877 protein-coding genes, 24 tRNA genes, 3 rRNA genes, 2 other RNA genes, 7 pseudogenes and 1 riboswitch (1 of these 914 cut by a window edge) are annotated in these 903,196 nt (G+C 51.2%); of the genes and pseudogenes, 442 read left to right on the top strand and 471 right to left on the bottom strand.

Translation table 11 applies throughout. From position 1 onward, the window contains the following. Positions 1 to 520: 520 nt before the first annotated feature. Positions 521 to 868: a hypothetical protein gene (locus tag SIB79_RS10820; protein ID WP_236072702.1), complete on the bottom strand. Its 348-nt coding sequence runs from the start codon at positions 866 to 868 to the stop codon at positions 521 to 523. A gap of 2,061 nt (positions 869 to 2,929) precedes the next feature. On the opposite strand from SIB79_RS10820, the gene SIB79_RS10815 reads away from it, so the two are divergent. Then, positions 2,930 to 3,091, top strand: coding sequence for a rubredoxin (locus SIB79_RS10815; protein WP_074161356.1), 162 nt, complete (start codon positions 2,930 to 2,932; stop codon positions 3,089 to 3,091). A gap of 1,264 nt (positions 3,092 to 4,355) precedes the next feature. Here the strand turns inward: SIB79_RS10815 and SIB79_RS10810 are convergent. From SIB79_RS10810 to SIB79_RS10800, 3 genes are all read right to left on the bottom strand, one after another. Next, a complete protein-coding gene (locus SIB79_RS10810; RefSeq protein WP_063405366.1) occupies positions 4,356 to 5,465 on the bottom strand; it encodes a mechanosensitive ion channel family protein in 1,110 nt (369 codons plus the stop codon). A 1,287-nt stretch (positions 5,466 to 6,752) separates the two neighbouring features. Then, the gene (locus tag SIB79_RS10805; RefSeq protein WP_155724697.1) at positions 6,753 to 6,896 is read right to left on the bottom strand and encodes a hypothetical protein; all 144 of its coding nucleotides are present in this window, start codon (positions 6,894 to 6,896) and stop codon (positions 6,753 to 6,755) included. Between the two features lie 144 nt (positions 6,897 to 7,040). Further along, positions 7,041 to 7,184, bottom strand: coding sequence for a hypothetical protein (locus SIB79_RS10800; RefSeq protein ID WP_155724698.1), 144 nt, complete (start codon positions 7,182 to 7,184; stop codon positions 7,041 to 7,043). A 926-nt stretch (positions 7,185 to 8,110) separates the two neighbouring features. On the opposite strand from SIB79_RS10800, the gene SIB79_RS10795 reads away from it, so the two are divergent. Further along, entirely contained in the window at positions 8,111 to 8,515 is a 405-nt protein-coding gene (locus tag SIB79_RS10795; RefSeq protein ID WP_236072703.1) for a Paralytic/GBP/PSP peptide, read from the top strand. Positions 8,516 to 8,918: 403 nt separating this feature from the next. Here the strand turns inward: SIB79_RS10795 and SIB79_RS10790 are convergent, their stop codons facing one another. Both SIB79_RS10790 and SIB79_RS10785 read right to left on the bottom strand, forming a co-directional pair. Then, positions 8,919 to 9,119, bottom strand: coding sequence for a hypothetical protein (locus tag SIB79_RS10790; protein WP_063404657.1), 201 nt, complete (start codon positions 9,117 to 9,119; stop codon positions 8,919 to 8,921). 357 nt (positions 9,120 to 9,476) lie between these two features. Then, the gene (locus tag SIB79_RS10785) at positions 9,477 to 9,980 is read right to left on the bottom strand and encodes a DUF2062 domain-containing protein (RefSeq protein ID WP_063404659.1); all 504 of its coding nucleotides are present in this window, start codon (positions 9,978 to 9,980) and stop codon (positions 9,477 to 9,479) included. Between the two features lie 65 nt (positions 9,981 to 10,045). On the opposite strand from SIB79_RS10785, the gene mnmE reads away from it, so the two are divergent. From mnmE to SIB79_RS10760, 5 genes are all read left to right on the top strand, one after another. After that, the gene (gene mnmE, locus SIB79_RS10780; protein ID WP_155724699.1) at positions 10,046 to 11,458 is read left to right on the top strand and encodes a tRNA uridine-5-carboxymethylaminomethyl(34) synthesis GTPase MnmE; all 1,413 of its coding nucleotides are present in this window, start codon (positions 10,046 to 10,048) and stop codon (positions 11,456 to 11,458) included. A gap of 123 nt (positions 11,459 to 11,581) precedes the next feature. Next, on the top strand, positions 11,582 to 13,306 hold the full coding sequence (locus SIB79_RS10775) for a TRIC cation channel family protein (protein ID WP_063404662.1): 1,725 nt from the start codon (positions 11,582 to 11,584) through the stop codon (positions 13,304 to 13,306). A 440-nt stretch (positions 13,307 to 13,746) separates the two neighbouring features. Then, positions 13,747 to 14,631: a carboxylating nicotinate-nucleotide diphosphorylase gene (gene nadC, locus SIB79_RS10770; RefSeq protein WP_063404666.1), complete on the top strand. Its 885-nt coding sequence runs from the start codon at positions 13,747 to 13,749 to the stop codon at positions 14,629 to 14,631. Positions 14,632 to 15,085: 454 nt separating this feature from the next. Beyond that, positions 15,086 to 16,897 carry an arginine--tRNA ligase gene (argS, locus tag SIB79_RS10765; RefSeq protein ID WP_063405368.1) on the top strand — a complete coding sequence of 604 codons (1,812 nt, stop codon included), beginning with the start codon at positions 15,086 to 15,088 and terminating at the stop codon, positions 16,895 to 16,897. Continuing rightward, a complete protein-coding gene (locus SIB79_RS10760) occupies positions 16,897 to 18,030 on the top strand; it encodes a pyridoxal phosphate-dependent aminotransferase (protein ID WP_063404668.1) in 1,134 nt (377 codons plus the stop codon). The genes argS and SIB79_RS10760 overlap by 1 nt, the downstream gene beginning before the upstream one ends. Before the next feature lie 140 nt (positions 18,031 to 18,170). On the opposite strand, the gene SIB79_RS10755 is transcribed toward SIB79_RS10760, so the two are convergent. The 6 genes from SIB79_RS10755 to prfB all read right to left on the bottom strand — a co-directional run bounded on the left by SIB79_RS10755 (position 18,171) and on the right by prfB (position 21,938). Then, positions 18,171 to 18,908 (bottom strand): MBL fold metallo-hydrolase, encoded by a 738-nt coding sequence (locus tag SIB79_RS10755; protein ID WP_063404670.1) that lies wholly within the window; start codon positions 18,906 to 18,908, stop codon positions 18,171 to 18,173. Between the two features lie 26 nt (positions 18,909 to 18,934). Next, entirely contained in the window at positions 18,935 to 19,543 is a 609-nt protein-coding gene (locus tag SIB79_RS10750; RefSeq protein ID WP_063404672.1) for an anthranilate synthase component II, read from the bottom strand. Between the two features lie 14 nt (positions 19,544 to 19,557). Further along, a complete protein-coding gene (locus tag SIB79_RS10745; protein ID WP_011131431.1) occupies positions 19,558 to 20,016 on the bottom strand; it encodes a diacylglycerol kinase family protein in 459 nt (152 codons plus the stop codon). 24 nt (positions 20,017 to 20,040) lie between these two features. Further along, complete coding sequence (gene ybeY, locus SIB79_RS10740; RefSeq protein ID WP_063404673.1) at positions 20,041 to 20,598, bottom strand: rRNA maturation RNase YbeY; 558 nt, start codon at positions 20,596 to 20,598, stop codon at positions 20,041 to 20,043. Positions 20,599 to 20,605: 7 nt separating this feature from the next. Further along, complete coding sequence (locus tag SIB79_RS10735; protein ID WP_011131429.1) at positions 20,606 to 20,797, bottom strand: DUF3285 domain-containing protein; 192 nt, start codon at positions 20,795 to 20,797, stop codon at positions 20,606 to 20,608. Between the two features lie 12 nt (positions 20,798 to 20,809). Beyond that, positions 20,810 to 21,938, bottom strand: a protein-coding gene (prfB, locus tag SIB79_RS10730) for a peptide chain release factor 2 (protein ID WP_155724700.1) whose coding sequence is annotated in 2 segments (ribosomal slippage) — positions 20,810 to 21,862 and positions 21,864 to 21,938 — 1,128 coding nt in all. Because the reading frame shifts where the segments join, the coding sequence is not laid out codon by codon here. Positions 21,939 to 22,018: 80 nt separating this feature from the next. Between prfB and grxC the strand changes: the two genes are divergently transcribed. Then, on the top strand, positions 22,019 to 22,282 hold the full coding sequence (gene grxC, locus SIB79_RS10725) for a glutaredoxin 3 (protein WP_074161357.1): 264 nt from the start codon (positions 22,019 to 22,021) through the stop codon (positions 22,280 to 22,282). Between the two features lie 4 nt (positions 22,283 to 22,286). Beyond that, a complete protein-coding gene (gshB, locus tag SIB79_RS10720; protein WP_063404680.1) occupies positions 22,287 to 23,213 on the top strand; it encodes a glutathione synthase in 927 nt (308 codons plus the stop codon). Here the strand turns inward: gshB and SIB79_RS10715 are convergent. Then, positions 23,177 to 24,598, bottom strand: a complete 1,422-nt coding sequence (locus tag SIB79_RS10715) for an isochorismate synthase MenF (RefSeq protein ID WP_063404682.1) — start codon at positions 24,596 to 24,598, stop codon at positions 23,177 to 23,179. The genes gshB and SIB79_RS10715 overlap by 37 nt on opposite strands. Before the next feature lie 71 nt (positions 24,599 to 24,669). On the opposite strand from SIB79_RS10715, the gene menA reads away from it, so the two are divergent. From menA to SIB79_RS10695, 4 genes are read left to right on the top strand one after another with little or no spacing between them, the layout of a single operon-like run. Then, complete coding sequence (menA, locus tag SIB79_RS10710; RefSeq protein WP_063404684.1) at positions 24,670 to 25,644, top strand: 2-carboxy-1,4-naphthoquinone phytyltransferase; 975 nt, start codon at positions 24,670 to 24,672, stop codon at positions 25,642 to 25,644. Positions 25,645 to 25,648: 4 nt separating this feature from the next. After that, positions 25,649 to 26,617, top strand: coding sequence for an o-succinylbenzoate synthase (locus tag SIB79_RS10705; protein WP_063404686.1), 969 nt, complete (start codon positions 25,649 to 25,651; stop codon positions 26,615 to 26,617). Beyond that, positions 26,614 to 27,849 (top strand): AMP-binding protein, encoded by a 1,236-nt coding sequence (locus SIB79_RS10700; protein ID WP_063404688.1) that lies wholly within the window; start codon positions 26,614 to 26,616, stop codon positions 27,847 to 27,849. Before SIB79_RS10705 ends, SIB79_RS10700 begins: the two co-directional genes overlap by 4 nt. 2 nt (positions 27,850 to 27,851) lie before the next feature. Then, the gene (locus SIB79_RS10695; RefSeq protein ID WP_063404689.1) at positions 27,852 to 28,130 is read left to right on the top strand and encodes a TM2 domain-containing protein; all 279 of its coding nucleotides are present in this window, start codon (positions 27,852 to 27,854) and stop codon (positions 28,128 to 28,130) included. A gap of 156 nt (positions 28,131 to 28,286) precedes the next feature. Here the strand turns inward: SIB79_RS10695 and SIB79_RS10690 are convergent, their stop codons facing one another. Further along, positions 28,287 to 28,742, bottom strand: a complete 456-nt coding sequence (locus SIB79_RS10690) for an acyl-CoA thioesterase (protein ID WP_063404691.1) — start codon at positions 28,740 to 28,742, stop codon at positions 28,287 to 28,289. Between the two features lie 248 nt (positions 28,743 to 28,990). Here SIB79_RS10690 and SIB79_RS10685 point away from each other — a divergent pair, with 248 nt between their 5' ends. The 3 genes from SIB79_RS10685 (at position 28,991) to SIB79_RS10675 (ending at position 32,027) form a co-directional block, all read left to right on the top strand. After that, positions 28,991 to 30,385, top strand: coding sequence for a hypothetical protein (locus SIB79_RS10685; RefSeq protein ID WP_155724701.1), 1,395 nt, complete (start codon positions 28,991 to 28,993; stop codon positions 30,383 to 30,385). Further along, positions 30,382 to 31,056, top strand: coding sequence for a M10 family metallopeptidase C-terminal domain-containing protein (locus SIB79_RS10680; RefSeq protein ID WP_063404696.1), 675 nt, complete (start codon positions 30,382 to 30,384; stop codon positions 31,054 to 31,056). The genes SIB79_RS10685 and SIB79_RS10680 overlap by 4 nt, the downstream gene beginning before the upstream one ends. A 716-nt stretch (positions 31,057 to 31,772) precedes the next feature. Next, positions 31,773 to 32,027 carry a hypothetical protein gene (locus SIB79_RS10675; RefSeq protein WP_063404698.1) on the top strand — a complete coding sequence of 85 codons (255 nt, stop codon included), beginning with the start codon at positions 31,773 to 31,775 and terminating at the stop codon, positions 32,025 to 32,027. Between the two features lie 305 nt (positions 32,028 to 32,332). On the opposite strand, the gene SIB79_RS10670 is transcribed toward SIB79_RS10675, so the two are convergent. Beyond that, a complete protein-coding gene (locus SIB79_RS10670; RefSeq protein WP_236072732.1) occupies positions 32,333 to 32,602 on the bottom strand; it encodes a DUF2752 domain-containing protein in 270 nt (89 codons plus the stop codon). Between the two features lie 143 nt (positions 32,603 to 32,745). Continuing rightward, entirely contained in the window at positions 32,746 to 33,930 is a 1,185-nt protein-coding gene (locus tag SIB79_RS10665; protein WP_063404702.1) for an NAD(P)H-quinone oxidoreductase subunit H, read from the bottom strand. A gap of 46 nt (positions 33,931 to 33,976) precedes the next feature. Between SIB79_RS10665 and rsmH the strand changes: the two genes are divergently transcribed. Both rsmH and SIB79_RS10655 read left to right on the top strand, forming a co-directional pair. After that, on the top strand, positions 33,977 to 34,909 hold the full coding sequence (rsmH, locus tag SIB79_RS10660) for a 16S rRNA (cytosine(1402)-N(4))-methyltransferase RsmH (protein WP_063404704.1): 933 nt from the start codon (positions 33,977 to 33,979) through the stop codon (positions 34,907 to 34,909). After that, positions 34,899 to 35,435 carry a DUF456 domain-containing protein gene (locus SIB79_RS10655; protein WP_063404706.1) on the top strand — a complete coding sequence of 179 codons (537 nt, stop codon included), beginning with the start codon at positions 34,899 to 34,901 and terminating at the stop codon, positions 35,433 to 35,435. Before rsmH ends, SIB79_RS10655 begins: the two co-directional genes overlap by 11 nt. On the opposite strand, the gene SIB79_RS10650 is transcribed toward SIB79_RS10655, so the two are convergent. Then, positions 35,422 to 36,192: a hypothetical protein gene (locus tag SIB79_RS10650; RefSeq protein WP_063404708.1), complete on the bottom strand. Its 771-nt coding sequence runs from the start codon at positions 36,190 to 36,192 to the stop codon at positions 35,422 to 35,424. The genes SIB79_RS10655 and SIB79_RS10650 overlap by 14 nt on opposite strands. Before the next feature lie 94 nt (positions 36,193 to 36,286). Next, the gene (locus SIB79_RS10645) at positions 36,287 to 37,495 is read right to left on the bottom strand and encodes a cysteine desulfurase family protein (RefSeq protein WP_236072704.1); all 1,209 of its coding nucleotides are present in this window, start codon (positions 37,493 to 37,495) and stop codon (positions 36,287 to 36,289) included. Here SIB79_RS10645 and SIB79_RS10640 point away from each other — a divergent pair. From SIB79_RS10640 to SIB79_RS10625, 4 genes are all read left to right on the top strand, one after another. Beyond that, a complete protein-coding gene (locus tag SIB79_RS10640) occupies positions 37,494 to 38,012 on the top strand; it encodes a hypothetical protein (protein WP_236072705.1) in 519 nt (172 codons plus the stop codon). The two genes, SIB79_RS10645 and SIB79_RS10640, sit on opposite strands and share 2 nt — an antisense overlap. A 70-nt stretch (positions 38,013 to 38,082) precedes the next feature. Continuing rightward, complete coding sequence (locus SIB79_RS10635; protein ID WP_011131408.1) at positions 38,083 to 38,808, top strand: response regulator transcription factor; 726 nt, start codon at positions 38,083 to 38,085, stop codon at positions 38,806 to 38,808. Between the two features lie 21 nt (positions 38,809 to 38,829). Then, complete coding sequence (locus SIB79_RS10630; protein ID WP_236072706.1) at positions 38,830 to 39,828, top strand: pseudouridine synthase; 999 nt, start codon at positions 38,830 to 38,832, stop codon at positions 39,826 to 39,828. Between the two features lie 245 nt (positions 39,829 to 40,073). After that, positions 40,074 to 40,466: a hypothetical protein gene (locus SIB79_RS10625; protein ID WP_236072707.1), complete on the top strand. Its 393-nt coding sequence runs from the start codon at positions 40,074 to 40,076 to the stop codon at positions 40,464 to 40,466. A gap of 55 nt (positions 40,467 to 40,521) precedes the next feature. Here the strand turns inward: SIB79_RS10625 and bchM are convergent, their stop codons facing one another. Then, positions 40,522 to 41,235, bottom strand: a complete 714-nt coding sequence (gene bchM, locus SIB79_RS10620) for a magnesium protoporphyrin IX methyltransferase (protein WP_063404716.1) — start codon at positions 41,233 to 41,235, stop codon at positions 40,522 to 40,524. A 26-nt stretch (positions 41,236 to 41,261) separates the two neighbouring features. Continuing rightward, positions 41,262 to 42,419: an N-acetylglucosamine-6-phosphate deacetylase gene (locus SIB79_RS10615; protein WP_063405370.1), complete on the bottom strand. Its 1,158-nt coding sequence runs from the start codon at positions 42,417 to 42,419 to the stop codon at positions 41,262 to 41,264. 32 nt (positions 42,420 to 42,451) lie between these two features. Here SIB79_RS10615 and purE point away from each other — a divergent pair, with 32 nt between their 5' ends. The 3 genes from purE (at position 42,452) to SIB79_RS10600 (ending at position 44,828) form a co-directional block, all read left to right on the top strand. Beyond that, positions 42,452 to 43,033: a 5-(carboxyamino)imidazole ribonucleotide mutase gene (gene purE / locus SIB79_RS10610; RefSeq protein WP_080502871.1), complete on the top strand. Its 582-nt coding sequence runs from the start codon at positions 42,452 to 42,454 to the stop codon at positions 43,031 to 43,033. A 76-nt stretch (positions 43,034 to 43,109) separates the two neighbouring features. Continuing rightward, on the top strand, positions 43,110 to 43,727 hold the full coding sequence (locus SIB79_RS10605) for a hypothetical protein (protein WP_063404717.1): 618 nt from the start codon (positions 43,110 to 43,112) through the stop codon (positions 43,725 to 43,727). A gap of 30 nt (positions 43,728 to 43,757) precedes the next feature. Next, a complete protein-coding gene (locus tag SIB79_RS10600) occupies positions 43,758 to 44,828 on the top strand; it encodes an AI-2E family transporter (RefSeq protein ID WP_063404719.1) in 1,071 nt (356 codons plus the stop codon). Here the strand turns inward: SIB79_RS10600 and cysC are convergent. Beyond that, the gene (gene cysC, locus SIB79_RS10595; protein ID WP_196757648.1) at positions 44,773 to 45,423 is read right to left on the bottom strand and encodes an adenylyl-sulfate kinase; all 651 of its coding nucleotides are present in this window, start codon (positions 45,421 to 45,423) and stop codon (positions 44,773 to 44,775) included. The two genes, SIB79_RS10600 and cysC, sit on opposite strands and share 56 nt — an antisense overlap. Positions 45,424 to 45,483: 60 nt before the next feature. Then, complete coding sequence (locus SIB79_RS10590; protein WP_063405372.1) at positions 45,484 to 45,825, bottom strand: translation initiation factor; 342 nt, start codon at positions 45,823 to 45,825, stop codon at positions 45,484 to 45,486. A 228-nt stretch (positions 45,826 to 46,053) separates the two neighbouring features. On the opposite strand from SIB79_RS10590, the pseudogene SIB79_RS10585 reads away from it, so the two are divergent. Together SIB79_RS10585 and trpB are read left to right on the top strand one after the other, a co-directional pair. Continuing rightward, positions 46,054 to 46,395: pseudogene (locus SIB79_RS10585) on the top strand (HAD hydrolase family protein); the annotation flags it as partial. Between the two features lie 103 nt (positions 46,396 to 46,498). After that, positions 46,499 to 47,749 (top strand): tryptophan synthase subunit beta, encoded by a 1,251-nt coding sequence (trpB, locus tag SIB79_RS10580; RefSeq protein WP_063405374.1) that lies wholly within the window; start codon positions 46,499 to 46,501, stop codon positions 47,747 to 47,749. A 319-nt stretch (positions 47,750 to 48,068) separates the two neighbouring features. Here the strand turns inward: trpB and SIB79_RS10575 are convergent, their stop codons facing one another. Further along, entirely contained in the window at positions 48,069 to 49,127 is a 1,059-nt protein-coding gene (locus tag SIB79_RS10575) for an HrcA family transcriptional regulator (protein ID WP_063404725.1), read from the bottom strand. A 281-nt stretch (positions 49,128 to 49,408) separates the two neighbouring features. Here SIB79_RS10575 and SIB79_RS10570 point away from each other — a divergent pair, with 281 nt between their 5' ends. From SIB79_RS10570 to SIB79_RS10530, 9 genes are all read left to right on the top strand, one after another. Beyond that, on the top strand, positions 49,409 to 51,022 hold the full coding sequence (locus SIB79_RS10570; protein WP_063404729.1) for a DUF3352 domain-containing protein: 1,614 nt from the start codon (positions 49,409 to 49,411) through the stop codon (positions 51,020 to 51,022). Next, on the top strand, positions 51,000 to 51,500 hold the full coding sequence (sixA, locus tag SIB79_RS10565) for a phosphohistidine phosphatase SixA (protein ID WP_328585528.1): 501 nt from the start codon (positions 51,000 to 51,002) through the stop codon (positions 51,498 to 51,500). The genes SIB79_RS10570 and sixA overlap by 23 nt, the downstream gene beginning before the upstream one ends. A gap of 25 nt (positions 51,501 to 51,525) precedes the next feature. Then, complete coding sequence (locus tag SIB79_RS10560) at positions 51,526 to 52,716, top strand: citrate synthase (protein ID WP_063404733.1); 1,191 nt, start codon at positions 51,526 to 51,528, stop codon at positions 52,714 to 52,716. Positions 52,717 to 52,776: 60 nt separating this feature from the next. Next, the gene (gene nuoH, locus SIB79_RS10555; RefSeq protein WP_196757156.1) at positions 52,777 to 53,895 is read left to right on the top strand and encodes an NADH-quinone oxidoreductase subunit NuoH; all 1,119 of its coding nucleotides are present in this window, start codon (positions 52,777 to 52,779) and stop codon (positions 53,893 to 53,895) included. Positions 53,896 to 54,022: 127 nt separating this feature from the next. Then, positions 54,023 to 54,679, top strand: coding sequence for an NAD(P)H-quinone oxidoreductase subunit I (gene ndhI / locus SIB79_RS10550; protein WP_063404735.1), 657 nt, complete (start codon positions 54,023 to 54,025; stop codon positions 54,677 to 54,679). After that, positions 54,676 to 55,278, top strand: coding sequence for an NADH-quinone oxidoreductase subunit J (locus tag SIB79_RS10545; protein ID WP_063404737.1), 603 nt, complete (start codon positions 54,676 to 54,678; stop codon positions 55,276 to 55,278). The genes ndhI and SIB79_RS10545 overlap by 4 nt, the downstream gene beginning before the upstream one ends. A gap of 39 nt (positions 55,279 to 55,317) precedes the next feature. Then, a complete protein-coding gene (gene nuoK / locus SIB79_RS10540) occupies positions 55,318 to 55,647 on the top strand; it encodes an NADH-quinone oxidoreductase subunit NuoK (protein WP_063405376.1) in 330 nt (109 codons plus the stop codon). A gap of 12 nt (positions 55,648 to 55,659) precedes the next feature. Next, a complete protein-coding gene (locus tag SIB79_RS10535; RefSeq protein ID WP_063404739.1) occupies positions 55,660 to 56,607 on the top strand; it encodes an NAD(+) kinase in 948 nt (315 codons plus the stop codon). Between the two features lie 5 nt (positions 56,608 to 56,612). After that, complete coding sequence (locus SIB79_RS10530) at positions 56,613 to 57,113, top strand: CYTH domain-containing protein (protein WP_063404741.1); 501 nt, start codon at positions 56,613 to 56,615, stop codon at positions 57,111 to 57,113. A gap of 233 nt (positions 57,114 to 57,346) precedes the next feature. Here the strand turns inward: SIB79_RS10530 and SIB79_RS10525 are convergent, their stop codons facing one another. Next, complete coding sequence (locus SIB79_RS10525; RefSeq protein ID WP_011827256.1) at positions 57,347 to 57,625, bottom strand: helix-turn-helix domain-containing protein; 279 nt, start codon at positions 57,623 to 57,625, stop codon at positions 57,347 to 57,349. A 90-nt stretch (positions 57,626 to 57,715) separates the two neighbouring features. Here SIB79_RS10525 and SIB79_RS10520 point away from each other — a divergent pair, with 90 nt between their 5' ends. The 5 genes from SIB79_RS10520 (at position 57,716) to SIB79_RS10500 (ending at position 62,104) form a co-directional block, all read left to right on the top strand. Continuing rightward, the gene (locus tag SIB79_RS10520; RefSeq protein WP_063404743.1) at positions 57,716 to 58,612 is read left to right on the top strand and encodes a methylenetetrahydrofolate reductase; all 897 of its coding nucleotides are present in this window, start codon (positions 57,716 to 57,718) and stop codon (positions 58,610 to 58,612) included. A 73-nt stretch (positions 58,613 to 58,685) separates the two neighbouring features. Further along, positions 58,686 to 60,260, top strand: coding sequence for a tyrosine-type recombinase/integrase (locus SIB79_RS10515; RefSeq protein WP_063404745.1), 1,575 nt, complete (start codon positions 58,686 to 58,688; stop codon positions 60,258 to 60,260). A gap of 241 nt (positions 60,261 to 60,501) precedes the next feature. Beyond that, complete coding sequence (locus tag SIB79_RS10510; RefSeq protein WP_063404747.1) at positions 60,502 to 60,972, top strand: DUF2628 domain-containing protein; 471 nt, start codon at positions 60,502 to 60,504, stop codon at positions 60,970 to 60,972. A 91-nt stretch (positions 60,973 to 61,063) separates the two neighbouring features. Further along, positions 61,064 to 61,447, top strand: a complete 384-nt coding sequence (locus tag SIB79_RS10505) for a DUF4189 domain-containing protein (protein WP_063404749.1) — start codon at positions 61,064 to 61,066, stop codon at positions 61,445 to 61,447. A gap of 450 nt (positions 61,448 to 61,897) precedes the next feature. Beyond that, positions 61,898 to 62,104, top strand: coding sequence for a hypothetical protein (locus SIB79_RS10500; RefSeq protein ID WP_063404750.1), 207 nt, complete (start codon positions 61,898 to 61,900; stop codon positions 62,102 to 62,104). Positions 62,105 to 62,106: 2 nt separating this feature from the next. Here the strand turns inward: SIB79_RS10500 and SIB79_RS10495 are convergent, their stop codons facing one another. After that, positions 62,107 to 62,469: a hypothetical protein gene (locus SIB79_RS10495; protein ID WP_063404752.1), complete on the bottom strand. Its 363-nt coding sequence runs from the start codon at positions 62,467 to 62,469 to the stop codon at positions 62,107 to 62,109. A 529-nt stretch (positions 62,470 to 62,998) separates the two neighbouring features. On the opposite strand from SIB79_RS10495, the gene SIB79_RS10490 reads away from it, so the two are divergent. Together SIB79_RS10490 and SIB79_RS10485 are read left to right on the top strand one after the other, a co-directional pair. After that, on the top strand, positions 62,999 to 63,703 hold the full coding sequence (locus tag SIB79_RS10490) for a calcium-binding protein (protein WP_063404754.1): 705 nt from the start codon (positions 62,999 to 63,001) through the stop codon (positions 63,701 to 63,703). A 1,294-nt stretch (positions 63,704 to 64,997) separates the two neighbouring features. Next, complete coding sequence (locus SIB79_RS10485; RefSeq protein ID WP_063404756.1) at positions 64,998 to 65,450, top strand: hypothetical protein; 453 nt, start codon at positions 64,998 to 65,000, stop codon at positions 65,448 to 65,450. 190 nt (positions 65,451 to 65,640) lie between these two features. Here the strand turns inward: SIB79_RS10485 and SIB79_RS10480 are convergent, their stop codons facing one another. From SIB79_RS10480 to SIB79_RS10440, 9 genes are all read right to left on the bottom strand, one after another. After that, positions 65,641 to 66,780 carry a tetratricopeptide repeat protein gene (locus tag SIB79_RS10480; protein ID WP_196757650.1) on the bottom strand — a complete coding sequence of 380 codons (1,140 nt, stop codon included), beginning with the start codon at positions 66,778 to 66,780 and terminating at the stop codon, positions 65,641 to 65,643. Positions 66,781 to 67,026: 246 nt separating this feature from the next. Continuing rightward, positions 67,027 to 67,335: a hypothetical protein gene (locus tag SIB79_RS10475; RefSeq protein WP_063404759.1), complete on the bottom strand. Its 309-nt coding sequence runs from the start codon at positions 67,333 to 67,335 to the stop codon at positions 67,027 to 67,029. Positions 67,336 to 67,450: 115 nt separating this feature from the next. Beyond that, on the bottom strand, positions 67,451 to 67,702 hold the full coding sequence (locus SIB79_RS10470) for a hypothetical protein (RefSeq protein WP_063404761.1): 252 nt from the start codon (positions 67,700 to 67,702) through the stop codon (positions 67,451 to 67,453). 777 nt (positions 67,703 to 68,479) lie between these two features. Next, complete coding sequence (locus tag SIB79_RS10465) at positions 68,480 to 69,202, bottom strand: hypothetical protein (protein ID WP_236072711.1); 723 nt, start codon at positions 69,200 to 69,202, stop codon at positions 68,480 to 68,482. A 352-nt stretch (positions 69,203 to 69,554) separates the two neighbouring features. Further along, positions 69,555 to 70,733, bottom strand: a complete 1,179-nt coding sequence (locus SIB79_RS10460) for a nucleotidyltransferase family protein (protein ID WP_011131377.1) — start codon at positions 70,731 to 70,733, stop codon at positions 69,555 to 69,557. A gap of 45 nt (positions 70,734 to 70,778) precedes the next feature. Then, positions 70,779 to 71,681, bottom strand: coding sequence for a segregation/condensation protein A (locus SIB79_RS10455; protein WP_063405378.1), 903 nt, complete (start codon positions 71,679 to 71,681; stop codon positions 70,779 to 70,781). Between the two features lie 462 nt (positions 71,682 to 72,143). Continuing rightward, positions 72,144 to 73,814, bottom strand: a complete 1,671-nt coding sequence (locus SIB79_RS10450) for an NAD(P)H-quinone oxidoreductase subunit 4 (RefSeq protein WP_063404765.1) — start codon at positions 73,812 to 73,814, stop codon at positions 72,144 to 72,146. A gap of 88 nt (positions 73,815 to 73,902) precedes the next feature. Further along, positions 73,903 to 75,915 carry an NAD(P)H-quinone oxidoreductase subunit 5 gene (locus SIB79_RS10445; RefSeq protein WP_063404767.1) on the bottom strand — a complete coding sequence of 671 codons (2,013 nt, stop codon included), beginning with the start codon at positions 75,913 to 75,915 and terminating at the stop codon, positions 73,903 to 73,905. 34 nt (positions 75,916 to 75,949) lie between these two features. After that, the gene (locus SIB79_RS10440) at positions 75,950 to 76,651 is read right to left on the bottom strand and encodes an NnrU family protein (RefSeq protein WP_196757155.1); all 702 of its coding nucleotides are present in this window, start codon (positions 76,649 to 76,651) and stop codon (positions 75,950 to 75,952) included. 133 nt (positions 76,652 to 76,784) lie between these two features. Here SIB79_RS10440 and SIB79_RS10435 point away from each other — a divergent pair, with 133 nt between their 5' ends. Continuing rightward, positions 76,785 to 77,756 carry a LysR family transcriptional regulator gene (locus SIB79_RS10435; RefSeq protein WP_011827241.1) on the top strand — a complete coding sequence of 324 codons (972 nt, stop codon included), beginning with the start codon at positions 76,785 to 76,787 and terminating at the stop codon, positions 77,754 to 77,756. 8 nt (positions 77,757 to 77,764) lie between these two features. On the opposite strand, the gene SIB79_RS10430 is transcribed toward SIB79_RS10435, so the two are convergent. Both SIB79_RS10430 and SIB79_RS10425 read right to left on the bottom strand, forming a co-directional pair. Beyond that, the gene (locus tag SIB79_RS10430; protein ID WP_063404769.1) at positions 77,765 to 78,418 is read right to left on the bottom strand and encodes a DUF3172 domain-containing protein; all 654 of its coding nucleotides are present in this window, start codon (positions 78,416 to 78,418) and stop codon (positions 77,765 to 77,767) included. Beyond that, complete coding sequence (locus tag SIB79_RS10425) at positions 78,415 to 78,762, bottom strand: NAD(P)H-quinone oxidoreductase subunit M (RefSeq protein WP_011131370.1); 348 nt, start codon at positions 78,760 to 78,762, stop codon at positions 78,415 to 78,417. The genes SIB79_RS10430 and SIB79_RS10425 overlap by 4 nt, the downstream gene beginning before the upstream one ends. 108 nt (positions 78,763 to 78,870) lie before the next feature. Here SIB79_RS10425 and pds point away from each other — a divergent pair, with 108 nt between their 5' ends. After that, positions 78,871 to 80,289: a 15-cis-phytoene desaturase gene (gene pds / locus SIB79_RS10420; RefSeq protein WP_063404771.1), complete on the top strand. Its 1,419-nt coding sequence runs from the start codon at positions 78,871 to 78,873 to the stop codon at positions 80,287 to 80,289. A gap of 3 nt (positions 80,290 to 80,292) precedes the next feature. After that, positions 80,293 to 81,234: a phytoene synthase gene (locus tag SIB79_RS10415; protein WP_063401020.1), complete on the top strand. Its 942-nt coding sequence runs from the start codon at positions 80,293 to 80,295 to the stop codon at positions 81,232 to 81,234. A gap of 41 nt (positions 81,235 to 81,275) precedes the next feature. Here the strand turns inward: SIB79_RS10415 and SIB79_RS10410 are convergent, their stop codons facing one another. Both SIB79_RS10410 and SIB79_RS10405 read right to left on the bottom strand, forming a co-directional pair. Further along, positions 81,276 to 81,719: an RNA recognition motif domain-containing protein gene (locus tag SIB79_RS10410; protein ID WP_011131367.1), complete on the bottom strand. Its 444-nt coding sequence runs from the start codon at positions 81,717 to 81,719 to the stop codon at positions 81,276 to 81,278. A 70-nt stretch (positions 81,720 to 81,789) separates the two neighbouring features. After that, the gene (locus SIB79_RS10405; protein WP_063404773.1) at positions 81,790 to 83,028 is read right to left on the bottom strand and encodes a tRNA nucleotidyltransferase; all 1,239 of its coding nucleotides are present in this window, start codon (positions 83,026 to 83,028) and stop codon (positions 81,790 to 81,792) included. Between SIB79_RS10405 and SIB79_RS10400 the strand changes: the two genes are divergently transcribed. The 3 genes from SIB79_RS10400 to SIB79_RS10390 are packed head-to-tail and all read left to right on the top strand — an operon-like array spanning position 83,027 to position 84,590. Continuing rightward, positions 83,027 to 83,278, top strand: a complete 252-nt coding sequence (locus tag SIB79_RS10400; RefSeq protein WP_041384710.1) for a Ycf34 family protein — start codon at positions 83,027 to 83,029, stop codon at positions 83,276 to 83,278. The two genes, SIB79_RS10405 and SIB79_RS10400, sit on opposite strands and share 2 nt — an antisense overlap. Then, positions 83,275 to 83,952: a tRNA (adenosine(37)-N6)-threonylcarbamoyltransferase complex dimerization subunit type 1 TsaB gene (gene tsaB, locus SIB79_RS10395; RefSeq protein ID WP_063404775.1), complete on the top strand. Its 678-nt coding sequence runs from the start codon at positions 83,275 to 83,277 to the stop codon at positions 83,950 to 83,952. Before SIB79_RS10400 ends, tsaB begins: the two co-directional genes overlap by 4 nt. After that, positions 83,949 to 84,590, top strand: a complete 642-nt coding sequence (locus SIB79_RS10390; RefSeq protein WP_063404777.1) for a YdcF family protein — start codon at positions 83,949 to 83,951, stop codon at positions 84,588 to 84,590. The genes tsaB and SIB79_RS10390 overlap by 4 nt, the downstream gene beginning before the upstream one ends. On the opposite strand, the gene SIB79_RS10385 is transcribed toward SIB79_RS10390, so the two are convergent. The 5 genes from SIB79_RS10385 to rpaB are packed head-to-tail and all read right to left on the bottom strand — an operon-like array spanning position 84,526 to position 89,307. Next, positions 84,526 to 85,197, bottom strand: a complete 672-nt coding sequence (locus tag SIB79_RS10385) for a lysophospholipid acyltransferase family protein (protein ID WP_196757651.1) — start codon at positions 85,195 to 85,197, stop codon at positions 84,526 to 84,528. The genes SIB79_RS10390 and SIB79_RS10385 overlap by 65 nt on opposite strands. A gap of 36 nt (positions 85,198 to 85,233) precedes the next feature. Beyond that, complete coding sequence (fabD, locus tag SIB79_RS10380) at positions 85,234 to 86,130, bottom strand: ACP S-malonyltransferase (RefSeq protein ID WP_063404781.1); 897 nt, start codon at positions 86,128 to 86,130, stop codon at positions 85,234 to 85,236. Between the two features lie 28 nt (positions 86,131 to 86,158). Continuing rightward, complete coding sequence (locus SIB79_RS10375; protein ID WP_063404783.1) at positions 86,159 to 87,178, bottom strand: beta-ketoacyl-ACP synthase III; 1,020 nt, start codon at positions 87,176 to 87,178, stop codon at positions 86,159 to 86,161. A gap of 55 nt (positions 87,179 to 87,233) precedes the next feature. Then, a complete protein-coding gene (gene plsX, locus SIB79_RS10370) occupies positions 87,234 to 88,580 on the bottom strand; it encodes a phosphate acyltransferase PlsX (protein WP_011131360.1) in 1,347 nt (448 codons plus the stop codon). Next, positions 88,561 to 89,307 carry a response regulator transcription factor RpaB gene (rpaB, locus tag SIB79_RS10365; RefSeq protein WP_063404785.1) on the bottom strand — a complete coding sequence of 249 codons (747 nt, stop codon included), beginning with the start codon at positions 89,305 to 89,307 and terminating at the stop codon, positions 88,561 to 88,563. Before rpaB ends, plsX begins: the two co-directional genes overlap by 20 nt. Before the next feature lie 104 nt (positions 89,308 to 89,411). On the opposite strand from rpaB, the gene radA reads away from it, so the two are divergent. Beyond that, a complete protein-coding gene (gene radA, locus SIB79_RS10360) occupies positions 89,412 to 90,806 on the top strand; it encodes a DNA repair protein RadA (RefSeq protein WP_063404787.1) in 1,395 nt (464 codons plus the stop codon). Between the two features lie 14 nt (positions 90,807 to 90,820). On the opposite strand, the gene SIB79_RS10355 is transcribed toward radA, so the two are convergent. Next, on the bottom strand, positions 90,821 to 91,342 hold the full coding sequence (locus tag SIB79_RS10355; protein ID WP_011131357.1) for a photosystem I assembly protein Ycf3: 522 nt from the start codon (positions 91,340 to 91,342) through the stop codon (positions 90,821 to 90,823). Between the two features lie 144 nt (positions 91,343 to 91,486). On the opposite strand from SIB79_RS10355, the gene SIB79_RS10350 reads away from it, so the two are divergent. The 3 genes from SIB79_RS10350 to SIB79_RS10340 are packed head-to-tail and all read left to right on the top strand — an operon-like array spanning position 91,487 to position 95,435. After that, positions 91,487 to 93,811 carry a heavy metal translocating P-type ATPase gene (locus SIB79_RS10350; RefSeq protein ID WP_063404789.1) on the top strand — a complete coding sequence of 775 codons (2,325 nt, stop codon included), beginning with the start codon at positions 91,487 to 91,489 and terminating at the stop codon, positions 93,809 to 93,811. Next, positions 93,808 to 94,458, top strand: a complete 651-nt coding sequence (gene tmk, locus SIB79_RS10345; protein ID WP_063404791.1) for a dTMP kinase — start codon at positions 93,808 to 93,810, stop codon at positions 94,456 to 94,458. The genes SIB79_RS10350 and tmk overlap by 4 nt, the downstream gene beginning before the upstream one ends. Then, complete coding sequence (locus SIB79_RS10340) at positions 94,455 to 95,435, top strand: DNA polymerase III subunit delta' (protein WP_063404793.1); 981 nt, start codon at positions 94,455 to 94,457, stop codon at positions 95,433 to 95,435. The genes tmk and SIB79_RS10340 overlap by 4 nt, the downstream gene beginning before the upstream one ends. Here the strand turns inward: SIB79_RS10340 and SIB79_RS10335 are convergent. The 4 genes from SIB79_RS10335 to SIB79_RS10320 form a co-directional block, all read right to left on the bottom strand. After that, the gene (locus SIB79_RS10335; RefSeq protein WP_063396743.1) at positions 95,432 to 96,238 is read right to left on the bottom strand and encodes a response regulator transcription factor; all 807 of its coding nucleotides are present in this window, start codon (positions 96,236 to 96,238) and stop codon (positions 95,432 to 95,434) included. The genes SIB79_RS10340 and SIB79_RS10335 overlap by 4 nt on opposite strands. Positions 96,239 to 96,518: 280 nt before the next feature. Beyond that, positions 96,519 to 96,590, bottom strand: a tRNA-Asn gene (locus SIB79_RS10330). 23 nt (positions 96,591 to 96,613) lie between these two features. After that, positions 96,614 to 97,291, bottom strand: a complete 678-nt coding sequence (locus SIB79_RS10325; RefSeq protein ID WP_063404795.1) for an ABC transporter ATP-binding protein — start codon at positions 97,289 to 97,291, stop codon at positions 96,614 to 96,616. A gap of 41 nt (positions 97,292 to 97,332) precedes the next feature. Continuing rightward, positions 97,333 to 97,596, bottom strand: coding sequence for a hypothetical protein (locus SIB79_RS10320; protein WP_041384706.1), 264 nt, complete (start codon positions 97,594 to 97,596; stop codon positions 97,333 to 97,335). Between the two features lie 628 nt (positions 97,597 to 98,224). On the opposite strand from SIB79_RS10320, the gene SIB79_RS10315 reads away from it, so the two are divergent. The 3 genes from SIB79_RS10315 to SIB79_RS10305 all read left to right on the top strand — a co-directional run bounded on the left by SIB79_RS10315 (position 98,225) and on the right by SIB79_RS10305 (position 101,276). Next, a complete protein-coding gene (locus tag SIB79_RS10315; protein WP_063404796.1) occupies positions 98,225 to 99,211 on the top strand; it encodes a hypothetical protein in 987 nt (328 codons plus the stop codon). 241 nt (positions 99,212 to 99,452) lie between these two features. After that, positions 99,453 to 101,081, top strand: coding sequence for a DUF2079 domain-containing protein (locus tag SIB79_RS10310; protein ID WP_236072712.1), 1,629 nt, complete (start codon positions 99,453 to 99,455; stop codon positions 101,079 to 101,081). An 18-nt stretch (positions 101,082 to 101,099) separates the two neighbouring features. Then, a complete protein-coding gene (locus SIB79_RS10305) occupies positions 101,100 to 101,276 on the top strand; it encodes a hypothetical protein (RefSeq protein WP_155724705.1) in 177 nt (58 codons plus the stop codon). 118 nt (positions 101,277 to 101,394) lie between these two features. Here the strand turns inward: SIB79_RS10305 and SIB79_RS10300 are convergent, their stop codons facing one another. From SIB79_RS10300 to SIB79_RS10285, 4 genes are all read right to left on the bottom strand, one after another. Continuing rightward, positions 101,395 to 102,807: a DUF2079 domain-containing protein gene (locus SIB79_RS10300; protein ID WP_063404798.1), complete on the bottom strand. Its 1,413-nt coding sequence runs from the start codon at positions 102,805 to 102,807 to the stop codon at positions 101,395 to 101,397. Positions 102,808 to 102,884: 77 nt separating this feature from the next. Continuing rightward, positions 102,885 to 104,432: an ArnT family glycosyltransferase gene (locus tag SIB79_RS10295; protein ID WP_063404800.1), complete on the bottom strand. Its 1,548-nt coding sequence runs from the start codon at positions 104,430 to 104,432 to the stop codon at positions 102,885 to 102,887. Between the two features lie 397 nt (positions 104,433 to 104,829). Continuing rightward, a complete protein-coding gene (locus SIB79_RS10290) occupies positions 104,830 to 105,195 on the bottom strand; it encodes a hypothetical protein (protein WP_155724706.1) in 366 nt (121 codons plus the stop codon). 169 nt (positions 105,196 to 105,364) lie between these two features. Next, positions 105,365 to 106,954 carry an ArnT family glycosyltransferase gene (locus SIB79_RS10285; RefSeq protein ID WP_063404803.1) on the bottom strand — a complete coding sequence of 530 codons (1,590 nt, stop codon included), beginning with the start codon at positions 106,952 to 106,954 and terminating at the stop codon, positions 105,365 to 105,367. A gap of 350 nt (positions 106,955 to 107,304) precedes the next feature. Here SIB79_RS10285 and SIB79_RS10280 point away from each other — a divergent pair, with 350 nt between their 5' ends. The 4 genes from SIB79_RS10280 (at position 107,305) to SIB79_RS10265 (ending at position 112,887) form a co-directional block, all read left to right on the top strand. Then, entirely contained in the window at positions 107,305 to 108,957 is a 1,653-nt protein-coding gene (locus tag SIB79_RS10280) for an iron uptake porin (RefSeq protein WP_063404805.1), read from the top strand. 149 nt (positions 108,958 to 109,106) lie between these two features. Further along, on the top strand, positions 109,107 to 110,075 hold the full coding sequence (cysK, locus tag SIB79_RS10275; RefSeq protein WP_063404807.1) for a cysteine synthase A: 969 nt from the start codon (positions 109,107 to 109,109) through the stop codon (positions 110,073 to 110,075). A 23-nt stretch (positions 110,076 to 110,098) separates the two neighbouring features. Then, positions 110,099 to 110,797: a J domain-containing protein gene (locus SIB79_RS10270; protein ID WP_063404809.1), complete on the top strand. Its 699-nt coding sequence runs from the start codon at positions 110,099 to 110,101 to the stop codon at positions 110,795 to 110,797. Further along, a complete protein-coding gene (locus tag SIB79_RS10265) occupies positions 110,794 to 112,887 on the top strand; it encodes a phospholipid carrier-dependent glycosyltransferase (protein WP_063404811.1) in 2,094 nt (697 codons plus the stop codon). Before SIB79_RS10270 ends, SIB79_RS10265 begins: the two co-directional genes overlap by 4 nt. Here SIB79_RS10265 and SIB79_RS10260 read toward each other — a convergent pair. Next, positions 112,866 to 113,111, bottom strand: coding sequence for an NAD(P)H-quinone oxidoreductase subunit O (locus tag SIB79_RS10260; RefSeq protein WP_063404813.1), 246 nt, complete (start codon positions 113,109 to 113,111; stop codon positions 112,866 to 112,868). The two genes, SIB79_RS10265 and SIB79_RS10260, sit on opposite strands and share 22 nt — an antisense overlap. Between SIB79_RS10260 and SIB79_RS10255 the strand changes: the two genes are divergently transcribed. Next, positions 113,110 to 114,429, top strand: coding sequence for a cation:proton antiporter (locus tag SIB79_RS10255; protein WP_081215703.1), 1,320 nt, complete (start codon positions 113,110 to 113,112; stop codon positions 114,427 to 114,429). The genes SIB79_RS10260 and SIB79_RS10255 overlap by 2 nt on opposite strands. A 28-nt stretch (positions 114,430 to 114,457) precedes the next feature. Then, positions 114,458 to 115,399, top strand: a complete 942-nt coding sequence (locus tag SIB79_RS10250; protein ID WP_063404815.1) for a TIGR01777 family oxidoreductase — start codon at positions 114,458 to 114,460, stop codon at positions 115,397 to 115,399. On the opposite strand, the gene SIB79_RS10245 is transcribed toward SIB79_RS10250, so the two are convergent. Genes SIB79_RS10245 through SIB79_RS10230 form a run of 4 tightly spaced genes read right to left on the bottom strand, consistent with a single transcriptional unit; the run spans position 115,341 to position 117,691 of the window. Beyond that, the gene (locus SIB79_RS10245; RefSeq protein WP_011131337.1) at positions 115,341 to 115,610 is read right to left on the bottom strand and encodes a hypothetical protein; all 270 of its coding nucleotides are present in this window, start codon (positions 115,608 to 115,610) and stop codon (positions 115,341 to 115,343) included. The genes SIB79_RS10250 and SIB79_RS10245 overlap by 59 nt on opposite strands. After that, positions 115,607 to 116,818, bottom strand: coding sequence for a lipid-A-disaccharide synthase-related protein (locus SIB79_RS10240; protein WP_063404817.1), 1,212 nt, complete (start codon positions 116,816 to 116,818; stop codon positions 115,607 to 115,609). The genes SIB79_RS10245 and SIB79_RS10240 overlap by 4 nt, the downstream gene beginning before the upstream one ends. A 1-nt stretch (position 116,819) precedes the next feature. Further along, a complete protein-coding gene (locus SIB79_RS10235; protein ID WP_063404819.1) occupies positions 116,820 to 117,239 on the bottom strand; it encodes a tetratricopeptide repeat protein in 420 nt (139 codons plus the stop codon). Between the two features lie 59 nt (positions 117,240 to 117,298). Next, positions 117,299 to 117,691 (bottom strand): HesB/IscA family protein, encoded by a 393-nt coding sequence (locus SIB79_RS10230; protein WP_063404821.1) that lies wholly within the window; start codon positions 117,689 to 117,691, stop codon positions 117,299 to 117,301. Positions 117,692 to 117,808: 117 nt separating this feature from the next. Here SIB79_RS10230 and zds point away from each other — a divergent pair, with 117 nt between their 5' ends. Genes zds through SIB79_RS10215 form a run of 3 tightly spaced genes read left to right on the top strand, consistent with a single transcriptional unit; the run spans position 117,809 to position 120,229 of the window. Next, on the top strand, positions 117,809 to 119,281 hold the full coding sequence (gene zds, locus SIB79_RS10225) for a 9,9'-di-cis-zeta-carotene desaturase (RefSeq protein ID WP_063404823.1): 1,473 nt from the start codon (positions 117,809 to 117,811) through the stop codon (positions 119,279 to 119,281). A gap of 2 nt (positions 119,282 to 119,283) precedes the next feature. Then, on the top strand, positions 119,284 to 119,733 hold the full coding sequence (locus tag SIB79_RS10220; RefSeq protein WP_063404825.1) for an SRPBCC family protein: 450 nt from the start codon (positions 119,284 to 119,286) through the stop codon (positions 119,731 to 119,733). Beyond that, on the top strand, positions 119,702 to 120,229 hold the full coding sequence (locus tag SIB79_RS10215; protein ID WP_155724707.1) for a hypothetical protein: 528 nt from the start codon (positions 119,702 to 119,704) through the stop codon (positions 120,227 to 120,229). Before SIB79_RS10220 ends, SIB79_RS10215 begins: the two co-directional genes overlap by 32 nt. Here SIB79_RS10215 and SIB79_RS10210 read toward each other — a convergent pair. Genes SIB79_RS10210 through SIB79_RS10190 form a run of 5 tightly spaced genes read right to left on the bottom strand, consistent with a single transcriptional unit; the run spans position 120,180 to position 124,539 of the window. Then, the gene (locus SIB79_RS10210; protein WP_063404829.1) at positions 120,180 to 121,013 is read right to left on the bottom strand and encodes a uroporphyrinogen-III synthase; all 834 of its coding nucleotides are present in this window, start codon (positions 121,011 to 121,013) and stop codon (positions 120,180 to 120,182) included. The genes SIB79_RS10215 and SIB79_RS10210 overlap by 50 nt on opposite strands. After that, positions 121,010 to 122,293 carry a glycosyltransferase gene (locus SIB79_RS10205; protein WP_063404831.1) on the bottom strand — a complete coding sequence of 428 codons (1,284 nt, stop codon included), beginning with the start codon at positions 122,291 to 122,293 and terminating at the stop codon, positions 121,010 to 121,012. Before SIB79_RS10205 ends, SIB79_RS10210 begins: the two co-directional genes overlap by 4 nt. Further along, positions 122,256 to 123,905: a glycoside hydrolase family 3 N-terminal domain-containing protein gene (locus SIB79_RS10200; RefSeq protein WP_063404833.1), complete on the bottom strand. Its 1,650-nt coding sequence runs from the start codon at positions 123,903 to 123,905 to the stop codon at positions 122,256 to 122,258. The genes SIB79_RS10205 and SIB79_RS10200 overlap by 38 nt, the downstream gene beginning before the upstream one ends. Then, positions 123,902 to 124,330, bottom strand: a complete 429-nt coding sequence (gene rbfA, locus SIB79_RS10195; protein WP_063404835.1) for a 30S ribosome-binding factor RbfA — start codon at positions 124,328 to 124,330, stop codon at positions 123,902 to 123,904. Before rbfA ends, SIB79_RS10200 begins: the two co-directional genes overlap by 4 nt. 2 nt (positions 124,331 to 124,332) lie before the next feature. Beyond that, complete coding sequence (locus SIB79_RS10190; RefSeq protein ID WP_011131327.1) at positions 124,333 to 124,539, bottom strand: DUF751 family protein; 207 nt, start codon at positions 124,537 to 124,539, stop codon at positions 124,333 to 124,335. 640 nt (positions 124,540 to 125,179) lie between these two features. On the opposite strand from SIB79_RS10190, the gene SIB79_RS10185 reads away from it, so the two are divergent. Beyond that, positions 125,180 to 125,905, top strand: coding sequence for a glutathione S-transferase family protein (locus tag SIB79_RS10185; RefSeq protein WP_063405384.1), 726 nt, complete (start codon positions 125,180 to 125,182; stop codon positions 125,903 to 125,905). 36 nt (positions 125,906 to 125,941) lie between these two features. Continuing rightward, the gene (locus tag SIB79_RS10180) at positions 125,942 to 126,214 is read left to right on the top strand and encodes a chlororespiratory reduction protein 7 (protein ID WP_011131325.1); all 273 of its coding nucleotides are present in this window, start codon (positions 125,942 to 125,944) and stop codon (positions 126,212 to 126,214) included. A gap of 395 nt (positions 126,215 to 126,609) precedes the next feature. Here SIB79_RS10180 and SIB79_RS10175 read toward each other — a convergent pair whose 3' ends face one another. The 5 genes from SIB79_RS10175 to acpP form a co-directional block, all read right to left on the bottom strand. Further along, entirely contained in the window at positions 126,610 to 127,713 is a 1,104-nt protein-coding gene (locus SIB79_RS10175; protein WP_063404837.1) for a glycosyltransferase family 2 protein, read from the bottom strand. Positions 127,714 to 127,926: 213 nt separating this feature from the next. Beyond that, positions 127,927 to 128,859, bottom strand: a complete 933-nt coding sequence (locus SIB79_RS10170; protein WP_063404839.1) for a UDP-glucuronic acid decarboxylase family protein — start codon at positions 128,857 to 128,859, stop codon at positions 127,927 to 127,929. A 133-nt stretch (positions 128,860 to 128,992) separates the two neighbouring features. Next, positions 128,993 to 131,002, bottom strand: coding sequence for a transketolase (gene tkt, locus SIB79_RS10165; RefSeq protein ID WP_063404841.1), 2,010 nt, complete (start codon positions 131,000 to 131,002; stop codon positions 128,993 to 128,995). Positions 131,003 to 131,054: 52 nt separating this feature from the next. Continuing rightward, entirely contained in the window at positions 131,055 to 132,302 is a 1,248-nt protein-coding gene (gene fabF, locus SIB79_RS10160) for a beta-ketoacyl-ACP synthase II (RefSeq protein ID WP_063404843.1), read from the bottom strand. Between the two features lie 8 nt (positions 132,303 to 132,310). After that, positions 132,311 to 132,553: an acyl carrier protein gene (acpP, locus tag SIB79_RS10155; protein ID WP_011131320.1), complete on the bottom strand. Its 243-nt coding sequence runs from the start codon at positions 132,551 to 132,553 to the stop codon at positions 132,311 to 132,313. 138 nt (positions 132,554 to 132,691) lie between these two features. Between acpP and psaC the strand changes: the two genes are divergently transcribed. Then, a complete protein-coding gene (gene psaC, locus SIB79_RS10150; RefSeq protein ID WP_011827179.1) occupies positions 132,692 to 132,937 on the top strand; it encodes a photosystem I iron-sulfur center protein PsaC in 246 nt (81 codons plus the stop codon). Positions 132,938 to 133,023: 86 nt separating this feature from the next. Next, the gene (gene glmS, locus SIB79_RS10145; RefSeq protein ID WP_063404845.1) at positions 133,024 to 134,928 is read left to right on the top strand and encodes a glutamine--fructose-6-phosphate transaminase (isomerizing); all 1,905 of its coding nucleotides are present in this window, start codon (positions 133,024 to 133,026) and stop codon (positions 134,926 to 134,928) included. Positions 134,929 to 134,935: 7 nt separating this feature from the next. Here the strand turns inward: glmS and SIB79_RS10140 are convergent, their stop codons facing one another. Next, positions 134,936 to 136,390 (bottom strand): mannose-1-phosphate guanylyltransferase/mannose-6-phosphate isomerase, encoded by a 1,455-nt coding sequence (locus SIB79_RS10140; RefSeq protein WP_063404847.1) that lies wholly within the window; start codon positions 136,388 to 136,390, stop codon positions 134,936 to 134,938. A gap of 56 nt (positions 136,391 to 136,446) precedes the next feature. Beyond that, complete coding sequence (gene rimM, locus SIB79_RS10135; protein ID WP_063404850.1) at positions 136,447 to 136,992, bottom strand: ribosome maturation factor RimM; 546 nt, start codon at positions 136,990 to 136,992, stop codon at positions 136,447 to 136,449. A 41-nt stretch (positions 136,993 to 137,033) separates the two neighbouring features. Here rimM and SIB79_RS10130 point away from each other — a divergent pair, with 41 nt between their 5' ends. Beyond that, complete coding sequence (locus tag SIB79_RS10130) at positions 137,034 to 137,219, top strand: NAD(P)H dehydrogenase subunit NdhS (protein ID WP_063405386.1); 186 nt, start codon at positions 137,034 to 137,036, stop codon at positions 137,217 to 137,219. A gap of 94 nt (positions 137,220 to 137,313) precedes the next feature. On the opposite strand, the gene rnc is transcribed toward SIB79_RS10130, so the two are convergent. Next, entirely contained in the window at positions 137,314 to 138,054 is a 741-nt protein-coding gene (gene rnc / locus SIB79_RS10125; RefSeq protein WP_236072713.1) for a ribonuclease III, read from the bottom strand. 617 nt (positions 138,055 to 138,671) lie between these two features. On the opposite strand from rnc, the gene SIB79_RS10120 reads away from it, so the two are divergent. Continuing rightward, a complete protein-coding gene (locus tag SIB79_RS10120) occupies positions 138,672 to 139,496 on the top strand; it encodes a sulfotransferase domain-containing protein (protein WP_081215704.1) in 825 nt (274 codons plus the stop codon). Positions 139,497 to 139,519: 23 nt separating this feature from the next. Here SIB79_RS10120 and rnpB read toward each other — a convergent pair. After that, positions 139,520 to 139,921, bottom strand: an RNA gene (gene rnpB / locus SIB79_RS10115) — RNase P RNA component class A. A 38-nt stretch (positions 139,922 to 139,959) separates the two neighbouring features. Between rnpB and SIB79_RS10110 the strand changes: the two genes are divergently transcribed. The 3 genes from SIB79_RS10110 (at position 139,960) to SIB79_RS10100 (ending at position 140,953) form a co-directional block, all read left to right on the top strand. After that, positions 139,960 to 140,033, top strand: a tRNA-Arg gene (locus tag SIB79_RS10110). Positions 140,034 to 140,127: 94 nt separating this feature from the next. After that, positions 140,128 to 140,457 (top strand): hypothetical protein, encoded by a 330-nt coding sequence (locus SIB79_RS10105; protein WP_011827172.1) that lies wholly within the window; start codon positions 140,128 to 140,130, stop codon positions 140,455 to 140,457. 37 nt (positions 140,458 to 140,494) lie between these two features. Then, positions 140,495 to 140,953, top strand: coding sequence for a hypothetical protein (locus SIB79_RS10100; protein ID WP_011131312.1), 459 nt, complete (start codon positions 140,495 to 140,497; stop codon positions 140,951 to 140,953). Between the two features lie 28 nt (positions 140,954 to 140,981). On the opposite strand, the gene SIB79_RS10095 is transcribed toward SIB79_RS10100, so the two are convergent. Beyond that, positions 140,982 to 143,507: a glycogen/starch/alpha-glucan phosphorylase gene (locus SIB79_RS10095; protein WP_063404856.1), complete on the bottom strand. Its 2,526-nt coding sequence runs from the start codon at positions 143,505 to 143,507 to the stop codon at positions 140,982 to 140,984. Positions 143,508 to 143,627: 120 nt separating this feature from the next. On the opposite strand from SIB79_RS10095, the gene SIB79_RS10090 reads away from it, so the two are divergent. From SIB79_RS10090 to SIB79_RS10075, 4 genes are all read left to right on the top strand, one after another. Beyond that, the gene (locus SIB79_RS10090; RefSeq protein WP_063404859.1) at positions 143,628 to 143,921 is read left to right on the top strand and encodes a hypothetical protein; all 294 of its coding nucleotides are present in this window, start codon (positions 143,628 to 143,630) and stop codon (positions 143,919 to 143,921) included. Further along, complete coding sequence (locus tag SIB79_RS10085; RefSeq protein WP_011131309.1) at positions 143,866 to 145,239, top strand: cation:proton antiporter; 1,374 nt, start codon at positions 143,866 to 143,868, stop codon at positions 145,237 to 145,239. Before SIB79_RS10090 ends, SIB79_RS10085 begins: the two co-directional genes overlap by 56 nt. A 74-nt stretch (positions 145,240 to 145,313) precedes the next feature. Continuing rightward, positions 145,314 to 146,273 carry an alpha/beta fold hydrolase gene (locus SIB79_RS10080; RefSeq protein WP_063396773.1) on the top strand — a complete coding sequence of 320 codons (960 nt, stop codon included), beginning with the start codon at positions 145,314 to 145,316 and terminating at the stop codon, positions 146,271 to 146,273. A 7-nt stretch (positions 146,274 to 146,280) separates the two neighbouring features. Next, complete coding sequence (locus tag SIB79_RS10075; protein WP_063405388.1) at positions 146,281 to 147,147, top strand: galactose mutarotase; 867 nt, start codon at positions 146,281 to 146,283, stop codon at positions 147,145 to 147,147. A 456-nt stretch (positions 147,148 to 147,603) separates the two neighbouring features. On the opposite strand, the gene SIB79_RS10070 is transcribed toward SIB79_RS10075, so the two are convergent. After that, positions 147,604 to 148,845: an FAD-binding oxidoreductase gene (locus SIB79_RS10070; protein WP_081215705.1), complete on the bottom strand. Its 1,242-nt coding sequence runs from the start codon at positions 148,843 to 148,845 to the stop codon at positions 147,604 to 147,606. A gap of 14 nt (positions 148,846 to 148,859) precedes the next feature. Here SIB79_RS10070 and SIB79_RS10065 point away from each other — a divergent pair, with 14 nt between their 5' ends. Continuing rightward, positions 148,860 to 150,248, top strand: a complete 1,389-nt coding sequence (locus tag SIB79_RS10065; protein ID WP_063404861.1) for a four-carbon acid sugar kinase family protein — start codon at positions 148,860 to 148,862, stop codon at positions 150,246 to 150,248. Here SIB79_RS10065 and SIB79_RS10060 read toward each other — a convergent pair. The 3 genes from SIB79_RS10060 to SIB79_RS10050 all read right to left on the bottom strand — a co-directional run bounded on the left by SIB79_RS10060 (position 150,132) and on the right by SIB79_RS10050 (position 153,984). Further along, positions 150,132 to 151,577, bottom strand: a complete 1,446-nt coding sequence (locus tag SIB79_RS10060; protein WP_074161359.1) for a (Fe-S)-binding protein — start codon at positions 151,575 to 151,577, stop codon at positions 150,132 to 150,134. The two genes, SIB79_RS10065 and SIB79_RS10060, sit on opposite strands and share 117 nt — an antisense overlap. A gap of 235 nt (positions 151,578 to 151,812) precedes the next feature. Continuing rightward, positions 151,813 to 152,526 carry a sulfotransferase family 2 domain-containing protein gene (locus tag SIB79_RS10055; protein ID WP_063404868.1) on the bottom strand — a complete coding sequence of 238 codons (714 nt, stop codon included), beginning with the start codon at positions 152,524 to 152,526 and terminating at the stop codon, positions 151,813 to 151,815. A gap of 33 nt (positions 152,527 to 152,559) precedes the next feature. After that, positions 152,560 to 153,984 carry an NADP-dependent isocitrate dehydrogenase gene (locus SIB79_RS10050; RefSeq protein WP_063404870.1) on the bottom strand — a complete coding sequence of 475 codons (1,425 nt, stop codon included), beginning with the start codon at positions 153,982 to 153,984 and terminating at the stop codon, positions 152,560 to 152,562. Between the two features lie 142 nt (positions 153,985 to 154,126). Here SIB79_RS10050 and SIB79_RS10045 point away from each other — a divergent pair, with 142 nt between their 5' ends. After that, on the top strand, positions 154,127 to 155,101 hold the full coding sequence (locus SIB79_RS10045; RefSeq protein ID WP_063405392.1) for a glycosyltransferase family 2 protein: 975 nt from the start codon (positions 154,127 to 154,129) through the stop codon (positions 155,099 to 155,101). On the opposite strand, the gene SIB79_RS10040 is transcribed toward SIB79_RS10045, so the two are convergent. Together SIB79_RS10040 and SIB79_RS10035 are read right to left on the bottom strand one after the other, a co-directional pair. Then, positions 155,086 to 156,393 carry a ChbG/HpnK family deacetylase gene (locus tag SIB79_RS10040; protein WP_063404872.1) on the bottom strand — a complete coding sequence of 436 codons (1,308 nt, stop codon included), beginning with the start codon at positions 156,391 to 156,393 and terminating at the stop codon, positions 155,086 to 155,088. The two genes, SIB79_RS10045 and SIB79_RS10040, sit on opposite strands and share 16 nt — an antisense overlap. 12 nt (positions 156,394 to 156,405) lie before the next feature. Beyond that, on the bottom strand, positions 156,406 to 156,609 hold the full coding sequence (locus tag SIB79_RS10035) for a hypothetical protein (protein ID WP_063404874.1): 204 nt from the start codon (positions 156,607 to 156,609) through the stop codon (positions 156,406 to 156,408). Positions 156,610 to 156,878: 269 nt separating this feature from the next. Here SIB79_RS10035 and SIB79_RS10030 point away from each other — a divergent pair. The 7 genes and pseudogenes from SIB79_RS10030 to SIB79_RS10000 all read left to right on the top strand — a co-directional run. Next, a pseudogene (locus SIB79_RS10030) lies at positions 156,879 to 157,010 on the top strand (biliverdin-producing heme oxygenase); the annotation flags it as partial. A gap of 146 nt (positions 157,011 to 157,156) precedes the next feature. Further along, positions 157,157 to 158,194 carry a glycosyltransferase gene (locus tag SIB79_RS10025; protein WP_063405394.1) on the top strand — a complete coding sequence of 346 codons (1,038 nt, stop codon included), beginning with the start codon at positions 157,157 to 157,159 and terminating at the stop codon, positions 158,192 to 158,194. Between the two features lie 174 nt (positions 158,195 to 158,368). Next, entirely contained in the window at positions 158,369 to 160,186 is a 1,818-nt protein-coding gene (locus tag SIB79_RS10020; protein ID WP_063404879.1) for an ABC transporter ATP-binding protein, read from the top strand. Positions 160,187 to 160,193: 7 nt separating this feature from the next. Further along, entirely contained in the window at positions 160,194 to 162,419 is a 2,226-nt protein-coding gene (locus SIB79_RS10015) for a glycosyltransferase (RefSeq protein ID WP_063404881.1), read from the top strand. Next, entirely contained in the window at positions 162,416 to 163,630 is a 1,215-nt protein-coding gene (locus SIB79_RS10010) for a glycosyltransferase (protein WP_063404883.1), read from the top strand. The genes SIB79_RS10015 and SIB79_RS10010 overlap by 4 nt, the downstream gene beginning before the upstream one ends. Then, positions 163,614 to 164,891 carry a glycosyltransferase gene (locus SIB79_RS10005; protein WP_081215706.1) on the top strand — a complete coding sequence of 426 codons (1,278 nt, stop codon included), beginning with the start codon at positions 163,614 to 163,616 and terminating at the stop codon, positions 164,889 to 164,891. The genes SIB79_RS10010 and SIB79_RS10005 overlap by 17 nt, the downstream gene beginning before the upstream one ends. Further along, positions 164,888 to 166,021, top strand: coding sequence for a glycosyltransferase (locus tag SIB79_RS10000; protein WP_063404886.1), 1,134 nt, complete (start codon positions 164,888 to 164,890; stop codon positions 166,019 to 166,021). The genes SIB79_RS10005 and SIB79_RS10000 overlap by 4 nt, the downstream gene beginning before the upstream one ends. On the opposite strand, the gene SIB79_RS09995 is transcribed toward SIB79_RS10000, so the two are convergent. After that, a complete protein-coding gene (locus SIB79_RS09995) occupies positions 166,006 to 167,235 on the bottom strand; it encodes an O-antigen ligase family protein (protein ID WP_155724709.1) in 1,230 nt (409 codons plus the stop codon). The genes SIB79_RS10000 and SIB79_RS09995 overlap by 16 nt on opposite strands. Before the next feature lie 503 nt (positions 167,236 to 167,738). On the opposite strand from SIB79_RS09995, the gene SIB79_RS09990 reads away from it, so the two are divergent. The 3 genes from SIB79_RS09990 to SIB79_RS09980 all read left to right on the top strand — a co-directional run bounded on the left by SIB79_RS09990 (position 167,739) and on the right by SIB79_RS09980 (position 172,389). Then, positions 167,739 to 169,007, top strand: a complete 1,269-nt coding sequence (locus SIB79_RS09990; RefSeq protein WP_081215707.1) for an O-antigen ligase family protein — start codon at positions 167,739 to 167,741, stop codon at positions 169,005 to 169,007. 93 nt (positions 169,008 to 169,100) lie between these two features. After that, positions 169,101 to 171,509: a UvrD-helicase domain-containing protein gene (locus SIB79_RS09985; protein WP_063404890.1), complete on the top strand. Its 2,409-nt coding sequence runs from the start codon at positions 169,101 to 169,103 to the stop codon at positions 171,507 to 171,509. A 10-nt stretch (positions 171,510 to 171,519) separates the two neighbouring features. After that, positions 171,520 to 172,389, top strand: coding sequence for a sulfotransferase family protein (locus tag SIB79_RS09980; RefSeq protein ID WP_063405400.1), 870 nt, complete (start codon positions 171,520 to 171,522; stop codon positions 172,387 to 172,389). A 52-nt stretch (positions 172,390 to 172,441) separates the two neighbouring features. Here SIB79_RS09980 and kdsA read toward each other — a convergent pair whose 3' ends face one another. Continuing rightward, the gene (gene kdsA, locus SIB79_RS09975) at positions 172,442 to 173,293 is read right to left on the bottom strand and encodes a 3-deoxy-8-phosphooctulonate synthase (protein ID WP_063404892.1); all 852 of its coding nucleotides are present in this window, start codon (positions 173,291 to 173,293) and stop codon (positions 172,442 to 172,444) included. A gap of 279 nt (positions 173,294 to 173,572) precedes the next feature. Then, on the bottom strand, positions 173,573 to 173,890 hold the full coding sequence (locus SIB79_RS09970) for a hypothetical protein (protein ID WP_063404894.1): 318 nt from the start codon (positions 173,888 to 173,890) through the stop codon (positions 173,573 to 173,575). Positions 173,891 to 174,251: 361 nt separating this feature from the next. Here SIB79_RS09970 and SIB79_RS09965 point away from each other — a divergent pair, with 361 nt between their 5' ends. Further along, entirely contained in the window at positions 174,252 to 174,965 is a 714-nt protein-coding gene (locus SIB79_RS09965) for a glycosyltransferase (RefSeq protein WP_063404896.1), read from the top strand. A 5-nt stretch (positions 174,966 to 174,970) separates the two neighbouring features. After that, entirely contained in the window at positions 174,971 to 175,786 is an 816-nt protein-coding gene (locus tag SIB79_RS09960; protein ID WP_063405402.1) for a 3-deoxy-manno-octulosonate cytidylyltransferase family protein, read from the top strand. A gap of 24 nt (positions 175,787 to 175,810) precedes the next feature. Here SIB79_RS09960 and SIB79_RS09955 read toward each other — a convergent pair whose 3' ends face one another. The 3 genes from SIB79_RS09955 to SIB79_RS09945 are packed head-to-tail and all read right to left on the bottom strand — an operon-like array spanning position 175,811 to position 178,291. Beyond that, the gene (locus SIB79_RS09955; protein ID WP_063404898.1) at positions 175,811 to 176,662 is read right to left on the bottom strand and encodes a hypothetical protein; all 852 of its coding nucleotides are present in this window, start codon (positions 176,660 to 176,662) and stop codon (positions 175,811 to 175,813) included. Next, the gene (locus SIB79_RS09950) at positions 176,655 to 177,251 is read right to left on the bottom strand and encodes a KdsC family phosphatase (protein ID WP_063404900.1); all 597 of its coding nucleotides are present in this window, start codon (positions 177,249 to 177,251) and stop codon (positions 176,655 to 176,657) included. The genes SIB79_RS09955 and SIB79_RS09950 overlap by 8 nt, the downstream gene beginning before the upstream one ends. After that, positions 177,248 to 178,291: a KpsF/GutQ family sugar-phosphate isomerase gene (locus SIB79_RS09945; protein ID WP_063404902.1), complete on the bottom strand. Its 1,044-nt coding sequence runs from the start codon at positions 178,289 to 178,291 to the stop codon at positions 177,248 to 177,250. The genes SIB79_RS09950 and SIB79_RS09945 overlap by 4 nt, the downstream gene beginning before the upstream one ends. Here SIB79_RS09945 and SIB79_RS09940 point away from each other — a divergent pair. Next, positions 178,290 to 179,549 carry a CCA tRNA nucleotidyltransferase gene (locus SIB79_RS09940; protein ID WP_063404904.1) on the top strand — a complete coding sequence of 420 codons (1,260 nt, stop codon included), beginning with the start codon at positions 178,290 to 178,292 and terminating at the stop codon, positions 179,547 to 179,549. The two genes, SIB79_RS09945 and SIB79_RS09940, sit on opposite strands and share 2 nt — an antisense overlap. Further along, a complete protein-coding gene (locus tag SIB79_RS09935) occupies positions 179,549 to 181,078 on the top strand; it encodes a hypothetical protein (protein WP_063404906.1) in 1,530 nt (509 codons plus the stop codon). Before SIB79_RS09940 ends, SIB79_RS09935 begins: the two co-directional genes overlap by 1 nt. Positions 181,079 to 181,106: 28 nt before the next feature. Here the strand turns inward: SIB79_RS09935 and selD are convergent, their stop codons facing one another. From selD to galE, 3 genes are all read right to left on the bottom strand, one after another. Further along, complete coding sequence (gene selD / locus SIB79_RS09930) at positions 181,107 to 183,299, bottom strand: selenide, water dikinase SelD (protein WP_063404908.1); 2,193 nt, start codon at positions 183,297 to 183,299, stop codon at positions 181,107 to 181,109. Between the two features lie 74 nt (positions 183,300 to 183,373). Further along, positions 183,374 to 184,705, bottom strand: a complete 1,332-nt coding sequence (locus SIB79_RS09925; protein ID WP_063404910.1) for a sugar transferase — start codon at positions 184,703 to 184,705, stop codon at positions 183,374 to 183,376. A 71-nt stretch (positions 184,706 to 184,776) separates the two neighbouring features. Further along, positions 184,777 to 185,817, bottom strand: coding sequence for a UDP-glucose 4-epimerase GalE (gene galE, locus SIB79_RS09920; RefSeq protein ID WP_063404912.1), 1,041 nt, complete (start codon positions 185,815 to 185,817; stop codon positions 184,777 to 184,779). Between the two features lie 393 nt (positions 185,818 to 186,210). Here galE and SIB79_RS09915 point away from each other — a divergent pair, with 393 nt between their 5' ends. Further along, positions 186,211 to 186,390: a hypothetical protein gene (locus SIB79_RS09915; RefSeq protein WP_063404914.1), complete on the top strand. Its 180-nt coding sequence runs from the start codon at positions 186,211 to 186,213 to the stop codon at positions 186,388 to 186,390. Positions 186,391 to 186,453: 63 nt separating this feature from the next. Here SIB79_RS09915 and SIB79_RS09910 read toward each other — a convergent pair whose 3' ends face one another. Next, a complete protein-coding gene (locus SIB79_RS09910) occupies positions 186,454 to 186,648 on the bottom strand; it encodes a hypothetical protein (protein WP_155724710.1) in 195 nt (64 codons plus the stop codon). A gap of 74 nt (positions 186,649 to 186,722) precedes the next feature. Here SIB79_RS09910 and hisS point away from each other — a divergent pair, with 74 nt between their 5' ends. The 3 genes from hisS (at position 186,723) to SIB79_RS09895 (ending at position 190,603) form a co-directional block, all read left to right on the top strand. Further along, entirely contained in the window at positions 186,723 to 188,033 is a 1,311-nt protein-coding gene (gene hisS / locus SIB79_RS09905) for a histidine--tRNA ligase (RefSeq protein WP_063404916.1), read from the top strand. Positions 188,034 to 188,135: 102 nt separating this feature from the next. Further along, positions 188,136 to 189,584, top strand: a complete 1,449-nt coding sequence (locus SIB79_RS09900) for a nucleotide sugar dehydrogenase (RefSeq protein WP_063404918.1) — start codon at positions 188,136 to 188,138, stop codon at positions 189,582 to 189,584. Then, positions 189,581 to 190,603, top strand: a complete 1,023-nt coding sequence (locus tag SIB79_RS09895) for an NAD-dependent epimerase (RefSeq protein ID WP_063404920.1) — start codon at positions 189,581 to 189,583, stop codon at positions 190,601 to 190,603. Before SIB79_RS09900 ends, SIB79_RS09895 begins: the two co-directional genes overlap by 4 nt. A 32-nt stretch (positions 190,604 to 190,635) precedes the next feature. Here SIB79_RS09895 and SIB79_RS09890 read toward each other — a convergent pair whose 3' ends face one another. Beyond that, positions 190,636 to 192,783 carry a bifunctional aldolase/short-chain dehydrogenase gene (locus tag SIB79_RS09890; protein WP_063404922.1) on the bottom strand — a complete coding sequence of 716 codons (2,148 nt, stop codon included), beginning with the start codon at positions 192,781 to 192,783 and terminating at the stop codon, positions 190,636 to 190,638. A 729-nt stretch (positions 192,784 to 193,512) separates the two neighbouring features. Next, the gene (gene mtnA, locus SIB79_RS09885) at positions 193,513 to 194,625 is read right to left on the bottom strand and encodes an S-methyl-5-thioribose-1-phosphate isomerase (RefSeq protein WP_063404924.1); all 1,113 of its coding nucleotides are present in this window, start codon (positions 194,623 to 194,625) and stop codon (positions 193,513 to 193,515) included. A gap of 705 nt (positions 194,626 to 195,330) precedes the next feature. On the opposite strand from mtnA, the gene mtnP reads away from it, so the two are divergent. Beyond that, entirely contained in the window at positions 195,331 to 196,245 is a 915-nt protein-coding gene (gene mtnP / locus SIB79_RS09880; protein WP_063404926.1) for an S-methyl-5'-thioadenosine phosphorylase, read from the top strand. A 90-nt stretch (positions 196,246 to 196,335) separates the two neighbouring features. Here mtnP and SIB79_RS09875 read toward each other — a convergent pair whose 3' ends face one another. From SIB79_RS09875 to SIB79_RS09850, 6 genes are all read right to left on the bottom strand, one after another. Next, positions 196,336 to 196,533, bottom strand: coding sequence for a photosystem II reaction center protein J (locus SIB79_RS09875; RefSeq protein ID WP_011827107.1), 198 nt, complete (start codon positions 196,531 to 196,533; stop codon positions 196,336 to 196,338). Positions 196,534 to 196,545: 12 nt separating this feature from the next. Beyond that, a complete protein-coding gene (locus SIB79_RS09870; RefSeq protein WP_011131264.1) occupies positions 196,546 to 196,665 on the bottom strand; it encodes a photosystem II reaction center protein L in 120 nt (39 codons plus the stop codon). Between the two features lie 15 nt (positions 196,666 to 196,680). After that, positions 196,681 to 196,830: a cytochrome b559 subunit beta gene (gene psbF, locus SIB79_RS09865; RefSeq protein ID WP_011131263.1), complete on the bottom strand. Its 150-nt coding sequence runs from the start codon at positions 196,828 to 196,830 to the stop codon at positions 196,681 to 196,683. A 3-nt stretch (positions 196,831 to 196,833) separates the two neighbouring features. After that, complete coding sequence (gene psbE / locus SIB79_RS09860; RefSeq protein WP_011131262.1) at positions 196,834 to 197,082, bottom strand: cytochrome b559 subunit alpha; 249 nt, start codon at positions 197,080 to 197,082, stop codon at positions 196,834 to 196,836. Between the two features lie 106 nt (positions 197,083 to 197,188). Further along, positions 197,189 to 198,196 carry a photosynthesis system II assembly factor Ycf48 gene (locus SIB79_RS09855; RefSeq protein ID WP_063404928.1) on the bottom strand — a complete coding sequence of 336 codons (1,008 nt, stop codon included), beginning with the start codon at positions 198,194 to 198,196 and terminating at the stop codon, positions 197,189 to 197,191. Between the two features lie 12 nt (positions 198,197 to 198,208). After that, positions 198,209 to 198,637 carry a rubredoxin gene (locus tag SIB79_RS09850; RefSeq protein ID WP_063404930.1) on the bottom strand — a complete coding sequence of 143 codons (429 nt, stop codon included), beginning with the start codon at positions 198,635 to 198,637 and terminating at the stop codon, positions 198,209 to 198,211. An 83-nt stretch (positions 198,638 to 198,720) separates the two neighbouring features. Between SIB79_RS09850 and SIB79_RS09845 the strand changes: the two genes are divergently transcribed. Genes SIB79_RS09845 through SIB79_RS09835 form a run of 3 tightly spaced genes read left to right on the top strand, consistent with a single transcriptional unit; the run spans position 198,721 to position 200,394 of the window. Beyond that, on the top strand, positions 198,721 to 199,083 hold the full coding sequence (locus SIB79_RS09845; protein WP_011131259.1) for an NAD(P)H-quinone oxidoreductase subunit 3: 363 nt from the start codon (positions 198,721 to 198,723) through the stop codon (positions 199,081 to 199,083). A gap of 4 nt (positions 199,084 to 199,087) precedes the next feature. Continuing rightward, on the top strand, positions 199,088 to 199,840 hold the full coding sequence (locus SIB79_RS09840) for an NADH dehydrogenase subunit K (RefSeq protein WP_063404932.1): 753 nt from the start codon (positions 199,088 to 199,090) through the stop codon (positions 199,838 to 199,840). Beyond that, a complete protein-coding gene (locus SIB79_RS09835) occupies positions 199,837 to 200,394 on the top strand; it encodes an NAD(P)H-quinone oxidoreductase subunit J (RefSeq protein WP_063404934.1) in 558 nt (185 codons plus the stop codon). Before SIB79_RS09840 ends, SIB79_RS09835 begins: the two co-directional genes overlap by 4 nt. Here the strand turns inward: SIB79_RS09835 and SIB79_RS09830 are convergent. Beyond that, entirely contained in the window at positions 200,388 to 201,710 is a 1,323-nt protein-coding gene (locus SIB79_RS09830; protein ID WP_063405405.1) for a gluconeogenesis factor YvcK family protein, read from the bottom strand. The genes SIB79_RS09835 and SIB79_RS09830 overlap by 7 nt on opposite strands. 239 nt (positions 201,711 to 201,949) lie before the next feature. On the opposite strand from SIB79_RS09830, the gene SIB79_RS09825 reads away from it, so the two are divergent. Together SIB79_RS09825 and SIB79_RS09820 are read left to right on the top strand one after the other, a co-directional pair. After that, a complete protein-coding gene (locus SIB79_RS09825) occupies positions 201,950 to 202,693 on the top strand; it encodes an ABC transporter ATP-binding protein (RefSeq protein ID WP_063405403.1) in 744 nt (247 codons plus the stop codon). Then, positions 202,693 to 203,568 (top strand): MlaD family protein, encoded by an 876-nt coding sequence (locus SIB79_RS09820; RefSeq protein WP_063404936.1) that lies wholly within the window; start codon positions 202,693 to 202,695, stop codon positions 203,566 to 203,568. Before SIB79_RS09825 ends, SIB79_RS09820 begins: the two co-directional genes overlap by 1 nt. A gap of 52 nt (positions 203,569 to 203,620) precedes the next feature. Here the strand turns inward: SIB79_RS09820 and SIB79_RS09815 are convergent, their stop codons facing one another. Further along, positions 203,621 to 205,759, bottom strand: a complete 2,139-nt coding sequence (locus tag SIB79_RS09815; RefSeq protein ID WP_063404938.1) for a putative cobaltochelatase — start codon at positions 205,757 to 205,759, stop codon at positions 203,621 to 203,623. Between SIB79_RS09815 and folK the strand changes: the two genes are divergently transcribed. Continuing rightward, on the top strand, positions 205,695 to 206,390 hold the full coding sequence (gene folK / locus SIB79_RS09810) for a 2-amino-4-hydroxy-6-hydroxymethyldihydropteridine diphosphokinase (protein WP_328585530.1): 696 nt from the start codon (positions 205,695 to 205,697) through the stop codon (positions 206,388 to 206,390). The two genes, SIB79_RS09815 and folK, sit on opposite strands and share 65 nt — an antisense overlap. A gap of 69 nt (positions 206,391 to 206,459) precedes the next feature. Beyond that, a complete protein-coding gene (locus SIB79_RS09805; protein WP_063404940.1) occupies positions 206,460 to 207,020 on the top strand; it encodes an NUDIX hydrolase in 561 nt (186 codons plus the stop codon). Between the two features lie 1,104 nt (positions 207,021 to 208,124). Here the strand turns inward: SIB79_RS09805 and SIB79_RS09800 are convergent. From SIB79_RS09800 to SIB79_RS09790, 3 genes are all read right to left on the bottom strand, one after another. Further along, positions 208,125 to 208,832 carry a glycosyltransferase family 39 protein gene (locus tag SIB79_RS09800; protein WP_074161360.1) on the bottom strand — a complete coding sequence of 236 codons (708 nt, stop codon included), beginning with the start codon at positions 208,830 to 208,832 and terminating at the stop codon, positions 208,125 to 208,127. A 274-nt stretch (positions 208,833 to 209,106) separates the two neighbouring features. After that, on the bottom strand, positions 209,107 to 210,333 hold the full coding sequence (locus SIB79_RS09795) for a DegT/DnrJ/EryC1/StrS family aminotransferase (protein WP_063404946.1): 1,227 nt from the start codon (positions 210,331 to 210,333) through the stop codon (positions 209,107 to 209,109). Between the two features lie 54 nt (positions 210,334 to 210,387). Further along, the gene (locus tag SIB79_RS09790) at positions 210,388 to 211,008 is read right to left on the bottom strand and encodes a thioredoxin family protein (protein WP_236072715.1); all 621 of its coding nucleotides are present in this window, start codon (positions 211,006 to 211,008) and stop codon (positions 210,388 to 210,390) included. 33 nt (positions 211,009 to 211,041) lie between these two features. Here SIB79_RS09790 and SIB79_RS09785 point away from each other — a divergent pair, with 33 nt between their 5' ends. The 6 genes from SIB79_RS09785 to SIB79_RS09760 all read left to right on the top strand — a co-directional run bounded on the left by SIB79_RS09785 (position 211,042) and on the right by SIB79_RS09760 (position 217,040). Then, positions 211,042 to 211,599: a hypothetical protein gene (locus SIB79_RS09785; protein WP_063404950.1), complete on the top strand. Its 558-nt coding sequence runs from the start codon at positions 211,042 to 211,044 to the stop codon at positions 211,597 to 211,599. A 105-nt stretch (positions 211,600 to 211,704) separates the two neighbouring features. Then, positions 211,705 to 212,487, top strand: coding sequence for an enoyl-ACP reductase FabI (fabI, locus tag SIB79_RS09780; RefSeq protein ID WP_063404952.1), 783 nt, complete (start codon positions 211,705 to 211,707; stop codon positions 212,485 to 212,487). A 27-nt stretch (positions 212,488 to 212,514) separates the two neighbouring features. After that, positions 212,515 to 213,135, top strand: a complete 621-nt coding sequence (gene hisB, locus SIB79_RS09775) for an imidazoleglycerol-phosphate dehydratase HisB (RefSeq protein WP_063404953.1) — start codon at positions 212,515 to 212,517, stop codon at positions 213,133 to 213,135. Between the two features lie 75 nt (positions 213,136 to 213,210). Next, the gene (locus SIB79_RS09770) at positions 213,211 to 214,734 is read left to right on the top strand and encodes a carotenoid oxygenase family protein (RefSeq protein ID WP_063400925.1); all 1,524 of its coding nucleotides are present in this window, start codon (positions 213,211 to 213,213) and stop codon (positions 214,732 to 214,734) included. Positions 214,735 to 215,056: 322 nt separating this feature from the next. Beyond that, on the top strand, positions 215,057 to 215,773 hold the full coding sequence (locus tag SIB79_RS09765) for an SIMPL domain-containing protein (RefSeq protein ID WP_063404955.1): 717 nt from the start codon (positions 215,057 to 215,059) through the stop codon (positions 215,771 to 215,773). A 52-nt stretch (positions 215,774 to 215,825) separates the two neighbouring features. Next, the gene (locus SIB79_RS09760; protein ID WP_063404957.1) at positions 215,826 to 217,040 is read left to right on the top strand and encodes an MFS transporter; all 1,215 of its coding nucleotides are present in this window, start codon (positions 215,826 to 215,828) and stop codon (positions 217,038 to 217,040) included. A gap of 38 nt (positions 217,041 to 217,078) precedes the next feature. Here the strand turns inward: SIB79_RS09760 and rdgB are convergent, their stop codons facing one another. Both rdgB and SIB79_RS09750 read right to left on the bottom strand, forming a co-directional pair. Beyond that, positions 217,079 to 217,690, bottom strand: coding sequence for an RdgB/HAM1 family non-canonical purine NTP pyrophosphatase (gene rdgB / locus SIB79_RS09755; RefSeq protein WP_063404959.1), 612 nt, complete (start codon positions 217,688 to 217,690; stop codon positions 217,079 to 217,081). After that, positions 217,687 to 219,150: a phosphoglucomutase/phosphomannomutase family protein gene (locus SIB79_RS09750; RefSeq protein WP_063404961.1), complete on the bottom strand. Its 1,464-nt coding sequence runs from the start codon at positions 219,148 to 219,150 to the stop codon at positions 217,687 to 217,689. Before SIB79_RS09750 ends, rdgB begins: the two co-directional genes overlap by 4 nt. 53 nt (positions 219,151 to 219,203) lie before the next feature. Here SIB79_RS09750 and SIB79_RS09745 point away from each other — a divergent pair, with 53 nt between their 5' ends. Next, positions 219,204 to 220,685, top strand: a complete 1,482-nt coding sequence (locus tag SIB79_RS09745) for a TM0106 family RecB-like putative nuclease (protein WP_063404963.1) — start codon at positions 219,204 to 219,206, stop codon at positions 220,683 to 220,685. A 21-nt stretch (positions 220,686 to 220,706) separates the two neighbouring features. On the opposite strand, the gene SIB79_RS09740 is transcribed toward SIB79_RS09745, so the two are convergent. Both SIB79_RS09740 and pyrE read right to left on the bottom strand, forming a co-directional pair. Beyond that, entirely contained in the window at positions 220,707 to 221,558 is an 852-nt protein-coding gene (locus tag SIB79_RS09740) for a YgfZ/GcvT domain-containing protein (protein ID WP_063404965.1), read from the bottom strand. Beyond that, positions 221,555 to 222,145, bottom strand: a complete 591-nt coding sequence (gene pyrE / locus SIB79_RS09735) for an orotate phosphoribosyltransferase (protein WP_063396826.1) — start codon at positions 222,143 to 222,145, stop codon at positions 221,555 to 221,557. The genes SIB79_RS09740 and pyrE overlap by 4 nt, the downstream gene beginning before the upstream one ends. Between pyrE and SIB79_RS09730 the strand changes: the two genes are divergently transcribed. The 5 genes from SIB79_RS09730 (at position 222,145) to SIB79_RS09710 (ending at position 226,103) form a co-directional block, all read left to right on the top strand. Beyond that, a complete protein-coding gene (locus tag SIB79_RS09730) occupies positions 222,145 to 222,759 on the top strand; it encodes a hypothetical protein (RefSeq protein ID WP_063405409.1) in 615 nt (204 codons plus the stop codon). The two genes, pyrE and SIB79_RS09730, sit on opposite strands and share 1 nt — an antisense overlap. A 12-nt stretch (positions 222,760 to 222,771) precedes the next feature. After that, positions 222,772 to 222,844: transfer RNA gene (locus SIB79_RS09725), tRNA-Ile, on the top strand. A gap of 15 nt (positions 222,845 to 222,859) precedes the next feature. Beyond that, on the top strand, positions 222,860 to 224,143 hold the full coding sequence (locus SIB79_RS09720; RefSeq protein ID WP_063404967.1) for a hemolysin family protein: 1,284 nt from the start codon (positions 222,860 to 222,862) through the stop codon (positions 224,141 to 224,143). Positions 224,144 to 224,179: 36 nt separating this feature from the next. Continuing rightward, the gene (locus tag SIB79_RS09715; protein ID WP_041375225.1) at positions 224,180 to 225,184 is read left to right on the top strand and encodes a Gfo/Idh/MocA family protein; all 1,005 of its coding nucleotides are present in this window, start codon (positions 224,180 to 224,182) and stop codon (positions 225,182 to 225,184) included. A gap of 175 nt (positions 225,185 to 225,359) precedes the next feature. Beyond that, a complete protein-coding gene (locus SIB79_RS09710) occupies positions 225,360 to 226,103 on the top strand; it encodes a WecB/TagA/CpsF family glycosyltransferase (RefSeq protein WP_063404969.1) in 744 nt (247 codons plus the stop codon). A 14-nt stretch (positions 226,104 to 226,117) separates the two neighbouring features. Here the strand turns inward: SIB79_RS09710 and SIB79_RS09705 are convergent, their stop codons facing one another. Together SIB79_RS09705 and tgt are read right to left on the bottom strand one after the other, a co-directional pair. Continuing rightward, a complete protein-coding gene (locus tag SIB79_RS09705; RefSeq protein ID WP_011131230.1) occupies positions 226,118 to 226,261 on the bottom strand; it encodes a photosystem II reaction center protein K in 144 nt (47 codons plus the stop codon). Positions 226,262 to 226,291: 30 nt separating this feature from the next. Then, positions 226,292 to 227,410: a tRNA guanosine(34) transglycosylase Tgt gene (gene tgt / locus SIB79_RS09700; RefSeq protein ID WP_063404971.1), complete on the bottom strand. Its 1,119-nt coding sequence runs from the start codon at positions 227,408 to 227,410 to the stop codon at positions 226,292 to 226,294. Positions 227,411 to 227,502: 92 nt separating this feature from the next. Here tgt and cobS point away from each other — a divergent pair, with 92 nt between their 5' ends. Beyond that, on the top strand, positions 227,503 to 228,285 hold the full coding sequence (cobS, locus tag SIB79_RS09695) for an adenosylcobinamide-GDP ribazoletransferase (RefSeq protein WP_081215721.1): 783 nt from the start codon (positions 227,503 to 227,505) through the stop codon (positions 228,283 to 228,285). On the opposite strand, the gene SIB79_RS09690 is transcribed toward cobS, so the two are convergent. Then, entirely contained in the window at positions 228,245 to 229,384 is a 1,140-nt protein-coding gene (locus tag SIB79_RS09690; protein ID WP_063404973.1) for a sensor histidine kinase, read from the bottom strand. The two genes, cobS and SIB79_RS09690, sit on opposite strands and share 41 nt — an antisense overlap. Before the next feature lie 430 nt (positions 229,385 to 229,814). Between SIB79_RS09690 and SIB79_RS09685 the strand changes: the two genes are divergently transcribed. Further along, positions 229,815 to 230,183 (top strand): DUF3155 domain-containing protein, encoded by a 369-nt coding sequence (locus SIB79_RS09685; protein WP_011131226.1) that lies wholly within the window; start codon positions 229,815 to 229,817, stop codon positions 230,181 to 230,183. Between the two features lie 15 nt (positions 230,184 to 230,198). On the opposite strand, the gene SIB79_RS09680 is transcribed toward SIB79_RS09685, so the two are convergent. Continuing rightward, positions 230,199 to 230,804 carry an alpha/beta hydrolase gene (locus tag SIB79_RS09680; protein WP_063404977.1) on the bottom strand — a complete coding sequence of 202 codons (606 nt, stop codon included), beginning with the start codon at positions 230,802 to 230,804 and terminating at the stop codon, positions 230,199 to 230,201. Between the two features lie 60 nt (positions 230,805 to 230,864). Here SIB79_RS09680 and purH point away from each other — a divergent pair, with 60 nt between their 5' ends. Continuing rightward, positions 230,865 to 232,418: a bifunctional phosphoribosylaminoimidazolecarboxamide formyltransferase/IMP cyclohydrolase gene (purH, locus tag SIB79_RS09675; protein WP_063404979.1), complete on the top strand. Its 1,554-nt coding sequence runs from the start codon at positions 230,865 to 230,867 to the stop codon at positions 232,416 to 232,418. Between the two features lie 41 nt (positions 232,419 to 232,459). On the opposite strand, the gene SIB79_RS09670 is transcribed toward purH, so the two are convergent. The 5 genes from SIB79_RS09670 to sfsA all read right to left on the bottom strand — a co-directional run bounded on the left by SIB79_RS09670 (position 232,460) and on the right by sfsA (position 237,536). Then, positions 232,460 to 233,020 carry a DoxX family protein gene (locus SIB79_RS09670; RefSeq protein WP_236072716.1) on the bottom strand — a complete coding sequence of 187 codons (561 nt, stop codon included), beginning with the start codon at positions 233,018 to 233,020 and terminating at the stop codon, positions 232,460 to 232,462. Between the two features lie 73 nt (positions 233,021 to 233,093). Further along, positions 233,094 to 233,726 carry a DUF1997 domain-containing protein gene (locus tag SIB79_RS09665; RefSeq protein WP_063404983.1) on the bottom strand — a complete coding sequence of 211 codons (633 nt, stop codon included), beginning with the start codon at positions 233,724 to 233,726 and terminating at the stop codon, positions 233,094 to 233,096. Positions 233,727 to 233,787: 61 nt separating this feature from the next. Continuing rightward, positions 233,788 to 234,984 carry a 4-hydroxy-3-methylbut-2-enyl diphosphate reductase gene (locus tag SIB79_RS09660; RefSeq protein WP_063404985.1) on the bottom strand — a complete coding sequence of 399 codons (1,197 nt, stop codon included), beginning with the start codon at positions 234,982 to 234,984 and terminating at the stop codon, positions 233,788 to 233,790. 106 nt (positions 234,985 to 235,090) lie between these two features. After that, positions 235,091 to 236,575 carry an ammonium transporter gene (locus SIB79_RS09655; RefSeq protein WP_063404987.1) on the bottom strand — a complete coding sequence of 495 codons (1,485 nt, stop codon included), beginning with the start codon at positions 236,573 to 236,575 and terminating at the stop codon, positions 235,091 to 235,093. Positions 236,576 to 236,756: 181 nt separating this feature from the next. After that, entirely contained in the window at positions 236,757 to 237,536 is a 780-nt protein-coding gene (gene sfsA, locus SIB79_RS09650) for a DNA/RNA nuclease SfsA (RefSeq protein ID WP_081215722.1), read from the bottom strand. Between the two features lie 59 nt (positions 237,537 to 237,595). Between sfsA and murJ the strand changes: the two genes are divergently transcribed. Beyond that, positions 237,596 to 239,203, top strand: coding sequence for a murein biosynthesis integral membrane protein MurJ (gene murJ / locus SIB79_RS09645; protein ID WP_011131218.1), 1,608 nt, complete (start codon positions 237,596 to 237,598; stop codon positions 239,201 to 239,203). Here the strand turns inward: murJ and SIB79_RS09640 are convergent. From SIB79_RS09640 to SIB79_RS09630, 3 genes are read right to left on the bottom strand one after another with little or no spacing between them, the layout of a single operon-like run. Beyond that, entirely contained in the window at positions 239,190 to 239,453 is a 264-nt protein-coding gene (locus tag SIB79_RS09640; protein ID WP_011131217.1) for a hypothetical protein, read from the bottom strand. The genes murJ and SIB79_RS09640 overlap by 14 nt on opposite strands. 25 nt (positions 239,454 to 239,478) lie before the next feature. After that, a complete protein-coding gene (locus SIB79_RS09635) occupies positions 239,479 to 239,769 on the bottom strand; it encodes a DUF3181 family protein (RefSeq protein WP_011131216.1) in 291 nt (96 codons plus the stop codon). A 42-nt stretch (positions 239,770 to 239,811) separates the two neighbouring features. Further along, positions 239,812 to 240,066, bottom strand: a complete 255-nt coding sequence (locus SIB79_RS09630) for a 2TM domain-containing protein (RefSeq protein ID WP_011131215.1) — start codon at positions 240,064 to 240,066, stop codon at positions 239,812 to 239,814. 92 nt (positions 240,067 to 240,158) lie between these two features. On the opposite strand from SIB79_RS09630, the gene SIB79_RS09625 reads away from it, so the two are divergent. The 7 genes from SIB79_RS09625 to SIB79_RS09595 all read left to right on the top strand — a co-directional run bounded on the left by SIB79_RS09625 (position 240,159) and on the right by SIB79_RS09595 (position 246,791). Beyond that, positions 240,159 to 240,232, top strand: a tRNA-Arg gene (locus SIB79_RS09625). A gap of 125 nt (positions 240,233 to 240,357) precedes the next feature. Continuing rightward, positions 240,358 to 241,647 carry a serine hydroxymethyltransferase gene (glyA, locus tag SIB79_RS09620; RefSeq protein WP_063404989.1) on the top strand — a complete coding sequence of 430 codons (1,290 nt, stop codon included), beginning with the start codon at positions 240,358 to 240,360 and terminating at the stop codon, positions 241,645 to 241,647. An 88-nt stretch (positions 241,648 to 241,735) separates the two neighbouring features. Further along, positions 241,736 to 242,884 carry an MraY family glycosyltransferase gene (locus SIB79_RS09615; RefSeq protein WP_063396839.1) on the top strand — a complete coding sequence of 383 codons (1,149 nt, stop codon included), beginning with the start codon at positions 241,736 to 241,738 and terminating at the stop codon, positions 242,882 to 242,884. After that, complete coding sequence (locus SIB79_RS09610) at positions 242,877 to 244,148, top strand: competence/damage-inducible protein A (RefSeq protein ID WP_196757652.1); 1,272 nt, start codon at positions 242,877 to 242,879, stop codon at positions 244,146 to 244,148. Before SIB79_RS09615 ends, SIB79_RS09610 begins: the two co-directional genes overlap by 8 nt. A gap of 25 nt (positions 244,149 to 244,173) precedes the next feature. Then, complete coding sequence (gene leuC, locus SIB79_RS09605) at positions 244,174 to 245,610, top strand: 3-isopropylmalate dehydratase large subunit (RefSeq protein WP_063404993.1); 1,437 nt, start codon at positions 244,174 to 244,176, stop codon at positions 245,608 to 245,610. Further along, positions 245,607 to 246,239, top strand: coding sequence for a 3-isopropylmalate dehydratase small subunit (locus SIB79_RS09600; RefSeq protein ID WP_063404995.1), 633 nt, complete (start codon positions 245,607 to 245,609; stop codon positions 246,237 to 246,239). Before leuC ends, SIB79_RS09600 begins: the two co-directional genes overlap by 4 nt. 96 nt (positions 246,240 to 246,335) lie before the next feature. After that, the gene (locus SIB79_RS09595) at positions 246,336 to 246,791 is read left to right on the top strand and encodes a pentapeptide repeat-containing protein (protein WP_063405415.1); all 456 of its coding nucleotides are present in this window, start codon (positions 246,336 to 246,338) and stop codon (positions 246,789 to 246,791) included. A gap of 9 nt (positions 246,792 to 246,800) precedes the next feature. On the opposite strand, the gene SIB79_RS09590 is transcribed toward SIB79_RS09595, so the two are convergent. Together SIB79_RS09590 and SIB79_RS09585 are read right to left on the bottom strand one after the other, a co-directional pair. Further along, positions 246,801 to 250,028: a DUF3769 domain-containing protein gene (locus SIB79_RS09590; protein ID WP_063404997.1), complete on the bottom strand. Its 3,228-nt coding sequence runs from the start codon at positions 250,026 to 250,028 to the stop codon at positions 246,801 to 246,803. A gap of 105 nt (positions 250,029 to 250,133) precedes the next feature. Then, complete coding sequence (locus SIB79_RS09585; protein WP_011827047.1) at positions 250,134 to 250,253, bottom strand: photosystem II reaction center protein I; 120 nt, start codon at positions 250,251 to 250,253, stop codon at positions 250,134 to 250,136. Between the two features lie 63 nt (positions 250,254 to 250,316). On the opposite strand from SIB79_RS09585, the gene SIB79_RS09580 reads away from it, so the two are divergent. After that, a complete protein-coding gene (locus SIB79_RS09580) occupies positions 250,317 to 253,340 on the top strand; it encodes an alpha-mannosidase (protein WP_063404999.1) in 3,024 nt (1,007 codons plus the stop codon). Between the two features lie 8 nt (positions 253,341 to 253,348). On the opposite strand, the gene psbN is transcribed toward SIB79_RS09580, so the two are convergent. Next, positions 253,349 to 253,492 (bottom strand): photosystem II reaction center protein PsbN, encoded by a 144-nt coding sequence (gene psbN, locus SIB79_RS09575; protein WP_011827045.1) that lies wholly within the window; start codon positions 253,490 to 253,492, stop codon positions 253,349 to 253,351. Positions 253,493 to 253,579: 87 nt separating this feature from the next. Between psbN and psbH the strand changes: the two genes are divergently transcribed. Genes psbH through SIB79_RS09555 form a run of 4 tightly spaced genes read left to right on the top strand, consistent with a single transcriptional unit; the run spans position 253,580 to position 254,963 of the window. Next, the gene (gene psbH, locus SIB79_RS09570) at positions 253,580 to 253,768 is read left to right on the top strand and encodes a photosystem II reaction center phosphoprotein PsbH (protein WP_011131204.1); all 189 of its coding nucleotides are present in this window, start codon (positions 253,580 to 253,582) and stop codon (positions 253,766 to 253,768) included. Between the two features lie 34 nt (positions 253,769 to 253,802). After that, the gene (locus tag SIB79_RS09565; protein ID WP_063405001.1) at positions 253,803 to 254,078 is read left to right on the top strand and encodes a TatA/E family twin arginine-targeting protein translocase; all 276 of its coding nucleotides are present in this window, start codon (positions 253,803 to 253,805) and stop codon (positions 254,076 to 254,078) included. Between the two features lie 7 nt (positions 254,079 to 254,085). Beyond that, positions 254,086 to 254,706 (top strand): aminoacyl-tRNA hydrolase, encoded by a 621-nt coding sequence (pth, locus tag SIB79_RS09560; RefSeq protein ID WP_063405003.1) that lies wholly within the window; start codon positions 254,086 to 254,088, stop codon positions 254,704 to 254,706. Further along, positions 254,706 to 254,963: a DUF3146 family protein gene (locus SIB79_RS09555; RefSeq protein WP_011131201.1), complete on the top strand. Its 258-nt coding sequence runs from the start codon at positions 254,706 to 254,708 to the stop codon at positions 254,961 to 254,963. Before pth ends, SIB79_RS09555 begins: the two co-directional genes overlap by 1 nt. Here SIB79_RS09555 and SIB79_RS09550 read toward each other — a convergent pair. From SIB79_RS09550 to rph, 4 genes are all read right to left on the bottom strand, one after another. Further along, a complete protein-coding gene (locus SIB79_RS09550; RefSeq protein ID WP_236072717.1) occupies positions 254,947 to 255,378 on the bottom strand; it encodes a resolvase in 432 nt (143 codons plus the stop codon). The two genes, SIB79_RS09555 and SIB79_RS09550, sit on opposite strands and share 17 nt — an antisense overlap. Continuing rightward, the gene (locus SIB79_RS09545; protein WP_063405006.1) at positions 255,375 to 256,580 is read right to left on the bottom strand and encodes a DUF3084 domain-containing protein; all 1,206 of its coding nucleotides are present in this window, start codon (positions 256,578 to 256,580) and stop codon (positions 255,375 to 255,377) included. Before SIB79_RS09545 ends, SIB79_RS09550 begins: the two co-directional genes overlap by 4 nt. Positions 256,581 to 256,645: 65 nt before the next feature. Next, the gene (gene ntcA, locus SIB79_RS09540; RefSeq protein ID WP_041384680.1) at positions 256,646 to 257,380 is read right to left on the bottom strand and encodes a global nitrogen regulator NtcA; all 735 of its coding nucleotides are present in this window, start codon (positions 257,378 to 257,380) and stop codon (positions 256,646 to 256,648) included. A 74-nt stretch (positions 257,381 to 257,454) separates the two neighbouring features. Next, the gene (rph, locus tag SIB79_RS09535; protein ID WP_063405008.1) at positions 257,455 to 258,189 is read right to left on the bottom strand and encodes a ribonuclease PH; all 735 of its coding nucleotides are present in this window, start codon (positions 258,187 to 258,189) and stop codon (positions 257,455 to 257,457) included. Between the two features lie 141 nt (positions 258,190 to 258,330). Between rph and SIB79_RS09530 the strand changes: the two genes are divergently transcribed. The 4 genes from SIB79_RS09530 to SIB79_RS09515 all read left to right on the top strand — a co-directional run bounded on the left by SIB79_RS09530 (position 258,331) and on the right by SIB79_RS09515 (position 260,201). Continuing rightward, positions 258,331 to 258,945 carry a cob(I)yrinic acid a,c-diamide adenosyltransferase gene (locus tag SIB79_RS09530; RefSeq protein WP_063405010.1) on the top strand — a complete coding sequence of 205 codons (615 nt, stop codon included), beginning with the start codon at positions 258,331 to 258,333 and terminating at the stop codon, positions 258,943 to 258,945. Further along, the gene (gene dcd, locus SIB79_RS09525) at positions 258,945 to 259,538 is read left to right on the top strand and encodes a dCTP deaminase (RefSeq protein WP_011131195.1); all 594 of its coding nucleotides are present in this window, start codon (positions 258,945 to 258,947) and stop codon (positions 259,536 to 259,538) included. The genes SIB79_RS09530 and dcd overlap by 1 nt, the downstream gene beginning before the upstream one ends. Positions 259,539 to 259,634: 96 nt before the next feature. Next, positions 259,635 to 259,808, top strand: coding sequence for a hypothetical protein (locus tag SIB79_RS09520; protein ID WP_155724711.1), 174 nt, complete (start codon positions 259,635 to 259,637; stop codon positions 259,806 to 259,808). A 27-nt stretch (positions 259,809 to 259,835) separates the two neighbouring features. Further along, positions 259,836 to 260,201 (top strand): hypothetical protein, encoded by a 366-nt coding sequence (locus SIB79_RS09515; RefSeq protein ID WP_236072718.1) that lies wholly within the window; start codon positions 259,836 to 259,838, stop codon positions 260,199 to 260,201. 269 nt (positions 260,202 to 260,470) lie between these two features. Here SIB79_RS09515 and SIB79_RS09510 read toward each other — a convergent pair whose 3' ends face one another. Further along, positions 260,471 to 261,037 (bottom strand): thioredoxin family protein, encoded by a 567-nt coding sequence (locus tag SIB79_RS09510; protein WP_063405015.1) that lies wholly within the window; start codon positions 261,035 to 261,037, stop codon positions 260,471 to 260,473. Positions 261,038 to 261,148: 111 nt separating this feature from the next. Here SIB79_RS09510 and SIB79_RS09505 point away from each other — a divergent pair, with 111 nt between their 5' ends. After that, entirely contained in the window at positions 261,149 to 261,640 is a 492-nt protein-coding gene (locus SIB79_RS09505) for a hypothetical protein (RefSeq protein WP_063405017.1), read from the top strand. On the opposite strand, the gene SIB79_RS09500 is transcribed toward SIB79_RS09505, so the two are convergent. Together SIB79_RS09500 and SIB79_RS09495 are read right to left on the bottom strand one after the other, a co-directional pair. Next, a complete protein-coding gene (locus SIB79_RS09500) occupies positions 261,608 to 263,641 on the bottom strand; it encodes a transglycosylase SLT domain-containing protein (protein WP_063405019.1) in 2,034 nt (677 codons plus the stop codon). The genes SIB79_RS09505 and SIB79_RS09500 overlap by 33 nt on opposite strands. An 88-nt stretch (positions 263,642 to 263,729) precedes the next feature. After that, on the bottom strand, positions 263,730 to 263,912 hold the full coding sequence (locus tag SIB79_RS09495; RefSeq protein ID WP_063405021.1) for a hypothetical protein: 183 nt from the start codon (positions 263,910 to 263,912) through the stop codon (positions 263,730 to 263,732). 62 nt (positions 263,913 to 263,974) lie between these two features. Between SIB79_RS09495 and glmM the strand changes: the two genes are divergently transcribed. Next, positions 263,975 to 265,381, top strand: coding sequence for a phosphoglucosamine mutase (gene glmM, locus SIB79_RS09490; protein ID WP_063405023.1), 1,407 nt, complete (start codon positions 263,975 to 263,977; stop codon positions 265,379 to 265,381). On the opposite strand, the gene SIB79_RS09485 is transcribed toward glmM, so the two are convergent. From SIB79_RS09485 to SIB79_RS09470, 4 genes are read right to left on the bottom strand one after another with little or no spacing between them, the layout of a single operon-like run. Further along, a complete protein-coding gene (locus SIB79_RS09485; RefSeq protein WP_063405025.1) occupies positions 265,362 to 266,324 on the bottom strand; it encodes an N-acetylglucosamine kinase in 963 nt (320 codons plus the stop codon). The two genes, glmM and SIB79_RS09485, sit on opposite strands and share 20 nt — an antisense overlap. After that, complete coding sequence (locus SIB79_RS09480; protein WP_063405026.1) at positions 266,321 to 267,640, bottom strand: IctB family putative bicarbonate transporter; 1,320 nt, start codon at positions 267,638 to 267,640, stop codon at positions 266,321 to 266,323. The genes SIB79_RS09485 and SIB79_RS09480 overlap by 4 nt, the downstream gene beginning before the upstream one ends. Then, positions 267,640 to 268,350: a tRNA (guanosine(46)-N7)-methyltransferase TrmB gene (gene trmB / locus SIB79_RS09475; protein ID WP_063405028.1), complete on the bottom strand. Its 711-nt coding sequence runs from the start codon at positions 268,348 to 268,350 to the stop codon at positions 267,640 to 267,642. Before trmB ends, SIB79_RS09480 begins: the two co-directional genes overlap by 1 nt. Before the next feature lie 2 nt (positions 268,351 to 268,352). After that, entirely contained in the window at positions 268,353 to 269,642 is a 1,290-nt protein-coding gene (locus tag SIB79_RS09470) for an FIST N-terminal domain-containing protein (RefSeq protein WP_063405030.1), read from the bottom strand. Between the two features lie 70 nt (positions 269,643 to 269,712). Here SIB79_RS09470 and SIB79_RS09465 point away from each other — a divergent pair, with 70 nt between their 5' ends. After that, positions 269,713 to 270,324, top strand: a complete 612-nt coding sequence (locus SIB79_RS09465) for a DUF3177 family protein (protein WP_063405032.1) — start codon at positions 269,713 to 269,715, stop codon at positions 270,322 to 270,324. Between the two features lie 137 nt (positions 270,325 to 270,461). After that, positions 270,462 to 270,683 carry a hypothetical protein gene (locus tag SIB79_RS09460; RefSeq protein ID WP_063405033.1) on the top strand — a complete coding sequence of 74 codons (222 nt, stop codon included), beginning with the start codon at positions 270,462 to 270,464 and terminating at the stop codon, positions 270,681 to 270,683. A gap of 259 nt (positions 270,684 to 270,942) precedes the next feature. Here the strand turns inward: SIB79_RS09460 and ileS are convergent, their stop codons facing one another. Beyond that, positions 270,943 to 273,849 (bottom strand): isoleucine--tRNA ligase, encoded by a 2,907-nt coding sequence (gene ileS / locus SIB79_RS09455; RefSeq protein ID WP_063405417.1) that lies wholly within the window; start codon positions 273,847 to 273,849, stop codon positions 270,943 to 270,945. 1,224 nt (positions 273,850 to 275,073) lie between these two features. Between ileS and SIB79_RS09450 the strand changes: the two genes are divergently transcribed. Continuing rightward, a tRNA-Leu gene (locus SIB79_RS09450) sits at positions 275,074 to 275,155 on the top strand. Positions 275,156 to 275,201: 46 nt separating this feature from the next. Continuing rightward, positions 275,202 to 276,239 carry a beta-carotene hydroxylase gene (crtR, locus tag SIB79_RS09445; RefSeq protein ID WP_063398908.1) on the top strand — a complete coding sequence of 346 codons (1,038 nt, stop codon included), beginning with the start codon at positions 275,202 to 275,204 and terminating at the stop codon, positions 276,237 to 276,239. Here the strand turns inward: crtR and gatC are convergent, their stop codons facing one another. The 3 genes from gatC to SIB79_RS09430 are packed head-to-tail and all read right to left on the bottom strand — an operon-like array spanning position 276,240 to position 277,493. Then, on the bottom strand, positions 276,240 to 276,533 hold the full coding sequence (gatC, locus tag SIB79_RS09440; protein ID WP_011827016.1) for an Asp-tRNA(Asn)/Glu-tRNA(Gln) amidotransferase subunit GatC: 294 nt from the start codon (positions 276,531 to 276,533) through the stop codon (positions 276,240 to 276,242). It abuts the gene before it with no gap. Beyond that, a complete protein-coding gene (locus SIB79_RS09435) occupies positions 276,530 to 277,318 on the bottom strand; it encodes a creatininase family protein (RefSeq protein WP_063405035.1) in 789 nt (262 codons plus the stop codon). The genes gatC and SIB79_RS09435 overlap by 4 nt, the downstream gene beginning before the upstream one ends. Next, positions 277,257 to 277,493, bottom strand: coding sequence for a hypothetical protein (locus SIB79_RS09430; RefSeq protein ID WP_413681077.1), 237 nt, complete (start codon positions 277,491 to 277,493; stop codon positions 277,257 to 277,259). Before SIB79_RS09430 ends, SIB79_RS09435 begins: the two co-directional genes overlap by 62 nt. A 458-nt stretch (positions 277,494 to 277,951) precedes the next feature. Between SIB79_RS09430 and SIB79_RS09425 the strand changes: the two genes are divergently transcribed. Then, entirely contained in the window at positions 277,952 to 278,905 is a 954-nt protein-coding gene (locus SIB79_RS09425) for a DUF481 domain-containing protein (RefSeq protein WP_413681076.1), read from the top strand. 443 nt (positions 278,906 to 279,348) lie between these two features. On the opposite strand, the pseudogene SIB79_RS09420 reads toward SIB79_RS09425, so the two are convergent. After that, positions 279,349 to 279,624 (bottom strand): annotated as a pseudogene (locus SIB79_RS09420) (Nif11-like leader peptide family natural product precursor). A 49-nt stretch (positions 279,625 to 279,673) separates the two neighbouring features. On the opposite strand from SIB79_RS09420, the pseudogene SIB79_RS09415 reads away from it, so the two are divergent. The 3 genes and pseudogenes from SIB79_RS09415 to SIB79_RS09405 all read left to right on the top strand — a co-directional run. Continuing rightward, positions 279,674 to 279,989, top strand: a pseudogene (locus SIB79_RS09415) (DNA-3-methyladenine glycosylase); the annotation flags it as partial. A gap of 260 nt (positions 279,990 to 280,249) precedes the next feature. Beyond that, positions 280,250 to 281,071 carry a hypothetical protein gene (locus tag SIB79_RS09410; RefSeq protein WP_063405043.1) on the top strand — a complete coding sequence of 274 codons (822 nt, stop codon included), beginning with the start codon at positions 280,250 to 280,252 and terminating at the stop codon, positions 281,069 to 281,071. A 62-nt stretch (positions 281,072 to 281,133) separates the two neighbouring features. Beyond that, a complete protein-coding gene (locus tag SIB79_RS09405) occupies positions 281,134 to 281,904 on the top strand; it encodes a hypothetical protein (protein ID WP_155724712.1) in 771 nt (256 codons plus the stop codon). A 278-nt stretch (positions 281,905 to 282,182) separates the two neighbouring features. Here SIB79_RS09405 and SIB79_RS09400 read toward each other — a convergent pair whose 3' ends face one another. Beyond that, positions 282,183 to 282,413: a Nif11-like leader peptide family natural product precursor gene (locus tag SIB79_RS09400; protein WP_063405419.1), complete on the bottom strand. Its 231-nt coding sequence runs from the start codon at positions 282,411 to 282,413 to the stop codon at positions 282,183 to 282,185. 49 nt (positions 282,414 to 282,462) lie between these two features. Between SIB79_RS09400 and SIB79_RS09395 the strand changes: the two genes are divergently transcribed. Next, positions 282,463 to 283,101 carry a DNA-3-methyladenine glycosylase gene (locus SIB79_RS09395; protein WP_063405047.1) on the top strand — a complete coding sequence of 213 codons (639 nt, stop codon included), beginning with the start codon at positions 282,463 to 282,465 and terminating at the stop codon, positions 283,099 to 283,101. After that, positions 283,098 to 284,144, top strand: coding sequence for an aspartate carbamoyltransferase catalytic subunit (locus SIB79_RS09390; RefSeq protein WP_063405049.1), 1,047 nt, complete (start codon positions 283,098 to 283,100; stop codon positions 284,142 to 284,144). Before SIB79_RS09395 ends, SIB79_RS09390 begins: the two co-directional genes overlap by 4 nt. Here the strand turns inward: SIB79_RS09390 and SIB79_RS09385 are convergent. The 4 genes and pseudogenes from SIB79_RS09385 to SIB79_RS09370 form a co-directional block, all read right to left on the bottom strand. Further along, positions 284,087 to 285,597 (bottom strand): annotated as a pseudogene (locus SIB79_RS09385) (NAD(P)/FAD-dependent oxidoreductase). The gene SIB79_RS09390 and the pseudogene SIB79_RS09385 overlap by 58 nt on opposite strands. Before the next feature lie 79 nt (positions 285,598 to 285,676). Next, positions 285,677 to 286,018 carry a DUF565 domain-containing protein gene (locus SIB79_RS09380; RefSeq protein WP_063405051.1) on the bottom strand — a complete coding sequence of 114 codons (342 nt, stop codon included), beginning with the start codon at positions 286,016 to 286,018 and terminating at the stop codon, positions 285,677 to 285,679. A gap of 167 nt (positions 286,019 to 286,185) precedes the next feature. Continuing rightward, positions 286,186 to 286,386 carry a hypothetical protein gene (locus SIB79_RS09375; RefSeq protein WP_011131171.1) on the bottom strand — a complete coding sequence of 67 codons (201 nt, stop codon included), beginning with the start codon at positions 286,384 to 286,386 and terminating at the stop codon, positions 286,186 to 286,188. A 280-nt stretch (positions 286,387 to 286,666) separates the two neighbouring features. Further along, positions 286,667 to 286,739, bottom strand: a tRNA-Ala gene (locus SIB79_RS09370). 58 nt (positions 286,740 to 286,797) lie between these two features. Here SIB79_RS09370 and SIB79_RS09365 point away from each other — a divergent pair. Next, positions 286,798 to 287,037: a DUF2555 domain-containing protein gene (locus tag SIB79_RS09365; RefSeq protein WP_063405053.1), complete on the top strand. Its 240-nt coding sequence runs from the start codon at positions 286,798 to 286,800 to the stop codon at positions 287,035 to 287,037. Then, positions 287,027 to 288,313: a bifunctional phosphopantothenoylcysteine decarboxylase/phosphopantothenate--cysteine ligase CoaBC gene (coaBC, locus tag SIB79_RS09360; RefSeq protein WP_063405057.1), complete on the top strand. Its 1,287-nt coding sequence runs from the start codon at positions 287,027 to 287,029 to the stop codon at positions 288,311 to 288,313. The genes SIB79_RS09365 and coaBC overlap by 11 nt, the downstream gene beginning before the upstream one ends. Here the strand turns inward: coaBC and SIB79_RS09355 are convergent. Continuing rightward, a complete protein-coding gene (locus SIB79_RS09355) occupies positions 288,286 to 288,423 on the bottom strand; it encodes a hypothetical protein (RefSeq protein ID WP_328585531.1) in 138 nt (45 codons plus the stop codon). The two genes, coaBC and SIB79_RS09355, sit on opposite strands and share 28 nt — an antisense overlap. Before the next feature lie 295 nt (positions 288,424 to 288,718). Here SIB79_RS09355 and SIB79_RS09350 point away from each other — a divergent pair, with 295 nt between their 5' ends. From SIB79_RS09350 to SIB79_RS09335, 4 genes are all read left to right on the top strand, one after another. Next, positions 288,719 to 289,558, top strand: coding sequence for a photosystem II manganese-stabilizing polypeptide (locus SIB79_RS09350; RefSeq protein WP_063405421.1), 840 nt, complete (start codon positions 288,719 to 288,721; stop codon positions 289,556 to 289,558). Positions 289,559 to 289,712: 154 nt separating this feature from the next. Then, complete coding sequence (gene sat, locus SIB79_RS09345; protein ID WP_063405060.1) at positions 289,713 to 290,885, top strand: sulfate adenylyltransferase; 1,173 nt, start codon at positions 289,713 to 289,715, stop codon at positions 290,883 to 290,885. Positions 290,886 to 290,930: 45 nt separating this feature from the next. Beyond that, positions 290,931 to 292,778, top strand: coding sequence for an ATP-dependent zinc metalloprotease FtsH3 (gene ftsH3, locus SIB79_RS09340; protein ID WP_063405062.1), 1,848 nt, complete (start codon positions 290,931 to 290,933; stop codon positions 292,776 to 292,778). Beyond that, positions 292,753 to 293,448 carry a bifunctional 4-hydroxy-2-oxoglutarate aldolase/2-dehydro-3-deoxy-phosphogluconate aldolase gene (locus SIB79_RS09335; protein ID WP_081215710.1) on the top strand — a complete coding sequence of 232 codons (696 nt, stop codon included), beginning with the start codon at positions 292,753 to 292,755 and terminating at the stop codon, positions 293,446 to 293,448. Before ftsH3 ends, SIB79_RS09335 begins: the two co-directional genes overlap by 26 nt. Positions 293,449 to 293,518: 70 nt before the next feature. Here the strand turns inward: SIB79_RS09335 and SIB79_RS09330 are convergent, their stop codons facing one another. The 4 genes from SIB79_RS09330 to aroC all read right to left on the bottom strand — a co-directional run bounded on the left by SIB79_RS09330 (position 293,519) and on the right by aroC (position 295,748). Next, positions 293,519 to 293,731 carry a hypothetical protein gene (locus tag SIB79_RS09330; protein ID WP_063405064.1) on the bottom strand — a complete coding sequence of 71 codons (213 nt, stop codon included), beginning with the start codon at positions 293,729 to 293,731 and terminating at the stop codon, positions 293,519 to 293,521. Positions 293,732 to 293,781: 50 nt separating this feature from the next. Beyond that, positions 293,782 to 294,303 carry a hypothetical protein gene (locus SIB79_RS09325; protein ID WP_063405066.1) on the bottom strand — a complete coding sequence of 174 codons (522 nt, stop codon included), beginning with the start codon at positions 294,301 to 294,303 and terminating at the stop codon, positions 293,782 to 293,784. 141 nt (positions 294,304 to 294,444) lie between these two features. Further along, on the bottom strand, positions 294,445 to 294,573 hold the full coding sequence (locus SIB79_RS09320) for a hypothetical protein (RefSeq protein ID WP_268873548.1): 129 nt from the start codon (positions 294,571 to 294,573) through the stop codon (positions 294,445 to 294,447). A gap of 86 nt (positions 294,574 to 294,659) precedes the next feature. Then, positions 294,660 to 295,748 (bottom strand): chorismate synthase, encoded by a 1,089-nt coding sequence (gene aroC / locus SIB79_RS09315; RefSeq protein WP_011131162.1) that lies wholly within the window; start codon positions 295,746 to 295,748, stop codon positions 294,660 to 294,662. Between the two features lie 185 nt (positions 295,749 to 295,933). Between aroC and SIB79_RS09310 the strand changes: the two genes are divergently transcribed. After that, positions 295,934 to 297,550, top strand: coding sequence for a photosystem II high light acclimation radical SAM protein (locus SIB79_RS09310; RefSeq protein ID WP_063405068.1), 1,617 nt, complete (start codon positions 295,934 to 295,936; stop codon positions 297,548 to 297,550). On the opposite strand, the gene SIB79_RS09305 is transcribed toward SIB79_RS09310, so the two are convergent. The 3 genes from SIB79_RS09305 to SIB79_RS09295 form a co-directional block, all read right to left on the bottom strand. Then, positions 297,472 to 298,257 carry a type II CAAX prenyl endopeptidase Rce1 family protein gene (locus SIB79_RS09305; protein WP_063405425.1) on the bottom strand — a complete coding sequence of 262 codons (786 nt, stop codon included), beginning with the start codon at positions 298,255 to 298,257 and terminating at the stop codon, positions 297,472 to 297,474. The two genes, SIB79_RS09310 and SIB79_RS09305, sit on opposite strands and share 79 nt — an antisense overlap. A gap of 107 nt (positions 298,258 to 298,364) precedes the next feature. Next, positions 298,365 to 298,679 (bottom strand): ATP-dependent Clp protease adapter ClpS, encoded by a 315-nt coding sequence (gene clpS, locus SIB79_RS09300; protein WP_041385209.1) that lies wholly within the window; start codon positions 298,677 to 298,679, stop codon positions 298,365 to 298,367. 102 nt (positions 298,680 to 298,781) lie between these two features. Continuing rightward, complete coding sequence (locus SIB79_RS09295) at positions 298,782 to 300,008, bottom strand: LL-diaminopimelate aminotransferase (protein WP_196757658.1); 1,227 nt, start codon at positions 300,006 to 300,008, stop codon at positions 298,782 to 298,784. A 108-nt stretch (positions 300,009 to 300,116) separates the two neighbouring features. On the opposite strand from SIB79_RS09295, the gene SIB79_RS09290 reads away from it, so the two are divergent. The 3 genes from SIB79_RS09290 to SIB79_RS09280 all read left to right on the top strand — a co-directional run bounded on the left by SIB79_RS09290 (position 300,117) and on the right by SIB79_RS09280 (position 305,595). Beyond that, positions 300,117 to 302,777: a TIGR03960 family B12-binding radical SAM protein gene (locus tag SIB79_RS09290; RefSeq protein ID WP_063405072.1), complete on the top strand. Its 2,661-nt coding sequence runs from the start codon at positions 300,117 to 300,119 to the stop codon at positions 302,775 to 302,777. A 270-nt stretch (positions 302,778 to 303,047) separates the two neighbouring features. Next, positions 303,048 to 304,991 carry an Rne/Rng family ribonuclease gene (locus SIB79_RS09285; protein ID WP_063405074.1) on the top strand — a complete coding sequence of 648 codons (1,944 nt, stop codon included), beginning with the start codon at positions 303,048 to 303,050 and terminating at the stop codon, positions 304,989 to 304,991. 1 nt (position 304,992) lies between these two features. Next, positions 304,993 to 305,595, top strand: a complete 603-nt coding sequence (locus tag SIB79_RS09280; protein ID WP_063405076.1) for a ribonuclease HII — start codon at positions 304,993 to 304,995, stop codon at positions 305,593 to 305,595. On the opposite strand, the gene SIB79_RS09275 is transcribed toward SIB79_RS09280, so the two are convergent. Then, positions 305,551 to 306,135, bottom strand: coding sequence for a DUF1997 domain-containing protein (locus tag SIB79_RS09275; RefSeq protein WP_011131154.1), 585 nt, complete (start codon positions 306,133 to 306,135; stop codon positions 305,551 to 305,553). The two genes, SIB79_RS09280 and SIB79_RS09275, sit on opposite strands and share 45 nt — an antisense overlap. Before the next feature lie 33 nt (positions 306,136 to 306,168). Here SIB79_RS09275 and pheA point away from each other — a divergent pair, with 33 nt between their 5' ends. Beyond that, entirely contained in the window at positions 306,169 to 307,011 is an 843-nt protein-coding gene (gene pheA, locus SIB79_RS09270; protein ID WP_063405427.1) for a prephenate dehydratase, read from the top strand. A 2-nt stretch (positions 307,012 to 307,013) separates the two neighbouring features. On the opposite strand, the gene SIB79_RS09265 is transcribed toward pheA, so the two are convergent. The 8 genes from SIB79_RS09265 to SIB79_RS09230 form a co-directional block, all read right to left on the bottom strand. Beyond that, positions 307,014 to 307,949, bottom strand: coding sequence for a methyltransferase domain-containing protein (locus SIB79_RS09265; RefSeq protein WP_063405078.1), 936 nt, complete (start codon positions 307,947 to 307,949; stop codon positions 307,014 to 307,016). Continuing rightward, entirely contained in the window at positions 307,949 to 308,611 is a 663-nt protein-coding gene (locus SIB79_RS09260) for an LON peptidase substrate-binding domain-containing protein (protein ID WP_011131151.1), read from the bottom strand. The genes SIB79_RS09265 and SIB79_RS09260 overlap by 1 nt, the downstream gene beginning before the upstream one ends. A gap of 58 nt (positions 308,612 to 308,669) precedes the next feature. Then, positions 308,670 to 308,990: a 30S ribosomal protein S10 gene (gene rpsJ, locus SIB79_RS09255; RefSeq protein ID WP_011131150.1), complete on the bottom strand. Its 321-nt coding sequence runs from the start codon at positions 308,988 to 308,990 to the stop codon at positions 308,670 to 308,672. Positions 308,991 to 309,136: 146 nt separating this feature from the next. After that, entirely contained in the window at positions 309,137 to 310,336 is a 1,200-nt protein-coding gene (tuf, locus tag SIB79_RS09250) for an elongation factor Tu (protein WP_011131149.1), read from the bottom strand. Between the two features lie 42 nt (positions 310,337 to 310,378). Continuing rightward, positions 310,379 to 312,454, bottom strand: a complete 2,076-nt coding sequence (gene fusA, locus SIB79_RS09245; RefSeq protein WP_063405080.1) for an elongation factor G — start codon at positions 312,452 to 312,454, stop codon at positions 310,379 to 310,381. A 92-nt stretch (positions 312,455 to 312,546) separates the two neighbouring features. Then, positions 312,547 to 313,017, bottom strand: a complete 471-nt coding sequence (gene rpsG, locus SIB79_RS09240; RefSeq protein ID WP_011131147.1) for a 30S ribosomal protein S7 — start codon at positions 313,015 to 313,017, stop codon at positions 312,547 to 312,549. A 65-nt stretch (positions 313,018 to 313,082) separates the two neighbouring features. After that, positions 313,083 to 313,460 carry a 30S ribosomal protein S12 gene (rpsL, locus tag SIB79_RS09235; RefSeq protein WP_011131146.1) on the bottom strand — a complete coding sequence of 126 codons (378 nt, stop codon included), beginning with the start codon at positions 313,458 to 313,460 and terminating at the stop codon, positions 313,083 to 313,085. 234 nt (positions 313,461 to 313,694) lie between these two features. Beyond that, the gene (locus SIB79_RS09230) at positions 313,695 to 315,446 is read right to left on the bottom strand and encodes a phosphodiester glycosidase family protein (RefSeq protein WP_063405082.1); all 1,752 of its coding nucleotides are present in this window, start codon (positions 315,444 to 315,446) and stop codon (positions 313,695 to 313,697) included. A 126-nt stretch (positions 315,447 to 315,572) separates the two neighbouring features. Here SIB79_RS09230 and gltB point away from each other — a divergent pair, with 126 nt between their 5' ends. Together gltB and SIB79_RS09220 are read left to right on the top strand one after the other, a co-directional pair. Continuing rightward, the gene (gene gltB, locus SIB79_RS09225; RefSeq protein WP_063405084.1) at positions 315,573 to 320,156 is read left to right on the top strand and encodes a glutamate synthase large subunit; all 4,584 of its coding nucleotides are present in this window, start codon (positions 315,573 to 315,575) and stop codon (positions 320,154 to 320,156) included. A gap of 3 nt (positions 320,157 to 320,159) precedes the next feature. Further along, on the top strand, positions 320,160 to 320,468 hold the full coding sequence (locus tag SIB79_RS09220; protein ID WP_063400835.1) for a YciI family protein: 309 nt from the start codon (positions 320,160 to 320,162) through the stop codon (positions 320,466 to 320,468). 2 nt (positions 320,469 to 320,470) lie between these two features. Here SIB79_RS09220 and lipA read toward each other — a convergent pair whose 3' ends face one another. Beyond that, positions 320,471 to 321,355: a lipoyl synthase gene (lipA, locus tag SIB79_RS09215; protein WP_063405085.1), complete on the bottom strand. Its 885-nt coding sequence runs from the start codon at positions 321,353 to 321,355 to the stop codon at positions 320,471 to 320,473. Positions 321,356 to 321,422: 67 nt separating this feature from the next. On the opposite strand from lipA, the gene SIB79_RS09210 reads away from it, so the two are divergent. The 3 genes from SIB79_RS09210 to crtL all read left to right on the top strand — a co-directional run bounded on the left by SIB79_RS09210 (position 321,423) and on the right by crtL (position 323,472). After that, a tRNA-Pro gene (locus SIB79_RS09210) sits at positions 321,423 to 321,496 on the top strand. A gap of 204 nt (positions 321,497 to 321,700) precedes the next feature. Further along, complete coding sequence (locus SIB79_RS09205; protein ID WP_041384664.1) at positions 321,701 to 321,982, top strand: hypothetical protein; 282 nt, start codon at positions 321,701 to 321,703, stop codon at positions 321,980 to 321,982. A 209-nt stretch (positions 321,983 to 322,191) separates the two neighbouring features. Beyond that, positions 322,192 to 323,472 carry a lycopene beta cyclase gene (gene crtL, locus SIB79_RS09200; protein WP_063405087.1) on the top strand — a complete coding sequence of 427 codons (1,281 nt, stop codon included), beginning with the start codon at positions 322,192 to 322,194 and terminating at the stop codon, positions 323,470 to 323,472. An 81-nt stretch (positions 323,473 to 323,553) separates the two neighbouring features. On the opposite strand, the gene cobJ is transcribed toward crtL, so the two are convergent. Then, the gene (cobJ, locus tag SIB79_RS09195) at positions 323,554 to 325,332 is read right to left on the bottom strand and encodes a precorrin-3B C(17)-methyltransferase (protein WP_063405089.1); all 1,779 of its coding nucleotides are present in this window, start codon (positions 325,330 to 325,332) and stop codon (positions 323,554 to 323,556) included. Between the two features lie 151 nt (positions 325,333 to 325,483). Continuing rightward, a complete protein-coding gene (locus SIB79_RS09190; protein WP_063405090.1) occupies positions 325,484 to 327,058 on the bottom strand; it encodes a hypothetical protein in 1,575 nt (524 codons plus the stop codon). A gap of 430 nt (positions 327,059 to 327,488) precedes the next feature. Between SIB79_RS09190 and psaA the strand changes: the two genes are divergently transcribed. After that, positions 327,489 to 329,819: a photosystem I core protein PsaA gene (gene psaA, locus SIB79_RS09185; protein WP_063405092.1), complete on the top strand. Its 2,331-nt coding sequence runs from the start codon at positions 327,489 to 327,491 to the stop codon at positions 329,817 to 329,819. Between the two features lie 21 nt (positions 329,820 to 329,840). Then, a complete protein-coding gene (psaB, locus tag SIB79_RS09180) occupies positions 329,841 to 332,090 on the top strand; it encodes a photosystem I core protein PsaB (protein ID WP_063405093.1) in 2,250 nt (749 codons plus the stop codon). A 789-nt stretch (positions 332,091 to 332,879) separates the two neighbouring features. Here psaB and SIB79_RS09175 read toward each other — a convergent pair. After that, complete coding sequence (locus SIB79_RS09175) at positions 332,880 to 333,443, bottom strand: photosystem I reaction center protein subunit XI (protein ID WP_011131135.1); 564 nt, start codon at positions 333,441 to 333,443, stop codon at positions 332,880 to 332,882. Between the two features lie 44 nt (positions 333,444 to 333,487). Then, entirely contained in the window at positions 333,488 to 333,604 is a 117-nt protein-coding gene (locus tag SIB79_RS09170; protein ID WP_011131134.1) for a photosystem I reaction center subunit VIII, read from the bottom strand. Between the two features lie 141 nt (positions 333,605 to 333,745). Between SIB79_RS09170 and SIB79_RS09165 the strand changes: the two genes are divergently transcribed. Beyond that, positions 333,746 to 334,225, top strand: coding sequence for a hypothetical protein (locus SIB79_RS09165; RefSeq protein WP_063405095.1), 480 nt, complete (start codon positions 333,746 to 333,748; stop codon positions 334,223 to 334,225). On the opposite strand, the gene SIB79_RS09160 is transcribed toward SIB79_RS09165, so the two are convergent. Both SIB79_RS09160 and SIB79_RS09155 read right to left on the bottom strand, forming a co-directional pair. Further along, on the bottom strand, positions 334,183 to 335,145 hold the full coding sequence (locus tag SIB79_RS09160) for a glycosyltransferase family 2 protein (RefSeq protein ID WP_063405429.1): 963 nt from the start codon (positions 335,143 to 335,145) through the stop codon (positions 334,183 to 334,185). The genes SIB79_RS09165 and SIB79_RS09160 overlap by 43 nt on opposite strands. A 43-nt stretch (positions 335,146 to 335,188) precedes the next feature. Then, positions 335,189 to 335,941: a C40 family peptidase gene (locus tag SIB79_RS09155; RefSeq protein ID WP_063405097.1), complete on the bottom strand. Its 753-nt coding sequence runs from the start codon at positions 335,939 to 335,941 to the stop codon at positions 335,189 to 335,191. An 18-nt stretch (positions 335,942 to 335,959) separates the two neighbouring features. Between SIB79_RS09155 and SIB79_RS09150 the strand changes: the two genes are divergently transcribed. Next, positions 335,960 to 336,847: a serine hydrolase gene (locus SIB79_RS09150; protein WP_011131131.1), complete on the top strand. Its 888-nt coding sequence runs from the start codon at positions 335,960 to 335,962 to the stop codon at positions 336,845 to 336,847. A gap of 718 nt (positions 336,848 to 337,565) precedes the next feature. Here SIB79_RS09150 and SIB79_RS09145 read toward each other — a convergent pair. Together SIB79_RS09145 and alr are read right to left on the bottom strand one after the other, a co-directional pair. Next, a tRNA-Ser gene (locus SIB79_RS09145) sits at positions 337,566 to 337,654 on the bottom strand. A gap of 64 nt (positions 337,655 to 337,718) precedes the next feature. After that, the gene (gene alr / locus SIB79_RS09140; RefSeq protein WP_063405099.1) at positions 337,719 to 338,915 is read right to left on the bottom strand and encodes an alanine racemase; all 1,197 of its coding nucleotides are present in this window, start codon (positions 338,913 to 338,915) and stop codon (positions 337,719 to 337,721) included. A gap of 73 nt (positions 338,916 to 338,988) precedes the next feature. On the opposite strand from alr, the gene SIB79_RS09135 reads away from it, so the two are divergent. Next, a complete protein-coding gene (locus tag SIB79_RS09135; protein ID WP_063405431.1) occupies positions 338,989 to 339,534 on the top strand; it encodes an HNH endonuclease in 546 nt (181 codons plus the stop codon). On the opposite strand, the gene prfA is transcribed toward SIB79_RS09135, so the two are convergent. The 30 genes from prfA to rplC all read right to left on the bottom strand — a co-directional run bounded on the left by prfA (position 339,512) and on the right by rplC (position 356,227). After that, the gene (gene prfA / locus SIB79_RS09130; protein ID WP_063405102.1) at positions 339,512 to 340,609 is read right to left on the bottom strand and encodes a peptide chain release factor 1; all 1,098 of its coding nucleotides are present in this window, start codon (positions 340,607 to 340,609) and stop codon (positions 339,512 to 339,514) included. The genes SIB79_RS09135 and prfA overlap by 23 nt on opposite strands. 54 nt (positions 340,610 to 340,663) lie before the next feature. Continuing rightward, positions 340,664 to 340,945 (bottom strand): 50S ribosomal protein L31, encoded by a 282-nt coding sequence (gene rpmE / locus SIB79_RS09125; protein WP_063405103.1) that lies wholly within the window; start codon positions 340,943 to 340,945, stop codon positions 340,664 to 340,666. 48 nt (positions 340,946 to 340,993) lie between these two features. Next, positions 340,994 to 341,401, bottom strand: a complete 408-nt coding sequence (gene rpsI / locus SIB79_RS09120) for a 30S ribosomal protein S9 (RefSeq protein WP_011826929.1) — start codon at positions 341,399 to 341,401, stop codon at positions 340,994 to 340,996. Beyond that, positions 341,398 to 341,850 carry a 50S ribosomal protein L13 gene (rplM, locus tag SIB79_RS09115; RefSeq protein WP_011131125.1) on the bottom strand — a complete coding sequence of 151 codons (453 nt, stop codon included), beginning with the start codon at positions 341,848 to 341,850 and terminating at the stop codon, positions 341,398 to 341,400. The genes rpsI and rplM overlap by 4 nt, the downstream gene beginning before the upstream one ends. Positions 341,851 to 342,052: 202 nt before the next feature. Next, positions 342,053 to 342,940, bottom strand: a complete 888-nt coding sequence (gene truA, locus SIB79_RS09110) for a tRNA pseudouridine(38-40) synthase TruA (RefSeq protein WP_063405107.1) — start codon at positions 342,938 to 342,940, stop codon at positions 342,053 to 342,055. A gap of 38 nt (positions 342,941 to 342,978) precedes the next feature. Next, positions 342,979 to 343,329, bottom strand: a complete 351-nt coding sequence (gene rplQ / locus SIB79_RS09105) for a 50S ribosomal protein L17 (RefSeq protein ID WP_011131123.1) — start codon at positions 343,327 to 343,329, stop codon at positions 342,979 to 342,981. A gap of 39 nt (positions 343,330 to 343,368) precedes the next feature. Then, positions 343,369 to 344,307 carry a DNA-directed RNA polymerase subunit alpha gene (locus SIB79_RS09100; protein WP_063396903.1) on the bottom strand — a complete coding sequence of 313 codons (939 nt, stop codon included), beginning with the start codon at positions 344,305 to 344,307 and terminating at the stop codon, positions 343,369 to 343,371. 47 nt (positions 344,308 to 344,354) lie between these two features. After that, a complete protein-coding gene (gene rpsK, locus SIB79_RS09095; protein WP_011131121.1) occupies positions 344,355 to 344,747 on the bottom strand; it encodes a 30S ribosomal protein S11 in 393 nt (130 codons plus the stop codon). Between the two features lie 63 nt (positions 344,748 to 344,810). Then, entirely contained in the window at positions 344,811 to 345,176 is a 366-nt protein-coding gene (rpsM, locus tag SIB79_RS09090) for a 30S ribosomal protein S13 (RefSeq protein WP_011131120.1), read from the bottom strand. Between the two features lie 108 nt (positions 345,177 to 345,284). Beyond that, positions 345,285 to 345,398 carry a 50S ribosomal protein L36 gene (rpmJ, locus tag SIB79_RS09085; protein ID WP_011131119.1) on the bottom strand — a complete coding sequence of 38 codons (114 nt, stop codon included), beginning with the start codon at positions 345,396 to 345,398 and terminating at the stop codon, positions 345,285 to 345,287. Positions 345,399 to 345,444: 46 nt separating this feature from the next. Then, entirely contained in the window at positions 345,445 to 345,993 is a 549-nt protein-coding gene (locus SIB79_RS09080) for an adenylate kinase (protein ID WP_063405111.1), read from the bottom strand. A 40-nt stretch (positions 345,994 to 346,033) separates the two neighbouring features. Further along, positions 346,034 to 347,353 carry a preprotein translocase subunit SecY gene (secY, locus tag SIB79_RS09075; protein ID WP_011131117.1) on the bottom strand — a complete coding sequence of 440 codons (1,320 nt, stop codon included), beginning with the start codon at positions 347,351 to 347,353 and terminating at the stop codon, positions 346,034 to 346,036. A 107-nt stretch (positions 347,354 to 347,460) separates the two neighbouring features. Beyond that, positions 347,461 to 347,916, bottom strand: a complete 456-nt coding sequence (gene rplO / locus SIB79_RS09070) for a 50S ribosomal protein L15 (protein ID WP_011131116.1) — start codon at positions 347,914 to 347,916, stop codon at positions 347,461 to 347,463. Between the two features lie 13 nt (positions 347,917 to 347,929). Next, entirely contained in the window at positions 347,930 to 348,559 is a 630-nt protein-coding gene (gene rpsE / locus SIB79_RS09065; protein WP_011131115.1) for a 30S ribosomal protein S5, read from the bottom strand. A gap of 14 nt (positions 348,560 to 348,573) precedes the next feature. Further along, complete coding sequence (gene rplR, locus SIB79_RS09060) at positions 348,574 to 348,942, bottom strand: 50S ribosomal protein L18 (RefSeq protein WP_063405113.1); 369 nt, start codon at positions 348,940 to 348,942, stop codon at positions 348,574 to 348,576. Between the two features lie 33 nt (positions 348,943 to 348,975). Then, positions 348,976 to 349,515, bottom strand: a complete 540-nt coding sequence (gene rplF, locus SIB79_RS09055) for a 50S ribosomal protein L6 (protein ID WP_011131113.1) — start codon at positions 349,513 to 349,515, stop codon at positions 348,976 to 348,978. A gap of 15 nt (positions 349,516 to 349,530) precedes the next feature. Further along, positions 349,531 to 349,932, bottom strand: a complete 402-nt coding sequence (rpsH, locus tag SIB79_RS09050) for a 30S ribosomal protein S8 (RefSeq protein WP_011131112.1) — start codon at positions 349,930 to 349,932, stop codon at positions 349,531 to 349,533. A gap of 24 nt (positions 349,933 to 349,956) precedes the next feature. Beyond that, positions 349,957 to 350,496 carry a 50S ribosomal protein L5 gene (rplE, locus tag SIB79_RS09045; RefSeq protein WP_011131111.1) on the bottom strand — a complete coding sequence of 180 codons (540 nt, stop codon included), beginning with the start codon at positions 350,494 to 350,496 and terminating at the stop codon, positions 349,957 to 349,959. Positions 350,497 to 350,615: 119 nt separating this feature from the next. Beyond that, complete coding sequence (gene rplX / locus SIB79_RS09040; protein WP_063405117.1) at positions 350,616 to 350,972, bottom strand: 50S ribosomal protein L24; 357 nt, start codon at positions 350,970 to 350,972, stop codon at positions 350,616 to 350,618. A 1-nt stretch (position 350,973) separates the two neighbouring features. Beyond that, a complete protein-coding gene (rplN, locus tag SIB79_RS09035) occupies positions 350,974 to 351,339 on the bottom strand; it encodes a 50S ribosomal protein L14 (protein WP_011131109.1) in 366 nt (121 codons plus the stop codon). Further along, the gene (gene rpsQ / locus SIB79_RS09030) at positions 351,336 to 351,602 is read right to left on the bottom strand and encodes a 30S ribosomal protein S17 (RefSeq protein WP_011131108.1); all 267 of its coding nucleotides are present in this window, start codon (positions 351,600 to 351,602) and stop codon (positions 351,336 to 351,338) included. The genes rplN and rpsQ overlap by 4 nt, the downstream gene beginning before the upstream one ends. A 17-nt stretch (positions 351,603 to 351,619) precedes the next feature. Beyond that, positions 351,620 to 351,832, bottom strand: a complete 213-nt coding sequence (rpmC, locus tag SIB79_RS09025) for a 50S ribosomal protein L29 (RefSeq protein ID WP_011131107.1) — start codon at positions 351,830 to 351,832, stop codon at positions 351,620 to 351,622. Positions 351,833 to 351,835: 3 nt separating this feature from the next. Continuing rightward, entirely contained in the window at positions 351,836 to 352,312 is a 477-nt protein-coding gene (gene rplP / locus SIB79_RS09020; RefSeq protein ID WP_063405118.1) for a 50S ribosomal protein L16, read from the bottom strand. A gap of 16 nt (positions 352,313 to 352,328) precedes the next feature. Beyond that, positions 352,329 to 353,057: a 30S ribosomal protein S3 gene (rpsC, locus tag SIB79_RS09015; RefSeq protein WP_011131105.1), complete on the bottom strand. Its 729-nt coding sequence runs from the start codon at positions 353,055 to 353,057 to the stop codon at positions 352,329 to 352,331. Between the two features lie 19 nt (positions 353,058 to 353,076). After that, entirely contained in the window at positions 353,077 to 353,445 is a 369-nt protein-coding gene (gene rplV / locus SIB79_RS09010) for a 50S ribosomal protein L22 (RefSeq protein ID WP_011131104.1), read from the bottom strand. Positions 353,446 to 353,449: 4 nt separating this feature from the next. Next, positions 353,450 to 353,725 (bottom strand): 30S ribosomal protein S19, encoded by a 276-nt coding sequence (rpsS, locus tag SIB79_RS09005; protein WP_011131103.1) that lies wholly within the window; start codon positions 353,723 to 353,725, stop codon positions 353,450 to 353,452. Between the two features lie 35 nt (positions 353,726 to 353,760). Further along, positions 353,761 to 354,624: a 50S ribosomal protein L2 gene (gene rplB / locus SIB79_RS09000; RefSeq protein WP_063405120.1), complete on the bottom strand. Its 864-nt coding sequence runs from the start codon at positions 354,622 to 354,624 to the stop codon at positions 353,761 to 353,763. 16 nt (positions 354,625 to 354,640) lie between these two features. Continuing rightward, positions 354,641 to 354,943: a 50S ribosomal protein L23 gene (locus SIB79_RS08995; RefSeq protein WP_011131101.1), complete on the bottom strand. Its 303-nt coding sequence runs from the start codon at positions 354,941 to 354,943 to the stop codon at positions 354,641 to 354,643. After that, positions 354,936 to 355,571 (bottom strand): 50S ribosomal protein L4, encoded by a 636-nt coding sequence (gene rplD / locus SIB79_RS08990; RefSeq protein ID WP_063405121.1) that lies wholly within the window; start codon positions 355,569 to 355,571, stop codon positions 354,936 to 354,938. Before rplD ends, SIB79_RS08995 begins: the two co-directional genes overlap by 8 nt. Then, the gene (rplC, locus tag SIB79_RS08985; protein ID WP_063405122.1) at positions 355,571 to 356,227 is read right to left on the bottom strand and encodes a 50S ribosomal protein L3; all 657 of its coding nucleotides are present in this window, start codon (positions 356,225 to 356,227) and stop codon (positions 355,571 to 355,573) included. The genes rplD and rplC overlap by 1 nt, the downstream gene beginning before the upstream one ends. A 400-nt stretch (positions 356,228 to 356,627) precedes the next feature. Between rplC and SIB79_RS08980 the strand changes: the two genes are divergently transcribed. The 6 genes from SIB79_RS08980 (at position 356,628) to recA (ending at position 362,085) form a co-directional block, all read left to right on the top strand. After that, positions 356,628 to 357,089, top strand: coding sequence for an NAD(P)H-quinone oxidoreductase subunit N (locus SIB79_RS08980; protein ID WP_011131098.1), 462 nt, complete (start codon positions 356,628 to 356,630; stop codon positions 357,087 to 357,089). 71 nt (positions 357,090 to 357,160) lie between these two features. Then, entirely contained in the window at positions 357,161 to 358,132 is a 972-nt protein-coding gene (locus tag SIB79_RS08975) for an LdpA C-terminal domain-containing domain (protein ID WP_063405433.1), read from the top strand. Between the two features lie 54 nt (positions 358,133 to 358,186). Next, positions 358,187 to 359,824, top strand: coding sequence for an AAA family ATPase (locus SIB79_RS08970; protein WP_063405124.1), 1,638 nt, complete (start codon positions 358,187 to 358,189; stop codon positions 359,822 to 359,824). 104 nt (positions 359,825 to 359,928) lie between these two features. Continuing rightward, positions 359,929 to 360,000 (top strand) — tRNA-Gln (locus SIB79_RS08965). Between the two features lie 15 nt (positions 360,001 to 360,015). After that, entirely contained in the window at positions 360,016 to 360,792 is a 777-nt protein-coding gene (locus tag SIB79_RS08960; RefSeq protein WP_063405126.1) for an HAD family hydrolase, read from the top strand. Positions 360,793 to 360,945: 153 nt separating this feature from the next. Beyond that, complete coding sequence (gene recA / locus SIB79_RS08955; protein WP_063405128.1) at positions 360,946 to 362,085, top strand: recombinase RecA; 1,140 nt, start codon at positions 360,946 to 360,948, stop codon at positions 362,083 to 362,085. Positions 362,086 to 362,193: 108 nt separating this feature from the next. Here the strand turns inward: recA and SIB79_RS08950 are convergent, their stop codons facing one another. Both SIB79_RS08950 and SIB79_RS08945 read right to left on the bottom strand, forming a co-directional pair. Beyond that, positions 362,194 to 362,433, bottom strand: a complete 240-nt coding sequence (locus SIB79_RS08950; protein ID WP_011826899.1) for a DUF2839 domain-containing protein — start codon at positions 362,431 to 362,433, stop codon at positions 362,194 to 362,196. Positions 362,434 to 362,474: 41 nt separating this feature from the next. Then, complete coding sequence (locus tag SIB79_RS08945; protein WP_063405131.1) at positions 362,475 to 363,920, bottom strand: hypothetical protein; 1,446 nt, start codon at positions 363,918 to 363,920, stop codon at positions 362,475 to 362,477. A 58-nt stretch (positions 363,921 to 363,978) separates the two neighbouring features. On the opposite strand from SIB79_RS08945, the gene SIB79_RS08940 reads away from it, so the two are divergent. Then, the gene (locus SIB79_RS08940) at positions 363,979 to 364,923 is read left to right on the top strand and encodes a prephenate/arogenate dehydrogenase (RefSeq protein ID WP_063405132.1); all 945 of its coding nucleotides are present in this window, start codon (positions 363,979 to 363,981) and stop codon (positions 364,921 to 364,923) included. On the opposite strand, the gene crtD is transcribed toward SIB79_RS08940, so the two are convergent. After that, entirely contained in the window at positions 364,883 to 366,394 is a 1,512-nt protein-coding gene (gene crtD / locus SIB79_RS08935; RefSeq protein WP_063405133.1) for a C-3',4' desaturase CrtD, read from the bottom strand. The two genes, SIB79_RS08940 and crtD, sit on opposite strands and share 41 nt — an antisense overlap. 35 nt (positions 366,395 to 366,429) lie before the next feature. On the opposite strand from crtD, the gene SIB79_RS08930 reads away from it, so the two are divergent. After that, complete coding sequence (locus SIB79_RS08930; RefSeq protein WP_063405139.1) at positions 366,430 to 367,323, top strand: fructosamine kinase family protein; 894 nt, start codon at positions 366,430 to 366,432, stop codon at positions 367,321 to 367,323. Between the two features lie 22 nt (positions 367,324 to 367,345). Here the strand turns inward: SIB79_RS08930 and SIB79_RS08925 are convergent, their stop codons facing one another. Continuing rightward, entirely contained in the window at positions 367,346 to 367,735 is a 390-nt protein-coding gene (locus SIB79_RS08925) for a CAAD domain-containing protein (protein WP_063405141.1), read from the bottom strand. An 89-nt stretch (positions 367,736 to 367,824) separates the two neighbouring features. Between SIB79_RS08925 and SIB79_RS08920 the strand changes: the two genes are divergently transcribed. Together SIB79_RS08920 and moeB are read left to right on the top strand one after the other, a co-directional pair. After that, positions 367,825 to 368,292: a M67 family metallopeptidase gene (locus SIB79_RS08920; RefSeq protein WP_236072722.1), complete on the top strand. Its 468-nt coding sequence runs from the start codon at positions 367,825 to 367,827 to the stop codon at positions 368,290 to 368,292. 28 nt (positions 368,293 to 368,320) lie between these two features. After that, positions 368,321 to 369,493, top strand: a complete 1,173-nt coding sequence (gene moeB / locus SIB79_RS08915) for a molybdopterin-synthase adenylyltransferase MoeB (RefSeq protein ID WP_063405145.1) — start codon at positions 368,321 to 368,323, stop codon at positions 369,491 to 369,493. A gap of 124 nt (positions 369,494 to 369,617) precedes the next feature. Here moeB and SIB79_RS08910 read toward each other — a convergent pair whose 3' ends face one another. Continuing rightward, positions 369,618 to 370,826: a cob(I)yrinic acid a,c-diamide adenosyltransferase gene (locus tag SIB79_RS08910; RefSeq protein WP_063405150.1), complete on the bottom strand. Its 1,209-nt coding sequence runs from the start codon at positions 370,824 to 370,826 to the stop codon at positions 369,618 to 369,620. A 76-nt stretch (positions 370,827 to 370,902) separates the two neighbouring features. Between SIB79_RS08910 and larE the strand changes: the two genes are divergently transcribed. After that, positions 370,903 to 371,742, top strand: coding sequence for an ATP-dependent sacrificial sulfur transferase LarE (gene larE, locus SIB79_RS08905; RefSeq protein WP_063405435.1), 840 nt, complete (start codon positions 370,903 to 370,905; stop codon positions 371,740 to 371,742). A 306-nt stretch (positions 371,743 to 372,048) separates the two neighbouring features. Here larE and SIB79_RS08900 read toward each other — a convergent pair whose 3' ends face one another. Further along, positions 372,049 to 372,270 (bottom strand): hypothetical protein, encoded by a 222-nt coding sequence (locus SIB79_RS08900; RefSeq protein ID WP_063405152.1) that lies wholly within the window; start codon positions 372,268 to 372,270, stop codon positions 372,049 to 372,051. 452 nt (positions 372,271 to 372,722) lie between these two features. Here SIB79_RS08900 and SIB79_RS08895 point away from each other — a divergent pair, with 452 nt between their 5' ends. Beyond that, positions 372,723 to 372,917, top strand: coding sequence for a hypothetical protein (locus SIB79_RS08895; protein WP_063405154.1), 195 nt, complete (start codon positions 372,723 to 372,725; stop codon positions 372,915 to 372,917). 218 nt (positions 372,918 to 373,135) lie between these two features. On the opposite strand, the gene speD is transcribed toward SIB79_RS08895, so the two are convergent. Continuing rightward, a complete protein-coding gene (gene speD / locus SIB79_RS08890; RefSeq protein ID WP_063405156.1) occupies positions 373,136 to 373,609 on the bottom strand; it encodes an adenosylmethionine decarboxylase in 474 nt (157 codons plus the stop codon). Positions 373,610 to 373,636: 27 nt separating this feature from the next. Continuing rightward, the gene (gene recF, locus SIB79_RS08885) at positions 373,637 to 374,734 is read right to left on the bottom strand and encodes a DNA replication/repair protein RecF (protein WP_236072733.1); all 1,098 of its coding nucleotides are present in this window, start codon (positions 374,732 to 374,734) and stop codon (positions 373,637 to 373,639) included. A gap of 108 nt (positions 374,735 to 374,842) precedes the next feature. On the opposite strand from recF, the gene SIB79_RS08880 reads away from it, so the two are divergent. Next, positions 374,843 to 374,916: transfer RNA gene (locus SIB79_RS08880), tRNA-Arg, on the top strand. Between the two features lie 191 nt (positions 374,917 to 375,107). On the opposite strand, the gene SIB79_RS08875 is transcribed toward SIB79_RS08880, so the two are convergent. From SIB79_RS08875 to SIB79_RS08840, 8 genes are all read right to left on the bottom strand, one after another. After that, on the bottom strand, positions 375,108 to 375,590 hold the full coding sequence (locus SIB79_RS08875) for a hypothetical protein (RefSeq protein ID WP_063405159.1): 483 nt from the start codon (positions 375,588 to 375,590) through the stop codon (positions 375,108 to 375,110). Next, entirely contained in the window at positions 375,562 to 378,576 is a 3,015-nt protein-coding gene (ppc, locus tag SIB79_RS08870; RefSeq protein ID WP_196757653.1) for a phosphoenolpyruvate carboxylase, read from the bottom strand. The genes SIB79_RS08875 and ppc overlap by 29 nt, the downstream gene beginning before the upstream one ends. Continuing rightward, positions 378,573 to 379,715 (bottom strand): glutamate--cysteine ligase, encoded by a 1,143-nt coding sequence (gene gshA / locus SIB79_RS08865; protein ID WP_063405161.1) that lies wholly within the window; start codon positions 379,713 to 379,715, stop codon positions 378,573 to 378,575. The genes ppc and gshA overlap by 4 nt, the downstream gene beginning before the upstream one ends. Beyond that, positions 379,712 to 381,232, bottom strand: a complete 1,521-nt coding sequence (locus tag SIB79_RS08860; protein ID WP_063405163.1) for an anthranilate synthase component I family protein — start codon at positions 381,230 to 381,232, stop codon at positions 379,712 to 379,714. The genes gshA and SIB79_RS08860 overlap by 4 nt, the downstream gene beginning before the upstream one ends. 64 nt (positions 381,233 to 381,296) lie before the next feature. Beyond that, complete coding sequence (locus tag SIB79_RS08855; protein ID WP_063405166.1) at positions 381,297 to 381,725, bottom strand: photosystem I reaction center subunit II PsaD; 429 nt, start codon at positions 381,723 to 381,725, stop codon at positions 381,297 to 381,299. Between the two features lie 118 nt (positions 381,726 to 381,843). Continuing rightward, complete coding sequence (locus SIB79_RS08850; RefSeq protein ID WP_155724716.1) at positions 381,844 to 383,238, bottom strand: HAMP domain-containing histidine kinase; 1,395 nt, start codon at positions 383,236 to 383,238, stop codon at positions 381,844 to 381,846. Continuing rightward, positions 383,235 to 384,518: a rod shape-determining protein RodA gene (gene rodA / locus SIB79_RS08845; protein WP_063405439.1), complete on the bottom strand. Its 1,284-nt coding sequence runs from the start codon at positions 384,516 to 384,518 to the stop codon at positions 383,235 to 383,237. The genes SIB79_RS08850 and rodA overlap by 4 nt, the downstream gene beginning before the upstream one ends. A gap of 2 nt (positions 384,519 to 384,520) precedes the next feature. Continuing rightward, positions 384,521 to 385,597 (bottom strand): Mrp/NBP35 family ATP-binding protein, encoded by a 1,077-nt coding sequence (locus tag SIB79_RS08840; RefSeq protein WP_063405170.1) that lies wholly within the window; start codon positions 385,595 to 385,597, stop codon positions 384,521 to 384,523. 130 nt (positions 385,598 to 385,727) lie between these two features. On the opposite strand from SIB79_RS08840, the gene hemF reads away from it, so the two are divergent. Next, positions 385,728 to 386,804 (top strand): oxygen-dependent coproporphyrinogen oxidase, encoded by a 1,077-nt coding sequence (gene hemF / locus SIB79_RS08835; protein WP_063405172.1) that lies wholly within the window; start codon positions 385,728 to 385,730, stop codon positions 386,802 to 386,804. Here the strand turns inward: hemF and SIB79_RS08830 are convergent. After that, positions 386,731 to 387,561, bottom strand: coding sequence for an N-acetylmuramoyl-L-alanine amidase (locus SIB79_RS08830; RefSeq protein ID WP_236072724.1), 831 nt, complete (start codon positions 387,559 to 387,561; stop codon positions 386,731 to 386,733). The genes hemF and SIB79_RS08830 overlap by 74 nt on opposite strands. Positions 387,562 to 387,621: 60 nt before the next feature. Further along, the gene (locus SIB79_RS08825; RefSeq protein ID WP_063405174.1) at positions 387,622 to 388,176 is read right to left on the bottom strand and encodes a cofactor assembly of complex C subunit B; all 555 of its coding nucleotides are present in this window, start codon (positions 388,174 to 388,176) and stop codon (positions 387,622 to 387,624) included. A 534-nt stretch (positions 388,177 to 388,710) separates the two neighbouring features. Between SIB79_RS08825 and SIB79_RS08820 the strand changes: the two genes are divergently transcribed. Beyond that, a complete protein-coding gene (locus tag SIB79_RS08820; protein ID WP_063401120.1) occupies positions 388,711 to 389,355 on the top strand; it encodes a ribonuclease D in 645 nt (214 codons plus the stop codon). Positions 389,356 to 389,370: 15 nt separating this feature from the next. On the opposite strand, the gene SIB79_RS08815 is transcribed toward SIB79_RS08820, so the two are convergent. Both SIB79_RS08815 and SIB79_RS08810 read right to left on the bottom strand, forming a co-directional pair. After that, entirely contained in the window at positions 389,371 to 389,640 is a 270-nt protein-coding gene (locus SIB79_RS08815; RefSeq protein ID WP_011131069.1) for a hypothetical protein, read from the bottom strand. 40 nt (positions 389,641 to 389,680) lie between these two features. Continuing rightward, entirely contained in the window at positions 389,681 to 390,928 is a 1,248-nt protein-coding gene (locus SIB79_RS08810) for a lipid-A-disaccharide synthase-related protein (protein WP_063405176.1), read from the bottom strand. Positions 390,929 to 390,982: 54 nt separating this feature from the next. Between SIB79_RS08810 and SIB79_RS08805 the strand changes: the two genes are divergently transcribed. Then, a tRNA-Cys gene (locus tag SIB79_RS08805) sits at positions 390,983 to 391,053 on the top strand. Positions 391,054 to 391,180: 127 nt separating this feature from the next. Here SIB79_RS08805 and SIB79_RS08800 read toward each other — a convergent pair. Together SIB79_RS08800 and SIB79_RS08795 are read right to left on the bottom strand one after the other, a co-directional pair. After that, positions 391,181 to 391,447 carry a hypothetical protein gene (locus SIB79_RS08800; protein ID WP_063405178.1) on the bottom strand — a complete coding sequence of 89 codons (267 nt, stop codon included), beginning with the start codon at positions 391,445 to 391,447 and terminating at the stop codon, positions 391,181 to 391,183. A 768-nt stretch (positions 391,448 to 392,215) separates the two neighbouring features. Then, the gene (locus SIB79_RS08795) at positions 392,216 to 392,383 is read right to left on the bottom strand and encodes a hypothetical protein (protein WP_236072734.1); all 168 of its coding nucleotides are present in this window, start codon (positions 392,381 to 392,383) and stop codon (positions 392,216 to 392,218) included. A 700-nt stretch (positions 392,384 to 393,083) separates the two neighbouring features. On the opposite strand from SIB79_RS08795, the gene SIB79_RS08790 reads away from it, so the two are divergent. The 4 genes from SIB79_RS08790 to SIB79_RS08775 all read left to right on the top strand — a co-directional run bounded on the left by SIB79_RS08790 (position 393,084) and on the right by SIB79_RS08775 (position 394,879). Further along, positions 393,084 to 393,245 carry a hypothetical protein gene (locus SIB79_RS08790; RefSeq protein ID WP_155724717.1) on the top strand — a complete coding sequence of 54 codons (162 nt, stop codon included), beginning with the start codon at positions 393,084 to 393,086 and terminating at the stop codon, positions 393,243 to 393,245. Between the two features lie 48 nt (positions 393,246 to 393,293). After that, on the top strand, positions 393,294 to 393,512 hold the full coding sequence (locus SIB79_RS08785; protein WP_155724718.1) for a hypothetical protein: 219 nt from the start codon (positions 393,294 to 393,296) through the stop codon (positions 393,510 to 393,512). Positions 393,513 to 393,796: 284 nt separating this feature from the next. Next, positions 393,797 to 394,063: a hypothetical protein gene (locus tag SIB79_RS08780; RefSeq protein WP_063405185.1), complete on the top strand. Its 267-nt coding sequence runs from the start codon at positions 393,797 to 393,799 to the stop codon at positions 394,061 to 394,063. A 207-nt stretch (positions 394,064 to 394,270) separates the two neighbouring features. After that, complete coding sequence (locus tag SIB79_RS08775) at positions 394,271 to 394,879, top strand: tetratricopeptide repeat protein (protein WP_413681068.1); 609 nt, start codon at positions 394,271 to 394,273, stop codon at positions 394,877 to 394,879. A gap of 431 nt (positions 394,880 to 395,310) precedes the next feature. On the opposite strand, the gene SIB79_RS08770 is transcribed toward SIB79_RS08775, so the two are convergent. The 3 genes from SIB79_RS08770 to purM form a co-directional block, all read right to left on the bottom strand. Continuing rightward, on the bottom strand, positions 395,311 to 395,805 hold the full coding sequence (locus SIB79_RS08770) for a hypothetical protein (RefSeq protein ID WP_063405189.1): 495 nt from the start codon (positions 395,803 to 395,805) through the stop codon (positions 395,311 to 395,313). A gap of 363 nt (positions 395,806 to 396,168) precedes the next feature. Then, positions 396,169 to 396,807 (bottom strand): hypothetical protein, encoded by a 639-nt coding sequence (locus SIB79_RS08765; protein WP_063405191.1) that lies wholly within the window; start codon positions 396,805 to 396,807, stop codon positions 396,169 to 396,171. A gap of 170 nt (positions 396,808 to 396,977) precedes the next feature. Further along, the gene (gene purM, locus SIB79_RS08760) at positions 396,978 to 398,015 is read right to left on the bottom strand and encodes a phosphoribosylformylglycinamidine cyclo-ligase (protein WP_063405193.1); all 1,038 of its coding nucleotides are present in this window, start codon (positions 398,013 to 398,015) and stop codon (positions 396,978 to 396,980) included. Between the two features lie 318 nt (positions 398,016 to 398,333). Between purM and SIB79_RS08755 the strand changes: the two genes are divergently transcribed. Continuing rightward, positions 398,334 to 398,933 (top strand): septal ring lytic transglycosylase RlpA family protein, encoded by a 600-nt coding sequence (locus SIB79_RS08755; protein WP_063405195.1) that lies wholly within the window; start codon positions 398,334 to 398,336, stop codon positions 398,931 to 398,933. Next, a complete protein-coding gene (locus SIB79_RS08750) occupies positions 398,930 to 400,480 on the top strand; it encodes a bifunctional pantoate--beta-alanine ligase/(d)CMP kinase (protein WP_074161365.1) in 1,551 nt (516 codons plus the stop codon). The genes SIB79_RS08755 and SIB79_RS08750 overlap by 4 nt, the downstream gene beginning before the upstream one ends. On the opposite strand, the gene SIB79_RS08745 is transcribed toward SIB79_RS08750, so the two are convergent. The 3 genes from SIB79_RS08745 to SIB79_RS08735 form a co-directional block, all read right to left on the bottom strand. Further along, positions 400,464 to 400,943, bottom strand: a complete 480-nt coding sequence (locus SIB79_RS08745; RefSeq protein WP_063405199.1) for a low molecular weight protein-tyrosine-phosphatase — start codon at positions 400,941 to 400,943, stop codon at positions 400,464 to 400,466. The two genes, SIB79_RS08750 and SIB79_RS08745, sit on opposite strands and share 17 nt — an antisense overlap. 201 nt (positions 400,944 to 401,144) lie before the next feature. Next, entirely contained in the window at positions 401,145 to 401,918 is a 774-nt protein-coding gene (locus SIB79_RS08740) for a phycoerythrobilin:ferredoxin oxidoreductase (protein ID WP_063405201.1), read from the bottom strand. After that, on the bottom strand, positions 401,915 to 402,664 hold the full coding sequence (locus SIB79_RS08735; protein ID WP_063405203.1) for a 15,16-dihydrobiliverdin:ferredoxin oxidoreductase: 750 nt from the start codon (positions 402,662 to 402,664) through the stop codon (positions 401,915 to 401,917). Before SIB79_RS08735 ends, SIB79_RS08740 begins: the two co-directional genes overlap by 4 nt. 97 nt (positions 402,665 to 402,761) lie before the next feature. On the opposite strand from SIB79_RS08735, the gene SIB79_RS08730 reads away from it, so the two are divergent. Continuing rightward, positions 402,762 to 402,896 carry a hypothetical protein gene (locus SIB79_RS08730; protein WP_268873549.1) on the top strand — a complete coding sequence of 45 codons (135 nt, stop codon included), beginning with the start codon at positions 402,762 to 402,764 and terminating at the stop codon, positions 402,894 to 402,896. Here the strand turns inward: SIB79_RS08730 and SIB79_RS08725 are convergent. Then, entirely contained in the window at positions 402,893 to 403,612 is a 720-nt protein-coding gene (locus tag SIB79_RS08725; protein ID WP_063405205.1) for a heme oxygenase (biliverdin-producing), read from the bottom strand. The genes SIB79_RS08730 and SIB79_RS08725 overlap by 4 nt on opposite strands. Positions 403,613 to 403,724: 112 nt before the next feature. After that, a complete protein-coding gene (locus tag SIB79_RS08720; protein WP_041384640.1) occupies positions 403,725 to 403,931 on the bottom strand; it encodes a hypothetical protein in 207 nt (68 codons plus the stop codon). Between the two features lie 479 nt (positions 403,932 to 404,410). Here SIB79_RS08720 and SIB79_RS08715 point away from each other — a divergent pair, with 479 nt between their 5' ends. The 3 genes from SIB79_RS08715 to SIB79_RS08705 all read left to right on the top strand — a co-directional run bounded on the left by SIB79_RS08715 (position 404,411) and on the right by SIB79_RS08705 (position 406,285). Beyond that, a complete protein-coding gene (locus SIB79_RS08715; RefSeq protein ID WP_063405209.1) occupies positions 404,411 to 404,956 on the top strand; it encodes a bleomycin hydrolase in 546 nt (181 codons plus the stop codon). A 56-nt stretch (positions 404,957 to 405,012) separates the two neighbouring features. Then, entirely contained in the window at positions 405,013 to 405,480 is a 468-nt protein-coding gene (locus SIB79_RS08710; protein ID WP_011826840.1) for a bleomycin hydrolase, read from the top strand. A gap of 292 nt (positions 405,481 to 405,772) precedes the next feature. Further along, positions 405,773 to 406,285: a HEAT repeat domain-containing protein gene (locus tag SIB79_RS08705; RefSeq protein ID WP_413681064.1), complete on the top strand. Its 513-nt coding sequence runs from the start codon at positions 405,773 to 405,775 to the stop codon at positions 406,283 to 406,285. A gap of 3 nt (positions 406,286 to 406,288) precedes the next feature. On the opposite strand, the gene SIB79_RS08700 is transcribed toward SIB79_RS08705, so the two are convergent. Further along, positions 406,289 to 407,209 carry a HEAT repeat domain-containing protein gene (locus SIB79_RS08700; protein WP_063405213.1) on the bottom strand — a complete coding sequence of 307 codons (921 nt, stop codon included), beginning with the start codon at positions 407,207 to 407,209 and terminating at the stop codon, positions 406,289 to 406,291. A 1,166-nt stretch (positions 407,210 to 408,375) separates the two neighbouring features. Here SIB79_RS08700 and SIB79_RS08695 point away from each other — a divergent pair. Further along, the gene (locus tag SIB79_RS08695) at positions 408,376 to 408,591 is read left to right on the top strand and encodes a hypothetical protein (protein ID WP_063405215.1); all 216 of its coding nucleotides are present in this window, start codon (positions 408,376 to 408,378) and stop codon (positions 408,589 to 408,591) included. Positions 408,592 to 408,990: 399 nt separating this feature from the next. After that, complete coding sequence (locus SIB79_RS08690) at positions 408,991 to 410,340, top strand: HEAT repeat domain-containing protein (RefSeq protein ID WP_063405217.1); 1,350 nt, start codon at positions 408,991 to 408,993, stop codon at positions 410,338 to 410,340. Between the two features lie 323 nt (positions 410,341 to 410,663). Here SIB79_RS08690 and SIB79_RS08685 read toward each other — a convergent pair whose 3' ends face one another. The 3 genes from SIB79_RS08685 to SIB79_RS08675 are packed head-to-tail and all read right to left on the bottom strand — an operon-like array spanning position 410,664 to position 412,008. Then, complete coding sequence (locus tag SIB79_RS08685) at positions 410,664 to 411,278, bottom strand: chromophore lyase CpcT/CpeT (protein ID WP_063405219.1); 615 nt, start codon at positions 411,276 to 411,278, stop codon at positions 410,664 to 410,666. A gap of 18 nt (positions 411,279 to 411,296) precedes the next feature. Beyond that, positions 411,297 to 411,830, bottom strand: a complete 534-nt coding sequence (locus tag SIB79_RS08680; RefSeq protein WP_063405221.1) for a phycobiliprotein lyase — start codon at positions 411,828 to 411,830, stop codon at positions 411,297 to 411,299. Beyond that, positions 411,820 to 412,008, bottom strand: coding sequence for a hypothetical protein (locus SIB79_RS08675; RefSeq protein WP_041384636.1), 189 nt, complete (start codon positions 412,006 to 412,008; stop codon positions 411,820 to 411,822). The genes SIB79_RS08680 and SIB79_RS08675 overlap by 11 nt, the downstream gene beginning before the upstream one ends. A gap of 526 nt (positions 412,009 to 412,534) precedes the next feature. Between SIB79_RS08675 and SIB79_RS08670 the strand changes: the two genes are divergently transcribed. After that, on the top strand, positions 412,535 to 413,005 hold the full coding sequence (locus tag SIB79_RS08670) for a hypothetical protein (protein ID WP_063405223.1): 471 nt from the start codon (positions 412,535 to 412,537) through the stop codon (positions 413,003 to 413,005). 8 nt (positions 413,006 to 413,013) lie between these two features. On the opposite strand, the gene SIB79_RS08665 is transcribed toward SIB79_RS08670, so the two are convergent. Then, a complete protein-coding gene (locus SIB79_RS08665; RefSeq protein ID WP_063405225.1) occupies positions 413,014 to 413,268 on the bottom strand; it encodes a hypothetical protein in 255 nt (84 codons plus the stop codon). Positions 413,269 to 413,278: 10 nt separating this feature from the next. Then, positions 413,279 to 413,351 (bottom strand) — tRNA-Phe (locus SIB79_RS08660). Between the two features lie 368 nt (positions 413,352 to 413,719). Here SIB79_RS08660 and SIB79_RS08655 point away from each other — a divergent pair. Then, complete coding sequence (locus SIB79_RS08655) at positions 413,720 to 413,914, top strand: hypothetical protein (RefSeq protein ID WP_063405227.1); 195 nt, start codon at positions 413,720 to 413,722, stop codon at positions 413,912 to 413,914. 134 nt (positions 413,915 to 414,048) lie between these two features. On the opposite strand, the gene SIB79_RS08650 is transcribed toward SIB79_RS08655, so the two are convergent. From SIB79_RS08650 to psbB, 9 genes are all read right to left on the bottom strand, one after another. After that, complete coding sequence (locus tag SIB79_RS08650) at positions 414,049 to 414,711, bottom strand: ComF family protein (RefSeq protein WP_063405229.1); 663 nt, start codon at positions 414,709 to 414,711, stop codon at positions 414,049 to 414,051. Positions 414,712 to 414,792: 81 nt separating this feature from the next. Next, the gene (locus tag SIB79_RS08645) at positions 414,793 to 415,068 is read right to left on the bottom strand and encodes a DUF2470 domain-containing protein (protein ID WP_063405231.1); all 276 of its coding nucleotides are present in this window, start codon (positions 415,066 to 415,068) and stop codon (positions 414,793 to 414,795) included. 188 nt (positions 415,069 to 415,256) lie between these two features. Next, entirely contained in the window at positions 415,257 to 416,540 is a 1,284-nt protein-coding gene (locus SIB79_RS08640) for an FGGY-family carbohydrate kinase (protein ID WP_063405233.1), read from the bottom strand. Positions 416,541 to 416,547: 7 nt separating this feature from the next. Further along, positions 416,548 to 417,807, bottom strand: a complete 1,260-nt coding sequence (gene metK / locus SIB79_RS08635; protein ID WP_063405235.1) for a methionine adenosyltransferase — start codon at positions 417,805 to 417,807, stop codon at positions 416,548 to 416,550. Positions 417,808 to 417,850: 43 nt separating this feature from the next. Continuing rightward, entirely contained in the window at positions 417,851 to 418,627 is a 777-nt protein-coding gene (locus SIB79_RS08630) for an HAD family hydrolase (protein WP_063405237.1), read from the bottom strand. 16 nt (positions 418,628 to 418,643) lie between these two features. Beyond that, positions 418,644 to 419,747, bottom strand: coding sequence for a 30S ribosomal protein S1 (locus SIB79_RS08625; RefSeq protein ID WP_063405239.1), 1,104 nt, complete (start codon positions 419,745 to 419,747; stop codon positions 418,644 to 418,646). 101 nt (positions 419,748 to 419,848) lie between these two features. Beyond that, positions 419,849 to 420,325 carry a transcriptional regulator NrdR gene (gene nrdR / locus SIB79_RS08620; protein ID WP_063405240.1) on the bottom strand — a complete coding sequence of 159 codons (477 nt, stop codon included), beginning with the start codon at positions 420,323 to 420,325 and terminating at the stop codon, positions 419,849 to 419,851. A 211-nt stretch (positions 420,326 to 420,536) separates the two neighbouring features. Next, positions 420,537 to 420,644, bottom strand: coding sequence for a photosystem II reaction center protein T (locus SIB79_RS08615; protein ID WP_011131033.1), 108 nt, complete (start codon positions 420,642 to 420,644; stop codon positions 420,537 to 420,539). Positions 420,645 to 420,695: 51 nt separating this feature from the next. Beyond that, the gene (gene psbB, locus SIB79_RS08610; RefSeq protein WP_063400749.1) at positions 420,696 to 422,228 is read right to left on the bottom strand and encodes a photosystem II chlorophyll-binding protein CP47; all 1,533 of its coding nucleotides are present in this window, start codon (positions 422,226 to 422,228) and stop codon (positions 420,696 to 420,698) included. Positions 422,229 to 422,479: 251 nt separating this feature from the next. On the opposite strand from psbB, the gene SIB79_RS08605 reads away from it, so the two are divergent. From SIB79_RS08605 to SIB79_RS08580, 6 genes are all read left to right on the top strand, one after another. Beyond that, positions 422,480 to 422,842 carry a 2Fe-2S iron-sulfur cluster-binding protein gene (locus SIB79_RS08605; RefSeq protein ID WP_041384630.1) on the top strand — a complete coding sequence of 121 codons (363 nt, stop codon included), beginning with the start codon at positions 422,480 to 422,482 and terminating at the stop codon, positions 422,840 to 422,842. 155 nt (positions 422,843 to 422,997) lie between these two features. Further along, positions 422,998 to 423,102, top strand: a complete 105-nt coding sequence (psbM, locus tag SIB79_RS08600; protein WP_011131030.1) for a photosystem II reaction center protein PsbM — start codon at positions 422,998 to 423,000, stop codon at positions 423,100 to 423,102. A gap of 528 nt (positions 423,103 to 423,630) precedes the next feature. Continuing rightward, positions 423,631 to 424,086, top strand: coding sequence for an acyl-CoA thioesterase (locus SIB79_RS08595; RefSeq protein WP_011131029.1), 456 nt, complete (start codon positions 423,631 to 423,633; stop codon positions 424,084 to 424,086). Positions 424,087 to 424,176: 90 nt separating this feature from the next. Then, positions 424,177 to 425,235, top strand: a complete 1,059-nt coding sequence (locus SIB79_RS08590; protein WP_063405244.1) for a DNA-processing protein DprA — start codon at positions 424,177 to 424,179, stop codon at positions 425,233 to 425,235. 9 nt (positions 425,236 to 425,244) lie between these two features. Beyond that, entirely contained in the window at positions 425,245 to 426,165 is a 921-nt protein-coding gene (prmC, locus tag SIB79_RS08585; RefSeq protein ID WP_063405246.1) for a peptide chain release factor N(5)-glutamine methyltransferase, read from the top strand. Beyond that, a complete protein-coding gene (locus SIB79_RS08580; RefSeq protein ID WP_063405248.1) occupies positions 426,137 to 426,727 on the top strand; it encodes an L-threonylcarbamoyladenylate synthase in 591 nt (196 codons plus the stop codon). Before prmC ends, SIB79_RS08580 begins: the two co-directional genes overlap by 29 nt. A gap of 2,046 nt (positions 426,728 to 428,773) precedes the next feature. On the opposite strand, the gene SIB79_RS08575 is transcribed toward SIB79_RS08580, so the two are convergent. Continuing rightward, a complete protein-coding gene (locus SIB79_RS08575; protein WP_063405254.1) occupies positions 428,774 to 429,070 on the bottom strand; it encodes a hypothetical protein in 297 nt (98 codons plus the stop codon). A 482-nt stretch (positions 429,071 to 429,552) separates the two neighbouring features. Here SIB79_RS08575 and SIB79_RS08570 point away from each other — a divergent pair, with 482 nt between their 5' ends. Continuing rightward, entirely contained in the window at positions 429,553 to 429,726 is a 174-nt protein-coding gene (locus SIB79_RS08570) for a hypothetical protein (RefSeq protein WP_011131023.1), read from the top strand. Between the two features lie 123 nt (positions 429,727 to 429,849). On the opposite strand, the gene SIB79_RS08565 is transcribed toward SIB79_RS08570, so the two are convergent. Together SIB79_RS08565 and SIB79_RS08560 are read right to left on the bottom strand one after the other, a co-directional pair. Beyond that, a tRNA-Thr gene (locus SIB79_RS08565) sits at positions 429,850 to 429,921 on the bottom strand. After that, positions 429,912 to 430,061 carry a hypothetical protein gene (locus SIB79_RS08560; protein ID WP_155724720.1) on the bottom strand — a complete coding sequence of 50 codons (150 nt, stop codon included), beginning with the start codon at positions 430,059 to 430,061 and terminating at the stop codon, positions 429,912 to 429,914. Before SIB79_RS08560 ends, SIB79_RS08565 begins: the two co-directional genes overlap by 10 nt. A 116-nt stretch (positions 430,062 to 430,177) precedes the next feature. Between SIB79_RS08560 and SIB79_RS08555 the strand changes: the two genes are divergently transcribed. The 5 genes from SIB79_RS08555 to SIB79_RS08535 all read left to right on the top strand — a co-directional run bounded on the left by SIB79_RS08555 (position 430,178) and on the right by SIB79_RS08535 (position 436,346). Beyond that, the gene (locus SIB79_RS08555) at positions 430,178 to 431,734 is read left to right on the top strand and encodes a hypothetical protein (protein WP_196757654.1); all 1,557 of its coding nucleotides are present in this window, start codon (positions 430,178 to 430,180) and stop codon (positions 431,732 to 431,734) included. Positions 431,735 to 431,953: 219 nt separating this feature from the next. After that, positions 431,954 to 432,568 carry a hypothetical protein gene (locus SIB79_RS08550; RefSeq protein ID WP_063405257.1) on the top strand — a complete coding sequence of 205 codons (615 nt, stop codon included), beginning with the start codon at positions 431,954 to 431,956 and terminating at the stop codon, positions 432,566 to 432,568. 512 nt (positions 432,569 to 433,080) lie between these two features. Beyond that, the gene (locus SIB79_RS08545; protein WP_081215712.1) at positions 433,081 to 434,037 is read left to right on the top strand and encodes a calcium-binding protein; all 957 of its coding nucleotides are present in this window, start codon (positions 433,081 to 433,083) and stop codon (positions 434,035 to 434,037) included. Between the two features lie 112 nt (positions 434,038 to 434,149). Further along, positions 434,150 to 434,575 (top strand): hypothetical protein, encoded by a 426-nt coding sequence (locus tag SIB79_RS08540; RefSeq protein ID WP_155724721.1) that lies wholly within the window; start codon positions 434,150 to 434,152, stop codon positions 434,573 to 434,575. 1,423 nt (positions 434,576 to 435,998) lie between these two features. Further along, positions 435,999 to 436,346: a hypothetical protein gene (locus SIB79_RS08535; protein WP_063405265.1), complete on the top strand. Its 348-nt coding sequence runs from the start codon at positions 435,999 to 436,001 to the stop codon at positions 436,344 to 436,346. A gap of 1,152 nt (positions 436,347 to 437,498) precedes the next feature. Here SIB79_RS08535 and SIB79_RS08530 read toward each other — a convergent pair. From SIB79_RS08530 to ctpZ, 6 genes are all read right to left on the bottom strand, one after another. Further along, the gene (locus SIB79_RS08530) at positions 437,499 to 437,648 is read right to left on the bottom strand and encodes a LuxR C-terminal-related transcriptional regulator (RefSeq protein ID WP_413681059.1); all 150 of its coding nucleotides are present in this window, start codon (positions 437,646 to 437,648) and stop codon (positions 437,499 to 437,501) included. 76 nt (positions 437,649 to 437,724) lie between these two features. Next, positions 437,725 to 438,102: a cell division topological specificity factor MinE gene (gene minE / locus SIB79_RS08525; RefSeq protein WP_063405267.1), complete on the bottom strand. Its 378-nt coding sequence runs from the start codon at positions 438,100 to 438,102 to the stop codon at positions 437,725 to 437,727. Between the two features lie 4 nt (positions 438,103 to 438,106). Continuing rightward, on the bottom strand, positions 438,107 to 438,922 hold the full coding sequence (gene minD / locus SIB79_RS08520) for a septum site-determining protein MinD (RefSeq protein WP_063405269.1): 816 nt from the start codon (positions 438,920 to 438,922) through the stop codon (positions 438,107 to 438,109). Between the two features lie 153 nt (positions 438,923 to 439,075). Continuing rightward, complete coding sequence (minC, locus tag SIB79_RS08515; RefSeq protein ID WP_063405271.1) at positions 439,076 to 439,753, bottom strand: septum site-determining protein MinC; 678 nt, start codon at positions 439,751 to 439,753, stop codon at positions 439,076 to 439,078. A gap of 35 nt (positions 439,754 to 439,788) precedes the next feature. Next, entirely contained in the window at positions 439,789 to 441,030 is a 1,242-nt protein-coding gene (locus SIB79_RS08510; RefSeq protein ID WP_063405273.1) for an HD domain-containing protein, read from the bottom strand. Next, positions 441,027 to 442,367, bottom strand: a complete 1,341-nt coding sequence (gene ctpZ / locus SIB79_RS08505) for a carboxyl-terminal processing protease CtpZ (protein WP_063405276.1) — start codon at positions 442,365 to 442,367, stop codon at positions 441,027 to 441,029. Before ctpZ ends, SIB79_RS08510 begins: the two co-directional genes overlap by 4 nt. Positions 442,368 to 442,426: 59 nt before the next feature. Here ctpZ and petB point away from each other — a divergent pair, with 59 nt between their 5' ends. Beyond that, positions 442,427 to 443,083: a cytochrome b6 gene (gene petB, locus SIB79_RS08500; RefSeq protein WP_011131016.1), complete on the top strand. Its 657-nt coding sequence runs from the start codon at positions 442,427 to 442,429 to the stop codon at positions 443,081 to 443,083. A gap of 90 nt (positions 443,084 to 443,173) precedes the next feature. Beyond that, positions 443,174 to 443,656, top strand: coding sequence for a cytochrome b6-f complex subunit IV (gene petD, locus SIB79_RS08495; protein WP_063405278.1), 483 nt, complete (start codon positions 443,174 to 443,176; stop codon positions 443,654 to 443,656). Between the two features lie 40 nt (positions 443,657 to 443,696). On the opposite strand, the gene SIB79_RS08490 is transcribed toward petD, so the two are convergent. Next, positions 443,697 to 445,184 (bottom strand): glycoside hydrolase 100 family protein, encoded by a 1,488-nt coding sequence (locus SIB79_RS08490; RefSeq protein WP_063405280.1) that lies wholly within the window; start codon positions 445,182 to 445,184, stop codon positions 443,697 to 443,699. Between the two features lie 693 nt (positions 445,185 to 445,877). Here SIB79_RS08490 and SIB79_RS08485 point away from each other — a divergent pair. From SIB79_RS08485 to rrf, 5 genes are all read left to right on the top strand, one after another. Beyond that, positions 445,878 to 447,362 (top strand): 16S ribosomal RNA (locus SIB79_RS08485). A 182-nt stretch (positions 447,363 to 447,544) separates the two neighbouring features. Further along, positions 447,545 to 447,618 (top strand) — tRNA-Ile (locus tag SIB79_RS08480). 9 nt (positions 447,619 to 447,627) lie between these two features. Continuing rightward, positions 447,628 to 447,700: transfer RNA gene (locus tag SIB79_RS08475), tRNA-Ala, on the top strand. 491 nt (positions 447,701 to 448,191) lie between these two features. After that, a 23S ribosomal RNA gene (locus SIB79_RS08470) occupies positions 448,192 to 451,068 on the top strand. Between the two features lie 107 nt (positions 451,069 to 451,175). Further along, positions 451,176 to 451,292, top strand: a 5S ribosomal RNA gene (rrf, locus tag SIB79_RS08465). Together the 16S, 23S and 5S rRNA genes with 2 tRNA genes alongside form the textbook arrangement of a ribosomal RNA operon. A 108-nt stretch (positions 451,293 to 451,400) precedes the next feature. Here the strand turns inward: rrf and mtnC are convergent. Genes mtnC through SIB79_RS08445 form a run of 4 tightly spaced genes read right to left on the bottom strand, consistent with a single transcriptional unit; the run spans position 451,401 to position 453,858 of the window. After that, positions 451,401 to 452,138: an acireductone synthase gene (gene mtnC, locus SIB79_RS08460; protein WP_063403493.1), complete on the bottom strand. Its 738-nt coding sequence runs from the start codon at positions 452,136 to 452,138 to the stop codon at positions 451,401 to 451,403. Continuing rightward, positions 452,135 to 452,758: a methylthioribulose 1-phosphate dehydratase gene (gene mtnB / locus SIB79_RS08455; RefSeq protein WP_063403492.1), complete on the bottom strand. Its 624-nt coding sequence runs from the start codon at positions 452,756 to 452,758 to the stop codon at positions 452,135 to 452,137. The genes mtnC and mtnB overlap by 4 nt, the downstream gene beginning before the upstream one ends. Positions 452,759 to 452,770: 12 nt before the next feature. Continuing rightward, positions 452,771 to 453,646, bottom strand: coding sequence for a DNA-formamidopyrimidine glycosylase (locus tag SIB79_RS08450; protein ID WP_063403491.1), 876 nt, complete (start codon positions 453,644 to 453,646; stop codon positions 452,771 to 452,773). Positions 453,647 to 453,651: 5 nt separating this feature from the next. Then, complete coding sequence (locus SIB79_RS08445; RefSeq protein WP_063399026.1) at positions 453,652 to 453,858, bottom strand: photosystem I reaction center subunit IV; 207 nt, start codon at positions 453,856 to 453,858, stop codon at positions 453,652 to 453,654. Between the two features lie 130 nt (positions 453,859 to 453,988). Between SIB79_RS08445 and SIB79_RS08440 the strand changes: the two genes are divergently transcribed. Then, the gene (locus SIB79_RS08440) at positions 453,989 to 455,029 is read left to right on the top strand and encodes a hypothetical protein (RefSeq protein ID WP_063403532.1); all 1,041 of its coding nucleotides are present in this window, start codon (positions 453,989 to 453,991) and stop codon (positions 455,027 to 455,029) included. 62 nt (positions 455,030 to 455,091) lie between these two features. Further along, the gene (locus SIB79_RS08435; protein WP_063403490.1) at positions 455,092 to 456,585 is read left to right on the top strand and encodes a RecQ family ATP-dependent DNA helicase; all 1,494 of its coding nucleotides are present in this window, start codon (positions 455,092 to 455,094) and stop codon (positions 456,583 to 456,585) included. Positions 456,586 to 456,603: 18 nt separating this feature from the next. Here the strand turns inward: SIB79_RS08435 and SIB79_RS08430 are convergent, their stop codons facing one another. The 3 genes from SIB79_RS08430 to SIB79_RS08420 all read right to left on the bottom strand — a co-directional run bounded on the left by SIB79_RS08430 (position 456,604) and on the right by SIB79_RS08420 (position 459,723). Next, positions 456,604 to 458,061, bottom strand: coding sequence for a LysM peptidoglycan-binding domain-containing protein (locus tag SIB79_RS08430; protein WP_074161323.1), 1,458 nt, complete (start codon positions 458,059 to 458,061; stop codon positions 456,604 to 456,606). A gap of 98 nt (positions 458,062 to 458,159) precedes the next feature. Then, positions 458,160 to 459,539, bottom strand: coding sequence for an aldehyde dehydrogenase family protein (locus SIB79_RS08425; RefSeq protein WP_063403489.1), 1,380 nt, complete (start codon positions 459,537 to 459,539; stop codon positions 458,160 to 458,162). 25 nt (positions 459,540 to 459,564) lie between these two features. Continuing rightward, on the bottom strand, positions 459,565 to 459,723 hold the full coding sequence (locus SIB79_RS08420; RefSeq protein WP_155724627.1) for a hypothetical protein: 159 nt from the start codon (positions 459,721 to 459,723) through the stop codon (positions 459,565 to 459,567). Between the two features lie 22 nt (positions 459,724 to 459,745). Here SIB79_RS08420 and SIB79_RS08415 point away from each other — a divergent pair, with 22 nt between their 5' ends. The 5 genes from SIB79_RS08415 to SIB79_RS08395 all read left to right on the top strand — a co-directional run bounded on the left by SIB79_RS08415 (position 459,746) and on the right by SIB79_RS08395 (position 466,901). Further along, a complete protein-coding gene (locus SIB79_RS08415) occupies positions 459,746 to 461,197 on the top strand; it encodes a glycoside hydrolase family 13 protein (protein WP_074161322.1) in 1,452 nt (483 codons plus the stop codon). Between the two features lie 335 nt (positions 461,198 to 461,532). Further along, complete coding sequence (locus SIB79_RS08410) at positions 461,533 to 462,297, top strand: peptidylprolyl isomerase (protein WP_063403529.1); 765 nt, start codon at positions 461,533 to 461,535, stop codon at positions 462,295 to 462,297. After that, on the top strand, positions 462,294 to 465,281 hold the full coding sequence (locus tag SIB79_RS08405; protein WP_063403488.1) for an ABC transporter transmembrane domain-containing protein: 2,988 nt from the start codon (positions 462,294 to 462,296) through the stop codon (positions 465,279 to 465,281). The genes SIB79_RS08410 and SIB79_RS08405 overlap by 4 nt, the downstream gene beginning before the upstream one ends. Continuing rightward, a complete protein-coding gene (locus SIB79_RS08400; protein ID WP_081215645.1) occupies positions 465,281 to 466,504 on the top strand; it encodes an HlyD family secretion protein in 1,224 nt (407 codons plus the stop codon). Before SIB79_RS08405 ends, SIB79_RS08400 begins: the two co-directional genes overlap by 1 nt. Before the next feature lie 160 nt (positions 466,505 to 466,664). Further along, the gene (locus SIB79_RS08395; protein ID WP_063403487.1) at positions 466,665 to 466,901 is read left to right on the top strand and encodes a DUF6447 family protein; all 237 of its coding nucleotides are present in this window, start codon (positions 466,665 to 466,667) and stop codon (positions 466,899 to 466,901) included. A 45-nt stretch (positions 466,902 to 466,946) separates the two neighbouring features. On the opposite strand, the gene SIB79_RS08390 is transcribed toward SIB79_RS08395, so the two are convergent. Next, on the bottom strand, positions 466,947 to 468,341 hold the full coding sequence (locus SIB79_RS08390; protein ID WP_081215644.1) for an alanine/glycine:cation symporter family protein: 1,395 nt from the start codon (positions 468,339 to 468,341) through the stop codon (positions 466,947 to 466,949). A 344-nt stretch (positions 468,342 to 468,685) separates the two neighbouring features. Between SIB79_RS08390 and SIB79_RS08385 the strand changes: the two genes are divergently transcribed. Beyond that, positions 468,686 to 470,116, top strand: coding sequence for a sensor histidine kinase (locus SIB79_RS08385; protein ID WP_063403526.1), 1,431 nt, complete (start codon positions 468,686 to 468,688; stop codon positions 470,114 to 470,116). An 83-nt stretch (positions 470,117 to 470,199) separates the two neighbouring features. On the opposite strand, the gene SIB79_RS08380 is transcribed toward SIB79_RS08385, so the two are convergent. Beyond that, positions 470,200 to 476,451, bottom strand: a complete 6,252-nt coding sequence (locus SIB79_RS08380; protein ID WP_063403486.1) for a beta strand repeat-containing protein — start codon at positions 476,449 to 476,451, stop codon at positions 470,200 to 470,202. Between the two features lie 169 nt (positions 476,452 to 476,620). Here SIB79_RS08380 and SIB79_RS08375 point away from each other — a divergent pair, with 169 nt between their 5' ends. Further along, positions 476,621 to 476,824 carry a hypothetical protein gene (locus SIB79_RS08375; RefSeq protein ID WP_155724626.1) on the top strand — a complete coding sequence of 68 codons (204 nt, stop codon included), beginning with the start codon at positions 476,621 to 476,623 and terminating at the stop codon, positions 476,822 to 476,824. Here SIB79_RS08375 and SIB79_RS08370 read toward each other — a convergent pair whose 3' ends face one another. Next, positions 476,825 to 477,082, bottom strand: a complete 258-nt coding sequence (locus SIB79_RS08370) for a hypothetical protein (protein WP_063403484.1) — start codon at positions 477,080 to 477,082, stop codon at positions 476,825 to 476,827. Between the two features lie 233 nt (positions 477,083 to 477,315). Here SIB79_RS08370 and SIB79_RS08365 point away from each other — a divergent pair, with 233 nt between their 5' ends. The 4 genes from SIB79_RS08365 to SIB79_RS08350 all read left to right on the top strand — a co-directional run bounded on the left by SIB79_RS08365 (position 477,316) and on the right by SIB79_RS08350 (position 478,878). After that, positions 477,316 to 477,582: a hypothetical protein gene (locus SIB79_RS08365; protein ID WP_155724625.1), complete on the top strand. Its 267-nt coding sequence runs from the start codon at positions 477,316 to 477,318 to the stop codon at positions 477,580 to 477,582. 287 nt (positions 477,583 to 477,869) lie between these two features. Beyond that, positions 477,870 to 478,097: a hypothetical protein gene (locus SIB79_RS08360; protein ID WP_011826774.1), complete on the top strand. Its 228-nt coding sequence runs from the start codon at positions 477,870 to 477,872 to the stop codon at positions 478,095 to 478,097. A 283-nt stretch (positions 478,098 to 478,380) separates the two neighbouring features. Next, on the top strand, positions 478,381 to 478,560 hold the full coding sequence (locus SIB79_RS08355; RefSeq protein ID WP_041374894.1) for a hypothetical protein: 180 nt from the start codon (positions 478,381 to 478,383) through the stop codon (positions 478,558 to 478,560). Between the two features lie 48 nt (positions 478,561 to 478,608). Further along, entirely contained in the window at positions 478,609 to 478,878 is a 270-nt protein-coding gene (locus SIB79_RS08350) for a DUF1651 domain-containing protein (RefSeq protein WP_011129573.1), read from the top strand. 168 nt (positions 478,879 to 479,046) lie between these two features. On the opposite strand, the gene SIB79_RS08345 is transcribed toward SIB79_RS08350, so the two are convergent. The 3 genes from SIB79_RS08345 to SIB79_RS08335 all read right to left on the bottom strand — a co-directional run bounded on the left by SIB79_RS08345 (position 479,047) and on the right by SIB79_RS08335 (position 479,295). Further along, a tRNA-Thr gene (locus SIB79_RS08345) sits at positions 479,047 to 479,118 on the bottom strand. Positions 479,119 to 479,128: 10 nt separating this feature from the next. Further along, positions 479,129 to 479,210 (bottom strand) — tRNA-Tyr (locus SIB79_RS08340). Beyond that, positions 479,173 to 479,295, bottom strand: a complete 123-nt coding sequence (locus tag SIB79_RS08335) for a hypothetical protein (RefSeq protein WP_255327626.1) — start codon at positions 479,293 to 479,295, stop codon at positions 479,173 to 479,175. The genes SIB79_RS08340 and SIB79_RS08335 overlap by 38 nt, the downstream gene beginning before the upstream one ends. Positions 479,296 to 479,319: 24 nt before the next feature. Between SIB79_RS08335 and aroQ the strand changes: the two genes are divergently transcribed. Together aroQ and SIB79_RS08325 are read left to right on the top strand one after the other, a co-directional pair. Next, entirely contained in the window at positions 479,320 to 479,769 is a 450-nt protein-coding gene (aroQ, locus tag SIB79_RS08330; protein ID WP_041375201.1) for a type II 3-dehydroquinate dehydratase, read from the top strand. After that, positions 479,766 to 480,380 carry a tRNA-(ms[2]io[6]A)-hydroxylase gene (locus SIB79_RS08325; protein ID WP_063403482.1) on the top strand — a complete coding sequence of 205 codons (615 nt, stop codon included), beginning with the start codon at positions 479,766 to 479,768 and terminating at the stop codon, positions 480,378 to 480,380. Before aroQ ends, SIB79_RS08325 begins: the two co-directional genes overlap by 4 nt. A gap of 14 nt (positions 480,381 to 480,394) precedes the next feature. Here SIB79_RS08325 and SIB79_RS08320 read toward each other — a convergent pair whose 3' ends face one another. Beyond that, positions 480,395 to 480,952: a 1,2-dihydroxy-3-keto-5-methylthiopentene dioxygenase gene (locus SIB79_RS08320; RefSeq protein WP_063403481.1), complete on the bottom strand. Its 558-nt coding sequence runs from the start codon at positions 480,950 to 480,952 to the stop codon at positions 480,395 to 480,397. 62 nt (positions 480,953 to 481,014) lie between these two features. Here SIB79_RS08320 and cobI point away from each other — a divergent pair, with 62 nt between their 5' ends. Both cobI and SIB79_RS08310 read left to right on the top strand, forming a co-directional pair. Further along, positions 481,015 to 481,779 carry a precorrin-2 C(20)-methyltransferase gene (gene cobI, locus SIB79_RS08315; RefSeq protein WP_063403480.1) on the top strand — a complete coding sequence of 255 codons (765 nt, stop codon included), beginning with the start codon at positions 481,015 to 481,017 and terminating at the stop codon, positions 481,777 to 481,779. Further along, a complete protein-coding gene (locus SIB79_RS08310; RefSeq protein ID WP_063403479.1) occupies positions 481,779 to 482,429 on the top strand; it encodes a DUF4079 domain-containing protein in 651 nt (216 codons plus the stop codon). Before cobI ends, SIB79_RS08310 begins: the two co-directional genes overlap by 1 nt. Before the next feature lie 120 nt (positions 482,430 to 482,549). Here the strand turns inward: SIB79_RS08310 and dusB are convergent, their stop codons facing one another. Further along, positions 482,550 to 483,560: a tRNA dihydrouridine synthase DusB gene (dusB, locus tag SIB79_RS08305; protein ID WP_063403478.1), complete on the bottom strand. Its 1,011-nt coding sequence runs from the start codon at positions 483,558 to 483,560 to the stop codon at positions 482,550 to 482,552. Between the two features lie 302 nt (positions 483,561 to 483,862). Between dusB and SIB79_RS08300 the strand changes: the two genes are divergently transcribed. Further along, complete coding sequence (locus tag SIB79_RS08300) at positions 483,863 to 484,267, top strand: DUF1824 family protein (protein ID WP_063397833.1); 405 nt, start codon at positions 483,863 to 483,865, stop codon at positions 484,265 to 484,267. A gap of 296 nt (positions 484,268 to 484,563) precedes the next feature. Here SIB79_RS08300 and SIB79_RS08295 read toward each other — a convergent pair whose 3' ends face one another. Further along, positions 484,564 to 484,794, bottom strand: a complete 231-nt coding sequence (locus SIB79_RS08295) for a Nif11-like leader peptide family natural product precursor (RefSeq protein WP_063397834.1) — start codon at positions 484,792 to 484,794, stop codon at positions 484,564 to 484,566. A gap of 589 nt (positions 484,795 to 485,383) precedes the next feature. Between SIB79_RS08295 and SIB79_RS08290 the strand changes: the two genes are divergently transcribed. The 9 genes from SIB79_RS08290 to proC all read left to right on the top strand — a co-directional run bounded on the left by SIB79_RS08290 (position 485,384) and on the right by proC (position 492,759). Continuing rightward, positions 485,384 to 485,557 (top strand): hypothetical protein, encoded by a 174-nt coding sequence (locus SIB79_RS08290; protein WP_196757603.1) that lies wholly within the window; start codon positions 485,384 to 485,386, stop codon positions 485,555 to 485,557. Positions 485,558 to 485,746: 189 nt separating this feature from the next. Then, positions 485,747 to 487,141, top strand: coding sequence for a hypothetical protein (locus tag SIB79_RS08285; protein ID WP_155724624.1), 1,395 nt, complete (start codon positions 485,747 to 485,749; stop codon positions 487,139 to 487,141). Positions 487,142 to 487,388: 247 nt separating this feature from the next. After that, a complete protein-coding gene (locus SIB79_RS08280) occupies positions 487,389 to 487,880 on the top strand; it encodes a DUF1823 family protein (RefSeq protein ID WP_063403476.1) in 492 nt (163 codons plus the stop codon). An 80-nt stretch (positions 487,881 to 487,960) separates the two neighbouring features. Further along, entirely contained in the window at positions 487,961 to 489,328 is a 1,368-nt protein-coding gene (der, locus tag SIB79_RS08275) for a ribosome biogenesis GTPase Der (RefSeq protein WP_063403525.1), read from the top strand. Between the two features lie 3 nt (positions 489,329 to 489,331). Beyond that, positions 489,332 to 490,246, top strand: coding sequence for an energy-coupling factor transporter transmembrane component T family protein (locus tag SIB79_RS08270; protein WP_063403475.1), 915 nt, complete (start codon positions 489,332 to 489,334; stop codon positions 490,244 to 490,246). A 17-nt stretch (positions 490,247 to 490,263) separates the two neighbouring features. Continuing rightward, a complete protein-coding gene (locus tag SIB79_RS08265; RefSeq protein WP_011129584.1) occupies positions 490,264 to 490,530 on the top strand; it encodes a PipX family protein in 267 nt (88 codons plus the stop codon). A 7-nt stretch (positions 490,531 to 490,537) separates the two neighbouring features. Then, complete coding sequence (locus SIB79_RS08260; protein ID WP_063403524.1) at positions 490,538 to 491,215, top strand: YggS family pyridoxal phosphate-dependent enzyme; 678 nt, start codon at positions 490,538 to 490,540, stop codon at positions 491,213 to 491,215. 127 nt (positions 491,216 to 491,342) lie between these two features. After that, entirely contained in the window at positions 491,343 to 491,927 is a 585-nt protein-coding gene (locus SIB79_RS08255) for a cell division protein SepF (RefSeq protein ID WP_063403474.1), read from the top strand. 7 nt (positions 491,928 to 491,934) lie between these two features. Beyond that, entirely contained in the window at positions 491,935 to 492,759 is an 825-nt protein-coding gene (gene proC, locus SIB79_RS08250) for a pyrroline-5-carboxylate reductase (RefSeq protein WP_196757602.1), read from the top strand. Position 492,760: 1 nt separating this feature from the next. Here the strand turns inward: proC and SIB79_RS08245 are convergent, their stop codons facing one another. Genes SIB79_RS08245 through hpf form a run of 5 tightly spaced genes read right to left on the bottom strand, consistent with a single transcriptional unit; the run spans position 492,761 to position 497,458 of the window. Beyond that, complete coding sequence (locus SIB79_RS08245) at positions 492,761 to 493,939, bottom strand: glycosyltransferase family 4 protein (protein ID WP_063403523.1); 1,179 nt, start codon at positions 493,937 to 493,939, stop codon at positions 492,761 to 492,763. 30 nt (positions 493,940 to 493,969) lie between these two features. Beyond that, entirely contained in the window at positions 493,970 to 495,385 is a 1,416-nt protein-coding gene (locus SIB79_RS08240; RefSeq protein WP_063403472.1) for an MFS transporter, read from the bottom strand. Beyond that, complete coding sequence (recO, locus tag SIB79_RS08235) at positions 495,372 to 496,175, bottom strand: DNA repair protein RecO (RefSeq protein WP_063403471.1); 804 nt, start codon at positions 496,173 to 496,175, stop codon at positions 495,372 to 495,374. Before recO ends, SIB79_RS08240 begins: the two co-directional genes overlap by 14 nt. Continuing rightward, positions 496,172 to 496,855 carry a deoxyribose-phosphate aldolase gene (gene deoC / locus SIB79_RS08230; RefSeq protein ID WP_063403470.1) on the bottom strand — a complete coding sequence of 228 codons (684 nt, stop codon included), beginning with the start codon at positions 496,853 to 496,855 and terminating at the stop codon, positions 496,172 to 496,174. The genes recO and deoC overlap by 4 nt, the downstream gene beginning before the upstream one ends. 15 nt (positions 496,856 to 496,870) lie before the next feature. Continuing rightward, complete coding sequence (gene hpf / locus SIB79_RS08225; protein ID WP_011826750.1) at positions 496,871 to 497,458, bottom strand: ribosome hibernation-promoting factor, HPF/YfiA family; 588 nt, start codon at positions 497,456 to 497,458, stop codon at positions 496,871 to 496,873. Between the two features lie 12 nt (positions 497,459 to 497,470). On the opposite strand from hpf, the gene lipB reads away from it, so the two are divergent. After that, positions 497,471 to 498,172 carry a lipoyl(octanoyl) transferase LipB gene (gene lipB / locus SIB79_RS08220; protein ID WP_063403522.1) on the top strand — a complete coding sequence of 234 codons (702 nt, stop codon included), beginning with the start codon at positions 497,471 to 497,473 and terminating at the stop codon, positions 498,170 to 498,172. 366 nt (positions 498,173 to 498,538) lie between these two features. Here lipB and SIB79_RS08215 read toward each other — a convergent pair whose 3' ends face one another. Next, positions 498,539 to 499,795, bottom strand: a complete 1,257-nt coding sequence (locus tag SIB79_RS08215; RefSeq protein ID WP_196757601.1) for a hypothetical protein — start codon at positions 499,793 to 499,795, stop codon at positions 498,539 to 498,541. A 415-nt stretch (positions 499,796 to 500,210) separates the two neighbouring features. Between SIB79_RS08215 and SIB79_RS08210 the strand changes: the two genes are divergently transcribed. The 3 genes from SIB79_RS08210 (at position 500,211) to SIB79_RS08200 (ending at position 503,925) form a co-directional block, all read left to right on the top strand. Then, positions 500,211 to 502,076 carry an AMP-binding protein gene (locus SIB79_RS08210; RefSeq protein ID WP_236072606.1) on the top strand — a complete coding sequence of 622 codons (1,866 nt, stop codon included), beginning with the start codon at positions 500,211 to 500,213 and terminating at the stop codon, positions 502,074 to 502,076. A gap of 69 nt (positions 502,077 to 502,145) precedes the next feature. After that, positions 502,146 to 502,589 (top strand): YlqD family protein, encoded by a 444-nt coding sequence (locus SIB79_RS08205; protein ID WP_063403467.1) that lies wholly within the window; start codon positions 502,146 to 502,148, stop codon positions 502,587 to 502,589. Positions 502,590 to 503,106: 517 nt separating this feature from the next. Continuing rightward, positions 503,107 to 503,925: an ion transporter gene (locus tag SIB79_RS08200; protein WP_081215643.1), complete on the top strand. Its 819-nt coding sequence runs from the start codon at positions 503,107 to 503,109 to the stop codon at positions 503,923 to 503,925. Between the two features lie 34 nt (positions 503,926 to 503,959). On the opposite strand, the gene SIB79_RS08195 is transcribed toward SIB79_RS08200, so the two are convergent. Continuing rightward, complete coding sequence (locus tag SIB79_RS08195) at positions 503,960 to 504,259, bottom strand: hypothetical protein (RefSeq protein WP_063403465.1); 300 nt, start codon at positions 504,257 to 504,259, stop codon at positions 503,960 to 503,962. A gap of 225 nt (positions 504,260 to 504,484) precedes the next feature. Between SIB79_RS08195 and SIB79_RS08190 the strand changes: the two genes are divergently transcribed. Further along, the gene (locus SIB79_RS08190; protein WP_413681051.1) at positions 504,485 to 505,732 is read left to right on the top strand and encodes an ABC transporter substrate-binding protein; all 1,248 of its coding nucleotides are present in this window, start codon (positions 504,485 to 504,487) and stop codon (positions 505,730 to 505,732) included. A 13-nt stretch (positions 505,733 to 505,745) separates the two neighbouring features. On the opposite strand, the gene SIB79_RS08185 is transcribed toward SIB79_RS08190, so the two are convergent. Beyond that, on the bottom strand, positions 505,746 to 506,768 hold the full coding sequence (locus tag SIB79_RS08185) for a hypothetical protein (protein WP_413681050.1): 1,023 nt from the start codon (positions 506,766 to 506,768) through the stop codon (positions 505,746 to 505,748). 454 nt (positions 506,769 to 507,222) lie between these two features. On the opposite strand from SIB79_RS08185, the gene SIB79_RS08180 reads away from it, so the two are divergent. Then, positions 507,223 to 507,420, top strand: a complete 198-nt coding sequence (locus SIB79_RS08180) for a hypothetical protein (RefSeq protein WP_155724622.1) — start codon at positions 507,223 to 507,225, stop codon at positions 507,418 to 507,420. 76 nt (positions 507,421 to 507,496) lie between these two features. Here the strand turns inward: SIB79_RS08180 and SIB79_RS08175 are convergent, their stop codons facing one another. Further along, positions 507,497 to 507,880, bottom strand: a complete 384-nt coding sequence (locus SIB79_RS08175; protein ID WP_236072598.1) for a hypothetical protein — start codon at positions 507,878 to 507,880, stop codon at positions 507,497 to 507,499. 217 nt (positions 507,881 to 508,097) lie between these two features. On the opposite strand from SIB79_RS08175, the gene SIB79_RS08170 reads away from it, so the two are divergent. Beyond that, entirely contained in the window at positions 508,098 to 509,417 is a 1,320-nt protein-coding gene (locus tag SIB79_RS08170) for a dihydrolipoamide acetyltransferase family protein (RefSeq protein ID WP_063403461.1), read from the top strand. Between the two features lie 167 nt (positions 509,418 to 509,584). Here the strand turns inward: SIB79_RS08170 and SIB79_RS08165 are convergent, their stop codons facing one another. The 3 genes from SIB79_RS08165 to SIB79_RS08155 all read right to left on the bottom strand — a co-directional run bounded on the left by SIB79_RS08165 (position 509,585) and on the right by SIB79_RS08155 (position 515,384). Continuing rightward, positions 509,585 to 511,870, bottom strand: a complete 2,286-nt coding sequence (locus tag SIB79_RS08165) for a type I secretion C-terminal target domain-containing protein (RefSeq protein ID WP_155724621.1) — start codon at positions 511,868 to 511,870, stop codon at positions 509,585 to 509,587. Positions 511,871 to 511,988: 118 nt separating this feature from the next. Next, positions 511,989 to 513,512, bottom strand: a complete 1,524-nt coding sequence (locus tag SIB79_RS08160; protein ID WP_063403459.1) for a type I secretion C-terminal target domain-containing protein — start codon at positions 513,510 to 513,512, stop codon at positions 511,989 to 511,991. 192 nt (positions 513,513 to 513,704) lie between these two features. Next, positions 513,705 to 515,384, bottom strand: coding sequence for a hypothetical protein (locus SIB79_RS08155; protein ID WP_413681049.1), 1,680 nt, complete (start codon positions 515,382 to 515,384; stop codon positions 513,705 to 513,707). Between the two features lie 79 nt (positions 515,385 to 515,463). Here SIB79_RS08155 and SIB79_RS08150 point away from each other — a divergent pair, with 79 nt between their 5' ends. Continuing rightward, positions 515,464 to 515,748 (top strand): hypothetical protein, encoded by a 285-nt coding sequence (locus tag SIB79_RS08150; protein WP_413681048.1) that lies wholly within the window; start codon positions 515,464 to 515,466, stop codon positions 515,746 to 515,748. 99 nt (positions 515,749 to 515,847) lie between these two features. Further along, complete coding sequence (locus tag SIB79_RS08145) at positions 515,848 to 517,695, top strand: APC family permease (protein ID WP_063403457.1); 1,848 nt, start codon at positions 515,848 to 515,850, stop codon at positions 517,693 to 517,695. A gap of 273 nt (positions 517,696 to 517,968) precedes the next feature. Here the strand turns inward: SIB79_RS08145 and SIB79_RS08140 are convergent, their stop codons facing one another. Continuing rightward, a complete protein-coding gene (locus tag SIB79_RS08140; protein ID WP_155724620.1) occupies positions 517,969 to 518,325 on the bottom strand; it encodes a hypothetical protein in 357 nt (118 codons plus the stop codon). A gap of 777 nt (positions 518,326 to 519,102) precedes the next feature. Between SIB79_RS08140 and queA the strand changes: the two genes are divergently transcribed. Continuing rightward, positions 519,103 to 520,218: a tRNA preQ1(34) S-adenosylmethionine ribosyltransferase-isomerase QueA gene (queA, locus tag SIB79_RS08135; RefSeq protein WP_063403454.1), complete on the top strand. Its 1,116-nt coding sequence runs from the start codon at positions 519,103 to 519,105 to the stop codon at positions 520,216 to 520,218. 22 nt (positions 520,219 to 520,240) lie between these two features. Here queA and cysK (SIB79_RS08130) read toward each other — a convergent pair whose 3' ends face one another. The 4 genes from cysK (SIB79_RS08130) to rpsD all read right to left on the bottom strand — a co-directional run bounded on the left by cysK (SIB79_RS08130) (position 520,241) and on the right by rpsD (position 524,666). Continuing rightward, entirely contained in the window at positions 520,241 to 521,227 is a 987-nt protein-coding gene (gene cysK, locus SIB79_RS08130; protein ID WP_011129603.1) for a cysteine synthase A, read from the bottom strand. 96 nt (positions 521,228 to 521,323) lie between these two features. Next, positions 521,324 to 522,796 (bottom strand): PLP-dependent transferase, encoded by a 1,473-nt coding sequence (locus SIB79_RS08125; protein ID WP_063403453.1) that lies wholly within the window; start codon positions 522,794 to 522,796, stop codon positions 521,324 to 521,326. After that, positions 522,796 to 523,965 carry a trans-sulfuration enzyme family protein gene (locus SIB79_RS08120; protein ID WP_063403452.1) on the bottom strand — a complete coding sequence of 390 codons (1,170 nt, stop codon included), beginning with the start codon at positions 523,963 to 523,965 and terminating at the stop codon, positions 522,796 to 522,798. Before SIB79_RS08120 ends, SIB79_RS08125 begins: the two co-directional genes overlap by 1 nt. A 92-nt stretch (positions 523,966 to 524,057) precedes the next feature. After that, complete coding sequence (gene rpsD / locus SIB79_RS08115; RefSeq protein WP_011129606.1) at positions 524,058 to 524,666, bottom strand: 30S ribosomal protein S4; 609 nt, start codon at positions 524,664 to 524,666, stop codon at positions 524,058 to 524,060. A gap of 79 nt (positions 524,667 to 524,745) precedes the next feature. On the opposite strand from rpsD, the gene yidD reads away from it, so the two are divergent. Genes yidD through SIB79_RS08100 form a run of 3 tightly spaced genes read left to right on the top strand, consistent with a single transcriptional unit; the run spans position 524,746 to position 526,875 of the window. Next, positions 524,746 to 525,012, top strand: a complete 267-nt coding sequence (gene yidD / locus SIB79_RS08110; RefSeq protein WP_063403451.1) for a membrane protein insertion efficiency factor YidD — start codon at positions 524,746 to 524,748, stop codon at positions 525,010 to 525,012. Further along, on the top strand, positions 525,012 to 525,323 hold the full coding sequence (locus SIB79_RS08105) for a glutaredoxin family protein (protein WP_063399675.1): 312 nt from the start codon (positions 525,012 to 525,014) through the stop codon (positions 525,321 to 525,323). The genes yidD and SIB79_RS08105 overlap by 1 nt, the downstream gene beginning before the upstream one ends. Before the next feature lie 28 nt (positions 525,324 to 525,351). Next, positions 525,352 to 526,875 carry a UDP-N-acetylmuramoyl-L-alanyl-D-glutamate--2,6-diaminopimelate ligase gene (locus tag SIB79_RS08100; RefSeq protein WP_063403519.1) on the top strand — a complete coding sequence of 508 codons (1,524 nt, stop codon included), beginning with the start codon at positions 525,352 to 525,354 and terminating at the stop codon, positions 526,873 to 526,875. 217 nt (positions 526,876 to 527,092) lie between these two features. Here SIB79_RS08100 and SIB79_RS08095 read toward each other — a convergent pair whose 3' ends face one another. Next, on the bottom strand, positions 527,093 to 527,656 hold the full coding sequence (locus SIB79_RS08095; protein WP_063403518.1) for a HupE/UreJ family protein: 564 nt from the start codon (positions 527,654 to 527,656) through the stop codon (positions 527,093 to 527,095). A 104-nt stretch (positions 527,657 to 527,760) separates the two neighbouring features. Continuing rightward, positions 527,761 to 527,919: riboswitch (cobalamin riboswitch) on the bottom strand. 293 nt (positions 527,920 to 528,212) lie between these two features. Continuing rightward, positions 528,213 to 529,415: an aminotransferase class V-fold PLP-dependent enzyme gene (locus SIB79_RS08090; RefSeq protein ID WP_063403450.1), complete on the bottom strand. Its 1,203-nt coding sequence runs from the start codon at positions 529,413 to 529,415 to the stop codon at positions 528,213 to 528,215. A gap of 34 nt (positions 529,416 to 529,449) precedes the next feature. On the opposite strand from SIB79_RS08090, the gene SIB79_RS08085 reads away from it, so the two are divergent. The 5 genes from SIB79_RS08085 (at position 529,450) to SIB79_RS08065 (ending at position 535,027) form a co-directional block, all read left to right on the top strand. After that, positions 529,450 to 530,673, top strand: coding sequence for a site-specific integrase (locus SIB79_RS08085; protein ID WP_155724619.1), 1,224 nt, complete (start codon positions 529,450 to 529,452; stop codon positions 530,671 to 530,673). A 170-nt stretch (positions 530,674 to 530,843) separates the two neighbouring features. Beyond that, complete coding sequence (locus SIB79_RS08080) at positions 530,844 to 531,758, top strand: hypothetical protein (RefSeq protein WP_155724618.1); 915 nt, start codon at positions 530,844 to 530,846, stop codon at positions 531,756 to 531,758. A gap of 76 nt (positions 531,759 to 531,834) precedes the next feature. Then, entirely contained in the window at positions 531,835 to 532,011 is a 177-nt protein-coding gene (locus SIB79_RS08075) for a hypothetical protein (RefSeq protein ID WP_413681046.1), read from the top strand. A 138-nt stretch (positions 532,012 to 532,149) separates the two neighbouring features. Further along, positions 532,150 to 532,524, top strand: coding sequence for a hypothetical protein (locus SIB79_RS08070; protein WP_074161321.1), 375 nt, complete (start codon positions 532,150 to 532,152; stop codon positions 532,522 to 532,524). Between the two features lie 1,048 nt (positions 532,525 to 533,572). Beyond that, positions 533,573 to 535,027 (top strand): hypothetical protein, encoded by a 1,455-nt coding sequence (locus SIB79_RS08065; protein ID WP_063403447.1) that lies wholly within the window; start codon positions 533,573 to 533,575, stop codon positions 535,025 to 535,027. A gap of 169 nt (positions 535,028 to 535,196) precedes the next feature. Here the strand turns inward: SIB79_RS08065 and SIB79_RS08060 are convergent, their stop codons facing one another. The 3 genes from SIB79_RS08060 to SIB79_RS08050 all read right to left on the bottom strand — a co-directional run bounded on the left by SIB79_RS08060 (position 535,197) and on the right by SIB79_RS08050 (position 536,604). Further along, positions 535,197 to 535,448: a hypothetical protein gene (locus SIB79_RS08060; RefSeq protein ID WP_063403446.1), complete on the bottom strand. Its 252-nt coding sequence runs from the start codon at positions 535,446 to 535,448 to the stop codon at positions 535,197 to 535,199. A 311-nt stretch (positions 535,449 to 535,759) separates the two neighbouring features. Continuing rightward, complete coding sequence (locus SIB79_RS08055; RefSeq protein WP_063403445.1) at positions 535,760 to 536,047, bottom strand: Nif11-like leader peptide family RiPP precursor; 288 nt, start codon at positions 536,045 to 536,047, stop codon at positions 535,760 to 535,762. 299 nt (positions 536,048 to 536,346) lie between these two features. Next, positions 536,347 to 536,604, bottom strand: coding sequence for a Nif11-like leader peptide family natural product precursor (locus SIB79_RS08050; RefSeq protein ID WP_063403444.1), 258 nt, complete (start codon positions 536,602 to 536,604; stop codon positions 536,347 to 536,349). A 936-nt stretch (positions 536,605 to 537,540) separates the two neighbouring features. Here SIB79_RS08050 and SIB79_RS08045 point away from each other — a divergent pair. Beyond that, positions 537,541 to 538,683, top strand: coding sequence for a fatty acid desaturase (locus SIB79_RS08045; protein WP_063403443.1), 1,143 nt, complete (start codon positions 537,541 to 537,543; stop codon positions 538,681 to 538,683). A gap of 388 nt (positions 538,684 to 539,071) precedes the next feature. Here SIB79_RS08045 and SIB79_RS08040 read toward each other — a convergent pair whose 3' ends face one another. Both SIB79_RS08040 and SIB79_RS08035 read right to left on the bottom strand, forming a co-directional pair. Continuing rightward, positions 539,072 to 539,476 carry a hypothetical protein gene (locus tag SIB79_RS08040; protein ID WP_063403442.1) on the bottom strand — a complete coding sequence of 135 codons (405 nt, stop codon included), beginning with the start codon at positions 539,474 to 539,476 and terminating at the stop codon, positions 539,072 to 539,074. Between the two features lie 293 nt (positions 539,477 to 539,769). Continuing rightward, a complete protein-coding gene (locus SIB79_RS08035; RefSeq protein WP_196757599.1) occupies positions 539,770 to 540,003 on the bottom strand; it encodes a hypothetical protein in 234 nt (77 codons plus the stop codon). A 575-nt stretch (positions 540,004 to 540,578) separates the two neighbouring features. On the opposite strand from SIB79_RS08035, the gene SIB79_RS08030 reads away from it, so the two are divergent. After that, complete coding sequence (locus SIB79_RS08030; protein WP_063403441.1) at positions 540,579 to 541,085, top strand: LemA family protein; 507 nt, start codon at positions 540,579 to 540,581, stop codon at positions 541,083 to 541,085. Next, entirely contained in the window at positions 541,085 to 542,074 is a 990-nt protein-coding gene (locus tag SIB79_RS08025) for a DUF3137 domain-containing protein (protein WP_063403440.1), read from the top strand. Before SIB79_RS08030 ends, SIB79_RS08025 begins: the two co-directional genes overlap by 1 nt. Before the next feature lie 52 nt (positions 542,075 to 542,126). Here SIB79_RS08025 and SIB79_RS08020 read toward each other — a convergent pair whose 3' ends face one another. Continuing rightward, positions 542,127 to 542,372 (bottom strand): NifU family protein, encoded by a 246-nt coding sequence (locus tag SIB79_RS08020; protein ID WP_011129633.1) that lies wholly within the window; start codon positions 542,370 to 542,372, stop codon positions 542,127 to 542,129. A 76-nt stretch (positions 542,373 to 542,448) separates the two neighbouring features. Here SIB79_RS08020 and SIB79_RS08015 point away from each other — a divergent pair, with 76 nt between their 5' ends. After that, complete coding sequence (locus tag SIB79_RS08015; protein WP_063403439.1) at positions 542,449 to 543,939, top strand: malate:quinone oxidoreductase; 1,491 nt, start codon at positions 542,449 to 542,451, stop codon at positions 543,937 to 543,939. Positions 543,940 to 544,020: 81 nt separating this feature from the next. Here the strand turns inward: SIB79_RS08015 and SIB79_RS08010 are convergent, their stop codons facing one another. Continuing rightward, a complete protein-coding gene (locus SIB79_RS08010) occupies positions 544,021 to 544,521 on the bottom strand; it encodes a hypothetical protein (RefSeq protein WP_063403438.1) in 501 nt (166 codons plus the stop codon). Between the two features lie 611 nt (positions 544,522 to 545,132). Between SIB79_RS08010 and lepA the strand changes: the two genes are divergently transcribed. Continuing rightward, positions 545,133 to 546,947, top strand: a complete 1,815-nt coding sequence (lepA, locus tag SIB79_RS08005; protein ID WP_063403437.1) for a translation elongation factor 4 — start codon at positions 545,133 to 545,135, stop codon at positions 546,945 to 546,947. Positions 546,948 to 546,958: 11 nt separating this feature from the next. Here lepA and SIB79_RS08000 read toward each other — a convergent pair whose 3' ends face one another. After that, on the bottom strand, positions 546,959 to 548,257 hold the full coding sequence (locus tag SIB79_RS08000) for a hypothetical protein (RefSeq protein WP_413681042.1): 1,299 nt from the start codon (positions 548,255 to 548,257) through the stop codon (positions 546,959 to 546,961). A 34-nt stretch (positions 548,258 to 548,291) separates the two neighbouring features. On the opposite strand from SIB79_RS08000, the gene SIB79_RS07995 reads away from it, so the two are divergent. Beyond that, the gene (locus tag SIB79_RS07995) at positions 548,292 to 548,507 is read left to right on the top strand and encodes a hypothetical protein (RefSeq protein WP_236072594.1); all 216 of its coding nucleotides are present in this window, start codon (positions 548,292 to 548,294) and stop codon (positions 548,505 to 548,507) included. A gap of 137 nt (positions 548,508 to 548,644) precedes the next feature. Here SIB79_RS07995 and SIB79_RS07990 read toward each other — a convergent pair whose 3' ends face one another. The 5 genes from SIB79_RS07990 to SIB79_RS07970 form a co-directional block, all read right to left on the bottom strand. Beyond that, positions 548,645 to 549,277: a Tfp pilus assembly protein FimT/FimU gene (locus SIB79_RS07990; protein WP_063403435.1), complete on the bottom strand. Its 633-nt coding sequence runs from the start codon at positions 549,275 to 549,277 to the stop codon at positions 548,645 to 548,647. After that, the gene (locus SIB79_RS07985; protein WP_268873543.1) at positions 549,274 to 549,969 is read right to left on the bottom strand and encodes a prepilin-type N-terminal cleavage/methylation domain-containing protein; all 696 of its coding nucleotides are present in this window, start codon (positions 549,967 to 549,969) and stop codon (positions 549,274 to 549,276) included. The genes SIB79_RS07990 and SIB79_RS07985 overlap by 4 nt, the downstream gene beginning before the upstream one ends. A 56-nt stretch (positions 549,970 to 550,025) precedes the next feature. Next, on the bottom strand, positions 550,026 to 551,777 hold the full coding sequence (locus tag SIB79_RS07980; RefSeq protein WP_236072592.1) for a hypothetical protein: 1,752 nt from the start codon (positions 551,775 to 551,777) through the stop codon (positions 550,026 to 550,028). Positions 551,778 to 551,932: 155 nt separating this feature from the next. Continuing rightward, positions 551,933 to 552,643 (bottom strand): pilin, encoded by a 711-nt coding sequence (locus SIB79_RS07975; RefSeq protein WP_155724615.1) that lies wholly within the window; start codon positions 552,641 to 552,643, stop codon positions 551,933 to 551,935. Positions 552,644 to 552,731: 88 nt separating this feature from the next. Next, positions 552,732 to 553,196: a pilin gene (locus SIB79_RS07970; protein WP_063403432.1), complete on the bottom strand. Its 465-nt coding sequence runs from the start codon at positions 553,194 to 553,196 to the stop codon at positions 552,732 to 552,734. A gap of 370 nt (positions 553,197 to 553,566) precedes the next feature. Here SIB79_RS07970 and SIB79_RS07965 point away from each other — a divergent pair, with 370 nt between their 5' ends. From SIB79_RS07965 to SIB79_RS07935, 7 genes are all read left to right on the top strand, one after another. Then, complete coding sequence (locus tag SIB79_RS07965; RefSeq protein ID WP_081215642.1) at positions 553,567 to 554,064, top strand: hypothetical protein; 498 nt, start codon at positions 553,567 to 553,569, stop codon at positions 554,062 to 554,064. Beyond that, positions 554,061 to 554,495: a hypothetical protein gene (locus SIB79_RS07960; protein ID WP_063403431.1), complete on the top strand. Its 435-nt coding sequence runs from the start codon at positions 554,061 to 554,063 to the stop codon at positions 554,493 to 554,495. The genes SIB79_RS07965 and SIB79_RS07960 overlap by 4 nt, the downstream gene beginning before the upstream one ends. Continuing rightward, positions 554,492 to 555,034, top strand: a complete 543-nt coding sequence (locus SIB79_RS07955) for a GspH/FimT family protein (RefSeq protein WP_063403430.1) — start codon at positions 554,492 to 554,494, stop codon at positions 555,032 to 555,034. The genes SIB79_RS07960 and SIB79_RS07955 overlap by 4 nt, the downstream gene beginning before the upstream one ends. A gap of 39 nt (positions 555,035 to 555,073) precedes the next feature. After that, positions 555,074 to 555,625 (top strand): hypothetical protein, encoded by a 552-nt coding sequence (locus tag SIB79_RS07950; RefSeq protein ID WP_063403515.1) that lies wholly within the window; start codon positions 555,074 to 555,076, stop codon positions 555,623 to 555,625. A gap of 495 nt (positions 555,626 to 556,120) precedes the next feature. Further along, entirely contained in the window at positions 556,121 to 557,593 is a 1,473-nt protein-coding gene (locus SIB79_RS07945) for a sensor histidine kinase (protein ID WP_063403514.1), read from the top strand. A 91-nt stretch (positions 557,594 to 557,684) separates the two neighbouring features. Continuing rightward, entirely contained in the window at positions 557,685 to 558,500 is an 816-nt protein-coding gene (locus tag SIB79_RS07940) for an ABC transporter permease (RefSeq protein WP_063403429.1), read from the top strand. A gap of 63 nt (positions 558,501 to 558,563) precedes the next feature. Further along, positions 558,564 to 558,788: a hypothetical protein gene (locus SIB79_RS07935; protein ID WP_063403428.1), complete on the top strand. Its 225-nt coding sequence runs from the start codon at positions 558,564 to 558,566 to the stop codon at positions 558,786 to 558,788. A gap of 51 nt (positions 558,789 to 558,839) precedes the next feature. Here the strand turns inward: SIB79_RS07935 and trmH are convergent, their stop codons facing one another. Then, positions 558,840 to 559,529 (bottom strand): tRNA (guanosine(18)-2'-O)-methyltransferase TrmH, encoded by a 690-nt coding sequence (gene trmH, locus SIB79_RS07930; protein ID WP_063403427.1) that lies wholly within the window; start codon positions 559,527 to 559,529, stop codon positions 558,840 to 558,842. Here trmH and SIB79_RS07925 point away from each other — a divergent pair. Both SIB79_RS07925 and SIB79_RS07920 read left to right on the top strand, forming a co-directional pair. Then, positions 559,528 to 559,929 carry an MGMT family protein gene (locus tag SIB79_RS07925; protein WP_063403426.1) on the top strand — a complete coding sequence of 134 codons (402 nt, stop codon included), beginning with the start codon at positions 559,528 to 559,530 and terminating at the stop codon, positions 559,927 to 559,929. The genes trmH and SIB79_RS07925 overlap by 2 nt on opposite strands. Continuing rightward, on the top strand, positions 559,929 to 561,284 hold the full coding sequence (locus SIB79_RS07920) for a 16S rRNA (cytosine(967)-C(5))-methyltransferase (protein WP_063403425.1): 1,356 nt from the start codon (positions 559,929 to 559,931) through the stop codon (positions 561,282 to 561,284). Before SIB79_RS07925 ends, SIB79_RS07920 begins: the two co-directional genes overlap by 1 nt. Positions 561,285 to 561,290: 6 nt before the next feature. Here the strand turns inward: SIB79_RS07920 and SIB79_RS07915 are convergent, their stop codons facing one another. From SIB79_RS07915 to SIB79_RS07905, 3 genes are read right to left on the bottom strand one after another with little or no spacing between them, the layout of a single operon-like run. Continuing rightward, a complete protein-coding gene (locus SIB79_RS07915) occupies positions 561,291 to 563,267 on the bottom strand; it encodes a transglycosylase domain-containing protein (protein ID WP_063403424.1) in 1,977 nt (658 codons plus the stop codon). Then, on the bottom strand, positions 563,264 to 564,217 hold the full coding sequence (gene chlG / locus SIB79_RS07910; protein WP_063403423.1) for a chlorophyll synthase ChlG: 954 nt from the start codon (positions 564,215 to 564,217) through the stop codon (positions 563,264 to 563,266). The genes SIB79_RS07915 and chlG overlap by 4 nt, the downstream gene beginning before the upstream one ends. Positions 564,218 to 564,227: 10 nt before the next feature. Further along, positions 564,228 to 564,446 (bottom strand): DUF2862 domain-containing protein, encoded by a 219-nt coding sequence (locus SIB79_RS07905; RefSeq protein ID WP_041374878.1) that lies wholly within the window; start codon positions 564,444 to 564,446, stop codon positions 564,228 to 564,230. Between the two features lie 56 nt (positions 564,447 to 564,502). Between SIB79_RS07905 and hisF the strand changes: the two genes are divergently transcribed. From hisF to SIB79_RS07890, 3 genes are all read left to right on the top strand, one after another. Beyond that, positions 564,503 to 565,273, top strand: coding sequence for an imidazole glycerol phosphate synthase subunit HisF (hisF, locus tag SIB79_RS07900; RefSeq protein ID WP_063403422.1), 771 nt, complete (start codon positions 564,503 to 564,505; stop codon positions 565,271 to 565,273). 146 nt (positions 565,274 to 565,419) lie between these two features. Continuing rightward, positions 565,420 to 566,121, top strand: coding sequence for a bifunctional demethylmenaquinone methyltransferase/2-methoxy-6-polyprenyl-1,4-benzoquinol methylase UbiE (ubiE, locus tag SIB79_RS07895; protein ID WP_063403421.1), 702 nt, complete (start codon positions 565,420 to 565,422; stop codon positions 566,119 to 566,121). Positions 566,122 to 566,199: 78 nt separating this feature from the next. Beyond that, entirely contained in the window at positions 566,200 to 566,550 is a 351-nt protein-coding gene (locus SIB79_RS07890) for a hypothetical protein (RefSeq protein ID WP_063403513.1), read from the top strand. A gap of 969 nt (positions 566,551 to 567,519) precedes the next feature. Here the strand turns inward: SIB79_RS07890 and SIB79_RS07885 are convergent. Continuing rightward, positions 567,520 to 567,951 (bottom strand): hypothetical protein, encoded by a 432-nt coding sequence (locus SIB79_RS07885; protein WP_413681037.1) that lies wholly within the window; start codon positions 567,949 to 567,951, stop codon positions 567,520 to 567,522. 863 nt (positions 567,952 to 568,814) lie between these two features. Here SIB79_RS07885 and SIB79_RS07880 point away from each other — a divergent pair. Both SIB79_RS07880 and SIB79_RS07875 read left to right on the top strand, forming a co-directional pair. Then, complete coding sequence (locus tag SIB79_RS07880; RefSeq protein WP_063403418.1) at positions 568,815 to 571,139, top strand: class I SAM-dependent methyltransferase; 2,325 nt, start codon at positions 568,815 to 568,817, stop codon at positions 571,137 to 571,139. Positions 571,140 to 571,265: 126 nt separating this feature from the next. Continuing rightward, a complete protein-coding gene (locus tag SIB79_RS07875; protein WP_155724614.1) occupies positions 571,266 to 571,526 on the top strand; it encodes a hypothetical protein in 261 nt (86 codons plus the stop codon). A gap of 381 nt (positions 571,527 to 571,907) precedes the next feature. On the opposite strand, the gene SIB79_RS07870 is transcribed toward SIB79_RS07875, so the two are convergent. Then, positions 571,908 to 572,585: a TVP38/TMEM64 family protein gene (locus SIB79_RS07870; RefSeq protein ID WP_063403512.1), complete on the bottom strand. Its 678-nt coding sequence runs from the start codon at positions 572,583 to 572,585 to the stop codon at positions 571,908 to 571,910. 205 nt (positions 572,586 to 572,790) lie between these two features. Here SIB79_RS07870 and glyQ point away from each other — a divergent pair, with 205 nt between their 5' ends. Both glyQ and SIB79_RS07860 read left to right on the top strand, forming a co-directional pair. Further along, on the top strand, positions 572,791 to 573,693 hold the full coding sequence (gene glyQ / locus SIB79_RS07865) for a glycine--tRNA ligase subunit alpha (protein ID WP_063403416.1): 903 nt from the start codon (positions 572,791 to 572,793) through the stop codon (positions 573,691 to 573,693). 167 nt (positions 573,694 to 573,860) lie between these two features. Beyond that, positions 573,861 to 575,471, top strand: coding sequence for an iron uptake porin (locus SIB79_RS07860; RefSeq protein ID WP_063403511.1), 1,611 nt, complete (start codon positions 573,861 to 573,863; stop codon positions 575,469 to 575,471). 351 nt (positions 575,472 to 575,822) lie between these two features. Here SIB79_RS07860 and SIB79_RS07855 read toward each other — a convergent pair whose 3' ends face one another. Further along, the gene (locus SIB79_RS07855; RefSeq protein WP_063403510.1) at positions 575,823 to 576,071 is read right to left on the bottom strand and encodes a hypothetical protein; all 249 of its coding nucleotides are present in this window, start codon (positions 576,069 to 576,071) and stop codon (positions 575,823 to 575,825) included. 93 nt (positions 576,072 to 576,164) lie between these two features. Continuing rightward, positions 576,165 to 576,830 carry a Fe2+-dependent dioxygenase gene (locus SIB79_RS07850; RefSeq protein ID WP_063403415.1) on the bottom strand — a complete coding sequence of 222 codons (666 nt, stop codon included), beginning with the start codon at positions 576,828 to 576,830 and terminating at the stop codon, positions 576,165 to 576,167. 149 nt (positions 576,831 to 576,979) lie between these two features. Between SIB79_RS07850 and SIB79_RS07845 the strand changes: the two genes are divergently transcribed. The 5 genes from SIB79_RS07845 to SIB79_RS07825 all read left to right on the top strand — a co-directional run bounded on the left by SIB79_RS07845 (position 576,980) and on the right by SIB79_RS07825 (position 581,846). Beyond that, positions 576,980 to 578,008: a Fe(3+) ABC transporter substrate-binding protein gene (locus SIB79_RS07845; RefSeq protein ID WP_063403414.1), complete on the top strand. Its 1,029-nt coding sequence runs from the start codon at positions 576,980 to 576,982 to the stop codon at positions 578,006 to 578,008. A gap of 147 nt (positions 578,009 to 578,155) precedes the next feature. Next, positions 578,156 to 579,547: a ComEC/Rec2 family competence protein gene (locus SIB79_RS07840; RefSeq protein ID WP_413681034.1), complete on the top strand. Its 1,392-nt coding sequence runs from the start codon at positions 578,156 to 578,158 to the stop codon at positions 579,545 to 579,547. Positions 579,548 to 579,562: 15 nt separating this feature from the next. Next, the gene (locus SIB79_RS07835) at positions 579,563 to 580,291 is read left to right on the top strand and encodes a hypothetical protein (protein WP_236072589.1); all 729 of its coding nucleotides are present in this window, start codon (positions 579,563 to 579,565) and stop codon (positions 580,289 to 580,291) included. A gap of 27 nt (positions 580,292 to 580,318) precedes the next feature. Further along, positions 580,319 to 580,403: transfer RNA gene (locus SIB79_RS07830), tRNA-Ser, on the top strand. 174 nt (positions 580,404 to 580,577) lie between these two features. After that, complete coding sequence (locus SIB79_RS07825; protein ID WP_063403509.1) at positions 580,578 to 581,846, top strand: tyrosine-type recombinase/integrase; 1,269 nt, start codon at positions 580,578 to 580,580, stop codon at positions 581,844 to 581,846. A gap of 8 nt (positions 581,847 to 581,854) precedes the next feature. Here the strand turns inward: SIB79_RS07825 and SIB79_RS07820 are convergent, their stop codons facing one another. From SIB79_RS07820 to SIB79_RS07770, 11 genes are all read right to left on the bottom strand, one after another. Beyond that, entirely contained in the window at positions 581,855 to 582,172 is a 318-nt protein-coding gene (locus tag SIB79_RS07820; protein WP_236072585.1) for a hypothetical protein, read from the bottom strand. Positions 582,173 to 582,870: 698 nt separating this feature from the next. Then, the gene (locus SIB79_RS07815; protein ID WP_063403412.1) at positions 582,871 to 583,077 is read right to left on the bottom strand and encodes a hypothetical protein; all 207 of its coding nucleotides are present in this window, start codon (positions 583,075 to 583,077) and stop codon (positions 582,871 to 582,873) included. Positions 583,078 to 583,354: 277 nt separating this feature from the next. Next, positions 583,355 to 583,504 carry a hypothetical protein gene (locus SIB79_RS07810; protein WP_155724613.1) on the bottom strand — a complete coding sequence of 50 codons (150 nt, stop codon included), beginning with the start codon at positions 583,502 to 583,504 and terminating at the stop codon, positions 583,355 to 583,357. Continuing rightward, positions 583,505 to 583,837 (bottom strand): hypothetical protein, encoded by a 333-nt coding sequence (locus SIB79_RS07805; protein WP_063403411.1) that lies wholly within the window; start codon positions 583,835 to 583,837, stop codon positions 583,505 to 583,507. It abuts the gene before it with no gap. A 365-nt stretch (positions 583,838 to 584,202) separates the two neighbouring features. Beyond that, positions 584,203 to 584,838, bottom strand: coding sequence for a recombinase family protein (locus tag SIB79_RS07800; protein WP_081215640.1), 636 nt, complete (start codon positions 584,836 to 584,838; stop codon positions 584,203 to 584,205). A 527-nt stretch (positions 584,839 to 585,365) separates the two neighbouring features. Beyond that, positions 585,366 to 586,577: a hypothetical protein gene (locus tag SIB79_RS07795; RefSeq protein WP_155724612.1), complete on the bottom strand. Its 1,212-nt coding sequence runs from the start codon at positions 586,575 to 586,577 to the stop codon at positions 585,366 to 585,368. 966 nt (positions 586,578 to 587,543) lie between these two features. Next, on the bottom strand, positions 587,544 to 588,377 hold the full coding sequence (locus SIB79_RS07790; protein ID WP_063403406.1) for a hypothetical protein: 834 nt from the start codon (positions 588,375 to 588,377) through the stop codon (positions 587,544 to 587,546). Between the two features lie 12 nt (positions 588,378 to 588,389). Then, the gene (locus SIB79_RS07785) at positions 588,390 to 588,734 is read right to left on the bottom strand and encodes a hypothetical protein (RefSeq protein WP_081215639.1); all 345 of its coding nucleotides are present in this window, start codon (positions 588,732 to 588,734) and stop codon (positions 588,390 to 588,392) included. 17 nt (positions 588,735 to 588,751) lie between these two features. After that, positions 588,752 to 589,201, bottom strand: a complete 450-nt coding sequence (locus SIB79_RS07780; RefSeq protein ID WP_081215638.1) for a hypothetical protein — start codon at positions 589,199 to 589,201, stop codon at positions 588,752 to 588,754. A 291-nt stretch (positions 589,202 to 589,492) separates the two neighbouring features. Next, entirely contained in the window at positions 589,493 to 590,107 is a 615-nt protein-coding gene (locus tag SIB79_RS07775) for a thermonuclease family protein (RefSeq protein WP_081215637.1), read from the bottom strand. A 136-nt stretch (positions 590,108 to 590,243) separates the two neighbouring features. Next, positions 590,244 to 590,567 carry a hypothetical protein gene (locus tag SIB79_RS07770; RefSeq protein WP_063403404.1) on the bottom strand — a complete coding sequence of 108 codons (324 nt, stop codon included), beginning with the start codon at positions 590,565 to 590,567 and terminating at the stop codon, positions 590,244 to 590,246. Positions 590,568 to 590,823: 256 nt separating this feature from the next. Here SIB79_RS07770 and SIB79_RS07765 point away from each other — a divergent pair, with 256 nt between their 5' ends. Continuing rightward, positions 590,824 to 591,102, top strand: coding sequence for a hypothetical protein (locus tag SIB79_RS07765; protein ID WP_063403403.1), 279 nt, complete (start codon positions 590,824 to 590,826; stop codon positions 591,100 to 591,102). Positions 591,103 to 591,107: 5 nt separating this feature from the next. Here the strand turns inward: SIB79_RS07765 and SIB79_RS07760 are convergent, their stop codons facing one another. Further along, complete coding sequence (locus tag SIB79_RS07760; RefSeq protein WP_236072604.1) at positions 591,108 to 591,296, bottom strand: helix-turn-helix transcriptional regulator; 189 nt, start codon at positions 591,294 to 591,296, stop codon at positions 591,108 to 591,110. 279 nt (positions 591,297 to 591,575) lie between these two features. Here SIB79_RS07760 and SIB79_RS07755 point away from each other — a divergent pair, with 279 nt between their 5' ends. Next, positions 591,576 to 592,220 (top strand): TVP38/TMEM64 family protein, encoded by a 645-nt coding sequence (locus SIB79_RS07755; RefSeq protein ID WP_063403401.1) that lies wholly within the window; start codon positions 591,576 to 591,578, stop codon positions 592,218 to 592,220. A 331-nt stretch (positions 592,221 to 592,551) separates the two neighbouring features. Beyond that, on the top strand, positions 592,552 to 593,400 hold the full coding sequence (locus tag SIB79_RS07750; RefSeq protein WP_196757596.1) for a DUF4912 domain-containing protein: 849 nt from the start codon (positions 592,552 to 592,554) through the stop codon (positions 593,398 to 593,400). A gap of 109 nt (positions 593,401 to 593,509) precedes the next feature. On the opposite strand, the gene SIB79_RS07745 is transcribed toward SIB79_RS07750, so the two are convergent. Beyond that, on the bottom strand, positions 593,510 to 597,184 hold the full coding sequence (locus tag SIB79_RS07745; RefSeq protein ID WP_063403399.1) for a hydantoinase B/oxoprolinase family protein: 3,675 nt from the start codon (positions 597,182 to 597,184) through the stop codon (positions 593,510 to 593,512). A 78-nt stretch (positions 597,185 to 597,262) separates the two neighbouring features. Continuing rightward, a complete protein-coding gene (locus SIB79_RS07740) occupies positions 597,263 to 597,505 on the bottom strand; it encodes a hypothetical protein (protein ID WP_011129688.1) in 243 nt (80 codons plus the stop codon). Positions 597,506 to 597,595: 90 nt separating this feature from the next. Between SIB79_RS07740 and SIB79_RS07735 the strand changes: the two genes are divergently transcribed. Both SIB79_RS07735 and SIB79_RS07730 read left to right on the top strand, forming a co-directional pair. Then, on the top strand, positions 597,596 to 598,828 hold the full coding sequence (locus SIB79_RS07735; protein WP_063403398.1) for a glycosyltransferase: 1,233 nt from the start codon (positions 597,596 to 597,598) through the stop codon (positions 598,826 to 598,828). 30 nt (positions 598,829 to 598,858) lie between these two features. Further along, complete coding sequence (locus tag SIB79_RS07730; protein ID WP_063403397.1) at positions 598,859 to 599,617, top strand: sugar transferase; 759 nt, start codon at positions 598,859 to 598,861, stop codon at positions 599,615 to 599,617. 10 nt (positions 599,618 to 599,627) lie between these two features. Here the strand turns inward: SIB79_RS07730 and SIB79_RS07725 are convergent, their stop codons facing one another. The 6 genes from SIB79_RS07725 to SIB79_RS07700 all read right to left on the bottom strand — a co-directional run bounded on the left by SIB79_RS07725 (position 599,628) and on the right by SIB79_RS07700 (position 604,494). Beyond that, the gene (locus SIB79_RS07725; RefSeq protein WP_155724611.1) at positions 599,628 to 599,819 is read right to left on the bottom strand and encodes a hypothetical protein; all 192 of its coding nucleotides are present in this window, start codon (positions 599,817 to 599,819) and stop codon (positions 599,628 to 599,630) included. Positions 599,820 to 599,833: 14 nt separating this feature from the next. Next, a complete protein-coding gene (cbiB, locus tag SIB79_RS07720) occupies positions 599,834 to 600,826 on the bottom strand; it encodes an adenosylcobinamide-phosphate synthase CbiB (RefSeq protein ID WP_155724610.1) in 993 nt (330 codons plus the stop codon). A 2-nt stretch (positions 600,827 to 600,828) separates the two neighbouring features. Further along, positions 600,829 to 601,824 (bottom strand): ketol-acid reductoisomerase, encoded by a 996-nt coding sequence (gene ilvC / locus SIB79_RS07715; protein WP_063403394.1) that lies wholly within the window; start codon positions 601,822 to 601,824, stop codon positions 600,829 to 600,831. A gap of 104 nt (positions 601,825 to 601,928) precedes the next feature. After that, positions 601,929 to 602,531 carry an ATP-dependent Clp protease proteolytic subunit gene (locus tag SIB79_RS07710; protein WP_011826624.1) on the bottom strand — a complete coding sequence of 201 codons (603 nt, stop codon included), beginning with the start codon at positions 602,529 to 602,531 and terminating at the stop codon, positions 601,929 to 601,931. A gap of 91 nt (positions 602,532 to 602,622) precedes the next feature. Further along, positions 602,623 to 603,294, bottom strand: coding sequence for an ATP-dependent Clp protease proteolytic subunit (locus SIB79_RS07705; RefSeq protein WP_063403393.1), 672 nt, complete (start codon positions 603,292 to 603,294; stop codon positions 602,623 to 602,625). A gap of 30 nt (positions 603,295 to 603,324) precedes the next feature. Next, positions 603,325 to 604,494, bottom strand: a complete 1,170-nt coding sequence (locus tag SIB79_RS07700; RefSeq protein ID WP_063403392.1) for a PIN/TRAM domain-containing protein — start codon at positions 604,492 to 604,494, stop codon at positions 603,325 to 603,327. Positions 604,495 to 604,543: 49 nt separating this feature from the next. Between SIB79_RS07700 and hemW the strand changes: the two are divergent. Beyond that, a pseudogene (gene hemW, locus SIB79_RS07695) lies at positions 604,544 to 605,656 on the top strand (radical SAM family heme chaperone HemW); the annotation flags it as partial. 73 nt (positions 605,657 to 605,729) lie between these two features. Here the strand turns inward: hemW and panB are convergent. Then, positions 605,730 to 606,548, bottom strand: a complete 819-nt coding sequence (gene panB, locus SIB79_RS07690; protein WP_074161318.1) for a 3-methyl-2-oxobutanoate hydroxymethyltransferase — start codon at positions 606,546 to 606,548, stop codon at positions 605,730 to 605,732. A gap of 43 nt (positions 606,549 to 606,591) precedes the next feature. Between panB and ffs the strand changes: the two genes are divergently transcribed. Beyond that, positions 606,592 to 606,688: signal recognition particle sRNA small type (gene ffs, locus SIB79_RS07685), an RNA gene on the top strand. Positions 606,689 to 606,702: 14 nt separating this feature from the next. On the opposite strand, the gene ftsZ is transcribed toward ffs, so the two are convergent. The 6 genes from ftsZ to SIB79_RS07655 form a co-directional block, all read right to left on the bottom strand. Next, positions 606,703 to 607,866 (bottom strand): cell division protein FtsZ, encoded by a 1,164-nt coding sequence (gene ftsZ / locus SIB79_RS07680; RefSeq protein ID WP_063403390.1) that lies wholly within the window; start codon positions 607,864 to 607,866, stop codon positions 606,703 to 606,705. 134 nt (positions 607,867 to 608,000) lie between these two features. Continuing rightward, positions 608,001 to 608,810 carry a cell division protein FtsQ/DivIB gene (locus SIB79_RS07675; RefSeq protein WP_063403389.1) on the bottom strand — a complete coding sequence of 270 codons (810 nt, stop codon included), beginning with the start codon at positions 608,808 to 608,810 and terminating at the stop codon, positions 608,001 to 608,003. Continuing rightward, entirely contained in the window at positions 608,807 to 609,217 is a 411-nt protein-coding gene (locus tag SIB79_RS07670) for a hypothetical protein (protein WP_036911846.1), read from the bottom strand. The genes SIB79_RS07675 and SIB79_RS07670 overlap by 4 nt, the downstream gene beginning before the upstream one ends. Before the next feature lie 48 nt (positions 609,218 to 609,265). After that, positions 609,266 to 610,327 (bottom strand): D-alanine--D-alanine ligase family protein, encoded by a 1,062-nt coding sequence (locus tag SIB79_RS07665; RefSeq protein WP_063403388.1) that lies wholly within the window; start codon positions 610,325 to 610,327, stop codon positions 609,266 to 609,268. Positions 610,328 to 610,367: 40 nt separating this feature from the next. Next, on the bottom strand, positions 610,368 to 611,810 hold the full coding sequence (gene miaB / locus SIB79_RS07660; RefSeq protein WP_063403387.1) for a tRNA (N6-isopentenyl adenosine(37)-C2)-methylthiotransferase MiaB: 1,443 nt from the start codon (positions 611,808 to 611,810) through the stop codon (positions 610,368 to 610,370). A 304-nt stretch (positions 611,811 to 612,114) separates the two neighbouring features. After that, positions 612,115 to 612,187, bottom strand: a tRNA-His gene (locus SIB79_RS07655). A 39-nt stretch (positions 612,188 to 612,226) separates the two neighbouring features. Here SIB79_RS07655 and SIB79_RS07650 point away from each other — a divergent pair. The 4 genes from SIB79_RS07650 to SIB79_RS07635 all read left to right on the top strand — a co-directional run bounded on the left by SIB79_RS07650 (position 612,227) and on the right by SIB79_RS07635 (position 615,748). Beyond that, complete coding sequence (locus tag SIB79_RS07650) at positions 612,227 to 612,661, top strand: DUF4359 domain-containing protein (RefSeq protein ID WP_063403386.1); 435 nt, start codon at positions 612,227 to 612,229, stop codon at positions 612,659 to 612,661. Beyond that, positions 612,658 to 613,908: an amidohydrolase family protein gene (locus tag SIB79_RS07645; protein WP_063403385.1), complete on the top strand. Its 1,251-nt coding sequence runs from the start codon at positions 612,658 to 612,660 to the stop codon at positions 613,906 to 613,908. The genes SIB79_RS07650 and SIB79_RS07645 overlap by 4 nt, the downstream gene beginning before the upstream one ends. A 96-nt stretch (positions 613,909 to 614,004) precedes the next feature. Beyond that, a complete protein-coding gene (locus tag SIB79_RS07640) occupies positions 614,005 to 614,232 on the top strand; it encodes a hypothetical protein (protein WP_155724609.1) in 228 nt (75 codons plus the stop codon). A gap of 175 nt (positions 614,233 to 614,407) precedes the next feature. Then, positions 614,408 to 615,748 (top strand): FAD-binding oxidoreductase, encoded by a 1,341-nt coding sequence (locus SIB79_RS07635; protein ID WP_063403508.1) that lies wholly within the window; start codon positions 614,408 to 614,410, stop codon positions 615,746 to 615,748. Between the two features lie 11 nt (positions 615,749 to 615,759). Here SIB79_RS07635 and SIB79_RS07630 read toward each other — a convergent pair whose 3' ends face one another. The 5 genes from SIB79_RS07630 to murA all read right to left on the bottom strand — a co-directional run bounded on the left by SIB79_RS07630 (position 615,760) and on the right by murA (position 620,162). Beyond that, entirely contained in the window at positions 615,760 to 616,299 is a 540-nt protein-coding gene (locus SIB79_RS07630; protein ID WP_063403384.1) for a pentapeptide repeat-containing protein, read from the bottom strand. A gap of 21 nt (positions 616,300 to 616,320) precedes the next feature. Then, on the bottom strand, positions 616,321 to 617,562 hold the full coding sequence (locus tag SIB79_RS07625) for a bifunctional folylpolyglutamate synthase/dihydrofolate synthase (protein WP_063403383.1): 1,242 nt from the start codon (positions 617,560 to 617,562) through the stop codon (positions 616,321 to 616,323). After that, on the bottom strand, positions 617,563 to 618,744 hold the full coding sequence (locus tag SIB79_RS07620) for an aspartate aminotransferase family protein (RefSeq protein ID WP_063403507.1): 1,182 nt from the start codon (positions 618,742 to 618,744) through the stop codon (positions 617,563 to 617,565). 8 nt (positions 618,745 to 618,752) lie between these two features. Continuing rightward, positions 618,753 to 618,834 (bottom strand) — tRNA-Leu (locus tag SIB79_RS07615). 23 nt (positions 618,835 to 618,857) lie between these two features. After that, on the bottom strand, positions 618,858 to 620,162 hold the full coding sequence (murA, locus tag SIB79_RS07610; RefSeq protein ID WP_063403382.1) for a UDP-N-acetylglucosamine 1-carboxyvinyltransferase: 1,305 nt from the start codon (positions 620,160 to 620,162) through the stop codon (positions 618,858 to 618,860). A gap of 158 nt (positions 620,163 to 620,320) precedes the next feature. On the opposite strand from murA, the gene SIB79_RS07605 reads away from it, so the two are divergent. The 5 genes from SIB79_RS07605 (at position 620,321) to trpC (ending at position 623,971) form a co-directional block, all read left to right on the top strand. Further along, positions 620,321 to 620,404, top strand: a tRNA-Leu gene (locus tag SIB79_RS07605). A 36-nt stretch (positions 620,405 to 620,440) separates the two neighbouring features. Next, positions 620,441 to 620,689, top strand: coding sequence for a hypothetical protein (locus tag SIB79_RS07600; RefSeq protein WP_063403381.1), 249 nt, complete (start codon positions 620,441 to 620,443; stop codon positions 620,687 to 620,689). Between the two features lie 31 nt (positions 620,690 to 620,720). After that, positions 620,721 to 621,548 carry a TrmH family RNA methyltransferase gene (locus SIB79_RS07595; RefSeq protein WP_063403380.1) on the top strand — a complete coding sequence of 276 codons (828 nt, stop codon included), beginning with the start codon at positions 620,721 to 620,723 and terminating at the stop codon, positions 621,546 to 621,548. 5 nt (positions 621,549 to 621,553) lie between these two features. Beyond that, positions 621,554 to 623,023, top strand: a complete 1,470-nt coding sequence (lpdA, locus tag SIB79_RS07590) for a dihydrolipoyl dehydrogenase (protein ID WP_063403379.1) — start codon at positions 621,554 to 621,556, stop codon at positions 623,021 to 623,023. Between the two features lie 63 nt (positions 623,024 to 623,086). Further along, a complete protein-coding gene (gene trpC / locus SIB79_RS07585) occupies positions 623,087 to 623,971 on the top strand; it encodes an indole-3-glycerol phosphate synthase TrpC (RefSeq protein WP_063403378.1) in 885 nt (294 codons plus the stop codon). Here the strand turns inward: trpC and SIB79_RS07580 are convergent. Both SIB79_RS07580 and SIB79_RS07575 read right to left on the bottom strand, forming a co-directional pair. Beyond that, positions 623,948 to 631,657, bottom strand: a complete 7,710-nt coding sequence (locus SIB79_RS07580) for a YadA-like family protein (protein ID WP_063403377.1) — start codon at positions 631,655 to 631,657, stop codon at positions 623,948 to 623,950. The two genes, trpC and SIB79_RS07580, sit on opposite strands and share 24 nt — an antisense overlap. 709 nt (positions 631,658 to 632,366) lie before the next feature. After that, the gene (locus tag SIB79_RS07575) at positions 632,367 to 632,813 is read right to left on the bottom strand and encodes a hypothetical protein (protein ID WP_063403376.1); all 447 of its coding nucleotides are present in this window, start codon (positions 632,811 to 632,813) and stop codon (positions 632,367 to 632,369) included. Between the two features lie 219 nt (positions 632,814 to 633,032). Here SIB79_RS07575 and SIB79_RS07570 point away from each other — a divergent pair, with 219 nt between their 5' ends. Together SIB79_RS07570 and SIB79_RS07565 are read left to right on the top strand one after the other, a co-directional pair. Then, a complete protein-coding gene (locus SIB79_RS07570; protein ID WP_063403375.1) occupies positions 633,033 to 635,318 on the top strand; it encodes a tetratricopeptide repeat protein in 2,286 nt (761 codons plus the stop codon). Between the two features lie 104 nt (positions 635,319 to 635,422). After that, a complete protein-coding gene (locus SIB79_RS07565) occupies positions 635,423 to 636,103 on the top strand; it encodes a hypothetical protein (RefSeq protein ID WP_063403374.1) in 681 nt (226 codons plus the stop codon). 20 nt (positions 636,104 to 636,123) lie between these two features. Here the strand turns inward: SIB79_RS07565 and sodX are convergent, their stop codons facing one another. The 6 genes from sodX to SIB79_RS07535 form a co-directional block, all read right to left on the bottom strand. Then, a complete protein-coding gene (sodX, locus tag SIB79_RS07560; protein ID WP_063403373.1) occupies positions 636,124 to 636,480 on the bottom strand; it encodes a nickel-type superoxide dismutase maturation protease in 357 nt (118 codons plus the stop codon). Positions 636,481 to 636,490: 10 nt separating this feature from the next. Next, a complete protein-coding gene (gene sodN, locus SIB79_RS07555) occupies positions 636,491 to 636,964 on the bottom strand; it encodes a superoxide dismutase, Ni (RefSeq protein WP_063397293.1) in 474 nt (157 codons plus the stop codon). Positions 636,965 to 637,053: 89 nt separating this feature from the next. Further along, positions 637,054 to 637,686 carry an FKBP-type peptidyl-prolyl cis-trans isomerase gene (locus SIB79_RS07550; RefSeq protein WP_063403372.1) on the bottom strand — a complete coding sequence of 211 codons (633 nt, stop codon included), beginning with the start codon at positions 637,684 to 637,686 and terminating at the stop codon, positions 637,054 to 637,056. Between the two features lie 101 nt (positions 637,687 to 637,787). Beyond that, positions 637,788 to 637,988 (bottom strand): hypothetical protein, encoded by a 201-nt coding sequence (locus tag SIB79_RS07545; protein WP_063403371.1) that lies wholly within the window; start codon positions 637,986 to 637,988, stop codon positions 637,788 to 637,790. Positions 637,989 to 638,018: 30 nt separating this feature from the next. Then, a complete protein-coding gene (locus tag SIB79_RS07540; protein ID WP_063403370.1) occupies positions 638,019 to 638,285 on the bottom strand; it encodes a hypothetical protein in 267 nt (88 codons plus the stop codon). After that, the gene (locus SIB79_RS07535) at positions 638,276 to 638,743 is read right to left on the bottom strand and encodes a class I SAM-dependent methyltransferase (protein WP_063403369.1); all 468 of its coding nucleotides are present in this window, start codon (positions 638,741 to 638,743) and stop codon (positions 638,276 to 638,278) included. Before SIB79_RS07535 ends, SIB79_RS07540 begins: the two co-directional genes overlap by 10 nt. 483 nt (positions 638,744 to 639,226) lie before the next feature. Here SIB79_RS07535 and SIB79_RS07530 point away from each other — a divergent pair, with 483 nt between their 5' ends. Beyond that, complete coding sequence (locus SIB79_RS07530) at positions 639,227 to 640,702, top strand: apolipoprotein N-acyltransferase (protein WP_063403506.1); 1,476 nt, start codon at positions 639,227 to 639,229, stop codon at positions 640,700 to 640,702. A 4-nt stretch (positions 640,703 to 640,706) separates the two neighbouring features. Here SIB79_RS07530 and mnmA read toward each other — a convergent pair whose 3' ends face one another. After that, positions 640,707 to 641,936: a tRNA 2-thiouridine(34) synthase MnmA gene (gene mnmA / locus SIB79_RS07525; RefSeq protein WP_236072601.1), complete on the bottom strand. Its 1,230-nt coding sequence runs from the start codon at positions 641,934 to 641,936 to the stop codon at positions 640,707 to 640,709. Positions 641,937 to 641,986: 50 nt separating this feature from the next. Here mnmA and SIB79_RS07520 point away from each other — a divergent pair, with 50 nt between their 5' ends. Both SIB79_RS07520 and SIB79_RS07515 read left to right on the top strand, forming a co-directional pair. Then, entirely contained in the window at positions 641,987 to 643,588 is a 1,602-nt protein-coding gene (locus tag SIB79_RS07520; protein ID WP_063403368.1) for a bifunctional ADP-dependent NAD(P)H-hydrate dehydratase/NAD(P)H-hydrate epimerase, read from the top strand. Positions 643,589 to 643,700: 112 nt separating this feature from the next. Further along, positions 643,701 to 644,642 carry an RpoD/SigA family RNA polymerase sigma factor gene (locus SIB79_RS07515; protein WP_063403367.1) on the top strand — a complete coding sequence of 314 codons (942 nt, stop codon included), beginning with the start codon at positions 643,701 to 643,703 and terminating at the stop codon, positions 644,640 to 644,642. A gap of 61 nt (positions 644,643 to 644,703) precedes the next feature. On the opposite strand, the gene pdhA is transcribed toward SIB79_RS07515, so the two are convergent. Further along, positions 644,704 to 645,795 (bottom strand): pyruvate dehydrogenase (acetyl-transferring) E1 component subunit alpha, encoded by a 1,092-nt coding sequence (pdhA, locus tag SIB79_RS07510; RefSeq protein ID WP_063403366.1) that lies wholly within the window; start codon positions 645,793 to 645,795, stop codon positions 644,704 to 644,706. A gap of 104 nt (positions 645,796 to 645,899) precedes the next feature. On the opposite strand from pdhA, the gene SIB79_RS07505 reads away from it, so the two are divergent. The 5 genes from SIB79_RS07505 to SIB79_RS07485 all read left to right on the top strand — a co-directional run bounded on the left by SIB79_RS07505 (position 645,900) and on the right by SIB79_RS07485 (position 651,667). After that, on the top strand, positions 645,900 to 647,885 hold the full coding sequence (locus SIB79_RS07505; RefSeq protein ID WP_063403365.1) for an ARC6/PARC6 family protein: 1,986 nt from the start codon (positions 645,900 to 645,902) through the stop codon (positions 647,883 to 647,885). Positions 647,886 to 647,954: 69 nt separating this feature from the next. Beyond that, on the top strand, positions 647,955 to 649,421 hold the full coding sequence (gene ffh, locus SIB79_RS07500; protein ID WP_063403364.1) for a signal recognition particle protein: 1,467 nt from the start codon (positions 647,955 to 647,957) through the stop codon (positions 649,419 to 649,421). Positions 649,422 to 649,501: 80 nt separating this feature from the next. Continuing rightward, on the top strand, positions 649,502 to 649,870 hold the full coding sequence (rpsP, locus tag SIB79_RS07495) for a 30S ribosomal protein S16 (RefSeq protein ID WP_063403363.1): 369 nt from the start codon (positions 649,502 to 649,504) through the stop codon (positions 649,868 to 649,870). A gap of 8 nt (positions 649,871 to 649,878) precedes the next feature. Beyond that, entirely contained in the window at positions 649,879 to 650,850 is a 972-nt protein-coding gene (locus SIB79_RS07490; protein WP_063403362.1) for a PhoH family protein, read from the top strand. 76 nt (positions 650,851 to 650,926) lie between these two features. After that, the gene (locus SIB79_RS07485) at positions 650,927 to 651,667 is read left to right on the top strand and encodes a Bax inhibitor-1 family protein (RefSeq protein WP_063403361.1); all 741 of its coding nucleotides are present in this window, start codon (positions 650,927 to 650,929) and stop codon (positions 651,665 to 651,667) included. Positions 651,668 to 652,121: 454 nt separating this feature from the next. Here SIB79_RS07485 and SIB79_RS07480 read toward each other — a convergent pair whose 3' ends face one another. After that, positions 652,122 to 652,643 (bottom strand): hypothetical protein, encoded by a 522-nt coding sequence (locus SIB79_RS07480; protein ID WP_063403360.1) that lies wholly within the window; start codon positions 652,641 to 652,643, stop codon positions 652,122 to 652,124. Here SIB79_RS07480 and era point away from each other — a divergent pair. The 4 genes from era (at position 652,614) to larB (ending at position 656,166) form a co-directional block, all read left to right on the top strand. Then, positions 652,614 to 653,645, top strand: coding sequence for a GTPase Era (gene era / locus SIB79_RS07475; protein ID WP_074161317.1), 1,032 nt, complete (start codon positions 652,614 to 652,616; stop codon positions 653,643 to 653,645). The genes SIB79_RS07480 and era overlap by 30 nt on opposite strands. 177 nt (positions 653,646 to 653,822) lie before the next feature. Then, a complete protein-coding gene (trmD, locus tag SIB79_RS07470; protein WP_074161316.1) occupies positions 653,823 to 655,055 on the top strand; it encodes a tRNA (guanosine(37)-N1)-methyltransferase TrmD in 1,233 nt (410 codons plus the stop codon). Further along, entirely contained in the window at positions 655,052 to 655,486 is a 435-nt protein-coding gene (locus SIB79_RS07465) for a TIGR03792 family protein (protein ID WP_011129736.1), read from the top strand. Before trmD ends, SIB79_RS07465 begins: the two co-directional genes overlap by 4 nt. Continuing rightward, positions 655,483 to 656,166, top strand: a complete 684-nt coding sequence (gene larB, locus SIB79_RS07460) for a nickel pincer cofactor biosynthesis protein LarB (protein WP_063403358.1) — start codon at positions 655,483 to 655,485, stop codon at positions 656,164 to 656,166. The genes SIB79_RS07465 and larB overlap by 4 nt, the downstream gene beginning before the upstream one ends. Here the strand turns inward: larB and SIB79_RS07455 are convergent. The 6 genes from SIB79_RS07455 to SIB79_RS07430 all read right to left on the bottom strand — a co-directional run bounded on the left by SIB79_RS07455 (position 656,160) and on the right by SIB79_RS07430 (position 660,070). Next, positions 656,160 to 656,327, bottom strand: a complete 168-nt coding sequence (locus SIB79_RS07455) for a hypothetical protein (protein WP_011826567.1) — start codon at positions 656,325 to 656,327, stop codon at positions 656,160 to 656,162. The genes larB and SIB79_RS07455 overlap by 7 nt on opposite strands. Positions 656,328 to 656,392: 65 nt before the next feature. After that, entirely contained in the window at positions 656,393 to 656,560 is a 168-nt protein-coding gene (locus tag SIB79_RS07450) for a hypothetical protein (protein ID WP_155724608.1), read from the bottom strand. A gap of 128 nt (positions 656,561 to 656,688) precedes the next feature. Beyond that, complete coding sequence (locus SIB79_RS07445; RefSeq protein WP_063403357.1) at positions 656,689 to 657,666, bottom strand: DUF1517 domain-containing protein; 978 nt, start codon at positions 657,664 to 657,666, stop codon at positions 656,689 to 656,691. Between the two features lie 25 nt (positions 657,667 to 657,691). Next, entirely contained in the window at positions 657,692 to 657,904 is a 213-nt protein-coding gene (gene thiS, locus SIB79_RS07440; RefSeq protein WP_011129741.1) for a sulfur carrier protein ThiS, read from the bottom strand. After that, positions 657,901 to 658,962 (bottom strand): thiamine phosphate synthase, encoded by a 1,062-nt coding sequence (locus SIB79_RS07435; protein WP_063403356.1) that lies wholly within the window; start codon positions 658,960 to 658,962, stop codon positions 657,901 to 657,903. The genes thiS and SIB79_RS07435 overlap by 4 nt, the downstream gene beginning before the upstream one ends. 175 nt (positions 658,963 to 659,137) lie before the next feature. Further along, positions 659,138 to 660,070 (bottom strand): bifunctional riboflavin kinase/FAD synthetase, encoded by a 933-nt coding sequence (locus SIB79_RS07430; protein ID WP_074161315.1) that lies wholly within the window; start codon positions 660,068 to 660,070, stop codon positions 659,138 to 659,140. Positions 660,071 to 660,115: 45 nt separating this feature from the next. On the opposite strand from SIB79_RS07430, the gene SIB79_RS07425 reads away from it, so the two are divergent. After that, positions 660,116 to 660,679 (top strand): DUF3611 family protein, encoded by a 564-nt coding sequence (locus SIB79_RS07425; protein ID WP_063399584.1) that lies wholly within the window; start codon positions 660,116 to 660,118, stop codon positions 660,677 to 660,679. Here SIB79_RS07425 and surE read toward each other — a convergent pair. Next, on the bottom strand, positions 660,664 to 661,473 hold the full coding sequence (surE, locus tag SIB79_RS07420; RefSeq protein ID WP_063403355.1) for a 5'/3'-nucleotidase SurE: 810 nt from the start codon (positions 661,471 to 661,473) through the stop codon (positions 660,664 to 660,666). The two genes, SIB79_RS07425 and surE, sit on opposite strands and share 16 nt — an antisense overlap. 70 nt (positions 661,474 to 661,543) lie before the next feature. Here surE and pheS point away from each other — a divergent pair, with 70 nt between their 5' ends. The 3 genes from pheS (at position 661,544) to SIB79_RS07405 (ending at position 664,089) form a co-directional block, all read left to right on the top strand. Then, on the top strand, positions 661,544 to 662,551 hold the full coding sequence (gene pheS / locus SIB79_RS07415; RefSeq protein ID WP_063403354.1) for a phenylalanine--tRNA ligase subunit alpha: 1,008 nt from the start codon (positions 661,544 to 661,546) through the stop codon (positions 662,549 to 662,551). A 102-nt stretch (positions 662,552 to 662,653) separates the two neighbouring features. Beyond that, a complete protein-coding gene (locus tag SIB79_RS07410) occupies positions 662,654 to 663,562 on the top strand; it encodes an NAD(+) kinase (protein ID WP_063403353.1) in 909 nt (302 codons plus the stop codon). After that, positions 663,559 to 664,089 (top strand): DUF192 domain-containing protein, encoded by a 531-nt coding sequence (locus SIB79_RS07405; protein WP_236072579.1) that lies wholly within the window; start codon positions 663,559 to 663,561, stop codon positions 664,087 to 664,089. The genes SIB79_RS07410 and SIB79_RS07405 overlap by 4 nt, the downstream gene beginning before the upstream one ends. On the opposite strand, the gene SIB79_RS07400 is transcribed toward SIB79_RS07405, so the two are convergent. Continuing rightward, on the bottom strand, positions 664,086 to 665,381 hold the full coding sequence (locus SIB79_RS07400) for a bifunctional cobalt-precorrin-7 (C(5))-methyltransferase/cobalt-precorrin-6B (C(15))-methyltransferase (RefSeq protein WP_063403352.1): 1,296 nt from the start codon (positions 665,379 to 665,381) through the stop codon (positions 664,086 to 664,088). The two genes, SIB79_RS07405 and SIB79_RS07400, sit on opposite strands and share 4 nt — an antisense overlap. Positions 665,382 to 665,470: 89 nt before the next feature. On the opposite strand from SIB79_RS07400, the gene SIB79_RS07395 reads away from it, so the two are divergent. The 6 genes from SIB79_RS07395 to ribD all read left to right on the top strand — a co-directional run bounded on the left by SIB79_RS07395 (position 665,471) and on the right by ribD (position 671,841). Beyond that, complete coding sequence (locus tag SIB79_RS07395; protein WP_063403502.1) at positions 665,471 to 665,743, top strand: hypothetical protein; 273 nt, start codon at positions 665,471 to 665,473, stop codon at positions 665,741 to 665,743. Between the two features lie 367 nt (positions 665,744 to 666,110). Beyond that, positions 666,111 to 667,031, top strand: coding sequence for a hypothetical protein (locus SIB79_RS07390; RefSeq protein ID WP_236072577.1), 921 nt, complete (start codon positions 666,111 to 666,113; stop codon positions 667,029 to 667,031). Positions 667,032 to 667,095: 64 nt separating this feature from the next. Beyond that, positions 667,096 to 667,497 carry a calcium-binding protein gene (locus tag SIB79_RS07385; protein WP_063403350.1) on the top strand — a complete coding sequence of 134 codons (402 nt, stop codon included), beginning with the start codon at positions 667,096 to 667,098 and terminating at the stop codon, positions 667,495 to 667,497. Between the two features lie 102 nt (positions 667,498 to 667,599). Beyond that, entirely contained in the window at positions 667,600 to 670,113 is a 2,514-nt protein-coding gene (locus tag SIB79_RS07380) for a GH116 family glycosyl hydrolase (protein WP_063403349.1), read from the top strand. Further along, positions 670,114 to 670,731 carry a DUF3122 domain-containing protein gene (locus tag SIB79_RS07375; RefSeq protein ID WP_196757594.1) on the top strand — a complete coding sequence of 206 codons (618 nt, stop codon included), beginning with the start codon at positions 670,114 to 670,116 and terminating at the stop codon, positions 670,729 to 670,731. 3 nt (positions 670,732 to 670,734) lie between these two features. Further along, the gene (gene ribD / locus SIB79_RS07370) at positions 670,735 to 671,841 is read left to right on the top strand and encodes a bifunctional diaminohydroxyphosphoribosylaminopyrimidine deaminase/5-amino-6-(5-phosphoribosylamino)uracil reductase RibD (RefSeq protein ID WP_063403348.1); all 1,107 of its coding nucleotides are present in this window, start codon (positions 670,735 to 670,737) and stop codon (positions 671,839 to 671,841) included. 902 nt (positions 671,842 to 672,743) lie between these two features. Here ribD and SIB79_RS07365 read toward each other — a convergent pair. The 3 genes from SIB79_RS07365 to SIB79_RS07355 form a co-directional block, all read right to left on the bottom strand. Further along, entirely contained in the window at positions 672,744 to 673,379 is a 636-nt protein-coding gene (locus tag SIB79_RS07365; RefSeq protein ID WP_413681027.1) for a potassium channel family protein, read from the bottom strand. A 560-nt stretch (positions 673,380 to 673,939) separates the two neighbouring features. Further along, positions 673,940 to 674,596 (bottom strand): SOS response-associated peptidase, encoded by a 657-nt coding sequence (locus SIB79_RS07360; RefSeq protein WP_063403346.1) that lies wholly within the window; start codon positions 674,594 to 674,596, stop codon positions 673,940 to 673,942. A 102-nt stretch (positions 674,597 to 674,698) separates the two neighbouring features. Next, positions 674,699 to 674,911 carry a hypothetical protein gene (locus SIB79_RS07355; RefSeq protein ID WP_413681026.1) on the bottom strand — a complete coding sequence of 71 codons (213 nt, stop codon included), beginning with the start codon at positions 674,909 to 674,911 and terminating at the stop codon, positions 674,699 to 674,701. 1,097 nt (positions 674,912 to 676,008) lie between these two features. Between SIB79_RS07355 and ftsH the strand changes: the two genes are divergently transcribed. The 4 genes from ftsH to SIB79_RS07335 all read left to right on the top strand — a co-directional run bounded on the left by ftsH (position 676,009) and on the right by SIB79_RS07335 (position 679,790). After that, on the top strand, positions 676,009 to 677,886 hold the full coding sequence (gene ftsH / locus SIB79_RS07350; RefSeq protein ID WP_063403345.1) for an ATP-dependent zinc metalloprotease FtsH: 1,878 nt from the start codon (positions 676,009 to 676,011) through the stop codon (positions 677,884 to 677,886). A gap of 54 nt (positions 677,887 to 677,940) precedes the next feature. Further along, positions 677,941 to 678,897: an ornithine carbamoyltransferase gene (gene argF, locus SIB79_RS07345; protein ID WP_063403344.1), complete on the top strand. Its 957-nt coding sequence runs from the start codon at positions 677,941 to 677,943 to the stop codon at positions 678,895 to 678,897. Positions 678,898 to 679,032: 135 nt separating this feature from the next. Further along, a complete protein-coding gene (lexA, locus tag SIB79_RS07340) occupies positions 679,033 to 679,656 on the top strand; it encodes a transcriptional repressor LexA (protein ID WP_063395477.1) in 624 nt (207 codons plus the stop codon). 61 nt (positions 679,657 to 679,717) lie between these two features. Next, positions 679,718 to 679,790 (top strand) — tRNA-Ala (locus tag SIB79_RS07335). A 356-nt stretch (positions 679,791 to 680,146) separates the two neighbouring features. Here SIB79_RS07335 and SIB79_RS07330 read toward each other — a convergent pair. Both SIB79_RS07330 and SIB79_RS07325 read right to left on the bottom strand, forming a co-directional pair. Further along, a complete protein-coding gene (locus SIB79_RS07330) occupies positions 680,147 to 680,380 on the bottom strand; it encodes a hypothetical protein (protein WP_063403342.1) in 234 nt (77 codons plus the stop codon). Continuing rightward, the gene (locus tag SIB79_RS07325; RefSeq protein WP_413681024.1) at positions 680,377 to 680,559 is read right to left on the bottom strand and encodes a hypothetical protein; all 183 of its coding nucleotides are present in this window, start codon (positions 680,557 to 680,559) and stop codon (positions 680,377 to 680,379) included. Before SIB79_RS07325 ends, SIB79_RS07330 begins: the two co-directional genes overlap by 4 nt. Positions 680,560 to 680,793: 234 nt before the next feature. On the opposite strand from SIB79_RS07325, the gene SIB79_RS07320 reads away from it, so the two are divergent. The 3 genes from SIB79_RS07320 (at position 680,794) to SIB79_RS07310 (ending at position 682,166) form a co-directional block, all read left to right on the top strand. Beyond that, complete coding sequence (locus SIB79_RS07320) at positions 680,794 to 681,117, top strand: lactate dehydrogenase (RefSeq protein ID WP_328585520.1); 324 nt, start codon at positions 680,794 to 680,796, stop codon at positions 681,115 to 681,117. A gap of 76 nt (positions 681,118 to 681,193) precedes the next feature. Next, the gene (locus SIB79_RS07315) at positions 681,194 to 681,418 is read left to right on the top strand and encodes a hypothetical protein (protein ID WP_063403340.1); all 225 of its coding nucleotides are present in this window, start codon (positions 681,194 to 681,196) and stop codon (positions 681,416 to 681,418) included. Between the two features lie 460 nt (positions 681,419 to 681,878). Further along, positions 681,879 to 682,166 carry a hypothetical protein gene (locus SIB79_RS07310; protein WP_063403339.1) on the top strand — a complete coding sequence of 96 codons (288 nt, stop codon included), beginning with the start codon at positions 681,879 to 681,881 and terminating at the stop codon, positions 682,164 to 682,166. A gap of 742 nt (positions 682,167 to 682,908) precedes the next feature. On the opposite strand, the gene SIB79_RS07305 is transcribed toward SIB79_RS07310, so the two are convergent. From SIB79_RS07305 to SIB79_RS07290, 4 genes are all read right to left on the bottom strand, one after another. Next, positions 682,909 to 683,154 (bottom strand): hypothetical protein, encoded by a 246-nt coding sequence (locus tag SIB79_RS07305; RefSeq protein WP_063403338.1) that lies wholly within the window; start codon positions 683,152 to 683,154, stop codon positions 682,909 to 682,911. 252 nt (positions 683,155 to 683,406) lie between these two features. Beyond that, positions 683,407 to 683,985: a peptide deformylase gene (def, locus tag SIB79_RS07300; protein ID WP_063403498.1), complete on the bottom strand. Its 579-nt coding sequence runs from the start codon at positions 683,983 to 683,985 to the stop codon at positions 683,407 to 683,409. 128 nt (positions 683,986 to 684,113) lie between these two features. Further along, positions 684,114 to 684,773: an alpha/beta family hydrolase gene (locus tag SIB79_RS07295; protein WP_063403337.1), complete on the bottom strand. Its 660-nt coding sequence runs from the start codon at positions 684,771 to 684,773 to the stop codon at positions 684,114 to 684,116. Between the two features lie 361 nt (positions 684,774 to 685,134). Further along, entirely contained in the window at positions 685,135 to 686,118 is a 984-nt protein-coding gene (locus SIB79_RS07290) for a 3'-5' exonuclease (RefSeq protein ID WP_063403336.1), read from the bottom strand. 41 nt (positions 686,119 to 686,159) lie between these two features. On the opposite strand from SIB79_RS07290, the gene SIB79_RS07285 reads away from it, so the two are divergent. Further along, positions 686,160 to 686,621, top strand: coding sequence for a peroxiredoxin (locus tag SIB79_RS07285; RefSeq protein ID WP_063399568.1), 462 nt, complete (start codon positions 686,160 to 686,162; stop codon positions 686,619 to 686,621). Next, positions 686,618 to 687,346, top strand: a complete 729-nt coding sequence (locus SIB79_RS07280) for a DUF1350 family protein (protein WP_063403335.1) — start codon at positions 686,618 to 686,620, stop codon at positions 687,344 to 687,346. Before SIB79_RS07285 ends, SIB79_RS07280 begins: the two co-directional genes overlap by 4 nt. A 12-nt stretch (positions 687,347 to 687,358) precedes the next feature. Here the strand turns inward: SIB79_RS07280 and acs are convergent, their stop codons facing one another. After that, entirely contained in the window at positions 687,359 to 689,335 is a 1,977-nt protein-coding gene (gene acs / locus SIB79_RS07275; protein WP_063403334.1) for an acetate--CoA ligase, read from the bottom strand. A 968-nt stretch (positions 689,336 to 690,303) separates the two neighbouring features. Here acs and SIB79_RS07270 point away from each other — a divergent pair. Next, positions 690,304 to 690,981 (top strand): HAD family hydrolase, encoded by a 678-nt coding sequence (locus tag SIB79_RS07270; RefSeq protein WP_063403497.1) that lies wholly within the window; start codon positions 690,304 to 690,306, stop codon positions 690,979 to 690,981. A gap of 5 nt (positions 690,982 to 690,986) precedes the next feature. Here the strand turns inward: SIB79_RS07270 and sds are convergent, their stop codons facing one another. The 5 genes from sds to SIB79_RS07245 are packed head-to-tail and all read right to left on the bottom strand — an operon-like array spanning position 690,987 to position 695,478. Beyond that, positions 690,987 to 691,958, bottom strand: coding sequence for a solanesyl diphosphate synthase (sds, locus tag SIB79_RS07265; RefSeq protein ID WP_063403332.1), 972 nt, complete (start codon positions 691,956 to 691,958; stop codon positions 690,987 to 690,989). 22 nt (positions 691,959 to 691,980) lie between these two features. Continuing rightward, positions 691,981 to 692,787, bottom strand: coding sequence for a glutamate racemase (gene murI / locus SIB79_RS07260; RefSeq protein WP_063403331.1), 807 nt, complete (start codon positions 692,785 to 692,787; stop codon positions 691,981 to 691,983). Further along, positions 692,784 to 693,878, bottom strand: a complete 1,095-nt coding sequence (locus SIB79_RS07255) for an N-acetylmuramoyl-L-alanine amidase (protein ID WP_063403330.1) — start codon at positions 693,876 to 693,878, stop codon at positions 692,784 to 692,786. The genes murI and SIB79_RS07255 overlap by 4 nt, the downstream gene beginning before the upstream one ends. A gap of 4 nt (positions 693,879 to 693,882) precedes the next feature. After that, complete coding sequence (locus tag SIB79_RS07250) at positions 693,883 to 694,704, bottom strand: carbon-nitrogen hydrolase family protein (RefSeq protein ID WP_011129774.1); 822 nt, start codon at positions 694,702 to 694,704, stop codon at positions 693,883 to 693,885. Positions 694,705 to 694,746: 42 nt separating this feature from the next. Beyond that, entirely contained in the window at positions 694,747 to 695,478 is a 732-nt protein-coding gene (locus SIB79_RS07245) for a 2-phosphosulfolactate phosphatase family protein (protein ID WP_063395464.1), read from the bottom strand. Between the two features lie 64 nt (positions 695,479 to 695,542). On the opposite strand from SIB79_RS07245, the gene SIB79_RS07240 reads away from it, so the two are divergent. The 4 genes from SIB79_RS07240 (at position 695,543) to glmU (ending at position 701,310) form a co-directional block, all read left to right on the top strand. Next, positions 695,543 to 697,108, top strand: coding sequence for a UbiD family decarboxylase (locus tag SIB79_RS07240; protein WP_063403329.1), 1,566 nt, complete (start codon positions 695,543 to 695,545; stop codon positions 697,106 to 697,108). A gap of 147 nt (positions 697,109 to 697,255) precedes the next feature. Next, complete coding sequence (gene aroA / locus SIB79_RS07235; RefSeq protein WP_063403328.1) at positions 697,256 to 698,581, top strand: 3-phosphoshikimate 1-carboxyvinyltransferase; 1,326 nt, start codon at positions 697,256 to 697,258, stop codon at positions 698,579 to 698,581. Continuing rightward, positions 698,556 to 699,503 (top strand): tRNA (5-methylaminomethyl-2-thiouridine)(34)-methyltransferase MnmD, encoded by a 948-nt coding sequence (locus SIB79_RS07230; protein ID WP_063403327.1) that lies wholly within the window; start codon positions 698,556 to 698,558, stop codon positions 699,501 to 699,503. The genes aroA and SIB79_RS07230 overlap by 26 nt, the downstream gene beginning before the upstream one ends. A 466-nt stretch (positions 699,504 to 699,969) precedes the next feature. Continuing rightward, positions 699,970 to 701,310: a bifunctional UDP-N-acetylglucosamine diphosphorylase/glucosamine-1-phosphate N-acetyltransferase GlmU gene (gene glmU, locus SIB79_RS07225; protein WP_063403326.1), complete on the top strand. Its 1,341-nt coding sequence runs from the start codon at positions 699,970 to 699,972 to the stop codon at positions 701,308 to 701,310. Positions 701,311 to 701,336: 26 nt separating this feature from the next. Here glmU and SIB79_RS07220 read toward each other — a convergent pair whose 3' ends face one another. From SIB79_RS07220 to menD, 7 genes are read right to left on the bottom strand one after another with little or no spacing between them, the layout of a single operon-like run. Further along, on the bottom strand, positions 701,337 to 702,734 hold the full coding sequence (locus tag SIB79_RS07220) for a UDP-N-acetylmuramoyl-tripeptide--D-alanyl-D-alanine ligase (RefSeq protein WP_063403325.1): 1,398 nt from the start codon (positions 702,732 to 702,734) through the stop codon (positions 701,337 to 701,339). Further along, complete coding sequence (locus SIB79_RS07215; protein WP_063403324.1) at positions 702,734 to 703,450, bottom strand: hypothetical protein; 717 nt, start codon at positions 703,448 to 703,450, stop codon at positions 702,734 to 702,736. Before SIB79_RS07215 ends, SIB79_RS07220 begins: the two co-directional genes overlap by 1 nt. Before the next feature lie 5 nt (positions 703,451 to 703,455). Further along, complete coding sequence (locus SIB79_RS07210; RefSeq protein WP_413681022.1) at positions 703,456 to 703,578, bottom strand: hypothetical protein; 123 nt, start codon at positions 703,576 to 703,578, stop codon at positions 703,456 to 703,458. Then, a complete protein-coding gene (gene glgA / locus SIB79_RS07205; protein ID WP_063403323.1) occupies positions 703,571 to 705,070 on the bottom strand; it encodes a glycogen synthase GlgA in 1,500 nt (499 codons plus the stop codon). The genes SIB79_RS07210 and glgA overlap by 8 nt, the downstream gene beginning before the upstream one ends. A gap of 59 nt (positions 705,071 to 705,129) precedes the next feature. Next, positions 705,130 to 705,708 (bottom strand): L,D-transpeptidase, encoded by a 579-nt coding sequence (locus tag SIB79_RS07200; protein ID WP_081215635.1) that lies wholly within the window; start codon positions 705,706 to 705,708, stop codon positions 705,130 to 705,132. Positions 705,709 to 705,729: 21 nt separating this feature from the next. After that, complete coding sequence (gene menB, locus SIB79_RS07195; RefSeq protein ID WP_063403322.1) at positions 705,730 to 706,623, bottom strand: 1,4-dihydroxy-2-naphthoyl-CoA synthase; 894 nt, start codon at positions 706,621 to 706,623, stop codon at positions 705,730 to 705,732. A gap of 5 nt (positions 706,624 to 706,628) precedes the next feature. Beyond that, positions 706,629 to 708,455 (bottom strand): 2-succinyl-5-enolpyruvyl-6-hydroxy-3-cyclohexene-1-carboxylic-acid synthase, encoded by a 1,827-nt coding sequence (gene menD / locus SIB79_RS07190; protein ID WP_413681020.1) that lies wholly within the window; start codon positions 708,453 to 708,455, stop codon positions 706,629 to 706,631. Between the two features lie 50 nt (positions 708,456 to 708,505). Here menD and lepB point away from each other — a divergent pair, with 50 nt between their 5' ends. Then, positions 708,506 to 709,126 carry a signal peptidase I gene (gene lepB, locus SIB79_RS07185; protein ID WP_011129786.1) on the top strand — a complete coding sequence of 207 codons (621 nt, stop codon included), beginning with the start codon at positions 708,506 to 708,508 and terminating at the stop codon, positions 709,124 to 709,126. A gap of 15 nt (positions 709,127 to 709,141) precedes the next feature. Then, positions 709,142 to 709,492 carry a DUF760 domain-containing protein gene (locus tag SIB79_RS07180; RefSeq protein ID WP_011826503.1) on the top strand — a complete coding sequence of 117 codons (351 nt, stop codon included), beginning with the start codon at positions 709,142 to 709,144 and terminating at the stop codon, positions 709,490 to 709,492. On the opposite strand, the gene SIB79_RS07175 is transcribed toward SIB79_RS07180, so the two are convergent. The 3 genes from SIB79_RS07175 to SIB79_RS07165 form a co-directional block, all read right to left on the bottom strand. Next, positions 709,482 to 710,705, bottom strand: a complete 1,224-nt coding sequence (locus SIB79_RS07175) for a DUF4336 domain-containing protein (protein WP_063403321.1) — start codon at positions 710,703 to 710,705, stop codon at positions 709,482 to 709,484. The genes SIB79_RS07180 and SIB79_RS07175 overlap by 11 nt on opposite strands. A 54-nt stretch (positions 710,706 to 710,759) precedes the next feature. Beyond that, a complete protein-coding gene (locus SIB79_RS07170) occupies positions 710,760 to 711,017 on the bottom strand; it encodes a hypothetical protein (RefSeq protein ID WP_063403320.1) in 258 nt (85 codons plus the stop codon). A gap of 573 nt (positions 711,018 to 711,590) precedes the next feature. Further along, positions 711,591 to 711,893: a hypothetical protein gene (locus SIB79_RS07165; RefSeq protein ID WP_063403495.1), complete on the bottom strand. Its 303-nt coding sequence runs from the start codon at positions 711,891 to 711,893 to the stop codon at positions 711,591 to 711,593. 329 nt (positions 711,894 to 712,222) lie between these two features. Between SIB79_RS07165 and SIB79_RS07160 the strand changes: the two genes are divergently transcribed. Next, entirely contained in the window at positions 712,223 to 712,954 is a 732-nt protein-coding gene (locus SIB79_RS07160) for a prohibitin family protein (protein WP_236070210.1), read from the top strand. 578 nt (positions 712,955 to 713,532) lie between these two features. Here the strand turns inward: SIB79_RS07160 and SIB79_RS07155 are convergent. The 9 genes from SIB79_RS07155 to SIB79_RS07115 all read right to left on the bottom strand — a co-directional run bounded on the left by SIB79_RS07155 (position 713,533) and on the right by SIB79_RS07115 (position 722,452). Continuing rightward, on the bottom strand, positions 713,533 to 714,627 hold the full coding sequence (locus tag SIB79_RS07155; RefSeq protein ID WP_063403318.1) for a type III polyketide synthase: 1,095 nt from the start codon (positions 714,625 to 714,627) through the stop codon (positions 713,533 to 713,535). Continuing rightward, complete coding sequence (locus SIB79_RS07150) at positions 714,618 to 715,775, bottom strand: NAD(P)/FAD-dependent oxidoreductase (protein WP_063403317.1); 1,158 nt, start codon at positions 715,773 to 715,775, stop codon at positions 714,618 to 714,620. The genes SIB79_RS07155 and SIB79_RS07150 overlap by 10 nt, the downstream gene beginning before the upstream one ends. Position 715,776: 1 nt before the next feature. Continuing rightward, the gene (locus tag SIB79_RS07145) at positions 715,777 to 716,496 is read right to left on the bottom strand and encodes a class I SAM-dependent methyltransferase (RefSeq protein ID WP_063403316.1); all 720 of its coding nucleotides are present in this window, start codon (positions 716,494 to 716,496) and stop codon (positions 715,777 to 715,779) included. 22 nt (positions 716,497 to 716,518) lie between these two features. Beyond that, on the bottom strand, positions 716,519 to 716,815 hold the full coding sequence (locus tag SIB79_RS07140; protein ID WP_063403315.1) for a hypothetical protein: 297 nt from the start codon (positions 716,813 to 716,815) through the stop codon (positions 716,519 to 716,521). Positions 716,816 to 717,040: 225 nt separating this feature from the next. Continuing rightward, positions 717,041 to 717,910, bottom strand: coding sequence for a metal ABC transporter permease (locus SIB79_RS07135; protein ID WP_063403314.1), 870 nt, complete (start codon positions 717,908 to 717,910; stop codon positions 717,041 to 717,043). After that, complete coding sequence (locus tag SIB79_RS07130; RefSeq protein WP_011129796.1) at positions 717,907 to 718,704, bottom strand: metal ABC transporter ATP-binding protein; 798 nt, start codon at positions 718,702 to 718,704, stop codon at positions 717,907 to 717,909. The genes SIB79_RS07135 and SIB79_RS07130 overlap by 4 nt, the downstream gene beginning before the upstream one ends. Then, positions 718,704 to 719,567, bottom strand: a complete 864-nt coding sequence (locus tag SIB79_RS07125) for a metal ABC transporter substrate-binding protein (RefSeq protein ID WP_081215647.1) — start codon at positions 719,565 to 719,567, stop codon at positions 718,704 to 718,706. The genes SIB79_RS07130 and SIB79_RS07125 overlap by 1 nt, the downstream gene beginning before the upstream one ends. A gap of 283 nt (positions 719,568 to 719,850) precedes the next feature. Next, positions 719,851 to 720,927: a photosystem II q(b) protein gene (gene psbA / locus SIB79_RS07120; protein ID WP_011129798.1), complete on the bottom strand. Its 1,077-nt coding sequence runs from the start codon at positions 720,925 to 720,927 to the stop codon at positions 719,851 to 719,853. A gap of 157 nt (positions 720,928 to 721,084) precedes the next feature. Continuing rightward, positions 721,085 to 722,452, bottom strand: a complete 1,368-nt coding sequence (locus tag SIB79_RS07115) for a YcjF family protein (RefSeq protein WP_063403231.1) — start codon at positions 722,450 to 722,452, stop codon at positions 721,085 to 721,087. 220 nt (positions 722,453 to 722,672) lie between these two features. Here SIB79_RS07115 and SIB79_RS07110 point away from each other — a divergent pair, with 220 nt between their 5' ends. From SIB79_RS07110 to SIB79_RS07065, 10 genes are all read left to right on the top strand, one after another. Continuing rightward, on the top strand, positions 722,673 to 723,275 hold the full coding sequence (locus SIB79_RS07110; protein ID WP_063403232.1) for a hypothetical protein: 603 nt from the start codon (positions 722,673 to 722,675) through the stop codon (positions 723,273 to 723,275). A 3-nt stretch (positions 723,276 to 723,278) separates the two neighbouring features. Further along, positions 723,279 to 724,292, top strand: a complete 1,014-nt coding sequence (trpS, locus tag SIB79_RS07105) for a tryptophan--tRNA ligase (RefSeq protein ID WP_063403233.1) — start codon at positions 723,279 to 723,281, stop codon at positions 724,290 to 724,292. Between the two features lie 320 nt (positions 724,293 to 724,612). Beyond that, positions 724,613 to 725,218: a glycoside hydrolase family 104 protein gene (locus tag SIB79_RS07100; RefSeq protein ID WP_063403302.1), complete on the top strand. Its 606-nt coding sequence runs from the start codon at positions 724,613 to 724,615 to the stop codon at positions 725,216 to 725,218. 699 nt (positions 725,219 to 725,917) lie between these two features. Next, positions 725,918 to 727,840 carry a threonine--tRNA ligase gene (gene thrS, locus SIB79_RS07095; protein ID WP_063403234.1) on the top strand — a complete coding sequence of 641 codons (1,923 nt, stop codon included), beginning with the start codon at positions 725,918 to 725,920 and terminating at the stop codon, positions 727,838 to 727,840. Positions 727,841 to 728,312: 472 nt separating this feature from the next. Continuing rightward, positions 728,313 to 729,374 (top strand): glucokinase, encoded by a 1,062-nt coding sequence (glk, locus tag SIB79_RS07090; protein WP_063403236.1) that lies wholly within the window; start codon positions 728,313 to 728,315, stop codon positions 729,372 to 729,374. A gap of 14 nt (positions 729,375 to 729,388) precedes the next feature. Beyond that, the gene (gene thrB / locus SIB79_RS07085; protein WP_063403237.1) at positions 729,389 to 730,339 is read left to right on the top strand and encodes a homoserine kinase; all 951 of its coding nucleotides are present in this window, start codon (positions 729,389 to 729,391) and stop codon (positions 730,337 to 730,339) included. A 56-nt stretch (positions 730,340 to 730,395) separates the two neighbouring features. Beyond that, positions 730,396 to 731,967, top strand: coding sequence for an NAD(P)H-quinone oxidoreductase subunit 4 (locus SIB79_RS07080; protein WP_063399344.1), 1,572 nt, complete (start codon positions 730,396 to 730,398; stop codon positions 731,965 to 731,967). A 3-nt stretch (positions 731,968 to 731,970) separates the two neighbouring features. Then, positions 731,971 to 734,118 (top strand): M3 family metallopeptidase, encoded by a 2,148-nt coding sequence (locus SIB79_RS07075; RefSeq protein WP_063403238.1) that lies wholly within the window; start codon positions 731,971 to 731,973, stop codon positions 734,116 to 734,118. Positions 734,119 to 734,122: 4 nt separating this feature from the next. Then, positions 734,123 to 735,613 carry a hypothetical protein gene (locus tag SIB79_RS07070; protein WP_063403239.1) on the top strand — a complete coding sequence of 497 codons (1,491 nt, stop codon included), beginning with the start codon at positions 734,123 to 734,125 and terminating at the stop codon, positions 735,611 to 735,613. Positions 735,614 to 736,050: 437 nt separating this feature from the next. Then, the gene (locus SIB79_RS07065) at positions 736,051 to 737,652 is read left to right on the top strand and encodes a hypothetical protein (RefSeq protein ID WP_063403240.1); all 1,602 of its coding nucleotides are present in this window, start codon (positions 736,051 to 736,053) and stop codon (positions 737,650 to 737,652) included. A gap of 843 nt (positions 737,653 to 738,495) precedes the next feature. On the opposite strand, the gene SIB79_RS07060 is transcribed toward SIB79_RS07065, so the two are convergent. The 8 genes from SIB79_RS07060 to SIB79_RS07025 are packed head-to-tail and all read right to left on the bottom strand — an operon-like array spanning position 738,496 to position 748,649. Further along, on the bottom strand, positions 738,496 to 739,581 hold the full coding sequence (locus tag SIB79_RS07060; protein WP_063403241.1) for a hypothetical protein: 1,086 nt from the start codon (positions 739,579 to 739,581) through the stop codon (positions 738,496 to 738,498). A 20-nt stretch (positions 739,582 to 739,601) separates the two neighbouring features. Further along, positions 739,602 to 740,114 (bottom strand): hypothetical protein, encoded by a 513-nt coding sequence (locus SIB79_RS07055; protein ID WP_063403303.1) that lies wholly within the window; start codon positions 740,112 to 740,114, stop codon positions 739,602 to 739,604. 46 nt (positions 740,115 to 740,160) lie between these two features. After that, complete coding sequence (locus SIB79_RS07050) at positions 740,161 to 740,862, bottom strand: hypothetical protein (protein WP_063403242.1); 702 nt, start codon at positions 740,860 to 740,862, stop codon at positions 740,161 to 740,163. Positions 740,863 to 740,920: 58 nt separating this feature from the next. Next, positions 740,921 to 741,541 carry an esterase/lipase family protein gene (locus tag SIB79_RS07045; protein ID WP_063403243.1) on the bottom strand — a complete coding sequence of 207 codons (621 nt, stop codon included), beginning with the start codon at positions 741,539 to 741,541 and terminating at the stop codon, positions 740,921 to 740,923. A 21-nt stretch (positions 741,542 to 741,562) separates the two neighbouring features. Continuing rightward, a complete protein-coding gene (locus tag SIB79_RS07040; RefSeq protein ID WP_063403244.1) occupies positions 741,563 to 741,976 on the bottom strand; it encodes a dihydroneopterin aldolase in 414 nt (137 codons plus the stop codon). Next, positions 741,943 to 743,259 (bottom strand): glutamate-5-semialdehyde dehydrogenase, encoded by a 1,317-nt coding sequence (locus tag SIB79_RS07035; protein ID WP_063403245.1) that lies wholly within the window; start codon positions 743,257 to 743,259, stop codon positions 741,943 to 741,945. Before SIB79_RS07035 ends, SIB79_RS07040 begins: the two co-directional genes overlap by 34 nt. A gap of 34 nt (positions 743,260 to 743,293) precedes the next feature. Continuing rightward, positions 743,294 to 744,208 carry an ROK family protein gene (locus SIB79_RS07030; protein ID WP_063403246.1) on the bottom strand — a complete coding sequence of 305 codons (915 nt, stop codon included), beginning with the start codon at positions 744,206 to 744,208 and terminating at the stop codon, positions 743,294 to 743,296. A gap of 4 nt (positions 744,209 to 744,212) precedes the next feature. Then, positions 744,213 to 748,649, bottom strand: a complete 4,437-nt coding sequence (locus SIB79_RS07025) for a translocation/assembly module TamB (RefSeq protein ID WP_063403247.1) — start codon at positions 748,647 to 748,649, stop codon at positions 744,213 to 744,215. Between the two features lie 65 nt (positions 748,650 to 748,714). On the opposite strand from SIB79_RS07025, the gene SIB79_RS07020 reads away from it, so the two are divergent. From SIB79_RS07020 to clpB, 11 genes are all read left to right on the top strand, one after another. Beyond that, a complete protein-coding gene (locus SIB79_RS07020; RefSeq protein WP_011129818.1) occupies positions 748,715 to 749,194 on the top strand; it encodes a Ycf51 family protein in 480 nt (159 codons plus the stop codon). Continuing rightward, positions 749,184 to 749,588 (top strand): DUF4332 domain-containing protein, encoded by a 405-nt coding sequence (locus SIB79_RS07015; protein WP_063403248.1) that lies wholly within the window; start codon positions 749,184 to 749,186, stop codon positions 749,586 to 749,588. The genes SIB79_RS07020 and SIB79_RS07015 overlap by 11 nt, the downstream gene beginning before the upstream one ends. A gap of 66 nt (positions 749,589 to 749,654) precedes the next feature. Beyond that, a complete protein-coding gene (locus tag SIB79_RS07010; RefSeq protein WP_063403249.1) occupies positions 749,655 to 749,933 on the top strand; it encodes a hypothetical protein in 279 nt (92 codons plus the stop codon). Continuing rightward, positions 749,923 to 751,566, top strand: a complete 1,644-nt coding sequence (locus SIB79_RS07005; RefSeq protein WP_063403250.1) for a CocE/NonD family hydrolase — start codon at positions 749,923 to 749,925, stop codon at positions 751,564 to 751,566. The genes SIB79_RS07010 and SIB79_RS07005 overlap by 11 nt, the downstream gene beginning before the upstream one ends. Then, complete coding sequence (locus tag SIB79_RS07000; protein ID WP_063403251.1) at positions 751,521 to 752,288, top strand: DUF3887 domain-containing protein; 768 nt, start codon at positions 751,521 to 751,523, stop codon at positions 752,286 to 752,288. The genes SIB79_RS07005 and SIB79_RS07000 overlap by 46 nt, the downstream gene beginning before the upstream one ends. A 100-nt stretch (positions 752,289 to 752,388) precedes the next feature. Continuing rightward, complete coding sequence (glgB, locus tag SIB79_RS06995; protein WP_063403252.1) at positions 752,389 to 754,659, top strand: 1,4-alpha-glucan branching protein GlgB; 2,271 nt, start codon at positions 752,389 to 752,391, stop codon at positions 754,657 to 754,659. Positions 754,660 to 754,768: 109 nt separating this feature from the next. Then, on the top strand, positions 754,769 to 755,827 hold the full coding sequence (gene hemE, locus SIB79_RS06990; RefSeq protein ID WP_063403253.1) for a uroporphyrinogen decarboxylase: 1,059 nt from the start codon (positions 754,769 to 754,771) through the stop codon (positions 755,825 to 755,827). Then, positions 755,824 to 756,831, top strand: coding sequence for an NAD-dependent epimerase/dehydratase family protein (locus SIB79_RS06985; protein WP_063403254.1), 1,008 nt, complete (start codon positions 755,824 to 755,826; stop codon positions 756,829 to 756,831). Before hemE ends, SIB79_RS06985 begins: the two co-directional genes overlap by 4 nt. A 28-nt stretch (positions 756,832 to 756,859) precedes the next feature. Then, positions 756,860 to 757,219 carry a plastocyanin gene (petE, locus tag SIB79_RS06980; protein ID WP_063403304.1) on the top strand — a complete coding sequence of 120 codons (360 nt, stop codon included), beginning with the start codon at positions 756,860 to 756,862 and terminating at the stop codon, positions 757,217 to 757,219. A 200-nt stretch (positions 757,220 to 757,419) separates the two neighbouring features. Further along, on the top strand, positions 757,420 to 757,635 hold the full coding sequence (locus tag SIB79_RS06975) for a Nif11-like leader peptide family natural product precursor (RefSeq protein ID WP_011129827.1): 216 nt from the start codon (positions 757,420 to 757,422) through the stop codon (positions 757,633 to 757,635). A 435-nt stretch (positions 757,636 to 758,070) separates the two neighbouring features. Then, positions 758,071 to 760,662, top strand: a complete 2,592-nt coding sequence (gene clpB / locus SIB79_RS06970) for an ATP-dependent chaperone ClpB (protein ID WP_063403255.1) — start codon at positions 758,071 to 758,073, stop codon at positions 760,660 to 760,662. A 49-nt stretch (positions 760,663 to 760,711) separates the two neighbouring features. Here the strand turns inward: clpB and SIB79_RS06965 are convergent, their stop codons facing one another. Further along, positions 760,712 to 761,197: a 6-carboxytetrahydropterin synthase gene (locus tag SIB79_RS06965; protein WP_074161312.1), complete on the bottom strand. Its 486-nt coding sequence runs from the start codon at positions 761,195 to 761,197 to the stop codon at positions 760,712 to 760,714. 1,064 nt (positions 761,198 to 762,261) lie between these two features. Here SIB79_RS06965 and hisIE point away from each other — a divergent pair. Continuing rightward, positions 762,262 to 762,930, top strand: a complete 669-nt coding sequence (gene hisIE / locus SIB79_RS06960) for a bifunctional phosphoribosyl-AMP cyclohydrolase/phosphoribosyl-ATP diphosphatase HisIE (protein WP_063403257.1) — start codon at positions 762,262 to 762,264, stop codon at positions 762,928 to 762,930. Between the two features lie 47 nt (positions 762,931 to 762,977). On the opposite strand, the gene SIB79_RS06955 is transcribed toward hisIE, so the two are convergent. Together SIB79_RS06955 and SIB79_RS06950 are read right to left on the bottom strand one after the other, a co-directional pair. After that, positions 762,978 to 763,610 (bottom strand): peptidase, encoded by a 633-nt coding sequence (locus SIB79_RS06955; protein ID WP_011129833.1) that lies wholly within the window; start codon positions 763,608 to 763,610, stop codon positions 762,978 to 762,980. A 5-nt stretch (positions 763,611 to 763,615) separates the two neighbouring features. After that, positions 763,616 to 764,086, bottom strand: coding sequence for a DUF2214 family protein (locus SIB79_RS06950; protein WP_063403258.1), 471 nt, complete (start codon positions 764,084 to 764,086; stop codon positions 763,616 to 763,618). A gap of 238 nt (positions 764,087 to 764,324) precedes the next feature. On the opposite strand from SIB79_RS06950, the gene SIB79_RS06945 reads away from it, so the two are divergent. The 5 genes from SIB79_RS06945 (at position 764,325) to SIB79_RS06925 (ending at position 766,900) form a co-directional block, all read left to right on the top strand. Beyond that, positions 764,325 to 765,251, top strand: a complete 927-nt coding sequence (locus tag SIB79_RS06945) for an RNA polymerase sigma factor RpoD/SigA (protein ID WP_063403259.1) — start codon at positions 764,325 to 764,327, stop codon at positions 765,249 to 765,251. Positions 765,252 to 765,361: 110 nt separating this feature from the next. After that, entirely contained in the window at positions 765,362 to 765,733 is a 372-nt protein-coding gene (locus tag SIB79_RS06940; protein ID WP_063403260.1) for a YkvA family protein, read from the top strand. Continuing rightward, entirely contained in the window at positions 765,733 to 766,050 is a 318-nt protein-coding gene (locus SIB79_RS06935) for a hypothetical protein (RefSeq protein ID WP_063403261.1), read from the top strand. Before SIB79_RS06940 ends, SIB79_RS06935 begins: the two co-directional genes overlap by 1 nt. Before the next feature lie 5 nt (positions 766,051 to 766,055). After that, positions 766,056 to 766,340 carry a hypothetical protein gene (locus SIB79_RS06930; RefSeq protein WP_063403262.1) on the top strand — a complete coding sequence of 95 codons (285 nt, stop codon included), beginning with the start codon at positions 766,056 to 766,058 and terminating at the stop codon, positions 766,338 to 766,340. A 29-nt stretch (positions 766,341 to 766,369) separates the two neighbouring features. Continuing rightward, the gene (locus SIB79_RS06925; protein WP_063403306.1) at positions 766,370 to 766,900 is read left to right on the top strand and encodes a phosphate-starvation-inducible PsiE family protein; all 531 of its coding nucleotides are present in this window, start codon (positions 766,370 to 766,372) and stop codon (positions 766,898 to 766,900) included. On the opposite strand, the pseudogene SIB79_RS06920 reads toward SIB79_RS06925, so the two are convergent. Next, a pseudogene (locus SIB79_RS06920) lies at positions 766,863 to 767,264 on the bottom strand (Nif11 domain/cupin domain-containing protein); the annotation flags it as partial. The gene SIB79_RS06925 and the pseudogene SIB79_RS06920 overlap by 38 nt on opposite strands. 404 nt (positions 767,265 to 767,668) lie before the next feature. On the opposite strand from SIB79_RS06920, the gene SIB79_RS06915 reads away from it, so the two are divergent. Then, entirely contained in the window at positions 767,669 to 768,046 is a 378-nt protein-coding gene (locus tag SIB79_RS06915) for a c-type cytochrome (protein ID WP_063403264.1), read from the top strand. On the opposite strand, the gene SIB79_RS06910 is transcribed toward SIB79_RS06915, so the two are convergent. Continuing rightward, on the bottom strand, positions 768,022 to 768,291 hold the full coding sequence (locus tag SIB79_RS06910; RefSeq protein WP_063403265.1) for a YciI family protein: 270 nt from the start codon (positions 768,289 to 768,291) through the stop codon (positions 768,022 to 768,024). The two genes, SIB79_RS06915 and SIB79_RS06910, sit on opposite strands and share 25 nt — an antisense overlap. Positions 768,292 to 768,393: 102 nt before the next feature. Between SIB79_RS06910 and SIB79_RS06905 the strand changes: the two genes are divergently transcribed. Further along, a complete protein-coding gene (locus SIB79_RS06905) occupies positions 768,394 to 768,765 on the top strand; it encodes an AbrB family transcriptional regulator (protein WP_063403266.1) in 372 nt (123 codons plus the stop codon). A gap of 133 nt (positions 768,766 to 768,898) precedes the next feature. Here SIB79_RS06905 and trpA read toward each other — a convergent pair whose 3' ends face one another. The 3 genes from trpA to SIB79_RS06890 are packed head-to-tail and all read right to left on the bottom strand — an operon-like array spanning position 768,899 to position 770,331. Continuing rightward, entirely contained in the window at positions 768,899 to 769,726 is an 828-nt protein-coding gene (gene trpA, locus SIB79_RS06900) for a tryptophan synthase subunit alpha (RefSeq protein ID WP_063403267.1), read from the bottom strand. A 46-nt stretch (positions 769,727 to 769,772) separates the two neighbouring features. Then, positions 769,773 to 770,144 carry a DUF3007 family protein gene (locus SIB79_RS06895; protein WP_413681018.1) on the bottom strand — a complete coding sequence of 124 codons (372 nt, stop codon included), beginning with the start codon at positions 770,142 to 770,144 and terminating at the stop codon, positions 769,773 to 769,775. Then, on the bottom strand, positions 770,125 to 770,331 hold the full coding sequence (locus tag SIB79_RS06890) for an NAD(P)H-quinone oxidoreductase subunit L (RefSeq protein ID WP_240951590.1): 207 nt from the start codon (positions 770,329 to 770,331) through the stop codon (positions 770,125 to 770,127). Before SIB79_RS06890 ends, SIB79_RS06895 begins: the two co-directional genes overlap by 20 nt. Positions 770,332 to 770,438: 107 nt before the next feature. Between SIB79_RS06890 and SIB79_RS06885 the strand changes: the two genes are divergently transcribed. Next, positions 770,439 to 770,524 (top strand) — tRNA-Leu (locus tag SIB79_RS06885). 132 nt (positions 770,525 to 770,656) lie between these two features. Here SIB79_RS06885 and pyrC read toward each other — a convergent pair. Then, positions 770,657 to 771,721, bottom strand: coding sequence for a dihydroorotase (pyrC, locus tag SIB79_RS06880; RefSeq protein WP_063403308.1), 1,065 nt, complete (start codon positions 771,719 to 771,721; stop codon positions 770,657 to 770,659). A gap of 171 nt (positions 771,722 to 771,892) precedes the next feature. Between pyrC and SIB79_RS06875 the strand changes: the two genes are divergently transcribed. The 4 genes from SIB79_RS06875 to SIB79_RS06860 all read left to right on the top strand — a co-directional run bounded on the left by SIB79_RS06875 (position 771,893) and on the right by SIB79_RS06860 (position 776,336). Next, on the top strand, positions 771,893 to 772,069 hold the full coding sequence (locus SIB79_RS06875; protein WP_155724605.1) for a hypothetical protein: 177 nt from the start codon (positions 771,893 to 771,895) through the stop codon (positions 772,067 to 772,069). A gap of 64 nt (positions 772,070 to 772,133) precedes the next feature. Beyond that, entirely contained in the window at positions 772,134 to 773,243 is a 1,110-nt protein-coding gene (locus tag SIB79_RS06870) for a calcium/sodium antiporter (protein WP_063403270.1), read from the top strand. Positions 773,244 to 773,757: 514 nt separating this feature from the next. Next, on the top strand, positions 773,758 to 775,551 hold the full coding sequence (locus SIB79_RS06865) for a tetratricopeptide repeat protein (protein WP_063403271.1): 1,794 nt from the start codon (positions 773,758 to 773,760) through the stop codon (positions 775,549 to 775,551). 104 nt (positions 775,552 to 775,655) lie between these two features. Then, positions 775,656 to 776,336: a putative 2OG-Fe(II) oxygenase gene (locus tag SIB79_RS06860; protein WP_074161313.1), complete on the top strand. Its 681-nt coding sequence runs from the start codon at positions 775,656 to 775,658 to the stop codon at positions 776,334 to 776,336. Here the strand turns inward: SIB79_RS06860 and SIB79_RS06855 are convergent. After that, complete coding sequence (locus SIB79_RS06855) at positions 776,279 to 778,024, bottom strand: tetratricopeptide repeat protein (protein ID WP_063403272.1); 1,746 nt, start codon at positions 778,022 to 778,024, stop codon at positions 776,279 to 776,281. The genes SIB79_RS06860 and SIB79_RS06855 overlap by 58 nt on opposite strands. 291 nt (positions 778,025 to 778,315) lie before the next feature. Between SIB79_RS06855 and SIB79_RS06850 the strand changes: the two genes are divergently transcribed. Both SIB79_RS06850 and SIB79_RS06845 read left to right on the top strand, forming a co-directional pair. Then, positions 778,316 to 780,628: a pentapeptide repeat-containing protein gene (locus tag SIB79_RS06850; protein ID WP_413681017.1), complete on the top strand. Its 2,313-nt coding sequence runs from the start codon at positions 778,316 to 778,318 to the stop codon at positions 780,626 to 780,628. A 325-nt stretch (positions 780,629 to 780,953) separates the two neighbouring features. Then, on the top strand, positions 780,954 to 783,161 hold the full coding sequence (locus tag SIB79_RS06845) for a pentapeptide repeat-containing protein (protein WP_196757589.1): 2,208 nt from the start codon (positions 780,954 to 780,956) through the stop codon (positions 783,159 to 783,161). A 127-nt stretch (positions 783,162 to 783,288) separates the two neighbouring features. Here SIB79_RS06845 and gorA read toward each other — a convergent pair whose 3' ends face one another. After that, positions 783,289 to 784,650, bottom strand: a complete 1,362-nt coding sequence (gene gorA, locus SIB79_RS06840; RefSeq protein ID WP_063403275.1) for a glutathione-disulfide reductase — start codon at positions 784,648 to 784,650, stop codon at positions 783,289 to 783,291. A gap of 265 nt (positions 784,651 to 784,915) precedes the next feature. Here gorA and SIB79_RS06835 point away from each other — a divergent pair, with 265 nt between their 5' ends. Together SIB79_RS06835 and SIB79_RS06830 are read left to right on the top strand one after the other, a co-directional pair. Next, the gene (locus SIB79_RS06835; RefSeq protein WP_063403276.1) at positions 784,916 to 786,169 is read left to right on the top strand and encodes a glutathione S-transferase family protein; all 1,254 of its coding nucleotides are present in this window, start codon (positions 784,916 to 784,918) and stop codon (positions 786,167 to 786,169) included. After that, a complete protein-coding gene (locus SIB79_RS06830) occupies positions 786,169 to 786,699 on the top strand; it encodes a DUF2808 domain-containing protein (RefSeq protein ID WP_063403277.1) in 531 nt (176 codons plus the stop codon). Before SIB79_RS06835 ends, SIB79_RS06830 begins: the two co-directional genes overlap by 1 nt. Positions 786,700 to 786,879: 180 nt before the next feature. Here the strand turns inward: SIB79_RS06830 and SIB79_RS06825 are convergent, their stop codons facing one another. Further along, positions 786,880 to 787,782 carry a hypothetical protein gene (locus SIB79_RS06825; RefSeq protein WP_236072554.1) on the bottom strand — a complete coding sequence of 301 codons (903 nt, stop codon included), beginning with the start codon at positions 787,780 to 787,782 and terminating at the stop codon, positions 786,880 to 786,882. Continuing rightward, entirely contained in the window at positions 787,775 to 789,214 is a 1,440-nt protein-coding gene (locus tag SIB79_RS06820) for a glutamate decarboxylase (protein ID WP_063403279.1), read from the bottom strand. The genes SIB79_RS06825 and SIB79_RS06820 overlap by 8 nt, the downstream gene beginning before the upstream one ends. Positions 789,215 to 789,311: 97 nt before the next feature. Here SIB79_RS06820 and SIB79_RS06815 point away from each other — a divergent pair, with 97 nt between their 5' ends. The 4 genes from SIB79_RS06815 to SIB79_RS06800 all read left to right on the top strand — a co-directional run bounded on the left by SIB79_RS06815 (position 789,312) and on the right by SIB79_RS06800 (position 791,589). Beyond that, positions 789,312 to 789,761 carry a GNAT family N-acetyltransferase gene (locus tag SIB79_RS06815; protein WP_413681015.1) on the top strand — a complete coding sequence of 150 codons (450 nt, stop codon included), beginning with the start codon at positions 789,312 to 789,314 and terminating at the stop codon, positions 789,759 to 789,761. Positions 789,762 to 789,977: 216 nt separating this feature from the next. Beyond that, positions 789,978 to 790,472: a DUF6790 family protein gene (locus SIB79_RS06810; RefSeq protein WP_236072556.1), complete on the top strand. Its 495-nt coding sequence runs from the start codon at positions 789,978 to 789,980 to the stop codon at positions 790,470 to 790,472. Positions 790,473 to 790,688: 216 nt separating this feature from the next. Then, positions 790,689 to 791,108 (top strand): DUF3119 family protein, encoded by a 420-nt coding sequence (locus SIB79_RS06805; RefSeq protein ID WP_063403280.1) that lies wholly within the window; start codon positions 790,689 to 790,691, stop codon positions 791,106 to 791,108. Positions 791,109 to 791,181: 73 nt separating this feature from the next. After that, positions 791,182 to 791,589, top strand: coding sequence for a DCC1-like thiol-disulfide oxidoreductase family protein (locus SIB79_RS06800; RefSeq protein ID WP_074161314.1), 408 nt, complete (start codon positions 791,182 to 791,184; stop codon positions 791,587 to 791,589). Between the two features lie 242 nt (positions 791,590 to 791,831). On the opposite strand, the gene SIB79_RS06795 is transcribed toward SIB79_RS06800, so the two are convergent. From SIB79_RS06795 to SIB79_RS06770, 6 genes are all read right to left on the bottom strand, one after another. Then, the gene (locus SIB79_RS06795) at positions 791,832 to 792,026 is read right to left on the bottom strand and encodes a hypothetical protein (RefSeq protein ID WP_063403281.1); all 195 of its coding nucleotides are present in this window, start codon (positions 792,024 to 792,026) and stop codon (positions 791,832 to 791,834) included. A gap of 93 nt (positions 792,027 to 792,119) precedes the next feature. Then, the gene (locus tag SIB79_RS06790) at positions 792,120 to 793,022 is read right to left on the bottom strand and encodes an oxidoreductase (RefSeq protein ID WP_063403282.1); all 903 of its coding nucleotides are present in this window, start codon (positions 793,020 to 793,022) and stop codon (positions 792,120 to 792,122) included. A gap of 886 nt (positions 793,023 to 793,908) precedes the next feature. Then, positions 793,909 to 794,553: a hypothetical protein gene (locus tag SIB79_RS06785; RefSeq protein ID WP_063403283.1), complete on the bottom strand. Its 645-nt coding sequence runs from the start codon at positions 794,551 to 794,553 to the stop codon at positions 793,909 to 793,911. A 384-nt stretch (positions 794,554 to 794,937) separates the two neighbouring features. Beyond that, complete coding sequence (locus SIB79_RS06780) at positions 794,938 to 796,128, bottom strand: tetratricopeptide repeat protein (protein WP_236072558.1); 1,191 nt, start codon at positions 796,126 to 796,128, stop codon at positions 794,938 to 794,940. 406 nt (positions 796,129 to 796,534) lie between these two features. Further along, a complete protein-coding gene (locus SIB79_RS06775) occupies positions 796,535 to 796,930 on the bottom strand; it encodes an EMI domain-containing protein (RefSeq protein WP_063403285.1) in 396 nt (131 codons plus the stop codon). 1,108 nt (positions 796,931 to 798,038) lie between these two features. After that, entirely contained in the window at positions 798,039 to 798,374 is a 336-nt protein-coding gene (locus SIB79_RS06770) for a hypothetical protein (protein WP_236072561.1), read from the bottom strand. A 660-nt stretch (positions 798,375 to 799,034) separates the two neighbouring features. On the opposite strand from SIB79_RS06770, the gene SIB79_RS06765 reads away from it, so the two are divergent. From SIB79_RS06765 to SIB79_RS06755, 3 genes are all read left to right on the top strand, one after another. Next, positions 799,035 to 799,541: a hypothetical protein gene (locus SIB79_RS06765; RefSeq protein WP_236072563.1), complete on the top strand. Its 507-nt coding sequence runs from the start codon at positions 799,035 to 799,037 to the stop codon at positions 799,539 to 799,541. Positions 799,542 to 799,879: 338 nt separating this feature from the next. Continuing rightward, entirely contained in the window at positions 799,880 to 800,218 is a 339-nt protein-coding gene (locus tag SIB79_RS06760; protein ID WP_063403287.1) for a hypothetical protein, read from the top strand. An 864-nt stretch (positions 800,219 to 801,082) separates the two neighbouring features. Next, a complete protein-coding gene (locus SIB79_RS06755; protein WP_063403288.1) occupies positions 801,083 to 801,400 on the top strand; it encodes a hypothetical protein in 318 nt (105 codons plus the stop codon). 568 nt (positions 801,401 to 801,968) lie between these two features. Here SIB79_RS06755 and SIB79_RS06750 read toward each other — a convergent pair. The 3 genes from SIB79_RS06750 to SIB79_RS06740 all read right to left on the bottom strand — a co-directional run bounded on the left by SIB79_RS06750 (position 801,969) and on the right by SIB79_RS06740 (position 802,668). Continuing rightward, positions 801,969 to 802,042, bottom strand: a tRNA-Pro gene (locus SIB79_RS06750). A gap of 14 nt (positions 802,043 to 802,056) precedes the next feature. Beyond that, positions 802,057 to 802,431, bottom strand: a complete 375-nt coding sequence (locus SIB79_RS06745; protein ID WP_413681013.1) for a hypothetical protein — start codon at positions 802,429 to 802,431, stop codon at positions 802,057 to 802,059. Positions 802,432 to 802,500: 69 nt separating this feature from the next. Beyond that, positions 802,501 to 802,668: a hypothetical protein gene (locus SIB79_RS06740; RefSeq protein WP_196757591.1), complete on the bottom strand. Its 168-nt coding sequence runs from the start codon at positions 802,666 to 802,668 to the stop codon at positions 802,501 to 802,503. A gap of 507 nt (positions 802,669 to 803,175) precedes the next feature. On the opposite strand from SIB79_RS06740, the gene SIB79_RS06735 reads away from it, so the two are divergent. Next, positions 803,176 to 804,846 carry an alpha/beta hydrolase family protein gene (locus tag SIB79_RS06735; RefSeq protein WP_236072566.1) on the top strand — a complete coding sequence of 557 codons (1,671 nt, stop codon included), beginning with the start codon at positions 803,176 to 803,178 and terminating at the stop codon, positions 804,844 to 804,846. Between the two features lie 323 nt (positions 804,847 to 805,169). On the opposite strand, the gene msrA is transcribed toward SIB79_RS06735, so the two are convergent. Continuing rightward, on the bottom strand, positions 805,170 to 805,889 hold the full coding sequence (gene msrA / locus SIB79_RS06730; RefSeq protein ID WP_063403290.1) for a peptide-methionine (S)-S-oxide reductase MsrA: 720 nt from the start codon (positions 805,887 to 805,889) through the stop codon (positions 805,170 to 805,172). A 1,064-nt stretch (positions 805,890 to 806,953) separates the two neighbouring features. Then, the gene (locus tag SIB79_RS06725; RefSeq protein WP_063403291.1) at positions 806,954 to 807,211 is read right to left on the bottom strand and encodes a hypothetical protein; all 258 of its coding nucleotides are present in this window, start codon (positions 807,209 to 807,211) and stop codon (positions 806,954 to 806,956) included. A 469-nt stretch (positions 807,212 to 807,680) separates the two neighbouring features. Here SIB79_RS06725 and SIB79_RS06720 point away from each other — a divergent pair, with 469 nt between their 5' ends. The 3 genes from SIB79_RS06720 (at position 807,681) to SIB79_RS06710 (ending at position 811,547) form a co-directional block, all read left to right on the top strand. Then, positions 807,681 to 808,364 carry a peroxiredoxin-like family protein gene (locus tag SIB79_RS06720; protein WP_063403313.1) on the top strand — a complete coding sequence of 228 codons (684 nt, stop codon included), beginning with the start codon at positions 807,681 to 807,683 and terminating at the stop codon, positions 808,362 to 808,364. Between the two features lie 529 nt (positions 808,365 to 808,893). Continuing rightward, positions 808,894 to 809,427 carry a ferritin gene (locus tag SIB79_RS06715; RefSeq protein ID WP_063403292.1) on the top strand — a complete coding sequence of 178 codons (534 nt, stop codon included), beginning with the start codon at positions 808,894 to 808,896 and terminating at the stop codon, positions 809,425 to 809,427. A gap of 1,013 nt (positions 809,428 to 810,440) precedes the next feature. Then, positions 810,441 to 811,547, top strand: coding sequence for a chlorophyll a/b binding light-harvesting protein (locus SIB79_RS06710; protein WP_063403293.1), 1,107 nt, complete (start codon positions 810,441 to 810,443; stop codon positions 811,545 to 811,547). Between the two features lie 457 nt (positions 811,548 to 812,004). On the opposite strand, the gene SIB79_RS06705 is transcribed toward SIB79_RS06710, so the two are convergent. After that, positions 812,005 to 812,175 (bottom strand): hypothetical protein, encoded by a 171-nt coding sequence (locus SIB79_RS06705; protein WP_155724607.1) that lies wholly within the window; start codon positions 812,173 to 812,175, stop codon positions 812,005 to 812,007. 762 nt (positions 812,176 to 812,937) lie between these two features. Between SIB79_RS06705 and SIB79_RS06700 the strand changes: the two genes are divergently transcribed. After that, positions 812,938 to 813,534: a helix-turn-helix domain-containing protein gene (locus tag SIB79_RS06700; protein ID WP_063397747.1), complete on the top strand. Its 597-nt coding sequence runs from the start codon at positions 812,938 to 812,940 to the stop codon at positions 813,532 to 813,534. Positions 813,535 to 813,931: 397 nt separating this feature from the next. On the opposite strand, the gene SIB79_RS06695 is transcribed toward SIB79_RS06700, so the two are convergent. The 3 genes from SIB79_RS06695 to SIB79_RS06685 form a co-directional block, all read right to left on the bottom strand. Further along, the gene (locus tag SIB79_RS06695) at positions 813,932 to 814,510 is read right to left on the bottom strand and encodes a ferritin (RefSeq protein ID WP_063399401.1); all 579 of its coding nucleotides are present in this window, start codon (positions 814,508 to 814,510) and stop codon (positions 813,932 to 813,934) included. A gap of 451 nt (positions 814,511 to 814,961) precedes the next feature. Then, a complete protein-coding gene (locus tag SIB79_RS06690) occupies positions 814,962 to 816,020 on the bottom strand; it encodes an ABC transporter ATP-binding protein (RefSeq protein ID WP_063403295.1) in 1,059 nt (352 codons plus the stop codon). Beyond that, positions 816,020 to 816,781: a helix-turn-helix domain-containing protein gene (locus SIB79_RS06685; protein ID WP_236072568.1), complete on the bottom strand. Its 762-nt coding sequence runs from the start codon at positions 816,779 to 816,781 to the stop codon at positions 816,020 to 816,022. Before SIB79_RS06685 ends, SIB79_RS06690 begins: the two co-directional genes overlap by 1 nt. 111 nt (positions 816,782 to 816,892) lie before the next feature. Here SIB79_RS06685 and SIB79_RS06680 point away from each other — a divergent pair, with 111 nt between their 5' ends. The 3 genes from SIB79_RS06680 to nth all read left to right on the top strand — a co-directional run bounded on the left by SIB79_RS06680 (position 816,893) and on the right by nth (position 818,988). Further along, a complete protein-coding gene (locus tag SIB79_RS06680) occupies positions 816,893 to 817,189 on the top strand; it encodes a hypothetical protein (protein ID WP_063403296.1) in 297 nt (98 codons plus the stop codon). Positions 817,190 to 817,781: 592 nt separating this feature from the next. Next, positions 817,782 to 818,129, top strand: coding sequence for a phenylpyruvate tautomerase MIF-related protein (locus tag SIB79_RS06675; RefSeq protein ID WP_063397751.1), 348 nt, complete (start codon positions 817,782 to 817,784; stop codon positions 818,127 to 818,129). Positions 818,130 to 818,334: 205 nt separating this feature from the next. Then, the gene (nth, locus tag SIB79_RS06670; RefSeq protein WP_063403297.1) at positions 818,335 to 818,988 is read left to right on the top strand and encodes an endonuclease III; all 654 of its coding nucleotides are present in this window, start codon (positions 818,335 to 818,337) and stop codon (positions 818,986 to 818,988) included. Between the two features lie 96 nt (positions 818,989 to 819,084). Here nth and SIB79_RS06665 read toward each other — a convergent pair whose 3' ends face one another. Continuing rightward, the gene (locus SIB79_RS06665) at positions 819,085 to 819,642 is read right to left on the bottom strand and encodes a rhomboid family intramembrane serine protease (protein WP_063403298.1); all 558 of its coding nucleotides are present in this window, start codon (positions 819,640 to 819,642) and stop codon (positions 819,085 to 819,087) included. A 330-nt stretch (positions 819,643 to 819,972) separates the two neighbouring features. Here SIB79_RS06665 and SIB79_RS06660 point away from each other — a divergent pair, with 330 nt between their 5' ends. Both SIB79_RS06660 and SIB79_RS06655 read left to right on the top strand, forming a co-directional pair. Beyond that, on the top strand, positions 819,973 to 820,656 hold the full coding sequence (locus tag SIB79_RS06660) for an SDR family oxidoreductase (RefSeq protein WP_063403300.1): 684 nt from the start codon (positions 819,973 to 819,975) through the stop codon (positions 820,654 to 820,656). A gap of 26 nt (positions 820,657 to 820,682) precedes the next feature. After that, positions 820,683 to 820,892 (top strand): hypothetical protein, encoded by a 210-nt coding sequence (locus tag SIB79_RS06655; RefSeq protein ID WP_063403301.1) that lies wholly within the window; start codon positions 820,683 to 820,685, stop codon positions 820,890 to 820,892. A gap of 163 nt (positions 820,893 to 821,055) precedes the next feature. Here the strand turns inward: SIB79_RS06655 and pstS are convergent, their stop codons facing one another. Continuing rightward, the gene (gene pstS, locus SIB79_RS06650; RefSeq protein WP_413681165.1) at positions 821,056 to 822,048 is read right to left on the bottom strand and encodes a phosphate ABC transporter substrate-binding protein PstS; all 993 of its coding nucleotides are present in this window, start codon (positions 822,046 to 822,048) and stop codon (positions 821,056 to 821,058) included. Positions 822,049 to 822,398: 350 nt separating this feature from the next. Between pstS and SIB79_RS06645 the strand changes: the two genes are divergently transcribed. Next, the gene (locus SIB79_RS06645) at positions 822,399 to 822,737 is read left to right on the top strand and encodes a c-type cytochrome (protein ID WP_011129888.1); all 339 of its coding nucleotides are present in this window, start codon (positions 822,399 to 822,401) and stop codon (positions 822,735 to 822,737) included. Positions 822,738 to 822,810: 73 nt separating this feature from the next. On the opposite strand, the gene SIB79_RS06640 is transcribed toward SIB79_RS06645, so the two are convergent. From SIB79_RS06640 to SIB79_RS06630, 3 genes are all read right to left on the bottom strand, one after another. Beyond that, on the bottom strand, positions 822,811 to 823,695 hold the full coding sequence (locus SIB79_RS06640; RefSeq protein ID WP_063404102.1) for a GNAT family N-acetyltransferase: 885 nt from the start codon (positions 823,693 to 823,695) through the stop codon (positions 822,811 to 822,813). A gap of 102 nt (positions 823,696 to 823,797) precedes the next feature. Next, positions 823,798 to 824,043, bottom strand: a complete 246-nt coding sequence (locus SIB79_RS06635) for a DUF6737 family protein (RefSeq protein WP_063403835.1) — start codon at positions 824,041 to 824,043, stop codon at positions 823,798 to 823,800. Further along, positions 824,040 to 824,645: a PCC domain-containing protein gene (locus tag SIB79_RS06630; RefSeq protein WP_063403836.1), complete on the bottom strand. Its 606-nt coding sequence runs from the start codon at positions 824,643 to 824,645 to the stop codon at positions 824,040 to 824,042. The genes SIB79_RS06635 and SIB79_RS06630 overlap by 4 nt, the downstream gene beginning before the upstream one ends. Positions 824,646 to 824,821: 176 nt before the next feature. Here SIB79_RS06630 and SIB79_RS06625 point away from each other — a divergent pair, with 176 nt between their 5' ends. Both SIB79_RS06625 and SIB79_RS06620 read left to right on the top strand, forming a co-directional pair. Continuing rightward, positions 824,822 to 825,040: a ribbon-helix-helix domain-containing protein gene (locus SIB79_RS06625; protein WP_011129892.1), complete on the top strand. Its 219-nt coding sequence runs from the start codon at positions 824,822 to 824,824 to the stop codon at positions 825,038 to 825,040. A gap of 394 nt (positions 825,041 to 825,434) precedes the next feature. After that, the gene (locus tag SIB79_RS06620) at positions 825,435 to 825,968 is read left to right on the top strand and encodes a hypothetical protein (protein ID WP_063403837.1); all 534 of its coding nucleotides are present in this window, start codon (positions 825,435 to 825,437) and stop codon (positions 825,966 to 825,968) included. 27 nt (positions 825,969 to 825,995) lie between these two features. Here the strand turns inward: SIB79_RS06620 and SIB79_RS06615 are convergent, their stop codons facing one another. Next, positions 825,996 to 827,024, bottom strand: coding sequence for a transporter substrate-binding domain-containing protein (locus SIB79_RS06615; RefSeq protein ID WP_236072650.1), 1,029 nt, complete (start codon positions 827,022 to 827,024; stop codon positions 825,996 to 825,998). Positions 827,025 to 827,819: 795 nt separating this feature from the next. Here SIB79_RS06615 and SIB79_RS06610 point away from each other — a divergent pair. Next, positions 827,820 to 829,349, top strand: coding sequence for a hypothetical protein (locus SIB79_RS06610; protein ID WP_063403839.1), 1,530 nt, complete (start codon positions 827,820 to 827,822; stop codon positions 829,347 to 829,349). Between the two features lie 122 nt (positions 829,350 to 829,471). Here the strand turns inward: SIB79_RS06610 and SIB79_RS06605 are convergent, their stop codons facing one another. Continuing rightward, a complete protein-coding gene (locus SIB79_RS06605; RefSeq protein WP_063403840.1) occupies positions 829,472 to 829,942 on the bottom strand; it encodes a CBS domain-containing protein in 471 nt (156 codons plus the stop codon). A 32-nt stretch (positions 829,943 to 829,974) separates the two neighbouring features. Between SIB79_RS06605 and SIB79_RS06600 the strand changes: the two genes are divergently transcribed. Further along, a complete protein-coding gene (locus SIB79_RS06600) occupies positions 829,975 to 830,544 on the top strand; it encodes a CDP-alcohol phosphatidyltransferase family protein (RefSeq protein ID WP_011129897.1) in 570 nt (189 codons plus the stop codon). On the opposite strand, the gene SIB79_RS06595 is transcribed toward SIB79_RS06600, so the two are convergent. Beyond that, on the bottom strand, positions 830,513 to 831,418 hold the full coding sequence (locus SIB79_RS06595; RefSeq protein ID WP_196757625.1) for an NAD-dependent epimerase/dehydratase family protein: 906 nt from the start codon (positions 831,416 to 831,418) through the stop codon (positions 830,513 to 830,515). The genes SIB79_RS06600 and SIB79_RS06595 overlap by 32 nt on opposite strands. Positions 831,419 to 831,536: 118 nt before the next feature. Between SIB79_RS06595 and hisA the strand changes: the two genes are divergently transcribed. The 18 genes from hisA (at position 831,537) to fba (ending at position 848,368) form a co-directional block, all read left to right on the top strand. Next, positions 831,537 to 832,304 (top strand): 1-(5-phosphoribosyl)-5-[(5-phosphoribosylamino)methylideneamino]imidazole-4-carboxamide isomerase, encoded by a 768-nt coding sequence (gene hisA / locus SIB79_RS06590; protein ID WP_063403842.1) that lies wholly within the window; start codon positions 831,537 to 831,539, stop codon positions 832,302 to 832,304. 65 nt (positions 832,305 to 832,369) lie between these two features. After that, a complete protein-coding gene (locus SIB79_RS06585; RefSeq protein ID WP_063403843.1) occupies positions 832,370 to 832,834 on the top strand; it encodes a Fur family transcriptional regulator in 465 nt (154 codons plus the stop codon). A 71-nt stretch (positions 832,835 to 832,905) separates the two neighbouring features. Next, positions 832,906 to 834,582 (top strand): DUF3685 domain-containing protein, encoded by a 1,677-nt coding sequence (locus SIB79_RS06580; RefSeq protein WP_063403844.1) that lies wholly within the window; start codon positions 832,906 to 832,908, stop codon positions 834,580 to 834,582. 32 nt (positions 834,583 to 834,614) lie between these two features. Then, on the top strand, positions 834,615 to 835,184 hold the full coding sequence (locus SIB79_RS06575; protein WP_063403845.1) for a thylakoid membrane photosystem I accumulation factor: 570 nt from the start codon (positions 834,615 to 834,617) through the stop codon (positions 835,182 to 835,184). Positions 835,185 to 835,265: 81 nt separating this feature from the next. Continuing rightward, positions 835,266 to 836,432 (top strand): hypothetical protein, encoded by a 1,167-nt coding sequence (locus SIB79_RS06570; protein ID WP_063403846.1) that lies wholly within the window; start codon positions 835,266 to 835,268, stop codon positions 836,430 to 836,432. Between the two features lie 91 nt (positions 836,433 to 836,523). Further along, positions 836,524 to 837,525, top strand: a complete 1,002-nt coding sequence (locus SIB79_RS06565) for a hypothetical protein (protein WP_063404103.1) — start codon at positions 836,524 to 836,526, stop codon at positions 837,523 to 837,525. A gap of 29 nt (positions 837,526 to 837,554) precedes the next feature. After that, the gene (ruvX, locus tag SIB79_RS06560) at positions 837,555 to 838,010 is read left to right on the top strand and encodes a Holliday junction resolvase RuvX (protein WP_236066075.1); all 456 of its coding nucleotides are present in this window, start codon (positions 837,555 to 837,557) and stop codon (positions 838,008 to 838,010) included. Between the two features lie 20 nt (positions 838,011 to 838,030). Further along, complete coding sequence (locus tag SIB79_RS06555; protein ID WP_011129906.1) at positions 838,031 to 838,567, top strand: DUF3727 domain-containing protein; 537 nt, start codon at positions 838,031 to 838,033, stop codon at positions 838,565 to 838,567. Between the two features lie 5 nt (positions 838,568 to 838,572). Beyond that, positions 838,573 to 839,082, top strand: coding sequence for a YqeG family HAD IIIA-type phosphatase (locus SIB79_RS06550; protein WP_011129907.1), 510 nt, complete (start codon positions 838,573 to 838,575; stop codon positions 839,080 to 839,082). Then, positions 839,079 to 840,164 (top strand): glutamate 5-kinase, encoded by a 1,086-nt coding sequence (gene proB, locus SIB79_RS06545; protein WP_063403847.1) that lies wholly within the window; start codon positions 839,079 to 839,081, stop codon positions 840,162 to 840,164. Before SIB79_RS06550 ends, proB begins: the two co-directional genes overlap by 4 nt. Positions 840,165 to 840,220: 56 nt before the next feature. Then, positions 840,221 to 841,264, top strand: a complete 1,044-nt coding sequence (lpxD, locus tag SIB79_RS06540; protein ID WP_011129909.1) for a UDP-3-O-(3-hydroxymyristoyl)glucosamine N-acyltransferase — start codon at positions 840,221 to 840,223, stop codon at positions 841,262 to 841,264. A gap of 37 nt (positions 841,265 to 841,301) precedes the next feature. Beyond that, positions 841,302 to 842,375: a 3-isopropylmalate dehydrogenase gene (gene leuB / locus SIB79_RS06535; RefSeq protein ID WP_063403848.1), complete on the top strand. Its 1,074-nt coding sequence runs from the start codon at positions 841,302 to 841,304 to the stop codon at positions 842,373 to 842,375. Positions 842,376 to 842,472: 97 nt separating this feature from the next. Beyond that, on the top strand, positions 842,473 to 843,375 hold the full coding sequence (locus tag SIB79_RS06530; RefSeq protein WP_011129911.1) for a phosphoribulokinase: 903 nt from the start codon (positions 842,473 to 842,475) through the stop codon (positions 843,373 to 843,375). A gap of 385 nt (positions 843,376 to 843,760) precedes the next feature. Then, on the top strand, positions 843,761 to 844,573 hold the full coding sequence (locus SIB79_RS06525) for a prepilin peptidase (RefSeq protein WP_063403849.1): 813 nt from the start codon (positions 843,761 to 843,763) through the stop codon (positions 844,571 to 844,573). A 187-nt stretch (positions 844,574 to 844,760) separates the two neighbouring features. Continuing rightward, a complete protein-coding gene (accD, locus tag SIB79_RS06520; protein ID WP_011129913.1) occupies positions 844,761 to 845,642 on the top strand; it encodes an acetyl-CoA carboxylase, carboxyltransferase subunit beta in 882 nt (293 codons plus the stop codon). Between the two features lie 44 nt (positions 845,643 to 845,686). Beyond that, positions 845,687 to 846,055, top strand: a complete 369-nt coding sequence (locus tag SIB79_RS06515) for a hypothetical protein (RefSeq protein ID WP_063404104.1) — start codon at positions 845,687 to 845,689, stop codon at positions 846,053 to 846,055. A gap of 9 nt (positions 846,056 to 846,064) precedes the next feature. Beyond that, positions 846,065 to 847,174 carry a Gfo/Idh/MocA family protein gene (locus tag SIB79_RS06510; RefSeq protein ID WP_063403850.1) on the top strand — a complete coding sequence of 370 codons (1,110 nt, stop codon included), beginning with the start codon at positions 846,065 to 846,067 and terminating at the stop codon, positions 847,172 to 847,174. A 120-nt stretch (positions 847,175 to 847,294) separates the two neighbouring features. Beyond that, a complete protein-coding gene (gene fba, locus SIB79_RS06505) occupies positions 847,295 to 848,368 on the top strand; it encodes a class II fructose-bisphosphate aldolase (protein WP_063403851.1) in 1,074 nt (357 codons plus the stop codon). 59 nt (positions 848,369 to 848,427) lie between these two features. Here the strand turns inward: fba and SIB79_RS06500 are convergent, their stop codons facing one another. The 4 genes from SIB79_RS06500 to SIB79_RS06485 all read right to left on the bottom strand — a co-directional run bounded on the left by SIB79_RS06500 (position 848,428) and on the right by SIB79_RS06485 (position 855,494). After that, positions 848,428 to 849,405: a S66 peptidase family protein gene (locus tag SIB79_RS06500; protein WP_063403852.1), complete on the bottom strand. Its 978-nt coding sequence runs from the start codon at positions 849,403 to 849,405 to the stop codon at positions 848,428 to 848,430. A gap of 6 nt (positions 849,406 to 849,411) precedes the next feature. Next, the gene (gene purQ / locus SIB79_RS06495) at positions 849,412 to 850,065 is read right to left on the bottom strand and encodes a phosphoribosylformylglycinamidine synthase subunit PurQ (protein ID WP_063403853.1); all 654 of its coding nucleotides are present in this window, start codon (positions 850,063 to 850,065) and stop codon (positions 849,412 to 849,414) included. Positions 850,066 to 850,072: 7 nt separating this feature from the next. Next, positions 850,073 to 850,381 carry a phosphoribosylformylglycinamidine synthase subunit PurS gene (gene purS / locus SIB79_RS06490; protein ID WP_063403854.1) on the bottom strand — a complete coding sequence of 103 codons (309 nt, stop codon included), beginning with the start codon at positions 850,379 to 850,381 and terminating at the stop codon, positions 850,073 to 850,075. Between the two features lie 376 nt (positions 850,382 to 850,757). After that, complete coding sequence (locus SIB79_RS06485) at positions 850,758 to 855,494, bottom strand: 2-oxoacid:acceptor oxidoreductase family protein (protein ID WP_063403855.1); 4,737 nt, start codon at positions 855,492 to 855,494, stop codon at positions 850,758 to 850,760. A gap of 488 nt (positions 855,495 to 855,982) precedes the next feature. Here SIB79_RS06485 and SIB79_RS06480 point away from each other — a divergent pair, with 488 nt between their 5' ends. Beyond that, positions 855,983 to 857,392 carry a cation:proton antiporter gene (locus SIB79_RS06480; RefSeq protein ID WP_236072652.1) on the top strand — a complete coding sequence of 470 codons (1,410 nt, stop codon included), beginning with the start codon at positions 855,983 to 855,985 and terminating at the stop codon, positions 857,390 to 857,392. A gap of 297 nt (positions 857,393 to 857,689) precedes the next feature. On the opposite strand, the gene SIB79_RS06475 is transcribed toward SIB79_RS06480, so the two are convergent. Continuing rightward, positions 857,690 to 858,913 carry a glycosyltransferase gene (locus tag SIB79_RS06475; protein ID WP_063403856.1) on the bottom strand — a complete coding sequence of 408 codons (1,224 nt, stop codon included), beginning with the start codon at positions 858,911 to 858,913 and terminating at the stop codon, positions 857,690 to 857,692. Between the two features lie 210 nt (positions 858,914 to 859,123). On the opposite strand from SIB79_RS06475, the gene SIB79_RS06470 reads away from it, so the two are divergent. Then, positions 859,124 to 859,306, top strand: coding sequence for a hypothetical protein (locus SIB79_RS06470; protein ID WP_063403857.1), 183 nt, complete (start codon positions 859,124 to 859,126; stop codon positions 859,304 to 859,306). Positions 859,307 to 859,638: 332 nt separating this feature from the next. Further along, entirely contained in the window at positions 859,639 to 859,926 is a 288-nt protein-coding gene (locus SIB79_RS06465) for a hypothetical protein (RefSeq protein WP_236072653.1), read from the top strand. A gap of 769 nt (positions 859,927 to 860,695) precedes the next feature. On the opposite strand, the gene SIB79_RS06460 is transcribed toward SIB79_RS06465, so the two are convergent. Together SIB79_RS06460 and SIB79_RS06455 are read right to left on the bottom strand one after the other, a co-directional pair. After that, a complete protein-coding gene (locus SIB79_RS06460; protein WP_231901338.1) occupies positions 860,696 to 861,106 on the bottom strand; it encodes a hypothetical protein in 411 nt (136 codons plus the stop codon). 256 nt (positions 861,107 to 861,362) lie between these two features. Beyond that, complete coding sequence (locus SIB79_RS06455) at positions 861,363 to 861,530, bottom strand: DUF4278 domain-containing protein (RefSeq protein ID WP_071818067.1); 168 nt, start codon at positions 861,528 to 861,530, stop codon at positions 861,363 to 861,365. A gap of 15 nt (positions 861,531 to 861,545) precedes the next feature. Between SIB79_RS06455 and SIB79_RS06450 the strand changes: the two genes are divergently transcribed. From SIB79_RS06450 to SIB79_RS06440, 3 genes are all read left to right on the top strand, one after another. Beyond that, on the top strand, positions 861,546 to 861,725 hold the full coding sequence (locus SIB79_RS06450) for a hypothetical protein (protein WP_155724657.1): 180 nt from the start codon (positions 861,546 to 861,548) through the stop codon (positions 861,723 to 861,725). 884 nt (positions 861,726 to 862,609) lie between these two features. After that, the gene (locus SIB79_RS06445) at positions 862,610 to 863,389 is read left to right on the top strand and encodes an SIMPL domain-containing protein (RefSeq protein ID WP_063403858.1); all 780 of its coding nucleotides are present in this window, start codon (positions 862,610 to 862,612) and stop codon (positions 863,387 to 863,389) included. 541 nt (positions 863,390 to 863,930) lie between these two features. Further along, positions 863,931 to 864,443, top strand: a complete 513-nt coding sequence (locus SIB79_RS06440) for a hypothetical protein (protein ID WP_011129926.1) — start codon at positions 863,931 to 863,933, stop codon at positions 864,441 to 864,443. 409 nt (positions 864,444 to 864,852) lie between these two features. Here the strand turns inward: SIB79_RS06440 and SIB79_RS06435 are convergent, their stop codons facing one another. The 6 genes from SIB79_RS06435 to SIB79_RS06410 form a co-directional block, all read right to left on the bottom strand. Next, positions 864,853 to 865,563, bottom strand: coding sequence for an SDR family NAD(P)-dependent oxidoreductase (locus SIB79_RS06435; RefSeq protein WP_063403859.1), 711 nt, complete (start codon positions 865,561 to 865,563; stop codon positions 864,853 to 864,855). A 52-nt stretch (positions 865,564 to 865,615) separates the two neighbouring features. Next, positions 865,616 to 865,807 carry a hypothetical protein gene (locus SIB79_RS06430; protein ID WP_063403860.1) on the bottom strand — a complete coding sequence of 64 codons (192 nt, stop codon included), beginning with the start codon at positions 865,805 to 865,807 and terminating at the stop codon, positions 865,616 to 865,618. A gap of 355 nt (positions 865,808 to 866,162) precedes the next feature. After that, a complete protein-coding gene (locus tag SIB79_RS06425; RefSeq protein ID WP_063403861.1) occupies positions 866,163 to 866,711 on the bottom strand; it encodes an MAPEG family protein in 549 nt (182 codons plus the stop codon). A 476-nt stretch (positions 866,712 to 867,187) separates the two neighbouring features. Next, the gene (locus SIB79_RS06420) at positions 867,188 to 867,622 is read right to left on the bottom strand and encodes a hypothetical protein (RefSeq protein WP_236072683.1); all 435 of its coding nucleotides are present in this window, start codon (positions 867,620 to 867,622) and stop codon (positions 867,188 to 867,190) included. Between the two features lie 422 nt (positions 867,623 to 868,044). Next, positions 868,045 to 868,872: a methyltransferase domain-containing protein gene (locus SIB79_RS06415; RefSeq protein ID WP_063403863.1), complete on the bottom strand. Its 828-nt coding sequence runs from the start codon at positions 868,870 to 868,872 to the stop codon at positions 868,045 to 868,047. A gap of 44 nt (positions 868,873 to 868,916) precedes the next feature. Beyond that, on the bottom strand, positions 868,917 to 869,759 hold the full coding sequence (locus SIB79_RS06410; RefSeq protein WP_063397790.1) for a class I SAM-dependent methyltransferase: 843 nt from the start codon (positions 869,757 to 869,759) through the stop codon (positions 868,917 to 868,919). Positions 869,760 to 870,083: 324 nt separating this feature from the next. Between SIB79_RS06410 and SIB79_RS06405 the strand changes: the two genes are divergently transcribed. From SIB79_RS06405 to SIB79_RS06395, 3 genes are read left to right on the top strand one after another with little or no spacing between them, the layout of a single operon-like run. Further along, the gene (locus SIB79_RS06405; protein ID WP_081215670.1) at positions 870,084 to 871,235 is read left to right on the top strand and encodes a quaternary amine ABC transporter ATP-binding protein; all 1,152 of its coding nucleotides are present in this window, start codon (positions 870,084 to 870,086) and stop codon (positions 871,233 to 871,235) included. Further along, positions 871,232 to 872,146, top strand: a complete 915-nt coding sequence (locus SIB79_RS06400; protein ID WP_011129933.1) for an ABC transporter permease — start codon at positions 871,232 to 871,234, stop codon at positions 872,144 to 872,146. Before SIB79_RS06405 ends, SIB79_RS06400 begins: the two co-directional genes overlap by 4 nt. Before the next feature lie 50 nt (positions 872,147 to 872,196). After that, on the top strand, positions 872,197 to 873,051 hold the full coding sequence (locus SIB79_RS06395; RefSeq protein ID WP_236072654.1) for a glycine betaine ABC transporter substrate-binding protein: 855 nt from the start codon (positions 872,197 to 872,199) through the stop codon (positions 873,049 to 873,051). 42 nt (positions 873,052 to 873,093) lie between these two features. On the opposite strand, the gene SIB79_RS06390 is transcribed toward SIB79_RS06395, so the two are convergent. Both SIB79_RS06390 and SIB79_RS06385 read right to left on the bottom strand, forming a co-directional pair. Further along, positions 873,094 to 874,209: a GTP-binding protein gene (locus SIB79_RS06390; RefSeq protein ID WP_063404107.1), complete on the bottom strand. Its 1,116-nt coding sequence runs from the start codon at positions 874,207 to 874,209 to the stop codon at positions 873,094 to 873,096. Positions 874,210 to 874,235: 26 nt separating this feature from the next. Next, positions 874,236 to 874,832 carry a pentapeptide repeat-containing protein gene (locus SIB79_RS06385; protein ID WP_063403865.1) on the bottom strand — a complete coding sequence of 199 codons (597 nt, stop codon included), beginning with the start codon at positions 874,830 to 874,832 and terminating at the stop codon, positions 874,236 to 874,238. Here SIB79_RS06385 and SIB79_RS06380 point away from each other — a divergent pair. From SIB79_RS06380 to ilvD, 3 genes are read left to right on the top strand one after another with little or no spacing between them, the layout of a single operon-like run. After that, a complete protein-coding gene (locus tag SIB79_RS06380) occupies positions 874,831 to 875,448 on the top strand; it encodes a uracil phosphoribosyltransferase (protein WP_063403866.1) in 618 nt (205 codons plus the stop codon). The two genes, SIB79_RS06385 and SIB79_RS06380, sit on opposite strands and share 2 nt — an antisense overlap. A 24-nt stretch (positions 875,449 to 875,472) precedes the next feature. After that, entirely contained in the window at positions 875,473 to 875,766 is a 294-nt protein-coding gene (locus SIB79_RS06375) for a hypothetical protein (protein WP_011129938.1), read from the top strand. 40 nt (positions 875,767 to 875,806) lie between these two features. Then, a complete protein-coding gene (gene ilvD / locus SIB79_RS06370) occupies positions 875,807 to 877,477 on the top strand; it encodes a dihydroxy-acid dehydratase (RefSeq protein ID WP_063403867.1) in 1,671 nt (556 codons plus the stop codon). Between the two features lie 11 nt (positions 877,478 to 877,488). Here ilvD and SIB79_RS06365 read toward each other — a convergent pair whose 3' ends face one another. From SIB79_RS06365 to glpX, 8 genes are all read right to left on the bottom strand, one after another. After that, the gene (locus tag SIB79_RS06365) at positions 877,489 to 877,884 is read right to left on the bottom strand and encodes a hypothetical protein (protein ID WP_413681164.1); all 396 of its coding nucleotides are present in this window, start codon (positions 877,882 to 877,884) and stop codon (positions 877,489 to 877,491) included. Positions 877,885 to 878,147: 263 nt separating this feature from the next. Continuing rightward, positions 878,148 to 878,717, bottom strand: a complete 570-nt coding sequence (locus SIB79_RS06360; RefSeq protein ID WP_063403868.1) for a CIA30 family protein — start codon at positions 878,715 to 878,717, stop codon at positions 878,148 to 878,150. Positions 878,718 to 878,920: 203 nt separating this feature from the next. Further along, positions 878,921 to 879,151, bottom strand: coding sequence for a hypothetical protein (locus SIB79_RS06355; RefSeq protein ID WP_063403869.1), 231 nt, complete (start codon positions 879,149 to 879,151; stop codon positions 878,921 to 878,923). Positions 879,152 to 879,605: 454 nt separating this feature from the next. After that, entirely contained in the window at positions 879,606 to 880,316 is a 711-nt protein-coding gene (gene pgl / locus SIB79_RS06350; RefSeq protein WP_063403870.1) for a 6-phosphogluconolactonase, read from the bottom strand. 10 nt (positions 880,317 to 880,326) lie between these two features. Continuing rightward, entirely contained in the window at positions 880,327 to 881,745 is a 1,419-nt protein-coding gene (gene gndA, locus SIB79_RS06345; protein WP_063403871.1) for an NADP-dependent phosphogluconate dehydrogenase, read from the bottom strand. A 176-nt stretch (positions 881,746 to 881,921) separates the two neighbouring features. Then, on the bottom strand, positions 881,922 to 883,217 hold the full coding sequence (locus tag SIB79_RS06340) for a glucose-1-phosphate adenylyltransferase (protein WP_063403872.1): 1,296 nt from the start codon (positions 883,215 to 883,217) through the stop codon (positions 881,922 to 881,924). A 123-nt stretch (positions 883,218 to 883,340) separates the two neighbouring features. Then, positions 883,341 to 884,651 (bottom strand): glutamyl-tRNA reductase, encoded by a 1,311-nt coding sequence (locus tag SIB79_RS06335; RefSeq protein ID WP_063397801.1) that lies wholly within the window; start codon positions 884,649 to 884,651, stop codon positions 883,341 to 883,343. 31 nt (positions 884,652 to 884,682) lie between these two features. Further along, positions 884,683 to 885,687 carry a class II fructose-bisphosphatase gene (gene glpX / locus SIB79_RS06330; protein WP_011129947.1) on the bottom strand — a complete coding sequence of 335 codons (1,005 nt, stop codon included), beginning with the start codon at positions 885,685 to 885,687 and terminating at the stop codon, positions 884,683 to 884,685. Between the two features lie 212 nt (positions 885,688 to 885,899). Here glpX and rpe point away from each other — a divergent pair, with 212 nt between their 5' ends. Beyond that, positions 885,900 to 886,583 (top strand): ribulose-phosphate 3-epimerase, encoded by a 684-nt coding sequence (rpe, locus tag SIB79_RS06325; RefSeq protein ID WP_011129948.1) that lies wholly within the window; start codon positions 885,900 to 885,902, stop codon positions 886,581 to 886,583. Between the two features lie 85 nt (positions 886,584 to 886,668). Here rpe and ccsB read toward each other — a convergent pair whose 3' ends face one another. From ccsB to SIB79_RS06290, 7 genes are all read right to left on the bottom strand, one after another. After that, the gene (gene ccsB / locus SIB79_RS06320) at positions 886,669 to 887,625 is read right to left on the bottom strand and encodes a c-type cytochrome biogenesis protein CcsB (RefSeq protein WP_063403873.1); all 957 of its coding nucleotides are present in this window, start codon (positions 887,623 to 887,625) and stop codon (positions 886,669 to 886,671) included. A 39-nt stretch (positions 887,626 to 887,664) separates the two neighbouring features. Further along, the gene (locus tag SIB79_RS06315) at positions 887,665 to 888,876 is read right to left on the bottom strand and encodes an LptF/LptG family permease (protein ID WP_063403874.1); all 1,212 of its coding nucleotides are present in this window, start codon (positions 888,874 to 888,876) and stop codon (positions 887,665 to 887,667) included. Further along, positions 888,873 to 889,601: an LPS export ABC transporter ATP-binding protein gene (lptB, locus tag SIB79_RS06310; RefSeq protein ID WP_063403875.1), complete on the bottom strand. Its 729-nt coding sequence runs from the start codon at positions 889,599 to 889,601 to the stop codon at positions 888,873 to 888,875. Before lptB ends, SIB79_RS06315 begins: the two co-directional genes overlap by 4 nt. Then, positions 889,598 to 890,035 carry an LptA/OstA family protein gene (locus SIB79_RS06305; RefSeq protein WP_063404109.1) on the bottom strand — a complete coding sequence of 146 codons (438 nt, stop codon included), beginning with the start codon at positions 890,033 to 890,035 and terminating at the stop codon, positions 889,598 to 889,600. Before SIB79_RS06305 ends, lptB begins: the two co-directional genes overlap by 4 nt. 51 nt (positions 890,036 to 890,086) lie before the next feature. Then, a complete protein-coding gene (locus SIB79_RS06300) occupies positions 890,087 to 890,476 on the bottom strand; it encodes a DUF309 domain-containing protein (protein WP_041384310.1) in 390 nt (129 codons plus the stop codon). Positions 890,477 to 890,484: 8 nt separating this feature from the next. Next, entirely contained in the window at positions 890,485 to 892,287 is a 1,803-nt protein-coding gene (gene typA, locus SIB79_RS06295) for a translational GTPase TypA (RefSeq protein ID WP_063403876.1), read from the bottom strand. A gap of 145 nt (positions 892,288 to 892,432) precedes the next feature. Further along, a complete protein-coding gene (locus SIB79_RS06290) occupies positions 892,433 to 893,164 on the bottom strand; it encodes a M15 family metallopeptidase (RefSeq protein ID WP_063403877.1) in 732 nt (243 codons plus the stop codon). Between the two features lie 109 nt (positions 893,165 to 893,273). Here SIB79_RS06290 and chlP point away from each other — a divergent pair, with 109 nt between their 5' ends. Beyond that, positions 893,274 to 894,680 (top strand): geranylgeranyl reductase, encoded by a 1,407-nt coding sequence (gene chlP, locus SIB79_RS06285; RefSeq protein WP_063400393.1) that lies wholly within the window; start codon positions 893,274 to 893,276, stop codon positions 894,678 to 894,680. Positions 894,681 to 894,697: 17 nt separating this feature from the next. Here the strand turns inward: chlP and glyS are convergent, their stop codons facing one another. Next, entirely contained in the window at positions 894,698 to 896,863 is a 2,166-nt protein-coding gene (gene glyS, locus SIB79_RS06280) for a glycine--tRNA ligase subunit beta (protein ID WP_063403878.1), read from the bottom strand. A 96-nt stretch (positions 896,864 to 896,959) separates the two neighbouring features. Here glyS and SIB79_RS06275 point away from each other — a divergent pair, with 96 nt between their 5' ends. Further along, positions 896,960 to 898,756 carry an NADPH-dependent assimilatory sulfite reductase hemoprotein subunit gene (locus tag SIB79_RS06275; RefSeq protein WP_063403879.1) on the top strand — a complete coding sequence of 599 codons (1,797 nt, stop codon included), beginning with the start codon at positions 896,960 to 896,962 and terminating at the stop codon, positions 898,754 to 898,756. On the opposite strand, the gene SIB79_RS06270 is transcribed toward SIB79_RS06275, so the two are convergent. The 3 genes from SIB79_RS06270 to SIB79_RS06260 form a co-directional block, all read right to left on the bottom strand. Beyond that, positions 898,711 to 899,469 carry a M15 family metallopeptidase gene (locus SIB79_RS06270; RefSeq protein ID WP_196757626.1) on the bottom strand — a complete coding sequence of 253 codons (759 nt, stop codon included), beginning with the start codon at positions 899,467 to 899,469 and terminating at the stop codon, positions 898,711 to 898,713. The two genes, SIB79_RS06275 and SIB79_RS06270, sit on opposite strands and share 46 nt — an antisense overlap. Before the next feature lie 322 nt (positions 899,470 to 899,791). Next, complete coding sequence (recG, locus tag SIB79_RS06265; protein WP_063403880.1) at positions 899,792 to 902,332, bottom strand: ATP-dependent DNA helicase RecG; 2,541 nt, start codon at positions 902,330 to 902,332, stop codon at positions 899,792 to 899,794. Further along, positions 902,281 to 903,196: the 3' portion of a hypothetical protein gene (locus SIB79_RS06260; RefSeq protein ID WP_063403881.1), read on the bottom strand. It continues 296 nt past the right edge of the window; only the last 916 of its 1,212 coding nucleotides appear in the window; the start codon falls outside the window, past its right edge; the stop codon is at positions 902,281 to 902,283. Before SIB79_RS06260 ends, recG begins: the two co-directional genes overlap by 52 nt.

Below are 903,196 nucleotides of genomic sequence, written 5' to 3'. Positions count from 1 at the left end.
AGACATTTCCCTTGAAATGTAGATCAATGTCCATTAGTCGTACAAACACTGTTGACAATATGGCCAATCCAGGCGCATTGACGAATGGATAAGTAAATGAACTCGTGATGATCATGGATGCTCCTCTCAATCACTCTGAAAACATTGCGCCCGCTGGTATTGACGAAAGCAGCATTCAAGAGAGATTTAAGTTGGCTTTATTAACATATAATTTCCACTTTATAGGATTACCTTTGCGTTGATGCATGCACTTATACAATAAGAATATTGCGAAACGAATTGCTTTCATCTGCTTCGCGGCATAATAGAAAAACTGAAAGCAAGGAACGGGCATCTAGCCATAGTTGTCAATCATGATTGGCGTTATCGCTTTTGCAAGGGTTCATAAAGGAAAAACTTTTGATGATAGAAAAGCTTCTAACAATTCAATCCTAAGCAAAAAGTTGATAGCCAAAAGAAGAAGTTGGAAACATGAAGCCTGGTGGCTTCTTAGATAAGCAGAAAACAAACAACTGCAACACTACTCAATCAGCTCAGGAAGTTTTCCGGCCTTGCGCGCAGCTGTACAGGTCACTGAATTGATATTAGTATATTCTGGGGGGGCAAGATATCGAGATGTAATGGCACAAAGTTTCCAACCAGTGTAAGGTTTTCGTTCCCCCGTAAGGTCTTCTGAAAAACCATTCGCTTGACACCAAGTTGATGTAGGGAATTGATAAGCACCAACTTTATCTTCACACGCAACATTAGCTTGACGGAAAAAATAAGTATTTCCATTGTCACTATTGATTTTGATGCCGAAGTCTTGTTGTGATTGAGCCTGAGCACTAGTTGGACCAGAGAATAGAAATGAAAGCAGTGTTGTCATTAAAATCGGGAGCCTTGATAATGTTCTCAACTGTCTAGCACTTGATTGATTGTATAATAACAGTCTCTAACGCGAAAAGGTAAGCTTTTAATTTAATTGGCTCTATTCTTAAATATCATTCTGGTGATGATCAATTGAATCATCATCTATGGGCTAGCTTGAAAAATAAGTCGATAGACTTTGCGATTATTTATATGTGATATTTGAAAGTTGTCAGTCGAGCCAATGCGTCTTTTATAGATGAGCTGGCTTCTCCCCTCAAGCAAGAAAGATTAGAGACAGTTTTCTTGATAGAAGATAATTTGCGAACTTACGATCTTTTCTATAAAGAAATAGGTCGTTGTGAATTCAATCAATATGTTGCCAATAGCAGCATACTTTGAATCCGAGGCTATAGGAATAATGCCCAACACTTCTTATAGAAATATAAGCAGTAGTGTGCTTTTAATCATCTAAAAAAGGCAAAAAGCTTCACTTGCAAAAAAAGGGAAGGCATTTCCCTGGAGCGTAAGGTCACTTATGACACACTTTGAGGCAGTGGGATAAGTGATCCGCTGAAATGACCTTTGCAGTAAAAGCTAGGTAAGGGAGCTCTATCTTTAATGCCCAATCAATTATGCGGACCAGTAGGCGCTTTAACAGCTAGAGATTGGAAAGGACAAAGTCTTGAAATTTATCTCTCAATGAATCAAACTCTTTGCGAGTTTGATCATTGATTAGGCCCACATGCCCATTTTCTATGGCAGTGTGGGTTTCATTCAATGCTTTTAGCATGTAATAAATTTCTGATTGGGATTCAAAAGTAAATTTCATGGTAAAAGATATTAATATTATTAAAGTATCGCCGAGAAGTGGGACGGGGCAATCTGTATAAACACTCATAAATTTAAATAGTGCACATGTCTATAGAGGGAATTGGCAGGTTGTAAATGTAAATGTAAAGGGAAAATGAAAATGGTTAGGGAGGTAAAGGGAAGGATCAAGAAACTGTCTCGCGCAAAAGATTACAGGCTAAGCTTTACTGGGCAAGCCGAATGAGTATTAACCTTATTCAAGGTGGCTTTACCTAAAAGGTAATATGATTACCAGTTTAAAATTGAAATGATCGAAAACAAGCCTCTACCATACTGTTGAGAATCAAGATATAGACTCAGGCCTTGACTTAGTTCTATAATAGTGATTATATGCTGCTAAGCCTATATGGGCCATCCTATCGCGTTGATCATTGCCATTGCCCTGTTGTGCACTCTTTGGCGACTGTTATATTTCTCAGATGTTGCCAGAAACTAGAGCTAAGAAAAAGAGATCTAGGCATCATAAAGTCAACCCAAAAAATAGTTGTTATTTCTAATACTTAGCAGACCGGCATGGTTTTCATTCATTAAAAGAGATTAATATTTTACGGCCACACAGTAGACATCTTGTGCCGGTTCAATCGAGTTTCAAATCGTCTTAAAGATACGGTTTATTCTCCTGATGAAGTTCTCTGACTATGAAGAAGCACTTTTTATGATTTGCAGGAGAGTATTAATCTTGCTGGGTCCCTTTGCTCACTTAAATCAACAAAGGGATCATTAGCCAAAGAATATCTTAGCGTTGATACTCGCAGTAAATTTTGTTGTCCATTGGGGAAACGCTCTGTATGAGACCTTCTAGAGTGATGAATTCTGCAAAGAATAAGCTCTGCAAAATTATGCTGTATCAGATTAAGCAGCCAAGAGCAAATCACCCTTAAAGGATATACAAAGACTATCGTTGCAATACCTAGAACAAGATGCCGATGAAATAACATGTGGGCATGATATCTTGATGGTAGTGGATTTGCACTATCTATCTATACGCATCCGCAAATGCTTTAAGAGTGCAATAGGTTGAGAAGAAGGAATTACTCTTGATTATCCATCGTGAAGATGTAGTACAAAAACCATCCTACACCAACTAGCAATAGAATGATTGCGCCAATTATGTCCCAAGGAATGGAATCCATAATCTACTTTTCAATCCTCACAGTAATAGCTTAATAGCATCTATAGTAGCTTAAGCACAAGCTCAAATCGAACAATGAAAAGGTACGCCTGCAAGGTTTGCACCTATGTCTATGACCCAAGGGTTGGTGACCCGAAAAATGGGATCCCACCTGGCACGAGTTTTGCTGATTTGCCCAGAGATTGGAAATGTCCACAATGTAAAGTAGGAAAAGGAAAATTCAAAGCATGTAATTGATTCTGCGATCTCAAATTAACCATGCTTTGACTTCAAAAGTAGATGCTGGGATGAAACCACCAAAGCCTTGAATCTGCTAACAAGACTCAAATAGATCTTAAACTAAGAAACCTGGCAATTCTCAATAGCCAAGAGGCCTATCAATATAGATGATGATTATTAGGATTTATTGGCTTGTCGGCATCAACTCTTAGAAGATGTGACTTAGGGCTGAGTTCTCTGCCAGTGCTTGGAAGCAGATCAAAAAAACGGAATTAATTTTGCCCGCAAGCCTTAAGAGCAGCTTGCCAGCCTACATAATTGAATATGAAACATCCAAGACTTGTTGATGAGAGATGTGTTGCAGAAAACCTTCATTTGCTTGCAGGCCTATCTTCTTGTAATTCATTGCTATCCTTGTGCTTGCTGTATTTAATAAAATCATTGCCTTAGAATTTATCAGGCTAAGTATTGCTTGAGGCATTTAGAATGTATTTTGCTCAGGATCTATTATGTGCGCCACTGTCTCATTCGGCTAGGCAGCTTTAGACATAAGGATATTAAACTATGAAGCAATTGAGGTGATTGCTCGATCGAGTCTATGGATGAGTACCTTTAGGTGATAGCCACACGCTGAGATTAAATCTTGCATAGCATCTTCTTAATGGGCATGTAGAAATATGAGGAAGAAAAAGAATGCGGTAAGTTTTCTTATTCGTATTCTCACCGCTTTTTAAACACTGATTTTGAATCTCTAATTAGGGCACTATCTATCACATGGCTTGATCAAGCCAATAAGTCGATAAAGCAAAAACTTGATTGATTTTTATCTCCTCTTGACTAGCCAATATAATGGTATTGATGGTCAATGAAGCCCGATGCTTAATCTGTTCAGTGATTCTCCACTTTTAGCCTCTTGTCAGGCGTCATTGGTGCTCATTTTTGGAGTTATTATGCTACTTAATGCACGTCGCAGCCGTCCTAACCTTAAATGGCATCCAGAATATCGTCAGTTATTAACCAAAGCATATGACAACTCACCCTATGCAAAAGAAAATAAACTATAAAACTCAAACTTAGCCTACGTCATTGATAGATGTGGATCATGTCATGTTTATTCGACTTCTGCATGCCTTGTAGGCAACATAGAAAATTTAGATGAAAAAATATTCTTCTAAATGAAATAGAATTGCAGACTCTTTTTCAGGCGCACATCAATTGCTAAGACCCGTTAGGTTTATCTCTACAAATTCATTATACATTCGAGCCTTTTTTACTGCAGCGATCAGTTCGATTTCAGATCGTCACCCAAGCGACTAATTGGATTGTCATCGTTCAGGTTTGGCGCTGGATAGAGGGTGGTGCAATTGAACGCAAAATCACCACCAGCTTTCTGAACAATGTCTGCAATCTGGAGGAAGATCTCCTGTTGAATATCTAGCCAGTCTTTCCAAACAGTTGTTTTAGTAAAGCAATACACCATCATGTTGATCGAGGAGCTATCCCATTCGTTGAAATTCACTAAGATGCTCTGTTTTTGATCTATCTCTGGATGGTTTACTAGCAGACTTCTAACACGATTGGTAATTGTCTCGATACGGGGCAGATCTTCGTAGCGAAGACTAATGCTGGCCTTGATTCTTCTGTTATACATTCGTCCAGGATTCTCGATCGGAGTAGTCGCAAAGATCGAATTTGGGATATAGAGTGGTCGACGATCAAAGGTGCGAATGCGGGTGTGATACCAGCCAATTTTCTCAACTGTTCCATCATCAAAGCTTGAGACGCTAATCCAGTCACCTTCTGAGAATGGACGAGTGAAAAAGAGCATGAACCCTGAAAGGAAATTCTGAGAAATCTGCTGTGTCCCAAAGCCGAGGCCAATGCCTGCTCCACCAAGCAAAGCGCCTACTGCTGCGGTAGACACTCCAAAAGTCACCATCAGGGCCGCGATAGTTAAAACAATGACTCCAATGGTGAAAACTCGATCCAATAAGGCGGTCAACATCGCCTCATCTCTGGGATCTTCTACCTTCAGCCAGCGTTGAATTCGATTCGATTGCAGGAGCAGTGCCCGGCCGAGATTGATCGTGGCCCAGCCGAGAGCGATCACCACCAGAGCAGTTGAGACTGCTGAACTTTTAATAGGCAACAAGGCCTTAGCTTGCAGTTCCAAGAGGTGTAAAAGCCAACCCAAGTAAAGAGCTGAACTAAATCCAAGCAATAAGGGCCTTCGGATGGATCTCGCTACCAGAGGGCCAATTCGCCTTCCGTACTTATCCAGAAGAACGAGTATCAACCAAAGAACAGCTAAGAAGACAGTCCCGACCAGGATCCCTTCTTGACTCTGAAAAAAATCGATCTTGTTGAGCAGCTCTTGTTGCGTATCGGGCATGCGGCTTGATCTGGTTTGAGCAAATCTTACTGAGGAAAGTTGAATCAGGGTAGAGATAAAACTGCCTTTATCAAAGCAGACACAATTAATCAAGAGCAAAATTAGCCTCTCTCAAGAAAGTGGTCTGATTCAGAAGTGGTCTGATCAAGAAGTGGTGTGTCTACCAGTTGATTTACAAGAAATAGATGCACTGTCTCTCAGTGAATCAGACGATGCCATCTTCCAGACCATTGCAAACATCTAGAGCCAGACAAGCTAGATCAATGAGAGCAAGCAGGCTAAAAATCACTGGTGGCAATGCTGGTTCCAGTCTGAAGTTGACCGTGTCGCTGATGCCGATCTCTTTAGTTGTGCCAAAAAATTTATTGATTCTTGCTCATCTGCTGAAGATGATCAGATTGCTTTTGGTTATGGAGTCAGCATTTCTTTCAGCAAGTTTACGATGCTCTTTTGATTAGAGCTGATCGCTTTCCCCAAAAATGACTTGATTTAGAGAAGGATCAGTTTCTTGTCTGAGATGACTGAGTGCACCCTTAATCAATCCAAAAAAATCTCATTGGCACCCAGACGATCACCTGTTGATGCAAATGGCTCAATCCTAGTTGGATCACTAGTAACCAAGAATGAGCCAGTCAGGTTAAGTCTGAGATTAGGTCCCATCATCGTAAGCCTGCTTAATTTAAGTCAAAGAAGCCTTGTCGGTACAAGCAAGACAAGCAAATCTACTCATGAAGGTCTAAGCTATGGATTCGCTAATGCGAAGTCAGCAAACTTCTTGCGTAATGTCTGAAAACCTTTGAGCGACTTCCTGTCCATTTCAAGCAATCCATTCTCAACACACCATTGAGTCTGGTTTAAGGCCTTCAACATGTAATAAATCTCCGTCTGAGATTCAAAGGTGAACTTGACGGCCATAGGAGATTGCTCTTTTGTGGTATCTAGCTTAATAGGAATAAAAGCAAAACGAGCGCGTCAAGGATTTTCACCCGATCCCAAGTAGTGGTGAAGGTGCGATTTGGTTGCTACTTTTAATGAAAGCAATCTGATTTTAGTCAGCGTTATTTGAGGCCTACCCTTGAAAGCAGGTTGATGTAGATCTGTGAAATAATGTTGTAGCTATCCAGCCTTTCCTAATTGCTTGTTGCCTAGATTAATATTTGCCTATTTCACTGCTTAAGCTTTAAGTAGCCCAAATGAATCTCCTCTTCAGTTTACATGTAAATGAGAGTTAGCTTCTATGGGGGAAATATAAATAATTCCCTATGCGATTTGGCTTTAATCCTGCCTCTAGGGATTCTCTTTAAGGAGTTTCATGAGAATCTTTTGCTGCATCTTGTCCGCACGTAGAATATCTCTTTCTTGCTCTGCTAATGCTAATTCTTTCTGAAGATGATCAATGCGCAGATCAAGCTCTTTCTCACTGCTACTCATGTTGGCTTCCGATCCATTAGGGGCAGACTTAAGGCCTTCGCAGCTTAAATTCTATCCCTTCTTTAGGGCTTCCCATCAGAAATATTATAAATATCTAAATTGAAGCAGGCCTCTTGGATAGAATCGAAAGAATCAAAGCTTGAATCACAGTTGACTGATATTTGTCTTGAATTTGTTGATGACCTTAGGATCAACACGCCACTCCGGAGAGAGTCCGTTGAGCTCGTAGATTTCGCCAGTGCTTGCGTTGCCCACAAAAATGGTGTTGCCAGTGTCAGCGTCTGACATCCACCGGCAAAGCATAGGAATCGTTGGTTAACCGCCAACAATCATTGAGCAAGCCTGCCGAAAGCAGGAGGATCTGGATTGAGCCTCTGCAGATATGGTTAATACAATGACAGAGCATAGGGCTGTGAGTATTTGTTTCACTTGACCATAGAATGATTTATAATAATATATACATTCACGCAATGTCGACAAGGAAGAATGGATTTTGTTGATGCAACATGACGCAGATTCTCCTGTTTTGACCTTGACATTCGATTAAAATAGTTCTGTCATTTGTACTAAGACGATCCCAGACCTTTCACTTCCTACTATCCTGGCAATTGCAGCACTGGTAGCTCTTATCCCTATTGCATTTGGTGGCTTTCTTGCGGTCAAGCGTCGCACAATCACGAGTTAAATCATTTGCTTTACCTTGTAGGTGTCGTTTTAATACCAACCTCCAAAAAGCTCTGGGATTATTACGACACTTGCTACTTTTATTCAATCAATTCGATCCTTGATGACCTCCTAAGTAACCTGAGTGAAGCGAGAGTCCTCAGCTGTGATCTTGATGACTGATCACTGCTGAGGCACTAAAGTGATCAAATCACCTGTATACAGTCAAAATGATTTGATTACTTTCAAAACGATAATTCTTAAACCAATTTCTTCCGTCATGCGCGATCAGCAGTCAATAGAACTGTGTTATCTGCTAATAAAGAGGTGATTAGCCCGGTTAAAGGTTTTGAACGATTGATCGCAGGGTATGGTATGCCTGCCATATTTCTTGATTTGGGTAACGGTAACCTTCGTCCACAGGTTTGGCTTATCTTGGTTATCGGAGCCTCTATAGGTAGCCAATACTGCTCTTGCCCCTACATCTGAACACATTTCAACTCTTACCCCGGGCTATGTTCGGAGCAGTGGTGTCGCTCTGCTGTGCCGGCTTGACGCTTCCCGTAAGGGCTGAAACTGGTTGTGCAGCCTTTGAGGCTATTGGATGGAATGAAAATTTAGCCTCTGGTGCAAAGTCAGGTTTGATCACGGGTGGCAGTTGGAGATGTTCAAATACTTATGCTGCTGGGGCTGGCTTTGTATCTGATGAGTATGCAGTTACTGTACATACTTGTTTTGATGAAATATTTTGCAGTGATAGAGGCTTTGAAGTAGGAGCAATATATGTTCAGGTCAATAAGGATGGAATGAAAGGAAATTTCAGGGCTAGGGGACAGGTGCTCAAGACAGATCGTAAGAGCATGAAGGTGAAGCAGGTGGATTCGGATGTCGCATACAGCTGGACTGATGGTGAATACAATGAATTCAATACTGCATCACTGTTGATAGATCGCTAGCATTAGAGAAGTTTGTCTTTGCTAGGATGAAAATCAAGCAACGACTACAAAGAAAATACCTACACCTAATCGATGGCCTAAGGTCTTTGGCCAAATTTATCTATGCCCGACTAATGCAAGTATTGAAGGGATTGACTCTTTCGCCTTCCAGGCCTATCTCCTGGGGGTTGATTTTTTTAGTGTCTATATCGTTGTAAGTTGTATTGCCATAATTGCGTTAATGCTCGAATTAGCATCAATTCTGTTGCCTTTTACTGGTCCAGGAGTTGAGGTTATCATCGAACTGATTTTTTGCACACTTGTGACTTTTCTATTAAAGTCCAGATTTTATAAAAAATAAGCTTGTCTCGATAGAGATATTATAAAGGAAGAGCTTAAATGCAGAAAATTGTAGTTATTTTCCTCAGTCCAGGTCTTCTTCATCAAGGAATCGATTGGCCACAAGGGCGTCGACTACTGCGAGCAAGGCGCCGCAACCCCAGATCAAACGCCAGACCTGTTCTTCGGCAAATAAAGAGAGGCTGAGGAAGACCAACGCCAGCACCACATCGAGAAGAAGTGCACGGCGTATCAGTCTCGGGGGTAGTGAAGGCTTTCGTTTCAATGAAGTGATTAGCAAGACGATAAGCTAGCCCTAGAACGCTGCAGACCATTGACAAAATTCATAAAGAAAAAGAATTTTGAGTTATTTAAAGTTTGGCTATGAGTAACACTAAAGACTTTTTGCTGCCCGCGATTTGGCAGTCAGGGGTATATACCTTAGGCTTGTAAGGGTTGATATTCATGGACTATACTTTCATGGCTATGAGAATAACTCCTATGGCGTCAATATTTTCTCCATTCCCTGCAAGTGATGCAATTAATAACACCAAAGAGCAACGAAGAATGGGCATGCTGCCAAGATTTTGCGGCGATGGATGTATGGTTAAGCAGTCTTTAATTTCAGTAGGCTAATTTCTATTTAGTCATGTTTACTTTGGTTTCGCCTGCGATAAAACCGCTGTCGCGATTTTGCTTTTGCTGGCCCTTTGACCAATCCATAGACAACAAAGCTTGTTAATAGAGCTGCGAGTGCTCCTACCAAGCTTGATCCCAGTAAAAGGCGAGTGCTGAAGGCCCAGCCTTGGGCCCACATGTCTTGGCCATTGAGTTGAGTGAGGTCAAAGGCATTTTGCCCTTGGCCAAGTAGGGAACAGCCAACTTGATAGTTGAACCAATAGAGCGGCAAATAGGTGATCGGGTTACTGATCCAGGTGCCTATGGCAGCAAGTACATGGTTGCCGCGCACCACACTGGCCAAGGCGATGCCGAGCAGTGTCTGTAAACCGAAGAAAGGGAAGCAGCCACTGAACACTCCTGCTGCGATCCCTCGCGCCCGTTGCCCTGGCGTTCCTTCTTGCTGCCAGAGCCAAACAAGCCAGCGGCGCAGTCGCCTGCTGATGCCCTGGAGGGTTTGCTGGATCATGGCCAGACCGAAGCAATGGTGCTGCAGGGTGGCTTTGATCGTAGGAAGGGCTGAAGGTGCCAGTGATGATGTCTTCTCCTATCCCCCATCAACAAACGATTGCCGCAGTGGCAACGGCGGTCGCACCAGGGCAAGGGGGTATTGCTGTGGTGCGGCTTTCTGGGCCAGCGGCTGAGGTTGTTGGGCGATCTGTGGTGTCGATCCCGGGGCAACAACTTTGGGTTAGTCATCGTGTGTTGTATGGCCATGTGATGGATGAGAGCGGCAAGGAACGGATCGATGAAGTTCTTGTGTTGCTGATGAAGGGGCCACGCAGTTTCACTGGCGAGGATGTTGTGGAGATCCACTGTCATGGTGGATTGATGGCTGTTCAGCGGGTGCTTGAGCGTGTGTTGGCTCAGCCGCATGTGAGCCGGGCATTGCCTGGAGAGTTCAGCCAGCGGGCGGTGCTCAACGGCCGGCTTGACCTCACCCAGGCTGAGGCGATCAGTGAACTTGTGGCGGCGCGTAGTCGTCGAGCAGCCCAGTTGGCGATGACGGGAGTCGATGGAGGCATTCAGCGCCGCATCACCTCCCTGCGGGAAAGGTTGTTGGATCAGCTCAGTGAGCTGGAGGCCAGGGTTGATTTTGAGGAGGATCTTCCCCCGCTCGATGGTGCTGAGCTGTTGATTGAGTTGCAGTGCGTGCGGCGAGAGCTCGAACAGCTTGTTGAAGATGCCAAGCGTGGTGATGTGCTGCGCCAGGGGCTACAGGTGGCTCTGGTTGGCCGCCCCAATGTTGGTAAGAGCTCCCTGTTGAATCGCCTCAGCCGCCGGGAACGGGCGATCGTGACAGATCTTCCTGGTACGACCAGGGATGTCTTGGAGAGCGAGATTGTGCTGGAGGGTGTGCCGATCACCTTGGTTGACACCGCAGGCATTCGCGCCACCAAAGATGCGCTGGAGCAACTTGGGATAGATCGTAGTCATCAGGCTCTCGCTGCAGCTGATGTGGCGGTGTTGGTGTTTGATCTCAGCCTGGGATGGACACACGATGATGCGGCGTTGCTCGCTCAGATCCCAGATGATCTGCCAACGCTTCTTGTGGGTAATAAAGCTGATCTTCAGCCTGCCTCGATGGCTGCTTCGCTGATGGTTGATTCGCTGAGCAATGAGGTTGATGCCAAGACCCCGGATGTGATGTTGAGCGCACTCACTGGGCAAGGAGAAGAGGCCTTGATTGAGGCTGTTTTGAAGACTTGTGGGGCCAGCGAAGCGCAAGGGTTGGTGGTTGCTCTCAATCAACGTCAGCGTGACTTAGCCCTCGCCGCGGCTATGGCCTTGGACCGTAGTCAGGAAGCTGCAGAGCACAAGTTGCCCTGGGATTTCTGGACCATTGATCTGCGGCAAGCGATCAGCAGTTTGGGGGAAATTACTGGCGAGGAGATCACAGAAGCTGTGCTTGATCGAATCTTTTCGCGTTTTTGTATTGGCAAGTAGGGCAGTCATGCGGATGAAATGTGAGGCGATATTTTATTGTTTATTCTGCGGAGGTGATTATGTTTGTACTTAGGCAAGTTGAAAATTTTAACTTCAACACGTTTTAAGCGAAGTGCAGTACTTTTGCTGGCTGCTTTTGCCTGCGCTTTATTGGCCATATTGCCTTTCTCAAGGCATGGCCTAATTGTAAGGGATCATAACATAGATGATGATCCAATTCGTCTTCAGTTGGAGTGGTCTCACCAGGCGCAATTTGCTGGAATATATGTAGCAGAAGAATTAGGATTCTTCAAAGACAATGATATCAATGTGACAATCAAGCCTGGCGGCCCAGGTATAAATCCCCTTTCTAGCTTATTGGATAAACAAAGTGATGTTGCCTATGGATGGCTATCGCATGCATTGGAAATGAGGAGAAATGGTGCTGAGATTGTGAATATTGCTCAGATATTAAAAAAGCCAGGCACAATGTTGGTTTGTCGTGAGGATTCTGGAGTTGGAAGCGTCAGTGATATTGCTGGAAAAAAAATTGGAACATGGTTTCTAGGAGATCAATTTGATGTGGGCTACTGGCTCAGTAGTAATGGTTTAGACCTTTCTGATATTCAATTAGTTGATCAACGACCAAATGCAGAGGATTTGCTGGCTGGAAACGTCGATTGCGCTACAGCTATGACATATAACGAGTTTTTGACCATCTTAAGATCAAAACATGGCCAGAAGGATTTCTTTGCTCTTCGCTTTGGGAGCAGTCGTGCAGATGGTTTTTTGGAGGATGGATTGTATGTACGTGCGAATGACCTGAAGGATCCCGTGAAGTGTAAGAAATTTGCATTGCTCCTTGCCTCAATGCAGAAAGGTTGGTCTTATGCAGAGCATTTCCCAAATGAGGCAGTCGCAATAACAAGACGATATATGGGTTCAAGTGATACTATTCATCAAAGGCAGATGTTGACAGAGGTACTTAAGCTAATTGAGACAGACCATAGTTTTGGCATGTTAAGCCTTAGTGAGTTCGATAAAAGTATTCATATTGTTGGTAATGGTATTGGAGACATTAATGGTATTACAAATTCAGGCAAAGGAGCTTGGACCTTTAAGGTATGGCTTAATTCACGGATATCTCAAGGGAAATTCGGACCGCTAGGTCCTGCTAGTAGACATCGTTTTAATGAAATCGTTAAATCACGTGCATTTGTCTGTCTTGATTTTATCGGAACAGCATCATTTGCTCTCTCTGGCTTATTACAAGCATTTAAACGTCGTTATGACATATGGGGTTGTTTCATTCTTTGCTTTCTTCCTGCTGTTGGCGGGGGGACATTACGAGATTTGTTGATTGGTGGAATGCGATCACCTCCGTTCATCTTTAAAGATGGTTCTTACATACTAATAGTATTTTTTGTTATGCTGATTGGGGTTTTGTGCTTTTCTCTTGCTGGAAACAAGCTTGCAACGCAATCACCATTATTTAGAAATATCCTGAATGTATTTGACTCGATAGGCTTGGCAACCTTTACTATTATTGGATGCGGTGTCGCTATTCAGGCAGGCTTGGAGTGGTGGTGGATGGCAATTTGTGCTGCCTTGACATGTGCAGGAGGTGGCACTCTTCTTGATATTGTCACAGGCAAAGAGCCGCGAACATTTAAAGGTGAAGTTTATGAGGAAATAGCAGTAGTTGGAGCAATTGTAATGTTCATGGGATTGCGATTATCTGACTTACATGAAACCAGTTATTTAATGGTTCCATCCACACTTGTGATGACATGGTTATTCGTTTTTATTGGCAGGCTACTCTTGATTAGATTTAAGGTTAACTCTATACAGCCAAGGATCTTTATTTAAAGCTAAGTCTTTTTAATCAATTATCAGTTGTGGTGGACCTGGTCGCTCCTTCTCTTAATCGCCTATTTGATGCTTTGCTGGATGAGGGTTTGTGGCGGAGTGACTTCACAGTTGTTGCCTTGCAGGGCAGTTGTGCCTAGGCCCATTGGCTTGCCAAGCGGAGAGCCTTGTCGACCATTGGTGGAGGGGCTGTAGATTCCGATTCTAATTGATGCTTCCTTCCTCTCCCTATACGTTGATTGGTTTGGTAGAGATTTATGTGGTAACGATATTGTCAAGTAGGCGTTTTGGTTGTCGATTTCTTGAATGATGTCAGGGAATCTTTTGACTAGCCTTTTCTTTGCATCAAGGTTTTGTTTGCTGGCTGTCAATCTCAATGGTCAGACGCGATCATGGATTAATTCCATTCTGTTGGCCGCTCTTGGCTATTTGTATTGCCCATGGCATCGCCGGCACCTTCGCTGACCTTGACTCCAGAACTGCGCAGCAGGCTTGAGAGCTGGTTGTCAGAAGATCTTGGTCGTGGTGATCTCACCGCTCCTGCTTTGCGTGGTTGTCATGGTCGTGCGTGTTGGCGAGCGAAAGCCGATGGTCTGTTTTGTGGTGGAGTGTTCGTTGAGCCATTCCTGCATGCGCTTGATCCAAAGGCCAGGGTGCAGCTTCTCGTCAGTGAAGGGGCTTCAGTTTCAGTTGGCCAAGACTTACTGCGGCTTGTGGGGCAGGCCTCAGCGTTGGCGGCTGTTGAGCGCACAGCACTGAATTTGGCGATGCGATTGTCTGGCGTGGCAACCGCAACTGCCGCGCTCGTGGATCAGTTGCGTGGGTCGTCTGTGCGCTTGGCTGACACCCGTAAGACCACTCCTGGGCTACGCGTGTTGGAGAAGTATGCCGTTCGCTGTGGCGGGGGAGTCAATCACCGTTGTGGTTTGGATGATGCCGCCATGCTCAAGGAGAACCATTTGGCTTGGGCTGGCGGCATGGCTGCAGCTGTCGCCGCTGTTCGTACAAACGCACCATGGCCAGCTCAAGTGATCGTTGAAGCTGAAACTGCCGAACAGGCTGATGAGGCGATTCGGGCTGGAGCCAATGGTGTGCTGTTGGATGAATTTTCCCCTGCTCAGTTGCAAGACTTGGTGCCTCGTTTGCGTTTATTGGCAGAGCAGAGAGCCGAAGGGGCTGTGGTTTTGGAGGCGTCTGGTGTGGACCCTGGCCAGTTGCATGCCTACGCGGCAACGGGGATTGATTTGATCTCGACGAGTTCTCCGGTGACACGCAGTTCCTGGCTTGATATCAGCATGCGGTTTGAACCAACGAAGCCTGCTTAATTGTTATTGAGGTTGTTCGGCTTTAAGCCAACCTTCATGCCAATCAAACGACTGCTTCAAGTGCAGCGCAGCGTGATATGAAAACTGCAGCCAGATGGTAGTAAGCGTTTTGCTCGAGCCATGAGCTGATGGCATCAGTACACAATCATCAGCAAGGGAAAACAAGTGAATAAACGAGAATCTGAGAGCGGATCAGGAGAACGAAATGATCAGTGCACTGCATCTAGCTATCCAGCTTTTATTGAGCCGCCTATTTAGTCGAGAACCTAGACGGAGAAGAATGCTCTCCGGAATAGCTATACAAGCTATTCCTGCTGCCCTTTCACCGTTAAAAGATCAGCCCCCATTGTTAATGGTGGTCGCTTGAGAACAGTGCTGAAGCAGGCTTGCTGGTTCCCGGCATCGTGGTCAGTGATGATCAGGGTGATTGCAGGCCCATTTCGCCTCGGAGTTCATGCTCAGCCTTGCCCACGCTCTGGAGAGTCAACTGCGTGCGGCGATCGACCGTGCCTTCCCTGAAGCCGCAGCCTCAGCACGTGTGAGTGGCACTGGCTTGGATCCACAATTGGCCCCAGCCAGCAAGCCTGAATTTGGTGATTTTCAGGCCAATGCTGCATTGCCCCTCGCTAAGCCGCTCAAGCAGCCTCCGCGTCAAATTGCTGCAGCGATTGTCGACCAGCTGATGGTTGATACGGCATTCAATGCCATTTGCTTGGCACCAGAAATTGCTGGGCCAGGTTTCATTAATCTCACCGTCCGGCCCGAATGCCTGGCTGCTGAAGTGCAGGCAAGGCTGGCTGATGCTCGTCTGGGCGTGCCGCTGGTGGAGGCCGATAACGATGGGCAACAGCCCACTCCAGTGGTGGTGGATTTCTCCAGCCCCAACATCGCCAAGGAGATGCATGTGGGTCACTTGCGTTCCACGATCATTGGCGATTCCCTTGCTCGGGTGTTGGAGTTTCGTGGACACCCCGTGCTGCGTCTTAACCATGTAGGCGATTGGGGTACGCAGTTTGGGATGTTGATTACCCACTTGAAGCAAGTGGCACCAGAGGCTCTTGACACAGCTGATGCTGTTGATCTTGGCGATCTTGTGGTGTTTTATCGCCAGGCGAAGCAACGCTTTGATGACGACGAGGCTTTTCAGACCACCTCCCGTGAGGAGGTGGTGAAATTGCAAGGGGGTGATCCTCTTGCCTTGAAGGCTTGGAGTTTGCTATGTGATCAGTCGCGCCGTGAATTTCAAAAGATCTACGATCGGCTTGATGTTCGTCTCAACGAGCGCGGTGAATCGTTTTATAACCCCTATCTCGAGAGCGTCGTTGAGGATCTAAATGTCTCCAGTTTGCTCGTTAGCGATGACGGCGCTCAGTGTGTCTTCCTTGAGGGTGTTACGGGTAAGGACGGCAAACCTCTGCCTGTGATTGTTCAGAAGAGTGATGGTGGCTTCAATTACGCCACCACCGATCTGGCAGCCATGCGCTATCGCTTTGCGGCTCCTCCCCAAGGTGATGGCGCTCGGCGTGTGATTTACGTGACCGATGCTGGCCAGGCCAATCATTTCGCTGGCGTGTTCCAGGTGGCGAATCGCGCAGGTTGGATCCCTGATGCTGGTCGTCTACAGCACGTGCCTTTTGGGTTGGTTCAGGGGGAAGATGGCAAGAAGCTCAAAACGCGTGCTGGAGACACTGTTCGTCTGCGCGAGTTACTCGATGAGGCTGTCGAGCGCGCTGAGTCTGATCTGCGCCGCCGGCTGCAGGAGGAGGGTCGGGATGAAGATGAATCTTTTATTGAGCAGGTGGCCATCACGGTGGGGCTGGCAGCAGTGAAGTATGCCGATCTCAGCCAGAACCGAATCACCAACTACCAGTTCAGTTTTGATCGCATGCTTGCTCTGCAGGGCAATACAGCTCCCTATCTGCTTTATGCCGTTGTTCGTATCGCCGGTATTGCGCGCAAGGGGGGCGATCTTGATGTCACTACGGCTGAGCTTCAGTTCAGTGAAACTCAGGAATGGGCTTTAGTGCGGGAGTTACTCAAGTTTGATGCAGTGATCGCCGAAGTTGAGGAGGAGTTGTTACCCAATCGTCTCTGCACCTATCTGTTTGAGCTTAGCCAGGTGTTTAATCGCTTTTACGATCAGGTGCCGGTGTTGAAAGCTGAGCAACCATCTCGTAGCTGTCGCCTAGCGCTCTGCCGGCTCACGGCAGATACCCTAAAACTAGGGCTGTCGTTGTTGGGTATTCCCACGCTGGAGCGGATGTGATGGGGTCTTCACCTGCACGAATGAGTTCTGGTGCCCCCGCTCCTCGGTTGGAAGTGGAGTGTCTGAAGGCCTATAGCGCTCCGCTTGAGGGTCGGCGTGGATTGCTGCGCCTTGATTTCAATGAAAATACGATCGGCCCTAGCCCTCGTGTACTTGAGGCGTTGCGAGCGATTCCTGCTGATCAGATCGCCGTTTATCCGGAGTACGACGGGTTGCGAGAAGCGGTGGCGGCCAATTTGAGCAATCGTGATCGGGGCCGACCAGGGCTGACCCAGCCACTTAGTCCTAGCCAGATTGGCTTATTTAACGGCGTTGATGCAGCGATTCACGCCATCTTTCATGCCTATGGCGATCGTGGTGATCGCTTACTGACAACGAGCCCTACCTTTGGCTACTACACGCCCTGCGCCCAGATGCAGGGGATGGAGATTCTGGCTATTCCCTATGAAGGCAGCGATTTTCGCTTCCCTCTGCAGGTGATCGGCACGCTTTTGCAAGAGAAGCGGCCGAGATTGCTGTTGCTTTGCAATCCCAACAACCCCACTGGTACTCGCCTGGCGCCTGAGCAGATCCTGGAGCTGGCTGTTGCAGCGCCTGAAAGTTTGGTGGTTGTTGATGAGCTTTATGAGGCGTTCACGGGTGATAGCGTTTTGCCGCAAGCAGATTTCAGTGTTACCCCGAATCTGTTGGTGTTGCGTTCGCTGGCCAAAACCGCAGGTTTGGCTGGTCTTCGTATGGGGTTTGCGATCGGCTCTGCTGATGTGATCGATCGCGTCAGTCGTGTGACTGGGCCTTATGACATCAATAGCTTTGCGGTAACAGCAGCTTTCGCGGCTCTTGATGATCAGGCTTACGTGGATGCCTACGTGGCTGATGTGTTGAAGGCGCGTGATTGGATTAGCGCTCGTCTTGAAGCCTCTGGTTTGACTTACCACCTCGATGGAGGGAATTACCTGTTGATCTGGCCGCAGCAGCAACCAGCAGAGGTGGAAGCAGCTTTACGCAAGCGGGGCATCTTGGTTCGGCTGATGACTGGCAAACCGCTGATTGATGGATCCTTGCGGGTCAGCATCGGCTCGATTGAGCAAATGCAGCAATTCTGGGAGAACTTTGCGGTGATCGAGTCTGTTTAGTCCCGCCCATGATCAGCAGCAGCAAATGCCTGATGCAGCATTTGAATTGCTTTTGGAGTCATAATTACGGGCTTCAATGCATGCCTAGCCCAAAGGATCTTTTAGCTCCAAGATGATTGAGCTGGTTTTTTGCTGATCTCTCAGCGCATCACCTCAATGACGGGGCCATCACCCAGATCGCTCGGCAGGCTGATGGTCGTTCCTGTCTGCCTGACCGGTGTACCTGCCATCGCATCAAGGAATGGTTGCACCCCTGTTTGATCACAGTTGCTTGGCGCTGCACCACTCACGTATTGCACTGGGATGACTCGGCGTGGATTGAGTGCATTGACGACTTGTGCTGCTTCAGCGCCGTCATAGACCTTGGCGCCACCCCCTACGCCGATGATCAAGACGTCGGGACGTCCAAGCAGAACTTTGTCTTCTCCCGATAACGAGGCAGCGCTGCCGCCAAGGTGAGCAAATTGCAGGCCGCCTTGTTGCCAGCGCCAGAGGGTGGCTTGGCCGAAACGGCGACCGCCCAGGCGGTCATGGGGAGCCGCAAATCCCTCTAGGTTTAAGCCGCCAATGCGGTATGAACCTGGTTGCACGAGAAAGCGACCACTAGCGACTTGAGCTCCTTCATCAGCGAGCTCAGAGCTGGCAAGGATCACAGTGGCATTCACCCGGGGCTCGCGCAGGCCTGCAGCGCAGCCCACGGCCTTGAATGGGTTGAGCAACACCGATTGCCCGCCGCCTTGGATCAGTAGAGCACTGTGGCCGTAACTCGTAATTGTGACTCCGCCGGCAATGGCCGAGGAGGCTGAGGACAGGACTAAACCCACAGCTGAAGCTGCAGAAAGGCTACGGGTGCTCAGAACCTTTAGGAGGGAAGGCATGAGTGGAAGCGGGAGTGTTTTGGAAGTTAGCAGTGCTTTTCGCTGGCTTCAGTCAGACGCAAAAAGTTGGTAAGCAGTTGATGGCCTGCCTCCGTGAGCACACTTTCGGGATGGAACTGCACTCCTTGTAGATGGGGGTGTGTTCGATGACGTAGGCCCATGATTGTGCCGTCCTCTAGCCATGCTGTGACTTCTAGGCAGTCCGGCAGGCTCTCTCGCTCTGCAATCAGGCTGTGATATCTGGTGGCAGTGAGTGGTAGGGGTAAGCCTTTAAACAGCCCTTCGCCGTTGTGCAGCACAGGCGAGGTTTTGCCATGCATTAGTTCATCAGCTTGCACCACCTTCCCTCCGTAGGCTTGAGCTAGGGCTTGATGCCCCAAGCACACCCCGAGGGTGGGGATTGTGGGAGCCAGCTCGGTCAGCACCTTCAGGCAAACTCCGGATTGATCAGGATTGCCCGGACCAGGTGAGAGCAGGATGGCGGCGGGGCGTAGCTCCCTGATTTGGCTGAGGCAGAGAGCATCGTTGCGCTCAACCCGTAGATCAGCAGCGACAGGATGCTTTGCGGCCAGTTCCCCTAAATACTGCACCAGATTGAAGGTGAAGCTGTCGTAGTTGTCGATAATCAGGAGCATGGGGCTGCAGGGCGTCAGAGCCCAAGGCGGATCAGTAGAGGAGGGAGCAGCAGCAGCAGGGCAATCAGTAGAGAGCTAATGGCGGCAACCATCACAGCAGCAGCAGCAGTGTCTTTGGCGATGCGGGCAAGGGGGTGAAAGCGGCGACCGATTGCTAGGTCCACCACAGCTTCGATGGATGTATTGAGCAACTCCAAGACAAGCACTGCCGCCACAGTGAGAACCAAGACGGCTAGATCGTTGAGATTCAGTTGCAGCCAGAGCCCCAGACCGAAAACGACGGCGCCGATCACGACATGGATGCGGAAGTTGCGCTGACTGACGATGCCATAGGCCAGACCTTGGGCTGCGTAGCGAAAACTGCTTGGTAGGTCTGCGGCAATTCGCCAGGCGCCCCGCCGGGCAGCTTGATGCCCTTGGCTGGATAGTGGTGTGATCTCTTCGGACAACAAATTGTTGGTCTGAGGGAGCATGTAGTGATCTCTTGGTTTGCATCACTAGTGGTGATGAACCTTACCGTTGATGCTGAGAAGTTGCTCCTGGTAGTTCAGCATCGTTTTCAGGCTCTGATCTGTTGGGTGGTCCCAGCCCAGTAGATGCAGGAGGCCATGGCTTACCAGCCAGCGGAGTTCTAGGCCAAGTTCATGGCTGTGTTGTTTGGCTTGGCGTTGTGCTGTTTGCACTGAGACGACAATGTCGCCCAGTTCGACGCAAGTGTCTGTTGGTAGGACGAGGTTGTTATCCAGTGCTGGGAAGGAGAGGACGTCAGTCGTTTCAGATCGTTGACGCCAAGCGTGATTCAGTTCAGTGATGGTGGCGTCATCCGTGAGTTGAAGGCCCAGGCTGAGCATCGGGCTGAGGCGCACAATCTCAGGACAGGTCAGGCTTGGGTCACGACGGACGCTTTCAATCCAGGCCGTGAGGTCTTGCTGCCAGGGACTTGCGTTAGTGAGGCGGCGCTTTGTGTCTGCATCAACCAAGCTCGTCAAAGCATCATCGTTGGCGGGATGAAAGGCCAGATCGAGATCGATCGGAGAGGTTTGCAGTGCGCTCATGCGCGCATCAATGGGGAAGTGTGGGCCTGCCGAGCCAGGCGATCATCAGGATGAACCCCACAACGCCAAAGGCGGTGAGGCCGAAGTGCCACAGGCTCTGTCCACCTTTGCGCACCATGTTGCGCATCGCCAGTTTCACGAAGCTTGGCGGTGGTGTTGCTTGTGATGGAGGCTCCTTGGAGCTTGGATCTGTCGTCATTGCATGTCTGATTTAGTGATCCATATCACTGCCTGGACGATCGACACCCTGACGCAGCAGGGTCTGAATGAATCGGTCTAAATCACCATTCATCACCGCTTGCACGTCTGTGGTTTCTTCTGCTGTGCGCAGGTCTTTCACCATTTGGTAGGGATGGAAGACATAGTTGCGGATCTGATTGCCCCAGGCAGCTTCAACGATATCGCCGCGGATGTCAGCGATCTCGGCAGCACGCTGCTCCTGTGCGATCACCATCAGCTTGGCTTTCAGTAGAGCCAATGCCTTTTCTTTGTTTTGTAGTTGTGAGCGCTCTTGCGTACAGCGCACCGCTAAGCCTGTTGGGATATGCAGAATGCGTACGGCTGTCTCCACCTTGTTGACGTTTTGGCCCCCGGCGCCACCGGAGCGGCTGGTGGTGACTTCTAGATCTTTCTCGGGGATATCGAGCTCTACTTCCTGATCGATTTTTGGCATGATCTCCACGCCTGCAAAGCTTGTTTGGCGCTTGCCATTGGCGTTGAAAGGAGAGATTCTCACCAAGCGGTGGGTGCCCTTTTCATTACGCAGGTAGCCGTAGGCATAGCGGCCTTCAATCTCTACCGTGGCGCTTTTAATTCCTGCCTCTTCCCCTTCGGAAAGCTCGTCTACGGTCACGCTCATGTCGTGATCCTCTGCCCAGCGGGTGTACATCCTGAGCAGCATCTGAGCCCAGTCTTGAGCATCTGTGCCACCAGCTCCAGCGTTAATTGAGAGCACGGCGCCTTCCTTGTCGTACTCGCCGCTAAGTAGTCGTTCGAGCTCCCAGCGATCAAGCCCTTGGCGCAGCTGTTTCAGCCCCGATTGGGCTTCGCTGAGCATCTCGTCGTCGGGCTCGAGGTCGTAGAGCTCTAAGGTTGCCTGGGCATCATTGACGGCACTACGCCAGAGCGTGATTTGCGTCAGCTGGGCTTTAACTTCGTCCAGCTGACGCATCTGCTTCTGGGCGTTTTGCTGGTCGTTCCAGAAATCTGGTTGAGCAGCGAGTTGCTCGAGATCTTGTTGGCGAGCGTTTAGAGCAGGAACGTCAAAGACAGTCCTGGGCTTGGCCCAGGCGGTCGGTGAGCTCAGAAAGATCGCGTTTGAAGTCGGTGAGGTCCAGCAACGTTGGTGCTTGAGTCCAGAGATCTGACGCTATCAGCGGGGCCAGCTTGCATAGGATCTCAGTGACGTCATCACAGTGCCATGGCCAAGGTTGAGATCTATACCTGGCAGTCATGCCCATTCTGCCTGCGTGCCAAGGCTCTCTTGGATCGCAAAGGGGTGAGTTACCAGGAGCACGCCATCGATGGCGACCAGCAAGCCCGCGCAGCGATGGCGAGCCGGGCTGGGGGGAAAAACACGTTGCCCCAGATCTTTATCGATGATCTGAGCATTGGTGGCTGCGATGAGTTGCATGCCCTTGAGGGGGCTCAAAAACTTGATGGTTTGCTCCAAGGCAAGGTCTGACGCCATGCGACAGCTGTTCGTCTTGGATCCCCTGCAGTGCATTCAACCTGCCAAGGATTCCTCAGCTGCGTTGATGCAGGCGGCCCAACGGGCATCAATTGAGGTTTGGGCTTGTACACCCGCTGATCTTCAGGCTCGTGGAGATCAGCTCTCTGCGATTGCCATCCCTGTGGTGGCTGAGCCTTGGATTAGCACCGGTGAGCCCCGCAGCCTTCCTCTAACGGACTTCGCCTGCATCTGGATGCGTAAGGATCCCCCGGTCGATGAGGGCTATCTCTATGCCACCCATTTGCTCGAGCTGGCAGAGCGGGCTGGTGTGTGCGTGCTCAATAGGCCAGCGGCGCTGCGGGCTTGGAATGAAAAGATCGGTGCGCTGCGCTTCAACAACCTGATGGCTCCCACGCTTGTGGCCAGTCGGGTCAGTGAGCTTGCTGCCTTTGCCCGTGAGCAAGAAGAGGTGGTGCTCAAACCTTTAGGGGGTCGAGCTGGTCAGGGGCTGGTGCGAGTCGCTGGGGCCGCTCCCGGACTTGAGGCCTTGCTGGAGTTGGTCACGGATCAGGAGCAGCTACCGGTGATGGTTCAGCGGTTTTTGCCGGCTGTCATTGAAGGAGACAAGCGCATCCTGTTGGTGGATGGAGAGCCTCTTGGTGCAGTGAACCGTCGTCCTAAGGCTGGAGATTTTCGTAGCAACCTTGCCATGGGTGGTCGCCCTGAACCCACAGAGCTAGACAGTCGTGAATTGCAGATCTGTGCAGAATTGGCACCCGTTTTGAGAGAGCAGGGTTTGTTTTTTGTGGGAATTGATGTGATTGATGGCCTGCTGAGTGAGATCAATGTCACCAGTCCTACTGGCATTAGAGAGGTTGAGCGCCTCAAGGGGGTTCCCCTGGCTGATCAAGTGATTGCGCGTTTGCTGGTCAGTCTTGGTTGATCCTTGGCATTCAGATCGAGTTGGTCGGCCAGTACAGACAGCTTCATGCCAACTTCTTGTAATTCGCGTTCGACCACAGACCCTCGGACCAAACCAGCTCCAGCAGTGAGATCAAGCACTGAACCTCTGGCGTGGCCACAACGGATGGCCACGCGCAGTTCCGTGTCGCCTTGGCTGTCGATCCAGCCAATCGGCGCCGCATAGCTGCCACGTTCAAAAGGTTCCAATGTGCGCAGCCAGGCCATCGCCTCTCGGCAAGGCAGACCCGCGACCGCCGGTGTTGGATGGAGAATTTTGGCGAGATTGAGGGATGTATGACCCATGGCATTGGCTGTGATCGGTGTATGCAGATGCACCAGTTGGCCATGACGAGCGAGCTGGGGGTTCCGTGGTCGCCTTGGTGTCAGTCCTTGATTGCACAGCTGACTGGTAATTGAGGCAACGACAAGTTCATGCTCGCGACGGTCCTTTTCCGAGCGGAGTAGGCCCTGTCCATTGTCATTGCGATCAGCAGTGCCGGCCAGAGCGTCGGTGCGTAGCTGATTCCCTTGCAGGCTGAGTAGCCGTTCAGGCGAAGCTCCAAAGAAGGCATCCTCGTGAGTTCTTCGCCATAAGAAGCGGCAGCTACCTGATTGTTGTTGACGTAGCTTGGCCAGTACTGGCAGTGGGTTTAAGGGTGCTTGGAGCTGAATGGATTGGCGCACAGCCAGCACCAATTTGTTGAGCTCACCGCTGCTCACTAAATCGAGTCCGCGTTTGAGAGCTGGTCTGTAACACTCCTGCCAGGGCTGGAGTTCCGTGGTGCCGCGGACGCTGCTGGGCCAGAAATCTTTTGAATTGTGATTGGGGTCGAGCAGGTTTTCCGCCATCAGCCAAAGCTGTTCTGCTAGATCCCGCGCTTCTGCTTGCTGGGTGATTACGCCATTGAGACGCAGCCAACCGTGTCGACCCTGACGGCTGAGTTGCCAGCGCGGCAGCACTGCTTGAACAGCACTGTTGTGGATCTGGCTGCGTTGTCGTTCTGCGGGATGGTCGAAAAAGGAAAAGGCCAGCAGGATTTTGGCTCGAGCCTGGGCAGGGGCGTTGGGCGTCGCGTCTGTGAGGCGTGCCAGGGTTGTATCGCTGAATCGTTGGGCTAGCTCAAAGCGTCTGGGGCCTGCAAGATCAAGGCTTTGGCACTGACCAGCTGCTGCAAAGCAAAGGCCTGGTGCACTATCCCAGAGAAACTGGAAGGGATGCTCATCGGCTAGTAAGGGCAGGTGGTACAGGGGATCCACCTCGTCGAGAGGCAGGGCCAGGCTGAGGACACCTTCATCGCCCTTGCGCTCGCACCAGCCCCGGGATGCGGCAGTTAAAAGGTTGCTGAAACTACGGTCAGCTTTCATCCGGGATCGGAGTTGAGCGCGGGTGCTGCTCAAATGTATGGGCCTTTCCCTGGTTTCCAGGCTTCTTTCCCATGCCAGACCAGCAGGATGTTGCATCCCTTTACGCCAAGGCCTCCACAAGGCGAGCTCTTTGGAAAGCCGCGATCAAGTGGCCGATGTACTCCGTGGCAGTGATGCCGGCGTTGCTGGCGGCTGGTTGGCGGGTGGGGGCCGGCGAAGCAGTGCGTCTTGATCAACTGCTTGGCTTTTTGGTTGCGGCTGTGCTGCTTTTGCTTTGGGAAAACCTCAGCAACGACCTCTTTGATGCAGATACCGGCGTGGACAGCTTCACCAAGTTGCATTCGGTGGTTGCGCTGCTGGGTCAGCGGAGACCTGTGCGCCGCTTTGCTCACTTAGCGCTCGTGCTGGGTTTGTTGTTGATGTTGCTGTTGGCTTTGCGCAGTAGTGCTGCTGTGCTCTTTTTGGTGCTGGTGAGTTGTGGTTTGGGATACCTCTACCAGGGGCCGCCCTTTCGCTGGGGCTACATAGGCCTCGGTGAGCCGCTGTGTTGGTTGGCTTTTGGCCCTTTCGCTACTGCCGCTGCCTTGTTGGCGTTAGCACCGCTCAACGGTGATGGATCAGTTATTCCATGGGCAACGGCGTTCACCCTGGGGAGTGGTCCGGCCTTGGCGACAACCTTGGTGCTCTTTTGCTCTCATTTTCATCAAGTCGCTGAGGATGCGGCTTTTGGCAAACGATCGCCTGTGGTGCGCTTGGGCACAGCTCGTGCGGCGGCTTTGGTGCCCTGGATTCTTTCGCTTGTGTTTGCTCTGGAGTGGATCCCTGTGCTGCAGGGAGATTGGCCGCTGACAGCTCTGCTTGGTGGTTTGGGATTGCCTGCAGGAGCAGCGCTGGTCCGTTTGCTTCGCCATCACCATGGTCAGCCAGAGAAGATTCGTGGCAGCAAGTTTTTGGCATTGCGCTTTCAGGCGCTCAATGGCTTGGGGTTGAGCTTGGGCCTAGCGCTAGCGCCTTGCTTGGGCTTTGCGCTATCTAGCGCAGGTTGAGTTGATGGCTCTCAAGTTTCAGTGCAAACCGTTTTCATTTCGTTTGAGTCGGGTGTTGCAGACGGCTCAGGGGGTTGTTGAAGAACGTCAGGGTTGGTTGCTGAGATTGGAGGATTGCGCGGGTCGTTGTGGTTGGGGGGAGGTGGCTCCGATGGATGTGGCTGGTTTAAAGGCCTGCGGAGATTTTTTGGTCAAGCTGCGCTTGGCCCCAACGCGTTTGGAGTTGGAGGATGGAATTGCGTTTTGGCCTGCGCCTTTGGCTTTTGGTGTGGGTGCAGCTTTGGCGGAATTGGATGGCCTCGTGGGGTCTGTGGCAACAGGCGGTTGGCTTGCGGCGCCTGCCTCGGCTGTGTTGTTGCCGGCGGGGCAGCCACTTTTGAAGGCTTTGGATTCCATGCTTGAGAGGGTTCCCTCAGCAGCTGATCCCTTCACTGTGAAGTGGAAGGTGGCGGTCGCTCCAGATGCACTGGAGCGGCGCCTCTTGTTGCAATTGTTGGAGCGGCTGCCAGAGCATGCGCGCTTCAGGCTTGATGGCAATGGCGGTTGGGATCGCAGTGTGGTCAGCTGGTGGGTGGAGCGATGTCTGCAGGATCCGAGGCTGGAATGGTTGGAACAACCTTTGCCTGCCAGTGATCTTGAGGGGTTAAGAGCTTTGGCTCAACAGGTTCCCGTGGCTCTTGATGAGTCGCTTGTGCTTGAGCCATCACTGCGAGAGTCATGGTCTGGCTGGCAGGTGCGGCGTCCGCTTTTAGACGGTGATCCCAGACCTCTGCTGAGGGGGCTGCAGGAGGGTGTGGGCTACAGGATGTTGAGCACGGCCTTTGAAACCGGCATTGGTCGGCGTTGGCTGCACCATCTCGCTGCTTTGCAGCATCAGGGCCCTACACCAGTGGCTCCTGGCCTGGCTCCGGGTTGGTGCCCTGAGGGGGCTTTATTTAGCGCTGATCCCGAAGTGGTCTGGGCGGCGGCATGAGGGAGTTGGTTGCCCTGCGTTGCAATCCCGCTCAGGTTGAGCAAAGGGCCTTGCAGCTCGCTCAGGCCTTGGAGCAAGGCGATTGGGTGCAACTGCTGCCGCCTGTGGGTACGAGTGGTTTGATCCCTAGGGCTCTTTTGCCTGATGGTCCTGGTGTGGTGGTCGCAAGTGGAGGCACCTCCGGCGGACAGCAGCACTGTTTGCAGCCTTGTAGCCATCTCGACTTATCAGCTTCGGCTACAGGTCAATGGCTTCAGCAGCAGGGTTACGACCTGCAGCAATGCATGGTGCTTAATCCTTTGCCGTTGCATCACGTTAGTGGCTTGATGCCTTGGTGGCGTAGTCGTTGTTGGCGTATTGGGCATGCATGGCTACAGCCTGGCTTGATGAGGGATCCAGACGCTTTAGAGCAGTTGTGTGGCTCGTTGCCGGGATGGGGAGAGCAACCGGTCTTGATGTCTTTGGTGCCAACACAACTGCAGCGGTTGTTGACGCATAACGCTGGTGTGCGTGTGTTGAAGGCTTGTGCTGTGATTTGGGTTGGTGGAGCAGTGCTTTCGCCAGGGTTGATGAAAGCGGCACGTGCCGAAGGCTTGCGCTTGGCACCCTGCTATGGAGCAACTGAGACAGCGGCGATGGTGACAGCGCTTGCTCCTGAGGATTTCCTGGCGGGTGCGACGGGCTGTGGATCACCGCTTGAAGATGTGGAGCTGCAGTTGACGCAAGCAGGCGCGTTGCAAGTTCGAACAGCGCGGTTGGCGTTGGCGCGCTGGTTGGGTGAGGGCTTGGAGGATGTTCGCGATCAGCAAGGCTGGTGGACCTCTGGAGATGCTGGTTGCTTGATCACTGAGAGCAACCGGGTTTGTCTCAGCATTGCTGGCCGCTTGGATGGAGCGATTCACTCTGGTGGTGAAACGGTGTTCCCTGAACAGTTGGAGGCCCGTTTACAAGTGGCGGCGTTTGGTTTGCCTGTTGAGGCTGTGTTGCTGCTTGCTGTTGAAGACAGGGAATGGGGGCAACGCTTGGTGGCGCTTGTGCGTCCTGCTGCTGGGGCGAATGGAGAGGATTTGATCAAGCAACTACGCCATCTCTGTGCCGATTGGCCGCCTGCCGATCGGCCGATGCATTGGCGGCTTTGTCCAATGCTTGCTCCGATGGCCAATGGAAAATGGCAACGGGGCTATTGGCAGCAATGGTTGCGGTTGCTAGAAGCGGAAAGTACAGAGTTTTGACTATGGCCAGTCTTTCTGATGCTGAGCTTAGTAATAAGAAATTAGCCGCGGGTTTGCTAGGGATCTTTCTTGGCGCTTTAGGGATTCATAAATTTGTCTTAGGCAAGAATAATCCGGCGATGATTATGTTGGTGGTTTCGCTTGCGGGAGGCTCTATTACTTGTGGGATTGCATATGCAGTCATGCAAGTTATAGGTTTAATTGAGGGCATTATTTATTTAACACAAACACCGCAAGAATTTAAAGATATTTATCTTGATGGTGACAAGGAGTGGTTCTGATGAGTATTAGTTCAATGCGCATATTGCAACGGCTGATGCTTGCAGGGTCCGCTCTGATGAGTTGTAGTATCTTCGCGTCTATGCCACAGGATGCCTTTCATCCTTTTGCATTGATGGCAAGTTTTTTACCGCTGCAGTTGGGGGCGTTGGCGTGGGTCAGATTGAGCCAATCTTCCCCACACCGGAAGCCTCCAGCCAGCGATCAATGCCTTCTGGTAGTGCACAGCGATGACGTGTCTGGGCGTTGATCGCTAGATGGCGGATGAGAGCGTGGGCAGCGATTTGCTCTTCGCAGCGGAATTCGAAGTGAACTTGGAAGCTGTTTGGATTGAGTCTCTCTGGGCGTAGCTCCATAGCCAATGCGTCTCCGGTGTGGATCGGCCTGCGGAAATCTGCTTGACAATGGATGATCGGCAAGGCCACTTCCGGTGTGACTTCAGACTTGCGGCTGCCAGGAAAGATCTCTGCGGGATTTAGTCCGTAGCTTTCAAGGCTTTCTTCCCATGACTCATGACACCAGCGGAATAGCTGATGGAAATGCATCACGCCGGCGGCATCAGTATCGCCAAAGCGCACCACGCGGCGCATCAACAACCAGTTTTCTGGATTCATGACTGTGATTGTGGTTGCTAGGCAAGACCACCACAATGATTTTGATTTGGATTGTGATGGGTTGATGGCGAAAGATTGTATTGGTAGCGGATGCAACAGTTTGAGTGTTGTTGGTTCCTTCGCGAAGGGAAGCCTCTTTGGTAATGAATTGGTCTTGAATCTGCTAATAAGAACTCGTGCGAATTTAGGTCTTACTTAAGCATTCCAAAACTTTTAACCATAGAGGTAGTCCTGAAGAGTATTAATGAATGAGACGTAACAAATACTGCAAAGAAAGGCTCATAAGGCTAAAACCTGCAAAGAACACAATTCTGCAAATGTCGACCTCGACTGATACCACTCAAGCAACAGTAATTTTACCGAAGCTTTCACTGACTAATTTTGGCTTCCCTTGGTATAATGTTGACGAGAAGACCTTTGAAGACTATTGCAATAACCTGCTCAATTTCGTGAACAATAGTAAGATCAAGACCTCGTATTTTCATATCAACGATTATACGGATGACGCAGCTGGTAATGGAACGTATAACTATTTAAACCCAAATCCGCCTTCGGGCATGAGAAAAGATAAAGGGACAGGTGAGATCACTCCTTGGATTGTTACTTATTGGTTGGATAAGCTGCCTAGTGAGGGTGAAGCTGGTGTTGTAACCACTGTGAATCCTACGGATCCCTGGAAAAGCGATCCAAGCAATACAACTGGTAATGTAAGTATTGGCGATGGAACAGCTGGTCATCCTAAGGATAATATGCGCCAAAGTTTTGAACTCATCCAAGCAATCAACAATGCTGCCGGTGCAAATAAGATTACTCATATGGAATTTGATCATGAGGGTGGTGGTGCCTATCAAGATGACACGCCATATGGGGGAGTGAATGGCCAGCCAGTTGGAATTGGCTACACGAAGTGGCTATGGAATCGATATATGCCAGAAAGTGTAAGATTCACTGATCAAGACGCAAGTCAACAAGGGTTTGCAGGCCATTATAGCTATGGCTTTGTTAATTATCGAACCGAAGCTTGGGCTGAGTCAAGCGGTGGGTCTATGGAAGCCTTTGCAGAAAATTACTGGTTTGGTGAGTTGGAATATGAGCCAAATGAGTTTGACTTTGCGATGGATTCTAGCGTCGATAGAGATACTCGCTTGCATCAATTCTTATCTACAGACACTATGACTGAAGCTCTCGGTGACAACCCCGGGAAGATCATTAAAGGGAATATTGATAATGATTATCCGAATGGCCTAATCAAGGGTGGAGGAACAAGCTTGAATTGGTTTGCAATTCCTGATCTTGATAATAAGTCAGTACATGTTTTAGCATCTCATAATGTTGATACGCCGTATCGTTATTTTCGCGACTTCCCAGAGCTGCTCGCTGGGATGTTCTCTGACCACGATTACCCCTCTGGGGGGGCACCTTCAAAACTCCATCCAGATACGAAGGGTTGGGGCCCTCCACATTTAGACGAGATTTATTATCAACCTTTAGATTTAACACAAAGAAATGGTGATCCTGATACGCCTCAAGGTGGTGTTCCGTTATTCTCTATCGAGAACCTTTCAAGTACCAATCAAGCCAGGGTTGGTACGACTAATCGCCTCCAAGATATCCAAGGTGTCCCTGCTGACAGTTTAGTTTGATCGCGAAGGCGATTAAAGAGCTTGATCAAAATATTAGTAAGCCGGGTACAACAGTCGATTCGATGAAAGACCTGAATAGTTTTGGTGGAACTTTTGATGGCTTGAGTGCTCTGGACTACCACAAGTTTATTGACTTCCTTAATGCGGCAGCCAAGGAGATTAATCCTTTTGATCCTGAATCTGTCACCCTTTCAATCTATGAAGCACCCTTTTTGCCGATGTCATGGATAGATCAGAAAGTACCCAATAGTTGGGACGCAGAAGTTATTGAAGGATCTAATGATGTGGAAGATACTTTAAATGCAGGGAATGGTAGCCAAACTCTAATGGGCCTCATGCTTGACGATATATTGATTGGCGGTTCGGGAAGTGATTTTTTGGTTGGTGGTGAGGGTGCGGACACCTTTCAGTTTAATACCAAGGGTGAATCTCAAACAGACCATAGACGTGATGTGATTACAGATTTCAATGGTGAGGAAGGGGATGTTGTTCACCTCTCAAATATTGAGGAGAATCTTGTTTATATAGGTTCAGACACTTTCAGTGTTTCTCAAGATGAAGTGCGGTTTGAGGATGGTCTCTTGCAATTGAATCTTAATCAAGGCCTTGATCCTGATATGGTTATTGAGCTTTCAGGTGTAACATCATTTTCTTCTGATTTCTTGGTTTAGATTCTGCCTTGCCTTAATTGTAAGGTTGGTATTGAGAACGTATTTTTCAGTTAAATTATATTGATATGCTAGTTGACTGGAGCCAAAAATCGCCTCCAGTCCTTGCCCGTATTTGCTTTTTGGTAGTTAGTGTTGAGCGGCTGTTTATGATTGTTTGATTCATTTAGCTTCTGGGAAAAGTGGGGCGACCTGCTATGCCCAACACAAAGCTGAGCGCGATTCTTGGAACCCATTAACTAAGAAATGCCCATGCTGTTTATGAAATGACCCAGTTACGCAAGCGAGGGGATATTGAGCGACTTTGCCGAATGGTAGTGACTGACCACCACAGCAGCACTAAAGAAATAGAATGAAGTGGTACATGTCACGGCGATGGCAATCGAGAAGAAGTAGAGCGCGATTAGATGGCAAATACAGGTGACTGAGAGCTAGACGGATAATTTGATGTCCCCCTAATCGATGGTTTCAAGCTGTCTTTTGGGGCTTCCTTTGTGATCAAGAAAGTGGATGCTGATCTGCCTTGTGAATATGATTCTGTAGCCCGTTTCAAAAGTGAGATTGGCGGAAGCTTGATCTTTGTGTGACTTCTCAAGGCGGCGATGGGAATGATGTCGAGCTCTATACGAAATTATCCTTTGGGTTCTTTCTAATCACCTAAGTGATCCACGGATGCCGGTTCTGATGATGATTTATTTGTTAGAACTTCTGCAGATGAAGTGATTTTTGATGGCAATGGTGATGATGTTCTTCTTGGTGGCATTGGAGATGATCAGGTCAATGGAGCTAGCGTTGTCGATACGCTAGATGGTGACTTGGGAAATGACACCCTTCAATCTTATCGAGGAGCTGATGATTGCATTCTGTGTAAAGGTAATGATGCCATGAGCCCTTCTCAATCGATGAGAATGATCAGCTTGTGGTTGGAGAACATGTTGACCTGTCGTTTAAGCAAGTTGGCGATACTCGATTGATGAAGGAGTTGGCATTCGCGCCACATTGCTTGATGTTGAGCAGGATAAGTCCCTGGCGGCTGATGTGATTGACTACATGTGAGCCCACATATCTGATCATGAGAGTCAATCTAAATGGGGAGAAAAATGCAGCAGGTAATGTCTTCTCGTATATCACAATTGGCCTGGCATTAGGGCTTAATGGATTGGTGATAGTCGCTTGGCTAATTTGGACAAGAGTGAGCTAGTTAGTATCTATTTTGACCTAAGTAAAAGGCTTCGCATTAGCGCTAAACTGTTCTTGTCCCTTAATCTGATTGGCTTGTTCAGTGCAATGGGAATGCTTGCATTCCTAGGCCAAAGTTTATGCCAAGTCTCACGAGCCAGTAGCTGATCAACGCAACGGCTCCCACGATCAAATGCCAAGCGTGGATGGCAAAGGGCCTCAATCGGCGCTGCTGGATGGCCAGCACCGACCAGATGATCAACATTGCTGCCACCACTGGCCCAAAAGCATGCCATTGCATTGAGCTGCTGAGATTGCCCTGCAGTGCTTCAGTCGTGGCCCTAGTAAGGAAGCAGGTTGGGCAGGGAATGCCGGTGAGAGCTCTGAGTGGGCAGGGCCAGCCTGGCAGCGATGGATGCAGACCCTTGATCCACAGGGAGCCAGTGAGTGTTGCCGGCAGTAGATAACCAGCCCGTTGGATCCGTCGCAGAAAACGGTTCAGTGCCTTGTGCCTTAGCGATCCACAGAACCCATGATCACGTCGATGGAGCCAAGGATCGCCATGATGTCTGCGACTTTTGCTCCCTTGAGGATATGGGGAAGGATTTGCAGGTTATTGAGGTCAGCAGCGCGGATTTTGAAACGCCATGGTGTGACGTCATTGTTGCCCTGTAGGAAAACGCCTATTTCTCCCTTGCCTGACTCAAGCCTGGTGTAAAGCTCACCATTAGGGATCTTGAAGGTGGGTGCAACTTTCTTGGCGACGTATTGATAGTCAAATCCCATAAAGGTGCTTGTCTTACCCTCCGCCATCCGCTGAGCTTCGAGGTTTTCTGTTGGTCCGCCTGGGATCATCTCGCAGGCCTGGCGCAGGATCTTCAGCGATTGGCGCATTTCTTCGATCCGAACGCGATAGCGCGCATAGCAATCGCCTTCTTTTTCCCAGGCGACATCCCAATCGAAGTCGTCATAGCACTCGTAGTGATCCACTTTGCGTAGATCCCATGGCACTCCTGATGCCCGCAGCATTGGCCCTGAAAGGCTCCAGTTGATCGCCTCATCTCGCCCAATGGCGCCCAAACCTTCGATGCGGCGACGGAAGATTGGGTTGTTGGTAATGAGTTTTTCGTACTCATCGATCTTGGGACCAAACCAGTCGCAGAAGTCTTGGCATTTCTCCAGCCAACCCCAGGGCAAATCACAGGCGACGCCACCGATGCGGAAATAGTTGTTGTTGATCAAACGTTGCCCTGTGGCTGCTTCCCACAGGTCGTAGATCATTTCTCTTTCTCGGAAGATATAGAAAAAGGGTGTTTGGGCACCCACATCAGCGAGGAAGGGGCCCAGCCAGAGCAGGTGGTTGGCAATGCGATTGAGCTCGAGCATCAATACGCGGATGTAGCTGGCCCGCTTCGGCACAGAGATGTTGGCCAAGCGCTCCGGAGCGTTCACGACGATTGCCTCGTAGAACATTCCGGCTGCATAGTCCATGCGGCTCACGTAGGGCACGAACATCACACTCGTGCGGTTTTCGGCAATTTTTTCCATGCCCCGATGGAGATAACCGATCACCGGTTCGCAGTCCACCACGTCTTCACCGTCGAGGGTGACCACCAGCCTCAGCACTCCATGCATCGAGGGATGATGGGGGCCGAAGTTGACGACCATTGGCTCCGTACGCGTTTCCAGCTGCGACATGGGGCCTTGAGTTGCAGAGCGTTAGCGGGATCTTAGGAAGGAACCCATGCCCGATTCGTCCATTAACTCGGATTCAGGTTTCAAGCATCTGTCCGTAATGGAAGATGCCGTGTCGCAGCCTGTCGCTGCTTTGCCTGCAGAGCTGCTCGATGGCGGGTTGATCATTGATGCCACCCTGGGCGGCGGCGGCCATAGTGCTCTGTTGCTGGAACGTCATCCAGATCTCCGCCTGATCGGTTTGGACCAAGACCCCACGGCTCGTGCGGCGGCGGCTGAGCGACTGGCGCTATTTGGAGATCGCGTCACGATCGTGGCGACTAATTTTGTCGATTTCAGCCCTGCCGAGCCGGCAGTGGTGGTGATGGCTGACTTGGGAGTGAGCAGTCCCCAACTGGATGTGGCGCAAAGAGGTTTTAGCTTTCGCCTCGATGGTCCGCTCGACATGCGCATGAACCCCCAGGTGGGCGAAACGGCGGCTGAGCTGATTGGGCGTCTCGAAGAAACAGAGCTGGCAGATCTCATCTATGCCTATGGCGAGGAGCGCTTGTCCCGTCGCATCGCCCGGCGCATTAAGCACGATCTGGCAGAGCAAGGACCCTATGCCGGCACCGCCGCTTTGGCTTATGCGGTGGCTGGTTGCTATCCGCCGAAGGCCCGTCATGGTCGTATCCATCCAGCCACTCGCACTTTTCAGGCCCTGCGCATTGCTGTGAATAATGAATTGGATGCCTTAGATCGCTTCTTGCAAAAGGCCCCTGACTGGTTAGTCCCAGGTGGTTTGCTCGCAGTGATCAGCTTTCATTCTCTTGAAGACCGTCGCGTCAAGACTGCTTTCTTGCGTGATCAGCGCCTGGAGCGGCTAACCCGTAAGCCTTTGGTGGCCAGCGAGATGGAGATCGCTGCCAATCCACGCAGCCGTAGTGCAAAGTGTCGATTCGCTCGCCGCTTGCCTCAAGCGACCACTGCCGATGCCCTCTGATCCAATCTGGTGGTGGGCTTTTGGAGTGCAACTGCTAGCTCTCCCTGGAGCATTTTTGCCGGTGTTACCGAGTTTGTTGTGGTTGCCACTCGGTGCTGGTTTATGGGTTTGGCATGTGGGCTGGAGTGCAGGTTGGCTCAGCCTTGGTTTGGCCTGCATGGTTTTTTTACTTGGCCTTATTGCTGATCTGTTAGCGGTAGCTCTTGCTTCTGCTCGTTTACGAGCAAGCCGCTGGGCAGTTTTGGGTGCTGGATTGGGGCTGCTGCTTGGCTTGGTGGGTCTATTGCCGGCTTTGCCTTTTGGAGGCCCATTGCTAGGGGCTCTCTTTGGACCTTGGCTGGGTGCTGCTTTGGTGGAAACGTTGACGGCTAGTCAACCTCCTTTAGCACTTGGATGGTTGTTTGCTGCTCGTCGTGGTGCGCTGGTCGGGCTTGCAGTGGTTGCTGGCTTATTGGTGAGCCGAGTAGCCCAATTCGTTTTGGCGCTACTCGGCATCGCTGGTTTTTTGCTGCTCAGTTGGGCTTAAGCAGGCCAGTGTTGTCTGTGCTGCCGAACAACTGACGGTAGGCCGCAGTTGAGATGCAAACCATGGCAGGAACCATCACGAACAGACCTCCATAGTGGAAGGTGGCGGCGATGGCATGGATCACAGCCTCCACAATCAGCAGCCAGAGCACGATCCACCAGGAAGGGTTGATCACATCGATACCAGAACTCAATGCATTGGCTGAGTTCTTGCTGCCAAGCAGGCTGTTTTGAACGAGGAACTGTTGGGTGACCAGGAACCAGATTGCAAAGATTGCTAGGGCAATGCTTGGAATCACGATTAGGGCTTGATTGATCTGGCCTAGCCCCAGGCCTATCAGGTAGGCAATCACCGAGGCAACAGCGATCACGACGATATAAAGAATCAATGAGCCCAGTAGCCGCCAGCTGGAGCTTTGATCCCAACGTGTAAAGACGGCGAAGTCAGGCTTTTGACCATCGAGTGCTGTCCAAGCGCCTCGGATTAGTCCCACAATTCCCCATAGCACCACGATGATGTAACCGAGCAGGCCAACGACCAGCAGTAGATAACCCAGGACTGGATGTAACCATGCAACTTCTTTGACAGCGGCGATGCGAGTACCGCCAAGAGCAGCAATGCCGATGAAGGGGAGCGTGACCACCCCCACCAGGATTTGGAAAAGCAAAAAACTCCAGGGAGCTTTACAGAAGGCGTTCCAGCCGTCCTCGACGGCTTTGAGCACCTGAAGGTTGGAGCCGGTTGGAGTAGTTGCCACCGTCTAATACACAGATGTTGTTGAAAACTAGCCGCAGTAACAGTTTTGCTCAGGATTTTTTGAAACTGCGACATCGATTGTGAGGCATTTGTTGCTATCTAGCTTTCAGGTCGGTCACGACATTGCTAATCGACTCCACGGCCTGGGTGATCTCTTCGCTTGAGGTGTTGCGACCCAAGCTCAGTCGAAGCGAGGCTTCCGCCTCAGCTGATGTGCGTCCTAAGGCCATCAGCACATGGGATGGGGCTCCTTGGCTGCAGGCAGAGCCGCTGCTGCAAGCAATGAGCGGTCGCAATTGTTGATGCAGGCTGCTGCCACGCACTCCTGGAATTGTGATGTTGAGATTGTGAGGCAGCCTGTGCTCTAGAGATCCATTGAGGATGAGATCGGGGAGGCGTTCTCGTAAACCATCCCAGAGTTGATTACGCAGTGTGCAGAGCTTGTCTTGGCGGCTCGTGATGTCCTCCATGGCGAGTTCTACGGCTTTAGCGAGGCCCACAATTAATGGCACGGGTAGTGTCCCAGGCCTTAGGCCCTGCTCTTGGCCCCCACCCCACTGCAAGGGTTTGATTGGCACTTCAGGACGTACGACGAGTGCGCCGATCCCTTTAGGGCCGTAAAGCTTGTGGCCGCTGATGCTGACCAGATCGAGCCCGAGAGCATCTGCATCGAGATGGACGTGACCCAAGGCTTGTGCGGCATCGCTATGCAGAACCACATCACGCTTACGGCAAAGCTCTGACAGCTCTGCTAGGGGTTGGATGACACCCGTTTCATTGTTGGCGACCATCACGCTCACGAGCAGCGTGTCGTTTTCAAATGCCTCAGCCAGTTGCTCCGGTCGCAGTAGACCATCAGCCCGTGGTTGTAGTTCGGTTAGTCGGAAGCCTTCCTTTTGCAGTTGGCGCAGCGGATCGAGTACGGCATGGTGTTCAGTAACCAGCGTGATCAGGTGGCCTGGTGCTCCGCGTTGTTCTGCTCTTGCCCTGGCATGGCCCACTAGCGCCAGGTTATTAGCTTCTGTGGCACCGCTCGTAAAGATCACTCGTTGAGGTGTGACGCGCAGATGGCAGGCCAGTTGCTCTCGAGCGAGGCTCACTGCGGCTGCGACCTTCAATCCAGAGCGATGTTGGCGGCTTGAGGCATTTCCCCAGTCCTCGCTCCAGTAGGCGGCCATGGCCTTGACAACCTCGGCAGCACAGGGTGTGGTTGCCTGATAATCCAAGCAAAGGGGGGATTGTTTTAGGGATCCACTGGAAAGGCTTGGCAGCATGGTGGAAAGTTCCGTTGCTCTGTCGCGCATGCGTCGTTCTTTCAGGATCGTTGGTCTGAGCCTCACGGCCTTGTTTTTGTTATGCCTGCGCCCTTCACAGGCTATTGAGCCTCAGGAGGTTATTGAGCAGATGAAGAAGAGTAGGCCTGCCAATTTGGTGGTGTTAATTAAGCGCCCTGATGTTGGTGGCGACTATCTCTTGGGGATGTATGCGCTCAAGACGGACAAGTTTGATCAGGATCTGCGCCGCTTCAAACTTTGGCAGGAGTGGTCATATGACCTCAACGTTTACACGGAGTCAGTGAGCTGCAGCACCGAAGAACCTCTCCGGATCACCCGAGATAGCAGAGCGGTGTATGTGCGTCGTCTTAATCCAGGGGGGATTGTGAACCCAGCGAATCGGGAGGACCATCTTGTGTGGTGGGCGGCTTGTGTCCCAGAGCTGGGCGGCACAGATCCAACCAATCTGAAAGATAAGGCTCTATCACTCGGTTATTCAACCGTGTTAGTTGAATCCCAAGAAGTCTTGGTCGGACCAGTCCGTTGAGGTCCCTATCGCTTCAGGACTGTTGGCGCTATCGCTTCTAGATTTTTGCAGCTTGCAATCCTGTTGGCCCATGAGTGAGACCCTTCCCCAGAATGTGGAGGCTGCCCCGTCTCCGCGGTTACTACTGGTTGATGATGAACCCGGACTGCGCACTGCGGTGCAGGCTTATCTGGAGGATGAAGGATTTGAGGTCACCACTGCTGTCGATGGAGACGATGGCTGGCAGAAGGCTCAAGAGATGCTGCCTGATTTGGTCATCAGCGATGTGATGATGCCGCGTTGTGATGGCTATGGACTGCTTAAGCGGATGCGGGAGGACGAGCGCTTGGGTGGCACTCCTGTGATTTTTCTCACTGCTAAGGGGATGACGGCCGATCGCACCGAGGGTTATCTGGCTGGGGTGGATGACTACATCCCTAAACCCTTTGACCCTGAGGAGTTGGTGGCTCGTGTCCGCAACGTGGTTCGTCGGCAAGATCGCCTTCTTCGGGAAGCAGCTCGTTTCGCGGATACTGATGTGGGTCAGATGGCCCGGCAGATCACAGAGATTCGCACCATGCTTGCCCATGGTGATGGCAGTTCATCCAAGGATGTAGCGCTTCACAATTTCACGCCGCGGGAGGCGAGTGTTCTGCAATTGGTGGCTGAGGGGTTGATGAATAAGGAGATCGCTCGGAAGTTGGAGACATCAATTCGCAATGTTGAGAAGTACGTGAGTCGTCTGTTCATCAAAACGGGCACGTCAAGTCGCACTGAGTTGGTTCGTTATGCCTTGGAAAACCAGTTGGTGACATGACCATTGGCAGGCTGCAATGGCGTGTCTGATGCGGATTGGCTCTCAGCCAGCTTCAACCATGGCTGGACCTACAGCCAACGCATTGCTGCTGTGGATGCTGGTCGAGGGTTGGTGGAGTTGCTTGCGGTGCATTACACCCACTCGAGTCGCGATGTATGGCAACAGCGTTTGCAGGCGGGGCAGATTCGGCTGAATGGCAAGCTGGTGGTATTGGATCAGCTGCTCGCCTCAGGTGATCAGGTGTGTTGGCAGCGGCCTCCATGGCTGGAAGCTGCGGTTCCGGCGAGCTGGGAGGTGATTTTTGATGATGGCGATCTGCTGGTCGTCAATAAGCCTTCAGGGTTGCCGGTGATCCCAGGTGGGGGGTTCCTTGATCACACGCTGACGGGGCTGCTGCAACGTCGTTGTCAGCTGGATGGGGAGTCTCGGCTGCCAAGGCCGGTGCATCGCCTGGGACGGTTTACATCGGGACTGTTGATCTGCGCTAGGCAAAGGGAGACTCGAGCGAAACTCTCAGCGATGTTTCGTCGTGCCACTGCCGGTGATCAAGGCTGCAAGAAGATTTATCGCGCTTTGGCGCACCGCAATCTGAATGTCCATTGCGATGAGGTTGCCACGATCAGGGTCCCGATTGTGCAGACGGCTCACCCCATGGTGGGCAAGGTTTGGGTTGCTGCTGATTCATCTCGGCAACATGATTCAAAGCAGTCTGAATCTCGTGTTCTTACAGCCTTGTCAACTGTGCGATTGCTGGAGCGACGTCAGGATGCAGATTTGCTGGAGGTCGTAATTCAAACTGGGCGTCCGCATCAAATCCGAATCCATCTGGCAGCGATTGGTTCGCCTTTGATTGGCGACCCTCTCTACGGTTTTGATGGGCAGATTTCATCAGCAGCAACACCAGGTGATGGTGGTTATTGTCTTCATGCTCACAGGCTTCTGGATGTGCCTTACCGCAACCGTCTGCATGGCTTCACAGCCTGCTCGCCGCGGCGCCTCCAGATGAAGACGGAAAGATGAGCGGCGCCTATTTCACCAGTTAGGGTGCTCGTTGAATCCCCAAGAGCTCGTGACTTTTTGATGTTGAAGCGTGGGTTGCTGATTGCATGCTCTTTGATGGGAATTGCCGGTTGCTCTTTTAATTCTGTGCGTCAGCATGAAGTGTTGCAGCCTGAAAGATTGGACCTGCAATTATTAGTCTGCAAAATAAAATCCACGTTTTTCTCTGATGCAAACCAGGACGGACAAATTTCAGTGGAGATCATATGACCTATGTTTTTAATGTTTCTGAGGATGCTGCTTGTGCTCAGTCGCAATCAACCTTTTATGGCGTTGAGCAGATTGTGATGAGGCAGGCTTTGGGGCATGATCGGCAGCAGGCTTTTGTGACCCATTTTCAGGGAACTTTTAGGTTGAAGAAAGGCAATCTTCAGTTGCGAGGCCTGGGTTCTCTTGGTTTAAGCGCTAGCAAGTGGAAAGCTATTAATCAACCCGGTTCTATTGATCTTGTTCTTGCCAACATCTTTCCTGAGAGCCATAGGCTTTCAGTTATTGGCGAGGGTGACTCTTATGCTGGGCTGGTGGGCACTGCATTTTTTAAGCCTGGAGATGTAGTGGCAGTTGATATTAACTTGTTTAGCCAATTCAAGCTTGATTGAGTTTGATGGATATGGTCTTCCCCTATTGTTTTTGCAAGAAGATTTGGCTGTGATTTTAAATTTTCTTGAACTCAATTAGTCGTGAAAAGTAGAATGGAGCCTGATTGAGTTTGCTGCGGATGGGTTCGAATCCGCAGCCCATTGCGGCTTTGATGATGCCGTCTTCGCGAAGGGTATACGCGCGAGTTGTTTTACTAGGCCCTGGGAACAGCTGGCCAATGCGTTTGAGTAGCGCTAGTAGAGGGGTGTAAGGGGCAAAGCTCACTACCAAACTTTCTTGTGTGAGTCCGCATAGGTGACGGACCATCTCTTCAGCTGCTTGTTGGGGGTAGTGGATGAAGACATCCAGGCAAATCACGGTGTGAAAGCAACCCTGCAGGCTTTCGAGGTCGGAGGTCGTGAAAGTTAGTCGGCTTAGATCCAGCTCTGCATCTGCAGCGCGTCGTTTGGTTTCGGCCACCATGGCGGCGGAAATGTCACTTGCGGCAATCGATCCAGCCCCCATTGCGGCCAGAGGAAGGCTGAGGCTTCCTACCCCGCAGCCGGCGTCGCAGAAACTCATGCCACTCAGATCACCGCGTTCCTGAAGCCAGGCGAGCACATCATCCACCGTTTTTTGATGGCCGATGCGGATGTTGCGCTGCACTTTATTGACGTCATCACTTTCGCTGTAGATGCGATTCCAGCGATCAAACCCTGTTCCGTTGAAGTAGTTGGCTACTTCAGTTTTTTCGGCCTGTTTGAGCTCTTGGCGCTGTTCCATGGCCATTGAGTTGGGTTCAGACGATCGGGATCTTAAGCAGCATGCTTCCAGATCAGCTCTTCAGTATCCGGTTTCCACTGCCAGCGCAGTAAGTCTGTTAAGGGCTGATTCACAAGTAGCTCATCCAGTGTGCGGCCATTGCCCATTACCTGACGAGGGGCCATGGTGGCAGCCCAGATGGCCGCGGCAGGTTCACCACTCCAAGTGGCTAAACGTCGACTCCCTTCCAGGAGGGGCAGTGTGACTCCTGCCAAAGTGCCATCTTCCAAACGACAGGTTCCTTTTTCGACCAGCAGAACTCTTTCATCCCAGCGATATTTGCCATCTTTGAGGCCGTAGGGAGCGAGACTATCGCTCACAAGTACCAGCTGTTGTGGTGCCAGTCTTTGCAATAGCACCGCCATGGTGGGTTCAACATGAACTCCATCGGCGATTAGTCCCATAGCGATCTCTCCATGCATGCAGGCTTCCCCCACCGGGCCAGCTGCACGATGGTGAAGACCGGGCATAGCATTGAAGGAGTGGGTCAGCATTCCCACTCCCTGGGAGAAGGCATCGGCAGATGCTTCCCCATCTGCGTTCGAGTGCCCTAGGCATATCACGATGTCTAGGGTCCTGAGTCGTTCAATCACTTCAGATGATCCGGGCAGTTCTGGAGCCAGGGTCATCAAAGTGATGTCTTGCTCAAAGCCGCGAATGCGTTCATCCAGTGCGCTTAGGCTCGGAGCACAGAGATGCTCCAGGGGATGGGCGCCGTGGCGTGCTGTTGCCAGAAAAGGGCCTTCAAGGTGGGCACCCAGTAGTTCACAGCGTTGCGGGCAGTGTTGTGCTCGGGCTGCATGCAGCACCGTTAAAGATTGACGCAGGGCTGCTACCCCGCAGCTCACAAGCGTGGGGCAGATTGCCTGTACACCGTCTTGCCAGAGTCTGTCGAGCAGCTTCAGGAGCTGGGGAATGTCTTTGGCGGTGAGCTCGGGGAAGGCCAATCCAAGCCCTCCATTGATTTGTAGATCGATGCCCATGGGGCTGAGCCAGTCGCCCTGCCAGCTCTCCCCGTCCATGGCAGAGCCATCTGCCATGGGTTGAACACTGAGCACCCGCTCGTGTTCATCTACGGCCATCCACCACAGCTTGGTGTCCACGGCTTTGTTGAGAGGTTCGGGCAGGCGGATGTGGGTGATCCGATGCATGGGAGGTGGCCAGGCGGTGCTAGTGCGGGACCATGGCATTGTCGTCATTATTCATCGTGACCTCTGCTTCTCTGCCTGTGCCTTTGGCAGCTGCTGAATCGCCGCCGCAGGTGGCTGTGGTGATGGGTAGTGATTCTGATTTGCCAACCCTGCAACCGGCCGTCACCGTCTTAGAGGAGTTCGGTGTGAAGGTGGAGGTGCGTGTGCTTTCCGCGCACCGTACGCCCCTTGAGATGGTGGCCTTTGCAAAGGAGGCCCATCAGAGAGGTTTGAAGGTGATCGTGGCAGGTGCCGGCGGTGCTGCTCATTTGCCGGGCATGGTGGCGTCACTCACCACGCTGCCAGTGATTGGAGTACCTGTGCAGAGTAGAGCTCTTTCCGGGGTGGATTCCCTGCATTCGATTGTGCAGATGCCTGGGGGAATCCCTGTGGCAACAGTGGCGATTGGTGGAGGGCTTAATGCTGGCTTGCTGGCGGCTCAGATCCTGGCGATCTGTGATCCACAGCTTGCAGAGCGGTTGAGGGCCTACCGCCAGGATCTTCACGATGCTGTGGTAGCCAAGGATGCTCGCTTGTTGGAGCTTGGCAGTGAGGCTTATTTGGGGCAGATGTGACGGTCCTGTTGGAACTGATCAACTCTGATGAAGCCATGGGTATGGTCCCGGCTTGATCATTGCGTATTGAGGTTTGATGCTCAGTCATCCAGTGGCCCGTCTTCTGGCTTTTGCCGTTGTTCCGGCTCTAATCGTTTATGTCGTTGTTCTCGCCCTTGCGGTTGCCGCTGGCATTGAGCCAGGCTTGGTTGTGCGTGACCTGATGCAGACCTGCAAGTACCCAATTGGCGTGGGAATGCTTTCCAATTTGGGCATTCTGCTTTGGGCTGCGGCTGCGGCGATTAGTTTTTTTGCTTGTTTTTCGGGGTTGGTTGTTCAGCGTGGTTGGTGTCAGCTGCTGCTCGTAGGAGGAATCTTCTCCACCACGCTTTGCCTCGACGATCTCTTCTTGCTGCATGATCGCCACGTGTTAGGGCACGAGGGCTCTTACTACATCCTCTATGCCGTTCTTGCCGTGATCATTTTGTTGCGCTTTCGTCAGCTTGTGCTCCAGGCTGATGGTGTGGCTTTCCTGGCGGCGGCCTTGCTGTTGGGCCTCTCGGTGTTGAGTGATCGCTTCCAGGAGTCTTTACCCATTGGCTACGCCACAGTGCAGTTGTTTGAAGAGGGCTTTAAGTTTGTTGGGATTGCCTGCTGGCTTGCCTTTTGGTGGCAGGCTTCTTGGCGAGGAGCCAAGCTTCAGGCTAGCGACTGATCTGCTGAGGATCTCAATGAGAGTTCTCTGATGCTTGGGCCATTGGTATTCCCGATCTGGTTGCGGCTCAGTCTGGTTTTGCCTCTGTTTGCCCTCAATCTTTGGGTGCTGCGTCAGTTACTAGTGCCTTTGGCTCCTTTCCCTGGGCTGTTTGTCACTGCAGCGCTCATTGCATTTTTGCTAGATATTCCGAGTCGCTGGATTAATCAGCGTCTGGGGTTGCCCCGTTGGCTGGCCATCGGTGTGGTGGCAGTTTTGGCGGTTGGCTTGTTGGTGTTGGCGGGCGTTGCTTTGGTGCCTCGTCTGATTGATCAGCTTGGCCAGCTGATCAATGAATTACCCGGTTGGCTTGTGGCTGCAGAAGGTTGGGTGAGTCGGCTGCAGGAATGGGCTTCGGGGCGGGGATTGCCAAGTGAATTCGGAGACTTCAGCAGTGATCTACTGACACGACTGAGCGGCGTGGCGACTCAGTTGAGTCAGCAATTACTCGGCATTCTTGGAGCCACTCTTGGCATCACCATCAACACGTTGTTGGTGCTTGTCTTGGCAGTGTTTCTTTTGCTGGGGGGCGATCCAATTACTGCTGGGCTGGCTCGTTGGCTGCCAGATCAATGGAGGGAGCTTGTGGTCGATACGATCACGGGCACATTCCGTGGTTATTTTGCCGGGCAGGTCTTGCTTGCACTGATTCTCAGCGGCGGCCAAATTGCTGTTTTTACGCTGCTAGATATTCCCTTTGGAGTGTTATTTGCGGTCTTAATTGGTTTTACGACGTTGATTCCTTACGCCAGTGCGCTCACGATTGTTGGTGTTAGTGCACTGCTCGCATTACAGGACCCTCGCATGGGTCTAGAGATTCTTGCCGCTGCGATCGCTGTTGGTCAGATTGTGGATCAAGTGATCCAACCGCGCCTGATGGGAAGTATCGTTGGCTTGCAGCCTGCTTGGTTGCTGATTGCCTTGCCGATTGGTGCCAGAACAGGAGCATTATTTGGTTTTGGGCAGCTCTTGGGGTTATTGCTGGCTGTACCTGTGGCGAGTTGTATTAAGACACTGGTTGATGCTTGGCGGGAATCACCTTTCGATCCAGCAGAGTCTTGAGCACGATCTCAACGCAACTGTCCAGACTTTGCTCACCGGTATTGATCTTTAGTTCGGGTGACGCAGGGTCTTCATAGGGGCTGGAAATACCGGTGAAATCTTTGATTTCGCCTGCCCTGGCTTTGGCATAAAGCCCTTTGGTGTCGCGCTCTTCGCAAATGCTTAGGTCCGCTGCACAGTGGATTTCGATGAAATCATCAACATCTACAAGCTTGCGGGCTTTGTCACGGTCGGCTCGAAAGGGGGAGACGAAAGCGGTGAGCACGATGACACCGGCATCGAGGAAGAGCTTGGCGACCTCGCCGATGCGGCGAATGTTCTCCTCTCGATCTGAGTCGGAGAAGCCGAGGTCTTTGCAAAGGCTATGGCGAATGTTGTCGCCATCTAAGACATAGGTGGCAAGACCTTGCTCAAAAAGTGCCGCATTCACTGCATTGGCAAGGGTGCTCTTGCCAGAACCGGATAGGCCAGTGAACCAGAGGATTGCACTGCGGTGGCCGCGTTGTTGTGCTCGCGATTGACGGTCTACGGAGGCTTCATGCCAGACAATGTTCGTGCCCTTGGGGTTTGTGTCTCCTTGCGGGGCAGAGCTCATGGTCTTGATGTTGATTGGGCTGCCATTCTCCATTCCGCCTAGCTGATCTGTCAGCTCCTTTCAGCCACCAGCTTGTTTGGGACGGAAGCCCTCGCTTTGCAGGAAGTCCATCACCAGGGTCACCTGGTCGCCCTGTAGCTCGAGTAGATCGTCTTTGACTGTTCCGCCGGTGCCAGCGCGGGCCTTAAGGCGCTTGAGCAAAGCCTTGGCTTCTGTCGCGGTGAGTGCCAGCCCAGTGATCTGGGTCACTGTTTTGCCACGCTTGCCTCCGCGTGTGCGTTGCACCCGCACAGCTTGCTGCTCCTTGGGATTGGCTTGGCTGATATCGGGGCGTTCCAGCGCGCTGGATTGCCCTGAAAAACCACCTGGGCCTGTGAATTCCTGCCAGCCACCTCGGGGCATTGTCTGATCGCCAATGTTGTGAATGTACGGGGGTTGGTGTTTTTTCATGCCATCTTCGAGGTGATCAGATGCAACTCCGCAATCCGATGGCTGCTGGTGATGCTCTGCTGGATGGTTGCTGCAACAACGATTGCAGCGCGAACGCGAATGAATTGAGCTTGAGTAGAGAGCTGATTCCCATTTCAGCGGCCGCATCCTGATTGCAGATGCCATCAAGCTGGGGGCACCGTGGCGTCTGTGGGCGATGGCATGAACGATGCACCGCTGATTGCTCGCGCTGATGTAGGCATGGCGATGGGAGCACTCGGCTCTGATGCCGCTATTGAAACCATTGATGTGGTGATCAAGACCGATGACCCGTCTCAGGTCGCCAAGGCGATTGATATCGGCAAGCGCACCAGGCGGATTGTTTGGCAAAACATCGCTATGGCGCTGAGCGTGAAGCGTCTGTTCATCGCCTTGGCTGCCTTTGGTGCGGCGACTCTTTGGTCGGCTGTCTTTGCTGATGTAGGCGTTGTCTTGATGGCAATTCTCAATGCCTCGTGCGTTTGGCGCCGTTCATTTGGCTAGTAAAAACTCCCTCTAACTTTGCGGCTTCAAACGAAAGCAATCTTTGCTGCTTGGGGTGATTCTTTCGATTCCTAGGCTGGGGTTGTTCTTGCCTGGCGTACCGGTGACCAGCACTCTGCCCTCTCAGCCCAAAGATGCGGACCTCGCTGTGAGTGCGCGACCTTCTGCCCAGGGGCGTTTCGGCAGATATGGGGGCCAGTACGTGCCCGAAACCTTGATGCCTGCCTTGGCTGAACTGGAGCAAGCAGCTGCGCTGGCATGGAAAGATCCTGCCTTCACTGCTGAGTTGGATCGGTTGCTGCGTAGCTATGTGGGTCGGGCGACGCCGCTTTATGAGGCTGAGCGACTCACAGCGCATTACCGCCGTGCAGACGGAGGCCCCAGGATCTGGCTCAAGCGTGAGGATCTCAATCACACAGGCGCCCACAAAATCAATAACGCTTTGGGTCAGGCTCTGTTGGCCTTACGCATGGGTAAAAAGCGGATCATTGCCGAAACAGGTGCGGGTCAACACGGTGTGGCCACGGCCACGGTGTGTGCCCGCTTTGGTCTTGAGTGTGTCGTCTACATGGGCGCTGAGGACATGCGCCGTCAGGCGTTGAATGTGTTCCGCATGCGTCTGCTGGGAGCCACAGTGCAGCCTGTCACTGCGGGCACGGCCACGCTGAAGGACGCGACGAGTGAGGCGATTCGTGATTGGGTCACCAATGTGGAAACCACCCATTACATCCTTGGTTCGGTGGCTGGTCCCCATCCCTATCCGATGCTTGTTCGCGACTTTCATGCCGTGATCGGTCAGGAGGCCAGGCAGCAGTGTGCTGAGGCTTTCGGTCGCTTGCCTGATGTTCTTTTGGCGTGCGTTGGCGGAGGGTCCAATGCCATGGGTTTGTTTCATCCCTTCGTGCAGGACCGCTCTGTGCGCATGATTGGAGTTGAAGCTGCTGGTGATGGTGTTGAAACTGGTCGTCATGCAGCAACAATCACCGAGGGTCGAGTAGGCGTCTTGCATGGAGCGATGAGTTTGTTGCTTCAGGATGATGAAGGTCAGGTGCAAGAAGCCCATTCGATTAGTGCCGGCCTCGACTACCCCGGCGTTGGACCAGAGCACAGCTACTTGTGTGAGATTGGTCGGGCGGAGTATGCCGCGGTTAGCGATCAGCAGGCTTTGGATGCCTTGCGCTTGGTGAGTGAACTAGAGGGAATTATTCCTGCCTTAGAGACGGCCCATGCCTTTGCTTGGTTAGAGACGCTTTGCCCCACTCTCGCCGCTGGAACAGAAGTGGTGATCAATTGCTCTGGCCGTGGCGATAAAGATGTCAACACCGTGGCAGAGAAACTTGGTCATCAGCTTTGAATGATGGCCGTTGGCAGTCTTAAGGCACTCGCTGCTGCATGGTGATGAGCTGCTGCAGATGTTTCGCTGCCAACCAAACCACTGCCTTAAGTCCAGCTCTGCAACTTCAAAAAAATATGATGAGCTGATGGCATCAGCTCTAAATCATCAACAAGGGGTTGCCGAGTAACTGATCACGAGAACGAATAACGCAAGGATCAATCAGTGCATGGGCTCCATTGTTCAGCTTTTGTTGAATCGTTTACTCCGCCGACAACCAAGTCGCCGAACATCGGTAGTCGTAGCAAAAAAGTTTGCAACTCATCGCTAGCTGCCTCGCTTAGCAGAGCAGCCTTTCAAGGTGATTCGCCACGCTGCTCACGGCTGCCTTGGCTGTGGCATAAGCCATGCGCATCGGGCCAACGAGAGCAACCTGTCCGATGCCTTCCCCGGAGCTGTGATAGGTCGCTTGCACCACGGAACAGGCTTCTAGGGCGCTCTTGGGGTGTTCAGCTCCGATCCACACGCCTCCAAGTTGCTCACTGCCAACTGGCACCACTGCAGCTGGCTGCGTATCCATCAGTTCCAGTAAAGGTTGGAGGCTGGCGCTACTGCTGAATTCTGGCTGCGCAAGCAGCCTTGACATCCCATGGAACACTGCATCTGATTCAGCCGGTGTTTGAGCTTGGCTGTGGCTGTGAATCGCCTCTCGCAGTAAAGATCCGCTCAGATTGAGCTGCGGTGGCAGGCTCGACCAGTCGAGGCTGCCGTTGCCCGTTGTGGCCAGTTGATCGCGGGTCCACTCCTCGATGGCTTCGAGTTCGTTGCTGGCTTCATGGGGCAGCCGCAGATTGAGATGACTGGCTTGGTTGGAGCTTTCAACCAGCATCACCAGCAGCCGGTCGCCACTGCGCACCAGGCGTACGGCTTGAAGCGTTGGCTTTGGCCGTGCGGGCCTTGTGATCAAGCTCATCAGGCCAGTGAAATCGGTGAGGCGACGGGCCAATTGCCACATCAAGTCATCGAGAGCTGCCCAGCGCAGACTGAGGTTTGTCAGTTCCCGTTCCAGGTGTTGCGCCGCCGATCCTGGAGGCGGCAGCAAGCAGTCCACATAGTGGCGATAGCCCTGCGGGCTCGGCACTCTTCCCGCCGAGGTGTGAGGTTGGGTGAGCAGGCCACGCTGTTCAAGGGCCCCCATTGCCGAACGAACCGTTGCGGCGCTGGCTTTGAGGCCAAAGCGTTGCACCAGGGTTTTGCTGCCGACGGGCTCAATCGTGTCCACGTAGTGGTGCACCGTTGCTTGAAGCACCTGCTCTTGTCGTGCCGGTAGCGACTCCAAAGCGGTGACGTCGGGATCTTGATGGTACGGGGGGGTCGCCCTGCTTTTGTGCTCTGTCACGAACTCACTAAGCGGGCCTCAGTGTTGGCGCAGTTTGCTTGCAACCCAGCATCACCAAGTCTCGATGCTTCTTCCCAGATTGCAGCTGTTGTGTTTCTCGTCGTGTAGCTCGACAAGATTTTGTGGCGGAAATTGTGTGGCTGTTCGCGATTCAGTTGGCTTGCACAAAGAGACCTGTCAATCGACTCATTGATGTTGCCTTTGTGAGCGCTTCATACTGGGCGCAAGACGATCAGATTATTAATGGATAAAGATGATCTAAAGAGTCCCATTGCCGGCCCATGAAGGCCCGCCCGTTTTTGATTGCCGTGCTAGCCACGGTGTTTGTCCTGTTCTCATTGGTGGCGGGGCTTGGATGGGCTATGGCCCGCCAAAACCCTCTTCGTTTGGTTGATCAGCCACTGGAGTTGCCACGTGCTGCAAGGTTTGTGCCTCGAGATGCTGCTCTTGCCGTTCATTGGTTGATGGATCCAGTGCGTGTGCCGGCCTATGCCCAGGCTGTAGCGCCGGCACGCAACCGTCGCAAGGCTCGCGATGGTGCTCAGCAGATTCGTGATGGTGCCTTCGCACTCGCTGGTTTGGATTTTGAGTCGGAGTTGGTCGACTGGCTTGGTCCGCAAGTGAGTATGGCTCTGTTGGAACCCAATGGGTCAGAAGGATCCATGGGTTGGCTTTTGGTTCTAGAGAGTCGAGATCAGGATGGTGCGAGGCGGTTTTTGCAGCGCTTTTGGCAAGCCCGCAGCTTGGCTGGCACAGATCTGCAGATCAGCCGCTATCGGGGGATGGGAGTGATTAGTGGCAAAGGGGCTTTGAGCGGACGCAATCCACAGCCTTTGGCAACAGCATTGATCGACGATGACCTGTTGTTGCTTGCCTCCGGCCGGGGGGTATTGGAACAGGCTCTTGATGTTTCCCAGTTGTCTGATCAGCATCAACTTGGCGATCAGGAGCTTGTCGAGATCGTGCGCCAGCTTGGTGATGGTGTGGCGCTGATGGTTGCCTCGCCGTCCGCTCTTCACTCTTGGTTAGGGCTGCCTAAGCCGCTCAGCCAGCGTGAGGATCTGTTGGGTTTGGTGGCTGCCTTGAAGCCTGAAGGGTCCGATTTGGCGATGGAAGGGCTGTTGCGTTTCCATCAACCCCTGGAAGCTGTTGCAAGTGAGGCTGGAGCAGCTGATGGACTTGCTCAACTCACTGCCTCAGCTGGTGGTCAGGCGGAGGCACTCGCTTTGCTGAGTTCACCTTCTCGATTACTGGATCTCTCAGATCAAGATCCTCTGGTGCAGTGGTTAGGTCCCTTAATGCGTCAGCAGTTGAAGGCAAATGAACTGTCTTCGGCTGCCACTATTGCTGGTTTGGACGATGGACCGTTGTTATGGCTTCAGCAGCCCGAAGGCTGGCTGGTTGCCACCAAGCAGGACCATCCAGCTGTCTCGGTAGTGGATGATGCGCTGACTGAGCAGGGTTTTATTCGTTCGGATTTGCCGTCTGATGACGAATCTCTGCAGGTGTGGACGCGCTTGGCACGTCAACAAAGCTCCACTAAGAACTTGCTTGAGGCTCAGTTGGGCGTTGCTTTGGCCGAAGAGCCAGACCAGGCCTGGTGGGGGCAGACCCTTGCGGCTCTACAGCAGCGCAAGCAGGGCAAGGCGTTGCAGCCTCGTCTTCGTCAGCTGAACAATCTCAATCGAGATGATCGTCCGCTTACTCAACAGCTGGTTCTTGGTGCAAGTCCTGGTCGCGTGCAGCTTCAGCATTGGCGTCCCTGGACGTTGATGCAAACGCTTGCTGATGGTTCATTGCAGCCCAGTGTGCAGGGGTTGGCCATGGCTGTGGGGCCTGATCAAGATGAGCAAAGCTCTTCTCTTCGCATGCGTGCCCGCCTCAACCTCGGTTGATCTTTTCTTATTGCGCCATGGCATCGCTGAGCAGCGTTGCTATGGCGTTGATGATTCGCGACGCCCACTTACAGAGCAAGGAATTCTGCGCACGATGGAGGTCGCTCGTCGCTTGCAAAGCCTTGGCTTTGCTGCTGACCGTCTGCTGAGTAGTCCTTATCTGCGTGCGGCTCAGACGGCCGAACTTGCGCAGCAGGCAGGTCTGGCGGGGCGGGTGGAATTCGAGAGTGGTTTGCTGCCTGGCAGGGATCCTTGGCCTTTGCTTGAAGGATTGGTTGGGCGCTGTCTTTTGGTGGGTCATGAACCTGATTTGACCCACCTAGCAGCAAGGTTGCTTGGCATGCCTATGGGCTGCCTGGTGTTGAAGAAGGCTGGTTTTGCACATCTCAGATGGCCGCAGCAAAAACGAAGCCCTGCTGGCAGGGCAACGCTGCAGGTGTTGTTGAGGCCGTCGGTGTTGTTGCCCTGTTCCGCTTAGGTTGCCAAGCAGTTGTTGAGATGCGGTGGGGCAGGAGCAGGTTGGGGAGATTCGCCACGATCGCAGTGGCATCAGCTTTCGTCCGGGGCTGGAGGGAGTGCCAGTAACCCAATCCGCCATCTGTGATATCGATGGACTGCAGGGGCGGCTTGCTTATCGGGGTTATCCAATTGCGGAGCTCTCAGCGCATAGCAGCTTTTTGGAAACCACCTATCTGTTGATCTGGGGCGATCTGCCCAGCCCACAGCAACTTCGTGATTTTGAAGCTGAGGTGCAGATGCACCGTCGCGTGAGTTTCCGGGTACGCGACATGATGAAGTGCTTCCCAGCTTCGGGGCATCCGATGGATGCACTTCAGTCGAGTGCGGCATCCCTGGGGCTGTTCTATTCCCGTCGAGCCATCGATGACCCGAAGTACGTCTATAACGCCGTGGTGAGGCTGATCGCCAAGATTCCCACGATGGTGGCGGCCTTCAAGTTGATTCGCAAAGGGCAAGATCCCATTCAGCCTCGTGACAACCTGGCCTACTCAGCCAATTTCCTCTACATGCTCACCGAGCGTGAACCGGACCCTTTGGCGGCCAGGGTTCTTGATCGCTGCTTGATCCTGCATGCGGAACATAGTCTGAATGCCAGTACTTTTAGTGCTCGCGTGACCGCCAGTACGCTCACAGATCCTTATGCAGTGGTGGCCTCCGCAGTGGGCACCCTTGCAGGACCTCTACATGGTGGTGCCAATGAGGATGTTTTGGCAATGCTCGAAGAGATCGGCAGCCCAGAGCATGCTGGTGATTACTTGGATGAAGCGATTGCTTCTAAGCGCAAGGTGATGGGCTTTGGTCATCGGGAATATCGGGTCAAGGATCCTCGCGCTGTGATCCTTCAGGGTCTTGCAGAGGAGTTGTTTGCCCGATTCGGTACCGATGAGATGTACGACGTGGCCAAGGCGTTGGAGCAGGCGGCTGCAACCCGTTTAGGGCCTAAAGGGATCTATCCGAATGTGGACTTCTATTCCGGTCTTGTGTATCGCAAGCTTGGAATTCCACGTGATCTTTTTACTCCTGTGTTTGCTATCTCAAGGGTGGCTGGTTGGCTAGCTCATTGGCGAGAGCAACTTGGCGCGAATCGGATTTTCAGGCCTTCGCAGATTTACACCGGTGCCCAGAACAGAACTTGGATCCCTAGTGATGAGCGTGTCTCTTCTACGGGCGCCTAAGTTGCAGCCAGCTCAGCCATCACCATGGTGACCACCTTTGCCACTGCAACCTCAGGCTTGGTGAGTTCTGGCCTTGATCTGGAGTTGAGCTTTAGTCAGTCATTACAAGGGCTGGGGCTTTCCCCTCAGATGGCCCATCTCATTTGGCTGCCGCTGCCGATGCTGTTGGTGTTGACCGCGGCGATGGTGGGCGTTTTGGTCACCGTGTGGCTGGAGCGGAAGATTTCGGCGGCTGTTCAGCAGCGGATCGGACCGGAATACGCAGGAGCTCTCGGCGTGTTGCAGCCGATGGCCGATGGCTTGAAGTTGCTGGTGAAGGAAGACGTGATCCCTGTCAGGGCGGATGGCCTGCTGTTCACTCTTGGTCCGGTCCTGGTGCTTGTGCCTGTGATCCTCTCCTGGTTGATCGTGCCCTTTGGTCAAAATCTGCTGATCAGCAATGTGGGGATAGGGATTTTCCTCTGGATCTCTCTCAGCAGCATTCAGCCCATTGGCCTATTGATGAGTGGCTATGCCTCCAATAACAAGTACTCACTCTTGGGTGGGCTGAGGGCTGCAGCTCAATCGATCAGTTACGAAATCCCTCTTGCCTTGGCTGTTCTGGCAGTGGTGATGATGAGCAATTCGCTCAGCACGGTCGACATTGTTGCCCAACAAAATGGTGCTGGCTTGCTGAGCTGGAATGTGTGGCGGCAGCCTGTGGGCTTTTTGATCTTTTGGATCTGTGCGCTGGCCGAGTGCGAACGACTTCCTTTCGATCTCCCTGAAGCGGAGGAAGAGCTGGTGGCGGGTTATCAGACCGAGTACGCAGGGATGAAGTTTGCCCTGTTTTATCTCGGTAGTTACATCAACCTTGTGCTTTCGTCCTTGTTGGTCGCAGTGCTCTACCTAGGCGGATGGGGCTTCCCCATCCCGGTGGAATGGCTCGCTGGTTGGCTTGGTCAGTCGGTTGATGCTCCCTTGGTGCAGGTGATCACTGGCTCCGTTGGCATTGTGATGACAGTGCTGAAGGCTTATCTACTGGTGTTCTTAGCCATCTTGTTGCGCTGGACTACTCCACGAGTACGTATTGATCAATTGCTTGATTTGGGCTGGAAGTTTCTTTTGCCGATCGCGCTTGGAAATCTGCTGATTACCGCTGCTCTTAAGTTGGCTTTTCCTGTTGCCTTTGGTGGTTGATGCAGCCAAAGCGCTTGAAGGCGCTGGATCTCGTTCCGGGAGGACTAAGCACTTTTACTTATCCTGGTTAAAAAGCTTGTAGGATTTCTGGAATGCTCCTAGTGGGCCTCTTAGAGGTTCCTTTCGCATGTTCGGGTTCCTCAAAAAAGTTGCTGACTACACCCGCGACGCTGCGGATGCAGCGAACTATCTGATCCAGGGCCTTGCGGTCACATTCGATCACCTGCGCCGGCGTCCGATCACGGTGCAGTATCCATACGAGAAGCTCATCCCCTCAGAGCGTTATCGCGGTCGTATCCACTACGAGTTTGATAAATGCATTGCTTGTGAGGTTTGCGTCAGGGTTTGTCCCATCAACCTGCCTGTTGTGGACTGGGTGATGAATAAGGAGACGAAGAAAAAGGAGCTGCGCAATTATTCTATTGATTTCGGTGTCTGTATCTTTTGTGGCAACTGTGTGGAGTACTGCCCTACCAATTGCTTATCGATGACAGAGGAATATGAGCTGGCTGCGTACGATCGACATAGCCTCAACTACGACAATGTTGCATTGGGTCGTTTGCCAACCAGTGTGACGACAGACCCATCTGTGCAGCCTTTACGAGAGCTGGCCTATCTGCCTAAAGGGGTGATGGATCCCCATGATGTCCCTGCCAATCAACCTCGAGCCGGACAGCTCCCGGCAGAGGCGCTCAAGAGTCTGAGCTTGCAACAAGAGTCTGTTCAAGGGGATGAGGGAGAATCGTTGCAGGATGCTTCTGATCAAGAACAGCCCAGCGGATGACGATTGCTACTTCCACAGAATTAATCTGTTTCCTGGTTCTAGGCGCCGTGGTGGTTCTCGGCAGTCTTGGTGTCGTCTTGCTGGGCAATATCGTCTACTCCGCCTTTTTGCTTGGTGGCGTATTTATGGCTGTGGCTGGTCTCTATCTGCTCCTCAATGCCAGTTTTGTTGCAGCAGCACAGGTGCTGGTTTATGTGGGTGCAGTCAACGTGCTGATTCTCTTCGCGATCATGCTGGTCAACAAGCGAGAAGATTTGAAGCCGATCGAGGGATTGCCTATTCGAAGGCTGCTCTCTGGTGGAGTTTCTGCAGGGTTGTTTGTTCTTTTCTTTCGTGTGGTGATCACCACCCCTTGGGCAGTGCCAGGCCCCGCAGCGATTGGAGTAGGGGCTACTGAGCGAATTGGTGAACACCTATTTACTGACTACCTTTTGCCTTTTGAGCTGGCGTCTGTGCTTCTACTGATGGCCATGATCGGTGCAATTGTGTTGGCCCGCAGAGATGTGCTGGAGACTGATGTTGGTACAGGTGATGCTGTCAATCAGGGTCTGATCGAGAAGGCTCAAACCCCGTTGCTTGTAGATAAGTCCACGCCCTGATCAGTTCAGGACACTTTGTTTTTTCCCCTGATTGAACCCATGCTCGAGTCCTCGTCCGGTCTTGTTCCTCTTCAGGCCTATCTCTTGCTTGCAGCGATGCTTTTCTGTATCGGCGTGTGGGGGCTGATCAATAGCCGCAATGCTGTTCGGGTTTTGATGAGCATTGAGCTGATGCTCAATGCGGTGAATATCAATCTGATGGCATTCTCTTCATATATTGATGGTGATCTGATCCGCGGTCAGGTCTTTGCGGTGTTTGTGATTACTGTTGCTGCTGCAGAGGCAGCTGTGGGTCTTGCGATCCTCCTTTCCTTGTATCGCAATCGCGCCACTGTGGATATGGAGCGCTTCAATCTGCTGCGCTGGTAAGGAGACCCAGGCATGCGTCTCGATTTGGTCTGGGTGATCTATCGGGCGGGAAGTCATTCTGCGCATCGTGAAGCCTGTTGTTGTGTTGACGAGCTCCAAGCGCTTGGAGTGAAAGTGGTGATGGCCAAGAGTGGAGTGACGGCCAACCCTTTCCCCGATTTATTGGCCTCAGAAGCCGGCCTGCCTGATTTGGCTGTTGTGCTTGGGGGCGATGGCACGGTGCTCGGTGCGGCTCGTCATCTTGCCGTTCATGATGTACCAATCCTTAGTTTCAACGTCGGCGGGCATCTAGGTTTTCTGACGCATGAACGCTGTTTACTTGATGGCGGTCAGCTATGGCAGCGATTGTTGCAGGACAACTTTGCTTTGGAGCGCAGGATGATGTTGCAGGCTGCAGTGGACAGCCGCTCCCCTGCTGAACGAACTGCTCGACCTACTGCTTCGCTCCAGGATTTGAATGGGACTAAGGCACCGCACTGGGCCCTGAATGATTTTTATATGCGTCCTTATCGCGATGATGTGTCGCCTACCTGCACCCTTGAACTAGAGATCGATGGTGAGGTGGTGGATCATTACCGTGGCGATGGTTTGATCTTGGCGACACCCACAGGGTCTACCGGCTACTCGATGGCGTCTGGAGGGCCGATTCTTCACCCTGGCATTGATGCCATCATCGTGAGTCCAATTTGTCCGATGAGTCTCTCTAGTCGTCCTGTCATCGTGCCTCCAGCTTCACGGCTCGTGATTGGGCTTCTGGGAGAAAACACTCGCCGGGTGAAGCTCTGGAAAGATGGGGCGAGTGGTGCCCTGCTTGAACCAGGCGAGTGTTGTGTTGTTCAGAGGGCTCGGCACCATGCATTGATGGTGGTTCTTGAACAGAGCCCCTCTTATTACAGAACTCTCACGCACAAGCTGCATTGGGCGGGAAGTCTGCTCAACAATCAACCATCTCCCAGCTGAAGCTCATGGGCCTCGAGATCGAACGGAGGTTTTTGGTTGTGGGAGAAGAGTGGCGAGCTTTCGCAGGACCGGCCTTGCCTTTGCGTCAGGGTTACCTGGCCGGGTCTTCTCAAGGGTTCACTGTCAGGATGAGAATCATGGCGATGGAGCAGGCTTGGCTCACCCTCAAGGCTCCTGCTGAGGGTATTGCTCGCCATGAGTTCGAATACCGGATCCCTCTAGTTGATGCAGAGGCTCTCTGGGGTTTGGCGCCTGATCGTCTGATCAAGACACGTTATGAACTAAGCCTTAAAGGTGGTGATTGGGTGGTCGATTGCTTTGAAGGAGCGAATGCTCCTCTTGTGCTAGCGGAGGTGGAGCTTGTCTCTGCGGAGGATCGGCTAGAGATTCCCGCGTGGTGTTGGCAGGAGGTGACTGGTGAATCTGAGTGGAACAATGCCGCTTTGGCCCGCACTCCTATTCAGCAATGGTCCGATCAGAGGCGCCGAGATTACGGCCTGGCTTGACCAAAGCGCCCCAAGGGCCTTTATAATCTCTTAACAGTTCCGGTCGAGGGAGCTGGTTGTTCGGGCAGCAGAGGCTGCGGGAAGGCAACTTGTGTTTGGTTTGTACGATACCGATGGCATCCTCCGCTTTACATGCCGGGATCGTGAGGCTTGTATGGCCTATGTTGAGTTGTTTGATCTCGAGTCCGAAGGATGTTCTTTGATGCCCATCCCAGAGCCCGCTGTGCTTGGGTTTAGGAGTCAGAGTCGGAGTCGTCTGGCAAGGAGCAACAATTGAAACCATCGCGGCAGATCTTGCCGTGATCCATGGCCCAGTTCAGAAGGGCTACACGATTTTTTGAGCCTGTTTTGGTGAACATGTTGCTGACATGATTGTCGACAGTTCGCTTGCTGATGGTTAGCTTTTCAGCGATTTCTTGGTTGGTTAGCCCGTCGGCGACAAGGTCAATGATTTCCATTTCCCTTGAAGAGAGTGAGATATGAACGGAACTGGGGATTTTGCCTGTGGCCATTTCCTCCCCATTGATTATCTCCGTTCATCTTACGCAGACTTTGGGCAAGCGATCCCTCATAGTTGGTGAGTAAGTGAAGGACATCGTGATTTGAGTTCAGCCTTGCAGCGCTCCATCGAGGCCGGAGCGGTGACGATCACTGCTGAGGTCATGCCTCCTCGTGGTGCAGATCCTGTTCATTCCTTGATGATGGCTCAAGGTTTGAAAGGTTTTGTTCATGCCATCAATGTGACTGATGGCAGCCGAGCAGTGATGCGGATGAGCAGCCTTGCTCTCTGCCGGTTGCTGTTAGATGAGGGGCTTGAACCGATTTTGCAGCTCGCTTGCCGTGATCGCAATCGGATCGCCCTTCAATCAGATTTACTTGGAGCTCATGCTCTGGGTATTCGCAACGTGCTCTGCCTTACAGGTGATCCGGTTCGGGTTGGTGATCAACCTGAGGCGAGACCTGTTCATGACTACGAGTCGGTGAAATTGCTGCATCAGGTCGCTGCCTTCAACCGTGCTGATGACCCTGTTTCGGGATTACTCCCTGATGGAGCGACTGCTTTGTTTGCTGGGGCCGCTGCCGATCCCAATTGCCAGAGCTTGAGTGGTCTGCGGCGTCGCCTCGAACGAAAGAAGGAGGCCGGCGCTCGCTTTCTTCAGACTCAGATGGTGATGAAACCCGCTGTGCTTGAACACTTTTGCAATGAGGTGGCCAATCCCCTTGGGTTGCCTGTGCTTGCTGGGGTGTTTTTGCTGAAATCAGCTCGTAATGCAAGCTTCATTAATAGGGTTGTGCCTGGAGCATGCATTCCTGAATCACTTGTGGCTCGGCTGGAGCAAGCATCTGATCCAATGGCTGAGGGGATCGCTATTGCTGCTGAGCAGGTCAGGAGTTACTTGTCTCTTGCCCAGGGCGTCCATCTGATGGCCGTGAAAGCAGAAGAGTGCATCCCCGAGATTCTGGATCAGGCTGGGATAAAGAAATTGATGGATCCGTAGTATTAAATTCAGTCATACCAACTAATCTTGAGAACTGCGCTAAGATTTGGGGACGTCCCTGATTCATCCCCGAATGAGTCCTGACCAAGTAATTCATGGATCAAAATCCCTAGAGCTTCCCCGAAAAGAGGATGCACTCCACTTGCTGGAGGCCGTTCTACAAAACGCTGGATATGACGCTGGTGACCTGCAAATTGCATTAGAAGCAATTGATCATGCCAAAAAAATTAGGAGTAATAAGAAAAAAGAGACGATATCGGACTCTTATTATATTGATAAAACTTTGATCTACGAAGATCATGAGGCTTTCATCTATACACGAGCAGATCACGTACGAAAGAATTGGTATTTCAGTCTCTGGGACAGTAAGTCACATAAACCTGTCCGAAGAGCTTTAAAAACTACTGATAAGACCCAAGCCATCACAAGAGCCAGACTGCTCTATGTTGAGATTAAAGGTAAGATTGATAGAGGAGAAAGGCTAAAATCAATTAATACTATTGAGCTTATTCAGCTGTGGGATGAGAAAGTCAAAGCACAAATTACTAATATCCCGCATGAAGGCATTACGGAGGGTAGATACAAGGTAATCTTCCAGCATGTAAGGCATTGGAAAGAGTATATTGATTCTCTTGGCCTGTTAAATACAGCTATTGACAGGATAGAACCGCATAGAACAAGAGATTTTGGAACTTATCTAAAGAACAAACCCAAGCGTGCATACAAGAATAAACCAAGGAACCTTCAGCTAATTAATAGCAATATCAGTGAAATTAAGCGAATGTATAAAGAATTAGCTGTAAGAGATAAATATATCAGTGCATCTCAGGTGCCAGAAATAGATTTTATAAAAACACAGAAGGAGGAGGGCTATAAACGTGATATCTTCACAGAAGAACAGTACGAAAGGCTATGGAGATATATACAATTTACATATGTCACTAAGAAGCACAATCCTGAGCGTACAGCAGAACAACTTGAGATAAGAAAGATTTGGAAGGAGTTCATATTTATTTTGTCCAATGTTGGATTTCGGCCAAAGGAACTTCTCGGAATCAGGATGCATGAGATAACTGATAATCCAAATTGGGATACAAAGAGAAGAGAAACAGACTTGCTGATGAAGGTATGTAAGGAGAATTCAAAGACAGGTAGAGCAAGAGTTTGCGTAGCGCCAGTGAAGAAAAGAATTGAAAGAGTACTTGATTCATATAGAAAGTTGGGAATTACTCATGAACCAACTGATGTTCTTTTCATTAGCTATCAAAGGATTAGAGGTGAAGTAGAAGAACGCAAACCTTATTCAAGAGAGGTATTTGCTTGCAGACTGAATGAAGTACTCAAGGCTAGTGGTCTACAGGAGGAGTTAGATCGAGAAGGTAAATCAATAACTTTATATAGCTTTCGCCATCAGTACGCTTGTTGGCGGTTGAGATACGGAGATGTACCAATACACTTATTGGCCAAACAAATGGGCACATCAATTCAGAAGATTGAACAAACCTATGGACATATCGAGGTTGAGCAACAAGCAGATTTGATCACCAAAGCGCAAGACCATATCAAGAAAGCTGGATTTATCCTAAATAAGCCTGAGGTTATAGAGGAAGAGGATATTAATTACATGGCAGGAAAAGTATTAAGATAGAATCTCAATGGACAAAACAACAAAATAGAATCAGGACTCATTCCAACTCTTGGCTATTAAGCACATCTTGAGCTCTACAGATATCCTCAATATTTATAATATTGGCTCTCTTGAGATTTACGGGCAAATATTAAAGCGAAAGATTGATTATTTTCTATCCGGCGGAATAATATATATTAAGTAAGAATGTAATATGCGTTTGAGAATGTGAAAATTAGGAAGATGTTTAATAATTCAATTCATGTCAACTAGCCTGCAGATGCAGAAGCGTTTAGACAAAATTCAAGGGCTGATAGATGAAGGCTATACTCTTGAGAAAAAATTTGGCTTTCCTCTTTTAAAAACATCAGAAGGCAAGTCCAAACCTGTAGGTGGATTTAATTCTCCTACAGGATTTTCATGGATAGGATTCTTCTTTCCATTCGCTGTTTGCACTCAAATACGGGAATGGAGTTATTTCTACATTAATGGTATTCTCCTTACCGCAATTTCTCTTGTTTCATTAAAACTTAATCTTTCGTCAGATGTTTATACAGGATCACAAGTTGGGATTGGAGTAATGTACGGCTTTTATTATCCTTATCTTCGTTATCTTGCGAACAAAAAAGATATTAAAGAGATTCCAATCTTAATATCAATTTTTCTTGGAATAATTTTAACCTTTTTGTGTGGGTTGCCTTCGGCGATAATCGATTCAATTGCCGAATTATAGCTTGCTAGATCTTCCCAGCCAACACGCTCTAGGTATCGATGTTGCATGAATTTGATAATTCAATTAAAATAGATATAATATATTTTTGATAATGAAAGCTCTGCTATTGTTAGTTATCCTTGCATCGAGTCACGGCTCTGCACTTGCTGGTTACAATGCAATCTACTTTGCACCCAAGAACAATGTAGTAGGTGCATCATATGGACAAGAGACAAAGGAAGAGGCGTTAAAAAAAGCTCGGAAACAATGTAGGTCGAGATGGGGAATAGGATGTAAATACGCTATTTGGTCAACTCGCTGTAGCTCACTGTATGTCTCACCTAGAAGTGGTAAATATGGATGGGGAGCAAGCTGGGGCAACAGCCGGGCAGAAGCCAACAAGAAGGCTTACAAAGCATGTAAAAAAAAGAATATAGCTTGTGTAAGGAGAATTGCTGCCTGCGAGGATGCTTATGAAGACCCTGAGCTCAAGTAGGTAATTTGTCTTTAATTTAGCAGCAGGCAATTATAGATGGAGTTTTGTGGCCATGATGCCAATGTTTTACTTAAATATTATGAAATGCTGGACGTCAGGGAAAGAGCAGAAGAACTGACGGCTCTACCATTTGGTAAAACTAAGAAACAAGATATAAAGGTTGAACTGTTTAGCAATTAAATCACACTCACAACTGCAACTCCCAGCTAATACACCTAATGGCACGCAGAAATGCAGGTTTTCTGGTGTTTACCATGAAGATTTGCATCATTATAGGCGCCCCGAGCGTTCTCTTGTGCTATTATGTGCGTGGTCAGGCTATCGAGACCCTCTAGCCTTCACTAAAGCATTTCAAATTAATCAATAACTGCCATTAGGAGTCAGCTCGTCTATTGGTTCACCACCAACTAATGGCGTTGGCTTCTACTGAGGAAGCCGTTTAAACACAACATGTCATCAACACAGACCGATTCACCTAAGCAAGTAATTAACGAAGCATCTACTAAAGCAGCCATTATCGAAGCAGCTAAAGAATTTATCTCGCTGCAAGATGATCAGCTCTCTAGTAAAGCTAAGTTGATTCAAGCTCTACAGGAGGAGAAAAAGGCATTGACATACGTCTTGATTGCTACTTCTTCATTCGGATTCCTATTCTGATATTACTTACCATTCGTAAGGCTGGTATTTTTTTGTGGAAGTTGATAAACAACAAAAGGTAACTGGAAATGATAGCTCTCATTCTTACGTATGTTTATCCAAAAGACTCCAATGAGTTGGTCATTCATAAATAGTTCATCATTATCTGGATAAATGTCGTTGACAACCTCATTCTCTCGTTCAGCCCAAGACATCTCTCGAAGGAAACCTGGTTTATCATCATAATTATCAACACGATAATCCATATGGTTATCTTTATTTATTCCTAACGTTGATAGCTTTTCAATTACCCAATCGTCCATATATTTAAACTGGTACGAATAATCACTGTATCGTCGAAAACCTGGTTTCTTGTCCTCTGTCATTTGTCATTAATGAATGATGACAACTATAACTGTTCATGTCGCGATAAGCTATATGTTATGTTCACCACAGATCTCTAGAGGCGTCTAGAATCACTCCTAAATCACTTCAGGGTACAAAGTGTCAAGACAAGCTCAAGGACGTGGTTAGAGGGCCTTCGAGAAGGGTGCCAGCAGTGAATACATTACTATTCCAAGAGCCATAGCTGACTATGGGCCCTGTTCAGATGATCTACATGCTCACGATAGACATCCAGAAGCTCCTGTGGCGGTTCTAAAGATAATCCAGGTGGGATTCATCGCAAGGGTGTGCTTTCGCAGCTCTCAGGGCCTCTTAGGGCAGAGTTGACATGACTTACGTATACAGGCATAAGCTCAAGAATCACCATATACATCGAGAAATAAATATTAATTACTCATAAAGGACAATAAGCGATAACATTTTGCAAGAGAGGATCGAAGGTTAATTAAAGTCAAAAAACCCAATTAATCAGTTGTATTATTTACCATGTGATTTTGCTATAAGTTATTTGTGGCTTATTCAAAGGAATCTGAGTTTTCCATCCAAAAACTTGTAGATATCAATGGTGAAGACTCAATGATGTCGAGAAGGATAGAAACATACTATGGTACATATGGAGAAGATCATTATACTGGTGGGAATGGAAAAGATATTTATTATGGTCTATCGGGGAATGATGTAATTACTGGTTTGGGAGGAGATGACCAATTATATGGAAATCAGGGTAATGACACTATCTACGGTAACAGCGGCAATGACACCCTCTACGGAGGAAAAGATTATGATGTCATATATGGTGGCAAGGGTAATGATAAGATCTATGGTAATATGGCTAGAGATAAACTATATGGCAATATAGGTGATGACTGGCTTCATGGAGGTTCGGGTGATGATTTTCTTTATGGCGGTGCAGGTGCTGATTGCTTTGTTTATTCCAAAGGGATGGACTATATATATGATTTCCGTGAGAGCGAAGGTGATTATATTTCTATACCAACCGACCGTTTGTATCGGTATCAGCTAATTAGATCTGGAAACAATCTTCAGGTAGGTGGTTGGTATTCTGGCAGTTATTCAAGGGATCTTATAATAGTTGACTATTACAAATTGAATTACAGCGGCACTGGTGATACTATACCAATTACTGGCGGTAAATTGTACAGCTATAATGCACCTGAGACTACACCAGTTGACATTTTTGATATTTTTGCTTAATGCATAGATGTCATAAATTATTAGCAATTATAATTGTCTATCTCTAATAACTAATAACTTACTGGAAAGATGGATTACTTATTTATCTAATATTATAAACTGATTCGTTGCCCAGCAGAGCCTGTGCAGCTTTAAAGACTTCTTTGCTTAGGATTCAACCTAGGCGAATTTTTGATGCCTCACAGCGCCTTAGAGCTATGAGTTCTTGAATAACAACTAATACACAGGATGTACTGGTAACCTAGCTATAAAGGAAAAGATTTAGCACCACCCTATACAGTCATGAATAGCGCTAACGGACGTATATAGGGAGAAGCCACATCAGTTACGTATACAGGGAGAACTAATGACAAACGTATACAGGGAAAACCAATGACTGATGTATAGAGGGAGATTTAGATGACACATGTATAGAGGGGGATACACATGACTGACCTATACAGGGTTATGTGGCGGTAACGCACCTATACAGGTATAAGCTCGACCACCACCGTATAGAGGGAGAACCAATGACACACCTATACAGGGGAAACTCACATCACTTACGTATACAGGGATAAAGACACATCACCCCCGTATAGAGGAGAAAGACACATCACTTCCCTATACAGGAGAAAGACAGATCACTGATGTATAGACGGGAAAGGTTAATGAGTGACATATACACGGGAAAAGACAGATCACTTCCCTATACAGGGGAAAGGCCGATCAGTCATGTATAGAGGGATAAAGAGCGATCACTGATGTATACAGGGAGAAACGTTAACCACCCCCGTATATAGGAATAAACAAAGTCAAGTTGGACTTTAAACGAAATGACATAGCTAATGAAGAACCATTAGTGAGTAAGTTTAGTTATCTTCTATAAAATAACTGTGCTGACAGTCATGCTACTGTTGAATATAAAGTTAAGTCTTAGATCTAAAGTTTCTAACTCTGCTTTCTTTCCAGGTTTGGGGTCCTGATTTCTTTGCTGTATGCCTTGGTGACGTCTTTATTCAAGACTTAACAATGGGGGGTAGGGGGGTTTTTTTCCTTTCTTTCACTTGCCTTACCTGGTGACATCTAACTAGAGCATAACTAAGATAATAACGACACAAACCTAGTAGTAGTAGTAAGGCGAGCATTTGCGTGAGCAAATGGGAGTCTTCCCTATCTAATAAATCAGATGCAAAGGAAGTGTAAGCAGATTATCCAGATGGTACTGGTTACGAAGTAACAATTACCATAATGATAATACTATTACTACTGCTCTGCATCTGAATAAATAAACAACTAACTACCACCTAACCAAATGAAGTATTCAAATGAGTTTATAAAGGAAGATACACTTCTGACTCCAACTTCTACACAGATAGGAATTGAAGGATGGCTAACTGATGAACAACATCTTTACCAGCCTAATAGATTCGGAGAGTACATAGTTAAGTTTCAACCATATACACCTTGGGATGCTCAGATATTTAATGAGATGGGAGAGGAATGTCAGAGACAAGTAGACATGATGAAGTCTCCTTATTCAAGTAAGGTTGCATCTAACAGTTATATAGATAGCCAAGGTGTAGCTTATGCTTCACAACTGTTTAGTCCACATCTAGAGATATCAGAAGAGGAGTATATCCATAAATATAAAGGAAGATTATCTGATGACGTCTTCGAGATTAAAGGCTTCTTCAAGGATGGACCTGATGGACAGGTCTTCTTTCAGATTGCTTACCTTGATCTAATGCCAAGTAGCTATCCATAAGTTAACGACCAATGGTATGAATGTCGCTAAAAGCTTTACCTAATAGTTCCATTTTTGTAGCTATTCAGTCGGTAGATCTGGTTAGGGTGGAGCTGGATCTACCACTTATCAAAATACTAGTAGGAACGGAATCCACAACTAGTAGATGGTAAGAAGAACGTTGATAGTTGGAGGTGGTTAGTAGTTTTAGTTACTTGCAATTCTTTTTGAAAACTTTTAAAAATTTAGAATCTTTCGCTCCTAACTCAATCGCCTTACTTCTATCTCTACATGAATTCCTCTTGTCTCCTTTGGCCCAATAACTACTACCTCTATTCTTCCAATAAATACGATAATCCGGATTAAGACTAATAGCCTTACTATGACCAGCTATTGCTTTATCGAATAAACCCAAGGCTGCATATGAGCTAGCACGATTATCATAAGCTGCTTCATAAAGCGGATTGACATATATGGCTTTACTATAGTTTTCTATTGCAGCTGAATAATTCCTTAGCATTTTATATGCGAGCCCACGGACATTCCATGAGCGGGGATCATCAGGAAAATCAATAACCAATTGATTGGATAATTTCAAAACCTTATTATATTGTTGCTGCTTGAAATAGTTTTTAACTAAAGCATATCGCTGCTCACTAATAGATTCTTTGGGTTCTTCTCCCCAACGTCTTTTCCATATTGAATGCCCTGCATCTTTAGGATCAAGTGCATTGTATTGATCAACCGCCAACGTATCAATAACAGGACAATACTTTCTAGCTACAGCACTAGCCACAGGATCATTACTTACATGCATCCAACCCTTCTTAAACCCTCCTGCTGTACTTAAGTCACCTTTAATATTATATGTTTGGTCCTGGCAATCAAGTTCATACCTGAACCTTTGATGTTGTGTACCACCTGGTCTACCTGGTGTATAAGAAGGTGCCACATAGCCAGTGCGATAGCAATTAGTTGTAGTTGAAGTGGATGAACCGTAAGTAGAACAATTTAAAGTTCCACCACTACCTGGACTATATGAACCACTAGTCCCGCTATAGGTGTTTGCTGTTCGACCTATAAAAGTTAAGTATCGTCCATACTTCCCTCTAATCTTTAGTTGTCTTACTGAATCCTTTTCATAGTTGTAGGTAGAAGGTGTCGATACTTCTACTTCATTTTCATTCGACTCAACCTCAGACGATGGTTCAGTTCTTGCCTCGATACATCCTTTGTAATCTTTGGCATCTATACACAGCTTATGAAGTTCAGCATCAATCTCAGCTACAGCAGAAAATGGACTAATAACAACAGCAGACGCTGTAATTATTAGACTAAGTGGTTTAATCATCGTTTTCCGGATCTTCAGTTGGCTTTGCTTTATGTTGTGGTAACTTGAAATTAGCATTAATTCCATCCAAGTTAATATCGTTTAATGGTTGCTTTGATTTGTCCCAACATTCGGATAAGTTGATATCTTTGTTTGTGTCTTCTGGGTTATTCATAGTGTCTATCCTCTCGTATTAGTATAGCCAACCTCTTGGAAATTACCAGGACTGGAATATTAGAGGAATCTAGCGGAGATTACGTAATTAGATCACCTTGGCTTATCTACATTTCTTCTCCGGTATTTATAGCATTTTTTATTGAGCATCTTTTCATAATCTTTTGGGTCTGCGAACCCTCTCCCATAAGCACCTTTGTTAACGACAAAGCCTTGTGGTATGGCGTAGTAGGCAAACTCCGATGTCATTTCTCCTTTCCTCCATTGTTCACAATAATAGCGAGTTATCTCTTCTTCTGACATTTGATTTCCACAGCCAGTCATATTGATAGCAAATGCCATAAGCGGAAGCATTACCTTTTTTACTCTGCTCTCCAGTTGCAAAACATCTCCTTTATGCAATGCTTTAATTTTATCAATAGTAGCGCTTCTTGACGGAATTACCAGAACTAAAATATTAAAGGAATCTACCGGATCCTATTTAGTCTTTCTCATCCTTCCTCTTTAGACTAAATAATTATCTAGGGGCTGAATATTCCTTTTCTTCAATGGACTGCATGTTAAATAAGTCCCATGCACTCATCACAATTCCACCTATCAATACTGTAAATATCATTAGCAGACTTACCCTGGCAAACCACTTCCTGGTTTTGCTTGGAGAAGTAGATAAGGAGGCTAAGCCAAGATATTTTATATAGCCAAGATTAGGATTATACCTTGGCATGTTCTTTTGCTGCTCATAGAAATCTCTTTCTTGTTGTTCATCCATAGTTTATATTTAACTTGCTTAGGTATAGCAAGACTCTGAAGGAATTACAAGAAAAAATAATTCTCAGATCGGACTAAGCTTTTATGACACAAATGTCCGAAGGCTTATCTTAATAAGCCAAGGACCGAATAACCCCCATACCCCATCTCTAAAACAATACAATGAATAAAACTAACTCACTATCTAAAACAAACAAGAAGGACGTAGCTCCAAAGGAAAAGTAGGTTCAACTAAGGATCAAGGAGCTTGATAAGTGGCTAAAGAAAACAGAGATGTAAAGCTCAACTCACGGCGATAGTCTTTATCGTCGCGGCCATTGACACACTCCCTCGCTGTGGCCGCTCGGTCGTTTATCTGCTTCGTTTAATGCGTCATAGAACGCACCAGCCTGTGGCCGGCTGGCGCTTATCTGCTCCGCTTAGGGGTTAAGTAGGAACGCTCCCTCGCTGTGGCCGCTTCGGTCGCTTACATGCTTCGATTAGAGGTCACCTACTGAATCGCTCGCAGTGGCCGCTCGCTTCCTACTTCGCTTCAATCTTCTGCATTTAGGTTTTCGCCCTATTGCATGGAGCCATACACGCCATTCTAAGACCTCTCTACGAACCTCAAGCGAACAACGACCACGCAACTAACGTGGTCTTATCTTCATAAGCAAAGGCGGCTCAGAAGGCCATGCAGGGCTGCCTGAAGGAATGCCTTATTTATACACACTACTCACACTCACTTAAGCTGCATTGGATAACAATGCAGTTGTAGATTGACTCGCTGGGAGATTATCTAGAAGGTTGCGGCCGCTTCAGTAGGTGAACTTGCTAGCAGCTTCCTTAGATCTTTATTCTCTTCCGTGAGCTTCTTGATTTGATTATGCAATTCAACATTCAGAGCTTTCTGCTTCTCTAGCTTTGCTTCTAGGTTGACACTCTCCATCTTCAGCTTTTCAAACTGATTGATTTTTTCCTCATTAGTAGCTGATTTGATTTGTTTCTCTGCTTGTGCGACAAGGTCATCGATTTGACGACGCACTTGGGACTTGGTATTGCCGATGATCTTCGTCAGGTCCTGTTCCGTGTAGCCTTCGCCCCTTTTTATTTTATTGATTGCATGAGTCCTCTTGCCTGCATCTACTGAGCCTATTCTCGCCAGAACTCTTGCTGAGACTCTCGCTAAGGCTTCGTCGGGCACGTCACTATCTCTTATCCAACTCTCATAAGCTTTAACTAGATCACGAGCCATCCGGCCGGACATTTGCAATGCTCCGCTCTCGGTCAATGCTGTCCAGTTTTTGTTTTTAACATCTTTCTTGATTTCATATAGAGCGCTTGCGCTCGCCCTTACGGCATTGCCAGCAGTCGCTATTGCTTCGTTGGCAAGTACAACGTTCGTCTTCATGTTCTCTACCTGGCTAGGCGAGAGCTTGTTGATGCACGCCCTTGAGAGCTGCAGGCTGTCGATAGCGCTATCAAGGTTCTGGTCGTATTCCGCTATGCCAGATGAGGTCACGGGGTCTCGGCGATGAATGGGCTGAATATAGTTGCTGTGGACGAGATGTCCAAAGGGATACGAGCGTACTATTGGCGCAAGCGCATTTCTCTCGTCTGGCATGCTATAGGTATTTATACTTACTCACACTCATCTGCTTATCTGTTCGCTGGCTTGCTAGGTGTAAATACTTATATATAATTCTTCTCATTCTTCGCTGCGATTTTGCTGCACTTATTGCGATGGAGTTTCTGCTTAATTTTGTTGCAAACAGTTCACGTCATGTCATCCCTGATTCGTCCCTGGCAACCTTAGGCCCTTCTAATCCCTTGCTATCACAGCTTGTTTGTATGGTTCATTGATCAGGCTGGAATCAGCTGGGTGCCGGTGTGAGGTCTGTGCCAAGGAGTTCGGCCATGGCCTTCTGCTGAGGAGATGGTTCCACCAGGTCTTGGCGCCTTGCATCGGTGATCAGCCAATCAAGGGCTGCTTCTTGAAGGTCAAAGTGATCGCCGTTTTTGCCAACGCAGTAACGGCCAAACACCAGCTTTTCCACCAGCTGCACACCAGCTCCAATACGGGAATAGTCAAAGATGATCGAGTTGTCCACGGTTGCCCCTTCGCAGATGCAACAGCTAGGGCCGATCATTGATGGCCCAATAATTGTTGCACCATCTTCAATGCGGGTCATGCCACCCACATAAATTGGCCCTTGCACATTGATCTTGTCCCAGTTCGCGGCAACGTTCAAGCCTGTGTAGATCCCAGGACGGACTTCCTTGCCAGGGATGCCTACTTGGCGAACCTCTCCTTGCAGCACGCTGCGAATGGCCCTCCAATAATCCGGAACCTTGCCAATGTCCACCCATTCGAAATCCATGGGTAGGGCGAAGAATGGTAAGCCCATCTCCACCAGCTTGGGGAATAGGTCAGAGCCGATATCGAAGGGTTGGTCGGAAGGAATGTGCTCGAAAATCTCTGGTTCAAAGAGATAGATGCCTGTGTTGATTGTGTCGCTCAGCGCTGCATCAGTGGAGGGTTTTTCTTGGAATGCCTGAACACAATCATTCTCGTCTGTGACCACCACGCCATAGCTGCTGACTTGATCTTTGGGGACTCGTTTGGTCACCAAGCTCGCCAGAGCGCCTTTGGCTCGATGGCGTTTTACGGCTTCTGAGAGGTCGAGATCAATTAGGGCGTCGCCACAGAGCACCACAAAGGTGTCATCAAAGAATTGTTGAAAATCCTGGATTTTTTTGAGGCCGCCAGCGGAACCAAGGGCATCACCAATCAGTTCTCCCTCTTCGATGCGTCCCTCGAAGCTGTAGGCGATTTCTACGCCAAAGCGCTGGCCATCGCGGAAGTAGTTTTCAATTTCCTCAGCTAGGTGAGACACATTCACCATTACTTCTTTGAATCCGTGCTCCTTCAGCAGTTCGAGCAGAAACTCCATCACGGGTTTCTGAAGGATGGGAATCATCGGCTTGGGGATCACGTGGGTGATCGGCTGGACGCGCGTCCCTTTGCCGGCCGCCAAAATCATCGCCTTCATTGGCGTTGTTAGGCCTCAGCTCGTTTAAACAACATAGACCTCCATTCAAGCGGCATTCACGACTTCGGCCGGAGTGGCAGCTGGCACGTTAAGGCTGGTAAGTGGGAGCTGAGCAATGGTTCCTGGGGCCAGCAGTCGCTTCAGTCGTAGGGGGGCATAGAGGGATCCTTCCTGTGCCAGCTCCACTTTTCCCTGTGAGCATAGAAATAACAGAGCCCAGAACACGCCCACCCGATCCGTGTCCAGGTCTGCTGTTGAGACCTGTTCCCACTGACCAACCAACTGCTCGAAATCAACCCAGTGTAGGGCCTGCTCCCAATCGTTGAGGAAAACTCCTAAGGCTGCAGTCGTTTCAGGAAGTTTTTCCCGGTGCGCTAGAGCTGTGACTTGGGCAATGGCCTCACGCTCGCTCAAACGTTTATTGCGTTTGCGGCGTCGCTGTTGCAGTTCGTCGGATTCGAGTTGTTCGGCGATGGATTCCAGTTGTTCGATGAGCTCGCCAAGAGTCACTGGCCTGCGAAGGGGTGGTGGTGCTGCCGGACGACGTAAGAGGTGGCGCTCTGGGCGCCTGGGAAGCGCAAAACTTGGATCTAGCCAGCCTTGCTCTCCCAGCTCTGCTTCGAAGCCTTCTTCAAACAGAGGTTCCGGCGGAAAGGTTTGGGCTTCGAGAACCTCTGCTTTGAGACCAACCAGGACTGATGCGGCCAAAAAGGCTTCGCTGCTGTCTGCTAAATCCTGTTCATAACTGCCGCCTTGCCGTTGAACTTGTGCGGCCACTTGCCGGGGCACCTCAATCCGCTGGCGTAGTTGATCGAGGAAACCATCAACCACAGCGATCACATCGACATCCCAGGGATCTAATTCACCTCGCTCTGCGGCATCTTGCAGCAGGCGGATTGCAAGGCGTGCGCCTGAATCAGCCCCCCTGTTCAGTCCCTCATCCTGCAAGGTAAAGATCACGCTTGAAATAAGTTATCGATCTTGTTAGGCGCGCGCTAGGGGGACCCTATAGACCATCATGCTTTTAAAGAGTTATATGAATTGTGTTAACAGGAAGCTGATGAGGTGGTTTCTAGTCAGCTTTCGTCTCAAAGTTTGATCATTTTGCTTGGTCTTGGTCGGTTGAGTTGGTGGCTTAGAGGCTGAGGTAGGGATTGCTTGGCATGGTTCTACATCAGGCACTCCCGGCAGTGAATAAGCATCTATTGCTAGCCCTTAGACTTGCAATAACATCCAAAAGGGCTCGAGAGAATTCTGAATCGCTTTGTTGAGGTCGAGGCACAAGATCAAGATGAAACTGATCTGGCAAATTCCTTAAAACAGCAACTAGCTCATCATTACTGCTGCAGACTTCAGGGTGTGTCGCTGTGCAAAGAAAGGCTGAAGCTCTTATTTCCTAGTGAGCTGCTCCTATCGCGTTTGAGTGATCGGCAGCCTTGGGGATGAGACCAAAGCAGGCGTCATGGTGGTGTTTCGAATCATCAATGCTGAGGGTTTTTTGATGCTTTGCAGGGCTAATTCATCTCGCTTTACTAATTCTTGGATGGATGCGGTATAGCTATCGGTCATGAGTCGGGGGTAGAGGCCAATGCCGATGATCGGCACGAGTAAGCAGCTAATGATGTAGACCTCTCTTGGTTCGGCATCAACCAGGTTGGTATGGGAGACCAGTTGGGCATTCTCTTTGCCGAAGAAGATTTCTCTCAGCATTGAGAGTAGATAGATTGGGGTAAGGATAACGCCGATTGCCGCAAGCCCTGCAATCACAATCCGGAAAGTCAGCGTGTAGGCCTCATCGGTAGCAAAGCCCACGAACACCATTAATTCAGAAACAAAACCACTCATGCCAGGCAGAGCGAGGGAGGCGAGTGCACAGACAGTCCATAGGGCGAACATGATTCGCATCTTTTGACCCACTCCTCCCATCTCATCAAGTTGCAAGGTGTGGGTGCGGTCGTAGGTGGCTCCTACAAGGAAGAACAGACTGGCGCCGATTAGACCATGACTGATCATCTGCAGCATGGCGCCACTCGTTCCTAGGGCACTGAAGCTGCCAATCCCGATCAGTACAAAGCCCATGTGGCTAATTGAGCTATAGGCGATCTTGCGTTTGAGGTTGCGCTGGGCGAAGGAGGTGAGAGCGGCATAGATGATGTTGACCACCCCAAGCACGATGAGAAGTGGGGCGAACTGGGCATGGGCTTCAGGTAGCAGTTGAGCGTTAAAGCGCATCAAGGCATAGCCGCCCATCTTCAGCAGGATGCCTGCAAGCAGCATGTGAACTGGCGCCGTTGCTTCTCCATGGGCGTCTGGTAGCCAGGTGTGTAGAGGCACAATTGGCAGCTTGACGCCGAAGGCAATGAGCAGTCCGGCGTAACAGAGCAACTGGAAACCTGTCCCAAAGCTTTGTTGGGCGAGGTTGGTGTATTCGAAGTTGGGTGTGCCTCCGCCAAAGAACCCCATGGCTAGGGCCACCAGCAGGATGAACAGCGAACTGCCAGCGGTATAAATGATGAATTTTGTGGCTGCATATTGCCTTTTTTTGCCACCCCAGATCGCTAGCAGCAGGTAGACCGGCAACAATTCCAGTTCCCAGGCCAGGAAGAACAGCAGCATGTCTTGAACGGCAAAAACTGCGATCTGGCCGCCATCCATTGCCAGTATCAGGAAAAAGAACAGCTTGGGTTTGAACGTCACTGGCCAGGCTGCCAGGACTGCCAGTGCTGTGATGAAACTGGTGAGCAGAATGAGTGGCATCGAGATGCCATCTGCTCCGACGGCCCAGGTGAGGCCCAGATCAGGTAGCCAGCTCACCCGTTCGGATAGTTGTAAGCCGCTCAGGCTGGGGTCATAGCCGTATAGGTAGGCAGCCACGGTGATCAGAAAGGTCACCAGGGCGATGCCGAGTGCAAACCAACGAACCTGCTTACCCTCCCCTTCATCAGGGATGAACGGCACCAGAAAGGCCCCCACAATCGGGAACAGAATTGAGAGGCTCAGCCATGGGAAGTTAGCGCTCACTTGATCACTCAGCAGCTCGGCACCTGTGTCCAAGGGTGCGCTTATGGCAAACTCCAGCACGGACAGGCCTTTTCAGCACTGGTCGGAGTGTAGAAATGCTTGGCGTTCTGACACTGCATCGATAGGCGATAACACACAATTTGGTTTATCAGCTCACAGGATTGCCTAGGACGCCGAAAAGCACGACTAAGGCGATGACACCACCGAAAACGATGAGGGCGTAAAACTGAGCGCGGCCTGTTTCAAAGTACTTAAGACCTTCGCCACTTCCAAGCGTGAGTAGGCCGGTGAGATTCACCACGCCGTCAACCACCTTGGCATCCACTTCAAGCACTTCACGAGCCAGTTTGCGGCTGCCGCGTACGAAGATCTTTTCATTGATGTCATCCAAATACCACTTGTTGGCCAGGAAGGTATTGATGACAGGGAAACGATTGGCAAATAGTTCTTCGAGATCGAGGCGGTGCAATGCATAAGTCAAGACAGCCAAGCTGATGCCTGCTGTTGAGATCGCCACTGAAGCACCTGCGAGTGGCAGGAATTCACTCCAGTTGAATGTTGTGGCCATTTCAAGGGCCTCCTCTGGGTTGAGCAGGCCTGCAAAGCGGCTGTTCCAGGGGGTGCCGAGTAGACCAATCAGCATCGAGGGCACTGCCAAGACTGCTAATGGCAGAGTCATGGACCAGGGCGACTCATGCAGGACCCCACCATGATGAGGATGCTCGTCTTCACTGCCTTTGCCCGCAGCAGCAAGCAGGTTTGCCTGAAGGGTTTTGTCGTCTCCGCGGAATGGCCCTTCAAATGTGAGGAAGTAGAGGCGGAACATGTAGAAGGCCGTCATCCCTGCTGTCAGAAAGCCCACAACCCAGAGCAATGGGAAGGTTGTGAATGCTTGTCCAAGAATTTCGTCCTTGCTCCAGAAGCCTGCTAAAGGGGGAATGCCGCTGATGGCAATGCAGCCGATCAGGAAGGTGATGGCTGTGATCGGCATTTTTTGGCGCAGGCCGCCCATCAGCCTCATGTCTTGGGCCAGGATGGGCTCGTGACCAACAACGTCTTCCATGGCGTGGATCACTGAACCTGAGCCAAGGAAAAGCATGGCCTTGAAAAAGGCATGGGTCACCAGGTGGAACATTCCTGCTACGGGAGCGCCGCAGCCCATCGCCAGCATCATGTAGCCAAGTTGAGACACCGTGCTGTAAGCCAGTCCCTTCTTGAGGTCCATCTGGGTGAGCGCGATCGACGCTCCCAGAAAACAGGTGATTGTGCCGATCACGGCGATCACCAAACCCACCATGGGGAACTGGCTGTAGAGAGGTTCGAGCCTGGCAACGAGGAAGACACCGGCTGCCACCATGGTTGCCGCATGGATGAGAGCTGAAATTGGTGTGGGCCCTTCCATGGCATCGGGAAGCCAAACATGAAGGGGGAATTGAGCTGACTTGGCCATCGGCCCCATGAAGACCAATAGGCATAAGGTCAAGGCCGCCCAGCCTGGAACGGTGCCGTTCGCGATGGCATCTGACAAGCCATTCGCAATGCCATGGAAATCAAAACTGCCCGTTGCCCAGAAGAGTCCGAGAATGCCAAGGAGCAAGCCAAAATCACCCACACGGTTGACGACAAAAGCCTTTTGAGCTGCATGGGCGGCACCATCTCGGTCGTACCAGAAGCCCACCAGGAGATAGGAGCACATCCCTACAAGCTCCCAAAACACGTAGATTTCGAGAAGGTTGGGGCTGATAATCAAGCCCAGCATCGAGCTGCTGAATAGGGCTAGATAGGTAAAGAAACGCACGTAGCCCTTGTCGTGGGCCATGTAGCCGTGGGAGTAGACCATCACCAGCAGAGCGATGGTGGTGACCAGGGCAAGCATCACGGCCCCAAGGGGATCAATCACATAACCCATTGGCAGAATGAAACTGCCGGCGCTGGCCCAGACGAAGAGATGTTCGACAGGTGCAGCACCGCTCAGCTGCTCGGCGAGGACTGCATAGCTCAAGACGGCGGCAGCACCTAGAGAGGTGAGCAGCAGCACAGCTACCGGCTTACGCAGGCGGTTAATGGTGCGGTTGAAACTGATTAGTCCCAGGCCTGTGGCGATCGCTCCTAGTAGGGGGAACACCGGGATTAACCAGGCGAGGTCGGCGGCCGAGGTCATCCGGTCCAGGCAGGATCATGGGAGTGTAGGCAATTCAGCTCAGCAGGCCTTCCAGCTTGGAGGAGAGGAAGGCCGCGCTGCCGATGGGGATGAAGCGATGGGCATACCAGAACACTCCCACAGCGATAGCGATGCCGAGCTGGGAAGGCTTCAAAGCTTCTTGCCATAGCAATTGTTGTCGTCCATCGATCACCGCCCTGAAGGGGATTACGGAGGTGTTTTGACGCAGTTCCTCAAAAGCATCGCCGAAGCGGGCTCGCAATCTGCGGTCGCCATGCCAAACAGCAAATAAGTGATGGCCGATCAGGCCTAAACAAGTCACCAGCATGAAGCTGCTGCCAATCCAGAGCGCATGGGAGAAACACCAGAGGATTTGGCCAATGGCTTGGGGATGTCTACTGATGCGGATGATCCCCGTGGCATAAAGCCGTACTTTCGGCTTGAGCAAGGCTGGGATTTCCAGCAGGTTGTAGGTGGCGGGATAGAGGAAGAGGAAACTGATGGCCGTGAGGGCCCAGATCATTGGCACCATGCCTGGCACCCCTTGCAGATTCCAGAGCCGCACCCCGTCATAGCGATGTGCGAGGAAGTAACCGATCACCACCACAGCGGAGGGAATGCTTGTTGCGGCAAAAATCAATCGCCATGCCCTAGCCCCGATTTTGGTTTCGGCATGGCTACGTAGGGCTGCTCCGCCGCTGTGGATTACAGCGAAGAGAAACAACAGAACAAGCATCACAAGGGTGCTGTGATGGAGCCCAGTGGATGACAATTGTGCCAAGCGGCAGTGGCAATGATTATCGATTCTGGCGTCCAGGCTTTTCCGCTTACAGTTTTTCTGTTGTTACTGCCGGGTTGGCAGGTCCTCCATGGCCGATCTGCCGTTCACACTCGATCAGTTGCGCATCCTCCACGCCATCGTGAGTGAGGGCAGCTTTAAGAAAGCAGCCGATAGCCTTTATGTCACTCAGCCGGCGGTGAGCCTGCAGATTCAGAACCTGGAGAAGCAGTTAGAGGTCTCCTTGTTTGATCGTGGGGGCCGCAAGGCTCAGCTAACCGAAGCGGGCCGACTTCTGTTGAGCTATTGCGAGCGGATTCTTAGTCAGTGTCAGGAAGCCTGCCGAGCCCTTGATGATCTGCATGACCTCAAAGGTGGATCGTTAGTGATTGGGGCTAGCCAGACGACTGGCACCTATTTGATGCCGCGCATGATTGGCTTATTTCGCCAAAAGTACCCGGACGTGGCTGTGCAATTGCAAGTGCACAGCACCCGACGCACCGGTTGGAGCATTGCCAATGGTCAAATTGATCTAGCGATCATTGGAGGCGAGCTGCCATCGGAGCTCAACGAACTTCTTCAGGTTGTGCCTTACGCCAGCGATGAACTTGCCCTGGTTCTTCCGGTGAAACATCCTTTGTCGAGGCTTGTTGAACTCACCAAGGAAGATCTCTATCGCTTGGGTTTTATCAGTCTTGATTCCCAGTCCACCACTCGCAAGATGCTGGACCAGCTGCTGGCTCGATCTGGCTTGGATGTGCAGCGTTTGCGCATAGAGATGGAGCTCAATTCTCTTGAGGCGATCAAGAATGCAGTTCAATCTGGTCTTGGGGCAGCTTTTTTGCCTGTGGTATCGATTGAACGTGAACTCACCGCCGGCACAGTGCACAAACCGTTGGTGGTTGATCTGCAGGTGCGTCGTCAGCTGAAGTTGATCAGCCATCCTGCGCGTTACTGTTCACGCGCAGCAGAAGCCTTTAGGCGTGATGTGCTGCCAGTCTTTGCTAGTGCCGATAGCCCCATTCGTCAGAACAGGGCCGTTCTTGCAGATGGCAATGGTTAAGAGTCGACTCAGAATTGATCCGCTTCCGGTGTTACGCCCACGGAATCGTCAGCAACTCCTTTAGTAATAAATTTATTCTCTCTAATATCGGTTTGGTAGACGCAGCGGACGATGGGTTTATCGCGGATTGAACCGATATAAGCGAAGGTGTTCATGCGTTGCTTGCACTCTCTCACCTGGCTATTGGTGACTGCACCTTGTTTTTCCAGCACCGTCCAGTTTTCCCTACGAATGACACAGCCAGGTTGCAGACTTGGCTGTGTGACAAAACTGCTTGAAGGGTTAAGCGTGGTGTACATCTCAACGTCGATGACGAAGGCGCTGGCCCCCCACTGTCGACAGAATTCAGGATCAGGCACAGCCATGTCCAGCTGCTGACTGCTGGCAATGTTGCCTTGGTCGCCTTGGGTGGTGCTAGTGACAGCACTTCCGATCCCGATTCCAACGATCAGAACTCCTGCGAGTACAGCCAGGCTGGCTGTACTCAAGCGGATGCCATTGCCTCCTGGTGGGGTGGGAGGGCCAGAACGACTTGAAGGGGAACGGTCATAGCTGTAGTCCTCGCTTTCATAGCGGTTGCGGCGCGAGTAGCGGTCCCCGCGGCCTCCCTCTTGGCCATAGCTCTCAGGAGGCGATTGGCGGTTGTAACGGGAGCGATTCACAACAGCTCAGGGGTACGCGGGAGCCCCATGGAGTAATTCAGCACGCGGCACTCTGGGTTGTAGCTTAATTTTCCAGCCTGAAGCAGCTTTCGGATTGTTCCTTCGAGTTCTGAGCCAATTCTGCGCAGGTTGTAGTCGCTAAGTTCGCCTCCGGCATGCGAGGCCACCAACTCTGCGAAGCGTTGCTGGATCTCTTTTGTGACGGATTCTGTCCAAAGAAACTCGTTGTCAGGATCGAGATCAAGCGTGAGCTGGTTGGGGTCTGGAACGAGATCATTGTTTTCAACCCTGGCCGTGAAGATCCTGACGTGACGGGTCGTGCACTTCAATAGGGTCTCGTTCATGGCATGGACCGGTCCCGCAATGGGGCCCGCTAGAGCAAGTGAAGGGACTCTAGGAAGAGAATGGGGGAGGGCTCCTTTTAGGGTTGATGTTTACTTGTCGTGAGAAGCATGCGCGTTGCCATCGCAGGAGCAGGTCTGGCTGGACTCTCATGTGCCAAATATCTAGTTGATGCTGGACACATTCCAGTTGTTTATGAGTCCCGCGATGTGCTTGGCGGCAAAGTTGCGGCTTGGAAGGATGAGGATGGTGACTGGTATGAGACTGGTTTACATATCTTTTTTGGGGCTTATCCAAATATGCTCCAGTTGTTCAAAGAATTGGGCATCGAGGAGCGTTTGCAGTGGAAAAGTCACTCGATGATCTTCAACCAGCTTGAGGAGCCTGGAACCTACAGCCGCTTTGACTTTCCTGATCTTCCAGCTCCATTCAATGGAGTTGCTGCAATTTTAGGGAATAACGATTTGCTCAGCTGGCCAGAGAAGGTTGCCTTCGGCTTGGGTCTCGTACCGGCAATGTTGCGAGGCCAGGATTACGTGGAGGAGTGTGATCAATATTCTTGGACTGAATGGCTGAGGCTCCACAACATCCCTGAGCGGGTGAATGAGGAGGTTTTCATCGCCATGAGTAAGGCATTGAACTTTATTGACCCTGATGAGATTTCAGCCACTGTCATCCTCACGGCGCTCAATCGATTTCTTCAGGAAAAGAATGGTTCCAAGATGGCCTTCCTTGATGGGGCCCCTCCTGAGCGGCTTTGTCAACCGATGGTGGAGCATATTCAGTCTCATGGTGGCGAGGTTTATCTCAACAGCCCCTTGCGGGAGATCAAGCTCAGTGAAGACAGCAGTGTGGAGAGCTTTCTGATTGGAGGTGAGCCGGGCAGTGAACCTAGGAATGTTCAAGCCGATGCTTATGTCAGTGCTCTTCCTGTGGATCCGCTCAAATTGCTTTTGCCGGCCCCTTGGAAGCAGATGGAGGTGTTTCGCAAACTCGATGGACTGCGCGGTGTTCCAGTGATCAACATTCATCTCTGGTTCGACCGCAAGCTCACGGATATCGATCACCTGCTCTTCAGTCGTTCCCCTCTTTTGAGTGTCTACGCCGATATGAGCATTACCTGCAAGGAGTACGAAGATCCAGATCGCTCTATGTTGGAACTGGTCTTTGCTCCAGCCAAAGATTGGATCGGCCGTAGCGATGAGGACATCATCGAAGCCACATTGGCTGAGCTCAAGAAGCTTTTCCCGATGCACTTCACAGGCGAAAAACAGGCCAAACTGCGCAAGTACAAGGTCATTAAGACACCACTGTCGGTTTATAAGACCACCCCTGGGTGTCAGAAGCTTCGCCCGAGCCAGGAGACTCCGATTGCCAACTTTTTTCTCGCTGGTGACTTCACAATGCAGCGATACCTTGCGTCGATGGAGGGTGCGGTGCTCAGCGGCAAGTTGTGTGCAAATGCCGTGGATAGCTGTGGGGAGAAGTTATCCACGGCCCAGTCTGTTAGCAAGCCTCTCCAGGCCTGAAGAATGACTCAGCTAGCGCCGGATTCGTCGATTATCAATGCTCAGGCTTGCTTGAGTCTTGATGAGGCTTATGAGGCTTGTCGGAAGGAAACAGCTCAGTGGGCGAAAACCTTCTATCTCGGCACCATGTTGCTTCCTTCGATCAAACGCAGAGCGATTTGGGCCATCTATGTGTGGTGTCGGCGAACTGATGAGCTGATGGATAGCGCAGAGGCTCAGACGCGTCCTGTTTCAGAATTAGCGAAGCGGCTTGATCAATGGGAAGAACGCACTCGAGCCATGTTCGCTGGCCAGGTGCTGGATGGCCTCGATGCGGTCATGGCAGACACTCTTGAACGTTTCCCTCAGTCCATACAGCCTTATCTGGACATGATTGAGGGGCAGCGCATGGATCTGAATCAGCATCGATACGCCACCTTTCAGCAGCTAGAGCTCTATTGCTATCGAGTGGCAGGCACTGTGGGTTTGATGACCCAGCACGTCATGGGTCTTGACCCTGCATACACAACAGCCCCTTGGAGTTCTTCTCCAGAGACATCAGATGCTGCTATCGCTCTGGGAATTGCCAATCAACTGACCAACATTCTTCGTGATGTCGGAGAGGACCGTGGTCGTGGCCGTATTTACATTCCCCAGGAAGATCTCGACCGATTTGGTTATTCAGAAGCTGATTTGATGGCTGGACGTTTGAATAGTGCTTGGAAGGATTTGATGGCTTTCCAATTGGAGCGTGCTCGCGAGTGGTTTGCCCGGTCGGAAGCTGGAGTGCGCTGGCTATCTCAAGATGCCCGTTGGCCAGTATGGGCTTCCTTGCGGCTTTATAGAGGGATCCTCGATTCCATCGAACGCTTGGACTATGACGTTTTTAATAATCGGGCTTATGTGAGTCGCTGGATGAAGTTGGTTGATCTTCCTCTGTCATATCTGATGGCCCAAGCACGCTGAGGCTAGACAAACAGATTTTGAAAGAGCAGTACCGGTTCAGTTCAAACAGTTGTCTTTTGATTGGCGAGGAGATCCTTCAGTTTGGAAAGTTCTCCAGCCCAGCGTGGGTCGGGTGCTTCTTCAGCAGGCGCATCACTGTGTACAACTTTGTTGGCCGATTTTCTGGCTGATCCTGGGGCATTGCCGCTTGAATTTGTACCGTTGCGGCGTGAACCACCACCGGATCCTTCGTTTGTATTGCGGCGTTCAGAACGCTCAACCCGCAAGTTGTTTCCGTTGAATTCTCGGCCGTTGAACTGTTCAATTACCGCATTGGCAATTTTCTCATCATTGACATTGGCGAAGCCGAATCCACGACAACCTCCAGTTTCTCGGTCGAGAACTGCCTTGAAGCGAATCCCATCTCCAACGCTGGCCAGCTGCGTTTCCAGCTCTTTGCTTTCAAAAGTTTGCGGCAGGTTGCCGATGTAAAGGCGAACGCTCATGAAAAAGAGAGGGGAATGAGAAAAGGATGTGGATCAGGCCGATCGATGTCCTTATTGCCAGTGCAGTTAATCACAGCAAGGTTTGTTTTTGTTCCCACCAGTAAGTTGCCGCCTTAAAAGCTTGCTTTCGATTCTGTACCCGACCAAAGGCTTTTTCTTGGCAGAGATGGCGAAGCAGCTCACCTAGAGCTTGACCTTTGGGGAGTTTGAGGGTCTTTTGCAGTGCATAGCCGTCCACAGGAGGTGAGGGGTGGAACAGAGGATCATCCGCGTTCCGCCAACGCTCTAGCCACTGCACCTGGCTGATGTGCGGGAGCTGCAGGATGAGGGCTGGAAGGTCTGTTTCTAGATCGAGGTGCAATTGCAGCCGATCCAATTCGCTGAGGCTTGCAAACGCCATACCGTCGTTGCGTTCTTCCCAGTAACGAAGGAGTTGGCAGCGTTGACATTGCCGTCGGCTGAAGCGCAATGCGCTCAGCCCCTCATTGCTGAGCAGATGAGTGAGGCGAGCCAAGGGAAGGGCAACGGCTTGCTCTTCAGGTTTGAGGGATTTGGCAACCTTTAAACATGGTGCTGGTCGGCTGATTCTTTCAATGGTGTTTTGCCAACAATCCAGTAGGCCAGTGCGCAGCAGTAGCGGCAGCACGTCATCGGCCCAAGGCGCAGCCACGATCCGTTGTAGTTCTGCCTGAATTCGTTCAGGAGCTGCTTGGGGCAGAAGTCTGTGGTGGCAATTGATCCACGCCAAGGTTTGCTTTCCCAGGCTGAGCTGCAGTTCGGCTATCAGTCGCAGACCGCGCAGCAACCTCAGGGGATCGTCGAGCAGGTTTTGCTCACGTACCGCAACAAGTTTTTTTTGCTCCAGATCACTTAGCCCTCCCGTTGGGTCCACGAGCTGAGGGGTGGCCTCGAGGGTGAGGGCAATGGCGTTGAGACGGAAGTCCCGCCGCCAAAGGTCCTCGTCAAGGTTGGATCCCTCTTGTGCGGCGATGTCGATGGTCCAGCCTTTGATGACCAATCGCGCCATGTCCCTTTCGGCGTCCAGCACCACACATGTGCCTCCCAGTGTCTTGGCCAGACTGCGGGTGATCTCTAGCGCCTTGCTTGGCACAATGAAGTCGAGATCTGGTAGCTGCTGAAGTCGGCCAAGGAGGCCATCACGAACGGCTCCTCCTACTAAGACCGTTCCAGCAGGAAGGTCTTGAATCGATAGTGGCCAGTGATCAGGATGTAATTGTTCCCAAAGGGCCTGGACCCGGATGGTGGGATCACCCTCCAGAATGGGTGCAGCCGAGCGAAGGGAGGGCATGTGTATTTGTGTCGACTGCCGCTGGGTTGATCGTTGCCAGGCCTATCACGCGGTGGAGCGGCAGCACGGGGTTGCCCATCTCAATGCGGCACCGGATCTGGAGCCTCAGAACCCACGCATCCATATCAGTGTGATTGATTTGCCTGAAGGAGTGACAGGCGTGGAATGGGATGTACGGAACTGCGGTAGTTTTCTTTTAGATCATGGGCGCTGGAAGCGATTGTGCCCTGGCCAGGAGCTGCCTCGATGAGCTGTCAGCCCGGTTCATCCTTGGAAGAAGATAAGGCTTTTTTGCTTTTGGCACTCCACAGTTCTTCAGAAACGCTTGGTGTCGCTGTTCAAGATTGCCGCGATCCCAAGACCAGTCGGCGAACTGCAACTTTCCCACTGGGCCGCGGGCTCTCAAATAGTTTGCTCAATTGTGTAGAGGAGCTTTTGCCAGCAGCCTCTTGGCCTCAGTTGGCTCGCTTGGCCGTGGCCATTGGTCCTGGCGGATTTACCGGGACTCGTTTAACCGTCGTGATGGCAAGAACTCTGGCCCAGCAGCTTGGTTGTTCCCTCGATGGGGTGAGCAGTTTTGCTTTGATGGCTCCTCGCTTGGCGGTTGCGTTAAGCCATGAGCAAATGGAGCAGCCATTTTGGATCGTGAAACCCCTGCCGCGGCGAGGAACTGTGGCCGGTCGTTATCAGTTGCAAATGGCTGCAGACGTTGGCGCTGCAAAGGCTGTTGTGGAGTTGGAATCGCCCCATTTGTTAGCAGAGGATTTCAAGGCCTTCCCTGCCCTTGATGCCCAAGATGATGTGGCTAAGGATGTGGAGCATTTGCTTGAGCTGTGCGCCACGGCGCACAGTTTGGGCGAGGAGGTCGCCTGGACTGATGTGCTGCCTGTTTATCCCACATCCCCGGTGGTGGTCTCGTCTTGAGGAGTTGGTGTCGTCCTGGGCCGATTGTTGTAGGAGGCCTCTTGTTCTGGCTGATTGCTGCCGGACCTTTGCGTCCTTATCGGCAAGCGCTAACGAATGGGAAGCCTCCTCAGTTGATCTTGGTACTAGGAGGTGATGTTGATCGTGAGCATCTTGGTATCCGATTAGCGAGGGATTTGAATTTGCCTCTGGTGATTAGCGGTGGTAGCAACCTGGAATATGCCCAATGGTTGGTTCGTGAGGTGGGGATTCCTCTGAGTCAGGTTCAGCTCGACTACCGCGCTAAGGACACCCTGGGTAACTTCACGTCTCTTGTGGATGAACTGCGGTTAAAGGGCATCCAACATGTCTTATTGGTGACTAGTGAGGATCATTTGCCCCGTTCCATGGCCGTCGGTCATGTTGTGGCTGGTAGCAGAGGGATCCGCCTGACAGGCATCTCTGTCTCTTGCGCTAATCAATGTCGGGAGGAGGGGTTGCGCAAGCGGATCAGCGATTGGTTAAGGGCTTGGGCTTGGGTGGCTACAGGCCGAGACCTTAAGGAGTGGGCGCAGCGGCGCTGGCCAGAGGCCCTCAGCGCTGGCGGCGGAGACGCTCTTCTGCCGAACTCAAAAGTCCTTGATCCAGCAGCGCATTGATTCTTTTTTGGAGTTCTGCGCTGGTGGCTTCCAAGTCGTGTTTACGACGGCTGGAAGGTGGAGGGATCGGTTTGCCGATTCGAAGTTGTATTGGTATGAGTCGGGGTAATTGTCCACGTTTACCAAGGGCACGGTGGCTATTGATGATTGCTACTGGAAGTAGGGGCGCATCGCTGCGAGCCGCTAGCAGTGCGGCCCCAGGCATGGGGGCATTGACGCGGCCGTTGGCTTGGCGAGTGCCATCAAGGAAGACCCCTATGGCCCAGCCTGCGTCCAGGCGGGCAGTGGCCATGCGAATGGCTTCCCTGTCACTGGCGCCGCGTTTCACCGGGTAAGCACCACAGGCACGGATGATTGCTCCTAAGAAGGGGATCCGAAACAGTTCTGCTTTGGCCATGAAGGCCACAGGCCGCCCAAGAGCATGGCCAAGGAGGGGCGGGTCAAGGTGAGAGCCGTGGTTGGCGACGACCACAACAGCACCTTGACGCGGAACATTGTCGTTGCCAAAGGTGCATCCCCTAAAGAGAACCCGGAAGATGGGAAACACCAGTAGATAGCTCACGAGTCGATAGGTGAGACTTGGCTGCGGTGTCATTAGCACCGGCATGCTTGAGCTCAGGCGGGGTTTGGTTTGGGTCAAAGTTCAATTCCCCAGGTCTGCAGCACAGCTCAGCTGGATGGTCGCAACTCCTGGAAGAGATCGCTTGACTAGACCACTCAGCACATTGCCAGGGCCGATTTCGACCACTGTGTTGACCCCTTGGCTGGCCATGGTATCCATCGTTTCGCGCCAACGGACGCCTGTTGTCATTTGATCTTTTAGCCGTTGCTTCAGCAAGTTGGCATCGCAGGTTGGGATTGGATCGGCATTGCAGAGAACGGGGACACGGGCGTCTTTGAAAGTCACTTGATCCAGTTCAGCTGCAAATTCTGTGGCCGCTGTGGCCATGAAAGGCGAATGGAAGGCTCCCGAGACTGGCAACGGAATCGCTCGCTTGCATGTCAGCTGGCTGCTGACCTTGCTAACAGCCTCTGGGGTGCCGGATAAAACCACCTGGGAAGCACTGTTGTCATTGGCGATCACGACTCCTTCTGTGTCTGCTACCAGAGCTTTTAGCTGTGTGCGGTCAAAGCCCAAGATGGCTGTCATGGCCCCACCACCGGTTGAGGCCATCAGTTCTGAGCGGCGTCGCAGAAGCAGCAGGGCGGTGTTTACGTCAAAAACCTCAGCCGCATAGAGGGCTACAAGTTCACCCAGGCTGTGCCCTGCGATGAGAGATGCCTCACGACCCTGCCTGCGCAGTTCATCCACCAGTAATGATTCAACGACAAAAAGTGCGGGTTGGGTATTGCGGGTGTCATTAAGGTCGGCCGGGTCATGATTGCTTTGGTCGCTACCACGGCAAATCGCAAGGAGATCACGTCCCAGTAGTCGAGAGGCGAGGGCAAAGCGCTCTTCGGCATCGGGCAAGCTGATGATCGGGTCAGCCATGCCCAGCTTTTGTGAGCCCTGACCAGGGAACACCCAAGCGATCGACATCAGAATGGTCTAGCGATTTAGCGCGAGCCTAGATGGGCCCATGCCAGCGGATTAACGCTGCACCCCAACTGAGACCAGCTCCAAAACCGCTGGTTGCGATCAGTTGACCAGGCTTAATTCTCCCGTCTTGTACGGCTTCATCAAGCATGAGTGGGATGGTTGCTGCCGATGTGTTGCCGTATTCAGCCAGGTTGCTGAGCACCTTGGCCTGCGGAATGGCGAAGCGATTTGCTACTGCATCGAGGATGCGTTGATTGGCTTGATGAAGCAGGAGCCAGTCCAGTGACTCCGGGGCTGTGTTGGTGGCTTTGAGAAGGGTTTGGAGGATGGCAGGTACCTCTCGGACAGCGAATTTGTAGACCTCCTGTCCGTTCATCTGAATTGGCTTAAAACCGCCTTGCTGATGGCTATTACCCGCTACCAGGGATAGATGGTTTTGAACTTGCGGCAGGTTGAGGCAGTCGCCGCGGCTGCCGTCAGATTTCAGCTGAAAGCCCAGCAGCCCGTTCTGAGCAGCACTCGTTGCTTCCAGAGCAACAGCTCCGGCTCCATCGCCAAACAGCACACAACTGCGACGATCGTCCCAGTCGACCCAGCGGCTTAGTTGGTCCGCACCGATCACGAGTGCTCGCCGCATTGCACCAGTGCGAAGGAACTGGGCGGCAGTGATCAGGGCGAATAGAAAACCACTACAAGCGGCTGTGAGATCAAAAGCCACTGCTTGGCGAGCTCCCAAAATGGCTTGCAGTTGCGGGGCTGAACCAAAGAGATCATCAGGGGTTGATGTGGCCAGGATGATCAGATCAACACTTTCGGGTTCCCAGCCAGCCATTGTTAGGGCGTTGGCTGCAGCTTGATGGCTTAGGCCTGTCAGCGTTTCATCCGGTCCGATAACACGTCGGGCACTGATTCCAGTGCGGCTACGGATCCATGCATCGCTGGTGTCAACCCTTTGGCCGAGTTGGTCGTTGCTAATCCGTTGGGATGGTGTGGCACTGCCGCAGCCCACCAGAGCTACTCCACTACCGATTGTGGACGTTTCAGCCAAGGGGCAAGTGGTCCAAGGTGGCGTCAGTCAATCACAGCGTTTCGGCAGAGCGCCTTTAGGCGCTTTCAACAGGTGCCTTTTGCAGTTCGGCTAAATCGTCCATGACACCATGGCTCGCTGCGGAGTGGGCTAGTCGTAGTGCACTGACCACCGATAGCGCCTTGCTGCTGCCATGGCCGATCACACAGATGCCATTCACACCTAGCAATAGTGCCCCACCATGTTCTGCATGGTCGAGGCGTTTCTTAATTCGTTTGAGGTTGCTGCGTAGGAACGCAGAACCCACCTTGCCGCGTCTGCCTCGTGGCAGTTCGGCTCGTAATACATCAAGCAGCACGCTGCCGACAGACTCCAGGAATTTGAGGAGCACATTGCCGGTGAAGCCATCGCATACCACCACGTCGAAAGCCCCTGAAAGAACATCACGACCTTCGCAGTTGCCCGCGAATTGAAGCCGATGCTCTTCGCTGAGTAGCTCATGAGTGCGAATGGCTAGATCGTTGCCCTTGCACTCCTCTTCGCCAATATTCAGAAGCCCGATGCGTGGGCGAGCCACCTGGAGAACGTCGCGGGAATAGATATTGCCAAGTAGGGCAAATTGGTGGAGGTAGATGGGCTTGCAATCCATGTTGGCGCCCACATCCAGCACTAGCACTGGTTGTGTTGGATCTTTTGTTGGGAATAGAGCACCGATGGCGGGACGGTCTATCCCTGCTAGACGCCCCAGTCGGAAGATGGCTGAGGCCATCATGGCTCCGGAATTTCCAGCTGAATACATTGCTAGAGCTTCGCCCTTTTTGACCAGGTCCATGGTCAGGTTGATGCTGGCGTCGCGTTTGCGGCGCACCACAGTGGCCTCTTCATCCATGCCCACAGAGGGACCGCTTGCGACAAGCTCCAGATGACCAGCGGCTGTGGCTTGGTTGAAGAGTTCGGTGAGACCCATGGCTTGGACAGCGCCTAACACTTTTTCGGTCTCTCCGACGAACTTGATGCGGAGGGGAAGTCTTTGAATCGCTTTTAGACAGCCATCAAGAATGGGGCCAGGAGCCTCGTCTCCACCCATGCCATCGACGGCAACCCAGAGCCGATCGCTATTTTTGATGTCCTCTGCTTCTGGGTTGTTTTCGCTGCTTTGTAGTCGCCGCAGGGGATCAAAAACGAGTGGCTGAAGCATGCTTCCTGCCATTGATCCAGCATTCGACACGACGGATCCAGCACTGGAAACAACTGTTCCGGCTACGTTTCCAGCGGCGGAAGCTGAGTTTGTGGCACTTCCTACCAGGCTGGTAACGGCAGCATTGCGGCGATACCAGATCACCAGACGCCTAATGGCTCTGGGGCGGGTGGTCTTGCTCCGGGGCCCGGAGGCCGTGGAGGAATCAGAGTCCTTCGGGGGCAAGGGAGTCGATGATGCGCTGGAACAGGTAGCCGGTACCTCGAGCGGTGAGGATCAGCTCGGGATTGGCGGGATCGTCTTCGAGTTTGGAGCGAAGACGTGAAATATGAACATCCACGACTCTGGTGTCTACATGTCGTTCAGGTGTATAACCCCATACCTCCTTGAGGATTTCGCCGCGACTGAAAGGTTCCCCTGAGCGGCTGACCAGTAGCTCAAGCAGGCTGAATTCCATACCGGTAAGGCGAATCCGCTCATCTCCTCGGAAAACCTGTCGCTTGTTGGTGTCGACTCTTAGTTCAGCCACTTGAATCACCCCTGAGTTAGGGATGCCGGCAACGTGCTCTTTCTCAACTCTTCGAAGCACGCAGCGTATGCGCGCTTCAAGTTCCTTAGGGCTGAAGGGTTTGACGACGTAGTCGTCTGCACCCAGCTCAAGCCCCGTGATTCTGTCAGCGACATCTCCAAGGGCCGTGAGCATCACGATCGGGACATCCGATTCTTTGCGAAGCTCTTGACAAACGCCATAGCCATCAAGCTTTGGCATCATCACGTCGAGCACAACAAGATCAGGATCACAGTTGTGGAAGATATCGAGAGCTTCGTTGCCGTCACATGCCGTGACCACTTGATAGCCGATCATCGAGAGACGGGTTTCGAGGATCCGACGAATGCTGGCCTCATCGTCGACCACGAGGATCGTCTCTTTAGATGGGCTGGTGGCCGTCATTTTTTTCTTTGGCGGCTGCAATCAATGAATCTTAGATAAGAGCTGTTAAGGCTTACCGGCCTTTTGGTTCATTTAAAGCCAACTTTCTTTACCTATCTTAGTAAGTGCGCACTGCTTCCGTCTACGTCTGTCAGAGCTGTGGCGCTAAGACCAGCCAGTTTTTTGGTCGCTGCGCCAGTTGCGGCACTTGGAATTCTTTGGTCGAACAGGTCGCTCATTCAACTGATGGTCGCCGCCGCAGTAACAGTTTTGATCCGGCCGTGGAACCAGCGGCGCGGCGCTCGATGGCGATGGCTTCTCTCGGGGATCAACCCGTTCGCCGTCTTGCCAGTGGCTACGACGAATTGGATCGAGTCCTGGGCGGCGGGCTGGTGCCTGGATCAATGGTGTTAGTTGGAGGTGATCCTGGGATTGGCAAGAGCACGTTGCTGTTGCAGAGCGCCACGGCTATGGCACTGCAACACTCTGTGCTTTACGTGAGTGCTGAGGAGTCTGCCCAGCAGGTGAAGTTGCGTTGGCTGCGCCTTGAGGGGGTTACGGCGGACCTGCAGCTTTTGGCGGAAACGGACTTGGAATTGGTGCTTGAGGAATTGGAAGCACTGCGGCCTGCGGTGGCAATTATCGACAGCATTCAGGCTTTGCATGATGGGTCGCTTTCCAGTGCGCCTGGCTCTGTCGCTCAGGTGCGCGAGTGTGCAGCAGCTTTACAGCGTTTGGCTAAGCGTCAGGACACAGCCTTGGTTTTGGTGGGCCATGTCACCAAGGAGGGGATGCTGGCGGGCCCCAAGGTGCTTGAGCATTTGGTCGATGCAGTACTCACTTTTGAGGGCGATCGGTTTGCCAGTCATCGCCTTCTGAGGGCTGTAAAAAATCGCTTTGGAGCCACCCATGAGCTTGGGGTGTTCGAGATGCAGGGGAAGGGCTTAGCTGAAGTCGGGAATCCCAGCGAGCTCTTTCTCAAGGGTGAGTCTGCTTCTGGGGTGGCCACCATCGTGGCCTTTGAAGGCACCCGTTCATTGGTTGTGGATCTGCAGGCTTTGGTGGGTGTAACCAGCTATGCCAGTCCACGCCGTACCGCTACAGGATTAGGCACCAACCGCTTGCACCAAATTCTGGCCGTATTGGAGAAGCACATGGGCTTGCCATTGTCACGCTATGACTGTTATCTGGCTGTTGCTGGCGGATTAGAAGTCGAAGAGCCTGCTGCTGATTTGGGTGTCGCCGCTGCCGTTGTTTCCAGTTATCGAGATCTCATGCTGCCAAAAGGCACAGTTTTGCTTGGGGAGTTGGGCTTAGGGGGGCAATTGAGGCCAGTGGGGCAGCTTGGGCAGCGTCTTAAGGAAGCAGTTCGCTTAGGTTTTCATCGTGCAGTAGTGCCGCAGGGCAGTGGCCTAGGACCCATCGGCAAGGAGCTGGAGTTGGAACTACTTGAGGCTGCGAGTGTGACTGAGGCTTTGGTCATGGCCCTAGGTGTGAATCCAGCTGATGATGGCTGCTGAAGGATGTTTTCGCTTTAGAAATAGACGTCTATGTTGCTTCGGCCTGTTGTCTTCAGCCAGTTCTCAATATCTAGGTAGCCGCCGGGATAGAGCCTTACCGCTTGGGTCCACACGTCTGCAGCTCTGTCGAACAATCGATCAGCTTCGTCTTGCAGACCAGCTTCTTGTGCTGTGCGGCCGCGTTTTTCGTAAATCAAGCCCATGTTCTTTAGGCAGGAGGGCTGATTTGAGTTTTGGTCAAGGGCCCTCTGATAGGTATCAAGAGCGAGGTCCTCGTCCCCGTTGCTCATATAGATGATCGCCATGTTCTTGAGGGTTTCACTGCGGTCGAAGGGGCTTTCCTCAAGCTTGAGACTCTCTTCATAGTTTTCCAGTGCCTCTGCATAGTCGCCTGCGTTCTGGGCTGATAGGCCATCGCGGTAATACACATAGGCTCTTTTCGCCTTATCGTTGATTGGCATCATCTTCACGATTAGATCGGCCATCACCGTGAAGGTCTTGTCAATGAAGTTGTCTTTGTTTTGGGTGCGTGGCACGGCGTGAATAAAGGAATCACACCATTATCCTCGCCTTATTCTGAAAAGACTGTTTTGAGTCTCTGGTGAGATCTTTGGGCTGCTGTTATGGGATGGGCTATGCGTAACGATTGTCATTAGCGTGCGGGAACATTTCACCGATCCGTGAGCCGCAACGACCGTCCATTGGCTCATCCATCCGTCGCACTCGATATCGAGGGGATGAAATGCGGCGGCTGCGTTCAATCGGTAGAGCGTATTTTGCTTGAGCAGCCCAGTGTTGCTCGTGCCAGTGTCAACTTGGTAGCCCGCACTGCGTGGCTGGATCTCAACGATCCAGGCCAGTCTCTTGAGCCGATCCTTGCTGCTCTGGCAGCCCGGGGTTTCTCTGCTCAGCCAAGAAATACGGGCTCATTAGAACAGCTAACGCCTTCAACGCGTGATTCCCTCGGGGCTTGGTGGAGTCAGTGGCGTCAGTTAATGGTGGCCTTGGTGTTGCTGTTGCTGTCTGTTCTTGGCCACCTTGCTGCCGGTGGACATCTTGAGCTGTTGATTGTAGGGGCCTTGCCCTTCCATGCCGGATTGGCCACGGTGGCTTTGTTGGGCCCTGGTCGGCCGATTCTTGTTGGCGGAGCGCGGGCGGCTCTTGCCTTAACCCCCACGATGGACACCTTGGTGGGATTGGGCGTTAGCAGTGCCTATCTGGCGAGCCTGGTTGCTCTGCTTTGGCCTCAGGTGGGTTGGCCTTGCTTCTTCAATGAACCCGTGATGTTGCTCGGCTTTGTCTTGTTGGGAAGGTTCCTTGAGGAGCGTGCTCGTTTCCGCACTGGGCGGGCCCTCCAACAGCTGGCTCAATTGCAACCAGATACTGCCAGGTTGCTGGCAAGTGATGGGACTATCCGTGAGGTAAGAGTCGGTGCTCTCAGACCTGGGGAGAGGGTTCAGTTGTTAGCAGGGGATCGCATTCCTGTTGATGGCATGGTGCTGGAGGGACATTCCGCTGTCGACGTGTCCAGCATTACTGGTGAGCCATTGCCGTTGGAGGCAGCTCCAGGAATCGAGCTGACTTCAGGCAGCCTCAATCTTGAAGCCACCTTGTTGCTAGAAGTACGACATGTGGGAGCTGAGACAGCTCTGGCAAGAATCATTAGTTTGGTGGAACAGGCCCAGGCGCGTAAGGCTCCTATTCAAGGCCTGGCTGATCGGGTTGCAGGTCGCTTTTGCTATGGCGTTGTCAGCCTGGCACTGCTGACTTTTCTGTTTTGGTGGCAACTGGGTGCACGTCTTTGGCCAGAGGTGTTGCACGCTTCGGGTCAGGGGTTGGTGCATGGATATGGTCATCATGTCCCGCTTGGAGGCGTCGCTGAAACCTCCTTAGGATTGGCTTTACAGCTCGCCATCGCTGTTCTAGTCGTGGCCTGTCCCTGTGCATTGGGATTGGCAACGCCCACAGTGATCACAGTGGCCTCTGGTCAGGCGGCCCGCCGGGGGTGGTTATTTCGCGGTGGGGATGTGATTGAAATGGCAGCCTCGCTGAGGCAAGTTGTTTTCGACAAAACTGGCACTCTTACCCTTGGCCGCCCTTTGGTGGCAGGGGTTGTTGGCACAAAAAAACCTGATCAATTGTTGCAGCTAGCTGCAAGTCTTGAGCAAAACAGTCGCCATCCTTTGGCCCATGCTGTTTTGCAAGAGGCTCAACGGCATCGGCTTTCGCTACTGTCCACTTTGGCAACCCGTACCTATCCAGGCTCCGGCCTGGCCGGTGAGCTTGAAGGTGTAGAAGGAACGGTTCGAGTAGGTACACCTGAATGGCTTCAGGCTGAAGGGGTTCATTGGACAGCTGAACTTCAGGCTGATGTTGAGCTGTCGTCTCTTCAGGGGCAATCGGTGGTAGCCGTGGCTCTGGGGGAAGAGCCTTTGGGCCTTGTGGCCATTGATGATCGGCTTCGACCTGATGTGTCTGTTGCTTTGGATCGATTACGAGAGCAGGGGATGACTCTGGCCATGCTTAGTGGAGATAGACGTCAGGCGGTGGAACGCCTGGGGCAGCAGTTGGGTTTTCAACCCCATCAACTGGGCTGGCAGTTGTTGCCTGATCAGAAGCTGGAGCGCTTGCAACGTCTTCGCAAGGCTGGACTGTTGGCAATGGTTGGCGATGGCATTAATGATGCCCCAGCTCTGGCGGCAGCAGATCTTGGTATCGCTGTGGGTACCGGCACGCAGATAGCCCAGGATTCTGCTGATCTGGTGTTGCTTGGGGATCGCCTGGAGGGTTTGCCGGAAGCCCTGTTTTTGGCTCGCCGCACCATGGCAAAAGTGCGTCAAAACCTGACTTGGGCCTTTGGCTACAACCTCATTGCTTTGCCAATTGCTGCAGGATTGTTGTTGCCGGGCTTTGGCTTATTGCTCTCCCCACCCATCGCAGCTCTATTGATGGCCCTTAGTTCAATCACGGTGGTCGTGAACGCTTTGGCACTGCGTACTACATGAGTGGTCGCTTTCTTGTTCTGGAGGGTATTGACGGCTGTGGCAAGACCACTCAGCTTCGTCACCTTGCCAACTGGCTGCCACGCAGCGGTTTGATGCCTGAGGGTGCAAGGTTGCATCTCACCCGTGAGCCCGGTGGTACGGCTTTGGGTATTGCCTTGCGCAAGTTGGTTCTTCACCCGCCTGGGGATGCTTCCCCAGAACCCCTTGCGGAACTGTTGTTGTATGCGGCTGATCGAGCCCAGCACGTGGCTCAGTTGATCCGACCGGCGCTTGAGCAGGGGCACTGGGTTCTCAGTGATCGTTTTAGTGGCTCTACCCTTGCTTATCAGGGTTATGGAAGAGAGTTGGATCTGGATTTGATTCAGCAACTCGAGCAGATCGCCACGGCTGGACTTGTCCCGGACCTAACTTTTTGGTTGGAGTTGCCTGTAGAAGAAAGTCTGCTTCGGCGTGATGCAAGATCTAACGATCGAATCGAAGCGGAAGGAGTTGATTTTTTAACCAGGGTGGCAACTGGATTTGCTTTTTTGGCTAGGGAACGATCTTGGGTGCCGTTGCAGGCGGATCAACAAGTTGAGTCAGTTAGTTCTGCTTTGGAGAGCCAGCTGAAGCACCATTTTGGGCCTTTGCAAGAGAGCATGCGATGAGCCTTGAGATTGAGTCGCGTGGGCTGTTTGAAGATTTGATCGCTCAGCCGTTGGCAGTTGCATTGCTGGAGGCAGCGTTGAGTCAGGGTCGACTGGCTCCCGCATATCTCTTTTCTGGTCCAGATGGAGTGGGTCGCAGTTTGGCGGCTTTGCGTTTTCTCGAGGGCGTCATCAGCAGTGGTAAGCCGGCCCTGCGTGAACGCCGTCGTCTAGAGGCGTTCAACCATCCTGATCTGCTTTGGGTCGAACCGACTTATCAGCATCAAGGCCGCTTGGTCCCTAAGTCCCAGGCAGAGGAAGAAGGTGTCAATCGCCGTTCCCCCCCACAGGTGCGCCTCGAACAGATTCGCGGGGTGACAAGATTCCTAGGACGACGACCTGTTGAGGCCCCAAGGGGCATGGTGGTGATTGAAGCGGCAGAGTCTATGCCCGAAGCTGCTGCCAATGCTTTGCTTAAAACGCTGGAAGAACCAGGTCATGGCTTGTTGATTCTGCTTTCGACCGCTTCTGAGCGCTTGCTCAAGACAATTCGTTCTCGATGCCAACAGATTCTTTTTGCTCGTCTTGAAGCAGCTGACATGCAGGCTGCTTTGGCCAGAACGAGCACAACTGAGATGGGGTCGTCCTTGTTGGCATTGGATCAGCCGGAACTGTTTGCGATGGCCGCTGGTTCTCCTGGGGCGCTGTTGCAGAATTTTGGGCTCTGGCAGGCAGTCCCAGAGGAGTTTTGGCTACGGCTTGAAGAGCGTCCCCAAAAGCCAATGGAAGCCTTAGCTCTGGCGAGGGACCTTACGGAGGCTCTTAATGGGGAGCAGCAGCTTTGGCTGATTGATTGGTGGCAACAACATTTTTGGATCCAACGGCCTGATCCAACACCACTGAAACGTTTGGAAAGGCTGCGTTCACACTTGCTGGGGTTTGTGCAACCCAGGCTGGCGTGGGAAGTGGCTTTGCTGGAACTGATTCCTGGCGCTTAAGCGCTGGCGCGCTCTCCTTGCTTGTTTTGTGCTTCTCTGGCTTCCCTCTCTTGGCGTGCCTGGATTAGTAGGTCTTGGAACCCTTCGAGTTGTCCTCCTGTAGGCAATTCAAGGCAGTAACCAGCCCCGTAAACGGTTTTAATGAAGCGGGGTTTACGTGGATCGGGTTCCAGTTTGGTGCGCAGGTGGCGAACGTGTACTCGGATGGTTTCGATGTCATCATCAGGTTCATAGCCCCACACCTCCTTAAGGATTAGAGAAGGTGCCACGGTCTGTCCATGGCGCTGAAGTAGGCAGTGGAGCAGCTCAAATTCCAGGTGCGTGAGCCGTACGGGACGCTCAAACCAAATCGCTTCAAATCGTTCAGGCACGAGTGTGAGAGGGCCGTAGCTGAGGATCTCGTGATGAGCGTTGGTGCCCACCGGCGCTCGATCGGTGCGACGTAGTAGGGCTTTCACCCTCACTTGCAATTCTTCAAGATCAAAAGGCTTTGTTAGGTAATCATCCGCGCCTGAATTGAAGCCGGTGACCTTATCTTTTGTGCCTCCCAAGGCGGTGATCATCAAGATCGGAATCCCCGCGGTGCGCTCGTCTCGACGCAACCTCTGGCAGAGAGTTAGCCCATCTACGTTAGGAAGCATCAAGTCGAGCAAAATCAGGTCTGGGGTGTACTGAAGGGCAAGAGCCTGACCTTTGATGCCGTCTTCAGCCTTCTGTACGTCAAAACCATTGTGCTCTAAATGGCTGCTTACCAGTTCACGCATGTCCTGGTCGTCTTCGATCAGCAGGATGCAAGGCTTCATTTAGATCGGAGTCCAGGAGGAATTTGAAATCATCGGGGTGCTGTGAAGTCAGCGCTTGTCAGATTCTCTCAAGATTTGCTTTGAGGTGCATCATTGGCATCTCTGTGGGGGCATAGAGCCCAATCACTGAAACTCCCATGCAGACTGAACTTTTGACTGGCTGACGAATTCCTTAAAGGCGTCCTCTTTTTAGGAAGTCTTCCGAATCTGTCCATGCACTGTTGTGGATGCCCTCTAACAGGCAATCAAAAACCACAGCCACCGGCTGTGGATCTGAAAACTCCCCGGGCGGGATTCGAACCTGCGACCAATCGATTAACAGTCGACCGCTCTACCGCTGAGCTACCGAGGATTGCAACCCGAAGAACCTACCCTTCATCCCCGCCGACCTGCAAGGGGTTGGAGGTTTTGTCTTAGCTGATGGCCAGATTGCCAGGCTCCTACTCGGCCGTGTTCCATCCTGGCAGCCCCATCAGCATGGTCGAGCTCTTCGAGGCGATGGGTGACCCAAAGGGCCGTTAGGGGTGCGTGGGAGCGATGGCAAAGCTGTTGAACTGTTGCCAAAATTCTTTGTTGGCTTGCTGGGTCTAGGAGTGCTGTTGGTTCATCCAGCAGCAGCAGTGTGGCTTCACTGGCCAGGGCGCCGGCAATTGCTAGGCGTTGTTTTTGGCCTCCGCTAAGGGTATGAATCGGGCGCGATTCCATGGCGGCCAAACCAACCTGCTCTAGGGAATCGCCAATGCGCTGTTGGCGTTGTTTGATTGGGATGTCGCTAGGTAAATTCAGCAGCAAGTCGCTGCCGCAACTTGGCAACAGCAGTTGATGGTCAGGGTTTTGAAACACCAGAGCAGGTTTGAGCATGCAAGTCACCTGACCATGCTGTGGCTGTAATAAACCGCTGATTAGCTTGGCAAGGGTGCTTTTGCCGCTGCCATTGCTGCCTACGAGCATCCAAAGGCCTGGTTCTGGAATTGCAAAACTGCATTGGTCCAAGGCTTTTGTGCCGGAGGGCCAAATGAAGCTCACCTGCTCAAAACTTAGGAGGGGGGCCATCTCTCAAGATGCTTTGATCAGCGTTCTCGTCCACCATGGCCTCAGGTTTCAAAGGAAAAGCCAGGCCGCTTACTGCCTCCAGTTGCTGCTGTTTTCTCATAAAGCTGAACAGCAACTATTTCACTGACCAAAACAGTGACTTTCTTGTCTTCGACTTTTTCGCAACTGAGCTCCAGAAGGTGAGGCTGACCCCTCTCCAGGCATTTGCGCACTTGCTGGTAAACGGCTTCCGCATCTGTCAATGCTTTGCGCTGCACAGATACCGGCAAGGGGCTCAATTTGAGGGCCAGCTCAATGACGTACACGGACAACGTTGACAGGATTGCATCATTCTTGCGAATCAAGCTCCAGCATTTGCCATGCAGGCCAAAGTGGATAAGTATTTACACTTAGCAATCAATCGTTTGCTCGAGCGGCCTTCATGCCCCCTTTTTATGGGGTCAGTGTCCAGTTGGAGTGATGTGGACAGTCAAGGATCTTTTGCTCGGATGGGTGATGTGTGCCCCTTTAGGCTTTGATCTTGTCGTGTCGGCATTGTTTGTTTGGGTGCCGATCTGCAGCTCACCGATTTCGTCTCACAGGAAATCTGCGCCCCCTGAGGAGTTAGAGCTCGACAGCTTCTCGCTTGAGTATTGATTTTTGATTGCAGTAATTAGAGCCTGGAAGCCCTTTGTGGGCAAGTATTTTTAAAATTGTCTTCCCCATTATGATCTGCTTGCTGCAGGCAATGCTGTGCGATTTATGGCATCAAGGGCTGGATTTTAATTTTAAATCAATCCCTAGTGAGCAGTGAATTTATTGATTGAAGTCCTTTGCTATGAGTCTTTTGGCGAGGCCAATGGCCTAGGTGGCTGTGATGGGCTTCTTCTCTTGACTATCACGCGGCCAATTAAGATTGTATTAATCTTCCCTTAAGACACAGAGCAGTGCCTAATGAGTACTCCCCTTCCGTCGAATTCCCAGGTTCAGCGAGATGCTGGTGATTCTCTTCGCGAGAGCGTGGTTAGACAAAAGCTTGTGCAACGTATTTGCGGCCAGGCTGTTATCTATTTTGGGGCATTTATTGTTGCAGTTTCGCTGTATAAATTTGTCAGGGCTTTCTCGTTAGATGTCTCTCCTTGGCCTGAGCTGCAGCTTGGAGTCGCTGGTCTGTTGTTAGTTTTTTTAGGTAATTTTCTGCGACGCTCAACCTTCTTAAAGTCTTTGCTTTCGGAGTTTAGTCCTTCGGCTAGAGCAAGTCGCTCTCTATTGATGTTGATCCTTGCATTATTTATTATGGGATCTGTAGCTCTATTCAAGCTGTCCGTTCAGGATGTTTTGCGTTACAAACGGCTGCTTGGAGAAGGAGGAATTCTTGAGTACTTGCAGGCTCTAATTCTGTTCACTTCTGCTTGGGTCTCTTGGCTGATTTCTAGGGACTTATGGAGGCGTCTGTTTATGCGCTTGCATGGAGCCATTTATGGGATGATTGCTTTGGGAATGCTTTTTGTTGGCTTAGAGGAGCTTGCTTGGGGTCAGGTTTTGTTCGGCTGGAGAACACCTGATAACATAGCTGCTCTTAATGCTCAAAATCAGACAACAATTCATAACCTCGAGTTTTTTCAAGATTATCTAGATATTAATCTTTTTCTGGTGTCAGTATTGATTCTGGTTTTGGTGTTTTGGCGGCCATCTTTTGGATTGTTTAAAGCAAGATCATCTCGAGAGGGTGTAATTCCTGCCGGAACATTTTTTCTGCCCAGGTATTTTTGGCCTCTATTCTTTTGTGCTGCGTTTTTGTCTTATTTTGTTGCTACCAGGTCAGCGACAGCTTTGGTTCTGAATATTGATCAGGAGTGGGCAGAGTTGATGCTTTATCTCTCCTTCGGCCTAGGGTTGCTGCGAACCTATGTCTTGCTAGCAAATCCGTCAGGGCGCTAAAATGGTTGATAGATATCTGCCGGTATTGAGCAAGTTACCGCCTGAGTCAGTGATGTTATGAGTGAAGGTTGTCTTTTGGTATTAAGTACAATTTTTTTTCGCCTATTATTCCATTGATGACTGGATTTGGGAAAGTCTCTAACCAGACTGTCTCTGCCCTTTTCTCCTGGTCTTTATCCTTCCTTAGGATGGTATTTGGCGGCTCTCTAGTATTCATTTCGGCAGCTGAGGAATGATGCGAATGTCATCTCTTGTCAGTGGGTTGAGGTCTTATCGCAGAGACAACTTCCCTTGGGTGGTTCTTGGGATGGCTGGCGGCTTTTGGCTGGTCGGACTGCTGCTTCAGTTTTGGCGTCTTGAAAGCCTGACTGCTACTTACGACCAAGCTCTTTTTTTGCAGGAGCTTTGGTCTACTGCTAGGGGTCATTTTTTTGAAAGCAGCCTTTCGTCGGAGTTGTCGGCAGCTGTTGCCAATCAAGATGCTTTGCCAAGCATCGACTATCTCCATCTTGGCCAGCACGCCAATGTGCTGACTGTGTTGGCCGCGCCCTTAGTAGCACTCTTTGGTCGCTGGGCCTTGCCGTTGATTCAAGTGGGCCTGTTGGCTCTAGCAGGTTTGCTGTTGTGGCGGATGGCGTCGGCCCGATTGTCGCGACCCTTGGCGATTCGCTTGACCGCGTCCTACTACCTCAGTGGAACCGTGATTGGCCCACTTGTTGAAAACTTTCACGACCTTTGTTGGTTGCCATTACTGGGCTTTTTGGTTGTTGATGGTCTCCTCAAGCAGGGGTGGCGCCAGGTTATGGCTTGCAGTTTCCTGATGCTGTTGGTGCGTGAAGATGCGGGTCTCACCCTGTTTTCACTTGGATTGTGGGCATCGCTTCGTCGACCTGGTGCACGCGCTATCGGCCTCATGGTCATGGCGATGTCGTTGGTTTATGTGGCAGTGATGACTGGCTGGATTCAGCCCCAGTTTGATTCCTCCCTGTCTGATCGCTTCCTGCAGGAAAAGTTTGGGCATCTTTTGCAAGGCCGCACTGGTGGGACCTTCACCGTTCTATGGACGATGGTGACCCATCCGCTTCGTTTGCTGGCGGCCTTGGTGTCTCCCCCTGGAACCACCTTGGCTTTTCTGCTGGCGCCAGCGTTGCCTTTGGCCTTTATCCCCTTTGTCTCGCTGGATGTGGCCCTGATGGTGGCTGTGCCTTTATTCATCGCCTTGGTGTCCCAGGGCATGAGTGCGTTGTCGGTAACGCTCAGGTATGTGCTTGCTTTGGTCCCAGGATTATTTATGGGCGCAATGCTTTGGTGGCAGGCCCATCCAGGTTTCTGGTCTCATCTTTGGTTCCGGCATTTCTGGACAGGATGTCTTGCCCTAGGGCTTGTTTTGACTTTGGCAAGCAATCCCCATCGCACGTTCTCCGCTCTGGTACCGGATAGCTTTAGTCCATTCGTTCATGTCTCGCCGGTCGCCATGCTGCAGCGAGCTGCAACGGCCCGTCATGCCGTTGGGCTTGTGCCAGATAACGCCTCGGTCGCTGCTGATACTCCTTTGTTGCCGCTGCTGGCGGAACGGGAAGTTGCCTTGCGCTTCCCGAAACATATCGAGTACTACAACCGTCAGGATCAAATTGAATCGGTTCAATGGGTCTTGGCTTTCCCTGGCTATTACCGTTCGTTGATGCCACTGTTTCGCCAGGAAACGTCTCGTTGGCGATCTATCAATAAGGCCTTGCAGGAACTCATGGAAGAGGGGCGTTACGGGGTGGTGAGCTGCGCGGATGGGTTGGTGGTTTTGCGCAATAGCGTTGATTCCTCTCCTGATGCAAGACGTTGCCTTGATGCATTGCTAGCACTTGAGCCTGGATGAAATAGAAGGGTTAAGAACGTGCCTTCTGCTCGATTCCGGTTACTGTTGATTTGCTTTGGCAATAGCGAAGTGACTTTGCCTGAAATAGGCATTCGTCGCATGCTTCGTGAATTGTCGTTATCCCCAAAGGAGGAGGTGCTCATGAGTTCCAGTTGTTCGATGCAGGGTCTGCTGATCGCGGAGAACGCCGGCTGATTTTTACACCTGTTCCCTGATCAAATGGTTCCGCGCCAGAGTGGACCCGACGAGAGCCCCCTCCATGTATTCATGGAGGGGGCATCGTTTTGCAGGCTTTTAATCGAGTAAGGCGGTCTTAAGGTTGTTTGATCGATTTGTGCTCGGACCGCTGACAAAGTTCCAAGCCGTTGTCCCAGCTTTCGCACCACCAGCCAGCTTGTTTGGCTTTGCTCAACAGCTTCTGTTGATGTTTTCGGCTGGATCCCCAACCTGGATCTTTTGGGTTGAGAAGCAGTACATCAAAGCTTTCTAGATCTAAAGACTTTCCTTTGCGGCGGGGGAAGTCAATTGCAATGCGTTGGCTGAGATGGGGGGCGAGATAGCTGGTAGTGGCAAGGCGGCTACTGCTAGGAATGTTTGCGATGGCTTCATGGGATGGGGTCAATGCATTGAGTCTTTCCAGATAAGGCCCACTAAAAAACCAGGGCTTAGCAAGGGCTACCCAGCAGATGGTGCTCCAGGTCAGTAGCCGCCAAGGAACAGCTTGTTTTGGGCGTACAGCCAGTCCATCGATGGCAGCTACAACAGCTATGACCGCAATTGGCAGGCTGTAGTGATGGATCAGTGTTCGTTGCGGTGACTCTTCCGATAGCAGATTCACCAGAATTAGGGGTAAACCTCCCATCAGAACGGGTAGGGAGTTTCGGCGCCAGAATGGAGCGACGGCAATACTGATTAACAGCAGATAGATCAGTCCGCCGATCCAATCCACATGCTCGATTAACAACTGAGGCTTTGTGATCAGATTGAAGAGAACCTCATCGAAACTGTCGCCTAGATAAGAGAAAAGGGCTCCGGCTGCCTTAGGGCCTCCAGTACTGCCTTTCAGCCAGGGGTAAAGCCAGTGATTGAGCATGGCCAACCAGCCCAAGGCCAATCCAATGGCTGCAAAGGCCCAGATCCATCGCTTACGCAAAGCCTGCTCTAACCCCAGGCCTACCACTACAAGCACAAGTCCATCACGGCAGCCAAGCAATAAGAGCAGTAAGCCAAACCAGAGCCAGGCTTTTTTGGCTCGACTGGCCCAGTAACAAGCTGCCAGGGCCGGCATCACCCATACCTCTGGGTGGAAGTCGAACAGATTGGCGTTGAACACCACTGGCTGCAGCCACCAAAGTGTGCAGATCAGCCAGCACAGTTTTGGAGTAAGGCCTGCTTGGCGGCCCACCCACCAAAGGGGTAGTGCTGTCAGGCTTAGTCCAGCCGCCTGGCTGGCGAGTAGCCATTGAACGCTGGCATGGAAGTGATATGGAATGGCTGCCAGATAGAGAGCCCAGGCGCCGTGATCAGCTAGCAGATGCACCCCTTCCATCGATGAATAGGGTGGCAATCCTTGACTGGCCAACCAGATCCACTGGTCGAACAGGCCAAGATCGTAAGCATTGCTCTGCAGCAGAGCATGACGTGTTGCGGCGGCGGCCCAAAGCAGCAGGAAGATTGCCAGGCAGGTGAGGCTCAGGCGGCGGGGTGGGCAGGCCTTGGTGTTCAAGCGGCAATGCTCGAGTTTGTTGAGCTTCCCATAAGCTTTCGACTCTGGTCAGACAGCATGTTGGCGGTGTAGATGAGCTATCGGATCAGTTCTTTGATTGGTACTAGATAGGTTTGATGCGGTATCTGTGGGCAGTAAGTGGAGTTTGGCTGCTCACACAAAAGAACCTGCAGGTTCTTTCTTGCATGTCCTTGAGTGAGAGGTTTAAAGCTTTCTTCCCAGTTAAGGCTGCCAACGAGATGGGTGGCACCTTGTGCAGACCAGGCTTGTAGCTGTTTCTGATTAATACTTTTGGCAGTGGTTAGCCAGCCTTGACGCCGTGCAAGGTTCAACAAGCTGGGATCATTGCCAGTCACGCTTACGATCCGGGCCTTGCTTGGTATCTCTTCTCGGATGCTTTGGGCTAATGGCATCCAGATTTCTATTTGTTGGCGCTCGAGAGCCCAATAATCAAAATTGAGTACAGCGAGGCTGATGGCAACAATCAGTGCAAGGTTGATGTTGATCAACCATTGGTGATGTAGCCCTTTGGATACGATTAACTTCGTTAAAGATTGCCAGCCCCGCCCCATTAATGGGCAGAGAAAAATCAATAGGGGTAGTTGATAGTACTCATGAATGGAGCTTGCTCGTAAGAAGACTGCTGTGCAGGCTCCCATGCTGAGTAGGCCTGCTGCCAGAATTTGACCACCTGCATTTCGGCGGCATTCCCACAGGCCAAAGATCACGATCGGTACACCCAGCACAGCTAGGTTGCGTACGCTGATTCTCAACAATAGGTTTAGCCAGAGATCGATATCCAGCAGCATGCTCAGGCTGCTGCGATCAGAGTTGTTGCCCCAGAATCCGAAGCTCAAGTCACTGGTTTGGCCAAGTTGATAAGCATGGCCATACCAAAGGGCTCCAATCAGTATTGAGCTACCCGCATACAGCCAAGCACCAGGCGAACGTGCAAGTTTTTTTAAGTTTCGAATGAACGTTGCAAGGGGTAGTGCTGGTCCAAGTGGCTGAGGTTGCATTTGCACCACCAAAAGGGGTATGCCGAGCCAGATCAAGGGCAGCACTTTGATCAAGCAGGCAAGGCAAAATGCCAGCCAGCTGGTGAGTAGAGCCCAGCGAGAGCGCCGCTGTTTCCAGACAAGCAGACGCTCGATACTCAGTGCGGCCAGTAGCAGTAGAAGCGCTTCTGCCTGCAAAGTGCGGCCGTAGTAAACCCCTAGTGGCAGTACAGCGAAGAAGACCCCGCCCCACCAAGCGCTAATCGGATCAAGCAGGCGACGCCCGATGCGGATGATGAGCACGATGGTTAGTGCGCTAAATAAAACCGAAAGGCCACGCCCCAACCATTCGTGTAGGCCCGCAAGCTTGTAAAGCTGGCCAAGTAGATAGGGATATAAAGGGAACTCGCATTCCACATATCCTGGGCTGGCTCCACTCCAATCAATTTGCGGCAACCAGATCGGTGTGCCTTGCAGGGCAAAATGCCTTGCCATGGCTGCTGTATCCGCCTGGCGCCAGCTATGGATGCCGAGGATGGGAGCCTGTAGTTGGATCAGTCGCAGGATTACCCCTAAGCCCAAGGGAAACCAGATTTGTTGAGCCCAGCGGGCAACAGACTTCGCCATCAGCAACTGTTTTCAATCAAGGGGGATTCCAGATGCAACTGGATTAGGTGACATCGTTCCAGATAAACATCATCAGGAGCACTGCTATTTGAGCTCAAAAGGTATTTGCTACAACAGTTTTGTAGTCGCAGGTTGCTACTGCGATGTTGGTGATTATTCCAAGAGAGGTGTCTAGGCAGAGTTTGAGGCGATGATTGACCAGATCATTTGAAGTCACTGCAGTTGCTATCGAGCTTTGAACTGCCCTTTGTCTGTGGCTGGAATTTGATTGGCAAGTCTCTTTCTCCAAGCTGAACAGGAGTGAACGCCAGCAGGTCATAGAGGAATGTGAAGCCGTTGAGATCCAACTTGCTGATGACCTAAACACAGGTTTTTAGATCGATGACCAAACAGTTGTTCATTGCATCGGTGAGGTTCTTATTAGAGACGCGGCAAGCTGCAACTCGCGAGGCAATTTGCCAAAGATGAGCTGCATTTTTGAGTTTGGCTTCGTCAACGGATCTTGCTTGGCTATGCCTAGGTAGTGGCTTCTGGCAAGCAAATTCCGCTTGTTTTTTCTGAGTCGCTGCACTTCACTGAAGAATGGCAGCTTGGTCATGTTGGCGATGATGGCTACCAGGCCAACTGTGGCATCGAGCAGTCTTTCTTTCTTTGTCTTCGTTAAGCCTGCGCTGCTGAAACGATGAATGAGTTGGATGCGGTGATCTTGGTGGGTCAGCGCCATGAAGAGTGCTTCGATGCCGTGGTTTGAAGCGTCAGCCACCAAGGGTCGTTTGAGCTGATAGGGCTTCGCCAGAGCAAGCAGTTCCTTGAGCTGAGTAGCAAAGCTGTTGTCGCGTTCTTTGTGGTTTTGCCGAATCGCCTATAGGCGTTCTGTTTGGTGTATTCGGCAGAATGCGTGACAGGCTTCGGCTGCCCTAGATCGAGGCAAGTTATTGGGTTTGCGGGTCACAAAAAAGTAGGGCCCAGTCTTGCTTGTTTTGCGCAACCTTGCACTGCCGCTCCTGAGCCATGTTGCTGATTCGCTGGGGATTGCGCGTCAAGATCCATTGAGCGTCTGGAACAGCATCTAAGGAGCTGATGCGCTGGCCTGCATACCAGTTGAGGCTGGGCCTTTCATCATTCCCCTCGAGCACCACCTTCGCTCCCTTTGCTTGTGCGGCGAGCTGGGCGACAGGTTCAACGGGCCAGTTCTCATTGAGTTCCCAGAGCCAGAGTGAGGAGCTCATTAATAGGTATAGAGCTGCGACGCTTCCAGCCACCATGCTGATTGCGCCCAATTTGCGTTTGGCATGGGTTGGGCGCAGCATCAGCCAGCTGCCGATACTCCAGCCAACCCCAGCAGCGAGTGCAATACCGCTATAGGGATAAAACGTGAGAACTCGCCCTGATGCGCCGATTAGCCCGAATAGAACAAGGGTGACTCCTAGGGCCAGCCAGAGGAACGGAACATGTTTTAAAACTGCTGCACCAGGAGGATTTGTTAGACCCTTCCTGTGAATCAGCCAGGCCAGTGGTGCGCCACAGAGCAGTGCAAATGGAAGCCAGAGGGGGTGGCTGTACCAGGGGAGTTGGGTCTTCAGTGGCAGGATTGCAAGGGCCAAAATGACCTGCGTGCCCAGTGCCCATTTGCCCCAACGGCTGTGTCGTTGACTCCAGGCCCAGGCCATTGCGAAGGGCCATAGCAACAGCCAGGGCCAACCACCCTCCAGCATCTCAATGGCCGGGACTCTCCAGCCGAGGTCACTGCCTTCTCCAGCATCAAATAGAACGCGGCCTGCACCATCGCCTCCCCAGAGCCACAGCGCTCCAGTGCCTCGATGTAAGCCATGCCAGAGGTGCCAGGCGAGGCCAGGGATCAGCCCCACTCCAAACCAGCCTGCCAGTGGCCATCGCCACCATCGCCTGAATTCGCCACCCAAGAGCATAGGAATCAATGCTGCTGCTGCTGCTGGAAGCAGCAGAGGGGCTTTGAGCAAAAGCATGCCACTGCTGATGAGTCCTGCCCCCAGCGCTCTCCAGTGGTCCATTGGGCTGCGGTCGAGGCTTAAAACGAGTACCCACAACAAGGCCATGGCACTGAGTTGTGGACCATCGAGCATGGCTAGCCGACCATGTCGTAACACTGGCATCAGCGTTAGCAAAATTGCAGCTGTAGCAAGGCAGCTCGTTCGATCATTTGGTCTTAGATGCCATTGCACGAGCCCCCCTAGCGGAACAATCAGCGTCGATAGCACTGCAGGAGCCAGTCTCACCAGAGTGTTTGAGGGGAGCCGAGTTAAAGAGGCTTCGCCGTTGTTGTTGAGTTGGATGGCGGTAGCAATCAGCCAATGCAAACCTGGTGGTTTGTTGAGGTAGGGCGAATCCCACAGGGTGGGCAGTAGAGCTTCTGGGCCCTGCTTTTGGCTTAACTCAAAGGCCACTCTGGCAACGATGCCTTCATCAAAATCACGCAGGGGTAGATCTCCTAGCCCCACGAGTGCAAGCAGGCATGCCACGAACCACAGCAGTAGCAACCCCATAAGAGGAGCTCTACGAAGGGATGGCCTGTGATCAGCTGATATCAAGGGCAATGGTTAGCGCTGTTAGGCGAACATGGAATGGGGATAGGTGATGAGCGCTATCGATCAAATGTTCCTATTGGTTGGTTATTTACATCTTTTTTCCTTCTTCAGCTCGCCAGCGCTGACTTCAGCAGTCAAGTCAGCGCTTAATAAGCCGAGATGGGATGTTTACCGGCATAGTTTGACTTGGTGTTTCCGATACCGGCCATTGCAACCATTGATACATCTGTCACACCATGAGGTGTTTAAACAGAAGTTAATGACCAACATTGAATCGGCGCATTGCGCCTATCTGTGTGAGGAACCAAATGAAACTCTTCCAGCAATTGCTGGTGGCACCTGCTGCCTTGGGCCTGATGGCCCCTATGGCTGCTAATGCCGCAGACCTAGATATCAAAGGTGTGTCCGATTATTCGGCCTCCAGCGAGCAGGTCACCAGCATCTCCCAATTCCAAGATGTTTACCCAACCGACTGGGCTTATCAGGCTCTGAGCAACCTGATTGAGCGTTACGGCTGTGTAGCTGGCTATCCAAGTGGTAGCTACCTGGGCAACAGAGCAATGACCCGCTTTGAAGCGGCTGCTCTATTGAATGCCTGCCTCGATCGCATTACTGAAGTCACCGACGAACTGCGTCGTCTTCTCAACGAATTCGAGCAGGAGCTCGCCATCCTCAAGGGCCGTGTTGATGGCCTAGAAGCCCGCGTTGGTGAACTCGAAGCCACTCAGTTCTCCACCACCACCAAGCTTGTTGGTCAGACATCCTTCGTGATTGGCGCCAACAGCTACGGCGGTGATGCCGAAGATGCTTTTGGCAATGATCGTGATGACGAAGCTGCCAATGCAAGTGGTGCGACTGTCTTCAACTACGACATGCGCCTTGAGCTCAATACCAGCTTCACGGGTAAGGATCTGTTGAAGACTCGCCTGCGCGCTGGCAACTTTGCCGAATCCCCCTTCGGCGGCAATGGTTATGTTGGCCTCTCAGCCATGGAAGTGGCTTTTGGAGAATCTAATAAAGAGAATCAAGTCACCGTTGATCGCCTCTGGTATCAGTTCCCACTCGGCGAAGAGTTCACTGCGACCATTGGTGGCATGGTTCGCCAGGACAACATGCTTGCCGTATGGCCTAGCAACTATCCTGCTGAAACCATCATTGATTTCTTCACCTACGCCGGTGCTCCTGGCGCCTACAGCCTCACCAAAGGTGGTGGTGGTGGCATCTGGTGGGATGACAGTGACAGCGGCTGGAGCATTAGTGCTAGCTATGTCTCCGCTAACGCTGATAACGGCAACCCCAACCGCCGCGATGTTGACGCTCGTGTAAGAGGTGGTATCGGCACTGATGCTGCTGCTTCGAACGGCACTGCTCAAATCGCATATGCCGCTGAGCGCTGGGGTGTTGCAGCTGCTTACTCCTACACCTCTGGAGACAATGGCGCTGGCCTTTACGCGGGTAATGGCACACCTTTGGCGGTTTCATTGGCCGGAACAGGTACGACCAATTCCTATGGCTTGAGTGCCTGGTGGGCTCCAGAAGAGACTGGTTGGTTCCCAAGCATCAGCGCTGGCTGGGGTTACAACGACGTCAGCGACAACGATGACTCCGGTCTGATTGACAATGCGACATCCCAGTCCTGGTATGTCGGTCTTCAGTGGCAAGATGCATTTATCGAGGGCAATGTCCTTGGCGTTGCTGGGGGTCAGCCCACCTTCGTCACTGACGTCGACTATGACGACGATGTCGATGCCTCCGATTTCGTTGCTGATGGCAACTACGCCTTTGAACTCTGGTACAAGTTCCAGGTCACCGATAACATTTCTGTGACTCCTGCGGTCTTCTACCTCAGTCGTCCTTTGGGTGATCTCACCGATGGTGGTGGCCCTGTGTTCGGTGGCGGTCGTGATGACGACACCTTCAACAACTTTGGTGGTCTCGTCAGAACCACATTTAAGTTCTGATCGAAATGGCCCAACATCTTGTTGGGCCCCAGAACCTACTCCTCACAATCTCGATCAACTACCGCCCTCCGGAAACGGGGGGCTTTTTCATGCTCTGATCTTCATCGCTTTGTTTGGATGGGTCAGTGGCTCTCCCTTCACTATCATTTATGCCCATTGCTGCGGACATCACGGCCCTGGTTGGCCGAACCCCAATAGTGCGGCTGAATCGCTTGCCACAGGTCAGTGGTTGCCATGCGGAGGTGCTGGCCAAGTTGGAAAGCTTCAACCCCACTGCCTCGGTTAAAGACCGCATCGCGGGGGCAATGATTCAAGCAGCGGAGGAAGCTGGAACTATTGCTCCGGGGCGCACTGTGCTGGTGGAACCCACCAGTGGCAACACTGGGATCGCCTTGGCCATGGTTGCTGCCGCCCGAGGCTATCGCCTCATTCTCACCATGCCGGACACGATGAGTACAGAGCGTCGCGCCATGCTTAGGGCCTATGGCGCTGAACTGCAACTCACCCCAGGCAGCGATGGAATGACTGGTTCCATTGAGTTGGCAAAGGAGTTGGTGGCAACCATCCCTGAGGCTTATCTGCTGCAGCAGTTTGATAATCCTGCGAATCCGCAGGTGCATGAGCGTACAACCGCAGAGGAGATCTGGAATGATTGCGAGGGGCGGTTGGATGGTCTGATTACTGGAGTAGGAACGGGGGGCACACTCACAGGTTGTGCGCGTTTGCTCAAGCATCGCAATCCAAGCCTGCAAGTGTTTGCGGTAGAGCCAGCGTTAAGCCCTGTTTTGGCAGGCGGGAGCCCTGCTCCCCATCGCATTCAGGGGATTGGTGCTGGCTTCATCCCTAGCGTTCTTGATCTCTCTTTGATCGATGAGATCCTGCCGGTCTCTGATGACGACGCGATGGAGATGGGTCGGCGCTTGGCGAGGGAGGAGGGCTTGCTCAGTGGGGTAAGCAGTGGCGCTGCTGTTGCGGCTGCACTGCAAGTGGGTAGTAGGGCTGAGATGGTGGGCAAGCGTCTTGTTGTTGTCTTGGCAAGTTTTGGTGAGCGTTATCTATCAACGCCGATGTTTAGCGCTGCTTCGGCGGTGCCGGCGCAGCGTGATGGATACCTTTGATGTCTTCCTAATGACTGGTTTCTATGGCTGCAGATCCTTACCAGGTGTTGGGAGTAACCTCCACCGCTAGCTCGGCTGAGATCAAGGCTGCCTATCGCCAGTTGGTGAAAAGGCATCACCCTGACGCTGGTGGGGATGAGCAGAGGATCCTTGCGCTTAATGCAGCTTGGGAGGTTTTGGGGGATTCAGAGCATCGACGCGCCTATGACCGCACAAGAAAACATGGCGTTTCAGTTGCTGACGAAGCGCATCAGCGAGGGGCTCGCAATGCTCGTGCTAGTGCTGCTGCTCGAGCGACCAAAGGCCAGGCAGCAGCAGCAGATGAGGCTCTGGAGTGTTGGATTAAGCAGGTTTATGTCCCGATCGATCGATTGCTGGGGCAAGTGATCAATCCTTTTCCTGCTCAGTTTCGTTCTCTTTCGGCTGACCCTTACGACGATTCGTTGATGGAAGTCTTTTGCACTTACCTGAAAGACAGTTGCAATCGGATTGAAAAGGTGAATAGCCTTTATCGTGCTTTGCCGATACCGGCTTTAGCCCAAGGTTTTGGGTTGAGTTTGTATCACTGCCTCTCGCAGGTGGAAGACGCTTTGGCTGAGTTGGAGCGCTACACGATGGGCTATGTCGATAGTTACCTCCACGATGGTCGAGAGATGTTGCGGGAAGCCAAAAAGCGGCGTTTACGCTTAAAGGAGGAACGCCGTCGGCTGGAGATTTCGTGAAAGCTGCCTGGCGCTTTTGGTCGTTTATTGCTCTGATCTGGTTGCTGTCTACGGGCATCGATCGGATCTGGTGGCATCACTACGGCGGTATCCCCTCTTGGGATCAGGCCGATTACCTCAATAGCGCTCTTGATCATGGACGCGCATTAGGCCTGTTACCAGGAGGCCAATGGCAAGGTTGGAACGCGTTGCTGGATCTCTCCCCAAAGATTCCGCCCTTGGCTTCGCTAGTGAATGGCACTGTGATGGCAGTGGCTGGTGATGCTCCGGAGCAGGCAGCTTGGAGCCTTAGCTTTTGGCATGGGCTGCTCCTTGTTGCTGTTGCGGCATGGGGGTTGCGTTTGCGTGGGCAGGGGATGGCATTGCTTGCCGTTGTCTTTGTTGCCATGGCCCCAGCCTTGTTGGAGTTGCGCGCGGATTATGTGTTGGAGATGCCGCTCACTGCTGCAGTCACCTTGGCGTTATGGCGGCTGGGGTGTTGGTGGGATCCACAGCGAGGTGGACGTTGGGTACAGGCCCTGTTTGCTGCGGCTGCTTGTACGGCGGCACTTCTGGTAAAGCAAAGCGCGTTGTTGGTTTTGCTTCCGGCGCTGTTATGGACCAGTTGGTGTGCCTTATGTCGTACCAATCGCACCCGATTTCAGCTGCTGGCAGGTGTGGGTGTGTTTTTGTTCGGCCTGGGTCCTTGGTTACGTCACAACTGGATCACAACGCTTGGAGGAACGAATAGGGCCGTGATCGAATCGGCGGCTAGGGAAGGGGACCCTTCTCTATGGACCCTTGAAAACTGGCTTTGGTATCCACGTTTGTTGCCGGCGCAGTTAGGCCCTGTTCTGCTCATCGTTGGCCTCAGTGGTTGTGTGCTCTGGTTGGTCATTCACTGCCGCAGCCTTGGATCTTCAACACAGACAGCAGTGTCTTCTGATGAGCCATTGGCTTGGCGTTGGCTGATCGTGACTCTGCTGGCTGGTTGGTTGTTCACCAGCCTCAGTCCGAATAAGGGTGATCGATATATCACTCCACTGCTCCCACCATTGCTTTTGTTGCTTGCTAGGGGTTGGTGGCAATGGGGGCTGTGGGCGAACCGCCGCTGGCTGAAGGGCTCCTGGTTGATTTTGCCTACGACCCTCTTGGCGGGGTTGTTGGCCATCCTTCCTTCAGCTTTGTCGGCTCAGATCACTCGTTTGTCAGAGCGCCACAAGGGGCCTGTGGAGGCCATTGTTCGGGCGGCTGGAGGCGCTGATCCCAATGGCTTGCCCACCACAATCATCGTGGTGCCCAGTACTCCGGATCTCAATCAGCACAATGTCAGTTATTTCGGGCGCAGACGGGGTGGTCGATTGGTAGGTCGCCAGCTTGGTAGTAGTGCAGGTGATGTGGAGCCGGTGCTGCAGCAGGCTGAGTGGGTTGTGCTTGCAGAGGGAGATCAGGGCTCAGTTCGAGACACTGCGGCACGCCTTGATCAGGCTGTTCGCAGCAGTGGTGTATTTGTTGAGCTGCGCCGTTTTTCACGGCAATCTGGCGGCAGCTATTCCCTTTGGGCACGCAGTTCTGGGGTTCCTAGGGCAGCAAGCTTTGCTGAGCGTTTTCCCTCTCTGGCCCAGGGGTTGGCGAAGGGACCTCAAGGGCTTGAGCCAGTCTTTGATGCGGTCTCTGTCGAACATATGTTGGATGGTCATTTCAGTTATCGAACTGAAGTGCGAGAAGCCGCAATGCGGCGTTTGCTTGATAATCCTGTTGATAGCGATGCCCGCTGGACATTGGCGCTTTTGGCAGTGTTGGCGAATCGCCCTGTTGAGGCAGCGACTCAATTCGCCGTCTTGGAGAAACGACTACCAGAGAGTCCTTGGCCAAGTGTTTATCGCAGTGTGGTGATCCTGGCGGGCTTGAATCCCTGGCAGGCATCAGCTGTGGCTGATCGGGCCCAGCGCAAGCATCCCAATGATCTATTGGCCGGTCTTGGTGATCTCAGTGGGGTTTTGGCAGGAGCTTTGTGGCGTTTGCCTGCGGCCTCAGGCTCGATCCCTAAGGCTGTGCAACAGGTTGAGGAAGCGCTAAAGCCCTCTTCTCATGAGAAGGGTTCCAGCTGATCGATCCGTAGCCACACGTCCGGAACAGGCATGCGCCAGCGCACTTGCCCATAGCCCTCTTTGACGGCCAGCAGTTCACCTGGACCTTCGAAAATGTAGTCGGGGGGAGAAGGGTCACTGGCCGCTGCTTCAGTGCTGCTGCTAAAGGCGTGCCTATTGACCCGAACAAGGGATCCTTTCTTGAGGGCTGCCGTGGCCTTTGCTGGTGCAGATGTTTCGGCCATGACGTTGTTTTCTCTAAGACTCAGGCTAGAACCTCCTCAGGAACACCAACATTCTGATTTGGGTCATTCACTCGCCCTCTATTTTTTGGCCTTCGGAGCTCTGTTGCTTGTAGCCGTGCTTCTCGATGACCTGGCGGCTCGCGTGAGGGTTCCGGGGATCCTGATGGTGCTGATTCTTGGTTTGTTGGTTGATAACCATTTGACTGTGGCTTCGGATGCGGCTGATGCGCTCCCTCCCTTGCTTTCCTTGGTCCACGCAGATCAAATCACGCAGGCAGCACTTGTTTTAGTGCTTTTCTTCGGGGGGCTCACGACGAATTGGGCAGAGATGCGCTCTGTGATCCCATCGGCCCTAAGGCTGGCAACTTTTGGTGCTTTATTCACAGCCCTTCTGATCACCTTGGCGATGCTTGGATTTGGCTTGGCCGAAGGGAGTGCTGGTTGGGTGGTGTTGTTCCCGCAGGCTTTGTTCGTGGGCGCGATGTTGTCCAGTACGGATGCATCTGCGACCTTTGCTCTCTTGCGGCCTCTCGCTGGACGCCTACCTAAGCCTGTTTTGGACCTGATTGAGACGGAGTCGGGCTTCAACGACCCTGTCGCTGTGGTTTTGGCAGGGGTGGCAATGGCTTTAGCAGGCGGGGAGGGTGTTGCTCCGGCAGCTTTGGTGACTGTGGTGTTACGTCAGTTTCTGTTGGGCATCTTGCTTGGCTTTCTCGGGGGGAGTCTCACCACTCAGGTGCTCGGTAGTCGTAGGTCTCTGAATACCAATTCCATGTTGCCAGTTGTGAGTCTTGCTTTGTTGATGGTGCTTGCAGGTGGAACCACCTTGATGGGTGGCAGTGCCTTGTTGGCTGCTTATGTGGCGGGGCTTGTGCTCGGCAATGGTTCAAGCACCGATCAGTTGGTGCTTGCGGAGGCCCATTCCAGTTTTGCAAAAATGGCTGAACTGCTTTTGTTTCTTTGTATGGGGCTGGTGGTTTCCCCTGAGGACGTTGTTCGAGCAGCTGGCGGAGCATTCCTACTGTTTGTCTTGATGCAGGTGGTGCGTTGGTTGATTGTTCACTTTCTGCTCTTACGCAGCTCATTTTCGTTAGGGCAGCGGACGTTTGTGTGCTGCGCTGGCCTGCGTGGTGCGGTGCCTATTGCTTTAGCGATTCAGGTCTGGGCTTCGTCGTCGGTGAGTTGGGGAAAAATCATGCCTCCCCTAGCCCTGGCGGTGGTTTTGTTCGGATTGTTGTTCCAGGGGTTTGCTTTAGTGCCTATTGCAAATCGCCTTGGGCTAGCTAGTCCACTCGAGGCTCCGCTCTCAGCCCCTTAGTCTCGCGGCCAATGCCGTCAGTTCTTTTATGCGCCTTCTACTTGTTGGTTGCACAGGTTTTGTCGGCCGTGAGCTGGTCCCCCAGTTGTTGGCAGCCAAGCATCAGTTGATCTTGGTCAGTCGCAAGGCTGCCTCTGGGTTCGATCAAGAGCGCCAGGCAGGGCAGTTGGAGTGGCTGCAGATCAATCCGGCGGATCCAAACAGTTGGCTCGATGGCCCACTACTGACTGCCTTGGCCCAAGTAGAAGGAGTGGTGAACCTGGCCGGAGAACCGATCGCTGAGCAGCGCTGGACAGCTGCTCATTGTCAGAAGCTGGAGTCGAGTCGTTTGGACACAACCAGGGCATTGGTGAAAGCCATGAGTCAACTCAAGACACCACCAAGAGTGCTCTTGAATGCCTCTGCGGTGGGCTATTACGGCACCAGTCCAGATGGCTACTTCACGGAAAAGAGTCCTTGTGGACAAGATTTCCTCGCTCACCTTTGTGAGCGGTGGGAGGCTGCAGCTGCTGCTAAACCGTCTGCTACCAGATTGGTAGTAGTGCGTATCGGCATCGTTCTAGGGCCCGACGGAGGGGCTCTAGGCAAGATGCTGCCAGTGTTCAGGCTTGGCATTGGTGGTCCGGTGGGCAGTGGCCTTCAGTGGATGAGTTGGATTCATCGCACTGATCTGTGTCAGTTGATTGAAAAGGCTCTTAAGGACCGGGCTTGGTCCGGTGTGGTGAATGGGGTTGCTCCTGAGCCTGTCCCTATGGCTTCGTTCGCGGAGGTTCTCGGCAAGACTCTTGGTCGTCCAAGCCTCTTGCCGGTTCCAGGTCCGCTCCTCAAGATCTTGCTTGGGGATGGCGCTCGTGTCGTCCTTGAGGGTCAACAGGTGGTCTCAGAACGACTTGCAGGGTTGGGTTTCAGGTTTAAGTATCCCGATCTATGCCAGGCCTTATCCGCAGCCACCATGCCCACACCCCATTGATGAGGGCAGCGGTCATTAACAGGCTGATGGCGGGCAAAAATAGGGGCATCCAGAGTTGCTGAAACAGTCCTATTGGTTTCTCCACTCCCTGGCTTGCGGCCAGGATCGCTGTGACAAACCAGAGTGCTCCGGCAATCACTAGGAACACATCGATGATCAGCAGTCGGTCCAACCACTGTTTCCATTGGGGATCGGCAGAAGGAGTTGTCATTGATGTCTTTCAGTGAGCATGTTTGTAATGGCTTGGGCTAATCGTTGCCCGCCACCTGCCACCCCGAGTCTTTGCAAGGCCTGCTTCTGGCATTGTTGTTGCAGGTCAGGGTCCGCTTGGCTGCGTTTCAATAGCTCCAGAGTCAGTTTGGCAGTGTTCTGCAGGTTGAGCGCTTCGCCAGGCTTCCCACCAGCACAAAACACAGTGGGCCCGAGTAGTCGGCGCTGAGCTTCTGCGAATGCGGCGGTGAACTGGGGCCCCATTCCTGGAAGTTGTAGCACTGGCTTAGCGAGTCCTACCGCTTGTTCAGTCGCCGTGCCCGCCATGCTGATCAGGAGGTCGCTGCTCTGAAGGACCGCAATGAAACAGTTGCGTTGCAAGGTGATGTGTCGTTGACCGAGCACAAGCTTGGTGCGTGTTGCGTTGCCAAAACCAGGTTGCATTTGCCAGCCTTTTTGAGCGACTAATTGAGCCAGGCTGCTGTCGTCTAGAGCTGGGACCAGTGCAAGATCTAGGCTTATTTCATCGCGGGCTAGTAGTTGTTCTGGAAGATATTCCACCATCGCCAACAGCAACAGCAGGTTGTGTTCTAGTTCTGGGAGGCGGCTGCCAGGCAGAAGTCCTAGGCGATAACGGCAGCTTGGTAAGCGTGGTTGAGGTGTGAGGACTGGATCCATAAAGGGATTGCCCAGAAAGCTCACTGGGCGTTGAAGTTGAGCCGTGAGGTCTGTTGCGGTGAGCTCGTCGCGGCTGTAAACACCCAAAAACCGCTTACTTTTCAGACAGCTGCCACAAGGCCAAGGCAATCGCAGTCGACCTTCATAGTGACTGGAATAAGCCACTAGGTAGATCGCGACGGGACGGCAGCTAAGCCAAGCTGCCATCACAGGGATCACATCGCCAATCACCACCAGCAGGTCGTAGTGGTCTGCCACCTGCAACAAACGTCCCAGGCGCCTTAGGAGATAGAACACTTGGCCTTGTAGCAGTTCAGTCAGCCTGCCTCGAAGACTGGTGTATCCAAGCCCGCCTGTGCTGAATGCTTTGGCCTGTCCAAGGATTTTGATTCCTGCCTCGGTATAGGCATGACCATGACCGACCAAAGGCAGGGCCTCTAGTTGATGGCCGAGGTTGAGCAGGGTTTTGCCTAGTAGGGCACCTGAAAGGTCTTCCCCGTGTCCATTACTCAATAGCAGCAGCTTCGCCAAATCAGAGCTCCAGCCAAGTCTTTACTTTCTTCAAAGCATGCCAATTTGGTCTGCGAAGTAACCCATCGGCGATTGAGTCCTTGAGGCCTTTTGCAAACTCCGGTGCAACAGCAAGAATTTTTTGCACCATGTCGATTTGATCTCTTACACCCTTGGAGTTGGTTTCCAGCAGGGCCAGGCTGAGGTTGATACGAGCTTGGGGATCCTGGGCGTTGAGCTTTACCGCAGTGCGCGCGCTGCGCAGGGCCTCATCGGGTTGAGCATTGAGAAGCTGTAGCCAGGCGAGGCATGTCCAGCCAGCCGCTTGATTGGGCGTCGTTGCTGTGATGGCTTTGAAGTCTTCGATCAGCTCACTGGCTTCAGCTCCGGACTGATACCGGGCCATGGCTGTTTCGAAGAGGTTCTCGTTGGTGGACGCCATCGGATGCAGCAGAACTGCTTAGGTCTCTTCAGATTCCCACGGAGCGGTGGCTATTGACTTCAGACAGCGAATGAGCTGCCGCAACCGCAGGTTTGGCTGGCGTTGGGATTGGTGAAATTGAAGCCGCCGCCAATCATTTCAGTGCTGAAATCCAATTGCATCCCATAGATGTATAGCAGGCTCTTGGGATCACAGATCACACGGAAACTTGCGCCATCGGTTGCGGTGTACTCATAGATCTCATCACCCTCTTGGATATCGGCTGAGGGTACAAAATCCATGGTGTAGCTCATGCCGCTGCAGCCGCCCGAGCGCACGCCTACTCGCAGCACCTGATCATTCCCCTTCTCAAGGCAGAGCCTGGCCAACTGCTGCATAGCTGTGTTGGTGATTTGGATGCCTTTGCCGTCAGTAGCGGTGTGGTGGGTTGCAGGATTAGTGGTGCTGGTCATTCAGTGCTGGCACAGACCTCAATTCATTTTATGGAGGGATGTCTCTCGTTGCACTATCCAATGCAGTCAACCTATCCGCCATATTTATAGAGTCAGAAGGATTTTTGTAGGAAGCGCGTGCGGGTCGCCATTGTGGGCGCTGGGCTTGCCGGACTGGCTGCAGCTGTTGATCTCGTTGATGCCGGTCATACCGTGGATCTCTACGAAGCTCGGCCGTTCATTGGTGGCAAGGTTGGTAGTTGGGAAGATCCAGATGGCAACCATGTCGAAATGGGGTTGCATGTTTTCTTTTTCAATTACGCCAATCTTTTTGCGCTGATGCGCAAGGTGGGTGCCATTGACAATCTGCTGCCAAAGGACCACACCCATTTGTTCGTCAATCGTGGTGGTGATCTTCGATCTCTTGATTTTCGTTTTGCGCTAGGGGCTCCTTTTAACGGTCTCAAGGCTTTTTTTACGACTCCTCAGCTGAACTGGATCGATAAATTGCGCAATGCCCTTGCTCTGGGAACGAGTCCCATTGTTAGGGGCCTGGTGGATTACGAGGGGGCCATGAGCACAATCCGTGCTCTCGATGCAGTGAGTTTTCAACAGTGGTTTCTCAGTCATGGCGGCAGCCTGCAGAGCATTCAGCGCATGTGGAACCCGGTTGCCTATGCCCTTGGCTTTATTGACTGTGAGGCGATCTCTGCCCGTTGCATGCTCACCATTTTCATGATGTTTGCAGCTCGTACGGAAGCATCCAAGCTGAATTTGCTTAAAGGTTCCCCTCATCGTTGGCTTACCGCGCCGATTCTTGATTACATCCAGGCAAGGAGTGGTCGTCTTCATCTCCGCCATCGTGTTCGTGAGGTGCACTTTCGCGATGACGACGCTCCCGTTGTTACCGGGCTCAGCCTTGGCACACCAGAAGGGGATGTCATGGTTGAAGCTGATTGCTATTTGGCCGCTTGCGATGTGCCAGGCATTCAGCGCTTGCTTCCTGAAGCATGGCGTAAGTTCCCCCAATTTGATGACATCTACAAGCTCCAAGCCGTGCCAGTCGCCACCGTGCAGCTGCGTTACGACGGCTGGGTGACTGAGTTGGGTAATGACCCCATTCACGAGGCTGCACGCAGGGATCTCCGGAGTCCTGTTGGCTTGGATAATCTTTTGTATACAGCTGATGCAGATTTCAGCTGCTTTGCGGATCTGGCTTTGGCGAGTCCTGAGGACTATCGCCGGGAGGGTCTGGGCTCTTTACTCCAATGTGTACTCACTCCTGGTGACCCCTGGATTTCTAAATCCGTAGAGACGATCGTTTCGCACACCGATGCTCAAGTGCGTGAATTGTTCCCTTCGTCTCTTTCTCTCAAGCTGGTGTGGAGCAACGTCGTCAAACTTGCTCAGTCTCTTTATCGAGAAGCCCCAGGGATGGAGCCTTATAGACCAGATCAGTGCACACCTGTCAGTAATTTCTTTTTGGCGGGGAGTTATACCCGCCAGGATTACATCGACTCAATGGAGGGTGCCACGATGAGTGGCCATTTGGCGGCGGCGGCGATCCTTCATCAACCAGCCAAGTTGGCCACCAATGAGGCGGTGGCTTAACGATGGGACGCTGGCTTGAACACACAGTGACTCGCGATATCAATGCTCCCGTTGAGCAGGTATGGGCTGTCTGGATGGATCTAGAGGCCATGCCTCGCTGGATGAACTGGATTGAATCTGTCAAAACCCTGGAGGATCCAAGCCTCACGGATTGGACCTTGGCTGCTCAGGGCTTTCGTTTCCATTGGCAGGCAAGGATCAGCAAGCAGGTTGAAGGCCAGCAGTTGCAATGGGAATCCATCGGAGGGCTACCTACGAAAGGAGCTGTGCGTTTCTATCCGGAGAGCGAGAACCGTACAGCTGTGAAATTGAGCGTTACTTACGAGTTACCGAGGCCCTTGGCACCCTTGATGGAACCGAGCATCCTGGGAGGGATTGTTACTCGTGAACTCCAGGCCAATCTTGACAGATTTAGGGATCTTGTGGAAAGCGGTTACTGCGTTTCCTCCTGAGTGCTCGAGGACAGCCGCCTGGCGGTTGAGGAGTGGATTGATCCTGCTCACGGTTGCGCTAACGGGATGCAGTACCGATCGCACTTCTACCGAGAAGTTGGCTGCAACACCGCGATCGGCTACGGATAGTGCTGAGCAGTTTGTGATGCCGATTGATCTTTCTGATCGGCTCACGCCACTGCCTTCGGCCACAGAGGTTCAGGATCGAGTGGTTGCAGGTCGAAGGGATCCTTTTCAACCGCTTGTTGGCTCAACGACTTCAAATGGCTTCATCCTGAAAGGTGTCCTGGTTGTTGGCGGGCAGCAGCGGGCATTGGTTCAAACATCAGATGGATCGGGAGCATTGTGCGTGGGGCCTGGAGGTCGTTGCCCCGGTCAAGTTGAGGCGGACCAGCTGTTACCTCCAAGCTGGTCGCTGCTATCGATCGACGTTCAGCGCGGGTGCATCACCCTGAGCCAGGGGGGCAAGTCTCAGCCTCCGACCTGCATGCTTTAACACAAGCAATGACAAGCCCCTCAAGGTCGTGGGGATCGGCTTCTTGATCCACCCTTCCAAAATGCTGCTCACAGCTGAGGCTTGTCTGGGGGCCAATGGAGATAACTTTGACTGTTTCAAGCTGCTGTAGCCAGTCGCTGCCAAAACGATGGCTGAGCAAGCTTGCTGTGTGTGCAGCGGTCTTGCCGCTGCTGAAAGCAATTGCATCCACACTGCTGTTTGCGAGGGCTGTGGCCGTGTCATCCGGGATTGCTTCTGGGCAACGGGATTCATAAGCTGCCACTTCAATCACGTGTGCTCCGCTTTCCCGGAAGGCTTCTCCCAGAATGGTGCGGCCACCGCTCTGGACTCTTGGCAGCAGCATCTTCAGTCCAAAGCCTGAAACTGGGAAATGATTGATCAGGCTGTCAGCCACAAAGTTTGGGGGAACAAAATCAACCGCAGCTCCTAGGTGTTCAAGATATTGGGCTGTTTTGCGGCCTACTGCTGCAAGTTTTAGTCCCTTGGGACGATTGGCAAGAGATTGGCCGATCCGCTGCAGCCGTTCTTCAACGGCCCGTACTCCATTGGCACTGGAGAACACCAACCAGTGGAATGTCTTGATGTCGGCTAAGGCATCATCGAGGGGTTGCCAATCGTCGGGTGGGCCAATCACAAGAGCGGGCAGATCCAGAACGTTCGATCCAAGGGCATGAAGCCGACTCCGAGCCTCACTCTGTTGCTCCTGGGCACGGGTCATGATGATTGTGCGGCCATGAAGGGGAGCTATGGGTTTGCTGCTCATTTCTCTTCCTCATTTAGTTTCACAATGCCTGCTACCTGATGGCGCAGCCCTTCGCTTTCCTTGCTTCGTCCTTGACGGTGCAGCAGCGTAATCGCCTTGTTAAAGCTGTTGCGGGCACCATTGATGTCCCCAGCGACGAGCATCGCGACCGCATGATTTTGGTGGGTCTCAGCATGTTCAGGATTAAGTTGCTTCGCTTGTTCGTAGGCGTATAAGGCTTCTACAAGATTGCCTTGGCGACGCTGCATTAATCCGAGGTTGTACCACGCTAGAGCGACTTCCGGGGCTTGTTGGGTAGCGGTGGTAGTGAGTGCGATGGCTTCATCCAGTTGCTCTTGTTGCATGAGCAGGGCTGCCAGGTTGAGGCGAGCTCCCAGGCTCACTCTGATGTCCATGGGTAAAGCCACGGCTTCGCGGTAGGCCGTGATAGCTCCTTGGGGATCGTCTTGGGCAAGGGCAATGCCTAGGTGCAGAAGAAGTTCGTAGCGTTCGATCGGATTGGCATTCGTGTTTTCGTTCTGCTTTAGGCCTTGCCGCAAGAGCTGGATGCCGCGCTCTTTTTGCCCTTCGTCCACCTCGAGAGCGCCGAGCTTTGCACAGGTATACGGATCGCCTGGATGCTCAGCCAGCCAGGCCTCCATTGCTGTCCTCAACCGTTGGGATTTGTTGCTGCTTTGGAGTAGATCTGGCCGGTAGCCTTCGTGGAGCAAAGTCGGCTCAAGGTAATTGACGATGCGCCAATGGGGTTCTTCGCTGAGCAGATCCCTCACGCTGTCGTCAATCATGGAGTGGTATGGGCGGCTCCAGTGGATTCGCGGGTGTCGGCGGAACAGACGGCTGACGTTTGAATAAGGGGCCATCGTTGCTCCCTGCTCAAAGCGCAGCAGGTTTATCACCAGAACATCTGGCTGAGCCATCAAGTTTTGTAGGCCTGAGATGGCCTCAGCGCGTAGTTGTTCATCGGCATCAAGAACAAGGACCCAATCCCCCGTGATCAGGTTCAGGGCGGCATTACGGGCTGGGGCAAAGTCCCCTGGCCACGGCAGGTGCTCTATTCGTGCACCGGCGGCTTCAGCTATGGCCACTGTTGCATCCGTGGACCCCGTGTCGACTAGCACGATTTCGTCTACGAACCCTTTCACGGACGCCAGGCAGGCTCCCAGGCGCCTCTCTTCGTTGCGTACGACCATCGAGAGGCTGAGCATTGGAGCTGGTTCGTAGGTTGGCTCGAGGATATAGACGTCAGTCCGTGAAGTCTTGGAACAGCGGCGTTTGGGCACTTGATTGCACCTCCGCAGGTTGTAGCAGGCAGGTAAGAACCTGGCGTTGCGCTTCAGGCATCTGACCAGGGCTGTAAGCCGCAGGGATGCCGATATTTAACACTTCAATCAGCTCATTCCAGATGTAAGGACTGCCGTAGACAACTAGGGCTGCGAGGCGTTTTTGCTGTTGGAGTTGTTTGACGGTTGCCACCCATGGCTCGTGGCGATCCTGGTCTCCTCGGAAGGGGTTCCCGCGTAAGAAAAGTTGCAGCATTATTGGGCCGATGCCCAATCGTTCTAGAGCTAAAGGCTGATCTGGGTCGTCTTGCCAGGGAGAGATCCCTAGGGGGTGATAGAGCAAACTTTGAAATCCAGCTTCAGAGGGCAGTACGAGTGCTGGGGCCGTGGCTGCGAGTACCGAGCAGGGCAAGACTCCATCCACCCGCAGGAGATTGATGCCTGACTCAGTTGTGGTGACCGGTCCTGGATGGTGGATTTTTAGCGATGCAGTCACCAGTTCTCTGGCGAGAGCACGGTCTTCATCTCGTTCCAGGGGTTTGTCAATGCTTGTGCTGTCTTTGAGGGCAAGCTTTGCAGTGGAGGTGCCAACCTTTTGTAAGGCTTCTCGCCGGCGTTCTAGGGCGGCGTGCAAACGTTGCATTGGAATTTGGCCCGACTGGAGGGCCTCGCATAGGGCCTCGATAGCGTCATCTGCGTTCTCGGGCATTAAAATCAGGTCAGCACCGGCGGCAAAGGCCATAACGGCGGCTTCGCCAGCGCTATAGGACTGAGTGATTGCTCGCATGACCAGTGCATCGGTCACGACCAAGCCCTCGAAGTTGAGTTGGCGGCGTAAAAGGTCTTGGAGAACAGCTGGAGACAGGGTCGCCGGACAGGAGGCGTCGAGGTTTCGCATCAATAGATGGGCTGTCATGATGCTGTCGATGCCGGCTTTCATGACGGCCTGGAAAGGCACCAGTTCAAGCTCCACAAGCTGGCGGAGGTTGTCATTCAGTACAGGCAACTGCAGATGGGAATCCATTCCCGTATTGCCATGACCTGGGAAGTGTTTGGCGCATCCCAGCACACCTTCTGCTGCAAGGCCTTGTTGGAAAGCACAGGCCAAAGCAGAGACGGTGGCAGTGTCTTCTCCCCATGCCCGCACATTGATGACAGGGTTGGCTGGGTTGTTGTTGACATCGCAGACGGGTGCTAACACCCAGTTGAGTCCGCAGCGTCGAGCTTGGTGTCCTGTGCAGCGGCCGTAGCGCTCGGCCAGATTGATAGCACGACGTTGGTCTTCTTGATAGAGCCGTCCAAGGGCCATGGGCGGTACGAGCCAAGTGCCGCCTTCAAAGCGTTGACCGACACCCTCTTCCACATCGGCACATAACAGGAGGGGTGCTTTCGCCCATTGTCTAAGTCTCTTGCAGCGATGCCTTATTTCGGTGCATGTGCCGCCCAGCAAAATTACACCGCCCACACCTTCAGCGAGCAGACGTTTTAGCTCAGCATTGCTTAGTTCCCATTTTGGATAACGGCGTTGGTCATCGCTGGCATGACCACTTGCTCGCACCACCAGCAACTCAGCGACTTGACGTCGAAGGGGGCTCTGGATCGGCGGGTTCACGTTTTGTTGACAGTTGTTGTCTCGTAAGTCGTTGGTTGATCACTCTCTGATTGCACTTCTTCAAGGGTTTCTCGCTGTTGTTCCAATTGCTCAAGAAGGTTCAATACCGAAGTTCCCTTCTCGATTCCGCGATCCAAATGAAAGTGCACTTCAGGTGCACGTCGCATCTGCAATCTGCGGCCAAGCTCGCCTCTGAGGAAACCACTGGCGGCTTCTAGACCCTCTAGCACTTCAGAGCGTTGGATCTCTTCGCCGTAAATGCTCACAAAAATCTTGCAGTGCTGTAGATCGCCGGAGACTTCCACATTCGTAATACTCACCATGCCCTGATGCACCCGTTCGTCGCGGATGCCATGGATGAGTAATTCGCTTGTTTCTCGGCGGATTAGGGCAGCGACCCGCTCCACTCGTCGCCCAGGTGCCATATCTATGTCAGTGATGTTGGATACACCATGGCATGCATGATTAAGACAATGCTGATCAATCCACTTATTAGGGCTCCAATGATGGCTATTGCAGTCACGGGATTACTGCGTCGCTTGGCGAGTGGCTCGATGTAGTTGTTGAGCAAACCAAGACAGAAGGCGATGAGGTATCGCGGATAGCGTGACAAGTTGAGAAATAACTCTCTCATCTTCAGTTATTGCAGAGGGTTTTTGGGAAAGGGGTTAGCCCAAAGTGAGGATGAAGCTACTTTTGAAGTCACAGATCAGCTGAGAGCGAAGCTTGCCTGTATCGTGCATCCTCAGTGTTACCAGTTATACGACGTTAGTTTAGTGAGGCAGAAGGCACTGCGGCAGTTCCTTTGAGAGACCGCAGAGCAGCGCCTTAGGGCTTGCTGTTGCCTCTATTGCTTAGAGCGGTGAGCGGGGGGCTCAGATCTCAGCTCAGTTCGTGCGGTCATCCTGGCGATAGCCGCAGCCAGTGTTGCTCAAGAAAAGGCAATTGGCGAAGCCTTTAAAGGGGAAGAAATCGGGAAAACTTCTCTTCGGCGCGCAGTAAATTTCTATTGATTTATTGCTCAGCATGCACCATTTGCGGTTGCTAAATTGAATTCTTTTCCTAGAAGAAACTGTATGATTGGTGTCTTGAAATACAGCTATTTGGCTAACTTTCAAAGCCGATTGTATTGACTTGGCTTGATTGAATCTGTATACAAGACCTCTTTTCATTTTCTACTCTCAGCCGAAAGTGAAATGCGATTATTGCCCTCTTTGCCTTAGCTGGCTTTTGAGGCTGTTAGCTACTCTGCCGTTCTTTTGGCAGAGCAAACGATGATGGAACTGCATCAATTCCGCCATTCCGCCTTCTGTCTCAAGGTGCGGATGGTCTTGCAGGCCAAGGGTTTGACTTACCAGGTGGTGGAAGTTACCCCCGGGTTAGGACAGCTCAACGTGTTTCGCTTGTCAGGTCAGCGTCAGGTCCCGGTACTTGTCGATGGCGATGTTGTTTTGGCAGATTCCAGCACTATTGCTCGACATCTCGAGGCTAAGCAGCCTGAACCACCCCTCATTCCGGTTGATCCACAGCAGGCCGCGCAGGTGTACTTGATTGAAGATTGGGCTGATACGACATTGGCGCGGGCAGGCCGGTCAGCTTTGTTGCAGGCTGCAGCCTTGGACTCTGAGTTGCGTTTAGCTCTTCTTCCAGAAGATCTGCCAACTCCCTTGCGTCAGGTCATGGGAGATCTCCCGGGGGGGGTGTTGAACGGTGCTTCTGAGATCATTGGCCAGGCAGAGAGGGTTGAGTTATTAACGAGCCTCGAACAATTGGCTGATTTGATGCAGAAAAGGTCCTGGCTAGTAGGAGATGCGATGAGCTTGGCTGATTTAGCTGTAGCGGCTCAGATTTCTTTAATGCGTTTTCCAGCCTCGGCTGGGGCAGCACTTGCCGGTAAAGGTGTGTTCGGCCTGAGTGATCACCCGCGGCTGCAGCCCTTATTCCACTGGAGGGATCAGCTTGAGTTGTCATTGCTTGAGAAGGATGACTCAGCCCGATGAGCCTTGCTTGAACATCGATCCAGAAATGGCTGTCTAATGTCTGATCCCTTGATTCGTGATTCTGATCACTACGTCGTTTTGGAGCCTGGCCAGTCTGAGCGGCTTCTGAGCGCTGCTGACACACTTGTTTGGTTGCAGACTTGGCTCCAGAGTTTGGATGTCTTGCCAGAGGATTTGCAGAGTCAGAACTCACTCGTTGCAGCGGCCCAGCGGTTGCTTGACACTGCTTGTGAGCTGGAGGTGGGTCAAGGTCTCTGCCTGCAGTGGTTTGCGGTACGCCTGGAACCTCCTGGATCTGTTCAAGGTTGAGTTCATTTGGATAGGTTTAGTGTGCTTTGACAAGACTGTTGCTGAACTCCGATGCAATTGTGCAGGCATTACGTATCTAGAAGACAAACTCAATCCAAGCTCCTTTTAACATCATGAGCCTTGAAATTACCACTTATAATTGTTGTATTTCGCGATTTTTTAAAGGGGTACTACGATGTTGATTTAGAGTTGAATGCATATTAGCAAATTGATCATTTCTCGATCTTTCGACTGAAGTAAGTATTCTATAAATGAAAATCTTTCTCGAGAGTATATAGAATGGTTGGAGGCTTTGTTCAGTCATACTAGATAGATGCATCACATTAATCGAAAGTCTGAAATGGCATTGCCCTAAAATATTTGTGTGTCACCAATGAAGAGTAGAAGTTATATGGCTATGGAGTATTCCAAACAAATTTGCTGCTTGCCACATAGTTCCAAGTAAAGGCAAAGATGATTCCAATCAGTTGTGCGATCAGCTCGTTGGAAGAGATGTGCTCGTAATAAGCAGATGCCAATCCAATATTGGCCACGAATGGTAAAGAGGAAACAAGTAAAAACTTTGTAAGGCCCTTTATTAATTTTAAGCCATTAAGACGTGCAAACCTAAAAGTCAAAATATTGTTGATTAAGTAATTGGATGTTGCTGCCAATATGACGGCAATAGGTAGAGAGGATTGAAAAGAATAAGCAAGCATATTGGTAAGAATTAAAACACTAAATAGCTGTACAAAAACACCACTTAGGCCAACGAGTGCAAAGCTTATTGCGCGACGAGGAATAAGCTTTAGGCTGATTGAATGTAGAAATGATAATAAGAAATCCCATGCGACTGCGATATCCAGTTTAGAGCTACCATGAAGCCTTTTCTCGAAGATCAGGGGTACCTCGCCAACTAATAAGGCTCCATTGCTTTTGGCTAGTAATTCATATAAGAACTTAAAGCCATTGACATCAACAGAGCGAATGATTGGCATGGTCTGCTTCAAGCCGACTGCAAAAAATCCACTCATGTAATCAGTTAGATGGCGATATCTTTTTGAGAGACTTTTTTTGGCAAGAAAGTTTGCAAAAGTTGAAGCACTTTCTCGATCATTGGTGAGACCATTGATTATAGATCCTTGAAGAAACCTGCTGCCAACAACAAGATCTAAGCCTTTGTCTCTTAGATGACTTATTGACTGTTGGATGACTGAGGTAGGATGTTGACCATCGCAATCCATGACAAGAGCATATTCATGGCAAGCGTTTAAGAGCCCTTCTTTGATGGCACTGGAAAGCCCACTTCTGCCTACACGCCTAACTAATCGGATGAATGAATATTGACGAGCTAATTCCAATACCACCTCAGAGGTGCCATCTGGAGAATCATCATCTACAACGATAATCTCTAGCTTGTATTGCAAGGATAGATCAATGATTGATTCGATGATGGTGTAAATGTTATCCCTTTCATTGAAAGCAGGTAGTATTATTGATAGGCTGGCAGTCTCTGCCATTTAGAAGCATTGGTTGACCACTTGCTATTTTAACATTGTTAGATGCTCGGCAAGGCAAGCCCCTGTCGAGCATCGAATTAATATTTTTTTAGTACTTGTCTGTTAGTATCTTAGAGTTAGCCTTGATTTTTTATTTTGATAGATGGAGTTGTCTAGTTGATGGCTAATATTTGAATTTAACTAGGTCAGGATAGATTCTATTGCTCAATTGTTTCATAGTTGCTTGCGAAACCAGTCGATCGTTCTTGTTAGTCCATCTTCAAGCGGAATGAGTGGCTTCCAGTCCAGTTGCTTTTGGGCTAAGTCGATTATTGGCTGGCGTTGCATTGGATCGTCTTGAGGCAAGGGTTTTGAGATCAAAGGCAGATTGGGTTGGATACTATTGCGAACTAACTCTGCCAGTTGGCGAATCGTGAATTCACTGGGATTGCCGATGTTAATGGGTCCAGTTGTATCACTGCTCATGAGGCGCAACATGCCTTCGATGAGATCATCCACATAACAGAATGAACGTGTTTGTAGGCCATCTCCGTAGAGGGTTAGTGGTTCACCACGAAGTGCCTGCATGATGAAGTTGCTCACCACCCTGCCGTCATCTGGCAACATTCGGGGACCATAGGTGTTGAAGATGCGCATTACTCTGATCTCAGTGCCGTGCATTCGCTGATAGTCGAAGCAGAGTGTTTCGGCGATGCGCTTTCCCTCGTCGTAACAGCTGCGAATGCCGATTGTGTTAACGCAACCGCGATAGCTTTCTGGTTGGGGATGAATTTCTGGGTCGCCGTAAACCTCGCTTGTGCTTGCGAGTAGTAGGCGTGCGCCTACCCTGCGAGCGAGGCCCAGCATGTTGTAGGTACCAAGAAAACTGGTTTTGGCTGTTTTAATCGGATTAAACTGATAGTGAACCGGTGATGCAGGGCATGCCAGATGCCAGATCCGATCAACTTCGAGCTTGATTGGTTCGGTGACATCGTGTCTGATTAATTCGAAGCGTGGATGCTCGATCCATTGCGCAACATTGACTTTGCGACCAGTGAAATAGTTGTCGAGGCAAATGACTTCCTCACCCGCCTCCATGAGCCTGTCGGCTAGATGAGAGCCAAGAAAACCTGCGCCTCCGGTAACAAGATTGCGAGTCGTTTGCAAGGCGTCAGTGTTAGATATTTAGACCTGAGTCTAGGGGAGATGTCCGCTCACTCGATAGCAATAACAAAGCTCCGCACCAGTAGAGATGCGGAGCAGAAAAGAGGCTTGCTAGAGCTATTGAGTAACTTGGAGATCAATTCAGCAACGCTTTTGACTTCGCTACCACATTCTCTACGGTGAAGCCAAACTTCTCCATGCATGTGCCACCCGGTGCAGAGGCGCCGAAGCGGTTCATAGTCACACTGTCGCCATCAAGGCCGATGTACTTATGCCAGCCAAATGATTCCGCGGCTTCCGCCACGATGCGCTTACGCACGGCATTTGGCAGCACTTCTTCCTTGTAAGCATCACTCTGCTCCTCGAAAAGTTCGACGCATGGCATCGAGACCACGCGCACTTTCTTGCCATCAGCGGTGAGTTGTTTGGCGGCTTGCACGCAAAGGTCGAGCTCGGTGCCTGTACCGATCAGGATGAGATCAGCTTCCCCTTCGCAATCTTCCAGTACGTAGCCACCGAGTGCCACTTTGTCGATCGACGAGTTGGCTTGGTTGGCCATGTTCTGGCGGCTGAGGCATAAGGAACTGGGGCGGTTGCGGTTTTGGATGGCCACCTTGTATGCACCACTGGTTTCGTTGCCGTCGCCGGGGCGGAAAACAAGCATGCCGGGCATCGCCCGCAGTGATGGGATGGTTTCGATGGGTTGGTGGGTCGGGCCGTCTTCTCCAACACCGATTGAGTCATGGGTGAGCACGTAGATCACACCCAGCATGTTCAAGGCCGAGAGGCGCATTGAGCCGCGCATGTAGTCAGCAAACACCAGGAAGGTTCCGCCGTAGGGAATTAGGCCACTGTCGTGGTAGACGATGCCGTTGAGGATGGCGGCCATGGCGTGCTCGCGCACACCGAAATGTAGATAACGCTTTTCGGGTGTTTCCGGTTGGAAGGAGCCGGTTTCACCTTTGATATCGGTGTAATTGGAGTGAGTGAGGTCGGCAGAGCCGCCGATGAGTTCCGGTAGGTTTGGGCCGAGAGCGCCCAGGCAGATCTGGGAGTGCTTACGCGTTGCGAGGCCGCTGTCTTCAGGGGTATAGGTCGGTAGATCTTTGTCCCACCCCTTGGGAAGCTCACCGCGCAACATCCGCTCGAATTCAGCTGCTTCATTTGGGTATTGACTTCTGTAGTTGGCGAGTGCTTGATTCCACTCAGATTCAAGGCGAGCGCCTTGATCGATGGCCTTGCGGTATTGGTCGTAGGCCTCTTGCGGAATTTCAAAAGGGCCATAGTTCCATCCCAGTTGTTGGCGAGTGAGAGTGGCTTCTTCTTCGCCAAGGGGCGCCCCATGCACGCCCGCAGTGTCACTTTTGTTAGGGGAGCCGTAACCAATGGTGGTGGTCACCTTGATAATCGACGGCTTATCGGTCACGGCCTTGGCGGCAGCGATCGCCTTGGCGATGGCATTCACGTCGGTGTCGCCATTGGCGACATGTTGTACATGCCAGCCATAGGCCTCGTAGCGCTTGAGCACGTCCTCGGTGAAGGACACGTCGGTGCGGCCGTCAATCGTGATGTGGTTGTCGTCATAGAGGGCGATCAATTTGCCTAACTTCAGGTGTCCTGCGAGCGAGCAGGCTTCAGAGGAAATACCTTCTTGGTTGCAACCGTCGCCCATCACCACATAGGTGTAGTGGTCGACGAGGGTGGCCCCTGGCTTGTTGAACTTGGCGGCCAGGTGAGATTCAGCGATGGCCAGGCCCACAGCGTTGGCGATTCCGGCACCCAGGGGGCCGGCGGTCACTTCAACGCCGGGGGTCTCAAAGGTTTCGGGGTGGCCGGGTGTCTTCGAGCCCCACTGCCGGAACTGCTTGATGTCGTCGATGCTTACCGAGTCGTAGCCGGTGAGGTGCAGCAGGGCGTACAGCAGCATGCAGCCGTGTCCGGCGGACAGCACGAAGCGGTCGCGGTTGAACCACTTGGGGTTCTTTGGGTTGTGATTCAGAAACTTGTCCCACAACGCATAACCCATGGGAGCGCAGCCCATCGGCAGGCCAGGGTGGCCGCTGTTGGCCTTGTTGACCGCATCGACGGCCAGCATGCGAATGCTGTTGATGCAGAGCGTGTCTAGGGAAGCAGTCGCAGCGACCATGGTGTTGAGATGGGATAGCAGGGAGTCTGAAGGATGGAGGCGGCAGAGCCGCTTAGGCGATTTGGCGGAAGGCGAGGCAGACGTTGTGGCCGCCGAAGCCGAAGGAATTGGAGAGCACAACGCTTAATCTGTGTTCTCTGGCCATGTTGGGGACATAGTCCAGATCACACTGTGGATCTGGGTTGAGGTAATTAATGGTGGGAGGCACCATGCCATGCTGAAGGGCAAGCACGCACGCCACAGCTTCAATGCCGCCCGATCCACCAAGAAGGTGACCCGTCATGGATTTTGTGGAGCTCACAGGAATCTGATAAGCCCTCTCGCCGAGAGCATCTTTGATGGCTGCTGTTTCGTTGCTGTCATTGGCAGGAGTGCTGGTGCCATGGGCATTGATGTAATCCACGCTGGTGGGCTCCAGCTGTCCGTCTTTTAGGGCCAGGCGGATTGCTTCTGCACCACCAACGCCGCCAGGGGTTGGGGCAGTGATGTGGTGGGCATCGCAGGTCATGCCATAGCCCACAATCTCAGCATGGATCGTGGCATCGCGATTTTTGGCGTGCTCAAGGGTTTCAAGGACCAGGACGCCAGAGCCTTCACCGATGACGAATCCATCTCGTTCTGCATCGAACGGACGGCTAGCCGTGGTGGGGTCGTCATTGCGGAAGGAGAGGGCCTTGGCACTGGCGAAGCCAGCCACACCTAGTGGTGTGATGCTTGCTTCTGCACCACCACACACCATGACATCCGCTTTGCCGAGTTGCAGTAGCCGGAAGGCATCGCCGATGGCATTGGATCCAGCTGCACAGGCTGTGGCCACTGCTGAGCTGGGTCCTTTGGCCCCCAACGCAATTGCGGCAAGCCCAGTAGCCATGTTGGGGATCATCATCGGCACTGTGAATGGGCTGACCCGACCGGGACCTTTCTCATTCAAAACGTGGGCTTGGGTCTCCATGGTGAGCAGTCCACCGACACCTGAACCAATAATCACCCCGATGCGGGAGGAATTTTCCTCTTCGATGCTTAGACCGGCATCAGCAACTGCCTGCTTGGCTGCTACTACACCGAATTTGCTGAATCGATCCCATCTTTTTGATTCCTTAGGTTCGAGGAAACCGGTTGGGTCAAAGTCTTTGACCTCTGCGGCAAAGCGACATGCATGGGCTGACGCGTCAAACAGGCTGATGGCGCCTACGCCATTGTTGGCTGTCTTCAACCCTTCTAAATAGTCCGCGACCGTGTTGCCAATCGGTGTGACCGCTCCGAGACCGGTGATCACAACCCGATGGAGATCCTCCATCATGCCGATCCTCAGGCTTGCTTGTCTTCGATGTACTTGACGGCATCACCGACGGTCGTGATGCCCTCAGCCGCCTCGTCGGGGATCTCGATATCAAAGGCCTCTTCGAGGGCCATCACGAGTTCCACGGTGTCGAGGGAGTCGGCACCAAGGTCGTTCTGAAAACTCGATTCTGGCTTCACTTCGCCGGCTTCAACACTCAGTTGCTCCGTAACGATTGAACGGACTTTCTCAAGGATCGCTTCCTGGGACATAGCCGTGAAGACGGGACGATGCATCCTACGAGCTGGCGGTAGTGGGGTTAACAACGGTGACGGCAACACGTCGAACTTGTCTCACTAGGAGTCTTGCCAGTTACCGTTACTTCAAGCCTTTTGTTCCGGACCAGGCTCATGTCTCACGCTGTCAAGATTTACGACACATGCATTGGTTGCACTCAATGCGTTCGTGCCTGCCCTCTCGATGTTCTCGAGATGGTTCCCTGGGATGGCCATAAATCCGGCCAGATCGCTGCATCTCCTCGCACTGAAGATTGTGTGGGATGCAAGCGATGCGAAACCGCCTGCCCCACTGATTTCCTCAGCATTCGGGTTTATTTAGGTGACGAGACCACGCGAAGTATGGGCCTGGCTTACTGATTTGAGTTCAACGTCTCAGTCTCAGTTGTCCCTGTTTTGCGCATCTACCCCATAAGCTCAGCCCGGCAGGTGCCGGGCTTTTTTTTATGTGCGGAATCGTTGCGGTTATTGGCTCTCGTGAGGCGGCCCCGTTGCTGTTAGAAGGGCTTAGGCAGCTCGAATACCGCGGTTACGACTCTGCTGGTCTTGCCACTGTTGAACTGTTAGCTGAGGATGGTTCCAGTCGGCTCACTTGCCAGCGGGCTCAAGGAAAGCTGGTAAACCTCACAGCATGTGTGGAAGAGAAGGGTGCGCCAGGGTATTGCGGCATCGGCCACACCCGTTGGGCCACCCATGGCAAACCTGAAGAGCGCAATGCTCATCCCCATAGGGATGGCTCTGGTCTTGTGGCGGTGGTGCAGAACGGCATTATCGAGAATCACCGTTCTCTCCGCGAGGCACTTGAGGCTGAAGGGGTGAGGTTTGTTTCAGAGACAGATACGGAAGTCATTCCTCATCTCATCTCGCTTGAACTTCGTGCTCTGCAGGTTCAGGGCCGTGTCGTGAATGGAAGGATGTTGTTAGAAGCTGTGCAACGGGTGTTGCCCCAGTTGAAGGGTGCCTATGCCCTGGCAGTGGTTTGGGCGGAGACACCTGGGGCTTTAGTTGTTGCAAGAAAGCAGGCGCCGCTGTTGATTGGTCTTGGCGAAGGCGAGTTTCTTTGTGCAAGCGATACCCCGGCTTTGGCGGGCTTTACGCGCACGATTCTTCCGATGGAGGATGGTGAGGTGGCCTTGCTCACGCCCTTGGGGATTGAGCTTTACGACGCGCAAGGCGAACGGCAGCAGCGAAGCCCTTCACTGCTCATTGGCGGTGATCAAGTGGCCGATAAACGTCACTTCCGTCATTTCATGCTCAAGGAAATCCACGAGCAGCCTGTGACTGCGGAGCTGTGGGTAGCACGTCATCTGCCTCCAGATCTTGCGTCTGATGATCCTGTGGCTTTGCCCTTCGATCATTCTTTTTATGCCGATCTAGAGCGTATTCAGATTTTGGCCTGTGGCACGAGTCGTCATGCGGCCCTTGTAGGGGCCTATTTGTTGGAGCAGTTCGCGGGGATTCCGACTGCTGTCTTTTACGCAAGTGAGTTTCGCTATGCACCGCCTCCACTAGCACCCCACACACTCACTATTGGGGTGACTCAGTCGGGAGAGACGGCCGATACTCTCGCGGCTTTAGCTATGGATGCTCAGCGTCGCAAGGCTCATGGGGACCTTGCCTTTGCTCCTCGTCAGTTAGGGGTGACGAATCGGCCAGAGAGCTCTCTAGCTCGTCAGGTTCCACACATTCTTGATATCGGCGCGGGGATTGAAGTGGGTGTTGCAGCTACTAAAACCTTTTTGGGGCAGTTGTTGGCTTTTTATGCGCTCGCTTTGGCATTTGCGGCTCGTCGTGGCAGCCGTTCATCTGCGGAGCTCATCAAATTAAAAGAAGAACTAAGGGCTGTTCCAAATCAGTTGAGCTCGTTGCTGGAGCTCCATGATCAGCGTTCTGAAATTTTGGCCCACAGCTTTGCAGATACCCAAGATGTGATCTTTTTGGGTCGTGGCATCAACTATCCGATTGCCCTTGAGGGAGCTCTCAAGCTTAAGGAGATCAGCTATATCCATGCTGAGGGCTATCCAGCTGGGGAAATGAAGCATGGGCCGATTGCTTTGCTCGACGCGCGTGTGCCGGTCGTCTCGATTGCGATGCCGGGAGTGGTTTTTGAGAAGGTGCTCAGCAATGCACAGGAGGCGAAAGCTCGTGATGCAAAGCTGATCGGTGTTGCGCCGGAGTGTCCGGATACGGTCTTGTTTGATGCTTTACTTCCTGTTCCTGAGGTGAGCGAGTGGATCAGTCCTCTGCTCACGGTTCTTCCGATACAGCTACTGAGCTATCACATTGCAGCTCATAGGGGTCTTGATGTGGATCAGCCTCGCAACCTGGCCAAAAGCGTGACAGTGGAATAGCTCAAGCTTAATTGACGATCACGCTCTCACTACGTCCGTAGCGGTCCTCAAAGCGCACGATGTCATCTTCACCGAGGTATGGACCACTTTGCACCTCAATCAATTCCATGGGCATCCGTCCTGGATTGGTGAGTCTGTGTTGGCAGCCCAAAGGGATGTAGGTGCTCTGGTTTTCTCCTATCAATTGCTGTTCTCCGTCCCTTTCGACTAAGGCGGTTCCCTTGACGACGATCCAGTGCTCAGAACGGTGATGGTGCATTTGCAGTGAGAGGCTTGCGCCAGGTTTGACCTCGATGCGTTTAACCTGCCAGCGGCTGTCTTCCACGACAGAGGTGTAATGCCCCCAGGGTCGATAGATCTTGAGGTGCGCTTTGGCTTCGGGGCTTCCATCCGCCTCCAATTGCTTCACAATCTTTTTGACTTTCTGGGCTTGATTACGGTTGGCAATCAGCACAGCGTCGTCCGTCTCAACCACTACAAGGTTTTCTACTCCTAGGCCTACCACGAGGCGATGTTCGCTACGTAGATAACAATTTCGACTGCTTTCAGCGATGACATGACCACGTAGCACGTTGCCGTTGAGATCTTGATCGGTGGTCTCCCATAGGGCACTCCAGCTGCCCACGTCACTCCAGCCGGCATCGAGAGGCAGCACAGTGCCTAGCTGAGTTTGCTCCATGACGGCCACATCGATAGCAACGTTGGGGCATTGGGCGAAGGCCTCTCGTTCCAGCCGCAAGAAGTTGAGGTCGGGCACATCCTGCTCAAGGGCAGCACGGCAACAGCTCACCACCTCGGGAGATAGTCGCTCCAGCTCGCTCAGGATGGCGCTCGCTTTGAACATAAACATGCCACTGTTCCAGGTGAAGCGTCCATTTGCGAGGAACTGCTCAGCGGTGTTTCGATCAGGTTTTTCGACAAACCTGGCAATCGGTACGGCTTTGGGTTCACCGTATCCGAATGATTCTGCTGCTTCGATATATCCGTAGCCTGTTTCAGGGGCGGTGGGCACGATGCCGAAGGTCACCAGTCGCCCGGCTTCTGCGGGGATGCGACCGGCTTCGATGACATGACGGAACTGGGTTTCATCGCGGATGACATGGTCTGCAGCCAGGATTAGCAGGAGCGGATCTTCGCCTCGTTCTGTGGCTTGCAGTGCCGCCACTGTTACTGCTGGAGCTGTATTGCGGCCCATGGGCTCTAGCAAGATTGCATTTGGCTCTACATCGATTTGGCGCATTTGCTCGGCCACGATGAAGCGATGATCTTCGTTGCAGATCAGCAAAGGCGAACTAAGTCCCTCGATGCCTTTAAGTCTTTGCTGGGTTTGCTGAAGCAGCGTTTCTTCACTAGAGCCGCTTAGAGCCCAGTACTGCTTGGGGTAGCTCGCGCGCGACAGCGGCCAAAGGCGGGTGCCTGTTCCGCCACAGAGAATCACCGGAATAAGCGGGGTGACGGTCACGGTTTTGTACTTCAGTGTTCCCAGAATCGCTTAGAGGTCACGCTTCTGTCGATTGCTTAGAGATCTAGAAGTCCAGGAGGTGGGGTGAGTCGGAGCCAGCCTTGATTGAGCTGCACTTCTGGAACGATGGCTTCTACGAACGGAACCAGAACCCGCCTCCCTGCAAGTAATTCGATCTCGAGGAGGTCGTTTCCGGCGGTGGTGAGGTCCGTGACATGACCGATTGCAGGGCCTTCCGCTTCCAAACGGGCTTCGAGGCCAACCAAATCAAGAAGGTGAAACTCGCCTTCGGTAAGGCTGGGGCGATCGCTTGATGGCACCAGCAGGTTTTGGCCTACAAGCGCTTCAGCCTCATTGCGATTGTTTACCCCAGCAAATTTCACGACATAGAGCGACCTCCCAGGTAATTGACGTCCAGTCAGCAATTCAATAGGTCGTGGCTCACCATTGCGTTTTTTTAGCCAGCGTTGACCAGGAAGTGTGAATCGTTCAGGGAAGTCACTGCTGGGGTTGATACGTAGTTCACCTTGCATTCCTTGCGCGGCTACCAGTTTTCCCACGGTGAGCCAGTCTTCGGCACCGTTCATGGGCGGAGAAAGCATGTTTGCTGATAATGGCGCTACGACTGCCAAAAGCTGATCTCATGGCCTCTGTTGAAGTACCGATCTTGCCTGGTTCCAATGTGGTTGTGAACGAGATTCGCTCGATCTACAACGGCTATAGCGGATGTGTGCAACGTATCAGTGGAGATCGAGCTGCGGTGTTGTTTGAGGGAGGTAACTGGGACAAGTTAGTCACGATTCCGCTGAAATATCTTTTGCTGGCTTGAGGTCTTTAGCAGTCCCTTCCCTGCTGCCACTGAAGTTGATGAGTCAGCAAGGAGATCCATCTTTTAAGTGCATGATTTTCTGATCAGTGTGGCTTTAGTTGTCGGTGGCTGATTTGTTGAGTGCTTGAAGTGATTGGCGGGCCGCCTTTTGCTCGGCATTGCGGCGGGAGCCTCCCCAACCCTCTCCAATTGGCCGATCATCGAGGTGAACTTTGCAAAAGTAACGTTGAGGATCGCCATGTTGCGTGCTTCGTTCTTCACACTTGTAGCGTGGTAGGCCGAGCCCCCGTGCCTGACTCCATTCCTGAAGCGCAGATTTGCTGTTGAGTCGATGAGGATCGGCTAGAAATGCACAGGTTGCCTCTTGCCAGTGGGGTGTGAGCCAGTGGTGGATTGGCTCAAGGCTTTTCCAGTACTCATAGAGTGCTCCAATGAACGCTTCGGTTGCTTCAGCCTGAAGAGTGGCTTTAGCCGATGCATCCCCTGCAGCCTTGGCTCCGAGGATGAGTACTGTTTCGATGCCGATACTTTGACCGACTTTCGTTAGCCAGCGATCACTTACAAGCTGAGCCCTCAACGCAGACCGCTCGCCTACGTCCATGTGAGGGAAGTTGAGCTCGATGTATTCCGAGGCGGCTAGCCTTAGAACTGCGTCACCAAGGAATTCAAGGCGCTCGTGGTTGACCCTTTTTTGGGCAGAGGTGTGAGTAAGTGCCTCGTCAAGGATGATGAGACTGCTCGGATCTGCACCTGGACCGTTGTCAGCATTAGTTGGGCTTAGTCCGATGCGAGTCAGCAGTTCCAGTAGTTGCGTTGTCCGCTTTTGGGAGAGCAATCGGGATGATCGTGATGTCACGCAGTCTCTAGGAGAACTATTACGATACGGAATGATGTTGCATCTTCCGGGTGCAGGTTAATTGAAAGCTTGAGGTTTATGATTGTGATATTAGTGATTTGAAGGACATATTTAGCTATTTAGGTTTCTAGATTAGAGGAGGTTGTTGAATGATCTTTTTAAGAGGTTCTTTGAAGTTTTTTGATTAACTTCCTCAGCATGGTCTTGCCTCAAATAAGGTTCTGCTGAGTAGCTGGCAAAACATTGGGCTGGATTTCTATCACAGTGGTCCTTTTGTGGTTACTCTCCAACTAATTTACAGTAGGCTCGATATATGAAGACATGATTGCCGTAACTTTTGACGATATTGGCGACGAACAATGTGCCCTTGCATTTATTTGCAAGTGTTTCAAGGGCGGGGCCTTTGTTTTTGGTTTCTTCCCTCCATTTTGGGTTTCCCATCTTGAATCTAGATGCAGATGATTGCCGTTTTTGAAGAATCTGCAGGCATTTATTACTATGCTCACTGGTTGGCTTAGGCTTGCTCTAACCGTTTGGCTGTCGAATAATTTAAATGGACATATCTGATATTGTATTAACTTGAATTGACGTGCACCATGAGTATTTTTTATTGCTTTGGGATGACAAGGTCGGGCTCAACACTTTGTTTTGAGTATGTAAGGGCAGCCCTAGAGCTTTATCGAATGCCTCAGTCGAAACTTTGTTTGAAAAATATGAGAAATCGTAACGATAACTATATTCCTACCTCTGATTTGAAAGGAAGCTTCCTTTATGATATTCAGCACGCTTCTGGAGATAAGCCTGTAGCCATAAAGACTCATGGGCATACAAGTGAGGACCTGCTCGAATTCATCAGGGTTAACGATTGCCCCGTTACTATATCGGTTAGAGACCCTAGGGATGTTTTAATTTCTCTAATAGAAGTTGCTGAAAAGAGTAGGAAAGAAGGCCAAAAGGATTTCAGCCCTATTTGCAACTTTGAAGACGCTTTATCAGTATTGGAGGGGCAGGTGAGTCAATTGGAATCATGGAGACCGTTGCTAGTGGAAGGTCGTGCATTCTTGGTTGTCTACGAGGATTTGATCAAAGATCCTGGAGACCTTCTTGCTTATGTTGGCAACGCTCTAGGTAAAGAACCAGCTTCCGTAGAATGTGTTAAAAAGATTGCTGATAGGGCGTTTACGCAATTTAATAAAGGAGTGCCAGGTAGAGGGATGTCATTGCTTTCTGTTAAGGAGAGAGATAGAGTTGACCAATTGGTTTTGGACCGTTTAAATAAAGCAATCGAACCTTTCTCGGAATACCCTTCATCATTGATGATTGACGAAGAGCGCCCTTTGTTAATGACTACTGTAGAAGAATACATTCAGTCATTGAAGAGGAATGGCAAGAAGGTATTAAAGGGATTACTTAGAAACTAAGATAAGACTCTCTTTTCAGAAGTTAGTGAAAGCAGGTCGTAAGCCGGGTTCTGTTCACTGCTCAAGAGCAGTGGGTGCTCATCTATCTACGACCGCCGTTACCGACGGCCTCAAGCGGCGCATTTATGTGGAACGTGGCAGATGGCCAGCCATCGCCCCTTGGCCTTGCTCCCAACCGGGGTTTACCTAGCCAGCACCTCTCGATGCTGCTGGTGCGCTCTTACCGCACCTTTGCACCCTTGCCTGTGCCCGGAGTAGAACCCCATGAGGCCATCGGCGGTGTTTTTCTGTGGCACTCTCCTCACGGTCACCCGCACTGGGCATTACCCAGCAAGTCTGGCCATCGGGGAGCCCGGACTTTCCTCAACCAAGCTCGTCTTGCCAAGGGCAATGACAACTTGATCGCGAACACCTCACCTGCTTTCAGCTTCCATCATGCATTGAGGGCATAATTCCCTGTGATGGGGCTGTAGCTCAGCCGGATAGAGCGACGGTTTCCTAAACCGTAGGTCGTGGGTTCGAGTCCCGCCAGCCCCGTTTTTTGCCAACTGTTCGCGGTAGCCGGTACTACATCTGGTGGGCTAGGCAAATGCCACGCTCTCGCTAGTGTTGATTCGGTGGATCAGGCGTCATGACCCAGCTTCACGATCTGCGGCTACGGCTACTTGTGCAGCAGGAAAGCGAGAGCATTGCAAATTCACAGCCCATGGACCTGGACCTCTCTGTGGTTCAGGCACGCTGCCTCTGTTGGTTGGCTTTATTGGCTGAGGCTCATGAAGATCAGGCCAGTGATGCTGAACGTCGAGGTGATACAGAGCAGGCGATGGGTTGGTTTGCTGATTCGATGCGACTGCGCGACGTGATCCAGGTGGTGTCCACCATTGAGATTCCCTTGCCGGCTCCAGGCGATACAGATTCGGGGGAGGGCAGTTTTTCAAGCGAGCCTCCTCTTGCGGCTTAGTAGATGGCATGATGGGATCTGAGCTAGACGGAGTGCGGTGCCTGAAGAGCCCTGTCAATGCCCGGACTGTCAAAGGTTTTACCGGGAGCATGATCGGCTGATTCGTGAGTGCCCTACCTTGCGTCATCAGCAGGAGCTCAATTGGGCTGCTTTGCAGTCTTTTCGAACACTTTCTGGTCGTGTTCTTGAAGATCTGCAGAAGCAATATGGCTCCCAAGCCAATGAGGCTGCTAATACTCACGCCACTCCTGTTAGTGGGGGAGAAGAGCCAGCTGATGCAATCCAGCAATCGATCGCTGATTTGGAGAACATCAATGCGCACCTGTTTTCCATCGAAGCCCTGATGGAACGCATCTTTGATGTGAAGGTGCCAGAAGCTGTTGAGCAGAAATTCCGAGAACTTGCAGGTGAACTAGCTCCAGATCCTCTCAATGCAGATCGGCTTCGCCTCAACCGTCTTCTGCATCAGACCCCTGATTTGCCTGATCGCAATTAGCTTTCCTAATCCATCGTTTATTGATTTTTCAGGGCACATCGCAGGTAATTTCTACGGGGAAGGGCTCAGCTTTCCAGATTGTCTGACAGTAGTCTTGGATTGAGCGGTCTGAGGAGAAGAAGCCAGTCCTTGCGGTGTTTAACAGTGACATCCGGTTCCATTGTTTCCGGTTGGTCCAGGCTTGGTTGACCTCGTCCTGGGCGCGCAGATAATCGGCGAAATCGGCTAATACGAAGAATGGATCGAAGCCAGTTAGGTTGTCGAGCAGGGGGCGGAACAGTTCTCCATCGCCGTTGCTGAAATGGCCAAGGCCGATCAGCCTTAAGGCTTCCGCTAGCTCGGGCAAGGTTTCAACAATTTGCCTGGGTCGATAGCCCTTGGTTTGGAGTTCCATGATTTCCGTCTCGGTTTTGCCAAACAGGAAGAAGTTCTCAGGGCCGACTCGCTCACGGATTTCAACGTTGGCACCATCAAGGGTGCCGATGGTGAGAGCTCCGTTCATCGCGAACTTCATGTTGCCGGTGCCTGAAGCTTCCTTGCCTGCGGTTGAGACCTGTTCGGAGAGGTCTGAGGCGGGATAAATCTGCTCAGCGAGTTTTACGTTGTAGTCAGGTAGGAAAACGACCCGAAGGCGGCCCTCCATATCGGGATCAGCGTTGATTGTTTCGGCAATGCCATTGATGAAGCGGATGATCAGTTTGGCCATGTAGTAGCCAGGTGCTGCCTTGCCTCCAAAGATCACGGTGCGCGGAGCCATTCCCTTGGCCTGGCCGTTCTTGATGCGCAGGTAGTGGGTGATCACCTGCAGGGCATTGAGGTGTTGGCGTTTGTATTCATGGATTCGTTTGACCTGCACATCGAAGAGGCTCGAAGGATCCACCAGAACACCGGTTTGTCGATGGATGTAACCGGCAAGTTTGCGCTTCACCGAAAGTTTGGTTGCTCCCCATTGCTCTAGGAAGGCGGTGTCATGTTGCCGCTCCTCCAGCTTGGTGAGTAATTCCATGTTGGTGATCCATTCAGGACCAACGTGTTCATCGAGTAATCGTGAGAGGGCTGGGTTGGCAAGGGCTACCCAGCGCCGCGGAGTGACGCCATTGGTGACATTGGTGAATTTCTCCGGCCAGATCTCAGCGAATTCCGGCATCAGCTGTCGCTTCAACAGATCAGAGTGCAACGCCGCAACACCGTTCACATGATGGGCTGCAATGGTGGCCAAGTTCGCCATGCGCACGGCCTTGCCACCATCCTCATCGATGATCGACAATTTTCTCTGGATCGCATCATTGCCTGGGTAACGCAGGCGTACCTGTTGTAGGAAGCGGCGGTTGATCTCATAGATCAGCTCAAGGTGGCGGGGCAGCAGGCTGGCAAAGCGAGTGAGATCCCACTTCTCTAGGGCTTCTGGCAACAACGTGTGGTTGGTGTATGCGACTGAGCGGGTCGTGATGTCCCAGGCGGTGTCCCAATCCAGATAGTGCTCATCAATGAGCAGTCGCATCAGCTCTGCTACCGCAATCGCCGGGTGGGTGTCGTTGAGCTGAACGGTCCAGTGATTAGGGAACTCTTCAATGGGAATGCCTCGGTTTCCAAGACTGCGCAGCATGTCCTGGAGGGAGCAGCTCACAAAGAAGTGTTGCTGCTTGAGGCGCAGGCGGCGTCCTTCATCGGTGCCGTCATTGGGATAGAGCACCTTGGAAAGGGTTTCTGAACCAACCTTTTCTTCCACAGCGCCGTAGTAGTCACCGATGTTGAAGGCGTAGAAATCAAAGCTTTCAGTCGCGTCTGCTCGCCAGAGGCGTAGGCGGTTACAGGTGTTGACCCGATAGCCAAGGACTGGCACATCGTGGGGAATGCCGATGGCATGCTCGGAGGGGATCCAGCGTGAGCGGTAGTTGCCCTTGCCGTCGGTGTAGCTCTCGGTGCGACCACCAAAGCCTACGAAGCAGGCCTCCTCGGGTTGGGGGAGTTCCCATGGCCAACCACCCTTGAGCCATTTGTCTGTGACCTCTACCTGCCAGCCATCTCGGATCAACTGGTTGAAGATGCCGAATTCGTAGCGGATTCCATAGCCGATAGCTGGCACCTGCAGGCTGGCCAGTGATTCCATGTAGCAGGCGGCAAGACGGCCTAGACCTCCATTGCCGAGACCGGGCTCTTCCTCGACCTCAAGGATCTGATCGAGTGATTCGATCCGGAAGCGGCGTAAAGCTTGCTCTGCGATTTCTTTCGAGATGCCAAGGTTGAGCAGGTTGCTGTTGAGCTGCGGACCGATGAGGAATTCAGCAGATAGATAGGCCACCGTCTTGTGGGGTCGGGCTCGAATCGCCTCAAGACTTGCCAGGTAGCGAGTCATCAGCCGATCCCGCACGGCATAACTCAGGGCCATGTAGAGGTCATGGTTACTTGCTGTGGGAGCAAGTTTTCCGAGGGTAAAGAACAGATGTTCTGTCATCCCGTCGAATACAGCATCGGCATCCAGCCCGGCTCGTTCAGGGTCGGCGAAGCACCCCGGAGTGGGCAGGCGTAGATCTAGGGGGTGGGAGCTGCTCATGACGGCGGAGAGAAAATAATGTTGGAGGGCTGGAGGCTCTCCTTGTAAGGGGTATTAAGGGAACGAGTAATCAGGCGTAGCAGGAGTCAGTGGCCAATCGGCAGCTCAAAAGGTGTCAAGGTGATTGATTGGTTCATCCTCGTCACGTGTGTTGAGGATGCTCATTCTCTTGAGGCGAAGGGTTTAGGCCATCGAACCCAGCTGGGGAATCTCTGGAAGTTAGCTGCGATGTGCGGCTTGTTTGCCCTAGCAACCGCACATCAACACCTGCAGGTTCTCCTCACGCTTCGTTTTGAGCACACCAAAGCAGGATTTGCCTTTCCTTTAATCTCGCTCACAAAGACTGAAATCCGGCTCCATGGTTTTGCATTCAGTGTTGTCCGTGCTGAGCAGCCACGACGTGGAGGTGGCTGAAACTTTGATCGGTGTGCTGAATTTCCTGCTGATTTTTGTTGCAGCACGCACTCTGGCTGAGCTTTTGGTGCGTTTGCATCTACCTACGATCGTCGGCGAACTGCTGGCAGGGGTTCTGATCGGGGCCTCAGGTTTGCATCTATTGGTGCCGCCGAGTACTCATTCTCATTTGAATGAGGGTTTGGTCAGCCTGATCAGCGCTTTGGCCTCGATTCCTCCTGAGGCCGTACCAGACCTCTATTACGAAACCTTCCCCTCTCTGCAAGCGGTTGCCACGCTCGGCTTGTATGCCCTGCTTTTCCTCACCGGGTTGGAAAGTGAGTTGGAAGAGTTGGTCGCTGTAGGAGTCCAGGCCTTCACAGTGGCCATGGCTGGCGTGGTGCTGCCTTTTGCCTTAGGCACCTTTGGTTTGATGGCTCTGTTTCAGGTGGAATTGATCCCGGCAATTTTTGCTGGTGCTTCGATGACGGCTACCAGCATCGGCATCACTGCCAGTGTGTTTGGCGAACTCGGTTATCTCAAAACGCGAGAGGGCCAGATCGTGATTGGTGCGGCTGTGCTTGATGACATCCTTGGCATTGTGATCCTGGCTGTTGTTGTGGCCTTGGCCACAGGAGGCAACCTCGAGATTGCCCCGATTGTGAAACTTGTCGTAGCAGCGACAGTGTTTGTGGTCTTAGCAATCGTGCTTAGCCGTACTGCCGCTCCAGCCTTTGATTGGGTGATCGACCGACTTAAAGCGCCTGGAGCGGTTGTTGTGGCCTCGTTTGTGATTCTTGTGCTGTGTTGCTTTATCGCTACGGCGATTGGTTTGGAAGCCGCTTTGGGGGCCTTTGCCGCTGGATTGATCCTCAGCAGCTCGAAGAACAATCACGCGATTCAGCAGTCGGTTTTGCCGATCGTGACCCTCTTCGCCACGATTTTCTTTGTTTTGGTTGGCGCTGGCATGGATCTTTCAGTGATCAATCCTCTGGATCCTGCGAGCCGCTCTGCACTCGTTGTGGCTGGCTTCCTGGTTGTTGTAGCGATTGTGGGCAAGATTGCTGCTGGTTGGGCTTTCTGGATTGACAAACCCACCAATCGTTTGGTTGTTGGTCTTGGCATGATGCCGCGCGGTGAAGTTGGTTTGATTTTTCTTGGGCTTGGTACAAGCGCCGGACTGCTTTCTCCTTCTTTAGAAGCTGCCGTTCTATTGATGGTGATTAGCACCACCTTCCTTGCACCGTTGCTTTTGCGTTTGGTGCTTAAAGACAAAACGCCTGGAGGCGGCAACTCCATCCCTGATGACGTTGCTGCCAATCCTGTTGGCCTGGTTTAGTGCAGCTTTTTTGATTGCATAGCCCTGATAAGTAAAAGAATTGCCTACCATCAACTTTCGCCACCGTCGCCGTTGTGACGTCAGCTCCATCTGCCGTTCTTAATCCTTCCTGGAGCCATCTGGGGCACGATGTTCATTGTCTACATCGCATCCCAGATCAGGATGTTGAGCATGGGGGACGCAAACGGCCGGCATTGTTGTTGGTGCATGGCTTCGGGGCTTCTACCGATCACTGGCGCCACAACATTCCAAAGCTTTCTCTCACCCATGAGGTGCATGCCATAGACCTACTTGGCTTTGGTCGTAGTGCCAAACCTGGTGGGCTCGATTATGGCGGGGACCTTTGGAAAGACCAGTTGGTTGCATATGTCAATGAGCGCATTGGAAGGCCCACTGTGATTGTTGGCAATTCGCTGGGAGGTTATGCCGCCTTGGCTGCAGCTGCTGCTCTTGAATCGCAATCGGCCGGAGTGGTTTTACTGAATGCTGCTGGTTATTTCAGCGATGAGAAGTTTTCTCCAAAACCAAAAGACATGAGTTCGAGGCTTCGCCAGATGATTGGGCAAGGTCTTTCAAGGGATCTTGTGGTGAAGTGGTTGATATATCCCTTGATCCAGAGAATGATCTTTGAGAATCTGCGCAGGCCTGGTGTCATTCGCAGGACTCTCGAGCAGGTTTATATAGACCCTGCCAATGTTGATGATGATCTAATTGAGTCGATTCGTAGGCCTTCTCTGGATCCAGGCGCATTCCAAGTGTTTCGCAATGTTTTTCAGGCACGTGGGCTTAGGGGCAAGGCTATTGATGAATTGTTCAATGATTTGCAAGCTCCTCTGTTATTGCTCTGGGGTGATGGTGATCCTTGGTTGAGGAATGCAAAAGCCAAGCAAGATAAGTTTCGCACATATGCCAAAGAAGCTTCTTTGGAAGTGAAAGAGGTGCTTTTAAATGCTGGACATTGCCCTCATGATGAGGTGCCTGACTTGGTGAATTCTGAATTGCTGGAGTGGCTAAATGGTTTGAGTATTGCTTGAATTTGGAATGATTGACGGCCATAGTTCTCCTCTTCTACGCAAGCAGAGTCCCTATCCTCATTGGCAGTACCTGCATCCAGAAAGTGGTGATCGTTTGCGGATTGTGCCTGAGCGAGGTGGTTTAGTCACTGAGTGGTGTTGTAACGGCCAGGAGCTGCTCTATTTGAATCAGGAGCGTTTTGCAGATCCAGAGAAAAGTATTCGCGGAGGCATTCCAGTGTTGTTTCCCATCTGCGGAAACCTGCCAGGTGATTTATTACCCTTGCCAAGTGGTGATTTCATTCTTAAACAGCATGGTTTCGCTAGGGATCAGCCTTGGGAATTACAGTTATTGGAAGATCACAGTGGCGTGAAGATTAGCCTTGTTGATAGTGAAGAGACGCGTGCTGCTTATCCATTTGCTTTTTTGCTTGAGATGGTGGTGCGCCCGATTCGCAATGCTTTAGAGATCGAGGTAGATGTGCATAACCGTAGTCAAATTGCGATGCCCTTCAGTTTTGGTTTACACCCTTATTTCAAGGTGACTGATTTGAACAAGGTTCGCCTCGAAGGCTTACCAAATTCATGTCTCAATCATTTGCAGATGGCAGAAGCTGAAACTGCTATCCAATTGGCAGCTTTAACTGAGGGGGTGGACTTTTTAACTCGCCCTGCGGGCCCAGTCACCCTTGTGGATGAAGCCTCTGGGAGATCTCTGCAGCTTCAGCATGAGAATCCCATGGATCTCACTGTGGTGTGGACTGATCCGCCGCGGCAGATGCTATGCCTTGAGCCTTGGACTGGGCCGCGGGAGGCATTGATTAGTGGTGATCGCAAGTTGGAGATCGAAGCTGGTGGCCAGCAGAGGCTGAGATGTTCCTTGGTTAACTGTTGATCAATTTTTCCTGTTGATGTAACTTTAACCCCCAGTGAAAATATCTTCATTTTCAGATTGAGTATGCATAGTCTGAATTGATATTGGCTGGTCAAGCTTCTGCCTTTTGGCTCGTATTCGGCCATGTCATAAGATTTAAATTAATCTACCTTGATTGGACTTGCCTTGCATGCATCCTTGCGCAAAGGACTTGGAGTCTTGGTCTTGATGGCCTAATCATTTTCTAAAAGTTTAATATGGCATATGTTGATCTCTGCAGTGACCATGGCTTGTATATAATCTTTTAGGGTTTCAGTGAATTGATTGATATGCTTGGGTGCGATTAAAGACTTGGGAAGAGGTCTGACTGTTGAGATTTCATGCCTGATAGTTGTCTATATGCTATTGATCATGTCATGGATTAAGTCTGAGAAGATCCTGCGCTTTTTGATGCTCTATTGAGGCATTCTGCCATGCCTACTTGGCCGTTGATTGACCGCAAACCCCTGGCAATCTCCCTCTTGCTAGTTGTTGTTTTGGATCGAATTGTTGCTTCACAGCTTCAATCAGTGGCCTTGAGGGTGCATCCAGCCAAGCAGGCAGGCGAGCGCCAGCTTGGCTGGGTTGCTGCAGGAGCGTGAGCTGGCCACCGAGGCGAGCAATCTCGTGGCGCAGCGCGTTGAGATCCTCGCTTTGACTGATCCCTTTTGCGTTGGCTGGTGATATTTGCCAGCCGTCGCCGATGCCAGCACCAGCGGCAAGCTGCCAATGCCAGCCGTTGAGGGCTTGCAGTTCTTGGCTGGCGATCAGCCGGTGAATGTTGCTTGGTTGCAGCGCTACCCGTACCAGCCAGTGGCTGCTATCGAAAGATCCTTCAGATGGGTGTGGCTCTTGATGGGGGCCGAGCCAGTCAAGCTGTTTTGTGCCCAGTTGATGTTGATTGGCGAGGGCTTTGAGGTGGCCTATTTGGTCGTTGACTGCTTGATCGCTCACGCTGGCCACGCCGATGTTGAGATGCCAGTCTTCTAAATCTGTTTTGATCCAATCGCAGTATTCCGGTGTGAAGCTGGTGCGCAATAGTGCAGCTCGCCATGCTTCCAGCGCTTCCAGAGAACCATCAAGGCGAAGGCCGATGTGTGCTGGGCGGATTGGTTGGCAGCGCAGAGTGAGTTCCGTGATCAGAGCCAAGCTGCCCCAACTGCCGCACAGCAGGCGCATGAGGTCATAGCCAGCCACGTTTTTGACTACCCGGCCTCCAGCATGCGCAGCAATGCCATCGCTCCGCAGGAGTCCGATTCCGATCAGTTGGTCGCGGATACCCAGATGACGCTGTCGCAAGCCGCCGGCGAGGCCACGAGCCACCAACCCACCCAAACTTCCAGCACTGTTGGGATCTGTATTGGCTTGGCTTCCCCTGGGCCAGTTGACGGCTAGCCATTGATGGTGTTCTTTCAAAACCATTTGTAGCTCTGCCAGCGGCAGGCCGGCTTCAACAGTGATCGTGAGGTCGTCGACAGCGTGATCAAGGATGCGATTGAGACCACTCACGCTGATTGGTTGTGAAGGTATCTCCACAGGCGGCCCCCATTGCAGACGGCTGCCAAGACCACAGGGCAGCCAGGGGGTTGCTGCTGCATGCAGCTCTGCAACAAGATCGGCCAGCTCCTTTGCCGTAGCAGGTGCTGGCACGTTGGCGGTATCGGCGAAGAACGTGTTCACGTCACGATGGTGCCATGAAGATTGTGGTGCTTGATGACGACCCCACCGGCTCCCAGACTGTGCATGGCTGTCTGCTGCTGCTGCACTGGGATGTTGATGTGCTGCGGCATGGGTTGCGCCACCCTTCGCCACTCTTGTTTGTGCTGGCCAACACACGTGCGTTAGCCCCTGATCAGGCGGCATCCCGCAATCGTGAGATTTGTTCTGCTTTGCGGCAAGCATTCGCGGCGGAAGGCATGTCACCAGCTGAAGTTGTTGTGGTCAGTCGCGGTGACTCCACGCTGCGCGGTCATGGCGTTTTGGAGCCTGAGGTGATCGCTGAGGAGCTTGGCCCCTTCGATGCGACGCTGCATGTTCCTGCCTTCCTCGAAGGAGGGCGCACCACGGTGAATGGCGTGCATTTGCTTGATGGCAAGCCAGTGCATTCCAGTGCTTTTGCCAAAGATCGCTTGTTTGGTTACAGCACCAGTGATCTCCCTGCTTGGCTAGAGGAGAAAAGTGGTGGGCAGATCCGAGCTCAAACTGTTCAGCGCCTCTGCCTTGCGCAGTTGGATGCGGCTGTTGAAAATCAAGATGCTGCGACGCCATTGCAGACAGGCCGCACAGAGTTGCGTCGTTGGTTGGCTCGGCTTCATCACAATCAGTCTGTGGTGGTGGATGCGGAGCGTTCTGAGCAATTGCTGGCCTTAGCAGAAGCGGTAAGGAAGTTGGCTGGTCATAAGCGTTTTCTGTTTCGCTCTGCAGCAAGCTTGCTCAATGCGTTGGCAGATCTTGCACCCCAACCTCTTGGTGCTGATGGCTTGGCTGGCATGCGACGGAGCGATCACTCAGGTCAACGATGGCCTGGGTTGGTGATGGTTGGTTCCCACGTTCCTTTGGCTGATGCTCAGTTGGAATGTTTACTCGAGGAGCCAGAGTGCATGGGGGTGGAATTGCCAGTTCCCCGCTTTGCGCAGATCTTGCAGAGAGGCTTTTCTGATGGGCGCTTGGCTGAATTGGAGCAGCATTGCTTCAATCAGCTTGGCGAGGCGCTTGCCATCGGTCGTACACCGGTGTTGTTTACGAGTCGCGGTGAATTGGATTGTTCGACATCAGCTGCAAGGCTGAGCTTTGGCGTTGCTTTGGCTCAATTGATGGCTCGTCTGGCGGCTGCTCTTGCGCCGAGGTTGGGCTATTTGATCAGTAAGGGTGGAATTACAACCCACACTGTCTTGGCAGAAGGGCTGGGCTTGGAGATGGTGCAGCTTGAGGGGCAAATCTTGCCAGGCTTGTCGTTGGTGCGGCCTTTAGCTGGAGATGGCTTGGTTGATCTGCCGATCCTTACCTTCCCCGGAAATCTTGGCAATGAAACCACGCTGTTGACCGCCTGGCGATTGATGGAGGCCGGCGGCACAGGCCAGTAGTTCCATTGGATGGGCAACTGCTACATCACCATTCAGATGGCGGCGGAGTTGCAAGGTGCAGCCAATGTTGGCGCTGGCAATCAGTTCAGCTCCAGTGTTGCTGAGGTCAGCAACCTTGATTCTCCCCAGCTCGGCAGCTTCTTGCGGGTTGACCAAGTTATAAATTCCGGCGCTCCCACAGCAAACTCCGGCTTCTGTGGCTTCACTCAAAACTAGATGGGGAATGGCCTTCAATAATTGTCTTGGTTGGGCTTGGATTCCTTGGCCATGAATCATGTGGCAGGCATCGTGGTAAGCAACTTTCAGAGGAGTTTGGGGGCTGGCAGGCTGCCCATTGTGATGGGCAAGAGGCTGAAGGTTTTGCTGAAAGTTGCTGTCGAGGCCTTGTTCCGCCAGGAATTCATGCACATCGAAGACGGGAATGTTGAAGCTTGCTGTTGCGTTGAGGAGTTCGCCGTAGGCCTTCATCGTGTGGCCACAGCCCGAGGCGGCCACCAGCACAGCCTCTAAGTGCTCGGCTCCAGCAGGTCGCCCTGGGCCGACAACATTGGCAAAGCTTTTGACAAGCTTCTCGGCTAGCTCTCGGGTTTGTTTGAGTTGTCCCTGGTGGTGGGAGACGGCGCCGCAGCAGCCTTGATCTTTTGGCACAACGACTTCAAAGCCATTGGCTTGCAGCACGGCAATAGTGGCTTGGTTCACGTTGGGATCGAAGCAACGTTGCACACAGCCAAGAACAAGCCCCACTCTGCTGCGGCGTTGACCTGTTGCGGGGTGGAGAACCTGCAGATCATCCTGAAAATTTTCTGCTGCAAGAGCAGGCAACAAGGCCTCCATCGCTTCCAGTTGGGGCCCAAGAATTTTGTTGATACCGAGGCGGCGGCTGAGCGCTTGTATTGGTGTACCCGCGTAGGCACGCAAAGGTTGCAGAAGGGCGCGCAGTCGGCCGGGGTAGGGGAGCAACTTCAGCAGAACTTGGCGAAAGTGGTTCTGGCAGGGGCTGCGAAGTTCTGCTTGGTTCAGTAAAGGGCGCGTGGCCTCGATGAGCTGGTCGTAGCGAACTCCTGAGGGGCAGGCACTCACACAGGCAAAGCAACCTAGGCAGGAGTCGAAGTGGCTAGCGACGGTGGCATCAAGCTCCAGCTCACCGTTGTCGATCGCCTTGAGGGTATGGATTCGCCCTCGCGGTGAATCCATTTCAGTGCCCAACACTCGGTAACTGGCGCAGGTTGGCAGGCAGAAACCGCAGTGAACGCAGGGGTCGGCGGCGTCTGCTGGGAGGCTGCTCAGGACCTTGTCAGTTTGGTTTGGCGTGACGTCAACAGAAGTCATGCTTTAAGTCTGGCGACTTCCATGTCGCTCTGTTGCATCGTCGAATTATTCGCCATGCCTTTGCATAAGCGTTGGGTTTCTCCTGAAGCCTTTGCTAGTTGCACCAGTGATTCATGTAGGACGGCAGTGGTTATATGGTGCTGAGCCTTTTTGTAGGAAAACTACCTTTCTTTTTCAGCATTGATTGAGGGAGCATGCGAGTCAGCGGAGGCCTAATGGCTCTGTGCTCTATGTGTCAGTAGCTGTATCCAGATAGCTCGATTTCGCGTTCGAAAATTAACCCAATTCTTGCGGCTTGCTCCTCATTGAGAACGTCTCGATAATGACGCTTATCGCTGCGAAAATGTCGCTTAGCATCGGGTAATTTTGGGTTGCCAGGAAGATTTAACTCCTCGAAAATTCGATTCACTTCTGCCTGAATATTTTCATAACGACAAAGCCGATTAACAACGAGCTTGCCGTTCAAAGTGTACATCTCTTGACTGCGTCTAGCAATTCCTTTGATTTTTGAGCTGTTGAGGAATGAGTCTAGGCTGATCGGATCAGGCTTATTCCTGATCGACCAGAAATATTGAGAAATCACGAGATCCCATGGATTGCGAACGAAGCAGAAGCGAAAATAAGATTCCCAGAGATCGGGTTGTAAATAGTTCAGAATTTTCTTGGGTGTAATATGAGTGTAGTAGCCAATCTCTTTAACCTTTTCAGATATACAAAGGCCAGTTAGCTTTCGCTGAGCGAGAAGTGATAGATAGGCTGCTTTGTTTTGCCAAGGCATGAAATGTCGTGGCCCTGGATAGCGTAATCTTCTTCTTATTTCCTCATCTTTGCCCAAGGGAGTAATGATATCTTTTTGATTGCAGGCACTTGAAAAAGTAATCCCTATAGCAGTCGAGGCAGTTTTGCGGTTGGCGATAAAAATGAACCGTTGGCTATTGCTAATAATCATTTATTTGTGCTGTGAAGTGATTTAGCATTAGCCTTAGAAGTGGCTGATGACGGCCTCAGAGAAGCCACTGCAGCTCACAGGTTCTACGGGTGGGTCCATGAGGCGAGCCAGGTCATAAGTGACCTCTTGATTGGCAATCGCAGCACTGAGCCCTTTTGTGATCAAGTCTGCAGCTTCTTGCCAGCCCAGAAACTCCAGCATCATCACGCCGCTGAGGATCACCGATCCTGGGTTGATGCGATCAAGGCCGGCATGCTTGGGTGCTGTTCCATGGGTCGCTTCGAAGATGGCAGCGTTCTCGCCGATGTTGGCTCCCGGGGCCATGCCTAATCCGCCCACCATCGCTGCGGCTGCGTCAGAGATGTAGTCGCCATTGAGGTTGAGTGTTGCCAGGATTGAGTATTCCTGCGGCCGCGTTTGGATTTGTTGGAAGATGCTGTCGGCGATGCGGTCATCGACAAGCACCATCCCTTTCCATTGGCCGTTGCCATGACTGGTGCCGATGGCATCCAGCACGCCGTGCACTTCGGCATCGATGCTGGCCTTTCTCTCAGGCGTGAGGCTGTCATAGCCAGGCTCGATCATGCGGGCATTGGCTTGGATGCTTAGTTGTGGATCGTTTTCAAGATTGCCGAGAATCCAGCTCTCCCTTTCGGTGATGCACACGTCGCGGAACTCGCTTGTGGCGAGTTCATAGCCCCAGTCACGGAAGGCTCCTTCGGTGAACTTCATGATGTTGCCTTTGTGCACCAAGGTGACGTGGCGCTTGTCGCCCTTCAGCCGAAGAGCATGTTGAATCGCTTTGCGGATATGACGCTGGCTGCCGTGCTTGCTTACCGGCTTGATGCCGATGCCTGAGCCTTGAGGAATCTGGCGTTTGCCGAGCTTGCCGTTGGCGGGAATGACGACAGTGTTGAGATGTTCGCGCAATGTCTGGCCGACTGGATCATCGGCTTCCCATTCCACCCCCATGTAGATATCTTCCGTGTTTTCTCGGTAGACGATGACATCAAGATCCTGAGGCCGTTTGTGGGGGCTGGGTGTGCCCTTGTAGTAGCGACAGGGGCGGACGCAGGAATACAAATCGAAGATTTGACGTAGGGCCACATTGAGGGAACGGATGCCGCCACCGACTGGAGTCGTGAGGGGACCTTTGATGGCGACCCCATAGGTGCGGATCGCTTCAAGGGTGTCCTCTGGTAGGTACTGGTAGGTGCCGTAGAGATCGCAGGCCTCGTCACCTGCATAGACCTTGAACCATTCGATACGACGCACGCCTTGATAGGCCTTTGTTACAGCTGCATCCAGCACTCGTTGGGTCGCCGGCCAGATGTCCACACCTGTGCCATCACCGCGGATGAAGGGAATGATTGGCTCGTTGGGTACGACTGGCTGACCGTTCACGAAGCGGATTGCCGTGCCCTGGCTTGGGGCGGAGAGCTTCTCGAACTGAGCCATGGGAAACGTGCGCGACGGTGACGCGTGCTCAGGCGAGCCTATGCCTTGGTGGTGGACCTGACGACCAGACTTAAGCGACGTAGCTTGAGCTTGCCAAATTCTTCTCGAATTCAGTAGTGCTGTTCTACGTTCATAGTGAATGATGGAGAGGTCATCAATCTCAGAGCGTTTGCCTGGTCAGATCTGGGTAGTAGCTGCCTGTTTCAATGAAGAGGCTGTGATCTGTCAGTTCATCGAACGAGTGCTTGTCTTGCCGGAAGTTAGTCATTTGTTGCTGGTGGATGATGGCTCACGTGACGGCACGGTGGCTCAGATCCGCTCATGGCAGCAACGATTTGTTGGTTCTAAGGCTTCTACTCCAGTCACTTTGTTGGAGCTCACAAGGAACTTTGGTAAAGAATCGGCAATGCTGGCCGGCTTGGATTATGCCCAGGGCCACTGCGATGCTGTGGTGCTAATTGATTCAGATCTTCAGCATCCGCCAGAGTTGATTACGCAGATGGCTCAGGCTTGGCGTGATGGTGCTGAGGTTGTCACTGCAGTCCGTGACGATCGTGATCAGGAATCAAGATTGAAAGTAACAACTTCCTCCTGGTTCTACAGGGTTTTCAACCGGGTAGTGGATTCCATTCAACTGATTGATGGAGCAGGAGATTTTCGTTTGCTCAGTGCACCAGTTGTGCAAGCCCTCACTCAAATGCGTGAATTCAGCCGTTTCTCCAAAGGTTTGCTGCCTTGGACTGGATATCGCAGTGTCGAGCTGAGTTACAGCAGGGTGAAACGAATGGGAGGTCGTAGCTCCTGGAGCCCCCTGAAGTTATGGAGCTATGCCCTTGATGGCATCTTTTCCTTCTCAGTGATTCCTCTTAAGGTTTGGAGTTTTTTGGGCCTTGTAGTTTCCTTAATTAGTTTGCTTTACGCCGCAGTTATCGTTTTGATCACGATTTTTAATGGGGTTGATCTTCCTGGCTATGCCTCACTGATTGTGGCGGTTCTGTTTTTGGGGGGCATTCAATTGATTGGTATCGGTGTACTTGGCGAGTACATCGGTCGGATCTATGTGGATACCAAAGCGAGACCACACTATTTCATTAGGGCCATTTACGGTTCACTTTGAGTGGAGGAACTGGCTTGTAGTTTTTTGACTGCTTGCCACTCCAGTTGACGCCATGAGGATGAGAAAAATGTACGAGATAAAGGGAAATCTGTTAGGCCCTTATGAATCTCTTCTGGCTTTAGCGGTGCAGCTGGATGCGATAGCAGCAAAGGTTGTGTTTGCGGTGGTGAGAATGAAACAGATTTGAGGTCTTGCCAAGCGGCTTTGAGCGGAGCATCCACCATTCGCCCTGTGAAAAGCACGCCGGCAAATCGGACGTTGGTCGCGACTAACGCTTTGCGCAGTCGTGGTAAAGCCATGCGAGTGAGGCTCTGCAGCACAAGCCACTTCAACCAGCCACCATTCATTAGAGCTGTTAGCCAGTAGCGTGATGAGAGCCCAGTGGGCAAGGGCTCAGCAGTGGTGCGTAACCAGCTGATGCCTTGCTCAGGTGCTAGTTCGAGGATTACATCGAGCACGATTGGCACCAGATGCACATGCTGATGGCCATCAATGGCGATGATGGTGAGTCCAGTGAGTTCTCGAAATCGCTGGATTTGAGAATTCAGTTCACAGCGAAGTTGTCTTTCAAGTCGTCGTCGTCTTGGCGCCTTTTTAGGTAGGCATGATGCCAGCATTAACGTCCCAAAAGAGCATTTGAGCCGCCCTGCATCATCAATGAGTCCAGACACTTGTTGAGGGGGCGCTACTGCTCGACCTTCGCTTAGGCAGAGGTGCAAGCACAGTTGAAGGCTGGGGCAGTTTTTACATTTTTCAATAGCGGACTCAACAGCATTGCCATTGACCAGCAGGCTGGCGCTGTCCAACTGCTTGGCCGCAGCAAGAGCAAGGATGGCGGTGTTGGTCGCATTGGTGAGACCTAGGTCATCGGCATGCAGTTGAGGCTTCGTCTTGTTCGATCGTTGCTGCCGGCGCATGCTGAATCGGGCAGCCCTTGACCAGATCAAAGCATTGAGCAATGTCGGTGTAAAAACCAGCATCACTGTGGTGATGGGTAGTGAAGCCCAAGGGTTGAGCGCCAATGGCAACAGTGCACTCACGCTGACATTGACACTGAACTGCAGAAGCAACCAGCGACGTGCGAAGCGCTGTCCAGTTGTTTCTGAACGGAAGGTGTACAGGGCATGGCCTAGATAGCTGACCAATGAGGCGGCTAAGAAGCCACTGAGGTTGCTCAGCCAGAACGGTATGAGCTTTGCCATGAGCACCAGCAGCGTTGCGTGTATGGCTGCAGCTGCTAGTCCGACTAGTCCATAACGCCCTACTCGTGCAGCCAATGGCTGCAAACTCATGACAGCCCAGTCTCAAGGACTGCATTCATCGCCTTGAGATGATCGAGTAGCAATAAACATGACATGGCAGAGCGATTCCTCATCAGGGACAACATCAAAGTGCCGCAACCGTAATGGCATGGCACTGATTGATCCTGCAAGATTGGTCCGCTTCAGAAGACTGGATGAAGTCGCTACACGATGCATCACTTGGAGTTTGCTCAGGGCCAGATTCAATGGGCATGTCTTGAGTCTGCATATACCAGCCGCTCAATCCAGCTTCATTTGTTGATGGGATGATCCAGAGATTTGCAATAGGTTTGAGGGTGAGCCCCTTGATCTTGCTCTAATAAATACACCTTTGGAGCTAGTGGTTTTAGTGCCGCCTTGTTGATGCAAATCAGTTCAGCGGCGAGGTTGTTCTCTTAACCCTCTGCAATCGATGACTTCATGAAGCAGCCAGTTATTTTTAATGTCCTTTCACCTGTAAATGCTTTGTTTCCCCAATGGCGGTAGCCCTTTCGAGCGCACTGAGAGAAGGTATTAAGGCAGCCCACACGATGGCCGAGAACACTGGTTTCGTGAGCTCTTTCCTCCAAGGCGTGGTTGATCTCTCCAGTTTTCGCAACCTAGTGGCTGCGATTGGGAAGGTCCTGTTTGTGGATGGTTCACGTGCCGCCAACGAGGTGGCAGCACCGAGGCTGTGGTGGCCTGAGGGGCTTTGTAATCGTCAGATTTGATCAAACTGCGGCATAGTTCTGCATCGGTTAGTCCCCTCGCCCCTGTGCGTCGCGTCTTTTTTCTGGTTCCGGGGACTACTGATCGCTATCGCTGCGGTGGTCTCTCAGTGGCGCTCCATACCGCAAGGTTGGTGAACAGGCTTATGCCTACTGATTTGGTGACTTATCGGAACCGTCAGGACGATTATCTGTTTTTGGATGATCTTTTGCAGCAAGAACCAGCTCCAGGAGAAACACTTTGGGTGGTGAGCTGGGGGTTTGAAGTGCCGAAGTTATTGCGGCGTCTAAGGGGGCGGCATGTGGTTTATCACGCCCATAGCAGCGGCTATGGATTTGATCTTCCATCAGGGGTTCCTGTCTTCGCTGTGAGCAGGAATACCCTTGGCTACTGGGGTGACCGAGCACCTCGCAATCCTCTTTTTTTAGTACCTAATGCTTTAGAGCCGTATTGGTTGGAGCGAGGTGCTCGGCTTGGAGCAGCTGTGGCTGAAGCTGGAGATCGCCCAATCGATGTCTTGGTGCAGGAGCGAAAGAGTAGCCGTTATGTGTTGGGGCAATTAGTTCCTGCCTTGAGAAAGCTAGGGCTGAAGGTTGTGGTTCAGAGTGGCTGGGTGGAGGATCTGGTCGCTCTGTTCAACGCTTCTAAGGTTTATATCTACGATTCGGCTGAGTATTGGCGGAGTAATGGCCTGAGTGAGGGCTTTGGCTTGCCCCCTCTAGAGGCGATGGCTTGCGGCTGCGTGGTCTTCAGCAGTTTCAACCATGCGCTCGCCGATACACTTGATCCGAGTGTGGTGGGCCATCAGATTGGTTGCGGCAGTCTTGCCTGGGATGTGCGACGGATTTGCGAATCTGTGCGAGAGCCGGCGGCTTGGCATCCAACGCAGGAGCGGCTCAATCAGCTGTTAAGTGAACATACGGAAACGGCTTTGATGTCGCGTTGGAGATCGGCGTTGGCTGCTATTGAGACCATGCCGTCAGATGAAGTGCCCCTCAGGAGGTCTCCAACCTTTCTGATGCGATTCAATCGAAAGGTTGGCCGAATATTGAGGCTTTTGAGACGGCTGATCTCTCGCCGCTAATTGTGGCTTCTGTCTTTCTGATGAGCTGCTGCATCGACTAGGGGACTTGGGGATGGTCAATCGGTTACCTGGCTGGCCGACCTGTTGCTGATTGTGGAGGTTGGCAACCAGTAACTTGAACTTTAAGGATGCTTGCGTTTCGTCTGCCTCCGAGAAGAATTGTGCGGCGTGTCCATGCTCTTGCAAAGCCAGACCTGGAATGAACTAAGACAGCTGCTGCGTCAACTTCCTTCTAAGCGCATCAACCTTCTGATTCTTGTTTTGCTGGCCTCCTTTTTTCAGGGCTTGCTTGACATGCTTCTGGTTGGTCTGCTGGCCAGGTTGGTAGGGGTGATGTCGGGAGCGACGTTGCATGATCGTATTCCGGGTATTCGCTTTTTTGGTGGCGGAATTCTTGATCAAACCGGATGGTTGTTAGGACTCCTAATCGCATCATTCTGGTTTACTTCGGCGATCCGTTTTGGTGTTTCGCTGATGCAAAGCATGCTCAGTGCGGAGATCTGGACAGATTTAGTTAATAAGGTCTATGCCAATTTGATGTTGCAACGCTATGAGTTTTTCACTCACAACCGAACTGCACATCTTTCCGAGCGCTTCAACAGAATTCTGAACCGTGTTTCAACCACAGTTGTTACACCTCTGATCACAATTGTTGGTAACACTCTTTCGGTTTTGGTTCTTCTGGTCGGAGTTGTTTTTGTGCTCGGCTGGAATGCGTTGTTGATTTTTGTCTTGATGTTGGCTGCATATTCGCTTGCCTCAAGGATTATTACCCCCTATTTACGCTTGGCAACGAAGCAAAAGGTTCGTTATTCGCGCCGGATCAATTTGTTGCTGATGGAGTCGCTTAGGTCGATGAGAGATGTGCAGATTTATTCGGCCGATGAATTTTTTGTCCGCCGTTTCTCACGTGATGGTGTCGTCGCCAAGCGTTATGACCGTCTCTCTAAGTTATTGCCTGATGTGCCTCGCTTCATCATTGAGCCTGCAGGGATCACGATTCTATTTTTAGTTGGTCTGGCTCCGGCATTATTGGCTGGGGATACAGATCGCATCAGGGAGGCTGTGCCGACTTTGGCAGCAGTCCTTGTTACTTTGTTGCGTATTTCCTCTCCCCTGCAGTCTATGTTTCGCAGCATTAACAAGCTGCGGGGTGGGCTGCCTGAAATTAAGGATGCCCTGCAGTTGTTGAGTATGACCCCTGATCGCCTTGTGCTTTCTTCGCCAGGTGTGCCCACGCCTGATGGGGTGATGCCGCGTAGATTTATTGAGCTCGAGGGAGTGGGTTTTTGCTATGGCGGCAGCGATCGCGAGGTGCTTAGAGATGTCAACCTCACCATTCCGGTGGGTTCCAGGATCGCTTTAGTTGGGCGTACTGGCAGTGGCAAGAGCACTCTGGCTCATTTGTTGTTGGGGCTATTTCGTCCCACTCGAGGAGAACTCTCCCTTGATGGAGTTCCTCTTAATGAAGAGGAGGTGCCAGCTTGGCAGGCCAATTGTGCTCTTGTTCCACAGGATATTCGCCTTCTTGATGCAAGTGTGCGCGAGAATATTGCTTTCGGCCAGGATTTAGAATCAATCAATGATGATGATATTTGGGCCGCGCTGGAGGCGGCCCAGTTTGACGACTATGTGAGTCAGATGCCCTATGGATTATTCACCATGGTTGGTGAGAACGGGGTGAAACTTTCTGGCGGTCAGCGTCAAAGATTGTCTCTGGCTAGAGCTTTCTTTCGCAATGCCAAGGTGTTGGTGTTGGATGAGGCAACAAGTGCTCTCGACAACAAAACCGAGCATGATGTTTTACAGGCACTTGAGTTGATAGGTAGACGCTGTACCACGATTGTGATTGCCCACAGACTTACTACAGTCAAGAAGTGTGATCGTATTTATGAATTGCAGGATGGTTGCATCAAGGCATCCGGTGATTACGAGACACTTTGCTCCTCGTCTTCATCTTTTCGAGAGATGACTCGTTTCGAGAGCGCCTGAACTGACCATGGCTGACTTTGTGGTTCTTTCAACTGCTGACTGGGATCATCCGTTATGGACCAATAAGCAACATGTTGCTGTGTCCCTGGCGGCTGCCGGCCACAGAGTGTTGTATGTGGATTCGCTCGGTCTGCGTCCTCCTCGTGCAGGGGCGGCTGATCGAGGCCGTATCCTGCGGCGTCTTGGTCGAGTGTTGCGTCCGCCTCGGCAAGTGGGCGAGGCCCTTTGGGTGTGGTCACCTCTTGTGCTGCCCGGCGGGACGGCTGGCTTTGCTTTGATTCTGAATCGGCAATTATTCACTTTGGGGCTGCGTTTTGCCTTGCTTTGGCTGCGCTTCTGGCAACCAATCCTTTGGACTTATAACCCACTGACATGTCGCTATTTGGCGTTGGGTAGTTTTGGTGGAAGCATTTATCACTGCGTTGATCGCATCCAGGCTCAACCAGGTATGCCGGCGGAAAGGATCAGCGCAAGCGAGCGGCAGCTTTGCCGAGCTGTGGATGTTGTCTTTACCACTTCCCCGGATCTACAGGCTGACCTGGAAAAGATTCATCCTCATACTCATTTTTTCGGCAACGTCGCTGATCAGCAACATTTTGGACAGGCATTGAGTGGAACATTGCCGTGTCCTCCTTCTCTCAATGATCTCCCTAGGCCTCGCTTGCTATTCATCGGCGCCATTGATGCCTACAAGCTGAATTTGCCGATGCTTGAGATCTTGGCGGCGCGCCACCCTGAGTGGACCTATGTCTTTGTTGGTCCTGTGGGGGAGGCAGATCCCGAAACGGATGTTTCCAATTTGCTCACGTTCTCCAATGTTCACTTCGTTGGCGCGCAGCCCTATAGCGATTTGCCTTCTTGGCTTGCTCACTGTGATGTCGCCTTGCTGCCATTGCGGCAAAACAGCTACACCCGTCATATGTTCCCGATGAAGTTCTTCGAGTATTTGGCGTCTGGGAAACCAGTCGTTGCCACTGCGATTCCTGCTCTTCGTCCCCACGCTGTAGCGGCACATCTTTGTGAGTCTGAAGCGGACTCCTTTGAAGTGGCAATTGCCAATGCGCTTGCTTCTGAAGGACCGGCTTTGACGGAGCGACTCGCTATAGCGGCAGCACACACCTATGAGGTGCGAACAGCAGCCATGTTGTCGGTGCTGAACGAGCTGGGAATTTTGCCTGACGCTCGAGTCAGTGGTGTTTCCTCTGGACGAGCCAGAGTCAGAGTGCGTCGTCTTCGTCACTATTGGCATGAATGGCTCCTGTCGCAGCTCGCGACTTCCTTGGCTGCTGGGCTGGATCGAATTGGTGCCCATCAGAATGCCTTGGAGATGTTGCAAGTTTTTAGACACCGTTGGCCACTCAATCTGCCTGTGCTACGTGCCTTGATTCCACGTTCAGTGCAAGCAGGTGATTTCAATTATGCGCTTGAAGTCATGGAAGATCTTTGGATTAATTACGGCCAGATTTCTTACTTACGCAAATTACTTTTTCGTCGGGGTTCGCGTCCTGAAGATCTACAACAGCAGATTGCTTTGTTCGAAACTTTAGCCAGAAGTGTTCGGCTGCCATTGACCTACCGATGTTATTCCCGAGTCGTGCTGGCCTATCGGATGGTTGAGAGTGGGGATCAAGTCAGAATGCGTGAATCAGCGCTTGCTTTGCAGTGGTTTGTTGTTCAACTTGAAAGTGATCCAGGCACAAGACTATGTCGGCGAGCAAATCGCTCGAATCGAGCAAAGTTATTGATTTCTTGCTATTCAACACTCACGCGCTTGTATTTAGCGCTTGGCGATCGAAAGTCAGTGGCGGCTATTGGACGAAAAGCAGCGGAGTTTATGGATGGGTTCGATCTGAATGCGATAGATAGAGATACTTCCTTCCGCTTGACTCGCAATCTGATGCGATGCCTCACGATCGATGTCCTTGAAGCTTGGCGTTTGGGGGATCAATCCCTTTATCAGAGGGCGAGGCAAAGGCTTGTTCTGGTTGTGGATCATTGTCATCAATCCATCCATGATGAAAGCAATGCGCAAGAGGATCATCGAGGTTTTGCCAAGGCTCTTCTTGAAGAGGTTGATAGCCTGGAGCTAATGATCACTGGTCCCAGCCATGATCCGCAAAGGATTCACGAATTATTGCGATTAATGGTTAAGAATAAGGGATTGTCACTTGATGGAGTGTTGCCCTTATTCCCTGATTATCTAGATACTAAACTTGCTGAGGTCTGTCAATGAAGGATGTGGTTGATGCCTCATCGCCACGAGTGCTTTTGTATGTTGACTCTTTGAAAATTGGGGGTGCGGAGAGGATCACTCTCACCCTTGCACAGTGGTTGTATCAGGAAGGTTGGACTCCAGTTGTTTTAACCCGTCAGCCTTTGGGAAGGGATTTTTACCCCATTCCGGCTGGAGTTGAGAGGGCAGCTGAGCCTGTTGATCCAGATTGGCTCAAGAGGCTGCGTTGGTTTGGTTTCCCATGGCGGGTACAGCGTTTGCGGTGTTGGATTCGGCGTGAGCGGGTTGCCGTGGCTATTGGTATGACAACGTTGCCAGCCATCAAGCTGCTTCTAGCCACACGTCCTCTGGCTGTGCCATGCGTTGTTTCTGAGCGGAACTATCCACCGGCTAAGCGACTTGCTCTGCCTTGGCGGTTGTTAAGACGTTTGACCTATCCATGGGCAGATCTCCATCTAGTGCAGACCCGATCCACGGGCAAGTGGCTTGCGAACAATGTTGGAGCCAAGCATCAGCTGCTGTTTCCGAATCCCGTGCAGTGGCCACTGCCATGTTTTGATCCTGCCCCTGACCCAGAGTCTTGGCTTGCGGCTGCCGGGGTGGTTGCAGATGACCCTCTCATTTTGGCTGCTGGCACCAAGGCCTATCAAAAGGGTTTCGATCGCTTGGTGCAGACCTTTGCCTTATTGGCAGCTCGCTCGCCAAGGGTGCAACTCGTGATTTTGGGCCTTGCGTCGACGACCTATCACGGCATGGATCAGCAGGCCAATTTGCGAGCTCTGCTTGCTCAACATGGCGACTTTCAGGCTCGACTTCACTTCCCGGGGCGCGTTGGCAACATGATGGATTGGTATCAACGTGCTGGGATTTATGTTCTTCCCTCGCGTTATGAGGGTTTCCCTAACGTGTTACTGGAGGCCATGGCGGCAGGCTGTGCTTGTGTTGCCTCTGATTGCCTCACTGGCCCAGCCGATTTGATTGAGAATGGTCGTAATGGGCTGTTAATGCCTATGGAGGCTTCTCCCATGGATTGGGCTGAGGCTTTGGCTGAGCTTTTGGCCGATACAACGCGGCGCCGTTCATTAGCCAAACAAGCATTAGGTGTTCACGAACGATTTGCTCAAAAGGCTTTGCGTCAGAGTTTCTGTAAAGCTCTGGCAGGCTTGCAAATAGCAGATCATCAGGGCATTCGGCATGGCAAAGATGGATGATCTTTGGCTGGTGTTGCCTCATTTGGGACCGGGCGGTGCCCAAAAGGTTGCTCTTCTCGCTGCTGATCACTTCGCGGCTCAGGGGCTAAGCCTGCGTGTTGTGACTTTGCTGCCAGGTCATTCCATTGCCCATTGCCTCCCTGATGGACTTGATCATTTTGATCTCGGGCCTGCTGTCGATGCCGCTTGGCGCAGGGATCATTGGAATCGATCTTTGCTAGCTCGTGGGCGACGATTCGTTTTTGCACAGCGGAGACGACTACATCGCATCTCCGCAAAACTTTTGCTGCTGCTGGTTTGGCCTTGGTTGAGTAGCGAGGCTAAGCCTGGCAGGAATGGCCTTGCATCAGGATTGCTCTGTTGGTGTGTACACGGGGTTGGTGGGCCTCAGGCAGTGCTGCTTAAGGATTTGTTTCGCCAGCATCAACCTCAGCGGGTCCTGGCGTTTTTAAGTATTACCAACATGTTGGTGTGCCAGGCCCTATGGGATTCGTCGACCCACCTGGTGATTTCTGAGCGCAATGATTTATCGCGTCAGTCGTTGCCTTTCCCTTGGCAGCGGCTTCGTGAGGTTCTCTATCGTCGTGCCGATGTGGTCACCGCCAATACCGAAGGCGTTCGGCAATCTCTTGAGTGTTTGCCCAACTTGCAACGCCTAGAACTATTGCCCAATCCCCTGCCGGGAAAGGGTGAATCCCTCCATGTTTCCGATGCAGGTTATGGGATACGGCCAGAGGCGTTTGTGACCGTGGCAAGGCTGGTTCCTCAGAAGGGCATTGATGTTTTGATTCGTGCGCTTGCATTAGTCACTGGACCAGCCAGTCAATGGCCAGTTCTTTTGGTAGGCGATGGCCCGGAACGGTCGGCACTGGAGAATCAGGCGGCAGTCGAGGGTGTCGCCCAACGTGTGCATTTCAAGGGCTTTCGCAGGGACCCAGAGACGTATCTCGCCGCAGCGTCTGTATTCGTGTTGCCGTCAAGATTTGAAGGCATGCCCAATGCTCTTTTGGAGGCGATGGCTGCCGGACTTGCTGTGATTGTTACTGACGCTTCACCAGGGCCACTAGAGGTGGTCGAACATCGCCGTTCCGGCATTGTGGTTCCCAGCGATGATCATCATGCGCTGGCCAATGCGATGTTGGAGCTTGCTGGAGATGCTGCTCTTCGAGCTCGTTTGGGATGCGCCGCACGTGAACGCCTTACAGCCCTTGATTGGCCGCAGGTGGAAACACAGTGGCGTTCAGTTCTTGCTCTGCCATGAGCATTCGCTTGCTTGTGTTCGCGCCAACACAGCGAGCGCCAACGGAAACTTTTGTAAGAGCCAATCTTCAGGGACTGCCTTTTGAGATCACGGCCTATTTCGGTGATGAGCAGCCGCTATCTGATCCAGGTCGCTTGGCCTATGGACTCGCCATTCTTGTGAGTAAGGCGCTTACAAGATTTGGCTTTTTGCGGTTGGCCTCGCTGCCAGGTTCTTTGGTTGCCTTGCTCTTGATCCGTCGTCACCAGCCCGATGTGTTGATGGCGGAGTTCGGTTTTCATGCGGTACGCATCATGGAGGCGGCCACTTGGAGTGATACTCCATTGGTGGTACATTTTCGCGGTTCTGATGCTTCGGCACGGAATAGGCTGGGACTCCTAAAAGAACGCTATCGCCGATTGATGGTGATTGTCTCTGGGGTCATCGTTAAAAGCCAACCGATGCGCCGTACCTTGCTGGATTTGGGCGCAGCAGATGAGCACATGATTGTCAGCCCTTCGGGAGCTGATCAACGACTATTCCATGGTGCCGACCCTGGCAGTTCCGCACCTTTATTTGTAGCCATAGGCCGTTTTGTTGCCAAAAAAGGTCCGCTGGAAACAATCCACGCCTTCGCCGCTATGCGACAACTATTGACTGAATCTGAGGTTGCAAAAACTAGCTTGGTAATCCTTGGCGATGGACCGCTGTTGAATCAGGCCAAGCAGTTAGTGCACCAGTTAGGTCTTGGCAAAGTTGTGAGCTTGCCTGGTGTCGCTGGTCGAGACACGGTGGCACAACTTCTAAGGCAAGCGCGTTGCTTTGTACAGCATTCTCGTGTAGCTCCTGATGGAGATAGTGAAGGTAGCCCTGTAGCGGTGATGGAAGCTCAGTTGAGCGGCCTACCCGTAGTAGCGACACTTCATGGAGGAATTCCTGAGGTTGTGCAGGAAGGCATCAGTGGTTTTTTGGTTGATGAGGGGGATTTGCAGAGGATGGCCTCTGCTATGGCGCGCTTGGCTCGCGATCCAGGTTTAGCCAGTCGCATGGGCTTGGCTGGACAGCAACGCGTGGCATCACGTTTCACGGTAAGCCACCATTTGGCGGCGGTTGCTGCGTTGCTTGAGAAGGCGAGTCAGAAACGTTCTTGACTTGATTCGTCGCTAGCCGGTTTGATTACGCAGAGAGCAGTGGCTGCTAGAAGGCCAATTAATATTTGGTTGACTTGACTGCGATGGTGGATTGTTGTTGATAAGGCATTGAATGCGAGAGCAAAGTTAATTCCTAGAGCCATTTCTGGCCACGTGGTGCCACGAAACCCAAGAGGCAGAACTTCGCGAATAGAGGATTGTTGTCTTAAAAGTCCTCTCACGATCAATATTACCAGCATCATTAATGCAATGATTCCGAGCAGGCCGTGATGACCACCCATCTGGGCTAAGGTGTTATGGGCATGGCCAAGATGTCCTAACTTATGGTCGTGATTTGGAATGTGATAACACAAATTATTGAGTCTTTCGCTTGACCAGCCAACACCGTATATGAATCGGTTATTTCCTGAGAGCATCCCTGATAGCCAGCACACAGCTGCTGCCAGGCGGTGGCTATCTGAATAAACGTTATCTCTCACATTAGGTCCTAAATACCACCAAAGAATGAGGGCGATTGCAAGCAGAGCAATGAGAGAGATTGCGAGAGTCCAGAATTTTTTACTACGACCTTTTAGGCGCATCACCAACCAGGCCATCAATGCACTAATTGGTACGGCCCATGTCGCCATTCTCGATCCACTGCCGAGACAAAGTAGGTATCCGCTGATTGCTCCTGCTAGTGTTATTCCCTTGATAAGTAATCCACGGTTAAGGATAAACGAGTACCAAGAGGCCATAGTGACCATCACCAGCAGAGTGGCAAAGCGATTCAGGCTTCCGTAACCATCCAAACTTCTATTGAAGATCGGCTTTACGGAGCTAATGACGAGTGGAAATCCAGAGGTAATGGCTTCGTGAAGGAACAGGAAGCTGATTGGAAGGGCTGCGATGCCGAGCCAAGTGAGCGTGTGCTTCCATTGTCGCTGGCTGAGCAGCGAGCCGACCAAGAGTCCAAGTGCAATGAGGAGGAATTGCACTGCCCCTTGCAGATCAGTGCGCAACGTAATCATGCGGGTGTTGATGAGAAGCAATCCCAGGAGAAGGATCAATGGAGTCTGAAATTTTTCCTCGAAGTTTCGATCGCCGTTGATGACTCCTTGCAGTAAAGGAACAAGCAGCCTCCAAGCCATCCAGATCACCAATAGCCCCAGGCTTGTTGTCTTTAAAGGTTTGTCTTGAACTGTGTGCAGAACAATACTGATGGGTAGCAGCACGTCGACGGGCTGGATTTCAATGAGCCATCTGTTGAATATTTTGATTAAATTAAGGTTCATCTTTGTCGGCCGATTGGGAAAGGATTGGGGGTGATGTTTTGTCTTTGGGTGCTAAGATAGCTTCAAGCTTGTGTTAATTTCTGGCAGTCATGGATTTTCTTGGGTTGTCAAGACTCTCTGGGAGGTTGTTCATCATGCTCGGTCGCTGATGATCTTTTGCCATTGCATCGATGTTTGCAAGGTTATGGCCTCTTGGGAAAGGGATGTGGGGCTTTTGTCTTTGGTATGGCGGTATTGATGTAGTTCATCTCACCATGCCGTCTTGGTTAATGGGAGTCTTTTTGATTGGATTTTAGAAATTTACAAGTAGGGCATCTGCATTTGCTCATGGCTCCCCGCTCGATTCATGTTGGCGTGGCAATGGCAACCTTTTGATTGGCAGGGTTAAGGACTTTGCTGGAAGCGGGTCGTGAGAGGATGGATAGGTATTTATTTGAATAAGCTTGTCAACTCCATCCTGGCTGGAGTCCCTGACATGGGACGCTCTCCTAGATGTGCTGCTGCCGCTTTCGCTGTTCACGTTGCTCCTGCAGCGCAGCAGTGATCCTATGGGCATGGTGCTGCTGATGGTGATCTGGCTGGGATTGAAGCTTGTGTTGCGCACTAATATTTCACCGATTTACTGGTACTTGTTGGGGGTGCTCTCCATTGGTTTGGCGATGCTTACTCATCAGGTTTCGAACTCTTCTCCATCTGATCTGTTACTTGTCCTGCTTGCTTTTAGTGTTGGTGTAGGCCGTAAACGTGAGGAGTGGCGAGCTTCATTTTGGATTCTACTATTTATTGCTCTAGCGGCTTTGTTCACTTTTGAACTAGATAACTATGATCGTGATTATACGCGATTTAATGATAATTTAAAGATTATTCCATTCCAATATTTGCGTGAACTTTTGCCGGCCGAGGCGGTGCGTCTTCAGCGGATAACGATTAATAGATCTGGCTATATTCTTGGAATTGTCGGTATATTAGGCTTCACTTTGGCACGCCATAGTAATAGGAATTGGCCTAGATATTTTGCCTTCACCCTCGGCCTGATCGCCTATGGCTTTGCCTTCTGTACAGGCTCTCGTGCTGCCGCTGGGTTTCCCGTGTTGGTGCTTTTGTTTGCAGAGCTTGTTTGGTGCTTCCGAGGCCAGCTAAGGCGATTGGCGACCCCTGTCGTAATCATGGTGTTAATGCTTGGTCTGATGATCAATCTTTCGATGTATTTACCAAGCAGTCCTTTCTCTAAAAACAATCCAAGCGATATTGGCCGGGCCAACGTGGCACAATGCTTTTTCTCTCAATCAATTAGCTCCTGGAGCACTCTTTTGACTGGGCAGGGAGGAGACCGGGTCTCCTTGGCATGTCAACGATTAACCCTACCTAATCCTGGGAAAAAGCTTGGTCCTTCACATGCTCACAATGCTTTTTTGCAAACTTTGGCTGATTATGGTTTGCCAGCAGCCTTGATGCTTGTGACTGTTGTTGGCCTCAGTCTGCGAAATTCCCTGCGAATGATTGCGGCAGGAGACGCGCTGCAGGGAAGCATGGCTTTAAGCCTCGGATTGTTCATGTTTGGCTCGGCTTTGGTTGAATCCACTTTGATCACTACTTCCTTGCAACAGGTTCTGAGTGGATATTTACTTGCAGTGGCTTGGCCAAGTCCGATCAGGAGAAATGAGCACAGCCTTCAGTCTGCGATTGTGAGCTCTGTGGTTGATGGTGATTGAGTTGGATAGCTGTTACTACAAGCTGGGGAATCAGTTCTGCTACCTGAGCCAGAGGTTGAAGGTGAAACTCTCGCCAATTTTGAGGTTTAAAACTTGAGTTTTCTTGCTGGCCTTAATGATGCTCAGCGCAAGGCTGTCGACCATCATCAGGGACCTTTGTTGGTGGTTGCAGGAGCTGGTAGTGGTAAGACGCGTGCACTGACGCATCGCATCGCTCACTTGATTGGAGCGCATGGTGCCGATCCGGCTCAGATTTTGGCTGTGACCTTTACCAACAAGGCCGCGCGCGAGATGAAGGATCGTTTGGAGCTGTTATTGGCCCAGCGGCTTGCTGAGAGTCAATACGGCCAACCATGGATCACTTTACCGCCGGTGGACCAACGCCAGTTGCGTGGTCGAATTTTTCGAGAGGTGACCAAAGAGTTGTGGATTGGCACATTTCACTCCTTATTTGCTCGCTTGCTTCGCTTTGACATTGACAAGTTTCGTGATGCAGAAGGGCTGAGTTGGACCCGTCAGTTTTCGATTTACGACGAGGCCGATGCTCAGAGTTTGGTGAAGGAGATTGTGACTCAGGAGCTACAGCTTGATCCCAAGCGCTTTGAGCCTAAGAAGGTGCGCTGGGCGATTAGTAACGCCAAAAATCAAGGCTGGTTGCCTGATCAAATGGAAACCCAGATCGATGGTCAGCGAGGCAAGCTCACGGTTGAGACGTATCGGCGTTATCGCAAGGCATTAGCGGCGAACAACGCACTTGATTTCGACGACCTGCTGCTGTTGCCCGTCCAGTTACTTCAGCAGAACGAGCAGATACGACGTTATTGGCACAACCGTTTTCGGCATGTGTTAGTTGATGAATACCAAGACACCAATCGCACTCAGTACGACTTGATCAAGTTGTTGGTTACTGATGGTCGGGAACCTGAGACCTTTGATGATTGGCAGGGCCGTTCAGTTTTTGTGGTCGGTGATGCAGATCAAAGCATCTACAGCTTCCGTGCGGCTGATTTCACGATTTTAATGGGCTTTCAGGACGACTTTGGCGATAAAGCATCAGATGATGCCACTCGCACCATGGTGAAGTTGGAGGAGAATTATCGCTCTACCTCAACAATTCTGGAGGCAGCTAATGCCTTGATCGCTAACAATACAGAGCGGATTGACAAGGTATTGCGAGCTACCCGTGGCGAGGGGGAGTTGATCACCCTTACCCGCTGTGACGATGAGATCGCAGAAGCTGAAGCTGTAGTGCATCGAATGCGCATGCTGGAAGCTGCTCATCCAGAACTTCGCTGGGGAGATGTGGCAGTGCTGTATCGCACCAATGCCCAGTCCAGGGCGATTGAGGAGTCGTTGGTGCGTTGGCGTATTCCTTACATTGTCGTGGGCGGACTACGTTTTTATGACAGGCGTGAAATCAAGGATATTTTGGCCTATTTACGCTTATTGGTTAACCCCGCCGATACGGTGAGCCTGCTCAGAGTCATCAATGTGCCCAAGCGAGGCATTGGTAAGACCACCTTGCAGAGACTTGCTGATGCTGCTAATCAACTTGGGATTCCTTTGTGGGATGTGGTGAGTGATGCGGAAGCAGTGCGCTCACTAGGAGGCAGATCGGCGAAGGGGTTGTTGCAGTTCTGTGAATTGATCAATGATTTGCAACGCTCGGTTCAAGATCAGATTCCTTCGGAGATGATTCAGCAGGTGATGGAGAAGAGTGGCTATATCAGTGAGCTGATCGCTGAAGCTACCGATGAGGCAGAGGAGAGGCGACGCAATTTGCAAGAACTTGTGAATGCTGCTTTGCAATACCAGGAAGAAAATGAAGAGGGCAATCTTGAGGGCTTCTTAGCCTCTGCTGCGTTGGCCAGCGATGCTGATAGCAAGGACACGTCTGCTGATCGGGTGACGTTAATGACTTTGCATAGCAGTAAGGGGCTTGAGTTTCCCTTGGTCTTTCTGGTTGGGATGGAGCAGGGACTTTTCCCTAGCTATCGCTCTCTTGATGATCCATCCTCTTTGGAGGAAGAACGACGCCTTTGCTATGTGGGGATGACGCGTGCCAAAGAACGCTTGTTTTTGTCTCATGCCAGTGAGCGAAGGCTTTGGGGTGGCATGCGACAGCCTGCTGTTCCCTCACTATTTCTTGCTGAGTTACCCGAGGCTTTGGTGCAGGGTGATCTCCCTCAAATTGGTGGTGCGGCATTACGGCGTGAGCGACGGCTTGACCGTTTGACGCGGGTTGATCGCGATGACAATCAACGGATCAAAGCCTGTGGTGTGAGCGGAGCCCCTAGCAATGCAGTGCGGCGGCGGCAGGCTGGGCCCGCTCCAGGCAAGGCATGGGTCGTAGGGGACCGTGTCGTGCATTCCAGCTTTGGCGAAGGCGAGATCACCCATACCTTCGGCAGTGGTGAAAAAGTGTCGATTGCTGTCAAGTTCGCCGGTATGGGGCCAAAGATTCTTGATCCACGTTTGGCCCCGATTGAGCCTTTGGAGTAGGCCTGAGGTGATGGCACGTAAAAAACTGCTCCTGATTCGTGGCCTGGGCCATAGCGGAACCACCATTCTCGATTTGGCGTTGGGGAGCCACCCAAGCATGATCGGCTTGGGTGAGGCTCTACGCATTTTGCGGACTCCTTCACCAGGTGAGGAGCAACGTGGTCCTGCTCGTCTTAGGGCTGAATTGCGCCATCAGCGTCTTTGTACATGTGGCACCACGGCGGCTAGTTGTCCTATTTGGGGTCCCTTGCTTGATTGGCTGCCCGTCCATGATCATTTGCCTTTAGCTGACAAGTTGCGCCAGTTACTTGGCAATGTTGACCATTACGTCAATCAGCAGAATGGTGAGATCGAGTGGGTGGTCGACTCTTATCAGGATGATCTTCAGATCCCTCTTCAGGTTCTGCCAGATCTTGATGTACGCATCATCTTTTTGGTTCGTGATGTGCGTTCTTGGGTGCATTCCCGTGCTCGTGATGGCAGCAAGAAGGGCAAGAGCTTGCCTGGGGTCAGGTCGTTGGCTCGCTGGTGTTGGGTGAATCGACGCTTTGAAAGGGATTTAACCCGTTCGGGTAAGCCAATTTTTTTACTTGGCTATGAGGAATTAGCCCTTTCACCTGAGAGGTCTCTCACATTGTTGTGTGAATGGTTAGGACTTCCCTTCGAAAAGGCCATGCTCACTCCAGGAGTTGAGACACAAAGTCATATCCTGGCAGGTAATCGTCTGCGATTTGATCCTCTTAAGAGTCGAGAGATTAGCTACAACACGTCTTGGCTGCAGGGGCCTGCTTGGCCAGCACAACCTGCGTTGATGTTGCCTAGTGTGGATCATTTGAATCGACGCCTTGTTTACTCCAATAAGGTTTTGGGTGTTGATTAAGATCGCCTTTAGAATGCGAATAGAATGACCTGGCTTTTGATGTTTTGAATATTTATATAATGGTTAATTTGTTCATACTTTTGACTAGATCGTCAACTGATTTAACTTGCTTTAAGAAGGCTTCTAGCAATGTTAGAGGCAGTGCGCTGGGGCCATCGCAGAGAGCTTTGTTGGGGTCGGGATGCGATTCAAGGAATAAACCCGCAAGCCCAACGGCCATGCCAGCACGGGCGAGTTCAAGAACTTGTGAACGTCGGCCGCCCGAGGCGGCTCCGCCAGCATCGCGGCATTGCAATGCATGGGTGACATCGAAAATCAGGGGCAAATCATTGCAGGTATTCTTCATGACTCCAAAGCCCAACATGTCGACCACTAGATTGTCGTAGCCAAAGTTGGAGCCACGTTCACAAAGAAGCAATTTAGTGTTGCCACATTCTCTGAATTTTTCAGTAATATTTTTCATTTGCTCTGGGCTCAGGAATTGTGGCTTCTTGATATTGATTACGGCATTTGTTTTTGCCATCGCCTGCACAAGATCTGTTTGGCGTGCCAGGAAGGCAGGAAGTTGAATCACGTCACAAATAGCAGCAGCTTCAGTGGCCTCTTCCGTTGTATGGACATCAGTTAAAACCGGGATTTTGTATGTCTCTTTCACGGCCTTTAATATACTGAGCCCTATTGCGATGCCGGGGCCACGGTATGAATGAATTGAGGAGCGATTTGCCTTGTCGTAAGAGGCCTTGAAGACAAAAGGTATTCCTAGGCGTCGGCAAACTTCCACGTAATAGCCTGCTACATCAATTGCAAAATTGAGACTTTCAAGCACATTCACTCCGCCTATCAAGACGAAGGGCTGGTCGTTAGCAAAAATGATGTTGTCCAGTGAGACCCTCGGGCTTGCCATTCTGAAGACTCTGCTCAATTTGCTGTCTTGAGCCTAACTAACTTTAGGAACAGGTGCATCTTTTATATGATTGGCCGAGGTTAGTTATCCAATGAAAACCAGATCGCTAAAAAAATAATCTGATCCATTTCATTGGGAGCTGTAAAAAACCGTAGCCTTCTTTGTTGTTATCTAAAATTCAGCTGACAGTTTTCTTGTCACTTGGGAGTAGGGTTATGCATGCATTTGGTCTGATAATAAATCTGGCCTATTGATTTTATCTGATGGCTTTTATAATGGCTATTGGCATAGAAATTGCAAGAATTTCTCGCGGTTTTCTCGACTGCCAAGAGTCTCTTCGGCCATAGTAAGTCCCATCATTTTTTTGTAGGCCACTTTTTTTTCCTTGCTGCCAATATTGGAACCCATCCACTGAGCACAAGTGAGTTTTAGTAAATCTGCTTTGGATTGGTTAAGCGCGATAGATACCTGTGCTGAGGCTAATGCGACAAGGCTCATAGAGGTAATTGCTGTCGCAATAAGGTTTGCGTTATCTTTGCATAGGGTAAAGAATTCAAGAGGGCTTAGGCCGTGATCTTTTTCTGGTGTACTACCCATGGGCTGCTATTCTGATTCTCCCCATTATAGTATTACGTGTTTAGTTTTTCGTCGAAGGGATTCTGAAATAAAATACGACTTCAATTGTTGCAGCAGCATTCGCTGCCCAACTATGAATCTGTTTCAACTATGTAAACCTACGAGAATGTTGGCATGAAACCTCTTTCTCCTCCATGGTTAGCCTTTCCTTGTTGATAGGTGAGTGATGATCCGGAGGTACAGGAATCTTGGGAAAATAAGGGTATGCCTTGTCGGACGTTGGTATTTTGTCGAGTTCTGATTTGGTTCAGGTGTTTGCCATCGCCAGGTGGGGTATGAGGTCGGTCTACGCTTCTTCTCAATTACCGATGAAGCTTGAGTCATGACCACGCCGATACCGATTTATATCGGTTATGACCCGCGTGAAAGAGCTGCGACCAATGTTTTGATCGACAGTCTTTACCAGCACAGCTCGATGCCGCTGGCAATAACCCCTTTGGTTACTCCTCAGTTGGAAGGCCAGGGCTTGTTTCGGCGGGAGCGCGATCCGAAGCAAAGCACGGCATTTTCCTTCACGAGGTTTCTTGTGCCGAAGCTCATGGGTTATCAAGGCTGGGCGATTTTTATGGACTGCGACATGCTCTGCCGTGGTGATATCGCGGAGCTATGGGCCCAGCGCGATGAACAGATGGCCGTGATGTGCGTTAAGCATGAGCATGAGCCAGGAGAAACGAAGAAATTCTTGGGTGAGGTTCAGAGCCCCTATCCGAAAAAGAACTGGAGCTCGCTAATGATGCTGAATTGCAGTCGTTGTACCGCTCTAACCGTCGATTATGTGAGTACGGCCACGGGGCTTGATTTGCATCGTTTTCACTGGCTTGCCGGTGATCATGAGATTGGAGCCATTGAGGGTGGGCTTTGGAACCACTTGGTTGCTGTTCAGGAGGATCCTGAGCTTTCAGTTGGGCAGTCACGACCCCAGTTATTGCATTGGACTTTGGGTGGACCATGGTTCCGCGAACAGCGCACGATGGGTGGTGCCTTAGCGGCTGAATGGTTTAGTGCTCGTGATGATGCGATGAAGCTTTGGGATTAATGCCGATGGGAGTTCAACGCAGTGTCGTGGCCGTGCCTGCAAGGCTTGAATCATCGCGATTACCCAATAAGGTTCTGGCAGATATCGGCGGGATGCCAATGCTGCAGCGTGTTCTTGAGCGCTGCAGTCAGGCTCATGGGCCAACGGCGGTTGTCCTTTGCACGGATAGTGATCGATTGAAAGAGATGGCGGAAGACTGGGGTTTCCCGGTGTTGATGACTTCGGCTTCATGCAGTTCAGGTAGCGAAAGAATTGCTTCGGTTGCCGATCATTTGGTTGCCATGGCCTGGGATGAGCAAGCTGATGGTTGGGATCAGCAGCAGCAGCAACAGCGGTTGGCTATGACTGCAGTGATCAATGTGCAAGGGGATCAGCCGTTCTTGGACCCTGCGGTGGTGACGACAATGGCGATGGAGTTTGAGCAAAGAGAGATTGTTCCAGCTGTGATAACTCCGGTTTACCGACTCAAGCCCGAGACCATCCATAACCCCAATGTGGTTAAGACCTTATTGGCTATTGACGGCCGAGCGCTTTATTTTTCTCGTTCGGCGATTCCGCATGTGCGCGGTGTGGACCCTTTGGATTGGCATCGCCATACCACCTACTGGGGGCATGTGGGGATGTATGGCTTTCGTGGAGATGTGTTGGCTTGCTGGTCAGGTATGCCGCCTTCGCCTTTGGAAGCTCTTGAACGTCTAGAGCAATTGCGATTGATTGAAGCTGGTCATACGATTTCCACCTTTGCAGTTGAGGGGACATCCCTTTCGGTGGATACCGTTGAGCAGTTGGAAGAAGCTAGGGAATGTGCCTTGAAATCTTGATCGTGAAGCCAAGGTGAATGGCATTTATTGGTCTCTGCACCAAGTTGCAGATGTTGACCATATTGATTCAATATTGACATGCGGTAATTGATTTTTGACTGCGTTGTAGATAGGCGATTGCCACACCCCTAGCCGCTCTAAAATATCTTCTGGTATGAGAGTATCTGTAGCACTTGCATTGATCTTTTGTCCCCAGCGTGGCTCTTGGTAGTTAATGTCTAGGAATTTGCATAGGTTCGCGTAAGTTTTCTGTGTGAACAATGTTTCGTAGAAGCTGATGAAGCAGTTTTCGTGACCAAAGGCTTCGTCTAGGGCGCCCAAAGTCTGCGCGTAATTACTGCGAATTGAGACTCGTTTTGGCAGTTTGTTAACAAGAGACCGAAGGGCTTCTATCTCTTGCGATGGGTCTTTTTGTCCGCGTTTACGCAGTTTCATGCGTTGGCTGGAAATCACTCGTTCAATGGGGTCACGCATCAGAAAAACCGGTCGAACAGGAATCCCGCGTTGCGTAAATTCACGTTTGATTGTCATCAGGGTATTGGCGCTTAGGCATGAATAGGAGGGGGTAATGTCTCCGGTTAGGTTGATATGAGGTTGGCTTAGCAGATTGTAAAAGTAGTCGTAATAGCGCCCAGTATCCTTGAAGAAGCGTTGGCGACGCCAAGTGCGTGGTTTGAGCCATGAACCTTGTTGTTGTCTATAGCGGACTAGTTTTGGCACAGTTAATGCATCGTGGATGTGATATTCCTTGCAGAAGCCAAAATTTGCATCGGCTCTGTTATGTAGCTGTAGATGGAGCCACGACGTGCCGGCTTTTTGTGCGCCAACCCCGAGAAGGAAGACCCCTTGTTGTGTCGTCGAGTTTGTTTTAGTCATTGCGGTCCTTCCAGCCTTTCTTACGCAGTTGATGCCATCGACCACGAGCTTTTAGTAGGCGTTCTGCGAGTTCTCGCACGGCACCATGCCCCCCACGGCGCTGGAGTACGGCATCGGCTTGGGATCGAAGGGGACGACAGGCATCCGCAGGGGCTAGCAAGAGCTTGACCAGAGGGCGCACGATGAGGTCATTGAGGTCGTCGCCGACAAATGCGGTGTTTAATTGCGACAGGTTGAGCTGTTGCTGCAGTTCTGCGAGTGCGGCGGTTTTGTCTTTGATGCCAACGAAATAGTGCTGAATGCCGAGCTGCTTGGCGCGCGCCTCGGTCGCTCCTCCTTTGCCACCACTCAGCAAGGCCAGTGTCAGGCCTTCTTGTTGGAGCAGTCGTAGTCCCAGCCCATCGCGCACATCAAATCGCTTTTGCAGTTCGCCGTGAGCATCAAGCCATAGCCCACCATCGGTAAGGACTCCATCAACATCCATCACCAGTAGGTCGATGGAAGCTAATGCCTTCCACTGCAGTCGCCATTGCAGCTCTCGGTTCCAGTAAAGGGGGTGGGTTCGAGAGATCAGGGTGGTGCCGCTCATGTCAACCCTGCTTGAATCAGATCATGAAGCCGTAGGAGTCCGAGCAACAGATTGCCTGAGCTGTCAGGGCCTACGACGGGCAGTACTGAGATGGGTTTGCGGCGGTTGCATTCCATCTGCTTGATCGCTTCGACTGCGAGGAGATCAGCGTCCACGGTGATTGGATCGGCTGTCATCAGGTCTGCAGCACTGAGGCTGGCCCAATTCTCGGCACTGTGATCACGCAGGGCGCGGCGTAGATCACCATCGGTAATGAGGCCCAGCAGCAGTCCGGCGGTGGAGGGGTCTTCCACCCAGCCACTACCAATACCATCTTGGGTCAGCTTGCAGATCACTTCTTGCAGACTGGTGTTGGGTTGTAGTGGCTGGACCTTCTCAACTGGCACCATTAAGTCCGAAGCGGTGAGGGTGAGCTGTTTGCCGAGCGAACCGGCTGGGTGGTTGAACGCGAAGTCTGCAGGTGAGATGTTGCGACGTTCCATCCATATGGCAGCAAGGGCATCACCGATCGCCATGGCCACCGCTGTGCTGGCGGTGGGGGCAAGATTCAATGGACACACTTCGCGATCAACACTTGCTTCAAGCACCACGTCACTATCGCGAGCAAGCGATGAGTCGGGCTTGCCAACCAGAGCGATGCGAGCGGTGCCACGTCGTTTGAGGTGGGGAAGCACTTCTAACAGTTCAGCAGTCTCACCGCTGTTGGAGAGCAGTAGGCAGACGTCCTCTTGGGCGACCACTCCCAGATCGCCATGCATTGCATCGAGGGGGTTTAGGTAAAGGGCCATCAGGCCGATAGAGGAAAAGGTGGCAGCGATTTTGCGTGCAACGATGCCGCTTTTGCCTACGCCGGTGATTACCAATTTGGCGTGTTGATCACCACAGCGTTCAAGCAAGACCAATGCCTTTTCCACCTGGCTGCTGCTCAGTCGTTCGGCAGCGGCGGCGATGGCGGCGGCCTCTTCCTTCAGGCAGCGGGTGAGGGCAGACAAACTGTAAGTTCGTGATGATGCGGTAATTCTCCTGCATACCACCGCCATGGAGAGTCTGGTGAAGCCAGAGCCTGGATCCGATGGACCAGGTTTGCCAATCGGTTTGTTGGCGCTACTGCAGCAAGTTGCGTCAGAGGTTGGGATTAAACGCCTTGCCTTGGTGGGTGGTGCGGTTCGAGATGGCCTGTTGCATCGGGTTCATTTTGATCCCTGGCGAGGTTTGCCTGATCTTGATCTGGTGGTGGAGGGTTCAGCAGTGGTTTTAGCTAAGGCGCTTCGCCGTCATTTAGGGCCAGAGCAGTTGCCGCAGCTGCGTGTGCATGGGGCTTACGGAACGGTGGAACTTGTGGTTAATGGGGTCTTGCTTGATTTAGCCACTGCTCGGCAAGAAACCTATGCATCTCCTGGACAAAACCCGCAGGTCACGGAGGGTCATCTCGAAGAAGACTTAGCCCGAAGGGACTTCACGGTGAATGCCATGGCTTTGGAGTTGCCAGGGATGACCTTGTTGGATCCCCATGATGGCTGGGCGGCTTTAGCCACGCGACAGCTGTTTTTTTTACACTCAAACAGTGTCACGGATGATCCGACGCGAGTCGTGCGAGGGGCCCGTTATGCGGCCCGGCTTGGTTTTGTATTGGCGCCTGAGGCTCTTGCTCAGGTGCGCTCCACTCTTCAATCCTGGCCTTGGGCTTGGCGTCCTGGCGAAGCGCCGCAGCTGGCACCGCCAGCCCTTTCCACGCGCTTGCGGATGGAGCTGGAGTTGTTATTGGAAAGGGAGCCTTGGCAGAAGGCAGTGGCTCATTTGCAGGACTGGGGAGCTCTGGTGTTACTTGATGAGGGCCTTCAGGCTGATCAAAACTGGCATCGTCGAATGCGCTGGGCCTGGCGTTTGGAGCTGCCGTTGCTGACAGCATTGGTGGCCGGAGCTGCGGATCCTCTGGCTATGGCAGAACGCTTGCAGTTGCCACAATTGCAGCAAAGGTTGTTGGCGGAAGCGGCCGAATTGCAGATTTTGTTGGCTTCGCTAGAGGTTGCGGAGAGTTTGTCGACGTGGTCGCCCGCTCGCTGGTGCGAAACCCTGGAGGGCAATGGTTGGCAGCCAGAGGCGGTTGCTCTTTGCGTTTGCTTGGGTGTACCGATGTGGCGACCCTTGCTGCGTTGGTGGGGGCGTTGGCGCCAGGTGAAGTCTCCTGTATCGGCACAGGCCCTGATTGATCAGGGCTGGCGACCCGGTCCGGCTTTGGGGGCCGAATTAAAGCGGCTCAGGCTGGAGCTGATCGATCAGCAGGTGGCGTTGAGGTGATGTTGTTCTGGCGGCGCTTTGGGCTGGGAGTCGTGGTCATCTTGGTCTGTGTGGCATTTGCCTTAAAGGCTCTTTTGTTGGTGGATGTCACCAGCTTGTGGAGTGATGAGCTTTACAGCGTTGGCAAGAGTTTTCAGCCAAGTTTCAGGGATCTGTTGGTAATGCTCCGCAATGACACTCATCCGCCTGTTTATTACAGCCTTCTCTGGTTCTGGGGGCAGAGCGTTGGTCAGAACGCTCTGACGTTGCGATTGCTTTCCTGGCTGGCCTATGGGCTTGGTGGAATCGTAATGGTGTTTCAGGCAGGCGCCTTGGCTCAGGCGCTAGGGGTGTCACGGGGTCGGAGTTTGTGCCTTGCGGCATTGCTGGCTTTTTGCAGTCCTTATCCGGTGCGTTTTGCGATCGAAGGCAAGAGTTATGCCCTTTTGGTGTTGTTTGTGGGACTTGCTTGGTGGTGGCGGCGTCGGCTTTTGCAGTCAGTGGGATCAAGCACTTTTGTTGCAAAAGATCTTCTGTTGTATGGCATCACGGTTTGCCTTGCAGCACTCACCCATTTCTATGGTCTTTTTTTGTTTGCGGCGGCGGCGGCTTGGGATCTATGGCAGCAGCGCTGGCGGCTGGGCGGCATAGCCACACTGGCTTTGCTTCCTGCTTTGGTTTGGATTGCTTACGCGGCTGCTTATCTTTTTCGTGATTCCACGGGTGGCTGGTTGGCTCAGCCAGGTTTCGCTCTGCTTGAGGAGACCTTGGCAAGGGCCCTTGGTCCTTGGCCCTTCCCGAAAATTGGGTTGTTTGTCTTGCTGATGCTGGCTTTGCGACGATGGGGTCGACTGTCTGCTGGTCATGATGGTGATGAAGGCCATAGAAGGGATTTACAGCCAGCTGTAGTTGCTGGTTCTCTGTTTGATCAGAGCGGTTTGATTCCATCCGCGTTGATGCTTCTGGCAGTAGTGGCCGTGTCGTTTGTGAAGCCGTTGGCTTTTAGCCGCTACTTCGTGGTGCTGGTGCCGGCGGCTCTGCCTTTGATTGCGGTGAAGTTGGGGGGTCTTCGACTCAATCTCCGAGGTAGTGCCTTAGCGCTTGTCGCTTTGACGGCCCTAACTGTTTTGTGGTGGCAACAGAGCTATATAGGGCTTCACCCTGGGCTCGGCAGTGCCGGTGGTAGGGAGCAAGACAATTTCCGTGCGATTAGCCAATCACTAGCCGGCCAAGTGGAGCGCTATGGACGGAGGTCGAGGCTACTTAATTTGAGTGATCATATGGAAGTTGCGGCTGGTCGGATGCTTAGCAATCCAATGCCTTGGGGTGATGGTGCTGCGCTGCAGAAACGACTCGATCAACCACCTTTGCCATCGGTTATCTGGCTTGCGAGTAGTGGTCCTGACCAATCAATGCGTCGTCGGCTCAAGCCTCTGATCAAGAGAGCTGAACAAGGAGGGTATACATGTCGGGAGGATGGCTTAGAGATTGAGTACACGCGCGTGTTGCGTTGCACGTTGACGAAGTCCAGTGTTGGTGACTCTCAGTAGCCAACTTCAATTGAATGACCAGCAACCACTACATCGGCTGAACCTGGCCGATGCGTTGCCAAGGTCCATCCCTGAGAAGTTCTGAGGCGATCTTGGTTGAACAGGCCAGGACTAATGGGCCGCAGGTTTGTGGATCCACCATGAGTTCGAGCAGTGCCTGGTGGTGTTCACTGCCTGGTGTTACATCATTCAGTGCGATTTCTATCGGTGCGGCTTCGCCGTTGATGCTTGGATTGAGCAAGTGCCAGTTGCGGCGATTGGCTGGGGCCAGGGTGCTCGAATAGCCAGCTTTGAGTAGCAGTAGAGCACCCTGCAGGGAGGGAATGGCGGCGGCTTCGAGGATGAGACGTAGAGGTTGGAGCCCTGCTCTATGGCGTTGGTGATTGCTTGCACTGAGCATTTCTCCGAGATGGCCCAGTAATCCGAAGCCGGTGATGTCGGTACATGCATGAATGGTTTGCATTCCTGTATGTCTTTCTTCAAGGCTGCGCAGCGCTGTCAGGAGGTTGTGCTGGCTGATGGTCATCTGCGCAAGTGCAGCGTCGAGATCCTCTGGGTGAGCTTTTCCTGCCATGGCTGCAGCAAAGATCACGCCGCTGCCTATGGGGCGGCTGAGCAGCAGGACATCTCCCGATTGCAGCTTGCCTTTGCTCCAAGGCACACGTCCAGAAGCCACCTTGCCGTTAACGCTAAGGGTGAGCTGGATCCCAAGATTGATTGGTTGGGGCGGAATGCTGCGGGCTTCGAGGGTATGCCCTCCAATTAATTTGGCGCCTTGCGGTTCGAGGGTTGATTGGATTCCTTTGAGCGTTTGGACTAACAACTCTTGTTGAAGTTCAGAGGACACCTTGGGCAGGGTGATGACAGCCTGTGCAGAGATCACATGCGCACCACTGGCCCAAAGATCTGAGCAGGCATGCAGTGTGGTTAAGCGACCATTAAGCCAGGGGTCGCTGATCAGTGCAGGGAAACCATCGACACTTTGCAGCAAGCTGTCGCCTGATGATGTGCTGGCAATCAAGGCAGCGTCCTCAGGTTGTTGCCCAAGAGCTCCTAGGCCTGCCTGCTTTAGGGCATCGTTTAACGGCTTCTTAGCCAATTTGGCTGCGCAACCTCGGCAAGCCATGCTCTCCTGTCGCTTGAGAACTCCGCTCATGCTTGGGAGTTCGTTAAAGTTACCCATGAAGCGCCGATCGATAGCTTTTTTCCAGTACCAAAGCCAGGGATGGGGCCCGATGATCAGGTCGCCCCAAAAAGCCCAGGCGGTGAACCTCCCTGAGGTCAGCTGACTTCCCAGTATTTGCAAGGCAAGCTGTTGTGGCTGCCATGGACGGGTGGGTTGTCTACGGCTGAGCCGCTCTAGGTTTTGGGCAAGGGGCTTTGCGGCTTGCACGGCCCATACCCCTGCGGCTGGCCGCTGGGCCTTATCAATCACCGCACAGTCGCCGACGGCGAAGCAGTGGGGATGGTTGATGATTTGAAGTGTCTTAGTGGTGCGAACACGCCCAAAGGGATCCACGGGAAAGCCACTGGTAGCAAGCCAAGCGGGGGCTTGGCTGCCAGTGCAGAGCAGGGCGGGGCCACTCAAGGGGGTTCCGCTTGGCACTACTACGATTGCGGCCTTGGAGAGGGCTTGTTTTAGAGCTGGTCTGGGTTGCCCATGATGCGCTTGCAGATTTAAAGGGCGCTTGGGCCAGCGTTGACGAAGGGCGAGCGCCACTTCTACTCCCGCCAGGCCAGCCCCGATCACCGTCAGTGGCGTGGAATCATTGACCAGCACCTGACTGTCTTGCTGTTCAAGCCATGCCAGGGCAGGCTCCAAAGGCTTGATTGGCATTGCCAGTTCAGCCTGGCTTCGTTCAAGGGAAGGGCCCTTGTTGAAGGTTTCGGCGCCCACATCGAAACTAATTCGTTGGAAATGTATGGGAGGACGCTTGGCGAGGAGCAGGCGATTGTGGTGGGCCTCCACTGCTGTGATTTCGGCAATGATGAGTGCTACGCCAGCTCTGTCGGTGAGGCGACGGAGGTCGATCGCGATTTCACTGTGTCTGTAATGACTGGCTATGAGACCAGGCACCATGCCGGAGTAGAGGGTGGTGCTGTGGCGGTTGATCAGGGTGATCAGTCCTGCAGGTCGGAGTTGGGGACGCATGGCCCAGCGACGCAGCATCAGGGCATGGCTATGTCCCCCCCCGGCCAGAATGAGGTGATCAGCCGTCATTGTTTATCAGCGCAGCATGGAGTTGAGGCTTGGCATTGCGTTGGCAGTTGAACGTGTTGCCTGTGACGAGATGTTCAACGACCACCCACCTTGAGCACCGTTTTAATTGTGCGTAGCAGGATCATGAGATCTAGCCAGCTACTGAAGTATTTGAGGTAATAGAGGTCGTAAGAGAGTTTGAGCTCTGACTCCTCAACACTTGCGGCATAGGGGGCACATACCTGGGCCCAGCCGCTTAATCCCGGGCGCATCCAGTGGCGCTTGCGGTAGTGGGGAATGCTTTCTTCCAGTTCATGCTCTATTTCAGGACGTTCAGGTCGCGGTCCAATCAGGCTCATGTCGCCACGCAGCACGTTGATGAGCTGAGGGAGTTCATCGAGGCGCGAGCGCCGCAGCCAGTTGCCTATCCGGGTGATGCGTGGGTCGCCCGGCATTGTCCAGCTGATGGGTGCATGAGGTGGTAGCACTTTCATCGTGCGGAGTTTCAGAACCATGAATGGCTGGCCTAACCAGCCGCTGCGTTCCTGGATGTACAAGATCGGACCGCGATCTTCTAACCAGATCAGCAGGGCTGCTGGCAGCAGCAATAGCGGTGTTGTCACCGCCAACAGCAGCATTGCTAATACCACATCTGCTACTCGCTTGAGTTGGCGTTGAGGGCTGAACAACATGTTCCAGGGAATTTCGGAATAGCTCAGCCAGGCTTCGGGCAGCAGCTTTGGAGGCAGTCGTTCGAGTTGTCGCTCTGCAAGGGCAAGAGGTGTTGTCAGGTTGCATTCGCGGGGGTCGCGTTGCTCCAATCTTTCCAGTAATTTTTTGTAATCAGCTTGCTGCCTCAGGTTGGGTGATACCGCTATCACTAATGGCCCTCGTTGTTTTGCTACCTCTGCAGCAGGTAGCCATTTAGGCATGAGTCGTGTGGGTGTTTTTCGCCAGGCCTGAAGGGTCTGATCTGCTTCCGTTTTGGAGGATAGAAGGATCAGCTTAGGCTCTTCATCCTGAAGTCTCCCCTTGAGCAGACTTACTCGAACCAATAGTGACCACAGTGTTGTTGGTAGCAGCCATGACATCTGGGTGCTGCGGTACACCAGCCAGATGTCTAGTGGTGGATTGATCACCCAGCGCAGGATCGCTACCAGCATTAATGTGGTCAGCAGGCAAAGTCCCAGGCGTTGGACCAGTGTCCAGCGGGGTACTCGGCGCCAGCTCAGCAGGGTGTATGTGCCCAACAGCCAGCCCATTAGTAAATAGGCCGTGATCGTCGTCACCATCCAACCAAGCTGTCCAGTTAGCGGCTGTGACCAGATGCTTGATAATCCAGCCAGCACTCCTACTAGGCCAAGCAGATCTAGACCCGCACAAGTCAGCAAGTTGCGGCGAGGATTGCGCCAGGACAAGGGCATCACAGCGACTTGGTGAACCTAGGGCGGCTGGCCTGGCTGTGTGTTGGTGTTGGGAAACAACAATTGTTTCATTGTTATTTCTGGTTGTAGCCCTGTGGATTGGCCTTCTGCCAAGTCCAGCTGTCGCGGCACATGTCTGACAGGCTGCGCTGCGTGCACCAGCCCAACCGCTCGGCGGCCAGTCTTGGATCTGCGACGCTACATGCGGCATCTCCAGCTCGGCGCTGGTTAATGCTGTATGGCACGGGTTGGCCGCTTGCCTTTTCAAAGGCCTGCACAACCTCCAATACCGAGTGGCCTTTGCCACTGCCGAGATTAAGAGTGAGGAGTTGCGGCTCCTCTCGCTGTAGTACCTCCAGTGCAGCTCGGTGTCCCTCAGCTAAGTCCATTACGTGGATATAGTCACGAACAGCACTCCCATCGGGTGTAGGCCAATCGGCTCCAAATATTTGGAGTTCTGCTTGCCGGCCTACTGCTACCTGGCTCACTAAAGGGAAAAGGTTGTTGGGTTTTCCTTTGGGATCTTCGCCGAGGCAGCCGCTGGGGTGGGCTCCTACTGGATTGAAATAGCGCAATCGGGCAATTCGCCAACCAGGTTCGCTGCAGGCTAGGTCAGCTAGCAACTGCTCCACCGCCGCCTTGCTTTGTCCGTATGGATTGATCGGTTGCACCCTAGTTGTTTCAGGGATTGGGATTTGCTCGGGATAGCCATAGAGCGTTGCACTGCTGCTGAAAACGATCGTGCGGCAGTTATGCCGTTGCATGGCTTCCAGTAGGCAGCGGCTGCCAGCCACGTTCACATCCCAGTATTTCAGTGGCAACTGAACTGATTCATGAACTGCCTTGAGCCCGGCGAAGTGCACCACAGCCGCGATGCCGTTTTTCATTGAGTTGAAAGCGCGATCTAGATCGTTGCTATTGCGGATATCGCCTTCCAATACGAGCATTCGCTCTTGAGCGGCCACTCCAGCAAGTTCGGCTACCCTTTTTGAGGCAATAGCTGCACTATTGGAAAAGTTGTCGAGTATCACCAGCCTGTGGCCGGCTTCCAGAAGCACCAGGCAGGTGTGACTGCCAATGAACCCGGCACCACCCGTGATCAACAACTCGGCCATGGCAAATTAAATGACTTAGGCAGTCAGGCTAGGAGCTGTATCTGTTCAATTTCATAAGACTCTTGAAATGATCAGCTGACCAGAGGAGCGATTGCAGAGTCTGCGGGGCATCGTCGCTCCCCCTTTCATTGTGATAGTGAGCTATCCATCAAAGTTCAGAACCTTAGTCGGCAAGGCAGCCGCTTAACCCTGAACTCCATCAAAGACTTCGAAGGCTTAGGGACCTCGCTGAAGTTATGATCCGAAACTTTGCTGAGCTGGTGTGCGAGCGAATCAATCCTTCTCTAGCCATGAATGAACAAACTCTTGCCTGGCGATGCTCAATTGCAGCGCCGGCCGCTTATTGATTTGGTATTGCAGGATTTCGTTGGCAGCATCAAATAAACAAGATTAATGGCTTCAACCCACCATCGTCTACTTCCGAGAGCTTTTCGACTCGTGATCAGCTATTTGCGCATCAATCGTTGGCTTCTGGGATTGAGCATCATTCAATTGCTTGTTGGCGTGGTATTCCGCTGGTGTTTTTTTAGTCCCACAATCGAAGCGCAATGGCCAGGACTCCGCCAGTGGTGAATACAGCAGCAGAGGCCACCACCATCAGTCAGTTGTTGAGATCAGTTAACGCATCATTGTCTGTCAGGATTCTTCTGGTGAGCGGTACTTTCCATAGGCCTCCTGCTCAGGGCTTTTTGGGCGTAAGGGGCTCAAGGTGGTGCTATTCCCTGTTGATTTGAAGGCTTGCAGGGCTTGGGCAGATCGCTTGTGGCTTGATTCGTTGTGGTGGTTGCCAGCGGCCGGCAGCCTCGCCAACAGCTCAGGGGCATTGCGCAACTTGTTTGGTTGCCTCGTTTATCGAGCTTGGTGATCACTGGCCCGGCAGACTGCCTACTGGTTGTCGGTGAAGAGTGACTCAGCTGCAGAGCCTGCGAGGAATGGTCGATCTATTGCCAGAACAGACGAGGTTCTGGCAGGCGGTAGAAAGCGTTGCGCGAGATCACTTTCGCAGAGCAGGGTTGCAGGAAATTCGCACGCCTCTTCTGGAAGTGACTGAACTCTTCGCACGTGGCATTGGTGAAGCTACGGATGTTGTTGGGAAGGAGATGTATACCTTTGTTGATCGGGGTGATCGATCCTGCACCCTTCGGCCGGAGGGAACAGCTTCTGTTGTGCGTGCTGCTCTACAGCACGGCTTGTTGAGTCAGGGGCCACAGCGTCTTTGGTATGGCGGTCCAATGTTTCGCTATGAGCGACCTCAGGCTGGTCGGCAACGACAGTTTTATCAGATTGGTGTGGAATATCTCGGGGTTGGCAGTCCTCGTAGTGATGCTGAAGTCATTGCATTGGCCTGGGCACTTCTGGTCGACTTGGGCATGCAAGGTCTTGTCCTGGAGATCAATAGCCTCGGCACCCTTCAGGATCGACAGAAGTATCGAGAGGAGCTTGTGGTGTGGCTAGAAGCCCGCCGTGAACAGCTTGATGACGATTCACGTAAGCGTTTATATACCAACCCACTGCGTATCCTTGATAGTAAACACCCTGCAATAAGTGAATTGTTGCAGGATGCTCCCACGCTTTTTGAGGCGCTCAGCGTGGAGAGTAAGGCCCGCTTTGAGGAGGTTCAGGTCGACTTGGAGGCTCTCCAGATCCCTTTCCAGCTCAATCCTCGTCTTGTGCGCGGCCTTGACTACTACGGTCATACTGCTTTTGAGATCACTAGCGATCAGCTTGGGGCCCAGGCCACAGTCTGTGGAGGAGGACGATATGACGGGTTGGTTGAGCAGTTAGGGGGGGGGGGCACTCCCGCTTTTGGTTGGGCTTTAGGTATGGAGCGGTTGATGCTTTTGCTGGAGGCTGCGGCGAGTATTAATCCAAGTGGATCAGCTGCTCGCTTAACGGCTTCCACGAGGCCGGATCTTTATGTGGTGAATCGGGGAGAGCAGGCGGAACGAGTCGCCCTGGTCATTGCCCATCAGCTACGGGCTGCGGGGCTCATGGTGGAGCTGGATAGTTCTGGAGCTGCCTTTACTAAGCAGTTCAAACGTGCCGGTCGCAGTAGGGCTACCTGGGCCTTGGTGATTGGTGATGATGAGGTGGAGCGGGGTGAGGCTCGCCTCAAGCGTTTACAGGAGGTAGCAACTCAAGCCAATCCGAATCCCATCGACCAACTCCATCGATTAGACGATCTCACCGGTCTTGTGCGTTTGGTTCGAGAATGAACTCCTATAGCTTTCTTTGCATACTGAGGTCCCACTTAATCTTTGTCATGACTGGGCTGGTCTCTCCCCTCACCTTTTATTGAATCCGCCGTTTACAACGCTATGACTGCCTTTCAGATCCGCAACATCTGTTGCATTGGTGCGGGTTACGTAGGTGGTCCAACGATGGCAGTGATTGCCGATCGTTGTCCACAGATACAGGTGAACGTGGTGGACCTCAACGAGGCCCGTATTGCTGCTTGGAATGATCTTGATCTCAGCAAACTGCCTGTGTATGAGCCTGGATTGGATGTGGTCGTCGATAGGGCTCGCGGGCGCAACCTCACTTTCTCTACGCAGGTGGACGCTGCGATTGCTGCTGCTGACATGGTGTTCATCTCAGTGAATACACCAACCAAAACAAAAGGGTTGGGGGCCGGTCAGGCAAGTGATCTGCGTTGGGTCGAAGCTTGTGCTCGTCAGGTCGCTCAATCTGCGCAGGGGCACACGATTGTGGTTGAGAAGAGCACGCTGCCAGTGCGAACCGCTGAAGCTGTGCATTCGATTCTTGAGGCATCTCAGCGGCAGGCGGTTGATGGAGAGCCACCGATCAGTTTTGCTGTTTTGTCGAATCCAGAGTTCCTTGCCGAGGGCACGGCGATCCGTGATTTGGAGTCACCGGACCGTGTGCTGATCGGTGGGGAGAACCCTGTTGCCATTCAGTCTTTGGCAGAGATTTATCGCCAGTGGGTGCCAGCTGAGAAAATTCTGCTCACAAATCTTTGGAGTAGTGAGCTCTCCAAGCTCACCGCTAATGCGTTTTTGGCTCAGCGCATCAGTTCAATTAACTCAGTGGCGGCTCTTTGTGAACGCACCGGTGCGGATGTGCGTGAAGTAGCGCGCGCTATCGGTAGCGATTCTCGCATTGGCTCCAAGTTCCTTCAGGCTGGCCCTGGGTTTGGTGGAAGTTGTTTTCAGAAAGACATCCTCAATCTGGTTTATCTCTGTCGTCATTTCGGCCTGCCGGATGTGGCGGACTATTGGGAAAACGTGGTAGCTCTCAATACTTGGCAGCAACACCGTATTTCTCGTTTGGTGGTGCAAAAGCTTTTTGGAACGGTTACAGGTAAAAGACTGGCACTGCTTGGCTTTGCTTTTAAGGCAGACACCAACGACACTCGAGAATCCCCGGCGATTTGCATTGCTAATGATCTGCTGGAGGAGGGCGCCCAGCTGGCTATCTATGACCCGAAGGTGGATCCAGAACAGATTTCGTGTGATCTCCAGTTGCCGGCTAGTTCTCCGCCAGATGTCCAGGCAGGCCCTACCCGTGCCGCACTTAGCGGTGAAGGGACCTGGTGGTCTGTCAGCAGCGTTGCCGATGCAGTCGCTGGAGCTGATGCTGTGTTGATCTTGACGGAGTGGCCGCAATTCAAAGAGCTCGATTGGGCCGCTTTGGCACCTTTGATGCGTAAACCTGCCTGGGTGTTTGATGCCCGTGCTGTTGTCGATTCAGAAGCGGTGAAATCGTCTGGTTTGATGCTTTGGCGAGTTGGAGATGGTGCTATATGAGTAGATGCGTTGTTGTTAGCGGTGCTGCAGGATTCATCGGTGCTGCCCTCGTGCAGAGGCTGTTAGCCCAGGGTGAACGTGTCATTGGCATTGACAACCTGAATGACTACTACGATCCGTCTTTAAAGCGGGCACGACTTGCTCAGATTGAAGCGGCTTCCCTTAAAGCGTCTTGGACTTTTTATCCAATAGCCTTGGAAGATGGTGGAGGCATAGAGGAACTGTTTAGGCTTGAGAAGCCTCAGGTGGTCGTTAATTTGGCTGCACAGGCGGGGGTTCGTTACTCATTGGAGAATCCGGCGGCTTACATTCAGGCCAATTTGGTGGGCTTCGGTCACATCCTTGAGGGATGTCGGCATCATGGAGTGCAGCACTTGGTGTATGCCTCGAGTAGCTCGGTATATGGTGGCAATCGCAACTTGCCTTTTCACGAGCAACAGCCTGTGAATCACCCGGTGAGTCTCTATGCGGCCACCAAGAAGGCCAACGAATTGATGGCTCATACCTATAGCCATTTGTATGGGTTGCCTGCTACAGGATTGCGCTTCTTTACTGTGTACGGACCTTGGGGACGTCCGGATATGGCTCCGATGCTCTTCGCCAAGGCGATTCTTGCTGGCGAGCCCATCAAGGTGTTCAATTACGGAAAGATGCAGCGTGATTTCACCTATATCGACGATATCGTTGAAGGGTTGCTTCGTTGTTGCGACAAGCCTGCTACCGCAAATTTAGGCTTCGATCCGCGGAACCCTGATCCAGCCACCGCTGCTGTACCCCACCGTCTTTTCAATATTGGTAATAGTCAGCCCATTGAGTTGATGCATTTTATTGAGCTCTTGGAGAAGTCTCTCGGGAGGGAAGCGGTGAAGGACTTCCAGCCGATGCAACCTGGTGATGTGATGGCCACCGCTGCTGATACATCTGCTCTTGAGGCCTGGGTGGATTTTCGGCCGTCGACCCCAATCGCAGAGGGAGTGGAGTGCTTTTCTCAGTGGTATCGAAGCTTTTATGAGGTTTGATTGATAGCTTGACATGCATGTGCATGTAGGCGTCAACGCACCATCGCCGCAACATTGCCGCCGTCTACTGTCAGTAATGCACCAGTGGTTCGCGGCATTAAGGCTAATGCTACGAAAGCATTCGCCACATCACTTGCTCGGACTTCTGCACCGAGCAAGTTCCCACCCATGTAGCTGGCTTCGCTGATGCCGCGAGCTTCCGCTCGTTCTCGAATCATTGCCTGATCGAGCAGGCCGGACCGAATCCGATCTGCATTGATGGCGTTACAGCGAATGCTTGAGGGCCCTTCTTCCAGGGCGTATTGCTTCATAAGTGCCAGCAATGCCGCTTTTGCAATTCCGTAGGCTCCAAAACCAGGGCCTGGGTTTAGCGCTTGCTTGCTGATATTGAAGAGCAGCTGTCCGCCTAAGGATTTGCTGGGTTCTGTCGTTCTATTGCCCTGGGCTCGAAACAGGCGAACTGCAGCTTGTGCAACGTGCTGGTGAGCAAATAGGTTGAGCTCGAAGCTTGCTCGCAACTTGGATTCTGGAAGAGTGGCAATGTCTCCGCTCCAAGCCGCCCCAGCATTGGATACCACGATGTCTAAACCCCCGAAGCAAGCTGCAATTGTCGTGAATGCATCATGAACCTCAGCAGCATTGGTGAGGTCGCACTTCAGTCCGAGAGCACTTGAGCCACATTTTTTGGCAGTCGTTGTTGCTGCTTCACCATTCTTGTCAAGTACGACAACTTGTGCACCTTGCTTGGCGAAGGCAAGGGCGATCGCTGCACCAATTCCACCACCACCACCAGTGACCAAGACAACATGGCGTGCCAGTGGTGCTTCTTTGCCCTTGCCGAGCTTTGCTTGTTCGAGACTCCAGTACTCCATCTCGAAGGTATCTGCCTCGTTGACTGGTTGAAAACGTCCCACTGATTCAGCTGCCATCAGTGTGGCGGCCCAGGCTTCACCAATATCTGCGGTGACATTAGCTTCAGCTGTTGAACGGCCTAGGCCAACGAGGCCAAGTTCAGGGATTGCGATCAGCCTTGGTAGTGGATCGAGGTGTTGTTTATGGCTTCCAACGCGAGCATTCTGACGCTCGAAGTAATCCTGATATGAGTGGATGTATTTCTCTAATGCCAGTTTTGCTGAGTGGAGCCATTCTTCCAGCACTGGGCAGGATTCAATCGCTTCATCTCCTTGGAGTTGTGGAGGCTTTTTGAGAATGAGCGGCCAGGGTTTGGTTCGGATTACGTGGTCGGGGGTAGCGACTCCACGGCGAGACCAGTCTTGGAGGTGAATGTCGTTGACTAGTTGGAGTGCCAGTGGGGTTGAGCGCAACTCCATAAGCCAACGTTGGGGGGCGTTATGCATAGCTGCGGATTGAGCCAGGGCACCACGTAACAGTGGGAGCAGAATTGCAGCGATGTTTTTTTTAGGAGCTGGATTGGTTGGTGGTGGTAGGCAAAGCGTTGGGGTTTCCCCAAGACGCTCTTCCGCCTCACGCACCAAGTTGATCATTCGCTCGTAGCTTTGTTGTGCTGTGGCAGCAAACGAAAATAAGCCGTGCTTGAGAAGCACCATCCCTTCAAGTTCAACTCCCGCTTTAGCTGCTTCTACTTCTGCTTGTTCGTAGGCTTTGATGGCGGCCAACGCTAGTTGGAAGCCTGGCATGACATAGGGAACAATCGCGACACGTCGACCGTAGAGTTCACGGCAGATCTGTTCGGCATCTGGTTGATCTGCAAGGGCTAAAACAGCTACTGCGTGGGTGTGATCGACGAATTTGCTTGGTAAGAACGCGTGTAGTAGTGCTTCAACCGAAGGGTTGGGTGACGATGGATCGATCAGGTTGCTGCGTTGAGCTGCAACCATGTCTTCGTCGCTAAGTGCAGATAGATCTCTTAAGGCCTGCAGGTTCTCCAATCGCACAGCAGGATGGCCGGCCGGCTCGATGGTTGATAGGTCCCAGCCCGAGCCCTTCACGCACAACACTGGTATGTGATCGCCAAACAATCCTGTGCAGCTGGTTTTAACCGAGGTGTTGCCTCCGCCATGCAGCACCAGCTGGGGATCGGAGCCGAGCAGACGGGCTGTGTAAGTGCGGAGAGCCAGATCTTCAGAGACGTCCTGCGCGGCGTAAGACTTGATGGCAGCTTGTGCCTCGGCATCCGACCAGCGGTTTTGGCACGTCATTGATTGGTGCGTATCGACGGGAACGTTACTTCAGTCGCGCTGAAGTTCCTCTGTTTTCTCCTTTGCTGATGTTTAAGGGTCAAAGCTTTATTAGGCAGTTCGTTGAGATGTTGCCATGCCAAGAATCATAATTCCTTGGCATGAAGTGTTGACTGAAGAAATTCTCAGCCAGATGGCTGAACTTTTCCTGATTGGTTATTTTGTATATGCTTTTTCGTGTGGGCTTTGTAGATGAAAAAAGATGTTGACATAAAAGTTCTGAAGCCTCGGATGCTTGGGACTTTGAATGATTATGGGGACATATATAGCAGAGGGTAATATTGGCTATTCCTGTCAAGTCGAGCAGCCTTCCGTTGATCATTGTCGAGCTCTAGATGTGATGAGCTATTTAGCTCTGGTGTTGGAAAGATGTAAAATTGAGGAATAAAAGCTTGCTATGTGTAATGCCATATCTTTTTGCAAAGCATTTAATCTCGATGAGGATTTGTTCCTTTTGCATGGGTTCCAGCCAAGTCTTGTGAGTGAGAAATGTAAGAATCTTCCTTGCATTTGAGTGTGTAAGTTGAGTCGATCTTAGTGATTTCAATTCATCTCATGTTTAGCATCTATGGATAGTGAGGATTGAGTGTTGCTGTGAAGATTTTTCTATGATTAAAGACGACCTTGAGTTTGATTAGTCATTGATCAATCTTTCCGTAGTGATATTTTTGCATTCATTGGTTTTGATTTCTAATCATCGCAGTAAAGCTCCATGAGACCCGTCTCGCTTGCTGCCGCGACTCCGCGTTCGGTGATTAGGGCCGTTACGAGGCGCGCAGGGGTTACATCAAAAGCAGGGTTGAATCCTTCGCTTTGATTGGGAGTGAGTTGCACGGTGGTGAGTTGGTTGTTGCTAGAAGCGTTGTTGTTTCGTCCTTGGATGTGGGTCACTTCCATCGCCGAGCGGGTTTCGATAGGGATTTCTGCGATCCCATCCGAGATTGACCAGTCGATTGTTGAGCCGGGTAGGGCCACATAAAAGGGCACGCTGTTGTCTAGGGCCGCTAAGGCCTTGAGATAGGTGCCGATTTTGTTGCAAACGTCACCGCTGCGTGTGGTTCGGTCGCTACCTACGACGACTGCGTCAACATATCCTTGCTGCATAAGGTGCCCACCCGCGTTATCCACGATCACGGTATGGGGTACGCCTTCACGACCTAGTTCGTAGGCAGTGAGGCTCGCGCCCTGGTTGCGGGGGCGTGTCTCGTCAACCCATACATGAATGTTTAGGCCGGCCCGGTGGGCCTTGTAAATCGGTGCCAGCGCGGTCCCCCAATCAACGGTGGCTAGCCATCCAGCATTGCAGTGGGTGAGCACTTGTATGGGCTCTTGTTGTCTCACGCTTGGTCTGCCTGTCGCAAGTTTTTGGATGATTGCTAAGCCATGGTTGCCGATGGCCTCACACATGGCCACGTCCTCCTCGGCAATGAGGGCAGACTCGGCTCTGGCGGCATCTGCCCGCTTAGCTGGTTGAAGCGGTTTTACTTTGTCTCGGATTCGTTTGAGGGCCCAGCGCAGATTGACTGCTGTTGGCCGGGTGGCATTGAGTTGCTTAAAGGCCGCCTCTAGGGCGTCATCGCTGGGGTCTTCTTGTAGGGCCAGCATTAATCCATAGGCCCCGGTGACTCCGATCAATGGAGCCCCACGCACCACCATGGTGCGAATTGCGGTTGCGGCCTCTTGGCAGTTGCTGAGCTTGAGGGTGCTGAACTTGTGGGGCAGTTGGGTTTGATCGATCACGCCGACTGAATGCCCATCTTTTTCAAGCCAGATGGTGCGCCAGGCTGTGCCATCAATGTTCATGACCTTTCACCATTTAGATGATCCTGGGCAGTGTTGATCGAGTCGATGTTATGCCTGGGCAGATCCTAATTTCTAAAGCGGTCAGGTTGCATGGCTAATTCATCCTGGTGCAATCGCCCATTGTGATATTTGGCTACTAATACATTGAGCCTTGCTGCGAGCAAGGCTTCTGCATTGATGTCATGGTTGAAGATTAGCTCAAGTGTGGCTTGTTGATTATTGCTAGGCCCAGTAACCTTTTGGGCTGAATGAAAGCATTAGGCCTGGTCTAACCTTTGCCTGGTTTAGTGCCTCTTGTGTTGATGAGTTAACTCTTTTTTAAATTAACCTTATCAAGATAAACCTCGCCTTCAGGTTTTAAAATGCTTTTTAAGCCAGTTAGGATTTGCTCTTGTTCAACCCAATGCAGTGGATCAAGGTGGCTCTTTAGATGATTGCCCGCTGGAATTATTTAATTGTTATTTCACGTGTGTGTGCATGCATCTTGATCGTAAACACTTTGTAAGTTATCTCAGGGATTGATGGATTCTTTCTGCTGGAGACCTTGACCAGTTAACCTTTTAAAGGTTGAATAAATATTTGCTAATTAAACACATGACTTGATGTGATACTTCGGCTATCAGTTGTATGCTTGAAGCCCTTGAAGGCTATAAGTATTGATCGAGTTATTGACGGGCTATGCTATTTAAAGCTGAAAGACGTTAATTGAATCGCCTCACAACTTCTCCTCTCGAAGGCGCTCGTTTGGGAGTTTTGGGAGGCAGTGGTCTCTATGCCATCGAAGGCCTTGAGAACATTCAAGAATTGGAGATTGATACTCCCTTTGGAAAGCCTTCGGACGCTTTTCGACTCGGCACCCTTGACGGTATGGAGGTGGTATTTCTTGCTCGCCATGGGCGTAATCACACGTTTTTGCCTACGGAAGTTCCCTATCGAGCGAATATTTGGGCGATGCGTTCGCTTGGTGTGCGTTGGATCCTTTCGCCTTCAGCAGTTGGTTCATTGCAGGAACAGGTGCGCCCTTTAGACATGGTGGTACCTGATCAATTCATTGATCGGACTCATCAGCGACCACTGACTTTTTTTGGAGATGGGGCGGTGGCTCATGTGGCAATGGCTGATCCTTTTTGCCTCACGCTTTCTCGCTTGTTAGCGGATGTTGGCGAAAGCCTGATGCCGGATGGACGCCAATTGCATCGTAGTGGTACCTATCTGGCGATGGAAGGTCCGGCCTTTTCCACTCGAGCTGAATCGAAGCTATATAGGAGTTGGGGCTGCATGGTGATCGGAATGACCAATCACACTGAGGCTCGTCTGGCTCGGGAAGCAGAGATTGCCTATGCTTCTTTATCAATGGTTACTGATTACGATTGTTGGCATGGTCACCATGACAGCGTGACTGTAGAGATGGTGCTTGCAAATCTGAGGGCCAATGCACAGTTGGCCACAAAGATCGTTCGGGCAACAGCCAAAATGGTTGCAGATATTCGTCCCGTCAGCACAGCTCACAATGCTTTGGAAGATGCTTTGCTAACCGCCAAAAAACATGTAACTGACAAAACCCGCCGCAAACTTGACCTCTTTACAAGGCCTTATTGGGGCGAGTTTGGCGGTAGTTGATGGTCAGTTTTTGTTTTTTAGAAGATCTAACTCTGCATGTAAATCCCCACCCTGCTAGGTAGGGTTTACACACAGAATCTTGAATCTAAATTAAGCGGAACCGACTCCAGTGAAGGAGCCGAAGAAGAAGAGGCCTAGGACTGAGAGGACCGCCATGCCGCCAACTGTGGCAACTAACCATAGGGGTAGGGACCCTTCTGTCCAGCGGCGTTCCCATGAAACGGCTGGAGTGCCGTCAGGAAGACGGTCAGGTATGCGTCCATCAGGGCCTTTAAGTTTCGTACTCATGCTTCAGATCCCTTAGTTGAAGAAGTAGCTGGTAAACAGCACGGCTGTCACAAAAACTAGCAAAAGCCCTAGGTAAAGGCTGGTGCGGTTCAGTTCTGCCGGCAGGTTGTTCGGGTTTGGGTTTTGCTCCATGGTTTGGGAGTGGGATCAGCGACGGATGAGCTGCATGGCGGTTATGGCGCCAAGAAAAAACACTGTGGGTACACCCAGGACGTGTACAGCGAGCCAACGCACCGTGAAAATCGGATAGACACGGACGTTAAGAGCTTGAAGAGGTGCAGAAGAAGATTGAGCCATGGCTTATTGCAGGCGCAGGTCGAGTTGGGATTTGGCTTCGTAGCGTTGGCTAACGACAGGAGCCTTGCTTTCGCTTGCCTGGAAATAGGCATCAGGGCGAGGTGTGCCGAATGTGTCATAGGCAAGGCCCGTGGACACAAACAGGTAGCCGGCGAGGAAGATCGACGGCAGGGTAACGGCGTGGATCACCCAGTAGCGGATGCTAGTGACGATCTCGAAAAAAGGGCGTTCCCCGGTGGAGCCAGCAGCCATGGCCTCAGGCGTATCAGCCTTTAGATCCTATAAGGCTGAGCCTCAACACTGCGTCTGGTGAACGGCATGGTTACAGAGCGTTGCTCATTTGGCTGACGGTCAAGCCTTAGCCCACCCAGCGCAGCAGGTGGCCTCGTTCCCCAAGAACAAACCCTTTGGCTTGGCTTTCAGAGCTGGTGTCGAACAGGATCCTGATCAAGTTCGAGGGCTGTGTGTCGCCCATGGGATCGATCTGCCAGCTTTTTCCGTCATCCAGAGTCTTAATAAGAGTTCCGTTGCCGCCCGCTGCCCAGATGCCCCCGTTGGGATCCCAGGACAGATCTAGGTAGTTGTAGCCATTGGTGATTGGAATCATCGCTTTCCCCCAGCTGTCGACGTTTCCGGGTTGATCGTTCAGGCGGATCTCGGCCCCCCTGGCCACCATCCATAGTTCACCGTTGGGTTGATAACCCAGGCTCTGCACCCGCTTGCTGCTGACCCTCTCATGGTTTTGCCAAACATCCTGGCCTACATTCAAGGTGGAGAAGAAATTACCGAGACTGCTCACGCTCACGTAATTGCCAGCTGCACTGCGCCTGAGGTCGCGCACTGCACCTGCCGCTTCACTCACAGTTGCTTTCCAGGTGGTGCCACCATCGCTTGTGCGATAGATGGCACCTGCGTTGGTGGCAAGCTCAGCATTATTTGGACCTAGGTTGGTAATCAGATATGGATCGCCTGGGAGTTTGTTTTCAAGCTTCAGGCGTGACCAGTTCTTGCCTGCGTCAGTGCTGTGCATCACCAGCCCTGGCTGCCCAGCGATCCAACCCTCATTGCCGTTGAAATCGATACTGATGAGCCGGAAGTTTTCATCCTCTTCAAGATCCAAGCTGCGCTTCTTCCAGCTGATACCGCCATCATTTGATTCCATGATTAAGCGGTTGGTACCAACAACGAAGCCGTGGTTGGCGTCAGAGAAACTGATGTCCAGTGGATTTGACTCAGTGTTCAACTCCAAGGGTTGCCATGGGCTGGTGCTGGCGACCGGAAGCCGGCTGGTGACGCACCCACTGAGGCCGAACCCGATGGCCGCAATCAGCAGAAGGTTGAAAAGGTTCGAGAACAGGCGGCTCATGGCAGGGATGCGTTAACGCAGTGAGTAGAGGGAGAGGAAGAAGGCGAAGGCCAGTGCCAGGCCTCCAAAGATCAGGACATTCTTTTGCCCTGGTGTTAAGCGGTTGACGCCAATGCCGTAGTTGAGGTTTTGGTCAAAGCCGCTAGGTGCACTGCGAGGACCGATGTTTTTGAAGGCGTCGATGCGGGCACGGCATACGGGGCAACGAAAGTTGGTTGGATCGAGATCCTTGAAAGCTGTTCCGGAAGTGATGCCAAGCTTCTTGACTCCTTCTTCTGGGTCATAGACGTAACCGCAACTGCGGCACTCAAAGCGATGGGTGAGCTGATCGGTGTCGGACTCTGCTGAGGCGATGGTGTCTGTGGCCATACCATCAACGTCAGTTTGAGCAACTGATTCGGCTTCTGTCGAGTCTTCGGCAGGTGTGGTTTTGTCGCTCACAGCTGCACTGTCAGGTGGGATAACTCTATCGGCGTTAGCCCAAGGCAGTGAATGCCAGACTGAGAAGCAAGTCGTACTTGTCTATGTTTGCGCTGCCGGGTTATGACGCTTTTCTCGGCTTTCTGCTGATCTCAGCAGCAGTACCGATCTTGGCGCTTGTCACCAACAAGCTCTTGGCGCCTCGCAGTCGTACCGGCGAGCGGGAGCTGACCTATGAATCAGGGATGGAGCCCATTGGTGGTGCCTGGATTCAGTTCAACATTCGCTACTACATGTTCGCTTTAGTTTTCGTCATCTTTGATGTCGAAACCGTTTTCCTTTATCCCTGGGCTGTGGCATTTCATCGCTTAGGTCTATTGGCTTTCATCGAAGCCCTTATTTTTATTGCCATCCTTCTTGTTGCACTGGCTTATGCCTGGCGCAAGGGTGCCCTCGAGTGGAGTTGATTTCATGTCAGTGCCCCCCTCCATCGATGCCGTACGTGACTTGCGTGCAGCGAGTTGTGGCCCTGTCGGCGCTCCCAGTGTGACCAGTGACTTGAGTGAGAACATCATTCTCACAAGCCTGGACGATCTACACAATTGGGCTCGGCTTAGCAGTCTCTGGCCGTTGCTGTATGGCACCGCGTGTTGCTTTATCGAGTTCGCGGCTCTGATTGGATCACGTTTTGATTTTGACCGTTTTGGCTTGGTGCCCCGAAGCTCTCCTCGGCAGGCTGACCTCTTGATCGTTGCCGGCACGGTGACCATGAAGATGGCTCCAGCCCTGGTCAGGCTTTATGAGCAGATGCCTGAGCCTAAATACGTGATTGCTATGGGTGCATGCACGATCACTGGTGGCATGTTCAGTGCTGACTCCACTACCGCTGTGCGTGGAGTAGACAAGCTCATCCCCGTAGACCTGTATCTCCCAGGGTGCCCACCTCGCCCTGAAGCAATTTTTGATGCGGTGATCAAGTTACGTAAAAAAGTGGGTGATGAATCGGTTGCTGAGCGGATCAAGATTGCCCAGACCCACCGCTACTTCACAGTGCCCCATCAAATGAAGCGAGTTGAGCCAATTGTCACCGGGGCCTACTTGAGTGCTGATAGCCAGAAAGCTGCCTTGATGCCTGGTGCTGGGCTACCAATGGCTGCGGAGTTGAACACCTCTGAAATTGATGCCAGCCCAGCTTCTCAGTCTTCATCAACCTACGACTCATGAGCGAGACCCCTTCCACCCCCCCGGTGCCGGCGGGTCCGGAACCGGGACCTGTAAGCCGCTGGCTCAACCAGCAGGGTTTTGAGCATCAGTTGCTTGATCCTGATCATCTTGGTGTGGAGGTGATTGGTGTGGAGTCGATGTTCCTGCAGGTGATCGTTGCAGCTCTCAAGGCTGATGGTTTTGATTATCTTCAATGCCAGGGTGGCTATGACGAAGGCCCTGGCCAGCAGCTGGTTTGCTTCTACCATCTCGTGGCCATGGCTGAAATGGTTGCAAAGATGGGGGTGGGAGATTCGTCGTCGGAAGCGGCCAAGGTCCGTGAGGTACGCCTCAAGGTGTTTTTATCCCGTGAAGACACACCTTCGCTCCCATCGATCTACGGCTTGTTTCGCGGAGCTGACTGGCAGGAGCGGGAAACCTTTGACATGTTCGGCATCAACTTTGAGGGACATCCCCATCCGAAAAGGTTGCTAATGCCTGAAGACTGGAAGGGCTGGCCACTGCGGAAAGATTATGTGCAGCCAGACTTTTATGAGATGCAGGATGCTTATTGAGCATTCTTTTTATACTTTCGATAGAAGCGCATCACCGCTAGGGCAAGGCTGCGTGGGTCATGGCGCAGTGTTGCGCGAGGCCTTTTCCCTTGCAATGGAGCTTGCATCAACTCATAGCCCTTGGCGATGAGCGCTTGAGCATCACAGTTGACCGGTTCAGCGCCTCGTGCTTGATATTGCTTCACTAATGGGGATTCTCCTAGGTCATCCTGGGCCAATACGGCATTGAATAGTTTCTGGCTGATGCCCAGGCTGGCGAGTTGGGCTTCGATTGCTCTTAGGTGACCAACAACATCCAGGCCATCTGTTTCGCCGGGTTGAGTCATTAAGTTGCAGATGTAAAGCTTCGGTGCTCGGCTCTGCTGGATGGTTCGCACTAAGGCCGGTACAAGCAAATTGGGTAATAGGGATGTGTAGAGGCTGCCAGGCCCTAGAAGAATCAGGTCTGCATTAGAGATTGCCTCTAGCGCGCTGGGCAGGGCTGGTGGTTGTGCGGGCAAGCAGCCAAGCCTCACGATTGGACTTGGGGCCTTGCCGATCGCTGATTCCCCTTCAATGCGCTGGCCGTTTTCCAGTTCCGCCCAGAGCTGTACATCTGCATTGGTCGCGGGAACGACCTGACCCTGAACTGCGAGGACTCGACTAGACGCTGTGATGGCTGTCTCTAGATTGCCCGTGATGGCTGATAGTGCAGAGAGAAAGAGATTGCCGAAGCTGTGGCCCTCTAGGCCACTACCTGCTGAGAAACGATATTGAAACAGTCTTGTGAGCAGGGGTTCTTCTGTTGAGAGTGCAGCCAGGCAGTTGCGAATGTCGCCTGGGGGCTGAACACCAAGTTCGCGACGCAGGACTCCGCTACTGCCGCCATCGTCAGCAACTGTGACTATCGCTGTGATGTTGCTGCTGTAGCGCTTCAGGCCACTGAGCAGAGTGGAGAGGCCTGTTCCACCTCCGATGGCGACGATGTTAGGGCCGCGGTTGAGTTTGCTTTTGGCACGAAGGGCGTCGACGAGCACGGTGTCCTTGTCGGGCGCTAGTGCTTGTTGTATCGAGCCAAAGCTGCGGCTTTGTCCCCACAGCACTAGGGCGGCTCCGATTAAGACCACTAAAGGACCTGTAATGCTGCGTGGCAGAACAGTTGTGATTGTTCCCAGTAACCAGATGAGGGTCTCGATGATCCAGTAGATGGGCTTGAGGTCCGCCCAGATGGCTGCTCCTAGAAGTGCCATGAGAAGGCCCAGGCCCGAAGTGAGCAGCCAACGCTTGACGACCAGTCCAGGTAGCAGCCAACTCACGGCTCTGCGAGAACGGATCATTAGACCCCTTTCGCTAGCAGCCTTTATCCCTTTGATATTGGCGCGGCGCTGATGAGAGCGGCGCTGGCTAAAGCGGTGTTTGGGCGAGGTCACATGCGCGGGGACAAACCGGCCATAGGTCTTTAACGCAACTGTACGAAAGCTTTCCTTCTTCGACATCCCGGGCACAATGACTCGGTTCTAAGCACAGGGTATTTGTGTCAAAAGCCACCCCCGTGGTCGAGATGTGTGATCTCACCATGCAGTGGGGAGAATGGCCAGTGCTTGATCAGGTCAACTTGGTCATGCAGCCTGGGGAACGCTTGGCGGTCGTGGGGCCCTCTGGTGCTGGTAAGTCAACGGTGTTGCGGTTGCTGGCAGGTTTGGAGTTGCCTACGAGCGGAGAGCTTCGTCTCTTTGGTGAGCAGCAGGCTTATTTGCGTCTTGATCAGGAGCAACCCCCTGATGTGCGCCTTGTTTTTCAAAACCCAGCCTTGCTGGCCTCCCTCACGGTTGAGGAGAACGTGGGGTTTTTGTTGATGCGGGGGGGGCGCATTAAGCAGAAGGAGATTCGTGAGCGAGCCATAGCTTGTCTAGAAGCTGTAGGGCTCTACGATGTGGCTGATCTACTGCCAGGCCAGCTCAGTGGTGGCATGCAGAAACGAGTCAGTTTTGCTAGGGCCCTCATTGATGATCCTGATCGGGAGAGTGGACCGATGCCGTTATTGCTTTATGACGAGCCAACTGCTGGCCTTGATCCTGTGGCGTGCACAAGAATTGAAGATTTAATTGTTAAGACCACCACAGTGGCCCGAGGTTGTTCTGTAGTGGTGAGCCATGTACGCAGCACGATTGAACGTTCTGCAGAAAGGGTGGTGATGCTTTATGGAGGCAAGTTTCACTGGGCTGGCTCTATAGAAGACTTCGGTAAGACGGATAATCCTTACGTTGAACAGTTCCGTACCGGTAGTCTTCGCGGGCCAATGCAACCTGAAGAGCATTGATGTCTATGCGACGCAGCGTTCGTGATGCGATTGTCGGATTCTCCATCGTTGGAGCAGTGGTTGCCTTTGCAGGAACCTTGCTCTGGTTAAGGGGTGTGCGTCTTGGCGCCAATGTTTGGAGCATCAAGGTGAACTTCCCCGATGCAACTGGTCTTGCTGAACGTTCCCCCGTGACTTATCGCGGCATCTTGGTGGGCACTGTGGTCAAAATCGATGTGACTTCCCAAGCTGTGTGGGCCACCCTTGAAATCAATAAGGGTGATCTGCGCCTTTCCAAGCCGGTTGTCGCCAAGGTGGCCTCTAGTTCATTGCTTGGGGGTGATTCTCAGGTGGCGTTGGTGAGTCTTGGCAAGCCGTTGTCTGCTAATGCTCCCCTGCCTGGATCAATGGATTGTTCTGGCAGCAAGGTGTTGTGTAACGGGGCAACGATTGTGGGTGAGGCTCCGGTGAGCATCTCTTCAGTGACAGAGAGACTTGAGCGCATTCTGCAAGAGGCAGAGAAGCAGAAGTTGGTCACGTATTTGGTTGATACCACCAAGCAGATTGAGAGCACTGCCGAAGATGTCTCTAAATTAATGCGTAAGCTCAAGGATGAGGTAGCTCGAGCTGAACCAATGATTACCAACCTCAATCTGGCAACCGGCCATATCAACAATGTGGTTGAAGAATTTGATAACCCCAAAACAGTTAATGATCTCAAGCAGACTGTGAGTTACGCTCGCTCGCTTACTAAAAAGTTTGATGCAGTGGGTGGAGATGTGGAAAAGCTTACGAATGATCCGCAATTCATGAATGCTGTGCGTAGCGTCACGATTGGCCTTGGTGAGTTTTTTAATGAGCTTTACCCGGCTCAAACTGGTGGTGATAGACCTTGAATTATGAGGCTCTATAGAGCCTATATGCGTAATCAATTCATAGGCTTAAGTATTATTTAACCTGGTCAATTGCTTCCATTGCGATGGCGGCAATCGCTTGATCAGTTGCCTTTGGCAGTTGGACGTATTTGCCGGCGGCGGCTTCTGCTAGGTCCTTGCCCATGCCACTGCCGATGAACTTACGCTCGGTGTCGATCACTAGCAATTTGATCCCCAGACTGCGGTAGCGGCTCGCTACATCAAGTAATTCCTGCTTTAAATCTGGTGGCTCTTCTCCTTCAAGTTGTGGCTGACCTAGTGATGTCCCTAAAGGTACATTGCCGCGTCCATCCGTGATGGCAACAACGACAACTTGGGCGAGATCTCCTTTAGACAATGCGTTAGCACCCACACGAGCAGCCTGGGTAAGACCATGGGCGAGAGGGGAGCCGCCGCCGCAGGGCATCACTTCTAGCCTTCTTTTTGCTGCAGTAATCGATTTGGTTGGAGGGAGTAAAACCTCCGCTTGTTCTCCTCGGAATGGGATGAGTGAAACCTCATCTCGGTTCTCATAGGCCTCGGTGAGTAAGCGAATGACAGCTCCCTTGGCGCCCTGCATGCGATTTAGAGCCATCGAACCGCTTGCATCAACAAGGAAAATGACGAGTGAACCAGCCTTGCGTTGCAGCAACTTGGCTCTCAGATCTCCTTCTTCGACAATCACTGTGCGATCCGGCTGTCTGGATCGCCGAGCTTTTTGATATGGGGCCGCAGCTCTTAATGTCGCGTCGACGGCGATACGTCGAACAGGGCCACGAGGGATGATGGGCCTGACGTAGCGGCCACGGCTGTCACTGAGTACTGCCGATCGGTTCCCACTGTTTCCACTTTTTGACTTGGCTGCAGAAAACAGCAAAAGGTCTGGATCGATTGCAATTGCTTCTGGATCAAGCATGAACTCTTCTGGAACCGGTGGTGATGTCTGCTCTTCAGGGGTGTCTTCGTCATCATCTTCATCCTCTTCAGAAGTGTCTTCTTGCGATTGATCTGGTGGTGGCGGTGCTTGCTGTTGCTCTGGCGGGGGGGGCTCCATTTGCTCTTCTTGAGGCGGCAACTGCAATGCACGCGGTGCAATCACCAGCCGCACGGCGACTTGGAGGTCGTCTGCTTCAACCTGGTCTCGGCCGCTGAGAGCCGCGTGGGCCCGTGCCACGCGTACTGCATAAAGCTCAGAGCGATGCCCTTCCACGCCTCCACGAATGGCTTCATTGACCAGATATTCGATCTGTGCGTGGCTGATTTGTACATCCGGCAGCCATTGACGAGCCAGTAGCAGCTGAGTTGCTAGTGCTTCGGTCTCTTGGGCCCACTTTGCAGCGAAGCTGACACTGCATTGGCCATGGGCCAGTACTGCCTCGGTGATCTCAACACGTTGCTCGTTGCTGATCAGCTGGTCGGCGGAGAGAGCGATGGCGAAACGGTCCAATAGGTGATCGCGCATTGCCCCTTCTTCAGGGTTGTAAGTAGCAATCAGTAGTGGTCGGCAGGGATGGCTGAGGCTGAGGCCTTCTCGCTCTACTCGGTTTTCGCCGGCTCCCACTGCCGCCAGCATGAGGTTGACGATGCCGTCATCCAACAGATTGAGCTCATCGAGATAGAGCACTCCCCGATGGGCTTCTGCTAGTAGTCCAGGTTGGAAGACTGGGGTTCCACTGGTTAGGGAGGCCGTGACGTCTACAGCGCCAACAAGTCTGTCTTCAGTGATGCCAATTGGAACTTGCACAAAGGGTGCTGGGATCACACGGCTCGGCAGTGGCTCCTTTGAGTGCTCCTCATCGGTGGCGCCCTGTTTCGTGATCAGGCGTTGGCTCGCTTCGTCCCATTCCTCAGGGAGCTGTGGATCCAGGTTGAGGCCAATGGGGCGATGAATTTGTGAAGTCTGCTGATCTTTGCTAAGGGCTTCCAGGTCGAGTACATCGATTGGCGGTAGCAGTGCATGCAGTCCCCGTGCCAAGACCGATTTGCCAGTGCCGCGGCCGCCGGCGATTACCACCCCACCCAGTTCTGGATCAACCGCTGCTAGGAGCAGTGAAAGCTTGAGCGTTCCATGGCCTGTAATTGCGGCAAGAGGAAAAGCACGAGTGGCCATGTCCTGGCCTGCTCCATCTCTGGACCTTGTGTTGGCAGTTGCGGCCGATCCGCTTGCAACCATGGAGTCCCCCCGGCTCGATGACGTGTGCGCCAGTCTCGCTGATCAACTCGGAGTTTCTACTGCTTATTCTGCTCCAAGCACGTTGGCTGTGGCACTAGGAGCCAATTTGGCTAGTGCTTTTGGACCTCCGCGTGCCACCTTGAGGGCAGTGCGGCCTGAGTTAGAGCAGACCATCCATGAGTGGCTCTCAACATCGCTTGGAGAGGCACCACGCGAAAGGGTGAATCCTGCAGGTTTGCGTTGCCGTTGGTCGCCATTATTTGAGACCGACCCCGTTGGCGGTCCACCCGAGCAGCCTGTCTACATCAATGCGGTAGTTGTGGTGGATGGGCCGCGGCTTGCTTTGTTGCAGCCTTGTGAAGCGGCTGCGCTGTCCTTGTTAGCCAGGCTTCTGGCCCTGGAGAAGCGCTTCGGACGAGATCGTCAGGCAGAGTTGATGCGCTGGGAATCGCGCTCACTGGATCTTGATTTGCTTGCCTGGGGCGCACTACAGGTTCAGCACGAGGCCCTAATCCTTCCTCACCCCCGTCTGATTGAGCGAAGTTTTGTCGTGGTGCCACTTGCAGCGGCCCTAACGGGAGTGGGTAAGGAGCCGCGCCGTATTCCCCCTGATTTGGACTGGCTTGAATAGGGGTGACGCAATTCAATTCCGTTTCTGAGCATCAGCCACCATGCTGGGAGTTCTTTGTTGACTTTCAGCATGGTGCCCTTGTCGCCGCCTGAGCCGTCTCGAGTTTTGGAGACCACAGCATCTTTGGATGCAAGAAAGATTCGCTTTGAGATCAACCGTTTGGAGCTGCCGATTGGGGTACAGGGTCTATTTGGTCTGATTCGCCATCCCGGTGCTTCCTTGGCGGTGCCAATCACTGCCGATGGCAGAGTTGTGGTGCTTCGTCAGTACCGCTTTGCGGTAGCCCGCCGCATCCTGGAATTTCCTGCTGGCACGCTTGAGGAGGGGGAAGATCCCCAGGGCTCGATGGAGCGGGAACTGGCAGAGGAAGCTGGCTACAGCGCAGCTCGCTGGGATTCTCTGGGGCAGATGCTGCCCTGCCCTGGTTACTCCGATGAAGTCATTCACCTTTTTCTTGCCCGCGACCTTAAAGCCTTGTGCGAATGTCCTGCTGGTGATGAAGACGAGGATCTTGAGGTGCTGCATATGACCCCAGCTGAATTCGATGCTTGCTTGGCTAGTGGTGATGAAGTACTGGACGGCAAGAGCATTACAGCTTGGTATCGGGCGCGTCAGTTGTTGGGCCTCTGAATCTCACCATTAGACTGGCTGCTCTGGCATGACTGCGAAGCGGCGATGATCTCTACATGCGATTGTTAATAACAAACTGCAGCTGGGCAACTGCAAAGTTGTTTTATGCAACCATTCGCCTTTGAGTTTTTATTGTTTGGTCTAATAGCTTTTGCCAAAAAATGACAATAGGTTTCTTTTTTTCCAGGATTGCATGGGAAAGATCGATAAATCGATCTTAATTATTGAGATGTTCAATTGGCGAATTTAGCCTTTAAGGCTGATTTAAGGCGATTCTTTTTTTATTTATTTTTATCTACCGCAGCGGATGAGTTGGCTCGCTGGCTGAATCATTTTTGGTTGTGAGCAGCTGAAGCCCATTGTCTCTGGCGCTTGAGCATCTTGCTGCAAATGTTGTTTTCGGATCATACTCGTCTTGCTAATTGCCATGACAATTTCTTCGCCTGGCTGGAGTTCGGCGGTGAGTTTTGGAAGGCTTGCATCATGGATGCATGTCCAGATTGGCCCTGGCGATAATAGCCTCCCTTGTCTGAGTATGTAATCACTGGCATTAAGTTCTCTGCATTGGCGTGTGAGCTTAATGTTGTCCGTTGCAGAGTTAAGGGAGAGGGTGCGATAATTGGAATCATTGCGTTGAACATATGGTTGATCAGGGGCTATTCCCAGGAAGGAGTCTTGCCAGAAAAGTGATAGCAGGATTATCATTAGGCCTGTCAAGAGAGCGCCACGCCATCGCAAAAGATCTTTCGGTTGAATATGTGAACCCAGCCAGCAACTAATCACACCTATACAAGCGGGCATTAGAACAAAATAATAGCGAGGTAAAGCCGAAGGCTTCCAGATGGAGATTGTATGTGTGATCACTAATAGTAAAAATCCTGCATCTAGTCCCCAAGCCGGTATTGGGGCTGGGTTTGAGCTGGAAGAGACTGCTCCTTGTGTGCATTTAAGCAAGATAAAGGTTCCAATCCCAAGCCAAAGCACTTGAGGCCAGTGAGGGCCTAAGGCAGTTAGCAATAGTTGGATGAGTAATTGTGGAGAGGTAGGGGAAGTTGGTTCTAGCCATTCACGCCCACCTTGGCTTGTTAGGAAGCCAAGATTGATTTATATCCATAAGATAGGCAGCAAAAGTGCATAGGAATCCCATGCGAAAAGGCGGCTTTTACGACGTATCCCATCGAGGAATGTTTGGGTTAATAAAAGGCCAAATCCATAGTAATGAGTCATTCCTGCTGCGGCAAAGGCAAGCGCATATAGAGGCCCAGAGTTGCTTTTATTGCGCAGCATACGTAAACGAAAGACCAGTGCGATGGCAATCAAAGCAAACAAGAAGGCATAGGCCTTGCCTTCAACCGAATAGCGCACTGTGAACGGGATTGCGGAAGAAAGTAAGGCTGCGCAGATTGCAGCCACAGGTGACTTTTGAAAGTTCCAAACTGCAGCGCTTATTGCTGCGCAGCCAACGACATATGCGACCCAAGAAAATGATCGGAGCACCATGACAGTCTCCCCGAACAACTTTCCTGTTACCCAGAGAATGACGTAATAGAAGGGAGGGTGAACATCGGTGCGTAGATAGTTAATTAGAAAGCGGAGTGATGGTTGGAAAGATTTGTCTACTGTGGACAGTTCATCATTCCAAAGGCTGGTGAGATTGACCGCTGCTAAGGCTTTAAATATGAATGCTACTAAGCAGGTCAGGGCTATAATGAGTAGGCATATTCTCCATCTTCTTGGCCATGGCGAGGAAGATATTTTTAGGGCCGCTGAATATGTAGCATTCGCAGGCTGAACAATCTTTTTCTTGTTCATTCTTCGTAAGTCAGCTCAGGTGAGTTGTTTCTTTTTGCTGGTCTATATGCAAAGGCTGCCTGATTGTTAGAGATGAGTAGATTGCGCTAATTAAGCGGAGCTGGAATGAAATCTCTAATGAGAATTGTGGTCCTGTCTGTGGGATGAAGGTACTCCTACACCTGTGAAATTATCATTGCAAAGATTCTTGCCGTTGTGATTGGCGGATCGCGGATCGTGTTCTCGTGCAGCGATCGGTGATCGAAAAGCCGCAGCAGCGATGTTATAAGGCGTTTTAAGCAACCGCTCGCACTTGCGTTGTGGTTACTGGACTCAGCAGCTTGTGCAATATAGAGACAACCTGTTTCTGCTGCTCTTCGCTCAATTCTGGGAAGATCGGCAAGCTCAGCACTTGACTGCAAAGCTGTTCAGTGACCGGCAGGCTGCCTGGGCCTTGGCTTAGGCCTTCATAGGCCGGTTGGAGATGGATAGGGATTGGGTAGTAAATGATGGTGTTAATGCCATGTTCTAAAAGACTTTGTTTGAGCCAATCACGGCAACTGTTATCCGGCAGGGTATTGCTGCCATTGTTTTTTGACGGTTTGCGAAGGCTCTCAGAGTTGCTTTGGTTCATTGGGCAGCTCGTTACCCGCACCACGAATTGGTTCCATGCATGTTGCAGATGGCTTGCTTTTGTTTGATCTGGAAGCTCGAGGCAAGGAAGGTTTGTGAGCAACGTTTGATAACGGGTCGCGATGGCTTGTCGTTTTTGAACCCATTGCGGAAGTTTTGATAGCTTCACGTTGAGAACGGCGGCTTGTAGGGCATCCAGTCGGCTGTTGTAGCCAAGTTCGGTATGCAAATATCGACGCGGCATTCCGTGAACAGCGAGTTCTCGCATTCGCTGAGCAAGCTTTGCGTCATGTGTGCTGACGGCTCCACCATCGCCAGCGCCGCCAAGGTTTTTGGTGGGAAAGAAGCTGAAGCAGCCCACATCGCCCCAACTGCCTACAGATCGTTCGTTCCACGCTGCACCACTGGCTTGGGCACAATCTTCGATCACTTTCAGCCCATGTTTGTTGGCGATGGCCATCAGCTGCTCCATGTTGACGGGGCGGCCGAAAAGATGAACTGGTAAAAGAGCACGAGTGGCTGGGGTTATTGCTGCTTCGATTTGTTCCAGGTCGATGAGATAGGTGTCCGCTTCGACGTCCACGAAGACAGGTGTGGCGCCTACCGAACTGATTGCCTCGGCAGTGGCAAAAAAGCTGAAAGAACAGCTGATCACCTCATCTCCTGCTCCGATATCCAGTGCCCTCAGGGCCAGGACCAAAGCATCGGTGCCGCTGTTGCAACCAACGACATAAGGGACGCCAAGGGAGTTGGCAAAGGCTTGTTCAAAAGATTCAATTTCGGCGCCGCCGATGTATTGGCCACTGCGCAGCACACGCAAGACCGCCTCATCAAGGTCAGGCCCCAGTTCGGCTAGCTGTTGCGTAAGGCTAAAAGGGGGCACCTGCATGAGATGCACCTTAAGCCGAGCCGAAGACGGTTTAGCAGCTTTTGAAGTGGCAGATCAGCCGAACCAGGGGGGCTCTTCTCCTGGGTGCCACTTGATGTTGCAGCCGATTGAGGCCTGCTGGTTGGGAGAGACATCTTGCCCGTTCAAAACGGCATCTAAGGCAGCACGTAGGTCCGATCCAGTCACAGGTTCATGGTTCCCAGGGCGGCTGTTATCCAGTTGGCCGCGGTAGCAGAGTCGCTGCAGTCCTTGTGGAGAGGGGGCAAAGAGGAAGAAGTCTGGTGTACAGGCGGCTTGTAGGGCCTTGGCGAGGCTTTGGTCAGTATCCAGTAGATATGGGAACCGCCAGCCTTGCTGCTTGGCCTGAGCGGCGAGCTGCTCAGGACCGTCTTGGGGATGAGTGATCAGGCTATTGCTGGCGATAGCCAGTAGCTGCAAGGAATCTCCGTAGTCCTGATCAAGATGGGTCAGTTCTTTTTCAATGTGTTTCACGAAAGGGCAGTGGGCGCAAAGCGCCATCAGCAGGAGGGGCTTGGTTGGGAGGGTGCTTGTGTTGATTGTGTTCAGGGCGCCCAGCCCGCCATCGATCTCAAGATTGGTGCCGGGTACCACCTTCAATGCAAACGATGGTAAGGGGGTTCCGAGAGGCAGCATCGTCGAGGGAGTGAGGGCCATTTTGGGAAAGCAGCCCTTCAATGCTGGTTCAGGATGACTTTGCATGGCGGCATCAATGCCTTGAAGCAAGTCAATGCAAAAGGTAAGACCTTCCTGTTGGTGGCTTTGGCCGTAGTGCTTAGCGGCTGTATGACGTCGTCTTCCAAACCCAGCTGGGCTATTTATCCCTTGCAGCGGCATCAAGCTCATGACGGCCTGGCGGTGGTGAGTGAGCCTGATGGCTATGGCGTGCATCTCTTTCTCGAAACGGACACCAGTGATCCAGGGATCTGTACGCCCCGTTGGTTGCCAGACCCTGCAAGGCTTTTCAATGGCAATGGCAATGCCCCATTCAGCTCAGGCCTTGCGTCTCGTAAGGAATTTTTCGTGGTAGTCGCCCGCGGGGATGTGCGCCGTGCCTTGAAGCGTGAGCTGAAGGCTCTTTGTGTCGATCGGGCGCCTAGGGCGAGATGGCGCTGGCAGGAGCCGCCTCGCGCTGCTGATCAGGTGAAGCCTTTGAGATTGCCTGCGTTGGAGGAAGAGGACCTGCTAAGGGATCCAGAAGAAGAGAGGAAGCTTCAGGAGGAGTTGTTAAACGGCAACTCGTCCTGAAGCTGATCGAATAGAACTCTTGGCGACCTTATTCGGGGCATCCAGTGAAACTCGGCGTGGCATGGGAGAGAATCGCTGCCAATGTTCCCTAGTTCGTTCGCTCTGATGCTTCTCGATCTAAGCGGTAAGAAGATCCTCGTCACAGGTATCGCCAACAACCGTTCCATTGCCTGGGGCATCGCACAACAGTTGAAAGCCGCCGGCGCTGAGTTGGGGATTACCTATTTAGCGGATGAAAGGGGCCGTTCGGAAGGCAAGGTGCGCGATCTCACTGCTCCTCTAGAACCCAGTTTGTTTTTGCCTTTGAATGTGCAGGACAGCAATCAGATCGAGGAGGTGTTTGCTGTGATTGCCAAGCAGTGGGGCCAGTTGGATGGTCTGGTCCATTGTCTAGCCTTTGCAGGCAAGGAAGAATTGGTGGGTGATTACAGCGCCACCTCGGCAGAGGGATTCGCACGCGCCTTGGAGATCAGTGCCTACTCGCTGGCCCCGCTTTGTCATCATGCCAAGCCTTTGTTTAGTGATGGTGCAGGGGTTGTGACGTTGACCTATCTCGGTGCAGATCGTGCCATTCCTAATTACAACGTGATGGGTGTTGCAAAGGCTGCTCTGGAGGCTTCAGTGCGTTATCTCTCTGCAGAACTTGGCCCTGATAAGCAGGTGCGTGTGAACGCGATCAGTGCTGGCCCAATTCGCACCTTGGCTAGTTCTGCGATCGGCGGCATCCTCGAGATGATTCATAACGTTGAAGAAAAGGCTCCCTTGCGTCGCACTGTGACCCAGATCGAAGTTGGCAATACAGCCGCGTTCTTGCTGAGCGATCTTTCCAGTGGTATTTCCGGTCAGACGCTTTATGTGGATGCTGGTTACTGCATTAACGGAATGTGATTTGACTGGCAGCATGACTTCATTTGGATGGGCATCATGACGTCGCTAAGGCAGGGGGATGTTCATCGCGTCACCGCTGAAACCGACGTGCTTGTTCGTGTTGGGCTTGATGGCTGTGGTCAGTGCAACGTTTCTACTGGGGTCGCCTTCCTCGATCACATGCTTCACCAGCTTTCCAGTCATGGCCTGCTGGATTTAGAGATCACCGCGACTGGTGACACCCACATCGATGACCATCACACCAATGAGGATGTGGGTATTGCTGTTGGTCAGGCCCTATCTCAGGCCCTTGGAGATCGACGTGGCATCCACCGCTTCGGTCATTTTGTGGCACCACTCGATGAGGCGTTGGTTCAGGTCGTTCTGGATTGCTCTGGTAGGCCTCATCTCAGTTATGGCCTTCAAATTCCCTCTCAGCGAATTGGTAGCTACGACAGCGAGTTGGTGAAGGAGTTCTTCGTGGCAGTTGTGAACAACAGCGGACTCACCCTGCATATTCGCCAGTTGGCAGGCACCAATTCCCACCACATCGTTGAAGCCTGTTTCAAGGCCTTTGCCAGGGCTCTGCGCATGGCAATTGAAATCGACCCGCGAAGGGCCGGTGCAGTACCTAGCAGCAAGGGTGTGCTGGAGCAGGCTGGCGGGTAGAAGAGCTGAATGCTTTGGGAGTGGGGATTTCCTCGCTCGCGGCTGCAAGCCCTTTTGCGTAAGGATTGGTCAATCTTGATCAGCCTTGCAGTGAGCACAGTGAGCGATAGCCCTTCAACAGTGTCCGCGGCCTCAATAGATGTACCCGGCGGGTTTGATCGGGATGACTGGGCAAGTGGTTATTGCAATGTTGAGCAAGAGCTCAATGCTGTGTCTTTACGCCCCCTGAGGGGACAGATTCCAGCTGAGCTGCAAGGCAGCCACTATCGCAACGGTCCAGGCAGGTTTGAACGCGATGGGCAATGGGTGCATCACCCCTTTGATGGTGACGGCATGATCACTGCTGTGCGATTCAGCGATAGCAAGGCCACGCTGAGTAATCGCTTTGTGCGAACGAAATACTGGCAGGAAGAGGAAAAGGCCGGTCGCTTCCTCTATCGGGGGGTGTTTGGCACGCAGAAGCGTGGTGGGGCGAAGGCGAATGCTTTTGATGTGCGTTTCAAGAACATTGCCAATACCCAAGTGGTTCAACTTGGCGATCAGTTACTGGCTCTTTGGGAGGCGGCTGGTCCGCACGCGCTTGACCCTGTCAGCTTGGAAACTCATGGGCTTTCCAGTCTGAATGGGGTGCTGAAGCCTGGAGAGGCTTTTAGCGCTCATCCCCGCTTCGATCCTGGCCACCATGGCGAACCTCGCATGGTCACATTTGGTGTGAACACAGGGCCGACTAGCAAGATCCGGCTGATGGAGTTTGCCACTCAGGGGCCAGATGCGGGACGCCTCATCAGTGATCGCACAGACAGTTTTAAGGGTTTTGCTTTTCTGCATGACTTCGCGATTACTCCCAACTGGACGCTCTTTTTGCAGAATGCGATCAACTTCAATCCGTTGCCGTTTGTGCTGGGTCAGAAGGGTGCGGCGCAATGTTTAACGTCTAAGCCTGGAGGCCAGGCAAAGTTTTGGTTGATTCCTCGTGATTGCGGCACTTTTGCTGGGCAGCCGCCGCGCATCTTTGATGCTCCCGATGGTTTTGTTTTTCACCATCTCAATGCTTGGGAGGAGGGGGATGAGTTGGTGTTGGAGAGCATTTATTACAGCGATTACCCCTCGATTGATCCCGGCGAGGACTTCCTCTCGATGGACTTTGACTTTTTCCCAGAGGGTCGATTAGAGCAGTGCCGCATCAATCTTTTGGGGAAAGGAATTGAAACCAAGCGCTTTAGTGAGCGTTGTTGTGAATTTGCGATGGTCAATCCACGCCGAGAAGGGTTGTCTGCTCGTTATGCATGGATGGCTGTGGCAGAGCGTGAAACCGGCTACGCCCCCTTACAGGCGATTAAGAAACTGGACTTGAGCAATGGGGATCAATGCTTATGGAGTGCAGCGCCGCGTGGATTTGTCAGTGAGCCATTGATGGTGCCACGCCCTGGCAGTGAAGCTGAGGATGATGGTTGGCTGTTGGTTTTTGTATGGAATGGAGAGCGTCGTGCCAGTCAGTTGTTGATTCTGAATGCAAACGATTTAAGCGAGCAGGCAGTGCTTGAGATGCCTATTACCATTCCATACGGATTACATGGCAGTTGGGTTGCTGCTGATTGATTGATTGAGTTTAGGGTGTTGATTGGCGAACAAAATCCAAGCTTATTTGGAATGTGTTCGCTCTGAGCTTAAGGATTTGGTTGGTTGACTAGATAAAGTCAATCACATCAGCAGCGAGAAATTCATCCTTATTAATATTTAAAAGCGTGGCGTGAATGCCATCTGCTGTGAGCAATAGATCATCACAAACTTGCGTCAAGGAAAGCTAAACTCCATTGCTCTCCAGTCATGTTTGGTTGTGAATTGGCGCTTTTGCTATGTAATTCATTCACACTTTGATGGCTCAAGGGCGCTAGATATAAATTAGGAATCTACATGTTCAATGTTTTCAGCTCCGATGCGGTTGTTGTGCTCTCCCTTGATGTTTGGCTTGCTTGTTGGCTCTAGTGGATTGATGGGCTTAGCAAGCTCGCCTGCTCATGCTGGTGAGCTTCGTTGTGATGGCACTTTGCTGCAGCTCAGTGTTCGTGAAAGTGGAGAGCTGCGTTCAGATCGCTTTCGTTTTTCCTTGCAAGTTGAAGCCGAGGGGAAAACTTCATCGGCAGCAATGGATCAGCTCAATCAGCGCTTAGCCACAGTTCGCAGTCGCGTGCGGCCACTCAGCCTGGGCGATCTAAAGATTCCTGCTCCACGCAGTTATGCCATGGATGGCACTAGCGACAAACCACGCTTGCAGCGTGCTTTTACCAGCGTCAGTGGTGAGGTGGGCCGATCCAATTACGACGCGTTGATTCAGATCGCAGGCAGGTTGCCTGGCGTTGATTTGCAAGGCATGTCTTCACGTGCTGATCTTGCTAGCGAACAGCAATTGAAGAATCAGTTGTTGCGTAGGGCTCTACAGCAGGGCAAGCATCAGGCTGAAACCACCTCTGATGCACTTGGCCTCAAGCAGGTGCGGTTGCTGCGCATTGATCAGCGCGGTGATGGCTCGATACGCCCGCTCAGTTTTGCAAAAGCAGCAAGCTCACGCTTCAATCCCGACGAAGCACCGCAGCCACGCCAATCGCTCACGCTGAATCTCGATTACTGCTTGTCTTGAAGACAAACAGATTCGCAGCCAATACATTTTCCTGGATGTCTTCAATGACTTGATGCGCGATCGCTTGCTTTGGATCCTCAGCCTGCTCTTCGTGGCCTGGATGGTTTGGTCTGAAACGAGCTTTCAATATTTCGATCAATCGCTCGCTGATGAGCTTGTTCTCTCCTCTGCGGATGTTGCCGTTGTGGGGGGAGCCTTCCTGCTGCCCTATGGCCTCGTTCAGATTCCTGTCGGTTGGGTGTTGGATCGTGGCCGTGCCGAACGTTGGCTGTTACTCGGTGCCATCACGGCTACCGCACTGACACTGGCCTTCGCTCGAGCTGAAACCCTTGATGGCTTGATCATCAGCCGCGCTGGTATGGGTCTTGCTTGTGCTGTTGCCTTCCCGGCCTCAGGGCTGCTTGCGAGGCGAACCCTGCCGCCGCAGCGTTTTGCTTTGGCGATGGGTGCTACCGACAGCCTGCTTGGTTTTGGCGCCGCCTTGGCAGCCGTGATGCCTGTGTTGATCCATTTGGGCTCCTGGCGGCAGCAGGTGACGTTGCAGATCATGGTGCTGGCGTTGCTGGTGGCAACACCGTTAGTTGTCGTGGTTGTTGCCAGCTCGCAGCAGAGTCGTGCAAAGCCCAGCCAATCGATCCGCGAACGCCAAGTCACTGATCATTCAGGGCGCTGGAGTGCCGATGCCATCAAGAAGGTTGTCCATGCGGCCTTGATTTATGCCTGGGGTGCTGGAACTCTTTTTGGCTTTTGTCAATATGGCTTGCTGTCCGAGGTTGAGGGGTGGAGCGGTTCCCTCAAGGTGGGCGTGGGCATGGTTCTTTCCCTCTTTACATCCGTAGGAATGCTTGGGGCAGGTTGGCTTGGCAGTCATCAGTCCAGGCGTGCTCCCATCTTGTTGGCGGGCAGCTGCAGCGCCGCCGCCGCTCTGTTGGTCTTGGTGGCGACCAACCCTCAATCCGTCATCGTTTTGATTTTGGCTGGAGCCATTCTTGGTCTGGGCCTTGGCACGAGTGTTTTGGCTTTTCCTCTTGCAGAAGCTGCAGCTCCTCCAGCTCAAACGGCTCTTGTTGTCGCCTTTGTGAATACAGCAGGCACGTTGATGGGAGCGTTGATGATCATGCTCTCTGGGGTATTGCTGCAGGTATCGACCCCCGGCAATACAACTCTGGTGGTGTTGACCTACGGCAGCCTTGCTTTGTTGGGGATCATTTTGGCTGCCTTGCTTCAGATCAACACCATCAAGCGATCTGCTCAATTCCTTAGCTGAGAGCGGATTGATTGTTTAGCGATTCGGTGGGCTCGTGATTAGGGCTTGTTTTGTTTGTGGAGCAGTTCTTGCAGGGCTGGATCTAACAGGGCAAAGGCGCAACCTCTGTGACTCCATTGGCGTTTTTGCTCAATAGTCATCTCTGCAAAGGTTGTGCCGGTTGCGTCGACTTCGAAGATCGGGTCATAGCCGAAGCCCTTGTCTCCTCGTGCTGCATGGGTGATCAAACCTTCGCAGCGGCCTTCGACCTCCAGTAAAACTTCATTCGTCTCAGATGCGATGCAAAGAGCAGCGCTGAAGTGAGCGCGGCGATCATCGATCCCTTTGAGTTCTCGTAGTAGGCGCTCAATCCTTAGGGCATCACTCGCGGCATAGCGGGCTGAATACACCCCAGGGGCCCCTGCCAGTGCCTCTACGCTGAGTCCGGAGTCGTCTGCGAGGGCCCATTGGCCCGTGGCTTGAGCAACTGTCAGGGCCTTGATGCGTGCATTCTCTGCAAAGGTCTGGCCTGTTTCTTCCACGGCAAGATCTTTGGGTTGGGCTTGCACGCTGAGCGGCAGGTGAGCCAGCAACTGACGGAACTCACGGATTTTGCCAGCATTGCCGCTGGCGATCACCAGCACCCGCTCTGTCAATTCATTGCTGCTCATGTTCGTTCTGCGAGCTGCTTTGCCCAGTTCAGAGCTGCTTTGACGTCTGTCTGGCTGGGAGCTTCGCAGTAGATCCTCAGCAGGGGTTCGGTGCCGGAGAAACGCAGCATCAACCAGTGGCTAGGTCCAAGTCGAAATTTCACGCCATCTGTACGGATCACGTCCTGAACGGGGTGATCAGCAACTGTGGCTGGAGGGGTTTGCTCAAGCAGCGTTTCTAGTCGTTGTCGCGAGTCCATGTCAGCAAGGCGTAGATCGAAGCGTTCGTAAAAACTGTCCCCCCTACAACGCTCTTGCAGGGCTTTCATGCGTGCGCCGAGGGGCTGCCCTCCCTCCACAAGTGCTTCCAGTACAAGCAGGGCTGCAAAGAGGGCATCCCTTTCAGGTAGGTGCATTCCGAAGCCCAGCCCTCCTGATTCCTCACCTCCCACCAGCACATCGCCGCTGAGCATTTCAGCGGCGATGTATTTGAAACCAACCGGTAGTTCCAGCACCTCCCGGCCTAGATCCTCAGCAACTAGACGCATTAGGTCAGAGCCACTCACGGTTTTTACAACCTTGCCTGGCAGTTGTTTGGTTCGGGCGAGGTGGTCAATGAGGAGGGGCATCAGCAGCTGAGTGCTGCAGAAGTTGCCAGCTTCATCTATGGCTGCAATGCGGTCGCCATCGCCATCGAAAACCAGACCCACGGCGGGTTGTCCGGTAGCGCTGGAGGCCTGCACAGCTGCGATCAGCTGCTTCAGATATGGAGCGAGGGGTTCGGGAGGGTGGCCGCCGAACAACGGGTCGCGCTGGGCGCGAATTTCTTGAACCAAGCCCTGGTTGTGCGGGTCCAGTAGCTCGGCAATACAACCCGATGCTGAACCGTGCATCGGATCGATGATGACCTTGAGCCCCATCTTCTGCAGGCCCTTGATCAGGGACGTTAAATCGAGCTTCTCTCGCAATCCTTTGAGATGCTGCCCACGCCCATCAAATCGCTTGGTAATTCCATTGATGGGTACTGAGATCCCTCCGGCGGCAAGGCGCTGCTCCACAGCTGCGGTGAAAGTGTCTTCCACTGAGCCGCCAAAGGCCCCCTTGATTTTTAGCCCTAACCATTCCGGCGGATTGTGACTGGCTGTCACCACTAAGGCGCCAAGGGCCTGATGTTGAACGACTGCCCAGCTGCAGGCAGGTGTTGGCACAGGCGTTTCGGTGAGTAAGGGCTCCAGCTCACAGCCGCGCACGGCGGCAGCAATGGCCTCTGCCATTTCCGGAGCTAGAAAGCGGCGGTCGTAGCCGATGATCACTGAGCGGCTTTTGAGTTCTGTGGGTGCGCGATAGGCCAGCTCCTGTGCAGCAGCAGCAGCAACGGTTAACAACCTTTCGACTGTGATATCCACGCCGATGACCCCGCGCCAACCGTCGGTACCGAAATGGATGGGGGCCGCGGCCAGCGGCAGGGGGGCCGATGCCATAAATGATCAACTAATGGACTGGATCTAGCAGGCAGCCGCCGTAACGTCGGCTGATGGGTGCCACCCCTCTCGCTGCCAACGTTCTGACTGATCGCTTGCTGCGTAGTTGGCTGCGCTGTCGTCGTAGGGCTTGGCTAGATCGTTATGGCGATGGAGAGCAACGGCTCTGGACTGCTCACCGCACTCTGCAACTTGATGATCAGCAGCGCAACTTTGTTGCTTTGTTGCCGCGCAAACCATGCAGGGGTCTAGACGGTTGCAGTCAAGGCTGCCCAGGGGTGGTGGGGCTGAGGCTTAAGGGGGTTGGTCCTGCGGGGCAGTTATTGGAGGCCCATCCGCCATTGCTGCAGAGGGTCGAGGGGCAAAGTCGTTGGGGGGCATTTGCTTACCGACCGGTGCTTGCACGTCAGGGTCGACGCTTGACCAGAGAGCATCGCTTGGCTTTGGCCCTTGCTGGTCGTTTATTGGCACCGCTGCAGTCGGCTCCCGTGCCTGAAGGCTTGGCTTTGGCCGGAGCTGGTCGCAGTCTTCACATGGAACGAGTTTCATTGCTGGGCGGGCTGCAGCGGCAGCTTGATGATGTCCTGGTCAAGTTGGCCGCAGACCTCGAGCTGAGTGAGCCTCCGCCTTTGGTTGCTGATCGGCGTAAGTGCAAGTTGTGTTCCTGGCGAGGTGTTTGCAATGCCGTGGCTTCTGTAGAGGGACATCTCAGTGAGGTGAGCGGTATCGGGACTCGTCGACGGCAGATGCTTCAGGAACTGGGGATCCTTGGTTTGCAGGATTTAGCGGCAGCCGATCCGAATGAGCTCGGAAGTCGTTTGCAACATTTCGGGGAGCAGCACGGGGAAGTGGCTTGTGAGCTTGTCGCTCAGGCCCGGGCTCAGCGGGATGGTCGTTATGAGCGCTTGGACTCCGCATCAGCTTTACCGGAATTGGCCACTGCCCCTGGCGTGCTGTTGTACGACATCGAATCTGATCCAGATGCTCGCGATGATTTTCTGCATGGTTTTGTCCGGCTGGGCCGCAGGCCAGATGGCAGTTGGGATTTAGAGGGCGCGCAGTATCACCCCTTTTTGGTGCTTTATGAGCACGGCGAGGCACGTTGCTGGCAGCGGTTGCAACGCATGCTGAAGAGTTATCCCGACTGGCCAGTGATGCATTACGGCGAAACGGAGTCTCTAGCTCTTCGCCGTATGGCTCAGCGGCAGGGAGTTGACGCGGCTGAGTTGATTGCACTGAGCAAGCGCATGATTGATGTGCACGATCGGGTGCGGCGTTCTTGGCGATTGCCTTTAAACAGCTATGGGTTGAAGTGCGTGGCGAGTTGGCTGGGATTTTGTTGGCGTCAGGTGGGTGTCGATGGGGCTCGAGCTCTGCTTTGGTGGCGCCAGTGGCGTGGTTCAGGTCTTCAAGATCGCGGCAGTTCCTATTCCCTGCGTTGGATCTTTGATTACAACCACGATGATTGTCTCGCCACTTGGGCCGTGGCGGCATGGCTGTTAAAGCAAGACGAGCTGTTAAAGCAAGACGAGTAGCTGGGCATCGTCAAGCCATGTTCAGTCATTCATGGGTGGAGTCACAAATCCCGTAGGAATGGAGAGGCGCACTCTTGTTGAGTCTTCCGCCAGGCATAGTTCAGCCTCTGTTAAAGACTTGCGGCGCACCAAGGCCAAGCCATAGCTGCCTGTTGAGGCATGGTCTTGCATCACTGAAGTAATGACCCCTGCTCGATTGTTGACACCTGCCTCTGGCTCAAGATTGATTAGTTTTTGGCCTACGGCAATCGGGCGGTTGGCTTGCCAGTAGCGCAGTTGTTGTTTGATACCACCGCTGTTGGCCAGCTTGGCCAAGGTTTCCTGCCCTAAGTAACAACCCTTGCTGAGACTCACCCATGCGGTTAGTCCCAGTTCAAACGGGTTTGTATCGCCATTGATTTCACCAGGTTCAAGGGGCAGGCCTTGCTTGAGTCGCCAGCTTTCAATTTGATCTGCACTGGCCTGCTGCATAGCAGCCCATTGCTTTGGCAGTGGTTCGTCTGGCAGCAGCCAGGTCACCTCAGGAGTTTGCTCCTGTTTGAGTTGGGCCAGTATCTGCAGGCGTCGAATTGGCTTGCTCGGCTTCAGTCGAACCTGGTCTGCAGGGAAGATCACCTGTTCAAATCCCGTCGCTACTGCGTTGTGATCGCCGGCGAGAACAAGCACATCTGCACCTCTTTCATCCAGACGAATCTCCAACAGCGCCCGCACCCTTCCTGTGGCGGTGAGCCAGCAGCAGCGCAGCAGGGAGCCTGTTTCGGCAGCCAGCAGATCGGCACTGGTCTGGCCGTGAAGAAAGTCTCGACTACCAGAACCCTCCATCCTCAATAGGGGTTTAAGGGCGTCCCAGCGTTGCTTGCTCGAGCTGCTCATGTCTCCGTCTCCAGCTGTCTGGCCCGCTCAGCGACCTGATTGAGCTGGTACAAACTGACAAGCTCTAACTCAGCAGCATTCAAGGCTTCTTCACCACCTTCTTGTCGATCGACGATCGTAACGACGCGTGTCACCAGATAGCCCGTCTCACGCAGCTGTTGCACGGCTTTGAGTGACGATCCGCCTGTGGTGACAACGTCTTCCAAAACGGTGATGCGTGCACCGCTGGGAGGTAGTGGACCTTCAAGCCAAGCAGCGGTGCCATGGCCTTTGGCTTGCTTTCTCACGATTAGCGCATTGAGAGTGCGTTCCGCTTGTGCTGCTGCCATCGCCACTGCACTTACCAAGGGATCGGCGCCGAGGGTGAGGCCCGCGACACAAACAGCATCGGGCTCTACATATTTGAGTAATGCCAGGCCTAGCAACGCCAGGCCAGATCCACTGAGGCTGACTGGCTTGCAGTTCACGTAGTGGTTGCTTTGGCGACCAGAGGCCAGGGTGAAGTCTCCATGGCGGTAGGCCTCTCGCGCTAGCCGGTTGAGCAGCTCATCGCGGCAGGCCTCCGCCGATGGGGGAAGAGGGCTCATTGGGCTGGTGCGTTAAGGATTCATTGCCTAGTTTGCGCGTAGTCGTGTTTTTTGCAGTTATGGCTTGGGTGTCCTTCCATAAGCTAAGGATGCTTGGTTTGGCCCTGGTGACACCATTGGCAGTCACTGGATGGGGTGGCAGTTTGGCCTGGGCGAGGCCTGTGGTTTGCACCACGACTCTTGAAGTACCGGATGCCAACCAGTCGTCGAAGGGCCCTGTGGAGGTGAGCCAATGTGGACCGCTGGAATCCACTGGTGCCTTAATCGAACGTCGTTTTTACAGTTGGACAGCTCCCTATGCCCGTGGTGTGGATGTGCTTCATCAGCTCACGGATATGCTCGGCATCGCTGTGGCCGGTCAAGAGGGCAATCGCTTGATGGGATTTGGTTTCCCTGATCAGACGATCATCTGGGATGGTTCTGCTGTGCAGAACACCTATCAGGGGCTTCTAGAAGAGCAGAGCCCTTCCCTACCTTGGCGAACTGTTGATATCTCCAGCGGTTTTGACAACAGCCTTTCGGGGGATGTTCCTTCAGAAATTGTCATGGTGGAGGATGGTCCTGAGATGAATGTGGCGCCTGAGGCCTTCACTTCTATCCGTGGCATGTGGTAGATCCGTGATTGAGGGGGTCTAGCAATCTGGTGAATGCAGCGAACTCATAATTCGCCTAAGGCGAGTTCGATCCTCGCGACCCCCATATTTTCTTCATTCAATGAGGTTGCTTTTCCTGGCTGTATTGCTGGTTCTACCGGCTTTTTTCGCGGCTGGAGAGGTTGCCTTGTTGCGGCTGCGGCCTAGTCGAGTACAGGTTTTAGTGGAAGAGCAGCAGCCCGGAGCTTCCGCCGTTCATCGTCTTCAGCGCCGTTTGAGGAGGGCGTTGATGGTGTCTCAACTGGGTGGAATGCTGGCGTTGGTAGCCCTGGGCTGGGTTGGCCGTGGTGTTGGACATCGCTGGTGGCCTATAGCTGATCCTGCTAGTCGCTGGTTGGACGGGGGCCTTTTTCTGCTGCTTGTGGTGCTGGCCACCTTGTTGGCTGGTTTTCTTCCTAAGGCCTGGGTGCTGAACCGTCCGGAGGCTTCAGCTCTAAACCTCGCTCCATTGTTGGAGATGGTGATGCGTGTGCTTGCTCCCCTTTTGGCTCTTCTGGAAGCTGTCGCTTCGATGATGTTGCGGCTGGTTGGTTTGAATGCAAATTGGGATTCTCTCGTTCCTGCTCTCTCTGCTGGTGAGCTGGAGTCTCTGATCGAAATTGGTGGTGTAACAGGCCTTCGTCCTGATGAGCGCAACATCCTTGAAGGTGTTTTCGCCTTGCGCGACACTCAAGTTAGAGAGGTGATGGTGCCACGTTCTGGCATGGTCACCTTGCCTGTTGGGGTCTGCTTCGCTGAACTGATGAGAGTGGTGCATAGCACCCGCCATGCGCGCTTTCCAGTGATCGGTCAGTCCCTAGATGATGTCAGGGGTGTGCTTGATTTACGTCGGTTGGCGGAACCCATCTCCCGGGGTGCTTTGCAGGCAGAATCTCCGCTTGAACCTTTTTTAGAACCAGCTGTAAGGGTTCTTGAGACCAGCACTTTGGCTGAATTGTTGCCGATGATCCGAAGTGGACAGCCCCTACTGCTTGTCGTTGATGAGCATGGCGGTACCGAAGGATTGGTTACAGCTGCCGATCTCACTGGTGAGATCGTGGGCGATGAGCCCCATGCAGACGACGATGAGCCGGATCTTGAGCTGATTGAGGGTCAGTCAGACACATGGATGGTTGCAGGAGATCTTGAGATCATTGAGCTCAATCGACAGCTCAATCTGGACTTGCCTGAAGCTGATGGACATCACACCTTGGCTGGCTTTCTGCTTGAAAAGTTGCAACACATCCCTTCTGCTGGAGAGGCCTTGCGCTGCGATGGTTTGCAATTCGAGATCGTCACGATGAAGGGTCCTCGTATCGAGCGTGTGCGACTGATTCTTCCCAGTCACGATCACACTGAGGAATGATCGTTGATAATTTCCCCGATGCGCCATGGCCTCCCGATGACCGATCCCATGGTTCCGGTGAAGGTCGGTGTGATCGGGATTGGCAATATGGGTTGGCATCATGCCCGTGTGCTCAGTCTGCTTAAGGATGCGCAGCTGGTGGCAGTCGCTGATCCCGATCCTGAGCGTGGTCAGCTGGCAACTGAACAGTTTGGATGCGATTGGTTCCCTGACTACCACAGCTTGCTAGGCGAGGTCGAAGCCGTCTGCATTGCTGTGCCGACATTGCTCCATCACAAGGTCGGGCAGGCCTGCTTGGAGGCAGGCCTGCATGTGTTAATCGAAAAACCGATTGCGGCCAGTCAGGAGGAGGCATCCGCATTGATTGTGGCGGCTAATAAGGCTGGACGGCTCTTGCAGGTTGGCCATATTGAACGCTTTAACCCTGCCTTTCGAGAGTTGATCAAGGTGGTGGAAAATGAGGAGGTTGTGGTTCTTGAGGCTCGTCGCCATAGCCCCCATGGTGACCGAGCGAATGATGTGTCGGTGGTGCTTGATCTGATGATTCATGACCTCGACTTGGTTCTTGAGCTGGCGGGTGCTCCGGTGGTAGGTCTGGCTGCTGCAGGGGGCCGCACTGCCGAGGGCCCGATCGATTACGTCAATGCCACGCTTGGCTTCAGCAATGGTGTGGTGGCTAGCCTCACGGCTAGCAAGATGAGCCACCGCAAAATTCGCAGTCTCAGTGCTCATTGTCGGGGCAGTCTTGTTGAGACTGATTTCCTTAACCACACCCTGCATATACATCGTCGTGCTCATGAGTGGTATTCAGCCGATCACGGTGAGTTGTTGTATCGCAATGACGGTTTTATCGAAGAGGTCAGCACGACTTCTATTGAGCCTCTCTATGCCGAGTTGGAGCATTTTCTTCAGTGTTTGCGAGGTCGTGAGACACCAGCCGTTGATGGGGAGCAGGCTTCGCGCGCGCTGCGTTTGGCTGACCTGATTGAACATGCCGTCGAACATCCCGGCATGGGGCTTTCCTTGGAGGAGCCCATCTGAGTCGTTAGCAACACATCATTCCAACCCTCTCGGCTCGTACAGCGCTACTTTCTCAGGGGCTTCTTTGCAAATCGGCTATTGCTCCATTCGCTTGCTTATGGCGATTTGGCTTTGGACTCCATCGATTGCGTTCAAGGTTTAGAGCACTAAATTTTCAACCTCAGTTTTCTCGCTGATGGAATCAACAAGCACCGCACCGAGCGATCAATACCGTCGAAGTGTTCTAGGTGTGCCAGTGGATGCATGCCGCGATGTTCAGGCTGCGGCGATTGGTTTGCATGCTCGTGGTGGTGGCCAGATCGTCACGCTTAATGCGGAGATGACGATGGCGGCTAGAGAGAATCCCAGGCTAGGTGATGCTATTGCCGCGGCAGATCTAGTCATCCCAGATGGGATTGGCGTGGTTTGGGCGCTGAGGCGTCAGGGAGTTGTGGTGCCGCGCAGTCCTGGCATTGAACTGGCACGTTCGTTACTTGCCTATGCAGAGGCTCATGATTGGAAGGTGGCCCTAGTGGGAGCAACCCCGCAGGTCATGGATCGTTTGAGGCAACTCCTGAAGCAAGACCTGCCTGCTTTGCGACTTGTGATGTCTTCGCATGGTTATCAACCCCAAGATGCTTGGCCTGGCCTGGAAGCCAAGTTGAGAGTTTTGCATCCTGATCTTGTGCTTGTGGCTCTAGGAGTTCCCCGTCAAGAAACATGGATAGCGCGCGTAAGGCGGGCATGTCCAGGCCTCTGGATGGGTGTTGGGGGAAGTTTCGATGTATGGGCTGGCATGAAAAAGCGAGCCCCCGAATGGATGTGTCAGTTAGGGCTCGAATGGCTCTATCGGTTGGGCCAAGAGCCCAGCCGATGGAATCGCATTCTTTGTCTGCCTACCTTCGTCTGGGAGGTATGGCGTCGAGGAAAAAAGCGTTGATTGAAATGAATGCTTCAGCGGAAGCCCACAGATGCTTGCCAAACAAAGACAAGCAGGAAGAAGAAAATGGGGATGAGTGGAAGAACATCCACTGCTGGAGCGTAGGCCTGATAGGCCTCTGGCAGTTGGGCCATCAGATCGAGAGTGAAGGCTGCCATCCCTAGTTGCTCAGCTGCGTTTCATGGACGTTACCACGTGTGATGTGCTGCTGAGTCCGGTTGCCAAGGAGCGAAATCCTCTGAAAAACAGTCATCTTGAATTGCCTGGCTAATAGCTGAGGTGAATCTGATCAGCTGGGTGAGGTTGTGCAGGCTTAGAAGCGTGAGCCCTAGGAGCTCCTCGTTGCGAATCAAGTGATGCAGATAAGCCCGGCTGTGATGGCGGCAGGCTGTACAGGTACAGCTTTGATCTAGGGGTGTGTGATCTTCACGAAAGCGGGCATTGCGTAAATTCCAGCGCTCGCCAGCGACAAGTGCTGTGCCATGTCTTCCCAGGCGGGTAGGCAGCACACAGTCGAATAGATCGATACCGCTGGCAACTGCAATCGCTATTTCTCGCAGGGTGCCAATCCCCATCAGATAGCGGGGGCGATCCTGGGGAAGCAGAGGAGAAACCTGGCGCACGATGCGATGAATGTCTTCAACCGGTTCACCCACGCTGACGCCACCGATGGCGATGCCAGGCAAATCAAAGCTGGCCACGATTTGAGCACTTTGCTCTCTGAGGTGGGAAAAACACCCTCCCTGAACAATGCCGAATAGGGCTTGATTTGCGTGTTGATGGGTGTTCGAGCAGCGTTCCAGCCATGCATGGGTGCGCTTACAGGCAGCCTCCACATCGCTTTCGCTGGCTGGGTATGGGGGGCATTGGTCGAAGGCCATAGCGACATCAGCGCCAAGGGCCATTTGAATTTCGATGGCTCGTTCTGGCGTGAGTTCAATCTGGCTGCCATTACGAGGGTTGCGAAAAACGACCCCGTGATCATCGATACGATTCAGGTCTGCCAGGCTGAAAATCTGAAAGCCACCTGAGTCGGTAAGCAGTGGGCGGTCCCAGCCCATGAAGCGATGCAGGCCACCGGCATCGGCCACGATCCCCTCGCCTGGCTGAAGATGGAGGTGATAGGTGTTGGCTAACACCATCTGAGCTCCGGTGTCGGCCAGTTGAGTGGCTGTGATGCCTTTCACCGTTGCCAACGTGCCCACAGGCATGAAACGAGGTGTGTTGACAGAACCATGAGGAGTGCGGAAGCAGCCAACGCGAGCACGTGTGTGTGAACAGTGGGCGTTGATCTGAAAATCAAACACGGCTAGTGCTACGGCGATACTTCAGCGCCACAGGGCACCAGGCCGATCATGACCCTACGTTGGGCTTTGCCTTTGGCTGGAGGTTGGAGATCTTGCGCGCTCCCCTTTGGCTCCGGGATTTGGCTGGAGCATGGATCTTCTACTCCGTATTGCCTGCTTGGCCAGGGCTGAAGCCACGTTTTGAACGGATTGCTCGCTTTGCTCCTTGGATCGGATTGGTGCTGGGAGGACTGCAGTCTTTCCTTTGGCTTGTCTTGATCCGTGCCGATTGGCCGACCTCGGCAGTGGCACTTTTGGTCATCGGGCTGGGTGCCTGGCTGTCGGGTGGTCTTCACCTTGATGGGTTGATGGACACGGCCGATGGTCTGGCGGCTGGTCGTGAGCGCTGTCTGCAGGCTATGGACGACAGTTGTGTTGGAGCGAGTGGAGTCCAGGCTCTGCTTGTGGTGGTGTTACTTCAGATTGCAGCCCTACTTCGGCTTGGTTCTCTAGCCCCTTTGGCTTTGCTGATTGCTGCCTTTTGGGGGCGTTGTGCGCCGCTTTGGGCCATGGCGCGCTTCTTTTACTTGCGTGAGGGGCAGGCTGGCTCCGCATCCTTTCATCGTCGTTATCGCAAGGGATGGCAGGAAGCATTACCAGCATGCTTAGTGCTGCTTTTGGCATTAACGGTTGTCCCTTCACTCATGATCGTGGGGTGGCCCAGTCAGATGGTTTTGATGGCAGGAATTGGTGTGGGTGTCTTGCCGGCGTTTTTAGTGCCTGAACTGCTTGGACGTCGTCTTGGTGGGCATAGCGGGGATTCTTATGGCGCTTCAGTCGTGCTAGTGGAAACAATCACGCTTCTGTTGCTGGCGGTGTTACTGCCGGCAGGCTGAGCAGAAAGGCATTCCCTTCGCTGGGAAGGGCTGGATCAAGGTTCGCTGGAGAGGTGATCAGTTGCAGCGAACCTCCCAAATCTTCAGCCAGTTGGCGTCCCAGGGCGAGGCCAAGGCCGCTGCCGGGGCGATCGCCACTGCTCTGGCCTCGAATGCCTCTGCTGAAGATGCGCTCACGCTCTTGCTTGTTGATGGGTTCACCTCCATCCCAGACGCATACTCCGTTTTGTTGCAGGCAAAGGCCGATAGGGCGGCCTGCAGGGCTATAGCGGAAAGCATTCTCCAGCAGGTTGGCCACGATTTCAGCGACCACTCCATCTGCTGAAGGACGTAGCTCTTCAGTCCAGGCAGGCCATTGGCTGGGCCCATGCCAAGGGCGTTTTTGCAAGGCTGATGTGGCTATGGCGCGTTCGATCAGTGGTGTTAGTAAGGATTTGATAGTGAGATCAGTGGATTGTGGCAGTAATGGAGGCAGCAGCAATGGGGCCTTGATGCTTGGTTGGATGGGCAGATTGTCCTGGCCGATCTGGTCGAGGCTGGAGATATAGCGATCTAGTTGTGCTTGCTCGCTCAGCAGACCCTTGATCAAGGTGCGGTGACGACTATCGGGCTCTAGGCGCTTCATCAAGAGTTGGGCATAGGTTCGAAGCGCGGCTAGCGGATTGCGCAGTTGATGCACCATCAGGCTGATTTGTTCCCGTTGCTCGGCCAGCTCATCAAGCAGCCTGGCTCGCTCAAGCTCAAGACTGAGGCAATCGGTGATGGCACTCGCAGTAGCAAGCAGCCGTCGGTCTAGGCGGGTGGGCCAGGATGGCGAAGAGAGGCGTTTTTCGGCTCTGAGTACTCCAAGCAAGATCGTTCCTTCTTGAAGCGGGTACCAGCGTCGATCAGGTGAGGGTGCACGAAGCTCAGGGTCTGCCTCTACAGGTGGCAGGGATTTGTTCCCTGTGGCGGGCCACTGACTTACGGCTTCCAGGCTGGGGGCGCGCCCGTCTCTTGCTTGAGCGATATAGACCACAAGCTTCTCTAGTGGAGCCTCCGCTTCGAAGCTGCTGAGTTGTTGCTTCACCAGATTGAGGAAGCGGTTTGACAGCTTCATGGCGAGCGATGTGCCTCTGGACACCGACACCAAGAGGCTGATACGAATGACACCTTGTAAATTCTGAAAAAAGTATTAAAATTTGAGCGTCGATTGGCTTGAAAGCCTCGCCCAGAGGCTGTAGCTCAAAGTCGGACAATGCAGAGGTTGCACAAATTGTGTCACCAAAGCCACAGCAGAGGTTGCACAAATCGTGTCGCCAAAGCTACAGCAGAGGTAGATGCGTCCTCTGTTGGATCCTCGGCCTCGGCCGATCATGTTGAAAGTGATCCCTCAGGGTGTTGTAGCTCTGCTGCGATTCCCTGAGTAAGGCTTGCTGACATTTGGGCATCTTCATGCTCTTGCATCGTGCTTGAGCGCTATTTGCAGGACGGTCCTAAGCCGCCCCGTTCCTCTCTCCATCGCACTCCTATACAGGAGTTTCCCGTTTATGTCTAAGAAGCGCAAGCGGATCAGCCGCAGACGATTGGCTGGTCAACGGGTGTTGGCTCATGTGCCTACTTTCCATCTCGAAACCGGTGAATACAAGCCTGTGACGGCAGCTCGTCGTTACATCGCCGAATCTGGTTTGGTCTCACCAGCGATCCTTAACGTTCGTCGTAACGAACACACCACTGATCGCTTTTTCTGGGGCGAGAAAGGATTGTTTAGTGCTCAGTACGCTGAAGAGAACCATTTTCTCTTCCCCTCTTTGCGCTTGATCGTTGACTCTGTTGGGGAAGAGGTCATGTTTGAAGGCCTTGAACTGACTTCCGACGACTGGGAGGAGATCGAGGAGTATGAGTACGCCTTCGTTTGACGAGAAAGCGATTCCTTAGTTGAACCAAGAGTGCAAGGCCTGTTGCATCCGGGGGATTACTTCCCCCGGAATGCAGTGGCCCCCTTCGAAGCTCACTAATGTTGTCTCCAATCCGCTTGTTTTTAGGCTTTTGAGGAGTTGTTCAGAGGCGGCGTAGGGAACTACATCGTCATGGCGCCCATGCAGGAGAAGCACAGCGGGGCGAATGCTTGGCGCTACCCAATTTGGATGTGGGTATGCACTGCAGCCGATTAGGCCTGCTAGAGGTAGATCACAACCACTCGCCAGGGCCATTGCTCCCCCTTGAGAGAAACCCAGCAAAGCCGTTCTTTGTAGAGGAATTTCTGGGGTTTCCAGGGCTTTCAAGCGAGCCTGAAGTTGAGAGATCGCATTAGGAACGGCTGCCCAGTCGCTTGGAAAGAGTCCATACCATTGCCGGCCCAGACCTTGAGGATGACGTTGTTGTGCTCGTAGAGCCACTAGTTCTACGGGAGGCTCGATGGCTTGGCAGAGCTCTCGGCCAAGGGGCATCAGATCGTCTGCATCTGCACCCCAGCCATGCAGCAGCACAAGCCTGTAGTAAGCACCTTTGGGAATGTCGCGGAGAAGGTTGTCGCTCACGGCAGGGGTTGTATCGCTGCTGCGTAGGTTGGCCCACGGAATGCTTTCGTCTCTGCTGCCATGGCTCCCATCGCCTTGTTGAGCGTTTCAAACAAACATGGGATTGTGCCTCTAGCGGAATCCTTGCATCGCATGCATGGGTTTCAGCTGCTTTCCAGTGGTGGCACAGCCAAAGTGCTGGAGGATGCCGGTCTGCCCGTGACGCGGGTTGCTGAGCACACAGGTGCTGCGGAAATTCTTGGAGGACGGGTGAAGACTCTGCATCCTCGTGTCCATGGAGGCATCTTGGCGATGCGGGGCGACCCTGATCATGAGGTCGATCTGGAGCAGCATCAGATCCCTCCCATTGATGTGGTGGTTGTGAACCTTTACCCGTTTCGGGAAACAGTGGCCAATCCGCAGGTGAGTTGGGAAACTGCAATTGAGAATATTGATATCGGTGGCCCCGCCATGGTGCGAGCGGCGGCAAAAAACCATGCGCATGTGGCCGTGCTCACGAGGCCGGATCAGTACGACAGATTCCTAGTGGCTTTAAGTGATGGTGTGGATGACCAGCTCCGTCGTGAGCTTGCCCTTGAAGCCTTTGAGCACACCGCTGCCTATGACGTGGCCATCAGCCATTGGATGGGCGAGCGGCTGATTGAGCAAGCTTCCCAATGGCTTGAGGCTATTCCCCTTAGGCAGAGGCTGCGCTATGGCGAGAATCCCCATCAGCATGCGGCTTGGTACAGCGCTCCGAAGCAGGGTTGGGGCGGTGCCATTCAGTTGCAGGGCAAGGAGCTCAGTACCAACAATTTGCTTGATTTGGAAGCTGCCCTGGCCACTGTTCGGGAGTTTGGATATGGCACGGATGGCGATCAACAAGCTGTTCAAGATGCTGCCGTTGTGGTTAAGCACACCAACCCTTGTGGCGTCGCGATTGGCACTGGCGTGGCGTCGGCCTTAAGCCGTGCCTTGGATGCGGATCGGGTGAGTGCATTTGGAGGGATCGTGGCTCTGAATGGATTGGTGGATGCCACGACTGCTCGGGAGCTCACCAGTTTGTTCTTGGAGTGTGTTGTGGCACCAGGCTTTGAACCAGAAGCTCGGGAAATCCTTGCCAGCAAGGCCAACTTACGTTTGTTGGAACTTGCACCAGGTGCCATTGATGCGGCTGGTCGTGATCACATTCGCACCATCCTCGGCGGGGTGTTGGTGCAGGACCAAGACGATCAATCGATTGATCCCACCAGTTGGACTGTGGCCAGCAAACGCTCGCCTAATGCTGAAGAAAACGAGGATCTCACCTTTGCATGGCGTCTGGTGAGACATGTGCGCTCTAACGCCATCGTGGTGGCTCGTGCTGGCCAGAGTCTCGGAGTTGGAGCGGGCCAGATGAACCGAGTCGGCTCGGCGCGTCTAGCCCTTGAGGCAGCTGGCGATCAAGCCAGGGGAGCTGTTTTGGCTAGTGATGGCTTCTTCCCCTTTGATGACACGGTGCGTTTGGCGGCTAACCATGGCATCTGTGCCGTAATCCAGCCTGGTGGGAGCAAGCGTGATGCAGATTCAATCGCTGTTTGCGATGATTTTGGTCTGGCAATGGTGTTGACGGGAAAGCGCCATTTCTTGCATTAAGTTAGTAATAGTCAAAGCTAACATCGAGCCAATTTGGTTGCCTATATTTTGACTTTATTGATTTCCTTGATGAGTTTCATTCTGACTGAATTTGCTTTGGCTTTGTTCCTTGCTGCCAGTGAAATGCGCCCTGGCCCTGCACAAAGCAAGTAAAAGAAAGTAGTTGCATAAACACCAGACAATTCAAAGGCATAGCTATGGTTTTCGACCACGGCGAAGGGGAAGCCTTGCAGGCCAGTATCAAATAAGTGGTATGTAATGGCAAAAGCCATTGTCGATAGAAGGCCAAGCGCACAGAGCCTAGTAGCAAGACCGAACGCGATTCCAATTGGACAAATGATTTCTGTTAAAGCTGCTGCATACGTCCACAGCAGAGGGTCGCCTGGTAAGAAGTTAAGGTGTTGGCCGATGACAAATTCCGAGAAGCCTTCTGGATTTTGGAGCTTCTCTAATCCGTTGTGGACCATCAAAATGCTGATCCCGAGCCGGAGTATGAGAATTCCAAATTCGGAGAAGTAGTTAATCGATTCTGACGATGTACTGGCTTGAGGTCCTAGGTCAGAGTCAGATCCCTTTGCTTTAGGGGTTTCGGAGCCGGCCATCATCACCATTGATTGCAGGTGAGCACTTTAGAGAATCGGTTTGCAGATCAAGGCGATAACAGGGTTGACTCGCTCAGAAAGCTGCATGGCGACGTGGTGGGCAGGTCAGTCCATGGGTGGCATGGAAGTCTTCTTGAACCTTCCAGGTGAGTCGTCGCGAGATTTGTCGCACGATTTGCCTCAGCAGCTGGTCACCACTTGTCTGTACAAGACCATCTGGTAGCAGGGTGATCACTTTCGGTAGTTGGATCCACACCGAAAGATCCAAATCCCAGTTCACGATGGTGGTTTGTTGGACAGTATTGCTGGCTTCTGTTTCTGATGGCTCAAGTTGCAGCCCAGCCTTGAAGTCCACATCGTAGTGATCACAAAGGGGCAGATCTTGATGCGTTAGGTCCACATTGATGATTTGGTAGAGCTCTTGCTGCTGAGGAAGCAGCTTTAGGCCGATGCAAGGCTCGACTTCAAAGCCAAAATTTCCGAATCGACCAAGGGTGAGGAGATAGGACTGATCATCGAGGGCCTTGACCTCCATGGGTGCAGCACAGCGTTGAAACCAGCCTTGATGGTGGTCAAGATATGCCGCCACGTTTTTTGGCGGCGCAAGCATCTCCATGCGATCGGAAAAATGACTTCGATAGCAGCGGACTTGGGATTTGTCGCTGAGGCGCAGGTATGGGTCGGCAGGTATCGACAAGGGCGGCACGGATGGTCATCCCTGGCTGGGTTGGCCTGGGATATTAACAAATGTAAAGCCAGGGTGTTGTTCAGTCGGAGGTTAGGTCGATCAGCTTCTGAATCACATGTTCAACCACTCGATCGGGTGTTGAGGCTCCGGAGGTGATGCCGACGCTCACGCTTCCAGCAGGTAGAAAATTACTTTCGATGAACAGATCTTCTCCCAGTGGCTTGTGTTGGATGCTGTTGTTATCACCAATACGTTCTGGGGTATCGATGTGGAAGGATCGGATTCCTCGGCTGATGGCGATTTCCTGTAGGTGAGTGGTGTTGGATGAGTTGAAGCCACCAATCACCACCAGTAGATCTAGAGGTTCATCAACTAGCGAGAACATTGCTTGTTGCCGTTCCTCTGTGGCGTCACAGATGGTGTTGAAGGAAAGGAAATGTTTGTTGAGCTCTATTGGGCCATATTTTCTGAGCATGGTGCGCTCGAATAAACGACCGATTTCCTCGGTTTCACTTTTCAGCATGGTGGTCTGATTGGCTACCCCAAGGCGTTGGAGATCTTGATCTGGGTCAAAGTTTGCAGAGCATGCCTTAGCAAAGCGTTTCATGAACGCTGCACGATCTCCTTGGCCCAGGATGTAATCGGCGACTAGTTGGGCTTCATCAAGGTCTAAAACAACTAGATAGGTCCCTGCAAAGGAGCTTGTGGCCAAGGTTTCTTCATGCTTCACCTTGCCATGAATAATTGAGGTGAATTCTTGCTTCTTATGTTTCTCCACGGTGTGCCACACCTTGGAAACCCATGGACAAGTGGTGTCGATGATGTGACAGCCACGCTCATGAAGCAGCTCCATCTCCTGAACAGTGGCACCGAAGGCGGGCAGGATCACTACATCGCCATCATTGACGCAGGAAAAATCTTTGACACCTCCTTCAGCGTGGATGAACAGCACGTCCATTTCGCGTAAGTGTTCATTCACTGAAGGGTTGTGAATAATTTCGTTAGTAATCCAAATGCGCTCGCTTGGGTAGTGCCTACGGGTTTCATAGGCCATCGCAACTGCTCTCTCTACTCCCCAGCAGAAACCAAAGGCCTCAGCCAATTTCACCTGAAGCCGGCCTTGTTGAAGCACATACCCGTTGTCTCGAATCGAGCCAATTAGGCTGCTTTGGTAGGCCTTCTCAAGGTTGCTGGCGACTTCGTTGGCTCGCCCGAAGCCCCTACGGTTGTAACGCTCAGAGTGATGGAGCGAGCGTTTGAAAGCTTGTGTATCCATCGTGGCGGCAGCAATCTCCTGACTCTATGGGCAGCTCAACACTTTTGAAGCACAAAAAAGCCCGGCACAGGGTCGGGCTTAATGGATTCAGGTTGTTGATCAGGCTTTAGTTGCCGGCTGAGGCGAAGTCGGGATAAGCCTCCATACCGTGCTCACCGATATCAAGACCTTCGATTTCCTCAGCCTCTGTTACGCGGATACCGCCAAACAGTGCTCCGATGACAGACCAGGCAATCCAACAGGTCACAACAATGAACACTGCGTATGAGATGCAGCCGAGCGCTTGGACGCCAAGTTGGCTGAACCCATGGCCAGTCAATAGACCTGCATCGGTGTTGAACAGGCCCACTGCCAGAGTGCCCCAGATGCCGCATGTGCCGTGCACAGAGAAAGCCCCAACGGGGTCGTCAATCTGCAGGCCGTCGATGAAGGCCACAGAGAAGACCACGATCACACCGCCAATGAGGCCTATCAGCCAAGCCGCCCACATGGCGACACCGTCGCAACCGGCGGTAATGCTTACCAAGCCGGCAAGAATGCCATTGATGATCATCGTTAGATCAGGCTTGCCGGAATAGAGGGTGGAAATGATCGTTGCACCGATGGCGCCACCGGCTGCAGCAAGGGTTGTGGTGACTGCGATGTAAGGCACCGCTGCATCCATTGCCAGCTGGGAGCCAGCATTGAATCCATACCAACCGATCCAGAGGATCAAGCATCCGAGAGTGGCTATGGCCATGTTGTGACCTGGTAGAGCTTGGGCCTTGCCACCGACAAACTTGCCGATGCGAGGGCCAAGAGCGATGGCCCCTACCAGCCCAGCCCAGGCACCTACGGAGTGCACCAATGTTGAGCCGGCAAAGTCAATAAAACCAAGTTGATTGAGCCAACCACCTGCATCAGTGACAACACCAGCTGCATCTTCGACTGGGAAGTTCCATTGCCAGGAACCCGCGATTGGGTAGATGAGTGCAGTAAGGATTAGCGAGAAAACAACAAACTCGCCAAACTTGATTCGCTCAGCTACCAGGCCAGAGACAATCGTTGCTGCTGTGCCTGCAAAGGCAGCCTGGAAGAGGAAGTCAACGCTTGGGACCAAGTCTCCATTGGTGACCATGTCAGGAGTTACTGCGGGGTCAAAGAACAACCCACCAAACTTCAAAACACCAGGGATCAGCCAGTCTGCTTTGTACATGATCTGGAAGCCGATGAACCAGTAGGCCGTCACCGCAAGGGCGAAGACAAACAGGTTTTTGGCGAGGATGTTGACGGCGTTTTTCTGACGGCACATCCCTGCCTCCACCATGGCGAAGCCGGCGTTCATGAAGATCACCAGCACAGCTGCGATCAGCAACCAGAGGTTGTTAGCTAGGAATCCTGGCGTGAGTTCAGGGAGGTCGGCGGCATGGGCTGAAAGGTTGAAAACGCCTAGGCCGAAAAGGGCGAAGGGCACACAGGTCAGCCATGTGATTGAGCGATTGGAGCTGAAGCCACGGATGCTGCGCAGGAGGAGCATTGGCCCCTCCAGGAGACTGGCCTCCTGAAGGCGAACCGTGCGCCGCCTGGAGGGCGGAAGCGGAGCAGTTGTCATTGGAAGAAGCAGATCTGCAAAACGAGCTGGAAGCCTTTGTGATAGCTCAAAGGAGAAACTTGCTCAACTTGGGATTTTTTTATGTTCATGTTGATACGAAATATGGGATTGATGGACGCTTTTAGGTCTATTTGCGGGGGTGAAAGTTCATTTTGTTACATCTGGAGCTCTTTTTGCTGTGTCAACTCTGTGTCGTCTTGGTAGGCCTAAGGCCTTCCCAGGTGATCTTGTCGCGGTGAAATCCGAAGCAACAGGGAATGACTTCCACGCCAGCTGTAAGAGCCTGACGAAAGAGTTCGCCATAGCGAGGGTCTGCGCTATCCCCTGGGGCGAATGCTTGGACATCGTGGCGGCTGAGGCAGGGCACCAAGACTGCTCTGGACTCTGGCAGCACACCGATTAGCTCTTTGAGATGTTTTTGCCCTCGTTCTGTCACCGTGTCGGGAAAGAGGGCTAAGGAGTCTTCGATCCAGGTGGTGTTCTTGACTTCTAAGTAAATGGGTCTGGTGTCGGAGCAATTGGCATCAGGGGTTAAAAACAGGTCAATGCGGCTGCGTCGGTTGCTTCCATAAGTCACTTCCGCACGGATTGCTGCGATCGGACCGAGGACTTGCTTGAGGTGTCCGGCTTCAATCGCTGCTCTGATCAGGCTATTGGCCAAGGCTGTGTTGATACCCACCCAGCAGAGGCCGCCCTGGGCGCTGGGTGCCTCCGCTTGCTCCCATGTCCAGGCCAACTTGCGCTTGGGAGAAGGCGCATGGCGGAGTCGCACTCTGCCTCCAGGATTAAGAACACCAGTCATGGGGCCTGTGTTGGCGCAGTGGGCTGTCACGATTTCGCCGCTGACTAGCTCCACATCGGCAAGGAAGCGCTTGTAGCGCTTCACCAAGATTCCTTCCTCGAGTGGTGGGAATGTGAGCAGTGGACTCCCTAACAATCCTTCCGGGATGGCCTCGGTCATGGGGATGCTTGCAGGGCTTGAGAATGCTGCTAAATGATCAGATGGTCTGAGGCCCAAGGATGGGGAGATCCTTAAAGCGTATTGCTCTGGTTGTCACAGTCGGCACCTTGCTTAGCAAGGTGGGAGGGCTGGTTCGTCAGCTTGTGATTGCGGCTGCCTTCGGGGTAGGAGCGGCTTATGACGCTTACAACTACGCCTACGTCTTGCCGGGGTTTCTGTTGATTCTCCTGGGTGGGATCAACGGTCCTTTCCACAGCGCCATGGTCAGTGTCCTTAGCAGACGGCCGCGGCAGGAGAGCGCTCATGTGTTGGCGGCGCTCAACACCATGGTTAGTGCTGCTTTGTTGTTGTTGACGGCTCTATTAGTGCTGGCAGCCAATCCGTTGATCACTTTGGTGGGCCCAGGTCTGAGTCCTGAGCTGCATCGGATTGCTGTGGTTCAGCTTCAGGTGATGGCACCAATGGCTTTGTTGGCAGGTTTGATCGGCCTGGGCTTCGGCTCCCTTAATGCTGCTGATGAGTTCTGGATTCCGGCGGTTTCGCCAATCATGTCAAGTCTTGCTTTGGTGGTCGGTGTCGGAGTTTTGTGGTGGCAGGTCGGCACGAACATCGGCTCCATGCAGTTCGCCCTTAGGGGTGGCATTGTTTTGGCACTAGCCACCTTGGTGGGAGCCCTGTTGCAGTGGCTGATTCAACTGCCGGCGTTGATCAGGCAAGGCTTGACCAAGATGAAGTTGGTTTGGGATTGGCATCATCCAGGTGTGCGGGAGGTATGGCAGGTCATGGGCCCGGCCACCCTTTCTTCAGGCATGTTGCAGATCAATGTCTTTACAGATCTGTTTTTTGCTTCCGGCATTTTGGGTGCGGCAGCTGGTCTGGGCTACGCCAATCTTTTGGTACAGACGCCTTTGGGGCTGATCTCCAATGCATTGCTGGTGCCACTACTGCCAACGTTTGCCAGGCTCACTGCCCAGGAAGATCGGCCTGCACTAGTCACTCGCATCCGTCAGGGGTTGATGTTGTCTACGGCCAGCATGGTTCCTCTTGGGGCCATGTTCGTGGCTCTTGGAACCCCAATCGTTGCTTTGGTGTACGAGCGAGGGGCCTTTGATGCCCAGGCTGCCAGCTTGGTGAGTGGATTGCTGATGGCCTATGGCGTGGGCATGCCTGCCTATCTAGCTCGTGATCTGCTGGTGCGTGTGTTTTATGCCCTAGGTGATGGCACTACCCCCTTCCGACTTTCTACGGCAGGGATTGGCTTGAATGTGGTGTTTGATTGGTTGTTGGTTGGTGGCCCAACCCCTTGGGGCCCTCAGTTGCCATTCAATTTCGGGGCTACCGGTTTGGTGCTGGCAACGGTTGCAATCAATCTGCTGACCTGCGCAGCTCTCTTGGTGGGCTTGCATTCGCGGCTAGGGGGCTTGCCTTTGCAACGGTGGGCTTTTGATGGCGTCAAGGTGCTTTGGGCTGGCCTGGCGGCAGGGTTTGCGGCTTGGGCTCTCGCGACCTTGATGCAATGGCCTCAGGACCTGCTGGGACTTTTGATTGAGGTGTGTCTGTCAGTGATCACCGGCCTTGCTGTATTCGCTCTAATCAGCATCTCTCTTGGTGTCGCTGAGGTGCGTGAGCTAGCGCGGGAGCTGCGTTACAGAGTTATTCCTCGCTGAGGCGAACTTCGCGATCCTCACGGACTTGAATTGGTAGCTCCAGATGGTCTCGGCCCACCAGCTGGGGTCCCTGTACCGAAACGATGCGTGCTTCGATCCCGAATTCCTGGAAGGCGTTTTCGAGCTCTTGAATCAGAGCTTTCTCCACCTGGTCCTCAGCATCGACAACTTTGCCGATGAGTCGCTCCCCTAGTGGTCCGATGCGTTGACGCATCACTTCCCGGGCGTTGGTGACCTCGATGATCAGCACTGGCCCTCCATGGATGGCAGCAACCTTATCGGCAGTAGGGCTCCAGGATCTCCTCAAGGTCACGAAGTTGAGAGGCTGGGATTAGGCGCGCCAGTGGTAGGCGGGTGCTCCCTCCACCTAGGGGCACTTGCACTGATTCCAGGGCTTGGCGGGCTGCCACATTGGCGCCTTCATTGAGCCTGACGCTGCATTCGATGGCAAGGTTTTCTGCAAGCCCTGCATCGCCCAGATAAAGGTGCCAGCTGGCGATCTGAAGGTAGATGCGATCGGCAAGGGATAGTTGTAGCTCTTTTAAATCTGCTGGATCGATTGTCATAAGTGATGGTCTTGCTAGGTGGATGCTGGCTTGATGTTGGGATCAGGCTTGCTCTTCGGTGGTCTTGGCCTTGGGTCTTTTGACGACTACAAATGCAAGGTGGATGAAGAGTCCAGCAAGCCAGATTTCGCTGAACCAATCCAAGTGTGGCCATGGGTGGCGCATTTGTTGAATGAACCAAAGGCCACTGTTGAAAGCTGCAAAGGCCATGGCATGCAGGGTGAAGTTGACGATTCGAGCGAAATGTTGATAGGTCGGGTCGGTTGTGTCGGCGTTGCCGTACCAGCGAATTGGCATGAGCAGTGTCCTTGTAGATCTCTCGATTGTGGCGCTTGGATGAGACTCGGTTGACGAAGGCCCCCATGATGAAGTCTGATGTTTCCTTCTAAGCGCCTGTAGCTCAGCGGATTAGAGCATCTGACTACGGATCAGAGGGTCGGGAGTTCGAATCTCTCCAGGCGCGCTGATTAACTGCCCTTCGGGCAGTTTTTTTTTGCACTTGGGTCCGGCGGCGGTCTTAGGGCTAAGGGCTTTGCTTAAGACGTGAAGAACCATTGCCTACGATCCGAAAACTGTTGGGTTCTGTAAATGACGGATCGCTTCTTGGCTTCTATTAATGCTGCCCTGACGGATTCCGACCCGGCGATTGCAGGCTTGATCGATCAGGAGAGGCAACGTCAGGAGACCCATCTAGAGCTGATAGCCAGTGAGAACTTCACTTCTCAAGCTGTGATGCAGGCTCAGGGTTCTGTGCTCACCAACAAGTACGCCGAAGGTCTTCCCCATAAGCGCTATTACGGCGGTTGTGAGCATGTCGATGCGATTGAGGAGTTGGCGATCGAGCGTGCTCAGCGGCTCTTTGGTGCGGCTTGGGCCAACGTGCAACCTCATAGTGGCGCGCAGGCCAACTTCGCCGTCTTCCTGGCGCTGTTGCAGCCCGGTGACACCATCATGGGGATGGATCTATCCCATGGGGGGCATCTCACTCATGGTTCTCCTGTCAATGTCAGCGGCAAGTGGTTCAAGGTCGTTCATTACGGCGTGGAGCGTGATAGTCAGCAGCTCGATATGGAGGCTGTTCGTCAGCTGGCCCTGAAAGAGCGTCCTCAACTGATCATCTGCGGCTACTCGGCCTATCCCCGCACGATCGATTTTGCTGCTTTTCGCAGCATCGCTGATGAGGTGGGCGCTTACTTGTTGGCGGACATGGCACACATTGCCGGCCTTGTTGCGGCTGGGTTCCATCCGAGTCCTATCGCCCACTGTGATGTGGTGACAACGACCACCCACAAGACATTGCGTGGCCCCAGAGGCGGCTTAATCCTTTGTCGTGATGCGGACTTTGGCCGTAAGTTTGACAAGGCAGTGTTTCCTGGCAGTCAGGGCGGCCCTTTGGAACATGTGATCGCAGCCAAGGCTGTGGCCTTAGGAGAAGCTCTTCAGCCAGAGTTCCAGGCTTATAGCTGCCAGGTGGTTGCGAATGCCCAGGTTCTTGCTGGTCGCATTCAGGAGCGCGGGATTGCGGTGGTGAGTGGAGGAACAGATAATCATCTTGTCTTGCTGGATCTGCGCAGCATTGGGATGACCGGGAAGGTTGCTGATTTGCTTGTCAGTGACGTGAACATCACCGCCAATAAGAACACAGTGCCCTTTGATCCTGAGTCGCCTTTTGTGACCAGTGGTCTGCGCTTGGGCACGGCGGCGCTCACAACTCGTGGCTTTGATGAGGAGGCATTCCGTGAGGTTGCTGATGTGATTGCAGATCGTTTGCTTAAACCGCAAGATGAATCGATCAAGGTGCAGTGCTTGGAACGGGTGAGACAACTTTGTGGCCGTTTCCCTCTCTACAGGGGTGCCCTCCAGCCAGCGCTTGCTTGACTGGCCCTTCGCTCTGGAATCACAGGTTTGCTCTGCCTAGGATTCATTCCATCGGCCCTTCTTTAGGTCGCTTGCTACAGGAGCGAACTTGACTCTCGCGAGCAGCCCCTTTGCTTTTGCTACGGCGAGCTTTGTGATAGCTGCTGTGCTTACCACTTTGGTTGTCCCACTCGTGCGGGCGCTAGGTCTTCACCTTGGTCTCACTGATCAGCCTGATTCCCGCAAGCAGCACAGCACTCCGATGGTGCGTCTTGGTGGCATCGCCATGGTGCTGGGATTTGGTTTGGCTCTGGCAGTGACATGGGGGCTGGGGGGGTTTGGTTTACTTGCGCCTGCGAAGGATCAGCTGATCTGGTCCACTCTGGCGGGGGCTCTTTGCTTTTTTGTGATTGGCCTGGCAGATGATTTGTTCGTTTTGTCTCCTTGGCCTCGTTTGGCAGGACAGGTGGCCGTTGCGTTTGCGATGTGGACTCAGGGGGTACGCATTGGAACGATTGAGTTCCCCTGGTTGGGGGAAGGCTCTTCTTCTTTAATTGCCTTGCCGGATTTGCTTAGCCTTGCTGCCACGCTGGTGTGGCTTGTGGGTATTACCAATGCCATCAATTGGCTAGATGGTCTTGATGGTCTTGCGGCAGGAGTGGCTGGTATTGCCGCTGTTGGTCTTGTGTCGGTCAGTTTTTCACTTCATCAAGTGGCTGCAGGTTTTCTGGCAGCTGCTTTGGCGGGCTGTTGTCTTGGTTTTCTGCGCCATAACTTCAATCCAGCCCGCATTTTTATGGGTGATGGCGGCTCCTATTTCCTTGGCTTTACCTTGGCAGCAATCAGCATCGTGGGACCAGCCAAGGGACTCACCACCGTCAGTCTGTTGCTGCCACTGTTGATTTTGTCTCTGCCTTTGGCTGATATGTCGGCAGTGATTATGGGGCGGTTGCGGGAAGGCCGTTCTCCTTTTTACCCTGATCGTCGCCATCTTCATCACCGTCTGCTGCGCGCCGGCTTCAGTCATCGCCGAACGGTGTTGTTGATCTACGTGTTTACACAATGGCTAGCAGCATTGGCTCTCGTGGTGGCCAATGCTGAAATGCGTTTTTTGTGGCTGGCTTTAGCGACAGCCATTCTCGTGGCGACAGTCGTGATCAGCCGTCGTCAACGTAGTGCTGAAGGTGTCTTCGTAGACCCTTCTAGCCCCCTTGCAGCTCCTAGTGATCCACGTGCCTATCGCGATGGTCATGGCTGAAGCTTCGGCTAGGCATGGTGTTGAGATCCTTTGCATTGGCACGGAGCTGTTGCTTGGCAACATCCTTAACAGCAATGCTCGTTGGTTAGCTGAGGAGCTGGCTGCTCTGGGGCTCCCTCATTACCGCCAAACTGTTGTAGGAGACAACGTTGATCGTCTCAAAGAATCAGTTTTGGAGGCTGTTGATCGCAGTCGGATTCTGATCACCACTGGTGGCCTAGGACCAACGCCTGATGATCTGACGACTGAAACTTTGGCGGCTGCTTTTGATACGCCGCTTGAGGAACGTCCAGAACTTTGGTTCGAGATTCAGGCCAAGCTCACTGCTGGCGGCAGCATTTCTGCAATCAGTAATCGCAAACAGGCGTTGTTTCCTCGTGGAGCTGAAATCCTTCCAAACCCTTCCGGCACTGCGCCGGGGATGATCTGGTGTCCTCGGCCGGGGTTCACTGTGCTCACCTTTCCGGGTGTGCCTTCTGAAATGAAGCAGATGTGGTCTCAGACAGCCGTGCCATGGCTGCGTCAGCACGGAGGAGTGGCTGACATCTTTGTGAGTCGGCTGTTGCGGTTTACAGGCATTGCTGAATCCACGCTGGCTGAAGAGGTGGCTGATTTGCTTGAGCAGGGCAATCCAACAGTGGCCCCTTATGCCGGCCTGGGAGAGGTGAAACTACGGATCACGGCCCGAGGGGCAACGGTGGAGCAAGCGAGGCAGCTATTGGATCCAGTGGATGCAGAGCTCCGTCATCGCACCGGCTTGTTCTGTTATGGCTCGGATGATGAGAGCTTGGCTTCGGTTGTGCTGGATTTGTTGCGTCAACGAGGTGAGACCATTGTAGTGGCAGAGTCTTGTACGGGTGGCGGAGTTGGTGCCGCTTTGGCTGCTGTTCCGAGAGCTTCTGAGGTTTTTCTTGGCGGGGTTATTGCTTATAGCAATGCCATTAAGCAAGCCCTACTGGGGATATCCACAGACCTTTTGCATCAGCACGGTGCAGTTTCTGATCCTGTGGTGCGGGCTATGGCTGAAGGCGCGCGTCAACGGCTTGGGGCAGATTGGTCCATTGCGGTGAGCGGTGTGGCAGGCCCTGGCGGCGGTACGCAGGCCAAGCCTGTGGGGTTAGTGCATATCGCAGTAGCTGGACCGCATGGCTGTGATGCAAGCCATGTGCAGTTCGGTGTTCGTCGTGGAAGGTTGGCAATTCAGGAGCTGAGTGTGGTTCGCAGTCTCGATCGGCTGCGCAGGTTCCTGCTGGATGGGAGCTAAGGTTTTCGGCTACTGCCTCTGAACCTTGAGCTCCGGCACCCTCTACGACAAGGTGTGGGATCTCCATCGGGTGGCTGAACTGCCTGGTGGATCCACTCAGTTATTTGTGGGTTTGCATTTGATCCATGAGGTCACCAGCCCGCAGGCTTTCGCTGCTTTGCAGGACAAGGGTTTGCCGGTGCGGTGCCCTGAGCGCACCGTGGCGACTGTTGATCACATCGTGCCGACGATCAGTCAGAAGCGTCCGTTTGCTGACCCTTTGGCTGAGGAGATGCTCAGCACCTTGGAACGAAACTGTGCCAACTACGGGATTGTTCTTTGCGGCCTTGGCAGTGGTCGCCAGGGCATCGTGCATGTGATAGCTCCTGAGTTGGGGCTGACCCAGCCGGGCATGACTGTGGCTTGTGGTGACTCACACACGTCTACCCATGGGGCGTTTGGCGCCATTGCGTTCGGGATCGGCACCAGTCAGGTGCGGGATGTGCTTGCTAGTCAGAGTCTTGCCATGAACAAGCTCAAGGTGCGTCGGATCTGGGTCGACGGTCAGCTTGGTTGCGGTGTTCATGCCAAGGATTTGATCCTTCATGTGATCCGAAGCCTTGGGGTCAAAGCTGGCGTGGGCTATGCCTATGAGTTCGCCGGACCAGCCATTGATGTGCTCTCCATGGAAGAACGCATGACCCTCTGCAATATGGCGATTGAGGGAGGCGCCCGCTGCGGATATGTCAATCCTGATGGGGTCACTTTTGACTATTTGCAAGGACGGCTTTATGCGCCTACTGGGGAGGCTTGGCATCGGGCAGTCGCCTGGTGGAGGAGCTTGGCCAGTGATCCCAATGCTGTTTTTGATGATGAGGTGACGTTTGATGCGGCCAGTATTGCGCCCATGGTGACCTGGGGCATCACTCCTGGTCAGGGCATTGCTGTAGACGAATCGGTACCGACTGCGGATTCGCTTGAGCCAAGTGAACGTCCAATCGCCGAGGAAGCTTGTCGCTATATGGATTTGGAGCCGGGAATGGCGATTGAAGGGGTTCCAGTTGATGTTTGTTTTATTGGCAGTTGCACCAATGGTCGTCTTAGTGATTTAAAGGCTGCTGCCGCTATTGCCAAGGGCCGCCATGTAGCACAAGGGATCAAGGCCTTTGTGGTGCCAGGCTCGGAACAAGTTGCCAGGGCTGCGGAAGCAGAGGGGCTTGATGGTGTTTTTCGCAATGCTGGATTTGAATGGCGTGAACCAGGCTGTTCCATGTGTCTGGCAATGAATCCTGATCGTCTTGAGGGGCGTCAGATCAGTGCAAGTTCCAGTAACAGGAATTTCAAGGGGCGTCAGGGTTCGTCCCGAGGCCGCACCTTGTTGATGAGTCCCGCAATGGTGGCTGCTGCTGCCATTACCGGCCAGGTCACCGATGTGCGCAAGCTAATCAGCAACACTGTTCCTTCTCAAAGCTTCCACCAATGACGATTGAGGCTATACCGTTCCCCCATGGCTCTATAGACCAGGTTCAGGGCCGTGCCTTGATGTTGCGTGGTGACGACATTGACACGGATCGGATCATCCCAGCCCGGTTTCTTAAATGTGTGAGTTTCGAGGCGCTGGGAGATCAGATTTTTGAGGATGATCGCTTGGAACTGGGTGGTTTACATCCCTTCGACCTGAAGGTTCATCAGGGTGCTTCGATCTTGGTCGTTAATGATAATTTCGGCTGTGGCTCTAGTCGTGAACATGCACCTCAAGCTTTGATGCGCTGGGGTATCCGTGCGCTGATCGGACAGAGCTTTGCAGAAATCTTCTATGGCAACTGCCTAGCGCTGGGAATTCCATGTGCAACTGCCGCCCTTGCTCAGATTGATGCCTTGCAGCAGGCGGTGGCAGCGGATCCGTCGCAGAGCTGGGGCTTCAATCTTCAGGCTCAGCAGTTGACGAGTGCTGCAGGCTCATGGGATTTACAGATTGAGTCTGGCCCTCGCGAGATGCTGCTTAGCGGACGTTGGGATGCCACATCGCAGTTGGTGGCTCAGGACGCAGCCCTAAAGCGCACGATGGCAGACCTCCCATACCTCAATGATTTTGTGGCGTCGCTGCATTGAAGGTTGTTTGTTGAGGAAACGGAAGATTGAATTTTTAGTGATGCGCTGCGGCAGATCATTTGCAGCGTGTCTATGAAAAGAGAAAGCGCGCTGGTCATGGTTTCTCTCCGTTACATCTGCACTGCGGTGCTCGTTCTGTTAGCTCCTCCAGCATCTGCGGCGCCAGTTGTGTCGCTCAATGTTGAGCCATTTACAACACAGATGGAGCAGTTGCACCAATTCGGAGCGTGTAGGAGTTGTGATTTGCGCGGGGCAGACCTCCGTGATGCTCATTTGATTGGTGTAGACCTTCGCGATGCTGATCTGCGGGGCGCGAATCTTGAGGGCGCGAATCTTGAGGGCGCTGATCTAAGTGGGGCTCGCTTGGATGATGCTCAGCTCAATGGGGCCATGCTTACGAATACTGAGTTGAGTGGGACAGACTTGCGGCGTGCAGACTTACGTGAGGCTGTGGTGATCAATGCTTACTCGCCAGATGTGCGTACGGAAGGAATGCAGTTCGCCGGGGCTGATTTAACAGGCAGTCATTTGATTTATGGGGGTGCTCCTTGATTAAGTGAATTAGAAGAGGTGTTCTTCAAATTGATCGAATTGATTGATGGGTGTATAGGGAACAAAAGGTACGCCGGTGCCGGTGAAGTTGAAATCATTAAGACGGAAACGAAAGCCGCCGATGCCTTTGTAGGGGTTGAAGTAGAAGCCGAAGTCATAGGAACGACGTTGCCAGCGCAGTTCGATGTTTGAGTTAATGATGTCTCCGTAATAAGGTGAATCAGGATCTACGTTGTAAGCGACACCGGTATTAAGAATTAAAGGCCCCGCGATTTGCTGCGTTAGGCCGATCCCTAGGGTGGCAAGATCAATATTTTGGTCAAATTTAAATGGGCTAGAGCCTTGGATTAAAGTGCCCCCACCACTAATAGATAAACGAGTAAAATCTAAGAAGGGCTTGCTGAATGTCCCAAGTGTGAGTGCTGGCCCTCCGGTTAGACCAATGGTGGCTTTTCTCTCGCCATCGCCATAGGCATCAAAGGTAGTTCTCAGATTAGTGTTGAATCTAAGCCCAGGTACGATTGCTATAGGTGAGTAGCGGTAAGCTGCTTCAGGTGTTAGAGCAGCATGTTTGCCGATCCATAGTGGATAGCTACTGTTTAGTGAACCGTAGAAATTAGCGCGCCAGAGGTCTGACAGATTTTCACTTTTGAATGCTTCTGCTTGATAGTTGCCTACACCAGCTCTAAGGAGGTAGTTGTTAGAAAGTTTGCCCCATGACCAAGCATCTTTCTTTTGCAGGAAAGCTCCATATGCTGAATAAATGTCAGTTTCTCCTAGGGATCCATTCCAGGCTTCGTAGCGATAAGCCGCAAAAAGGTTGGCCTGCAAAGATCCAATCCAGGGGATCTCAAAGTTCCTTTTAAAATCACCCCAGTAACGGCTTCCATCGGCAAAATTTGATGGATTGAAGGTGCTTATATCAGCATTAATGTCAATATCCCACCCCCAAGTGTTCCCAGTTAGTTCTGCTTCTAGGCCGAATAAATCAGCGGCCGTAATTGGCTGGGTTATTTTTTTGCTGTCAATCGAGCTGCCAGGAGCAACGTAGCTTTTTGTCTCTCCGTCGATGGCTCGCTCTAGAAGGAATTGAGGCTGGAGGGAGAGGGTGTAGTTCTTTGTTAGCTCGAAAGGTTTTAGATCACGGCCGACAAAGAAACCATCTCGATCTTCATTGTCGATACCAAATACCCAACGGTTTTCAACTTCTTCCTGCTTTTTGATGGTTTGGGTTCTGGAGACTGGTATCGGAAAACGCTCTTCTACAATGAGTCGATTGCGGCGGGTTTGGATCACAATGTCTCCATTAGGCTCTTCAGTGGCAATCACATCTTCGGCATCAATCCTCGTTTGAGAAGGTGTATAGGGATCATTGGAGAAGCCCATGCGGTCTGCTTTCCATCCCTCTGGGCTGATCGTGACCTTGGCAGCTTGAATCCTCCAGCGGCTGATAGAACCAGTGATCAGCTTGGTCGCTCCCTGTTGCTTGAGCTGAGAAGCGCGCACTCCGCCGTATTTATTTTCTTCTTCGACATTTCTTGTTAATGAAGAGACTCCTTGTCGCTTCTCAATGGTGAGAGCTTGTTGGAACTGGATGCTGCTAATACGTTGATCGATCTTGGCAATTGCCTTGGCGCGCAATGCTTCTTGCTCTGCTGGAGAGAGCGTCGATGAATTCGTCTGGGCGAGTCTTTGTGGTGTGGCAACAGCTTGGGGAGGTCTGGTGCCAAGAGGGAGAGCTTCTGCTTGGGCTTTAGGGTCACCCTCTCCAAGGGTGATCGACTCAAGGGTCTGTTGGAGCCCTTGGCGAGTTGTTCGATTAGCACGATCGGGGTCAGGACAACCCAGTGGTGGCGGAACGTCAACTTGCTGCGGTGCTGTTTTGTCTTGGCCCCAGCGGTATCTCAAGCCAACAAGGTAAGCATTACTTCCTTCCTTGACACCGCTATAGGTGCCGAAGGCTCCTGAGCGATGGTGAATGCGTCCCACAAGAGAGAGTTGTTGTGAGACTGCGGCTTCAAGCTCAAAGCTCAGATAGTTCAGCAATTTTGCATAGTTCTCGCGGTAGGTCTTCTCATAGTTGCTATAGGCCGTATTGAAGCTGATTCCCTCTATCACGCCAAAACTCAACCACGGTTGTACCCATAGCCGTGCTCCGATACCCAGCACACCTTCACCAAAGCTCTGGGCAGGTGTGTCTGCAAGTGGTACTGATTGATTGAATGCTCCTCCAGCTTGTTGGTTGGCATGGTGAGCAAAGAGGTCTGCTTCTAGTTCAAGAGCGAAGGGGCCTGCACGAGCGATTCTTTTCTGCAGACCCAGTCCCAGGAGATATTCCTCCCTCATTCGGCCATTGAACAGAAAGGTGTCTCCAAAATTTGAATCAATCATCTGGCCACCCCAAGCCGTTACGGCCCAGGGATGGGGATGCCAATCTGGTATCGGAGGCAGCACAGGTGGACAGGCCATGCCTGGTTGATTATTTGCGTCTTGTCGAGATGTCTCGGACGATTGCGGTGGCTGATCTAGCTGGACCCATTGATTGTTTTGGGCAAGACTTTGATCCCAGATCGTTGTTGAAGCGGTCTGGTTGCTGATAGCTCCAGCGGTGGTGCTGTTTAATTCAACGTCTAAAGCTGTGGGGAACCCGAGACTTTCACTTTCTTGTATTGCTAGGCGCCGTGGTGGCTTTGAGGGGCTTTGTTGGATCTGAGCTGCATCGAGTGAATTGGGGCCAAGGTCGATTGCTGCGCTGTCGAGATCTAGAACGCCATAGACGTCCTCAAGCTCCCCTTCTTTTTGAATCAGGCTGTAGCGGAGGGAACTGGCTTGGAAGTACTGAGATCCCTTGCGGTAATTAACGCTACCCCTGGCATAAAGGGTGTTGAAGTTGCTGTCGAACTCAATGCGGTCTGCATGAAGGACGCCTTCATTGAGAACGGCCTTGACGTTACCTTCAGCGATAAAACGCTCTTGTCGGGCGTCATAGCGTTGGCGGTTAGCCCGAAGTTTGAGCTCTCGGGGAGGTTCGGGAGATTGTTCTGGAAGGCTGGGCTGGCGTTGAAGGCCTGTTGATTGCCTCAACTGCCCCCCTGAGCTTGCGATAGGAGCAGCTTGGCTGGGCGAGGAGGTGCCTTCTTTGTATGAGTTGCTTGACTGAGAATTTGCCTCAGCAGGGATTAACCCTGTAGCAAGTAAGAGCCCAACAAGAAGGGTTGGGGGACTGTTCGCCGCCAATAGGCTTCAGCTGGGGCAGCTGATCTTCCCATAATTGATGGAAGATCTGAGCAGGCCTCAGTCCAGTGTGTTGCGTGACCCGAGAAGTTTCGCTTGCAAAGGCTTTTAGTCTTCGAGATCCTTACGGGCTGGTGTCCTCGCAGGATCGCTGGCCAAGAAGCCGAAGACGAAAACCGCAATAAAGAAGAAGACGACCGAGTAAACGGAGAGCTTGAGGGCGAGCATGGAGAGACCGTTCAGCTTCTAGTACATCGATGACATCTTATGGGGCATAGAGGACACTTAGGGATGGAGGAGCAGCTTCAAGCCCGACGATTGGCGTGGATTGAAACTTTTCGAAGTCGCTCTCAGTGGGATCTCAAGCCAGGTTGGTATCGCGTAGGGGATCGTGATCGGCGGTCTCTGCTTCAAGATGATTGGGCTCAAATCCATCGACCCGACTGGGTTGCCAGGGGTTTATTGGTCTGGCCTCGAGGCGGAGTATGGCTGCAATTGCAGCAGGAGATCCTTTGTCCGGAAGCTTGGAGACAAGCTCAAGCAAGTTGTTTGCGGCTGGTCTTGGGTTGGTGGGCTGATCAGATGCGGCTGTGGGTGGATGGTGTGTTGGTGCATGAGGGGGATCTGTTCGATACCACTTGTCGGTGGAGCCTTCCTGAATCGATCCCTTGGGAGCGACCTCTAACACTCTTGTTGGAGTTGAGGAGTCCTATCCATGACGATGGCGCGTTGATCAACAGTGAGTTGGTGCTGGAACCCAGGGCCGGTGCAGTCGATCTAGATCAGGTTCTGCTGCCTGAAGCGCTGGCGCTCTATTTAGAGGTGGGAGAGGTGTTGCCGGAGGATTGGCTTGAGCTGGATCCGCACAGTCAGGAGGCAACCGTGGCTGTCGACCAGCAACTACGCAATGCAGCGCAGCCGCCGGGGCTGATCCATTGGATCGGCCATGCCCATCTTGATTTGGCCTGGCTGTGGTCAGTGGCTGACACTTGGCAGGCGGCAGAGCGCACGTTCCGCTCTGTGCTGAAGCTGATGCAGCGATTTCCTGATTTCCATTTCAGCCACTCCTCGCCAGCTCTCTATCAGTGGGTTGAACATCACCGTCCAACTCTTTTTGCTGCTCTTCAGGATGCAAGTCGGGCAGGTCGTTGGGAGCCGATCAATGGCCCTTGGGTCGAGACTGATTGTGTGCTGGTGAGCACTGCTTCGCTTTGGCGACAGTTCACGCTTGGACAGCAGTACAGCCGATCAGCATTTCCGGAGTGGTCCCATCAGTTGGCCTGGCTTCCAGACAGCTTTGGCTTTGCCGCTGGTTTGCCAGCGGTAGCTACCCAGACAGGAATCCGTTGGTTCTGCACCCATAAACTGGCCTGGAATGCCAGTAATCCCTTCCCGCATCGACTGTTTCGTTGGTGTAGTCGTGGCCAGGCTGAGGTGCTAGCGCTGATGCTTCCGCCAATTGGCACTGATGGGAATCCGATGGCCATGCTTCGCGAGCAGCGGTCTTGGCAGGCGTCTACCGCTGTTGAAGAGGCTTTGTGGGTTCCGGGAGTTGGCGACCATGGAGGTGGCCCCACTGCAGAAATGCTCGAGCAGCTGCAGCTTTGGGAGGATCATCCTCAGGCTTTGCCCCAGAGGCCGGGCACAGTAAGGGCTTACCTTGCGACGCTTGAAGCTCATGCTGAGACTTTGCCGGTGTGGCGTGATGAGCTCTATTTGGAGCTTCATCGCGGTTGTGCGACGACCCGTCCCGATCAGAAGCGTCAAAACCGACACCTTGAAAGGCTTTTGAGGGAAGCAGACCTGGCTATAGCTTTGCTGGCTTGCCAGCTTGGCGATAGGGCTGAAGTTCCTGGAACCTCTGCATCTTCATTGCCAGATTGGCGGCCTTTGCTCTTTCAGCAATTTCACGACATCCTTCCAGGCACATCGATCCCTGAAGTGTTTGAGCAGGCTGAGCCGGTCTGGCGATCGTCATGTCATGAATCAAGGCGGAGCCGCGATCAGCATCTGCAACAGCTTTTTCGCAGTGGGGTGTCTGGGGTGTCCTGCTCGGATCGATTCGATCCAGAGTCTTCGGGGGGGGGCTGGGTCTGGATGGGTCTACAGCCACTACAGCGTTGGTCGCCTGTGCTGAGATTGCCACGAGATCAATGGGGCAGCGCCGGTACGCAGCTTCCATGCCAAGAGGCCAAGGGAGGCGGAACCTGGGTGCAGTTGCCTGTGCAGCTAGGGGTGACAGCAGTTCCGCTTCAGCGTTGTTTCAGTAAGGCCTTAGATGTTGTTGATGGCTTACCTGTTCGTGGGGCTGTGCAGATTCAGCTCCTTGATCAAGGCGGTTGGCGGATTGGTAATGGCCTTTTGCAAGCTGATTTTGGTGCCGAAGGCTTGCAGCAACTTTGGGATCGGAACGGGACACCTCAGTTGGCAGGACCTCTGATCTGGGGGCTTTTTCGCGATCGTGGCGAATTTTGGGACGCCTGGGATCTGGCGGCAGATTATCGCCAGCATCCATTGGCTTTGAACTGGAATGGTTCGATGGAGCTGGTGGAGCGCGGACCTCTTGTAGCGCGCTTGGTCTTGCGAGGTTGGGCTGGGAGCAGTGCTCTGCGCCTTGATGTGCAGCTGAGAGCTGATTGCCCCTGGCTCGAGCTGCGTCTAGGCGTGGATTGGCGTCAAAGTCATGAGCTACTGCGTTTGGAGGTTCCCCTGGCTTGCTCAGCGGTGAGATGGGCGGCGGATACCAGCGGTGGAGTCATTGAACGGCCTGCTGAAGCTATGACGGCTAGGGAAAAAGCACGTTGGGAGGTCCCTGTGATCTCCTGGTTGGCGAGCGAGTCGGCGGCGCCGGGTGGTGGCCTTGCGGTGTTGTTGGATGGACCTCAGGGCGTTCAGGTGTGCCCAGACAGGCTTGGTGTTTCTCTGATTAGAGGGGCTACCTGGCCAGATCCCTCGGCTGATCAGGGTTGGCATCGTCAGCGATTAGCACTGATGCCTGTTCCCAATGGTTGGAGTCGGGAGGCTGTCCCTCAGGCAGCGTTGGCTTTTCGAGAGCCGGGCTGGCTGGGGCCTTCTGATCTCAAGGTGTCATGGTCAGGATTGCCGTCGCTGCCTTCAAAGCTGGTTCCATTGGCTGTGACGTATGCCGAAGTAAGGCAGCTGAAGCTCAGCGTGCTTAATGCCGGTGCAACACGCCAGTCTTGGGCCGTAGGGAAGGCTTGGCGGGTTGGTAGCGCTCACGAGTCTTGTCTCGGCGAAGCGGTAGAGCTGAAGCCTGGAGAGTTGGCTGAACTATTGCTTGAGCGTGTCGATTGATGTGACCGTCAGTCTTCGTGTTCTTCAAAGGGGTCTTCAAGTTCTTTTGAGGGAGGGCCAAAAGCTGTGTAGAGCCCGTATCCGGTCAGCCCGAAGGTGATGGTGACCATGGCAATGAGCAGGGAGTAGGTCTCGGAGGAGGAGTTTTCCATCACATCTCTCGACAGGATTAGTCCGTATGCGGACTATGACCATTACAGTAGGCATGCTTAATCACCATCCGAGACCGAAGCTCCGTTATGGCTCAAAGCACCCGTCTGGGAAATCTGATCAAATCTCTACCCGGCTACGCCCCTGGCAAGGTAGTGCCGGGTTGGGGCACTACCCCAGTGATGGCTGGGATCGGCTTCATGTTGCTGATTTTCCTGGTGACCATCTTGCAGATCTACAACCAGTCGCTTCTCCTCCAAAGCATCAGCTTTGAATAGATTGTCCTCGGCTCTGCTGGGCTGAGGCTCGCCTATGAATGTGTTCGGCATCGGTCTCCCCGAGATGGCGGTTATCGGCGCCATAGCACTGCTTGTCTTTGGACCTAAACGACTTCCAGAGTTTGGTCGCACCCTTGGTAAAACCCTGAAAGGTTTTCAGGCAGCCTCAAAGGAATTCGAGCGTGAGATTCACAAAACGATGGCAGAACCTGAGTCCATCGAACAGGCTGCGACGGAAGAGTCCATGCAGCAAGACACCAATGCAATAAGTGAAACCCCTCGGGAGGTTAAAAACCCTCCCGCCAGCTGAGAGCGGTATGAGGCCGGGTCGTTTACGTCTATTGGTAGGCCTAGGCAATCCAGGCTCAAAGTATGTCGGTACCCGTCACAACATCGGCTTCATGGCCCTCGATAAGTTGGCTGCTCAGAAGTCAGTCAGTTTCAGGCCGCAAACAAAGTTCCATGGACTGATGGCGGAAGTGGCGGTTGGCTCAGAGAGGGTTCGATTGCTGATGCCTCAAACTTATATGAATGAAAGCGGTCGGGCGATTCGTGCAGCCATCGATTGGTTTGGCTTGGAGGTTGATCAGTTGCTGGTGCTTGTAGATGACATGGACTTGTCTTTGGGTCGACTGCGGCTTCGCGCCCAGGGAAGTGCAGGAGGTCACAATGGTTTGCGCAGCGCGATTCAACATCTGGGGACTCAGGATTTTTGTCGTCTGCGGATCGGGATCGGTGCTCCAGGTCGTACTTCTGAGGAACGAAGAGCTCGAACCGTCTCGCATGTGCTCGGGGTGTTTAGTCGGCAGGAGAGCCTCCTAGTCGATCAAGTGCTTGATGAGGTGCTGATGGGTTTGGATCTGATTCAGTGCCTTGGGTTGGAACGGGCAGGTAATCGTCTCAATGCTTTTCAACCGGAGGGTTGTTCTGCCTGCTGATGAGTCATTTGCCTGTCACCACGGCTCGCCTCTGTGTACACCGCCAAAGCTTTGCCGACCAACGCTTGGATGGGGAGGTTTCCGCTGGGGGGTTTCAGTGGCAGTTCAGCTGGGCTTTCGATCGGGGTGAACTGAAAGTGGAACCATCTCTTGGGCGAGCACTGATTGAGGATGCTTTACTGCGCTTCCTCGTTAAGGCTGACTACCACCTTGAGCCTGGTGGGGATTATATGTTCACTGTTAGGGCCCGATTCTGAAGTTGGGTGGTCCGGGCCAAAGGAGTTGTTGCCCGAGGTGGTCTTCAAGCAACACCATTGCGGCTATGGCGTCTAGATGATGGGGAGGCAGGATCATTCCTCGGGGTAGCCAGCGGCGCCAGTTGCTTGGGGGCCATAGCTCCCAATAGCGATGGCGGGCGCGCAGTGTGCTCCCACGTTCTTCGACCACATTCAAGGGGGCAATGTGCAGCAGAAGGTTTTGCCAGTATTCACTGCTGGTGCCGTTGCCGATCAAGATGCCTTCTAAGGGTGCTTGGTTTTGCCAATGCATGATGAGGTCGAGCACAGCGGCTGCGGCCACCACTTTTCCCTCCAGCACAGCATTTGTTGTTGTATCGGCAAGAACTAATCCACATTTATTGCGACCAGGATCTACGGCCACAAGCTTTGTCATGGTTTGTCTTCGGGAATCTTTGTCCAAGGACCACCCACGGGCTGCAGGACAACTGCTACTGGATCGGCTGTATCGCTGTTGCGGAGTGCCACGGCTTCTAGCTCAATCCGCTCTTGAGAACGGTTCAGTAATGCCTTGCCGAGCCGGTTCATTTCACTGCCATCGAACTGCAGTCCAGAACTGAGGGATCCGCGTCTTTTTACCTCTGCCAGAGTTGATGCAAGCAGGAGGCTAAGTCGGTTGCGCACGGTTTCGCTGCTCTTCTCGTTTTGGTCAAGAGTCGTTCGTGCGAGGACTTCGCCTTGTCGGACGATGTTGATATTTGGGCGAGCATCCGGGAAGGCATACACCACGTTCTCCCCACGCAACACGTTTGCGGCAGAGCGCACATAGACCACCCAGGTGCCTGGCTTTCGGATGATCTGTTCGATGCGGTTGATGTCGGTGCGTGGCACGAGCAGGATCTGTCGATTGGCTTCTTCACCGGGACGTACGCGTCGAAAAGCCTCCAGGTTTGCTTCCTGAAGTAGGCGGTCGATGACGGCTTTCGCCTGGCTGGGGTTATCGAGCCGCAGGGTGGCTGCAGCAAGTTGCTGCCCACTACTCAGCACAACATCCCCTCGACGTAAGGCAATGAGGTTGGTCTCGAGCTGCTTCAGTTCTTTTTCAGCCGCGCTAATCCTGCTGCGAACATTGGCTAGTTCAACTTCCGTTCGGCGGATGTCGGCATCTTTTTTGGAAATGTCGCGACTGAGACGAGCTCGTTCCGCCTCGAGCTGTTGTCTTTGTTTTTGTAGTGGTGCGAGTTCGTTGCGAAGGGCAGTAGCTCGCTTTTTGGCTTCCTTCAGTTCATTCTGAACCTGATTGCTGTCCGACCTGGCCTGCTTGAGATCAAGCTCGGCATTGAACTGGGCCAACCGACTTGAATTGAGGGCATCACGACTTTGTTGGAGTTTGGCCTGAAGGTCATCCAGTTCAAAAAGTCCTACTCGCAGTTGTCGACTGACCAGCAGCATCAGTCCTAGGGACAGGGCGCTAATCAGGCTGCCAGTGAGAACGGTGATGAAGACGGCTGTCCTTCGCGGTCTGAGATTGAACAGGCTCAGCCTTGCTTTGCCTACACGGCTGCCAAGTCGATCGCCGAGGGTGGAGAGCACACCACCGAGGACGAGTAGGGAGAGGATCAGCAGCCAGCCGGTCACGAAAATGGGCGGGTGGGATCAGGAATAGTGTCAACCCGTTTCACCATCCTGGACTGGGACGGGGATCAGTTGAATTTTTTAGCAAGGGCAATCGGATCAAGAACGGTGATTTTCTTGCGATCGATTTGCACTAGACCTGAATTGCGCAGGTCTCCCAACAGGCGAGTAATGGTGACGCGAGTCGAGCCGATTGCTTCAGCGATGGACTGATGTGAGAGGCGTAGGTCAATGGTGATTCCTTGTTCCCCTGGAACCCCGAAATCCCGGCAGAGGACTAGCAGGAAACTCACAAGCCTTGATGACATGTCGCGGTGAGTGAGGGTCTCGATCATGGTCTCGGTTTGCAAGATCCGACTTGAGAGACCCTGCAGCAGAAGTAACCCCACGCTGGTGTCGTTTTCGATCGCTTGGCGAACTGAGGTGGCTGGCGCTGTGATCATTTCCACTCGGGTGAAGGCTACGGAGTGATAAAAACGGTCCGAGCGATGGCCTGTGAGTAGAGAGAGCACTCCAAATAGGCTGTTTTCACGCAGCAATGCCACGGTGATCTCTTCACCAGATTCATAGACCCGAGATAGCCGAACGGCGCCGCGTCGAATGAGATAAACCTTTTCGGCAGGATCGCCAGGAAAGAAGATGGTTTTGGAGCGCTCCACCATTTCGTTGCTGGCGCCATCCAGTTCACGGATGACTTCCAGCAGGGTTTTCTGGGGTGGAGCAGGCGAGTTGGCCATACTTCCTGACCCTTGAACATAGGGTTGCTGGGCGTAACGGCTGAAGCCGCGGATGACGCCGGCCATGGCTGCGCAGCAAACGGCAGAAATATGAAGTTAGGGAGTGGACCTCCACCACCATGTAGCAATGGTGACGGTTTTTAGTCTTCTTGCATTAATTGCGAACGTTGGAAGGCTTGTAGATGTTGCAGGCCGGGTTCTGCCAGATTCAGCAAGTCGTTGAGTTGATTCCTGCTGAATGGAGCCCCTTCAGCGGTGCCCTGCAGCTCCAATAGGTGCCCATTGGAGCCCATTACCACGTTTAGATCCACATCAGCCCTGGAGTCTTCGCTGTAGTCGAGGTCGAGAAGGGGATAACTCTCCACTAAACCAACGGATACTGCAGCAACTTGCTCGATGACGGGTTGATGCGTGAGCAGCCCTTGTTCCAGCAAGCGATCGCAGCCTCGTTTTAAGGCAATCCAAGCGCCGGTGATGGAGGCTGTACGTGTGCCGGCATCGGCCTGAATGACGTCACAATCAATTCGCAGGGTGGTTTCCCCAAGAGCGGCCATGTCGATCACGGCGCGCAGGCTGCGGCCAATGAGGCGTTGAATTTCTTGAGTGCGTCCGGAAAGCTTGAGCAGTTCACGGTTCTGTCTTTGCGGTGTCGACCCAGGCAGAAGGCGGTACTCGGCGCTGAGCCAGCCTTTGCCTTGGCCTTTGCGCCAGCGGGGTACACCTTCTTCAACGCAAACACTGCAGAGCACTGCGGTGCGACCAGTGCGGATGATTAAGGAACTGAGGGCAAAGCCCATTGGGTCCCATGTGATCTGAAGGGGCCGCAGCACGTCAGCAAGGCGGCCGTCAGCACGTGGCTGGGGGGATGTGAGCATCTTGCTGTTGGTGGTTGAGATGAACTGAGCCTGGCAGAAACAGGTGCTTTTACACCATGGATAGTGTCAAGAGCCTTGTTAAGCAGCTTCCCACCGCTACATTTGATTTCTGCTGGTTTTGTCGGGGCGATTGAGACTTTTATGACTGCCAGCCTGAGCCCTAGTCATCGCTCCGTGGATCCGTGCATGACGGACCATCGCTCGCAGGAGAGTGATGGGAGTCGGTCTTTGGCAGTAGTTGCTGATAGGCGTTTGCTGCATCTGGTAGCTCCTGAAGGGCAGCTTCAGGTTTATACAGCCCCCTATCGAGGCAGTTTTTCTGTTGTCTTGAGTCAGGCGTTAAGAGCGGCTGGGCTGGGAAGTCGTGTGTTGGTTGCTCAGTTCCTCAAGGGAGGAGTAGATCAAGGCCCAGATGGACGTGTGCGCCTATGTGGGCGACTTGAGTGGCTGCGCCCGGCGGTTCCTGGCTGTCTATCTGAGCCTGCTTCAACGCTTGCCGTTGACTCCAGCGCGCCTGAGGCCGTGGAGGCCATTTGGCAGGAATGTCGGGATCGCATCTTGGCGAGTGATTTGGATCAAATGGTGTTGGATGAGGTTGGTCTGGCGATTGCTCTTGGTTATCTCGATGAGGCTGATGTGTTATCAACTCTGGAACAGCGCCCCGGGTCGATGGATGTCATCTTGACTGGCTCAGTCATGCCATCGATCCTGATGGCAATGGCTGATCAGGTCACTGAGTTGCGTCGTGGTTTCTAATGCTTAAAAACGATCGTTGGATCACCGAACAGGCCGCAGCAGGGATGCTTGAACCCTTTCAAGCCGGACTGATTCGACATCTTGATCCTGAGCAGCATCAACGGCCTGTACTGAGCTTTGGCTGTTCTTCCTTTGGTTATGACCTAAGGCTCTCTGCGAAGGAGTTTTTGATCTTTCGCCATGTACCAGGCACGGTGATGAATCCGAAGCGATTTAATCCTGCAAATCTCGAATCCACCCCTTTGCATCAGGACGAGGATGGCGAGTATTTCATCCTGCCGGCTCATTCTTATGGTCTCGGTGTGGCGCTGGAGAAGATGAAGGTGCCATCAAATATCACTGTCATTTGCTTAGGTAAGAGTACCTATGCCCGCCTTGGCATCATCGTTAATACGACTCCCGCCGAAGCCAGTTGGGAAGGGCATCTCACGCTTGAATTCAGCAATAGTTCTGGAGCTGATTGCCGTATCTATGCCAATGAAGGCATTTGTCAGCTTCTTTTCTTCGAGGGTGATCCCTGCGATACCACCTACAGCGATCGCCAGGGTAAATATCAACATCAGCCAGAACGCGTCACTCTCGCCAGGATTTGAAAGAAAAAGATCTGTTGAATGCATGTCTGCTCTCAACAGATCTTTTTGATTTTGTAGACATTGATAGAGTGAAGCCACTGATCTCATCCCCCACGTATGTCAGACAAGCAGCCAAAATCCGCACCTCCTGAGGTGGAAGTTAATACCTCAGGTGATTATCTTGGTGGATGGGGACAGTTTGGCAACTCTTTTGTCTTTTGGGTTAGTGCTGTCGTTCTCGCTGCTTGTGTAGGAGTTTTGGCGTTCAGTATTAGCCTGCTTCAAGGTTAAAGATGAGATTTTTTGCAACTTAATTCCATGAGACGGACTTCTTTGCTGTTCAGGTTTTCTGCGGGCTTTGAAATTCTTGGTGGGATTTTTGCTCTTGTTCTGCCTGTTAAATTTTGTTCACTACTTTTTGGTTATACGCTAGTCACTGAACTGGTAGGTATTGCAAGATTATTTGCATTGGCAATCATTGCTCTTGGCGGGGCGTGCTGGGAAGTTTCAAGCCATGCGCCGATGCAAAATCCGAGAAGATCTCTTTGTTATTATAATATTGCTGTTGGCCTTTTGTTAGCGTCTATTGGTGTGAGCCAAGATTTAATTGGTGTTCTTTTGTGGCCAGGAGTATTTATTCATCTTGCAATAGGGATTTTGCTTTTGTCTGGCCTTAGAAAATAATAGAGGCTGTGGGTAAAAAGAGGTCCGATTGGAGTGGCTAATCGCTCAAATGGTGAGCGAGGAAGCTAAGGGCAAGCAGTAATAATACTAGAGTTTAGTAAGGAAATTTTGATATCTTTTTGGCTCGATTGTCGCCACAGGCAAGGTTGATAGGAGTGGTGCGTGGCGGGCCGTGTGGATATTTTTCTTAACCTATTTGAGCTAAAATCATATTAAAGGGTGGCTTATGTAATGGCTCATCGTAATTGATTAATTAATTGATTGATTGATTAGCCATGGCTCATTGGCCCAATAGCCTCTAAATCTTTTTGCTTGTCTGTTCGTTCTTGTGATGCATTCAGGTTGCTGATAGCGCCTACACCGGCGAACTTGGGGAGTGGTTGGTTTTGAATCAGAGCGTCAGTTAATTGCTGTAGTTGTTCTTTAGTGCGTGCACCCAGTGAGAGACCCTGCAGTTTGCCTTTGTTATCGAAGAAGTTCAGCTGGGGAATGCCGTTGACGTCGTAGCGATCGACAAGGTCTTGCCAGCGGGGGTTGTCGACGTTTACCAGCACAACGTCGAGCTGGTTTTCCCTTTCACGTTCCGTTGTGAGCATGGCTGGGGCCATTTCACGACAGGCTTGACACCAGTCAGCATAAAATTCGATCACGGTCGGTCGACCATTGGTGAGTGCGACATCTGGGTCGAGGGAGCGCCGTGCCAGTTGCTCGAGCGGTGCCTCAGCATTGAGGCCGCCCCGCAGCAGGAAAAGAACGACTGCTAATCCCAATGCTGTGAATAGCAGGATCAACCTTTGGCCTTGGCCGAGAGTGGAAGACGGGGAACTTCCGGTCATGATTGGGCAAGATTCTCGATGCACTTTGGCAGGTCTGTTTTGTTGTTGTTGCTCGCTTCAATGGGCTAACTGTTCAGAAGTGAAGCGTCTTTTCACCATTCGTTGAGGCTGATGCTGCGTCTCCTCGTTGTGCCCTTTCGTGCCCCCTCGTTGCTATTGCTCTTTGGGGTGGCGGTCGTTATGGGCAACCATTGGTCGTTGCTTCAGTCTGAGCAGATAGACAGCCTCGGTATTGATGTTGAGCTCTTCTGGGTTGTTGAGCTCCTTCAGGCGGTCGTGTTGGTCGTGATTTGCACGATGCCGGATCTGATCTTGCGTCAGGTCTCCTTGCTGATGGCTGCCAGTCGTGCAATCAGTTTGCTGGTGGTTTTGTTGTTGGTGATCACCGCTGGCCTGTACCTACTGCACTTGAGCCTGCTTGCGGATGTTCTCATCCTTGCTTCTGCGATATTGCTTGCGCGCTTGGATCTCACTCGCATTCGTGTGGTTCCACCACCGGTTGTGATGGCGATTGCTCTGGGGTTGATTTTGCTTGGCGGGATATGGATTGGCCAGCAGATCTCTATGCCTTTACATCCCAGTCTCGCAAAGCTTTTTGCTTGATAGGCCTAAATAGCTCCAGAGGTTGCCGAGAACCTTTTTTGTATACAGGCGTGTCTCTGGGTAAGGGATTCGTTCTACCCAGAGCTCAGGGTCCGCAGCCAGTTCTGGGGTTAGCCAGTCGGCTACTGCAGCGGGCCCTGCGTTGTAACTGCCCACTGCCAGCCATGGATTGCCTTGCCATTGCTTCAGCAGCATTGCTAGGTAACGGGCCCCAAGTTCAATATTGGTTTCAGGAGTGGACAGCACTTGCTTGTTCAGAGGGCTATCGCTGAGTTCTGCCGCTGTTTCCGGCATCAGTTGCATCAGCCCTATTGCGCCTACTGGAGACTCCACGCCTGGCGAGAAGCGTGATTCTTGCTTTGCTATGGCCAGCAATAGTTCAGCTCGGACGTCACTGCGGTGACTCGCTTTTTTGATCTCAGGCCAAAAGCGATATGGATGTTGGCTGTGATGGAGCAGTTGGCGTGTGTGGCAGTCCTCTCCTACGAGTCGCAGGCTTGTTCGCCAGAGCTGACTTAGCCCCGTCCAGTTATCGCCGACGGCCATCCTGAGCCGCCCTTCCACCATCCTGGTGTTGGGATCATGTTGTGCGCGATCGACTTCAACCCTCAGAGTCCGCCACGTTTCCCAGGCCTCCATTGCGAGACCAAGTCGCCAGAGTTCTTCTACAAGCTTTTCTCCACTGCCTAGTGGGGTCCAGGATGGGAGCTCAGTGTTCGAAATTGATACGGGTTGCCCTTGCAGTGCAGGAAGGCCAGCTCGACCAAGGCGTGCCTGGGCGCGCCAGGTGTAGTACCCATTGGGATGGGATCGGAGCAGCTTTTCCCAGATCTGAGTGGCCTCTCGATTGCGACCCTGTTTGGAGGCAGTGAATCCGATCCAGAACTGTTGCCTAGCGGCGAGGGGCTCCGGCAATTTTTGGGTTGGGATGCTTTCGAGAATCGATTGGGCCTTGTTCCATTGCTCTTTCAGCAGAGCGTCTCGGCTCAGATCCCATTGCAGTTGCCAGCTAGCAGGACTATCAGGCCAGCGTTGAAACACCTCGTCTGCTTGGATCCCATTTTCGAGGCGTACGCGGGCTGCCGCCACGCTGGGGGAACGATCAGCAAGGGCAGGCGGCAAGGACTTCAGCAGAGTCGCCTTCGGATGAAGAGGTTCACTGAGGAGGCTCACCGCTTCAAGGCTTTCAGCAGCCTCTGGATTGTCTTGAGCCAGCTTCAAGAGCAGAGATTCGCCCTGGAGTTGTTCCTCCTTATTGCCTCGGAGCAGTGTCTGGCCAATGGCTAGGGCTGCTGCAGGATCAGGAGGTTGTTCTTGTAGGCAGCTCAGGGCTGTTCTGCCGTCGCCTAGTTGTGCAAGACCAAGGGCTAGTTCTTGTCGCTCTTGGTTTGAATGTCCGTTCCTTGCCGGAGCGCTGCAGGCGCTGCGTAGGACTTCTGCGGCACCTGGCCAGAAGACCCCCCAACGCGTGAGATGAATGGCTCTTTGATGGCGACTGTTGCTGGTATCCAGTTCAATTGCGCTGGCTAGTGCCGCTGGATGAGCAGGATGTTGCTGAAGGAGTTGCTGACGCAGTTCAGGGTTATGGCGCCCGAGGCTGTAATACGCATCAGCCGCCGTCGTCGTGTTTGGAAAACGTTTCAGCAGGCTTTGCCAAAGATGAGTGGCCTTTGGTTTTTCCCCAAGACGCTCGGCTGTTTGGGCTTGCAGCTTGATGGCAACGGCTGCTAAGGGGCTGTTCCCCCAGCCTTGGCCGGCCAACAGCCTCTGATGCCTAAGGGTTGATCCTTTTGTCTTGCTCACGAGCAGCAATGAGGCATCTCGGCGTTGCTGGGGATCGATTGACCAGCGATAGGCCTGCCAGAGCTCTGTTTGCGACATTCTTGGCGTAAGTCGCTTGAGCTGTGGTTTTAAAAGGGCTTGCCCAGCGAGGCTTGCCGCCAAGCTGAGTAGGGCTGTACCTCCGAGTAGAGGGAATCCGCGAAAGGGGCTCGCGATCACGCCAGAGCAGAAACTGTTGGCATTCTGTGGTGATGAAGTTCAGTTGTGTGATGCAGTCTTCGTAAGGATTGATGCCGCTTGCTCAGGCTCACCGCTCTGAGTGTGCACCCGTTGCGGAAGCGGCATGATTCGTTGAGGGATTGTGCTGGTTTTGGCCCATGCCGTTGCGGCCTTGATGGATTGTGGCTTTGGTTGTGGTTTGAAGCGTGCCTGAACCCGTCACTTTGCTCTGGGCTCTCATGCTTTTGGCGTTGAGACTGTCTTCGATCATGTCCCCTCTCGCTTGAGTCTCAGGCGCATGCCCTTTAACCTTCAGTCCACTTTTGAGACCTGATGGTCTTTGCTGCTCTTGACCCCTTAGGTGTTCCCCTCGGGACGGCCCAGGCCAGCTTCGGCACAGATGGCATTCGCGGTCGGGTCGGAACGTTGCTGACGCCTGCGTTTATTTTGCAGGTGGGCTACTGGTGTGGTCAGGTGTTGCCTGATCAAGGCCCGGTGTTGATCGGGATGGATTCCCGTAGCAGTGGGGCCATGGTGGCCTCGGCATTAACGGCTGGTTTAACCGCTGCAGGTCGGGAAGTGTGGACCTTGGGCTTATGTCCCACCCCAGCTGTGCCTGGATTAATTCGCAAGCTTGGTGCTGCAGGCGGTTTGATGGTTTCAGCAAGTCATAACCCACCTGAAGACAATGGCATCAAGGTGTTTGGGGCCGATGGTGCCAAATTAAGCCCAGCAAAGCAGGGTCTCATCGAAGCGGGGCTTCGCGGCGAGGCCATTGGTGACAAAGGTCGACCAACGATCACGGGTTGCGGCCCTGCTTATCAGCGCAACGAGCTTCTTAGCCACTATCGCGATGCCCTGCTTGCCTCAGTGCTGCATCAACGCCTGGATGGCGTGCCCATTGTGCTTGATCTCTGCTGGGGAGCGGCAACAGCCTGTGGTGCTGAGGTGTTTGCGGCCCTTGGGGCTGATCTCACTGTGTTGCATGGTGAACCTGATGGCAGGCGCATCAATGTCGGTTGTGGTTCTACCCAGCTCGAGCCGTTGCGTCGAGCTGTGATTGAGCGCGGCGCGATCATGGGCTTTGCCTTTGATGGGGATGCTGATCGGATGCTGGCTTTGGATGGACACGGTCGCGTCGTCGATGGTGACCATGTGCTCTACCTCTGGGGATCAGACCTTCAGGATCGGCAGGCTTTACCTCAACAAAGGCTTGTGTCCACGGTGATGTCGAATCTCGGATTTGAGAGGGCTTGGCAGCAAAGAGGTGGGGTTCTTGAACGCACGCCGGTAGGTGATCAGCATGTCTATGCCGCCATGGTGGAGAGCAATGCTGCTTTAGGTGGTGAACAGTCTGGCCATATCCTTTCAGCAGCTCATGGCCTTTGTGGTGATGGTGTGCTCACTGCTTTGCAGCTTGCCACTCTCTGTCATGGCAGGGGGCTGAGTCTTGGTGAGTGGTTGGATCAGAGTTTCCAGGCGTTCCCACAAAAGTTGGTCAATGTGCGCGTTCCTGATTTGGAACGACGTATGGGTTGGCAGCATTGTGAGCCTCTGCAGGAGGCGGTCTTGGCGGCAGAAGCAGCCATGGGTGAAGACGGCCGAGTCTTGGTAAGGGCGAGTGGAACGGAGCCGTTGTTAAGAGTGATGATTGAAGCGGCGGATTCTGCTGCCGTGGAGTTCTGGACAGCACAGTTGGCCGACCTTGCCGAGCAACACCTCAATCGGGGTTGCGTTTGAGTTGGCGGAGTGCAAGCTGCAGAGCACCATCCAGAGCATCCCCCTGGCCTTTGATCCAGCTTGCAGTAGGCAGTCGCTTGGCAATGGCTTGCTCGATCAGCTCGCGAAAGGGTTGTAGATGTTCAAAGGCTCCGCCGTTGCCACAGATCTTGGGAGCCGATAACTCAAGGCTTTGGGCAACTCCTGCGATCGCTTCGGCGATGGAGTGGGCTGATTGTTCAAGGATTGCGATGGCATCCTTATCGCCTACCTGAGCTTCTGCAACGACGAGTGGCGCTAGTTGAGCAAACCCGGCAGCACCGAAACTGGGTTGCACAACAAGGGCTTTGATAGCTGCTGCCGATGAGCAATTGAGAGCGCGCCAGAGTTTCTCGCGTAGAGGTCGATCGGGGATGCGGCCATCGGCCATGCGCAGGCTGAGCTGTAGCCCCTTTTGTCCGAGGTTTTGAGCTGAGCCACCCTCATCAAGTAGCCAACCCCAGCCGCCACAGCGTTGTTCTTTTCCTTGATCGTTTCGCCCGATGCAGATCATGCCGGTGCCACTGATCAACACAATGCCTGCGTCTTGGGGGAAGGCCCCATGCAGGGCAGTGCGTTCATCCCCAGTTGCTAGGCATTGGTTTGATGGGATGTTTAGACAACGCGCGAGCAAGTGCTGCGCTTGCTCTTGCAGTGGGGTGTCATGTTCTATTCCGCTTGCTCCGACGGCCGCTGCAGAGATCAGAGCTTTTTCAGATCTCAATCCAGCATTGCCGACAGCCTTGCTGAAGCTGCTTCGCAGTGCTTTCTCAAAGTGTTCTTCACCGTCAGAGGCGTGCAGGTGAATGACGCCGCTGCCGAGGCCCTCTGCAATCGGCAACCATTGATTTTGATGCCAGCGGCTTAGGCGGCATCGGGTTTGGGTTTGGCCTGCATCAAAGCCTGCAAGGAAAAGGCGGTTCACTCTGTCTGTTGGAGTTGCTTTTGTTCTGGCTGTGTTTGGGCCAGTGTGGCGAGGCAGAACCAGCCCACGAGTTGAACCTCAGGTCGAAAAAAAATGGTATCTGTGATGCCATGAACCGCAAGCCCAGCGATGGCGGCCAGGCTTGCTAGAGCGGGGAGGGCCAGCGGATGATTTGAGTTGAGGCCAGCGAGGCCCTTGCGCATGCCGGTAATTACTAGAGCGAGACATGCAATGAGGCCAGCCAGTCCGGTTTCGACAAGGATTTCCAGGGGAACAGAGTAGGCACTTAGGGCGTTGAATTTGGGCTGTTGAAAGAGCGGATAGATCCTGTTGAAGGCAGCGTTGCCAGGGCCAATACCCAGCCACGGGCGTGCCTGAATCATTTCAAGGCTTGATAGCCAAACGTTGATGCGGAAGTTGTTAGAGCTGTCACTTCGCCCTGCGATCAAGCTTGTGATTCGGGTGCGGATGGGCTCAATCTGGGTTGCGGCTATCACCAGCATGGCTGTGCCTAAAACAATCACGATTAGGGGCAGCAGACGACGCCAGACGAGAGGCCAGTGGCTGGTACTGCGCAACAGCAGCAGCACCAAAATCACAGCTAGAGCGGAAAGCATGCCTAGCCATCCACCGCGGCTGAAGCTGAATAGGGTTGCTGTGATACCAAGCCCTAGAGCGACCATCGCGTAAAGCTTTGCTCCCAAGCCTTGCCATCTCAGTAGGGCTACTAAGGCCAGCGGCAGGATGGGTATGAGATAGCCGGCTAGCAGGTTGGGGTTACCAAGCGGACCATAAATTCGCACTGTCCCTGCAGCCACTGAATTGGGATCTACCCAGTGGGCCATTTCCTCAGCAGGGGCATAGAGCTGCCTGATTGCGATCACAGAAGAGATCAGTTCGCCGGTTAGGAGGGCAGCCACCAGGCGATCCCACCAGTCGCTACTGGTGGTTAGTAGCTGTCGCATCAGTGCGTACACCCCCAGGTAGCTGATGAGTTTGATCAATCCTTTGGCAGCTGCCAATGGAACGGGTGAGAACCCTGTGGCGAGACATGCAATAGCGAAAAACACAAGTAAACAGCTACTGATGCTTCCAATTCGGCCAGCTGGTGTCACGCAGCCCCAGATGATCCATAACGCTCCGGCCGCGAGGATTGTTAGTCCAAGTCCGGTTCGAGTCAGCATGGGCAGGGTTGCTAGGAGCATCATCAACAGCAACCCCGCAATCCACTGCAAGCGCATTTGCATCGCCTCAGAGGAGGGAATGCGTCCCTGCCAGCGCAGTAGAAGGGGCTGTGGGGCCGCAGTCTTAGGCATCAGCAGTCGCTATGTTCTTCTTCACTGGGATTATCGACCTGTTGCAATAAAGCTTCGAGGTTGGACAGTTCAGGAGCTTGTTGGTCGTTGCGTTGGTAGAGCCTGCGGTAAACCTGTAGGCCCTGATCGAGCACATAACGTTCTCGCTCCGTCGGCACGGGCAGTGGGTTGGCCTTTTGCCAGGCATGGGAATCATTTTTAGAACGCTCGAAACAGTTGCTTTGTTCAATCAGCATCACCATCGGCTCGATAACAGACAGCACATCACTCTGGATAAAGAGTTCACGGCCTGGTTGCAGGGCTGTTGCTAAGGCGATTAACAGGGAGGGTTGCAGCACCCTGCGCTTCTGATGACGACGTTTAAACCAGGGGTCTGGGAACTGGATGGACACCCATTGCAGCTGATCTCTAGGCAGGGCATCAAGCCATTCCTCAAGGCTCACATTGACGTTGCAGAACAAGAAGCGGAGGTTGTCGAGTTCGAGTTCTTGGCGATCCCTTTCCGCTGAAAGCACAAGCGGGTGGCGAATCTCAACACCCACATGATTCCACTCTGGTTGAAGTGGAGCCAGGCTTAACAGGAAGCCACCTCGAGCACAACCGATGTCGAGATGGAGAGGGCGGCTGGATTGCGCAAACATTTCTTCCGGGCTTGGCAGTGGCCTTGGAAGTTGGAAGAAACGGCTGAGGGGATTGACGTGCTGGCGCACACTTAGACCGATTTGGCTGGTTCCGAGGCAGAGGGGTCATGCCTAAGCAAACCCCAGCAGGCCGTGTAACCGTGAATGTGGGTAGCGCCAACGCCTCCGGCAGGGCCGATTTCACCGTTGCAGAACACTCCAGCGATAGGTAGTTCTGCCATCAGTTTGCGTGCGATGTGTACATCACCATTGGGTACGCCGTAGAGGCCATGTCCTCGCCCGAGGCAAGCCATTAATAGGCCGAAGAGAGGGGGGCTGGTATTGCGCTCTCTTGCGGCACCGAGCAGTTGCTCAGATTCTTGCCGTGAGGCCTCAGCTTCCCGCAGCTGAAATTGCACGTTTTGGCCAGCTCTTATTTGCTCGGCGACGGCAACGGCACCATTCTTGGGATCTACTCCGATCAGGTTCCTCACCAAAAAAGCTCCTTGAGGCTGAGGTGCTCCGGTTCCTGCTAACACCAGATCGCGTCGTTCTATTCCTAAAAAAAGTGAATGCCTGACCATCTCTCGTTCTTCTTCTGAGAGATCATCTAACACGCGTTGTAGGCAGGCCATCGGACTGGCCCGCTGGTTTTCGTGACTGAGCTCCAAAAGAATATTTTTTTGTACCTGTTCAATGGCGAACACAGGACCAATCGGTTTGCAACCCTGTGCGACCACGACTTCCAGATTCCAGTCGCCCCCAAAGCTGCAGCCAACGGCGCCCGTGACAACGCGGTCGTCAAAGAACAGGGAGCCATGAGGTGCATTATGAGGGCCGGCAATGCCACCGAGTTTGGTCGTGGTTGGGTAGGCGTAATCCAGGCCGCTAATGAGATCATTGATGGAGCGTGAGCTGGGATCCACAAGCAGCAACATGCTGCGGGCATTGAAAGGATCAGCGCCAACCCATTCTTGCCAGTGCTGAGCTGGTCCATCTAGGTCTGGTAATGACTGGGTTTCAAGGCAGAAGGGCTTGAGAATGGCTCCTGGCAGCTGCAGCATGGTGATGCTGAGAGCAGGTTCTTTTTCGAGCTCTGAGGCATTCCCTTTGGGTGTGGTGCCAATCACGCCTCCACCGGCACACCCCAACCAGTGGGTTGCTTTCAGTTGACGCTGCAATAAAGGCAGCAATCGCTGTAGATCGCTGGCGTAGTGGGTGGAGGCAAAGACGAGTGCTAGATCGGCCGAGCTGCCCCCTGCCAGGGCTGCCGCCACCTCGTTGACCGCAGCTTCAAGGGAAGGTTGGCTGGACAATGCCGTTCGGCAGCTGGCCTGGGATGAGCTGCGTCTGAACCAATTGAGCGGAGAGAAGGGCTCCATGAATTGGACCCTAACAACACTGACGGAACTCAGGCCAGCATTGATAATGACGCCTTCACGAACCTCCTAAGTGCCTGAACTCCCCTATCGCACTCTGGTCTGGCTGACCTACCGCCTTGCGGCAATGTTTGCACTGGGCCTGCCATTTGTTTTGTTGATCTGGGCTTCGGTGCGTCGGGAGGCTTCGATGGTGCGTTTACTGACCATCTATTGGAAGATTGCCAGTTTGCTAGCCATCAGCGTGCTGTTGCTGACCGATCAAAGGCCTATTGGTTATCTGACGACCTTTCTTGCCCCCTTGTTGATGGTGGCTTCAGTTTGGTTTTGGGTCGACCTTAATGAGGAGCTTGCCGATTTACCCCCCTGGCGGCCTCTGCCATTAACGGTGCGTATTTGGCGCTGGGCTCTGAGCGGATTCGGTCTAATGGCGGCGGCTATGGCGTCAACCAGTCTTGCTTGCGTCAAGGACGTTGCAGGGGCTAATTGTCGCGTCTGGCTTGAGGCTCCGCAGGGGTTGCATCGGGTTGCGGAGCGACTGTTCGATTTCGTTTTCGGTGGACAGTGGACGGAAGCGGTCGCCGCATTTATTGGTTTTGTGGCCTTGGTGGCTTATGTCGTGGGCTTGCTGCAGTGGCTTCTGGTGCGACTTCCCCGTCAGGGTCGGGTTGCTGGTGAATTCTGACCCTATTGCCTTTGATGCGATAGAGGAGTTGTGAGCAAAATCACCTCGGGTCTTGCGGCGCGTCAACACAACACAGAGAACTTGCAGAGAAGCTATGTGCATCGAGGACAGGTTGCCCTCACAACCAAATCAGGACAATGATATTCGACAAAGCCGAGCTGATTACCGACAAGTTCTTTACGCTGATTACTGCAATTTGTATTGCTGCGGTTATCTGTGGATCACCTTCCGCAGAAGCTAATGCAAATTCGAATGCAGGCCTTTTAGAGCAGGCCAGCAAAGAAGAGACATCTTTTCTATCTGGTTTGCCTGAGGTTGACCCTATGCCTTTACCGGATTCTGCTACCGGAGCTTTTTGATGGAGGCTTGATCATTGAATCCACTGCTCGATTGAATGATTTGTGGGCTCCCTTGCGATGTTCTTAGTTTTACTTTTTCAAGCAGAATGTTTAATGACTGCCGTTCTGGATGTGTGTGTGTTGGTTGTGAGCTGATGTCATCAACGCGCTGACTTGGATAAGCCTCTGGATATCGCTGATTATGCAGAGGCTCAGTGCTGATGACATTGGTCGTGACATGGTTGTGATGGATGGGGGTGGATGTAGTTGAGACCCCTTTTTATTGATGTTCGAGCACGCCCACGCAGCGACCGCAAAGGGTGGGATGTGTCGTGTGCTGGCCGACATCAGTTTCGTAGTGCCAACAACGTTCGCATTTGCTACCGCGAGCTCTGGCAACCTCGATCGTCGCCAAGGTGTTGTCCTGACTTGCCAGTAGTTCTGCCCATGGTTCACCACCTACTTGTAAGTGAGACACCAGCAACCAGTCGCGCAATCCATCCACATCGGGATCTCCTTGTTGCCTGAGCCAGTCGAGTGCTTCCTGGAGGGCGTCGCTGTGTGCTTCCAATCGGACAGCTGCTTCAAGTGCTGCACCCAGCTCCCCTTGGCTTCGGCAGTCTTCTAGAACGCGGTTCACGGCGCTGCGCAGTTCACGTAGCTGGTGCATTGGCGCCATCATTGAGGGGTCTCGCCAGGTCTCTGGGACCGTGGGCCATCCCCTACGAAAGACAGAGTCTTCCGCTACAGAGTAGGGCAGGTTCTGCCAGATGTCTTCGGCCATATGACATAGCACCGGGGAAATGGCCCCAGCTAGACGCTCAATGATGAGAGCCATCACCGTTTGACAGCTGCGTCGGCGATGTTCGGATGGTGAGCTCACATAGAGCCGGTCCTTGGCAATATCGAGGTAGAAGTTCGATAGGTCTACCACGCAGTAGCTCTGGAGTAACTGGAAGAAGCGATAGAACTCGTAGCGATCAAAGGCCGTTGAAATCTCATCCATGACCTCAGCTGTGCGTTGCAGCATCCAGCGATCGAGTAGGGGTAGCTCTGGTACGGGAATCGCGTCGTGCTCGGGATCGAAGTCGTGCAGGTTTCCCAGCAGATAGCGGGACGTGTTACGCACCTTGCGATACACATCTGAGATCTGACGCAGAATGCTGGCTCCGATCGGAACATCGGCGGAGTAATCCACAGAGCTCACCCATAGGCGCAGAACGTCGGCGCCGTAGGGAGGTTCTTGTTTCTGGTTTTTGCCACCGTCGATAATCACCGCTGGATCGACGACATTCCCTAGCGATTTGCTCATTTTCCGGCCCTTCTCATCGAGGGCGAAGCCATGGGTGAGCACCTGCCGATAGGGAGCTTGGCTGTTGATGGCTACGGAGGTCAGCAAAGAAGACTGAAACCAGCCCCTGTGTTGGTCAGAGCCTTCTAGGTACAGCTCGGCAGGGTAGGCGAGGCGATCTTGTTGACTGGCAACAGCCGCCCAACTCGAGCCCGAGTCAAACCATACGTCCATCGTGTCGGTTCCTTTGCGCCATCGTTCAGCTTCTGCGGCATAGGCCGGTGGCAACAGCTCGTCTTCATTGCGTTCCCACCACACGTCGGCACCATGTTCTGTGATCAGGGCCTTGACATGAGCAAGGGTCTCGTCGTTCAACAGCACCTCATTGCCTTCTCGCTCGTAGAACACTGGAATCGGCACGCCCCAAGTGCGTTGCCTGGAAATACACCAGTCGCCCCGTTCTCGCACCATCGCTTCCATGCGATTGCGGCCCGAGGCCGGTAGCCACTCAACGCTGTTGATGGCTGTCAATGCTTCATTGCGGAAGCCTTCGACAGAGGCAAACCATTGCTCTGTGGCACGAAAAATGGTGGGTTTCTTTGTTCGCCAGTCATAGGGGTAGCGGTGGGCATAGGGTTCGTGCTTCAGCAGAGCACCTTTTTCCTTAAGTGCCGCAATGATGGTGGGGTTGGCGTCTTTGAGCACGTTGAGACCAGCGAATGGACCCGCCTCGCTTGTCATTGTTCCGCTTTCGTCTACTGGGCAGAGCATGCCCAGGTCGTTCTTTTGGCCTGTGTTGAAGTCGTCGACACCATGGCCTGGGGCCGTGTGCACAAGACCAGTTCCCGATTCGGTGGTGATGTATTCACCGCCGATCACGATCGGACTGTCTCGATCCAGTAGTGGGTGTTTGTAGATGAGACCTGCAAGAAGGGCTCCCTTGACCGTGGCGCGAGCTGTGAGTTCCAGCTCGAGGGTGTCGCGTAACGATGGCAACAATTCAGCGGCCACTAGTAGGAGTCGACCTTGGTTGTCAAATGCAAAGCAGTAGTCGAGTTTCTCGTTGACCGAAACCGCAAGGTTGGCGGGAAGAGTCCAGGGGGTGGTGGTCCAGATTGCAATTTGCAGAGCCTGGCCGAGTTCGAGGCCGTTATTCGGCAGCTCCAGGCCCTGATTGCTAAGAGATGTGCGCAAGCTCTCGGGCAGCTTCGCTGCTGGAAAAGCAGCGTAGACACTTGGGCTGGTGTGACCGTCTGGATATTCCAACTCCGCTTCAGCAAGGGCTGTACGGGAGCTGGGACTCCAGTGCACCGGCTTGAGTCCCCGATAGATGTATCCCTTCTGAAACATCGTGCCGAACACTTGGATTTGGGCAGCTTCGTATTCCTTCTGGAGCGTTAGGTAGGGATGCTCCCAGTCGGCCCAGATGCCCCAGCGGCGGAAGCCTGCCATTTGGCTTTCCACTTGCTTGCGTGCAAAGGCTGCGGCTTTCTTGCGCAATTTCAGTGGTGTGAGTGCTTCGCGCTGCTCTTGATTGAGGTTCTGCAACACCTTCAGTTCGATCGGAAGGCCGTGGCAGTCCCAACCGGGCACGAAACGCACTTGACGGCCACGCAGGATTTGATGCTTGTTGATGATGTCTTTCAGCACCTTGTTGAGGGCATGGCCCATATGCAGGGCTCCATTGGCGTAGGGCGGCCCGTCATGAAGGGTGAAGTTTTGGCCCTGATTGTTCAGGCCAAGCTGTAAATCAATGCCTTTTTGCTTCCAGAACTCTTGTAACTCTGGTTCTCGTTGGCTTGCATTGGCGCGCATGCCAAAGCTGGTTTGCAGGAGGTTGAGAGTGGCCTTGTAAGAGGTTTGTGCAACACCATCCGGGTGTTTTTCCTGGGTCACGGCGTCACTGCAGCAGGAGAGATTATCAATGGAAGGCTGTTTTGATTCAGTTTTTACCGCTGGTGTCTCTTGAATGTCTTCAGTGTCTGAAGTTGTTTTTGGCTCGCTATCTGTTGGGGCCTTGGTGGGAGTCGCCTGGAGGATGTCTTTGGGCTGTTTAGTTTGAGATGGCTGTTGAGTCTCAGTTGGCTGTTGGTCAACAGTTTGCTGTGGCGTTGAAGTCTGCTGCTGGCTTGCTTTCGGCTCTTGGCGTTCTTGAACCTTTGCTTCAGGGTGTGTTGAGTCTTTAGGGGAGTCAGTGCTGCCAACGTCAACAGCTTGTTTGCTCTCATCGGGTTGCTGATCTTCTGATCGTTGCTCAGCGGTCTGCTTGGGGGCTACCGATGTCTTGAGGCTGGTATTGGCTTGAGCCGTAGAACTTTCTTTAAGTTCAGAGTTGGTTTTTGCTTGATCGGCTGGTGCCGCCTCGGTTGACACCGCTGGGGGAATGTCGGCGGCTTTTTGATTTGCTGATGAAGGTTGGTTTGTAGATGGCTGTTGCTCAACAGCTGGTGCTGCGTTTTGGTCTGCGGTTGGTTCAGGACGCACCCATTTCTTATTGGTTGCGTTTGCTTTTGGCCGCACCCGTTCTATCAACCCGTTGAGCCTGTCACCGATGCTTGCCAGTGAGGCAAACAGTTCTTTGAAGCTCTCAGTGGTGAGAGGCTCAGGTTTTTCTTCTGATTTAGGGCTGGGTTCAGATCCCTCCGCTGATGTGATCTCGTTGGCCAAAGCTGAGTCTTGGTCAGCGTTGGGTTTTGGCCGCACCCGTTCCATCAATCCCTGGAGGGTGCTGCCCAGGTTTGCGATAGAGGCTCCTAGTTGCTTGAGGCTGGTGGTCCATCGCTCCCGAGAAATCAGCCCTTGCTGATCATCCGCACTGAGTTGTTGCCAGCGGTTTTGGGCGACTTCTACCCCGAGCCTGCTCACGAGTAGTGCGCCACAGATCACTGCCAGCATTGGGGTCCCCTGCAAGCGGTCGCTGCTGGTGATCAGCCCCAGCCCCAGCATGAGCACCACAGCTCCCCACAGCCCGTCACGGGGGCGACTGAGTTCGGTGGCAAGCAGCGGTAGCAGGAGTACTGCCAGGCCGAGCAGGAGAGAGAACTCCCCGAGGAGGGTGGCCAGCATCTTTGGCACAACGGTGTAGGCCCATTCTGGAGTGGTGTTTAGAGTTCAGTACGTGCCCATCTGGCGGAATTGGTAGACGCGCTGGTTTTAGGTACCAGTGGCTTAGGTCGTGGGGGTTCAAGTCCCCCGGTGGGCATCCTTTTTAAAGCCCTTGGTTTGATCAGGGGGTATGTTTCCATTTGATGACTCAGGCACTCTCCAACCCGGATCCTGTTGAGGCTGAAGCCAGCTCCAAGTCGGCCTCTCAACAGCTAACGGTGCCGAAGGAGTACCTCGATCCGCCTTCCCCTTGGAATCCCACGGTGGGATTGTTCCTGGGCGGTTATGGCTTAGCGGCGCTAACGATTTGGCAGTGGTGTTTTGGTGATTGGCCTTTACAAGTTCTGGTGGCATTGGCGTTCTTCGCCTTGCATATGGAAGGCACGGTGATTCATGACGCTTGTCATAAGGCGGCTCATCCGAATCCTTGGATTAATCAGGCCATGGGTCATGGTTCAGCAATTTTGCTGGGCTTTAGTTTTCCTGTGTTCACAAGAGTGCACCTTCAGCATCACTCACATGTGAATGATCCCAACAATGATCCGGATCACATTGTCAGCACTTTTGGCCCGCTTTGGTTGATTGCGCCGCGGTTTTTCTATCATGAATATTTCTTCTTTCAACGACGCTTATGGCGTCGCTTTGAGCTGATGCAGTGGGGACTTGAGCGAGGTTTTTTTGTTTCAATTGTGATCGCTGGTCTTCATTTTGACTTCATGAATTTTGTTTATAATTGTTGGTTTGGCCCTGCCTTGATGGTTGGGGTCACCCTGGGCCTTTTCTTTGACTATTTGCCCCATCGTCCCTTTACTGCACGGGACCGTTGGCATAACGCCAGAGTGTATCCAAGCAGGATGATGAATTGGTTAATTATGGGTCAGAATTATCATCTTGTTCATCATTTATGGCCTTCTATTCCCTGGTTTGAGTATAAGCCGGCCTACGAAGCAACAAAACCTCTATTGGATGCTAGGGGATCACCTCAGCGGCTCGGATTTTTTGAAAGTCGAGCCGATGGCTTTAATTTTCTCTATGACATCGTTTTGGGCGTCCGTAGCCACACAGCACGTCGTAGCAAGATGCGTCCACTAGCCAAATTGATACCCAGCCGCCGCTGGCGGCGACGTTGGATTGGTTTGTTGCATCGCACTGCTGTCTTGCCAGAACCCAAGAAACGTTGATTATTCGGCCAAAATTTTTGGCACTCTGAAGAAGTCGCCTTCGCGTTGAGGGGCAAGGTTTAGAAGTTCTTCGCGTACTGGTGTCGCAGACACCTCGTCAGTACGCGTCACATTCACCACTTCTACTGCTCGAGTGGTGGGCTTTACGTTCGTGGTATCAATTTCTTCAAGCTGGGCCACGTAAGCAAGGATTTTCTCTAACTGCTCTGTATAGGTCGCGATCTGATCATCTGGCAGGTCTAGGCGAGCTAGCTGGGCCACTTTGCGTACGTCTTTGGCGGTGATCTTGCTCATGCTGCGGTAAGGAAGCTTGTTAGATCTTCTCTCAACGCGGTAGCCGCTGTCTCTAGCAATGAGGCACCATGCTCTGGCTTAGCGAGATAGGGGTTTGAACCCATGCGGCCATCTGGATGCCGTCGGCGGAAATCCTCCGGGCCGTGGATCGGTCCTGCAGGGGCTGGCTCCGGTAGAGGCCGTTGTTTGCTGAGCAGACTGGGTTCTATGTGCAAGGTGAGAGCAATTTCGCTGGGAGTGGCGTGCTGGCCTTCTTGATCGCCATATAACTCTCTGGCTGCTCGAAAGACAGAGCCCGCCATAAACCAGTTGGCCAGTTTGCATCGCAGTTTGGATGCCACGGGTAGGTCGTTGCTGATGGCGCTGCTGTAGGCCTGGGCAAAGGCGGCTTTAGTGGTGGCAATATTGCCGCCATGCCCGTTGATCACAAAGATCCTCTCGAAGCCATGGTTGGCAAGGGATATCACGAGATCGTGGATCAATGCGAGCAAAGTGGCCGGTTTTAAGCTCATCGTTCCGGCGAAACCGAGATGGTGTTCAGCCATCCCGAATGCTTGGGTCGGTGTGACAAGTACCCCTGTGCGACGGCCGACTTCAAGAGCTACTGCTTCAGCGGTGAGTGCATCGGTGCCAATTGCTCCAGTGGGTCCATGTTGTTCGGTGGAGCCAAGTGGCAGGATCACGCCTTTGCAATGGTTCAGATAGTCGTCCACTTCTGGCCAGCTACGCAGGGCTAGGCGAATGGAGTCGACGCTGCTGACGGCGCCGGGCAGGGTAGAAGACATGATGGGGAGGGATGCTTTGGCGAGGGATTATTGGCTGCTGCTGTTGAACCAATGGCTTTGTTGTTGCACAACTTGGGTTCTGAACAACAGCATGGCGGCCACGCAAAAAAATGTGTAGCTCAATCAGAGGAGGCTTTAGTTGCTGATGCTTTTCAAGCTGCCTGTAGGGCGTCAAAATCTTGGTTCAGTTGTTCAAGGAAGCGGATCGATCAGAGATTCAAGCTTTAGAGGAAGGTGTTGGCGATGTTAATCAACGGTAAGAGAGGGAATCAGAGTTCTCACCGCAGATTGTGAAGTCATGGAGTCTTTCGGTAGTTGATGGCTCAAGAGCGTTTGCCCTCATTGGTTCACTTTGACCAAGGGGGCCTCTCTTGCAATGGTGATGCATGAGTTCTTGATTGGAATGGTTTGTTCCAGACTTATTTGCCATGCTGGGGCCTGTTGCTTGTGGTTTTAGTTGAATGTTTAGGAGCAATTCTTTTGAATCTAATTCAGATCGCTGCAGGAGTGGACTCAGATTATGGGCGGACAGTGAGCATATGAATTGACTATATAAGGGCTAGTCTCTGGGCTTAGAAGGCTTACGAGAGAGATGTTTTCGTTTATAGTATTAATCGTGCTCTTGCCCTATCTTTGACCTATCTTTCATCCTTGCTGGCTAAGAGGGTTTATGCTTTTGTTGCCATTGGTGCAATGATTGCTCCTCAATATGCACGAGCTGAAAATCTTACATTGAAACTGATTAACGGAGATGTGGTCAGTGGCGAGTACTTGCCAGAAGAAAGTAGCAATAAGGTCAAAGTCCTGCTTAGTCCTTATTTTGGTCGTATTGAGATTGATGCCTCTTTGATTAAACCAGAGCCCATTCCATCGCGATGGCTCAGCTCGGTTGACGTAGGCATTGATGGATCGAATACGGGAGATGATTTGTCATTTGGTTATGCTATTTCAGCTTCCACTCGTTTCAAGGGCACGGATCATGAGTTGAATGCTTCGGCAAGCTTTGACTTTGATAAGAGTGTAGATGCTGAAAGTGTGTCAACGATTGATACCAATCAAGGCGCATTCTCTATTCGCTATGACAGAATTTTATCTTCTCCCAAATGGAGTGCATATGCCTCCACGGATTACACTTATAATGCACTCAATGATGTTGGTGTTAACACGAATATTTTTTCAGTTGGTGTTGGCTATAAGGTTTTAGATCATAAGAAATTATCTTTAAGAGTTTCTTTGGGCCCTTCTCTGATCTGGTTTGATGGTGGCTCTGGTTGCAGCACAGGCGATTACGTTTCGGATGGAATTGCATTGGGAAAATACTGCGGTGAGATCATTCCATCTGGAACAATCGGTGCTGCCATAGAATGGGATGTGAATGAGAAGTTTCGCCTGTCAATTAAAGATCAATTGACAGGATCATTCGTTAATGGCATGGCGGCAGGAAATGATTTGAGTGGTACGCTAAAGTTTTTCCCTTCCAAAGATTCTAAATTTTATATGTCTTTAGTGGCTCGGCTAATTTATAGCGCTCTTCAATCACCTGATATTAGCAATACATTTAACTTTAAGCTTGGCACAGAGTTTTAACTCTTCTTGAAGAAATAGAAGCAAGAGAAAGCGTGTATCGCCAGGGCAACAGCAACTCCCATTTGCATTCGATGTTCGGCTCAATCAAATCCCAGAGGAGTGGCATCAAGTTGCGGTGAGATTTCGCAAGGCGAATGGCATCCGTGATGGCGATAGGGAGCGAATTATTTAGCAGTTGCGTTGAGGGGATATGAGTAGATGTAGGGCTAAAGAATGCGGAGGCATTGTTTGCTCTGCCTTGCATTTTTTGTGGATGGATTAGGCGACTGGATGGGCGAAAGCTATGACTGTTTTGTTGGCAATGGTGCCAGGTATTAGAAGCTGATTTGTGGGATTATTGGCGTGATTGAAGAAATGAAAAGCCCCTGTCAATGCAGGGGCTTTGAGTGTGTAAGCTTTAAGCTTTTTAGTTTTTAGTATGGCTAGCAGCCAAAGCGGAGTTGCTAGCAAGTTACCTGGAATCTCTCTCCTTTACTCCAAGCTCCCCCAGCCACGCCTTCCAGTTCTTCGTCTGATAATTCTCTGTCTGCTTCGTCTGATAATTCTGTTAATTGAGCCTTCTTCAAATCGTCAGCAGAAATACTAAACCCAGTCTATTTTGCAATAGCACAAACTACTGCATCAGAATCAGCTGCATCCGAAGCAGCTTTGAGCTTCTCTTGAAGGCTGGTATCAGCTTTGACCTTCTGTAGAAAGGCTTTGAGTTGCTCTTCTGACATTGTTGCTGCGGATACACCAGTCAGCAGTTTCTGTTGTTGAGCCACGCCCATAGCCACCAAGTCAATCACCAAGCTTTTCCCAGCCCTCCCTCAATCCTTCTTCTGCCGCCCTGCAGAAGTAGTGGGTCCTGAATTTGGTGGGTTGCAGGTTGGTGAAACGCCAAGAAGACGCCAGTCTGTTGTGGGGTGTGATTGTGGAAACGGAGGCGTATTCGCAGGATGAGCCCGCCTGCCACGGCTATCGGCGCCGCTCACCGCAAAACGAAACGCTTTTTGGAGAGCCAGGGCGGTTTTATGTGTATGTGAGCTATGGCATCCACCACTGCGTGAAGCGAGCCGTGAGGTCAAGGAGCACAAGCTGGGCTTGAAGTTTGAGGGTGGGAAGCAGAGCAGCCAGCCAAGGTTCAAGCCACTGCAGCTGATTTGAGCGATTTTTCGTGCTTGCAGATGCTCAACGGCTACGAGTGGCTACGACCTTGATGGGCTGTGTTGGATAAATCAGTAGTGCAGCCGTAGCCCTGGTGTCAGCCGCGATCCAGCACCTTTAAAGATTAAAGGAAAGATAAAGAATGACGAACGAAGCAGGTGCGCTGTCTAGACAATCTTGGTAACCCATCAAGGTCACATGACAACTGGAAAAATCAGGGTGGCACAGATTGCCCTGGTAGGTGCTGCAAGCACCTTGGCGATTGGCGCAGGACTCAGTCACAATGCACAAGCTCAGCTGAGACCCGACTTGGGTGCTCCGAATACAGGACTACAAGGCACCCCAGTTGATACCAGAACCGGGCGAGGAAGCCGGCCAAGCCTTTCCCAAAAGCAAAAAGCATGCATGAGACGTCTTAGCAAAGACCTAAATAAACTTGCTAGCCAAACAAAAGAATCCATTAAGGCGCGAGACAAAGAAATTGTTCTTGCAAGCGCCTGCACAGTCAAAGTAACAAAAGGGCTTCAGATCAAAGCAGCCCGTGCGTTTATCAAAGAAAACTTTGGCCAAGATCCAGGAAATCCCGTTAATTTTATCCGAGGAGCAAGCCCTTCCTCACCCTCATTAATTCTGTTTGGCGACAAGGCGCTTGCCTCGAACACACTACCCAGGTCGAATAAAAAGGTCGGGAGAGCTTTTTATGTGGTAACGGGATCAACACCAACACATTTGGATATCTATGCAGGGGGAAACTCAATTCCTTCCTATGTTGGGCTTGGTCCAGGGATGCATAAAACCTTGGCCAAACTTGGCAAGAAAGGCACTTTCAAAGTCGTAGGCATCTCAGGCAATCCTGTTGCTCCAACGCTACTCCTCCAAGACTCAAGGGGTAAGAAATTTGGATTCTCGTACTCAAACAGCAAAATTCTCCCCGCTTCAACTCTCACGAAGCTCAAGTACCCGAAACCATCTAGAAGCTCAGAACTGGAGACTCGCATGAATTGGGCACTATTAGATTAGAAGACAGCAAGTCATAAAAGAATCATTCATACCTCTAAATGCAACCACAACACTTTCAATCCATGAAAAATCTATCTTCATTCAAAAAGCTCGCAGCAACAACACTGTTTGCATCAACCACAATTGCAATTGCAAGCCTCGCAGCTCCACTAGGAGCGGAGGCAGGAGTCTGCAGAACCAGAAACAATGATAAGTTCATAGATCAACCACACTTAGCACCAAACTATAGTCAATCCAATTATGGAGGATCTAATGACTGTGGCCCCGTGGCCATGGCGATGCAGCTAAAATATATAAACGATAAAACTACACCTGGGATCTGGAGAGGAGGTGATCCTAACGAAATCGTCCGAGATCTCATGATAGAACTTCCCTACGATCGGGAATACGGGACGTGGGATCTATCAACCATCGTGGCCACTTCAAGCTTTTGGGAGGACGTTAAAAGCGTGGCCACATCAAGAACGAGCAATGCAAATAGGTGGGGAGGAGATGATGATCAATGGGTATGGTGGAGTGACTTGCACAGCGCCAGAAGAAACAACAATCCCCTTGATATTTTAATTTTGTGGCCAGGCACATGGATGCATGGCGGGGGTCGTAATGAATATGTGGACCGACACTGGATGACAGGAATTGGGACCAGATACAAAAAAAGGTGGGGAAAAGTCTGCGGTTGGTTGGGTTGCACGGGATGCTGGGATTATTTGGCATGGGACCGTAAATATGCAGCTGTTCGAACTGGCTGGGTACAAGGAGGTAATTCAGTCAGTTATATCAACCATGCACTTGGGGACTGGTACACTATAGAAATTTTCGATCGGGCTAATTGACATCAAAAGCAAAGCTTATGTCTAATTAATCACAAATCGAAATGCCCAGTTAGGGCGGAGTAATTATCCCGGAGGCTCAATTTAGCCCCCGGGTTTTTTTTAGCAGTCTTCAGAACAAAACCAAAATGCTCGTCAAGCAGATGAACTCTCCAAACGAGATCAAGCAAAATGATACCCAGGGCAATTGATGAATCTTAAGCGCATGCGACTAAGACGCCATGCCAAAAGAAGTACAAAAAATGACTACAACGAATCCCAAGCATGGGGCAGCAAGAAAACTAATAATCACCACACACAGTCTCAGCACCAGCTCCTCCAGCCACGCCTTCCAGTTCTTCGTCTGAAAGTTCTGATTGCTGAGCCTTGATGTCATCAGCAGAGATACTAAATCCCTCCTCTTTGGCAATAGAAACCACAGCATCAGCATCCGAAGCAGCTTTGAGCTTCTCTTGAAGGCTGGTATCAGCTTTGACCTTCTCTAGAAAGGCTTTGAGTTGCTCTTCTGACATTGTTGCTGCGGATACACCAGTCAGCAGTTTCTGTTGTTGAGCCACGCCCATAGCCACCAAGTCAATCACCAAGCTTTTCCCAGCCCTCCCTCAATCCTTCTTCTGCCGCCCTGCAGAAGTAGTGGGTCCTGAATTGGTGGGTTGCAGGTTGGTGAAACGCCAAGAAGACGCCAGTCTGTTGTGGGGTGTGATTGTGGAAACGGAGGCGTATTCGCAGGATGAGCCCGCCTGCCACGGCTATCGGCGCCGCTCACCGCAAAACGAAACGCTTTTTGGAGAGCCAGGGCGGTTTTATGTGTATGTGAGCTATGGAATTCACCACTGCGTGAATGTGGTCACCGATCGCGCTGAATGGGCCAATGGGGTGTTGTTGAGGGCGATTGCACTGCCGGACGAACCGGAACGCGTCGCGGCGGGGCCAGCTTTATTAGCGCGTCGTTTTGGTTTGGATCGCTCCCATGACAGAGCCGCCGTCACAGGAGAGAATGATGTGTGGCTGGCACCTAGGCCAGCTGCTTTCGGTACGCCAACGATTGTGAGCACAACCAGGATCGGTATCTCTCAAGGACAAGACATTCCTTGGCGTTGGTATCTCAAGAACTGTCGCAGCATTAGTCGCCGTGCCAAGGGAGATCGCACGCCGCCTTTGCAACAAGCCTGGGCTCCTTCCGTAAGTGATTGTCCATGAGCGGCTGGACCCATCGACACATCCTTGATCTGGCCAGCTTCTCTCGTGAGGATTACACCTCTGTTCTGGAGCTAGCGCATCGCTTCCGTTCCATGCCTGTCACGGGTGCGCGCAAGTTGCCGGCGTTGCAGGGGCGTTTGGTGGCAACGTTGTTTTTTGAGCCCAGTACGCGCACCCGTAGCAGCTTTGAGTTGGCGGCCCGTCGTCTTTCGGCTGATGTGCAGAGTTTCACTCCAGCTAGCAGTTCACTCAGCAAAGGAGAGACTGTGCTTGATACTGCTCGCACCTATGTGGCGATGGGGGCTGATGTGCTGGTGGTGCGTCATAGCTCGACCAGTGTTCCCGAACAACTTGCTTGTGCTTTAGATCGTTCAGGCGAACGCACGGCCGTGCTCAATGGTGGCGATGGGCTGCATAGCCATCCCAGCCAGGGATTGCTTGATCTCTACACCCTCGCTCATCATTTTGATCCGGATCACCCTCTGCCTGAAGCCCTTCAGGGCAAGCGGATTGTGATTGTTGGAGACGTTCTCCATTCACGTGTGGCGCGATCCAATCTTTGGGCACTCACTGCTTGCGGTGCTGATGTTGTGTTGTGTGGTCCGCCGAGCCTTGTGCCTCAAGATTTTGTCGCTTTTGTCGAGGCGCCACCTCCTGGTCAGGCTCATGACCCGGTTCAACATCGTGGTTGTGTCGAGGTAGTGCGAACTCTGGAGCAGGCGTTGCCTGGTGCGGATGCAGTGATGACTTTGAGGTTGCAGAAGGAAAGGATGCATCAGCATTTGCTTACTGATCTAAACCGCTTTCATCGTGATTATGGGCTCACCCACGAGCGCCTCAAGTTATGCGGGAAGTCTGTCCCTCTGCTCCATCCTGGGCCTGTGAACAGAGGGGTTGAGTTGGGTGGATCATTACTGGATGATCACTCCATCAGTCTTGTCGAAGAGCAGGTGCGCAATGGCATTCCTATCCGCATGGCCTTGCTTTATTTGATGGCAGCTGTTGAGTCTTCCCCAGATCCTTCCTTAGCAGCCATCGGCTGAGGAGCGATGCCTGCGATCTGAGTGCTGTAGTACTTCATGGCGGCTTGTAGTGCTGCGTCCGGTGCTGCGATTGAGGGGCCTAAACCAGGCTGCATTGGGAAATGAGCATCTGGGGCATCAATGTCGATGTGCTGGCTGGGCATTCCCGTGAGCAGCATCGATGAGCGTTGTTGAGACACCACGGCGACTAACCACTTAAAAAGCAGCGTGATGCGGTTCTCTGGGTTGGGCATGAAGGCCAAGTGGGCAAGAGCCCAGCACATCCAGCCAATCCCTCCTGAGAATTTGAAGCCACGTAGATCTGCCACCGCTGCCACACGATCAAGAACCGCCATGCTGCCGAAATCAAACCAGTTGAATGTTGGCCGGGATGACCCACTCACTACTGCAGTGATGTCTTGGCCCACAAATCCGCCTGCTTGCGTAGCTGGGCCGGCCATACCAGGTAGGGGGTTCTGATTGGTTGTGTGCCGATAGGAACAGAGGTCTCCAACGACTCGGATTTCGGGATGGCCGGCAACGGAGAAGTCTGGTTCCACAACGACTCGCCCGCCCTTGTCGAGTTCACAACCGATCGAGTCGGCCAAATTGCGGCCGAGGTGCGAAGGACGCACGCCAGCGGTCCAGATCACGGTTGCGGCCTGAAGACACTGATCACCATTCGGGGTGCTAACCATCACCTCGCCGGCTTGCATGGACTGCACCCTGCCTTTGAAAACCATTTCTACACCTAGTGATTCGAGAGTCGTGCGGGCTGATTTCGACAACATTTCAGGCATGGCGCGCAGCACCCTTTCGCCAGGATCAACCAAGTAGATCTTGGTTTGGTCAGGATTGAGTTGTTTGAATTCACGGCGCATGGCATTGCGCATTAACTCAGATACGGCTCCTGCCATCTCGCAGCCAGTGGGCCCTGCACCCACAATCACGACGCTCTGTAGGAATTGACGGGCGTTGGGGTCGGGTGTCTGTTCGGCCTGCTCCATCGCTATCAGCAGTCGACGCCGGATTTCTTCGGCGTGCTCAAGGATTTTCATCGGTGGAGCAAAGCTGCGCCATTCCTCATGCCCGAAGTAGGTGCTGCCAGAGCCGGTGGCGAGCACGAGGTAGTCGTAACTCAAGCTTTTGTTATTGAAAACGATCTGTTTGGCTTGCGGATTAAGCTGGGTGACTTCACCGAGCAGAACTTGCACATTGAATTGCCTACCAACCAATTGGCGTAAGGGGGTGGCCACATCTCCTTTGGAGACAAGGCCTGTAGCGACTTGGTAGAGGAGGGTTGGAAGAGGTTGAAATTTCTTTTGTCGATCAGAGTGACGCGCACCTCTGTATTGGCGAGAGCTTTGCAAGCACGCACTCCTGCAAACCCACCACCAATGATCACAACATGGGGTGCACGGCGTAGGCGTTCTTCTGGTGGCTCTAATTCGAGGAAGAAGTGCTCTTTGCCCATGCTCCCTCTGATGATGGTTTTGCTTGAAGGATATGGAGCATGTTTGCAATTTCCTTTGAGGTCATTCTTCTCACTTCGATCACAACAACTTGAAGCCTTCTAGGAGCAGGCCGTAAAGCAGACCAATCCTTGCCATGTCTAATAATTGACGGGCCAGAACGGCCCGTTTGGGAGCAGGCCACTGGCGCCGTAATCGCACCATCACTTCCCAAATCACCACAGTGAGAAGGGCTCCGATGGGGTCCATGAGGTCTAACGCGCCACTGATCGTTCCAACCGAGCTGCCTAACAGAAAGGTTATTAATAAAACGATCACAAACAATGAGCTTCTCCGCCATGGGTTCACAGCCCAAAATTCCAGGCGCTCACCTGCTTGACCAACACTGCGTTGAAAGCGAGTGAACTGAAGATTTTGGGGCATAAGTAAAAACTGGCAGGGTGGGATTGAGTTGAACACCCATCAACCAGCCTGGAATCCTGCCAGACCCTTTTGCAACACTTGAAGCGTATGTGTCTTCATTCTCACCAATAGTTTGTGGATTTGAATAAAAAGCTTGCTAGGCAGGGTTTGGCAAGTGATCTGGGCGATTAACTAGCTTCGGCTTTGGCTTTACGCGATGACTTGCCTTCGAGTAGCTCAAGCAGAGCTTCCATTTGTGCCATCACTCCACGCACCTCGCCTGCTTCGGGGAGAAGGCCATCTTCCATGACTCCTTGATGCATTTCTCGTAGCTCTTGGCGGATGTAGCGAAGATGACTCACCACCTGTTCACGTTTTGATTGCGACATTGAGGACCAGATCCTTCTTCACTCTCTTTTAACGCATGGACTGTCAAAGAGTGCTGGTGTCCGCATGTCAGATTTCCTGCAAGGGCAATTAAGGCAAATGTGAGTAGGGCTGAAGGACGTGTGATCACGGTCATCGTGACAAGACCTGCCAGCCCAATCAGGATCTGATGTTTGTGCTTACGGATACTTCGAAGAGGAAACTCCATGGCCTTAAGACTTGTCTAAGCGGATTTGCATCTGATAAGCCTCTCTATAGCAATCGATCTCATTGAGACCTGAATGGAGAATAGGGGATTCGAACCCCTGACCTCTGCGGTGCGATCACAGCGCTCTACCAACTGAGCTAATTCCCCAGCGGCAGGAACCTAGCGTCCAGGCAGAATGGAGCTGCTCCTTGTTTGAGCAAACTCCATGCGGAACTCCAAGGTGCTTTCCATGGATCTTGCTGGTGCGATTACTCCAGAACGTCTTGAGGCCTTTGATGATGAGGCAACTGCGGTACTTGCCAGGCGTCTTGAAGATGACGATTACCCCACGCCCTTTGCCGGGTTGGGCGATTGGCATCTATTGAGGGCTTTGGCGATTCATCGCCCTGAGCTGACAGCTCCATACGTGCATCTGATCGATCAGGAACCCTTCGATGAAGATTGAGGCGGCACGCCCTCTTATGGGTCGTCGTCTGCTTGTAGCAGTCACTGGCAGTATCGCGGCTGTTAAAACACCATTGCTGGTGAGTGCCCTGATCAAGGCCGGCGCTGAGGTGCGTTGTCTTGTGACCCCTAGTGCTGCTCGTCTAGTCAGCCCTGTTGCTCTGGCCAGTCTGAGTAGGCATCGCTGCTACCAGGATGAGGATCAATGGAATTCGAGCGAACCTCGTCCTTTACATGTGGCCCTGGCTGAATGGGCTGAGCTTGTCATTGTCGCTCCTTTAAGTGCTACGAGTCTTGCCCGCTGGACTCAGGGGCTTGCAGAGGGGCTTCTGGCAAGTTTGTTGCTGGCTTGTGAACGGCCGGTGCTTGCAGCGGCAGCAATGAACACTGCCATGTGGTCCAACCCTGCCGTGAGGAGGAACTGGCAAGAGTTGCAGACTGATCCACGCGTGCTGCTATTGGCACCTGAATCTGGGCTGCTGGCCTGTGATCGGATCGGGGATGGCCGCATGGCCGATCCGAAGTTGATTGAGCTGGCTGTCGTGAGCGGGCTTTTGCAGGCTGATGAGACAGGCAGGCTGCAACGCGATTGGCAAGGGCGAAAGTTGTTGGTGACCGCTGGATCGACAGTGGAGGTTTTGGATTCAGCCAGGCTGTTGATCAATCGCAGCAGCGGCCGTATGGGGGTGTTGCTGGCGCAGGCAGCGCGGCTACGCGGTGCCCAGGTGGATTTGGTGCATGGTCCTTTGAAATTACCTGTTGCTTGGTTGGAGGGGTTGGCGGCCTATCCAGTGACAAGCGCAGATGAGATGCAGGACATGCTGGCGCAGCTGCAGTCCAAAGCAGATGCAGTGGCAATGGCGGCGGCGGTTGCGGACGTTCGTCGGGTTAATCCTGCTCAGACTGAGAAGCTTTCGAAGGATTGCTTGCTTCAGTCTTTTTCTCAGGGCTGGGAGCAAGTCCCTGACCTTCTCGCTGAGCTCGTTTTAAGGCGACCAGTTGGTCAGGTTCTGCTTGGTTTTGCTGCGCTAACTGGTAATGAAGCTCAGATTCAGCAGCTTGGTGAGGAAAAACGTCTTCGCAAAGGCTGTGATCTGCTGATGGCGAATCCGATTGATCGCCCTGGTCAGGGTTTTGAGGAGGATTTCAATGGTGGTTGGTTGCTTTCTGCCGGTGGCAGCGTTCGTTCTTTACCTGTTACGTCCAAGCTGGCATTGGCGCATCAGTTGCTTGATGCCATTTTGGAGGTTCAGGCCGTGATTTCGACGCCATCTTGACCCGGTAGAGCGATGAAAGTGCGCAGTTGCAGCCTTGAGATATATGGCCAGCCTCCGCTTTTCTCCATGGTCTGAAGCAGGGTGTAAAGGTCTTGACGATCTTCCGGCAAGCTTTGGCGAAAGGGACCTTCCTGGAATCGCGATGGATCGTTTCAATCTCCCGCAGTAATGGCAGCAGGGTCTCTGCCTGTTTGGGCTCATCGGCCACCTCTCGTAGTTCAGCTATCAGTGGGGCTATACGGCCTTTTATGGAGTGTTCGCTGTGGGTGCTCACTGAGCTCGGTAAGCGACGGGTTGTTGAGAGGTGCAAAAGGCTAGCCGTAACGCCTATTTGTGCCCTGTAGGATCCAAACGATCATTTTGGGCGGTTCATCCCGCAGTTATCTGGCCTTTCGGCTTCTTCCCATGCTGTTTCGTCCTTTGCTGGCCCTGGTGCTGGCTTTCTGTCTCACCTTTGTAGCTGCCCCAAGCAGTGTGTCCGCCGCAATCACAGATGGCGCGGGCGATAGCGATTTCGTTGTTGGCAATGAACGCTCTAATGCACGTTTTGGCAACATCGTTAATACCGGTAGAGCAAACGATTGCCCAACCATCGCCGCGGGTTCAAGTGGATCCATCAGCATTGGTTCTGGCGATACTCTCAGCGACATTTGCTTGCAACCGACTGAGGTGCTTGTGAAGGTTGCTCCTACAAAGCGCAAAAAAGCTGATTTCGCTAAAACAAAGATCATCAGCCCATCCAATAACACCACCATTGAGCAGGTTTTCGGAGACATTTCTGGTTCTGGTGCCTTCGCTGAAAAGGGTGGTATTGACTTTCAATTAATTACCGTCCTCGCCCCTAACGGTGAGGAAGTGCCTTTTGTCTTCTCAGCTAAAGACATGCAGGTGGATTCCAACAGTTCTTCAATCTCTGTTGGTACTGAGTTCAAAGGCACAACAAGGACACCTAGCTATCGCACCAGCAACTTCCTTGATCCCAAAAGTCGCGCTTTGACTACAGGTGTTGACTATGCCCAAGGCCTCGTTGCATTGGGGGGTGATGACAAGGAGCTCCAGACTGAAAACGTGAAGCGCTATATCGATGGCAAGGGTCAAATCACCCTCTCTGTCGATAGTGTTGACGCTGGTTCTAATGAATTTGCTGGCACCTTCGTCGCATTACAGACTGCTGATACAGACATGGGTTCTAAGGAAGCTCGTGATCTCAAGATCTCTGGAGTCCTCTATGGCCGTAAGGGCTGATTAGAAGACTTCTCATCGTTCCTAATCCCAATGAACTGAAGATTTTTCAAGGGGGCCTATGGGCCCTTTTTTTTGACCATGCTTTAGTTGCGTCTGGTCTTAGCTGATCAAAACCAGCCGTCTGGGAGAATCTCCCGGCATCCCCAGGCTTGTCATGATTGCCAGTCCCTCTGCATCTGCCCAGTCTCCAGGCGTGATCGCCCCCTATGGGGGGAAACTGGTGGATTTGATGGTGGCTCCTGATCAGCAGGAAGTTGTCAAGGCCAGCGCCAACCATGTGTTGGAGTGTTCAGATCGCAATGCTTGCGATCTGGAGTTACTTGTCGGTGGAGGCTTTTCGCCTGAGCGGGGCTTTATGCACCAGGGTGATTACGACGCTGTTGTTGCAGGCCATCGAACTCTTTCCGGCTATCTTTTCGGCTTGCCAATCGTGATGGATACCGATCGAGAGGATGTAGCGATCGGTGATCGGGTGTTGCTGAGTTACAAGGGTCAGGATTTGGCAGTTCTCCAAGTCGAGGACAAATGGGAGCCCGACAAGGTGGTGGAAGCCAAAGGTTGCTATGGCACGACCTCTCTAGAACATCCCGCTGTGCGCATGATTGCCACTGAACGCAAGCGCTTTTATCTCGGGGGCACTTTGCAGGGTTTGGAGTTGCCCAAGCGTATTTTCCCTTGCAAGAGCCCTGCTCAGGTTCGGGCGGAACTTCCTGCCGGGGAGGACGTTGTTGCCTTTCAGTGTCGCAATCCCATTCATCGTGCTCACTACGAGTTGTTTACGCGAGCCTTGCATGCCAGCAATGTGAGCGAGAACGCTGTTGTGCTAGTGCATCCCACCTGTGGACCAACTCAGCAGGATGATATCCCTGGCGGTGTACGTTTTCAGACCTATGAGCGGTTGGCTGCTGAGGTAGATAATCCCCGCATTCGCTGGGCCTATCTTCCCTATGCCATGCATATGGCAGGTCCGCGCGAAGCCCTGCAACACATGATTATTCGCCGCAATTATGGATGTACCCATTTCATTATCGGTCGTGACATGGCCGGATGTAAGTCTTCCCTTAGCGGCGATGACTTCTATGGTCCTTACGACGCGCAGAACTTTGCACAGGAATGTGCAGTAGAGCTGGCAATGGAAACGGTCCCCTCGTTGAATCTTGTTTTCACTGAAGAGGAGGGCTACGTCACTGCCGAGCATGCCGAGGCTCGTGGATTACATGTCAAGAAGCTCAGCGGTACGCAGTTTCGCAAGATGTTGAGAAGTGGCGAGGAGATCCCTGAGTGGTTTGCCTTCCGTAGCGTGGTTGAGGTGCTGAGAGCCACGTGATTCCCTGAGCCCGAATAACATTCTTTCATTACAGGCAGGAGAATCTTGGATAAACGCTGGCGCAACGTAGGCCTTTACGTTCTTCTGGTGGTCGTGGTGGTCGTGGTCGGAACGGCTTTCCTCGGCAAACCTGGCACGACTGAGCGGGAGACTCTCCGCTACAGCGAATTTGTTGAAGCAGTTCAGGACAACCAAGTGAGTCGTGTGCTGATCTCCCCAGATCAGGCCACCGCTCAGGTTGTTGAAAGCGATGGTCGACGCGCGGATGTCAACCTTGCCCCTGACAAGGACCTTTTGAAGCTCTTAACGGATCACAACGTTGATATTGCTGTTCAACCAACCCGTCAGGCAGGTGCTTGGCAACAGGCCGCCGGAAGTTTGATTTTCCCCTTGTTGTTATTGGGTGGACTTTTCTTTCTCTTCAGACGTTCTCAGAGTGGTGGCGGAGGTGGTAACCCTGCCATGAATTTTGGCAAGAGCAAGGCCAGAGTTCAGATGGAGCCTTCCACTCAGGTCACCTTTAGTGATGTTGCTGGGATCGAAGGGGCAAAGCTTGAACTTACCGAAGTCGTTGACTTTCTCAAAAACCCTGATCGATTTACTGCTGTAGGCGCAAAAATCCCCAAAGGTGTTCTGCTTGTAGGCCCTCCCGGAACTGGCAAAACACTGCTTGCCAAAGCAGTGGCTGGTGAAGCGGCTGTGCCGTTCTTCTCGATTTCAGGCTCGGAGTTTGTCGAGATGTTTGTTGGGGTTGGTGCCAGTCGAGTCCGTGACCTATTTGAGCAGGCCAAGAAGAACGCTCCTTGCATTGTTTTCATTGATGAAATTGATGCGGTGGGTCGGCAGCGGGGCGCTGGCCTTGGCGGTGGCAACGATGAGCGTGAGCAGACTCTTAACCAGCTACTTACTGAAATGGATGGTTTCGAGGGCAATACCGGCATTATCATCGTGGCGGCCACCAATCGGCCTGATGTGCTCGATTCGGCGTTGATGCGCCCTGGTCGCTTTGACCGACAGGTTGTTGTGGAGCGCCCTGATTACACCGGTCGCCTGCAGATCCTCAATGTGCATGCCCGCGATAAGACCCTGTCCAAGGATGTTGATCTCGACAAAGTGGCGCGGCGCACACCAGGCTTCACAGGGGCTGATCTTGCCAACTTGCTCAATGAAGCGGCAATCCTCGCAGCGCGTCGTGAGCTCACAGAAGTAAGCAATGACGAGATTAGCGACGCCATTGAGCGGGTCATGGTTGGTCCTGAGAAGAAGGATCGTGTCATGAGTGAACGGCGTAAGCAACTGGTTGCTTATCACGAGTCTGGTCATGCCCTGGTAGGAGCGCTTATGCCTGATTACGACTCAGTGCAGAAGATTTCCATCATTCCTCGTGGTCAGGCTGGTGGTCTCACATTCTTCACCCCGAGTGAGGAGCGGATGGAGTCGGGTCTCTATTCCAGGGCTTATTTGCAGAACCAGATGGCTGTTGCTCTGGGTGGTCGAGTCGCAGAAGAAATCGTCTACGGAGAAGACGAGGTGACCACTGGTGCATCCAATGACCTTCAACAGGTCGCTCAGGTCGCCAGGCAGATGGTGACGAGGTTCGGGATGAGCGACAAGCTTGGTCCGGTCGCCTTGGGGCGGTCTCAGGGAGGCATGTTTCTTGGTCGTGACATCGCCTCTGAACGCGATTTCTCTGAAGAAACTGCCGCGATTATCGATGCAGAGGTCTCTGATCTGGTTGATGTGGCTTACAAGCGTGCCACCAAAGTATTGATCGAGAATCGTTCTGTTCTTGATGAGTTGGCTGATTTGCTTGTCGAGAAGGAAACTGTTGATGCTCAGGATTTGCAGGACTTGCTGATCCGACGCGATGTCAGGGTTGCCGAATACGTCTAAGTGCTCCGGTGATTGCCTCTGGCTTGATAGGCAAGAGGTCTTGATAGCCTCACTACGAGCACAGCCTTTGGTTGTGGTATTGCGTAGCGAGTACGACCATCTTGAGGGATCTAGCTACAGAGCTTCTTTGTTTGCGGTTTTCGAGCAGCTGCATCTTCTCGGAGTTCGGCATGTGGAGCTGGCCTGGTCTCCTCATCCTGGTTGGATGTCTTTGATGAGGGAGGTGCAGGAGTGCTTTGCAGGGCTCTGCCTGGGAGCAGCATCGATTAGCTGTCCAGAAGCCTTGCAGTCTGTGGCAGAGCTAGGCCTTGCTTATGCCATGACTGCATATTGGGATGCCGACCTTCATCAGAAGGCGCGGGAAATGCATCAGGTCCTTGTGCCTGGGGTTTTCACTCCCACTGAAATCCAGCAGGCTTACCGTTCTGGATGCCGGCTCGTTAAGTTGTTCCCTGCATCAGTTTTGGGGCTTGACTACTGGCGTCAGTTGGCTGGACCGATGGACTCTTTGCCCTTTGTGATTGCCGCTGGTGGGCTTACGGTTCAAGACTTCGTCCCCTGGCTTAATGCGGGGTATGACGCTGTTGCTCTTGGGCGTGATTTGGTTCAACAGGGGCAGCTTGACCATGCATTGAAGGCTTGTTTGAAGCCTCCGGCAACGACAGATTAACTTCGACTATTTGTTGACATTCGATTGAGATGCTACATATAAGATAGCTATTTATTCTTGAATGTCTCAGCTAACTATCAAGCTCAGCGTTAAAGCCGATGCTCTGATCGCACAGCTTCAGAAGGAGATCTTTAACCGTCGCCGTAAGAAGGTCAGCGCAGCTGGAGTGGTGGAAACCTTGGTTGAAAGCGGTGCCAAGTCTCAGTCGGACAAGCGCTTTGCGACTTCCTGGACCAATTTGATCAAGGACATCGAAAAGGCTGCCAAGCTCGCTAATACCCATGGCAGCAAGCCTTCAAATCTTACTGCTGATGAGTGGGCCATGGTGCTGACTCATCGCAGTCGTGGTCCAGGTAAATCAACGAGTAAGACTCCTGGAAAGAAGGTCTCTAGTGGAAAGTCCGCAGAGAAATCCAGTACGACTAAGGCTTCGACGACCAAAGCCCCCGCAAGGAAGGCTTCGACGACCAAAGCCCCCGCAAGGAAGGCTTCGACGACCAAAGCCCCCGCAAGGAAGGCTTCGACGACCAAAGCCCCCGCAAGGAAGGCCTCTGCTGCTAAAGCCCCTGCAAAGAAAGCCTCTGCTGCTAAAGCCCCTGCAAAGAAAGCCTCTGCTGCTAAAGCCCCTGCAAAGAAAGCCTCTGCTGTTAAAGCCCCCGCGAAGAAAACCTCTGCTGCCAAGGCCTCCGCGAAGAAGTCTTCCAGCACATCAGTTGGCACGTCGCGACCAGCTCGCCGTGCACGCAAAGCTAGTGGGAGCAAAAGTCTTGTTGCCTCCACGTCTGTAGCAAAACGCATGGCGAAGGCCGCTGGTCGTCTCGGGACCTCTGTCGTTAGCTCGGCGGTTGGCGCCAACGGTAGCGTTCCATTAGCGCTCAAATGAGCACTTGATGCTTGGAGGTCACTGGCTGATCCAGTGCCTCCGTTTCGTTTTTTAAGGCCTCGGGCGAATGGGTGAAAACCAACGGTTTTGCCAGTCGTACTAAGTGGCCTTTTTCATTGTCGAGCCAGTGGTTTGGCAGTAGCGATCCCGCTGGTGATTAAGGCAATACTGCTGTGGCGTTCATGGCTCCATGGCTCGTGAATCGGCAGCATCACGAGGGAAGAGCGCCATTGGCAGCGCATGCTTTAACTATTTGTCGATGATGATTGAGTAGTAGGACCTTGTGAAAGGGGAATCATTGCTTGGTCTAGGTAGGCGCAGATTTGCTTTACCAGAGACTGCACTGTCCTTGTTGGCGTAAGAGGTGATCAGCGAGTACAAGGGACACCATGGCTTCAACTATCGGTACGGCCCTAGGTAGCACGCAGGGATCATGACGACCTTTGGCAGACAGTGTCGTGGTGTTGCCATCAGCGTCAATTGTTTGTTGATCTTTACGGATGGTGGCTGTTGGCTTGAACGCCACTCGGATCACGATGGACTCACCGTTAGTGATCCCTCCCTGGATGCCACCAGAGTTGTTGGTGGCTGTTCGTAGGCGACCATCATTGCTGGGGAGGAAAGCGTCGTTGTGCTCGCTGCCTTTTAGCAGGGTGCCGCCAAAACCCGAGCCGATCTCAAAGCCCTTGCTGGCAGGTAGTGACATCACGGCCTTGGCGAGGTCTGCCTCAAGCTTGTCGAACACAGGCATCCCCAGACCCATTGGGGCATTGCGGACAACACACTCGATCACACCACCGCATGAGTCGCCTTCACGGCTGATGGCTTCAATACGCTCCACCATTTGCGCTGCCATGACTTGGTTCGGGCAACGCACGATGTTTGCTTCGACGTCATCAATGCTGACGTCTTGGGCATTGATTTCGGCCTCCAGGGTGTGAATGCGTTTGACCCATGCCAGTACTTCGGTGTTATGGGCTTTGGTCAGTAATTGCTTGGCAATCGCTCCAGCGGCTACCCGCGCAATCGTCTCTCTTGCGGAGGCTCGCCCTCCACCGCTTCGAGCTTGGATGCCGTACTTCGCCTGATAGGTGGCATCGGCATGGGAAGGCCGAAATGCAACATTCATCTCCTTGTAGTCGCCAGGCTTGTGATCCTTGTTGCGCACCACCATGGCGATTGGTGTTCCAAGGGTTGTGTTGTTGAGCAGACCGCTGAGGATTTCGACTTGATCTTCTTCCTTGCGGGGTGTACTGATCTTGCTTTGGCCAGGTTTGCGTCGATCTAGCTCGGCCTGAATCTTCTGTAGGTCAAGCTCAAGCCTTGGTGGGCAGCCTTCCACGATGACTCCCACGCCCCCTCCATGAGATTCACCGAAGGTGCTGATTCGGAATAGATCCCCAAAGCTGCTGCCCATCAAGAACTCATTCTTATTAGAGAGTAATTAGTCGCTGCGCAGCGGGGAGCTTGCTTTGCTCATCTTCAATTGATGCCGGGAGTTTCAGAGACAACGGCTTGACTGATTAGCGCTTGGGAGAAGCGCAGTCATTGTTAGCGTCGCTTTCAGCTTGAGCAATCGCTGAGATCCTGCGCTCTTGACCAATGGGTTCCGCTTCATCCTTTGAGGTTTCTAGAGGATTTTCCTCGCAGGTAGAGGAGCGTGTGCTGCTGGTGAGGTTGCCCTGCAATCCCATCTTTCCAATTGGGCCGATTTACCTGGCCGATCACCTGCACAAGTGTTTCCCGGATCTTCCTCAACGGATTTTGGATTTGGCTGCTTTGCCTGTGCTGGATGTTGAACGGGTGTTGTTGGCCACGATTGATCAGTTTCGCCCCACCCTGCTGGTTTTTTCTTGGAGAGATATCCAGATCTATGCACCGGTAGATGGCCGCACTGGCAATCCACTGCAGCACTCCTTTGAGGTGTTTTATGCAAGCAATCCTTTGCGACGCCTCCGGGGCGCCTTCGGTGGATTGTTGTTGATGAAAAGCCATTACGGGGAGCTCTGGCGCAATCAGCGACTTTTGCGACATGGGCTGCGAGCTGCTCGTCGCTATGTCAGCCATGCCCGGGCTGTTTTGGGTGGTGGTGCAGTGAGTGTGTTCTATGAGCAACTTGGTCGCTCTTTGCCGAAGGGCACCATCGTGTCGGTGGGGGAAGGGGAGCTCCTGTTGGAGAATTTGCTGCGCGGCGTTTCCCTGAATGATCAACGCTGTTTTGTAGTGGGTGAGCCAGTACGAGCTGGTCTGATTCATGAGCAGCCTGAAAGTCGTCCTAAAACCGCCTGCGATTACGACTACATCTCATCGATATGGCCTCAGTTGAATTGGTACCTAGAGGGTGGTGACTTCTACGTCGGTGTACAGACCAAGCGGGGCTGTCCCCACAATTGTTGCTATTGCGTTTACACCGTTGTGGAGGGGAAACAGGTACGGCTCAATCCTGTCAAAGAGGTGGTGGCGGAGATGCGCCAGCTTTATGACCGTGGCGTACGTGGCTTTTGGTTCACTGATGCACAGTTCATCCCCGCCCGCCGATACATTGAGGATGCTAAAAATCTTCTGACGGCGATCCAGGCCGAAGGGCTCAATGGAATTCGTTGGGCCGCCTACATCCGAGCCGACAACCTTGATGCCGAGCTTGCGGAGTTGATGGTTGCAACCGGCATGAGTTACTTCGAGATTGGCATTACCTCAGGGTCTCAGGAACTCGTGCGCAAGATGCGCATGGGGTACAACCTGCGAACTGTGCTTGAGAACTGTCGGCTGTTAGTCCGCGCTGGCTTCCGTCAACACGTGTCGGTGAACTACTCCTTCAACGTGATTGACGAAAGACCGGAAACGATTCGTCAATCCATCGCCTATCACCGCGAGCTGGAACGGATTTTCGGGCCCGACAAGGTGGAGCCTGCCATCTTCTTCATTGGCCTCCAACCTCACACCCATTTGGAGCAGTACGGCTTTGAACAGGGTTTGATTCAGCCCGGCTACAACCCCATGAGCATGATGCCCTGGACGGCTAGGAAGCTGCTCTGGAACCCTGAACCGATGGGAAGCATTTTCGGAAGAATCTGTCTCGAGGCTTTTGAGACTGAGCCTGGCAATTTCGGACGTACCGTGATGGCCTTGCTTGAGCGGGATTACGGGGTGGCGCCTTTGGAGGAGGCTCTACGTGCTCCAGTGATGGGGCGGGCGGCCTTGGCTAATGCCGTGAGCTGATAGACGAGTAAGGAAGCCATCGCCAGGATGCCGACCACTCCACCGAGGGGGTTGTCAGCTGGCCCGGTGAGCCAAAGCGGCGACTGAGGGGAAAATTGGATGAGGCCGGATTGGAGGGCAAACCAGCCACCCACCAAACCTCCGTGCAGTCCTACACATCCCCAGAGGGAGCCATGGTCGAGGCGCCTGCGAATGGCCAGCACCAGGCCCAGTAGGAACAGCCCGCTCAGCAGGCCGAGCCTTGGCCAGATTCCAATGTTAAAGCGTGTGTGCACCAGGCTGAAAATCAGGGCTTGAATGGGCAGTGCCAGCCGTGCTCCGATCAGTAGCTTGAGCTCTCCCCAGAGCCATCCGCGGAATAGCAGCTCTTCCAGCAAGCCCACGACGAGGCAGAGCAGAATGGCATTGAGCTGTTTCTCGGCGTTGAGATCCCCTAGCCAGTAGCCCCAATGGCCGCTGATCGTGATCACGCTGATTAGCAGCAGCAGGGCCCCTGCCCCGGCCAATCCGAGGAGCAGGGGTTTCACAAGGGTGTTGCCAACGTCTGCACCAGTGATGCCCAAGCTGCGCCATGGATGTTGGCTGATCCAGCGGGCCCTAACCCAGCCAGGCAGTAGCACTAGAAACAGCAGTGCACTGCAGAGGGTTCCCAGCAGGCCGCGCCATTGGAGGGGCAGCTCTGGCAGGAAAAGGACAGTTGGTTGCATGATCAGCCAGCCCAACCCGTAAAGCAGGGGGATCAGGGTCACTGTCGGCAACCAGCGCCAACGTTGGTTTAACCATGCTGACCAGAGCGGATGTAGGCCAGACCTGTTCAGCTTTCCTGTTCCAGTGTGCTGGTCAGCCCCTTGGCTTTCAGTGTTTCGCAGTAGAACTCGGCTGGTTCGAGGTCGCAGACGATCACCAGCCCGACGCCGGTGTTATGGGCTTCCAGCATCACGGCCATGGCGTCCTGCTCGCTGAGCTGGGGTACGACCTGCTGGAGGGTGACCACCACGTATTCCATGGAGTTAACCGGATCGTTGTGCAGAAGCACCTTGTAATGAGGCGATTGCTTGCGGATCCGCTCGGTTTGCTTTTCGAGGACGGCGGCACCACCGGGAGTGGGGCTGGGGGCATTCACCGCCATGGCCAGGACGATCGGGACGGCTCCAATGTACGTGGGCCGCTCACCCATGGTGCAGTTGGTGAGCAATCCCAGCTTCAATGGCGGGGGCTTGATTCTGTGGTCTCAGAGGGCACGGATCCGACGCATGGCTTCGTCTACATTGACGCGACTGTTGAAGGCGGAGAGACGGAAGTAGCCTTCGCCTGCAGCACCGAAACCGCTGCCTGGGGTGCCTACCACGTGGGCGTTTTGGAGCAGATGATCGAAGAAGCCCCAGGAATCCATGTCGTCTGGTGTCTTCAGCCACACATAGGGCGCATGCTCACCACCATGCACTTCGATCCCGGCGGCGGTAAGTTCCTTGCGGATGATGGCGGCGTTTCTCATGTAGAAGCTCACTAGCGCATTGATCTCCCCCTGGCCTTGGGCGGAGTAAACCGCTTCGGCGCCACGCTGAATGATGTAGCTGACGCCGTTGAACTTGGTGCTTTGGCGCCTGTTCCAGAGATTCCAGAGTTCCACATCTGATCCATCGTCGCTTTTGCCCTTCAAGCCTTTCGGTACCACCGTGAAGGCGCAACGGGTGCCGGTGAATCCAGCATTCTTGGAGAACGATCGGAATTCGATGGCACACTCGCGAGCGCCCTCGATCTCATAGATCGAATGCGGCAGGTCGGGGTTCTGGATGAACGCCTCATAGGCAGCGTCAAACAAAATCAAGACACTGTTGGTGCGGGCATAGTTCACCCACTCCTGGAGCTGGGCTTTTGTGGCTACCGCTCCAGTGGGGTTGTTGGGGAAACACAGATAGATCAGATCGACTGGTTCGGAGGGGATCTTGGCTGCAAACCCATTTTCGGCGTTGATTGGCAGGTAGCTCAGGCCTGCGTAGCGGCCGCTTTGATTGGCTTCGCCGGTGCGACCCGCCATCACGTTGCTGTCGACATAGACCGGATAAACCGGATCTGTAACGGCGATGCGATTGCTGCTCCCAAGGATGTCGAGGATGTTGCTGCTGTCGCACTTCGATCCGTCGGAGACAAAGATCTCCTCGGCATTGATCTGACAGCCTTTGGTCTGGAAATCATGCTTGGCGATTGCTTCGCGCAGCCAGTCGTAGCCCTGCTCAGGGCCATAGCCATGGAAGCCAGTGTTGGTCCCCATCTCGTCGATGGCTACCTTCATCGCGTTTCTACATGCCAGTGGCAGTGGTTCGGTTACATCGCCGATGCCGAGGCGGATGAGCGCAGCATCCGGGTTGGCTTCACTGAAGCTTTTGATCCGCCTGGCGATTTCGGGGAATAGATATCCCGCCTTGAGTTTGAGGTAGTTGCTGTTGACCTGAACCACTGATGAGCTGGCTGTCTTGGCAGGCATCTTGCTACGTCACGGGGCCTTGCGCTGTGTCGGGGGGTTGGCCAGCGTTGTCCATACGATGGGATTAGTGCCCTGCTGGCCATGACCGTCGCCTCACCCCGTCTAGAGCCGGTGGATTTCGACAGCCTGGTCAATGCCGGGATCAATCGCCCTGCCCGTTACATGGGCCATGAGTTGGGGGTGGAGCCTCGTGATTGGCAGGCTTCTCGGGTGCGTTGGGCTCTCTCCTACCCGGAGATCTACGAGGTGGGCGCGAGCAATCAGGGCCACATCATTCTTTATTCGATTCTCAACGCAGTTCCAGGTCAGCTTTGTGACAGGGCCTACCTTCCCGCTCAGGACCTGGCCCAGCGCTTGCGGTATCTTCGGCAGCCTCTGTTCGCGGTGGAGAGTCGCCGTCCTCTCCAGGCCTTCGACATCCTTGGCTTCAGTCTCTGTTATGAGCTTGGGGCCACAAACATCCTTGAGATGCTTGATCTGGCAGAGATTCCTTTGTTGGCAAGTGATCGTGGTGATCAGCCCCTGAATGATCTAGCAGCACCACCATTGATCTTTGCTGGTGGACCAACGGCTACCAGTAACCCTGAGCCCTATGCCGCTTTTTTTGATTTTGTAGCCCTTGGCGATGGTGAAGAGCTGCTGCCTGAGATTGGTTTGGTAGTGGCTGACGCTAAGGCTAATGGACTGAGTCGCTCAAGCCTTTTGCAGGACTTAGCTCAGGTGCCTGGCGTTTACGTGCCGTCGCTTTACGGTCAAGGCCCTGATGGCACCTCCATCGTTCCTTTGGAGCCTGCTGCGCCGGCCAAGATTCTGCGACGGGTGGCCAAGCCGATGCCTCACTACGCCATGGGTTTGGTCCCACATATCGAAACGGTGCATGATCGACTCAAGGTGGAGATTCGTCGCGGTTGTACTCGTGGTTGTCGTTTTTGCCAACCCGGCATGCTCACACGTCCAGCTCGGGATGTTGATCCGGAGGCGGTGATTGAAGCAGTGCACAATGGTATGAAGCGAACGGGATATAGCGATTTTTCGTTGTTGTCGCTCAGTTGCAGCGATTACTTGGCTCTGCCAGCGGTTGGTGTGGAGTTGCGAAATCGTTTGGCTGATCAGAATGTGACCCTTCAGCTGCCCAGCCAACGGGTCGATCGCTTTGACGATGATATCGCTCACATCGTTGGCGGTGGTCGTCAGGCCGGTCTCACCTTCGCGCCGGAGGCTGGCAGTCAGCGCTTGCGGAACGTTGTCAATAAAGGTCTTACGAACGCCGACCTGCTGCAGGGGATCCGCACGGCGATGCAGAACGGCTTTCGCAAGGTCAAGCTCTACTTCATGATCGGATTGCCGAGCGAAACGGATGAGGATGTGCTTGGCATTGCCGATACCTGTCAGATGTTGCAGGAGCAGTGCAGGGATCTTGGGCGATTGAACCTGAAGATCACGGTTAGTAACTTCACTCCAAAGCCACATACGCCTTTTCAGTGGCACAGCGTATCTACGCAAGAACTGCAGCGACGTCAGCAAAAGCTGCAACAGGCATTTCGGGCGCTCAGAGGCGTAAAGGTCAATTTCACTGATGTGCGCCTCTCCGCCATGGAGGACTTTGTCGGTCGCGGTGATCGTCGTCTTTCGTCGGTGATCGAGGCAGCCTGGCGGGCGGGGGGAGGCATGGATGCTTGGTTCGAGGCCCTTGATCGCACTTATCAGGCCTGGGTCTGGGCTATTGCAGCTGCAGGGCTGGAGGGCCGATATAGGGATCTGGAGTTAGGGAGCTGGGGAGCGACCTCAGCCCTCAATCGCGATGATCTGAGCAGCTTCTGCGCTCAGTCTCTGCCGTGGGATCACATTGATACGGGCATTGATAAGAGCTGGCTGGCAGAGGATCTGCAGCGTGCCTTGACGGCAACGGTGTTGCCTGACTGTTCTTTCGAAGGCTGTAGTAGTTGTGGCGTCTGTGGTTCTGAAATGGGTCACAACGAGGTGGTGCCGCCGCCGCCTGTGCCAGATCGGCAGCTTCAGAAAACTCCTTTAACGAAGCGAGCCTGTCGCATCCGTCTGCGATTCGCAAAAACTGGTTCGATGGCTCTTCTTAGTCATCTGGATGTCATGCGTTTGCTTGAAAGAGCCCTGCGGCGCAGTGGTTTGCCAGTGAGTTACAGCGGTGGGTTTCATTCCCTGCCGCGTTTGCAAATAGCTCTGGCTTTGCCTTTGGGGGTAGAGGCTTTTGGGGAATGGATGGATCTCGAGTTTGTAGAGCCGGTGGAGGCCGAGACCATGCGTCAGCAGCTTCAGGCCACCTTGCCGAAGGGACTCTCTTTGCTTAGTGCGGAATCTGTGCCTGTAGGCGGTAGCAGCCTCTCTCAGTTGCTGGTGGCAGCCTCATGGCGCTTTGATTTGGCCATTGAGTCTGAGAAGCCATCGACGTGGCATCAGTGGCAAGTAGCTGTCGAGTCCTTGAAGGAAGCTCATCAACTGCTGTGGCATGACATTGATAAGAAGGGACGGCCGCGTCAACGAGACTGCCGGCCAGCATTGCGTGAACTTCAACTGTGCAACAGATGCGAGGAGGGAGGTGAGTCTCTTTGCTTAGACGCCGTTCAACTGCGTCTGGAGGCAAGCATTGATTCGATGGGCCGTAGCCTTAAACCTGTTCAGGTGCAGCATTGGCTTGCAGAGCAGATGGGTGAGCCCTTGCGCATGAGCGCTGTGCAAAGGCAGGAACTCAAGTTGCTGCAGTGTTAGAGTCAAAATATGACGTGAATGCAGGGGCAATTTTTGCCACTGGTCCGTCCCGGCCTTCTTCACTCCAATTCTGAGCAAAGCGAGGCTATTTGCTGCTCGTTCATTCCGTTCCCTCTGTTCGGGAGCAGTGAGACACATAACCCATAGGAGTTTTTGACTCCGTCTGCTTCTTCAACGGCCTTTGGCTGTTAATTCGTTTTCCACCCGATGCATTGAGCCGGCAGGCCATTGATCGGTTCTGAGTCCAGCAGGGCTCCCTATTTATTTTCTATGCCCCAGCAAATTGTCATCTCTGAGCAGCTGCGCATCGCAGCCTTGCTCACAGATGAGCGAGTCGATGAGTTGATTGTTGCTCAGGGTCGATACCAGATCGGAGATGTCTACCTCGGCACGGTCGAGAACGTTCTCCCGGGAATTGATGCCGCGTTTGTGAATATTGGGGAAAGTGAGAAAAATGGTTTTATCCATGTCACTGATCTGGGCCCTCTGCGTTTGAAGAAGGGTGCTGCAGGGATCACCGAGCTGCTGGAGCCCCGTCAGCAGGTGTTGGTTCAGGTGATGAAGGAGCCCACAGGGTCTAAGGGGCCAAGGCTTACTGGCAACCTGGCGCTGCCTGGTCGCTACTTGGTGCTGCAGCCCCATGGCCAGGGGGTAAACATCTCTCGCAGGATTAATTCCGAAGGGGAACGCAATCGCTTGCGAGCACTTGGCGTACTAGTGAAGCCGCCGGGTGCTGGCCTGTTGATTCGCACCGAGGCCGATGGCATTAGTGAAGATCTGCTGATCGATGATCTGGAGGCTTTACTCAGGCAATGGGAAGCGATCCAGCAGGCGGCAGACAATGCTCTACCACCGGTACTGCTCAATCGCGATGAAGATTTCATTCATCGCGTTTTGAGAGATCACGTCGGTCCAGATCTTGTGAGAGTAGTGGTGAATGATGCCGCTGCCATTGAGCGTGTGAGCAGTTTCCTTGGCCAGGAAGGGCCAAATGTATTAGTTGAGGCCCATAACGAATCCACCGAACTTCTTGAGCATTACCGAGTAAATGCTGCCATCCGCGATGCTCTCAAGCCCAGGGTAGATCTGCCATCCGGTGGCTACGTGATCATTGAGCCGACGGAGGCACTCACTGTTATTGATGTCAATTCAGGCTCGTTCACTCGTTCGGCCAATGCTCGTCAGACGGTGCTCTGGACCAATTGTGAGGCAGCTATTGAGATTGCCCGCCAGCTGAAGCTTCGCAATATTGGCGGTGTGATCATCATCGACTTCATCGACATGGAGTCGCGCCGTGATCAGTTGCAGTTGCTGGAGCATTTCACAGCAGCAGTTCGCGATGATGCTGCTCGTCCTCAGATTGCCCAGTTGACTGAACTGGGGCTGGTGGAACTCACTCGTAAGCGTCAGGGGCAGAACATTTATGAATTGTTTGGCAGGGCTTGTCCTGCCTGTGGTGGTCTTGGCCATGTGGCGGTACTACCTGGCAAAGATCTGCTACAGCCACTTGCTATGGCGACTGGATTGGTGAGATCAGCAGCCTCTGCTCGAGCTGAAGCGCAGGTGCCAGGGGAGGGCGGGAATGGTCGCCGTAGGCGTGGTGGGCGCATTCGTTCTGGTGCGGTTGAGATGCCTGCACATACGCCTCCTTCTGGTGTGGCGAATGGAGTTGAGTCAACCACGTCTGTTGAACCTGAGAGACAAGAGCCTTCGGCCTCGTCTGAGGGTGTTATTCGTCGCCAGGAACCTGAATTGGTTGCTGTTCCAATGAATTCAGGGCAGGAGGAGGTTTTTGCTTGGCTTGGATTAAACCCTTTGCTTTTGATTGAGCCACCTCCAGAGAATGACAACTTTCTGGTTCGCGTGGTTCGGCCTGGGGAAGATGCTGAGTCTGTCCTTGAGGAGGCTCGTGAGCAGCTTTCAGCTAGTTCCAATCGGCGTCGGCGTCGGGGACGAGGTGGTGGTCGAGGGGCCGGCCGTGGCGCTCCCGAAGCCAGTGTCGAAACCCCTTCATCCAATGGCACAGAGGTCGTTGTCCAGCAAGCCAAGGTTGTCGCAAAGAATGAGCCTCTAAGTGTTCAAATCACTCCTCTTGAGGTTGATCATTCATCGAGTAGCGATTCTGTAGAAACCGTTTCTTCAATTTCCGAGCAGCAGGAGAGTGAACCCGAGGATCCGCGCCGCCGCCGCCGCCGCTCCTCAGCTGCAGGCTGATATGGACCCTTCGGCGGAATCCATCGCCGGAGTTGATGAGGTGGGTCGGGGCTGCTGGTTTGGTCCTGTGTTTGCAGGAGCGGTTGTCCTGACTGAAGTTGCGGCAATCGAATTGTTAGCTGAGGGGTTAACAGATAGCAAAGCACTGACTGTTCGCCGCAGGGCTCGCTTAGTGCCGTTGATTGAGGATGCCGCGACGGCTTGGGCTCTTGGACAGGCCTCGGCTCGCGAAATTGATGCTCTAGGCATTCGCTCAGCGACGGAACTTGCCATGCTGAGGGCATTGCAGCGGCTACCTACACCGTTGGAGCTTGTCTTGGTTGATGGCGTGTTGCCATTGCGCCTCTGGATGGGGCCACAACGTACCGTGGTGCGCGGTGATAGCAAATGTGCGGCCATCGCTGCAGCCAGTGTGTTGGCCAAGCAGGCTCGTGATGGGCTGATCAAGCGGTTGGCTAGTCGCTTCTATGGCTACGGTTTGGAGCGACATGTTGGCTATGGAACGGCGATCCACCGGCGTGCCTTGTTGGATTTAGGCCCTACAGCGCTTCATCGTCGCTCATTCCTCACCAAGCTGTTTGCTGTTAATGGCAGTCTCACTTGAGCGTATGGGTGTCTCTTGGCACCATTGGCTGAAATCCTTGACAAGTTGTTGGCCAACACGGGTTTTGATGCCAAGCAGGATGCCGCTGAGAATTGATTGACCGGTGCTTTTTAACACCCCTTTGGGGATCAGCTTTAGCAGTGCTGGTGGAGTAACGCTGACAGATAGCAGAGCTTCCCCTTCAAGACCCTTTGGGGTGGCTTCCATGATGGCCTCCAGGCCGAGGTCGAAGTCATCCACTAGATCTAGACCCTTAAGTTCGCTATCGGTTGCGCGGATGCTGAGTTTGCCGTCACAGTTGTCTACTTTGAGTGAGACAACTGGGTTGATCTGCAGCTGAAACACGTTCAGGCTGGTCACTGCGTAGCTGAAGCGACCCTCACCTAGTGGGGTAAGTTTTTCCCATTCCAGCAGAGCAGCCAGAACCCTATCCTGCTCGAGCAGGTAAGCAGGCAGTCGCTCAGTGTTTTGCCTTACCGGCAAATTGAGGTTCTGGCAGGCTTGGAAAGCCAGAGGCATGGCTTGCGGTTGACGCGTCATGATCCTATCGACCTCACTTGCGATGCGCTTCTGATGCCAATACGCGTGGCCTTCCTCGGACCGGAGGGAACCTATGGTCAGCAAGCGGCTCAAGCTCTGGCGGAGCTTGAGGGATTAGCAGATTTTGAGCTGGTGCCATGTATAGGTCTGCGTTCCGTCGTTGAGCATGTGGCCACTAAACGCTCTGAAATGGCGGTGGTTCCGGTGGAGAATTCCGTGGAGGGTGGTGTAACTGCCAGCTTGGATGCGCTTTGGTCTCATCCGCAGTTATGCATCCTTAGGGCAGTGGTTTTGCCGATTCGTCATGCTCTACTGAGCAGTGGCGGACTCAAAGACATCTCTGAAGTCCTGTCTCATCCCCAAGCTCTGGCTCAGTGCAGTGGCTGGTTGGCTGATCATCTTCCTGATGCCCTGCAGTTGCCTACAAGTTCTACGGCCGAGGCTGCCAGCATGGTTATAGATAGTCGATTTCGGGCAGCGATCGCTTCTCGGCCTACGGGCCAGGGAAGAGGCCTTAAAGAACTGGCTTTTCCTATCAACGATGTCGCGGGCAATCGCACCAGATTCCTGTTGTTACGGCAGGGAACACCGCTGCAACGTGGGGATGTGGCCAGCTTCGCATTCTCTCTGCATGACAACGCCCCGGGCAGCCTGCTCGAAGCACTCACTTGTGTGGCTCGACTGGGGTTCAATATGAGTCGGATTGAGTCGCGTCCCTCGAAGCGAGAACTAGGAGAATACGTGTTCTTTGTGGATGTGGAATTGAGGGATGGGGGCATTGGTGCATCTGAGCAGCTCATCGATGCCTTGCAGCCTTTGTGTGAACATCTTTTGCATTTCGGCTCTTATCTCAGCAGCGACTTGGAGCTCGATTGAGATCAGTCGCGGCTGCGGAAGACACCGAATTGCATCAGACCATGGGCAAAAGCCCAGCGCATCAACAAAATCGTTGGTATTTCTCTGAATCCCTTGACCACGGCGGCTGGACCCAACCCGAGCACGGCTCCAGGACGACGAAACCCCTCCAAAATCGAATCATTCCAGGAGGGCAGGATGGATCTTGTCCAGTCGTCAGATTCGACAGTGCCGCAAGCAAAAGGGCTATGAAGCAAATTGCGGCGGAATCCTTTAATGCTGGCGAATTCCGGATGGGCCCACTGGTCGAGTAGCTGACGCATCACCCATCGCTCAAGGCTGGTCATCTCCCCATCTTCGTAATCACGGCGGTTCCAATCGGCCACTGCAAGTACACCTTTTGGCCTCAGCACACGCAGCAGTTCATCTGCATAGCGCTGCTTGTCTGGCATGTGGGGGCCTGCTTCCACACTCCAAACAGCGTCGAAGCTACCGTTGGCCAGTTTTAAATCGAGGGCATCCATCACCTTGAATTGGCAGGTCATCCCCTCAGGAGTGAGTTGAGATGCTCGTTTCACCTGGGCTGGACTGATGGTGATGCCAAGCACGTCAAAGTTGTAATCCCGGGCCAGGATTCTTGCGCTACCACCAATACCGCAGCCCACGTCAAGTACTCGGGAGCCTCGAGGGAGTTGGGCCAGTCCACTCCATTGAACGAGCTCATGTACGAAGTCTTGCTTTGCGGCTCGGAAATCTCTGGTGCTAGGAGGTTTGCCGTAATAGCCGAGGTGGACGTGTTCACCCCAGAGCCGCTCGAGCAGCTGGTCATTGGTCCAGGCATCGTAAGCAGAGGCAACACTGGCGCTTGATTTGTATCGCCGATCCCGTTGGGTCCAGATCACTACAGCACAAGTAAGGGTTGTCCCTGCCAGGATCAATATCCACACCCAAAGGTCCATTAATTGTTGGCTTGATCGACGTTGGTGAGGCTTTCTTTGAGTGCAGTCCTTGCCGCAAGCTGACGGCGGGTGTGGTCAAGCATCTCGTATTCACGCTGCAGGCGATGGCTGGTTCTTGTGAGCTCCAGTAGTGCCTGTTGCTCTTCAGCCACAGGTCCCCCGAGATGGGCGCCGATCCAGAAAGAGAGTTCCCTGGGAAGATCAGGCAGGTCATCCGGCATGGTGATGTCTGAATCTGTGAGCTTGCCTGTAAGCATCACCACATCGTGTAGGGCTTTTGCAACGCTGATGGATAGCTCCTCTAGCTGGCTGTGGTTATCCATTTGGTCATCCTCGATCCAGCTCACCATGGCAGTGCGGAAAGGGGCGTCTCGAATTACATCGAGCACTCGGAAGCGCTGCTGTCCAAGGGTGACGATATTGCTGCGTCCGTCTTTGGATGTTTGGTGTTGCAGGATCTCTGCGCAACATCCCACGTTCGCCATTGTTTTTGTTTGAGGATCCCAGCGCAGCACACCAAAACGCCGATCACTTTCAAGCACACTCTGGAGCATCATTCGGTAACGAGACTCAAAAATGTGCAGTGGAAGCACTTCTTGGGGGAATAAGACGACATCCGGCAGAGGGAAGAGAGGCAACTCCCTGACGGACAGGTCGGTCACAGATAATGTCCTAGAGAGATTAAAAGCCTAGTTAGCCTGCACACATCTTGGAAGACCTTCAGAGTTTCACTTCAATGTCAACACCACTTGGGAGGTCGAGTTTCATCAGGGCATCGATGGTCTTTGCTGACGGGTTGTAGATATCGATGATGCGCCGATGGGTCCGAGTTTCGAAGTGTTCCCGTGAGTCTTTGTCCACATGGGGGGAGCAAAGCACACAGTAAATCTTCCTTTTGGTGGGAAGAGGGATTGGGCCGATTGCCGTCGCGGCAGTGTTGTCGGCTGTTTCAATGATTTTGTCGCAGGAAAGATCCAACATGCGACGGTCAAAAGCCTTAAGGCGGATGCGGATCTTCTGCTGAGCGATAGCCGTGGACATGAAATGTTAGGAGATTTTCCCTCTATTGGGGTTAGGGATGGATTGTCGAGGTTCTTTGGGGATGCATTGAACGTTGTTCGTTCATGCAGGCTGAAGCTTTGAATTTAAGGGATGACCAGGCAAAGGCCCAATCATCCCCCTCTTGATCATTCGATGATCTTCGAGACAACTCCGGCACCGATGGTGCGGCCTCCTTCGCGAATGGCGAAGCGCATGCCCTGTTCGATGGCCACAGGGCAGATCAATTCACCAGTCATTTTGATGTTGTCGCCTGGCATCACCATCTCCACATTGGAGCCGTCTTCGGCTGTGAAGGCGGTAATTTGGCCCGTCACGTCAGTGGTTCGGATGTAGAACTGTGGACGGTATCCGGCGAAGAAGGGGGTGTGGCGTCCACCTTCTTCTTTTTTGAGGACGTAAACCTGACCCTCGAATTTAGTGTGAGGTGTAATTGAGCCTGGCTTGACGAGGACCATGCCGCGCTCGATGTCTTCCTTCTCGATGCCGCGAAGTAGGAGCCCGCAATTGTCTCCAGCCAAGCCTTCGTCAAGATCTTTACGGAACATTTCCACACCGGTCACGGTGGTCTTGCGGCTGTCTCTAATGCCGACAATTTCAATTTCTTCGCCTTTTTTGACCTTGCCGCGTTCGATTCGTCCGGTGGCCACCGTGCCACGACCAGTGATTGAGAAAACGTCCTCTACGGCCATTAGGAAAGGTTTTTCGATTTCTCGCTCGGGCTCTGGAATGGATGCATCAACTGCCTCCATTAACTCATCGATCTTTGCTTCCCATTCAGCTTCACCTTCAATGGCTTTGAGACCAGAGACTTGGACTATGGGGATGTCATCACCAGGGAAGTCGTAGCTGCTCAGGAGTTCACGGATCTCCATTTCAACGAGCTCGATAATTTCCTCGTCGTCGACCATGTCGCATTTGTTGAGAGCTACAACCAGTGCAGGCACGCCCACCTGCTTGGCAAGAAGGATGTGCTCCTTGGTTTGAGCCATGGGACCATCGGTTGCTGCGCAAACAAGGATTGCGCCGTCCATCTGGGCCGCACCGGTAATCATGTTCTTGACATAATCCGCGTGGCCGGGGCAGTCCACGTGTGCATAGTGACGCCCATCGGTTTCGTATTCCACGTGAGCGGTGTTGATCGTGATACCGCGCTCACGCTCTTCAGGCGCGCCGTCGATCTCGGCGTAATCTTGCACCTTGGCTTGACCCTTTTTCGCAAGCACACTTGTGATGGCTGCGGTCAGGGTTGTTTTGCCGTGGTCGACATGGCCGATGGTGCCAATGTTGACGTGAGGCTTGTTCCTCTCAAACTTCTCGCGAGCCATTGTGTAAAAGAATCGGGGGGTGGAAAGTGGGTGTTATAGAGATCAGGAATTGCCCTGATTCTTGGAGATGATGGCTTCAGCAACGTTGCGAGGAACTTCCTCGTAATGGCTGAACTCCATCGAGAAGATACCCCGACCCTGAGTCATAGATCGGAGCTGGGTGGCGTAACCGAACATTTCGGCTAGAGGCACTTTGGACTGCACTTTAGAGAGTCCATCGTCAATGGACTGGCCTTCAACCTGACCTCGCCGGGAGGACAGATCGCCGATGATCGCACCGAGGAAATCCTCGGGGATCTCGACCTCAACCTTCATCATCGGTTCAAGCAGCACAGGATTGCACTTCTTGACGCCGTCTTTGAAAGCCATCGATCCGGCGATTTTGAAAGCCATCTCGGATGAGTCCACATCGTGGTAAGACCCGTCAACCATGGTGACTTTCACATCGATGAGCGGATAGCCAGCGATAACGCCGGATTCGCATGTTTCACGCATGCCTGATTCGGCAGGCTTGATGTATTCCTTGGGAACGATGCCGCCGACAATCTTGTTGACGAATTCAAAGCCAGAACCAGGTTCGCCTGGCTCCATTTCGATTACCACGTGGCCATATTGGCCTTTACCACCTGTTTGACGGGCAAACTTGCCCTCGCCTTTAGAGCTGGCACGAATGGTTTCCCTGTAGGAGACCTGAGGAGCGCCGATGTTGGCCTCCACCTTGAATTCTCGCAGCATGCGATCCACGAGAATTTCAAGGTGGAGTTCGCCCATACCAGCAATCACGGTTTGACTGGTCTCAGGGTCTGTGCTGACGCGGAAGGTGGGATCCTCTTCCGCTAATGAAAGCAGGGCTTTGGAAAGTTTTTCCATATCACCCTTGGTTTTGGGCTCAACAGCCACCGATATCACTGGCTCGGGGATGTAGAGGGTTTCTAGAACAATTGGATCGTCAGTCGTGCAAAGGGTGTCGCCTGTCGTGGTGTTCTTCAGGCCTAGAACAGCACCGAGATCTCCAGCGCGTAGTGCATCGACCTCTTCACGGTCATCGGCCTTGAGAATGATCAGTCGGGAAATTCGTTCTTTCTCGTTCTTCGTGGAGTTCAGCACATAACTGCCTTTCTCGAGCACCCCTGAATACATACGCACGAAGGTGAGCTTGCCGTAGGGGTCCGACATCACCTTGAAGGCCAAAGCACTAAATGGTGCGTTGTCATCGGATGGCCTTACTGCCTCCTTTCCATTGGGAAGTAAACCTTGAATCGGGGGGACATCAACAGGAGCGGGTAGGTAGTCCACCACTGCATCCAATAGCAGTTGAACGCCCTTGTTCTTGAAGGCAGATCCACACAGCAAAGGTACTAGGCCGTGATTGAGAACCCCTTCGCGAATGCCTGATGCAAGTTGGGCTTCGCTTAGTTCTTCCGTCTCTAGAAAAACTTCAATCAGTTCTTCGTCGGTTTCAGCAACACATTCCATCAGCTTGGATCGCCATTCAGCTGCAAGCTCTTTCATATGGTCTGGGATCTCTGTTTCTTCGATGTCCTTGCCGAGATCGTCCTTATAAATAAAGGCTTTGTTTTTAACGAGGTCAATAATTCCGCTGAGATCTCCCTCTGCACCAATAGGCAGCTGGATTGGGATGGCGTTGGCTTTGAGGCGATTCTTGATCTGTCCGTGAACCTTGAGGAAGTCGGCCCCGGTGCGGTCCATTTTGTTGACAAAAACCATCCGTGGAACGGAATAGCGATCGGCTTGCCGCCAGACGGTTTCTGATTGAGGTTGCACGCCACCTACCGCACAAAACACGGCGATTACACCATCGAGCACTCGCATCGAGCGCTCCACTTCAATGGTGAAGTCAACGTGCCCTGGGGTGTCAATGATATTGATGCGGTGATCGTTCCAGGTTGTCGAGATCGCAGCCGCTGTAATCGTGATTCCGCGCTCGCGCTCCTGAGCCATCCAGTCGGTGACAGCGGCGCCGTCATGCACCTCGCCCATCTTGTGAACCACACCGGAATAGAAAAGGATGCGTTCTGTACAGGTAGTTTTGCCGGCGTCAATATGGGCGGCAATCCCGATATTTCTGACGCGTTCCAGGGGAAAGGCGCGAGCCACAGGAAACTCTCCGGGGTTTGGCGTTAAAAGGCGGGTGCGACTCTACAGGTCAGCCGTTGGAACGGTTCAGTGCCGTCAGGGCTTGGCCATGTTCAGTAGCGATAGTGGGCGAAAGCTTTGTTCGCTTCTGCCATCTTGTGGGTTTCTTCTCGCTTGCGAACGGCGCTGCCAGCTTCATTGGCGGCATCCATTAGTTCAGCAGCCAGTTTTTGGGACATGCTGCGGCCATTACGGGCGCGAGAGAAGTTCACCAGCCAGCGCAGGGCCATTGCTGTGCCTCGCTCCTGGCGTACTTCCATCGGCACCTGATATGTGGCACCACCAACACGGCGGGCTCTTACTTCCACCAGTGGCGTGGCGTTTTTTACGGCTGTTTCGAAGAGCTCTATCGGGTCGCCACCGGTGCGCTCATTAATCAATCCAAAGGCTTGGGCAAGGATGCGTTGTGCAGTGGACTTCTTGCCGTGCTTCATCAGCCGAGAGATCATCATCGTGGCCAGTCGGTTGTTGAACTGGGGATCCGGCAGTACTGGGCGTTTTTCGGCTGCGTTGCGGCGGGACATAGACCGTTAGGAGTGGAGAAGGCGGAGGTAGAGCTAATAAGGAGAGAGATTAATGAAGAGGCTCTTTAATCCTGCTTCGACGCCTTGGCGCCGTATTTTGAGCGGGATTGACTGCGATCCTTGACACCTGCAGTGTCCAGAGTTCCGCGGATGATGTGATATCTCACCCCAGGCAGATCTTTGACTCTGCCGCCGCGGATGAGCACCACAGAGTGTTCCTGGAGGTTGTGGCCGATGCCTGGGATGTAGGCCGTGACCTCAAAACCTGAGGTAAGGCGCACGCGCGCAACTTTGCGTAGGGCTGAGTTGGGCTTTTTAGGTGTGGAGGTGTAGACCCGTGTGCAAACACCACGTCGCTCTGGACAAGCGCGCAGCGCAGGAGATTTTGTCTTGCGAGTCAAGTGCTGACGCTCAGTTCGGATCAGCTGTTGGATGGTTGGCATCGAAGGTCGGCATTTGGTCGGAGATCCGACCTGATTCCACAATCAACCACCATACCGTTTCGGCTTGCCTGATTGATGATCAGACGGAATCGATTGCGATTAGAGCAGCTCTGCAATCAAATACTTATTTGAAATTTAATCTTAAAAGCGATAGAGGATGTGGTGATAAGGGAGGCATGGGCCCTTGCAGTGCTTCTGTTTTGTTGGGCGAGATGCCAAGTTTGATCTCGTTAATTATTTGTTGGCGATTAGATCCTGACCTCTGGCATTTTCAAGAGGTTCATTAGCTTTTTTAGGATTGCCTTTGTGGTGGCGCAAAATGAGGCCAAGGCCATTGTGGATTCTGGGGGGTGTGCCTCGACCTGTTACAACCAATTGATTCGCTACCAATAGGGACGTTGAACTGCCTCCATCTAAGTTCAGGCCGTCTCTGATCCCCAGTTGTTGCAGGGCTAGGCTTGTCTCCAGCAGGGTTGGATCGCTGCCCCTGGCCCCTTTGAGAGTGAGTAGCCAGACCTTGCCACCACCTTGGCCCACCACACTGCGAGGAGCAGCAAGGGATAGAAAGCTTGGGCTGAAGCCTTCTTGTCTTCCAGACAGAACCACCCGCCCGTTTTGCAGCAGCAATGGACCACCACCAAGCACTTGAGGCAGTTCGCCAAGAGGATGTGATGCTTTCATCCGCAGGCTCACTGTTTCACCAGTTGCCGCCGGTAAAGGGAAGCCTCCTCTGGCTACGACCAGATCCCCATCCTTCCTCAGAGGAACCCCCCGGGCCAGCTGCACTTGTTGGAAGCTCTGTACGACTCGCCCATTGATGATCATCATTGCTTTTTCTTCTCCGCTGAGGGCTTGGTAGATAGGCCCCCAGGCTCTGGTGTAACGACTCAGGCCTCGCTGCAGATAGCCACTATTCAAGGTTTCAAGATTCCATCTTTGCCCTTTAGAACCTTGAAGTTCTTGTTGAAGTTGCAGGCGGCCGAAGGATAGATGCCCTGTAGGGCCCCAGCCAATTGCCCCTCGATTGAGGATTGGGCCTGAAAACCATGTGCCATCTCGTCTTAAGGCCCCTAGGGGCAACTGGCGCACTCGATTGAAGAAACCCCCGTTGATGGCGATCAGAGCGTCTGCAGGTTGGGCCAACTGGTTGAGAAAACGCAGGCCTTGTTGATGGTTAATTTGCGGCAGAGGCCTGAGGAGCAGGCCTTGCTTTGACAGATTTGTACCGACCCTGGTGATTTGCAATGGTTTGACCCCAACGTTCACCACTTTTGTTTCGAAGATCAGGCCGCGCTGGATGAGGGCCTGGATGGATTGATTGAGCAGTGGTGAGGGCAGGTTTGTTGCGTTGCTGTGCTTGCCAATACCGTCCAAGACAATGCGCCAGGGTTTGTCCAGGGTGAGGCTGCTTAGGGCTTCTGCCTGCCCGATGAGCATGAGGCCATTGCGCTGCTGCTTGGGCATCAGGCCTAATGCCTTCATTTGCCTACGCTGCTGGACGGTGGCCTGAAGATTAAGAAAGAGATTGTTGTCAAGGCTTTGCACGAGTGCCGGACCGCTTAGGTCAAGCACCAGACGATTTGAATTGCTGCCCTTGCCCTGCCGAAGACCTTTGAGGCGTGGTGTTGGCAGTTCAACGTGAAGGGTCTTGCTTTTTCGCTTGATCTTGACTCCTGTCGTCGTGAGCCATTCGGCCACATTCAATGCCACTTCATCTTGAAGCGTGATTTGTGGGAGGGATTTCAGAGAGGCTTTGCTTCCATACCATTGCAGTTGCTGTCCGTTTGGCTGGGTGGACCTGCGGAAGCCAAAACGTCCGACCAGTAGATCCAAGGGAAGCCAGAGCTGGTTTGCAGTGCCATCCCTATGGCCTCTCCAGCGCCAAGGGGCCTCGATTAACTGACCATCGATGTTGAGGCGATCTCCAACAAATAAGTTCGCGGCTCTTACCTCAACAGTGGGAGGTGGGGGGGGAGGAGAAACCATGGTTTGGACGCTAGTCCTCTCATTCGGCTAAGTCTTAGAGGAGGGCGCCTGCCTAGGATCACTGATTGAGCTTTTCACTGTGAACGCAGTTCACTGCGGTGCAGGAAAATAGTTTGGCTGAAGGTTATGTCTCAGGATCACCGTCGTTCCAATTGGCCCTATTGCGACAGCAGCGCGCCTACGGCCGTGGTTGGCGAAAAGGATGCATGTGGCGTTGGTTTCTTGGCTCAAATTGATGGGGTAGCTAGCAATTGGATTTTGCAGCAGGCACTTCGGGCCCTGAACTGCATGGAACATCGTGGTGGTTGCGGAGGTGATGCGGATTCCGGAGATGGGGCAGGTCTGCTTTGCGCTATTCCCTGGAGCTATCTTGAGGCCGTGTGGTCGGCAGTGGAAGCTGCAAACCATCGTTGTGGCCTGGGCATGTTGTTTATGCCTCGAGATGCTGCACGTCGCGCAGAAGCACGTTGCTTTTGCGAGCAGGAGGCCGAGTCCCTTGGTCTCAGCTCCAGAGGATGGCGAGAAGTCCCTGTGGATGTGGCGGTGTTGGGTCCCCTCGCCCGTGATACAGCGCCGGTTATCGAGCAGTGGCTGGTGCAGGGATCTCAGCCAGGTGATGCGTTGGAGGCGTTGTTATTTCGATTGCGGCGGCGTATCGGAGATCGTGCTCGGCAGGTCTGGGGAGAGCACTCCAATGATCTCTACGTGGCGTCACTCAGTAGTCGCACAGTCGTTTACAAAGGCATGGTGCGCTCCGAGGTGCTTGCGGCGTTTTATGCCGATCTTCGCGACCCTCGCTTTGAGGTTCCTTTTGCGGTTTATCACCGCCGCTTCAGCACCAATACGTTGCCCCGTTGGCCACTCGCCCAGCCGATGCGTTTGCTCGGTCATAACGGTGAAATCAATACGTTGTTGGGCAACCTGAATTGGGCTAGGGCCACTGAAGTCAACCTAGATAGCGTTTGGGGTGTTGATGCGGCTGATCTCAAACCGGTTGTTAATGCAGCTTTTAGTGATTCCGCCAACCTTGACGCGACTCTGGAGCTGCTTGTACGCAGTGGTCGCCCGATTGTTGACAGCTTGCTGACCTTGGTTCCTGAGGCCTTCCGGGAACAGCCAGAGCTGGCTGACAAGCCAGAAATTCAGGCTTTTTATGAGTATTCCGCGTGCACGCAAGAGCCCTGGGATGGCCCAGCCTTGCTTGTGTTCTCAGATGGTCGCAGTGTTGGTGCCAGCCTCGATCGCAATGGCTTACGCCCGGCCCGCTATTGCATCACCAGTGATGGCTTGGTGGTGATGGGTTCAGAAACTGGTGTGGTTGAGCTTGAGGAAAGCCGCATCATCGAGAAGGGACGCCTTGGTCCTGGGCAGATGTTGGCGGTTGATCTTGAAAAGGGTCGTTTGCTGCGCAATTGGGATGTCAAGCAGGAGGTTGCTGGCCGATATCCCTATGGCGAATGGCTCAGTCAAAATCGTTGCAAGCTTGGTCAAAAGTCTTGGCAGCAGGATTCTCAACTGGGAGATCTGGAACTGCTTCAGCAGCAGACAGCCTTCGGTTTCACTGCTGAGGATTTGGAGTTAATCATCGATTCAATGGCGGCTGGGGCCAAAGAACCCACTTTTTGCATGGGTGATGACATCCCATTGGCGGTGCTCTCCGATAAGCCCCACCTCCTATACGACTACTTCAAACAGCGCTTTGCGCAGGTCACGAATCCGCCGATTGATCCCTTGCGGGAAAAGTTGGTGATGAGTCTCGAGATGCATCTGGGAAAGCGCGGTTCTCCCCTCAAGCCTGAGGCAGCGGCGGCTTCGTTGATTCATCTTGAGACTCCGATTCTCAATGAGGCGGAACTTGCAGCTTGTGCTCAGCTGGAGTTTCCCACGACCACACTCTCCACTTTGCTGCCCGTTAATGATGGGCCTAGCGGTTTGGGGGATTCTCTTAAACGGCTCTGCGTTGAAGCAGCGGATGCTGTGCGCGATGGCAGCCAGATCGTGGTGCTTTCCGACCGCGGGGTTGTTGCTAGCACCACCTACATTCCACCGCTGCTAGCGGTTGGTGCAGTGCATCACCACTTGATGAAGCAGGGTTTGCGGCTGAATGCTTCCTTGGTGGTCGACACGGCACAGTGCTGGAGTACCCATCATCTGGCCTGTCTAATCGGCTATGGCGCTAGCGCTGTGTGCCCTTGGCTTACTTGGGAGACTACGCGGCATTGGTGGCAGCATCCTCGTACTCAGAAACTGATTGAAACCGGCAAATTGCCAGCGCTGACCATTGATCAGGCCCAGGCCAACGTGCGTAAGGCGCAGGAAGATGGCCTGCGCAAGATCCTCTCCAAGATCGGTATTTCCTTACTTGCTAGTTACCACGGCGCTCAGATTTTTGAGGCGATTGGTATCGGTGCCGATTTAATTGAGCTGGCTTTTAAGGGCACGACCAGTCGAGTCGCTGGACTCAGTCTCAATGACTTGGCTAGCGAGACCCTCATCTTCCATGCCAAGGCATTTCCTGAATTGGATCGCACCAAGCTCGAGTTCATGGGCTTTGTGCAATATCGCAGTGGCGGTGAATTTCATCTCAACACTCCGGACATGTCTAAGGCCCTGCATGCGGCCGTGAGGGCTGGGCCGGGCTACGACCACTTCTCTACCTACAAGAACCTGCTGGAGAATCGGCCTGCTACTGCCCTGCGCGACCTGCTGACGTTTCGCTTAGCCCCTACACCCCTCCCGTTAGATCAGGTTGAAAGTGTTGAATCCATTTGCGCACGTTTTTGTACTGGTGGAATGAGTCTTGGCGCCCTATCGCGCGAGGCTCACGAGGTGCTTGCCGTGGCGATGAACCGTATCGGTGGGAAGAGCAACAGTGGCGAAGGAGGAGAAGATCCGGCTCGATTCAAGATCCTTGATGATGTCGATCTTGAGAGTCGTTCAGAAACCCTGCCCAGCATCAAGGGTTTGCGCAATGGCGATACGGCTTGCTCTGCGATTAAGCAGGTCGCCTCTGGTCGCTTTGGTGTGACGCCGGAATATTTGCGGAGCGGTAAGCAACTTGAGATCAAGGTGGCTCAAGGGGCAAAGCCTGGTGAGGGAGGTCAGTTGCCTGGGCAAAAAGTTGATCCCTACATCGCCAAGTTGCGTAATAGCAAGGCTGGTGTGGCGCTGATCTCGCCACCTCCCCATCACGACATCTATTCAATTGAGGATTTGGCCCAGTTGATTCACGACCTGCATCAGGTTCACCCGGCTGCCAAGGTGAGCGTGAAGCTGGTTGCTGAGATTGGCATTGGCACGATTGCTGCTGGAGTGGCGAAGGCCAAGGCAGATGTGATTCAGATCTCTGGTCATGACGGTGGTACAGGCGCATCGCCTCTGAGTTCGATCAAGCACGCTGGAAGCCCTTGGGAGTTAGGTCTCACCGAGGTACACCGTTCACTGCTTGAAAATGGCTTGCGTGATCGTGTGTTATTGCGCGCTGATGGTGGTCTGAAGACTGGTTGGGACGTGGTGATCGCCGCCTTGCTTGGTGCTGAGGAATATGGTTTCGGCTCAGTCGCGATGATTGCCGAGGGCTGCATCATGGCTCGCGTCTGTCATACCAACAAGTGTCCTGTGGGGGTTGCTACCCAGCAGGAGGGCTTGCGCAAGCGCTTCCCAGGTGTCCCCGAGCATGTTGTCAACTTTTTTCTGTTTGTAGCTGAGGAGGTGCGCCAACTGATGAGTGTGCTCGGTGTGGCTCGGCTTGAGGATCTCATTGGTCGCACAGAGCTGCTTGAGCCTCGCAGCCTCAACCTGGTGAAGACCCAAACCCTTGATCTTTCTTGCTTGTTGGATCCGATTCCGGGGGCCGTTGATCGGGCTTGGTTGATTCATGACGCCAAGGCCCATGACAATGGCCCGATCCTCGAGGATCAGCTGCTTGCTGATGCCGATTTGATGGCAGCGATCGATAGCCATGGTCATATCGCCCGCAATCTCGCGATCGTCAACACGGACCGCAGCGTTTGTGCACGGATCTCTGGTGAGATTGCTGAACGCCATGGCAACAAAGGTTTTCGAGGTCAGCTAGATCTCTCCTTTGAGGGGGCTGCCGGTCAGAGTTTTGCGGCATTTCTGCTGCAGGGGGTGAATGTGCGCTTGGAGGGTGAGGCCAATGATTATGTCGGTAAAGGCATGAATGGTGGTCGGATCACGCTCGTACCGGCTTCGAGTGCAGATCAAAGCGGCAGCCAGGTGATTTTGGGCAACACTTGCCTGTATGGCGCGACCGGTGGAGAGTTGTTTGCTTTAGGTAGGGCTGGCGAGCGTTTTGGTGTGCGCAATAGCGGTGTGAAGGCTGTTGTTGAAGGTGCGGGGGATCATTGCTGTGAATACATGACCGGTGGGGTGGTGGTGGTGTTGGGATCAACTGGCCGCAATGTTGGGGCAGGGATGACCGGTGGTGTGACGTTCCTGCTGGATGAGCAGGGAATGGTGAGCGATCGGGTCAACAAAGAGATTGTTGAGATTTTCTCGCTAACCACTATTGAGCAGGAAGCCATTCTCAAAACACTGCTCGAAGCCCATCTCGCGCAGACCGGCAGTACAAAAGCCAAGGCGATTTTGGCCAACTGGATCAGTTGGAAAGCACTGTTTAAGGTGCTTGTTCCACCCAGTGAAAAGGTCAATGTTGGTTTAACTTTGCTTGAGAAAGTTGCAGCCTGATGAATGCCTTGGTTTATCAAAACCGAGAAGTTTACGGCGCAGACTTTGACCCTTTTGCCAGAGCAGCGGCAGACTTACTTAGCTGCCCACCATGAATGGATCAAGGCTTTGCGCTCCGAAGGTGTCAAGGTTTCGAGTGGTTTTTTGGTTGATGCTGAACAACGACCAGGAGGTGGAGGGTTGTTGGTGCTGCAGGCAGACTCCTTTGAAGCAGCCAAACGCTTAGTCGAACAGGACCCGATGATTGTTGAGGGTTTAGTTAAATGGGATCTGCAGCAGTGGATCCCTGTGTGTGGGGAGCTCATGGCTTGAGTTCAGCGTGGGTGGGCGGCCATCAGCCGCTGGACCTCGCCGGCGTGGTAGCTGCTGCGTGTGAGAGGGGTACTAACCACTTGAAGGAACCCCAGCTCAGTTTCCCCCATAGAGCGGAAATATTCGAACTGTTCTGGTGTCACAAAGCGATCGACTGGCAGATGCTTTGGGCTTGGCGATAGGTATTGGCCGATGGTCACTATGTCGACTCGGTGCCGGCGTAGATCCTCTAGGACCTCAATCACCTCAGCATCTGTTTCACCTAGCCCCACCATCAGGCCGGACTTGCTATAGACCTTCGGCCAGCCTTGCCGCACTTGATACAACAGCTCAAGAGATCGCATGTAGTCAGCTTGTGGACGAGCCCGTTTGTAGAGCCGGGGGACGGTCTCAATGTTGTGGTTGAGCACCTCCGGAGATGCTCCCATGACCTTGGCGAGGGCATCCCAATTGCCGTTGAAATCTGGAATTAGCAGCTCAATTGTGGTTAGGGGAGAACGTTGGCGAATGGCCTCGATGCATGCGACGAATTGACTGGCTCCCCCGTCGCTGAGGTCATCACGGTTAACTGAAGTGATGACAACATGACGAAGGTTCATCTGAGCCACCGCTTCGCTTAGGCGCTCTGGCTCAGTGGGGTCTAGGGAGCGTGGGCTTTTGTCAAAGTCGATGTCGCAGTAAGGGCAAGCGCGGGTGCAGCCCGGCCCCATGATCAAGAAGGTGGCAGTTCCTCCTGCGAAGCACTCCCCGATATTCGGGCAGCTGGCTTCTTGACACACCGTGTTGAGATTGAGGCCCTTCAGCAGCTCGGCTACCTCGCCGATGCGTTGCTGTTGTGGAGCCTTGACGCGCAACCAGTGGGGTTTCAGTAAGGCTTTTCCAGTCATGAGAGCAGTTCAGGAACCCACTGGCAGCAGCAGTTCCAGGCGACTTCACCTTCTACAGTGAGCCTATCGGGATGTAGCGCAGCTTGGTAGCGCACTTCGTTCGGGACGAAGGGGCCGCAGGTTCGAATCCTGTCATCCCGATTGATCGTTGCTTTAGTCCGAGGTAATCCCTTCGACAATTGATATCAATCAGTTCTCTGATCATTCTTAAGGCCTGCCAATGGGATGCATGAGTAAACCCTGGGAAGGCTATTGATGGATTATTAATGCCTAGGTCAAGGAAAACTTGCGTCAGCTGCTTGACTTTTGGAATGGAGGTTCAAGGCTTAAGGGAAATTTGAAGTGATGAAGCCAGTCATTTTGCTTGCCGTAGTGGCATTTGCGGCTGTTCTTTTTGTTCTAAATCCACGCATGGCTGTAGACCACGGTCGGCCGATTTATCTTGTTTCTTGTCGTGTGGAGTGGTCGGTGCATTGGTTGGGAGCCTTTAGGAAGGGTGGCCTATTGGGGCTCTATCCACTGGATCGTGCTGCTCAAGCTGTTGTGTCTGACACTCCTATTGAATACGTCTCAAAGGATGAGCAAATGGCTATCGCAATGACCAATGTTATGAAGCCTTGTCGCTGAGCGCCTGCGGTATCAAGAGGATTGCTCTTTAAACGATGTTGCAAAGTCACGAGAAAGCTATGTCGTTTAAATCACTATCGCCAGGGGCGGTAGTCTCTTTTTAAGAGACGATCCCTGGCAGTGGTGGTTGACGAAAGCAACAACGTCTATCGCTGTCTACTAATGCCTTTGCTGATGGCTTATGCCCACCCAATTGTTCTGGTGAGACAGTGACAGAGGCAGTGGTGGATGTCTTGGTGCTTGGTGCTGGTCCGGCGGCCCTGGCCATTGCTGCAGCCCTGGGCAAGGAGGGTTTACAGGTCTCAGCACTGACGGTTGGCAATCCTCGCGAGCCATGGCCATATACCTATGGCATTTGGGGTGACGAGGTGGATGCCTTTGATATGGGGCACCTGCTCGAGCACCGCTGGTCGAACACAGTGAGTTTTTTTGGCCCAGGCGCCTCTGACCCCAATGCTGACGAGAATCGGCCAAGTCCTCATCATCGGGATTACGGCCTATTCGACAAGATCAAGCTCCAGGAGCATTGGTTGCAGCAATGCGAAGCTGCTGGTTTGACTTGGCATCAAGGTCTTGCAACTGATTTTGCTGTTGATGCCACCGTTAGTACTGTGACCACCGCCGACGGTGTTGAGCTGCAAGCTCGTTTGGTGGTTGATGCAACTGGCTATAAGCCGGTATTTCTGCGTCATGTAGATCATGGGCCGGTGGCGGTTCAGACATGCTTTGGCGTGGTGGGACGTTTCAATAAGCCCCCAGTGGAGCCTGGCCAGTTTGTGTTGATGGACTACCGCTGTGATCATCTGAGCCCTGCGGAGAAAACTGAGCCACCCACGTTTCTTTATGCCATGGACTTTGGTGGGGGATGCTTCTTCTTAGAGGAAACATCGCTAGGGCTCGCGCCTCCGGTGTCATTAGAAACCCTGCGTTCACGCTTGGAGCGGCGATTGGCGCATCAAGGCTTAACGATCACTGAATTGCAGCACGAGGAGCTTGGTTATTTCCTGCCGATGAATTTGCCTCTGCCTGACCTGCAGCAACCGCTGCTTGGTTTCGGCGGCTCGGCGGCGATGGTGCACCCTGCTTCGGGCTATTTGGTGGGCAGCATGCTGCGCCGCGCACCTTATGTTGCAAAGGCTGTGGCTGAAGCCATGGCCGATCCAGGGGCGGGGCCGGCGGTGCTCGCGGCTGCAGGTTGGGAGACTCTTTGGCCCAAGGAGTTGCGCCGTAAGCATGCTCTTTATCAATTTGGCCTTGAGAAGCTGATGCGTTTTAAAGAGCCCCAACTGCGTGATTTCTTTGTCAGTTTCTTTGCTTTGCCGAGCGAAGAATGGTACGGCTTTTTGACCAACACTCTTAGCCTGCGGGAATTGGTCGCTGCCATGGTGAACATGTTTGTTAGCGCCCCTTGGAGTGTTCGCTGGGGCCTAATGGGTATGCAGGGGCGGGAGCTGAAGTTGCTTTCACGCTTTCTTTTTCCGCCTCGCTAAAAAGTGCCCTATCAATTCAGAGATGCCTTGAAACAGCGATGCCTTTAATCAACGTTCAGCTTGACTGAACCTGCCTTGTTTTCAAGACAGTTCGGCTCCGGGGTATCCCCTTGGTGTCACCACATGATTGTCTTGCAAACGACTGCTGCTATTGCCGATTAGCACAATCGTGAGCATGTCCACCTCTTTGACTGGCAGCGTCTGCAGTGTGTGCAGCTGTATGTCTTCCTGCGCTCGTCCAAGTTGACGTGCTACGACCACTGGCGTGCTGGGGGCTCGATGCTCCAGCAAGAGTTCAATGGCACGGGTCAGCTGCCAGTCGCGTTCTTGAGAGCGTGGGTTGTAAAGGGCTACCACGAAATCTCCGCTGGCTGCACTTTTCAGGCGGGTTTCAATCTTTGACCAGGGAGTGAGGCGATCGCTGAGACTCACGCTGCAGAAATCGTGCATCAGAGGGGCACCTACCTTGGCGGCGGCTAATTGCAGGGCTGAGAGGCCTGGATGCACCTGAAATTGTGGCCGATCACTAGGGGGTTGTGTGAGCCATAGTTCCAGGGCTAGGCCGGCCATGCCGTAGATGCCACTGTCTCCTGAAGAGATCAAGGCGACTCGTGCTCCCTGTTGGGCTAGCTCCAGGGCCTTAAGGCAGCGATCCCGTTCGCGAGTGAGTTGCCCGTCCAGACGGGCTTGATCTGGGCGGCGCAACGGTTCCAGTAGATCGAGGTAGAGGTCGTATCCAATCCATATGGCACTGCGGGCTAGTGCTGCACGGGCATCGTGGGTGAGAAAGGCCAAATCTCCAGGACCGCTTCCGATCAGATGCAATTCGCCTCTTTGCGGTGCAAAAGGTTGATTGGCTTCGCTGATGGCGATGGTGGTAGCACCATGTTCAGCGTTTTGGGCGTGGTGAATCTGTTTGGTTAGCAGCAAAGTGCCTTTGTTGCTAGCTGCGAGTAGTGCTGCTGCTTCGGCCACGGAAGAGGTGCCCATAGCTTTTGCTACCACAGCAGAAGGTGTGGGTACGTCAACTTCTGCGAGGGCATCAGCCTTGAAGAAGCGCACAGGCCAGTCCTTTGCTTGCGCGAGAGCGAGCAGAGCGGTTTCATCGGCCTTTCGGTCAATGCTGGCAAGGCCTGCTACTGCCTCTGGGGCAAGGCCTGCTTCTGCCAGGGCAGCTGCCACGGCGCGCTCAAGCAGGCTCAGGCTTGTATCGCGTTCGCAGCCAATTCCAATCCATAGACTGGCGGGATGCCAGCTGCAAGACATGCTGCTTTGTGGGCCGATGGTTAGCTGGGCTGGCCGAGCCTGATCAGCATTGGCATTGGCATCAAAAACGTCTTGTGCAGCAGCAGTTGTTTGCCAAAACGTCGCACCAGAATGCTGCAGAAGCAAAAGCTTCCCCCCTTGGGCTTGGGTCAGCATCAACTGATTCCAGTTGTCGCGGCTGCCGCTACGTCGCCAGCCCCAGCCTTTGCCAAAACTATCGAGGGCCAAGCGGCTTTGGCTGTTGGCGTCTCCGGTGAGTACAGCATGGCCGCCTAGCTCTGCGGCCAGTTCCATGGCAAGTTGTTCTGCGCCCGCCTGGTGACCGCCCAGCAATGGCACGACGTGTTTGCCATGGGCATCAAGGACGATCACGGCGGGATCTTTGTCCTTCCCAATCAGTAAAGGAGCAATTAAGCGAGTCACGGCGCCGATAGCACCCACGATGAGCAAGACCCCGTTTGGCTGCCAGTTTCTGCCCAGCACTTCGCTGGCGGGGCCAACTACAAGGCTTTGAGGTGTTTCCTCGAGAGTGTTTGCTGCACGCGGGGTAAGGGCCAGTTGATCCACCTGGTGGCGTCTTGCAAGCCTTTGCAAAAGGGGCCAGGCGCTGACAGAGAGACCAAGAGCAAGGCGCAGAGCGGGGCTAGGTGCGTCGGGATGGGTCAGGGCAGGTTGGCCAAGGGGAACGTTGGAGGCTGTTTCCTTTTATTTGATCTAGGCATGAGCGTTAAAGCATGCTTTTGGATCAATCAAGGGTTGGCCAAGGGGTTTGGGAATTGGGTGCTGGAGAGGCTTGGGCAGCGTCTGCTTTGAGTTTTGGCTCGAGTTCGGCGTTTGGTTCTATATCAGGAGTTGGCTCGAGAGCAGAGTCTGGATCAGGGTTTGGTTCTATATCAGGAGTTGGCTCGAGAGCAGAGTCTGGGTCAGGGTTTGGTTCTATATCAGGAGTTGGCTTGAGAGCAGAGTCTGGATCAGGGTTTGGTTCTAGATCAGGAGTTGGCTTGAGAGCAGAGTCTGGATCAGGGTTTGGTTCTAGATCAAGAGTTGGCTTGAGAGCAGAGTCTGGATCAGGGTTTGGTTCTAGATCAGGGGTTGGCTTGAGATCAGATTCTGGTTCGGCTTCTGGCTTTAGTTCGGCTCCAGACTCGAGCTCTGTCTCGGCTTGACTTGAGAGCGGCAACTCTTGTTTTGCAGACGGATCAGAAAGTTCGTCTTGGATAGGTTTTGGTTCTGATGCGTTGTCAAGTGTCGAGATTTGCGGGGCTTCTGATTTGTCTTGAGGGGTTTGATCAGCCAAAGGCTGGTCTTCTTCTGGCTGGGGTTCGCCTAAGAGCCTTGCTACTTGCTGCTTTGTCAGCGTTGCCTGCATCCAAGCTGGCTTGTCTGCTTCGCTGGTCTGAACAATCCTCAGTTGGTTGTTGAATACTGGATTAATTGGCTTGCCAAAGCCGTCGAGCATCTCTGTTTGAACGCTAATGGGGCCTGATCCTGAGGGCAGGCCCCTGATCCAAATGGCGTCTTGGTGAGTGATTTGGAAACTTTCACCATTCACACTCACTTGGAGTCGCCAGCGGCCATCGCCTTCTTTAAGGTTCTGAATGGGAGCATTCCAAATCAACCAGTCCAATAGAAGGGGTTCACTGTTGCTGAGTTCTGAGGGGCTAACGGTGACGAACCAAGGCTCATCTTCTGTCGGTTGAGTTCGTTGCAGAGGTTGCAGCTGATGCAGCCGCCATTGCAGGCTGGCCTTGGGATCCTTTACAGCTTCGCCCCATGGATAAGCGGCGTAGGCGCTGAGTCTGTGACTTCCAGGCTGCAGGCCTTCCATCGCAATACGCAGTTGGCCACCATCTGCTTCGCTAATGCGGAGTGGTGGATTCTCATCAAGTTGCACCACAACATGGGCACCGAGGCCTAGTTCTGGATCGTTGGTCAGTGGCCAGTCCTTCAAATTGAGCAAGAGCTCCCAGCTCCCATTCTTCTTAAGCACTGTCCCGTCTGTTGGGCTTTCCAGACTCAGCTGGGGGTGATGTTTCGCTAGTTGCTCTCGTATTTGTTGTACTGCGCCTGGTGGGGCAATCTCTTGCAGAGTTCCAGTTGGCGCTGGCACGCGTAAGGATTGCGTTGATGAACTTTCCCTGTTTTGGTTGTTAAAGGGCCAACCTGGCAGGGCTTGTGCGGGAGAGAGCCCAGAGATGCTCAGCAGCACAACCAACACCAGGCCTTGCAATAGGCGCATGGCCTTCCCATGCCATAACCACAGATTGAATTGCTGACGCCGGCTCGAAAGCGGCATTAGAGGGGGGCAAGATTTCGTCATTCTGGGCAGCCACCCGGCGTGGGTAAAAGCGTGGCAACTCCTTGCAAGGCGGCAGTGTTGGATTAGTTGATTGATTTATGTTAATTAGCGTTGAAAATTTGCTTCTTTTGGAGTTGTAAACTTACGTGTATTAATGATCCGCTTCTGTCAGTGGCCCTTCTGCAGACGCCAGGCCCCCACTGATTAGCGACCGGATAGAACATTTGTTACTTGCTGTCGTAGTGAGTGGTGCTCAGCTTTATGCTGCTTGAAGCGGTCCCCTTGTAGGGGCCCATAGCTCCAGTGTGAGTCTGAGTTTCGACTTTGGACTTGTGCTGGCGCCCGGTATCAGCACCACTTCGGTGGTGGTGTCTCCGGGGCCCCGGCAAGCCCATGGGCCTGTCGAAGGGGTGGACCTCCACCTCGATCCCGTCCCTCGAGGAACCTCTCGATGACCATCAGCCCACCAGAGCGTGGGGAAAAAGCGAAGCCCATTTACGATCAACCAGTCGACCGGGACCACGTCCCAGCCGACTTCGAAAAATTCGAACAACCCGGATTTTTCTCGAAAAGCCTCGCTAAAGGACCAAACTCCACAACCTGGATTTGGAACCTCCACGCTGACGCCCACGACTTCGATACCCACATTGGGGATCTGGAAGAAACCAGCCGGAAGATCTTTTCGGCGCACTTCGGTCATTTGGCCATAGTGTTTATTTGGTTAAGCGGTGCCTTCTTCCACGGTGCCCGCTTCTCCAACTACTCCGGCTGGCTAGCCGACCCCACGCACGTGAAACCCAGTGCGCAGGTCGTTTGGCCAATTGTCGGTCAAGAAATCATGAATGCTGATGTGGGTGCCGGTTTTAACGGCATCCAGATCACCTCCGGAATTTTCCAAATTTGGAGGGGTTGGGGAATTACCAGTGAGACGGAGCTCATGGCTCTTGCAACTGGTGCCCTAATCATGGCTGCCCTGGTTCTCCATGGCGGAATCTTCCATTACCACAAAGCAGCTCCAAAGCTGGAGTGGTTTAAGAAGATTGAGTCGATGCTTCAGCACCATCAGATTGGTCTGTTTGGCTTGGGCTCTCTTGGTTGGACAGGTCACTTGATCCATGTGGCCAACCCCACCAATGCCCTTTTGGATGCCATAGATGCAGGCACTCCAATGGTGCTTGATGGCAAGACCATTGCCACTGCAGCGGATATCCCTCTGCCACACGAGCTCTACAACGCTGATCTCGTTGGCCAGATTTATCCAGGTCTTGCTTCTGGCATCGGGAATTTCTTCTCGGCTAATTGGTGGGCTTTTAGTGATTTTCTCACCAACAACGGAGGAGTGAATCCTGTAACCGGTGCTTTATGGAGTACTGATGTTGCTCATCACCATTTGGCATGGGCGGTCTTTTTGATGTTTGGAGGCCACGTATACCGCTCAAGATTCGGTATCGGCCACAGCATGAAAGAGATCATGGGGAACGTAAAGGGTGACCCCCTGTTGTTCCCAGCTCCGAATGGTCACAAAGGTCTCTTTGAGTTCCTTTCCAACAGCTGGCATGCTCAGCTGGCAGTGAACCTGGCCTGCATTGGTTCAGGAAGCATCGTGGTTGCACACCACATGTATTCTCTGCCTCCATATCCATACCTAGCGACTGATTACCCAACGGTTCTTGGGCTATTCACACACCACATGTGGATTGGTGGCTTGATGATTTGCGGAGCAGCCGCTCACGCTGGTATCGCAGTCATTCGTGACTATGACGTCTCAGTTCACGTCGATAATGTGCTTGACCGCATGTTCAAAGCGCGGGACGCCATTATCAGTCACCTCAACTGGGTGTGTATGTTCCTTGGCTTCCACAGCTTCGGACTTTATATACACAACGACAGCATGCGTGCTTTGGGTCGTTCCCAAGACATGTTCAGCGACTCTGCAATCCAGTTGCAGCCTGTCTTGGCTCAGTGGATCCAAAGCCTTTGGGCTTCTTCAATCGGCACTTCATCTGTGGTTGGCACGGCAACAGGTCTGCCAGGTGCAGTTAGTGATGTGTTCAACGGAAGTGTTGTAGCAGTAGGCGGCAAGGTGGCTCTGATGGCTATTCCCTTGGGAACAGCCGACTTGATGATTCACCACATCCATGCCTTCACCATTCACGTAACTTGCCTCATCCTTCTTAAGGGTGTGCTTTTTGCCCGTAGTTCCCGTCTTGTTCCTGACAAGGCAAATCTTGGCTTCCGCTTCTCTTGCGATGGCCCAGGTCGTGGTGGTACCTGCCAGGTTTCCTCTTGGGACCACGTGTTCCTAGGCCTGTTCTGGATGTACAACTCCCTCTCGATGGTGATCTTCTACTTCTCGTGGAAGATGCAAAGCGATGTATGGGGCACTGTTAATTCAGACGGGAGTGTGACCCATCTCGTTTCTGGCAACTTTGCTCAAAGCGCCATCACTGTGAATGGTTGGTTCCGTGACTTCCTCTGGGCTCAGTCCTCACAGGTGCTCACGAGCTACGGCACTGGCCTCAGCGGCTATGGCCTGCTATTCCTTGGTGGCCACTTCGTGTGGGCCTTTAGCTTGATGTTCTTGTTCAGCGGCCGTGGCTACTGGCAGGAGCTATTTGAATCCATTATCTGGGCTCATAACAAGCTCAAGCTTGCTCCCACCATCCAGCCCCGGGCACTTTCGATTACGCAGGGCCGCGCAGTTGGTGTAACCCACTTCCTGTTTGGTGGCATTGTGACCACCTGGGCCTTCTTCCATGCCCGCCTTCTTGGGCTCGGCTGACCTTTCCTGACCTTTCCCCACATGGCAACGAAATTTCCTTCGTTCAGCCAGGGTCTGGCACAGGACCCTACAACCCGCCGTATTTGGTACGGCATAGCCACGGCTCACGACTTCGAGAGCCACGACGGCATGACCGAAGAACGGCTTTACCAAAAGCTGTTCTCTACCCATTTCGGTCATCTGGCTGTTATTGGCCTATGGGTTGCAGGAAACCTGTTCCATATCGCCTGGCAGGGCAACTTCGAACAGTGGGTCGCCGACCCACAAAATGTTCAACCGATTGCCCACGCAATTTGGGATCCTCACTTCGGTCAAGGCATCAGTGATGCTTTGACTCAAGCGGGTGCTTCCCGTCCAGTAAACATTTGCTATTCCGGTTTGTACCACTGGTGGTACACCATCGGAATGCGCACCAATACAGAGCTTTACCAGGGCGCCATCTTTATTGACATCCTGGTTGCTTGGCTCTTGTTCGGTGGTTGGCTGCATTTACAGCCAAAGTTCCGTCCTTCGCTGGCGTGGTTCAAGAACGCTGAGGCGATGATGAATCATCACCTCGCAGTGTTGTTCGGTTTCACCAACATCGCCTGGACTGGTCACCTCGTTCACGTGGCCATTCCTGAATCACGTGGTCAGCACGTCGGTTGGGACAACTTCCTCACAGTTCTCCCACACCCTGAAGGGTTGACCCCATTCTTCACAGGAAACTGGGGAGCCTATGCACAGAATCCTGATTCTTTGAATCATGCCTTTGGTACTTCTGAAGGCGCTGGCACGGCCATCCTTACTTTCCTAGGTGGTGTTCATCCACAGAGTGGTGCCCTTTGGCTGACTGACATCTCGCACCACCACATTGCGATCGGTGTCTTCATGATCATCGGTGGCCATATGTACCGGAATAGTTTCGGTATCGGCCATACCTTTAAGGAAATCACCGACGGTCACAACACCAATCATCCCAATGATCCTCATAAGGATGGTTTCCGAGAAAAAATCGGTCACTACGGTCTCAATCACAACGGGATCACCGACACGATCAACAACTCCCTGCACTTCCAACTTGGTCTTGCTCTTGCCTGTCTAGGTACAGCAGCCAGTCTTGTTGCGCATCACATGGGCGCCTTGCCCTCGTATGCCTTCATTGCGCAGGACTACACCACTCAGGCAGCTCTTTACACCCACCATCAGTACATCGCCATCTTCTTGATGTGCGGTGCCTTCTCCCACGGAGCAATCTTCTTTGTCCGTGACTATGACCCTGAGGCCAACAAGGACAATGTTCTTGCAAGGGTCTTAGAAACCAAAGAAGCACTGATCAGTCACTTGAGCTGGGTTTGCATGCTCCTCGGTTTCCATACCCTGGCGCTGTATCTCCATAACGATGTGGTGATTGCTTTCGGAACCCCCGAAAAGCAGATCCTTGTTGAGCCCATCTTTGCTCAGTTCATTCAGGCCGCTAGTGGCAAGGTCATGTATGGCCTTGATGTGCTGCTTGCGAATGCAAATAGTGCCCCATCCTTGGCTGCGGCTGGGATGCCTGGGGATCACTACTGGATGGATCTGATTAATGCCAGCCCAGAAGTTTCCAACTTCATGCCTATTGGCCCAGGAGACTTCCTGGTTCACCATGGCATTGCCTTGGGTCTTCACACCACTGCATTGATCTTGATCAAGGGAGCACTTGATGCAAGAGGTTCCAAGCTGATGCCCGATAAAAAGGACTTCGGCTATGCCTTTGCTTGTGATGGCCCTGGACGTGGCGGCACCTGCGACATCTCTGCGTGGGACTCCACTTACATGGCTATTTTCTGGGCACTGAATACCATTGCTTGGGCAACTTATTACTGGCACTGGAAGCACCTTGCCGCTTGGCAGGGCAACATGGCTCAGTTCAATGAGTCCAGTACCCACTTAATGGGTTGGTTCAGGGATTATCTCTGGATCAATAGTTCCCAGATCATCAATGGCTACAACCCATTCGGGATTAATAATCTCTCCCCTTGGGCATACATGTTCCTTGCAGGCCATTTGGTCTGGGCAACAGGATTCATGTTCCTGATCTCTTGGAGGGGTTATTGGCAGGAGCTGATCGAGACTCTCGTTTGGGCTCATCAGCGCTCTCCGATTGCCAACCTGGTTGGATGGCGTGATAAGCCAGTAGCTCTTTCGATCGTGCAGGCCCGTCTGGTTGGTGTGACTCACTTTGCAGTGGGGAACATCTTTACCTTCGGTGCCTTTGTGATTGCATCTACAGCTAGCAAGTTTGGATAACATCCCCTCGCTAGTTAGGTAGTCGATTCATCGTCAGAAAGAGAATTCCCCGTCAGGTTTTACTTGACGGGGTTTTTTCTTGCTTTGTTGTATGCATTTACTCTTAGAGTATTGGCTTGTAAAGCGCCTTATTGGGTAATTAATGCCATGGAAATGGTTGGTCAAATTCTTTGAAATTGTCTAGTCAAAGAGTTTGGCTTTGATTGGATTAATTGAAAAAAAGGATGCCAATTGAAAGCCGTCAAAAGTTTGTTCATGCCCGATAGAGGGTTTCTTTTTATTTGCTTTCTCTGGACTATCTTGTCTCTGAGTTAATCCGTGCTGTTTATACAAGTCGACTCAGGGAATCTTGTTAGGTGGTTTTGCTCAGATTAGACTTTCGTCTCTCTTTGTATTGGCGAATACCAAGATGCGAATGTAGGCCCATTTGCTCTGTAAGCCTGCTCGCTTTGAGGAGGCGCCAATGCCTCTAATTGTCTATCGATCTCATTCGAGTCTTTAGGCTCGCCTTAGTCTTCTTAGTGCCTTTTTCTCCCCTGCCAAGTCCTGAGATTTTGAAGTTGGGTGGGGATTTTCCGCCTCTCCTTGGCGAGGCAGAAAATCCTTAAAGCGATTGGCTTAAGATGGCTAGAGGCAGGTTTCTTATTTCAACCTTGAAACACCTTTAATCATTGGCCTTTCAGCATGCCTTGGCATTCTTGAAGCAATAAAAAACCTGGGGAAGCAATAGCCACCCCAGGAGAAGATTTTTTACTTTTCGATTTAATGATATGTAAAGCTTCTTGATTCTTAAGAAGCCCAGACATTCATGGGAACATTCAGCAGTGGTTGCATGTGCAAAGTGTTGCATAGGAACCATGCAAAGGCTGCGCCCGCGCAGCCACCCAGCCAAAAGCCACTTGTGAAGTCGGCCCAGCCTTTCCTTGTGAACAGGTCGGCAGGAGGGTTGGCAACAGTGACGTCCGGGGGTGGCACGGTGGGTGCCTTGCCGGGGACGTTGTAAAGCACTAAAAGAGCAGTAAGGATATGCACTGCTCCAACTGTTGCCAATAAAGCTGCGGTTGTAGCAAAATCGGTAGTTCTTAACGGACCCATGACAAGGAAGGGACCGTAAATGAAGTAGCCGATCGCGGCACCAGTTTCCAAGCCGCGGAAGTTTGCAGAAATACCCTCGCGATAGAGGGGAAGATTGTTGACTAAGGCTTTCACGAAGTAGCCACTATTGACTGGAGTGGCCAGGTTTCCGACGCAGGGGTCAGCAGCAGGCTGCACAGCCCACTCTTCTACGTGCCCTCGGTCACGGTACTTTTCGTTGAGCGTCTTGGGGCCTAGAGGCAGGTTCTCGTCAGTCATTCGGCATTAGGGGAGTCGGTTGGCTGGGGTTAAGCGTCTACAGCTCAGTCGGTAGCTGTGATATGGCGACCCACTAGGACAATGAAAATTGCCGGTGTCACTAGCACGATCAGGGGTACAAACACCGCAGGCAGCCAGGTGGCAGCAAAATCACTTGTCATGGCGTCAGCCAAAGGTTCCATAGCTACTGTATAGATCGCCTTTGAATAGGGCCTATTCAGGCCCTGTTGGCGACATAAAAGTTCAATCCATCACTATCGGGCTCATCATCGGTTACCGCCGTTTCAACGAGCCATCTTTCAATGAATCAACTTTTTGCTGGTGCTGCTGTTTTAGCTCTCACGCTGGTGCTCTGGGGTTTGGGTAGACGCCCTCGCAAGCTCCTGCTGAGCAGTACCGACGCCAGCAGCGTGGCTGCTTTGAATCGTGTTCAGCTAACGCTAGCCAATCCTCAATCGCAGGGATCTGAGGATTCCACTTCGTTAGCCCTTGAGAGTCCGGTTACATGGAATTCGCCGGCTACATCTCTTGAACGCATTTCTCTGCAAAGGCAGTTACGTGAGGCCATGGCTGCCGGCCCTGAGCAACGATTAAAGGCTGTGACCCTGGCAGGCCTCTGGGGTCATGTTTCAGTTATGTCATTGCTGCGGCAGGGGCTGCACGACTCCGATGGCCGTGTTGTGGCTGCTGCAGCGGCAGCACTTGAAGGCTATCGAGGTAAACCGCGTGCAGAGCTAATTCAGGATGTACGGCCGCCGCGCAACGTCGCCCGTATGCGGTAGATCGGTCGCCCTTGGCTTTCGTGGTAGGTGCGCATGACCAACTCGCCTAGTAGACCAAAGCAGAACAATTGGACTCCAGTCAGGCCGAGTACCACAGCCATGGTGAGTAGTGGGCGGTTGCCAATGTCTTCTCCCATCAGTTTGATCGCCAGTAAATAGATACTCGTCAGCAGGCTCCCGCCCATGGCGAGCAACCCGCCGAAGCCGAAGACGTACATCGGTCTGGTCAGAAATCGCTTCATAAACCACACCGTGAATAGGTCCATCAACACGCGGAAGGTGCGATCGATCCCGTACTTGCTAGTGCCGTATTGGCGTGCACGGTGGTTGACTTTCACTTCTGTGATCAGAGCCCCTTCGATAAAGGCCAAAGCCGGCAGGAAGCGGTGCAACTCGCCATAGAGACGCATATCCGTCAGGATTTCTTTCCGATAGGCTTTCAGTGAGCAGCCGTAGTCATGCAGCCTTACACCGGTAACTCGGCCGATCAGGCGATTGGCAATTTTTGAGGGCAGTTTGCGCTTTAGGGCAGCATCCTGGCGTTGATGACGCCAGCCGCTCACGAGGTCGTATCCCTCACGCAACTTCGATAGGAGTAGCGGGATATCGGCGGGATCGTTTTGGAGATCGCCATCGATGCTGACAATCACTTCACCTTGGGATACGTCGAACCCTGCAGCCATGGCAGCCGTTTGGCCATAGTTTTTGCGTAGAAGTACGCCTACCAGTTCTGGCGTTTTAATACTTAGCTGCTCCAGCACCTTGGCGGTGCCGTCGGTGGAGCCATCATTCACCAGCACCAGCTCGAAGATTTCACCAGTAGGGCGTAAGGCTGCAAGGAGTTGATCGATCAACTTTGGCAGGCTTTCCTCTTCGTTGAAGAGGGGCACTACGACTGAGAGGTCCATGGGCGAGGGCATGCCGGAGGCCTTCCGCAGTAGAGAGCAACTTAGGCGCTGCCCTTCAGGGGAGGGTGGTTCCGTCATGGCAGCGTTCCACTCGCCCCGCCCCGCGCAGCTCAGCTCGGTAGTAGCAGGCCACTGGATGGGTGTCGTTGGCAGGCAGCCGATCGCAACCGATGCCGTTGCGTCCATGCTCTTTACCGGAGCTATGCCAGTAGCTTCCGTTGCCTCCATATACGCCAACGTGGCTGCAGTGTTTTCGACTGCCGAAGAAAATCAGATCTCCAGGGCGGAGTTGTTTGGTGTTGTCAGGTTGCACAGTTATTGGCGTACAGAACCTTTCCTGCTGATAGGCGTCGCGCGGCAGCCAGATGCCTTGACTAGCAAAGGCGGTCTGTACAAGGCCAGAGCAGTCAAAATCTGGCCCGATGCTGCCGCCCCATAGGTAAGTGTTTGGCTGGTTGGCTGCTGCCTCCACCCAGGTCATCACAGCCGCTAGTCGTTGCCGGATCTCTTTGATGACAAGCAGTTGAGGTCGCCAGCGTCCCCGTTGAATGATCTGGCCGTTCACTTCGCGCAGATCAATCCAGCAGGGGTATCCGTCTTCCAGTAGCCGCACCCGTAGCCGTGTTACTGGCTGTTGATATTTGTTGGGCTTCGCTGCATCGAGCACTTCAAAGCTTCGGCCTGCGGCCGCCTGGGTGGCCAGTCCTGCTCCTTCGACACCGGCATAACCGTTGACTCCCTTTTGCAGTTGCCAGCAGCTGCCTGGAGCAAGAAGGTCAGTGGTGATTGGGGTGCCTAGGGTCGGCATTGCCTGAAGTGATTAGCAATGGCGTTCTACCGCCCCGATAGTGCTATGCAGGCTCAGCTAAAGGGGCTGTTAGATCGATTGGCGGCAGAGAGGCGCCCTGGCCTTCATAACAGCGTGGCGATCAGTTGGGTTCGTTATGACTGTTCTGATCCAACTCCCGGCAGTGGCTCGGGGGCCGGTTGGTCGGATCAGCGCATTCTTTTCCCTGCCAGTGTGGTCAAGCTTGTCTATGCCCTTGCTGCTGAGGCATGGCTCCAGCGGGACCTGTTGCCAGAGGCCGATGAGCTTCGTCGGGCGATGCGAGACATGATTGCTGATTCGAGTAATGACGCCACCAGCCTTGTGTTGGATTTGCTTACCGGCACGACAAGCGGCCCATCGCTGCTGGGAGAATCCTGGCAGACTTGGCAGCAGCAGCGGCACCTGGTGAACGACTGGCTGCAAGGGTTGGGCTGGGAAGAGTTGGAAAAGGTGAACTGTTGCCAGAAGACCTGGGGTGATGGACCTTATGGTCGAGAGCGAGATTTTTATGGCGTAGGTCTCGGGAATCGCAATGCGTTAACCACTGCAGCTACAGCTCGCCTGCTTGAGTCAGTAATGACTGATGCTTTGGTGTCTCCGTTGGCCTGCAAGCGCTTGCGTCAGCTTCTTTCAAGGTCTATTGATCTCATGCAGCGCAAGGCTGATCCAGAGAATCAGGTGGATGGATTTCTTGGAGAAGGTTTGCCGGTGGGATCCCGTTTGTGGAGTAAGGCTGGCTGGATGAGTCAGGCTCGTCATGATGCGGCTTGGTGGTCTTTACAAGGAGGCAGACCGATGCTTTTGGTGGTCTTCACTCAAGGAAGGGAGCGAGCTAATGACACAACCCTCTTGCCGGCAATAGCTCGCGAACTCAGCAAGTTATAGGATTAAAAGAATTGAGGCCTCTAAGTAAATCAAACGAGAGAAAGTTGAATTTGAGTGAAAGCGGTACAAAGCAAGTAGTGCATGCCTAAATTGTATTTGTCTATATAGATAAAGTCTTTAATAGCAAGTGGTCTAGTGAATTTATATTCTTTTATCTTCTTGAAAGTGCTCCCGCTTTTCTCGTTTGGCGGGGCTTGAGTGGATCGATTCAGTCAAGTCGGTTAAAGCGGGATTGGTTTGGAGAAAAGCTACATGTATTATGCTTGAAGTCAAATGCTCACGCCTGCTTTGGAGCCTTCTCTGCTTAAGGAGAGAAGGCAAAACTTCCTGTTATACCCTGTTTAACAAATCGCCTTTAGAGGGGTAAAATTGTAGAGAGCTTGTTAGATGCTTAATGCTTTTTAGCCCCAGCTTGGTTAGTTGAGAAAAAATAATAAGCTTTTTAGATGTGTTCATTGCCTGCTTTTGTCGAGCTGGAGAGCCTTTCTCTGAACGTTAGGCAGAATTGGACAACAAATTCCTTGCATGCCTTTGCAGTCAAAGAGATTTGCCACGCAACGAAGAAAAATTCTTGCCGATTATTGGATAGCTTCTTGGATAACACAAGCTTGCAGCTGGTCTAAACGGCGCAAATCCGTTTGACACTCAGGAACTTTTTGAGGGCAGTCGATTAAAGCCGTTTGAGGAGTGCCTGGCACTCTCGGAAACTGACTTTCAACGGAGAGGGAGGGATTCGAACCCTCGACAAGAGTTGCCTCCTGTAACTCCTTAGCAGGGAGCCGCCTTCAACCACTCGGCCACCTCTCCAGCGGCCTACATACCCTACCAATACCCACCTCTAGTGCTTTGTTTTAGTTGTCTGGGTTTGGTGTCAAATCACCAGTCTGGGTAGTCGATGTTTGAAGCTGCAGAGCACCTCCCATGGGATTGATCCACTCAGATCACTCCATTGTTGTGGTGTAATACAGGCGTCGCCGTCCTTGCCTAGGAGGGTCACGATGCTTCCCACCTCTAGGTCGGGATGATTTGTGGCATCAAGCACGAGTTGATCCATGGTGATGGCGCCAACCTGTGGGAGAAGCTGACCATCGGCTATGGCAGAGATTTGGCCTGATAGGGATCGGCTAACCCCGTCGGCATAGCCGATTCCTACGACGGCTAGGCGACTGGGGCGTCGTGTGGTGAAGCGATGGCCGTAACTCACTCCCACACCTGCAGGCACATCCCTTATCAATGTCACCCTTGCTTTGACGCTGAGAGCTGGCTGAAGGTCTACTTTCCCTTGTAGTTGGAGGTTGGGGCTGTGGCCATACAGAGCAAGACCAACGCGCACCATGTCGTAGTGGAGTCCGCGATCGCGAAGGGTGCCGGCGGAGTTGGCAAGGTGCCGCGTAAATCCATTGTGTTGCTCTGGCAGCGTTCTTAGCACCGTCTCAAAGTGTTGCTGCTGCTGATCCGTCACCATTGCGGCTTTCCCTTGGAGATCCCCATCTGCCAGGGCTAAATGGCTATAGATACCCTTTAATTCCAGTTGATTGAGGTGGCCTATCGCCTCCACCAGCCTGGGGGCTTCCTTTAGCTCGCAGCCGAGGCGGGTCATACCAGTATCGATTTTGAGCTGAATCCTGAATTGCCGGCCGCTGCCATCTGCAAGGTTTTGGCAGAGCAGAGCCTCTCGCATACTGCTGAGGGTGGGCATGAGTTGCCAATGAAGGCAAGCTTTCAGGTCTTCGCTATGGGTGAGATTGCCTAGCACAAGCACTGGGGCATTGTGGCCGGCTTGACGAAGCTCAATCCCTTCTTGGAGGGTTGCTACTCCAAGGCTTTTTGCGCCTCCTTGCAAGGCGGCTCGGGCTACGGTTAAAGCGCCATGGCCATAGCCATCAGCTTTCACCACGGCCATCAGGGCACAACTTTCACAAAGGTGTCTCCGAAGGCTGCGGCAATTGGCTTCCACAGCTGCGGGATTAACTTCCACCCAGGCGCGCTGACGTGGATCGGCTTTTGCCATCTGCTCAGGGTTTTTGCCCCTAGGCAGATCACCGTGTGGGGCGATCAGGTCTCGCATGCTGGCAGGGTAAACAAGGGAATGACCTCACCCTTGGGGTGTCGGTAGCATGGCGCTTAATCAGGGGGCTGGCATGAGCCAGGTTCTCGTACTCAACGCGTCCTATGAGCCTCTGAATATCACCACCTGGCGACGCGCCCTGGTGATGATGTTCAAGGGCAAGGCGGAGAGCCTGGAACAGGATTCCTCACGCATGATTCGCGAGGACACCATGCTCCCTACGGTGATTCGGTTGCGGCATTTTGTTCGGGTGCCTTTTCGGCAATTGCCCCTGACGCGTCGAAATGTGTTTTTTCGCGATGGTCATTGTTGCCAATACTGCGGTTACCAAGGAGAGAAACTCTCCATAGATCATGTGATCCCTCGCAGCCGTGGCGGTAGCGATACTTGGGAAAACGTCACCACGGCTTGCTTGATTTGCAATGTCCGTAAGGGCAGCCGTACTCCTCAGGAGGCTGAAATGCCTCTGCATCGGTTGCCGCGGCGACCACTCAGCAGTCTCAGTTTTGAGGCGACTCGACATATTCACTCGGGCCGACACAGCGAGTGGGAAAAGTATGTAATCGGCTGGGGCTCTGGTGATACCAGCCTCAATGTCAGTCTTCCTCCTGATGACTGAGTTCTTCCAGTTGATGGCGTTGCTCTTCGGCAATGCAGGCGCCGATCAGCTCTTCCAGCTGGCCAGTCAGCACTGGCTCGAGGGAGAAATTGCGTCCTAATCGGTGGTCAGTGGTGCGATTGTCTTTGTAGTTGTAGGTGCGGATCTTTTCGCTGCGGTCGCCAGTTCCCACTTGGGCTCTTCTCGTTGAGCTTTCACGCGCGTTGGCTTCTGCAATTTGTCTTTCCAGCAACTTCGCTCTCAGGATTTCCATGGCACGTTCTCGGTTCTGCAGTTGGGAGCGTTGCTGGGTGCAGAACACCCTGATACCGGTGGGCTTGTGGAGCAGGTCCACTGCCGTTTCAACCTTGTTGACATTTTGTCCGCCAGCCCCGCCTGAGCGAGCAGTGCTGATTTCTAGTTCGCTGGGATCGATCTGCACTTCCACTGCATCAGCTTCTGGCATCACAGCCACTGTTGCTGTGGAAGTGTGCACTCGACCTTGGGATTCTGTAGCAGGAACTCGTTGAACTCGATGCACGCCGGCTTCGAATTTCAGTTGGCTGAAGACGGCATCGCCTTTGATTGAGAGGATGAGCTCACGGAATCCCCCCAAATCGGCCTCTGTTGCACTCAACGGTTGGACTGACCAGCCAATGCGTTGACCGTAGCGCTCATACATGCGGGCTAAATCACCTGCCCATAGGCAGGCTTCGTTTCCGCCTGCACCGGCGCGGATCTCCAGCATGACGCTGCGCTGATCACGAGGATCACTTGGGAGTAGGGCCAGGGTGAGGCGTCTCACCAAGACTGTTTTGCGTGCCTCTAGTTGTTGCAACTCTTCCTGGGCTAAAGACTCCATGGCGTCATCACCCCTACTTTCTCGTAGTAGCTGCTTGGTCTCTTGCCATTCCTGCTCCACATGCTGGAGGGCTGCAAAATCGAGTACGAGGGGTTCTAGTCGTGCTCTTTCTCGCGCAATACTTTCAAGAAGTTTGGGATCAGCTGCCACATCGGGATCAGCTAGCTGGCGCTCCAGACTTTGAAAACTGGTCTTGGCTGTTTCCAGCCGAGTGATGAGGGTTGAAGAGTCCATACCCATCAACAGCGGATGTTGTTGGCACCCGGCGAAGTCTTTGAGGACAACAGCTCAGTCTTCTTTAGAGGTGTTGTCCTTGTCGTTATTTTTGGCGTCTGGTTTTTTTTCATCCGCAGCAGCATCGGCACTGCCCATGCCGTACTTGCGCATGAAGCGATCCACGCGTCCTTCAGTATCAAGAATTTTCTGGGTACCGGTAAAGAAGGGGTGATTACCACTCCATACATCAACGTGGAGTTCTGGTTGGGTGGACCCGGTGGTCATCACCACCTCTCCATTGCAGATCACCTTTGCGTCGGGATACCAGTTGGGATGAATATCAGGTTTAGGCATATCAGGATCAGGAGATGGCAGTCCGGGAAAAGTAGGAGGGGTGAAGGATCAGCGCTTGGAGAACTGAGGAGCTTTGCGAGCTTTCTTGAGGCCGTACTTGCGACGTTCCTTGGCGCGGGGGTCTCTGCTGAGATGGCCTTCAGTTTTGAGCGGTTTACGGTTGTCGGCTGATAACTCACACAGGGCGCGTGCCGCACCCTGTTTGATGGCGTCGGCTTGGCCGGTGAGTCCACCACCGTGAACGTTGACGAGGACGTCGTATTGCTCGTTTAGACCAAGGGTTTGCAGGGGTGCTTTCACTGCCGCGAGATAGGCGGGATTGAAATTCAGATAGTGGTCACCGGGGCGTCCATTGATGGTGATCGTGCCAGTGCCAGGGACAAGGCGAACGCGGGCAACTGAGGTCTTGCGGCGGCCAGTGCCCCAGTAGACAACGCTGTTATTGGAACTGCTCATTGCGATGAAGCGGCGGGATTGAGCTGAAGGGTTTGGGGTCTCTGTGCGGAATGGGGATGTTCCGGGCCGCGGTAGACCTTGAGTTTGCGGAACAACTGTCTGCCAAGGGCGTTGTGAGGAAGCATCCCTTTAATGGCTTTTTCGACGATGCGTTCAGGTAGACGATCCTGCAACGCTTGGAAGGTTTCAACCTTCATCCCCCCGGGACGACCAGAGTGACGGCGGTAGAGCTTTTGATTTGCCTTGTTGCCGCTGACTCTGATTTTGTCCGCATTGACCACAACAACAAAGTCACCTGTATCCAGGTGAGGGGTGAAGCTTGGCTTGTTCTTGCCGCGCAGCACGGAGGCCACCTCAGTAGCAAGTCTGCCGAGTGTCTGATTCTCTGCATCCACCAGAAACCACTGGCGTTCGATCGAATCAATTGAGGGAACGGAGGTCTTGTTCATCACGCCGGCATGCCGGTTCGGAGATGCACTTATCGCAAGGGATAGTGCTGGGCAGGGAGCATCAGGCACATTTAGGACTGAGCCTGATCAAACTCGATCTTTAACTTTAGCCTTTCATGGGAGCAAATCCAAAAAGATCACTCATGGAATGGTTCGCGAAGCCCTTGTGTTTGCCTTAGGGGTGAGGCGTTGTAGTGGGAGTTCAGCTTGACTCCGGTGCAGATGGAGGATCCAAAGGAGGATCATTTGCTCCGAGGGAATAGCGCGGTTGGCAGTCATACCAACCGCCTTTAGAGAAAATGTCTTCTTCGTATCCTGCACGCAGGAGGCAAAGACCCTGAGCTGGTGCCGCTTCTTTCACTTCTTGACGGCGTTTCTCCTTCCAGCGCCGCTCAAAGGTCTGAAGATTAAGTCGGTGTTCGCCTAAGGCCACCAATTGGCCCATCAACAGGCGCACCATGCCATAGAGGAAGCCGCTGGCTTGGATCTCAATCATTATTAAATCTCCCTGCCGCTCAATCTTTACTTCCTGAATTGTGGTGCGGGCATGGGCTCGTCGACTACCAGTCCGTTGAAAAGCGCTGAAGTCTTGCAACCCAAGGAGCCCCTCTAGAGCCATTTTCATCATCGTTTCATCAAGACGAACGTGGTAGCGGTGCCAGCTCCAGGGGGTGAGGAACAGATTGGGTCGTCGACCGTTGTAGATCGTGTAGCGATATCTTCGGTATATGGCTGAATGACATGCATGCCAGGAGGCTGGGCGTGCTACTGCTTCCCGCACACGAATCGTGCTAGGTAGTCGTCCGTTTAGAGCAGGTGCCCAGCGTTCGGCTGGGATGGGCCCACAGCAGTCGAAGTGCACAACTTGGCCCGCAGCATGGACGCCAGCATCTGTGCGACCTGCTGCAACGGCTTGAATAGGCCTCTGAGGATCAAGCTGGGAGATGGCATCTTCAAGCACTTGTTGAACGCTCACCGCTTGTGGTTGACGCTGCCAACCGCAAAAGTTTGAGCCTTCATATTGCACGCTGAGGCCAATACGTCGAACTGGCGTACTTTTTGGCAGTTCGACTTTGGAGTTAGGGAACATTGCTGATCAGTCCAGCATGTTGTCACTGTTCCCAGGCTTTAGACCAACTCTATGATTGCCATCTCAGCATTGTCACCGCGGCGAGGCACCGTACGGATGATGCGTGTATAGCCCCCTTGACGATCGCCATAACGGTCTTGGGCCTTGTCGAAAAGCGCATGAACCAGTTGCTTGTCGTAGATGTATCCGATGGCGCGGCGTCTTGATGCCAGGCTTCCGTTCTTCGCAAGAGTGATCATTCGTTCAGCTTCGTCCCGAAGGGCCTTGGCTCTGGCTTTTGTTGTTGTGACACGGCCTTCACGGATGAGTTGAGTGGTCAGACCGCGAAGCATGGCTTTGCGTTGATCAGTTGGGCGCCCAAGCTTTGGGACTCGACATTGGTGACGCATGGTTCTCGGTGGTGCGCTGGGGCGGGAATGGAAAAACGGCTAGGCGCTGGTGCGGCTTTGTGGAATTGAGATGCCGATGCGCTCTAGGGCTTCGATGACCTCGTCTGCAGACTTGGAGCCGAAGTTCTTGATCTCAAGCAGGTCTTCGTAGCTGAAGCCCATCAGATCAGAAACTGAGTTCACCTGGGCTCGCTTGAGGCAGTTGTAAGCCCTTACAGAGAGGTTGAGCTCTTCAAGGGGGATCTGTGATTCAGCGGAAGGCTCGGGTTCCAGGCCTGGTTCTTCCACCATGGTGACGGTGGCAAGGGGCTGAAAGAGTTCGATCAGTTGGTTGGCTGACTCTGCAAGGGCATCATCTGGTGTAGTTGAACCATCGGTGACAATTTCTATGCGCAGCCTCTCGCGGGTCGATCCTCCTTCTGCGACGGCAGTCTCGTCGATGGTGAAGTTCACCCGACGGACGGGCATGAACACAGCATCGATCTGTAGTAGATCAATGGCGCTTATATCTTCGTTGTGGCGATCAACAGGCCGGTAACCGATCCCCCGCTCAACATGAACTTCTAACTCAAGGCTGTGACCCTCATGCACAGTGGCAATTTGGCGGTCTCCATCCACCACTTGGACTTGTGAGGAGAACTGCAGGTCTTTAGCTTTGACCTGGGCAGGGCCGGTAACCACAAGTCGCCCAATCTCTAGTTCACTCGTTCGACTGTTTACCGACAGCTGTTTGCAGTTCAACAGGATGTCGAGCACATCTTCTCGGACTCCTGGGATGGTCGCGTACTCGTGGTTGACACCGGCAATGCGCACAGCGGTGATGGCGCTGCCCTCAAGGCCCCCCATCAGCACCCTGCGGAGGGAATTGCCAAGAGTGGTGGCTTGCCCGCGTTCGAGGGGTCCAATGAGGAAGACGCCTGTTTGGGCGCGATCATCGGCAACTTGATGCTCGATCCGGTCGATCTGGTATTGCAGCACGGTCTGAAGCGGGGAGAGAGGGCAGGAGCTAGGGAGTGAAACGTGGTTCAGACGCGCCGGCGTTTGGGCCGACGGCAACCGTTATGAGGGAGTGGGGTGACGTCTCTAATAAGAGTGATTTCGAGGCCTGCCACCTGCAGGGCGCGGATGGCTGTTTCACGGCCGGAGCCGGGTCCACGGACTAGTACCTCGATCTGACGCATGCCCTGTTCGAGTGCCCTACGAGCTGCAGCTTCAGCTGCAGTTTGAGCGGCAAAGGGGGTGCCCTTACGAGCACCCTTGAAGCCACTGGCTCCAGCAGATGACCAGGCAATAACTTCCCCAGCTGTATCGGCGATTGAGACGATCGTGTTGTTGAAGGTGCTCTGAATATGTGCAACGCCATTCGGGACGTTGCGCTTGGTCTTTTTGGAACCTGTTTTTTTGGTGGGTTTGGCCATGGGCTGGGGCCTGGTAGATACGGTTTTGGGAGGGTCTGCCTGGGCAGCTCAAATAGATGTTGCTTATTTTTTCTTGCCAGCCACGGTTTTGCGTGCGCCGCGCCTGGTACGTGCATTTGTTCTGGTGCGTTGACCGCGAACTGGGAGGCTCATGCGGTGTCGCCGTCCCCGAAGGCAACCAATATCTTGAAGTCGCTTGAGGGCCATGCCTTCTTGGCGTCGAAGGTCTCCTTCAATCGTGAAGGCTTCTAAGGCCGTCCGCAGCTTCTGCACATCTCCATCTTCCAGATCCTTGACTCGGATGTCCGGATTGACGTCAGATTTGGTCAGGATGGTTTTGGCGCGGGTTAGACCAATTCCATAGATGTAGGTGAGTGCAACTTCAACCCGCTTGTCACGGGGTATGTCTACGCCAGCAATCCGTGCCACTTAGCAGTTAATCGAGGGGGATAGGGGTCGCCGATTGGTGGCGAGAAAGGTTCTTGATGATTGAAGGCCCAATTCAGGGGTGTTCAATCAACAATGAGCAACAGGGAGTTATCCCTGACGCTGCTTGTGCTTAGGGGTGGAGCAGATCACCATGACCCTGCCGTGGCGGCGGATCACCCGGCATTTGTCACACATTTTCTTGACCGAGGCACGCACCTTCATGGAGTGTGGCTCTCCAAATTTCCAAACGGCAACCATACCACGTAGGTCAACATAAGGATTTTTCGATGCTGATAGCGATTGATTCGATACTGCCGTGGGCTTCCACCGTTTGCAGCAGTCCTTGTTGGCGGTAATGGTCGATGAGGGGGGCTGTTTTCTCGCGGTAGACCTCAAGGCGATTACGAATCACGCTTTCGTTGTCATCACTGCGGCCTCGGGAAATTAACCGTTCAATTAACACTGCATCGTTGAGTTCCAGTAGTACAACAGCCTCAATTGGTTGCTTGAGTTCCTCAAGTAAGGGTTCGAGTGCTGTGGCTTGGATCAAGGTGCGTGGAAAACCATCCAAGAGCCAACCACCATTTTGGTTCTTGAGTTGATTTTCGACGATGGCGAGCACCAGCTCATCGCTGACCAGCTCGCCTCGGTTCATAACAGCAGCCGCCTCCTGACCAAGGGGTGTTTTGGCGCCGACCTCACTACGCAGTAAATCACCAGTAGATAGGTGCATTAATTCATGGGCTGCGCAGAGACGTTCAGCCTGGGTCCCTTTGCCTGCGCCAGGGGGCCCTAGGAATAGGAGACGTTGCTTCATGGATGGCAAAAAAGGGCTTTCAGGTGAAGTGGGGAATCGTTCATTGGCGGACAAGGCCTTCGTAGCGTTGAGAAATCACATAGGTCTGAACTTGTTTTGCGGTGTCGATGGCAACACCTACAAGGATCAGCAGTGACGTAGCTCCGAGGCCTTGAAAGGTCTGAACGTTGGTGGCGCGTTCCACCGCGGCGGGAATGATCGCAACTGCACCGAGGAACAATCCGCCCAGCAGGGTCAGTCGGTTCTGAACCCCTGATAGGTAGTTCGCTGTAGCACTGCCTGGCCTCACTCCTGGGATGGCCACGCCTCCCCGTTTGAGGTTTGTGGCGATGTCTATTGGATTGATGGTGAGTGAGGCGTAAAAGTAAGAAAAGCCGACAATCAGCGCGAAAAACACCAAGGCATAGGGCCATGGATTAGCGGCACTTGGGTTAAGAGTGCTTGCAGCCCTGATGAGTAAAGGGTTTTTGGTGAAGTTTGCAATGGTGATTGGTAGAAAGATCAGTGCAGAAGCAAAGATGATTGGCATCACACCACCAGCATTCAGCTTCAGAGGTAGATAGCTCTGGCGGTTTGGTAGCAAATTGGTTCCACCTATCTGTCGTTTTGCGCTCACAATCGGCAGACGGCGTGATCCTTCCTGCACGAAGATGATCCCAACGATTGTCATTAGGAAAACCATCACGAGCACAATGATGCCGACCACATCGCCGCGATCGCCGGTTTGTGCTTTTTCAATTGTTGAAGCCAGTGCTTTTGGCAGGGTGGCAACGATGTTCAGGAAGATCACAAGGGAGGCCCCTTGACCAATCCCTCGGTCAGTGATGATTTCGCTCATCCACATCACGATCATCGAGCCTGTTACTAATGCCAGGGCTGTCTGCACGACAAAGACGACCTCGCTGAGCCCTTCAACGGCGTACTGGCGGAGGATCAGGGCAAAAATCACACTTTGAACTAGACCCCAGCCAAGAGCTACATAGCGGGTGATCTGTGCGATCTTGCGACGACCAGCCTCGCCTTCGTTTTTTTGCAGGTCCTCGAGTTGGGGTAAGGCTGCGGTGAGTAACTGGAGAATGATTGAGGCGTTGATGAATGGGAGGATCCCAAGAGCGAAAATCCCCAGGGTGGAGATGCCTCCACCGGTGAAAATATCTAGAAAGCCGATCAGTTGTCCGCCCTGTTGCAGGAAGCTCTGAAATGCCACCCGATCAATACCTGGCATTGGGATGTAGATGCCGAGGCGAATAAAAAGCAGTAATCCCAGTGTGGTCAGCACTCTGCCGCGCAGCTCTGGGTTGCGCACCAATTGGCTTATGACTTCAGCGGCACTGGGGTTGCGACCCCGACTGACGAACATTGAGAGAAGGGATTGGGTGGGTTTGAAGCAATAGAGCAGTCCGTTGACTGAAGACTTGTCTGACTGCTCAGACCATAGATATGCAGGTGTATTGACTTGGCATCGTTTCAGTCAAGGATTTCGCATGTGCCGCCAGCGGCTTCGATCTTGCTGCGGGCTGTAGCTGTGAATGCAGCGGCCTGAATGGTCAGCTTGACTTTGAGTTCTCCATTGCCAAGTACCTTTAAAGGGTATTTGGGACTAGTGACAACACCATTTTTCACAAGGGTGTCGAGATTGATGGTGCTACCCGCCTTGAGCTCATTGAGGGCCGCTACGTTCACCACAGTGAACTCTTTTGAGTTCACTGTGGTGAAGTGTTTGAGTTTGGGTACGCGCCTATAGAGAGGCATCTGGCCGCCTTCGAAGCCCGGGCGGGTAGGGCGACCAGATCGGGACTTTTGGCCACGCATGCCGAAACCACAGCTTGCTCCTTGGCCAGCGGCAATACCGCGACCTTTACGCATTTTGCGGCGCCTTGCACCTACGTTGGCTTTGAGAGAGTCGAGTCGAAGAGTAGTCATAGTCATAGGGGAATCAGGAGTAGATCTGCTCGAGGGAGATCCCCCGTTCCTTTGCGGTCTCCTTATGGGTGCGGAGACTTGCCAGAGCCACCATGGCAGCTCGGGCATTGTTTAGAGGGGTTTTGCTGCCAAGACGCTTGGCTAGAACGTTTTTGATTCCGGCTAATTCCAGAACTGTGCGAATTGAACCGCCCGCAATGACCCCTGTTCCTGGGGCAGCGGGGCGGATGAGCACGTTGGCAGCACCATCGCGTCCGTTGGACAGGGTGGGGATGGAGTTGTGACGAGTGAGAGGAACCTTGACCAGGTGCTTCTTGCCATCAGCAACACCCTTGCGAACAGCACCGATCACATCGCCGGCTTTACCGACTCCAACACCCACTTGGCCACGCTCGTTGCCGACAACCACAATGGCCCGGAAACTCATCTTTTTCCCACCTTTTACGGTCTTGGAGACGCGGCGAATCTGAACGACTCGTTCTTGCCATTCGGAATCACGCTCTTGGCCACGGCGGTCGCCACGGCGTCCGCCACCTCTGCGCTCTCGTCCCCCGCCACGGCGTTGCTGTTGTTGTTGTTCTTGTTGGCCTTCCGCAGCTGCGGGGACGTCATTTGGGGTGGTCTGGGTGTTGGGTTGGGTCATGGTGAGAGCAGGGATCAGAACTGAAGGCCCGCCTCACGGGCGGCATCGGCGAGGGATTTCACTCGGCCGTGGTACAGGTTGCCGCCGCGATCGAAGACCACCTGTTGGATGCCCTTGGCGAGGGCGCGTTTTGCGACTAAGTCCCCGACGGCATTGGAGGCGTCACAGCTGCTGCCATCGGCTTTAAGGCTGGTGCGTAAGTCCTTGTCGAGAGTTGAGGCGGCGCAAAGGGTGTTTTGGGCCTCGTCATCAATAACCTGGGCATAAATGTGGTTGTTGGAGCGGAATACAGCCAGGCGCGGACGCTGGGCGGTGCCCTTGAGATGGCTCCGCAGGCGCCGATGGCGCTTTTGGGTCTGCTGCTTTCGGGAGAGGTTAGACATGGTGGGTAATGCGGAGGGAAGTCAGGCAGACCTCTATTTCTTGCCGGATTTGCCGGCTTTGCGCAGGATCCGTTCGCCCTCGTATCTGATCCCCTTGCCCTTGTAGGGCTCAGGAGGACGAATGGCTCGGATCTTTGCAGCTTCGTTGCCCACCAGCTCCTTGTCTGCACCTGAGACGGTGACGTTGGTGTTGTTCTCTACTGCAAAGGTGACTCCTTCGGGTGGGTCCATTTCTACCGGATGGCTGAAGCCGGCACTCACTACAAGCTTTTTCCCTTTCACTTGTGCACGTGAGCCCACACCGATGAGTTCTAGTTTGCGCGTGTAGCCCTTGCTCACCCCTTCAACCATGTTGGCGACAAGCGAGCGACAGAGACCGTGACGCTCACGCGACTTACGTTTCTGACTTGTGGGTGTAACCACAATTGTGTTCTCCACCTGACTGACGCTGACGCCTTCGGGAAGGGTGCGGCTCAGTTCTCCTTTGGGGCCCTTGACGCTGACTGCAAGACCATCAAGGGTTACAGCCACCTTGTCGGGGATGGGGATGGGATTCTTACCGATACGAGACATGGTTCAGGTTCCGGGTCAGTACACGTAACAGAGCACTTCTCCGCCAACGCCCTGTTTGCGGGCATCGCGGTCGCTCATCACGCCTTTGGAAGTGGAGATGATTGCCATCCCAAGGCCACCAAGGACTTTGGGCAGGGCGCGGGTGTTCTTGTAGATGCGCAGGCCTGGCTTGCTCACCCGCTGCATTGAGCGGATGGTGGGATGGCGGTGTTTGCCGCTGTACTTCAATTCGAGGACTAGATGGGTGCGTACACCTTCACCTTCTTCGCTGATTTCAGAGATGAAGCCCTCTTGCTGTAGGACTTTGGCAATACTGCGTGACATGCGGGAGGCAGGAACGCGGGTGGTTTGGTGACGTTTTTCACTCGCATTGCGGATGCGTGTGAGCATGTCTGAGATTGGATCGTGGTTGGCCATAGTTCAGTCGTCTCCGAAGAGGGCTTAATTGCTGCGGAACGGCATTCCCATCTCTCGGAGGAGGGATTGGCCCTCTTCATCCGTACGGGCGCTGGTCACGATGGTGATGTCCATACCCCTGATGGCATCGATCTTGTCGAAGGAAATCTCAGGGAAGATGAGTTGCTCCCTCACTCCAAGGGTGTAGTTTCCACGGCCGTCAAAACTCTTTGGGCTGACACCGCGGAAGTCCCGGATTCTGGGCAGTGCAAGATTGATCAGGCGCTCCAGGAAGGCATACATCCGCTCTCCGCGGAGTGTGACGGCGCAACCTATGGGCATTCCCTGCCTGATTTTGAAGCCAGCGATAGCCTTCTTCGCCCTAGTTACGACAACTTTCTGGCCAGTGATAGTAGCCAGTTCAGTAATTGAGGCCTCCAAGGACTTTGCGTTTTGGGCGGCCTCACCGAGCCCTCGGTTGACGGTGATTTTTAGCACCTTGGGGACTTCGTGAATATTCGAGAGACTTAGGTCCTTCAGCAGTTTGGGCTGAATGGTCTCCCGGTAGCGCTGTTTGAGTGACATGGCTTGGTGGAAGGGTTCTTCTGGACGTGGTCAGAAGATCGGGGATTGGGAAGAAAGGGAAGTTGGTGGGCTGGAAATTGTGATTTAGATGGCCCAGGGTTCTGTGGTTTGAGCTGTGATTAGTCGATCAACTCTCCGGTTTTTTTGAGGCGGCGTTTTTTGCTGCCGTCTTTTTCGACAACCAGCTCCACACGACTGGCGATCTTTTTTTTATTGGAATAGAGCATCACGTTGGAGGCGTGTACGGACGCTTCCTCTGTGACAATCCTGCCGCTTTCTCCCTCTTGGGTGGGTTTGACGTGACGGGTGCGAATGTTGACGCCCTGCACAATGACGCGGTTCTCTATGGGCAGAGTGCGTAACACTTCGCCAGTTTTTCCTTTGTCCTTGCCTGTGATGACTTGGACGGTGTCCCCTTTATGGATGCGCATCTTGATGCGCTGAGTGGCTTTTTGTTTGGGGGTTGCGATAGGCATTTCAGATCACCTCCGGAGCGAGGGATACGATTTTGGTGAAGTTGCGCTCGCGAAGTTCCCGAGCCACCGGTCCAAAAACACGCGTGCCTCTAGGGTTTTTGTCCTCGTTAATGAGCACTGCGGCGTTGTCGTCGAAACGAATCGAGTTGCCAGTATCTCGGCGCAGGGTTGCTTTTGTGCGCACCACCACAGCTTTGACGACCTCGGATTTCTTGACGCTCATATTTGGCATCGCGTCTTTGACGGCTGCCACGATGACGTCGCCTACATGGGCATAGCGACGGTTTGAGCCCAGAACACGGATGCATTGGATTCGCTTGGCGCCACTGTTATCGGCAACAGTGAGGAAGGATTCTTGCTGAATCATGTGGAGACCTCTTGAGCTTTGGGACTGTGGCTAAGGACTTCAGCAACCGTCCAACGCTTTGATCGGCTGAGAGGGCGTGTCTCAGTGATGCGCACGCGATCACCGACACGGCAGGTGTTACCAGCGTCGTGGGCTTTATATCGGGTGGTTCGGCTGACCGTCTTCTGATAGATGGGATGGGGGAAGCGGTTTTCCACCGCTACCACTACTGTTTTGTCCATCTTGTCGCTGACGACGGTGCCGAGCCTTTCCTTGAGTGCCATGGGTTCTAAGGGGAAAATCAGGAGGAGGCGGCGGAGCGGCTGCGCTCCTTCTGCACCGTCAAGAGCTGCGCCAGCTTGATGCGGGCCTCTTTGAAGCGGTGCGTATTGCTCAGCTGCCGGGTGGCTTGCTGAAAGCGGAGATCGAACAGCTCTCGGCGGATGCCATCGATCTGCTCTGTGATGTCGGCGTCGGTGAGTTTGCGCACTTCGGCGGCTTTGGGATGGGCCATGGGTCAGGACTCCGCGGTGATGGCGGGCACACTGGCAGGCTTGTCGCTACCAGCAACCTTCTCTTGGTCGTCCAGGCCGATGAACTTTGTTTTGATGGGCAGTTTGTACTGGGCAAGGCGCATGGCTTCCCTAGCAATGTCTTCGGTGATCTCTGCACCGCCCATTTCGAACAGAATCCGACCTGGCTTAATGACGGCAACCCAAAATTCAGGGTTGCCCTTGCCAGAGCCCATGCGTGTTTCAGCGGGACGCATAGTGACTGGCTTGTCTGGGAAGATCCGGATCCAGATCTTTCCACCCCGTTTGACGTAGCGGGTCATGGCTCGGCGGCTGGCCTCGATTTGGCGTGAGGTAATCCAGCCGCATTCCTGGGCTTGCAAGGCAAACTCTCCAAAGGCAATGTTGTTACCCCTGGTGGCGACGCCGCGCATACGGCCTCGTTGCTGTTTGCGGAATTTGACGCGTTTTGGACTCAGCATGGTTCAGGCCTCCTCATCAACCCTCGTTTGAGCGATCTTCGAATTGTTGGGGTCGACGATTGCCCCTGCGCCGTGGGCTTGCACCCACAGGCATTGTCTGGGCCTCGTCTCCCAGTACTTCGCCTTTGAAGATCCAGACCTTGATGCCTAGGACTCCGTAGGTAGTGCTAGCCACTTTTGTGGCGTAGTCGATCTCGGCGCGAAGGGTGTGTAGAGGCACACGGCCTTCGCGGGTCCATTCGGTGCGAGCGATTTCGGCGCCGTTGAGCCGACCACCAACCTGGATTTTTAAGCCCAGTACACCCGCTCGCTGGGCCCGTTGTACGGCCATGCGGATGGTGCGGCGGAAGGCGACTCGCTTCTCGAGCTGCTGGGCGATGTACTCGGCCAGCAGGAAGGCATCGGCATCGACGCGCTCGACTTCAACGACGTTGATCCGAACCTGTCGGCTGTGATCACCGATGGTTTTTTGGATGCCGGTTCGCAGCTCTTCGATGCCACTGCCCTGGCGGCCAACGAGGACACCTGGTCGTGCAGTCTTCAGCTCCACTTCGAGTTGGTCAGCCTTGCGGGCAATCAACACATCGCTGATGCCTGCTGCGCCGTACTTCTTATGGATGAATCGACGGATCCTGTCGTCCTCCTGAAGGAGGATTGGGTACATCTTGCTGGTGGCGTACCAGCGAGATCGGTGCTCCTGGGTGATCCCCAGGCGTAAGCCGGTTGGATGGATTTTGTGTCCCATCGGTCGGTGTCCTCGGGGGTCAGGAGTCGGTCTGGGCTGCCACAGCAATGCTGATGTGGCAGGTTTGCTTCTTGATCGCGAAAGCGCGACCTTGAGCTCGGGGCCGATAGCGCTTCATGGATGGACCCATGTCGGCGCTGGCTTGGGCTATCACAAGCGATGCTGGATCAAGACCCAGGTTGTGTTCTGCATTGGCCACAGCTGACCTCAGAACTTTTGTGATCGGGCCAGTGGAGCGGTAAGGCATGAACTCGAGCATGATCAGCGCGTCGCGATAGGTGCGACCGCGGATTTGATCGAGCACTCGCCGTACTTTTGATACGGATCCGCGTATGAAGCGGCCGTGGGCCTTGGCGATAGTTGTCGTCGTGGGGGATGAGGTCGTCATGGTCTCAGCGGCCTCCTTTTTTGTCTTTGATGTGGCCTTTGAAGGTGCGGGTGGGAGCAAATTCACCCAGCTTGTGCCCAACCATCTGCTCGGTGATGAACACCGGCACATGGCTCCTGCCGTTGTGAACGGCAATGGTATGGCCGATCATCATTGGCAGGATGGTGGAGGCTCGAGACCAGGTTTTGATCACCGACTTGTCATCGTCAGCATTTTGCTTTTCCAGCTTGCGAAGCAGGCTGTCAGCAATGAATGGGCCTTTTTTTAATGAACGTCCCATGGCGGGTTAAGCGAACGGCAGAACAGTGATTGGCATCAGGAATCGCGTCCTCCTCGGCTGCGTTTGGAGGTGCGGCGACGTTTCCGAAGAACGAACCGATTGCTGGGCTTGTTCCGCTTACGCGTCTTGAGACCCAGGGCAGGTTTGCCCCAGGGTGTCACCGGGCCTGAGCGGCCGATCGGTGCACGTCCTTCGCCACCACCATGAGGGTGGTCACAGGGGTTCATCACACTGCCGCGAACTTGGGGGCGACGCCCTAGCCAACGCCGGCGTCCAGCCTTGCCCAGGCTGGTGTTGCGCACTTCCGAGTTGCCTACTTCGCCGAGAGTGGCGTAGCACTCATTGCGCACAAGGCGGACTTCAGTGGAGGGCAGCTTGAGAGCGACGTAGTCACCCTCCTTGGCCATCACTTGTGCACTTGAGCCGGCCGTACGTGCCATTTGGCCACCCCGGCCGGCATAAAGCTCAACGTTGTGGACGCTGGAGCCAAGAGGGATGGCTGAGAGTGGCAAAGCATTGCCTGTCTCGATCGGTGATTCCGGGCCTGAAATCAGCTGCTGACCAATGGCGATCCCGGCGGGAGCAATGATATAGCGCTTCTCGCCATCAGTATAGAAAAGCAGTGCTAGGTGGGCCTTGCGATGGGGGTCGTAATGGATCGCCGCCACTTTGGCCGGAATGCCGTGCTTATTGCGACGGAAATCGACGATGCGGTATAGGCGCTTGTGCCCGCCACCGCGATGGCGGCAGGTGATCACACCTCTGTTGTTGCGACCCTTGCGGCGATGTTTGGCCACCACAAGAGAACGCTCGGGTTTACGGCCGGTGACCTCATTGAAGTCTGTGACCACCCTGGTGCGTGTTCCTGGGGTGTAAGGGCGGAAGGTACGGATTGCCATGATGTTTTCAGACCCCTCAGGACTCAGGGAAGAGTTGGATCGTGTTGCCTTCGGCAAGCCGCACGATTGCTTTTTTGACCTGGGCTCGCTTGCCAGTGAAACGACCCACTCGACGGCTGCGCCGTGGAGGATTCATGGTGCTGATGCCCACCACACGGACATCGAAGAGTTGTTCTACGGCTGCCTTGATGTCAGGCTTGGCGGCACGATGGTCAACCTCAAAGGTGTACTGGTTTTGTTCCAGTGCGCTGGTCGCCTTTTCCGTGATTAGTGGACGGCGGATCACATCCGCCAGCCGATCATTGAAACGTTCAGTCATCTCCGTAAACCTCCTGGATCTTGGCGAGAGCCTCCTCGCTCAGCACCAGAGAATTGGCGTGGAGCAAATCGAAGACGTTGAGTTGATCGGCGGCGATCAGTTTCACCTTTTCGAGATTGCGCACGGAGCGTCGGATGATCTCGGAGGGTGTGGAAAGAATGATCAAAACCTTTGCATCTGCGGCAAGGCCGAGCCTTACAAGGGCGTCTGAGATCTCTCTGGTCTTGGGGACCTTCAGGCTGTTGCCAAAGTCTTTGACCACAATGACGTCCTCAATACGGGCCATCAGCGCGGTGCGTAGGGCCAGACGACGTTCCTTTCGGTTCATCGCCAGGTTGTAGGTCCTTGGCTTTGGTCCGAAGATGATGCCGCCGCCTGGGCGTAAGGGGGTGCGGATCGTTCCCTGGCGGGCACGGCCGGTGCCCTTTTGCTTATAGGGCTTGCGTCCACCACCACGAACCTCGGCACGAGTGAGGGTGCTTGCCGTTCCCTGACGGCTATGGGCCTGCTGCCTGAGCACTGCACGGTGCATGAGATCAACAGCCGTGGTTTCTTTAGAAACTTTGAGTTCAAGGCTTGCCTTGCCGGCTTCCTTGCCCTGCCAGTCGTGAACAACACATTCAGCCATCACTTACCTCCTTGAGCAGGCTTGTTGCCTACGCGTTTTGCGGGTCTGATGTTGAGCAGGGCGCCTGGCTTGCCAGGCACCGACCCCTTCACCACCAGGAGATTGCGGTTGCTGTCCACTTTGAGGATGGTGAGTCCACGGGTGGTGCGCTTTTTGCCGCCGTAGCGGCCAGCCATGCGTTTGCCTGGATAAATCCTTCCTGGCGTGGTTCCAGCACCTGTGGAGCCTGGCTCTCGATGGTTTTTGGAACCGTGGCTCATCGGACCACGGCTGAAGCCGTGGCGCTTTTGATAACCAGCGAAACCACGCCCCATCGTGTCGCCGCTGACGTCTACCTTCTGGCCAGCTTCAAAGCTGCCGACGGTGATCGCTGCTCCCAGCTCTAGGCCTTCAAGGCCCTCGACGCGATATTCGCGTAGATGCTTCAAGAGAACCTCGCCAGATTTGGTGAGGTGCCCTTTGGAAGGCTTGTTGATCAATTTTTCGCGGGTATCACCGAAACCGATCTGAACGGCGGCATAACCGTCGATGTCAGAAGTCTTGAGTTGGGTGATGCGGCAGGGCCCCGCCTCGATCAGGGTGACCGGGATGGCTCTGCCTTGATCGTCGAAGAACTGAGACATGCCCAGTTTCTTCCCAAGGATGCCGATTGACATGGAAGGTAAAAACGCCAGCGTGGATGTCCGCCGTCCGTTTTCCGGTCGGGGGGTTGTGATTCAGTGCTGATCAAGGGAGCGCAGTCGTCGCCGAAAGAGCTTGTGCCGTAAGAAACGGCGGCTGAGGCAATTTCGGATAGGGCTAGCGAGCAAATCAGCTGGCTGGGACTTGGTCGACCTTTTGAGTCAATCAGTTTCCCGGCAGTTATAGGGATAAATCCCTTTCCTGCTCTGGCCTAGGGATCCGGCGCAATCGTCGGATCTGATTCGTCTTCTGGAGGCCCGGCTAGCGGACGGGCACAGAAATAGGAACCAAAATAAGACCTTACACCACTACTTACGCCAATTAAATATTTTCCGAACCTGCTGGCAGACTCATGGCTACTTGAGTGATGTCGTCATGCCGCTGTTGCTTTCTGGTCGGGTGTTTCGCCGTGACCTGGATGCTTGCGGCTGTCTGGCCATGCATGTTCCCCTTGAAGGTGGCAGTGAAACCCGTTTGCTGCGAAGGCTTCGGGCTGCTGGATACCGCACCCAGCTGAGCTCAGCTCGGGGGCTTGGCGATCCGGAGGTGTTTCTGTTTGAGCTGCACGGCATTCGGCCTCCTCATCTCGGGCATCAAAGCGTTGGGCGCAATGGGGCTGTCGGTGAGGTTCAGCAGGTGATGCCCCAGTTGGCTGAATTATTTGTCGACAACGCTCCTGTGGTGCTCTGGCTTTTGGAGGGGCAGGTGCTGTCAAGATCTGAGCTCTTGGCGCTTTGTGATCTTTGTAAGCGTGAGTCGCGTTTACGGGTCGTTGTTGAGATGGGGGGTGCTCGCAGTTTGAATTGGCAGCCGATGTCCACTTTGCTCGGGGACTGAACACTATTCCTTCTAACCCTTTCCAGCAGAGTGCTCTTCGCGGTGAGCTCGCCCTGGCCAGTGGGTCTTGGGTGAAGTTGATCTGTGGTGCCAGTAATCAGGATTTGCTTTCCATAACAGACCTTTGTGCGGTTTTTGCTGCGGCTGGTATTCACTGTGTGGATGTGGCGGCCGATGCTGCCGTTGTCAGGGCAGCTCGTCAGGGGCTTGATTGGGTGCAAGCGCGGAGTGGTTTTCGTCCTTGGTTGATGGTGAGCATCAGCGATGGCAAGGATGCCCATTTTCGAAAAGCTTGGTTTGATCCTGCTCGCTGTCCAAGCGATTGTTCGCGGCCTTGTCAACATGCTTGTCCTGCTGAGGCTATTGGTGAGCAAGGGGGGGTTCAGTTAAGCCGTTGTTATGGCTGTGGACGATGTCTGCCGACTTGTCCGCTTGGTTTGATCGATGAACATGACCGGCGACTTGAACTGAAAGATTTCGGACCTATGTTGGTGGAATTGCATCCTGATGCAGTCGAGATTCACACGGCACCTGGGCGGGCTGAGGCCTTTGAATCCACAGTTGCAGAGCTGATGTCGGCTCAGGTGCCTCTGCAGCGGATTGGGGTGAGCTGTGGCCTTGAGGGGCATGGGCTCACGGTTGAGGCTTTAGCAAGTGAGTTGTGGCAAAGATATGTTTGTTTAAGGCGTTCTGGGCAAAGACCTCTTTGGCAGCTTGATGGCCGACCCATGAGTGGCGATATCGGGTCAGGAACGGCTCGAGTTGCTGTAGCGCTCTGGCGGAAGCTGCGGCCATTGGCTCCGCCTGGCCCCCTCCAGTTAGCGGGGGGCACCAATGCCCACACGATCACCTATCTCTCTACTGAGCATGGGCCGGCAGGCATTGCCTTTGGCGGCATGGCTCGTCGTCTCCTTCAGCCCTGGTTGCTTGAAGCAGAGGCCAGGCATGTGAGCCTGAGAGAATGGCCTGAGGGTTGGCAAGCTGCTCTTGCGCAGGCAGAGCAGCTTGTTCGTCCATGGCTGTTCCGCCAATCTGGGTCGTAAGCCTGCTAGAAGGCCATTAGGGGAGCCATCTCTGCATGGCTGGGGCTGAGGGCCATGAAGCCAAAGCGTATTACTGATGATCTAGACCGATTGTTGGATTTGTTGCCTCTTGCGGTTCAGCAGGCTTTGGCGACACCCAATAGCCGGGAGCAGTTACTCGAGGTGGTCTTGGATCTCGGCAGAGTGCCTGAAGCACGCTATCCGGGACGAGCGCTTGCTTTAGGAGAGCAGTGCCTCACGCGCGATGACCTGCAAACCACTGTTGATCGATTGGGCCAGTTTGGTGCTGACAACCGTGCTGGCATTGAACGAACTCTGCATCGCATCAGTGCTATTCGTAATCGCCAGCGAGAGGTGGTGGGCCTCACCTGCCGTGTGGGAAGGGCCGTTTTTGGCACCGTGGCGATGGTGAGAGATTTGCTGGATAGTGGTCAATCGCTCTTGTTGATGGGGCGCCCAGGAGTTGGGAAGACCACCGCGCTGCGTGAGATTGCCAGGGTTCTTGCTGATGATCTGCAGCGCAGGGTTGTGGTGATTGACACCAGTAACGAGATTGCTGGTGACGGGGATATTCCACATCCAGCTATTGGTCGGGCCAGGCGCATGCAAGTGTCTCTGCCAGAACAACAGCATCAGGTCATGATTGAGGCCGTGGAGAACCACATGCCGGAAGTCATCGTGATTGATGAAATCGGTACGGAGCTAGAGGCCCAGGCTGCGCGCACGATCGCTGAACGGGGGGTGCAGCTTGTGGCTACGGCCCATGGCAATGCTTTGGCGAATTTGATCAAGAATCCAACCCTTAGTGATCTTGTTGGCGGGATTCAGGCTGTCACTCTTGGAGATGAAGAGGCAAGGCGGCGACGCACGCAGAAGACTGTGCTTGAGAGGGCTGCTGAGCCCACTTTCCCTGTGGCAGTTGAAATGAATACTCGCAACCGTTGGTCGATTCATGCCGACGTGGCTGCCACTGTTGATCAGTTGCTGCGCGGACAGTTGCCACGCCCCCAGTTGCGGGAGCTGGGCTCTGATGGATCGGTGCGGCTCGTGGATGCGCAGCCGAGTCGATCATCTTCACCACGTCCTGCTCTGGCAGCGGTCCCTCTGCCGGATCCAAAAGCACCTTCTCCTAGAGCGGCTCCACCTGCCCAAGATCATGCTGAGGCGATCTCTGCTGATCGTGCAGATCACAGAGCACTGCATGTTCTCTGTTGTGGAATCACGCCCCAACTGGTGGATGAGGCTATTCGTCGTCATGGCTGGCCTGTTCGTTGGGTGGATGACCTCCATGAGGCTGACGTTGTGCTCAGCATCCGTAAGGGACTCGGCCATCAGCCAACTCTGAGACGTCAGGCGCGTGAATCACGTGTGCCGGTCCTTGTGATTAAGTCCGACACCTTGCCTCAGGTAGAGCGTGCGCTGGAGCGGCTGCTAGCACGTCGCGCTGGGCCGCAAGATCAGATCTCACATTCAGAGTCTCAGGATGGTGATCAGGAAGATGCCCTGGCTGCACTTGAAGAGTGCAGATTGGCTGTGGAAAAGGTAGTGCTGCCCTATGGACGACCGGTGGAGCTCTTACCCCGTAGCGAGCAGGTTCGTCAGATGCAGGTTGATTTGGTGACGCGCTATCGCCTCAGTAGTGATGTTTTCGGCCAGGCGGAACAACAGCGATTGCGGGTTTATCCCCCTTGAAATGGCTCTGCTTGAACAGCATGCATTGACGAAGGTGGCTTCAATGTGGGTAACTATCTGGATTCCAGTGAAGTCTCCTCTGCGCGGCTAATGATCTGGATCATTGGGCCGTCGCCAAGTGGTAAGGCAGCGGGTTTTGGTCTCGCCATTCCTAGGTTCGAATCCTAGCGGCCCAGTTTCTCAATCCTCAGTTGACGTCTCGCTCCCTGTTGGTTTTCGACTTTGACGGTGTCATTGTTGATGGGATGGGCGAGTACTGGTGGAGTGCCCGGCACGCTTGTCTGCAGTTAGTGGGTCTTGACTTTGGTCCAGACCCTTTGCCCGATGCTGCTCCTGAAGCTTTTCGTTTACTCCGGCCCTGGATCCATCAGGGTTGGGAGATGGTGCTTTTGGCGGCAGAGCTGCTGCGTTCTGATGGACCCTTGCTGCGGCATGGAGCTAAGGCCTTTTCGGTCGATTATCACTTGCGATGTCAGCAGGCTTTAGAGGCTTGGGGATGGCAGCCAGGTCAGTTGCAGGAGGCCTTGGAGCAGGTGCGGCGGAGTGCGCTGGAGGCCGATCGGTTGAATTGGCTGGCTCGCCACCGCCCTTTCCCTGGTGTGATTGAGCGTCTTCGTGGCCTCCACGGTGAAGGCTTCGACTTGGTGGTGCTCACCACCAAGGGGGCCGAGTTCACCGCTGAACTGTTGAAGTGCTTTCAACTTGCTCCTCATGGGTTGTACGGCCATGAGTCGGGCAGTAAGCCTGAGGTGCTGCTGCGGTTGGCGGCGGAGCGACCACTGCGGGGCTTCGTGGAGGATCGTCGTGCCACCCTCGAGACGGTGCTCGTGACGCCCGGACTATCTTCTCTGCCTTGCTATCTGGCGAGTTGGGGCTACCTCAAGCCGGAAGACTCTCGGACCTTGCCCATGGGTATTCGCCTGTTGGAGCCAGAAGCTTTGGCGGCACCCTTGGCGAGTTGGCCCTGATCCGTTAGGGTACGTCTGTACTATCTGGGGCGGTTCGCGGTTGTGGTGGTATTGGACTCTTTGATCGGTGTCCGTCAGCTTTGCCGCAGTGTTTTTTGCTTCGCCTAGGTCAGCAATCGACGGTACTCGTTTAATCCTTTATTTACCATTGCCATGTCAGTTGACGTGAAATCAGCCCAATCCTCTAAGTCTGATTCCCTCCAGGTTGAACCCCGTCCAGGTGAGCGGGACAAAGCTCTCAATTTGGTGCTTGGTCAGATTGAACGCAATTTTGGCAAGGGTTCGATCATGCGCTTGGGGGATGCCTCTCGGATGCGGGTGGAGACCTTCCCTACAGGGGCGCTGACCCTTGATCTTGCCCTTGGCGGTGGGTACCCGAAAGGACGAGTCGTGGAGGTGTACGGCCCGGAGAGTTCCGGTAAAACCACCCTCACCCTGCATGCCATCGCCGAGGTACAGCGTCGTGGTGGCGTCGCAGCTTTTGTGGATGCCGAGCATGCGCTCGATCCGGTCTACGCAGCCTCTTTAGGAGTGGATATTGAGAACCTGCTGGTCTCGCAGCCGGACACGGGGGAGATGGCTCTGGAGATAGTCGACCAGCTTGTGCGCTCTGCCGCCGTTGATATCGTTGTTGTGGATTCCGTTGCTGCGCTCACTCCTCGGTCTGAGATCGAAGGTGAGATGGGCGATTTAGCTGTGGGTAGCCAGGCCCGTCTGATGAGTCAGGCGATGCGCAAGATCACTGGCAACATCGGCAAATCTGGCTGCACGGTCATTTTTCTCAACCAGTTGCGTCTCAAGATAGGCGTCACTTACGGCAACCCGGAGACGACGACTGGTGGTAATGCTCTCAAGTTTTACGCCTCCGTACGTCTCGATATCCGTCGTATTCAAACGCTCAAGCGCGGCACGGAGGAGTATGGAATTCGTGCCAAGGTGAAGGTGGCTAAAAACAAGGTAGCCCCTCCGTTTCGTATTGCTGAGTTCGACATTCTTTTTGGTCGTGGCATCAGTACCTTGGGTTGCTTGCTTGACCTAGCTGAAGAAACCGGTGTTGTCATCCGTAAGGGTGCCTGGTACAGCTATGAGGGCGACAATATCGGTCAGGGACGTGACAACACGATTACTTGGCTTGAGCAGAATTCTGAAGCTCAGGAGCAGATTGAAGTTCTTGTGCGTCAGAAACTCACTGAAGGGTCTGAGGTGACCGCTAATTCCATGCGTCCGTTGGCGGCTGCGGCGCGTACTGCGGCTAAAAAACCTGTCGTCAGCTTGGCATCTGAAGCTGCTTAAGACTGGCTAAAAGAACGAGACAACCCAAGAGCTCTTTGAGGGTCTTGGGTTTGTTCCTGAAGAGAGAGATTTGGGGTGATTGATGCTTTCTTTTCCCAGCAGTTTGTTTTACCTGGCATCGGCGGGGGTCCACCACCCAGCGGCTGGGCCTATGAAGCGCGCTACGACCCACAAAGCCACCATGAAGCCGATGCCAATCCAGGCGCCACGGGTTGTGATGGCGTAAAAACGCTCTTTATCACGTTGGGTAATGGGCAGCCAGGAGACGATTCTGGGGGAGTCATCTTTTTTGGACTGTTTCTGGCGTGGTGCTAGGCCCTGATCGGATCGTCGTCTGGCTTCTCCCATGGCCTTCCTCGTTGCTGTTTGGTTGTTAAAGAGTAGTTGGCTTAATCCGGTAATAGGCGTTGCAGGGGTGTCCAGGGTTCGAGTGTTCTCAGCACTTGCTTCCCCCAGCTCCGTCCTCGTAGACGTCCGTCCAGGATGGCCAGTCGTCCGTGATTTTTTCGGAGCGGAGCTATGGCTGGTGTAAGCAGGCTGAGAGCTTCAGGCAAGAGAAGGTCTCGGAACCAGTCACGACCTTGATTCTTGAGGGATTCTACTCTTGCTGCTGTGAGTGGTGATTCTACGCTCGCCAGGGGAAGCAAGGCCACGATTAGTTGTTCTGGGAGAGGGAGTTGATCCTGGTGATGAAGCCACCAAGTCCAGCGGCAACAGACAACACCGTTGGATTCCGGAGCGGTGGTTTCATGAACGACTCTGCGTCCAAATTCCGCCGCCAACTCACTTGTGAGTTGGCGGCGCAGTTGTTGATCGTCAAGTAACACCACAGTGATGCCCGGACGCCCCAGGATCAGACGGCGGCATTGATCAAGCAGATGCTCTGCATAGATTTCGGTATTCGGTAGTGGTTGGCGGCGCGGTGCAAAAAGAGGTATTGGTTCCTGCAGGTTGGGTTCACTCAATCTGGCCATGACGGTGGCAGGAAATGCTGCAGCGTCCAACTCAGTGCGGACGAGATCGTTCTCCCTTGATCCGCTCAGCAGGACAGACGGCTGGTCTCGTAACAGACCTGGAAGATTTTGAAGGGGTTCGAGCGGTTGTAGATGCCATTGCCATTGCAGTAGTCGGTGATCGAGTTCGGCCCAGCTTGCCCAAAAACGGCTATCGGCTTTCAGCACTGCAGGCCAAGGGGAAGGTGAGGGGCCTAGAAGTCGCATGAGATCTTTGAGAGCCTGAATTTCGCTGCCATCAAGGCGAACCTGGGCATTGGCTCGGGTGGCGTGAGTAAACAGGCTGCGGCTTAATCGTTCGTGCAGTTGCATGAGGGAAGCCTCCGCAGAAGGATGTGCCCGCCGCAAACGCTCCCAGTCTTGAGGTGTGATCGACAAAGCCATGCTGTCCCTGAGTCGCTGGCTTAGTTGGTCTGCTTCTGGAATGATCAACTGCCTTGATTTGAGATGCCCCTGGTGGTGTGCCTCAATCAACTCACTGTGGTTCATCAACCACAGTTGATTCCCTGAGGGCGGAAGGTGCCCTTCCCAGCAGGGGAGTTTGATGCCTTTCGTCAGCAGTTGTGGCAGTTCTACTTTGAGGAGTCGGCGTCGCTGCTGATCGGAAAGGATCATCACAGCATCCTTGGCCTCCAGGCAGAGGGGAACCAGCAGACCAAGCCACCAGAGGTCTTTGCTACGAGGGTCGAGCTGGATCAGGGTGTGATCTTTGCGCCTGAGACTGCGGGCAACAAGACGGCTCAAAGTGAGGTGATGAGGCCAGGGGGAGGAGTTCTGCAGGAGCAGGTGCTTGAGCTGCTGATGGCTGCGGGCTTCGAGCATTGCGAGAGCCTAGGAAGCCGTAAACCCGAGAAAGCTCCATGTTGATTGGTCGATCAACATGGACTGCAGTGCGAGAACCGTAGGGATGGAGCAGAACAAAAAAACATCACTTTGCGCTGGAGTCGTAGGGCTTGGGCTGATTGGTGGCTCCTTGGGATTGGATCTGCAGGCGCTTGGTTGGAAGGTCAATGGTCTGGTGCATCGTTCCAGTACCGCTGATAGGGCTCGCGCTAGGGGTTTGGCTCACTTGGTGAGCACCGATCCGGGCATTCTCGCGGATTGTGATTTGGTGATCCTGGCGTTGCCTTTGGCTCAGCTGCTCAATCCAGATCCGAATCTCCTAAAGGCTTTGCCTACAGCTGCTGTGGTAACTGATGTGGGTTCAGTGAAGATGCCTGTTTTAGAGCTCTGGCGCGACCTACACCCCCGCTTTGTGGCTAGCCATCCCATGGCAGGCACCGCTGAAGCAGGAGTGGAAGCAGGGCTGCGGGGCTTATTTCAGCAACGTCCTTGGGTAGCGACACCTGACAATCAAACAGACCTTGAGGCGCTCGAGTTGGTGCGTCGATTTGCGGTGTCTTTGGGCAGTCAATGGTTTACGGCGGATGCAGCTAACCATGATCAAGCGGTGGCGCTGATTTCCCACCTGCCTGTGCTGGTGAGTGCTGCGTTGCTACGAACAGTGGGTGAGGAGCGTGATCCTGCTGTTCGCGAACTCGCCAGAGTGCTGTCTTCTAGTGGTTTTGCTGATACCACCAGGGTGGGTGGTGGTAATCCCCAGTTGGGAACATCTATGGCTGAGAGCAACACCGCAGCGATCTTGCGTGGTTTGGCTGCTTATCGCTGGAGCTTGGAGCAGCTTGAGGAGGCCGTTTTGAATGGGCACTGGTCGCAGTTAAAGGCTGAATTGGAACGTTCCCAGGCATTGCGACCCAGCTTTCTTGTTGCTGCCAACAACGACCTCAATTCGCCACCCGCAACTGATGACCTCGCTGAGCCATGAGCTGGCGACAGGTCATGAGTGCCGAGATGCTCACCCCTGCAGTACCTTCACCAGGGTGAATTGAGTCGCCACAGAGCCAGAGCCCTCGCATGGGAGTTCGGCTTGCTAGTCCGAAGGGCCCAAATTGTGAAGGGTGCTGCCCAAGGCCACCCACAATTCCATTGGGCCGACCAGTCCAATGTGCAAAGCTCCTGGGTGTGGCTAGTTCTTGATGCTGCCAATCTTCAGGTGCGAGATCTAACCAACTTTCAAGTGTTTGGCGGATGGCTAACAGGGCCGTTTGCTTGCGTTCTTGATAGGTGGATTCAGTTAGGCCACACCACTCCGCTGTGGCGGTGAACACACTTGCAATCACTGTGGCTTGTCCAACGGGAGCACGGCCATCTCCCTCACGGCTGATTGATACGAACAGGGAGCCGGGTGTCTTGGAGGCTCTTTGCAGATGGACAGGACAGTTCTTAGGTAGGGCGCTGCGATCGATGGCCCCGTAGAACACCAAAGCTCCACTGGGTTGAGGTAATTTCATTAGCCTTTGGCGATAGGCCTTGGGCATGCCTGCTCCTTGTGGCATCAGCGATCTCAGGCATTGAGGAGGCAGACTGCATACCACATCTGGTGTGGTCAGTTCTAAAGCCTTGCCATTGGGGGTTTTGATGCTGACTGTCCAAGCCATGCCCCGCGCAGCTACTTCTAGGCCCACCACACGATGGCGCAGCAATACCTGGCCGCCATCCCGCTTCAGGGCATGCATTAGGTCATCGCTGAGTTTTTGCATCGATCCCTGCAGATGCCAGAGCCCAAGAGGTGCTTGAGCCATTTGCAACACGGTGGCTCCATAGAGGGCGGCTGTGCGATCGAGCGGTTCTTGCGAATAGAGCTTGATCTGGAGGTCTAGGAATTTGCGAAGGCGCTGATCCTGCGCACAGCCGCATAGCTTTAAGAGATCTGCCACTGTCAGGCTGCTCAATAGCCCTGAGGTGATTGTTGCTGGACGCAGAGCCTGAAGCAGTTGGCCTAAGTCCCAAGCGTTGCGAGGTGTGACCACCGGATCATGGCTCGCAAAGCCCCAGTTGCTTTGGTGGAGCTTGGCAGTCAGAGCCCAGAAGGAGTCACTGCCAGGGAAGTGATATCGCCATTCTTGTTCCCAGCGCTTTGGATCATGCCAGAGCTGAATGGGTTGGGATCCGTCGGCGAGATCCACTGCACAAGCGGGGTTGAGTAGCTCCGCTTGTGGCATGGGCAGGTTGAGATGCCTATAGATGCGTTCATGGCTGCCACTGGGTTCTAGACCGGCAACCTGGGTGGCACCTACATCGAAGATATAGGGACCTCGTCTGAAGGTGCCGGCACACCCTCCAGGTTGATGGTGCGCTTCCACCAAGGTGACGGGTAATCCTTGCTTGGCTAAGAGGGCTGTTGCCGTTAGGCCGGCAATGCCGCCCCCGATCACGATGATTGAGTCCTCAGCCATCCAGTCATGCTGGCAAGGTCTAGAGAGGTGTGGGTATGAACGAGCGTCTGAGACAGGGCTTGGTAGCAGCCGAGGGACCCTTGAGTGGTGAAGTGATTAAGGATGTTGAGTGCGTCGCAGGCGGATGCATTCATCAGGCCTGGTGTTTGCAGTTGAAGGGTGGTCGGCAACTGTTTGCCAAAACAGGAGGGGCAGATGCTTTGCCAATGCTCAAGGTCGAAGTTGAGGGGCTAAAGGCTCTTAAGGCATGGGTTGATCCGGGAGTGTTGGAGGTGCCGGAGCCTTTGGCGTTTGATCAGGTCTGTGGTGAAGCCGTGTTGTTGCTGCCTTGGTTGGATTTTCGGGCGGGTAATCAGGCCTCCCTGGGCCGTGGACTGGCTCTTTTGCATCGGGCGTCTGCCGCCGAAAACCCTGGACGCTTTGGTTGGCCCGTGGATGGTTTTATCGGTGCTGGCTCTCAGCCAGGGGGGTGGAGGGAGGAGTGGGGCGACGCATTCGTGACGCTGCGCTTGCGTCCTCAGCTCAGAGAGGCGGCTCGATGGGGCTTGGATCTGGTTGATGTTGAGCCAATCCTCTCGGCGTTAATCCCTTGGTTGGATCGCCATCAACCCATTCCAAGCCTCGTGCATGGGGACCTTTGGAGTGGCAATGCCAATGTTCTCTCAGATGGGCGGGGAGTCTTGCTGGATCCTGCTGCCTGGTGGGCCGATAGAGAAGTTGATTTGGCGATGACTCAATTATTCGGTGGTTTTTCGCAGGATTTTTATATCGGATATGAAAACGTATGGCCACTGCCAGCTGATGCAAGCAAAAGGGTGGAGGTTTATAACCTTTATCACCTCATCAATCACGCCAATCTCTTTGGAGGCTCATATCGAAGTCAGAGCCAAGCCATTCTGAATCGTTTGGCAAGTTGGTTGCTGACTTGAATTGCATTTGAATTTGCAATGTTCAGCCTAAATATTCCTTGCGGAGGTTCTGAACCCTTTCAGAGAGGGCAGAGCGCTTCTCACTGGTGGTGAGGTTTTGCCAGCTCCATTGGCCCACCATCACCACGCCAAGCAGTTCGAGCAGTCCAGGCACGATTGGTAGCAAATTGATTGTGTCCATCACTCCCTTGATCAGGATCTGGGCAACAATCACAGCTGCAAAGATGCCTAAAACCTTGCCGATGCGCCCCATCTGGCTCCAATCGAGCTTGTTTAGGGTTTCGTTGACCTTGCCAACGGCTTCGCTGTAACGCTCTGAGAATTTAATCTCCTCATCTGCGTTATCAACGCTGTTTGTGGTGGTCTTTTCTGTGTTGGATTGTTCGTTTGTCACGGTGTTGATGTCGCTCATGAACACGAAACCGATGGCAAATCTTTGCCGAGCGTATCGAAAGGATCTTTGTTATGCCAGGGCTGCTGGAGTTTGATCGTAATTGCCTGATGGTTCTTCGTCGCAGCTTATTGGCTGTGGCGCCATTTGAGGGATGTGCTCTTTTATTGGGTGATCAAGATGATTCTAATAGTTATCAAGGCGGCAGGATCTGGAATGTTCGGCTGATTTGGCCTTGCTGCAATGTATGGGGGCCGGGAATGTTGAGCCTCCCTGAAGGCTCGAATGATCCGAATCTTGGGGCTGAGTTGCTGCCATCACGCAAGTGTCGCTTTGCTTTGGATCCTCGTGAACAGTTGCAGGCTCAACGCTTTGCCAGAGAGCACAATTGGCAGGTGTTGGGCAGTGCCCATTCTCATCCTGGCGGTGAGGCTGTGCCGTCCGTTATGGATCATCGCTGGGCCACTGTGCCGTCGTTACTGGTGATCGTGGCTGGTTCAGGCAATGTGCGTGCTTGGTGGATGACAGGAGTGCAACCTGGCCAGCAGCATGAGGTTGCGCATTTGGGACAGTGGTAAGGGCATAGCTAGCGGCACTCTTTCCCCTATGGGTCTTCACGAAACCGTTGATGTTGACCTGAGCCCCGATGAGTTAGAGCGTTTTTCTCGTCATCTCACCCTGCCAGAGGTTGGGATGAATGGTCAGAAACGACTCAAGGCGGCTTCTGTGTTGTGTGTGGGTAGTGGCGGGCTCGGTTCGCCGTTGCTGCTTTATTTGGCTGCTGCTGGTGTAGGCCACATCGGGATTGTCGATTTCGATGTTGTTGAGCTCTCTAATTTGCAGCGCCAGGTGATCCATGGCACGAGTTGGGTAGGTCAAGCAAAAACGCATTCTGCTCGGGCTCGCATCCTTGAAATCAATCCCCATTGTCAAGTGGATGTCTACGAGAAAGCGCTGACGCGAGATAACGCTTTTGAGATCATTCAGCCGTACGACATTGTTTGTGACTGCACTGATAATTTCCCTAGCCGTTACCTGGTGAATGACGCTTGTGTGCTTTTAGGTAAGCCCAGTATTTATGGATCGATTCATCGCTTTGAAGGTCAGGCCACGGTGTTTAATCTTGATGCTGAGAGTCCCAACTATCGTGATCTGGTGCCCGAACCGCCACCCGCTGGCTTGGTGCCTTCTTGCGTTGAAGGCGGTGTGATGGGGATCCTTCCGGGATTGATTGGTTTAATTCAGTCCGCGGAGGTCATTAAAATCATTACTGGTATCGGCACGACGTTGAGTGGTCGGCTGCTGGTTGTTGATGCCTTGGCGATGACGTTTCGGGAGATGGCTTTGCGCCCGAGTCAACCGCGAGTTGTGATTGATCAGCTCATTGATTATCAAGACTTTTGTGCTTCTGGTGCTGATAAACCAGCTCAAGAGAAGGCTGCTGGGTTGGAGAGTATTTCAGTTCAGGATCTCAAGTCTTTATTCGATCTTGGCGCTGAGGATTTTGCCCTGGTGGATGTGCGTAATCCCAATGAGGCTGAGATTGCTTGCATTGCTGGTTCAGAATTGATCCCGTTGAACAAGATTGAGAGTGGTGAGGCGATTGAGAAGGTCCGGCAGTTGGCCTCTGGCCGGCGACTGTATGTCTACTGCAAGTTGGGTGGTCGCTCGGTAAAGGCTTTGACCATTCTCAAGCGTCATGGCATTGAAGGTGTCAATGTGACTGGTGGTATTGATGCTTGGGCCAAGGAAGTTGATAACTCATTGCCCCGCTACTGAGTGGGTGATGACATATTTAGGGTCTCATTGTTGAAGGGATTTCAATCAGCCCGCTTCAATCATTACCAGCTGCGGTAGGCGTTTAGGTCAGTCAACCTAAAAAGCTTCTTTGTTGAGGATTGCCTTAGTAATCCACGCCTCGCTTGAGGTCTACGCCCTGTTCTGCATAGTGCTTGTGGCACACCATTTCTGAGTGGACGCCGGCCAGATCGAAGTAGGCAGGTTGGTTTTTGCAACGGCCGGTGATGATGACTTCGGTTTCGGCCGGCTTGCGGAGAAGGGTCTGAACAATCGGCTCCACAGGAATCAGTTCAAGATCCACGCTGGGATTGAGTTCATCGAGGATGACAGTTTTATAGAGCCCACTGGCGATGGCGGCTCTGGCAATTTCCCATGCGCGCTCTGCTTCGACGTAATCGATCGGTTGTTGTTGACCTCGCCAGACGATGGCATCCCGGCCGGAGCGAAGATGATCAACAAGGTGGGGATAGCTTTCTCTTAAGGCCGCAATTGCAGCGTCTTCGGTGTAGCCATTGCCACCTTTAAGCCACTGCAAGATCAACACGCGATGGCTTTTGTCTTGGCTGATGCCACGGCCAATGGCCTGTAGAGCCTTGCCTAGGGCACTGGTGGATTTGCCTTTGCCCTCACCGGTGTAGATCTCAATTCCACCGGTGGGAAGGAAGGGAATGACGCTGTCATCCTGAGGCTCCGGACGACGATGGGCGCGCATTTCGGAATGCAGATCGGCCACCTGAACCAGGGCTCGTGGAGCGGCCCGTCCGGTGACGATGATCTCCATGCCGTCAGGTCGGTCGGTGAGTGTTTTGACTACATCGTCAACAGCCAGCAGGCCTAGATCCAGCACGGGATTGAGTTCATCAAGCACAACGACTGAATAGAGGGCGCTGGCGATGGCTCCCTTGGCGATATCCCAGCCGCGTTGGGCTTCTTGGCGATCAAAACGGGTAGCGTCCTCGGCGATGAAAAATTCACCCCGACCTGTGCGCACTTGGTCGATTAGGTGAGGGAAGCCCTGTTGCAGTGCCTCAATAGCAGCATCTTCGTCGTAGGCGCGGCCTGGGCCTTTGAGGAATCGAAGCAACAGCACCCTGGTTCGTCGTTGCTCGCAGATCCCGAGCCCGATGGTGCGTAGGACAACACCAAGAGCTGCCTGACTTTTACCTTTTCCCTCGCCGTCATAGATGTGCAGTTGGCCATGACTGCGTTCATTGCTTTCGGCTGCGGTCGCGATGCCAATTCCACGTCCTCTGCTGCCGCTTGATGTTTGGCGATTTCTGGGTGTCTTGGATGCTGCCGTCTGCGAAGCCATTGACGGGTCCTCTACGGTTGGAGCTTAACGAGATCGATGGGCTGAGAAGGTGGTTGCTGGGACGGCTGGTGCAGCGGTGTTTCGGCAGTTGGAACCTCTGCCGGAGCGGGAGTATGCCCAGTTGCAGATGTTGCGCAAGCGTCTTGCCAGTTTTGGACGTGTTTGTGTGGCCTATTCCGGTGGAGTTGATAGTGCACTAGTGGCAGCGATTGCGCGGGAACAACTTGGGCCTCAAGCCTTTGCTGTGACAGGGGTTTCTCCTGCACTTGCCCCTGAGCTTCTCGATGAGGCCCGTCAGCAGGCTGCCTGGCTTGAGATTCGTCACCAGGAATGCATGACTCAGGAATTGGATGATCCGGCCTATAGCAGCAATCCCACAGACCGTTGTTTTGCTTGTAAGCGTGAATTACATCGGCATCTGGGCCCGATTGCGCAATCAGCCGGTGGAGCTCAGGTGGTGGATGGCGTGAATTACGACGACTTGGGAGAGCATCGACCTGGCATTGAGGCGGGCCGTCAGGCGGGTGTGCGTTCTCCGCTGGCTGAATTAGAGATTGGCAAGGCAGGTGTACGTCAGATGTCACGAGCTCTTGGATTCCCTTGGTGGGATAAGCCTGCGCAGCCCTGCCTGGCATCACGTTTTCCCTATGGCAATAGCATCAACGCTCAACGATTGCGTCAGGTTGGTCTGGCTGAAGCCTGGTTAAGAACGCTTGGTTTTGCTGAGGTGCGAGTGCGCAGCCAGGGCTTGGCTGCACGCATTGAAGTTCCCGCTGATCGGATTGAGGATGTGCTGCTTGAGTTGGATCGTGAGCAGGTCGTCGCGCATTTCCTTGCGCTGGGTTTCACCTCCATCAGCCTTGATCTGGAAGGTTTGGTCAGCGGCAAGCTCAATCGCACTGGCCAAGAGCATTGAAGGCGTGCAATGGCTTGCAGCTGTATCCCTTTCGCGACTCCGCTTGACTGAGTTGCTATCTGCGGATGATTGAACTTGCGGCTGTGGCTGATGCGCCATAGACCACAGTCCTGAAAGGTCGTTCTCGCTGCTTTTACAGCTGGGCGAGTAGGGCAACAACAGCTTGTCTGGTGCTTTATAGGGAATCAGGTCGTTAGAGCTAGCTCTGCTGGCTCTTAGGACGCGAGGGCTAACATGGTGGCTGTTGATATGCCTTATTCCTTGTAGGCCTGCATCTTGATAACGCAGGAAAAACGGAGGACTGCTTCAGTTTTGCTTTGAGCTTGATTCAGGGCGAGCAGAGAGACTGCTAGTCGTCTTCTTGGTAGCTGGGAGGTTGGCCAAGGTTGGTTGGCTATGGGGCTTTGCGGCGAGGGATGCCTCAATCCGAAGCACCTCTGCCTCACGAATGGCTGTGTTCTTATCCAAGTACTCAATGCTGTTGGGGTGTACTGGTGGCAAACCTGCGGCTGCGCTTCCAGCTCGCAAACAATACAGACTTTTGCAGAATCAACCATGAGCATTTCTGCACATCAAATTCCAGCAGCCAGAGAGAGGCTGCTTGGGAGCCACATGGGAGGGAGAATTAACAGTTTTTTCCTGCTGAATGCCCTTCCCCTCTCGGTGAAAAACGGAACTTGAAGACCTAGGTCTTAGATGCCCTGGCAACTACCCCTGGACTTAAGGGTCTTTAATCCGATTGTATTTATACATTGCTAATGGCTCAAAAATAGAGAGTAAACCGAACCTGTGTTCATGTTGAATCATTCTCTCGCTCCGGAATTTGTATTGACTAGGCTCTTGTCTTCCTTCTCTAAATATCGAGTGTTTGTTGTGGTTGTAGATAAGTGGTTGGAACGACTTGGCCAAATGGTTAGAACGTTTTGGTCACTCTTTCGCTAGGAAATTTCTCTGTATTCAAATACTTTTCAAGATTTGCGATGAAGCCTACGTCGGAACTGCTGAAGGAGTCTCAAGAACAGCTCAGTCAAGCAGAATTAGCTATCAAAGACTTAGAAAAAATGCTAGGGCTAATGAACAAAAGATTTGATGAACTGAATGGAATGATGATTGGGTTGGGGCAAGCTCTTACTTTAGAAGAGAGAAAGAGAGACGATTATCGCAAAAGGGAATAGCAAAGGTTGAGGTTAGAAGAAGAGCATTTGGATAAGTTTGAGCATGACAGGAGGCTTGACTAGTTACCAGCCTCTGAATCTCAAGCCACTACGAACCGGAAGGTGGATGAATGGGGCAATGTGAGTAGGTATTGAGATACACCTTGCCTTTTAGAAGTACCTCTAACGATCATCAAATGCTTCAGTATTGGCTTCAGAAGGTCGCTGTAGCTAGCTGATTAAGCCTTTGGATGGCGTATTGCGGTCGCTAGAGCTGCTGGTGTTTCCCGTTGGAAGCTCTTTAATGCATGGCTTTTGGCGCCAAGTTCCTGGCGTAAGAGCTCACAAGCTTGTTCCGGCATCGTTTGATCGCCGCAAGTGAAGACATCAATAGCCGCATAACCATTCTCAGGCCATGTGTGGATGGAGAGATGCGATTCAGCTAGAAGGGCAAGCCCTGTGACCCCCTGAGGCTCAAATCGGTGGGTGATCAGATTGAGAAGAGTGGCACCAGCACGCTTGGCTGCTGTTGTGATCAGGGTTCTCAGAAAGGCTTCGTCATTGAGCTTGGCGTGATCGCAGTCATAAAGCTCGAGGATGCAGTGCTTGCCCACCATGTCGGTGGCGCTGTGATTGATGGAGCTTGTGTTGTCTTGGTAATTGGTGTCTTCCCATCCTGGATTGGGATGCAAGCAAGACAGGGTTCTCTCCATCAAGGCAATAAAAATCAGCTCGCCACCTTAGCGGACCTCTTCCGATCGATTTAAAGATCCTGCTTCGATGATCTGTGATTGTTGTTGCCATTCATCCTGGAAGCCTTCCAAATGGGTCGCGCTAACGAGGCACTGATGCTTCTCTCCTACAGCCTCGAGCAGCAGCAACTGTCTGCCGGGATCCAGTTCCGCAAGAACGTCATCCAATAACAGCAGAGGGGGTTCACCGCAGAGTTCGCCCACGAGTTCTAGTTCGGCAAGCTTGAGCGCCAGCACCACGGTTCGTTGTTGTCCTGCTGAGCCAAAGCGGCGCGCTTCTGAATCGTTGAGTAGCAATCTCACCTCGTCGCGGTGAGGACCGATCCGGCAACTTCCCAACCGTTCCTCCTCACTGCGCTGGCCTAGGAGTTGCGTTTCGATCGCCAACCGCCAAGGTTCTTCCGCTTCCTCACCTTCGAGTTGGCTGCCTGGCTGATAGTCGAGTCGCAACCGTTCCTTGTGTTTGCTGAGGGTTTCCTGCCATCGGGCTGCAAGTGGTTCAAGGCGGGCGAGAGCTCGACTGCGACGTCGATGAATGCGTGTGCTGACTAAAGCCATCTGTACATCGAAGGCATCCAAGAGGGAATCACGCTCCTGAATCGGGAAGTGGCGCCACTGACGCCACAGCTGGCTTCGCTGACGCAGCAGCTTGTTGAAGCGACTGATCAGATCTGAATAGATCGGTTCAAGTTGTTGTACGACGCGATCAAGCCATTGGCGCCGCAGGGCAGGCTCGCCTCGAACGAGATTGAGATCGAGAGCGCTAAACCCCACGCAACGCAGTGGACCGATTAGATCTAATTGGCGGGTGAGCGTTTTGCCGTTGCGGCGGGCTTGTCGACCTCCTTGCCGCCGCAATTCCAGTTCGAGCTTCTCAGTGTCATCAGCGATGGCGCGAAGTAGGGCCCGCTCTTCTTCCCAGTGGATCAAGTCTTGATCGCTGCTGGCGCGATGCGAGCGCAGGCTGCCGAGTAGCTCTACGGCTTCGAGAAGGTTGGATTTGCCGATGCCATTGGGGCCAATGACCAGCAGCCGATTTTCCGTCAACTCCAGCTGAAGCCTGCTGTAATTGCGATACCCCTGCAGTTCGAGCTGGTGAAGCCGAATCGGTCTTGGAGCGGCATGAGGTTAAGGTACCTTGATTGAGGGGGCTTGAGAGTTGCTCTCATATAGCGGCATCCAGCCGATATTTGTGGGCATGTAGCTCAGTTGGATAGAGCATCAGATTCCGGTTCTGAGGGTCGGGGGTTCGAGTCCCTCCATGCTCGTATTTGCTTTAGCTCCCATACTCTTCTAGAGCTTTCAGTGGCATCGTTCAGTTGAGGAGCTGATCTCAATTCAGGTTGTAGTCGGTCAAGCAAAGATGGCCAGAGTGTTGCAGTTCTCTCGCCATGATTGGGTCACAAGCGTGGTTTAGATCGCTGCAGGAAGGATCCAATAACGATGTTGACTCGACGACTTAGCGGAGTCGATAACTCATCGCTCTTATGCCATCTGGATCAATAATGAAGCCTTGATCCTTCAATGCTTTGAGGGAGATGGCAGGTGCCAATATTGAGATGCTGCAACCAGGCAGAATTCGGCGCAAATTGTCAAGCGCTTGATGTACGAGAACTGCAAGCAATTGTGCTTGTAATGAGCCGGGTTGGGCGACGAGATTCCAGAGGTTGACATTGAGGCCATGGTCGCTGGTGGCGCGCACAAAACCAACCAGCGTTCCTTTCTCTTGTTCAATAATGCTTAGATGCCAAACGCTTCGCTCAAAGGCCAGGGCCCATTGCTCTGAAGTGTGGGTGGCTTCTCTGCAACGAGCGAGAAGTTTGTTGAGTGCTTGAGGATTGGGTGGCTGTTCAAGGTCTAGCCGGAAGCCGGGGGGGAGTTCGGGCTGTTGAAGAAAGGCAAGCAAGGTGGTTTCAACCGGTGTTGCGCATGCCTGCAGCAATGCCGTTAATGGTGAGCAGTGCGCCTCTTAGCAGTTCGCTGCGGCTGTAAGTGCGACCATCGCCAGCATCGTTCATGGGTGGCTGCCGGTTCTGATCACGCAGCTTGCGAAGCAGGGCCACTTGCAGAAACCCAAGGGGCACGATCGTGCGATTGCGAAGATCGACTGATAGCTGTAGGGCGGGATCGGCCGCGAGCAACCTGGGTTGTCCTGTGATGTTTAAGACCAACCGGCGGGTGAGGCTGTACTCCGTTTCGATGATCTCGAAGATACGCTTAAAGGCTTCACGGTAATCTTCGCGGCCAAGGCTAGTCATGTAGTGATGGGCCAGGTCTAGGTCTACTTTTGAAAGGGTCATCTCCACCTTGGAAATCAGCATTCGGAAGAATGGCCAGCGTTGGTGCAGTCTGCGTAGAAGGTCAAGCTGGTCAGCATCTGATTCGACTTCAGCGGCTAAGGCTGTTCCAACGCCAAACCAGCTCGGTAGCAGGAATCGACTTTGCGTCCAGCCAAATACCCAGGGGATCGCTCTCAGGCTAGAGAGGTCCTTGGCGCCGCTTTTGCGTCGAGCAGGACGGCTGGAGATTTGCAATTTGCTGATTTCTTCGATCGGCGTGACCTGTTGGAAGAAGGCCACCAGATCAGGGTTGTTGTGGACAAGGGCACGATAGTGCTCACGTGAACGGCCAGCCAGTCTGGTCATCAGTTGATTCCAACTTGGGGTGGCATCTAGCTGGTTGGTTACCAGACTGTTTTGCAGGACGGCCGTTGTGAATGTTTCTAGGTTGTAGAGGGCTAGCTCGGGCAGGCTGTATTTCGATGCCAGTACTTCTCCCTGCTCAGTGATCTTGATTCGGCCGCGCACGGTTCCGCTTGGTTGGGCAAGGATTGCTTGGTAGGCAGGGCCACCTCCTCTGCCAACAGATCCACCGCGTCCATGGAAAAGGCGCAGAGCCACACCCTGGCGGTTAGCTAGATCTTGCAGGGCAATTTGGGCTTGATGGATCTCCCAATTGCTGGATAGAAATCCGGAGTCTTTGTTGCTGTCCGAATAGCCAAGCATCAGCTCCTGCAGAGGTTGGACCTGTTCGCTGACACGAGGGAGCAAATTGCGGTAGACAGGTGAACTCAAAAGTGCCTCCATTACTGCTGGAGCCCGCTGGAGATCCTCTACGGTTTCGAAGAGGGGCACCACAAGCAGTTCGGCATGGCCAGCAGCCGGATCCACGAGGCCGGCTTCTTTGGCTAGCAGCAGCACCTCGAGTAGATCGGAAACTGTGTGACTCATTGAGATCACATATGTGCGGCAGATTCGGCTGCCGAATTCCTCCTGCAGTCGGCGCAGCATGCGAAACACGGCCACCGTTTCTGCTGTACTGGGCGACCAGATAACGGCAGAGGGGATCAGGGGGCGGCGAGTCTGTAGTTCCTCCATTAACCATTGCACTCGCTCATTTTCGGCCATGTCGCCATAGGCCTTAGGGAGGTTTAGGTAGCGGGTTAATTCGTCGAGAGCATCGCTATGGCGATTGCTCTCCTGGCGGATGTCAAGGCTGGCTAGTGAGAAAGCGAAGATGTGGACCTGATTTAAGAGGGTATCCAGAGGCTCACAGCTCAGATCTGTGCTGACCAGGCTGTTGCGGATCAGTTCTAGGTCGCTGCGGAATTCTGCTACTGATTTGTAGTGAAGGGCTTCTCCCGCATTAATTCGATTGGGGCTGGGGTTTAGGCCTTCTGGTGGGGTTTGCCAGCCTGCTTCGGCCAATTGCTGGTTGCGTTGTTGAGTGAGTTTCAACCTCTCCAGGGTGTAGCTGAGTTTAAGGCGATAAGGCTCGAGTCGATAGCGGGCTGCGCGTTCCTCGTAAACCTCGGGGAATCGAAGCCGGTCCATTTCCAGTGACTCCAACAGTGGAGTGCTTACCTGGCTCCATTGCATGGAGATGCTGAGTTGATCACGGAGTTTTTGAACGGCATTGACATAGCGCTCCAGCATCAGCTGACGTTGATAACAGGCGGTGCGCCAGGTGATTTCTGGCGTAACGGAAGGATTGCCGTCTCTGTCTGATCCAACCCAAGATCCAAACGTGCAGAAGGCAGCTTGTGGAATGTGTACGTCCGGATAGCTCTCGGCCATTGCAGTGATCAGGCGACGCCGTAGCTGGGGCATGGCATCAAAAAGCACCTGTTGGAAATAGTGGAGGGCGTAATCCACCTCATCCAGAACGGAGGGCTTGAACTGATGAAGCTCATCGGTCCGCCACCAGAGCCTGATTTCCTCCTCAAGCTGCAGTCTCAGGCTTTCTTTCTCAGATGTCGATTTTGTTGGATCTGATTGAAACTGCTGCAACAGGCTTGCAACCTTGCGTTGCTTATGGCGAACGGTATGACGGACGATTTCAGTGGGATGAGCAGTGAAAACTAGGCGGATATCCATCTCCTGTAGAAGGGTCTCCAGCTGAGCTGGTGGCACGTTGAGACGGCGAAGTCGTTCGAACAGCTCCCTGAATGTGGCTGGGTCTGTCTGCGTGGCGAGCGGTGGAGCAAAGGGGTCATAGGGTTTGTCTTGGCGGTTGTTTTCTTTGCCAGAGGACATACTTGCGAGGTAGCTGTCTTCCTCGATCCGTTGCTCGAGGATATTCACCAGTTGGAAATAGAGGGAGAAGGCGCGTGCTGCGGTGATCGCTTCTGCCAGGTCCATCTCTTGGATCAACAGCACGATTGCTCTGCTGGCACTGTTCTCATCTGAACCTTCAAGGGCCAAAGGTTCACTGAGTTGCTTCAGTCGCAGTAGTCGTTCTGCCTGATCCGGTGGACATTCGCTGCGTAGCACCGTTTGCCAAAGGTCTTCCACCAGTTCAAGGCGGTTCTGCAGTAAGCGTCCTGCCTGCTGCCCTTCCCCGATTGCTCTGGGCTGTTCGCAATCAGTTTTTTGGGCGGAAGACTGCTGCATCGATGCGCTAGTGGACTCAGGTTTGGCCATGATCATCCCAAAATGGCCTCGGCTTTGCTTGCGTTGAGCTCTTCGGCGTTCATTTCGGCAATGCTGTCTTGAATGACAGCCTCCACAGACTTGCCATCGGCATAGCTCTGTAGCCATTGCATGGCTTGATTGCCCTTATTTAGGACCCTATGCAGCGGTGCAAGTTGTTTCTCCAGACCTAGATCTCTACTGATCGGAATGATTCCCTCGAGCATTGTCTCGATCCAGGAGCGGCACAGGATGGGGCTCCCATCTCGCCAGTGGTGCAGGGTTGCGTCCAGGCTCATTTGAGCGACAGCAGAATCATTTGCATCACAAAGATCAGCAAGTTCATCTGTGGTTAGTCGACTCACTTTGAGTGGATCCAGTTGGCTTGGGTTCTGAAGAAGGCTGAGCACGCGCAGTTCGATTAGGGCAGTCACTGCAAGCAGAACATCGGGATCGGTGATTAAGTCGCAGATGCGCAGCTCTAGACGGTTGAGTTCATAGGGGCGGCGAGGTCCGTTTGGCCGTACTGAGGTCCATAGATGACGCTCATTTTGCATCGTGCCAGTGGCCAGTTGTGCTTCAACCCAAGCGACATAGTCAGGATGGTTTTGGAAGAGTGGTACCCGCTCTGGAGTGAGTGGAAATTGCAGCCATCGCTGAGAGTGGCTTCCCGTGGGCTGGCCATCGAGGAAGGGGGAGCTTGCACTCAGGGCAAGAAAGAGGGCTGCTTCACAACGCACCAAGCGCAGCGCAGCAAACAGCAGCGGTAGATCTTCAAGCCCTAGGTTGATGTGAACACTGGTGGTGACCACCCTGGTGCCGTAGTTGGCCTCAATCAAATCGTGATAGGGGTTGAGCGGATCAGATCGTTCAAAGTGATGACTGTCGCCCAGGCTGAGGGTGCTACCAGGAATCAATGTGAGCTGCCGTGGAACCAACCATTGGCGCAGTCTTCGCCTAGGAGCCAGCAGGGCTTCCCTCAATGGGCCGTAGCGTTGATTTGGCTCAGTGATGTATTCCAGATTTCGGTGGTCTGGTTCTGTGACGAAATCAGCAAGATCGCTTGCTACGGCAGTAGCTACGCCGACGTGCTCACCGCTGAAGCGTCCTGTGAACAGCTCCACTTCGAACCCCTTAAGTAGCAGCCGGGTACTCATGACTTGTGGGACTCGAGGCAGGCCAGGGCTGTGAGCATTCCCCTTGCCTTGTTGAGGGTCTCTTCGTATTCCTTGCTGGGGATGGAATCGGCCACCACACCAGCGCCTGCTTGAACCTTGACTTGCCAGCCGCCTTCAGGATGGGGCCGCACAATCATTGTGCGAATGGTTATAGCTGTATTCAGAGCACCGTTGAGATCGATGGACCCATACACACCTGAATAAGGTCCTCTTGAGTCGGGTTCGAGCTCATGAATGAGCTGCATGGCTCTGATTTTTGGGGCGCCACTGACCGTGCCTGCTGGGAATGAGGCCATGAGTAGATCCCAAACATCCTTGCCTTTGGCAAGCACACCTTCCACTGCACTGACGATGTGCATGACGTGGGAATATTTCTCGATCACCATCAGCTCTTTCACCATCACACTGCCCGGCCTGCAAACGCGTCCAAGGTCATTGCGGCCAAGATCAACCAACATCACATGCTCGGCACGTTCCTTGGGATCTGCCATCAACTCTGCTTCAAGATTGTGGTCCTCAAGTTCGTTGCCGCCACGCTGACGCGTGCCGGCAATAGGCCGAAGGCTGGCCTTAATGCCATCGGCGACAGGCTCCGCCTTGACCATGACCTCCGGGCTTGAGCCAATCAGCTGCCAGTCGCCGAAGTCAAAGAAAGCCATATATGGAGAAGGATTCACCATCCGCAGACTTCGGTAGAGCTCAAGTGGCTGTTGAGGAACCCTGGTCTCCAGCCGTTGACTGATTACAAGCTGGAACACATCACCTGCGGCGATGTGTTGCTTGGCGGTTTGAACTGCCTCCTCAAAGCCTTGTTGGCTGTAGTTACTGATGGTGGAAGGTGGAGATTGACTTTTTGGTTGCCATTGCAGTGGCTGAATCGGCGCAAGTGGTTCCGCCATGCACTTTTCTAGGTCTTGAATGCGTGCTTGTGCCTTGTCCCAAGCTTCGTTAGCCGTTTGCTCGACACTCAGGTCTGCGTATGCCACGGCAGTGATGAGGCGTTTAACTTGATCAATGATCAAGATGCTGTCCATCAGCATCCAGATACCATCAGGCGGATCGTTGTTGTCCCTTAAGTGGACGGGCACTGTGGGTTCAACCCACTTGATCAGTTCAAAACCCCACATTCCATAGAGCTGGCCAAGGGGGGGTAGGCCTGGCAGGGTTGCGGTGCGATAAGGAGCAAGCCATTGCCTGAGGCCTTCAAAAGGGTTGCCGATGGCTTCATCGGTTCGTCCTTCTCGCCAACGACGTGTGAGGTGTTTCCCTCGGCATGTGGCTGTCCAAAGTGGATTGCAGGCCACCACACTCCAGCGCCCAAGAGTTTCACCCCCTTCGACCGATTCGAGTAAGACCCCAGGGGGATGATCTGCCCCAACTTTTAACCAAGTTGTTAGAGGGGTCTCCAGATCCGCTGGCCAACTGCGGGCCAAAGGAATGAAATTGGCACCACTAGCAGCCATCTCAAAGAAATGGTCACGATCAGAGCTGAGCATGAGGGAATCTTCGCAGCTGGTGCCGAGTGGTTGAAGATCCCCGTACCCTTCAGGCGAAAGGGACTCAGGCGTCGTAGGTGTTGCGCCCGCTGAATTTTAATTTCGCTGGATTGGCGTTTTCTCCGATCCGGCGATTGTTGACGTTCACCATAACCCTCCCTTCATTGACTTTCTCAGGGAATACGCCGTCTTTTGGATGCAGGAATTCGGTGTCACCACCTGGGAAGACGCGATAAATTTTGTAGTCTTCAATCTTGGGTTTGAAGGTACGCAGTTGAGTGCCTAACGCGAGGCATTGTTCTTTGCGAGCGAAATACATGAGGTTCTCGCCCTCATTCATTTCAGCTGCGCCGCCAGTGGGTAGTTCGAACGCCTGAGCTGTTGTGCTGCTCCAAGTGATGGCGTACTTCTCTTCGGTTTCAGCGGAATTTAGAAGGCCCCCGGTGCTCCCTAGATACTTGGGATACTGACCTGTTAACGCCGTTGCTGTCATGAGTAACCTCGAGAATCGGCATACCGTTACTGGTGAAAAGTAGCACTGCGTTTTGTGCCCTATGGCACTGCTTGGCAGCAAGCTTCACACCCGTCAACATTGTGGCTTGTTTTGGAGTTCAAAGTTTTTCCTCAGCGATGGGAAAAAATACTGTGAGCCCTTTGTCCCGACGCTGTGTTAGCCACCCACCCAAGCTAGCCAGCATTCGTTGGGTTGCTGCTTGGCTGAGTTGCAGGCTGCCGGTTTTGGGGTCCCAGCTCAGCACTGGGCCTAGAGCAGCCTTTTGATCCCTACTGCTGGCTCCTTGATCTTCATGATTGGGTATTTGGCTGAGGATTTGAAGCTTTAGGCGGGGGCCCGCAGGGCGAAGCGTGAGCGATAGGCTGCCACCTGCTGGCAGGCCGCGGCTCGTGCGGTCAATTAATCCACCCAGCATCGGTTCAAGACGTCTTGGATCACTAAGAACTTCTGGTAAATCAGGGGTGATATCGATTTGGAGCCCTACCCCGCGGCGTTCGAGCTGCTGACGCCAGGCTGGATGAAGCATGGCCAGCATGGCGCCGAGGTCGGTATGGGCGAGCATGGACGCTTCTGGCGGCTGCCGCTGAAGTTCTGCGGCATGAAAAATGAGGCCGAATCGATCAATTTGCTCAGTGCACTCAGCATCGATCTGTTTGAGACGGTTGACTACGACACCAGGAAGGTCACTTCGCCGCAGCAGGGAGTGGATCAGGGTTCGGATGGTCGCTAGTGGGGTTCGCACCTCATGAGTGAGTGCCTCCAGCAGAATGAGTTCAGCACTCGTTTCTTGATTGGCTTCTCCACTGGACTTGGCCGGGTGTGATCTTTCAGGAATCGGTTGCAGTGTGAGACTTGGGGCCATGCCGGCCAACCGTTCCGCAAGTCGAGGCCAGAAGATTTTTTCTAGTTCAGGGTTGCTTTGTAAAGGTCCTAGGTTTGCCAAAGCCTGACGAAGCTCAATGGCATGGCCAGGGTCTTCGCTGTTCAGTCTCAGGTCCAGCATCTTCAAGAGATCACTGAGAGTTTCTGGATCACTGCGCATTAACAGATGGCGCTCTGCGGGTTTGCCATGCAGGGCCAGGGCAATTTGAACATCCGGGGTAATGATCAGCAGAAGGGGCTCATGACCATCGTTTTGGCGCAGTGGTAACCGTTGATAGCCCCCGACGGCTGAATTGCTTCTCTCATGGATTGATGACCTCATGCGACTGGGAGGCAAGAGGCCGCCTTGAGGAGAGTGGAGGGTTTCGAGCTCGTCTGGTGCCCAGACCCATCCTTTTAAGCGTTCGAGCAGTCTTGGCTCATAGAGCGCAGGTAGTGGTGCTGCCAGCCAAAGTCCCTTTTCAGGATCCATGGGCAGCAGGATGTCGTCTTGCAAGGTGTCCAGAGCTGCCCACCACAGGCGTCGAACGGTGGCTTCATCGACCCGGCCAGGAGTGACACCTTCTGCAAGTCGTTGTTGGATCGTGGAGAGCGAGATGGAATCGCTCACCAGTTGTTGAGTCTTGTGTGGCCTCGGCGTGCCACCGAAAGGCAGAGTCCAAGTGCTACGAAGTTCACCACCATTGCTGAGCGGCCATAGCTCATAAATGGTAAGGGGATACCAGTGACAGGGCCAAGGCCAATGGTCATAAAGATGTTCACGACCACTTGGAACATCACCATCGTGGCGACGCCTATGACAACCAGTGATTCGAAGTCAGTGCGGGCTTCTCTGGCAACTTGTAGTAGGCGTCCCATGAGTAGCGCGAAGCCTGTTACGACAAGGATGGTCCCGATGAAGCCAGTTTCTTCTCCTAGGGCACTGAAGATGAAATCGGTGTGCTGCTCGGGGATGAAACGTAGCTTGGTGAGTTGACCTTGCAGCAGCCCTGTGCCAAATAGCCCGCCAGAGCCAATGCCCACAGTGCTTTGCAGGAGGTGATAGCCACCGCCTAGGGGGTCTTTGGTGGGATCGAGAAACAGCACCAGCCGTTCTCTTTGATAGTCCTTGAGGCCATGCAACCAAAGCCAAGGGGTGGTAACAGCCACGACTCCTTGCAGCGCCAAAGTGAGCGAAGCGGCCAGGCGTTTCCATGGCAGTGAGCGATAGGCCAGCAAACCCATCAGAGGGAGCCATGCGCAGAGAGTCCAAGGCCATAGCCCTGCAAGGAGTGCTGTGGCTAGAGGTGATAGGAGCAACAGGACCCATTCCCAGGGCATGTCAGCCCAATAGAGCATTGTCACTAGCAGGGCGCCGAACACGAGTGAACTGCCGAGATCCGGTTGCAGGAAGACCAGTGTCCAGGGCACAGAAATCACGGCCAAAGGCCTCATCAGGTCGATGGGGCGTTCTATCGGGTGGCGGTCGAGTACTGCTGCCAAAAGGAGTATTGCTGCCAGTTTGGCGAATTCAGATGGCTGAACATTCACCCCAGCGATGCTGATCCACCGCTGAGCGCCTAGGGCGGAGGTGCCGATTAGGCGAACGGCTACCAGGCTCAGAACAGTGAGTGCGTAGAGGGGAATTAATAGCGGCCGCAGTCTCTGGACTGGCAATCGGGCCAGCAACAGAGCGACCAAGCATCCCAATCCAGCGGTGATCCAGTGGTGATACCAGTCGGCGTAATCAGCCTGTCTTTGAGTGCTGGCGATCAGAACGCCCGCAAGGATCACCATGGCCACTGGCACCCCCCAGAGCACTAGATCTAGTTCTTTCCACCATCTGCCTAGATGCCCCTTAGAACGGAAGGACTTGCCACCATTGCGTCGCCGCCTCTGGCTTGAAAGCATGGTCAGCTGGCCTTGGAGGCGCAATCCAGAACTTGTTTGGCTAATTGCTTGAAGGCTTTGGCACTCACTGATTCGGGTCGGCTATGAACGATGGGACTCCCTTCATTACCCCCTTCTTGCACAGGCATTTCCATAGGGATTTGTGCCAGCAGAGGGACATTGTTTTCCATCGCCAGCTGCTCTCCCCCTCCAGAGCCGAATAGGGCGTAACGACGCTCTGGTTGATCGGGAGGTACGAAGGCGGTCATGTTTTCGACCACGCCGAGCACGTTGATGCCCATTTGCTTGAACATTGCCAGTCCTCGGCGAGCATCCTGCAGTGAAACTTTCTGGGGGGTGGTGACAATCACCACCCCCGCAATGGGAACTGCCTGCGCTAGTGACAACTGTGCATCGCCAGTGCCTGGAGGTAGATCGACCACCAAAACATCTCGCTCCCCCCAGTAGGCCTGATACAGGAATTGGCGGATAATCCCGTTCAGCATCGGGCCGCGCCAGATCACTGGTTGGTTCTCCTCGATTAGCAGACCCATCGACACCATGGCTATCCCATGACTTTCGATCGGGATGATGCATTGCTCAGCACCGTTGCCGCTCACCTCTGGCGTGCGATCAGCGACTCCAAGCATGGTTGGAGTATTTGGTCCATAGATATCGGCATCGAGCAGTCCCACGCTTAGGCCCTCCTGGGCTAGTGCGCAGGCCAGATTGACGGCCACGGTGCTTTTGCCAACCCCTCCTTTACCACTGCTTACGGCGACAATCTGCTGAACCCCTTGGATGGCCTGGGGCTGGGCAGATTGTCCATGGCCAGCCTGGCCTATAGGCCCCTGGCTGGCAGTCTCCCCAATTTCAATCTGCACCTCACTGATGCCGTTGAGCTCTAGTAAGACTTGTCGAGCTTCCTGTGCCAATCGATCCCTTTGGCTTTGGGCAAATCCAGGCAAGGTGAGGCGGATGACGGCGCGAGGAGGAATGACACGGACTTGGTCAATCCAGCCCATTTCAAGAGCCGAGCGGCCGCTGCCTGAATCCTTGACTTGATCAAGCGCATTGTGTGCCTGCTCGGCCGTGGCCATGCCTTTCCTTCAGGTGAGAGGATCCTATGTGTGGACTCTCGTGACAGTTCTCAAGGGCGATATCTGAAAAGACACAAAAACAGAGCTGTCCTGGCACAAAATACAACGCAATTCTATTAGTGTTGTCTGCATTGTTCCTACTTTAATTGGCAAGCTTATGGGTGCTTCTGAGAATGTTGGCCAAGGTCCTCCTCCTCCTCACTCGCGCAAACGTGCACGTGAATTGGTACTCGGCTTGCAAGATGAGATCTGTAATGAACTAGAGAGTCTGGATGGTGGCCAATCTTTTAGAACTGACAGTTGGGAGCGGCCTGAAGGGGGTGGTGGGCGATCCAAGGTGATGCGTGAGGGCCGAGTTTTCGAACAGGGCGGCGTTAATTTCTCTGAGGTGCACGGCGAGGAGTTGCCTCCGTCGATTTTGAATCAGCGGCCTGAGGCAAAGGGGCATCCCTGGTTTGCTACCGGCACTTCGATGGTGCTACACCCGCGCAATCCCTATGTACCGACGATCCACCTTAATTACCGCTATTTCGAGGCGGGGCCGGTGTGGTGGTTTGGTGGTGGCGCTGACCTCACGCCGTTTTATCCCTACCTGGAAGATGCCCGCCATTTCCATCGCGTTCACAAGCAGGCTTGTGACACGGTTGGACCTGAGCTCCATAAGGTCTTTAAACCTTGGTGTGACGAATATTTCTATCTGAAGCACCGTGGCGAGACACGTGGTGTGGGTGGAATTTTTTACGACTACCAGGATGGATCTGGAGTGCTTTACAAAGGTCAAAACTCTGAGGGGTCCGCTGCACAGGTCTCACGGGAGTTAGGGCCTCATCCGAAGAGCTGGGAACAGTTGTTTGAGCTGGCCAAGGCTTGTGGGAAGGCTTTCTTGCCGGCTTATGTGCCGATTGTGGAGAAACGTCAGGAGCAGGCCTATGGCGATCGAGAACGTCAATTCCAGTTGTATCGCCGTGGGCGATATGCGGAGTTCAATCTGGTCTGGGATCGGGGCACGATTTTCGGATTGCAAACCAATGGTCGAACTGAGTCGATCTTGATGTCTTTGCCACCACTGGCTCGTTGGGAGTATGGATATGTCGCACCAGCTGATTCAAGGGAGGCTTTGCTCACTGATTTGTTTACTCGACCTCAGAATTGGTTTGAGGATTCGACGTTGGAGGAGCGTTGTCGACCACACCAGGCGGTGGATTAGAAGACGTCTTTCCACGTACTCCCAGCATCAAAGCATCTGTGACTTTAAGGGCGATAGCTTGAATGGTTGCTTCTCTGGTTTTGGGGTTGCGGAGATTTGCCTCCAGACTCCCTTCCAGCATTCCGATCTCAAGGATGCTGATCCCTCGTCGTGGTCCACCAAGGCCTCCCCGAAAGAATCTGGGAAATCGACCGAAGCTCTGAGCAAGACTTTCATCCACTCGGTTGAGGTTGCGATTGAGGGCAGGGATCAGTCCAGATCCATATCCATGCGGGCTGTATGCATCGAAGTGAATCTCTAGGATGTAGTCGCCTTGCCTGGAAAGGCGGTGGGCTACTGACCAGTTGGTACGTGGATCGCTCGCTTTAGCAATTGAGAGTGTTCCTGGGTCGTAGCCGATGATATTGAGCCCTTTTTGCTTACTGAGGGCAACGACTGCATCGCGTACTTTCTGGTTCCAAAAGAGTTCATCCCGCATGCGGGGATCCATCGGTGCTTCTCCCCTTTGATCAACTGCAGCACCTGGGGTTCCTGAGCCATGCATCCCCTGTGAGTCTGCATGTCCTGCCATGACAACAATCTTTAAAGAGGGAGACACAGGTTGGCGACCTACCCAATTGCCCCTTAAGCGCGTGCGGGGACCGGTGTTTAGCTCTGCAATCGGTGATTGAGACGGTGCTGTTCTTGAAGGAGATTCAATAGGTGGCGGAGATGGTGCTTCTGCGGAAGTGGCCGGGCAAAGCAAGCTGATCCCCAAGCTGAAAGCTTTGCTCAGAATCAATAGGCTCCTGCCTTTCCCGCTGAGATTTGAAATCACTCAGATTGGAGAGGATAGAAGAGAGCCATCGCTAGCCAGCTCAAGGGGCTGGGAGAGTTCCAATTCCATGGCAATCAGTTCGTCGCGATGGGCCCTCAGCCGCAGGGTGCTGCCTTCGTCGTCGCTGGCGCTGATCAAGCGAAGTTCAACGGCTTCAATGCGGTTGGCGCGATTGCTGTAGATCAATCCTGCGAGTGGGCCCAGACCAATAAGCAGAAGTGGCCACCAGTCCAGGAGGGGATAAAGCTGGCGGATAACCAGTCCAAGGCAGCCTGAACCAACGGCAGCGTATAGGGATAACAGGATTGCCAGCCATTGGCTGGAGGCAACGCTTCCACTGAAGCGAAGGACTTGTCTATCAGCATCGCCACTATCTTGCTTCCAGCCTCGTTCCTCCAGCCAGTGGATCATTCCATTGAGGACCTCTAGTGGGGGACGCGGTGAGTGAACATCTACAACCGTGGTTCGGTCTTTACTTGCTGCCCGCAGAAAGAACACCAGGCCGATGGCCAGTAGCACTGTGAGTAGCAGGGTCGAGGAGAAGACCGCCGGCATCGCGTTCGTGCATGGGTGCTGATGTACCCATCTGTTCTAGGTCTTTACGATGCCATGGCAGGGCTCTATCAGTCGCTTTGCATCAGCCTTTGCTGTAGCGAGGAGCTGAAGCATGTGATTCGGTCGGATCAGGTTTTGGGCAGCGTTGCTTGGTGTTGCTGTATGAGCCTTGCTTAGCTCTATAGAAAATTCAGGGCTTTTTGCAGCATGCTTTTCGAAAGCCGATGACGTGGCAGCCTCAGGGCTAATTGATGCAAGATTCTTGCTTGATAGTTGACTGTTTTGAGCAAGGAGATCAGCAACCTGTAGACGGTTGCTTCCAGATCGAGAAACTGTTGCGGTGGTTGAAAAAATCTTGCTTGATATCGGCCAGACAGTTCAGCGAGGGCATGCGTCGGATGCTCAAGGCGAGCGAGTGACCATGCCTGATTCAACCCAGTCTCGCCACCGTTTTCAAATCAGCAAAATGAGCAAGCCGGCGCTGTGGCCCTTCAGAGTGGTGAGGATCTGTCCTGGCCCTGCGCCATTTGCTTAATGGCCGACTTTTCTCAAGCTCCTGCAAGTTTTGTCGTTTTCGATGGGGATCTCGACTCAGACTGGGCGAATCGATATCTCAGAGCATCTGCGATTGCGGTAGACACTGAGGCCATGGGACTGATTCATGGCCGTGACCGCCTCTGTCTCGTGCAGATTTGTGACCCTGCCGACAATGTGGCATGCGTGCGGATTGGTTTGGGTCAGACGTCTGCCCCTCGCTTGCAGAAGCTCATGGAGGCCCCTTCTGTTGAAAAGGTGTTCCACTTTGCTCGCTTTGATGTGGCCGCACTTGCTAGCGGATTGGGCATCTCCGTTTTGCCCATTTTCTGTACGAAGGTGGCCAGTCGCCTTGCACGAACCTATAGCCCTCGCCATGGGTTGAAGGAGGTGGTGATGGAGTTGGTTGGAGTTGAACTGGATAAGCAGGCCCAGAGCAGTGATTGGGGACGGGTTGAGGAACTCAGCGATGTTCAGTTGGCCTATGCCGCCAACGATGCTCGATATCTGCTTCCGGCTAGGCAGCGTCTAGAAATGATGTTGCGACGTGAGGGGCGCTGGGAGATTGCGCAGCGTTGTTTCAGTTGTATTCCTGTGATCGCGGAACTGGATCGTTTGCGATTTACTCAGATCTTTGAACATTGACGAGTGTCGTGGGCTTTAGTCCTCAACCATGAAGTTCTCTTCACTGGCCACAGCTTCCAGAAGTCGGTCGAGTTGAGAACCTGAGGTGTTTTCTCCTTCTGTTGGGCGTGAGCGAGCCGCCTCAAGTAGACGTTCGGCAATGGCCTTGCGGCCTTCAAGATCCCTAACCTCCTCTCGACTTGCTGTCAGTTCAACCTTTCTTCGGGCCGAGGCAAGGCTAATGCTGAGGCAGCTGGCCAGTTCGGCGTAGATTTTCACTAAGGCATGGTCCTGCATGGCCGCCATGGCAGTGGTGCTGCAAGCGTTCAGTATCCGCTATGGCGTGTCAAACAGAGCGTTGTCTAGGTGCTCTCCTATGCCCTAATAAAAGCTGTGAGATCAGTGCTGCGAGTGCAGCACTGCCGCCAGCTGTTCCCATTCGTCTGTTGCCAATCCTGCCTAATCGTTGTCGAAGGGAGTCGTCTTTTAACAGTCTTTGCAGCCTGTCTGCCAGTTCTTCTTTGCTTTGACAGGGCAGTACGGCTCCTCCCAAGAGGCGACTTTGCCGTATGGCGAATTGTCGTTTGAATTGTGGTCCTGGTCCAGGCATCGATAAGGCCGGAATGCCTAGCCCTACAAGTTGTTCTGTGGCGGTTCCAGCGGTGACAAGGCCCACTTCGGTCCAGGCCGCCCAGCGGTTGAATTGACCAGGCCCGAGTAGCAAGAGCTGTGTACCTTTGACCCAGCAGGCCTTGGCTCCCAGGGTGTCGATGGGGGGGGTGGATGGTAGGTATCCATCGGTTCTGAGAATGGCTTCGAGCTGGTTGAGGCTGGGTTGGGAGCCAAAGGCTACAAGTACTGCTAGAGGTAAATCGCTATCGAGCTGGCCTAGGCCTTCAAGGAGTCGCTTGAAATTCGTGCCTGCTTCGGGCATTCGACTGCCACAGAGCAATAACAGGCGCCGGCATCGGTTGAGGGCGGCAGGACTTGATTCGACCTTGAATCCATCCATCATTGGGTTCCCAGGCGCCGTTGCGGCTACCCCGTGGCGTCGTAGTCCTCTGGCGGTGAGATGATCACGAACGGCAACCACTCGGCATCGAGAAGATCGCATTAGGGCCCATTCCCAGGGATCCCATTCACTGCCTTTGAGGCGGTGGTAGTGGTCGCTCAAGGCCCGGCCTGGTCCACTTCTCCAGGTGTAATCACTTTTCGGTGTGCCGATGAAGCCATAGGTTCCACCACTGCTCCATGCCATGAGCAGTGGCAACAGGTCTCCTACTGCCAGAATGGCTTTGCCAGCTTTGGCTGAGCGGCGCACACATCGCCACTGTCGCCAGCTGAGCAGAGTGAGTCCGGCGGCAAGATCAGCAATCAGGCCCCGCAAGCTTTGATTGCTGAAGCCACCACTTGGCAAGGGCGCTGAAGGGCCCAGGCGCTTAAGCCATCCAGCGGCTAAGGCATGTTCAAAAGCTTGTCCTATCCCTACGAGGGGAAGCACTTCAATGGGCAGATTCGGACATTTGCGATGTAGTGCCTCCAACACCCGTAGTGCAATCAGATCCTCGCCATGCCCGTTGCAAATCACGAGCAGAGAGCTAGCAGAGTGGCTGATACGATCCGCTGCAGGGAATTGAGTCTCCCTGGCGGCGGCATGGCCAAGTGGTAAGGCAGAGGATTGCAAATCCTTTATCCCCAGTTCGAATCTGGGTGCCGCCTTCGACAAAGTCCTCCAAACAAGTCGCAGTAACTGGCGTGTTCTCGTCTTAGTTCTCTGCAAAAGCGGAAGGGGAGCGGAAGGGGAGTTGGGCTACTTCTCAATCAACGTTGTCACGATTCCATGAACTTAACGAATGAGATTAGCCTTGAAGAAACCGGAGCCAAGTCCAAACCATTTTTTCTTGTCTCGTAGGAAAGTAATCGCGAGTTCAAAGTCCATCAAGCCTTCATCCTCAATGACTTCTTTGGAGAGTCTTCCTTCGCTCTGTTTGGCATAGCTCTCATAAATTTCGTCCTTGCGGGATCCAAGAAAATCAACTATTTCTTGAAGAACATGATCTCGCCATACCTCTTTGCTGTCTTCGCTTAAAACTTGCTCATGAGCGTCTTTCATATGAGGGAAATCAACCAGCTTTACTTAAGCTAACATCGATCATGATCTTATTTACTCAATGGGCAGAAAATAAGAGCAAATATGGAAATGGTTGAAGTAAAACTCTCATTTCAAAAGCGTAGGAGGAAGGTGTTCTGGGTGTTCTTTGCTCTGCCGCCTTTTTTGAAGCTTGTTGATCTCTCATGATAGAGGCCATTGAATAGTTTTGATCTCTTAATTAGAAATGAGCTCTATTTTTATTCTTGCTCAACATATAAAGGGTTGGGGATTTTTATGTGTTTGGGGTTCTTCGTAGGTTCCTCCTTTGGATCCAACCAGTTTGCCGCCACCCTGAGACCATTAGCTGTCGTGGTTCTTGCTTGAGGTGAAGACCAGAGAAGGGCAACGATGAGGCCAAGTAAGACTGTTTTCATTAATGGATGATTAACCTCTCAATGATCAGGGCGACAAATGCTCCTCTTAGGAAGGAAATCCAGAGCAACCCATAGTCAGACACCCCAAGCTTCTTTTTTTCACGTTCAATAGATCTTTTGTGTGCTTCGATCAGGTTCATGCGGCTAATGCTTCCTTTTTCATGATAATCCTGAGGATTGTTGAGAGTGCAAGACCTATTTGTTTTCTAATGGATCGACAAGAGCAACCTTCATCCCTCAACCACAGCGCCAAACTCTCCTTTGCAGCATTTCTCTTGGATCGTCCTCCAAATTTTCCTCCTGTTTTCAAGCGGTGCTATGTGTTCAATTGTTTTTTCATTGGTCAGCGAAGGCTCTACTGCAGCAAGACCAGAAAAAATCCAAGAAGGACTGGCATCAATTCACCTATTGCTCTTGTGTTGATCAGACCATCCGCTGTTCTGATATGGATGCCTTTCTTCTGAAGATCTTGTAGCCTTGCAATCGCTCCCACTTGCTTTCTTTCTAGTCGGTTCAACTTCACGACTACCAATTCATCACCTGCATCGATTACTGCCAAAGCAATTTGCAGTTGTGGTCTGCCACTTCTTTCAGCCTAGTGCTGATGGCCTGGTGACAGTTAAGAGAGCAGTCTGCTTCATTTAATGCCTCAGCTTGATGATCGGCGGTCTGACATGAAGTGCTCACTGGAGGCCTTTGCCTAAGCGCTTGAATGTCAATCAAAGGGACCGGCTTTACCTGCTGATGCTTTGATTTCGAATGCTCAGGATTGATTTAGGAGTCCTATGACGCAGATACTCAGAAAATAAGGCCTGTACTTGAGGGCATCCGACGCGGTGCTCTATTTCAGGCTTGACCCTAAGGCTCTTTATCTTTATGGGTGAGAGAACCTGTCGCGGTGCAAGAGACAGCCTTCAACGCGGGTTCAGCTCTCTTGTCACCAATGAGGTGGTCATGATCATTGAGGTAAAAAAACTTGGCGACTTGTTTGTCGTTTCTTCTTTTGTGGGCCTGCTTGCTTTTTGGAGGGTCAGAACATTGGCTCATGGGGCGATTGTTGCCATATGAGGGGATTGGACATACAGGTGGAGGGTGATGAGCTCTTGATGGGCCTGAACAGACCTTGCGAGTCCTGCCGTCCTCAAGCGAAGGTTCTGCAGAGCAGGTCAAAAGTAATCCAAAGAGGTGGGGCTATAGGATATTGATTCCTTCAGCTTCATCCAGTGGCAGAGAAAAAATCAGTGGCAGAAAAAAAAGGACAGGAGTTAGCGACTGTCTCCGTTTATTTGAATACAGGCATAGTTGCAGGTATTTTTGCGGTTGGATTCCTCGTTTCAGCAGTTCTGTTTGCTGCTATCACCTTGATTGCAAGGGCGGTTGTATAAGTGAAACGAGCGACAATTAAAGAGAGAGTTATAGAGGTTGTCGATTTTGTGACAACCGAATCACCCTATCGCTCAGCCACACAGATATGGATCAATGACTATGTGTCTTTTCAGCTGGGCTCATCGCCAGATCAATCTTTAAAGGAAGGAGATGAGTTGCTAAGCATGTCTATTTATTGGAATACAGGAATAGGGGCAATTATCTTTGGCCTTGGTTTTGTCGTTACAACACTCTTGATTGCAGGCGTGTCTTTGATTTCATGGTGATCTGAAGGGTGGTAGAGCTCGATCCATGATCTTTGTTTATTCCTGCAAAGCATCAGACCCTTCCTGGGTTCTCGTTGGGATTGGTGAGCTGCCCACTTACACCTGATCAGTCTGGACCAAGCAATCCAATTTCAGCAAGGTAAATTCAACGCTGTTGTGGAGTGAATGAAGTGCTGCTTGGACTATTGATTTGGTCTTGCTCTACCACCCTGGCGATCTTTTGGAAGACCTAAAGCTGCTTGGAGCTGGAACAGCCTAGTGTTTGTTTAATCATCACTGATTCAATGGCAAAGGACAACGGCAAGGGCAAGAAATCCAAGAAGTCCAAGAAATGTGCGAGCTCCTCCGGTAGTAGGCGGATCCTTTGGTATGCATTTGGGGCTGGAGGTTTAGCCGCAAGGTGGATAGCGGCATTTGCTCTTTTGACAATTGCGATCAAGTTGTATCCGCTTAAGCAGGAAGCAAAGTTTTTTAATGCCTGTATTGAAGAGACAAGGAACAGCGGTACGAGCGTCTCTGCAGCAGTTCGTTTCTGCAATGGTGGAACCTGATGGAGGGGTTGCTTTGTTTGCTGAAGCTTGGATTTCGCCAGGCTTGAAATTGCTTATCAGTCTGAGGTCGTAGATGCCCAGAAATTAGTCTCGGGTTTAAGAACTTCGGCTGAGGGTGTCCTTTTTAATCTTGATGCCAAAAAACGGTTTCACTCTTGGGAGAGGGGCACCTTTTGTCTAGGCTGAGTCAATAGGAGAATGACCTCGATGCCACGCCGTACTGCTGCCATTGCCGTAGGTGTTGCCACAGCTGCTGTCACTGCTGTTGGCTTGTCGTTCTTTCGGGTAGGGAAACCCCTGCTGATTGTTTCTACGGCTGTTGCTGGAGTTGCCGGGGTGGCGGTCTTAGCAAGAAGAGAGGGGGAAGAGAATGATGTAAATGCTTATATTAAAAGCGGCAATGCTAAATATGGGATTGGTGATTATCAAGGATCAATTGAAGATTTTAGCAAGGCATTAATCATTGACCCTCAGTATGCTCTTGCATATTATAATCGTGGTAATGCGAAGGATGAATTAGAGGATTATAAAGGTGCGATTGATGATTACAGCAAGGCTCTGGAAATTGACGCCAATCATGCTATTGCATACAACAATCGCGGTGTTGCAAATAGGAAATCAGGTGACAATCGAGCGGCAATTGCTGATTACAATAAGGCGCTAGAGATTGATTCTAAACTTGCGGTTGCTTACCTAAATCGTGGAATTTCAAAAGAGAATGATGGCAACCTAACAGGTGCTTGTGCTGATTGGAGAGAGGCATCCGCATTGGGTGATGAAATAGCTGCTAAGTGGGTAAAAGAGTCATGCCGCTAGAATGGGTTCTGGCTGTCTGCACCATGCAGTTTGGGAGTAAGCTTGGTTCACTTTTTAGCTGATCAATCTTGAAGCTTTCCAGGTCTTTGCTTGGCCAAGCTGCATGGATGCTCTTGCCTCACTTTTTCTTGTAAAATGAAGTTGTTAATTCAGGATTCGTGCAGATTGAATTAACCCGTTTTAGAGGCTTAATGACTTTCTGCTCACTGAGGTTCTGCTGACCTATCGTAAGCGCTTCCTTTACTGCTTAGAAAGGAGCATTGCTGTTTTCTGACTGTTAAGGGGGCAAATCTTTCCCTTCGCTAAAGCTACAACGAGCCGGATTTGGCCCTGGGTCTTCTTGTGGTGCGCAGAATAGACAAGCTTGTAGGTAGGTTCGCTAGCCAGTTATAAGGATCCTCGCCTTGAAGTTGCCCGCTCTTGCTGGTCTCTCACAGTTGGGCTTCTCCGGTAAGGATCTCTCCACTCATGGCCCGTGCTCTGCAGCGGAGTTGTTTCAAAGAGAGCTCACAATCACCCTTTACCGGCCAGGCTTGAGGCAGTCCTTCTGCAATCCCTCGCCCATCAAACTTGCTTTCTGCCACGCTGCTCACCGTGGCTGTCCATCTTTTCTCGTTCAGGGTGCAGCTGCCTGATATACAGCGTAATGGGATGGTCTGATCCGGTGCGTTGGCGACAAAGGTGAGATGCCGACTGGACCCGTGTTCTACGCCTCGGCCGATGAAGCGGACCCCAGTCACTGTCGCGGTCTTGCGATCCATCTGAACAACCTTGCAAGTCTGCAGAGAGCCGCTTCCCAATCTGTATTTACATTTGCTAGCAATCCTTTCAAAGCGACCAATAGCTTGGAGTGGATCGGCGATCGAACTTGTTCCAGCAACCATGGACAGGCTGATCAGTAAGAGGGGAACAATCGGAGTGCGCATCTAGTTAATAGTCGCTATCAGCGACACACATTCCCAGACAACGTATGCCATTGATTGCGGTTCGCCGACAGTGGTTACAAAGGACATCCCCATCCTCTGGGGTTTCACTTGCTTTTGCCTCCTTTCCCCTTAGAGGTTTTCTGGAGTGAAATGGATTGGATGATTTGCCGGTTCTCGTCATGGTCGCGAGGATGGCGATTTGATTCGATTTTGTGATCATGCCCCTTCAGGTGGGAGCGCTGGTGAAACAGGAGTGGGCCAAGCATCTCAACCTAGACGTTGCAATTTCTAGAGTCTTTTGATTAGCTCGGTTGGCAGTACTTAGCCAGGAGACGGCAATCCATTTGGAGTAATGAACCCCTATTAGGCGCTGGTTGAGCTGGGAAGATTTGGATCAGGTGTCACTACGACCGGAAGAGTGGTTGCAGTAGAGCGGATGGGGACCACCTTGACGGGTGCCTCTGGAGCAATGTCGGAGTCCAGTTCCTTCAGTTCGCAGGCTGCCAAAGCTTCTTGAAGCAGTGAATCAAAAGTTGCTCCAGGCAAGCGGTGGCGTGAGATCTCGAGGAAAGTGCGAGGCAGAGATTCAGCGGCCGCCCTGCGTAGGGCTGGATTGCTGAGACGATGTTCTTGCTCACCTTGGATGGCTCGGATGAAGCGACGCGTCACATCTCGTTTGGTGGATGCCTTGATGAAGGTGTCGCTATCACCGAAACCGTTGTGTGCTTCTCGTTCGAGATCGCTGATGCGACGCTCCAGGCTTTCAAGAACTTCCTCAGCTTCTTTGCAGATGTGTACCAGTTGCCCGTCAGAGAGATTGGGGAGGTCTGCCACATAAACCTTGCCGTGGTCCCTCAGGGCTAAAAAGGTTGGCCTCGGACCCTGACCTTGGCGATGGGGGGCGTTGCGATCGTCGTAATCACTATTGATTTGCCGTCTTGGAGGTACAGGTCCTGCTGAGCTACGGCGACGCGTGATGCGCTGGGGGCTATCAAAGGGCATTGGATTTAAGTTAGATCTAACGACGCTGTTGCCGAAATATTCTCTCGGCGTGCATAGGTAAATATTACTTGAGGACGTGCCTGAAAATCGGCTCGAGAATAGGCTCGTACAAGTCCGATGTAATTAGTTAGAGAGATCTTGCGACTCAAGAGCCCTTGCGATGCAATGCTTTAGCTGGGTAGCCCTCGTAATCTCTCCCCGGTTGAGGGAGAGGCAGTTTCGACTTGACCAATAGGCCAAGCTTGCAGAGCTTGTTCGTTGCAAACCTGCAGGACATCACTTACTATTTCTTCTGCGACCACTAGGCAGAAACCCACTCCAAGATTGAATGTGTGCCAGAGGTCATGTTCTGGAATCTGGCCAGCATCTTGGAGCCATTGAAAAAGTTCTGGTCTGGTCCAGCTGCTTGGATCTATAGCGGGAACTAAGTCTTTTGGGCAACATCGGGGAAGATTCTCTGGTAGGCCTCCACCGGTGATATGTGCCATGCCGTGGAGTGGAACTTTTGCTTCTAGGAGGTTTTTTACCAGCTGGCCGTAAAGGGTGGTAGGGGTTAGCAAGGTCTCGATTAGAGGTTTGTTGTCGCATCCGAAGAGAGTGTTCTTATTGGCCTCAGTAAGGGCGAGCACTTTGCGCACCAAACTGAACCCGTTGCTATGAACGCCACTGCTGGCCACACCGATAATCTGATCTCCAGGCTTGATCTTGCGACCGTCAATCATCTCGTCTTCTTCTACCACTGCTACGCAAAAGCCGGCTAGGTCGTAGCAACCTGGGTCGTAAAACCCAGGCATCTCGGCTGTTTCTCCGCCTAGGAGGGCGCAGCCGCTGCGGCGACATCCCTCTGCAATTCCCTCCACAACTTGTGCCATGGCCTCTGGACTGAGGGCTCCTGTGGCGATGTAGTCGAGGAAAAAGAGGGGTTCAGCTCCACTGGTGATGACGTCGTTGACACACATTCCAACCAGGTCCAGCCCTACTCCGTAGTGGGCTTGATGTTGCTGAGCTAGTTCGAGCTTGGTGCCGACCCCATCAGTTCCTGCGACAAGCAGAGGCTTGTTTAGCCCTGCGGGGAGGCGTATCAAGCCTCCAAACCCTCCCAGGCCACCGATGACCTCTGGGCGGTGGGTGGCTTCGACGCTAGATCTGATCCGCTCGATGAATGCCCTACCTGCTTGGACGTCAACGCCCGCGGTCTTGTAGTCCATGGTTTCGACTGGCCCTCTCTAGATCCTCCTCTGCCGCCCTCTATTCAGCCAATGTCACGATTGTCCTGTCTTGCATTAGCGGGGCCTCTAGATGGCATCAGTTCGACTGATCATGGTGGCATGGCTCTGAGCCTTGCAAGTCCAGTGGGGATCTGTTATTTAGCTGGTTAAAGTTGCATCAATCTGACGAGGAGGTGCTGCTCGAGCTCACCTAAAGAGAGGATGTAATTCGTACGGTTCTGGGAACTTTGGTTGGTTGAAGGACGTCTTTCTGCTGGGGATGATTTTTTCTCCTCATTCAAGTGTCGTCTGCTAGTAATGAAATTTTCCGTTTCGCTTCTTGTTCTTGCTGGTGTTTGCTCCAGCAGTGCTGCACTGTTACCAGCCTTTGCCCTTGATCTTGACCTCGACAAAAAGGTCACCAGGGAACAGGTCAAGAAAGCTCTGCTTGAACGAATCTCGCTTTTTGCGACTCCTTTGTCTGCCAGTCAAGGCAGCTCAGATCAAGGCAGTGCTGATGTCGCTACTGGTTTAACTGTTGATTCAGTTGTTGAGACACCACCAGCGTTACCAATCGTTCCGGTTGCCAAGCTCAACAGACCTGTCAAGCCAACTCCCACTGTTGTTCAAGTGAGCACTGGTGAAGCAAGCTGGTACGGCCCGGGCTTCTTCGGAAACCGAACTGCAAGTGGTGAAGTTTTCAGGCCAGGCACAATGACAGCTGCTCATCGCAGCTTGCCTTTTGGTACCAAGGTAAGGGTGACCAACCTTTGGAATGATCGTTCTGCTGTTGTGACAATCAACGATCGCGGCCCTTTTATCGCTCATCGCGTCATCGATCTTGCTCATGGTGCTGCCCATGAGCTTGGTTTGATATCGAGTGGTATTGCCCAAGTGCGTCTTGAGGTGCTGCGCTGAGTTTTTCTGTTCTCAGTTCAACGGCTGAGTTGCATCAATGGCGTAAGCATCAGCAGTCTTCGGTTCATTTCGTACCCACCATGGGCGCTTTGCACCGCGGTCATGGCCAGCTGATCAAGTCAGTTCATGGATTTGGCAGCCTTCAACCAGCCGCTGTGTTGGTGAGTGTTTTCGTGAATCCTTTGCAGTTTGCCCCTGCCGAGGATTTCGATAGTTATCCTCGTGATCTTGAGGCCGATTGTGAGTTGGCATCAAGATCAGGTGCTTCTGCACTCTGGGCTCCTTCAGTTGATCAGGTTTTTCCTGGGGGGGCTTCTTCCCACTTCAGGATTCAGGTTCCTTCTCATCTTCAGGCACATTTGTGTGGGGCGAGTAGGCCTGGTCACTTTGATGGTGTGGTCACGGTGGTGGCTCGCCTTTTGGCTCTAGTTCGGCCAGAGGTGCTTGTGCTTGGTGAAAAGGATTGGCAGCAATTGGTGATCCTGCGCCATTTGGTTGCCCAGTTGGGGTTGCCGGTGCGGGTGCATGGGGTCGCCACTGTGCGCGATGACGATGGCTTGGCTTGTAGTTCCCGTAATCGTTACCTCATGACTCAACAGCGCCAGCAGGCGTTGGCCTTGCCTCAGCTACTTGCTCGAGCTGCTCGGGAGTCTCAGGATGGACGAGCAGTTGATCTTGCAGGGCTCCGGTGCGCATGGGAGCAACTTGGCTTGGAGGTTGAGTATGTAGAAAAGGTAGATGCCTTTAACCTGCAGCCTTTGCATGCTGGCCGCAAGCTTTGCCTTCTGGCGGCGGCTGTGCGGTGCGGGGAGACTCGTCTCATCGATCACACTTTTCTGATGTCTCGTCAGCCAATTGTTGCTATAGATGGGCCTGCCGGTGCTGGTAAAAGCACCGTGACAAGAGCCTTTGCTGAACGGCTTGGCCTGCTCTACCTCGATACGGGGGCCATGTATCGGGCTGTCACTTGGTTGACTCAACAACATGATGTTGATCCGCACGACCCTGTAGCAGTGAAAACCATCCTTGAGAATCTTGAGCTTGAGCTTGAGCCATCTCAATCAGGAGCACAGACGGTTCGGATCAATGGTCATGACGTAACAGAGGCGATCAGATCGCCGGAAGTGACGTCCTCGGTTTCAGTGGTTGCTGCTCACGGCTGTGTTCGTAAGGCTTTGACGGCTCAGCAACAGAGGATGGGTGTACGAGGCGGTTTGGTTGCTGAAGGACGGGATATTGGTACGGCCGTTTTCCCAGATGCAGAGTTGAAGGTGTTCCTCACCGCCAGCCCGGCTGAACGTGCCAGGCGTCGCGCTCTGGACCTGGACAATCGTGGTCTCCCGGTTCCTGATCTGGCTGAGTTGGAAACACAAATCGAGGAACGTGATCGAATGGATAGCACCCGCGAAGTTGCTCCTTTACGCCAAGCTGAAGATGCCACTGAGTTGATCAGTGACGGCATGACGATTGAGGAGGTGATTGAGACTTTGATCGAACTGTTTCGAGTGCAGGTTCCCGAGGAGGTTTGGCCTACAGCTGGGAGCTGAGTTCAATGAGCAGGCCTTCACAGGCGTCTTCAAGTAGATCGAGTACTTTCTCGAAGCCTGCATCTCCTCCGTAATAAGGGTCTGGCACCTCTTCAAGTGATGTTTTGGTGGCATAACTGAGCATGGGCTCGATCCTGGCAGTTGCCATAGGGCCGACTTCAGTGGCGAGGCTCTGAACAGTTGCCAGATTATCTGCGTCCATGGTGAGGATTAGATCAAAAGTCTGTAGATCCTCCAGGGTGATCTGTCGCGCTCGGCTGGGTAGAAGGATCCCTCGCTGCTGGGCAGCACTACGCATGCGCGAATCCGCTGGCCTGCCAACGTGCCATCCACCGGTGCCGGCGGAATCCACCACGAAGTGCTGTTCCATGCCTTGGCTTTTTAGTTGATGCAGGAAAACCCCTTCTGCAGCGGGGGAGCGACAGATGTTGCCGAGGCAAACGAACAGCAGCCGATGATTCATTCAGACTCCAAGCGTTGCAGGCTGAGCGTGAATCGCTTTGCATACCACGGAGGCATCTTTGATTGCACTTGCAAGGGGCTTTAAGTCTATTGATGGCTTGCCTTGGCTCAGGTTTGTTGAGTTGAAATCAACAATGCACAAAAGAATTTCGTTTTTCAATGAGTTCATTTGAGACTTTGTAGGGTCTTGATCAGAGCATTCTTAGAGGTCAAAAAGAACGTTATGGATATAAGACTCGGTCCATTGGTGACCATGGAAGCGGGCCAACATGGCTCTTGCTGGATCCTTTTTCGCTCTGTAGCTCAAGTATCGTTTCTGACCTTCCAGCAGCTTGAAGGCACGTTGAGGGGAGACCTCCTCTGCCATTTCGACAAGATCTAAGTAAAGGTTTAAGTAGTCTCTAAATGCTGGCATGATGACTTCATCGATCAGTTGGTTCCCTTCAATGCTTAGGGGTAGGCGAGTCCAGAGAAATCCTGGTGAAAAGTAAGGTTTAGCTTCTTCTGGTATCGGCCCTCCCTCAGGGAGGCGAACTCTCCAGTGTTCAAAGATTGGCATCAGTCGTTCCCAGACTTGTTTGGTATGGCGTTCGTCACTTTTGATTGCTGGTTGTAAGTCCAGTGCTAAAAGGTGCCCAGATGGAAGTGTTACTAAGTCTGCACCGAAGAAGGGAAGATCGAAGGTGTGATAAGGGTTTATCACGAAATTCAAGACCGAGGCAGAACGGCCGGCCTCCACGCAAGCGGCTCGCACCTGTCTGAACTTTTTGGTTCTGCAAGCCCAGGTGCATGTTGACACCGTGATGGGTTGAGATTTGGAGCCTGTTTCCCCTTCTCTTTGCAGGAACTCTGGAGCTACTGGGTATGGCTCAGGCTTCAGTGGTATTAAAGCGTTGATGGCATGGCTTAGGAACGGCGCCCATCGCCATTCGGGCATCCTGACTGGATCAAGGCTGCTTAGGCGTAAGGGTTTCATCGAGGTAGGTCATCGTCTGCGTCTGCCGGCGGAGATGAATCGGCTTTAGTGCTGGCAGGAAATAGGAATTCGTGTAGGAAGCGATCAGACCATGCCTTGCCGAAATGACTCGTAAACAAGCCGTGGGCTGGATCCCGCTCAGCGCTGTAAATGTCATAAGCGATCTGTAGTTGTTTGACTTCGGCCGCCGGTATTAGGGAGGCCTTGTCGCTGTTTTGTTGGTGAAGCTCCCAGTAACAGTGCAGGAAAGCGTTGAACGCTTCAGGTAAGGAGTGGGTTGCTTTTTCGGCGCCGCCTCTGCAGAAAAGTAACCAGGGGGAGAAGTATTGATTGGGATCGAACAATCGCATCGTCTCCTCTCCACTCAGTTCAGGGAAACGATTTTGGAGGGTTTTGAGTCCCTGGAAGTGGCGCTCTAAGTAGGACTGATCTTGAATGAGGGGTTGGAAGTCAAGGATCGCTACTAGCTTTTGTCTCTTCCCAAACCACAACAAGTCCAATCCCATCAATGGCTGATCAATGTTGTAGTTCGGATAAGCCACTGAGTTGAGGACCTGAAGGCTTTCCCCTGCATCGAGTCGTGAGACCCTCCAGCGACGGAACCCTGGTACCTGCCAGAGCCAACTTCGAATCAAGCTGTTTTTTTTCTCGTTTCGACATTCCCTAAGACCATCAGGAACTGCTGCAGTTTCTCCGCCTTGTATTCGGATGCTGGAGTGCAGTTCCTCAAGTAATGGGTCAAACATCTAAATGTGATCCCTCACTTCTTTGGGCTGAGTTGAAGATTTTCTCAAGATCAGTGGTTTGATGCTTCATGGCATGCCTGATGAATAGGCCAATCACATGCCCAGATCGTTCGATCTCAAGAGTGGACTGATAGGGACTGGTGATCGCAAGCATTTCATCCTCAGCCAGGTTGAAAGTGTTGAACAGTTGAAGGTGTTAATTCTCCGCCAACCTCTTGCTTTTTCCTCTTAGGCCACCGCATCCTCAGTGCTGCCGCCTCGTTGGCGGCTCGTGAGGAATCCAAACAGGACCTTTCCAATTGCAGCCACTAGGTTGCCTTCCAACTCCTTGAACATGGCCATATTGCAGTGAAAGGCCATATTTGCCTCCTCGACCATGCGTTCGGCGGTCTGCTGATTGATCGGCAGGCTATCAAGGGTGGCGCTGTATAGAGTCTTGAACGCTTTGGTGTCTTCAATGTCATTAAAGATATAAAAACGCACGCCGTCATTGCCCCCTAGCTTCATGGCCTTCTGGGCAATGGTCTTGAGAATCTGACCGCCTGAAAGGTCCCCGAGATAGCGGGTGTAGTGATGAGCCACTAGTAACTCAGGCGACTTCTGCGCCAACTTATGAATACGGGCCACATACTCCTGAGCCGCCAGCGTCGCCTTGGCCAGATTGCGCCAGTCGCTGCCGAAATAAAAAATCAAATCTTGTTCTAAGGCCTCGCAGCGATTGAGCTCGGGGAAGCCAATAGGTGCCACCACCGGATGCTTTTGCTCACGCAGCTCGCCGATTTCTGCTTCCAGTGCGGAGTAGACGAAATAGAGATCAGCCACCAGCATGCGATAACTGGACTGATCAACCACCCCTTTAAGGAAACAGCTCACGAAACCAGTGTTCTCGGCCATCGTGTGGGCGGCCTTGGTGCCTTCTCTTAGTTGGCTCGCAAGGGCTACCGCCAAGGTGCTTGAAGTCGAATGTCTTGATTGACCCTAGGAGGCTAAATGGCAGTTTCAGGAAGACCTTAAAAGAAGGATTCGCACTTGAACAGGATGCAACGGCAATGAGGCTGGATTAATTCTGATCACGCTGTGCGACGAGCTCAGTGAGAATCAAGTCGATTCGCTGCAATTCGGTATGTTCGGCTAATGAGGCGTCGATCTTTTTTTGAGGCATCCTTAGCTTTTGCCCAATCGAGATAATTTCATTTCGTAATCGCTTGCGATAGGCGTTTAGATCCCCAATGGTTTCCTGTAGCTCTTCTCGTGTGGCTTCAGGCATTGGCTTTAATCACTCATCTTTAAGCCTACACTTGAATATTTAATCATCATTTCAAGCAAGAGAACCCCTTTAGAGGAGTTCAACATCGAGCCTTTCGAGCAATGATCAACGCAACTCAATGAAGCCTTGCATGGCTTGCTTCTACTCTGGTTGGTTTGGAGTCTGTTGGAGTGCCGAAGCCCAAAAGTTTGATCAAGCAGTGTGTCTTGGTTGCGTGGATGCTTCAGTGACGAACCGTTGCGTGATTGCTTGCTGATTGGCTGGGTTTCGGTATAGAGGCTTACGATTGCGTTCGTCTTCAGTCCAATCAAGGGGGGCAAAACCCATTAGCGCAAAGGTCTTGCCGCTTTAATGCAGGCTTCTTAAGGCGTCACCCGCATTAAGAGGTTTATCTGCAAGTGGTAATGTCCATCTAGCTTTTGGAGTCTTCCCTTAATGGTTCAGAAGCTCCCTAACCCCCAGTCCTGTCCGGCTTGCCAATGCTTGACGCATTCTCTCGCGCTGTAGTTGGTGCTGATGCCAAAGGGGCTTGCCTCGGCAGTGCCGATTTGGCTTCTCTTCGTCAGCACGTTGCGGATGCCAACATTCGAATCGATGCAACCAATGCAATCGCGCAACACATTTCTTGTATTGCAGCGGATGCAGTGAGTGGCATGGTTTGCGAGAACACAGGCATGACCCAGCCTGGCGGTAACTGCTATCCCACTCGCCGCATGGCTGCTTGCTTGCGCGATGGAGAGATCATCCTCCGCTATGTCAGTTACGCCCTCTTGGCAGGGGATGCATCTGTTCTGGATGATCGTTGCCTCAATGGTCTCAAAGAGACCTACGAGGCTCTGGGCGTTCCTATTAAGAACGCAGTTCGTGCTGTTGAGATCATGAAGGCCGCTACTGTCGCTATCATTACGGATACAAATTCTGGTCCCTCTGCTTTCCAGGGGATCTCTGGTAAGGGTTCTGACTGCCAGGGTATTGCTGCAGAAGCTGCTTCCTATTTTGATCGTGTGATCAGCTCCCTGAGCTGAATCATTCGTAATTTTATTCAAGTTAATTATCACACTTCCATAAAAGGAATCACACGATGAAATCTGCTGTCACAACAGTGATCACTGCAGCAGATGCAGCAGGTCGTTTCCCTGATATAAGTGACCTTAAAGCTGTCAAGGCATCCTTCGATCGTGCAGCTGCCCGCATGGAAGCTGCTGAGAAGCTGGCTTCTGGCATAGACAATGTGACTGCTGATGCACTTAAAGCTGTTTACAGCGATGGTAAGTATGACCTTGCAACTAGGGACAAGTGTGCAAGAGACATCAACCATTACTTGCGCCTGATTAACTATTGCTTGATAGCAGGTAGCACTGGCCCCCTTGATGAGTGGGGTATTGCCGGTGTTCGAGAAGTGTTTCGCACACTCGGTATCCCTACTTCTGCCTACATCGAGGCCTTTAGCTACATCCGTGAGCGTGTATGTGTTCCTCGTGATATGGATCAGCAAGCTGCCAACGAGTTTAAGGACCTTCTTAACTACCTGATTAATGCTCTCTCCTGAACCTCAATGCCTTTAGGCGGCTACCTCTCAAGGTCTGCGCAGCTTGTTTTTTAGCTTGGTTGGCCTTGTCTGTAACAGCATTGGGAATCTATTGGATTTAAAGATCTCCACCAAGCTCTTCTGAATTACTCTTATCGCTAGTGACTTGAGATGTGCTAAGCCTACATACATGAGCAAGGATGAAAACTGTAAGCCTGATCTTGAGGATTTATTTGATGACTTTGCTCATCCAAATCCACAAATCAAAGAAGAAGCTTATTTGAAAATGTCTCGCCACTGGCCTGAGGAGTCAATGCCTAGACTGCTGGCCAATCTGGATCAGACGGATATTGAACTTAGAAGAGCATCTGTAAAAGCCCTTGGTGTATTTGGTGGACGCTCCTTGCTCCCTTTGGCGCAGATATTTCATGCCAATGAGACTAGAATAGTTCGCACAAGTTGTCTCAAGGCTTTTGTGCAAGTGGCAGCTAAGTTCCCTGGTGAAGCCTTCCCAAAAGAGGCCATGGAGGTTGTCGAATTGGCTCTACAGGATGATATCCCTGAGTTGACCCTTACAGTGGTTCCGCTTCTATCTCTTCTCGGCAAGCAGGGGCTTCCGCTTCTGCTACAGAGTTGCAAAAGTAAGAATATCTTGCTGGCTGCTATTGCAGTAACTGCTCTTGGGGAAGTTGATGATCCTGCAGCTGAAGCTTGCTTGAAAGAGCTTCAGGCGGACGATTTAATTGATGATTTGTTGGCAGGGAGCGTGATTGATGCTCTCAATACATTGGAGCAACGTAATGCAGGCAAGCCCAGTACTCAATAATGACTAGCTTTCATCATTATGTTTCTTTAGATCTTCGTTCGAAAGCTGATCAATTGCGAGCTGCAAAACCCTATTGACGCTTTCATCTTGTTCTGCAGACTTTCTTGCAAGCAGTTCATTGAGTGTTTCCGTTGCCTTCAGTTTCATTAGAGACAAGGCTGCATTCTTTCGGACTTGAGGGTGTAAATCATCGAGCCTGGCCAATAACATTGGCTGTGCCCAGGATGGTTCGTGTAGCTTGCCAAGCAATATGGTTGCTTCAGCACGCACATCGCTGGCAGGGTCAACTAAAGCTTCTAGGAGAAGCTCTCGAGCATCTGTATCACCCAAGGCTTGTATTTGCTCTCCCAGGCCGGCGATGGCTGCCGCTCTAATTTCTGCATGGTCGGATTGGGCTGCATTGCGAAGAGCATCAGGTGCTTGAGCTCCCACAAAGGCCAGCCCCCAGCTAGCGAATCCACATTGCATTGCTGTGCTGTTGGGATTCATGAGGACCTCTAGCAGGAGCTCTATTGCATCGGCACCAAAAATCGCCATGGCTCCTGCCGCTGATCCCTGAACGACAGGGTCTGGATCGTTGAGAAGGGCTTCGAGGAGATTTGGCAAGGTGCTTGGATCGCCCACCAGTTTGAGGGTCTTTGCGGCGGCGCGCCTCACCGTGGCACTGGAATGCTTGTGTAGGGCCACACAAAGTGCTGGCACCGCGGCCTTGCCTACGACGCCGAGACTTTCTGCAAAGGTACGTCGAAGCAATCCTCGATGATCGCCAAGACCAGACACCATGCGCTGAATTTGCTCTGCATCGGCTTTCGGCGTGTCTCCACGTCTGAGCATGGCCTTTAATTCATCGGCCAGTTCAGCGGCTTCGTCTTCATTCAGCAACGACTCGTCAGTATTGATGCTGAAGGGGTGGTCCTGTGTCAATGTTGTCGACTTGAGAATGCATGCATTATCGATGTGAGCAAGGTAATCACTAGAGTCGAGAGATCAACGGATCCACTTTTTTAACGGTTAAGGCCTTTATGCAAGCCTGCCTGATAGAAGGCTAAGGGGATAACAATGAGACCATGATGCTATTTGTGAATTGTGCAGGATTTTGGCTGTAATTAGAAATTCTGCCTTCATTCTTTTGGAATTCACTAGTAAGGATCCTGATCGAAGGTTTTGCTGCGTTTTTTTAGCCTTGAAGATAGTTAAACCCTTTGCCATCCTGATTGCCTTTGGAAGCTTAGCTGTTATAAATTTGTTTAAGGGATGGTCAGAGTTATTGCGATAGTTATTGGACCTTGAAAGGATCCTGCGATTGTGTTTGCTTTGCTTGATAAGCAGTTAATTTTGGGCATGCCTGAGATTGTAGACTCCAACAGCTTGATAATTACCATTAGCTAGAACAGCTTCAGGATGGTGATAGAAGCTAAAAGGGTTTTTAATTTCATTGATCTGAAGCCATTAGAGTTCCCCCTTTTGGGATGATTGACTTGTCGATATAATAGTGGTCAGTAAAGCGACGATAAGCTGTTCAGTGAAGCTTGGTTTTTTAGAATCAAAATTGATTCTTGAGGCACTCCAGCCCCCTTGTTGGATGGTTGAAAGTTGGCCTTGTTTTTAAGGCTATTACCAATGCTTGCGCAAGTCTCGACTCCTTCACAGATTGTATGTCAGTCAATGTACTAAGAGTTTTAGCCCTGCGCTCTATTTCCATAGAATGGAATCCCTTGCTTATTCCCACAGCTTTTTTATCTCAAAACATGTTTTATTGTTGATCAATATGACTCATATGGATGAATCAAAAGCTACAGGTTTTAGTACGGAAGTGGAAATAGCTTCTTTGGTTGAGGTTGAGCGACGTGAACTATTCATAATTGAGCTCAATTGGGCGGGCAATAGCGCGGCATTCTCATTAAGTTAATGGTGGTAGATTTCTTTGCCGACAAGTAATGGATGAGTCATGATACTTTGCGGCTTAAGTTGGCACATAGATTTCATGCAGCTATGGCTTTGAGCCTAATGTTTTGCTCTTTAGCTGATGCTTCTTTTAGAGGCTATTTGTGGAATCCTGGCCATTCTTTGTTATTTTCTAATTTGCTGCATTGGTTGCAAGAGATAGAAGTAAACTTGTCTGGCTGAATCAGTCAATCATTATTGAAGCTATCGTTCTATTGGAAACAGAAGCTCCTGTCCCTGAACAGCTGGCAATATCAACTCATGAATTCACCTATGCATTGTATTATGATTTTTTCACCTCTTTAATGAAAGCATCTTCGCTCGAAGCATGTATCACATTGTGGCTGCTGAAATCTGGCTAGTGTTTTCTATGTTGAATTGGGGCAGACATTTCGATTCCCCTCAGTCATAAAGAGTCATTCCGTAGTCAACACTGAGGCTATTTGCTATGGGAGAGAATGATTGATTGAGAGGTTTTTGAGGGTCTTGGCAAGATGACAAGGATCAATTTAGTGATTAGATATTTCAGTGAATGCTGCCTCTATTGAATCTCAAATTCATGATCAGTTAGTAGCGATACTTGTCTATTCCAGCTTCTTCCAGTAGGCATGCCTCTAACGTGAGATTAGTACCTTTCGCAAAACAGTAGAGTTCACGATTGCCTAATATTTCTTAAAAGATGACTCAGATGGGAATGTAGTGTTCCAGAGTAATGACTTGGTTAACCTTTCTGCCTTGCTCCTCATTCATATTCTGATCTAGTGAAAGAGCTGAAGAGCCCATTCGATCATCTTCCATCTCTCAGCCAGGAAGAGGCACTCAAGATTCTTTGTACGCCTATCAATAAGTTGGAGTTGGCCAGTGATTACTACAAGGCAGCCTTTCACCTAAGCAAATTCCCTGGACCCATGACAGAAGAGGCCTTGTTGCGCCTTGTTGAGTCAGAGTCCTCTGAATTGCCTGTTGTGATTGCCCGTAAAAAGGCCGTTGAGGGCTTGGCTCGTCTTCGTTGTACCGCTGCAATTCCTGCTATTGGTCGCTGCCTTATAAGCACTGATCCAAATTTGGTTGAGATTTCTGCTTGGGCCCTTCAAGAGTTGGATTGTCAGGACCCTGATCTACATCAAGTCATGCTGTCTTTGCTAGATAATCCCAAGCAGCATCGGCGCGTGTTGATTCAGAGCCTGGCTTGTCTTGGGGTGGTTTCAGCGGCATCAAGAATTGAGTCTTTGCAGGATGATGCCACGCCTGGTGTTCGTGGTGCTGCTCTTGCTGCAGTGTTTAGGCTTTGCGGCAAAAAAGATCGACTGATGGAGCTGGAGTTGCATCTGGCCCTTCCTGTTCAGATGGATCGACATCTTGCAATTCAGGATGTTATCGATGCAGGTGAATTTGATTTACTTAAGGCTACTTTAAGGGCACCTGTATCTCCGACCTTTCGCATGCGGGCCTTGAATGCTCTTTGGCCTGAAGAGTTGGTAAAGAAGAATGGCCTTGATTTGCTGGTTATTTTGGATGGGCTGATGCTTGATGACCCAGATGATCTTGATCTCGTGCATCATTATGATGAATCTCCTAAAGATACCTTCCTGATTGAGGAACTATTCGGGACTGATTTCAGTCGCTGTTATCTTGCTGTTCAGACCTTGCGTAGTCGCAATCCAACAGAGCTTTGGCCTTTGTTATTGAAATGCTGGGAACGAGCAAAGAAGGATTATGGTGCGCTTTATTTCTTTATGCTTCTTTTTAGATGTATGACCGATTGGCCGGAAACAGCACAACAGAAAATTCAGGATTTATGCTTCTCTGCACTTGATCGGCGTTGGCCTGATTTTATTAAATTTAAGCCAGCTTCCATCCTTACGCTGATGCAATATAGCCCCGAGATTGGTTGTTCCTATTTGTCTCAATGGTTGAACCCAGAGAAGTCTCCTTACTGGGCCTGTCGATATGCAGCATTATTGGCTATTGAGCCTTTGCTTCATGTAGAAGAATGGGGCACATTGGTAGAGAATGTGGTTAGAAGTAAGGAGGACCCACATCGCTTTGTTCGGGCTAAGGTTAACAGTCTTGAGATGAATCGTATGGGGGTTTCTCCTCCTGTAAGTTAAGGGCATTCTTCTTTGTTCGCTGATTCCCCTTGCTCATGAATCTTGGATAGCAGTATTAATTATAGATTTAGTGCTTTATTTATTATTATTATTTTACTGGTCAACTATCAAGATATTGAGCCTATTAATTCCTTCATGCTTTTATCTCGAAGTTTTCGAGAGGACCTGGCTTTTGCAAAGTAAAAACGGCAATGGCTTAGTGGGCCTGGAAAGCAGGATGTGAGTTCATGGGACAGTTAATAGATGCATTGAACTGTCATGGGATTTCTCACTCTTGTTATTTCATTCTTGCGACACATTAATAGTTTCTTTGATGTGTTAATTCAGTGTGAGGTAGAGCGCAACCAGCTTTCGTTAAGATGATCGCCTAGATTGACAATACGTTGGAAGTGAAGTGGACCTTGCTTTGAGCCCCAGAGCTGTTCATGTGTTTTTGGGTCAAATCCGCGATCTCGACTAATCCAAATTTTTTCATCAAACTCCACCTCGCTGACCAGATAAGTCATGGTGTTGTTGCGAGGAACTAGGCAGTTGTTACCAGGTTCAACTTGTCCTTGATATTGGTTTGGTTTTACTTCCTTGAAGTGCATAGAGCAGCCCCGTCGCGGAAGGAGCGTATCAGCGCATAGGTGATTGAGAAGTTCAGGGTAAAAACCTGCGCCAGCCAAGCGCTTAGGCTCTTGCAAGCTATAATTCTCCAATATGAATGCTTCTTTATTTGCTAGTAATTTATGCACGCCTTGACGATAAGGACGCCATGGATCATAGTCGTAACTTTGCTCTGAATAATATCCAGGCCCTTTAAATACATCCCATAATAGTGGCCTAAAGTAGATATTGATTCTGGCAAAGTGGATTGGATCTTTCTGAGCTTGCTCCTTGTTGCTGTAGTGAGCAGCTAATGTTTTGGCGAAACGCAGTAATGAACTCTGACGCATCTTTTTTTTGTTGATCCTTTAGTTTTTTAGCCTGCGTACTTCCGAGGCAAAAGATGTTTGCAGGACCCCTGAGCCTTCTGATGTTCGTAGAACTGATGATCGGCACCGAATGTGTTTGGAAACAAACCAGATTCTCTCCTCAGCAATAGATTGACCATATTTGGTTATCAGCAGGAAAGTCCCGTCTGATAGGAATTCATAATTTGAGACAGCTTTTTCAGCTTCTGCATAGCCCCTACTTCTTAAGATCACCCCTTTCTCATGGGTTTTTGGGATAGGTATTAAAAGGCATGAGCCCGATGTGACCTCTGACTTTACATTTGGCTCCCAGTCACTTTCAGCTTGCCATTCCATTTTGAACGGCGATACGGGCATGCTGTTGTGACTTGTCGTGGACTTGAGGAGTTGGATAACTTCCGGATCTTCGCTATTGACCTTTTGGATGCGAATCTCGCTTAGTACTTCCTCAAATTGTTGGAAGGCTAGTGAATGGCTACTTCGCATTGACCGCCATGTACCTTCACTTTGAGCAACGAACTGCTCAATGTTCATCAAGAGATTCGTTTGAGTCTTCGTTTTGACCACTTGGCTGATTGCCACTGGCTTTTTGAATCATGCGTACCATGGAGTCAACCATCATCGACATTGCCATGGGAATTTCTTTCCCTGAGGGGGTTAGGGCAGATTGATCACCCGGTTGTTCACTTGAAGGGGGGCGAAACAGAGGCATGGGGAAAGTCGGTGATGGAAAGTTCAGTTTGTCGCCCTGTCGACAGCTCAATGGTTTGCAGGGAAATCATCTCCCTTTGGCCATGATAAACAAGCAAGAGGTGTCTTCCTGTGAGCTGGAAGCCAAAATCTTTAATTGTTTTCAGTTTGCATGGCTTCATGATTTTTTTGGCTTGGATATAAGGTCATCAACCTATAGATTCATCCTTGTCAGTCGCTAGCAGGCGAGAGAAGAAGAGCAATCAGGGGTCGCTTAGGTATAAATACTTGCGGGCCGCCTTGCTCGCTTTCTCTGCCCGGCCATTGACCCAGGCGATTGCCCTAACTAAAACAAGCTCTATCTAATCTCTGGAAAATTACGCCACCAGTCAATCGCTTCTTGCTTCATCTGCTCAAGCTTGTCTTGGTCTCGAGTAGAAATTGGAGAATAGTGATGAAACCAACTTTGACTCGTTGAAGCTTCTGAGATGGACAGGCAGCGTGGCACCGATACCATCGGCAAGATTCTTTCTGGGAGGAAATAACTGATGACGGTCAGTGAAAACAAGGCCTCTTTTGAAAAGTTGCTTAGTAAGCAACTGCATGGTTTTAGTCAGTTGAGTGAGGCCTTGATTTTGAGGCTGATTCAGCTTGAAGAAAGGGTCGCGACACTTGAGAGTAGTCAATGTTTGAAAGATGATGGCTGCCATGAAGCCACTAAAAAGCTCCTTGTTGATAGTGAGGAGCGCGTGAGGCACCTTCAGGGGCTTTTAGACGTTGATCCAGACCTATGTACCTCGTTCAACCTCGCTTACGCTATTTCATCAGAAGGGCAGACCCTTCAAGAGGTTAAGCCTGAGAATAGTGAATCAGACCAAACCTTTAATTTGAAGACAGAAGATTTCCAGGCAGAGGGGAATTTTGATCAGTGTCTTGAGAATGGGGATGGGGCTTCTGACGATGATGTTGGCGATACTCAATGCGTGGAGGATGCGCAAACAAATCTGCTTTTAGCCTGATCTATTTTTTAGATCAGATCAAGAAGTCGGATGCGAAATTGAGCCACTTCTTTGGCAATGGATGGAGATCCCAATAGGAATGGGTGGTCTTTGATCGTTTCTAGGACTAGATTTAGTTTAGTCTCCTGACTAAGCTTATTTACCTCTTTTTTAGACTGATAGTTCTTCCAGGCCTCATCAAATATCATCGCAAAATTGTCTGCATTATTGAACAGGCGGTCGCTCTTTTCGTTGGACGCAGAGAAAGACACGGCAATGGGCATCTTAAATTGATGCCAGGACCCAGATTTGAACTGGGGACACGGCGATTTTCAGTCGCCTGCTCTACCAACTGAGCTATCCCGGCTAGTCGCCTTCGCGACCTCGGAATCTTAAATCACTGGGTGAGGCAAAGCCTTGCCAGGGTGGTGATGAAATCATTGCCTTAGGCCGCTGGGTCAGCAACCTTGCTGTGGCGCAAACCCAATCGCGTCTTGGCGGCGATGATCATGATGCTTCAGGGGGCAGTCCAAAGCTCATCAGTAGATCAGCAGTGGCGTTGTCGTTCCTGCTTTGATGGTGAGCTTGTTTTTTGCCATCAAAGCCTTCTGCCTGATCGATCGCTCTAGTCTTTGCGGTGATGAGCTACGCACTGTGATTCAGGCGTTTTAGCTCGCAGTTCTTTCCATCTTCGATTAGCAGAAAACCGACTCACACCCTCCCTTCTATGACTTGATGCTCGGGGGCTGGGGGCAGTCTTTTGGACAAAGCGCTATCAGTCTGCGTGTTTCCTCCTGGTTGGCCCATCTGGCTAGAGGAATTCTCATGGTTACTCAGGCTGCCGGTGTGGCTCGGTGTCGTGTTCGAGCAGTTGATCTTGTCGCTCTGTTGGCTTTCTGCCATTCCCTGCCCTATGCGCTTTTTAATTGAAGGTAAAGGCCATGCCCTGTTGGTATCTCTGACGGCGTTTGCTCTTTTGACTCGTGGCCTAATTCTTGACCATGCATCTTTTCGGCTAAAGCTAAACATTGCCTCTGGACTGGCAGTCGCCCTGTTGGCCAGACTCATCCATTGCGAATGGTTTTGGGGTTGTATTTGCTCTTTTGTTTTGGGGTTTTTGCCAGGCAGATCGCACCACCTACAGTAATGCCAAGATTCTGCAAGCAATTTCTGGCTGTCAGAGCTGTGGCACCAGTGGTGAGGATGTCATCAACAATCCAAACCCGATGAAAGGACCAGTCAGTTGCGTTGTTGCTAAGGCCTGGCACCGCTTCGAATGAATGAATTTGATTTCGCTGGCGTAGCTGTCTGTCGAGATGGTGTTGTCCCACGGTTGCATGGCGGCGGCGTAAGAGGCCATGGCAGGGACGGCATAAGCCACTGGCCAGAAGTTGGGGTACAGGATTTGCTCGGCTTAGGCTTTTCCAGCTTGGAATCGGGACCAGCACAGCGTTGATGGGGACGAGCGGGGTCAGCAGTTTTGCTAAGGCGTGGATCGCTGAGAGCTTCCGATTGCGACGCAGATTCAACAACAGCCGGCGGAGATGACCTTCGTACCAACCCAGCGCCCGCCAGTTCAGGGGACTGAAGCCTCTTAAGCCATCGGCTGGTAGATCGAGTTTCATGCAACAGTTCAGGCAAGGCTTGGAACACTCGGCATCTGAGGTAATCGCTGCTCGGCAGATGGGGCACTGGGGTTGCATGAGCAGGGCATGACCTGCTCGCATCAGGGATGAAAGCAATGCAGTTCAGCTTCTGAAGCAAGGATTCCCCTCGTTCTTTTGGCAGGGTTCCCTTATGAGGCAATATCAGCCAGATGATTTCGGCATGGCTTTCAGCATGGCCACCAGAGTGTGATGGGCATCTTCACTATCGGTGAGAGTGTGGTCGAACTTGATCTCTAAGGCATCCCCATCCACTTCAAGTTCCATCTTTTCTGAGGTAATTAAAATCATCTTGGCTGTTTGGGGGTCTTTAATTCCTCCGTAGTAACGCGCATAATTCATAACAGCTTCGGCATGGTCGCCATTCATGTGGCGACAGATGCGTGCACTGACATCAGGGGTGAGGGGATCGGAGCTCATCAGCAGTGATGTTGGAAATTTTGAGACTAGAGATTGGAGAGCCTGAAGTGAGCTCTTCCCACTAGGAGTTAGTCAAAGCGCTGATCAAGAAGGAAGTCTCTCTAGTTGATCACATTGAAGCTCATTGAACTTATCTTCATAACAACCAGTCCAGTCAAAATGTGGTTATGCCATTTGGTTAGCACCATTCAGAGCTGGTGATCCGCTTCTTGCTTGGTACTAACCAAGTTGTGTTGAGGAGAGATCGCTTGCAAGGCCAGACGGGCGACTCCGGCAGCTGGTGGGTTGGTGCAAGTCTTGACGGGTATGCCAAGGATCCGCTCTCTTAATCGACGCCATTGGGGATTGCGGGCACCCCCTCCCAGGCTGATCACTTGCTTGGGAGGGGGTGCGCCAAGTTCTTTGAGACGTTGCCAACCTTGCAATTCGATGTGTGCGAGGCCTTCGAGCAGGCCATGGAGGTAGAGGGAATCGCTCACAGGTCGTGGAGTTAGCTGTGGTTCGAGTGTGGGGTCGTCAATTGGGAAGCGTTCGCCGGGGCCGGGAAGAGGGCGCAGCATTAGACCACTGTTGAACTCTGGATTGATCTGGCGGCTTAACTCTTTGAGCTGAGTATCACTGAACAGTTGTCGAAGGACGCTGCCCCCGGCATTGGAGGCTCCGCCGCAGAGCCATCGTCCGCCAACGCGATGGTTGGTGATGCCAGCACCACGGATTGGACCTTCCGTAAAACGTTTCAGCACAAGAGTGCTGCCCAGCACGGTAATGCCGTCGTCGGGACCTGCATTAGCAGTTAAAACAGCAGCATTGGCGTCGGTGGTCCCTGCTACTACGAGGAGTTGTTTCGGTAGGCCAAGGCTTTGGGACTGCTCAGGTGCCACCGTACCCAGAACTTTGCCGCTGCTTACGATCTCAGGAAGTGCTGCCCGCCAGGCTGTCTCGGCAAAGCTGGTAGGCCAGGCCTGATTAATCAAATTCCAGCCCAAGCGCAGGTTGTTGCCTTCTTCTCCCCAGCACCAATTGTCTAGCAACCAGCCGCTGATCCAGTCCGCTTGATGGCGAAGCAGAACAGAGGGGCCATGTGTGCTGATGAGTCGTAGAGCTCTTGCCAGGCTGCTGCTCACACTTGAGGCTGGTTCTTCATGGGATACAAGGGAGATGAGTGTTGGCCTTTGTTCCGGGCAGCTCAGGTGATATGGCAGGGCTGTGTCGAGTGGTTTGCCAGAGCGGTCGCAGGCCAGCAGTGTTCCTGATGTTCCATCGATAGCGATTGCACCCAGGTTTTGTCGCAGGCTGCTAGGTAAAGCACGAATCAGCTCTGAGCAGCAGGTTTTCCAGTCTTCAGGACTCTCAAGCCCTTTTGGATAGTCCGCTTTTCTTGTTTGGATCAGCTTGCCGTGCTCGTTGAGCACGGCAAGCCGTACGCCGCTGGTGCCAAGGTCGATGCCGAGCGCCAGGGACGAGTTAGGCATGGGGTTTCTAGAGGCTGCTTCCCTGTTTGTGTTGTTGGGCCTCTGCTTGAAGCAGAGTGGAGGCCTTGTCAGTAACGTCTTCCCAGGGAAGCTTTAGATCAGGGCGGCCGAAGTGGCCATAGGCAGCAGTGTCTTGGTAGAACCGTCCTCCGCGTTGTTGAGGCAGCTGTCGTAGCTTGAATTGTTCAATGATGGCACCAGGTCGCAGGTCAAAATGGTCTTGCACCAAGGCTGTGAGTTCGTCATTCGTCACTTTTCCGGTGCCAAAAGATTCCACTAGGATCGAGACGGGTTTAGCCACGCCAATGGCATAGCTCAGTTGCACCTCTGCACGTTGAGCGAGGTCTGCTGCTACAAGACACTTGGCCACAAATCGTGCGGCGTAGGCGGCAGAGCGGTCTACTTTGGTTGGGTCTTTGCCGGAAAAGGCTCCACCACCATGGCGGGCATAGCCGCCGTAGGTATCTACGATGATCTTTCGGCCAGTAAGGCCAGCATCCCCCTGGGGGCCTCCTACCACAAACTTACCGGTTGGATTGACTAAAAAGCGGGTCGCCTCTCGATTGGGTTTGAGGGGGAGGTCAGCAGTCGCTGGTTCTACGACATGGGTCCAGAGGTCTTGAGTGATCCGCTCACGGATTCCATTCTCATCCGAGAGGCCCTCTACCTCCGAGGTGTGTTGAGTGGAGATCAAAATCGTGTCGATCGCGACAGGACGGTCGTTTTCGTAGACCACACTGACTTGGGTCTTCCCATCAGGTAGCAAGTAGCTCAGAGACCCGTCATGACGGACTGCAGCGAGTTGACGGGCAAGGCGATGGGCGAGGCTGATGGGTAAGGGCATCAGCTCAGGGGTCTCGTCGCAGGCGTAGCCAAACATGATCCCTTGGTCTCCGGCTCCCACCTTGTCAAGAGGGTCACCTGAATGGTCGTCGGCTTCATTAACCCCTTGGGCGATGTCTGGTGATTGTTGATCCAGGGCAACGAGCACGGCGCAACTCGTGGCATCAAACCCACCTGCACGAGCACCGCTATAGCCAATCTCGCGGATTACGTTCCTAACAAGATGGATGAAATCAACCTGGGCGTTTGAGGTCACTTCGCCTGTAATGAGGCAGAGCCCTGTATTGACAACTGTTTCACAGGCAACTCGGCTGCTGGGGTCTTGAGCGAGTAGGGCGTCTAGAACGGCATCACTCACTTGATCACAGATCTTGTCGGGATGCCCTTCTGTGACGGACTCAGAGGTGAAGACGTAACGGCTCATGGAGAACTGAAGTTATGCGTAATTTTAGGGTCTGCCTTGACGGCTACTTGACGGCTAGATCATTCCAGTGGTGGATAAGGTGGTGGTAGTTCGTCAGTTTTGGTGGTTGATTCCAGCCGGCCATGTAACCAAGGCTGAGACCTATACCAGCCTGTCGAGCCATCTGTAAATCGGAATCGGAATCACCAATCAAGGCGCACTGGGCGGGGGCTAATCCCATTAACTGGCAGAGTCTTTTGACGGCATTTGGACTGGGCTTAGCTGGTCGATGCTCAGCGCTCCAGAGCTCGGTCACCGTGTCATGAAGATTGTTTTGGTTCAGGAAGGTCTCAATCCCTGAGGCGCTGTCATTGCTAATCACGGCGCAGATCACCCCTTGTTGTCGCAGCGCTTGCAAGACCGTAAGGGCACCTGGTAGCAGACTCCTTGTTGTTACTAGGCAGGGCACTTCATTCTCAAGAGCATCCACAGCTGCGAACACTTCATTGGCCAGAGCAAGAGCCTGTGGCCAGCCTTCTCCGAGCAGACAGAACACCGTTGCTGTGGAGATTAAGTTGTGATGCCTTGACGCTACGGCGATGGTTCCGCCTGGATCGAGTCCTTCAGCGTTGAGGCCATAGGCAGCAGAGAGAAGCTCCTCAATTTTGCAAACCACACTTTCGCTGGCATTCCCTCCGTGAAACCGACGAATGGCTTGTTCGATTCTTCCCTTTGCCAGAGTGAGCAGATGGGGTTCGCTATGGCAAAGGGTGCCATCCTTGTCGAACAGCACCCCTTGGATCTTGCCGATGGGCGTCCCCCTCAGCAATAGTTGAGGCATGGGCTAGCTATCAGGATTAGTCGAGGGGGACAACTTCTGGATCTTCGCCTTCCTCGGCCTGCTCGAGCAGCATTTGCTTGTAGCGGGCAGCCATTTCTTCAGCTTTGTCAAAAACCTTTTGTGGATCGGTAAGCATGTCTCCGGGTTCGGGCTCAAGGGCCTTGGTAGATAGTGAAATTCGACCTCTCTCCGCATCGAGATCGATGATCATGACCTTCATCTGATCATTCACGTTAAGAACCGAGTGGGGGGTCTCGATATGCTCGTGACTAATTTCGGAGATGTGAAGTAGGCCACTCACGCCACCGATGTCGATGAAGGCTCCGTAGGGCTTGATGCCGCGAACGGCGCCGATGACGACTTCGCCAACCTCGAGGCGATTCATCTTCCTTTCAACCAGAGCACGGCGATGGCTCAGTACCAAGCGATTGCGTTCTTCGTCGACTTCGAGGAATTTCAAAGGTAGGAAGTCCGCGACAAGCTCTTCCTTTGGCTTGCGGGTGCTGATGTGTGATCCGGGGATGAACCCTCTCAGGCCTTCCACCCTGACCAGGGCACCACCGCGATTGGTCGCAAACACTTCGGAGTAGATGGTGGCATCTTCCTTTTGGAGCTGTCTTACCCGTTCCCATGCACGTTGGTATTCGATGCGGCGGATTGAAAGGGAGAGTTGTCCGTCTTCGTTCTCCTCACTCATGATGAAGAACTCGCGGATCTCTCCAGGAAGTAAGACGTCGCTGAGTCCTTCGACCCGATTGATCGACACTTCCTGAAGGGGCATGAAGGCTGCGGTCTTGGCCCCGATGTCGATCATTGCGCCCTTTGATTCAAGGGCAAATACCGTGCCGTTGACAATGTCACCTGGCTTGAAGTTGTAGTCATACTTGCTCAGTAGTGATGCAAATTCATCGAGGGTGAATCCAGCTCCACTCAGGTCGTTTTTGGCTGCTCGGCTGCTCGGGTCATCGGCTGTTGGGACATCCTCTGGAATGCTCAGGTCTTCTTCAACCAAGGCTTGCTTGGCAGCTTCGGCTGTTTCAGAAGTGGTATTGATTACCTGCTCGCTGCTAGTGCTATCAGCAGCAGAGTCCTGAACTTGTTCAGTAGGAGTCGCAGACATTGTTGGATGGCGGTCTGCCCTATGGCAGTGCGCAAGGAAATCCGAGTGGCCCGCCGACCTTTCGGAATTAATTGATCACTCTACAGATTGACTCCTTATTCTCAGCGAACGGCTGCGAGCTGTTCCTTGTTGGCATGAATGCCTTCAAGTGCTGCTACGAAATCATTAACTCCACGGAAATCACGATATACCGACGCAAAGCGTACGTAAGCGACCTCGCTCATTTCCGATAGTTGGTCCAAAACCATTTCGCCGATTTCAGCACTATTCACTTCACGCCCACTTCTTTGCTGAAGTTGCAGTTCAAGCTCGTTCACCATTGACTCAAGTCTGTCTTGCTCGAGACCGGTTTTTTGACAGGCCAGCGTAAGGCCATTAAGGATTTTACTGCGATTGAAAATCTCCCTATTGCCATTACGCTTCAAAACTGTGATTGGAACAGTTTCGACGCGTTCGTAGGTCGTGAAGCGAAAGTCGCAATGTAAGCATTCACGGCGCCTTCTTACACTTCGCCCGGCATCAGCAGCGCGGGATTCAAGTACCCGACTATCAGTGTTTTGGCAGGAGGGGCATTGCATGCCCGTAAGACTCCAAACTTAGTGAACTAAGTCTAGACAGTAATTCGAGCCTTGAGAAGGACCTGTTGAACTGCATTCTCAGGCTTTAGTGCTGTAAATCCTTTGCGAGACAATGAGACTGCATGATTATTTGGATCAACGAGATTGGAGGAAGAAGTGCTTAAAGACAAAAAAAGCCCCGCTTCGGCGGGGCTTTGAAGAGATTGGCGTTTTATTTGCCACTGTCTTTGCCGATTTTCGGCGGATCACGGAATGCAACCGCGAAGAACAGAGTGGCAACCACCAGGGTCATTAAGAGGGTGTAAGCAAAAGCATCCATTGAGAGTCTCCGTAAGGTCGATCAGCTGAAGGTGTAGTTCCTGTGGAAGGCTTAAGTTTGCCCTGGAACGCGACGAGTAGAAGCGTCGCCCAACTTTTGGAAAACACCGAATTCAACTTGGTCGCCAAGGTCAGGATCGATACCGGCAAACACATCGCGGTACAAGGTCCTAGCTGCATGCCACCAGTGGCCGAATAGGAACAAGAGCGCAAAGTTGACGTGAGCAAAGGTGAACCAGCCTCGAGGTGAGCTTCGGAAAACACCATCCGAAGCATAGGTCTCGCGGTCGAAAGTAAAGGCTTCACCAAGTTGAGCCTTGCGAGCCAGACGCTTCACATCAGCGGTATCAGTGAAGGTTTTCCCATCCATGGAACCGCCATAGATGGTTGCCGTTACGCCTTGCTGCTCAAAGGAATTCTTTGCTTCAGCACGGCGGAAGGGGATGTCAGCACGCACGACGCCATTCTGATCTTCAAGTAACACAGGGAAGTTCTCGAAGAAATTAGGGATGCGACGTACCTGCAGATCATTGCCTGCCTTGTCTTTGAAGGTGATGTGGCCGAGCCAGCCAGTAGCAAGACCGTCGCCATTCACCATGGCACCAACCCTAAATAGACCACCCTTTGCAGGGCTGTTACCTACGTAGTCGTAGAAGGCAAGCTTCTCAGGGATAGCGGCATATGCCGCCTCTTGAGTAGCGCCTTCATCCATGGCTGACTGGACACGACGGTTGATTTCAGTTCTGTAGAAATTTTGGTCCCACTGATAACGGGTAGGTCCAAACAGTTCAACAGGTGTGGCTGCAGATCCGTACCACATCGTTCCTGAAACGATGAAGGCAATTGCGCAAACAGCAGCACAACCACTGGCTAAGACTGTTTCGATATTGCCCATGCGAAGGGCTTTGTAAAGCCTTTCAGGTGGGCGGTTGAGCATTTGGAAATGGCCACCAAGGAATCCAAAGATTCCTGCAGCAATGTGGTTCGCCACAATGCCGCCTGGGCTGAAGGGGTTAAATCCTGCAGCACCCCATTCGGGCGCGACATTCTCCATATGACCTGTTAGTCCATAGGAATCAGAGACCCACATCCCAGGACCATAAAGTCCAGATAGATGGAAGGCTCCAAAGCCGAAGCAAACAGCACCTGCAAGTGTCAGGTGGATGCCGAAGATTTTTGGAAGGTCTAAAGCAGGTTCTTGAGTACGTGGATCTAGCCAAAGATCAAGATCCCAGTAGGTCCAGTGCCAGATTGCGGCCAGCATTAACAGGCCACTGAAGATGATGTGAGCGGCAGCAACACCTTCGAAGCTCCAGAGGCCTGGATCAACACCGGTTTCACCGGTGATGCTCCAGCCCCCCCAGCTGCCAGTAATTCCGCAGCGGGTCATGAACGGCATGACATACATGCCTTGCCGCCACATGGGGTTGAGGACGGGATCCGAAGGATCGAAGATGGCTAATTCGTAGAGGGCCATGGAGCCGGCCCAGCCGGCTAACAGGGCTGTGTGCATGAGGTGCACGGCCAGAAGTCGGCCGGGGTCGTTGATGACGACCGTGTGCACCCGATACCAGGGCAATCCCATGGGTCAGGTTCGGGGGAACGAAACGAAGCTGCTAATGCAGCCAGACCCGCAGATCGTAAGACGTGCACCATTAAGTGTGGAGAAGGTTGTCGCTAGCTGCAACGTGCAGTGATACATGAATAGCTCTTAAAAGAGTGGGTTTGGAGGGCTATCGATTTCCTCAGGCTGAGGTTTTGCTGATATTCAGGCTTGGTTACAAACTGCAATGCCGCGCTTGAGACAAAATGGGTTGTCTTTTGCGTTCCAGATCCATGCCCATCATTCGCTTTGTCCGGGAAGGCAAAGATGTTGAGTGCAAGCAAGGCGAAAATCTCAGGGAGGTTGCTTTGCGCGAGGGGATGGAGCTCTATGGGCTGAAAGGAAAGTTGGGGAACTGTGGAGGTTGTGGTCAGTGCATTACTTGTTTTGTTGGAATTGAGGGGGAAAGCAAAGTTGGTGCGCTTTCACCACGAACTGAGGTTGAGGAAATCAAGCTCAAGCGCCGCCCTGAGAATTGGCGCCTTGCTTGTCAGACCATTGTTATGTCGTCAGTGATCGTCGTGACTCGACCACAGGAAGCCCTGCTTAATGCCAAGAGTCGACTTGAGGCGGCGCGTGCGCAAAAGCTGTCTTAATAGGCCATCAAACCCCTCGAATCAGAGGGGTTTGATGGTTTGATCTCAGCTGGTTTTGAAAGGGCGTGGGCTGCTACGCCCGGTGACGAGGCTTGAGCAGATTGCAGTTTGGGTAGCTTGCGGGTGATACTTTCCCGGAGTAATCCTCTGCGGCCATGCCTGTAAACAACTTCGGCTTCCTAGCCACCCTTCTGTTCGTAGCGGTTCCGATGTTGTTTCTGATTGGTCTTTACATCCAGACCAACAGCAACAAAAGCTGATCAACTTCTTGCTGGTTTGAAGGCCATCCGCTTGCCAGTCTCAACTGCGTTCTTGGTCCTGGTCAATCAGGACTAAAGCGGTTTCATCAACTCAGGTGAAGTTGCTCCCCGGAACTCCCAACCAGCGTGTCGAGGTCCCAAAGGCCCTTGATCAGTTCTTGTTGGCGACTCTCTCCCAAGCAATTGAAACTAGATCTGCGTTCGCTTCAACCGCCATCTTGGCCACCCTCGCTTTGATTCATCCTTGCTTGATGGGTGTACCCATTGCGTTGGGGCTGATTCTCATCAACTTGCCAATGTCTCGGCGGGGAAGGGGTTGCAGCTCTTTTGGTGGGGTTCCACGATCTAGCTGGACAGCTTTCAGGAATCCAGACTTAGCCGACAGATATCAGCTGTTTTGAACTTGGGAAGGTCAGTTCGGGTAGAGCATTTTCAGCATTGCTTCCAGCTAGTTCTTGGTCAGTAGGTTCTTTTGCAAGCTTTACCAGGCTTTGCAGCAGCCTATGGCGAGTGAGTTAGGAGTTCAGCATGCTGATGAAGAGTGAGAAGACTCAGCCTTGGAAGTTGCGTAGGCGGGTGTTACCGCAGCACACAGATCACGCTGGGGTGATGTGGCATGGGGCCTATGTGGCATGGCTGGAGGAGGCTCGAGTGGAGGCTTTGGCGCAGGTAGGTTTGCCCTATGCGCGCATCTCCGCAGCCGGATTGGAGATGCCTGTGGTGCGTCTTGAGATTCACTATCGTCGTGCGCTTCGCCATGGTGAGCTGGTAGAGCTGGAGAGTTGGTCTCTGCCCTGCGATGGGGTGCGATGGCCCTGGTTCACAGTTTTTGCATCGGAGGCAGGGGATCGGGTCGCTGATGCTCAGGTGGATCTTGTGCTGCTCAATGTCATGGGCTCGAGGCGGCGGGTGCTACGTCAACCCCCAGAGCCTCTTGCGAGTGCTTTACGGCAACTACAACAGGGGGCCGAACCTCGCCTGTAAGATAATTAGTTTATATGTACTATTTCGCTGGTGGAATCTCGGCATTGGTGGTGGCTTTGGAGTCGCTGTCCAGGGATTGGAGCTGCTCGAATGGGGGACCTCGAGGCGCTAGGCCAGGCTCACGAGGTCAGTCTGGCTGAGCTATGGACTTGGCCTGAGGAAAGGTTGCGCAAGGTGCTCTCCTGGCCGACAGCCTTGTTCAAAGACTTGAGCCTCCACCGCAGCAAGTGGGGAATTTGTCCAAGTGTCGACGTGCCGGAGGATGTCTTGTTGCCTGTGGATGTGCTTTGGCCGGAAGGGTTTCGTGCCTTGAAGCGCCCTCCTTTGGCGCTTTTTTGGCAGGGCCGGCAGGAGCTTTTGGGATGTCTTGGGGCCCGTAGGGCGATAGCAATTGTTGGCACACGACGGCCTTCGAACCATGGTTTGCGTGTGGCGGAAGCATTGGGTCGTGCTTTGGCACTAGCGGGTTGGCCTGTGATTAGTGGCCTTGCAGAAGGGATTGATGCGGCTGCCCATCGCGGCTGTTTGGAAGGCGGTGGTGCGCCTGTGGGCGTGCTGGGCACACCGTTGCATAAGGTCTATCCCCGGCAGAATGAGGGCCTTCAAGCTCTGGTAGCGGCTCAAGGGCTGCTAGTCACAGAGCAGCCCCGGGAGACTTTGGTCAAGCGCGGTTGTTTTGCTGCCCGTAATCGCCTATTGGTGGCCTTGGCAAAGGCTGTGGTCGTCGTCGAGTGCCCCGAGAGAAGTGGAGCCTTAATTACAGCGCGGCGGGCAATAGAGCAGCAATGTCAGCTGTTGGTCGTGCCCGGAGATGCAAGGCGATGGTCGGCTCTCGGTAGCAATGCTTTGTTGTTGGATCAGGCTTCCCCTTTGCTAAGCCCTGAAGCTCTTGTCAAACAACTTGGTGCTGGTCCGCTGGCGGTTCATTCTCCTTCGGTTGCTGTTGATTTGTCTGGTTCTCGCTCTAGCGCACCAGCCGGCCAGCATGGCAATACAGCACTGTTAAAGGCCATTGGCGATGGGGCGTCCCTGGAGGATTTGATGACCTGTCTGAATCTGTCTTCGGCGCGATTGACAGAACAATTGCTTCAGTTGGAGCTGCAGGGGGTTTTGGTGGCAGAGCCTGGGTTGTATTGGCGTTTGGCCTAGCCTGTTTCGATGGCATTGCTGGAGATTTCCGCAGCAGAGCTATTGGCCTGGCGTCGTTTGCAGTTGGCTGAAGGAGGCCGTGCTGTTGATTTTGACTGGTTGCTTGATTTGGGTGGAGGTTTGCGCTGGAGCGATCTTCAGCAGCTTTATCTCGACCCACGCCGTTCAGTGCTGCTTGAGCGATCTCTTGATCAGCTCGCAATGATCTGGAAGCAACATCTTGATCATCACATTCCTCTTCAGCATTTGATCGGTTGCTGCCCTTGGAGGGATTTTGAGCTGGAGGTCAGTGCGGTGGCATTGATTCCCCGACAGGAGACGGAGCTGTTGGTGGATTTTGCTTTGCAAGCATTGGTTCGGAAACCTTTTGGTCGCTGGGCCGATTTGGGGACAGGGTCAGGAGCACTAGCTGTGGCGTTGGCTCGCGCTCTCCCTGTTTGGCGTGGACATGCAGTTGATTGCAGCATCGAGGCCTTGGCTTTGGCGAAACGGAACTTGCAAAGGCTTGCGCCCCATGCCTTATGGCAGCTGCATCAGGGCAGTTGGTGGGAGCCTTTGCGGCCTTGGTGGGGAGAGTTCAGCTTGGTGCTGGTCAATCCTCCCTACATCCCAGAAGTTGTAATGGCTCAACTTGAACCCGTGGTCCGTGATCATGAGCCGCATTTGGCTCTATACGGGGGAGCCGATGGGTTGGTGGCCACTCGTCAAATCATTGCTGGTGCCATGCAGGCCTTAGAGCCTGGTGGTTGGCTGTTCTTGGAACACCACCATGACCAGAGCGATGCCGTGCTGGCTTTGATGCGTCAGCAGGGTTTGGAGAATGTGGACTACAAGTCAGATTTACTTGGGGTAAGGCGCTTTGCCATTGCTCGGCATCCTGATCATCAAGACTCTTTGAACCATGGCAGTTCTGCCCTCGGCTGTTCTTGACGCCAGTGCTTTGGCATCCAGATTGCATGCTGGTTCAGCGGCATTGTTGCCCACAGACACCTTGCCAGCTTTGGCGGCCGCTCCTGTTCACGCTGCACAGTTGTGGACGATCAAGCAGAGGTCGGCCGACAAACCTCTGATCCTGATGGGAGCTACTCCTGAAGAGTTACTTGCGCATGTTTTGCCGCTTGCTTTGGAGGATGCCTGGTCGATGGCCAGGCGCTATTGGCCAGGGGCCCTCACCTTGGTTGTACCGGCTTCGGGTGTGCTTGTTGAGGCTCTTAATCCTGGAGCTTTCACGCTTGGGTTGCGAGTGCCGGATTGTGGAATGCTGAGGAACTTGCTGAAGCAGAGCGGGCCACTAGCTACCACGAGCGCGAATTTGTCTGGATCTGCGCCCACTTTCTCGGCAGATGCTGCTCATACTTGTTTCCCAGGATTGCCATTGTTGGGGCCATTGCCATGGCCGACGCCTTCTGGTTTGGCCAGCACGGTGGTGGCTTGGCAAGGGGCCGGGCGTTGGCATGAGTTACGACGTGGTGCAGTGGTGCTTGAGCTTTGAATGAATCGCCTGATCAAGAGAGCCTGACGATTCAAATGGTCGTACCGAACTTGTTAAGAGGTGCATTTCAGAGACCACTTGAGTGATCTCTGAAACTCTTCTCCAACGCGGTGATTTGTTGAGGTTGTTGCTTGTAAAGAGAAGAGCTGTTGTTGATTGGTGCTAAAGCTTTTGCTGCTCTGCGGCCTAGTCACGAATCCCTATTCGTATCAGCCAGTTGAGTTCATCTAGCTCCTGCTTGAATTCGTCGATGTTTTTTTCACAAGTCTTGCGAAGCCTATCGAGTTGAAGATATTTTGTGCTATCTGTCTCCACATTATTCATTTGAGCTGTCAGGCTGTAAAAAGCTTTCCAGCACTCTTTTAAGACATTGTTGAGCTCACAGCCTCTATCGAACTCTGATTGAGAGAGTTTTGTGAGCTTCACCCAACACCTTGATGTGCTTTTTAAAGATAGAAATACCAGAGCCGAAGTGCCAAGACCTTAACAATAGATGCGCTTTTGGGACGTTTTGATATTTTTGTTTGAGTATTAGGCGAATTGCTGTGTATTAGATGGGCGAATGGGTTGGCAAAAAATAGCCCTGTTGAATTTGCGTTGCGTCTGCAAGTCATGCTATGTGGCCTAGGCGCTGCAGCAAGAGGTGACAGTTGCCGATTGATTTGTCTGGGGATAGTTGCATTTGCTCTTTTGTGAGACTTATGAACTGCTAATAGGAAGATTGATGATGGTGATTTGATCAATATTGTCACTCTTCCCCAGCACTTGCATTGTTTCGATCAAACAGATAGTGACCATTCGAATTTTGGTGCTAGTCGTTATTTTTTGCAAAGGCCAAAGTTTGTAAAAACTACAGAAAATCCTGCTTGAAGCTTTTTTCAAGGGAAATTTCCCTGTTGAGGAATCTCCTAATCAGCTAAAAACTTTACTACTTCGTGTTTGATGTCAAGTTCAAATGCTTTCTTGTCTAAAACTAGATCGTCTTCATTTAACCTTGGCAGCATTGACACCTAAGCGTGATTTTGTTCCTGTGATATATCCTGTTTGCAGTCTTAATGACTCGCTTTCATTATTGCCTTCGAGCAATTTCATCGTAGACAATGCAAAGTCATGCTTGGTAATAAATCACAGAGTTTATTTTTCTTGCCGCATTATCAACCACTCCATCATCGCTTTACATTGACAAGTATTTCAATAACTCTTTCTTCCGATTTTCGGCGATTATAGTTATATTGCTTTTCTTGAATTAATGTCTGATAAAGCTACCACGCTTAGAAAGGCAATCTCTAATGAGCTGTGTGAGTTTTTATCACTTCAGTTCAGAATTTTAATGTCAGTTGACTATGGTTCAGGCTTTTGCAGCAAGCCTGCTGATGACTCTGAATTGTTTTCTAAATACTCACCTCTTTTCCTTGATTCGTTACTGTTATGCTTGCAACCTTTAATTCAGAAAAATTTCAAAGATAGATTGCTTCCTGCTTATTTCTTTGGTCGAATTTATGGTCATTAGCATGCTCTCCCCCCTCACTTTGATTTGAAGCCTAGCTCTGAAATAGGTGTTTCATGCTGCTTTTCAAAAGACTCTGAATGGTCTCTTGACTTTTATAAAAGCGATAAGATTGAATCCGTATTCCTAGAAATAGGAGATCTAGTTATTTATCATGGGCCCTCGCTTAAGCATGGCAGGGCTCCATATTCTGGCCGGGAATATATTGGAGCTTTCTTGTTTTATGTATTTGAAAATGGTCCATTGAAACATTTGAAATATGACACAAGGCCTTCTCTTGGCTGCCCTCTTCCGAGAAACTCTTAATCGCTTAAGATGCAACTAGTCTGCCTCTAAGAACTGCCCCACGCCATCCCATTGGTCATTTGTTTGTTTTGACCATCTTATTAGTCAGCCTAGTGGGGCAATAATTTCATGGAAATAACATTCATTAATCTGACTGGCTGTTGTTTCTGTACTTGTTATTGAGATCTCATGCCCCTTAGACTAAGTGATTGATTCGCTGTCAACCTTGCTTTAGTGGTTCATTGCTAAACACCTTAATCTTTTGCCTCGATAAGTGCATCAGTTCTGCTTAGGCAATATGTGCTAACTGCAAACCATACGAGTTTCATCCTAAGTGTCTCTTCGTTGTCAAATTCGTCTTTCAAGTCAGAGTCTAAATATCCTGTCTCCTCTATGATCTCATGGATATCGGCTTCAAAATGCTCGTAAAGATAATCGAGTTCCCACACTTCTCTGAAGCCGTCAAATCCTGCAGATATGCCTCGATGGTTAATCTCTCTAATCTCCTGTGAATTGCAGAAGCGCTGGTCCAGGAATTCTATAAACCTCATTGCCTTGGCTCTTATTTTCGCAGGATCCTAGCAAGACCTTCCCTATTGAGCCTAAATACGATTGTTAGCATCAATCCTTCATTACCTTTTGTTGTGTTTGCTTCCCACTTTTGATGCACCTTCCTCTCATCAAATGGGATTGAGAAATCTCTATTAGTAGTGGAGCTTTATTGTCCTTGGAGATTTTTGAGCGGCTATTTTGTATTTTGTTTGCTTTCATATTTTGCCATTGGATCTGATTCTCTGATCAAGGTTTCCTTGCGACTGTCTTGGTCGTTGCCCCCGTGTTCAGTGTTGTCGATGGTTCTGTTTGGTTGGTGGCATTTTTTTGAGCTTAGGGTTAGAACCTCTTTGTAAGCTTCAGATCCTTTGATCGCGGCGTCTAGAAATTAGACAGTTGTTTAAAGATGGTCACCATCAACTCTTCAAAATGTTGTCAGTCACGTGAAAGTGGCTTTGATGCCTAAATTGTCTTCCTTCACATGCTCTGGCTGATCGGCTTGGTATTGCTTCTTCAGGCCAGCTTTCATTGGCTGTTAGAGCAGGTGACTGTGATTACTACACCGATTTTTGAATTACGGGGTCTGGGTTGGGTGCTGTTGTTGCTTGGAGCTTGGTTGCTCGCAGGGAAGGTGAAGGATCAGGCTGATGGTTGAGAGGTTTGAAGTGTTCTTTAAGACAGGACGTTCGACACGTGTGTCCAAAAGGAAGGGCTCTTGTGCTCCCTTGATCTTCTTGTTTGGCAGCTTGGCAGTTGGTTGACATTCATCTTTCTTAAATGCCGGCTAACGGATTTGAACCGATGGCCTTCGCTTTACAAAAGCGCTGCTCTACCACTGAGCTAAGCCGGCAATCCTGGAAGTGTAACGACGGAGGTGGCTGCTTCTGGCTGACAGTTGGCAATCAGCCACAAGGTGAGTTCGAGTCGGCTTTGATAGCCGGTTTTGGCGAGGGCATGGCTGATGTGACTTTCCACGGTTCGTGGACTAATCGCTAAGCTTGGTAAGAAGCATTGATATAACTAGCATTGTATAAAATTGACTTGTGCTAGACTAGCAGCAAACTAGCAGTTCCACGAAGTCCTGTTAAGTAATTATGCCTAGCGTCTTGATCAAGGAGAAAGTTTTAGATGGTCGCGGGGAAGTGGTGTCGTATAAACATCAGCCAGACATCTTTGTTTACAGAGAATGGGTAAAGGAAAGACGTGCATATCGAAGTAAACGACTTGAAGGAGCAGCAACTATCAACGATGCAAAGGCATTAGCAATAGAAGTAGCATTTCAGTTTGCTGGCAAAGAGACAGCTGCTAGTAAAAAGGAACAGGAGATGCTAGATAAGAAGATAAGAACTCAGTTAGTCGAAAAGGCTATAAATGAATACCTTAAATACGAACATAAGAAACTAGATGCTGAGATAATAAAGAAAACAACATATGATAGAAAACATTTAACTCTCATTAAGCACTTGCTCCCGTATTTAAAGGAAGAGGGAATAAGCAAGACTCGACAGATTAATGAGATGACCTTTCAAAACTACTTAATTTATCGTAAAGGAATGACAAAACTTACTTGGAAGACAGAGATAGTTGTTATTAAGGAGTTCTTGTCTGGCTGGTTATTGAAGCGTAGGCTGATTGAGCCTGAGGTTGTAGCAGACAAGAATCTATTCCCAACAATTAAGATACGTCAGGATGACCTAATGGCTAACCCAGCCATAAATGAGGAGGATTGGACTGTTATCAATAAAGAAATACGCTCGTGGGTGTCGAGCGGTTCATCTCATCCTAATCATCGTGTTCATTTATGGAGGACTTTATTTTGGCACTGGACTCTTATCTCTAAAAATACAGGTGCCAGATGTGATGAGCTAAGGAAACTACGGTGGAAAGATGTTGAAATAAGGGATGTCGGCCGCATCTCTGCAAGTAAGAAGCAAGAAGAAATAGAAGAACTAGAAGCTGAAGGTTTTGAAGTAGTTGATGATGGAAACGATGACAACAAAGCTTGGGCTAATAATCCAGAAGCATTAGGTAGAGAAGAGCGATTGATCGCCTATGTAAATGTAACGTCAGGAAAGACGGGGCAAAGCAGAGAGATCCCAACAAGTATTGGCTATGCCTTCATTCGCTGGCGTGATTACCTAAATCAATACTATGAACGGCATAAGTTTAATAAGAAGGTTGCTGCTAATGATTTGGTATTTGGTAATGTCAATAACAATGGAAGAGCCTACGTTAAGTCTAACTTTAACCAGAGTTGGGCTTTAATACGAACGGCAGTACGATCTAAATTGAAGGGCCATAAGTTTAGCAACCAGAACTATACCTTATATTCTTTAAGAAGCACCTTTGTCGAGTCTAAGTTGCTTGAAGGCTGCGATCTATTCCTTTTATCTAGGATATGTGGTCACGATCCGAAGATATTGCTGAAGCATTACGAAAGAATGGACATACGAGAACGCGCAGAAGAACTAACGGCTCTTCCATTTGGCAGCAAGAAGAAGCAAGATGTAAAAGTAGAGCTATACAGCAACAATGAACCAGAACAAACAACAGAAATAGCTAAATCATGGAGCAGAGATGATTCAAATTCGTATAAACGATCTGCACGCAAAGATAGAGCTACCATTAACAGAAGCCAAACAGTTATTACTGAAGAACAGTAAATGTAAAAGCCTTGTCAAAGGTGACAGAGCCGTTCTGATATACCCATTGAAGGAGATTCAAGCATTGAAGTCACTGCTTAACTACGACAGGCATCCAAGCAAGTAGACACACTCATCAGTGACACAAGCCTCTAATGCGTTCGCATTGACTTCTAGCGAGCTCGCTAGTTTTCAGGTAGCCTGCTCGAAGGAAATCATTAGAGACGATCACTAGCAGCCATGGAATCCGGAGCACTCGCTATCGCTAATCAGGACATCTCGTCGGTAGATCTTCCCGCAAAGGCGGAGGAGAAGCTCTCGCCAAGTCAAGTCAGGAATATGAAGGAGAATGTTCTAACCGCTAATGAGGCATGGAGTACTGCGGGAAACGCTGTACGTGCTACTGCTGCTGCGCTATATGCAATTAAATGCGATGTGAAGCATGGTAACTGGACCGCGCTGATTGAGTCTGGCGCGTTAAGCGTTACAAGGGATACCGCTATTGACCTTGTCTCTGCCCATATCTCATGGCTTAGGGATACTGATGTCCCCGATGCTTTCCTGGCTAATGTTTCAACCCGTACCCTGAAGAAGATTGGCAATGCTGATTACAAGAATAGGGCTAAGTGCATCGATGAGATCAAGAGGACAGAGGGTAAGGGATTCAGTGAAAAGATGGCAATGAGTATTATTAAGCCAGGATCAAAATCAAGGCCAAAGAGCTCCGCTCTGCCTGAAAGTGAAAAGATCAATGTATTGAACCAGCGAATCGAACAGCTGCTGCAAAAGAATAAAGAGCTGTTGGATGAGAATAAAAGGCTTAGGTCTTTGGTTGGCGAGTCGGCTGGGAAGTAAAGGGCTATGCAGCTGCGCTTATAGAGATCTAGGTAAGCCGAGTACATTTTCAAAGCATACCTACTTAATTTAATGATTCATCAGAGGCTTTTGTAGTTGGATGAGTGGCTAGAATATTTAATGAATTCGCTAAATATTTTTCAGAGTAGCTTATTTTAGAAGTTAATGCTATATCATGATCTTAATGAATTAGTATTTCTATTGATAACCTTTAATTTCGTTAGATTACCTTCCATATGTGATGTGAAGCAGAGGAAAACCTTGTAGGAGAAATTAGAGTCAGATGGTTTATCAAATGAGTAACGAATTAAATAACACCAGGATTATGTGAAGGAAATTATTTAAGATATAGATTCACGTAGATTATTAGTGTGAGTTTTTCAATTTCTACTAATAGCCCAGTAAACGAAGGCGAAAGAGTTGTTATAACGCTATCTCGTTCCGGCGATACTTCTAGTGCAGCATATCTAGAGGAGCTTACTCTCGATAACCGGACAGGGCCTGGAAGGGTGATGGGATGGGGTGATTATGCTGACATAAGTGGAATAGCCAGGGATCTAAGAGAGAATATATATTTTGGACCAGGCGTTTCTACTGTTTACAGGTATATTGACACTTATACAGATGACTTAGATGAAGGCCCGGAGTACTTCGGTCTTGGCATTCAAGGAGCTGGAACTGGTGGTGCTCAGAGTAGTGCAACGGTATACGTTAACAATGTAGCACCGTCAACAGAAACGACAGAAACGACAGAAACATCAGAATCATCCTCATCTACTTCTACTTCTACTTCTACTTCTACTTCTACTTCAACAACTACAAGCACAGTAACAACAGAACCTGTAGTTGCGACAGTAACTAGTACATACGCAACTGGCTCAGCTGACAACTTAACAGGTGATACTGAAAACAATACAATGAGCGGTCTTTGGGGTGATGACACTATTGATTCAGGTGCTGGTAATGATACTGTCTATGGGAACCAGGGCGCTGACACAATCACAGCAGGAAGTGGTGATGATTGGCTCTATGGTGGTAAAGATGGTGATACGCTTTATGGAAATCAGGGTGCTGACAACCTTTTGGGAAACTTCCATAATGATGCTTTATACGGCGGCAAAGATAATGACTGGTTGCATGGTGGCCAAGGAGAAGACAAGCTTTACGGGAATATGGGTGTAGATGAAATCTACGGAGGCAGGGATAATGATTGGTTACATGGAGGACAAGGTAATGACAAGCTTTGGGGGAATCATGGAGCCGATAAATTCTGTCTCTCCAAGGGTGTAGATCAAGTGATGGATTTCAATGCTAGTGAAGGTGATTGGATATCCTTGCAAGCTGGCACCTCATACAATCTTGTTCAAAAGGGATCAGATCTTCTAGTAGATGCAGCCTTAGGAGATCTTCTTCTGGTCAACATTTCTAAAAACAGTTTTAATGCAGCCACCTCTATTGTTGTTGGTTGAATAGAGTCGATAGAGAAACAGTGGACGAACTAAAGGCGGATAACGAGGATATGGAAGCGAAGCTTGCTTGACAGACGGATTAGGATACTTAAAGTGTTAAGCCAAGCGACCGATGAAGAAGCTATTTCTGCCATTCGCAGCTATTTCCCTGCTCACAATGATTCCAAATCCTGTACTTTCTGGTCTTGGGTCAGCTCAGGGAAAACAAACAGAAAAGTTTGATGCTTGGTGCGCAAGGAAAGGTAACGATTGTGTTGTGTTGTTTAAAAATGGAAAGATTACTGTTGATGGGAACGATAGTGTTCCTTACGAAGATATAGTTGGCCTCTCAAAGGCTTCAAACTGGAACTATAAGATTGGTGGTTCTTACTGGCTTTACACCTATACTGTTTTCTTCATGGAGGATGGAGTGAAGAAGTCCGGGACTTTTCTTTTCGGTAATGGAAGAGTTGCCAATCAGTTTGAGGCTCAGATAGAAATGGTATGTGGAGTGAGATGTCGCGCAATCGGCCCATCAATAACTATTGAGGAGAAGTGACATCTGCAATGATCGTGGCTATAAAGAGTGAGTCCCGAAGCTTGGGACACAGAATTTGCTACAAGATCTAGCTCAAACAGGGCTGATCCACTGAGTAAACGAAGATACCTAGCTACTGTACGAGATAACGTAATAGCAAATGAGTGTTGAATATCTATTGATATGAAGCATTCATTCATAACGCTATCTCTTGCTGAATCGGGACGTTTATAAACCAACCACCTACGATGAACCTACCACATGTCTCAGCTCTGTTTACAGACCCTGATTCACAAACTTCCACACTCACAAAGCAGGACCTTAAGAAGGATATCTGGGACGCCTATCAAGCTTCCCAGAGTCAACTCAAGCAAGCTAAGGAAGAAATAATACCTGCAGCAATATTTGGAGGTCTTGTCACTCTGTTACTTATTGGAGCATTAACAAACTAAATCTAAAGAGCAGGCTTTCTCTAGATGTAACACCTGCTCTGATTTAGCCTATAAGGCATCTAGAATCGCCAGGAAGGGGTCTTAGGCATTGCTCAGGAGGCTAACCGCCTAGCAACTGCTTTCGACTGTGTGAGGACCGTGTAGAAAGCTCTGGCGATGACTTGCGTATACAGGGGAAGTTTGGTAACTGACGTATACAGAGAGAACTGACCACTTTCCTATACAGGGAGAAGTCACATCACTTACCTCTACAGGGAGAACCAATAACTGACATATACAAGGAGAAGCCACATCAGTTATGTATACAGGGAGAAGCAATGACACACGTATAGAGGAAGTTTTACATGACACACCTATACAGGGAGAACTAAATACTGATGTAAAGAGGGAGATTTAGATGACACATGTATAGAGGGGTATACACATGACTGACCTATACATGGTTATGTGGTGGTAAAGAACCTATAATGGGGAAAGTTCAACCACTTACGTATACAGGAGAAAGGTCAACCACTGATGTATACAGGGGAAAGAACGACCACTTCCCTATAACGGGATAATCAAAGTCAAGTTGGACTATAAACGTAATGACATAGCTATTGAGCAATCATTAGTGCGTAAGTTTAGTTATCTTCAATAAAATAGCTGTGCTGACAGACATGCTTCTGTTGAAATTAAAGTTAAGTCTTGGATTTATAAGATTCTGATTCTGCTTTCTTTCCAGGTTTTAGGGTTCCTGATTTGTTTGCTGTATGCCTTGGTGACGTCTTATTGATTTGAGACTTAACTTACATAGGGTTTTTAGTCCTTTCTTTCACTTCCCTCGCCTGGTGACATATACAGGCTTTAATTCGACAACACAAACCTAAGCTTGATAAATAGCGTACTTAGCTTAAAAGAGCCGGTATAGATACAAGTACTTCAGAAGGGTGGACTGATCTACTTATGATGTGCAATTCATCTTCGGCTCATTACTCACAATATATTTACCAATGGCACGTAACCAAGTTAGATCTAATGTAGGTCAGCAGTTGAAAGTTATTCAGCCTTCTCTGCACGATTTACTATTACTACAGCAACAGGAGATTCAAGCACAACAACCACTCAGCATCAATAAGTCACAGTACCGTAGGTCTAAGCCAACAGCTAAACCAAAGGCAAAGACTAATAGCTTAGAGGCTCCATATAAAACACCTCAAGCTAAATCTAAGAAGTCAACCCAACAGAAGAAGGTTAAACCTCAAGTTAAGCAGCTAACACTTGAAGCTGAAAAGGAACCATCCCTAGCCAAGCGAAAGCAAGAGATGGTGGAATGGCTAGAGAACGTACAAATCAACTAAATTAAACTATCAAATCTAATCTCAACCTGGAAACCTTACATCTATTACTTTGCCTCGATGATGATAGGTGCCACCATCCCAAACGCTCCTGGATAACACGCCATGCAGTTTGGGGTTAAACCACTTTTCTCTGAGTCGTGCACCCTTACATCTCTATTACGTGGACTTGAGAACATAGCCCGTATAACAGGTGTTAGTTCTGGCTGCTTCTTTGGTTTCTTTTGTTCCTCTTCAGCTATTGAAGGCAGTGATACAAGGAATGTTAGAAGTAGGAAGATGCTCGGTGTTTTCACTAGGAGTATGTATGTCTAGCTACTATAGCTATCCTTGGAAGAAAATTCCAGAAAAAATATAATCAGAAAGGGCCGTGCTTTCATGACACAAATGTCTGAAGCGGTATATGGATATGAGAAGGACCTGATTACCCCATATGCCCCCTCTTCTAAACTATTTTACTAGTTCTAAAGCCTTCTTATCCAACTATATCATCCTGTTTTATCTAGCAGAGGACTAGATAACTATCTCTGTCTAAGTATTCACCATTAATATGAAGGCAGTAAGGCCAGCATCAATTCTCAAAAGCTGAACTAGCACCATTCAAACTAGCATACAGGTGAAATAGCTTGCAATAACTTAAGACTCTGACGTTTTAAGAGAACAGCACATATTTATAGGCATAACCATCGCTGATAACCTTAGGCTAATACATTGTTAGGTCATTAATAAGCAACTTGGTTTTTCGCCTCATTCGATCTGTTTACTTACCACCGTTACACCAATGAACTAAGCGTGACCTTGTGTGCGGACCAGGCTTCTTGTCATTCTTCATCCAATAAGCAGTCCTTTCTTCAATGCACTGGTTAGTTTCCTCAGCATGTTTACCAATAGGTTGAAGAATTGACGAAATCTGGAACAATGCTGCTGCAGAAACTGCAGAACATATACAAATAACTAACTTAAATGTGTTGTCATTAGTTGTCTCCATAAACTGACTTGTCATTATTTTCGACAGTTTACCTTCTGCGCCTTGACCATGTATTTATACCTAGCTAGCTTCTGCCTCTTTTGTATCTGTTCGTTCAACTTTTCCTACAGGCTATCCTGCTGTCTGATGATGAATAAACTAGCGATAGACTAGCAGATTTAAATCTCCTAACCCATTGGTATAACAGAAGCTTCCACGGTTCGTGGACTAAGGATCAGTCTTTGTGCGATGGCTTTGTTACTGAGACCCTCAAACAACAATGTCACCACGGATTGCTCCGCTGGGCTTAGTCGTTGCGATCCAGCTGATTGAGGCAATGGAAAAGAGTTTGATTGATTTTGTGGCTGCATAGCAGCAAAGCAATTTCTTTCAGGATTCCCCCTCTTCTCCGCCCTATTCCATTGCTCCAGGAGTTGACACGGATTCTTGGCTGCTGACAGCCTGTTGGCTGCTGGCACCATTCTCTTGGCTACTGACAGCCTTGGCTTGGTTGCTGACAGCCTTGGCTTGGGAACGTTTGATCGGCAAGTTAGCCACTAAGGCCGTCATGCGATCTTCGGTTTCAAGGCTTACTTCGCCTTCCTCAAGGTCAATCTCCACGTACTTGGCAACGACCTCAAAGATTTCGCGCCGCATTTGATCGAGCAGTTCAGGGCTTAGATCGCTGCGGTCATGGGCAAGCACAAGCTGAAGGCGCTCCCTTGCCGTTTTGGCACTGGCTGGTTGGCGGCCCAGCAATTTGTCAAGAATGTCTCGCAGAGTGGTTGCCATTACTTCAAAAGATCTTGGTTTGCATCAAGCGCCACACCTTGTCGCGTAGTCCCAGTCCTTCCTTGGCCGGATCGATCAGAGGAACATCTTCCCCTTGAAGGCGACGCGCAATGTTGGAGTAGGCACGAGAGGCTGGAGAGTTGTTGGCACTGAGGGTGAGCGGCTCTCCGCGGTTGGTGCTCACAATCACCTGTTCGTCCTCTAGAACTAAACCAAGCAAGGGCAGCGCCAGGATGTCGGTCACATCGTCTGCGGCCAGCATCTCTTGATTGGCCATCATCTTTGGACGCACCCTGTTGAGCACCAGCTGAACAGGGCTTACGCCATGGGTGTTCAGTAAGCCGATGACACGGTCGGCATCGCGCACTGCCGAAACCTCAGGCGTTGTGATCACGATTGCTTCCTTGGCGGCAGCAACAGCATTTTTGAAGCCGTCTTCGATCCCCGCGGGGCAATCAATCAATACATAGTCGAATTGCTTGGCCAGCATCGCGGCAATGCGTTGCATGTCCTCGGGTTTGAGCCACTCGAGCATGCGGGGGTTCCCGGCGGGCAGAAGGGAGAGGTTTGGCTCCTGCTTGTGTTTCACCAGGGCCTGATCAAGCCTGCAGTTCTCTGAGAGCACTTCCTGGGCGGTGTAGACGATTCGGTTCTCCAGGCCCAGTAGTAGATCGAGGTTGCGCAAGCCGAAATCGGCATCCAACACAACGGTTTGAACTCCAAGCTTGGCAAGAGCGATACCCAGGTTGGCGGTGAGGGTGGTTTTGCCGACACCTCCTTTTCCGGAGCAGATCAGAATGGTGCGTGTCGTTGGCGCCACGGGCCATTGAAAAGTGCGGTCAGCTTAAGTGGCGTAGGCAATAGGCCCAAGAGAAATGGTCCAAGGTTTGCAATGGAACAAATGGGCTTTGTTCAACGGGGCATGAGCCGGAGGCTTAATCGTGATGTGTGTTTGCCTTTTGAGGCTGAAGAATTAACCGTTGAATCTGTTAGCCCTAGCAGGTTCGATCATGATTGTGTCTCCTTCAAGTCGGGCCTCTTCGGCTAAGCCAGGTTGGGGTTGATCTTCAGGGCCTCGAGCAACTGCATCGGCAATACGCAGCTGAAGTGGTCTGAGTTGTAGGGCCACAATTTTTGCTTTGGTGTCGCCGTCCTGTCCTGCGTGAGCAATGCCGCGGAGTCGCCCCCAAACCATCACGTCGCCTCCAGCTGATATGCGTGCGCCGGGGTTGACATCCCCGAGTAGCAGTACGTCTCCTTCTGCGCTCAGATGGTCGCCTGATCGCAGAGTGCCTTGGTGGAAGAGCAGTTTTTGGGGCGTCTTGGGCTTGGGTTGTGTATCGCCAGAGCGTGTTTTGGAGCTGTTTCCCTGTGGAGAGGCCATATGCGTTGGATAACCCAGAGCAGCAGCGCTGACAAGGGTTTCTCGCAAGTTGGCGTGAATTCTGGTCAGCGTCACTCCTTCTTTGTTCAGCAGCTCCCTCAGCTGATGCAGGTCCCGGCAACCCAGTTGCCAGTCGCGGCAATCGAGTTCGGTGGGCCCAGGATCAAGTTCATTGAGCATGGCCGGCAATGTTTCTCGCCAATGTGCTTCTCGGCACCAGGGGAGTGTGAGTCGTTGTGCCTCAGGCTCGCTCACCTCGATCTCCAAGACCCTTTTCAGATGAGGACGCTAGGCCAGTCCGTCTAGGTTGCCAGCGCAGCTTGAAGCTCCCCATGAATCTCTCGGGGATAAATCAACCATGAAGAGTCGGCTGGGGTAATCAAGCTGGCAACCAGAGGAGAGGCTTGCTCGAGGGCTCGCAATTGCCTTCCATCCCAAAGACGTAGCCCTCCTTTGTAGGGGTGATACCCGCGCTGTTGCTGATGGCGTAATCCACAGCAGAGCGCTGGATCGAAGCCTTGGCGTTCAGCTAGTTGCCGAGCCAGAGTGAGGACCTCTAGCTGGTTGCTATGGCTTAGATCTTCCACTGCAAGGGCTTTCAGGAGGTGGCGATTGAGGAAGCGTTTGCAGAGTTCGGCTAGAGGTGCAGGTCCCTCGTCTTGCCAACGCAGGAGGTGATAGCCGGTGCGCAGGTCATCATTGGCCAGGAATGTGTCGAGGTCGAGTTGATTGAGGCTCCAGAGCCAGGTGGCCATGATCTTGTCGGCCCAAACATGAGCAGCTCCGAATTGGCGAGCGGTGCGCACCACCTGCTCAAGCAGCCAGTTGCAAACAACATTGAGACGGTGGTTGTAGACACTGCGGTACATCAGGTTGCGTACGACTAGGTAGTGCTCAACTGCCATGAGGCCTTTTGGATGAATGGCCATGGCTCCATCAGGCGCCAGGGTGAGGGCGGAGAGGATTCGCTCGAGGTCGAGCTGGCCGTAATGGGTTCCTGTGCTGTAGCTGTCTCGCAAGAGATAGTCGAGTCGGTCGCAGTCCAGTTGGCTACTAACCAGAGCCTTGATCACGCTGTGGGGTGAACTGCCCCGTACAAGAAGATTGGCTACTCCATCTGCAGTGCCCTGGGCGTAGGCCTCAAGGGGCGCACGCACGGCGGGATGTTCTCTGACTAAACGCGCCGACCAGGTCTCATGGTCCAGACCAAATATTTCCTCTCCGGTATGGCTTAGGGGGGCATGGCCGAGGTCATGCAGTAGGGCCGCTCCATAGAGCAGCCCGCGATGTTCCTCTAGGCCTGAGTCGAACTGCAGCAACCTTTCCAGAGCAAGGCGTGCGAGATGGAACACACCAAGGGAATGGGTGAAGCGACTGGACTCAGCTCCATGAAAGGTGAGGAAGGCTGGCCCAAGCTGACGGATGCGGCGCAGCCGCTGGAATGGCGCCGCATCGATTAACTGCATCACCATGGCCTCTGCTGCATCGCTGGCATTGAGGGTGATGCCCCGATGGAGAGGGTCGTGATATGTGCGCAGACTCATGGATCATCACGATTCTGCTGAGTTTTGAATTCAACATCTTCAGCACTATCGAGCTGAAGATCTTCTTTGGTCTCTAACTGGGCATCCTGATCGCGGTCGAGTTGGGCCTCCATCCAGAGTTCAGCATCATGCAACCAACGGTCTTCTTCCCCGCCAGGATTGAGGGGTTCAGGAGGATCCAGAGTCCGATCCGGCGCGATGCCCTGGTTTTGAATGTCTCGGCCGCTTGGAGTCATGTATCCGGCTACCGTCACGGCCAGGCCACTGCCGTCGCTCAGGTTGGTGAGTGTTTGGATCAGACCCTTGCCAAACGTGCGGCTACCAAGCAGCTGTGAGCGGCTGTTGTCTTGCAGGGCACCAGCCAGAATTTCGCTCGCGCTCGCAGTCCCTCCGTTGACCAGTGTCACCATCGGACCGTCATAAAGGGTTTCAATTGCAGAAGGGATTGCTTCGTTAATGCGCTCTCGGTTGCGTGTCTCCACGATTGGGGAGCCACTCAGGAAGGCATCCGCTACTGCTAGTCCAGAGCTCACTAACCCACCGGAGTTATTGCGCAGATCTAGAACTAGGCCTTCAATCTCTTTTTCTGACAGTTCCTGAAGTGCTTCTTTGACCTGTTCGGGCACTCCTTCGCTGAACTGGGTGATGCGTAGGTAGCCCAGGGTGTGTTTAGCACTCCTCAGTCGGCGGGTTCGTACTGGCCTGAGATCCACACTGCGTCGCTCGAGGGTGAGTTCTTCGCTAGATCCATTTGGGGGTTGCAGCTTTACTACAACTTGTGAGCCCACTTCTCCCCGCAGCCTTGCAGCTGTGGCTTCGAGGCCAAGGGATTGTGGAGACTGGCCATCGACGCTGAGTAAGGCCGTGCCGCTTGTGACGCCTGCATCGGCCGCGGGGGACCCTTCAAGCGGAGCGATAACCACGACCTGGCCATCTTCAGCTCGGGCCCCCAGCTGTAGGCCGACGCCGTTGATCTCGCTGCCCAAATTGGCGGCTTTTATGGCGGTGTAGTCGTCTGGTCTCAATAGTCTTGTGTAGGGATCTTCAAGTGGAAGCAGCATCGCTTCGATGGCCTCATAGGCCTCGTCACTACGGTTGATTGTTTTCTCTAATGCCTGCTCTCTTAGCCTTCGCCAGTGCACCTCATCGAACTTGGCTGGGTCTAGATATCCCTGGTTGACGAGCCGCCAGCTTTCAACGACCAGTTGTTGGGCATCATTCAATGCCATGGCTGGAGCCGCCATCAGCAGCACGCCAAGACCCAGGCTCAGCCACGCAAGCCATAGGCGCCGCAGCGGATGTGATCTGGAGTTAGTAGTCGGCAACATTGGCTTCATGCCGGGTGCTGTCCATGCAGGACGTTAAGTAGACTCTCGCAATCCGGACCCTCATTTGCATGACGAACTCCTCACCTGTCTACGACTGGTTTCAGGAACGTCTTGAGATTCAGGCCATAGCTGACGATGTCAGCTCCAAGTACGTGCCTCCGCACGTCAATATTTTCTACTGCTTAGGCGGAATCACGCTGGTGTGCTTCCTGGTTCAGTTCGCGACAGGTTTCGCGATGACCTTTTACTACAAGCCCACTGTGACTGAGGCCTATAGCTCTGTGAGCTATCTGATGTCAGATGTCAGTTTCGGCTGGTTGATTCGTTCTGTGCATCGCTGGAGCGCCTCGATGATGGTGTTGATGCTGATCTTGCACGTCTTTCGCGTCTACCTCACTGGCGGCTTTAAGCGTCCGCGAGAGCTCACCTGGGTTACCGGTGTTGTGATGGCTGTGATCACCGTTTCTTTCGGGGTAACCGGCTATTCCCTCCCATGGGATCAAGTCGGGTACTGGGCTGTGAAGATCGTTTCAGGGGTGCCTGCTGCTATTCCCGTGGTTGGAGACTTTATGGTCGAATTGCTTCGCGGTGGCGAGAGCGTCGGGCAGTCCACCCTGACTCGTTTTTATAGCCTTCACACCTTTGTGCTGCCCTGGCTGCTTGCAGTGTTCATGCTCATGCATTTCCTGATGATCAGGAAGCAGGGCATTTCAGGTCCGTTGTAAGCGTCAATCATTCAGATTCAAATCCCACTTCACGTTTTTATATTTCAGTTCAGCACCTACTTCATTCGCTAACTATTCGGCCAAAATCCCATGCACATTCTTAAGAAGCCCGATTTCTCTGATCCAAAATTGAGGGCGAAACTGGCCAAGGGCATGGGGCACAACTACTACGGTGAGCCGGCTTGGCCGAATGATCTCCTTTACATCTTCCCAGTCGTGATTCTGGGCACGTTTGCTTGCCTTGTTGGTCTTGCTGTTCTTGATCCCGCGATGTTGGGTGATAAAGCAGATCCTTTTGCAACGCCTCTAGAGATTCTTCCTGAGTGGTATCTCTATCCGGTTTTTCAGATTCTTCGGGTTGTTCCGAATAAGCTGCTTGGCATTGCTTTGCAAACCCTTGTTCCTCTCGGGTTGATGCTGATTCCCTTTATCGAAAACGTTAATAAGTATCAGAATCCATTCCGCAGGCCAATTGCGATGGCCTTCTTTCTATTTGGAACTGTGATTACGATTTATCTCGGCATCGGTGCGTGTCTTCCCATCGATAAGTCGCTAACTCTGGGTTTGTTCTGAATAGTTTTAAAAGTCAAGATTTGCTTCTATGGGCCCGGCTTCACGCCGGGTTTTTTGTTGCGTTCACTTCATGAGTTGGCAGCAGTTCATCGAGATCCAGCCACAACACGTCGTCGGGGCAGACGCGTAGAAGGTGGTGGAGAAGTAGAAAGCCCACCATGGTCCAGGTCTGGTAGGTCCTTGACTGCTGTCCGACCCAGGTGCCTGTTGGTCCATCAAAGTATTCGGCCCATTTTTGACGCGGCAGTTGGTTTAATTGGCTCCAGTAGCACTCCTCCAGCAGGGCGCGCATTTCACCCATCAGCAGCACGTCGGCCTCAGGATGACGTCGTTCATGTAACAAGATTGAGGCTCCGAAGAACCAGAGCAGGCTGGGCCAGTGTCCGCCGTTGTGATAGCTCCATGGCCAGTTTTTCGGGTCTGAACCTGTCTTGTTCTGCCATTCCGCCCCTTCCATGGGTGGATGGCAGATGCGCATGGGCATCTGAGCCATCAGATGCTGTCGGTTGTGAAGCACCAGTCGGAACAGAGCGCGCTGTTGCGGGGCGGTGAGCAGCCCAAACAAGCAGGCTAGGGAGTTTCCGAGACTGTAAAAACGAAAGTCAGGTCGTCCGGTGCGGATGTTGCCGATGAGATAGCCACCCCGGTTTTCAAGCCAGTCTTGAAGCCAGTCGGGAACGACCTGTGGCTGCACGTTGAACTCGTTTTGGTGCTGGTTGTCGCCGTATTGCTCTGTGGGCCTTCTCCGCAGCACCTGCATGGTCTTGCTGGTGACCCAGTAGTGCTTGAGCAGGAATTGACGTAGGTCATGCACCCATTGGCGGGTCAGTAAGAGACGTTGGTCGAGAAGCCGACTGACATGATTCTTGCGACTCAGTTCCATCAGCTCGATGCAGCTGCGCAGGCAGGCATAGAGCAGGACTTCCACTTCAAGTGGTGCCCCCCAAACATCCATGGGGCGGTCAATCATGAATGAGCAATCCTGCACAAATAGAACGGGAGTTCCCTCGAAGGTGGGATGCAGCACGAGATCGAGCATCAGCTGCACCCCTCGTTGGACCTTTTGGTTGGTGCCGAAGTTTTTGTCACCGCTGCGCTTGACATAAAGCCAGCACAAAATGGGCCACCAAAGGCTTGCGTCTACAGAGGTGATCCTGCCGATTGAGCGCTGGCCATAGTCAGCAATCAGTTCGCCTTGTTCCTCAACGAAGCTGGTGGGGAACACCCCGCGTGTCTGATAGGTGGTGCTTTGCAGATCTAGGCAAACGCTGAGAAATTGCTTCACCTCCTTGTAACGCTTTTGGGTGAGCAGGTAGATCATCACGGGCACGTTGTCGCGCAGGAAGACCTCGCCGTAATTGAGAGCTTTGTTATGGGGCTGATGCTCAAGAGCCGCCACGCTGCCGGCCACAGTGCCGCCGACTTCGATCAGCGTGCGTTCGAAATGCTCCTTGACCTGCTCCACCACCTGGTCTTCATTGGAGTTGGGACGAACCCTCTGGTTTTGCTGGTTTAAGCGTCCGGCCATGGACTGATATGCAATGCATTTGCCAAACGCTAGTGATGGCAGCCTTGACCAACAGTGGAAGCAACTATGGAGATGAGAGCTATTGAGAAAAGATTGCTAGAGGGGTATGAAATGGGCTATGTTTTTGGACTGCGCGAAGGGCTGAGCCCTGTAGCGCAACCCACGCGGTGCTGATGGCGAAAGCTTGAGGCGTCAGTGGGCGCTTACAAGAGCAGAGGAGCGATCCGCTGGTGTTGTAGGTTTTAGAAGCGATCGCAAGATCGCAGCGCCTGACACTCCTTACAAGGGAGTGGAGGAGCAGAACCTGGACAACTTAAGAGTTTAGGAACTGACGCTTTTGTCGCGTTTAGGCCCGATGAGCAGCGATCAAAAGCTGATCAAAAGGTTTGAGCAGATATGCGACGAGAGTGTGAGGTCCCGTCAAAAGAAATGAGTTGCAGAAACCTGTTACAGCATCAATTTTTGCTTTCACGGGCGAGGATTGATGTCAAAGGTGTGACAGGTGAAAGCAACGACCGGATCTGAGATCCTGGAAAGTCACAGAAGGAAGAGATTCTGAAGTGCACTCTTGTAATCCTTCTGTCAGAGGAAGGGGGCAACAACTGCTTGTCGTACGCCAGTGCGAATGAGTGGGTGAAGCAAATCAGACTGAGTGATGAGCCTGTAAGGGTTGATTGCGAGAGGGTTTGATCTACTACGGAGAGTTTGATCCTGGCTCAGGATGAACGCTGGCGGCGTGCTTAACACATGCAAGTCGAACGAACCTTCGGGTTAGTGGCGGACGGGTGAGTAACGCGTGGGAATCTGCCCTCAGGAGGGGGATAACGGTTGGAAACGGCCGCTAATACCCCATATGCCGAGAGGTGAAATGAATTTCGCCTGAGGATGAGCCCGCGTCTGATTAGCTAGTTGGTGAGGTAATGGCTCACCAAGGCATCGATCAGTAGCTGGTCTGAGAGGATGATCAGCCACACTGGGACTGAGACACGGCCCAGACTCCTACGGGAGGCAGCAGTGGGGAATTTTCCGCAATGGGCGCAAGCCTGACGGAGCAACGCCGCGTGAGGGATGAAGGCCTCTGGGCTGTAAACCTCTTTTCTCAAGGAAGAAGATCTGACGGTACTTGAGGAATAAGCCACGGCTAATTCCGTGCCAGCAGCCGCGGTAATACGGGAGTGGCAAGCGTTATCCGGAATTATTGGGCGTAAAGCGTCCGCAGGCGGCTTTTCAAGTCTGCTGTTAAAGCGTGGAGCTTAACTCCATCAAGGCAGTGGAAACTGATTGGCTTGAGTGTGGTAGGGGCAGAGGGAATTCCCGGTGTAGCGGTGAAATGCGTAGATATCGGGAAGAACACCAGTGGCGAAGGCGCTCTGCTGGGCCATAACTGACGCTCATGGACGAAAGCCAGGGGAGCGAAAGGGATTAGATACCCCTGTAGTCCTGGCCGTAAACGATGAACACTAGGTGTCGGGGGAATCGACCCCCTCGGTGTCGTAGCCAACGCGTTAAGTGTTCCGCCTGGGGAGTACGCACGCAAGTGTGAAACTCAAAGGAATTGACGGGGGCCCGCACAAGCGGTGGAGTATGTGGTTTAATTCGATGCAACGCGAAGAACCTTACCAGGGTTTGACATCCTGCGAATCTCTTGGAAACGAGAGAGTGCCTTTGGGAACGCAGTGACAGGTGGTGCATGGCTGTCGTCAGCTCGTGTCGTGAGATGTTGGGTTAAGTCCCGCAACGAGCGCAACCCACGTTTTTAGTTGCCAGCATTTAGTTGGGCACTCTAGAGAGACCGCCGGTGATAAACCGGAGGAAGGTGTGGATGACGTCAAGTCATCATGCCCCTTACATCCTGGGCTACACACGTACTACAATGCTACGGACAAAGGGCAGCAAGTTCGCGAGGACAAGCAAATCCCATAAACCGTGGCTCAGTTCAGATCGTAGGCTGCAACTCGCCTACGTGAAGAAGGAATCGCTAGTAATCGCAGGTCAGCATACTGCGGTGAATACGTTCCCGGGCCTTGTACACACCGCCCGTCACACCATGGAAGTTGGCCACGCCCGAAGTCGTTACTCCAACCCTTGTGGAGGAGGACGCCGAAGGTGGGGCTGATGACTGGGGTGAAGTCGTAACAAGGTATCCGTACCGGAAGGTGCGGATGGATCACCTCCTAACAGGGAGACAACAACTGATCGTGATGTCTGAGTTATTGATACTTAGGCCATGATCCTGTCACCTTAGGTCGATCGGTACCTCAAGTTGAGAATCAAAGAAAAGCTGAGTAATCAGCTTGGAGATTGATGATTGATTTTAGTTCCTAAACTTGTCTAGGTCACACCCCGCAAGGGTTACTCCTGGGCCATTAGCTCAGGTGGTTAGAGCGCACCCCTGATAAGGGTGAGGTCCCTGGTTCAAGTCCAGGATGGCCCATTCGGTGTTGGGGGTTTAGCTCAGTTGGTAGAGCGCCTGCTTTGCAAGCAGGATGTCAGCGGTTCGAGTCCGCTAACCTCCACTGACGAATCTTCTGACAACGAGCCAATGGTGAGAATCGTTGTGTGATGTGATTTAGAATTTAAGTTTGCTGGCAGACCCTAGCTTCTTATCATTCCAGGACTCAATCAATTGAGATGAGGTTGATAGGATGCTGGGCTCAATGTAATTCGCAAGAATTGCAGAGATGTTCAGCAGAACCTTGACAACTGCATAGGTAAGTCTGGAAAGAATAAAGCATCTCATGGATGCATGATTCTTGTGAATCAGCTGATGCAATCTGCGCGAGCAGAGAGCTGAGGTTGATGAACGAGAATGATGTTTGATTCTTGAGTCAAGAGCCGAGACTCTATAGCGTTCTTTCGATGTCATCGAGGCATCGAGAGTTTGATTGGTGATTCAAACCATTTTCAATGACAAACAATTCAGTTTAACCGGAGAAGTTTGAGATTGAAGCCAGGTGAATTGCTAAGAATACGTATTCAACTACGTGAAGCGTTATAGAGATTAATTGGTCAAGCTACAAAGGGCTCATGGTGGATACCTTGGCACACAGAGGCGATGAAGGACGTAGTTACCTGCGATAAGTCTCGGGGAGCTGGACACACGCTTTGATCCGGGAATTTCCGAATGGGGCAACCCCTAGTACGGCCAGCTGAATCCATAGGCTGGTGCGAGCCAACCCAGCGAACTGAAACATCTTAGTAGCTGGAGGAAAGGAAAGTAAAAACGACTCCCTAAGTAGCGGCGAGCGAACGGGGAAGAGCCTAAACCGATGGTTTCGACCATCGGGGTTGTGGGACAGCAATGTGTATCAGGGATGTTAGGAGAAGTGTTTGAATGGCACACCACAGAGGGTGAAAGTCCCGTAACCGAAAACTGAACTGAGCTAGCTGTATCCCGAGTAGCACGGAGCACGTGAAATTCCGTGTGAATCCGCGAGGACCACCTCGTAAGGCTAAGTACTACTGTGTGACCGATAGCGCAACAGTACCGCGAGGGAAAGGTGAAAAGAACCCCGGGAGGGGAGTGAAATAGAACATGAAACCATGAGCCTACAAGCAATGGGAGCCCGACTAAATCGGGTGACCGTGTGCCTGTTGAAGAATGAGCCGGCGACTTATAGGCACTGGCAGGTTAAACCGGAAATGGTGGAGCCATAGCGAAAGCGAGTCTGAATAGGGCGATCGTCAGTGTTTATAGACCCGAACCCGGGTGATCTAACCATGGCCAGGATGAAGCTTGGGTGATACCAAGTGGAGGTCCGAACCGACTGATGTTGAAAAATCAGCGGATGAGCTGTGGTTAGGGGTGAAATGCCAATCGAACCCGGAGCTAGCTGGTTCTCCCCGAAATACGTTGAGGCGTAGCGTCTAGTGCTCCAGCAGGGGGGTAAAGCCACCATTTCGGTGCGGGCTGCGAGAGCGGTACCTAATCGAGATGAACTCTGAATACCCTGTGTGTAACTAGGCAGTCAGACTGTGGGGGATAAGCTCCATAGTCGAAAGGGAAACAGCCCAGACCGCCAGCTAAGGTCCCCAAATCAACACTAAGTGATAAAGGAGGTGGGATTGCCCAGACAACCAGGAGGTTTGCCTAGAAGCAGCCATCCTCAAAGGAGTGCGTAATAGCTCACTGGTCGAGCGATCCTGCGCCGAAAATGAACGGGGCTAAGTGTTGTACCGAAGCTGCGGATTTAACTTGTTAAATGGTAGGGGAGCGTTCTATGTGGGGCGAAGCGTTAGCGTAAGCGGGCGTGGACTGCATAGAAGTGAGAATGTCGGCTTGAGTAGCGAAAACATGGGTGAGAATCCCATGCCCCGAAACCCTAAGGGTTCCTCCGGCAGGCTCGTCCGCGGAGGGTTAGTCTGGACCTAAGGCGAGGCCGAAAGGCGTAGTCGATGGATAACAGGTCAACATTCCTGTACCGGTTATGTTTTGGGAAGGGGGACGGAGAAGGCTAGCCAAGCCAGATGTTGGTTACTGGTTTAAGCGTTCGAGGCGTTGAGGAGCGGCGAAAACGTTCTGAGCTAAGGCGTGAATACGAGCTGCTACGGCAGCGAAGTTGGTGATGTCATGCTTCCAAGAAAAGCCCTATACCCGTTAAGGCATAACTGCCAGTACCCGAAACCGACACAGGTAGGGTGGTAGAGAATACCGAGGGGCGCGAGATAACTCTCTCTAAGGAACTCGGCAAAATGGCCCCGTAACTTCGGGAGAAGGGGTGCCAGCGAGAGCTGGTCGCAGTGAAGAGGCCCAGGCGACTGTTTACCAAAAACACAGGTCTCCGCTAAGTCGCAAGACGATGTATGGGGGCTGACGCCTGCCCAGTGCCGGAAGGTTAAGGAAGCCGGTCAGCGTAAGCGAAGCTGGCGACTGAAGCCCCGGTGAACGGCGGCCGTAACTATAACGGTCCTAAGGTAGCGAAATTCCTTGTCGGGTAAGTTCCGACCCGCACGAAAGGCGTAACGATCTGGGCGCTGTCTCGGAGAGAGGCTCGGCGAAATAGAATTGTCTGTGAAGATGCGGACTACGTACACCCGGACAGAAAGACCCTATGAAGCTTTACTGTAGCTTGGTATTGTGCCCGGGCTCTGAATGCGCAGGATAGGTGGGAGACGTTGAAGTAGTGCTTGTGGGTGCTACTGAGTCAATGGTGAGATACCACTCTTTCAGAGCTAGGGTTCTAACGTTCACCCGTTATCCGGGGAGCGGACAGTATCAGGTGGGCAGTTTGACTGGGGCGGTCGCCTCCTAAAAGGTAACGGAGGCGCGCAAAGGTTCCCTCAGGCTGGTTGGAAATCAGTCGACGAGTGCAAAGGCAGAAGGGAGCTTGACTGTGAGACCTACAAGTCGAACAGGGACGAAAGTCGGCCTTAGTGATCCGACGGTTCTGAGTGGAAGGGCCGTCGCTCAACGGATAAAAGTTACTCTAGGGATAACAGGCTGATCTCCCCCAAGAGTTCACATCGACGGGGAGGTTTGGCACCTCGATGTCGGCTCATCGCAACCTGGGGCTGAAGTCGGTCCCAAGGGTTGGGCTGTTCGCCCATTAAAGCGGTACGCGAGCTGGGTTCAGAACGTCGTGAGACAGTTCGGTCCATATCCGGTGTACGCGCAGGAACATTGAGAGGATTTCTCCCTAGTACGAGAGGACCGGGAGGAACGCACCTCTGGTGTACCAGTTATCGTGCCAACGGTAAACGCTGGGTAGCCATGTGCGGAGTGGATAACCGCTGAAAGCATCTAAGTGGGAAGCCCACCTCAAGATGAGTGTTCCCATGGCATAAGCCAGTAAGGTCACGGGAAGAACACCCGTTGATAGGCTCTACGTGGAAGTCCAGTAATGGATGCAGCGGAGGAGTACTAATAGACCGAGGGCTTGACCATCCATTTGGTTCTTGCCCGAGAAACAAGTTTTATTCAATTCAGAGCATCATTCACAAGGATGATGACCTATGCAGTTCTCAAGGTTCACTCCTTGGGAATGATTTTATCCTGGTGTTCATGGCGATGTGGAACCACTCCGATCCATCTCGAACTCGGTTGTGAAACGCATCAGCGGCGACGATATTTTAGGGGTAGCCCTCTGAGAAAATAGCTCAATGCCAGGTAAAAACATTTCCACATGTAGATCATCAATCTTGCGAAAGAGTTGTTGATTTACCAAGAAAAAGCCACCCGCAGGGGTGGCTTTTTTGATGGCTAAGCCAGTGTGATTTTTAAAGAAGATAATCAAATACATTCCTGAGGTCTTTGATTGCTTTGTGATCTTGTGGATCTTGCTCTGGATTGCCTTCCCTAAGACTGTATAAAACACTCATGCCTGCTTTTTTTGCGGCATTACATTCTGCGTAGCTATCACTAACAAACATCGCCTTTTCTACGGGAATGTTCATAACTATGGAGATATCGCTATAGCTTTTGCTTTCTTTCTTGTTGCCAGTACGAGTATCAAACCAGTGTCTAAAGAGCGCTGTTTGATCTCCATTGGTCGTGTGTCTGTAGAGGAGCTTTTGAGCTGATATGCTGCCTGATGAATATACTGCAAGGATATAACCTTGTTGCTTTAGTTTGCTTAGTACCTCGATCGTTTCTGGGTAGAGTGAAGAGGAGATGTCACCTTTCTCATAACCCTCTCGCCAGATTCTGCCTTGCAGATCTTTTAAAGCACTAGACTTGCGATCAATTGTTATTAGATGCTGAAGGTAACCGCAGATGTTCTCGATTTTGCTGCTGTTCTCCCTTAATGCTTTGCTTAGGAGATCTTTGCTGCTCGGATCATGATCAGCTTGCCATTCATGCCAAGCTTCATCTATGAGAGATTGAATCTCATTGTTATCTCTGTGTTCATTTAGGAATCCTTCTAGATGGCTATCAGCGTAAGGAAAGAGAGTATCGCTAACAAAACTTGTAGGGCATGTGGTGCCTTCAATATCCAGCAAGATGTGAGTAATCACGATTTTTGGCTGGCTATAAGTTGTTCACGCCAGCAGAGTTCTAGTAGGAACTCCAAGATCTCTACATGACGCCTTGCTTCGTTGAGGCTCTCCCCCCAAGCGTATAAACCGTGCCCTGCGACCAGTATTCCATAGGGTGCATCATGGACTAATTCGCCTGCTGCTTGGCTTAATTTGGCTAGGTTTTGGTTGTTCAATAGGATTGGCAGAGTGATTGATGTGGAATGGCTATTAATCCCTTGCAGCCCTTTCAGCATCTCCCAGCCCTCAATAATTATTTTCCCCGTATTTTTATAGTGGTTGGATAGCCATGTTGCTGTAATCGAGTGTGTGTGCAGTACGGCCTTGGCGTTGGTCTGCTCGATGATTTTTAAATGCATATCTGTTTCAGCACTAGCTCTACCTTCCCCTTGAATCACGTTACCCGAGCTGTCGACTTCAATGAGTTCGTCTGCCTCGATATTTCTTTTTTCAATGCCGCTAGGTGCCATCAATAATCTCAATGGCGTTTTTTGTAGAACAAGGCTGAAATTACCGCCAGTTCCATCACACCAACCGCGTTGATGGAGATCGCGAATGGTGTCGCTTAGAGCTTGCCGCTGTTGCTGTGAATCGAACATTTTTGCCAGGATTCATCTTTGGCAATTGGGGCACCAGTGGGTGCCACGACCGCAGAGGCTTTCACGGCGGATGGGCGTGCTGCATATCCGGCAGGCTTGTCCTCCTCTGCGATACACCCAGGCTTGACCACCGTAGTTGCCGTTAATGCCTTCAAGATCTCTGAAGTCGCTGAAGGTTGTTCCTCCAGCACCGATGCTCACTCTGAGGACCTCCGTGAGGCAGTTGCATAAGCGTTCAAGCTCGATCTTTTTTAATTGACCTGATGGAGTGTGGGGACGGATTCTGGCTGCAAAAAGGCTTTCATCGGTATAGATGTTTCCTGCCCCTGCCACGATGGATTGATCCAAAAGTGCTGACTTGATTGGTCGTTTCGAACCCTTCAAGCGTTTGCTTAGGTATGAGGAATTGAAGGCGCTGCTGAATGGCTCTGGCCCAAGTTTTTGCAGCCCTGTGATGATTGTTTCCGGGGCGTTGCCAGGTGGAACCCACCACATTTGTCCGAAGCTGCGCGTGTCAACGAAGCGCAGTTCCTCATTTTTTTTGTTCCAGATGCGTACGCGTGTATGCGGGCAGGGTGAACTGATGGCCTCATGCCATTGAAATTGTCCTGTCATGCGCAGGTGAACGCCCCACCATCCACCATCAGGATCTTGTTCTGAATCAGCTGATCGCTGGGCAACATCATGATGTAAAGACGCCATTAAGTACTTGCCGCGTCTTAACCATGAGCCCACGTGCATGCCGCAGAGCATCTTGATAAATAGGGCAGAACCGCCAGGGCTTGCTATGGCTCGTTCTCGGCAAACCTCAACCTGGCCGATCTGAAAATCAACAAGACGGTCTGCCAATCCGCGGCGGACCGTCTCAACTTCAGGTAATTCCGGCAAGCGCCTTAGGCGCGATCGAGCTCTGATTCAGCAAAGCTGTTGGTGAGGTTGCCGTTATCGGTACCTTGCATGCCGAAGTAGTTTGTTTTCTCGAAGCGAACCAGTACCCCATATTTGCCGGTGGTGTCGACAGAGGCCACTGTGCCCACTTCATTGTGCCAGTAACTCTCTTGGCGCCTGATGCGAACTTTGTCGCCTTTTGAGATCGCCATCGCTGCGCAGGTATTGAATTCACTCACAAGACTATCGCTGTGAGTGTGTGAGTTGACTCATGCGTCACAGAATGTCGCCCCTTGGGGTGTAGGCCATGGCAGCATCCAGCCTTAAGTCAGGTGTGTTTTGGTGAGTTCGTCCGTTGCTCTTGATCCTCCTGCTATTGAGCTGGATCTGCCCGATCCGGAGCAGGACGACATCAGCACCATGGAGTTTCTTGCTCGACTCGAGCAAGCCTGGGCTTTGTGCGATCGCTTTGATTTGCAAACTGAGATTTGGCGGGGGCGAATCCTTAGGGCAGTGCGGGATCGTGAGAAGCGGGGTGGTGAGGGGCGTGGTGCTGGCTTTTTGCAGTGGTTGCGTGAACGGGAGATCAGTAAGACCCGTGCTTATGCCCTGATTCAGCTGGCTGATTCGGCTGAGAACTTGCTGGCAGAAGGAATGCTGGAGGAGAGCAGCGTGAATCAATTCTCTAAAAGGGCCTTCATGGAAACGACGCAGGCTGTTCCAGAAGTGCAGATGATGATTTCGGAGGCAGCCAATGAAGGTCAAGAGATCACTCGCAAGCAGGTTCGCCGATTGACAGATGAGTTCACGTCTGCCACAAGCCCCCTGTTGCCGGAGGAGATCCGCCAGCGCACGCAGGAGAATCTTTTGCCTCCCAAGGTTGTGGCTCCTCTGGTAAGGGAGCTGGCAAAACTGCCGGAGCTTCAGCAGGAAGACCTCAGGCGAGCTTTGCGGGAGGAGCCAGAACTGGATTGCATCAAGGATGTCACCAGCACAGCACGTTGGATCAGTAAGACCACAGAGGCCAGCGAGGCGGTGAGGGCTTTCCAGCAAGGTGAACTCAACCTGGAGAAGGCCATGCATGAGGCTCAGCGTCTCGATGCTTTGGGTTTGCTGGCTGATGCTGTCTCTCAGGCTCAGTCTTTAGAAGCCTCCGTTCTGAAGCTGCATACGGCCTGGAGACGATTGGGTGGCTTGCAGGAACGCCTTTGGGTGGAAAGTGGCAGCAGTACCCCTTATCTCCGTGATGTTTTGGGTGCTTTGCAGAGCCTTAGCGGGGCAACCTTGAGGGTGTCGCTTGGGGAGTTGGCGGGAGGGAAACGGGTTCGCTTGCAGCTGGTGGAGGAGGCACCTGACCAGCTCGAGCCGCCGCCGCTGTCTTGAGTTCGAGATCGTGCCATCAGGCTTGGCGCTCGTTATCTTGAGGGCGCTATTGGTGGTGTGAAGTGGATCCACTGATCGAGGCCCTGCACCATCACTATGGCTGGGATGGTTTCAGGCCTGGTCAACGTCCTGTGGTGGAAGCGATTCTTGCGGGTCAGGATGTTCTAGCGGTGCTGCCCACCGGTGGTGGTAAATCGCTTTGTTATCAGCTGCCAGCGCTGTTGCGTGATGGTCTGGTGGTGGTGATCTCTCCCTTGGTGGCTTTGATGGAGGATCAGGTCATGCAGCTGCAACGGCGGGGGATTGCCGCCGCTTGTTTGCATGCTGGCCTGGATCCGGAGCGCCGTCGCGATGCACTGGTTCGCCTGCGAGATGAGCGCTTGCGTTTGCTTTATCTGGCTCCCGAGCGCTTGCAAGGTGAGGCCACGCGGCAATTGATCGAGGACACAGCTGCGCAGGGAAAGTTGGTGGCACTAGCTGTTGATGAGGCCCATTGCATCAGTGCTTGGGGCCATGATTTCCGGCCTGATTACCGCCGCCTGGGGCAGGTGCGCCGCCTCTGCCCAGGTGTGCCTGTGGTTGCTCTCAGTGCTACTGCGGCTCCAAGGGTGCGTGCCGACATCATCCGCCTCTTGGCTCTTCGCAGGCCGCAGGTGCAGGTTTGCTCGGCCCGGCGCAATAATCTCCACTACGCCATGCGTAGGCGATCGAGAGATCCCTTGCCTGATGTGCTTTCGGCTTTGCAAGGATCACGCGGTGCCACGCTGATCTATGCCAGAACGCGTCGCTCTGTGGAGCAATGGGCAGAGCGGTTGCAGGCTGAGGATGTTGCGGCTACTGCTTATCACGCCGGGCTTGACCCGGAGGTGCGCCAGCAGGCGCTGGCTGATTTCCTAGATCAAGAGAAGCCTGTGCTGGTGGCCACCGTGGCCTTTGGCATGGGTGTAGATCGCAGCGATGTGGGATTGGTTCTGCATTTGAATCTGCCTGCAACGCCGGAGGGCTATTTGCAGGAGTCTGGCCGGGCCGGGCGTGATGGACTGCCGGCCGATTGCTTGGTGTTGTTTTCTCCTGGTGATCGCACCAGCCTTGGTTGGGCGATGCATGCTTCCGCTCGCCGTTGTGCTGATGAGAACGCTACGCAGGAGATTCAGATGCGGTTGGAGCTGGCGCAGCAACAGTTGCGGCGTATCGAGGCGGTAGCAGAAGGGGAGTTTTGCCTGGAGCAAGGGCTTTTGCTTGCCGTTGGTGAATTGGTGCCGCCTTGTGGTCGCTGCGATCGCTGTCAGCAGACTGCCCGCCGCCGTGATTGGTCTGAGCAAGCCTTTGCTGTGCTTGAGGTGCTCGAAGATCGCAAGGGTATGAATCTTCGCAGTCTCAGTGAAAGCCTTTCGTCCACTACAGGCCGCAAGCAAGAGCGTTGGGGTTGGTTGGCTCGCAGGTTGGTGCAGGAAGAGCTGATTACGGAGAGCAATGATGGTGTCCAGCGGCTCTATTTACGTGAGAGCGGTCGGCGCTTTTTACGCCAACCCTGGCCGCTGCACTATGCGGCCTGAGTGCAGCCCTCGATGCATTTAGCCGCCTTTGGCTTTGCAGAGATCCTTGACGAGATCATGCTCAAAGCGCTGCTGTGGAGCGCCCCAAGTTTTCCAAGATCCATTCGTGCCGGTGGTATTGATCTTGCGCGCTGGGCAGTTCACAGCCAGATAAAGGGCTTTGCCATCTTTGTTGAGGGTTGGGGCCACGTAGCTTCCTCCCATGAACTTCCAATTGGCCCAGTCCACTTGAAGTGAACCGTAAGTGCGCCATTGCGTTTGCGAAGGCTTGGCAGCAACTTGTTGGGTGGATTTGGGCTTGGGTTGTGGTTTTGCAGCAGGCTTGCTCGTGGACTTAACGGTTGGTTTAACAGTTGGTTTAACGGTGGTTTTTGCAGTCGGTTTGATGGCAACTGTCGTGGTGGACTTGGGCTTGGGTTGTGGTTTTGCAGCAGGCTTGGTGGTGGATTTAACGGTTGGTTTAACAGCTGGTTTAACGGTGGTTTTTGCAGTCGGTTTGATGGCAACTGTCGTGGTGGATTTTGGCTTGGTTGTTGTTGATGGTTTGACCCGTAGAGACAATTTGCTGCCGACTAATAACTTGTTGGGGTTGTTGATGCCATTGATCTTGATTAGGGTTGCTACAGGGATTTGATAAGCCCCAGCGATTTGGTTCAATGTTTGCCCTCGAGCCACGGTATGGGAGGTGGCATTTGGATTTGCCTGAATGGCTACAGGTTTGGGCTTTGCTGTTGCTTTGGGTTTGGGAACAACAGCCCCTTGGGGTAGTTTCAGGGTTTGGCCACGTTCGACATAGTTGGCATTGGCAAGGCCATTGAGGGCGACGAGATCCTGTTGGCGAACTCGGTAGCGGGCCGCAATGGTGCTGAGGGTTTCGCCACTGCGTACTGTGTGACGAGTGGCGCTAGCTCTTACTGTGCCTGATGAGCTGCCTGGCAGTTTGAGGGTCTGGCCGATGAATAAGGTATCGGCATTGGCAAGGCCATTGAGGGCGACGAGATCCTGTTGGCGAACTCGGTAGCGGGCAGCAATGATGCTGAGGGTTTCGCCACTGCGAACCTTGTGACGAGTGGCGCCAGCTCTGATTGCCCCGGAAGCACCTCCCGGTAATTTCAACGTTTGGCCGATATATAAATTGTCGGCATTGCTCAGACCATTGAGGGTGATGAGATCCTGCTGGCGCACTCGGTAGCGAACAGCAATGGTGCTGAGGGTCTCGCCACTTCGTACCGTGTGACGGCTTGCTCCAGCCGTGACTGTGCCTGATGCGCTACCTGGCAGTTTGAGGGTCTGGCCGATGAAGAGGTTGTCTGCATTGGCTAGGCCGTTCAGCTGCATCAAGGCCCGAAGGGATACCTGATATCGCGCTGCGATTTCCGAAAGGGTGTCACCGGGTCTCACTGTGACGCTGGCACCCCAGGATGGCAGCGGTAGAAGTGTTGTCAGGGCTAGAGCGCTAACAATGATCCGGCGCATCAATCTCTCTACAGTTTGGTGAAAGATAAGCTGCCTCCACAGATGCGCTAGCCCTTTTCAAGCATCCCGAAATGATGCCTTTGCAAAAAGCGGCTTGATTATCCCAGCACCTTTTTGAGCAACGCCAGATTGGCCTTGTAGGGGGGGTAGCGCAATTTGAGATCTAGCCAGAAGGGGCGACGTAAGACAGACTTTTGATGGGAAAAGGTTTCGAAACCAGCCAGGCCGTGATAACGCCCCATGCCACTGGCCCCGACTCCACCAAAGGGCAGCTCAGGAATGCCTACATGCATCACCACATCGTTGAAACACACTCCGCCTGAACTGGTTGTGTTGAGGAGCTGTTGTTGGTCGGCATGTGTTCCGCCAAAGAGATAGAGGGCCAGGGGCTTTGGTTGTTGTCGGACCTCAGCGAGAGCCTCATGAAGGTTTTGCACGCTGATGACAGGCAGCAGTGGGCCGAAGAGCTCTTCCTCCATCAGCGGATCGTCGCGCTTGTCTACGTCAATCAGAGTTGGAGCGATGCGTCTTTGATCGGGGTCAATTTGTCCGCCTGAGAGCACCTTGCCGCGCTGCTTTGCTTGATCAAGCAAGTGTTGTAGTCGCTGGAAATGACGATCGTTGATGATCTTGGCGAGGTGGGGTGATCGCAGCGGATCGCCTCCATAGAGCTCAGTAATGGCTCCTTTCATCGCCTGCAGTAGAGGCTGTTTGAGTTGTTCTTGGATCAGTAGATGGTCTGGGGCGATGCAGGTTTGACCAGCATTGAGACCCTTCCCCCATACCAATCGCCTAGCCGTGACCGAGAGATCGGCGCCATCAATCACGATGGCTGGGCTTTTCCCTCCTAGCTCCAGGGTCACCGGAGTGAGATGTTCGGCGGCAGCAGCCATCACCTTCTGGCCGATGGCGCCGCTGCCGGTAAAGAAGATGTGATCAAAGGGTTGCTTGATCAGTGCCGCTGCAATGGCCCCATCCCCCTCGATCACCTGTACGACCTCGCTGGAGAAATGTTGAGGGATCAAATGGGCGATCAGTCGAGAGGTGGCAGGGGCATGCTCGGAAGGTTTGAGCACTGCTGTATTGCCTGCTGCCAGAGCACTAATCAGTGGTTGGAGGGTTAGAGAGAATGGGTAATTCCAGGGGCCGATGATCAGAACACAACCCAGGGGGTCGAGGATCACCTCGGCTTGACCTGGCTGATGGGCTAAAGGCACTTGTACGTGCCTGGGTTGCATCCAGCGGCTGAGCTGCCGTTGAGCCAGTTTGAGCTCCCCACGCAGAGCGATCAGCTCAAACAATGCCTCGGTTGGTGGTTTGCCTAGATCCGTTGCCAGGGCATCAAGCACCTCGTCTTGGTGCTTTTCGATGAGGACCTCAATTTGCTTGAGTTGCTTTCTGCGCCAGGCTTCTGGTCTTGTGAGGCCCGAAATGACTGGCTTGCGCAGTTCACTCAGCAGAAAGTTCTCAGGAAGCAAGGTCTGACACCATTGTTACTCGTGTCTAGGTGTCTAGCAGTGGTGCCGGCGCTGTTGGCGGATGGGCACAAGCGTTGGCGATCAGTTGACCTGCGGGGTTGAAGACGGCGGCCCTGGAGCTACTGGTGCCCTGAGCGAGAGCCAGGCTTAGGAGCTGATCATCCATGGCTGTTCTTTTGTTCAAGTGCTAGCGGTGGGATCTTGGTATGCAATGGGGCATGCAGCAGATCAATGGGCTGACCAACACTCCCCGCTGGGTGGCCAAGGCGGTGGTGTATCAGATCTTCCCTGATCGTTTTCGTTGTAGTGGCCGTGTCTTAGCTCATCAGCATTTGGCTTTGCGCTGCTGGGGCAGTGACCCTTCTGAGCAGGGTTTTCAGGGGGGAGATCTCTACGGGGTGATCGAGGCCCTTGATCATCTCCAGGCGCTTGGTATCAGCTGCCTTTACTTGACACCCGTCTTTAGCTCTGCCGCTAATCATCGCTATCACGCTTATGACTACTTGCAGGTGGATCCGCTTCTCGGTGGCAATGCAGCGCTAGAGGCTTTGATTGAGGCGGTGCATCGCCGCGGGATGCGCATCATTTTGGATGGCGTGTTTAATCACTGTGGTCGCGGGTTCTGGGCTTTTCATCATCTTTTGGAAAATGGTGAGGCTTCGCCCTATCGCGATTGGTTTGAGGTGCGGCAATGGCCGCTTCATCCCTATCCACGGCGTGGGCAGGATTGTGGTTACAGCTGCTGGTGGAACGATCCAGCCTTGCCAAAGTTCAATCATGCTCATGCCCCTGTGCGTGAGTATTTGATTGCCGTAGCCCGCTATTGGCTCGAGCAGGGAATCGATGGTTGGCGACTTGACGTTGCTGATGAGGTGCCTGCTGAGTTTTGGCTGGAGTTTCGGCACATGGTTAAGGCAGTGAATCCAGACGCTTGGATCTTGGCTGAGATCTGGGGTGATGCGAGACCGTGGCTACAGGGGCAGCACTTTGATGGGGTGATGAATTATCGGATGGGTTGGAGCAGCCTTTGCTGGGTTGCTGGTAAGCGATTACGCCGTCGGTATCGCAATCCTGCCTATCCCCTTGACCCTCTGAGTGGGGAGGCTTTTGTTGAGCTATTGGCAACAACGCTGGGATGGTATCGACCTGAGGTGAACCGCAGCCAATTGAACCTGCTTGATAGCCACGATGTGCCGAGAGCTCTGCACACACTTCACGGTGATCTTGCGGCGTTGAAGTTGGCCTTGCTGTTGCTGTTTTTGCAACCAGGGGCGCCTTGCATCTACTACGGCACAGAGGCGGGTTTGCAGGGTGGCCCTGAACCAGGTTGCCGCGAAGGGTTCCCTTGGCATACGCCTTGGCCTGCAGACCTGCGCGATTTCATTCAGTCGTTGAGTGATCTGCGCCAACGTTGCCCAGCGTTGAGTGATGGCGGTTTGCAATGGCAACCGATTGGAGCTGATGCACTTCATGCTTGGTGGATGCAGCCCGAGACAACCACAACGCAAAGGGAGACGTCGATTCAGGTGTGGGTCAATCGCAGCCGCAGGTCATGGTTGCCGACGAAAGGCTCATCGACAGACCCTCTTTGGCTGGAAGGAGCATTTGAATGCAATGGCCGGGGATTAGGCCCTCAATCAGCAGTGTTGTTTAACTGATTCGTGGTGTCTTGACGAGTTTGAAGCCGCCTAGGTGGCTGAAGTTTGGATGAGTTGCAAACGATGCGAAATCTTTTGAATTGGATGCATGCCATGAGGTCAATATTGCTAGATGCTGTCTCTATCGCACGCTTAAAGCGGGATTCAAGTGAAACGCTGGTCAGATAGAGTTATTAATAATATGTTATTGCAGTGATGAGTTGTAGTTGTTGGCCTTGAGTTAGGGCTTGTTTTGGTAAACAGTGATTTTAATAAAATTGCATCAGGCTGTACTTGTTAAAATCTATTTTTGGGTTTATCAATTATTTGCCCATGATTTTTTCTCGCTTGATCTTATGGGCTTCAAAGGGTCAGGGTTTGAAGTATGGGGGCAATGTTCGGGGTTGTTGGCACGCTATGGATTTCTGCGACCTTTGCTTCGCCAGATTGTTTGTGATGAGAGAACCCATGACATCAGCTTGACTGCTGATCAACAAGAGCGTGCGCTGCAGGCTTATAAGCGTAAATATGGCTGCAAGGATCAGAAAGATCTTGAACAACATCGCCTGAATGAGTTGCTTTCTATAGATGACCTGAAGTATCAAATTGAGCAGCCAGAAAAATTAAAGTGTTGCTATAAAGAATCTTTTGGTTCTCAAGCAGAAGCTCATTTTTTGTTGAGAAAGAATGCACTTGATCAAGTCACTTATAGCCTTCTGCGTGTTAGGGATGGTGGCCTGGCGCGTGAGCTTTACCTGCAAATTTTAGATGAGGAAGCAAGCTTTGCTGAGTTGGCGAACAAGCATTCCCAGGGGCGTGAGCGCAAGACTTCCGGATTGATTGGACCGTTGCCAATTAATCAGGCTCACCCATTACTTGCTCAACGTCTTCGTGCTAGTCATGAGGGTGAGTTGATCGAGCCATTCCAAGTTGAGAATTGGTGGTTATTAGTAAGACTGGAGAGCTTTATCCCTGCGACATTCGATGAAGCCATTGCCAATCAAATGAGCCAAGAACTCTTCAATCAATGGTTAGAGGTTGAAGTGAGCGAACGCTTGTCTTCGATCGAAGAACACCTTCCCAGCAATGCACCAGCCAATGGGGAGTTGCTGGGATCATGAGTGTCAGAGCATTAGAGCTATCTGAGTTTCCTGCTTTTCAAGGGTTAAGTAGCCGAGCAATGGCTGAGCTTTCAGATGGTGCTGCGATATGCACTTACAAATTAGGGCAGTTGCTATGTGAGAGAAAAACGATCCCAAATCAGATCTTGTTGATTCGCAAAGGTGAGGCCAGGTTGCTTGGCCGTGACCAGGGTCAATTGCGCACATTTGAAAAGCTCGGCTCAGGATGCTTTGTTGGTTTGGCTTCCTTTTTACGCGCTGCCCCCTGCGAGGAAGTGAGTGCAGCATCTGAACTGAAAGTGATCTCTATCTCAGACGCGTTGATCCTCAAGTTGTTGTCGCAGGAGGAGAACTTTCGCCGTTGGTGCTCCACCACCCTCTTTGCGGCTGAACTAATTGAGCTGCTGAGTTTGATGCTCAGTCAACATCCCAAAGCTGGGGTGTCTTTGCAGTCTCTTTTGGCACGGATGAGACCTCAAGCCCGGCTGTTTTGTGTTGGTCAAGAGCAACCAGCTGAGCTTGATGAAGATGAACTACTGATCGTTGCTAGTCAAAACATCAAGACGCATCCAATTGGCACTCCATTGAGAGCGCAAGACGAACTCCCCAATGCCACACCCCCACTTCCAGCTCGGTTGATTGTTATTCCAGATCCGCAGTTGGTTGCCCCCCATAAGCCTGATGACCGCAGCACGTTGATTGCTGCCAATCTGCCTGCTAACCCCAACACAGTTGACGACCCTTCGCTTGAGAAGCAGCCCGAGCCATCTCAGCCTGTTTTCGTCAGTGGGGAAACTCTTCTGGCGAGTGGCCTTGATCTCGGACAATCTGATCGCAATGAGATTCAACTCTTAAGAGCGAAAGGGTCTGTTGAAGAGGTATTGGCTTGTTTTCAGATGCTCTCAAAAGAGCTGAATCTGCCGTTTCGCCGTGATGCGATCGAAAAGATCCTTAGGAAGGCTCTGCATTCCAAGAAGCGGCTTGATCTGCAGTTGTGTGGAGACATCGCTGCGATGATGGGGATACATGTCAGTGGCACGCATGTGCCTGCGACGTTGGGAAATCGGCTTGAGACGCCAGCCTTGCTGTCATGGAACGACAGCTTTGCTGTGGTGGCACGTTCCAATGCCAATGGGCTAGTGCTGGCCAGCCCTCGGGAGGGTTGGGTTGATTTCAACGCTGAGGCTATGGGGCAAGCATTCCCGAACGGCATCGAGATGCTTGTGCTCGAGAGGAAGAACACAAGCCCTCAACAGCGATTCGGTTTTGCATGGTTTTGGCCGGTATTGCGCCGACATCGAAATGTGTTGATCCAGGTTTTGATGGCTTCGTTTGTTGTTCAGTTGTTCACTTTGGCAAACCCATTATTGATTCAGGTGATCATTGATAAGGTGATCAATCAACGTAGTTTGGAAACACTTCAGGTTCTCGGAATTGCACTTGTGGTTGTTACCTTGATGGAGGGAGTTATTGGAGGATTGCGCACATTTTTGTTTAGTGAGGTTACGAACCGCATCGACATGAGATTGGCCTCAGAAGTTGCTGATCACCTTTTAAGACTGCCATTGAATTATTTTGAAAAACGACCTGTTGGAGAACTTGGTACTCGCATTGCCGAGCTGGAGAAAATACGGAGTTTCATTACTGGCCAGTCGCTCTCAACATTGCTAGATACTTTTTTTTCGATTATTTATATCATCGTCATGTTTATTTATAGCTGGCTATTAACACTTTTAGCACTAAGTGTCTTGCCGATACAGGTTGGTATTACCTTGATTGGCGCGCCTTTGTTTCGGCGTCAATATCGCGAGGCAACGCGTGAGAATGCCAGGGCTCAAAGTTATATGAATGAGTTGCTTACCGGCATACAAACGGTTAAGTCTCAGAATGTAGAGATGATTGGTCGATCAAAATGGCAGCGGCTTTATGGCAAATATATTTCAAGATCATTTAAAAATAATGTCACAGGTACTGTTTTAAGCCAGATATCAAAGGTTTTGCAGAAGCTTTCTCAGCTGCTTGTTCTTTGGGTTGGCGCAACTCTTGTGCTTAAGGGGCAAATGAGTCTTGGCCAACTGATCGCTTTTCGAATTATTTCTGGATATGTAACTCAGCCCCTGCTCAGGCTTTCAAGTACATGGCAGAAGATTCAGGAAATTAAAGTGTCGCTCGACAGGATTGCAGATGTTGTCGATACTCCAGAGGAATCTGATCAAGCCGATCGGCAGAAAATACCAATGCCTGGCATTGTTGGAGATGTGAAGTTTGAAGGCGTCAACTTTGCATTCAGCTCTTCAACTCGAGAGGTACTTAGAAATATCAATATGCATATTCCTGCTGGCACATTTGTTGCTGTTGTTGGCCAAAGCGGAAGTGGCAAAAGCACATTTACCAAGATGATTACGAGGCTTTATACGCCAAATAGTGGCCGAATATTGATCGATGATTATGATATTGATAAGGTTGAACTGTATTCTTTAAGACGTCAGATTGGCATTGTTCCCCAGGACCCATTGCTGTTTGCTGGCACAGTTTCAGAGAACGTTGCCTTGGCAGATGGCGATGCTTCGAATGAGGAAATTGTTAAGGCCTGTCGACTTGCCTGTGCAAATGATTTCATCATGAAGTTGCCGACAGGCTATAGCAGCCAGGTTGGTGAACGCGGCTCTAGTCTTTCCGGAGGCCAGCGCCAACGTTTAGCTCTTGCGAGAACTCTATTGGAGCGGCCTAAATTATTGATTTTAGACGAAGCTACCAGTGCTTTAGATTATGACACTGAACGCCGTGTGTTTAAGAATCTAATTGACCATTTTAAGGGCACAACAATGTTTATTGTTACCCATAGGTTGTCTACGGTTCATGGAGCAGATTTGATCATCATGCTTGATGATGGTGTTGTTGTGGAAACTGGAACCCACGCTCAGCTTATCGATAAGCGTGGACGTTATTATGCTCTGAATTGCCAGCAAGAGGCTGGGCTCTGATGAAGAAGAGTTTGAAGCGATCGCATTCTTCAGCAAGAGTTTTCTTGACGAAAGTCTCTGCTTGGCTGCGTAGAAAATCTACCGAAAGTGTTCAAAAACCAAAGGCTGCGTTAGATCGTTGGGATCAGGATGTTGACGACAATATTGGCGTGCAACCATCTCAGTCGCTTGCCAAAATCATGTTGACGTCTTTGGTGGCAATGAGTGCGGCCGCCTTTGCTTGGCTGGCTTTCGCTACCACAGATGAAGTGGTTAAGGCGCAAGGCAAGCTCCAACCGATTGATGATGTGAAAGTTGTGCAGATGCCTCTTGGAGGTGTTCTTAAGGAAATGCTTGTTAAGGATGGCGAAAGGGTTCGAAAAGATCAGATTTTATTGCGCCTCGATAATGAAGCAACGCTAGAACGTGCGAAGAGCACTAGCGAAGAAATAAGGGCCAAGGAGGCTCAATTAAAGCTTAAGCAGATAGAGCTTGAGCGATATTTGAGTCTTAATGATGCAAGAATGAGAGTGTTAAAACGTAAGTTGGATTTATATAAAACTATTCTTGCTAGGCTTGAGCGATTGACCAAGCTTGGCGCTTCCCCTGAACTTCAATACTTGCAACAGGTCAATGAGGTTGCCGAAGTTGAGGGTGAGCTTGAAACAACAGTGATTGTTCGGGAACGGCAACTTGCAATCCTGAATCAATCGGTTGAGAAACTCAAGGGTGAGCTTGCTGATCTCAAAGGAAAGTTGACAGAGATTACCGTTAATATTCGCTATAAAGATATACGTTCTCCAGTTGATGGAGTTGTCTTTGATCTCAAGCCTACTGGCTTAGGTTATGTCGCGCAGAGTAGTGAGCCTGTGATGAAGATCGTTCCTTATGATGCCCTTTTGGCCAAGGTCAATATCGATAGTTCAGATATCGGTTTTGTGCGAGCTGGTAAGCAGGTGGATATCAGTATCGACTCTTTCCCTGCCAATGACTTTGGCGTTATAGAAGGGACGATCGATAGGATTGGCAGTGATGCACTTCCTCCCAATCAGCGTGAAAATTTTTATCGTTATCCAGCGATGATTAAATTAAACACTCAGCAACTTAAGCTCCGATCTGGCAAGCAACTGCCATTACAGGCTGGCATGTCTTTGACTGCGAATATCAAACTTCGAAAGGTAACTTGGCTTCAGTTGCTGCTTGGTGGTTTTAGAGACAAGACTGATTCTCTGAAACAGCTTTAATTCAATTCATACTCACTAGCCTTTCTTTGTATCTGGCATTGGTGCATCGGTTGATCGCTAATTCGTAAATGTCTTGATGATCATGGTAATGATTTGCCTATACTTTTCTTATTAAGCGTATAGTTGGTTGTCTTTTCTAGAAGTGCCACTACGCTGAATGATGAGTGAGCCTGTAGCAAACACAAAAAATTCAGTGTTCACCTTTCGAGGTAAGCGCTATGACTTGAATTCCTTGCCGCAAGAGCTTAAGGATTTAGTACAAAGCTTGAGGCAAGCTAATGCTCAGGTGCGCAAGCATAATGACACTTTGAAGGTGTTAGTCGTTGGACGCCAGAGGCTTTCAGATCAGCTCAATGAGAAGCTCAACGGGATTCCTTCACTTTCTGATCCCGCTTGATGCTGCTGTCAGGTGGGGACGACAGCAGCAGCTTCTTTTGGTGGGCTAGCCCTCTTCAAATTGATAGTTTTTGGAGAGTCGGAAGACAGTGCCTGAGAGCAATACCAGTGCAATCAAGTTAGGAATTGCCATCAGCCCATTGAGTGTGTCAGCCACGTCCCACACCACGCCGCGATTGCCCGCAACAGCACCGATCACAACCACAGCGACCCACACCAGGCGGAAGGGAAGAATGGCTTGCACCCCAAAGAGATATTCGGTGCAGCGTTCGCTGTAAAAGCCCCAGCCAAGAACTGTTGTTAGCGCAAACACCACGAGCCCAGCCGTCACGACCCACCCTGAGCCTGCAAGGCCGCTGTTGAAGGCAGCAATTGATAGATCAGAGCCGGACTCACCACTCTGATAGGCCCCGGTGGTAATAATCACCAGCGCCGTCATTGTGCAGATGATCAAGGTATCGATGAAGGTTCCAAGCATGGCGACAGTGCCCTGCCGCACTGGGTCATTGGTGCTTGCGGCAGCGTGAGCGATTGGCGCACTACCGAGACCAGCCTCATTGGAGAAGATGCCGCGCTTGAAGCCCATCAGGACCACTTGGGTCAACGTGCCGCTGGCAGCGGCTTCGCCTGTAAAGGCATTGGAGAAGATCGTTGAGAACGCTGCTGGTACTTCGCTGATGTTGCTGACAATGATCACCAGGCAAGCAATCACATAAAACAACGACATCAAAGGAACGATGGCGGATGCCGCCTGGGCGATGCGTTTGATGCCGCCAATGATGACTCCAAAGACAAGTACTCCAAGCACAGCACCCGTCAACAGCCGAGGGATGCCGATCGTGGCTAAAGCACTGGAGACTTCAAACGATTGCACGCCATTGCCGATGCCAAAGCCTGCCAGCATTCCAAACAGGGCAAAGAATCCGCCCAGCCAAGCCCAGTTTGGACCTAGGCCATTGCGGATGTAGTACATCGGACCACCGACATGGTTGCCGAGGGGGTCTACTTCGCGGAAGTGAACTGCAAGTAAGGCTTCGGCGTATTTGGTGGCGATGCCAAAAATGGCAATCAGCCACATCCAGAACACAGCCCCAGGGCCGCCCATGGCGATTGCAACAGCCACACCGGCGATGTTGCCTGTGCCGATCGTGGCAGCCATCGAGGTCATCAGTGCCTGGAAGGGACTGATTTCGCCCTCGCCAGAGGAGGTTGGTTGGCGAAGCAGCATGCGCACGCCATAGGGGATGCGCAGTAAGGGCATAAAGCCCAGCCCAACCATCAGCAAGATGCCGGTGCCTGCAATCAAGATCACTGTGGGCCAACCCCAGGCAAAGCCGTTGATCGGATTATTGATGGCCTCGACGGCGTCTTCCAGTCCGCTTGGGAACTGTCCGAGTTGTAAGGATAAATTCGTCAAGAGCGGCACTGGCAACACATCCATTTTTGCAAAGGCTCTCAAAGATGGTCTCAGAGGCTCCTGCTGAGGGCAATGTTCTTATCAGCTGGCCTTTGAGGTTGTTACATCAGTAGTAGACAGCGGTTTTTCAAAATTGGCCATTTGTGGTGCTGCTTGGGAGGGTTGTATGGCAGCACAGCATTGTGTTGTGGTCGATTTCGAAGTCTTTTTCTTTGTCGCTTCAAGTTTAAGAGTGACTTAATCCTTTCTCATGCCGATTGAAGGACAGTATTTTTTAGGGAGTCTTGGATTGAGTTGATTTGGCTCGTTTGAACAAGGTCGTGCTGAAAGATTTTTTCAAGACAGTCTTGGGAAGACCATCGTTTTCGATGCGACGTTCCTTGGAACGCACCAGCCTGATGGCTGTATTGCTGGGATATGGTCTGTTGCTCTATGTCAATTTAACGCTGCAGCCTTTGCAGCAGAAGCAGCGACAAGAGCGTGCATTTGAACACGCTAAAACCATTCTAAGAGACTCAGAATCTTCAATCCTTCGAGATGACAGTGACTCATCTTCAGGTCAAAGCATTGACGCAAAATTGCTGCAAGAAGTTCTTGGTCACCTGTCTTCATATCGTTCGGAAATTTGTTTGCACCCTAAAGGGGGAGATCGAGAACTGGTGACGCGAGAGTTGATTGGTCATGACTTCATCGATAAGAACCCTGAGATACGACTAGCCTGTGAGAGGTTTTCTCAGTCTGGATCGACGCCAATACTATATGGATCAGATTTGGGTCAGTATTCAGTTGAAAGTGGGGAGATTAAGTTGCATGGAGAGGCTTGGCAAATGTATCTTGTTGATGACATCACTGAGGAAATTGAATATCAGCAAATCCTTGCTTGGGTCCTTACACCAACAGCAATTTTGGCTTCTTTGATCACAATTTTGCTCACACGTGCAGGCATTCAAAGAGGCCTTCAACCTTTGGATGATTTTGGCGAGATGGTTGAATCAGTAACATCTGGCTCGTTGGATGATCATCGTTGTGAGCTAGAGCGGGAGCCTCTAGAACTTAAGCCGCTTGCTGCTTCATTTAATGCGCTTTTGGATCGTTTGGCTGACTCTTGGAATCGTCAAAGAAAGTTTGCCAATGCCCTCAGCCATGAGCTACGTACGCCGATCACGTTGATCATTGGTTATACCTCTAGGGTGTTACGCCGCTCAGGCTCTCTCAGCGATGCTCAGCGGCATCAATTGACGATTGTTGATGATGAGACTCGTCGTCTCGGACGTTTAATCACTGATCTCTTGGATATTGCACGTGAGGAATCAGGCACGTTGGCGATTTCTTCTGAATCGTTTGAGGTTGGGCAAATTCTTGAGCAAGTTTTTGCTTTGAATCGTTTTGAGCATGATGCTCGCCTGCTTTTGCAACCAATCGCACCGGATCGTCAGCTTTGGGCTCTTGGCGATCGTGATCGTGTGAAGCAGTGTCTTGGCAATTTGATTGAGAATGCTTTTAAGTACAGCCCAGCAGACAAGACTGTGGAATTGAGCTGCAGCAGTACGCATGAGCATGTGAGCTTGCAGGTTCGAGATCATGGCCCTGGCGTACCAGAAGCAGATCGTGAATTGATTTTTGAGCAGTTTCAGCGCGGTAGTAACACAGCACAACAACCTGGTAGCGGCATTGGCTTAGCAGTTGTGCGTTCGTTGGTAAAACGGATGGGAGGCCGCGTTTGGGTTGAGAATGCTGCGGATGGCGGAGCGATCTTTGTGATTGAGTTGCAACGTTGCCAGCCGCCTGATCCTGAATAGAGTATTTATCCCCGCAACTCTTGCGCAGCGTTGATCACTGATGGGCTTGTGAGTTTGATCAATGCAGTGGATCAGAGCCTGTCTTATGCCACGGACTCAACAAGATCACTGGAGACAGCCTCGTTGATAGCGACGAAGTCACCAGAATCCTCATCGCTGGCCTCAGCGCTGCTGGTGGAATAGACCTCATCGAAAGATAGCGCCGAGCTTGAGGGTTGATAGACACTGTTTCCGCCATCGGTTGCGGTGATGCTGGAGGAGGAGTCTTGGTGTGTTGCCACCACTTGCTGGAGAACAGCGAGAGCTTCTGCGTTGTTGGAGATCGGGTTGGCGTTGAAATGAACGATGTGATCAGGAGTGTTGCTTGGGATGAGGCCGTCGATGGAGCTTGTGCCGGTAATTGCGTCATAACCATCGCTGTTAGCAGCAGAGCTGCTCTCTAAAAGGCTGGAGGCGCCTGTGGTTGCCGTGATAGCCGTTGGCTCTGCTGCTGTAGGCGTTGTTGCTGAGTTGGTGGTTGATGCGTCTATATCGGAATCGATGGGCTCGCTGATGGCTGGTTCTGTTGTTGGTTCTGTTGAATTGAGTTCTGCTTCTGCAGTGTCTGCGGATTCACCGATAACGAGCTCTGCTGTTAATGCTTTGCTGCCTTGCTCGAGATCAGCTTGATCGGCTTTGAGTGTATCGCTATCGCTTAAAGAGATTGTTGCTGTAGATAGGTCAGAGCTTTGCTCAGACATTTGGTCTTGCCGATGATCATCAAATTCATCTGCTTCGAGATCGCCATATTCGATGAGCATCTCTTTGACGTGTGTCATCGCTTGCTGTTCATTGATGTAAGTTCCGCCGATTGCTTCGATTACATCTTTAACTTGTTGCTCGCTCGCTGTTTGTAGATCAAGCTCAATATCAGAGAGTGCTGCTCGCGTTTCTGCCGTGATCACGATGCCATCACTGGCATCATGGTTCTGATCAAGAGATTGCAGGAAAACGGCCATATTTTCGACGTATTCATCATTTAAGTTTGTTCGTTCTACATTGGCAATGTCTTGCAAAAAGGTTGTGCCAGAAGCAACATCCTCTGCAGTGGCAATACCAAGAGAGGCGCGGCCAATCGTAAAACTAATTTCATCACCATTGACATAGTTGAAATAACCATCCTTTGTGGTTAGGCCAGTGATGCCAGATGTTGTTAAATACTCAACCCCTTCTACGATGCCATCAATTAAGACAGAAGCGCTTGTTGTTGTCGTCGCGCTGCCATTGGATTCGGTGACGGTTACTGAGGCATTGGCAGTGAAGTTGAAAGGCCCAGTTTTAGTGAGTGTGAAGACTTGAGCAGTGCCAGAGACAACATTGTCAATGGTAAAGGCATTGCTGGAGACCGTAACAGCAGAGCCACCACTATCTTTCACGGACGTGCTATTAGGAAGAGATGAGATGGTGATATCGCTTAAGCTTTCACTGCCATCAGTATCAGCAAGCGTTGCAGTGGCTGAAAACTTCCGCTCGAAATTTGTTGAATTTGAAACGACAACACTATTGAAATTGTTGTAGGTGATATTGCCGCCTGTAGAGAAGTTGACTTTGTTGATTGTGTGTGAGCTGTAAATATCAGAATTGATCACCAACGTATTTGTGCCGCCATCACCGCTTACCGATGAATTTGTTCCACTGCCCCAACCCTTGATGTAAACAATGTCGTCACCACCGCTACCACTGATTGCGCCAACATTGGAGTTTGCTGAATCTTGTATTTCTATATAGTCGGCTGCATTGGTGCCATTTTTTGTTTCATTTGAATTGAGGTAGTTGTCAATAATTGCATTTAAGCCACTTGCACCTGCTGGCACTGAAGCACTTGTGGCACCTGAGAATCCTGATGTGGTGAGCGTTAAGCTGGCTGCAGAAGCTTTGGTATCACTAGCGCCATTGTTTTCATACCAAGCAATCGTGTCGTCTTCTATAGAGGCAGAAACGATATCGAGGTCGCCGTCACCATCCATGTCGCCAATATCAAGACCTCTTGCACCATTGGCACTGGTTGCAATGCTTGCGTGGGTAAAGTTTGGATCAGCAGCGCCATCATTTTCATACCATGAAACTTGGTCGGCGACATAATTAGCGGAGACGATGTCTAGATCACCATCACCGTCCATGTCGGCAAGATGGATGCCAGTTGCTCCGTCAGCGTTGGTGTAGAGATTACTTGCTGTAAAGCTTGGATCAGTCGAGCCATTGTTCTCATACCAAGCGATGGTGTCGTCATCTCTTGAGGCCGAAACAATATCAAGATCACCATCGCCATCAAGATCACCAACGTGTACTTCGTATGCGAAATCTGCATTTGTATCAATATTGGCTTCAGTGAAGCTGGGATTGGCAGCCCCGTCGTTCTCGTACCAAGCAATCGTGTCGTCATTAGCAGAAGCAGAAACGATATCTAGATCGCCATCGCTGTCGAGGTCAACAACATGAACCGCCATGGCTCTGTCTGCATTTGTTGTGATAGTGCTGATTGTCCAGCTTGGATCATCCGCACCATTGTTTTCGAACCAACGAATCTTGTCGTCGGCATAAGAAGCCGAGATGATATCTAAATCACCATCACGATCTAAATCTGCCAAATGAACATCCTGTGCTCCATTGATGTTGGTGGCGATATTGGTTGCGCTCCAGGAGGGGTTGGCAGCACCATCGTTTTCATACCAAGCAATCGTGTCATCGATATAAGAGGCAGAAACGATATCTAGATCGCCATCTCCATCGATGTCACCCGAGAAAACTGCGTAAGCACCATCAGCGTTGGTATCAATGTCAGCAGCAGTCCAAGTGGGATTGGCGGCGCCATCATTTTCATACCAAGCGATGGTGTCGTCATCTCTTGAGGCTGAAAGAATGTCTAAGTCACCATCGCCATCAAGATCAGCCAAGTGAGCATCCCATGCCCCTTCAGCACTGGTGGCGATATCGCTTGCTGTGAAGGAAATGCTGTCGTCATCAGTGATTGTGAGCGTTCCAGTTGCATCACTGATGGTTGCGTTATTAGAGGGATTGGAGAGAGTGAGCGTGACGGTTTCATTGTTTTCGGGAGAACTATCAGCAAGCACTGGAACCGTGAAGGTTGCTGTTGTATCGCCAGCGCTGATGGTGACAGTTCCGCTCGATGAGGTGTAATCCGTGCCTGCTATGGCTTGGTTTTGGACATTGATATCAGCAGCATTCGATTCATACCAAGCAATCGTGTCGTCCCAAATAGAAGCAGAGACAATATCTAAATCGCCATCGCCGTCTAGATCAGCGACATGAACATCGTAGGCACCATCAGCACTGGTGGCGATATCTGCTCCCGTCCAAGAAGGATTGGCCGCACCATCGTTTTCAAACCAAGCAATCTTGTCGTCATTTTGGGAAGCCGAGACAATATCTAAGTCGCCATCGCCGTCTATGTCAGCAACATAAACATCTGCCGGTCCATCAGCACTGGTGGCGATATCAGCTGCGCTCCAAGAAGGATTAGCCGCCCCATCGTTTTCATACCAAGCAATCTTGTCGTCATGGGTAGAAGCCGAGACAATATCTAAATCGCCATCGCCATCGAGATCGCCAACATGAACACTCAAAGCCAAATCAGCATTGGTGGCGATATCAGCTGCAGCCCAAGACGGATTAGCGGCTCCATCGTTTTCATACCAAGCAATCGTGTCGTCAAGACCAGAAGCAGAAACGATATCTAGATCGCCATCGCCGTCCATATCAGCGACATGAACATCCTGGGCATACTCAGCACTGGTGGCGATATCAGCTGCTGTCCAAGAGGGATTGGCCTCACCATCGTTTTCATACCAAGCAATCGTGTTGTCGTCTTGAGAAGCGGAGACAATATCTAAATCGCCGTCGCCGTCCATATCAGCGACATGAACATCGTGGGCACCAGCAGCACCGGTACCTGCGTCACCAGCAGCCCAAGAGGGATTGGCTGCTCCATCGTTTTCATACCAAGCGATGGTGCTGTCGTTTTGAGACGCCGAAACAATATCTAAATCGCCATCGCCGTCTAGATCCGCGACATGAACACCCCAGGCAGCTAGAGCACTGGTGGCAATGTCAGCTGCAGCCCAAGAGGGATTGGCTGCTCCATCGTTTTCATACCAAGCGATGGTGCTGTCGACATTAGAAGCTGAGACAATATCTAAATCGCCATCGCCGTCCATATCAGCAACATGAACATCCCTAGGACCATCAGCACTGGTGGCGATATTGGCGGCAGTAAAAGACAGCGATTGATTGGAGCTTGCATAATTAACCGTGACATCTGCAGCAGCAGCAGACGACAATGTCACCGTAAAGGTGGCATTGGCTGCATTTTCATTTGATGTGGTGACATCATTAATGGAGAGGGTTGGTAGCGCAACGCTGGTGAAACTCAGGGATGTTGTATCGGAGATGCCTGCATAGGAATTGCCTGCCGCATCATCAAAAGCTGTTGCAGCAACTTGAAGGTAGTACTCAGTAGCAGAGGAGAAATTACTGCCTGGGTTGATGGTGATCTGGTTGGTGCCAGTGCCTGTGACTTGGCCACTGGTCACAGCAATGGTTTCGATCGTTGAGTTATCAGCTGTTTTCTTGATGACGATGTTGCCGCTTTCAGCATCAACAGCTTCTGAGAAGTTGAGCACGATATTGCTATCAAGAGCGATGGCCGTTGCGTTATCAGCCGGCGATGAACTGTTGAGGGCGGGATTAACGGTGTCAGCGCTGGTGAAGCTCAGGGATGTTGTATCGGAGATGCCTGCATAGGAATTGCCTGCCGCATCATCGAAAGCTGTTGCGGCAACTTGAAGGTAGTACTCAGTAGCAGAGGAGAAATTACTGCCTGGGTTGATGGTGATTTGGTTGGTGCCAGTGCCTGTGACTTGGCCACTGGTGACAGCAATGGTTTCGATCGTTGAGTTATCAGCTGTTTTCTTGATGACGATGTTGCCGCTTTCAGCATCAACAGCTTCTGAGAAGTTGAGCACGATATTGCTATCAAGAGCGATAGCAGTTGCGTTATCAGCCGGCGATGAACTGTTGAGGGCGGGATTAACGGTGTCAGCGCTGGTGAAGCTTAGGGATGTTGTATCGGAGATGCCTGCATAGGAATTGCCTGCAGGATCATCAAAAGCTGTTGCAGCAACTTGAAGGTAGTACTCAGTAGCAGAAGAGAAATTACTGCCTGGGTTGATGGTGATCTGGTTGGTGCCAGTGCCTGTGACTTGCCCACTGGTAACAGCAATGGTTTCGATCGTTGAATTATCAGCTGTTTTTTTAATCGTGATGTTGCCACTTTCAACATCAACAGCTTCTGAGAAGTTGAGCACGATATTGCTATCAACAGCGATAGCAGTTGCGTTATCAGCGGGCGATGAACTGTTGAGGGTGGGAGCAATGGCATCACCACCACCACCACCACCGCCACCGCCGCCACCGCCGCCACCGCCGCCACCACCGTCACCACTTGTGCTAGTGGCAGGGGTAGTAGTTGTTGTTTCTGTTGTTTCTGTTGAGTCAGCGGTTGTGGCGGTTTCGTTGCTGACTGTTGTTTCTGTTGTGTCTGTTGTTTCTGTTGAGTCAGCGGTTGTGGTGGTTTCGTTGCTGACTGTTGTTGGTTCTGTTGTGTCTGTGGTGGTCTGGCTGGTTTCTGTTGTCGTTGTGGTTTCTGTTGTCTCGATGGTATCTGTGATCTCTATTGTCTCTGTTGCTTCGACGTCGTTGCTGCTTACAGCCTTTGCCGATTGGGTGAGTGGTGTGATTTCATTTTTAATCAAACGATCAATGTCTATTGAGCTGGTTGTGATATCTAAGTTAATGTCGCGGTTTGTTGTGAAGTCGGCTATTGCGACCGGGCTGATTGCTAGTGGTGCGAAGCTGATATCGCTACGCATGAAATGTTGCTTGTAGCTGATGGATGCAATGCCTGGCAGATGTGAATGGGTACGCCAACTTTGCTCTTGAAAGTTAATGAAGGCTTTACTTGGTGCGTCCTTTTGCAGCTGCTGTGATCTGGGGCTGAAATCAGGGCTGGCGAATGCTTCTACATTTGCCTCCGAGACGCTTGACGCAAATGGCTCTTGAACGGATTGAACGTTGGTGGTTTGCCTGTTTGCAGCATCAGTTGGGCCTGCTTTGAGGGCAGCCAGACCCTCGAGATAGGTTTTATAAAAGCTGCGGGTCAGGTTTGCAAAGCTTGCTGCAGCCTGCTGCTCGAGTGAGACAGCAGAGGTTTGCGGCTCAACAGCAGCCTGTTGAGCCGAAGCCGTGGTGTTTGTTGAAGTGTCAGTGGCAGGTGACACCCTGGGAACTTTGACCAGTACTGAGTATTAAGACTAGCCCTGGGAATGACAATGATCTTTGCAAGCGGGCTGATGGCAGCATTTCGGGCTGATGGGCGGGTCGATTGCGCGCACGGATTAGTTGAGTAGAAGCCCCTTCTATCCAGGGATGTGCCGAATCAGCGCTTCCATGAGCTGGCTGGCAGCTGCTGTGTGCTTGCTGGACAGCTCTTTGCCCTGGGGTCTCAGCCTTGATCGCTTCACGACATGGCAATGGCTGCACAGCTCAGTTGCCTGTGAGGAGATGTGTTGCCTTGATCTGTTGTTGTCTTTTGAGCTAGGCCGCAGATCGATGCTGATGAGAAGAGAGTTGAGAGTTGAACGTTTGCGTTGATCAGCTGCAGAAACGGGAAGAGCCGAGGGTGTAGCACTCTTCATTGATGGCCTCATCACCTCTGTAGCCGCTCACGTAGGTGGTATCACCAATCACATAGCTAGTGAGATCAACCTGCTTTCCATTCACCGTTCCGCTGCAGTAGGTAGAAGAGCCAATGGTGTTGCAGCTAGTACCAGCTTGTGCAGTTGGTGTGATCAAAGCAACGCTTGAGAAGGCGAGGAGTCCAGCGGTAAGAGCAGCGTTGAAGGCTTTCATGGCTAGGAGGTGAGGTGGGTTGTCCCCTGTGACCACACCCTCTCAATTTCGGCGGCTCAATACACCTCATATTTGGGGAGGAGTTGCTGAGATTTGGCCAAGAGTTGCTGAGATTTGGCAAAAAGAGTCTGAGATTTGTCTTAGCGAGGCAGGCAGAGATTGGCATAAAGGCTTGCCTTGCAAGCGATCTAGGGCTTGGCGTTGATTCGAACTCTGCACAAGAGCGTGCATGGTTGCTTCTCTCGGCTGGAGAGCTTTGGGATCCCTGTAGGCCTTTGGCGCAGCGTTTTGATGTGGATTGCAGTCAGTGGAATCACGGCATCGCTGGATCTGTTGATGGCCTAGATCAGTCGAACAAAGAGAGAGCTCTGGTGATGGTGAAATTGATCAGCACGTTTTTGGGGCCCATGACTCAGGGGATGAGGAGAGGGTTTGTAGGCCTCGAGCTTTTCCTGTTCAGCTCAGAGAACCGCATCGTTGAACTTGAGGTGAGGACTTGACCTGATGCTTGCTGAGCATCGAGAGCGGTTGAGGCCCTTTGATGCTTCCGTGTTCTCACTCCCTATGGAGACTCTGATCGGGGGCTTCTCTGGTCTTGTTTGCTTCCTCTTCTATGACTGCCAACTCCGATCAGTTTGAGCAATCGAACAATGGAACCATGAAAGAAAGGAACCATTGAACAATGTGACAACGCTTACATATTGATCGCGTTCGATAGGGTTGGCAGCGCCTTAAAAAGGCCTCCTTGCTTTCTTAAGCTGGCATTGACTTCCCAGGAGCCAATGACATGGAGACACTGAAAAGCGTTGTGCTTCCTGTGGTTACGGCAGCTGCTCTGCTAATCGCTGCTTTGTCTCTTGCTTTTATTGCCTTTAGTTTGGCGCCTGTGGCGCACTGGGCAAATAATCAAAACATCTGTGTTGAACAAGAAATCACGAAGTCGAAGGCTCCTATTTCCTGGGGTGTGAGGAAGTGCAATGGCCGCTCAAAGGTTTATCAAGTGCAGCCAACTTGATTTTGCGGGGGCCTGTGGAAAGGCCCCCTGAGCCACAACGGGTCTCCATCGTGCCCGTATCCCATTTGTGCAAGAAGAGATCTAGTGGCTTTCCCTAGCCATAGCCCAAGGCATTTGGGATGTCATTGGGGTGAACCAGACAGTGCTTTGACTTGACTTGGCTGATTATCAAGAGCCTTTTGAGCGAACTAGCAAGACTGGGCTCGCCTGTTGATTGCTGTCCTTGAGGTTGCATCGCAAGAGGTATTGGGTAGAAAGCAGATCAGCATGCGGTCCAGCAACCATGTCTTTGATCGAGCGTTGGGATGCGATGAGCGACGAAACAAAGACAATCGTCAAGAAATTCGGTGCGTTCTCTCTGCTTCTCTTCGTTGCTCTCTCGGTTCTTAGAGCCCTTGTGCCTTTGGCGATTATTGCCGCCGGTGGCTATTGGGCTTACAAGGAGTTAGCGAAGAGGGCTTGACGCACTTCCTATCCCTGCAGTAATACATATTTACTACTGAGGGGCGTTATGGGTGGCAGTTCAGCATGTGAGCCAGAAGGTTGGTTGATTGATCCCAACAAGCACTGGTCCCTTCGCTTTCATCGCGATCAAAAGTCTTGGAGCAGCGATCTGTTTGTGTTTATGGATAAAGGGCGAGCAATGCCTGACGGGTCTCCTGCCTTGCTCAAAAGCAGGAGGCATTTACCGAAGCGTGATGCCGTTGAGATCTGGAACAAGTTGAGGGCAGATGGATGGCACCGTGTGGAGCCGCAATGGGGGCTTGGCTTAGACCCTTGAGACATCAAGAACAAATCTGAACAACTCGTCCTAAAAACCTGCTAACTGCTTGAAAGATCTTGAAAACAGGAGATGGGTTTTATTTCTCTCAATCGCCTCATCGGCACACCAAAAGAAACTTTTGAGGCCTCTTGAGGGCCCTTGGATTTGCGTAGGTCCCGGGTTCAATGCCCTCGCCGGGATTTGAACCCGGGACCTCTCCCTTACCAAGGGAGTGCTCTACCACTGAGCTACAAGGGCATGTGGAAGGTGGGCCGGGTTGGATTTGAACCAACGTAGGCAGAGCCAGCGGATTTACAGTCCGCCCCCATTAACCACTCGGGCACCGACCCGAACCACACCTGCTGACATTACCAGCAGATCGCACCTTTGTGGCTGAATGTCTGGGAAGGTCTTGTGGGGATCGATACGATCCATTCACCCCCTTCATGCTTCAGGGCCATGCGACTGCTGCTGCTCAACGGCCCCAATCTCAACCTTCTCGGTCAACGAGAGCCTGGTGTTTATGGAGTCATGACGTTGAAAGCGATTGAGGCAGACCTGCTCGCTCAGGCGGAGGCAGAAGCGGTTCAGCTTGAGTGTTTCCAGAGCAACTTTGAAGGTGCTTTGGTGGATCGCATCCATCAAGCCATCGGCCAGGTGCAAGGAATCCTGATCAATGCTGGGGCCTATACCCATACCTCGATTGCTTTACGGGATGCTCTGCTCGGAGCAGCGATTCCATACGTGGAGTTGCATCTCAGCAATACCCATGCCCGTGAGGGCTTCCGCCATCACTCTTATCTCGCTGATCGCGCTGTGGGTGTGGTGAGCGGTTTTGGTGCATTGAGCTATCGCCTTGCTTTGGAAGGCTTGCTGGCTCATTTGCGTCAGCCGCAGCAGGCTCTATGAGTGCTTTTGCTGCTGCTAAGACGTCAAACGCCACGATCAAATGGCTGGCGGCTCCCACCAGTGATGCTTGGTTGGAGCAGGCGATTGCTCATCCGCTCGAGCTGCTGATTGATCACGCTCATTGCGAGCGCAAGGCGGCCGGTGCCGTCGTGCAATTGATGTTTCGCTACTTGTGTGAGCCTGGGCTCGCAGAAGTTCTCAGCCCCTTGGCAAGAGAGGAGCTGGAGCATTTTGAGCGTGTGCTCACGTTGCTTAAGGCCAGAGGGCGGTATCTGGAGCCTCTGGCTGCACCCCCTTATGGCGCAGTGTTGGCCAAACAGATCCGTAGGGATGAACCGCAGCGCATGCTCGATAGTTTTCTGGTGGCAGGGCTGATCGAAGCCCGTAGCCATGAACGCATGTCGTTGCTTGCCACCCACCTAGCTGATCTGGAGTTGCGTCAGCTCTATGCAGATCTACTGGCGAGTGAGGCGCGTCATTTCGGCCTCTATTGGAGGCTCTGTGAGCAGCGTTTTCAGCGTGAGCTGATCATTGCTCGTTTGCAGGAGTTGGCAGAGGTGGAGGCAGGGATCCTCGCCAACTTGCATCCTCAGCCGCGCATGCATAGCTGAAGCCAACTTCAGCCTCATGGCAGCTTGGCGAATCTCTCGGCGATCGCATCCCCTGTGAAGTTTGCAATCCAGCCTTCTGGGTTATCGAAGAAGCGCACAGCACAAAACTGTGGCTTGCTGCCCATATCGAACCAATGGCGAGTTCCGGCAGGCACGTTGATGCAGTCGTTTTGTTCGCAGAGCACTTGCAGCACTTCAGCGCCGATGTGTAAGCAGAACAAGCCACACCCTTCTACAAAGAAGCGAACTTCGTCTTCGGCATGCGTGTGTTCGGCTAAGAATTTTTGGCGCAGCGCTTCACGATCAGGGTGGTCTGGCGTGATTCGGATTGCATCCACCGTGGGGTAACGGCCATCAGCCTGCACTCGGGCGATCTCGACGGCGTAGGCCGCAAGGATGTCTGACTCGCTTGGGTTCTGATGGAGCTTGACTTTGGCTGGCCAACGCTGGAATGCAATGCCCCGTTTGGCCAGCTCGGCTTTGATCACTGCAGGATCATCGCTCTCCAATAAGGGTTCCGCCTGGCTTGTGGCGTTGGTGCTGCCTTCGGGGTGGATGCTGAGGCGACTCATTCCCAGAGGTTGAAGGGGTCTTTGCAGCCATCTTGATCGTGGCGTCTTAGAACGACGGCTGAATGTTTCGTTCGGCTTTGTCGAGCCCTGCTGTTTCAACTACAGCTCTCATCCTGGTCGGGGTGGGCCCTGGTGATCCTGCCCTGTTGACCCTGGCTGCCATTGAGGCGATTGAAGCGGCCACTGTTGTGGCCTATCCCGTGGCACGGCAAGGGGGCAAAGGGATGGCGGCGAGCATTGCCTCGCGATGGATTCGTGCTGAGCAACGCCTACTGCCATTGCTTTTTCCCATGGTGGCTGCCGCTGAACCGCGCCAGCAGGCTTGGCGAGAGGCCAGTGATCAACTGGCAACTGCCGTTGCTAAAGGAGAGCGAGTGGTGGTGCTTTGTCAGGGGGATGTTTCCCTGTTTGCCACAAGCTCTTACATCTTGCTGGCTCTTAAGAAGCATCATCCTGATTGCCTGGTTCGGCTGATCCCAGGGGTCACGGCAGTTGCAGCCGCCGCTGCTGCAGGTAAGTGGCCCTTGGCGATGCAGCAGGAACAACTTTTACTTTTGCCGACTCCAGATCAATCCAGCGAACTCGAGGATCTACTAGAGGATGCTGCTGGTTCTGGGCGTGTGCTGGCGTTGATCAAGTTGGCGCATCGCTGGGCCTGGGTAAGGCCCATGCTGGAAGAGCGGAATTTATTGCAATCAGCACTCTTTGCCCAGAATTTGGGCTGGCCTGATGAGCAGGTGATGCAGGCCTGCGAGGTGCCCGCAATAGCTAGGCCCTATTTTTCGCTGTTGTTGGTGCGACAAGGCTGGCCGGAGGTGATGCCCTGATGTCTAGTGCTCTCTCTTTGACCGCCATGCAGTGGCTTGGCTTGTTGCACCCCGTGCTGATCATTTTGTTTGTCTATCCAGTGGTGGGTGCCACGATTCGGCTTGGTACTTTGGCTCGCGAGCGGCGCTTGCAGATCAATCCGCTGCCTGCCTCGGTGCCTGTTGAACATGCCGAGCATGGCCGCTGGGTTGCCGGAGGGGTGTTGGTGGCAGTGTTAATCGCCTTTTTTCATAGCTATTTGGCCGCTTGGTTTGAGGCGTCGCCCGGGGGTTTGGCTGGGGTTGGTCGACTCGTTGTCTTGGCCTTTGCAGAGTTGGGCACTGTGGTGATCTACCTCCGTCTTCTCAAGGTGAGGCGCCCTGCTGCGCGTGCGCTGTTGGGCCTCGCTTGCTGGTTGGCATTGCTGCTGCTGGGAGCACAACCGGAGATCAATCGCCTCACAGACAACCCTTTCGATGCAGATTTTTGGCGCTCCCACTACTGGAGCGGTGTGTTGCTGAGCGGGTTGTTGCTCGCATCGGTGGCAGCCAAGCCTGAGATTGCTCGTCATCTCTCGATGCGACGACTGCATGTTTACGCCAACGTGTTGGTTGCTGTATTGCTTGCAGTGCAGGCGATCACAGGCACACGTAATCTCTTAGCAGCTTGAGCAGGCCATTGATCGCAACTGGATGATGAGCCGTTGAGTTGATGACGGCGATTGATTAGTGATATTGGCTGGGTGATTGGATGTGGCTTGGTAGCGGATTGATCGCAACTTGAGGCTGGATTAGGCGTTGGTCGCTTCAGGCCATGCCGTTATGAGTTCTGCGCTGGCTTGCTCTAACAGTGATATGGCATCCGTTGGCGTTGGTGCACGCATCAGGGCATGGCGCAGTTTTGATGCGCCGGGGAAGCCGCTACAAGTCCATCCCATGTGTTTACGGGCAATCAAGAGGCCATGTTCCCCCTTTGCTTGGACCAGCGCTTCAAGTTGTTCACGAGCAATGGTGAGTCGCTCTGCCGCTCCAGGCGTTGCAGGCACGGGTATTCCGGATAGTGCTGCATCGATTTGACCCACAAGCCATGGCGCTCCCAGCGAGCCTCTGCCCACCATCACGCCATCGGCTCCAGTGATCGCCAGGCAGCGTTTGGCATCCATGTCGCTCTTGACATCGCCATTGGCAATCACGGGGATTTGCAGTGCGCTTTTGACGGCAGCGATGGCGTGCCAATCAGCTGAGCCTTTGAAGCCTTGCTCTCGAGTTCGAGCATGCAATGTCAACATCTGGGCGCCGGCCTGCTCGAGTGATTGGCACCATTCAATTGGTTTTGCATCGCTGCCACACCAGCCCAGCCTTGTCTTCACGGTGACTGGGATTTTGACTGCTGCAGCAACAGTGCTCACGATTTTTGCCGCCAGTTGTGGGTCACGGATCAGACCAGAGCCACCGCCCTTGCGTGCAATCTTGCGCACAGGACAGCCCATGTTGATGTCGATCAGGAAGGCACCAGCAGCCTCTGCTCGTTGTGCAGCATCGGCCATCGCTTCTGGGCGGTGATCGAACAATTGCACGCCAATGGGCCCGGCTTCATTGGCGAGTTCGTCGATTTTCTGTAGGCCGTGGCCCAGCTCCAGGCTGGTGGCATTGACCATTTCCGTGAATAACAATGCATCTGGCGCCCAGCGCCGAACCAGGCTTCGGAAGATCTGATCACTCACGCCTGCAAGGGGCGATTGCAGCACTCTGCAGCGCAGTGCCCTTGTTGTTCCCCTGCCGGGCAGGCTGAGTTCAGGCACAATGTTGATGATCAGAGTGATCGGATCAATATCCTAGAGAGAATGGCCTCTCTTCATTCAAGGGAGCGTTCTCTAAAAATAAGAATTTTTGGTTTTCGTATCATTGATGGTGGGCTAAATGAGGTGTGAGAATGAGTTAGTTGGAGAAGCTTTCGCTTGTTATCGTGGGACAAAAATTGGATTGCAAGTATAACTTTGGCTTTTTGGGAAGTCATTTTTGCTTGTCAAAGACCATCATGTCTCCGCATCCTTGATGGCGGGGCTATGCTATAATTATTACAAGAATATGTAGCCTTTGTGACATGTCTGAGCTGGTGATTAAGTCATTAAAGGATCTCGATGGTCTCCGTTCGGCTCCTGATCTTGATGCGACACAATCGAAGCATTTGCTTGATCAGCTTTGTGCCTCTATGGACGATGCTGATTGGTTCACAGTGGGAATCATGGCCCCTTCCTCTAGCTTGGCAATTTTTGTTTTACGAGAGATGGAATCTCGTTTTAATTGGGCTGCCATGAATGTCGTTGATAAGCCTGCTGGCGAAGGGCCTGTCTTTCTTAAGGCGAATCAAAAGACCGGTGATATCCATGTACGCATCGAGCATGGCTTAGGTGAAGGTGTCTTGCTCAGTTGCCAACATAACAATGAAGAAAAAGAAGCAGATACCCTAGGCCCTTTCCCATTAGACTTTTTTAAAATTAAGGATTGAACTTGTTCTGATATTGAATTACATTCCTTCGTTTCATGATCAACAGAAGGGATGCACGATTAGCAAATTAGAGGAATTAGCCATTATAATTTGTCTAAACGTTTTTTGTAATGCCTCTTCCCTTCTTTTTCGATCTGCCCGTTTCGTATTTTTACTATCTATTGGCGGGTACGCTGCTGGGCTTTGTTTTGTTAATTGCTTTTATCTTCTTTAAAATCAAGCAAACTCGTTCCTGAACTCTGTATATGTGATTACTGCCCTTTTCTCTTTGCTGCTGCTAAAATTTGATTTGCTATTCATCCGTTCATTTCTTTTCTATAGCCACTGCTGAAATACCCACGCTCATCATGTGAAAGCTCTGTGCCTGAGTATTCAAAGATGCCTTTTTCTAAATCTTCCATCGTGACCGTATAACCAGCAGCTTTGGCAAGCATCAATACATCCGTTCCTTCGGTTTTTAGCTTCTGCTCTAAAGATGGGCACGCACGCAGCATGGTCATGAATGCTTTGAGATGTGCTTCAGACATACCGTTTGTTGGTAGTTAAGCTGCATCATCGTATCGACGAATTTAAATTGATCAAGTGCCAATCGTGGAGTGTTTGGCTTTACTGATGTTGGCTATGGCGAGCGATTGATTGGGTTAATGAGCCCTTATTTCTCGCGTAGGTTTTCCCGATTTTGCCGATGGCTTGCCTCTCAATCTCGATTACTCTTGACAGTAAACCTAAAATAAAATTTATGCTTAGTTCTCTGAACGCTTCTACCCTGCTTGTCGTTGGTGGGATGGCAACCTTGATGTTGCTTTATGGCGGTTTCATCCTGTTTAAGATACGCCAGCGCACTCCTTAACAAGCATCGCTCGCTTTGATTTGAGCTAATAAGGATTGCGATCGTATGGTTTCGATCTTCAACCCGGTGATGTGATGAAGGTCTGTGGTTGCTCCAGCCCACAATTTTCGATGCTTATATCATTATTGATAGCCTTTGTATGGTGTTAGTCGTGGCATATCTCGATGAATGGGCAGACGATCAGAGGAGCAACCAAAGGCGCATCAACATCCATTCAGATAAGAACGAACCTCAGCTGCTAGAGCTCTCGCCATGCTCACATCAGCATGCGCTTGCAAGCCGGTGTACCAGTTCCAGTTCATGCAGCTAATATAGACACCAGCATGAAATACATCGAAGACCATCACTTCCACTGCCGAGCCGATGAAGCAACAGATCTATTTAGCACAGGAAGAAACACAATTAAAGCGGTAGAAGATTATCTTGATTGGATTGGCTAGAATTACTCTTTCACACTTGTCATTAGCAGTTTAAAATAGTGATATCAGAAAGTCATCCTTTCTTTTTTCTGTAACAGAAGAGAATAAGGTTTTAGGCCGAGTCAAATAAACCAAAGAAATAAGGGAAATAAAGCAAAAATGAGATTATGTGATTTTTGCTTTATTTCCCTTACGCTTAAGAAGCCTGCCTTGAAAGCCAGAATGTCAGATCAGTTTGAAGGACCAGTGCTAAGGGGGCAAGAGATAGGTGGATGGACGCCTGAAGCAATACCGAGAATGCAGGAAGGATTTGAGGTTTATTATGATGATATTAGGCGAAAGCATGGTTTTGATCCAACAACTGTGCCTGGAGATACCTTAGTCGAATTAGCTATAGGTTACGGAAATCATGCTGAGCATATGAGAAAGATTCAGAGGCAGCCTTACTACGATACTGGTGTGCCTGTTTATGGAGAAAATTTTAGTAATAAGATTTTGCCTTATTATATTGGAGAGGGTGAAGATTTGATGTTAAGCAAAAAACATAATATATCAGTTAGGACTATAGATTGCACCCTAGCAGAGGAGAACTATATTATGGATTGTTTCAACAGACTAGGAGCTATAACTGGTTTTGAGATGAGGAGGGTTTTGGAAATAAAGAATGCAGTCATCGATATTCATCTTCAGAACGAGGTTGACGCTGGAAGAAGAGATGTGGATGCTAGGTCAGCAGGGACTAGTTTGCCTGGTAAGTCACATGAACAATACTGGAGGACAATACTATGGACAAGGGCAGGGGCTCGTCGTGGGCCGGATGCCTCTGAAGATATGCGGAAAGCGGATCAGCAAATAGCAATTATGCACGAGTTAGGGCATGCTTTTGGATTATCACATCCTGGCTTTAATCAAACTGGCTTCAATCAGTACTATAATAAATTAGATACGCTAATGTCTTACATAGACCCACAAGTAAAAGAAGGCATTGATCCTAAGCAAGTATCTATATCTGATATGCCACTACCTGAAGATTATAATGAGCTTGAGGCCTCAAGTTTAAAAGAAAACTTTTCCGAATTTCTTCAGGGTGCAGAGAGCTTGACTGGGATTATCGACATTAAGCATAGAGATGAGGGCTTGGACTGGTTGTATGAAGGTGGAGATGATGCGTACACTGCGAGAATGGTCTTTAATGATATAGCGAGCATGTCTGATGAATTTGATTACTCTTATCACGGAATAAATGGAAAAGAAGATATTTGCGGCACAGGAATTGATGACGTTATTTATTCTTATGGTGGCAATGATAGATTATACCTCACCCCTGGTTTTGATCTGATCAGTACTGGTAAAGGCAGGGATAAGATATATATAACTGCAGAAAGTATTCTTGCAACTGATTCCTACACTTTTGTTGAAGACTTTAATCCTAAAAAAGATCAATTGGCCCTTGATGATGTCGATGAGTTTGCAGGCAGTTTGGATATTATTGAAATCGGGAATTGTGCTGCCTTAGTATTTGATTCTTCGCCAGTCGCAATCTTCAATGGTGTCACGTTTGATGAATTCATGCAGGCAGATATTCCGAGAATGTTGCTAGGTTAAAGTTGGCTGAAATGCAAAATAGATATAATCATTGGCATGTCGTTGATGAAGCCTTTGGCTAATTATTTAAATCAATTGTTGGTGGCCTATCGATAAGGCAGTTGGCATTTATCCACATGTCTTATTGTGGATGGGATGAATGCCTAGCTGCTGATTCTATTGCTGCATTTGAGTTCACGAAACCTTGGTCTGGTTCCACATACAATCATTGTGAGCGGTGAAATTGGCTTTGCTTCTTATTTAGGTCTTGAATTGCTCTGAAATTCCTTTGCAGTATCCGTCTCTGACTTGGCCTCTTAGCCGGGCTCTATTAATCCAGATTCTCGAAGATCGTCTGAGCGATCGGTTTGTTTCCGAATTGATCTGGGAGCGGCTTGGCTATCAACCCGGCGCTGATTCAACGTCTGCTTGGTCTGCCGGGCCCCAAACGCCGCAGCCCTGGCGTGATGCCTTCCCCACTGCCCCGCCTGTGATTGCGCAGCGGCCGGCAGCTGTTCAGCTCACCCGCTCGATCGCAAAAGAACACAAACAGCTTTTAAAGCAGCAGCTTGATTTCGCTGGCTATCGCATTGATGAGCTCTACCCTCGTCGCACCCGTCGTGCCGCGGCTGTGAATTGGTTGCTGGCCTGGTTGGTGCAACGGGGAGGCGCTCTTCCCGCCGAAGGCCCCTTGCCGCAACGTCTTGACCCTCCCCTTGACCCCGTTAAAGGGCATCCTGGCGATCCGATTGTTGAGTGAACCCTGATTGCAGAGCTGCATCATCCCGTCTCGGTTTGATGCCTCTGTAGGGTCGAGAATGATTGCAAGGATTCAGCCAAGTGGCGCGTCCGATTGTCGCCATCATCGGTCGCCCCAACGTCGGCAAGTCCACGCTGGTGAATCGACTTTGTCGCAGTCGCGAGGCGATTGTTGATGACAAGCCTGGCGTCACCCGCGATCGCACCTATCAGGATGGTTTTTGGGGAGATCGTGAGTTCAAGGTGGTCGACACCGGTGGCTTGGTTTTTGATGACGACAGTGAGTTTTTGCCTGAGATTCGCGAACAGGCCAACTTGGCTCTGGCGGAAGCCTCTGTAGCACTGGTGATTGTTGATGGTCAGCAGGGTGTTACGGCTGCAGATGAGTCGATCGCTGAATGGTTACGCACGCAACCATGCCACACGCTGGTGGCAGTAAATAAGTGCGAATCGCCAGATCAGGGTTTGGCGATGGCGGCCGAGTTTTGGCGTCTTGGCCTGGGAGAGCCTTTCCCGATTTCTGCAATCCATGGAGCTGGCACAGGTGATCTGCTCGATCGTGTGCTCTCTCTTCTGCCGCCAAAGCATGAGGAGGCAGAAGAGGATGAACCGATTCAGATGGCCATCATTGGCAGGCCCAATGTGGGTAAATCAAGCCTGCTCAATGCCATTTGTGGTGAGCCACGCGCGATTGTTAGCCCGATTCGTGGCACCACCCGCGACACCATCGATACACGTCTTGAACGTGAAGGCCATCCTTGGAGACTGATCGATACAGCTGGCATCAGGCGTCGGCGCAGTGTGAATTACGGCCCTGAGTTTTTTGGCATCAACCGGAGTTTTAAGGCGATTGAGCGCAGCGATGTGTGTGTGTTGGTGATTGATGCCCTTGATGGGGTCACAGAGCAGGATCAGCGCTTGGCCGGCAGGATTGAAGATGATGGCCGCGCATGCGTGCTGGTGGTGAACAAATGGGATGCGGTTGAGAAAGATAGTCACACCATGCCGATGGTTGAAAAAGAGCTGCGCGCCAAGCTTTACTTTCTCGATTGGGCCACGATGTTGTTCACCTCTGCACTCACTGGGCAGCGGGTGGAAAGTATCTTTGCTTTGGCCTCCTTGGCAGTTGAGCAGCACCGTCGTCGGGTGAGCACCTCGGTGGTGAATGAGGTGTTGAAGGAAGCCTTGAGTTGGCGTAGTCCACCCACGTCCCGTGGGGGTCGCCAGGGACGCCTTTATTACGGCACTCAAGTGGCGAGCAGGCCGCCTAGTTTCACCTTGTTTGTCAATGACCCGAAGTTGTTTGGCGATACGTACCGCCGCTATGTGGAACGGCAGTTACGAGAAGGGCTTGGTTTTGATGGCACTCCCTTGAAGCTGTTTTGGCGCGGTAAACAGCAACGGGCTGCCGAACGCGAGCTAGCTCGTCAGCAGAACCGTTTGGGATAGGTCATGGACTGGTTGCGTCAGCTTCCGATCGGGCAGTACGTGGCTGGCAACTCCGGTTGGTTGCGTCGTCTTGATCCCCGTTTGAAGCTGGCCTGGGTGTTGATGTTCCTGCTCACGCCAGTACTGGCTGGCTCGTTGTGGCGGATTGGTTTGGTTGTTGCGCTTCTCTTGATCACCTTGGCCAGTGGTCTGCCGGTGCGGATCTGGTGGCGATCGTTGCTGCTGTTGCTGTTTCTTGGCGCTCTTGTGGGCTTGTTCGCCATGATGTTGCCGACGGGGGAAACCGCTGCCACCCTTGCTGTGCGCTCGCCGCAGGAACTGCCTGAGGCGAGTGTGACCAGTCTGTCTTGGGAGTTGCTGCGGCTTGGTCCCCTGCGCCTTGGTCCTTTGGCATTGGGGCCCTTTGTGGTTAGTCGTCGTTCTGCTGAGTTGGGATTAAACACCTCCACTCTCATCTTCACTGTGGTGCATAGCGTCAACTTGATGTTGCTCACCACCCAGCCGGAAGATTTGGTTTGGGCTCTGAGCTGGTGCCTGGCACCGCTGGCCTTGATTGGTGTACCTGTCGATCGGCTTAGCTTTCAGTTACTGCTTGCCTTGCGCTTTCTACCACTGGTGCAGGAGGAGTTACAGAACCTCTTACGGTCTCTCGCCAGCCGAGCCGTGAACTTGCGGCAGTTGGGTTTCAAGGCCTCCTTTGCTTTGATTCTCGCAGTGGGCGAACGCCTTTTAGCCAACATCCTCTTGCGAGCTGAACAAGGAGCAGAAGCTTTGCTTGCTCGTGGAGGCCTTTGGTTGCCGCCCGATCAGTTCCGCCCTCAGGTGGTATTGACTGGAGCGTCCCTTTGGCTCAACATCGCTTCGGCAATGTTGCTGCTATTTGTGCTTGGCTTGCGTGGGAAGTACGGTGCTTTGTAGATGATGAACTGTTGCAGGTGAGCGCCGAGCGCTATCTCAATCACCCCACGTTCGGAATGCTCTATCTCGTGGCCCCCGCCGGCGATGGTCGAGACGTTTACGCCACGCTCTATGCCCAGAGGATGTTTTTTCTCGTCACCCTGCAACCTCGAGGGGCACAGTTTGAGGTGATTCCCTATCAAGACGCGCGCCATTACGCCGAACTTCATCTGACCCATTGTCGGCGTGATCGCTCCCCTGAGTACGAGAGTTGGCAGCAGTTGTTTGCTCAGACCTTTATCTGAGGTTGATGTGACGTTGTCTGCTCGTTGGCACGATCTGGTTGATCGGCTTGCTGATGGAGTTCATCTTTTGGCTGTGAGTAAGGGGCATCCCGCAACTTTGATCCGTCAACTTGCCGAGCTTGGTCAGCAGGATTTTGGCGAGAGTCGCTTGCAGGAGGCTTTGCCCAAGTTGGAGGCCTTGGCTGATCTCAAAGGTCTGCGTTGGCATTTCATTGGACGTCTACAGGCGAACAAGGTGCGGGGAGTGGTGAGATCCTTTGCCGTGATCCATTCCGTGGATTCTCTGGCTTTAGCAGAACGCATTTCAAGAATTGCTGCTGAAGAGCAGTGCTGCCCGCAGGTGATGTTGCAGGTCAAATTTCGCGATGATCCCTCTAAGGGTGGTTTCTCTCAAGAGCAGCTCAAGCAGGCCTGGCCCGATCTGATCGAGTTGTCTCATTTGCAGTTGATTGGTCTGATGACAATGGCTCCTATAGGGCTTTCACTCGAGCAACGTCAGGAGCTTTTTGGGCAGTGTCGTGAACTTGCCGATCAGCTTGGCTTGCCTGATTGCTCGATGGGAATGAGCGGTGATTGGCTTGAAGCTATGCATGCAGGGGCTACCTGGTTACGGTTGGGGTCACTTCTCTTTGGCGCGCGTTCAATGGCTAAGTCTTCTTCTGTAGATGACATTAATGCTGTCTAAACCCTTGCCCCGGCCTGATTAGAGCGCTATTTAGGTGTCAGGTTAAGCAGTCTTCCTCTAAGGGGAACTTGCCTTCAGTCGGTTTTAAGCCGATTTACGTTCACATCATCGCGAGAGGATTCCACCGGTGTCGCTTATTTCCCGTCTTCGTGCTGTCGTCGCTGGTGATGACTATCTCGACAGCGATTACGACGACCTCGATTACGACACCGATGACCATATGGATGCTGATCACAGAAGTGATCATGCCAGTGGCGGTGCTTTGGCGACGCCATCAGACTCCAGCCCTTTTGATCTCGGTGGGGGTTTCTCCGGTTCCAATGTGATTGGTATGCCAGGGGTTGGTTCGACTTCTGCTGAGGTGAACCTGATGGAACCAAGGAGTTTTGATGAAATGCCTCGTGCCATTCAGGCCCTGCGAGAACGCAAGACTGTGATCCTCAATCTCACGATGATGGAACCTGATCAGGCGCAGCGTGCGGTGGATTTTGTTGCTGGTGGCACCTTTGCCATTGATGGTCACCAAGAGCGGGTAGGAGAGAGCATTTTTCTCTTTGCTCCTAGTTGTGTCACGGTTTCCAATACCAGTTATGACGAGGCTTCTGCACCATCGATGGTGAGCCAGGATCACGATTCAGTACCGTCATCGTCTCAACAAACTGGTGCGGCGCCTGTTCCGGCCTGGGAGGTCACCAGCGCTGGTGGCCTCTAATCACTCCATGCCCTGCTCTTTGGGGGTAATCGGTCTGGGTCGAATGGCTCAGGCTCTTGTTTTGCCGCTGTTGAAGCAGGGAGAGCTTGCGCCGCAGCAGCTTGTTGCGGTTGTGGGCCGTGGAGCAAGTGTTGAACGTCTCGCAGATCAGTTGCCAATCGGTCTGCGTTTGAAAGCTGCAGATGATCCCACTGCGGTAGAGGCATGGATGGCGCCCATTCAATTGCTAGCGGTGAAACCGCAGCAGCTTGATCAGATAGCGGCTTCAGCAGCTCGTCTTAAGCAAACTGCAGATGGGCCGCAACTGTTGATTTCTGTGCTTGCTGGCGTGAGCTTGGCGCGTTTGCAGCAGGCTTTCCCCGCTCATGCCTGTGTGCGTGCCGTTCCAAATACCCCTGCCTTGGTAGGCGCTGGGCTTACAGGATTGTCTTGGGGAGAGGGCGTCACGCCAGAGCAACGCCTAGCAGTTGAGCGATTGTTTTTGCCGGTGAGCGAGGTGCTGGAATTGCCGGAGTCGCAGCTGGATGCTTTTTTGGCGTTGACGTCATCCGGCCCTGCCTATGTGGCACTGGTGGCTGAGGCGATGGCTGATGGTGCGGTAGCGGCAGGCCTGCCGAGATCCTTGGCCCATCATCTTGCCCATCGCACCCTTGCTGGCACAGCAGCCTTGCTTAAGCAGCAGAAACTGCATCCTGCGGAGCTTAAAGACATGGTGACCTCTCCGGGTGGCACCACGATTGCCGCACTGCGCAAGCTTGAGCGGGCAGGGGTTCGTTCTGCTTTGATTGAGGCGGTTGTTGCAGCTGCTCAACGTAGCCGTGAACTGGCTTGAGTTAGGCCGCCATCTTTGTCGCCCCTAATAAGCCGCGGTAGAGCGTTTCCAGGTCATCGATGTTGCGGGTGATGGTGTATCGCTCCAGCACGCGCATACGGGCGCGGCGGCCCAGTTCGGCTGTTAGTACGGGCTGATCGCGGAGCACCGGCAGCAGGGTGCGTAATTGGCTGGTGACACCCTGTGTGCTTAAGACGATGCCCGCACCGCCATCCAACACTTCCCCATCAGCCCCGGCGTCTGTGGCCACGCAGGCTGTACCTGTTGCCATCGCCTCTAGTAGTGCCAGAGATAGACCTTCGACCAGGCTTGGCAGGAGGAAGACTTCAGCGCATTGCAGTAGGGCCACCTTGGTATTGAGATCTGACTCATAGCCCCACCAGAGCACGTCGTTTTCTTTTGTTGGGGTTGAGTTGTTTTGCAGGGTCGAACGCATAGGGCCATCGCCAACGATGACCAGTCGGCAGCCCTTGGTCTCTACCAGCCGCCAAGCGCGCAGCAGTGCCTCCACATTTTTTTCTGCTGCGATGCGTCCCATGTAGAGGAAAATTCGTTCATTCCCCACACGTCCAAGCACCTCTTGCTGCATTGGGTTGCTGCATTGGGGACTTGTTGGTGCCCAACATTCAGGATCGACTCCGTTGGGGATCACGGCGAGTCGTTGTTCCTGTACTCCAAGTTTGGTAAGAACCTCAGCTTGCAGCTCGGAGAAGACGATTACCTTGTCATAGCGAGCCAGGGCAGGGGCGTAGAGCTGATACGTGAGCTGTTGTGTGCCAGCCGTGAGGTGGCGCATGCCGCTATCAAATGGTGGGTGGAAGGTTGCCACCAATGGCACACCGATTTGCTCGCAGAGTTCTGGCAGCCGGAAGTCGAGGGGGGAAAGGGTGAGGCTGGCGTGAACGAGATCGGGTTGCAGCCTTTCTAATGATTCTCTGAGTTCTCGCTGCGCTCCTGGGAAGGGAATGGTGTAAACCTGTGACTTCACCAGGTATGGCAGGCTCACTTCTGGGTCATTGGCCAACAGTGCGCTCTCGCCGTTGCTAAGGCCGCCTGGATTGTCGAAGTGAATAAAACTGGTCTGATGGCCGCGTTGTCTTAGGGCCTCAGTCGTGTTGAGACCGTAGGTGACGTTGCCGCAGAACGGTGTTTTTTTGCCTAGCCAGGCAATGTGAGCCACCTGCTGCAATCCTCCTGCCGAATGTGAAAGCTAGCAGCGCTGCCAAGGGCGCTCTAATAAAGCTGCTATTAGTGCCAGTGCAGCAAGCAACCACAGCACTGGCACGAGCCCATAACTGCTGACCAGAGCGCCAGCCAGCACAAGAGGCAGACTCAGGGTGATGTTGATGAGGTTGTTTTGTAGACCAAACACCTTGCCGCGCTGTGCTTCTGGCGTGTCTTCTTGGATGGTGGTCTGGGCTGGAATCGCCACAAGGGCTGCTCCCACGCCCAGCAAACCGCATAGCAAAAGAGTTGGTCCCAGAGAACCAAGCACTCCCCCAAGCAGCACCAGGGTGCAGGCGATTGTGCCCAGGCCGGTTGCACACAAGTTGCGGCGGTTGAAGCGGTGGCCGGTTTGGGCCATCACCACAGCCCCCAGGGCCATCCCAATCCCACTCATCGCCAAGATCATGCCGAAACCAGTTGGCCCCAAACCTTTGATCGAACCTGCCAAGGTGATGGCCAGCACGTACATGGCGGCTAGCAGGCTATAGATCACAACAAGGTGGAGCATGGCCCCTCGTACAGCAGCCTGTTGACGAAGCACCTGCAGACCATCGCCGATTTCCTGCCAGACACTTTCTCTAGAGCTTTCGCGGGGCTGCGCCTGCATCTGGATCGTGCTCAGGCTGATCGCTGCCATCCCGTAGCAGAACGGTAGGAGCAGAAATTCCCCTCCATTCAGTCCTAGGGAGAAGAAGGCTTGTTTGAGTAGACGCAGGATTGGATCTCCAAGGGCAAAGCCCACAATCGTGGCGCCCATGCTGGTTGCTTGATACAGGGAATTGGCAGCCAGGAGATGTTCCTTTGGCACCAGTTGAGGGATGGTTGCTTGCTCGGCTGGCGCGAAGAATTGGGTGAGAACTGACTCCAGAAAGGTCATCACCAGCAGTGCCCAGTACCCCCAGCTCAGACCCAGCCAATGGGGACCTGGCAAGAGACAAACCGGGGCCAAGAGCACCAGCAGAGCACGCAGCGCGTTGGAGGCCACCATCACGCGACGTTTCGGCCAGCGATCAGCCCAGACACCCGCCACCGTTCCCAGCATCATTGCTGGAATGGTGTTGGCGACATAAATGCCTGTAGCAAGCAGGGTGATCTTTTGGGCGCGGGTTTCGAAATCCATCCGAATCGCCGCCGCCACCTCTGCAAGCGCCTCATTGCTTTGAGGGGTACTGCTCACCCAGTACTGGGCAATCAGGTACACCATCAAAACGATGTAGAACTTGTCGGCCAGTTGGGAGAAGATCTGACCGATCCACAGTCGGCGAAAGCCATCCAGCTTGATCACCGCTGCCAATCCGCGGCGTCCTTCTGGATTCGAGCCGGTTGGGAGGGCCGGTTCGGGGCTGTTTAGAGTTGGACCGCTCAAGATGCTTGTGGTGCCGCGGTTATGATCGCCCATCGCCTGAGCTGATGATGGCCTCGCGCAACATCCCTAGAGCTCGCATGTGATGTGGCAGATGGGTGCGGGTCCAGCACTCCACTACCGCGAGCAACCGCAGCCACACCTCTGGCGGACCCATTAACTCGCCATCGCGTCGCATGGGCAGGGCAGGGCGAAGCAGCCGCTGCAATAGGGCTAGCTCTGAGGGATTCAGTTGCAGTGCTGCGCCGGGTAGGGCGCCGATTGCAAAACCCTCTTCTGGCATCAAACTGCAGCGCCATTCCCATTGGCCCAGGGGTGGCTCCAGCTCTGTGCCATTGCGACAGCATTCCTGTACTGGCAGGCCATAGCCGCCTAGAGCAAGTAAATGCACGCACGCTTGCACGCTGCAGGCCAGGGTTGTGTTTGGCTGCGCTGGCTGGGCTTGGCTGAGGGCCTCGAGTCGTTCGAGATGCATCAGCAGTGTGTTGAGCAGTCCAGGGAGAGGATCGTTGCCTGCTACCAACATCAGGCTGAGCTCTGCAAGGGCCTGGGCCGCTGCCAGTGTCTCTAGCTGCTTCCCCACACTGTTAAAGCTGCGCAATACCTTGAGTTGCCGCACCCTTGCTAGACCTCGGCGTCCTGCGACTTGCAGCTCCAGCAAGCTGAGTGGCACTGCTGCCGCAAGGCTGCTGCGTGGTCGTCGCGCCCCAGGTACGGCAAGACGGGTCACTCCTTCTTGATCGCTGAGCAGAGTGAGAAGTCGATCATGTTCCCCGAGCGGTCCCACCTTCAAAGAGAGGCCGTTGAGGCGTCGTTCTCCACTCACGTTTGGCCACGGCGTAGTGCCTGCATGAGAGCTGGGCCTTGGCTGGTGCCAAGACGGGTTGCGCCTGCTTCCACCATGTCGAGGGCTTGATCGAGAGTGTGTAACCCCCCGGCCGCTTTGATTCCGCAACGGCCACGAGCCAGGTTTGCTAGCAGACGAATATCAGCTGCCGTTACTGCTGGGCCGAAACCATTCCCACTTTGCAGCCCGCTGACATCAGCATCGATGGCGGCGTCGACGGCCAAGCTCAGGCGATCCGCCGGCAGGCGGGCAATGTTGAGGATGACGTGGACAGGCAGCCCTAGTGCACAGATCTCGGCGAGTTCTTCGGCAAAGAGTTCTGCTCTGTCTTGGCTGAGGGCCCAGAAGTCTGGAACCACATCCAGCTCTTCAGCTCCATGCTCGGCGGCCCATTCCGCTTCGGCTTGTTTGAGCGTGCTTGGTATGGCACCGAAGGGAAAAGCAATCACGGCAATCAGCCGCGTTGGACCTGGTGGACCGAGTCGTTCGCGCGCCGCCTGCAGGCGATTGAGGTTGGTGCATACACCTGCAAAGCCGAAGTGGCGTGCTGCATCACAGGTCTGCTGCAGGACGTCTTGATCAAGGTGAGGATCGAGCAGTGCCTGATTGATCAGTGGTGCTAGATCCGGTAATTCACGCTGCTGGGAGGGACCAGGCATCAAGATTACCCACGCTTAATCTCGGGCCTGTATGACCCCGTAGCCGCCATGGTTACGTCGGTAGATCACCTGCAATTGGCCACTCTCTTGTTCGCGGAACAGGTAGAAGTCGTGGTCGATCAGGTCTAGTTGATGCCGGGCTTGTTCGACGCTCATTGGCGGCATGGCGAAGTATTTGCGCCTAACGCCTGGGCTGGGGAGGTGGGCCTCTTTGCCATCGAGTAGTGAACCGTCGATCGGGGCTTCATCGATCACCGCTTCAGTGGTTGGCGTTGACGAGGCTCGATGCCCGGGGCTGTGGTGGTGATCGCTGTGGCGTTCCTTGTAGCGGCGTAGCTGACGGCAGAGTTTGCTGGCTACCAGATCAATGCTGGCGTAAAGGTTTTCACTGCGTTCTTGAGCGCGGATCACCGTGCCGTTAGCAAAAACTGTCACCTCGGCAGTTTGTTGAGGCACGCTCGGGTTTCGGGCGACTGAAAGGTGCACATCAGCTTCCTTCACCATGTCTTCGAAATGTTGAATCGCCCGTTCCAGTTTCGATTGTGTGTATTCGCGTAGGGCAGGCGTTAGTTCAAGATTGCGACCATGGATCAGCAGCTTCATGGCATCCCTCCGGTGCCGATTGATATCGGCAAGTTAGGTACTACCTCTACATCGGCACAATCCCAATCGACTTTTCTGTTTGAGTGCAGTGAGCCAGTGCCCTTCGAGATGGCTTGGCTTTGGCAGCAGCAGTGGCAGCAACAGTTGTTTGCCAACCCCCTTGCTCCGCAGGCGGTTTGGCTGTTGCAGCATCAGGCTTGCTACACCCTCGGTCGCGGTGCAAGCGAGGCCAATCTGCTTTTTGATGTCAACAATCCGCCTGCTGCGTTGCATCGCATTGATCGGGGTGGTGAGGTGACTCACCATTTGCCTGGGCAGTTGGTGGTCTATCCCGTGTTGGATCTTCGGCGCTATCAAACGGATCTGCATTGGTATCTGCGTCAGCTTGAGCAAGTATTGATTGATGTTTTGGCTGTTTTGGGATTGGCAGGTGAGTGCTTGCAGGGACTCACCGGGCTATGGCTGGACGGTCGCAAGGTGGCTGCGATTGGCGTGGGGTGTCGTCGCTGGATTACTCAACATGGTTTGGCTCTCAACGTGGATTGTGATCTTGAGAGCTTTTCCGCCGTTGTCCCCTGCGGCCTGGTGGGTCACCCGGTGGGTCGGCTGAATCAATGGATCCCTGGGCTCACGGTGGCGGAGGTGCAACCTCTGATGCGGCAGGCTCTGGCGCATCGATTCGGTTTGCAGTGGCAGCAACAGTCAGTCATGTAAGACTATGAATGAAAATACTGAGTCTTAAACCTGTTATGAAGTTGCCTTGTGCTGCTTCATGGGGCTGAGAAATTCCTGCAATTAGTGCATCTTCTTTCACTCTTTGATTCGTTTTCCTGGTCTTTACTTTTCTGGTATTGCTCACATAGATCGACGAACCAAGCTCTTCAGTGCGTTCGTTGCTAGGAGCTGTTGTGGGAAATGGTAAGTACACCATCCAAACAAGTGAAAATATGCTCTTAAAATTCACATGATCTGATTAAATAACTCTTGTTTTTGATAGATCAGATGATTGTGAAGTGAATACTTATGCGGCTTTTTGCATGGCTTCTGAAGTTTTGAAGCTTGAATTATGGAAATCAAATGCTATGCGATTTCGATTCTCAGATTGCTTTCATTAAATATATTTTGAATTAGCAGGCTTCCATTGGTCCCGACAACTTTTAGTCCCAGGTCATGGGTGCTAATGCTATAGGAAGTGGGCGCGAGAATAGAGTCTCCCTGGTCGTATGTATAGTCCTTAGCAACATCAGAACCAAAACTAACGATAAATTTATCGGCGCCTAAATTTCCGCTTAGATTGTCATTGCCCTTGTTGCCGTCAAGGACGTCATCGTTTTGGCCTCCAAAAAGTGTATCGTCTCCTTGGCCACCATATAAATAGTCTTTCCCTTTGTTCCCGTATAAAGTGTCGTCTCTCTTGTTGCCGTAAACATAATCTGCATCTTTGCCACCAAATATCACATCATCTCCTTGGCCTCCATAGCTAATATCGTCTCCTTGGTTTCCATAGAGGGTGTCATTCCCTTGATTCCCATAGATTTCATCATTTCCTTCTTTCCCGTATATTTCATCATTGCCTTGATAGCCAAAGATCTTATTGTTTCCACTGAAAGCAATGAGACTATCCCTTTGAGGAGTTCCTTCTAAGGAATCATTTATATCAATAGCAGTTTCATTATTTTCTCGCCCCCAAATTGATACCAGGGCTTCAAGATCATTCGATGTAAATGCATTCGGCCAATTCTTCCCAAGAGGGTCGCGATAAGCCATTACCGTGTCTTCTGGATACACACTGCGCCATGGATCTGTAATCCCATCTACCGCATCGCCATCGCTGTCATCAAAGGGATGTTCAAGTCCCAAAGAATGGCCAAACTCATGAATTAGGGCATAGCGTAAATGGTTCTGATCATTTTCAAAAGCCGGAGTATTCAGGAATAGTTCCCACCAGTTTCGACCCCCTTTCGAGCTCGAAGATGCGAGCCCAAGCGTCTGGCCACCATCAAGATCGATTTCCGTGTCGTAATAAAAATTGATATCGCTGGAGTTCGGATTACTGGTGAAGCGAAAATCCAAATCCAAAAGCTCATCTAGATTAGACACAATGTCTTTAAAAAATTGTTGGTCTGACGAACTGATCGGAAAGGTTGTAATCGTTTGACTGCCAAAGACACCACCACCTACTTCAACAGAGCCACCAGATGTGTGGAGATAGAGATCAATGAATCCATCGCGATTAGCCTGATTTAGGGTGAATGAGGCAAGGTCTTCTGCGATTAGATCATTCGTCGCGATTGTCCTTATTGCTGTCCTGGCGAAGTCATAGCCACCAGCGTTCAATTTTATTTGCTGATTAAGTTCACAGAGAAGACACATGAGTGTTTTCTATATATAGCTGCGGATATTCATGACAATAGCCAAAAATAGTTGCTTATACAACCTTCATCTGAAGGTTTTCTAGTTGCAGGCAATTCATCAACCCAAGATCAATAACATCCTTTCGAGAAAGCGGCTGTGTCAATGTCCAGCAGGATATGGTTTGAGCTGTCTTCTCAGCGCCATAAGCCTGTTGCCCCGATTGTGTCGTTTGCGTCTGACCTTCAGGGGTGGTAGCCCTGGGATGACTCATTAAGCAGTTTTTGCGAGAGGCAGTAAGGCATTGAAAGGCACTATCGAAGGCGATTACGCTCATGCAAGTTGGCGTCCTGAGCCTCAGGAAGAGAGTGCGCTTGCTCATCAGAGCCATGTGGGCCAGATGGGCCGCGTTGATCAGATCTGGCTTTGGTTGGCGCAGAAGCATGGCCAAACCCTGGCGGTTGATGCTCCTCATGCGACTCATCCTGAACGCTTTCGCTATGGAGAGCTTGCTGAGCAGATCGCTTTGGCTGCTGCTGCGTTCAGCCATCTCGGCATCGGCGCTGGAGATGTGGTGGCGTTTTTTGCTGAAAACAGCCCCCGTTGGTTGATTGCGGATCAAGGTTTGATGCGCACTGGTGCTGCTAATGCTGTGCGAGGAGCGACTGCTCCATTGGAAGAGCTGCGCTACATCCTCGCGGATTCAAGCGCTGTTGCCTTGGTGGTACAGAACGCCGAGTTGTGGCACAAGCTTGCCCTTACCGATGAGCAGCGCAGGCCTTTGCGCTTGGTTTTACAGCTTGAAGGTGAGCCCGCTGATGGCGTGATGGGTTGGCAGGAACTGCTTGCTGCAGGAGCGGGTCAGCCTGCACCAGATCCGTTGAAGGATCGCGATTCGGGCTCAGCGGCAACAGTGACGGCCACGATTCTCTACACCTCTGGAACAACAGGGCAGCCAAAGGGTGTGCCCCTTAGCCACGCCAACCTCCTCCATCAGATGAGGTGCTTGGCTTGTGTCGCTTTCCCCTCTCCGGGTGCGCCGGTGTTGAGTGTGTTGCCGATTTGGCATGCCTACGAACGCAGCGCGGAGTATTACTTCTTTTCGTGTGCATGTACCCAGAGCTACACCACGATCAAGCAATTGAAGCGGGATCTGCCGCGGGTTAGACCGATCGTGATGGCGACGGTGCCGCGGCTTTGGGAGGCGATTCAGGCGGGCTTTGATGAAGCGGTTAAGGCTATGCCAACAGGACGGCAACGCTTGCTGCGGATGGCCCTTGCCAACAGTGGTTCGCAACGAAAGGCTTGGCGTCGGTCTCGAAATCTGCTGCTGGAGCCGCTGCCTTTGACCATCCGCACGCTGGCTTTGCTGGAGGCAACGCTGCGCTGGCCTTTGCATGGTCTGGCGGGTGCTCTGCTCTGGCCCAAGGTGCTGAATCAGCTCTGTGGGGGGCGGCTACGTTTTCCCATTAATGGTGGTGGAGCGATTGCACCCCATGTGGATGCCTTCTTTGAGGCGGTTGGGCTGGAGCTGCTGGTGGGCTACGGCCTCACTGAGACAAGCCCAGTCGTCAGTTGCCGAAGGCCTTGGCGCAACATTCGTGGCAGTTCAGGACCGCCTCTTCCTGATACTGAGTTTCGGATCGTGGACCCTGAAAGCGGCGTGGACTTGATGTTCCGTCAACGTGGCCGTGTGTTGGTACGGGGGCCTCAAGTGATGGCGGGTTACTTGAGGAAACCAGAGGCCACAGCCAAGGTGCTTGATGGGCAGGGTTGGTTCGATACCGGTGATTTGGGAATGCTGTTGCCCGATGGCTCCTTGGTGCTGACTGGTCGCGCTAAAGACACGATCGTGCTCAGTAGTGGCGAGAACATCGAGCCTGGTCCGTTGGAGGCGGCATTGGTGGCGAGTCCATTGTTGGAACAGGTGATGCTTGTGGGCCAGGACGAGCGGCAGCTTGCTGCACTGGTGGTGCCCAGGGAGGAGGAAATGCTGGCTTGGGCAGAGGATCAGGGATTGTCGATGCAGACTGGCCTGAGTGGATCTCCTGGGGATGAGGCGTTGCGGCGCTTGCTGCGCGGCGAACTCAATCGATTGCTGGCTCAGCGCTCAGGGTCTCGGGCGGATGAACGCTTGGCGGGTGTCGCCCTGGTGGAGGCGTTCACAATCGAGAACGGTTTGCTGACTCAGACTCTCAAGCAGCGGCGCGATCGGATCACGCTCCGAGATGGGGCATTGATTGCGGCCCTTTATGGTCGCAGTTGATTTTGTTTTCAGCCGGCAGTTGACCTCATGGTCACAGGCTGAGACCCTTAGCCCTTACTCATCACTTTCATGTCCGAAGGCACGACCCTGTCGATTAAGCGCTCGATTACCGTTCGCGCGGTAGTTACACCAAATTGGAAGGAGGAGGCTGAGCGTGAGCTCAGCAACGCCATTGCCACCACCGATCAGCAGTTGGCCCAGTTGGAGCAGGAAGGTCAGCAGGTGGTTGATGAGGTGCGTCGCCAGAGTGCTAATCCCCTCGACCCACGCGTGCAGGAGCAGGTGGCCCAGGTGCAGCAACAGGTGGCTGGCAAGCGCAGTGAGTTGGAGGAACAGAAGCGCAACCTGCTTCAGCAGCAGGCGCAGGTGCGCGAACTAGAGATGGAGCAGATTGTTGAGCAGGGTCAGATTGAAAGCTTTTGTGACCTGAGCGTGGGTGACAACCTGGTGAAGAAGATGCAGGTGTCTGTGGTTGTACGCGACGGTGTTGTGGAGGAGATAGAGGGGGCCTGACCTCCTTTGAAACTGGGCTTAAGTGTTGAAAATAATGTTAGATATAAACTTTGGAGTTAACTCAAGCCCCCTTTGCCTTAGGCCATAGGTCTTTGGATTTGATTTTTTTAGATACGTCTTGTCTGAATTCTGATGATTTAATGCCTAAGAGCTACTTCAATGAACGCCTCACAATTGAGAGGCTTTTATTAATTGCTAATGCGCATCGGTAATATATTGATCTAAGGATTAAAAGTCTGACAAAGTTATTGATGCCTTCGGGCATATCTGATGATGGGCGGATGTTGTTTTTGCGAAGTATATTTTAGTAAATGCGTTGCACTTTACTCCTTGCTGGCTACACATTTCATATCATTTAGCGTCTGGATACAGTGCAAGCATGTTGCAGGAAACACTGAGGACTCTCAGACAGAGATCTGGGGAACATGCTAATGCTTAGCTAATGTGGTTTACAAGCTCGGCAGCTTGGCTAGGTTCTCAATGTATGCATGAGTGGTTTATTGTTCGCAACTAGCAGTTGATTGTTGATGCCATGAGAAGGATACGCCAGATGCTTTACAGACAGCTTGTCGGCACTGGCCCTAAGCAAAGGATGTCTGCGTTTAATAGAACTATAGCTTCTGCAATTATAATGTCAATCTTCTTTTCCATTATTGCCACTGAGGAGGCTATTCAGGCAAAGTATGGAGACCATTTGATCCGATTAGACTGGATAATCGCAATTCTATTCTGTATTGAATATTGCATTAGGCTATGGGTTTCTCCTCTAGATGGCAGGTATGGGAAAGGAGTTAGGGGAATTGTTAATTATGTGTTGTCGCCATTGGCAATGATTGATGTGATCGCTATATTGCCTACTTTCCTAGGGATAATCAGTCCAGAGCTCTATACCTTAAGAGTCTTTCGACTTGTAAGAATTGCCAAGATAGGGAGGTCTAGGAGGTTTAAAGAAGGTTTGTATTATTTTAATCAGGCAATCAAATCAAAGACTCAAGAACTACAGATATCAGCAACCTATACCCTCATGTTGGTGCTATTAAGTAGCACCTTTATGTATCTGACTGAGTCAAAGGTACAGCCTGAATTATTTGGATCAATACCTCGATGCATCTGGTGGGCGATAATGACAGTGACAACAGTTGGTTATGGAGATGCCATCCCTGTGACTGGGTTTGGCAAGGTGATTGCGTCTGCAACAGCATTGATGGGTATCGGTGTCATCGCGATACCAGTAGGAATTCTTGCTGCGGGTTTTAGCGAATCATTCAGGAAGAAGAGAATTGAGAATGAGCAGACAGTTCAGCAAGAGGATTTAGTTGATTCCGCAGGTCAATGATGCTAAGAATGTGCATAAATTACTTGCATATGACTTAATCATTGCCAGCCTTTAATGCCTTGTCTCTTTGCTTAATGCTCGCAAGATTATTGGATTTATTGTGAAAATAAGCTTGTTTTGGCTTGTAAAGATTGACAGCTTGACTATTCTTTCTAGGGGATATAGAGACCGCTAATTTTGTTGCTGAGCGAACAACTGTGATGGCGATAAAAGGAGATTCATAAAGAAGAGACTTGTCTTCAAAGTTGAAAATAAACAAGCTTGGGAAGGTTTGTGACTCTACAGCTAATAACAGGTTTATTTGCGATGCAGCTATGTGATTTGGTTTGCACAATGAAGCATTCTGTACTCCTCGAGCCCAGCAGATGCATGATAGGGGTCTTTCTTGAACGTCTGTATTTTAAAGACACTTTATGATCAAATTCCAAGCTTCCTTTTAGGGAAGGTTACTGGCGCTTAAGTATTGCCTTTAAAGGTTCTTTTTTGCTTGTCTTAATCAAGCCTCTTTTTTTAAATAGGAGAGCTTATATTGAGTAGGCCTGGTCTTGACAGGAAACTGATGCCCCTGAAAAACCAGAAGGCAACTATTGCTTCCTTGCTATTTTTATGCTGCATTTTGGCGATAGCTCCATGGGTGACAACTAGAACAAATAGCCTCGAAGGAGGCCGAAGCTGGAGATTGTCTAGAAAATATCAATTAGAAAAAGATCGTGTATCAGAGATAGACAGTGCTTTAAACGGAGAAGTCTCAAATAGTAATATTCATAAGTTGCTTAGGATGAAGCCGACTCCTTTGATTTTTGCCCAGTCACTTGTTCTTAGTGGACCTGCACGTGACTTGGGGATTAATTTTATAAAAGGCATTGATCTTTATCTTAAAAAGGTAAATGATCAAGGCGGTATAGAGGGTCGCCCGATCATGATCTGGAGATTAGATGATGGCTATGAACCAGATAATGCTTATAATAAGACTAATCAATTTATTAGTTACTCGCAACTTCTTGGATTATTTGCTTATATTGGGACACCAACTACAAAAGCTTCCCTTCCACTAGCTAAGGCTGCTGGAATTGATATCATCTCACCATTCACTGGAGCAAGTGTATTGCGGGGAGCCAATAAGGCCTATACAATTCATCATCGCGCTAGTTATGCGGATGAGGCAAAAAGGATTGTTGATTATTTGGTTAATGATGGATTTGTGCGCATCGCGATAGGATATCAAAATGATTCCTATGGCAAAGATGTATTGAATAGTCTTATAGAGGAATTGGATAAAACTCATAAGCTATCGCCAGTGATAAGTGTTCCTCTTGTAAGAAATTCAAGAGATACGGGTAATGCAGCAAAAGAAATTAAAGCTTATAATCCAGATGCTCTTATTGCAATTTCAACTTACCAGACAGTCGCCAGTCTTATTCAGAATCTAAATTCACAAGGAAGTTATCCCCAAGTCATGACGATTTCATTCACAGGTACTAAGTCACTCATCAAAGAGCTGCCCCGACAAACTTCATTTGGAATAGGCGTTACACAAGTCGTTCCTTTCCCATGGGACCTTCGCAATTCCGTAGTGCGTGAGTACCAAAGTGATTTGCGTGATGTTGATCCAGATTCTGAGTTTGATTTTGTAAGCTTGGAAGGCTATCTGATCGCGAGGAAGCTTGTATCGGCTCTAAGAAAAGCTTCACCTGTCATCAACCGATCAAGCCTTAGACAAGCATTACTGGAGGAAAATGATGGTCTTATTTCTGGGGGTGTAGAAGTAGACTTGGTCTTTCTTGGCACCGACCCATGGCAACCATGATCAACAGCTAGATTTAGTTATTGATGGCAATCCAACAAATCGCCATGGATATTAATAGCACTAATAGAGAGACAGGAGGCCAGCTTTTTTCTAGTAATGTGAGTCTTTTTGCAATCCTCAGACTAGTCTCCTGGTTTGATTCCTTCATTCTAACTCTGCAATCTTGTGTATATAGAACAAGTGCAAAGCTAAGAAGTGAAGCAATATAGCAGAGTACAAAGATTTGATCTAAGTAAGTTAAGTAGGGAAGTTCAGGCAGGCCAGAGCGATAACCTTCCTGCAAAAAAATAAGAGTGAGTAGTACTGCCAGGGGGATCTCCAGGTTATATTCTGATTTGACACGAGTAATTAAAATAATTGATGCCATAACAACTAGTAATGGCTGTATTAATTTCCAGAAGGCTGACCAGGGTGATTTTCCATAGGTAACATCAAAAATTAGTTGGCTATATTCCGCGCTACTCTTATTTCTACTTCCGAAGCTTGTAGCTAAATGATGACGGTATTCTCCAATTGACCAGCCATCTAAGTGCCAGCCGATGACATTGGAATATCCTCCGATTCCACTGTCTCTTATATCAGGGATTATGCGCAAACTATCATAAGTAAGTCTTCCGTCTGGGTCATCCGTTTCAAGTACTATTGGTAAGCTTAGGGCGTCGAAAGGGTAACGAGAAATATTAAAGTTATCGATATAGAATTCTCCTGTATAAGCAAAGGTTTGGCTATAGCTTCCATCTTTAAGTCTTGTTGGAGCGGCATCTCCTTTGGGGGCGATGTCAGTAATCTCCGGGTTTATGTCGTTTTTAAACTTAATTATATTTAAGATTGACATCCCCTCGGCTTCTAAATACCTTTGCAGCTCTTTATTCCAATTCATAAATAGATAGCCTTTGCTTGAGAAGCCTGGAGTTGTGAGATCGATGTCATAGTTATTTATGACGTATATTCCTGTGTTGATTTTATATTTGGTTTTGGTAAGTAATTCAGCATCATTAATCACTTCTAAGCCACTCAGAGGTCTGCCGCGATTCAAGGATGGTTTTGACAGGTTGACGATATGTGGAGAACTTGTAAGCCTGAGTACTTCACGAGTGGATACGGCTTGTTCTTCTGAATTTAGAAATAAAGTAACTAATATTGCGGCAATGAGAAAACCCGAGATGAAAACTGTGTTCCAGCTATATTTGTTCTCCCATAAGCTAAGTGCCCAAGAGTGCCTTCTGGTTAGGTGGCGAATCAGCCTTGTCAGCATTTATACTTTCGCAAGAATGGTAGATTCTTTTTTAGCTTAGCAAGCTAGACTCTTGCGATGCTAATCGTTACACTCTAGCATTTCTAGCATGCTGTGCATTAACGACTTATTCTAGTGTCTAATCTAACTGCACAAACAGGTATTAGAGCTCTTGAAAAGATAACTAGGAGCAAAAAAATTTGATTTATGTCAGCCCTGATATGATCATAAATTGTACATCTGGTTGCATGGCTCCTTGCAGGATTGGCTTGAGATGATGATTGTTGGCTATCTCCAGCAGGCCAACTTATGCAGTACATCTTCGGCGATTCAGGAGCATAATTCTATTCGGTTACTTCATAACACTCATGCGACTTTGATCGAAATGTTCAGCAAAGGCTTGCTGATTGTCTGGCTTCTGTTTGATTGGCTTTGGGATTATTCGCTTGACTAATAGATATTTCGAGCCCCAATGTTGGAGCTTAAGCATTAATATAATCCTAGAAATCACTTCAGCCTTTCTGAATCAGTCAGCTTTTGGAGAATGATGTGTTCATACTTGGATGGTTTTTTGAGTATTTGCCTATCCCTAATGCTCGTTCGCAATCCATGATTCTGTCGAATGCATCACCGATTGCGTAATCAGTTTTCTCGCCCTGCTCTTCTAGTTTCTTGACTTTTTTCTCTAGTTTATACAGAGGGTTTTGCGCCTTGATGCTTTCAGTTGTGCCATGACTTTTGGCTTCAGGCTCTAAGACAGCATGATTGAAAAGGATCGATCCCTCTGATTGCAGATATAACGTTGCCAATTGTTCCAGAACCTTTGTGTATTTTTCACCCTTCTGCTTACAGCGTGATCTGAAAGCATCCAGCAAATCGGGATGAAAGTTTGCCGAGAATTGCCCTGCTCTCACGATCGACTGACTGTGTATGGGCAAATTTAACAGGTTTGCCTATACATAGCGGTTCTTTCGTATTGGCGAGGCTGCCGCGAGGGATCCTTCGCTTTAAAATTTTGATTGATCAACCTCAGCCAACTCCTGATATTTGCCTTAGGAATGTTGCAACGAGGTTTGAGCACCCCTCAAAATTCAAGTCGAGGACAGGACTATCGCAACTCACGAGATTTTCATGCCTGCTCTGAGCTCAACGATGACGGAGGGCAAGATCGTTGAGTGGCTTAAGCAACCTGGCGACAAGGTTGGGCGTGGTGAGTCGGTGCTTGTGGTGGAGTCAGATAAAGCGGATATGGATGTTGAGTCATTTCAAGATGGCTACTTGGCCGCGGTCTTGATGCCTGCTGGTCGTTCTGCTCCAGTGGGCGAAACGATTGGTTTGATCGTTGAAAGTGAGGCCGAAATCGCGGCTGTTCAGGCCAATGCCCCTGCTGCGCCAGCGTCTGATCCTGCCCCTCTCAAGACTGCTGCAAAAGTTGTCGATGACCCTGCCCCAGCATCTACTCCAGCGCCCGTCGTGGAGAGTCCCACTGTTGCTGCTCCGCCGCCTGTTGCCAGCCAAGCAGTAGACACTGACAAACGCATCGTTGCTTCACCGCGGGCTAAAAAACTTGCTGCGCAGATGGGTGTTGATCTGGCCAAGTTGAGGGGTAGCGGACCCCATGGCCGTATCCAGGCTGAAGACGTGCAGCTGGCTGCAGGTCAGCCGATCAGTGTGCCTCAGGTTGCTGAAGGAAACGCTTCTTTCGCAACGACGCATGCGACTTCTGCAGGCGTTTATCATGCAGTGTCATCTCCTGTAGGACAGAGCTTTGGGGCCCCGGGAGAAACCGCAGCCTTCAACAACCTCCAACAAGCGGTCAACCGCAATATGGAGGCCAGTTTGGCCTTCCCCTGCTTCAGGGTTGGCTACACGATCACGACTGATCAGTTGGATGCTTTTTACAAGCAGGTGAAGCCTAAGGGCGTCACGATGACAGCCCTTCTTGCCAAAGCCGTGGCTTTGACGCTGGTGCGGCATCCACAGGTGAATGCTGCTTACAGCACCGCTGGGATGGTGTATCCAGAGCAGGTGAATGTTGCTGTTGCAGTAGCGATGGACGATGGCGGTCTGATTACACCGGTTTTGCAGAATGCTGATCGCACCGATCTCTATGAGATGTCGCGGCAGTGGGCAGATCTTGTGAAGCGGTCACGCAGCAAGCAGTTGCAACCCGAGGAATACAGCACCGGCACTTTCACCTTGTCGAATCTGGGCATGTTTGGTGTGGATCGCTTTGATGCAATCTTGCCCCCTGGCACTGGAGCAATTTTGGCGGTGGCAGCATCGCGACCTTCGGTTGTGGCAGGCAAAGATGGCTCGATTGCGGTCAAGCGCCAGATGCAGGTGAACCTCACTGCCGACCATCGCGTGATTTATGGCGCCGATGGGGCCGCCTTCCTCAAGGATCTGGCAGAACTGATTGAGACGCATACGGAGATGTTGTCGATATAAAATAAGAATCTTGAATGAAAGCTGCACAGTCTTTTCAACGCACCAACGTTGACATGGCAGTTAGACGCTTGATGGAAGCGACTAAGCTCAATTGTAGGTATTAATTATTGGTAGTGCCTAGGCAATAGTATTGTGGTTAGCCTAATCCTTTAAGCATTGCTGCATGCTTAAAGGATTAGGTATTCACCTGTGAAGGAAGTTACCCCTTCAAGCTTAATTTCCATTTCTGGATCTTGATTGCCTTTTATGTTGGCAATAAGCTTCTTATCGTGAAATCTCACTTCACCATCGTCTTCACTAAATTCATCTGAACCTATAAAACGTAGATTATCGTCAACGTCGGACAAGTCGATCTTGTCTCCTTCGCTGCCTGAGAAATCTGTGATCACATCACGGTTACTTTTCCCTATCTTAGAGTCGGCTATGTCTTGGTATTTAAAGATATCTTTACCGTCCCCTCCTTTGAGGGTGTCATTTTGATTTCCTCCAATGATGATGTCATCTCCATCTCCTCCAGACAAGATATCGCTGCCTGATTTACCTTCAAGAATGTCATTACCATCTAACCCTTTTAGCTTATCATCACTGTCAAAGCCAAGAAGCTCGTCAGGCCCTTCAGTACTTTCCAGCATAGTTAAACCAAGAGCATCAAGTAAAAAACTTGATCCAGGGCCATTGATGCCATCTCCCTCTAGAATGCCTTTGCGAGTGTTGTTGAACATATTTTCATATTCATCAAGAATATTTGGGTTGCTGGGAAGGCTGTCTGAATCTGTATTTATGTTTATAAAAACATTAAGTTTGCCTTTGTAGCCAGCGACAACATCAAAAGCATCATTATCAATGGTTTCTACATCTAGTTGATAGTACTCTAGTTTTTTATTGTCACCTCCGTATTCAAATGACCAATCTGGCTTTACTTTGTCAAGCCAGGCCCTTTTGTTGAAAATATGTGGAGTTACTGTGGTGATTTCCATCCCTAATGCTGATGCTGCACGTGTTTTTGACCCATTAAAGTTAGGCTCTCCAAATAGGTTCGCAACATCTGAGGTCACGTTAATATCACTTGTTGAAGTTGGTATATTGGAGCTTCCTCCAGCTGAATTAGAGAATAAAGTAATTGAGAATTCCTCTTCAGGTGCGAATCTTTCCTGTAGGGAATTGACGATATTTGCCACAGCAGTGTTGTCAACATATCCTCCATCAATTAGACGATTAATTTTGTCACGTGCAAGTTGATTTACATCTGCCTCTGCCGCTGGAACTTTGACAGAAGCACCATCTTTAAGGCTTACTGGTATTGAGAGTGAATTAAGATATCTTGTTACATAGGGAGTTAATATATCGGCTGTAGAAGGGGGAGCTCCGTCAAGACTTATTTGGACGATATCAGTCAGTTTAGATGCTTTCAACTGTTCTAGGTATATCGGTAGGGCCTGGCGTACAGTGCTTAATGTGGCAAGCATCCCAGCTGCAGCTGAGGAGATCGTTGTGGCATCGACTATGGATAAATCTGAATCCAGTCGACTATTATTTATGGATGTTTCGATTGATTCTTTTCTTTCCGAGCCTGAATTGGTTTGCACGTAGGACAGCGCTAGATCACTACCTAGAATTTCAACAAATGAGTTCCCGTTATTGTATGCATCTTTCTCATATAGGATGGTTACAGGACTTATGTCACTCTCATTGGCGACCTTTTTATTTGATAAATTAGCGGATATAAAATTGCCACTGTCCAATTTACCAGAATCAACGATTGCCCCATTTGTAGGAATCGCAGCACCAAAAATAATATCTTGCCCATCTGACGCCCATGCGTTGGGACTATCTCCAAATGACCTACTTAGGTCTTTATACATATCATAAGGGCTATAGACTAGTTGCCTAGTTACTTCACCCCAATCTGGCTTTGAGTCTTTATTTGCATAGGATGCAAAATTTATTAAATAATCTTTGTCTATTAATGTAAATAGATCACTCATCTTAGGCTTAACATACGGAGCCAATTTTTCTATCAATTGGTTTCTGATACTCGTCGGCAGACGGCCCTCGGCAGCTAGTTCATTAATCCCTGGATAATAATTCAGAAAGGTATTAATTATCTCATGAGTCATACCCATGACCATTTGCTCCCTTCCATCGTGGGTGCTGGCACGATTGAACTTTTCTTTCAGTTGACCCATATAACCTGTTTCGAACCAATTGCCTGCATTATTTGCTAGATCTTTTTGGAATTTTTCCGAATATGTAAGCATCGATAGGAACCAGCTACCTCCTGAGTTGCCAGCAGCACCATTTAAATCACCAAGTAAATCGTTAAAATTTACGCTTGATTCTCTTTGATTTTGTAATGCTTCCAATGCCCCACTCATCCATGCGGAACTTGCTGTATGTGTGTGCCATCCTCCACCTGAGAAAGCTATATATCGGTTACTTTCAGCTGAAGTCATGATGACTGTTAAGGCTTAAAATTAATAATAGCGATGGCTGTTGGCGAGAAACATGTGAATTATTATTGTGTTATATTTACGCACGTTAGTAGATGGTTTGGGAACGACATATGACAATTCATAAAATCAACGAATCACTGGTCAATGTATCAACGTCCGCAAGTTTTACCTCGAAATCAGTCTCTTTGTCGCGATCAGAGTTTATTTGTAGAATGTTGTCTTCAAATCTAATTTCACCTTCATCGCCACCAAAATTATCTGACCCTATGAAGGTAAGCTCCTCATTGATTGAAGATAGGTCTATCTTGTCGCCTTCACTAGCATTGAAATCGGTTATTAAATCCCGCTTATTGTAACCACTTTTCGAATCTTCCATTGAGTTGTATATAAAGGTGTCGGCTCCGTCTCCTCCTCTGATTTTGTCAGCACCATGACCTCCGGTGAGGTAATCATCTCCATCGGCTCCGTTAATATCATCGTCACCTTCCTTTCCTTCAATTGTGTCAACATGGTCAGTGCCTTCAAGAGAATCGTCTAGGTCAAAGCCAGTCAAATCTAACCCACCCCAAATGGGATAGTCATCAAAATTCCAGGCTGTGAATGTCATTGCTTTAAGACCACTTTTGATCTGAGAAGTATTGCTTTCAATTTCAAGCCAGTCATTCAATTTATTCTCAATTGCTTTATTCATGCCATTTGCATATGGCTTGAGCTTATCTGAGATCGAATCTGTAACCATCTGACCGAGTTTGTCTACGCCAGAAGTGAATAAGTTCAAAACCTGCCCTTGAATTCCACCCGATCTAATGAAATCCTTGACGTATAAACTTTGCTTCTCGACAAACCCTTTAACAGCTTCGTCCACAGTAATCTTGTATGCTTTCTCTACGTCAACATTCTCAACGAACAGATTGTCGACAGTCGGAGGTATCTCATACGAAATTCCATGGGCTGAAAGTGTTGTATGATCATTGTACGAAGGCAAGTCAAAGCCGAAATCAAATTCTATAGGTAATGTTGAGGGCAAGTCTACATCAAAAGTATAGTCCAAAAGGGTTTCCTTGGATATCTCACTATCGATTATTTTCGTAGACTTTGTCTTTACTGCAATAGGGGATAGGTCTCTGAAAAATCCCCAAAAGCTTGAAGTATTAAATGATGGCGTCTTCCAAGAAATAGAAACAGTTGGGATACTCGTCTTGTTCCATGCCTTGGCATTTTTTACATTTATATTTGTGGTGGCAGATAGGTTTTCAATGTTGATGTCTCCAGAAAAACTGAAAACCACTCTTTCGGTAGCCTTCCCATCTTCATTTGGGCTCCCAATTTCATTGCTCTTAAGCTCTATATTTGACATGAAATTAGATATGGCCTCGTCGGCATTTGTCACTGCAGCGCTGAATCCGTAGTCAGCAGATACTCCAGTGTCAATACCAAAATTTCCACCTCTGAGATCTATATTTTTATTGAAATTATTGCCATATCTATATTTTAAATCTGCAAGATTACCTGTTAGCCCTTTTTGATCCAGTACGGCGGCATGCGCTACTAGATCAACGATCGATTCGGTTGCTGCCCTAATTGCGCCTACCTGGCCTTTGAGGCCTCTCCCGGTGCTATCAAGAAGCAGCTTTGGAGCCATTTTTGGATCAAAATAAACTATGCAGTAATTTAATCATATCCTTCCAGTCTTGATGCGGAATGGTCGCAAATCGTCTTCTTGATACTTTCGTGGCTGGCTTGATGGTATTTTCTGCATAGATAGTCACTATGAGCGCAGGATAGCATCGCCTTTTGATCCGCTTATGAACTAATTTTATGAAAAGTCTTTATCTCATTCAGGACGCCTAACCACACCAAGTAGAGGGTTCTTGACTGGACCGGCAACCCCGTAGGTCACCACGAATCCTTGACCACCAGCAAACGTCGATGTTCGACCTAAATAGCTTTTGTTGATGACGGCATTTTCGTCGTACCAGTTGTTCGCACTCCAGATATTGCCGGCATCATCGATAATTACATCGGTGTTCATTTGAATAACACCACTCTGATAATCATGAATCACTTCACCTGTCGTTTTCCCTTCAGGGCAATTTGATGTATTGGCTCCACAGATATGCATCAAACTGCTACCAAAAAGATTTGCAACCCATACATTGTCATTGCCATCGATGCTTACACCCCAGGGAATATAGACATCTCCTTTTGCAATGTCTGATTTAATCATCTTCAAATCAGGTGAGATCAGTGCAATCATTCCAGAGCTTGTTTGTTGTGGATTTGCTTTTGCATATTCAAGCCCTTGCATGAATTCCTGCATGATTGTTGTTGGGCGTGGAGGTTCCTTGCTAACCCCAGGAGGTAAAACTAGCGTTGCTGAATTAGTTTGCTGGGCGACCCAAGCATTGCCTTTGGAATCGATTGCCACACCTCTTGCTCCTAAAGCGATATCAATTGTTTTCACCGCCTCAGGGTTTTCTCCAGGGAAGATGGTGAGTTTATTGTTGTAGCTGCTGGTTACCCAGACTCTATTTTGCTGGTCAACAGCAATACCGAAAGGAGCTTGTAATCCTTTGATTGTTAATCGCTCGCCATTCTTATAGTCACCATCGGGGAAACGAATCATGTGATCCTTGGTGTTATCTGCAATCCATACATCTCCATTCGCTGCGGTTGTTACTGCTTGCAGTTGGCCGATCTCGCCATCAACAGTCGCCGGTCCAAGTGGTTTACCATCTTCAAGATCAAAGACCCCGATCTTGTTGTTAAAAGTGCCTACCCAGGCATAATTTTTCGAGACTCCTGTTCCCCAGCCCACGCCATTCAGCCCCTGTCCGTTATATCCCTGAGGTGATGGGGAGAGCGCTTCTCCGCTGGCGTTGAACCTGGTGAGCCCTCCGCCAATAGAGTTGATGACACCAGATTGGGAACCAGGCATCCAGTTGGCACCACTCCACATATTGGCGTTGTCGTCAAACATCATTTTCCCGAGTGCCATGGCGCCGCCACCTTCTAGACGGATCGAGAGTGAAAAACTCTCCGGTTCAAATAACAGGTAGGGAAGGGTTGCGCCTTCTCGAATTTGTTCTGCCTTGTTGATTGGATATTGTTGAGTGAACAGTTTGTAGAGCTCACTGGCTTTTGCCCACGGCTGTTTGGCGATAGAAATCAGTGCTTTGAGGCTGTTATCAGAATTGGTTAGATTGAGGAACTGACTACAGCCATCAGCTGTATTGCTATTGCCACAAAGGGCCAATAGGTTGGAAAGAACGTTGAGACGAACCATCGTCTCGGAGTTGGGTAGGTTTAAGCCATTTAGAAGTGTTTCGCCATATTCGCCATTGCTTGTATTGACTAGGTGCCTTACATGCCCCGAACCAATGGCTAAAGCTGTTTTGCTACCACTGATCTTATTTCCGTTGATCAGTTGAGCATTGGGCCACACTGATCCCACGGATGTCAGTTCGTTGATGACGACAGACTTGTTGGAATTGGAGTCAAGAACACTGAGCATTTTCAAGTTGCCAGTATCTTGTCCATCGATACTTCCTCCTTCAGAAATTAAATAACTAACCTTATCCTTATTGCTGGGTATGGACAATTTGAACGCCCCATCTTTAGAAGTTTTGGTCTCAACGATTTTCTTCGCTCCATCCTTGGCGGAAGACTGCCAGAGCAAAACCTTGGCTTCACTGACGGGCTTTCCTAATACGGAAACCCTCCCTGAGAAGCTTGACGCATTACCCGTGATGCTGGAGACATCGCAGGAGGCAAGCAAGACCGACAGCGAGCCCAGCAATGCACCTCCAAGGATGGAAAAGGAAATGGGTTTCATCGCTACAAATCGTTCTGTTGATTCTTCTAGTTGTAGTACGTAAGTCGTGCAAGCTCTTCAGTTCTCGGTGTTACGTCATAGACCTGTAAAAGTGCCGTTTGCTTCCTTGCGTGCATCCTGAAGAAAACGATTCCAAGACGACTTGAGCTTTTTCCAGAAACTTCTTGGGCATCCACTCCTCCGCAAAAAGGTTGACGATGAGCGGCTGCCCAGTGTTCAGGCTTTGCCGATCCTTTCTTCGGACGCCTTGTCGTCAGTGGCTTATGCCACTGAAGCTGCACTTGGTGTTCTGATTCTTGGCGGCAGCGGTGCCCTTGGCCTTTCTGTGCCGATCACCCTGGCGATTATTGCTCTGGTTGCCATCGTTGTGCTCTCCTACCGCCAGGCGATTGAGGCTTATCCGAAAGGGGGCGGCTCCTACGTCGTGGCACGCGACAACCTTGGCCGCAACGTTGGTTTGATTGCAGCGGCGGCATTGCTGATCGATTACACGCTTACCGCGGGGGTGAGCCTCATGGCTGGCACTCAGGCTCTCTCCTCCCTAGTGCCATCGATGCTCGATCACGAGGTTTCGCTCGCTTTGCTTTTGTTGGCGCTGATTGGCTGGGCCAATCTGCGGGGCCTCAAAGAGACTGGACGGCTGTTTTCTTTGCCCACCTATGCCTTTGTGGTGATGGTGGCTTTGTTGATCCTTGCCGGTTTGAAGGATCTGATTTTTGAGCATGGCTTCGTGCCGGATATGCCACCAGCTATGCAAGCCGTTCAGCCGTTGGGGTGGTTTTTGATCCTGCGGGCCTTCAGCTCAGGTTGTTCAGCGATGACTGGTATTGAGTCGATTGCCAATGGCGTGAAAGTTTTTCAGGAACCTGCGGTGGTCAATGCCCGACGCACGTTGTTGGTGATGGGTGTGTTGCTCGCAGCCATGTTTTTGGCGGTTAGTGGGCTGGGTTACATGTATGGCATCGCTCCGAATGATCGGGTCACTGTGTTGGCTCAAATCGGTTCGCGGGCTTTTGGTTCGGGCAGTGTTCTGCTTTGGGCTCTGCAGCTTTCCACTCTCTTGATCCTTGTTTTGGCGGCCAACACCGCCTTTGCAGGTTTCCCTCGTTTAGCGGCGATGTTGGCAGAAGATCATTGCCTGCCACGGCAGTTGAGCTGGATTGGTGATCGCTTGGTCTACCAGAACGGTATTGGCGTTCTTTTGCTGGTCACGGCGCTGATCATCGTGATCTGCAAAGGCGATACCACTGTTGCTGTGAACCTTTATGCCCTGGGGGTCTTCACTGCCTTCACCCTTTCTCAGTTGGGATTGGTCCGTCGTTGGTGGCGGTTGCGGGGGAATGGTTGGCAGGGCCGACTGTTGATGAATGCTCTTGGTGCAGTCACCACTTTTGTGGTGCTTGTGGTGATCGTGGTGAGCAAATTCCAGGAGGGTGCCTGGACTGTGGTGATTGCCATCCCTGCATTGGTATGGGGTCTGGCGCAGATTCGTCGCCGCTATCGAAAGGCTTATGCAGCGCTCGCTTTGGAGCCCCACTTTGGCCCATTGCAGGTGGAGCCTCGCCAACCTCCTTTGGGTAATCACTGCATCGTTTGGATTCCGGGTTTGTGGCGTGCCTCCATGGAAGCGTTGCGTTATGGATGTTCCATTGCTGATTCCGTGACGGCTGTCTTTGTGCTCGGCGATGATGATGATCCAGACGCAATTCGTACCGCCTGGGACAGACTTGTTGGCGATCATCCCGGTGAACTCGAGCTCCGCCTTTTGGAGAGTCGCTTTAGTTCGGTGATTGATCCTTTTTGTGATTATGTCGTAGAGCAGGAAGAGCTTCACCCGGAGCGCACGACCACTGTGGTGATGGCGCTAGTGATCACTCGCGATTGGCTCGATCAGACGCTTCTCAATCAGCGGGCTGTCTATTTGTTTAAGGCCCTGTCTGGCGACTACAGCCGAGTCTTTTGCGTGGTGCGTTATTACCTAGCGGGATAGTTGATCAGCGACGTCGTTTGGGTTGACAACCTTTCTCTACACACTTTGGCGTTTCAGCTTGAAAGATGGCGTAGAGGGCTTTTCTTTTGGCAAAATATCATTGTATTGCTGCTATCTATTCGCTCCTGTAGTAGGCCTGAGGCTCAAATGAGGGCACCACAATTGCACTTGCCATCCATGGATCATGAGAAGGGAACTAGAGATTGGATGGGCGACTGAGGTTTTCTAAATGTCAGAATTGAGTTGACGTAGAGCAACACACTCAAGCAAGCATTAAAGATCTCCCATTCCACCCATTACACATCTCCCTTGCGTACAACTCTTCTTCACCCATCCCTCTTTTGTGCAACTGAATAGGCCATTGGTTGATGTTTCTCTCTTGAGAGATTCATTCCTGCAGAAAAAAGTTCCCTTTGGTGTTTGCATGACTTCATCACTAATCCGTTGCCACTTGCCAAGATTGATGTAGGGTTTCTTCTCGCAATCTTCAGGAAATCTTGACATGCAGGGATCAAATATATAGTCATCTTTGTCAACATAAACCCCAACATCCCCAGGACTCCATGGAGAGTAGTAATCATAGTTATTGGTGATGCCTTTGTTTGGCTGTGATTTAATTGATTGAGGCAAGGATGTAGCGAGAATGAAAAGAAAACAAGCAGTGAAGAGATTTATGCCTTTAGTCATTTTTAATCGTTTGCTATTGAAAAATACTGGATTAAAGGGTGAAACTGGTCAGGCGATGCAATTGATCCTGTCAATGCCCATGTCTATGTAAAATCTTAAACTCTTTATTGCCTGTCAATAGTGAGCGTAGATGGGAAAGAGTTGAGTGTTTAATATTCAACTTGGCGGTTTGTTTCTATAAGGTATCTGATGCAAGAAACAACAAGATATTATTTCTTCTAAGAGTGATAGGTAAGGATCGGTTTTATCAAGATCATGATTTTTAATTGATATTCAGATGTAGTCCTCCAGAAATAGTTGAATACACCCATGAATTGCATCTTGGATCACACAAGTTTTTACTTAATCCCAACAAAGGCAAGCTTTTGCATGATTTTTGTGAGAGAAACCTTCGAGCTTTGAATCAATAGCTTTCGCCCTATTCACTTTAATCTGAGCAGCATCAAGTGCATGGTGCCGCAATGTGCGATGAGGATCATGTTGAACGCCCTCAGCAGAGAAGATTGAAAACCTATGCTGATTACCAGGAGATTTGCTTTGGTTTGCTCCCACCCTTTTGGCAAGGGCTGCTGATCTGACGCTCTGCTCTGGTGGATGCTCTTCCCTGCTCGAGCATTAAAATAGATATGAATGGCCAGCGGACCAAAAAATTGGTGGTTTGTGAACCCAGAACTTTCTGAACGGTTTTTTGAACGTCACTCATAAAGCAAGACTTCACGAATGGTTCTAGACCCAAGAGATTCTCTGCTCAGTTCTTATGACTATCCGCTTGATCCTGAGCGCATAGCTCAGCTGCCGGTGGAGCCAAGACATTCGGCGCGGCTTTTGATTGTGCAGCCATTGGGGATGAAGCCTCCCATCGCTCGACATGCCGAGGTTTGGGATTGGCAGGAGGAATTGCGCGCTGGTGATCTGCTTGTCATCAATGACACTCGCGTTCTTAAGGCTCGGCTGCGGGTGCGGCGATCAGGTGGTGGATTGGCTGAGTTGTTGGTGCTTGAGCCGCGTGGTGAGGGTCGCTGGCTGTGTTTGGGCCGGCCTGCTAAACGTTTGCGCCCAGGTGATCAGCTTTGGCTCGAGGCTCTAGGCGAGGAGCCCATTGCTTTGCAGGTGATCAGCAAAGACAGCGCTAGTGGCGGACGGGTTGTTCAGTTCCCGAGCCATTACGCCAATGCCGAGCAGCTTGAGTTGCTGCTTGAGCGCTACGGCGAAGTGCCATTGCCGCCTTATATCCAACGTCATGATCCAAGTGATAGCGAGCGTTATCAGACCCGTTATGCATCTCGCCCCGGCGCCGTTGCTGCGCCAACGGCGGGGCTTCATCTCAGTGATGAGTTATTGGAGGCTCTCAAGCAGCGGGGAGTGATGCTGACCAGTGTCACCTTGCATGTGGGCTTAGGCACGTTTCGACCTGTTGAAACTGAGGATCTGAGCCATTTGCAGCTTCACAGCGAGTGGGTGGAGGTGCGCGACGACGTTGTTGAGGCGGTGATGGCTTGTCGAGCACGAGCAGGCCGGGTGATTGCTGTGGGAACCACCAGCGTCAGGGCCCTTGAAGGTGCTGCTTTGGCAGGTGGCGGATTCCTGCAGTCGTTTTGTGGAACAGTGGATTTGGTGATTCAGCCGGGTTACCGCTTTGCTGTGGTGGATGGACTGCTCACCAACTTCCATTTGCCCAAAAGCTCTCTATTGCTGTTGGTGAGTGCCATGGTTGGTCGTGAACGGCTGCTGGCGCTCTATGCCGAGGCCATTGAGCACCAATATCGCTTTTTCTCTTATGGCGATGCGATGTGGATTGATCCAGAGGCGGTGTTGCCAGCGGCCCGCCCCTGTTGATCAGTTTCTAGCTGGAGGCGATTTAGGCAGCTACAGGGGCCTGAATGATGCCTGTGGGCACACTCTCAAACATCACTGAAGAGAGATAACGCTCGGCCATGTCTGGCAGCACTACCACGATGGTTTTGCCAGCAAATTCGGGTTGTTCTGCCAGACGAATAGCCGCTGCAACTGCCGCACCACTGGAGATGCCCACCAGTAGACCTTCTTCATTTGCCAAGCGCAGGGCCATGGCGATGGATTCATCATTGCTGACCTGCTCAACACGATCCACTAAAGAAAGATCGAGGTTTTTGGGAATGAAGCCGGCTCCAATGCCCTGGATTTTGTGAGGACCAGGTTTGACCTCTTCCCCGTTGAGGGTTTGGCTGATGACCGGGCTATGGGTTGGTTCGACGGCTACAGAAATGATGGCTTTGCCTTTCTCCTGCTTGATGTAACGGGAGACACCTGTGATCGTGCCGCCGGTGCCTACGCCAGACACGAGCACATCAATGGCGCCATCACAGTCGTTCCAGATTTCTGGACCGGTTGTTTTGCTGTGGATGTCGGGATTGGCCGGATTCTCAAACTGACCGGGCATGAAGTATTTCTGGGGATCGCTTTCGGCGATCTCTTTTGCCTTGGCAATGGCGCCTGGCATTCCCTTGGCTGCTTCTGTGAGAATGAGTTCTGCACCAAGCACTGCCATCACCCGCCGCCGTTCTAGCGACATTGATTCGGGCATGGTGAGGATCAGTTTGTAGCCGCGGGCTGCTGCTGTGTAGGCCAGAGCGATGCCGGTGTTACCAGAGGTGGGCTCAATGATCGTGCGCTCTTTGCTCAGTAAACCGCGCTTTTCGGCATCCCAGATCATGTTGGCGCCAATGCGGCATTTCACGCTGTAGGCGGGATTGCGGCCTTCAATCTTTGCGAGAACAGTTGCCTTGGCGTTTTTGCTGACGGCGTGCAGTTTGACCAGAGGAGTGTTGCCGATTGCCTGGCTGTTGTCTTCGTAAATGCGGGACATGCGTGCATATGAATCGACCACATCATTAGCTGGAATTTGGCTCTATTGGTGAGGACGATGATCTGTTGTGACGACCATGTGATGGGTTGCTTACGGTTAGGCCTTCAACGCCATCTCAAAGCGGCGCCAAAGATTATCGGGATCTTCAAGCCCTACGGATACGCGCAGCAGATGGCTGGGCACTCCACAGGATTCTGCCCAGCTCAGTTCGTTGTAATGGGCGAGCAATACATAGGGGCACACCAGCGTGAAGCTTGTGCCGAGGCTTGGACCTTTGCAGACCTGTAGGGCGTCATACACCCGCTTGGCTTGCTCTATCCCCCTCAATAGCTCAAACGAGAGCAGGCAGCCGTGGCCGGCGCCAGGGCGCATCAGGGCTTGGAAGTTGGTGCATTGGCCTGGGTGGTGTACTCGAGCAATAGAGGGATGACAGGCCAGCTTGTCTGCCAATCTTTGGCAGGCGTTGTTGAGCTGCGGCAGCCGCTGGGCCACATCTCGGCTGGCTTGTTCTAAGGCGATGGCATCAGCATCCCCCAGGGGAGCAAGGGCAGTTGAGAACTCTCTGGACAGCTCCTCTCGCCAGGGGGAGCTAGGGCTGACGACAAGAGAACCGGCCAGGATGTCACCACGGCCGGCGAAGCTTTTGGTGAGGGAGCTAAATACCAGATCTGCATGGGGCAGCGCATCAAGATTGAGTGGTGAGCCGATGGTGTCATCAGCGATCACGGGGATACCTCGAGCCTTTGCTAGGCGGGCTACCGCTGGCAGATCGACGCACTGCAGCATGGGGTTGCTAGGGAGCTCAACGATCACAGCGGCTGGTTGTCTGCGATCAAGTTCCAGGGCCAATCGGTTCAGATCTGTTGTCAGTAGAAGGTCGCAACCTTCAAACACCACCTCAGGCAGCTTGAGCACATCCACATAGGGGAAGCCAAGCTGCAAAAAGGGTTTGCCTGGGCGTAGAGCCGTAATCGCTTGCAGGGCTTTGGTGAGAGCAGCCATCCCGGAGGGATGGAGCTGCACGAGCTCTGAGTCGCAGCCATAGATCTCTGCGAGTCGTTGTTTTAGCAACCTCTGGGCGGCTGCACTGGCTTGCAGTGAGGGGAATGGTTCCTGCCCAAGTGCGCTAGCAGCCTGACGTGAGGATGCACCAAGGCCGCTGTGTTGCCAGAAGGCCTTGGCAGCGTTGCAGCCTTTTGCGTCGGTGAGCAAACATGGCAGGCCCACTACGGTTTTGATGCTTGTTTTTGCCATCGGCTCACTGCGTTGGCAATGAAACTTGGCTCGTTCAGCGGCAGCAGCAGTGGGATAGGGCCAGGCACTGCCATCATCTGCACAGCCATGCTCTTTTCGTGCTTTTTGGGCGATCTCTGCTACCAGTGGATGGAAGCCGAAACGGGGGTAGATGGCCTGCAGGGCCTTAAGACAAGCAGGGTCTTTCTCCTCATAGGCGACCACGTCTTGCCAGCGGGGTAGGGCTACCGAAACGGCATGGGGACTATCTGGTAGAGCTTTGCCGAGGTCATCAGCGTGCCAGCAGGGATCCTGCAGTAGGTCGCGTGGGCTCACTACAGCTGTTTGAGGGCTTGATCTAAATCTCTGCTGAGATCAGCGAGGTCTTCGCAGCCCACGGAGAAGCGCACCAGACCATCATCGATGCCAAGTTTTTGCTTGACATCTGGATCGACTGAGGCATGGGTCATGGTGGCGGGATGACAAACGAGGCTTTCAACACCGCCCAGGCTTTCGGCCATCGTGAAATAGCGCAGGCTCTTGCAGAAGGCGTAAGTCTGGCTTTGGTCAGCGTCGAGACTGACCGTGACAATGGCACCACCACCACTCATCTGCTTGCGGGCTACAGCCTGCTGGGGATGGTCTGAACGCAATGGATAGCGCACCCAGTGCATGCGTGGATGGCTGGCCAGTTGATCAGCGATGGCGGCAGCATTAGCGATGTGGCGTTCCAGCCTGAGTGGAAGGGTTTTGATGCCCCGAGTAATCAACCAGGCGTCAAATGGGGAGGGTTGTAATCCCAAGGCCTTTTGTGCGAACACCATCTTTTGCTGCCATTGCGGGTCGTCGCTGCAGACCACACCGCCAAGGGCATCGGAATGGCCGTTGATGTATTTGGTGGTGCTGGTGAGTGAGAGGGTGGCGCCCAGCTGCAGTGGTTGTTGCAGTAGGGCTGTGGCAAACGTGTTGTCGACGACGACTGGGATTTTTTCTGCTGCAGCGGCATCACACACGGCTGCCAGATCGATCACTTTGAGCAGGGGATTGGTTGGACTCTCCAGCCAGATCATTGCGGGTTTTTGAACTGCAATGGCATCAAGCGCTGATGGATTGGTGAAATCCAACCAGGCTGTTTGTACACCAAAACGACTAAAAACCTGCTCGAATAAGCGCACGGTGCAGCCGTAAAGATTTTCCTCACAGAGCACCAGATCTCCGGCTTGCAGTGTTGAGGCGATGGCTGTGATGGCGCTCACCCCTGAAGCGAAGACAGTGGCGAATTGACAGCTTTCTACGGCTGCCAAAACTGATTCGAGGATGCGGAAATTGGGATTGCCTGAACGGGTGTAGTCGAAGCCCTGAGGATTGCCGTGGGCAAAGGTTGAACTGGTAAAGATCGGTGGCATTACGGCACCGGTCTCTGCTGCAAAGCTCTCGCCGTGGTGGATGGCGCGGGTACTGATCCCTGCAACCTCCTGCTGTTGATCGTTTTGAGCTGGGGCCACGACCTAGAGAGGGCTTTGAGCAGGGTAGGCAACAGCAACAAAAAACCCCTGCAAAGCAGGGGCCTGTTGAAGAACGCTTGGCTGATTTTGATTCAAACCTTTCTGGAGTAGTACTCCACCACCAGCAGTTCGTTGATCTCAAGTGCGACCCATTCGCGTTCGCACTTGCTAATGATCTTGGCGCTCATTTTTGCTTTATCGAGCTCAATGTGTGGCGGCACATTTGCCAATCCGGGGAACTCTAGGTTCGCTTCGGCCAGCTTTTTGCTGCCTTTGCGCTCTCTAATGGCAACCACATCACCGGCTTTGCATTGGTAACTAGCAATGTCGAGAACACGGCCGTTCACGGTCACATGGCCATGGTTCACCAGTTGACGAGCACCTGGAACTGTGGGCCCAAAACCGAGGCGGAAGCAGACGTTATCGAGTCTGTTCTCCAACAGCTTGAGCAGGTTGGTTCCTGTAGAGCCATCTTGGGCACGGGCTTTCTTCACGTAGCGCACAAGCTGCCGTTCGGAAATCCCGTAGTTGAAGCGGAGCTTCTGTTTCTCTTCGAGGCGGATTGCGTATTCGGAGCGCTTGCGACGGGCTTGGCCGTGCTGACCGGGGGGATGGGACCGCTTAGCGGCCTTCCGGGTGAGACCTGGTAGATCTCCCAAGCGCCGCGTGATCCTCAGTCGAGGGCCGCGGTATCGAGACATGAGTTAAGGCAGGTTGGATAGAATAGTTCGCGCTCCCGATACGTCATGCTGGACCTCAAGGCCCAGCCTTCGGCTCGCCATGCACGAATCCAATACTCTATCTGGCGGCATCTTTGCACTGCTCAACCGAGCCATTGGTTCAGTGCTGCTGGCCTTGATTGGCTTTTATCGAACCTGGCTTTCCCCTTTGCTTGGGCCCCATTGCCGCTTCATTCCAAGTTGCAGTGCTTACGGGCTTGAAGCGATTCAGCGTCATGGACCATGGCGCGGTGGTTGGCTCACCCTGCGGCGCCTGTCTCGTTGCCATCCTTTTACCCCCTGTGGTTGCGACCCAGTGCCTGATTAATGCAGGCCTTGAAGTTGTTGCTTTACAGCCGCAATGGTTGCTGTCTCTGTGAGGGGCTTGAACAACGCCTGCGCGAGCTGGCTTTGGATCAACTCCAACCACCTTTAACGCTGCGTGTGATCGATATCGATGATGGTGCGACACCCGCCAGTATCCGCGACCATTACGACTTGCAGGTTCCTGTTTTGGTGTTGGTTGAACTGGAGCAACAGTTTTCGCTAGAGCTGCCGCGGGTGTCGCCGAGGCTTGGGGGGGAAGGACTGTTCCGCTGGTTGCAACAGGCCTGCACCAAGGCGCTTGGATCGGACTAGAACGGCTCCATTCATGGGCGGGCCTGGAATGACCCAGATGCTCCATTCATTGTTGCGGGCTGTAGGACTCCCTGTGCCGGAGGGATTGGCGAATCCCTCTCTTGCAATGGTTAGCTGTGATTCCCGTTCGGTTGCTCGAGGCTATTTATTCCTGGGCTTACCTGGTGAACAAGTTGATGGCGGCAGTTTTTGGCGTCAGGCTTTGGCCGCTGGTGCAGAGGCGGCGGTGATTGGACCCGCAGCAGCAGCTTTGCAGCCGCCTGGGCCTACAGATGCGGTAGTGGTGGTACCGGAGCCGGTTGCAGAATGGGTTGGTCAGCTGGCAGCGGCCTTTTGGCAGCAGCCCTCCTCGAGATTTGCTCTGATCGGGGTAACGGGGACGAATGGCAAAACCACCACCACCCATCTGATTGAGCATCTCAGTGTGGCTGTGGGCAGATCAACTGCCTTGTTCGGCACCCTCGTGAATCGCTGGCCTAACTACAGCGTTCCCGCAACGCATACCACGGCCTTTGCTGATCGCCTTCAGGCTCAGTTAGCGCAAGCGGTTGAGGCCGGTACTGAGTTGGGAGCGATGGAGGTGAGCTCTCATGCCCTTGAACAACAACGGGTGGCGGGATGTCGTTTTGCTGGTGCCGTGTTTACCAACCTCACTCAAGATCATCTTGACTATCACTCTTCGATGGAGGCGTACTTCGAGGCCAAGGCGCAGCTGTTTGCACCACCGTTGCTGGAATCTGGCTCAGCCAAGGCGGTGGTGAATATTGATAGCCCCTGGGGCGCAAGATTGGCGCAGCGTCTCGGCGATACCTGTTGGCGCAGCTCTCTTGCCGAGGGTGTTTTGCAGCAAGCTGACGCTGAACTGACAATGACCGAGCTGACGATGAGCTCGGCTGGGGTTCAAGGTCGCCTGATCAGCCCTTGTGGTGAGGGCTGGTTTGACTCTCCATTACTGGGCCGCTTCAACTTGATGAACCTGCTTCAGGCGGTTGGGGTCTTGTTGCAACAGGGCTTGCCCTTGCCGTTGTTGTTGAAAGCGATCGCAGACTTCCGCGGCGTACCTGGGCGGATGGAGCGTGTGTTGATCCCTGCAGCTGATGCCACTCAAGTGCCCACTGTGTTGGTGGATTACGCCCACACCCCTGATGGTTTGGAGAATGCCTTGAAGGCTTCCAGGCCGTTCACTAGTAAAAACTTGTGTTGCGTGTTTGGTTGTGGAGGAGACCGAGACCGTGGCAAGCGCTCTCAGATGGCTGCGATTGCAGCGCGGTTGGCCGATCGAGTGGTGGTGACTTCAGACAATCCCCGCACAGAAGATCCCCGGCAAATACTGGCTGATGTGGTGGCTGGAATTCCAGAAGGAACAACCTGCACTGTGGAGGTCGATAGGGCGGTGGCGATTGCGCTTGCGATTGCCGAGGCAGCCCCTGGTGATGTGGTGTTGGTGGCAGGCAAGGGCCATGAGGATTACCAGATCCTCGGAACCAGCAAGGTGCATTTTGATGATCGCGAGGAATCTGAACGGGCGCTCAGATTGCGACTGAAAAGTTGATGCACCCTCTATCGAACAGAGGGTGCTTGATGAGGCTTTGTTCTTAGTGTTAACAAAGAGTTCACACTAAGAACAAAATAAGGCCTTGACGTTGTTGATCTTATTGTGGCTCTTAAAGGGTCTAGTGATCGTTGGCTGAAGTCTTGTATTTTGAATCATATGGCCAACTGTTTATTTTGTTTAAAATGGAAGACTTAATTTACAAGTAGATTGTCTTTTAAGGAATTAATAGTGACCAGGTAAAGGCGGCTCCAATGCCGATCCAAATACCTGCGGCAATGTGTTGCCCGCCGTTGCCGATGCTATCAAGAAGTCGCTTTGAATAGGTTGTGACTATTAAAAGAATACTTCCCTGACTAATGAACAAGCCTAGGAAATAAGCTGTTAGTGGAGTTGGTTCGGCTCCTATGATTGCTCCACCTAATAGATATCCATGTAGGGAAATTAAAGGGAGCAAAAGCAAGGGAGATGCTTTGCCTAAAGCCACAAGGCCAGCAACGGCAAGGCTCAGTGAGACAAGTGCTTCTGCATAAACAGAGAGAGTTTCTGGCAGGGGGATGAGTAGGGAGATCGCACTACCGAGAAGACCAGCTGCGAGTAATGGTGCCAGCCATTGGCGTGGTCTGTTCAAGCTCACGAAGCCAATCGCCAACAGAAACAAGAGGTGGTCTGGCCCCAGTAGTGGATGGCCAACCCCACTGATTAAACCCTGCAGGGCATTGAGATTTCCCGCCTCTGGCATTGCGAAGGGGTGATGGGCGAAAGCTGGCCTCACCAGCATCGCTAGTAATGCTGGAGTGGCCAGGATGGTTGCAATGAGCCAGCTGTAGCTGCTCAATAGTGTGGAAGGGTGCCGATGGGCAAGCTTGGCAGGAATGATTCGATCCTCGTCGATGGAAATTCGGCGGGTGTTCTGACTCGCGCAAGTGCCCTAAGAAGGGCGGTTGCGCTTTACAGCTGCGGGACAGCGCCGGACTTTCACCGAACTTTCCCCGTTCCCTTCAGCAGCTGATCCCTGCTGAAACCGACTTGACGATTCAAGTATAGCCATTTTATGAGGTCATCGCCGATGTAGTGCTTTAACGGCTTGGGTAAGTGCTAATTAAGTGCTGAATAAAACCACCTCTAATGTCTAGTTATCGGCTATTTTTCCTTTTAAATCTATTTAATTAAGGGCTTTATGATTTGATGCACATCAGGCCTGCTCTTATAAGCTGGATGTGACTTTGCTTCTGATTCGTAGACTTATTTTGTTGTCGATAATGGAACTTTTGAGATCAATTTTTTGAGATCGATTATATATCTACTTTTGGCAAATAAGATAACGCAGCTAACGGTTAATTGCTTGGCTCTCCTTTGCTAGCTAGCGGCTTGAGTGCGGTTGTAAGTGTGTTGAGTTCTTTCTCTTCAGTGGTGATGTGCACGCAGGCACGTAGGCAGATTGGATCTTCAAGATGCCGAATCCAGAGCTGATCGTTGCCTAATTGTTGAACAACATCAGGAGCTGGGGGGCCTTGGGGTAACTCAAAGCTGACAAGACCAGCGGCTGGGGCACTGTTGAGCAGAGTTTCAACGCCTGTGAGCTGTTGTAGTTGATTCCATAGTTGTTGGCTGCCTTGGCGAATCTGGCTCAGTCGTTCCTGCTGCGAGCCTGCGGTTTCGAGCAGCTCCAACGAACAGCGCAGGCCTGCCATCAGCGGCACGCAGGAGGTTGCTACCTCAAAGCGGCGACTGTCGTGATGGAAGAGTTCGGCCTGGTTGTTTTGAAGATGGCCTTCGTTCTGCAAGCTGCGCCAGCCAATCAGGGTGGGATTCGCTTCGATGAGCACCCGTTCTGAGAGGGCGACTCCACCAAGCCCTTCAGGCCCGCAGGCCCATTTGTGCCCCGTAAAGGCATAGATGTCTGAAGCGACAGCGGCTTCCTGTACCGGAACTTGGGCGAAGCTTTGTGCGGCATCCACGAGCAAGAAAGGTTGTTGTGGATGATGGCTGAGGGCTTTAGCAACAGCTGAGATCGGCATCACCTGGCCTGTATTCCAAAGCAGGTGGGAGAGCACCACCAGCCTTGTGCTTGGTTTGAGGTGTTGCTCAAGTCTTTCCAGTACAAGGCTGTCGCTAGTCGCTTGATCGTTAGCACCATGACGCAAGTTTTTTACAGGCAGCGTGTCTATTGCCAGGTGTTGTCGGCGGGCAAGTTCGATGCATGCAGCAACAACTCCTGGATGTTCACAGTCGCTAATGAGCAAGCGATCGCCTTCTGAGAAAGGCAGGCCCCAGAGCGGCAAGACACAGCCACTGGTGACATTTTCAGTTAGCGCGATGCGATGGGGGGTAACGCCGCAGAGCTTTGCTAAGTGTGCACGAGTGGCTTGGACTTCTTTGGCCACATAGGGCCACACATCGTTGGTAAACGGCCCTAGTTCCTGAATTCTCTGCCAGCTTGCGGTGATTGCTTCTAGTGATGGCGTTGGCAGGGGGCCTTGGCCGCCGTAGTTGAAGTAGGTCTTGTTAGCGAGTGCTGGGCAGAGATCTCTAAGCATCACTAGAATAGCGTTGGTATAGCTGTTGGTATAGGTGCCGTTCAGAAAGGTCCCGAACTACATCACTAAGGCTCGTCAAAGCTACGTGCTGCAACGGGCAGTTCCTATGGATTTGAGGAGCGTGATCGGCAAAGCAGTGTTTAAAGAGCCAGGTGGGAAGACTTTGCATGAGGCAAGAGCCCGCCAGAAGGCTTTCTTGCAGAGAACTGATGCGCTGATTGCGGAGGCACGGGGTCAAGCTGCCCTGACTACTGATGAGCTGTTAGAGGTTCTGCCTGGGCTGACTCCTCAGGCTGAGAAGGGTGATATGGCAGTCGGCCTTGAAATGTTGAGAGTTCAAGGCCTCTTAACTAGTGAACAGGCCAAAAGAGGTTTTGATCTGCTCCAAGGCATCGAAAAGTCTGAGAGCTTGTTGATGCCAGAAGACTTGCTTGAGTTACGACGTCAGCAAAAAGAACCTGCCTCAAGAACCTACGTGCAGTGGGTCAAGGCTCTAGAAGCGTTCATGAGTTTTTGCCAAGTAGCGAGCCCTCTTTCGTGTACGCGCGAAATGGCTGAGGCCTACAAGCAAAAGTTGTTAGGTAGGGGATTAAGTAAGAACACTGTAAAAGTGCAGCTGGCTTATCTCTCAGGCCTATGGACCAGCTTGAGTGAAGCACGAGGTGTAGCGCATATTTTTAAGGGTTTGCCAGCTTCAGTGCGATTGACTCCTGGAGAGGTTGCTAGGCAGTTGCAAAAGAAAGGCTCGTTTATTTGTCGGCCCATTAATGAGTGGGATCAAAGCAACAGTCAATATCTCCCGATCTTTCAAATCCTTTATTACAGTGGTTGCCGTCTTTCTGAAGTATGTGGTTTAAAAGGAGAAGATATCAATGATGATCGCTTCAATGTTACTTGGTCTGATGAGAGAAGTTTAAAGACCCATTATTCACAACGTCAAATCCCTTTGCATCCACAGATTTATGAATTAATGCAGGAACTGCGTAGAATTACTGGTCTGATATGGCCAAGTCTAAAAACGATTGATCGCAAAACAAATGAAATTCGTTGGGGGCATAATCTTTCAAAGCCATGCAAACAAATAACAGGTCTATCACCAAAGGATTTCAGGGATCGAGTAACTGCCCAGCTCGTTGAGCTGGACTATTCAGAAAAGGTCATAGGTTTGCTTCTAGGGCATAGCCCTCGATCTACGACACAAATGTATGGAGGCTCGGTATGGAAAAAAGTTGTTGAGGCAGTTCATTCGTTGTCTTGAAAAGAGACAGTCGATTTACTGAAAATATTTAAAGGTTAACTATGGACAACAATAGCCGAAACAAGTTCAATACAACATCAAAATCCAAGTCCTTCTTCCCCATCAAGCAGCATCGCTTTGACTCTTCAAATCATCCAATCATTCAATCAACTCAAAAGTGTGCAGCACTCATGACAACGATGCTATCTGCGCAAGAAGAGCAAATGCTAGAAGGTCTGATTAACTCTCTTCAATGTGATCAAAGGGAAGCCATTCGCATCGCCTTGCACGAGGCATCTAGAAGCGGTCTTAAGGCCCTGCAAAGCACCTCTAGATGCGCAAGAGCGTCAACAACAAACAAGGGCCATACAGGGCGCTCTAGGCCTCTCTCAGTCAGCCTTCCTAAAGCGGAAAAGCATCAGGCAATCTGCTTAGCCGATCAACTCGAACTTACAGATAAAGAAATCCTCAGGCTTGCAATCATCTGGCTCGCTAAAGCCATCAAAGATGAAACCATCACCAAGCTGCAAGACACTCCCAAACTCTCTCAAGATTCATTGGCTAAGCAATGGAGCCAAACCCACAAAGGCGAGCCATCCAGGCTCACAAAGCTCAAAGCATCAGCCAAAGCTGCTTACCAAAAAGCAGAAGCATTGGGCCAAGAAAAAGACAAGCAGCTCTACGAGCAACGAGGCTTGATGATGCAGCAGCTTGGCGATCAAGCACAGCTAACGACTATCGACGCCATGCTGCAGCGAGAAGCAGATGATCTCATCGATCAGATCATCAATGACTTCAAAGACACAGAAGCTCTAGATCAAAAAGAAGAGGAGATCTTCCGCATCATGATCTCTTACCAGATTTGGGATGAGCAGCTCGCAACTGAGATCTGGCAGCAAGAGCAACAACGAAAACAAGCAGAAGCACTCGAACCTGAAATGACAGATGACATGCTCGATGAATGGCTAAAGGGGATTAGAGAAGAGACTCAAGAGAAAGCAAATCAACCAACGACTACCCCCTTACAGCTGACTCCTCAACAACCTCGAGAGCGCCTCACACCAGAAGAGCTAATCATCAACCGCTTCTTTGATGCTCTTGACTGAAAACCCTTGCTAGAGCAAGAAAAAGACACCTACCCCCCTACTCTAAGAGGAAAGACAATATAGACATACCAACACCATGACCACACTCACGACAGCCAAAGAAAAGCTTTGCCGCTCCATGCTCAGCAAAGTCGGCATCTACGAGAAGATGTTGCTAGCAGCACAAGAGGACAAAGACACAGAGACAATCAAACATCTCTACCAACAGCACACTCATCTAATGAACAGGCTTGAGAGGTTGCTCTGCTCATAAGGACCACACACTATTTACGAAAGACACAACAGCTCTTCAGCTCCCTATTGCTGATCGTGCGGTGAACGAGCGAGCAAAGCGAGCGAGTGAACCACCATCTTTAATACAACTTCCTTAACTTCTTGAACTTATCAATACATGCCTACTCAATCATTACGCCCCAAGCAAGCCCAACCCAATGCAAGACAACAACTCAAAGTCCAACAGCTACTAATACCTGAAATAGAGCAGCTACAACAAAAGGAACTACAAGCACAACTACCACTCAGCATCAATAAGACAGACAACCTCAGGGCTAAGCCAACACCTAACCCAAAGGCAAGGACTAATAGTTTAGAAGCTCCATATAAGAAGCCTACAGCTAAACCTCAAGCTAAACCTAAGAAGTCAACACAAAAGAATAAGTTTAAACCACAAGTTAAGAAGTTACCATTTGAAGCTAAGAAGGAACCATCTCTAGAACAACAAAAGACAGAGATGGTGGAGTGGCTAGAGAACGTACAAATCCATTAGCTAAACCTATTGAGATGTAGTTACTGCCACCAAGGTCTAACCCACCAAGGCTCTCTAGTAACTGGACCAACATCAAATCCAACTCTGTAATTAGGATGAATAATCCTCTGATTAGAATTTCTTACGCTGCGACTTACGTCACAGTTTCGATGACACTCTTCAGCTGCTTGTGCTTGAGTGCTGATTGTTAGAGCTGATGTTGTGCTAATTACTGCTAGAGCTGTAGCAGCAAGTGTGGGTTTAATTTTCATTGGATTGTGATGCTAATGGGGTTTGATTTCCCCGATGACCACATGATGTACTAAATCAACGTCCTGCACTTTGACTTGGTTCACAGTTAAGTGTGAGGTTGGTCACACATCCTAAAACTAATAATTTATCAGCATATTTATTTAACTAATATAAACCTAATTCTCTGCATGATCTGCTGCATCTGAGCAGGCTAGCTCTACCATTGTTTTGGTTGCTGCTGAGGTGGGATTGATTTTGTAGTATTGTTTGTTATTAGTAACACTATGTACCTCCTTGAATATACCTTTTTGCAGTCTAAGACTGTATTAAACTCTTCTTTATCTAGAGTGTAACTTATCATTGGGTTTTTCCAGCATTCATGTGCTCCGTGTTCAAATTGATTCTGAATTAATGCGAGCTGAATCGCATGCCTAGAACAATTACACGTAACTCTAAGATGGATCGAACGATCACGTTTAGAGCGACAACTGAAGATGTTGTCAACCTAAGGAAAGCTGCCAATCAAGAAGTTGACCAAATGCGTGACGAGATAGCGCTGCTCAATGGCAGGGCTGTAGAGCAGCAGAGAATAATTGCAGCACTGACCAAGCTGGGCGCTACTGAATAGCTCTGAACTGGTTAGTCCATTGCTGCCTGCAAGGCGCTCTTGAGCGTAGTTACTAGACCTGGCAGCCGCCTGGAAAGTAATGACCTAAGCACTTGATTAAGAATAAAAGTTAAGTAGTATATTAATTGGTGGTTAATGTATTATGGAGCCTATGCTTAAATGGTAGTTACTGCCTCTGTGAGCTGTTGAATGGCGATAAGTACTGATTTAATAATAGATTTAGATCTTGCTCAATATCTCGGCAGCGCCCTTTCAGGGGGGGAAGAGGTTGATTATTATATCCATGATGAAGTCGATTCGTTTCTTCCTATTTCGGATGGTTACGGCTCTACTTTAGCGCACTCTTCTGTTCAAGAAGCTTATGTAGTTTCGGTATTTGAGTCTATTGATCCATACATTGATCTTGATTTTACAAGAACATCTAATGTACTTGGTGATATCCAGGTCTATTCTCTTTCGTATCATACTAATTGGACTGATATAGTTTTAGGCTCAACATGGTTTAGGGGCTCTGGCATTAATGCAAGGATTGAAAGTGGTTGGAAATACACAGGAAGTTCTGAAGCAGCATGGGAAAGAGATAAATATACAATCATTCACGAAATTGGGCATGCACTTGGCTTAGGTCACCCAGGTGGTGATGGTTGGAATGCCGCTTATACTAGTGATGATACTGTGATGTCATATAATAAAGGTCCTAATGGATGGAGAGATAGCTGGTCTCAGTCTGATATTGATGCCTTAGTAAGTATTTGGGGAGCAGAAAATGATAATTCAACTACAACAGTAAGTATTGCAGTCGCAACTGATTCAGATGACAGCATATATGGTGATGATGAAGACGATGAAATTAGTGGCTTGGAAGGAAATGATATTGTTAAAGGAGGGAATGGAAATGATTCACTCAATGGCAATAATGGTTCCGACTGGATTTATGGGCAGGATGGTGATGATACTATTGATGGAGGTGATGATGATGATACTCTCTACGGCAATGAGGGTTCTGACATAATTTATGGCGGTTTTAAAGATGATTATATTGATGGGGGGTATAGAGATGACTTTCTCTACGGTGATCAGGGTCTTGACTTGATTTATGGTGGGTTTGGTGATGATACTATTGAGGGGGGCGTTGAAAATGATTCGCTCTATGGGAATCAAGGATCTGACAAAATTACTGGGGGGACTGATGAAGATAAGCTATATGGTGGCCAAGGTGCCGACACGTTATATGGCAACGAAGGAGCGGATAAACTTTATGGAAACAAATGGCATGATGTTTTATACGGTGGTAAAGATAATGACTGGCAACACGGTGGCCAGGGAGCAGACAAGCTTTACGGAAATATGGGTGTAGATGAGATTTACGGAGGCAGGGATAATGATTGGTTACATGGAGGACAAGATAATGACAAGCTCTGGGGTAATCATGGAGCTGATAAATTCTGTCTCTCCAAAGGTGTAGATCAAGTGATGGACTTCAACGCTAGTGAAGGTGATTGGATATCTTTGCAAGCTGGCACCTCATATAATCTTGTTCAAAAGGGATCAGATCTTCTAGTAGATGCAGGCTTAGGAGATCTTCTTCTGGTCAACATTTCTAAAAACAGTTTTAATGCAGCCACCTCTATTGTTGTTGGTTAATATTAAAGTTGACTTTAAATGGCAACTCAAACACATACCTCTATCTAATCAAACTAGTAGGGAACGGAATCTACAGCTAGTAGATGGTAAGAAGAAAGAGGTATAGGAGGATTGGTGGAACCGCCCGATATTAGTTAGTCTTTCTCATCCTTCCTCTTCAGACTAATAATTATCTAGGGGCTGAATATTCCTTTTCTTCAATTGATTGCACGTTAAATAAATCCCATGTGATCTTCACAATTCCACCTAGCAATATTGTAAATGGCACCAGGAAAAACACAAGTACCACCCTGGCAAACCACTTTGTAGATTTACTTTTTGAGCTTGCCAGAGAACTTGACCAAATGGGATTATAAGTAGGACTAATTCTTGGCATATTCTTTTGCTGCTCATAGAAGTCTCTTTCTTGTTGTTCATCCATAAATATCAACAGTAAAATCTAAGCATACTAACCTACAGAGCAAAAGCGCTCAGGTATTAATTATAAATTAATGCAATACATTCATGAATTTTTGGTACCTATCTGGATATTGTCCTCAGTGGTCAACTGATACCAACCCCAATCATTAGAATTTTTTGTTTGTCGCTCAGTTTGATTACAGTAGCAATGTTGAGCTTATGCTAGCTAAACATTGAGGAAATTACCAGAAAAATAAATTAAGATGGTGCACTGCTTCATCTCAGTGTCTTTGCTTTAGTAAAATAGCTAACTTTGTATAAATTATAAAAAGTTCATAGCTGAATCGGCTTAGTTTTTTGTCGAATCCAAGCTGATAAAACCAAGTTATAGACTTGATATCGTTTCATAGTTTCTTCGGGATCTCCCATGCCAATGGACTTGATCGTTCGATCTATAAAAGTTTTTGAACTTTCTTCAAAGTCATTCAAATCTTCTTCTGTGATCACAAACCCATGAGCCTTTGCAATAGCAACTACATCAGCACAATTTGATTTGAGCTGTGCCTTTAGAGAAGCATCGCTTTTACTCTTTCTAATGAATTGCCCTAATTGGTTGGCCATTGGTGAATTTCAAGTCTTGCATATAAATTATCCCAAAATCGACAATCTCGTGTTATGACCTAGCTCATTCACAGCTGTGAGGTTGGTCACACCTTCTCGGAGAAATTATCAGAACTGACATATTGTAAGAAGCTTGCCGGAGATCACTTAGCTTCTATTCATCAAGTTCGTGCCCTGTATCGGACATCGTTTTAAGCGAATAGGGAAGTCATTGAAGAAATGAAAAGACCCTGCTAATGCAAGGGCTTTGATTGTGTAGGCTGTTATGACAGTAACAGACCGGTCGCGTTGTTATCGTTTCATTTGCATAGCAAGAGCACTGATCCCTTTGACCCCGGAAAAGAGCACTTAAAACACCCAGAACCCCCACCAGCCACGTCTTCCAGCTCTTCATCGGAAAGGTTTTGGCGATAAGTGTTTAAGTCTTCTGTGGTAATCGAGAACCCAGCAGCCTTTGCAATAGCAACAACATCAGCACCTTCTGCTTTTAACTGTTCCAGTAGTGAAGTATCGGCTTGAACTTTGGCGATGAATGCTTTGAGTTGTTCTTCTGACATTAGGTTTTAGGTTTATTTATTATAGTTAGCAGTTAGCAGTTAGCAGTTAGCAGTTAGCAGTTAGCAGTTAGCAGTTAGCAGTTAGCAGTTAGCAGGAGACAGAGAGAAAAATCAAACAAATCTTTCACGCCATTTAACGATTGGACGCGTGCCTTATTGTCCCCATAGCCCCCTGCAAAGCACGGCTATTTCTTTGAGACATGATCTGTTAGGGCAAACACGGTGCGTTGAGTGAGGACCAGTTGAGAAGCTGAGCCTGATGGATACCCAACATCTATCTACCTACCACGGCTTTGTTCTCATAGATATTGCTGCTGATTTTTGCGGATAACGTTGGTATAGCTGTTGGTATAGGTCTGATTCTCTATTCCTGAAAAGCCTTGCACTGCAAGAGATCTTAAAGACTGTTGTGGTAGTGCTCTCTAGTTGAAGTAGGTCTTGTTAGCGAGTGCTGGGCTGAGATCTCTAAGTATCACTAGAATAACGTTGGTATAGGTGCCGTTCAGAAAGGTCCCGAACTACATCACTAAGGCTCGTCAAAGCTACATGCTGCAACGTGCCATCTCTATGGATGTGACTGGCCACAATCGGAGAAACATCGTTTAAAGGGCCAATAGGGAAGTCTTTTCAAGTAGAGATAGTCATTGAAGCTCTTCGATCTCTATAGGCAATCTCACACTATCTACTGATGTCCTATTACTTTAGATTAAAGAAATTGACTTAGGTCTAGACAGCTGATGGTTGGGCGAAGCAAGGAGCATGCTGGCCCATAAGCTAAGTAAGATGATTTGCCTTCATCTTGAGTCGCCCATAAAGCGGCAATCAGGGATCTTATCAATTATCCTATCAACTGAGCCCTTGCAAACCACAGACATTGAATGATCATTCATAAGTCATGAAAAAACATTTTTTAGACAAAAAGCTGCTAAAGAGATCATGATATCTGGCCTCAATGGAAAGGCGCTTCAGGTTTCCAAAGCCGATATACCTGATCTGGCTGCAATTAAGGCTGTTTTGCCTCATCAATGCTTGAATTGCAGCACCATTACTTCACTTGCTTATCTATCGCAATCTCTGACGATACAGGCCATTGTAATTTTTATAGGGTTCTCCATTCCTCATAGTGTAGAAATATTTCCTGTTTGGGTTCTCTACTGGCTTGTGTCTGGCACAACAGCAATGGGCTTATGGGTCATCGCCCATGAATGCGGACACGGTGCGTTTTCGAAAAATAGGAAATTAGAAACATTCGTTGGATATGTGTTGCATTCGATGCTTCTTGTTCCATATTTCTCATGGCAGCGTTCACATTTAGTTCACCATACCTATACCAACCATATCGCCAATGGTGAGACCCACGTACCTTTGGTTATTCGTGGCAATGGAATTGATGAGCAAGCTGGTGGTGAAAAAGATATTGCCATAGCAGGCAAATTAGGAAAAGTTCAATATGGTGTTTTTCAGCTTGTGCTTCATCTGATTTTTGGCTGGCCAGCCTATTTGTTGATTGGGAAGACTGGAGGCCCAAAATATGGCCTATCGAATCATTTCTGGCCGATCGCACCTTTCTCTAGAAAATTGTGGACAAAAAAATGGATAAATAAAGTATGGCTTTCTGATTGGGGGATAGGCCTGACTTTGTTTGCTTTGATTTCCTGGAGCCTGCATGATGGTTTTGTTACTGTTTTTGCAATATATATAGCTCCTCTGTTAGTCGTTAATATCTGGTTAGTGACCTACACTTGGTTGCATCATACTGATACTGATGTTCCCCATCTTGGCCATTCAGAATTTTCCCAATTGCGAGGTGCATTCCTATCGATCGATAGGCCATATGGAAAAGTAATTGATTTCCTCCATCACAAGATAGGCTCGACTCATGCCATTCATCACATCGCACCTTGGATGCCTCATTACCATGCGGGCAAAGCTACTGTTGCCCTGAAAAATGCTTTCCCAAAGGTATACCTTTACAATCCAACGCCAATTCTTCAGGCTCTTTGGCTTATTTCTACCAACTGCATAGCTGTCACTCGGGAAGAGAGCACTGGGCGCTATGTATGGAAAAGTCCTTGGTGAGAGGACGAGGATCGAAGAAGATCCATCTACTGGTTTAATATCTATCCGGTCAGTTGTTTAATGATTATCTATAGCCAATATACACTCACACTCGATCGCTTTTTATAGGGATTACTCCTTGCATCTGTGGATAATGTTTGCAAATCTTTTGCGATGGGGTTGATAATATTTTTCTTAAAAGGATTGCACTGTAAGAGATTTCTTAGGCTGTTGGAGTAAGCCCAATCGTTAAATTAGATCTTGTTAGCGAGTGCGGGGCAGACGCCTCTATGAATCACTACAAGATCATGTATTGCTTGTAGTGCATGTAATTGAATAGGATTCGATATAATATCTGAATATAGGATTCTCCCAAGTTAGGTATCTGATTATTCAGATGTAGCGGTAATCAATCGTCTACAGAAACGTAACGTGTCCATTCCTCCTTTCTATGTTGTTGATGGTAGAAAACAACAAAGGGAAAATTGAACTTATAATGAGTATCGTTCAAGTGTTTATTCACCCAGTAACAACCTATCTGATAGTTATTCCTAAACATTTCGTCATGATCTGAATAAATGTCTACGATTGAAGTGTCACCATTTAGGTGTTCCTCTATGAAGGTCTGTTTGTCTTCGAAGACGTCGATCAGAAAAATCTCATAGGTGTTTTTGGTTATACCAACCCTCATTAATTCTTCGATAACCTCATCATCCATATAGTCAAATCTCCAGCTACCATTATCCTCATCAGGAGGTTTAATGTCTTCATCCTTAGACAAAAGGATTGCTAAGTCAGTTTTGTTCTTAGTCATGACTCTCTAAGCGGGAGAATAAAAACGATTGTTTTAAGGAGCTTCTCAGGATGTCAACCTGTTGACCATCATAACCAACACCTTCTAGGACATCATCAGTTAATGATTCCCCCAAGTGTAGCTGAGTGTGATTCGTCTTAGGGGTGGGGCGTTTGTCACCACTAGCAATAGTCTCCAACCCGCCATCTTTGATACATTACTTTTCGTTAGTTTCTTTATCGTTAGTTATCAGTCTAAAGCTAACCGAAAGCTAGCCTGATCGGGCTACATGCTTCCAGCCAGGGATATAGATCTTAGTTGACCTCACAGCACTTTTCATAATCCTTTTTCGTTAAACCAGAACCTGACCCTTGAGGGTTTTTATTCATTAAATTATGTTGTTTTGATTGTGGAGGTGATTTGAGTTCATCTCTCAGATGATGTAGCTCATCACCTTTTAGATATTCATAACCACCATCACATTTCACTTTTACCCAAGATTCACAATCCAAGGAAATGACCTTGCTTCTCGAATGCCCCTTGCTCATAGGTGTTTGCACTTCGAAGATATTCTAGTGCTTCGCACGTATCTCCTGGGAAAAATAGAAAAATGCTTGAAGGCAAGCATTTTGTTTAGAAGTGCCCATTTCACCTTTGGCAGGTCTTCTGACAATAGATATACTTGCCAAAAGCTTAATAGCAACAATTTTTATTTAGACCGAAAGCTTCTCCGGTTGCTTTATAAGCCGAATTTGGGCACTATTCCTCCCATGCCAATTAGATAGGATAATGCGGCCAAAATTATAAAAGAAACTACGATTTGCAGAGGAAGCTGCAGCAGCTCTTTCGAGGTAGGTAGAGGAGAGAGGTTGGGCATTTGATCACGGGGATCCTCTTCTTCGCTGGGCATGGAATGTTTTTCTCTGACAGTTAATAATTTACTTTAGCCAATCCAAGCATGAGCTCGATGACTTCTTACAATTCTTCTAACTTCCTGCTTCTTTTTCTTGCCCTCCTGGGCTAAGTATGTTAATACAAAAAAAGTTGTCTTTTCCTTTTGTCTTTACCTAGCTCTGTCTTCTTCCTAATCGCAATCCTCCTAATATTTGTTTCATTTGTAGTGATGTTTAATTCGTTAGTTGCAAAAAAGAACCGAGTTAAAAATGCGTTTGCATCAGTTGATGTTCAGCTCAAGAAGCGTTATGACCTCGTGCCAAACCTGATTGCGACGGTTAATCAGTATATGCAGCATGAGCAAGGAACCCTCGCCAAGCTAACCGAGCTTCGAGGGATGGCTCAGAGTGGCAGGCTAGGCACGCGTGGCAGGGTTGAGTTGGAGAATCAATTCTCCCAGGCCATGGAGTCAATCATGGTTTCAGTTGAGAATTATCCAGATCTTAAGGCTAGCCAAAATTTGCTTGCTCTTCAGGGATCCTTGAATGAGATCGAGGAGCAGCTTTCTGCCGCCCGGCGTACTTTTAATGCCGTAACCACTGACTACAACGATGCCATTGAAATGTTTCCTAGTAATTTTTTGGCTGGGCTGATCGGCTATCGACTCCGCCCTCTTTTTGAAATGCCTGCTATCGAAAGAGAGAACCCTAACGCGGCTAAACTATTTGCTGGCTAATGGTGAATCAACGATCCTTTTTTGCTGGTCACCCTTCTTATTTCCGCCAGGAGATTATGCCAGTTTTACGGATATTTGAAGGTAAACGAAAGCTCATTCTGCAGAAAATATTGAAGATTATATTCTTAATCGCCTTGTTGATAATTGCTGTTGTCATTCTGCTAACTTTTCAGTTAATCTCGCAGATCGCAGCTTTTATTTTGCTGCCCGTAGTGATGGTTGTCTTTGCCATCGTCTACAGGCAACTAACCAAGCAATATAAGGTGCAGTTCAAACTGCAGGTTATTACAGCGATCGTCAACTTCTTTGATTCAACTCTTCAATATGATCCACACGGTCGGGTGTCTAAGTCTCAGTTTGTGCAAAGTGGGTTATTTAATACTTCTCCTGATCGTTACCGTGGCGAGGATCGGGTTTTTGGTACTTTGGGAAAGACCAGTATCGACTTTAGCGAGGTTCATGCGGAATATCAGTCTCAGAACACCGATTCTGATGGAGCCACGCAGACCTCATGGCACACGATTTTCAAGGGTTTGTTTTTCGTCGCAGGCTTCAATAAGCAAATTAGAGGAACCACTGTTGTGCTTCCAGATGTAGCCGAGCGTCTTTTTGGGGGTGTTGGAAAATTTTTTCAAAACATTCAAAAGATTGGCCGACATCCCGAACTGATCACTCTGGAAGATCCTGTTTTCGAGAAGTATTTTGTGGTTTACGGGGATGATCAAAATGAAGCGAGATATATCCTCACCCCGAACCTTATGGAGCGGATTGTTTCATTTCGGCAGCGAACCGGACAAAAACTTCGTCTTTCTTTTTGTGGAGAGAACGTTTATGTGGCCATCCCGAGCGACCATGACATGTTCGAGGCCAGAGTTTTTCGCACCCTTTGGAGCAAGACACTGATCAAGAGCTATGTGGACGACATGGCGATGGCGATAGGTGTGGTTGAAGAGCTCAATCTCAACCGTCGTGTTTGGACGAAGCCATGAATTTTTAAATGCTAAAAATTCTCATGCGGAAGAGTTGTTCTGGTTACAGCCTTTAAAGCACCTGCACCACTTCACTGACTTCGGGGATCATTTCGCGCAACTTGCGTTCGATACCCATTTTTAGGGTCATGGTGCTACTAGGGCAGCTGCCACAGGCTCCTTGAAGACGCACTTTCACCACAGGACCATCAATTTCGACGATTTCTACATTGCCGCCGTCTGCCATAAGAAAGGGCCTTAGTTCATCGAGAACGGTTTCCACGTTCTCGTTGGTGAGGGCCATGGCTTCTGTACTCATGGATGCTCTGCACGTTTGGATCTATCCAGCCTAGGGGGTTCGCTCATAACCTTGCCAGCAGGGGTGCTTTCAAGTTGTGGTCGTCTCTGATGTTGCTGGATCCCAATCTCGCTACGACGCGGTGCTTGTCGGGGCTGGAATTATGAGTGCCACTTTGGCGGCCCTGCTGCATGAGCTCGATCCTGAACTGAGTTTGTTGATGGTCGAGCGTTTGCAGGCGCCTGGTCTTGAGAGCAGTGCGGCAGAAAACAATGCAGGCACTGGTCATGCGGCTAATTGCGAACTGAATTACACACCGCTTCAGCCTGATGGCAGCGTGGCTACTGCTAAGGCTTTGGCCATTAATACCGCCTTTGAGCGCTCTTTGGAGTTCTGGGCTTCGTTGACGGAAAAGGGCAAGTTGCTACCGCAGCAATTTCTACATCTGGTCCCTCATATCAGTGTGGTTTTTGGCGATGCTGATTTGGCTTTCTTGCATCAGCGCTTTCAGCAATTGAGTGCGCTGCCTGCCTTTGCCTCCATGCAATGGAGTACTGATGCCGCTGAGCTTGCCGAATGGATGCCATTGGTGATGGAAGGGCGAGCCAATGCAGAGTCTGTTGCTGCAACCTGCATCAAGCGGGGTACGGATGTGGATTTCGGATTGCTGACAGGGGCCTATGTGAAGTCATTGCAAGCCAGCGGAGCTTTGGAATTGAGTTGCGGCTGCGAAGTCGTTCATTTGCACCGGCTCGGCAAGCACCAGTGGAATCTTGATCTCAAGCATTCTTCTGGAAGTCGCTCTGTGCAGACACCTTTTGTGTTTCTCGGTGCAGGGGGGGGGGCATTGCCTTTGTTGCAGCGATCTGGCATTCCAGAGGCAGCTGCCTATGCAGGCTTTCCAGTGAGCGGACAGTGGTTGGTCTGCTCTGAGCCAGGTTTAACGGCAAGGCATCACGCCAAGGTGTATGGCAAGGCGAAGGTGGGTGCTCCGCCAATGTCTGTGCCACATCTTGATAGCCGTTGGATTGATGGATGCCGCTCGTTGCTTTTCGGGCCTTATGCGGGTTTCAGTAGCAAATTCCTCAAGCAAGGTTCCCGCTTGGATCTCTTGCGTTCGGTACGGCGCAGCAATTTTCGCTCCATGTTGGAGGTGGGTTTTAAAAACTTTGATTTAGTCACTTATCTCCTCTCAGAGCTACAGCAGAGTGAGAAAGATCGCTTTGAAACCTTAAAGCAATTTCTTCCCAATGCGCAGTTGAATGATTGGAAGCTTTCAGTTGCTGGACAGAGAGTACAAATCATCAAACGCACAGCCGAGGGGGGGCGGTTGCAGATGGGTACAGAGGTGGTATCCGCTGAAGATGGCTCCCTAGCTGCCTTATTAGGGGCTTCGCCTGGGGCTAGTACAGCGGTGACGGTCATGCTGGAAGTGTTGCAGCGTTGCTGGAGCGAGCGTATGGCAAGCGAATCTTGGCAACAACGATTGCAAAAATTGTTGCCGAGTTATGGCCATGACCCTAATTCTGATCCCTTACTGCTGAGGCAGATGCGCATACGCAGCAATAAATTACTCAGTTTTACTTGATCAAAAGATGGTCTGATTTTGATGTTTGATAATCAGCTTTTGATGAGACTGTAGATATTGATTGTGAAAGCCTTGTTTTGGTTAAATGGTGTTTTGATCAACTGCAGCGGCTATCGCTGCTGTGACGATATCGGTTGAACTTGTTGCTTCTGATGTTGTTGATGTAGGGGATTCAACAGAGGCGACATCCTCTGATGTTGTTAGGGCGTTGATGGCTTCTGAAATGGCAATAGAATCAGTCTCATCTGATGTTGTTGATTTTGCAAGTGAGTCATTGCTTGGATTGATGATTCCATCAGTTGCTTCAGCAGTGATCGTTGTTGAACTCTCTTCGATTTGTGTTTCTGCTGCCCCTATGATTGGATCTGATCCTACCTCTAGTGAATAATCTGAATCAATATTGTCTGTACTCAAGTCTAAAGTATCCACGTTTTGGAGTGTTGCTATGACAACACTGGTATTTTTGTCTCCAGCAAGACCATCTGCGTCAAAACTCACCAATGTATTGACTCCATCTTGTGCGAATAGAGCATGGTTTGCCAGATGGTCTTTATAGGTTTGTTCTCTCGACGAGAATCCCATGCAAGCAGGGTTGCATGGCTGAGAAATGAGTGAGGATTGACTGATCAATCAGTTGTTTCTACCTTCAGATTGCATGAAGAGAGTTGAGCAGCACAGATCACCTTTGCCTGGTTTTACTCATCAATTTGAGGCCTCGACTCTTCAGGCTCAGTTTGATACTTGGCTATTATCTGGACCAATTGATCGGTATGATTCCTGTTCTCTGAGCATCTCTTGCTTGCATAATTAGTGCAAGGCCGTTCTTGATTTGGTCGCATTGATATCTGTCGCTGTGAATCTTTTTATTAAGATCTTGATTGGAATCTTAGTCGCTATTTTGCTAGTTTTACTTTAGTTCTTGAGAGAGAATTTCTTGCTGTATTGGCTTTTGACACTGTCGAGATCATCTGTGATGCGGATGCATAAGCTTTAAGCATCAGTATCCAGGTGAAGAATATTTGATGCTTTTGAGTAAATCAAGGTTGTAGATGTTGCAAAATCCCTCCAGACACTCCTACAGCAATGGGCCTGATGAGATGGCTACCAGCATTCTTCATGGCTGGTTAGATCAGCAGGATCCTTAGAATCTGGATTCTGACTCCAAAGCGCCCGATAGGGGAATTCGCCAACGCATGACCGACGTTCCAGTTTCTCGCTTGAGGAACTTCTGCATCATTGCCCATATCGATCACGGCAAGTCGACTTTGGCTGACAGGCTTTTGCAGGACACTGGCACGGTGGCCGGTCGGGATATGCAGGAGCAGTTTCTCGACAACATGGATTTGGAAAGAGAGCGGGGCATCACGATCAAGCTCCAGGCTGCCCGGATGAACTACACGGCTGCCGATGGCGAAAGCTATGTGCTCAACCTGATTGATACCCCTGGCCATGTGGATTTCTCCTATGAGGTGAGTCGCTCCTTGCAGGCCTGTGAAGGGGCACTGTTGGTGGTGGATGCCAGTCAGGGTGTTGAGGCCCAGACCCTGGCAAATGTCTATCTGGCGCTGGAAAACGATCTAGAGATTATTCCTGTGCTCAACAAGATTGATCTGCCGGGCTCTGATCCAGAACGGATTAAAGAGGAGATCGAGGCGATCATTGGTCTTGACACCTCAACAGCAATTGCCTGTTCTGCCAAAACAGGCTTAGGCGTACCAGAGATTATGCAGGCGGTAGTGGATCGCATCCCGCCCCCTGCAGATACCATCGATGAGCCAACCAAGGCATTGATCTTCGATTCCTACTACGACTCCTACCGAGGCGTCATTGTGTATTTCCGGGTGATCAGTGGCCGGATCAGCACGAAGGACAAAGTGTTGCTGATGGCCAGCAAGAAGAGCTATGAGCTTGATGAGATCGGTGTGATGTCACCAGACCAGTGTGAGGTCAATGAACTTCATGCCGGGGAGGTGGGTTATCTGGCGGCTTCGATCAAGGCGGTTGCTGATGCACGGGTTGGAGACACGATTACTCTCCTCAATGCCCCAGCAGATGAGCCGCTACCTGGTTACACCGAGGCAAAGCCGATGGTGTTTTGTGGCTTGTTCCCTACGGATGCAGATCAATATCCAGATCTAAGGGAAGCGCTTGACAAGCTGCAGCTTTCAGATGCAGCACTGAAGTATGAACCTGAAACCAGCAGTGCGATGGGTTTTGGCTTTCGTTGTGGCTTTCTAGGCCTACTGCATATGGAGATTGTGCAGGAACGGCTTGAACGTGAATACGACTTGGATTTGATTGTTACCGCTCCTTCAGTGATTTACAAGGTGAACATGATTGATGGGCAGATGTTGATGGTGGATAACCCTGCAACATTGCCAGATCCGCAGAAGCGGGAATCAATTGAGGAGCCTTATGTGCGGATGGAGATCTATGCCCCCAATGAGTACAACGGCACTCTGATGGGTTTGTGCCAGGAACGGCGCGGTGAATACATTGATATGAAGTACATCACCACTGAGAGAGTTACCTTAATTTATGAGTTGCCCTTGGCTGAGGTGGTCACGGATTTCTTTGATCAGATGAAGAGTCGCACAAAGGGTTACGCCTCAATGGAATATCATTTGATTGGTTATCGCCGCAATGATCTGGTGCGCTTGGATGTCTTGATCAATGCAGAAAAGGCTGATCCACTTACCACAATTGTGCACCGTGATAAGGCTTATAGCATTGGCAAGGGTCTGGTGGAGAAGCTAAAGGAGCTGATCCCAAGACAGCAGTTTAAAATTCCCTTACAGGCTTCCATTGGTAGTCGCATTATTGCCAGCGAGAGCATTAGTGCCATGCGCAAGGATGTGCTTGCTAAGTGTTATGGCGGAGACATCTCAAGAAAAAAGAAGTTACTGAAGAAGCAGGCCAAGGGGAAAAAAAGGATGAAGGCCATGGGCAAAGTGGATGTGCCTCAGGAAGCATTCATGGCTGTATTGAAGCTGAATCAAGAAAGTTAATTATGGCCTTTTTATTGACTGGAATTGGTTGTTACGTAATCCTTGTCGATTTGTAGATAGTCACCTGTGGTGTTAGTTGATAATTTCTCCATCCAAGGTGATTCTAATCCAAGGGCTATCGTGTTTGTTTTGAGTACCTGTTCTCGTGTGTTGTTGAAGTTTGAATAGTGAGCAACTGTAGGGTCATGATCATTGGCTTGCCAGCTACCGCCCATACGATCGGCATTAGGCTCCCCGTCTGAGAGGAAGTAAAGTGTGTCCGTTTCGTTATCTTTGAAAGAGGCATCTAAGCCTTCCCATGGATAAGTTCCGCCCCACTTTGTGGGACGACCATTGTCCAATGAATTAACGAATACAATTGCGGATTCGCGCACACCCTCATTTCCAATTTTAATCAAGCCATTGCTTGATTGCTCCCAAACTTTGTGGTTCTTCCGACCTGGTGAGCTGAAGGATTGGATGCTGACTTTTGTATCTGGAGAAAGTGCTGTCAGTAGGCTGGTCAGTTCCGTTTGCAGTGATTCCATTCTGGTTAAAGCGCAGTTCTGACGTGACCAGAAATAGTAACTTCCACTCCAATATATTTTCCAGTTGCCATAAGTACTCCCCCAAAGGATGCAAGCACTCATGGAGCCTGAGCCATCAACAAGGAAGCGGATACGTTTGCTTTTTACATTGCGGAAGTAGGCCCCATTAAGTACACTATTGCTATCATCTCCATAGTGCTCAATACGTTTGTCTGCTCTGGCGAATGCCGCAAGATAAAGTGGATATCTGGTAATTGTTCGCGTAGCGCTGATGGCTTCAAGATAACTCTCAGTCTCAAATTTCTCTGCGTCGTTGTTGGGGTTCGGATCAATAAATTTGACCAACTTGCGTTTTTTATCAGTCATCACGCCAAGAGCCGGCTCCATAAAGGTGCGTGCTGGTGTGCTATCAGCTGTAAAGGAAACATCAAGGCCTTCTATGACTTCTCTCAGGCTTTTGATATTACCTTCATTATTTTTTTGCTCGCAATCCCCCTTGGGCTTTGTGCATTTCATCACTCCGATATCTTCAATTGCTTTGGCAATAAATGCGTCTTCTGTTTCGCTATAGCGTCCATCAAGGCTTAGAGGTGCACCACATCGCATCAGTGCATAGCCTGCCTTATTTGAATTAACACTGAGCCCATAAAGAACTGGTGTGTTTAGTTCAGCCATCTTGATGCCGAAGACTGGCTTGAAGACTTGATGTCGATCCTTTGCGAGCAGGCCGCATTGCTGGAGAGTTTCTTGATATTGCTCATTTGCCATATCGGTATGCTCCATTCCAGCAGGTACAGGGTCGCTGTTATTGACCAGGATGTGGATACTTCGCTCGATTTCTGATCGCAGCAGGCGCAGACCATTGGTTGTGTTTTGCCGCAGGGTCGCTTTGCTTTCAGCCCTATCCATCAATGTCTGCGTTGAGCGCAGGGCTAATGAGGACGCTCCGATTAGCAGAATGCCCGCCCCCGCCGCGACGACGGTTTCCGACATCCCAAAGCCATTGGTAGGCAAAGGATGCGATCGTCGCTGATGACAAAGGTTCTTGAGCAGTTTCATGGATCAAGTGCCATAGAACTATGGCTTTTGATGGTTTAATGATGACAGGGTTGAGATCTTTATTTCTCAATTAGCTGTGAATGTTTCCTGAGGATTGTCTGAAGACAACGATTAACTGCTATCGCAGAAATCAGTGTCACCATTCCAGGTTCCGCTTTGGATATGGCCATTGCCTGAGAGCTCGACGCATCGGGTTCTCAGCAGAGGCTCTTGGGCACTATGTCGAGAACGAATCAGGATCGTGAGATTGTCATGTTTTGCGCTGGTTCCTGGTGGTGATAATTCGTAGCTAGCTTGTGAAGCAGACACCTCGACCTCTTTTGACTCTCTGCTTCCTTCAATGCTGAGAAAGCGATAACGTGATTTTCCTTTTAGCAATTCGGGTGTGCAGTTAACAATCTCCCCATCTTGATTCCAGCAACACTTAAGACGTTGAGTGTTACTTTGAGAGCCATCAGGTTGTTGAAATTCCAGCAGAAGCCAAGGGGGGCCAAATTTTTTTTGGGTTAGATCCTGATCAAGGCTGAAGCTGCAGCTTGCTTTTGATTGCCCCAATCTTGACCGCAAGCTGAACAAACCAGATTCGACAAATTGTGTGTAGCGATCGACCTGACCTTGAGCTACATTTCGGCGAAACTTTGGCACCCCATACGCAGATAAAATACTTACAATTGTGATCACAACCAAAAGCTCTAGAAGGCTGTACCCCTGCGAGGTGTGTTGACCAGAACGTAAGTGTTTCATTTGTAGCACCTCGCCTGGAAATTTGGATTGAGTTCCAGCACTCTTTGTTCAGTAGCATTTTTCATCTCAGTTTCATGGAGCAGCTCAGCAGAATTGTTGTCGGCAACTTTGGTTGCTCCTGGCCCTTCAAAGCTGAAGATGACAACCGCAATTTCTTCTGCAGCGGTTGTATTCACTGTTCTATTGATCAGTTTTTTGTTTGACTCGTTCTTGAGAGTCGGAGCTGGTACATATTGTCGACCCGTGCTCTCAATGATTTGCTTTTTCAGGTAATTAGGAGGGTCATGACAGGCAGACTGCTGCTCACCTTCGCTTGGGATTGAATCAAAAGTAAGTAGAGAGTCAGCTTGTTGTAAGAGCTGAATATTGTCATTAATTGCTGCCTCTATACGAGTTCGCTCTAGTTGATTCCTGCTGTTGATTAGTGCTGAAAGGGAGAACCTACTTACTGCAGTCATCGCCATAGCCAGCAACACACCAGCAATTAGGACTTCCACCATGGTGAAGCCAGAATCCCTCTTTTGCTGATCTGTTTGATTGCTATTGCTGCTGGTACTGAAAAGTCTTAGCTGATCTGTAATGATTTGCCTAGTGTTTTCTCTAGGTGAACATGAGTCTTGCTTTTGTTGGCTAAGTCTTATCCAATGAATTTGTTTGAAATATGGTTTAAGCAGGTGATTGCTTAGGATCATGTCAATGGTTTGATTCCATCGATCTCTTTTTAGGTTCGCACCAGATTGGGTGTGTTTCACCATCGCCTAAACGTGTCTAGGCCTGTGCCTCGAATACCTCGGGCTATGGTGCGGCCATAGCCTTTGAAGCCATCAGTGCTCCACTGCCAGAGTTCTTCGGCTGCCTGAGTTACAGATCCTTCGCCGCCATCGTCGCGATCGGTGATCAGATTGAGTGAATGATTTTGTGAGCAGAAGCTATTTGCCCAAATCACACCACGCATCTCTGCATCACTGCTGAGCGTGAACGTTCCTTTGCCAAGGGCGACCCATGCAGCAGGCAAACTGTTGCCGGCAATGCTCAAAACGTAGGGATCATCTAAAACTCTATTGGTATCGCAGTCGCTAGGTGCATCCCCTGTCGAAGCCGTAACCACAAAGCGTTCTGGACGGTTGTTGCACTTCGTTTGCCCAGAGTTAACCCCACAGAGAATGCTGCTATCTGATAGCTCTATGCGTCCACTTAGATTGGTCGGGGTAGAACCTGAGATGGGCAATTCAAGGTGTAAAACTATCGGTCTATTGTCATTTTCAATCAATACTTTCGTGTTTCTCAGGTTGATGTGCTCTACGTAGATATGACATTCCCCATTTTTATTTGAGCAAATATCATCTCTGCTAATCCTTACCTCCCACTCTTTCTGCTCTTGTGTTGTCCAAGATTTCCAGCCTTGGTAATAAACTGAAGATCTATACCAGCTGTAGCCATCTCTAAGAGTTGGCTTGCCTGTATAACACCAGTTGTATATACATGCCAAGGTTGCATCCCAGGTGAATCCATTAGAAGCTTGCTGAGAGGTTTGACCACCAGAGCTGACTTTGCTTGTGATCTGGATTCCTGGTGGTGCCGATGTGGTCTTGCTGTTGTTCGCTCTTGTACAGACTATTTGATCCGTACCACAATCAAAATTTGAATTGTTGCCTGTGTCATCAAAACTCCATACACGCGTAGCTCCTGAGTTGCTAGGCATCGTGTCGATGACTTTATTTTTGTCGTAAAGAGCTGTACTTGGTAGCCCTCTGTTGAGCACAGGCCAGATTCGATCTGCCACAGCGCTTGATTGGCCTTGAATGCCAGCTTTGAGAGTGCTGGTATCACATCCACCTTGTTTCTGGAAACTGTTTGGAGATTCCACGTCCCACATGATTAGGCCTGCGCCGCTGATGCTTGTAGGGCCAAGATCAATATGTTGTGCTGCAAGGACACCCCAATCCTCAGGCTTCACAACACTTGAGCTGATGTATAAAGAGCGTGTTAGAAGTGTTCGAGCTAAATAGTCTTCGTCTGAGGAACCGACTCTTTTGGCGATGCCTTCAATTTGGAAGACTCCTTCACCAAGCCCATTCTTTCCTGGGCTTAAGTAATCACGTAGGCGGTAAAATGTTTGGATGCTGCCTTTGCCATCCTGACGCTGGGTTCTCGTTTCATCAGCAATAAATGGAACTGAGATAATTGTTTCTGTATTTCCTCCACCCACGTGGCCTGTCGGCCATTTGGCTGTTTCGCTGGATGGATGAATGGGTAAACCCATTGAGGTGACAGTACATAGCTCTTCAAGAGGTTCTGCTTCTGTCGTATTGATGAGTTCCCAGGAGAATCCGTTATTGGGATTATTAGTATTTTTTTGATTATTGAGTGTAAAAAGAAAGCCTCTATAGTTTTCAGGATCATTTTGGTTGAGCTTGCTCAGGATTCGGTTAAAGCCATTGACGGCAGCAGCTTCGGCCATCTGTTGATAGCTTTCGGATGCCCCTAGCTTCCTGGCCATCAGTTGACGGATGAGCAATCCGGTGGCGCCGGTCAGTAAGGTTAAACCCGTTAGCAATGCTAACAATAATGCTAAACCTTCTTCCCCATTTGGGGCTTTTCTCTGACGTGAGAAATAGAGGAAATGATGCAATAATCCTTTTTTAATTTTAAGCATCAGCTATCTCCTCTGCAGACAAGATCAGCGTTGCTAACCGCATTTTTGCTGTCTTTCCTGCCTTGTTTTAAATCGCTCGCACCCGTTCCAAGATCAATGCAAGCGATCACATTGAACTTGGCCATTTCTGGATTTTCACTCGTTGGCTTTGCCGTGAATTCGAAGTAGTTAGTGTTACCTCCATTGTCCGTGCGGCTTAAAGTGTAATTGCCTCCAGGCAGATTGATTGAACCGAAAGTGGTAAGACTTGCCGGTCCGCTGGTTGTCATGATCGCTGCGATGTCATTCAGTTCTACCCAGCCAGTGGGGATTTTGTTGAACTCATCGATATAGGCTGCCAGGGTGTTTTGTATCTGAGCTAGAGTAGCTACAGCCTCACTTTGTTTTGCTCTCTGCACTTGATTAAAGTAATTTGGCAACGCAACAGCGCTAAGGATCCCTATTATTACGACCGTAAGCAGAACTTCTATAAGCGTAAAACCCCCAGTTATTTCGTTATTTGCTTGGACTGGAAGAAGCTTCACTTGAATTCTTCTCTCTTTCTCCGCTACTCTACGAGGCTTCTTTCTGTCAATACTGAGAATGGTCTGAGAAGTGGTTGAGAGTTTTATGCAGTAGATGATTTCAAAAAAGCTTTTATAGGCTAGCTCGTGAACATGTTCGCTTTTGCCAGTATTTTGGAGGAGTCTCTTTCCTAATGATTTAGACATTCGCGAAATATATAGCTGTATTGATTGGTCTAATTACTTTTGTTTATCGCCTATTTACAAATGCTTCTTGTATTTATTGCCGTTAGATTCAGCTTGCTGCTTGGGTGATTTGACCGCTGGTTTTGTCTACAGTGATCGTGCATTTTTTGCCTTTCGCTAATGCTGTGCCGTTGCATTTTGCTCTGCCTCCAACAGCATCAGCTTCTGTTTCGTAAGTGACATCTTTCGTAGGCGCTTTTGTTGTATCTCCGCCATTGCAATTATTTGCGATTGTTAGGCCTGTTGTTGTTGTGGGGTAATCAGCTGGATAGGGCCCGTCGGTAATGATTGCTGCGGCGCATTCTTTGGCAAGCCCAGCTCCTTCGCCGAGTTGTGTGTTGAGCTCCGCTTTTTCTTTGATCCCGGTGAATTGCGGTAGGGCAACCGCACTCAGGATGCCAACGATCACAATCACGATCATCAGCTCCACCAGGGTGAAGCCTTGCTGTAAAGCGCTTGCTCCCTTCTGGCGTCTCAACAGCGCAAGCTTTAGCTGTTGGTTGAGGATGCTCATGGTGATATGCGATTTCAATATTGGCCCCATCATATTGCCTTGATATGGCGATTTTGTGGTGAAGGATCGTCTAAGGCTTCTCTGAGAGTTCTCTTTGAGCTGTCTTAGAGGCTCGTTAACTGTTGGCCCAAGATGCTTGCTTTCATGCTTTTGCCCCTGAGCTGATCTGCTCTCGCCTCTGGCCCCTCAGGCTTTGAGTAATCCGCAGCTTGTTTGCCGATTGCTATCGCTGCTGATTGATTTCAACGCCTTGTTGAGCAGGCTTTTGCAGGGCTGATCTCTTGGCTTCTTACTGATCAAGGTCATCATTGTTAGCGATTGCTGCTTGCCTGCGCCGGCGGGGAATCCTTGTCGTAGTTGTTGTTTTGAGATGACTTCTTATCGCCAGCGGGGCTGTTGTCAAAGCACCACCGCTGGCTTGGTGTTGCCCCTGGCGCTTGCGGCTGCGTTTATGGTTTTACTTGGCAGCACTTCGCTATTTTCGCTTGCGCTCCTGAGCCTTAGTCGCACGCGCATCAGCATGGCTGAGCGGATGCGCGCCGATCAGCTTCGCTCTGCTGCGCAGCACTTCGCACAGCTCGCTACAGATTCCCACGCCTGCCTTCTCACTTGGCCTTCCAGTCGTTGGAATGATTTGGGCTCTCAATGCGCTGATGCTGATCCCGGCCGTCTGCAACAAGGCTTGATCGGCGAGAACGTTTGGTCCTTGATCGACTGGGTTCCCAGTGGTGACACAGGTCGCTTGAGGCTGCGTCTTGCCGCTGGTGCTCGAGCTGCCTTTCTGCTCGCATTAGCCCCTGATGGCCCCGCTGTGCGTGAGGTTGGTGCGATGCAACCTCTGGTCACCCTTGCGCAGGAAAGGCCATGAGTTTGACCGAGCTGATGGTGGCTTCTCTGCTGTTAGCTGGTACGGCAACGAGCGGACTGCACATTTGGGGGCAGGCCAGCCTGGCTGCTCATGTTGGCTGGCACAAAGAGGAACAGCTTGAGTCTGTTGAGTTGCAGTTGGTGGCCTCCCAGCGCTGGTTGTCAGCTGTTGGCCATGGTTTTGAGCTGCTTACTGCTAACGGCAGTTGCCGTTTTGATCTTGCCGCCGTGTCTCGTTCAGCAGATATGGCTTTGCCTTTGCCGGAGGGGCTTGAGCGGCATTGGCAAAGGCAGGCTTATGGCGCTGGACTTTGGCTTGAGATTGACACTTATCCGCCTAAGGGGTCGCTTGTTGAGCCGCTTCGACGTCGCCAGTTGCTTACGCCCGCGGGGACTGGTTGGTGCAGGCCCAGTCTGACGGCGCAGCCATGAGCCGTTTGTCCGATGCAGCCTCTGCTGAACAGGGATTCAGCTTGTTGGAGCTGTTGCTGACTCTCTCGATCCTGGCAGTTCTGGCTGGCTTCAGCTTGGTGAATACTGGTGAGTACCGCCATCGTTTGCAGGTGGATGTTGCTGCTCGACGACTGCAGCTTGGCTTGGAGCGCGCTCGACTGTTTGCTTTAAGTCAGCGGCAGCCCTGCGGGTTGCGTGTTGCTGCTGAGGGTTGGCAGAAGCCGCTTGTTCGTGAGTTGCCAGCTTGTGTGTCCTCTCGATTGAGCCTGCAGGAACCATTCGCTGCAGTGCCACTGACTTGGCAGAGCAACTTGCCTCAGCTGATGCGCTTTGCGGCGAATGGTTTGACTTTGGATGGTGGAACCGTTGTTTTGGGCAGCCTTCACAGCCCTTATCGACGCTGTTTGGTGATCAGCCTGCCCTTGGGCGTGAGCCGTGTTGGCCGTTATGACGGCGATCCCCTCGATCCAGCAATTGGTCTTAGCAGTTCACGTTGTTTACCTGATGAAGCGCTCTAAAGGCAGTGACGGTTTTATGGCTTCACTTTGGTGGAGGTGATGCTGGTGATCAGTGTGGGGATGGTGTTTGTTGCGATGGCCCTTGGCGTGATCACTCGAGATCTTTCCCTTGGTCAGGCAATGGCCCAGCGCCTGCGTGAGCGGGGTCTTCAGCAACGCACCCTGATGTTGATCAAGGCTGACTTGGCGCGCGGCTATGGCTGGCTGGTTGATCCGCCAATCTCCAACCTTTGGCCTTGTTCCTTAGCTGGTCGTCAGCCTGTGTTGGCAATCGCTACAGCAAAAGATGATCCCGAAGCCCGTCGAAGGGCCATCATCTACTCGATTGGCTCGGCTCCATCGCCGATCTGGCGCAGCCAGGTGTTGATGCGCTGTGGCCCGGCGTTTGACATCAACGGCGAGCCTAACCTCGCAGGCAGCTTCCAGAACCGTGTGCTGATCGATGGTTTGCCTGCCTCGCTCAGTCATGGCGAGCTTGGTTTTGTGGCACGTCCGGACCCTCTTCTGCCGGTGTTGCGCCTTGAACTGGAGCAGCAGTTTCAGGCTCCTGACGGGAAGATGCAGCGCATCCGTTCAGTGGCCTCTGCTTGATGCTCTGCACGTTGATGATTGATTGGCGTATGCAAAAAGCATGTCAGGCTCAGTCAACTTTGCTTGTATCGATGCTGTATTCGGATCAGGTGCAAACTATTGAGACGCAAATATTCGACACTAATGATGCATAAGTTGCTCTCAATATGGCTTTGGCGTAATGCTTTTTATGCGGAATTTAGGATGTCAGTAAGCAACTGTTTTGTGATGGAGTTCCACGCGTGCTTATTCTGACAGCAGAACAGCAGATGCCATCAATACCCTTCATTTTAAGGGTTGTATTGAGGGGGACCGGAATTTAGGGTTGAATAATCAACTTATTAGGAAAAACAATTTGACAAATCTTTTTAGCTTAGATCTCTTCCCTCATTGGGATTGTGATCTTGATCACAGGGATTAATGATTCCGCTCACAGGTGTAGCCGTTGAGAACGGCGAAAGTATGTAATGCTAAGCAAGGAGCTCTTGGTTGGACATTAACCGTCTTGGCAAATCATTGAACGCAAGAGGGGACTGGATCAATTTTAGGCATCCGCCTTATTCGATTCGCCGCGTTCTAGAGCGCACCAGCTTGATGGCTGTGGGGTTGGGATATGGCTTGTTGTTGTTCTTTAACCTGCAGCTCCCGGCTGAACAGCGTAGGCAGGCTCAGCGGGAAGACCTTGGCGATGCCAAGGCTATCCTTCGTAAGTCGAAGGATTTGATCCTTCGCGCCGATTCAGTATCGAAATCTGAAAACAGTATTGATCCACTTTTGCTGAAGAGATTGCTGAGTGATTTTTCATCTTTTCATCTTTTGATTTCGATGCACCCCAAGGGGTTTGAGGCTGGTTTTGTGATTCCTGATGTGAGAGGAAATATCAATCTTGGTAAGGTTCTAGCTTCTTATGGTTTGCGAAAATATCAAGGCGATGCCAAATATGGTCCTGTTCTTATTGATATTGATTCAGCTTATTATTCAATCATTAAAGATGACATTGAGCTGCATGGAAATACTTGGAATATTTATCTGGTGCAGGATGTTAGTCGTCAGATTCGCCAGCAAAATATTCTAACCATCATTCTTATTCTAGCTGCTTTACTTGCTTCGATGGTGACCTTATTCCTCACGCGTACAGGCATTCGACGAGGTTTGGAGCCTTTGCAGCGCTTTGGCGGCGTGATCGAATCAGTCTCGTCTGGATCTCTCGACGATCATCGCTGTGATCCGAAATATGAACCTTTGGAACTTAAGCCTCTTGCCGGTTCGTTTAATGCGCTTTTAGATCATTTGGCTGAATCGTGGAATCGTCAGAGGAAGTTTGCCAATGCTCTCAGCCATGAGCTGCGCACACCGATTACTTTGATTATTGGCTATACCTCCAGGGTTTTGCGCCGATCAGGAAACCTTAGTGAAGATCAGCGGCATCAATTGACGATTATTGATGATGAGACTCGTCGTCTCGGAAGGTTAATCACTGATCTATTAGATATTGCGCGTGAGGAATCTGACACTCTGGTGATGACTTCAGAGCCTTTCTCCGCATTTGAGACGTTAGAGCAGGTGCTTTTACTAAACCAAGGTGATCATGAGACTCGCTTGAAAATCGAATCGAGTTCATACGGTTTTGATCAGATCTGGGCTCTTGGTGATCACGATAGGGTCGTGCAGTGCCTTAGCAATTTGATTGAGAATGCTTTCAAGTACAGCCCAGAAGATAAGAGAGTTGAATTGAGCTGCATTAGCACGCATGAGTATGTGAGATTGCAAGTTCGAGATCATGGCCCTGGTGTGCCAGAGGCTGACAAGGAGTTGATTTTTGAGCAGTTTCAGCGTGGCAGCAACACGGCACAACAACCTGGCAGTGGCGTTGGTCTAGCCCTTGTGCGCTCGTTGGTGAAGCGGATGGGAGGGCGCGTTTGGGTTGAGAATGCTGCTGATGGTGGAGCGATCTTTGTGATTGAGTTGCAACGTTGTCAGCCGCCCTAGCAACAATGCAGAGACTGTTCTGTCTCCTTCCTCAGCAGTGAGCGTTGACCTTTCGTCTTTGCGTCTGTCACGAGTGACCTTGTCGACTCGCATGGCGCGCTGGGGGATGGTGATTGTTGCCATCTATCTGTTGGTGGCCTTAATCACCCCCTTGCTGGTGATGGTGGGTGTTTTGCCTGAGGCCAACGCTGGTCTTGATAATCCCATTTATGCGCCTCCTTCATGGGGGCATTGGTGCGGAACTGATCGTCTCGGACGGGACGTATGTGTTCGCACCATGGAGGGCAGCGGCGTGGCTTTGCAGGTGGTTCTTCTTGCGGTGACCTTGGCTGTGTTCGTGGGGGTGCCCCTAGGGATGATGAGTGGCTACCTCGGAGGTGCTTTGGATCGCATGTTGGTGTTGGTGATGGACACCCTTTACACATTGCCGGTGCTCTTGCTTTCTGTGGTCTTGGCTTTTTTGCTTGGACGGGGTATTCCCAATGCGGCCGCAGCCCTTTGTGTTGTTTATGTGCCCCAGTACTTCCGCGTGGTTCGTAACCAAACAGCCCAGGTGAAAGCAGAACTGTTTGTGGAGGCTGCCCGTTCCCTCGGTGCTGGCCCCATTTGGATCTTGCGCAAATACCTGCTTCGCAATGTGATCACATCCGTGCCAGTTCTGCTGACCATGAATGCTGCTGATGCTGTTTTGGTGCTTGGTGGCCTTGGTTTTCTCGGCCTGGGATTGCCGGAAACTGTGCCTGAATGGGGGAGTGATCTGAATATGGCTCTGGCAGCAGTGCCAACTGGGATTTGGTGGACTGCTCTCTATCCAGGCTTGGCCATGTTCGTATTGGTGCTGGGACTCTCATTCCTTGGTGAGGGGCTGGAGGCATGGGTGAGTGGTCTCGATGAGTCGACTGCCTGATTTCAGATCACTCCCATTGCATCCTTTGGAGGGGCACACTGAGGGAAGTCTTTGCTTTAAGCCATGCCCTGGTGGATCACATTGATCTTGCTGGCGCTGATGATCTTCCTTTGGGTCTCCGGGCGCCGAAATCCTGATGATGTGATCGGTCTGCTTCAGCAGATGCTAGCGATCGGCTTGGCCATGGTTGTGCTGTTTATAGGCCAAAACATTTTGCTGGAAAGCATTGTCTTGCTGATTGGCTTGCGTCTTCCCGCGGCACGTCAAAACCAACTTGGGATCAATTGATCGCATGCAAGCAAAGATGTGCAGATGCCATTTTGAGTGTTAGCTGGTTGCTTAACAGCGCAATCTCACGTTGCGGGGGAGGCTTCCTTGGATTTCGCCTTGATCGTTAAGGGCAGGATATGACCTGCCTTCCTGCTGGCACCATGCTGCAACTTCTGGATAGGCCCACTCAAATAGGCGCTGTTGATAAAGCGCTGGTTCTAGGCCTTCACCGGCTTGAGGTGCGATACCAGCCAGCCGTCGTTGACGTAGGGCCTCAAATAGCAAGGTTGCTGCTGCTACCGAAACATTCAACGACTGCACCATGCCGCACATAGGGATGAAGATCCCTTCATCCATCAATGGCTTCGCCAGCTCACTAAGGCCCCATTTCTCAGCTCCCAGGACGAAGGCTGTAGGTTCGCAGAAGTCGCAGTCTCGGTAGTCGCGTGCGTTTCCACCTAGATGGGTTCCATAAAGGCGAAAGCCACTGTCCTTGATGGCCTTGACGGCAACTTCGATGCTGCTGTGCTCTTTGAGCGGTATCCACTTTTGGCTTCCCTGAGCGGTACTGTTGAAAGTGGGCAGGCGTCCTGAATAGTTCACTGCATGGGCTTCCAGGACACCCACCGCATCGCAGCTGCGCAGAATGGCTGAGAGGTTGTGGGGCTTTTCTACGTGCTCAAGCAGAACTGTCAGATCTGCCATTCGGCAATCCAGAACAGCCTTGAGACGATCAAATCGGCGAGGCAGCAGAGGCATGGGCCAAGCGTCTTTTGACTTGAGGGTATGGGATGCCGTGTCCCTCATCCCTTTCGGCCAGTTAGCGACCTATGGTCAGATTGCCGAGATGATCGGTGCCTATGGATGTGCCCGTCAGGTGGGTTGGGCTATGCGTCGATTACCTTTGCCATCCAAGGTCCCTTGGCATCGAGTGGTGAATGCGAAAGGGATGATTTCGATGAGTTTGAGCCGCGAAGGATCTGACTGGATGCAGCGGCAGATGTTGATCGCTGAAGGAATCCTTGTGGATGCCGAGGGTCATTTGCCCTTACGACGGCATCTTTGGCGGCCGCAGTTGAGTGATGAGGGCCTGTTGTTGGGAATGGCTCAGGAAGGCGTTAGCTCTGGAAGGTTCATCTCAGCCCAGGACAACCATTGATGTTGTCTTCTTCTTCCGTTGCTGCCGCTGATGGATCTGTACCTGTACCGGGACTGCTGCCGCGGCGGGTGGCATGGGAGCTGTTACAGGCAGTGGCGGCAGGGGCCTATGCAGATGTCGCTCTCGAACGAGCTCTGCGTCAGAACCCCATGAGCGGTGCCGACCGTGGCCTGGTGATGGAATTGGCTTATGGCGCAATCCGTCAGCGGCAATGGCTCGATGCTTGGTTGGATCGTCTTGGCAAGGTGCCTGCTTGCAAACAGCCACCAGTGCTGCGCTGGTTGCTGCATTTGGGGCTCTATCAGATTCTGCGTATGCAGCGGATTCCAGCGGCAGCGGCAGTGAACACCAGCGTTGAACTTGCTAAGACCGGCAAGCTTGCCCGATTGGCTCCGGTGGTGAATGGCATTTTGCGGGCGGCATTGCGTGCACGCGATGCCGGTGAGGTACTCCTCGAGCCGGAGGACTCTGCCGCTCGGTTGGCGCAGGCGGAATCTCTACCGTTGTGGTTGGTGGAGCAGTTACTTGTTTGGCGAGGCGAGGTGGGAGCTGAGCTGTTTGCTCGTGCCAGCAACCAGGTACCAACACTTGATCTGCGCATCAATCGACGTCGTACAAGCCGTGAGAACGTAAGGCTGGCGCTTGAGGCTATTGGAGTGGAGAGCACTCCGATCGAGAGCTGCCCTGATGGTTTGATGGTGACTGGTAGTGCTGGTGACCTAAGCCAGTGGCCTTGCTATCAGCAAGGACATTGGTGTGTGCAGGATCGCTCTGCACAGTTGGTCGCACCGCTATTGGAGCCGCAGCCTGGGGATCGGATTCTTGATGCCTGCGCAGCACCAGGGGGTAAGGCCACTCATCTTGTTGAGCTGATGGGTGGTTCGGGAGAGGTGTGGGCTGTGGATCGTTCCGCTGGTCGACTCAAGCGCTTGGCGGATAATGCTGCTCGCTTGGGGGGTGACTGCCTCCATGCTCTAGTCGCAGATGCTACGAATCTGTTGGCGGTGAAGCCAAGCTGGCGAGGATCTTTCCAGAGCATTCTTGTGGATGCGCCATGTTCTGGTTTAGGTACCTTGGCCCGTCATGCGGACGCCCGTTGGCGAGTCACTCCGTTGCAGATTGAGGGGCTGGTGATCTTGCAGTCCAAGCTGCTTGAAGGCCTTCTGCCTCTGCTTAGCTCTGGAGGCCGGTTGGTTTATGCCACTTGCACCATCCATCCGGCCGAGAACTTTGATCAGATCGAGGCCTTCCTTGGTCGGCATCCTGAATTGAGCTTGTCTCAGGAACAGCAACTATGGCCTGATCCTGAGCATGGTGGTGATGGTTTTTATTCAGCCGTGTTGGATCTCAGCTGAGCCTGATCACGGAATAGGCATTGGCTCGAAGTTTTCATTGAGCGGCGGTCCCCCTGGCGGTGCGATGTATCTGGGTGGAGGTCCCTGGTTTTGATCTTGGTCTTTGGCAGCATCCTCGCTGCCGTTCTTTGGTTTGCTCCTCGTTTTGCTTGGTGGCCTAAAGGTGCGGTTCATCACTGGTTTTGGTGGGAAGGGTTGTACCTCAAAATTGTCTTGGATCTTGGTCATGAACTGCTTCCAGGCCCATGCAGCATCACCACTGCCGCCAGATGTCTTTCGGTTGTTGTCGTAGCCAAACCATACGGCGGTTGTTAGTTGTGGTATTGAGCCAATGAACCAGAGGTCACGGGCACCTTCCGATGTGCCGGTTTTGCCCGCCACCGGCCGGTCACCGAGGGATGCCGCAGCTCCAGTGCCACCGCTGACAACGCGCTGGAGCATCCAGTTCATGGTGTCTGCTACGTCGCTATCGAGGGCTCGTCGACCTTTGTAGCCTTCGAACTTGTGGTTCCAGATCACCTCGTCGTCTGGGCCTCGGATCTCTTCAAATGGCGTGGGCTTCATGTAAATACCCCGGTTGGCTACTGCGGCATAGGCTGCCGTCATGTCGAGCACTGTTTGCTCGTAGGCCCCAATAGCGAGCGGATAGTACTTGCCCAATGGGCGAGTGGTGCCGATGCCAAGATTATTGGCCATGCTGATCACGGCATCAAAGCCCACCTTGTCTAGTAGTTGGACTGCAACAGTGTTTAGGGAGTATCTCAGGGCATCAGCGAGTGCCACTGATCCCAGGTATTTGTTGCCGAAGTTCTTTGGGCAATATCCTCTCCAGCAGCGTTTCGCGTCCACAACCTTGTCCTCTGGCTTAATGCCGGCGTTGATGGCTGCTGCATAGGGAAAAAGCTTGAAGGTGGAGCCAGGTGAACGCAGAGCCTGTGTTGCTCGATTGAATTGGCTGGTATTGAAGTTTTTGCCTCCTACCATCACCCGCACTTCACCGGTGCTTGGTTCGATAGACACCATGGAACCCTCTGTGTTCCCGGGGGCGTATTTGCGGATCACCTCTTGGGCTTGCTTTTGCCAAGCCAGATTGAGGCTGGTGTGAATCTTGAGTCCACCCACTTCTAGTTGCTCTGGGGTGAGCAGAGTGGGGAGTTGCTGGGCTACCCAGCTGGTGAAAAATGGTGCGCTGCTGTTGAAGTACTTCGGGATCGCTGGCTTGAGATTGAGGGGGCTGTTGCGAGCTGCATCGGCTTCTCTGGCAGAGATAAATCCTGCCTGCTGCATTCGTTTAAGGACAATTGCGCGGCGTTCTAGGGCGATTTTCTGGTTGACCAGTGGTGAATACACTGAGGGAGCAGGGGGCATGCCAGCGATTAGAGCGGCTTCCGGCAGTGTGAGTTGATTGGGGGATTTAGAGAAGTACACCCAGGCTGCATCGGCTACGCCGTAAGCACCTGAGCCCAAGTAGACGTAATTCAGATACTGCTCAAGGATTTGCTGTTTGCTGAGCTGTCGCTCCAGCTTGTAGGCCAGAGCAGCTTCTTTGAGTTTGCGCGGCAGGGTTCGTTCCTGACTCAGGAATACGGTTCGAGCAAGTTGCTGAGTGATGGTGCTGGCACCTTCCCTCACGGAACCCTGGCGGAGGTTTGTCACCAGGGCTCGGCTGATACCCCAGATATCCAAGCCATTGTGGTAGTAAAAGCGGCGGTCTTCTGCCGCTACGAAGGCTTGCTCCACAAGCAGAGGCATCTTGTCTTGCTCAACCTTCTCGCGGGTCGCGGGACCAAGCTTTTGGATCACCTGCCCATCAGTGGAGAGCAGCGTGATGGTGCCTGGCCGGTTGAAGTTGGCAATCCGCCGGGCATCGGGAAGAACCGAATCCAAGGCATGAGTGAGAGTCCTTTCAGCCAAGGCTGCGACACACCCGATGGCGACAGCACTAACTGAAATAACAATCCAGTGACGGCGCTTGCGAGTCACATCCCCTGTGTTAAAGGGCTATGGCCTATGGCTAGAGCCGTAACCAGCATGCCAAGGATTAGAAACGGTTGAGCGCTGGTCTGATATCTCACATCAAAGGCCAGGGGATCACGCAGTAACCAGATGTCTTGGAATGTGATCTGGGGAATGATCAATAAGATCAAAACGACTGAGGCAAAATGCTGACCAATGGCGATCAGAACAACAACCATCGCGAGTTGGAAGATGTCGATCATTCCTGCACTGATCCAGCTGGCCTTTTTGATTCCAAAGACAACTGGCAGGGATTGAAGACCGAGGGCTCGATCTCCCTCTACACTCTTGAAATCGTTGATGACGGCAATACCAAGACCAGCCAAGCTATAGGCAAGTGTCAGTAGTGCTGTAGTCCAAGTCAGTTGTCCGAACAGCGCCTGACCAGCCCACCATGGCAGGGCGATGTAGCTGGCTCCAAGCGCGTAGTTTCCTATCCAACCGTTCTGTTTCAGCTTGAGAGGTGGGGCTGAATAAATGAAGCTCACAAATGACCCGCCTAGGGCAAGAAACAGCACAACGGGAGTGGTGTGTTCAGCCCAACGATCTAAGCCATAGGCAACTGCAAGACCACCGAGAAGCAGCATCCAGATCTGAAGCTTGACTTGTGTCAGCGGGATGGCCCCGGAGGGAATCGGCCTATAGGGCTCATTGATTGCGTCGATCTCGCGATCGTAGTAGTCGTTGATGGTTTGGGTGTAACCGGTTAGAAGCGGGCCACTCATGACCATGCAGGCCGCGGCTGCAAGCACATCTGGTAGGCGCCATTGGTATTGACCACTGGCGGCGGCTCCACAAATCACACCCCAGAGCAGTGGGATCCATGTGACAGGCTTCATGAGCTGCAGACGCAGCTTCCAGATGTTGGTTGTGCCAGTGGCACCTTTGATGCCAAGGAGTTGGCGAGCGTCGCTCACGGCAGGCGTCTCAGGCGGAGGTAACTTCGTCGTCAAAGAACCAGCTGACAGTGCCATCGCTAAGTTCTACGACCAAGCCAATGCCCATGCCGTCAGTCATTTTGTAGCCGGTGACCCTGCCAACGTCAGATTTCTTGAGCAGTTCTACCAGTTTGGCTGGAATGCGATCACGAACGCGAGAGACTCGGACCTTGGAGCCGATTCTGTAGGAAGTGGCAGCCTGGGACATGGCCTGCAAGGCTTAGAAGGTGGCGCAACCTTAACAGTCGTCACTGCTTTATCCCAATGGTCGCGCTTCGTTTGATTCCTTGCCTTGACGTGGCTGATGGTCGCGTTGTGAAGGGCGTGAACTTTGTGGGCCTTCGTGATGCTGGTGATCCCGTGGAGCTTGCCTGCCGATATAGCCAGGCTGGAGCTGATGAGTTGGTGTTTCTTGATATCGCCGCCAGCCATGAAGGTCGGGCCACGCTGGTGGCGTTAGTTCGACGTACTGCTGAGGCCGTGACCATTCCATTCACAGTTGGAGGGGGTATCAGCTCTTTGGATGGCATCACAGAGTTGCTTCGGGCCGGAGCCGACAAGGTGAGTCTTAATTCCTCTGCGGTGCGGGATCCAGATCTCGTAGCGCAGGGAGCCGACCGTTTTGGCTGTCAGTGCATTGTGGTGGCCATCGATGCTCGACGTCGTCCTGAGGGCTCGGGCTGGGATGTTTTTGTTAAGGGTGGCCGCCAAAACACCGGTTTGGATGTTGTGAGCTGGGCTCGGCAGGCAGCGGAACTTGGTGCTGGTGAAATCCTTTTGACTTCAATGGATGGAGATGGAACTCAGGCTGGTTATGACTTGGAGCTCACGCGAGCAGTCGTGGAAGCGGTGCCGGTGCCTGTGATCGCTTCGGGAGGTGCAGGTTGCCTGGATCACATCGCAGAAGCCTTCACGGTTGGCCAGGCCTCAGCTGCATTGTTGGCCTCTCTGCTTCACGATGGCGTGCTGAGTGTGGAACAAATTAAGACTGATCTGCTGATGCGAGGTTTGTCGATTCGGCCTCTTGAGGCCTGAGGCTTTGTCTTTGTGTTCAGCAACACACTCCTAAATTTGGCAGAAGTTCTGTTTGCAAGAGTGCTTTTGGATGTGTTGCTCATCGATCACCCTTGGGCGCAGCAGTTGCTCCAAGCAGTGTTCAGGCCCCTGGATGGGATCTTCTGATGAGGCCTGGTGACCCCCAGGCGGTGGAGCAGTTGTTTGATGCGGTCGCTCCTAATTACGACCGGCTTAACGACTTGTTGAGTCTTGGCTTGCACCGCATCTGGAAACGCCAGTTGTTGGCCTGGTTGTCTCCGCTTCCAGGAGAACATTGGCTTGACCTTTGCTGCGGGACTGGTGATCTGGCACTGGCATTGGCCCGCAGGTTGCGACCTGGAGGGTCTGTGTTGGGGCTAGATGCGGCTGCGGCGCCTCTAGCCGTGGCAAGGCGGCGCGCCGCGGTTGAGCCCTGGTTGCCCCTCTCCTGGTTGCAGGGAGATGCTCTGGATACTGGCTTGCCTTCCAATCGTTTTGACGGTGCTGTGATGGCTTACGGCCTGCGCAATTTGGCGGATCCAGGCGCTGGGTTAATAGAGCTTCGACGCCTTTTGCGGCCTGGTGCTCGGGCAGGCGTCCTTGATTTCAATCGCATGGGCGAGGGTTCCTTGGCAGCACGTTTTCAGCGGTTTTATCTGCGAAGGTTGGTGGTGCCGGTGGCTGCCCAGGTGGGTCTGCGCGAGCATTACGCTTATTTGGAGGCCAGTTTGCAGCAGTTCCCAAAGGGAGAGGCTCAGGAGCGACTGGCTCGGGACGCGGGATTTGCCGCAGCGAGCCATCGACCTCTGGCTGCGGGACAGATGGGTGCCTTGCTGCTTACCGCTTGAGGCGCTGATCGAGCAAAAAGACTCTTGCGAAAAGACGGGTCGATGACTTATGAAGAAAATATTAAGACGCAGTTCGCTGTGGCCTTCCCTCTCCCTTCTCTTCTCTCCTCAATTAAGGACTTGCTTTTGGAGGTGCAGTGGCTTGATGGCTTGATCTTGGTGACTGATTCTCAGCAGGCCACCTTTGTGCCCTTTTCGCAGGTGGATTCTTTGTTGCGCATGGTGCGGGCACGCCCCAATGGTCAGATTGTGGTTGAACGGTTGTGCATGGCACTCCTTGATGACCATGATGGTGGGGGAGCCAAGCCTGTGCTGGTGTTTCAGGGTGATGACAGGTTTTGGCTGGGAATGATGGGTCTGAACGGCAGTCACTCGAACCGTGATGGTGCTGTTGCACACCTCGATCGCTGTTTTGCTCTTAGCAGTTGAGTTATTCACGCCATCAAGGAAGGCCTTGATGAGGGAAGTGCCTCTTCTGAGCATGAGCATGTCTGCTATTTGGCTTAACTAGTAGTTGACTTGTTGTCAGAGAGATCAGGCTTTTTGCCTCGTTTCAAATCAGCTTTCACTCTCAGGTGCTTTACATTCTTAAATCAGGCGAAGACAGGAGAAGAAAACCTCTGCCAGGTTAAAAAATCGGAATATCTTCGCAACTTAAAATTGCCGCTTCCCCAAAGTAAGCGTCCAAACTTAATTAGCGAAATCTTCCTGTTTCGAGGAGCAGAAGCAAACTTTAATCTGGCATGAATAGGCTGATTGCAGTAAAGATAACAAGACTTCCATTTCCACGCCTGTGATATCTACAAGATCATTTGAAATCACTAAAAATAACCATCATGAAAGATAGCAATCACTTCTGCTTGCAGGATTTAGCCATTTAGTAGGGCAAATTAATTGGTGCATGTGATGGTAAAACAATCTCCTGGAGTGACCTTGCTGCGTCATTCATCTTGATTCGCGTCAATTGGTGTTGGTTTGAACAGAATGCTTGTGAATAGCAACAAATTTATTTTATTGGCTTTTCATTAGAAATAAAAAACCTTATTATAGTGAATGAATTGTGCTAAAAATAGCCTCAGCTCATTCTTGAAGCAGAACACCTTGCCAGAAAGGTGTTTAAGTTATGCTCTGAGCTTGAATGTGTTGGCGGCATAGGCCAAATTAATCTCCATGGCCCTAAGATTATTACCTTCATCATTTAATTGTCAAAATATGCGATGACTTTTGGGAGCGCTGAGTGATAAATAAAGGATCAACCATTCCAAAGTATGGTCAATGTTGAGAAGAGATCTTTAGTTGTTTAGATATTAACTCTTGTTCAGAATAAAGGGCTCTGTTGCACTTATGAGCTGATCGAATAATGAAGAGAAAGGATTTCAATGATATCAATAACATACCCTAGTCGATAACTTCTATGATGCCCTCGGTAACATAAACTGCTAAATCCTCGATGTTCTCTGCTAGCTCTTCTCTAGATATATCCCATTTTTCACACATTTTTGTTGATAATTCATGTTGTTTAGCATGTTCTATCATTGTTTCTACCATATGTTGAGTTAAGCTCATTCCCATTCTGATTTCTAGGTAATCCCATACAGATTTTTCTAAGCGACTAATAAATTGAATATCATCACTACCAGCGTAGTCATATAGACCCATCACCCCTATATGGCAAAAAACCTGCCCTAATTCATCGTAAGCACTTTCAGAGCCTTCTGCATGTTCATATTCTGCCAAGATCCACCCTAATTTCTCCCTCTCCTTTTTGTTACCATTCTTTGCTGCCTTGAGAAGCTCGTAGAATTCTTTGAACTCTATTGGTTTTGGCATGAGGATCATCAAATTCCATCAATCATCCTACTCGTAGCACTAGAGCTGATCACCAAAAGCTGGTGTGATGAGTAGAGAAATCATTGCAACCCTATCAAGTCCTTGTCAATAGAATTATCAAATGGTTTTTGAACTTATCATTTATGTTAGAAGCTAGCTAACGGATTTAGGAAGCTCATAGTCTTCCCCCTCCCTCCCTAATACTCTTGAATAGTGCTTTATAGCCTACATCAAAGCGGGTGATAGATACCCTGCAAAATCTTATGCTTTTCTTTTCTCTATTGACGTTCACCGAGTTCCTTCATTTCTTCAAGAAGAGTTTGGTTTAAGTTCTCATTACATCTCATGAGCATTAACGTATAGATCGTACCTTGGCTGTATGGAGCATATGCTTCGGCGCAAACCTCTCCGATCGCACTCTTCCAGGCCTCAAAGGTCGAAGCTTTTAGTTGAGAGTCTAAACGGCACTTTGATCGTTTAAGGGCTTGGGAGGCACAATAGCTAAGCTCATAGTTGTTGTCTCCTGGGCACTTGAACTCATTTGCCTTGGATGGGACAAGTACTGTCCATATCAATAAGGGGAGTAAGGGGATTACTTGCTTCAATGCTTTGACTGTTGCTTTTGGGAATTATGTCATGCCATTGACGCATTCATGTCAATGAATTGGCAGACTTTACTTGTCGATGATCTCCTTAAGACAACCAGAATATGACATACTCGGTTCTTCTAAGGTCCAAGGATTCTCGCCCCTTTTTTTGATGATTTCTTGCCCATCAAAAAAGTCCATCGTTTCATGCTATTACCTTCAAGGTTCAAGAATTTCTTTGGCGATTAGATTAAAGAAGAATATCTCGTTGTGAACATGAAAGGATTTGGACAAAAGAAGAAAATAAAAAATAAACAACCCTCTAAGAAGTTTTCCCGAATACCACCTGACCAACTTAAGGCTATCGCTTTTAAATATCACCAACAAGGCAATATAAATGAGGCACAAAAAGCCTATCAGGAATTTATTAATAGTGGTTTAAGTGATCCAGATGTATTCTCTAACTTCGCATTAATCTGTCAATCCCAAGGAGAGATTGATAAGGCAATAAACATCTATAAGAAAAGCGTCAAACTATTCCCTGGCCATGCTTTTTCACATGCAAACTTGGGATATCTTTTCTTTCAGATAGGAATGTTAGATGATGCTGAAGTGGCGATACGCCAGGCGATTGTTATACAGCCTAACCTCGCCAATGCTTATTCATACTTGGGCTTAGTCTTACGAGAAAAAGGAAGACTAACGGATGCAGAAGATATAACCCGAAAGGCCATTGAACTTCAGCCAGATTTGGCTGATGCATACGTAAACCTTGGTCAGATCCTACAGAATCAAGGCAAACTAGATGAAGCAGAACATACAACACGAAAGGCAATTGAATTGCAAGATGATTCAGCAAGTATATATCTCAATCTAGGTGGTATCTTGCAAGACCAAGGTAATCTAACTGATGCAGAAGCGAACACAAGAAAGGCAATGAAGTTGCAGGCCGATTTGCCTGATGTCAATTTAAACCTTTCTATAATCTTAAAGGACCTTGGCAGAATTGAGGAGGCTGTATTTCATGTAACAAGAGAAATTGAGCTTTACCCACAAAAGCAATCATCATATTTGCTTCTTAACTCTCTGCTTCAGGAATCTGATCTTTCATTCTTACCTGAACGACAGTCTAGAGTTTTGCTTCGTGGCCTATTAAAGAGAAATGATATTGCACATAAAAATCTATTCTCAGCAATTAATCGCTTGATCACAGAACAAACACTAGATAGAATTTCAGGCATTCATCATGATTTATTTGATCAACCCTCTTTTCAACATATTCTTGCTGATGATGAGATTATCAGTGCTCTTGGTTTGATGTTATTCTCCACAATTGCCTGGGAAAAGGCATTAACTAATATACGCAAGCAAATATGCATTTCAATCCAAAATAATGGTTTTGATAAAAGGGTTATTGATTTAACTATTGCTCTTGCGGAGCAGTGCTTCCTAAATGAATATGTTTTTACATTTACCAAGCAAGAATTTGAAGCAATAGAACAGTTTAAACTTTCCTGCTTGAGAACTGATTTTGATCTAAAAACCATTTCCATCTTAGCTTGTTATATACCCATTACTCATCTTTGTGAACAGTTCCCTTCATTAAGAGCATTCATCGATGCAAATGAGAAATTAAATAATTTAAGAATAATGCAACTCGTTGAACCAGAACGGGAACATGAGTTTGCAGCATCTATTCCTAAATATGGGTCTATAGATGATGGTACTTCTATTCAGGTTAAAAAGCAGTATGAAGAGCATCCCTATCCGCGTTGGAGATATGCTTCTTATTCACGTGAAAATATTCAAACTATATCTTCAGCGATTAACAATGAAATAAACCCTAATCGGATCTCAATCATTTTGCCCAAGCAGAGATCTCGTGTCTTAATCGCTGGCTGTGGAACCGGACAGCAAATATTCGATGCCCTCTCTTATTCTAACTCTGATTTAACTGCTATCGATCTAAGTTCTTCTAGTATCGCTTATGCAAAGCGTAAGGCTCATGAATATGGAATTGAGCATATAAGATTTATAGAGATGGACATTCTTGATCTTCCAAAACTAAATGAAGAATTTGATCTCATAGAATGTACGGGAGTTCTCCATCATATGAAGGACCCCTCTAAAGGTCTGCAATCTCTACATACAATACTCGCAGCCGATGGAATGCTCAAATTAGGTTTTTATAGTGAGCTAGCACGTCAAGATATTGTCGAGGCTAGGAAAATCATTAAATCAGAATCTTTTGAGGCTAGTAATGAAGGCATTCGTCTATTTAGGGATAAACTAATCAACGGTGAATATCGGAACATTAGTTCAATCTCAAACTGGCCAGACTTCTACACAACTTCTATGTGTAGAGACCTTTGTTTTCATATTATGGAACATCGTTACTCACTAGAGATGATAGCATCGCTGCTTGAACAATTTGAACTTAGATTCTTAGGCTTTGTGTTGCCAAGTATTGTTAAAAAAGATTATGCCAGAGCTTATCCATCTGATGCAATGCAGACTGACCTCGGCTATTGGCAAAAGTATGAACAAGCCAATCCCAACACCTTTCGACAAATGTACCAATTTTGGACGAATCAAAGATAATGGCTTATGCCTAAATATTCTGCATAAATATTGATCATTTTGGTGTTGAACACCATGCTTATATGAGTGGATTGCCTGGCAACCAGTCCAATGGTATAATGTTGGCTCATAATCAATACAATGATCATGGAAGATTCTGAGAGCAATGCAAGTTCGAGTAACGACCAAACGGAAGCCTTCGAGCCGCCAAAAAATAGATTTGGAATACCATATTTGCTCGCAACTGATAAAGAAGAAAAAGATATGCCTAAAAAAGAGGTGCTTAATGTGTTAGGCCTACAATTATCAGCACCAGCTGGAATGCAGAACCCGTTGTTGATCTTCTTTGGATTAATTGGTGTTAATATTGCAATTATTGGATACTTTACATACATGCTAAATAAATAGTCGTATCTTGATCTAGCTGTTTGCTTTCAATGCGTATAGTTTGTTCGCTTGTTGTTAATGTATTTACCACGACTCCTTGAATCAGGCAGAGTAAATACTTCTTACTAGCACTTCCTTGAATCTCTACTGTTTTATATCTTGAAAATTCTATAGGTTTATAGCTCTAATCCCTTTATGTGGTTACCATTCTTTGATTGAGTTACTATAAGCAGATATACTTTGGAGAATAGAATAATGACTTTCTGCGATTCGCATTCTTCTAATCTAATCGGACTATGACATCAAAAGGCTATAAATGAGCCTTAACCTTGTTCTGATTTGATGATCTAGAAATGAGATGCTGAAAGAAACAATTCCAAAGATTCTCTCTTTAAGAGATAATCATTGACTGGCTGTTCTTTTGATATTATCTTGCCTTCTTTGTAGGACTATATTGATTATTGCCAGAGAAAATATTATTGTGATAGAGGCAATGAATATTGTTAGAGGTTGTCCCTGGAGTGCCTTTATATTCCCATTAATAATTTCTTGGATTTCAATACCTCCAAGGCGTTTTAGTGCATATCCACTTGCAACAAATGGGGCGTCTGATATTATTATGCTAAAGAATAATGCAGGCAGAAACTTTTTCCATGTAACTTTTGTAAGTCCTAAGCCATAACAAACAAAATCAAATAAATTCGACATTAAAAAACTTGTCATCAAGAAAAAGTTTTGCTCTAAATGTTTTTTGCTAAAATTTTCAACACGATTCATCAGATTCTTGCCTACGAGTTTCTCAATTAAGGCTCTGCCAAATTTCCTGGAAAGGGTGAAGCAAGAACAACAAGCGACCAGATCTGCTACGAAAATAACCAACAAGCCTTGTTGGAATCCAAAGAAATAACCAGAGAGAACAGAGCAGTATGTGCCAGGAAGTATTGGAATGATGATACTTATTGACCGTAGGGCAAAAATAATCCCAATTGCCCATAGCCCTATCGATTCAACTCCGCCATCGATAGCTTTTAGCCAACTTCCTATCGTTGACACATCGAGAAACTGAGCAATATAAATCATTAGAGCTACTATGAGTATGCTGATTATTGAATAAGAGTATTTCGTCTGATTGAGCTGTATTCTGATCACTTTTTATTGGATTTAACTAACTGACTATAGCATTTACATGTTTTCGAGCCTATCCGAATTAAACAAGCTTTTGCTTAGGTAATGGATAAGTAGGAATACAATACAATTACGATCAAAGCCCCTCAGAACAACGCTAGTGCACTTCCAGGACATCATCACGACCCTGAATTCCTTTTGGGCTGATCAGGGCTGTGTGCTGTTGCAGCCTTATGACACGGAAAAGGGTGCCGGCACGATGAGTCCCCATACCGTTCTGCGCGCTATTGGACCAGAGCCCTGGGCTGTGGCTTATCCAGAGCCCTGTCGCCGGCCCACCGATGGTCGCTACGGCGACAACCCCAATCGCGCTCAACACTATTTTCAATATCAGGTATTGATCAAGCCCTCTCCAGTTGGTATTCAGGAGACGTATCTTGCATCGCTTGAAGCTCTAGGAGTTTGTACGGCGGAACATGACATTCGCTTTGTAGAAGACAACTGGGAATCACCCACTCTTGGAGCCTGGGGGGTTGGTTGGGAAGTGTGGCTTGATGGTATGGAGGTTACACAGTTCACTTATTTTCAGCAATGTGGTGGTATTGATTGCAGCCCTGTGCCGATCGAGATCACCTATGGCATTGAGAGACTGGCCATGTATTTACAGAATGTTGAGAATATTTGGGATCTCAGCTGGAATAATAAACGAAGCTATGGGGATATCTGGCTTTCTCTAGAAAAGGGTCAGTGCGACTTTAATTTTGAATCATCGGATCCAAGTCGCCTTAAACAGTTGTTCGATCTTTATGAAGCGGAAGCGTCAGACCTGATCGCAAAGCAGCTTCCAGCACCCGCACTTGATTTCGTTCTTAAATGTAGCCATACTTTCAACCTCCTGGAGGCTCGTGGCGTGATTTCGGTCACGGAGCGAACAGCCACGATTGGCAGAATTCGCAGTTTGGCTCGCGGGGTGGCAGAGGCTTGGTTAAAAGAAAGGGAGGCAATGGGATTCCCATTGCTTAATAACAAGGCACTTGCTTCAGACCAGCCATTGCAATCTTAAATAGCTCAATTCTAAATGGCTCAATAATTTCAAGGGCCTGATTCTAAGCACCTGACCTTGCCTGTATCAAAAGATACTTAGAGCTGTTAATTGTGTTCGTTGTGAACACGCATCTTTTTACTAACCTTTGCTGGCCCATGTTTTGGGCTTTTTGTGTGAGGAACCAAATGAAACTCTTCCAGCAATTGCTGGTGGCACCTGCTGCCTTGGGCCTGATGGCCCCTATGGCTGCTAATGCCGCAGACCTAGATATCAAAGGTGTGTCCGATTATTCGGCCTCCAGCGAGCAGGTCACCAGCATCTCCCAATTCCAAGATGTTTACCCAACCGACTGGGCTTATCAGGCTCTGAGCAACCTGATTGAGCGTTACGGCTGTGTAGCTGGCTATCCAAGTGGTAGCTACCTGGGCAACAGAGCAATGACCCGCTTTGAAGCGGCTGCTCTATTGAATGCCTGCCTCGATCGCATTACTGAAGTCACCGACGAACTGCGTCGTCTTCTCAACGAATTCGAGCAGGAGCTCGCCATCCTCAAGGGCCGTGTTGATGGCCTAGAAGCCCGCGTTGGTGAACTCGAAGCCACTCAGTTCTCCACCACCACCAAGCTTGTTGGTAAGGCTCATATGGTTCTTGGCGGAACCAGCTATACAGGCGATGAGACCGATGATCTTACGGATGATGGGGACTATCTGGGAACTGATGCACTTACTTTCAACTACACTTTGCAGTTGAATCTGAACACCAGTTTCACGGGTAAGGATCTTCTCTATACTCGTCTGAAGACAGGTAACTTTCAAGATAGTGCATTTGGTGGCAAGGGTTATGTGAAGCCTGCCTACTTGAATGTTGCTAATAACAATGGGGATGTCCTGAAGGTTGACAAGCTCTGGTACACCTTCCCGATTGGTGACAGCTTCACTGCTTGGGTTGGTGCCAAGATTGAAAACTACTACATGCTTGGCAGTGCTCCATCTGTGTATCAGCCAATCTTGAAGGCCTTCAAGTTAGGTGGTAACTATGGTGTTTATGGAGCTAGCACAGGGCAAGGCTTAGGTTTGGCTTGGAAGTCGCAAGTTGACGACCCGATGGACGCCAGGTTTGGCATTAGTGCCAACTATGTGGCCAAAGAAGGCGACAATGGTGATCCCTCTGATGGTGGTGTTGGAAACGGTAATTCCAAAGGTAAGTTTCTCGCCAAGGTCGATTACGGCAATCCTCAGTGGCAAGTCTCTGCGGCTTATGCCTACACCCAACAAGGCATGACTCAAGGCTTTGGTACATCAGATGGTGGTGCCAGCGTCTATAGCAGTTGCAGAGGCACAAGTTCTTGTGGCGCTGATTCCAATGGAGTCGCGTTTAGAGCTTTTTGGCAGCCTGATGAGCCAGGCTTTGTTCCTTCCTTCAGTGTTGGTTACGACTACACGAATTACAACCTGCCAGATGAAGCCTCAGATGGCACACGTAGCGAAAGCATGGCTTGGTTCGCAGGCATGATGTGGAAGGATGCCTTCATTGAGGGCAATACCCTTGGCGCTGCAGTTTCTGAGCTTCAGTGGGTGACCGCTATGAAGGGTGATGACACTCCTGATGACGGCAACATGGCGTTCGAGCTGTGGTACAAGTTCCAGGTCACAGACAACATCTCTGTTACACCAGCTGTTTTCTATCTGAGCCGTCCGTTCGGACAGGAAACAGGTTCATCCGTAGATGATGGTGGCGTAGGTGCTGATACTTTCGGCACCTTCGGTGGCTTAGTGCTAACAACATTCAAGTTCTGATCTGAGTGAGTGAGGGATTTTCTTCCCTGGTTTGTCAGACCATCAAGGCGCCCCTCAAGCGGGCGCCTTTTTTTGTCTTTAGAAGTTATTCAAAAGCAGAAGAGAGCAATGCTAAACACTTCAACAAGGAAATATGCATTGGTTCTTTTCTGAATAAATTTACGATCAAACTAATAGGAAGCTGAAACTACTTCTTCCTCTTTCTTCGGGGGGTATATTGTCTCTTTTTTGAGCAATTAATTTTTTGCAATTTGAATAAAAAAAGGCTCCTTCCTGATTAGAAGAAGCCTTGGATTGAGCTTGTTTGTCTTCGTTGAGAGTGGTTTTCGTGAAAACTATTTCAGAATAGATTTACCAGCAGTTTTCTCCTTCGCCAATCGGGACGCAAATATTTGATTTCTTTGCCTTTTTAGCAGCTTTCTTCGCATCTTCATCAGGTTTGCTTTCAGCATCGATGTCTTGATCAGTGGTCCACTCCTTCAGTCCTCCCATATCTCCTTCACCGCCTTCGCCAGCGTGACTCAGGTTTGGCTGAAGTGAGTTTGCCGCCAGCAGTGCAGAAGCTGCAAGAAATATTGCTACAGGAGTCTTTTTGCTCATGCTGAGACGCTCGTTTTGAAATCCATTTTGGCTCCTCCACGCCACCATTGTTTGGTGATTCGCTACTTGGCTTGGTATCAAATGACTCTAACTTCAGCTGCCTAGGCGCCTGAGCAGGTTTGTGTAGGCCTGAAAGATCAAGTCCAGTTCTGGCGAACGGCCATGCTCGGCAAGAAGGGCGCGGGCACCAGCATTGAGGCCAAACAGAATAGTGCGGTCTTCATTGCTGCTGATATAGCTCTGGATCCAGCCAACACAAACCAGCCGTTCACCAGCAGTGACTGTTTCCACGGCATGCAGGCTTGTGCTGGGATAAATGATCAACTGGCCAGCTGGCAGCTTCACTTGTCTGCTGTCTTGCAAGGTTTGAATGCAGAGAGCTCCTCCTTCGTAACTTTCTGGCTCGTTGAGAAACAGCGTGAAGGAGAGGTCGCTACGCCCTGAGCTCATGTAGGCATTGTCGACATGCATTCCATAGCCCTGGCCAATACCGGATCGACTGAACATCACCCCGTGGATGTGCCTTGGCAAGGCAAAGCTCTTCACAAGCGGATCCGATTCAAGCTGCTTAATCACCAGCTGGCTGTTTTCTTTGGCGGTTTTTGAGTGGCGATCCAGCTGGAGGTTGTTCTTGACTTCGGCTGCTTGATATCCCGCTGTTTTACGTCCGTCCTGCCATGAGGTTTCGTCAGCCAAGAGAGTTGCACGCAATTGGCTCACAGTTGCCTCATCAAGCAATGGATGGGTCAGGGGCTCCATAGAGATTGCTGAGGAAATCCCATCATTAGAGCGTTGAGCCTCTTGGATCGTGAGCGCATCATTTGTTACAGCAGCTGGTATGGAATGCGCAAGGAGGCTTTGAGCGCTCTCAATAGGGTGAGGCTTGCAACGTTAATGGTTTGTTGGCAATGGGTTTGAAGGCGCGTCTTACGTATTCAGGCTTGGCGGCCGTTCTCGCCCTTGGCACTGGATTCAGCCAAAACGGCGTTGCGAATGCTCGAGAAGTACGTGTTTATTCAGGTCGGCACTACAACACTGATCGTCAAATTTATAAGAAATTTTCTGAGCAAACAGGGATCAAGGTTCGGCTGATCGAATCTACTGGGATTTCATTGTTAGAGCGTCTTAAGCGAGAGGGGGCAAACTCTCAGGCCGATGTGATCATCCTTGTTGATGCGGCACGGATTAGTAATGCAGCAAAAGAGGGTCTTTTGCAACCTTCGCGCTCAGCAAAATTGGATAGCGAAGTCCCTAGTGCCTATCGCGATCCGCAAGGTCGTTGGTATGGCCTGACCCGTCGCGTGCGGGTGATTGTTGCCAATCCATCGAAGGTGAATGTTGGCAGTATTCGCACTTATGCCGATCTGGCTAGCCCCTCACTTAAAGGGAAGGTGTGCCTTCGCAAGCGCAACAACGTCTACAACCAATCTTTAGTCGCTGATCAGCTTGTGTTGCGCGGTGAGGCGGCAACAAAGAGTTGGTTGCAGGGAATGATTTCTAACGTTTCCCAGCCTTACTTTGGAGGAGATGTCTCCCTGGCTCGTGCTGTGTCACAAGGCATCTGTGGCGTTGGCATCGTTAATCACTACTATGTTGCGCGGATGCGTGCTGGTGTGAGCGGATCGAAAGACAAGGCTCTTGCTAATAAGCTCACGGTTATCACACCTGATCCCGCCCACGTCAATGTCAGTGCTGGTGGGTTGGCTCGGTATGCAAAGAATAAGAAGGAGGCGATTGAGCTGCTTGAATTTCTTGCTTCACCCGATGGCAGTCAAGGCATGGCTGGCCCCACCTATGAACATCCGTTGAATGGCTATGGCACGTCGTTGGAACTCAAAAAGTTCGGCACTTTCCGCCCCGATCGGGTCACGATTAGCCAGCTCGGAGCGAATAATGCCAAGGCGATTCAGTTGATGGCTCAATCCGGTTGGAAATAGGGTTTTAGGCTTGTGGGTTCAGGGCTAGAGCCCTTCTTAGGGAGATCCTTTGCCAGGCTCATCCTCGAACCCTGCAGACAGCAAAGTGCAGAGAGGGGAATTCTCGAGATAGTCGTTTGAGTTTGTTTGCGAGGGTTTTCTTCGCCTTTGCTTGTTGCAGGCTTGGCCCTGACAGCACTAGTGCTTGGTGCCCAGCCCTTTCCTTCTCAAGCAATGGTTGTCGTTGCTGTGGTGTTGCTGATCACGGCTCGTTTCTGTTTGATTCGTCTCGGCATGACCCGAAGCAGGGCTACAGCATTGGCGTTGATGTTGCCATTGTTGTTGGCATGGGCTTGCTGGTGGGGGCAGCCGAGGCCTGGACCTTTGGACCCTGTGCGTTTGTTGGCGAGTGCCGGTTCTTTTGATCGTTCCTCGCGCCTAGCGCTTCGCAGCAGCCTCGAAGGCCGGTTGCTGAGTGATAGCCGATTGCTTGGGGATAGCGAGTTTGGGGCTGATAGTTGTCGTGCCTTGTTGGCGGTGAACCGGATCAATGGCCTGCCGAGGCATGGCCGTAGTGAAGTTCAGCTACGACCTTGCCCTCAGCTTTTGCAGCGGGGTTGGCGAATCCGTGTGCATGGTCAGTTGCGTGCTCCGGCTCTAGGGCCACATTCGCTACTGCCTGGGCCAGCGGAGCGGCTTCAGCAGCAGGGAAGTTGGAGCCAATTCTGGGGTGATCAGGTTGAGGTGTTGCAACGTCCCTGGACGCCCATCGCCGATGCTCGCCGTGTGGTTGCCATGCGCTTACAGCAACTGGCAGGTCCACGTTCGGGAGGATTGCTGGCGGCTTTGGTTCTGGGTCGTGCCCAAGTTGATCTGCCGCTTGATTTGGTTAAGGCGTTCCGCGTTGCTGGCCTTTCCCATGCCTTGGCGGCTTCGGGCTTTCATCTTTCTGTGCTGTTGGGAGCGTCGCTGGGGATTGCGCGGTTTCTGCCAGGGCCCCTCCGTTTGACGTTTGCTGCAACGGCGCTGATCAGCTTTTTGATGCTGGCCGGACCACAACCGTCGGTTGTGAGAGCTGTGTTGATGGGTAGCACGGTGTTGTTGATCAACGAGGGCGGAGGCCGCAGTCGTCCTCTAGGGGTGTTGCTAGCGACGTTGCTGCTGATGCTGTTGGTGAATCCCGCCTGGGCGCGTTCGATTGGTTTTCAATTGAGTGCGGCAGCTACTGCCGGATTGGTCGTCACAGCAGGGCCCCTAGAGCAGGCTCTCTCCAAGCGTCTACCTACATGGCTTCGAGGGTTGGCACCGGCGCTGGCTGTTCCTTTGGCCGCAATCGTCTGGACGCTGCCACTACAGATTGTTCATTTTGGCTCCACTCCTGTCTATGCCCTATTGGCGAATCTGCTGGCTGCTCCTTTGTTGGTGCTGCTCACCCTCTCAGCGATGGTGTTGGCCTGGTTGTGTTTGCTCTTGCCTGCTGGCTTGCTGACTCCATTGCTGCACTGGATCAGTTGGCCGATCCAGCAGTTGGCTGGGTTATTGATTGCTCTGGTGCGTTAGATCTGCACTTGGCCAATGGCGCAGTTGTTCACCGGTCATCCCCAACCTTGGTTGGTGTTGTTGTTGGTGTTGGGATTGCTGCCTTGGTTGGTAACGGGATTGCGTCACTGGCGTCACTGGGGAGTTGTTGCGTTGTTGTTTTGTTCGTTATCGCAGGCTGTTGTACAGATGGGCGATGGATTCGTGGTGGTGCATCAACGCAGTCGTCAATGGTTACTAGCTAGGCATCGTGGGCGGGCTGTTTTGGTTAGTACTCATGGAGATGGTCGTAGCTGTTGGCAGGCTCGTCGGCTGAGTGAAGCGTTTGGGCATGCCCGTCTTGATTGGGCGATGGTCTTGGATCCGGTTGCCAGTGAGGCGGCGTCCTGTTGGCGAAATCTGGCCCATACCGTGCTGGCTGAGCATCAGGGTGTGATGCCTTTGCAGGTTGGACAGCGGTTAGTCAGTCCTGGCCTGGAGGTGCGACCAATCGCTGCGGCAGAGCAGAGTTTGCAGTTGCGAGCTGGTCGTTTGCTTTGGCATCTGCTGCCAACGCGTCAGGCCTATTGGAGTTGGCGTGATCGTCAGGGTTTTGATGTCATGGGGCGTCAACCTCTAGCCAAGTCAGAGGGTTTGACAGGGGTATGGCTTGGCTTTGTGCCAACCTCTCTTGAGCGGCGATGGTTGCTACAACACACTGCAGGGCGGCTTTGGGTCAGTGGTAGAGCCAGCGGCTCCTTCAGCATGGTGGCCTCAGCGTTTTAAAGTTGCCTTGCGTCTTTACGGGCGTCTGGAGAGGTGGCTGAGTGGTCGAAAGCGAACGACTCGAAATCGTTTGACGGGCAACCGTCCGTGGGTTCGAATCCCACCCTCTCCGTTTCTGGTTTGTGCTGAGAAGACCTGACTGGTCTAGAAACTCTTTCATATCAACTGCTTTGAGTCGCAAGGTCGTCTTGGCGAGTCCCCGCTAAACCCCTTCAGGACGATTGATTTGTTGGTGGATATTGAGGTTGTGTTGGTGGATAAAATATGTGTTGGTGGATTTCGTGAGATGGGTCTGACAGAAAGGGAAGTCAGGTCACTATCAGTCAAGTCAAAGAGGTACAGCAGGTCCGTGGGAGACTCCCTATATGTATTAGTAGAACCTGTAAAAGGTAGTGGTGGCAAGAGTTTTGTAGGAAAAATGCGTTCTAATGGCAAGCAAATTGATGTTCGTATCGGGGTTTTTGGCAAAGGTCCAGGGCAGTGGACACTCAAAGCAGCAAGAGATGAATGGTTTCGTTTGAGGAGTTGGTATAGAGAGACAGGCAGAGATCCAAGAGAATTGCAAAAAGATGAGAAAAGGCAATTAGTAAAACAATCCTCTGATCGAACACTTAATGAGTTGGTTGATTCTTATTTGATTGCATGTAAGACGAAATACAAACAGTCAGAGACCACCATTAAGGACAAGAAAAATAAGTTGTCCAATGAAATTATCCCTGCTTTAGGTGGAAGTACTCCTGTTAGTCGTTTGGGATGGGATGAGAAATCAAAAGGTAGGACTGGCAGAGAAGCGGTCTTTGAGATCACTGACTCCATAGAGAAGAGGGGGTCTCTGAATCAGGCAAGGAAGGTGCTTGGGGTGATGAGGCACCTCTTTGACTACGCCATAGAACGGGGATGGATGGAGAGAGGTCAAAACCCTGCAGTGCAAGCAAGGAGTGTTGGTGCAGGGCATGAGGTCCAACACAATCCTTGTTTGTCGTGGGATGAGTTGCCGCAGTTATTGGATGACCTAAACCGCAATAAGGGGAATGGGGCACAGGTGGTTCTTGCTGCGATCAAGTTGGATTTAATGACTTTCTTGCGTGTTGGGTCACTGGTTCCAATGCGCTGGGATGAAGTGGATTACGCAGCAAACCTATGGACTGTGCCTGGATCCAGGATGAAGAGTGGCAAGAATCATTGGGTTCCTCTTACTGATCCAATTAAGGATCTGCTGGCACATCTGAGAAAAATCAATGGTGAGCAGGAGTATGTGTTCTGGAGTCCAAGGGGTAGAAGCAAACCCCATATCGATGAGTCAGCACTGAACCAACACCTCAAAGTGCGTCTTGGTTATGGAGGAAGGCAAACCGCTCATGGACTTCGTTCTTTGCCACTAACAGCAGGGCAGGAAGTCCTCAAGTTCTCTGCTGAGGTAATTCAACGGCAGATGGACCATGCCGTTGGGGACAAGGTTCGTCAGGCATACGACAAGTCTCAACTTCTTGATGAGAGGTCGCAGTTCATGCGTGCCTGGTGTGATGCTCTCTTGGATCAAGGACTTGAGGTCTAAAAGAAGCGTCAGGCAGTTCCATTGCTTGAGGACCTCTTCTTGCACCTGCTCTTAATTGGCAACCAGTCTTCAGAGTAGGTACTGGTCCATCTCGCCTTACGCCATGCATCAAACATCTGCATGCCTCCATAACGCTTGATGAGGTCATGGAGAACAACACCATTGAGGGTGCATCCATCCACGGGACATGCCAGCACATAGGTGTCTTTACTGCGTGCATAACCCATCACTGCCTTGCGCTTCTTGCAGTTAGGGCACTGAACCTGGAAGGTTTCTTTGCCGTTGAAGTTATCTCTTCTTTTGATTCCACCTAACCTTGTTGCCATTTCAATGAAGAATGGGTATTCAATATTGAGATCAGTTTTAAACTCAAAACCCATAAGATTATCTCTCTACTTGTTATCATAACTTAACACAATATCAACAATTAGTCAACAACTTGTATAGATAGAGTGGGTATGAGATTTTGGACTTCTTGAGTTCTTTAAGACCCTTAAAAAGCAGAAGATCATAAGAGACTATAGATAAATAGATTTAAAAGATTGATTTAAATATGGTTTCATGATTTATCTAAGTCAACATTGCATCAAGATCACTATCAGGAACTATTTAGACCATCTACATAAAGGATATAACCTATGACAGCATTAACTCCATTTAGAACAACAAAAGAACAGAAACAAGTCAAAGTCTCCATCTCATACCAACAACAAGAAGTTGATAAGGTGCTAAAGATGGAAAGTGAACTCATGAAGCACTATGGATACAATAGAAGTCAACTACATAAGACCCTAATTAGAGAAAGATATAGTCAGGTACACATGCTATGAAGATGGTTAAATTATCTTCTGTTCACTATGAGATATTAGTTGAACTATCCAAGAAGAATAGGATGAAACCAGATGAGTATATAGAGGTGCTATTACAAGAAAAGTATAATAAGAAAAAATGAACTTTATAACCTACCGAGGCAACCAAATTCGAGGTCAATAACTTGTTAAAGAAAAAAATTCTCCAAGAAATTTTAGTCGCCTTTAAGTAAATAAAGAACTTCCAAATCCTGCATTGACTCAGCAATCTTGCGTCTTAGAAATGTTAAAGCATCGCCATCCATGCTTGATTCGGCAATCATTGCTTCTGACTGTTGGATGGCATGCTCTAGATTCTTTATTTTTAATTGCAGAACCTCTTCATCCTTTCTGCATTGCTCCAGCGTGTAGGCATCAATCATAGGTCAGTATGGTGGATTTAATGAATAATCAATCGTTCAAGTATCAAGGCAACAACGACTCCTTTAAAGAACATAAACCAAAGCAATCCATAGTCGCTGAGTCCAAGTTTCTTCTGGTACCAAGCAATGAACTTCTTGTGCTTTACGATGAAACCCATTTCTGTTGTTGCTACTGCTTTTCATTCTTGCATCAAAGGGGAGGTATGGTTTACTGTTCTTCTTAATAGCAACCATTTATAAAAGAACTAGTGCATATATACCTTAATTTTAAAATGGATTAAAGGACTAAATTTACTATTGTTTTGCCTACCAGAAGCACAAACACACCTTCTGCAAAAAGCAACCAGGCAATCGTGGAGTTGTTCAGACCCAACCTTCTATAGCGATCAATCGTCGAGTCATGCACTTGTCGGATACGAGCAAGCATTTACTGTGCTCCTATAACTTTGACTTGATTCCTATTCTCACTTAATTGCATCCACTTCTTTAGGTCCTCCTCGGCATAAGTCTCTAACCTTTTTGCATACACAGCATCTGCGTCTAAATCTTCAATCATTTCATAACCAAAAAATTCCAATAATTCTTCTTGACTCTTAAAGCATCGATCACTCCATTCGTAATTTTTATTACCCTTAGCATACTCATATTCATAACATTCATAGAAATAAGAAGTCTCATAATTTGCCACTAAAGCAAACTCCTTTTTCTCTTTTTCAGTCAGTTTGTCGTAAACACCCCAACCAATGATCAAGACTGGCATTACTTCTTGAGTTGAGAGCGAAGAACTAACTGACGCTTGAGTTTCACGTTCTCATCTTTTAGTTCTTGCATTTCCTTCTGGTACTCGCCGATCAAGTTCAGAGTCCACTTCCAGTCCCTCTCAGTGCAGTGCTTTCTGGCAGCATCCCAATCCATCGTTAGAACTCCAGATTCATTGTTCTCTTGGTCATCTTCCTGCTCCCTCTCTTAAACGATAGAAAGTTTCCTCGCACCTCACAACAACACCCTTGTACTCAGGTGGGAACGATTGCATCCATTTAGGTATTTCCATACTTACTGGCAAAACTCCCTTGATATGGAAGACCACTTCTTTCTTCTGTTCGTCCAAGAAATGTGGTGGAAGGTTCAAACCGCTACTACCTCTTGCTCAACGATGATCCTTCTAATCGTCGAGAGAGCAAGACCCGTTTGCTCTCTAATGGACCTGTAAGAGCACCCTTCCTTCCTAAGGCGTAGGACCAGACCTTCTTTGATGCGACTGGTCTTGGGTCTACCTCCCAAGTTCCCGCCTGTTTCTTTGCGGTGTTGGATGCTTTCAATCGTTCTCTCTCTGGTCAATGAGCGCTCTACTTCTGCAAGACCAGAAAGCAGACCAATGAGCACAGGAGCGAACTTGCCTAAACCTCTGGTGTTGATCAGTCCATCCAGGGTTCTGATGTGGATGCCTTGCTGCTGCAGGTCATGGATGCGATTGACCACCTCAACCTGCGTTCTGCCTAAACGGTCCATCTTTGAGACCACCAACTCATCACCTTCATCGAGTGCACTGAGTGCTGCCATCAGTTGAGGTCGTTCTTTCTCTTTGACTGTTGTGCTGATCGTTTCCTGGAAAACAACGCAGCATCCTTCTTTTTTCAGATCAACAACCTGCCCTTCTGTGGTCTGCCCTGAGGTACTAACGCGGGCATAACCAATCGATTTGTAGTTGGGTTTATCCATAAATGATGGTCTCTCGAACTTGCGCTTTTGGAATTTGCCCATGCCCGTTCCAAAAAGAGGGGTGTTTCACCAGTATTTCTACTTTAGCAACCAGAACGCCTTAATGGAACAGATGTGACATCGTTTTCACTGGACTTTGAGGGATGACTGCTTCTTAACGAGATTGATCGTTAACCGATCGCTTATTGGAACACAAGAAATAGGTACTACTGCTCATGCCCCTACTCAATCTCCGTGCTTAGACCTGTATTAGGAGTCCGAGGACGTAGAGACCCTGAAAACTAGTCCTGGACTTGAGGGCATCCAACGCGGGTGCCCTTCTTCATGTCTTGCAGTTGCTGCCCTAATGGGCAGTCATGTCATTCCGTTTAAGCACAAATAAACAGATAACTGGAGGGATTCGCTTTATCTTGGACTCATGCTGTGTAACTAGGAGATCCGAATCATAATGACTGGTGGTATTGACGACATATGGAAAGACACAATTACCAAGAAATTTATCGTTATCGATAATAAGTAGACTTTAATTCTGTGCTAATAGTCGAGTGGTGTTGTTCAATATTTCATGCCTAAAAAGGCACTTCTTCTTCGCTTGCAGAAGTTGACAAGTGTATTGTTCTTTTTGTATGAATGTTCTTTAAATGAGCAAACTTCTTCTCTACCCCACTCAGACCCTCTTCTTTAAGAATCCTAAGCAATTCAGTCTCATTAATACTAGAGAAAAACCATTGCCCTAATAGATTATCGCTATCATGAAAGATTTCTTGAAGCGCTTCGACAATCGCATAAAGGTAAAAAAGATCGTCATAAACTAAACCTTCAGAATCTTTATAGTCACACTTAACACTTATGAGGCGAGTATAATCCTCATCTGAAAAAAGCATCTTTCTCAGATTTAGGTTAGGGGAACTTAGATATTTTCCGATTTTAATTATTTCTGGAGGATCTTCACCTCCTTGCCTCTCGTCGAATTCATCCTCACTTTCTTTCCATTCGCCTGTTTGCTTCTCTAGATAATCTATATATTGATCTTGCAAGTCTGATGTTGCTTCTTCAAAGTTCTCCGCAACATTCCAATAATTGTCTAGATCTCCGTCACCGTCTGAGTAGTAATGAATTGGGTCTCCATCACTATTTTCATTATGTGGATCATAGTAATCATTTGGTACCAATTCTTCCTCATAATCCTCATCGTATTCTTCTTTGCCTCCAATACTTGGTTGGGTGGTTTCGAGTATTCTGTCAAGGCGAATGACGGGGAAACTTAAAAATCGCATTGTGGTTTCAATCTCTTCCAAGTAATCAATTTCTTCTTCTAATTCTTTGATTATTAGTTTTGAATTCAAGCGATAGAGTGACCCCCTGTAAGAATAAAATTCCAAAAAGTTGGTTTTAATTCTGCTCACTGCATGTTTAACGCCTTCATCGAATCTTGCTAATAGAATCGACTTGCTCTCAATGGCATCTGCTAAGAACTTATTGTATTTTGGGTGATTTGGTGCGTAATAGAGATTAAAATCATTGTCTCGGCAGAAGTAACCTGTGAAATAAAGTTTGCTTGTTGATGCTTTGCTCTTTGCTTTGAACCAGATTTCGTGAAGAGCAGTTACTTGGTTGCTACCTACCAATTTGAAATATACTTTTGCTTGGTTTTTAAGATCAGAGTACACTGCATTATTATCATGGATTTCTTTTCTAAATATATTACCAAGACTGCTGTCGTATTTACAGATCATATCTTGTAAATTCATTGTCCAGTGTGAATGATTAAAGGGATTCATGATTATGCTTGAAATATACTTTTTAATTAGACTATTGGTGTTTTATTGTTTTTTAGGCGAAGTTTGCGTTTCTTCATCTTCAAGGATGTATGTTGCCGTTTCTATTGTCTCCTGTTGTATTCCAAGTATGCCCTTTTTTCCACTTCGAGGAGTGTATTTTAGAACTCCCTACAAGAACAGTTGACGGGTCCCACCCGTCTGCCTCTTCTGCAACTTCTGGAAACAATCTTTTTATGTAATTAAAACCAATCCAGACTTTTTGCTTTCCATAAAATCGACAATCTCTCCCACCCTGACAATAGGTTCATCTCTTTTAACTAGTATTCCAGGTATGAACTTTATTGAACTTTCAAGGTATCGCCTTAGTCCTACTGGCAATAAGTGTTGAAGGATCCCAACTATCTGCTTCTGCCGCAACATCAGAATTGAGTGTTGCTAAATCATTGACGCCTGGGACCATTTTCACCATGGTTATTAACCTATCTAGGATGCCATAAGGTCTTTACTTGTCGTCGATATAGGTAGGGATCTCGGATCCAGTCATTGCCCAATGGCATCTTTAAGTTGCTTTCTGCCTGTTTAGAGTGCTTGCCGACTATAGAGGCACAGATGATTAGAGGATATATATATTTTTTTTCATGGTTTTGCTGTTGGAAGCAGGTGTAAACCTTTCTTGGAAACATTAAACCTCAAAACTATCTTCAAATTAGCAACAAATACAACTCTAGAAAATTTATAGTTCAGAAACTATTTGCCCTGAAAGAGTTATTCTTAATATGGTATTAGGTTTATTGTAGCAGAAGCGAAGATGAAAACAACCAGTCAACCTTCGCAAATCTACAAATCCTGGGTCTTGGATGGAAATGTTTTTTGATATTTAACAGATACAAACACTAACATTAAAACCAAATATTATTCTCTGAATTTAAAATCCAATAAAAATTTATTGGAATCTTAAAAATGTCTCTAAAATTTTTCCAGTTCTCCTTTACCTCGCAAGATCATGGAACTTGTTAGTACTATAGCAGTGACGATCTGCAGACCTGGTATTGAAAGTGCTAGTAGTAAGCAAGAAAGTTTAATTATTTTTAGACCTGTCATTATAGTTGCCATTTCTAGGAACTTCTCTCGACTTATTTCTCCAATAGACCATTTTCTCGCAAGTCCCACAACAGATATAGCAATACTTATAAATCCTATATTACTTACAATTGTTTCAAGGGAAGCATTGTCAATGCTCGTTAATTTACCTAGAAAATCTTCAACTCTTACTTCTAAACCTTGGTTAGTTATCCCTGTTGACTCTAAACCTAACATCTCAGCAGTTTCATCGGTAACTATAATATTGTCAGTTCCATATTTTTCTATCCATTCATTTACGTAAGGGATATCGTCAGTTGCCTTTAGTTGTAATTCATCGACCACATCTCCAGTTTCTTTGTCTATTAGTGATATGTCATATCCGGGATGATTGGTGTTCTCAAATTGATACGCTATTATATTGTCATCATCATTGTTTTCAATTTTCAAATATTCTAGTTCGAACAGTATACCTTTTACATTATTAATCAAACCTCTCATCTGTTCTGAAGAGTAGTCATCTATGACCCTTCCGATCTGATCCAAGGGAATTTCTTTGAACTGATTTGATGATCTTCGTAAAGCAGTTAATACCAAGGATTCATCTGTAGATAATGAAAATAATCCTTTTTTTGAAGCGATTGCTCCTAACGACGAAACAATCGCTAACTCATCAAAATTATCGCGAACATAATTGGTTAGTCTTTTTATCCTAAGCATAATTGCCTCTCCTTAAGTTTCATCTTTTATGTCTTTGTCTTTATTGTAATCCTGCTTGCCTTTATTGAAGTATTCCTCCCAGATCTTTTTGACTTCTTCATCGCTTAATTTTGCTTGACCTTGAGAACGACGTTTATACATTTCATTAAGAACATTGCCAATAGCAAAAGTCAATCCATATACAAGCGGGACTGTTGTTACAGCACCAAGAAATGGGAGAAATGTTTTATAAGCACCTATTGCTAGTTGTTGTGCTATTAATCCCATGCCAACAATCTTGAATAGGTCCTTTATTAAATTGCTGACTGAGGATTGATTTGCTGGTATTCCCCAAATAGCAGATAGTCTTTCACCCATATAAATTTGGAGAGGTGTTAGAACGAAAAAATCTGGAAAGGAATAGGTTGAACTGCAACACCTGCACAAACACCAGCAAAAAGATTAATTATTCTATTCGCTTTCTCCTCTTTTGAAATGTCATCTCTATTCTCTATTCCAAGCAAATTTCTCTGAAGTATATTCTTCTCTTTCTCAAATGAACTTTGCGCCGTATCGGATTTCAAAGCAATATCACTTTTGCTATTTATTTGGAAATCATTCCTATTGCAATAATCCTTTGCAGACTCGTAATCTACTTGGATAAGTCCCATCGACCTGCCTTCCATCCATTTCAGTCTTGCATCCTTAATAGATTTGATTTGTTCTTCTCCTGAAGGGAACTGAATGATTTTCATTGAATCATTTATCTCTTCAAATAACCATAAATTATTTATTTCTCCACCTTTGTCTTTTGATGCTAAGAAATAACCTGATTTAATTTCCAAGGAGTCTTTCCTCTAAAAGTTCATCCTATTATAAACATCTTGAGGATATAAATTGAAGAAGGAATCTTAATGGGCGAGATGCCGTTGAGTTCTTCAACCAGTTGCTGGAAGATGAATAGAGCAAGCAGGAACTTCATTGTGGATTGGTCTTAGAACCTCAATCCCTTTTCCAAAAGCAATTCGCACCACGCATAAATATTTCAAAGGTGCCTGTGAGGACTTCAAGAAAGCAGCAGAACTAGGAGATGAAGATGCTGCCGTGTTACGGGAGGAGCATTGTCAGTGAATTCCTCATCTAAGTGATTCACATGCCACCCCGTCTTTATCCCGATCCAGATAGGAGTGCCCTTTCCTGAGCAGATCCTGCGCTGCATTCCATGATCTGATGTCTTGGCAGCGGTAACGCTTTCTCTTGCTGTTGCTCTGCTTGCTTTGTCTGTAGTCCCATGGACGCTGGATACCACCAGAAACAGACCAGACTCCAATACCTCCTAGTCGGGCATAGGTCTCTAGGCGTGAGTAGGTCTGACGGTCACACCCTTTGATGTACTGCCAATAGACAAAGGCATTGCCCGACTTCACTAATGACTGATTGATGTGGGTGCCATTGCGAATGACTTCTGCCACGGTTCTTCCATAGCGGTCAGTTGCCTTGGAGCGGAGTCTCACATCAGATCCAACCGGCAGAAGACTCTTCAATGCTTGCCGTGCTGCTTTGCCATAGGGCGATTGGGAAGTCTCTGGAGCATCAATGCAGGCAAGGCGCACTTTGATTCTTTGACTGCCTTCTGTGACGGTGAGAGTGTCGCCATCACCGATCGAAAGTACTTCTGCTGCATTGGAAGGGACTGCCCAAAGAGCAAGAAGCAGAACTAGAAATCCCTTGCCCATATCCGATCCAAGCACTTGGCGAACTCTTTCTCAGTCAACGGTTTGGCAAGGTCTTGCTTTCTCTTAGATCCCCTGATCCACCACATCATCAAAACCCAGTAGAAAACAACCAGCAAACCAACTTCGCGATAACTCCAGTGCAAGTGCTCCATCAGTTCTCGCCCAGTCCTTTTAGTTCCTTGAGTAGGGCACGGTTGAGGTTGTCATCGCAGCGCATGATCACCTGCGGGTAAATAGTGCCTTGCTTATAGGGGGCATATGCCTTGGAACAAACCTCTTTAGTTGTCACCTGCCATCGCTCAAAGGTTCCAGCAGGTAATTGAGATCTCAAGTTCTCATTGGAGTCCTGCAGATCAAGAGAAGCGCAGTACCTCATCTCAAGAGTGTTTTGACCAGGGCACTGGAGGTCTTGCCCTATCACTTTTGGTAGTTGGAGGAGACATGCAAGTGGCAAAAGAGCAGGCAGGAATCTCATGGGGTGTTTTTGATCGACTTATAGGAGTTAAAAATGTCTGACACCACTGTCGATAGCGCTGCTCAAGACTCATGTATGCCCAGATCTAAATCCAAGATATTCCTGCTTTGCGGACCGATCCTTTTTGCTTCAAACCCATAGTCACCATTGCACTGTCGGACCCTTCTGAGCACTAGAGATCCGAGTAGTCACCGCAAACCACTTGACCCAATCGACCCTCTCGGACTAGTACAGGTGTATTGACGTGAAGGGTTCGATGGCACGGTTCTCAGGCAGGCAACTATCACCCACCCCTTCTTTTGATCCAGAGGAGTGGCAGTGCATGGATGACGGCACTCTCAAACCCTCGCGATCAGGAGCGGTGTGCATGACCTGTAATCACTTCCGCTATGCCGTTGGGAAGCAATGCCAGACGCTATTGACCTGTCCTATCCATCAACGCCTGATTCCTCAAGGAGAGCACCTCAACAGCAAATGCCCTCAATGGATCATGAGAAGGGAGCTGGAGGTTGGATGGGCGCCTGAGGTTGCTTAGATCGCCTAAGAACGATTCAGAGGGGCGCAGGGCGCCTTGTTAACGCAAAGCGCTGCCTCCTGAATTTTCTGATTCATCCAGTCCTGCACGGCATGCTTGGTCCAAACAACCTGTTGAGGTCCAATCTGGATTTGCCTTGGGAATTTCTTCTCGGCGATCATCTTGTAAATCGTCGAATTAGAAAGCGATGTCATCTCTTTTACTTGATTCAATCGCAGAAATTTTACTTCATAAGTCATTAGACAGATATCCTATTCCTGCTTCTTATTATATCGCATATTGCTAAATTTAGCAACTTTGGTTATAGACAAATGTATGGTGGAAATGTTGGTGGATATTGCTTATCGATCTTGCTAAGTGGTCCCGATTGGTTTGCTGCAGTGTATATTCCATTCAGATCGACGGACACCCTCTCCGTTGGCTGATTCTTCGTCTCTGGTGCAAAATATGAAAATTGCTCGAGGTATTTCAAAATGAATAAATTGCGTAAGTCTTTCCTGATTGCATTTTGGGTAGGAGCATTTGTTGTTCTGGTTTACCTCATACAGACATATGGCATTGAGCCGCTTCGTAATGCGGTGGAAAGTATGGGCATCTGGGCTCCTTTGGGGATAATGCTACTCCGAGGGATTAGTATCATTTTACCTGCCTTACCTAGTTCTGCATATTCACTTTTAGCAGGTTCTCTATTGGGGTTTAAAACAGGATACGTAACAATTGTTTTGGCCGATCTTATCTTTTGTCAAGCAGCATTTTTTATCGCTAGAAACTATGGAAGAGAGCCTGTTCGCCGCTTGGTTGGAGTGAAAGCAATGAAGAGAATCGAAGGCTTCAATCAAAATCAACTGGAGGGAAACTTTTTCCTGATGACCGGACTCTTAATGACTGGACTTTTTGATTTCCTGAGCTATGCCATTGGCATAGGTGGAACACGTTGGCGTCTTTTTACTCCAGCATTAATTGTAAGTCTCTTGATTAGTGATTCCATCATTGTCGCTGTCGGTGCTGGAGTAAGTCAGGGGGCGGGTTTGATGCTTGGAGCTGCTCTGCTTGGGATGTTTGTACTTGCCAGTGTCGCTGGTCTTACTAAGAAGAAGGTCTCTAGTACTAATCAATAGGATTCAAAATAGTCTTGTTTCCACTATTTTTCTGAAATCAGTCTTTAGTGAAAGAGGCTTAGCAGAGATGGTTCAATGTGCATGGATTCTTGAACCACTTTGAGCCAATTCTCACCATAGATCCCCCCTTTGTTCTCTCGTCTCCCTCAGTGCGAGGACGCTCTCTCAACTTTTTGGCCTTTCAGGAGTGTTTGCTAGAGATCGGCACTGCCAAAAGGTTTTGATTGCTGCTGGGCTCTTAGCTTTTGTTCCAGCCGAGGTTTGTTCTGCGTATGTCAGGAGATTCTGGCAAAAGCTTTTATCAGGCCAAAAATGGCCTAAATGGAATTACTTGATTTCTGCTGACCTTCCTGTGACAGGCAAAGAAAAGTCCACTAATAAAGGGGTCTCTAGCCTGGTTCAGGGAATCCAGCAACGCTTTCAAGCCTTTGTCACTAAGCCAAAGGGGGCGTCCAAGGCCACGCCCCAGGCTTCTGCTAAGCAGCCCAGCAGGACCGAGGATAGGGTCCAGGCTTTCAGCCATGTTTCACTGCAGCCCAAAGACTCAAAGTGGGCACGCTGCAGCTGGAGCATCAGCAAAGCCGATCAGCAACGGGCAAAAAAATCAAATGCAAAAGCCCTATGTCTGCGGCTGGTCGATCTGTACAGCCACGCCGATGCCTTGATCAGTAGGCATGCCATCAAAGAAATTCTTGTCGATAGCAAGGCTCATGAGTGGTTCCTTCCTGTGCCGATGGGTGGCCGTGAATATCTCCTTGAGCTGGGTTATCAGCTACCTAAGGGAGGTTGGCTGTCACTAGCGTTCTCAGAACCGGTCTATGTTCCGCAGAGCGACCCTGCAGAGCAGAGTTCTGATCGCTCATATAGCTCTTTTCGCCAGGAGCAAGACGTCGCCTCCCAACCTTTTTCTCCGACTTCGTCTGTTGCTGAAGTTGCTGATTTTGGTGATGACGGAATGCACGAGCAGATGTATCAGCGTGCAATTTCAAATCATCCCAACCCCAGCTTTGGCAGTGGCTCGGAGACTCTTCAGGGGGATGGTCGTTCCGATCGCACCAGGCGGTTGAAGAATGATTCTGGCTCTGGATGGTTGGATAGTGGTAGTGGACAGTTTTTACGCCGCCGCCGTGAATCTCAGCAGAATGATCCCGATAATGCCTCTGATTCTGATTGGTTCTGACCGGTTGGTGATTTCTTCGCTCATTGTTTTCTTCTGATCTGTATTGGTTCAATCGTTGGTTCATGCAGACCAGCGACAGGTGGATGAGTTGATGAATCGCTAATGAGGTTTAGTCACGCGGTGTGCCGTAGCCTCCACCGCCTGGGGTGCAGATCAGCAACGCCTCTCCGGCTTCGATGTTGATCGTTGCGCATCCTTTCAGCGGCTCTCTTTTCCCATTGATGTGTTCAAGTTGGTTTGCTCCTAACGCCCCCGGCAGGCCGCCTGATAGCCCGAATGGTGCAATCCGTCTCGATCCAGAGAGAATCGACGCTGTCATTGGTGCTAGGAAGCGAAATTGTCGCAACAGCCCATCACCACCACGCCATCGCCCAAGGCCGCCACTACCATGCCTTAACGCAAAGAGCTCCAGCCGTACTGGATAGCGCTGTTCAAGGATCTCTGGATCGGTGAGGCGGGAATTGGTCATATGCGTCTGTATGCCATCAGCACCATCAAACCCTTTGCCAGCACCGCTGCCGCCACCAACCGTTTCGTAATACTGATGGTCGCTGTCGCCGAAGCTGAGATTATTCATCGTGCCCTGGCTTGCTGCCATAACCCCTAGGGCCGCGAACAATAGATTGCAGAGTGCTTGGGAGGTCTCCACATTTCCTGCTACGACTGCTGCAGGTGGGTGTGGGTTGAGCAAGCAGCCATTGGGAACGATCAGTTCAAGCGGTTCAAAGCAACCGGCGTTGAGTGGGATCGTCTCCTTCACTAAACAGCGGAAGACATAAAGCACCGCTGCTTTTGTTACGGCCAGCGGAGCTTGGAAATTGTCAGAGCCCTGGGCTGAGGTGCCAGTGAAATCAACCTTTGCTGTGCGCTGATGCTTATCAATTGAGATCTTCAGGCAAAGCTTTGCGCCATTGTCGAGCTCTACTGAGAAGGCGCGATTGTTCAATGTTTGGATCACCTTGCGCACCGCTTCGGCCGCATTTGCCTGTACAAAGGCCATGTATCTGTTGACTTGTCGATCACCTGTGCTGGCGACAAGAGCCGTCAGCTCTTGAACGCCTAACTGATTGGCGGCGACTTGCGCTTGTAGATCGGCGAGCAATTCGGCTGGGTTTCGTGGCGGCATGTTGCCGCTGTGAAGCCTTTGCTCCCAGCTCTTGCGGTCGTGGTGAGCATCGCTCACAAAAGACACGTTACGGAGGAGGAGTCCTTCGTCTTTGATGCTGCGACTAAAGGGCGGCATCGAGCCGGGCGTGAGTCCACCCACATCGGCATGATGCGCACGACAGGCGACGAAATAGCTTGGTTTGTCGCTTGTGGTGAACACAGGTGTGATTGCTGTGATGTCTGGCAGATGGGTGCCGCCGTGGAAGGGATCGTTGCTGAGTACTGTCTCGCCTGGGCGCAGTGGTCCGTGTTCGCCAGCGTTAATCTGTGCCAGAAGATCGGCGACTGATTCACCCATAGAGCCAAGGTGAACAGGAATGTGAGGGGCATTGGCGACGAGTGCACCCTGATGATCGAATAAGGCGCAAGAGAAATCCAGTCGTTCGCGGATGTTCACTGAACGACTGGTTTGACGTAGTCGTTCCCCCATCTGTTCGGCGATGGCCATGAAGCGATGATGGAATAACTCCAGCAACACTGGATCGGGCGTTTGCTTGACCAGTGCTACAGGGTGTTTGGTAATCACTGAATCTGCAGCGATGGCATCGAGTACAAGAGCTCCTTGTTGATCCACGCTTGCTCGCCAACCGGGCTCTAGCACGATGCAACCTGTAGCTTCTAAAATCAGCGCTGGCCCTTTTAGTACAGACCCTGCGATCAGACGATCGCGATGATGGAGGGGCACCTGCTGCCAGCCAAGATCTGGCCAATGCACCTCAGCATGTTGATGTTCGCCCCGTGGTGGAGGCGTATGCAGTTGGACATCACCTCGTCTTGATCGGCCTTGATCGCTTGGGGATGCAGGGGCTACTACTGCGACTTCGAGCCTTTCCACCACTAAAGGCTGATTGTGAGGAGGGATATAGCTAAAGCGCTGTTGGTGGGCGACCGCGAATGCTTTTTGTATATCCGTGATGCAAGTTGTTGGCTTCAGGGAGAGCATCAAGCCTTGTTCGCTAGAGGCATAGCGCAGTTCGATGCGGGCCCAACGCTTTGGTGGAGCTGAATCAACAGCACTTGCAAGGTCTCCTGATTCCTGTAGGAGTTGTTCTGCTTGCGTCTGTTCCAGCTTGATGAGCTGCTGAAGTTTGTCCAATAAGTCTTCGTTAAGGGGTTCACGCACAGACCTTTCGCGTAATTGACGTTGACGGGCATGGCCCATTCCATGGGCTGAGAGCACGCCCGCTAAGGGGTGAAACAGCACTCGCTTCAGTCCTAGCTGAGCTGCTAGCCGGCAGGCATGTTGCCCACTGGCCCCTCCGAAGGCCACAAGCACGCCTCCACGAATGTCATAACCGCGTAGTAACGAGACCTGTCGGATTGCATCAGCCATGCGTTCGATCGCGATTGCTAAGGCCCCTTCTGCGCTGTCTTCTGGTGTGCTGCCGATCGTCTCCGCTAGTTGTCTAAAGCGCTTTTGCACAACTGATAAGTCTGGGGGCTGGTTCGCCGATGGGCCGAATAGCGCTGGAAATTCGTTCACCTGTAGGCGACCCAGCAAGAGATTGGCGTCCGTGATCGTTAGTGGACCGCCACGGCGGTAACAGGCTGGTCCGGGGTCAGCACCAGCTGAGCGAGGCCCAACCTGTAGCCGTTCGCCCTCACTGCTGATGATTGATCCACCCCCTGCTGCCACGGTGTGGATTGGTAACCTCTGAGCCATTAAGCGCTGGCCCGCCACCTCTGTTTCAGGGCTGCGCTGCCAGTCTTCCTCCTGTTGCCCGGCAGGAACATGAAACACATCGGTGGAGGTTCCGCCCATGTCGAAGCCCAGTAGAGGTTGTTGGGCGAGGCCTGATGCTCGTGCTGCGGCGACAGCACCAACCATCCCCCCTGCCGGCCCGGAGAGAATTGTGTCTTTAGCGAGTAACCATTTAGGTGTCAGCAATGCACCGCTTGAGCCCATTATGCGGAGACGTGTTGACGGCCCGAGCTCCTTGCGGACTTGGTTTAGATACTTGAAAAGTACTGGTGAAACAGTTGCTTCCACCAGGGTGGTTTGTCCTCTGGGTACCAGCCGTGGCAGGGGGCAAACCTGATGGGAGCAAAACACAGAGTTAAATCCCAGCTGATTTAACCAGTCCTGCAAGTGCAGTTCGTGTTCGGGGTTGCGGTAGGCATGTAGGAGAGCAATGGCGCAGCTTTTGAAGCCTGCCTTGGCATGCCGCCGCACTTCATCTTCTAGGGCTGCATCGAAGCTGATCGGTTCGATTTCTTCCCCCTTGGCATCGAGGCGGCCTGGCACCTCGATCACGGCTCGTGCCAGGAAGGGCGTGCGGCGGATCTGTAGAGCAAATAATTCAGGCCGATGCTGATCGCCGATGCGGAGCAGATCTCTGAAACCACGATTGCAGAAGAGAAGAACCGCTTCTCCTGCATTTTCAAGCAAAGCATTGGTGGCCACGGTGGTGCCGAGGCGCACTTCTTCAATCAAGCCGATGGGAATTGGTTGTCCTGCTTTGAGCTCCAACACCTCCCGGATCGCTCGGACGGCTGGATCACCAGGCTGGTCTGGCTGTTCCGAGAGCACCTTGCGGACAATGCATTCTCCAGTGGGATTGATTCCGACAAGATCTGTGAAGGTTCCGCCGCGATCGATCCAGAACTGCCAAGGCATGCAATTGAGCCAGTGGCTTGGCAGAGCATCGTGCCTCCATTATCGAGCCTTGAGGGAGTTGCTGACTAGGCCTGGCATTCAGGAGTGAAACAGAAGCACAAGGCCTTGGCTGACTTGGTGGAATTCTCTCTCTTCGCGACTTAGGTCCAAACCGACTTGAAGAGCTTCTTGTAGTGCATCTTCAAAGGGGGGGGTGAGTGGGGCATTTTGTTGTCTACATAAAGCTGCAATGCCCACGGGAGTGGCATGCCAGCGAAAGCGCCCAGTTTCACCAATCGCAGGTTGATTGAGGGCATCTTCAAGGAGGGAATTGATCGGCATGCTTTAAGTGGGCTTAACCCAGCTTCGGAACGCAGCACTCTTGCTGCAATCGGCTGAGAGACTTCGTGATGAACTGAGGATCAATCCGCTATGGCTGGCAAGGCCCCAGAAGACTTGCCCAAACGGATTGCTTTGGTGCATGAGTGGTTCACGCCCCGTGCCGTGGGGGGTGCTGAGCAGGTCGTGCAATCTATCGATGCTCTGTTGCTCAGATTGGGCTGTCAACCAGACTTGGCAGCTCTGGTTGATGGAGAAAGCCTTAGGCCAGGTAGCTGGCTGGAAGGTCGCGCCATTCAGACCAGTCCGATTCAACATCTCCCCTGGGGGGTGAGCCATGTGCAGCAATACCTGCCCTTATTGCCCCTTGCGATTGAGCAGTTAGATGTGGGTGATTACCCCTTGGTCATCAGCAGCAGCCATCTTGTGGCCAAGGGGGTACTCACCTCTCCTGAGCAGCTCCATGTGAGCTACGTGCACACTCCCGTTCGTTATGCATGGGATCAGATGCATGCCTATTTGCGTCGCTCGGCCTTGGCACAAAGCGGTTTAGGGCCGTTGATCCGTTGGCAATTGCATGTTCTCAGGCAGTGGGATCAGCTCAGTGGTGCGCGCGTGAATCATCTGTTGGCCAATTCCCGCTTTACAGCGCGGCGGATTGCTTGCTTCTGGGGGCGTGAAGCAGAGGTGGTGCATCCACCGGTGAAGGTGGATCGCTTCCGCTGGGACCAGCCTCGCAATGATGTGTACCTCTGTGTTTGTCGCCTTGTCCCTTACAAGCGAGTGGATCTTGTGATTGAGGCCTTCAATCGATTGCGCTTGCCATTGTTGGTGGTTGGCGATGGACCGGAGCGGACATTCCTAGAAGAGTTGGCAGGTCCCACAGTGCAGTTGCTAGGTCGTCAAACCCAGGCGCAGGTTGAGGCCTTGATGGCAAGTTGCCGAGCCTTCGTTTATGCCGCTTTGGAGGACTTTGGAATTGCACCAGTGGAAGCCATGGCAGCGGGGGCCCCAGTGATTGGCTTGGGGAGGGGTGGCTTACTCGATACCGTGCGTTGTGCGGCGTCTGGAAGGCCTTACCCAACAGGGGTCTTGTTCCCTGAACAGACAGTCGCATCAGTCGCGCAGGCGGTTGCCTGGTTTGAGGAACGTCAGCTTTGGCAGCAGTTGACCCCTGAAGTCGTACGCCTTCGCGCAGAACAATTCCGTCCGGAAGCTTTTGCGTCGCGTTTTGAGACTGCACTGCGTCAGGCCTGGCAACAACATCAGCAGGCCTGTGCCGTTGCTGCGAGTGACCCTGTGGAGCTTTTAGAGTTTCGATCCTGATCTTGAGTAGGCGAGCCGCTTTGAGAGATCATGAGATTGGCCTCCAGGCGCTTTGGGTTTCATGGGGGTAGTAGAGCCCTGGGCCGTGGGGCTTCTCGTCGTCATCTTGAGGTGCTTTCAGCTCCAGCTTCAACGTTGCCTGCGAATGCCTTGATTGGTCAGCAGAGTCGCTTGGGGAGATCGATTAAACGATCTGGAGATGTGGTGTTTTCCCTTGTTGTGATCAGCCTCGGCTCTCCTGTCTTTCTCCTTTTGGCGTTGCTGGTCAAACTCAGCTCACCTGGGCCTGTTTTTTATGTGCAGCGACGGGTAGGTCGTGATTATCGACACTTTGGCTGTATCAAGTTCCGCACGATGAGAGCAGATGCCGACGACATCCTTGCAAACTTGCTTGTTAAATCTGCTTCGATGAGGGCTGAGTTTGAGCGTGATTTTAAGCTTCGTAAGGATCCTCGGATCACACCAATTGGTCGATTTTTGCGTCGTTCCAGTCTTGATGAACTGCCTCAGTTTTTGAATGTGCTGCGGGGTGAAATGAGTTTGGTTGGTCCCAGACCAATCGTTGATAAAGAACTTGAACGCTATGGGGAGTTTATGCATGAAGTTGCATCTGTACGCCCTGGACTGACTGGTCTGTGGCAGGTGAGTGGTCGCAACAATCTCAGCTATGCCAAGCGGGTTCGCCTTGACCTTGCTTATGCCCGGGGGCGCTCATTCATGTTGGACTTAGCGATCATTCTGCGCACCTTTGGTGTGCTGTTGCTGCCTATGGATCGCGGTGCCTACTGAGGCGAAGGGGTCAGTCTTGTGCCCAGCGCTGGTTGCAACGAGCTGAACACTTCATCTCGCTTTCCGGATAGCTGTAACCAGCCTTACGAGCGTTCTTCTCCACTTCGGCGGGATTGGAACCGCTGAACGTTCTGGTGGTTTTTGCCTGAGCAGGGATCTGCACCGACAGCAGCAGCAGAGCTGTGGCGGTGATGGTGATCATTCGCATTGGCTTGGTTAGAGCAGAACCAGCGCAATCATGATCCAGACCAGTTCAAGCCAACTGGTGAGTGCCAGGATGCGCTGCAGAGCATCTGGGTCTGCTGGCGGTTGATCGATTGCCAGCAAGGGTTTGTCCACCCATCGGTTGCCGTATCGGTTGCGACCGCCCATTCGCACCCCGGCACAGTGGGCATAGATCGCTTCGGACCGTCCGGCGTTGGGGGAGTGATCCAAGGCTCCGTCCTGTTCCGCTGCCATCACCAGAGCAGGCAACTGGCGCCAAGGCTTGCTGATTAGAGGAAGGGTGAGCATCACCAGGCGGCAGGGGAGCCAGGTGAGTAGATCATCGAGTCGTGCTCCGGCAGTGCCCAGCCATTGCAGTTTTCCCTGCCGATAGCCCAGCATCGAATCAAGGGTGCTGGAGGCCTTGAAGCTCCATGCCAGAGCTAGAGGGCCTGGCCATGCATTGGAGAGATGCCAGAGGCCAGCACCGATCAGCATCCAGAACAGCGGTGCAAACACGCCATCCACGGCGTTTTCGGCTGCGCTTTCAGCGGTAGCCCGCAGAATCTCCTGCTTATTCAACTGGGTTACATCGCGTCCCACGATCCAGCTCAGCTGCAAACGGGCGATAGACAGGTCTCCTCCCGCGTCTGTGGGCAGCGCCTTCAACACCTTCAAGATGCTGTGGCGGAGGCTTCCGGCGGCGAGGGCACTAGCCAGGGCGATTACCAGCATGGGGATCCCGAGCCAGGGTGGGGCGATGCCTTCCTGCAGGGCGAGGCGTTCGATTGCCCAACCCAGTGCACCGCTGCCGCTGATCAGCACAGCGGTGACCAGAATGCCGCCAATGCGCAGCAGCACGGGGCGATTCCCGGCGATCGCTTCAGCAACATGGCGCAGCTGTTTGATCACAGCTCCCATCAACTCAACGGGATGTGGACACCAGCGCGGATCACCGATCAGCTGGTCGAGACCTGCTGCAGTGATAACTAGCAGAATGGCCAGGGTCAGGCTGTTTTCAGCCAGCTGAACATGGCGCGGAGACCTTTGCCGACCTGCTCAATTGGATGGGCGGCATCGCGATCGCGAATCTTCTTCATCTCAGGTTTGCCTGATTCGCATTCGGCGACAAAGTTTTTAGCGAAGGTGCCGTCTTGGATGTCAGCGAGGATGCGCTTCATCTCAGCTTTGGTATCAGTGTTGATCAGTCTTGGCCCACTCACGTAGTCGCCGTATTCGGCAGTGTTGGAGATTGAATCACGCATGGCAGTGAGGCCGCCCTTCACCATCAGATCCACGATTAACTTCACCTCGTGAAGGCACTCGAAGTAGGCCAGCTCAGGCTGGTACCCAGCTTCTACAAGGGTTTCAAAACCTGCTTTGACGAGCTCTGAGAGCCCGCCACAGAGCACGGCTTGTTCGCCGAACAAGTCGGTTTCGGTTTCTTCCTTGAAGTTGGTTTCGAGGATGCCCGCTCGGGTGCCGCCGATGCCCTTGGCGTAGGCCATGGCCAGTGCACGTGCTTGGCCGGAGGCATCTTGTTCAATTGCGAATAGGGCTGGGACGCCCTGCCCATTCTGATATTCCCAGCGCACGGTATGGCCGGGTCCCTTGGGAGCAATCATCACCACGTCGACATCAGCTGGTGGCTGAATCAGCTCAAAGCGGATGTTGAAGCCGTGAGCAAAGCTCAACACTTTGCCTGAACTCAGATGAGGGGCGATCTCTTTTGCATAAACATCTTTTTGGAATTCATCCGGTAGTAGCACCATGATCCAGTCCGCTTTGGCGGCGGCTTCAGCGACGCTGAGCACTTCCAGTCCATCGGTGCGGGCTTTCTCGGCGGAGCGGCTGCCTTCATATAGGCCCACTACTACATCTACGCCGCTGTCCTTGAGGTTGAGGGCATGGGCATGGCCCTGGGAGCCATAGCCAATGATGGCGACGGTCTTGCCATTGAGTAGGCCGAGATCGGCATCGGAGTCGTAGAAGAGCTGGGCCATCCTGGCTGGATTGCGTTCAGGGCAAGGTCAGAGCTTACGCAAGGGCCCCATGGTTTTGGCTGAAGGTCCAATAGTCCTTCTCGGTTGTCAGTGCAATCAACGCATCAGGCTTCGTTCGGGTGGGCAATCACACGATCGATGAGGCCATAGTCTTTGGCCTCGGCTGCACTTAAGAAGTAGTCGCGGTCGGTGTCTTTTTCGATTTTTTCAAAGGTTTGACCTGTCAGCTCTGCCATGGAGTGGTTGAGCATGTCTTTGATGCGCAGGATTTCACGCGCTTCGATTTCGATATCGCTGGCTTGTCGTTGGTTGGTTCCACCCAGCGGTTGGTGGATCATGATTCGGCTGTGGGGCAAGGCGAGTCTTTTCCCTTTGGTTCCTGCAGTGAGAAGGAAGGCGCCCATCGAAGCTGCCAAGCCCACGCAGATTGTTACGACATCACTTTTGACGTATTTCATCGTGTCGTAGATCGCCAGGCCAGCAGTGACTGATCCACCTGGGGAGTTGATGTACAGATAGATCGGTTTTGTGCTGTCTTCCGAATCGAGGTAGAGCATCTGGGCTACCAAGCTGTTGGCAACACCATCACTGACTTCTTGGCCAAGGAACAGGATCCTTTCCACCCCCAGGCGGGTATAGATGTCGACCCAGCGCTCCATCTGGCTGCCGGGAAGACGGTAGGGAACGCTTGGGGTACCGATCGGCATGGTGAAAAAAGAAAGGAGGAAATCAGAACTGGACTAGGAATGATCTGAGATAGAGCCTGGAAGGGTTGAGTCCAGGGTTGCAGTGGATCGATCAGTTCAGTGTCTCTGAACTGGGTAACTCTTTACGGCTGCTGAGAATCCGATCGATGATGCCGTATTCGACAGCGTCCCCAGGAGTGAGATAACTCATCCGATCAGAATCCTTTGATAACTGCTCAATGCTGCGGCCTGTATTGCTGGCAAGAATTTTGAGCATGGCTTGCTTGTTATGCAGCACTTCCTTGGCACGGATCTGAATGTCGGTGGCTTGACCTTGGGCACCACTGCGAGGTTGGTGCAGCACGATTGAGGCGTGGGGAAGGGCAGCCCTGTGGCCTTTGGTGCCTGCCGAGAGAATCACCGCTGCCGTGCCCATTGCTTGGCCGATGCAGATGGTGTGGACAGGGGGTTTGACGTAACGCAGGGTGTCACAGATCGCAAAAGCTTCGGTTTCAAAGCCGACGGCATCACCCGTATACCAGCTGGTACCAGTGGAGTTGATATAGAAGTAGATGGGTTTTTCTGGGTTGTCGAACTCCAAATAGAGAAGTTGGGCAATGATCAGTTCGGTCACATCCATGCCCAGCTGCCGCTTGGCATCGTCGTCGGAGAACAGGGGCAGTCCGAGGTAGACAATGCGTTCCTTGAGCAGTAGCGATGGCAAATCCGGAGGCGGTGTACGCATCACGGTTGATTCGCCGTAGTAGGGAGCGGACACCGTCATCTGCAGCACATCTTTGGCGGAGTTTGGAGACTAGCGAGGGTTAGCCGGTGGGCGCTCGCTGGTCTTACTTGATTTGCGGGTTGGCTGATTTTTCTCGAAGCGACCGAAGACCATCCTGCCGGTAGGGGTTTGCAGCGCTCCAGTGACAACAACGGGTAGCCGCTGTCCAATGGCCTCTTTGGCGCCCTCAACCACCACCATCGTGCCGTCTTCTAGATAGCCCACCCCCTGGTTGTCTTCCTTGCCCTGTTTGACGATCTTGAGTTTGAGCTCGTCGCCGGGTTGCACTTCAGGTCGCAGGGCGATCACAATTTCGCTGAGGTTGATGGCTTTGAGGTCTTTGACCTTGGCGATTTGGGCGAGGTTGTAATCGGCAGTGACCAACATCCCGCCTGTATCGGCGGTGAGTTTGAGCAGTCGCTCGTCAGTGCCCGATCCCTCGTATCGGGTGCTGTTTAAAACCAGCCGTCTGCCATAGGTTTCGCGTAATTCAGTGAGCAACTTCAAACCGCGTCGACCTTTGGCTCGTTTTTCGGCATTGCTTGAATCGGCCAGCTGTTGAAGTTCATCAATCACGGTTTGGGCCACGATTGCCTGACCTTCCAGCAGTCCGCAGGCCAGTAGTCCATGAATGCGGCCATCGATGATCACGCTGGTGTCGAGAATCTTTGCAGTGGCAGGTGTTAGAACCCCATCGGCGACCAGTAACGCCTCGGTGCTGTTGGGATTGAACAGGCGTAGCAGGGTGCGGCCGTGGACTTCCGCCAGGTTGTATCCAAGGACCCCAAAGAACACATTGCTGAGTACTGCGGCCAGAGGCTTCACCAACACCACCTCAAATGGGAGGGGCAAAAGCAGGATTGGTGCCAGCAGCAAATTGGCAACCAGTAGGCCAAGAATGAGGCCTACGGCTCGACTGACCAAGAGGTCGGTGGGCATGGTGCGCACCTGCTGCATCAGCCTTTGCCGCAGTCGCTGGAAGAAGAATCCAGCCAAAAGTCCAAAGCCGGCGCTCAACCCACTCAGGACCAACCTCAGTCGATCGATGTTGATCGTTTGCTCCAGAAGCCTTTCGGGCAACAGCTCAACTCCAAGCCAGCCAGTGGCCGCGCCAGAGATCAGAAACAGCACCAGGATGAGCAGGTCAACCATGGGGTCAGATCGTGTCTGCTCGCTCCAGATGCAGGCAGCATGCACCATCCTCTGGTGCTTGGCCCGGGCAGATGTCCGCACCTTTGCGGATTGATTGATGAGAGACGGTCTTGCTGTGTTGCCACCTCGCAGTGCCTATCTGCACATTCCTTTCTGCCATCGGCGTTGCTTTTATTGCGATTTCGCTGTCGTGCCTCTTGGCGATCATGCCAATGGGGCTAAGGGTTCTGGCAGCGCCTCGATTAAGTCTTATCTGCAGCTATTGCAACGGGAGATTGCGCTTGTTAAGCCTGGGCCAACGCTGGCCACGATTTACATCGGCGGCGGAACACCATCTCTGCTCAGCTCAGCTCAGATTGGTGCCCTGTTGGATCAGCTACGGCAACGGTTTGGCGTTCAGCTTGGTGCAGAAATCACACTGGAAATGGATCCAGCTAGTTTCGATCAGGCTTACCTAGAGGCCGTGCTAGCGGCTGGTGTCAACAGGGTGAGCTTGGGGGGGCAGAGTTTCGATGATGCAGTGCTCGAGACGCTTGGGCGCCGTCATCGTCGCCACCATTTACTGGAGGCTTGCGGATGGTTGCATCAGGCTCATCAGTGCGGAGAGCTGAAAAGTTGGAGTTTGGATCTCATCCAGAACCTACCAGGACAGGAGTTGGTGGCATGGAAGCAACAGCTTGTTGAGGCCATTGATACTGGTTCACCTCATCTTTCGATCTATGAGTTATCGGTTGAACCAGGCACGGTATTTGCTTGGCGTCAGCGGCGGGGGGAGTTGGATTTGCCCGATGATGATTTAGCAGCTGAGCAGATGCAGACCACCAGTGTCTTGCTTTGTCAAGCAGGATTTGGCCGCTATGAAATCTCCAATTACGCCTTGCCAGGGCACGCCTCACGCCACAACCGCGTGTATTGGAGTGGGGCAGGGTGGTGGGGGTTTGGTCAGGGTGCAACCAGTGCGCCCTGGGGCGAGAGGCTGGCTCGTCCGCGTACAAGGGATGGTTACTACAACTGGATTGAGGTTCAGGAGGCAGAAGGGCTGGATTCCTCTCTGGTTGCGGCTCAGGCAAGACCCTTACCTCTGGATGAACAGTTGTTGGTGGGTTTGCGTTGCCGTGAGGGAGTTGATCTTGAGGCCCTCAGTAGGGCTTGGGGCTGGACTCATGAGCAGTGCAACGCTCTATTGCCTTCGTTGCAGGTGCGCTGGCAGGCGGCGTTGGATCGGGGCTGGTTAGAGCTGCATGGAAGACGTTGGCAGCTCAGTGACCCCGAGGGGATGGCCCTCAGCAATCAGGTTCTGGTGGAGATGTTGTTGTGGTGGCAGTCTCTGCCTGCTGATGCAGTTGCTTCACCCAACCTTGAAGGGCTTCTACGCACAGCTGGCGACCTTGGATCAATGGCGGACTGAAGGGGGGTTGGCTGGGAGTCAGTCCCAACAGGTCAGCGGTGACCCTTACCTGTCCATCGCAATCTTCGCCAGCGCCGATACCGATTACGGGGATGGTGAGTTGTTGACTCAGGCAACGAGCGATGGAACTCGGCACATGTTCGACCACTAGGGCGAAACAGCCCGCTTGCTCAAGTTGTTTTGCTTGTTGCAGCATTTGCGCTTGGCTGCGAGGGTCCTCCGCCTGACGGCGGTAGCCGAGCTGATGTACTGCTTGTGGAGTGAGGCCCAAATGCCCCATGACTGGGATCCCCATCCGCACCAGACGCTCAATGACTGCTAGGACCTCTGGCTCTGCTCCTTCTAGCTTCACTGCGGCTGCACAGGAGTGCTTGAGCAGGCTTCCAGCCGCAGCTACAGCCTTGTCTTCTCCGCATTGGTAGCTCAGGAATGGGAGGTCGCAGACGACGAGGGGCTGTTGTTGCAGAGGGCGAGTGAAACCTCTACCCACCGCTTGGGTGTGGTGGAGCATCTGCTCCACTGTCACAGGCAGGGTGGTTGCATGGCACAGTGCCACCATCGCTAGAGAGTCTCCTACTAGAACCACATCGGCTCCAGCGGCCTCAACCAAGGCCGCGCTTATGCCATCCCAGGCTGTGAGGATGATGATCGCTCGCCCATCCTGCTTGAGTTGAGTTAATTCGCTGGGGCGCATCTGCTTCTCCAGGCCCTCGAGGGTCCATTGCTAGCATCGTGTTGACTCGGACCCATGCGGCCGCGACGCCTAAATCTGGTCAGGACCGGAAGGGAGCAGCCACACGGGATGCTCGTGACAGGCGTGGACTCCGGGTCACCCTCATGGACGAAGGTTAGATCTCGTTATCGTTGCGAGGTTGACGCTTACGCAGGAATTCGGGAATTCGTGCGCCTGATTCGTTTGCTTCAGGCTGGCTATAGATCGATTGAGAGGGAATCTTGTTGATTGGGCGTTCGCTCCGGTAAGGCTGGTTGCCTTCAAAGCCTGTGGCGATCACGGTGACGTGAACTTCACCTTCGAGTTTTTCGTCCACCACAGCCCCAACAATGATGTTGGCTTCTGGATCGACCACGTCGTAGATCACTTCCGATGCGGAGGTCATGTCCTCAAGGGTCATGTCGCGACCGCCGCTGATGTTGATGACGCAACCTTTGGCTCCGTCGATGCGGGCCGCTTCCAGTAGCGGACTACTGATGGCAGCCTGGGCTGCTTCTATCGCCCTGGAACGTCCTGAACCTTCACCAATCCCCAGCAGGGCCGTGCCGGCTTCGGTCATCACCGAACGCACGTCGGCGAAGTCCACATTGACAAGGCCAGGGCAGGTGATGATGTCACTGATGCCTTTAACACCCATACGCAGGATGTCATCTGCACTTCGGAAGGCTTCTTGAAGCGGAGCTTCGGAGATGACGTCTTTAATGCGGTCGTTGGGGATCACAATCAAGGTGTCCACATGATCGGCCAGGCGGCTAATGCCTTCAGCGGCCTGTCGCATGCGACGACGTCCCTCAAAGCTAAAGGGTTTGGTGACGATGCCCACAGTGAGCGCGCCGCTTTCCTTGGCAACTTCTGCAACTACTGGAGCGGCCCCAGTGCCGGTCCCGCCACCCATGCCAACGGCGATGAAGACGAGATCGACTCCTTGCAGAGCTTGTTGCAGTTCTGCTCGAGATTCCTCCGCCGCCTTCTGACCGATGCTGGGATTACCTCCAGCTCCTAACCCTCTCGTAAGGGTCTGACCCAGCTGCACGCGGTTACTGGCTGCAGACTGAAGCAGGGCCTGAGCGTCCGTATTCATGACCCGATAGTTCACACCATCGAGGTCACTGAGAATCATGCGGTTGACGGCATTGCTGCCGCCTCCGCCGACGCCAATTACTTCAATGCGAGCTGATTGGCTGGGAAGGATCCCTGCGCTCTCCATGGAGGTGGACATGGACATGTTTTTGATCGCCATCTCCATTGTCGATGTCGAACCATTGAGGTGTTGATGCATTATGTCCGTGTTGGAGCTTTTCGCTGAAAGTTTCAACACAGTTGATTTTTTGCGCCATCTCTGCAACGGACATTTGGCGATTTCAGCTCATCTGGCATTTCTTTTGCTTGGCATGCCTTGCAGGACGATTGACCTCACTTAGAAGGTTGGGGCATTTGCAGTTCCGGTTTGGAGGGATCGCTCATGTCGATGGTTGTGCCTGGTTTATGGCGAAAACTTGACGGCAGGGTTTTGCTTAATTGGGCCACAGTTTCTAGTTGCTCCTTCAGCAGGGTGCTATTGCTGCCTAGCTGGATCAGGCCGAGGGTCTTGGTTTGCAGGCTGAGCTCTCCATTAGGAGCCACGAGGATTCGCTCTAGGGGGCTGCCAAGCTGATTTCGTTGCTCCAGTACCTGGGAAATGGCTTGCCGTTTGCTGGCCGTCCAGCCTTCCACAGTCAAGTTTGTAGAGGGACGCTCGCCTTGTTTTGCCACGTTGAGTGGTATCCACATCGCAGTGCTGTCGACCATGCCCTGCTCTTGGCCATAGGCGCGTTTTCGTAGTGCATAAGCAACGGGTTTTCGTTCTTGAAGAGCCACATCGATTCCTGGAGGGAGTAGGCGCCTTTGCACGACGACCGAGTTGAGCGGCAGTTTGCGCAGCAGGGTCTGCTCTAGTTCTTTGGGGTTGAAACCAAGAAGTGGTTGGGGGAAGTGGAGCTCACCGGCCTTGATCACGGAGTTTGTTTGGATGTTGCGGCTGCCTTGCACATGGATTTGCTTCGCGTTGTTGAGGCTCCATCCTTGCCTGAGTAGTACCCATCCCAGGCCTGCGGCAATAGAGATGAATGTCAACATTCGCCAGAGGTAGATCAGTTGCTCTCGGCGGCGTTGTTGGCGCAACCGGCGCCGCCTCTCTACCCCTGGGCCGTTTGCAGGCCGTCGATCAGGGGTGGATGATCTCACAGGTCACAGCGTGCCCGGGCCATCAGCTGATCCACCCAACGGCGAGCCTGTTCTGCATCGGCAAAGGGCACATCCATTTCTTGGCCATTGCCGATTAGCCGAAGTCGACAACGGCCCTGAGATTCTTGGGTGAGAGGGGCTTCCCCTGAGGTAAGGGCCATCAGTTCCAGCATCTCCAATTTGGTGACTTCAAAGTTGCCCTGCTCTTGAAAACGGCCTGCTTCAAAGCTGCTCCAGCTGAGCATGCCTTGTTTCAGTCGAGCAGCTCCTGAGCCATCAAGTTTGGATAGCTCAGAGTCCTCAGCCCAGACGCGGAAGAGGTTTTGCCGCCGCCTCTCTAGCCACCCGAGAGCAGTGAGAAGCACAAAGACCAGGAGCAGGGGGAACCAGAGCAGACCGTGAATCATTGGCAGGTCAAAGATGGAAGTCCGGAATGCCATCAAGTTGGAACTTGTTTATTCTCCCGCTGTGATCACAAGTTGGCTCACGAGCTCTTCGAGCGTTACACCAGAAGCCTCCCAGAGCATTGGATACATGCTCTGAGATGTGAAGCCTGGCAGGGTGTTGATCTCATTGAGCCAAATTTCATTGCGTGCAGCGTTGTAAAAAAAGTCGACCCTGGCCATGCCATGGGCGGCTACGCAGCGACAGGCTTGTAACGCCAGTGTGCGGATTTGTGCTTCAACTCCCTCTGGTAGAGGCGCTGGAATGAGCGTATGGCTGCAATTTTCGCTGTATTTGGTGTCGTAGTCGTACCAGTCCGTCTCAAAGCAAATCTCCCCTACGACAGAGGTTTGCAGCTCACGCTTGCCTAGGACAGCGCATTCAAGCTCTCTTGCGCTCACTCCCTGCTCCACCACAATGCGCCGATCAAGGCTGGCAGCTTTGTCGAGACCGATAAGCAGCTCGTTGCGGTTTTGAGCTTTGCTGATACCGATTGAAGAACCCAGGTTGGCGGGTTTGACAAAACATGGGTATTTGAGTTTGGCCTCCAAGTGTTTGGCGACGCCTTGACGCGATTCAGTTTCGATGAGATCTGCGGCATCAACGGCGACGTAAGGCACCTGGGGTAACCCTGCTGCAGCGAAGGCGGCTTTCATGGCCAACTTGTCCATGCTGAGGGCAGAGCCGAGTACGCCTGAACCCACAAAAGGTTTTCCCATCAGAGTGAACAGGCCTTGCACGGTGCCGTCTTCGCCATTGGGACCATGCAGAACTGGATACCAGACCTGTATCCTTTCGCTCCCCTCAGGCAGTTTGGTAAAGCCCTGCGGGGCAAGGGGCGTCGACAGTTTTTCCGGTTTGGCGGGATGACCTTGCTTCAGCACTGCTTCAGCCACACATGCTGGCCACCAGCGGCCTCGTTGGTCGATGTAAATCGCAATGACCTCGAAGCGATTGTTGTTCACTTCGCTGCGTAGGGCATCGACCACTGTGATGGCTGATCGGATTGAAACGGCATGTTCCTCGGACGCGCCGCCGAACACCACGCCTACACAGGTGCGGGAGGAAGGCATGGAGATCCTGCAAGGCCTTGGTTGTTAGCGACCAAAGGTATCAGTGCCTACTTCTGGTTTGCTCACAAGGGGTTCCGCTCAGGGAGAAAGCACGCACACTATTGATCTGAATGTCGACGAGATCGCCTGGGCTATAGCGGCAACCTTGGGGTCCTTCGGCCGCAAAGAATGTGAGCCGGTTGGTGCGGGTGCGTCCCATCAGCTGTTGTGGTTTTTTGGGATTGATCCCTTCGGCTAGCACCTGCTCTACCTTGCCGGAGTAGCGGCTATTGCGCTGCAGGGCTACGCGTTCCACCAGCGCATTGAGTTGCTTGAGTCGCTCCACTTTCACCGCTTCGGGTAGTTGGTTGCTCCAGGTGGCTGCAGGCGTATTTGGACGGGGGGAGTAAGCCGCGGTGTTTACCTGGTCGAAACCCACTTCCTCGACGAGGTTCAAGGTGTTTTGGAACTGGGCGTCGGTTTCGCCTGGGAAGGCCACGATCACATCAGTACTGATAGCGGAATCGGGCATAAGCTCCCGTATTCGGTTCACGATGCGTCGATAACGCCCCACTGTGTAACCCCTAGCCATGGCCTTAAGCACATCGTTATCACCGCTTTGGAAAGGGATGTGGAAGTGTTCGCACACTTTGGGTAGATCAAAGCAAGCTTCGATCAATCGTTCCGTGAAGTAGCGCGGATGGCTTGTCGCAAAGCGGATGCGCTCGATTCCTTCCACGTCATGAATGTGATGGAGAAGATCGGTGAGTGTGTTTTGGCGGCGGCCTTCAGGGGTGATCCCGGGCAGATCGCGTCCATAAGCATCAATGTTCTGGCCAAGCAATGTGATCTCTCGAAATCCGCGGGCGGCCAGGCCCTCGATCTCCAGTCGGATCGCCTCTGGCGATCTTGATTGCTCCTTCCCCCGAACTGAGGGCACCACGCAATAGGTACAGCGCTCGTTACAGCCGTAAATCACATTGACCCAGGCGCAGATTGTGCTGTCCCTTCGAGCTGTGGTGAGGTCCTCGAGAATGTGGTTGTCATCTGTGGCGACAACCTGCTGACCATTGTCCACCTGTGTGAGTAGGGCTTCAAGGCGGTTGGCGTGTTGGGGCCCCATCACAAGGTCGAGTTCAGGGATTCGTCGCAGTAGCGCTTCTCCTTCCTGTTGCGCTACGCAACCGGCAACGATCAGCTTCAGATGGGGGTGTGTTCGTTTGCGGCGGGCCTGGCGTCCTAGGTAGCTATAAACCTTCTGCTCGGCGTTATCGCGAATTGTGCAGGTGTTGTAGAGCACGAGATCAGCTTCTAGTTCTGCTGGCGCCTCGTGGTATCCCATCGCCTCAAGAATTCCGGCCATGCGCTCTGAATCGGCCTTGTTCATCTGGCAACCGAAGGTTTGAATCCAGAAACTGCCTTGATGCTGTGCGGTTGTTGCCGGATTACTAGCGAGAGCGGAGGTGGCGACCAAGGCAAGAGGCGAAGCGAACGATCGAAACAATCTCATCAACTCCTTGAGTGTGTCGAGCCCTGATGGATTGTGTTGATTTGGAGATCAGGTCTGTGAGCGCTATTTATTTAGTTGAGTTGCTCAGCCGTTGGAGTGTCTTCAGCATTGCTGGTAGATGCTGTTTGCCACTCGTATTCAGCTTAATTTGGCTGGCCTTGATGATCAGCTGGCCTTCTTCTAGCAGTGAAGGTGGCGATTAAACCGCTTAGCAGGCTTCGAAGAGCTTCTAGGCGATGCAGTTGGGGCTTGCTCGTGGTGGAGGCTTTGACTCTTGTGAAGCCATGGAAAAGTTTAGGGCGAGCGAGGGGATTCGAACCCCCGAATAGCGGCGCCACAAGCCGCTGCCTTAACCACTTGGCGACGCCCGCCGCGTCGGTAAGAATTTACCAATTCGCCTTGAAGCCATCCTGCAGAACCCATTTGATCAACGTTGCTGGCCATCCGGACCATGGCTGGCTGGTGTTTTAGTCCTTGCAGGTTGTGGTGCGGTGTTGGTTTGGACCAACCCTTCCATGGAGGATTACAGCGATTATGCAGGTGATCAGTTGGTGGAACTTGCGACTGAGGAGTTATGTGAGCAGAAGGGGCTGCCGATGGTGTTGAGGCTTTGGATTAGAAATTGTCCAGAGCTGATTGCAGCGCAACAGCCGGTGCTGGCATCCGTTGCAGGAGAGTTCACCACAAGACTCAATTTTGGTTTAGGCAGTCTTTACACGACCAAGTTGGATGGTCGGAATTTGCTCCCGAAGATGCGTCTGCCCTCCTATACCGTGAGAACTATTGCGGGCGCTGGGCGTTTCCTGACCATTCAGACTCGGACGGATCCGGGCAATGTGGAGTGAGCCAGGAGCGCAAGGGATGCCTAGAGGCTTGGGTGCCGCGTGTTTTGTTGACACGGGAAGTGGATGTCTTATCAGCACGGGTCACCGCTGAGGGGTTATGTCCTCTGCGCATTTGTTGGCAGGACGGGCGCCTTTGCTCTTTTGAGCTGATTGATGCTGATGTCTTATCGCCGAAGCGGCTGCTTTTGCCGAGGTTGGCAGAGCCCCATGCTCACCTCGACAAGGCATTCACCTGGCTTGAGTTTCCCAACCTGCAGGGCACCTATGGCGGTGCCATGGTTGCGAACTTTAAGGAGCGTCAAAGCCGCACCTTGATTGGGGTGAGGCAGCGTGCTGAGAGATCTCTCAAGCTTGCGTTGAGGCATGGCTTGAGAGCCATGCGCAGTCATGTCGACAGCCTTGGTCCAGCTACCGATAGCAGCTGGGAGGCTTTGCTGGATCTACAGCGGCAGTGGCAAGAGTGGATGGAGTTGCAATGGGTCGCTCTGGTGCCGATTGAGCACTGGAGCACCCGCGAAGGCGATCAGCTAGCGGGTCGGGTCGCAGCGGTAGGAGGTCTGCTGGGTGGTGTGGTTGTGCCCCCTTTTGATCCGGGGAAGACGCGAGATTCATTGCGGCAGATGCTGCAACTTGCCGATCGCTTGGGCTGTGGCATTGACCTTCACATTGATGAGTCGCAAAGCCATCCTGCGGCTGGCTTAAAGCAACTGCTGCTGGTGCTTGATCGCATGTCAATCACAGTGCCGATCACTTGTAGTCATGCCAGCAGCATGGGGTTGTTGCCGCCGGGAGCAGTGCGTCGTTTGGCTGATCGGATGGCGCATCATCGACTCAATGTGGTGTCTCTGCCGCTGACCAATGGCTGGTTGTTGTCGAAGCAACCTCGTCGCACTCCTGTGGAGCGACCTCTGGCACCCATCTATCAACTCCAGCTGGCAGGGGTAACGGTGGCTGTGGGAGGCGACAACGTTCAAGATCCCTGGTTCCCGGTTGGCAACTTTGACCCTTTGGCATTGATGGCTTTTTCGTTGCCTTTGGCTCATCTGGCACCTTGGCAGCGCTTAGGGCTTGCTCCTTTCACAACAGCGGCGGCCAGGGTGATGAACCTATCTTGGGAGGGAACATTGCAGCCAGGCAGCCCAGCCAACCTGCTGCTTTTGGAGGCTGGTAGCTGGGCTGAGGCCCTAGCTGTTCCACCCCGCCGCCAGGTGATTGTTGATGGAAACTGGCTGCAAGACCTAGATTAATAAGCATCTTTCCTCAATGAAGAAGGAGCAGGTAATTTATTGTTTGAATGTTGAAGTCTTTTGGGTTGCTCTTCAATATTAGTGTTTTCTTGATCCTTGGCTTCAGCGATGGGAGAATTAATTAAGAGATATTTATTTGTAACGCTGAAGCGAGCATGGCTTCGTGGTAATGACGGAATTCAAGGTTTTAAACCTTTTGAAAGAGAAGATTTTGTTCTAAAAGTTGTGAGCCTGTTAAGGCTGATGGGCTTTGACGGAGAAACTTGTATTGATTGTAGAATTTGCACATATAACTATAATTCTACGGGTAGAGATATTGTTTAGATCTAGTCACTAATAGTGGCTTTGGAGATCTGGGTAGGGTCTAGTTTGCTCATGCTTTTCAAGTTGAATTAGCTGCTAGGTCTAGAGATTTAGCCGCTTTGGAGGCTTGCTTGGCTGCTTAACGTTTGCTCTGTTGATGGATTGCCGCTATCAATTTGTCTTAGCGGTTTGGCCGATGACCAGCACCAGACTCCTTGCCGATTGTTGTGCCGAGCTGACGGCCGTTGCTGATTTGGAGCTCATTGATGCGCCGGTGGAGTTGAAGCGCTTTTCACGGGATGCCTATGACTTCTCTCCTGTATTGCTTGAGCAACTGGAGGGCTGTTGCGCCGATGTTGTTGTCCGCCCCCATACGGTGGCGGCGGTGGCGGTTGTGGCTGGTGCTTGCACGAGGCGTGGCATCCCTTTGACCCTGCGAGGTTCAGGAACAGGGAACTACGGCCAGTGCGTTCCTCTCCAGGGGGGGGTGGTCATGCTGATGGGTGAACTTTCTAAGGTTCGGCATCTCGATCCCAACACGGGAGTAGTGACGGTGGAGTCGGGGTGTTTGCTGCGCGATCTAGATCAACATCTTTCTCTTCATGGTCGGCAGCTGCGTCTGCTGCCATCTAGCTGGCGAAGTGCTTCTGTGGGTGGATTCGTGGCTGGCGGCTCGGGTGGGATTGGTTCTGTGCGCTGGGGCTTCTTGCGGGATCCAGGCCATCTGTTGGCTTTGGAGGTCGTGACCGCTGAGGATTCGCCCCAACAGCTGCAGTTGGATGTGGCTGGATCGGAGGCCCTCAATCATGCTTACGGCAGCAATGGCATCATCACGGCCTTGAGCTTGGCAACCGCTCCGGCTGTGCCCTGGCAGGAAGTGATGATCGATTGTGAGGATTGGTCAAAGGCCGTGGCCCTTGCGCTCCGCTGTACTCGTGCAGCAGTTGATCTGCATCTCTGTAGCTTGCATGAGAGACCAATCGTCGATCAGCTGCCTCAGTGGTGTGGTGCTTCTAATGGTCAGCATCGCCTGCTGCTACTCGTGGCTCCCGATGGTGTTAGCACCCTGAAGCGTCTGGCAGCAGAGGCAGGAGCTCATTGCAAGGTATTGGGCCCAGAGGCTGATCGGGGTGGCACAGGGTTGCGTGAGCTCACCTGGAACCACACCACGATGCACATGCGTGCTGTCGATCCCGACTGGACCTACTTGCAGATGCTTTTGCCACAGCCTGAGTTGGCTGCGATGCAGGTTCTCAAGCAGCAATGGGGCGATGATCTTCTTTGGCATCTGGAGGCGGTGCGCCAGCAGGGTGTGCAACGCCTGGCTGCGTTACCCCTCGTCCGCTGGCGCGGCCGGCAGTCGTTGGAGCAGCTAATGAACGATTGCCGGCAGCTTGGGGCTGTTTTGTTCAACCCGCATGTGATCACTGTTGAGGATGGCGGGCTTGGGGTTGTTGATGCCGATCAGGTGGCGGCTAAGCGACGTTATGACCCCAAGGGTGTGCTCAATCCAGGCAAGCTGAGGGGCTGGTTGTAACAGCCATTCGTTCAGCAATTCAAGCTCTCGAAGGTTGCGATGCCGGTGATCTGGTTGATGCCGTCGGCATCAAGGCAAAGGCGGCGCTGGTCATCAAGATCGAGTAGCGCATCGCTGAAGTCGGCACCATCAATCTGCGCTCCTGCGAAGCTGCTGCCTGAGGCAATCACCCCTTTGAGGACACTATTGCGCAGATCCGTATCGACGAAGTCGACACGATCCATCAGTGCATCAGAGAGGTCAGCGCCGCTGAAGTTTGATTGGGTAAAGGTTCCTTGGGTGAGGATCGCGCCACGCAGATTGCTGTTGCTGAAGTCGGCAGCTCGCGCAACGGCACCAGCGAAGGATGAGTTGGAGAGGTCTTGTGCGTGGAAGTCTTTCCCGTTTTGGTTGGTGAGGGTGTAGTCCAGTCGTTCTTGGAATAGAGCCCGATCCTGTAGCCCGACCCCTGAACTGGTGTCGAGAGCCTGCGCAGGGATAGCGATCAGCAGGCAAAGCATCCAGCCCAGAAACGTCATCAGGTTTTGACGTTGCGACAACAAGCTCGGCATCGGCTTTACGGCAGCACCCTTTCACTCTGCCTTGATGGTTTGCTTTGCGAGAAGATCACCTAATAAATAGAGGGAACCAGCTACAACTGGAGGTGGATTTGGCCATCGATTCTGTTTGAGCAGGATGGAGAAGACCTGTTCAACATTGTCAGCAGATTGGAGTTGGCTTGATAGGTCCGGGCAGTGTGCTGCGAGTTGGTGCTGCGTCCAGCTGCAGTGTTCTGGCACCGGCACGATCCAAGCCAGATCGCTTGGCTTGAGTAAATGGCGAAGCATGGCTGGTGCTTGCTTGTGGGCCTGTAGACCAAGCACCCAGCAAACCCCAAACTCTTGATTGCTCCACTGCTGCCGCTCTTGGGCTAACCGTTCGGCTGCTGGTGGGTTATGGGCACCATCAATGAGCACTGGTTGGCTTTGCCAGTGAACGGTCTGCAGCCGTGCAGGCCAGTAGGCGTTGGCCAGCCCTGTGCGAATGATGTCTTGATTGAGTCGCCAGCCAAGTGGGGCCAGGGATTCCAGAGCACCCTTGGCTACCGCCGCGTTCTGCCGTTGCAAGACTCCTGGTAGTCCCAAGTCCCAGTGTTCTGGGAGGGGTGAAACCCATTGCAAGCGGGCCTGTTGATGGTTTGCCTTGTCTTCAAGAATGCTCGCCACTTCAGCTTGTTGGCGAGCACTGATGACAGCAGCCCCAGGACTGATGACGGCGCTTTTTTCTTTTGTTATCTCTTCCAGGTTGTAACCAAGGTGTTCGCAGTGGTCGAGGCCGATGTTGGCCATGGCAATGATTGGTCTGTATGGATGAGCTGTGGTGGCATCGAGGCGTCCTCCGAGGCCCACTTCAAGCACAAGCAGCTCTACCTCGCGGGATCTGAAGTGATCAAAAGCCGTTGCCATCAAAAGCTCGAAGGGGGTGAGTCGGTGAGTTTGGGCAAGGGGTTGAAGGGCGGTGAGTCGTTGGCGTAGCTCAACGATTGAGATCAGCTCACCATCGCTGCTGATCCGTTCACACCAGCTCACGAGGTGAGGTGAGGTGGTCAGACCCACGCGAATGCCAGCGGCCTTAAGGCTGCTGGCAATGAAGCTGGCGATGGATCCTTTGCCATTGGTCCCTACGACCTGAATGGCTGGAATAGAGGCACAGGGGTTTCCCATGGCCTGCAGTGCTTGTTGCATGCGCTCAAGGCCAAGATCCATCCCCCGCTGATCAAAACGAGGGATCAGATCGCTTAAATCTTCCCTGCTTGGACTTGTGGGTTTGTCCACTTAGCGGAAGTGCGCCAGGGTGGCCTCCAGACGTTGGAGCAGTTGGCGGATTTCGTTTGGTTTAATCACCAGCGGCGGCACCATCCGCACAACCTTTGGGCCTGCTGCTATCACCAGTAGCTTTTCTTCAAGGGCGGCTTGGGCGACATTTGGGGCTGTGAATGTGCTTTCGTCTTGGAGCACCAATCCCTGCAGTAGCCCCCAGCCTCTTACCCCTTTGAGTTGCCTCGGGAAACGTTGCACTAGGTCAGTGAGGCCTTCGCGAAGCTGTGCGCCTCGTTGCTGGACCTTTGAGATCAAACCCCGTCGTTCGATCTCCTTGGCAACTGTGAGAGCTGCCTTGCAGGCAAAGGGATTGCCGCCAAAAGTACTGGCGTGGTCACCTGGTTCGAAAAGATCAGCGTGCTGTTTGACAAGCAACGCTCCGATGGCATGGCCTCCCCCGAGTCCTTTGGCCAAGGTGAAGGCATCTGGTTCGACCCCAAGCTGCTGATACCCCCACCAGTGACCACAACGGCCCATCCCGACCTGAACTTCATCAAAGATCAGCAGGATCTGATGCTGGCTACAGAGCTCTCTAAGGCGCCGGAAGAAGCTTGCTTCGCCTGGATTGACTCCACCCTCGCCTTGCAGTGGTTCGATCAGCACGGCGGCAACAGAGGGCCCCTGAGCTTCGAGGCGATTTAGCTGCTGCTCGAAGGCTTGGAGGTCATTGAACGGGAAAAATTCAAAGCCCTCAACCATGGGTTCGAAACCTTTGTGGTAGTTGGGCTGACCTGTGGCACTTATGGCGGCAAGTGTGCGGCCGTGGAAACTGGAATTGGCGGTGAGAATGATTGGCCGATCAATGCCGCGACGGCGATGACCGTGTTTGCGAGCAAGCTTGATGGCGGCTTCGTTGGCTTCTGCACCGGAATTGCAGAAGAACACGCTGTCTGCACAGCTGTTTTCTACTAACCAATGGGCAAGAGCCTCTTGTTCAGGAATCCGATACAGATTGGAAACATGCTGAAGTTGTTTCAGCTGCTGGCCAAGAGAGCGGCGCAGGGCCCGGTCACTGTGACCGAGGGAGCAGGTCGCGATACCGGCAACAGCGTCAAGGTATTGATGACCATGGTCATCCCATACCCAGCATCCTTTCCCGCGTAACAGAGTGACGGGAAAGCGTTTGTAGGTGCCCATCACAGCAGTGGGAGCGGTGGGACTTGAACCCACATGCCCGAAGGCGCTGGATTTTGAATCCAGTGCGTCTACCAATTCCGCCACGCTCCCGTGGAGGTGATGTTATGCCAGGGTCATCCTGAGGCCTGGTGCCGAAGGATATGGGCTCCAGATGCATTCAATTTGGTTTCAATCCCGTCATAACCGCGATCAAGGTGGTTGAGGCCATCAACTTGACTGATGCCGTGTGCGGCAAGACCTGCTAACACGAGCGCCGCTGCGGCTCTTAAGTCGTTACCACTGACTGGTGCAGCACTGAGCTGGGGTATGCCTTCGACCACAGCCGTGTTTCCTTGAAGACGAATCGAAGCGCCCATTCGTTGCAGCTCAGCGACATGCTGCATGCGGTTTTCGTAGATCTTTTCTGTCACCACACTTGTGCCTTTGGCTGTGGTTAACAGGGCCATAAAGGGGGCCTGCAAGTCCGTTGGGAAGCCTGGGAAAGGTTGGGTGATGATGTCAACGCCATGAAGATCTCCAGGGATCAGCGTGATTCCTTGCTTGTCAATCTCAAGGGTGCAGCCGCAATCTCTCAGTTTCTGGAGCACGGCATTGAGATGCTCAGGGATGACTGGAGACACTCGAACAATCGAACGGGTGATTGCCGCTGCGATCAGGAAGGTCCCTGCTTCAATGCGATCAGGGATCACCGAATAGTTGCAGCCGTGTAAACGTTCGACGCCTTCGATGGTGATGATTGGACCACCAGCGCCACTTACACGAGCACCCATGGCATTGAGCATTTTGGCCAGGTCTTGAACCTCAGGTTCTTGAGCAGCGTTTTCGATGGTGCTAGTGCCTTCCGCCAACACAGCTGCCATGAGAATGGTCTCGGTTGCACCGACACTTGGGCAGTCGAGCACGATTGCAGCACCTTTCAGTCGCCGCGATGTTCCTGGTACTGAAGCTGTGACAACGCCATGCTCAACTTTCACCATGGCACCAAGAGCTTTAAGCCCTCTGATGTGCTCAACAACAGGCCGGGCTCCGATGCGGCAGCCACCCGGCAGGGGGACTTTGGCGTGACCGAGTCGTCCTAGCAGTGGGCCGATGCAGAAAAAGCTAGCTCTAAGGCCATTGACTAGATCGTAGGGAGGTTCGGCGTGATGAAGGTCATCAGCCTGCAGCCAAACGGTCTCCTGACTCCGTTTTACACGTACCCCCAAGGAGGCGAGGATGTCTGCCATCCCCTGTATATCTGTGAGCTGGGGGACATTGTGCAGCTCAAGGGGGCCTTCGCTGAGAAGGGCTGAGGTCATCAGCACGAGGGCAGAATTCTTAGCCCCGCTGACTTTCAGCTCTCGGGAAAGAGTATGTCCGCCTTGAATCTCCAGATGCGGCTTGAGAATCTCTTGAGATTGAGATACCGCTGCGGGCATGTCCCGTTAATTATTCTTGAACGAACACATATTGACAATTACATGTGAGACAGTCTAGACGTCCAGACCTCAAACTGGTTCAAAACTGTCAGGTTGAGATAAGGCTGGTTGGCAGTCGATGTCTTATCGTCTTGATGTCGCTTGCGCGACGCACGCTAGCGGATGTGGCGGAATTGGTAGACGCGCTAGTTTCAGGTACTAGTACTAGCAATAGTGTGGGAGTTCAAGTCTCCCCATCCGCATTATCTTGAATGAGTAATCGACCTCAAGCTGCATCAATGATTGTACTCAAGATTACCAATGCTTCGGAGTTGGTGGCTGCAAAAGTGGGTCGCTTCCTTGAGCGTCTCACTCCTGATGATTTAGACAGTTCCACTGTTGAAGATCAAGTCATCAAAAAGATGATTGAAAGTCTTGCTGCTGAAGGCTTAAAGGGTGAAATTGCTGCAGTCAATGGGCTTGATTTTGATGGCGAACAGATTGTCCTGAATGAAGGGTTGAAGGTGCGTCAGCAAGCAACATTCTGAGGTTCTGTAGATCGGAGCTCATGCCTCGCTATTGATTTCAAGTCGCCGCAATCCTCTTGTGCGGAGATTGAAATTCCTCGCCAGTAGGGAAGGACGTCAAGAGCAGGCTTTGCTGCTGCTTGAGGGAACACACCTGCTCCAGGAAGTGTTGCGAACCACACACCGTCCTAAAGAGATTGTGGCGACCAACTTTTGGTTGGAGCGCCATGGGGATCTTGTAGAGGCCTTGCCTGCAGAAACCTTGATTCATCAGGTCACCCCGAGTGTTTTGGAGGCTTCGTTGACGACAGTCAGCCCAGATGGTGTGGCTAGCCTTTTGCGTCTTGATTCTCTTCCGCAGGCTGCTAATCAAGCCAAGTTTGTGTTGGCTTTGGATCGGCTGCAGGATCCTGGCAACCTTGGCACCTTGCTGCGAACAGCCTTGGCTGCAGAGGTGGAGGCGGTTTGGCTTGCATCTGGGGCGGATCCGCTCAGCCCAAAAGTGCTGAGGGCTTCGGCGGGGGCCATCCTTCAGTTGCCACATCAGCGCTTCGGGTCATCAGAGCAGGAGGCCGTGGAGCAGTTGGCTGAGCAGCTTGAATGTGCTGCTCGTCGCGGTTTACAGGTCGTGGCCACCATGGTGCCGGGCTCTTCAGCGGCACATTCTTGTTTGCCTTATTGGCAGCTGGACTGGAGGCAACCGACTGTGCTGGTGCTAGGCAATGAGGGATCCGGCCTGCATCCGCGCCTGCAGGCGTGTTGCACGGCTTGCGTCACCTTGCCGCATAGCGCTGCGGTTGAGTCGCTCAACGTGGCTGCGGTGGCGGTGCCACTACTGCTTGAGCGGCGACGAGCGACAATGACCTCTTCCACGCAGTAGTTCGGATGAGCGAAGCCAGTTTCGACTTCGATGTGATCGTGATCGGTGCTGGTTACGGCGGTTTTGATGCCGCCAAGCATGCGGCTGATGATGGCCTCAAGGTGGCGATTGTGGAATCAGGTGATATGGGCGGCACTTGCGTTAATCGAGGCTGTGTGCCCTCTAAGGCATTGCTTGCTGCCAGTGGAAGGGTGCGTGAGCTGGCTGATGCTGAACATCTATCTGGTTTCGGCATCCATGCTGCACCGGTGCGTTTTGAACGTCAGAAGATTGCTGACCATGCCAACCAGTTGGTGGCCACGATTCGTAGCAACCTCACCAAAACGCTGCAGCGGGCTGGTGTCACGATTCTGCGTGGGCATGGACGATTGGAGGGAAGCCAGCGAATTGGCTTGAGAGAGAAAAGTGGTGTGGATCGGCTGCTCACTGCTAGGGATGTGATCCTTGCCACAGGCTCTGATCCATTTGTGCCCCCTGGGATTGAAACCGATGGACGCACGGTTTTTACCAGTGATGAAGCCGTGAACTTGGAATGGCTGCCGCGTTGGATTGCAATTATCGGCAGTGGTTATATCGGCCTTGAATTTGCCGATGTTTATACGGCTCTCGGCTGTGAAGTCACGATGATTGAGGCGTTGGACCGGGTCATGCCAACCTTTGATCCCGACATCACCAAGATGGCAGCTCGGCATTTGATTGATGGACGTGACATCGATGCACGTGCTGGTGTGCTGGCTAGCAAGGTGATCCCTGGCTGCCCGGTAAGGATCGAACTGGCCGAGATGAAAAGCCGTGAGCTGGTGGATAGCTTGGAGGTGGATGCGGTGCTCGTTGCTACTGGTCGAGTCCCTAGTAGCAAGGGGCTCAATCTTGAGTCGGTTGGTGTGGAGACCAATCGCGGCTTTGTTCCGATCGACGACAGCATGAGGGTATTGGTTAACGGAAAGCCGCTGCCTCATCTTTGGGCCGTCGGGGATGTCACTGGCAAGCTGATGTTGGCCCATACAGCCGCAGCACAGGGCACGTTGGCTGTCGACAACATCCAGGGGCACTCCCGCACGATTGATTACCGCAGCATTCCAGCGGCGACCTTCACTCATCCGGAGATCAGCTCGGTGGGGTTGAGTGAAGCTGATGCTAAAGAGCTTGCTGCCAAGGATGGGTTTGAGTTGGGTAGTGTGCGCAGCTACTTCAAGGCCAATTCCAAAGCACTAGCAGAGCTGGAGAGTGATGGATTGATGAAGTTGTTGTTCCGCAAAGACAGCGGTGAAGTTCTTGGTGCTCACATCTATGGATTGCATGCCGCCGATTTGATTCAGGAGGTAGCCAATGCGGTGGCACGTCGACAGAGCGTGGCTCAATTGGCCTATGAAGTGCATACCCATCCCACCCTGAGTGAAGTGGTGGAAGTGGCCTATAAGCAGGCGGCCAAACAGCTGGCCAAGGCGGTTGTTGCATCGGCCGGCGCTGTCTAGGCCGCTGTTCTTCAAGCAGGTCTTAGCCCTGCGGCTCACTGTTGTTCATTGCATTGTCACCTTATGGAGATCCGTCGACGTCCGCCCAATCCAAGTATCAAGGTGGCTCATTTGGAGTACGCCATTCCTCACGACGATGCTGAGCCGCGCCACATTCTTGAGAAGATTGTTTGGGAGAAGGACCGTGAAGTTGAGACGGCACGACAGCGCGTACCTCTAGAGACGCTTAAATCTCAGATCGCAGACTTGCCCATCCCTCGAGATTTCATTGCTGCCTTGCGTCAGGCTTCGGTGGCGCCGGCAGTGATTGCTGAAGTCAAGAAGGCCAGCCCCAGTAAAGGTGTGATCCGCGCGGACTTTGACCCTGTTGTGATCGCCAATGCCTATGCGGAAGGTGGTGCGAGTTGCTTGTCTGTGCTGACCGACAAGAGCTTCTTTCAGGGTGGATTTGAGGTGCTTGTTGAGGTGCGGCAGACGGTTGGACTACCGCTTTTATGTAAGGACTTCATTCTCACGCCATATCAGCTTTATCAGGCTCGTGCTGCAGGTGCGGATGCTGTCTTGTTGATTGTGGCGATTCTCTCTGATCAGGATCTAACGTATTTGAGCAAGGTGGCCAACAGCCTTGGCCTCACTGTCTTGGTGGAAGTGCATGATGCTGAGGAACTTGAACGGGTTCTCAACCTTGGTGGTTTCCCACTGATTGGCATCAACAATCGCGATCTCACCACTTTTGAGACAGACCTTGAAACGACTGAAATACTGAGCAAGCAATTCGCTACTCGATTGCAGCAGCAGGGTGTCTTGTTGGTGAGTGAATCGGGCTTGTTTAACCGCGCTGATTTGGACAGGGTTCAGGCAGTAGGCGCTGAAGCTGTGTTGGTAGGAGAAGCCCTGATGCGTCAGTCGGATGTTTGTGTTGGCTTACGGAAGCTGATTGGAGGCTGAGGGTGTGGTCAGGGCTGATAATTCTTTCTCTTTGACTTGAGGAATTGTGGCGTTGAATTGGCGCAGTAAGAGGTTGATCTTAACTTGCTGTGAGTTAAGAATGAGCCGTTGCTCTTTGAGCTCATTGCGAGCGAGGTTGAGGTCTTGGCGAGTTTCTTTAAGTTCCTTATTTTGATTGGCTATTTGCTTATCTTGTTGCTGGATGCGATCAAGGAGATTTCGCTCCGCTTGCTTTTTGTCTTTGATTTCATCTTGTAGATTTCTTAAATCGGCGGAGATGTTGATTGGTTCCCCAGAGGCTAATTGGGCATCAACATCTTGCTTGATGCGGCTCTTGAGTTCGTTAATTTCTTCTCTTAGTTGCTCGAGTTCAACATTGGTCGCATCGAGCTCTTCTTTGTTTGTGACACCTTGATTAGCGCTACTACCACCAAATCCCCAGGAGACGCCAAGTTTTGCTGCAATCGAGCCATTGAAATAGGGGCCAGCAGAGAGAGCACCACCGAAATTAAAGAAGAGTCTTTCATTGGCTTTAGCAGCACAACCAAAGGCACCAGCGCCTTGCGAGCCGTAATAACCAGTACCAATGCCACAGCGAATGGTTTCCTCAGGCAGCAGAGTGCTTTGCGGCAGGCTGGCTAGAGCAGCAGTAGAGGCCGCAACACCTTGAATGGAGCGCCTTAAGTCTTCTACGGAGAAAGAGGTGGTACCAAGATTGCCGTTGGAATCGGTGCTGACAAATCTCTTCTCGCCACCATCTTGGAAGCGTGAATTAGCCCAAAACTGTTTGCCATTTTTGCGAGACGCCAAACCAGGCATGACATAGCGATCATCTTGATTGCCGATGGCGACTTGATTGTCGTGGAATGTTCTGGCTTTGTAGCCAATCGCAGTTGAGTTGTGATTGGTGGCTTTGGCTTCATAGCCAATGGCCATGGAATGCTTTTTGTTGGCTTGTGCTTTTCTGCCAAACGCGATTGAGCGTTCACCACTGGCAGTGGCTTGTTGACCAAAAGCGATTGCTTGATTGGCTGAGGCATCAGCTTGGCTGCCGATAGCAAGCGTTTGATAGTCGGATGCTTTGGCATCTTTGCCGATGGCAGTGGCTTCTTTTTGTAGAGCCTGTGCGTGCTTACCAAGGGCGATGGTTTTGTTAGCGCTGGCATCAGACTTGCTACCAATAGCGATGGCATTTTCAGCACTGGCATTCGATTCGCTACCAAAGGCGATTGCTTGCTTGCCTGTTGCACTTGATTGTTCACCGATTGCAGAAGCGCCTTCTCCAGTGGCTGTTGCACTAGCCCCAAGGGCGATGAGATTGGTGCCATCACCAACGGTGGCACTAATTCTGGTGCGTCTTGATGCCGGGGTATCTGCAGAACCGGTGAGTGCAAGCCCTAAAGCGAGAGGGTTGGGATTGTTTAAGGCTAAAGAAGAGCTGGCAGTTCCAGTTGCTTGTGCACCTGCGCCAATAGCAATAACGTTGTCACCTTTGGCGACAGCACCAGAACCTGAGGCATAGGAGTTGACGCCTTTTGCATAAGCCAAGGGACCAACAGCAACAGCATTTTCTTCTTTGGCGTAGCTGTTATCACCAACGGCAATGGCTCTGGTTGCGTCTTTACCTGCAATGGAAGAGGAGCCAATGGCGATGGCATCAACACCCCGAGATGTTGCATCAGTACCAACGGCGATGGCATCATCTTGGCTTGCCGCAGACTGCGTGCCAGAGGCGATGGCGTTTGGTGCCATGGCAACAGACTTGGTGCCATAGGCATAGGCATTGGCGCTGAGTGATTTGGAGTCAAAGCCATAGGCGGAGGCATCCTCTCCTGTGACTTTTGCGCCAGTACCGCTTGCGAGGGCATCCGTGGCGCCATATGTGATATCAGCGCCATCACCAAAGGCAAAGGCATCATCACCATCGGCAACAGCATTAACTCCAAGAGCAAAGGCATTGTTGCCGGCTGCATAGGCATCTCGACCAAGAGCAATGGCATTGGTTCCTGATGCAGAGGCGTTGTAGCCCACGGCGATAGCTCCATCGCCATAACCGTTAGCGCTACTACCGAGTGCTATGGCATGGGGGCCACCAGCGACAGCATTTGTGCCGATGGCGAGATCATTGGATGATGTGGTGGTTGCTGAGTAGCCAAAAGCGGCTGAGTCAGTGCCGGTTGCAGAGGAGAGGCTGCCAATGGCGATGCTGTTGTTACCAAGTGCTGAACTTTTGTAGCCGATAGCAGAACCGGTATCGCCCGAGGCAAGTGCAAAGGTGCCAAAGGCAAGGCTGTTTGCTGCAGTGGCTTGACTGCTAACACCAGAAGCAAAGGAATCAAGACCAGAGGAGAGAGAATGGTTGCCAAGAGCAGTGGCATTGATGCCAGTGGCTTGTGCATTAAAGCCAGCAGCCCATGAATCAGTATTGGTGGCTGTTGAGAGGGTGCCGAATGCCATGGCATTAGCCCCAGAAGCTGTTGCTTGCAAACCAGCTGCGTAGGCACCAACAGCGTTAGCCGTGGCTGAACTGCCGAGGGCGATAGCATTAGCTGCAGTAGCAGAAGAGTTGTAGCCGGCAGAGAAGGAATCGGTGCCAGTGGATTGGGAATTTGAGCCAATAGCAATGGAGTTGGCTCCAGAAGCAATACTCTTGGCGCCACTGGCGAGAGCGCCATCACCGCTGGCTTCTGCATAGGGTCCAAGAGCCATGGCTTCTTCTCCTGTTGCTTTGGAAAAGGGACCAAAGGCAATCGCCATGGTTTGATTGGCGCGGCTGCCAACGCCACTGGCAATGGAATCAGTTCCGCTGGCCAAAGAATTGGTGCCTGTTGCCATGGCATTGGCGCCTGTGGCAGTCGCAAAGCTGCCAAAGGCCAAGGCGTTGGTATTAGAGGCAGTGGAGAGCATGCCAAGAGCCATGGAATTAATACCATTGGCGGTTGCTTCTAGGCCAGCGGCAAAGGCATCGAGTGTTTCAGCAGAAGCGCGAGTACCGAGGGCCATGGAATTGATGGCTGCGGCTTGGGCTGTTGTGCCAATAGCCATGGAATTGCTAAAGGCCGCATTCGCTGAAGTGCCAATAGCGATAGCATTTTTTCCTGTAGCGGCTGAGTAGGCACCAGCCGCAAGAGTTTCTGAACTATTTGCAACAGCATTCATGCCGATAGCAACGGCAACATCACCAGAGGCCTCAGAGAAGAGACCAAGCGCCATGGCGTTGTTGCTAGAGGCGAGTGCACTGTGACCAACGGCGGTGGCGTTGTTAGCACTAGCGATGGCATTAACACCAATGGCCATGCTGTCGAGCTCTGAGGCATTGGCAGCTGAACCAAAGGCCATGGCGCCATTGGCGGAGGCATTGGCACTGGTTCCAAAAGCAATGGCATTGGTGCCAGTTGATTTGGAGAGAACACCGATAGCCATGGCGTCATCACCTTGAGCATTGGCGCTACTAGCGATGGCAACGGCATTGATGCCCGATGCATTGGCATTGACACCAAAGGATTGAGCATTTTGTCCGCTGGCTTTGGCGATCACGCCAATGGCGATGGAATTAGCACCGTTGGCACTGGCTCCAGGTGCAATCGCGGTGGCATTGGTGTTTGTGGCTTGTGAGAGGGTACCAAAGGCCATGGCACTGGTGCCAGTGGCGTTTGCTTCTACGCCAAGTGCAACGGCGTTATTGCCTTGGGCATTGGCTTGGAAGGCTAAGGCGGTGGAATTGGTGCCGTAGGCATTGGCGCCTGCACCAGCAGCAAGACTGTTAGCGCCGGTGGCGATGGAATTAATGCCAACAGCAGTTGTGCTTGTGCCAATGGCTTGTGCATTGGTGCCAAGGGCCATGGCTCCTTCTTCTTTTGCATAGGCGATCACGCCAACAGCAGTGGCATTGACGCCATTGGCCTGTGATTTAACGCCAATAGCTATGGAATTGGCTCCATAGGCATTGGCAGCAGCACCAAGAGCACCAGCATTGACGCCACAGGCTTGCGCAGCAGCACCAACAACAAAGGAGTTGGGTTGATCGGCGAGAGCACCAGCACCAAAAGCGAGGGCATTGGTGCCGCTTGAGATGGAATTGGTGCCAACGGCAATGGCATTGGTGCCGTTCGCGGTGGCGTCAACACCAAAAGCAGCTGAATCAATGCCAGAGGATGTTGCACCAGTGCCAAGAGCAAAAGAGCTTGTGTTGCTGGCAGTGGCGCCAACACCAACAGCCATGGCATCGGTGCTGATGGACTGTGCTCCAGCACCAATGGCGCCAGCATTGATACCTTCTGCGACGGCTTCCGTGCCAAGCACGAATGAATTGGCGTATGTGGCTGCGCTGTCGTATCCAATCGCGATTGCGTTTGCACCGGATGCATTGGCGAGACTGCCTAAAGCAAGAGCTCCGTTGGCTGATGCATTAGCACTTGCACCAAGAGCAGTAGCACTTATTGCTGATGCAGTTGATGAAGAACCAATAGCGATTGCATCTGCTGGGGCGACACAACCGTCGTCATCAGTAATGACACAGCTACCAGTACTATCAAGCAAAGATTTGACAGTTGCATATTCACCAATAGCGATAGAACTAGGCGCTTGTGATGTTGAGCGTGTTCCAAGAGCAATAGCATCTGAGCTGGAAGCTTCTGCACCGGTTCCGATCGCTATGGCTTCTACTGCAGTTGTCTTTGCTTGATGACCAAGGGCAATTGCCTCCTCAGTAGTTGATTGTGCAGAAGCACCAATAGCAATTGCTTCATCAGCAGTAGAACTACTAACGTTTGCTTCTTGCCCGAGTGCTATAGAGCCAGCTGCGAGCGCATTGGAACTAGAGCCAAGAGCAGTAGCACCAGTTGCTGAAGCACTTGATGAAGAACCAAGAGCGATTGCGTCAGTGGCAGTTGTTGATGAAACATTGGCATTTTTGCCAATTGCGATTGAGTTTATCGCTTGGGCGTTTGCCTTGACACCTAGAGCTGTAGAGGTATCTCCGAATGCGGTTGAACTCAGACCAAGGGCTACACCATTTTCACCTGAAGCCTTTGATGTTTTACCGATCGCAATCGCATTCGTACTCGAAGCATTTGCTTCTGTCCCAAATGCAATCACGTTGGATGATTTCGCAATCGAATCAACACCTATAGCAATTGCTTGACTTCCGCTGGAGGCAGATTCAGTTCCGATAGCAATTGCTTCACTTCCGCTGGAAACTGATTCGGTTCCAAAAGCTATCGCATTAACTTCATTTGCTTCTGAATCTGCACCAATGGATATGGAGCTATTGCTATAGGCATTTGCTCCAGCACCCAAAGCAGTCGCTTCTATTCCGCTAGCTTTTGAACTTGCTCCAATCGCGATTGCATAATTTTCTGATATTGCTGAATCGAAACCTAGAGCAATCCCGTTGTCACCCTGAGCATCGCTTTCAGCACCCAATGCAATACTGTATTCACCATCACTATTTGATTCTTCGCCAATAGTAATAGACCCTATTTGTTTGGCTAAGGATTCAGCTCCAATAGAGATTGCACCATCTCCATATGCGTTTGAGCCTGCACCTAATGCAATAGCTTCAGTAGCCGATGCACTTGATTCAGCACCTATCCCAATCGCGTTATTCCCAGTAGCTGCTGCTGCTGTACCTAAGGCAATAGCACTTTCTTCTGTTGCCTTAGCATTTTCCGAACCAATGGCAATCGAGTACTTACCGCTTGCTTTTGCAAGAACCATCGCCAAAGCATCTGTTCCACTTGCCTCGGTATCCGCACCAATACTGATAGCGCCGTCTGCAGTCGATGTTGAATTGTCTCCGATAGAGATTACTGAATCTCCTTTTACTTTCACATCATTGCCGATAGCAATCTGATTGGTCCCGAGCATGGCCTGTGCATTATTTCCCATCGCGATACTTCCCATTGCGCCTGTATCAACGAGTGCAAGATTTCCAATTGCGATTGCCCCTATGGCATCTACGCCAACTTCCGCTGTATTCCCCATAGCGATAGAGGCTGAGGCTCCTGCGCCAACTGCTGTGAGATTTCCAATTGCTATTGATGTTGTAGTAGCTCCTACAACAGCAACGTTGCCGATAGCAACGTTTGCAGCTCCTAATGATCTAACTTTATTACCCATCAGGACACTCCCAGTGCCCGCATTGATAATATCATTTCCCATGATTATGTTACTGCTTCCAAGCGTATTTTTTACATTATTACCCATCATAATATTATTGTCTCCACTTAAATTGTATACGTGGTTTCCTTGAATGAGGTTTTCAGATCCTGTTGTGTTCTCAACAGAGTTGCCATTAAGTATGTTGTAGCTGCCTGCAAAGTTTTTATTCTCATTTCCATTAATCATGTTGTAGCTGCCTGCCCAATTTGTATTATTATTTCCTTGAATTATGTTGTAGCTTCCGGTAATATTGTCTAAATCATTTCCTATGATCAGATTTTTGCTGCCTTCTGCGTTTTTTGACCTGTTTCCTGCGACAAAATTATTGTCTCCATTTCTTGAACTACTATCGTACCCTTGCACCACTGAATAGGGTGATGTGTCGATAGTGATCTTTTCACCAAAGGCGACTGAACTAGGGGACGTAATGATTGCATTCCCTACACCGATTGCAATAGATCCAATGCTTGTGCCGTATACAGTATTATTTGTGCCAAAAGCTACAGATTCTTCCGCAAAAGCTTTTGAAGAAGTTCCGATTGCGATAGCTGCTTCACCAGTCGCATCTGCCTGACTACCTATTGCAGTAGCGCCTACTCCGTCAGCTTCCGCCCCTGTACCTATTGAGACAGTATCAGTGGCAAGCGCCATTGCTTTACTTCCAAATGCCACCTGAGCAGTGGCATCATTTGCAGTTTTAGCTCCTTGGCCAATTGCAACAGATGCTACCCCGAGCGCCCCTGCTCCATCTCCAATTGCAGTAGCGCCAGCTCCGTCAGCTGCTGCCCCTGTACCTATTGAGACACCACCAGTGCCATACGCCGTTGCTGCACTTCCAAATGCCATCGCATCAGTGGCAAAGACCTTTGCTTTACTTCCGAATGCCAACGCACCAGTAGCATCCGAGAATGTCATAGCCCCTGGGCCAATTGCAGCAGATGCTTCACCAAGCGCCTTTGCTGCGTCTCCTATTCCAACAGCCCCTATTCCTTGAGCTGTCGCCCCATAACCTATTGAGACAGCACCTTCAGCGACTTCATCAGTTGAAGCAGTATATCCAATCGCTACGCTTGATATTCCCTCCGCTGTAGCTGGTCCTACGGCTAATGCCAATTCAACGGCTTTTCCATCGAGAGTTGCGTAGCCATTACCAAGGCCACAACTTTTCGCTGAGAAATCCGCTTCTGTCTCTACACTAAATTCAGCGCCGTTTGCGTTGAAATCTCCAGTTGCCTCAGCATTGAATCCTTCTGCATTGAGTGCTGTAAGTTCTCCCGCGCCTTCTGCTTCTCCGCCGCCTCCGCATATTCCTCCGCAGTCAATGGTTCCAGCGATAGAGAATTCTGCCAATTCTGCACTTTCAATATTTGCAATCCCACTAATGTTTACCTCGCCTTCAATACTGGCTTCTCCTTTGATACTTGTTTCTCCGACCCCGCATAAACCATAAACCTGCGCATTCCCAGGAAGAGCAGCAAGCAAGCCCCCGCCAACTGCAACAATTCCAGCTCTGAACCAGTTCATTGGATAATGCTAAAATCAACGAATTCTAACCTGATAATAATTGCAAATTATAAAAATATAATTAAGACCATATATTTTTATTGCCTTAGTAGATAGCTGAAGTGGATCTTGTGGCTTTGGTTGTATCAGCATTAATCAAAGTGTTACAGGCAAGGAAGAAGAGAATGCTAAAATAATTGATAAATTGCAAGACAAAATTGTAATGCTTTAGAGTTCGATTGAGGCTCTTAGAGAACAAACATAAAAATCTCATAACTTAAAAAGATTTAAAGAAGAGATAGGAATTGAAGCAGGTGATATGGTCACATAGTCACGTGAGCCACCGGCCAAATCATGCATATGCTAAAAGATAAATCAACTCTTGAAGTAAGAATGAAAGCTTAACTTGTCAGAGTCATTGCTTGTAGGATAACATCCTATTTTAACATGTGCCCTTTGTGCTACTGGGTCTATTTGAGGATCGCATAAGTTTGCATTCCTTCCAAGGACTTGATTCAGTAGTTGCCTTAATTGTTTGTTTTGATCCTTCTGATTTGATGACGTTGATTTAAATATTTTCGATCTTCTGCTGCTTATTGATTACACTTAATGAAGCCCTCCTCTTGAAGCCAAGGTATTTTATAATAGCTTCTGATTGTATTTCCTCGCTAGCGGCAAGGCATGATTTATCTTCTTGTGGCTGTTCACTCGTTCTTATTAGTAGTTAATGTTATGGGCTTGTCTTCGCTGCTTGTTTGATTTTTCTGGCAACTTCAAGTTCTGTGGCTGGAAGATTCTTAGGGCATACTAATGAGGCTTTGACAAGTATGTTGCCTGCAATCCAATTCTTTAAGCCTGTGGTTGTGTTTGCAGTCGCAGGCATGCCGCTCACTTTCCCTTTGTAGCGTTCAGTGATCAGCTTCGTCATCGCAGCTAATGATGCTGCAGCTGCTGGTTGGTAATCGACTTTCTTCGATAACGAATAGCATAAATTTAAAGTGGTCACATCTCTCAAGTCTCTGAATTCATTGAGTCCAATTGTTGTTGAGCTAATGCTGCTCAAAGGCCTTGCCTGTGAGATCATCTCCCCACCTTCAATCTTTGCTGCATGGGCACTATTGATTGGGATGATAAGGGTTGTAAGTGCTAGCGCTGTAAATGTAGATTTGCTTGACATGCTATAGCCTTAGTGTGGGATTGATCTTTTGGTGAAGAGGCTAGCATGAGTCTTATTCGCCTGTTCTTGAAGCATTGCTAATGCTAGCGATTCTGATCAATTGATCACCTTTCTTGCTCTGAGTATTTACCTGTCTTTTCCCTTCAGGGCTCTTGTTCTTTTCATCATGCAGCCTGTGGCTTACTTCCAGTATCCTTGAGTTGTTAAACCTTGCTCCTGATGCCCCTCGCTGAGGTTCCTGTTGGTTGGTCTGCTCATAATCAGCCAAGTGCTGGGCTTGATCTTTTTTACCAGTTTCTTCTCGAAGGTCAGGCTCAGGCAGTTCATGATGAGCTATCGCTTCGTGCTCTTCAATCTTTGAATGGTGAGGAGGCTTATCTGCTTGGCCTCTCTTCTCATCTTTTAGGGCTTCATCAACAGGCACTTGACTGCTTTGATTTAGCCGAGAAGCAAGGCTTCAATTCTAAATTTGTTGTTTTTAATCGAGCAAATTCACTGCGTGCAATCAATTCATATGAGTTAGCATTAGAGGCTTATCAAGCTGCTTTAAAGATCGATTCAGAATTTGTTGAATGTCGGCATAATTATGCCTTGGCATTGTATGAATATGAACAATATGCGCAGGCCGAAGAGTGTATGCGCAAGTTGCTTGTTGATGTTCCTGATTATTACAAAGCATCGTTTGCTTTGGGGAACCTACTGCGCCATTTCAATCGCCTTCCAGAAGCTTGCGAGGCTTACCGTCTTTGTCTGCAGGTTCAGCCAGCCTATCCAGATGCTTTGAATAATCTCGGCCTATGTCTTGCGGGTTTAGATCAGAAAGAGAAGGCCATCGCGACGTATCGTTTAGGACTGACTGCAGACGCGTCTTCGGATCATTGCCGTCAAAACCTTGCTCAGGCACTGGTTACTGTCAAAAAACATGACTTAGCCATTGAGGAGTTTGAGAAGTTTCTTGAGCTTCCGATTGGCCCTATGCAACGGGCAACAGGCATTCAAGGCTTGATGAGTTGTTATTTGGAACTTGGCCTCCATCAACAAGCCTTTGCGTTTGCAGACAGTCTTGAAGACAAACGCTTGCAGACGATGGTTAGTCTTTATATTTTGCCGATTGTTTATGAATCGGAGCTAGATGTTAATCAGTGGCGATCTCGCTATAATGATGCTATTGATTTACTTTTGGATCAGCTTGATGGCTTCAGCCAAGATGATCCATTTTATGAGGATATCTATTCCCATTGTTGGGGATTGACGAGCTTTTATTTGTCTTATCAGATGGAGGATGACCTCCCTCTTCAGATCAAACTCGCAGAGGTTTTTAAACGCATTCTTAAACCCAGGCTCGCGTCATATATGCTTCCCCTTGAGCCTAATCAAGGCGATGACTCAAAGCCTTTACGTGTAGGAGTTCTTTCACCTCACCTACGCAATCACAATGGCTCATTCTGGGCGCTTGGTTGGTTGAACCCTTTGCGCGATAACCCTGCTTACGATGTTTATGCCTACAACCTAGGTGAGGATGAGGATGAAGTCTCCCAGCGATTCGCTGCTCTTGGTTGTTACCGCAAATTGTCGTTAACGCCGGAAACTGCTGAAGCAGTTGTGCAACAGATCCGAGCTGATGATCTGGATTTTTTATTGATTCCAGATGTTGGCATGCATCCAGCTAGTCGTATCGCCGCCAGTGTTCGCTTGGCTCGTTATCAGGCTGTTGGTTGGGGTCATCCGATCACGACTGGATCGGAATGCATTGATTACTACCTCAGTGGCGCGGGAATGGAATCGGCTGATGCCGCCTCTTATTACAGCGAGCGATTGGTGTTATTACCTCGTACTGGTCTGAATTATCCAGTACCACTGAGTGTGCATCAAGGCGATAACCTTCGTAGCCGTTTTGAGCTTCCAGCAGATCGTCCTTTGCTCTTGAGTCTGCAGAGCACGTTTAAATATCATCCACGCAACGATTGTACGTTTGTTGAGATCTGCCGCCGCTCCCCGGATGCCTTAATTCTGTTTGTCGCTCATATGGGGCATCCCTCCGTTTCCGATCGTCTCTATCACCGTCTCCAGATTCGCTTTGCTGATGTAGGCCTTGACGCGGATCAACACCTTCGCTTTTTGCATCGGCTTGAGTACGCCGATTATGTGGCGTTTTTTGATATCGCTCATCATTCTCTAGACACGATTGATTGGAATGGTGGCAACAGCTCATTTCAAGCATTCTCAAGGGGTTGTCCTGTTGTTTCGATGCCAACAGCTTTTATGCGAGGCCGACACACATTGGCGATGCTCGAGGTTCTTGAGTTGCCTGAACTGATTGCTTCTTCAAGAGAAGAGTATGTGGATATTTCTATTCGCTTATTACAAGATGACGACTTCGCCAATCAGATGAGATCTCTGATTAACGAACGTTCGCAGCGCTTATTTGCTGATCAAGAGGTAAGCGACTGTTTTGTTGACTTCCTTGCTTCTCTGCGCGACGAACGGTTCAAGGCCCATGCATGAGCAGAGCTTGCCGACAATGTTTGTAGAGCCTGATCTCTTTAGCAGTGGCATCAGCGCAATTCCATTCTCAATCCGTCAGACTTTCTCTTGACTGTTTCGATTTCATGCTGATCAGCATCCTCACGGGCTTCGCTGCTGGAGCCCTTCATGTGGTGGGTGGTGCTGATCATCTTGTTGCCATCGCACCGAGCGCATTGCGTAAGCCGGCTACGGCATTACGCAGTGGCCTTGCTTGGGGGATTGGCCATTCAACAGGTGTTCTGGTTCTTTCAACCATGGCCATTGTTTTGAAAGACCTTGTTCATATCGAGCGCATGTCCTCCTGGGCCGAATTCTGCGTGGGAGTGGCGTTGCTTGTGGTTGGAGCGATGGCGATTCGTACTGCTCTTGGCCTGGATATCCACACCCATCAGCACACTCATCAGCACAACTATGGTCACGCCCATGACCATCAACATGTGCACCTGCATCTGCGTGGGCGACACCAGCACGGGCGACATGCTCATGCAGCAAGCAGTCTTGGCCTCCTTCATGGCTTGGCTGGGGCCAGCCATCTAATTGCAGTGATTCCCGCGCTGGCCCTGCCTCCTCTTGGGGCTTTGATCTATATGGCGGCTTATCTGTTGGGTTCCATCGCAGCGATGGTTGCCGTTGTTGGTGCGATTTCCTTAGCCACATTGCGTGTGGGGCGTCGTGCCTTGCCCTTGCTGGTTGGATCAACCGGTGGGCTATCGATCATTACGGGCTTCTTTTGGTTGCAGAAAACATCCCCTCAGCTTCTTTGATTGCCTAATCTGCTGGGTTCTTATGCGCTGAAGGGAACACGCCATACGCATTCAGCGATGCCAAGCAGGCTGTCGCGATTCACCAAACCGAAATGTCGGCTGTCTGTGCTTGCTTGCTGGTTGTCACCACGTAGTTCCAGCCCGGAATTGTTGATTGCAATAAGGCGTTTGATCAGCAGGGTGGCTGGTTTCAATGGATGACGGACAACCACAACACAGCCTGGCTTGAGCCGCCTGTCATCGCTGGTGATCGGTTGAAAGATCACCAGGTCGCCAGGGGCAAGGCTGGGGCTCATTGAGTCTCCATCGACACGAGCGTGGCGACGAAGACCTGAAAGCAGCAGGAACAGCGAACGCCAGTTCGCTGTTGGCATCATGTTTGTTGGCTTAACTGGCTCTCACCCAGGCGTCATTGCGACCCTTGGATTTCCAGAACATCGTGTGAATGGCTTCCACAGCTTTGATCAGTTCATCTGCCTTGGATTGATCGATGTTCACCTTGCAGGCGCTGCAGAGCTTGGCCGCTTTCCAGAAGATGTCATGCAGATTCGGGAAAGTTGCCAGATGCTCTGGCTTGAAATAATCCGTCCAGAGGATCAGAAGCTCGTTCTTGGTTTGCTGAGCTTGTTCTTCCTTGATGGCGACGAAGCGGGAGAAGGTGTTGTTGTAAGCCGCCCAAGCAGCCGGATCGTTGCCTGAGGGAGGCTGCAGTTCGAGCAGCTTTTTGGTCATCGATACGACAGCTTCAGCTGAGACTCTTGCCGAGGCGGGATCGTAAACGCCGCAAGGGCCATCACAGTGAGCCTGGACCGAAGAGGCCGGCAGGTTGCTGTGAAGTGTGGAAAGTGCCGAGCGCAACATCTGGCAGGTAGAGAAAGCCAAGCTGAGCCTACCCAGGCTGATTGCTAATTGGGTTCGCTTTTGATTTGATTTTCTATTCAGCCTTTAGATCATTTGATGCCCAGGAGTTCGACTTCGAAAATCAACGTGGCGTTGCCAGGGATGACACGGCCTGCGCCGCGGCTTCCGTAGCCAAGCTCTGGGGGGATGACCAGCTTGCGCTTGCCGCCCACCTTCATGCCAGCAACGCCTTCATCCCAGCCTTTGATCACTCGTCCAGCACCGAGGGGGAACTCGAACGGCCCACGTTTGTAGCTGCTGTCGAATTCCTGGCCATTTTCCAGTGTGCCGCGGTAGTTCACGGAAACGGTTTGGCCTGCTGTGGCCTCCGGGCCATCGCCGATCTTGAGGTCAGTGATGCTTAGACCACTGGCTGTTAGTTGGGATGGTTCTGCTTCGATTGGGTCGCCAAGGGCTGAGGCATTGGCTTGCGCGGCATCGATTTCAGCAGCATCTGCCTTGGAGCCGTTGATCGCCATCTTGAATAGTGTTGGGTTGGGATCGTCGGGGTCGAGTTCAAGCACTGCCATGCTCAAAGCAGCTGGCTCGCCAGTTCGCACCTCCGCCTGCACGGCATTCAAATTGCTGTCGGCGACCACAACTGAGGGTGACACGATCTGGCTGACAAAGGCCACAACCACGCACACCACAAAGACGGCTGCACTGATGAAGATGTCGCGCACTGAATCTCAATGATCAATCAACATGATTCTGGCAGGAGATGCAGCTTTCGCCTTTGCTTTGGTCATTTCTGCCGTTTCAGTTGCCTGCGCTGCTGCTCTAGCTAGTTGACCCTGCCGTGCAGCTCATCGACGTCTTTCTGGCTGGCTAAGTCGAGCGAAAGGTGAAGGGTTGCGATTTTTCGCTGCTGTTCTGCTTTGAATGAAAGAAAGTTGGGTCGGGTGGGGTGAGTGCTGTTCTGCCTCTGAGCTAGATATCCGTGGCGTTGTCGTTGATTCAATTTGATGGTTACGGACACAACCACTCACACCACAAATACTGGAGCACTCTTTGCTTAAGCCCCTGTTGATTCTCGTATCCATAGCCACATCCGAATCAAGCCTACTTGCATGATTTGCAAGGGAACTCCCAAATCTTTGATCTTAGGATTACTTGGTAGATTAATGGGGTCAAAAGAAAATACTGATTGATTGCGAGCTGAAAGAATCATTTTGATTTGTTCCTCATTAAGCCCTCGAATGCGTAGACGTTCTGTAGCGATGGAAACGATTAGATCATTACTAAGCTTGTTTTGGTCTTCGCTGTAGCTGCTTAGCAACATTGCTCCCCCTGGTGCGAAAGGGAACTGAGTTGATCAAATGCTTCTATCTGTTTCGCTGGCGGGAAAAGATGCATGAGGTTGAGAGCGATGACGGCGTCGAATGATTTGGCTGTTAACCCCTCCCTGGCTTTGGTCAAGCTGCTTGGTATCCAAGAACAACGTGCAGTTGCATTGATTTTTTCTATTTCATTCATGCAGAACGAACGCATCTGTTCACTGGGCTCAACTAAAGTAAATTGAGCCTTTGGAAGTACTTGCAGTAAAAGCGTTAGTTCTTCTCCAGCACCTGGGCCAATTACAAGACAATGCCTCGCTTTTTGGCATTGCGATTTTACGGAGCTTGCGGCTAACTCCAAAAATGTTTCGTAACCAGCAATTGAGCCACGAATGGAAGATCGATATTGAAGGCCATAGTCACCGTCAAAGTCCATACTCGAAATGCTGGTCTTTTGATTCATTTGGCTTAATCATATGAAGGAGTTAATTATGAGCTTAAAGGGTTAACTGCTAATTGATTGTCGGCAGGCAAAATCCTTAATGTGGGCACCAAGAAAAATGTCTTCCAAAGGCATATCGAAACCAGCTGCACCGATCAAATAAGCTAGGTTGTGATCCTATTGTTCATCTGCCGTCAACCTGCTGTAGTGCCTAAAGTGGCTGAATAGATCAAAGAACAGTTTGAGTGATCCTGTTGCTCACGAATGTTCAAGATATTTTTCTTTCCTATCTCATTCTATCTAAGCTAAAGGAGTGACTTGCACATGCTCAATGTCACTTGAGCTTCATTCCATCTCTTCACGGCATGACTGAGGCGATTAACAACAAAGCTCTTGTTGCCAAGGCCCGGTAGCAACAGCTGCTGGAAAGGTTTGGTTCAATCCATCGCAACCTGTGGACGTTCTCCGATCGCGTCAAGATGGCTTTGGTGTTTGGTGTTGACCATGGGCAATGACCGATCCCTAGCGCTGGTGCAGGGGGCGGTTGGTGGTGTCTTGGCAGGGATTGCTCTTGCCCAGGGGGGGCTGCTTTGGATGGCACCGGCCCTGGCCTTGCTTTGGTCGGCGTGTCGCTTTCCAGTTGCAGCCTCTCTTTGGGGTTTGGTGGCTGTGTTGCTCAGCCATCGCTGGTTGTTGGCGTTGCATCCACTCACTTGGGTTGGCGTGCCTGCACCGCTGAGTTTCCCTATCGCCGCATCAATTTGGTTGTTTTGCGGTGCAGCAGCAGCATTGCTTGTGGGGCTTTGGGCTTGCCTGGCAATCTGGATTGCTCATCTGACAACGCGAGAATCCGGCATCCGCGCTCAGGTGTTTCATGCCCTGCTGATGGCATCGATCTGGGGGCTAGCGGAAGTGCTGTTGGCCCGTTCACCCTTGTTTTGGATTGGCGTTGGCGGCAGCCTTTTGCCCGGTGATCGAGCCTTGGCTGGTTTGGCCCGCTGGTTTGGGGCTGGAGGTTTAGCCACGCTTCAGCTGCTGATCGGTTGGTGGTTATGGCGTATGGCGCTGGCCTGGCGTCGTGGAGTTGGTTGGCGTCGTTCTTTGCTGGTGGGGCTTCTGTGTTTGCTCTTGGCCCATGGTTTTGGCTGGAGTTTGTTGCGTTCAACAGATGCATCCGCACCCATTTCGGTTGCGGCTTGGCAGCCCGCCATCCCTACGCGCAGCAAGTTTTCTGAGGAGCAGCAACGTCGCCTTCCCGAGGCTCTTCAACAAGCTCTCGATCGAGCTGAGGAGCTTGATGCTGCCTGGTTGGTGGCTCCAGAAGGCCTTCTCCCCCCTGATGAGGTGTTGCTCAGGCCGGCTCCTCTCCCCCTGCTCAGCGGTGGTTTTCGCTGGCTGCGCGGTCAGCAACGCAGTGCTTTGTTGGTGGTAGATCGCGGCGCAAGGCTGGCTTCCGCATTCATTGACAAACACCGTTTGGTGCCCCTGGGGGAATGGCTACCTGCTTTGCCTGGTGGTGTTTTTCGTGGCTTATCAGCTGTTGGTGGTCTTCAACCTGGTGCTGCTTCGCGCTTGTTGCAGTGGCCAGGTCCTACCGCTGCCGTGGCTATTTGTTACGAGCTCAGTGATGGGGCTGCTTTAGCCCAGGCCGTCGCTGATGGAGCGCAATGGTTGTTGGCGGTAGCCAATCTTGATCCCTATCCCTTGGCCTTGCAGCGGCAGTTCATTGCTTTGGCACAGCTGCGCAGCATCGAAACCGCCCGTGATCTACTCAGCGTTGCGAACACAGGCCCCTCTGCTTTGGTTTTGGCGACAGGCAAGCAGCAGCAACTGCTGGCTCCTTTTACGGAGGGGGTTGGCCTGGCGGATTTGCATCTCCATCAAGGCATCAGCGGTTACACCCGCTGGCGTGAGGCACCTTTGATCGGCTTGCTGCTCTTTGCAGTGGTTGGGCTGGGCTGGTCGCGTGTTCGCTCCTAGCTGATCAGCTTGATGCTGCGTTGGCCTGCTGGATCAGGCCACCGCCGAGGACTGCGTCAGCGGCATAAAACACTGCAGCCTGGCCAGGTGTGATTGAGAATTGCTCTTCTTTAAAGGTCAGTCTGCAGCGGTGAGGACGGTCGGCGGCAATGTCCTCTGCTGTGGCTTCGATAGGGGTGAGCTGGGCGGCAACGGGTCCGCTTCTGTAACGCACTTGCACCTCCACATTGATGGCGCTGCTTGGCGGTGCCATCGAAATCCAGTTCACTGCACCCACAACGCAGCTGTCGCGCCCCGCCTCTGATCGAGGGGCAACGATGACGCGATTTGCTGCCGCGTCTAGTTGCACCACGTGCAGCGGCTCTCGCCAGGCCACACCAAGGCCTTTGCGTTGGCCAATGGTGAAATGTTCGATTCCATCGTGTTCACCCACGACTTTGCCGTCTTGCAGCACAATCTCGCCTTGTCTGGCAGGTAGGTAATTGTCAAGGAAGGCTTTCATTGAACCGTAGTGATCAGCAAGGCAAAGATCCTGACTTTCTGCTTTCTTGGCTGTGCGTAGGCCGTAACGCTCTGCTTCTTGTCTGGTCTCTGCTTTGGTGAGCTCCCCTAGGGGAAAGATCACCTTTGCCAACACATCTTGAGAAAGGTCATAGAGGAAGTAACTCTGATCTTTGTTCTGATCGAGACCACGTAAAAGCTGGTGCCGTCCAATGGAATCCCCAGGTAAGGCTTGTTGAGGTTCTGGATCCTCGCGATGGCGAATACGGGCATAGTGCCCTGTGGCAACGCGGTGTAACTGGCGTTCTTTTTCAGCCCAGCTGAGCATTGTCGCAAATTTCACCGAGCGATTGCAGCGTGAGCAAGGTAACGGTGTCACCCCTTGTTGATAGCCCTGAACGAGTTGGTCGACGATTTCTGCTTGGAATGTGGCGCGTGAATCCACCACATGATGAGGGATTTTGAGTTGCTCACAGATGCCGGCGGCATCGATAAGTCCATCGCTGCAGCATGCGCCCTTGCCACTCATCAGCCAGAGAGTGAGACCTTCCACCTGCCAGCCCGCTTCCACGAGTAGGGCGGCGCTGAGGGAACTATCAACACCGCCAGAGAGACCTACCGCCACCCGCTGCTTGCCAGGCCAACACTGCAAACGTGTCAGGGCTTTTGCAACTGCTGGTGTGGCTGGTGTTCGAGACACATGCTTAAGGGGGGCTGGAATTGGCGGCTGCATAGGCGTTACCGCAATGATGTCTTCATAGTGAGGTTTCATGCGCTCCAGTTTTGTCCTGGCCCCCCGCGAACGCTGATCATCTTTTGGTTACTGCTGCGCAGATAGCAGCTCTCGAGGAGGAGATGTTTGCCAGCGGATTGCCGGTGGCTGCTTTGATGGAAAAAGTAGGCCAGGCGATGGCGGCTTGGTTTCGCCAACACCCTGAGTTGTTGGCAGATGGTGTGGTGGTGTTGGTGGGCCCTGGCCATAACGGTGGTGATGGATTGGTGGTGGCCAGGGAGTTGCATCTTGCAGGGGTGAAGGTCCAGCTCTGGGCACCTTTGCCGATCCGTCAACCATTAACGGCCCAGCATTGGACTTACGTTAAATCGCTTGGCATTCAGCAACTAGATCACGTTCCTGATGTTGCTGGTGAGCCTGTTTGGATCGAGGCTCTGTTTGGGCTGGGACAATCCCGCCCACTTCCTGAAGCGTTGGCAACGTTGTTGCAGGCGCGTCAGCGCTGCCAGCCAGGCAAGTTGGTGAGTTTGGATGTGCCTGCAGGGCTGTGTTCAGATTCTGGCATCCCTTTCCCAGGCGGCGCTGCCGTGGCGATGACGACGCTCACTGTGGGGTTGCTCAAGCAAGGCCTTATTCAGGATGCGGCGATCGATCATGTTGGCCGCCTGGTGCGGGTTGATATGGGCGTGCCGGAGACCTTGTTAAAGCAGTTGCCACAGTCGCAACCTCGGCGGCTCTGTTCTGCGGATGTGGCCACCCTTGCCTGGCAGCATCCAGCAGCAGGCGCGATGAAATACGAACGAGGGCGGGTGTTGGTGATTGCTGGTAGTGATGATTACCCTGGGGCGGCTTTCCTGGCCATTCAGGGTGCTATTGCTAGCGGTGCAGGCAGCATTCAAGTCGCTGTGCCTGTTGCAGTAGCCGATCAGCTTTGGCAAGTGGCGCCTGAAGTTGTTGTGGCGGCCGCGCTTGAGAGTTCTGCGGCAGGTGGCATGGCCGTTGCTCCTTGGTTGGCGAGTCATGATCTCAGCCGGTTCGATGCCGTCTTGATTGGGCCAGGCTTAGGTCGAGGTGGAGAACCTTGGTCAGTGCTGGCAGAACCGTTGCAGCGCTTTGCAGGCTTGTTGGTTTTGGATGCAGATGGTCTGAATCGATTGGCGCTGGCTACTGATGGATGGCAATGGTTACAGCAGCGCCAAGGGCATACCTGGCTTACTCCCCATGCCGGTGAGTTCAGCAGATTGTTTCCGCAGCTCAAAGCTCGGCAACCTCTCGATGCGGCTCTTGAAGCATCCCGGCTTAGTGGAGCAGCTTTGCTGCTCAAGGGAGCACACAGTGTGGTTGCGGATCCATCTGGTGCCGCCTGGCAGCTAGCAGAGACAGCAAGTTGGGTTGCTCGTACTGGGCTCGGGGATCTGTTGGCTGGTTATGCAGCTGGCTTGGGATCTATGAATGCTGCTAAGGCTCAGGCTTGTCATTGCCAAGGTGAGTCTTTGGCCGTAGTGGCGTTGCTTCATGCCGAGGCTGCACGTCGATGCCGTCAAGGCAGCTCAGCAAGGTCTATCGCTCAATCCCTTGCAGAACTCACGATTAGCTTGCAATCAAATGAATGTGATCAAGGGCACTTCAAAGGGTATGAATGCAAACGATAAATACCTAATTATCTCGATTCCCCTGCATGAATCCGAAAGCTTTTTTAAAGCTGCAGGGTTTTGCTGAAATTTGTAGGAAAATTTCTTTCCAAATAAATCAGGAGCCGTTGAAATGGTTTCAGCAGCGCCTAAATCAGCAGAAACACAGAGGCGTAGAAGTTCTGATCCTGTCAGCTGGTATCTCACAACGATTGGACGTATACCTCTTCTTACCCCTGCTGAGGAGATTGAACTTGGCAATCAAGTTCAGACGATGATGAGTCTCACTCAAGACGGCTCACTTGAGCCTGATGATAAGGAGTTTACGACTCATCAGCGTCGCATGATTCGCATTGGTCGTCGTGCCAAAGAACGCATGATGAAGGCCAATCTTCGTCTTGTTGTGAGTGTTGCCAAGAAATATCAAGGCAAAGGACTGGAACTCCTCGATCTCATTCAGGAGGGTTCACTTGGTTTAGAGCGTGCTGTTGAAAAGTTTGATCCAACCCGTGGCTATAAGTTTTCGACCTATGCGTTTTGGTGGATTCGTCAGAGCATGACACGTGCGATTGCGTGCCAGTCGCGCACGATTCGCCTTCCTGTACATCTCAGTGAAAGGCTGACCACAATTCGAAAGGTTTCTCTGGATTTGGCTCACAAGCTTGGAGCAATGCCCAGTCGCTCCGAGATCGCTGAAGCAATGGATATCCCTGTTGATGAACTCGATTCTTTACTGCGTCAGGCGCTAACAACCAGCAGTTTGGATGCGCCAGTGAATGGCGAAGAAGGACGAAGTTTTCTTGGTGATCTGATCGCTGATTCCTCTCTTGGGGAACCTCTCGACAAGGTGGAGCAGCGTATTCATCATGAGCAGCTCGGTCGTTGGCTCAGCCATCTCAGTGAGCAGGAGCAGCATGTCCTTAAGCTCCGTTTTGGTCTTGAAACCTATGATCGCCACACCTTGGCTGAGATTGGTCGCTTGATGGAAGTCTCGCGTGAGCGTGTTCGTCAAGTGGAATTAAAGGCCTTGCGCAAGCTGCGTAACCTCACGCGTAGGGTGCCCAACGGGATCTGAAACTGCCTTCCTTAACTTGTTGGCTTTGCTTGCTTCCAGTACTTAGTGCTCAAGAGGGCTATCAATCTTCAGCCCAGATGTAGCGAGTGAGTTCGTTGGGATTTGGTTCGGCTGCGGCAAGGGCAAACTCCACGCAGTCATTTACTTCTGCATCGATCTCTTTTTCAATAGCGCGTAGCTCTTCAGCACTCACCAAAGATTCAGAGGTGAGATCCTTTTCAAGAGCCTTTAGGGGATCTCGTTTTGCCCAGAATTGCTTTTCCTCTTCGGCGCGTAGTTCATCTGGATCAGCAAGAGAATGGCCACGGAATCGATAGGTGAGGCACTCCAGCAGGGTGGGACCTTCTCCAGCCCTGGCTCTTTTTATTGCTCTCTGAGTGGCAGCTCTTACGGCGAGAACATCCATGCCGTCAACCTCTTCGCCAGCCATCCCGAAGGCAGCAGCTTTTTGCCAGATTTCCGGTTCACTGGTGGCTCGCTCATGGGCCATGCCAATGGCCCATTTGTTGTTCTCGACAACGAACAGGATTGGCAGCTGCCAAAGCTGCGCCATGTTGAGGCACTCAAAGAACTGGCCGTTGTTGCAGGTACCGTCACCAAAAAAAGCTGCTGTTACAGCATTGCTGCTGGCATCACCCAGGGCATCCCGCTTATAGCGACTGGTGAAGGCTGCCCCCAGGGCGATGGGAATCCCTTCGCCGATGAAGGCAAATCCTCCTAGGAGGTGATGCTCTTGCGAAAAGAGGTGCATGGAGCCCCCACGACCTTTGCTACAGCCGGTTTCCTTGCCGAAGAGCTCACTCATTACTTCGCGGGCGGGTACACCGGCGCTAAGGGCATGAACGTGATCGCGATAGGTACTGCAAAACCAATCGTGCTGGCGTTTCATTGCACCGATTACACCTGTGCTAACGGCTTCTTGGCCGTTGTAGAGGTGAACGAAGCCAAACATTTTCCCCCGGTAGTACATCTCGGCACATTTGTCCTCGAAGCGTCGCCCAAGGGTCATGTCTCGGAAGAGTTCTAGGCCGATCTGACGATCAACCTTGGCGCGTTTGGAGCTGATTAGCGTGGAGATTCTCTCGCCATGGCGGCCGGCTGCCAGGGGTTTTGCCGTGGTTTGGCCTGAGCTCACGGAGGTTTTCTGGCTCATGACAGACGACCGTCATTCGAGTCACGACTGTAATGGTCCGTTGATTAGGAATGGGCAAAATCCCTTCCAATGTCTAGAGTTTTAGGCCAATCGCTGCGCAGCTGGTGGACCTGCCAATAGATCATTTCCGCTTGCTGGGTGTCAGTCCTTCGGCAGACAGTGAGGCGATTTTGCGGGCCTTGGAGTTGAGGTTGGATCGTTGCCCTGACCAAGGTTTCACCCATGAGGTCTTAATTCAGCGGGCAGAATTGTTGCGGCTTTCAGCAGATTTGCTGACTGATCCGCCACGGCGTCAGGCCTATGAAACTGCCTTGTTGGAGCTCAGTCGTGATCATCCAGGCGAGACCGCCGGTCTTGATGTGTCACCTAGTAGAGAGGTGGCAGGGCTGATCTTGCTGTTTGAAGCGAATTCTTCTCACGAGGTTTTTCATCTCGCCTCTCAGGGATTGCAACCGCCCCAGTCCCCGACGCTAGGTAGCGAACGAGAAGCTGACCTCGCTTTGTTGTTGGCACTGGCCTGTCGGGCTGCAGCCGCTGAGGAACAGGAACAAAGGCGTTATGAAGCAGCAGCGTCTCTTCTGCATGACGGGATCCAGTTGCTGCAGCGGATGGGCAAGCTCTCCGAAGAGTGCCACAAGCTTGAGAACGATTTAGATGCCCTTCTGCCCTATCGCATTCTCGACTTATTGAGTCGGGATCTTGGTGATCAGGTTTCTCACCAGGAAGGACTGCGCCTACTTGACAACTTTGTGAGCCAGAGAGGAGGCCTTGAGGGAACGGCCCCATCGCCTGCACCTGGTGGTCTTGATCAGTCCGAGTTTGACAACTTTTTCAAGCAGATCAGAAAGTTTTTAACTGTTCAGGAACAGGTTGATCTTTTCCTGCGCTGGCAGCAAGCCGGATCAGCAGATGCGGGTTTACTTGGTGGGTTGGCTCTTGCTGCTGTTGGATTTTCGCGTCGGAAGCCTGAACGGGTGCAGGAAGCTCGGCAGCACTTAGAGAGGCTTCAACTGGATGGATGCGACCCGTTGCCGATGCTGGGTTGCTTGGACCTCTTGCTCGGAGATGTGGGCCGCGCTCAGGAGCGCTTTCTGCGCAGTACAGATCCTCGTGTGAAGGACTGTCTTAACAGCCACCCTGGCGATGAATTGGCTGCTTTTTGTGAGTACTGCCGCTCTTGGCTGCGAGGGGACGTGCTTCCCGGTTATAGGGATGTGGATGCTGAGGCCGTTGATCTAGAGGCTTGGTTTGCTGATCGGGATGTTCAGGCCTATGTGGAGCGCCTGGAACGCAGCGAAAATCGTGCTTCTTCTTTAGGTAAGGCCTTCTTAGGATCGTCTGTGAAGCAACCCTTCCCTTGGGCGCCTCTTGATCCCGATGGGATTTTGCCCCTCTCTCTTGGTGGGCCTGATGTTGGTCAACCTGCAGCTGATCAGAGCTCTGATGAGTTTGCCAGCGATGGCATTGCATGGATTGATCGTTTAGCAGATCTGCCACGTCCGACGCGGCCGGTGCTGATCGGTTCTGTTGTCTTTGCGGCCCTGATTGCAGCCTTTGCAGGCTTCAGTTTGTTTGGCCAACGTCCTCGTACGTCAGTTAGTACGGCTGCTGATCAGCCTCAAGTCACAGCACCTCCTACAGCCACACTGCAAGAGGAGGTCCTCATGCCTCAAGTCCCTGTCAGCGCTGTGGTTGAGCCGCTTACTTTGGAGCAGCCGAATCAGGCACAGCTCAAAGGCCTGCTTCAGGCCTGGCTCAGCAACAAGGCAGTCGTGCTTGCCGGTGGCAAGAGTGATGCACTGCCTGAGGTCGCAAGAGATCCATTGGTGCAGCGCGTGGCGCAAGAGCGTGCTAGGGATGCTTCTTTAGCTCAGACCCAGAAGGTTGTGGCCAGCATCAGCTCTTTAGAGGTGGTTAGTCGAACGCCGCAGCGTATTGAGCTGAGTGCCGTTGTGACCTATCGCGATCAACGCGTTGATGCTGCCGGCAAGGTTGTTGACCAAACGCCCCAAAAAGATCTCTCGGTTACTTACATCCTTGGTCGTGATCCCGATCGTTGGCGCCTGCATGAATACATCAGCGGCAAATAATCACTGTTCTGCCTAAGGGCTAGCCATTGCTTTTTACGATGAGCTCAAAGCCCTTGGCACGTAGGCACCATGTTTGAAGAACTTTCAGCCCGCTTTGAAGATGCAGTTAAGGGGCTGAGAGGCCAGGCAAAGATCAGCGATACCAATGTTGAGGATGCTCTTAAGCAGGTGCGACGTGCCCTTTTAGGGGCTGATGTGAGTCTTGAGGTCGTGCGCGAGTTTGTCGACGAGGTGCGGCAGAAGGCAGTTGGTGCGGAAGTGGTGCGAGGTGTGACTCCTGATCAGAAGTTTGTTCAGGTGGTGCATCAGCAGCTGGTGGAAGTGATGGGTGGTGATAACGCTCCCATGGCTGAGGCTGAAGATTCACCAACAGTGGTGCTGATGGCTGGATTGCAGGGGGCTGGCAAAACCACTGCAACAGCGAAGCTTGGACTTCACCTCAAAGATCAGGGTCAGCGGCCACTGATGGTGGCTGCTGATGTCTATCGGCCGGCTGCCATTGATCAGCTCCGCACCCTGGGTGAGCAGATCGGAGTGGATGTGTTCAGCCTCGGAGACGATGTCAAACCTGAGGAGATCGCGGCAGCAGGACTTGCCAAGGCTCGTGAGGAAGGTTTTGACACCTTGTTAGTGGATACGGCAGGTCGGCTGCAGATCGATACAGAGATGATGGAGGAAATGGTGCGAATTCGTTCTGCCGTAGAGCCTGATGAAGTGCTCTTGGTGGTGGATTCGATGATTGGTCAGGAGGCGGCTGAACTCACTCGGGCCTTCCACGACAAGGTTGGTATCACTGGATCTGTTCTCACCAAGCTGGATGGTGATTCCCGAGGTGGGGCTGCGCTTTCGATTCGCAAGGTGAGTGGTCAGCCGATCAAGTTCATCGGTACTGGAGAAAAAGTTGAGGCTTTGCAGCCTTTTCATCCGGAACGCATGGCTAGCCGCATTCTCGGTATGGGTGATGTGCTCACCCTGGTGGAGAAAGCTCAGAAGGAGGTGGAGCTTGCTGATGTTGAGAAGATGCAGAAGAAGCTGCAGGAAGCTTCGTTTGATTTCTCCGATTTCCTGCAACAGATGCGACTGATCAAACGGATGGGTTCTCTCGGTGGTTTGATCAAGATGATGCCGGGCATGAACAAGCTGGATGACGGCATGCTCAAGCAGGGTGAGCAGCAGCTCAAGCGCATCGAGGCCATGATTGGCTCGATGACTGCTGATGAGCGCAATCAGCCTGAATTGCTTGCTTCACAGCCTTCTCGTCGTCGTCGTATCGCTGGTGGGAGTGGCCATAGCCCCGCTGACGTGGACAAAGTTTTGGCTGATTTTCAGAAAATGCGTGGCTTTATGCAGCAGATGAGTAAGGGCGGTGGCATGCCTGGAATGGGTGGTGGGTTGCCCGGTATGGGGGGACCTGGTGGTGGCATGCCTGGCATGGGAGGCGCAGGCATGCCAGAGCCAGCTTCAGGTGGTCGCGGTGGTGGTTCCCCCAGGCGTCAGCGACCGGTGAAAAAGAAGAAGGGATTTGGAGAGTTGTAATTGGCCGCAGGTTATGGTTGTTGTTTGGCGTGTGTGTAAAACACCGCTGAACCATCCACCTTTTCGAACTTAGGGCCACGATGATCAAGCTCCGCCTCAAGCGGTTTGGCAAGAAGCGGGAAGCGAGTTTCCGCCTTGTGGCCTGTAACAGCACCTCTCGTCGTGACGGTCGCCCTTTGCAGGAGCTTGGCTTTTACAACCCTCGCACGAAGGAAACGCGGCTCGACACTGAGGCACTGCGTTTGCGTCTTAGCCAGGGAGCTCAGCCCACTGATGCAGTTCGATCCTTGTTGGAGAAAGGCGGGCTGATCGAAAAGACCGTTCGTCCTGCTGAGGTTGTTGGTAAGGCCAAGCAGGCTGAAGCCCGTAAGGCTGGTGCAAAGAATGTGGCCAAACAAGCTGCAGAAGCAAAGGCTGAGGAAACTCCTGCTGACAGCACAGAAGCCTGAGTTGTTGCATGGCCGGAGTTACCTCAGAGGGTCGCTTCGTTCTGGATCTTCCCGATACTGACGCTGCGATTGCTCTTGCAGGCAACGGTGAACAGACCTTGCATCACCTTCAGGCCTTAACCGGGGCTTCATTGGTGATCAGGGGGCTTCAGCTTGTGATCGGCGGCCGCCCTGCTCAATTGGAACGTGCAGCAGCAGTGGTTGAGTTGATCAGACCTCTGTGGCAAGAAGGCCAGGCTGTTTCAGCTGTTGATTTACAGGCGGCGCTTACGGCTCTTGATACCGGCCGTAGGGATGCTCATGCGGAATTGGCTGATCAGGTGTTGGCCCGCAGTCAGCGAGGCAACCTGCTGCGGCCGAGGACATTGCGTCAGAAGGCTTATGTCGAGGCGATGGAGCACCACGATCTCACCTTCGCTCTTGGGCCTGCAGGAACGGGCAAAACTTTTTTGGCCACAGTGTTGGCAGTGCGCATGCTCAGTGAGCGAAAGGTTGAGCGCCTGGTGTTAACTCGGCCAGCGGTTGAGGCTGGTGAAAGATTGGGCTTTCTGCCCGGTGACCTACAGCAGAAAGTGGATCCTTATCTGCGTCCGCTTTATGACGCTCTTCACGCCCTACTAGGAGCTGAGAAAACCACCACATTGCTGGAGAAGGGGGTGATAGAAGTGGCACCCCTCGCTTATATGCGAGGACGCACCTTGGAAGAGGCTTTTGTGATCCTCGATGAGGCTCAGAACACAACACCTGCTCAGATGCGCATGGTGCTTACTCGGCTTGGGGAGCGTTCGCGCATGGTTGTTACGGGTGACACCACCCAGGTGGATCTGCCACCGGGCCAGCTCAGCGGCCTTGTGGATGCTGCTGAGGTGCTCGCTGATATCAACGGTGTCGCTGTCTGTCGCCTCACCTCTGCAGATGTGGTGCGTCATCCGCTTGTGCAACGGGTTGTGGATGCTTATGCGCGCCGAGATCAACGATAGGGAGACCCGCACTCAACAAACTCAGCAAACTTTTTTTTTGATGGCAAAGTAAAGGGGTTACGTGATCTGGTGAGCCATGCCGGCAAGCAGCAATTTCCAGGAGGCCATTCGCGAGGCGCAATCCAGCGCCTTGGTTGGCCCCAATGTCGTTAACAAGGCCCTGCCCTATGTGGGTGGTGGCATGGTGCTCACCGCCGCTGGCGTGTTGGGAGGGATCGCCACTGTTCAATCCATGGGTTGGCAAGCGTTCCAGCCCTTGTCGCTGATTGCGATCATCCCTTGGTTCATCCTTTTCTTTGTTGCTCAGAATGCAGCAAAAAAAGGCAATAACGCCACCGCTCTTCCCCTGCTAGCCACCTTCAGCCTGTTGACGGGTTTCACCCTCACTGGTTTGGTTCTTCAGGCTGTTGCCGTAGCTGGTGCGGCCTCTATCGGTATCGCCGCTTTGGCGACTGGTCTCACCTTTGCGATTGCCTCGGTTGTTGGTAGGCGCATGAGCGACAGCGTCGGTCAGGCCCTCTCGGGTGTGGTTGGTCTTGGTCTGATCGGCCTGATCATCGCCATGGTTGTGCAACTGATTGGCAGCATTTTTGCTCCGCAGGTTTTCGCGATCGGCACCTTTGAATTGATGATCGCAGGCTTTGGCACCGTGCTCTTTGTAGGCATGGCGTTCGTGGACTTCTACACGATGCCTCGCACCTACACGGATGATCAGTACCTTTCAGGTGCTTTAGGGATGTATCTCACCTACATCAATCTGTTCATCTTCATTTTACGTCTAATCATTGCCATTCAAGGTGGCGGTCGACGTAACTGAACTAAGAAAGAAAACTGCTTCAGCCCCGCCTATGCGGGGCTTTTTTTGTTGCTTGATTCAGTTGAGATCTGTTGCGCTACTGGTTGAAGGCTCTTAAATCAGGGTTGCATTGCAGTTAGCAAATAAGCAGCTTTTGGACTCCTCTAATTAGCTTTCTGATCAGAGAAATAAGAGACGACGTTTACGTTTCATTCTTCAGATCGCAATTTCAGCAGCCTTAGGAGGGTTTCTCTTTCTATCGATCCTGGCCTATCTGTTGCTCACAATTGTTTTTTCGATTCCTTTCTTGAATTGGCGCAAGCGGTTGGCGATGGGAACTTGAGTTGTTTCTTTTATTTCCACTTCTAACTTCCACTGTTTTATTTCTACTGTTTGCTATCAAGCTGAGCTCAACCTGAGTACTAGATCAATAGACAAATCAACAGGCCAGTCAATTAGCCATTGCTTAAGCGATTCATGTTTCTGCGATGGCCTCGATTGAGGCTGTAATGGCTTGCTTCTGCTCGTCGTCATAACCCCAGCGATTGAGAAAAGCGACATCTTCCCCACGGGTGTGCTCAACAGCCTCAAGCAGTTGTTCCAGTCTTGTTTTGACGGACTTCGGTTCGAGCAGACGCAGCAGTTCAGTGCAGCGGGATGTCACTCTCTTCGATCCAGCCTGCTGTGCCATATCGCCTGCGCGTTGATGGTGCATGGCCATCGCCGTGCTCATCGCTAGGTTGCGGACGGTCAGGTCAACGACACCTTCTCCAGCAGCCCTTAATTGCATCACCAGGGCTTCGGGGAGGCGATCCATCAGTGGGGAATCCCCTGCCAGGCTCACTACAAAGAATCCACGGGCGCCATCACGACTGGCCACCAATTCCGCGACCCGGTCGGCGAGTACTTCATCGCTGAGTTCGCCCTCTTCCCATAGCCTCAGCCACTGAGCGGTGATTTCAATCGCTTGTTCAAAGCTTGGCGCTGGGGTGCTCATGGATGTTATGCATGCTTTCAGTCAGGCTATGGGGCCACATTGAGCCAGGTCATGTCACCTGACGCCATGGAGTCTCTCCCTGAGGGATATCGTTCCGGTTTTGTTGCATTAATTGGCAGGCCCAATGTGGGCAAATCCACCTTGGTGAATCAGTTGGTGGGAGAGAAGGTGGCGATTACTTCTCCTGTGGCGCAGACCACGCGCAATCGGCTGCGGGCCATCTTCACCACCCCCGAGGCTCAGATGGTGCTAGTGGACACCCCTGGAATTCACAAACCTCACCATTTGCTTGGTGAACGGCTGGTGCAAAGCGCCCGTGCAGCCATTGGTGAGGTTGACCTGGTGTTGCTTCTGCTTGAGGGCTGTGAACCTCCCGGTCGTGGCGATGCTTTTATCGTGGAACTGCTACGCCAGCAGGATCTACCGGTGTTAGTTGCTCTTAATAAGTGGGATCGTGTCGCCGAGCAGCAACAAGACCCGGCGGAGGAGGCTTATCGGCAGCTGTTGGCAGACTCTGCTTGGCCGCTCATACGTTGCAGTGCAATTAGTGGTGAGGGATGCAATGCTCTTGTAGAAGCTTTAGTGGGGCACCTGCCACTAGGCCCCCAGCTCTATCCAGCGGAGATGGTGTGTGATCAGCCGGAGCTGGTGCTGCTGGCTGAACTGATTCGCGAGCAGGTGCTGATGCATACCCGTGAGGAGGTGCCCCATAGCGTGGCGGTGAGCATTGATCGGGTTGAAGAGATGCCTGTTGCCAATGGACGGCCTGGTCGACAGGGGAGGACGGCTGTGTTGGCCACCGTGCTGGTGGAACGCAAGAGCCAGAAGGGGATCCTGATCGGCAAGGGAGGCTCGATGTTGAAGACCATTGGTCAGGGAGCGCGCTTGCAGATGCAGACCTTGATCGATGGCCCTGTCTACCTAGAACTGTTTGTGAAGGTGGTGCCTGATTGGCGCTCTAAGCCAGCGCGATTGGCGGAGCTTGGTTATGAGGGCAAGTGATTATTGCCCGTTTCAAATGGGCGACTGAGAGGATTGATGAATGCTTGATCATCCAAACCCCTTTTTTAAGTCTTTTGGGCTGAAGTTATTTCTTCAGGGATGCTCTGATCAGCGGATGAGCTTGCACAGCGTCTGTGCGCAGATCCTTTGGTTCTCCCATTTAGCGGCCTGAAGGTGATGGCTCCTTTTCGCATCGATGTAGTGACTTTGGTGCCACAGGCGTTTACGCCTCTTGGTGAACTCGGGGTGATTGGTCGTGCTTTTGCCTCTGGCATCGCTGTCTTGCACACCCATAATCCTCGCGATTACACCACGGATCGCTACCACAAGGTTGATGATCAGCCCTATGGCGGCGGCGCTGGCATGGTGCTTAAGCCAGAACCAGTCTTTGCTGCTGTTGAGGCGATTCCTGTTCAGGCACGACGGCGGGTGCTGCTTCTGACTCCTCAGGGAAAACCTCTATGCCAGAAGGATTTGCATCGTTGGGTAGAGGACCACGATCAGCTTGTGCTGATCTGCGGTCATTACGAAGGTTTTGATGAGCGGATTAGAGGTTTGGCAGATGAGGAGGTTTCTGTAGGGGATTTTGTGCTCACCGGTGGTGAGCTGCCAGCCATGACGGTGATCAATGGGGTGGTGAGGTTGTTACCGGGAACTGTTGGAACGGCAGAGTCGTTGCAGGATGAGAGTCATAGCGATGTTCTCCTCGAGCATCCTCACTACACAAGGCCAGCGAATTTTCGCGGCATGGTTGTTCCAGATGTGTTGCGCAGTGGTGATCATGGTGCGATTGCTCTGTGGCGACAGCAACAGCGGCAGCTGCGTACGCAGATGCGTCGTCCGGATCTCTATGTTCGCTGGTCTGATCAGCAACAATCGTCAACACTGACAATGGAGTCCCATGGTTCTGCCTCCATGCAGTTTCGTATCGGCAACGGGTATGACATTCATCGCTTAGTGCCCGGTCGCCCCTTGATTCTTGGTGGCGTGACACTTGATCATCCCGATGGGTTGGGGCTCGATGGTCACAGCGATGCTGATGTTCTTGTTCATGCGCTGATGGATGCCTTGCTTGGGGCTCTTGCTTTAGGCGATATCGGTAAATATTTTCCGCCGGATGATCCCCGCTGGAAAGGGGCCGATAGCTTGATGCTGCTTGAGCAGGTTGTGGCTCTGGTACGAGATCGCGGCTGGCAGGTTTTGAATGTGGATGCTGTGGTGGTGGCTGAGCGTCCCAAGCTCAAGCCTCACATCAATTCGATGCGCAGCAACCTGGCACAACGGTTGGGGGTGGAATTGGATGCCGTGGGTGTGAAGGCCACCACCAATGAAGGGCTTGGACCGGAAGGTCGAGAGGAGGGGATGAGTAGTCAGGCAGTCGCACTGTTGCAGCAGATAGGCCTGACATGAATTGCAGAAGCTTGTCTAGGTTGATTTCCTTTGTTCTTAGCTTTCTGGTGATGTTGTCCGGTCATCCTGATGTCGCGATTGCCGCTCGTCATGATCCTGATGGCGGCGATGACGTTGCTGTCGTCGAGCATCTGCGCATCAAAGTGCCGGCCCATGCACGGGAGGCTTGGCTCAAAGCTGAGCAGGGCAGTTGGGAACCCTGGCTCGCGAAGCAGAGTGGCTATCTGGGGCGGGATATTTTTTGGGACGCTGAACAGGAGGAGGGCATCTTGCTGATTCGTTGGGCCAGTAGAGAACAGTGGAAATCGATTCCACAGGCTGAGGTGGATGTGGTGCAGGCACGCTTTGAACAGCTGGCCCGTGAGGCCACAGGTCAGGCCAGTAGTCATCCTTTCTTGCTGCAATTTGAAGGCGAATTGGTGCCTCAGTGACTGAGCCGCAGGTACGGCTGGATCTACAGCGGCGGCAGCGGCTTGGCATGGTGGAGGCGATCTTTGGTGAACACAAGACCAGTGAACAGATCGCAGCATGTCTGAGTCGTCTTGAGGCTGCGGGTGAACTGGCCTTGGTTACGCGGGTTGATCAAGCCAAGGCGGCGGCCGTGGCAGATCTGCTTAGCAATGTGCAGTTTCATGCTCAGGCTCGTTGTCTCACACTTGGAGATCCGGCGATCTTGCTGCCGGCACTTGGTGAGGTCGTGGTGCTTAGTGGTGGTACCAGTGATTTGCCTATAGCGGCGGAAGCCGCTTTGGCGTTGCGTTGGCATGGCATCCAGAGTGAACTCTTGCTGGATGTGGGTGTTGCTGGTTTGCAAAGGCTTCTCGATCAGTTAGTACGGCTGCAACGAGCCAAGGTACTGATTGCCTGTGCAGGCATGGAGGGTTCACTGCCGACTGTGTTGACAGGGCTTGTGCCACAGCCTGTGATTGGTGTTCCCGTGTCAGTGGGTTATGGGGTCAGTGCAGGAGGCCGTACAGCCCTTGAGGGAATGCTCGCCAGTTGTGCACCTGGTCTGGTGGTGGTGAATATTGATAATGGCTATGGAGCTGCTATGGCGGCACTGCGCATCCTTAAAGCAGCCATCACAGGCGAAGTAGCTGTCAATCAATAATCAGGATCGTGAGACAGCAACTGGTGAGAATCCTGGGGGCTGAGTTCAAGTAGCTGTTCAACCCAGAGCTTCATTGATCGTGGTAAGCGATTCTGTTCGTAGCGCATTAGGGCTTCCGCCAAAACGGGTGTATTCACCCAATGCAACGAACGTGAACCCATGCATTTTTCTTGATTGAGCGAACGATGGGGTACCTAATTGAATCGCGCAAGGGGAGTGCCGGGATTCAGTCTGTTTCTTCGTATTTGGCACCAAGTCGCCATAGTTCATTGCTGTGACTTGGCAATTCAACATCACGCAAACGGCGAACTAGTTCAAATAGATCACCACGAGCCAATTCACCATTGGTTTGCCATTCCATTGCACGGGGGTCAGGTCGGGACGCGGCAGACAAGGTGGGTGCGGGAATGTGTTCGAATCAAGGTATCAATACTTAGGCCTTGTGTTTGGTTCATGACGATCATTCTTTGTGGAAGATTTTGTGAAGACCTGCATTTGGGTCTTCTTGATCGGGGTATGCAATCAGAGGTGCTGCAGGTTGGGGTAGGACGTCACAACCTCTTCCGCACTCAGAACATCACCTCGACCTTCGGGTTGCCAGATCACCTCCAGGGCCATCAAATCAGTTGAAGAGGTGGATCCAAGGATGCGAAGGCTTTCTCGTAGCTGCTCGCTGCTGATTGATTCGCTCAGTTTGATGCGGCTGCTGGATGCAACCAAAATCGTGACGACGATGTATTCATTTGCTGCATCGGCCTCGCCGGCGCTCTTTTCTGAAAGCTCATCAGTTCGTCGTTCACCGGCAACGTTGGATGTCACCTCCGCTCGCAATTTGCTGCGTTCGGTCATCGAAAGACGGTTAAATGTGGATTCTGCGGAAGCAAACGGCACGCTGCCGGTTTCGACATTGGCGTAAACCCAGAGCTCTGGCTGACGCAGAAGGGCAAGGGTGGTTTCCTGCAGAACCCGTTGCAGCCCGCTTGAGCTGCCTGTTTGCGCTGAGGCCGCAAGCTCGCGCAGGTCTTTCTGCAGAGCCTTGGCGCTGGCCAGAAGCCCTACTTGCAATTGCAGCATGGTGACGGGTCCAGCCGCAGTGGGTCGTTGAGCGAGTTCGCCTGAACCATTAAGGGCGGCATTTCCCCTGCCACCACCCCGTACGGCATTGACCAGAACGCCCACAATCGACATCAGAATTAGGAAGCCAAAAAGGCCGCCGCCACCGAAACCAAATATGGGAATGAGGAAGGGAAAACCGATTCCACCTCCGCGGTAGCCCCCGCCGTATCCTCCATAACCTCCTCCATAGCCGCCGCGCATACCACCGCTGCTGCGTGGCATTGAGGGAGCACGGAAGCTTCCCCCTCCGATGCGTCCACCACGAGCGGCATGGCTTGGCTCGGGTTGAACCAGAATCAAGCCTGCTACCAGGAGCGGCAGAAATAGAGCCGTCAGCCAGCGGCTGAGCGTGCGTCTGGAGGGAAGGTTTGGCAAGCTGGCCAAAACGTTGCGGCGGTTGGTCTGAACTCTAGGAACCTCCGCCGACGATAGTGACGATTTCAAGTTGGTCCATCTCCTGCACCAGCTGCTCCTGCCAGTGATTTGGTGTGAGGATCGTGCCGTTGAACTCCACAACGACAAGGCGAGGGTGGTAGCCCAGCTGTTCGATCACGGCCGCCAGCGAGGTTGGCATCGGTTCTGGCTCGATGTCCCTGATCTCACCATTCACCATCAGTTTCATCTCAGAGCCTCCAGTAGTTGAAGGCTGGTAGCGGCAGGATCTTTGGAATTCATGATCGCTCCGATCACAGCGATTCGCTTTGCTCCGGCTTGACGTACTGCTTCTAGGTTTGAGATGTTGATGCCACCAATGGCAAACCAAGGTAGCTGGGTGGCTTTAGATGCCTCCTTCACATAGGCAAGCCCAATTGGTTGTCGGTCCGGTTTTGTGGCTGTGCTGTTGACAGGCCCTACTCCTAGATAGTCGCAACCTTCTGCTTCAGCTTTTTGAAGCTGGGCAAGGAATTGGGTGCTTCGACCCAGTAGTCGCTCGCTGCCGATCAGTCCCCTTGCTACGTCTGTGGGGAGGTCGTCCTGGCCGAGATGAACGCCATCGGCGTCCACCGCAAGGGCTAAGTCGATTCGGTCATTAACGATGAATAGCGCCCCATGCTTTCTGCATAGGCTGGCCAGTTCTTTTGCCTGAGTCAGTCGTTGCAAATCGCTAGCTTCTTTATTGCGGTATTGCACCATGTCGATGCCAGTGACTAATGCTGCGCTCACTGTCCTGAGCAGATCGTTGCTATTTAGATCGGATTGTGATGTCGTAATCAGGCAAAGATGGCAGTCCTGTAGTTGTTGGCGTCTCTTTTTGCCTGCGTTGGCCTGCAGCACGGTCACCTCTAGGTCGTAGAGGCCATAGCGGATTGCAGCAGCGCTGGCAGCCAGCTGAGGATCTGGCTGACGGGCGAACTCTTCAAGCACGCGTAGAGCTTCTTGAACGCGTGCGCAGTTGGCTGCCACAACATGCCATGGCTCGTGTCGCTCTTGTTGAGCAGGATGACTGAGGCCGATCCCTTGATCTGTAGCAGTGGAGCGTGCCTGTTTGTAGTTGTCGTGATGATGGCGACCCAGTCGCTGACGCCAGTCTTTGAGAGTCACCACAAGGTCTTCACGATCTAGGCCGAAGCGGCACCAGTCTTCGACGACTCGCAATCCTTCCCGAGCTCGATCGAGGTTGGCATCGATCAGCTGAGCCACACGTAGATCTGCGATCGGGGCGAAAGGCATCGATTTCATGGCAGTCTTGGCACAATTGCATCCCCATTCCGATCATGGACAACAGTGGTTCAGATAGCACCATGAACGTTCTGATCTGGGGGGTTGTTCTTTTAGGTGGGATCGGGGTGTTCATTGTTTGGGGTTTGACGAATGCTTATCCCACCCCTGCTTGATCTTGCCTTTTAACGCTGGCTTATCGGGTCTTCAATTTGCTGCGTGCTAGGTCTGCATCGCGGCCAATCTGGGTGCTGAGTTCTTCAAGGTTTGCGAAGCGTTGCTGGCCTCGAAGTCTTTGGATCGGTTCAACCAAGATCTCGCATCCTTCCAGGTCCATTTGCTGATCCAGCAAATGGACCTCTACGGCGGAGGGCGATGTTGGATCCACTGTGGGTTGGGGGCCCAAATTCATCACGGCAGCAAGGGGTTCGTTTTCATCTTTGACTGATGCCCAGGCGGCATAGACCCCAAGGCCTGGCAGGAATTTGCGCCCATCAACTTGCAAGTTGGCTGTAGGCCAGCCCAGTTTTCGCCCAAGGCCGCGGCCGCTGACGACACGGCCGCGGAAGCGATAGGGCCGGCCCATCAGGGTCGTTGCTGCCTGTAGATCGCCTTCGCTCAGAGCGGAGCGAATGCGGCTGCTGCTCATTCGCCCCTCTGTGTCTTCCAGGATTGGCAACACCATCACTTCCACTCCGGCGGCTGCGGCGAGTTGTTGCAAGGTGGTTGTGTCGCCCTCACGATTATGTCCAAAGCGGAAGTTGGCCCCAACGGCAATGCGCTCTGCTTTGAGGGTGTGGATCAGCATTTGCTTTACAAAGGTTTCGGCACTGAGGGATGCCAGAGCACGATCGAAGGGCACCAGCACAAGTTGTTCGACACCAAGCGGAGCGAGGAGGCAGGCTTTTTCGCTAGGCAGGTCCAGTCGTAATCGTGGTTCGCCATAGAGCACTTCGCGGGGATGGGGCCAGAAACTCACCACCGTTGGCACGCCAGGCGCATTGTTTACAACAGCCTCAATAACGCGGCGATGGCCAGCATGAAGGCCATCGAAACTACCGAGGGCAAGCGCTGTCGGGGTTCTTGCCTGCTGAGGGGGGCAGAGAGGAATCAAGGTGGCCGTGCACATGGCGCGCGTAGATGGCAAGTTTGAACGACCGCCGCAAAAACTCGGATGGCTGACCCTCTCGATCTTCAAATGGTTTCGCTCGGGTTGCGCCGCATGGGATGGATTCGTTTTTGGATACAGACAATCCTTGGGGTTGTTGTCGTTGGCGTGCTGTTGTTCAACAACATCGGCAGCAGCTTGGCCCGCAACTCTGAGCGAGCACTAGGGCTTGGTCCTGGCTTGTCACTGACAAGCTTGGCGTTCTTGTTTTTGCTCTACAGCCTTTGGCAGGGTTGGCTGATCGTTCGCCTCGGTAGGGCTCTCAACAGTGCTGTTCGCCCCAGTCGTGGTGAGACCAGCCGTCTGCTTAAACGGGGCGTGATTGTTGATCTGCTCGGGTTGGTGTTCTCCTCCATTGGCTATCAATCGTTGGCTGGAAGTTTGTTTGTACAGGCGTCGATGCAAGCGCCGGGAATCTCGATTGGTGCAGGGCGTTCTGCATTAGATAATTACCCGATCACCTCCTTGGAGATGCTTTCGGTTCTGAGCAACACCCAGGTGTTATTTGCGCATTTGGTTGGTCTGATCTTTTCACTTTGGTTGTTGCAGAGGATTTATCGCACTGGTTGATTGGCTACGCATGCTGCTGGTAGAGCAGAAAGATCACCGCGCCAAAACAGATCGGGTTGGATGGGTGTCAAGGAGGGGGCATTTGTTTCGATTTGGGCCACGTCGCTGGGCCAGTCGCGTGGACCATCGCCGGCGGTCTCAAGATCTTTCACCACTTCTCCTGCTAACCAGAAGTAGGTGCGGCTATGCGGATCGATACGTCGACTGAACTGTTCCTCGTAGTGGCGTATTGAAAGGCGAGTCCAGCGCAGTGATCCCATCTGCTCTGGATGGCAGGGGGGAATGTTGAGGTTAAGCAGCAGGTTGTTGGGCCAGTTGTCTGCCAATGCATTCTCTGCAACATCCATCGCTAACTCGGCAGCAGCCTGGAAATCCCTCCATTTGAAGCAGGCGACGCTGACCGCAAGCGCCGGCAATCCCTCAAGGGTGCCTTCCATGGCTGCGGCCACCGTGCCTGAACAGAACACATCAGTTCCTAAGTTGGGGCCATGGTTGACCCCAGAGAGCACTAGATCGGGCTTCTCTGCCAAGAGTTCCGAGAGGGCCAGTTTGACGCAATCTGCCGGCGTGCCACTGCAGGACCAAGCAGTCACACCTGGCCCATAGAGCTCATCGACGCGTTCGGCTCGGATGGGGGTATGGATGGTGAGGCCATGGCCGGTAGCAGAGCGCTCATGGTCGGGACAGACCACAGTGACCCTATGGCCGCGGCTGGTGGCGGCAGCGGCTAGGCAGCGGACGCCTTCAGCTAAAACTCCGTCATCATTGCTAATCAGAATTCGCAACGGAGTCATCTCCTCGTATCCACTGCGGGGAACTTAATCATGATGACTGCCTAAAGTCAGTGGCTGCGATCTTTTTTCAGTGAGCGCCACTATCTCCTTGCAGCAGCTCACCGACCAGCTTGATGCCCTCGAGGCTGAGGCGGTGTCTGCTATCGCTGCTGCCGCAGATGCGGATGCCTTGGAGCAATTGCGGGTGAGTCTGTTGGGCAAGAAAGGGCGCTTGTCTGGTGTTCTCGGGGCGATGGGCAAGCTCCCTAGTGAAGAGCGACCGCTTGTTGGTCAGCGCGCCAATGTGCTTAAAACACAGGTGCAAAACCTGCTAGGGGAACGGTTGCAGGTGGTGAAAGCGGCAGCTTTGGCTGATCGGCTGCTGCAGGAAACGATTGATGTCACTGCGCCTGCCAGTGGCATTCCTGTGGGCCATCGCCACCCTTTGATTACAACAACTGAGCAGATCGTGGATCTGTTTTGTGGTTTGGGCTATCGGGTGGCTGAAGGCCCGGAGGTGGAGACTGATCACTACAACTTTTCCGCATTGAATATTCCCGAGGACCATCCCGCTCGAGACATGCAGGATACGTTCTATCTGGGCGGCAATCTGCTCCTGCGTACCCACACCTCGCCTGTGCAGATTCGTTATCTAGAAGAGAATCCGCCGCCGGTAAGGATTGTGGCGCCAGGCCGGGTCTATCGGCGTGATGCAGTGGATGCGACCCATTCGCCTGTCTTTCATCAGGTTGAGGTGTTGGCCATTGATGAAGGACTTGACTTCAGCCATCTGCGCGGCACGGTGATGGCTTTCCTCAAGGCATTCTTTGGCGATATGCCGGTGAGATTTCGGGCTAGTTATTTCCCCTTTACCGAACCATCAGCTGAGGTGGATGTGCAGTGGCGTGGGCGTTGGTTGGAGGTGATGGGTTGCGGCATGGTTGATCCAGCAGTGTTAGAGGGCCTCGGGCTTGATCCAGAGCGCTGGAGTGGGTTTGCGGCAGGCCTTGGCGTGGAACGCTTCTGCATGGTCCGTCATGGCATCGACGACATTCGCAGGCTTTATACGAGTGATTTGCGCTTCCTTGAGCAGTTTTGAGTCGATAGCCGATCTTGTACTGGATAAAGCATCGCCGCGTTGCTGCATCCAAAAACAGCTGAATCCCCATAAAGTGAGGTCGTTGTTTGCTTCATTCGATCGGTGCCCTGTGTCGGACTGATCGTTAATGACGGCAAAGAGTTGGCGGTAGAGACCGCATTGACCCTTCAGTCGCGGCTTGAACAGGCTGGTATCGAAGTGGTCAGAGCAAGTAGTTCTGGCGGAATGGTTGGCTTTGCCAATCCAGATCAGCATTTGCGCCTGCTTGGTTACAACGCGTGCGTACCTGAGGGATTCGATGCCTCGATGGCACTGGCGATTGTTCTGGGTGGTGATGGCACCGTGCTTTCGGCGGCACGGCAGACAGCTCCTGTGCAGGTGCCAATCCTCACCATCAACACCGGACACCTTGGCTTCCTGGCGGAGGCCTATTTGGCTGATCTCGATCGGGTGCTTGAGCAGGTGCTTAACAAGCAGTGGACGATTGAGGAGCGTTGCACCCTGGTGGTGAGTGTGTTGCGCGGTGATCAGTGCCGCTGGGAGGCACTCTCTTTGAATGAAATGGCCTTGCATCGTGAACCACTTACCAGCATGTGCCATTTCGAAGTCGCGATCGGTCGCCATGCGCCAGTGGATATCTCTGCTGATGGTGTGATCCTTTCAACTCCTACGGGATCAACGGCTTATGCACTCAGTGCAGGAGGCCCGGTGATTACACCTGAGTGCCCGGTGCTTCAGCTTGCACCGATTGCCCCTCATTCGCTGGCGTCAAGAGCGCTGGTTTTCAGCGACCAGGAGCCAGTGACTGTGTTTCCAGCGACGGCTGATCGCTTGATGATGGTGGTTGATGGCAGTGCGGGTTGTTATGTGTGGCCGGAAGACCGAGTACTGATTCGTCGTAGTGATCATCCTGTGAGATTTGTGCGCTTGGCAGATCACGAGTTCTTCCAGGTGTTGCGCAACAAATTGGGCTGGGGTTTGCCGCATGTTGCCAAACCTGATCGACCATGACCTGTAGTAGGGCCCTCTGCTTGCAGTGGGGGAAGAGATTGCGGTTTCCTTTGCTCTGGGGAGGGCTGGCGGTAGGTCTCAGCGTTCTTTCATCTATTGGGCTGCGGGCAGAACCCCCGCCTCAGTATTTGCCTCTCGAAGCTCAATGGTGCCTGAAAAGCGGTACTTGTTTGTTATTGGAGGTAGCAGATAAGGCTGAGGAACAGCGCTTGGGATTGATGCAGCGCCATGCCTTGCCATCAGGCCAGGGCATGTGGTTTCCGTTTCAGCCTGCGAGGCGATTGCGTTTTTGGATGCACAACACCTTGGCGGTGCTTGACATGGTGTTTGTGAATCAGGGTCGGGTGATTGCGATTGAGGCGGCTGTACCTGTTTGCCCGCATTTGCCCTGCCCGAGTTATGGCCCGAAGCTGCCGGCGGATGGAGTGGTGGAGTTGGCGGCCGGGGAGGCAGCACGGCTATCCATCAAGGTGGGTGATGTTGTGCAGATTCAACCTTTGCCGAAGCCTGTTGATTGGCAGCCTTAAGGCATCGTGCCTTTGAGGATCATCACCGGGTTCATCGGCGCCATGCGTGTGCCGTCTGCCAGCGGCAGGCCCCTCCAGGCTTGGTGTTGACTCACGTTCACGGTGCAACCGCAATCTTGAAGTAAGGGCTTGAGTTCTGCCATGGCCTCAACGGTTGCCAGTGGAATCACGACGACTCCATGTGGTTGAAGTTTTTGCACGACGGCCTTGAGGAGAGCAGCTCGCTGGCGGCCGCCACCGCCTAGGAGTACCCGATCGGGGTTGCTGAGTTTTGCTGGTAGATCAGTTCCATTCAGCAGGCTGAGGGCCTCGACTTCAAGTACTGCAGCAGGCTGAACGGCAAGCCGGGCAGCATTGGCCTTGATCAGCGCTGCGCCGCCACCACGTTTTTCAACAGCAAGTAATTGCAGTTGCGGGCGCAGGCGTAGGGCCTCTAAGCCAACGCTGCCAACTCCGGCACCTAAATCCCAGAGCACGCCCTGTTCTGGTAGCTCTAACTCTGCGAGGAGCTGAACACGAAGCTCCCGTTTGCTCATCAGGCCAGGGCGATCGTCGTGTTGCAGGAACAAGCCATCGTCAAGACCGAACAATGGAAGCTTGGCTGGATCTCCTGCTGGAGCAGTTTGTTTGGCAAGCAGCACAACCATGTGTAGGGGATGAAGATCCGATGGCAAGGCATCCTGTGGCGTCAGCCGTTGCACCCGTTCATTGGCGTGTCCGAGCTGTTCACAAAGCCACACTGCATAGGCAGCTTCTAGGCCAGAAGCGCGCAAAATCGTACGCACCTCTTCGGCTCCACCGCGGCTGGGATCGGTGAGTAAAGCTAGAGCTGCGGGGCGTTGTTGCAGCTTTTGAGCCAAGGGGGCCGGGTCACGGCCATGCAGGCTGATCCAGGCGGCATCCTGCCAAGGGCGTCCAATCCGGGCAAAGGCTAGTTGCAGCGAAGAAGGTGCTGGATGAAAGTGCAGCTGATCAGCAGAACAGGCCTCGAGTAGTCGCCTGCCGATGCCGAACCAGAGCGGGTCGCCGCTCGCGAGCACGACGGCTGTGCCCTGCCGCTGGCGCAACCAGGCGATCAGAGCCTCTGGTTGATCGCTGGCCATCAGTTCTGGCAAAGGCTGATCCGTTTGCTGCTGCTGCCACCAGCTCGGTAGTTGCGGCAATAGGCGACGGGGTGCAGCCAGCCCTTGGGCTGAGAGCACCAGCTCTTGCAATGGAGTAGCAAGGTGATCTAGGCCTGCGGCATCGGTGCCGATGACGTGGATCGCTGCGGATCTGATTGAGGCGGGCATGTTGTCATTCTCGGCTGAGAGGTTGTATGGCTGACTTGTCGTTGCCTTGAATGGTGAACAGCGCGTTGGTGGGCAAGATGGCGGACGAGATGGCGGGCAAGGTGCAGAACACGGAACAGGAACAGGATGCGTTTGTGCTTGATCGCCGTCGGCGTTTGCATGAGTTGGTGGTTGCCTTGATTCAGCAGCAGGACGAGTTGGAATTGCTTGATGGCGAAGCCCCTCGCCTCGATGTTGCTGCAAGTTCAGCTCAAGCTCATGATCCAGCGCGCTGGTTGGATCGCAATCGCCGTGTTTTGCAGCGCTACCAGGCTTTGGTTCGTTCTGCCGTCACCATCGATGCTTTGTTGGATGCTGAGTAGGGCGTAAGGGTTCGGCAGTTTGTTTGGTCTAGGGGCGCATTTATAAATTGATGAGTTGATTAGTTACAGGCCGATCATTGCCATTAAGCGGTGGCTGTGAAGTTTCTTTTTAGAATTGTTAGGTGTTTTGATCGAGAAGAAGACCTAGGCCTTTAAAAGGGGGAGCCAGGCGATTACTGCCAATACAGATCAGATGAAGCAACAGATCTGCTGAGGAAAGGCAGAAAGATAATTAAAGCGGCAGAAGATCATCTTCATTGGATTAGATAAATCATTCATGAATAGTCATTAGGCCATTCAAATTATCAAATACTATAAGCAATAGTATTCACGAGTGCTATCATTGGCTCATGTTTTAATTAGGGCAATGGGAAAGCAGATGTCGCCTAATCCAAATCCACTAGGAAGCACAATCACTTTAGCCGATGGGGATTACAATAGCCTCAAAGATTCCTACTTAAATAGCGGCAATATATTCTTAAATGAATATTTTAATAATAATGCAATCTTCAATAACAGTTTCATGCTTAGTATTAATGGCGGTATTTTAAGAAACTATGGAGGACTGGTGAATAACGGCACATTGGCAAACAACAACGGCACTCTAGGGAGCAACCAAAGCCTGGTTAATACAGGTAGGTTGACAAACAACAAAGGCACGCTGAACAACAACGACGGCGACATGCTTAGCAACAACAATGAAGGTGCGTTGGACAACATCAACGACGGCAGGCTGAACAACGACGGCACGCTGAACAACAAAGGGTGGCTGTATAACAAAGGCAATCCGCTCAACTACAGCACGCTGAACAACTACATCATGCTGATCAACAACGGCGTTATTGACAATTCGGAAAACAAGCTAGGCGCAAAGGGTTTTATAAATAACGGAACCAACGGAACCTATCAAGTCACTGGCAATATAAAGGGTAGTTGTACAGACCATGAAACTGTTAAACCTGGCAACTGCGCAGGTGGAATGCTCGTTGATGGTAATTATTACAAGAAAGGTGGCTCCAAAGAAATAGAACTAGGCGGCACTTATCACGGCGATGGCGATCGCACCGCTACAGAACACGATTGGATTGAAATTACTGGTGATCTGGAACTCGCAGGAAAACCCGATGTTTCACTGATTGATGGCTTTAAGCTTTCTGCTGGTGATTCCTTTGTGATTGCCAAAGTTGATGGAGATCTCTCTGGTGAATATGATGGTCTTGATGAAGGTGATTCTGTAGGCCGTTTTGAAAATGTGAATGGCGGGAAACTTGATCTCTTCATCACGTAAAAGGTGGTGATGGTAATGATATTGAGCTTTATGCGAAATCATCCCTGGTGTTCTTCCTGAGAGCTTGCGTGAACCAAGAATCATTGGTTCTGATGATGATTCCTTAACTGGAATATCTGCAGATGAAGTGATCTTTGGAGGTCGTGGTGATGATGTTTTGTTAGGGCGCAGTGGAGATGATCACGTCACTGGAGGAAATGGTAATGATCGGCTTTATGGTGGGTCTGGAGATAACAAGCTTAAAGGTGATCGTGGTGCTGATACCTACACCCTGAGTCGTGGTGATGATATGATTATCGGTTTTTCATTCGCTGAAAACGATGGCATCTTTGTAGGCGATGGAGTTGTGCTTTCCATGACGCAAGCCGGAGATGATTTATTACTCACAGCAGATGGCATTCACACCACATTGCTGGATGTGGATAAGGGTGAGTTTCTCGCTGCTGATGTGATTGATTACATCTGAGCGCTAGAAACCGTTGTTATGCCATCAAGGTTCAAACGATGCCCTGATCCCCTGGCTGGTCGGCTGATCTGCTGACAAGCTGGGCGCATCATCTCTTGCCCCATGGCCCTTTTTGGCTTTTCAGCTTTCAGATCCTTATTGAAGCGTGGATCGAGCTTGAAGCCTTGGAGTGTGCCTGCCGCTAGCTGGAGCCGTGCTTTTGGATTGCCTTGGCAACAGCCATACACGGTGCGTTATGCCAGTAATCTCGATGATGGGCCCTGGCATGGCATGCCCCTGGGAGGTTTCGGGGCCGGTTGTATCGGGCGTAGCCCGCGCGGTGATTTCAATCTCTGGAATCTTGATGGTGGTGAGCATTGGCAGGGCAGCATTCCTGATTGCCAGTTCGCTTTGTTTGAGCGGCAGGGGGATCAGGTGCGTGCTCATGCGCTGGCTACAGCGCCACAAACCGATGACTCTCAGCCTGAGCTAGACAAGCCTCTCTCCTCTTGGAGCTGGTATCCAGCCAGTACAGCGCAACGCACGACTGGTAGCTATTCAGCCCGCTATCCGCTCAGTTGGACCCATTACAACGGAGTCTTCTCTGCTGAGCTGGTTTGTGAGGCGTTCAGTCCAATCCTTCCTGGTGATTACCGACGCACCAGCTACCCCCTTGCCGTGTTTCGTTGGCAGCTGCAGAACCCCACATCGCAATCTCTGGAATTGTCGCTGCTGCTGAGTTGGCGCAACACATGTGGCTGGTTTACGAACACCGATCCCTCCGCCAGCGTTCATTTCCGCGATGACGGCAGCCCTGAACACAGTTATGTGCCTGCTATCGGCCGTGGCGAGGGGCAGTGCAATCGTTGGATTGATCAGCCAGGGCTGATTGGTGTCTTGATGGAGGGTGAGCGAGCTGACCCCTTGGCTGAGGGGCAAGGGCAGTGGTGTTTGGCTGTTCCTGATCATCTGCCTGGTGTGGAGGTGATGCGTTGTAGCCGTTGGGATCCCAGCGGAGATGGCAGCGAACTGTGGAGTTCCTTCGCAAGTGAAGGAACCATTGCAAACAGCAATGACACGCACAAGAGCTTGGCGGGCGAGCAGATCAGTGCTGCTTTAGCGGTGAAGGTCACCCTGGCGCCTGGCGAAAGTCTTGAGATCCCTGTGGTGATCAGTTGGGATCTACCGGTGACGGCTTTCGCTACAGGCGTTCGCGATTTGCGCCGTTACACCGACTTTCACGGCAGTGATGGGCAGGGGGCTGCTGCACTTGCTGCCGAGGCCTTGCGTGATTGGCCTGATTGGCGTGAGCAGATTGATGCCTGGCAGGCGCCGGTGCTGGCGCGTGAGGATCTGCCGGAGCGCTTGCGAATGGCTTTGTTCAATGAGCTCTACGACTTGGCTAGCGGTGGCAGCCTTTGGACGGCAGCCCGTCCAGGAGATCCGGTGGGTCGCTTTGGGGTTCTTGAGTGCTTCGACTACGCCTGGTACGAAAGTCTTGATGTGCGCCTCTATGGCTCCTTGGCTCTGCTGCAGTTGTGGCCTGAGCTCGATAAGGCCGTCTTGCGTAGTTTTGCTCGAGCCATTCCAGCGGCAGATGCCACGCCACGACCAATTGGCTGGTACTTCACCCAGGGGCGTGGCCGGGTCGAGGCCCCCCGCAAGAGGGCGGCTGCTACCCCCCATGATCTGGGAGCACCGAATGAGTCGCCGTTTGATGCCACCAACTACACCGCTTATCAGGATTGCAATCTCTGGAAAGATCTGGCCAGTGATTATGTGTTGCAGGTATGGCGAACGTTTCTTCTCTCACCAAATGGTGAAGATCTGAGCTTCTTGGCTGAATGCTGGCCGGCGGTAGTGCAAGCCCTCAGTTATCTCAAGCGGTTTGATGTCAATCACGATGGTCTGCCTGATAACGGTGGTGCTCCGGATCAGACCTTTGACGATTGGCCTTTACAAGGCGTGAGCGCCTATTGCGGTGCTCTTTGGATTGCAGCTCTTGAGGCTGCTTTAGCCATGGCACAGCGCTTGCAATTGGACTTAGGACTGAATACGGCAGAGGAGCAACATCAGTTCAGCGGTTGGCTTGAGCAATCACGGGCCAACTTCGATCGGCTGCTTTGGAATGGGGAGTACTACAAGATTGATGCTGAGAGTGGTACGCCGGTGGTGATGGCTGATCAACTCTGCGGCGATTTCTATGCTCGCTTGCTGGGGCTGCCCTCTGTTGTTGCTGATGAACGCAGTCGCAGCAGTCTGAATGCAGTCAAAGAGGCCTGTTTTGAAGGTTTTGAAGGCGGCCGTTTGGGAATTGCCAATGGTTTGTGCCGTGATGGCATGCCACTTGATCCGAAGGGAACCCATCCCTTGGAGGTATGGACTGGCATCAACTTCGGATTGGCGGCCTACTACCGGCTGATGGGCGATGCAACGACGGCTACAGCCATCTGTTCAGCGGTGGTCAATCAGGTGTATGGCGGTGGTTTGCAGTTCCGCACCCCAGAAGCGATTACTGCAGTGAAGACCTACAGGGCTTGCCACTATTTGCGTGCAATGGCGATCTGGGCCCTGTGGGCAACACATACCGATTGGCAGTTGATTCCAGGTGCCGAACGGGCAGGGTCTGAAGGGTGAATGAGTGGCGCCAATCTGTGCGGGATGTCCTATCGGCAGCGATGGTTTTTTGCATACGCTGTGAAGATCTTCTTTGAGGTCATGTCCAGCGCAGGGAATTCTGCATCGCATCGATGGCCTGGCCTTTTCATGCTGAAGAGGGCTTTGGCTTGCTTCTTTGCGGCCGTTGTGCTCTTGCTGCTCAGCCCATCTCTTGCCCAGGCGCAGGTGTTGACCAATGAAAGTGATGAAAGTTCCTTATTTGTACGCAGCTTTGAGACCCTGCGTGATCTTGAGTATCACAGTTGGCAGGTGGTGGCTTACCGCCAGGGCCCGCCAGGTGAGCCAGTGGTGTTGAGGATTGTTGGTTATCCCGGCAAGGTTCGTCTCAATCATCCAACCGCACTGCTCGTGCATGCCGGTCGCCGCGACTGGGCTTTGGATGACATCACAATGGCCAGTCCGCAATTGTCGAAGGATGGCCGTGAAGCAGCAGCAGAATTCGATCTCAACCCTTTGCTGGATGATTTAACCAACAATCGCCCGCTGCGCTTGCAGCTCGCCGGTGTGTTTACTGAACTGCCTGTGCCTCCTTATGTCGTCGGCGAGTGGCGTTCATTGCCGCAGGCTTCTCAATAGTTGATGAGCGTCAACCCGTCTGCAAGTGCTGTTTGGCTGCCATGGATGCGGCGGGCGTTGCAGTTGGCTGCGCTCGCAGATGGTCGCACCAGTCCCAACCCTCTTGTTGGGGCTGTTGTTCTAGACAAGGCTGGCAAGCTTGTCGGAGAGGGGTTCCATGCATGTGCTGGTGAGCCCCATGCTGAGGTAGGCGCTCTCACACAAGCTGGTGAACAGGCCAGCGGTGGAACCCTGGTGGTCACTTTGGAACCCTGTTGCCATCAAGGCCGCACGCCTCCCTGCACGCAGGCCGTCATCGCTGCCGGCCTGCGCCGAGTTGTGGTGGCAATGCAGGACCCAGACCCTCGTGTTGCTGGAGCCGGCATCACTCGTTTGCGTGATGCCGGGCTGGAGGTGATCACTGCTGTGTTGGAGCCGGAAGCAGCACATCAGAACCGGGCTTTTGTGCATCGTGTTTCTACTGGGCGCCCCTGGGGGATTCTCAAATGGGCGATGAGCCTCGATGGACGCACGGCTCTGCCCAATGGCGCCAGTCAGTGGATCAGTGGTGGTGAAGCGCGTCGCTGGGTGCATCGCTTACGTGGCCAATGTGATGCTGTGATCGTTGGCGGCGGCACTGTGCGTGCGGACGATCCGTTGTTGACCAGTCGTGGGCACTCTGACCCCGAACCAAAGCGGGTGGTGCTGAGTCGCAGTCTTGATTTGCCTAAACAAGCTCAGCTTTGGAACACTTCAGTGGCTCAGACCCTCGTTGCACATGGCCTAGAGCCTGGCCATGAACAGTTGGCTCATTTGCCTGAGGGGCCTGAGCTACTTGCTTTGCCTGCCTCTGAACCGCTTGAGTTGCTGCAGGCCTTAGCTCAACAAGACTGCAATCGTGTGCTGTGGGAATGCGGGCCAGGTTTAGCAGCCGCAGCATTGCAGCAAGGCTGTGTTCAAGAATTGGCGGTGGTGGTAGCTCCCAAGCTGTTGGGTGGCCTGCCGGCCAGAACACCACTTGAGGATCTTGGCTTCACAAGCATGAAAGAGGTTGTTGGGCTCGCGTCTGGCTCATTGCAGTCGTTGGGGGCTGACTGGCTCTTGCAATATGAGCTTTCTAAGCATTGCTGAGATATACATAATATTTATCGTTTGAATATTGCTGGAGCAAGTTGTATCTATGAATTGTATTGGCAGCTATTTTTATAGGCTGACTACAGAAAGTTATCACAACAATGTTGGAAGCATCAATCGATGGTTGCTGTGGTGTATTTAGCAATTGACAAGACTGCGAAGACCTTATGGGTCGTGTTTATTTTAATCGCAATGTTTGTCAAGCCATCTGTCAATCGAGCTGAAATCACCACAAGGCTGATGAACAGGAGAGAGGTGTGAGATTTATGCTTGTGCAAGCTATTTGATGATTGTTTTGATGCAAGATATATTCCATTAATAATTTAAGACCCTCGAAGAAATTGGTTGGTGTAGGCAATCTTCCAAGGCTTAAAACTTAAAGGAGAGGCGCTGACATATTAAGGTAATTTGTAGCATGGTGAGATGATCACTGGCGCGAGGCAGAGTGCCTAATCAAAGAGATGGCTTGCAATTGCTCACGCGATTCCAGTCGTTATTCTCAATCACTAGCGCTTGCTTCGATAGGCTGGCACTGAATCCAGCAATGTTTACCTTCAACTAGAAATCGAGATGAAGCAGGGCTGGTAATAAGTGTAACGACTAAATCATTAAGCTATTGCGATAGACTGCCTGTTCAAAAGTCTATGCCTGTTTAAATAATACTTGATAACAGCGTTAGCAGTGTAGTTATTGTCGGACTAGTCTGCCTTGTGTTTCTAGCATATTAGGATTTTAAATAGATATTGTCTTGCTCTATGCTTGCCCATGGGATTGAGAAGGCTTGGGATTGATATAGCCATTAATTGATCTCATTCGTCTTCGTCTTAGGAATTCCATGCTCGCCTCTATAGCATAGAGCTTATTCTTTGATCTTGATGTTAATAAGGCAGAGGCAAGATTCATCGATCTTTTTGATCAGTAGTGACCTCCTGCTGTGAAGGCTGAGTGTCTTTTGGGTTCGATTCTTTGTTAAGCCACCTGCTGTTGGTATTGCCGGAGAATCTGCTGATCAGAGCACCCATCATCAGCGTGAGATAAAGAGGGCCAACAATGCTTGTGGCCACGCTCACCATCCTTGCTGCGGGCAGAATCGGCTTGATCCCCCCGAAGCCAACGGTGGTTAGGCACACGAAGGCAAAGTAGTTGAGCTCGGCAAATCGATGAGGCGTATTCATCACACTGTGATTGGTGCTGGTGATGGCCTGGTTGGGTAAACCCAGGAGCGCAAAGCTGTTGGGTTCAACCGTATACAAGGCATTCATCACCAGGCCGGCGCTGATTCCTAAGAGTAAGTATCCAGCGGCTGCTCCCATCAAAACCATTTCGCTGACTTGGCGCTCACGACTCAGCTGTTTTACTAGTCGAATTAAGCTCCAGCCCACGAACAAAATCCAGCTCCATATCAGGGGAATACCGCTGTAGGTCCAGTGACTTGGCGTGAGCAGCCAGAACCATAGGCTCAGCAATGCTGCCCATCCCAGCCATTGATAGAGCCGTTCTCTCCAGACATGGTGTTTGACTTTTCTCGCCAGCAACCTGGTGATAAGAATTGCGATTACTGAATAGCAAATTGGAGCAGGCCAATAAACTTGCGGTATCGCAAAGCTTGCCAATAGCAACAGTGTAAAAGCGAGCAAGAGGCGATAAAGCCTTTCTCGATATTGATGTTTTCGTTGCCGTGGTGTAGTAGTCACCCGAAACAATCAACTCATAAAATGCTTAGTGTAGCGATGCGTTTGTCAAGCACCTGCTTGCTGAGAAGAAACGGTTTCGATGATTATTCGGTTTGAGTCATGATCTTTTTCACAATAGCCATGAGAGACTCCGTATCAGCTCACAATGTACAAGGCTTGGGTGCTAACTTGGATGTATTCTTTAGGTTCTTAGAGACTTTATATCGTTTTGGTTTCGGTAGAGCTTTTGCTTAGAGCATGTATAGATCTTCTTTGAAGGGATCGGTAACTCTTTGTTTGCGAAGATTTCTGCCTCATAAATGACTTAATTCTCTTCTCTTTTCGTCAGTCAAGTTGTATTAGTGAATGCTCATTCCTTGAGAGACCTCATTTGTCTTGAGAGAGATCAGCACAGCCCTGGATCAGAAAAACTGTAATTGATTTGGATTGGTCCGTGAAGCCATGTTGGGGGCTCGGCTCACACACCAATCATGTGGATCCCAAGGGTTAAGCAAGCTTTCAAGTGCATGCAAGTGCGTGGCATCCCCTTCTTCCAGCCAGGCCTCTTCTAAGCCATTTGGCACGATGACAGGCATCCGCTTGTGCAGTGGACGCACTAAGGCATTAGCTCGCGTGGTGATGACGCAACAGGTTTCTACTTCGCTGCCATCGGGCCCGATCCAGTGATCCCACAGCCCCGCTAGCCAGAACGGTTCACCATTGCACCGATGAATGCGTTGCCCTTTTTCATAAAAACCATCGCTAGGTAATAGGCAGCGGTGATGACGCCAAGCTGCGCGAAAAGATGGTTTCTCCGCAATGGTTTCGGCACGAGCGTTGATTGGCCTTGGGCCTCGCCAGGGATCTTTCACCCAGCTGGCCAAAAAGCCCCAAAGAAAATGGGTTGCATCCGTATGTCTTTGATGCTCTCTTAGCGCTAGCACAGGCTCGCCTGGGTGGATTTCAGCGCGAGGGGCGTAGTGGCTTAGCCATGTTGACGAAGAGCTGTTGGCCAGCCAAGGCGCCAGGACCTTTCGCAGAGTATCCCTTGGGGTGGTGAGGCTATAGCAGCCACACATGGTTCCTCTCTCGCTCCCAGGGCTTGATTGTCTCTGATAAGACCTTTCTGTTGATCTGCTTTGTGTGTTTGCGTTGAAGGATGGTCGAGATATGTAATTTGCTTACTCGTCAGCCTCTCTTAGCTGCTCAACACAGCTGGTGAGACATTCCCCGTCATCAAGTGAGCAGGTTGAAATGCATTCAAAGTAAGTCTCAACAGCATCCCAAGTCTGCTCTAATTCTAACGAAAACTCATGATTTGACTTCGTGTTTTCAGTGATACCTGAAGGGCTGGCAGAGTCGTTCTCCATTAAGACGTTTGTTGCCGTATCCATCAGCAGGGCAAGTGGTGGATATGGCCATAGTTCATCTGGCTGAAGAGGAGAAGATGGAGGCAGCAACATTGCAGGAAGTCCTTTAGACCTCTCTAAATAGTCAAGATGTGATTTTGCTGAGTGCAGCCCTTCGCAATAAAGGCATTGAGATCTTGAGCAAACTCGAAACAGGCGTCCTCTGTCGCCTTCGAAACACTGAATTGTCCCGCCTTTTGCGCTTACGTAGAATGGATGGTAATTCATGGCGGTGAGTTTTTTCGTTGCTTAGATCAATAGACTTCAGGGTCGACCTGTTGATGCTTCAACGCTTAAAGCTTTTATTGATACTGGCCTTTCTGAGAAGTCAAGATGACTTCTATTCTAGATATTCCTGCATAGAGATATCTGCGTTTACTCGCTATAGACACGCCCGTGAGTAATTGCCTTATTGGGGTTGCCTTGTCTCTGCAGGACATGAATTTGTGAATGCCTGCAGGATAATGCAGTCGATTGGTTGCGGTAACAGCCAGGCGCGGTTTAGGTTTTTACGGTGAAGCGAATGCCTCCCTTTTGTTTAATTAATCCTAGCCCACTTTCTCGGGGGGTGAATGTTTGATTAATAATAATAAAGCACCTAAGTTACATCGCGTAGGCGCAATTACCTGAGAGTAAATACCTTCATGGCATTGGTTTGCTCTCATGGCTAAAGAGAATGTCTTGCTTCTACAGAAACTAAATTGATTGTTCAGGCAGCGCTTTTCAGAAGAGGGCTGACATCAAGACTTGTGGTGCCAATGCACGACAAGATTCTCTTTTTGCCCTAGGGGTGTCGTTGGTTGCCTTGAAACTGTCTTTGCAGCATCGGTTTCACTAGTAATCAGATGGCAGTTAATGGCTTGGTTTGGGGAAAATAAGTAAGTGTCTTTGATTGGCAGTGAACTCCTTAAAACCCTTAACGAAAAGGTTTTGTCTTAGCGGCCACTGACAACGATGCATTGACGTCTCCAAGGCAGCCAGCAGCGCTTCGTTTGGGGTGACGTTCGGTTCTCACACCAGTAAAGGCAAGCGCTTACGGATTGATCGTCTTAGCGTGAAAGCCCGGAAATCAATTTTTTTCGATGGCGATCCGTGAGGATGACAACAAACCGAATCGACGCTTTGGCATCGTCAATTTGGTGTTGATCGGTTTCGGTGTTTTGTTGCTTTTCAGCAGCTTCTTACCCAATCCTGCTGCACAGGTGCCGAGGGTTCCCTACTCACTATTTATTGATCAGGTTGACGATGGCGCCGTGAAGAGGGCATTCATCACTCAGGATCAGATCCGATACGAACTGGCCAATCCTGAGGAGGGAGCACCGTCGTTGCTTGCCACGACGCCGATCTTCGATATGGATCTGCCCCAACGCTTGGAAAGCAAAGGAGTTGAATTTGCAGCAGCGCCGCCGAAGAAGCCCAATATTTTCTCCACCATCCTCAGCTGGGTTGTGCCTCCGCTGATCTTCATCCTTGTACTGCAGTTTTTTGCCAGGCGTTCGATGGGTGGTGGTGGTGCCCAGGGCGCTCTTAGTTTCACGAAGAGCAAGGCGAAGGTTTATGTGCCTGATGAAGAGTCACGAGTCACCTTTGCCGATGTGGCAGGGGTCGATGAGGCAAAAGATGAGCTAACTGAGATCGTTGATTTTCTCAAAACACCTGAGCGATATACAGACATAGGTGCGCGCATTCCTAAGGGTGTCCTGCTTGTGGGCCCGCCTGGTACCGGTAAGACCTTGCTCTCCAAGGCTGTTGCTGGGGAGGCAGAGGTTCCCTTTTTCATTATTTCTGGTTCGGAGTTTGTCGAGCTGTTTGTCGGCGCTGGTGCGGCCCGCGTCAGGGACCTGTTTGAGCAGGCTAAGAAGAAGGCTCCTTGCATCATCTTCATCGATGAACTTGATGCCATCGGTAAAAGTCGTTCTGGCTCAATGGGTGTCGTAGGAGGCAACGATGAGCGTGAGCAGACCCTTAACCAGCTGCTCACGGAAATGGATGGCTTCTCGTCCACAGATAAGCCCGTCATCGTGTTGGCCGCGACCAACCAGCCCGAGGTTCTTGATGCAGCCCTGCTACGGCCAGGTCGTTTTGACCGACAGGTCCTTGTGGATCGCCCTGACCTCTCTGGCCGCAAGACGATTCTCGAGATCTATGTCAAGAAAGTGAAATTGGCCGAAGGGGTTGATTTAGACCGCATCGCTCAGGCGACCAGCGGTTTTGCTGGAGCTGATCTAGCAAATGTGGTGAACGAAGCGGCCTTGTTGGCAGCTCGTGGCAAACGAAAAGAGGTAGAGCTGCAGGATCTCAACGAAGCCATCGAGCGTGTTGTGGCAGGCCTTGAGAAGAAGAGCCGAGTGCTCCAGGATGACGAGAAGAAGGTTGTGGCCTATCACGAGGTGGGGCACGCCATCGTTGGACACCTGATGCCTGGAGGCAGCAAGGTCGCCAAGATTTCAATCGTGCCAAGGGGCATGAGTGCTCTTGGTTACACCTTGCAGTTACCTACTGAGGAGCGTTTCCTCAATTCCAAGCAAGACCTTGAAGGTCAGATTGCCACTTTGTTAGGAGGGCGTTCAGCAGAAGAAATCGTGTTTGGCAAGATCACCACTGGTGCGGCTAATGATCTACAGCGCGCTACTGACCTTGCTGAGCAGATGGTGGGGACTTATGGGATGAGCGATATTTTGGGCCCTCTGGCTTATGACAAGCAAGGTGGGGGGCGTTTCCTTGGTGGTAACAACAATCCACGCCGAGTTGTGAGTGATGCCACTGCTCAGGCCATCGATAAGGAGGTGAGGAGTTTGGTGGATCAAGGTCATGAGAGTGCCCTTGCGATTCTTCGGCATAACCTCACCTTGCTGGAGACCATCGCCCAGAAGATCCTCGAAAAGGAAGTGATCGAAGGCGATGAGCTGATCGAGATGCTCGCTTCCAGCGCTCTCCCTAGAGGTGTTGTTATTGCCTGAAGGCTTGACGTCAGGGGGGCTGGTCTCCGATAAAGACTCTTTGAAGCTCCCCTAATGGCTGACAATCCCCAAGGTGTTGCAGCCGTCCTTGCTGACCTCAAGGGGCGAGACTTTCTCTCCTGCGCTGATTTCACTGCGGATCAGACGGTTGCCTTGCTTGAGCTTTCCCGTCAGCTCAAGAGCGGGGATCGCCGCATTGATTTGGGAAATCGAGTTCTCGGATTGATTTTTACCAAGGCATCGACGCGCACTCGAGTGAGCTTTCAGGTCGCGATGGCACGCCTTGGCGGGCAAACGGTGGATCTCAATCCTCAGGTGACCCAATTAGGACGAGGCGAACCCCTTGAAGACACGGCGAGAGTGTTGAGTCGTTTCTGTGATGTGATGGCGGTGCGGACCTTTGCTCAGCAGGAACTGCTGGATTACGCCCATTGGGCTTCGATTCCGGTGCTCAATGCCTTGACTGATTTGGAGCATCCCTGTCAGGCAATGGCTGATTTCCTAACGATTCAAGAGGCTCTCGGCTCATTAACCGGCCAGACCTTGGCCTATGTGGGCGATGGTAATAACGTCTCTCATTCTTTGATGCTCTGCGGCGCTCTCTTGGGGGTCAACGTTCGGATTGGCTGCCCGCAGGGGTTTGAACCTCTGCCTGAAGTCATTGATCAGGCCCGCAACTTGGCAGTTGCTGATGCTCATATTGAAGTGATGGCAGATCCAGTTGATGCAGTGCGAGGTGCGCAAGCGTTGTACACCGATGTTTGGGCCTCGATGGGACAGGAACAGGAACAGTCGCAGCGGGAAGAGGCCTTTCGTGGTTTTTGTCTCAATGAGGATTTGCTTGCTCAGGCAGATCCCAACGCGATCGTGTTGCACTGCCTACCGGCTCATCGAGGGGAGGAGATCAGTTCAGGCGTGATGGAAGGTGAGGCCAGTCGAATCTTCGATCAGGCTGAAAATCGTTTGCATGTTCAGCAAGCTTTGCTTGCGGCCGTGCTTGGTGGTCTCTAGTTCCAGGCTGGATTGCTGCTTTCGGTTTTGAGCATTCTGGTCAACTCAGGATGTTCTTACGGCTGCACTGTTTGGTGTTTAAACCCTTGCCAGATTCAGTGCCTATAGGTACACATGTATTGACGAATCAATGCATTGCCCTTGGCTGCCTCTTCTCCTGAGTTGCTTACTTCTGCCCAGCAAGAGCTTTATGACTGGTTGGCCGATTACATCGGCAGCCATCACCACAGCCCTTCGATTCGACAGATGATGCAGGCCATGGGTCTGCGCTCACCAGCGCCGGTGCAGAGTCGGCTTCGACATTTGCAGCAGAAGGGATGGATTACTTGGCAGGAAGGGCAGGCGCGTACCTTGCAGCTGCTTGGTGGCTTGGTGTCCGGTATTCCCGTGTTGGGGGCAGTTGCCGCTGGTGGTTTGGTGGAGACGTTTGATGATGTTCAGGAGCGGTTAGATCTTGCACCAGTTTTGGAGACCCGTGGCCTGTTTGCGCTCACCGTGAATGGTGATTCGATGGTGGATGCCTACATTGCAGATGGCGATGTGGTTCTGATGGAGCCAGTGCCTGAGCCTTCGCGGCTGCGAGATGGAACGGTGGTGAGTGCACTTGTGCCCGGAAGTGGCACCACGCTGAAGCACTTTCACCGCAACGGCGCTTCGGTGCGGCTGGAGGCTGCCAATACTGCCTACGAGCCGATTGAGCTACCAGCCGATCAGGTCCAGGTTCAGGGCAAGCTCGTGGCTGTTTGGCGTCAGGTTTGAGGCCTTGCCGTTGTAAGCTCTTTTTTGACGGCGGTACGAGCCCACTGTTACCGGCGTTTATGGGGCCATAGCTCAGCTGGTAGAGCACCTGCATGGCATGCAGGGGGTCAGGAGTTCGAGTCTCCTTGGCTCCATTTAGATTTCATCTAGATGGTGTGCCCAGATAGTGCAAAAGAGATACAACATTTTTGTTTAGGACTAACTTCTCATCCTTTTTGTGCATCATTAAGGATGCATTCTTGCTGCTGATTAAGGGGCAAGATGTGTATCTCTCTTTCTGCGGTCAGACGAAAGACAATCGTAGAATTTTTAAAACGACAAAGTCTCTTGGCTTCGAGATTGGCCTGCCATTAGCCAGCAGAGTGGATGGAGCGAAACAGCAGAATTCATTTAATAATTGAGTGATGCAACTTGCTCTTGGTGTGTGTAATAGGATTGATTGAAGCTAATTAAGAAAAGCTAGAATAACATTTCTTTTTTTGCTTGATTGTCATCCCCAAAAGCCCCCGCCAAGATCTAGTAAATGTGCATTATAAACAATTCTTAAATAATCAAAGCTTGAGTTAAAGACACTGTCGTTGTCTACATACTGAGATTGTGCTGAAATGCTTTGATCGATTTCAATTATATCTTGACCAGCTTCTAAATCAAGGATTTCTGTATATCCTGAGCCTTCTTCAAGAATAAATGTGTTGCCTCCGTCGCCTCCGGAAATAGTATTCACCTTCTTCCAATCAAACTACCATCACCTTTTAATCCTTCCACGGAATTTTCCTCGTTGATTTCTTTACCACCTGCCTCCAGCGGAATAAGCAGTAAAGCAGCAAGTAGCCACCAAGAGCTAGCTGAAATATTTTTCAAATCATCGATGTTCATCCCTTCGTCAAATTGCTCGTTGATCATTGGTTTGAATTGTTGTGAGGGACCTATCCCTATGATGTACAGATCCTCTACCAATTCCTCTCCTACTCCATTGATCCCAATCATTGCTAGTTATGAGGTTGGTCAGAGCTTTCAAGGCCAACAGAAGTCAAAATAAAAAGTATTCATCTACTGAAGATTAATTAGCGCCTATTCTTTAAAAAGGTTTCTGGTATCGGATGGCTAATCACCTTCACTTTCTGCACAAGCCAGCCCATGCAAGCAGCTGCCGAGGCTCATGCATTTCTCTGGGGGAGCAGCACGATGGGTGAAGTACATGTCTCACTAATGTTCCGTTGCGCTGCTTTTGGTCTGCTGACATTGCTGCTTTGCACAGGTTCTACAGGTGCCCAGGTCCGCTTCGATGACTGTGAGCCTTCCGCCGCTGGAGGCGTTACCTGCAACACCGTTCCTGAAGGAAACACCCGGATGCAGATGATAGATGGTGAAAGCGGCTTGCTCGATGAGGCCAGCCCAGGCTGGTCGGAATATGACCCTTATGAGGGATATGAAGACATGCTCGATGACAATCAGACCTGATGCGAATGGAGCAACTCGGCAAGAACACTGCCGGCAATCCATTGCCGCGTGTTGCCAAGCTTTAAGAGCGACCCTGATGGCGGATAGCCAACTTCTCGAAGCAATGGAGCGAGATGTCTCTAGAGAGGTTGAGAGACCAACACCGCCTTCCTTGGGATTGGGGTTCAATCAAATTTCATATGACTGGTTGTCTATAGTGGCAAGCTTTAATAAAAACAATCGAATCAAGCATGGCGACAATCAGTTTATTTTCTTAGATTTAGTTAAAAAGATTAGAGTCCAGGATAGGTTTGACAATTGATACGTAGTTTATTGTTTTGAATCATTGCTGCCAGGCCTATCTCACCCAAATAGTAAATCTAATTGAGAATTGAATAGACAAGCAGAGGCCAGTTAACAGATCGCTCATCCTTCAGTATCAGGCGGTCTGATCTAGGTTGAATGTGATGAGATTAGATGCTAGTGCTATAGCTTATGTCCGCAGAAAAGCTCTCTAATAATAAATTTTACTTATTATTAGAGAGCTGCATAATGTGATTAATTCAGGGCCGTCTAAGAGGCTTCCCTGAGCAGTGGCTTGACGAGATAAGTATTTAACCAGTAGCTTGATTGGATGTTTTGGGCAACACAAGCCTGTTCACATGATGGGTGATTTCGCCTAGGCAAATTATCATTAAGCTAGGCAACTCATCCATGTTAGCAAGAAATGCTAATAAGATATAATTCTTTTAAAATCATTGTTATCACCGCCATTTCTTTCTATGCCCGACACATCAGAGCAGCCCATCATCGACATTTCTGCTGAAACCACGGAAGCCCACCCTCTGCTCAATGACGAGGATATTCATGAAAAAGTGGCTGAGCGGCTCAAGCACTCAAAAGAATTTGGAGCTTTGGTTTGGGAGGCCACTAAGGAATACTTGCAAAAAATGAACCTTACTCCACAAGAGAAGTCAAATGTAAGTGATTGGCTGGCCAGTAAAAAAGATAAATTACAACAATCAGTTGTTGCGAAATTGAATGATCTTCATCAAGGCGATCGAAAGTAGTGGTTGGTAGTTGCTGAAAAATCTCGTTCCAATCTCGATGCAATGTTTTGTTTTGATAAATAAGTCAGCCCATGATCTCGGGTGTTAGATAGTCACTCAGGCTGATAGTCATCATGCCCAGACCTGCAGCGGTGCCTTTCGCTTGTTTGCCTACCTTTCCTGTTTAAGTCTTGATGTTGATCTCTTTGGCAATTATTTTTGCTGCTTGAACGGCAACAGGCATGTCGACAACAACTGAGGAAACGAAACCAAAGGAAAGTCGGCATCGCATTGGTTAGGAACGACGTCAGCAGAAGGTGCCTTGTTCTTACGGCGGTGCATTCTGTAGTTGGCCTTTAGGCATGTGCTGACAGGTCTCTAGGCATTAAAAGAAACAACATGCGATGGGGCGGTGTTTGGAAGCTTTTGTCGGGAGATGGATCGCGATAACTAGGCCCCCTGCTTTCCCCTTGCGAGTTTTGTATTGCTTTCAGTTAATGGGCTTCATGCTTCCCGACTAAGAGGCAACGGCACACTTAATTCACGCGGCCATCAAGTAAAAGCTGAGGATCAAGGCCTTTCCATATTGATTCGTCTGCATTGATCTAGTATTAGCTTATATAATCAGTTTTAGGCTATCAACGTGATCGGAAAGTCCTTTCTCGATCAATAAGTCGTTGTCATGAACCTGTCTATGTTTAGTGGAATTCTATATCCTGGCATCTAGAGCAGTTGCTAATAAGTAAAACCATCAGTGCTGGTTTTACTCACTGTCCTTCAAATTTTCTAATTCAATGGAGAAGTGATATAGGACGATACCAAGAAATGCACCAAAGACAACTTGGCCGTCGGCATTAGGTGCGATTTCTGTCGCAACGATCAGGATGAAACTAGTTAATGTCAAGGCGCGTAGAGTGCGCCGCTTTATTGCTCTATTCCTCAGCCTTTTGTGGAGGAGGGAGTTGGTCTCACTCATCCATTGTTCAAGCTGTTCTCTGGATTTAGTCACTCCTAAGTCGTCAGCAGCTGTTGATTTCTCATCTTACTGTGTTTTGTCTAAGCTTTTAAGAGTGTGGACTAACAGTCCAATCAATAATCCAGAAAAGGTTCCCACAAGAATTTGTCCATCGTTGGGAGCAACTTGTAGCATCATGATAAATACAAAAACTGTCCATATTAATAGCCTCATGTTGACCATTGTCACTGTTTAGCTCTTGGCTAATGATTGTGCGTTGTCTTTTTAAGAATAAGATTTAATCTTTCAATCTGATCTGCTCTGTTGTGATGCTTTTTTCTCTGCCCTGGCAAGCTTCGCAATGATGCCAGCAGCTTCTAACTCCCCTGTGAAGCCAAATGAGGCAGGGTCAACCAGACGATCGGGAAACAAAACCCCGTCTAAGTGGTCACATTCATGTTGGATAACTCTTGCTGGGAAGCCCTCAAGGCAATGCTCAATCTCAAAACCATTTTCATTGAGCGCCCTGTAGTGAATCCGACTCCAGCGCGACACCTGACCACGAAGGCCTGGCACACTCAAGCACCCCTCCCAACCATCCTCTAGATCAGAGCCGATTGGTGTTAAGACAGGATTGATCAGAACTGTTTGCGGAATCGATGGGGCCTCGGGATAGCGGGGATTAGGGCCTCCTCCACCAAACAACACCACTCTTAAAGGCACACCAATCTGGGGTGCGGCGAGTCCTGCTCCTTGATGGGCCTTCACCGTGTCTTGTAAATCCTTGATGAGTGAAATGATCAACTCATCAGAGGCATCATCGACGACATTGGACACTTGCCTCAGTTGAGGATTGCCCATACGCAGGATTTCCTTCACAGCCATGATCATTAACCTCCTTTTCTCTATTCTGTAGTTTTCGCCAACACAACAAAACCAGCCATAAGGATGAGCAAGATTCTGTCAATGGATAAGTGAGTTATCAGGTTCATTGTTTTGGCTTTTGTTGATGTTCAGCTGCTTACCAGTCTCTTGCAAAAATTACTTGAGTGAGTCACTGCTGCGGTCCAGTTGTTGGCTTCAGTGAGTCCAGAGTTTCGGGTGGGTTTGAAGCTGTGATCTCCGGCAGGCATCCATTGCAATGAGACCATTGGCGACAAATCGTAGCTTTCAACCTCGCCTTGTCGACCCATCCCATCGCGTTCGCCTTGCAAAATTAAGGTCGGAGTTTTTTGCACGGCAAGATGTTCAGTTCTTAACTGCTGAGGCTTCCCTAATGGATGAAAGGGGTAACCCAGGCAGATGCAGCCAAGTACGTTCATGTTGGCTGAGAGTTCATCTGCCAGAAGACTGGCGACCCTACCCCCCATTGACTTACCGCCAATGATTACAGGTCGAAGCGCAGCTTCGCTCTCGACCTGCTCGAGGAAGACTTGCTTCAATTTCGGCATTTTATCAGGGGGAGAGCGTTTGCCACTAATGCGTTGTTTAGCCATGTATGCGAATTCAAAGCGCACCACTCGCCAACCGACCCCTGCTAAGCCACTGGCTATCGCTGTCATGAAAGGGCTATCCATTGCTGCACCAGCCCCATGGGCTAAGAGCAGGGTGGCAGGTGCAGCGCTAGAACCATTCACCAAGCGTGGAGTGGGATCCATCGATGAGTTATTCATCTAGGCATTCTCCTGATTTTTGGCAGCTAAGTAGACATGCTTGGTGAGTCATCGTTTTTGTCAGGAAGGAACGGAATGGCTCAATAAACAATCGTAGGTAGCTATTCAATGGGGTTGTGACCTAGGGCTGATCTAACCCCGACAAAGAGTTGTTACTTAGTAAGTGAAGTGTTTCTAATTGCCTTCCAACCAGAACTCGCAAGCTTGATCGCTTATGCCACAGCGGCAGCAAGAAAGTGATAAGACTGTTAGGAGAGTTCAGCTCTTGACTAAGGGAATCAATCAGAATTCAACGCTCTCGGAGCAAGGATGTTTGGCAGCTCAACCTTTTCTCAAACGGATGACTCCATTGAAGGCAACGTTATGCACTCAATGGCTGCTCCTCTTGTTGATCAATAGCAACCAGTTGGAAGTCAAGCTTGGCGGCCTCTCGATCACTTAAGCGTCGGGTCCAGGCACCTTGAATTGGATCATTCCAACGAAACCCAGCTTCCTTGGCTAAATGTCTTTGTGCATAAGACACCTGGGCACGCATCAAACGCCTTGGCTCTAGCCCATGAAGCAGGAGCGTTTCGAGATCCTTGCAACGGGCGAACACCTCGGCGAGATAAATGCAGTCGGTGAGAGCACGATGAGCGGCCCATACCGGCACGCCATAAGCGAGAGCCAAATCTCTTACAGAAGGCCTTGAACGAAGCTGACGATCAACTGGCCAAGCGATGTCTTCCATCGTGCACAGCCAGGGCTTGGAGACAGCTGGAAGCTGATCCTTTCCGAACCACTGACGATCGAAGCCAGCATTGTGAGCAACTAACAGATCAGCGGCATCCAGTAAGGCTTGGAAATAGTCCAGCCCTTGTCGCCAAGGTTGATCCAAGCGAGTGACCTCAGCGGGGATGCGATTGATTGATTCAGCCGCATTGGTTTCCACAGGTAGCAAAAAGGAATGCTGGGCAAGCACAGCACGCTGCGGTGCATGGAAAAGGATGGCTCCAACCTCTAGGCATTGACCTCGCTTGTGATCCAATCCAGTGGTTTCCGTATCGATGATCAGCAGCATCTCTGGTAGTGAGCTCAAAGCTTCTCGATGCAAAGAAGGCAGTGCTAATGGTGCATGAGGTTGCGGTAAAGAGACAGCCTCTGAAGTAGAGACAGCCTCTGAAGTAGAGACAGCCTCTGAAGTAGAGACAGCCTTTGAAGTAGAGACAGCTTTTGAAGGAGTGACAACTGACTCTTCAGCATTGAGATCTGGGAGAAGATCCAACTGACCAGCTCCAAAGAGATGCTGCTTTGCTTCCCCCACGCCGAGTTCATCGATCGATTGCTTGTATTCTCCCGCACCCATCAAGGGGCTCTCTAGGGTGCTTCATAGATGCGAGCTTCTGGATGGCCCTTCAAGTTGGTGATAAGGCTCCTGCCATTGATCTGGTTGATCAAAATGGCAACAAGCGGCGGAGTAATGATCTCAAAGGCAAAGTACTCGTGTTGTTTTTCTATCCCAAGGACGACACTCCTGGATGTACAGCCGAAGCTTGTAGCTTTCGAGACAATTACTCAGTTTTTGAGAAACTCGGTTCTGAAGTCTGGGGGGTGAGTGGAGACGATGACATCAGTCATCGGCAATTTGCAGAACGACATGGCCTGCCCTATGCATTACTGAGCGACAAGGACAACACACTGCGGCGAGCCTTTGAAGTTCCTCGCACCCTTGGGATGCTGCCAAGCCGAGTTACTTACGTGATTGATGGCCAAGGAACAATCCGCCATATTTTTAATAATCTCCTCGATGGTCCTGCTCATATGCGTGAGGCATGTCGCGTCGTGGAGGAAATCAAAAAGAAACGATGACCAGATGGAGACGCCTCGGCAACGTCTGGGGACTATGGCCAGCTCAGCCAATCGCACTGGTCGAGATGGTGGGGGGCAGTTATTTGGCGGCGAGCCCCCAGCTCAGCTACCGACGATTGCTTGAAGGTTTAGCTGACCACAATCTGGCGGTTCATGCTTGGGGCTATGTGCCAGGCTTCGACCATCAGGCTCAGGCCAATGAAGCTTGGAAACATTTGCGTCGTTGTCGACAACAACTTGAGGCCAGAGTCGGAGCCCTCCCCACACCCCTTCGCTTGGGCCATAGCCTTGGCTGCAAGTTGCATCTTCTAGCCCCGGATGGAGGTCGTAAAAGCAGGGCTTTGGTGGCATTGAGCTTTAACAATTTCACGGCTGATCGTTCGATTCCCATGCTTCGCGAACTTGCACCAAAGCTTGGCTTTTACACGGAATTCAGCCCAAGCCCTAATGAAACATTGCGATTGATCCGCGAGAGTTACCACCAACCTCAGAACTTATTGGTGAGTTTTGGGAATGACAGCCTCGATCAGAGCCCAAGCCTTTTGTATAGTCTCCAGCAGCGAGTGGAAGATGCAACACAAAGCTTGCATCTTCCAGGCGATCACCTCACCCCAGCCAGTGCAGGGTTACGGCAGAACCTTCTCGGCGACTGGGCGGATGACTCCGCCCGGGCCGAGACTCTCAATCAATTGGTGGAAACGATCTCTTCTTGGGCAAGCCCATGAACGAGGTTGTGATCAGGCTCTAAGCCGATCCAGCACGGAGCGATCTTCCAGGGTACTGGTATCACCCTTGACCTCCTCTCCAGCGGCCAAAGCCCGCAAGATACGCCGCATAATTTTGCCGCTGCGGGTCTTGGGTAAGGCATCACTGCAACGGATCTCATCAGGTCGGGCAATGGGGCCGATCTCCTTGCCCACATGAACACGAAGCTCCTGAATCAAAGCATCACTCACTTCCCTGCTTCCTTCCAAGGTGACGAAGGCCACGATCGCTTCACCTTTAAGGTCATCAGGTCTTCCAACCACTGCCGCTTCAGACACTGCCGGGTGACTCACCAATGCCGATTCGATTTCCATCGTGCCAAGACGATGGCCTGAAACGTTAATCACATCATCCACCCTGCCCATCACCCAGAAATAACCATCACCATCTCGACGAGCTCCATCGCCTGCGAAATAGATGAAACTGCCATCCTTAGGGCGTAAGTATTCCCAATAGCTCTCTCTAAAGCGTTGAGGATTTCCGTGCACGGTGCGCATCATTCCTGGCCAAGGACGTCGCACGATCAGATATCCACCTTCGTCAACGGCTACTGGCTCGCCTTGTGCATCAACCACCTCAGCCTCAATGCCTGGTAGGGGAAGGGTCGCAGATCCTGGTTTTGTTGGCGTCGCACCAGGCAATGGGCTGATCATCACCCCACCTGTCTCCGTTTGCCACCAAGTGTCGACAATTGGGCAACGATCACCACCGATGACCTCGCGATACCACATCCAGGCCTCAGGATTGATGGGTTCTCCGACGGTACCTAGCAAGCGCAGACTGCTCATGTCGTATTGATCGGGTACAGCCCGACCACTTTTCATGAATGCCCGAATTGCCGTAGGTGCAGTGTAAAAAATCGTGATCCCGTGCTTCTGAATTAGCTCCCAAAAGGCTCCAGGCTTGGATGGGCGTGGTGCCCCCTCATACATCACAGTTGTCGCCCCATTGGAAAGAGGCCCATAAACAATGTAGCTATGGCCTGTGATCCAGCCCACATCGGCTGTGCACCAGTAGACGTCTTCGTCGCGAATGTCGAAGATCCACTTGAAAGTGAGGTGAGCCCAGAGGTTATAGCCTGCCGTGCTGTGCACAACGCCCTTTGGCTTTCCAGTGGAGCCAGAGGTGTAGAGCACAAACAGGCGATCTTCACTCGCCATGGGTTCCGCCGCGCACTCTTGAGATTGAGCTGACACAAGCTCGTGCCACCACTGATCTCGACCAGCTTCCATCACCACGCTTTCTTTCGTGCGTTGCACCACCAGCACCGACGTCACGCTGGGGCAGGCACCCTCGGCTAATGCAGCATCCACTGCCGGCTTCAAGGCAACGGCCTTGTCCTTACGAAAACCACCATCAGCAGTGATCACTGCTTTGGCTTCACCATCCACCAAACGATCTCTAAGGGCTTCAGCGGAAAAGCCACCAAAGACAACAGAATGTGGGGCTCCGATACGGGCGCAAGCCAACATGGCAATGGCCGCTTCTGGGACCATTGGCATATAAAGGGCAACCAGGTCACCTTTGCCAATGCCAAGAGCTTTCAGCGCATTGGCAGCCCTGCACACTTCAGCATGAAGTTCTCGATAGGTGAAGCGCCGTATATCACCTGGCTCTCCCTCCCAGATCAGGGCTGTTTTGTTTGCCTTCGGTCCATTGAGATGGCGATCAAGACAGTTGAAGGAAAGATTTGTCGTGCCTCCTTCAAACCAACGCGCAAAGGGAGGATTCGACCAATCGAGAACGCTATCAAAAGGTTCAAACCATTCCAGCTCAGTGCGAGCGGCTTCACCCCAGAAACTGTCAGGATCAGTTTTGGCTTGCTCTGCCATCCGACGATAGGCTTCCAGGCTTCCAACCATCGACTGTGAGGCCAACTCTGCGGAGGGATGAAAGACGCGCTGCTCCTGCAGGACTGATTTAATGGTGCCGGATGGATCAGGGGACATAAGGCAATCAATGACCAGTGATTTCCCGCATTCAAGCGATTAAGAGCAGGGACTACAGCGCTGTGACACGCTTGTTTAAACGAACCCCCGAAGCGACAGTCTCTGCAGGGCATCCAAATGAGTACAAATTGAAAGAGTAAAAATCTGAAATCAGATAAACATGCAAAGCAAAATAATCAATTTTAAAGTCTTTTCCTATCTGCTTGCAGTCCGCCAAATATAGTCAGAAAATACATTCCTGCTAATGGTGAAAAGAATGCTGGTAGCAGCACAACGATGGACTAACTCTGCCGGCAATCTATTAACTCGGGATCACTTGAGTATGACACTTGTGACTGGGTCGTAAAGTCGATTGTAAAAGTGATGCCGGCTGAGTTGATTTGTGCGATTGATAAACTTGAAAAATGTATTCATCCTCTGAGCTGGATGCTGATAGCATATACAGGTGTCGACTTTTATCAGGTCGGCTGTCTTGTGCTTCCAGAATCTCTTGAAGCATCTCAGCAGCATGATTGCTTGGCGGCCATATTCACTATTTCAGTTTAGTGGAAGCTTAGGGATTTGTTTAATGACTTGAATGGCAACTTTCTTTGAATAAGGGGATTGTCTTGCTTAAGTCATCACATCATGCTTGGCCAGTCTGACAAGTGTTAGTTTTTGCTTCATGGCAGAGTTGTCTTTAGATTGACGATAAGATCATCTGATGGACCAATAAGCCGCAAGTCAAGTAGAGCCTACATCTCAATGCAAAATCGCAGCTTTCAGATGAAAATGCGATAGCGGCTTCTTTTCATGACTGATGAGCAGTCTCTCTTGCTAGTTGAGCCACTTTTACAGGAAAGGTGTTAAAAGTATGAGTTGAGCCACACAACCTCCTGTTAAAACATTGATAACTTGCATCCAATCGAAAATAACTGAGCTGGATATTGAGTTTTAATCAAGTCAACCGAGAGGGTGCGCATTGGTTCATGTCCTTCCCTGCGGCCTGCTTGTTTGATCTCGATGGAGTGTTGTTGGATACTGAACCTCTACATGCTCAGGCCTGGTCTCAAACAGCTGCTGTCTTTGCTACCAGTCTCAGTACAAGTCAGTTGTTGATGTTAAAAGGTCGGCGTCGGCTTGATTGTGCTCAGCTGGTCAACAACTGGTTGAACAGCCCGGTAGGGATCGAACAGCTCTTAGCCGTGCGCCAGCCGATCGCAAAGCATCTGCTCAGTCAGGCCAAAGCCATGCCTGGAGCGGAGGAATTGGTTCGCTGGTGCTACGACCACAGGCTGCCAATGGCCATGGCCTCCAGTAGTACGGCCGATGCCGTGGCATTTAAAAGTATCCATCACAGCTGGCTTGCACAGATTCAGACTCGAGTTCTTGGCGATGATCTATCTCTTACAGCAGGCAAACCCGCTCCAGATCCTTATCTGCTTGCCGCGCGGCGGCTGGCGGTCAAGCCGACTGCCTGTTGGGCATTGGAAGACTCTCAGGCCGGCACACAGGCGGCTCTAGCCGCAGGGTGTCATGTCTGGGTGCTGAGCGAAAACGAAGTCCACATCAATTGCGATGGCAAGTTTAAAGATGAGAATCCTCGTCAAATCGCTCAGTTAAAAACCGTTCTTGACCATCTCCAGCAGGCTTGGGATGCACTATGAAAAGCTCAGTAGAGACGGCTTAAAACAAAATCAGGTAGTTCCATTAATGCACGCTGGCAAGGTGAATCTGGTAGCCAAGAGATGGCTTCACGAGATTCCCTGGCAAAATCTTCAGCCAACTGACGGCTGCGTGAAATGGCCTGCGAATTACGCACCAGCTCAAGGGCTTGATCAAGATCGTCCTCTTCGCTGAACTCTCGCTCAATCAGACGAGCTAGAGCTAAATGCTCTTCTAGCGCATAGAGAGCCGGTGCCGTTAGATAGCCACTGGCCAAATCACTCGCGGCAGGTTTCCCTAATTGCTGTTCACTGCCTGTGAAGTCGAGGATGTCATCGACAACCTGAAAGGCGAGTCCAAGCTGGCGACCGAAGTGATGCAGTAATTTCTGATGCTCAACACTCTCACCACTGAGCACGCCGGCAGCCTGCACACTGTTGGCTATTAGAGAAGCCGTCTTGCAATAGCTCTTCTCCAGATATGTCGCAAATGATTGGCCTGTGTCATAGCGATAGAGGCCCTGCTTCACCTCCCCATCGGCGAGGTCCATGATGACCCGACTGAGAAGCTTGACCACAGCTAAGTTATCCAGATTAGCCAGATGCCAACTGGCCTGTGCGAATAGAAAATCACCTGCCAAAACCGCAACGCGATGATTGAAACGGCTATGAACAGTGGCCACGCCTCGGCGAGTGGCAGCCTCATCGACGACGTCGTCGTGAACAAGAGAAGCCGTGTGGATCATCTCGGTAATCTCCGCCAGCCGACGATGACGGGCCGAGAGATCACCATCGGAAGATAAAGCTCTTGAGATCAACAGCACAATGCCCGGGCGAAGGCGTTTGCCCCCGGCACTGAATAAGTGCTCTGCCGCTGCTTGAAGAATGGGATGACCGGCCCCAATCAAGCTGCGCAGATCAGTGAGCAGGGTCTCAAGGTCCAGCTCGACCGGCTGCAGCAGCTCAGTAACGGTGGCCATGGATTCCCTCGGTGGAGTGATCTTACGAGGCGTAGGCAGGACATTGCAGTGAAACCAACTCAACTTGAGGACGCTCGCCCAACCATGGCGTAGCACGTGTGGCAAAGCCCTCGGGATTGGCAGTCACGCAGAACCGTGTAGAGGTCAGCGACAGTGATGTTCCTAATGGGATCGTTGGGCTACCCAACAGAACATCCAGCTCGCGCGCCACACCGATAGCAGGATCAATCAAGCGCACATCTTGCGGCAAAATCTGACGTAAGATCGGTTCAAGAAGAGGATAGTGAGTGCATCCGAGAACCACTGCTTCCACCTGTGCAGCCAAGAGTGGATTCAGATACTCACGCGCCGCCTGATAAAGCTCCTCGCTGCTGAGTTGACCAGTCTCAATCAATGGCACAAAGGCCGGACATCCCTGCTCGACAACCATAGTGCCTGGTCGAGAGATCTCAATTTGTTTGCCATATGCGCCTGATGCAGCAGCAGCAGGAGTGGCCAGTACTCCCACACGCTCTTCCGAAAGCATGTTGGCTGCTGCCTCGATCAACCTCACGACAGGGATCCCTCCCGCAACCGCTTCAGCCACATCAGAAGCCAACGCATTGGTGGTGTTGCAAGCCATCACAACCGCAGTCACTTGCTGGTCTCGTAACCACTGGACAACCTCCTTGGCGATCACTCGGATTTCATGCGGCATGCGGTTTCCGTAAGGGACTCGGGCGGTATCACCGAGATAGAGGCAAGGCACCTGCCCATGGCGCTCCAGCACTCGCCTGAGCACAGTCAACCCACCCACGCCGCTATCAAATAATCCCAAGCGAGGCTTCAACGGACCCCCTGCAAATAGTTGAGGATGCCAGTAGCAATAGCCAGAGCCAACTTGCGGCGATGGGCTGCTGAAGCCAGCCGAGGAGCATCTAGCCGTCCTGTTAAAAAACCTGTCTCAACTAGGGCGGAGGGCATTGTGGTTCGCCGGATGACAAAGAAACGGCCCCGTCTGACCCCTCTGTTGGGGCTCCCAGGGGAGACGTTCAGCACCTGTTGCTGGATATGAGACGCCAACCTGGCTGAACGGGAATCAGAGAAATAGAAAGTTTCGATTCCATTGACCTGTGGTCTGGACATGCTGATGGCATTGGCATGAATGCTTACAAATGCAGTAGCACCTACTCGATTGGCGATCGCCACTCTTGGCGGTAGATCCACATCCACATCAGCCGTGCGGGTCATGATGACCTGCACCCCTCGAGCTTCTAATAGCTGGGCTACCTGAAGGGAAACATCGAGAACAACATCCGTCTCACGTAGACCGCGAATCCCTATGGCACCAGGGTCTGGACCACCATGACCAGGGTCAATGACAACTCTAAAGCGCCCGCGGGGGACATTCGGCAAACCAGAGGCATTGATAGGCGTCCGTGTGGGTGTAATCCGGATTCCAGGAGCCCATCGGCTTAAAGTTGATGCTGTCAGGTCTCCTTCACCGATAGGGCGAAGCCCGCGGGTCGGTAAGCCTTCGAAGTTGAGCTTCCAGCGGTCCGGAGAGGTTCCTATCAGCTTGAGCTGATTTGGATTCAGAGAGATTGATGGTTTGAACTCAATCACCAGTCGAGTTGAGCCAGGCGTTGGTTTCCCCAAACGAATCGCACGCACCGGCCCGCTACCCCGCAGGCTGCGGGAGCGGCTCAATTCTCCAGGAAAATCAATCCACACCTTTGCTCCTTGGGCCCCATCCGCTGGTTGAAAGAACGCTTCTAGACGAGCCCCTCTTGATGTACGCAACTGCAACACCCCGTCGCTTCCAAGTGCCCAGGCTGCTAAAGCACTTGCCGCTCTGGCCGGCAACGCTGCCAAAAGCAAAGGGATCTGCAAGGCACCAACCACCAGCAGGATGAGATGGCGGGATGGAGCCGAGGCCATTGGCTCAGAACAGTGCTGACTGCCGGTGTTGGAGGCTTGGCATTTGCGCGCGAATGCGACCAATGTGCGAGTTATCCACAGGAGCAATGGCTGCACCCTGACTCACTCCTGCATCAGCCAAGACGGTTCCCCATGGATCAATCACCATGGCATGTCCATGGCTCTGTCGACGGCTGTAATGACGACCTGTCTGGGCAGGTGCAAGCACATAGGAGGTGTTTTCGATGGCCCTGGCTTGAAGTAAGACCTGCCAGTGATCTTTTCCGGTGAAAGCCGTGAATGCTGCTGGAATCATCAATAACTCGGCGCCAGCACTGACGAGATGGCGATAGAGCTCAGGGAAGCGCACGTCGTAGCAGATGGATAGTCCCACTCGACATAGTCCTGGCACATCCACGACCGGGGGTAGTTCACGACCAGACGTAGTCGTGGCCGACTCCTGATAGGTGTTGCCTTCAGGTAGATCCACATCGAAGAGATGAATCTTGTCGTATCTCGCTAGCAGTTGACCATCACGACCGACCAATTCGGCTCTGTTGACCGTGTGATTGCTATCTCCTGAAGGTACAGGGAAGCCCCCGCCCAGAAGCACCACCTGGTAGCGCCTTGCCATGGTGACCAGAAAGCGGCTGCATTGCTCAGCTAAGTCTTGTGCCAGCTCCAGCCGTCTCTCGTCATCACCCATAAAGGCAAAATTTTCAGGTAATCCCACCAATTCCGCTCCACGGCGGGCAGCCAGTTCGATCTGCTCCTCGGCAGCAGCAAAATTGAGCTCTGGATCCGAGGTGCTCGTCAGCTGCAAAGCGGCTGCCAGAAAGTCGGTCACAGGGTTGAAACAGAGAGCGAAACTTTAGATCGCAGTGTGGTTTCAAGAGGCACAAAGGACTCCGGGTTTGACCTGAACAGGAACCACAGAAAGCCGATCCAATTCAGCACAACATCTGAAATCTGCATCGTGATCGCCAAGCCCAATTAAGCGTTGGCCATGGCTGGCTTGACGAAGACAGGCTTCTGGATCGTGCTTCCACTGCTGCCAAAGGGCTAGTGCAGCAGTGAGTTCGTCGTTCACGACACAAGCCTCATCAGCCGCAGCATCCAATAGTAAATCGGCCAATGCTCCGGCCGCCAAAGAGTCCTCCAGGGAGTAGGCCCCTTCCCAGCCACTACCAACAATCCAAAGTTGCTCAGGTGGATCCATTAACAAGTGGTCTGCAACAGCTTTGCGGTTTGGTAGTGCCAAAGTGAATAAACGCTGAACCCCACGCACTCTCTGCAACGAGCGCGTGCCGTTAGTCGTGCTCATAAATAGTCTTTTGCCAGCCACTTGCTCGGGCACCACAGCGACTGGGGAATTCCCCAGATCAAATCCCTCAATGCGCTGTCCGCCTCGCTCACCAAGCATCAAACGGGAAGACTCCGGCCATTGAGCGGCGCTCTGCCTCAGTTGGTCCAAATCAGCAAAGGTTTCAACAGCTTCGGCACCGTTGTTTAAAGCCCAGGCGATGGTGGTGGTGGCTCTGAGAACGTCGATGACGACAGCAGCATCAGGCTCAGCCCCCTGAGGCACATCCGCGGCCACATGGAAATAAGCGAGCTGCATGGCCTCGATAGGGAACGACGTGCGCCACAGTAACTAGATCATTTTGCTGGCTGTCTTACCAACCATGCCCCTGCTTCGTCCCGGACCTGCGTCCCAAGACATGCGGGACTTCCTAGCCCTACTTGAGCAACGTGGCCAACTCAGGCGGATCACTGCTCCCGTAGATCCAGATTTAGAACTCGCCGCTATTACTGATCGGGTGCTGGGCTTGGGTGGGCCGGCCCTGTTGTTCGAAAACGTGATTGGTTCATCGATGCCAGTGGCAGTGAATCTGATGGGCACCTTGGAGCGAGTGGTGTGGAGCATGGGTCTGGACAACGCTCAGCAACTTGAGGATTTGGGAACTCGTTTGGCTCTGCTGCAGCAACCAAGGCCGCCAAAGGGTCTGCAAGAAACCAGGCAGTTTGCAAGTGTGTTTTGGGATCTGATCAAAGCGCGACCAGACCTGGATCTCACACCTCCCTGCCATCAGCAGGTGCTGCGTGGAGATGCCTTGAATCTCGACAATCTGCCTTTGATCCGCCCTTGGCCAGGAGATGCCAGTGGTGTGATCACCTTGGGTCTTGTGATTACAAAAGACCCGGAGACGGGAGTGCCGAATGTGGGGGTCTATCGCTTACAACGCCAATCGCCAAAGACCATGACGGTGCATTGGCTGAGCGTTCGCGGCGGAGCCAGGCACCTACGCAAAGCTGCTGCCATGGGTCAGAAGCTTGAGGTGGCCATTGCTATTGGTGTACACCCTCTGCTGATCATGGCCGCAGCAACTCCGATTCCTGTGCAACTCAGTGAATGGCTTTTTGCTGGTCTTTATGCAGGAGAGGGTGTACGTCTCACTGGCTGCAAAACACTGGATCTGAAAGTCCCTAGCCACAGCGAAGTGGTGTTGGAAGGAACCATTACACCAGGTGAGGAATTAGAGGATGGTCCATTTGGTGACCATATGGGCTTCTACGGAGGAGTGGAGTCCTCACCATTGGTGCGCTTCCACTGCGTGACTCAACGTCGCGATCCGATTTTCCTCACGACGTTTAGCGGCCGCCCCCCCAAGGAAGAAGCGATGCTCGCCATCGCTTTGAACCGCATCTACACGCCCATCTTGCGTCAACAGGTGTCGGAGATTGTTGACTTCTTTCTACCGATGGAGGCCCTCAGTTACAAGCTGGCGGTGATTGCAATCGATAAGTCTTATCCAGGACAAGCCAAGCGTGCCGCGATGGCTTTCTGGAGCGCCTTGCCCCAATTCACCTATACAAAATTCGTTGTCGTGGTAGATGCAAACATCAACGTGAGAGATCCACGCCAAGTGGTATGGGCTATCGCTGCACAGGTCGATCCGCAAAGGGATCTCTTTGTACTTGAGAACACCCCCTTCGACAGCCTTGATTTCGCTAGCGAACATCTAGGGCTAGGAGGCAGGATGGCCATCGACGCCACCACTAAGATTGGCCCTGAGAAGCGCCATGAGTGGGGCGAGCCACTCAGCCGGGATGCAGATCTTAAAAGCAGGGTGGATGCTCGATGGCAGGAGTTGGGGCTGGAGGATTTGGGCAACGAAGAACCTGATCCAAGCCTGTTCGGTTATGTGATGGAGAGCCTTTGTCGTCAAGCGATGGTCAAAAAGACCTGAATTAAAAATGGACTGTTACCAAAAAACACTCGGCAGATATCGGCTGGTTGAGATGGTCCAAAAGAGACAAATTACACAGCACAAAAACAAATTGGAAATAAGCTCAAACGCTTGCCCATAAGATCGATCTGATCCGCGCCACACCCATTGAGCGTTACAAACACTGCCTCATCGTCACGTGAGCTTCGAGCAGGTGGTGGGCTTTCTGGAACGGTGCGAGTCCCTGGAGACAAATCGATTTCCCATCGAGCGCTGTTATTTGGAGCTATCGCAGAAGGGGTCACAACCATCGAGGGCCTTTTACCTGCTGAAGATCCCATGAGTACCGCCGCCTGTCTTAGAGCGATGGGAGCCACGATTAGCCCGATTCATGTCGGGCAAATAGTTCGCGTTGAAGGCGTTGGTCTCGATGGACTCCAAGAACCGCAAGATGTACTCGACTGCGGTAACTCCGGCACAACAATTCGGCTGATGCTAGGGCTGTTGGCGGCACGCAAGGGCCGCCATTTCGTGCTTAGCGGTGATGCCTCTTTGCGCCGTAGACCGATGAATCGGGTTGGCCAGCCATTAACAATGATGGGAGCCAAAATTAAAGGACGATCCAACGGCGACTTCGCACCACTTGCCGTGAGCGGTCAGAAACTTCGTGGTGGTGTCATCGGTACACCTGTAGCAAGTGCTCAGGTGAAGTCAGCCCTGCTGCTGGCAGCCCTTACAGCCGATGGCGCAACGACTGTGATCGAACCAGCCCATTCGAGAGACCACAGCGAACGCATGTTGCGGGCATTCGGCGCTGATCTCGAAGTGGGAGGAGAGATGGGTCGCCATATCAGAGTGAGCCCAGGACAAAAGCTTTATGGGCAAAATATTGTCGTGCCAGGTGACATCAGTTCCGCTGCTTTTTGGCTTGTCGCAGGAGTGCTTGTGCCTGGAGCTGAGCTCGTGGTGGAAAACGTTGGTTTAAACCCCACCCGTACCGGCATCCTGGAAGTGTTGCAGCAAATGGAAGCTCGCATTGAGGTGCTCAACCGCCATGAAGTCGCCGGTGAACCGGTTGGAGACCTACGGGTGAGGCAAGGACCGTTAAAGCCCTTCAGCATCAATGGGGACATCATTCCTCGCCTGGTCGACGAGGTGCCGATCCTGGCGGTGGCTGCTTGTTTCTGTGATGGTGAAAGTAAAATTACTGACGCCAGTGAACTGCGCGTCAAGGAAACCGATCGGCTCGCTGTGATGACCAGGCAGCTAGCGGCTATGGGAGCAGATATCGACGAACATGCCGATGGGCTCACCATCCGAGGGGGACGAACACTGCGAGGCACAGACCTCGATAGTGAAACGGATCATCGAGTCGCCATGAGTCTGGCGGTGGCTGCGTTGCTGGCGGAGGGCAATTCTCGCTTGACGGGTAGCGAAGCTGCGGCTGTGTCCTACCCCAACTTCTGGGATGACCTTGAGCAGCTGCATCGCTAATGCCGACCACTCTCGCCCTTTGGGGGCACTGACTGTTTTCCCAACGGCGGATGGTAGCTTCAGCCTGCATAGTGAGTACTTCGACGAAGCCTTCCACAACTCCGCCGGAGCGCTGAATGAAGCATGCGCGAAATTCGCACAACCGGCAGAGTTGACGCGCTTTAGTGGCGGACAAACTCTTCGGATCCTCGACGTATGCATGGGTCTTGGCTACAACACTGCGGCTGTGCTGGATGCCATGCCAACTCCAGCACCGAATGTGCTGTGGTGGGGTCTAGAGATTGACAGGCGACCACTGGAACTCGCTTTGGCGCAGACGTGGTTCTGTAGTGCCTGGTCAGCATCGGTCCACCAGAAACTTATTTTAATCCGAGATTGTGATGGTTGGGATCAGCCAGAGAGCAGGGGAACAATGTTGTGGGGTGATGCACGCCAAACGCTTCATCAGCTACCCCAAGATCAGCAGTTTGATTTGATTCTTCACGACGCCTTCTCTCCAAGTCGCTGCCCACAGCTATGGAGTGAAGAGTTTCTGCATGGCCTGGCCATACGATTGGCTCCAGGTGGGAGGCTCCTGACCTACAGCCGTGCAGCGGCCATACGTGCCAGCTTGCAGCGAGCAGGGCTGAAATTATTCTCGCTACTGCAAGTGCCCGGGGAGCGCGGAGGTTGGAGCAGTGGCACCATGGGGATGAAGCAGTTCAAGATCAGCTTTGGAGAGAAAGGGCCTGGTTGGCGGGCGCTTACTGCAATGGAACATGAACATCTACATACACGCGCAGCCGTTCCGTACCGCGATCCAACTGGAGAAGATCAGGCAGAAGTGATCCGGAGGCGGCGCAGCACTGAACAACAGCTCTGCGGATTAGAGGCGACCAATACCTGGCACCACCGTTGGACAGCCAAGCAAAGGCATGGTTGACTCTTGTAAGGAAGAAACGAGTGAAAATTAGAATAGATAAGACTTGAAAGAGATTGTTTAGAGTCATTCTTGAATCCTTCCAACTCAACGCAAGTTCATTCTTTACAGCTGATTAATCCCAAAGGAGATGTTGTTGCAGCGTTTGATTTAATTGATCCTCTTTTACTGGGTGATTCATACCAATGACTGGCAGCTTGCTTTCACCTGAGATTGTTGACCATGATCTATAGGATTGCTTGAACAATGACTCATCAATATGACGCATCAATAAGGAGGCTTTTTATGTGGGATCATCGTGTGCTTCATTGCCAGCAAAGTGCCAGTGCTAGTGAAAGTAGAAACTTCTCTGGCGCTCTTCTGGCTGAATCATCACCGCTAGAAGCTGAGCTGATCCTGCTTAAAGGCTGTTAACTGCAGTGAAGTTGTCGGAATTCAATTAGATTCCGGCCGATTCGCCATTCGCTCCATGCTTGCCGTCGCCATCTTGGCTGCTGGGAAGGGCACCCGCATGAAGAGCTGCCTGCCGAAAGTCTTGCAACCGCTCGCAGGTTCCACATTGGTTGAGCGGGTGTTGACCAGTTGCTCGGGCCTTCAACCTCAACGGCGTTTGTTGATTGTTGGCCACCAGGCGCAAGAGGTGCAACAGCAGCTCACTGATTGGCAAGGCTTGGAGTTTGTTGTTCAACAACCTCAGAACGGAACAGGTCATGCGGTGCAGCAAGTACTGCCCGTATTGGAGGGCTTTGATGGCGAGCTTTTGGTTCTCAATGGCGATGTCCCATTACTTCGACCAAGCACGATCGAACACTTGGTGAACGAACATCGCTCAAGTGGTGCCGACGTCACGCTGCTAACAGCCCGACTCGCAGATCCCACGGGCTATGGCAGGGTGTTTTCAGATCAACAAGGCCGCGTAAGCAGCATCGTTGAACATCGCGACTGTAGTGACGAACAGCGCCACAACAATCTCACTAACGCAGGCATCTACTGCTTCAATTGGAAGAAATTGGCCGCAGTACTACCCCAACTTTGTAGTGATAATGATCAAGGTGAGCTCTATCTCACCGACACTGTGGCCTTGCTACCTATTGCGATGCATGTAGAGGTGGCTGATCCCGATGAGGTGAATGGCATCAACGATCGTTGCCAACTTGCCAACTGTGAGGCGCTGCTTCAAGAACGGCTACGTAACCATTGGATGAAGGAAGGGGTCACTTTTACTGACCCTGCTAGCTGCACGCTTAGTGAAGACTGTCAGTTCGGTAGAGATGTGGTCATTGAACCCCAAACCCATTTGCGGGGCTGCTGCAACATTGGCGATGGCTGCCAGCTTGGCCCAGGAAGCTTGATTGAGAATGCCGAACTTGGCCATGGAGTCAGCGTTCTTCATTCCGTTGTATGTGATGCCAAAGTGGGAAATGAGGTGGCTATTGGCCCTTTCTCACACCTACGCCCTGGTGCAGGCATCGCTGATCAATGCCGTATCGGCAACTTTGTGGAGATTAAAAAAAGCCAAATTGGCGAGGGTTCAAAGGTGAATCACCTCAGTTATATCGGTGACGCACACCTTGGTCGCCATGTCAATGTCGGGGCCGGTACGATCACTGCAAATTACGACGGTGTGAGAAAACATCTCACCGTGGTTGGTGATAACAGCAAAACAGGGGCGAATTCCGTTTTGGTGGCGCCGATTGTTTTAGGGTCGGACGTGACAGTAGGAGCTGGCTCCACTCTCACTAAAGATGTTCCCAATGGTGCTCTCGCCCTTGGCCGCTCCAAACAACTGATTAAAAATGGTTGGCAGTGAAACGAGAGGATTAAGGCTTAGCCCTCTTAGAGCAATGGGATCAATTTCTCTAGAGCGACACCACGACTAGCCTTAAGCAGAACCACATCGCCGGCCTCAAGCCAAGCCTGCAATGGCTGAGCAGCCTGCTCTGGGTTGGCAACAACGGCCAAATGCGGCAAGGACCCTGCTGCTGTTGCCATGGCCTCAGCCTCAGCGCCTGCAGCAACGACGACGAGTCCATCTAAACCAACTTGTACCGCCCGCTCAGCAACTTGGCGATGCAAAGCCACGCTCTGGTCTCCTAGCTCTAGCATGGTTCCGAGGACTGCAAAGTGACGTCCCGGTTGAATTGCTAATAGTTCCAATGCTGCTTGCACGGCTTCCGGCGAAGCGTTGTAGGTCTCGTCTAGAACAGTGAAGTTGCCAACTTTTAGCCGTCGACTACGGCCACCAGGAACGTCTACTTTTAGATTGGATAGCGATTCCTTGCAGACATCTAATTCACGGGCAACTGCGAGTGCCAGCATCAAATTGCAAGCGTTATGCATCCCTTCTAAAGGCAGGGTGTAGGCATTTCCTTCTAGCAATAGTTCACCCTTGGCCAGGTCAACGCAGCCAACGAGATCAGCCTTGGGTAGAGGTCTTCGATGCAGATCTGCAATCTCTGGTGGCTCTAATTGTTGATTGTCTTGAACTGCCACGCGGATCACCCGCCCCCGCCAGATCCGTTCAAGAGCATCTTCCAGGAGCGAATCCCCTGCTGGGATGACGATCACTCCTCTGGGATTCAGGCAAGTGGTGATCTCACACTTGGCGGAAGCAATCGCCGCACGACTACCTAAACGACCGACGTGTGCATTGCCGATATTGGTGATCACAGCGAAGTCTGGTTGGGTGCAACAGGAGAGACGCTCTATTTCCCCAATTCCACGCATCCCCATCTCCACCACAACTGCGCCATGATCTGAATGAGCCTGCAACAAGGTGAGCGGAACACCCACGTCGTTGTTGTTGTTGCCTGCACTTGCCAAGATCTCACCAAGGGGTTTGAGTGCAGAGCGGATCAACTCCCGAGTCGTGGTTTTTCCTGCTGAACCTGTGACGGCAACCACCGGTACATTCAACTGACGGCGATGCAGCAACCCCAGTTGCTGATAAGCCTCGAGAGTGTCTTCCACAATCCAATGGGGGAGACCCTCGGGCACTGGATGATGATCTTTGCGAGCCACCACAGCCGCCTGGGCCTCAAGCTTCAGAGCTTGAGCAAGAAAGGCATGGCCATTGAAATGCTCCCCCACCAACGGCACAAAGAAGCTGCCTTCGCTCAACTGACGACTGTCTGTGCAGATCGGACCAACAGCTTGGTCAAGATCTAGGTCAGACGCGTGAACATGCATCGGAGCACCCCAAAGCTCGACCAGCTGCCCCAGACGCAGTCTCATCAAGCCAAATCCTGATCGAAAATGATCATGCCCACACCCACTCTTGCTGTCCTGGCAAGCAGTTGATCATCCTCGCTTTGAAGTTGAAGTTCGTCATAACCGAGCTGTTCAGCAAGAGCCTGCCAACGATCGGCAAGTTCACGCTGTCGAGATGAATTGATGTTGTTCCAAACTGGACTAAGCCTCAACACAAGATCATTGTCCAGGGGTCTTGGTTCGGCTGCAAGAAGCAAGCCACTGGGGAGATCATTGTCTGCCAGCATCGTTAAGAGAGGCTCAAGCTGAAGAGGTACAGCTAAAGGCGCTGAAAGTTGTGTGGATTCCAGTTCAGAAGGCTCCGACAACGCTGCAACAGGTTCTGACTCCGCAGTGGAGGGGCTAGACATCACAGCCAATGCAGCTGAATTGCTGGGATACGTCTCTGCAGGATCTAGTTGTGCCACAGCTGCAGGTTGGTCAATCAGCAGACTGCTGAGGAACACTCCCAAGACCAGTACTGTTGCAAGCGTCAATGGCCAGAACATTGGTGCCATTGCAGAAGGCCAGAACCTTGGTGTGGAGAATTCGCCTTGCCGGTTGAGACGCCAGAGTTGCCTGAGTCGCAGACCAAGGTCTGCGAAGACATCACGAAATCCCTCTCGCAGGGATACCCAGGGATTGGTATAGGGGACTGGGAGTCGTCCCGTTTGCTTCTCTGGCCGGGGCGACTTTCCCATGCTGATCAGGAACCCTGACGACCAAGCGGCAGATTGAAAAGATTGGGGCGCAGCAATGGGGTCGTCTGCAAAAGAGCCGCTAAATCTGCAAAACCAACAACCAAGTTTAAACCTCTTTTTTTAATCATTCCCCTTCTTCTTGCGTCTGGTTCTTTTTTTCGCACTGCTGTCCTGGTTCTGAAGGGAAGGATCTGAACTCTGGCCGAGAGAAAATTGCTCCACAACCGCCGCATCAGGAGACGGCTCCTTAAAGCCACAGACATCCCGATACATCTGCTCATAGTCGAGAGCGGAGCGATCCCAGCTGTAGTTTTGAGTCATTCCACGTTGCTGCAACTCACGCCAGCAATCACGATGACGGAACGCCTCCCAAGACCTCACTAATGCTGTATAGAAGTCAACAGGCTCAAATCGATCGAAGCAGAATCCAGTACCGGTTTGATGAATAGGGTCGTAGGAAGGCACCGTGTCGACAAGACCACCCACTTTGCGCACCACCGGCACGCTGCCGTAGCGCATGGCCAACAGCTGACTAATGCCACAGGGTTCGAAGCGACTCGGCATCAGAAATGCGTCACTGCCGCCGTAGATCAAACGTGCTAGGTCATCGTCGTAAGTGAGGAAAACCGAGAAGCGGCCAGGGTTCTGAATTGCCAATTGCCACAGGCCGGATTCCAAACCACGCTCACCAGTGCCCAGCACGACGATCTGGGAATCTGTGTAAGCAAGCAACCGCTCTGTCACCTGCAGCAAAAGATCAACCCCTTTCTGATCCACCAACCGACTCACCATCCCCAGTAGATAGGTGTCTGGATTGACCTCAAGCCCCATGCGCTGTTGAAGGGCCTGCTTGTTCACAGCACGACCTGAAAGGTCATCGGCATTGAAAGTGGCTGGCAAAGACTTGTCATTGGCAGGGTCCCAATCCTGCAGGTCAATGCCATTGAGGATCCCACGCAGTTTTCCAGAGATGTAGTTCAACAAGCCATCAAGGCTCTCCCCGTATTCAGATGTACAAATCTCTCTGGCATAGGTGGGGGAGACGGCATTCACCCGATCGGCATAAAGCAAGGCTGCCGCCATGGTGTGATCCCCTTGCATGTACCAGGGGCACCAAGTCATCCGATCAAGTTTCCAGCGCCAGGGGCCCTGATATTTGAGGTTGTGAATGGTAAAGACCGTGCTGATTTCAGGGTCCTGATGCATCCACACAGGAATCATCCCGGTATGCCAGTCGTGGCAATGCAGCACTTGCGGTTTCCAAACGTTCCAGGCAAATTCCGTTGTCGCGCTTGCGAAAAACGTAAAACGCCAATCTTCGTCTTCTCCGCCGTAGATCCTTTCAGGATCAAACACTGGATGCCCCACCAGATAAAGGGGCAAACCATTGCTGGGATGACTTGTCTCATAGATGGCGAACTCGTTGCCCATGGTCTGACCCCGCCAAATCGGATCAGTAGGGATATCCAGCAAGCTCCAGAGCTTGCCGTAACCAGGCATGATCAGGCGCACATCATGATCAAGCTTGGCCAGAGCTGGGGGCAATGAGCCCACCACATCACCCATTCCACCGACCTTGACCATCGGCGCGCATTCCGCAGCAGCAAATAGCACGCGCATTTTCAAGTCAGTCGAGAGCCGCGAGACTCTAAATGTGCATCAGCTCAATCAGATCACGATCATGGGAGAACCTTGAGCGGTGTGCCGATTTTGACCAGCCGATAGAGGGATTGGATGTCCTCTTCAAACAGCCGAACACAACCATGGGAAACGGCTCGGCCAACAGTCCAGCGGTGGGGCGTTCCATGGAAGCCAGACGTGACGCAGCCATCAATGGTTAGCCAACGATCACCATCGTGAGCGTCTCTACCGTTGCAATCTCGATAGAAGCCGATCCAGCGACTACCAAGGGGATTGTTCGGCCCAGATCCGATTCGCTTTCCGCTCTGGGGATGCTCCCAAATGGGATGGGGAGTCTTGCTTAAAACTTGAAACTCACCTGTCGGAGTCTCCCAGCCAGGCATGCCAACCGCCACTGAGAAGCTTTTAATTAAGGAGCCATCTTCCAAAACAAGCAGCCGACGGCTACGCCGATCCAAGACCAGATGCCGCCCCTCACGTTCAATCACAGCGACGGGGAAGCTGGCGACGATTTGGGGAAGAGAGTCCTGAACAGCTGCATGAATCAGGGAGGGCAGCAGCGGCAGTGGAAGCGGTAGCAAGAACTCCTTCCCCAAAGCAAACGATGCGTCAATCATGACGCTGCCTAGAGCGGCTGGTTAGGGAAGCCAGCCTGAGCCTGAAAAATCTGGACGTCGTTTTTGTAGAAAAGCATTTCGCCCCTCCTGGGCTTCATCCGTTCGATAGAACAGATGGGTGGCCTGGCCGGCTAGCTCCTGAAGTCCTGCCAAGCCATCGGTTTCAGCATTGAATGCGGCCTTCAGGCAGCGGATGGCTGTGGGGCTGTGCTGCAACACCTCTCTTGCCCAGCGCACTCCCTCTGCTTCAAGACCATCAAGAGGAACAATCTCGTTGATCAACCCCATTTTCAGTGCTTCTTCAGCTCCGTATTGACGACAGAGAAACCAGATTTCACGAGCCTTGCGTTGCCCCACGACTCGGGCTAGGTAACCAGCACCAAAGCCACCATCAAAGCTGCCCACCTTGGGACCGGTTTGCCCAAACACGGCATTCTCTGCCGCCAGACTGAGATCACATAACAAGTGCAGCACTTGGCCGCCGCCGATCGCATAGCCAGCGACAAGTGCAATCACAACCTTTGGCAAGCTGCGAATGATGCGCTGTAGGTCGAGAACATTGAGGCGCGGCAAACCTTCATCATCGAGGTAGCCACCGTCGCCGCGCACACTTTGGTCACCACCTGCACAAAAGGCATAGCCGCCATCGTCAGCAGGTCCAACACCGGTGAACAAAACCACGCCTAAACGTTGGTCGTCTCGAATTCTGGTAAACGCATCACAGAGTTCCATCACCGTGCGTGGTCGGAAAGCATTGCGCTTGGCCGGACGATCAATCGCAACCCTGGCAATGCCTTCTGAACTGCGATCGAGCAGGACGTCTTGATATTCACCCCAGGGTTCCCATTCGATCGTGGGCTTGCCAGGCAAAACCTGTCTTGGCCTCCTATCAAACCGATTGGAATCCATAGCCATCGGGATCAAAGATCAATTTGGCCATTTTGGGAAATCGACTGCAGATGCATCATCAATCCCTCGCGAAGCTGTTGCCTCATCGATGAATCTTGACGCCGATGCGTGCACACTCGTATCAAAACAGGTCCAGCCTGGAAGAGCCCCCACTCCAAGGCTGCTGGTAGGTCTTCGAGACAGGCCACCTGCCGGTGAGGAATGTTATGAGCCCCTGCAAGAGCCAGAGGGTCAACTGCCTGAGGCATGGCAAAAAGCTGCTCAAATGCTTCGCTAGGAGCTGTCTTCACCAGAAGTTGCTCGAAGATGCCTCCGCCACCATTGTCGATCAACACCACCACCAAAGGCGGGCGCTTGGGATGAGCAAGCAACCAGCCATTGCTGTCATGAAGGAGAGCCAGGTCGCCGCTTACAAGCAAAGTGGGCCCAAGGGCCATCGCTAAACCCATGCTTAAAGAAAGGGTGCCGTCGATACCAGACGCGCCTCGAAAACTGAAGCATCGTCTCGAAAATAAGCTCTTGTCCGCATAAGCCAGCCAGTCCCTCACAGGACTACTCGCTGCCAACATGATTGGTAGCTCAGTTGGCAGAAGACGGGATAACCAGCGAGCCAGGGCTGGTTCTGTGATGGCACCCTGCAGGGGTAACTGCTGATCCAGCCACTCCTGAGCAAAACGATCGCTGATCTGCCATTTCCTCAGCAGAGCCTTGGTTGCCTGTTGAGAGGCGGCATCAGCATCGATCCAGCGATGGTGATGGTGTTGCCACCAGCTCGTCAATCCATGACTCCATTGCACTGACAAACCAAGGGGATCGAGACAACGGGAGTCTCCCTCTGTAATCAGGAGCTGACCGTCACCAAAGCTTTTCAACCATGCCTCAAGGCTCCGACTGGCTGACATTGGTCCTAGACGCAGCACTTGAAGCTTCTCCTGAGAGCCTAAAAGCCCAGCAGCCAAAAGCAGCTCCCAGGAGCGGATTAGACCAGGTTGGTCTGAAGGCAGAGCCGATAGTGGATCGGCCAGCACGGGCCAGCCACTCAAGGCCTGCAACTCCCGCAAGGATTGCTGAAAAGCAAAGAGGTCTTTGCTTAGGCCTCGCCAAGCACCAGCTATCACAACGCCGGGTCGTAAAGGATCCAATGCAAAGGGAGCCTGATCGGTAACCCCATTAGTCACCTCAGCTGCCATTGCCAGATTGATTGGCTTGTTCCGAGATGAACGTGGAATCTTGGGAGACCACCCCTTCCAGATCATCCTCTGCTCTTCTTCACTGAGATGTAGAGGCTCCTCAAAAGGCAGATTGAGATGAACGGCCCCTGCGGGGTGATGAGCTCGTTGCCAGGCCTTCTCTGCGAATGATTCCAGCGTTTCTTTACTGAAAAGATGCAACCCCTCTCTTGGGCCCTGCCCAATCCATCGACAGGCAGGACTCAAGAAAGTCTCCTGATTCACCGTTTGATTGGCACCGCAGTCTTTGAGTCGATAGGGACGGTCAGCAGTGAGCAGCAACAGGGGCTGACAGGATCGATCAGCCTCCACCGCTGCAGGCAAAAGGTTGGCTACAGCGGTGCCCGAAGTGGTCACTACAGCTGCTGCAGTGCCTGTAGCAGTGCTAAAACCCAAAGCCAAGAAAGCAGCAGAGCGCTCATCAATGGCAGTGCTAAGCCGCAAGCGATTGGTACGTGCCATTCCTCCTGCAGCCAGTGCAAGGGGCCCCGAGCGGCTGCCGGGACAAAGCACGAGATGGCGCAGCCCCAAGGCATGAAATGCCTCGAGCAAGCTCAGGCAAACAAACAGATTGTTGTGAGCAAGAGACAGAGCTTGAGCCTTAGCCAATGCGATTCTCGGTCAAAACCGACCGGCGAGGGCCGATTTAATCAGTTTCGATGACCCCGACACCTTCTCCTCCTCGAAAAGAAGCAAGCGGTAGCTGGCGCAGCCTGCTGCTCTGGGTGGTTCTGGCCTTGTTGATGCGCTGGCAGGTGGTGGAGCCTCGCTGGATTCCCTCCGGTTCAATGCTGCCAACCCTTCAGTTGAAGGATCGCATTCTTGTTGAGAAGGTTCGCCCTCGACTTGCACGACAACAAGAACAGCCTTTGCCGCTGGGCAGCGTGGTGGTGTTTCACCCGCCATCCGCACTACTGGATGCTGGCTACGACCCCAAAGCGGCCTTGATTAAACGCGTGGTGGGGCGTCCGGGCGATCAACTGGAAGTTCATCATGGTCAGCTCTTGCGCAACGAGATCGCCATCAAGGATGACTGCCGTGATGCCCCAATGAACTACGAGATGGCGAAGGTGACCGTTCCTGAGCATGAACTTTGGGTGATGGGGGACAACCGCAATTCCAGTCTTGACTCTCATCTCTGGGGGCCATTACCAGAAGAAGCTGTGATCGGAACAGCTATTTGGAGGTACTGGCCACTCAATCGGTTCGGTCCAATACGGTTCCCCTCCCAAGGCAAGAGTGGATCAAACGACCTAGCTGCGATAGGGTCAACATCGTGACGAAAAGCACACCGGATGTTCAACCCGGAGTTCCTGACCACCGATAACAACGATTGCCAGGACGGTAATGGGCTAATTCAGTACCTTCAGGATCAATCCCCTGATGTATTGCAGCGAGTCGCCAAGTCCGCCAGCAATGATATTCAGGACATTATTCGCCACAATGTTCAGGGCCTGCTGGGCATGCTTCCAGGTGAGCAATTTGAAGTGAAGGTCACAGCCAGTCGAGATAATCTCGCCAGTTTGCTCGCATCAGCAATGATGACTGGATATTTCTTGCGCCAGATGGAGCAACGCAAGGAATTGGAAGAGTCGTTGTTTTCAGATGAAGCGATGGCAGTCGACACAGATGATCTCAATCTTTGAAGGCTGCCTGAGGATCTTTCGGCACCACACCAAGGCTGAGCAGGCGTTGATCAACGCTGCCTAGAAAGCTCCAGCTGGCTTGATTGATAGCCCATGGGCGTCTGGAAATAGATTCACTTAAATCTCGAACGTGATGAGGCTTGAAGGCCACGATGTCGCTGAAGTGAGCAGACACAAGCCAGCGCATCCCTTTCAGGCGCCGCATCTCATCCAACCATTCCAATAAGACGTCCTTCGCTCTTGGAAATACCAGCCGTTCCAACACTGGCGCAACTTGTAGGAGCGGGCCGTTCTTCCCGAGACGCTCCTGAGCCGCAGCTTCCCATCCGGGCTGCCAAGCGAATGGAAACAGGCCGAAATGGGCTTTAGGGCTAAGTGTTCCGGGCCTGAAGGCATTGCGCAGCACTTCCAACAGGGGAGGAATCACAAGCGGCCCTGGCTTCAGATAGGTCGCGAACAACACCACACGGGCCCATCCTCGGCGGCGCGCTTGTGGAGAATCCTCAAGGGGTTGATCACCCCGATCACGGGCGTGGAATAACAAGGGTGTGGGGTCTAGATCAAACAGAGCTGGAGGCTCTGCCTCGATGCCCACTAGAGCATCTGTTACCAATACAGCTCCGGAAGCTCGGTGAAAACAAGCCACCTCTTCAAAACGGCCAAGCCCCAAATCCAGGGGTCCTAAAGGCAGCCAAGTACAACTGTCCGGATGGGGAAAGCCGTCCTCCTGCAACACCTTGGTGCGGCGCGCTGGAATGCCCAGCCAAGATGAAGGCAAGGAAATTGGGAAACTCCACTGACCAGGACAAACCCATACCTCTGCCTGTGGGAAGGCTCGTGCCATTGCCGGTAGAGACAGTTTGTGCTCTAGGCCAGACGCGGTGGGGAGCACAATTGTGACGACATTGCCATGGGTGGCCTCCAGATCAGCTAGAGCTCGGCGCAACTCGGGAGTAGGCGGAAGGGGATTGAACAACATCAACCCACCTGGCACCTTCACCACGGTGAGCCTTACAGGCACAGCGACGTAATAGAGGCCTTGGAGTTGTTCAAAACTCCAGATCTGATTGGGTATTAGTTCCCGGACCAGGGTGCGGCGCTGACCATAGGGATAGAGAGGTAACAGCGGCCACCAAGGCCACTCTTGATCAAGCCAAGAGACGCTCTTAGTTGCACTCACTTGCCCTGCTATGGCTTGATTCTCGGGAGTCATGTCCTCAGTTTGTGCAAGTGGTCAACATCTTCTGCAACTGGCTTTAGGGACAAGCTAGAGATAGAACAGGCGAGCAAGCGAGTCTGTCCCTGGATGACGCCCAACTACGGGATGCGTCGCAACAGCGCGAGGCCGAGGCAACTTGCCAATTATCTCAGAGGAGTTCACTCTGAGCGGCATGGCTTGTCTCTGCGCAGCAAGACCAGGCCGAATGGCCAGGGGTTGAAATAGCTGCTCTTCAATATCGCTACTGATGGGAAGGCTCTTAACTCCGGCAAAGAGAACGTTTACCAAAAGCCCGCAGCAGGCCAAGGAAAGCCTGTTAAACCAGAAAAGACCAGCGTGTGATTATGGGCGTATGGGTTAGAGCAGAAGCTGAAACCTCGAAGCTTGCACATGCCGTCGTCTAATCCTCGCGGCGAGAAGTACAAAATAAAAGCTAATGCTTCTACCATTGTCCATACATAGGCCTACGCAAAAAAAACTAAAAATCATTCAAATAGTTTGAACAGAAAGAAGGGGCCGGTTGAGATCCTGGAATGATTTAAATGTCAAGGATGAGAATAGTAACTATTAACTTATTTACTGCTCTCATTCTAATTCGTAGGCGTTAGCAACAAGAAGGTACCGGTATTTACCATTAAGTTAATCGTTGACTCTGTTACTCCTGAGGCTACTTTTTAGAGTCATTTTATTGATCTAAGCATTGATTGATATGCGAAAATTGCAAAAGAAAATGGCCTAAAATGCATGGTTAGCATCGTTGATGCTAAGGAAGAATTCGTTCATGAATGCCTGCCTCAAGTCTGTTAATTCTAATCAAAGATATAGATATAATGAATTCAGCCTAAATAGTATTGAGCTTTTTGGGCTGGCAGAGATTGCTCAGTATTTGAGATTCAAGAAGACACCAACTAAAATCAAAAGTACTGTAAGTAAAGAAGCCCATATGATAATCGGGCTAATGGAGGGATTGTTTCTTTTGCTGAGGGCATCAAAAATCTGGTCCTTAATCTCTTGGTCAGAGAGCTCGACTACAGCTTCTGTCGTGGACTCATTTGAGTCAATAAAGAGTGAAGCGACTTTAGCTGTTGAGACTATATCTGCACCTTCAGCAGTTAATTGACTTTGCAGCAAGGGCTCTGATTTGAGCTTGGCAAGAAAAACTTTGAGCTGTGCTGCTTGCATCGCAATCTTGCTACTGTTAATTACTCTATCAAGATCATGTGCCATATCAACCTTTCGTAACCAACCATAATTCTAAAAACGCTGCCAATGAAGGATGATGATGAAAAGACTGTAAGGTTTTGACGAATGAACTAAATCCCGTTGATTGTTTTTTATACATTGAAATTTGATTAACCTTTCTTCTAAGTCAATTGAACCTTTTCGATTGCCATGGCTTTCCCTCATGTTGATTGATAAACGCATATGCTTGTGTCTGCTATAATGGATTTTCAATGCGTTCACCAATCAATAACATTTCATCAGTCCGAGCAGGCGTTGCTCCTACGGTGATGATTGTAGGAGCTTCAATTGCAGCGATTGTTGGTGTTTCAGCAATATTCGTCGTGCCTGCTGGTGAAGTAGGAGTCGTAACGACTCTTGGAAAGGTTAGTGAAAATCCACGACTACCTGGCTTGAATCTAAAGATACCCTTCGCTCAATCAGTTCATTTCTTCAACATAAGAACACAAGTACGTCCAGAAAACTTCTCCAGTTTAACTAAAGATCTGCAAGTTATAGAAGCGACTGCAACCATTAAGTATGCTGTGAAGCAGTCTGAAGCGCCAAGGATTTATAGTACCATCGCAACAGGTAATGCTGAGATTTACGAACGGATAATTCAGCCATCATTACTCAAGGCTCTTAAGTCTGTGTTTTCAAAATATGAACTTGTAACCATCGCAACTGATTGGAATAATATCTCTCAGATTGTAGAAACTAATGCATCGGCTGAATTGGCAAAGTTTGACTATGTTGAGGTCAAAGGTCTCGATCTGACTGGGTTAAAAATCGCAGAAGAATATCGTTCCGCAATTGAACAGAAGCAAATAGCCGAACAGCAATTATTAAAGGCACAAACCGAAGTGAAGATCGCAGGGCAAGAAGCAATCAAGTTTGAAACTCTTAATAGAGGTCTTAATGACAGGGTTCTTTATAAGCTATTTCTTGACAAATGGGATGGCAAAACTCAGGTTGTGCCAGGCTTGAATGGTCGGATGCCTCCAGTCATCGTCGGCCAGTGATAATCTGTGTATATTCATTTGTTGATGATGGCCTGAAGTTGTAGGTGCAAGTAAAGGCCTAAGGGGACTATTCGTATTAAGATCAGTTAGCCTTCTTTTCCTTTTCACTCTTGTCTGTGCTTGATTTCCCTATGGCTAATTTTTAGAAGCTGGTTGATTGTGAATGAAGGCAATTTGAATCGGTCCTATTGTGTCCGGCCAGGTGACAAATTTAAGAGTTGTACCTAGTCAAATTTCACTGCTCAAGCAATATATGCTTAGCTCTTTTTCTTGATGTTGAGGTTGGCGAGAGACTTTGTAAATTACGATTCATGATTCAACTCTCTTCTCGCCTTTGACTTACGCTGAAAACCTAAAACACTTCGCGAGGTTGCCCTGATTATTTGCTTGGTGCCAATTCTAGTACTTGTTATGGCCTAGTTACAGCAGAGCTTCATCACTATCAAGTTGGAAACTCCATTGGCTATTTCGATCCAATTAGATCAATTGCGTTGTTCGTTTCTCCTTCCATTATCGCTCACTGAATCCTCGATTAAAGAAGAACTGAGTAGCTCTGAACTCTGACCCAAAGTTCGAATTCAGTTGCTGTTGCAAAGATCGAACAACGCCACTTCGGCACAAAGGCCGGGACCAAAGGCGAGTGCCAGGCAAGGTCCGCTGCAAGCCTTATGACGCATGCGTTCAAGAATGAAAAGAACGGTGGCCGAAGACATGTTGCCGTGAGCTTGAAGGACGGACCGGGATTCAGCCAGGTGCTCATGCTTGAGGGCCAAGGCGTCGGCGCAGGCCTGCAGGATCCTCGGCCCCCCAGGGTGGAGGGCCCAGCTGCGGATTTCAGTCAGATCGGATCCATGGCCCCTCAACCAACTGCTCAGCCAAGGTTGCAATGCATCAGCTATCGCCTCTGGCACCTGTGGTGATAAACCCATAGCGAAACCATGATCTCCGACCTGCCAATGCATCAGACTGCTGGTGTTCGGAATCACGGTGGAGCCAGAAGCCTTCAGGGTCAGAGATTGCTTCGATTGCGCCAAAGCTTGAGAAGCAACCAAAGCTGCGGCTCCATCCGCGAACAGGGCGTTGGCTACCACCTTCTCGGGGTCCCAGCCGTAATGAAGATGGAGACTGCACAGTTCGACAGAACACAGCAGCACTACAGCGTTGGCATCAGCTTCAGCGAACGCTCGCGCCACACGTAGACCGTTCAAGGCACCGTGACAGCCCATGAATCCCACATGGGTCCTCTGAACACCGGGGTCAAGTTCAAGTTGGTCGATCAGAGCAAGGTCAACACCCGGAGCCTTGAATCCTGTACAGCAAACGGTCACAAGATGAGTGATCACATCAGCGGCTAGCTCGGCCTCCTCGAGGGCAAGACGGCATGCATTGATTGCTAGCGCTGAAGCATGGTGATCAAACTCGTTCATCCTTGCGGCAGTCGTGGGGCTTTTGGCCCCGTAGAAGGGCAAACGCTTGCTGATCGGCTCACTCGCGTCGTCTCCCAGCAGAACGCTGCCCCTGTTCTGAACCTGAGTTCGTCGCTGAATCCGGCGGACCAGTGCCGCTCGTTCGGGACTGTCGGCACTGACCAACTCTGCAAGCGCCATGGAATCGCTCTGATTGACTTGTTGTTCCGGCACTGCAGTTCCCATGCCGCGAATGGTCAGAGGCATTGCTGACTTCCGGCGGAGGGGAGCGTCACATGGTTCAGGCTGGCAACAATCCGTTCAGACAGTGCCGGCCAGCGGCTGCTCAGTTCAAACAATGCCCTCGTCGGCTTTGGCTGCCTCAGCACCATGGCCAGAGTGCGACAGATCCGCTGGCGACGACCGATCCGCAGCTTCAGCTCTCTCGTCCAGCGTTTCTCCAGATCATGGCTCCAGTGCAGGAGGCCTTCTTCAACGAATGGTGCCGCTGCGGCACCTGCAGTGAGGGCCCAGGCAATTCCTTCTCCTGTAAATGGCTCCACATAACCCGCTGCGTCACCCATCACCAGAAAGCGCTCTCCGGCAACAACCTCAGCGCCGCGACTAAGAGCTGGTGTCAGCTGCCATCGCCCCTGTCTCAGAGCAGCAGGTGGTGGGAAACCAGCCTGCATAAGCACATCCTGGGTCGCTCCGGCCGCTCCTTGCCCATGGGCTAGCGCCTGCCGATCGAAAGCGGCTGCCAGATTGAGTAAACCGTCCTCTCGGCGTACCAGACCCACATAACCACGTTCGCCGATTGCCATGTGAATGGCTCCTGCGGTGTAGTGCTTCTCATCATCAACAAGAACACAACCCGCCCCAACTCTGGAACGACTACGGATCCTGGTGATGCCAGCATCCTGCTCGGGCAAGCAACGCTGGGCAAGCCCAGCTGCAACAAGCACGACACGCGCCCTGACGTGGTTCTGCTGACCGCTGCGCTGATCCTTCAGCCGCACAATCCGCCAGCCTGGCTGGACTTCTTCGACCCCGGCGCTCATTTGACAGCGAACGGAAGCTCCAGCTTCAACGACCGCTTCCATCAGTGCCTGATCGAACCGTTCCCTGGAGAGAGCAAAACCATCGGGAATGGCTAGAGATGTTTGACGACCATTCAGACCGAGGCGAAGGGTTTGCAGTCGTACGCCGCCGCGATCAATGATGAGATCGTTCTGCCCCAGAGAGGCGAGAGTCGCCTGAGCCTGTTTGTTAAAGCAGCAACCACACACTTTCCAGCGGGGGAAAGCGCGTTTTTCCACAAGTAACACCGTTAATCCTCGCCTTGCGCAATCCAGGGCGGCTAGTCCCCCTGCAGGACCGGCCCCAACCACCAGTACATCCCACGACTCCTGCATCTCAATGTCGCTCCCACCTGAGCAGGTAACGCTCAGGCCAGCAGCGATTCAGTTGAACACCCTCCAAACCTGCGCGCCGGGCTAAAGCCATGATTTCCGCAGGACGGAAAGCGGCACGAACCGAAAGGGGGCCATCGGTATGGACCACCCAGGAGCGACTCAGGAGACGCGTTCCAGCCCAGGCCATCACGTAGCCCAGACGACTGCGGATTAGATCATTAACCAGCACAAGCCTGCGGGCCCTTGTTGCCATTCTGGCGAGAAGCCGTTCCACGTCGCTGTCGTCTAAGTGATGGATGAAAAGGGTGCAGAACACCACATCGAACGATTCATCATCAACGTTTTCAGAGAGTGCGTCGGCAGAGAAGAATGTCAATTTGGCATTCCGTTTCCATGCATTGGCACGGGCAATACGCACGGCTTCTGGGTTGAAATCACAGGCTTGAATCTCGAGCTTCAGGCCCTGGCGCTGTGCCATCAGAGCAAGATCGATCGCTGTGTCTCCACCTCCGCAGGCGAGCTCGAGCACCCGTAGGGGAGTCTCGGGGTGGCGGATGGCTAGAGCCTGAATGGATTGGAATAGACCTGCAGAACAGCGGCTGATGGCATTGATGCGTCGCAAGCCGTTTAAGGCCCTGGCATGTTCAGTGGGATCGAGCCCTGGCTGATCCATGACTTCCGGTTGACGATCACGCCGGTTGAGAGCCTCACCCCAGGGCATCGGGCACGAACGTGGTGTTCCCTCAACTTAGGCAGAAGGCTGGTGCGGAAATTGTCAGATCATCTTTAATCTCGATCGAACCGTAGATGCAGGCAATGCGCCCTACCACCGAACCGGTCAAGGCCCCAAAAATTCTCTCAACAACAAGCTGTTGAACATTGCCAGAGAGCACAGGAGAGGACTCATTACTCAGGTAGACAACGTGCAATTGCAGGAAACATGAGTCTTTGCACAAATCCCTAGGGACATCAAAGGGATAAGGCCTGCAAACAAATTGCAACCACAGCCGCAAAGCGGCAGCAGCGGCAATCAAAGCCACGCTTGATCAAGTCAAGTGATTGTTTGAACTGGAGTCTCAGGCGTAATCAGTGGATTTTCTATTGAAAATGCACATCATGAACAGAACGTGGCTGCTCAATTTAAATCTGAACAGAGATTAGGTATTGAGCAATTGGTGTTCCTCAAACCACATTGAGCAGAGCCAATTGAAGAGGCCCATAAAAATCAAGTCCTCTCTAGTCAGACTTGCGCTGTTCGGCCACGCCTATGGAGCAAGTGAACGCTGAACTTTCAAAATGCCGTATCGAGGGGAGAATAAGAAAGTCAGCAGGAAAAGAACGGTCTGCACCAGCACAATGCAGCCTGCAGTGGAACTATCTGTCCAATAGCTGATGTAGACACCTAGAACACTTGAAAGGGCACTGCTGAGGATTGCGAGCAAAGTCATCCGATCAAAGCGGTCTGTGAGTAGATAGGCCGTAGCGCCAGGAGTGATTAACATCGCAACCACCAGAATGATGCCTACGGTCTGTAGACCAGCAACAGCAGCAAGTGATAACACTGATAACAGCAAATAATGCAGTAGTCCTGTATTGATGCCGATCGATCGTGCATGGGTTGGATCAAAGCAGAACAACATAAAATCCCTGCGAAGAACCAACAGAATTGCCACCACAATTCCAGAAATCAAAAGTGTTTGCTGGATATCAGCCATTGAGATTCCCAGCACATTGCCAAAAAGAATATGGGTGAGGTCGATGTTGCTTCTGGTTTTGGATACCAGTACCAATCCGAGCGCAAAAAAACCTGTAAAGACAAGGCCAATCACAGTGTCTTCCTTGACCCGTGACTTCTGTTTTACAAAGCCAATCAAAGCCACCGACCCCACGCCAAAGACAAAGGCCCCCATCGAGAACGGCAACCCCAGGGCATAGGCCACAACCACTCCGGGCATCACGGCATGGGAGACCGCATCGCCCATTAACGCCCAGCCCTTGAGGGTCATGTAGCAGGAGAGCAGTCCACATACCCCTCCAACAAGAGCGCTCACCACCAAGGCACGCACCATGAACTCATGACTAAGGGGTTCCAATAACCAAGACAGCGTTGTCGCTGTTGCCAGAAGCTCTGTCATTGCTTGAAGTCCTCCGTGGAGGTCGGACCACCGCTCAGGACGTTCGGAACCATGCCGCCGAATGTCATGGCGAGGTTCTCTGGAGTAAAGACCTCTGCCGTTTCGCCATAGGCCAGCACCGTCTTGTTGATGAGTACCACCAGATCGCAGAACTCGCGCACATGACTGAGGTCATGGGTGGAGATCAAGATGGTGTGACCCTCATGACGAAACTGAAGGAACAGCTCCGCCATGAGCTTTTCGGTTCGTACATCAACACCGTTAAATGGCTCATCGAGTAGGAGTACAGAGGCGCGCTGGGCAATTGCGCGGGCCAGGAATGCCCGCTTGCGCTGGCCGCCGGAGAGGGCCCCAATGGGGCGATGTCTCAAGTCGAGGAGCTCCACCCGTTCGAGGGCATGCCAAACCGCCAATCGATCTGATTCCCTAGGGATGCGTAAGAGATTCATCGAGCCATAGCGACCCATCATCACCACTTCCCAGACGCTTATTGGGAACGAGCAGTCGATTTCCTCGCTCTGAGGGACGTAGGCAACAGCCTGATCGCGCTGGGCACGGGGCACTGATAGCCCATTGATTTGGATCGTTCCTCGTGATGGTCTTACAAAACCCATCAGGGCCTTGAAAAGGGTTGACTTGCCAGAACCATTCATTCCAACTAGCCCGCAGATGCAGCCAGCCCGCAAATGCAGGCTGGCGTCATAAAGCGCCACGACGCCGTTGTAATCCACGCAAATTTGATCGGCCTCAATGCGCAGGCGATCGCCGAAAGGAATTGAACGACACTGATCCATTATTTTTCGCGATTGACTGGTACCAATTCATCCAGAATCAGATCGACGTTATGTCGTTGAAGATCGAGCAAGGTCGAGGCCGGCCCATCGGCTTGCGAAAGAGAATCAACAAAGAATGTACCGCCAAAGCGAGCGCCGCTAGCCCGTGCGACCTCACGCTGAGCCTTGTCGCTGACAGTGCTTTCGCAGAAGATCGCTGGCACTTCACGCAGCTTGACGGTCTCGATGAGTTTGGCCATATGTTGAGGTGTGACCTCACTCTCGGCATTGACAGGCCAAAGGTAAGCCTCCTCCATGCCGTAATCCTTTGCCAAGTAGGTGAAGGCTCCCTCACAGGTGACCAGTAAACGACGTTTGGCTGGAATCGTTGCCAGAGATTTCCTTAGTTCATCATCAAGTTTTTGGAGCTGGTCTTTGTAGCGACGACCATTAATGGCAAAGGTCTTGGCACCTTCTGGATCAATCCTGCTAAAGGCTTTCACCAGTTGATCGACGTATTGCATCGCCCGTTGCGGAGACATCCAGGCATGAGGATTGGGCTTGCCTGCGTAGGCATCCCCCTCAATTAACAGTGGCTCCATCCCCTCACTAAGAGTCAGCGTTGAGACCTTGCCAGCAGCGGCAGTGAACTTGCGCGCCCAGAGTTCCAGCCCAAAGCCATTTTCGACAATCAAATCTGCACCAACAGCTTGGGCCAGGTCACTTGGCGTGGGCTGATAACCATGAATTTCAGCGCCCTGCTTGACGATCGAGCGCACCTGTAAACGGTCGCCGGCAACATTGCGTGCCATGTCTGCCAGCACCGTGAAGGTGGTGAGCACAAGAGGTTTGCCTGAGTCTTGGGCCTGGGACTGGCTCGCCATCCTGGTTGGTGGTGTGCAGGCACCTAGAAGTGCAAGGCAGCAGAAGGCAAGTACAAAACGGACGGCTTGACGCCCAGAGATCAATTGAGACACGTGATAGGTCCGTTCGCGCCAAAGGACTCTCAGGGGTTATTTCATGTTCCCTGAAGCTCCTAAGTATGGAATCTTGCTGAGCCCAAAAAGAGGCTTTTCAAAGAAGTTGCTACTTAGCAACAAAAAACCCCCTCTTGAGAGGGGGTTTTGAGGTTCAGCTGTTGCCAAACCTTTATTGGGGATGATCGGATCAGCCAATCGCAGGAGCAATCAGAGCCACAGGTGTGGACTCAGCAGCTGCCAGGTCGAGAGGGAAGTTATGAGCATTACGCTCGTGCATCACTTCCATACCGAGGTTGCTGCGGTTGAGCACATCAGCCCAGGTTGGTACAACTCTGCCTTGGGCATCGAGAACCGACTGGTTGAAGTTAAAGCCGTTCAAGTTGAAGGCCATGGTGCTAATACCCAGTGAGGTGATCCAGATGCAGATCACCGGCCAGGCGGCCAGGAAGAAGTGCAGACTGCGGCTGTTATTGAAGCTGGCGTACTGGAAGATCAGACGACCGAAATAACCGTGGGCAGCCACGATGTTGTAGGTCTCTTCCTCTTGGCCGAACTTATAGCCGTAGTTCTGAGACTCGGTTTCGGTGGTTTCACGAATCAACGATGAGGTCACCAGTGAACCGTGCATGGCGGAGAACAAACTGCCGCCAAACATGCCCGCCACACCAATCATGTGGAAGGGATGCATGAGGATGTTGTGCTCTGCCTGGAATACCAACATGAAGTTGAAGGTTCCAGAGATGCCTAAAGGCATGCCATCAGAGAAGGAACCCTGACCAACGGGATAGATCAGGAAAACAGCAAAGGCTGCCGACAGCGGTGCGCTGTAGGCCACACAGATCCAAGGGCGCATGCCCAAGCGGTAGGAGAGTTCCCATTGGCGACCCAACCAGCAACAAATGCCGATCAGGAAGTGGAACACAACAAGCTGGTAAGGACCGCCGTTGTAAAGCCACTCATCAACAGAAGCAGCTTCCCAAATGGGATAAAAGTGCAGGCCGATGGCGTTGCTGGAAGGAACAACAGCACCAGAAATGATGTTATTGCCGTAGAGGAAAGAGCCAGCAACAGGCTCACGGATACCGTCGATATCAACCGGCGGTGCCGCAATAAAGGCAATGGTGAAGCAGATGGCAGCTGCCAACAGCGTGGGAACCATCAGGACACCGAACCAACCCACATAAATGCGGTTATTGGTGGAGGTGACCCAATTGCAGAAGGATTCCCAGCCACTGAGGCGACCACTGCGAATGGTGGTGGTCATTGAGTATGAAGAGGACATTAACGAGCCTCAACCCATGGTTAGGGAAGACTCGCCAATAGCATATGAAAATTGGGCAGCAAAGCTCACTTACTTCAAGTGCCTTCCTCACATTGCGACGCAGTGCGCAAGCAAACTTCATGAAGTTTGCTTGCGCGGCCTACGCAGGGTTCGGCGAGGCGCCTGGTTGGCGAGCCAACTCCTTGATCCAGCTGATTCCCTGTTGTGAAAAGCTGGACCAATCGAGACGTTCCTGCTCTGCAGCCTTAGCAACCAGCAGCGGTGCCTGAATCTTTAAGGCTTCCAAATCCGGCTCAGCAACGCCACTGTTCAATGCCAGCCAATCGGCCATTGAGCGTCCAACAACACGGGTTAGGTAAGCAGCGCTGAGCGCCTGAACAGTACCCGCTGCAAGCCAGCTGCTGCCGTCAAGTTTGGCTACGCCCAATAGAGCTTGGCCACTCCACTCCACCACTCCCTGGGCTAGAGCCGCCCCAGCCAACTGGCGAGCTGCCAACTGCAGAACCTCTGGCTTCAAGGAACATTTCCAAATCCCCGCCATTTCTTTAATCATCAAGCCGTTGACCACAGCCACGGCTAGAAGATCCGTTGTGGGTAAAGGAGAGGCAAAAACAGCTCCTGCAACCAACCATTGAGTGCGCTGTTGGAGTCCAAGGAACCTCTGCCTGCGAAGTTGCTCTAACTCGGCTTGCCAATTGCGGTGCAGACTGCCCAACAAGCGCTTACGCGTGATCTCAAGATTTCGCTGAGGGTGCTCTAACAGACGTCTCACCGGTGCAAGGGCTTCTGAAAGATCGTCTTGATTGCCTGTCCAACGAAGCACCTGTCCGCTCAAGCGTTGTGGCAACTGAGCTTGAAGTGCCTGCAGCTGATCGACCCAAGTCGATGAATCTTGCCAAGAGACGATCAGCCAGATGGGTTGATTGGCTGGCACCCTCTCCAACCAAAGAAGGTCTGCTGCCATCAACGGCAAAGGCAAGACATAGAGCAAGACATCCTGCTCTTGTAGAGCTGCGGGCCAGACCCAAGACTCGCCTGTCTGAGAGAGAGGCCTCGCCCAGCTGATGCTCAGTGGAGTGGATCCTGCAATGGCTGTCTGAACATCGGGATGATCCTCAAGAGAACCCTCTCCGGAATTCACAAAAGAAACTTTTTGAGGTTCGGAACGCTGTAGAACGGCATCAAGGGCCTCGCTGCGCTGTTGGCGAAGCGCAACCACATCTTCCTCACCCTCTTCTAGGTCCTCAAACTGATCAAGGACCTCTTTGCAGCGACGGATCCAGCCCTGCACAGAATCTGGTGCATCAAAACGGGCCGGTATTGAGGGCCTTGACAACCACCAGACGCCCGCACCAGCAACAATCAAGCCAAGACCACCGCCAGGCAGATGAATCACATCAGTGAAGACCCACTGACCGAGGACGAAGGACCCTGTGATGAGTGCTACACGGCCAATTAAGGCAGGGGAGCGAGGCACAAGATTGATCAGTAGGGCTGGAAGCTTCACGGGGCACCACCTGTCGTGCAAGCTTTACCAGCCTACGTGACCTTCTTCGTTCAATTATTGGCTGAGAGAAGACTTTGCGTTCATTTGACTCCTCAAATGGGGTCACAAAGAAGCGTTTCTCTGATGAAGATCAAAAAAAATTTAATCCCGTCATGAACCCCAGGCATGTCGCGAAAGACGACGATGCGTCACACTTGCGCCTGATTGAAGGCCGTAGGCCATGACTGATTCTTACAGCGATCCGCAACGACAAGAAAGGCATGGTGATGGTGCCCGGGAGAGCGGAAGGGCTGGATTCCGAGGTGGGCGCGGTCCTGGGAACCGTGAAGCCGGCGGATTTCGTATCCGTTTGAGCGACAACGAAATGCGCTCTGCCAGAGCCCTGCAGGAAGCCTTTCAACTGCGCTCCACAGTGGCGGTACTGGGATTTGCCTTGCGCACCCTTGGCCAGATGTTGGAGGACGGCCAATTGGACGAACTGGTGGCCAGTGAGCGTTCCAAGGCCCCAAGTGGTGGCAGACGAAGAGAAGAAGGAGCTCAGCGAACGCGTAGTGATCGCTCTCATAGAGACAGACAGCCAATGCATCGAGGGGCTCGACCTGATCCTTTCGCACGGCCAGCCAAGCCTCAACCATCGGTTCAAGAGCCCGAGAAGGCTCTAGAAAGTGAACAAAACCGAGCTGAAGAACAAACTCAAGAACAGGCCCAGACTGCTGAAAGCGAACAATTGCACTCAGCAGAGCAAGAGCAGGACCAGGCTGCTGAAACTCAACAAGTGCAGGCAATAGAGCATGAACCTGACAATGCACCTAGTGAGGGCTGATTAATGCAGCGCCCGCGGGTCCTTTCCGGCGTCCAGCCGACTGGTGCCCTCCATCTGGGTAACTGGTTGGGGGCCATCCGCAACTGGGTAGATCTTCAGAGCAGCCATGACACCTATGTCTGTGTCGTGGATTTACATGCCATTACCGTTCCGCACGATCCAGAACGTTTGGCCGAGGAGTCCCTCTCCACAGCCGCTCTCTACCTGGCCTGTGGGATGGATCCAGATCTCTGCAGCATCTTTGTGCAGAGCCAGGTTTCCGCCCACAGTGAGCTCTGTTGGTTGCTGAACTGTGTTACGCCTCTGAACTGGCTAGAGCGAATGATCCAGTTCAAAGAAAAGTCAGTCAAACAGGGGGACAACGTTTCTGTGGGACTGCTGGACTATCCGGTGTTGATGGCAGCAGACATTCTTCTTTATGACGCTGATTTGGTGCCTGTGGGCGAAGACCAGAAACAACATTTAGAACTCGCCCGTGACATCGCTCAGCAGCGCATCAATGCTCGCTTCGGTAGTGAAGAGAAACCTGTCCTTAAAGTTCCAGATCCCCTGATCATTAAAGAGGGAGCAAGAGTGATGAGCCTTAGCGATGGCCGCAGCAAGATGAGTAAAAGTGACCCCAATGAAGGAAGTCGTATCACACTGCTTGATCCGCCTGAACTGATCACAAAAAAAATCAAGCGGGCCAAGACAGACCCCCAAATGGGCTTGCAATTTGGCAACCCAGACCGCCCAGAGGCTGACAATTTGCTTGGGATTTACGCCATTCTTAGTGGCCGCGGAAGAGAAGCAGCTGCCCAAGAATGCGCAGAAATGGGATGGGGAACCTTCAAGCCTCTGCTGGCCGACGCCACGGTGTCAGCCCTTGAGCCGATACAGCATCGCTATCAACAACTCATGGGCGACCGCATTGAACTCATCAGAGTTCTTGACCAAGGCAGGACCAGAGCGGAAGAGACCGCCCAAGCAACCCTTCAACGAGTCCGCCAGGCCCTTGGCTTCCTGATAGCCAGCTAATCAATACAAGCCGAAAGAAAAGTTTGGCTAATCATTGGGGCTTAGTGATGGTCGAGGCCTCCTTGTGGCACTGAAGTCAGCGAGTTCTAGTCATCAGCAAGGGTCTCGTGAGACGCAGAATCTGTTGTCAATGCCAGCTTCAGGCTTATGCATACTCTGCTGTGTGAGTCAAGGGTATTAGTCACCATCTCGCCAGACGGGGGAGGTATTGATCAATGTGACAAACCGTTTAGTTGGTTTACGTGCTTCGCTCGTTCCCATTGCAGTTTGGCTTTTCAGGTCAATCGAATCATTCGAATTGGGTCACGGCAACTTCCGCCATGATCAGTCTGAGTGTTCTCATGGGTACTGGCCAGACCTTGCAAGCTGAACGCATTCAGTTACCTAAAGAACATGCTTTTAGGGTGAACGTTGCTTATCAAAGCAATGGAAGCCAAAAGCTGCACTATTTAATAACGCCCGAACGTCGAGCCCTTCTGAACACCATCCGTTATGCAGAAGGCACTTGGAAAGAAGGAAAAGACCTCGGATATCGCACCATGTTTGGAGGGGGTGTCTTTGAGGACCTCTCTCAACACCCCAATCGAGTTGTGGTGAAGTTCTACAGCAGTGCAGCAGCAGGGGCCTATCAATTCATGCCATCAACTTGGATGGCAGTAGCGAAGGAGCTGAACTTACCCAATTTCCAACCACAACATCAAGATCAAGCAGCGTTGCACTTGGTTAGCAAGCGCGGTGCTCTCAAGGAAATAGATTCTCTTGGTTTAACGCACTCCGCGATGGCTCGTCTTTCACCGGAATGGGCTTCGTTTCCTAATTGGGCTGGCAAAAGCAGTTATGGACAGCCAGTCAAGAGCCATGCAGAGTTGGCAAAATTTTATTCAGCCAATTTGCGTCAACTGCAGCAGCAGGCCTTAGCAAGCTAAAAGCATCTAACTTCAGAACCAGAAGAAGTTGTGTGCTTCTACTCGAAAGACATCCCTTGATTGCAACCAAATCCTAGCGTTCCCTTTGCGGATCACTCTCTAAAAGAGACATCCAAAAAGGATGACGATCACAACAGAAGCAGACAATCTCGGCAGCTTTCTTGCCACGAGCAAAGCCCATAGTCGATGCCTTCAACCATGACCCTGAGCATTGCGATCAGGGCCGTAAGCGATTTGCTCACTTGTTTTGCTGACGGGCCTGTGGTAGCTGGATTATCAGCAAACCTCGAATTCCATGACAGAACATTCCCTAAGCAGAAAATGTTAGGCATCAAGCGTCTCTCGGATTGATTACGATCAAAGCCATGTGTGCTGGGGGTAGGCAGGTAATGCAAACATCTTTTGCTCACGACAGCCAAGAACGCCTAGGCGGTTAGATCGGCTGTATAAACAACCATTTTGAGATCGTAGGAAATAGCTCTGACGAATCTAAGCAAGCCCCCATTGAAGTCTATGCTGGTATTTTGCTTGTTGGACTTGCCAGAAAATTTGATTCAATGTTCCTTTTTCGTAGAGCCCCTCTACGTTGTTGCTAATGTGCAAAATATTTTAGTCCAGCATTTAGAGGTGCAAGGATTGCTAATGATATAGCTGATAAAATAGAACACCATTGTAACTCATCAAAGAAAACTCCTTGCTATGCCTATTATTACACTTCCAGACGGAAATAAAAAGAAGTTTGATCAACCCGTAACCATTATGGAGGTGGCCGAAAGCCTTGGGCCTGGATTAGCAAAGGCGGCTGTCGCAGGCCGAGTCAATGGCGTATTGCTTGATACCTGTATCCCTATCGAGAAAGACTCTGAAGTCAATATCATCACGGCGAAAGACCAAGATGGAATTGAGACTATTCGCCACTCATTCGCTCACTTAATTGGTCATGCCGTAAAGCAATTATATCCCGAAGCAAAAATGGCTATTGGTCCAGTTATTGAAGATGGATTTTATTATGATATTGCATATGATCAGCCTTTTACTCCTAAAGACTTGGAAGCGATTGAGGCTCGTATGAAAGAGCTGGTTAAGCTTGACTACGACGTTAATGTTGAAATAGTTTCAAGGGAAGAGGCTCATAAGGAATTCGAAAAGCGATGCGAGCCCTACAAGATCGAAATCGTAGATGAAATTCCTGAGAATGAAATTATTAAGCTATATCGACACCAAGAATATACTGATATGTGTAGAGGTCCACATGTGCCTAACACAAGGCATTTGCGCACTTTCAAATTAATGAAAGTATCAGGTGCTTATTGGCGAGGTGATTCAAATAAAACAATGTTGCAGCGCATCTATGGCACGGCCTGGGGAAGTTCCAAAGAGCTAAAAGCTTATCTCAAGCGCCTTGAAGAAGCTGAAAAGCGCGATCATCGCAGGATCGCCAAGCAAATGTCTTTATTTCATACTCAAGAAGAAGCTCCTGGGATGATTTTCTGGCATGCCAAGGGTTGGGCTATTTATCAGGTTTTAGAGCAATATATTCGCGAGACCCTGAGCCTGCATGACTACCAAGAAATCCGAACACCTCAGGTTGTAGACCGCTCCTTATGGGAGAAATCAGGCCATTGGGAGAAGTTCAAAGATGACATGTTTACAACGACATCTGAAAATCGTGAATATGCCATAAAGCCTATGAATTGTCCCTGCCATGTACAGATCTTCAACCAAGGCCTAAAAAGTTACCGTGACCTGCCAATTAGATTGGCAGAGTTTGGTTCATGTTTAAGGAATGAACCATCGGGTTCACTTCATGGTCTCATGCGCGTGCGCAATTTTGTTCAAGACGATGCTCACATCTTTTGTACTGAGCTTCAGGTTCAGGAAGAGGTTTCTAAGTTTATTGATCTAGTCTTTGAGGTTTACAGATCATTTGGGTTTGACTCGGTGCTTATAAAGCTATCAACCAGGCCCGAAAAGCGTGTTGGTAGTGATGAGATCTGGGACAAATCAGAGAAGGCCTTGTCCGATGCATTGGACGCTAAAGGTCTTGCATGGGACTTATTGCCAGGGGAAGGTGCATTCTACGGACCTAAAATTGAGTTTTCTTTAAAAGACTGTCTTGGTAGAGTTTGGCAATGTGGAACGATCCAGGTTGACTTCTCGATGCCGGAACGTTTGGGAGCATCTTATGTAGCAGAAGACAGCCAGCGCAGAACACCAGTAATGTTGCATCGAGCAATTCTGGGTTCTTTTGAACGTTTTATCGGAATTCTGATCGAGCACTATGCTGGACGACTTCCTATTTGGCTAGCACCTGTGCAGGTGGTAGTGATGGGGATTACAGACCGTAATGCTCAGTCTTGTCAGGAAATTTGCAAGAAGTTATCAGCCCTAGAATATCGAACTGAAGTTGACTTAAGAAATGAAAAAATTGGTTTTAAAGTTCGCGAACATACTCTTCAGCGTGTACCATTTCTAATCATTATTGGTGATAAAGAACAGCAGAGTGGAGAGGTGGCTGTGCGCACTCGAGAGGGCAAGGACTTTGGCAGCATGCCTTTGAACAGCTTCACATCACTTCTGGATGAAGCAATTGCTCTTAAAGGTAGATCAGGTGTCTCTTGACAAATTTTGTCAATAGTTAGGTGATGATAATAATTGAGGAATACCTCGCTTTGGAGTGAATCTCTCTTCCGTCTGGATGAGAAGCTGAATGGCAAATTGGGCCTGACGATAGGAGAAGCTGATTGCTTCGCGTTAGTCGTTCTGGCTCTCTCGTTGGAGCAGGCTCTTTCTGTTCTGCGCAGAATCAGAACTTCTTTATGGTCTCCGATGCAAGCACTACTCAACCATCAAAAGAAATGACTGGTCTTGCGCAACGTCAATCAAACCAGTGGGGAATCTCAATCCGTGTTGAGCAGGGCCAAGTCAGGTGGGGGCTAATTAGAGCTTGCTAATGAGTCCTTGCCAACAGATCTAGGCATGGGAATCACGATCCCTTGAGCTAATCAGCAAGCAATCTATCCAACGTAAAAGTTGCAGATCTCTCGCTGTCAATGCAGCCTGAGGGAAGCCCTTTGCCTCATTCGTCATCACCATGCCGTCCCCGAGAACCTTTCTTGCAGGTGATTTGGGGGGCACCAAAACCTTGCTTGCGCTCTATAGCTGGGACGAAAAGCAACTCAAGCAACAGCACCGGCGGAGGTATTTATCCAATCAGTGGACTTCGCTTGAACCCATGCTGAGCCACTTCATCGCCCATTTGCCAGGGGAGATGGAGCAACCCAATAACGGCTGCATCGCTGTTGCAGGACCGGTTCGCCATGGTGAGGCACGTATCACCAATCTGCCCTGGAGCCTGAAGGAGAAGGACCTTTGCTCAGCCACGGGACTGAAGCATTTGGAACTGATTAATGACTTTGGCGTATTGATCTACGGCCTACCCTTTCTCAACGACGCGCAGCAGGTGGAGCTTCAGCTTCCACAGCAGCATTTATCTGCACAAGGACCAATTGCAGTTCTGGGGGCAGGTACTGGACTTGGAATGGCCCGTGGCCTGCCCACAAAAGATGGGATGGTGGCGCTGCCCAGTGAAGGCGGACACCGTGAATTTGCTCCTCGCAGTGAATGCGAGTGGCAACTTTGTGAGTGGCTCAAGGCCGACTTGCAACTAGAACGCCTTTCATTGGAACGTGTTGTCAGTGGCACCGGTCTGGGACACGTGGCGCGCTGGCGCCTACAGCACAGTGACGCAGATGGTCATCCTCTGCGAGATCTGGCCGATGCTTGGCGCCATGGTGGTGATGATCATTGCGACCATTTGGATCTGCCTGCTCTTGCTAGTCAAGCCGCAAGCGAAGGCGATTCAATTCTTCAAGAAGCCTTACAGCTCTGGCTAGCTGCTTACGGTTCTGCTGCGGGAGATTTAGCTCTGCAGGAACTCTGTGTCGGAGGCCTCTGGGTGGGTGGGGGTACCGCTGCGAAGCAGCTTCAAGGCCTTCGCTCAAGCACCTTTCTTGAAGCCTTCCGCAACAAGGGTCGCTTCCGTCCGTTTCTAGAGCAATTGCCAGTGATGGCAGTGATCGATCCCGAGGTGGGCCTGTTCAGTGCAGCCTGCAGAGCACACATGCTTGCTGAGCAAGGTGGGACACTGACCTAAGTAGACAAGTAGGGATGGCGCAGCCGAGTATCGGCCAAAGAATTGTGGTTGACGTACCGTCCACCACAGCCAACCTTGGCCCTGGCTTCGACTGCCTTGGTGCTGCCCTTGACCTCAACAACCGTTTTGCCATGCGGCGGATCGAAGGGGATAGCGGACGCTTTGAACTCATTATTGAAGGCAATGAGGGAAGCCACCTACGCGGTGGGCCCAACAACCTGATTTATCGCGCCGCCCAGAGGGTGTGGAAAGCCGCAGGGCTCGAACCGGTGGGACTAGAGGCCAAAGTGAGGCTTGCGGTACCCCCCGCAAGAGGCCTAGGAAGCAGTGCCAGTGCCATCGTGGCAGGGTTGGTCGGAGCCAATGCCTTGGTGGGCGAACCGCTCAGCAAAGAAAAACTGTTGGAACTGGCCATTGACATTGAGGGACATCCCGACAATGTGGTTCCTTCTCTTCTGGGAGGTCTTTGCTTGACTGCCAAGGCAGCCTCGCAACGCTGGCGGGTGGTTCGTTGTGTCTGGATCAATTCCGTGAAAGCCGTTGTAGCAATCCCCTCTATTCGCCTAAGCACGAGCGAGGCAAGGCGCGCCATGCCTAAAGACATCCCGATCAGCGATGCCGTAGAAAACCTTGGTGCCCTTACGCTCCTGCTGCAGGGACTGCGGACAGGAAACGGCGACCTGATCACAGATGGGATGCACGATCGATTGCATGAGCCCTATCGCTGGCCATTAATCAAAGGTGGTTTGGATGTTCGCGATGCTGCTCTGAATGCCGGTGCCTGGGGTTGTGCCATCAGCGGAGCTGGCCCCAGTTTGCTGGCTCTTTGCCCTGAGGATAAAGGGCAAGCAGTCAGTCAGGCAATGGTAAAAGCTTGGGAGGCCGAGGGTGTAGCAAGTAGGGCTCCACTGCTTAGCATTCAGTCAGGAGGAAGCCACTGGCAACCTCAGATTGAGGATGAGTAGATATACTCAAGCGCCCGCCCGGGGCTGATCAGTTCCTTCGCATTCTCTTGCCTGCCATGGACGCCAATTTGCCGCTGACGGCTGCGTCCCAGGCCTCATTTCCCTGGCTTTCCCTGATCGTGTTGCTGCCGGCAATGGGTGCCCTGCTGATGCCTCTGTTGCCAAAGAATGAAACAAGTAACTCCCAGGCACCACGCAATTTTGCACTGGTCTTTCTGCTGGTGGATTTCGTGCTCATGCTGGTTGTATTTAGCCGCATGTTTGATGGTCAGGATGGAGGGCTTCAGCTGGTTGAACGGGTTAGCTGGATTCCCTTCATCGGCCTGGAGTGGTCGCTAGGAGCAGACGGCCTTTCGGCTCCTCTGGTTGTGCTTAGCGGGCTGATCACTCTTCTTGCCGTGGCAGCTAGCTGGAAGGTGCAAAGCAAGACAAGGCTTTATTTCGCCCTGTTGTTGGTTCAGGCTTCTGCCCAGGGGCTGGTTTTCCTCTCTCAAGATTTCCTGCTGTTCTTTCTTGCTTGGGAACTAGAGCTGGTTCCGGTCTACCTGTTAATTGCCATCTGGGGCGGAAGCAGACGTCTATATGCCGCCACTAAATTCATTCTCTACACCGCTCTAGCGTCTTTACTGATTCTGATCAGCGGACTCGCTCTGGCACTTTCTGGTGGTGAGTTCACGCTCAACCTCACTGAATTGGCCAATCGATCTCCAGAAGGCAGTCTTGGACTCCTCTGTTATCTGGGCTTTCTGGTGGGCTTTGGCGTAAAGCTACCGATGTTTCCTCTCCACACTTGGCTGCCTGATGCCCATGGAGAAGCCAACGCACCAGTGTCGATGCTGCTGGCAGGGGTACTCCTAAAGATGGGTGGCTATGCCCTTTTGCGCTTCAACGTGCAAATGCTGCCTGATGCTCATCTTCAGCTAGCGCCGGCCCTGATCGTGATTGGGATCGTCAACATCATCTACGGAGCATTCAACGCCTTTGCTCAAGACAACGTGAAACGACGAATTGCCTGCAGTTCTGTGAGCCACATGGGCTTCGTTCTGTTGGGTATCGGCGCGATCGATGCTCTCGGGATCAGTGGGGCCATGCTGCAGATGATCAGCCATGGCCTGATTGCAGCAGCCATGTTTTTCGTCACAGGAACGTTCTACGAACGCACGCAGACCCTCTCCATTCCCAATATGGGTGGCCTGGCCAAGGTCTTGCCAATCACCTTCGCTTTTTTCTTGGCCAGCTCCCTGGCTTCCCTCGCCCTGCCCGGAATGAGCGGCTTTGTCAGTGAAATCACCGTCTTCCTCGGCATCATTAGTCAGGAAGGATTCACTTCAATATTCAGGGTTATCACGATCGTGCTGGCGGCGATTGGACTGGTGCTTACCCCCGTCTATTTGCTGTCGATGTGTCGACGGGTCTTTTTTGGCCCCAGGATTCCCGCCCTTGCAATGATCGAAGACATCAACCCCAGAGAGCTGACCATTGGGCTCAGTCTGATTGTGCCCACGTTGGTGATCGGATTTTGGCCTCGAGTCGCCATCGATCTCTATGAGGCTTCAACCAATGCTCTCGCTGATCGACTGATTAGCCATAGCTTGGTAGCCCAAGGTTCCCTGCTACCCCTTGGCTGAATAATGCCTGTTGCTGTGAACGAAATAAAGTCATCAGCCCTCCTTCAGGGTGAAGGAATCCCAAACTTCACTGCCATTACTGCTCAACAAGTTCAGGATCACATGCCTGAACTTCTCTGTGCTCTTAACAAACAATTCAGCCGGCTGGAACAAGACCTAGACAAAGTTTTGCTGTCTGGCAAGAGCATTAATTGGGAACAAGTCATGTCTCCTCTGCATCGGCTGCAAGAGCAATTGCGTTGGAGCTGGGGAGTCGTATCCCATCTCAACGGCGTCTGCAATACCTCCGAATTACGGCAAGCTCACGCTGCACAGGAACCAGAGGTGGTGCGCTTTGGAAACCTTATGGGCCAAAGCCAAACACTTCATCGTGCCCTGCGCCGGCTTAAAGACCAGACCTCAAGGCCATTGCTGGATTCGACTCAACAGCGGATTTTGAACGCGGAATTACTCTCCATGGATCAACGAGGCGTGGGTCTCGCTGACGACGCACAGCAGGCTTTTAATACCACCAGTGAACAACTGGCCGAGCTGTCGACCCGCTTCAGCAATCACGTCCTGGATGCAACCCAGGGATGGAGCCTGCTCCTCAATCGATCAGCACAAGTTGAAGGACTGCCGCAGAGGGCCTTGGAGGTTTTGTCCTCAGCAGCCAAGCAAGCCGGAGATCACCGAGAAGACGGTGGAGAACCTACAGCGGAGCAGGGTCCCTGGCGATTAGGTCTAGATATGCCCCGCTACATCCCCTTCATCACCCATGCAAAAGATCGAGGGCTACGTGAAACGCTCTACAAGGCTCATGTGAGTAGAGCGAGTGCAGGTGAGTTAAACAATCAACCATTGATTGAAGAGCTGCTAATCCTTCGGCTTGAGCAAGCTCAAAGGCTTGGCTACAGGAACTGGGCTGAACTCAGCCTGGCCAGCAAAATGGCCGAGGGCGTTGAGGCCGTCGAGCAGTTGCTTGATGAGTTGCGTGCTGCCGCTTTACCCGCAGCCCAAAAGGAGTTAATTGAGCTCGAGGCCTGTGCCAAAAAACATGGAGCTCCAGAGGCCAGCCAGCTCAAACCATGGGATGTGAACTTCTGGGCTGAACGGCTGAGGCAAGAGCGCTTTGACCTTGATCAAGAAGCGCTGCGCCCTTGGTTTCCCCTGCCACAGGTTTTGGAAGGTTTGTTCGGACTTTGTGAACGTCTTTTTGGCATTCGCATTCAAAGTGCCGACGGCGAGGCTCCGATCTGGCATCAAGACGTGCGTTTTTTCCGGGTGTTGGATGCCAATGGTTCAGACCTGGCAGCGTTCTACCTCGATCCCTATAGCCGACCAGCCAGCAAGCGAGGGGGGGCATGGATGGACGAATGCCTGACACGCAGCAAAAGCCTCGAGGGCCAATCGATTCTTCCTGTGGCCTATTTGATTTGTAACCAGACTCCACCGCAAGCAGAGACACCAAGTCTGATGAGCTTCGATGAGGTGGAGACTTTGTTCCATGAGTTTGGCCATGGCCTTCAGCACATGCTCACGACCGTTGAGTATCCACAGGCTGCAGGAATTAACAACGTGGAATGGGACGCAGTGGAACTGCCTAGCCAGTTCATGGAGAACTGGTGCCTCGATCGCACCACGTTGATGGGGATGGCACGTCACTGGCGTACTGGCGAACCGCTTCCGGAGGAGGAGTTCGCAAAATTGCGCTCCAGCCGCACCTTTAATGCCGGTTTGGCAACTCTGCGCCAGGTGCATTTCGCTCTCACTGATCTGCGTTTGCATAGTTGCTGGACACCAGATCTCGGCGTGACCCCAGATCAGCTGCGCCGTCAGATTGCTCAGACCACCACGGTGATGCTTCCGATCGCCGAAGATCAATTCCTCTGTAGCTTTGGCCACATCTTCGCCGGTGGTTATTCCGCCGGGTACTACTCCTACAAGTGGGCAGAAGTTCTTAGTGCTGATGCCTTTGCTGCCTTTGAGGAAGCTGGTCTGGAACTTGAAGATCAAGTTCGACTCACTGGCGCTCGCTTTCGCGACACAGTTCTCAGTTTGGGAGGTAGCCATTCCCCAGCAGACGTCTATGAGCAATTCCGTGGACGACCAGCGACCACTGAGGCATTGATTCGCCATTCCGGCTTAGCCGCAAGCGCTGCGGATCAGTGAGGAGATGGCTGAAGAGATACCGCACTCTCTGAACCCCCTAGCGTTATCACAAAGCTGGGGCCAAGACGAGCATGACGATATCCACACGGCACCACTGATTGCACTTGAGGAGGTGCTTGAAACAAGCAGCTTGCGTCGCGGCATAAGCCGAGAACAATTGCTAAGTGAGTTGTTGCGTGATCTCGATCATCGCCGTGTAATCCCCCTGATAGGAATGCTGCCGAGAGGCTGGAGGATGGCCCCGGCCGTTCTTCCTGAACGTCTACGAGGGATTGCAACCCTATTAGAAGATGGTTTGCTAAGCCCTCTGCTGTTGGCAGCGTTGGCTGATGACCTACAGCATCTGCTGCCGATTCGGGAGAACGAACCGCCCAGTGCCCTGGAACTCTGGCGCCAACCCTCAGTTGCCTTAAAGCCAGGACATGGTGTGGGGGTGCCGTGCAATTTAAAGAACTGTCGATTACTGGCCAACCAGCCAATCACTAGTGATGCACTTTCTGACCCGAAACAGCTTGCTCCAACCGCTTTAGGGAAAGGCCTCACGGCACTCGGTAGTGGCCTGGTCTGGCACAACGAGGGGTTGGTCATGCTTCAGAACGAGTCTTCTCAACGCATGAATGAGCTCATGGCTCAGGTGCTCAATTGCCTCGCTGCCAATCGTCTACCAGAGGCATTGCATCCCTCGGAACCTTTCTTATTCGAGGGGCTATCCTCAGGACGTCAACTGATTGAGTTGCTGAACCGACAGGGTTGGCACTGTTGCGGACGAATTAGAGCCAGTGTGGCCAGCTTCGGCCTGGGAGCTAGCCAAGCGAATGAAAGCGGGAGATGGTTTCAGGTCCCTTTGGCGATTCCATATCGCACGGGTCTAGAGGATGATCGCAACCAGGAGATTCTCAGCTTGTTGCCGCATTGTAGCTTCGAGCTTGAGCTGCAACCACAGGGCAATGATTCCATTTTACTGCAGTATTGCCAGGGTATAGAAGGCGTGAATGGCTGGGCTGCGATGAACGACCTGCATCGGCCCTGGCAGAACGATCGCCACAATGGAACAGTCGCGTACCCCAGTCAGCCATTGACACAGCAACGCCTCGCCGATGCAATAGAGATCACCGAATTAATCGCAGCGGTGCACAATATGGAGGCAAGCTCGCAAAAGCTACATCTAGGGGGGTATGGAGCCCTGGGCTATTGCATTGATTCAACAGCTCTACTGGAGCAATGCCTTAACGGCTCTACCCATTTATTTCCACTGACACTCGGAGGAATATGGCGAGAACGACTACGCCGTAGCCTCGACATCCTTCTTGATCAGGGTTTTTGTATCAACACTAGTGTGGTAGATCGCTACCGTTGGGGCCTTGGCACGTTGCCCCAGGATCTGAGCCTGCAAGGCTCTGCACGATTAGAGGCAATGCAGAGGCTTTTAAGCTGTCAACCCAGCCACAGTCCATTTGCTCTTGTGAGGAACCTCAACGGCGAAGTGGATCTCTAAAGCGATGCCAACGCATGTTTTCAGTTATAGATAGATCAACCGGAAGCCGAGCGAGCCAATGCCAAGCAGATGATCTACTGCCACATCAGTGAAGTTAACAAGCCTATCGAAAGAACGACTTTGCTCTGGGGGGATTTCATCAAGCTTCTTAGTCACGAGAAATCAAAGTAGATCCTTTTGATCATGATGCATAGAATTGCTTAAGCATCAAGTTCATTTAAGCCTTTAATACCTAAAAGAAGCTAAAGGCAATTCAATCAAGGGAATCGTGCTTGCGAAAAGTACACGTGCTAACTAAGCAGACATGAAGCTTGAAAAAGCATAAATCGTCCACTCGAACTGCCTCCTACTTAACAAGCAAGGCTCTTTTGAAAAGACATTGTCTTGCAACATCAGGAAGTAGCAAGACATGATTGAACTGGTCTTACCCAACTGCCATGCATTCAGATCTCAAGCAGAAGCACTGGAGGCCGCAATGGTTTGTCCGTGGAGATGTCGACGGATTCCTAGGACTTGGCCTCGATAACTTGATTCAAGTCCTCTTGATAATTGCCTTATGCCGCAACGTGCTCGGCTATCCGAATGAATTAGTTTTCGGCACAATCCTTCCTGCCACAGGAATAAGCCTGCTGATAGGCAACCTTGCCTACGCGCATCAGGCTCATCAACTTGCCAGCATCGAAAAACGTAGTGATCGGACAGCTCTGCCCTACGGAATCAACACCGTGAGCCTGTTTGCGTATGTGTTTTTGGTAATGCTCCCTGTGAAACTCACCGCATTGGGCCAGGGAATGGATGAGGCAAGCGCTGTTCGCCTTTCCTGGCAAGCAGGGATGGTGGCTTGCCTGGGCTCAGGGCTGATCGAAACAGTAGGGGCTTTTACAGCAGGGGTACTGCGTCGCTGGCTGCCTAGGGCTGCATTACTTGCCACTCTCGCCGGCATTGCTCTTGGCTACATCGCTCTTGGCTTTCTGCTGCGTACCTATGCCCAACCTGTAGTGGGGCTGACAGTACTAGCAATTGTTCTGGTCACCTATTACGGACGCTTGCGATTGCCCATTCCTGGTGGCTTGCTTGCTGTTGTTATTGGCGTGGGGCTTGCTTGGAGTACTGGATTAATCGATAGCGACGCTAGCCGTTGGAGTCAGGAAGCAAGTCAGATTGGCTTGCGCCTTCCTCACCTAGAAATCGCCAATCTTTGGAATGCTCGTGGCCAGCTGCTGCCCTGGCTAGGGGTGATTGTGCCAATGGGCCTATTCAACGTGCTGGGATCTCTTCAAAACATCGAAAGCGCAGAGGCGGCAGGTGATCGTTATTGCGTTCGAAGCTCTTTATTGATCGACGGCATCGGCACAATGGCTGCCGCAGGTCTGGGGTCTTGTTTTCCTACAACCATTTATATCGGCCATCCAGCCTGGAAGGAAATGGGGGCTCGCATTGGCTATTCCTGGCTAAATGGCTTGGTAATGGGTAGCGCTTGTCTTCTAGGTGTTTTTGGTTTGGTCGCAGAGTTGGTACCTATTGAGGCAGGCATGGCGATCGTGCTCTATATCGGCATCGTGATTGCTGCTCAAGCCTTTCAAGCCACGCCCAGCACGCATGCACCGGCAGTAGCTCTTGGCCTGCTTCCTGGACTAGCAGGATGGGGTGCATCTCTGATCAAGGCTGGTTTGCGCGCAGGAGGAGCCGGAAGCAATTCAGAACCTTTTAATTCAGCTTTCTTAGGAAGGCTTCAAGAAGCTGATGTATGGGCAAGTGGTGCTTTTGCCCTTGAGCAAGGACAAATTATTACCGCCATGCTGCTAGCGGCAATGTTGGTTTATGTGATCGAACAACGCTTTTTAGCAGCAAGCTTTACTTCTTTCCTCGCATCTGCAGCCTCATGGATTGGGATCATCCACGCTTGGCGATTCACCCAGGCCGATACTGTTCTGGAGCTTGGCTGGGGAGTTGGTAGCTCCTGGGCAACGGGCTATCTACTAATGGCAGTTGTGTTCATGCTCGCCGGTTTGCATCAGCGCATATTGATTTCTGGTTGACAAAACTGTTTTCAAAATGCATAAGTTAAAGAAATGAGCGTAGATAACACTACTGGATCAATTCTGCCAGGCCGCTGCATGTCACGCCTCTTCGTTTGTAGAATGGATGCCAAAAAAATATTTACAACGATGACTGATGCCTAAGAGAATGACTCGATCCCAGTGGAAGGGAGGCAGATCTTCTCTGATAATAACCTTGAGAATGTTATTGGTGGAGTTATGAGATAAAGAGTTTTGAACGAAGATGCTGATATTAGGCTTGAGGGATTGTAAGTATTGGTTTAGAGCCAAGAAGTTGATGGCTGAATTTATAGTGCTAAGTAATTACTTTTAAGTTTGAGATAGTCTCTGCACACCGCTTGGGATGAGTGCTCAAATACCAAGATCAAAGTAAACCTAGCCACCCTATGATTGTAAATTATTTACTTGTCTCTATGAAATACAACATCATTGATCCCCTAGATCTTATCCTGAAAAATGGTAGGTACTTCTTAGTGCGAAAGCGGAATTCTAGAAACATGGATTCGTTTTGCCAGCAGAGATGACATATTGAGCAGTTAACCTGCCCCAGCCACCGAAAGAGTTTCACCAGCTACACCTTCTAGCGCTTCATTAGAAAGGTTTTGGCGGCCTTTATTGTCTGCAGCTAAGTCTTCAGGGGCTTTTTGGGAGTCGCAAGAGATATCTTTATGATGGGATAGAAAGCTGAGAGGTTGTAGCTTAGTTGGCTAACATGTTAGCTAGTTCCTTCACTAAAAATTTCAATCATTGCGTGCAAGTCTGGTTGCACTAATAACTTTTATTAATGCGAAAAAAACATGTAAAGACTGACTTTATAGGCGCTTATCTGGTCATACATAGTTCACAACAAATTGCATCAACGACTTTAGAGCTGAAATCATCACTGAATGGTCCTGAGTGACCACAATGGTTCATGCCGGAAATTTCATAGCGAGTCAGCTTCCTTTTGCGTTGCCATCGATTCCAGTTTGACAATGGCAACAGTGGAGAACGCCCTGGGTAAGCCACTTGACCAAGAGCCGCAACAGGGTCTTTCCCGCCAACGACCATAGCCACACGATTGATCTCTTCTAAAGCGCCATTCCCACTGAACACTCCACAGACAGTGATCACTTGTACTGGAACACGACAAAGTTGTTGCAAGATCTCCGCTGTCCCAATAGCCATCTCTCCTCCTCCGCTGTAACCCACTAATACAAGGCGCACAGCTTTACTGGGGTGGAAGCCAAGCGATTCAAGACGACGGGCGATTTTCAAGGCAAGCTCATAATTCATCACCGGGCCATAACGGCGGTCAGAGGAAATTCCTACTTTGATCACATTATTGGCTTGTACACAAAAGGCGCTTAGAAAACGAACTAATGAATTGGGATGATGCTCTTGTAGAGAAAATAACCTTCGCCAGAACCACTGACTGTATGAATCTGAACGCAGTGCAACAGGCATGATTGTGTAAGCCTCAATGCCTTTGACTAAAATAGACTCATGATCAATTCCTTCTTCTAGTTGCGAGAGGAATCGACTAACCCGTGGAGGATGGTCTTCTTCACTTTGATGAATGCCATCCAGGTAAATGATGTAATGCCGATGTCCAGAAATATCCGGGGATCGTTCAGCAAATAGATGACTTGGGTTAGGAAGACCATCAAGCCACCCTTCCCAAAAGACAAAGTCAAGCATCACTGAATAAATACCTGACAGAGGGACCAAGATGATCACCAGGAGTGCCGCAAGCTTAAGGAGCTCATCAATCGATTCGCTGGTTACTAATGCAATAGCATCGCGACGAATCACAGCTACGCACAGGAACAAAAGGATGGCTGAGGCCAGCATCAAAACAACAACTGTCCTGCGGCTTGTAAGCAGCAGCTCACGATGATTGCGAAGCGAAGATCTAGTCTTAGTCATGATCTCAGATCAGATCCAACTCAATGATTAAGAGCCACTTCTCGTGCTAGTTGGGCGTAACTTGATTTCCACCTCTGAGCGAACAAGAGCGCAATTAAAACAAGTGCCAAGGCAAAACCAGGAAGGGCCATGACCAAGCCTTGCTGGAGAGGTATACCATAAATAGCTTTTAATAAAATAACTACATTGAGGTGAATCCATGCGAAAAGTGTTACAGCAATTAGATCACTAATATAAGGAGCTCCGGCAAGAATATAAAATAATCCTGGCCAAATTGCTGGTAGTATATGGTTTGCAAAAGTAATCGGATGTAAAGGTACATCCTTTAGAGAAGTAAGGATCAAGCTGTCACAGAGAATCCCCAATAGAAAAGCTAGGCTTAGGCCTAGCGCATCAAATAATAAATGCACGGCAATTTGAACAGCACCTAAACGATTAGCAAGGAGAGAAAAGAAATGTGCTGCTGACATTGAAAGGCCAACTGCCAGCAACAATTCAACTCCAGCCTCCATTTTAAGCAGTACTTCGGCCATGGAATCAAGGCCTTGGCTGAGTCCGCTTAAGCCCTGCAGAAGAGCATCAGGCACGACGCATCTCCGGACGATTTACGATCCAGAGAACAAAAATTGAAAGAATAGCACTGTAGAAGCACCATACTGAATTGAAAGCCATGCTATATGTAAACAGTGTCAGAATGATAGATAATACAATTAATGCTCCGAAGAGTTTGACGGCTTTGTCTTTAAGAATCAGCAAAGGAATGACAATCCAGCACCAATAAATTAGTTCTCCAATAGGTTCTGTATTGATGAAATTATGGAAGATGGTGTTGACGTTGTAGACGATCCTTCCGCCTGTCACTAGTCCTGGCTGGATCAACGGTGGATGTATTAATAAAGGCAGCCAGAATGAGATTCCAAGGATGGAGCCAATAATCCAAACCCAGCGTAAAGCTCTCTTGACTCCTTCACTTTCGGAATGACGCCCAATCGAGTATGCGCTCCATGGAATCCATATCATCCAGAAGCAATAGGCAAAAAATAGAAAGCCAACAGAAGTAATTGACGTGAGAGGTTCGACCGGTGAAGCTACTGTTTCTCCATGACCTAATCCCACCCATACAAAACCCTCAATAAATTGCTGTAGCCCGAAGAAGAACGGTACTAGGGCTAGAGGTTTGTATCCGGGACGTTTCGCTTCAGACGCAAGATGGTGGGTATAAAGCCCTAAGGGCATGAGGACCGCTGCAGCCGTAAAGCTGGCTGACGCCGAGAAACACATCTGTATGCTTGTTTATGAGTATTTGCTCATTTTGGTCAGGTAACTCGACTTCGCCAAGTTAATTACTGAGAAGCTTTGAAATCAGCAACTTCAATGCCAGCGGATGAGACATCAATTGTTGATGCGTGATTACTGGAACGGCCTGTTGCTCACCCACCGGTAATACGGCTTGCCAGCCTGGAACAACCATGACATCCCATCGACAGAAATAGCTGCTGCATTCAATGTCTTCTAAGGCTGAAACGTCGCCGTTGAGCTGGCGCAGTAAGGGGCTGCCGCGCTTCATATCCGCTAAACCAGCAAACAAACAGGCGGGAATCCACTGGGCTGTGAGGGTGCCTCGCTGTGGACTTCCTACACTCAGAAAACGATGTGTTCGTCGTGATCCACCTAGTTGTTGCAGCCAAATTCGACTGATCACCCCTCCCATCGAAAATCCAAGTACATCGATAACCGTCTCGGCCCCCCACTGCTCAACGATGAGCTGATCCAACGTCTCCGCCAGCTTGGAAAGCGGAACAGCTCCCAGGCGATGAGGCAGATGGGGGATCTGTAGAGGTAGCTGATGCTGTTCGAGTGCCTTCACCAACCGCCTAAAAAGATGCGGGGTATCCCAAAGACCATGTACAAGCACCAATGGTCGACGGGGTTTATCCACTGATGCGACATGCGTAAACATCGCGAAAAGCCTTGACAAAGATCAGGGTGTTGGCCAATTGCGACACCTTTCAACAGCCACACTGCCACTAAACCCAGGCACCGGCGCAGCACATTTACGCACAAGCACTCGCATTGGCACAGGACCGTAGAGATCTTCCAAGAGCACTAGCAATCGCTCGCTGAAGTGTTCGATGGTGAAACACTTCAGTTCAAAGGAGAGTCGTTGCATTGCACCAATAGCCAAGCTGTAGTCCGCAGTGGCATTGAGCTCATCATTCAGGGCAGCCTTGTCAAGGTCTAACCAAAGACTGAAATCCAAGCTGAACCACTGCCCTTCACGTCTTTCATGGTCGAGCACACCCACGTGAGCCCACAAGCGCACATCGTTAACATGAATGGCTCCTAAAGGGAGACGATTGATCACAGCGATAGGTCCCGGTGAGTGAACATGCATTCACCATTGGCATAGTCCGCCACAATGTGACCTTGTCCACGCAACCGATAGCGATAGGTCACCAGCCCTTCCAAGCCAACCGGCCCCCTTGGAGGCAGTGTTTGAGTACTGATTCCAACCTCGGCGCCAAAGCCATAACGGAATCCATCGGCAAAACGCGTGGAGCAATTGTGAAAAACACCGGCACTATCGACAGCTTGGAGAAAACGCTCAGCCGTCTCCTGATCATTGCTGACAATCGCCTCCGTGTGACGGGAGCTATAGCGACGGATGTGATCCAGGGCTCCCTCTAGATCAGGCACCACTTTCACTGACAGAATCAGATCGAGATATTCCGTAGCCCAATCCTCTTCACTTGCTGACTCTTCTACTCCTAAAGCCCGGCTCGCTGAATCCCCAAGCAGACGAACCCCGGCCTGACGAAAGGCAGGAATTGCAAGATCTAAAAACGACGGTGCAATGGACTGATGAATGAGCAGAGTTTCAATAGCGTTGCATGCTGCGGGGTACTGGGTCTTGCTATCGATTGCAATCTGTAGGGCCTGCTTCAGATCCGCCGCGGCATCGAGATAGAGATGACAGATTCCGTCCGCATGACCAAGAACCGGAATTCGTGTGTTGTCTTGAATGAAACGCACCAGTTCGTTGCTGCCGCGAGGGATGATCAAATCCACTAGGCCATCAAGGCGAAGTAGGGCAAGGCTTTCCTGACGGGTCTTGAGTAAGGCAATTGCCTCGGGATCGATCTCTGTTTCAGCCAGACCATTCTTCAACGCCTCAATGATGGCCTGATTGGTGTGGCTTGCTTCGCTGCCGCCCTTGAGAAGTGCGCCATTGCCAGAGCGAATTGCCAGTGAAGCGATCTGAATTACGGCATCTGGGCGCGCCTCAAAGATTACCCCCAGGACTCCAAGAGGAACGGTGATGCGCTCCAGCACAAGGTCTTGATCCAGTTCACGATGCAACTGACGCAAACCAAGGGGATCAGATAATTGAGCCAACTGTCTGAGCCCCTCGATAGCCGAGTTGAGTTTGCTTTCATCAAGCTTGAGCCGCGCCATCAGGGCAGAAGCAAGTCCCTCAGTTCGCGCCTTCTCTAAATCGAGTCGATTAGCCCTCACGATCTGCTCAGAGCTTGACAGCAAAGCATTGGCCATTGCCATCAGGGCCTTACGCCGCTGGTTGTCATCACTTTGCCCAAGAGCCATGGCAGCTTGCCGCACCTCTGCTGCAAGTCGCAGCAACTGGGCGGAAGGCTCAGGAACTCCAGGATAAGTTGTCATCACAGCGCGGCACAGCTGTGCTCATCATTACGCCTCAAGGGGCATTGCCGACACTTAAGAGACGTTGAAGGGCAAGTCGAGCTGCCCCCAGGCGACCAGCTCCATTCCCAAGGGCACAGGAGCGAATCTGCAAACCCTCTCTGCTCACAGCTTGCACCCGCTTCTCTACTTCCTGACGGACCGTTGGTAGGAAATGAACTGCTCCACCTGCAAGACCTCCTCCGACCAGCACCAGCTGAGGGGTGAAAACATAGACGAGAGAACTGATTCCTACCCCAAGTTTGCGGCCATAGGTTTCCCAGATCTCGAGAGCCTCGCGATCGCCAGAAGCAGCTCGGTCGCTTAATTCTTCTGGGTCCCCAGCCCATAGACGTTGAAGGGCGCCAATGCTGGCGTACTGCTCTAGGGAGCCTTGGTTGCCACTGTTGCAGCTGGGACCTTCAGAATCCACCCCAATCAGACCAGGCTCGGCTGCAGCCCCGTTATGACCGACAAACAATTGACCCCCAAGCATGACGCCCCCACCTACTCCAGTGCCAAGAGTGAGCAGAACGACGTTTTCAAAATCTTGGGCCGCGCCCTGCCATGCTTCACCAACGAGAGCACAGTTGCCATCATTCGCCAGGGTGACGTGCCGATTCAGTCGTGGTTCCAACCAGTCGGCTAAAGGAACCTCCAGCCATCCAGGCAGGTTGATACATACCCTGGCGACCCGGCCTTCAGCATCCATTGGTCCTGGTAAGCCCACTCCCACGAATGCAGCATGATGGTTTGGATCAACAGTCTCGATAGCTTCGCAAAGAGCAACTGTGACAGCACCTGGCACCGAGGGTTGAGGGGTTGGCAACTCGGTTTCTGCCAACAGATGGCCCTGCTGATCAAATCGACCTAACTTGATCGCGGTACCTCCCAAATCGACACCGATGAACTGAGCTGAGTCGGTTGCCACCTGGTCAAAAGCGGAAAAATAATTGCAATTGGCTCTGCCAAATTCCCTGGCTGTCTATAGAGCCTGAGAGATTCATGCTGGGACTGATTTGATAAGTAAGGGTGCCTTGCGGAGGAATATCGTTGCGGTCTGGTGTGGCCAAAATAGAAACGTTAAGTCGCTTAGTGATATCAATACCAATGTCTGTGACTAACTCGAGCGTGGGTGGGACTTGCCCAGAAACGCGCTCTTGTTGACTCGTCACAACTGGCGAGACGTATGCAGGATAAAGGGCAATTTGCATTCGTTGACTGAAAGCATCAGAGATTGTTCCAAGAACCGGCGTGAGAAGAGATTGACCGATCACAGTCGCTAGTGCCGCACCACCACCTTCTCCCGACAACCCTGCCAGTGAATTTCCTCCAATTAACCCCAGTAATTGAGTGCGAGGCAGTGACGGCGAGCTGCGTAAGTCAATGTTTTGGAAAAGACGATTTGCAGGTCCCTCGGCCTTCACCATCACTTTGATCAAGCGGAACTGTCCTCCGGCCCCAAGAGCACCTGTTCCATTGGTGTCAAACACATTCGCTGATGCGGCATTACTGTCGGTGCCGATGCTGATGCTGTCGGAGACCTGGCTGTTCATGGCGACATCAACGTAAGGGATTAGGCCCATAGAAGGAGTAAACACAGCGACATTCGCAGCTCGCTGATCAAGACTGAAGAACGTCGTAAACAGATTCAACCGCCCATTCAGTAGCCGAATCACACCACGAGCCTGAAGCTTTGGACCTAGGGGGCCATTCAAACTGAGCAACCCTTCTGTACTGAAATTGGCCAGCGCATTAGCAGTGATGCGCAAATTTGGTCCCAGCTTTAAACGCAGGTTGTCGAAGCTGATAGAGGGGATGTTGGGAAACACGGAGCTCAACATCTTCCTCCGACTGACCTCTACATCTGGTCCAAGCAAGACCAAGGGTTTCTTGAAATCCCACTGCTCCTCAAGCAGGGTGTTGGCATTAACAACTTTGGGGCTGCTGGACGTCGCTATGGCCTCTGTGGCTCCAGGCGTTTTGGTGGATTGAATGGCAGAGTTGATCGGTCGCAGAAGCCCTGATCCTGCGGGTGAGACCCTTCCTTCTTTGATCGTGAGCTCACCGCCAATCAAGGGTTTCTGTAAGGCACCCGTGAACTTGAGCTTGGCGGCCACCCCTACATCAGCCTTTGGCAACTTAAAACGGGACTTACTGATCTCGATCGTCAGGGGCTGGTCTTCAGGTGCAGGGCGAAGCAAGGCAATGGATCCCGCACCTTCCAAGATGCCCTTTGAACCAATCTTTGCTTTGAGACGCTGCACCTCAAGGCGATTGAAGTCAAAAACCAAGGCAGCCTCCAACCCCTTGACAACTTGTTCCATGACGACGAATTCGCCGTTTTGCACCACCAAAAATCCATTCGCCTGAGGAGCGCTAAGGCTGCCGCTAAACAACAACTTGAGGTCGGAGTTACCGCCCTTCCAGGCGACCGCACCTTCAGCAAAATCAGCCAGAAAATGTAGGCCGTCGCCGTGGCTCTCAACCCTGACGTCTATCGGCAAGGAGGGATCAAGAGGCACTTGACCGGTAATGGTTACCGCCTCTTTGGAAGAAGAGCTTCGCAGCGCCAAGTCGAGGTTTAGGAGGGCATCATTCAAGAGAATCTGCCCTTTGTCCAAGCTCAATGAGCTTTCAGCCAATCTGGCGCTTTCCATCACTAGATCAGCTGTGATCTCAGGGGTTCCCCGTCTGAGGTTGTATCGACCCGAAAGTCCCAGAGCGCCTCGCAGTGCTTGAGGTAGAGGTGCAACCAACGAAAGCAGAGAAAAGGGAACGTGAAGCAGTGAAAACGACCCTTCCCCACCATGCAGAGGTCCTTGAATCGAGGCGAAAATGGGTTTGACTTGTAGGGCGTGATCCTGATCCTCACCTTCTGTCCAGAGATGACCGCTGGCCTTTAGCCCCAGATTGAGGTTGGACAGATCGGGACCCTTCAGATCGATCACCGCATCCATCTGCCCACGTAGATCTTTTGGATTGATGATCCTGCTACGACGATTTTGCTGGTCGAAACGATTGACGGAAGCCTGCGCCGCTGCCAAGGCTTTGAGCTGATCATCTAGAGACCTTCCCAAGGTTTGCATCAACAGATTGCCCAGATCTTGGGCTCGCCCAATCGAAGCTGGAAGAACATCATTAAAATTAGAAAGTTGCTCTGCACTAGAGATCAGCCAACGCGCGCTTAGACCGCGTGCCTTTGCCTGAGCAGAGAGTTCGCCACCAAGGCGACCTCCCGCTGCAAGATTGATCTGGCCTGTATCCGCTGGTAGCAGCTCACCAGTCAGCTTGTAGCGCTGGTTGGCAACCCTCCCCTGAAGCAAAGCCTGTTGAAATTGCAGACCCATCAACCCTGGATTGCTGATGGTGACTTGGCCTTCCATGGCCAGGGGCTGAAGACCCAGGCTGCCTGATCCGCTGAGTTGACCATAAACGCCTTCAAATCGCTGCTTTGAAGACAGGGCCGCCTCAATCCCATCCACTTTGAAGTTGTTCAACTCCCAGCGATAGTGAGCTGGGATGCCGTTTAGCGAGAGACGGCCATCGCCACGGTTAATCGCCAACTCCTGTGGCAACCAGTCGCGTCCCAATCGAGATGAGAGCTGCCCAGGGATCACCGCCCCCACTGATTCCATCAGCAGAGTGCTACCCCCAGCAGGGAGTCCGGCTAACTTCCCTTGCCAATCTTCCAACAACCGCAACCCTCCCGCCTCTGGATTCACCACCCGGAGGGAAAGATTTGGACGAAGGGCCGACAATGGCCCTCTCACCTGCCCTGAAGCAGCAAGGGTTCCCGCTAAAGAGGTGCCGAGAAGCGGACCAACACGAGCTAAAGGGAAAGGACTCAAATTCAGATTGGCCTGCAGTTCTCCACTGCGTAGGCGTCCTTGATCTACTGAGAGAGGCAAGTCCGCCACAACTTTGAGCAGGGGACTGTTGAACTGCCTTAAGCGGAGCAAACCGGAATCTGCTGACCACCCCGCTCGCAGAGACCAGGTTTCCAGCAAAGGATTACGTTGCTGAGCAAGGCTTAGCTGAAGTTGGGGGCTCGATGAAGGGCCCTCAATCTGAAGCTTGCCTTTGATCAAGGCTTGGCTGCCGAGAAGATCAGCAAGCACAGGGATGCGCTGCCATGCAGGTCCTGCAAACTCCAGGCGCTGGGTGTTCAGTCCTAACTCGGGATAGAGGGGACCTCTTGCGCGGATCTGAAGACCTGGACCACGAACATCAAAAGTGTCAATAACGGCCCTGAAGGCCTTGGGATTGCGCCAGTTGGTGCGCATCTGCAAGTTCAGTCGCAGCGGACCATCAACGGGGATCTTTGGGGCAAGAATCCAGCGGCCACTGGCCTGCAGATTGGGCTCATGCCAAGGTCCATTGATCCGGGCTTGGAAGGCATGCCCTTGTTGCCGCTGGTTGACCTTGAGGTCGAGGTTGTAGGAGTGATTGAGACGAGCACCTCCCTTGAGAGAAGCGGTCCAAGGGCCGTAACGCCACTGGCTGAGAGGTAACTGAAGACGATCTTGACGACAGTTGATCTTGGCTTCACGAGATGAGAGTGACTTTTTGAGGGGACCACCCGCTAATTGGAATCGAACCAATGACAGGGCTCCCTTGCAGCCCATGCGTCCCTGATTAAGACTCACTTGGAGGTCACCGCCAATCTGACCCTGCATTTGCATGGGCAGCGTTCCCGGTAAAAGCCCCTGCAATGGTTCAAGGCTGATTTGGTCCAAACGAGCATGGGCCTGAAGCTCTAAACGATCCCAGCGCCCACGGCCCTTTAGGAAGAATCTTCCACGATCTGGAAATACAAATTGGACAGATCCATTGGCCCATCCCTCCGCCAGCTGAAGGTCTGCCCGTGTAGTGGCTGTGAACTCCAAGTTTGCCGGTTCGATGCGGACCCTGGCGGGCTGAGTTAACCGCAGCTGAAGATCAACCTTTGGGGGAGGATCGCCTTTGGATGGACCAGGGACCCAGTAGAAACCCTTGTGATTACGACGTAGCGTTAACCGTGATCCTTCAAGGGTGAGTACGGCAACGGGTCGCAAACGGAACAGGCTGGCCATTGGGGCAAGGCTGATGGTTAGACCAGAGAGCGATGCTGTGGAATCGTCATGACTTCCAGGCAGCACTTCAGTGGGACCAATGGCCATACCCCAGGGCCGCAGGCCCTGATAGGCACCAATTTTTAAAGGATGGCCTAGAGGTTTTGAAAGCTGTTGCTCCAGTTGCGGACGCAGACGTTCAAGAAGGGCCGCAACAACTCGATCGGCGCCAACCCAAACAACCAAGCTGCTCGTTAGCAGTAGAACAGCAGGGCGTTTCCATCGCCCTTTAGCCAAGGATTGACTCTTCTCTCCCATCGATTTGAGTCAACCTTCCTGGGAGCGTGCGAAATATAAGTAGTTCTCTTGAGGTTCACCAGTCCATGTCCATTCCAGAGCTGATTGAAACCGCAACCGGATGGCTTGCCTGGTCAGGCCTAGCCCTAAGCCTAATGACCCTGATTGCTTTCTTGGTTCGTTGGGGACAACGCTTCCGGCTGGTGGGAGTGACCAGCTTCAACCTTCTTCTTTTGGCAAGCTGTTGGGCTTTTGGCGTGAGCTATACCCCCCCCCTCAAGGTGGAAGGAGCTCTGGTGGTACCAGTGGTGTTTGACAACAGCACGGACCTTGTTGTCGCCCAGGTCCCTGATGACTTTCCGGATGAAGCGGTTGAAGCCACATTGCAGCAACTAGCAGGCAACATCCATCGCGGTGGATATAACGGCAGTGAGGTGCATGTGCGGCTACGCAGGCTGGAATCGGTTGGAGAGGGTGTCAGTCAACCCGTCATCCTCGGCGAAGTCATACGCGACTTGCGTCAGAACATCACGCTGCCATTAGCCGAAAAAAGTGATGCAGGTTGATCAACCTCTGGGAGAATTACCTCAAAGCTTTCGTGACGAACAAGCCCTGCTCGTGGCCGCAGGGATCACAACATGGAGCGCATTGAAACGCCTCGAGGACCAGGAACTCAACCGACTTGCTAAGGGAGGGCTTGCGACGACCCGCAACCTGAAACGATTGCGAGGCATGGCGGCACTTGTTTGTGATCTAGATCTAGAACTGGCGGATGCTGCCTTGCTGATCCACTCCGGGCTAGCCACTGCAGCCGCTTTGGCAGCTGCGACTCCACAGGATGTCGTGCATCAGACGGGACGGTTACAACGCCAACTCAATAACCATCGACAATCGAGCGTGGACCTTGCTATGGCCAATCGCTGGATCCAGCTTGCTCGCACGAGGCAACTGCAGAACTGACCTAGCGAAGCCCCACAATCCCGACAAGAGTGTCTCAAATGATGACAGCGTGCATCTTTGGGACCAATGCGCTATTTGCCAGCGCTGATCGTCGTAGCCCTTGCCAGTGCTTCGGATGTCAAGGCGCAGTCCAGCCTTCTTGAAAGCGTCAAAAACAACCCAGGCGAAGCGCGCGAATTGTGCAGTCAATTTAAGGCTCTCAATACCAAAGGGGTTTTGGTTTCAGGCGGCTCATCCCCATCTCCAGCGATCTCAGAAGTCGCCCGTCAACGCAATCTCAGCTATCAAAATGCCGACATTCTGGCCACCTATGTGATTGGACTTCACTGCCCGGATGTGCGTTGAAGGTCGAACGAGCTCTGGATCCGTGAACTGGCACGATGCCTGGCTGACACTCGCTGACGGGGTCAAGCTCGTTGCCAGGTTATGGATCCCGAAAGGTGAGGGACCCTGGCCTGCTCTCGTGATGCGGCAGCCCTACGGACGTGCGCTCGCCTCAACTGTGACTTACATCCATCCTGGTTGGTGGGCAAGTCACGGCTATCTGGTAGTGGTCCAGGACGTACGTGGTCAAGGGGATTCCGAAGGCCACTTCAATGGCTTCCTGCAAGAAGCTTCTGATACCAGTCAGACGCATGCATGGGTTCGGGAGTTACCAGAATGCAATGGCCGCCTTGGAACCTATGGGTTTTCCTATCAGGGCCTAACACAGCTGCTTGCCGAACCCGGGACGCCGCCACCGGATTGTCTGGCACCAGCGATGGCAGGAGTTGATGAGCGCAACCATTGGAGTTGTGAGGGAGGTGCTCACTGGTGGCATCTTGGCTTGGCCTGGGGGCTGCAACTTGCAGCACTACAAGCTCGTCGCTGTGGCAACTGGGAAGTATGGAGAGAGCTTCGCCGCAGTTTGGAAGACGACAGCTACCTGTATGACGGGCCGGCACTTCTGAAACGCCACGATCCCGATGGGATGAGCTTTAGATGGCTACATCAAGCGAACCAAAACGATCAAGGCTGGGTTGTACACAAGCCCTTGGATTCCTGGCTTCGTCAACCGATGCTGCTTCTGGGTGGCTGGTGGGATCCCCATTTGAATGGCCTGCTTGATCTCTATCAACGATCAAGCCAAGTAGGTGGTAGCCCAGAACTTCATATCGGTCCAGCGACTCACCTTCAGTGGTGGCCTGATGCACAGCAACTTCAGCTGGAGTTCTTTGATCGCCATCTGAAATTTTCGAAAGCCTTAACTAATTCAAGACCCCATGGGCGGATCTGGAATATCACGTCTTGTTCTTGGCAGACATTTGCAAGCCCCACCCAGACCACAACATCAGCCAATGTCAGCTGGAGTCTTGTCAGTGGAGGGATGGCCTGCTTGGACCCCTCAGAAGGCACCCTGCATCAGAACAAGAAAGGTGGCGGCGTGGTTTATGTGGTTCATGACCCTTGGCGACCGGTTCAAGCAGTGGGAGGACATCTCAGCCCAAAACCAGGAGTTGCTGAGCGCAGCGCCTTGGATCAGCGCGCCGATGTGGCTACCTTCACAAGCACTGCTTTGCAGGAACCTCTCCAACTCAATGGGATCCCATTACTGCAGCTGACCGTGCAGTCAGATCAACCGGGATTTGACCTTTGCGTTGCCCTCTCCATTGTTAATTGCAACCACAGCGAGGTGAAGCAGCTCTCAACAGGTTTTCTGCGTGTGCAAGGAGAGCAGGCCCTGCGCATGCTGCCGCGCAAGGTGAAACTTCAACCAATACTTGCAGACCTGCAGCGAGGAGAACATCTGCGCCTATCTCTCGCAGGTGCAGCTTGGCCGGCCATTGGTGTCAACCCAGGCCACGATCGTCATCCCTGTGGCCCTCCAGGACCCCATTGCCAAGTGGTGACAATGACACTGCAGCTCAATGGATCCAAGTTGAGGTTTTTGTCATGGAACTCCGGCAAAATAGATTTCGATTTGCCCCAAGAGTTTTGAAGCTGTCTGTTTGCCTGCTGAGCCTATCCCTTGGATTGCCCATGGGCCTGAGTGCACTAACCCTTCCGACTGTGGCAGCGCAGGAGACCATTCAAAAGACCACTTTGAGCCCTGCTGAGGCGACAAAAACAGCGCAAATCCTGCTCAAGGCATTAGTGGTGCAAGACGCCAAAACCATCTATGGCCAACTTTCAGAAGCTCTGCGCAGCACCACCACCACTGAACGGATCCAACAACGTCTGAAAAGGCGCCCTCAAGTCAAGTCAAGTCGCATTGTCGACGTCTCACCAGGCATAGACGACACCACTGTCGACGCCATGGTTGAGACCATCGATGGAGACGTCCCGTTGATCATGGTTCTCGATCAGGAAGGGAAATTGATCGCATGGAAATGGAGTGGTCAAGCATTGCCGATCGAGCAATCGGCCATTGATTTCGTTGACGATTTGGTCTCTGCTCGCTGGATCGCTGCGCGTTCCTTTCTTGAACTGAGCTTTCAACAGGAGTTGAAACCACAAGACTTGCAACGCAAGTGGACAAAACTCAATCGCGTCAGCGGTGGTTTCCAAAAGGTGAAAGATGCAATTGTTGCCAGCCAAGGAGGGGAACAGCAGCTGGTTCTAGTGACCATTGAGTTTGGCGATTTAACAGACAACCTTTTTGTCATTTTCAACAGTCAAGGGGAGATCATCAACGTGGATTTCTCAGCTGATCTGGTCTGATTGATCAGCGTTCGCTGATTCAACTGCTCCCTCTGGTGCTCAGTCTGCCCTTGCGGTCCATGAATCGACCTAAGCTCCCGGCCATTGATGTCTTTGCCCCATGACCACCAGTGTTGCCCTCGACTGGGTGGTTCAAGAAGGCCAAAGACTTGCTGAATGTCGCCACGATGACCCTTTCTCGCTGTTGGGCCCTCAATCCCATGAGGGGCAATGGATCGTGCGCATCTGGATGCCGGAGGCAAGCCAAGTAGAGCTGCTTTGTGATGGCAGAACGACTGCCATGACAACGCCCAATCACTCCTGGATCTTCGAAGCAGCTCTCAACCAAGATCCCGGCCGCACATACCAGGTGCGGGTTAAACGCGCAGGAATCGTGCATGAGCAGCACGACCCCTGGGCCTTCCACGCTGAATGGATGGGGGAGATGGACCGTCACCTCTTTGCGGAGGGCAACCATCACCACATTTGGCAACGCATGGGCGCCCACCTGATGGAGCGTGAGGGTGTTGAGGGAGTGATGTTCTGCCTCTGGGCACCCCATGCATGCAGTGTGGCTGTTCTCGGAGAATTAAACGGATGGGATGGCCGTCATCATCCGATGCAGCGTCGCCAGGGAGGCCTTTGGGAGCTGTTTATTCCTGGGTTTAAAGAAGGGACCCTTTATAAATACGAAATCCGAACGCAGGAAGGCCATTGCTATCAGAAAGCTGATCCCTATGGTTTCCAGCACGAGGTGCGCCCAGCGACAAGCTCCGTAGTCGCGAGGTTTGATCGCTATCAATGGCAGGACGAGCAATGGATGCGGCAACGGGATAGTCGTAATGCTCTCGATCAACCAATTTCTGTCTATGAAATGCATTTAGGCAGCTGGATTCATGCAGCAACAGATGAACCGTATATCGAGTTGGATGGCACGCCTCGGGCGCCGGTACCCGCTGCGGACATGAAGCCTGAAGCTCGTCTCCTGACCTATCCCGAACTAGCCGACCAGTTAATCCCCTACGTGAAAGATCGGGGATTCACCCACATTGAACTGATGCCAATCTCAGAGCATCCATTTGATGGCTCATGGGGATACCAGGTCACAGGGTGGTATGCACCCACCAGCCGATTTGGAAGTCCGGATGAATTCCGTGCATTTGTTGATCGCTGCCACGCCGAAGGTTTAGGTGTGATCATCGATTGGGTGCCAGGCCATTTCCCTAAGGATGGTCATGGCCTGGCCTTCTTTGATGGAACCCATCTCTACGAACATTCTGATCCACGCATTGGTGAACACAAGGAATGGGGCACGTTGATCTTCAACTACAGCCGCAACGAGGTTCGCAACTTTCTCGTTGCCAATCTTGTGTATTGGTTTGAGCAATTCCATATTGATGGTATTCGTGTTGATGCGGTGGCTTCGATGCTTTATCGCGACTATCTTCGACCTGATGGAGAATGGATTGCCAATGAAGATGGAGGGCGAGAAAATACAGAAGCAGTTCGATTCCTCCAACAGGCCAATCACGTTCTTTTCCAGCACTTTCCTGGAGCGCTTTCAATTGCGGAGGAGTCAACAACTTGGCCCATGGTTACTCAGCCCACTGATATGGGCGGGCTGGGATTCAATCTTAAATGGAATATGGGTTGGATGCATGACATGCTCGATTATTTCGAGTTAGATCCTTGGTTTAGGCAGTTTCACCAGAACAACATCACTTTTTCTATTTGGTATGCCTACACCGAAAACTTCATGCTGGCACTTAGTCATGATGAGGTTGTGCATGGTAAAAGCAATCTTCTCCATAAGATGCCAGGAGATGACTGGCAGAAATTTGCAAATGTTCGTGCATTGCTTGCCTATATGTGGACCCATCCTGGCAAGAAAACTATCTTCATGGGAATGGAATTTGGTCAACGATCGGAATGGAATGTATGGGGAGATCTGCAATGGGAGCTGTTGAAACATGATCCTCATAAGGGTCTGCAGAGATTGGTTGATGACCTCAACACTTTCTATAAAGCCGAGCCTGCTCTATGGAAAGATGACTTTGATCAGTATGGATTCCAATGGATTGATTGCAATGATAATCGTCATTCTGTAATCAGCTTTATGCGTCGTGAAAGTAGTGGCGGAACTTGGCTTGTCGTCGTCGCCAACTTCACACCTCAAAGTCATTCAAATTACAGAATTGGCGTGCCTATGAGTGGCTATTATCAGGAAGTTTTGAACACAGATAGCTCTTGTTACGGCGGTAGAAACCTCGGCAATATGGGCGGTAAAAATACTGATGAATTCAATATCCATGGATATGAGCAGTCTCTTGAACTCTGTCTACCAGCGCTGAGCGTGCTGGTCTTCCGTCATGACCCGAAGCGTAGTCTTTGAGTGCAGCCAAAGCCAATGAACATGTGACGAAGCTGCCTTCTCAACATTACTGATGGCCTGAACAACAACGGCCTTCAGGTAGGTTTTCTGACTGATCCTGACCCTTGTAATGAGCGACTCCCAGCCCTTATTGCTCCGCGCTGCGCGTGGTGAGTCGGTCGAGCGGACCCCTGTGTGGATGATGCGCCAGGCGGGACGCTACATGAAGGTTTACCGGGATCTCCGGGACCGTTACCCCAGTTTTCGAGAGCGTTCTGAAAATCCTGATCTCTCTTACCAGATCTCGATGCAGCCCTTTGAAGCATTCCAGCCTGATGGGGTGATTTTGTTCTCAGACATCCTCACTCCCTTGCCCGGCATGGGCATCGATTTCGACATCGTTGAAAGCAAGGGCCCCCTCATCCAAAAGCCGATTCGCAGCCTCAGCCAAATTGAGGCTCTTCAGCCATTGGAGCCAAACGCAACCATGCCTTTTGTTGGCGAGGTGCTCGGACGCCTGCGCGAGAGCGTTGGTAATAAAGCTGCTGTGTTGGGTTTTGTGGGGGCTCCCTGGACCCTTGCTGCCTATGTTGTTGAGGGCAAAAGCAGCAAGAATTACGCCGTGATCAAGGCGATGGCTTTCCAGCAGCCAGATCTTCTGCATCGTTTGCTCAACCATTTCGCTGAATCGATTGCCACTTATTTGCGTTATCAAATCGATTCCGGCGCCCAGGTCGTGCAGATGTTTGATTCCTGGGCCGGTCAGCTAAGCCCGGCCGACTACGACACCTTTGCAGCGCCTTATCAAAAAAGAGTCGTAGACCTGGTGAAATCCACTCATCCCGACACTCCAATGATTCTCTACATCTCCGGCAGCGCTGGAGTGTTGGAACGAATGGGGCGCACAGGTGTCGACATCATTTCTCTTGACTGGACTGTTGATATGGCCGATGGCTGCGCTCGACTTCCCGATCACTTAGGTGTGCAAGGCAATGTTGACCCTGGCCTGTTGTTTGGAACACCAGAAGCGATTCGAGAGCGAATTGTCGATGCGGTTCGCAAGGCTCGAGGTCGCCGGCACATCCTCAACCTCGGCCATGGCATTCTGCCTGGAACACCTGAGGACAATGCCAAGGTGTTTTTTGAAGCTGGCAAGACTGTTGACAATCTGATCGGATCTGCCGCTTGACTCCTGCCCGGATCCTGATCACAGGAGCCAGCGGCTGTGTTGGGCAGTACACAGCCGCCTGGCTACTTGAAAACTCCGATGCCGAGTTACTGCTCTGGCTCAGAGACCCGGCCAAACTCACGGCCATCTCAGCGCAACACCCACGTGTTCAACTGCTGGTTGGAGATCTACGTGCCCCCCATTGTTTTGCTAATCAGCTAGCCACGGTCAGCCGTGTGATTCATACGGCAACGGCCTGGGGGGATCCAGAGCGAGCCCATCAAGTGAATGTTGTGGCTGTTAAAACTCTGCTCGGGCTTCTCAATCCAGAGGTTCTTGAGCAGATCACTTATTTCTCCACGGCAAGCATCCTCAATCGGGATCTTCAGCCATTGCCAGAAGCTCTTTCGTATGGCACTGAATACATTCAAACCAAGGCTCAGTGCCTCCAGGACCTTGAGCACCATCCGTTGTCTGATCGGATCGTGGCTGTTTTTCCTACGCTCGTTTTCGGGGGAAGGGTCGATGGCACGAGCCCATTTCCTACCAGCTATCTCACTGAAGGGTTAGAAGAAGCAAGCCGCTGGCTTTGGCTGGCACGCTGGCTACGGGCTGATGCCAGCTTTCATTTCATTCACGCAGCTGATATTGCTTGCATATGTGGCCACTTGGCAACGACCCCCAAACTCCCCAATCGAGAGGCTGGGCAGGGAGCTGTTCGGCGTTTGGTTATGGGTCAACCCGCAATCTCTGTGAATCAAGCTATAGCGACGCTTTGTCGCTGGCGTGGGCTCAGGCAGACGCCTGGTTTACCCCTGTGGGGTTGGCTGATTGAGGCTCTGATCAAGGTGCTACCGATCGAAATCAATGCCTGGGATCGCTTCAGTATCAAACAACGGCACTTTGTGCATGATCCAATTACGACACCAGAACGTGTCGGAGGTCACAGCCATGCAGCCACACTTGAAGCCGTGTTAGCAGATTCAGGGCTGCCGCAGCGAGGAAAAGTTCACAATAAGGGTTAAAGTGTTCATAGAAATGATGCAAGCCCTCATGGCCTCAATGCTTCGCTCTATCGCAGCAGCTGCCTGCGCCCTGCTCTTGGTGATTGGGCTTGGAGTTTCTTCCGTTCAGGCCGCCACTACTGAAGTGAAGCTAGGCAGCGATTCAGGCATGCTTGCTTTCGAGCCCAGCTCTTTAACGATTCAGGCTGGAGATACCATCAAGTTCGTCAACAACAATCTGGCCCCACATAACGCTGTATTTGAAGGCCACGATGAGTTAAGCCATCCAGATTTAGCCTTTGCACCTGGTGAATCTTGGGAACAAACTTTCTCAACTGCTGGTACTTATGATTTCTACTGTGAGCCCCATCGTGGCGCTGGCATGGTTGGAACGGTTACTGTTAACTGAGTTAAACTGACTGACCAATAAGTAGATTTTAAAGACCTTAAAAATATCAAACCTGAGGTGATAATCCTTTTTTTGTTTCCTCAGTCATTTTTTTTGATGACATAAGTTTGATCCATCAAGCAAGTTTGCATAGTATTCCCCGCAGGTTTGCAGGTGCCAAATCTTGTATATATCATCAAGCTAAGAATGTATATGATGCAATGACACGAGAGGGCCTGTCTGATCTTCTCCATGCCGCTGAGCACAGTTTAACGCTACGAGGTCAGTTGAAGAATTGCTCTAATGGTCAGGAGTTAATAGATCTAGCTAAAGATTATGGTTTTCCTGTCAAGCTTTGCGATCTTCAAAATGAGGCTGAGTCACAGCAGATAGAGGATTGGTTTAGAAAAAGTAGAATCTCTCCAATTCGCAAATGATTGGCTTGAATGCAAGTGGCTACAAGTCTTTAAATATTTGCTGGTGAAATGGTTGAAGGTCACGGTGCTTGTGTTGAATTAAGGTATAAGCATGATTGGTGCCATTAGTAATACATTTTCCTTAGAGTAAAAGATAATCCAAATGTTGGGTAGGCTGTTGTATTTTGATCAAGAGAATACTAAAGGTTTAAGCCATGAAGAGATGATCTAATCGTGCATAGATGGAGATGGTTGATCTATAGGCTTCTTTAAACCAATACTTAAATACCTTAATGCATAGATGACAGTTGTTGATGACGAATTCAGCAATGAGGTTTGATTTGTCTCTTGGTGGTGCTTACCACACTCTGCCGAAAGAGCCGTACCAATCAGAACGGTTTACCGCTTGGCGCTAATGGTTAGTCGACATACGGTTGAATCAACGTAAAAGACCACATGCAACCTACGGCGGATCAATTTACCGAAAAAGGCTGGGCAGCAATCGTTTTGGCCCAACAACTTGCCCAACAACGCAAGCACCAGCAACTGGAAACAGAGCATTTGTTGTTGTCACTGCTCCAGCAAAACGCTTTGGCAGGAAGAATCCTAGAAAAAGCAGGTGTGTCGATCGGCAACTTGCAAACAGCCGTGGAGGCACACCTGCAAGAACAGCCCACTCTGCAGGCTGCGCCAGACTCTGTCTATCTGGGCAAGGGAGTCAATGATCTTCTCTATCAAGCTGAGAAACATAAGCAAGCTTTTGGCGATAGTTTCATCTCGATTGAACATCTGTTACTTGCATTGGCCGGGGACAATCGTTGCGGCCGCAAGTTGCTCAATCAAGCGGGTGTGGATGCCGGCAAACTAAAGGTTGCAATTGACGCGGTACGCGGAAACCAGAAGGTGACCGATCAGAACCCAGAAGGAACTTACGAATCTCTCGAAAAATATGGCAGAGACCTGACTGCTGCTGCTCGCGAAGGCAAACTCGACCCTGTCATCGGAAGAGACGATGAGATTCGACGCACGATTCAGATTCTTAGTAGGCGCACCAAAAACAACCCTGTCCTCATTGGGGAGCCAGGGGTGGGAAAAACCGCAATTGTTGAAGGCCTCGCACAGCGGATTGTTAATGGCGATGTACCTGCAGCCCTTCAGAACAGACAGTTAATCGCCCTTGATATGGGTGCTTTGATTGCAGGGGCGAAATATCGAGGTGAATTCGAAGAGCGACTCAAGGCGGTGCTCAAAGAAGTTACCGCCTCTGAAGGACAAATCGTACTTTTTATTGATGAAATCCATACTGTTGTAGGCGCTGGAGCGACCGGTGGGGCAATGGATGCCAGCAATCTGCTTAAGCCAATGCTGGCTCGAGGGGAACTGCGCTGCATTGGTGCAACGACCCTCGATGAGCACCGACAGCACATCGAAAAAGACCCCGCTTTAGAAAGAAGATTCCAACAAGTGCTTGTGGATCAACCCACAGTGCAAGACACGATCTCCATCCTGCGTGGTCTCAAAGAACGCTACGAAGTGCATCATGGTGTGCGCATTGCTGATAACGCCCTAGTTGCTGCAGCTGTGCTCAGTAGCCGATATATTGCCGATCGTTTTTTGCCAGATAAAGCCATCGATTTGATGGATGAATCTGCTGCAAGGCTGAAAATGGAAATCACTTCCAAGCCTGAGGAAATTGATGAAATCGATCGCAAGATTGTGCAGCTCGAGATGGAGAAGCTTTCCCTAGGACGTGAGTCCGACTCCGTTAGCAAGGAAAGGTTGGAAAAACTAGAACGCGAACTTGCTGAATTAGCAGAGCAACAAAGTGCCCTCAATGCACAGTGGCAACAAGAAAAAGGTGCGATTGACGACCTTTCTTCGCTCAAAGAAGAAATCGAACGGGTGCAATTGCAAGTTGAGCAAGCCAAGCGCAGCTACGACCTCAACAAGGCAGCTGAACTGGAGTATGGAACTCTGGCGGGATTGCAGAAACAACTCAGCGAGAAAGAAACTGCCCTGGCCCAAGATGGAGAGGCAGGCGATAAATCACTGCTGCGAGAGGAGGTTACGGAAGACGATATTGCTGATGTCATCGCTAAATGGACCGGGATTCCCGTCGCCAAGCTTGTGCAGTCGGAAATGGAAAAGCTGCTTGGACTTGAAGCAGAACTCCACCAACGTGTGATTGGCCAAGAACAGGCTGTGCAAGCTGTTGCAGATGCGATTCAGCGTTCTAGGGCAGGTTTAAGTGATCCCAACCGCCCGATCGCAAGTTTTTTATTTCTAGGCCCCACTGGTGTCGGTAAAACGGAGCTATCCAAGGCATTGGCCTCTCAACTGTTTGACAGCGAGGCGGCTTTGGTGCGAATCGATATGTCTGAGTATATGGAGAAGCACAGTGTCAGCAGACTGATTGGGGCACCTCCGGGTTATGTCGGCTATGAGGCCGGTGGACAGCTCACCGAAGCCGTACGCAGACGCCCTTATGCGGTAATCCTGTTCGATGAAGTGGAGAAGGCACACCAAGATGTGTTCAATGTGATGTTACAGATCCTTGATGATGGACGTGTCACCGATGGTCAGGGTCGCACAGTTGATTTTACAAATACGGTGCTAATTCTTACCAGTAATATTGGCAGCCAGTCGATTCTCGACTTGGGAGGCGATGATAGTCAATACGGGGAAATGGAGCGGCGAGTTCATGATGCTTTGCACGCTCATTTTAGGCCTGAGTTTCTCAACCGCCTGGATGAAACAATCATCTTTCATAGCCTCAGGCGCGAGGAATTGCGTCAGATCGTTGCCCTTCAGGTCAATCGGCTGCGTGAGCGTCTTTGCGATCGGAAGCTTGGCCTAGAGATCAGTGATACAGCAGCTGATTGGCTCGCCAATGCTGGCTATGACCCTGTTTATGGGGCTAGACCCCTTAAGCGAGCGATACAACGCGAGCTTGAAACTCCAATAGCCAAAAGTATCCTGGCGGGCCTTTATGGAGATAGTCAGATTGTGCATGTGGATGTGGATCAGGAGCGTCTGAGTTTTCGCTAATGCTTATCCCCTTCGCGCTCCCATTAGGGGAGTCGATCGAGCAAATTGATCAGAGCAGAGTCTTCGTCTCAAACCACGTAGGTGTTGCTTCATAGCAAGCTGCATTGGCTTCATTCTCACGCGCTTCTACCCGCCAGCAACAGCTGCGCCCACCATCTCGATCAAGCAGAAGGGCATTGGCCCATTGCCAAACCAGCTCTGCGCTGGACTCCATGCCTACGTTGTCCATCACCCTTAGATCAATAGCGCCTTGATTATTCAGGCTCTGCCATTGAGGCAGGAGCGGATCATCAGCATTGGCGAGGAAGGTGTGATCGAATTGGTTGTTGAGTTGTTGTTCCAGATCCCGAAGACTGGAAAAGTCGACGACAAATCCGTAGGGATCAAGCTCTTGAGCTGCAAACCAAAAGGTAAAACTGCGGCTATAGCCATGCACAAATCGACAGTGTCCTGGATGACGCCATTGACGATGACAGCAAGGATATCCAGAGAAATTCTTGCTACAAGTGTAAGCATTCTTCAGTGTCTTAGTCACGGTCGTTCATCCAGAGAGTTACTGCAGTTGGCGTGTGTTTTGAGATTATGTGTAGAGAGTGACTTTGATGTCGTGATTCGATCTATGTGACTATACGGATCAGCTTAAGCGACGAACAAAATCATGTTCAAATAGAAGCCAATCTTCAAGGCAATGCATTGTAATGCTTTCCATTGAAGGGATTTGCCTAGGGGAATGTACTCTAGAGGCAAGATCTAAAGACTCATCTAAATTCTATGATTTAGATTCAAAGCTCTTGAGTTTGATTATTAACTCATTTGCAAAAGTATATCTAATTGAATAAAAAAATCTTCAGGCAACATTTCAACGTGATTGCGGATGTCCATTGATTTCTGATCAAGGTTTTCAATTTGGTGCCTCCAATCCGAGTGCAAGAAGAAGCGTGATATTTGATGTTTTCGGCATTTGGCAAGTTCTTTTAGCGGAAACCCAGGTCAGGCTCCTTTTGGCAAGATTAGATCTGTGATTGGTGGCAATATCTTGGATGGCGTTGCCTGGTGATAAAGGAGATATGAGAACTGGTAAGTACTAAATCTGGAGAATTGAATTGCTCAGATCTAAGAAGAGAGCAAGAATTAATTGAATTTATTTGCTTGGACGTGCTGACAGTTAAAGATCGATGTGGCTTGTTTCCATACACCAGTAGAAATAAAATCGGAAAGGTGTCTGTTCAGAGCTTTATCGATGATATAGCCATTGAAATTCAACTTATCAGTATTTGGAAGCTTCCCCTTCTAGCTGAGCCTGAGACAAGCCATCTGCTTGATGCTGAGACTGAATGCTTTGAGTAGCTCTTATCAGTCCGTAAGCCCACCCATCACCCCTTGATGTCTCTGGTGTCTGTTGATCCTGACTCCTAGCCATGGCTAGAAGTGAAATTTCTAATCAGTACCCATAGCATTCGAGATGCTGATGCACTGCTCCATCCGCTTCCAGGTTAAAAGGCCTTAGGAGGGGCGGATCATGCGAGAGCGAAGCCAGTTGATGAATAGTTTGGTGCTGAGGGATGATTGCACGGCAGCTCCTGCGCTCCTTGAGGACGAATGCAACCCCTCAGCCCCGCCTTCATCGACCAACTTTGTTTTGACGATATTGGTTTGATTCCAGCGATCTCCCAAGATTGGCTTGATGGAGCCGTTCTGATGATGGCCTGGATGAATCGCACTGCCTTGGAGCAGACATTAAAGAGTGGCCAAGTTCATTACTGGAGCCGCTCGCGTCAGGAGCTTTGGCATAAAGGTGCCACGAGCGGTCATACGCAGATTCTTAAGGGAATTCGTTATGACTGCGATGCTGATGTGCTTTTACTCAGTATCGAACAAACCGGTTTGGTCAGTTGTCATACCGGAGCCCGAAGCTGTTTCTTCTCAGAGGTAAACCAGCATTCGCAGGGAGACTCACTCACTCTTCCACCTCCGATGGATGCATGCAGTGAACTTTTTCGGGTGATTGATCAACGCCACACCACACCTGAAGCCAACAGTTATACAAACAAGCTTTTAGAAGGTGGAGACAATCGCATCCTCAAAAAAATTGGTGAGGAGAGTGCGGAATTTGTGATGGCTTGCAAAGACGACGATGCGAAGGCAATTGCTAATGAAGCGGCTGATCTTCTCTTTCATCTGCAAGTCGCTCTTGCCCACCATGGTGTGAACTGGAGAGAAGTGCTTGAGGTGCTCGCTAATAGACGTGGAGCACCGCGTCGAAACTGAAGGCTGAACTGTGGCTGATTGAGTGATTCTTATTTGTGAAATCCCTATCAACGTGGTTGCCCAAAGTTGGTGGATTGTGAACGGATCCACTCAAGTGTGAGCCGATCTCTTTTGGAAACAGTCAAGACAGGCAATGCCCCCTGGGATACGGCCATGACATCGCCAGCATGATCACTGTGCCCCCATAGGCCAAAAGCATGACCTAGCTCATGCAAGGCTGTCGCTTGAAGGACAGGCGCTCTTAGTTCTGGTGAAACCATGACCTTCACTTTTGGCTCAAGTTGGGTTGCTTTTTTGCGTCGAGCCTCAATGATCGTCAGCAGACTGCGGCCATTGCTGGCACGCCAACCCGAGGGGAGCTGTCGCAGCGGAGGGCGTTTTCTAAACACCATCACATGAGCGCGTTCAATCTCAGCGACCCTCGTTAGTGGAATCACTTCAGACCAGCTATTGAATGCAGCATCAACAGCATTGGCCCATCGTTTTAACCAGCGATGGCCCGCAACAGAGCCTTTGGGGTTTGGTTCAATCCATACACACCAATGAGGCAAGCTTGGATAACCAAAACTGGTGGTCGCTAATTTGTCGACATACCCGAGCCCATTTCTGGACTCGGGTAATTGGAGACCACCATTTAAAACACGCACGTCTTGTGCTGGTGGACAGGGATCTGGAACCATTTGGATTATTGAGAAGGAAGGCCGACGCCGCGGGCCATCAGGGTTGCCAAAAGGGGAATGAATGCAAATCCAACGATTTCGATGTTGATGAACCAACCGAGGCGAGTCACTAACGAGGAACTCACTTCAGGCAGTTCTCCCTTGCGCAGTGGAATAGCCCAGAGGATATAGGTGACAGTTGGATAAAGCGAAAGAGTCCCCGCAACAATAAAGACTCCTACCTTCCACCAGAACAAAGGGTTTTGAGTATAAAAGTCACTTCCTTGGCCGAAATACAACACCCGCAGAATGCCGCTGATCAATAGCGCCAAGCCTGCTATGCCATAAACGATGTCCGTGATGACCATCGCCGTGGCTTCTCCACGGTTTGGGGAAGCCTTCAACAGCTTTCGCTCAAGCACCAAGGCAGCAAAGCAAACCATGAAGCTCAGGTAGTGGACGTAGGCAATTCCAGCATTGTTGACAATCTCAGGCATGAGGAGGACTCCCAAGTGGATGGGATGAACGAAATTCGTTTTGACGCTAGCGACATCAAGCTCAATGAACGGCTATCTCAATAGAAGAAGAGGGTGAGGGGGGTCTGCATCAATTAAAGCAACACGACATCCTGAAGAAACTGTTTAATAACGCATAAAAAGTTAATTCCGTACTCTTTCTTACGCAGTCAGGATGGAAACACTTTGGCTCTAGGTTCAATTAAGAGTTGAGTTCCAGATGGTGAGTTCTTTAAGTGCCTATCTTGGGGAGATCGGGCGACATCAACTTCTGACACCTGAACAGGAACTGACAATGGGTCGGAAGGTTCAGGCCATGGTTGCGCTTACTGACCGCTGCCATCTTGCTGGTGGAGCAGGGCCCGAATGCGAATACTCAGATGATCAGCGCCTCACCATTCGTCGTGGTGAAAAAGCCAAGAATCAGATGATCACTGCCAATTTAAGACTTGTAGTGAATCTTGCCAAGCGCTACCAGGGCAAGGGTCTTGATCTTCTCGATCTGATTCAAGAAGGCACGCTTGGACTTACCAGAGCAGTGGAGAAATATGACCCAACCCGTGGCCATAGATTTTCGACTTATGCCTATTGGTGGATTCGCCAAGGGCTTAACCGGGCACTATCGACCCAGAGCAGGACGATACGAATTCCCGTCAATGTGAATGAGAAGCTAACCAAATTAAGGGCAGCAAAGTCAAGACTGATGCAGAACAACGGCTTGCCTCCCACTGCTGAGCAATTGGCAAAAACCATGCGAATGCCGATGGCTGAAGTGGAAGATCTGCTCGCTTGTGAATTACGCAGTGTGACAGTGAGCCTTCAAGGAGTTGTGAAGTCAAAATCCGATCCTTCAGAACTTGCGGATGTCCTTCCCAGCGAAGAGATCCCTCCTATGGAGCGTGCCGAAATGTCGGAAAGAACTGCATCGGTATGGACTTTGCTCAATCGTGCGAACCTCACTCCTAAAGAACGGATGGTGGTCACACTTCGTTTTGGCCTCGACGGATCTGATGAATGGCGCACCCTCGCGGAAGTTGCACGACATATGAGTTGCAGTCGCGAATACTGCAGGCAGGTAGTACAAAGGGCACTGCGAAAACTGCGCAAAGCAGGAATTCAGAGTGGTTTGGTGGAAAGCACCCTTTAAGCGATAAACCTCACTGAAAAGTAGGAAATCCGCCCCAAGAAGGGGCGGAGCTCATCTTATGAATCCCCATAAATCAGGTAAAAATGGAATGACATCGGCGCCGACAAACCATGGTTGATGAGGCCACAGCAACTCACACCACCGTCGATGCAACGGTGCTGGAAAGTTCCGTTATTGATCAGAGTCTGTTTCAAAAGGTGTTGCGTCAGGCTGGGCGAAGCCTTGCAAGGCCGGCTTTAGAAGCTTTGGAAATGCTCCTGGATGCATCAACACCTGCACAGGCCAGACTCACCATGCTCGCTGCACTGACCTACCTCATCATGCCCATTGATTTGGTGCCAGATTTGATCCCTGTAGCAGGATTTAGTGATGACCTTGTTGCACTTACCGCAGTCGTAGGCCTCTGGAGCAATCACATGACTCCCCAGATTCGTGATCGTGCCCGACGCAAACTAGATCGGTGGTTTCCATTTGGCGGCTGATGTCAGGGTGGTCTGGTCAAGTTGAAGATGAGCTGACCCTCCTGTTGAAGGATTGGTTGAAGCAGCAGGGACGTACCCAGGCAGACCTGCGTCGAAGCCTTCAGGCTGTATCGACTCGCATGCCTGCCTTGCTTGAGGTCTTGGAACGTGAACATCGCCTGGGAGGAATACCACGGGTGGCGGCACGTCTATGTGAAATTGAAGCCGAATGGGTTGGAACGAATGCATCATCTCAATCTGACAACCAAAAAGATGTCGATCCTTTCAGCCAACTAGACCTACTTCTGCAAGAAATCCGCGATGACTGCGGCAGCTGAACCAGATGACAGGCAAAGTGGATCTGAATGACTGTTTCATCATGCGTTTGCCCTTACTTGTGACTTGCCTAGGAATGACTGCCAGTCTGCAATTAGCTGCTCCTTTAAGCCTGCAGGCACAGTCGGAGGGTTGGCTACTTGGACCGAATAGCCGTACAGGTGAAAACAGCAAAGTCGTGCCCAGCAACTGCATTGAAGAGGCCGATGGATCCATTACCTGCGATACCAAACTTGAGAATCCCAGCGGCGATACCCCGGCTCGGCCTTCCTACAATCAGTTCAATAACTGAGATCCGCCTTGCGCCGTCTCAAGCGGGCAATGCCTTCATTCCTCAATCTAGTGGATTGGGGAGAAAGAGTAATTGTCAAGGTTCTCACATTGATCACCGTTGTTGTGATCATTGCGGCATTGATACAGCTCATCGTGAATGTTGGCAATGAATTGTTCGTTGATTCACAGCAGAGCTGGCTTGGGGATGACTTAATCAAGGTTCTTGGTGATCTGTTAACTGTGCTGATTGCTCTTGAAGTGCTTCAGAACGTCACCAGTTATCTCCGCCGCCACGTGGTACAGATTGAACTGGTGCTTGTTACAGCGCTCACAGCCGTGGCGCGCAAAGTGATCGTGTTGCCACCAGGATCTGATGATAAACCTCAGTTACTGGCTGGACTAGGGATTGCCTCGATTGCTTTGGCCGGGGCTTATTGGCTGGTTAAGAGAGCGACAATTGATCCGGCCCTTTCTGCTCGTTCCAGAACAAAGCCAACCAAATTGTCCCAGGGTGAGGATCAGTTCGTTCCACACGATGCAGACGGTGAGGGGCCAAATGCAGCTGATCTCCCACGCTGAGATCAACCCACACATCGGGATCTTTCAGTTGCATACGTGCACTCCCCTTCATTAGCACAATCCATTCGTGATCAGCCTGGTCATACCAGAACCCCTCTGGACTAGATGCAGCACAAGAGAGAATTAGTTCTAGGCGCCAATTTGAACCAGCGTGGAGAAGATGCTGTTGTTCCTGTCCTTGTGGAGGTAATGGCCGCGTTAGCAGATTGGCATCGGAAGAAAGCTGCTCGACAGGCTCAAGTTCACCCCAACGGCGTCCAATCTCAAAGCCCCAAGATCGAGCTAACTTCACCACTTGGTTGTGATCTCCACAAGCGGCTAGCAGTTCTCGTCGGCCAGGGACAGTTTCTAGCGACTGAATCATTTTTTGAAGCTGTTGCACCTTGTCGAGGAATCGGTAGAGATCCTGTTCTGCCATCCACTTCTCCAGAATTCATTTCCAACTAATGATGCTGATAACAAATTGTTCAAGGCATCAGCGAAATTTTTTTGGTTGCCTCATCCGCTTTGATCATCACAACACGCATAGAAATACTCAACCATGAAAACCTTTGACCAGGATTCACAACCTATTTCCATGCCTTACATCAGCGAGCCTATGAGAGCAGTGAACAGCAGTTGATTCGGCTCAGGATCTGCTCGAGGCCTTTTTGATAGCCCAGTCCTCTCTTTCACGGGGATGCCAAGCCCATGCGCAACTGTTAAAGCGGTATCAGCAGATCACAACAGATCACTACGGCAGACTTAGGCGTTACTGCTGATGATTGCATGAACCTACAGATTCGCCTGAGGCGACTTGTACTTGAACTTGGGGGCCAAACTGCAGGATTATTAATCCTGATCTCTACACTCTTGATCCATCCTATTGGCTCCATTGCATTGGATACCGATGCTGGAGGATCGTTATTCAAGCAACACTGTTCAGGGTGTCATGTAAATGGTGGCAATATCATCCGACGTAACAAAACCCTTAGGCTCAAAGCACTAGAGCGCAATGGTCTAGATAATCCTCAAGCAATCGCCAGAGTGGCTCGAGAAGGAATCGGGCAAATGTCTGGCTACGAGGATGTTCTCGGCGATAGTGGAGATCAGCTCGTGGCGGCCTGGATATGGGCTCAAGCTCAGAATGCTTGGACCCAAGGGTAAACCTCAAGAGAGGTCCATATTCCTTCCTTCCAGTAAACGTCTTGCTCTAGAAGCTGCCTAACAACATCAAGACTTGCGGCTTCGAAAATCCCAAAAACATGAGTGCTCCCTTCTGTTGGACCAAGAGTGATCAGAATGCCCTGTTTCTTAAGAGTGGTAAGCCTATTGAGGTGTTCTTCACGAAAAGGGCTTCGCTTTTCAAGTGCGTTCTCGCAGTAAGTACCCCAAAGAACAAATCGTGCCATGTCTGCTGCGTAAAACTCATCGCTAAAATTTGTCTCTTAAAGGATGGCACAAATGGGTAACTAAACGCTATGTTGTTGAAGTAGATTTCCGTTTTACAAATCATGCTCACCGGCAGCGACCTCCTCACGAAAGTCAAAGACCTGGGTGATGTCAGCAAATCCGATCTTGTTCGCGCCTGTGGCTATGTCTCCACGAAGAAGGATGGTGGAGAACGCCTTAACTTCACTGCTTTCTACGAAGCTCTACTAGAAGCTAAAGGTGTAAGCCTTGGGATAACTGGTGTTGCAGGTATCGGTAAGGGTGGACGCAAGCTTAGTTATGTAGCTACTGTTCAGGGCAATGGCAATCTATTGATTGGCAAGGCCTATACAGCCTTACTTGATCTCAAGCCTGGCGATGAATTTGAAATCAAGCTTGGCCGCAAGCAGATTCGCCTAGTTCCCGCTGGAGCAAGCGACGAAGACGACGATTGATTCATATTTTGAGCTAAGGGAGATTCAGAGAAGATCGTTCCAACCTCATTTGAATCACGCAAGCCCTGGAAATCTTCCAGGGCTTTTTTTGTTGTGTCTTAAGGCAGGATGATAGATATGAGCAAGTTAAAACTCATCCAGCAGCGTTGCGCAGCTCCTTGCAGAAAAGACCCGCTTCTTGAGCAACTAATCCAGGAGCCGCAGCAGCCATTCGTTTCACTAGAGCACTGCCAACAATGGCTCCATCAGCACCCCAACTTTTCACCTGCCGTACTTGCTGAGGCCCAGAAATTCCAAATCCGACTGCTACAGGATTGGAGCCGGACAACTTGAGTTGCTGCACCAAGGATTGAACACGATCCTCCATTACAGAACGTTCGCCAGTAACTCCCGTCACGCTTACTAAATAGGTAAAACCCCTGCTGCTTTCTGCAATCCTTGCCATACGCTCCGCAGGTGTAGTAGGAGCCACCAGAAGAACCAGATCCAGTCCACGAGCAGAAGCCAAGGGAGAAAGGCGCTCAGCTTCCTCGAGTGGAAGATCTGGGACCACAAGACCGGCAACTCCAGCCTCAGCAGCTTCATCACAGAAACGCTCCATACCCCGGTTGAACAATGGATTGGTGTAGGTGAACAGGATCACAGGAATGGAAAGTTTGCCCCGCAAGTCAATCAACATCTGCAAGACCCGAGCTGGTGTTGTTCCAGAAGCCAGTGCGCGAGAAGCAGCTGCCTGAATTACCGGACCATCGGCGAGAGGATCGCTATAGGGAATGCCCAGCTCGATCATGTCCGCGCCAGATTGCTCCAGGCTGAGCAATACCTCAGCAGTGGTTTCTAGATCAGGATCACCAGCCATTAGGAATGGCATGAGTGCAAGGCGTCCCTCAGCTTGTACTCGTTGGAAGCGACTGCTGATTGTGGCGTGTGTATTGGATTTAGGTGCCAAGAAATCTGCCATAGCAATCAATTAGAAGAAGGCGTGAGGGGGGCAAACGCCCTAGAACCTATGGGTCAGAGGGGGCTTGTTGCTTAGGATTCTCATCCTCAATATCCTTCAGTAAGGAAACTTTCTCAGCATCAGGTAATGCATCGAAGCGAGCCTGAAGTTCAGCAGCTGATAGATTTTCATAGGCCTGTTGATAACGTCGCCGTTGTTGCATGAAGGTCATATTCCCTGAAACCACTCGAAGTAGATATGATCCCGTCCAGGCGACAACAACCACAACAAGAAGTGATTGAGCAGCGATACCGGCAGAAATACTATCCAGGCCCGTAAATCTCAATACACTGTAAGCGATCCCCCCGAGTATCAAAATAAGAAAGCCCAGCTGAATGACCTTGGCACGCGTCATATGTTTAAACCTCTCCTTGCCCATTAAGGCGAAGATTCAAAAAAGGCGCGAATAGGATTAAACCTGGAAAGAACAGGAACACCAATCCGTAGGCGCTTAGACGCTCGAATTTGCCCATACAGTGCCACCGTCTGTTCATCCAGGAATAGAGGAGCAAAGGGACAACAATCAAATAGAGGCCGCCTAACAAGGCATAGGCAGCGAGCACCATCAGAGAGTTGATCGAGATTGAACTGGTGACGGCCTGTAGAAACACTGTCAGCAAACTGCTTGGTATAAATCTAGGATGCCATTGCGGGCCTTGGCCCAGCCATTGCCGGGGGCATGGCGGAATTGGTAGACGCAAGCGACTTAAAATCGCTTGTCCTGAAAAGGACGTGGGGGTTCAAGTCCCCCTGCCCCCACTGGTGATCATCGCAACGAGCCAAATATTTCCCCATTTGCGTAGAGATTCAAGTTGCTAGCCAGACCCCAATCGGATCCTTGATTGCCAGCTCGAGCAATGGTGCAATTAATGCGCTCCGATGCGTGCTTTATCAATCAACCGAAACAGACCAGCCCAACAGCTCGCCAGCATGAAATGGAACTAAGTGTTCAGAAGAATCTGCGTTCGTTTGTCCGCTAAAAGTAGCTGGTACAACATGAGCTCTTCGTATCAGTTTGATTGAGGTGTTATTGAGGGGCAAGCCATAGAAAGCTGGACCGTATTCACTGGAGAAGGCCTCAAGACGATCAAGTGCTCCTTCCTGCTCAAAGACTTCGGCATAACTTTCCATCGCATAATGAGCATTGAAAATGCCACCACAACTACAAGCACTCTCCTTTGCAGAGCGAGGGTGTGGTGCCGAATCAGTGCCAAGGAAAAAGCATGGTTTGCCACTTGTCGCTGCTCGACGCAGGGCGAGTCGATGGCGTTCACGCTTGGCTACTGGTAAGCAGTAGAAATCACTACGAAAACCACCGAGAAACATTGCATTACGGTTGATATGTAAATGATGAGGAGTGATAGTGGCTGCCAGATTCGGCCCACCTGTTTCCACGAACTGAACTGCCTCTTGCGTCGTGATGTGCTCCATCACGACACGAAGATTTGGATAACGCCCTATTAGTGGTGCCAGGTGGTGCTCAATAAAAAAGGCTTCTCTATCAAAAATGTCGATATCGACATCGCTCACCTCACCATGAACGAGCAATGGCATCCCAATTTTCTCCATCGTCTCTAGAAGTGAGTTAATCGCTCTTAGATCACTGACCCCCTGCTCGGAATTAGTTGTGGCATGGGCTGGATAAAGCTTGGCGGCGATGAAAACATGCTGTTGATGCCCTTGTTCTAAAACATCTGCAGCCAAACTCTCGTTGAGGTAGGCCGTCATCAATGGCGTAAACGGAACACCATCAGGAAGGGCTGCCAAAATCTGGTCGCGATAGGTTATTGCTGCTTCTACACTCGTGATTGGTGGCCTGAGATTGGGCATCACGATTGCTCGTCGAAACACCCGAGCTGTGCTGCCTAGCACCGCATGCAGCATGGCACCATCCCTCAGATGGACATGCCAGTCATCCGGTTGACGCAAAATGAGTTGGTCGGGCAAAGAATCCAATGTCATCAACCCAGAATGAGGTGTAGAGGTTTCAGCAACGAAGCAAGACCCAAAAATAAATTTGCAGTGATACCCGCCTTTCAGGAGCGACTCTCAAAGACGAAGTTTTCGAAGCTATAGCTCAGTCATCCCTAAGAACAGACAGTGACATTCTGTTCTCAGGAGAAAGCCTTGGCCAGTGCAGAAGAGCAAGAAGCGAAAATGAAGATCATCGATAGAAGCATTTTTGCAGCGATAAGTTTTCTAAGCAGAGCGACATCAGAGAATCAGTTGGTTCGATTGAGCAACAGCGAATTTTGCAAGCATGAAGACCAAAGCCTTAAGATCGCCTTGCGCAAGCAACCATGATTTTTGAGAGAGAGGGTCAGAGTTTGCGTTTAGATGCAGAATCCCTTTAGTCCGTTCGGATCACATGCCGCAATTCCTTGAACCGGCTTTACAAGTGCTGGCAGGAATCGGCCTGTTGTTTGGGGGCGGAGAACTGTTTGTGCAGGGTTCCGTCGCCCTTGCAATTATCTTCGGTATACCCGAGCTTGTGATCGGTCTCACTGTTGTGGCGTTGGGCACATCTGCCCCCGAGCTGTTCGTCAGTGTGAGTTCAGTGCTCAAGGGCTCCGATGCCCTGGCCGTGAGCAATGTGGTTGGTAGCAATATTTTTAATGTGATGGTGGTGCTCGGCAGCAGTGCCCTTGTGCTGCCACTCAAAGTGGAGAGTCGTTTAGTGCGACGTGATGTTCCTCTACTACTAGCGGTGTCTGCAGCCGTATGGGGAATGGCTTCAGTAGGTCGTGTGACATGGCAGGCCGGAGTAGCCCTCTTGATAGCTCTCTTGATCAATTCTGTATGGGAAATCCGTACGGCCCGGGAGGAACCGGATGGAATGGTGGAGGCTGAGCCGCAGATCAATAGTGAAACTGCCAATGGCGGTTGGATCAAAGCTTGTATCCGCCTTTTGCTTGGCATCCTGTTGTTGACCGTCGGATCGAACCAGCTGGTTAATGGGGCAAGCGATGCTGCTTCACTCTTAGGAGTGAGTGAGACCGTCATCGGACTCACGATCGTGTCTGCTGGCACCTCAATGCCGGAATTGTTCACATCTTTGGTAGCTGCTCTACGAGGCCGCACAGATCTTGCGATCGGCAATGTGGTGGGCAGCAGCTTGCTCAATCAACTTCTGGTCCTGAGCAGTTGTGCCTTGATATCTGGTGGGGCTGGGCTGCAAGTCGATCGTTTGATCATTGAGCGAGATCTACCTGTGATGGTGCTCACCACGCTTGCCTGCATGCCAATTTTTTGGACCAGGGGACGAATTAGCCGACTTGAAGGAGGGATCCTTGTAGGGCTTTACGTTTTTTATGTGATTGATCAAGTTCTCCCCCGCACCTTACCCACTTGGCAGGATGGATTTCGATTGACAATGCTCTGCATTGTTCTACCGATTGTTCTCGTTATGATAGTGCTTCAAGCCTTGCTGTACTGGCGTCAACTGCGCAGAGAACGAATAACTCATAGTACTGACTGATGAAAGGTTTGTTATGTTATTCATGAAAACAATAGAATGAATATTTCCGATAAACTTTACATCCTAATCTTTCAGGCAAATCTTTCTAGAAGTTACAGCTAGAATCTTCGTAGTGCTATTTATTTTAAGATCATATTGTGTGTCATGTGATCAATGTATAAGTTGGATAAAGTAGTAGGAGGCAGCCCTACACGTAGTATTTTAGAAGCCTGAGGCGATTTGATAAAGTTGTTTTATGAAATTAACTCTAAGTTTTTTAATTGAAGTTTAAATGAATCTAGAAGGTGTCTTTGTATCTATGCAGATGCATTGAAGGGTACGATGGGTTAAAAGATTTTCTTTGATTTTGATCATTACCTTTCCTTGGATTAATCAAAACATAGATCCCAATACATGACTGACTAAGCGTCTCGGGAACTCAATCACGATAGCGTTGACGTCAGAACCTTTTTGCAATGATGTTAAAATTTATATTTGATCTTTCGCTAACAGCTTTGCGGTCCGGGCATTAAACATGAATTTAGATGAGCTCAGGTCATTAGCCGTTGCGGCCGAGAAATTACGTCAGCAGGGTGACCTGCAAAATGCAGTAAAAATATATGAAAGGTTGCTATCCGAGAATCAAGCAGACCCGCAAATTACTGCATTATATTGCGATGTACTCACTGAAGGCAGACAGGCAGATGCAGCACTTAAATGGATTGAAAGAACACTGAGTGCAGATCAAATTAGAAATCACCCACAAGTTGGTACAGCAAAGGCAAAGGCACTACTAGGCCTAGGACGTTCCCCTGAAGCATTGGCTGGATTCAACTCTGTTGTGAAACATCACTCCGAATGGGCTGACGGATGGAATAATTTAGGTTGTTATTTACTTGAACTTAACCGCATTGATGAAGCCATTCCAAAATTAATAAAAGCCTTGGCGCTTGAACCAACTCATTGCAAGGCAACACTTGCGTTAGCAAAGGCTTACAAGAAAAGGGGTGAAATCAAGAAATCACTTTCTACGTTAGAAGATTTGCTTTTATCACAAGATAGCAAGCCCGTAAGGTACGCATACATACAAGGGCTAACTCAAGATGATCAATACGAAAAGGCACTAAATGAAAGCATAGAGCTTTGCAATGCCAAAGAGGTAGATATTAATGATGAGATGATCAAAGCAGAAGCATACTTAAACACAGACAATATTAATGGATATCTTGAGATACTAGACAAGACTGCCAATATTAATTGGAACGGATCATCAAACGGAAGCAAGTCAATTTACGCATTATTCCAAGCAGGCCGAAAAGCTGAAGCACGATATCGACTTGAAGAATGGCTCGAGAAGTTTCCAGCTGACCATGCGGCTCGCGTTGCAAATGCACAACATCTACTCAGCAACTGTGAATTTGAGCAAGGCTGGCGTGAGTATGAACATAGGATGAGATTAGGAAACAATCAATTACATTACGATCTACTTGCGAATTGGAATGGATGCCCAATCAATGATGAGAATGTATTAGTAATAGGAGAGCAAGGGGTTGGAGATATGTGCTATTTCTCCCGTTTTCTCAACGCCATAGTTAAAGACAATCCAAAAACGACTCTTATTTGCGAACAAAGAATGATAGATCTACTTGAGACAAGCTACAAGGATATAAATATAATTGATAACCCTGATCAAATAAAACTGCTCGGCAAGCCATTGACCAAAATTGCCATAGGATCATTACCACTTATTTATGGATCTACTGCAAAGGAAATAGATGATCTATATACTCCTATCAGTGCCAGAAAGGCAGATGAATACATATGGCATGAAATATTAAAACGGGATGCTAGTAATAAAGTAAGGATAGGTATATCCCTTGAAGCAGGAAGAATAATTGACATCACAGCGCGACGTAACCGGTCGATTCCGGCGATTCTTGTTTTAGAACAACTTAAAGGGCTACCGATTACATTGGTTGATCTTCAACATACAGGACATTCAAACAGCTTTTACGCAGAGGCAGAGAAATTTGGCTTGGAAGTATTAAATTACCCCAAGCTTACAAAAGACCTCGGTCAACTTCTCGCGATGGCCTCAGCATTAGACGGAATAATTACTGCTCAACAGACAAATGCACATTTATTTGGTGCCATGCATAAAAAAGGTATCGTTATATTGCCGATAACAAGTCATTTTGCTTTTGGTAATGACATCAAGTCTATATGGTATCCAACACTTCAGCTTATGCGGGCCTCTGGATGGCGAGACTGGGAAAGCATAACCAGTGCATTGAGAACTGTAATTATAAAAAGCTGGCTAGAAGAGTAAAATAGATCTTGATGTAAAAAAATTAAATACTTTGAAGTTCTATCAAGGCAAATAGCAATCAGAGCCGGTATGATTTACAGCATGAAAAATTAGGTAATTTTCAAGTGAAGCAACTGAATGGATTACTTACACAAGTTCTATATAGTTACCAGTGCCCTAAATCTCTATTAAAAGCAATAGCTACTTATGGCAAAAATATCGAATGGGAAACTATCAAGGCAAGAGGTGCCTCTAAGAATATATTAAATACCGGACGCTCTTATATTCATCCCTCATCAACTCTTAAGTCCGTTGATAGCCTCAGAGAACTACATATTTGGCTAGAGGAATGCCTTAATGATGTGAGGCAATCTGTTGGATGGAGAGAGGAATCCGTAAGAGACCTATGCATTACCCAAAGCTGGCTTAACAGATCAGATATAGGCGAGATGCATCATAAACATACACATGCTCTATCAATATTATCAGGTATACTATATCTATCTGAACCATCATCAACAAGATTCTATTTACCATCTATATATGCATTGTCAAATACAATTGCTGGAGATATGGCCACCAATCGTCTTGAAATTGAAGAGTTATTCGAAGGAAGTTACGGTAAACTTATAATTTTCCCCTCTGCTTTGGCTCACTCTGTCGATCCAAATCTAGAACCAAAAGCAAGACTAACTCTTTCAATTAACAGTTGGTTCCGAGGTGAAGTAGGAGTAGCAGAAGAGCTAGTCTACTTACCAGAGTCGCTTAATAGCGTTATCAAGAGTGAATCTATTTTAGCTTCATAAGCTGCAGATATACTGGCAAAGTCAACCCAAGAGTTGCTGCGAATAATGTCAATACTATCAAACCATGGTGAGATATTTCCCTCTCGCATAAACATAAAATGAGGATTTGGCGGAATTATTGCTATTGTTTTTATACCCATCATTGCACCAAGAAAGGCATAGGGATGGTCCGAAGTTATCAATAGATCTAAGTGATTTAAAAGAACAGCTGAATGATATATTTCACGAGGAGATTCAAGACAAAGATAATTCGAATAAGAACAGGCGTCTTTATTAATTACATCTGCAAAAGATTGATCAGAATCAAGCTCAATCAAGTTTATCGGCAGTCCTTTAAAGGGCTTTAAAGCAATACTTGGCTCAACTCTTGTCTTAAAATGACTTACGCCTTGAGTAAAGTTAGGATTGTTCAAGGCAAAACCAACCTTAGGAAAAGAATTTGACTGAGTTAATGAAGAGAAGTTCCGCTTATCTGTCATATGAATAGCAGGCAGAAGCTTGTCATTGGATTCAACTTTTAAGGGTGTTGCAGGAGTAGGATTAAATCTTAGTGGTAGTTTAGAGATTGGTAGCCATATAGTGTTTACATCTGATATTGACTTGACAAGCTCAATATCAACATGAACACTAATGTCGTTATTAATACAGCGGAAAAAGCGGGCCATATATGGTTGAACTAAGGCTATAACCTGTTTAGCCTCAGAGAAAAGGGGAGACAGGTAGCGACTAAACAAGAGAATATCTCTTATATCATGGTCTAGTGCAACAACAATTATATCCTTGCCACATAAAGATTGACCATTCCAGGTTGTGAATTGATCTTGTTTGTAATCCTTATAGGTAAGTTCAATGCCATATGAGTAGTATTCGAACCCATTCTCATAATCACCTTCAAGCAAATATTGATGACCCAAGCCAAACTTGAAAAGGGAGCCTCCATCATTCAAAAATGGGCTTTGATGAATAAGATCCCAGGCAAGCTTATTACTACCCAGGTCAAACAATGCTGATACACTCTGAACAAATAATGACTCATTATCAGGATATAGAGATGACGCTTGCAATAATGTTTGTGAGGCTAATTCAGGTTGGCTGTTAGATTGATAACAATTAGCCAATATCAGCAAATTCTCAATGCTCTTATTCTGTTTATAGGCATGCAGAGCATAGTCAATCGCCTCTTCAAGCCGATCTATATTTAATAGTATTTGTATGACCTGATGAGAGATACGCTCCTCTATGGGATTAGGGAGTAGAGGCTCTAGGATTAATAGTGCCTCATGAAATTGATGCCTATTACAATATGTATGAGCAAGGTACTCTCGAATTAATGCCGAATGACGATTGTTATCAAGAATATTTTCAAGTATGTGATTTGCCTCTTCATATCGTTCCATAAGTTGAAGCTGATGTGCTACTGCAATGTGCATTATTTGACAATCTGGCTGTGCAGATTTACTGCCTTGCAAAAAAATCAAAGCGTCGAGCTTCCTATCGTAATAATTAAAGCAATCAGCACTGAGGGCAAGCGCAAAAAGATTGCGAGGCTCCTTTTTGAGTACTGTAGAGCAGAAAGCTAATGAATCCTCCACCTTCCCTGACTCTAGTAATTCCCTTGCAAGATGGAGGGTTGTATCCTGAAGTAATGGTTCATGAGCGACAACGTCGTATAAGTAGTTACAGGGCATAAGCGGTTAAACGAGTTAATTTTATTGGTTGTTAGATTCAGTAGTTTAAGTTAACTTTAACCTGGAATCCTACCAAAATAGGGACTTCGAGGAATTTCTTGCAGCATAAAGATATTAAAGCACCCCAATTAAAGCACCCCAGGTAGTGATTCTTTAACTTAGTTTTTTAGATACTGTATCTGCCAAAGGGCTCAAATCTCAATACCCATTAAGGAATAAAACAGCCCTTTAGCAGTATTGGCAATTGCTCTGTTAATATTTGATTGTAAATAATCTATCGCGCTGAACATAATGGCTCCGAACATTTTAAAAAATACTGGAACGGCATCGCTTGAGTCAACGACTGATCTGGCCGCAACTCTGATGGACCAGATCCAGCAACTTATTACGGATAGCTGGGTTATTGACTATCCAATAGATGGTGGAAGTGCTGGAGAAATAACGGGTACAACTAATGACTTTGGATATAAGTGGGATGATTCCTACAAAGCAAGTGGAACAATCATTCCAGGAGTTGGTGAGTACACAATTACTCCGGCTGTTCCCGCCTACACAATTACTCCGGCTGTTCCCGCATACACAATTACTCCGGCGATACCTGGAACACCAGGATTTAATGCATGTCCTCCTTTTAGTTGTCCCGTTCCAGGCACACCAGGCGTTCCAGCTGTAATGTCACCAGCTATTCCAGCTGTAATGTCACCAGCTATTCCAGCTGTTATGACACCAGCTATTCCAGCAGTTACAGGATCTGTGTCTGGTGGTATTGAGGTCGATGCAACTGTTACCGGCGTAAGCGATGCAATAAACCCTCTGCTTGCAAGTGTTACATTTAAAGATGGCACTATGACAGATCCAGATTCATCTGGACTGGCAACGGAAACAGTAACGTATAACTTTGATCAAGTACTTCAGGGAGATTTAATAAATATATCTGGCAGTGCATCATTTACAGATCTATCGGTAGATATAGCAGGCGTGACAACTAACTTAGGGACAATATCACTTGGAACGATGGATATGCAAGCTATACCTGACATCCCTCTATATTTTGATGCAGTAATTGACATTCCCTCATTCAATGATGCGCCAAGCCGAACAGCAAATGGGGTCGCCTATGAATTATTCCCTCAAGCAACCAAGCTTGAGGCGGAAGACATATCACTCTCCACAGGAGTAAATGTTCTTTGTGACTTTATAACAGACTCCTTGCTTGACCCTCTTACATCCATGTGGGATGAATATGTAGGCTCACTTTTTGAAGCAGTAGGAGCAAGCGTACCGGAAGCACCATCTCAATACGCAGAAGATTATATTAATCAATACTCAAGTGAGATATTACCAAACGTCAACACTCAGATAGAGACGAATTTCAATGCCGATGTGGATGTTCTCTTGCCAACTATCATTCCATACGTACAGGCAATTACGGCTGCTACATGGGACTACGAAGATTATCCAATTTTACCAAATGGCAATCATAAAGCCGCAATCCTAACCTCTGGCCTTTTCTCTGGTGTTGATGCAAGTAATTCAGATTTTACAAATGCTAATTGTCAATCTGTAGATTTCTCCTATGCAAACCTCACTGGTTGTGATTTTACTGGGGCAAATCTAGCAGGAGCAAATTTAACTGGAGCCACAGGTGCTCCATCAAGCTTAAAAACTAATACATACCTAGAACCAGCCTTAGGCTCTGCTACAAGTTCAAAAGCTCAAAGATTTGACAGTAAGCCTAATTTTGACGGTGCCGTTCTTCATGGCGCTAATCTTAAGGGTACTGACTTTGATTTAACTGGCGCTTATTACGATGTAAATACAATGTTCGATGAAGATTTTGACATCGAAAACTCTGGATTGAAAAAATTCCACCCACACTTATTCATCGTAACAAATGATTTGTACGAACACTATGGCAATAATGCCAACAAAGTTATATACGATTTTGCAAATGATAATTCCCCATGTGGCTGTAAAGGTAAGCCTGGTTTGCGAACCAAGCTCAATAATGGTGAATATCGTCTTTCAAAGTTTAATGGTAATAAATACTATAAAAAATTGAGCAATCGCCAAAAAACAGCTGTGGATACTTATTTAAGTGAGAATACAGATGAAGACAGAGATAATTATCTTGCAAGTTTAAAAGTTGATGACTTAATGAAGGGTCTTAGGCTCAACGCAGATAAAGGCGGAGATAAAATTGTTGGTGGCTACGGAAATGATCGCATCTATGGCGATTCTGGCGACGACAAACTTTATGGCAACACTGGTGATGATTATCTCAGTGGAGGTAAAGGCGATGATCGCTTAACTGGTAACGATGGCAATGATATCCTTAAAGGCAGATTAGGCGATGACACACTTACTGGAGGGGATGGTGCAGATATATTCATGGCAGGCAAAGGCAAAGATGTGGTCAAAGATTTTGATTTAGCATCTGGAGATATAATTCAAATCGACAAGGATTGGGAATACGAGTTTATCTCAAAAGGAGACAATACGATTATTTACTTCGGTGACTACGGATCCATGAAGTTGAGAGATGTAGACCTGAGCCTATTTGAAGGCAATAATCAAATTGTGCCGCGAATTGAATTGATATAAATAACCAGAAGTACTTTCAAAAAGTTCATATCTCTATAGCGATAATCGTCTAGTACGGACTCTATAGAAATATTCTTATTAATTTAGGCTATACTCCCAGGCAGTGAAACTTTGATTTAGCCTTGGTCTTTACATACTTCATCCGTTAAAGGGATCAAATCCCAATATTCTTTAAGGGAAACAACAGCCCTTCAGAAGGATTGATGATGCGTTGCTAAGATTTAGAATCATTTAGTGTATCAAAGTACGCATAATGGCTCCAAATATCCTAAAAAACACTGGAGCTGCATCGCTTGAGTCAACGACTGATCTAGCCGTAACTCTGATGGACGAGATCCAGCAACTTATTGCTGATAGCTGGGATATTAACTATGGAATAAATGGTGGAAGTGATGGTTGGATAACGGGCACAACTAACGACTTTGGTTATAGTTGGGAAGAGACTGGATCGATTAAAGGTACTGTTATTCCCAAGAGCAACCCTTGTGGTTGGATGCATGTAAGTTGCACTGTCCCCGCACAAACAGGTTCTCTTTCTGCGGGTTTTCAAGTTGAAGCCTCTGTTAAAGGATTTAGTGATGCAATAACACCTTTGCTTGATAGTACTACTTTTACAAGCGGGACGATGACACAGCCAACACCATATCAACCGGCTGAACCCGCTTACACACTGGTGCCGGCTCAACCAGCATACACACTGGTGCCGGGGATACCTGGGATTCCTGGCTCTGCTCAAATGTCACCAGGAGTATCGGCTGTAATGAATCCGGCCACTCCAGCAGTGCCAGCTAGCAATCTCACGACGGAAACAATTGAATATAACTTTGATCAGGTAGTTAAAGGTGATTTGATTCAGATATCAGGCTCTGCAGCTATTACGAACATCAAGTTCTCTTACGATGGTATAGGATACAATTTTGGAGATATCAAGGAAAATGTTTCATCATATCCTGGGGAAATACCTGATATCCCGATTTATTTCAATGCAATAATTGAGATTCCATCCTTCAATGATGAAGCAAATCATATAGCAAATGGTGTTGGTTATGAACTATTTCCTCAAGCAACAGAGTTAACAGCTGAGAATATTTCTATCTCTACAGGAGTGAATGTGCTTTGTGATTTCATCATTGATTCATTGTTAGACCCACTCACATCTGCGTGGAATAACGATGTATGTTCATGGTTGAAGCCTATTTCAGGTGGCTGGTGTCCAGAGGCCCCATCAGCAGAGGTCAGTGATTATATTACTGAATATGTTAATGAAATCTTGCCGACTGTAAATACTCAGATAGAGACGAATTTCAATGCCGATATGGATAGCCTCTTGCCCACTATCAATCCCTATGTCCAGGCAATTACGGCTGCTACATGGGACTACAGCGATTATCCAATTGTACCAAATGGCAATTATAAAGCCGCAATCTTAACCTCTGGCCTTTTCTCTGGTGTAGATGCAAGTAATTCAGATTTTACAAATGCTAATTGTCAATCCGTAGATTTCTCCTATGCAAACCTCACTGGTTGTGATTTTACTGGGGCAAATCTAGCAGGAGCAAATTTATCTGGAGCCACAGGTGCTCCAGCAAGCTTAAAAACTAATGCATACCTAGAACCAGCCTCAGGCGGTGCTACAAGTTCAAAAGCTCACAAACTTGATAGTAAGCCTAATTTTGACGGTGCCGTTCTTCATGGTGCTAATCTTAAGGGTACTAACTTAGATTTAACTGGCGCTTATTACGACGCAAACACACAGTTCGATGATGGCTTTAACGCTGCGAAATCTGGATTAAAAAAATTCCACCCACACTTATTCATCGTAACAAATGATTTGTACGAGTACTATGGCAATAATGTCGAGAAGGTTGTATACGATTTCGCAAATGATAATTCCCCATGTGGCTGTAAAGGAAAGCCTGGTTTGCGAACCAAGCTCAATAATGGTGAATATCGTCTTTCAAAGTTTAAAGGACAAAAATACTATAAAACATTGAGCGATAGCCAAAAAATAGCTGTGGATACTTATTTAAGTGAGAATACAGATGAAGACAGGGATAATTATCTTGCAAGTTTAAAAGTTGATGACTTAATGAAGGGTCTTAGGCTCAACGCAGATAAAGGCGGAGATGAAATTGTTGGTGGCTACGGAAATGATCGCATCTATGGCGATTCTGGCGAAGACAAACTTTATGGCAACACTGGTGATGATTATCTTAGTGGAGGAAAAGGCGATGATCGCTTAACTGGTAACGATGGCAATGATATCCTTAAAGGCAGATTAGGCGATGACACACTTACCGGTGGGGATGGTGCAGATATATTCATGGCAGGCAAAGGCAAAGATGTGGTCAAGGATTTTGACTATGCGTCTGGAGACATCATTCAAATCGATAAAGGTTGGGAATACGAGTTTATCTCAAAAGGAGACAATACGATTATTGACTTCGGCGACTACGGATCCATGAAGTTGAGAGATGTAGACAAGAGCCTATTTGACGGAAATGTTCATGCTCCGCCAATTGAATTGATATAAATAACTGACAATACTTGGAAAATGGTTATTAATAATCCAAAGCTATAGTGTTTCCTAGAATAACAATATATTAAACCAATTCGGGGTTTGGTGACGGTAATCCCTGTATTCCTGGTTTACCAATAACTCAGGTCATCGTGACAAACTCCTCAGAAACGGTGGGATGTAATGCCATTGTGAGATCAAAGTCTGCCTTTGTAGCACCCATTGCTAGTGCTATTGATGCCATCTGAATGATTTCGGCAGCATGTTCCCCCACCATGTGACAACCAAGGATTCGATCAGTGTTGCGATCCACAATTAACTTGAGAAGACAACGGGGTCCCCGCTTCGGCAAGGCCTGAGCCATGGATCGGAAGCGGGCGCGGTAGACCTTGACCTGATCTTTGCCATAGCGATCAATCGCCTGCTCTTCATTAAGTCCAACAGTCGCCAATTCAGGCTGACTAAATACAGCACTAGCGACGAGATCATGGTTAACTTGCCGTGGATTATTGCCAAAAACAGTGTCGGCGAATGCCCTGCCCTCATCGATTGCCACAGGGGTGAGGTTGATGCGGTCTGTTACATCACCAACGGCAAAGATGTGAGGGATATTTGTGGATTGGTTGGCATCCACTGAAATACGTCGACCTTCTAAAACGACCCCAGCAGCATCAAGGTTGAGGCCTTGCAAAAAGGGTCGTCGTCCTGTAGCAAGAAGAACCCCCCCACAAGAGAAGCGTTCCCCGCTCTGGGTTGACAAGACGAGATCGCCAGGCTGGCCTTTTAGAGCGGCTGGGTTTTCTCCAAAACGAAGATCAATGCCCTTCCCCTGCATTCCATCCTGTACTGCAGTGGAGAGCTCACGATCAAAGCCACGCAGCAAGTGATCCCCTCGCACCAGTTGGATGACCTCGACGCCAAGGCCATGGAGGATGCAGGCAAATTCACAGGCAATAAATCCAGCCCCTACTACCACCACTCGGTCGGGGAAGCTGCTTTGCATGAACATGTCATCGCTAACCCAGCCCAACTCCCCACCTGGGATATCAGGACGATGGGGACGCCCACCGACCGCGATCAGAATGTGATCGCCGAGAAGTTCCTGTGAAGCATCGATGGCTCCGTTCCTTGAGACAGCCACGCTGTTTGGGCTCGTAAAACTTCCCCATCCCGTCACAAGCTCAACACCGTTTTTGGCTAGCAGATCAATGTGAAGAGCATTGAGACGATCCACTTCCTGACGCACATTGGCTAGCAACACCCCCGCATTGATCCGTGCATCACTCAACTCAACTCCAAAACTGGGGGCAACTTCAAGCTGTTCCCGATAAAGAGATCCGTAGACCAACAGCTTCTTAGGGACACAGCCGCGAATGACGCAGGTCCCTCCAACACGGTCACCTTCAACGATGGCGACCTTGGCACCATGGCTTGCGGCTCGCTTAGCAGCGGCTAGTCCACCAGAGCCAGCGCCAAGCACGATCAGATCAAAAGGATGCTCCAAGAGACAAGGATCACTGCATCCATTGTCAACTCCTTAAGAAAGCAACGCCAGGATTACTCAGGCATCGTGACGACAATGACCAGTAAACCTGTCATGACTCATTCAGAACGACGAGTTATGGATTCTCTGCAATCGAGCATTGGCCGAAACTCTTGGCTCATCCAACATCAATGGTTGATCATTTGATTTGAATCGAGAACCTTTTGCCTAAGCACCTAAAGGCACTCGAAACAGGCATGATGATGCGGCTTCAAATCAAGGATTTATGCCTGCTGCAGCGTCGACAAAAGCTCTTGACTGGCAGGCCTTAGCAGAGCTAGCAGTGCCGGAGGCTGATCGAATCAATGGCCCCACCAATGCCCAAGCCACCTTGCGCCTGTTTGGGCAATCTGAAAAAGCTTTAAGGGTGACTCTTTATCGGGACCATCACGCCTGGTGCCCCTACTGCCAGAAGGTGTGGCTTTGGCTCGAATGGAAGCAGATCCCCTACAGGATTCGCAAAGTCACCATGCGCTGCTATGGGCAAAAGGAAGCCTGGTTCAAGAAAAAAGTGCCTTCAGGAATGCTTCCTGCCCTCGAGCTTGATGGTCGCTTGATTACGGAAAGTGATCAGATCTTGTTAGCTCTAGAGCATGCCTTTGGTCCTCTAGGTCATCGGTTGGAGGACCCGCGCACCCTTAAGTTGCGAGATCTTGAACGGCAACTGTTTGCAGCCTGGTGTCGGTGGCTTTGCACAGCTCGATTGAATCAGAGGCAGGAAAAGGTAGGCCGAGAACAATTTCAGATCAAAGCCCGGATGATGGAACAGCAGCTGTCAGCAGAACAAGGACCTTGGCTGGATCCAGCTAGCAATACACCAACCAGCCCATGCCCAGGAAGCGCTGATGTGGTGTTTATCCCCTATCTAGAAAGGATGAATGCCTCATTGGCGTATTACAAAGGTTTCAGCTTGCGGGAAGAACATCCCGCCATTCACAAGTGGTTTAAGGCTCTCGAAGAATTGGAGGTGTATCGAGGTACGCAGGGTGACTTCCATACCCATGCCCACGACTTGCCACCTCAGATGGGTGGATGCTGGGTTGCACCTAATCCAAAACAACAAGAATTGGCAGAAGCTATTGATTGTGGTGCAGGCCTTGCGGAATTGGAAACCTGTTGGGCTGATCGCGATAACTCAAAGACCCGGCCCGAGGGTCTTGCTCTGTCAAGGGTGTTGAAGCATCGTCAAAGACTTTTGGAGCTCAACCCTCTTGGAGCTATTCGCTTCGATCAACCCTTAAGGGCCACGCTCACACGAATGGCTTTAGGGGCTTCTTGCTCACCAGATCCAGGAAGTGCTAGAGGATTGCGCTACCTCAGGGATCGCATCTCAGTCCCGCGAGACATGCCACTGCTATCAGCTCGACGGCTGCGTCAAGCCCTTGAACAAACAGCCCAGCTCGATAGCCCTGAGATGGGCGCTCCAATTCCGATTTACGATCGCTTTGATCAGAATCCCAAGCCTTTCCTGACGAGCTGATGCAACTGATTCCTTCAGCATTGGCTGCGGCGTTTTTGCTGTTCCCAATCCATACGCCAGCGCTTGAGATCAATGGTCAGACATCTTTTGTGGCAGTGCCGACTAAGGCAAAACTAATTAACTACAGCAGCTATGCATTTGAAGGTGGAGCAAAGTTCTATTTCGTGATCGAGTTGCCACAAGGAGCAGACGCTGGTCTCGGCGGAATCAGCTTAAAACAGATTCGCGGTGTCCAGCCTGCTTTCTATTACGGTCCTATTCAACCAAAGGCATTTTTAGGAATGCCACGTCAGCGTGGATCCTCCGTGCCGGTATCTGCCAATTTCGAGGACAGCAATCGATCGATCACTATCAACTTTCAGGAAGCTGTTCCGCCCGGATCCAAGGTCACTGTGGCTTTCAATGTGATGACGAATCCACCCGCAGGCCTGTACGTTTATTCAGTTTCTGCTATCCCTTGGGGCCCTAATCCCATCCCCCAGGATGTAGGAGTTGTACAGATGAGTGTTTTCTCACAAAGACGATTCTGAAACTTCATAGGATATTTAGACGAGCACGCAGGTCTTCTTAATAGGAGTATTCCAGAAATAGGAACCTATTGTTTTAAAGAAAAAAACTCCTTTATTTTCTAGTGAGGAGTTGATTTTTTATGTCGTAACACAAGCTTTATTGATCATCAGCAAAGAGATAAGACCCTATTAGATGCAATTTTAGCTCTTAACCTCATCCTCACTACACTCGGCAAGGCTCAGCACACCTACAGCAGTAAAAGCTAAGGCTCCCAATAAGGTTGCTCGGATCGCAACCTGAGGATCAAGCACAGCGGCTATGGATAAATCTACAGGGATAGCAGCGATGGCTGCTTGCATAAACCACAGACATCCGAGTGCATTCACAACAGCCACCCACCAACCAAGATGGTGCGGCTGTATGACGAAGAGACGGCCATGACCCACCTCAAGAAGCCCGAAGATCGCCGAAATAACAAACAGCACTGACCCGAGAATGTTGGGAGCAACCTCCAGCATTAGCCATGGTGCTCCATTCAGTGAAGGCAACCCCCAGGTTGAAAATGTCTCTATGTTGAAAAGAACGGTGCCAATGCTTTGCGTTAGCGCACACCAAATTCCACACCAGCCCCAGCGCTGCTTCCGATTGAGCAAACCACGGGTCACCAACAAAGCCTGTTCCAACTGAAACCAACCTCCTGCCGTAAAAAAAACGGAGCCAATTGCCAAGAGCGCTGCACCCGAGCCAAGTTTGCTTATCAGCAAAACACTGCCAATAACGAACAACAGCGGACCAATGATGAACGCCACGGCCGTTCGCACTTCAAGACGATGGACGTCTTTCTCACGCAGTAATGCTTGAACCATATGCTTCGGAGCCAAGGTTCGATACTTTCCTTGCTCCAGCGGTCCATGGCCTTTTCGCAGACGACGACTTGTCCATAGCCCCCAACGTGAATGAGCTTCTAATTCATGCGGTCTGTCGCTAACAGGAACATCTTCCCGCCAAGCTGTCGTGCCCCATGGACTTGAATAATGCGATTGAAGGTTTGGAGGATGCTCCCGCTTTAAATTCAAAGCCCCCAATGGGGGGGCATCATCCATGCGCATCACGGCATTCAACCATTGAACGGCCGAGATGATTAGTAGACGCTGCTTCAGTAGCGTTAAGACTGATCTTGACAGGATGACTCTCGAAATGAGTTATGGCGTTGCGGATGTCGGTAAGTAGGAGATCAGCCATTTCACGTGAGAAATCACGTTTTACCAAGATCCGCTGAAAGGCTTGATGAGCAAGCTCACCTGTGAATGGATAAGCTGGCACTTGCCAACCACGTAATCTCAGTCGATCAGAGAGGTCGTAAAGGTTAAAACCAAGCTCTTTGCCGGCTCGCAATGTCCATACCACAGTGGGGATGCCACGTGATGGGTTGCCATCGTGTATTAACTCAAATGGGCCTAGCTTTTTGAGTTCTTGAGCAACATATTGAGCATTGGCATAGCTCGCTCCATGGATGGCTTGATAACCATCGCGACCTAGGCGGACAAAGTCGTAGTACTGGGAGATCACCTGTCCCGCTGGCCGCGAGAAGTTGATCTGAAACGTTGGCATATCGCCTCCTAGGTAACTCACATGGAAAACCAATCCTTCCGGTAGATCACTGGACTCACGCCAAAGAACCCAACCCACACCCAGAGGAGCTAAGCCGAACTTATGGCCAGAGGAGTTGATTGACTTCACTCGCGGCAAACGGAAATCCCAGGGAGCCAGATCAGGGGCACAGAAAGGAGCAAGAAAGCCACCGCTGGCTGCATCCACATGGATAGGAATGTCGAGTCCTTTTCGCTGTTGCAGCTCATCGAGGGCCTGACTGATGGCTTGTACGTCTTCATACAGGCCGTGATAAGTGACGCCCAGGGTAGGTACCACAACGATGGTGTTCTCATCCACTTGCTCCAGCATTCGTTCTGGAGACATGCAGAGCTCGCCGGAGGTCATCTCCACCTCCCGCAACTCAACGTCCCAGTAGCGGGCAAATTTCGTCCAGCAGATTTGGACACTGCCGCAAACCATGTTGGGGCGATCGATCGACTGACCTGCCGCTTTGCGATGTTCACGCCAACGCCATTTCGCAGCCAAGCCACCCAGCATGGCGGCCTCACTGCTCCCGATGGTGGAGCAGCCCACAGCTTCACCGGGGGCATGCCATAAATCAGCCATCATCGAAACACAACGGCGTTCAATCTCTGCGGTTTGGGGATATTCGTCCTTGTCGATCAGGTTCTTGTCAACCGCGAGGGCCATTAGCTCAGCCACCTGCTGGCTTTCATAGGTCTGACAGAAGGTGGCCAGATTTTGTTTGCTGTTGCCATCAAGCAATAATTCCTCCTTGAGCAAATTAAATGTTGTTAATGCAGGACGGCACTCTTGCGGGAAAGTCGTGCGTGGTAATGGTGAGACCAATGCATCAATGGTTTCCCCAATGGCATGTTCTTCCAGATCGTTGGAGCGGGGATTGGAACGATGCAGGGCCATACTTTTTTCTTGTTTCTATGTATGACCTTAACGACGTTGTTTGAGCAAGGAAGCCTTGCAAGATGGGAGGTGCAATAACAAACAACTGAGTCGGTTGATGATCCATGAACTCAACACCCCTTCGGAGTTGAACGAGGCCTATGGCCTGATCCGCCACCTTCATCCGAAACTCGGCAAGGCTGATTTCATCAGCCGTCTTGGGCTGCAACGCAATGACCATGGCTATGTGCTTTTGGGTCTCTTTCAAGACCTCAATCCAACTGATCAGAAGCAACTCTCTTCATTGGCAGTCCTGGCGGGATATCGCTTGGCTTCTTCCCTATCGCTTGGCAACTACTTCTATCTGGGAGATCTTGTGACGAACCCCACCTATCAGGGCCAGGGTCTGGCAGTTCAGATGTTGCGCTACTTGGAGGCGATCGCAAGGGATGCGGGTTGCAGACAGATCCATCTAGATGCAGGCGTGGAGCGATTTGGAGCCCATCGTTTTTATGCAAAACAAGGGTTCAACATTGTGTTTCACCATTTCGCCAAGGAGCTTGGCTGAAAAGAGTTCCATCAAACCGATTGCTATCAGATCAATCAAGCCATATACGGTTGCAGTCTTGGTAAACGATCTTGAAATGCAGAAGTTTGCTTCTTTGGGCTTATATCCCTCTAAAAGATTCTCACAACATGCTTTTTAAATGTTCTTAGGGAAATAATTTATCCGATGAATCACTTGGTCCGTTTGATCTTTGGCCATATCGATCTTTGAACCGCATTGATTGCTTTGCTATGCGGGGCCCTGCAGATTCGCCGTAGTTGGAACGTCAGTCGCTGGTCGGAAGCAACCCTGCTCTGGATCGCTTTTTGGGTCATGGGTCTAGGGGGACTGTATGGATTCGCAATGCATATAGCGTTTAGCCAGTTCATCGCCGAGCAGATCGGCTGGCCTAATCGCCCATTCGAGAATGAAGTGGCATTCGCCAATCTCACCATTGGCATCCTTGGGTTGAGTAGCTTCTGGCGGCGAAGTCGTGACTATTTGGTTGCCTCGATCGTTGCCTATGCCAGCTGGTTCTTCGCCGATTGGCTCGGGCATGTTTCTTCGCTGGTTGTCCAGTCCAATGATGCTCCCGCCAATGTTGGAACAATCTTGTTTACAGACCTTTTAATGCCAATCCTGGTGCTGATCTTGTTGTGGCTCAGTCGCGAAGAACGAACCCGACTAAAACCTAAGCCCAAAAAACACTTTCGATTCGTTGTTGCAAGCTGAGCTCCCTTCAAGAACACTGCTGAAATCCCGTTGCTAATCCTAGGAAAATGATGATGTGGCAGAGCTTTCATAAGCTCTCAGTCTGCTGAGGATGCAGCTTAAAGACGATGCAGCTTAAAATCATAACGAAAAAAAACCTTCTAAAACTCTTTTTACAGAAAATCATCTAAAAAGAGGTAGAGGTAAAAACCTAATAACAACCTCAGTTCAGTTGTAATGTCATCGACACCTGAAAGCCAGCCTGATCAAAGCCAGAGCGTAATTCTCAAACCAAACATCCGCTTACCTGTATTGGTGTACGTTATTGGCCTAGCAATGCTACCGCTCCCTCTCCATCCTTGGGCGACGATTGTTGTGTGTGGATTCGCAGTGTTTTTGCTGGTGCAAGCTTATCTGCTGCGTTTGGAATTAACCGACAAAGATCTCGTGATATGGCGAGTAGACGAGGAGATACGCCGCTTCCCATTTGCCAATTGGCTGGCCTGGCGAATGTTCTTGCCGGAAATACCAGGCATCTTGTTCTTCCGCGAAGTCAAGAGCCCTCATCTGCTGCCGATCCTTTTTGACCCTGTCATGCTTTTAGAACAGTTGAGGCTTCGAGTAGGAACTCTCGAAGTGCCTAAAGAGTCGGACTAAAATAATCCAGGAGATTGATAAGATTCTGGGCAATGACCTTTCACCTCCTCAATCACAAACTTCAGATGAATGCATGAAACTGCAAACACCATTGTTTGAAAGCTACTCATCAATTCCTTTACTGATCTATGATGGCGGCTGTCCTTTTTGTCTCCACTTTGCAGAATTGAGTGAGTTACGTAGTGGTGTTCATGGCTTGGAGATATGTGATGGACGAGCAGAAAAGCCTTTACGAGATAATTTAAAATCTAGAGGCTTAGATCTCAGAGATGGAGCCATATTAATCGTAGGTGATGAGGCTTTTCATGGAGCTGAGGCCATTCAGTGGTTATGTCAAAAAATGGAACCATCCGCTCCGCTATTATCTGTTCTTAAGACTTTGATGTCTTCACCATTTTGCTCGAGGCTAATATATCCTTTTCTAAGGCTGGCCCGGCGTACAGCACTAGCTTACAAGCAAATACCATTAGATCCTGATTAATTGAATACAGGTGCTTGACTTTGTAAGATAAACGCTCACTCAATATAATCAAGCTAAGATATTAGCTGCTTTCACTTTCAGGCAGTAAATTTGATTATCATTACTTTCAAGAAGCTATAGCCTTGGAATTCATTGGATATTTATGATTTTGTAGCTACATCTATTCCTTTTGAAATGGTCACTAATATTTCCCTGGTTGAGTTGCAAGGATTGAACCTTTAGGGAGTTTGATCTGAATATTGTTAGTACTTCACGATTATCCTATCTCCATCGGGTGATTGATACACTTTTTCAGTTACCTCTCCTTTGTCGATAATGATTGTCACCACCCTAGAGCCCTCTGGGATTTGAATAGCCTTTTCAGCTTCTACTTTTTCATCAGCCTCAGGTTCAATGACTGGATTGTCTGAAGGATTCTCAATTGGCTCTTCAGGCATGGGCGGAATTCACTGCCTTTATATCATAGCTGTGAGAGTCAAAAGTGACAGATTAAACCAAGGAAAGCGTTAAAATACTTGTTAATGGCAAGTTCAAATCTCTAAAAGTTTTTCACTGATGCTCCAAAGCCTTTGACGGTCTTCCTCCCTAAGTGCCAATGGGGCAATGCGGCAAAGCTTCGGGTAACCCCTAAAGTTAAATCTAGGTCCGTATTGTTCGCTGCCTTGAGCAGTTGGCGCGGTTGCAGCATGTAATTGTGGTAGGGACCCCATTGCAGCGCTCTGAAACATGGGATCCATTAACCGATAAGCAAGGCCTTCCTGCCAGGATTTGTTCGCAGCAACAGACTTAGGCTGCAAATTAGTGCGTGCCAAACCTGGATGTGCCAACAATGATGCGATCCCACTTTCTGTCTGGCGCATTCGCTTGTCGAGCTCTAAGGCGAACATCACATTCGCAAGTTTGCTTTGTGAGTAGGCAGCCCAGCGGTCATAGTGCTTGATCCCTTGAAGATCGTCCCATACGATTCGACCCATGTACTGTGCGCCAGACGTGACGGTAACAACCCTTGCTCCATGTTGCTTTGCGAGTAAGGGTAGGAGCTTTAGTGTTAATGCCATGTGGCCAAGATGATTAACGGCGAACTGAAGCTCCAGACCCTGTTTGCTGAGGGTCTTTGGAGTAGCCATCACTCCAGCATTGTTAATTAGAAGGTCCACTCGGCTGTATTGGCTTTCTACCTGCTCAGCTGCACGCCTAACGCTCGCTAAATCAGCGAGATCCAACTCAATCAGATCAAGCTTTTTGCAATCATTGCTCTCGAGAATAACTTGGCGTACATCTTCACCTTTGGGTAGTGAGCGACAAGCCATAATGACTTTGGCCCCCTTATTAAGCAATGCCTTGGCTGTCTCAAGACCAAGGCCACTATTGGCACCTGTTACTAATGCAACCCTTCCTTTTTGATCAGGGATATCTGCAACTTTCCAACTCATCAGGTGGCTCCCTTATCAGTGGTGATCCATAAAGTAGAACATTGAAGCCTAAGCTGCTTCATAGAATCTTGAGCAGGGCCTGTAATTTCTAAATGGTTACACTGCCTGTCTCAATTCGCTAATTGATCCCATAAGGAAGGCAAGCAATGTCGTTAAGTCGATTGTAAACGCTTCTTTGCCAATGATGGAGACTTCCTTTTGCTTGATTTAGTCATAAGTTCAATATTCATGGAAGAAGTTAAGATAATATATTGTTTTATTACATAACACCTCAATCTCTATATTGTCGGAAGCTTTGCCAGTTAACCACACAACTCATGACTGGCTGCAAGGATATTCAAGACCAGAACATACAAGAACAGTGATTCTATTTCTCTTCTTGCGAATATCGATATTTTCGATGTAGACCATCGATCAAGCCCACTTTAACTTACACTCAGTATTGGGTTGAAATGGTCTCAAGTAAGTTGCTAACGAAAAATGCTCTTTGTAGGATTGAAAAATTGTGGGTTATAATTAACCTTACTGCGATCTCGGGTCGATTACATTCAAGCATTTGGGCACTCACTTTTTTACTGATCTAGATGAAAACAAAACTTCTTTCTAGCAACGCCATGGGATGGTCTTAGCTACTCCATGCCTTCGTTTTGATCAAGATTAGAATTTAGCCACGAGCTTTATCGTTTTGATTTAAAATTGTTCAGCAAAATGGAAAGAGCCAATGGATTTATGGAACAACTTCTTATTGGCAGACACTGGGCTAATGCTTGTAGGGATACCCCTGCTATTCATTTGGAGAGCCAGAAAAAATAAAGTAAGCAATCAGGATCATACAAAATGATGTGCCGCTTGTTGAATGAACTAGAATGGCAAACCGACTGGTGAATTATGGTTCAGAATTTTCATCCTCCTGTAGTTCGACTTCATTAAACTTAGAAAGGATATGTGTCTCGATATCCAACACAAAAGACTGAAGTCTACGGTATGAATTACTAATAAATCTTTTGTGAAAATTATTGCCAGGATATGAGATTCGTTTGTAGGCAACTTTTCTAAATTGCCATGATTTATTATCGAAGTAGAGATTCAGCCAGAATTGCTTTGATGGTTCTGTGGAGTCCCCAATAGTCTTATGTATATTACGCTCCAGAATGTCTTTATTAAAAAGATTCTCAGTGCGAATTAGGGCACATCCAGTAGATCTATCAATAGCGGCCATCCTGACATCATATAAATTTGGTGAGTCCTGAGCAGCAAGTACTAGAATTAAATCTTCAGTTGTTAGAAAAGTAGAGACAATAGCCTCATCTAGGATTATCTCCAGCAATTCACTCTTTGTATCCAAATCATCAAGTTTTGCACAATAGATGTCCTCCATTTCAGGGGAGGTCATAAAAATAACTGACTTTGGGTCAAGCCAGAAATCAAGATCAGCCTTTTCAATATTTGGTTCACCTTTATTCTGATTGGATATACAAGCAAGACATTGTTGGACTGTATTGCTTAGTTCATTTAGGATGGGCTCAGGCATGTGATTGCAAATGTAATTGTTGACTGTTCTCGCTATCAGGAATAAGTATTTATACTGTAGTATGGCTTTGTCTGAAGGTTGCGTTTCCGGTGTTTTTTTCTTCGTAGGGATAGAGTCTCTTAAACAGTTTATTGCATAATTTCCGCCTGGGTTTAAGGTAAATTGTCTTATCGGCGCATGTGCCAATAACAAAGCTATCCTGATTCTACATCTTAAACTAGCTTCCCACTATGGCTGAGAATCTAGCAGCAAGAGAAATTCTTTAAGCATTATCATTTATAGTACCATGTCATTAACATGGCTTCAGCGTTAAATTGAAAGAAGGATTTATGGGCTTTGCCCAGCTTCTTTTTTGTGATTCCACAGTTGGCAGAAGCGGGTACCTTAACAACATTGCGCCTTCACCCATTCTGCAGCATCTGCATCTCCTAGAGAGGCAGCCTCCCTCCAATCAGAACAAGCACCCTCTAGATTTCCCTCCAATTCTTTAGCAATACCACGATTTCTATAGGCAGCAACATTCTTGGGGTTAATGACTAGTACCCTCTCATAGGATTCAATTGCACCTTGATAATCACTTAATGCAGACTTTGCAAGACCGCATCCAATGTAGGCATCTTCATATATCGAGTTAATTTCTATTGCCTTGCTGTAATCATCAAGTGCGGCTTGATAGTCACAAACGTTGTATTTAGCAAGGCCCCTGTAATTGTATGCCTCGGCATAGTATGGATTGCCTTCTATCGCCTTGGTATAATAATCGATCGCTAATTGATTGTTGCTTCGCTTTTGTTCAGCATTGCCTTGGCTGTAATAATAAAATGCATCTTGATGATTTCTGTCTTCTTCATTGCTTAAATCATTTACAACCTTATTCTCAATTAAGTTTTTATTTTCAGCACGCTCGTTCATCTCAGTGATAAGTTGTGGCTTTATTTCTAGCGCCTTCTCATGGTCAGTAACCGCTGCTTGCCTGCGACCCAGCCTCTCCATTAAATTGCCGCGATTGTAGTAGGCAAAGGCAAAAAGAGGCATGGCCTCAATTGCCTTTGTGTAGTCAGAAATTGCACCTTTGGTATCATTAATATTGTTTTTGCTAATCGCTCTGTTGTAGTATGATTTTGCATGTTTTGGATTTAGTGAAAGAGCCTTAGTGTAATCATTGATGGCACCTTTGTGGTCGCATTGATTGAATTTGGCAACCCCCCTATTGTAATAGGCAGTTGCATGTTGTTGATCTAGTTCAATAGCTTTCGTGTAGTCATCGATTGCTCCTTTGATGTTTTTCGAGTGTCTCTTAACAACACCTCTATTGATGTAAAAGCTGGCATCGAGTCCGTTGATATCAATTGCTTTGTTGTAATCATTCAGTGCACTTTGATAATCACCTAGTTCATCTTTTACATTCCCTCGATTATTGTATGCAATGGCATTATTTGGATTGATCTCAATTGCTTTGCTGTAACTATCAATTGCCCCTTGATAATCATTTAAACGAAATTTCTTTTCACCATCTTTGAAGTAGTCATTTGCACTTTTCTCAGATACGGAATGATTGGATGACTCATTAGCCATGGCTTCAGGAGTCTCTAGCGCCACTTCATTCGGATTCTACCCGCTATAACCAAATTTCTGGCAGTATTTTAACTCAATCATTCTGAGGACTGGCTTGGCAATCGCCAACTCTGTGATTGCTCGAAAACCTAAGTCTATTAATGATAGTTCAACAAGCACTGCTGTGAAGATGGCGAAATATTGATGTCATCGGCTCCGATTACTCTACAGCAACCTTTTACAATTTTACCATGCGTGGCTGAACCTGTGATAAGCAATAGTGAATCTCCTTCAGGTTACGTTTGCTGAGCCGCGATAGCAATTACCGATTTTTGAAAGGCCTGTCTCATCTGTAGGTAAGGCTAAAAGTTGTCAAACAAAGACCCGCGCTTGGTGGGTTAAGAGCTGGAATTTAAAACTTTTGATTTTAGAAACCAATCGAAATGACACCACCAATTCCTGGCCTACGATGCAAGTGATAAGGGCGATAGACGGGCCTATAGACGTTGCGATAGGCGGGCCTATAGATCGAACGACGGTAAATGGGAGGATAACGACCTGATACAGGAACATAAACAGGTCTCAGGTGGCGCTTCAAAACACAGCCGCGGTAACTGTGGGAATAGCGCCAACCGCGGCCACAACCATCAGCTGCTTGTGCTGGAGTGCTAATGGCCAGTGCTGATGTTGCGCTAATTACTGCTAGTGCGGTCGCAGCAAGGCCGGATTTCAAGTTCATAGGATGGTGTGGGATGTGGGGGCTTGCGTCCCCGTTGAACACACCATCTCCGCGATCAATGATTAATGTGATGAGCTCACTCACTCATTGCTGTGAGCTTGCGCACTGAGGGCTTTGTCTGAAAAGCAAACCTATTGCTATGACTTGATTTGGCTGCCTAGGATCGATGCTTTTCAGTCTGGCAAAAAGGGTTGCTATAGCTTTAGAGAGCCCCTGCCTGAACCAGTTTTGCAAGCTGTATCTCCTAGATGCAGCCCATAGTCTGAACAAGTGTTTTTCCTCATGCCGCCATGTTTCCCTCCTGGCTAGAGATCAAATAGGAGTCCAAAGACGCAGATACCCTGAAAATGAGTCCTGGACTTGAGGGCATCCCACGCGGGTGCCCTTGTTAATGCAATGGATTTGACGGCCCTCAATAGAGAAAGAATGCGCTCTACAAGATTCCGAGCAAGTTCAGCGCTGGTTTGGAGGCAGGTTAAGGGGTGACTTTTTGGGCGTTGCTACCCCATTGGGAGATCGACGAACTGGCCCTTAAAGTATCAATGTGTCATTATCCGCAGACAATTTTTGAATCTCTGGCTAATAATTGATTAGTTGGCGAAGTGCTGAGTGGGATTTCCACATTGCCCTTTATGTGTTGGAATAGCATTTCTATCCCTTCTTCTGGTAGTGACTCGTGGTTTGATGGTTTGGCAACTTAGGGACACTATTTCGGTAGCTGTATAGCTAATAAGTTGTACGCGAATTCAAATCCTGGGTATTTAAGTAGGTATGGATATAGATGCAATTGGGGGTGAAAGAATTTGGTAAGCTTACGCCAACAATTGTAAAGCAAGGTGCATGCTATGAAGAGCCATTGGCGAATCTATGTCAAATGCCTACAGAGCACTTTTGTCTCTTTAATCTTCACAAGTCAACCTTTTGTACACATTGAAGAGATCGGAACCCTACTGATAGTCCATGATTGATGCCCCTCCTGTCAAAAAGGCTCAACTGCTTGCAGGAGAAGATGACTTAGACTTGCACAGTAATCAAAAGAATCCAGAGCCGTTAATTGAGGTCATTCAATATTTTCATTAGTTCCAATGAATTGAAACCAACCTTTTTATTGCTAAGAAGACATGCATTCTCTAAGGCTAGTGATAAACATAAGGATTTTAATCGCGCGTTAGCTAGTTGGAGGTCTCAATCTTTAGCTACTGCTAAACACTCCATATAGCTTCAAAACTTCGAGGTAGAGTATGGCGCTAAGTGAGGTCATTATAACGATTACCGAGCCGCCAACTTTGACGAGTTTTTTGTCTGTGTTGACTTGACAAGCCTTGATCGAAGCTTCGGTTGCTCCGAATGGTAAAATGATAACACCCAGGATTACAATTGCGATGATTCCAATCACAATTTGACTGCTAATTGTGCTGTTGCTAAAAGTATTGACTGGGACATCTAATACCTCTCTGGCTGATTCCATCAGCTTTTTAAAGTAACCTTCTTGGCTAAGCTCGAATAGAGTTTTGAATTCAGCCAACATTTTAGATTTCCGACAGTACACTCAGCTTAATCTGGCATAAGCATGATGGTTTTAAAGGTTAATCAGTGGTTAGATAAAGCAATGATCGATAGGTCTTTCTACTCATGGTTCATCGCCGATGCAAGCAAATGTGTTGATCAATGTATCTCTAGCGGCTGCATCAACACTTTTAATCCAAATGACTCGCACTAGCCGGCTTTGGTTGAGCCTATATCTTTCAGTTGTGATTGAAGAAGTAAAAAAGAAAGCTTGAAAGGATAGATTGGCCAGGCTCAAATCGCTTTCTTGCCTAGCGTAAATTTGATCAACTGTCGCAATCTAGCTAATGCGCTATTAAATTTTTTAGATCAGCATCGATGTTGTTTTCTCTGATGAGATTGGCAACAGCCTTGAAGTTTATGCACGCTCTCGCTGTTGGCGGAGCAAAGTCATTCAAGCTGCTGCTTTTGCATGGGCTTTGAACAAATAAACTACAAATGACAACAGGGTAATCAGGTTTTGAAAGGACCATTATTTTTTTGATCTGCGCAAGCTAATGTTCAAATAGTCGAATGAGCAGCGCTACCTAAGCTTGTTGCAATCGCATTCAAGCTGAAAGAAAAGATTTACTTTGTCCTTAGCATTAAATCAATAATCGCTTCAGCTTCTTCATTTAGGTGGTTGGTTCATCCACAGTCAGGTAGCTTTGAATTAGTACAGGGCCTAAAACAGGTTGTGAACCCGATGCGTCATTTTTCTAAGTATTTTTTTTCTATCTTTCTTGCTGCAATACTTCTCTTCTCTTCTGTTTCTGCTCAACCGCCAGCCTTTGCAGACGACTTCGAGCTGTCCCCTGCGGTATCGGAGGTGGGCGAGACTTTCTCTGATAAGTACTGTATCGCGATCTCAGACGGAACCCCTGCAGATCAAGCTGCCTTAGTTGCCGGGCGTCAAATGATCAGTAGCTTAATGCGCTCAGGTGCTTTAAAAGAAGTCATGGCAGTTCCAAAAGAAGATATGGCTTCATTCATCGCCGCGAATATTTTCGAGATATGCGGAGATAACATTGGAATTTCCGAGTCAGAGCTTAATGCTTCTATCCTTAATCTTGCAAATCAAGGCCCTGGACAATCTCAAGCCAAGCCTTTTAACCCTTCTTCGTTAATCAATAAAAACCTAAATACATAGGCCCTAGTGAAGATACTCATTCAACCCAATAGCAGAGAGCTTTTCTCACGTTCGGCTATTAGGATGTATTTATCTAGATAAAGCAACAGGCAGATTCTGATTAAAATTAGGCAAAGTGTCTATAGACGAGAGGCTCACAATCTTTACTTTTCAACTTTAGGTTGATAAGAACTGAACAAAGCCATTGTTTTTGCTTGTTGTAGGCCAAATCTTAGCCAGCAGTCTAAAATCAGCTTATTCTGACAAATAGTCTGCTATTATTAAATCAACAAACCGTCTATCTTCTATAGGGCGCATGATTAGCATGTTTGAATATAAAATCGCTGAAGGAGCCTAAAATGTCTAAGGATAAAGAGTTCGCAATTAGCAAGGATAGTCTGCGTGCTTCATGGGGAAATGTTCCAATTTCTGCAAAAATTTATCAGCAGATACAAGCCTATCTACTCCAACGGCAATCAATGGGCTTATCAACTGATGTCGATGAATTGATTAGTACTGCTACAGATGAATTTCGTGATTTTCAGCAGCGTCCAGAGGTCAAGGCGGCACTCGAATTGGTCTGTGCGGATCTTGCCTCCGATCTGGCTTTTTCAGGATTAAGTAAAGACGAAGCGACCCAAGCAATCGTGATAAATTTTGCCATCGCAAACTACTTCAATAATTGCATTGGTAAATGATATCTTTGTCTCTAGGTGATAAGTAGATAGCCTGATAGGAGAGGCTCATGCATCCACATCCTACTTCGGGAGCTCGTTATAATTAATCCACACTCTTGTTCCAAGCCCACCAGCCCTGTCTTTGTTCTTGCTACGTCGCTAATTAGTTGCCAATGATTAATTCTCTTCCTCCTGTGCAGTTTGAAATTCAATGCATATCATTCACCTAGCTCCTCTTACCATTTGCAATCTTTAACGCAGCATCCTCAGCTTGCAAGCTTCTGCTCTTTATTCACTTCACTCAATAGAGTTCGGCCTTCCTTTTAAAAACTGTGATTAAGGTCAAGTGTCTTCGATGTATGACTGGGATTTACCATGATCACTAAATTTTTTATTTTGCCGTAAGCTAAACACGACAGCTTGAAATTAAATAGCCAAACCTTCATCGCTGCTAAGAGTTCACCAAATAAACTCTGCTTAAACCTTTTCTTTTTCTGCTAGACCCTCAGCTACAGCCAATCGACCCACAACTTGATGAATTCTTTGATTCCAAGCACGGCCCATAGGCCTTAACTGTGAACTTCTGATGTGCTACTCCTAGCACCTCTATCAACACTTCTAGCTTGAGGTCGGCACGATCGAGCGCAGCTAGCTTGCCATTGCATCAGAGTGTGATGGGAAACCTGCTAGACCGTTACTGCAACCGCTTAGCGCACTGTATTGCCCCTGCATTGGGCGTGGGTGTAGATCTCTCTGCACCCACTTCAATGACCGAAAAAGAGACGAGGCTGTCTTTTTGGAATGGAATGAGCTGATTTGCTTCAGAACTCCGAAGCGCACTGGTGATTTTGAATGGATTGGCCTTGAATTCGTCAAGGTAGTTACATGGATGCTTTACCCAGCCACCATCAACGCTCTAGGCAGTGGACTTTCAGTCGTTCACTTCTAGTTGACCCACTACGATCTCGGCTGCGTCAGTGGCAACAGGTTCGAACTTGGGCGCGTTTGATCCGAGAGGCTGAAGCCCTTTGGCATGTGGATGTGAGGGAACTCAGACGATTGGGTGCCTTGGAGTTGTCCCAGTTGCTTGAGGAGGTTCCACCTGGCCAGCGGGGACGGGTTAATCGTTGGTTGAATCGCTATTCAGTTGCAACTAGGTTCCAATCAACTGGTTTGGATCCCAATTGCTCTGAACGGTCATGATTCGTTGATATCACATCAGAAAAAATTCTTTCTGGCAACCTTTTTTATTTTTATTGTGCAATGCTAGCTGATTAAATGTTCAACCATTGAAATCATTTTAGGCCTTAGTTTTAGATACTTCCATTAAATTAATGGACAGTAATACTATTTAAGCCTTCAGATATAGGCCTTTTAAGGTTTGCATTGTTGCCTTTTTTAGTTCTTAGTTGATTTTCAGTCAAGCCTTTTTTTAGCTTCTTGCTAGGCGATCAATTGTTTAAGCTTAGATCAATCCTTTTAATTTGTTGATGGCAGGACTCGTTAACGGTTGAATCATGGTTTGTTTGGCTTGCCATGGCGGCTAGCTATTGCAGATTGAGGAGTTAATAGGTGAGTAACGATCTTGATACAGAAGAAGCATCGCCTGCAATGTTTTTTTATGCGCTGAAACTATGGTTCTTTGGCTTGGACTCTTCATTCATTCTTGAATAATTCCATTGATAAAATTTATATAGATGTTGATGAATCAAAAAAGCCACCTCTCTAATGAGAAGTGGCCTTAAGACTGAGATCTCAGTCATGCACGGAATCGGAGCGGCGGGATTTGAACCCACGACCCCTACTACCCCAAAGTAGTGCGCTACCAAGCTGCGCCACGCCCCGGCTTAGGCAAGCTATCACAGGGTATTGCGTTGCCTACTGGCCGATCTAATCCGTTTTGAAGGCAATTTTCTGCTCAACCGCCTTAAGAGTCGCCTTGACAGCTGATCACGGCTTTCGCTCGCGTAGCCCCATAGCTTGAGCTGATGCGCCAGCTGTCTCAATTCAGAAAGGTTCATTGCTGCCAACTGCAGCTCCGGCAACGTTCTCCATGCGCGTGCCCTCATAGGAAGCTGAGCTTCGCTGGTGCTGTTTCCCATGTTCAAGCTGACCTCAGCAAGCCACTCGGGAATGACAACCATCAGAACTGCGATGAGCCCATAGAGCTCAACCAAGCCCTTAGGGAGCGGAAGAAACCTGCGTGGCTGCTGTGGGTCTGATGGTGAGGGCAAGATCAGCAACCTGATGCTGAATCCTGACCACTTTGCCACTTCTACAAGGGCTCAGATGGGCAGGGGTGGTTAGATCTGTAAGGACCCTGAGGTTGGCTCTGGGGCCTCCCGCCACTGTAGAGCTGGTTCTTTCCCCTGTTGACCGGCAAGCCTCAAGGAGAAGATCAGGCAGAAGACAATCATCAGAGTGGCAGCTAAGGCAAGCATTACCAATCGATCTGGTAAAGGTGGCTTCATGGCTCCATGTTGGTGATCTGCTTGCTTGAGTTGTAGGTTATATGAAATTTGCAGTGTTAAATGTTATTTGCAAGCGGCTGCTCCTCTTTATGAGTAAGTCTGGTCACACTTTCAAAAACCGATTAATGATCAATGAGAAGATTTTCTTTGCTTAGAGCAACTTTAGCTCTGCCATTCCTGTTAACCACTATTGCTTTACCGATAAGACTTTCCTCTCCTGCTTTCGCAGATACCCTCTCTCAGGGGGAGGTTCCGCTGATTCCACGTGAAGTCTTGTTTGGCAACCCTGAGGTGAGTGGGGTTAGCTTGAGTCCAGATGGTAAGCAGATTGTTTTTCTGGCGCCCCATCGGGGAGTGCTGAATCTTTGGGCTCAAGAGCTTGAAGCGGGATCTAAACCACGTCTGCTTACAAACAGCACGAATCGTCCCATTAGGGCTGCTAGTTGGAGCGTTGATGGTCGATATCTAATCACTAGCCGCGACAGCTATGGCGATGAAAACACTGTTTTGATTCGAATCGATCCAACGACTGGCGAGGCGATTGATCTCACACCAGGTAAGGGTGTCAAAGCTGCTATCTGGGGTGATGACCAAGATGTCCCCGACGAGTTGGTCATTGGCCTAAATGATCGTGATCCTCGCTATCACGATCTCTGGGTAATCAATCTAGAGACTGGTAAGCGTCGCTTACTGTATGAAGCCAATGATGGCCATTTGGTCTCTGTCGACTGGATTGACGGTGATTGGCAGTTGGTTCTGCGAAACCGGATACAACCAGATGGTGGCAATACTTACGACCTTCGTCTGCCCGGCCAAAAAGGTTGGAAACCATTTTTAAGTTTTAGCTTTGAAGAAAGTCAGGCTGGATCAGCACCTCTTGGGTTCGATAGAAATGCAACTTGGTTGTATGGGTTGCTGAATATCAAAGATGGTTTGCCTTGCTTGGTGCGCTGGCGCACCGAAGATCTGCAGAGTTGTAAAGAAGATTGCCCTTATGAGCTCGTGTACCAGTCTGAAAGTGGAACACTTGGAGTTGAACTATCAGACCCTAAAACTGATGCTCCACAAATTTTGATTGAAACTGACTTACGGAGTCGTAAGATTATCATAGATCAGGAACTTGTGAATGATCTGAGTGCTCTTAAAGAACTCGCTAAAGATCGTGAATTCTACATCGTTGATGATGATGTCGATTCAATGATATGGCTAGTGAGTCTATATTCCGATACCCACTCACCACAGTATTGGATATGGAATCGTAATCATAAAAATGGCCAAAAACTCTTCTCAGTGAATCCTTCGCTTGATAAATACAAGCTTTCATCAATGGAAAGCATTGAGTTAGACGCCCGTGATGGTTTGCGTCTCCCTTCTTACCTAACACGCTCAACTCTAAATCAATCAGGCCCTCAACCTTTTGTGCTGTTGGTGCATGGTGGTCCTCAGGCTCGTGATTATTGGGGTCTTAATCAAGTACATCAACTTTTAGCAAATCGTGGATACCATGTATTGAGTGTCAATTACAGAGGTTCGACTGGTTTCGGCAAAAGGCATTTACTGGCTGGCGAAGGTCAGTGGTATGCCGCTATGCAGGATGATCTTGTTGATGCTGTTGAATGGGCGGTTGATGAAGGTATTGCCGACCCCAAGAAGATTGTGATTATGGGTGGCTCTTATGGTGGTTATGCTGCTTTGGCTGGGCTCACGCGTGACCCAGAATTATTTGCTGCTGCTGTGGATATAGTTGGGCCTTCTAATGTAGAAACTTTACTAGAATCTATTCCTCCTTATTGGGAGCCCATCCGCAAACCTTTTGAGAGAATGGTAGGTGTTGGCCGGGTCGATTTGGCAGCTATTTCACCACTAACTTACGCCAACCGTATCCAGCGTCCTTTATTGATTGTACATGGTGCTAATGATGTACGAGTTAAGTTGTCTGAGAGTGAATCAATTGTGGCAGCTATGCATTCCAATGATTTGCCTGTTGACTTCATTGTTTTTCCAGACGAAGGTCATGGGATTGAAGACCCGAGAAACTCACTAGCCCTTTATGCAGTTATTGAGAAGTTTCTTGCTAAACAACTTGGTGGAAGGTTTGAACCAATTGGCGAGGCAATCCAAAATTCATCTATGCAATGGCGAAGCAAGTCCGGTACTAGAGGTATAGTCAATAAGTAAATAGAATTACTGCCAAGATTCTTAGAATGACATGGATCTAGAGATGCTAGTAATTTGCCTATGGCCTGTCTATTACGATCATCTAAATATTTGACTACGCTTCGACTAACTTTCCCGCTATTTAACCGACTTCGACATTTATCTAGCCATAAGACTTTGTTGCTCGAAGAAAAGTTGACATTTCCTTATCTATGCTGTTGATGACTCTTTGATTGCAGGGAAAGTTTGCCCAACCCGACGCCTCCTTTTGCGTATAGTTGAAGTTTTGGTTGTATGTATTGAATTGACTTGGTTTGAGATTCTACCTTTTAAGTGTGCTATTTCTAGAGCTTTATTTTTTCATTTCCAGATCTTAGAACGCAATGACTAACTGACCAATCATATTCTTGCCAGACACTTACTGGTAATTTAAAGTTTGCACCTGGGAAATCATTTAGAGTAACCTGAGTAGGCATTGCAGAGCAGTATGGTCTGCTTCCGGGTTTTGCTAGGTATTGCTGGTGATAGGACTCGGCATAATGGAATTGTTGATCGGCTTTGATTTCAGTTGTAATTGCTCCAAAACCACCCTTGCTTAAGAGTTGCTGAAAGCTGTCTCGACTGGCCTGCGCAAGCTCCATCTGCTGAATCGTTGTGGTGTAAATCGCCGATCGGTATTGACTCCCTCGATCATTACCCTGGCGATTTCCTTGCGTGGGGTCATGGCATTCCCAGAACAATTTGAGGAGGTCGCTGTAGTCAATGACGGATTTATTCCACACCACCCGTACGATTTCAGTGTGTCCGCTACGTCCTGAGCAGACCTCTTGATAGGTCGGTTGCTCTTGATGACCACCGGCGTAACCCACTGCCGTGGTGATGATCCCAGGCAATTTCCAGAAACCCTTTTCGGCTCCCCAAAAGCAGCCACAAGCAAACAGAGCATCTTCCTGATCTGTGGTTAGCGGGTCATGTAGCCCTGTCCCTAGAACGGCGTGCTGCTCAGTTTCTGAGGGATTTGAAGCCTCTTTTGAAGCCTTTGGGGTTAACCAGGATGGGAGCATCAAATTCAGGCAAGATTACTAACCATAGGCAACTCCTTTTGGTTTTAGATGCAGGTGGTTATGGAGCCCTGTCACGAAGCACAAAAAGAGGGGGGTAAGCCTAAAATAAGGATCATCTTCAACAGTTTAGAGCCAATCTTGTTTTTATCAGATGCATTCAGAATACCCATCGCTACCTCAATTATGGGAACATACAATACCTTCTTTGATAATTTCTTGCCCTTGTTCACAGTGCAGATTGACTGTCATGATTAGCTAAAGTTCAATGATTTTTTTGATCTGGTCAAAAACTTTGCTAATAGTTGTTTGGCTGCCATTCGGCTCGGGCTATCTTCTTGCTTGCTACCGACAAACCCTCTAATATGCGCTGAGATGTCTTTGTAATGCATTTCATTGTTGCTTCAATGTGTGAAATAGATATTTAAGTTTCCACCATCAGAGCAATCTGTATCCACATTCTTATAGTCAAGTGTTCAGTGGCTAGTGGCTTCATTCCTTTGATTTTCTGATTTGATTTGGTTTAAATTAAATCATTTTTTACTCTGCTTCCAGGTTGATTTATATAACAGGTTGGCTTGTTTGATTGATCCTTTTGATTTCCCATATAAGTTTTCTCCGAACAGAGTCTCTGGATCGCTTCATCTCTGTCACTTTGCTTGGCTACGGTTTAATGAACGCTTGTGATTAGAGATTGTCAGACTGACCCATTCGCGTTTCCTTTGATGCTGGTAAAAAAATTAAAAGGAGTCTTCCTAGTGATGATTTGAAATAGTTAAGGAAGTAGTTTTTTTGTCATCGGCTTTCCAATGCTGTTCGTCCAAATGGCCCCTGATTTGATTGCAGAGGTGGATCACTTTTGCTGAAGCAAGTATTGGATTTACTTTATACTATACGAGCAACCTTTGTGTTTTTAGTGAGATCCAAGCAGAGCCCTTGATAGCTGCCTTGATGTAGGCTCAAGGCATCATACTTAGAATATTTTCGTCTTCGGATCTTAATTAATAGGCTTACCTTTATAAACCTCTAGGTTGATCAGTTTGGAAACACACATTACCAAATTATCGTTAACTTTGGGATGCTTCTTTGGGCTCCAGAGAGATGTGGTTGAGCAGGGTTGTTACGAAGGCGAACAGGAGAAAGGGCAGGCTTAATACCAAGATCAAACCAACGCCAACTAGAGCGAACAGAGGCCTGCTTGAGCCCATTAGACCCAGGCCTGCTGCAAGGCTTACGAAGATCACTGCCATCCAGGCCAAGACTTGGCCATAGATGTCTCCAAAGGTGAGAGTACAACGCAAGGAGTATGGAGTGTTGGCTGTCATGTCAATGCCTTTATACTCTTCCTTATAGCTAAGCCTTTTAACCCCCGCTTGTCTTGCGATTGAAACATATCATATTGAGAGGCATGAACCCTTTGATAGCAATGGCTCTAGCTAATCAGGACGTGGGTTGAGGACACCATCTTTGTTCCCGCTATTTAATAGATTGAGAGATAGATCTTCTTTTAAGTTATTGCCCACGCTTATTATCGGTTTTTAATGACCCAGAACGCTTCTGTCGTAAGTTTCATCTTTATGATGTCCATAGAATCTATGGATGCCTGATTTAGCTAATAGGGAAATCTCAGAAATGAAACCAAGCCTTGCGGCTTCATGTAATTAGAAGGATGTTTCTAGAATGAACAAGAAGTAGTACGCTTATTGAGGAGCAAATTAATCTCACAATCTTAACGACGTGTGCACAGTAAAAGCACCCCTTCCACTGCTTCAAAGACTGAGTCAGGTGCCAGGCATGGAAAAAGCCAAATATCGACTTGTTATTTTGCTTCCCCAGTTAGGTGACTTTGACAGCCTCGAATATGCTCAAGCACTAGTTGCTGCTATGCCAAGGCTAAGGGCAGCTGGGATCTCCACTTTGGCCATAGGCATAGGCAATGCTGAGAGTGCTGAAAGATTCTGCACCTTTACTGGCTTTCCTAAACAAAGTTTGTTGGTAGATGAGGAACCGACACTCCACAGAGCGCTGGGTCTCTATGGCGGACTAAAAACACTTGGTGGCCCTTGGCCTGCATTGTTTTTAATGTGCGCAGGCATTGGTTCTCCAGGCACCCTGTCTGAAGTACTACGTGGCTACACAGGAGATCGTAGTGCACCCCAGCGAATCGCGAACAACGAAACCATCAACATCTCCCCATTCCCATCCGTAAGAGGATCCTTTTTCACGCGAGCTGGTGGTGAGGGATTTCAAAGACCATTTGAGCTCGCCACTATTCGACTGCGAAACATGATAGAAGTGCTAAGTAACTTGCGTACTTACTTACCTCGTGACGACTTCATTACACAACGGGGCGGTACTTATTTACTAGATTGTGACGACACACTTTTATATAGCCACCAAGACAAGGGGATCCTCGGATTCTCAGAAACAATGGCCAAACCCCTTTCTTTCCTAGGCCAATATCTAGATAAGAATTAATATGAATAAAATATCAACTCCAATACTCTGATGATTCACGCTTGCTTGCTTGCTTTCGGTTTGCTGACTAGTATAGAGAAATCAGAAATAATAATATGAATGATACTTGAGCAAGCGTTTTAGAATGTTTAGTAACTATTTTTTGTAAGTCACAATCAATAGATGTTTTCGGCGCCTCTATGTTATTCAGTGCCTTGAGACTAAATTGCAATCAACTATATTTTTGATCCTCATTATGTCCAAACATCTATAGGTTAATGCCCCTCCCTCTACTCATCTGTTAAAAAGGCAATATAAGAATATTTATCAAATAACTTAATTCTTCAAATCTTGCAAAAATTCTAATCATCACAAGCCACGACTGAAAGTTAGCTGAAGCTTGTTCAATTTTAAATGAACGACAGTATGTATATTATAAATTAACTACACAAGTGTCCTGCATCCCAGCACTTCTCTATTAACATGAATAGGTACTCTCCTTTAAAAAAGTACATTTCACCAATGATGGCCTTAAACGTTAAACCTCAGCATGAATGATCTAACCAAGGCGATCAACCTTCATTTGGCCTGTGAGTTTCAGGCAAGTCATACCTACCTAGCGATGTCAATTTGGCTTCGCGAGAAGGATTTAGCCGGATTTTCCTCATACATGCAAATTAAGAGCCAAGAGGAACGTGGTCATGCAGATCGACTTATTGCCTACCTTGTTGATTGCGATGAGCAGGTCGAGCTTCCCGCTGTTGAAGCTCCACAACGCAATTGGGCATCCACCCAGGATCTCTTTGATCAGGTTTACGAGCTAGAAAAAGATGTAACAGCATCAATTAACCGTATTTATTCCATAGCTGAACAAGCTGGTGAGCGTAGTGCGACCGCCATGCTCGATTGGTTCATCGCAGAACAGTTACAAGAGGAAGCGGAAGCTCGTTTCGTGCGTAAGCGCCTTCGCCTGGCTGGTGATAACACTGCTGCGCTACTTCTTTTGGATCAACAGTTTCTTGATGGAACTGCCTTGACAACTGTCAAGGGTGGCCTTACTGGATTAAAACAATCTGAGAATTAATTCCAAGTTTTTATGATCACTATTTAATAATACTAGAAAATATCTACTGCCAATGTTTGTTGTAGTTTCATTCGCAATCAATTCCATTGCAATAATCTGGTATTAATAAAAGCTGTACAATGTCTTCTTCTGGCATGGAAGCTATTGCATTGTTTCAAGCAATATCTTTTAGCTATAAAATTATTACAAAAATGCTTATCCTGTTAGATAAGCTCTGAAAAGTCGCGTCCCGAAAATGATTTTCTTGGCAAATTTTATTTTACATTAGAAAAATTTTCAAATCTCAATCATGCTTTAAGTTAAACTAATGAGTTACAAGTTCTTTGCTTCTACTTGTAATTAAAACCAATACTAAAAAAAGGGCAGAGTGACGACTCTGCCCTTCCTAACAATCGATGCCAATTCAGAGTTCACGTCATGTTGGTTCCTTGTCCATCATTATCGGCTTTACCTCCGATGATAAAAATAGCAATGCAGGCCGAGCCAATGATTCCACACACCACTGCTGAGAGGGTTCCAAAATCCATTGATGAATCCAGACAAAGTCCATATATCACTAGCCCAAGTAATCCCAATCACAGGATGGCATTGTGCAATTCGAAATGAGACTTAATCCTAGGTAGGCCAATCCATTGTGCCAATAGATACATGCAACAAAGCGCCAGCGGTGGCTTGCTTCGGTTCTGTCAGGATTTCTCAAAAGCAAGTGATATCAATAGTAATTCTCCTTTTAGGATCTGTTGCTACCGAATCACTATTTGATTAGTTGTATGAAATATCACTCTATAATGTGTCGCCTAACTCTCGGCTATGTGATCAATGCCCTCTCTCTAGAGTATCCACTGAGAGGTCTTCGATGTATCTAATGATCGTGCTTAATCATACATATACTACGGCACATTATCATGTCTAAATCACACTTAACTCTTCAAGTATGTAGAGTTCTGTGTACACCTAATGTCGAACTGTCGCGATACAAATAGATTTTATTTGCCCTAAACAAGTTCATTCTCGTGCAAACCTACGGGAAAACAGACGTTACCTACGCCTGGTACGCGGGTAACAGTGGTGTGACCAACCGATCAGGCCGATTCATTGCCTCGCATATTGGACACACAGGATTAATTTGCTTCGGCGCTGGTGCCAACACCCTATTTGAGCTAGCTCGTTACGATTCCGCATTGCCAATAGGTGACCAAGGATTTGTAGTTCTTCCTCACCTAGCAGGTCTTGGTATTGGTGGCATAGAAAACGGTGTGATTACAGATTCCTATGGGATGCTTGTAGTCGCAGTCTTCCATCTAATCTTCTCGGCCGTTTATGCCGGTGGAGCGATGCTTCACTCCTTTCGATACAAGGAGGACTTGGGAGAATACCCGCAAGGATCCAGACCCAACAAATTTGATTTTAAATGGGATGATCCAGACAGGCTTACCTTCATACTTGGACATCACCTGCTATTCCTAGGTCTTGGCTGCGTTCAATTTGTTGAATGGGCTAAATACCATGGAATTTATGACCCAGCAATGGGTGTTGTACGTAAGGTCGAATACAACCTTGACTTGTCAATGGTTTGGAATCACCAGATTGATTTCCTTACGATTAGCAGTTTGGAAGATGTGATGGGCGGTCATGCATTCTTGGCCTTTTTCTTGAGTGCTGGTGCTATTTGGCATATTTTCACCAAGCCATTTGGGGAATACACTGAATTTAAAGGAAAAGGACTGTTGTCTGCTGAATTTGTGCTTTCTACCTCATTAGCAGGTGCAGCCTTTATTGCTTTTGTGGCAGCCTTCTGGGCTTCTATGAACACCACAATTTATCCAACTGATCTCTATGGTGGTCCACTCAATATCGAATTGAACTTCGCTCCATATTTTTCAGATACGGATCCATTGTTTGGTGGAGACGTACACTCAGCCCGTTCATGGCTTTCAAACTTCCATTTCTACCTTGGATTCTTCTATCTTCAGGGTCATTTCTGGCATGGATTGAGAGCGATGGGCTTTGACTTCAAACGTGTTGAAAAATTGTTCGATCAGCTAGAAAGCAACCAAATTAGCCTTAACCCAGGTAAAAGTACGACCGTGCCATCAACATCGAGCGATAACGCCACATAAACTAGCTTCAAATTAACACCGCGATTTATCTCAAAATAGGAGCCCTGCCTAAGCAGGGCTTTTTTATTGAGCCTATGGTTGTCAATTTCAAAATATATTGCTCAGCAAACTTCAACTTCTGATTGTTCTAATTTTCGACTTGCCTCCCATTAGTTATACTGCTTCAAATACGTAAACCCTAATCTTCAATTTTGCGATTTTGGCCAGCCAACGCAAATCGGATTTGTCAAAGTATAGGGTGTCTTTGATTCAATAATGATCTAAAACAAACATCTATAACAAGCCATTGATATGGTCTAATCGCTATCGAAACTAAGCTTTTCTTGTTTTGGATCTAGGTTGAGTGCTGCTATTCCTTTTCACGAACTCTGCTTAAACGACTGTTTCACTGACTTAATGTGATCGATTTACAATAGACCCTTGGCCATAAGGGTTTGGCACCGATTGTCTCTGCCACTTATTGATCTCTAGCTTCTTGATTAGGAGCCATTTTACGTAGGCGGCTTTGTTGTTGCTGTCTTATTAATAAATAAATATCGGCGGCCAATACCAAAACCCCCAGCAAGACAATTCCGCCAATGGTTATTGGTGTCAGCTCTACTGCCGCTGCAAAGGGAGCTGTATACATCGTTGACTTAAAATGCTGTCTAATTATAGCTAGAATAACTCGTTATAGGCACTGCCAACTTAAACATCAAATCAATCCAAATATCTAGATAGGCCCTCTTGCATGTGTGGTTTTACAGTCGCTATGTTTTCGCTTCTCTGTCTCCTAATCACTCCATTGATAGAGCTTCCCTTGTCTCCAAAAAAAACGATATCAATTTGCTTTTGCTACATTCTATTCATTAACTGTAATCAAGCAGGCTTGCGATCTCAGTGTCAATCATATTTGAAATCACTCTGCCAGATCATCGCCATAAACAGGCAAAGTTTATGGCATGCACGCCTGGAATGATAAGCAGCTTGATAACTGACGCACGATTTAAGTCATTGCATACACCAGTAACATCAATGCCTTCACGAGATTCCATTTATATTTTCTTTTGATATGTTCTTCTTCCATCCAAGCTACGCCCAGGATTGGCAACTCTTTCAATGGCCAGGATTTACATCATCTATACATTTGCAGTGCATGCCGTTATTGCGTCTTAGCGACTGATTCCTTCTGCTTCTGCCACAAATTCCAACATGTGCAAGTGAGCAAGTGATAACTTGACGTCACCAGTGGGCTAAACAGCACCCCGGATGGTGTCGAAATTTACACAACTATCAATCAGCAATACAGATTCCTCGCAACAGCACTATTGCTATTGAGAATCGCTTGCAAAAGGCACCGCTAAGCGTATAGGTTGCGAAGAGTTCTCAAAAAGCACTTGAGAGGCTTCATATGAGCTTCCGATTCCTGCCAGATGATCCAGTCCCAGCAGTGCGGATGCCAACAGGGCAATCCATCCTGATCGATCCCGCCGCTCGTTCAGGCGGCGCTTGTATCGAAGTCGTTGAGGGTATCGCCCGCGTTTACTGCCCATGCGAAGAAACTGAAGGAATGACTCTCGCTTTTCTTCAGGAAGGCGATCAACTACGCACCGACCGCTTGTGCAGTGAAGGTGTCTGTGTTGAAGCACTTACACCATTATGTTTTCGCAGCGATGCTGAAATCCGTGATGGGCATGACTTTGATGCGGTGAACGAATGGACCCTGCAGCTGCTTCGCATTCGGCATTTAGGTAATGCAGAACAGCGTCTCCAGGCATTGCTCGCCCTGCTTGTTAACCGCTTAGGGCGACGCTGTGGCGACTGGTGCGATCTCCCCTTCCGACTCACCCATGAGCGAATTGGTGAACTCATCGGATCTACCCGTGTGACCTCCACGCGACTGATCTCCAGGCTAAGGACCGCTGATCTTTTAAACGTTCCCAGCGGAGAACCCATCTTGCGCTTGGCCCCAGCCTTAATTGAATCAGCACCTCTTGCCGCCTCATAGATCTGAGTGAATGAAAGACCTAGTTACGACATCAGACAGCGTTATCGCCAGTCTCTGTAGAGAGGTTGATGGGATCCGTCATCGCTGTAGCTCATTGCTAGAGGCTATGGCTAAATGTAATGACTACAACCTATCTTGCCGCCTGAAAAAAGAATTTCAGCAGCTCAGCAATCGACGCAGTCAATTACTCGAAACAGCCAAAGCAATGCAATTTAAAGGTGTCGACGATAAACTCTCTATTGCATTTCTAATTGAGATCAGTAGCAGACCACTTGACATGAGAACTTGTTGGCCTCAAGAACAAAAGTCTGATTTTATTAGCCATAACTCATAGGCACTCTTAGTCAATATTTTAAAAACACAGTTATCTATCGATATTGATTATTGATGGCGATTACTAGGCCAGCTTTGCAGGTGAATGCTTTCCATCGCTCAATTCCCCGTCAATAATTAACATTGCAGAGGGCTGATTCTGGGCAAAACGTACCCGACCCAAGAGGTGAGCAAACTCATTTTCAGAGTCGACTTGATTATCGACTAGTGGATCAAGGAACACTGTCGTGCGCATATCAGAAGCTCGCTCAGCCATTGCATAAAGCTGATGAAGTGAGGTTGTTACGTCTGCCTCCATCTGGAATGAGGCAGCCATGATTTCATCTGTAGAGATCCATTCCTGACGGGGTGAAGGTACATCCTGCAGAACAACAGCTTGTCCACGAGCAATCAGGTAATCTGCAAAATGGGCGGCATGTTCCTGTTCTTGAATAGCTTCTTGCTTGAAGTAATGGGAAAAGCCGCGCAATTCGCGCTCAGCAAACCAAATCGCAATAGCAAAGTAAGCAGCGCTAGCATTTCTCTCCATGGTTAGATGCTGATGGAGAGCCTCAACCAGAGAAGCTTCCATTGACTGAGCGATTGCCCGTCCTGCAGGACCAGTGGTAAGGGCTACAGCTTTAGTACTGCTAGGCAATGCCATGATTTGTCTTGTGGAGATTGCACAGAGTGGCGAGGATGGATTAGCAACCAGGCAAATGTGCATAGAGTGATGTGACGAATGCTACAAGCCCTTTTACATCTTGAAAAGGTCTCTTCAGGTGCGATTTGGACCCCATATAATGAGAATCAGTCTCAGTTGCGGAGTTACCGCAGGTCTTTATGGCCAAGGCATTGGGGAATGACTTTGTGGACAGTCGTCTGCGACGTCTTGAGCCCGTTCAAAACAAGAAAAAAACCTGCAAAAAGCGGAAGTGCTCGAAGTGGAAAGGTGGCAAATGTGTTTGCAGCCGGGGCTGATTTGATTACCCATTCCTTTGCGAAAAGGGGTTATTGAGGGCTAATACAACTTGATCAGGATAAATTTGTAGCCTTAATAGTTGTTAATTGATTGAGAGCACCATTGGTTAGGCCTTGGTGGTCAAGCATTGCCCTCAACAAAGTGGGCATGTAATCGCTCCGGGGAAAAGAAGGCCTTTTTGTCCCGCGCGGAAGGCGACGAAGCAGCGCTCGCCTGTCTTGACAGGACGTTCAAGTGGTTGACGTATACGCAAGGTGTGATTTCCAAGCTCCACACGCAACAACCAGTGACTACCAAGAAACTCGCGACCTTGAATCAGAGCCTCGCCTCTGGGATCCTGCTGAATCTGAAGAGCCTGATCATCGACCATTAACTCAGTTGCCTTAGCAGCGTTCGGTTCCGTGGGTTTTGAGAGAGGACCAATCGGCGTAAGCCAATGTTCGCCACCCATGTTGAGAGGAAGCAGGTTTCCTTGGAGCACAAAACGACCAACAAAAGGTGTGGCTGGTTTTTGCACCAGATCAGAGGGTGATGCGCACTGATGAAGCTCACCATTGCGCAGGACCGCAACCCGATCGCAGATTGCCAGGGCTTCTTGAGGATCATGTGTCACAAGCAGACCACTGGCACCACATGTTTGAAGAACACCTGCAAGCTCGCTGCGCAAACGCAGACGTACCTCAACATCAAGGTTGGAAAAGGGTTCATCAAGAAGTACGAGTGATGGCCCTGGGGCCAATGCCCTTGCCAGTGCCAAGCGTTGGCGTTGGCCTCCAGAAAGCTGATGCGGATAACGGTTGCGAAGATCCGCTAGGCCAAGCATCTCAAGCAGCCATTCTGCTCGGCTGGTGTCTTGGCCGCGGCGTAAACCAAAACAGGTATTGCGCCAGGCATTGAGATGGGGGAAAAGAGCATAATCCTGAAACACCATGCCTATGCTGCGGCGCTCGGGTGGCAGCATTCCCCGTGAGCTTGCGACCTCGTGATCATCGATGCAGATTGTCCCTCGCACAGGCTGTTCAAATCCAGCAATCAATCGCAGCAAGGTTGTTTTGCCACAACCGGAAGGTCCCAACAAACCAACGAGCTCACCTCTCTGGAGGTTCATATTGATGGATTGCAGTGTCCAACCTTCTGCTGATCCATCACCGTAGTGATACCAGAGGCCCTTGATTTGCAAGTGGTTAGTCATCAAAATCGTATATCCATAGCTGGGGTGGATTCGATAAGTCGTGCCGAGAGCAGAAAAGTCCCGCCAGGTTCAATTATCTGAAGATCATTCTTGTTCCGAAACAAGGTGATCTGACGAGTAACAGTGGAGCGCGTGGCCCCAATCAGTTCGGCCATGCGTGCATGGCCAAGGGGAAAGGGCAATTCATAACCTTCACTTCTACGGATGCCAAAGCGACCAATCAGAAGTTTTAAAAGAGCAACTAACCTTGCTTCGGCTCCGACTGGATGCCTGACAAGATGAAAATCAAATAGCCAATCCCATAGGAGATCTTGATCTTTCGGGCAGTTGTCTGCGTAATGAAGGCCAATTGAACTATTTGTGAGTGCCTCAAGTAAAAAGTTGCTGCAGTCGGGTAACCGAAGCCAACTAGATTCAGAATCACCACAAAAAGCCAAAGTGATATCAGGAAAATGATCTCCGAAGGAGCCTGAGATCCTGGCAATGCCCTGCTGAAAAAACAGCCGCACGTAGCGAGATTGATCCGTCTGAGAGGACAGCAGAATGCTCTGCCCTACTGTGAGTTGAAGTGATTCCAGCGATTCCAGTTGACTACTGACTGTATATCGGACAAGACGCATTGTGTAATGGTTTACGGAGGTAAGGGAACTCTTCCTCGCCATAACGACTGGTAGCAGAAGCAAGGGTGAAGTTTGTGGCAGGTTTCCAAGATCCATTGCTGTCAGATAGATCCCAGCATCTACTAGAGATTTTTGAGTCAACAGCGACCCCAATAGATGACAATTGTCACAAGCAGATGAATCATTCTTACCCATCAAGCACAGATCAATGCTTGCTTGGGATGTGATATTTATTACTTCTAGAGGTAGCTATTGATTCGGGCGCTTGATTGGGGGGGAGTAGCAAAAAAGCAGAAAAATGAGCGTGTTGGTTTTTTGGTCAAGAGTCAGGCTTTGGATCAAAACAAAGGCCAGCCATGCTGTTCATGGGGCTGCTTGGATTCAAGTGAAGCCGTATGGTTTCAAATGTTATTCATGAAAAATAACTTACAGCGAGTAGAATTCATGACCTGCACAAGGATTTTGTCTCCACAGAAGCAATTAAAGATGGCTAGAATGGCAGGCGTCTATATCAAAGAATTATCTGTCTATAATGATCGACTTGGCTAAGCCTATTGTAAAGCTAGCTAGATAACTGTCGGTGCCAGAAGAAGTCAATAACTGCTATGAATATGCTATTTGCAGTCAGATTCCTGGAGGATGACTTGCCTGTTATTAGCACTTTAAATATGGATTGAAGTATGCATTCATGCAGGCAGAGCATCGTGTCTTCTAGGTTTATGATGATGAATACAATGAATAACAGTATTCGCTTTCATATCTATCAAGTATACAGCGTTGGCTTGATAGAGTTGTGTTAAATAGATCTGCAAATTTAGTTTCTAAAAAATGATGAAATACTTGTTCCTGTAGGTATAATCAGCCCTAGGGAAATGCGTTAATGTAAGAGTTTTGCTATTCTAAATGTAATCATCATTGACAATTAATGTAGTGATTATTGATGAGAAAATAGAAGATTTAGGCATCCCGTTTAGCGAGCCATTCTTTTTTTATTTCTTAGTTGGCGTTAATCTTGAAGTTGAAATGTCTCGCTCGGTTTACTGTAGTCCAACAATTAGTGAATGCCGTAGCTGATTGAGCAGCTACGCATCGAGATAAATGGCATAGTTTCCTAAAGACTTCTTAAAAGGCAATTGCGTCCATGCCCTTGATCAACATCCAAGCATCAGTTCCAGCTGTAGCTGATGCCAACTCACTGCTGCAAGAGCTCTCTAGCAAGCTTGCCGAGCTACTTGGGAAACCAGAGAAATATGTGATGACATCTCTTCAATGCGGTGTGCCAATGACATTTTCGGGAAATACTGAACCGACTTGCTATGTGGAGGTGAAAAGCATTGGAGCTCTCGATGGTAGCCGTACGCAAGAAGTGAGTGAACTCGTGTGTAGCCACATCGAGCAAAATCTTGGTATTCCAGCTGATCGAACCTATATCGGCTTTGAGGATGTCCCTGCTCGACTCTGGGGGTGGAATGGAAGTACCTTTGGTTGAAGTGATCGTGATATGCCGCCAAAGGATTGGTCAAATAACCTTAAGCTAAATGAAGTAATTGTTGGTGTCCATGTAACTTATAAAGTAGACTTAATATTGTGATTCATAGGCAGATAAGCAAAAGTAGATGTTCAAAAAGAAATTTTTGACCAATGAATGATAAAAATGAAACAAACACCGCAAGTCGCAATTTAATGAAAGACACGTGAGAAAACATCAACGAGCAGAAACGATCATGCGACGACTAAACGAGCACTATCCTGATCCTGCCATTCCGCTCAATCATCATGACGATTTCACTCTATTGATTGCAGTTGTTTTAAGTGCGCAGTGCACTGACAAGAAAGTCAATGAGGTGACAGTATCTCTGTTTGAACATGCACAGACCCCAGAGGAGATGTATCAGTTAGGTGAAGTGAGAATACTAAATATGATCAGACAGCTAGGGCTGTCAAAGCAAAAAGCCAAAAACATACATAGACTTTCGGAAATCATTGTTCAACGCTTCCATTCTTCCGTACCACAGAATTTCAATGATCTAGAATCACTCCCTGGAGTGGGGCATAAAACAGCAAGTGTTGTCATGGCTCAAGCATTTGGGGTGCCTACATTTCCAGTTGATACGCATATCCACCGTTTAGCTCAAAGATGGGGACTATCTAATGGCAGCAGTGTAGTTCAGACAGAAAAAGATCTCAAAAAGCTGTTCCCGAAATCAGCATGGAATAAGCTTCATCTCCAGATCATCTACTATGGTCGTGAAAACTGTACCGCAAGGGGATGTGATGGAACAACCTGTGATTTATGTAGAGAGCTATATCCAAAACGACGCAATCCAGTAAAGTGGATCAAAGCCTAGCCTGGTAAATAATAAGATATTGTCTGATAACTATGCATTCGCAAATGACGTCATGAGTTAAATGAACGTATATATAGCTATAAAAATATTTTGTTATTAATCCTTAGCCTTATTCAATCGCTTTGGCTCCCGTGAAAGAGCAAGTGCAGCAAAAATCCCTCCAAGAAATCCACTAGCATGACCGATCCAGCTCACCCCAGCCGGAGACACGCCTGGGATCAAAGCCGGAAGTGCATTTCCAAAAAGAACCAAACCCACGACTGACAATAAAATGGTCATGAAACGGCGTTCAAGAAACCCAATTAACAAAAGGTAGCCGAGTAGTCCATACAAAACACCTGACATGCCATGGCTTCCTCTAGGCCAAAATAACCAAACCGGTATTTCCATCACAACAACAGCAACTAAAACACCAATGTAATCACGAATGCCCTTGCTAAGTACTAACCAGCTTAGCGGTAAAAACATAATCGTGTTAGAGGTCAGATGACCAAAGTCTGCATGGCTAAATGGAGCGGTAAGTAGACCCCACCAAGGCAGTCCAGGCCCTATAGGCAGATTCCAATTACCCGAAAAAAATATCTGATCAATACTCTCCTGCAGCCAAGCAATCCCGACAAAGAACACAGGGAGTAATAACCGAAAGCTCAGCATCTGCTTACGTTTGGATTGGTTCACTCAAGATGCTTTGAAATGAAAATCGCATGATTCACCATTCTATTGTGCGGCAACTCCCCTACAACTCCATTAAGACATCGCAGTAATCAGCAGCGGAGCAGTTCAATAACCTGCGATCAAAGCTGATCTTCTTTGACATTTCGAACCTAAGAAAGGTTCTCCAGCAGGCTTGAAAGACCGCGCTCGCAGTGATGAATCGACATTGCCAAGGCGAAAACCCAAGCGTTTTGAAGCTTGAGCATTGATCAAACAACAGCGTTCTATATATATTTTCGCTAGACCTTGTGCAATCTTCAGCAAAACGACATGGGCATCAAGCTGGCCATCAGTGGAGCCTCTGGCAAAACCGGCTATCGAGTTGCCGAGGAAGCCCTAAAGGAAGGGAATCAGGTGCGCCTGTTGCTTCGTCCAAACTCCCATTTGCCCGACAATTTGAGCCAATGTGATCTACGGCGCTTGTCATTGTCAGATGAAAAAGCCCTCGATGAAGCCCTTGAAGGCTGTTGCGCGCTTGTTCTCGCAACAGGTGCCAGACCCTCTGCAGATCTAACCGGCCCTGCGAGGGTGGATGCCTTAGGGGTAAGACAGCAAATCGCCAGTTGCAAAAGGGTTGGCGTCAAAAGGGTTGTTCTGGTTAGTTCGCTTTGTGCCGGACGATGGTTGCATCCACTCAATCTTTTTGGCCTGATCTTGGTTTGGAAACGCCTAGGAGAACAGGCTCTAGAGCAAAGCGGTCTCGATTGGACTGTGATCAGACCGGGCGGCCTGAATGATCGAGAAGAGAACCTAGAGAAAGAAGGGATCCTTTTTACAGGGGCCGATTGTCAGGAAGACGCTAGAATCCCGCGTCGATTAGTAGCGCGATGCTGCATTGAAGCCCTCAAGACTCCATCGTCAATTGGCCGCATCATCGAGGTCACGAGCGACCCTGACCTGAAGAGAATCACAATGCAACAAGCACTCAAAACCATCAATGCTCTGGCGTCATAGTGTCGTCAGATGAGTAGTATCTGGTCATGAACACCAATGCCAGAATTGATGCCTTACAGCTGATGCTTACCGACCTGCGTACTCGTAATGAACCCATTCGTCACAAGGCTGCATTTAGAGGCTGTCAACCTGAGTTTCAAGCACTCGTTACTAAGCTGATTGAACAGCTCGAAAGCGAACTCCTTGAGGAGAAACAACATCAGCGAAACCATAGCAACCATTCGTCTGGTTATTGATACTTGCCAGGGTTAAGCTCAGTTGAAGAGCAATTGATCACAACGTTTTGCTTCCTAAATTACAATCAATATAGGGTACACAAGAGGGAGACATTTAAAGGAAGTTATTAGCTTCACTTTTAATGATTCTAATAAGTCGACTTAAACGGGTCTCGTGATTTGATCACTTGCCGACCAAGCCAACGGCACTACGAGCTTTGTCGAGAATTTTGCCTTGCAGGGGAACGAAACCCAACCCATCAGCTTGCGCCTGAGCCTCATCACTCAACATGTAGTCAAAGGTTGTTTTGAGTGCGTCAAGGTTGCTGCCATTACCAGTTTTGTATGCCAACAACCAGGTGAGGGTGGCAATCGGATAAGCACCTTTGGCTGTGGGATTTGGATTGGTACCGGCAAGATTGGCGTCTAACTGGATGCCATTGAGGGCAGCAGCTCCTGTATTCACACTTGGCTTGAGGAACTCGCCAGAGAGATTTTCAAGTGCAGCAGCTTTGACATTTCCTTTGATGAATGACTGATTCACATAGCCGATCGCGCCAGGTGTATTTGTAATCACACCAGCAACACCTGAATTCCCTTTAGCGCCTACCCCTGTTGGCCATTCCACTGATTTCCCGGTTCCCAAGGTCCATTGTTTAGAAAAGGCCTGCATCGAATTGGTAAAAGCCTTGGTGGTGCCAGAGCCATCAGAGCGATGCACCCAAGTGATCTTGCCTGCAGGGCAATTGAGTTGATCCCAATCAGTGATGCTGCCAAGAGCAACTTCAACCGCTTGCTTTTGGGTCAACTTCAGATCGCAGTCTCGGTTGTAGCCAAAGGCGATTGTGCCTCCCACCATGGGGATTTGCACCAAGCCACGCTGAACCTTGTCAATATCTTCTTGCTTCATCGGATCATCCGATGCCGCGAAGCTCACGGTCTGATCAATGAAGGCTTTACGACCAGATCCAGAGCCAACAGCCTGATAGTTGACCTGTGGCCCCCCAGCCTTGGCAAGATCACTGAACCAACGGGTATAGATCTTTGCAGGGAAAGTGGCACCAGCTCCACTGAGACGGCCGGATGACCCTGAGGTGCCTGAGGTGCTGCAAGCCGTGATGCCAACACCGAGAACAACCACAGAAAGGAGCAAAAGGGCCTTCTTTGAGAACGACATGGGGCCCCTGTAGGATTTCATCAACCCATAACTAGATAAGAAATGCCCTTTGATGGGAAAAAGTCAGCAATTGACTAGGAGATCTTGATGAATCGGTTAGTGGTTAAGGGAGATAAGAACGTTCTACCGAGTAGAAGCCTTTTCTTTGCTCTAGGCAAAAACCCAGCAACTGAACTATCAAAGGGAGATTCCTGCCCCCTTGCTTAGCCAAGCTAGGCTTCGCCTTGATCTACAAAGATCAACAAGGAGTTGGTCTTTCGGTGAATATTTGAATTAATAACAGCTTCTATCCAAAAGAGCTCAATGCCCATTTGATCACCAACAATGGTTGGCGTTGATACCTGCTTCTGATGCGTAGGCTACTTTCAGCTCTCCTTGCTATCACCGTATGCTTTGCAGCTCCTTCTTGGGTGATGGCTGCTGACTCGGCCCATGGCGGACAAGTCTTCTCGTCTACTTGTGCCGCATGCCACGCTGGCGGCGGCAACATCGTTGATCCTGCAAAGACCCTTCAAAAAGCGGCCCTAGAAGCAACCTTAAGCAACTACGGCTCAGGGCATGAAGAAGCAATTGTTGCCCAGGTCACCAACGGTAAAGGCGGCATGCCTTCTTTTGCAGACGTCCTCAGTGCAGCAGATATAGCTGATGTAGCAGCCTATGTTGAAGCCCAAGCCAGCAGTGGTTGGTAGTTAAAAGTCAATCAATCGTTTCAAATCCTTCAGTCAAGTCTGGTTTATTAACCAGCTTGATTGGAGGATTTTTTTAACCCAACTCCAAGCAGGCCAAACCATAAACCTCGTCTAAAGGAATAGATGGTTGTTCTCCGCGATACATGCGCAAAGTTTGAGAAACAGCACTGAAGCCAAGTCGTTTCAGCAGGGGCTCTGCCGAAGAGTTTCCTCCAGGTGCGTCCAAGATCACCACACCTGGATGGCGTTGGATCAAACGCTTCAACAACAGCTCCGCGAGTTGCGGACTATCAGCCAATAGCGGCCCAATCCGCCAGCCTTCGCCATCACGTAATAAACAAGGCCGGATCCTGCCAAATCCATGGCAACAATCGTTGCCATCTACCAGGGCCAACACATTACCGGCAGGATGCTGAAGCCAATCGGAAAGGAAGTGAGGGCGGGGGCTGGGTTCACGTATGGCGTCATAAGACTGCACAGCCATCGCGGGAATCGAATCACCCTCAAGCAGTTGCAACCCTTCGCTATTGGAATAGTCATCGTCGTCAATCAGGTTGCCATCACAAATCCTCTGCCAGCGAGTTGTCGGCGATGAAATTGCAAAACCCCATCCGGCATAGTCGTCAATTCGATCGTACGCAGCCTCTAAACCAACGCAAGGAAGATCAACGAGATGCTCGAGAGCATGTTCCCATAGCTCAACTCCATACCCATGACCTCGATGCTCCGGAATGACAAGGAACAATCCGATGAAGCCATAGGCGGCGTTGTAGCGAACTCCAGCAATGCAACCGACAGGCTGATTGCCAAGCCAACCCACCCATAATCCCTGACGGTCGGTATGACGATAAATACTTACATCACCAACACCAGGAGCAAAACCCTCTGCCCTGGCCCATTGCGTAACCATAGCGATGTCATTGCGTTGCAGCGGCCGGATCTTTAGCAGCGAGGCCATAACGGAGCAATTAACGAGATGTTTTTCAGGACCAAGCTTGTTTGGAGATTGATCCAATGATGGGGCGTGATATTTAAAGATTGAGATCCATCAGGATGAGATTTAATCCTGTTCCGAAAGTTGCTGCTGAATCTGCTGGCGATAGATCGCTGGGGCTAGCACGAGAAACAAGCCCCACCATCCGATCACGCCTATAGCGATCAGAACAGTAAACCAAAGCAGACTGGGCCACCACCAGCTGATAGCGACACAAGCAACACCTGTGAGCAGAATGCTCCAGGGTTGACACCACCAGGGTTTTTCATCCCAAAAGCTTGCTGTAGTTGCTTTGCCTTGATCACTACTCATCGCAGTGTCTCTAGTTGGCCAGAAGCATGCATTTTCGATAGTTCATCGTAACCGCCAATCAACTCACCATCGATGAACACCTGAGGGAAAGTATTGAGCTCACTACGCTGATTGAACGCTTTGAAAGAGGCATCATTGTCGATGCTCTTAACGGTGTGCGGAATGGAAAGAGAACCAAGCATCCGAAGAGCTCTGGTCGACCAAGGGCAACCAGGCAGAACAGCAATTTCCACCCTTGGTGTCTGAGAAGGATCAGAAGGCTCTTGTGGGAGAGACTGATCCAATAAACCCACCAACAGATCAGCACCCTTGAGCACAAGGGTTCCTGGTTCAAGATGGCCACCCCATACCTGACAGGCACTATCAGAGAGGCTTAGATGCAGATGCACACTATTGGGAGAAACTGTGCCATTCAGAGTGATGATCTCCAGGTTTCCCTCGAGGACAGTAGGCCCTGACTGACCAGGACACTGAAATGCTGCACGCGAAAGATTGCCAACCACACCAAGAACAAAACCTGAGCTGTTCTGTTCCTGAGCTATTTTCTGAAGGCTTATCAGCAGGTCGCTGCCTGGAGCAAGCTTCAATGGCAGCGATCGCATGGAGTTCTCCTTCGAGAAAGCACAGATTAAGAAGTCAACAGTAAATACCGGTCCTCAGAGCTGATCGATAGACGACTCGAAGATTGCCATAGAGAGCTTGTGGGCATGAATGGCAAGTTATTGCTGAACTATTGATGCCAAGCTAAGACGTCAAAGTGTCGTCACTGCAGAACCCAATGGCCGAGCTGCAAGAGCGCCAACGATTCTCTCAAGAGGCTCCAAGTGCAGCAATGGTGGCCGATTCTGCTCAATCGGAACGCCTCAATGTGACCCTGCCGGTGGGTTTGATGAATCGGCTCAAGCAGCATGCCCTTGCAGAAAGCCGTAGCTGTAGCAGCCTTGCCTCGTTCTTGATTGAAGATGGACTACGCCGTCATCGTCAGTTAGACGGGTGACGATCAGTTCTACTAAATAGCGAGGATCTTGACTGTTTAGATGCTGACGTAAGTGCAGTATTAGAAGGTTGACTAAATAGTGTTATTGGTTCGTCTTTGCTTCATTGAACAGTTGGAGGGGCGGTTTGCTGGATGTTTATAGTCTCAATCTCTATGAAAATAATATTGAGATAAAAGTATCTTTATAGCTTCTGCGGCAATGATTTGTTTCGAATCTTTTAAGTCGATCGTTGATCGACTTAGTTATCCAGTGTAAAATAATTCTAATTAAATACTGCATCTATGGAGGGTCAATGTAGGCAGCGCTTATTAATTTTATAAGTTGATCTGAATACACCTGCTCTTAACCTCTGTCAACGTGGGGATCTGCCAAGTTGTTATTTTGTCCTCCGTAATGCATCTGACAAGTCAGAAAGGATGTCGTCTAGCCATCGGTGCTTATCCAGCCTTTAGCTATGACGCTAGAGGTGGTGGTGGAGACGGCCTTCTCGGGCCTTTGGATCAAGATGGGCTGAGAAGTCTTCGCTTTGATCCAAAAAACCTGATCATTCCTGCTCTCAGCTGGCGCACAACACAGATACTTGGCTTGCCAATGCCTCCTGGTTTGAACATCAGCATTACAACCCAAAAGCTTGAAGGGTCTTTCGCACCCGATAGTGGTGAACTATCACTTAAGTTTGAAGCGCAATTCTGTTTCACAGTTGGCAGTTGGCTCACTGCTCCTGATCTGACTGTGAACACATGCCTCAGCAGTGGAAAGGTTGAGAGTCAGCGCCATCATGTACAAGGACAGGCACTTGATGCGGATGGCAATGCCGTACTTGTGGGCGTCGCCATCGTGCCACTCAGTGGAGCCGCATGGCTGGATCAATTTTTGGGACTACCCGATGAAGCGCTAGCAGTGCTGAGGTGTCAGCTGCAAAACTAAATGTTTGTGAGTATTAGATCAGAGGAATTATTTCAAAAGCCTGTCGCTTATCGCTTTAACTTGATGACTGCGTTCAAGACGAAGGAGTTCAATGTTAATCAAACGTTCCAATGGACTATCACTAGGCACGACAAATCCATAGGCCTGAAGGGAAAGTCTAAAAGGTGCTAATGTTAGAGATTTGTCTGGATTGTTTTTCATGTAATAACTCAAGATAGGTGTGTCTGAGATCACTCCTGAGACTTTATTTCTCTTGATTAGATGAATGGCTTCCTTAAGGGTTGGCACTGGAAAAGGCCGTGCACCATATGATCTGGCTAAAGATACACCTGTGGTGCCAGTAACTGCACCAATTAATTCACCATCCAAATCCGATGGTTTCATTATCCCAGGCAATTGCGTCTGAGATAGCGAGACGGTAAATGCCGAAGCCAATCCTGCAGTAATTGTCGACACTGATACTAGCGAAATTACCATCCAGACCCCTGCTATAGACCTTCCTGCTTTCGTTAAAGGTGCACGGTCTCCGTAACCTACGGTTGTGAGTGTAACCAAGGCAAACCAAATCCCATTCCCTAGACCCTTTATATATTGAGGCGGAAAATGTTCAGGGTTGCGTTTTCGCTCTGCAAGCCAAATCAGATTGCCTACACAGAAAAGCGTAAAGAGCAAGAAAGTGATAGAAGATAAAGCAGCGACACCAAAGAGAGGCTTGATCCTTGCCCACAGTCCGGGTGGCTGTGATGGTACTAAAACACCCTCCTCTGCATAGAAATAAGGTTGCGTGAATTCAATCCCATTTCTTGCTACTCGATCTGGCGTAATGCTGATAGGCCCGATGGCTAAATCAATCTTTCCATCAGCCACCGCCTTGATGTTCGAATCTATGTTGGGATATGGAATGAGAAAGTATTCAAGCTTCTCTGCATTAGCAATTTGACGCCAAACTTCAACACTAATTCCCTCATATACACCAGCTTTCTTGTCCACAAATGGTGGCGAACCACTCACTCCAACCCTCAAAGCCATTGCCTGAAGGGGAGACGGAGTCGCCATGACAATCAAGGCAGCAACGAAGAGCTGTCTCTTTAAATTCATGTCGCTCATCAATCGCCTATACACGAACTGAAAAGCCCATCTCACCTAAGGCTGCCATAGGACTGCGTACGACTCTTATCCACACCACCACGACAAGAAAGGTTGTAAGACCAGTCTGAGCAAGAACTTCAGAGGAGAGACAAGCAACAGCTTATTTCTGTTCAAGGCGACGAACGATCAAAATCATTGCCAGAACGGATCCAACTAGGGCACTAATCAGAAAAAGAGTCATCTAGAAGCTACGAATGCAAAGGTCATCCTAGATTGCGATCAACAGCCCTGAAGAGCGTTTTGCTATTTCCTTTTGTAAGCCTTAAGTGCTTGGAAGTGTTGCAGATGGTTTCCTCACGCAACCACAACCTTTGAATAAGACAGCATCAGACGGCGTAACTAGGTCAAACAGATTGATCGCGTTTCGATGGCATGACAAAGCCAGCCAAGCCAAATTCTTCCCTAAGCAATATTGATGTGGCTAGGAATAGAAAACGGATGCAGAAAAAATACGGCTAACAAGCATTGACTATGAAAAGGCTTGAAAGGGATCAAAATTCAGTACAGAAAGCCCTTTTGGAATCATGAGAAGGTAATAAATTCTGGTAGAGAAGGTTTGAAGCTCGAAAGTTTTTACCTGTTTCATTTTTGAGTAAGAAGCCATTCACTAACGACTTCTTTCATCTAGGGAGTTGACGGGAAGCCATTGATGCAGTGAGCTTTAGCTGAATTTGCTGATGGTGAAGGTAGCCATTTTTTTACTTGCCCCGAACGAAAACAGCTACAACCAAAGCAAAGGCAGCCCCACTTAGACGTGCTGGTCGCACAGCCTCCCCGCCAAGGCGGCGACGGCGGCCTCAGCGTAGGAGATCTCAGCTATCCAAACGCTTACTTGTGATTGGGTTGCCGCTCACTGTTTTTGCTGGTCTTGTGGCTCTGGCTCCGAAAGCACCCGAACGCTTCAACCCAAGTCAAGTCGTCCCAGAGAGCATTAAGAGACAAGTGAATGCTCCCTTTCGCTATCGACCAAACGATGATGTGTACGCACTCGATTTTGATCCACGTAAAGTGAAGTTCGGCCTTCTTGAAGGCTGGGATAGAGAACAGGACGCTTTCCAGGACTCCTCTTCACTGGCATTTGTCTCTGGTCCGATGTACGAGCGGCATGTCGACATTGGTGGCCAAGAGATCACAGTTCCCCTTGGAGATCTCAAGTTGGGTCAACGCGTCTGGAGAAGTCGTAACCGCGCTGCCTCCATCCAACGCGCCTATATAGGCATTCGCTACAACGGCAGAGTTGACTTCGGTTACGGAGAACTAACAGCCAATCGTGCCTCCACCTACGACACCTTTATCGGTGGACTACACAGCATTTACAACGATCTGGAAGCGCCTCCTCCTCGCTACAAGGGCGCATACAGCATCAGCATGGGCCAGCGGATCCGCTACTACCTTCCTCGCATCAGGATGATCATGGGCCTGCGACAAGACGGGCGTATAGAGGTATTAATGAGTAGAGATGGGTTAACCCTTGAACAGAGCAAGGATTTAGCCCGCAGCCGTGGCCTTGTGGCGGCTTACATGCCAGACCATGCCTCCAAGAGTCGTTTGATCATTCCAGGCGTCAAGGGCTTCACGGAGGATGACGCCAATTGGATCAGCGGTGGTGTCACAAGCTTTGTGCATGTTCCCTATCTCCTGAGGCTCAGTGAACGGCGCTTCCAACTTCAGGGCACCTTGGCAGCCTCTCTCAGCCCCAGGATTGATGGGGCGCAAGACTGCAATGGAGTTAATTGCCAACAATGGCCGGGCGGAAGACTGTTCGACCGGGCCCTAGCTGGACTGAATCGATTGATCGAGCAAGGTGTGGAGCCCATCGCCAGGATGATCTGGGCGCCCAAGCCCGGCACTACCATTCCCAGCGATAGCCAAAGCACTTTTCTGGCTCGTAATAGTGATCGAGCTCCTTTACGGGAACCGCCGATTACGGCAGATCCACTGGTATTGCTCGAAACGCCCGAAAAGTTCGATTCACCCTCGAATCTTCAAGATAACGATCCCTTGAGAACGGATCTGGAATGGGGCAACCCCCTGCTTCCACCGGATCTGCCACCACCTTTGTTGCTTCGGGAAGGCGAGGCCCTGCCTCCAGCCCAGGAGATCCATCAACAAAGAGACCCGATCCATGACAATCCAGCCGAAATCGAGCCTCCCCCACTGATCGGAGCTCCACCACTACCGCTATTACCTCCACCACCGCTGTCTGCATCAGAGGTAGGACTGATCAACTAACAGTTCAATCAATCGTTTTCATAGCAGGCTCCTAACGATAAGGACTTGCCAATTTGAATCGGGTTGAATTCCCTACGCCTCAAGATTGGCTATTGCATATTCGCGAGCTTCGATAGGCGGCACTAGTGACCCTGCATTGATAAAGCTCGAACAACATCACCCCGGGTAATCACCCCAACAAGTTTGCGCTGATCGTTGATTACAAATAAGCGCTGCGTACTGCGGTCATGAAGCATGGCGGCGGCCCTTGGTAATGGAAGTGCTTCATTGCAGGTATGGGTGTCGCTGCGCATCAAGTCGTTGACGCTAGTACCGAGCACTTGGTGAACTTGCTTATCCCAGTTAAGGGGGTTGCGCAAGTAGATAACACTGTCGAGCAGTAACACATACGGACCAGCATCAACGCCGCTCTCGCGCACCATCAGATCTTGCTCAGTGAGTTCCCCCACAAGCGTGCCATCGTCGTTGACAACTGGCAGGCCACTGATGTGGTGATCACTCAGTAGTTGAACAGCCTCCTGCAGAGATGTGGCTGGCACGACACTGAGAACCGGCGTTGACATGACATCCTTCACCGTCTGCTGGAGCACCATGAATCACATGCAAGTTCATTCATTCTGAGCCTGTGAGTGCACCATCCCGCCTCGGTTCACCATCAACACTGAGAAGATCGGCAAATGCTCTAACCGTGGGGAGGTCTGTCGCAGGTCTCCCCCTGGTGTTGTTGCTTCAATTGGGTCAGCCTGCTCTGGCATGGGTGTTGTTGTTGCTGGCAGGTCTTAGCGACGCCGCCGATGGCTGGCTGGCCCGCAGAGCTGGTGGTGGTAGTAGCTGGGGCGCTCGCCTGGACCCGCTTGCTGACAAGCTTCTTCTAGCAGCACCAATGATCTGGTTGGCCAGCAACGAGGCCTTGCCTGTTTGGTCGATTTGGTTACTGCTGGCCAGGGAACTACTGATTTCCGGTTGGCGTGCTCAAGCCTCATCTGGTGCTCCTGCTTCTTGGGGAGGTAAAGCAAAGACGATCCTTCAATTCCTAAGCATGCTGCTGTTGTTGTGGCCGCCTAGTTGGGGAAGCCACAACTTTTGCCTAAATATGCAGCACCTGGGCTGGTGGTTGTTCTGGCCATCTCTGATCCTGGCGTTTAGCTCTGCGGTGGCATACATCAAACCCCGATCAAGGATTGATCGGCACTGAAATCTGGTTCAGCCGTTGGCTTCAAGGAGTAGTCGTTGCAGTAGCTATCTTCGAGGCCAGTCTCAAGGTCAAAGCGTGGCTGCCATGCCAATTCCCGCTCCACCCTGGTGATATCGGTAAGGAAATGACTCAGCCTTAGCGGGAAGGCCTTACGAGCTTTGGGATTCAGGCCTGAAGGATCAAAAGAACGAAGCTCAACGGCATTTGGATCTTTGCCACAAGCCCTTGCTGCCGCTGCAATCAAGCCCCTGAAGGTGATACCACGCTTGCTGGAACAGTTGTAAATGCGATTCGCTGCTGTCTCCACCTCAAGGGAACGAACCATGGCATCAGCCAGATCAACAACATGCCCCAATTGGGTGATGGTGGTGCCATCTCGTGGCAAAGGAACCGGTCGATTATGGACGATACGATCGAAAAACCAACGTTCAATTGGGTTGTAATTACCAGGACCATAGATATAAGTAGGTCGGAAACTGGTAAAGGGAATTCCTTGCTGAAGCAGCCATGATTCGGTCTGAGCCTTGCCGGCATGACGACTGTTCGGGTCGGTTGCACTCTCCTCATTCAGTGGCCACTCTTCGGAATCTGCATAGACGCCAGCGGAACTGACATAGAGGAAACGATGCTTTGGCTCTCCTGTACAGGCCACCACCCTTTGACTGTCTTCAAGCTTGCGCCCTGAGCTGTCGACGATGACATCGAAGCTTCGGCCTTGAAGACGACTCAGCCCCTCAGGAGTGGTTCGATCACCACTGAGATGTTCCACACCATCTGGTAAAGAATGGCGGCCTCGTGTGAACAACGTGAGCGCATGGCCTTGGGCCTGAAGTCGAGTAACCAGAGGCTTGCCGACAAATCGGGTTCCCCCCATGATCAGAATCTTCAAAACAGCTGAATCATCAAACGCGCATATTGAAGCGCGTTCGATCAGCAACTGAAGGCCCTTCGCCCTGCAGGATGGAGGTCTAAGGCAACGTTCTTTGCCAATCATGGAGATCATCCCAGCCATCGACCTACTGGACAGCGTGTGCGTGCGACTTCACCAGGGGGACTACGAGAAGGTGACTCGCTTCAGCGAGGACCCCGTTGATCAAGCCCTTAGCTGGCAGAAGCAGGGGGCAACTCGCCTACACCTGGTGGATCTCGATGGCGCCAAATCTGGTGAGCCGGTCAACGATTCCTGTGTGCGAGCTATTACCTCTGCCCTCAATATTCCTGTCCAGCTCGGGGGTGGTGTGCGCACTCTCGAACGAGCCGAAGAACTCATCGCCTACGGCCTTGAACAAGTCATCCTTGGCACCGTGGCAATAGAGCAACCCCAGCTAGTGAAACAGCTTGCCCAAAGGAATCCTGGTCGGATTATCGTCGGCATCGATGCCAAAAACGGCAAGGTGGCAACGCGAGGATGGATTAGCCAAAGCGAGGTGAATGCAACAGACTTAGCCTCCGATTTCAATGCTGCCGGTATCGCCGCAATCATCAGCACAGACATTGCAACTGATGGAACCCTTGAAGGGCCGAACCTAGAGTCACTACGTGCAATGGCAAACGCCAGTAGCGTTCCAGTAATCGCCTCCGGAGGCGTGGGTTGCATGGCCGATCTACTTAGTCTGCTGGCTCTTGAACCCTATGGAGTGAGTGGGGTGATTGTGGGAAGAGCTCTCTACGACGGCAAGGTGGATCTAAAAGAAGCAATCCGAGCCATTGGCGATGGCCGACTGCAGGACCCACCAACTAGCAAACCACTGATGGCATGAGGACCTTGGACTATGAATTGACCTTGCTGGAGCCGTAAATTGAATTCATTATCACTTCAGTTGTGATGCACACCGCTCCCAAGATCAGCGGCTCAAGTGCTGAGCGGGATGAAGATGGAGTGCAGGGAGCCTTCGAACGCTGCCGGCGGCTTGGGATGCGACTAAGCCGTCAGCGGCGCATGGTGCTGGATCTCCTCTGGAGCGAAGCCACTCATCTCAGTGCTCGCGATATCTTTCAAAAGCTCAACACCTGTGGACGGTCCATTGGTCACACATCCGTCTATCAGAACCTGGAGGCACTTCAATCAGCAGGACTGATCGAATGTCTCGATCGAGCCAATGGTCGCCTATACAGCTACCGAAGTGATCCTCATAGCCACCTCACTTGCATAGAGACCGGCAACATCACAGACCTTGATATAGAACTCCCTGAGGATTTGCTCGATCAAATCGAGGCCAAAACTGGTTACTGCATTCACTCCTACACCCTTCAACTCAGCGGTCGGCCAGCATGTAATAACCACGACTAAAAACATCAAGATCTCAACGGACTGGAGGATTTGCCTAACGCTCGTTACCTTGATGGCATAAGCCTTGTGCCGTGGTGAATTTGGCGGACAGCACATCCACTCAGATCCTGTTGCTGGCTCCCGATCTGCTCGGTGAATCCTTAGCGTTGCAGCTCAGCAGTGCAAACCCAAACCTGGATGTCATTCTGCGGACGGACCAGCTGAGTCGTCACCCAGTCCTAGTGATCTTGTCGGTTGAGAGTCTCGAAACTCTCAGCACATTGCAACTGGAACTCAAAAGACTTCAGGAGCATTGGCAACCTGCGCCAGTAATGCTGATCCTTCCGGCCCAGCTTCGTTTCAATGCAAACGAGTTGTTGAGCCTCGATTGTCCAGGCCTACTTCAAGACCCCGATCTGGCCACATTGCAGGCTGCCATCACCACTCTTTGTGGCGGTGGCAGAGTTGTGAGACTCAATGCTGCCCCCGTCTCCCAAGACAGCATTCCCCAAGCAACGATGGGGCTTGGTCAGTGGCTGTTGGTGAGTGGTCTCCAGCAGATCGACAACGATCTGAGGTTGATCGAAGCATTCCTCAACCCACCGCCCAAAAATGAACTGTTTCGTCTTTTGATGGAAGGGCGCCAGCGGGAACTCCGTAGTGCAAGAGATTTTTTGTTATGGATTTGGGGCCCGCTGCAAGTGGGTCTACGCAACCCTTTCCCCAAAAATCGGCCATCCCAAAAGGCACGCATCAATTTCGATTTCGATGCTTCAAGACAGATCTCAGCAGAAGCTGCCGGAACGGTTATCTGCCTCAGTGAACGGAACGCAGTGGCGGTATGGGGAGCGATCCGTCAGCGGCTTAGCGATTCCGTAGAAAAAGGACTCAGAAATTCAACAGGCAGCCTGCTAGCGATTGAAAGCCTCAATCCTGAGCGACGTCGTGACCTACTCCTTGCCCTTTTGAACCAATTGGATCATGTGCTCAAAAAGCTGCGTCAACCCAACAGTACCGAGACCCCACTCAATGGCTCCTGGCTGACGCTCGAATCTGAACTACGTGAACAAGCCCTGCGATCTATGGCAGGTAATTACGTCAGACTTCCTCGAGCTGGTGAACTCAAACCAGTGGCAGATCAATTGCTTGCTACTGCGGATCTCAAGGGAATTGATCAAGAACTTCCAGACCCCCAGAGAATGCTGGCTCCATTGCTGCTCGACAGACCCGTGCTTGTTGAGGGGCAGCTGCTGCCGGCAGATTCCCCTCGTGCCTTACTGCAACTCGAAATGTTGGTGGGTAACTGGCTCGTACGAACCGCTGAAATAATCAGTGCCGAAGTTCTCGGAACCTGTGGGGAGTGGCCCGAACTACGCCGATTCCTACTGAACCAGCACTTGATCTCCACACGAGAACTCGAGCGATTGCGTAATCAACTCAATAGTCAGGCCCGTTGGCAAAACTGGATTCAAAGACCAATCCAGCTCTACGAAAGCAAACGACTCCTCTACAGGTTGCGAGACGGCATTATCGAGCCATTACTGCTCACCGAACCTCGTGATGAAGAACTCAGCCAGCTTGGTTGGTGGCAGCAGCAAGTTGCTCTATTGCTCGAAGCCCGCGATGCTCTGGCACCCTCAATGCAATCCCTGATCAAACGCATCGGTGATCTCATGGTGGTCGTGCTTACGCAGGTATTAGGCCGTGCTATTGGTCTGGTTGGACGAGGAATCGCGCAGGGAATGGGACGCAGCCTGAGAGGTGGCTAATTCCCACACTTTCGAGGCAATCAAGCGCCAAAATGAGCATTAAACATCTCCGTGTACTGCCCATGACCCATCTGCTCAAAGCACTCCTGAGCTTGGGTCTGGCCATTCTTCTGATGGTGCCCCCAGTCCAAGCCATCCGAGATGACGATGCCTACGACGGCAACATCTTTCCGATCTATGCGGGTGATGGTTCATTGGGTTACGGGCAAGCAACAAACCTTCCCGAAGCCCTTAGAGAGAAGCGCACAAGTGTGATCGTGTTTTATCTCGATGACAGCGCCGTCAGCAAGGCTTTCTCGCCTGTGGTTTCAACAATTAAATTGATATGGAGAGATTCCATTGATCTGATCCCATTGACCACAGACGAGTTTCAAGGACGAACAAGCAACGATCCCCAAGATGAGTCTTATTACTGGCATGGACGCATCCCTCAAGTGGTGGTGATCGATGGTCAAGGTGAGGTGCTACTCGATCAAGAAGGCCAAGTTTCACTCGATGAAATCAATGATGCAATCAGTATTGCTACAGGCCTAAGTAAACCAATTGATTCTCTTAAAATCGACAGCTTCAATGAGTACAACAGCTTCATGGTGAAAGAATAAGGCGCTAAAGCACTGCTATCAGCATCAACCACCCTTTACGCTGCGCGCCAGGTCCCCCGGTCTAGTAAGCCGGCTGCTCCAATGACTTGCCTGCTTGAGCTGCTCCTACTGCTGGGTCTTGGTGTGTTTTGGCTCGAACTGAGGCATCGCCTGAGGCCCGCCTCCCCTCTGAGCCTCAAGGCGCTCGACTTCAAAGTCAAGCAAAGCAACTCTGATCTTGATGTAGAAATCTGGCTGGAGATCAGCAACCCCCATCCGCGCATGGAAGTGATGGTGCCTGAGTTGCAAATCAACCCTGTTCTGCTTGGCAAAGCCGATCTAAGTGAAGTCAAGTTGAGCACAAAGATCACCCCACATCATCCAGATGAAAAGGCTCGCGATGATGGTTACTGGGCGGCCTACATTGTCAAAGGCCACAAAAGCACGAGGGTGCAGGTGAACCTGCGCCTGCAGAACAGCAAAAGCAGCGATTTGAAAACCAGTGCTGACAGCATTTGGGTAGATGTCAACTGGGTGAACTACGGCCCCTTTGGTCGGCTGAAGCGTCGTCAAGGTGTCCTGGTGCCACTCCATCAGCCAGAACCTCTCCAACCCTCTGAAGTCAGCTTCCAAGCTGGCGATTGCTGTGAGGTGTTGCCTCTGAAAACCCATTTGCTTGGCACCCTCGATAACACTGTTGAGATCTTGCGTGACTACGCCAAGCCGCATCTACGCCCCGGAGATGTCCTCACGATCGGGGAAACCCCGGTGGCGATTATGCAAGGGCGCTATCACCACCCCAGCACAGTCAACCCTGGATGGCTCGCCCGGTTCCTTTGCCGAGCCTTTCATCCCACAAGCAGTCTTGCTACTGCTTGTGGGCTACAGAGCTTAATTAATCTGGTAGGGCCAACCAGAGTGCTACTGGCATGGATCGTTGGCCTAATTCTGAAAACGCTAGGTATCAAAGGAGGCTTCTATCGACTTGCTGGCGAACAGGCACGTCTAATTGATGACATCACAGGAACCACTCCTCCATACGATCAAACGATCGTGCTTGGGCCCCTCGCGCCAACAAAGCTCTGCAGACAAGCAGCCGCTGAGTTGGGAGTTGGCGTTGCCATCGTTGATGTCAATGATCTGGGCCGGGTCAAGGTCCTGGCCTCTAGTGATGGTTGCGATGAAAACCTTCTCAAGAAAGCTCTGCGTCCGAACCCAGCAGGTAATGCCAATGAACGCACGCCTCTGGTCTTGGTACGACCCAATTGACCACAATGGAAGACATGGTCAAGCTGGATAAGATTCAAATGAAGGCATTGGTCGAGGCGTGATCGAGGCATCCAGCAGCCCCCTTCAGGTGATGTCCCTCAGAGCGAGCCACTTTCCCATGCTGAATGCCAGCGAACACGCTGGTCGGATGCACTGGCTAGAGACCATGCTTTGGCGCGGTTGGCTGGCAAGAGCTGAACAACAACTTCCAAGTTTGCTGCCAACTAGGCAGCCAATTTGCCTTGTTGCTCTTGAGCAGAAAAATCTGGTCGGCCTTGTTGTGATTAGGCCCTACAACCGACGTGGCACGTGCTGGTCAGTGACCTCACCGGAGCTCATAACGTCGCCGCGGCAATGCAGCAACCAAAGCGTGAGCCGTGACCTTTTAACAAATGCCATCCAGCAAGGCAGTAAGCGGGCACAGAGCTGGATCTTGCGCTGCCCCGCCAATGACACCGATCAGCTGGCACTAGCCAGAGTGCTCGGCTTTCAACCTCTCAAGCTCTTCCAGTGTTGGACATCACCCTCACTGATGGCCCAGTCGATACCAACTTGGCCTGCTGAGCTCAGCTGGCAACAGCTGAGCCGTCGAACAGCCTCCTTGCTTTGGCCACTGGAAAAAGCCGGAGGCTCTGGCCATCTCCGCCAGATCGTCGATCGACAATGGATCGACCTACTTGACCAAAACCAAACGGGCAGTGGCGTGCTGCTTGCCCAGGGCGGCGCAACGAGTACGGCCATTGCAGGTCTGGTTAGCCATCCTGGAACAAACTCAGAAACAGTGCTTGAACTGATGCGCGATGTCGGCTGGGACCCTCGACTGTCACAAGCTCTGCCAAAAGTTTTAGCTGACCTCACGAGCATGTCCAAAACATTCCGACTGATCACCACCAGCGAAGATGAGCCTCTCAATACTCTTCTCGAACAACTGAGATGGAAGCGTGCGGGAGAAGAGTTGCTGCTTGGTCGCAGTCTTTGGCGTCGCCAGGTAAGTAACAAGTTGCTTCTTGGAGCTCGACCACTGCAATCGATGCTGGGGCGACTGCAACCCCAGCAACCACCTCTGCCTACTCCAATCCTGGGCCGACGTTAATGACGGCAACAAAACCCAGCCCCAAATCCATGCTTAGTCTGGATTTGGGGAAAAGACGCATCGGCCTAGCAGGTTGCGATCCACTTGGCATCACGGTGAGTCCTCTACCACCTCTGCAGAGAAAAAGCTTCGAACGAGACCTAAAAGTGTTGCAGTGGCACTGCACTAGTCGCAAAGTAGAAGGTTTGGTCGTGGGTTTGCCGCTCGATGCCAAAGGTCTGCCCACAGATCAAGCACGACACTATGAGCGTTATGGACAACGCTTGGCGAGAGCTCTCAAGCTGCCTCTCGCTTTGGTTAATGAACACAGCAGTAGTTGGGCTGCTGCTGAACGCTACAACTTGCAAGGCGATCGAAGTGGCCAGCTTGATAGCGCTGCGGCAGCACTTCTGCTCGAGCAGTGGTTGCGAGAAGGTCCCGAACTGAAACCGGTCCACGTGGCGGCCCATCCAGTGAGTCAGGTGAACAGCGATAGTGGATCCTGAGCAAATCAACCTCAGCTCCAATGACTGCCCCGGGTCCAAACATCAATGGCGAGGTGCCAACGGTCTTAGTAAGAGATGATGAAGGGCGGGATCTGCTCTGTTTTCTCGAGCAACTCATTCCCCTTGATGACAAGGATTACGCCCTACTCACACCGGTCGACACCCCCGTCTCCCTCTTCCGCCTCAGCGAAGGCAACGATCCTGAACTGATCGAAACGATTGCCAGCAGTGAACCAATCCTTTCAGTGGCCGATGTCGTGCTGCAAGAACACGACCTCACTCTTGTTCGTTCAGCTGTAACACTCACTGTGAACGGTGAACTAGATGAACCCGATCCAGAGGAATTGGAAGATGAGGAAACCGATGACGACTCCGAGACATATGAATTACTCGTTAGTTTTATGGTTCAAGAGCAGGAGTATGGCCTTTATATCCCTCTGGATCCCTTCTTCGTTGTGGCTCGTATGACCGACGGTCAAGCAAAGCTTGTCGAAGGAGAGGAATTCGATCAAGTTCAGCCACGTATTGAAGTCGAGCTCGAAGATAGGGAGCTGTAGATCAGATGAGCCAACACTGGCTTCAGCCAAACTGGGCACCCGGCCTGACCCTCCCCCATCTGCCGATCCAGCACTTGCTGGATCAGGGCCTGCAGGCCCTGATACTTGACGTTGATCGCACCTTGCTGCCCGGGCGTGAGATTGAATTACCGCTATCCGTTACAAGCTGGGTTAAGGAAGCCCAACGCCATCTATTACTTCACCTCTTCAGCAACAATCCCTCTCGAAAACGTATCGGTTCGGTAGCTGAGCAACTAGATCTCACCTTCACCTGCAGTGCAGCGAAACCTCGCAGAGCCCGACTGCGAAAGGTACTCAATCAGATCCAGTGCAAACCTACAGAGATTGCCATTGTGGGAGATCGAATCTTCACTGACGTGCTAGCCGGAAACCGTCTTGATCTCTATACCGTTCTAGTTCGACCACTACGCGCCGATGGCTACCCCTGCAAAAACAACCGAGTTCAGCGTCTTGAACAAAAACTTGCTGCATGGCTAGGGGCCCCACAGACATGAGTCTGTGGGTGGTGAAGGTGGGAACCAGCCTGCTGAGAGGCAATGAGAAGCAATCCACCGCCGAAGTGATTGAGAGCTACAGCGCCTGCCTTTCAGCAAGCCTCAAGCGGGGGGATCATGTTGTCCTCGTAACAAGTGGCGCCGTAGGTCTTGGTTGTAATCGTCTAGGGCTAAGCCAACGGCCGGTCGATGTGGTGGCTCTCCAAGCGACGGCGGCGATCGGTCAAGGACAACTCATGGCTCTCTATGAGGCTGCCATGAGCCGAAGGGGTCACACCGTGGCTCAGGTATTGCTCACCCGCTCAGATCTTGGCTCGAGGCAGCGATACCGCAATGCTTCTAGCACCTTGAAGCAATTGCTCGACTGGGGCGTTCTGCCGGTGGTGAATGAGAACGACGCCCTCTCTCCGGAAGAATTGCGATACGGCGACAACGACACCCTTTCAGCTCTCGTTGCAACCGCAGTGGAGGCTGATCAGCTCATCATGCTCACCGACGTGGATCGCCTTTATTCCTCAGACCCCCGCATTAATGCCTCTGCCGAACCGATCTCAGATGTTTACCATCCCCATGAACTGACTGCCCTGGAAGTCGCGGCAGGGGAGGGAGGTCCCTGGGGCACTGGGGGCATGACTACAAAACTTGCGGCAGCTCGCATCGCTACCGCAAGTGGCATCACCGTTCTTCTTGCTGATGGCCGCGATCCTCAAGTGCTTGATGGGTTGCTGCAAGGAAGACGGAGCGGCACGGTGTTTCATCCTCACCCTCAACCTCTCGGCAATCGCAAGAGCTGGCTGGCCCATGCCCTGAAGCCCTTAGGGACCCTTCAGCTGGATGAAGGCGCCTGCGATGCCCTTCAACATCGTGGCGCCTCCCTGCTCTTGGTGGGGGTTAAAGAGGTGGAAGGAAACTTTGAAGCCAACCAGCCGGTAATACTAATTAATCCCGAAGGTAACGAGCTCGCTCGAGGCCTGTGTTCCTTGAGTAGTAAAGAACTGCGCGAGGCCATTGAGACCCAAATGAGCACGAATCGTTCACCGGTCGTGGTGCATAGGGACGTGTTGGTTCTCCGCAACGCGTGACTTGATTGAACATCACCAACACATCACGCCTACGATCCGCCGAAAAGTGATTTGACATGCGCTTCAGCCAGTTGATCGCCTCCCTCCAACAAGGAAGCGCTGGGCTGCAGGACCACCAGCTAGCTGAAGATCCTGAACTGCTTAGCGGCGCATCTCTCGATCAAGCAAAGGCTAATCAGCTCAGTTTTCTGGAACAGGGCAATGCACTAACCACTCAGCTAAGCCACAGCAAGGTTGGGGCCGTATTGATTCCACCTCAGGATGATCTACGTGTCATTGCTGAACAAAGAGGGCTGGCCTTTGCGGTGTTGCGAGATCCTCGCCTGGCATTCGCTGAAGCCTTGGAACAATTGCATCCACGCTCGCGGCCCAAGGCAGGTGTTCACCCCACAGCCGTGATCGGAGATCAAGTGCATCTTGGCCAAGGGATCTCAATCGGTGCGCACGTCGTCATCGGTGATGGCAGCCGTATCGGTGCCTATAGCGTGGTCCATCCAGGCGTAGTGATTTACGAAGATGTGGTGGTGGGGGAAGCTAATGAACTTCATGCCAATGCTGTTCTTCAGCCTGGTTCCAGGCTAGGTCTGAACTGCGTTGTGCACTCCAATGCCGTTGTGGGATCAGAGGGTTTCGGCTTCGTACCTACCGCCAATGGATGGAGAAAGATGCCCCAAACCGGTTTGGTGGTTCTTGAAGACGGTGTAGAAGTGGGCTGCGGGTCGACCATCGACCGTCCATCGGTGGGTGAGACTCGCATCGGCGCTGGGACCAAAATTGACAACCTCGTGCAAATCGGCCACGGGGTGGTTACAGGCCAAGGATGTGCCCTTGCCTCACAGGTGGGGATTGCCGGCGGTGCTCGCCTGGGTGAAGGTGTAATCCTCGCCGGTCAGGTTGGAGTCGCTAATCGCGCTGTAATCGGCGATCGTGCCATCGCTAGCTCGAAGAGCGGTATTCATGGCGAAGTTGAAGCGGGGGAAGTTGTCAGCGGCTATCCCGCGATTCCAAATCGCCTCTGGTTGCGCTGTTCCGCCACCTTCAGCAAATTACCGGAGATGGCCAAAATGTTGAGGAAGCTGACAAGAGATACACCTCAGTAACCTCACAGGAGGCACAAGCCATTTTGGAGTTCTCCACATGCGCCAGCACCGCATCGTTCTGCTGCCTGGTGATGGTATCGGTCCTGAAATCACTGCTGTAGTAAAGCTTTTACTTGATGCAGTAGGCCAACAACACGGTTTCAAGCTGAATTTCGAGCAACACCCCATCGGTGGGGTTGCCATAGACGCAAGCGGATCGCCCTTGCCCGCCAGCACCCTTGAGGCATGTCAAGCCAGTGATGCGGTGCTCCTTGCAGCAATTGGTAGCCCTCGCTTTGATGCCCTGCCCAGGGAGAAACGGCCGGAAACAGGCTTGCTATCCCTTCGGGCAGGACTGAAACTATTTGCGAACCTCAGGCCGGTGACGATCCTGCCGGCCCTGATCGATGCCAGCAGCCTGAAAGCAAATGTGATCAAAGGCGTTGATCTAATGGTGGTGCGGGAGCTCACAGGTGGGATTTATTTCGGCCAACCGAAAGGGCGGATTGAGGCCGATGGGGATGAGCGCGCTTTCAACACAATGACCTACTCCAGAACTGAGGTGGACCGAATCGCCAAGGTCGCTTTCGAGCTCGCCCGCAATCGCAGCGGAAAGCTTTGTTCAGTAGATAAGGCAAACGTGCTTGATGTCAGTCAACTGTGGCGTGATCGTGTCGATGCTTTGGCTGCCAACTATGGAGATGTAGAGCTCAGCCACATGTATGTGGACAATGCCGCGATGCAATTGGTGCGCAACCCCAGGCAATTTGACGTGCTGCTTACCGGCAACCTCTTCGGAGACATCCTTAGTGACGAAGCAGCCATGCTTACCGGTTCGATTGGCATGCTGCCCTCAGCTTCGCTCGGCAGCGAAGGACCAGGACTGTTCGAACCGGTGCATGGCTCCGCACCCGATATTGCAGGACAAGACCTGGCCAATCCAATGGCAATGGTGCTTTGCGCAGCAATGATGCTGAGAATTGGCTTAAAGGAAAACGATGCCGCCACGGCTCTTGAAGGATCAGTAGAGCGTGTTCTCGCGGCAGGTTTCCGTACAGGTGACCTCATGAGTGAGGGTTGTACCCAACTGGGCTGCGCAGAGATGGGTGAGCAATTGCTGCAAGCGCTTTAAAGGATCGAGAACTCTGATAAGCAAATGCTGATGTTGCCAAATTGAGCTGTTTGCTCCATGACCTGCCAAAATCTCTGGGCCTGTCCTGCCTGCGTCGATGTCGAAGCGTCACCCGGTTGTCGCCGTTACAGGGTCCTCTGGAGCCGGAACCAGCACCGTAAAGCGGGCCTTCGAACACATTTTTTCCCGAGAGAAAATCACGCCCGCCGTTGTGGAGGGCGATAGCTACCACCGTTTCGAGCGGATGGCCATGAAGGAAGCCATGGCTGACGCCTTGGCCAAGGGTGAAAACTTCTCCCACTTCGGCCCAGAAGCGAACTTATTCGACAAGCTGGAAGAGCTCTTCCGCACCTACGGTCAAACAGGGGGTGGCAAGAAGCGTTACTACTTGCATAGCACTGAAGAGGCAGCAGAACATAACAGCCGCCTAGGCACGAAACTTGACCCCGGTCAGTTCACCCCTTGGGAGGAAATTCCAACCAACACGGATGTTCTCTTCTATGAAGGACTGCATGGTGGTGTCGTTGGTGATGGCTACGACGTAGCAGCCTGCGCCGACCTACTGGTTGGGGTGGTACCAATCACCAACCTTGAGTGGATACAAAAAATCCACCGCGACAATGCCGAGCGTGGCTATTCCGCAGAAGCAATTGTGGATACGATTCTGCGCCGCATGCCTGATTACATCAACCACATCTGTCCACAATTCAGCCGTACAGACATCAATTTCCAGAGAGTGCCCACTGTGGACACCTCAAACCCATTCATTTGTAGGAACATCCCTACGCCGGATGAAAGCTTTGTGATCATTCACTTCCGCAAAGGTGCTCGCGAAAAATGGGGCATCGACTTTGGAGATCTGCTCAACATGATTAATGACTCGTTTATGTCGAGCCCGACAAGCATCGTGGTGAACGGAGGCAAGATGGGTTTTGCAATGGAATTAATTTTGACCCCGATCATTCATCGCCTGATTGAAGACAAACACAAACTCTCATAAACAAAATAATTTAGTTACCTCAACAAACAACTATGATGGGATTATCTGAGTAATCAGTTAATCCTATTTCTATTTCCAACCTCTCATTTGTAATTGCAACAGCCGCTTCCCGATCAACCGAGGCAGCACGCTGCGATCGGTTCAACAGCGGCCAACTGATTGAGAAAGCACGACAAATTTATTTCAACTATCTCTCCAACACCATCACTGGCACGGAACCCATTGGTGTTGTTCTGAATGAAAACAATGGGAAAGGACGCGTTGTCTTTGATCTTCCGGTTCTGCTTCCAAAAGAAAAATTTCTCAAGCTAGAGCTCCTGCGCACCCTCCCGATGCGCTCCCGTCAAACCCGTGCAAGAAACATCGCCATCTCTAGGCGCAGCTAATGCTCTGGATCTATCTAGCGATCATCGGAGCTTGTATGGGCAGCTTCATCAATGTGATGGCTTGGCGGCTTCCCCGAAAGGAATCATTGATTTGGCCTGGTAGCCATTGCCCACGTTGTGGATGTGGTGTGCGTTGGCACGACAACATCCCAGTACTCGCATGGATTCAACTGGGCGGTCGCTGTCGTGATTGCAGAACCACCATTCCAGTGCGTTATCCAGCGGTGGAGAGTCTCAGCGCCGGGCTTTGGGTATCGGCTGCCTTGGCAGCTCCAACCAGCATGGGTGAGTTGTCTTTCTTGTTCAATCTCTTTGCTGGAGTCGTGCTTGTCAGTGTGCTGTTGCCACTGGTCCTCATCGACCTCGATCACATGTGGTTGCCAGAATCACTTTGTCGGGCTGGCCTTTTGTTAGGCCTTGCGTTCACCGCGACAGCGGCAGTTTCACTCAGCTGGAGTAAGGGATCAACCCTGCTGCTCGACCATTTACTAGCAGCAGCAGCAGCCTTAATTGCGATGGAAGGGCTTAGCTTCCTTGCCAAAAAGCTCATTGGTCAGCCAGCCCTTGGGCTTGGTGATGCCAAATTGGCGGCCATGGCTGGAGCATGGTTAGGACTGAATGGGGTGGCTATGGCCATGACCCTGGCCATCATCAGCGGCGCAGCGGTTGGTCTCATCGGTCGGCTTGCTGGTCAGCTACAACCTCGCCAGCCTTTTCCATTCGGGCCTTTCATTGCCTTTGGGGTCTGGGGTGTATGGCTTTGTGGATCAGATTGGTGGTGGCAACATTGGCTCAACCTAATGGGTCTTTAATAGACCAACGGCTGCTAGAAAAAAATGCCAACTGTCAGTGAATCAAGCGCGCTTTAGATTTGGATGATTCACCACTTCTTAATTTGCGGTATTGGACAAAAGCATGGACACTTGATCCATCCTTATGCCTGCCCGAGAAGCCTTGTGCCAGTTGAGAAGTCACCCGTCCTCACACTGATTTAAAAGGATGAGTTTATTCGACTGGTTTGCTGATCGTCGCAAGGGTCAGTTCGTTGGCAAGGTGAGCCAGGAAACTGAAGAAAGCGATGGCCTTTGGGTCAAATGCCCCGAATGCGGTCAGGTTGTTTATCGCAAGGATCTTCATGCCAATGCAAGTGTTTGTTCCAACTGCGGCTATCACCACCGCATCGATAGCGACGAAAGGATCGTCCTGATTGCTGATCAAGGAAGTTTTAAATCACTGGATCGCAACCTCAGCCCTACAGATCCACTCGGATTTAAAGATCGCCGTGCCTATGCCGATCGACTTAGAGAAAGCCAGGCCTCAACAGGCATGAAGGACGGGGTCGTCACAGGTCTTTGCCAAGTCGAAGGAATGCCGATGGCCATGGCGGTTATGGATTTCCGCTTCATGGGCGGTTCTATGGGATCAGTTGTTGGCGAAAAGATCACCCGACTGGTGGAGCGGGCAACAGCCCAAGGTCTACCCCTCTTGATTGTCTGCGCTTCAGGCGGAGCTCGAATGCAAGAAGGTATGCTCAGCCTGATGCAAATGGCCAAGATTTCCGGTGCTCTTGAGCGACATCGAGAGGCTGAATTGCTCTACATGCCACTACTCACTCATCCAACTACCGGTGGTGTGACTGCCAGTTTTGCCATGCTCGGTGATCTAATTCTGGCGGAACCGAAGGCTCTGATTGGCTTTGCTGGACGCCGGGTCATTGAGCAGACCTTGCGGGAAAAACTACCCGACAATTTTCAGACTGCCGAATATCTGCAAGAGCACGGCTTCGTAGACACGATTGTGCCTCGCACGCAACTTCGTAAAACGCTGGCCTCACTCTTGCTGCTGCATGGCTGCAAAGCGAAAAAGGCTGCGGGTAAATGAGCAAATCTCTATTCCGATTCTGCCTCTGGCTAGGTCAGGGTTTCATGCTCCTGCTGCTAACCCTTTTTATTCCTTACGGCTTTCTCGAAGTAGAAATCGCAAGCGCTGGCCCAGTGGAATGGAGGGAAGTCCCCGCTACTGAAGCTGGACAGCAATGGTGGGATATAGGCAGCCTTCATTACGACAAGGATGGCAATCTCAGCGTGCTTAGTCGCTTTACTCCAGCGCTCAGAGAAGGCGAGAAGCAACAAAATGGCAGCCTTTATTTGATGCATGTGGATTGCGATCAAAAGCTCTTCAGGGATACCTCGGTGAATGGTTTGCATCGTTTCCGCGCAGAATGGAAACCCTCTGATGGCGATGAGCTCATCGATGCAGTCATCGATGAGGTTTGCACTGCAGAGGTGACGTAAATATCAATTATGAATCCAATTCGTCCTCCAATTGGTGTTGCTATTGCCGGCCTTGGCTTCGGTGAAAGCGTTCATCTTCCGGCACTAAAAGCCAATCCAGACCTACAGCCTGTTGCCCTATGGCATCCACGCAGAGAGCGACTAGAAAAAGCTTCTAACCAGCATGAACTTATCGGCTATAGCGATTGGTCAGCCCTATTGACTGATCCAAAGATCGAGGCCGTGATTCTGGCAACACCACCAGGCCCGCGTTTTGAATTGGCGCTCGAAGCATTGAAAGCTGGAAAACATTTGCTTCTGGAGAAACCCGTGGCGTTGCATGCCGATCAAGTCGCTGAACTGCAACGACTGGCCATCAAGCAAAGATTGAGCGTGGCCGTGGACTTTGAATACCGTGCTGTGCCGTTGTTTATGCAAGCCAAGCGTTTGCTTGATCAAGGGATCGTTGGAACGCCATGGCTGGTGAAACTTGACTGGTTAATGAGTAGTCGCGCCAATGCTTCAAGACCATGGAACTGGTATTCCCAATCCGAGGCAGGTGGCGGCGTGATTGGGGCGCTAGGCACTCATGCCATGGACATGTTGCATTGGTTGTGTGGGCCAACTCGCCAGGTGAGTGCTCTGCTATCCACCTCGATTCAAACAAGGCCTGATCCAATTAGTGGCGAACTGCGTGATGTGAGCAGTGAAGACGTCACCCTGGCTCAGTTAAAGCTGGGTGGAAATGAGAGGCCTGAAATACCTGCACAGGTGAGCCTCACGGCAATTGCCCTCCAGGGAAGAGGGTGCTGGCTGGAGATCTACGGCAGCAACGGCAGCCTCTTGCTTGGCAGTGACAACCAGAAAGACTATGTGCATGGCTTTGGCCTCTGGGCAGCAGCTGCCGGTGAGCCACTTCGCAGCATTAGCGCTGATTTGGATCTAGCGTTCCCCACCACATGGACTGATGGTCGCATCGCCCCTGTAGCGAGGCTTCAAGGCTGGTGGGCCGAGAGCATGCGCAGTGGCCAGCCAATGCTGCCAGGCCTTGCGGAAGGATGGGCCAGCCAACAGGTATGCGACAAAATAAGGGATTCAGCTAGATCAGGACAGCGACTTGAAATCCAATCGACACTCTGAAAATAAATAAGCCTGATAGGGATAGGTGACAGTTCTGACCATCGTCTTATAAAGTCCGGGGCCGCAGGTCCAGGACTCTTTGCTTGAGAACTGGCCCCTACTGACACTACGGAGATCTCTATGGCCCTCGTTCCGCTAAGGCTTCTGCTTGACCATGCCGCAGAAAACGGCTATGGCATACCTGCTTTCAACGTGAACAACCTCGAGCAGGTGCAGTCCATCATGGAAGCGGCTTACGAGACTGATAGCCCCGTGATCCTGCAGGCCTCCCGCGGTGCTCGAAGCTACGCAGGTGAAATCTTTTTAAGACATCTGATCATCGCCGCCGTTGAGACTTATCCAGACATCCCGGTTGTGATGCATCAAGACCACGGGAATAGCCCCTCAACATGCTTTGGTGCTGCAGCCAACGGGTTCACCTCTGTGATGATGGATGGTTCTCTTGAGGCAGACGCCAAGACACCTGCCAGCTACGAGTACAACGTTGCTGTCACAAAAGAAGTCGTAGGCGTGGCCCATGCCATTGGCGTAAGCGTGGAGGGTGAACTGGGCTGCCTGGGCTCCTTGGAAACAGGTATGGGTGAAGCCGAAGACGGCCACGGATTTGAAGGCAAGCTCGACCACAGCCAACTGCTCACCGACCCAGCTGAGGCCTCCGACTTCGTCGCTAAAACCAAAGTTGACGCTTTAGCAATCGCGATTGGAACCAGCCACGGCGCCTACAAATTCACGCGCAAACCCACTGGTGAAGTATTAGCGATCAGTCGAATTGCAGAAATCCATAAGGCCATCCCTAACACTCATTTAGTGATGCACGGTTCCTCTTCCGTTCCCCAGGAATGGCTGCAAATGATCAATAAATACGGAGGTGCAATCCCTGAGACCTATGGCGTTCCTGTCGAAGAGATCCAAGAAGGGATTCGCAATGGCGTGCGTAAGGTCAATATCGACACCGACAATCGCCTGGCTTTCACCGCTGCTGTGCGTGAAGCCTCTGTCGCTGATCCTGCCAACTTCGATCCACGCCACTTCAACAAACCTGCGCGTAAATATATGAAGCAGGTCTGTCTTGATCGCTATCAGCAGTTTTGGTGTGCCGGCAATGCCAGTAAAATTAAGCAACGTGATATCAACTATTACTCAGCCCTTTATGAGAAAGGGCAGCTTGATCCAAAAACCGCTGTTGCTGCATGATTAAGGCCAAATGAATCGCTGAGGGGGGCTGCGAGGCCTCCCTTTTTAATGAATATGGCTTAGGACAACAACATTAGAGATCCATTGCGTCCGTCGAGGCGCGCTATTGCTCCAAGAGGCAAGGCAAGATTCGGTTGGCCATGACCAACAGGAAGATCACTGACAATTGGCACGCCAAGAGAAGAAAGACGCTCCTCAAGGATGCCGACCATTGAGAAGTCTCCCGGGACAATCTCCCCTTTCCAGCTGAAACGGCCTGTAGCTAGGGCCGCAACATCTCGTAGCAGCCCTGCGCTGCGCCATTGTGTGAGCATGCGATCAACCCTATAGGGTGCTTCACCTACATCCTCGAGCACTAATACGGCACCACGCAAATCAGGGAACCAGGGTGTTCCGATTAGATGTGTGGCCACGGTGAGATTGGTTACCACTAAAGGGCCTACAGCAATGCCTGGAATGACCCCAATGCCTGATATCGGAGCTACAGACTGACAAGACAACAGACCAACCGTTCGTTGCCATTGTTCGTCAGATCCAGTCATCGACCCATGGATGGCGCCGCGAGATCCCACACCCCACTGGGCCAATAACAGAGAACTGGAGTCTGAGAAGCCGAGGCTCCAAAGGGAGCGTCGTGGGAAATGGAACCCGTCCTCCAAAACCCTTGCGCTACCCCAACCAGAGCCGATGTAGACAATTCCATCAACATGAGGATCCCTCCACGCGGCCTCTAGTTCAGCGCGGCGCTGGGCATCTGTGCCAGAAAACCAATGCCATTGGCGATGCAACGATGGAGGCAATTCAAGGAGCCACCCCTGCGCCTTGCAACGCTCAACTAAAAAAGAAAAGTCTGTTTGAGGATCGATCCACGTACCAGTATTGACAGCCCGAATTCGTGAACCATCACGAAGCGGTGTTGGCGCCGCCAAAGGTGTCGATGCATGAAAGGCTGGGGTCAATGTTCGCCCCAGCTTTGGCCAAGCCAAGGTTGCTGCTATGGCAGCCGGAAGCCCCATCAGCAGCGAGCGCCGTCGCATCGTGAATCAGCCAAGCAGTGATTGCAATAATCTTCTGCCATCCACACCACCAATCACAGGATCACAAGCCCGTTCAGGATGGGGCATTAAGCCAAGCACATTGCCAGTCTTGTTTGTAATTCCAGCGATATCAGCCACTGAACCATTGGGATTATTGACATAGCGCAAGGCGATAGCATCATCGTCTTGGAGCTGGCAAAGGGTTTCGTCACTGCACTGATATCGACCCTCACCATGGGCAATGGGCAGGGTGAGAGAATCTTTGCGTTGATGACCCATTAGCCAAGGCGTGCGGTTGCTTTCCACAGTGAGCAAAGCATCCTCACAGATGAAATGAAGGCTTCGATTGCGGGTTAGAGCTCCAGGGAGCAGACCTAGTTCAGTCAGAACCTGAAAGCCATTGCAGATGCCGAGCACCCTGCCGCCACGTGCAACAAATTCCACCAGCGACTCAAGCACCGGCGCAAAACGGGCAATTGCACCACAACGGAGGTAGTCGCCATAACTAAACCCGCCTGGAAGCACAACAGCATCAAGACCATTTAAATCACGGGTCTCATGCCAGAGAAAGCGCGTTGGGATGTTCAAGCATCCTTGCGCTGCCCAGCGCACATCGCGATCACAATTTGAGCCAGGGAAGACAACAACACCAATACTCATGGCTGCATTAAGCGGTGGTTGTAGGAACCGGCTGAAGATCAAGACTCCAATCTTCAATCACGGGATTGGCAAACAGGCGATCACTTAGCAGTTCCAGCTGCTTGCGTGCTTCCGCTTCATTATCAGCCTCGAGCTCAAGATCAACAACCTTTCCGATCCGCAGTTTGCTGATGCCTTCCACCCCAAGGCGATTGGCAGCAGATCGAGCAGCCTCCCCAGCCGGGTCAAGCACTGAAGGACGCAGACTGACAAGAACGCGGGCATGAAATCGCGGCACGGTCTGTAGGAAGTGGATTGTTAAATCTTCGCAGCTCATGGCACCCTCTTTAAAGGATGAAAGCGCGTTTAAAACCTAGGCCACTAGGCCCGCACTGCTTGCGTGGTGAATGGTGATGGTTGATTCAACGATCAAAACAATGCAGGTGCAGGAGAAATACAACGCAAAAATTATAGTTATCTGAGCATGACTATGCAGCCAAAGTCAAGATGAGCTGAATGGACTTTACTGACCCTGGTTGTTAGTTGCCTGGCTGATGGCAAGTAAGACTCTCTGATAAATCTTAACTTACAAGAGGATATAGATTATGTTTCTAAATATGAGACAACTCCTTGCCAAAGTAATGTTCCAGAAATACTCTCTGTAGCTCTATTGCATCAATAATATAGATAAGAATTGGCTGAAGTGAGTTTGGCTAGTGGATGGCTTGTTGAATTTGTTCATTCATCAACTCTCTGCCTCGATTAATTAAGTCATCTCGAGTGAACTCACCAGAATCCAGCCTCTGCAATATGATCTTCTGTGCTGCATAGTCTTCGTTGTGCAGCCCAGCACGGCTTTGCATCATCCGCCATGATTTACGGCGCTCTATATGGAAGAGAACCATCTGACGACTAACCGCATAATACTTAAACTTGCCATTGATTTCAGCCTTGAAATACACACCCCAATCAGGCACATAAGCATGATGATTCTCATTGAATACATTTCTATAAATAACATCTTGCTGCCTAATAAGAGTAAGCATATTGTCGATATGTATAAACTCGTCGACTTGTGCTTCAGGAATCTCTTTGAGGTGTCTGCGAAAACGTGCTTCGGTTAGAGCCCAGTGAGCAACAGTGAGATTATATGGCTTTCCATCTGATTGATATTTAGCTGCCCTCCAGTCTCGATTGATTGAAGGGTTACCCTTGAGCTCAAAAGTTTCTTGGATGGTCTCGCCAGCGCGAGGATTATAGATAAACTCAGGCATTCCACGACTATCTCGAATCATACGAGCCTGATAGGCACTCATGTCGTCACCAATACCATGCTCTGGCTGACAAGATGTATAGCATTGGAAAAAGGCTGTACCACGATATTCAAGTCCATCAAGCATGGCCTTATACATTTTCCCTGAATTTGCCATAGAAACCTGGGCAATAAATGGCGAACCATGGCCAGTTGTAAATGCTTCTGCAACACTTTTCTTCTCTACCAGCTTACCTTGCGAAGCAACACCAAATTGGTTCATGTCATATCCACCCAACATGTTAGAGCTGTCGGAGTTTTGACCACCAGTGTTGGAATAGACCTGCGTATCAAGCATCAGTAATTTCACATTTGGACGGTTTTGCAAGACGACCTTTGAAACGTTTTGGAAGCCTATATCGCCCATAGCTCCATCTCCACCAATCGCCCAAACTTTAGGTAACTCACGTATTTCCTGATCAGTCATGAGTGAGTCATCAAGATGAGTTAGCTCGAAGTATTCACGCTCACTACAAACATTGATGTCACGATCAAGAAGTGCTGTAGCAAGTCGTTCCGGAGTTACAGATCGACGTGCATGATTGAGGACAGCAGATTCTCCTATCAGCCAACTAATGGTTGCGCCATCCTGAAATAAGGAATTCATCCAGGGGTATGGATGAGGATTGGAGGGAGGAGTAGAGCCGTAAACCGTATTGCAGCCAGTGTGAGCACCCATATACATCGTGCACATTCCATTTGCTATACGTCCATCAACTGCCTGTAGATCACAGTGATTAAAGGCATCCTGATTGAGGACTGTTACCAGTGCTGTGATGACTTCTTGGTCAGTGATCTCACCAAATCTATTGAGCCGAAGAGTTGTATCATGTTCGTTTTCACCACCAAGACCCATTACTGCATGGGCTACAGAACGCTTAAACCAACTATATTCATCATCATCTTGAGTCTTTAGAGTTGCCAACCTTGTGACACCACATTTTTCTAATAGTTTTGCTTTTTTGCGTAAACGCTCTGCTTTTTGGTGATAAATGGGTCGCATGTATGCCTCTGTGATAGAAGCAGCAGCCCTCAGCACACTTTTTTCACCACAACCTGCACAAGCACCGTCTCCAGAGACAAGAGATTCGTAATTACTTCGTACCATCAAGTGCTTCCGCAGGGCTGATTCAAGTGAAGACTCTGGTGATTCAGACTGATATTGCCCAAGAAACTTTTGACTGGTATCTGGTAATAAGCGGCTAAAAACTTGGGCAGTTGTAAGATCGGCATTAAGTTCAGGCGTATCCTGTTTCATTCGCAAGGCATCATGTTCTCCACAAACCTGAACACACTCCCCACATCCTTTGCAGAGGTCGCTAACAAAAATAGAAAAGATACCCCCACTACCAGGATTCTTCTTCTCAAGACTTTTGTAAATACTAGGGGTGTTGTTATATGCAAGTGGTAACTTATCAACAATATCAATTAGCTGCCTACGTGAGGCTTCATCGATTGATGTAAGCTCATCTAACTCATTACTTAGAATAGTTTTAAAAGGCTGTTTGGTTTTGGATGCAACATTGTCATTCATTTTTTCGTGGCAACGTTGATCTAATCCAGGCACCTCCTTCAAAAGTTGCTTCGATGCATTCTCGTCAGTGACATAATTGCGTATGGCAGTGACAAGAATTGTACTCACATCCTGTGCTGTATTAGGCAAGGCAGTATCAGGACAGGCAGCGATACATTCCATGCATTGAGTACAATTCTCTGCGATGTAAATTGGGGTTTCGCGCCTGGCTACATATTTACTTTGTGTCGCGCCACTGGCAGGTCCCATAACAGATAAGCTTGCAAAAGCACCTGATGGTTGGTGATAGCCCAAGTCGTTTCGGAATTCTGAATCAAATTTCTGCAGTGTTTGGAATGGTGACCTATTGGCTTGTCCATCAGGCATCGAACAAGACGAACAACCACTAGCAGCACAACCTGCAGTTGCTGGAATCTCAATGAGAGCAGCATCCTTTGGTGCAAGCATGGGGTTGCGCATGCTTGAAGTGTCTACATCCTTATTTTTTCCATAAGCAATTTCCTCAACCCGTTCAAAGCCACCAGCCATAACCTTCATGTTTGAATCAACTACCGCGTCACCAAAGCGTCCGAACTTCTTTTGATATTGGTTGCGAACAACCTCTTTATAAGCGGCCTCACTAATCTCGTGATCCTGCAAAAAGGTTGAAACTTTGAAGAATGCACCAAGGAAGGAGTTTCCTTGCATCCTTAATTGCAGATCAGTTCGAGTTGTTGCTTCTCGAGCGATATCGAATCCAGGCAGAATAAATACACGAATACCGTTATCCTTGATGAATTTGCGATACTTTGAGGGAATTCGCTCCCAAGCTTCAGCCGCGGGCTCACTTGATTCCCATACAAGGCAACCGCCTTTATTTAAACCCGCAAGCGGATTAGTATGTGTGAATGCTTTGGGGTCACAGCAGAGCACTACATCAACATGATTTAGCTCACAATTCACTTGTATCTTTTCAGCCGCAACTGTTAGGAAATAATTAGTAGGGGCTCCTTTCTTTTCCGAGCCATACTTGGGGTTGGCCATAATGAAGAGCTTCTCTTCTAATTGGCCATGTTGATCATAGGTTGGATCACGTTCGGAAATCATTTGCCCAAACTTACCGATAATTTCACCAAGGTTTTTACCCGTGGTGATCATTCCCCAGCCTCCAATCGAATGGAATCGAACAGCAATCGCTCCATTCGGTAATAGTGATGGTGTGTCTTTAGAAACAACGCTATAGGGGTGATCAATACCTAGTGTGAAATAAGCTTCGCCATCAGCTGCACTTTTGCCGTCTTTCCGGGCAAGCTCCCCAGTGGCATATTCAAAAGCTCCGATGATATGTTCTGGTCGAAAATCTCTAGAGCCAAGCCCATAACTTCCGCGAAAAATTCTTGGTGTTTGCTCAAGTGTTATTGCAGGCATCAAGCCTCCATACTGTGCAGACTCCTGTCCTTTACTTAGAGCAGTGCGGATGTCTCGACCTAATGGATTATCACCAGCCAAGCCTTCATCTGTTCGTTCTAAAATAATGACATTCTTTTTGCCACGCAAAGCATTAATTACTGCCGCTTCAGGGAAGGGACGTAAAACATTTATATGAATAGAACCAACCTTGGCATTGCGGTGCTCACTTAGGTAATCGCATGCCGCTTCAATATTTTCAGCTGCACAACCAAGAGAAATAAAGACTGTATCCGCTCCCTCGGTTTTATATTCTTGAATAAGCCCGTAGTTGCGACCTGTTAACTGAGCAAACTCTAGATAGCATTGCTCAAGGAATTTAAGGATTGGTTCATTGAAATTATTACGACGTGCTATGACACCATTCATATGGTGCTCTTGATTTTGAACAGGACCTAAAAGCACCGGATTCTTTAAATCCAACATTTCGGGGACTCGGCGACGCCGAACTCCGAACAGTTCTCTTTGGGCTTGTGAAGGGCAATCTATCTGGTCATCTGGTGCACCCAGATATTCACGTAGTAGATCCGCTTCTGGGGCTCGATAAGTACGCTCAGAATGGGTGGTCAACATCCCATCTTGAATATTCATTCCTGGATTTAAGGCTAATTCATTGCATTTACGAAGAATAATTGCCTGATCTGCAGCTTGCTGGGCATCTCTAGCAATTAACATCGTCCATCCAGTATCTAGAGCTGCATTGAAATCATCATGGCCACAGTGAACATTAAGTGCATGCTTGGTCAGGGCTCGAGCTCCAACCTCCAAAACCATCGTCGAGAGCTTTCCTGGTGCGTGGTAATACTGCTCCATTGCATATACAATTCCCTGTCCAGATGTGAAGTTAACTGTGCGCTTGCCAGTCATCGCTACCGCAGTAGCACCGCCTTGCGCTGCATGTTCACCTTCTGCCTCAACAGATAACTTTTGGTTTCCCCATACATCAAGAGCCCCTTCTGCAAAAGACTGTTGATATATTTCACCCCCCTCTGTTGAGGGTGTAATTGGGTAATAGACACCTCCTTCTGTAATGCGCGTTTCTACCCACTTGGTGACAAGATGATTGCCATTACACGTCACCGGAATTCCTGGATACTTGGGGTTATCACCCCCCAGTCCTGCTGGAACCATCTCCTGTTCTACGGTTTGATCTGCCATACGTAGAAATCAACGAAGGAACATCTGCTGTGTGCGTAAAATCTACTGAAATCTGTGAACAGATTGCAGCACTTGATCAAAGAGAGGGAAAGAACACCGAAGCCCAGGCCCCAACGAGTCGATTCTAAAAAAGCTTAAGCCTCGCCCGTTTTGCCAATGTCAGTCTTGAGGCTTGCCTTGATTTTTTCAAGAGCTGGGGTCTCTGCTATCAACCCCTAAAAATAGTGAACTGTTCTTCCTGGCTGCATAACCTGGGAGAACAGGGGATGTTGCCTCATTCTGTTTTTAGAGGTTCTCAGGTAATGACTCTGTTGTTTTCAAGTACACCACACCATGAGACCACCTGGTATGACTAGGGAATAGTCCTATATTGCATGTAAAAGTACAAAGTCCTGTGAGTGCTTGCAGCTCAACAAAACCCATAGCTATCAACATTTCTGTCGTTGCTTGCCTTCGCAATAGCGCCCTCATCAAGGCCTATTGAATGATTGGTTGAAACAGAGCACCTCTTTTGCAGCTCAGTAGCAAAGCATCGAGGCAAACCGCTCAAGGGGCCTGAATCGGTTTCACAGAAATTCCATCAACAAGATCTGAACATGGATGGTGGATTTCGAGATCTACACCCGAATTATGGGCAGCATCAAGGGGACTCAAACTCACCACTAGCCGTGCTCCACAGCGACCTTGATCTGGCAGTGATCAGTTTAGTGATCTTCGCCTATTGCCTGCTTTCAAGACGATTGTCCAGGACAGCAGTCTCTGGACCACTGGTCTTTGTTGCGCTGGGCTTAGTTCTTGGCCCTGCCAACCTGGGCTGGCTCAACATCTCATTGGATTCAGCACTGCTAAGGCGTCTGGCAGAGATCACATTGGGTTTCGTGTTGTTTACCGATGCAGCAGCATTGGACTGGACAGTGCTCCGCAACAGTGCCCGCCTGCCAATGCGCCTGCTGCTGCTCGGACTGCCACTCAGCATTCTGATGGGTTTCGTGGTGGCCCGATTGATATTGCCTGAACTAAGCCTGATTGAAGCAGCCCTACTTGCTGTGGTGCTCGCTCCAACAGATGTGGCACTTGGCGAAGCGGTGACCACCAACCTCGAAGTACCAGAAGCTATCCGCGAAGACCTCAATGTTGAAAGTGGCCTCAATGACGGAATTTGTGTTCCTATGTTGTTGTGCTTTCTTGGTATATCAACTGGTCATCTTGACCAGATCAATGGACCGAAGGATGCATTGCAGAGCTTCGCCCAGCTGCTTGTCAGTGAAATAGGTCTCGGCCTCGTGATAGGAGCCTTTGTTGGATTATTGGGTAGTTGGTTAAGGGATCAGGCAGAACAACGCAAATGGATTGCTGAGGATTGGAGGCCTTTGATCACAGTGGCCCTGGCCCTGAGTGCCTACACCCTCGCCCAAACCCTTCATGGGAGCGGATTCATTTCCTGTTTCATCGCTGGTCTTTTTTATGGGATCTGCAGTCGCAAAGAACTCAAGGACGGTGAGATGGTCGCTTCCGTGGCAATGGGGGACATGTTGGCCCTACTGACCTGGGTTTTATTTGGCAGTGCCATGGTGCCCGATGCCTGGAGCCACATCACAGTCGCAAGTGTGGTCTATGGGGCTTTAAGCCTGACACTAGTGCGCGTTCTTCCCGTTGCCTTAGTAACCAGCGGCCTTGGACTTGATCACTGGACGAAACTCTTCGTTGGTTGGTTTGGGCCAAGAGGTTTAGCCAGCATTGTGTTTGTTGTGATGGTGGTAGACGCGGCGCTTCCAAGCGCACAAGCGATCCTTACCACCACAACGGTCACCATTGTTTTGAGTGTGATTGCCCATGGCATTACAGCTAACCGGTTTTCTATGTTCTACGGCCGTTGGGAAAGAAGCCATGCAGGCTGAAGTAAAGAAGATTGAGTTTATAAAGACAAAGCAAAAAAGACGAAAGCCCAATAGGACAAGCTAGTCAAATGAACGATATATTGAAATGAAAGTATCTACAGTAATGATTCTCAGGATTAGGGCTGGAGATGCTTGAATGACATGCCTGTCAATATCATTAGTGCTTGGAATTGTCAAAGATAATGAATGATAGAAATATGAGCCTATTGAGTGTTCTGCTGGAAGATGAATGAATTTAATTCTAGTAATAATTAATAGTTGATGCGACTTGCCTAACTAATGGCTAGCTAACACTTCTTAAGCCAAGGAACGGCCTTTCCAGGTCCAATCGCGTCCAGTCAGTGTTCTCCAAACTGAAGTTGGTCCAAGCAAGCCAATAAGGATGCCACCTGCACTCATCAACCACCAATTCGTTAATGGCACCTCGAATTTTTGACGTGTCCAAAGACGTAGAATGAACTGAAGTAATACACCAATTACTGAAAAAGTAAAGGCAATTAATAGTGCCCCATAAAAAGGGATCCAGAGCAGGCAAACTATGATCAGCAACAAGACTAGCCAGGGGCCTGTGAACATCAAGAAAACTAGTGCTGAGGCTCCGATTGCTTTAACGATACTGCTATCTAGGCCAAGAAACCAATTCTTGCTCCAGCCTTCCCAAAGCGCAGGAAAATTGTCGTACATCCGCAATTGCAATGCATCTAACCCAAGCAGATAACGCAGTCGAAAGCCCCCGCTTTTCACTCTACGAGCTAGAGCCAGATCCTCTATCACCACCTCAGCCAGTGCACGATGACCACCAATCTCCTCATACGTTGATCGGCGAAATAACATAAATGGTCCAGCGGCAAATGCTGTTGATTCAGTTGGATCATTGGCGGCTTTAATCGGAAAACCTATAGCCAAAAGACAGGCCATGATCGGTTGCACCATCCATTCAGCAGAGCAGCTGCAGTTAATACGTGGTACCAGGCTCAGCAGATCTGCTTCTTCCTCAATTGCCTGATTCAGTGCACGCTTGAGGGTTGCTGGGTGAAGCTCCACATCTGCATCTACAAACAGCACCCAGGTGCTACTTACAAGTTCCATTGCACGTGAGCAGGCCCAGTTCTTGCCTACCCAACGCTGCGCCAAGGGTCTTGGTCCGGCGTTCAAAATTGTAAAGCGACCTTCCTCGAGCTTTAATACTGAGGCGACAGCGCTTGCAACTTGAACGGTTTCATCAGTACTCCCGTCATCAACCAACAACACTCTCCAGTTATTGCAGGGTGGATCACTGGCCAAAATGCTGCTCAGGCACACCTTGATGTTGGTGGCCTCGTTATAAGCAGGAACAACCACTGTGAGCTCCGTTCTCTTGAGGGTTTCCCCCTTGTTAGTAGGTAGCTGCCCAGGCTGAAACTGCTTGGAATTTAAGGTAGGAGCATTTTGGAACACACGTACAAGACTGAAAAGCAGCAGTAATAAGCCGAGTGCTGCTCCTGCAGCAAAGACAATCAAGATCCAAGTAAGGATCAACAAAATTGTTTCCCTAAAAAGTCCTTCTATCAAATCATCTCAAGGAGTAATCGCGGAAATCAGTTCCATAGGCATTTGCGGTGAAAGCTGGAATGACCAGTTAAGGCTGTAATCAAAATCACAGGTCGCCATGAGCACAGTCACTAACTAACTGATAAAAGCCATGGATAATCATTGTATCAATGAAGTAATGATCATCATTTGGTCAAACCCATGACAACAAATAAATTCGAATTAGAGATCGAAAAGATCATCACACTCAGCATTGCGATTGGCTTTGTAACAACTGTTGCCACATCAGCTTTTACAGAAGTCAATGCGCAGTTGAATACCAACTCAAATACTGCAGGTCTTCCCTTTGAAAGCCTGCATAACGAAGTTAAGGCGAAGAACTGAGATTGCCTTAATAAGACTTACTAATCCATGTTTGCTGATTGCTTTTATTTGCAAAACCAAAATATAATTTTCTAATATTAGGTGTATTTGCTCGTAAATTCTTTGTTGGTAATAATCAAAGCCGATTTTTTACGAGCTTGCCTATATGCCGATGTTTCTATGAATGCAAGTACAAGCAGGTGCCACAATGGCTGAGGTTCCTTTGCGCAGGGTGTCCCGCATTGTCAGTCGAGAAGCCCATTGAGCCAAGCACTGTGATGCAGTTTCAGACCGAGAAATTGCGTCGAACAATCCAGGAGTGTCAGGATCTTGACACCCTACGTGGCATCGCAATGCAATTGTTGCAACTTCACGAGAAAAAAAGCGCAATTGCAGAGTGGGCAGCAAAAAAGGGAGCTGATGCTGAATGTCGAGCACTTGTGGCCGAGATGGGTAACAACAACAAGCTGGCCAACACTTTTCAAATAATACGAAGTGACGGCCAATCAGATGAGATCGCTGGTAGGTATTTTTCCAGCTATGACGAGGCCCATACTGTCTTGGAAAGATATTATGCTGATCTCAGCTGTTGCGATGAGGATGAAAGAGAATACTATGACATTGTTGAGGTAAATAGCTAAGGCATGATGCCTAAGCCACCCCTTATGATTATTTCAAGTGGAAGTATTTGCCTAAAACAAGAAAGGAAATTCAGCATCGCATCTTCCTTGTTGATCTTATCAAAACTGAGAAGTAACTAAGGGGAAATGCTTGATGAAAAGCGGAAACAGCACTTTAGTTTAAGCGACAAACTAATGACGTCATTCTTGTTTATTCAGTCGATGTGAATGAAAAAAAAGATTCTGGAAATTAATTAACTATACAGAGAGTTGACATGCAAATCTAAATGCATACAGCTCAGGACTATCTTGTTGAATCAACAGATCTGAAAAGCCTTGGTAGGCCTATCTATGGTCTTTTACCAGGGCAAATCCCAGCCCATTCGACCAAATAGCCAAATTCCTAAGGTGACCTTGGCTCCAGTTGTTAAAAGCCACCAGCCCAAGAGCTGCTTTTTAGTAAAGCCAAACAGCATTTTGACAAGACCTTAGTCATTACCCTTCATAGCCCACAAAGCGGTCTGTTAGCTACCAGCTGTAGTGGTTAGTCAAAAAAGAGCCCCCAGCTGTCGGTCTGGAGGCCTGCATACCTTGCTCAATTCAAATCAAAACGCGCTCAATAGCCTTGCGCTCTCGTAAGTAATACTCATTGCTTTATCTCGAATCATCTGGTTTGCAGGAGGAGAAACCAACCTCGCTTACTGGGATATGTGAGGGCGGCCAGCTCTGGGCATGGTCCCAGTGATAATTGGGGAGGCTTGCCCATATACAAGATAAAAAAGAAGCTCAATCAATCGGCATCTGGTTCCGCTTTGATTCTGTAATAGCGATCAACGCCGAGCCATTTCCAAGTTGCTCTAGCTGACTTTGGCCCCATAAAGGCAGCCAAAAGAAGGATTGGTAAAGACACCCAGACAACTCCTGCTTGAAACGTTAGCCAAATAAGCCATCCAACAAATACAAGTTGAAGCAGACCAAGGATGGTAAAAACTGTTCCTCTAGGGTAGCGGAAGCCTTTGTAGAGAAGAACTGTGCACATGCCAAGGGTGAATGCTGGGGGCATCGCCAAAGCGATGTTCTTCACCCAGAACTCAAGCAGAGACGTATCTCCATAGATGGGGATACCGCTCAATGAGGGGTTAGTGGCCAGTAGTGCTAGCAGGAATATGACGGTTAGACCTGCGGCGAGTTGACGACTCATGGCTTCGTTGGAACACCCCCTCGAGATAGCAGGTTCTGATGACACTCGCAGTGACTTGGTGGAAAACCAAGTCAAGCAATCCTGGCATCCACAAGTCCCGTACTGAGAAGTAGAAACAAGATGACTTGATGATCGCGAAAAAGCTTTGCAATAAAGCTGCAAACAGTTGAGAGGCGCTAGACAAGCTCAGACCACAAAAAAGCCCCGACGAGCGGGGCGAGGTCAAAGGGTTTTTCAGAAGTGATTGCCAAATGAATTACTTCTGGTACTCCTGTCCGCGATAGGTGAGCACAGGATGGGTCTGGGCTGCTTTCAGCTTGTTGTTTGCGTAGACAGTGCGGCGGTATGTCAGTTCTACGAGTTGCTTAGGTGCAACTTCTTTGTGCTGGGCATACTGCTGGCCGCGATAAAGAAGCGTGGTCATGATTCAGAGTCCGAAATGACGTCCAAGTCCCCGTTCCATGGCTTGGCTCGAACTGCGCCCTGCAATGATCAGGGTGAACGTTTTGGTAGCTATCGCTACAAATCAATTATGCACTCTGCGCGGCAGGGTTGGTTGTTCATGCGGATACAAAATCCTGCATGGATGGCGCCTCTTCGCTCTGGATTACAACTGTGAAGCTGTTCTGGAAATCTAGATTCGGTCTGAATTCTCTCTAAAGCTGTCGTTACCGAAGTGACCATTCATGACTTTTATCGGGATGTGGTCGCAACAAATCTTTACGGGTATGGATGAATTGGGGTAAGTATCCTTGCAGAACTTACAGCAAGTTTCGCTATTGATTTCTTGATCGAATGAGCGTTGGTCCTTAAAAGGGAGCTAATCAGAGGGAATGAGAACTGGGCATATTTCAACCAAAGAATTAGTGACAAGATTCAACAGTAGAAATACTTGAAATCGTCAGCAAGGCAGCAGGCTCTGCTGGCCTCCCTCAGCGGGCCGGCATTCAGCTCAGTCCTAATCAGCACCTCTCCTAAATGAGACGAGAAAAACTGAGAATCACAATAAAAAATCCCCTTGGTTTCCGGACCCAGGGGATTGGACGCCGTCCATGGCTAACTTCGCATCTGCTTGGGGAAGAAGCTGTAATCAAGGCACCAAGCGAACGTGCCGAATGTATCGATCATCCTGATCAGTATTCACTATTCCCCTGAGCTACGTATTTATTTTCAAGTTTTGGGATTGCCAAAAGTCTAAATATCAAGAGTCATAAGCATAGTAACGTATAAATAAATTGAACAAACCAATAAAAATGATTACTGAACTGTGCACACATAAAATGGAATGAAAGATCTAACGGTCGCTTTTCATGCATCAAATTTCAAAAGAAAGAAGAGGGGCGTTGGAGTGGATGTGATTACAGAAAGAAAAATATCAACAAGCGAATCCGATTATTGTGACTATCAACATTCTCGTGCAAGTCTAACAAGGTTAATTTAACAGAAAATTGACTAGCCATTGGCACGAAAATTACTAGGATTCCTCAATAGAGTCAGCCAGTCATGACCTCACCGCAAAGTCGAAGCTTGCTAAGCAAGTGTACTGATAATACTTGGCAGCTGCTGCGACGCACTCCACCACTGGTGTTTGCAACGGCTGTTTTCGTGTGCGGCATCGTCGCGGCATCTTCAATCTTAGTGAAGGGAATTCGCAGTAGTAATGACACAATTACTGTCACCGGAGCCAGTACGGAGCGGATTACGAGCGACTATGTCGATTGGTCTGTAAATGTTAAACAAACTAGTTACAACCAGCAGACTTCCTATCAGCTGCTAAAACCATCGTTAGAAAAAACGATTGTCTTTCTAAAAGCTAATGGGGTCAAGCCTGATGAGATAGAATTAGGAACTGTTAGGTCTAATAAAGATCAAGTTCGCAATCCAAAAACGGGAGAACTTCTGTCAACAACTTGGACGACAACTCAAGCTGTTCTGATCGGAAGTTGGGATGTTAAAAAAATCCACATGATTTCAGGAAAGATCAGTGCCCTAATTGGTGAAGGGGTACCTCTTTCAATTAATCGCCCCTCCTACACTTTTACAAAACTTGCAGCCAAGCGAGTTGACATGCTCGCAAAAGCTACTCGTGATGCACGGAAACGTGCAAAGGCTATTGCCCAGGAAGCAGGCTCGAGTATTGGCGCAATTACCAACGCCGATACCGGCACATTCCAGATCACAGTGCCTAACTCTACACAAATGAGTAGTTATGGATCATACGATACCAGCACAATCAAAAAAGACATCACCGCGGTTATGGGGGTAACATTTAGGGTTGAATGAAGACCGAATAAGTCTATAGAGTTGAGGTTTTGTCTTTTTAATAATACGATTGCTGATTATACTAAAATGAGTAATATCATGTATTATGTTAATACATTGCTAGTGATTTGTTGTTCTTTTTCATTGATAGCCTGACTCGAAATGAAGAGTCTTGCTAAAGTTCTATAATGCCTGAGCCGAAACAGTACATTGCATGATCAGGATAGGGATTGTCAAGAATTTCACTGCATGCTTGCTAAATGATCCAGTGCTAGCTAGTAAATATGAGCATCATTCGCAATGTTTTTTTTTCTAATGATCTAGAATTGAAAAGAGAATCTATTCTATGCAGGGCAACTATTGCCAGCCAATTGCCAATAGTCTTGAACGATCGTCCTCAGTCTTCACCCCAGCCAGCTTCAGGGAATTTTATTGAATTCAATGCTAAAGATAATGCAATTACACAACAATATTGAGCAGGATGAATCAATCCCAATGATGATTGGGTGCATCATCAGTTACCTACACTGATGATGAGCATAACTACCTTATTGCTACGGCCATGACCCGCGAACGAGATCCCTTCCGCATCCCACGAGCAGGACTAGAGATCGCGGCGATTGCAGGCCTTACATCGATTGATATCAACCTCAATGGAGGAGCCATCAATGGTGGCGAAATCGTTGCCGAGTCAACGCTCGGCGGGATGGCCGTCTATGCCATCTACCAAACTCTTCTGAGCGGATTAAGAACCGAAGCATTGCGCAAGCGGGGTGCGATCAGCCGCACCGTACAAATCCAAATGATAAGTACAACTGTCTGGGAATCCGTTAAACAGGGTGCCGCAGTCAGTGTCTTGTTGGGTGTATTGCTACTTGTTTTCCCTTGGTTGAGCCTCCCACTCTCAATCATGGGGATGGTCGGCATGGGTGTTGCCTCTATTGAATTGTTCAACGCGTTCTGGGATGGTCTTGATGCAATGCAGCGAGCTGAGCTTCATGCTGCATCAATGGAAGCCGGAGTGAATCTACGTCGCTTTCTGAATGGTGATCAGCCTGATGTTCAATTTTTTTAAATCAAAACGAGGACTTCTACGCAAGCTTTCATTTGTCTGGGCTTCTGCAAAAGCCTCACCCTCATGAACCTCCTGTCTAGACATCTCCAATGAAGGAAAGTTTGTTAGTCGCATTGATCTTTCGCTCACCGCCATATCTAGACCGCGACAGCCTGAACTTCTTCAGTATGAGTGATTTTTAAATAGAAGCAGACTAGTATCAATAATAAAAAGTCAAACTCAAGTAAAGATTGTCTTGTTCGCCCACTTTGTTATCTTTAATTGTTGCCAATTAGTGAGAGTATATTCCTGTTCTTATCCTTATGTCTACGATTCTTATCGCAAAGAATCCATATTATTGAAGAGGTTTGGAAAGTTTTGCTCGTCATTTCTTTACCAATAACAAAGTCTCATCAACTCTACTAAGGGTTTAGATCTCATGTGTGCAGTTCATGCTCAGTTCAAACGGTACACAACTGTTCGGTAGCTGTAGCAAATTTGAGCTCAAAGAGGCGATGTCATCAGGCTGAGTCATCGCCTCTTTGGGCAAAGACTTGACCCTGGCAGCCATATCGGTATTGACCCAACCTGGACAAATCGCTGTCACGCGGATGCCTTGCTCCCATCCTTCGTTACGCATGGTCTGACAAAGGCCCATCAGAGCAAACTTACTAACGGTGTAGCCAGCCAAGCGGCCCTTGGAGCGCTTGCCACTCATTGACACCAACACAATGATGCGCGCCTCAGCATGACATTCAAGCTGAGACCAAGCAGCGCGGCTGAGCATCCATGGGCCCATGACATTCACCTGCCAGAGCTGATCAATCTCATGCTGCTGGTTATCATTAAACCGTATGGGCGTGCGATGAAATATGCCTGCACAGTGAATTAAACTATCGAAGCCATTGAAATGAGCCAAGCTTGCCGATACCCAGCTTTCGGCAGCGTTAACGTCCTGAGCTTCATAGGGATGTAGGAACACTTGTTCAGAACCAGCGATTGCCGGGTCAAGTGAGCTGCCAATTAGGCATTTAGGGTCCCGTAGGCCAAGGCTAAGACGATGGCCATCAGCCAACATTCGTTCGGCAATTGCTCGGCCGATACCTCGACTGGCACCACTGATCAAGATGGTGCGCATCATTCCTGAATGGTCGTAAATCCAAAAACATTATTGCTGGGAGTTCTCGTGATGCTCATAACTCTGCAGAATCTGAAAATCTTTTGATGAAATCCCGCTCCACCCAGGCAATCAAAGCCCATGCAACGGAGCAAGCGGTCGCGGGGATCCATTGTTGTTTAATCAGGTCGATAAGCGCAAGCGTGCTTGCTGTGATGGCTAATGCCCGAAGTCCAAAACGTGACAATCGCAGAAGTTGGTTGTTCATTAGTTTCTCTTCTCCTTTAACAATACTGAGTAAAAAGCCAACTCAACTAGGGATTGATCAGCTGATCTGATTTTGAAAGGTTTTGATGCTGCCGGGAGTCGGCTAGATCAATCAATTCTAATGACTAAGAGTTTTAACTTTGAACCCAGAGTTAAGGGTTGAGTCAAAAGCTTCACTTTCCTCTAATGACGAGATGGCGAAATTCAACTTAAGAAGATCCTTACATGTAGTAACTCTATGCAGAAGCAGAAATGATAAAAGTGCTACGTATCTTTATCGGCTAAAGAATCAAGAGCATCATATCGGAATCACACTAGTTCATTTTACCGAGGCTGAAAGTAGTGACAGTTTCACCTTAGCAACCATCAGTAACGGCAGAGAGGGGCAAAAAACAGACAGTGCAGATCAACATCAAAACCGAAGGATAGAAAGCCATCGTGAAACCAAGCGCTCGTCCTACCGCACCACGCCGATAGCCTGCAAAGAAGAGAACTCTCCCTAGTGCAAAAGACAATGCTGCTAGCGGTACGACAGACAACCATGCTGAGGGCATAACGAATGTCCAAGTGCCATAAACGAATGCTGCTAGGACAGACTGCTCAAGGGTATTTTGAAGAAGAGACTGGAGGAGGATGGCTCGATCAGAATCTGTTCTAAGACCTTTTCCATCAAGCTCGTCTGGGCTAAAGAAGCGATGCTTTGCAAGACGGCCAATCGAAAAAGTAAGGCAGAGAGCAAGAATGATTAGTGATTTAAACAGAACAGAACTTTTTTCTAAGAGTGTAAGATTGGAATGGAAATTAAACGGATTTAGCAAAATTCCGAAAATAATGATCCCTATCGAAATTGCTGTGCCAGTGAGCATTCCATTAAGGACACCACTCTGTTTAATTGAAAGTTCCATTGTTAGCTTCTAGTTCGTATGCATATTGGTGTCAACTCAATATATCTAGGATTCATGGCCCTGACCTGAAGAAATAATATAAAGCTAATTCTTCAGGAGTAATTGAGAATCATCAGAATACGCACTCAAACTTGGCCCGAAGGTCGAAGTTGGATAGTGTTTGAAACGATCAATGAGTAAGAGGGGATCTGTTGGCTTTTGGAATAAGATTTAATCAATAATAGAATACTCATGTCCTAGATGTTTTACTAAAGAGCAGCAAGATACTGGCTCGATTAAAGTCCAGGCCAGGTTTTTGCGACAGCCCTGGTCTTAATCTTTTAAAAGTTTTAATCTTTTAAGTGTTTGAAGCCTGGAGTTTCGTTTCTTTCTAGAGCTGAAGCTGGCTTTAGAGACTTTCTTTTCTTAGTTAAGGGGTTATATTTCTCTATTCACTCTTGCGTAGAGGAGATTCCATGCTTGACGGCTGGTGATAATTAACTTCTGATAATCATTACCGTGTGTTCTCTTCTCTTGATTTCTAGGTTTAAGAAGAAGGGTTTTCTTTCTGGCTGAAAAGAATTTGATGTGAATTCATTTCCATCAGGATAGTTAGCCCGATCGATCTCGTGTTGAGATGCATCTTCTGTCTTTAACTCTGATGGATGAATGCCAAGCACCATTGATTGTGAATTATCTGTCTGCTTGGCTGTCGAATCAACGCTTTGACCATTACTGCTATCGACTGTGAATGAAAATCCAAGCAGCCATTCGGCCAGGGCTATAACCAGAGCCATCGAATACACCAGGAGTAGGTGCAGAATCAAGAGCAGAGGTTGTAAGCCTAACCAAGTTGGACGAAGGATGATTAGCAAGGGCTTGATAACCCTCGAGAAGCGTTGTATGGGCACTATCAAACCATTGACAAGCACAATGGCCAACTCGATAGGGTGTGGAGAGGATGGCATTACTCGTCGTCCCATTCAGGAAAATCTAGTTCTTCCAATGCATCGCTAGACCTAGAGAAGGATCCATAGACGATCAACAACCATTTAACATCACTCTCCGAGCTCGACAATCGAGATTGGTACTCAAAAAGAGGTTGCTACTTAAAAAGATCTGCTTGCTTCATCGCCTGGACCGCTTCGACCTTCCCATAATGATCTGATCCGACTAGAAAACTGAATTCACATATTTTTAACTATCTGGACAATTTAAAGGGATACTTCTGGAAAATCAATGATGGAATTAATGCCAGTTGAGGAGGATCGGCTTGCCTGTCGATTAATCACCAAGATAGATTCTTGATATGATTCACTATAAAACAAAGGAAGAATTGGTGTTAAGTCATAAGTTAGTGCTTTGTAAAACGCATTAGGCCCCAGCAAAGTCTTCCCTGACTCCCACCTTCAATCCAATGACCAAGGCCTGCATCCATGCGACTCAAATAATCCGTACTAATTACACACGCAAGTTCTTGATGACGTCGACGTAGTTCCTCTCGAACCCGCGTGTAATGCCTCACAAGCATTTCTGTGCGTTCTTGCCATACATCTCTAGTCATCCCTGAAGCCTCTGCCCAGATTCGGTAACGATCAGGAGATGCCAAATCTGATAGGTGGATACGATCAAGAATCGGTTGAAGGACGTTGGCTTCGATGCCGTCGCATGCCATTGGATCTGTTAAGACAAATACACCCCCCGGCTTAAGAAGCCTTGACACTTCATTCATTACCTGGAGGCGATTGCCGGAATGAAGTATGGCATCTTGACTCCAAACCACATCTGCTATGCCATCGGGCAATGGCACTTCTTCGAATGATGCATCATGTACTTCGATGAGCTTGGCCAATCCAGCAGCATTGTTGAGATCTCGATGGCGCATATTCTCAACGGCAGAGATATTGACAGCATGCACATTGACCTGCCATTGCTTGGCGATACGTCGTGCCGCTCCGCCATACCCAGAGCCAAGGTCAACGACGCAACCTTTAGCTGGAGGTTGAGTTGCAAGCTCCATAAGTGCTTGCACGGTTCTCTCGCTCGCGGAAGCGATGGCTTGGTCGGCAGTCTCGTATAGGCCGATATGGATGTCTTCACCTCCCCAAATCTCGGCATAAAACCGATCTGCATCGCTGCTGTCGTAATAAGTAGCAGCAACAGTTGATGATGATGAATTCATGATTGATTAGGATTGTATTTTACTGAAGTCTTTAACATCACTTATCAGTTTTGTTTAATGTCTGCTTTGTATTCCTTCTCAGCGACATGTACATAAAAATCTGGGTCTTGATGGCCAGGTAAATAATCTCCAAAAGATGTAATCTTCTGGAATCCAACTTCGGTCATAAGTCGGTTTACGTAGCTTTGCCTTAGGGGGAACATATTCAAGTGATAAGTGCTGCCATCACTGAAGGAATATTGAAAACGCGCTAACCCTTCATCAACATGCTCAGGGCTGACATTGACATCCTTCCCGCAATAAACATTTCCCTTCCCAGAACGTATCGCTACACCTTGATCGAGAAGTCGGTCATAGTTTCGGTGGTCAAGAATCAGGATTCCATTATGCTTAAGTACCGCGTAATATTCAGCTAGAGCCTTGCGTCGATCATGCTCTCGAAATAGGTGGGTAAAGGAATTGCCCAGACAGATCACAGCATCAAATTCGCCATGAATATCTCTATTTAGAAAGCGCCAATCAGCCTGAGCAGTGCGTAATAACTGACCATGATCACGAGCATTCTGAAAGGCCCTCGCCAACATATTAGGGCTTCCGTCTGCACTGATGACGTCAAACCCTTCCTTCAACAAACTAACCGAATGAAATCCCGTTCCGGTAGCAACGTCGAGCACGGAACGTGCGCCATGTTCACGAAGGATTCGAATATAAAAATCGCCTTCAGCTTCGGACCTCGCTTTCCAATCAATCAGACGATCCCATCTGTCTGTGAAATCCTCAACATATTCCTGCTGATAATGGTCTGTATCACGTACTTGTTCCGGTTTATCACCAAAGTTTTGCAGATCGTCTTGGCAGGGTTTTTGCGAATGTTGAGTCAAAGTCATGCAGATTCAAACTTCCCGAAGATTTTTTTTGATGCGCCATATCTTTGAGGTCGGGAAAGGCCCGAATCAGCTAGAAAGGCATTGGTCTGAGCAGGGCTGCGTTACAGCTTATGCAATTCCCATTCGCAATCATAGCGAATGATTCTATGGATGTCTGTTAATCAAAATCTAATGACATCACATCAGTTCCCTTAACGCCTAAAAAATCATCAAATCCCTTTGGCAATAAGTGCTTTCAGCCGATGATTCAAGATAGACAATTCATTTGACTTCATAGGTGCCTTGGTACGGCCTGCAAGCAGTCATAGTCTGTAAATACAGTCGATGTCAGACATGACGCCCCGGATCAGCATCGACCAAGTCTGGAAGGTGTTTGGTGAGCATCCTGAACGTGCGCTTGACGATCACTGTCAAAGCATGGATGCGGAGCAACTTCATAATCAAACCGGTCTTAAGGCTGCCGTACGCGATGTAACGCTGGCGATCTCTAGTGGCGAGATTTTTGTGGTGATGGGCCTTTCGGGTTCAGGAAAGTCCACGCTGCTACGCATGATCAATGGCCTAATCCTCCCAACTGGTGGTGAGGTTTCCGTTGACGGCAAGCCGATCACTCAGTTGGCAGCTGCTGAACTGCAAAAGCTTCGCAGCAACAAAATGGCCATGGTTTTCCAATCTTTTGCGCTCTTCCCCCAGCGAACCGCACTTGAGAATGCGGCCTTCGGCCTTGAGGTTGCGGGAGTTCCGCGACAAAAAAGGCTGGAAAAGGCCAGGGAAGCACTTGAGCGTGTTGGTCTTGGTAAGGATCTCGACAGGCTGCCTAAACAGCTCTCTGGCGGCATGCAACAGAGAGTTGGCCTGGCCAGAGCCCTGGCACTTGATCCTCCAATCCTGCTCATGGATGAGGCCTTCTCTGCTCTTGATCCTCTGATTCGGCGCGAGATGCAAGAACAACTGCTGGAACTTCAGGCAGAGAGTCCCCGCACGATCGTCTTTATTTCCCATGATCTAGACGAAGCTGTAAGGCTTGGTGATCGCATCGCTCTAATGAAAGAAGGCAAAGTTCTGCAATGTGGAACGCCACGTGAGCTGCTCTGCAAACCCGCCAATGAGCAAGTTCGTCATTTCTTCCAAGATGTTGATGCTGCCTCTGTGATCACTGTTGATACCGTTGCCGAATCACCCGCTCGCCTAATCAATCAATCAGATTTGCGGCAGCTGCAGATAGAAGGAGTTACAGCAATAGAAGCACCGACGTGCATCGTGGACGATCGAAATATCTTCAAAGGTGTGCTTCAAAAGAACGGCAAAATCATTCCAGCTGAAACTGGTCCAGCTCTCATCGCCGAGACCACCATTCGCGATGCCATGAAATCTGTTGCCAACGCCCCGTATCCAGTTCCAGTGATTGGATCAGATCAGCGCCTCATTGGCGTGATTAGTCCACGTCGACTTTTGCGCTCGATGATCCTGAGATGATGGATGTGAACGACCAAGTTTTTGCAACCGTCAGTACCGGCCCTGTAGGCGAGGGCATGAGCAGATTCGTGGACTGGTTGCTCAATCATGCGCAACCAATTTTCCTAGTAATTGATTCTGCAATTAATGGGTTAGCCGGAGCCATCGAACAGATCCTCTCCGTACCAGCGCCCTGGCTGCTAGCTCCCCTGATCGCCATACTCGCAGCTTGGCGAGTGAGTTTTAGCTTCGCCATTCTCAGCCTTCTTGGTCTGAACCTCGTTTTGTTCATGGGGCTTTGGCCGCCAATGATCTCAACCCTGGCCCTAGTTATTGCAGCCTCATTACTGGCACTAATCATTGGCATCCCGATCGGCATTTTTTCTGCCCGTCGCCAACACATCTGGGCGATTACCCGCCCAGTATTGGATCTGATGCAAACCATGCCGGCATTCGTTTATCTCATCCCGGCAGTGATGTTTTTTGGCACAGGGCTTGTCCCATCCACTATCGCAACGCTGATCTTCTCGATGCCACCCGTAGTACGCCTGACGTACCTGGGCATACGACAAGTCCCTGTTGATCTAATCGAAGCCGGGCGCGCCTTCGGTTGCTCAGAACGACAATTGCTCTGGAAAGTGCAACTTCCAAACGCCTTACCAACCTTGATGGCTGGTGTTAATCAAACCATCATGCTCGCGCTATCGATGGTTGTGATCGCATCAATGATTGGTGGTGGCGGCCTAGGTGATGTGGTGCTCAGAGGCATCCAACAACTTGATGTAGGTCTTGGCTTCGAGGGGGGGCTTGCCGTGGTAATTCTGGCTGTAATCCTGGACCGACTCACACAAAGCCTGGCTGCCTCAAACTTTTCGAGAAAGTCATTGCCGCAGCGCTTTAAAGCCTTTATTAACCTCTGGACTTCCTCATGAAAATGTCTAACAAGTTGCGAAATCTAAGCCTTGTTATCGCTGGAGTGCTGATGACTGGGTTGTCGGGATGTTCGAATGCCAAACCAGATCAATTGCGCATCGGCTGGACTGCCTGGGCTGATGCTGACGTAGTAAGCCTGATGGCTGAAAAACTAATCGAAAGCCACTATGAGCAGCCTGTCGAACGAGTTATGGCAGATATCGGTATTCAGTACGACTCTGTTGCTCGTGGGAAGCTCGATCTGATGTTAATGGCATGGCTGCCAAAAACACACGATAAATACTGGCAAAAAGTAAGCGATCGAGTTATAGATCTTGGCACGATGTACTCAGGTCGCATTGGCTGGGTAGTCCCTGACTATGTGCCAAAACAACGGATTGGCTCCATTAGCGATCTGAGCGACCCGAAAATTGCTAACGACTTCAACAACACAGTTCAAGGGATAGACCCGGGATCAGGGCTGATGCAGGCATCTGAGCAAGCGCTAACTGCTTATGACCTATCGGATCTGAAACTGATTTCAGCGAGTGGTGCCGCAATGACAGCCGTTCTCGATCGGGCTATCAATGACGATCGATGGGTCGTGGTAACTGGTTGGACCCCTCACTGGATGTTTGCCCGCTATAAACTTCGCTTTTTGAAGGATCCCAAGAGTGTCTTTGGTGGCCAAGAAGGCATCCATGCCATTGCACGCCTAGGGCTGGACAAAGACCATCCCAAAGTGGTCGCCTTTTTCACCCGCTTCAAGCTGTCCGATGGTCAGCTGGATACAATGCTATTGGATGCTCAGAACACCTCAACAGAGGAAGCCGTTAATAATTACATAGCCAACAACCGCAATCAAATCGACTACTGGATGAATGGCACGATGCAAGAGACGAAAGATAGAGAAGCCAAACCATAACCACCCGCTAAGCTCTTGAGCTGCTTAATCAGTTGACTTCCCTTAGACAATATCTGACATTAAAGAGCTTTCAAGACCAAAGCGAATCGCTTCAGCTGCTTGCTTTTCAAAACTAAGCACCACCAGATCAACGCCCGCCTCCTCAGGATGCCAGGCGTTCTCTGGAGCAGCCTCAAACCAACTGCTAAGCCTTGGGCCAACCATCTGTAGCTGAAGGGGTAAAGCTTTGCCCGGTAGCCATAAGCGACCTTTTAGGCGTACAACCTGATGAAGTGTTGCCAACTCAGGCAGAAGTGCTTCAACCGTAGCCCGATCAACAGAACCTTCAAAGCGCACCGCACCACTCACCATCTCCACATGGTTGTGGTCATGATGATGATCATCTTCATGATGATCGACATCAATGGAAGCATCGTCGATTAGGTCGTCGCCAAATTGTTTAGGAGAGCTCTTTTGTTGGTCGCTATTCTCTGTCGTACTCAGGCCTAGCACCACAGCTGGATCAACTTGGCCATGACTGATGGGCATCATTGACGTGCCAAGGCGTACCTGTTCAGCAAGTTCGCTTCTGAGCTTGCGGAGGTCGACATTGGAGACAACATCCGCTCGACTGATCAACACCAAATCAGCAGCTTCCAACTGATCACTGAACAAGTCTTCAACAGCACTGAGATGATCAAGGCTTGGATCCTCCTGTCGCTGCCGTTCCAACCCGGCAGGATCACCAACGGGGCTACCCGCTGCGAGGGCTTCACCATCCACCATTGTGACCACTCCATTCACATAAACTCGAGTGCGTACGGCAGGCCAGTCGAGCGCTTTCAAGAGGGGGCGAGGAAGAGCAAGGCCACTGGTTTCAACGATAATTCCATCCAACTTATCCGCCTGTTTCAGCAAGGTCTCCATGGTGGGTAAAAAGTCTTCCTGCACCGTGCAGCAGAGACAACCGTTATTGAGTTCAACGACTCGACCATCCAATTCCTCCTCCGGACAAAAGCCACAGCTACGGATTAAATCGCCATCAAGACCAATCGTGCCAAATTCATTGACCATGACCGCTAAACGCTGCCCCCCATGAGTGAGCAGATGACGTAACAAGGTGGTCTTTCCAGCTCCAAGGAAACCAGTCAAAACAGTGACTGGTAGACGCTTTGTAATCAAGGCAGGTTTATGCAGGTTGGGAATTAAGAACGACAGCCAAGGCTGTCAAGAGTTTGAGAGCCGCTAGCGGCATTGGTGCCGTCTGCTCTGGCGCAAAGCTCATTCTGCTGGCGACGATCAAGCACAGCATTGCTGAAATCAGCTCCTTCAATCAGGGCATCTTTAAATTGACTCTGCATCAGCATGGCGTTGGTGAAGTTGGCTCCCCTGAGATCGGCTCCATCGAAACGACTAGCAAAAGCCACCACATTTTCCAAATCAGCTCCTTGCAGATCAGCTTCTTGCAGCTGGCTGCTGTTAAACACCGCACCACGCAGATCGGCCTCACTGAGATCAACGCCGCGCAGGTCAGCCTTGAGAAAGTTTTGCTCCTTGAGGTCACGTCCGTGCATGTCTTCGGAGATCTCTTCAATGGCCTGGCCTCCTCTGAATTCAGGAGGGATGATTGCCATTACAGGTGACTCTGTTAAACCCAACACAAGAATCACAAGGCCACTAAGCAACACTGCTCGACAACGGTTCCACCAACAGGGAGAGAGATTCATGAAACTAGAAAATTGCAATGAGCCAGTAGTTTGAGCAGTCACGTTATGGCAATTGCCGGCCAATTCACGCGTCATGCCAATGACCCTAAGGGTAGTGGTCCCCCCCCATCCACTGATCGCCCACTGGCTCACATTGCTGCGCAACACCACAACACCGCCAGCCCTCTATGCCACAGGCTTGGAGGAACTTGGTCGCTGGCTTACCTATGAAGCCCTGCGGGATTGGTTGCCCCACCGCCGTGAAATGGTAACCACATCCCAAGCAGAAACAGAAGGCACGGTGGTCGAGTCCAATGTGCCATTGCTGAGCATTCCCTTGTTGCCCGGGGGCCTTGATCTTTGGCAAGGAGCACGACGGGTATTGCCCAGTTCACAGCTATGTCTTGGCGGGGTGCCCGATAACATCGAAACCAATGCTGGGGTGATTGTTTTTGTGGATCAGATTGCTAGTGGTGAGCGTTTACTAGGCATCCTGAAGCTTCTGCAGATACAAGAAATCGAGGCTCGCCGGCTAAGGGTGATTACTGTTCTGGCATCAAGTCCAGGCCTCAAACAACTTGGCGAAATGATGCCCAATCTCACGATTCACACCGCTTGCATTGACCCCGACCTCACAGAAGATGGTGAGATCAGTCCAGGCATTGGTAATCCGGTTTTGCGACTAAACACCAGAACTGCAGGTACGACCTAGACTTTCAAAACTGATCCAGCATCTATGGGCCAGCATCGTGAGCCGGCAACCGGCAGCCTCACCTCCTTGATCAGCGGAGCCGTACTCGGCGCTGCAGGACTTGCCTGGTGGCTTTTTTCTGAGGCAGAGCGTCGGCAACGCAGTCGCCACCAACGCGCCATGCTTCACGCTCCTCGCATGCAGGACGGATCAGAGGCCCTGGAGGCCATCTCGCATCCCCAGAACAACAGCCAGCACCTGGAACATCGAGTCGAACAACTCAATGCCGCCATTGCAGATGTGCGCAGACAGCTTGAAGATCTAGGGGCGCGGACCTAAGAGCTCGGTAAGTTGGCGACTGAGTGCCCCAGTCGCAACCATGCTCAGATCCGCCGCCATCACAAAGGGAACTCAACGCTCTCCCAACCGAGCCATGCTTCGCGCAGTGGGCTTTGGCGACGAAGACTTCAATAAACCAATCATCGGTATAGCCAACGGCTACAGCACGATCACTCCTTGCAACATCGGTCTTAATGACCTGGCGCGACGTTCAGAAGAAGCAGCCCACCAGGCCGGTGCAATGCCCCAGATGTTCGGCACCATCACCGTCAGTGATGGCATCTCTATGGGCACCGAAGGGATGAAATATTCCCTGGTAAGTCGCGAGGTGATTGCTGATTCGATCGAGACAGCCTGCAACGCCCAAAGCATGGACGGCGTACTAGCAATCGGTGGCTGTGACAAAAACATGCCTGGAGCGATGATCGCCCTGGCCCGAATGAACATCCCAGGTGTCTTTGTCTATGGCGGAACGATCAAACCAGGAAAATTGGCTGACCGCGACCTCACTGTAGTCAGCGCCTTTGAAGCTGTTGGTCAGCATGCCAGTGGCAAGATAAATGAGGAGCAACTCACCGCTATCGAGAAGAACGCTTGCCCAGGAGCAGGAAGTTGCGGTGGCATGTTTACAGCCAACACGATGTCAGCCGCGATTGAAACATTGGGATTGAGTTTGCCTTACAGCTCAACGATGGCTGCAGAGGATGAGGAAAAAGCAAATAGCGCAGCCCGTAGTGCTGAAGTGCTTGTGGATGCCATTAAGGCAAATATCTGTCCACGCGATCTACTCACCAAGAACGCATTTGAAAACGCGATTAGCGTTGTCATGGCAGTGGGCGGCTCCACCAATGCAGTTCTGCATCTGCTTGCGATTGCCCGTAGCGCAGGCGTAGACCTTTGCATCGATGACTTCGAGCGCATCCGCCAGCGTGTACCGGTGATTTGTGATCTAAAACCCAGCGGCCGTTACGTGACTGTTGATTTGCATAACGCTGGTGGCATTCCCCAAGTGATGAAACAGTTGCTTGATGCAGGCTTACTTCATGGAGACTGCCGCAATGTGGAAGGTAAAACCTTGAGAGAACTGCTCAAGGATGTGCCATCCGAGCCTTCAGCAGAGCAAGACGTCATTCATCCCCTCTCGAAACCGGTCTATTCCAAGGGGCACCTGGCGATCCTTAAAGGCAATCTGGCCAGCGAAGGATGCGTGGCCAAGATAAGCGGGATCAAAACCCCTGTACTTACTGGACCTGCAAGGGTTTTTGAAAGCGAGGAGGCCTGCCTTGCTGCCATTCTCAACAACAAGGTGAAGGCGGGAGATGTCGTCGTCATACGTAACGAAGGCCCGGTTGGCGGGCCTGGAATGCGAGAGATGCTTGCTCCTACATCTGCCATCGTCGGTGAAGACCTTGGCGACAAGGTGGCCTTGATCACAGATGGACGCTTCAGCGGAGGTACCTATGGTTTGGTGGTGGGCCATGTGGCACCGGAAGCAGCCGTAGGCGGCATGATTGGCCTTGTGCAGGAAGGCGACAGCATCACCATCGATGCCAATCAACTGCTGATCCAACTCAATGTCGAGAAGGATGAATTGGAGCGTCGCTCCAGCGCATGGAAAAAACCACAGCCGCGTTATCAAACAGGAGTTCTCGGTAAATACGCCCGAATGGTGAGTAGCGCCAGCAATGGTGCTGTCACCGACCAGCCCTGAACTCTGATCAACTAGCTCTGCTCAGGCAAAACCAGCAGTGCTCTCAACCTACGAGCGAACGCTTCCAATGGTGCTCCATCCTCAGGCGGCTGACAGCGTTGGCCACTGTTGCCATCCATCCACACGGGATGCTGCCCTTGCCAAAGCATTGGACGGTCAGGCAATTCACACCAAGTCAACATCAGATTGAGATCGTTGCCGCTGCGATAGATCTCAAGTTCAAGATCATGCTCTGGAAGGCGGTCACCTTCTCGGTTTCGGCATTCAATACGAACAATGAGATCAACAGATTGAGCCGATATTAGATCGGGCGTAGATCCAGGCTTCTGATCATCGACATCAGCAACATCTGTGAGCACAACAGCATGAAGCCAGGGCTTTAAACAGACATCAGCCGCTGAGGCCACGAGGACCGACCAATTTTGCGCAGTCTGTTGGATTTCATTGCCTGTCAAGGCTCTCAGCTGAATCTAGGAGGTGAAAAAATCTTAGGCTATTTCTAAGCAAGATTTGACTATTGAAAGGAAGTCAATCACTATGCTGAATTGATGATCTATCCCGAATAGATTCAATAATACATTTGATTAGGGCCTGAATTTGATTAGGTAAAAAAATACCAAGCCCTCTGAATGTATATGGCCATTTTGAAGACTAAAAAATTTGTAATGAATTAGTGAATTGCTTTGATCGAGCGCAGTAAAACTCGAATTGGGCCAGGGCGGAATTCTGGGTTTAGTTCTCCTGGCTGACCAAATTTAGAATGCAATAATTGCACTTGGTTGATACTTGATGCATCAAAGCGAATCAAGCGCAGAGGCATAGCCAAAGGCTGGGCAAGCACCGTAGGTTTCAGTGTGTTAAAGGGGATCTCAATGGATGTAGTACCAGAAGTCTTAGTCGGCAACTGAGTGACCCATCGCAAACCACCATAAAAACGCTCAGTGAGGCCAAAGAGCCCACTACGAGAGCCGAGTGCAAGTTTTAGGGTGCGACCGTCTCCATTCACCTCCACCTGTAAGGCTCGATAGCTGGAAAGATCAAGAGGAGGGTTCAAAAGGGGTGAACGACAACTGACAAAGCCACCATCCTGTTCAACAAGTTCTCCTTCTAGGATCAGGCCCTCGGAGGTCACTCGACAGGCAGCTTGGCTGGATCCGCCCATAATTGTGTCGTTCAAGCTAGACCAGGAGGGGAAGTCGTTCAGTTGAACCTGAACGGAGGCTTTGGGCATTAGATCCATGATTTGCCAACAATCTATTTACCTTATAGTTTCTCTCTTGGCTCATCATTCATTTCTTTAAGGTTAGACATTGATCCTTGAGAGAATTGCATTATTGAGATATCGATGAAATGCCTGAGCATTAAACACTTCTTAAAAAAAACTGCTCTAAGGCGGGCTTTGGCTGATTAACGGAGGTTTCTTAATAGCAAGGACCCAATGATCTACAACACAGGCTGTGTATCGAATTCGTGATTATCCCCTCCGGTCTCACTGTCTGGGCCGAGAGGGCAATCTGGACCTGAGAACATCCCATCAGGACACTGGAGATCTTGCTTACGCTGAGCACGGCGTTCTTTATGGGCTTCACGCTGTGCTGGTCGGTCTGCTTTTGTGCCTCCAGAAATTTGGGAAAACTGATCAAGAGTTCGTAATTTGTTGGTTATTGGTTTCAAGTGGTAGTGAGGGTGTTGATTCCTTCAACAAACACACCATCTCTAAAAAGTTGGTCCATATGATGTCTAAATTCATTGTCTCTTTTGAGGTTAACCGCAATATCTAGGATAACTCTAAAGAATAAAATTAATACTTTAAGTGGTTATTTTAGTTGAATGTTCAGTTGAAGTCCTTGCGCAACGCCCTAGGCTGGACTGACTGTGTAGATGGGACATTTCACGTGCTCACGGATCAATTGCGCCAGCCAAAGGCTGGCTAACGTAGCTGCAACTGTAAGAAATCATTGTTGCAACCAAGCTATAATAAAGCTTTAAGAATGCTGACCTTGATGTCTTTAACATTTTTAGATGCAAGTAAAGTCATTGATCTGCAATTTATGCTGAATTTATATTTGTAGAGATTGGAAGATAATACAAGCAATAATGAACAAGAATACTTCTCAAGAGTGCATCTTTATCCGAGTAAGGCGGCCTCATCTGCCAAGACCAAAATCGGTGAACGAGGTTGAACCAAGCGGGCAGGCGTGCGTTCAGCTGATTCAGCAGAATCCAATAAGCGCTTCAGGGCAACCTGCTTCCCTACACCACTCACAAGAAAGATCACCTCGCGTGCAGAGCTGAGCACCGGTGCGGTGAGAGTGATTCTCTCTAGTCCCTTCCCTCTACCGACAGTCGCCCAGCGATCAACAACGGCGGGGGCATCCGTTCCTGGAAAAAGAGAGGCTGTATGGCCATCTTCACCAAGTCCTAAAACCATTAGATCAAATACCGGCGGATCACCTGCACAGGTTTCCTGCACGAGTTTCGCGTAGGCCTCGGCACTGGCCTCAGGGTCAGGCAGCTCCACCGTTGGCACGGGATGAAACGCAGCTTGCGATCCAGGGCCTTCAGCAAGAAGCGTTGCACGAATCATGCGGGCGTTGCTGGCTTCATCACTGGCATCAACCCAGCGCTCATCGCCCAGGAAAACATCCACACGATCCCAGGGCAGTCGCTCCTGACCAAGCAACCTATAAGCAATAGCGGGGGTGCTGCCTCCCGAGAGAGCGATCTGAACGCGATCACGCTGATCAAGTACCAGATCAATATGAGATGCGAGCCTCTGGGCGGCGCGACGTGCAAGATCCTCAGGGTCGCTCGCTCGCTCAACTTTGTAGGTCGTCATCACGATCTCCTTAGTCCAGCCACTCAGTATGGAAGCTTCCTTCTTTGTCAACCCGCTGGTAGGTATGTGAGCCGAAGCAATCGCGCATGGCCTGCACCAAATTTTGGGGTAAGCGTGCCGTGCGATAGCTATTGATGTAATCGAGAGTGCTGCTGAAGCAAGGCACTGGGATACCGGCTTCAGCTGCGCCGGCTACCACCTTTGCTAGGCCCGGCAGGCGACGGTTCACTTGCTCAGCGAACCAAGGATCGATCAACAAGTTGGAAAGCTGAGGGTCAGCATTAAAGGCATCCTGGATGCGCTTCAGCAGACGGGACCTGATGATGCATCCACCCTTCCAAATCTGCGCGATGGAGGGCAAATGCAAGTTGTAGTTGTATTCAGCAGAAGCTATACGCAGTAGCTCCATGCCCTGCGCGTAACTAGCCATGCAAGACAACACGACGGCGTCCATGAGCGGCGCCATGCCATCTGCGGAACTACCAAGATCAAATGGTTTGATCGCTGACCCATGCAAAATCTGCTCAGCGGTAATTCTTTGAGGCTTCATTGAGCTCATCACACGGCCATTCAGAGAGGCGTAAATGGTTGGCACTGAAGCTCCTAACTCCAAGGCACTGACAACGGTCCATAGACCAGTTCCCTTCTGGCCTGCCTGATCCATAATTTTCTCAACAAGGTCACTTCCATCGTCAGGATCCTTGGTGCGCAAACACACTTCGGTGATCTCAACCAGATAAGAAGAGAGCTCTTCTGTGGCATTCCATTGCGCCAAGACATCAGCCATCTGGGTACCGGTCATGCCACCAACACGCTTCATCAGGTCATAGGCCTCGGCAAGAATCTGCTCAATGCCGTACTCGATCCCGTTGTGGACGGTTTTAACGAAATGCCCAGAACCTCCTGGACCGATGTAGGTCACACAGGGACCATCCTCCACTTGGGCAGCCATCTTGCAAACAAGGCTCTCAATCGCCTCATAGGAGGTTTTTGTTCCGCCTGGCATCATGCTTGGCCCTTCAAGTGCACCCTTAGCCCCACCGGAGACACCCATCCCGATATATCCAAAACTTTTGCTCTCTAACTCGGCGACACGTCGCTCGGTATCACGAAATTCGGAATTTCCACCATCGATGAGTAGATCACCCTCCTGCAGATAAGGGGAGATCTGCTCAATAACGGCATCAATAGCCGAACCTGCCTTGATCATCATCAGAATTCGACGGGGTCGTTCGAGCTTGTCGACGAAATCTTGAAGGTCTTTGGCACCCTGAATGGCTTTATCAGACCCAAGCCCTTTAAGGAACTCCTCTGTTTTGGCGTAGGTGCGGTTGTAAACGACACTAGAAAAACCATTGCGCTCTGCATTGAGCACAAGGTTTTCGCCCATCACGCCAAGACCGATCAAACCGAAATGTGCCTTGGACATCGCCAGTGAAACGATCAACTGGCGTCAGTGTGACCACAGCAACTGCAATCTGCTGTGATCTGTATGGCTATGTCAGGGTTGAACCATCCTCGCTGTAGATAAGAAACCGTAGAGATCATCACCAAAATTTCCAAAAAAACTACTTTGATCTTGTGTTGATTCAGCCTCGGGCAGCATCAAATCACGGTGCCATCAGAAATGGTGGCATTTTTGACCACTACCACGATCCCATTGCGGATGTAGAAGCCCTCATCAGCACGATCGGCTTCCTCAACGTGATCCTTGTTGACGATCGTGACGTTGTTGCCGATGCGTGTGTTCTTGTCGAGGATCGCACCCTTCACGGTGGTGCCTTGGCCAACGCCGAGCGGGATGCCTCCTCCTTGCCTTAGAAGAGTGCGTTCCTCGGATGATTCATAGAAATCAGAGCCCATCACTAGGGAATCTTGCAGGACCACATCGCTCTCAACTCGGCTTCGCACACCAAGGACGCAATGATGAATACTGCAGGATTTGAGGATGGATCCCTCTCCAATAATTGATTCCGTGATTTGCGCATCGACCAGTTTTGTTGGCGGTAGATAACGGGGTCTTGTATAGATCGGGAACTTCTCGTCATAGAAACTGAAAGGTGGATTGGGCTGCTGGGTGAGAGCCAAATTTGCCTCATAAAAAGCTCCTATCGTGCCGATGTCTTCCCAGTACTCATCGAACACATAGCTTTGCAGCCGGTCTCCTCGAGCTAGGGCCTCAGGAATCACCTCCTTGCCGAAATCCTTGTGAGAAGGGTTCTTATGCAGCAAATCGAAGAGAGTTGCGCGACTGAACACATAGATCCCCATTGAGGCGAGATAGGGCTTGTTCTTTGCTGACTCAGCTGACAAGCCAAATCGAGAGGTATCGACGGCCATGGCCTTGAGGGATTCACCCTTGGGCTTTTCACGGAACTCTTGGATGTTGCCATCGCTATCCGTTCGCATGAGACCAAATCCCTCAGCCTGTTCTGCATCAACGGGAAGAGCCGCCACTGTGAGATCAGCACCTGAGCGACGATGGTGCTCCACAAAAAGGCTGTAATCCATACGGTAGAGCTGATCACCAGAGAGGATCAGATATTCATCAACATCCCATTCCTGAAACAACCACTGATATTTACGAACTGCATCCGCAGTCCCCTCAAACCATGAAGGACTTTCTGGGGTCTGCTGTGCGGCAAGAACTTCTACAAAACCTTGACCAAAGGCAGCACTGAGGTTGTAGCTCTGTCCAAGGTGCCGATTCAGAGAAGCGCTGTTGAACTGCGTCAACACATACATCTTGTTGATGCTGGAGTTAATGCAGTTGCTGATTGGGATGTCAATCAGACGATATTTGCCTGCAAGAGGTACGGCCGGCTTGGCCCGCATCTTGGTGAGGGGGTAGAGGCGCGTTCCAGCTCCTCCCCCGAGAATGATAGCTAAAACACGCTTCATGCCGCCCCCGCAAATCGGCGTTGCGCAGCAAACTTACCGGACGGTTGGCCATCTAAAGCTGTCTGCTGCGAAGATCCAACAAGACTTCTGCAAATCAAGACGCAACCAGAATTTGGCATAGAACTACCCATCCTCTAGTGGTGGATCTAACTCAAACAAACTCGCCACCACACGCAGAGCCTGTTGCCGCTCTGGACGAGCCTGAGGAGCCCGCAGCTGAGTGACTGGGGTATGGAGAATTTTGTTAATGATTCCTTTGCTTAAAGCCTCAACGACTTTGCGCTCTCGAGCAGAGAAATCAGGCCCCATACGACTGAGCGCTTTTTGTAATTCCTCTGCACGAATAGCCTCAAGGGTCGCCCTCAAGCGATTAATGGTTGGCACAGCTTCAAGACTGTCCCACCACTCTAAAAACAGACGCGTCTCTTCTTGGAGCACAACCTCTGCTTCTTTGGCCATCTGTTGGCGGGCCTCCTGATTACGAGACACCACCTCATGCAAATCATCCACATCATGGGACTCAACACCGGGTACATCGACCACATCTGAGGCGATGTTGCGCGGCACGCCGATGTCAATCAGACGAAGAAAACTGCGGCGCTTGAGCTGCTTGAGCAGAGATGCATCAACAATCGGATCGTCAGCAGCCGTACTGGTAAATACCAATGAACAGGTACTTAGACAATGGTTCAAATCATCAAGGGGGCGACACTCAACGGGGAGCTCAGGGAAATCAGCCGATAGATCCTCAGCTCGTTGCCGCGTGCGGTTCAGCAACATCACCCCAGAACAACCTTTCGCCTGAAGATGTTGAAGCAGTAGTCGGCTCATCCGCCCCGCACCCACCACTGCGACCAACTCAGATTCCAGAGTCATCAACTGATCTTCCCCTTGCGCCTGGCCAAGTTTCAGTTGGGCTAACTCCACAGCCGCAGAACTAATTGAGACAGCCCCCGTACCCAGATTGGTTTCACTGCGAACTCGTTTGCCAGTACTCACTGCCTGAGTGAGCAAACGGTTAAGAATCGGGCCCATGGATTTGTGCTCCTGCCCCAATCGCACCATCTTCTTCACCTGGGAAAGGATCTGCCCTTCTCCTAAAACCAGACTGTCCAGACCCGCAGCCACCCTCATCAAGTGGGCTACTGCTTCATCGTGATGAAAGTTGAACAGATGGGGGGAAAGATCTTCCGTTGCTAAACCTGAATGTTGGCCTAGAAAATCACTGATGGCGGAGATACCTCTTTCAGGGTGACGAACCAAGGTGTAAATCTCAAGCCGATTGCAGGTGCTTAGGATCGAAACCTCAAGGACTTGATCGTTGCCGCGAAGAGTTTGCAGGGAGGTCTCCATGGTTTGCTCAGGGATGCTGAGCTTTTCACGGATTTCCACCGGCGCCGTGCGATGACTTAAGCCGACGACGGCAATGTGCATGGAGACGTCCCTTAGATCTTGTCTTGGATGGTTAGCTCAGAGCGATGCTCTTAGCTCCATCCTTGATATGCACGGTATTGGTAAAACGAGCTGTGTTGTCAAGAGTGCTGATCACCAAGCTGCTAGTGCGTGTGCAGTCAGGCTCGAACTTAACTCCATGGAACAACAGTCCATCAGTGATCCCACTACCAGCAAAAACAACATTTTTGCCGGAAGCCAGTTCTTCGGCTTCATAGATCTTGTCAACATCAGTAATGCCCATCTCATTGAGGCGGGCAATGTTGCCTTCCTTGGTGTAATCGGCCCACTCACTGGTTTGAGCAATGGCGGGGTCATACACCAGCTGGCCCTGAAAGTGACCACCGAGAGCACGCATTGCGGCAGCTGAAATCACACCCTCAGGAGCAGCACCGATGCCCATTAGACAGTGGGTGCCGGTGCCGGCAAACCCACAGGCAATGGCAGCTTGAACATCTCCATCTGAGATGGGTTGAACACGTGCACCAGTGGCACGTATCTCAGAAATCAGGCCTTTGTGACGAGCTCGATCCATCACGACAATGGTGAGTTCACTCACGGCAAGCCCAAGACACTGGCTAAGGATGTTGATGTTCTCGGTGGCAGATTTGCGAATGTCCACCTTGCCTTTCGCTGACGGGGGGGCCGCTAACTTTTTCATGTAAAAGTCAGGAGCATTGAAAAGGCCACCGCGATCAGAGGCGGCCAGTACAGCCATCGAACCTCGCTGGTTGTTGGCGCAAAGATTGGTGCCTTCGCAGGGATCGACGGCAAAGTCAACGCCTGGGCCGCTGCCGCTGCCAACCTCTTCGCCGATATAAAGCATAGGGGCTTCGTCGCGCTCCCCCTCACCGATGACGATGCGACCCTGCATTTGGATTTGTCCCATCCGCTTGCGCATGGCTTCAACAGCTGCTGCATCGGCTTCGTCTTTCTTGCCGAGACCAGTCAGATGTGCCGACGCAATGGCAGCTTGCTCAACGACCTCGAGAATTTCCTGAATAAGAGTGCGATCCACTGGTATGCGGCGGTGGGGATGGGTGTGACGACCAAAGAAACGAGCAGGGCTGGACTGAATTCACGGGTCAGCGTTATACGCTGATCATGTGAAAGGACCCGATGCCGCAGGGGTTCTCGGCTCTAAAGCGCTGCTCACTGTATCAGTGCCGGCAACAACGAGAATGCCCATACAGCCGATTCCTAGAATCGCCCACTACCTAACCCCGATCGATGAGCACGAAGCCCCTGGTAATCGCCCCTTCGATCCTCTCTGCCGATTTCTCCCGCCTAGGAGAAGACGTGCAGGCTGTAGATCAAGCCGGCGCAGACTGGATTCATGTGGATGTCATGGACGGCCGATTCGTGCCAAATATCACGATTGGTCCTCTGATCGTTGAAGCACTAAGGCCTGTGACCAGTAAGCCCCTAGATGTCCACTTGATGATCGTGGAACCAGAAAGGTATGTAGGAGATTTCGCAAAAGCAGGGGCAGATCACATCTATGTGCAGGTTGAAGCCTGTCCACACCTTCACCGCAATCTTGCGCAAATCAAGGATCTCGGTAAGAAAGCAGGAGCAGTACTCAACCCAAGCACACCTCTGGACACCCTTGAGTACTGCCTGGAGCTATGTGATCTAGTACTGATCATGAGCGTCAACCCAGGCTTCGGTGGGCAAAGCTTCATCGATAATCAAGTGCAAAAGATCCGCGAGCTGCGTCGTATTTGCGACGAACAGGGTCTCGATCCCTGGATCGAAGTCGATGGAGGGATCAAGGCCGACAATGCCTGGAAAGTGATCGAAGCTGGCGCCAATGCGATTGTGAGCGGGTCTGGCGTGTTCAATCAGCCCGACTACGCCGAAGCTATCCGAGGCATCCGTAATAGCAAACGTCCTGAAGGTGTTGTGGTCTGAAGTAATAGATGCAGTAATAACTGCATCTATTGCCTATTAGTCTTGTGGGGATTGTTGCTAATAAGAACAGATCAATATCACAAGATTAGGCTTCAAAGAACCAGCCGTAGCTGTGCAAACCAATCCCTAACAGATTCACACCGATATAACAAACAACGATCACAACTATGCCTGCCACGGCAACTAAAGCCGGACGTCGCCCGCTCCAGCCACGACTGAAACGTGTATGCAGATAGGCCGCATAAACCATCCAACAAATTAGAGCCCAGGTTTCCTTTGGATCCCAACTCCACCAGCTCCCCCAGGCCTCATTGGCCCAAACGGCACCACTGATCAAGCCAAGCGTGAGCAACAAAAAGCCAACCGTAATCGTGCGATAACTAAGGCTATCCAACTGTTCAGTGCGGCTCAAGTTGATTGAACTCAGGCGCAGGCCATCATTCTGATCCATAGCAGATGTGGCTAGCTTTGCCTGACGAAAGCCACCTGTTCCAATTGAACTGCTGCGTACCTCCAAAGTTTGCTGGCGATCAGTAAATAGAACCGCCATTGATAAGAAAGAACCAACAAGCAGGGCAGCGTAACTGCACATAATCACGCTCACGTGCATCACAAGCCAACTGGAGCGAAGAGCTGGTACTAGAGGAGAGGCCTCCTGAAGAGTTTCTGGTAATGCAAAGCTGGCAAAGGCCACACAAAGCAAAGCCATTGGTGTAGCAGCAGCTGAAACAATCGGGGAAGACAAGGAACGCTCCACCAATAGCTGCGCAAGTGTGCAAGCCCAGGCCAGAAAACAGAGGGATTCATAAAGGTTGCTGATCGGGAAGTGACCCGACTGCCACCACCGCAAAACCAATTGAGCGGTAAGAACCAAATTGGCAAGAGCCACCAGAAGTGTCACAACAGCAGAATTGCTACCTCCTGAAACCATCCAAAAAGAGATTGGTATGGCCAACAGAAGTAGGGCAAATGCAGCCAAACCAAGAGCCAAAACAGGATCTCCTAGCGAGGCGGAAAGCTCAGCCAAAGTCACTCCAAACACCAGGTCCCTGCGACAACTCTCTTATTCTGCCGCTGCAGTTCAACGACTGGCCTGACGCAGCAACAGACCGCCACCTGCCAAAGAGATAAAAACAGGGATCCACGCGGCCAACATTGGTGTCAAAGTGCCCGTAACACCAAGAGAACTGAAGCTGAAGCTAAGCGTGTAATAAGCAAGAATTAATAAGAGACTGATGCCAAATCCCTGGGTCCGGCTGGTTCGAGAATTAGGTTTTGCACCAAGGCTGCTGCCAATCAGGCCAAACACCAGGCAGGACATCGGGAAAGTGAATTTTTCTTGGATACGCACCTTCAAACGCCTGGCCTCTTTACGGTTACCAGCATCGGTATAAATACTTGCGGCCTCCATGGCCTGTGCAACAGTCATGTTGTTGGCATCTTTAGGGAGTTTGGCCACACGAATTGGGCCTGATGTTAGGGGGTAGAGATAGCGATCAAATTCAACCGAAGTGGTACTACCACTTGGTGTGAGAGTAAGAATATTTCCGTTAAAAAATTCCCACATCGCCTCCTGCTCATTCCAAATAGCCCGCTCGGCCTTCAACATCTGAGTAAAACCAAGACGAGACAAATCAAGCACTGTGACATCCTCCATTTCTCCCTTAAGGAATTCCCTTGCATAAAACAACTGAGAAAGCCCTTGATTCCTATCTTCAGCTTCTGCACCAGTAATCGTTCCAAATCGGGAATAAACAACATGTTTGCCTTTCTCTGTGGCAATAGCTTTGCCAAGAGCACGCTTTATTGTCACCTCAGCACTACTATTTGTTCTTGGAACAATGACATCATTGAAGATAAAAGTTAGCCCTGTCATCAATAATGCCAATGCCAATGCTGGAGCAACTATTCGTCTGGTGCTTACACCGAGGCTGCGCAAAGCCGTGAATTCGCTGTTAGAAGAAAGACGGCTATAAGCCAACAAGGTGGCCAACAATGTGGCCATCGGAAAAGAAATCACCAGAAAGAAAGGTAACTTCAAGCTAAAAACCTGCAATGCAAAATGCAGAGGCAATCCAAACTCAACAATCTTGCGCACCAAATCAAACATCACCCCCACTGAGACGGAAACCACCGTGAAGGCCGCTATGGCAAACAGCAATACGGGTATCAACTCACCTAAAAGCCATCGATCCAGCAGCGGGATCAGCCTCCACTTGGACGAAGCCCAGCGCCACCACTTCCAAGGCCAAGAATCAACGTCTTTCAACTTTCCAAGGCGCCATTTGCTCAAAGCTGAAAACCCTCCCCGAGATAGTGACGCCGCACCAAGGGGTTGTTTGCCACTTCTTCAGAACGGCCTGAAGCAAGAATGCTGCCTTCCGTAAGAATGTAAGAGCGGTCAGTGATGGCAAGGGTTTCACGGACATTGTGATCAGTGATCAGGATGCCCATGCCACGTTCACGGAGGGTATGAATCAAAACCTGGAGGTCCGCCACTGCCATGGGGTCAACACCTGCGAAGGGTTCATCAAGCAAGAGGTAGGTAGGACCTTCTAGACCTACCGCCAAGGCACGTGCTACCTCGCAGCGACGTCGTTCGCCACCGGAAAGCTGATAGCCACGACGGTCCAAGAACAAGTTGAGATGAAAGTCTTCAACCAACTGCTCGAGACGCTCCCGACGCTGATGAGTTGTTAAATGACTTTGAGAGAGCGCAAGCTCAAGGTTTTGTCGCACGCTGAGCTGTCGGAACACACTTGGTTCCTGAGGGAGATAACCGATACCTAAACGAACTCGACTGGGCATCGGTAAATCCGCCACTGGCTGCCCATCAAGTTGCACCTGCCCGTAATCAGGACGCAACAAACCGATTACAAGATTGAACGTTGTTGTCTTGCCGGCACCATTGGGACCGAGTAAGCCAACAACCTCGCCTGGATCAAGGCGCAAGGAGACATCTTTTACCAGGTGACGCCCTGCCAAGGTGAGCGCCACCTGCTCTAAACAAAGACTCATTGGGTCAAAGGTGCCTCTGCCTGTTTGTTGGAATTAAGTTGCACAGAAGTGAACACTTGAGCACCAGTGCTTGGGTCTGCTACCGCTTGCTCCTCTTCGAGTAGATAAACAACTCGCTCAGCCTGCATGGAATTTTCCCCGTCCCGAATCACATCAACATCTCCGGTAAGGACCACACGATCTTCTTTGCTGAAGTACTGAGCCTGTCTAGAGGTGGCAACGATGCCTCGGGCTGGATAAACGATGCGAACGTTGCCGATGGCGGTGAAAACTCCTGTGACGCTGTCTGCGTTTTGGATATCTGATTCGATCGTGATCAATCCGCCATCTTCTACCGGAGCAGAAGGGCTGCCCTCCTGGCTTAAAGCCTCAGGGGTAGACATTCCAACCACCGCTGTCGCTATGGCGAGATGAACTTGCAAACTCCTTGTCATGACTTGAACAAGAGCAGCCAAAGCGGAACAATCCAAATCGTGATGGTTAATTTACTCAGGAACTGAGCTGTCATAGATCAGGCCTGGGACAGTGCAATCGTCGGGATCCTGTCCCTGCTGAAGCCGTTGCAAGCGATTCTCCACACAGATGCAGAGTTGATCAAGGTCAAGACCCAGGTTTGGAGTTCCTAGAGCTTTTAGCCGCCCGAGGCCTTCACCATAAAGAAGGGTTGCCCCGCGACGATTTCCGCGCTGCAAGTGAAGTTGGGCAACAGCAACCTGAAGTACCCCTTGGATGGTCTGGCGTGCTTGACCGGATGTCTCATGCCAAAGCTCCTCAAAGGCGTCATGAGCGGGGTACCAATCGGCCTGATTAAAAAGCTCTACGGCTAGTTGAAAACGTGGATCATTGATCAGATCAGTAGGCTGGAATCTCTCCATCAAGAGCTTTAGCGTTTGGCCATCTTCTTGGCAGGCAACTTGCGCAAACGAATGGACTCTGGAGTGACCTCAAGCATCTCGTCTGGACCGATGTACTCAAGAGCACGTTCAAGGGTCATCTGAACAGGTGTTTGCAAGGTGTCGAGTTCTTCTGCACCAGCAGAGCGCATATTTGTGAGTTGTTTGGCCTTGCAAACGTTTAACTCCAGATCCTGAGGTCGATTGTTTTCGCCAACGATCATCCCCTTATAAACCTTGACACCTGGAGAGATGAAGAACTGACCCCGACCCTCAGCATTCTTGAGTGCGTAGAAGGTCGCAGTGCCCTGCTCAAAAGCAATCAGAACACCATTCCGACGAGCATCAAACTCACCCAACATTGGGCGATATTCAAAAAAAGAGTGGCTCATAATTCCTTCCCCCCTGGTAGCACGTACAAACTCACCACGAAAACCGATCAACCCTCGAGAAGGAACAACAAATTCAAGCTGGGTGCGACCGTCGTTACCGGTTTCCATATTCTGCATTTCACCCCGACGCACACCCAACTTCTCAATGCAGGAGCCAACTGCTCCCTCTGGTACATCCATGACCAAGGTCTCAACGGGCTCACAAGGAGTGCCGTCAATCGTTCGGAAGATCACCTGAGGCTGGGTTACCTGAAACTCAAAACCCTCGCGGCGCATGGTCTCAATCAGGATGCCCAGGTGTAGCTCACCACGTCCGCTGACCGCAAAACGGTCAGGGGAATCAGTGTCCTCAACCCGTAGGGCAACATTGGTGAGTAATTCCTTGCGTAAACGATCTCGCAGCTGCCGGCTAGTGACGAATTTGCCTTCTTTGCCAGCAAAGGGTGAATCATTGACGACAAATGTCATCTGCAAAGTGGGTTCATCCACCTTGATTAGAGGTAAAGCCTTTGGTTCATCTGGACAGGCAATGGTCTCGCCAATATTGACTTGATCGAAACCGGCTAAAGCAACGAGATCTCCAGCTCCGGCTTCTTGTATCTCAATCCGTTGCAATCCTTCGAAACCGAGTAGTTTGCTAATTCGGCCACGTTTAATGCTGCCATCATCCTTAATCAACGAAGCACTCTGACCATTACGGATAACCCCGTTATGGACCCGACCAATCACAATCCTGCCCAGGAAGTCTGAATAATCGAGAGTAGTTATCTGTAGCTGAAGAGGCTTGTTCTCATCTCCAACAGGTGGTGGAACATGACGCAGGATGGCATCAAATAGTGGCTTCATTGTTTGACTTTCAGTCGCCATATCCGGCTTGGCAAAACCACCCATTCCACTGCCGAACAAGTACGGAAAATCACATTGGTCATCATCTGCACCGAGTTCAACAAACAGATCGAGCACCTTGTTGACAGCGGTTTCAGGATCCACCCGCGCACGATCAATCTTGTTTACAAACACAATCGGCCGCAATCCCTGCTCAAGCGCCTTCTTGAGCACGAAACGCGTCTGTGGCATAGGCCCCTCGTTGGCGTCAACGATCAACAAACAGCCATCAACCATGCCAAGCACCCGCTCAACTTCACCGCCAAAATCGGCATGCCCAGGGGTATCAACAATGTTGATCCGCGTATCGTCGTAGGTAACGGCCGTGTTCTTTGAAAGGATCGTAATGCCCCGTTCCCTTTCCAAATCATTGGAGTCCATGACACATGTGGGTACAGCCTCGTTGTCTCGGAAGATCCCGGACTGAGAGAGCAGGGCATCCACCAAGGTTGTTTTGCCGTGATCCACGTGAGCGATAATTGCAATGTTGCGGATCGCCTTGGCCTGGGCACTCATGGGTCAGAGACTTTCAAACGGAAAAGGAAACGCACACAGGCGTAGTGGCGGAAGGATATCTCAATTTGAGATTCGACTTAACTTCTAGGCCCCTTCCGCTAGCTAATCAAAACTTCTAAGACCGAAAAAAACTTCTTCAGTTCATTCATTCCAGTTGATGAGCCGATTCAAAGAGTCTCAGGGCAGACGCTGAACCCTCAAATCGCCAATGCCAAGGTTCATAAGTCACCCCCTGTGGGTTATCAAGGGGAAAGGAAAGGACAAAGTGATAACTAGCAGCATGATCCTGTAGCCAGTGGAACGCCCTCGTGGCTTCGAAGCTTTCAGACAGATTCGCTTCAGGAATCGTCCCGTCACCAAGATCAATGGCATAGCCAGTGCTGTGTTCGGAATACCCTGGAGGTGCAGAGACCTTGGCCCGTTCGGCTGCTGTCTGGTTCCGGTCTGATTTGATATCAAAAAAGATTCGCTCTTGTAGGTCGTGAGAGCGGTAGCCACTCAACAGCCTCAAATCAACACCATCTGCTGAAGCCGCAGCACGCATGGAACTCAATGCATCAGCGGCTTCGTGATGAAGCTCAATACCAGGCTGCATGAGAATTCGATCCTGTACTGAGGCTTCTGGATAAGGGAAATGTCCGAGCAGACGCCCGTCAGCAGTAGGACGATCCTGAATGCCCTCAACAGGAGCTGGACCCATAAGCCCAGCAAATAGCCACGGGCCGAACAACACAGCTGTGATGGAACCTCCAAACACCATCAAACAAGCCACCAATAATCCCAATGAACCACCCCTTGCCCGTCTCTGAGGACGCGACCGACGAGCAACGGGAATGTCATCTCGGCTGATGCGTCGAGCGTTGATTGCTCGAGCCACGAAGTTGATGCAGAGTTATATAGATCGTAAGGGGGGGCGCCAGGGGGCCCCAAAATCTCTTTCAGGGAAGTAAGTTTTACTTAAGTGATTCCGCGGAGCGGATCTGAACATGCTGCGTGTTGCCGTTGTCGGTGGTGGTCCAAGTGGATCCTGCGCCGCAGAAGTTCTTGCCAAAGCAGGTATCCAGACCTGGCTATTCGAACGCAAACTCGATAACGCCAAGCCTTGTGGTGGGGCGATTCCTCTTTGCATGGTGGATGAATTCGACCTGCCCGAGTCGATCATCGACCGCAAGGTTCGCAACATGAGAATGATCTCTCCATCAAACCGTGAGGTGGATATCACTCTGGACAAGGTTTACAGCCCAGACGACAAGAGTGAATACATCGGTATGTGCCGCAGAGAGGTGATGGATGCCTTTATGCGAGATCGCGCCGCCAGCCTCGGAACTAACTTGATTAATGGACTTGTTACCAAAATCGACACTGGCTCTAATCGTCAAGGTCCATACACAATCACCTATTCCGACTATTCAACTGGTAAATCCACTGGTGAAGCCAAAAGCCTCGAGGTTGACCTCATTATTGGCGCTGATGGAGCCAACAGCCGTGTAGCAACAGCCATGGATGCCGGTGACTACAACGTGGCCATTGCATTCCAAGAGCGCATCAAGCTGCCAAATGAAGAAATGGCTTACTACGAAGATCTTGCTGAAATGTATGTAGGCACTGATGTGTCACCAGATTTCTACGGTTGGGTGTTCCCCAAGTACGACCATGTTGCCGTTGGCACAGGCACCATGCAGAAAAATCAGACCTTAATAAAAAGCTTGCAAAAAGGAGTACGCGAACGGGCTAAGAAACGACTTGTTCATGGAGAAGTGATCAAAGTTGAAGCCCACCCGATTCCTGAGCATCCTCGTCCACGCAGGGTTGTTGGCCGCATGGCCCTTGTTGGAGATGCAGCGGGCTATGTCACCAAAAGCTCTGGCGAAGGCATCTACTTTGCTGCCAAAAGTGGCCGTATGTGTGCTGAACAGATCGTGGAATCGAGTCGGTCTGGTGAATTAATCCCCTCCGAAGCTGATCTCAAGAAATATCTGAAAAAATGGGATCGTAAATACGGTTCTACTTACATCGTTCTGTCAATACTCCAAGCCATCTTCTACTCGAATGACACTGCCAGAGAAGCCTTTGTCGCCATGTGCGATGACATGGATGTGCAACGCCTCACCTTCGATAGTTACCTCTACAAAAAAGTTGTTGCGATGAATCCATGGCAACAGATCAAACTCACACTGCTAACTGTGGATGCACTCGCACGGGGAATTTTCCGTAATCAAACAAGCTATAAACCTGTTCCCAGTGCTGTGCGTAGCGACGAAGAAGTGAATGCCATGCTGGAGATCAAAACCATCACCGGCGGTATCAAGGTAGACAACAACAAAGATGCCTCCAAGCAAAATTTGGCATCAGAACAAGGAGAACGTGACCCTGCTGTTTCAAACAAATCCTAAGCCAGAAATAACCACTTTTAGCCGCTGATTTGGCTGAAATCGGCCAGCACACTAGCTTGGTTGCGCAAAAGGCTAAGCAGATTGAGACGGTTTGCGCGTACAGCGAGATCTTCACTCATGACCATCACACTCTGATCACCATCAAAAAAAGCTGCGAGAGCTTCCGAGCCAGCAATCAGGCCATCTGCTAAATGGCGGTAGCGTTCACTTGAGGAATCCTTGGTGATTGGTTCAAGAGCCTCGAGCACCTTCAACATCTCCAACTCACTAGGCTTTTCAAACAAACCAGGATCAACGACCTCAGCCGCACTCAGTACGGTTGCTGGTAGGTCCCCTTTCTCTGCTAAGCGTGCCGCTCTGGTAACAACAGCCTGAACCGCCAGCAACTTACCCGTGCGGCGCATCCTCACGAGTAGATCCACTCGCAGTCGCGCATCTGCAGGGTCAGAAAGAAGACGATCGATCAAAACTGTTTCACCAGCAACCGCCTGAGCCAGATCAGTATCGGTTCCTGCCTCCTCCAGCAGGCTGAGCATCCGCTGGCGAAGAAACTCACCCAGCTCAGCCGCCAAGTTGGATGGTGTGACCTTGAGATGCGGTAGGAGCTTGCTCCAATGGTTCGTCGCTCGTTGCAATAAGGCGAGCAGATTCAGCCGCCAACCCTTCGACCAAAGGATTTGCAAAAGACCGTTGCCGGCCCTGCGCAAGGCATAGGGGTCTGAGGAGCCACTAGGACGGTCACCCTTGGCATAGATGCTGAGAAGCAATTCCAGGCGTTCGGCTAGTGCAAGCACTGCTCCCGCTCCTGACTCGGGCAAAGCATCCCCTGCCCCACGTGGGAGGTAATGCTCCAAAACGGCAAGGGCTACTTCTCGAGGCTCTCCTTCCGCTAACAAATATTTCGCTCCCATTACGCCTTGTAGCTCGGGAAATTCGCCCACCATCTGACTAACCAGATCGTGTTTACAGAGATGGACGGCTCGACGCACTTGTACAGAAATTTCAGCAGAAAGATCCAGCAGCTCAACAAGCACATCAGTGAGCCATTCCATGCGCTCAACTCGATCGAGCAGAGAACCAAGGCCCTCGGCAAAGGTCACATGCGCTAGCTTTTTGCGCCGCTCGATGCTGGCTAAAGAGCGATCGGCCTCGACAAAGAATTCTGCATCAGCCAGCCTGGCTTTGAGCACCCGCTCATTGCCTCGTCTTACAGGATCGCTTGCCTTCGCGAGCCCATTGCTGATGCAAAGGAATCTGGGCAGAAGACTGCTCTTGGCATCGAGAGCAAGAGGGTCATTGACAGCATCAAGACGGTAAAGGGGCACATAGCGCTGATGGACTCTCATTACTGTGCTGAGCACTTCAGCGGGTAGATCTAGATATGACTTGGCGAAGGCCCCCTCTAAAAGCAGGGGTGCTTCCACTAGGTCGGTGAGCTCTTCGAAAAGATCATCAGGACAATCAGGGCATGCTTCAAGACCAGCAGCAGCCGTATCAATTGCATGACGGATCAATGTGCCACGTTTTTGCCGATCGACCTCAACACCAACCTTGGCGAGGGTTTGTACGTAACTGTCTGCAGAAGGAATGATGACAGCTTGATCGTGAAGTCGATGGCCCCGACTCAGGTTCGCTGCACAAATCTCTGGGTCGCTGCCGTCAAGGCAAACAGGGATGATCTGCTCATCGAGCAGGGCCACAAGCCAACGAATCGGACGAGAAAAACGCCTTTCACCTTCGCCCCAGCGCATGAAACGTCGACCTTGAAGGCTACCTATCCACTCAGGGATCTGGTCTGTTAGTAGTTCCATTGCAGAACGCCCATGCTCAAGCACGGTTGCAAACACAAAAGGTCCCTTCGGGGTCTCCCGAATCTCGAGATCCTCTGGTTTCAGCCCACAGCGTTTGGCAAAGCCAGCGGCTGCCTGGGTTGGCACACCATTTTTGAAAGCTTGGCCAGCCGGTGGACCCTTGCGTACTTCCTCTAGATCAGCAGTAGCGCTGGCCAAGTTTTCAACCAGCACGACAAGTCGCCTTGGCGTACTCGTGCATTGGATCATTCCGTAGCTAAGACGTAGACCTTGCAAGTCACGACTTACCATCTGCTCCAGTTGGGGTAAGGCAAGCCGGGCAAAATCAGCTGGCAGCTCCTCAGTCCCAATCTCCACTAGAAGGGTCGACACGGAGGCGAGCAATCAAGACCGCCCAACTGTATTGAAGGGAGCAGCTCAACAGGTCGTGTGCATTTCGCTACGGTGTATTAGGAAAATTTTGACGCCGTGACCGAAGGGCAGACAACATCTGGCCAAGCGGCAGATCTCAAGTTCGCAGCTTGTCTCGCCAGTGGAGCAGAGCTGAGCAAATTTGAACAATTCAAGGCTGACAGCTGCTACTTACTAGACCCCCTGGCTGCTGAACTTGAGAACAGCAGTGATCACTTCAGCAACGACGCCGTTCAGCTGCTCAAATTCCACGGAAGCTATCAACAGGACAACCGAGATAACCGCCAGAAAGGTGCGGGTAAGGATTGGCAAATGATGCTGCGTCTGCGCAGCCCTGGCGGACGTATTCCACCAGCACTGTTTATAGCCTTAGATGATCTGTCCAATCGCCTTGGCAATGGGAGCCTGCGGGCCACTACCCGCCAGGCGTTCCAGATTCATGGGGTCCGCAAGGAGGACCTGCGCGAAGTTATCAGCACAATCATCCGATCAATGGGATCAACCCTGGCGGCTTGTGGTGATATCACTCGCAACGTTATGGCACCAGCAGCTCCTTATGAGAAAGGTGGTTATCCAGCTGCCCGACAACTTGCCAATGAAATCGCCGATGTTCTCAGCCCAACGGCAGCGGAGGGGTCCTATCTGGACCTATGGGTGAATGGAAGTGCGACCTACCGCATCCGCCCCTCCAGGCGAGTGAAAAAAGTTCGTACCCGCCAGCATCAGGGCAACGTCTTCAGTGGAGATGCCAAGGAACCTCTCTATGGCACGACCTACTTGCCGCGCAAATTTAAGTGCGCCGTCACCGTGCCAGGCGATAACTCAGTTGATTTACTTACCAATGACATCGGTCTAGTTGTCTTTACTGCTGCAAACGGTGAAATCAAGGGTTGCAATGTCTATGTGGGTGGCGGCATGGGTCGAACCCACAACAATGAACAGACATTCGCCCGCACAGCTGATTCTCTTGGCTATGTGGCTGCAGAGCATGTATTGGATTTGGTGCAGTCGATTTTGGCCTTGCAACGCGACTACGGAGACCGAAAGACAAGGCGTCATGCCCGCATGAAATATCTTCTCAATGATCAGGGGATCAGCTGGTTTAAACAGGAACTCAAGAGCAAATACTTCCTTCATCCAATCAAAGCGTTAAGGCCTGAACCAAAGAGCAAACTTGAGGACTATCTGGGCTGGCATCAGCAAAGCGTTGGCCAATGGTTTGTTGGTTTGCCACTGCTCTCTGGTCGCTTGGAAGGAGATCTAAAGAAAGGACTCCGCCAACTGGTGGAGACCTTTCAACTTGAAATTCGCCTAACACCGAATCAGGATCTATTGCTCTGCAATATCGGGACGTCACAACGATCTAGTGTGCGCAAAGGTCTAGCCGCTCTAGGCATCCGCGCCCCAGAGGCTCCTGCGATGCTGGCACGGCATGCAATGGCTTGCCCTGCGTTGCCCTTATGTGGTCTGGCGGTAACCGAAGCAGAGAGAATGTTGCCTGTCTTGCTTGAGCGAATTGATGCTCAGCTGCGACGTCTTGAAATTACCAAATCGATCCTGATCCGCATGACAGGTTGTCCTAATGGATGCGCTCGGCCCTATATGGCCGAGCTTGCTCTAGTGGGAAGTGGTGTCGATCAATATCAACTCTGGCTGGGAGGCACCCCAAATCTGCAACGTCTTGCCAAACCCTATCTACAGCGGATGCCCCTCGATCAACTCGAGAGCACGCTTGAGCCCCTATTGCTGAGCTGGAAGCAAGCTGGTGGTCGACGCAGCCTCGGAGATCATGTCAACAAACTTGGCGATCAAGCCGTCCTTGGTTTGCTGTCTGGTAACAGACAGGCTCCATAGATTGCTTTAGCGACACCCGTTCTCCACGCCCAGAGTTGATCTCCATAGCTGAAATGCCACCACTCATTCGGGTGCTGAGAAAACCCAGCTTTACCCATGGCCTCTGCTAAAACTTGGCGCCTGTTGTGCCAGAGGTAAGCCTCTGATTGAGGTTGATCGTTCGCAGCTTCGCGGTAGTGATCCGGTTCTGAAATGCTGCCAATAGCATCGATCTCGCCACCCATATTCAGAGCTCTTCTTTGGCTATCAGCAAGGGTGAGATCCACGGCAGCTCCAGTGCTATGAGGAGGTGGAGTACAAGGATCGAGGCTGGGCGGAGCCCAAAACCTGCCAACATCATCAATGACCCTTTGCAGCTCCTCGGCCTGACTAGGGTCGTCGCGCTTCAGTTTGCGTTTGAGGCATTCCTTAGCGATGGCATGCTCGACCATAAAAGCTTGAACCGGAATCGGTCGCCAGGCATCAAAAATGGCAAGGCAAAGTTCTGGATGCTCTTGCTGCAGTTCATCTTGAGCCCTCAGCAGCCGATCAATCACACTCTGACGCAGCCGAAAGGGATCAGCATCTACACCATAGGGGGCACCTAAGGATGCATAGGGATGTGGCTCCATTCGATGCAACGAAAGAGGGATTTGATTGAGGCACTCCCCGCAATCACGAATTGGCCTATCACTCCAAGGGCGCAGCCGGAAAAAAGTTCGCGCCGACAACATTTCCACAGCGACAACCTAGTTTTCCACAAAGCAAATCTCGTTGATGCTGCGAGATTTGAAATTGGTACAGCGAACCAACATCAAGCAAGTAAAACCTTGACAAACAGTTGAGAATCAAACAATCAAGAAATTATTGCCAGCTATTCAGTGAGATCTCTTGCAGCACAGTGCCTTTGCGGGACTAACAAAAAAAATAGGCATTAACGACAATGGCTGCACCGGAAGCGACTTCGGCGACTGACGTAGCAGAAGGCACATCGACTCGTGATTTCTGAGTATTAAGACTCAAACGAGTCTCAAGTGTGTGGAAAAATCAATGGACTCAATTCAGGTGGGCTGTTCCGCTCAGGTGCTGCCACTGTGCTTCCAGCAACTCCTTGAGCCGAGAGTGGTCAGTCAGGTTTGGATCTTCGCTGAGCAGTCTTTGAGCCTCATCACGAGCCTCTTCAAGCACGGCCCCATCATCCGCCAGGCTGGCCAGGGCCAAATCAGGCAATCCAGACTGTTTTGTGCCAAGCACCTGCCCTGGCCCTCGCAAGCGTAAGTCAATCTCAGCAATCTCAAAGCCATCACTGGAGCGCACAAGGACTTCAAGTCGCTGCCTTGCTAATGGGTTTGTGCTGTCATTGATCAGTACGCAATAGGACGCCGCTGCGCCACGTCCCACACGACCTCGCAGTTGATGCAATTGGGCTAGCCCAAAGCGATCCGCGTGGTCGATCACCATCACACTTGCTTGAGGTACATCCACGCCTACCTCCACCACAGTGGTAGAGACCAGTACCTGGCAATCACCCGCTGCGAAGGATTGAATCACGCCCTGCTTCTCTGAGCTACTCAAACGTCCATGCAGTAATCCAACCGTGAACTCCTCAAATACTTGCTCTGATAAATGGGTGTGAACCTTAACTGCTGAACGCAGATCAAGTTTCTCGGAGTCCTCGATCAGCGGTAACACCACATAAGCGCGCTGGCCACGAGACACTTGATCACGGATGAGTTGATAGGCCTGATCCCGATCGCAGCCCTTAATCATCTGAGTTTGAATGGGGGTACGACCGGGAGGTAATTCATCGATCTGACTCACATCCAAATCCCCATGCAACGAAAGTGCCAGTGTGCGAGGAATGGGTGTTGCTGTCATCGTCAAAAGATGAGGTTGGAGCCCCTTGTTCAACAATCTGTTGCGCTGCTTCACTCCAAAGCGATGCTGTTCGTCAACCACCACCAGCCCCAGTCTTGAAAAGGCAACAGGATCTTCGATTAAGGCATGGGTGCCTACCAGTATTTTCAAGGATCCATTGACGAGATCATCAAGGATCTGACGGCGACGTATACGAGTGGTTGCCCCCGTAAGCAACTCGACGCTGACATGCAACTGAGGCAACCAACAACACAATGTGCGGTAGTGCTGCTCGGCAAGGACCTCAGTGGGTGCCATGAAAGCCCCTTGCCAGCCAGCCTCTACCGCTGTGAGCAGGGCTGCTATGGCGACAACCGTCTTGCCACTACCAACATCTCCCTGAATGAGGCGCGCCATTGGTTCCGAGAGCACCAGGTCAGCTTCGATCTCCGTCAACACACGCTGTTGAGCTGCTGTGAGAGGGAATGGCAAAAGCTCCAGGAAGCGAGCCACAAGGCCATCTCGCCGCCCTGCCGTCTGCAATACAGGAGCAGAACATCTGCGCAGCTCTGCTCGCCGTTTCAACAACCCCAACTGCAATAGAAGAAACTCGTCAAAGACCAATCGACGTCGAGCAGACTGCAATGTGTGCTGATCGTCTGGATGATGAATTGCGACCAAGGCATCGCTTCTTCTCGGTAAACGCAATGCCTGACGACGTTGTTCAGGCAGGGATTCAGGCCAACTTGCTGCCAAAGGTAAAATCTGCCGTACCAGATCACGAAAACGGTCAGCCGTAAGGCCTTCAGTGAGGGCATACACAGGCAACAATCGGCCAATGCTTTGCGATCGCAACGGCGAATGTGGACTCTCCATGACCTCAATCAAAGGGTCTTGAAAACTCATGCCGTAAGGCCCCCCTTTGACCAATCCACTTACGGCCACAGTGACTCCAGGCGGGTAAAGGCGTGACTGGCTTTTGAGGTAAGCAGGGCTGCTGAAACGCCGACCAGCGAAAAATCTCCTCACTTTGAGCCGACCAGTTGGGTCTTGAAGCTGCAGCTCAAGAATGGACAAATTTGGGTTGCGTGGACTGGTGAAGCCATGACAACGCCTCACTGTGGCAACAATCGTGGCCGCCTCCCCTGCCTCTAGGGCCTGGATACGCCGCAGCGAGGAATAATCCACATAGTCCCTGGGGTAGTACTGCAGCAAATCTTTGACGAGCAGTAATCCAAGCCCGGCCAAGCGTTCAGCAAGTTTTGGGCCGATTCCTTTCACCTCTGACAGTGGGCTTTCCAACGTCAGAGAGCGGTTCCCACTAGGTAAAGGCATCTGTCGTTGCCTTTCAGCTCCCCCCTGCTTGAGTCTGGGAGGGCCTATTGGCGTTGGTGGTTCCAATCCCTGGCGAATGCCATGTAGAAGCTGTCTTGAGTCCGTCACCAATCGACGTCGCGCCGATTCAGAGCTGTCTGGATAACTCGCAAAGGCTTCAGCTAGTTGGCTGAGACGAGCCTGACTTTTAGTAGGCAACCATCCAGAGGGTGGTTCTGCTAACTGACGCACCAAGAATGCATGAAAATTCTCCTGACGCCCCTCAAGATTCTTAAAACCGTTCTCAGCCTCCAGGGTTAATGCTTGCTGCAGAATGCGCATCCAGCTGAGTAGATGCTGCAACTGATCCCTACTCAGACCTTGGGTGGACTGGTTGGAGGATTGGCGGAAGGGCTCTGCCACCACTGTTGCTTTACCTCCTGAGCCATGGCGCGACGTTGCCAGTGCCGCTGTTGTCGAACCATTTTGAGCAAGGTATGGCGATGTCGCTTGAGTTGAGCCCGACAACGTCGCAAACGCGGGTCGTCAAACTCCATTTCGGATGGGCGCAGAAGAACGCAAATGATCTCCATGCCCTCTAAGACCATTGGATTAGTTGATACCGGTACGCGTAATCTCAGTAAATTGGATTCCACAGGTTCAGATTCCAACTGACCATTCAAGACAGCATCAAGCAAGCTGATTGGTAAGAGGCTGTTGACAATTCCGGCTCGCAACATTTCCACGTTGAGAGCATGGGAAAGATTGCGCAATCTACGAGCGAGGGCACGATCAAGAGATTCCAGCCATCGTGCTAGTTCAAGGGGGCTAACGGGCAAAAAAACCTGCTCCTCATCAAGACCACTGTGAAGCAGGGTGTTGTCACCAGGCTGCAAATCGCTGAATTCACTGGTCAAGACATTCTCTGTAGCCATGGTCTCTCCAGCCATGACAAAGAGAGAGCGAAGTACATCAAGATCACCCTTCTGCCCGCCAATCGGCTCTGAGTCCTCTGAGGCCAACTCCAACTCCTGAGAGTCAAGTTGAGCCTGATCATCCTTGCCTAAATCAGGCTCATCGACATCCTCATTACTAGCCAACCCTGCGCTTAAGCCTGCGTTTTGGGGATCATGATCAAAAGTCAACATGCTGCCGAGACGATCAGGATGCTCGAGTGGAGGATCAAGGCTTAGGTGAATGGACCCCTCAGCTTCTTGCATGGAGTCCTGTTCAGAACGAAAAGCCAACAACAGCTCACGCCTGTTTTGATCGCTCTTTCTCTGGCGTTCA

This window comes from Prochlorococcus sp. MIT 1342 (genome assembly GCF_047304495.1).
GTDB lineage: Bacteria > Cyanobacteriota > Cyanobacteriia > PCC-6307 > Cyanobiaceae > Prochlorococcus > Prochlorococcus marinus_D.
Note: the sequence above shows the minus strand (reverse complement) of the source record. Positions and strands in the feature narration are given on the sequence as shown.

What these genes read in the sequence shown, in the direction of transcription:
- SIB79_RS10820 (WP_236072702.1), bottom strand. Translation starts at nt 868, where the DNA reads ATGACAACACTGCTTTCATTTCTATTCTCTGGTCCAACTAGTGCTCAG.
- SIB79_RS10815 (WP_074161356.1), top strand. Translation starts at nt 2,930, where the DNA reads ATGAAAAGGTACGCCTGCAAGGTTTGCACCTATGTCTATGACCCAAGG.
- SIB79_RS10810 (WP_063405366.1), bottom strand. Translation starts at nt 5,465, where the DNA reads ATGCCCGATACGCAACAAGAGCTGCTCAACAAGATCGATTTTTTTCAG.
- SIB79_RS10805 (WP_155724697.1), bottom strand. Translation starts at nt 6,896, where the DNA reads ATGAGTAGCAGTGAGAAAGAGCTTGATCTGCGCATTGATCATCTTCAG.
- SIB79_RS10800 (WP_155724698.1), bottom strand. Translation starts at nt 7,184, where the DNA reads ATGTCAGACGCTGACACTGGCAACACCATTTTTGTGGGCAACGCAAGC.
- SIB79_RS10785 (WP_063404659.1), bottom strand. Translation starts at nt 9,980, where the DNA reads ATGATCCAGCAAACCCTCCAGGGCATCAGCAGGCGACTGCGCCGCTGG.
- mnmE (WP_155724699.1), top strand. Translation starts at nt 10,046, where the DNA reads ATGATGTCTTCTCCTATCCCCCATCAACAAACGATTGCCGCAGTGGCA.
- nadC (WP_063404666.1), top strand. Translation starts at nt 13,747, where the DNA reads ATGGCATCGCCGGCACCTTCGCTGACCTTGACTCCAGAACTGCGCAGC.
- argS (WP_063405368.1), top strand. Translation starts at nt 15,086, where the DNA reads ATGCTCAGCCTTGCCCACGCTCTGGAGAGTCAACTGCGTGCGGCGATC.
- SIB79_RS10760 (WP_063404668.1), top strand. Translation starts at nt 16,897, where the DNA reads ATGGGGTCTTCACCTGCACGAATGAGTTCTGGTGCCCCCGCTCCTCGG.
- SIB79_RS10755 (WP_063404670.1), bottom strand. Translation starts at nt 18,908, where the DNA reads ATGCCTTCCCTCCTAAAGGTTCTGAGCACCCGTAGCCTTTCTGCAGCT.
- SIB79_RS10750 (WP_063404672.1), bottom strand. Translation starts at nt 19,543, where the DNA reads ATGCTCCTGATTATCGACAACTACGACAGCTTCACCTTCAATCTGGTG.
- SIB79_RS10745 (WP_011131431.1), bottom strand. Translation starts at nt 20,016, where the DNA reads ATGCTCCCTCAGACCAACAATTTGTTGTCCGAAGAGATCACACCACTA.
- ybeY (WP_063404673.1), bottom strand. Translation starts at nt 20,598, where the DNA reads ATGAGCGCACTGCAAACCTCTCCGATCGATCTCGATCTGGCCTTTCAT.
- SIB79_RS10735 (WP_011131429.1), bottom strand. Translation starts at nt 20,797, where the DNA reads ATGACGACAGATCCAAGCTCCAAGGAGCCTCCATCACAAGCAACACCA.
- grxC (WP_074161357.1), top strand. Translation starts at nt 22,019, where the DNA reads ATGGCCAAGGTTGAGATCTATACCTGGCAGTCATGCCCATTCTGCCTG.
- gshB (WP_063404680.1), top strand. Translation starts at nt 22,287, where the DNA reads ATGCGACAGCTGTTCGTCTTGGATCCCCTGCAGTGCATTCAACCTGCC.
- SIB79_RS10715 (WP_063404682.1), bottom strand. Translation starts at nt 24,598, where the DNA reads ATGAAAGCTGACCGTAGTTTCAGCAACCTTTTAACTGCCGCATCCCGG.
- menA (WP_063404684.1), top strand. Translation starts at nt 24,670, where the DNA reads ATGCCAGACCAGCAGGATGTTGCATCCCTTTACGCCAAGGCCTCCACA.
- SIB79_RS10705 (WP_063404686.1), top strand. Translation starts at nt 25,649, where the DNA reads ATGGCTCTCAAGTTTCAGTGCAAACCGTTTTCATTTCGTTTGAGTCGG.
- SIB79_RS10700 (WP_063404688.1), top strand. Translation starts at nt 26,614, where the DNA reads ATGAGGGAGTTGGTTGCCCTGCGTTGCAATCCCGCTCAGGTTGAGCAA.
- SIB79_RS10695 (WP_063404689.1), top strand. Translation starts at nt 27,852, where the DNA reads ATGGCCAGTCTTTCTGATGCTGAGCTTAGTAATAAGAAATTAGCCGCG.
- SIB79_RS10690 (WP_063404691.1), bottom strand. Translation starts at nt 28,742, where the DNA reads ATGAATCCAGAAAACTGGTTGTTGATGCGCCGCGTGGTGCGCTTTGGC.
- SIB79_RS10685 (WP_155724701.1), top strand. Translation starts at nt 28,991, where the DNA reads ATGAGACGTAACAAATACTGCAAAGAAAGGCTCATAAGGCTAAAACCT.
- SIB79_RS10665 (WP_063404702.1), bottom strand. Translation starts at nt 33,930, where the DNA reads ATGTCGCAGCTGGAAACGCGTACGGAGCCAATGGTCGTCAACTTCGGC.
- rsmH (WP_063404704.1), top strand. Translation starts at nt 33,977, where the DNA reads ATGCCCGATTCGTCCATTAACTCGGATTCAGGTTTCAAGCATCTGTCC.
- SIB79_RS10655 (WP_063404706.1), top strand. Translation starts at nt 34,899, where the DNA reads ATGCCCTCTGATCCAATCTGGTGGTGGGCTTTTGGAGTGCAACTGCTA.
- SIB79_RS10640 (WP_236072705.1), top strand. Translation starts at nt 37,494, where the DNA reads ATGCGTCGTTCTTTCAGGATCGTTGGTCTGAGCCTCACGGCCTTGTTT.
- SIB79_RS10645 (WP_236072704.1), bottom strand. Translation starts at nt 37,495, where the DNA reads ATGCGCGACAGAGCAACGGAACTTTCCACCATGCTGCCAAGCCTTTCC.
- SIB79_RS10635 (WP_011131408.1), top strand. Translation starts at nt 38,083, where the DNA reads ATGAGTGAGACCCTTCCCCAGAATGTGGAGGCTGCCCCGTCTCCGCGG.
- SIB79_RS10625 (WP_236072707.1), top strand. Translation starts at nt 40,074, where the DNA reads ATGACCTATGTTTTTAATGTTTCTGAGGATGCTGCTTGTGCTCAGTCG.
- bchM (WP_063404716.1), bottom strand. Translation starts at nt 41,235, where the DNA reads ATGGCCATGGAACAGCGCCAAGAGCTCAAACAGGCCGAAAAAACTGAA.
- SIB79_RS10615 (WP_063405370.1), bottom strand. Translation starts at nt 42,419, where the DNA reads ATGCATCGGATCACCCACATCCGCCTGCCCGAACCTCTCAACAAAGCC.
- purE (WP_080502871.1), top strand. Translation starts at nt 42,452, where the DNA reads ATGGCATTGTCGTCATTATTCATCGTGACCTCTGCTTCTCTGCCTGTG.
- SIB79_RS10605 (WP_063404717.1), top strand. Translation starts at nt 43,110, where the DNA reads ATGCTCAGTCATCCAGTGGCCCGTCTTCTGGCTTTTGCCGTTGTTCCG.
- SIB79_RS10600 (WP_063404719.1), top strand. Translation starts at nt 43,758, where the DNA reads ATGCTTGGGCCATTGGTATTCCCGATCTGGTTGCGGCTCAGTCTGGTT.
- cysC (WP_196757648.1), bottom strand. Translation starts at nt 45,423, where the DNA reads ATGAGCTCTGCCCCGCAAGGAGACACAAACCCCAAGGGCACGAACATT.
- SIB79_RS10590 (WP_063405372.1), bottom strand. Translation starts at nt 45,825, where the DNA reads ATGCCCCGAGGTGGCTGGCAGGAATTCACAGGCCCAGGTGGTTTTTCA.
- SIB79_RS10570 (WP_063404729.1), top strand. Translation starts at nt 49,409, where the DNA reads ATGAAGGCCCGCCCGTTTTTGATTGCCGTGCTAGCCACGGTGTTTGTC.
- ndhI (WP_063404735.1), top strand. Translation starts at nt 54,023, where the DNA reads ATGTTCGGGTTCCTCAAAAAAGTTGCTGACTACACCCGCGACGCTGCG.
- SIB79_RS10545 (WP_063404737.1), top strand. Translation starts at nt 54,676, where the DNA reads ATGACGATTGCTACTTCCACAGAATTAATCTGTTTCCTGGTTCTAGGC.
- nuoK (WP_063405376.1), top strand. Translation starts at nt 55,318, where the DNA reads ATGCTCGAGTCCTCGTCCGGTCTTGTTCCTCTTCAGGCCTATCTCTTG.
- SIB79_RS10535 (WP_063404739.1), top strand. Translation starts at nt 55,660, where the DNA reads ATGCGTCTCGATTTGGTCTGGGTGATCTATCGGGCGGGAAGTCATTCT.
- SIB79_RS10530 (WP_063404741.1), top strand. Translation starts at nt 56,613, where the DNA reads ATGGGCCTCGAGATCGAACGGAGGTTTTTGGTTGTGGGAGAAGAGTGG.
- SIB79_RS10525 (WP_011827256.1), bottom strand. Translation starts at nt 57,625, where the DNA reads ATGGCCACAGGCAAAATCCCCAGTTCCGTTCATATCTCACTCTCTTCA.
- SIB79_RS10515 (WP_063404745.1), top strand. Translation starts at nt 58,686, where the DNA reads ATGAGTCCTGACCAAGTAATTCATGGATCAAAATCCCTAGAGCTTCCC.
- SIB79_RS10510 (WP_063404747.1), top strand. Translation starts at nt 60,502, where the DNA reads ATGTCAACTAGCCTGCAGATGCAGAAGCGTTTAGACAAAATTCAAGGG.
- SIB79_RS10505 (WP_063404749.1), top strand. Translation starts at nt 61,064, where the DNA reads ATGAAAGCTCTGCTATTGTTAGTTATCCTTGCATCGAGTCACGGCTCT.
- SIB79_RS10500 (WP_063404750.1), top strand. Translation starts at nt 61,898, where the DNA reads ATGTCATCAACACAGACCGATTCACCTAAGCAAGTAATTAACGAAGCA.
- SIB79_RS10495 (WP_063404752.1), bottom strand. Translation starts at nt 62,469, where the DNA reads ATGACAGAGGACAAGAAACCAGGTTTTCGACGATACAGTGATTATTCG.
- SIB79_RS10485 (WP_063404756.1), top strand. Translation starts at nt 64,998, where the DNA reads ATGAAGTATTCAAATGAGTTTATAAAGGAAGATACACTTCTGACTCCA.
- SIB79_RS10480 (WP_196757650.1), bottom strand. Translation starts at nt 66,780, where the DNA reads ATGATTAAACCACTTAGTCTAATAATTACAGCGTCTGCTGTTGTTATT.
- SIB79_RS10470 (WP_063404761.1), bottom strand. Translation starts at nt 67,702, where the DNA reads ATGGATGAACAACAAGAAAGAGATTTCTATGAGCAGCAAAAGAACATG.
- SIB79_RS10460 (WP_011131377.1), bottom strand. Translation starts at nt 70,733, where the DNA reads ATGAAGGCGATGATTTTGGCGGCCGGCAAAGGGACGCGCGTCCAGCCG.
- SIB79_RS10445 (WP_063404767.1), bottom strand. Translation starts at nt 75,915, where the DNA reads ATGACCTCGGCCGCCGACCTCGCCTGGTTAATCCCGGTGTTCCCCCTA.
- SIB79_RS10440 (WP_196757155.1), bottom strand. Translation starts at nt 76,651, where the DNA reads ATGCTTGTTCTGTTGTTTCTCTTCGCTGTAATCCACAGCGGCGGAGCA.
- SIB79_RS10435 (WP_011827241.1), top strand. Translation starts at nt 76,785, where the DNA reads ATGGCCGATCTGCCGTTCACACTCGATCAGTTGCGCATCCTCCACGCC.
- SIB79_RS10425 (WP_011131370.1), bottom strand. Translation starts at nt 78,762, where the DNA reads ATGAACGAGACCCTATTGAAGTGCACGACCCGTCACGTCAGGATCTTC.
- pds (WP_063404771.1), top strand. Translation starts at nt 78,871, where the DNA reads ATGCGCGTTGCCATCGCAGGAGCAGGTCTGGCTGGACTCTCATGTGCC.
- SIB79_RS10415 (WP_063401020.1), top strand. Translation starts at nt 80,293, where the DNA reads ATGACTCAGCTAGCGCCGGATTCGTCGATTATCAATGCTCAGGCTTGC.
- SIB79_RS10410 (WP_011131367.1), bottom strand. Translation starts at nt 81,719, where the DNA reads ATGAGCGTTCGCCTTTACATCGGCAACCTGCCGCAAACTTTTGAAAGC.
- SIB79_RS10400 (WP_041384710.1), top strand. Translation starts at nt 83,027, where the DNA reads ATGTGTATTTGTGTCGACTGCCGCTGGGTTGATCGTTGCCAGGCCTAT.
- SIB79_RS10405 (WP_063404773.1), bottom strand. Translation starts at nt 83,028, where the DNA reads ATGCCCTCCCTTCGCTCGGCTGCACCCATTCTGGAGGGTGATCCCACC.
- tsaB (WP_063404775.1), top strand. Translation starts at nt 83,275, where the DNA reads ATGAGCTGTCAGCCCGGTTCATCCTTGGAAGAAGATAAGGCTTTTTTG.
- SIB79_RS10385 (WP_196757651.1), bottom strand. Translation starts at nt 85,197, where the DNA reads ATGCCGGTGCTAATGACACCGCAGCCAAGTCTCACCTATCGACTCGTG.
- fabD (WP_063404781.1), bottom strand. Translation starts at nt 86,130, where the DNA reads ATGTCGATCGCTTGGGTGTTCCCTGGTCAGGGCTCACAAAAGCTGGGC.
- rpaB (WP_063404785.1), bottom strand. Translation starts at nt 89,307, where the DNA reads ATGACGGCCACCAGCCCATCTAAAGAGACGATCCTCGTGGTCGACGAT.
- tmk (WP_063404791.1), top strand. Translation starts at nt 93,808, where the DNA reads ATGAGTGGTCGCTTTCTTGTTCTGGAGGGTATTGACGGCTGTGGCAAG.
- SIB79_RS10340 (WP_063404793.1), top strand. Translation starts at nt 94,455, where the DNA reads ATGAGCCTTGAGATTGAGTCGCGTGGGCTGTTTGAAGATTTGATCGCT.
- SIB79_RS10335 (WP_063396743.1), bottom strand. Translation starts at nt 96,238, where the DNA reads ATGAAGCCTTGCATCCTGCTGATCGAAGACGACCAGGACATGCGTGAA.
- SIB79_RS10325 (WP_063404795.1), bottom strand. Translation starts at nt 97,291, where the DNA reads ATGGCCCCCCTCCTAAGTTTTGAGCAGGTGAGCTTCATTTGGCCCTCC.
- SIB79_RS10315 (WP_063404796.1), top strand. Translation starts at nt 98,225, where the DNA reads ATGAGTACTCCCCTTCCGTCGAATTCCCAGGTTCAGCGAGATGCTGGT.
- SIB79_RS10310 (WP_236072712.1), top strand. Translation starts at nt 99,453, where the DNA reads ATGTCATCTCTTGTCAGTGGGTTGAGGTCTTATCGCAGAGACAACTTC.
- SIB79_RS10295 (WP_063404800.1), bottom strand. Translation starts at nt 104,432, where the DNA reads ATGGCGAAGTCTGTTGCCCGCTGGGCTCAACAAATCTGGTTTCCCTTG.
- SIB79_RS10285 (WP_063404803.1), bottom strand. Translation starts at nt 106,954, where the DNA reads ATGGGGTTGCTACTGCTGTGGTTCGTGGCATGCCTGCTTGCACTCGTG.
- SIB79_RS10280 (WP_063404805.1), top strand. Translation starts at nt 107,305, where the DNA reads ATGAAACTCTTCCAGCAATTGCTGGTGGCACCTGCTGCCTTGGGCCTG.
- cysK (WP_063404807.1), top strand. Translation starts at nt 109,107, where the DNA reads ATGCCCATTGCTGCGGACATCACGGCCCTGGTTGGCCGAACCCCAATA.
- SIB79_RS10270 (WP_063404809.1), top strand. Translation starts at nt 110,099, where the DNA reads ATGGCTGCAGATCCTTACCAGGTGTTGGGAGTAACCTCCACCGCTAGC.
- SIB79_RS10255 (WP_081215703.1), top strand. Translation starts at nt 113,110, where the DNA reads ATGACGTTGTTTTCTCTAAGACTCAGGCTAGAACCTCCTCAGGAACAC.
- SIB79_RS10260 (WP_063404813.1), bottom strand. Translation starts at nt 113,111, where the DNA reads ATGGCCGAAACATCTGCACCAGCAAAGGCCACGGCAGCCCTCAAGAAA.
- SIB79_RS10250 (WP_063404815.1), top strand. Translation starts at nt 114,458, where the DNA reads ATGCGCCTTCTACTTGTTGGTTGCACAGGTTTTGTCGGCCGTGAGCTG.
- SIB79_RS10245 (WP_011131337.1), bottom strand. Translation starts at nt 115,610, where the DNA reads ATGACAACTCCTTCTGCCGATCCCCAATGGAAACAGTGGTTGGACCGA.
- SIB79_RS10235 (WP_063404819.1), bottom strand. Translation starts at nt 117,239, where the DNA reads ATGGCGTCCACCAACGAGAACCTCTTCGAAACAGCCATGGCCCGGTAT.
- SIB79_RS10230 (WP_063404821.1), bottom strand. Translation starts at nt 117,691, where the DNA reads ATGACCAGCACCACTAATCCTGCAACCCACCACACCGCTACTGACGGC.
- SIB79_RS10220 (WP_063404825.1), top strand. Translation starts at nt 119,284, where the DNA reads ATGGGACGCTGGCTTGAACACACAGTGACTCGCGATATCAATGCTCCC.
- SIB79_RS10210 (WP_063404829.1), bottom strand. Translation starts at nt 121,013, where the DNA reads ATGAGCAGCAAACCCATAGCTCCCCTTCATGGCCGCACAATCATCATG.
- rbfA (WP_063404835.1), bottom strand. Translation starts at nt 124,330, where the DNA reads ATGGCACCTGGGCGACGAGTGGAGCGGGTCGCTGCCCTAATCCGCCGA.
- SIB79_RS10190 (WP_011131327.1), bottom strand. Translation starts at nt 124,539, where the DNA reads ATGAGAGAGTTATTTCTCAACTTGTCACGCTATCCGCGATACCTCATC.
- SIB79_RS10185 (WP_063405384.1), top strand. Translation starts at nt 125,180, where the DNA reads ATGATGGAACTGCATCAATTCCGCCATTCCGCCTTCTGTCTCAAGGTG.
- SIB79_RS10180 (WP_011131325.1), top strand. Translation starts at nt 125,942, where the DNA reads ATGTCTGATCCCTTGATTCGTGATTCTGATCACTACGTCGTTTTGGAG.
- SIB79_RS10175 (WP_063404837.1), bottom strand. Translation starts at nt 127,713, where the DNA reads ATGGCAGAGACTGCCAGCCTATCAATAATACTACCTGCTTTCAATGAA.
- tkt (WP_063404841.1), bottom strand. Translation starts at nt 131,002, where the DNA reads ATGGTCGCTGCGACTGCTTCCCTAGACACGCTCTGCATCAACAGCATT.
- fabF (WP_063404843.1), bottom strand. Translation starts at nt 132,302, where the DNA reads ATGATGGAGGATCTCCATCGGGTTGTGATCACCGGTCTCGGAGCGGTC.
- acpP (WP_011131320.1), bottom strand. Translation starts at nt 132,553, where the DNA reads ATGTCCCAGGAAGCGATCCTTGAGAAAGTCCGTTCAATCGTTACGGAG.
- psaC (WP_011827179.1), top strand. Translation starts at nt 132,692, where the DNA reads ATGTCTCACGCTGTCAAGATTTACGACACATGCATTGGTTGCACTCAA.
- glmS (WP_063404845.1), top strand. Translation starts at nt 133,024, where the DNA reads ATGTGCGGAATCGTTGCGGTTATTGGCTCTCGTGAGGCGGCCCCGTTG.
- rimM (WP_063404850.1), bottom strand. Translation starts at nt 136,992, where the DNA reads ATGCTTTCTCCGCCCATGAACGGTGCCGAAGACTGGCTCACCGTGGGA.
- SIB79_RS10130 (WP_063405386.1), top strand. Translation starts at nt 137,034, where the DNA reads ATGGCCTCTGTTGAAGTACCGATCTTGCCTGGTTCCAATGTGGTTGTG.
- SIB79_RS10120 (WP_081215704.1), top strand. Translation starts at nt 138,672, where the DNA reads ATGAGTATTTTTTATTGCTTTGGGATGACAAGGTCGGGCTCAACACTT.
- SIB79_RS10105 (WP_011827172.1), top strand. Translation starts at nt 140,128, where the DNA reads ATGACCCAGCTTCACGATCTGCGGCTACGGCTACTTGTGCAGCAGGAA.
- SIB79_RS10095 (WP_063404856.1), bottom strand. Translation starts at nt 143,507, where the DNA reads ATGAGCAGCTCCCACCCCCTAGATCTACGCCTGCCCACTCCGGGGTGC.
- SIB79_RS10085 (WP_011131309.1), top strand. Translation starts at nt 143,866, where the DNA reads ATGGTTTTGCATTCAGTGTTGTCCGTGCTGAGCAGCCACGACGTGGAG.
- SIB79_RS10075 (WP_063405388.1), top strand. Translation starts at nt 146,281, where the DNA reads ATGATTGACGGCCATAGTTCTCCTCTTCTACGCAAGCAGAGTCCCTAT.
- SIB79_RS10065 (WP_063404861.1), top strand. Translation starts at nt 148,860, where the DNA reads ATGAAGATTGTGGTGCTTGATGACGACCCCACCGGCTCCCAGACTGTG.
- SIB79_RS10060 (WP_074161359.1), bottom strand. Translation starts at nt 151,577, where the DNA reads ATGACTTCTGTTGACGTCACGCCAAACCAAACTGACAAGGTCCTGAGC.
- SIB79_RS10055 (WP_063404868.1), bottom strand. Translation starts at nt 152,526, where the DNA reads ATGATTATTAGCAATAGCCAACGGTTCATTTTTATCGCCAACCGCAAA.
- SIB79_RS10050 (WP_063404870.1), bottom strand. Translation starts at nt 153,984, where the DNA reads ATGGCTCAGTTCGAGAAGCTCTCCGCCCCAAGCCAGGGCACGGCAATC.
- SIB79_RS10045 (WP_063405392.1), top strand. Translation starts at nt 154,127, where the DNA reads ATGGAGAGGTCATCAATCTCAGAGCGTTTGCCTGGTCAGATCTGGGTA.
- SIB79_RS10040 (WP_063404872.1), bottom strand. Translation starts at nt 156,393, where the DNA reads ATGAGTTTGCAGCCATTGGCTGCACGAGTAGGGCGTTATGGACTAGTC.
- SIB79_RS10020 (WP_063404879.1), top strand. Translation starts at nt 158,369, where the DNA reads ATGCTCTTGCAAAGCCAGACCTGGAATGAACTAAGACAGCTGCTGCGT.
- SIB79_RS10015 (WP_063404881.1), top strand. Translation starts at nt 160,194, where the DNA reads ATGGCTGACTTTGTGGTTCTTTCAACTGCTGACTGGGATCATCCGTTA.
- SIB79_RS10010 (WP_063404883.1), top strand. Translation starts at nt 162,416, where the DNA reads ATGAAGGATGTGGTTGATGCCTCATCGCCACGAGTGCTTTTGTATGTT.
- SIB79_RS10005 (WP_081215706.1), top strand. Translation starts at nt 163,614, where the DNA reads ATGGCAAAGATGGATGATCTTTGGCTGGTGTTGCCTCATTTGGGACCG.
- SIB79_RS10000 (WP_063404886.1), top strand. Translation starts at nt 164,888, where the DNA reads ATGAGCATTCGCTTGCTTGTGTTCGCGCCAACACAGCGAGCGCCAACG.
- SIB79_RS09980 (WP_063405400.1), top strand. Translation starts at nt 171,520, where the DNA reads ATGGCACGTAAAAAACTGCTCCTGATTCGTGGCCTGGGCCATAGCGGA.
- kdsA (WP_063404892.1), bottom strand. Translation starts at nt 173,293, where the DNA reads ATGGCAAGCCCGAGGGTCTCACTGGACAACATCATTTTTGCTAACGAC.
- SIB79_RS09970 (WP_063404894.1), bottom strand. Translation starts at nt 173,890, where the DNA reads ATGGGTAGTACACCAGAAAAAGATCACGGCCTAAGCCCTCTTGAATTC.
- SIB79_RS09965 (WP_063404896.1), top strand. Translation starts at nt 174,252, where the DNA reads ATGACCACGCCGATACCGATTTATATCGGTTATGACCCGCGTGAAAGA.
- SIB79_RS09960 (WP_063405402.1), top strand. Translation starts at nt 174,971, where the DNA reads ATGGGAGTTCAACGCAGTGTCGTGGCCGTGCCTGCAAGGCTTGAATCA.
- SIB79_RS09955 (WP_063404898.1), bottom strand. Translation starts at nt 176,662, where the DNA reads ATGACTAAAACAAACTCGACGACACAACAAGGGGTCTTCCTTCTCGGG.
- SIB79_RS09950 (WP_063404900.1), bottom strand. Translation starts at nt 177,251, where the DNA reads ATGAGCGGCACCACCCTGATCTCTCGAACCCACCCCCTTTACTGGAAC.
- SIB79_RS09940 (WP_063404904.1), top strand. Translation starts at nt 178,290, where the DNA reads ATGGAGAGTCTGGTGAAGCCAGAGCCTGGATCCGATGGACCAGGTTTG.
- SIB79_RS09945 (WP_063404902.1), bottom strand. Translation starts at nt 178,291, where the DNA reads ATGGCGGTGGTATGCAGGAGAATTACCGCATCATCACGAACTTACAGT.
- SIB79_RS09935 (WP_063404906.1), top strand. Translation starts at nt 179,549, where the DNA reads ATGTTGTTCTGGCGGCGCTTTGGGCTGGGAGTCGTGGTCATCTTGGTC.
- selD (WP_063404908.1), bottom strand. Translation starts at nt 183,299, where the DNA reads ATGACGGCTGATCACCTCATTCTGGCCGGGGGGGGACATAGCCATGCC.
- galE (WP_063404912.1), bottom strand. Translation starts at nt 185,817, where the DNA reads ATGGCCGAGTTGTTGATCACGGGTGGTGCCGGGTTCATTGGCAGTCAC.
- SIB79_RS09915 (WP_063404914.1), top strand. Translation starts at nt 186,211, where the DNA reads ATGGCTTCAACCCACCATCGTCTACTTCCGAGAGCTTTTCGACTCGTG.
- SIB79_RS09900 (WP_063404918.1), top strand. Translation starts at nt 188,136, where the DNA reads ATGACTGCCTTTCAGATCCGCAACATCTGTTGCATTGGTGCGGGTTAC.
- SIB79_RS09895 (WP_063404920.1), top strand. Translation starts at nt 189,581, where the DNA reads ATGAGTAGATGCGTTGTTGTTAGCGGTGCTGCAGGATTCATCGGTGCT.
- SIB79_RS09890 (WP_063404922.1), bottom strand. Translation starts at nt 192,783, where the DNA reads ATGACGTGCCAAAACCGCTGGTCGGATGCCGAGGCACAAGCTGCCATC.
- mtnA (WP_063404924.1), bottom strand. Translation starts at nt 194,625, where the DNA reads ATGAACATTGATGGCACAGCCTGGCGCACCATCTGGCTTGAAAAAGAT.
- SIB79_RS09875 (WP_011827107.1), bottom strand. Translation starts at nt 196,533, where the DNA reads ATGAGTACGAAACTTAAAGGCCCTGATGGACGCATACCTGACCGTCTT.
- SIB79_RS09870 (WP_011131264.1), bottom strand. Translation starts at nt 196,665, where the DNA reads ATGGAGCAAAACCCAAACCCGAACAACCTGCCGGCAGAACTGAACCGC.
- psbF (WP_011131263.1), bottom strand. Translation starts at nt 196,830, where the DNA reads ATGGCTCAATCTTCTTCTGCACCTCTTCAAGCTCTTAACGTCCGTGTC.
- psbE (WP_011131262.1), bottom strand. Translation starts at nt 197,082, where the DNA reads ATGGCTGCTGGCTCCACCGGGGAACGCCCTTTTTTCGAGATCGTCACT.
- SIB79_RS09855 (WP_063404928.1), bottom strand. Translation starts at nt 198,196, where the DNA reads ATGAGCCGCCTGTTCTCGAACCTTTTCAACCTTCTGCTGATTGCGGCC.
- SIB79_RS09845 (WP_011131259.1), top strand. Translation starts at nt 198,721, where the DNA reads ATGTTTGCGCTGCCGGGTTATGACGCTTTTCTCGGCTTTCTGCTGATC.
- SIB79_RS09840 (WP_063404932.1), top strand. Translation starts at nt 199,088, where the DNA reads ATGTCAGTGCCCCCCTCCATCGATGCCGTACGTGACTTGCGTGCAGCG.
- SIB79_RS09835 (WP_063404934.1), top strand. Translation starts at nt 199,837, where the DNA reads ATGAGCGAGACCCCTTCCACCCCCCCGGTGCCGGCGGGTCCGGAACCG.
- SIB79_RS09830 (WP_063405405.1), bottom strand. Translation starts at nt 201,710, where the DNA reads ATGATCCGTTCTCGCAGAGCCGTGAGTTGGCTGCTACCTGGACTGGTC.
- SIB79_RS09825 (WP_063405403.1), top strand. Translation starts at nt 201,950, where the DNA reads ATGCAGTGGGGAGAATGGCCAGTGCTTGATCAGGTCAACTTGGTCATG.
- SIB79_RS09820 (WP_063404936.1), top strand. Translation starts at nt 202,693, where the DNA reads ATGTCTATGCGACGCAGCGTTCGTGATGCGATTGTCGGATTCTCCATC.
- folK (WP_328585530.1), top strand. Translation starts at nt 205,695, where the DNA reads ATGTCCTGGCCTGCTCCATCTCTGGACCTTGTGTTGGCAGTTGCGGCC.
- SIB79_RS09815 (WP_063404938.1), bottom strand. Translation starts at nt 205,759, where the DNA reads ATGGTTGCAAGCGGATCGGCCGCAACTGCCAACACAAGGTCCAGAGAT.
- SIB79_RS09805 (WP_063404940.1), top strand. Translation starts at nt 206,460, where the DNA reads ATGGTGCCCTTGTCGCCGCCTGAGCCGTCTCGAGTTTTGGAGACCACA.
- SIB79_RS09800 (WP_074161360.1), bottom strand. Translation starts at nt 208,832, where the DNA reads ATGAACAAGAAAAAGATTGTTCAGCCTGCGAATGCTACATATTCAGCG.
- SIB79_RS09795 (WP_063404946.1), bottom strand. Translation starts at nt 210,333, where the DNA reads ATGCAGGTGCCCCCTTTTAGCCTTACGCAACAGCTAGCCGAACTGGGG.
- SIB79_RS09790 (WP_236072715.1), bottom strand. Translation starts at nt 211,008, where the DNA reads ATGGCCCTCACTCCCTCGACGATGCTGCCTCTCGGAACCCCCTTACCA.
- SIB79_RS09785 (WP_063404950.1), top strand. Translation starts at nt 211,042, where the DNA reads ATGACTTTGCATGGCGGCATCAATGCCTTGAAGCAAGTCAATGCAAAA.
- fabI (WP_063404952.1), top strand. Translation starts at nt 211,705, where the DNA reads ATGCTTCTCGATCTAAGCGGTAAGAAGATCCTCGTCACAGGTATCGCC.
- hisB (WP_063404953.1), top strand. Translation starts at nt 212,515, where the DNA reads ATGGGCATCATGACGTCGCTAAGGCAGGGGGATGTTCATCGCGTCACC.
- SIB79_RS09765 (WP_063404955.1), top strand. Translation starts at nt 215,057, where the DNA reads ATGTTTTCAGCTCCGATGCGGTTGTTGTGCTCTCCCTTGATGTTTGGC.
- SIB79_RS09760 (WP_063404957.1), top strand. Translation starts at nt 215,826, where the DNA reads ATGCGCGATCGCTTGCTTTGGATCCTCAGCCTGCTCTTCGTGGCCTGG.
- rdgB (WP_063404959.1), bottom strand. Translation starts at nt 217,690, where the DNA reads ATGAGCAGCAATGAATTGACAGAGCGGGTGCTGGTGATCGCCAGCGGC.
- SIB79_RS09750 (WP_063404961.1), bottom strand. Translation starts at nt 219,150, where the DNA reads ATGGCATCGGCCCCCCTGCCGCTGGCCGCGGCCCCCATCCATTTCGGT.
- SIB79_RS09745 (WP_063404963.1), top strand. Translation starts at nt 219,204, where the DNA reads ATGGGTGCCACCCCTCTCGCTGCCAACGTTCTGACTGATCGCTTGCTG.
- SIB79_RS09740 (WP_063404965.1), bottom strand. Translation starts at nt 221,558, where the DNA reads ATGAGCAGCTCGAGCAAGCAACGCTGGGACGCCCTTAAACCCCTATTG.
- pyrE (WP_063396826.1), bottom strand. Translation starts at nt 222,145, where the DNA reads ATGAGCCCTCTTCCCCCATCGGCGGAGGCCTGCCGCGATGAGCTGCTC.
- SIB79_RS09720 (WP_063404967.1), top strand. Translation starts at nt 222,860, where the DNA reads ATGAGGTTGCTTTTCCTGGCTGTATTGCTGGTTCTACCGGCTTTTTTC.
- SIB79_RS09715 (WP_041375225.1), top strand. Translation starts at nt 224,180, where the DNA reads ATGACCGATCCCATGGTTCCGGTGAAGGTCGGTGTGATCGGGATTGGC.
- SIB79_RS09710 (WP_063404969.1), top strand. Translation starts at nt 225,360, where the DNA reads ATGGAATCAACAAGCACCGCACCGAGCGATCAATACCGTCGAAGTGTT.
- SIB79_RS09705 (WP_011131230.1), bottom strand. Translation starts at nt 226,261, where the DNA reads ATGGCAGCCTTCACTCTCGATCTGATGGCCCAACTGCCAGAGGCCTAT.
- SIB79_RS09690 (WP_063404973.1), bottom strand. Translation starts at nt 229,384, where the DNA reads ATGAAGCTGTCAAACCGCTTCCTCAATCTGGTGAAGCAACAACTCAGC.
- SIB79_RS09685 (WP_011131226.1), top strand. Translation starts at nt 229,815, where the DNA reads ATGTCTAAGAAGCGCAAGCGGATCAGCCGCAGACGATTGGCTGGTCAA.
- purH (WP_063404979.1), top strand. Translation starts at nt 230,865, where the DNA reads ATGGCTCCCATCGCCTTGTTGAGCGTTTCAAACAAACATGGGATTGTG.
- SIB79_RS09670 (WP_236072716.1), bottom strand. Translation starts at nt 233,020, where the DNA reads ATGGCCGGCTCCGAAACCCCTAAAGCAAAGGGATCTGACTCTGACCTA.
- SIB79_RS09660 (WP_063404985.1), bottom strand. Translation starts at nt 234,984, where the DNA reads ATGGATACACAAGCTTTCAAACGCTCGCTCCATCACTCTGAGCGTTAC.
- SIB79_RS09655 (WP_063404987.1), bottom strand. Translation starts at nt 236,575, where the DNA reads ATGACAACTGCTCCGCTTCCGCCCTCCAGGCGGCGCACGGTTCGCCTT.
- sfsA (WP_081215722.1), bottom strand. Translation starts at nt 237,536, where the DNA reads ATGACCGAGGCCATCCCGGAAGGATTGTTAGGGAGTCCACTGCTCACA.
- murJ (WP_011131218.1), top strand. Translation starts at nt 237,596, where the DNA reads ATGGGGAGATCCTTAAAGCGTATTGCTCTGGTTGTCACAGTCGGCACC.
- SIB79_RS09635 (WP_011131216.1), bottom strand. Translation starts at nt 239,769, where the DNA reads ATGACAATCGATCCAGCAGATTTAAAAGAGCTACAACTATCCCTTGCC.
- SIB79_RS09630 (WP_011131215.1), bottom strand. Translation starts at nt 240,066, where the DNA reads ATGCCAATTCGCTGGTACGGCAACGCCGACACAACCGACCCGACCTAT.
- glyA (WP_063404989.1), top strand. Translation starts at nt 240,358, where the DNA reads ATGACGGATCGCTTCTTGGCTTCTATTAATGCTGCCCTGACGGATTCC.
- SIB79_RS09610 (WP_196757652.1), top strand. Translation starts at nt 242,877, where the DNA reads ATGGCTGAAGCTTCGGCTAGGCATGGTGTTGAGATCCTTTGCATTGGC.
- SIB79_RS09600 (WP_063404995.1), top strand. Translation starts at nt 245,607, where the DNA reads ATGACGATTGAGGCTATACCGTTCCCCCATGGCTCTATAGACCAGGTT.
- SIB79_RS09595 (WP_063405415.1), top strand. Translation starts at nt 246,336, where the DNA reads ATGGTTTCTCTCCGTTACATCTGCACTGCGGTGCTCGTTCTGTTAGCT.
- SIB79_RS09585 (WP_011827047.1), bottom strand. Translation starts at nt 250,253, where the DNA reads ATGCTCGCCCTCAAGCTCTCCGTTTACTCGGTCGTCTTCTTCTTTATT.
- SIB79_RS09580 (WP_063404999.1), top strand. Translation starts at nt 250,317, where the DNA reads ATGGAGGAGCAGCTTCAAGCCCGACGATTGGCGTGGATTGAAACTTTT.
- psbN (WP_011827045.1), bottom strand. Translation starts at nt 253,492, where the DNA reads ATGGAAAACTCCTCCTCCGAGACCTACTCCCTGCTCATTGCCATGGTC.
- psbH (WP_011131204.1), top strand. Translation starts at nt 253,580, where the DNA reads ATGGCTCAAAGCACCCGTCTGGGAAATCTGATCAAATCTCTACCCGGC.
- SIB79_RS09565 (WP_063405001.1), top strand. Translation starts at nt 253,803, where the DNA reads ATGAATGTGTTCGGCATCGGTCTCCCCGAGATGGCGGTTATCGGCGCC.
- pth (WP_063405003.1), top strand. Translation starts at nt 254,086, where the DNA reads ATGAGGCCGGGTCGTTTACGTCTATTGGTAGGCCTAGGCAATCCAGGC.
- SIB79_RS09555 (WP_011131201.1), top strand. Translation starts at nt 254,706, where the DNA reads ATGAGTCATTTGCCTGTCACCACGGCTCGCCTCTGTGTACACCGCCAA.
- SIB79_RS09550 (WP_236072717.1), bottom strand. Translation starts at nt 255,378, where the DNA reads ATGACAAAGCTTGTGGCCGTAGATCCTGGTCGCAATAAATGTGGATTA.
- ntcA (WP_041384680.1), bottom strand. Translation starts at nt 257,380, where the DNA reads ATGGCCGGCGTCATCCGCGGCTTCAGCCGTTACGCCCAGCAACCCTAT.
- rph (WP_063405008.1), bottom strand. Translation starts at nt 258,189, where the DNA reads ATGCTCACATCCCCCCAGCCACGTGCTGACGGCCGCCTTGCTGACGTG.
- SIB79_RS09530 (WP_063405010.1), top strand. Translation starts at nt 258,331, where the DNA reads ATGACTGCCAGCCTGAGCCCTAGTCATCGCTCCGTGGATCCGTGCATG.
- dcd (WP_011131195.1), top strand. Translation starts at nt 258,945, where the DNA reads ATGCTTAAAAACGATCGTTGGATCACCGAACAGGCCGCAGCAGGGATG.
- SIB79_RS09520 (WP_155724711.1), top strand. Translation starts at nt 259,635, where the DNA reads ATGTCAGACAAGCAGCCAAAATCCGCACCTCCTGAGGTGGAAGTTAAT.
- SIB79_RS09515 (WP_236072718.1), top strand. Translation starts at nt 259,836, where the DNA reads ATGAGACGGACTTCTTTGCTGTTCAGGTTTTCTGCGGGCTTTGAAATT.
- SIB79_RS09510 (WP_063405015.1), bottom strand. Translation starts at nt 261,037, where the DNA reads ATGACCGGAAGTTCCCCGTCTTCCACTCTCGGCCAAGGCCAAAGGTTG.
- SIB79_RS09505 (WP_063405017.1), top strand. Translation starts at nt 261,149, where the DNA reads ATGCTGCGTCTCCTCGTTGTGCCCTTTCGTGCCCCCTCGTTGCTATTG.
- SIB79_RS09495 (WP_063405021.1), bottom strand. Translation starts at nt 263,912, where the DNA reads ATGATCGAAGACAGTCTCAACGCCAAAAGCATGAGAGCCCAGAGCAAA.
- glmM (WP_063405023.1), top strand. Translation starts at nt 263,975, where the DNA reads ATGGTCTTTGCTGCTCTTGACCCCTTAGGTGTTCCCCTCGGGACGGCC.
- SIB79_RS09480 (WP_063405026.1), bottom strand. Translation starts at nt 267,640, where the DNA reads ATGCCTAAGACTGCGGCCCCACAGCCCCTTCTACTGCGCTGGCAGGGA.
- SIB79_RS09470 (WP_063405030.1), bottom strand. Translation starts at nt 269,642, where the DNA reads ATGGAGCCCTTCTCTCCGCTCAATTGGTTCAGACGCAGCTCATCCCAG.
- SIB79_RS09460 (WP_063405033.1), top strand. Translation starts at nt 270,462, where the DNA reads ATGATATTCGACAAAGCCGAGCTGATTACCGACAAGTTCTTTACGCTG.
- crtR (WP_063398908.1), top strand. Translation starts at nt 275,202, where the DNA reads ATGACTCAGGCACTCTCCAACCCGGATCCTGTTGAGGCTGAAGCCAGC.
- gatC (WP_011827016.1), bottom strand. Translation starts at nt 276,533, where the DNA reads ATGAGCAAGATCACCGCCAAAGACGTACGCAAAGTGGCCCAGCTAGCT.
- SIB79_RS09435 (WP_063405035.1), bottom strand. Translation starts at nt 277,318, where the DNA reads ATGTCTTCTACCCTGCCCGGCGCCGTCAGCAGCGTCGACTCCATTCGC.
- SIB79_RS09410 (WP_063405043.1), top strand. Translation starts at nt 280,250, where the DNA reads ATGACAACTGGAAAAATCAGGGTGGCACAGATTGCCCTGGTAGGTGCT.
- SIB79_RS09405 (WP_155724712.1), top strand. Translation starts at nt 281,134, where the DNA reads ATGAAAAATCTATCTTCATTCAAAAAGCTCGCAGCAACAACACTGTTT.
- SIB79_RS09400 (WP_063405419.1), bottom strand. Translation starts at nt 282,413, where the DNA reads ATGTCAGAAGAGCAACTCAAAGCCTTTCTAGAGAAGGTCAAAGCTGAT.
- SIB79_RS09390 (WP_063405049.1), top strand. Translation starts at nt 283,098, where the DNA reads ATGAGCGGCTGGACCCATCGACACATCCTTGATCTGGCCAGCTTCTCT.
- SIB79_RS09380 (WP_063405051.1), bottom strand. Translation starts at nt 286,018, where the DNA reads ATGCCCCAAAATCTTCAGTTCACTCGCTTTCAACGCAGTGTTGGTCAA.
- SIB79_RS09375 (WP_011131171.1), bottom strand. Translation starts at nt 286,386, where the DNA reads ATGTCGCAATCAAAACGTGAACAGGTGGTGAGTCATCTTCGCTACATC.
- SIB79_RS09365 (WP_063405053.1), top strand. Translation starts at nt 286,798, where the DNA reads ATGCGGAACTCCAAGGTGCTTTCCATGGATCTTGCTGGTGCGATTACT.
- coaBC (WP_063405057.1), top strand. Translation starts at nt 287,027, where the DNA reads ATGAAGATTGAGGCGGCACGCCCTCTTATGGGTCGTCGTCTGCTTGTA.
- SIB79_RS09350 (WP_063405421.1), top strand. Translation starts at nt 288,719, where the DNA reads ATGCTGTTTCGTCCTTTGCTGGCCCTGGTGCTGGCTTTCTGTCTCACC.
- sat (WP_063405060.1), top strand. Translation starts at nt 289,713, where the DNA reads ATGATTGCCAGTCCCTCTGCATCTGCCCAGTCTCCAGGCGTGATCGCC.
- SIB79_RS09335 (WP_081215710.1), top strand. Translation starts at nt 292,753, where the DNA reads ATGTCAGGGTTGCCGAATACGTCTAAGTGCTCCGGTGATTGCCTCTGG.
- SIB79_RS09330 (WP_063405064.1), bottom strand. Translation starts at nt 293,731, where the DNA reads ATGGGTATTAGCGAGCTTGGCAGCCTTTTCGATGTCCTTGATCAAATT.
- SIB79_RS09320 (WP_268873548.1), bottom strand. Translation starts at nt 294,573, where the DNA reads ATGCGCTGCCAATGGCGCTCTTCCCTCGTGATGCTGCCGATTCACGAG.
- aroC (WP_011131162.1), bottom strand. Translation starts at nt 295,748, where the DNA reads ATGGGCAGCAGCTTTGGGGATCTATTCCGAATCAGCACCTTCGGTGAA.
- SIB79_RS09310 (WP_063405068.1), top strand. Translation starts at nt 295,934, where the DNA reads ATGGGTTCCGCTTCATCCTTTGAGGTTTCTAGAGGATTTTCCTCGCAG.
- SIB79_RS09305 (WP_063405425.1), bottom strand. Translation starts at nt 298,257, where the DNA reads ATGCAACCAACTGTCCTTTTCCTGCCAGAGCTGCCCCTCCAATGGCGC.
- clpS (WP_041385209.1), bottom strand. Translation starts at nt 298,679, where the DNA reads ATGGCGGTGAATGCCCCCAGCCCCACTCCCGGTGGTGCCGCCGTCCTC.
- SIB79_RS09290 (WP_063405072.1), top strand. Translation starts at nt 300,117, where the DNA reads ATGACCGTCGCCTCACCCCGTCTAGAGCCGGTGGATTTCGACAGCCTG.
- SIB79_RS09285 (WP_063405074.1), top strand. Translation starts at nt 303,048, where the DNA reads ATGCCCCAGCAAATTGTCATCTCTGAGCAGCTGCGCATCGCAGCCTTG.
- SIB79_RS09280 (WP_063405076.1), top strand. Translation starts at nt 304,993, where the DNA reads ATGGACCCTTCGGCGGAATCCATCGCCGGAGTTGATGAGGTGGGTCGG.
- SIB79_RS09275 (WP_011131154.1), bottom strand. Translation starts at nt 306,135, where the DNA reads ATGACGCGTCAACCGCAAGCCATGCCTCTGGCTTTCCAAGCCTGCCAG.
- pheA (WP_063405427.1), top strand. Translation starts at nt 306,169, where the DNA reads ATGCCAATACGCGTGGCCTTCCTCGGACCGGAGGGAACCTATGGTCAG.
- SIB79_RS09265 (WP_063405078.1), bottom strand. Translation starts at nt 307,949, where the DNA reads ATGGACCTTTGGGTGTGGATATTGATCCTGGCAGGGACAACCCTTACT.
- rpsJ (WP_011131150.1), bottom strand. Translation starts at nt 308,990, where the DNA reads ATGTCCACGGCTATCGCTCAGCAGAAGATCCGCATCCGCCTTAAGGCT.
- tuf (WP_011131149.1), bottom strand. Translation starts at nt 310,336, where the DNA reads ATGGCTCGCGAGAAGTTTGAGAGGAACAAGCCTCACGTCAACATTGGC.
- rpsG (WP_011131147.1), bottom strand. Translation starts at nt 313,017, where the DNA reads ATGTCCCGCCGCAACGCAGCCGAAAAACGCCCAGTACTGCCGGATCCC.
- rpsL (WP_011131146.1), bottom strand. Translation starts at nt 313,460, where the DNA reads ATGCCAACCATCCAACAGCTGATCCGAACTGAGCGTCAGCACTTGACT.
- SIB79_RS09230 (WP_063405082.1), bottom strand. Translation starts at nt 315,446, where the DNA reads ATGGTTTCTCCTCCCCCCCCACCTCCCACTGTTGAGGTAAGAGCCGCG.
- gltB (WP_063405084.1), top strand. Translation starts at nt 315,573, where the DNA reads ATGTCTCAGGATCACCGTCGTTCCAATTGGCCCTATTGCGACAGCAGC.
- SIB79_RS09220 (WP_063400835.1), top strand. Translation starts at nt 320,160, where the DNA reads ATGCCTTGGTTTATCAAAACCGAGAAGTTTACGGCGCAGACTTTGACC.
- lipA (WP_063405085.1), bottom strand. Translation starts at nt 321,355, where the DNA reads ATGACTGGAAAAGCCTTACTGAAACCCCACTGGTTGCGCGTCAAGGCT.
- SIB79_RS09205 (WP_041384664.1), top strand. Translation starts at nt 321,701, where the DNA reads ATGAAGCCAGTCATTTTGCTTGCCGTAGTGGCATTTGCGGCTGTTCTT.
- SIB79_RS09190 (WP_063405090.1), bottom strand. Translation starts at nt 327,058, where the DNA reads ATGACGAAATCTTGCCCCCCTCTAATGCCGCTTTCGAGCCGGCGTCAG.
- psaA (WP_063405092.1), top strand. Translation starts at nt 327,489, where the DNA reads ATGACCATCAGCCCACCAGAGCGTGGGGAAAAAGCGAAGCCCATTTAC.
- psaB (WP_063405093.1), top strand. Translation starts at nt 329,841, where the DNA reads ATGGCAACGAAATTTCCTTCGTTCAGCCAGGGTCTGGCACAGGACCCT.
- SIB79_RS09175 (WP_011131135.1), bottom strand. Translation starts at nt 333,443, where the DNA reads ATGACTGACGAGAACCTGCCTCTAGGCCCCAAGACGCTCAACGAAAAG.
- SIB79_RS09170 (WP_011131134.1), bottom strand. Translation starts at nt 333,604, where the DNA reads ATGACAAGTGATTTTGCTGCCACCTGGCTGCCTGCGGTGTTTGTACCC.
- SIB79_RS09165 (WP_063405095.1), top strand. Translation starts at nt 333,746, where the DNA reads ATGAATCAACTTTTTGCTGGTGCTGCTGTTTTAGCTCTCACGCTGGTG.
- SIB79_RS09160 (WP_063405429.1), bottom strand. Translation starts at nt 335,145, where the DNA reads ATGCCCTCGCCCATGGACCTCTCAGTCGTAGTGCCCCTCTTCAACGAA.
- SIB79_RS09155 (WP_063405097.1), bottom strand. Translation starts at nt 335,941, where the DNA reads ATGCCGACCCTAGGCACCCCAATCACCACTGACCTTCTTGCTCCAGGC.
- SIB79_RS09150 (WP_011131131.1), top strand. Translation starts at nt 335,960, where the DNA reads ATGGCGTTCTACCGCCCCGATAGTGCTATGCAGGCTCAGCTAAAGGGG.
- alr (WP_063405099.1), bottom strand. Translation starts at nt 338,915, where the DNA reads ATGCGAGACCTGATCGCCCCACACGGTGATCTGCCTAGGGGCAAAAAC.
- SIB79_RS09135 (WP_063405431.1), top strand. Translation starts at nt 338,989, where the DNA reads ATGAGCCAGGTTCTCGTACTCAACGCGTCCTATGAGCCTCTGAATATC.
- prfA (WP_063405102.1), bottom strand. Translation starts at nt 340,609, where the DNA reads ATGGACTCTTCAACCCTCATCACTCGGCTGGAAACAGCCAAGACCAGT.
- rpmE (WP_063405103.1), bottom strand. Translation starts at nt 340,945, where the DNA reads ATGCCTAAACCTGATATTCATCCCAACTGGTATCCCGACGCAAAGGTG.
- rpsI (WP_011826929.1), bottom strand. Translation starts at nt 341,401, where the DNA reads ATGAGCAGTTCCAATAACAGCGTTGTCTACTGGGGCACTGGCCGCCGC.
- rplM (WP_011131125.1), bottom strand. Translation starts at nt 341,850, where the DNA reads ATGAACAAGACCTCCGTTCCCTCAATTGATTCGATCGAACGCCAGTGG.
- truA (WP_063405107.1), bottom strand. Translation starts at nt 342,940, where the DNA reads ATGTTCCCTAACTCCAAAGTCGAACTGCCAAAAAGTACGCCAGTTCGA.
- rplQ (WP_011131123.1), bottom strand. Translation starts at nt 343,329, where the DNA reads ATGCGTCACCAATGTCGAGTCCCAAAGCTTGGGCGCCCAACTGATCAA.
- rpsK (WP_011131121.1), bottom strand. Translation starts at nt 344,747, where the DNA reads ATGGCCAAACCCACCAAAAAAACAGGTTCCAAAAAGACCAAGCGCAAC.
- rpmJ (WP_011131119.1), bottom strand. Translation starts at nt 345,398, where the DNA reads ATGAAGGTGCGTGCCTCGGTCAAGAAAATGTGTGACAAATGCCGGGTG.
- SIB79_RS09080 (WP_063405111.1), bottom strand. Translation starts at nt 345,993, where the DNA reads ATGAAGCAACGTCTCCTATTCCTAGGGCCCCCTGGCGCAGGCAAAGGG.
- secY (WP_011131117.1), bottom strand. Translation starts at nt 347,353, where the DNA reads ATGTTCGTCAGTCGGGGTCGCAACCCCAGTGCCGCTGAAGTCATAAGC.
- rplO (WP_011131116.1), bottom strand. Translation starts at nt 347,916, where the DNA reads ATGACTACTCTTCGACTCGACTCTCTCAAAGCCAACGTAGGTGCAAGG.
- rpsE (WP_011131115.1), bottom strand. Translation starts at nt 348,559, where the DNA reads ATGACCCAACCCAACACCCAGACCACCCCAAATGACGTCCCCGCAGCT.
- rplR (WP_063405113.1), bottom strand. Translation starts at nt 348,942, where the DNA reads ATGTCTAACCTCTCCCGAAAGCAGCAGACCCAAAAGCGCCATCGGCGC.
- rplF (WP_011131113.1), bottom strand. Translation starts at nt 349,515, where the DNA reads ATGTCTCGTATCGGTAAGAATCCCATCCCCATCCCCGACAAGGTGGCT.
- rpsH (WP_011131112.1), bottom strand. Translation starts at nt 349,932, where the DNA reads ATGGCCAACCACGATCCAATCTCAGACATGCTCACACGCATCCGCAAT.
- rplE (WP_011131111.1), bottom strand. Translation starts at nt 350,496, where the DNA reads ATGTCACTCAAACAGCGCTACCGGGAGACCATTCAGCCCAAACTGCTG.
- rplX (WP_063405117.1), bottom strand. Translation starts at nt 350,972, where the DNA reads ATGCCTATCGCAACCCCCAAACAAAAAGCCACTCAGCGCATCAAGATG.
- rplN (WP_011131109.1), bottom strand. Translation starts at nt 351,339, where the DNA reads ATGATTCAGCAAGAATCCTTCCTCACTGTTGCCGATAACAGTGGCGCC.
- rpsQ (WP_011131108.1), bottom strand. Translation starts at nt 351,602, where the DNA reads ATGGCACTCAAGGAAAGGCTCGGCACCGTCGTCAGCGACAAGATGGAC.
- rpmC (WP_011131107.1), bottom strand. Translation starts at nt 351,832, where the DNA reads ATGGCCCATCCCAAAGCCGCCGAAGTGCGCAAACTCACCGACGCCGAC.
- rplP (WP_063405118.1), bottom strand. Translation starts at nt 352,312, where the DNA reads ATGCTGAGTCCAAAACGCGTCAAATTCCGCAAACAGCAACGAGGCCGT.
- rpsC (WP_011131105.1), bottom strand. Translation starts at nt 353,057, where the DNA reads ATGGGACACAAAATCCATCCAACCGGCTTACGCCTGGGGATCACCCAG.
- rplV (WP_011131104.1), bottom strand. Translation starts at nt 353,445, where the DNA reads ATGACGACCTCATCCCCCACGACGACAACTATCGCCAAGGCCCACGGC.
- rpsS (WP_011131103.1), bottom strand. Translation starts at nt 353,725, where the DNA reads ATGGGACGTTCATTAAAAAAAGGCCCATTCATTGCTGACAGCCTGCTT.
- rplB (WP_063405120.1), bottom strand. Translation starts at nt 354,624, where the DNA reads ATGGCAATCCGTACCTTCCGCCCTTACACCCCAGGAACACGCACCAGG.
- SIB79_RS08995 (WP_011131101.1), bottom strand. Translation starts at nt 354,943, where the DNA reads ATGACTGAACGTTTCAATGATCGGCTGGCGGATGTGATCCGCCGTCCA.
- rplD (WP_063405121.1), bottom strand. Translation starts at nt 355,571, where the DNA reads ATGGCTGAATGTGTTGTTCACGACTGGCAGGGCAAGGAAGCCGGCAAG.
- rplC (WP_063405122.1), bottom strand. Translation starts at nt 356,227, where the DNA reads ATGTCAATCGGCATCCTTGGGAAGAAACTGGGCATGTCTCAGTTCTTC.
- SIB79_RS08980 (WP_011131098.1), top strand. Translation starts at nt 356,628, where the DNA reads ATGCCGCTGTTGCTTTCTGGTCGGGTGTTTCGCCGTGACCTGGATGCT.
- SIB79_RS08970 (WP_063405124.1), top strand. Translation starts at nt 358,187, where the DNA reads ATGAAGCCAAAGCGTATTACTGATGATCTAGACCGATTGTTGGATTTG.
- recA (WP_063405128.1), top strand. Translation starts at nt 360,946, where the DNA reads ATGTCAGTTGACGTGAAATCAGCCCAATCCTCTAAGTCTGATTCCCTC.
- SIB79_RS08950 (WP_011826899.1), bottom strand. Translation starts at nt 362,433, where the DNA reads ATGGGAGAAGCCAGACGACGATCCGATCAGGGCCTAGCACCACGCCAG.
- SIB79_RS08945 (WP_063405131.1), bottom strand. Translation starts at nt 363,920, where the DNA reads ATGCTCGAAGCCCGCAGCCATCAGCAGCTCAAGCACCTGCTCCTGCAG.
- SIB79_RS08940 (WP_063405132.1), top strand. Translation starts at nt 363,979, where the DNA reads ATGGACTGCAGTGCGAGAACCGTAGGGATGGAGCAGAACAAAAAAACA.
- crtD (WP_063405133.1), bottom strand. Translation starts at nt 366,394, where the DNA reads ATGGCTGAGGACTCAATCATCGTGATCGGGGGCGGCATTGCCGGCCTA.
- SIB79_RS08930 (WP_063405139.1), top strand. Translation starts at nt 366,430, where the DNA reads ATGAACGAGCGTCTGAGACAGGGCTTGGTAGCAGCCGAGGGACCCTTG.
- SIB79_RS08925 (WP_063405141.1), bottom strand. Translation starts at nt 367,735, where the DNA reads ATGAGCGACATCAACACCGTGACAAACGAACAATCCAACACAGAAAAG.
- SIB79_RS08920 (WP_236072722.1), top strand. Translation starts at nt 367,825, where the DNA reads ATGGTTCTTCGTCGCAGCTTATTGGCTGTGGCGCCATTTGAGGGATGT.
- moeB (WP_063405145.1), top strand. Translation starts at nt 368,321, where the DNA reads ATGGGTCTTCACGAAACCGTTGATGTTGACCTGAGCCCCGATGAGTTA.
- SIB79_RS08910 (WP_063405150.1), bottom strand. Translation starts at nt 370,826, where the DNA reads ATGGCTTCGCAGACGGCAGCATCCAAGACACCCAGAAATCGCCAAACA.
- SIB79_RS08895 (WP_063405154.1), top strand. Translation starts at nt 372,723, where the DNA reads ATGAAGCCTACGTCGGAACTGCTGAAGGAGTCTCAAGAACAGCTCAGT.
- speD (WP_063405156.1), bottom strand. Translation starts at nt 373,609, where the DNA reads ATGGAGAGAACCCTGTCTTGCTTGCATCCCAATCCAGGATGGGAAGAC.
- ppc (WP_196757653.1), bottom strand. Translation starts at nt 378,576, where the DNA reads ATGATCATGGCCAAACCTGAGTCCACTAGCGCATCGATGCAGCAGTCT.
- gshA (WP_063405161.1), bottom strand. Translation starts at nt 379,715, where the DNA reads ATGAGTACCCGGCTGCTACTTAAGGGGTTCGAAGTGGAGCTGTTCACA.
- SIB79_RS08860 (WP_063405163.1), bottom strand. Translation starts at nt 381,232, where the DNA reads ATGCTCAGCTCTGATCGTGACCATTTCTTTGAGATGGCTGCTAGTGGT.
- SIB79_RS08855 (WP_063405166.1), bottom strand. Translation starts at nt 381,725, where the DNA reads ATGACAGCAACGGCGTTAACAGGTCAGTATCCCAAGTATCTAGGGAGC.
- rodA (WP_063405439.1), bottom strand. Translation starts at nt 384,518, where the DNA reads ATGCTTTCAAGCCAGAGGCGGCGACGCAATGGTGGCAAGTCCTTCCGT.
- SIB79_RS08840 (WP_063405170.1), bottom strand. Translation starts at nt 385,597, where the DNA reads ATGGCCACGGCCGAGCAGGCACACAATGCGCTTGATCAAGTCAAGGAT.
- SIB79_RS08825 (WP_063405174.1), bottom strand. Translation starts at nt 388,176, where the DNA reads ATGCCGGCGGTCTTCTCCTCGACCCTGCTACTCACAGTGCTACTGGCC.
- SIB79_RS08820 (WP_063401120.1), top strand. Translation starts at nt 388,711, where the DNA reads ATGGCCGACTTTTCTCAAGCTCCTGCAAGTTTTGTCGTTTTCGATGGG.
- SIB79_RS08815 (WP_011131069.1), bottom strand. Translation starts at nt 389,640, where the DNA reads ATGGCGGCCATGCAGGACCATGCCTTAGTGAAAATCTACGCCGAACTG.
- SIB79_RS08800 (WP_063405178.1), bottom strand. Translation starts at nt 391,447, where the DNA reads ATGAAAGACGCTCATGAGCAAGTTTTAAGCGAAGACAGCAAAGAGGTA.
- SIB79_RS08780 (WP_063405185.1), top strand. Translation starts at nt 393,797, where the DNA reads ATGGCAAAGGACAACGGCAAGGGCAAGAAATCCAAGAAGTCCAAGAAA.
- SIB79_RS08775 (WP_413681068.1), top strand. Translation starts at nt 394,271, where the DNA reads ATGCCACGCCGTACTGCTGCCATTGCCGTAGGTGTTGCCACAGCTGCT.
- SIB79_RS08770 (WP_063405189.1), bottom strand. Translation starts at nt 395,805, where the DNA reads ATGCGCACTCCGATTGTTCCCCTCTTACTGATCAGCCTGTCCATGGTT.
- SIB79_RS08765 (WP_063405191.1), bottom strand. Translation starts at nt 396,807, where the DNA reads ATGCCCTTTGATAGCCCCCAGCGCATCACGCGTCGCCGTAGCTCAGCA.
- purM (WP_063405193.1), bottom strand. Translation starts at nt 398,015, where the DNA reads ATGGACTACAAGACCGCGGGCGTTGACGTCCAAGCAGGTAGGGCATTC.
- SIB79_RS08755 (WP_063405195.1), top strand. Translation starts at nt 398,334, where the DNA reads ATGAAATTTTCCGTTTCGCTTCTTGTTCTTGCTGGTGTTTGCTCCAGC.
- SIB79_RS08745 (WP_063405199.1), bottom strand. Translation starts at nt 400,943, where the DNA reads ATGAATCATCGGCTGCTGTTCGTTTGCCTCGGCAACATCTGTCGCTCC.
- SIB79_RS08740 (WP_063405201.1), bottom strand. Translation starts at nt 401,918, where the DNA reads ATGAAACCCTTACGCCTAAGCAGCCTTGATCCAGTCAGGATGCCCGAA.
- SIB79_RS08735 (WP_063405203.1), bottom strand. Translation starts at nt 402,664, where the DNA reads ATGTTTGACCCATTACTTGAGGAACTGCACTCCAGCATCCGAATACAA.
- SIB79_RS08730 (WP_268873549.1), top strand. Translation starts at nt 402,762, where the DNA reads ATGCCCAGATCGTTCGATCTCAAGAGTGGACTGATAGGGACTGGTGAT.
- SIB79_RS08720 (WP_041384640.1), bottom strand. Translation starts at nt 403,931, where the DNA reads ATGCCTGAAGCCACACGAGAAGAGCTACAGGAAACCATTGGGGATCTA.
- SIB79_RS08715 (WP_063405209.1), top strand. Translation starts at nt 404,411, where the DNA reads ATGCTTGACGCATTCTCTCGCGCTGTAGTTGGTGCTGATGCCAAAGGG.
- SIB79_RS08710 (WP_011826840.1), top strand. Translation starts at nt 405,013, where the DNA reads ATGAAATCTGCTGTCACAACAGTGATCACTGCAGCAGATGCAGCAGGT.
- SIB79_RS08705 (WP_413681064.1), top strand. Translation starts at nt 405,773, where the DNA reads ATGCCTAGACTGCTGGCCAATCTGGATCAGACGGATATTGAACTTAGA.
- SIB79_RS08685 (WP_063405219.1), bottom strand. Translation starts at nt 411,278, where the DNA reads ATGCGTCAGAGTTCATTACTGCGTTTCGCCAAAACATTAGCTGCTCAC.
- SIB79_RS08680 (WP_063405221.1), bottom strand. Translation starts at nt 411,830, where the DNA reads ATGAACATTGAGCAGTTCGTTGCTCAAAGTGAAGGTACATGGCGGTCA.
- SIB79_RS08675 (WP_041384636.1), bottom strand. Translation starts at nt 412,008, where the DNA reads ATGCCTCTGTTTCGCCCCCCTTCAAGTGAACAACCGGGTGATCAATCT.
- SIB79_RS08670 (WP_063405223.1), top strand. Translation starts at nt 412,535, where the DNA reads ATGACGGTCAGTGAAAACAAGGCCTCTTTTGAAAAGTTGCTTAGTAAG.
- SIB79_RS08665 (WP_063405225.1), bottom strand. Translation starts at nt 413,268, where the DNA reads ATGCCCATTGCCGTGTCTTTCTCTGCGTCCAACGAAAAGAGCGACCGC.
- SIB79_RS08655 (WP_063405227.1), top strand. Translation starts at nt 413,720, where the DNA reads ATGCTCGGGGGCTGGGGGCAGTCTTTTGGACAAAGCGCTATCAGTCTG.
- SIB79_RS08650 (WP_063405229.1), bottom strand. Translation starts at nt 414,711, where the DNA reads ATGCGAGCAGGTCATGCCCTGCTCATGCAACCCCAGTGCCCCATCTGC.
- SIB79_RS08645 (WP_063405231.1), bottom strand. Translation starts at nt 415,068, where the DNA reads ATGAGCTCCGATCCCCTCACCCCTGATGTCAGTGCACGCATCTGTCGC.
- SIB79_RS08640 (WP_063405233.1), bottom strand. Translation starts at nt 416,540, where the DNA reads ATGCCTAACTCGTCCCTGGCGCTCGGCATCGACCTTGGCACCAGCGGC.
- metK (WP_063405235.1), bottom strand. Translation starts at nt 417,807, where the DNA reads ATGAGCCGTTACGTCTTCACCTCTGAGTCCGTCACAGAAGGGCATCCC.
- SIB79_RS08630 (WP_063405237.1), bottom strand. Translation starts at nt 418,627, where the DNA reads ATGCCTCAACTATTGCTGAGGGGGACGCCCATCGGCAAGATCCAAGGG.
- SIB79_RS08625 (WP_063405239.1), bottom strand. Translation starts at nt 419,747, where the DNA reads ATGTCTGCGACTCCTACTGAACAAGTTCAGGACTCTGCTGCTGATAGC.
- nrdR (WP_063405240.1), bottom strand. Translation starts at nt 420,325, where the DNA reads ATGCAATGCCCCTCCTGCCAAAACACTGATAGTCGGGTACTTGAATCC.
- SIB79_RS08615 (WP_011131033.1), bottom strand. Translation starts at nt 420,644, where the DNA reads ATGGATGCTTTTGCTTACACCCTCTTAATGACCCTGGTGGTTGCCACT.
- psbB (WP_063400749.1), bottom strand. Translation starts at nt 422,228, where the DNA reads ATGGGATTGCCCTGGTATCGGGTGCACACGGTCGTCATCAACGACCCC.
- SIB79_RS08605 (WP_041384630.1), top strand. Translation starts at nt 422,480, where the DNA reads ATGCCCATCATTCGCTTTGTCCGGGAAGGCAAAGATGTTGAGTGCAAG.
- psbM (WP_011131030.1), top strand. Translation starts at nt 422,998, where the DNA reads ATGCCTGTAAACAACTTCGGCTTCCTAGCCACCCTTCTGTTCGTAGCG.
- SIB79_RS08595 (WP_011131029.1), top strand. Translation starts at nt 423,631, where the DNA reads ATGCTGATGAAGAGTGAGAAGACTCAGCCTTGGAAGTTGCGTAGGCGG.
- SIB79_RS08590 (WP_063405244.1), top strand. Translation starts at nt 424,177, where the DNA reads ATGGGGGACCTCGAGGCGCTAGGCCAGGCTCACGAGGTCAGTCTGGCT.
- prmC (WP_063405246.1), top strand. Translation starts at nt 425,245, where the DNA reads ATGGCATTGCTGGAGATTTCCGCAGCAGAGCTATTGGCCTGGCGTCGT.
- SIB79_RS08580 (WP_063405248.1), top strand. Translation starts at nt 426,137, where the DNA reads ATGGCAGTTCTGCCCTCGGCTGTTCTTGACGCCAGTGCTTTGGCATCC.
- SIB79_RS08575 (WP_063405254.1), bottom strand. Translation starts at nt 429,070, where the DNA reads ATGAGGTTTATAGAATTCCTGGACCAGCGCTTCTGCAATTCACAGGAG.
- SIB79_RS08570 (WP_011131023.1), top strand. Translation starts at nt 429,553, where the DNA reads ATGCTCTGGCTGATCGGCTTGGTATTGCTTCTTCAGGCCAGCTTTCAT.
- SIB79_RS08550 (WP_063405257.1), top strand. Translation starts at nt 431,954, where the DNA reads ATGGAATCCGGAGCACTCGCTATCGCTAATCAGGACATCTCGTCGGTA.
- SIB79_RS08545 (WP_081215712.1), top strand. Translation starts at nt 433,081, where the DNA reads ATGGGATGGGGTGATTATGCTGACATAAGTGGAATAGCCAGGGATCTA.
- SIB79_RS08540 (WP_155724721.1), top strand. Translation starts at nt 434,150, where the DNA reads ATGAAGAAGCTATTTCTGCCATTCGCAGCTATTTCCCTGCTCACAATG.
- SIB79_RS08535 (WP_063405265.1), top strand. Translation starts at nt 435,999, where the DNA reads ATGGCACGTAACCAAGTTAGATCTAATGTAGGTCAGCAGTTGAAAGTT.
- minE (WP_063405267.1), bottom strand. Translation starts at nt 438,102, where the DNA reads ATGGCAACCACTCTGCGAGACATTCTTGACAAATTGCTGGGCCGCCAA.
- SIB79_RS08510 (WP_063405273.1), bottom strand. Translation starts at nt 441,030, where the DNA reads ATGAGTCTGCGCACATATCACGACCCTCTCCATCGGGGCATCACCCTC.
- ctpZ (WP_063405276.1), bottom strand. Translation starts at nt 442,367, where the DNA reads ATGAAGCCAATGTTGCCGACTACTAACTCCAGATCACATCCGCTGCGG.
- petB (WP_011131016.1), top strand. Translation starts at nt 442,427, where the DNA reads ATGACGAACTCCTCACCTGTCTACGACTGGTTTCAGGAACGTCTTGAG.
- petD (WP_063405278.1), top strand. Translation starts at nt 443,174, where the DNA reads ATGCACATTCTTAAGAAGCCCGATTTCTCTGATCCAAAATTGAGGGCG.
- SIB79_RS08490 (WP_063405280.1), bottom strand. Translation starts at nt 445,184, where the DNA reads ATGGCCGGACGCTTAAACCAGCAAAACCAGAGGGTTCGTCCCAACTCC.
- mtnB (WP_063403492.1), bottom strand. Translation starts at nt 452,758, where the DNA reads ATGTTCGATTCACAGCAACAGCGGCAAGCTCTAAGCGACACCATTCGC.
- SIB79_RS08445 (WP_063399026.1), bottom strand. Translation starts at nt 453,858, where the DNA reads ATGGCGATCTCAAAAGGCGACAAAGTTCGCATCAGGCGCCAAGAGAGT.
- SIB79_RS08430 (WP_074161323.1), bottom strand. Translation starts at nt 458,061, where the DNA reads ATGCGCCGGATCATTGTTAGCGCTCTAGCCCTGACAACACTTCTACCG.
- SIB79_RS08415 (WP_074161322.1), top strand. Translation starts at nt 459,746, where the DNA reads ATGCAATGGGGCATGCAGCAGATCAATGGGCTGACCAACACTCCCCGC.
- SIB79_RS08410 (WP_063403529.1), top strand. Translation starts at nt 461,533, where the DNA reads ATGGGCTTCAAAGGGTCAGGGTTTGAAGTATGGGGGCAATGTTCGGGG.
- SIB79_RS08405 (WP_063403488.1), top strand. Translation starts at nt 462,294, where the DNA reads ATGAGTGTCAGAGCATTAGAGCTATCTGAGTTTCCTGCTTTTCAAGGG.
- SIB79_RS08400 (WP_081215645.1), top strand. Translation starts at nt 465,281, where the DNA reads ATGAAGAAGAGTTTGAAGCGATCGCATTCTTCAGCAAGAGTTTTCTTG.
- SIB79_RS08395 (WP_063403487.1), top strand. Translation starts at nt 466,665, where the DNA reads ATGAGTGAGCCTGTAGCAAACACAAAAAATTCAGTGTTCACCTTTCGA.
- SIB79_RS08390 (WP_081215644.1), bottom strand. Translation starts at nt 468,341, where the DNA reads ATGGATGTGTTGCCAGTGCCGCTCTTGACGAATTTATCCTTACAACTC.
- SIB79_RS08385 (WP_063403526.1), top strand. Translation starts at nt 468,686, where the DNA reads ATGCGACGTTCCTTGGAACGCACCAGCCTGATGGCTGTATTGCTGGGA.
- SIB79_RS08375 (WP_155724626.1), top strand. Translation starts at nt 476,621, where the DNA reads ATGAGCTGGCTGGCAGCTGCTGTGTGCTTGCTGGACAGCTCTTTGCCC.
- SIB79_RS08370 (WP_063403484.1), bottom strand. Translation starts at nt 477,082, where the DNA reads ATGAAAGCCTTCAACGCTGCTCTTACCGCTGGACTCCTCGCCTTCTCA.
- SIB79_RS08360 (WP_011826774.1), top strand. Translation starts at nt 477,870, where the DNA reads ATGGAGACACTGAAAAGCGTTGTGCTTCCTGTGGTTACGGCAGCTGCT.
- SIB79_RS08355 (WP_041374894.1), top strand. Translation starts at nt 478,381, where the DNA reads ATGTCTTTGATCGAGCGTTGGGATGCGATGAGCGACGAAACAAAGACA.
- SIB79_RS08350 (WP_011129573.1), top strand. Translation starts at nt 478,609, where the DNA reads ATGGGTGGCAGTTCAGCATGTGAGCCAGAAGGTTGGTTGATTGATCCC.
- SIB79_RS08335 (WP_255327626.1), bottom strand. Translation starts at nt 479,295, where the DNA reads ATGGATCGTATCGATCCCCACAAGACCTTCCCAGACATTCAGCCACAA.
- aroQ (WP_041375201.1), top strand. Translation starts at nt 479,320, where the DNA reads ATGCGACTGCTGCTGCTCAACGGCCCCAATCTCAACCTTCTCGGTCAA.
- SIB79_RS08325 (WP_063403482.1), top strand. Translation starts at nt 479,766, where the DNA reads ATGAGTGCTTTTGCTGCTGCTAAGACGTCAAACGCCACGATCAAATGG.
- SIB79_RS08320 (WP_063403481.1), bottom strand. Translation starts at nt 480,952, where the DNA reads ATGAGTCGCCTCAGCATCCACCCCGAAGGCAGCACCAACGCCACAAGC.
- cobI (WP_063403480.1), top strand. Translation starts at nt 481,015, where the DNA reads ATGTTTCGTTCGGCTTTGTCGAGCCCTGCTGTTTCAACTACAGCTCTC.
- SIB79_RS08310 (WP_063403479.1), top strand. Translation starts at nt 481,779, where the DNA reads ATGTCTAGTGCTCTCTCTTTGACCGCCATGCAGTGGCTTGGCTTGTTG.
- SIB79_RS08300 (WP_063397833.1), top strand. Translation starts at nt 483,863, where the DNA reads ATGTCTGAGCTGGTGATTAAGTCATTAAAGGATCTCGATGGTCTCCGT.
- SIB79_RS08295 (WP_063397834.1), bottom strand. Translation starts at nt 484,794, where the DNA reads ATGTCTGAAGCACATCTCAAAGCATTCATGACCATGCTGCGTGCGTGC.
- SIB79_RS08290 (WP_196757603.1), top strand. Translation starts at nt 485,384, where the DNA reads ATGCGCTTGCAAGCCGGTGTACCAGTTCCAGTTCATGCAGCTAATATA.
- SIB79_RS08270 (WP_063403475.1), top strand. Translation starts at nt 489,332, where the DNA reads ATGGACTGGTTGCGTCAGCTTCCGATCGGGCAGTACGTGGCTGGCAAC.
- proC (WP_196757602.1), top strand. Translation starts at nt 491,935, where the DNA reads ATGCCCTGCTCTTTGGGGGTAATCGGTCTGGGTCGAATGGCTCAGGCT.
- SIB79_RS08240 (WP_063403472.1), bottom strand. Translation starts at nt 495,385, where the DNA reads ATGGGCGATCATAACCGCGGCACCACAAGCATCTTGAGCGGTCCAACT.
- deoC (WP_063403470.1), bottom strand. Translation starts at nt 496,855, where the DNA reads ATGCCTGGTCCCTCCCAGCAGCGTGAATTACCGGATCTAGCACCACTG.
- hpf (WP_011826750.1), bottom strand. Translation starts at nt 497,458, where the DNA reads ATGAAGCTGCTGATCCATGGTCGCAATCTTGAACTAACGCCTGCCCTA.
- SIB79_RS08210 (WP_236072606.1), top strand. Translation starts at nt 500,211, where the DNA reads ATGGGCCGCGTTGATCAGATCTGGCTTTGGTTGGCGCAGAAGCATGGC.
- SIB79_RS08205 (WP_063403467.1), top strand. Translation starts at nt 502,146, where the DNA reads ATGTCCGAAGGCACGACCCTGTCGATTAAGCGCTCGATTACCGTTCGC.
- SIB79_RS08190 (WP_413681051.1), top strand. Translation starts at nt 504,485, where the DNA reads ATGCCCCTGAAAAACCAGAAGGCAACTATTGCTTCCTTGCTATTTTTA.
- SIB79_RS08170 (WP_063403461.1), top strand. Translation starts at nt 508,098, where the DNA reads ATGCCTGCTCTGAGCTCAACGATGACGGAGGGCAAGATCGTTGAGTGG.
- SIB79_RS08165 (WP_155724621.1), bottom strand. Translation starts at nt 511,870, where the DNA reads ATGACTTCAGCTGAAAGTAACCGATATATAGCTTTCTCAGGTGGAGGA.
- SIB79_RS08160 (WP_063403459.1), bottom strand. Translation starts at nt 513,512, where the DNA reads ATGGCTCCAAAGCTGCTTCTTGATAGCACCGGGAGAGGCCTCAAAGGC.
- SIB79_RS08155 (WP_413681049.1), bottom strand. Translation starts at nt 515,384, where the DNA reads ATGCTCAGTGTTCTTGACTCCAATTCCAACAAGTCTGTCGTCATCAAC.
- SIB79_RS08150 (WP_413681048.1), top strand. Translation starts at nt 515,464, where the DNA reads ATGGACAATTTGAACGCCCCATCTTTAGAAGTTTTGGTCTCAACGATT.
- queA (WP_063403454.1), top strand. Translation starts at nt 519,103, where the DNA reads ATGGTTCTAGACCCAAGAGATTCTCTGCTCAGTTCTTATGACTATCCG.
- cysK (WP_011129603.1), bottom strand. Translation starts at nt 521,227, where the DNA reads ATGTCCCGCATTTACGAAGACAACAGCCAGGCAATCGGCAACACTCCT.
- rpsD (WP_011129606.1), bottom strand. Translation starts at nt 524,666, where the DNA reads ATGTCTCGATACCGCGGCCCTCGACTGAGGATCACGCGGCGCTTGGGA.
- yidD (WP_063403451.1), top strand. Translation starts at nt 524,746, where the DNA reads ATGCACGAATCCAATACTCTATCTGGCGGCATCTTTGCACTGCTCAAC.
- SIB79_RS08105 (WP_063399675.1), top strand. Translation starts at nt 525,012, where the DNA reads ATGCAGGCCTTGAAGTTGTTGCTTTACAGCCGCAATGGTTGCTGTCTC.
- SIB79_RS08100 (WP_063403519.1), top strand. Translation starts at nt 525,352, where the DNA reads ATGACCCAGATGCTCCATTCATTGTTGCGGGCTGTAGGACTCCCTGTG.
- SIB79_RS08095 (WP_063403518.1), bottom strand. Translation starts at nt 527,656, where the DNA reads ATGCTGGTGAGGCCAGCTTTCGCCCATCACCCCTTCGCAATGCCAGAG.
- SIB79_RS08090 (WP_063403450.1), bottom strand. Translation starts at nt 529,415, where the DNA reads ATGCTTAGAGATCTCTGCCCAGCACTCGCTAACAAGACCTACTTCAAC.
- SIB79_RS08080 (WP_155724618.1), top strand. Translation starts at nt 530,844, where the DNA reads ATGACAACGATGCTATCTGCGCAAGAAGAGCAAATGCTAGAAGGTCTG.
- SIB79_RS08075 (WP_413681046.1), top strand. Translation starts at nt 531,835, where the DNA reads ATGACCACACTCACGACAGCCAAAGAAAAGCTTTGCCGCTCCATGCTC.
- SIB79_RS08070 (WP_074161321.1), top strand. Translation starts at nt 532,150, where the DNA reads ATGCCTACTCAATCATTACGCCCCAAGCAAGCCCAACCCAATGCAAGA.
- SIB79_RS08065 (WP_063403447.1), top strand. Translation starts at nt 533,573, where the DNA reads ATGGCGATAAGTACTGATTTAATAATAGATTTAGATCTTGCTCAATAT.
- SIB79_RS08060 (WP_063403446.1), bottom strand. Translation starts at nt 535,448, where the DNA reads ATGGATGAACAACAAGAAAGAGACTTCTATGAGCAGCAAAAGAATATG.
- SIB79_RS08055 (WP_063403445.1), bottom strand. Translation starts at nt 536,047, where the DNA reads ATGGCCAACCAATTAGGGCAATTCATTAGAAAGAGTAAAAGCGATGCT.
- SIB79_RS08050 (WP_063403444.1), bottom strand. Translation starts at nt 536,604, where the DNA reads ATGTCAGAAGAACAACTCAAAGCATTCATCGCCAAAGTTCAAGCCGAT.
- SIB79_RS08045 (WP_063403443.1), top strand. Translation starts at nt 537,541, where the DNA reads ATGATATCTGGCCTCAATGGAAAGGCGCTTCAGGTTTCCAAAGCCGAT.
- SIB79_RS08040 (WP_063403442.1), bottom strand. Translation starts at nt 539,476, where the DNA reads ATGACTAAGAACAAAACTGACTTAGCAATCCTTTTGTCTAAGGATGAA.
- SIB79_RS08035 (WP_196757599.1), bottom strand. Translation starts at nt 540,003, where the DNA reads ATGAGCAAGGGGCATTCGAGAAGCAAGGTCATTTCCTTGGATTGTGAA.
- SIB79_RS08030 (WP_063403441.1), top strand. Translation starts at nt 540,579, where the DNA reads ATGTTTAATTCGTTAGTTGCAAAAAAGAACCGAGTTAAAAATGCGTTT.
- SIB79_RS08025 (WP_063403440.1), top strand. Translation starts at nt 541,085, where the DNA reads ATGGTGAATCAACGATCCTTTTTTGCTGGTCACCCTTCTTATTTCCGC.
- SIB79_RS08020 (WP_011129633.1), bottom strand. Translation starts at nt 542,372, where the DNA reads ATGAGTACAGAAGCCATGGCCCTCACCAACGAGAACGTGGAAACCGTT.
- SIB79_RS08010 (WP_063403438.1), bottom strand. Translation starts at nt 544,521, where the DNA reads ATGGGATTCTCGTCGAGAGAACAAACCTATAAAGACCATCTGGCAAAC.
- lepA (WP_063403437.1), top strand. Translation starts at nt 545,133, where the DNA reads ATGACCGACGTTCCAGTTTCTCGCTTGAGGAACTTCTGCATCATTGCC.
- SIB79_RS08000 (WP_413681042.1), bottom strand. Translation starts at nt 548,257, where the DNA reads ATGGAGCATACCGATATGGCAAATGAGCAATATCAAGAAACTCTCCAG.
- SIB79_RS07995 (WP_236072594.1), top strand. Translation starts at nt 548,292, where the DNA reads ATGTGGATACTTCGCTCGATTTCTGATCGCAGCAGGCGCAGACCATTG.
- SIB79_RS07990 (WP_063403435.1), bottom strand. Translation starts at nt 549,277, where the DNA reads ATGAAACACTTACGTTCTGGTCAACACACCTCGCAGGGGTACAGCCTT.
- SIB79_RS07985 (WP_268873543.1), bottom strand. Translation starts at nt 549,969, where the DNA reads ATGATCCTAAGCAATCACCTGCTTAAACCATATTTCAAACAAATTCAT.
- SIB79_RS07980 (WP_236072592.1), bottom strand. Translation starts at nt 551,777, where the DNA reads ATGGCCAGGAAGCTAGGGGCATCCGAAAGCTATCAACAGATGGCCGAA.
- SIB79_RS07975 (WP_155724615.1), bottom strand. Translation starts at nt 552,643, where the DNA reads ATGTCTAAATCATTAGGAAAGAGACTCCTCCAAAATACTGGCAAAAGC.
- SIB79_RS07970 (WP_063403432.1), bottom strand. Translation starts at nt 553,196, where the DNA reads ATGAGCATCCTCAACCAACAGCTAAAGCTTGCGCTGTTGAGACGCCAG.
- SIB79_RS07965 (WP_081215642.1), top strand. Translation starts at nt 553,567, where the DNA reads ATGACTTCTTATCGCCAGCGGGGCTGTTGTCAAAGCACCACCGCTGGC.
- SIB79_RS07960 (WP_063403431.1), top strand. Translation starts at nt 554,061, where the DNA reads ATGAGTTTGACCGAGCTGATGGTGGCTTCTCTGCTGTTAGCTGGTACG.
- SIB79_RS07955 (WP_063403430.1), top strand. Translation starts at nt 554,492, where the DNA reads ATGAGCCGTTTGTCCGATGCAGCCTCTGCTGAACAGGGATTCAGCTTG.
- SIB79_RS07950 (WP_063403515.1), top strand. Translation starts at nt 555,074, where the DNA reads ATGCTGGTGATCAGTGTGGGGATGGTGTTTGTTGCGATGGCCCTTGGC.
- SIB79_RS07940 (WP_063403429.1), top strand. Translation starts at nt 557,685, where the DNA reads ATGGCGCGCTGGGGGATGGTGATTGTTGCCATCTATCTGTTGGTGGCC.
- SIB79_RS07935 (WP_063403428.1), top strand. Translation starts at nt 558,564, where the DNA reads ATGCCCTGGTGGATCACATTGATCTTGCTGGCGCTGATGATCTTCCTT.
- SIB79_RS07925 (WP_063403426.1), top strand. Translation starts at nt 559,528, where the DNA reads ATGGGCCAAGCGTCTTTTGACTTGAGGGTATGGGATGCCGTGTCCCTC.
- trmH (WP_063403427.1), bottom strand. Translation starts at nt 559,529, where the DNA reads ATGCCTCTGCTGCCTCGCCGATTTGATCGTCTCAAGGCTGTTCTGGAT.
- SIB79_RS07920 (WP_063403425.1), top strand. Translation starts at nt 559,929, where the DNA reads ATGTTGTCTTCTTCTTCCGTTGCTGCCGCTGATGGATCTGTACCTGTA.
- SIB79_RS07905 (WP_041374878.1), bottom strand. Translation starts at nt 564,446, where the DNA reads ATGTCCCAGGCTGCCACTTCCTACAGAATCGGCTCCAAGGTCCGAGTC.
- hisF (WP_063403422.1), top strand. Translation starts at nt 564,503, where the DNA reads ATGGTCGCGCTTCGTTTGATTCCTTGCCTTGACGTGGCTGATGGTCGC.
- ubiE (WP_063403421.1), top strand. Translation starts at nt 565,420, where the DNA reads ATGAGGCCTGGTGACCCCCAGGCGGTGGAGCAGTTGTTTGATGCGGTC.
- SIB79_RS07885 (WP_413681037.1), bottom strand. Translation starts at nt 567,951, where the DNA reads ATGCCAAAACCAATAGAGTTCAAAGAATTCTACGAGCTTCTCAAGGCA.
- SIB79_RS07880 (WP_063403418.1), top strand. Translation starts at nt 568,815, where the DNA reads ATGAAAGGATTTGGACAAAAGAAGAAAATAAAAAATAAACAACCCTCT.
- SIB79_RS07875 (WP_155724614.1), top strand. Translation starts at nt 571,266, where the DNA reads ATGGAAGATTCTGAGAGCAATGCAAGTTCGAGTAACGACCAAACGGAA.
- SIB79_RS07870 (WP_063403512.1), bottom strand. Translation starts at nt 572,585, where the DNA reads ATGATTTATATTGCTCAGTTTCTCGATGTGTCAACGATAGGAAGTTGG.
- SIB79_RS07860 (WP_063403511.1), top strand. Translation starts at nt 573,861, where the DNA reads ATGAAACTCTTCCAGCAATTGCTGGTGGCACCTGCTGCCTTGGGCCTG.
- SIB79_RS07855 (WP_063403510.1), bottom strand. Translation starts at nt 576,071, where the DNA reads ATGAGCAAAAAGACTCCTGTAGCAATATTTCTTGCAGCTTCTGCACTG.
- SIB79_RS07850 (WP_063403415.1), bottom strand. Translation starts at nt 576,830, where the DNA reads ATGGAGCCCCTGACCCATCCATTGCTTGATGAGGCAACTGTGAGCCAA.
- SIB79_RS07845 (WP_063403414.1), top strand. Translation starts at nt 576,980, where the DNA reads ATGGGTTTGAAGGCGCGTCTTACGTATTCAGGCTTGGCGGCCGTTCTC.
- SIB79_RS07835 (WP_236072589.1), top strand. Translation starts at nt 579,563, where the DNA reads ATGGCGCAGTTGTTCACCGGTCATCCCCAACCTTGGTTGGTGTTGTTG.
- SIB79_RS07825 (WP_063403509.1), top strand. Translation starts at nt 580,578, where the DNA reads ATGGGTCTGACAGAAAGGGAAGTCAGGTCACTATCAGTCAAGTCAAAG.
- SIB79_RS07820 (WP_236072585.1), bottom strand. Translation starts at nt 582,172, where the DNA reads ATGGCAACAAGGTTAGGTGGAATCAAAAGAAGAGATAACTTCAACGGC.
- SIB79_RS07815 (WP_063403412.1), bottom strand. Translation starts at nt 583,077, where the DNA reads ATGATTGATGCCTACACGCTGGAGCAATGCAGAAAGGATGAAGAGGTT.
- SIB79_RS07810 (WP_155724613.1), bottom strand. Translation starts at nt 583,504, where the DNA reads ATGCTTGCTCGTATCCGACAAGTGCATGACTCGACGATTGATCGCTAT.
- SIB79_RS07805 (WP_063403411.1), bottom strand. Translation starts at nt 583,837, where the DNA reads ATGCCAGTCTTGATCATTGGTTGGGGTGTTTACGACAAACTGACTGAA.
- SIB79_RS07800 (WP_081215640.1), bottom strand. Translation starts at nt 584,838, where the DNA reads ATGGGCAAATTCCAAAAGCGCAAGTTCGAGAGACCATCATTTATGGAT.
- SIB79_RS07795 (WP_155724612.1), bottom strand. Translation starts at nt 586,577, where the DNA reads ATGAATCCCTTTAATCATTCACACTGGACAATGAATTTACAAGATATG.
- SIB79_RS07790 (WP_063403406.1), bottom strand. Translation starts at nt 588,377, where the DNA reads ATGCTTAGGATAAAAAGACTAACCAATTATGTTCGCGATAATTTTGAT.
- SIB79_RS07785 (WP_081215639.1), bottom strand. Translation starts at nt 588,734, where the DNA reads ATGGGTGAAAGACTATCTGCTATTTGGGGAATACCAGCAAATCAATCC.
- SIB79_RS07770 (WP_063403404.1), bottom strand. Translation starts at nt 590,567, where the DNA reads ATGAGATTCCTGCCTGCTCTTTTGCCACTTGCATGTCTCCTCCAACTA.
- SIB79_RS07765 (WP_063403403.1), top strand. Translation starts at nt 590,824, where the DNA reads ATGGCACGGTTCTCAGGCAGGCAACTATCACCCACCCCTTCTTTTGAT.
- SIB79_RS07760 (WP_236072604.1), bottom strand. Translation starts at nt 591,296, where the DNA reads ATGACATCGCTTTCTAATTCGACGATTTACAAGATGATCGCCGAGAAG.
- SIB79_RS07755 (WP_063403401.1), top strand. Translation starts at nt 591,576, where the DNA reads ATGAATAAATTGCGTAAGTCTTTCCTGATTGCATTTTGGGTAGGAGCA.
- SIB79_RS07745 (WP_063403399.1), bottom strand. Translation starts at nt 597,184, where the DNA reads ATGCCTTGGCAGTTCTGGATCGATCGCGGCGGAACCTTCACAGATCTT.
- SIB79_RS07740 (WP_011129688.1), bottom strand. Translation starts at nt 597,505, where the DNA reads ATGCCGATCAATTCCCTCCTTGAAGATGCCCTCAATCAACCTGCGATT.
- SIB79_RS07735 (WP_063403398.1), top strand. Translation starts at nt 597,596, where the DNA reads ATGGCTGGCAAGGCCCCAGAAGACTTGCCCAAACGGATTGCTTTGGTG.
- SIB79_RS07730 (WP_063403397.1), top strand. Translation starts at nt 598,859, where the DNA reads ATGAGATTGGCCTCCAGGCGCTTTGGGTTTCATGGGGGTAGTAGAGCC.
- SIB79_RS07725 (WP_155724611.1), bottom strand. Translation starts at nt 599,819, where the DNA reads ATGATCACCATCACCGCCACAGCTCTGCTGCTGCTGTCGGTGCAGATC.
- ilvC (WP_063403394.1), bottom strand. Translation starts at nt 601,824, where the DNA reads ATGGCCCAGCTCTTCTACGACTCCGATGCCGATCTCGGCCTACTCAAT.
- SIB79_RS07710 (WP_011826624.1), bottom strand. Translation starts at nt 602,531, where the DNA reads ATGCCGATCGGTACCCCAAGCGTTCCCTACCGTCTTCCCGGCAGCCAG.
- SIB79_RS07705 (WP_063403393.1), bottom strand. Translation starts at nt 603,294, where the DNA reads ATGACGGTGTCCGCTCCCTACTACGGCGAATCAACCGTGATGCGTACA.
- SIB79_RS07700 (WP_063403392.1), bottom strand. Translation starts at nt 604,494, where the DNA reads ATGGTGCATGCTGCCTGCATCTGGAGCGAGCAGACACGATCTGACCCC.
- panB (WP_074161318.1), bottom strand. Translation starts at nt 606,548, where the DNA reads ATGCGCCCCAGCGAATTAACTCAACTCAAGCAGGATGGGCGAGCGATC.
- ftsZ (WP_063403390.1), bottom strand. Translation starts at nt 607,866, where the DNA reads ATGCATCAACACCTCAATGGTTCGACATCGACAATGGAGATGGCGATC.
- SIB79_RS07670 (WP_036911846.1), bottom strand. Translation starts at nt 609,217, where the DNA reads ATGATTCACGGTCTGCTCTGGTTCCCCCTGCTCCTGGTCTTTGTGCTT.
- SIB79_RS07665 (WP_063403388.1), bottom strand. Translation starts at nt 610,327, where the DNA reads ATGCCTTCCTCCCGCACCTGTGTAGGCGTGGTGTTCGGCGGCGCGTCC.
- SIB79_RS07635 (WP_063403508.1), top strand. Translation starts at nt 614,408, where the DNA reads ATGACCAGCACCAGACTCCTTGCCGATTGTTGTGCCGAGCTGACGGCC.
- SIB79_RS07630 (WP_063403384.1), bottom strand. Translation starts at nt 616,299, where the DNA reads ATGCCGAGCTTGTTGTCGCAACGTCAAAACCTGATGACGTTTCTGGGC.
- SIB79_RS07620 (WP_063403507.1), bottom strand. Translation starts at nt 618,744, where the DNA reads ATGGGCACCTACAAACGCTTTCCCGTCACTCTGTTACGCGGGAAAGGA.
- murA (WP_063403382.1), bottom strand. Translation starts at nt 620,162, where the DNA reads ATGCCCGCAGCGGTATCTCAATCTCAAGAGATTCTCAAGCCGCATCTG.
- SIB79_RS07600 (WP_063403381.1), top strand. Translation starts at nt 620,441, where the DNA reads ATGATTGTACTCAAGATTACCAATGCTTCGGAGTTGGTGGCTGCAAAA.
- lpdA (WP_063403379.1), top strand. Translation starts at nt 621,554, where the DNA reads ATGAGCGAAGCCAGTTTCGACTTCGATGTGATCGTGATCGGTGCTGGT.
- trpC (WP_063403378.1), top strand. Translation starts at nt 623,087, where the DNA reads ATGGAGATCCGTCGACGTCCGCCCAATCCAAGTATCAAGGTGGCTCAT.
- SIB79_RS07580 (WP_063403377.1), bottom strand. Translation starts at nt 631,657, where the DNA reads ATGAACTGGTTCAGAGCTGGAATTGTTGCAGTTGGCGGGGGCTTGCTT.
- SIB79_RS07575 (WP_063403376.1), bottom strand. Translation starts at nt 632,813, where the DNA reads ATGTCAAGCAAATCTACATTTACAGCGCTAGCACTTACAACCCTTATC.
- SIB79_RS07570 (WP_063403375.1), top strand. Translation starts at nt 633,033, where the DNA reads ATGCCCCTCGCTGAGGTTCCTGTTGGTTGGTCTGCTCATAATCAGCCA.
- SIB79_RS07565 (WP_063403374.1), top strand. Translation starts at nt 635,423, where the DNA reads ATGCTGATCAGCATCCTCACGGGCTTCGCTGCTGGAGCCCTTCATGTG.
- sodX (WP_063403373.1), bottom strand. Translation starts at nt 636,480, where the DNA reads ATGATGCCAACAGCGAACTGGCGTTCGCTGTTCCTGCTGCTTTCAGGT.
- sodN (WP_063397293.1), bottom strand. Translation starts at nt 636,964, where the DNA reads ATGTTGCGCTCGGCACTTTCCACACTTCACAGCAACCTGCCGGCCTCT.
- SIB79_RS07540 (WP_063403370.1), bottom strand. Translation starts at nt 638,285, where the DNA reads ATGTTGCTAAGCAGCTACAGCGAAGACCAAAACAAGCTTAGTAATGAT.
- SIB79_RS07535 (WP_063403369.1), bottom strand. Translation starts at nt 638,743, where the DNA reads ATGAATCAAAAGACCAGCATTTCGAGTATGGACTTTGACGGTGACTAT.
- SIB79_RS07530 (WP_063403506.1), top strand. Translation starts at nt 639,227, where the DNA reads ATGGGCAATGACCGATCCCTAGCGCTGGTGCAGGGGGCGGTTGGTGGT.
- mnmA (WP_236072601.1), bottom strand. Translation starts at nt 641,936, where the DNA reads ATGCAGCCGCCAATTCCAGCCCCCCTTAAGCATGTGTCTCGAACACCA.
- SIB79_RS07515 (WP_063403367.1), top strand. Translation starts at nt 643,701, where the DNA reads ATGGTTTCAGCAGCGCCTAAATCAGCAGAAACACAGAGGCGTAGAAGT.
- pdhA (WP_063403366.1), bottom strand. Translation starts at nt 645,795, where the DNA reads ATGAGCCAGAAAACCTCCGTGAGCTCAGGCCAAACCACGGCAAAACCC.
- ffh (WP_063403364.1), top strand. Translation starts at nt 647,955, where the DNA reads ATGTTTGAAGAACTTTCAGCCCGCTTTGAAGATGCAGTTAAGGGGCTG.
- rpsP (WP_063403363.1), top strand. Translation starts at nt 649,502, where the DNA reads ATGATCAAGCTCCGCCTCAAGCGGTTTGGCAAGAAGCGGGAAGCGAGT.
- SIB79_RS07490 (WP_063403362.1), top strand. Translation starts at nt 649,879, where the DNA reads ATGGCCGGAGTTACCTCAGAGGGTCGCTTCGTTCTGGATCTTCCCGAT.
- SIB79_RS07485 (WP_063403361.1), top strand. Translation starts at nt 650,927, where the DNA reads ATGCCGGCAAGCAGCAATTTCCAGGAGGCCATTCGCGAGGCGCAATCC.
- SIB79_RS07480 (WP_063403360.1), bottom strand. Translation starts at nt 652,643, where the DNA reads ATGAGCACCCCAGCGCCAAGCTTTGAACAAGCGATTGAAATCACCGCT.
- trmD (WP_074161316.1), top strand. Translation starts at nt 653,823, where the DNA reads ATGGCTCCTTTTCGCATCGATGTAGTGACTTTGGTGCCACAGGCGTTT.
- SIB79_RS07465 (WP_011129736.1), top strand. Translation starts at nt 655,052, where the DNA reads ATGAATTGCAGAAGCTTGTCTAGGTTGATTTCCTTTGTTCTTAGCTTT.
- SIB79_RS07455 (WP_011826567.1), bottom strand. Translation starts at nt 656,327, where the DNA reads ATGGGTTCACGTTCGTTGCATTGGGTGAATACACCCGTTTTGGCGGAA.
- thiS (WP_011129741.1), bottom strand. Translation starts at nt 657,904, where the DNA reads ATGAAACTGATGGTGAATGGTGAGATCAGGGACATCGAGCCAGAACCG.
- SIB79_RS07435 (WP_063403356.1), bottom strand. Translation starts at nt 658,962, where the DNA reads ATGAAATCGATGCCTTTCGCCCCGATCGCAGATCTACGTGTGGCTCAG.
- SIB79_RS07430 (WP_074161315.1), bottom strand. Translation starts at nt 660,070, where the DNA reads ATGTGCACGGCCACCTTGATTCCTCTCTGCCCCCCTCAGCAGGCAAGA.
- SIB79_RS07425 (WP_063399584.1), top strand. Translation starts at nt 660,116, where the DNA reads ATGGCTGACCCTCTCGATCTTCAAATGGTTTCGCTCGGGTTGCGCCGC.
- surE (WP_063403355.1), bottom strand. Translation starts at nt 661,473, where the DNA reads ATGACTCCGTTGCGAATTCTGATTAGCAATGATGACGGAGTTTTAGCT.
- SIB79_RS07405 (WP_236072579.1), top strand. Translation starts at nt 663,559, where the DNA reads ATGACCTGTAGTAGGGCCCTCTGCTTGCAGTGGGGGAAGAGATTGCGG.
- SIB79_RS07400 (WP_063403352.1), bottom strand. Translation starts at nt 665,381, where the DNA reads ATGCCCGCCTCAATCAGATCCGCAGCGATCCACGTCATCGGCACCGAT.
- SIB79_RS07395 (WP_063403502.1), top strand. Translation starts at nt 665,471, where the DNA reads ATGGCGGGCAAGGTGCAGAACACGGAACAGGAACAGGATGCGTTTGTG.
- SIB79_RS07390 (WP_236072577.1), top strand. Translation starts at nt 666,111, where the DNA reads ATGGGAAAGCAGATGTCGCCTAATCCAAATCCACTAGGAAGCACAATC.
- SIB79_RS07380 (WP_063403349.1), top strand. Translation starts at nt 667,600, where the DNA reads ATGGCCCTTTTTGGCTTTTCAGCTTTCAGATCCTTATTGAAGCGTGGA.
- SIB79_RS07375 (WP_196757594.1), top strand. Translation starts at nt 670,114, where the DNA reads ATGAGTGGCGCCAATCTGTGCGGGATGTCCTATCGGCAGCGATGGTTT.
- ribD (WP_063403348.1), top strand. Translation starts at nt 670,735, where the DNA reads ATGAGCGTCAACCCGTCTGCAAGTGCTGTTTGGCTGCCATGGATGCGG.
- SIB79_RS07360 (WP_063403346.1), bottom strand. Translation starts at nt 674,596, where the DNA reads ATGTGTGGCTGCTATAGCCTCACCACCCCAAGGGATACTCTGCGAAAG.
- SIB79_RS07355 (WP_413681026.1), bottom strand. Translation starts at nt 674,911, where the DNA reads ATGGATACGGCAACAAACGTCTTAATGGAGAACGACTCTGCCAGCCCT.
- ftsH (WP_063403345.1), top strand. Translation starts at nt 676,009, where the DNA reads ATGGCGATCCGTGAGGATGACAACAAACCGAATCGACGCTTTGGCATC.
- argF (WP_063403344.1), top strand. Translation starts at nt 677,941, where the DNA reads ATGGCTGACAATCCCCAAGGTGTTGCAGCCGTCCTTGCTGACCTCAAG.
- SIB79_RS07325 (WP_413681024.1), bottom strand. Translation starts at nt 680,559, where the DNA reads ATGATCAACGAGCAATTTGACGAAGGGATGAACATCGATGATTTGAAA.
- SIB79_RS07320 (WP_328585520.1), top strand. Translation starts at nt 680,794, where the DNA reads ATGCAAGCAGCTGCCGAGGCTCATGCATTTCTCTGGGGGAGCAGCACG.
- SIB79_RS07315 (WP_063403340.1), top strand. Translation starts at nt 681,194, where the DNA reads ATGGCGGATAGCCAACTTCTCGAAGCAATGGAGCGAGATGTCTCTAGA.
- SIB79_RS07310 (WP_063403339.1), top strand. Translation starts at nt 681,879, where the DNA reads ATGCCCGACACATCAGAGCAGCCCATCATCGACATTTCTGCTGAAACC.
- def (WP_063403498.1), bottom strand. Translation starts at nt 683,985, where the DNA reads ATGGCTGTGAAGGAAATCCTGCGTATGGGCAATCCTCAACTGAGGCAA.
- SIB79_RS07295 (WP_063403337.1), bottom strand. Translation starts at nt 684,773, where the DNA reads ATGAATAACTCATCGATGGATCCCACTCCACGCTTGGTGAATGGTTCT.
- SIB79_RS07290 (WP_063403336.1), bottom strand. Translation starts at nt 686,118, where the DNA reads ATGGGTGCGGGAGAATACAAGCAATCGATCGATGAACTCGGCGTGGGG.
- SIB79_RS07285 (WP_063399568.1), top strand. Translation starts at nt 686,160, where the DNA reads ATGGCCCTTCAAGTTGGTGATAAGGCTCCTGCCATTGATCTGGTTGAT.
- SIB79_RS07280 (WP_063403335.1), top strand. Translation starts at nt 686,618, where the DNA reads ATGACCAGATGGAGACGCCTCGGCAACGTCTGGGGACTATGGCCAGCT.
- acs (WP_063403334.1), bottom strand. Translation starts at nt 689,335, where the DNA reads ATGTCCCCTGATCCATCCGGCACCATTAAATCAGTCCTGCAGGAGCAG.
- SIB79_RS07270 (WP_063403497.1), top strand. Translation starts at nt 690,304, where the DNA reads ATGTCCTTCCCTGCGGCCTGCTTGTTTGATCTCGATGGAGTGTTGTTG.
- sds (WP_063403332.1), bottom strand. Translation starts at nt 691,958, where the DNA reads ATGGCCACCGTTACTGAGCTGCTGCAGCCGGTCGAGCTGGACCTTGAG.
- SIB79_RS07255 (WP_063403330.1), bottom strand. Translation starts at nt 693,878, where the DNA reads ATGGCCTCGGCTCCATCCCGCCATCTCATCCTGCTGGTGGTTGGTGCC.
- SIB79_RS07245 (WP_063395464.1), bottom strand. Translation starts at nt 695,478, where the DNA reads ATGCAGCTCGCTTATTTCCATGTGGCCGCGGATGTGCCTCAGGGGGCT.
- SIB79_RS07240 (WP_063403329.1), top strand. Translation starts at nt 695,543, where the DNA reads ATGCCCCTGCTTCGTCCCGGACCTGCGTCCCAAGACATGCGGGACTTC.
- SIB79_RS07230 (WP_063403327.1), top strand. Translation starts at nt 698,556, where the DNA reads ATGACCTTGAGCAGCTGCATCGCTAATGCCGACCACTCTCGCCCTTTG.
- glmU (WP_063403326.1), top strand. Translation starts at nt 699,970, where the DNA reads ATGCTTGCCGTCGCCATCTTGGCTGCTGGGAAGGGCACCCGCATGAAG.
- SIB79_RS07220 (WP_063403325.1), bottom strand. Translation starts at nt 702,734, where the DNA reads ATGAGACTGCGTCTGGGGCAGCTGGTCGAGCTTTGGGGTGCTCCGATG.
- SIB79_RS07215 (WP_063403324.1), bottom strand. Translation starts at nt 703,450, where the DNA reads ATGGGAAAGTCGCCCCGGCCAGAGAAGCAAACGGGACGACTCCCAGTC.
- SIB79_RS07210 (WP_413681022.1), bottom strand. Translation starts at nt 703,578, where the DNA reads ATGATTAAAAAAAGAGGTTTAAACTTGGTTGTTGGTTTTGCAGATTTA.
- glgA (WP_063403323.1), bottom strand. Translation starts at nt 705,070, where the DNA reads ATGCGCGTGCTATTTGCTGCTGCGGAATGCGCGCCGATGGTCAAGGTC.
- SIB79_RS07200 (WP_081215635.1), bottom strand. Translation starts at nt 705,708, where the DNA reads ATGATTGACGCATCGTTTGCTTTGGGGAAGGAGTTCTTGCTACCGCTT.
- menB (WP_063403322.1), bottom strand. Translation starts at nt 706,623, where the DNA reads ATGGCTATGGATTCCAATCGGTTTGATAGGAGGCCAAGACAGGTTTTG.
- lepB (WP_011129786.1), top strand. Translation starts at nt 708,506, where the DNA reads ATGACCCCGACACCTTCTCCTCCTCGAAAAGAAGCAAGCGGTAGCTGG.
- SIB79_RS07180 (WP_011826503.1), top strand. Translation starts at nt 709,142, where the DNA reads ATGTTCAACCCGGAGTTCCTGACCACCGATAACAACGATTGCCAGGAC.
- SIB79_RS07175 (WP_063403321.1), bottom strand. Translation starts at nt 710,705, where the DNA reads ATGACTCCCGAGAATCAAGCCATAGCAGGGCAAGTGAGTGCAACTAAG.
- SIB79_RS07165 (WP_063403495.1), bottom strand. Translation starts at nt 711,893, where the DNA reads ATGCAAGCAGCACAGCTCAAAGTTTTTCTTGCCAAGCTCAAATCAGAG.
- SIB79_RS07160 (WP_236070210.1), top strand. Translation starts at nt 712,223, where the DNA reads ATGATTGTAGGAGCTTCAATTGCAGCGATTGTTGGTGTTTCAGCAATA.
- SIB79_RS07155 (WP_063403318.1), bottom strand. Translation starts at nt 714,627, where the DNA reads ATGCCTCTGACCATTCGCGGCATGGGAACTGCAGTGCCGGAACAACAA.
- SIB79_RS07150 (WP_063403317.1), bottom strand. Translation starts at nt 715,775, where the DNA reads ATGCAGGAGTCGTGGGATGTACTGGTGGTTGGGGCCGGTCCTGCAGGG.
- SIB79_RS07145 (WP_063403316.1), bottom strand. Translation starts at nt 716,496, where the DNA reads ATGCCCTGGGGTGAGGCTCTCAACCGGCGTGATCGTCAACCGGAAGTC.
- SIB79_RS07135 (WP_063403314.1), bottom strand. Translation starts at nt 717,910, where the DNA reads ATGACAGAGCTTCTGGCAACAGCGACAACGCTGTCTTGGTTATTGGAA.
- SIB79_RS07130 (WP_011129796.1), bottom strand. Translation starts at nt 718,704, where the DNA reads ATGGATCAGTGTCGTTCAATTCCTTTCGGCGATCGCCTGCGCATTGAG.
- SIB79_RS07125 (WP_081215647.1), bottom strand. Translation starts at nt 719,567, where the DNA reads ATGGCGAGCCAGTCCCAGGCCCAAGACTCAGGCAAACCTCTTGTGCTC.
- psbA (WP_011129798.1), bottom strand. Translation starts at nt 720,927, where the DNA reads ATGACCACCACCATTCGCAGTGGTCGCCTCAGTGGCTGGGAATCCTTC.
- SIB79_RS07110 (WP_063403232.1), top strand. Translation starts at nt 722,673, where the DNA reads ATGACTGATTCTTACAGCGATCCGCAACGACAAGAAAGGCATGGTGAT.
- trpS (WP_063403233.1), top strand. Translation starts at nt 723,279, where the DNA reads ATGCAGCGCCCGCGGGTCCTTTCCGGCGTCCAGCCGACTGGTGCCCTC.
- SIB79_RS07100 (WP_063403302.1), top strand. Translation starts at nt 724,613, where the DNA reads ATGATCAGTCTGAGTGTTCTCATGGGTACTGGCCAGACCTTGCAAGCT.
- thrS (WP_063403234.1), top strand. Translation starts at nt 725,918, where the DNA reads ATGCCTATTATTACACTTCCAGACGGAAATAAAAAGAAGTTTGATCAA.
- glk (WP_063403236.1), top strand. Translation starts at nt 728,313, where the DNA reads ATGCCGTCCCCGAGAACCTTTCTTGCAGGTGATTTGGGGGGCACCAAA.
- thrB (WP_063403237.1), top strand. Translation starts at nt 729,389, where the DNA reads ATGGCGCAGCCGAGTATCGGCCAAAGAATTGTGGTTGACGTACCGTCC.
- SIB79_RS07080 (WP_063399344.1), top strand. Translation starts at nt 730,396, where the DNA reads ATGGACGCCAATTTGCCGCTGACGGCTGCGTCCCAGGCCTCATTTCCC.
- SIB79_RS07075 (WP_063403238.1), top strand. Translation starts at nt 731,971, where the DNA reads ATGCCTGTTGCTGTGAACGAAATAAAGTCATCAGCCCTCCTTCAGGGT.
- SIB79_RS07070 (WP_063403239.1), top strand. Translation starts at nt 734,123, where the DNA reads ATGGCTGAAGAGATACCGCACTCTCTGAACCCCCTAGCGTTATCACAA.
- SIB79_RS07065 (WP_063403240.1), top strand. Translation starts at nt 736,051, where the DNA reads ATGCATTCAGATCTCAAGCAGAAGCACTGGAGGCCGCAATGGTTTGTC.
- SIB79_RS07060 (WP_063403241.1), bottom strand. Translation starts at nt 739,581, where the DNA reads ATGACTAAGACTAGATCTTCGCTTCGCAATCATCGTGAGCTGCTGCTT.
- SIB79_RS07055 (WP_063403303.1), bottom strand. Translation starts at nt 740,114, where the DNA reads ATGGCCGAAGTACTGCTTAAAATGGAGGCTGGAGTTGAATTGTTGCTG.
- SIB79_RS07050 (WP_063403242.1), bottom strand. Translation starts at nt 740,862, where the DNA reads ATGTGTTTCTCGGCGTCAGCCAGCTTTACGGCTGCAGCGGTCCTCATG.
- SIB79_RS07045 (WP_063403243.1), bottom strand. Translation starts at nt 741,541, where the DNA reads ATGTTTACGCATGTCGCATCAGTGGATAAACCCCGTCGACCATTGGTG.
- SIB79_RS07040 (WP_063403244.1), bottom strand. Translation starts at nt 741,976, where the DNA reads ATGCATGTTCACTCACCGGGACCTATCGCTGTGATCAATCGTCTCCCT.
- SIB79_RS07035 (WP_063403245.1), bottom strand. Translation starts at nt 743,259, where the DNA reads ATGACAACTTATCCTGGAGTTCCTGAGCCTTCCGCCCAGTTGCTGCGA.
- SIB79_RS07025 (WP_063403247.1), bottom strand. Translation starts at nt 748,649, where the DNA reads ATGGGAGAGAAGAGTCAATCCTTGGCTAAAGGGCGATGGAAACGCCCT.
- SIB79_RS07020 (WP_011129818.1), top strand. Translation starts at nt 748,715, where the DNA reads ATGTCCATTCCAGAGCTGATTGAAACCGCAACCGGATGGCTTGCCTGG.
- SIB79_RS07015 (WP_063403248.1), top strand. Translation starts at nt 749,184, where the DNA reads ATGCAGGTTGATCAACCTCTGGGAGAATTACCTCAAAGCTTTCGTGAC.
- SIB79_RS07010 (WP_063403249.1), top strand. Translation starts at nt 749,655, where the DNA reads ATGCGCTATTTGCCAGCGCTGATCGTCGTAGCCCTTGCCAGTGCTTCG.
- SIB79_RS07005 (WP_063403250.1), top strand. Translation starts at nt 749,923, where the DNA reads ATGTGCGTTGAAGGTCGAACGAGCTCTGGATCCGTGAACTGGCACGAT.
- SIB79_RS07000 (WP_063403251.1), top strand. Translation starts at nt 751,521, where the DNA reads ATGGAACTCCGGCAAAATAGATTTCGATTTGCCCCAAGAGTTTTGAAG.
- glgB (WP_063403252.1), top strand. Translation starts at nt 752,389, where the DNA reads ATGACCACCAGTGTTGCCCTCGACTGGGTGGTTCAAGAAGGCCAAAGA.
- hemE (WP_063403253.1), top strand. Translation starts at nt 754,769, where the DNA reads ATGAGCGACTCCCAGCCCTTATTGCTCCGCGCTGCGCGTGGTGAGTCG.
- petE (WP_063403304.1), top strand. Translation starts at nt 756,860, where the DNA reads ATGGCCTCAATGCTTCGCTCTATCGCAGCAGCTGCCTGCGCCCTGCTC.
- SIB79_RS06975 (WP_011129827.1), top strand. Translation starts at nt 757,420, where the DNA reads ATGACACGAGAGGGCCTGTCTGATCTTCTCCATGCCGCTGAGCACAGT.
- clpB (WP_063403255.1), top strand. Translation starts at nt 758,071, where the DNA reads ATGCAACCTACGGCGGATCAATTTACCGAAAAAGGCTGGGCAGCAATC.
- hisIE (WP_063403257.1), top strand. Translation starts at nt 762,262, where the DNA reads ATGCAACCCCTCAGCCCCGCCTTCATCGACCAACTTTGTTTTGACGAT.
- SIB79_RS06955 (WP_011129833.1), bottom strand. Translation starts at nt 763,610, where the DNA reads ATGGTTCCAGATCCCTGTCCACCAGCACAAGACGTGCGTGTTTTAAAT.
- SIB79_RS06950 (WP_063403258.1), bottom strand. Translation starts at nt 764,086, where the DNA reads ATGCCTGAGATTGTCAACAATGCTGGAATTGCCTACGTCCACTACCTG.
- SIB79_RS06945 (WP_063403259.1), top strand. Translation starts at nt 764,325, where the DNA reads ATGGTGAGTTCTTTAAGTGCCTATCTTGGGGAGATCGGGCGACATCAA.
- SIB79_RS06940 (WP_063403260.1), top strand. Translation starts at nt 765,362, where the DNA reads ATGGTTGATGAGGCCACAGCAACTCACACCACCGTCGATGCAACGGTG.
- SIB79_RS06935 (WP_063403261.1), top strand. Translation starts at nt 765,733, where the DNA reads ATGTCAGGGTGGTCTGGTCAAGTTGAAGATGAGCTGACCCTCCTGTTG.
- SIB79_RS06930 (WP_063403262.1), top strand. Translation starts at nt 766,056, where the DNA reads ATGACAGGCAAAGTGGATCTGAATGACTGTTTCATCATGCGTTTGCCC.
- SIB79_RS06925 (WP_063403306.1), top strand. Translation starts at nt 766,370, where the DNA reads ATGCCTTCATTCCTCAATCTAGTGGATTGGGGAGAAAGAGTAATTGTC.
- SIB79_RS06915 (WP_063403264.1), top strand. Translation starts at nt 767,669, where the DNA reads ATGAACCTACAGATTCGCCTGAGGCGACTTGTACTTGAACTTGGGGGC.
- SIB79_RS06910 (WP_063403265.1), bottom strand. Translation starts at nt 768,291, where the DNA reads ATGGCACGATTTGTTCTTTGGGGTACTTACTGCGAGAACGCACTTGAA.
- SIB79_RS06905 (WP_063403266.1), top strand. Translation starts at nt 768,394, where the DNA reads ATGCTCACCGGCAGCGACCTCCTCACGAAAGTCAAAGACCTGGGTGAT.
- trpA (WP_063403267.1), bottom strand. Translation starts at nt 769,726, where the DNA reads ATGGCAGATTTCTTGGCACCTAAATCCAATACACACGCCACAATCAGC.
- SIB79_RS06895 (WP_413681018.1), bottom strand. Translation starts at nt 770,144, where the DNA reads ATGGGCAAGGAGAGGTTTAAACATATGACGCGTGCCAAGGTCATTCAG.
- SIB79_RS06890 (WP_240951590.1), bottom strand. Translation starts at nt 770,331, where the DNA reads ATGGTGCTCGCTGCCTATGCCTTGTTAGGCGGCCTCTATTTGATTGTT.
- SIB79_RS06870 (WP_063403270.1), top strand. Translation starts at nt 772,134, where the DNA reads ATGCCGCAATTCCTTGAACCGGCTTTACAAGTGCTGGCAGGAATCGGC.
- SIB79_RS06865 (WP_063403271.1), top strand. Translation starts at nt 773,758, where the DNA reads ATGAATTTAGATGAGCTCAGGTCATTAGCCGTTGCGGCCGAGAAATTA.
- SIB79_RS06855 (WP_063403272.1), bottom strand. Translation starts at nt 778,024, where the DNA reads ATGCCCTGTAACTACTTATACGACGTTGTCGCTCATGAACCATTACTT.
- SIB79_RS06850 (WP_413681017.1), top strand. Translation starts at nt 778,316, where the DNA reads ATGGCTCCGAACATTTTAAAAAATACTGGAACGGCATCGCTTGAGTCA.
- SIB79_RS06845 (WP_196757589.1), top strand. Translation starts at nt 780,954, where the DNA reads ATGGACGAGATCCAGCAACTTATTGCTGATAGCTGGGATATTAACTAT.
- SIB79_RS06835 (WP_063403276.1), top strand. Translation starts at nt 784,916, where the DNA reads ATGCCTGCTGCAGCGTCGACAAAAGCTCTTGACTGGCAGGCCTTAGCA.
- SIB79_RS06830 (WP_063403277.1), top strand. Translation starts at nt 786,169, where the DNA reads ATGCAACTGATTCCTTCAGCATTGGCTGCGGCGTTTTTGCTGTTCCCA.
- SIB79_RS06825 (WP_236072554.1), bottom strand. Translation starts at nt 787,782, where the DNA reads ATGGATGATGCCCCCCCATTGGGGGCTTTGAATTTAAAGCGGGAGCAT.
- SIB79_RS06820 (WP_063403279.1), bottom strand. Translation starts at nt 789,214, where the DNA reads ATGGCCCTGCATCGTTCCAATCCCCGCTCCAACGATCTGGAAGAACAT.
- SIB79_RS06815 (WP_413681015.1), top strand. Translation starts at nt 789,312, where the DNA reads ATGATCCATGAACTCAACACCCCTTCGGAGTTGAACGAGGCCTATGGC.
- SIB79_RS06805 (WP_063403280.1), top strand. Translation starts at nt 790,689, where the DNA reads ATGTCATCGACACCTGAAAGCCAGCCTGATCAAAGCCAGAGCGTAATT.
- SIB79_RS06800 (WP_074161314.1), top strand. Translation starts at nt 791,182, where the DNA reads ATGAAACTGCAAACACCATTGTTTGAAAGCTACTCATCAATTCCTTTA.
- SIB79_RS06795 (WP_063403281.1), bottom strand. Translation starts at nt 792,026, where the DNA reads ATGCCTGAAGAGCCAATTGAGAATCCTTCAGACAATCCAGTCATTGAA.
- SIB79_RS06790 (WP_063403282.1), bottom strand. Translation starts at nt 793,022, where the DNA reads ATGAGTTGGAAAGTTGCAGATATCCCTGATCAAAAAGGAAGGGTTGCA.
- SIB79_RS06785 (WP_063403283.1), bottom strand. Translation starts at nt 794,553, where the DNA reads ATGCCTGAGCCCATCCTAAATGAACTAAGCAATACAGTCCAACAATGT.
- SIB79_RS06780 (WP_236072558.1), bottom strand. Translation starts at nt 796,128, where the DNA reads ATGGCTAATGAGTCATCCAATCATTCCGTATCTGAGAAAAGTGCAAAT.
- SIB79_RS06770 (WP_236072561.1), bottom strand. Translation starts at nt 798,374, where the DNA reads ATGTTGGCTGAATTCAAAACTCTATTCGAGCTTAGCCAAGAAGGTTAC.
- SIB79_RS06760 (WP_063403287.1), top strand. Translation starts at nt 799,880, where the DNA reads ATGTCTAAGGATAAAGAGTTCGCAATTAGCAAGGATAGTCTGCGTGCT.
- SIB79_RS06755 (WP_063403288.1), top strand. Translation starts at nt 801,083, where the DNA reads ATGGATGCTTTACCCAGCCACCATCAACGCTCTAGGCAGTGGACTTTC.
- SIB79_RS06740 (WP_196757591.1), bottom strand. Translation starts at nt 802,668, where the DNA reads ATGAAGCCACCTTTACCAGATCGATTGGTAATGCTTGCCTTAGCTGCC.
- msrA (WP_063403290.1), bottom strand. Translation starts at nt 805,889, where the DNA reads ATGCTCCCATCCTGGTTAACCCCAAAGGCTTCAAAAGAGGCTTCAAAT.
- SIB79_RS06725 (WP_063403291.1), bottom strand. Translation starts at nt 807,211, where the DNA reads ATGACAGCCAACACTCCATACTCCTTGCGTTGTACTCTCACCTTTGGA.
- SIB79_RS06720 (WP_063403313.1), top strand. Translation starts at nt 807,681, where the DNA reads ATGGAAAAAGCCAAATATCGACTTGTTATTTTGCTTCCCCAGTTAGGT.
- SIB79_RS06715 (WP_063403292.1), top strand. Translation starts at nt 808,894, where the DNA reads ATGAATGATCTAACCAAGGCGATCAACCTTCATTTGGCCTGTGAGTTT.
- SIB79_RS06705 (WP_155724607.1), bottom strand. Translation starts at nt 812,175, where the DNA reads ATGTATACAGCTCCCTTTGCAGCGGCAGTAGAGCTGACACCAATAACC.
- SIB79_RS06700 (WP_063397747.1), top strand. Translation starts at nt 812,938, where the DNA reads ATGAGCTTCCGATTCCTGCCAGATGATCCAGTCCCAGCAGTGCGGATG.
- SIB79_RS06695 (WP_063399401.1), bottom strand. Translation starts at nt 814,510, where the DNA reads ATGGCATTGCCTAGCAGTACTAAAGCTGTAGCCCTTACCACTGGTCCT.
- SIB79_RS06690 (WP_063403295.1), bottom strand. Translation starts at nt 816,020, where the DNA reads ATGACTAACCACTTGCAAATCAAGGGCCTCTGGTATCACTACGGTGAT.
- SIB79_RS06675 (WP_063397751.1), top strand. Translation starts at nt 817,782, where the DNA reads ATGCCCTTGATCAACATCCAAGCATCAGTTCCAGCTGTAGCTGATGCC.
- SIB79_RS06665 (WP_063403298.1), bottom strand. Translation starts at nt 819,642, where the DNA reads ATGCTGAGCTTTCGGTTATTACTCCCTGTGTTCTTTGTCGGGATTGCT.
- SIB79_RS06660 (WP_063403300.1), top strand. Translation starts at nt 819,973, where the DNA reads ATGGGCATCAAGCTGGCCATCAGTGGAGCCTCTGGCAAAACCGGCTAT.
- SIB79_RS06655 (WP_063403301.1), top strand. Translation starts at nt 820,683, where the DNA reads ATGAACACCAATGCCAGAATTGATGCCTTACAGCTGATGCTTACCGAC.
- pstS (WP_413681165.1), bottom strand. Translation starts at nt 822,048, where the DNA reads ATGTCGTTCTCAAAGAAGGCCCTTTTGCTCCTTTCTGTGGTTGTTCTC.
- SIB79_RS06645 (WP_011129888.1), top strand. Translation starts at nt 822,399, where the DNA reads ATGCGTAGGCTACTTTCAGCTCTCCTTGCTATCACCGTATGCTTTGCA.
- SIB79_RS06640 (WP_063404102.1), bottom strand. Translation starts at nt 823,695, where the DNA reads ATGGCCTCGCTGCTAAAGATCCGGCCGCTGCAACGCAATGACATCGCT.
- SIB79_RS06635 (WP_063403835.1), bottom strand. Translation starts at nt 824,043, where the DNA reads ATGAGTAGTGATCAAGGCAAAGCAACTACAGCAAGCTTTTGGGATGAA.
- SIB79_RS06630 (WP_063403836.1), bottom strand. Translation starts at nt 824,645, where the DNA reads ATGCGATCGCTGCCATTGAAGCTTGCTCCAGGCAGCGACCTGCTGATA.
- SIB79_RS06625 (WP_011129892.1), top strand. Translation starts at nt 824,822, where the DNA reads ATGGCCGAGCTGCAAGAGCGCCAACGATTCTCTCAAGAGGCTCCAAGT.
- SIB79_RS06620 (WP_063403837.1), top strand. Translation starts at nt 825,435, where the DNA reads ATGCATCTGACAAGTCAGAAAGGATGTCGTCTAGCCATCGGTGCTTAT.
- SIB79_RS06615 (WP_236072650.1), bottom strand. Translation starts at nt 827,024, where the DNA reads ATGGCGACTCCGTCTCCCCTTCAGGCAATGGCTTTGAGGGTTGGAGTG.
- SIB79_RS06605 (WP_063403840.1), bottom strand. Translation starts at nt 829,942, where the DNA reads ATGGTGCTCCAGCAGACGGTGAAGGATGTCATGTCAACGCCGGTTCTC.
- SIB79_RS06595 (WP_196757625.1), bottom strand. Translation starts at nt 831,418, where the DNA reads ATGGGGGGAACCCGATTTGTCGGCAAGCCTCTGGTTACTCGACTTCAG.
- hisA (WP_063403842.1), top strand. Translation starts at nt 831,537, where the DNA reads ATGGAGATCATCCCAGCCATCGACCTACTGGACAGCGTGTGCGTGCGA.
- SIB79_RS06585 (WP_063403843.1), top strand. Translation starts at nt 832,370, where the DNA reads ATGCACACCGCTCCCAAGATCAGCGGCTCAAGTGCTGAGCGGGATGAA.
- SIB79_RS06575 (WP_063403845.1), top strand. Translation starts at nt 834,615, where the DNA reads ATGAGCATTAAACATCTCCGTGTACTGCCCATGACCCATCTGCTCAAA.
- SIB79_RS06570 (WP_063403846.1), top strand. Translation starts at nt 835,266, where the DNA reads ATGACTTGCCTGCTTGAGCTGCTCCTACTGCTGGGTCTTGGTGTGTTT.
- SIB79_RS06565 (WP_063404103.1), top strand. Translation starts at nt 836,524, where the DNA reads ATGTCCCTCAGAGCGAGCCACTTTCCCATGCTGAATGCCAGCGAACAC.
- ruvX (WP_236066075.1), top strand. Translation starts at nt 837,555, where the DNA reads ATGCTTAGTCTGGATTTGGGGAAAAGACGCATCGGCCTAGCAGGTTGC.
- SIB79_RS06555 (WP_011129906.1), top strand. Translation starts at nt 838,031, where the DNA reads ATGACTGCCCCGGGTCCAAACATCAATGGCGAGGTGCCAACGGTCTTA.
- SIB79_RS06550 (WP_011129907.1), top strand. Translation starts at nt 838,573, where the DNA reads ATGAGCCAACACTGGCTTCAGCCAAACTGGGCACCCGGCCTGACCCTC.
- proB (WP_063403847.1), top strand. Translation starts at nt 839,079, where the DNA reads ATGAGTCTGTGGGTGGTGAAGGTGGGAACCAGCCTGCTGAGAGGCAAT.
- lpxD (WP_011129909.1), top strand. Translation starts at nt 840,221, where the DNA reads ATGCGCTTCAGCCAGTTGATCGCCTCCCTCCAACAAGGAAGCGCTGGG.
- leuB (WP_063403848.1), top strand. Translation starts at nt 841,302, where the DNA reads ATGCGCCAGCACCGCATCGTTCTGCTGCCTGGTGATGGTATCGGTCCT.
- SIB79_RS06530 (WP_011129911.1), top strand. Translation starts at nt 842,473, where the DNA reads ATGTCGAAGCGTCACCCGGTTGTCGCCGTTACAGGGTCCTCTGGAGCC.
- SIB79_RS06525 (WP_063403849.1), top strand. Translation starts at nt 843,761, where the DNA reads ATGCTCTGGATCTATCTAGCGATCATCGGAGCTTGTATGGGCAGCTTC.
- accD (WP_011129913.1), top strand. Translation starts at nt 844,761, where the DNA reads ATGAGTTTATTCGACTGGTTTGCTGATCGTCGCAAGGGTCAGTTCGTT.
- SIB79_RS06515 (WP_063404104.1), top strand. Translation starts at nt 845,687, where the DNA reads ATGCTCCTGCTGCTAACCCTTTTTATTCCTTACGGCTTTCTCGAAGTA.
- SIB79_RS06510 (WP_063403850.1), top strand. Translation starts at nt 846,065, where the DNA reads ATGAATCCAATTCGTCCTCCAATTGGTGTTGCTATTGCCGGCCTTGGC.
- fba (WP_063403851.1), top strand. Translation starts at nt 847,295, where the DNA reads ATGGCCCTCGTTCCGCTAAGGCTTCTGCTTGACCATGCCGCAGAAAAC.
- SIB79_RS06500 (WP_063403852.1), bottom strand. Translation starts at nt 849,405, where the DNA reads ATGCGACGGCGCTCGCTGCTGATGGGGCTTCCGGCTGCCATAGCAGCA.
- purQ (WP_063403853.1), bottom strand. Translation starts at nt 850,065, where the DNA reads ATGAGTATTGGTGTTGTTGTCTTCCCTGGCTCAAATTGTGATCGCGAT.
- purS (WP_063403854.1), bottom strand. Translation starts at nt 850,381, where the DNA reads ATGAGCTGCGAAGATTTAACAATCCACTTCCTACAGACCGTGCCGCGA.
- SIB79_RS06485 (WP_063403855.1), bottom strand. Translation starts at nt 855,494, where the DNA reads ATGGCAGATCAAACCGTAGAACAGGAGATGGTTCCAGCAGGACTGGGG.
- SIB79_RS06470 (WP_063403857.1), top strand. Translation starts at nt 859,124, where the DNA reads ATGACAACAAATAAATTCGAATTAGAGATCGAAAAGATCATCACACTC.
- SIB79_RS06465 (WP_236072653.1), top strand. Translation starts at nt 859,639, where the DNA reads ATGCAATTGTTGCAACTTCACGAGAAAAAAAGCGCAATTGCAGAGTGG.
- SIB79_RS06460 (WP_231901338.1), bottom strand. Translation starts at nt 861,106, where the DNA reads ATGAGTCGTCAACTCGCCGCAGGTCTAACCGTCATATTCCTGCTAGCA.
- SIB79_RS06455 (WP_071818067.1), bottom strand. Translation starts at nt 861,530, where the DNA reads ATGACCACGCTTCTTTATCGCGGCCAGCAGTATGCCCAGCACAAAGAA.
- SIB79_RS06450 (WP_155724657.1), top strand. Translation starts at nt 861,546, where the DNA reads ATGACGTCCAAGTCCCCGTTCCATGGCTTGGCTCGAACTGCGCCCTGC.
- SIB79_RS06445 (WP_063403858.1), top strand. Translation starts at nt 862,610, where the DNA reads ATGACCTCACCGCAAAGTCGAAGCTTGCTAAGCAAGTGTACTGATAAT.
- SIB79_RS06440 (WP_011129926.1), top strand. Translation starts at nt 863,931, where the DNA reads ATGACCCGCGAACGAGATCCCTTCCGCATCCCACGAGCAGGACTAGAG.
- SIB79_RS06435 (WP_063403859.1), bottom strand. Translation starts at nt 865,563, where the DNA reads ATGATGCGCACCATCTTGATCAGTGGTGCCAGTCGAGGTATCGGCCGA.
- SIB79_RS06430 (WP_063403860.1), bottom strand. Translation starts at nt 865,807, where the DNA reads ATGAACAACCAACTTCTGCGATTGTCACGTTTTGGACTTCGGGCATTA.
- SIB79_RS06425 (WP_063403861.1), bottom strand. Translation starts at nt 866,711, where the DNA reads ATGGAACTTTCAATTAAACAGAGTGGTGTCCTTAATGGAATGCTCACT.
- SIB79_RS06415 (WP_063403863.1), bottom strand. Translation starts at nt 868,872, where the DNA reads ATGAATTCATCATCATCAACTGTTGCTGCTACTTATTACGACAGCAGC.
- SIB79_RS06410 (WP_063397790.1), bottom strand. Translation starts at nt 869,759, where the DNA reads ATGACTTTGACTCAACATTCGCAAAAACCCTGCCAAGACGATCTGCAA.
- SIB79_RS06405 (WP_081215670.1), top strand. Translation starts at nt 870,084, where the DNA reads ATGTCAGACATGACGCCCCGGATCAGCATCGACCAAGTCTGGAAGGTG.
- SIB79_RS06400 (WP_011129933.1), top strand. Translation starts at nt 871,232, where the DNA reads ATGATGGATGTGAACGACCAAGTTTTTGCAACCGTCAGTACCGGCCCT.
- SIB79_RS06395 (WP_236072654.1), top strand. Translation starts at nt 872,197, where the DNA reads ATGACTGGGTTGTCGGGATGTTCGAATGCCAAACCAGATCAATTGCGC.
- SIB79_RS06380 (WP_063403866.1), top strand. Translation starts at nt 874,831, where the DNA reads ATGCCAATGACCCTAAGGGTAGTGGTCCCCCCCCATCCACTGATCGCC.
- SIB79_RS06385 (WP_063403865.1), bottom strand. Translation starts at nt 874,832, where the DNA reads ATGACGCGTGAATTGGCCGGCAATTGCCATAACGTGACTGCTCAAACT.
- SIB79_RS06375 (WP_011129938.1), top strand. Translation starts at nt 875,473, where the DNA reads ATGGGCCAGCATCGTGAGCCGGCAACCGGCAGCCTCACCTCCTTGATC.
- ilvD (WP_063403867.1), top strand. Translation starts at nt 875,807, where the DNA reads ATGCTCAGATCCGCCGCCATCACAAAGGGAACTCAACGCTCTCCCAAC.
- SIB79_RS06360 (WP_063403868.1), bottom strand. Translation starts at nt 878,717, where the DNA reads ATGGATCTAATGCCCAAAGCCTCCGTTCAGGTTCAACTGAACGACTTC.
- pgl (WP_063403870.1), bottom strand. Translation starts at nt 880,316, where the DNA reads ATGACGACCTACAAAGTTGAGCGAGCGAGCGACCCTGAGGATCTTGCA.
- gndA (WP_063403871.1), bottom strand. Translation starts at nt 881,745, where the DNA reads ATGTCCAAGGCACATTTCGGTTTGATCGGTCTTGGCGTGATGGGCGAA.
- SIB79_RS06340 (WP_063403872.1), bottom strand. Translation starts at nt 883,217, where the DNA reads ATGAAGCGTGTTTTAGCTATCATTCTCGGGGGAGGAGCTGGAACGCGC.
- SIB79_RS06335 (WP_063397801.1), bottom strand. Translation starts at nt 884,651, where the DNA reads ATGCACATTGCCGTCGTCGGCTTAAGTCATCGCACGGCGCCGGTGGAA.
- rpe (WP_011129948.1), top strand. Translation starts at nt 885,900, where the DNA reads ATGAGCACGAAGCCCCTGGTAATCGCCCCTTCGATCCTCTCTGCCGAT.
- lptB (WP_063403875.1), bottom strand. Translation starts at nt 889,601, where the DNA reads ATGAGTCTTTGTTTAGAGCAGGTGGCGCTCACCTTGGCAGGGCGTCAC.
- SIB79_RS06305 (WP_063404109.1), bottom strand. Translation starts at nt 890,035, where the DNA reads ATGACAAGGAGTTTGCAAGTTCATCTCGCCATAGCGACAGCGGTGGTT.
- SIB79_RS06300 (WP_041384310.1), bottom strand. Translation starts at nt 890,476, where the DNA reads ATGGAGAGATTCCAGCCTACTGATCTGATCAATGATCCACGTTTTCAA.
- typA (WP_063403876.1), bottom strand. Translation starts at nt 892,287, where the DNA reads ATGAGTGCCCAGGCCAAGGCGATCCGCAACATTGCAATTATCGCTCAC.
- chlP (WP_063400393.1), top strand. Translation starts at nt 893,274, where the DNA reads ATGCTGCGTGTTGCCGTTGTCGGTGGTGGTCCAAGTGGATCCTGCGCC.
- SIB79_RS06270 (WP_196757626.1), bottom strand. Translation starts at nt 899,469, where the DNA reads ATGTTGTCGGCGCGAACTTTTTTCCGGCTGCGCCCTTGGAGTGATAGG.